The organism is Vibrio scophthalmi (genome assembly GCF_040869025.1).
GTDB classification, from domain to species: Bacteria; Pseudomonadota; Gammaproteobacteria; order Enterobacterales; family Vibrionaceae; genus Vibrio; species Vibrio scophthalmi.
The window spans coordinates 807,401-1,730,146 of sequence record NZ_CP134271.1 but is presented as its reverse complement, the minus strand read 5'-3'; the positions used below and the strand labels follow the sequence as shown (position 1 = coordinate 1,730,146).

Sequence of the window (922,746 nt, the reverse complement as noted above, 5' to 3'; positions counted from 1 at the left end):
TTTCCGCTGTTGAAGCATCGATTAGCTTGTAATCGAACGCTTTAAGGCGGATACGGATACGTTGGTTCTGCATGAGACAGAGCTCCAATTAGTAAATATTACACAAACAATATCGCCACTCAAACTCGCATAAGGCGAGAGAATGCCGATTGATTTATGTGAAACCGTAGCATCCAAGATTAGGACGCATTGTCAGTTAATTTTCGATTAACCACCCCCGCTTAAAGAGTCACCTCTAAAAGCAGTTATTCCGAAGAATAGATACCTAATTGTATTAACCGCGAACATAAGCTGAGTCTACATTACCTAATAAATCGAAGATTTATCAGCTCCTCACTGCTCATTGGTTCACAACTGGCTTAACCAGTGCGAGGCATTATACAGATCACAGTTTTAACTTCAAGAGGCGAGTGAAAAATAATCTTGGGTGATTTGAGAGGCGAGAAAAGAATTGAAAAGGGAGAAACGAGATGTGAGTAAACAACAACAGATTGAGAATGGCGAGATGAGCGCGCGACCTTCATTTCTCGTCCTACTACATAAAGCAGAGTTAATAAAAAGGGATGCGCGCTTAAATTGCTACACATCCCTTCTATTTTGCTCAAACTCATGATGAGTTTACGCGGCTTAATGTTGTCTTTCGAAGTGAAACACTTGTGCAATCACTCCGACAGCTTTGTTTTATAAGCTACGCTGACGAACCGCTTCAAACAAGCAGATACCCGATGCCACTGAAACGTTAAGGCTCGATACCGTTCCCGCCATTGGGATCTTAATCAGGTCATCACACGTTTCGCGAGTTAAGCGACGCATACCATCGCCTTCTGCACCCATCACAATCGCCAGTGGACCAGTCAGTTTCGCTTGGTAGATATCATGCGTTGCTTCCCCAGCGGTACCAACAAACCACACGCCCTTCTCTTGCAGCGCACGCATGGTGCGAGCAAGGTTAGTCACGCGGATCAGCGGCACAATTTCCGCAGCGCCGCAAGCCACTTTGCTTACTGTCGCGGTCATTGGTGCTGAACGGTCTTTAGGTACAATGATCGCAGCGACACCAGCAGCATCAGCATTACGTAGACACGCGCCCAAATTGTGCGGATCCGTCACGCCATCAAGTACCAACAGAAGTGGCGCTTCATGCTGATCGATGATGTCATCAAGATCATTTTCATTCAGCTGTTTAGCTGGTTTAACACGGGCAATAACACCTTGGTGATTCGCACCTTGTGCTTTGTCATCCAGTGTTTTACGTCCCATCTGTTGAATTGAAACGCCACAGCGTTGCAGTTCATTCAAAATTGGCATTAGGCGGTCATCTTGACGCCCTTTCAGCACGTACGCTTCAATAAAACGCTCCGGCTCACGTTCCAATACTGCTTTCACAGCATGGATGCCATAAAGAAATTCGTTACTCATTTTCTAAACCTGTTGTTGAAACGACTATTCGCTCTTGGTACTGCTACTGCGCTTTCCCTTTTTGGAATTGCTGTGCGGTTTTTTCTTACGCGCTTTTTTCACCTTAGGCTTTTTCGCTTCACCTTTGGCTTCAGCTTTCACTGGTGCCTTGGTTGGCTCAATCGCAGGTTTTGCTTTGCGATCCTCTCGGCCACCGGTGGCTGCGCGTTTTTTCGCTTTGGCTTTAAGCTGAGCTTCGACCGCACGCTTTTTAGCCGTCTTACCTTCGCCGCGTAGCTTACGACTTGTTTCAACTAATGCAAAGTCAATTTGACGGTCATCAAGGTTGACTGCTTGTACTTTTACTTTAACCGCATCACCGAGACGGTAAATCGCGCCAAAGCTTTCACCGATAAGTCTTTGCCCTACTGGGTCAAAGTGGTAGTAATCATTCGCCAGAGACGAAATATGCACTAAACCATCGATATGCAATTCTGTTAGACGGACAAAGAAACCAAAACTGGTCACATTGGCAATCACACCTTCAAGCTCATCGCCGACGTGATCTTGCATGTATTCACATTTCAGCCAATCCGATACTTCACGTGTCGCATCATCCGCGCGACGCTCGGTCATCGAACATTGCTCACCGTAGAAATCCATATCATCAAATGAATAGTGGTAACCACCGGTTGGTGTCCAGCGATCTTGGTTACGCCCTTCTTCTTTGGCAATCAGGTATTTGATTGCACGGTGCAGTAGCAAGTCTGGGTAACGACGGATCGGTGAAGTAAAGTGCGCGTAGCGTTTGAGTGCTAAGCCAAAGTGACCACAGTTATCCGCACTATAGACCGCTTGCTTCATTGAGCGTAGCAGCATAGTTTGGATCAGCTCTTTATCTTGACGCTCAGCAATCTGTTTTACCAATTCCGCGTAATCGGTTGGTGATGGCTCTAAGCCGCCGCCAAGATTCAAACCAAGCTCGCCCAGGAAGTCACGGAAACCTTGCAGGCGCAGTTCACCCGGAGTTTCGTGAATACGGTACAACGCGGCTTCTTTAGCCTTCTCAACCAATGATGCTGAAGCGATGTTAGCCAGAATCATACATTCTTCGATGAGCTTATGCGCATCGTTACGAATCACCGGCTCAATACGATCGATCTTACGCTCTGCGTTGAAGATGAACTTAGTTTCAACCGTTTCAAATTCAATCGCACCACGATTATCACGAGCACTTTTCAGCACTTTGTACATCTTATGTAGCTCTTCAAGATGCGGTACTAAAGGTGCGTAACGTTGACGCAACTCCTCATCGCCATCTAATACTGCGCCCACTTTGTTGTAGGTCAGGCGAGCATGCGAGTTCATCACACCTTCATAGTGCTTATAGCTCGATAGCTTACCCGTCGCAGAAATCGTCATCTCACACACCATACACAAGCGATCAACTTGCGGGTTGAGAGAACACAGACCATTTGAAAGCACTTCTGGCAGCATAGGAACAACTTGTGAAGGGAAGTAAACCGAGTTACCACGGTTTATCGCTTCTTTATCTAATGCGGTTTCCGGACGAACGTAGTAGCTCACATCAGCAATCGCGACCCATAAGCGCCAGCCGCCGCCTTTTTTCGCTTCACAGAATACGGCGTCATCGAAGTCTCGTGCGTCTTCACCATCAATAGTCATCAATGGCAATTGGCGCAAATCAACACGGCCAGCTTTCGCCTCTTCTGGTACTTCTTCGCCCAGATGTTCAATTTGTTTATCGACCGCTTCTGGCCACTCGTGTGGGATCTGGTGGGTGCGAATCGCAATTTGCGTTTCCATGCCCGGCGCCATTTTCTCACCTAACACTTCGACCACTTGACCCATCATACCGCGTGAACGTGTACCACGATCGGTAATCTCAATCACAACCACATTCCCCATGCGCGCCGTAGACTTGTGCTCGTTAGGGATCAAGATATCTTGGCAAATACGAGAATCATCTGGCACTACGTATGAGTAGCCATACTCTAAGAAGAAGCGACCGACGATTTGCGTTTTACGTTCTTCAAGTACGCGAACCAAACGGCCTTCCTTGCGGCCACGTTTTGAGTTGTCCGTCGGTTGCACCAAAACAAAATCACCGTGAATGATGTTTTTCATTTGGTGGTGCGGCAGCACGATGTCGTTATCCTTGCCGGTACTGCCTTCTGGTCGAACCCAGCCATGACCATCTTTATGACCAATCACATAGCCTTTTACCATCTCTAGTTTTTCAGGCAATGCGTAACACTGACGGCGAGTAAAGACCAATTGACCATCACGCTCCATCGCTCGTAAGCGACGACGTAAGCCTTCATATTGCTCTTCACCTTGAAGTTTAAGTGCTTCAAACAGGTCATTGCGGTTCATCGGAACGCCGGCCTGTTTCAAGAACTCGAGAATGAACTCACGGCTTGGAATAGGATTGTCGTAATTTTGTGATTCACGATCAGCAAAGGGATCGTTTTGGATTTGGTCTGACATAAGCAAGCCCAACTTAGCAAGGAAGGTATACGGCTAGTATATCCGAGTCATGGCATAAGCTACAGCGAAGTGGTTACAAAAAGACTAAATAGATTCGAAGTTTTCATAACTTACCAGCGGCCAGAGAGCTCGCACATGGTAAATAACTCGCGACTCGGCAGCCCTTTACAGACCAATAATCACCCAGATAAAAGAGGTGCATATTTATAAAAATTCACTCCATATACAAATAATGATCTAGATCACACTTGAATGTAAACAACAAAGCAAACGATTGCAATACGCATGACTTGTTGCGATATTCTGCGCCAACTTCCTATTCCCCCTTTTTAGGTTTGATTATCTCTATGAAACGCACTCTATTAGCTACTGCGATTGCAAGCTTAGGTCTATTCTCTGCTTTTTCTCAAGCAGCAGAACAAGCCGATCTGATCATCACTGATGCCATGGTTCTGACCATGAACCAAGACAAAACCGTTTACGAAAACGGTACAGTGGTTATTAAAGACAACAAAATCATCGCAGTCGGCGATGAGTCGTTAGAGAAAAAATACCAAGCGGATAACGTGTTGGATGTGGATGGCGATATCGTTATGCCAGGCCTTATCAATACACACACCCACGTGTCAATGACCGTCTTCCGTTCACTTGCGGATGACGTGCCAGATCGCCTACATCGCTACATCTTCCCACTAGAAGCGAAACTGGTTTCTCGTGACATGGTGCGTATTGGTGCCAACCTTGGTAACGTTGAAATGCTAAAAGGTGGCGTAACCACTTACGCTGACATGTACTACTTTGAAGATGAAGTAGCAAAAACCGTTGATAAAATTGGTATGCGAGCGATCTTAGGTGAAACCATCATCAAGTTCCCTGTTGCTTCTGCGAAGAACGCCGATGCAGGTATCGATTACACGCTGAACTTCATTGAACAGTACAAAGATCACCCTCGCATTACACCCGCTTTTGCCCCACACGGCCCATACACCAACACCACTGAAACACTGCAGAAGGTAGCAAAGCTTTCTCTAGAGAAAGATGTCCCTGTGATGATGCACTTGGCAGAATCAGACCGTGAACAACAGGTGATTGCAGAGCGTTCAAACGGTCTGTCACCAGTGGCTTACATGGATAGCATTGGTGCCCTAAACAAAAACTTAGTCGGCGCACACATGATTCTGGTTGATGAGCATGACATCGAGTTGGTGAAAAAATCAGATATGGGTGTTGCACACAATATGAGTGCGAACATCAAATCAGCTAAAGGTGTTTCTCCTGCGCTGAAAATGTATGACGAAGATGTGCGTATCGGCCTAGGTACTGATGGCCCAATGTCTGGTAACACGCTAAGCACCATCGACGAATTCAACCAAGTCGCCAAAGTTCATAAGCTAGTGAACAAAGACCGTGCTGCTATGCCACCACTAAAAGTCATTGATATGGCAACCATGGGCGCAGCAAAAGCACTGCACATGGAAGACAAAATTGGTTCTCTCGAAGTTGGCAAGCTGGCGGATATCATCGTTATCGATACCAAAGCACCTAACATGGTTCCAGTTTACAACCCATACTCAGCGCTGGTTTACTCTGCAAACTCAGCCAACGTGCGCCACTCAATTGTGGATGGCAAACTGCTGATGAAAGACCGTCAAATCCTAACGGTAGACGAAGACCAAATCCGTAAAGAAGCACTTGAGTTTACCGATGTGGTGCGTAAAACGGTTATCGAATCAGGTGAAGTCGTTCAATAATCCCCTGCTTTCAGATAACAAAATGCCCAGCAATCGCTGGGCATTTTTGTAAATGCAGGTTTAACGTCTATGTGGTGTTCGATTTTGCGCTACGTTACCAGAAAGTCTCACGGCGCTTAGCGCGGGCAATGATGTTCTCAGGCATGCGCTGCTCTAAGCCGGTACGTAAACGGGAAATACGTTTGTATTGACGCTGATCGGCGGTCACTGAGTTATACAACCAACGATAAGCATCTTCATAATCTAACGGGCTGCCATAATCACGCAGTAGTAATTCAGCCAAATGGATACGCGCATTTAGGTTACCCATTGCCGCTGCTTCACGTAGGTATGGGATCGCTCGCTCTTTATCTTGCTGTACTAGTGTACCGCGTGAGTAGTAACGACCAAGCTGCTCCAATGCGGTTGGTAAGCCCTGATGGGCCGCATTTTCCATATAGTAAAGACCGAGCTCGACATCTTGATCGACACACACACCCCACGCCAACATATCTCCGTAAAGAAATTCATACGAAGGTAAGCTAATACGGGTTGCACGCGCGACAATATCTTCCACCAATTGGCAGTTGTCTGCTTTCACTCGTTCTAAATGTTTATTCTGTTCGATCAGTTTAATAAGTTCAGCTTCGGAGTAGATTGGCACTGGCTCACCAATGTCAGTTGCGTTTGCAAAACTGAATGATGAACTCAATACCAGCATCAACGAAGCTGCTACTGTTCGTAGCTTCATACCTGCACTCTTTGTTGAATCCGACACCCTACCTTCGCCAATCATAGACGTAATTAGCATTATAGGCAGGTTCGATATTTGTATCGGCAAAAACAAAAAACTCTTTAGACAAAAATTGCCGTAAGTTGGCAATAGTTTGCCATAGGGTGATGAAAAATCCATCACAACGGCAAGCGTCATGGAAAGAAAGGAATCAAGTTCACGTTGTTATTTCCACCATTAACTCGTGAAGATAAGAGCAAGTGATGTGGCAGGATAGAGAAAGCAGAAAATAGCAGATATAAAAAAAGCCGACACTGAGTGTCGACTTCTTTTCAATCAATAACGCTTATCGATTAAGCTTCAAATGGGTGAAGCTTGATGATGGTTTCGTTACGATCTGGGCCAGTAGAGATGATGTCTACTGGAACGCCAGTTAGCTCTTCAATACGCTTGATGTAATCTAGAGCCGCTTTTGGAAGCGCATCGATAGATTTAGCACCGAAAGTATTTTCAGACCAACCAGGCATTGTTTCGTAAATTGGCGTCGCTTTTTCGAATGATTCAGCAGCCATTGGCGAAACTTCTAGTACAGAGCCATCGTCCATCTTGTAACCAGTACAGATTTTTAGCTCTTCTAGGCCATCTAGCACGTCTAGTTTAGTTAGACAGAAACCAGAGATAGAGTTGATTTGGATTGCACGACGCATAGCAACAGCATCGAACCAACCAGTACGACGTAGACGACCAGTCGTTGCACCAAACTCATGACCAACAGTACCCAAGTGTTTACCCACTGGATCTTGCTTGTCTAGACCATCGTAAAGTTCAGTCGGGAATGGACCTGAACCAACACGAGTACAGTATGCTTTCGCGATACCTAGGATGTAACCTAGGTGACGAGGACCAAAACCAGAACCTGCAGCAACACCACCAGCAGTCGTGTTAGAAGAAGTTACGTATGGGTAAGTACCGTGGTCGATATCAAGTAGCGTACCTTGTGCACCTTCGAACATGATCTTGTCGCCGCGCTTGCGTGCTGCATCTAGTTCGTCAGTTACGTCAATAACCATTGAAGTCAGTAGTTCAGCGTAGCCTTTCGCTTGCTCAAGTACTTCTTCGTAGCTTACTGCGTCAGCTTTGTAGTAGTTCACTAGTGCGAAGTTATGGTATTCCATTACTTCTTTTAGTTTTTCTGCAAAAGCTTCCATATCGAATAGGTCGCCAACGCGTAGACCGCGACGAGCAACTTTATCTTCGTAAGCAGGACCGATACCACGACCAGTCGTACCGATTGCTTTTTTACCGCGTGCGATTTCGCGCGCTTGGTCTAAAGCAACATGGTAAGGAAGAATTAGAGGACATGCTTCAGAAATGAAAAGACTGTCACGTACTGCAATGCCGCGCTCTTCAAGAGGCTTCATTTCTTTAATTAATGCGTCAGGTGATAGAACTACACCGTTGCCGATAATGCATTTAACATTATCGCGAAGGATACCTGATGGAATTAAGTGAAGTACGGTTTTTTCACCGTCGATTACAAGTGTGTGACCTGCATTGTGACCGCCTTGATAGCGAACCACGTATTTTGCATCTTCAGTTAAAAGGTCTACGATTTTACCTTTACCTTCGTCACCCCATTGGGTGCCTAGAACGACTACGTTATTTCCCATCTTTCCAAGTCTGATTGCTAGTTAAAAAAGGATTCTAGCACTGAATCCGCTCTCTTGCAGTCATTTTTTGGTCATACCGGTGTCACACAGAATTAAACGATTGAGCAGCCAACGAATCCGGTGACATAACAACTCTATCACTCGTTGGCAAAGATTTTAATACTAAGCTTGCCTTCAATATCGATACTTGCGCGATACATACCAGCGCAATTGAGCGCAAAGTGTATCTCTCCTTGCTTATCGATCGCGATCACTCCGCCTTCACCACCAAGCGTTTTTAACTCACCATGAATGACTGTTTCACTGGCGGTTTTGACATCTTCCCCTAGGTAGCGCATGCGTGCGGCAATATCACTGGCGACCATTTTACGGATAAACAGCTCACCAACACCGGTGGAAGAGATCGCCACATTGCCATTTTCAGCTAAGGTTCCCGCACCAATTATTGCGGAGTCCCCCACTCGTCCAAAACGCTTGTTGGCGATGCCTCCGGTACTTGTCGCCGCCGCTAAGTTGCCTTGTTGATCAAGCGCGACCGCCCCAACCGTGCCATGTTTATTGTCATCAGGATAACTTGCTTCCGATAAGGCACTGTCACCTGACTCTTTAAGCGCCATCAGTTGGTCGTAACGGCGATCGGTAAAGAAATAATCTTGTTCCGTAAAAAGATGGCCTTGCTTGAAAGCAAACTCTTCTGCCCCCTCACTAATCAAGAATGCGTGGGCGGAGTGATGCATCACATCGCGCGCCAACTCCACCGGATTCTTAATATGACGAACCCCCGCGATCGCTCCGACCTGCATTTGTAAACCATGCATAACCGAGGCGTCCATTTCAACCATCTCTTTGGCGGTGAGCACCGAACCTTTACCCGCATTGAAATGCTCTGAATCTTCCAACACCTTAACCGCAGCCACAGCGGCATCAAGCGCATCACCGCCCTCGGCTAACATTTTATGGCCCGCATTCACAGCTTGCGCTAACGCGGCGCGGATATCCGCTTCCAGTTGTGCACTCATCTGCTCGGGTAAAATGGTGCCCGCTCCACCATGTACGGCAAGGGCAAATGGAAAACTCATTTCACTATCCTTCTCAGTAACTTAACCAAGTTGTTTGACTGAATAACTGACTTAATCCGATAAAAAAGGCGTCGCTTGTTTCCAAGCAACGCCTCTTCGTCGATTTATGATGATCTATAAAGATCTCATCACGCGATTAGTGTGAACCACAACCGCCGCCACCGCAGCATTCGTGATCATCACCTTTATCTTCGCCGCCACAACAGCCACCTTCATGGTCGTGATCGTGGTCGTGACCACCACAACAACCGCCACCTTGGTGGATATGGCCGTGAGCAATCTCTTCTTCAGTTGCTTCACGAACTGCGACAACTTCAACAACGAAAGTTAGTGTTTGGCCAGCAAGCATGTGGTTACCATCAACCACAACTTCGTCGCCATCTACTTCAGTAATTTCTACTGGGATTGGACCTTGGTCAGTATCCGCTAGGAAGCGCATGCCAACTTCGATTTCATCCACACCTTGGAATACGTCTGCAGGAACACGCTGAACAAGCTCATCGTTGTGCTCGCCGTATGCATCTTCAGGGGCAATAGTTACTTCGAATTTGTCGCCAGCAACTTTACCTTCTAGCTCATTCTCAAGGCCAGTGATTAGGTTGTTGTTACCGTGTAGGTAATCTAGTGGCGCATCAACAGTTGATTGATCAACGACTGCATCTTCTACTTTCAGTTGGTACGCTAGGCTTACGACTACGTTCTTTTCAATTTTCATAATTGCTCCAAGGCGATTAGCTCCCCATATCAAAGGGAGAATAAAACAATAACCCTGCTATTATGGGGATGAATTCGAGAAACTCAATCAGTCCGGTTTAAAAATGCCGATCATTTGTTCACTCTGGTGTTCACTTTTGTCTACAGACTCTGGCTTGCGTTGATCTTGATGACCGCAGTCGACGCACTCTACCAGCTCAATATTATTCTCTATCCACCAACGTAACGTGTCTTGTTGCTGACACTTAGGGCAATTAGCGCCTGCGATAAATCGTTTCTTCATGTCACTCTCATCAAATCATTAATACATCGAGATTCATGGCTTAAAGGCGAACGGCACTTTAATCCCAGAAATGCTTACCTTGCTTATCGTTTTCCATCTCACGGCCAAAGATCTCTTCCAGCTCTTTACGTGCTTCTTTGGCTCTCAGTGCGAGTTGCTTATCTTCATGGTGCTGCGGAAGGAGTTCCTTCAACATCGCGTTATCAAGTTTACGAAAGTGCGCTTCAGAGCGTTGCGCTTGGTATGGGTGCATGCCTAGCTCAATCAAGGTGAGTTTGCCAAGATCGAGCGCACCAAGAAACGTTTCACGCGAGTACTTATCAATGCCATGGCTGAGCAGTTGGTACGCCTCAACGCGACTGCGAGCACGAGCTAATATTTTCAAATGAGGGAAATGCTGCTCGCACAACTCGACGGTTTTCATAATGTCGTCAGGCGAATCAGTACAAAGGACAATTGCCTTCGCTTTATCTGCTCCTGCGGCACGCAATAAATCAAGCTGCGTCGCATCACCATAAAACACCTTGTAGCCATATTTACGTAACAGTCGAATTTGGCTGGCATCACTTTCTAAAATGGTTAGCTTGATCTTGTTGGCATACAACAAGCGCCCGACGATCTGACCAAAGCGGCCAAAACCCGCAATAATAACGCGCGACTGCTTATCAACCACATCGCTATCAATGCGTTCCTCATCATCAAAATTGAGCCTTTTTGCGTACCATTTTTTCTGCCCCATCAGCAGCAGTGGTGTCGTCACCATCGATAAACTCACGACCACCAGCAAAAAGGCGGTTTGTTCTGTGGTTAAGATGCCTTGCGATAGTGCGGCGGTAAAAATAACAAAAGCAAATTCACCACCTTGACTGAGAATCGCCGCAATACGACTACGCGACTTGGCACGACTGCCGTAGAGTCGTGCAAGAAAATAAAGGGTATAGGCTTTCAGCATCACCAACGCGATCACACAAGCCAAGATTTTGAAAGGGTGCAACGCTAGCAAACCAAGGTTGACCGCCATACCGACAGCGATAAAAAACAACCCGAGTAATAGGCCTTTAAACGGCTCAATGGCAATTTCAAGCTCATGGCGATATTCACTCTCCGCCAACAGCACGCCCGCTAAAAATGCGCCCAGCGCCATCGATAGCCCCAGCTGTTTCATTACCAATGCAATACCGATCACCAGCAGCAAGGCCGCGACAGTAAATAACTCTCGCACCCCACTCATCACCACATAACGAAAAAGTGGTCTCAGCAAAAAGTGACCACCAATCAAGAGCGCTGTGACACCGACCAACATCCATAAGCCATCTAACCAGTTGCCACTGGTGTTACCAGCCAATACGGGCAATAACGCTAACATTGGAATTACAGCAATATCTTGAAAGAGCAAAACGGCAAAACCAGACTGTCCGGTTTCCGTCCCAGCTAATCCCTGCTCATCAATCACTCTTAATGCAATCGCGGTCGAAGAGAGCGCCAGCCCCATGCCGATAACGAGACTCATCTGCCAAGTAAAACCAAATAGATACACAAGGCCGGCAATTAAGGCCGTAGTAATCAGTACTTGCGCACCACCGAGGCCAAGGATAGGCCCTCGCATTTGCCACAGTTTTTTCGGGTTCAGCTCAAGGCCAATTAGAAACAGCAATAACACTACGCCAAATTCAGCAAAATGAAGGATGGCATCGACATCGCGAATTAAACCCAACCCCCACGGTCCAATGGCGACACCCGCCAGTAGATAGCCGAGTACAGACCCTAACCCTAATCGTTGCGCGAGAGGCACCGCAATAACTGCAGCGGTTAAGAAGATTGCACTGCTTTGTAGAAAATCACTTTCCAGAGCCATGGTCACCTCCCTGCGATAAGGATGAATCATGCAGCAATGGATCATTCAACCACTGGCGATAGTGCTCCGCATGCTGATAGCGTTCCATGTCGGAGACATTGCGGGCCCAATAGAGCACCAAGGGTTCAATCCAATGCATGCGACACAATGCCGCGGTTAATTCAAAAGGTTGCAGGATTTGTTCAAGCGGGTATTTGTTGTAGCCGTGCTCACCAAAAGCATCTTCTTTACCGCCAGTAGTAATGACACTGCGCCAATACTTACCTTGCAAGGCACTTTCATTGCCGTAGGCAAAACCTTTGCCCAATACTCTATCGAGCCACTCTTTCATCAGTGCCGGACAAGAATAAAGATACATAGGGTGATGGAAGACAATGACATCGTGTGCCAAGAGCAATTCGTGCTCGGCATTCACATCAATAAAAAAGTCTGGGTAGCGAGCATAAAGATCGTGCACGGTAACGTGCTCAAGTGAGGCAATTTTTTTTAGCATCACATGATTAGCGATAGAAGTGGAGGACTCCGGATGAGCGTAAACGACTAATACTTTTGCTTTCGCTGCTTGTGGCTTCGGAGTGGCTGATCGATTCATTCCGTGAACAACTGCCTTTATCATTTTCGTTATCAATTTGTTATACGCGGTTGACGCTGAAAACGCAACGATCGACTTTTCCGGTTAATCCTCCTACTATGCGTGGCGAAACGATTAAAGATAAAGCAAAGTACTATGATCACCTTTTCTGACATTCAACTCTTACGTGGTGGCAAGCCATTACTTGAGAACGCTTCGGCTACCATTCACCCCGGCGATAAGATCGGTTTGGTGGGTAAAAACGGTTGTGGTAAATCAACCTTATTCGCTCTGATCAAAGATGAGCTATCCACTGATGCGGGTAACTTTAGCAAACCGGCGCATTGGGAATTGGCATGGGTGGCGCAAGAAACCCCTGCACTTGACCGAACCGCGCTAGAATACGTCATTGATGGCGATCGCGAGTACCGCTCTCTAGAGCAACAATTGGTGGACGCCGATCTCGCTGATAACGGCACTTTGGTGGCGGAACTGCACGGTAAAATTGAAACCATTGGTGGTTACAGCATTCGCGCTCGTGCCTCGGAACTGCTCGATGGTCTAGGCTTCCGTCAAGAGCAAATGAGCTGGAACTTAACCCAGTTCTCCGGTGGTTGGCGTATGCGCTTGAACCTCGCTCAAGCCCTACTTTGCCGTTCAGACCTATTACTGCTCGATGAACCAACCAACCACTTGGATCTTGATGCGGTAATGTGGTTAGAACGCTGGTTGCAAAACTACCCGGGTACTCTCGCGTTGATCTCGCATGACCGTGATTTCCTTGATCCGATTGTTAACCGCATCATTCACGTTGAAAACCAACAATTGAATGAGTACACCGGTAACTACTCTTCATTTGAGTCACAACGTGCGCAGAAATTAATCTTGCAGCAAGCAATGTTCCAGAAGCAGCAAAAGCAGATGGCGCATATGCAAAGCTATATCGATCGCTTCCGCTACAAAGCATCAAAAGCGCGCCAAGCGCAAAGCCGTATTAAAGCTTTAGAAAAAATGGAACAAGTGCTGCCAGCACAATTTGATAACCCATTTAGTTTTGAGTTCCGTGAACCTGATGCACTACCAAACCCAATTATGATGATGGATGAAGTTTCTGCAGGTTATGGTGATAATCTGATCTTAGAAAAAATTCGTCTTAACCTCGTGCCGGGGAGTCGCATTGGTTTGCTTGGTCGAAACGGCGCCGGTAAATCAACCTTAATCAAATTGCTCTCAGGTGAATTGAATCCACAAGGTGGCGAGCTAACCTACTCACAAGGCGTGAAAATGGGTTACTTCGCACAGCATCAATTGGAAACATTGCATCCAGAGGAAACACCTCTGCAGCACATGATGCAAATTGCACCTAAGCACACTGAGCAGCAGCTGCGTGATTACTTAGGTAGCTTCGGCTTTCAAGGCGATAAAGCGCTAGAAAAAGTCGCCCCATTCTCCGGTGGTGAAAAAGCGCGTCTGGTTCTGGCCCTGCTGGTATGGCAAAAACCTAACCTATTGTTACTCGATGAACCAACCAACCACTTGGATCTCGATATGCGCCAAGCTCTGACCTTTGCCCTGCAAACATTTGAAGGCGCCATGGTGATAGTTTCGCACGACCGTTACCTGCTGCGCGCCACGACTGACGATCTTTACTTAGTGCATGATCGCCAAGTCGCTCCGTTTGATGGTGACCTAAGCGACTATTACAAGTGGCTGACTGAGCAGCAAAAAGTCGAGCGCCGCGAAGCACAAGCAGAGCAACCGGTAAAAGATAACCAAAACAGCGCAGCGGCGAAGAAAGAACAAAAACGCCGTGAAGCAGAGTTTCGTACTCTCACCGCGCCACTGCGTAAAAAGCTCACCAAGTTAGAAGAAACAATGGATAGACTTGGCCAAGTGATTGCACAGGCGGAAGAGCAATTGAGTGATAACTCTCTGTATGATGCCGAAAATAAAGCTAAACTTACTCAAGTACTCGCCCAGCAAGCCAGTGGGAAGTCAGAGCTAGAAGAGACAGAAATGGATTGGATGGCTCTACAAGAGGAGCTTGAAGTGATGGAACAGGAGTTCAATAGCTGATGAATAGAGAGCACGTACCCGTTTCGCTAACACTAGAACGTTTATGGCAATTCAGTTTGCAGTACTACAGTGTCCGTGAAGTGAAGCAGGCGTGCTTAAATTTACAGAATCAGTTCAAAGGCAACGTGAACCTGCTATTGTTACTCAAGTGGCTTGATGAACAACAAGTCACGATTGCAGAGCAGGACTGGCACAAGGTCGAAGAATGCCTTGGTCGTTCAGAAGCATTACTCAATAGCTTTCGGGAGCTAAGACGCAAACTCAAGCAGCCACTGGCCGATACACTCTATCGCGAAGCACTGCAATTTGAGCTGCAGTTGGAAAAACAGCAACAGGCCGACTTGGTCGATTGCGTAAACCAACTCTCATTGCACAATGCGGATGAACAATCGCTTACGCTACGTTACTGTCGTCAGTTGGGTGGAGAACATTTGTACTCCACCTTTGCACACCCTTTTGAACCTGATTTGGATGCAAGAGAAAGCGACTGACGCCTATGACTCATTTTACTGCTGCCAGCGGGATTTCAAACCCGCACCTTCAAACTCTCGCACCACGCTTCATTCGTAAAAAAGCGTTGTTTGAGCCGATTTGGCAAACCCTTGATACCCAAGATGGTGACTTCCTCGATCTAGCATGGAGTGAAGATAGCCAAACAACAGCCGCGCAAGAGAAACCCCTGTTTGTGTTGTTTCATGGACTTGAAGGCTGCTTCTATAGCCCTTATGCCAATGGTCTGATGCATGCCTTTGCCAAAGAAGGCTGGCTATCGGTGATGATGCATTTTCGCGGTTGCAGCGGTAAGCCCAATCGTCTACCACGCGCCTACCATTCAGGTGAAATCGAAGACGCGCGTTTTTTCTTAGAGTACCTCAATCAGCAATACCCTAATCGAGTCAAAGTCGCGGTTGGTATTTCTCTTGGCGGTAATATGCTGGCCAACTATTTAGCCCAGTACGCCGATAATCCGCTCTTGGATGCCGCTTCCATTGTGTCTGCCCCGCTCGATCTATCCGCCTGTTCTGAGCGCATCGAACAAGGCTTTTCTAAGATCTATAAAACCTACCTACTGCGTTCTCTCAAACGTAATGCACTGCGTAAACACCACCTGTTAAAAGGTGAGTTAGGGCTGACTTATCAATCAATCAAACGAGTCACCAAATTGTATGATTTTGATGATTTGATCACCGCACCGCTGCACGGATTTCAAGATGCCGATGATTATTATCAGCGTTGCTCTGGGATTCATCGCCTACAGCAAATCAAATTGCCAACCCAAATCATTCATGCCAAAGATGATCCGTTTATGACCGATGCGGTCATTCCGCATTTTGTCCTACCGGAGAATATTCACTACCGCCTATTTGAAAAAGGCGGACACGTGGGTTTTGTCACTGGCAGTGTCATGAACCCCCGCTTTTGGCTGGAAGAGATGCTCCCCGCTTACTATCAAGCACTAAAAACGGCATAATCGAGCCTCACCGATACAAGGTCATAGAATAAAGAGGTATTTATGATTGTTCCTTGGCAGCAGATCGCACCAGAAACACTGGAGAGCTTGCTTAGAGAGTTTGTTTTACGAGAAGGAACAGACTACGGCGAAATTGAAATCTCAGTACAAGATAAAATTGATCAAGTTAAGCAGCAACTTGAGACAGGAGAAGCGGTCATCGTTTTCTCTGAATTGCATGAAACTGTCGATGTGCAATTACGCCACAAGTTCTAATGGTTCGCTAATAACGAAACCGAACTGAGTCCGCAGTTCTAACCGAGTCTTTCCCACGAAGAAGATGCGAAAAGGTTAAATTATGTTATATTGATGCGTCCAAACTGTAATGCTTTTCGAACTTAACATGCTTGTCATCGACAAAGGTTAAGTTCGAGTAATCACAGGAACGTTATCACTAGACAAGGTTTGTCATGTCAGCAAAGCATCCGATCATTGCCGTCACCGGTTCCTCTGGCGCCGGAACGACCACCACTTCTGAAGCCTTTCGTAAAATGTTCAATATGATGGACATCAAGCCTGCATGGGTGGAAGGCGATAGCTTCCATCGATTTACTCGCCCAGAAATGGATGTAGAAATTCGTAAAGCACGCGAACAAGGTCGTCATATTAGTTACTTCGGCCCGCAAGCTAATGACTTCCCCGGCTTAGCCGACTTCTTCCACCAATATGGCCAAGATGGCAGCGGTAAGATCCGTCGCTATCTACACACCTTCGACGAAGCGGTTCCCTACAATCAAATGCCAGGCACATTTACGCCTTGGCAAGACCTGCCAGAAAACAGTGATGTGCTGTTCTACGAAGGACTGCATGGTGGCGTGGTGAATGGGGATATTAATGTCGCCCAGCATGTCGACTTTTTGATTGGTATGGTACCTATCGTTAACCTTGAGTGGATTCAAAAATTTGTTCGCGATACTCGTGATAGAGGTCACTCCAAAGAAGCGGTGATGGATTCAATCGTGCGTTCGATGGACGATTACCTCAATTACATCACCCCACAGTTTTCACGTACCCATATCAACTTCCAACGTGTGCCAACCGTTGATACTTCAAACCCGCTAGATGCGAAGGGGATTCCAAGCTTAGATGAAAGCTTTGTTGTAATCCGCCTACGTGGTTTTAAAAACGTTGACTATCCCTACCTATTAGCAATGATAGATGGCTCGTTTATGTCGCGTCATAACACCTTAGTTGTGCCTGGCGGTAAAATGAGTTTTGCAATGGAGTTAATCGTCAGACCGATTCTTCAGCAATTAATCGAAACTGGAAAAATTGGCTAAAAATCAGCATTAGAACACGATTACTTTTCATACCGTGATCATGTGCACGTTTTTGCTTAGGAAATAGTCTCTCGGACCCGATTAAAATCAAGAAATCGTTCCGGAAAAAGGATACTATTTGAAACCGAAACACAAGATAGCTTGCAGCACTCATTTAAGTGCTCCTAGCCTAGTTATCCCGATTTCGGGCCCAGCTAAATTATGGAAAGCAGCAAGCGTACCCTGCAGAGGAAGTGAGATATTATGGTTCTAGGTAAACCTCAAACCGATCCAACATTAGAGTGGTTCCTTTCACACTGTCATATTCATAAGTACCCATCAAAAAGCACGCTAATCCACGCGGGCGAAAAAGCAGAAACTTTGTACTACATTGTTAAAGGTTCTGTTGCCGTACTTATTAAAGATGAAGAAGGTAAGGAGATGATCCTTTCTTACCTAAACCAAGGTGATTTCATCGGTGAGCTTGGTCTATTTGAAGAAGATCAAGAGCGTACCGCTTGGGTTCGTGCTAAATCTCCTTGTGAAGTAGCGGAAATCTCGTTCAAAAAATTTCGTCAGTTGATTCAGGTAAACCCTGATATCCTAATGCGTCTGTCTTCACAGATGGCTCGTCGTCTACAAGTGACTAGCCAAAAAGTAGGCGACCTAGCCTTCCTAGACGTAACTGGCCGTATTGCACAAACGCTACTAAACCTAGCGAAACAACCAGATGCAATGACTCACCCAGACGGCATGCAAATCAAGATCACTCGTCAAGAGATCGGTCAGATTGTTGGCTGTTCTCGTGAAACCGTTGGTCGTATCTTGAAGATGCTGGAAGAGCAGAACCTAATCTCTGCTCACGGTAAGACTATCGTTGTTTACGGTACGCGTTAATTCACATTGAATTAAGCAAGATTTATAAAGCCACCTTCGGGTGGCTTTTTCTTTTCGGGAACTTGTCATCCTCAAGAGTGAGGAACGAGCGAGTTGGGGATCTCTCTTTCCACAACGAAAAACAAGATTCCCTACTCGCGCTAACACGCTCTATGGAATGACAAATGTAAGGCTAGTGCTTACAAAGCCTGTTTTAACATCCATCGCAATAACATACTGTTACCCGTTAGTACTCTCAAAGATCTTATCTGCAGAGGCGGCGACGAATCCACGGTATAACTCACCATTGGGCATCGGATAACGCTTGGCAAACTCATAAAAACCACCAGGCAGCAACACCACGCCATCATCAAATTCGACCTGTACTTTATCGGCCATGGTTGATGATTGCTCTAGCAGTACTTCAGGTGAACCTTTGACTTCCCCACCCGCTTGGTTAATGACAAACCCCACTGACGACAGATGATCATTCACCTGTTGAACCTCATCAAACTGCTCAAGTTGATTGACACTGACTGTGAAATGATTCGCGCCATAACCATGAGCCGCCAACCAAGCCGCATATTCACTCTCTTCGGCCAACAATAAATAATCGTTATGGCTCAGTTGCCAAGGTCGACCTGCATATAGAAAGGCTTCACCTTGCATCTCAGTTGGATTCACCTGTTCAACTAGCTTTTGCACAATCTGTTGCAACTGCTCTGAACATTCCTCCACTTTAAGTTGGCTAATGAATACCTTGGGTTGCGTGGTATCAGGGTGCTCATAATGCTTTGCCAGCAATTTTTTACTTTCAAACTGGTAATCCCCCGCCTCTTGATAACCCAGTTCAATAAAAGGTTTCGCCAATACTTCTAACGCGACAGGGGAAAGGTTAAAGGTACGTAGAGCAATATGGTCGTTGATCAATGGCTCGTTGCGTTGCAATAATTTGTGGACGTTTCCAGCTGACGGGCATAAGCGTGCAATATAATCATTCCATAATGATTCAAACAGTCGTTCTGGCGTCATAACGCCTCCTTGGAATTATTTTTGTCTCGATATTCTTGGTAAGGATTATTAGTGTAGTAAAAGAAAAGGCCAGTGGAGCATTTTCTCTGGCCTTTTCGATGGTCGGTTAATTACAGTGATAAGCCCGGGCTCAATGTCTCGGGAAGTTCGGTTTGTTCCCCTTCCACCGAGGCCATCGGATAAGCACAATAATCAGCTGCGTAGTAAGCGCTTGGCCGTAAATTTCCCGACGCTCCTGGCCCGCCAAATGGTGCATCACCGCTCGCGCCGGTTAGCGGTCGATTGCGATTAACGATGCCAGCGCGAATATGTTCCACAAAATAGGCCCACTCACTCTCTTGGGTTGTCACCAATCCTGCTGATAGACCAAAGCGGCTATCATTTGCAAGCTCCACCGCTTGCTCTAAGGTTTGATAACGGATCACTTGCAGGAGTGGTCCAAAGTATTCTTCATCAGGTAGCGATGTAATCTCGCTGACATCAATAATACCCGGTGAGACGAACGCAGCATCACCTGCGGTGGCTTCGACTAAACTCACCCCACCCAATGACTGCAAGTTAGCTTGAGCCGCCAAAATAGCCTGCGCGGCGGCTAAAGATATCTGTGAGCCCATAAAAGGGGCGGGGTCGGCAAATGGCTCATCCATGACGATCTTTTTCGTCGCGCTGAGTAACTTATTCAGCAACACATCACCATTTTCACCACTAGGAAGGTAAAGTCGACGCGCACAAGTACAGCGCTGACCAGCACTAATAAAGGCCGATTGAATAATGGTATACACGGCCGCATCCACATCACCATAGTGAGGTGAGATGACCATCGGGTTATTACCGCCCATTTCCAATGCCAACATCTTGTCCGGTTGTCCGGCAAATTGACGATGGAGCAGATGACCCGTATTCGCACTCCCGGTAAACAACAAGCCATCAATACCTTTAGATTGGGCTAACGCCACTCCGGTCTCTTTCGCGCCTTGAATAAGATTAATCACTCCATCTGGCAGTCCTGCTTTTTGCCATAGTTTGATCATAAACTCCCCCGTCGCCGGAGTTTGCTCAGAAGGCTTAAACACCACCGTATTACCAGCGAGTAACGCTGGGACGATATGACCATTTGGTAAGTGGGCCGGAAAGTTATATGGGCCAAAAACGGCCATCACGCCAAGTGGTTGGTGGCGCAGTACGATTTGATTCCCTGCGGCTTCACGTTTCTTCTCGCCAGTTCGCTCATGGTAAGCACGAATCGAAATAGCGATTTTGCCCGCAACGGCCGCCGCTTCTGTTCGGGTTTCCCATAATGGCTTACCAGTTTCCAGCGAAATCATTTCTGCAATCGACTCGGAATGATGTTTCACTAACTCGGCAAAGCGTAATACCAGCCTCTCGCGCTCACTAAAAGGCGTCTTCCTCCATGATAAAAACGCCTCTCTTGCGGCGCTTACCGCCGCATCAACCTGAGCGACAGTGGCGCTATCACTTTGCCAAATCAGCTCGCCGTTATAAGGGCTAATTGAACTCATCGGTTCACCCTGTCCGGCGATCCATTGTCCTGCAATCCAATGTGACATAACCAATTCCTTAGAGTCTGTAGCTTTATAGGGGAAGCAAACGCACGTTATCGCCCTGCTGTACTTGCAAGGCATTGGCGACATCACTGGAGATAATCACCGTATCTGTTGCTTGATCAAACGCGGCTTTCACTGCGACCGCGCGAAATTGTTCAAATGAGGTATTACTGATCAAAAAATCTTGTGCACTGGCGTGCTGATCAATATGCACTTTGCCGCGAAATGAGTGACGTACCGATTCAATATTTTCACGATCACATTCCACGCTAGGGCCACCATCAAAGATGTCGACATAGTTACGGCAGGTAAACCCTTCCTTTTCTAGTAAGCGTAAAGCGGGCTTGGTGTTGTCATGCACTTGGCCGATCACCGCTTGCGCTTCTTTACTCAATAAGTTGACGTAGATGGGGAGTTTTGGCATTAGGTCGGCAATAAAGCCTTTCTTACCAATACCTGTTAAGTAATCGGCTAAGGTAAAATCAATCGAAAAGAAGTGTTCTTGCAGCCATTGCCAAAAAGGGGAATTGCCCTCTTCATCGGAAACACCACGCATTTCGGCAAAGACTGTTTTAGAGAAGCGATGGGGATGTTCAGCCATCATCAGAAAACGGCATTTCGACATCAATCGACCATTATTGCCACCGCGAAATTTAGGTCGCAAAAATAAGGTGCAGATTTCACTACAGCCAGTGTAGTTATTACCAAAGGTCAGCAACTTCACCACATTGTTGACCCCGAGCTTCGGCGAGGAGTGAACGATGGTGCTGATGTGGTAAGAATAGAATGGCACATCCCAACCGATCGCCGCTTCAATCCCTGTACAACCAGCAACTTCACCGCTAGCACTATCAAAGCCAACCATCAGGTAGCCTTCATCGCCCGGTTCACTCACATTCGGTTTAGCAAAGCTGTATTCAGAGTGGGTAATTCGGTTGGTCAACAATTCTTCATTGACCGGAAGTGATGTAAAACCGTGACCGGATTCCACTGCACAGGTATGCAGCGCATCATAATCTGACATAGCGATAGGACGAACAACCAGCATCGATACTCCCTCCTGATGCTTGGGAGGTTAACCTGATGGCTAACCTCACCTCTTGCGATATTATTGAACTAGTGAAGCGATCGCTTTCTCCAGTTTTTCTAATCCTTGAGCAATATCTTGGTGGCTAATCACCAATGATGGGGTAAAACGCACCACATTTGGCCCTGCAACCAACACCATCAAACCTTGTTCTCCCGCAGCCACGAGCACATCACGCGCACGCCCTTGCCACTGTTCATTGAGCGCAGCACCGAGTAGTAACCCTTTTCCACGGATTTCGCTAAATATTGGATACTTATCATTAATCTTAGCCAATCCTTGACGAAATAGCGCTTCACGGTCCGCCACGCCCGCTAGGGTTTCCGGCTGGCTAACCACATCCACAACCGCTTCTGCTACTGCACAAGCAAGAGGGTTCCCCCCATAAGTTGAGCCATGGGTGCCCACTTTTAGGTGCTCAGCCAGTTTAGTAGTGGTCAACATCGCACCGATAGGAAAACCACCGCCAAGTGATTTAGCGGTACTTAAAATATCTGGCGTAATGCCTAAGCCTTGATATGCATAAAAGTGGCCGGTACGTCCGTTGCCCGTTTGTACTTCATCGAAAATCAATAGTGCGTTGTGCTGCTGACAGACCTCACGAACCGCTTGAACAAACTCCTCACTCGGTTCAATGATGCCGCCCTCACCTTGCAAAGGTTCCATCATAATCGCACAGGTACGCGACGAAACATGCTGACGTAGCGCTTCAACATCATTGTATGGAAGGTGAGTAATGTCGCCAGGTTTTGGGCCAAAGCCATCGGAATAAGCTTCCTGCCCACCGACAGTTACGGTAAAGAAGGTGCGGCCATGAAAACCCTGTTTAAAGGCAATGATCTCTGATTTTTCGGCACCATACACATCAGCAGAATAACGGCGAGCCAATTTTAAAGCCGCTTCATTCGCTTCCGCGCCCGAGTTGGCAAAAAAGACTTTATCGGCGAAGCACAGATCGGTCAGTTTTTTTGCTAAGCGCAAAGCAGGCTCATTGGTCATCACATTGCTAAGGTGCCATATTTTCTGCCCTTGCTCGGTTAATGCTTTCACCATTGCCGGATGGCAGTGCCCCAAACAACTCACCGCGATCCCGCCAGCAAAGTCGATATACTCATTACCTTGCTGATCCCAAACGCGCGCGCCCTCGCCTTTTACTGGAACCATCTCCATCGGGCTATAACAAGGCACCATCACCTCATCAAATAAATCGCGTTGTACTTGCATTTCTTCCGTCATCGCACATTCCCTCTTAATACCGCAGCCAATGTCAGTTAGGCATATCACATCTACTAATAAGTATAGAAACCAGAATTTATATTGCACATTGACCAATACGGCATTGTATTTACATTTAATTAACCTTTTCAATAGTGGTTTATGCTTTTTAAATTCAATACAGATCAAGTCGCATCACTATAGATGACTATTTATGCACCACAACGGCGAAAGAGAGAAGCGATTTATTATTATGCTTGCTATAAGCAGAAGTTTAATCGCAGTTGATAGGATTAGTAGAATAGAAGTGATGCAAGGTGGAACCGCTTCACGAGGCGACTAAGTGATGGCGCAAAATACCGCAACACAGTGGCGAAATAACCGCGACATAACGAATAGTTTTGCAGATTAATTAGATAACGGCGATGACGGCAACAATGTTAAGAAAGGTGATCCACCTCTGCCTTTAACCGCATCTCGGACAGCAACAAAGTAGCCATAATTTACTGAGTGATTAGCGAGCGAGGAAGTTTGCCAACAACTGGTGGCCTTGCTCCGTTTTGATGGATTCTGGGTGAAATTGCACCGCATCAATCGGCAAGGTTTTATGTTGATAGCCCATGATTTCATCCATGCTGCCATCTTCATTCTCAGTCCAAGCCGTCAATTCAAAGCAATCCGCTAGTGAGTCAGCTTTGACGACTAATGAATGGTATCGTGTGACCGTTAGCGGATTATTCAGTCCTTGAAAGACACTACGGCCAGTATGGCGAATCGGTGAGGTTTTACCGTGCATCACTTGTCGTGCTCGAACTACTTCAGCACCAAATACCTGAGCAATCGCTTGATGTCCAAGGCAAACCCCTAAAATCGGCAGCTTACCGGCAAAGTGTTCTATCGCAGCTAATGAGATGCCCGCTTCATTGGGTGTACATGGGCCAGGAGATATCACCAGATGGGTGGGTTGCAAAGCTTCAATGCCAGCCAAATCAATTTTATCGTTTCGCACTACCTGCACTTCTGCGCCAAGTTCGCAAAAATATTGGTATAGGTTGTAGGTAAACGAATCGTAATTATCGATGATCAGCAACATGACAGAAATACAGCTCTCCACTTATTGGAGGCGTATTGTGCAATAGTGCGCCACAAAGGCAAAGTAAAACTTATCGTCTGCCGATAGACGACTGATGTGGATCATATAAAAAGGCCAGCATTGCGCTGGCCTTAAATATTCATGAATAGACTGACTTAATTGACCCGCTTATGGGCGAGTAACAAAACCTACCGCTTCATAAACTTTCTTCAATGTCACGGCTGCGCGAGCTGAGGCTTTTTCCGCACCTTGCTTCATCACTTGATCCATATAAGCACGGTCAGCACGAATACGGTGGTATTCTGCTTGAATAGGCTCAAGCATTGTCACCAAAGCTTCACCTACATCTTTCTTAAATGGGCCGTACATTTCTACGCCTTGGTACTTCGCTTCAATCTCAGCAAAGCTCATACCCGTTGCTGCCGAGTACAGACTCATTAGATTTGAGATACCCGCTTTGTTTTCCCAATCGCTGGCAATACGCGGTGGCGTTTCAGCATCCGTTTGCGCTTTGTTGATCTTCTTAATGATCGACTTAGGCTCTTCAAGCAAAGTAATAACGTTTTTACGGTTATCATCTGATTTAGACATCTTCTTCGTCGCATCTTGCAAGCTCATTACACGCGCATTCACTTGTGGAATGTACGGTTCTGGCACTTGGAAGATTGGCGCTTCTGGGCTGTAGATATTGTTGAAACGCGTCGCGATATCGCGAGCCAATTCTAAGTGCTGCTTCTGGTCATTGCCCACAGGGACTTGATGCGCGCCGTACAACAAAATATCGGCAGCCATTAGCACTGGGTAACCAAATAGGCCCGCATTCACATCGTTCGCGTAACGCGCTGACTTATCTTTAAACTGAGTCATACGGCTCAGTTCACCCATTTGGGTGTAGCAGTTAAGAAGCCAACCAAGTTGAGCATGCTCTGGTACATGTGACTGAACAAATAGCGTGCTCTTCTGTGGATCAACACCAACGGCAAGACAGATTGCTAATGCGTCTAGGGTTGCTTCGTGCAGTGCTTTCGGGTCTTGACGAACCGTAATCGCATGCAGGTCAACCACGCAGTATTGGCAATCGTAATCATCTTGCATCTGTTGCCATTGACGTAGAGCACCCAAGTAATTACCGATACTTAGTTCACCTGATGGTTGAACGCCACTCAATACGATGGGCTTGCTCATGGATGGATTCCTTTGAATTCTTAATTTAATAAAATAGAAAAAACCGTCCAGCCTTTAGCTGGACGGTTTTCTCAGTGTACTCATTGATAAGTATTTTGAAAGATCTTTTGTTGCGCTTAGGCAGAAACAGCGATCACTTCGAGTAATTCTGCGATGTTATCCGCGACAAAATCTGGCTCTGAGACTGAAATAGCTTCACCGTGATTGTAGCCATAAGTTAGACCGAACGAATGACAACCGGCGTTTTTCGCAGCTAAGATGTCATTTTTCGAATCGCCAACCATCAACATCTCACTTGGTGTACAGCCATGCTTCTCTAGCAACCAGTTTAATGCGACTGGATTTGGCTTACGCTCAGGAAATGCATCACCACCTAATACATCCGTGAAGTATTTGGCGATGTCGTGCTTAGCCAACACATCAGGGACAAACTTCGATGGCTTATTGGTGACTAGCGCCAAAATAAAGCCCGCTTGTTGTAACGCGGCTAAAGTCTCTTTTACTGCTGGGTAAAGGTGACTGAGCTTATGACCACTCTTATCATAGAAGTCATCAAATAACACACGCCCTTGTGCTAAGAGTTCAGGACTCAGCTCAGGGTTAATCGTCAAACTTTGGCTTAATGCACGACCAATTAAGATGTCTGCGCCATTGCCAACGTAGTCACGAACTTGCTCTTCGCTCACAGTAGAAAAACCCAGTGCTTGTACCGCTTGATCAGCAGCAACGGCAAGATCTGGTACGCTGTCTAACAAGGTGCCATCAAGATCAAAGGCAATCAGTTTTAACTCTTTCAATGCTCTATCCTACTACTCAGCTTACTTATTTCGCTTTAGCGAGTTCTGCGCGCATTTCATCGATCACTTGCTTGTAGTCTGGCTGGCTGAAAATAGCCGAACCTGCCACAAACATATCTGCACCGGCTTCTGCGATTTCGCGGATATTATCCACCTTCACGCCACCGTCGATTTCTAGACGAATATCGCGACCTGATTCATCAATCATTTTGCGCACAGCGCGTAATTTATCCAAGGTATTTGGAATGAATGATTGACCACCGAAGCCCGGATTTACTGACATCAATAAGATCATATCCACCTTATCCATGATGTATTCGAGGTGTACCAGTGGCGTTGCTGGATTGAGAACCACGCCTGCTTTACAGCCGTGTTCTTTGATCAGTTGTAGGGTGCGATCAACGTGATCTGAAGCTTCAATATGAAAGGTGATCATGCTCGCGCCGGCTTTAGCAAAGTCAGGTACGATGCTATCAACCGGTTTCACCATCAGGTGTACATCGATTGGGGCTGTAATACCGTAGTCACGCAGGGCTTTACACACAGGCGCGCCAAAAGTCAGGTTTGGCACATAGTGGTTGTCCATAACATCGAAGTGCACAACATCAGCACCGGCGGCGAGAACTTTCTCTACGTCTTCACCAAGACGAGCAAAATCTGCAGACAGAATCGACGGAGCGATAAGGAAATCTTTCATACCTGACCTCTATAATAATTAGCATCATTGCGTAAATTTGGCGCAATTCTACCGAAGCGATCAGGCAGATGATAGAGGTATTAACAGAAATGTGTGCTTGGGCTTATTCGCCGTTGTGACCGGTTTCGGTTTCACACGGGTTCTCAGCACGGAATAAAGCGAGCAGCTCATCGACTTTATTGCGACCGGCACCATTGCGGCTGATGGTGCGTTTAACCTTCACCACATTCAATTCAGCGCCATGATAGAGACGACGAGTTAAGGTCGTATCATGGTTAGAAATGAGAACCGGAATACCGCGTTGTTTTGCCGCCGTTTCAGCAACATTGGCCAGCGCAGCTTGATCGTCTAACGAAAAACCATTGCCTGCATACGAGGTAAAGTTTGCCGTGGTTGAAAGTGGCGCATAAGGAGGATCACAATAAACCACGCTGCCTTTACGCGCGCGTTTAAAAGTCTCTTGGTAGCCTTCACAAACAAAAGTCGCTTTTTTCGCTTTCTCTGCGAAAAATTCCAACTCTTTTTCTGGGAAGTACGGTTTTTTGTACGAACCAAATGGCACGTTGAAGCCGCCTTTTTTGTTGTAACGGCATAAGCCATTAAAACCAAAACGGTTCATATAGAGAAAAGCGAGTGAGCGATACATCACGTCATCAGTTTGGTTAAACTGTGCGCGTACATCTAAGTAAAATTCTTTGCGGTTGTTTTCGGCAATAAACCAACGTTTCGCTTCGCTGATATAATCTTCTGGGCTTTCTTTGAGAAGATTGTAGAGATTGATCAAATCAGGATTGATGTCCGCGAGCAGATATTGATCATAGTCGGTATTGAGAAAAACCGAACCTGCACCAACAAACGGTTCTACCAACTTGCGTGCTTCAGGCAGATGACGCTGAATGTCTTCAACTAATCCGTATTTTCCACCAGCCCATTTAAGGAAGGCACGCTGCTTTTTCATTGACTGCTCTATTTATCAACCACAAATTAAGGGTGCGGAATGTAACATATTTCACGCCATACCCAAAGCGATTGGCGTACTCAATTCGGCTGAGTGAGCAGAAAGCGACTCAGCCTATCTCGAACTAGTTAGTACGAGCGATTTCACGCTGAACTTGATTGAGCGATTTCGCCCAAGGACTCAGTTTTTGTAGTGCCTCAGGCAATTGTACTACCGCATCACGCGCTAGTTGGATGGTTGGGAAATTATCATAAGTAATGATATACCACTCAACGCCGCTGCGTAGTGCTGGGTAAACATACACCTTGTCATCCAGATCGTAACGATTCAGAAAATTTTGCGCTTCCGCTAAGTTATTCACCGCGGCCAATTGCAAAGTATAGCTACGCGGAGAAAAGCTGTTTAATTCATCTTTAGCGAAAGAGAAACTGATCTGTGCAGGTGCTTCGCTCACCACGGGCACTTCCGCACGCGAGTCATCAACCACTTGTTCAATATTGCTGGTGTCCACTTGCTCAGATTCACTCTCTATCAGCGCATCGACGACTTCAGAGGTGATCACAACACGCTGAGAGTTATCTTCAATCACACCAACGCTTTCTGGCATGTCGACCACTTCCGGAGGTAAAGCCGCTGAGTCATCTTCGGCGCCAGAAAAGGCAGGATCAACGCTCAGCTCAGACTCCGTTTCATCGCGGTTATCCGCGGCGACACTTTCGTCGGCATCACTCACTGTTGCATCCGGTTGATTAATGGTTGGAATCACCGTTTGTTCAAGTTGGCTGGTGATTTTCTCTGCTGTCTCACCCGGGGTTGGCTGACTCATCATCCACCAATAGCCGCCAGAAATCAGCGCTAATAACACCAACACCACTAAAGCGATATTAAATGGAGAGCCCACAATTGAGCGAACTATAATCCGTTTTTCCACTTTCTGTTCCCCTAATGCCATAATCACGCCCGGACGACGAGCAGCAGTGCGATATGCATTACGCACGCGTCTTTCCATGTCATCTTCGACAAATCGAACCACCAACTGTTCAAAAAACCGCCCCGCTTCTTGTGAAATGAGCGGCTCGATGTCTAAATCAACCGGCTGAAATTCTTGGCCACGACTCAGACGAGTTAACACGCTATCTAATCGCTTTGGCTCTGCAAAGAGGATGATATTAAGAGTCCAACGACTCTGGTGCTGGGCTTGCAATGCCAGTAGCCATAACTCCGAGACCAATGTCTCACTGAGTAGATGGGCGTTATCAACCACAATCACGACATCACACGGCTCGTGCGCCATGCAACGACTAAAACTTTCCGCTAAGTTATCAGCGGGATTAAATAACGGTTCAGACAAAACCTGCGTCAGTATCGTCGTTCGATGCTGTTCATCATTTTGATTGGGGTGACACATCAATAACGCTTGGTTTTTATCATCAGCCCACGCTTCGAGATAGCGCTGAGCTAACCATGTTTTACCAGCGCCACTTACGCCAGAAACACAGACAAAATTAGAGTTAAAATGCGTCAGCAATTGCAAACGCTCCAATAACTCAATTTGGCTATCGAGTTCCAGAACTCTGGATTGATGTGTAAAACTCATACCCTACCTAAACCGTTAGATCGATATTACTCAGTCACACGAGAGGCGATCTAACTCGTTCGTCATTTCGCCTATCGCCTCACTTTATATCGTCATTAAATACCACGACCAAAATCGATGGCTTGCTCAATGATGGTTTCCGGAACGCCTTTGACGACCTCGGCACTGCCAACACTGGTTGGCAATACCAGACGAAGCTCACCAGCGAGCACTTTTTTATCGCGCATCATATGCTTAATAAAATCGTCAAACGACATACTTTCTGGAGTGTGCACGGGTAATTTGGCTTGTTGCAATAGAGCGACAATGCGCTCTAACTGCTCTTGGCTGATCAGCCCTTGCAATTGCGCCGTTTTCGCCGCCATCACAGTGCCAGACGATACCGCTTCACCATGTAACCAATTACCATACCCCAGTTCAGCTTCAATCGCATGACCAAAAGTATGACCTAGGTTCAGCAACGCACGAATTCCAGATTCTTTCTCATCTTGCGCGACAACTTCGGCTTTAATTTGGCAACAACGAGCGATCGCATAGCTTAAAGCTTGCTCATCTAAGGCGTACAATTTGTCGAGGTTGCTCTCTAGCCAAGCAAAAAATTCGCCATCATAAATGATGCCGTACTTGATGACTTCTGCCATACCGGCGGCAAATTCACGTTCTGGTAATGTGCGTAAACAATCAGTATCAATCACCACCGCTTTTGGTTGGTAAAAGGCACCAATCATGTTCTTACCCAACGGGTGATTTACTGCTGTTTTGCCACCGACTGACGAATCAACCTGAGAAAGTAAGGTGGTTGGAATTTGAATAAAATCCACGCCTCGTTGGTAGCATGAAGCCGCAAAGCCGACTAAGTCACCAATCACACCACCACCTAAAGCAACGATAACCACATCTCGGCTGTAATTCCCTTCCAGCAGATAGCTCATTACGGTGTTGAATGTATCGAGAGTTTTGTATTGCTCACCGTCAGGCAGTTCAAGTAGAGACACTTGGCAACCTTGCAGTTCAAGCAAAGAGAGGATTTTATTGGCGTATAGAGGGGCTACCGTGACATTACTGATCACCACGACTTTTTGTTTTGCCGAACTATTTACGCAAGAAAGAAAAGAAAGGTGGGCCGGATCATTGAATAATCCGGCACCAATTGAGATTGGATAGCTACGTTCATCTAAGCTGACCGTAATCCGTTCCATGGGTATGCTCCAATTTGAGTTAAGTGGTTCTTAACTCTCTTCTAGCATTTTTACGATCTGATTGGCTACCACTTTTGCACTTTGATCATCCGTACGTACAGTGTAATCCGCAATTTCATCGTATAGTGGGTTACGTTCACCGGCTAATGCTTCTAGCACCTCACGAGGGCTGTCAGTCTGTAGCAGAGGACGTTTCTTGTCACGGTTTGTACGTGCAAGTTGTTTTTCAATAGTTGTTTCTAGGTAAACAACGATACCGCGAGCAGAAAGACGGTTACGGTTTTCTTTACTCATGATCGAACCACCACCTGTTGCAAGTACGATGCCTTGCTCTTCGGTTAGGTCGTTAATCACTTTCTCTTCACGATCGCGGAAGCCAGCTTCGCCTTCTACGTCGAATACCCATGCGATATCGGCACCAGTGCGTTCTTCAATAACAGTATCTGAATCAACAAACTCCATATGAAGTTGTTGAGCAAGGTGTCTACCAATTGTACTTTTGCCGGCGCCCATCGGGCCAACAAGGAAAATATTGCGTTTCTCAGCCATGTTTAGCAGTAATTTACAACGTTAATTCAATGACATCGCCACAAGAAGGGCCAGGAAGTTCCTGACATTGAAGATGCTTGTGGCACCGATTCCTCACCGATAATTCGTGATAAGACCCGAAATTATCAGGGTAAGGAGGATCTAATGCAAATTTATTTTTCCAATTACTGCATAACAACTTTGGGAGTGACGAAAATCAGCAGCTCACTTTTGCCCATTCGTTGGTAGCTACGACGAAACAGCGCGCCTAAATATGGGATGTCACCAAGCAGAGGAACTTTATCGACAGTATCGGTCACACTGTGTTGATATATCCCGCCCAGCACGATGGTCTCCCCGTTATCAACTAATACTTGTGTACCAATACGTTGAGTATTAATCGACACCGCCTCTCCCGTACCTACTTTGACCACTTCGCCCGGTCGATCTTGGGTCACACTCAAATCGAGAATCAAGCGGTTATCTGGCGTAATTTGTGGTGTGACTTTTAAACTCAACACCGCTTTTTTAAATGAAACACTGCTGGCACCACTTGAGGTGGATTCAAGGAAAGGAATATCCGTGCCCTGCTCAATATAGGCTGGTTTTTTATTGGTGGTGATCAAGCGTGGGCTCGAAATGACCTCTGCTTTCGATTCACTTTGCAGTGCCGACAGTTCTAAATCCAACAAGGTTGAGGAGCCTAACTTAGCCACTTGGAACGCAAGACTGGATGAATGACCCGCGGTGGCGGCTAAATTAACATTGAGAAAGTCATCAATGTTATCCCCTGGCGATAACAGACCATCCGAGTCTCGCTGATTGAGATTGCCCTCTAGCGTAGCGCCAAGGTTGCCGGTGGTTGAATTTAAGCTCCAACGCACCCCAAGCTCATCCAAACTGCCTTGGTTTACCGTGACAATGCGCGCTTCTATCTGTACTTGCTTAACTGGGACATCAAGCGAACTCACCACGCTGCGAACCATCTCAATATGGCTTGGCAAATCGCGAATGAGTAACGCATTGGTGCGCTCATCAACGGTAATCGAACCGCGATCAGACAGCATACTGATGGCGCCACCGCCGCCAATCATCTCTGCAATGTCACTGGCATTAGCAAAATTGACGGCAATGATGTCAGAATGCAACTCGCTTAATTGCTCTGCTATACGGGCATTCTCTAATCGTTGCTGCTCGCGCAGATCGAATTCTGCTTTTGGTGCCACCAGAACGACATTACCTTCGATTCGTTTATCTAACCCTTTAACTTGCAAGATAATGTCTAGCACTTGTGGCCACGGCACATCATCCAGTCGCAAGGTGAGATTGCCAGTCACCGCATCTGATACGACTAAATTAAAATCATTATATTCAGCAATCAACTGCAAGACATTGCGCACCGAAATGTCTTGAAAATTAATCGCGATCTTATTGGCAGAGGCTTTGCTCAACATACTCACATCGTGTTTTTCCTCGCTTTCAGCCTCGGTGAACACTAACTCTAACAAACCTCCATCAAGAGTATGCTGATAAGCAAAGCGGCCCTCAATTTGAATGTGCACCCGCACGCGGTCGTCCAAGCGAAACACCTCCATGGTTTGAACATTGTTGCCGAAGTCAGCCACATCAAAGCGTGATAAAAGCGCATCATCAACCGAGGTATCAAACAGCTCTATCACCAAACCTTGTGACTCCTCCTGAATATCCAACGCGAGTTGATCGCTGCTAAGCTGCAACATCACTTTGCCGCGGTTCGTGTCATCCAAACGAAAATCAACCGAAAGCAGTTGATTGCTCATCGACCAAGCTTGGGGCTGCGCCGTGAGCAGGGCAACGATAACAACGCAGATAACCTGTAAGCATCTCATCATCTTTTGATTAGTCACCTTCCATCCTTGAATCATTTATTCTTCTCAATATCTAAGCTGGGTTGCTGTAACACCAGTTTGACCTCACGCCGCTTCCAGCAGCCCAATCCATCAGGCAAGCTTTCGTTGATTTCAATCTGTGTGGCGGAGACTCTCATCACGCGACCATAGTTGACGCCCACAGGCTGCCCTTCGGCGACGGCGATAACCTTACCATTCGGGGTTTGCAGCAGAGCGGTGTATTGAGCATCACGACTGATCATGCCTTTGAGATGCAATTGTTCCAGAGGATAACGCTGCAACTCATGCTGAATCGTTATTGCTTTCGGCTGCCAACACGCTTTTAACGACAAGGGTGATTCGGCCAACAAAGCGATGGGAGGCAAACTAAAGGGATCGCGTGAGGAATAGGCGTGATAGACGACAAACGACTCTTCAATATGGCTCTTTGGCAGATTGAGTGGTTTCACTTTCCAAGCTTCGCCATCAACATCAGGTGGTGGTGATTGAATCGGCTCGCGTAAATGTTCTAAAGAGGCTTGATGCGCTCGGCAACCCACTAATAACAGAGTGCTGATCACCGCTATTCGCCAGAGGTTAGTTTTCATCATTCACCGGCAACGTTAATTGGTAGCTAAAAGCACGCGCTCGCAAATGCAACTTTTGGCTAGTCGGACTGACCCGCTGCCAACTCACATCGACGACATTGATCATCGGAGATAACGCCGCAATTGCCTGTGAAAAACGGCCGATATCGTGATAGCCCCCGGTAAGTTCAAACTCAAGAGGCAGGCGAACATAGAAGGCCTGAGACTCTTGTTTGCCCCAATCAATGCGACTGAATGTGAGATTGTTTTGCAAACCTTGCTCATTGACTGCCGCCAACATCGTGGCTAATTCGTTCTCTTGCACAAACTGGTGAGTCAGATCGGCATAGCGCTGTGACACCTCATCGTACTGAGACAATAAATGAGGCTTGCTCGCTAATTGGCTCACTTTGCTCTGGATACTTTTCAATCCGCTCTGCTCTTGCTGTTTAAGCTGTGTCAGTTGCAACATCTCGCCTTTAATAGACCACCAATAACCGCCTACTTGAAGTACGGCGATCAGCGTCAGCAGCAATAACAGTTGCACCGAGAGCGGCCATTGAAGCAACTCTTCAATGTCCAATTCGCGATAATCAATCATACTTGCCCCCGTTAAGCATATGGCTGCTGCGTTGCGATGGCGTATCAAGTTGCGGAGTAAAAGAAAAAGAGACATGAAAGGTCTGAAATTTTTGGCCGAAACGTCGCTTGTCATGCACGATCGAATGCATTTCCACCTCACTCAGTTCAATGGCCTGCTCTAAGCGGTTAAGCATGGTGGCCAAATGCGAGGTGGTTTCACTGATGCCACTCATCACCACTTTTTGCCCAGAAATAGAAACGTGATCAGCATAGACCCCTTCGGGAATCAACGGCGGTAACACATTCATCAACCGAGTCATTTTACTGCGCTGCATTTGCAGTGATTCAATAACGCTCAACCGGCCAAGAATCATTTCATGTCGCTGCTCAAGCGTCTGCCATTGGCTTAAGCGGGCATCCAATTGCTGGCTGTAGCGCTGTAATAAATCCAAACGCCGTTGCTGCTCGGTTTGTTGTTCGGTGAGAGACCAACTCAACGAATATTGAATTAAGCCACTGACCAGCACACTCAGCCCCAACAGAATGAGAAAGCGTTGAGCGTGATCGCGGCGGCGCTGCTCTCGCCACGGCAACAAATTAATACTAGCAAGCATGGTTTTTCTCCTGCCAATCTCGGCCAAGGAGTGCTAAACCAACCGCAGCAGCAAAACAGTAGCCTGGCGCGGTTAGCGTCGATGACATTGGTAGCGTTTTTACTGGTTCGTGGTCTGCTGAAAATAAGGCCAAAGGGTCGAGCAATTCACACGCTAGATTCAATCGATGTGACAACGATTCTGCTAGCCCTTGTTTGTTTGCGCCCCCACCCGTGAGCCAAATCCCTGCCAAATTGGCGGCGCTCATCGCGCCAATCAAGGGGAAATGACGCTCAATACGCTCGATAAATTGCTCAAAAAATTCAGCGCCCGTTGCAGTACCGATCGGCAATATTTTGGTCAATGGTAATGGCGCGACAAGATCCATCACCATAATGCAATGAGTGTGGCCGACATCGATCATCAACCAATGATCTCGTTGAGTTCGTTGTGATGCAGCTTGCCATAACCTTACTAAGCTGTGCGCATGTACCTCAAATAACACTGGCCGTAAGCCCGCCTTACTGCAGATACGCTGACGGTTCTCAACCAGTTCTTTTTTTGTCGCATACACTTGTATCAAGTGCGAAGGATGGGATTCTTTTTCAGCGTTTAATTGGCAATAGTCGAGAGAGAGCTCATCGAGCTCCAAAGGTGACTGGTGAGAAAAAGCCTCGATGATGGCATAATCCCTTTCTTGAGGAGATAAGCCTTTATCGATATGCACCTGTTTGGCAATGACCGCATTGTCAGGTAGCGACAATGCAACTTTATGACTAAAAAGCGGTAAAGACTTCCTTAGTTCTTTTAGTTTATTTACAATTTCCTGATAACTTAATAGGTGGTTATCGGAGAAAATACTCTGCTCCACTGTCAACTCTCGATAAGCCGAGAGCGTGAGAGTACCTTTTACTGGCTTGAGAACGACGGCTTTAATGCTGTAGTGACCGATATCAATGCCAGTGATAAATGAAAAACTCATTTCGCTGTGCTCCAAGTGTCGGTTCAATGTGCGTAAACAGCATATGCACCGACACTTGGAGCACAAAATAAACGCAGGCTAAATTGTTAGCTAAGGTTACTAGGCAAGGGTCTAGTTAGCCCAATCAATCAGGGAATATCCGGTGAAGTTCATAAAGCGATTGCTCATTTTCACATTGGTTTGCATGATTCTTGGAGTGGGAACAATTTTCGGTTTCTACCTTTACGTGAAGCCAGAGCTACCAGATGTAGCGACTTTACGAGACGTGAAACTGCAAACGCCAATGCAAGTGTACAGTCAAGACGGCAAACTGATTTCTCAGTTTGGTGAAAAGCGTCGTATCCCAGTCAAATATGATGAGATCCCACCTCACTTGGTGGAAGCTCTTATCGCGACCGAAGATAGCCGTTTCTACGACCATCCTGGTATTGACCCAATTGGTATCACGCGTGCCGCTATCGTGGTTATGATGTCAGGCTCTGCCAAGCAAGGTGCGAGCACCATTACTCAGCAGCTCGCACGTAACTTCTTCTTGTCTAACGAGAAGAAAATCATGCGTAAGATTAAAGAGATCTTTATTGCGATTCACATTGAGCAATTGCTGACTAAGCAAGAGATCATGGAGCTGTATGTCAATAAGATCTTCTTAGGTCACCGTTCATACGGCTTTGGCGCTGCTGCTCGTGTCTATTTCGGTAAAGATCTTAAAGATCTGACTCTAAGTGAGATTGCGACATTAGCGGGCATGCCAAAAGCACCATCAACCATGAACCCTATTTATTCCGTTGAGCGTGCAACCAACCGTCGTAACGTGGTTCTGATGCGCATGTTGGAAGAGAAATACATCACTCAAGAAGAGTATGACCAGGCACGCTCAGAAACGATTCTATCGCGCTACCATGGTGCAGAAATTGAGTTAAGCGCGCCATATGTGGCCGAGCTTGCACGTGCATGGATGGTTGAACGCTACGGTGAAGAGGCTTACACCTCGGGTATGAACGTTTATACCACCGTCAATTCAAAGCTACAAAATGCCGCTAATACCGCTGCAATCAACAACCTGTTCTCCTACGATGAGCGTCATGGCTATCGCGGTGCAGAAAAAGTGTTGTGGAAACCAGATGCAACGCCAATGTCACTGGCAGAGATCGAGAAAACGCTGAAAAACGTCCCTACCTACGGTGAACTGATCCCGGCAGTTGTCACTAAGGTGGAAGGCAAAACAGCGACTGTCGTGATCAAACGTGAAAGCGAAACCACTCTAGCTTGGGATGGTTTAAAGTGGGCGCGTCAATTCCGAACTGACGAACGCCAAGGTGCTGCGCCAAATAAAGCCAGCGATATTCTGGCCGCAGGCGAGCAAATCTGGGTACGTGAAATCGAAACTCAGCAAGAAAAAGGCGATGTGGTTTACCATTGGCAACTAAGCCAAGTGCCAAATGCAAACACCGCGTTTATTGCCATGAACCCTGAAGATGGTGCGGTACTTTCGTTAGTAGGTGGCTTTAACTTCGTCCACAACAAATTTAACCGTGCGACCATGTCTGTCCGTCAGGTTGGTTCAAGTATCAAACCATTCATCTACTCTGCAGCAATTGATAAGGGTCTAACTCTAGCAACCCTGATCAACGACGCACCGATCAACCAGTGGGATAAGAGCCAAGGCACCGCGTGGCGTCCAAAGAACTCACCACCAACTTACGTGGGCCCTACTCGTTTACGTGTTGGTCTCGCACAGTCGAAAAACGTTATGGCCGTTCGTGTCTTACGTGAAGTGGGCTTAGACGAAACGCGCCAATACCTCACTCGTTTTGGTTTTGATATTAATGAAGTTCCGCGTTCTGAAACGATTGCATTGGGTGCGGGTAGCTTAACACCAATGAAGATGGCACAAGGCTACTCGGTATTTGCCAATGGTGGTTACTACGTAGAACCTTTCTACATTGATCATATTGCTGGCCCATACGGTGATATCGAATACCAAGCAACACCAAAACAGATTTGTCAGCAAGATTGTCCTGAAATCAACCCAACGGCGAATGATTTCAATGAGCAAGATATTGCGCTGGAAACTGAGCTAGATGCTAACGGTGAGGCGGTGGCGCAAGAGCCACAATATGCACCACAAGTGATCTCTGAACAGTCGGCATTCTTAGTACGTGAAATGATGTACAGCAATATTTGGGGTGGCGGCAACTGGCGCGAAGGCACTGGCTGGAACGGGACTGGTTGGCGCGGTCAAAAATTGGAACGTCGCGATATTGGTGGTAAAACCGGTACCACAAACGATTCCAAAGATGCATGGTACAACGGTTATGGCCCTGGTGTGGTTGCTGTCGCTTGGGTTGGTTTTGATGATCATAGCCGCAAGCTAGGCCGCACCACTCGCAACGCGAATCTAGGCAAAGACCAGATCACCGGTGCTGAAGCGGGTGCGAAAACGGCACAACCTGCGTGGATTGATTTTATGCGCACAGCGCTCTCTCTCTCTCCTGAGAAAGAAAAAGCCATTCCAGAAGGGATTGTACGTATTCGTATCGACCGCGACTCAGGCCTACTCACCAACAAATTTGATGGCAGTTCAATGTTTGAATACTTCCGCGAAGGCCACCAGCCTACGGAGTATGTCTCTGAAGAACTCACCGACACCATCTACACCAGTGATGAAAGTGAAGGGTTATTCTAAGCTGCACTTCACTGGCTAAGTAGCGATAAACAAAAAGGCTGACGATATTTCGTCAGCCTTTTTTTATCTACTCATAAGGTGCTATAGGCACAGTTTTTCTTTAATTGTCGCCGCCAATTGCTCAAAGCGCGCTTTAAATGGCGAACCTGCACGGTAAGCCACTACAATGCTGCGCGTCGGCTCGGGATTGACTGCACGCACGTAGCAGACGCCATCTTTCTGTTTTTCTTTCGGTGTCGCTAATTGTGGCAGCAACGTAATACCGCCACCTGCGGCCACCATATTACGCAGGGTTTCTAGACTGGTCGCTTTGAAGCGTTCGTCATCTTTCGCCCCTGCGGCAAAGCAAAAACCCAATGCTTGATCGCGTAAGCAGTGGCCATCACCCAAAGCCAAAACCGTGCGACCATTGAGCTCTAGCATATCGATTTCATCAAGTTGTGCCCATTCGTGATCACAAGGCACCGCCACACTCAGTGGTTCACTGTACACTTCAATCTCTTTGAATTGCGCCGTCTCTGCAACCGAAGCCAAGACCAAACAATCCAACTTACCTTCTTCTAACTGACGCACCAATTGCTGTGTTTGCGCTTCATGCAGGTAAAGTTCCAGTTCTGGAAACTGCTCTTTTAAGGTTGGCACGATACGCGGCAGAATATACGGCCCAACGGTAGGAATAAAACCAATGTGCATTGGGCCAGTCATTGCACCACTTTGATCGCTGGCCATATCTCGAAATAATTTTATCTCGCTGAGAATTTTTTTGGCTTGCTCGACCAATTGCAATCCGGCATCGGTGAACAATACTCTACGACTGCTACGCTCTAGTAGGGTCGTACCTAACTCGTCTTCTAGCTTACGAATTTGCCCGCTCAAGGTAGGCTGGCTCACATAGCAAGCCTCGGCGGCTTTGCGGAAATGCTTATGTTGAGCCAATGCAACAAGGTACTCAAAATCACGAATATTCATTATCTAAATCCCGTACAAATAGATTTAATAGGAATTAACTATCAAAACCATAGCATTAAACGATTAGATCTATCAAAAGTTTTTTATAATAATGGGCTCAACAAAACGAAACAGAGCGGCAAAAAAGATTAAGCTCTGAACCGAATTATCCAATTATTAAGGAAACAATTATGTTTGCATCTAAAGAAGGTCAAGCGGTACCACAAGTTACTTTCCCAACTCGCCAAGGTGATGCATGGGTTAACGTAACCACTGACGAACTATTCAAAAACAAAACGGTAATCGTATTTAGCTTACCAGGTGCATTTACACCAACGTGTTCTTCAAGCCACTTACCTCGTTACAACGAGCTTTACTCTGTATTCAAAGAGAACGGCGTAGATGACATTCTATGTGTATCAGTAAACGACACGTTTGTAATGAACGCATGGAAAGCTGACCAAGAAGCGGAAAACATCACTTTCATCCCAGATGGTAATGGCGATTTCACAGACGGCATGGGTATGCTAGTTGATAAAAACGACCTAGGTTTTGGTAAACGTTCATGGCGCTACAGCATGCTGGTTAAAAACGGCGTGGTAGAAAAAATGTTTATCGAAGAAGACGTACCAGGCGACCCGTTCAAAGTTTCTGATGCTGACACAATGTTGAACTACATTGCACCTGAGCACAAAGAGCAAGAGTCAATCACGGTATTTACTAAACCTGGCTGTCCTTTCTGTATGAAAGCGAAACAGAACCTGATTGATAAAGGTCTGAACTATGAAGAAGTGGTACTAGGTAAAGACGCTACAACAGTAAGTCTACGTGCTATCTCTGGTCGCACGACGGTTCCTCAAGTCTTCATCGGTGGTAAACACATCGGTGGTAGCGAAGAGCTAGAAACATACCTAGGCTAATCTCTTAGTCTGATAGGCAAGTCATCACCAACGATGATTGGCCTATCATTATCCCAGACCTCAATGGTCTGGGATTTACTCCCAACAAACCTGAATTCCAATCTAGATAAGTAGCAATCCTTATCGAAGGGTCTCTATTTATCTAGATTTAATGAAATAGATTAACGAAATAAATTTCTCTCTAATCGGTTCAACTATCGGTAGAGAACTAAATGCGAGAATCCATTATGAAACAATTAACTGTTGATGTTGCCGTTATCGGCGGTGGTACGGCCGGTCTTGGTGCTTATCGTGCAGCGAAAGCACATACTGATAGCGTAGTCATGATTGAAGGTGGCCCTTACGGCACAACTTGCGCACGTGTGGGTTGCATGCCATCAAAGCTGCTGATTGCGGCTGCTGAAAGTGTTCACCAGATCGAAAAAGCGCCGGGCTTTGGTATTCATCCTCAAGGCGAAATCATCATCAATGGTCGTGAAGTAATGGACCGAGTTAAACGCGAACGTGACCGCTTTGTTGGTTTTGTGCTTGAAGGGGTGGATGAGATCCCAGCACAAGATAAAGTGGCAGGCTTTGCTAAATTTATCGACAACAACACGCTCATGGTTGATGACCACACCATCATTAAAGCAGACCGCATTGTGATTGCGACAGGCTCTCGCCCTGCTTACCCTGCGGTTTGGAATGAGCTTGGTGATCGCCTTGTGATTAACGATGACGTATTTGATTGGGATGATCTGCCAGAATCAGTGGCGGTATTTGGCCCTGGCGTGATCGGTCTTGAACTAGGCCAAGCGCTGCACCGCTTAGGCGTAAAAGTGAAAGTCTTTGGCCTTGGTGGTCAAGTCGGTCCGCTGACGGATCCAGAAGTGATGGCTTACGCAACCAAAGCGTTCCAAGAAGAATTCTATCTTGATCCAAACGTGCAAGTAGAAAGCATGAAACGCATTGCGGCAACCAATGAAAGCGAAGCAGACAAGGTTGAAATTCAATTTATCAATCATGCTGGAGAGCTCGAAACCTTCGTGGTTGATTATGTGTTGGCGGCAACGGGTCGTCGTCCAAATGTCGATAAGCTGGATATTGAAAAGACCTCGCTTGAGTTAGATGAGCGTGGCGTGCCAACGGCGGATTACTACACACTGCAAACATCAGTGAAGAGCATCTTTATTGCGGGTGACGCGAGCAACCAGATTCCACTATTGCATGAAGCGGCTGACCAAGCGCGAATTGCTGGTGACAATGCTGGTCGCTTCCCTGATATGCGAGCAGGTCTGCGCCGCTCAGTGATTTCAGCGGTTTTCTCTGACCCGCAAATTGCGATGGTCGGTGAAACGCGTAAGCAAATCGAAGCTCGCCTAGGCACTTGTGGTTGTTTCGCTATTGGTGAAGTCTCATTTGAGAACCAAGGTCGTTCACGCGTTATGCTACGTAACAAAGGCTTACTGCATGTTTATGGTGAGCAAGGTACAGGTCGCTTCCTTGGTGCCGAGATGATGGGACCAAATGCTGAGCACTTAGCGCACCTATTAGCATGGGCGCACCAGAACAAAATGACGGTATCAGAAATGCTCGATATGCCTTTCTACCATCCAGTGATTGAAGAAGGGGTTCGTACTGCACTACGTGACCTAAACGCAAAACTAAATCTAGGTCCAGAGATGATCAAGCACTGCCTAGATTGTGGCCCTGGCTGTTAATCATAACGCCTTCTCGCTACAAAACATCGGGAATAAAACATCGAGAATAAAAAAAGCCTCGTAATTGCGAGGCTTTGTTTTATCTAGTATCAATGCGTGAGCATTAATGCATGGCATGCAAGCTAACAGTCACGATGGCCGTTGCACCAATCACAAACCAGATTGACCCCATCACTAAGGCGGCTTTTAATTCTGTCGTCACTTTACTTCTCCTCACCTTGTCTCGCTAATTTGCGAGCAAAGCTTGTTTTGATTATTTTTACAGCAGTAAAGGTACACCAATGACGTGCTACGAATTTATCACCAAGATTACTTTTCATTTTTGATCATCACTGCATTGCATAAGCTGTGATTAGTCAAAAATGACCAGTTAGGACTACAATAGCGCCCTCCCCTTTTGATTTCGTAGGCGCTCAACCTCTATGGCTTGCTCATACTGCCAACAAAACTGGTTTTGGAAAAAAATTGGCCGCTGCATGCGCTGTGTTTACCAATTAACAGAGCTGTCGATCATCGCTAGCGCAATCTGGTGGCTAGCATTTAGAGATACGCCGAAAAGCATCGAATCTATCGCCTTGCTAGCCGCGATTGCGAGCTTTAGTGGCTTACTGATACTGCATTTTTGGATGCGCTGGGTGGTGATTCCTTTGCGATCGAACAAAAGAAAATAGTCTGTGATGACAAGGCATTAAATTATCAATTGAGCTAAGGGTTAGCAGGTTAACGACGCTGTGGCTTCAATTAGGCAGCAGCTTCTATTTAATACTCAAAAATTCCCCCCAAACTAATTGGAATCACAGCTAGGCAATCAAGTGAGAAAAGCCTCTGAGCATAGATCTACTATGTGATGAGGTTTTCGAATGCAGGTTAACGACGTTGTGGCTTCAATTAGGCAGGGGGGGAAAGAAAAAAGCCCCGAAATCAATACTAGACTTCGGGGCTCTCTTAGATTCATCTAAGAAAAAGCAGTGGTATTCATATAGACCGGGCTTTTTCCTGATGGTTCAATTTTTTCTCGATCTTTTTTGATCTTTCTTTCAATCGAAATAAAATCATAAGCTTACGCAAGCCATTAGTACCTTGTCAGTAGCCATTCAGGCGAATGGTATTACTTTAAACGCGCCTGCGCTTGCTCTACGGCAAAAGCGACCTGCTCAGGAGCGACGCCGCCGAGCGCATTACGCTTCGCTAAACAAGACTCAATGGTCAGAATGGCATAGACATCTTCTTCGATCACTGGAGAGAATGCTTTTAGCTCAGCCAAAGATAACTCCTCCAATGCACTGCCTTTTTCAATCGCCCCTACCACTGCAACGCCAACAATATGGTGCGCTTCACGGAATGGAATGCCTTTGGCAACCAGGTAATCGGCCAGTTCTGTCGCGTTAGCATAGCCTTGTTGCGCCGCTTCCAATGTACGCTCTGCGTTGACTTTAATACCGTCAAAACACAGTGCCGCCATCACGGTACAATCAAACCAAGTATCAAGCGCATCAAATAGCCCTTCCTTGTCTTCTTGCATGTCTTTGTTATAGGCCAATGGCAAGGCTTTAACTGTCATCATCATGCCTGCCAGCGAACCATACACACGACCCGTTTTACCGCGAATCAACTCCAGCGCGTCTGGGTTTTTCTTTTGCGGCATCAACGATGAACCCGATGTCACCGTGTCAGCTAATTCAATGAAATTCGCTTCACCTGAGTTATAGAAGATCATGTCTTCAGCCAGACGAGAGAGGTGCAGCATTGAAATCGACGCCACCGACATCAGTTCTAATACATGGTCACGATCAGAAACGGAATCTAACGAGTTACGTGTCGCGCGACTAAAACCAAGGTTGTGTGCAATCTGCTCACGATCCATTGGGTAAGCCGTACCGGCAAGTGCGCCTGAACCCAGTGGGCAAGTATTTAAACGTTCAGCGGCATCTTTAAGGCGCGAATGATCTCGCTCAAACATCTCTACATACGCTAAACACCAATGCGCAAACGTCACTGGCTGGGCGCGTTGTAGATGGGTATAGCCCGGTAATACGGTGCTTTGGTGTGCCTGCGCAACCTTAACCATTTGCTGTTGCAGCTGCTCTAGTGCACTGAGCAGTACTTCTGCTTGTTCACGACACCACAATTTCAAATCGGTCGCGACTTGATCGTTACGTGAACGGCCGGTATGCAGTTTTTTACCCAAATCACCCACTTTGGCAATCAGTTGCTGCTCAACCCATGAGTGAATATCTTCTGCATCCGAGGCTAAAATTTGTTTTGGATTCTCTTCAACACTGGCTTTTAGTTCGGTAAGAGCAAGCTCTAGCTGCTGTTGCTCTTGTTGGGAAAGGACATTAACCGTCACCAATGCTTTTGACCATGCAATAGAGCCTACAATATCTTGCACCGCTAAGCGGTAATCGAAACGAAGGGAATCATTGAAATCTTTAAAACGGGTATCTGCTGCTTGGGTAAATCTACCGCCCCATAGTGCCATTGCATCTCTCCTGAATAATCAAAGGATCTAACCAAAAAGATGGCTAGATCCAAATTTGGCTGCTCGGACTCCGCCGAGCTTATGACAATCTGACGGATAACCAATTTACTCGTCAGATTGGTAACCTCTCACTATTTTTTCGCGGCGTTTAGCGCTCTGATTCTGCTTGATAGTGAGTACAGACGGATAAAGCCGCCAGCATGGCTTTGGTCGTAAACCTCATCAGCACCAAAGGTTGCAAACTCTTCGTTGTACAGACTGTTGTCTGAACGTTTTTGCGTAACAACTGCTTGGCCTTTATAAAGTTTCACCACAACTTCACCGTTAACATCCTGCGCTAGCTCTTCTGCTGCGACAAGAATCGACTTACAAAGTGGCGTGAACCAACGACCATCGTATACAAGATGTGATGCTTTTACACCCAATTCTTCACGGAACTCAAACGAGGTTTTATCCAGTACGAGCTGCTCAACCGCGCGCAGAGCTTCCATGATGATAGTGCCACCCGGAGTTTCATAACAGCCACGAGACTTCATGCCCACTAGACGGTTTTCAACGATATCAATACGACCAACACCGTGTTTTGCACCTTTGTCGTTTAGGTACACTAGCGCGTTGTATGGCGTCATCGCTTCACCATCAACCGCAACCACTTCACCTTTTTCAATCTTCAGTGACACATATTCCGCTTCGTTTGGCGCTTGCTCAGGATCAGTTGTCCAAGCCCAACAATCAGCATTGGTTGCATTCCATGTATCTTCTAGTACGCCACCTTCCGTTGAAAGGTGCCATGCGTTCGCATCACGTGAATAAATTTTAGTGATTGAAGCAGAACAAGGGATGTTACGCGCTTCAAGGTAATCAAGACACTCTTCACGGCTCACCAGATCCCACTCACGCCAAGGAGCAATGACCGCGAGATCCGGAGCAAGAGCGGCAAAGGCGCCTTCAAAACGGATTTGGTCGTTACCTTTACCGGTACAACCGTGACACAAAGCGTCTGCGCCAACTTTACGTGCAATTTCAACCTGTGCTTTAGCAATGATTGGACGCGCCATTGACGTACCCAATAGGTATTTACCTTCATAGCAAGCACCAGTTTTCAGGGTTGGGAAGATGTAGTCAGCAACCATCTCTTCTTTTAGGTCAACCACGTAACATTCTGAAGCACCTGACGCGATCGCCTTCTCTTCAATCCCTTCAAGCTCATAGAAACCTTGACCGACATCGGCCACAAAAGCGACTACTTCACAGTCATAGTTCTCTTTTAGCCATGGGATGATCACTGAGGTATCCAGACCACCAGAATAGGCAACCACTACTTTATTTACGTTTACTTTACTCATGTTAACTCTCCAAGCCTAAGCAGCATCCTGTGCTTAAGCATTAATCCTTGTTATTTATGACTGCGGCAAAAATTGTGTGCCGATACTTTTGCCAGCAAAAAGCTCGGCTAATTTTTCTGGGTAACGCCAAGTGGCGACTTCGATAGGTCGTCCAAGATCATTAGCCGCTTCAAGCGCCGCTTTCACTTTGACGATCATGCCATCGGTAATCACTTGGCCTTCAATCAGTTTGTTGGCCGTTTGCTCATCCAAACTTGATAGCAAATGCCCTTTTCCATCTAACACGCCACTCACATCGGAGAGCAACACCAACTCAGCATCTAATGCCCCCGCGACGGCCACTGCCGCTTGGTCTGCATTGACATTCATCAGCTGGCCACCTTGGGTTAAACCAATAGAGCTAATAATCGGCAATGCGCCAGCAGCAAGAATCGCTTGCAGTACCGCAGAGTCACCCGGTGAAGCTTTACCCACCGCACCCAACTCAGGGTCGAGTTCAACGACTTGGCACAAACCGCCATCCGCCAAACACAGACCGACGGCTTGCAAACCATCTTTGATCGCTTGCCCTTGTAGCTGTTTATTCGCCGTGCCTGCCAATGCTCCCGCAATCAGTGGGATTTGATCGTAAGGCGTGACGCGTAAACCCTGCTTCTTGACTGTTTTCAGTTGCAGCTTCGCCATCAACTCATCAACTAAGTAACCACCACCGTGAACAATCACGATTGGGCGCTGAGCTTGAGCTTGATAGTGAGCAATTGCACCAAACAGTTGGCTAAGCGTTTTGCTGCACGACAAGGCTGCGCCGCCGAGTTTAATCACTAATGGAGTTTGCTTGTTATCTGTCATAACCATTCCTTGCACTGATTAAATCAGCGCGGTTAACTCAGGGTATCCGTAATGGATGTTCAAACACTGCATCGCTTGACTCGATGCACCTTTGAGTAAGTTATCAATCGCTGCGCAAGTGATAATGTGTTCACCTTGCACTTTCCAGCCGATATCACAAAAAGGAGTAAACTGAACGTTTTGCAACTTAGGCACGCCCTCAACCAAACGAACGGCTAACTTGTCTTGATAAGCCGCTTGGTAAACTTGTGCCACTTGTTCATCACTGACACCCGCTTTTAGCTTCATGGTAATGGTGGCAAAAATACCACGCTTGAAATTGCCCAGATGCGGCGTGAAAATCACATCACAACCAAGGTGTGATGAAATTTCCGGTTGATGACGGTGAGAGAATACGCCGTAAGCTTGCAAGCTCACTTCGCAAAAACTGTTGTTAAGCGTCGCTTTACGACCAGCACCCGTTGCACCACTGGTGGCATTAATTACTGGCCATTGATTGGTATCGATAAGACCGGCATCGACAAGTGGCTTGATCGCCAATTGTGAAGCCGTTGGGTAACAACCCGGAACCGCAATTAGTTGGCTTTGTTTGATCTCATCGACTGCCCATTCTGCAAGGCCATACGCTGCACCATCGAGCAAGGATTCATGTTGATGTTCAAAGCCGTAGAATTGTGGGTAAAAGCCTTGTTTCTTAACACGAAATGCACCGGATAAATCAAATACCTGACAACCATGCTTAAGCAATTCAGGGGCAAGATCATGGCTCACTTCATGTGCGGTGGCCAAAAAAATCACATCCGCGTTTTTAGCCACTTCAGCAACATCGGTTAATGGCTGAACTTTATCGTCAACCAAACCCGCCAGTTTGCCATGGAGTGATGAGATAGGTTTTCCTGCATCGGCACTATTGGCGGAGACATATAAACCTGCTAGCGTAAGCTCTGGGTGTTTATACACCATCAGTGCCAGTTCAGCTCCGGTATAACCTGTTGCACCTATGATGGTCGTTTTCAGCATTTCAAGACATCCATTTCTTTAATATTGGCCACCCACAAGGTGACTAAAAAACTATTTCAAACGTTCATTAATGATTTTTTATTCATTAAAAATGATTTAATATGTTTTTACCTTCTTAGTGTGATTCTGTCAACAGGGAAACGAAGATAAAATGCAATTACCGAGTTTTAAAGAGGTCTACAGCGGCCTAATTTCGACCTCCTCTATCAGTTCTTCAGATCCGAGTTGGGATGAAGGCAACCAGCTCGTTATCGAAAAATTGGCGACATGGCTTAAAGATGTTGGCTTTGAGGTTGAAATGGTCGAAGCGGCAGCAGGGAAATTCAACCTAATCGCTAAGAAAGGTCAAGGCGAAGGCGGTCTACTGCTGGCAGGCCATAGCGATACCGTACCTTTTGATGAGGGCCGCTGGAATTTTGAACCTCATGCGCTGACCGAAGCTAATAATCGTTTTTATGGTCTAGGCACCGCGGATATGAAAGGGTTCTTCGCCTTTATTATCGAAGCGGTCAAGAAAATCGATTGGAGCAAGCAAACCAAGCCCGTCTATATCTTGGCAACTTGCGATGAAGAAACCTCCATGCTCGGCGCGAAGCACTTTACCGATAACGCCCCTTTCAAACCGGATTACTGCATTATTGGCGAGCCGACCAGCTTAGTGCCGATTCGCGGCCACAAAGGGCATGTTGCCAATGCGGTGCGCGTGACAGGTAAATCAGGCCACTCGTCTGATCCTGCGCTGGGGGTCAACGCGATTGAAATTATGCATGAAGTGCTATTTGCCCTAATGCAACTGCGCGACAGGCTCATCAAGGAATATCACCACCCAGGCTTTGCTATCCCAAGCCCAACGCTCAACCTTGGTCATATCCATGGTGGCGACAGTGCCAACCGTATTTGTGGCTGCTGTGAGCTGCATTATGATGTGCGCCCACTACCGGGGATCAGTTTAGATGGCCTCGACAACATGTTGCGCGGCGCGCTAAAAGAAGTACAAGCCAAATGGCCAAATCGGATTGAGGTGACACCTTTGCATGATGCTGTACCGGGATTTGAATGCGAGCACAGCCATCCTTTCGTTGCCGGTATGGAACAGCTATGCCAAACCCCATCGCAAACTGTTAACTACTGCACCGAAGCCCCATTTTTAAGCCAACTTTGCCCAACACTGGTGCTCGGGCCTGGCTCAATCGAACAGGCGCACCAGCCGGATGAGTTTCTTGCTTTCGAGTTTATTGACCCGACCATCAATATTTTGAGTAAGGCGATCCATCAATATTGCTTTGACTAAAATAACCTAACTCAATATCAAAGGCGGGGATCTCCCCGCTTTTCTCGAGCGACGAAAGAGGTATATTGCCACTGGTTAATAATTCGTAAACTGGTGTAGTCAGCCAATTAGCACTCGTACAAATAGTTGTCGGATAATGACTATTTGTAATAAATTTTCAGTAATTTAGACCAAATTGTGTTCAATCCTTTCTTCTCATTCTATTGCACAATTTTCGCAAACTTATGCTGTGGCAATTGACTCGACACGATATTTTTAGCTAGATTGTCTATCTAACAGGGAACAATGGATGTAATTTTTTTACAAGGCAGGACGATAATGAACGAGAAATACTCTGCACTTCGAAGCAATGTGAGCATGTTAGGCCACTTGCTCGGCAATACGATCAAGGACGCTCATGGAGAGGCAATTCTTGAGAAAGTAGAGACGATTCGTAAACTTTCCAAATCCGCTCGTGCAGGCAACCAAGCAGACCGTGATGGCTTGATTGAAGAAATTAAAAGCCTGCCTAATGAGCAGCTAACACCTGTTGCTCGCGCATTTAACCAGTTCTTAAATCTAACCAACATGGCGGAACAGTACCATACGATTTCACGCCATTGTGATGAACACGTTTGTGAGCCGGATGCACTCAATACTCTGTTCTCAAAACTCAGCCAAAATGACATCAGCAAATTAGATACGGCCCAAGCGGTACGCGATCTCAATATCGAACTCGTGCTGACTGCGCACCCAACTGAAATTACCCGCCGCACCATGATCAACAAGTTGGTCAAGATCAACGAATGTCTGTCTAAACTCGAATTGAGTGATCTGTCGGCTAAAGAGCGCCATAAAACAGAGCGTCGCCTTGAGCAGTTGATCGCACAAAGCTGGCATTCAGATGTGATTCGCCAACAACGCCCAACCCCACTTGATGAAGCGAAATGGGGTTATGCGGTAGTAGAAAATTCACTGTGGGAAGCGGTACCTGATTTCCTACGTGAAATGGACGAACGCCTAAAATCACATCTTGGTGAAGGCTTACCGATTGATGCGCGTCCTGTGCACTTCTCATCTTGGATGGGCGGTGACCGCGACGGCAACCCATTTGTGACGCACACCATCACCCGTGAAGTAATGCTGCTGTCACGCTGGAAAGCGGCTGATCTTTATCTTAACGATATTAATGAGTTAGTTAGCGAACTATCCATGACTCGCTGCAACGACGATGTACGTGAGTTAGCGGGTGATGACGAGCACGAACCATACCGCGCGGTACTAAAAGATTTACGTCAGTTGCTCAACGATACCAAAGATATCTTAGATGCAAAAATTAACGGCCAAAAGCTTGCCGTTAAAGCGCCACTGCAAAGTGCTGAACAACTCTGGCAGCCACTGCTGGCTTGTTATAAATCACTACACGAATGTGGCATGGGCGTGATTGCTGATGGTTCACTACTTGATACCCTACGCCGTGTTAAAGCGTTTGGTGTTCATTTAGTTCGCCTCGATATTCGCCAAGAAAGTACGCGCCATTCCGATGTGTTATCTGAACTGACCCGCTACCTTGGCATTGGTGATTACGACCATTGGAGTGAGCAAGATAAAGTTGCTTTCTTAACCCAAGAATTGAGCTCAAAACGCCCATTGCTACCACGTGATTGGCAGCCATCTGAAGCGGTGAAAGAAGTCCTCGATACTTGTAAAATCATCGCCGCTCAACCGCGCGATGCCTTTGGCGCTTATGTCATCTCAATGGCACGCACAGCGTCAGATGTACTGGCAGTGCACTTATTGCTACAAGAATCTGGTTGTCCTTATCGCATGGACGTCTGTCCTTTGTTTGAAACTCTTGAAGATTTGAACAACGCAGAAGCGGTGATTAAGCAACTAATGGGTATCGACCTTTACCGTGGCTTTATCCAGAATCATCAAATGGTGATGATCGGTTACTCTGACTCAGCCAAAGATGCTGGCGTTATGGCCGCAGGTTGGGCGCAATACCATGCGATGGAGTCTTTAGTTAAAGTCACCGAAGAAGAAGGCGTTGAACTGACCTTGTTCCATGGCCGTGGCGGTACAATTGGCCGTGGCGGTGCGCCAGCACATGCAGCGCTACTGTCTCAGCCACCAAAAAGCTTGAAAGGTGGCCTACGCGTAACAGAGCAAGGTGAAATGATCCGCTTTAAGCTTGGCCTTCCTGAAGTCGCAGTCAACAGCTTCAACATGTACGCGAGTGCTATTTTGGAAGCGAATCTTCTGCCACCACCAGAGCCAAAACAAGAGTGGCGCGATCTGATGAACGTACTATCTGAAGTAAGCTGTGAAGCTTACCGTAACGTCGTTCGTGGTGAAGCAGACTTCGTTCCTTACTTCCGTCAAGCAACGCCTGAATTGGAACTGGGTAAATTGCCATTGGGTTCGCGCCCTGCGAAACGTAATCCGAATGGCGGAGTTGAGAGTTTACGTGCCATTCCATGGATCTTCTCATGGAGCCAAAACCGCCTGGTATTGCCTGCATGGTTAGGCGCAGGTGAAGCGATTCAATACTCAATTGATAAAGGCCACCAAGCGCTATTAGAAGAGATGTGTCGCGAATGGCCATTCTTCTCTACCCGCTTAGGTATGCTAGAGATGGTTTACTCGAAATGTAATATTGGCATTTCACGTTACTACGATGAACGCTTGGCTGACGAGGCATTACTGCCACTTGGTGATCGTCTGCGCTCTCAATTACAGCAAGACATCAAAACGGTGCTGAATGTAGAGAACAACGAAAACTTGATGCAGAGTGATCCATGGGGTCAAGAATCGATCCGCTTACGTAATATCTATGTTGAGCCACTCAATATGCTGCAAGCCGAGTTACTGTACCGAACTCGTCAGAGCGATCAGCCATCACCAGAGCTTGAAGAAGCCTTGATGGTGACCATTGCCGGCATTGCCGCGGGTATGCGTAATACTGGTTAAAACGACCAAACCAATAGAGCCACCAAATAGGTGGCTCTATTTCATTCAATAAGCCAATCAAACAACCACTCGACACACATCACACTCAAACCAAAGTCAGTGAAACAAAATATCAAAATAGAGACAAAAGAAACCACAACCTCAGAACAATGCTCTAATTCGGTATTTTATTGAGCGTTTTGTCAGTTTTTTAGATGTTCCCACTCATCTATTCCACTTTATGCTTATTATTTAGATATAATATCGCTCCTCTGCGATGCACAAAAAAATTACATATCGCAGTCTCGATAAGCAATTATCGAACTAGGTGAAAAACGGCTTTTAAGGTGACATGGCCAACGAAATGTTGGCGCTGCTCTCATCAACATAATACACGTGCCTCAAGAAGCACACCAAGATGTTGGCAGTTGATTTAAAGTTTATTGACCATTTGGATTAAAGACATGTCATTACCACACGTAATCCTCACCGTTCTTAGCACTCGCGATGCTACTGGATACGACATCACTAAAGAATTTTCTGCGACGATCGGCTACTTCTGGAAAGCAAGCCACCAGCAGGTTTACCGCGAACTGAACAAAATGGCCCAACACCAGCTTGTGACGTGCGTATTGGAACCACAAGAGGGAAAACCAGACCGTAAGGTTTATTCGATTACCGACGCTGGCCGTGTTGCGCTAGGCGAATGGTTTGACCAACCAACCGCACACCCAACCGTGCGTGATGAGTTCTCAGCAAAATTAATGGCTTGTTCAGTGCAACCTTCTGCGCCGTTCAAAGCACAGTTAGCTGAGTTAGTTGATGAATCTCGTAAGCTGGTCACGCACTATCAAGAAATTGAAAACGCGTACTACTCAAACATTGCTGCACTGGATAAATCACAACGTCTTGAACGATTAACCTTGCGTCGCAACCTATTGCTCCGCCAAGCATGGATCGTTTGGGCCGATGAAGTACTCGCTGAATTAGAGACTATCGCGTAATTTGCTTACCAATTAATGGTATTCAATAAAAAAGGGTTGGCATTGGCCAACCCTTTTTCGTTTAGAGGTTTGTCTGAATGAAAACAGATATTAGATACCGTCTCCATCGACAAAATTTTGCGACTTACCGTTAAACTGCTGATCCATATCCAAAGATGGCATATCTGACTTTGGTCGACCAACAATCTTAGCCGGAACACCTGCTGCCGTGGTATGAGGTGGCACGGGCTGCAATACCACCGAACAAGAAGCGATCTTCGCCCCTACGCCCACTTCGATATTACCCAATACTTTCGCACCTGCGCCAATCATCACGCCTTGACGGATCTTAGGATGACGATCGCCACACTCTTTACCAGTACCACCAAGAGTCACATCTTGAAGAATGGAAACATCATTCTCAACCACCGCCGTTTCACCAATCACAATCCCTGTCGCGTGATCGAGCATGATGCCACGACCAATCGTGGCTGCTGGGTGGATATCCACTTGGCAAGCGACTGAGATTTGGTTTTGTAGGTACGTCGCTAAAGCTATGCGCCCTTGTTTCCACAACCAGTTTGCCACTCGGTAGCCTTGTAGCGCATGGTAGCCTTTAAGGTAGAGTAATGGGATGGAATACATTGCGACTGCCGGGTCACGGTTCACCGTGGCGCAAATATCACACGCGGCGGCTTCAATAATACTCGGATCAGAAGCAAACGCCTCTTCCACCACTTCACGCACTGCCATTGCTGGCATCGACGCGGTATTGAGCTTATTAGCTAAAATATAGCTCAGTGCGGCGCACAGGCTATCATGCTTAATAATCGTAGCATGATAGAAACTGGCCAGCATTGGCTCTTGTTCAGATTGCTGCCTTGCTTCTTGAACAATGGTTTGCCATACCTGTTTTTTTTCGCAATGCTTCATGTTGTAACCTTCTGGGCAGCATCTCGCTGCCGCTGAATTATGCTTCTGCTTTTTTGTCACGCGCTAACAAATCCTTTGCTGCTTCTCGTGCATCTTTATCTTGATACAATACTTGATAGATTTGGTCAACGATTGGCATTTCTACGCCCATACGTTGCGCCAACATCCATACTTCTTTGGTATTGCGATAACCTTCCACCACTTGGCCAATTTCAGCCTGAGCAGTATCGACATCTTTACCTTCACCAAGCGCAAGGCCAAAGCGACGGTTACGTGATTGGTTATCAGTACAAGTTAAGACAAGATCGCCCAAACCTGCCATACCCATAAAGGTTTCTTTTTGCGCGCCTAGCGCTGCGCCAAGACGGCACATTTCCGCTAGACCACGAGTGATCAATGCGGTACGAGCATTAGCACCAAAACCGATACCATCCGACATGCCCGCGCCAATCGCAATCACGTTTTTCACCGCACCGCCTAATTGCATGCCGGTAAAGTCACTATTGGCATAAACACGGAATGTCTTGCTGCAGTGGATCTTCTCTTGCAAATCGGCAACAAATTGCGCGTCAGGAGACGCCACTGAAATTGCCGTCGGTAGACCCATTGCTAGTTCTTTAGCAAACGTAGGCCCTGATAGTACCGCCAGAGAGTATCCCTCACCCAACGCATCATGAGCGACATCTTTCAGCAGACGACCGGTTTCAGGCTCAAGCCCTTTGGTTGCCCAGCAAATACGTGAATCACTGCGTAAGAAAGGTTTCACACTATTAAGTACGATACCAAATACATGGCTTGGTACTACCACCAGCAAATCACGCGTGGCAGAAACTGCTTTCTCTAAATCTGACTCAACGATCAGTGACTCAGGGAAATCAACCCCTGGTAAAAATTCATGGTTTGCACGCTCAGCTTGCAACTTAGCCATATGCTCAGGCTCATGCCCCCAAATCACCACGTTGGCACCATTACGAGCCAGAGAAATCGCCAGAGAAGTGCCGTAAGAGCCTGCGCCCAAAACGGTCATTGCGATCTCTTTGCCATAGGCATTGTTGATGTTTGAATTTGTCATTGTTCCGCCTGTTGACTGATAAACAAGTTGCTATACCCAAATAGTTTAACGCGTGTTAAACCACTTTGGTATCAACCACTCGGCTATAAACGAAAAATGCACAACGCATATACGATGCCTTGTGCATTTTAGATAATCTTAACGCGATAGAAGGCGCTAATTAAGCATCAGCTTGAGCTTCGCCTTGCTGCGCTTGCTGCTGTAGGTAATTCATAAACAATGCATCAAAGTTCACTGGTGCAAGGTTTAGTTGAGGGAATGTACCTTTAACTACTAGGCTTGAAATCGTTTCACGTGCGTATGGGAAAAGCACGTTTGGACAGAATGCGCCTAGGCAGTGTGCCAATTGACCTGCTTCCATGTTTTCAGCCGAGAAAATACCGCCTTGCTGAACTTCACATAGGAACGCTGTCTCTTCTGCGTTTTTCACCGTTACGGTAAGACGTAGAATCACTTCGTAAACACCAGCACCTAGCTCACGGCTTTGCGTGTCTAGATCTAACTTCACTTCTGGGTTCCATTCTTTTTGGAACATATCTGGTGAGTTAGGCGCTTCAAAAGAAACGTCTTTTAGGAAAATACGTTGAATTGCGAAGTTCTGTGCTTCTTGTGTTGGTGCTGCTTCAGCCATTATTGAATCCTTTATGCCTTAAATATCAAAGTTTGCTTGAGACTAACCGAGAGATGCGACTAACACTAACCTTGCCATCAAATTCGTGGCAATCTTCACATCTCTCTTCGCCAAACGCTGATTAATTCACCAGCGCCGCTCGCCGTGATTACTTCTTGCCGCGTACTAGCGGTAGGTTAGCTTCACTCCAAGCAATCAAACCACTCTTCAGCACGTATACTTTTTCAAAGCCCGCTTTTGCTAGAAGATTTGCACTCTCTTGTGCAGTTTGACCGGTTTTACATACCACGATAATTGGGTCTGATTTGCTGTTTTCAAGGCTACCGAAGTTACCTGCTTTGATATCCGAAGGTAAAATGTGAAGTGCTTCGGTAATATGACCTTTTTTGAATTCGTCTTTCGCGCGAATATCAATCACCACACCATTCTCACGGTTGATCAGCTGAGTGGTCTCAGCAACGCTGATCTCTTTGTAAGCTGCCGTTGAGGTTTTAACGATATTCATGATTAGGGCAACAAGTAGGCCAACCCAAACCACAGACATGATCATATTTTCTTGGAAAAACGCGATGTACTCTTGCATATCCTGTGCTCTTGTATAGATAGTAGGGCCGACTATCAGCCCTAGTTTTAAATCAGATTGGGAGTATAACGGGCTTGGTTGTTCTAGGCGAGTCCAGAACAGAAAGAATCAGCGATCGTGACCACGCTTTGCGGGATTACTTGTAACGTCCTTGAACACAGACAGACTTAAACTCGCGCTGAAACGCATTTCTCAATTCAATTGGATGTTATCACGGCGCCCTTTCTTTATTCTCACACCTAAAGTCAAAGACACAATACGTTAATCATTCTTTGATGTAAGACGAGAAAAAAACACAACCTTGAACTATATAAACTGGCTTGTTTTTTGCTTAAAATTTAACAACTCGGATTATTACGGAATCAACTCACATGCAATCAGTAAAATTAGCAACATTACTTGCCGTCCCGGCAATTTTAGTCGGCTGTGGCGGTAGCGAATCTTCGCCATATGTAGCCCCTAAATACACAATCGATTTTGTCGCATTAGCGATCAAGAATGCTAACCAAATTGGTAATTGTGAGATTTATGGACAAGATTCCGATCAATCTCCGTCTAAATATATCGTAGCCTCTAGAGCTATCGGTCAAAATATAACTCTTTATATTCACAGTAAAACCGGTGAAAACATAGCCTCATACAGCGGCACAGATTGGACAAATGGCTCATTCACATTTGAGCAGAGCGAAGTGCCTACTGATGGATATATCAGTTTAGTCGCAACAAACACTGCAGGCGTACACACTGGTTATGATGTTCTAACAATTGAAAAGTCGTTAATCCCAAACAGATTTACAATAAATGCTAAAGGCGAAACCTCAAGCGGAGCATGCATAACTAAAAGCTCAAGAGCTCTTCCTACTACATATACTGGATTCATTAATGACGATGGAGATCCAGATAACGGTCTATTTGCTTTCAACACCACAGTTGAAAATATCACTTCGAACTCTCAAAACAATATTGATTATCGTAGTTATACAGGCCAAGAAGTCCTCGCTGCTCGCTTCTGCCGAACAGGAAGTTCAGCTTGCGAAGTTGGGCAATTACTAAAATATAGTTTCGTTCAAGCAGGAAGCGGTAGTCACATCGACAACGCAATAGAACTAACAGATGTGCAAGATAAAGATACGACATGGCAGCCAAATAATGATGCCGTACTAACGAGTGCAGAACTAAACGTTTATCGTTCAGGGACAGGGGCTCTTAAATGGCAAGCACTATCAACTAACACTCAAGGGACCTATAGTTATTCAAGTACTATCGGTAATAATTACTATTTAGCCATCGAAGGAACGCATAAGCAATGGGACTTCAGTTATAGCACTAACGTTTCAGATGCAGCATCTGGAATTAATGAGAGCAATGTATTAACGGATCTAGCAATGCCCAATCCTAACTTGACTGCAAAAACTCTTAGTTCATGCAGTACATCTGATCACGGCTCGTGCGTAAATGGTTATACAGGCTCAGTTGCTGATTCCATGAACTTCCAACGTACGCTTATTTCTGCAGCAAATTTAACACACTCCGTTTCACAAGCTATCTACGCACCATCAAAAGAGCTTCAGCCTTTGATGACGTTCAATAATGGCATAGATTCTATTTGGGGAAATACCCTTAATAAAGTTGAGATTTCACTATTCACAAATGGCAGCAATTCATCATTAGATAGTGCTTTCCTATCTGGTTTCTTTAATGCGTATAAAGTTGTCGATAACGACTACAGTAATGAGTCTTACACGGACACCATAAGTGTTATAGAAACACAAAATGTACGACAAGATAACGAAAACGCATTGGCTTACAACGAATATAAAATTTTTAATCACAATCAGTAATATTTACGCGCCTCTTCTCTTCAAGAAGAGGCGTTTTTTAAGCTATCGGAAATGGAAACGCAGTGACTTGATCGATATGATCTTGGCCGAGCGCTAACATAATCAAACGATCAATGCCCAGCGCTACGCCAGCGCACTCTGGTAAGCCGGCTTTTAGCGCCTCAATCAAATGATAATCAATCGGTTGTGCGGTTAATCCCATCTCCAGACGCTTAGCATTGTCTTGCTCAAAGCGAGCTAACTGCTCAGCAGGATTATCAAGTTCATGGAAGCCATTCGCCAACTCAATCCCTTTGAAATAGACCTCAAAACGATCGGCAACACGCTCATCGTTTTGGTTGATCTTAGCAAGGGCCGCTTGGGAGGCTGGAAAATCATAGACAAAGGCAGGCACGTCTTGGCCAATCTTCGCCTCCACACCGATACTGAACAGCAACTGCAACAGCGTGTCGCGATCTTGTTCTGGCTCGGCAATATCACTCAGACCTAGCTTATCAGCAGCGACTTTCAGCTCGGTCATCGAACCTTCCAAAGGACACACACCCAATACGTTAATGAAGGCTTGTTGATAAGTCATACGTTGTGCGGCGCCGCATCGAATAACTAACTGCAGCAAGTCATCCATCTCATCCATCAATTGGTGGTGATCAAACCCAACGCGATACCATTCCAACATGGTGAACTCGGGATTGTGATAACGACCATTCTCTTCGTTACGAAACGCTTTATTAATTTGATAAATGCAACCACTGCCCGCCGCTAAAAGGCGCTTCATGTGAAATTCAGGACTGGTCATCAAATAAAGCTTGCTGCCATCGGCATAGCCCGGACCAACAAATTGGGTTTGAAAGGTTTGTAGATGTACGTCGGTCACCGTGGCGTGACTCATTGCCGGAGTATCTACTTCCAGTACATTACGCTTAGCAAAAAAATGACGGATCTGGCTGAGTAACTCAGCGCGCTGTTTGAGTAACTCGATGGATGCGGTTGGTTGCCAATTCATTTTTCTGCCTTCTCTTTTCTGCTCATCTCGCGAAGAGGCGAACATAGCACTTTTCATCACGGGTGCAAGCCTTCTTGCGCCTTGCCGCACGATTCATTCGGCCACTCTATACCTTGGCAATAAAAACACCCCTAATCAATTGGTGTAGATTTGGCCGTTAAATAACACCTCAACTAACGTGCCACAAATAAATTTCAACACCGCTGTAACACCATTTACATCAAGGCTTGTCGGTAAAAATGCCATGTCGTGACTACTCTCACATATCCGGCATTTTCTATGCTCTCTTTTGCATTACCGGAACAAAATCCGGAATACATCAATTTTTACAACTATGCCCTCTCTTACACTGGCAATAACACTTTTGAGTTATGTGTAGCACGTCCATTTCGGTATGGATAACACTATCTGAAACAAGCATCTGCACACACTCTCTTACTATAACAAGCGGGATTGACCGCACTTACACACTGGAGGATAACTGTGCAAACTATCATCACAGATATCGCAGTCATCGGCGCTGGCGGCGCTGGTCTTCGTACTGCTATTGCAGCGGCTGAAGCTAACCCTGACTTAGAAGTTGCTCTAATTTCTAAAGTTTACCCAATGCGCTCCCACACGGTTGCCGCTGAAGGTGGCTCAGCAGCAGTTATCAAGGAAGAAGATAGCCTAGATAATCACTTCAACGATACCGTTGGTGGTGGTGACTGGCTATGTGAACAGGATGTCGTTGAATACTTCGTGGCGAATTCAACTCGCGAAATGATTCAAATGGAACAGTGGGGCTGCCCATGGAGCCGTAAAGAAAATGGCGAAGTAAACGTTCGTCGTTTCGGTGGTATGAAGGTTGAGCGTACTTGGTTCGCTGCCGACAAAACTGGCTTCCACATGCTTCACACCCTTTTCCAGACTTCAATGAAGTACCAAAACATCAAACGTTTTGATGAGTACTTTGTGGTTGACCTATTGGTTGACGAAGGTGAAGTGCAAGGTCTGATCGCTATCCACATGGCGGAAGGCGAGCTTGTTACGATTAAAGCGAAATCGGTGGTACTTGCTACCGGTGGTGCGGGTCGTGTTTACCACTGTAACACCAACGGCGGTATCGTAACTGGCGACGGCATGGCAATGGCTTACCGTCACGGCGTGCCTCTACGTGATATGGAATTCGTTCAATACCACCCAACTGGTCTGCCTGGTACAGGTATCCTGATGACCGAAGGTTGTCGTGGTGAAGGCGGTATCATCGTCAATAAAAACGGCTACCGTTACCTACAAGATTACGGCATGGGCCCAGAAACTCCGGTTGGCCAGCCAAAAAATAAATACATGGAACTGGGTCCACGTGACAAAGTTTCTCAAGCCTTCTGGCACGAGCATCAAAAAGGCAACACCATCAAACACCCACTGGGTGATGTGGTACACCTTGATCTTCGTCACCTAGGTGAAGAATACCTACAAGAGCGTCTACCGTTTATCTGTGAGCTAGCAAAAGCTTACGTTAACGTTGATCCAGCCAAAGAGCCAATCCCAATTCGTCCTACCGTGCACTACACCATGGGTGGTATTGAGACTAACGGTCAATGTGAAACGCGCATCAAAGGTCTGTTCGCTGTGGGCGAATGTGCTTCTGTTGGCCTACACGGTGCAAACCGCCTAGGTTCTAACTCATTGGCTGAGTTTGTGGTCTTTGGCCGCGTAGCGGGTGAACAAGCGGTTGCTCGCGCGGCAGAATTTAAAGGCTGGAATGACGAGTCTATTGCCGAGCAAGTAAAAGCGGTTGAAGCGCGTATTGCAGCACTGCTTGAGCAAGACGGCGACGAAAACTGGGCCGATATCCGCACTGAAATGGGTCACTCCATGGAAGCGGGTTGTGGTATCTACCGCCAAGAAGATTTGATGCAAGCGACGATTGAGAAGATCACTGAGCTTAAAGCACGCTACAAAAACATCAGTATCAAAGACAAAGGCAAGGTATTCAACACTGACCTGCTATACGCCATCGAGATCGGTTACGGCCTTGAAGTGGCAGAAGCGATGGTTCACTCAGCGATCCTACGTAAAGAGTCTCGCGGTGCGCACCAACGTCTTGATGACAACTGCACAGAGCGTGACGATGTTAACTTCCTTAAGCATACCTTAGCTTTCTACCAACCAGACGCAGCGCCGAGCATTGAGTACAGCAATGTAACCATTACTAAGTCTCAGCCAAAAGCACGTCTATACGGTGAAGCAGCAGAAAAAGCGGCAGCGGAAGAAGCAGCCCAAGCTGAAGAGAAGAAAGCAGAGGAGCAAGCATAATGTCAGCACATCGTATTCAAAAAGTAGACGTTCTACGTTATGACCCAGCGCATGATGAAGAGCCTCGCTTACAAACGTTTGAAGTACCCTTTGATGACACCATGTCTGTGCTTGATGCACTAGGCTACATCAAAGACCACCTAGACAAAGACCTCTCTTACCGCTGGTCTTGTCGTATGGCGATCTGTGGCTCTTGCGGCATCATGGTTAATGGCGTACCAAAACTGGCGTGTAAATGCTTCCTACGTGATTACCCAGATGGCGTGAAGATCGAACCACTAGCGAACTTCCCTATCGAAAAAGATTTGATTGTTGATATGACGCCGTTCATCGAGCGCCTTGAAGCCATCAAACCTTACATTATCGGTAACGACCGTAAACCTGAAGACGGCACTAACCTGCAAACTCCAGAGCAAATGGCAAAATACAAGCAATTTGCTGGCTGTATCAACTGTGGTTTGTGTTACGCAGCGTGTCCTCAGTTTGGTCTAAACCCTGAGTTTATTGGTCCTGCAGCACTGACTATGGCACACCGTTACAACTTGGATAGCCGTGATAACGGTAAATCTGAGCGTATGGCGCTGATCAATGGTAAGAATGGCGCTTGGGGTTGTACTTTTGTCGGTTACTGCTCTGAAGTATGTCCGAAGAACGTGGATCCAGCAGCAGCAGTAAACCAAGGTAAAATTGAATCATCAATGGACTTTGTGATTGCGATGCTAAAGCCTGATGGTAAACCAGTGAAAGAGGAGGCTTAGGATGAGTAATCGTAAACCTTACGTTCGTGAAATGAAACGTACGTGGTGGCAAAGCAGTCCGTTCTACCGCTTCTACATGATGCGTGAAGCAACGGTACTACCTTTGATTCTATTTACTGTGTTCCTAACCATTGGTTTAGGCTCACTAGTAAAAGGGCCAGAAGCTTGGCAAACTTGGTTAGACTTCATGGCGAACCCATTGGTAGTGGCAATCAATATCGTGGCACTAGCGGGTAGCCTATTGCACGCGCAAACCTTCTTCAGCATGATGCCGCAAGTGATGCCAATTCGCATCAAAGGCAAACCAGTCGACAAGAAATTGATCGTCCTTGCTCAATGGGCAGCGGTTGCGTTTATTTCTCTTGTTGTTCTGATCGTTGTTTAAGGAGCGATGTTATGACCCCAAATTTCAAAGTTGATCATTCACCACGCCGCTCTGATGAGCCTATCTGGTGGAGCCTATTTGGCGCTGGCGGTACATGGTTTGCCATGATTACGCCTATCACTGTGTTAGTACTCGGTATTCTTGCACCGCTTGGTATTATTGATGCGGAAGCGTTGAGCTACGAGCGTGTCTCTGAGTTCGCAACTAGCATCATCGGCGCGCTATTTATTATCGGCAGCCTTGCACTACCAATGTGGCATGCAATGCACCGTGTACACCACGGTATGCACGATCTTAAATTCCACACCGGTGTAGCAGGTAAGATCGCCTGTTACGCATTCGCAGCTTTAATCTCTGCGTTGGCAGTAATTTTTGTATTTATGATCTAATCTCTTCTCCATAACACTGTCATGCGACAGTGCCGATTAGAAACATAAGCCAAGAGGTAGATGCCGAGCATCTGCCTCTTTTTTTATCCGTTGAAAATCCCCCACCTCAAACGACAGACAATAAAAAAGCCGACCGAAGCCGACTTTTTCTAATACGCAATTTTCGATTAAAGAATAAAACGGCTTAGATCTTCATCTTCGACAAATTCACCAAGACGTTTTTGCACGTACTCGGCATCAATCGTCATGCTGCTGCCTGGTTTCTCTGTCGCTTCAAATGAAATCTCATCCATTAGGCGCTCCATCACCGTATGCAGGCGACGCGCACCAATGTTCTCGGTGGTTTCATTCACCGTCCACGCCGCTTCTGCGATTTGCGTGATGCCATCTTCAGTGAAGTTAATATTCACATCTTCGGTTTTAAGCAAAGCGATGTATTGCTCTGTCAGCGACGCTTTTGGCTCAGTCAGAATGCGTTTGAAGTCATTGCTTGAAAGCGCTTCAAGCTCAACACGGATTGGTAGACGACCTTGCAATTCAGGGATCAAATCCGATGGTTTCGCCACTTGGAATGCGCCCGATGCAATAAATAGGATATGATCGGTTTTGACCATGCCGTGCTTAGTAGAAACTGTGCTGCCTTCAATCAATGGCAATAGATCACGCTGAACACCTTCACGAGACACATCAGGGCCTGAGCTTTCACCACGCTTACAGATTTTGTCGATCTCATCAATGAAGACGATACCGTTGTTTTCAACGTTGAAGATCGCCTGCTCTTTCAGATCTTCTGCGTTAACCAGTTTCGCCGCTTCTTCTTCAACCAAAGCTTTCATTGCTTCTTTGATTTTCATCTTGCGCTTTTTCTTGGTGTCGCCAGCAAGATTCGAGAACATGCTTTGCAGCTGATTGGTCATCTCTTCCATGCCCGGAGGCGCCATGATCTCAACGCCCATTTGCGGCGCAGCAACATCAATCTCAATCTCTTTATCGTCTAATTGACCTTCACGTAGTTTCTTGCGGAAGATTTGACGAGTATTCGACTGACGCTCTTCATCTTGTTGTGGCTGCTCGTTTTGACCCCAAGCGTCACGCGCTGGCGGTAATAGAGCATCAAGAATGCGTTCTTCCGCTTGCTCTTCAGCACGGAATTTTACTTTTTCCATCTCTTGCTGATGCGTCATTTTGATCGCCGCATCGGTCAGATCACGAATAATGGTTTCGACTTCTTTACCGACATAACCCACTTCGGTGAATTTCGTCGCTTCCACTTTGATAAAGGGTGCATTGGCGAGCTTTGCCAAACGACGGGCAATTTCGGTTTTACCAACACCAGTTGGGCCAATCATCAAAATATTCTTTGGTGATACTTCTACGCGCAAGCTCTCTTCAAGCTGCATACGACGCCAGCGGTTACGCAGTGCAATCGCCACTGAGCGTTTAGCGTTATCTTGGCCAATGATATGGCGGTTCAGTTCATGAACAATCTCACGAGGGGTCATCTCAGACATAATCAGATTCCTTAAATTCTTTATTCACTATCTTTTTATTATTCAGCGCTTGGGGCTGGGATTTCTAGTTCGTCAATAGTGTGATGATGGTTAGTGAAGACACAGATGTCGCCCGCAATCGTTAATGCTTTTTCAGCGATTTCACGCGCACTTAAATCGGTGTTTTCTAATAAAGCAATCGCCGCCGCTTGTGCGTAGTTACCGCCAGAGCCAATCGCAATCAAATCGTGCTCAGGCTGAACCACATCACCATTACCGGTGATGATCAAGGATGCGGTTTCATCGGCAACCACCAGCAGCGCTTCAAGCTTACGTAGCGCGCGATCGCTGCGCCAATCTTTCGCCAGCTCTACCGCCGCTTTGGTTAGGTGGCCTTGGTGCATTTGCAGCTTGCTTTCAAAGCGCTCAAACAGCGTAAACGCATCTGCCGTGCCGCCAGCAAAACCCGCCAATACTTTACCATTATATAAGCGGCGCACTTTGCGCGCGTTGCCTTTCATTACGGTATTGCCTAGCGATACTTGTCCGTCACCCGCGATGACAACTTTGTTATTTCGACGTACTGAAACGATGGTAGTCACGTGTAGGGCCTCTTGTATTTAAAATTGGTTATTTTCAATATATGCGGACAAAAACATGGGAATTCAAGAGTGCTTTAAACCTGATAGTCAGCATTCACGATGCTTTCAAGCTAAAATATTACCATTACTGATACGGTTGTAATTAAAAAGTAATAACGAATATAAATAGTTTAATATTCAAATATTCTATAGTTTTAATCAAAACAGGATGTTAACTATTTTACACTTAACAGAATGTCTTTTAGAATAAGCAACGGAGAGCTTAATATCTCCAACATCGATGTTTAATTTGTAAATTTACAAGGATATATAAAATGAAAAATATTGCTCTAGCAATGTTAGTGGCTCTAGGTGCTTCAACAAGCGCTTTCGCTGCGACTGAAGCAGCAGCTGGCGGTAGCGCAGCTGGTGGCACAACAGCAACAGCAGCAGCAGCTGGTACAGCAACAGCAACAGCAGTCGCTGTAGGTGCAGTAGCAGTAGTTGCAGTAGCAGTAGTTGCATCTGATGACAACGACGGTTCTGACGGTTCTGACGGTTCTGACGGTTCTAACTAATCGTTAAAACGAGTAACCAACACCCTTAGCTTGCTAAGGGTGTTTTTTGATCCTTCTAGTTACCCTTCTTTTACTTCATTGTCAGGATGAATTAATGGCTCACCTTCGCAGCGCTCTACTTATCATTTTTATAAGCTTACTGGCCGGATGCTCTCAACGAACCCAAGATCTCAATGCCACTATTCATGAAGCATTATTTGGTTTTAATGATGTAGACATGACCGCAGAGCAAGTCGCAGAACTTCCTTATGCTAGCATTTATGCTCGGATCAACAACGGACATCAAATTTTTATGGTGTTGGCCTTTGCCGACACCAACCCGCTGACTGGTAACACCCAATTAAAATGGGTGTCCGCCGATAGTGCCATGATCACTACTGAAAATGGACGCATTGTTAAAACGGCGATGTTTCCAAAAGCGAATTTAGTCAACATGTCTTCCAACAACCGACTTGCCGCGCCAAATCAATACGCAAATTCATGGAGCAGTCGTGAATACGATTGGCAACCCGGTTATCTGTATAGCAACAAGGCGAGAATAGAAAGCACGCCCAAAGGCACTGAAAAAATCACCTCCCTGTTGTGGCAGAAACAAACCACTCAAGTTCATGAAGTGATCACGTTCGACCAAATCGGCCAGCAAATGCAAAATGACTACTGGGTAGACACTCAAGGTAACGTCGTAAAAAGTGCACAATGGTTAATACCCGATGAACTCTTTATTGAAATCGAAGTTCTCAAGCCATATGCGGAGTAGATGAATATGACTTTTAATAGCATAAGTAAAACAAAGGTGATTCCTATCGCACTCTGGCTTACGGGGATCGCATCAATATCCCCTTCTTTTGCCAACGCATTAACCATCAATATTCCACAAGAAGAGATTAAGCTCGAATATTCTCAGCCCGTTCGCCTAGAACAGGTATTTGCTGACGTAATAAGCCAAAGTAATCGTAATACAACGGCTCTCACGCAATACGCGGTGGGCAACAAACTGTTTAATATTGATAAGCAACCACAAAGCTACCAACTAAGACAGCAAGTCATCAATGAACTGCAAGCTTTAGCTGCAAAAAATAGTGTCAATCAAGCGTCCGTTGATATTCTGGTTGAGCAAATTAAATCGTGGAATGTGGGTTATAGAGAAGAGTTAACACTCGATTTTGATCATATTCGCATTCAACCTCAAGCGAATCCTATGCTCAATGGCCATTTTGAACTGGTAACGACAACAAGGACACCGCAGATCAGCATTGAAGGGTTGTTAACCGTCCCTCAATCTATCGATCTCGGAGCAAACAAAACTCTCAGTCATTACATTGAGCCACTTGCACAGCTCTCAAGTGCTCACCCTAGCTACGCTTGGGTGGTTTATCCGGATGGACACTACAAAAGGGTTGGCTATGCCTATTGGAACAATGAAAACACAGCATTAATTCCAGGCACGGTGGTCTTTTTAGGTTACAACTCCGATTCAGCCAGCACTCTAGAACTGGAAGAGCGCATCGTTAAACTAATTAGCATGAGAACAAGCACAAAATGAAGATCCGTAAACTGCCATTGCTCTTATCATCATTTGGCCTGCTCTCGGTACCCAGCTTTGCTAGCAACGCAACCTGGCAAGTATCACAAACCGATTTTGGTGGCACCGGTTTAATTCAAACACCATCAGGGCGAATGGCACAAGAAGGCGAATTTAATGTCGGAGTCAGTGTTAATGATGACTATCATCAATATTCGACCTCGTTGCAGTTAATGAGCTGGCTAGAAACCACCATTCGCTACACTCGCGTACCAGACACCTATTACAGCGATGATCCTGCATACAGCGGTGATAATATATATACCGACAAAGGTATCGATTTCAAAATTCGCTTATTAGAAGAAAGCTACTGGCTACCTGAAACCTCCGTTGGTGTGAGAGATTTTGGTGGTACTGGTCTATTTGATGCTGAATATCTCGCGGCGACAAAGCGCTTTGGCAACCTTGATTTTACTCTCGGTCTAGGCTGGGGCTACTTAGGCCAAAGCGGTACGGTAACAAACCCATTCTGTAAAGCGAGTGATAAATATTGCACGCGCCCAAGTGACTTTAAAGGCACTGGCGGTAGTGTAGATTTTGAACGTTGGTTTAAAGGCCCAGCAGCTCTATTTGGTGGTATTGAATACCAAACGCCTTATGACCCACTACGAATAAAAATAGAATACGAAGGTAATGACTATAGTGAAGACTTTCCTGTCGGTCGTGGCAAACCGATGCCGCAACATACGCCAATCAATGTGGGAGTTAACTATCGCCTAGGTGATTGGGGAGATGCAAAATTAAGCTATCAACGTGGTGATACGCTCACGTTAGGTTTTAATCTCTACACTAACTTCAATGACATGAAAGCGATCTGGCGTGATGAACCAAAACAAACGGTTCAATTAAGTACCGCTCAACAAAAGTCAGATACCGATTGGCAAGATGTCGCTAATCAACTTGAGACGAACGCGGGGTATAAACAAAGCACACTGTCAAAACAAGGGACAACGCTTGTTTTAACCGGGGAGCAAAGAAAATATCGCGATCGCAATGAAGCCCTCGACCGAGCGGCAGCCATTTTAACCAATCACAGTGATGAGAGCGTTGAGCAATTTATCGTGGTCGAAAATCAAGATGGCCTACCTCTAACAGAAACCATCATTGATCGTAGCGAATATGTCGCCGCCTCACACCATATGGCAATCAATGCTAACGTCGCAGAGAGTATGACTCAGGGAGAACCAACCGAGCACTCATCAACAATGCTTGCTTCCACAAAAGAGCGTTGGGGCTATGGCATTGATCCTGTTCTGAAGCAGAGCTTTGGCGCGCCAGAAGCGTTCTATTTATACAGCGTTGGGTTGAATGCAAAATCCAACTACTGGTTAACAGATAACGTTGAATTGGCAGGCTCTGTTTATTTCAATCTGTTTGATAACTACGACAAATTTAACTACGTTGAAAACTCACCGCATGTTCGCAACTACGCCACTCCACGAGTTCGTACGATGTTCCGAGCTTACGTAGAACAACCTGTTCGCTTAAACAGGCTACAGTTAACGTGGTTTGAACAACCAGCAGAGTCTATTTACACGCAAGTCTATGCAGGCTATTTAGAATCGATGTTCGCAGGTGTAGGTAGTGAAGTTCTTTACCGCCCATACGGTAAAAACTGGGCTGTCGGCTTAGATGCTAACCTGATTAGCCAGCGCGATCCTAACTCTTGGTTTGGTGTTTATAGTGAGGATTACTTCTTCTACAATGAATCGACATGTAACACCCCAACCCCGAAATGCCAAGCTTATGTATTAAGCAAGGGCAGCACCGGTCACTTAACCGGTTATTACATGCCGCAATGGCAATTTTTAGATAGTACGCTGTTTAAAGTCAGTGCCGGTAAATTCCTTGGTGGTGATGTGGGTGCTCGTGTCGACTTCTCAAAGCAATTTAAATCCGGCGTGATTGTGGGTGCTTATGCGACCCTGACGGATTTGACTGCAGAAGAATACGGTGAAGGTAGCTACAACAAAGGCTTCTATGTTTCTGTACCATTGGATCTCATGACGGTGAAACCAAGTACGAGCCGAGCAAGAATATCTTGGCAGCCTATCACTCGTGATGGCGGCCAAATGTTGAATAAACAACATTACTTATTTTATACAACTGATGCTCGCTCCCAATGGAGCCAGAGACCCAGCAGCGTGAGTAAGTAGTCACAATTTAAATTACAGGCTCAAAAAGGGGCGCCCCTTTGAGCTTACATTGTGTCTGTCATTATAAATGGCGACTTAACAATAAAACCATTGATTGCATTCGGTTAGATAACTTCAGAATGAGAATAAAAAAAGCGCCATAACACGAAGTGTAAACTTCATGCTATGGCGCTTTTTATGTGTATATAACTAAGGAATTCGCTCTTAAACACCCACCAATAGTGGTTTTCAAGGCCATCGAATTAACTCAATTCCTTAATCGGCATTACTTATTCTAAATATTGATTGCTCTAAATAAGCACAGTCTAAATAAGTATGATCTAATACTTAACAGTTCTCATCTGAGCTTTCTAGCTCTTCTTTTCTAAACGCGAATCGAACCAAAACGATCGCTACACCCAGCATGCCGCCCAGTAGCGTACCTAACACACAAATCAGTGCACGTTTAGGTCCACTTTTAATCTCAGGCACTACCGCAGGATCCACAGTTTTAAACACAAACTCTTCTTGTACTTCTGCCAACATCAGGCTTTTGGTCTGCTCTTCGATAAGCTTATAAAAAGTGCTTTGCATATCGGCAACGGCAGTTTTTTGCAATTGAGTATTCAAATAAGAGAGATTCTGTGATGTCTCAGCAATCGTGCGCTCACGCATGACTTTGTTGATGTCTTCAACTAACCAGTTAACCCATTGCTGCGCAATATATGGCGAATAATGTTGAACAGAAATGGTGTATAAGCCACTTTCTTTGCTCTGATTAACACTTAGCGTTTCTTTAGTAAAAACCTCAAAAGCCTCTTGAGCGCTAGGAGTGGCGCCACGCAGCCCTTGCGGCTCACGCAGCCATTGCGTTGAGCTTTGATCATACAATTCATCATCAAAAACTAGCTTATTACTCGCAAGATCCCACTCTTTGGCCGCCATTAACGGCACCAACAGGTTGTGCTTATTAATAAAAGCATCGATAAATTGGCGAGATTTCATCACTTGCACCGCTAAATCTGTTTGTGATGACTCTCCACCACCAAGATTAACACCAGCCAGCGCCGCTAAACCGCCAAGTTGCCCCGCCATTTGCGACAAACCACCACCGCCAGAACTTTCGGCTGGAGCGAGCAATGCATCCGCTTTATAGACATTGGGTAGACTAAGGGCGTATAAAACCGAACCTAATGCAAAGACAAAAGTAATAGCGATAATGATCCACTTGCCTTTCCAAAGCGCAAAAAAAAGCTCGCGCAAGTCGATTTCATCATCGGCAACCGTCTGACTCTGTGGCGGATAAGGTAACGGATTTAAATGTGTTTCGTTTTGAGATTTCATGTTATTCATCAAGATCCTAACATCCTCATCCACAACGCTGAGCAAAGAGCTAACAATACGCGAAAGAGGATCAGGTTAATGTGGTCGTAATTTAGGTGCTAGTCACTTTAATGGCTAGCACCCAATCAGTCTTATTTAAGCGCGTTCACCGCAACACCCGTTTGATATAGGATCTGAGTGGCTGCCGTCCAAGTGCTAAGTGCATCACGGTAATCGGTATCAATCGGCACCACGATGGTGTCGCCCGCTTTTAGGTTCTCACTGTTATTACCAAACCAATAACCTGAATTGGGTTTATAAACAGAACCATCGGCACGAACAACAAAGATACGGCCTTCGTCCGCTTGTTTCTTCACCCCACCCGCTTTATTAAGGTAATCATCCACATCAAGCTTATTATCGAGCAAGTAAGTAATTGCAACTTGGACTTCACCCATAATCGAGACGGTATTGCGGAAGGTTGGGACAAATAAGAAGTCGCCATCTTCTAGCATAAAGTCGGCAGATTTATCGTCTTGCAAAATTCGATCGAGCTGCACCACCATTCGACCCAGCGCTTTACTCTTACTGGCTTCTTCAACAAAAGCCAGTGTTTTAGCCGGATCTGAAATTACCGAGCTCATATTGCTATCGGCACGGAAGGTCTTCTTCGCCGTTTCTGCTCGCATATCTGCTGCGTATTGGTTAAGTAATTTCTGCTCTTGTAGGCGCAGTGCTTCACGCGTAAAAATTGCCCCTTGAGGATGAGCAAACTCCGTTAACCCACCCGCACGTTCAAGTAAATCGATGAGCGTTTCACCTTGGCGTACCGTATAGGTACCCGGGAAACGAACCTCACCTTGAAGAACTACTGTGCTTTGCAGTTTTACATTGGGCTTTTCAAGCACATTCAAACGATCGCGACCCACAATAACTACATCACTTACTGCATTGCCTTGAATGGCTTGACGCAAGTCAATGCGCTCAACTTCTATCGAGCCGCGCTCATTAAGCGCATCGACAACACTATGGGCCAATTCAGCATTGATGGTATAGGCGTTATACGTTAAACCACCAGCAGCTTCGATCAAAGTGGACACGGTCATTTGATTTGTGATCGGGTAGCGACCAGGGTGTTTCACTTCACCAAACACATCTGCAATTTGAGGAGCCAGTCCTAGACGAGACTGCTGCTGTAACTGCAGTAACACAGGAGCCAGCAACGTTTGACGTGTATTATTTTTTAATGAAATTAGGTCCTTGCTAGTAATTTCTTGGCCTTGGAAAATCAGTTTTGCCTTTGGTGTTAGTGATTGATTCGCTGCGCTACCAGCAACAGCACCTTGTTGTTGTGCTTGCTCAATAAATGCTTGTTGCTGCGCTTGCTCTAATGATTTGACTTTATTTGTCATCTCATCGTTTGTCAGTGAATCTAAATCACTATTACTAAAACGGTTAAACACCAACACGCGATCTCGTGAATGCAGTTGAAGGTTATCTTCACTACTCGGCGACAAGATAGCATTTGCAAGGTTGACTTGTAGAACTTCAACCTCTCGCTGAGCATTGATCTCGCGGACAACAATGGCGTAGCTCACATCGGCAGTTGCGTTAAACGCCGTATCAACCGATTTAAACAAATCAGCGATGCGCAGGCCGGCCTTCCATTCAACATAACCAGGATGACGAACATCACCATCAATGTCTACATAACGTGTTAGCTGTTCGCTTTTCGCCGTCACGTTAACCACATCGCCATTTTTCACACGACTCTGCTGATCACTCGATTGAGAAAAATTCAGTGTCAGTGCATCACGATTGTTGCTGGTCGCGTAGCGCTTAACTTCCACTTGGTCACTGTATGCATTCGCGGTAAAACCGCCCGCCATGTTAATCGCTTGCTTATACGTTTCATTCGATTTGATTTCATAAATCGCAGGTCGATTCACTTCGCCATCAATTGAGATGGTATTGCCTACCGCACCAATGAAAACAACATCGCCAGGTAGTAAGCGAACGTCATTACGCGCATCGCCTTTGAGCAATAAGTCATACATATCAAGCTTGCGGATCACCTGACCATTGCGCTTTAACTGGATATCACGCAATGCACCACTCTCAGAAAAACCACCGCTGTAGTATATCGCTTGAGAAATGGTGGTGAGTGCACTCACAGTGTACGAGCCAGGCTTATAAGCGCCGCCCATCACAAAGACTTGCATGGTGCGCATTTCACCCAGTGAAATATCACTGCGCACACCAATCATCTGCTCTTTAACACGTTGGTTCAGCGAATCACGCACATCAGAGAAGGTCATTCCTGCGACTTGAACCGGCCCCAGAGAAGGAAAATTAATCAGCCCTGCTCGGTTCACGCGCAAGCGGTGCGTGATGTTCTCTTTACCAAAAAGCTGGATCACAATTTCATCACCGGCGCCCACGGTGTAATCGGCCGGAACCGGTACATCGCTGATCGGCGCAAAGGTGGTTGGCGATCCGGCAAACAACTCTAAACCAAAACGCTTTAACTCACCCTCTGTTAGAGAAGCTTGGTGATCACCCTGCTGAGCATTGCCGATTTTATTCGTTTCAGGTCGAGGCTCGATGACATCCGGTGTTTGATAAGCCACTGATTGAGAAGATGCCGAAGGCAAAGAAATGCCATACTTACTCGCCAATGCTTGTTGTTGAGCGGGAGGTAAACTCTGAAACATTTGAATCTGTTCTGGAGTAGGGTTTTGCGCCAACGCAGCCGGCACAAACAAGCTTGCCACCACATAGGCAGCAATGGAGAAATATCCTTTAAGCATGGTCATTCACTATAAAATAAAGGTGACATTTAAAAGCAATTATCTTTTAAATTAAAAACGATGTTGGAATCCGATCGTCATCGTGTTGAGGCGGATGTTATCTTCCGAACCACTATCCACAAACTCAAACACCACGGCGTTTTTGGTATCAAGGGCATAATGCATACCAAGACCAAAACTAAAACCTTGCTCCTTTTCAGACGCAAAGTTGGTTTGATTCATTTCCACCGAGGTATACCCCGCCAAACCATAGATCGCAACGCGAGAGCTGACTGGCATGTTGACTTTCACATACGCACTCGCCAGGCTATCGACCGCAAGGCCGCTATCACGCTGCACTGATGTGCCGTAACGCGCCTCAAGACCTAGGTAATCATTAAAAAAATACCCGGCTTGTGCTTGCAATAGAATCGGAGAGCCTTCGGATACATTAGCATTCGCAACCGAGGAGGACTTAAATTCGGCATTAGAATAGCTTGCCAAGGCCCCCGCGTAGAAGTTAGCGGATGCTGGAAGCGCACATAAGCCTATACTTAATACGCCAAGTACGCTTAAGCAGTGTTGTTTATTTTTCACGTAAAGATTCCCGCAATATAAACTCGCCATGGTAAGGGCATGGTTACGTGCACCAAATACATCGCCAGTTTATGTTTAATATATTTATTTTCCACACGATTGCTGCGCGGCATTGTGCGTGAAACCGCCTTCGCAAATTGTTCAAGTGAGACCGATATCACAATAATCATTATCCATCGTTCACACATCGTCTAAACAATCATAAAACTTGACAAATTATGCATGGATTAGCGTAAGACAGCAAGGCGAGGTGTGTTACAAAGTAAGCAGAAGTCTCAATTATATATGACCGCTTTATTATTCGTTCACTTTGAACACTTGAGTAGGCAGTGGAATAATTGTTTGGACGATTATTGCGAATGAAAATAATCGGCGCGGAGCGACCAATATATAATGCCGTAGCGCCGTAGCGCCTTAGGGCCATTTTCACTCAGCCCGAAAACCCAATTAAAATCAAAATTTTGCAGAGATGAACGTTTCACCCTGAGACACAATCGTGGCGATTGAGGACCCTTTGAGACAGTGTGCATCGCAGTGACCATGGCAACCGACTTGTACCGACGCCATGAAAAAGGGGCTCAATGAGAGCGCCAAGTACACCCCTTGCATCGTTCCTTTTTCGTTTGATATTCGATATGAAGTGACACCCAATATGGGCTAAAACAGGGGCTATTTTGATATCTCGCCCAGTACGATGCACGTGCGCATACTGCCAAAGCGTCGAATACCTCACCAGCGCTCTTAATCGTGACAAGATGATGGGGAGATCACTATCATAAAGTGAACTGATCACCGTTTTTCTGCTGGCTCTGTACCAGACAGAGGGAGATGTTATAGGTGTTAAGGGTAATAGCGATGATCACAAGATTATGGCTTGTACTCGCTTGACACGGGTAGCATGTTCAGTTTAGAAGACGTTTTGTTGACAGCGCAGTCATAGCGTTGCCTCGCCACCTCACACGACGTTATGTTTTTTGGGTGGGTTAATAGTATAATAGATTTTAAATGGTTATTTTAGAGGTGAAGGTCGATGAATAAGAAAATGGAATCTTATGGTGTGGGCGCGGTTGAAAGGCCCAGGATTAAAGCCACAAAAAAACTCGATTTATCAGGAATTTACGGACAACAAATTGTTAAATCCGAGTCCAAATTAGCATTGAGAACCCACCGGAAAACGTTTGAAAAACTGGCTCATATGTAATGGACATTATTTGTTTTCCATTCGAGCGAGTCATAGAAATCAATACATTCATACTCGATACTGAGCCTGGTATGAATGGGGCCGTCGATATTCCTAAATTGCAAGGCGCTTTAGGTAGGATTGATAATGCTATTGTCTATGATGGTTTAGACGATATTTTTGAGATTGCTGCAAAATATACGGCTAGTATTGCGGTAGCCCATGCGCTTCCGGATGCAAATAAACGAACTGGATTAATGGTGGCTCTTGAGTACTTATCTCTAAACGACTATGAGTTGACCAGCGATAACGAGTTGTTGGCTGATGCCGTTCGAGACCTAGTGCTCGCAGGTATCTCGGAAACCGATTTTGCAGATATTTTGTATGCTCAATATGCGCAAGAAAACAACCTCGTTGATTGAACAGAATTAAGGTGTTGCGCAACCTGATCTGCATCATCAAGACTGAATGACAAGTAAAGTAATTTTCTGTACTTGGATAGTTATCAGAATCGGTTAGCAGTCAACAATATAATAAGAACCATCTACAACGATGATTAAAACTTGGAATCAGCATGGTTTGTTGAAGCTCGGTTGATGACCACTGGTACAATACCCAAACAAGTATATCCCCTTTAATGACCTAGCACTCACCGCTCTGACATCGCTACAAAACCAGGAGTGAAAATCAAAATGCTTTTTCCGCCCGCAATGAGTCATGACCAACACAGCAATCCCTACTGTTGACTGCTTAAACCTTCCACTTTTTCAATGGTCGTATTCATGTTTTTTCCTCCTCTGTAAACCAAAACTTAAGCTCGTTGATGTCTCTTTACCCCATCAACAGGTGCATTTAAGAATACTCTCAGCAATATCGATAGCTTACGCACTACAAGCTTCATGAATCATTTAGCCATAAATGGATAAATTGGTATCGACATGAAAGAAGCTCACTTTCAGTAAGTGCATCAATTCAGATCTTATGCTTAAAAACTCGAATATTTAATGACCTACTCACTCTTGAAACTCACCCAAAGTATTCTCATCAAGTTCTGTTAATGCTTGAGCATTCAGGTGAGCAATGACTGCTAAGCGAGCACTCATTGGTCTAAACAATGAAGCAGAGTCAACATTCTTGCCTTCTAAAGCTTTCATAAGTCCTTCAAAAAAAGTTGCGCTCATCATATAACCAGCAGGCTCATTGTTCGATAAAACGACGACAGGCTCCCCTGATAAGCAATCTTTAAAGTGCTTTCTAGCTTCGCTTGATGACACTGCTTTTTCTGCATAAATGGTACTTGTTTTCATAGCACCCTCGCGTACTTAATATTGTTTATTTGTACATGATTGAGTTGCTTTGAACATCGAGTGTTTACAACGAAACACATGGCTCTTGTAGTATAGCCGTGATAAATCTTAAATAAAGCTTCGCTTAAACTTCTCATGGTTTTCGACATTCGACCTCAAATCTTCTTTATCCCAAATTTGAAGTTCCCACGGAAAGTAAAAGTTACTTCTATTTTTAAAATAGATGTGAAGTCCTTTATAGCCTTCCTTATCGCGCAAATACCAGTTTTTCAAACCAAGTTCATCTTGCCAGTTATCCAGCTCTTCCATCACTTCTGCGATCTCGGACTTGGTTAATATAATCCTTGCCCCAAAAATATCATTGAGCCAATTGTTCACCGGATACTGATTGTCGCGCTCACTATAACGCGCAATTTTATCGTCGATACTTTCTCTTGTTTTTACTCGATAAAAGTATTTCAACTCAATATGGGAGGTCATGAGATAGTCATTGATGCTTTCATGAAGCACTAAGCGGTATTTATAGATATGAGAGGCAGGAACGTTCGAGATTGTCCTAGATAGCTTCACTTGCTCAAACACCCCCTGATCAAAGCAAGACTCTGAAAACTCTTTGTGAATTCTATTGATCTCTTCAATGAGTTTTTTAACTTGCTCTTTCATCCCACCTCCACGACTTTAACTGACTGATGAATAATCTGACATGATTAAATATAGATGGAAATATAGCAAGTGTGGTAATGGAAGCAAAAGCCACAAAAGAAGCTAGATAACGCCCCCACTCTCTCTGTATTGGATATAGTTATCTTCGATATATACTTTAGCCAAGTCACGGTGCTGGTTTGAGACGCTTCACCTTAGTTCAGGCGTGTCTTTGACTGATTATGCCATATTGTCAGTGTCATTCAGCAGGCCGATGCTACGCGATTCACTTTTTCTGGATGTCAGTTCACATTTACCGCACAAACAATGGCGACCGCCTTTCTTTCTCTTGACCTCACAAATCACTCTTGATTTTATTATAAATATCAGTTCATTAATTAAACAACACTTCACTCTAAGATCAATCTGAGGGGACGCTTTGGGTTATATTGCGAACGAAAAAAGAAAAAATCGAAACAAACAAAGTGGCGCCCCTTACCCTGATGCCAAGCTCTCAGTCACTTCCCTTGCCCGAATTTTCAAAAATTTAAATCGCAGCCGACTCCCGATCCGAAAACGAGAAAAATTCTTTTTTGTGTTCATTTATCTATGGCTCACGGGCGAATTGGCCTCGTTAAGAAAACAAGACAATAGTGCTAAAATTTCAGACTACACACTGCCCGATCTTTTCCGCCAACAGGCTTACAAAACGTGTCAAAAAAATGCGTTTCGAACCGTCATGTACGAATCCACTTCTTGGGTTGAATACGCTGTCGCTTACCCAGTCAAAAACCGCATCGTCTATTTATGGCAACCTATCCCCTCTCGTCTCAATCCCTTTTTTCAGCGGTTTATTTCCTTACGCGGCTACGAACGTCCTTTTTTAAGCTCAAACGAAAAAGGCGAACTCAAAACGATGATTGAGAAACGTTGGAAACAACATGGATTGGATGAGTTAGAGCAGTCCGTGGGCCGAAAAGATAACCTCATTAACTATTTCAATATCTGTATTCAAAATGACAATCGCCTCTCCGCACTGTCTCGATATGTGCTGACTCATCAGCATCATCGAGTTCATCACGACCATGCTCGGTCTTACCAACAAGAATCCAGTGACCGAATACGAGCAAAAATATTTCGAGCGCATGAACGCTATCTAGAACGCTTAATTTTTGAGATCCGAGCATTAAATCTTAAAGAGAAATTCACCGTAGAGAGGCGCACAAAAAATCGCTCTGAGATAGAAAGCGTCTACTTGGTGGATACCACCTTAATACAAAAAATCCCTACGGTATTTAAAGCTCATAGCATTGAACAACTTCACTATCACGACGGCGAATCCAAGCCAAGTTCGGCGCAAACACCCCTATTGATCGGCAGCCGGCGTAACGTAGATGTGGTGACTTTAGCGAGCTTTTTTCGCCAACTGGAGAGTGATATCCATTCACACGCCATACTGATTGAGGAAGACAACTCTCTCGAGGCGCTCATCTCCTATTACAACTTATGCACCTATCACCTCACATTATGCTTTTTGATCTGTACTGGCGTACGCCCCACCCACCATATCAGTATTGAGCCTCGGCGTTACTTTCCCGGGAAAAAAGCGAGTGTGTACGATAAGGGGCATTATCGTGAAATCTTCATCAATGAGTACCTTTCTGAGCAAATTCATCAATATCAGCGATTACAACAGAGGGTCATATCGCGTTTACCCGCGCAGGCTTTCCAGTTAGAGAAAGACGTATTGTGGTACCTGATCGATGACAATCAAAAGGCGCAAACGGTCTCTGCCAGTCTCTTACGCCAGTTTTTAAAACAACGAGAGGCGACCTTTGTGGCCTACTCGATACGACATACTTTTGCTCAATTTGCACTCGAACATGTTACCCCCTCTTCTTTGAGTAACGCTCAAATCGATAGACTGATGGGGCACGCGAATATTGGTGAAAATATCGGCAATGACCATATCTTCCCCCTGCATCGTCAACAGCTCGTTCAACACGTCAATCGCATTGCCTCGAACTTTAACTTACAAAAGGTGAGCTATGTCAGATAACTCAGCGAGCAGCGCGCCTTCAACCAGCCATAAAGACGATAAAGCCGACATCCAAGCTTCTGCTTCGTTCTTGCATGCGCTCTCTATCCAGCACATTGTGCATTACACGCAGCAAAACTATGCACTAACGCCATCAGAAGACGCCATAGAGTGGGTGTTACACCGTTGGCCAAACACTCAAGAAGCTCGCCGTCAAGTCACGGAAACCACGTTAAGTGACATCAGACAACAATGGACACACCAACCGGCAAGACTCAAATCGAATTACCAAAACGCATTGACCGCCATCTTACTGTACCTGCACCATGCGCTTGGGTGGGAAATACCGAAAACAGAAGAAAAAAGACTAGTCGACTACGACGCCAAACTCTTTGAAAACATCACGTCTCATGCGCATGCGGCCTATCGCCTTCTTCAAGGGTACAACACGTTTTTAGAGACCTTTTATCAAAAGAGAACTCCGCTTAGCCAAGAACAGGTCGCGTTAATCGTCGCGCTAGAAGTGGCCCCTTTGCCCATCGACTATCTCCATCACATACTTACGTCGCCAGAATGTATTGAAATCGTCGATAACCGTCTTTATCTGCGCCTAATACACATCCAAGGCCGCCAAAGTAAAGGCCGGCCAGATAAAGAAGCCGATGACGCGTCGTTTACTCGCTACCACTTACCGCTCTCAGTTTATCGCGCCTTAACTACCTTTTATGAACAAAAGGCGGTCACGCTTTCTCATGCCTCAATGGGGCTTAATCCGTTCAGAGACCGGCTTCATGCCTTCACTGTGCAACTGATCATATTTGCTGAGACATCTTCTATAATGGGATCATCCCCCCATCTTTGTTCCAAGAGACAATTGCACTTTCTCTTTCAAGCCGTCTGGTATTACCGCGATGACGTGGTACCAACGCTCTTAAAAGACATCGCTTACCCGACCAGACATGTGGCCTATGAGCTACAAAGCCCTTACATTCCCAATCAAAAAAAACAGATCGATGATATTTATACACAAAATTGGGATGACAAGTGGTATGAAAAAATCGAGACAGGCAAAAAAGAACCGTGGCCTCACCAGACGCTGTTCAATGACTTTAAGAGAAACGGAACGAAGCCAACAAACTACGAAGTGACGAAATGGCAAGTACACAATGTCTTGCCTCAACTTGCTGCCCTTTTTGTGAAAAATCTTATTTTGTTCGGAGGTAAGCGGGTTAAAAATCTCGGCGACAGTACGCTGGGTCAATATTCAGGATTAAAGAAGATACTCGAGCCGTTCCCATTAAGCTTTGAGTCCAGTCAAAACTATGATGAACTCATGGCTTGGGCACACTGCACGTATGCCAAGCTCACCACGCCCAGTTCACAACAAAAACTCCGTCGTTTTTTTGAATTTTTAACGACGCAAGATTTAACTGACCACATCAATTTAAACGAACTGCACAACCCCACAGTACCCATCAATGTGGACGCCAATTTCATCTCTATTGACGCGTTACACCAGATTGTTCATGCCTTAGTCAGCAATACAAAAGGGCATTTCTTGCAACGCTTATTCAGCGCATCGGCGGTCATTCTTGCGTATTTTGGCAAACTCAGACGCGGTGAGATAATACGACTGAGAATTAAAGATATTTGGCTCGACAGAAAAGCCTTCACGAATAATGATCAAGATAAAAATCAATACTTTAAGCTGCATATAACCCAGACAAAGGAAGGCAAAACGAAAAGCAGACAATCACGATGGGTGCACGTATACCTTCCCCCTGAGTTTGCCACGCTCATTCGTATGTGCATCAAGCTCAAACCAAAATTGCCCGCTCGCGCGCGCATTACCAGCCGTTCCCCACAGATGCCACTCATTGGTTTTGAAAATGAAAGCACGACATCCAGACAGCTGCATTACTTATTACCCGCCACCAAAGCGATTAAAGCAGTTTGTGGTGAAGATGCCCGCTTTCATCATTTAAGGCATTCAGGCGCCTTTGTTTCTCTTCTACAAAGCCTGCATTTCATCAGCTATGTCGTTGATGTCGATATGGGATTACCGCCCAAACTGCATGCTTTGATGACCCAAGAGGTATTGAAAGCACAATTTCAACATTGGTTAGAACAGCAAGACACGCTTAGTCTTAATGATAATGTGTTGTTTGAAGAGCTCATTCGAGAAATCGGGCACAAACACTACGCCACAACACGTAAGTACTATGTCCACGGCATGGATTGGCTCTACCCGTTTTATCGCAAAGCCGGCAATCAAAAAGAAGACAGACACTACACTCGAGCACAGCTCTGCTGGCTCTTGGGATTGAAGAAAGGATCGAACGATCTCTCTCGACGCATCGCAAAGTTAGACGCGCAATACGCGCAGCTTTCAACAGAAGAAAAGAAGCATTACCCACTGTTATTCTCCGAAGAGGCGCTTCGCAACCACTTGTTCCCTCCAAAGCCCAAGGGCCAACCTAACACCGTAACAACATCGCACTTAACGACGCTGCTTACGGAGCTATCCGATAAGGCGTTACGTGCAAATCAACCGGATTGTCGCCCTTTTCCGAGTATTCAACACAGTTTACTTAAGACGCTTTTTTGCCAGCAGTTCAATCACAATAAAGACCGCTTCCTCATTTCAGACATCAGCACCATTTGGGCTTACTCCAACAAGCATAAGCCTGAGGTTTCGCGCAAAAAATGGGAGAAAGCCATAGGTAAAGTGAAAAATATGGAGCTGATTGACGCTGATGGAGAGCCGCATATTTTAATCAAAATGTCGACAAACCAAAAGGATGGCACCCTTTTTCGAGAGGCCTTTAAAGTATCCGAGCTTCAGTTTTTTCACTCGACCTTTAACCTTATGGTGAATGAAAAGACAGACCCGACGCGACAAAAGAAAAACATCCATGAACGCTTTGCCGATGAAAAAGACACGATCCTTATCACGAAGAAAGACCAAGGAAGTACAGAGCTTCATATCACACTCTCCCCTCGAGAGAGCATCACACTGGCACCGCAAACGGTGCATTATATCTATGAGTATCTGGCCTATTTTCAGACTCACACACAGCAAGAGTCATGAATGACATAGAGAAACCAAACGCCGTTCAGTGTCAATGACGACACCCTCTGTTAATAAAGGAAATTGAATGAAAAAAAAGACCGTCCCACTTCATATTAACGCGAAAGTCGCCCAAAAAAGCTTACAGCGCATGCAATGTCAACTCATCAAAAATAGCGACGACTTTTGTGTCAGCTTCTGTTTTGACTTTGAGAAAAACCAATGCAACATCGTTGGTGGGCATACGCCTGAATATTCACTCATTGCCTTAGATCTCAATGACGGCATCAAAGCGAACAAGGCGCTACGCTCATTTTCATTGTCGGGTGATATCTTTCAAAACTGGCTTGAATCTGCCATCGAGCTTAAAAACCTAATGAAAGAGGACTTCGTTACTCTCCACATTGACGGTCATTTAAAAGACACCACTCCTTCTATCATTATCTACGACACCAAAGCGGTCTCTCTTCTTAACAAAAAAAATGACGTCGATGCCATCCTAGCTCGTGCTTGTCGTCGCCAAATTAAGACGCGAGATCCGCTTGATCTGCACCTTCAGTTTATTAATTCAGATGTTCAACGTGACTATCAAACGATCAGCAAATCCACCTGTCAAAGTCTTCTCCATGAGATAAAGCCGCATTCCCCTTTCCAAATGATTGAATTTGAGCCGGAGACGAAAAAACTCAAAATCATGCGCCAAGGTAAGATTGCAACGAGCAAAACCAACCTTAGCATCGATCTCGGTCATTCGTTTATTTCCTCTGAACAGGGTGTTGAAATGCTTGGGCACATGATCGAAAACACCGCAGATAAGGACATCCTGATCCGCCAAGAAAACGATCGACTGATCATCAAAACATCCGAACAATGCTCGGCACTGTCGCTTGAAGGGCTTGATGAATTTAAGCAAAAAATGGCCGATACACTTGACGTATTGTCCACCTTTACCGTTGACATCTCTCCGTTCAAGGCTGAAGTTAGAGCTTTGCGCAGCTACCTTGATGTTCGCTCTCAAGACGTTGCGTATTTTGTGATTCAAAAAGAGGACTCGTTCTTAGTCGCGCAAGTTGAAAAAGAAACGCACACCAAACCCATTTTGGTGTCCAACTTATCCATGTCAGGCTACGATCAAATCATTGTACAGATTCATTTAAAACCGTTTCTCGACCTGAAAATTTCGAACTTCACCGAAATGAAAGAGATGAAAGTCACCCTCTATAAAAACGACCGTCTCGAAACGTATATGGGTTTCTTTGACGAGGCCAGAAAAGATCTCCCGACACAATCCCTTGCTGTCGAACTCATTAACAATGCGCAGAAAATTCGAGAGATCAATATCGCGCTGGAAGATTATAAAAAAGACAAAGGCTTGGTTAAGCGGGAAAAAGCAGGAGAAAACCACACCTTAGATTTAGAGTCGATGTTTTAAAAAGCGAAGCGGTGCAGAGATAACCGCACAGAAAATTCGCACAAAAACTGGACATTAAAACAGTATGAGTCTAAGTTAAGTGGTGGAACTTTATACAAGCAGGGTGAAAGGTTCATTGGGCAATAAAGCCGTGATACACACCCAAGTTTGAAAAGAGTAAATATGCAGTTGGGATAGGAAGGCGGCAACCTCCCTACCCCGTACCGGCTGCGCGACGTTTAAACCACCCCAGCCGATGGCTCGATTCTAGCGAATTCCATTGGTGAGGAACAGATCTATTTAAGATCTGAGATCCATGGAGGCCACGATGGCACATATTCGCGTACGTCCTAATGGGCGCATTCAGTTCGATCTTCATTTATATGGCCAACGCTTTCGCGAAGGCAGTAAACAAATGGCCACCCCGAAAAATTTAAAGCAGGCTCAAGCCACGCTCAAACAAATGAACGCCGAGATTGATCTTGGCACTTTTCAATACCGAGACTACTTCCCACACAGTAAAAAAGTCGACCTGTTTGAGTCCTTGCAGCGAGATAAATGCCCCGACCGTCTTTATCCTTTTTTCAACGACTTTGCGAGCCAGTGGTATGAGCGCCAAAAAGGCAATTGGAAAAGGAGCTACCAAAGCGTGGTCCGAAACACGCTCGATCACTACCTCACTCCCCACTTTGGCAATACCTTAGTCTCTGAAGTGTCCCTATCCCAAGTGGAGTTTTTTCGTCAAATGCTGCAAGAAACTCGTAAGGCCAATGGTGAGCGCAAACTCACCAACAAACGTATCAATAATATTTTATGGCCACTGATCGCCATTATCAGTCTTGCCGCCGAAGAGCATGACTTTAAGTATCCCTTTCGACGTTACAAATCCCTTAAAGAAGAAAAGGCAGACTCTAATCCTCTGACCAAGGAAGAGGTAATGCAATTTTTGGCGCATGTCGATGAGAAATGGCGCGATTATTTTTTGATCCGCTTTTGGACGGGGATGCGCAGCTGTGAAGTACACGGACTTCACTGGAAACATATCGACTTCAAGCATCGCCTGATCCGTATTCGCCAAAACTTTGTCAATGGAGAGATCTGCGATGTGAAAACACCGAAATCACGACGTAATCTAAAAATGACCGACAATTTATTTGATACTTTTATACGAATAAAAGCATCGGCAACAACAAATTCAGAGTTTGTTTTCCCATCACCCACCGGCATTGGCTTATCTACTCAATGGATCAGTCGACATGTCTGGTATCCCACACTCAAAAAAGCGAATTTAACATTAAGACGCCCTTATGAAACTCGCCATACGGCAGCAGTACTACACATCGCAGCGCATGAAAACCCACTGTATATCTCACACATGCTCGGTCACAGTGACACTCGACTGCTCTTTGATACTTATGCTCCTTATGTTGCGAATGCTTCTAGAACCGATGGTTCAAACTTTGATGAACTGATGTCGGGAGTATGGTCATGACTCTCTTTACCTTTGCAAAACCCGAACATTTTTATCAATGCCTCAATGATACGCGGCAACTCGCCGCTTTTGCGTTAGGCGCTCAAAATCCTCGCGTTTATCAGCTACTCAAAAATGAGTCTGCAGAGATTCCTACTTCACTTGAAGTGCAGCAAGCAATAGAGAAAGTCGCAAAAGGATTCTATGAGTCCTATATTTTAGATGATGAGCTTCGGCATTCTCTTGAAAATTATGCAAACACCTTGATCGAGGATGCTTCGACAAGCTTGGAGGATATCTATCTTCATGACCGTTTCCCTGAAATGCCTTTGATCAAATATTACGCCGTCAAGGTGAGATTAAAAGGTAGCATAAGCTGGATTGAAATATGGGAGAGACATATCGCCATGTGTCGGAAAATCTGCTTTTCGCTTTATGAATATCGTAAATACCAAGCCGTAAAAGTCAGTTACAGCAATACTATGATCGTTGTTTATAAACCAGCATTAAAACAGTGTGACTGTTATGTAGAAGCAAATCAGCCTCGCTGCTTTCATATCGAAAAGGAACGATACTTTCAATTACCTTTACCTTGGTTCAAGCAACCAACAAAGCACAATGCGAACTGAGAAAACCTGATTGCACGACTCGCTAAGTCAATAGAATTGACATGATGACAAACAAAAATACCGTGAAAAATTTACGGTATTTTTGAGTGTCATATTTGTTTGATAGTACTAACCCTAATGCGTCTAACCCAAACTCACGCAGATCTCGTTAATTAATACCCTTGCGGATTATTCGATTGCCAACGCCATGAGTCTTCTGTCATATCATCAAGTGATAACTTTGCTTCCCATTTCAACTCGTCACGTGCCTTTTGAGGATCAGCCCAACACTCGGCAATATCTCCAGGGCGACGCGGCACAATTTGGTATGGCACAGAAACACCAGATGCCTTCTCAAATGCTGACACCATTTGAAGCACGCTATTACCATTACCTGTTCCCAAGTTATAAATGTGCAAACCCGCTTGTTGGCCTTTGTATTTTAGTGCAGCTAAGTGCCCATCAGCCAAATCGACGACGTGAATATAGTCACGAACACCCGTACCATCAACAGTTGGATAATCATCACCAAAAACCGATAAGAACTCACGACGCCCCACCGCCACTTGAGAAATAAACGGCATCAAATTATTAGGAATGCCTTGTGGGTCCTCGCCCATCGTACCGGATTTATGAGCGCCAACCGGATTAAAATAGCGCAATAACGTTACGCTCATATCGGGATGTGCTTTTTGAATATCTGTGAGGCATTCTTCTACCATCAACTTACTACGCCCATAAGGATTGGTTGCGGATGTAGGGAAATCTTCACGGATGGGTGTCGATGCTGGATCACCATACACCGTGGCTGACGAGCTAAACACAATGCTGCTCACACCCGCTTTACACATCGCTTCAACTAAAACCAAGGTACCCGACACATTATTGTCATAATACATGATTGGTTTTTCAACTGACTCTCCCACCGCTTTTAAACCCGCGAAGTGGATCACACTGTCAATTTTTTGATCTGTAAAAATGGTGTGTAATATTTCCGGATCACGAATATCACCATGGTAAAACTTCGGTTTTACCCCAACCAAAGCTTCAATGCGATCCAGTACCACGTCTTTACTATTGTACAAATTATCTAAAATGATTGGGGTTAAGCCCGCTTCAATCATTTGTATACAGGTATGGCTACCGATATAGCCCATCCCGCCCGTCACCAATATATTCATTGTGTTAGTCTTTTTCCGAAATAAGAAGAAGTGCGTGAAGCTTGAGAACGCACAAAGTTAAATAGTGAACTTACTGCAAGCCATTGTTTAACTCTATTTTTCAACCAATGTGATTTCCGCTGATTTCGCCACATTCCACACCAAGTCTCCGATCCCATCGGTGGGTTGGAATCCCGTTGGCGCTTCTAATAAAAGTTGGCGAATATTCTCATGATCAAGGTTATGACACGCAAAATCTAAGGTTTCGAGTAATGTGTTGTATTCCTCAAGAGATAAGAACACTTCCTGAGCTGTCATGATCCGCTCGTGGGCCGTTTGGCCGACGTTATCGCCAATCAATAACTCTTCATACAACTTCTCTCCGGGACGAAGCCCCGAGAATTGAATTTCGATTTCGCCATGAGGGTTTTCTTCATTTTTAACTGACAAACCAGATAACCGAATGAGGTTTTCAGCCAGATCGGTAATTTTCACTGACTCACCCATATCAAGAACAAAGACATCCCCTCCTTTCCCCATGGCGCCAGCTTGGATAACAAGTTGCGCCGCTTCAGGGATTGTCATGAAAAAGCGGGTAATATCTGGATGGGTAACGGTTAATGGCCCACCGGCTTTAATTTGCTTTTTGAATAGAGGGATCACAGAGCCAGATGAACCAAGCACGTTACCAAAGCGAACCATACAAAAACGAGTTCCATTTTCTTTTTGATTCTCTTGCTCAGCGAGCGCTTGCAAACCGAGTTCAGCCATACGCTTCGTTGTTCCCATAACATTGGTTGGGCGCACTGCTTTATCGGTAGAAATTAATACAAACGACTCAACGCCCGCTTCGACAGCCGCTTTCGCCGTGTAGTAAGTGCCATAAATATTGTTACGCACACCTTCAACTACGTTGTATTCGACTAACGGGACATGTTTGTATGCTGCAGCGTGATATACTGTTTGAACTTGAAATGACTGCATCGCCGTTAACAAACGATGTGAGCGCTGAACAGAACCCAAAAGTGGGATGATCTCAACCTCGGCGCCTTCCGCCTCCTTTAGTAAAGAGAGCTCACGTTCAATGCTGTACAAACCAAATTCAGACAACTCAAATAAAACGAGCGTTTTAGGTTTCTGCTTTAAGATCTGACGACAAAGTTCTGAACCAATTGATCCCCCGGCGCCTGTCACCATTACCACTTTGTCTTTAATGTTGGCTTCCATCAAGGCTTGCTGAGGTGCAACTGCATCGCGCCCCAATAGATCTTCAATAGGCACATCGGTCAGCTCATCGATTTTAGCCTTGCCAGACACAATATCGGCCATATCGGGGACCGTCTGAATTTCAACCGGGAGCGGCGCCAATAAATCCAAAATTTGCTTACGGCGAGCACGCGATGCACTTGGGATCGCGAGCAAGATTTTAACGATCTCGTATTTGGCAATTAGCGCTTGGGTCTTATTTAAATCAACGACAGGTAGGCCAAGAATCATCGTGTTGGTGAGCGTGTTATCTTCATCAATAAAGGCGCGAACGCGGTAATTTTCAGAGGCGCGTAGTGCAACCGCTAATTGACGACCACCTGAACCCGCACCGTAAATCAACACTTCTTGGCGTGAGTCTTTTGATGGCGACATCGTGGCCACGAGGTTACGAACCACAAGCCGAGCGCCACCACACAATAGCGCTAAATACGCACCATAGATAATAGGAACTGTACGAGGAATTGATTCTTGTAGATAATAAGAAAAAACCGACAAAGAGACAGCCGATAATATCGCGCCCGCCATCACAACAAACAATGCTTGAAATGTAAGATAGCGGAGAATAGCGCGATACAGGCCAACTTTGGTAAAAATAAGGATCGTGGATATTACCGTTAAGGCAATTAATAGTAAGTTATCGCCATCACTCAAAAACTTCACATCACCCAACCGTGTCCACAGCGCAATATGCAAAGCAAATAAAATGAGAAAAGTATCAATAATGACACTTACCACTCGCTTATGTAAGCGAGACAGTTGCCAAATAAAATTAAGACGTTGCATAAAAAGATTCCTATTGAGTGGAATTTATAGGGGTAGAAAAATAATTAAGAGAGCGCTGCAGTAACACTCACAGACAAAGCCAGCCCATGTTTAAAGTATCATACAACGCTCACATTTGACTTATAATAAAAATGCCCCAATAGTCTTAAGTTTAGACCTATTGGGACATTTCGGTGACACTCCCAAAAAGGATTTTAGGCGATCACTTGTCTCTAGAGTGAGACGGTAAGAGCAACAAGGCAATTATTACCTAAATAAAATAACGCTAGAAAAAGATCAGCCCCAATAGTTAGCACTATTCTACTGAACTCAGCAAATGCCGCCATTTCCCTTTACATTTAAGGGGTTTCTGCGCCGAGCCCTTCCCGCGTGAGACTGAAAACAGTCAATATCATTGTATTTGAGACAGTGTTGACTGAGATGAAAAAGCGATAACACTCACGCTAACTGCCGCTTGTAGGGCTGACAATGTCCGTGAACAACAGCAGAACAGCACTATTTAGGCAGGGATGGCTCATCGAGTTAGGTTTTAATTTTGATGCGCCTTTTTAGTCGTCAGCATGGCTATTGTTTGCGAACGCATGCTTAGCCATTATTGCCGACCCGTCCCCTCCCGGCGGTGTCAACATCATGACCGAATGTCGAGCAGACTTCCTGAAGTTACAGCAGTGTCTTTGCCATACTAAAAATTATCTGAACTCCGATCCCGACCATTTTACGAGTCTCAGTATCAAATCGAAATCATTACCTTTTAAGTCCATAACCTTTCCGTACAAGTTGAATGTAATCATTATTTGAATGATAGTTTCTGATGTTACGAAATACGTCCGTACATAGGAGGAATGATGGCAACAGCACGTTTAGATCTCCGTCTTGATGAAGAAATAAAAGCAAAAGCTGAAAACGCATCTGCATTGCTTGGTATGAAATGTTTAACTGAATATATCGTTAGGCTTATGAACGAGGATGCAACACGCGTAATTGAAGAGCACGAAAGTATCGTTCCTAAACAAACCTAATAATAAACCTACAATGTCGAATGTAATAAACTGCTGGGTTCGCTTTGTCCAAAAAGCAATGACACGCTATAATGACCGAATAAACAACCTAATTAGAGACCGCTATGACGACAAGAATTTTAGCTGATGTTGCAGCAAGTATTACCGAGTTTAAAGCTAATCCAATGAAAGTTGCCTCAAGTGCATATGGCGAAGCAGTTGCTATTCTGAACAGAAATGAGCCCGCATTTTATTGTGTACCAGCAGAAGCTTATGAGTTACTTATGGATCGTCTTGAAGATTTAGAATTGTTATCTCTTGCTGCGGAGCGAGAAAATGAAGAAACGATTTCGGTAAATATCCATGACTTATAAGCTAGATTTCAAAAAGAGTGCATATAAAGAGTGGAGTAAGCTAGGTGCAACGCTTCGTGAACAATTTAAGAAAAAATTAATTGAATGCTTAGAAAACCCTCACATTCCCGCATCTAAACTATCAGGAGCTGATAATTTATACAAAATCAAACTAAGACAGTCAGGCTACCGCTTAGTATACAAAGTCGAAGATAATGTAATCACAGTCACCGTCTTAGCTGTTGGTAAAAGAGAGCGCAGTGACGTTTACAAGAAAGCGATGCACAGGAATTGACTATAGCTTGTTAACGCCCCAATCTGCGTAATAGAAACCCACATCAAAATCATCAAGTACAATATCGTAGGCTTCAGCCTTTAGGTCTCTGTCGTGATAAACGACCTGAAAAGAAGTCACGGGGAATTCGGCCCGGCTTGAAATTTGTCCCAGCGCCTCTCGTTGCTTGCTCTCTAGATAGTTATCTACACACTCAAAACGGTAGGATTGATATTCGCTCATGCTAACCTGCTAGTGCTATGTATTAAATTGAAAGGTCTGAGCTACTGCACGCTTTACCTTCTTAGTCTTTTCTGTCAGTGCGGCGTTCCGTAAGCCATAGGCCGTTCCGCTTTTCCGTCTTCGCTTGCTCGGCTTTAACTTCTTAGCTTCAACCCACTGTGATACACTTAATTGAGCAAAACCATAAAGTCACATGGGCAATTTTTATAATTATGTTTAATTTAAATAAAACATTTTTGATTAATTCTATTATCACTAAAGTCCCAGATGTAAAACTTATCTATTTATTTGGTTCCTTCGCTAGTGGTGAACAACATTCTGAAAGTGATTTAGATATTGCTATATTGCCAGCTAAGGCACTAGATAACCTTGACCGTTGGCAAATTGCGCAAACATTAGCATGTGAACTCAATATCGATGTCGATTTAATTGATTTAAATACCGCATCAACCGTATTGTGCCAACAGGTTATTACTCAGGGAAAATTGCTATGGGGAAGCCAGAATGATGATAATTATTTTACGGTTAAAACCATGTCCATGTACCAACACCTGCAAGCGGAAAGAAGTATGATATTAGCCGATTTCACTTCTAATAAAGTGGCGCATAGCAGTAAGGGAACAACTAATGAATGATATTCTCATCAATAAAATAGCCACGATCAAACGCTGTCTAAAACGTATAAATGATGTGTATGGTGATGGAACGTTATTTAAGCAAGATTTTACACTACAAGACAGTGTGATACTCAACCTACAACGTAGTTGTGAAGCTTGCATTGATATAGCCAATCATTTAAACCGCCAACATCAATACGGTATCCCGCAAAGCAGCCGAGATAGCTTAACCTTGTTAGCACAAAACAATGTACTGAACGAAGAGTTAGCTAATAACCTAAAAAAAATGGTGGGTCTAAGAAATATAGCGGTACACGACTATCAAGAGCTTAACCTTGACATTGTGATTCATGTTATCAAGCATCATTTAAGTGACTTCGAAGACTTTATTGAAGCAATTAAAAGAAGGTCTTAGATTCTAGGAGGAGTAGATCTAGCCACTGCGCAGCGGTTCTGTAAGTTTTCATCACCTGCTCCAATTTTATCATTGAGCAGGTATTTTCAGATAGTCAGATTAACGATGCGAGGTCTGGTTCGCTAGACGGTTACGCTCTTAGCAAAGTGAAGTAGCATAGTTAATTTGCCTGATACTCCTCAATAACCTCAATCAGATTATCCAGAGAAAACCCTCTATACTCAACGCTATAATTTTTAAGTTTAACTTTTGCAATAGGTTTACAGATTTCTCGATAAGCTTGGCTTCACTATATCGCTTCTGTTTACGCTTAACTTCAGCGATCAGGATCTTTTTATCTAGATCATTGATAGCAACAATATCGATTTCGTTATGCCCTTTAGCATCCCTGTAGCCACCGATACGACCGTACTGTTTTGATTCAACTAAAATAGCGGTGAAGTAGCATAGTTATTTTGGCCATCTATTATGAAACAAATATTATGCTTAGGGCACATTTTGGTTATAACATCATAAACTTCATCCATTTTGCCGGTTTTATTTAGAATCTACCAAGTACTTCATGCCATCCGATCCAGCTGCGTGCACAAATGTCAGACTCGATATTGGCGGTGAGACCTGAACCCTTACCCAGTGAACATGTGCACAAATGTCAGACTCGATGTTGGCGGTGAGACCTGAACCCTTACCCTGTGCACATGTGCACAAGTGTCAGTATCGATATTAGCTGTGAGACCTGAACCCTTACCCTGTGCACATGTGCACAAATGTCAGTATCAATATTAGCGGTGAGACCTGAACCCTTACCCTGTGCACATGTGCACAAATGTCAGACTCGATGCTGGCGGTGAGACCGGCCCCTTATCCTGTGCACATGTGCACAAATGTCAGACTCGATGTTGGCGGTGAGACTTGAATCCTAATTCTGCACACGCGTGCACATTCAGGCACAGCATCAAAAAAGAAAGGCCTAGTTTCCTTTTTAGGGAAAACGCTAGCGCTAAATCTAGGGGACAGTTGTTAAGCAATTAATAACAATAAACAAACCAATATTTAAATTCAGCAATTTATATATCATTAAAATACTTCGCATTAACGCTATTTTTTGATTCTAGGTTGAAAATATTAGTTATTGGATCTGTTTGAAAAATAATAACTTTGACTTCTCACGCAACATATGCTCATGTATATATATACAGTAATACAAAAGGACGAGTCGATCCTCAGAACTAAATTGTTCTCAAGTGTGCAAACAGAACAGTAACACGGATTGTTAAGGAGGGCAGGATGCCTAAATCAAAAAAAGTCATACTCAATAGTGTGCAATTGCAGCACCATCCGAAACTGATCACATTACTCTCCGGTGATGTTATAAGCCTTTCGGCACTTCCAGCTATCAATATACTCACTATTGAACAAATTCAGAGTCTATTAGATAACACACCAATCCCTGTCGTACACAACTCTAGTTCCGATACCTATGAGCAACTAGTTGATATGCCATTGCTGGATTTACTACTCGTTCATAGTGACTCCCACAAATTAACCGCGACCTTGCTCATATACAAGAATGCAGAGCCGACTTTAACCACATTAGCCCTAATTAAACCAGCGTTAATGTACCAAGAGCAAAAGCGACTGCCTCAAATGCTACATCATCGATTGCTTACAGCTAAGGCACACGGTGTGGCAGTACTAACAAAAAAGCAATTTAGTGAATTAGCTCAGATCTCTCCCTCTGCAATCAGAGCAAAAAAGTGAGGAGAAATTAGTCATGAGTAAACAACATACGATCGCCAAGCAGAATCGGCAACGTAATGCAGGAGGGGTTAAACCTGATGCATTCAAAATCACTGTAACGTTGGTGAAATTATTCAATCAATTTAGACGTTCAGCATTTAAAGATCTTGACCAACCGAAATTTCTGGTGGTGATTTTATATCTTTGGCTGACCAACCAGCTAGATAAAAAACGGGATACTAGAAACAATCTCCAATATAAGATCCCCGATTGTTGTAGAGTCAGCGCCAGTGATGATTGCCAAGCGCACAGCTTTAGAACAGTAAAATACGGCAGTATAACCTATGCAGAATATGCGCTCCCTTACTGTTGCAATGGTGAGATTATCTTTCTGTGGCAACCGTTACCTGAGAATTTGAATCATCTATTCCAGCCTTTTATCGCCGCGCAGCCATACAAAACACCTTGGTTAACCCAAATTGAAAAACAGCGACTCATTGAGCTATTAAGTCAAAAATGGCTAATTTCAAGTGAGCTAAAGGGCAGAGCTAGTGCGAGAAAAGATATATTTTTTCGCTACTTTGCAAATTGTACTCGTGTGGATAATAAATTATCCAGTGTTGCAAAATCTGTATTGCTGCCTGAACATCGACGCCATCATAAAAGTGCGATCGCCTACCAACAAGAAGACAGCGACAGATTAAGGTATAAAATCCTAATCGCCCAGGGTGAATATCTCGAAAGACTTTTAAGTCAGGCACGGCTTTTTAATTGGGGGCATTTGCTTTCGATTAATACCCCAAACTCAAATAGCAAAGTGGCAGCTGACAAACAAGCCAGCCCTCACCTCATCAGCAAACGGTCCGCCAGAAGTATGCCTAAAGAGTGGAAAGCACAAGGACGCATAAGCCAATTACGCCGAAAACGTAATCAACGTAATTGGACAACACAAGCAGATCAGAAGGTTTACATCGGCAGTGAACGTGGTATTGCCGAACATGAGGTAAGTCATTTTTTTAAAATACTGCATGAAGAAATATTGAGCTCAAAACCCACAGGCCATGTAAAGCTAGGTGTTTACATTGATTACTACAACCTGTGTACCTATCACCTCGCATTGTTATTCATTTTACTCACTGGCACACGTCCAACTCATGCCATATCAATAGAACGAAAACGCTGTTTTAGTCACTCCCACACCTGTGTTAGTGATAAAGGTCGATTACGCCCTATCATACTATCCGGTTACATGAGCCAACAGCTCAGCCAGTACCTAGAACTGCAAAAATCACTCATCACACACCTCCCCACATCAATCCAAAGCAACTCACTTTGGTTTCTTTATGATCACAGTGGGCAACCTAAATTACTCAATGCAAAATTATTAAGAGAGTTTATGCATGTTAGATTTCCGGGGAAAGTCCCCTACATGCTACGCCATGTCTTTGCTCAATGTGCCCTCACGAGTATTGAGCCAGTTAAACTCTCAGTCAGTCAGATTGATCGTTTAATGGGTCACTCGGAGTATGGTGAACACTTCGGTAGTGATCACCAACTCCCGGCAGGTTTAGCCCCATTAATACTCCACCTAAACAGTTTACCCACCCGCTTTAAATTAATGGAGGTTTGTTATGTCTAATAAACTACAGAATTTAAAGGCTGCAGATATCATAGAGTTTTATCTACGAAGAGGAGAATCATGCTCAGAAAAATCTGCATTACAATGGATTATTGAACATTGGACTGAACAACCTGCCGTTCAAAAGACGGTCTATGCTACAGACGCTCAGCGTCAAATCACCGAGTTTGATCTCCGTAAAATCAATAAAGAAATTGGGATTGTTCCAACAGGTAAACAAAAACTCTATCGATGTGCTCTATCCGAATTACTGTGCTATCTACACGATGAGTGTCAGTGGACTATTCCCAATAAAAAAAAATCCGTATTAGTCGACAAAGATCTACAATGGTTTGATCGCTTAAATGGGTTCGCCAGTGAAGCCTCGGCGCTCAAGCATGCCTACGAGGCGTATAAAAGTTATTTTTTAAAACATCGGCCGTTCATATCCGCTGAATTCGTTGCACTGGTTATCGCAATGGAAGTTGCACCGTTTTCTATGCAATACCTGAGCAGTATCATCAATGATCTGGATGGCATAAAAAGAATAGGAACTAACATTCATCTCGACGTGATACACCTTGGTCGTCTAAGTCGTCGACACGAAGAAACACTATTTACCCGCTATCATTTACCGCTCTTTGTCTACCATGTTCTAAAAGAGTATCAACAGCAACAATTCAAACCGACTACAGCCTACAAACTATCGCGGCAAATCAACCGATTTACCGCTGAACCGCCATTTTCACTTCCAGCACTATCATCAAGAGAGTGGTTTCGATGTTTTCAAAGCCTCTGGTATTATCGAGATAACGTAGTCCCGCAGTTTTTGAAAGACATCAGTGATCCTGAAAGGCATGTAGCGTTTAATAAACAATTGATTGACGCTAAGCAAAAACACAAAGCCCTGGCCAGCATTTATCAACGCGATTGGGATGACAAGTGGTTTGAGTCATTAAATCAACAATCAAAAAAGACGCACTGGCCAAATCGCGAATTACTGATGAACAAAATGCGTAATCGCCTTGCAGATCCCACTCCACCCGCTTGGAAGTCGCATAACATCCTGCCAACAATGCTGTATTTCTATACGTTAGAACGGATCCGTTTTGGCGGCGTCAAAAAGTCAAAATTAAGTGACGCGACACTCACAAAATATACTCGGATAGAAATATTGTTGGAATCTTACCCACTGCCTTATGATCATGCAATTGATAGTGTATTGCTGCAGCAGTGGGCTCACAGACTTTATAACTCGCTCGAAAGTGATACTCATCGACAAGTCATTCATTATTTTTATCGCTACATGTGCCAACACTCATTAACAGATCATTTTGATATATCTGAATTTGACGCACCAACAACTCGTCCGAGTGTTGACCCCTACCAAATTTCATTAACAGATTTGACAGAGATCGTTGAGTCATTACTAGCGCAACCTAAAGGCCATCTTCTACAACGTCTATTTTGTGCGGTTAGCTGCATACTCAGTTACTTTGCCATGCTACGGCGTGGAGAGATTTTACGTTTACGGATGAGTGATATTCACTTTCACCCAGAGCACAAAGAACTTTTTTATCTAACAATCACCAAAACCCAAGATGGGCAGACAAAAAATAGAAAATCAAGGACGATACATACCGTTATACCTGAAAAATTTGCAAAACTGGTACGGATCCTTATCAAGATTAAACAATCATCGGCACATAATGTGCCATTGATCAGCTTTAACAATGAAAATATCAATTCGAGGCAATTACATTATCTCCTCCCAATCACTAAAGCCCTTAAAGCTGTAGCTGGAAAAAAAGCCCGATTTCATCACCTTAGGCACGGTGGTATTCATTTGTTTCTGCTGCAAGGGCTTCACTTAGCCTATGGACTATCTGGTAATGAAACGACTCAAGAGCACACACTACAAATCCTATTAGCCCCAGAAACGATTCAATTGCGATTTAGCTACTGGTTAGAAGGTAATTCTTTTGAACAATGCAATGACAATCTTTTACTTGATGAGATAGGGCGGCAAATTGGTCATGAATATTTCGCCACAACCCGTTGGTCATACCTTCATGGTATGGACTGGTTCTACCCTTTCTATCGCCTAGGCCATGGTGAACATCAGCAACGAGACTTTTGCCACTCAGAGTTACGCTATCTATTACAGCTCTCAGCAACCTCCAATGATCTATCGCGTCAATTAGCCTCACTCAATAAGCTCTATCGAGATAGAACTGCAAGTCAGCGCCAAAAAATGCCAATTAGTCTCAGTGAGTCGATGATAAAGTCTTGGTTATTTAATCGCAAACGAGCTGATAGCAATAACCAACAAGCGTGCCCCCCTCAATTGAGCAACAATGTGAACCCATCATACGTTCAACTTTGGTTGGGCAACCTACAAGGGGTTCAATCCCCTGACTTCATCCGCTATCTATTCCTACAAATGCAAAAAGCAAGTGCTACAGACTGGGCAGCCCTAAGTCATGTTTGGCAGCATTCGGGTAAACATGCTCATCAAAAGTTTGCGAAACAACAGATCACTGCGCTCCGCAACCTGCCACTCATTGAAATCAGTACCAGTAAGCAAAGGGCAGATTATCTTCGAGTGAAGCTAGCGTGCAATGTCAAAAATGCAAAACTGATAAAAGCCACTTTTCGACAACCTCAGTGGCAGTGGCTATCACTGTCATTTGAATTGACTATCAATCGAAAAACCAACAAAGCGCGTCAATTAACTCTCCTACATCAACATTATGCCAAGCCAGGAGAGACTGTTAAATCTTCAAAACAATCAGATGGCAACAGTTTCCTTAGCATCATATTGACTGCGACATCAAACGCGAACCAGAAACTCCTGCAGCATTTCCCCACATTTTTAAATCACCTTCAAAATAGCAGAGGTACTTATGAGTAATCTTATTATCCCAACCGAAAAACTTGATTCATTTGCTGCTATGACAAAGCAATTGAATAGTACAAAATCCGACTATTGCGTTAGTGTGATCATATCGCCAAAAGACAAGGCGATAACCTGGATAGGTGGCTCATCACCGGACTATACCCTGATTACTCAGCCATTAACCACAGGGCATCGATTCAAACAGGCCGAATTCGCTTTACCAGGTGACTTTTTTAGTCAATCAATTAAATCAGTCATAGCTACGAATCAAGCACTTTCAAAACACAACAGTCACGCATTGCAATTTAAGCTAAGGTCCTCAAAAGGGTGCTACATTCAAGCTACACACATCGAAAGTCCCTTAAGCCAACGTGACCCCATGCAACCTTTATACCGGGCGCTGCGCCAGTTTGACACTCTTCCCATACACAAAAATCACATCGAATATATGGAAGCGGTGAAGCAACGTGCCTTACACCAGGTATTGACAACCGATTTAAAACAATTGAGCAAGGAGGCAGAGGAATCAACACCGTTTGAATACATACAGTTCGACGATAATGAGCAAGAGATCAGAATTCAACGTGCCGGTAAAATAACAACCAAACCTATGCCAGAAAATACTTCGTTCCCCCTTCCGATGGCATTAAATCTACCTGTGTTAACTCAACTACAACGGCTGATTAAACAGACTGATTCACCAACAATCTCTATTGCTCAAGAAGGGGAAATAGTGACCATCAGTACACCAGAAGAAACGGTCACATCTTCTATTGCAGGGCTGATTGACTTTTACAAGCGCGTGCCGGAGAAGCCAATGGTTGAAGTCGCTTTAGTAATTGATTACCTATCTCTTATCGCCGAGGTTAGATCTCATCAAAAATACAGAGAAATAAAGAAAAACCCAGAAGCTTTCATGTTGGTCCACAACAGTGAACTATTTGTCACTGCTGGATTATCCGGCAATAATCTTTGTCGACAAATATTCGGTCAGGCAGTAAAAAATAATGAAGACCACTTATATCGTTTTGATACGAAAGATCTCATTGATACTGAAAAACGTCGCAAAACTAACGGATCCCAAGTGAAATTGGTGATAACTCAGAATAAGAAAGGAGAACGATTTTTTGAATTTTACATCAATTCCAAAGAAGACCTTCCCTTTGCAAAAATCTCAATCGAAGCAGAAAGCAATAACATAGAAACTGCTATACAACTAAAACGGGACTATCTAACAGAAACACAAGCAGAAAATACTGACATACCCCAAACAGAAAAGCAGCTTGACTTGTATGGTTTTGAGGGCATGTAGCATAACTACTCTGCTGAAGAGCCCATTGCCATCAAAAGTAATGAATAGATATGTGATAACTGGACAAATATACAGTTACAGCTATAGTAATAGATGTGTTTTTAACCAATAGTCCGATTTTAACCAATATTGGTCATTAGCAATGAAGAAAATGAAAGTAACGAAATCAGTAAGCTAGGTTAGCTTTTGCTTTGAGAAAGCGTGTTTAACAAGCAAGACAGGCAGGCAAACGCGACTAACAAGCGAGAAGTAGAAACTAAGTTAACCTATAAAAAGCAGTTGGGGCAGAGTGGCGGCAACCACCCTACCCCGTACCGGCTGCGTTGACTATTAACCCACCCCAGCCGATGGGTAAATTCTAACGAATTCCATTGGTAAGGGACAGATCTATTTAACGATCTGTAATCAATGGAGGCCACTATGGCTCATATTCGCATCCGCCCCAATGGGCGTATTCAGTTCGACTTACACCTCTATGGCTGCCGTTTTCGTGAAGGCACTAAACTCATGGCCACACCTAAAAAACTCGCGACTGCCAAAGCCACCCTCAAACAAATGAATGCTGAAATTGATTTAGGCAGTTTTCAGTACCGCGATTATTTTCCAAAAAGTAAAAAAGTCGCCAAGTTTGAAAAGCTACAACGAGACAAATATCCGGACCGCCAATATCCATTTTTTGATACGTTTGCTAATCAGTGGTTCGAACGACAAAAAGCTAAATGGAAAAACAGTTACCGCGATACCGTGCGCAATACACTGGATAAATATCTTATCCCACAGTTTGGCAATACTTTGCTTAACGAAGTGACTCTATCGCAGGTTGATTATTTCCGTCAGGAATTAATGGAAGGCGAGAAAAAGGATGGTTCTCGGCTGTTATCCAATCGACGCATTAACAATATTCTGTGGCCGCTAGTGGCGATAGTGAGTCTTGCAGCAGAAGAATATAAGTTTGATTATTCATTGAGACGTTATCGCTCTCTCAAAGAAGAAAAAGCTGAATCACACCCGATGACAATTGATGAGGTACGTCAATTTTTAGCTAACGTGCCGAAACAGTGGAAGGATTACTTTATCGTTCGCTTTTGGACGGGTATGAGAAGCTGTGAAGTGCATGGATTAGAGTGGCAGCATATAGATTTTGATCACCGCTTAATCCGGATTCGACAAAACTGGGTCAATGGTGAAACATGTGATGTTAAAACGCCTAAATCGCGTAGAGAATTGAAGATGTGTGAGTCGGTGTATGAAGCATTTAAGCGGGTAAAAGATGCAAGCCAATCGGATTCAAACTTTGTGTTTATCGGACCGTCTGGCACACCATTAGAAACCCACTATGTGAGTAGAAAGCTCTGGTATCCAACGCTTAAAAAGGCAGGGTTGAAACTACGACGACCGTACGAAACACGCCATACGGCAGCCGTTTTGCATATAGCTGCACATGAGAACCCACTATATGTATCGCAAATGCTAGGACACAGTGATACAAGGCTTCTATTTGATGTGTATGCGCCTTATGTAGCTAATGCTTCAAGAACAGATGGAAAGGCTTTTGATATGTTGATGAGAGATGAAGGGCTATCTTAGGTGGAAGCGGTAGGTTATCGAGCGGATTAATCCGACACATTTTAGAATATTGAAACAAAAAAGATGCTACTCAATTAAGCTGGTAAGTAACATCTTTTCTTAAGCTATTTATATCTGGGTTGCAAGTATATGACAATCAACAAAAATACTACTTATTTTACTGCATCACCAGAACCGCTGCCTGTAACTGTCATCATAATGTACTTGAAGTAATCTTTAACAGTTAGACTATCAATCATCTGCTTGTCAGTTTCAGCTAATAAAGCTGGTGTAGACATATCAATGTTTTGAACTTGAGCTAAACCAGTAACACCTGGTAAAACATCATAAACGCCTAATGCATCACGCTCTTTAATCAATTCTTCTTGGTTAAATAAATTTGGACGTGGACCAACCAAGCTCATCTCACCTTTAACCACATTAATTAGTTGTGGTAATTCATCAATCTTAGTTTTGCGTAGAAAGTTACCTAATTTAGTAATTGAAGCATTACTCGCTAAGTGACTAGCAACTGACTTAGTTTCCACAGTCATAGTGCGAAACTTAATCAATTTAAATGGCTTTTTATTTCGGCCTACACGAGTCTGTACAAAAATCGGTGAACCAGTATCAAACATGCCGATAATAGTAACAATAAGTAAAACAGGCCAAAGCAATAACAGCCCAAAGAAGGAAGCTAAAAAATCGATAAGACGGATCATTTATATACTCTATTTATTTTTATTGAGAAGAAAATACTCTGCGGTTTCTTTAAAACCTTGCTCAAGCGTCTGTGGAGGAACCCAACCTAGCGTATCTTTAGTATGTGATATATCGACCTGTAAAGACCCTATAAGCCTATCAACGACGTCTGTCTTACCAGCCAACTTACCAACAACGCGATAGCACCATAAAGGTACAGGTAATAATCTGCTAGATTTTCCAAGTGCATGTGACATATGCTTTACCATCGAGGCTGTAGATACATCATGATCATCAGAAACTAAGAATACTTGATTTACAGCCTTTGGATGATCAACGCAGGTCATTATCAGATCAACGAGATTCCTCACTGAAACTAGACTACGCTTATTATGGTTTATGCTGCCGAATGGCAACGGTAAACCTTTCGAAACTAATTTCATTAGTGAAGCAAAATTAGCCTTAACTCCAGGCCCGTAAACTAATGTTGGTCGTATAATAACGACCTCCAACCCCGTTTCTTTAGCAAGTTGCAACAACAGTTCTTCAGCTTCCGATTTAGACTTTCCGTAAAAGTCTTCAGGCATTCTTGCATCAGCTGCAGTAAAAGGCATATTACTTAGGGTCGACTCGCCATTAACTTTGATGCTACTAACGAATATGAAGCGCTTGACACCAGCATCTATAGCTTGTTTTGCGAGGTTTAACGTAGCAAATGAATTTACTTCTCTAAATTCCGCTAGAGGATCAATTGAGGAGTCATTCATCACATGGACACGTGCAGCACAATGAATAATAACATCTACTCCATCGAGCGCATCTTTATATTCAGATGACGGACTTAACTCACCTTGGTAGAAAGTTCCAAATAGAGGTTTCCTTCTACCCAAGCATTTTATTGAGCCTGGTTGGTCCTTAAATAAGTCTAAAACATTTGAGCCCACGAACCCCGTGTAACCTGTAAGTAGAATTTTATTCATGCTTTTTACCTACAGATATTATAGATTTGGCCATTTCAGACATAATATTCGAACGCTGATATTTATTAATAAATTCACTTCTATCATGACTTTTCATATCAAGTCGATTTAACGCCTCAACTGCAGCAATAGCATTGTTTGGGTAAAACACTTCAGCATTAGGAACTTCATCACGAATAAATGACGCTGAATAACCACTAACACCAGCTAAAATCGGTTTCTCTATCGCTGCATATTCGAATATCTTCGAAGGTAGCACTTTTTCAAACGCAGGATAGTCATTAAGGTGTAAAAATAAAATATCTGCTGCTAAATACTTTTCAACCAATTCATGACGCTTAACAGGAGGAAGCAATATCACATTAGACATTCCTGCAACACTATCTCTTAGCTGTGAGTGTCTGCCCCCATCACCTATTATGGTTATTTGGTATTTCGAAGAAAGACTCTCAGCAAATGCAGGAATAATATGGTGTAGCCCTTGGCCCTCACCGCAATTTCCAGCATAAAGAATATTGACCTTGTCAGTTATTACTTTTACGCTCGATTTATCAAGCTCTAAAAACTCTTTATCGATACCATTAGTGAACCATGAATAACTAGGCTTACAAAATCTAGACCTAAAGTACTCTTCAAAGCCTTTAGACACTAAGTTAATATGCGATGCATTTTTAAAGGCGTAATCTTCAACAAGTGTTAAAAAAGGTTTAGCTACTTTTGCCAGTCTTGAAGGTAACACATCTTTAATTGTATCAACGAAGATATCTCTAATATCTAAATATAAAGGTATTTTTTTAGATTTAGCGATTCTTGCACCTAAAAAAGCGGTAAATAAACGAGAACTAGTTGCAAAAACCATATCATAATTTTCGTTGCTAACTAGCTTTTTAACTGCCTTATAATAGGCGTAGAATGATTGGATTTGATCAAGCATTCCACTTTTATGATGTGGCAGCTGAATACGCCGAATATTCACTTGCCCATCGAATTCTTTAGCTAGAGCACCTGCTTCAAATGAAGCATAACGATTAGGCATTGTAGTTATAACATCCAACTCCACACCTTTTATCTCTTTAAGCTGATTTACCAATGATGTAGTGCGAAATGATCCAGCACATAAATCTGGAGAGAAGTAGAATGAAAGTACCAGTATTTTCAAGTATTTACCTTTAAAATTCTTATCTTAGTTAGGAGCTTTTCAGAATTAAAATCTATGACAATTTTTAACGAGTTAAGACTAACACCAAAGTAAGGGTGCCAGCTACACTGTTGAGTAGTAAGGGGAGCACTACTGTTAAATTCGACAACATCACCAGAAGGTAATTTTAAACCCAATGTATAAACATCTATTTTAGTCAACTGAATATCTGGGTGTAAATGAAGGTGATACTTCCCTTTGCTGTTACCAAATAACTCATCATAAATTATTATTAAATCTTGATTCGCGGTAATTGAACGTTGGTGGAGCGTTGAAGTATTAAGCCTTTTATAACCGTCATGCTTCGCTATAATTTTTACTATATCAGGTGTTGAGCTCGCACTAACTAACGTTGCGTATGCTCTTCGTGCAACTCGAAACCCGGACCAAACTTCAGAAGAGTCGTGATCGTTAACAGTAACAGTGTTATGCGCTGCAGTTTTACGCTGTCTTAATCGCTCTTCACTTACTCCATAAAGAGATGTTCCGGAGTTAACAAACACTCGCTGCTCCCCAACAGATAGCTCAAAACTTAGAGTGTCAGCATGAGCATGCCCTGGCAAATAATCTGGCCCGACATTCGCATGGTCAAAAAACAGCCTGTACAATGGGTAATCAATACGACTATAGCCGCTAACAATGTTTGTAATTAAGTTCTTTCTCGGTAAATCCCAAGTTAACTCTAGCTTTTTTGCATAATCAAAAATTTGTAGGGGTTTAGGAGCTATACCTATAGCTGCATCATTAAAGAAACTAATTTCACCGTCATTATGCAACATTGACTCTAACCACAGCAAAGCCCGTTTAGCGTAAGCCTCCCATAATTTTTTTCTTGACAAAACGGCTTGGTTTTTACTAATACCAGCTAGTTCTATTAACTCCAATAAATCCCACAATAAAATTCCATGATACATTGGGGATAATTCGAAGTGAGAACCATCAGATAAAAACTGCTCTGGTATTTCAGCATCTAATATCTTAAGTCCTATATTTAAGTACTTATTCCCTACATCTCCCTTCAAATAACATCCAACAAATGTTAATGCTTTCGCATTAGCAAAAAGGTGGTTGCCCAAGATATGGTACTCAAGTTGTTGGGTTAGTGCCTGAGATTGTTCAACAATACTTCGTAAATATTTGCTCTCAACAGAATCAAACCTGCTAAACCATTTTACCCAATTAACTAACCTTAATGACAAAGGGTATGGCTCCCAACCATTACCACTGCATGGAGGATTTTCTTCAATCCAACGTTTTATTAAGCTCAGGTGTAAATTCTGCCTTTCTTCGAAATCAATGGCATTTAAATCATCAAAATAATGTAAGTTATACAACCATAATTTATCTTGTTGAGTATCATTCCAACAATTGGGTTCTTCAATATTAACTGTTTTATTTAAGAGTGAAACGTTACACTCATCGATTATCGACTTCGGTAATATATTTTCCCCGTTCCAGTTCCAGTCTAAACAATTAGGCGTGCTAAAAAGCTTTATTCTCGGCTTAAATAACTTATAGTAAAGACGATAATAAAACTGTTTAAATTTAAGGTGTTTAATAGTATTAAACACCTTAATTAATCTAGTTATCTGTCGCATATCATCTAGAACGTAGCGTTTCAGCTACTTTTATTGAAACTTCTGCAACTTCAACAATTTCAGAAAATTCAATAGGTGACGAAGTGCCATTTTTTATGCTTGCAATAAATTCTGCAGCACACTTGTCTTGACCTTTATCTTGTGAGCGCGATTTTAATTTCGAAAACCCCTTCCAATCAAAGCCTATTAGCTCCCTAAAATTATCAAGATGAAGCACTGCATCATTTGCAAAGACCTCAATACGTTCTTTAGGGAATGCCTTACCGCCATTAGCAAAATAATGAATAGTGCCAATAGAACCATCTTCAAACGACAGTGTAATAGACGCTTTATCCTCTTTGACAGCAACACCAGGAGCATCCCCCATGCTCATCGCGCTAAATCCAGTAATTTTGCAACCTGCTAAGTGTCGCATCAGGTCTATATAATGACATGCCTCTCCAATAATGCGTCCACCTCCGACTTCAGGATCCTGTGTCCAATGATCCGAAGGAATGTCACCGGCATTCATCGTCATGATAAACGTTTTTGGTACTTTAACTGAATCAAGTAAAGACTTCATTTTAATAATATGAGGAGAAAAACGACGATTGTAACCAACCATAATATTAGGTTTTAAAGCCGCGCTATTATATGCTTCAACTATGTCGTCTAACTCAAGTTGATTTAACGCTAACGGTTTTTCAACAAAAACGTGTTTGCCTGACTTAATAGAATCAATGGTTTGTTCAGCATGAAGATTATGCTGAGTAACTATAACCACAGTGTTAACTGTTTCGTCTTTTAGAACTTCATTAAAATCCGTTGATGCCTTTATAAACCCCTGTTTATTACCATGATGTACAGCACTAACCCCTGAACTTGTCACTACTGTGTCTAATCTCGCTCCCGCTGATTTAAAAGCAGGCATCAAAATTCGGGAAGCATAGTTGCCCGCACCTAAAAATGCACATATAGCATCACCTGGCTTGTGACCTTCTTTAGATGAAAGTGAAACACTTCTGTTTACTAATTTTTCAGAACCACCATTAGGATAATCTAACACAATACCTAATGATGTCTTATCGTCTAAAGCTTTGTAAGCCTCAATAGCATCCTCAATAGAGAATCTATGAGTTATTAGCGATTTACAATCTAATGCTCCACTAGACATCATATCCAATACAGCTTCGAAGTTACGTTGCTCCGTCCAGCGGACAAAGCCTACAGGATAATCATTCCCTTTATCTTCATAATCAGAATCATATCGTCCCGGTCCATAAGAGCAAGACACTTGGAAAGTCAATTCCTTTGCAAAAAAGTCTGCTCTTGAAATCTCCTGCCCGATAACTCCGACTAATACAATACGGCCACGTTGACGACACATTGCTGCAGCCTGACTCAATGGCTCACTACTTTTTGTAGACGCAGTAATAATTACGCCATCAACTCCACGCCCTCTAGAGAAAGCTTCGGCAGCTTTAACTGGATCTTGTCCTTTAGACAAATCAACGGTATCTGCCCCAAACTTTTCCGCCAGCTCACATTTAGCGGAATCGAAATCGATACCTAATACACGGCAACCGTTTGCTCGTAATAGCTGCACGGTAATTAAACCGATTAAACCTAACCCCGTTACAACAATACATTCACCAAGGGTTGGTTGGATGAGACGAACCCCCTGTAAGCCAATTGAACCTAGAACCGTAAACGACGCTGATTCATCATCAACATTATCAGGTATTTTGGCGCAAAGATTTTTAGGAACTCGAACCACTTCAGCATGGTTACCGTTAGAAATAACACGAGTACCGATTTCAAATGAAGTGCTACCGGAGTCTATTACCTTACCAACATTACAATAGCCAAGGGGTAAAGGTTGGTCTAACTTAGACTTAACTGCATCAATTGTTGTCATTAAACCATCGGTTCTGACCTTATTGAGTACCATTTTCACTTTATCTGGCTGCTGGCGAGCCTTGTCAATAAAGTTGGCTTTACCAAAGTCAATCAACATCCGCTCAGTACCTGCTGAGACTAAAGTTTTAGAAGTGGATATTAACAAATTATTCTTTTTTACTTGAGGACATGGAACATCTACAACCGAAGTCTCGCCGTTCGCCATATTTTGCAATATTTGTTTCATAAATATTTAACTTATAAGTAAAGGGACTTTCCCAGATGGTGTTTTGAATGGGGAATCAGTAATTTCAATATCGAAAATTATGTCAACATTAGATGTATCGAACATATCTATACTTACTTTAGATTTCGAAGATACATAAAGCGTTGCAACCCCCCTACTTGATTGTTTAACTTGCAGGAAATCAATCTGATCAAATGCTTCATGATGCCGACCAAAAATAAGAGCTGTTAGACTTATTGGATTCCCTTGTTTATCTAAAATAATATCTCCAACGCGACCCGATGCTATTTTAAAGGACTCTAGAATTCCAGACTGATGCTTCAAATCATTAATTCTGTCACCAGTATCATATCTTATAAAAGGGGAGTTAAAATTATAATAACTCGTACCAACAAGTCTCGATTCTCCGCCTCTGCAATCAACGGCTTCAGTAAAACCGTATGTTTGGAATGGATAATATCTAAAAGCCTCGTTATTTTCAAAAGCCAGTATAGCCATCTCACTATGACCATACCAAGACAAAGTCGGTACTTTGAGAACTCGCTCAATTAAATTTCTATATTTTGTAGCTGGGTATTCTGAACCAAAGAAGACACCTTGCAATTTGTTATTAAATAACTCTCCCGAATCTATTGAATGCTCGTCTAAAAATTTACAAAAAGCATAAATTGAGCTAGGGTATCCATGCAGATATTTTATATCCTTTTTAGCTGTTAACAACTCAATAGAATCAACTAACAAATCAATACTTACATAAGCGTCAACTACATACTCGTTATGAATAACATTATACTGTAACGGAGTACCATTGTTATTTTTCCCTCTAAAAGTTAACTTTGCATCTAAATAAGAGTACCCGAGCTTAGACCATATTTTATGCATATAGGCCCATTCACGCGAGAATGAATTCTTATCCAAAAAGAAAGCTAGCGGTTCACCTGACGTACCTCCAGTATTTACCTTAAATGGTGAGCCGGAAGAACTACTTCTAGCATCTAAGTCAAACGCCTTTAAATCAGCTTTGGTTACAATAGGAACATCATAAAAATCCGACAACCTTGTGAAACTTGCAGGGTTATAACCTTTAGAGTCGTAAAACTGTTTATAAAATGTATTATTTGAATAGGCAAAGTTTAGAATAGTTTTAAGCCTTTCGAAATGAAAAGTTTCCTTTTCTTTGTCAGAAAAAAATTCATACTTGGAGGCTAGTTCAGCGTGTTCTTGATAGGTTTTCCCCAACCTTAACCTATACGGGATGAACCTTAAGAACGTGAAAAGCCAAGAGTGTTTTTGGATGAAGCTTTTGAAAGAACTTATCATTTTCTATGTTTTTTTAAATTTGAACGAACTAAAAAATCAATCATCACCTGCCTAAACTGTACAAACTTATCATTTATATAACTTTGCATCCCCCAACTTTTATAAATTGGTAAAAGTTTACGCTTCAAACGATTCTCTTTGAAAAAAGACAAATATTCAGCATCATTAAGACCTGAAAAACCACTAACTTTCTTTACATCCTCATTTTCAAATAGGGGAATTGGTCCTTTGACCACCAACTCGTTATTATGAGAAAATACCGAATACGAATCTAAATTAGTTATATCTATAGCTAACCCAGTATAAGCAACCTCTGGAAAATCCAAGTAATATCCAGAATAATTAAACTTTGGTAGATAAAAATTCCCTAGACCATAAATAATTGCTTTTCCTTTGTATAACTCAGCGCCTTGAATAATATGAGAATGATGACCTATTATCGATTCTACGCCCATATCTATCAATTCTTTAGCTAACATTCTATGGGCTGGCTGTGGATACCCTTCAAACTCATAATTCCAATGAAAAATAACGACAATTTTTAGCGTTGGGTTATCATGCAAGGCTTCTAAAACAACTGATTTAACATGCGTATATTCCAAAGGGTTACAACCGAGAGTATCTCGCCGTGCAGGCTTACAACCAATTGTCTCCCAACCAAAGTTTAGGATTAGATATTCACCAAATAGAATTGGAGTTTTCGCTTCACCTATATCAGCGCCCAAACCAGTATACTTTAAGTTTCTATCATCAAACTTTGAAAACAACTCAGATGGTTTATAAGAAAAATCAAGAATATGATTATTAGAAAGAGTAAGCCCAACTACATTTAAACTTGATAAAACATCAAAACACTTATCACTAGATGATACTGCTATGCCACTAGCAACTTTAGCACTATTAATGCTTGAAAGAGTACTTTCAAAATTAACAATTTTAGCCTTAGCAATAAAGTCTGCAGATATATTATCTAACTGTAAAACATCCGATTCATTAAATGGATACGCAAAATCACCACAAATAATCATTCGTAACTCTCCTAACTTAAATTCAATATTTCCATATACTTTTCAGCTCTATCTTTCGATGATGGCAAATTAGAAACAATTAGCTTTGCTAATGCCGTATCTACATCAACCTTTGTTCCAGAGGTAGTAATATTAAAAATAGCTTCAGCAATTGAATCGGGGCTTAATTCATCAAAGTAGACTAAAGTATCACCAAAAATATCTCTTACAAAATCCTTGTCTGAACAAATAACTGGAGTATCCATATAAATAGATTCTATTGGTGTTGCAGAAAAACATTCCAATCTACTGGGGAAAATTGTCGCATCAATTTGCGCATAAAAACTAGGGCATTGTTCAACTTTAATTTTACCGACAGTATAAAAATTAGAGATCGAATTAAAACCTAAAGAATCCATTTCCCCATCTGTTAATGTAAATATAAAATTAATCCCTAGGGAGTACTTTGACAAAAGAACATCATTAACAGATTTAAGAATAGCTAAATTTTTATGTGTATAATTCCTACCTAAATAGCCAACGGTAATACTATTTACCATGTCAGGAAATACGCATACCTTCCATTCTTCTCTTTTTAAATACAATGAGGAAATAGCATTGCTTACAACATGAATTGGCTTATCTCTTAAACGCTTTAAGCATAACAACTTATCCCTTACACTATTCTGCTCTACTATTAACACATCAGCTAGTGAAAAATAATACCACTGTAAAAGAAGCTTAAAATATAGTTTAATCCAACTTATAGTTGTTCTTTCAAAAATAATTGAGTTTTTATAATCTGCTAACCAAGGGTTAGCAAAGCCTGTGATGTGTTTTTTAATCTTAACATGAGAGTAAAATGGGCCAAAAATAGTAAAACATACCTCACAGTCTTCAAATATTTCTTTTATCCTGTTATCTAGACTTCTAAATCCAATGAAATCATAAATTAAAATTTCAAGTAAAGACTTAGTTCGCTCCGTAAGGTTATCAAACACCTCTGTTGAACATAAAAAAATGTATTTATGATTTTCAATATATGAAAGAGAGGCGAACTCATTTATAAAAGAGGCAGCTACTTGAACCCCGCCACCAGAATGAAGGTTGCTAGCATTAACTAGGTACATATACATCTCTATTTTACGTTAAAATAATGGGATATTAGGCATTAAACTGCCTTGTTAAGACGCCAAAGGCACTACCTAAGATTGAATGTGTTTATTAAAAACTAGCTTTTAGCCGGCGACTTCAAATTTCTTAACCCTGACATCAACAGGAATAAATATGGAAGAGTAATAACATCTGGCCGTTGATAAATAGAAGCACAAAAAGCCATAAAAAATGCAAATGTATTTCTATTTACTTTAAATTTCGTAACATAAATAAAAGTTGAAAAAATAAAAATAAAAAACAAGACACCACCGAAAACACCAAGGTTATATATAATGACCTTCCAAGAAGAAACATCAACCCCTAAATTTGAATGCGCCTGAAAACCATTACCGAGCCAAAAATCGTTACTTTTAAGCGTTTGGATGTAATGCTCCTCAAAACCCGAAGAAGATCTATTATCTCCAGATATAGTTCCATCGGTAAAACTCAACCGAGAAAAAACAAACTTATCAACAAATTCATTTTGGCTAAAAGACGATAAAACTATTAAACTAAAAATTATAGCTGACAAAGCAACTTTAAATCTTGCAATCAGCAAATAAATAAAGGAGATAGCAAAGAATGCTAAGGAGAACGTTAACACTCCAGAAGCTAGAATAACTTTGTAATACCACTTGTCTAACTTAAAATTATTTGCACTAAGAATAATTGCAGCTAACGTACCATACAAACCGGGTTCATTAAATGGTCCTGATATACGATTAATACAGTTATCACCTAAGCATATCGTTAGCGTATCGATCCAGACAACAAAAAAAGAAACAATATACTCAATTCCTGCATCGACTTTTATCTGTTCAATTGGTTGTATAGTTGGGTAAACTTGATAATTAACTACCCCAGACAAAGCTAGCAACCAGACGATTAGTGCAGTCATACCGAAACATGCGAAAACGATAGAGAAATACCTAAACGCTTTTTTAATATCTATACGTTCGAGCACTAATATCCAGACAAGTATTAAACATCCACTATAAAAAAACCTTGCCAGCCCCGTGATAGTATCGTCACTAAGAATGTATCGATACAAAATATAAGGCAGACATAAAAAGATTAAAAAAAACTCAGGTTTTTTGAATTCAATAAAAAGAATAGAACGAGCAAGACCAACAAATGCAACAAAAAACAAAACTGACTTTATAATTATTGCAAAAGGAAATGTACTCCATATAAAATATGGTTTTAACATTAACAAACAAAGTAGCATTACACTAAAAGAATTAAATGATGAGTTTAAGCTTAAGCGTGTTAACTTTTTCGTAAGCTGCATAGTAACTTCTTCACGCTAAATTTAGTAAATGCAACCATCACATCAATAATATCAATATTTTTAAATTCAGAAAATACAAACAACCAAGCTTTCAATATTTCCCCACCTTTAAGGAAATTGATAAATTTAATTTTATTTTTTGCATAAAGATAAAGCTCATGGTCTGCATAGCTATGAACTAAGCGCTCCCTTTCACAGCTTATTAAAGCTATATTCTTGCTGGTATTAGAATCATGTAAGCGATACTTACCAAGAACTTCGTTAAAAGTAACAATCTGATACCCCAAACTCGTCACATTTAAAAAAGAATAGTAATCTTCAAGTTTAGTATTCGAATCAAAACCACCCGAAACCTTTAAAATATCAGTTTTCCACATAACATTAAGAGCTGGGATGTAATAGCTGTTTAGTAGTATTTTTTTGAAATCAAAAGTTTTCTTCTTCCTAAAAAGGTTACGTTGTCGTTTATTTAAAATATGACTTTCACCATCTAAAGTCATATACCCAGCGGAAATAGCTGCTACAGATTTTTTAAGTAATGGAAAATTGTAAACTTGACTATCCAACTTATTAGCTAACCACACATCATCAGAGCCGAGAGCACAGAAATACTCACCATTTGCCATTGAAAGGCCTAAATTAAGTGTTTTAACCACCCCTTCATTAGGTTTCCTAATAAATTTAAAATCGAATAACCGCGCCAATTTACTAATGACTTTATAACCCTCATCAGGAGAACCATCATCAATAACTATCAATTCAAAATTCTTATAACTTTGATTAATTACAGACATGATACATTCTTCAATGTACTTTTCATGCCCATAGTAAGGTATCACAATAGTAACAAGTTTAGATTGCAAAATACCACCTAATATAAACTATGAATTCATACTATTACAGTGTCGTTACAATAACAACGACACTACAATAAAACCGATTTATAAATATATGACTTGTAAAAATTAAGATAATGAAAAGTGATTCAACTTATTAATTATATATCGAACATCCGAATTAGTTAAGGTTGGACTTATTGGGATACTTAATACTTGATCATGAAGTTTCTCAGAGATTGGAAATGAACTACTTTCCCACTCGCAATAGGCATTTTGCTTATGTGGTGGTATTGGATAGTGAATCAATGACGAAATATTATTCTTGTCCAAGTATGCTTTAAGCTTTTCTCTATAATCAGTTTTTATAACAAATAGGTGCCATACATGGCATTCCTCACTATAAACACTTGGCAGTTCGATAAAAGTATTGCAAATTCCATTCAAATAATCAGAAGCAATATCTTGACGAACTTTGGTTTCTCTATCTAAATGGTTTAACTTAACGCGTAACATTGCTGCTTGAATTTCATCTAAGCGACTGTTCACACCTTTATATTTATTTTTATATTTTTCGTGTGAACCATAATTACGTAGAGCACTTAGAACCTCTAACAATTCTTCATCATCAGTCGTAACAGCTCCAGCATCACCTAATGCACCTAGATTTTTCCCTGGATAAAAACTAAAAGCTCCAGCATCACCCCAAGTTCCAGCTTTTTTTCCATCAATCATTGCGCCATGTGATTGAGCACAATCTTCTAATACCAATAAATTATACTTCTGGGCTAATTGCGTAATTTCTTTCATTGGTGATATTTGACCATACAAATGCACAGGTAAAATCACTTTTGTTTTTTCTGTTATAGCAGATTCAATTCCGTCAGCCGTTAAGTTAAAGGTATTTATATCTGGCTCAACAAGCACAGGCGTTAAGTTATTTTCTGAAATAGCTAAAATCGAGGCTATGTAAGTATTTGAAGGGACGATAACTTCATCACCATCGTTAAGCTTCCCTAACTCTTTCCATGCTCTTAGCGTTAATATTAGCGCATCTAATCCATTAGCAACGCCAACACAATATTTACTACCGCAATAATCAGCAAACTCTTGCTCAAATGCGTTCAGTTCATTACCCATAATGTACCAACCGGAATCAATAACTCGTGAACAAGCCTCTTTTAATTCTTGGTTATATTGGTGGTTTATTTCTTTTAAATCTAAAAATGGGATCATTTCATTTACTCTATATATCGAATAACTTTAGCAGGATTACCAACGACAACAGCATTATTAGGTACATCTTTTGTAACCACAGCGCCTGCTCCTACAATTGCATTTTCACCTATCACAACTGAAGGTAAAATAGTCGCATTAGCACCGATTGAAGCGCCTTTTTTTATAATTGTCTTTGGAAACACGTCAGGATACTGTTTGGAGCGAGGATATTTATCGTTTGCAAAAGTAACACATGGCCCTACGAATACATTATCTTCGATGGAAATCCCATCCCAAAGATAAACTCCAGATTTTATAGTTACATTATTGCCAAGAAAAACGTCATTCTCAATTAAAGTATGCGCACAAATATTGCAGTTAGTTCCTATAACGGCACCTTCCAAAATTACTGAAAATTGCCATACCTTAGTCTCTATACCTATATTATTGCTTTGTACATCAGCAAGTTTATGAATCATTGTGTAGCCTTTTTGAACTTCTCATACTCGCGAATATAATCCGCTTCGTCATAGTAATCACTAGCTAAAACAACCAAAACACAATCTTCAGAAAAATCATGCATTTCGCGCCATTTGTTATTATCAATGTACAAACCAACACTTGGTGAATCTAACACAACTGACTCTCTGCACTTTCCATTATCTAAAATAAAACGACAACTTCCCTTTACACAAATAGCAACTTGTTGAAGATTTTTATGTGAATGAAACCCACGAGCCACTCCTTGCTCTGTACCAAAAATATAATAAACGCGTTTTATATCAAAAGGAATATTTTTATTTTCTTCAAGTGAGATCAAACCACCACGATTATCACCTAATAAATCAAACTCAATTGTCTTTATTAAACTCATTACTCACCTTCACATAAGTCAATTAAATATTGACCATAACTATTCTTCTTGAGTGACTGAGCTAAAATCATCACTTCCTTTTTGGTTAACCAACCATTATTCAATGCAATTTCTTCTAAACATGCAATCTTGTAGCCCTGTCGGTGTTCAACCGTAGCAACAAATTGACCAGCTTCTAATAGACTTTCGTAGGTACCGGTATCTAACCACGCAAAACCTCGACCTAACAACTCAACATTTAATTGATTTCTTTCAAGGTACGCCTGATTAATGCTGGTTATTTCTAACTCACCACGCTCTGACGGAACAATCGATTTTGCGATATCTACTACTTCGTTATCATAAAAATATAAACCAGTAACTGCATAATTTGATTTTGGTTTTAATGGTTTCTCTTCTATTGATATTGCTTTCATTTCTTCATCAAAATCAACTACCCCAAAACGCTCTGGGTCCTTAACTTTATAACCAAATACTGTAGCACCAGCTTCTCTTTTAGATGCATCAATCAACATAGGAGAGAACCCTTGGCCATAAAAAATATTATCACCAAGCACCAAACAAACAGAGTCACCACCAATAAACTCTTCACCGATAATAAAAGCTTGTGCTAATCCATCAGGCGTAGGCCTGAGGAATCCCCTAATGATTTTGATAAAAATCATAAATTTAAGGTAGATGCACATCTTGTCATGTGATCAAATGGTTCTGAGAAAAATCAATAACCAGACAACAAGATGTGCGAACTCGATATTTTACACGACTCTCTTTACCAATTCTGCCCTGAATTGCACTTAAAACGACTCAACAGTTTAACGCTGGCTTGCCACGCATTACTTGAATGTAAAACGCTCACTCTTACCGAACTTGGTCGTAACCTGCCAACGAAAGCCAGAACAAAACATAACATCAAACGAATCGACAGATTGTTAGGTAATCGTCACTTGCACAAAGAGCGACTCGCTGTATACCGTTGGCATGCCAGCTTTATCTGTTCAGGTAATTCGATGCCCATTGTTCTTGTTGACTGGTCTGATATTCGTGAGCAAAAACGGCTTATGGTATTGCGGGCTTCGGTGGCACTACATGGTCGTTCTATTACTCTTTATGAGAAAGCCTTTCCGCTTTCAGAGCAATGTTCAAAGAAGGCTCATGACCAATTTCTAGCCGACCTTGCAAGCATTCTACCGAGTAACACTACACCGCTCATTGTCAGTGATGCTGGCTTTAAAGTGCCATGGTATAAATCCGTTGAAAAGCTAGGTTGGTACTGGTTAAGTCGAGTCAGAGGGAAAGTGCAATATGCAGATTTAGGTGCGGAAAACTGGCAACCTATCAGCAACTTACATAGCATATCCTCAAGTCGCTCAAAGACTTTAGGCTATAAGAGGTTGACTAAGAGCAACCCAATTTCATGTCAAATTGCACTGTATAAATCACGTCCTAAAGGCCGAAAAAATCAGCGTTCGACACGGACTAATTGTCATCATCCGTCACCTAAAATCTACTCCGCTTCGACAAAAGAACCATGGGTTTTAGCGACTAACTTGCCCGTTGAAATCCGAACACCAAAGCAACTTGTTAGGCTCTACTCGAAGCGTATGCAAATTGAAGAAACCTTCCGAGACTTGAAAAGCCCAGCCTACGGTTTAGGCCTCCGTCATAGCCGAACTAGCAGCTCAGAGCGCTTTGATATCATGCTGCTAATCGCCCTAATGCTTCAACTGACATTTTGGCTTGCTGGAGTTCATGGTCAGAAACAAGGTTGGGATAAGCACTTCCAAGCTAACACTGTCAAAAATCGAAATGTACTCTCAACAGTGCGCTTAGGGATGGAAGTTTTGCGGCATTCTGGCTACACAATAACGAGGGAAGACTTGCTCGCGGCTGCAACCCTGCTTGCTCAAAATCTATTCAAACATGGTTGTGCTTTGGGGAAATTATGAGGGGATCCCTCAGGGCGTAGGCTGAATAGCGTAGTCAATTTCTATACCAAATTGACTTCCATCACCTAATAAACGTTTAAAACTCTCACAATCCTCAGGGCTTGTAATAATTAATATTTCACGAATACCCGATAGCATTAAAACAGACAGTGGATAATAAATCATTGGCTTATCATAGACTGGTAATAGTTGCTTAGATACACCCATGGTTATAGGGTAAAGGCGAGTACCCGACCCACCAGCAAGAATAATCCCTTTCATTATTTTTCTTCCTTGTTAACTACAGATTGACTTGATACGCCTAAACGCTCACCTGCATAAGAACCATCAAGTACGCGTGACCACCACGTCTTATTATCTAAATACCATTGAACGGTTTTACGGATCCCTGACTCAAAACTCTCTGTTGGTTTCCAACCCAATTCACGTTCAATTTTTGATGCATCAATGGCATACCGAACATCGTGACCTGGACGGTCGGTTACGTAAGTAATTAAATCTTCGTACTGAGCAACGCCTGCTGGTTTGGCTGGAACTAGTTCCTCAAGCAGTGAGCAAATAGTCATTACCACGTCAATATTAGCTTTTTCATTATGACCACCAATGTTGTAGGTTTCTCCAACTTTTCCTTCAGTAACCACTTTATATAAAGCACAAGCATGGTCTTCAACAAACAACCAATCACGAATTTGCATACCATTGCCATACACAGGTAAAGGCTTTCCCTCCAAAGCATTTAGGATCATTAATGGGATCAACTTTTCAGGAAAATGATAAGGGCCGTAATTATTTGAACAGTTCGTTACAACGGTTGGCAGCCCATAGGTACGTAACCAAGCACGAACTAAGTGATCTGAAGATGCTTTTGACGCCGAATATGGGCTCGATGGCTCGTACGATGTCGTCTCAGTAAACAAATCATCCGTTCCTTCCAAATCCCCATAAACTTCATCGGTTGAAATGTGGTGAAAACGAAACGCTTGCTTTTTACTGTCCGATAATATATCCCAATAAGCACGAGTCGCTTCAAGTAAAGTATATGTACCTACAATGTTGGTTTCAATAAACGCCGCGGGGCCATCAATAGAACGGTCAACATGCGATTCAGCAGCTAAATGCATCACTGCATCAGGTTTATGTTTAGCAAAAACTCGATCAAGTTCAGCGCGGTGACAGATATCAACTTGCTCAAATAGGTAACGTTTTGATGCTTGAATGCTAAATAATGACTCCAAATTACCTGCGTAAGTAAGAGAATCAACATTAATGACAGAGTTTGATGTATTGTTGATAATGTGACGGATGACAGCTGAACCAATGAAACCTGCACCGCCAGTTATTAAAATTTTCATAAAACCCTTATTCAATCAAAAATATGTTTTTTCATTAAAATTATCATCGCAATCAAATACAACAAATAATTAAACGCATAAACGTAAGTAATACCAATAAGACCTAATTTATCTATAGCAAATAAAGATAAAAAGACGAAACTTGATGAAAATAAAACCTCAGTAATTATAAACATCTTTGTCATGGCTTTTGCCAACATCAAATATGCAATCAACCATGCTGTAATTTTGAATAAATCACCAATTAATTGCCATTTGAATAATTCTTTCATTGCCTGAAAATCTTCAGTAAACAAAGACCATATAATAAAATCTTTTAACAGATACATGATCAAAGCTAATACAACGACTATTGGAACAAGTATCATATACCCTTGTTTTAATTCTCTTCTAAGTTCACACTTCTCTTTGATTTCAGATAAACGAGGTAAATAATAGGTTGATAGCGCAGTTGTCACGACCATTAAGTACATAGATGATATATAGGTCATAGCTTGCCAATAACCAGCGGCATCCCATGATAATGTTTCACCAATATGGTTACGAACAATCATTAAAGAAACGGGAACGGTAAACGCAGAGACCAAAGCCATGAGCGAATAATTTAATAATTTTCTTGATTCATTTGTATCAAATTTCCCCCTGAAATTTTCAACAATGATTATTTGATGCTTTCTCAATTTCCACAATACGATTAAAAAAATGACTGACTGATTTGTAACCATCGCAATCAAAGCGCCATCTAGTTGAAAAAATAAAATCAAGATTGTGGTAAAGACTAAACTATAAACACTTTGAATTATATTAATCGAAATGAACGTTCTTATTTCTTTTAAACCATTTAGGATTGAAAGAAGTAACTGATTTAGTGAAAATAATATTAATGTAAAGCCAAAAACAACAAAAACATAATTATACTCACTTGTTTTGAATACAAAATCAGAAAAATAGGATGCGCCAAAAACAAGAATACAACTTAAAGGCATCGTGCACATGAATGTTAACTTTAATGATGTACTCCACAATGAGCTCCGAACATTATGATCATCATGATATTCTGCCGTGTATTTAGTTACGCCTGTATTAATTCCTCCCTTTGCTACGGTTTGTATAATTCCTAAAGCATTTTGAAACTGAGCTATCGCGGCTAAACCTGATGGCCCAATAAATATCGATACGGCTTTATTTATAACTAAACCGGATAAAATTTTAATCGCTGTCGATATGAATGTAAGGATTGAGGTTTTAGCTAGATTCACCTACCAGATACCTTTTGTATCAACAATTAATCCATTACTAATAGGGGCTAATTTAAACTCTTTATGATCTACCAATAATACATGTATTTCTGATTTTTTACTTGCTTGTTCAAAATCACAAAACTCAGCATTAATTGTAGATGAAGGCAGTCTAGACACGTTTGGTTCTACAACAATAACTTTACCAGCATGCATTTCAACAATTTGTTGAGCAATCAACATTGCAGGACTCTCTCGTAAATCATCGATATCAGGTTTAAATGCTAAGCCATAACAAGCAATAGTTAACTCTTTTGCTGTTTTATCTGGATTAGATTGTAAAAATTCGGCAATAGCTAATTTAACTTTATTAATAACCCATTCAGGCTTAGCATCATTCACTAATCTAGCAGTGTGGATTAACTTTGCTTCTTCAGGGGTCTTAGAAACAATAAACCAAGGATCTACAGCAATACAATGACCACCAACTCCTGGGCCTGGTTGCAAAATATTAATTCGAGGGTGGCGGTTAGCTAACGATATCAGCTCCCAGACATTAATATCGAGTTTGTCACAAATAACTGAAAGTTCATTTGCAAATGCGATTTGAACATCCCTACAACTATTTTCTGTCAGCTTAGCCATTTCAGCCGTACGCGCATTAGTAATAACACAATCACCTTGCACAAACGTTTTATACAGCTCAACAGAACGCTCAGAACAACGTGAAGACATTCCACCAATAACGCGGTCATTTTCTACTAACTCACGAACAACATGTCCTGGTAGAACTCGTTCTGGACAATGCGCAACGTTTACGTCTGCATTTTCACCAGCAAGTTGAGGGAAGCTTAGATCAGTTCTTGCTTCAGCTAACCAAGCAGCAACCTGCTCTGTCGCGCCTACTGGTGAAGTTGACTCTAAAATTACCAAATCGCCTTTTTTCAATACAGGAGCAATACCTTCACAAGCCGATTTAATATAGCTTAAGTCTGGCTCAGGCACGTCGCCTTCATTACAAGGTAAAAATGGTGTTGGTACTGCTATCAAAAATGCATCGGCTGGTTCAGGCTTTAAAACCGCTTTTAAATATCCCTCACTAACAGCTGCATGCACAATCATATCTAAATCAGGTTCTACAATATGAATCTTGCCCTGATTGATCGTATCTACTGCATGTTGATTCACATCAACACCAATAACCTTCTTCTTACGTGATGCAAACATCGCTGCGGTAGGCAAACCGATATAACCTAAGCCAATAACTGAAATAGTTTCGAAAGACATTTAATTACTACCTTTAAATTGTTTCTAATACATTAAGAATTTTTTGGCACGCGAAGCCGTCACCATAAGGGTTATGAGCAAAGCTCATCTTTTTATATGCTTCGTCGCTTGTTAATAAAAGATTCAAATTCTCCACGATGGCATCGATATCTGTACCAACCAACTTTACCGTCTCAGCTTCAACAGCCTCTGGTCGCTCAGTGGTGTCGCGCATAACTAAAACAGGCTTCCCTAAAGATGGGGCTTCTTCTTGAATACCACCGGAATCTGTTAGAATGATGTTAGAACGCATCATTAAATAGATAAATGGCAGGTACTGTTGAGGCTCTATGAGATAAATATTCTCGATGTCCGCCAAGATGCGATTTACCGGTTCACGAACATTTGGGTTTAAGTGCATTGGGTATAAAATCTGCGAATCTGGATGCGCTTTTGCTGTAATAGCTAAAGCTTCGCAAATACGCTCGAACCCGCCGCCAAAGCTCTCACGTCGGTGACCGGTAACTAAAATCAACTTTTTATCTTCATCTAAGAATGGAAACTGAGATGCAAGCGTTCGCTTTAAGTCTTCATCACTTTCAATTTTATCTTTAACCATTAAAAGTGCATCGATGACGGTATTACCTGTAACAGTGATATCGTCAGGGTTAAAGTTTTCTTTTAACAAATTATGCTTAGATGTTTCAGTAGGAGCAAAGTGGAACTTTGTTAAGGCACCAGTTAAGCGGCGATTGCCTTCTTCAGGCCAAGGCGAATAAATATTACCAGTACGCAAACCTGCTTCTACATGCCCAACTGGGATCTGCTCGTAATAAGCAGCAAGACTCGCAGCAAATGTGGTAGCTGTATCACCGTGCACAAGTACAACATCTGGTCTAAAATCTTCCAGTACAGGTTTCAGTTCCTGAATGATTTTAGCCGTTACGTCATTTAATGTCTGACCCGCTTTCATCAAGTTCAGATCATAATCAGGCGTGATCTCAAACAGTTCAAGGACTTGATCAAGCATTTCACGGTGCTGAGCAGTGACACAGCATCTTGCTTCAAAGCGATCATCCGATGCCAAAGCGTGAACTAAAGGAGCCATTTTGATAGCTTCCGGTCTGGTACCAAATACCGTAAGTACTTTCTTTTTTGTCATTAGATCCGACCTGATTTGAGTATTCCCTCTGACTGAGGAATTGAATAATCACACTTTCTAATCTCAGCCTGTAGAACCAAGCTGAGACACTTTTAATCCATTTTGAGACAGTCGCTCTTGTTTATAAGTAAGCGCTATCCCTTATAAGCCTTGGGTTTCGTTGTTTTTCTGCTCTTTCTCTTAAAACAGTCCCAATAGGCTCATTTTTCCTTCCAACCGAATGCGCACTGAAACCTCTTTTTAGTGGTCAATTGCATCTTTATTTACGGCTAATCAGGCACGCTACCGCCCTTAGGTTGCAACCCCTAAAAGCTGATGGTTTTACCGTATTGTTTTTGTTGACCGAATCTCGCTTTAGTTTGCAACCAGTTCAATCGAACGATTGTCTATGCTCAGTCTCACTTGCTTGTTTAGTAACTCGATCAGCAATATGCTGCGTTGTTCGCTTTCCGCTTCTAAAAAAATAGCGGCGACATTTTCATAGCTGCCATCGTTTATAGTGACTTGGTCACCACTTTTTAACGTTAAATCGATGGCGTTATCTTTTAGTGCTTTTAGGTCTTCGATTAAGCGATCTGGCACCATCTGCGGCTTACCTGCAAAATTAACAAAGCCGTATACACCAAAGGTATTGTTTACTTTTGATGCGTAACTTGACGAAATGTCTAAATGAATAAAGAGGTAACCAGGAAACAATGCTTCTTGCTTAAGGATTGTTTTACCGCGAATCGTTTTTAAAACGTCGATGGTAGGGAAATAAGAGGTGATCGTTTGATTGCTAAAGTTCAAACCTGCACGTTGTTCCTGCTTCGATTTGCAACGAACAAGAAACCAACGCTTGTTATTAGTGGGGATATCTAAATCGTCTTTCATCACTTTAGCTACTTTGAACATCCATTATTGTTCGCATTCCCTTGGTCTTTTGGTCGAGTCTATAAATTGAAATCATGACCGAAACCAAAAACTAGCGCCTTCCTCGACTTATTCTGAGTCACTCTTTTGAATCACAAAATCGCTGCACTCGCTTAGCGTTGCCAACGGTTTGCAACCCCGCTGCATTTCTATTCAACAAATTGTACATATTCTACTAGAAAGGGCTCAAATATAAAGAGTAACCATCAGTTAAAACCAATTATATTTTTGTAATTACACGCACTATTCCGATTGCTTCGCATCTAGCATCTAGCATCTAGGAAAATTTAACCCTCTAAGCGCTCGGGTTATAAACTGCCGTTATGAAAAAGTCCGCCACATTACGTGACGGACTCTATATTCCATTCAGGTTTAAAATGACACAACGTCAAAATTCTGCACTGCGTTATATTGCCTTACTGCGTCTCTTTCCAAATTGCGCATGGTTCAATTTTGGCGCGTTGCAATTTGTGCTTATCTCGCTCGGCATCACGCTTAAGCTTGTATGGACCTAGTACTACACGGTACCAAGAGCTGCCTTCTTTCTTGCGAATCTTACTTTTAATGCCTTGGAAAGCGATATCCAATTTACGAGCATCCGCTTGCGCTGCGGTTTTGTACGCCCCACACTGCATGATGTAAGGGATATCAGAAATCACCTGCTCTTTGGCTTTAACTTCCACTTCACGGCTTGGCAAGCTATCAACGTAATCCCACTGCTCTTCAGGTGGTGGCGGCAAGGCTTTTTCTGGCTTAGGTTTCGGTTTCACCGGCGCTTGTACTACCGGTGCTGGCGGCTCTGGATCTTGGCTTAAAGAATACAAACCAAAGCCAAAAATACCTACAACGAGCAATGCCAAAAGCCCACTGCGCCATGGTTTGCGCTTGGGTGCTGCTTTCTTTTTCGCAGGCTTTTTACTCGCCCCGCGCTTCACATAATCTCTATTTGCCACAGTAGTACATCAAATCAATTATCTCTGTTGATATGTTATCTAGATTGCTATGGGATAACAATGTATTGCCTTGGTTAGTGTGGAGTAAACAATAAAATTCTGACACAAGATAACATTGGCCTGACTCAAGCCCGAAAGAAGCAACATAAGCAACAAAAAAACGACGCTCACATTGGCGTCGTTTCTAGCTCAAGCAAATAATGAATCAAGCAAGTGCTTATCAGTATTAGAGAGCTCTTGGTGGCGCAGCACTCTTACGTACCACTAATTGCGTTTCTAATAGACGCGACCCCGCACGGACATCATGACCACGCAGCAACTCTAGCATCATCAGCATGGCTTGACGGCCAATCTCATAACGAGGCTGTGAGATGGTGGTCAGCGGTGGATCGCAATATTGAGCGAACTGAATGTCATCAAAACCCACTACCGATAAATCTTGTGGTACCCGTAAACCAAGACGTTTTGCTTCTTGAATAGCACCAATCGCCATCGCATCGTTATGACAGAAAATCGCCGTCGGTGGCTCAGGCAGTGCTAGTAATTGTCTGACCGCTTTGGCACCCGCCTCAAAAGTGAACTCACCAAATGTGCTGTAAGTCGGGTTCATGGTAATGCCCGCGCGGCGCAATGCTTGTTGATAGCCTTGCTGACGGAATTGACACAGAGTCGCCGTTTCTGGCCCGGAAATTTGTGCGATGCGCTTATGACCAAGCTGAGTAAGATAGTTGACCACTTCAAACGCAGAGGTCAGGTTATCAATGTGAACCGTTGGCAGTTCAAGCTCAGGGGCAAACTCACACGCCATAACCATTGGCGGTAGGTTTTTCTGCTCAGGTTTGCTGACATCAAACGGCAGATCAGTACCAAGCAGCAACATGCCGTCAGCTTGCTTAGTAAAGACCAAATTCACAAAGGAATTTTCACGTCTTTTCTGCTGACCGCTATCGCCTAACAGAACAATATAACCATGCTCCATGGCTGCATCTTCAATACCACGAATGATCTCCGTGTAATAAGGATCGCAGATATCAGGAATGATCGCGATGATCGTTTTCGATTCGTTGCGGCGTAAATTACGCGCTAAAGAATTTGGGGAATAGCCAGCTTCTAACACAGCGTCTTCAACGCGCTTACGCGTGGCAGAAGAGACTTTTTCAGGATTCATCAGCGCCCTCGATACCGTCGCTGTTGAAACTCCCGCGAGCTGGGCAACATCCTTCATTGTCGCCATAAATGTAACCCTCTTAGTTAGTTCCTTTGGCGGTAGCGCCTTGGCCACCTAAACCGTATGAAAATCTCGATGAGTTTAAACTCATTCTTTGACTTATTTATCATTTCTCACTGACGATGCGCAATCGATTACCTTGTTATTCACTAAGGTGCGTAAAGCGTCAGCTACTAGTTTATTTATTTCACGCTATAAAGTTACGGGAGATTTAACAAAACCCAACCCGAGATAGAGATTTACGTCACAAAATTACGTTCTCATTCAACGTACGTGACATTGTAAACTGAACGCTAGCTTAAATCTTGCGGTTCTATATCTAGCGACCAACGTACTTTTTTGCTATCAGGTAACAACTCAATAGCCGGTTTGGCACTCATCAATAGTCGCTGCATTAATGGCCGCGTTTGTGTCTGCAATAACAGCTGCCAACGATATTTACCCGCTTTCTTGGCCAAAGGCGCAGGGGTTGGGCCAAGCACTTGGCAAGTGTCATCGAATAATGGATGCGCTTCCAAGGTATAGCGGACCTGGCGTAAAAATGACTCCACCACCTGACTATTATTGGCCTCAGCACGCAGCAAGGTTAAATAGGTATAAGGCGGTAACATTGCCATCTTTCGCTCTTGCAATGCAGTTTGAGCAAAATGCCCATAGCTTTGATTCAACAGCGCTTGGAGCAAAGTATGCTCAGGATGATGGGTTTGTAAAATCACCTCACCGGGCTTGCTGGCTCGCCCAGCTCGACCCGCCACCTGAATAAACAATTGTGCCAAACGCTCTGATGCACGAAAGTCACTACTGTACAGTGAACCATCCACATCAAGCAATGCGACCAAAGTGACATCAGGAAAATGGTGACCTTTGGCAAGCATCTGCGTACCAATCAAAATTTGATATTCACCTTTACGAATCGCGCTCAAGGCACTTTCTAAGCTGCCTTTTCGCCGAGTGCTATCGCGATCAATACGAATCGCTTTGTATTCTGGAAACAGTTGACTGAGCTGCCCTTCCAGCTGCTCAGTCCCTACCCCAACCGTCACCAAATTGGTCGAGCCACAACCCTGACACTGATGAATAATCGGTTGTTGCGAGCCACAGTGATGGCAGCGAATTTCGTTGCTGTATTGGTGATAGGTATAGTAGGCATCACAACGTTTACACTCTGCAATCCAGCCACATTCATGACACATCAAGGCAGGAGAAAAACCACGACGGTTAAGAAACAACATCACCTGATTACCAGCTGAAAGGTGCTTACGCATCTCTGCAATCAACGGGGCCGATAAGCCACTTTCCAAATAAAGTCCTTTCACATCCAGCACTTTATTGGTGGTCGGTTTCGCACTGCCAGCACGTTGGGTTAATTGCAAATAGTGGTACTTACCCGTCAAGGCATTATGTAAGGTCTCTAATGCCGGCGTTGCTGAACCCAATACAATCGGAATCTGCGCTTTGTTGGCACGCATTACCGCCACATCGCGCGCATGGTAGCGCAAGCTGTCTTGCTGTTTATAAGAAGAGTCATGCTCTTCATCGACAATAATAATGCCGAGATCAGCAAACGGTGTTAGCAGCGCCGAGCGCGTACCAATCACAATCCCCGCCGCTTTATCACGTGCCGACAACCACGCATTCAGGCGCTCAGTTTCATTCAAGCCAGAATGGATAACTTCAACAGGCACATTAAAACGCTTACGAAAACGGTTGATGGTTTGTGGTGTTAAGCCTATTTCAGGCACTAAAACCAAGGCTTGTTTACCCGCTTCGAGTACTGGCTTGATCAGGTTGAGATAAACCTCGGTTTTCCCCGATCCCGTCACCCCTTCCAATAGGTAACAAGCAAAACCATCCGAGCTATTTACGGTGGCGATCGCGACCGCCTGCTCTTGGTTTAATTTTGGTTTATCAACTTGTGCTTCAATCTCGCGCGGCCAAGCGTGAATGGTCGGTTTTTTCTCAATCGACTCAACCCAACCTTTTTCCAGCAAGTTTTTCAGTACCGTACTGTTGATGTCTTGATCAAGCAGTTGCTGATGAGAGACCGCGCCATATTGTAAAGCGCGCATGGCTTGCTCTTGCTTTACCGCTCGGCCAAGACCTTGCATCAACTGATTCTTGCCCTGCTCCGTTAACTGCCACTCCACCAGCGTCGAGAAATCTGCCGCTTTGCCTTTGCGCAGTGCAGACGGCATCGCATTAGCCAAGGTTTCACCCAGTGGATGCTGATAAAACTGACTGCACCATTTAAGTAGCTGATAAAGCGATTCAGGCCAAACGGGCTGCTGATCAAGCACTTGTTTAATTGGTTTAAGTTGGCTTTGAGTAAACTGAGATTGATTGGTTAACTCAGTGACAATACCAATTAAGGATTGGCGGCCAAATGGCACAGCAACACGCCCACCAATAATCGGAAATAGGTGGCTAGGGATTAGGTAATCGAATTGCTTATCCAGTGGAACGGGCAAGGCCACTCGAGCAATAGTTGGGCGCATATAGATTTAGCAGCATGAGTTAGAAGTACACGCTCAACAGTCTAAAGCAAAACCCGCAGCGATTCTATTTTAAGCCCAAGGCACACCCGTTCAGGACAAATAAGAGTATGGATGTTAAACTGCTCGTCATTGGTGAAAAAAGTAGCGTTTATTTGGGTAAATCAGTTGATCCTCAATCGAGGATTCATTACTATACTGCGCCTTAGCACTATGGCTCGGTGATTTATTCATTAAGCGGTAGAGCGAAATTTTTTTATTAACCACGTGTGGTGTCCGGCTTAGATTCGGATAGCGACACGGCCTATTTGAGGTTCTCCCATGAAAGCTGGTATCCACCCAGAATACAAAGCAGTAAGCGCTACTTGTTCTTGCGGTAACTCTTTTGAGTTCAACTCAACTCTAGCTAAAGAGTCTATCCACCTAGACGTATGTGACAAATGTCACCCATTCTACACTGGTAAGCAACGTATCGTAGATACAGGCGGCCGTGTTGATCGCTTCAACAAGCGCTTCGGTGCACTATCAAGCAAGAAGTAATTTCTGCTTTGATACTAAATTGAAAAAAGGACGCTTAGGCGTCCTTTTTTATTGCCTCTCATTTGCCTCTTTTCACACCCTCTCTTTAGCATTTTGTGATCGATCTGGTCTTATCAGCTAACAATCGGCCTACAATAGCAATATCAATCGCAATCCTCGCTATGCAGCTTGACTTGCTTCCTCTAGAATAACTTTTGCTTAACAATTGCCACAAAAGAATCAATACAAAATAGAGAGCCTAGCCTTATGTCAGATGACCATTCCCAAGAGTTAACCGCTGAAGAACAGTTCCGCCAACAAGCTTTGGATTATCACGCCCTACCAACGGCGGGTAAAATTGCGGTTGAGCTAACCAAACCGGCGGAAACGGCTTTAGATCTTGCCCTAGCCTATAGCCCTGGTGTGGCTGAACCTGTGCGTGAAATCGCGCAAAATCCAGATAACGTTTATAAGTACACCGCAAAAGGCAACATGGTCGCGGTGATCTCAAACGGCACGGCAATTCTTGGTTTAGGTAATCTTGGTCCTTTGGCATCAAAGCCTGTTATGGAAGGTAAAGCGCTGCTCTTCAAACGCTTTGCTGGCTTAGATTCGATTGATATTGAAGTCAAACACCGCACGATTGAGGAGTTTGTTGATACGGTGGCAAACATCGCTGATACCTTTGGTGGCATCAACTTAGAAGACATTAAAGCGCCAGACTGTTTTGAAATTGAAAAGCAGTTGATTGAACGTTGTGATGTACCCGTCTTCCATGATGACCAACACGGTACGGCAATTGTTACCGCGGCGGGCATGTTGAACGCCGTTGAACTGCAGGGCAAAAAACTCGAAGATGCGACCATCGTTTGTTTGGGCGCTGGCGCGGCTGCGGTTGCGTGTATGGAGCTACTGATCAAATGTGGCGCCATGCGCGAAAAAATCTACATGTTAGATCGTAAAGGCGTGATCCACACTCGTCGTGATGATTTGAACGAATATAAAAAGCTGTTTGCCAATAACACTGATAAACGCACGTTAGAAGATGTGATTGAAGGTGCTGATCTGTTCCTTGGCGTATCAGGCCCTAATCTACTCCCGCCTGAAGCGCTAAAACTGATGGCGGATAAGCCAATCGTCTTTGCCTGCTCTAACCCTGACCCGGAAATCAAACCGGAACTGGCTCATCAAGTGCGTGATGATTTAATCATGGGTACGGGCCGTAGTGACTACCCGAACCAAGTAAACAACGTACTGTGTTTCCCGTTTATTTTCCGCGGCGCATTAGATGTCCGTGCCAGTGAAATCAACGACGAGATGAAATTGGCCGCAGTCGATGCAATTCGTCAACTCGCGAAAGAACCTGTACCAGTTGAAGTACTTAAAGCGGCGGGTGTCGAATCTTTGGAATTTAGTTCAAGCTACATCATTCCAAAACCAATGGATCCTCGCCTGCTGCCTCACGTGGCTAAAGCGGTTGCTCAAGCGGCGGTTGATTCGGGTGTCGCGCGTATTGAAATGCCTGAAGGGTATATGGGTTAGAGAAGCGAGAAGCGAGAAGCGAGAAGCGAGAAGCGAGAAAGGCTAAAGGTGATGCTCTCGATTCTCAAATCTTTTTCACTAAAAACAAAAAACCGCAGTTAAACTGCGGTTTTTTTATTTCTGGTTGGAATGGTGCTCGCTCCAACAAGAACAAGATTAGTCATCAAAAGCTTCAAATTCGATGCCCATCGCGGTCATCAATTGCTTGGCTTCCGTTGGAATATCATCTGGACGATCTTTTCTTAAATCTTCATCCGTTGGTAGCGGCTGACCTGTGTAAGCATGCAAAAATGCCTCGCAAAGTAGCTCACTGTTTGTAGCATGGCGTAGGTTATTGATCTGACGGCGAGTACGCTCATCAGTTAAGACCTTCAATACTTTTAATGGAATTGAAACGGTAATTTTTTTTACTTGTTCGCTTTTCTTTCCATGTTCAGCGTATGGACTTATGTATTCGCCATTCCAGTCTGCCATTGCGCACCTTCACATTGTAGTTAGATTTAAATTTTGCTATCCGTAATTTTAGCGGCTTTTAAGGCTACAAGCAAAGACATATAGACGTCTAGATGTATTGACGGCTCAAAAAATGAGAAGTAAAGTAGAGTAAATGGATTGTGAATGCGTTGTATCAAGCAATAACTCGAGGAAAAAGAGCATTGCTAACTGATCAACCTATTCGTACTGACAAGTTAATATTGTTCGGAAGGAAACACATATGAGCACCCGCAAACCAGCCACTATCGCCGTTCGCACTGGCATTGAGTCCGACACCCAACACCACGCGGTAGTTCCACCGATCTACCTGTCGACCAATTATGGTTTCCCAGCTTTTGGTGATGTCCCTAAGTACGATTATACCCGTTCTGGTAATCCAAATCGCGGTTTATTAGAACAAACTTTGTTCGAGCTGGAATCCGGCAAAGGCGCGGTAGTGACCAACTGTGGTACATCCGCTTTGAATTTGTGGGTGACAACCTTTCTTGGCCCGGATGATCTGATTGTTGCCCCGCACGATTGTTATGGCGGCACCTACCGACTGTTTAATACTCGTGCGCAAAAGGGCGACTTTAAAGTCCTGTTTGTCGACCAGTCCGATCCGCAAGCACTCGCAGAAGCTTTAGCTCATAAGCCAAAATTATTGCTGATTGAAACACCATCGAACCCATTGGTGCGCGTGGTCGATATTGCTCAAGTGTGCCAGCAAGCTCATCAAGTAGATACCTTGGTTGCCGTCGACAATACCTTTTTGACACCAGTGTACCAAAAGCCTCTCGAACTGGGCGCAGACTTTGTTATCCACTCCACTACCAAATTTATTAATGGCCACTCCGATGTGATCGGCGGCGTGGTGATCACCAAAACTGAGCAACATGCAGAAGATCTTGCATGGTGGGGGAACTGTATTGGCGCAACCGGCACACCTTTTGATAGCTACATGACTCTACGTGGCATACGTACACTCGGTGCACGTATGCGCAGCCATGAAGAAGGCGCAACACAGATTCTCGACTATCTGAAAAAGCACTCGCTGATTGAGCGTATTTATCACCCTAGCTTGCCGGAACATCCTGGTCACGAAATTGCTCTCAAGCAACAATCAGGCTTTGGTTCGATGCTGAGTTTTGAATTTGCAGGCAATTTTGAGCAGCTCAAAACCTTCGTTGGCGCTTTACAACTCTTCTCACTCGCCGAATCTCTTGGCGGTGTAGAGAGTTTGATTTGTCACCCAGCCTCAATGACTCACCGCGCGATGGGTGAAGCCGCGCTGGCTGAAGCAGGCGTATCACAACAATTATTGCGTTTATCGGTAGGCTTAGAAGACCCACAAGATCTGATTGACGATTTAGAGCAAGCCTTTAACGTGATTCTGGAGGATCATTAAATGAGCGTAGAGCGCCAACTGCATAAATTTGGTGGCAGTAGCTTAGCGGATCCAGAATGCTATCGACGTGTGGTCGATATTCTAAAAGAGTACTCGTCCACAGAAGACTTGGTGGTAGTGTCTGCGGCGGGCAAAACCACCAACCGTCTAATTGAGTTTTTAGAAGGGCTCAATAAAGATGGTCGTTTAGCTCATGAAGCACTGCAAAACCTCAAACAGTTTCAAACCAATCTCATCGATGAGCTGATCACTGATGAAGTAAAAGAGACATTATTAGCTGAGCTTAATGATGAGATCCGCACGTTAGGCGAGTTAACCGCGCCACTAAGTGATGCAGCGCAAGCGGCAGTATTAGGCCATGGTGAAGTGTGGTCATCTCGCCTGCTAGCCGCGCTACTTAACCAACAAAAACTGCCAGCACGCGCCCAAGATGCACGCGCTTTTTTACGCGCGGAAGCGGGCACACAACCGGAAGTGGACCGCGGTGCGTCTTACCCTTTACTTAAAGCAGTATTAGCACAACACGCCCATCATCGTATCGTGATCACTGGCTTTATGGCGCAAGATCATCACGGTGATACCGTATTGCTTGGTCGTAATGGTTCAGACTATTCCGCCACCGTGATTGGGGCATTGGCGCAAGTTTCACGCGTCACCATCTGGAGTGATGTGGCGGGCGTTTATAGCGCTGACCCGCGTCTTATCTCCGATGCTTGTTTATTACCATTGCTGCGCCTTGATGAAGCTAGTGAATTAGCTCGCTTAGCGGCGCCAGTTTTGCATAGCCGTACCCTACAACCTGTCGCACAAAGTGCGATGGATTGTCATCTGCGTTGCAGCTATCAGCCAGAATCAGGTTCAACCCGTATTGAGCGTGTGCTCGCATCAGGTCGCGGAGCAAAGATTGTCTCTTCCCTTGATGATGTGATGCTGATTCAGCTCAATTTTGCTTCCGGTCATGATTTTAGTCGCCTGCATAAAGAAACCTTAGCCAGTTTAAAGCGTGCTCAGCTCGAACCACTGGCGTTTGAGGCACAAGACGATCAACACAGCCTGTTTTTAGCTTATACCGCTGAAATTGCTGGCGGCGCATTGCGTCATCTGCAAGATGTGGCGACGGAAGCGGAAATCAAACTCAAAGAAGGCTTTTCGATGGTTGCCGCCGTCGGTGCGGGCGTCACCAAAAATGCCAATCACTGCTACGGCTTTTATCAACAACTTAAAAATGCACCGGTTGAATTTATTTGCGAATCCGCTTCAGGGCTTAGCTTGGTAGCGATACTGCGTAAAACCTCTACCGAAGATTTAGTTCAGGGTATCCATAAACAACTGTTCCAAGCACAAAAACGGGTTGCGATAGCCCTATGTGGTAAAGGCAATATTGGCAGCCGTTGGCTGGATCTGTTTGCTGAACAAAAAACCGAATTAGAAAAACGCCGTGGAATGAGCTTTGAGCTGGTCGCAGTCATTGATAGCCAAACCTACTGGTTCAATCCACAAGGTATCGACGCGGCAAGCGCGAACCAACGCTTTGATGACGAGTCTATCCCTTATCAAGGTGGTGAGTGGATAGCTCAACTTGGTGCGATTCAAGGTTATGATGACGCGGTAGTACTGGATGTCACTGCAAGCCAAGAACTGGCCGAGCGCTATGTTGAGATTGCCGAGCAAGGAATGCACCTGATCTCTGCTAACAAGGTAGCGGGATCGGCTTCTAGCGAGTACTACCATCAAGTGCAAGATGCCTTTGCTAAGATCAATCGCCACTGGCTCTACAATGCAACGGTTGGTGCTGGCTTACCAATCAACCACACTGTGCGTGATTTACGTGAAAGTGGCGATGAAATTGTCGCGCTGTCTGGGATTTTCTCCGGCACTCTCTCTTGGCTATTCCAACAATACGATGGCCAAGTGCCATTTGCTGAATTGGTTGACCTCGCGTGGCAACAAGGCCTGACTGAGCCTGACCCGCGCCATGATCTCGATGGTTCGGATGTGATGCGTAAATTGGTGATTCTCGCGCGTGAGTCTGGTCTGTCTCTAGAGCCTGAAGCGGTCAAAGTGGAAAGCCTAGTGCCAGAAGAGCTCGCCGAACTGCCACTGGATGACTTTCTCGATAAAGGCCAATTACTTAGCGAGCGCTTAGCCGAAAGGTTAGAGAAGGCGCAACGTGAAGATAAGGTATTACGCTACGTCGCGCGTTTGGAAAAAAATGGCAAAGCCACCGTTGGCGTTGAAGCGCTAGCCAAAGAGCATGCTTTAGCTAACTTGCTGCCGTGTGACAACATCTTTGCCATAGAGAGTAAATGGTACAAAGACAATCCGTTGGTGATTCGAGGCCCTGGTGCTGGGCGAGAAGTAACGGCTGGTGCCATTCAATCGGATTTGAATTTATTGTCTAGCCAACTGTAATCAATATGGCGTCGTAGGCTCTCTCCGGCGCCATTATTTTCTATTCTCGGCCTACACCTCTCTTAACCTTCTGCTTTTACTGCTTCTTTTTGTCGTCAGCTTTTTATTTCTTAGCGCTCGTCAATTTACGTTATCTTTGTTAAGTTGAAGATGTCTAATTGTGAAGTTGAAAAAAATTCATACTCAGTTTGTTGACATTAACTTACATTCAATTCATTCTGTGGACATATAGACGTCTAAACGTTAAAAATGGATTTTATTTAGAGGGTGGCAATGGTAGCCACAGGGAGAGCAAGATGGGATACACGCACGCCAGTCATATCGACGCTTTGAATCAGAATGTCGCTGAACTATCTGACAACATCAATGTGTCCTTTGAGTTTTTTCCACCAAGCAGTGAAAAGATGGAAGAAACCTTGTGGAACTCTGTACACCGTCTTAAAAATCTCAAGCCTAAATTTGTCTCGGTAACCTATGGTGCTAACTCAGGTGAGCGCGACCGTACTCACTCAATCATCAAAGAGATCAAAGCAGAAACAGGCTTAGTCGCAGCCCCTCACCTCACTTGTATTGATGCTTCACGCCAAGAGCTTGTCCAAATCGCGGATGATTACTGGGCAAATGGCATTGAAAGTATCGTCGCGCTACGTGGTGATATTCCCCCTGGCGGCGGCGCTCCTGATATGTATGCCTCAGACTTGGTCGAACTGCTGAAATCTCGTCACGACTTTGATATTTCCGTAGCTGCGTTTCCAGAAGTTCACCCAGAAGCCAAAAGTGCCCAAGCTGATCTACTTAACCTCAAGCGTAAAGTCGATGCGGGCGCTAGCCGTGCTATTACTCAGTTCTTCTTCGATGTAGAGAGCTACCTGCGTTTCCGTGATCGCTGTGTTGCGGCGGGAATTGATGTAGAGATTGTACCGGGCATCTTACCTGTTTCTAACTTCAATCAAGCATCGCGCTTTGCGGCGCAAAACCATGTCAAAGTGCCGGGGTGGATGGCAAAGCAATTTGAAGGTTTGGATGATGACCCTACCACGCGCCAACTGGTTGGTGCCAGCCAAGCGCTTGATATGGTGCGCATCCTAAGCCGTGAAGGCGTAAAAGATTTCCACTTCTACACCTTAAACCGCGCTGAAATGACTTACGCGTTATGCCATACGCTGGGTGTGCGTCCACAAGCTTAATTTGCCTAAGTGAATAAATCGGCCAGATGTAAAAAAGGCAGCCTAGTTAGGCTGCCTTTTTCATTTAAATTCGCTTTGTAACCATTCACGCAGAATGATTTACACAGTCAGTAATCGCGAAATTACTCTACGTCGTCCATTTTACCTAGTAGGTTACGGATACGATCTTGCCATGCTGAATGCTCTTGTTGCATTGCGGCTGCTTTTTGCTCTAGCTCTTCACGGTTAGCGCGTAGTTCACTTGCTTCTGAAGCCAATTGCTCTTTTTCTTCTTTAAGCTCTTCTACTTCCATTTGAAGAAGTGAAATTGTATCTACTGCAGTTTGAATTTTTGCTTCTAGTTGTTCTAGTACTTCAAAAGACATCTTAGCCTACCTTTGTTTGTTCGATTGAGGTGAAGCTCGCTTCACGTATTGCCTTCATTCTACTCAGCACTGGATGGATAAACACGCGCTATATTTGATATTTTGCGTCATTCGCTCAAAGTTTCACCACATATTGACATTTACCTAACGTTAACCGCTCGGCAACGCAATTTCTCCAGCTCTGATACCACTTTACTGTGCTTTATTGATCGAGTTCAATCCCGACACGGCAAAAAAGCAAACGTTTACTATTGGTTGTGATAAAATCGCGCCGAAATTGAATCATCCTTCCTTCTTACTAATTGGAGTCATCATGAAACGCGATTTAGCAATGGCATTTTCTCGAGTCACTGAAGGGGCAGCTTTAGCTGGCTACAAATGGCTAGGCCGTGGCGATAAAAACGCAGCCGACGGCGCAGCTGTTGAGGTAATGCGTACCCTACTCAATAAAACTGAGATCAGCGGTGAAATTGTGATTGGTGAAGGCGAAATTGATGATGCACCAATGCTGTACATTGGTGAGCAAGTTGGCGTGGGCGGCGATGCGGTTGATATCGCGGTTGACCCAATTGAAGGCACTCGCATGACGGCAATGGGCCAGTCAAATGCACTGGCGGTACTGGCTGCAGGCGAAAAAGGCAGCTTCCTGAAAGCGCCTGACATGTACATGGAAAAATTGGTGGTTGGCCCTGGTGCGAAAGGTTGTATTGACCTAAACAAACCACTTAAAGAAAACCTTGAGAACATTGCCAAAGCACTGAATAAACCACTTGATACCCTTGTGGTGACAACACTAGCAAAACCTCGCCACGACGCTGTTATTGCTGAGATGCAAGCGATGGGTGTACGCGTATTCGCGGTGCCAGATGGCGATGTAGCGGCATCAATCCTCACCTGTATGCCAGATAGCGAAGTGGATGCGATGTACTGTATTGGTGGCGCACCAGAGGGTGTAGTTTCTGCGGCGGTTATTCGCGCGCTTGATGGTGATATGAACGGTCGCTTACTGGCTCGTCATGATGTAAAAGGTGATAGCGAAGAAAACCGTATCTACGGTGCCGCCGAGCTTGCTCGCTGTAAAGAGATGGGCGTTGAAGCAGGCATCGTGCTGAAGATGGAAGATATGGCCCGTAGCGACAATGTTATTTTCTCGGCAACCGGCATCACCAAAGGCGATTTGCTTGAAGGCATCTCACGCCAAGGCAACATCGCAACCACGGAAACACTGCTGATTCGTGGCCGTTGCCGTACCATTCGCCGAATTAAATCAACGCACTATCTAGAGCGTAAAGATCCTGAAGTACGCGATATTATTCTGTAATCGCTACGCGGATTAGAAACTAAAAAGGATGGCTTTTGCCATCCTTTTCTATTTGTAACGGCAGTAAGCGTGTTAACAGCCTACGCCCACTAGCACTCGGTTTTTCCCCGCGACTTTCGCTTGGTATAAGAGCGCATCCGCTTGGCGAATCCCTTTCTCTTGCCACAACCACTCAAGGCTTTCGATACTGTCACGAGCATAAATCACAGCCCCACCTGTCGCCGTGACGGAAACATATTTGCTATCAGACAAACAAATTGCCGTACTGATTTCACGCTGGACCCGCTCAACCACCGATTGTATCTGCTCGTGGGATTCACCCGTAATCGCAATCACGAACTCTTCACCACCAAAGCGCGCAATAAGATCGGACTGCCTTAAACTAGTACTGAGCAAGGCAGCAATAGCACAGATGACTTCATCCCCAGCATCGTGTCCTAAGCTGTCATTGATTGCTTTGAAATCATCAATATCAAATACCGCGAGTGCGATAAAGTCTTGTAGCTCGACATCTTTCAGGTAGAACTCAAAACCACGGCGATTGAGCATGTTGGTCATCGGATCGCACATTGCTAGCGATCGTAAACGTGTTTGCGTTGAGCGAGTATCACGGAACCAAATTAAGCAAAGACACAGCATATATCCCCAAAATAGGCCGACAAACTGTTTTTGCTCCGCTTGGAAGAGCAACTTCAAGTGTGTTCGCTTCGATTCTTTGACGGTGAGATAAAGACCCGTTTCTTGATTATTCACCATGACGGGATTGGAACAAGTAAAATCGAACGCTTTGGGATTATTTTCCATTTGCTTGGGCGTTAGCCGATAGCTGGAATATCGGTCTGCGACTAAATCATCTAGATAGCTATCGATGGCTAATACCCCTCTAAATTCGCCATCAACATATATCGCGCGTGTAAGCGTGATCACTCGTCGTCCGGTCATATAATCTTGATAATCACCGGTATACACCACTTTATCATCCTGCAAGCGCTGCATAGTGTTAACCCAATACGGACGCGTGCTAATAACAGCATCAAAGGCATCCCCTTCGATTGATTCAGCAAATGCTTTCGGGGTCGAGATGATAAATTTATCTTTTGATATGAAGTAGATGGCGGAAATATGGCTGATCGTTTTGGTAAAATAAGCCATTGAGGGAGCAACAAACATGCGCTTATAAGCCAACGCATACAGCTCTGAGTTGGTATCGCACATTTCCGCAGGGCCAGAAAACATAAAGTCATAATCTTGCCCTTGGTGAGATTGACCACCAAAGTTGCAAGTTATGCCATTTAACTGAATGGTGTGCGGTAGAACATATCGTTCGTTCTGCAACGGATATAACGCCGTAATACTGTACTCTAATGCGTTGATTACTTGGGTTGTATCTTCCAATAATCGCTCAACGCGTTGTTGTTCATTACCATATCTTTCTCTGACTTCATCTTCTGAATCTAATACCAGAAACATAAATATCAGCAAAAATAGTGTTGTGATCCCTACAAGCTGTCGTTTAATCCCTAATTCACCGGACGCATTCACTTATTTATCACTCAGTATCACTGAACTGGAATATCACTTTATAACTCGTTGTTTAAATTGAGTTACTGCTATTTAAGGCCAAATACAGCCTCAATTACGTGCTACAAGCACTAAAAAAAGCCGAAGCAATTGCTTCGGCTTTTTTATCAATCTGCACTGAAATAGTCACTTTCAGTTGAAGGCGTGGAGTGTATGCGTATCTCCGACCACCTTCAACCGTTTTATCAAAGTCACTATCAAGTAGTGAGAAGCGATGATTACATCATGCCGCCCATACCACCCATGCCGCCCATACCACCCATATCAGGCATACCAGCGCTTTCTTTTTGTGGTAGGTCAGTCACCATTGCTTCAGTCGTGATCATTAGACCCGCAACCGATGCTGCGAACTGAAGCGCAGAACGAGTTACTTTAGTTGGATCTAGGATACCCATTTCGATCATGTCGCCGTACTCACCCGTTGCTGCGTTGTAACCGTAGTTACCTTCTCCAGCACGAACGTTGTTAGCAACCACTGACTCTTCATCACCAGCGTTCTTAGTGATTTGACGAATTGGCGCTTCCATTGCACGTAGAGCAACACGAATACCGACATTTTGCTCTTCGTTGTCACCTTCAAGGCCAGCTACTTTTGATGCTGCGCGGATAAGAGCCACACCACCACCAGCAACCACACCTTCTTCAACCGCTGCGCGAGTTGCGTGTAGTGCATCTTCTACGCGGTCTTTCTTCTCTTTCATTTCAACTTCAGTTGCTGCGCCAACTTTGATTACCGCAACACCACCAGCCAATTTTGCTACGCGCTCTTGCAGTTTTTCTTTGTCGTAGTCTGAAGTTGCATCTTCAATCTGTTGACGAATTTGCGTCACGCGACCTTGGATCATCGCTTCTTCACCTGCACCATCGATGATGGTAGTGTTTTCTTTAGTGATCGCAATGCGCTTCGCTTGACCTAGGTCTTCTAGCGTTACTTTCTCAAGATCTAGACCGATCTCTTCTGAAATCACCGTACCACCAGTTAGGATAGCGATATCTTGTAGCATAGCTTTACGACGGTCACCAAAACCAGGCGCTTTAACAGCCGCAACTTTCACGATGCCACGCATGTTGTTCACAACTAGCGTCGCTAGTGCTTCGCCTTCTACGTCTTCTGCAATGATAAGCAGTGGACGAGAAGCTTTAGCTACTGCTTCTAGTGTTGGTAGCAGTTCGCGAATGTTTGAAATTTTCTTATCAACCAATAGGATGAATGGACTTTCTAGATCCACTGAACCCGCTTCTTGGTTGTTGATGAAGTAAGGTGACAGGTAACCGCGGTCAAACTGCATACCTTCTACTACATCAAGCTCATCTTGCAGTGCTTGGCCTTCTTCAACCGTGATAACGCCATCACGACCTACTTTTTCCATTGCTTCTGCAATGATGTTGCCGACGGTTGAGTCTGAGTTTGCTGAGATTGTACCCACTTGAGCAATCGCTTTAGTGTCGTTACATTCAACAGAAAGCTCTTTAAGCTGCTCGACTGCTGCGACAACCGCTTTATCGATACCGCGCTTAAGATCCATTGGGTTCATGCCCGCAGCAACGGCTTTTAGGCCTTCAGCGATGATTGCTTGTGCAAGTACGGTTGCGGTAGTCGTACCGTCGCCCGCCGCGTCATTCGCTTTAGAAGCCACTTCTTTCACCATTTGTGCGCCCATGTTTTGGAATTTGTCTTCCAATTCAATTTCACGCGCTACAGATACACCATCTTTAGTGATTACTGGTGAGCCAAATGATTTGTCTAGTACTACGTTACGGCCTTTAGGGCCCAATGTTACTTTTACCGCGTCAGCTAGAATGTTGACACCTTCTAGCATTTTAATACGTGCGTCATTACCAAATTTAACGTCTTTAGCAGCCATCTTTAGTTTCCTTTTCTAAATTCTTTCCCCGTCCTATTTGAACTTTCAGCGGTGTTGACTGGTATTCGACAATTTCATCACATAGCTATTTATGTATAGTTACCTATGCTCAGAAACTTGTCGCTCTGGTCGCCTACCTGAAACTCCAAATCGTTTGGGGTAACTCTCTATTATTTTCAAATCTGAGCAAAAAATTACTCAATGATTGCTATTATTCAACAATTGCCATGATGTCGTTTTCAGACATGATCAACACTTCTTTACCGTCGATCTTTTCAGTTTTAGTGCCGTAGCCTTCAGCGAAGATAACCGTATCACCCACTTTTACGTCCAACGGTAACACTGTGCCGTTTTCTAGGATGCGGCCTTTGCCAACAGCTAGAATAACGCCGCGAGTTGATTTTTCCGCAGCAGAACCCGTTAATACAATGCCACCAGCAGATTTTGATTCAACTTCTTGGCGTTCTACGATAACTCGGTCATGTAATGGACGAATGTTCATCGGTCGTCTCTCCTGAAATTTTCATGTTATTTGATAATTACTTTGAAGAGGATTCAAAGCCTTGTGATAACGATATGTGGGCAAGTGCAGCAATACCAAGGGCAGAGATGGGATTTTTTTGTGAGACAGACAACAAAAAGGGCTCGAAGGAGCCCTTAGAACAAATTGCTAACGATTATCGCCAATCAGGAAAGCGTTCAGCGATAGAAACCACGTTCATTTTATCACTGCTCACCTTATCACCGTTTATTTTGTCGCCATTCGCCGCTTCGCCGCCTTGCAAAGAATGTTGAAACTTTTGCACTTGCTTCATTAATTCTTGCATCAATACCACATTGACATGATTAGGGTTTTTACAATGACCAACCACACGATCAATATGGCTTTGCTGAGCCCAAAGCCTTGGCTGCATATCCTGTGAGGCTGACTGGATCATCTCTTCGCATTTGTCTCGCTTGAGTTGTTCAAAAGCGGCTTCATCTTCTTGAGCCAATTTAACCAATTCATCAAACGACGGTAGTTTCTGCGCTGGTAGATTCATTGCAACCTCACCTATCTCAATCACTCCATGTAATATTGAGCCTAGTTCATATGTGAAGTTGATGCGTAATGCTGAGGAATCCCCTAATGATTTTGATAAAAATCATAAATTTAAGGTAGATGCACATCTTGTCATGTGATCAAATGGTTCTGAGAAAAATCAATAACCAGACAACAAGATGTGCGAACTCGATATTTTACACGACTCTCTTTACCAATTCTGCCCTGAATTGCACTTAAAACGACTCAACAGTTTAACGCTGGCTTGCCACGCATTACTTGAATGTAAAACGCTCACTCTTACCGAACTTGGTCGTAACCTGCCAACGAAAGCCAGAACAAAACATAACATCAAACGAATCGACAGATTGTTAGGTAATCGTCACTTGCACAAAGAGCGACTCGCTGTATACCGTTGGCATGCCAGCTTTATCTGTTCAGGTAATTCGATGCCCATTGTTCTTGTTGACTGGTCTGATATTCGTGAGCAAAAACGGCTTATGGTATTGCGGGCTTCGGTGGCACTACATGGTCGTTCTATTACTCTTTATGAGAAAGCCTTTCCGCTTTCAGAGCAATGTTCAAAGAAGGCTCATGACCAATTTCTAGCCGACCTTGCAAGCATTCTACCGAGTAACACTACACCGCTCATTGTCAGTGATGCTGGCTTTAAAGTGCCATGGTATAAATCCGTTGAAAAGCTAGGTTGGTACTGGTTAAGTCGAGTCAGAGGGAAAGTGCAATATGCAGATTTAGGTGCGGAAAACTGGCAACCTATCAGCAACTTACATAGCATATCCTCAAGTCGCTCAAAGACTTTAGGCTATAAGAGGTTGACTAAGAGCAACCCAATTTCATGTCAAATTGCACTGTATAAATCACGTCCTAAAGGCCGAAAAAATCAGCGTTCGACACGGACTAATTGTCATCATCCGTCACCTAAAATCTACTCCGCTTCGACAAAAGAACCATGGGTTTTAGCGACTAACTTGCCCGTTGAAATCCGAACACCAAAGCAACTTGTTAGGCTCTACTCGAAGCGTATGCAAATTGAAGAAACCTTCCGAGACTTGAAAAGCCCAGCCTACGGTTTAGGCCTCCGTCATAGCCGAACTAGCAGCTCAGAGCGCTTTGATATCATGCTGCTAATCGCCCTAATGCTTCAACTGACATTTTGGCTTGCTGGAGTTCATGGTCAGAAACAAGGTTGGGATAAGCACTTCCAAGCTAACACTGTCAAAAATCGAAATGTACTCTCAACAGTGCGCTTAGGGATGGAAGTTTTGCGGCATTCTGGCTACACAATAACGAGGGAAGACTTGCTCGCGGCTGCAACCCTGCTTGCTCAAAATCTATTCAAACATGGTTGTGCTTTGGGGAAATTATGAGGGGATCCCTCAGTGCGTAATGTAGCTGTCTTATTTTTAAGACAGCACTCTAAAGGTAATAAAGCAGCTTAACTCGCTAAGATAAGCCTCGCAGTGAAATTTCACCGCCGATATAGGTTTCTAATCCTTGTGCAGTCTCAATTAACACCGCGCCCTGCTCATTGATCCCACGAGAGAGTCCGGTCACTTCTCTATTACCCATGATAAGCTTGATTTCACGATCTAAGAAGTTATCAAGTCTATTCCAACGCTCAACAAAGCCATGCATGCCGGTAATTTCGTATTCATTTAATGCGTTTTGCAACGTATTGATTAAGGTCGCCGCCAATTGGTTTCGGTCGATTGCGCTTTGCGTGACATCAGAGAGGGATGTCCACGGTTGGCTAATATTTTGCGTGACGCTTTGTTCGTGATTAGCCATCATCAGATTCATGCCCATACCAATCACAAGATGTGCAGCTGCGCCGGCTTGACCTGACATTTCGACCAAAATACCGGCCAATTTTTTATCTTGGTAATAGAGGTCATTCGGCCATTTGAGCTTGATGCCTTCGATACCTAGCTTCTCTAAAGCCTCAACAATCGCCACACCAACGACTAAACTGAGCCCCATAGCACCGGCCATGCCGGCTTCTAAACGCCAATACATGGAAAGGTAAAGGTTGCTACCAAATGGTGAGATCCACTCACGGCCACGACGCCCGCGTCCCTTGGCTTGGTATTCTGCAAGACACACCGCACCTGATTCCAGGTTATTAATACGCTCTAACAGATACTGATTGGTTGAATCAATCACCGGTATTAATTCGACTGGCGATTCAACCTGCGATTGAAGCCATGCTTGATCAAGCAATTGCATTGGCTCAGAAAGTTTGTAGCCCTTACCTTGCACACTAAAAATATCCACGCCCCATGCTTGGATACCTTTGACATGCTTGCTTACCGCCGCTCGTGAGATCCCCAGCATTTCACCCAGAGCTTCGCCTGAGTGAAAACTGCCGTCAGCCAGTTGATTTAAAATGGTCAGCTTGATTGCATGCTCTTTCATGACGCAGCACCTTGTACAAGTGAGCCTCTTAGCTCAACCAAATTAGTTTCATGCTGCGCGCCCATAAAACGCACTTCATGTTCCAGCTCAACGGCATATTTTCGCCAAACGGTTTGACGAATATGGTCAGCTAATAAGATCACATCTTGCGCCGTTGCTTGATGCTTATTCACTAGTACTAGCGCTTGATTTGGATGTACTTGGGCGCCGCCTTGCTCAAAGCCTTTTAAACCGCACTGATCAATAAGCCAGCCTGCCGCCAATTTAACCCCTTCATCAACCTGAAAAGCGACGACATCAGGGAAAGCGGCCAATAACGCTTGGTATTGCTCTTGATTAATCACTGGATTTTTAAAAAAGCTACCGGCATTCCCCGTCACAGCTGGGTTTGGCAATTTTTCATTACGCACCGCGCAGACTTGGTCAAAAATTTGTTGTGCCGTGACGGTTTCAGCGGAAAAAGCTCTTAATGGTCCATATTCAATCTGTGCTTGCCATGCTTTATCAAGCTTGATGCCAACCGCAATGATGATCACTTTTTCAAACAACTGACGCTTGAAGATGGAATCTCGGTAACCAAATTCACACTCATTCGCAGCGATACGACGAACCGAAAAACCATCAAGATCCAGCACATCTACATATTCACAGACATCTTTCAGCTCTTTGCCATAAGCGCCGATATTTTGAATCGGGGCAGAACCGACACAGCCGGGAATTAATGCCAGATTTTCTAATCCTGCATAACCTTGCTCAACCGACCATTTTACAAAGTTTGGCCAATCCTCACCGCCAGCAACATGCAAATGCCAAGCAGAATCAGACTCCACCACTTCAATACCTTGTAAGCGATTGATCATTACCACGCCAGAAAAATGCTCCGTAAAAAGCATATTACTGCCCTTACCCAACATCAATTTTGGCAATGTCGACCATGATGGATTTTGGTATATCTGCTGAACATCTTCCACTGAAGAAACTTCAACAAGTACCTCACACGATTGCTCAATGGCAAAAGTATGATGTGGACGTAGACTGGCATTCATTTGTATTTGCATGGGATTCGTTTGCATCAGGCAAGTTAAGTCATTTACACTGCCGCCATTCTACATAGATATCGGTGGATAGAGAATGAATGAGCTAAGAATAGAAACGCTTGACCCCATAAAACTGCCGCTGGTGTCGCGTTTATACAAAGCCTACTACCCTTCTGGTAAAGCAAAAAAAAACGAACAGACCATCGTCGCTTACCATGAACAACAATTAATTGGTGTGGTGCGTTTTAGACCGATTGAACAATATCAACTACTCACTGGTATGTTGGTCATTCCCGAACAGCGTGGTAAAAACATTGGCCATGCGTTATTACTGCACTGCCAACAATCAATTTGTAATGACAACACCTATTGCTTTGCCTATCCGCATCTTGAAGATTTCTATCAACAGCACGGCTTTGCCACTGTAGAAAAATCTATCCTTCCTGCATGTTTAAAGCAGCTATTTGAACGTTACACTGGCAGTGGCAAAGCACTCATTCCGATGCATTATCAAACGGTTTTGTTATGAAGTCTGCGTCATGACTAGTACTTGTTTGGTGAGATTTGCTAATATTCACCATCAGCTTGTTTGGCCGACGCTTTTGTCGCCACTTTTGAGGTTACTCGTTCACTATGATTGCTAATAGGTATTCTTTGCAGCATCTCCCAACTATCGCCCTAGATCCTGCTCAGTTTGAGGTTCTCTACGCGGCGCAGGATTTTCGTACCCGCTTAATTCAAGCGATTCGTGAAGCCAGTAAGCGTATTTACTTGGTGGCACTGTATTTAGAAGATGATGAGGCAGGACGAGAGATCTTAAGTGAGCTCTATCAAGCGAAGCAAAGAAATCCAGGTTTAGACATTAACGTCTGTGTGGATTGGCATCGCGCTCAGCGCGGCTTGATTGGCGCAGAGGCGAGCAAAACCAACGCCTGTATGTATAAAGCGTTCTCTGAGCAATATGAACATAAAGTTCCAGTTTACGGCGTGCCTGTTCGAGGCCGTGAAGTGTTTGGCGTACTGCACCTAAAAGGCTTTATCATCGATGATACGGTGATCTACAGCGGCGCTAGCTTAAACAATATTTATCTCAATTATAACGATAAGTATCGTTTCGACCGCTACCACATGCTGACCAACCCAACCTTAGCGGATACCATGGTCTCTTTTGTACAGAGCGAAATAATTGCTCACCCAGCAGTCAATGTTCTTTCTTGCCCTAAAAAGCCAGACACCAAAGAGATTAAAACCAGTATTCGTCAACTTCGCGCATCGCTAGCTAAAGCGGCTTATCAATTCGACAGTCAAGAAGTCTCGACAGAACAGGTCGCCGTTACGCCATTAGTTGGGGTGGGTAAAAAGCGTAATCGCCTCAATCAAAGCATCAATCAATTGGTAGCTTTAGCGAAAGATGAGATTTTCATCTGTACCCCTTACTTCAATTTCCCACGCAGCGTGGCGAAAGAGATCAAACGCGCAATTAAACGCGGCGTGAAAGTAACGATTGTGGTAGGCGATAAAACCGCCAATGACTTTTACATCGCGCCCGAGCAAGAATTCAAAACCATTGGTGGCTTGCCGTATCTTTACGAGCGCAACCTGCGCCAGTTTGCTAAAGCCAACGAAGCACATATTGCCAGCCGACAGTTATCAATCCACTTGTGGAAACACGATGCCAACAGCTTCCATCTAAAAGGCATCTGGGTCGATAAGCGTTATATGCTACTAACCGGCAATAACCTCAACCCACGCGCTTGGAAGCTCGATTTAGAAAATGCCTTATTAGTGCAAGATCACTACGATCATTTGACCGCAAAATTTGAGCGTGAAGTCGAGAACATTCTGCAAAACACCCAGCTGATTTGTACCTACAAACAGCTAGAGAAACTCGAAGACTACCCTGAGGTCGTGCAGAAATTAATGCGCAAGGTCACGCGAGTCAAAGCGGACCGAGTGTTGAAGCAAATATTGTAATCCGCTCCCACTTAAATACTCTCAAGGTTCACAAAGAAAGCGCTAAAGCGCTTTCTTTGCTTATACCAACCACTCTAACAGCGTCGCAAACCTCTTCCATATCAATCTAAAATAGACGTTAAAAAAACATCTTACCCACCAATTTGATAAAGCACTCACGCACTCCACATATACGACTTACCTTTATTGCGTGGTATACTTTAAGCAATTTCATTATTTACTGGATTTATCTATGATTATCGTAACTGGCGGCGCTGGCATGATTGGCAGCAATATCATTAAAGCACTAAACGAGAAAGGAATTAACGATATCCTCGTCGTAGATAACCTTAAAAATGGCAAGAAATTCCAAAACTTAGTCGATTTAGATATCGCTGACTACATGGATAGAGACGACTTCCTTGTGCAAATTATGTCGGGTGAGAACTTCGGCCCAATTGAAGCTATTTTCCATGAAGGCGCATGCTCAGCGACAACTGAGTGGGATGGAAAGTACATGATGCTCAATAACTATGAGTATTCAAAAGAACTACTTCATTACTGCCTTGAGCGCGAAATTCCATTCCTTTATGCATCGTCCGCTGCAACATACGGGGATACCGACACCTTCATTGAAGAAAAACAGTATGAAGGTGCGCTGAATGTCTATGGTTACTCTAAGCAGCAATTCGACAATTATGTCCGCCGTATCTGGCAAGATGCCGAAGAACACGGTGAGCAACTTTCTCAAATTACCGGCTTCCGTTATTTTAACGTTTATGGTCCAAGAGAACAGCACAAGGGATCTATGGCCTCTGTCGCTTTCCACTTAAATAATCAAATGATTGCTGGTGAAAACCCTAAACTCTTTGCAGGTAGTGGCCACTTCAAACGCGATTTCGTTTATGTTGGTGATGTCTCTGCTGTTAATCTATGGTTTTTAGAAAATGGTGTTTCTGGCATCTTTAACCTCGGAACAGGCCAAGCTGAGTCTTTTGAAGAAGTCGCGAAAGCAGTAATTCAATTCCATGGCAAAGGTGTAATTGAAGAAATCCCGTTCCCAGAGCATCTAAAAGGCGCTTATCAAGAATACACTCAAGCGGATTTAAGCAAACTTCGTGCTGCTGGTTGCGATCATCAGTTCAAGAGCGTATCAGAAGGTGTTTCTGAATATATGTCAATTCAGAACAAGTAATTCCCCTCTGAGGCTACAATGACTAAAAAACGTAACGACTTTGATATAAACGCCTACAACCCTTGTTTTGAATGGTCTTTTTTAGCACCTAAACACTGGGGTACATGGCTAACTGTCATCTTGAGTATTCCACTCAGTTTTATCCCTCATAAAGCCAAGTTATGGCTCAGTAAAAAACTAATAGCACTGGCTTTGAAAAAGCCAAGTCGAACTATTAATAATATCTGGGTAAACCTCGGCTTATGTTTTCCAGATAAAACAGACCAAGAAAGACAAGCGCTACTTGAAGAAACATTGTTAACTGCCGCAATGTTTATCTTTAATTTCGCCTCACTGTCTTTACGTAATAAGAAGTGGCTAACCAAGCACGTGCAAATTAACGGGCTCGAGCATATCAAGGAAACACAAAAGAGTGGTGACAACATCATTCTTCTTGTACCCCATTCTTGGGGAATAGATATACCTGCTATATTTCTTGCCTCTCAAGGGTTACCAGTCTCTGCCATGGCAAAAAGGCAAAAGAACCCTATCTTAGACTGGCTAATGCATCGACAACGAGTGCAATACGGCGGCCGAGTATACGAACGCTCTGGCGGAATTAAACCGTTTATTAAATCAGTCAAAGATAACTATCTGGGTTATTACCTTCCTGACCAAGATCATGGCCGAGAGCATAGTATTTTTGTTGATTTTTTTAATCGAGAAAAAGCTACGTTACCAGGGTTAGGTAAGCTTGCTAAAGTAAGCAAAGCGAAGATAATTCCTATTTTCTCAATTTACGATGCGGTAAAAAATAGGTACATCATTGATATCTATCCTGCTTGGGAGGATTACCCTTCAAAAGATGATGTAATGGATACACTCAAAATGAATACTTTCATCGAACAGGCATTGGTTAAAACACCTGAGCAATATATGTGGATATTGCAGTTTTTCAACACACAAAAAAACGAAGGCGATTCTAAACCATACTATAATAAAGAACTCTGGCATAAGAACTATAAAAGATGAAAAAAATTCTAATTATAGGGCCATCTTGGGTTGGCGATATGGTGATGTCACAAGCATTATATACCACGCTCAAGAATCAAGAACCGGATTGTCAGATTGATGTAGTGGCGCCAGCTTGGTGTAAACCGATACTTGAGAGAATGCCAGAAGTCTGTGACGCACTGACTATGCCATTTTCTCATGGTGAATTTAATTTCTCGGGTCGTAGAGCTTTAGGTAACACATTGCGAACTAAGCAATATGATCACGCTTATGTTCTGCCGAACTCTGCAAAATCTGCATTAATACCTTGGTTTGCCAACATACCAAAACGTACTGGCTGGAAAGGCGAAATGCGTTATGGTCTACTCAACGACTTGCGTACCAATAAAAAATCATTTCAATACATGGTAGAGCGCTATGTCGCTTTAGCACATCCCAAAGAAAAGATGATTAACTCCAGTTCTTTGGGTGGCCTCGAGACGTTACCAAAACCAAGTTTGATGATTGATAAGTCAGCTCAAAAATTAGCGATTGAGAAGTATCACCTCAACACCCAATCAAAAGTAATTGGCTTATGCCCCGGAGCGGAATTTGGCCCTGCAAAAAAATGGCCTGAAGCTCACTATGCCGAAGTGGCTCACGCGATATGTCAGCAAGGACATCATGTGTGGTTATTTGGCTCAGCCAAAGATCTCGACACTTGTAATCATATCAAAGAGCAAGTCCCTAGCGAATTTAGTAATCAAATCCACGTTCTGGCAGGGCTAACAAGTCTGATTGAAGCGGTTGATCTGCTTGGTGCTTGTGAAACAGTCGTCAGCAACGATTCCGGTTTAATGCACGTGGCCGCAGCCGTTGGCTGTAATGTTGTTGCAATCTATGGTTCAACCTCTCCAAAATATACGCCTCCCTTAGCGGAAAATGTCGAGATTGTACATACCAACATTGAATGCCGCCCATGCTTTAAGCGTGAATGCCAGTTTAAGCATTTAAAATGCCTATCAGAGCTTTCTCCACTGCAAGTTCTGAATAGTATTAAGAAGCTAGAAGCAATTCAGGTTAGCTCATGCTAGTTCGTACGCTTTATACGTTAGTACTCGCCCTTGCTGCACCATTACTATTATTTGGGTTATATCGAAGTAAGCCGAATAAGCCTAAATTTGGTCAGCGCTGGAAAGAGCATTTTGGTATCACGCCCCCCCTAACAAAGACTGCAGGAAAAGCTATAACTGCCGGGAAACCAATTTGGATCCATGCGGTTTCTGTTGGTGAATGCATCGCTGCTACTCCTCTAATTAAAGCAATAAAAGCAGAATGCCCTGAACAGACGATCGTTGTCACCACGACCACAAGCACTGGCGCGGAACAAATAGAGAAGCTAGGTGATTTAGTTGAACACCGTTACATGCCGATTGATTTCTCATTTGCCGTTCGTGGTTTTCTACGCACCATTCAGCCTGAAAAAATGTTAATCATTGAAACGGAGTTGTGGCCAAACACCCTACATACAGTTCATTCCTCAGGTATTCCTATAATTGTCGTGAATGCTCGATTATCTGAAAAGTCTTGCCTGAACTACGCAAGGCTTCAACCACTATTTAATCTTATCCAACCGTGTTTAAGCAAAGTATTGTGCCAATCTCAAGCAGATGCAGAGCGATTTGCTCGCTTAGGCATCCAACAAGAAAAACTTGAAATTACGGGTTCCATTAAGTTTGATATTCAAATATCCGATACTATCAAACAAAAAGGCAAAGAGCTCCGAGGGAAGCTAGGCAATAACCGCCCGATATGGATTGCTGCCAGCACTCATAAAGGTGAAGATGAACTACTCCTTGCTGCACATCAAGAGGTGTTAAAACAACACCCTAACGCATTGATGATCCTTGTTCCTCGCCACCCGGAACGTTTTAATGCAGTTTTTGAGCTTAGTAAAAAAGCTCTATTTAAGACTGTAAGGCGCACCTCTAATGAAACCGTCACAGAAGATACACAAGTCTATCTAGGTGATACTATGGGTGAAATGCTTGTGCTGATGGGAGCTGCAGATGTCTGCTTTATGGGCGGTAGCTTACTCGGAGATAAAGTTGGAGGCCATAATATGTTAGAACCAGCAGCTCTAGGTGTTCCTGTTATTACTGGGCCGAGTTATTTTAACTTTAAAGAAATTACTGATGAGTTACTATCTGAGAACGGTATCACTATTAGCCAGTCAGCGAAGCTAAACACCATATTATCGCAAATTTTAAGCGATGCTATACAGCAAAAAAACGCATCTACCGCTGCACTTAATGTTGTTTATCGTAATCAAGGCTCATTACAACGCACGATTGAACTTTCCTCGTTGAGCTAACTATTCACAAGGTTTTATTTTATGAACGTCTTTCTTGTCACATCCCCTTTTCAGTATATTTGTGCAAATGAAGCTAGATGTTATTATGCAACTGATGACAATATACTTCTGCTTGTGAAACAAGATATGGAGCCCGCTATTAGCCAAATGGCAAAAATTGTTAATGAAAATGATTGGACGCGCGTGATCCATATTGAGCGAAGCCAACGAACATTCTCAATGCCGAAAGCTATCAAAGCGGTTAAGAAGATAAAGAAAAATGACTCTATTAAGCACTTTTTTCATGGCGAATATAACGGATGGCGAACCAAATTTCTGTTACGTAACTTGAAGCCTGATACTGAAGTTTATTTCGATGATGGTTCGTTGACTTTAGGGGAGTATGAACGGTTTATCAAAACAAAGCATACTTTCTATCGCCCACGATTTGTAAGTGACCTGATAATAAAAATGCAGGGTCTAGAGCCTATTGGTCGACTTCCCATATCTAAAAAATTAGAGATTTTCACAATTTTTGATATAAAGAACCCCACAGTTCCAGTTATAAAAAACGATTTTTCTAACATGAGAGAAACATATAATTTGAATTATGATAGTCAACGAGATCATTCAAATGAGTACGCCCTCTTCTTAGGTCAAGGTAGTATTGATTGTCATGGGACAATTAAGTCTTTCTACTTAGATGCAATTAAGCGTTTTGCTAAAACCACAGGAAAGAAAATCTTATATGCTCCTCATCGCACAGAAACTTCAAATATCCGCGAAGAAGTTTCGAAGATTGAAAACTTAACGTATTACGATTCAACATTACCTATTGAATTAGAAATTTCAGAAAAACAACTCAATATCACCGATATCGGTGGAATTGCTTCTACAGCACTGTACACGTTAAAAATAATTTACCCTCACATAAAAATATACTCCGCAAAGCAGTCTGAAGAAGAATATCATACGCAGGTAACTTATACTGACAATGAATTGATGCTTGAACTCTTAAAGCCAATTGGCATTGAATTATTCTAAATAAAAAGGGAGGCTCATATAGGCCTCCCTTTTTATACTGCGGTAAACAACTACTTCTCTAATTGGTATTTAAGCTTCCACTCCCCACCCACTTTTTCCCAAAGATCATGGTTGCGAAACTTCTCTACAGTTTCCCAGAATTGCTCTTCTGTTATATCGTGAAAGCGTAGGAAATGATTTAGATCGTTACCAGGGAACTCACCCTGTAAACGATTGACGATATCAACAGCTTCATCTCTTGTCATTCTATCGTTCCAGATATCATAACAAGTTTGGTCTGTCGCACGCCAAAAACCAAACTTTAGGTACTTGAACCAAATATTAATTTCACACAACTTTTCATCAATATTATCGTAATCGAGGAAGTTACCTGGGAGTGGGCCTGCCCTACGCCCAACAAAACCACGCTTTTTTACAAACTCATAGTTTTGTCTACCGTACCAACGTAAGAAATGGCCAAGGTAAATACTCTTCACGCCAGCATCTTGTAACTTCTGGTAATCAGGATATTTGTAGAAGAAGATATCTCTTTCAGAAATGTCATCATCAAGCCAATCATGGATAGTCTTCTCTTTGATGAGGTCACTTTTGTTGATCGCTATAGCTGAAGGCTTACTCTCTGCACGCTGCAAACCACCAAACTCAAAGGCTATATCTTCACCCCAAACCACCAAAGGTACGTCATAAATTAGAGCGGTATTCACAACACTTGAAAACATAGCACAGTGCTCAGCCCAGTTAGGCTCACCTTGACGAAGGAAACATTTCTGTCTGATCTTACGAAAAACACTTGGCTTAATGGTAATTTTCATATGATCGACATTCAAGTCTTTAATCATTTCGTTAAGGTTATCAATACCTTCTGTAGTTGGCACGTGAGCCGCTAATGTCACACAAAGCACTTTCAAGCCATACTCTTCAGCCAATACCGCTGCTTGATACCAACTATCTTTCCCTCCACTCACTGCAACAATACAGTCATAAAATGGATTGTTTTGAGCCTTGATATCATCCACGATGGCATCAAGCTCTTTTCGACGCGCAGTCCAATCGATAGTTTCTTTGATCTCTTTCGTACGACAAGCATTACAAAAACCACGATCATCGAGAACAATACCAGGCTTCGTATCAGGCATTACACAATTTGAACAAAATTTCATAATTTACCCTTCTTTCGCCTTAAAGTTTTCTTCATCAATGTAAGTACGCCCTAGTAAAATATACTCATCATCGAAAAATTGAGATTCCAGTAGATCTGTCTGCTTGTACTCGCGAGGGTCTTCAACGGCAAGCTCTTGCTCGTTTTCTGAAAGTTGAAGATCTAAGACAGACTCTTTTAATACCCATTCACCTGCGTCGTCTTTCTCCCACGCTTTAGAATCGCGGAATTTGTCAACGTACTGATAAAATTCATCTTCTGTTAGCTCCGCCCACTCTAAGAATCGGCCCAGTGCTTTTGGTTTTATTGGTAAGTATTGGCGAATTAATGCTAGACCTTGTTCAAGAGAAATACGCTTCAAGCGAATATCTCTAGCTACATGGTCGTTCACTTTGGCATAACCAAATTTCAAATATTTAATGTAGTCATGAACACTGGCATTATTAGCACAAGCGATAGATTCATAACGGTTGTACGTACGTTCTTGTTCATGCGTTTCATAACCATAACGCTCGATCATATTTTCAATTTGTTGCTGCGAATCCCATTGAACATAGTTACCTACATATAATCCACGCACTCTCGATTTTTCTAACTGCTCATCCGAAGGGTATGTAAATGCTTGTAGATCTTTTACCGAAACCTTTTTACTGCCGCCAATAAGGTGCTCGGCATCCACGCCACGTAAAGCATGTTCTTTACGAACTTTTTTGGTCATTTCCACTCTGTCGTGATGGCTGAACATGCCCACTTGATCTAGCCAACCATTAACCCCCCAAATAATCAGTGGGATATCCAGTTTTGTAGCTACTTGAACTGGAAATGTCTGACTGCCTGCCAGTACATGCCAATACATGTCACCCATCTTTTCTAACGTTAAGCGGGTAATCTCTTTAACTGTATCCGGGCCCACTGTTGATGTCATATGGTCACAATCAAGTTCAGTAATAAGACGAGCGAGATTTCTAATACCGACTTTGGTTGAGAAGTGAGTGTTGTAGGTAACAAGCAACGGGTTTAGGCCGTATTTATTCTTAATCAAATCGACAATGAAGAAATCATCTCCCACTCCAGTCACAGGGATCACACAATCGTAGTGAGAACCAGTTCTGATCTTATAGTGAGCCAACAATTGTTTTAGCTCTTGCTCTTTCTTCTGCCAATCAATTTGATATTTTTCTTCGTGCACACGGCAACCACTACATACTCCATCATTATCGAGTATTAAATTAAGCGCGTGGTTTTCTGGATACAAACAACGTTTACAACATTTCATAATTTATACACTTAGTAGGGGCGACCAAGGAAATCCAACTCAAAGTTTTCGTATTTCACTTCAGAGCTTAATCTCACGTTCAAATTTGCACTTCTCATCTGGGCTTTAGCCGCAATAGTACTGTGTTCCATATGTTGGAAGATGTTTGCTGCAGCCAACGCTTGACATCCACCTTCAATAGCACCGTCGGCAAGCTGATCAAAGCGACCAATACCACCAAGAGCTATCACCGGAATAGAAACATTATCGCTAACACTGCGAAGTAACTGGATGTCATATCCTTCTCGGCTACCATCTCTGTCGACAGAGTTCAGTAGAATTTCACCTGCGCCAAGAGATTCCACTTTTTTAGCCCACTCAACAACATCTAAATCTAATGCCATACCTTGTTGATAATCATAAACTTTATAACCATCACCTTGTTCAATTGCATCAATCGATACAGTAATGCACTGGCTACCAAAAAGAGACGATGATTCAGTAATAAAGCTCGGCGTTTCAATCGCTAATGAGTTGATAGCAATTTTGTCCGCACCGGCTTTTAAAAGCTGACGGATATGATCGATGCTCTTAATACCACCACCGACAGTTAAGGGAACAAAACACTCTCTTGCCGCCCAACTCACCATATCTAGGTTTGGCTCTCGTCCATCTTTTGTTGCATCAATATCATTAACGACAATTTCATCAACATCCCAGTTTACAAAAAAATCAATTGCCGTTTTTATATTACCAATCGGCAAGTATTTTTTAAAACCGAAGCTCTGAACAACAAGCTCGCCTTTTGTAATTATGCATGGAATTAATCGAGTTTTAAGCATCACTGCCACCTGTTGATTGAATTTGAGCCCAATCTAAAAAGCTCTTAATTGCTGCCAAGCCATTCTTCTGACTTTTCTCTGGATGGAACTGCATCCCAACCACATTGTCTTTCTGCACTGACGCTGTCATTTCGATACCATAGTCAAAAGTCGCTAGCTTATATTCTGCCGAGCAATTAACCCACAGACTATGTACAAAATAAAAGTCTTTATCATCATGAAGGTAGTCAAATACACTCTTATCTTTTTGTAAAATCAAAGAGTTCCAACCCACATGAGGTACACGCAGCCCTTGGCCCGGTTTCATATATTCCACTTTACCAGGGATCCAACCAAGCCCTGTTGTTAATGCCATCTCTTCCGATGATTCAAATAACAACTGCATACCAAGACATATACCGAGAACTGGTTTTTTCTTAGTCATCACTTCATGGGTTAGTACATCCACCAATTTTTTTTCATGCAGCTTTTTCATAGCATCAGGAAAAGCGCCAACACCGGGTAAGATAATACAATTTGACGCTTCAATGATAGTGGGATCATTGGTGACTTGAATCTCGTAGTTTCCGACATGGTTGATCGCATTTTCAATAGAACGAACATTGCCCATATCATAGTCAATTATTGATATTTTCATTTTATTCACTTTGAATGTTTTCGTTATAGACTAAAGTCATCAAACACCTAATGATATCTTTACTTCCGCATAATTCCATTTAGTCATGAGAAGCTATAAATTATGGTGTTAATATTTACAACAACTCGTAATGTAGTACCATATAGGGATGTAATAAAGAAGATTAATGGTAGCGACTGATTAACTCTCTCCACCTAGCCCAAATATACTTACAATGGTAACTAGATATTGAAATATAAGCTTTTTTTCCTAATTCACACCTGTACTTTTCATCTTCCATCAAGGATGATAATAACTGCGTAAACTCAGTATCATTGTTGGCAAGCAAACCGTTATTTTTATGTGATAATACTTCATTAACTCCACTGCAAGCCGAGAATCCCATACACGCTAACCCAGAGCTCATAGCTTCCGACAAAGCTAGTGGAAAGCCTTCAAAAGCAGATGGAAAAGCACAAATACTCGATTGTTTAAGTTTCAGCTCTACTTGATCTGTTACGCCATGAAAAAAAACGTGCCCCGATAGCCCACGATTTTCAATCAAGCTATCAAGATGCTTTCTATATTCAGGATCAGCATTACTTCCGTAGAGTTCAATTCTCCACTCGCTCCTAACTGATATATCTATGTCAGCAAAACAGCTAATCAATTTATGCTGCTGCTTATTTTTCTCAATCCTGGCCATGTAAATGATGCTTTTTCTACTGCTATCGCAATCTCCATGAAAGTCTGGTATTGCATTTCCCAAAGCAACAACATCTAATTTAGTTGAAACATGTTTTTTCACTGCGTCAATATAACTAGGTAACAGAACTTGGCACAACGCTGCTTTTTCCATTGCCTTAACTTCTCTAGAGGACATGAAAGGAGCCTCTCTACTGGTATCTGTATGACTCATTGATATTATGGGAACTTCATCTCTGTAATAATCAGTGATTGAAACTAAATCCCAATGACCATATGAAACAATGATATCTGGTTGAAATGATTTTAAATAAGGAAGTAAACGCTCTCCTATGACCGATTGCTGACGGGATGTAATCGGATTGTAATGCCATTTTTTCAGAGGAAGCTTATTCCACCCTCTAACAAGCTCACGTATAAGTTTCAAGCTAGTAGAATTTATCTTTCTTTTATCTACCTTGAGATTTACTAATTTTACGCCCTCGTTGACCGTATATAATGGCGAACCTTCACTGTCATCACTATAGATCGACATGATTGTATTATCAGTTGACAGTTCATTTGACATATCAAAAAAAACTTTCGGAGCTCCGCCTACATGTTCATGGACTCGCCCGTGAGCCATCACTAAAGCAATTTTCATGGCTTTTCCTTACAGACTAAAACCATCATCGACAATGATATTTTGCCCAGTAACAAATCGAGACTCCTCTGAAAGTAAAAATAAAATTGAACCTATCACCTCTTCCACATCTAGCATGCCCGCACCATGAGTATTACCCTTGTATGCGTCTAAAAATGCGTCTGGTTGGTGATCAAAAATCCCCCCAGGACTTACACTGTTGATTCTAAATCGGCTGTCATTCACATAGGTTGCTGCATATTTATTTAGATGTAAAATCGCAGACTTAATCGCTGCGTATTCCACCGGCATTGTCATTGGTGTATTGTCATAAATATCAAATTTAGGCGCTACCACACCATAAATTGAAGAAATATTAACCAATGAGAATGGCATTTTACTGCTCTTAAAGTAAGCCGCACACTGCTGAGTAAATAAAAACGCACTACCTAAATGCAGAGATAAATTTTCATTAAAACTGTCTAATGACACATCAAAAAAATGTGCCCCATAAGTATTATTACGTGGATAAGTACTATTAACCGCCCCCGTAATATCATTCTGACCAGCAAAAAACGCTTTTACATCAGATTCGCTAGTCACATCCAACTTAACAAGTTCTAATTTAGAGCTGTCAACATTCACGCTTTGAGCAATAAATTTTTCGTACATCACTTCAAGATTAATATCTGTTGCAATGACTTTTGCGCCCTGATCTAAAGCGCACTTAACTATTTTTGCTCCAAGTAAACCGCCAGCACCAGCAATCAGTATTTTGTGATTATTCAATAAATCTCTCATTCTTGGCATTCCTGTACAATCGCTTCAGCGAGCTTAAAATCATAAATATCATCAATATCAACCGCACGCTCTTTCGGCACTTCAATACTGGTAACCTTGCCGGAAAACAGTCCGTAATTATTTAATACAAACGCTGGGGTCGTCGCATAAACGACGGTTGTAATATCAAATATTTCAGGCGCATCTTGACGTCGAGTAACATCTGAGTCTAGTTCATTCACTAACTCCACAAAGCCATCTTGCGTCTCTTTTACCATATTAAAGAAAGGACTACGGCTTGCTGGCGTGACGGAAATGCAGATATCAGCGTTCGTCTCAATGCGCTTTTTCATTGCCGCTTCAACATCGTCAATGCTGCGTAGTGGACTGGTGGCAGGCAAGCTAACAAAACAATCAAACGCTCCATAATGCTCTTTAGCCCATTCAATCGCATGACGCCATGATAACCACTCAGGGCTTCTGTCTGTTGCAAGGTCAGTTGGTCTTTCGATCACGATTGCTCCAGACTCAATCGCAACTTGTGCTATGTCCAAGTCATCAGTCGAAACAAACACTTGCTGGATAGAGGGCGATGCGAGAGCAGTGTCAATGGAATATTGAAGTAATGGCTTTCCAGCTAAAGGCTTTATATTTTTTCCTGGAAGCCCTTTAGAGCCTCCACGAGCAAAAATAAACGCAAAATTTTTCATTCTGATTCTCTATATTTTACTACTGACAAGTTAAGTAAGGTATTCTTGCAGGTTCTCATCTAGTACCGATAACTTTATTGACCCCAACGGCTAAGCTGTTAGCTTGCAAATTTTTTGTTATTACTGCATTAGCACCAACTCGGCAATTTGAACCAATTTCAATACCACCGATAATCTTAGCTCCTGTACCGAGATGAGTATCCTTCTTCACATGAGCCATTGAATTATCACTTTCAAAGTTACCACCAATAGTCACTTGCTGATAGATAAAACAACCTTCCTCAACAACGGCATTTGACCCAATAACCACACCCGTCGGGTGCGGAAAAATAACAGATGGATGAATATCGGCACTATGACTAATATCACAATTGTATTTATAGAATATTCGTCTCTGGAAATATTTACGTATAGGGCGAGAGTTAACTTTTCCCCATCTCATTAATTGAATTTCTAATGAGAATTTTTTAATTGGGTTGCTTGTTGCCATCCATTTAATCAGTAATATAAATAACCTTTTTAGCTCCATTATAAAACCTCAGTTGATTTGATTTGATTAATTAAATCAACTGTTGACGCAGCAGCATTCATTTCGATACAACTATGAGGAGCCTGATTAATCATTTGAATAAAATCAGTAATCATTGCGAGGTACATCAGATTTTTATCCCACTCAGGCTCATTATAGATCACTCTAGATTCTGCTGCCGTTATTAGAGTAAGTTGATTTTGAATCAAGTCCCAATCAATTCGCCCTTTACTGCCAATAAAACTGCATTTCCTATGCGCTTTACGCTGTAAAAAGTCCAAATGGATGGTTGTGACAGCACCGGTATCGGTTAGTGTGATGATATCCGCCATGTCCTCCACCTCTAAATTAAGCTCTTTAGAGGAGCGTAATAATGCATACTGTAAATGAAGAGGTCCAAGCAACCATTGAGCGTAATCTAACTCATGACTTAGCTCAAAGAGAACCCCACCTCCTAAATTTTTATTGGCTGATACACAATCGCGATAATCTTTACTTGGGCGCCAGTCTGGGAGGTATTGACCAATTTCGATATGAGCATTGTATAAAGTGCCTATCTCATTTCCTACCAATAGTGCTTTCAGTTTCAGAGCGGATGGTAAGTAACGAAGACAATAGCCTACCGCAACGGGTGTTTTATGCTGAGAAATTGCCTGCTGTATCGCTTGAGCATCATCAATCGTTGTCGTTACTGGTTTTTCAATTAAGGTCGGAATGCCAGCTTCAATCAACGGGATAGCATGCTGTGCATGAAAAGGGGCTGGAGACGCAACAATAACTAGCTCAACCTTAGCTTCAATTAAGGCATCAACACTAGTGACGATGCCATCACTATCACTAATGGTCTCTGTCGGTACTCTTCCGCTTGCAGACATCACAAGCAATTCTGTCTCTGGAAATAAAATCTTCAAATTACGACGATGACGCGTAGCTATATTTCCCAACCCAATTACAGCAACTTTACTCATGATGCTATTCATAATCATTAGTCCAACCCTAGTGTATGAATATCCGCTTGTGCACGATTAAAATCATCCATTCGACCGATATCTAACCAATATTCATGAATAGGGAACATGAGAATATTATCACGCTCAACCATATGCTCTTCAAGTAACGTTGGCATATCGATATGGTGATTCTCGGGAACGGATTGGATCACTCTCGGTGACACCACATAAATACCAGCATTAACAAAGAATCGTTGGATTGGTTTTTCAACCATACCGGTAATTTTATTGCCTTCACCATTGATGACACCATAAGGAATTTGATAATCGTACTCACGAACACACATGGTCGCGTCTGCTTGATTTTCTAAGTGAAAATCTAACAACCGCTGAAAGTCAACCTTAGTTAGCACATCACCATTCATCATGATAAGCGGAAGATCTTGCGGTAAATTTTTTGGTAAAAGGCCTAGAGCACCGCCTGTACCTAATGGCGACTCTTCATAAACATAAGTAATATTAACGCCTAGTTCAGAACCATCACCAAAATGTTGCTCGATCTGCTCTGGCATATAATGAGTCGAGATATAAAAATTAACGAAACCAGCCTTGATGAAGCTGCGGATCACGGTTTCTAAAATCGGTTTGTTACCGATTTTAAGCATCGGCTTAGGGCAGCTGTCAGTTAATGGTCGTAAGCGGGTACCAAACCCACCTGCCATTAAAAATACAGGATTTTGGTATACAGGCTTACTTAACATTCCATGCAAAGTTTCAAGCCCGACGACTTTACCACTTTCAAGCAATGGAATTGAAAGAATGTCATTACTTTCCATTACGGCAATTAAATCATCACGCGATGTGCTAGCATCTGCCGTTAATGGGCTGGTATTCATGACTTGGGTAATTTCAGATGCTAGTGATAGGTTATTTAATAAACCTCGACGAATATCTCCATCAGTAACGACACCTTGCAACTGCACATTCTCATCAATAACTAACGCAACTCGTAGTGCTTCATTGTTAATAATTTCTAATGCATCACGCAGTGTGCTGGTTGGTTTTATTAATACATTCTTCCAACTATGACTCATGACTTACCTTCATTTCTTAAAACATTGAACTTCTGAATGACAAATTTATTGGTTGCAGAACATTCACGATGACATTTTCATGGTTGAACGACTTGGATAGCAAATATTCTGAGAAGATATATTTTCTGTCACTATCGCACCAGCACCAATAATAGAACCTTGTTCTAGCTTAAGGTTCTGAATAACCGTGGAACCGGCTCCTACATAGACTTCATCTTGGGTTGTAACTTGCCCACACAGCGTAGCCCTTGGTGCAATATGATTATAACAACCGATTTGGCAATCGTGCTCAATAATCGCGCCACTATTAATCACACTGTGAGTACCGACAGATGCTCCAGCTTGAACAATGGCACCAGCAAAAATTTGTACACCGGACTCAATAACCGCATATAACGACACTTGTGCACTCTTTGCAATCACCGTCTCGAACTGGTATCCATGGGAGAGGTAATACTCATTAAGTTTACGCTTTAAGTGTGACTTTGGCATCATACCAATGCCATTCACCAACACGACGTCATCAGACGGAAAACGCAATACATCATCATCTTGTTTTAAGTGCTGAATACCATTAAATGCACTGCGTTGACTGATATCATCGGGGCAGACAATTGCTAATATTTTCCGATTTTGGGTTCGTAAAATATCTACCAGAACGCTAGCATGACCGCCACCGCCAATCAAAACAATCGGTCTATCGAATTTATTCAAGGATCAGATCTCCCGCTTGGTAGTCTTGCCCCGCACAACGCTTTAGTAAATCCCAGTAATGGTAGGGTGACTGACCTGATCCAGGACGTTTGATGGTGACATTATCGGCATTAAACGCGTCGCCCGCTTTGATCGCACGCGCCGCCACCAAACTTTTGCGTGCCACCGCTTTATTTTTCACTTCCGAGACAGTTGGCGATTTCACGCCACTGCCTAGCGCGACTTCCACTTGACGGATCGCGGTGACCATGGCGGTCAATTCCTGCGGTTCAAGTGACGCTTTATGGTCTGGCCCTTCCATGTTTTTATCGAGGGTGAAATGTTTTTCAATCAACACCGCGCCACGCGCTACCGCAGCGATGGGAATCGTGATCCCTTCGCTGTGATCAGAATACCCCGCAGGCAATTCAAACGCTCGACCTAAGGTGTCCATGGCGCGCAAGTTGATTTCCGCCATCGGTGCTGGGTATTCGGTCGTGCAGTGCAAGATAGTCACTTTTTCTTTCAGTGCCCTCAGGCCTGCCTCAGAGGCGTAAGCCTCTTGAAACGCTTGCTGAGATGGCTCGGTACCAAGATCTGCGGTGTAACCAAAGGCAATCACGCCCAGTGCGGTTTCAATTTCCGCCATGGTCGCCATGCCGGTAGACACAATCAGATCGCATCCCGTGCGGGCATGCTCAAGCACCAAAGGCGCATTGGTCAATTCACCCGAAGGGAGTTTCAAACGCGTTAAGCCTAGATCGTTCACCAAAAACGTCAGACTCTCAGAATCAAATGCCGTCGATAAAAACTCAATTCCGAGTGAGGCACAATGCGCCAACAACTGGTGATGAACGTCGTAGGAGAGCTCTAAACGACTTAACATGGCCAATTGTGATTCTTCTTTTTGCGTGTTGGTAACCTGATAATCCGCCTGTTTTGCCTGCTCAGTGACCAGGTTTTTGGCTTTAAAAGTTTGGAATTTTACGATGTCAGCCCCCGCACGGTGAGCGGCATCAACGAGTTGGAAGGCTAGGGCTTCGTCACCATTATGGTTCACACCTGCTTCGGCAATGATCAAGGTCATCAAGATTACTCCACGCGCTCAAAAGCGACATCAAAAAAGGTTTTACATGGGTCAAACTGCAGCGATTTGATCATTTCAATCACTTGCCCGCTGCTGTCACCTTGCCCATAAGGGTTATGAATGACGTCCTCTGGCGCAGCATACTGACGGCTGAGCCCTTGCTCAATCGCGTGCTCAATTGCAGCTTGATCCGCGGCGCAATGCAGAACACTCTTAGCGGCCAAACGCCCCTTTTGTCTTGCGCCAATATTCACCGTTGGGACATCAAATGACGGCACTTCAATAATGCCACTCGATGAATTACCAATAACCGCCGCGGCATGCTTCACGGCGCTTAAATAACGTACCTGCCCCAATGATGGAATGGCAAGTACGCGCTCGGGTTGCGCTTTGGCATACGCTTCTAGCATTGGGATGATGCGGCGACCGCCATCATCGGCGTTCGGATAAGTCAAAATCACTTGATGATCGGGGTAGCTATCAAGAGCATCTAACATGGCTTGAAATGACGCTTCTGGCGCTTCGTTACCCAATGTCACGGGATGATATGTGACTAAGAAAAAAGGCTTGTTCAGTGAGAAACCCAGCGATGTACTCAATTCATCCAGCGACATAAACGAAGCGCGTTTTAAGTGATCAAGCCCAATGGCACCAATGTTGTGCACACGCTCAGGTGCTTCACCTAATTGGATCACGCGTTGACGATACTCTTCGGTTGAGGTGCCGTGCAGATAACTCAGTTTACTGATCGCATGACGAATAGCGTCATCATAGGCGCCTTCGGTGATCTCGCCACCATGCAGGTGAATGATCGGAATGCGCAAGATCATCGCCGTTTGCGCCGCAGCCAAAGCTTCAAACCGGTCCCCTAAAATAACGAGGACGTCTGGCGCTAACCTTGCGAAAGCATCAGCAAAGCCCAGCACGCCCAATCCCATGCTTTTTGCCGTGCCGACCGCAGAATCGGAAGAAAGCAGGATCTCAATCTTTTCATCAATGGTGAAACCATCGCGCTCAATTTGTTGGTACGTTTGACCGAACTCCGGTGACAAATGCATGCCTGATACCAGCAACTGTAATTGCAATTCCGGATCATTTTGGATGTCTTTTAAAAGCCAAAAGAGCAGACCGTATTCTGCTCTTGTGCCAGTAAAGACCGCGACTTTTTTATTTTGCGCTGACGTCATGTCATTCGCTCCTTAGGTCTGTCTAACGGCGATGCTCAATGGATTATGATGGCGTTACCGGTGTGCTCGGCAAGTTAATCAAATGCGCTTCAATATGCTCAGATTGACTCAAATCCCCACGCAGTGCATCTGAAAACATCGGTAGACGATGCATCAATTTCCAAATCGGACGCGTCATCACACCGGCATCATTAGTCCCCGCTAATAAAGCATCGCGGCTTTCGTTATCAGGGCAAATCACCGCATTAAGCCAGTAGTTTGACTGCGCGTAACTTGGCTCAACCACAAATTGAAATTCACTACTGGCAAAGAATTGCTCGTAATGTGCGGCGAGCTGCCGCTTTTGAACAAGGTAAGCATCAAGCACTTCCATCTGTGCGCAGCCTAATGCGGCATTTAAGTTTGGCATGCGGTAGTTAAAGCCCGCTTCGTCATGATAAAACTCAAACGGATGTGGCACTTTGGCGGTCGTCGTCACGTGCTTGGTGCGCATGCCCTCTTCTAGATCACGACACAGAACCATACCGCCACCACCCGTGGTGATGATTTTGTTGCCGTTAAAACTAACCGCACCAAACTCACCTAATGTACCGGTATGCTTGCCTTTGTAGAATGAACCAAGGCTTTCTGCTGCGTCTTCCACCAGCATCAATTGCCATTTGTGGCAGACGGCGATCAGCTCATCCAATTCCACCGGATGGCCAAAGGTGTGCATGGGTACGACGGCTTTAATTCGTTGTTTGCGCCCTTTATGGAAGCAACCTCGCTCGGTAAGCTCAGCGTGCTCTTCAAGGTAACGCTCTAGCGCTTTCGGGCACAAGCCAAGGCTCACTGGCGACACATCGACAAAAATCGGCTCAGCGCCCATGTGGTAAAGCGCATTACAAGTGGCGACGAACGTCAGCGCCTGTGTCACGACAAGATCGCCACGCTCAACGCCTGCCATATAAAGCGCCGCATGCAATGCTGCGGTGCCATTAACAGTCGCGACCGCTTTGGCTGTACCAGTGAAGGCTTCAATCTTGTGTTCAAACTGATCGACAAATTTACCAACACTGGAGACGAAGGTGCTGTCGATGGTTTCCATCACGTACGCTTTTTCGTTGCCATCAAACGTGGGCGCATGCAGTGGAATGAAGTCGTTGGTTTGATAGGTGTCGCGGACAAATTCGACGATCGTGTTCGGTTTCATGCGCTTTCCTTACATTTTGCTGTCGAGATATTTGCCAGTTTCTCTATGACCAAAATCTGGGATCATGGCAAAAAACAACTCAACAATTTGCTCTTTCGTCCACTCTCGTCCATCTTTCATCTGCGCGATAGTCGACTCAAATAACACCAGTTTTTCTGGCTCGTAGAGCGGCTCATTTTTGATCACACCTAAATTGTCGAAACGCGCCATATCCAATGTTTCATTGTCGGTGAAGAACTCTTCAAAGTCTTTCTCACCCGTGGTGTCACTTTCTGTGAATAGACATGGCCATTGACCTTGTGCTGGCAGCGTTTTAGCTAATTCACGCGCTTCATCTTCACTTGTACACAAATACGGTGTCAAATCACGTTGCTCGAGGTATTTCACGGCAATGTCCGCGAACGTGATCAAGTGCAGTGCTTCACTGAGTTTCGGGAAGAAAATGTCACGATTCTCACCAAAGATACACGACATTAGACACAACTCACCGGATTCTTGGGGAGTCACAAAGTAACGTTTAATGTCATTTGGCGCCACAATCGGCTGGTTTTTTTGAATGCGCTGGTTAAAACCGTGCAGCAGTGAGCCATCGGAAAAGGCCACATTAGCAAAACGCGCGGTTGAAATCGCAATTTGCTCACTCTTGCGCATTAAGAACATTTCCATAATGCGCTTTGAGGCACCCATCATATTGACGGGGTTTGCAGCTTTATCCGTTGAAACACAAAAATATTTTTTAACCCCAGCATCAATCGATTGTTGAATGGTTTTATCGGTATTAAAGACGTTTACGTCGATCATGCGCATTAAAGTAAACGGGTCTTTTTCACTGCGCACGTGCTTGAGTGCCGACAGGTTTAAGACGTAGTCATATTGACCATCGGCCTTAATGAACGCGTCGTATTCGATTGAACCGATGTCGAGAGCGAAAGTCTGGAAATCACCGTCGATATAGCCAAATGAGCTGCGAACATCGCGCACCAATTCCACCATGTTGTTTTCACTGATATCAACAACATGCAACTTTTTGGGATGACGTTTGAAGATCTCTTTGGTAACCGCTTGGCCGATCGAGCCGGCACCACCAAGCACCAAAAAGCGCGATTGTGAAACGATACGAGAAAGCTCAGCTCCGTGCTGGGCGATATCTTGAGTAAAAAGAGCATCGGTGCGACCGATGAGAGGTAGAATTGGGTTCATGATACAGAGTGCTTTGTTTGAACTAGTGCATGGATTTTAAACGAAGTGGAGAAAGGGGGAAAGTCATCCAGGACATTGTTTTGGCAAAAATCAAGCTTACAGACCCTGTAAATAATTCTGTGTAACTGCTCTTAGTTACAAGTATTCAGTTAATCGTTCTTCGAACATAATCATAAAACGGTTTAGAGCTTGCTTCCAGTGATGGATTGGCATTGCCCACCTATTGGAAGCATCCATTATCACTAGGTACACCACCTTTTTAGCCGATTCATCTATCGGGAACAGTTTACGTTTCTTGGTCGCTTTTCTGATCACGCTGTTCAGGGATTCAATCGCATTCATTTATAGATAGCTCTACGGATATCTTGAGGGTAGCTGAACAGAGTATTGAGATTATCCCAATGAGCCGTCCATGAACGACTGATTTGAGGGTACTTTTCATCCCATCTATCACCAAAGCGCTCTAACGCCAACAGAGCTTCATCTTCAGTCGTAGCTTGATAGATTTCCTTTAAGTCTGCGGTAATGGTCTTGTAGTCTTTCCACGGAACGTATTTCATTGAGTTTCGTACCATGTGTACGATACAGAGCTGGATTTGAGTTTTTGGATAAACGGCATTAATGGCATTGATGGCATCAACACAAGCGATAAGGATATCATCCACACCACGATTTTGAAGCTCTGTAAGTACACTGAGCCAGAGCTTCGCGCCTTCAGTTTCGGACATCCACATCCCAAGAAGTTCTTTCTGACCTTCCATACTGACGCCGAGAGCAAGGTAAATGGCTTTGTTGATGACTTGCTTATTTTGGCGCACCTTCACAACAATGCAGTCTAGGTAAACGATGGGATAAACCGAATCAAGAGGGCGAGCTTGCCACTCAACAACCTGTTCTAAAACAGCATCCGTGACTTTAGATATCAGACTGGCGGAGATATCAGCATCGTACATTTCTTTGAAGGTTGCGACGATTTCTCGGGTAGTCAGTCCTTTGGCATACAAGCTTAAGATCTTGTCGTCCATCGATTGGAATCGAGTTTGATGCTTACGAACGAGCTTGGGTTCAAAGGACGCGTCACGGTCACGAGGGATTTCTAGCTGGATCTCACCATCGTCAGTAATTAGGCGTTTAGAATAATAGCCATTTCGACTGTTACTATCGTTGGTTGGTGAGTATTTTTCATAGCCAAGATGCTCATCAAGTTCAACATTTAAAGCTGTCTCAACCGTCACCTTGGTTAACATTTTCCTGAAATCATCAAGATCAGAAGGAGTCTTAATCGACTTAGCGGCTTCGCGAGCGAAGGCTTCTAAAGCTTTCTTATCCATATTGCTTATCCTTAGCCATCACTGGCTTAATTATAAGCAGATACACAATTTAAATTACAGGCTCAGCTTACAGTACACTACGTCTGTGAATATTTAAGCTCATTCAGTTGATATCGATAGACTGATGAACGAGCCTTTTTCTTCAATACAATCCAAATATCAGATTAATTTTTCTCTCAGTCTCGCAATTTTTTTTTGACGCCTCAACAATGCAGGAAGATATTTACTATGCACAGATAAAATTACCGACCATAAGAAAACCCACTTACTGCTCCAGGATTGATCAAACACATATTTTAGAACAACTTGAATGTAACACTTCCTTTTTTCAAGCAACGAAATCACCCTGTTGTTCTTGATATATCTTGCATCAATTAAGTTTTGTTCAAGATCACGAAGCTCTTTAATCAGGCCGTCCCTTTCACTTTCGAAAATTTCTTGCTCATTATTTCTAGAAACATATGATATTCCAACATTAACTCTATAGTGCAATAAAGGTTCATCTTCCACTAATAATTTTCCAAGTAAAAAACCTCTCAAAATAAATACACGATCTTCAGCAAAGACATGCTTGCTTATCTCTGGGAAACAGTTCAAGACACTACTAGAAATCACTTGTGTACAACCTCCCAGCTCAATTTTTCTATCGACGATGTTTTCGATAGTTCGAGGCTTTGAGCATCCCACACTATGTAAACCTAATAATTCTCCCCCATCAATCATATCAATATAGCTAGAATTAATAACATGTGGCCGACCGTCTTCAATCCATCGCTTATAAAGCTTTTCCGTCCTAGTTTGTAAGGCAACATCATCACCAGCTAAAAAAACAAGTAGTGTATTTTCTTCAAACTCGCCTTTCAATGAATTAAGTTGTCCGATCAGACCAACATTCTTCGGTGCAAACCTCAACTCAACGTTAAGGTCTTTTGGCTTATCCACAAGCACTTTGCAAATAACTCGCTGAGTTTCATCAGAAGAACAATCATCGATGATAATCAGTTTGCGAGGAAAAACAGATTGTTCAAACATCGACCGGACTGAATCTTCGATATAATTTTGCTGGTTGTAAGTAAAAATAACCGCAACTGCATCATTGATAATTGTTATGCTCACTCTACACTCCACTGATTGCAAAGCTCGCAGATTAAGATGACATCTTCCATCGAAAGGTTTGGCCCCATAGGAAGACTCAACACTGTTTCATGAACTTTCTCTGTTACAGGTAAAGATAGATCTGCCAACTCAAGATAGGCCTGCTGTTTGTATATTGGAATGGGATAATGGATCAAAGTTTGAACACCGTTTTTCATGAGATATTCTTGGAGATTTTCACGATAATTTGTTCTTATCACAAAAAGGTGATAAACGTGTTCTTCCAATTCAGCTTCTTTCGGCAAAATAATCAACGGATTCTTAATCAACGCATAGTACTGCTGTGCAAGGACTCGTCGTGCACTCGTTTCTTGGTCAAGGTATTTCAATTTAACACTGAGCATCGCTGCTTGCATTTCATCAAGGCGACTATTCATCCCCTTAAATTCATTCGCATATTTGACATGGGAACCATAATTACCTAAAACTCTGACTGTTTTTGCAAGATTTTCGTCATTTGTAGTAATCGCTCCCGCATCCCCCAACGCTCCGAGGTTTTTTCCAGGGTAGAAGCTAAACGCTCCTGCATGCCCCCATGACCCAACTTTTTTTCCATTGATTGCTGCGCCATGTGCTTGAGCACAATCTTCTAGAACCAACAAGTTATACGTTCCAGCTAAATCCATAATTTCATCCATTGGTGAAACACGACCATAAAGATGGACTGGCAAAATGACTTTAGTTTTTTCGGTGATTGCACGTTCAATATTAGCAACTGTTAGATTAAAAGTTTCAGCGCATGGTTCGACCAAAACTGGGACTAAGTTATTCTCTGTGATCGCTAGAATGGAGGCAATATAAGTGTTTGCTTGCACTATAATCTCATCACCATCTTGTAGTTGGCCAAGCTCTTTCCAAGCTCTTAGAGTTAAGCTAAGCGCATCAAGTCCATTCGCAACACCGATACAATGCGTCACAGCACAGTACTGGGCGAATCGGCTCTCAAATTCTTCTACTTCTGTGCCTAAAATATACCACCCAGAATCTATGACTTTAGCACAGGCTTCTTTCAACTCTCGTTCATAGCTCGCATTAATGGCCTTCAAATCTAAAAACTTGATCACGCTTTATCACCCACCTTTGCAACTATAGATAGAACCGAAGTGAGTTTTTCAAACTCATCTTGGTTAATTTTTAAATCAAATTCCGACTTTAATTCAATCATAATCATTACATGATTAAATGAATCCCATGTTTCTACATTTTCCATTGATGAGCTCGCATCCACAGGCGTACCTAACACTTGAGAAATAATTTCGATCACTTTATTCATACTGTACCCTGAGGAATCCCCTAATGATTTTGATAAAAATCATAAATTTAAGGTAGATGCACATCTTGTCATGTGATCAAATGGTTCTGAGAAAAATCAATAACCAGACAACAAGATGTGCGAACTCGATATTTTACACGACTCTCTTTACCAATTCTGCCCTGAATTGCACTTAAAACGACTCAACAGTTTAACGCTGGCTTGCCACGCATTACTTGAATGTAAAACGCTCACTCTTACCGAACTTGGTCGTAACCTGCCAACGAAAGCCAGAACAAAACATAACATCAAACGAATCGACAGATTGTTAGGTAATCGTCACTTGCACAAAGAGCGACTCGCTGTATACCGTTGGCATGCCAGCTTTATCTGTTCAGGTAATTCGATGCCCATTGTTCTTGTTGACTGGTCTGATATTCGTGAGCAAAAACGGCTTATGGTATTGCGGGCTTCGGTGGCACTACATGGTCGTTCTATTACTCTTTATGAGAAAGCCTTTCCGCTTTCAGAGCAATGTTCAAAGAAGGCTCATGACCAATTTCTAGCCGACCTTGCAAGCATTCTACCGAGTAACACTACACCGCTCATTGTCAGTGATGCTGGCTTTAAAGTGCCATGGTATAAATCCGTTGAAAAGCTAGGTTGGTACTGGTTAAGTCGAGTCAGAGGGAAAGTGCAATATGCAGATTTAGGTGCGGAAAACTGGCAACCTATCAGCAACTTACATAGCATATCCTCAAGTCGCTCAAAGACTTTAGGCTATAAGAGGTTGACTAAGAGCAACCCAATTTCATGTCAAATTGCACTGTATAAATCACGTCCTAAAGGCCGAAAAAATCAGCGTTCGACACGGACTAATTGTCATCATCCGTCACCTAAAATCTACTCCGCTTCGACAAAAGAACCATGGGTTTTAGCGACTAACTTGCCCGTTGAAATCCGAACACCAAAGCAACTTGTTAGGCTCTACTCGAAGCGTATGCAAATTGAAGAAACCTTCCGAGACTTGAAAAGCCCAGCCTACGGTTTAGGCCTCCGTCATAGCCGAACTAGCAGCTCAGAGCGCTTTGATATCATGCTGCTAATCGCCCTAATGCTTCAACTGACATTTTGGCTTGCTGGAGTTCATGGTCAGAAACAAGGTTGGGATAAGCACTTCCAAGCTAACACTGTCAAAAATCGAAATGTACTCTCAACAGTGCGCTTAGGGATGGAAGTTTTGCGGCATTCTGGCTACACAATAACGAGGGAAGACTTGCTCGCGGCTGCAACCCTGCTTGCTCAAAATCTATTCAAACATGGTTGTGCTTTGGGGAAATTATGAGGGGATCCCTCAGTACTGTACCTCAATAGATAATGCATGCTGCGCAATTGCAGACAATTGGTAGTAGCTTCCATCACTTGTTTGCTCAACAAGCGAAAATCCCAATTCGGGATACTTATGTTCAAGTTGTTTATTTTTTGCAGTAGGCTGATAATAGGCAGAGCAAGTCGTACCTCGATATTTGTGAGTCAGATACCAGTGCATTAGCACATTTTCTATTTTTTTACCCAGTACGCGACAACTCATAATAAAGTTATCAATACTATATCGTTCGTTATCTTTGCAAACAATCAATAGCGCTGTTACGCCGTAATCACCGAAACGATCTTCAATCCGGCAAGTCAGCACATCGACATTGTCGTCTTGAAACAAATCAGTAAGTTCATTTCGGCTGTATCGCTTATTAGTAAAATTAAACTGATTAGTTTTTTGCACAAGCTGATAAGCACGATCTAAATCATCAAAGTGGTTAAATTTAACATTCAGCTTCACATTTAAACTATTAATAAATGAATCAATATTGGTAAATTTCTGACTGAGCTCTCTGCGTTGAATGTTTTGAATGTATTGCTGATGCTTACAGGTGTCTTCATCGGTAATTCGATGGGTCGAGAAATAAGCGCGATCAATAGCTGAAATAAATTTCAAAAGATCCAAGTCTTTTGGATATTCAGGTACCACAGCATGGGTTCCTTCGGCCACCAACAAACGTTCAGAGTCTGAGTCATCAATAAAAACTAAACTATCATCACTAATATTCAATTCATTGGCAATTTCTAAAATATTGACATCTTTTCTCTGCCAGTTAACTTTATGAATAATAAAATCATCCCAAGATAAAACCATATTGGGATGACGGTCGAAAATCAGCTTAGCATCATCAAGGTTGTTTTTTGAGCAAGAGGCTAAGAGCACCCCCTTATCTTTTAGTTGTTTAATCTGCTGCTGGAATTCACGATACACTTCACCTTGACGATCATCGCCAACTTTAACGTTTAAACCATCTTCACCAGCGATACCTGCCCATAACGTATTATCAAAATCCAGCACTAAACACTTTTTCCTTGGCGAAAAAAGTCCATGAAGATAGTCAGATAACTCATTGGCAATCACATTTAAGCCCAATTTAGAAAATAGATTATCACTCAATAAGTAAATTTGGTGATCGGTTAAATTGAAATAACCATAATCTTGATAAATGGCTAACAAATCAAAAATGCAAACACAACTGTGTGATTCAGCCAATTGTTGCAAGTGTGCATTTATAGCAATTTGCTCCTGTAGATGCCGATCACAAATTCCACTGGAACCCACAGTGGTTACACCGCGTTTCATATATGCATTGGCGATTAATAAAATTCCTCCTTGGCTGTATTGTGCATAACTTTCAGCAAGATCAGAAAGCAACTGTAAAGCTTCTTCGAGTGGTATGCCTTGTAGTAATTTTTGATAATCAAGAAATAACAAAGCTACATCATGCGATTGCTGATACAGCTGGCTGTCTGGTAAACAAATCTCTTGTAAGTATTGGTTATACTCACTATCGATAACTACAGCTTGTGTATTTTTAGCAATAAATCGACTTAAAAACTCAATCGAAAAATTACTTAGGGTAATGACTTTCATATAACTCAACCATTCCAGAAAACTTCGAATACAAGAATGCAACGTTTTTATTATTCAATGCTACTGCTGACTGAGGCGGCGCAATTAAAATAAATCCTTTCTCAGTTAATTCCAAAATTTTCAGATCAATATTATCAGTGTAGTAACAGATGTGATAAATGTTATTTTTACTTTTGTTAATTAATCCTTTTACCACCGATTGCTCACCAGCGGATTCAATTAATTCAATTAATTCACCTGATAAAGATCGAATAAACTGGATGTTAATCTGGCGATTCTTGTCATGAAATAATGCTCCATCACAACAATAACCGAGAACTGAAAAATCTTTAATGGACTTCTCAATTGATTCTGTTAAATATCCAAAATGATGAATATTCATAGCAAAGCTCCAATCATCTTTTGGCAACGTTCAGAAATTTTGTTGAACATTTTGTCAGTCACCAACCCTGAATAAATTTTCTTTCCATATTCTGAATCAAATACTGGTTCCTGGGCTAAAATAGCACCGAAATGACGATGAAAGTTAACCACTTTTTTATTTTCAGCGAGTGTTCTTGTATAAACTTCTATCAGTTTTAACTCCTCAAAAGCATAGTGATGAATCAATAAGGCAGATTCTAAACTTTGCAATACATTACCACTACAGATCCAGCGACCAAACTCACCACGCGAACCATCAACATTATAGATTGATATGGTACCAATGGGTTGAGATTTACTATCTTCAATTATAAAATAATGGCTTGTCAAATTCTCAGCATCTCGCATCATCCATTCAACTTGTGCTTGAATCTCATTTGATGTTTCATTAATATATTTTGAATTTTTCTCTGTATTTCTTAATTTAACAATAAATTCTGCATCAGAAAATTTAACCAATCTTAAAGATACACATTTACCAACAATTTCACTTTTCATTATTTTTCTTCGCTAAAACATATATATCTCCGCAAAAATCCGGAAGATCGTCACCAAGAGCAATAAATCCATTAATAATATCTAAGCTCCAATCATTTACAATTTGGCTATTAGTTAAAGGTTTAATCATCACCCCTCCAAAATGGTATATTTTCAATCCAGATTTCTCTACAGTTGCTTTGAAACTTTGAGGCGAAAACACTATCTTATGACCAAGGTCAAGATCTCTCTGATTTAGCGAATCAGTTCTTTTTAGAAGCCCCATTTTTACAGCAACCAACCGATGAAGAGAGTTTGCATTTGGAACTGATATATATATAATTGTTTCCTCATGCATTAAATGACTAACTTTTTCGAGTGCTAATATAGGGTCAGTTAAATGCTCTAAAATATGACTCATAACTATGACATCGTATTTAATTTCTGAACAATAATCCTCAATATAACTTTGTTCAAACGTGATATTGTCAAATTTAAGTTCTTTACTCAATATATCAATTGTCGTTTGAGCAGCATCAACAGCTGTAACACTGTCAAACTTCTCACATAACATACTAGTGAAAACACCATCACCCAAGCCAAACTCTATCACGCGCTGATGAGATTCAGAGCAAAATTCAATTAGATTATTAAATTCCTTTCGGCGTACAATTTTTTCAAGATCCTTCCAATCATCATGCATCGCCTCATAATTTTCAGCAATAACTTCTAAGTTATTCATAATTAACTATTTCCTTTTTAAATTCATTATAGTCACGAATATAATCGCTTTCATCATATAACTCACTTGCCACAACCATTAATAAGCAATCATTTGAAAAATCGTACATTTCACGCCACTTAAGACCTTGAATATACAAACCAATATTTGGTCGATCGAGAGTAACGGACTCTCGATAAAATCCATCATCAATAACAAAGCGGACACTTCCTTTTAAACAAATTGCGACTTGTTCCAAATTATAGTGAGCATGAAACCCTCTAGGAAAATCAGTATCATTACCATAAATATAATAAATTCTTTTAATATTAAATGGGATATTCTTCTGTTCTTCAAGAGAAATAAGCTGCCCACGCTCATCCCCGATTTCCATGAAATGAATAATACTCACGTTCTCCATTTATTCACTTCCTAATTCTAATAAATAACGACCATAATCATTTTTTGCCAATACTAAACCAGCCATTATCAACTGTTCATTTGTTAACCATCCATTACGCCATGCTATTTCTTCTAAACATGCAACTTTAAGCCCCTGGACATTTTCTATTGTTTGAACAAACGAAGAAGCTTCATGCAAGCTTTCATGTGTCCCTGTATCCAACCAAGCAAAACCACGCCCCAAAAGTTGAACATTCAGATTACCTTCCTCAAGGTACATCTGGTTGATGCTTGTAATTTCCAGCTCACCACGCTCAGAAGGTTGTACCCGCTTAGCAAATTCTACCACTTGATGATCGTAAAAATAGAGCCCAGTCACAGCATAATCCGACTTGGGCTGTAGTGGTTTCTCTTCAATCGAAATTGCTCGCATACTCGCATCAAATTCTATAACCCCAAACCGCTCTGGATCTTTTACTTGATAGCCAAATACCGTAGCCCCAAAATTTATCATTGCAGCTTGCTGTAGGATTGGCGAAAAACCCTGCCCGTAGAATATATTGTCACCTAATACCAGACAGACTGAGTCATCACCTATAAACTCTTCACCAATAATGAATGCTTGGGCTAGACCATCTGGCGTGGGTTGGATTGCGTATTGCAGTTCAATACCAAAGTCAGAACCATCACCAAGCAAGCGATGAAAGCCCTCTTGATCTTCAGGAGTGGTAATCACCAAAACCTCACGAATACCAGCAAGCATAAGTACTGAAAGTGGGTAGTAGATCATTGGCTTATCGTATACAGGCAGTAACTGTTTAGAAACGCCTCGCGTGATTGGGTATAAACGCGTACCAGAACCACCCGCGAGAATAATCCCTTTCATTATTGATTCACTCCTAAGCGCTCTAAACTATAAGAACCATCCAACACACGCTGCCACCAAATAGGATTATCTAAGTACCATTGTACGGTTTTGCGAATACCGCTTTCAAAAGTTTCTTGCGGTTTCCAGCCTAGTTCTTGGGCGATTTTGCTTGCATCAATGGCATAGCGTATATCATGTCCTGGTCGATCTTTCACATATGTGATCAACGATTCATAAGATTCGACACCTGCAGGTTTGTTTGGTCGAAGCTCTTCAAGTAACGAGCAAATGGTTTTCACAACTTCAATATTCGCTTTTTCGTTATGGCCACCAATATTGTAAGTTTCCCCCACAACACCTTGACTAACAACGGTGTATAGCGCACGCGCATGATCTTCAACGAACAACCAATCACGGATTTGCAAACCATCGCCGTAAACTGGTAGCGGCTTTCCATCTAGAGCATTCAAAATCATCAGTGGAATCAACTTCTCAGGGAAGTGATACGGACCGTAGTTGTTCGAACAATTTGTCACCAAGGTAGGTAAACCATAAGTACGCTGCCAAGCTCGTACAAGGTGATCACTCGAAGCTTTTGAAGCTGAGTAAGGGCTGCTTGGTGCGTAAGCGGTGGTTTCAGTGAATAAGTCCTCTGTACCTTCCAAATCGCCATACACTTCATCCGTTGAAATATGATGGAAACGAAACGCAGTTTTACGCTCCGCATCCAACTGATTCCAATAAGCACGTGCAGCTTCCAGTAATTGGTAAGTTCCGATAACATTGGTTTCAATAAACGCCGCAGGGCCATCAATTGAACGATCAACATGCGACTCAGCCGCCAAGTGCATCACACAGTCAGGTTGATGAGTGGCAAATACGCGATCAAGTTCAGCTAGGTCACAAATATCAACTTGCTCAAAGTGGTAACGAGGATGGCTCGATTCATTTGCCAATGACTCCAAATTACCAGCATAGGTCAGCTTATCAAGGTTGATAACCTCATCTTTGGTTTCATTGATAATATGCCGAACCACCGCAGAACCAATAAATCCCGCACCACCTGTAACTAAAATTTTCATATTCGACCTATTTATTGAATCGGCTTATCTGCTCAAGAGCTTGCTGTAAATAATTAAAGTTAGGCTGCTGATCTTTAAGATCTCGGTTAGTTTTATCCATTAACTGATATTGGCCACCCGTTCCCACTTCCAAAATACTATCTTTAGTAATGATCGCATACCCGCTGTAATTGGAGGAAATAATCCAATCTCGTGCCACAGGTGTCCCGAGTAAGTCTTCACCCACCGAGTAATCTTTAATATCATTTTCTACTCCAAGATAATGCTTCATTAAACTCGGCACGACATCTTGGTGACTGGTAAAGGCATTGGAGTCCCACTGCATAGTTTCTGGTGTGATACCTGGACCAAAGATGGCGAACGGTACGTTGATTTGCGCATCCGTGAAGTTACTGTTATGCCCCCAGAAATTCAAACGATTGTCATTCATTTCTTGGCCATGATCTCCGGTTATCACTACCACTGTATTGTCTAGATCACCTGTTTCTTTCAACTCCTCTAGCACCTTATTGACCATGCTATCCACGTAATGCACGCTTGTTTTATAACGGTTGAAAAATGGCGTCGGGTCAGTGTCGTTGTTTAACTTCAGGTAATTAACTTCCGACAACAAAGGCTCATAACGATGCGGGTAATCTTTCGGAAAGTCATAACCATGCGGCGCATCATAGAATAAGAAAGAAAATACTGGCTTGTTGCGATCACGCTGCTGATACCAATTGAGCCAATCTTTGGTCAAGTTGGCATCCAACTCCGATGGCGTTTTTCCTTCTGATTTAATTCGCAAGTTGTCGACGCCAACAAACACAGTTTGGTTAAACTCCGGCTTACGCAATTGCGCGGCGGTAAAAATGCCCAATTGGTAGTCCATTGCTTGGAGGCGATCAATGAATACTGGACTTTGCTGGTTGGCTAAGAATCCATGCCAATAAGTCCCCGGAATGCCGTAAAACAATCCAAAGATACCCGTACGCGTTGCGTTACCTGTAGCCATATGATTATTGAACACTTTACCTGCTTGTGCGTATTGCCACATGTGCGGGGTATTATCAGCATTAAATGTATCTCCTCGCCATGAGTCGACAACAATAAACATCACATTGACCGGTTTCTCAACAGGCACAGTTTGCAGCGGAGATAAAGGGTAATTAAGATCGTTCTTACGCGATAAGGTCAGAGCTTTTTGTCGCTCAATCGCTTCTTCATTAATCCAGCCTTGCTTACGCATCATGCTGTTTGAGGTCGCAGGGTAAAATAGTGGCAGGTATCGTTTTACTGCGGTCACAGGCTGATACGCGTGTGCCGCAGCCCAAATGTGAATGCCGTGTGTTGCCAACAACGCTAAGAAGGTCAAAAGAGCAAATTTGCGTCCCAATTTGCGCTGGCAGAAAACTGGATTACCATCCAAAATGCGAATCAACCACCATTCTGCTGCAACCAAGGTTGAAATACCGCCAATCACCATCACCCAAGTCACGAGAGGAAAGCTGACCACCTGTCCAGATAAAATAAGATCAAGTACTACTGCGTTAATATGGAAGCGATATTGCGCAAACACGATAGTATCAATGAATAAGGTCGCAACCCCAAGTGCCGCAATCAACGCTTGCAAGCCTTGGCGTGAACGTGTAGGCAACCATAAGACAGGAATAGAAACTAAACCAATTAATCCCGCCAACAACACCATTTGGCCAAATGTGCCCACAAGAATAAAAGTGATGCCTAACGGATCGCTGGGGAATTCAGGTAAAAACGCAAAATAACGGCTGGCGATCACCATCAACACTAAAGCGTTGATCAGAATAAACCAGCCGTGAGCATGAAGCTTTTGCTTAAAGGTCATGACGACTTCCTAAAACAAATTATTGTGTATTTTGATAATAGCCTTGCAATAAGGCTGAAAAATCGTGTTCTTGCCAATCTATCTGGCGTTTTTTTTGCTCTTTGTAAAAAGAGCGCTTTAACCGTGCAAGGTTGTTCTTTTGCCACCCTTGCCCTGCTTGATATCTACATTTGTCAAAGTCGATAATCCACACTCGCTCATCAACATCGATCATAATATTATGAATATTCAGGTCTGTATGGTCGACCCCTGCACGATGCATTTTGGCAATTTCCTCTCCAATTTTTACATACACCGCAGATGAGAGTGGTTGCTTAGTTAATATTGCGACTAAATCCTGAGCATCTGTAATTTTTTCACTAATCAGATCGGCGCGATAAAAGCAGCCAATTTTGATCGCTTGCGCCGCTATCGGCCGAGGAACATTGACATTCTCTGCGATCAAATGATTCAGTAATCTAAACTCTTGATAGCTACGTGTTTTTTTCCAGCCAGAAAACAAATAACAATCATTAACCAACTTGCCAAACAAGCCTCCTCGACGATAATGTCGTAAAGCGCCGGGTAATATATCCGTTTGAATAAACCAAGTCGTTCCTCGTCCGGTGGCGGAGCCTAAAACCTTACCTTGCCCCTGCCAAAACTCAATCTCAAAGATGCCTTTATCGGGGGATTGAATAAGGTTTTCGTCAAACCAAATCTGATGATTACTTGTTATTTCTATTTTCTGCATATACTCACTATCAACGTCAAGAAACTAGAATATAAAACCAGGTAAAAGCAGCAAAGACTAAGGCAACAAAAACAGCCGCAGAACCAATATCTTTTGCTCTTCCACTAAGCTCATGATGCTCAGAGCCAATTCTGTCTACAATAGCCTCAATCGCGGAGTTTAACAGCTCTACGATCACAACTAAAACAACGACACCAATTAGAGCAATATGCTCCAACGTAGAGACATTGATCAAACAAGAAACAACCGTGGCAATCAATAGTAAGACGATTTCTTGTCGAAATGCCGCTTCATGCTGGAAAGCCGCTTTCAGGCCCTGAAAAGAATACCTCGTCGCTTTCACGACGCGTTTTATTCCAGTATATCCGGGTTTGCCATGACTATGATTTGTCAAAATAGTGAGACCTTAAATATCATGATAGAAAACAGGCCATTTTACATTCAACTCTTCTATCTGCATAATCTTAGGCAATTAAATTTTGGATAATTGATATGCCTCTCTTCAAGCATGCTCCTGACTCACTCTGTTTTTTGCGTTTATCTGCAATTGGCGATGTTTGCCATGCAGTTGCAGCCATTCAAGCACTGCAAAAACAGTGGCCATCAACCAAGATTACTTGGGTCATAGGTAAAGTAGAAGCGCAATTGCTCGATGGCCTAGACGGTGTTGAGTTGATTATTTTCGATAAGAAAGCAGGACTTTTAGGAATGAAGGCGGTTTGGGAACAGCTAAAAGGTCGTCAGTTTGATGCTTTGGTGCACATGCAGTTAGCACTCAGAGCCAGTGTTCTCACTCTCGGAATTAGAGCAACATATAAGGTCGGGTTTAATTTTCGGCGCGCTAAAGAAGGCCAATGGCTATTCACTAATCGTAAGATCAGTGATACTCAATCCCAGCATGTATTAGATAGCTTTTTCTCTTTTATTAATTACCTTGGTGTTTCCACGCAAAAACCAACGTGGAATCTCCCCATATCCGCTGAAGATAAACAGTTTGCATCCCAATACATAAATAATCGACCAACGGTAGTGATCAGTCCGGCTGCAAGTAAAGATGAGCGTAATTGGCTTGTCGAGCGCTATGCTCAATTTGCTGACTATGTGATAGAGCAAGGCTATCAAGTGATTATCTGTGGTTCTCCTGCACAAAGAGAAGTCTCATTAGCCCTTTCAATCCAAGACTCAATGCAACATCAAGCGATTAATTTAGTCGCTAAAACAACGTTAAAACAACTTACTGCGATTATTCAACAAGCACAGCTTGTACTAGCGCCAGACTCAGGTCCTGCTCACATTGCAACAACACAATCAACACCCGTGATCGGCTTGTATGGCCATAGCAATCCAAGCCGGACAGGCCCCTACAACGATCTAAACCATGTGGTCAGCGTTTATGAAACACATGCAAAACAACAACATGGGAAAAACGTAGAAAAACTCTCATGGGGAACAAGAGTAAAAGGTTGCAACATTATGGCGGATATCAGCCTCGAGTCCGTGATCAAACAATTTAATTCAATTACTCAGGGTAAACATATCCATGCAAAATAGTAATAGACCGACTCTTGCCGTAGCATTGATTGTCAAAAATGAATCTCAGCACCTTGATGCTTGTTTAAAAACAGTAAAAGACTGGGTGGATGAAATTGTTATTCTAGACTCAGGAAGCACTGACAATACGGAAGAAATCGCACGTAAATACACAAAAAAATTCTATGTAAACACACAGTGGCCTGGGTTTGGCCCTCAACGCCAAATAGCTCAATCCTATGTAGAATCTGATTATGTGCTTTGGCTAGATGCTGATGAGCGTGTTACTCCAGAATTACAATCTAGTCTCTTAGCCGTCGTAAATAATATGCCCTCCAATACCGTCTATCAAACCACTCGATTAAGTTGGGTTTTCGGACGCTATATAAAGCATTGTGGCTGGTATCCTGATCGTGTACTGCGTTTGTACCCTACCAAGCTAACTCAATACAATGACGCATTAGTACATGAAAAGGTCGAAGTCACAAAAGAAATGAAAATTGCCAATTTACACGGTGACCTAATTCATTTTACCTATAGTGATATGAACCACTACTTAGTTAAGTCTGCCGGTTATGCCAAGGCATGGGCCGAACAACGGGAGAAAAAAGGTAAAAAGAGTAGTCTTACGCAAGGTATTTTACATGCTCTAAGTTGCTTTATTAAAATGTATATCGTTAAAGCTGGTTTTTTAGATGGCAAACAAGGGCTTTTACTCTCTATTCTTTCCGCTCACTCCACTTTTGTTAAATATGCCGATCTATGGATTCGTACCGAAACAACAAAAATGCCAGAAAAGTTCTAATAAAAGGCAGCCGAATGTCGGCTGCTTTTTCATCATTTAGAGCTAACATTACAGATACTGCGCTATCCAAGGCTTAAGTATCTCTAGTACTTTAGCTATTTCGATTCTCGTCATATCCTCTTGTCTTGTCTTATCGTCTGATGACGGAGGACAAAACGCAATATGCTTACCTTCTGAATTAATGGGGAGCCAACGCAATGGGGTTGATGATCGTTTACTTGGAAAAAAACCAATCGTAGGGACATCTATCGTGGCGGCAATATGCAAGGGCCCCGTAGAACCGGCAACAAAACAACTAGCACAAGCGATTGAACGAGAAAAATCAACTAATCCATCATTCTTATCATATAACACCGCCGTTATACCTTTCTCTGCAAGCATTTCTTGTAGCTCTGCGGCTTTTTTTTCTTCACCAGGCCCTGCAGTTAGGATAACGGCAAAATTTCCTTCAATCCCCTCAACTAAGTCGGAATATTGAACAAGAGATAGATTATTGGCAGAACCACCACTACCAGCATGCACAAATAACCAAGGTAGTGAACAATCAATCTCTAGCGATTTAGCCAATTTAGCTTTTTGTTGAATAAGATCTTCATCACTAAATGTTAAATAAGGAGCGTTCGGTTCAATAATTCTGATATTGAGATCAGTTAAAAATACTCGAATTAAATCTAAATTATATTGATATTCAGGTTTAGCTGATTGAGAACGCTTTTGTTTAATTCGCTTATTATAAAAAATTTGCGCAAATTTAGTCGCAGGAGCAAGGCGGTAAGGAATTTTTGCCTGCCAGACTAATTTGCCGTTGTAACTAGTCGAAAAAAGATTGATCGATGCATCGAACTTATGCTGTTTTAACGTAGCAATCAAATCACGCTGTGCCTTTTTATCACCATTTTTGGTCGGGTCTAATATGACCTCATCAATCCAAGGGCACAACTCCGCCAAAGCTAACGTATAACTAGGCACTAATGCTGTAACATGGCTATCTGGTAATGACTGCTTCAACATAGCAAAGCTTGGCCAAGCAAGCATGAAGTCACCAATTTTATCGTTGCGAACTACCAGTATTTTTTTCATTACCTTTCCTAAATGTTCTTTAGCTGAGGTTAAATAACAACTCTTTTTCATGATAACGGGTTAATTGGGTATACGTCAGCCTTTTTGTTATCATACAAAACATTAAAATTTAGAGGATAGAACCGTGAGCCAAAAAAAGTTATCCCGTGTCGTATACCCTGGCACTTTTGATCCCATTACTAACGGGCATTTAGATTTAATCGAACGTACTGCAGATATGTTTGATGAAGTCATCGTTGCTATTGCGGCAAGTCCTAGTAAAAACACCATGTTCACCTTAGAAGAGCGAGTTCAGTTCGCCCAGCAAGTGACTAGCCACCTCGATAATGTTAGCTCAAAAGGTTTTACCGGTTTAATGGTCGATTTTGCCAAACAAGAACAAGCCAATATACTAATTCGTGGCCTACGAACAACGGTGGATTTTGAATATGAGTTTGGTTTAACTAATATGTACCGCAGGCTAATGCCAGGACTTGAAAGTGTATTTCTAACTCCAGCGGAAGAGCATGCTTTTATCTCATCAACCATCGTTCGTGAAGTCGCTATTCACGGTGGCGATGTCACGAATTTCGTGCCTAAACTGGTTGCTGATGCGCTACATAAAAAGTTCCAGAATTAGCACCATTGTTAATGCATCAATTGAGACCGAAAATAGTAATTCTGTAGTTTTCGGTATTCATTTGCCCATCTCGCATCAGGGTTTACGTCTATCTCTGGTGAAGTAAAAAGTAAATCTACCCAAGGAAAAATATCCTCTGGCCGACTGGTATCAAATGCACCATGCTGTGTGATTATTCGACTTAGATTAACACCTATATTATCTGGTTCAGATCCAGACAATAAATTGTCTCCGCCCAAACTAATATAATTTTGATTTGATAAACTATAGTGATACAGGGTTGGAAAAATATCTCGGTGGGATCCAATTCGGGATGAGTCGTAATGATTTTGAGTGTTAGCCAAAATCATACCCGGAACATATAAGTAAAATGGCACTCCATGTGTTAAAGCAAACTCTTCTTTACTGTCTACCGCTAAGTAGCGAACTCGGTGATCTCCCGTCGCTGCGATGACGGTCTTTTCTGCCAACAATGAATTTTTTATTCCACTAACAAATTGGCCAAATTCATCATTAGCATACTGATACGTTTCCAATAATGCTTGAGCTTGATCAGCCATTGGACCCAATAAATGAGTCATCCGCTCTGAAACTACAACGGGTTTTGGCTGATAGTTATCAGGCACGCGAAAAGGAGAATGATTGGTCACCGACATTATAAATACCATCGTCGGCTGCCGTGCATCATTCAACAGTTGACGCACAAATTGATACGTATAGTGATCCGGCACTCCCCATGTATCAGCATACTTTTTCGCATCAGGGAAAGCCTCTATGATACTATTTTCATCATAAACTTGATCAAACCCCTGATAAGGCAAGTAGTTACTCAAATTTCGCCACATACCATTTCCCCCATAAACAAACACCACTCGGTAACCCGCACGCTTATATGGCAGAACAGCCGAGCCTGATATCGGAATATTCTGCGCAGTAGAATGGCTGATCGTTGGTACATCACTATGGACTAGCATCGCAACAATACTATCAATTGTTGCTGAACTTGCAGCCAGAAAACGGGTAAAAAGATAGTCTTGATCGAAGTGAGGGCGTAATTCACCTAATAAATCATTACTTGTAGCGTCATCCTCAATCAGAACATTAAGACCAAAACCTTCCATCATAGCCATGACAACATGAGGGGAGTTATTCGCTAAATATGAGTTATACGGCGTACTATATTCAGGAGTTGGCTGGCCGAGTACCTTTTCCATTTGGGCAGTCACTAATACACGATCTATTGGCTCAACTCTAGCTTGTTTTTTATAGTCGCTTCTCGCCCAATCCAAAGCCATGTATGCATTCGGGACGATTTTATTGATAGTGATAACCTCTGACACGTTCACGTGATATCGTTTTAGTGGTAAAGACCCTAACGTTCCTCGAGCAAAAATGAAAAAGATAATGATATTAACCAACACTAAGCTGAACGATAAACCTGGGCGAATTTTCTTCAACTCTCCACTTTGTTGTTGAAAGCTCGTGTGAGCGAGTTTACTCATTAGCCATCCACATACAGTAGCAAAAATAACGCTACGAATGATCGGGTAGTCACTCCAAGTACTCGCTAAAACAGCTGAAGTATCGTCATCAAGCAAACCGAAGATAAACACATCAAAATGGTTACCAAAGGTCATGAAATAGTAATAGTTACCTATTGCTCCACCAACCAATAAAAAGGTCACAAGAGCTGTATACCCAGACAAGATATAACGCCACACCACTTCCTGACGTAGCAAAGTACAAAATATTATTATAAATAGTAATAACGGTGCATAGGCAATAACGATAATTTTTAGATCAAAGCGCCCCCCCATCCAAAAAGCACGTAGCACATCTTGCCATTGAGAAGTCAATAACGACGCATCAACAGCTTGCAGCAAAAAGAGGCTCCGCCCTAATGCCAGCATTAACACGGATATGAAGATCACTACCCATAGACAAGCGACTAGGTTACGAAAAGATGAAAAATACGACATAGAGAATAGAAATCACCTAAAAGATAAGCATCGATTCTAACACCTGCAGCCAAGTATCACCGCTTAAGAACATAGAAAGACTGTGAATTACAGCACGATCACTGAATTATCTCCAGGATCACTCACAACTGACAGTACGAACAAAAAAACGTATTTCTTTGCCCGATCTTGAGCGCTTCAATCTCTTCACCGCAATTTGGACAAGGCTCGCCAGCTTTGCCATAAACTTGCAGCTCTTGTGCAAAGTATCCCGGTTTACCATCAGCTTGAGCAAAGTCTTTTAAGGTTGTACCGCCTTGTTTGATTGAAGTGGTCAAAACCTGTTTGATCTCAGCAACTAAACTATCCCATTCAGCGAGTGTTAAGCTGCCAGCCGTGCGAGTGGGATGTACTTTCGCGCTAAACAAAGATTCACTGGCGTAAATGTTGCCAACACCAACAACAACTTTGTTATCCATAATAAATTGCTTTACTGCAACACGTTTATTCAATGCTTTTTGCAGCATATATTCCGCATTAAACTCATCCGTCAGAGGCTCTGGCCCCATATGGCCAAGCATGACATGTTCGCCATCTTGGCTAAATAACCAAGCACCAAAACGACGTGGATCGTTGTAGCGCAGTAACTTACCATTGGTCAGCAGTAAATCCACATGATCATGTTTGCTCGGCGGGAACTCTGCATCTAGTACCCGTAGCGAGCCAGACATCCCTAAATGCACAATCGCACAACCTGCATCAGTTTCAATGATTAAGTATTTTGCCCGACGGCGAATATCACGAATCACCTGACCTTCCAGTTGTTTCAGTTCAACAGGAATATCCCAACGCAGCTTAGGCGTACGAAAAGTCAGACTTCGAATCGTTTCTCCGACCAAATGAGGCGAAATGCCCATCCGACTCACTTCAACTTCTGGTAATTCAGGCACAATAATCTCCGCTATTTCTCTGATGATGGACTATAGATCGGCAATAGGTAGCTTGATTCAACCGTCACAGCAATCCATTTGTCTTGCCAGTTCTTTAATAACCAAAACTGAGGTAACTGGTAATAAGTGATCCTTTGCGGCTCTTCTTGATCAACGTACCACGCTTCTATTGATTGGGGTGAGGTTAAGCTCGCTTGGAGAGATTGATAATTTTCCTCACTAATCTCTGTGCCAACTAACGTTTTCCAGCGTTGTGCGAGATCTTGAGGGGAAATGGACGCTGGAAGATTCAATTGCCAACCATCCTGATCGTTAGTTAACGACCATTGCATAGCATAGAGAGCTTGCAGATCTTGGTTGGGGTTGAGCAGATAAGGATGATCACTTTCAGCAGAGTCATCTAATAGGTAGGTTTTGATCAATGTCGGTAGGTTAAGCACCAACATAAAAATCAGCACACCTAAAATCAAGCGGTTATTCCAACGACGTCGATTCCGAATAGTCGAACGCATACTTCTCTTCCTAGATTAAGTATCTAACGAGAGTATATGGGGTTTTTAGATAATAAAAAACCCAGCTCGAGAGCTGGGTTTTATCGTTCAAACTTCTAGTAGAAGCTTCAAAGAAGAATCAATTACTTGATTTTGCCTTCTTTGTACATAACGTGTTGGCGAACTACTGGATCAAATTTCTTGATCTCAAATTTGCCAGGCATGTTACGTTTGTTCTTGTCAGTTGTGTAGAAGTGACCAGTACCAGCAGATGATACTAGACGAATTTTCTCACGAACGCCTTTCTTTGCCATTGCCTATTTTCCTCTTAAACGTTTTCGCCACGTGCACGAATGTCAACAAGAACAGCATCGATGCCTTTCTTATCAATAATGCGCATACCTTTTGCAGTAAGGCGTAGTTTAACAAAACGTTTTTCGCTCTCTACCCAGAAACGATGAGTTTGTAGGTTCGGCAGAAAACGACGCTTAGTAGCATTTCGTGCGTGTGAACGGTTGTTACCCGTTACTGGACGCTTACCAGTTACTTGGCATACTCGTGACATATAATGTCTTCTCCAAAATCGTTTCAGCTCGATATCAACCTTGGTGGCCGAACCTCTTCTATTTCTTAAACAGAAGGATAGAGGTTTAGATCCGCTATAGAAAGTCTATACAAGGCTATCAAAGGTCGCGCATTATACTAACTTGGTTAGCATTGCTCAATACCCGAACAGATCCTTTTTGTAGATTTCTGTGATCTTTTTTTAAGCAGAGCTGAATTTAGTCTAAAAAATGTCGATGGATTGTACTTAGATTTAGCCAAACTCACAACTAAAATTGTGATTCATATCCACCCGCGCTCCGCAAAAGAAACCACTTCACCGTCCCCCACCACAAAATGGTCCAACACTCGCACCTCGACTAAGGCCAATGCATCGCTTAATCGGCGGGTAATGCGACGATCCGATTGGCTGGGCTCAGCCACGCCTGAGGGATGGTTGTGCGCCAGAATCAATGCCGCTGCATTATGCTCTAAGGTGCGCTTAACCACCTCTCTGGGGTAAACCGAGGCGGAATCTATCGTGCCTTCAAACATCAATTCACCGCGAATCACTCTATTCTGACTATCGAGAAACAAGATATAGAAGCCTTCACGCTGGCGATCGCGCAATAAACTCGACAAAAATAACTTAGTTTGTTGCGGGCTGGTCAGGGCATCGCCTCGCTTGAGCGTCTCATTAAGATAGCGCTGACTCATCTCCAAGCTGGCTTGCAGTTGTACATACTTTGCTTTACCCAACCCTTTCTGAGTACAAAACTGCTCTTCTGAGGCGGCAAACAAGCTTCTCAACGAACCAAACTCACGTAGTAGCCGATCCGCCAACTCCAGCACATTAATCCCTTGGGTGCCGGTACGAAGAAAAATCGCCAGCAACTCAGTATCCGTTAAAGAAGCAGGGCCATGCGAAAGCAGTTTTTCACGCGGCATTACGTTATTGGGTAAACATTTTGTCGGCATGATGCTCAGCCACTCTCGATTGTGCGTCAGAGTGGTCATTGAACAAAATAAAAAGCGAAAGCGGTAATTGGCTTTCGCTTTTCCTATCAGAGATAACGAAACAATGTAATTGCGTGCGTCATCAAAGTTTGAAGTGCCCAACCAAGCGATGCATCTCATCGCCCGAACGGGTCAATTGAGAACTGATCGACTCCGACTGCTGTAGAGTTTGATTAATTTCATTGACGATGTGCTGAATCTCAACCAAGTTGCGATTAATCTCTTCCGCCACTGCGCTTTGCTCTTCCGCCGCAGAAGCCGTTTGTAGCCCCATATCACGAATAGTGGATACCGAAAATTGCACCGCTGCCAACGTATCTTGGATCTGATTAGACTCCTGCGCCGTCTGTTCTCCACGTTGTTGACTGGTTGCCATAGTCGTCACCGCACGCGAAACGCCACTTTGTAGCAGTTTCAACATATCACCAATCTCATGAGTGCTGTTTTGTGTGCGACTCGCCAGCGAACGCACCTCATCGGCCACGACGGCAAACCCACGGCCTTGCTCGCCAGCTCGCGCCGCTTCAATCGCCGCATTCAGTGCCAACAAGTTCGTTTGCTCTGCAATTTCACCAATCACTTGTAACACCTTGGTGATCTGCTCTGTTTGCGCGCTTAAATCCGATACAGCTTCGGAAGTCAGGTTAACGTCATTAACCAATTGATTAATGCCTTCAATCGCATGGTTCACTTCTTGTTGGGCATCTGATATCTGATCATTGGCATCATCAATAGCTTGTGCAGTGGCATTGGTATTACTGGCCACTTCTTTGGCCGTCATGCTCATCTCGGTTACCGCAGTGACGACCTTATCGGTTTCTAGGCAGTGGCGCTGCATTTGTCCACTTGCTTGGCTCGTTTGCCCATCCAATTGCCCTGCAGCCGCTTTTACCGAACCGGCACTACCACGAATATCAGAAATAAGCGGGTGGAGCTTATCCATGAAGTCATTAAAGGCCTGCGCCACTTCTCCCACCTCATCCTGACTTTCAACTTTTAAACGCGCCGCTAAGTTACCTTCACCCGCTGCAACATCTTTCAGTGATTCCGCTATGTGTTGTAGCGGTCTCACACCACGAGAAATGACCACGCTTATCACGGCGCAAGTAATCAACAAACTAATAAAGGATAATACGATGGCAGAAAAAGTCTGCGTGTTGAGTGCTTGCATGCGTGATTCACGATACGCGGCGACTTGAAGATCGATATCATCAATATAGATACCGGTTCCCAACACCCAATCCCATTTTTTGAGATATTCGGCATAACCGAGCTTCGGTGCTTGAGCGTCAATCGTTGGTTTATGCCATGAGAAATAGAGGAAACCATCGCCATTTTTAGACGCATCAATCAAACCTGAAATCACGCCGACGCCGTTTTCATCTTTCATCCCCATAAGGTTCTTGCCTTCAAGCTCTGGCTTAATGGCATGTAAGGTATTAACCCCTTGTGAATCATAAGCAAAAAAGTAACCATCACTTTCAAAGCGCATCGCTTTGAGAATCTCTTTGGCTTGCTGCTTATTTTGGCCATCAACATCGGTGTCATAGAGCGGTTTAATTGCCGTCACACCCATCATCAGAAACGCTTTCAGTTCACTTTTCTTTACTTCGATAAGCTCTTGGCGATAAGTGGTCAGCTGACTATCGAGGCTTTTTAAACCGTTGAAGTAATAAACCATCGTAATCAAGGTGGTGATCAATACCAATGGAATGATGGTAACCAGTGTCAACTTACTGCGGCTCTTAAGCGAAAATCCCATATTCTTTACCTGTCTTTTGTGTGCCCCCGCCCCAATCATGAAAGTTATCTGATTGGTTCACATACTTTTTATATTGCGTTAACTCTATTTTTTATCTGTGAAGTAAGTAACGAATTAGTACTAGTTAGGTGAACTATTGTTCACTAGTTTGACTTAGGTTTGTTTCGGCGGAGGTCATCACACTTAATCCCATCGGCGGTTGTGATATTATCGGCAGCAGAAATTTGGAGATTCAAACATGCAAACACTCGCAGGAAAAAAAATCCTACTTGGTATTAGTGGCGGTATTGCGGCTTATAAATGTGCCGAGTTAACCCGTCGCCTGATTGAGCGTGGCGCTCAAGTGCAAGTCGTGATGACGCACGCAGCCAAAGAGTTCATTACCCCGCTCACCATGCAAGCCGTTTCGGGCAGACCGGTCTCTGATAGCTTATTAGATCCCGCCGCAGAAGCGTCAATGGGCCATATCGAGCTGGCTAAATGGGCGGATTTGGTGCTACTTGCTCCTGCAACGGCAGATTTAATTGCCCGTATGGCCGCTGGCATGGGTAATGACCTGCTAACAACGTTAGTACTTGCTAGCGATGCACCGACTGCTGTCTCTCCTGCGATGAATCAGCAGATGTATCTGAATTTAGCCACTCAAGAGAACATTGCGACGCTTGCGCGTCGTGGCATGCACATCTGGGGACCCGCTGCTGGCGAGCAAGCCTGTGGCGATGTCGGCCCAGGCCGCATGTTAGAGCCAATGCAATTAGTCGGTTTGTGTGAGCAATTTTTTGCCGATAAGCCACTCAAAGGCAAATCGATTCTGATCACCGCAGGCCCTACTCGTGAAGCGATCGATCCTGTGCGCTATATCAGTAACCACAGCTCAGGCAAGATGGGGTTCGCTTTGGCAGACATGGCGCAAAAACTGGGTGCGGAAGTAACGCTTGTCAGCGGCCCGGTGGCATTAGCTACCCCACAAGGCTGCCAACGCGTGAACGTTGAAAGCGCTTTGGATATGCACCAAGCGGTGATGAATCACGCCCAGCAAAGTGATGTCTTCATTAGCTGTGCAGCAGTCGCCGATTATCGCCCAGAAACCGTAGCCGACAACAAGTTGAAGAAAACGGCAGATAACGATGCGATGACGGTGAAGATGATCAAGAACCCTGACATCGTGGCTAGCGTCGCCGCCATGACAGAAAATCGCCCATTTACCGTCGGCTTTGCTGCGGAAACGCAAAACGTAAAACAGTACGCACTAAGCAAACTTGAGCGTAAGAATCTCGATATGATCTGTGCGAATGATGTCTCGCTTGCTGGGCAAGGGTTCAATAGTAACGATAATGCCATTACCGTATACTGGAAAGAGGGTGAGCAATCACTTACTCTTGCATCAAAACAACAGATTGCGCAGCAAATTTTGCAGATGATTGCCGATAAACTGTAATCTGAAATTCTTAATTTTTTTGAGCTAATCACCCTGCTTTGATCCTGCTTTGCTTAAGTAGGAAGTAGGGTGAACATTTCTTTGCTAAATAAGTGGTAATAAAAGGAAGCGTTGATGGCTGTAACAAGAAAAACCAATCGCCGAGAAGAGATCTTACAAGCGTTGGCACAAATGTTGGAATCTAACGAGGGTGCCTCTCGTATTACAACTGCAAAACTGGCGAAACAAGTTGGCGTTTCTGAAGCAGCGCTTTACCGACACTTCCCAAGTAAAGCACGCATGTTTGAAGGCTTGATCGAATTTATCGAAGAGTCTTTAATGTCGCGCATCAACCGCATTTTAGATGAAGAAAAAGACACCCTTACACGCATTCGCTTGGTGCTACAATTAATACTCGCCTTTGCTGAGCGCAACCCGGGCCTTACCCGTATTCTCTCTGGTCACGCGCTAATGTTTGAAAATGAGCGTCTACGTGAGCGTATTAACCAGTTATTCGAGCGAATTGAAACCTCTTTGCGTCAGATTCTGCGTGAGCGTAAACTACGTGAAGGCAAATCGTTCCCGGTGGATGAAAGCATCCTCGCTGCGCAATTGCTTGGTCAGGTAGAAGGCAGCCTAAATCGCTTCGTGCGTTCTGACTTTAAATATCAACCGACCGCTAACTTTGACGAATACTGGGCCCTGCTAAAAAATCAAATTGAGTAACGGGTAGCCATCAATTATTCAAATCTAAACATGCAACTCTGTTTGGGATAGTGACTTATGAGTAACGATAAATACGCCAAGCCAACCTTTTCTTTATCACTATTACACCCGCGCAATTGGGGTGTTTGGTTGGGGTTTGGATGTTTAGCCATCATCGTCAATATACTTCCTTACTCACTGCTCTATCGCTTTGGTCGATTTATCGGCCACATCGGTATGAAATATGGCAAAAGCAGAGTTCATATCACGCAACGCAATCTTGAGCTCGCTTTTCCACAAAAGAGCGAGCAAGAGCGCCAAGCCATCGTCGAAGATAACTTCAAAAATACCGGCCTCGCCTTAATTGAAACCGGCATTACTTGGTTTTGGCCAACATGGCGATTCAAGCGCATCATTGTCGATAAAGACACTCAACTGCTACGCCAATACACCGCTGAAAAACAAGGCGTTCTGCTGTGCTGCGTACACGCGCTCAACTTAGAGATCACGGCTCGCGCATTAGGCGTAATGGGCTTAGGTGGCTACGGCGTTTTTCGCCCACACAACAACCCAGCCTATAATTTTATTCAGTATTGGGGCCGCACCCACAACGGCAACAAACTGATTGATCGCAAAGACATCAAACAGATGATCAGAGTATTACGCGACGGTGAGCACCTCTTCTATTTGCCCGATCATGACTATGGCCGTAACAAATCGGTATTCGTGCCATTTTTTGCCGTCGAAGATGCCTGCACTACCACCGGCACTAGCATTCTTGCCTACACCAGCAAATGCAAAATCATCCCGGGTTCTGGGTTTAGAAACGAGCAAGGTAAATATGAAATCATTGCCGATATCTCTATCGAGCAAGATTACCCACAAAAAGACGAAACAGCCGCGGCGGCATACATGAATAAATACGTCGAGATGATTATCCTACGCGCACCATCGCAATGGATGTGGCTGCACAAGCGTTTTAAAACCATGGCTGACCAAAGCAAGAAAAAAGCCTGTCGCTATCAGTAAGCACTATCAAAACAGTAAGCAGCATCGAAACAATATACGACAGCAAAAAAAACAAAAAGGGGCTGATGGATATCCATCAACCCCTTTTCTTTTTAATCAAACCAGATCCCCGACTCGTCGTTCCTGCTCTCTAGGATGACCAATGGACAATGAGCCATGAACAATGCTCTCATTGGCCGTCACTTGCGACAGTGAGCAACGAACGTGATAGCAAATCTCGCTTAAAAAATTTGCTATTAGATTCCGTATTGCGCGCGGTACGCTTTGACAGCTTCTAGATGCTCTGCACTGGTGCCTTTTTCTTCAAGGTAAGTGATCAGATCGGTCAAGCTCACAATTGAGATGATTTCACAGTTAAAATCACGCTCCACTTCTTGAATCGCAGACAACTCACCTTTGCCTTTCTCTTGACGGTCAATCGCAACCAATACGCCCGCAAGGTCTGCACCGTTCGCTTGAATGATTTCCATAGATTCACGAATCGCCGTACCTGCTGTAATCACATCGTCCACCAGCATAATGCGGCCTTCAAGTGCGCTACCGACTAAGTTGCCACCTTCACCGTGATCTTTGGCTTCTTTACGGTTAAAGCAGTAAGGCTTATCCATATCATGGTGATCAGCCAGTGCAACCGCTGTCGTCGTCGCAATTGGAATGCCTTTGTAAGCAGGGCCAAACAACACATCAAACTCGATACCAGAGTCTGCTAGCGCCGCCGCATAAAAACGACCTAAACGCGCCAAATCACGGCCAGTATTAAACAGGCCAGCGTTAAAGAAATACGGGCTCTTACGGCCTGATTTCAAAGTAAACTCACCAAACTTTAAAACTTCCTTCTCTAATGCAAATTCAATAAATTCACGCTGGTATGCTTTCATCTCTTACTCTCTAAATAAAGGTCTAGTGCTCTAAACTATTCATAAACAATAACGAAACATTTTCTAAATAGATGGTTTCAAGGCTAGGCAGCAAGATTCCTCATCCCTATGAGCATACTCCAGTATGTGATTAGGGTGAGGAAGCGACGCTAACAACGCATTGATGCCATCTATGACGAAAATAAAAAAATAGCCTCCGAAAGGAAGCTATAAAATGATTATTCTGCCAACGCCGCCTTCTGCGCCGCGACAATATCTGCCACACCTTTGGTTGCCGATTCTAATAGCGCCAGCAATTGTAGATGAGTGAACGGTTCGCCTTCTGCTGTGCCTTGCACTTCGATCATGCGACCATCTTCGGTCATCACTACGTTCATATCAGTGTCTGCCGCTGAATCTTCAACGTACTCAAGATCACACAACACGTCATCACCCAGCAGACCCACTGAAACTGCCGCAACATGGCCTTTCATTGGGTTTTTCTTCAACTTGCCTTTTTCAATCAGGTGTTGGAATGCATCTGCTAGCGCAACACTTGCACCAGAGATAGACGCAGTACGCGTACCGCCATCTGCTTGGATAACATCACAGTCAACTGTGATCATAAACTCGCCCATCGCTTTTAGGTCAACCACAGCACGTAAGCTGCGTGCGATCAGGCGTTGAATTTCCATGGTACGGCCGCCCTGCTTACCGCTTGCCGCTTCACGACGGTTACGCGTATGCGTTGCACGTGGCAGCATGCCGTATTCAGCCGTTACCCAGCCTTTACCCTTGCCTTTCATCCAATGCGGTACGTTTTCTTCAATAGAAGCGTTACAAAGAACCTTGGTGTTACCGAACTCTACGAGTACAGAGCCTTCTGCATACGCAGTATAGTTACGAGTAATTTTGATTGGGCGAATTTGATCCGCCTTGCGGTCATTTGGACGCATGGGCATGTACCTTAATAAGCAGGGGAAACGTTTGGTTGGGGCAAGATTATAGCGGAAAAGAGTGGGACTGGCGAGTAAAGCTACATGCTCAAATCCATCTCATCCTCATAAAGCAATAATAGACCGCAAGATTGCTACGCCAACTGTGCTACTATCTCAGGGTTAATTTTCAGCATATATAAGACAGGAAAATTCGATGATCTACAGCATGACAGCTTATGCCCGTAAAGAAGTGAAAGGCGACTGGGGCACAGCAGTATGGGAAATTCGCAGCGTAAACCAACGCTACCTTGAAACCTACTTCCGCCTACCAGAACAGTTCCGTGGCCTAGAGCCAATTCTACGCGACCGTTTCCGCAAACGTCTAGCGCGCGGTAAAGTAGAGTGTCACCTACGTTTTGAAGCAAACCCTGCAGCGCAAGGCGATCTGACCATCAACGAAACGCTAGCCAAACAAGTAATCAATGCAGCAAAGCAAGTGATGGCACTAACCGGTGATGACAGCCGTATTAACCCATTCCAAGTCATGCAGTGGTCTGGTGTGATGGAAACCCCTGAGCAAGACATGGACAGCGTAAACAAAGACCTTCTTGCTGGCTTTGATGACGCCATCAACGAGTTTATCGAAGCGCGTGGCCGTGAAGGCGACAACATGAAAGCGCTGATCGAGCAGCGTTTAACCGCCATCACTGATGAAGTGGTGAAAGTACGTGCGCGTATGCCTGAAATTCTTGTGTGGCAACGTGAGCGCCTACTGGGTAAATTTGAAGATGCGAAAGTTGATCTTGATGGCTCACGCGTTGAACAAGAGCTAATCTTACTGGCGCAAAAATCAGATGTAGCGGAAGAGTTGGATCGCCTAGATTCTCACGTAAAAGAGACTTTGGCTGTTATGAAGAAAGGCGGCGCTTGTGGTCGTAAACTGGACTTCATGATGCAAGAGTTCAACCGTGAATCAAACACGCTAGCGTCAAAATCAATCAGCACCGACATCACCGCATCCGGTGTTGAACTAAAAGTTCTAATCGAACAGATGCGCGAGCAGATCCAGAATATCGAGTAATCGTATTACGATATTCCAGAGAACAAAAAAGGCCCTGAACTGTTTTAAGCAACGGTGCAGGGCTTTTTAATTTTAAGCACGCTAGAATCTAACGCTCAATCTTTTGTGCTTTAAACGCTGGCTCATCAGTGCTGGCAACCGCGTCTTGCACCGGAACAATTTGCAGTTCCCACTCATTACGTTCAGCGGTCTCTTTTAGCACGCTATACACAGCTGTATTGCACAACTCAAACGACAAGACTGGATCATTGTTGTTCAGGTAGTGACCGGTAAAGATAGAAGTAATCAAATCACCCACGCCCACAGGCTGGCGCACAAAATCCAATAGTGGACGTGTAATCAAGAATAGTCCTTCATCACACGCCATCAGCATGGTGAAATCTTGCTTAGAAGCACAGTGTAGGTGCTTAACCAAGACAATCTTTGGCCCCATGGTTAACGCAAGCTGACACGCTTCAATCGCACTGTCCAAATCATGAATTTCAATGCCGGTAAAACGCGCTAATTCAAATTGGTTTGGCACAATGATGTCAGCTTTTTTCATGACACGCTCACACAAAGCTTCGGTCACTTCAGGGCTGACGATACATCCTTTTTCCGGATCGCCCATCACAGGATCGCACACGTAGAGCGCTTGCGGGTTGTGTTGCTTAACGCGCTCAACGGTTGCCAAAATTTCATCGGCTTGCACACCGCTGCCCATGTAACCAGAGATCACTGCTTTTACTTTACGCGCGGCATCGATATTGATTAAACCATCGGCCAATGCCGTGATATCACCTTGCTGCATCACCTTACCCGTCCAACCTTGGGTGTATTGGGTATGGTTAGAGAATTGCACGGTGTGAATCGGCCACACGATATGCCCCAAACGTTGCAGTGGAAATACCGCTGAACTGTTGCCGGCACAGCCATAAACAACGTGAGACTGGATGGAAAGAATACCTTGCATAACTACCTCAAAAGCGAGCTTTAACGCTCCTAACACTGACTATCTAGAGTACAGACGACTCACGTTGTGTTTCAAATACGTATCAACGATATACCCGTCTTATCTGCAAATGCGTGCGGGTAACGAAATTAACTGTGAGTGATTAGTTTGAACCAAAAATCCGATGACGTCATTGCTTAGTGTCTGCGTTACCGCAACTATTCTGATTAATTCATCAATAACTCTAACTCACTCACTAAAAAGCCCCGCAATTGCGAGGCTCTGAGCGACCATATTCGACTATTCGTCTTTTTCGGTGGTACGTCCGTCGATGTATGGCCAATAGTGGTGACCAACACGGATCAATAAGGTCGCGGCGGCAAGAATAAAGGCAGCCAATGATAGCCATACAATCAAGGTGGCATCGAGCTCTTTCATTCCCAGAGTGATATAACGAGCAATCGCCATCATGGCGATATAGATCGGGTAGCGCACCGGGATCTTACCGTTCATCACAAACTGCTGCACCATCGCCAAGACTTCAAGATAGATAAACATCAGCAAGATATCGGTTAACTGCACGCGCCTTTCGACAAAAACATGCACAAACTCTTCCACCATCGCGAATAAGGTGGCTAGCGTAATCGCGACCAAGAGTATCGCTTCCAAAATATGGAATACTTTTAAAAACGGTCGACTAAACGACTTGGGAAGATTAGAAGGCATGGTTCAAGCTCATCAATAATTAACATCTAATGGTTAATTTTATCACGGCTTTATGAAAGAGGGATGGCCTTGCAAAGCGCAAGGCCATTTATTTTGCAGTTTTAATACCAATAGCGGCTGTTCGGGTTACAACAACACTAAGTACGCAAGGAACACCAATGACAACACATAAATCGCTGGGTGCACTTCTTTCGCTCGGCCAGCCACAACCATGGCGAAACAGTAGCTAATAAAGCCCATCGCCATGCCGTTCGCTGGCGAGAAGCTCAACACGGTAAACATGATGGTAAAGAAAGCTGAAATGCGTGACTCTTTCTGATCCCAGTTGATTTGGCCTAAACGACCAATCATGTAGATCCCAACCACGACCATCGCAGGAGCCACCATCGCTGCGGAGAAGATAGAGAACAGCGGGTAAAGGAACAACGACAGCAAGAACATGCCCGCCACCAATACTGCAGCTAAACCGGTCTTCGCACCTTGCGAAGAAGCAATACCCGACTCAGAGAATGCGGTAATCGACGTGGTACCCAAAATAGAACCAATTACGGTACCGCCCGCATCGGCAACCAGCGCAGAACGTGCATTGGGCACTTTGCCATCTTCATCAATAATACCGGCATCACGGCCTACGCCAATGATGGTGCTAAGGCCATCAAAGAAATCGACAATTAGGAAGATCACCACGATAAACAGTAAATCAAACCACTTATCCATGGTAATGCCCGATAAATCGAAAATCGCACCGAAAGTGCTGTCCATGCTCGGCGGCATTGACACGATTTGATCCGGAATTGGCGCGTAGTTGGTTCCCAGCATGACATCCGCGATGACCGTTAATACGATGGCTGATACAAAAGAGATAAAGGTCGCTAATTTAATATCACGCACCATACAACCGAGGGCGATAAAGATACTGATGTAAGCAATCAATACCTGCGGATTAGCGATATCACCCATGCTGACCAGAATGATTGGGTTAGAAACGATGATGCCTGCATTTTTCAAACCCAAAAAAGCAATAAACAGCCCCAAGGATACCGTGATCGACAGTTTCAAATCCTCTGGCAGTGATTCAATCATCGCCTTACGAATATTGGTCATCGATAGAATCAGGTACAGCACACCAGAGAGGAAAATACCGAAAAGTGCTTCGTGCCATACCACAGCCACTGAACCGCTGAGCAACATGCCTTTGAAAAAGCCATTCATACTCATGCCCGGTGCCAGCATCACTGGGTAGTTACCCCAAATACCCATAATCAAGGTCGCAATCGCCGCTGAGATTGCTGTCGCCGTAAACACCGCGCCTTTATCCATCCCCGGAATACCACCCAAAATCGCTGGGTTGACCGCGAGAATGTAGCTCATCGCCAAGAAGGTAATAAAGCCAGCGTACAGCTCGGTGCTAACCGTGGTTTTTCGTTCTGAGATCTTAAAGATCGACTCTAGAATGCCAGAAGATTTCTGGGCTTTGAGGGTAGATTCGACACTCACAATGTAACCTTACAACTTAATAAAATAGAAGATGGGTACACATGCTGATATAGAGAAAGTTCGCCTAAAATAAGCCAACTTACTGTAGTCATCGAGATAGGCTCGATGGTAGAGACGTCCAGTCCAATTCACTAGACATATACAGCACGTAATCGTTTGCGCGGATTGTAAGGGTTTAGAGTAAAAGTTCAACGCTTTTTAACTTGTGATTGCGAAATAATGCAAACGATTGCTTTGATTGTTTCATTACATACACTATTTTTAATCAACCACACACATATCAATTAGCCACGCACTCCCTTTACCTAGCCGCCAATGATGGCCATCAAGCGAAGATCCTTCTTCTGGCCGTTTTTGCATGGCTTTAACCGGTGAAGCCATTTCTTTTCCTTGTTATGATCCTTGTGATCGTGCTACTCTTCGCCTCCATTTTTCTGACCTCATTTTCACTATTTACGTGATTCTTCTTGGTCAGTGCTATCTTTAAACAGTCGACTCTTCTTTCGGCACCATCCAACCAAATGTGGAACGTTACATATGGGCAAAGGTACTCTATATATCGTCTCGGCACCGAGCGGCGCTGGTAAATCTAGCTTGATCTCAGCGATGCTGGAAACCAATCCAACATACGCGATGAAAGTATCTGTATCTCACACGACGCGCGGTATGCGCCCTGGTGAGCAAGATGGCGTGCACTATCACTTTGTGCAAAAAGAACATTTTGAAGAGTTGATTGAAAAATCAGAATTTCTTGAGTATGCCGAAGTATTCGGTAACTACTACGGCACTTCTCGTGTATGGATCGAAGAAAACCTTGAAAAAGGCATCGACGTATTCCTTGATATTGACTGGCAAGGCGCTCGTCAAATCCGTGAGCAAATGCCACTAGCGCAAAGCATCTTCATTCTACCGCCATCAAATGGTGAGTTAGAGCGCCGCCTAAACGCACGCGGCCAAGATAGCGAAGCCGTGATTGCAAAACGCATGGCAGAAGCAAAAGCAGAAATTTCTCACTATAACGAGTACGACTACGTTATCGTGAATGATGACTTTGATACTGCATTGATGGACTTTAAAGCTATCATCCGTGCAGAAAGATTGAAGCAAGATAAGCAAGCTGCTAAATATAAAGGCATGCTTGACGCTTTACTGGCTGAGTAAGGGTCTCCCAAAAGCCATTCACAGATGAGACAGCGCTGTGGCTAGAATATAGTCGCGTAAGCCTGTATAATTTCTCGTCATTCAAAATTTTAGTTAACTATTTGGAGTCCTCATGGCACGCGTAACTGTTCAAGACGCTGTTGAAAAAGTTGGCAACCGTTTCGACCTAGTACTGATTGCGGCTCGCCGCGCTCGTCAAATGCAAACTGGCATGAAAGATTCACTAGTGCCAGAAGAGAACGATAAACCGACGGTTATCGCTCTACGCGAAATCGAAGAAGGTCTTATCACTAAAGACATCCTTGATGCACGCGAGCGTCAAGAGCAACAAGAGCAAGAAGCAGCAGAACTAGCAGCAGTAAGCAGCATCGCTCACACTCGCTAATCTGACTTTCTCTACAACTCTTTCCTAGGCCTAAAGTTTGTATCTATTCGATAGCCTCAAAGACGTTGCCCAAGAATATCTAACAGAGCCTCAAATTGAGGCTCTGCGTCAATCTTATGTGGTAGCGAAAGATGCCCATGAAGGGCAAACTCGCTCTAGCGGCGAGCCTTATATCATCCACCCTGTTGCGGTTTCTCGCATCTTGGCCGAAATGCGCCTTGATATTGAAACGCTCCAAGCGGCTCTACTTCACGATGTCATCGAAGATTGTGATGTCACCAAAGAAGATCTAGAAGAAAAATTTGGCACGACCGTTGCCGAACTTGTGGATGGTGTTTCTAAGCTGGATAAGCTTAAATTTCGTGATCGCAAAGAAGCGCAAGCAGAAAACTTTCGCAAAATGGTCCTTGCCATGGTGCAAGACATTCGCGTTATTCTGATCAAACTCGCTGACCGAACCCACAACATGCGTACGCTCGGCGCTCTCCGCCCGGATAAAAAACGTCGCATCGCTCGTGAAACCCTTGAGATCTACTCTCCTCTCGCCCACCGCCTTGGTATCCACAACATTAAAACCGAATTGGAAGAGCTTGGCTTTGAAGCACTCTACCCAAATCGTTATCGTGTTTTAAAAGAAGTGGTCAAATCGGCGCGCGGTAATCGTAAAGAGATGATCCAACGTATTCACAGTGAGATTGAAGGCCGCCTTGAAGAAGTAGGCCTGACTGCACGTGTTGTTGGCCGCGAAAAAAACTTGTTTTCCATCTACAACAAGATGAAAACCAAGGACCAGCGATTCCATACCATCATGGATATCTACGCTTTCCGTGTGATTGTTGATGCTGCCGATACTTGTTATCGCGTACTTGGCCAAGTCCATAGCCTCTACAAGCCACGTCCGGGGCGTGTTAAAGATTACATCGCGGTACCAAAAGCCAACGGCTACCAATCTATTCATACTTCAATGGTCGGCCCTCACGGCGTACCGGTTGAAGTGCAGATCCGTACTGAAGATATGGATCAAATGGCGGATAAAGGTGTTGCGGCGCACTGGTCTTATAAAGGCAATGGCGATCGCACGGGCACCACAGCGCAAGTCAAAGCTCAGCGCTGGATGCAAAGCCTACTTGAGCTGCAGCAAAGTGCTGGCAACTCATTTGAATTTATTGAAAACGTAAAATCCGATCTGTTCCCAGATGAGATTTACGTCTTCACACCAAAAGGTCGTATTGTTGAATTGCCTGTCGGCGCAACGGCGGTCGATTTTGCTTATGCGGTGCATACCGATGTCGGTAATACCTGTGTGGGTGCGCGTGTTGATCGCAATCCATACCCACTAAGCAAATCGCTGAAAAACGGCCAAACGATTGAGATTATTTCCGCACCTGGCGCACGCCCGAATGCCGCTTGGTTGAACTATGTCGTCACCTCACGTGCACGTACTAAGATCCGTCAAGTGCTGAAAACCATGCGTCGTGAAGAGTCGATCACTCTCGGTCGTCGCTTGCTCAATCATGCTTTGGGTGAACTATCGCTCTCAGACATCAGCGATGAAAATATCAACCATGTACTGAAAGAGCTGAAGATCAATACGGTGCAAGATCTGCTGGCCGATATTGGTTTGGGTGAATTGATGAGTATCGTCGTTGCTCGCCGCCTATTGGGCGATGCAGACGAACTGACTGAAGTCGAATCCACCAGCGATACACCGAAGAAGAAAATGCCAATTCGTGGTTCAGAAGGCATTTTGCTCACCTTCGCTAACTGTTGTCACCCAATTCCAGATGACCACATCATCGCTCACGTATCGCCAGGCCGTGGCCTAGTGGTGCACCGCGAGACTTGTCCAAATGTACGTGGTTACCAACGTGAACCAGATAAGTACATGGCGGTTGAATGGTCTGACGATTATGATCAAGAGTTCAGCACCGAACTTCGTGTTGACGTACAAAACCGTCAAGGCGCTTTGGCTGAGCTAACCAACGTGATCTCAAAAACCGGTTCTAATATTCACGGCCTTTCTACAGAAGAGCGTGATGGGCGTTTGTATACCGTTACGGTACTACTCACCACCAAAGACCGTGTTCATTTGGCTGGCATTATGCGCCGGATTAAATCGATGCCGTACACTCTCAAAGTTCGCCGTCGTAAGAACTGATTTAATATCTTTACTGGCCCTTGAAATTACCCCATTTCAAGGGCTTTTATTTTTAGTGCGTAGATTATGAATTTAGAACGATATAACCGTATCCAACAAGTGCTCAAAGCACGCCAAACCGACCTAACTTTCTGCTTAGAAGAAGTGCATAAGCCAAATAACGTTTCTGCGGTAATTCGTACCGCCGACGCAACAGGCATCCATAAAATCCATGCGGTATGGCCAGCTAAAATGCGCACCCTCACGCACACCTCCGCTGGCGCGCGCAATTGGGTCGAAGTGGATACGCACAGCTCCATCGATGATGCTATTGGCGAGCTAAAAGCCCAAGGCATGCAGATTTTGGTGACCAACTTATCGGACACGGCTGTCGATTTTCGCCAGATTGATTACACCAAGCCAACCGCCATTATTCTTGGTAGCGAGAAAGTCGGCGCATCTGCTCGTGCGAAAGCGTTGGCAGATCAAGACATCATCATCCCGATGATGGGCATGGTGCAATCGCTCAACGTTTCCGTTGCCAGTGCAGTGATCATGTACGAAGCGCAGCGCCAACGTGAAGCGGCCGGTATGTACGATCGCGAAACCAGCCCGCTGTCTGAAGAAGTGATCAATCGCATTCTGTTTGAACGCGGCCACCCCGTTCTGGCCAAAGTCGCTAAGCGCAAAAAGATGCCTTACCCACCATTAGATGACGAAGGCCAAATCGTCGCCGATGACGATTGGTGGGCAGAGATGCAGAAGAAATAGAAGCTAGAATCGAGAGGCGAGAAAAAGCCTGAATCGAGAAAGATCGAGAATTGAGAGCGCTTCGCTTCGAGAAATAGATTTAGAAGCGATAGCATTCCGTTACGAGAATTGGGAACTTCTAACCCCTTCTCGACTCTCGATTCTTTACTTTTCTCCCGCTTCTCAATTCTTAGCCCTTCTCTCGCATCTCAGCTCTTGCTTTTGCGCACTCACTTTCCCCTGTACAAAAACACAGCCAAATGGTTAACTAGCTTTATCTTCGTTAACGAGCCTGTGTTATGTCGCAACTTCTTTCTGCTGTTCCTCTTACTTCCCTGACGGGTGTTGGCGTCAAGGTGGCCGAGAAGCTCGAAAAAGTTGGCCTCAACAGCGTGCAAGATCTGCTGTTTCACCTACCACTGCGTTACGAAGATCGCACTCGCGTTTACCCAATGATCAAACTGCATGCCGGCCTATGGGCAGCGGTGCAAGGTAAAGTGATGAGCGCTGATACCCTGTTTGGTAAACGCAAAATGCTGACGGTGAAAATCAGTGATGGCAATGGCACGGTTGCACTGAAGTTTTTTAACTTTACCGCCGGCATGAAAAACAATTTTACGGAAGGCAAAATCGTCCACGCCTATGGCGAAATCAAACGCGGTAACTACGGTTTGGAAATTATCCATCCCGATTACAAGTTCTACGCGCCCAACCAGCCAGCAGAAACCGAACAAAGCTTAACGCCCGTCTATCCAACCACTGATGGTCTACGCCAACTGACCTTGCGGAACTTAACCGATCAAGCGCTCGCTTTATTAGACAAAGCTGCGGTGCAAGAACTGCTGCCCAATGGGCTCTACCCACAGCAAATCACTCTTGCTCACGCATTGCATACCATTCATCGTCCAACACCAGATATCGATTTGGTGCAGTTTGATGAAGGCAAACATCCCGCGCAGATTCGCTTGATCATGGAAGAATTGCTGGCTCAAAATCTCTCGATGCTCGCCGTGCGTAGCAAAGGCCAACAAGATGTGGCGCTCGCGCTGCCTGCGGTCAATCAACTTAAACAGCAATTGTTAGCGCAACTGCCCTTCTCGCCCACCAATGCGCAAGCGCGAGTGGTGGGTGAAATTGAACAAGATCTGGCAAAGCCACATCCTATGATGCGCTTAGTGCAAGGCGATGTTGGTTCAGGTAAAACCTTAGTCGCGGCATTAGCGGCGGTACGTGCGATAGAACACGGATACCAAGTGGCGTTGATGGCACCAACTGAACTACTGGCCGAACAACACGCGATCAACTTTGCTCAATGGTTCGACTCAATGGGCATCAAGGTGGGTTGGCTAGCCGGTAAACTCAAAGGTAAAGCCAAAGAGACGCAACTGGCTACGATTGCCAGTGGAGAGGCGCAAATGGTGGTCGGTACTCATGCTCTGTTCCAAGAACATGTCGCTTTCCACAATCTGGCTTTAGTTATTATTGATGAACAGCACCGTTTTGGTGTCCACCAGCGTTTAGAACTGCGCGCCAAAGGCGAAAAGCAAGGCAGTTTCCCGCATCAGTTGATCATGACCGCGACACCAATTCCGCGTACTTTAGCGATGACTGCCTATGCCGATCTAGAAACCTCGGTGATTGATGAACTACCACCGGGCAGAACCCCAATTCAAACTGTCGCGATCCCTGATACCAAACGTGATGACATCATCGAACGCGTACGTAATGCCTGCTTAAACGAAGGTAAACAAGCTTATTGGGTATGTACCTTGATTGATGAATCAGAAGTACTCGAAGCACAAGCGGCAGCGGATACCGCCGAAGAACTGCAACGTATCCTACCTGATGTCAAAATTGGTTTGGTGCATGGCCGCATGAAGCCAGCTGAGAAACAGGCTGTGATGAAGGCGTTCAAAGATAACGAGTTGCACCTTCTGGTTGCCACCACCGTGATTGAAGTCGGTGTGGACGTGCCAAACGCCAGTTTAATGATCATTGAAAACCCAGAGCGCTTAGGTCTGGCACAATTACACCAATTACGCGGCCGTGTAGGCCGAGGAACCGTCGCAAGCCATTGTGTATTGCTGTATCACTCCCCACTATCAAAAACCGCTCAGAAGCGCTTAGGCGTGCTGCGAGAAAGTAACGATGGCTTTGTGATTGCACAGCGCGATTTGGAAATTCGTGGCCCGGGCGAGCTGCTTGGCACCAAACAGACTGGTATGGCCGACTTTAAGATCGCTGATTTAGTGCGTGATCAACGCTTAATCCCCGAAGTTCAGCGCATTGCACGTCATATTCACGACCAATACCCACACAATGCCAGCGCGATCATCGAACGTTGGCTAGGTGAGCGCGACATTTACGCCAAAGCTTAGAGTATAGCTAAAACGCTAAAGCAAACATTTTGTCATTCCCTGCCGCGTGATAGGGAATCTCAGGCTTAATTCAGCCCCCGATACAGCTAAACAGATTCCCTATCACGTTCGTTCCTCACTGTAGGGAATGACATTGATAACCAAGATACGCCTACGTGTATGCAAGATGCAGAGAGTAGAGGCACTTTTTAATTTCCAATCGCCATTTAGCCGAACTTGACCACCTGTACAGCCTAAACAGATTCCCTATCACATTCGTTCCTCACTGTAGGGAATGACATTAATGGAACCTCAAACCGAACCGTGCACCATCATTCTGCACAACTGGCTCAGTCCGCATTGTTTCACACATAAAAAAAGGCCCTGCATTAAGCAGGGCCTTGGCTTACCAACAACATAAATTTGCTTGTTCAGTGATTACTTCACTGATGTCACGCGGCTTGCTTTCTCACCGGTGGCTGAAACAGAACGAATGAAGACTTCACCTGTTACTGCAGGACGTTGACTGTCTGCGTAAGTTAGCCAGTTGTCACCATCGATTGAGTATTGCAGCTCAATACCAGGGAACGCACTGTTCATCGCCAACTTGCCGTTTTCAATTTTCGCACCCGGTACTGGTAGACGGTAATCAATGCCCGCTTTTTCCAGTTTCGCCAGTTCACGTTGGCCTAATACGTTCGCAAAGCGGTTGTAATCTTGATTACGAGCTTCTTTGTCGACTAGGTTGGTGTTTTGCGAGTATTCAACGCCCACTTGGTAGTCGTTTTCCCACTCAGCTTCATGCCAAGCACGCTCAGCGGCTGCAAGTACGCGAGGGAAGACCATGTATTCGTATTGCTCATCAGTACGCACAGTTTCAGACCAAAGTTGCGCTGATAGACCGTAGAACGGTTTCGCTTCAATGGTGCCTTTACCAGTGAAACCATTGCCATCACGGTCTAAAGAGGTTTCCGCGTTTTGTGGCATGTTTTCCGGTGCAAAGCCAAACATCTTACGAGTATCGGTTGCACGTGTGGCCCAGTAGTAACCGCGCTCTTGAGGATCCGCTTCGTATGGCATATCCATGTAAACGTAGTCTGGGTTAGAAACAATTACGTCGTAGCCTTTTTCAGACCATTCATACACTGAAGACGTACCGCCCCAGTAAAGAACATCCCAGAAGTTTACACGGGTATTTTCGGTTGCGAAGGCTTTCTCGCCACCTTCACTGTATTTCAAACCATCTTGCCAAGCTTGGAAGTTCGGAATGCCTTTCTCGGCAACAATCTTCGACACTTCTTCCGCAAAGTAACTTGGTAGATGGCCGTAATCGCTCACTGTACCGTTTTCAATTAGGGTCTTACATTGTGGCGATTTGGCGAATGGCTTGTCTTGTTGAGACAGGTCAATCGTGCCTTTCCAGTTTACTTTATCTTGTGCATTTACATCTTGGAAGCCTGCGCCTAACTTGATGTTCTTCGCTTCATCACCACCAAAGTGCCATGTGGTTAGAGGCGCACCAGCTTCGGTGTGCATCGCCGCAACTTCAGAGATCACTTTGTCGACAAAACGCGTTGAAGAATCAAGACACGGGTTGATAAAGCTGTGCTTATCGTAGAACTGAACCGTGGTGACGTTCGAGCTATCTTGCGGGTCCATCAGACGGTATTCGTTCGCTTGTTCTGTTTGGCCAGCAGCCATCAGGCGATCGTAACGCGCTTCCATTGATACAACCGCAGAACGCGCGTGCGCTGGCATATCAATTTCAGGAATCACTTCAATATTACGAGCTTTCGCGTACTTCAGGATTTCAACGTAATCGGCTTTGCTAAAGTAGCCTGAGCCAAAGTTATCCGAAGTAGGACCAGAGCCTAACTGTGGTAACAGACATTGTTGCTCATCAAGGTCAAAGCAACGCTGGCCGCCGATATCAGTTAACTCAGGAAGGCCTGGAATTTCTAAACGCCAACCTTCATCATCCGTTAAGTGAAGGTGCAGCTTGTTCATCTTGTAAGCCGCCATTTGGTCTAGCGTGGCTAGAATGGCATCTTTACTGTGGAAGTTACGCGCCACATCCACCATCACACCACGGTAATCAAAGCGTGGCGCATCAATGATGCGGATTTCTGGTAGTGTCGCCTCTTCGCCAACAAGGCCAAAGATTGATTGTACGCCGTAGAACAGACCTGCTTGGTCAAAAGCAACGATCTTAATGCCCTGCTCGCCAATCACTAACTCGTAAGCACCCGCTTTCGCTAGGTTCTCTGGGAATTCACTCGGAACAATCTGGGTCTCAACCGCAAGCTCACCTGCAAGGTTGATATCTAATAGGGCACCGCGTGCTTGTAATGCTTTAAATTGCTCAGCGCTGAACAACGCACTTGGTAGTGCAATGCCTTTCGCAACACTGACTGAACCTGTGCCCGCTTCAACATGTAGCGGCGTTGGCAGCAATGTGGTTGATACGTCTTGCTGAGCAAGATCAGCGTTCTTCTCAAAGCGCGTCACAGCATTAGCAAAAACGTTGTTGTCATCTGGTGTACGTTTTAGGTTGTCACCTTCAAGGCCAGAAACAAAGCTAGAGACATCTTCTGTATTCAGCGATGCAATCATCTTAGGCTCAGCATCAGGTGCGGTGACAAACGCGCCCGGCATAAAGTCGGTCGCAAATAATTGCCAGTACTCACCAATCAAACCCAATTCAACTTTTTCACCAGCGGCGAAACCGTCGAACTTATCGGTTGGCTCAAGCTTGTGCAGATCACCCGTAACTCGAGTAACTTTGAACTGATCGCTATCCACGTCCAAAATCAAACGAATACTGTGGAAATAAATCGTCCAATCTTTTGCGTTAACCGCTTCACCTTGGTTTTCTAAGGTCATCATCACTTTATTACATGATGCCCATTCTGCGCCAAGAGCATCACAAGCTAAACCATCGTTAGCACCGTGATTGGTCAACACTTGATAATTGATATCTAAGTTATCTGCTAGTGAATCTACCACTTGTTGTGGGTTTTGCAGTGAAGAACAACCGGCCAAAGTTGCTAACACTGAAACTGCGATCAAAGTTGGTTTCAACATCTTACTCACCCTGTAAACACTTACCTAAACAAACAGCTAAAACAGCTGCACTTACCAAAAAAAGTAAATCCAATGACGTCAAAATATAGGGAGTTATTTTTCGCCGTAAAATTAATCGACGAAATTTGGTGATCCAGTTCAAATTGGCCAGTTAGACAAAAATATAAAAACTTTATTTTCAATAACTTAAAAGCAACGTCAAAATCATTAAAAATCTTTTGACGATATTTCTGCGATCCATATCACTCAAACTGATACATCAATCAATAACTTAACGCGTGAATTACGCCATTTTTACTTAATCAAAACGGCTTCTCGTTAAATTCTCTCAACAAAAACGTGAATAAGATCGCCATTTTGGCGTCGTCAACGCTCGTCAATATTATGATTTTGACGGTTTTTCTGGCTAAAAATATCAAGTTAAGCATGGTGAGATAGGACTTTTGTAGCAGTGTTGATGGGGAGATTCGTGCATAAAAAAGCTCGCCGCAGCGAGCTAGTGAACAGAGTTATTGAATGAAAGCATTCGACGACGACTCAGTCTTTGACCAATAAAATATCGTGCCATGGCAGCTGTTCATCGCCCAGTACAATAAAGTTGGGGTTTTCTAATGTATCGCGCTCGTTGTAAGAGAGCGGTTCAAGCAAGGTACTTAAAATACGACCGCCCGCTTCTTCAACGATACATTGCGTCGCAGCAGTATCCCACTCACCGGTAGGACCTAGACGTAAGTAACAATCAACCGCGCCTTCAGCAACCAAGCAGGCTTTCAATGCGGCCGAGCCTAACGGCACCAAATCGTAGTTCCATGCGCTACTCATGCGATCGGTAATACGATTGATGTCTTGGCGGCGACTGATCGCTATCGCGATAGGTTGCTGTGGCCCTTGATGTTTATGAGTGGTAATGCGGACGCTCTCACTCATATCAGGAATTTTCCACGCACCTTTGCCTTGGTAAGCATAGTAAGTCACGCCCGAAACTGGCCCATACACCACGCCCATGATTGGTTTATTATTTTCAATCAACGCAATGATGGTGGCGAAATCGCCACTACGCGCAATAAACTCTTGTGTACCATCGAGCGGATCCACCAGCCAGTAACGATTCCATTGCGAGCGTTGTTCTAAGCTAATATCCGCCGCCTCTTCCGACAGCACGGGAATGTCTGGTGTCAACTCAGACAACTTCTCAACAATAAACTTGTGCGCGGCAAGATCAGCACTGGTAACAGGTGTCGAGTCACTCTTGGTGTACGCTTCATACTGCTTAGTCTGATAGATATCTAAGATCAACTGACCTGCAGTACGCGCAATATCAATGACGGCAGGGAGGTGATGAGAAAGATCTGGGCTTATCGGCATAATAGTTCCTTGGGCTATGCACGTATTATGATTTTAAATATCGTAGAGCGAGCATCAATGCAGTAATACTGCGCGCTTCGCTAAAGTCGAGATGTGTTAGCAACTCTTCAGCTTGAGCCAATGGCCAGCGTACAACTTCAAGTGGCTCTGGCTCATCACCCACCAATTGTTCGGCGTAGAGATTTTGGCCAATAAATAGCGTCATCTTGCTCGAAAAATACGATGGCGCAAGCACCACTTCTTTTAATGGCACCAGTTGCTCAGCACCAAAGCCAATCTCTTCTTTTAATTCGCGATTCGCCGCTTCAATGGCGCTTTCGCCCGGATCGATCAATCCTTTCGGAAAACCTAATTCATAGCGCTCAGTGCCGGCAGCGTATTCGCGCACCAACAAGAGATCACCCTGCTCTGTCACAGGCACAATCATCACCGCATGGCGGCCACTTGGGCGCATGCGCTCATAAGTGCGCTCTTCACCGTTACTAAAACGTAGCTCAAGCGCTTCAATCGAAAACAGTCGTGATTGTGCGACGGTCTGCTTAGCCAGAATTTCTGGTGGTGTCCGTTTGGCCACAATGTTTCTCCTTCTCTAAGCAATAGATTCTTAATATATGAGAAGACAATACGTTAGACCAGTTTCTCGGCCATCTAATTTGTATAAATCCGTACCAGTCGCCACATATCTCCCCCAGCCATGGTGATATTCCATCACTTGGAGAGCCAAAACACGCAACAAATACTAGATACAAAAATGGAGCCCTAAGAGCTCCATTTGCACATTCATTCATCCTCGTTTAACGAGGATTGGTAGTGACTCATTAGTAATATGAGTGCTCACCACGGTCATGCTCAGTCGCATCGCGTACTGCAGTCAGTTCACCTTCGAACTGTTGTAGTAGCTCTTTTTCAATGCCATCTTTTAAGGTTACATCAACCATTGAACAACCGTTACAACCACCACCGAAAGCAACAATCGCAATGCCTTCTTCTGTGATTTCAACTAAGTTTACGTGACCACCGTGACCCGCTAGTTGAGGGTTCACTTGGGTTTGAATCGCGTATTCAACACGCTCAACCAGTGGTGCATCGTCAGCCACTTTACGCATTTTCGCGTTCGGTGCTTTTAGAGTTAGCTGTGAACCCATCTTGTCAGTGACATAATCAATTTCTGCATCGTCTAAGAATGGCAGGCTTAGCTCATCTACATAAGCAGATAGCATTGGGAATGTCAGTTCAGTATCAGTAGCTTCTACGGCTTCTGGCGGACAGTAAGAGACACCACACTCAGCATTTTGAGTTCCTGGATTTACCACGAACACACGAATGTTAGTGCCTTCAGGCTGCTGTGCAAGCAACTTGGCAAAGTGTTCTTGAGCGCTTTCAGTAATAGTAATTGTATTTGACACGACGAATACCTGAGTAATTTTGTAGGCTATTTGTTCACCATTCTACTCCTGAAAATTCTGAGATCTAGCCTTTTACGCATAATTGATCGTGCTGAGCTATAACCGAATCATTCAGGAGTACGGCAGATACAGTAAATATCAACACTTTTAACTCCAGCATCAAGTAGTAATTTGCATAATTGCTGCACAGTACTCCCTGTCGTCACTACATCATCAACAATCGCGACGGATTGAAGTTCAGTAACACTTTTCGTCAGCGTAAATGCGCCACGTAAATTACGTTGTCGTTGCAGGCGATCCATACCCCGTTGCGAACGAGTAGCACGAGTACGCTTAAACAATGCTCGGCAAGGAAGACCGAGTCGCTGCGCCAACGCTCGCGCTAGAAATTCACTTTGATTAAATCCACGCCACAATTGCCGATGCCAGTGTAAGGGTACATAAGTGATCATCTGAATATTTGGTTGGATTTTTAGAGCAAGCAGATCGGCCAATACCTCAACATAATGCAGCTGACGAGCAAACTTTAATTGCTGAACATAATCGGACAATGGCGGCGTGTAGTCACCAACACAATAGAGTTGCCGCCAAGCTGGCGGTTGCGACAAACAATGACCACATTGAGCAACCGGATGAAGCGTTGTCATACCACAACACTGGCAACGAGACGGTATGCTTAGTCCTTCCAAGCACGCTTGGCACAATAACCATGACCCAGGGCCTGGCTGGTCACGCCCCTCTATCGGCAGCAAACAGTGTTGGCAATAATGAGCCAGCACATGCTGTCTGTTTTTCTGCCACCATTGGATTAACATGGACAGGGAGTTAACATAAGCAGGCTCCACTAATAAGTTACGTACGTCGATGAATCACGTGGAATCACTTAGATAGAAACTTGATAGTGCCGCTTACTGCGCAGTCAAAAGGATGAATAAAGTGCGAGATACCGAGACAACCACACCAGCATTGCATTGGCAAACTCACGGCTCAGGGCCGGATCTGGTTTTGCTGCATGGCTGGGGAATGAATGGTGCCGTTTGGCAGCAAACCGTCGCGACACTAAGCCAACACTACTGTGTTCATGTGGTCGACTTGCCCGGGTTTGGCCTGAGTCATCAAAGCCACTTTTCCACCATGGCAGATTTAACGGCACAAGTGCTACGTGATGCGCCGAAACAAGCGATATGGCTCGGTTGGTCTTTAGGCGGCTTGGTGGCCTCTCACATTGCTTTGCACCATCCAGAACGCGCCTTAGGTTTAATCAGTGTTGCCAGCTCCCCCTGTTTCTCAGCCAAGCAAGCTAGTCGCGTTAATGAACAGGGCGATAACTCTGAACCGTGGCGAGGCATTCAAGCGAAAGTGCTCAGCGCTTTTACCGCGCAACTGATGGATGATTTTCAACTGACGATCGAGCGCTTTATGGCACTACAAGCCATGGGAAGTCCTTCAGCAAGACAAGATGTCAAAGCGCTGAAAAAAGCGGTGCTGTCGCGCCCATCTCCAAACCAACAATCGTTACTGTCCGGCTTAAATTTATTGGCTGAAATCGACTATCGTAGTCAACTCGCCAGCATTCGCGTTCCGACACTGCGCTTGTATGGTCGCTTAGATGGTTTGGTGCCTATCAAGGTGGCGGAAGACGTGACAAAATTGATGCCCAATAGCCAAAGCTTTGTCTTTAATCAGTCATCTCACGCGCCTTTCATGACTGAGCCTGAGGCCTTTTGCGCTCAAGTAATCGCCTTCCAAACGAACAAATTATTTGCATAAAACGCTAAATTTTTGACTCTCTCAGCCGATAGCTTATTCAACTGACAGAACGATAGCCATGTCAGTGGGCGAAGCTGAGGAGGTCTCGGTTATGATCGTGTCACCCACCAACGTGAGTGTGCCACTTATCGCCCCATCGGTTAACGTGCAAACAGAGCAAGCGGCGCGTGATAATAAAATTCGCGAGCCGATTATAGCCACGGTTGCACCAGCCAGAACTAATGCTGAACGCAAAATCAATTCAGATGATAAACGACGTCGCAATGCGGCTTGGGACCCATCTGAACATCCGAACTATGGCGCCGATGATGAGCACGCGATACTCGCCCCTCAACATGACCCGCCAGACAGTCCGTTAGATCGGTTGTTTGAACTGCTGTCTTTGGCCAGCTATAGCGAACAGCAAGGAAAAGGCTACGCAATGCGGTTTCGCTTACCAAAGCGCGTAATCGATGCAGCGATAACCGAAGGAAGAATGGCTAAACGGCGCGTAGTGATTAAGTTTCACTATGGACATGCTGTGGCACCAAACACACCTTCAGAGGTCATTGCGGTGTTGTAGTCGCTATATGTATCGGCCTAAATCCAAGAGATTGAATCCATACTCAGTGAATACCAAAAGACAAAAGCCCCACTCATTTGAGCGGGGCTTTTTTTTATTTTTAACCTGAACGAAAGCGAGAGCTAAGCCAATTAGCGTTTCGCTTTGGCAAAGGCAGCAGCAAACGCGCCACCCATAGCATTGTTGCCTGCCGGTTCTTCACGACGACGCTGTTGACCACCTTGTGAACGCATTTGGTTTTGATTGTTACGCGGCTCAGAACTACGCTGAGTGCGATTGTCTTGTCCCGGCTCATCGTTCAGGCGCATGGAAAGGGCGATACGCTTACGCTGCACATCCACTTCCATCACTTTCACTTTCACAATGTCACCCGCTTTAACCACTTCACGCGGATCGGCAACATAACGATCGGTCAATGCAGAAATATGCACGAGACCATCTTGGTGAACACCGATATCGACGAAGGCACCAAAGTTGGCTACGTTAGAAACCACACCTTCCAACACCATGCCGACTTCAAGATCTGATACCTTTTCAACGCCTTCGGCAAAGGTTGCTGTTTTAAACTCAGGACGCGGATCGCGACCCGGCTTATCCAACTCTTTGATGATGTCGGTCACCGTTGGCAAACCAAAGCTGTCATTGGTGTAATCAACCGCATGCAGACCACGTAAGAATTCTGTATCACCAATCAAGCTTTTAACCGCTTTACTGTTCTTTTCAGCAATCGCTTTAACCACTGGGTAGGCTTCCGGGTGTACTGAAGACGCATCGAGTGGGTTTTTACCATCCATAATACGTAGGAAACCAGCACACTGTTCAAATGCTTTTGGCCCCAAACGTGCCACTTTTTTCAGCGTAGTGCGCGCTTCAAAGCGACCATTCTCGTCACGGTAATCAACAATGTTTTGCGCCATGGTGGTAGACAGACCTGCCACGCGTGTCAACAAAGCGGCCGACGCAGTATTCACATCCACACCCACGGCGTTTACACAGTCTTCAACCACAGCATCAAGACGTTTTGCCAACATTGACTGGCTGACATCATGTTGGTACTGGCCCACACCGATCGATTTAGGATCTATTTTCACCAGTTCCGCCAATGGGTCTTGCAAGCGACGAGCGATCGATACTGCACCACGCAGCGACACGTCCATATTCGGGAACTCTTTCGCTGCCAATTCAGACGCCGAATACACCGATGCACCCGCTTCACTGACCATGATTTTTTGCACTTTCAGATTGCCACGTGCAATCAGATCGCCAACAAAGCTATCGGTTTCACGTGAAGCAGTCCCGTTACCAATCGCAATCAAGTCAACGTTGAACTTACGCACCAACTTATCGACGACTGCCATCGCTTGGTCGTACTGTTTTTGTGGTGGATGTGGGTAAATGGTTTCCGTCGTCAGCACTTTACCAGTCGCATCAACCACGGCAATTTTAGAACCAGTACGTAAACCCGGATCTAAGCCTAGTGTGGCGCGAGGACCAGCAGGCGCCGCCATCAATAAATCTTTTAGGTTGGTGGCGAATACTTCAATTGCTTCGATTTCAGAACGCTCTTTTAGCGCACCCATCAGCTCAGTTTCCATGTGCATCGAAACTTTGATGCGCCATGCCCAACTGATCACCTGCTTACGCCATACATCAGCCGGCGCTTGGCTCAATGAAATGCCGTAGTGATCTGCAATTAACGTTTCGCAGTAAGATTGGCGTGCGCCTTCTTCTTGCGCCGGATCAGCATTCATTGCCAGAGTCAGAAAGCCTTCATTACGACCACGTAGCATTGCTAATGCACGGTGTGATGGCACCTTGTTCAACGCTTCATTGTGCGCAAAGTAATCTTTGAACTTCTCACCCGCTTGCTCTTGGCCTGTCACCACGCGCGAGACCAATTCCGCATGGCGCGTTAAGTAACTGCGTACTTTTTCCAGTAAGTTGGCGTCTTCCGCAATGCGCTCCATGATGATCGCACGAGCGCCGTCGAGTGCCGCTTTATTATCCGCGATACCTTTATCGGCAGAGACGTATTTTGCCGCTTCGATCTCAGGTTCAGTTTGTGGGTGATTCCAAAGCGCATCCGCTAATGGCTCAAGACCCGCTTCAATTGCAATTTGACCTTTAGTACGGCGCTTAGGCTTGTATGGCAGGTATAAATCTTCCAAACGGGTTTTGCTGTCCGCTTGTTGAATCTCTTGCTCTAACGCGGCCGTTAGTTTGCCTTGATCTTGAATCGATTTCAGAATCGTCTGGCGACGATCGTCCAACTCACGCAGATAGGACAAGCGGCTATCTAAATTACGTAATTGGGTATCATCCAATCCACCCGTTACTTCTTTGCGGTAACGAGCAATAAAGGGAACCGTATTGCCGTCGTCAATTAAGTTAACCGCGGCAGTCACTTGCTCAGGGCGAACATTCAGTTCTTGAGCAATCAATTTACAGATAGCTTGGCTCATCCGTTGAATCTCTATTTTAAAAGGTGTTTGAGTATATATTAGGGCGAATCGTAAAAAATCCACCGCTTTGATTACCGAGTAATAACGCAATCGTAATCTATGTGACACCTGACGGGTCACGACAAAGTAAAATTATCGCTTTATTACCGGGTAAAATGGTTATTCCTGAACCCGTGTATCGTATTCAATCAAATTGATAAACCACTCTTTTTCACCTTCTGGTGTGCGCACGACAAATTCATCATCGATTTCTTTTTTCAATAACGCCCGCGCCATCGGTGAATCAATCGAGATATAACCTTTCGCATCGCCATAGATTTCATCTGGCCCAACGATGCGGAATTTTTTACAGTCTCCCGCTTCGTTCTCAATCTCCACCCAAGCGCCGAAGAACACTTTACCTTCCTGTTGAGGAGAGTAGTCGACCACCGTGACCTGCTCTAAACGCTTACGTAAAAATCGCACCCGACGGTCTATCTCACGCAAACGCTTTTTGTTGTACTGATAGTCTGCGTTTTCGCTGCGATCGCCTAAGCTCGCCGCCCAAGTCACTTTTTTAGTCACTTCAGGACGATCTTCACGCCAGAGGTAGTCGAGCTCTTTTTTAAGGCGATTGTAGCCTTCACGGGTGATCAGGTTAGTTCTCACGATTGTTATCCATCACGATTAGTATCTGTTGATTGTCGCTTTTTTTTTACCACAGGCAATAGCTAGCATGTTGTTGAGCTTCAAATTCAGCGATAAATCGCGGTGAACAATGCAACCAAGCGAAGTAAAACCGCCATTATTTCACTACGTTAACGAGAAAATATGAACAATAAACCAACAAAAACTCGCCGCTGACTTTTCGGCACCGTGAGCTGACTCAGTAAAACGTAAGCCGACGCTAAAATTGTAACAATTTGGGCAAGCACGCTTGGCCAAACAGTGATACATTTTTGTTTATATGCTTTGCTTTTGATTAAGGTGTTTCAATGCAAGAAATTCATAAAATTCTGGTCGTAGATGACGATGCCCGTTTACGTGCGCTATTGGAGCGATACCTATCTGAGCAAGGTTTTCAGGTACGTAGCGTTGCCAACGGCGAACAGATGGATCGCCTGCTAACACGTGAAAACTTCCACCTTATGGTGCTGGATTTGATGCTGCCGGGTGAAGATGGCCTATCGATTTGTCGTCGCCTACGCAATGCCAATAATGAACTTCCTATTCTTATGCTAACGGCAAAAGGCGATGAAATTGATCGCATCGTCGGCTTAGAAGTGGGCGCAGATGATTACCTGCCAAAACCATTTAACCCACGCGAACTGCTCGCACGCATCAAAGCGGTATTGCGTCGCCAAACCATTGAACTGCCTGGCGCACCAAGCTCTGAAGAGTCGATTGTTGAGTTTGGTGAGTTCCGCCTAAACTTAGGTACGCGTGAAATGTATCGTGGTGATGAAGCGATGCCACTGACGTCTGGTGAGTTTGCGGTATTAAAAGCCCTCGTCACTAACGCTCGCGAACCGCTTTCTCGCGATAAGTTAATGAACATGGCTCGTGGTCGTGAATACTCGGCGATGGAACGTTCTATCGATGTTCAGATCTCGCGTCTACGTCGCATGCTGGAAGTTGACCCAAGCAAACCACGCTATATTCAAACCGTGTGGGGCTTAGGTTATGTGTTTGTCCCTGATGGCAAAGAAGCATAAACCACATTGATTCAATCTAGTGCGAGCTTTAGGCTCGCACTTTTTATCTTGCTGGACGAAAACCCAATAATAACTCCTATCACCAATAGGCGACGACTATGCGCATTCGCAGCTCCTTTACTCAATCCATTGTCCTGTTCATCACATTACTGATTGCTAGCCAAGTCTATTCTTACTACGCGGTCTTCAACTATGCATTACTGCCTAGTTTGCAGCAGTTTAATAAAATCCTCAGCTATGAAATCAACTTGATGTTGGATAACTCTGACGATCTTGAAAATGGCTTGGTGATGGATGCGCCGCTGCGCCGACAAATTCTCGAACAGCTCGGGGTGACCATTCACGCCAAAGACAGCGATCTGGCCGATGAGTTTCGTCATGCGATCAGTATTGATTTGATGAGTGAAGAGATGACGCAAACACTCGGCACGCAAGCTGATGTGCGCATGGTCTTGGGTGAAGAAAGCTATGTGTTATGGATGAGCCTTGAGTCACTGCCTGATTCTCTGATCCGCATTCCACTCTCCGAGCTACAAGAAGAAGATTTTGCGCCACTGTTTCGTAATAGTTTAGTGATGGCGCTGCTGATCATCGCCGGTGGTTGGTTATTTATTCGCTTACAAAACCGGCCTCTGCTCGCACTTGAGCGCGCGGCAAAAGGGGTTGGCCGTGGCGAAATCCCACCGCCGTTGGCAGAAAAAGGCACCTCAGAGATCCGCTCCGTGACGCGTGCTTTCAATCAAATGTCGAAAGGCATTCAAGCGTTAGAAGAAGATCGCGCCTTATTAATGGCCGGTATCAGCCACGACTTACGCACGCCGTTGACTCGTATTCGCTTAGCGACGGAAATGATGTCACCACAAGATAGCTACCTTGCAGAAGGGATTATTAGCGATACCGAAGAGTGTAATGAAATCATTAGCCAATTTATGGATTACCTCAAACCGGTTAATCGTGAATCTTTTGGCGAAGTAGACCTCAACGATATCTCTCAAGACTTAGCGAACTCGGAAGGCAACCGCCATCATATTGAGATTGAAACGCTGTTAAGCAACTTAAAACCGGCTTTTGGTAGCCCAATCGCAATCAAGCGCGCAGTGAGTAACTTAGTGGTCAACGCCGTACGCTACGGCAATGGTTGGGTGAAAATCTCGACCGGAATGACCGCAGACAACAAACTGTGCTGGGTGTGTATTGAAGATAATGGCCCGGGGATTGCCAAAGACCAAGTGGCGAAACTATTTGAACCCTTTACTCGTGGTGACACTGCGCGTGGCAGCGAAGGTACAGGGCTTGGCCTCGCCATCGTCAAACGCATTGTTAGCCAACACAATGGTTCCGTGGTGGTTAACAATCGCAGCGAAGGCGGCTTAAAAGTACAAGTGAGCTTCCCTACCCGCTAGTTTGATTCATTACCTGAAGCGCATAAAACAAACCCCAGTCTCACTGGGGTTTGCTGTTTTTAGTACTCAGATAGCCGCTATAAGCGACCTTGCTGATTAAACTGGTAACGCCCTTGCGCATCCGGCTTCGGCAACCATTGCAACTGTTCTGACAGCGCCGTTGGCATCGCGGCTTGCGGGATAAACCACGCCTTGGCACTAAAACGTTGATCCGGCATTAACTCAGCGGAAAATTCGCTACGCACTTGTGCGCTTTGCTGAGTGCCTTTCACGCTGATTTGGCTATCTTGGCAGTCTAGATCCGCAATCACCGGCCCTAGTTGCAGATCCGCTAATGGCGTGCCGACCACATCAGTGTTCCACACCAAACTACCCGTACCTTGCGCACAATATGGCGCAGCATAGCTCAGTTGCTTCACATTCAGCTCTAATTGGCCCTCTAACGTCAAGGGGATCGGTAATGCAGGGGCCAACTTTAACGCTTCGGTGATAGGCATCGAGGCAAGTAAATTCTCAGCATAAGCGCCTTTTAAACCGTAGCCGACAGTACCGCGACCTTGCAGTTGCCATTGGCTGCCACGGCCAAAGCGAACCTTGGCTTCGGCATTGCCACTCAATAGCGCACTTGGCGCAAACTGCCAAGAGACCTGCCCAAGTTGGTAGCGCTGCCATCGAACTTGCTGCGCTTGGCCTTGCCATAACGTTCCGCTGGCTTGGCTAATTTTCAGTTGTGTCGGCAGTGGTGCGTATGCCAGCACCACTTGAATCGGAAGATGGACGATGGCACTGACGATAAACGTCAGCAGTAACACCACCATCAAGGTTATCTTTTTTTTCACTGGCGACTATCCTTTGCTCAGTTGCAGGCGCTTAACATCAACCACACCAATGCGCTCGTTCTTATCAATATCAAGAAATTGTGCTTCGACACCATGATTCTGTTGTAAGTACTCCAACCAACTAACCAATTGATTAAATGGCAATGGCTGCACCCAAACTTGCATCTCTTCACCACGTGGTTGCACACGCACAAGTTCGATATTAAAACGACGCGCTGACGAAGAAACCGCTTGGTTAAACGGCAGTGGTGATAGCGCTCTAGCACCATTACCACGCAAGGCGACAATATCATCCGCTTTATTCTGTACCCAGCTCAATAACTGCTTTTCGGTGCGCAGTTGATTTTGCGCCAATTCGGCACGCTGCACCATCGGTTGGTAAATCCCCCAAAATAGGATACCGATGATCAATGCCACACCACCCACCGTCACTAAACGCTGTTCACGCGGTGTAATACGCAGCCACCAAACTTGCAACGAGGCTAATAATTTATTCATGCTTGCTTCCTCATCGCGGCTTTAAAATCAGGTCGCCAACTACAAGTTGACCGGATTTACTCAACTGACCTTGCTGCACGGAAAATTGTTCTTCTAGCTTCGCACGTGCTTGTTCAAAGGCTTGAAAATCTTGACTGCTGGCTTGCAGTTGAATTTCACCACGTTGGCGATCAAACTTAATCCCAGTCAGAGTAAAATCAGGCACTGATTTAATTGCCGATGGCAGTTTTGCCATCCACACTAATAACGACTCATCGCTATTACCACCCGATAGACGCTTGGCTTCATTATCCAATTCACGCTTTAAATAGCTGACGGTCGGGATCTTCGTTTTTCCGACCAGAACGGAGCGGAAAATACGCTCACTTTCAGCACGATACTTAGCGGCTTGTTGTTCTGCTTGATAGGTTTGAATTAGGTTTTGCGCCACCAATACCACCGCGACAACGCCAGCGGCAATGGCCGCCTTTCGCCATACTTTGAGGTAACGACCGACACCCGACTTCGGTTTAAAGCAGCCCGTCAACAAGTTCACTGGCGTAAACATCGCTTGGCGCCCCAGCAATTGCATCACCAATTGTGGCTCCGCTTGTTGCCAATCTTGCTCAGGTGCTAAATTCAGCTCTGGCAGTGGTGAATAGGCATGCAGCGCTAGCCAATCATCACCTTGCTTGACCCATTCAGATTGAGCCACTATCGCCAACCAATCGGATTCAATAGTCAGCGCTTGGTATGCTTGTTTCTTCAATAACCATTGGCCCGCCAATTCAACCGCTGCAATGCCGTCAACATCTGGCAATGCCAGCGCATCTGGCAGAACTTTAGTCACGTTAAAGCCTGCTTGTTTGAGTGTCTCTAATTCACGCGCTAACCATTCACGGTCGACACCAGCAACATGGGCAATCTGACCTTGCTTAGCCAGCACCGTAAAGTGCATGCCATCGACATCTTGTGCGACATCATCTTCGACCAAGTACGGTAGCATCGCATCAAATTGACGCGCGCCACCGGCGGGAATGTTGACCTCTTTCAACAGCACATCAGCACTGTTTAATAACACGATGGTGTGACGTGCTTGCGCGTAGCTCGCGATCTCATCAAGCGCTTGCTCAGCGCTTAATTCACCACTGGCGATCACTTCTTGCTGGCTTTCAGACCAAACCAACCACGGCTTTTTTGCCTGGCGATTATTGCTCAGTCGAACGATTAAGTACTCGCTCACCGATTCCTCCAAAGCGACGGCTTATCACCGTTGCGGTTTCTCTATTTGCACTGAACAGTAGGCTGCGAATACGCACTTGCGATTCCCCCACCACGATTCGTGCATCCAATTCAAAATAAGCACTGTCTACCGTGAGATAGGCTTTAACTCGTTTTTTAACTTCATCGCTTAATGAGGCGAGTTGTGACTCGGCCAAAAACTGATCAACATCGCCCCAGCCATCAAAAGGACGATTTTCTAGTAAACTTTGTGCATCGCTGTCGCTTAACTGATCACCAAACATCGCCACTAACAGGCGAGATTGTTCCGCAGGCAAAGTGTTCACATTAAGACGGAACTCCGCGGTAGGCAGCGCACAGATATAAGGTTCTAACTTCGTCATCACCTCACCTGACACCAGGTTGACCGCGCGTAATTCACTCGCCTCAGCCAATACGCCATCCGCCGTCATATAAGCGGGAGCCATCGATTCATAATGGCTATCTTCCACGCCCGTTACTGAGTTGATGTGATTATTGGTATCAATAAACTCCCAACTTGAATGCGCAACCACTTCAGCGACATGGCTATCGATATCCAATTCAGACATGAGCTGTTGCAAGACGGTCACTAAATAAGGCGCACTGTCCGAGCCCGCTTCCGCCTCAAGATCCACCAACGCATTGATATTGAAACAAGCTTGGCGATCACGCAGCTGCCCAGTAAGGCTGCCGTAATCCAGCGGAAAGTTTTGCTCTTCCAACGCCCAAGGCTGCGACATATTGATGGTGTCGCTGTCTTGGTAACTCTGCTCGATGCCTTCCACTGCCAAGGCTTCCGCACCAATGCTATACCAGTAAGCTTGTTGATAATTTAACTGATTGGATGAGCGCTTAAACTGCCCAAACAAACGTTCCGACATGGTCGCTGCCACTGCCGTCATCAAGGCTAAAATCAGCAGGACTACTAGTAAAGCCACGCCACGCTGACTACTCTTCATCGCGACTCTCCACTGCAATCGATCCACCACCCGTCAGATAAATGCGTTCAATTTCGCCATAATCACTAAAGGTCAGTGAGACTTGCACCGCCTTGGGCAGTGTCATGGTTTTGTCCCACTGCTTGAGCCATTGTTTGCCATCAAAAAAACGCATATCAAAACTGTCAACTTGATCAATCAACGGCATGATCATGCCTTCTTGACCTGCTGGCGTATCTACGTAGCGCCACCACACTCGCTGCAATTGATTATCCTTGATGCGATAACCTACTTTGGTGACTTCACCACGCGGGAATTGCTGTTGGGGGTTATGCCAACCGGCACGCGCAAACATCACGCCTTTACTATCCGAATCGAGTAAGTAGTCTTTCCATTCAACTAACTTAGTGCTTGGCTCTTCCCCATTGGTGCGCATTTGACGCAAAGCCATTTGGCGAAAGTCGTTATCCATAAAGACCAGCGTACGCTGCAAGGTTTTGAGGCGCTCGCTACGCTCTTGCGAAATCGCATTGCTGCGATACATCTGATTCAATACCTGCTGAGCCCCTGCGGCAAGGAAAGCAAAAATCGACATCGCCACCAGCACTTCAATCAAGGTAAAGCCCGCACGTTTGCCGCCACGCGATCTAAATAAGCGTTTATTTAGCGACATAGCTTCTCACCGTTAAAATCGGCGTCCCTTGTCGCGAACTCGCCACTGAAACATCAAAAGCACGAATCAAGCCGCCAGAAGTCGATACCGGATCAACCGTCCAGTACCAAGTGCGTTCTGCCAATTGGTCTTTACCACTCTGTTTTTTCAATGCTTGCGGGTTGAGCATCACTTTGGCCATTTGGTTATCCACCACCATGGCCGCAAAGGCTTTTTCTTCCATCAACGTAAGAGTATTTATGTGCTGGCTCACCGAGCGCACCAAGGCCATCGCTGACATGGCGAAAATCGCTAACGCAACGAGCACCTCAAGTAAGGTAAAGCCACGTCGCTGGCGTTTGCTTGAGCCAGGTTTGCTTAAGCAAGGTTGGCTTGAGTTATCTCTCATCGGCTAATTCCTCTTGCTCTCCCGGTTGCAACAAGACAATTTGGCCATTTTCTTTTGCCACTACCTGCCATGCACTCTGCTCTAAATCAGCGTCGCTTGGATAAATAGCAATAGAGAATGGGGTGACTTCACCACTCGACATCACGAATACCTGCGGGGCGGGTAACTTTTTATCTTCTTCTAGATCGGCAAACATCTCCTCATCAAACAGTGAGGTAGGATTAAACAAGCGTTCTTGATCCTGCCATGCCGAACCACCCAGATTAAATTCCATCTTCAATGAGTCGACCAACTGTGTTTCGTAAGGTAAGCGATCTAACTTAAGTGGTTGCCAGCCCTCATTTTCGAGCTGCTGCAAGAAGTAACGCCCTTTGGCTTGCTCAATGCGCAGCCCAAAATCACGGCCACTGAGCATCGCTTCCTCATTGAGTAGCTGTAAGCGTAACCAAAGCGATTTAGCTTGGTGCTCCGCTTCATCACGGCTGTTATCAGGTAAAGAAAACACCACTGTTGAAGCCATGATGGCAATCAACGCCACCACCAATAACACTTCGATTAGGGTAAAGCCTTTACTTTTCGACATGCCGCGCACTATTTAAATTCAACCAACATCAGAGTGAAAAACTCATCCAGTGAAGAGATAAATGGCGGCCTATGCCGCCAAACTCATCAATAAGAAGATTATTGGAAATCTTGTAGATTCCAGTTGCCGACATCGGCATTAACACCATCACCACCTTCTTGGCCATCAGCGCCTAGCGTGAAGACATCAATGTTGCCGTTATCGCCTGGGCTTAGGTATTGGTAATCGTTGCCCCATGGGTCTTGCGGTAGACGCTTGATGTAACCATCTTGTGGGTAGTTGCGTGGCGTTGGGTTGCTTGGCTCAGTCACCAAAGCTTCCAAACCTTGATCGGTGGTTGGATAAACGTTGTGGTTAAGCTTGTACGTATCAAGAGCCGTTTCCAGCGCTTTAATATCAACCGTGGCTTTCTTCTGTGCCGCGGTGTCTTTACTGCCGAGCAAGTTTGGCGCAACCACACTGGCTAAGATACTTAAAATAACCACCACCACCATCAACTCTAACAAGGTGAAGCCAGACTGTTTTTTATTATGTTGTTTTTTCATTATTGTCTCCAAGAAGTCTCTTTCTGGTCAGCGTTATTTGCCGCTCATTAAGTTATTCATTTCTAAAATAGGCATCATAGTGGCCATTACAATAAACAGCACCAATCCCGCCAATACAGCAATCATTAATGGGGTAAAGATCCCCAACGAAATATTCACCATCGACTCAAAGTTGGCATCTTGGTTATCTGCCGCGCGAGTCAACATACTCTCTAATTCACCACTTTGCTCACCCGAGGCAATCATATGCAGCATCATCGGAGGAAACAGTTTGGTTTGATCCAACGATTTTCGCAGGCTAGCGCCTTCACGTACCCGATCCGATGCAAGCAACACTTGTTGTTTGACGTATTGATTCGACATCACGTCAACCGCGACTTTCATGCCATCCAGAATAGGAATGGCACTCGAGGTACAGATCGACAACGTACGCGCGAAACGGGCGGTATTGAGGCCGCGAGCAATCTTACCGATCACTGGCATCGCGATCACTTTGCGATCCCAACTCAAACGAATGGAAGGCTTCGATAAGGCGTAACGCACCAAATAAGCCAACGCAATAAGGGCTATCGCAATGGTGATCCACCAATGCTGCACAAACTCACTGGCGCTAATCAAAATGCGGGTAGAAAGAGGCAGTTCTTGGCCCATCTGGACAAATTGGCCAACAATTTTAGGCACCACCGAAGCCAACAAGAACGCGACAATCGCAATCGCAAACACCACCAGCACAACTGGATAGATCAACGCTTGTTGTAGTTTGCTGCGCATCTTCTGGCGATTCTCTGCGTAGTCGGCAAGGCGCTCAAGCACACCATCAAGGTGGCCCGATTTTTCACCCGCGGCGACCATCGAACGAAACAGTTCATCAAAGACATGAGGGTAATCCCCCAAGCCGTCTGCCAAGGTGTGTCCTTCAACCACTTTAGCTCGTACCGCCATTAACATGGTACGAATACGCGGTTTTTCCGCTTGCTCAGACACCGCACGCAAACACTCTTCGAGCGGCATACCCGATTGCACTAACGTAGACAGCTGACGAGTAATCAACGCCAAATCTGGCGTGCTGATCCCGCGCTTAAAGGTGAGAGCTTCGGTTTCTGGCGTGTTGGCTTGCTGCGTCGCGCGCGTCGCCACCACATCAATCGGCACTAAGCCTTGCTCTTTAAGGCGTGAACGGACTTGGCGGGCATTGTCGCCTTCCATCACCCCTTTTTGTGATTTGCCTTTCGCATTGAGTGCTTTGTATTCGAACGCCGCCATTAGCCTTCCTTGGTTACTCGCATCACTTCTTCAAGTGATGTTACGCCTTGGCGAACTCTTGCTAGGCCGTCACTACGAATCGAAGGCGTGTGCTGACGAACCACTTTTTCCATCGCCTGCTCACCCGCTTCGTTATGGATCAGCTCTTGAACTTGTTCGTTAACCATCAATAACTCATAAATACCGGTTCGGCCGCGGTAACCCTTGTGGTTACACTTTTCACAACCGGCTGGTTTGTACAGCGTTAAAGAGGCATCTTCATTCAGATCGAACAGCGCTTTTTGCGCGGTATCCGCTTGGTAGCTTTGTTTGCAACTTGGGCACAATGTGCGTACCAAACGTTGCGCGAGGACGCCCAATAGTGAAGAGGAAATCAAAAACGGTTCGATGCCCATATCACGCAGGCGCGTAATCGCACCTACCGCGGTATTGGTGTGCAGCGTCGACATCACTAAGTGGCCAGTCAACGAGGCTTGCACGGCAATTTGCGCTGTTTCTAAGTCACGAATTTCACCCACCATCACCACATCTGGGTCTTGACGCAAAATCGCACGTAGGCCACGGGCAAACGTCATGTCCACCTTAGGGTTCACTTGCGTTTGGCCAATGCCATCGATATCAAATTCAATCGGGTCTTCAACGGTAAGAATGTTACGCTCGTTACTATTGATCTCTTGCAAGCCTGCGTACAAGGTGGTCGACTTACCCGAACCGGTTGGGCCCGTCACCAAAATAATGCCGTGTGGTCGAGCAATCATCGCTTGGAACTGTTGATGCGTTTTCGCTTCCATCCCAAGGCTGTGCAAATCAAGACGTGTGGCATTTTTATCCAGCAAACGCATTACCACACGCTCACCATGTGAAGACGGCATCGTCGAAACACGCACATCAACCGCTCGGCCACCAATACGCAGTGAAATACGGCCATCTTGCGGGACACGTTTCTCTGCAATATCGAGCTTCGCCATAACCTTCACGCGAGACACCAATAACGGTGCCAACTTGCGGCTTGGTGACAACACATCACGTAACACGCCATCAACGCGGAAACGAATCGATAAGCTCTTCTCGAACGTTTCGATATGGATATCCGAGGCGCCTTCTTTGATCGCTTCACCCAACATGGCATTGATCAGTTTGATGATCGGCGCATCGTCTTCTGACTCTAACAAATCTTCATCGTGCGGCAGATCTTCTGCCAACGAGAAAAAGTCATCGCTATCGGCGCCAATATCTTCCATCAACTGACGCGCTTCCGAAGAATCGCGTTGATAGGCCGTGGTTAGCTTTTTCTCAAAAATTTCTTTGCTCACCGCCTGCAAAATAAAGTTCACCGAGGTGGTGCGCTTTACTTCTAACAGCGCTTCAATCGACAACGGCTCAACGTAAAATAACGTCAAACCCGCTGGCTCTTGTTCTAGCACCAAGTTAAAACGTTTGGCAAAACCAAACGGTAAGCGGCGATGCAGATGCACCGCATCTAACTCCATCATTGCACGCTTTCCATTTGATCAATAAAGGCTTGAATCTCAGCCGGGTGCTGACGTTCGTGACCAAATTCAGGCAATACCGGAATGTGGCTGTCATCCATCAACTTCAAACCCTGTTCTGATTTGAACAACTGCTCAGCACGAATGAAATTGTACTTACGTTGAGTAATACCATCGGCGGTCACACCATCACGAATGATGGTTGGTTTGATAAATACCATTAGGTTCTTTTTCTCAACCTGAGTGCTGGTTGATTTGAACAAGTGGCCAAGCACAGGGATATCACCCAATAGCGGCACTTTCGATTCGCTTTCCATCGCACGCTCATCAATCAAACCGCCTAAGACAATCATCTGACCATCTTCAACAATCACTGAGGTGTTTAACTGACGCTTAGCAAAACGCACGTCCACCGCGCCATTAGCACCAAGTACGTTGGAGACTTCTTGCTCAATATTCAGTTGCACTGAATTACCTTCGTTGATTTGTGGCACCACTTTCAGTTTGATGCCGACTTCTTTACGATCAACGGTTTGGAAAGGGTTATCGTTATTAGAACCTGCGGTAGAGCCGGTTAATACCGGTACTTCTTCACCAACGATGAATGAGGCTTCGCCATTATCCATCACAGTAATACTTGGCGATGAAAGAATATTAGAGTTCGAGTCAGTCGATACTGCGGTTAGTAGCGCAGTCCAGTCACCCATCATGATGCTCACCGCCGCGCCGTTTACGCCCGCAAGAGCGGAAGCTAAGGTGCTGTAGTCGCCAGATTCAGTCACACTGTACGGAACTCGATCGCCGTTTTTATCGGTGTAGTATTCCGTGCTAGTCTGATCTTTGGCTTCTTCAACACCAACCATCACTTGGCCAAGTTGCGCACCCGTATTGCCGTATTGGATCACTGCACCACTTTCTAACGAGCCCCACTGCACGCCAAGATTGATGCCGTCACCTTCGGCCATCTCGACAATCAAGGCTTCAATCAATACTTGCGCACGACGAATATCAAGCTGAGCAATCACGTTTTGCAGCGCGGTCATGATGGATGGTGGCGCAGTGATCACCAATGCGTTGGTGGATACGTGCGCGGCGATCATCACTTGGTCAGAATTGGATTTCGCCCCTTTACCGCCAGACGACTGTTCCGCTTGCAGATTGTCCGAGACGCCTTTCAGCACATCGACCAAGTCTTCCGCTTTGGCGTATTTAAGGTAAACCACTTGGTTGTTGCCACGGCTGGCCATTTCAACATCAAGTTGTTGGATCAATTTACGCAGACGCTTACGCACCTGTGGGTCACCAGAAATCAGTACTGAGTTAGTGCGGTCATCGGCCACCAGCTTAGGTTGTAAAAATCCTGGGGTGTTTTTACTGTCACTGCTCTTATTCAATGCATCAACAATGCGCACCATTTCAGCGGCAGAAGCATTTTTCAGATCCACCACTTCAATTTCTTTGTCACCCGCTTGGTCAACGCGCTTGATGATATCGGCTAAACGGTTCACTACCGCGGCACGGCCAGTGATCAAGATAATATTGGCCGGATCATAGTGAACAACGTTACCCGCACCGGCATTATCATTCAGTTGGCGTAGCAGCGGAGAAAGCTCACGCACCGAAACGTTACGCACCGTGACCACGCGAGTGACCACTTCATCGCCTTTCACGTCGCCATCACCCACCACTGGGATCGCCGATGTTTTAGCATCTTTCGACTTAATCACTTTAAGGATGCCGTTATCCATCTCGATCACAGCGTAGCCATACACTTCTAATACATTGAGGAAGAAGCTGTAGTACTGCTCTTCGCTCAAGGTGTCATAGCTACGGACATCAATTTTTCCACGCACAGACGGATCAACAATGATGGTTTTTTCTAAGTTTCGACCAACAATATTAATAAACTCTTGAATGTCGGTGCCCTTAAAGCTGGCGCTGTATTCGCTGGCCATCGCTACTGGAGAAACCACTAAGGTTGCGGCTAATAGCCATGCGCTTTTCTTAAGCCAATGCTTCACTTGATACTCCTCAAAGGATAATTTTTTCTGCGCGTTTTATAATTCAATGTAGATATCGTATGGCTGACCATTACGCTCTACCGTTAAATTCAATTCGGTTAACTCCGACAGACGGCTGAATATTTCACCCATCGCTGCGGCATTACGTAAATCTTGTCCATTTAAGTGGGTGGCAACATCGCCATTTTTTAATCCCACCGAGTCAAACAACTCGCGGCTTTTACCGGCACTTAAACGATAGCCCACAACCTCGCCATCCTGCTTCATTTGCGACATGCGAACGTACTGGAAAATTTGTTTTGGATCTTTGGTGATTTCGGCGCGAATTTGTTCCAGCTTATCTTTGGTATTGGCGCTTAAGGCAGGGGATGATTGCGCCGCGCGTTGCACCGGCTTGGAGTACTTAATTCCTTCGAGCATCACGGTTTCATTACGGCCAGAGTTATCAACAATAATGCGATCGGCTTGTACTTGCACAACCTTCGCTTGTGTCCCCACAATCACTTCGTTAATACCATAAGTGGCTTGCTTGCCACCCTTGGCGACGACCGCCAAGCTTTTTCCCGCATCACTACTGGTCACGACACCCACCAAGACCACATTCAAACGGCTCTTCGGCGCATCTTCTAGTTTAGGCTTGGCAACAGGAGCGACGACATCGGCTTGATAGCGACCAAACAAATGGCTGTTTTGTAATGTTGATAAATCAAGGCGAGCTTGCTGACTACCAGCAGGCATATTGCGACTGGATGGCTGCCACGTGACGACATCCACTTGTTGATACGGAAACCAGATCAATTTCCCGGCAACCCAAGCCGCCGAGAGCAAAAGAATGACGGTAACCCAAGCGCTAATCACCGCTTGATTGGCTACGAGCTTTTGCAAAGAGGGAGAACGAAAGCTGAACGGCTTCACTGAATTTCCTTGATGATGATTGATCCATATCGACACTCTGTAGCGATATAAACATGAATAAAAAGATGTATATAACCCACGACTGTTAATTCTAACAAACTATATTATGGCTCTATATAAAAATGTTCCGTCGCCACCCCTTTAAAGTCTATTTTCTAACCTTACCTTGAAAAGTGCGCACAACATCACCATTGTTAGGGCGATAGTTAACCTAGTTAGAGGGTAAAGAGTGCAATGGGTTCCCCAATAGACACGGTAAGATTGGATAAATGGCTTTGGGCTGCGCGCTTTTACAAAACGCGTTCCATCGCACGAGATATGGTCGATGGTGGCAAAGTTCACTATAATGGACAACGCAGCAAACCAAGTAAGAATGTAGAACTTGGTGCGGTGCTCACTTTACGTCAAGCCAACGAAGAAAAAACGATCATTATCGAAAAGATCTCTGGCCAACGTCGTGGTGCGCCAGAAGCTCAAACTCTTTACTCTGAGACGACGGAAAGCATAGCAAAACGTGAAGAATATGCACGCCAGCGTAAACTGAACGCTCATAATCCTAGCCCTGAACGCCGCCCTGATAAAAAGCAGCGCCGCGATATCATTAAGTTTAAACATCAATAAGCCGGACTGTCCTAATGACTGATACTGTAATCACAAACAACGTTTTAAATCGCTACCTATTTGAAGATCTATCAGTACGTGGCGAAATGGTGCAACTGGATGAAGCATACCAACAAATTATCGCAAGCAAGGAATACCCGGTTGCACTGCAAAAACTGCTGGGTGAGCTACTGGTATCAACCACACTTTTAACCGCAACGTTGAAATTTGAAGGTTCGATTACCATTCAACTACAAGGTGACGGCCCGGTATCTCTTGCGGTTATCAACGGCGATCACGATCAAAAGATCCGTGGTGTTGCGCGCTGGGAAGGTGACATTGCTGATAATGCCACACTGCATGAGATGATGGGTAAAGGTTACCTAGTGATCACCATTGAGCCGAGAAAAGGCGAACGCTACCAAGGCGTGGTTGGTCTAGAAGGTGAAAACCTAACGCAAGTGATTGAAAACTACTTTGCGAACTCAGAACAACTTAAAACTCGCTTGTGGATTCGTACTGGCGAATTAAACGGTAAAGCACATGCTGCTGGTATGTTGATTCAAATCATGCCAGATGGCACCGGTTCAGCAGAAGACTTTGAACACCTAGAGCAGCTAACCAACACAGTAAAAGATGAAGAGCTATTTGGCCTAGAAGCGCAAGAGCTACTTTACCGCCTTTACAACCAAGATAAAGTTCGCCTATTTGAACCTCAACCAGTGGTATTCCACTGTGGCTGTTCACGTGAGCGTAGTGGTGCGGCGATTATTACCGTCAATCGTACTGAAATTAATGACATTTTGGCAGAGGAAGGATCGGTTTCTTTACATTGTGATTACTGCGGTACAACATATTCATTTAATGAATCTGAAGTAGAAGAACTGTTTATCAACGCACAGAGCGGTGATAAAACTGTGCATTAATTTGCACAACTTAACAAGCACGTAAAATCCCGCACAAGCCAGCATCTCGCTGGCTTTTTTTGTGACCTAAACCCAATAATAACGGGTGGTTATACAACAGTACGCTGTACTTAATTTCTGTATATTATTAATCCATTTGATCTAGCGCAAACCTTTGCCTCCGCGATAAAATATCACTAGCAATATGTGACGGGTTACCTAAAACCACGTAAAAATCATGGTTAATATTTGAGCTACATCCCTGTTTTATCCCAGCCTCGTTGCTAGCATGGTTAACAGACAAAAATAAAACATTATTACAAAATCCCTACAAAAAACTTCCCACAAGGAGCACCTATGACCGTTATGGAACATACAAAGGCTGCAACAATTGATCTAACCAAGCATGGGCTTCATGACGTAAAAGAGGTTGTACGCAACCCAAGTTACGAAATGTTGTTCGAAGAAGAAACGCGTGCTGATCTAGAAGGCTACGAACGTGGAGTAGTCACTGAACTTGGCGCCGTCGCTGTCGACACTGGTATTTTCACCGGTCGCTCCCCAAAAGATAAATATATCGTTAAAGATGCCACTACAGAGGAACATATGTGGTGGACGTCAGACGCGGTTAAAAACGATAACAAACCAATCAACCAAGCGGTTTGGAATGACCTGAAGCAATTGGTAACTAACCAGCTGTCAGGTAAGCGTTTATTTGTGATTGATGGCTACTGTGGTGCGAACCCAGATACCCGTCTGAGCATTCGTGTTATCACTGAAGTAGCGTGGCAAGCGCACTTTGTGAAAAACATGTTCTTGCGCCCAACAGAAGAAGAGTTGGCATCATTTGAACCGGATTTTGTGGTAATGAACGGCGCGAAGTGCACCAACCAGAAATGGGAAGAGCACGGTCTTAACTCTGAAAACTTCACCGTATTTAACCTAACTGAGCGCACTCAGTTGATTGGTGGTACTTGGTACGGCGGCGAAATGAAGAAAGGCATGTTCGCCATGATGAACTACTTCCTGCCATTGAAAGATATCGCTTCAATGCACTGTAGTGCCAACATGGGTGAAGACGGTGATGTTGCAGTATTCTTTGGTCTATCAGGTACTGGTAAAACGACTCTATCAACAGATCCTAAGCGTGCACTGATTGGTGATGATGAGCATGGTTGGGATGATGACGGCGTGTTCAACTTTGAAGGCGGCTGTTACGCGAAAACCATCAAACTATCGAAAGAAGCAGAGCCTGATATCTACAATGCAATTCGTCGCGATGCGCTACTGGAAAACGTTACAGTACGTGGCGATGGCTCAATCAATTTTGATGATGGTTCAAAAACCGAAAACACGCGTGTTTCTTACCCGATTCATCATATCGACAACATCGTTAAACCAGTATCAAAAGGTGGCCATGCCAATAAGGTGATCTTCCTATCTGCTGATGCATTTGGGGTGCTACCGCCAGTGTCTAAATTGACACCAGAGCAAACTAAGTACCACTTCCTATCTGGCTTTACTGCCAAGCTAGCAGGTACTGAGCGTGGCATTACAGAGCCAACACCAACGTTCTCAGCTTGTTTTGGCGCTGCGTTCCTTACGCTTCACCCAACCAAGTATGCAGAAGTGCTAGTAAAACGTATGGAAGCGGCGGGCGCAGAAGCCTACCTAGTGAACACCGGTTGGAATGGTTCTGGTAAACGTATTTCTATTCAAGATACGCGTGGCATCATTGATGCGATTTTGGATGGTTCGATTGAAAATGCGAAAACCACTCATATTCCAATCTTCAACCTTGAAGTTCCGACATCTCTGCCAGGTGTTGATCCAGCGATCCTTGATCCGCGTGATACCTATGTTGACCCGCTACAATGGGAAAGCAAAGCACACGATCTTGCCCAGCGCTTTATCAACAACTTTGATAAATACACCGATAATGCAGAAGGTAAAGCACTCGTCGCCGCTGGCCCACAGCTAGATTAGTGACGTTTGCTTAAATATCCGCTATTAGCCCCTCAATGAGGGGCTTTTTTGTTGCAGAGCGCCTAGTTTGCCGACAGAATCATAACTCACCCTCATTATGGATTGGGCCTTGTGAAAAAACGACTTAGCTACCTATTGCTTGCTGTGCTGCTGCTTATTTCTCTTTCCATCGCCATTTTCTATGCCGTGATGCGCAGCCACTATGCAACGCAGGTCGTCAATCAAGCCTTAGCGCAGTTTTCAACCCAACCCATGCAGGTTGAACAAGCCGAATTTACCCCACCATTGCAGCTCACTTTACACGGTCTTACCATTGGGGAAGAAGCACCGCTCTATTTACCTAAAGTGGCATTGTGGTTGCACCCGTCGTTACCAACCGAGCAAACATGGCGCTTTGATGCGATCGTGATTGAGCAGGCCAACCTCAACCTCTCTCAACCCGCTTGGGCGACGCTACGCCAATTTGAAATCGCTCAGCTCGCCTTTAAACAGAGTGAGTTAGTCGCGGAAGATTGGTCAGCACGCGGTGTCAATCTGCAGATCGATCAGCCAACTTGGCAAGATGAGCAGCAAGTGCTGCCTTATGGTGATATGCAGTTTTCTGCCGATCAGCTTTATGTCGCAGGTCATGCTCTCGATAATCTCCTGATCGATGCCCGTTACCAAGCCGAAAATAGCACGGTGTATGGCGCTTCCTTCAACTGGAATGGTGCGCAGATTTCCGGCCAAGCAGAACAATACCCGCAAGGCTGGTCGCTGATCAATGTCACTATCGACAAGCTTAATCTTGATGATAAGCAGCCCATTGATAGCTGGTTACAGCAATTGGATAAAACCGGTTGGATACGCGATATCAATAGCCTTGATGTCTTGAAGAGCAACCTCACCTATCAAGGCGTGCGCGTAGTAAACCTCGATCTGTCGGCCGAAAACATCACGCCAAATCAGTCGCTTTGGCAACAAGACAACGGCTATCTTTCTTTTGATGCTGACTCGGTTAACTATCAGAATCAGCAATGGGTCGAGCCAAGTGCAACGTTCTATTTCACCCCAAACCAAATCAAAGTGGCGGAATTAGATAGTGACTGGCACCAAGGCCGCTTGCAGTTACAGGGCGTGTTTACTCCTGAGTCAGTGCACCTTAAGCAACTGTCGTTATCTGGGGTTAAATGGTTAGAAGAGGCCCAGTACGATCTCGCTAACGCATGGCATTGGAGCCAATCAGTGCAAAACCTGGCGATTGATAAGCTCGATATCAATAACCTCCAAATTATCCAGCTCAATCAAAAACCATTTTGGCAGATTTCAGGTCTCAACATCGATGGTAGCGATTTAGTGGTTAAGCAGCATGGGGAACTGGGCTTATGGCAAGGTGAGCTTAGTGCCAGCGCCAACAGTGCCAGTATCGACAAGCACCTCACTACCCAAGCAACGATTGAAATGAATGCTGAGCAGAACAAATGGCATCTAACGCGTCTATTTGTGCCTCTGGACCAAGGCTATATTGAAGCGGAAGGGGTATGGAATAGAGCCGAACTCAGTGCACCATGGCAGCTTAATGCCACCATGGATGGCTTACCGTTAGATAGCCAAATAGAAACCCATCAATTACCGATTAACATCCGCGCGCTTGCCGAGGTGCACATGGAACTTTCGGGCCTTGCGGGCGATTATTCGATGCTAGCACACTCGTTGAGCGGCACGGTATCGGCGGCATTACGCCAAGGCTATCTCAATGTTGGTGAACATGGTGAGCAAAGCTTACTAGAACAGAACTTTGAGCTAGATAACCTCTCAATCGATGCTGATCGCGGCAGAATCACCCTACAATCGCCACCACTAATGCAAGGAATACAAGTGGCTGGCAATATCGACCTCACTCAACCGTCGCTGGCAACACTGCTATTACACAGTCAAAGCCAGTGTCAAACATTGCAATGGGATATCGCCGCAAAGGTTTATCAGTTACGAGAGACTTGCCAGGCAGAGCCAACTCAAACATCTAATCTTGAATCGAGCACCGACTTGTAATTCGGCAATAACATGTACGTACCGATAAACTCGACGGCGGCCGTTTTTCCGCTGTAAATCGTCACATGAATGACAATGCGCGCTTTGCGGCCACTGGCTAAACGGTCTAAATCGCCACTGATGCCATCTAATGAAGTTTGTGCAACCGGATTTTGCTCGACTGGGTGACGATAGCGAATTCGACTGTCTGCCAGAACAATATCACCATGCAGACTGCGCTCTTTGAGGAGTAACCATGCCATACCCCAACCCGTTAAGGTTGCGAGCGTAAAAGCCGAACCAGCAAAGAGAGTGTTGTGAGGATTAAGGTTGGGATTGAGTTGCGCGCTACATTCAAACTGATAACCCGTGTACTGGTTTATCTTAATGCCCATTTTGTCACTGATCGGGATATGGTGTGCCCAGCGTTCTTGCAGATCAGTGCACCACTCTGGCTTGCGCAGTACATTAGCCATCGGATCAAGTGGCTTTACCATTTGTAAATGGCGTGTCGGCCCGCGTTCATCAGAGAGATCGCCGCGACGTTCAAAGCCATTGCGCTCATAAAAATCGATCGCCTCTTCCCGAGCATTACACACCAAGCGCTTCACGCCATCTTGGCGAGCAAGAGATTCAAGCGCCACCAGCAATAGTGAGCCCATGCCTTTGCTACGGCGATTACTTTTCACCGCCATGTAGCGGATCTGCCCTTCGTGGTCGGGCGTCACATACAAGCGACCAATCGCCATTGGGCGGCCTCGCCCATCAACGATCATGCGATGATGACTCATCGCATCAAACTCATCGCGCTCTGAGCCTGCCGGCATACGCCAAGGCTCACGCAGCATTTGCCAGCGAAAGTGGTAATACTTTTTAAGTTGATTGTCGGTATTTGGCGTAATCAGCTTAAACATAAAATTCCTTTTTCATTGCCGCTCACTCTCCGGTGAGCCTGCCAATTAAGTGCTTATGTCGCGCTTATGGCGGTAAATTAATACGGTGTGTACCGCAGCAGCAAACGTGCTAGACCTGCAGCCAAAACGTCACTGGACCATCATTGACCAAAGAGACTTTCATATCCGCAGCGAAGCGGCCACGCTCCGTTGGCAGAACCGTTGCACACTGATCGGCGAAGTAATCATATAAGCGTTCAGCATCAACCGGATGGGCACCACGAGAGAAACCCGCACGTGTCCCTTTGTTGGTGTCAGCTGGCAGAGTAAACTGAGAAACCACCAACACTTTACCTTCCACTTGTTTAACGTTGAGGTTCATCTTGCCTTCTTCATCGCCAAATACGCGGTAAGTGGTGACACGCTCCATCAAACGCTTTGCTTTGGCTTCATCATCGTCTTTCTCGACGCCAAGCAAGACTAATAACCCATGTTCAATTTCACCCACAACGTCGCCATCAACACGCACCGTTGCTTCACTCACTCGTTGAATTAGAGCTATCACTCTGACTTCCTTCTGGTTTACTACTTAGGTATTTTCCGCTTGAGTGTACCACGCTTGTCTCGTCACTCCACTGTTCCTGCTCGCCTAATGCGGCAGTCACTTCCGCCCCCACTAATACAATCAACCAACACAAATAGACCCAGATAAACAGGATCGGAATCGCTGCCAATGCGCCATAAATCACTTGATAGGATGGAAACTGAGTGATGTAGGCAGCAAAGCCTTTTTTACTCAGTTCAAACAACAGTGCCGCAACAAGTGCCCCTATCATGGCATGGGAAAGTTTCACTTTTTTGTTCGGCACCACCATGTAGAGACTGACAAACGCAAGGAAGGACAAAATTAGTGGTAGCCAGCGTAAAAACTCATCATACGCGCTGGATAAAACATGACTTTCCAAGACACGTAATGAGGTGACATACGAGCTCACCGCAATGCTCGCACCAACGAGAATCGGCCCCAAGGTAAGGAACATCCAGTACATTGAAAAAGAGAACACCACGCGGCGCTTTTTGGTCACTCGCCAAATGTAGTTGAGGTTATTATCGATATTCGAAATCAGCATCACAGCGGCAACAAACAAGAAAGCACCACCGACCGCGGTCATCTTGCCGGTATTGCTAATGAATTCCAGTAACGCGTTTTTCACCACATCGCCCGCCGTTGGAACGAAATGGGTAATAACAAAATCCTGAATGGTGTTGCCAACATCGGCGAAAATTGAGAAAGAAGACAATACAGAAAGTAATACTGTCAGCATTGGCACAATGGAAAGCAAGGTAATGTAGGCCAAATAGCCCGCATTGACATTAATTCGATCGTGCAACATACGCGCTAGGAGGTAACGCGCAAATTGAATACACTGTTGAATGAAGGGGGTCATTTTCAACTTGTATCTCCCTATCATCTGATTCATCCTAATTCTGTTATTGCTCAATTTTATTATTAATCGCTTAAAGGGACGCTACGATGCCTTATCTGATTGCTTTGCTGGTTGCACTGACGACCTTGACTGGATGCCAATCCACCTATTATGCGGCGATGGAACAAGTCGGCGTACATAAACGCGATATCATGGTCGATCGCGTCGAAGACGCTAAGCTCTCACAACAAGAAGCACAACAAGAGTTTACCAGCGCACTGGATGCACTGTCAGCCCTAACCCAGTTTGATGGTGGTGAGCTAGAGGCCGTTTACAATCAAATCAATGATAAATATGAAGCCAGTGAAGACGCCGCGCAAGAAGTAAGTGATCGAATTGCGGCGATTGAAGATGTCTCATCTGCACTCTTTAGCGAGTGGGAACAAGAACTCGATCTCTACACCAATGCTTCTCTACGTCGCTCTAGTGAACAAAAGCTACGTGAGACACGTACATCTTACAATACTATGATTAAGGCGATGCAGCGTGCTGAGCAGCGTATGACACCGGTTCTCAATGCCCTACGCGACAATACCTTATTCTTAAAACATAACCTTAATGCCAGCGCGATTGGTTCCTTGCAAGGTGAGTTTGTCAGTCTCGAAAAAGAAATTGAACAAGCGATTAAACAAATGAACCAAGCGATCACCGAATCCGATAAATTCCTCAATAAGCTACAAGCGAAATAAGCGCTATTCAGTGACAATCGAGAGTGCCAGTGCGCTCTCGATGAACCTCACTCGCTCATCCAACGTCCCCCAAGGCACTTCCACTACCTGATAACCTAGTTGCTGATATATCGCCACTAGTGAGTCATGAATCGCTAATGCCCCATCAAATGGATACGGGCGTACCTCATCTTGCACATAGATCGCTTGGTGTGGACGACAGAAAAATACCTGCGCATGATAGCCTGCACTCGCCTGACGATAACGCGCATCAATCTCTAACTCTGCTTGCGCTAAATAACCACAAATATCGGGAATAGCTCGATCCAAAAACGCCACTTCCTGCAAACTTGCTTGTTGCTTTTGCTCGCCCATGCTGTCTAAACACAACGCGGCAAAACCGGGCAAGTCATGCCAAGGTAAGATGCCATTCTCTAATTGCGCTTGCTGCTCGATTAACGTGCGAGAAACTTCTGCAAAAGTCGCATAGCCTTTACTTGCCAAGGCATTAATTAAGCTGGTTTTCCCTGCACCCGGGCCACCGGTAATAATGATCGGTAACATCTCAATTCCTGAATTTTAAGACCAAACTAATCTGGCTGCTGTCGCGAGCCAAAGCGTGCTTTCACTTGCGATATGACAGCTATAAAAAAGGCCCTGATATTATCAGAGCCTTTGATTTAATCGACTAGCGACTAATTATTTTGGTGCACGACCTGCGCGTTTACGATCGTTTTCAGTCAGGTGACGTTTACGAATACGAATGCTTTCAGGTGTTACTTCTACTAGTTCATCTTCATCGATAAACTCAAGAGCTTGCTCTAGCGTGTATTTGATTGCTGGAGAAAGAACTTGCGCTTCATCTGTACCAGATGCACGAACGTTGGTTAGCTGCTTACCTTTTAGACAGTTTACAGTCAGGTCGTTTGAGCGGTTGTGGATACCGATAACTTGACCTTCGTATACTTCGTCAGCGTGCTCTGTAAATAGACGACCACGATCTTGTAGGTTGAACAGTGCGTAAGTCAGTGCTTTACCTGTTGCGTTTGAAATTAGTACGCCGTTGTTACGCATACCGATTACGCCACCTTTGTGTGGACCGTAGTGATCAAACGTATGGTAAAGAAGACCAGAACCTGAAGTTAGCGTCATGAATTCAGTTTGGAAACCGATTAGACCACGTGAAGGCATCATAAAGTCCATGCGAACACGGCCTTTACCATCTGGAGCCATATCTGTTAGCTCACCTTTACGTAGACCGATTTTCTCCATGATGCCGCCTTGATGCTCTTCCATAACATCAATCGTTACCACTTCAAATGGTTCAGACAGATCGCCGTTCTCATCTTTCTTGATGATTACTTCTGGACGAGATACTGCTAGCTCGAAACCTTCACGACGCATGTTTTCGATCAGGATAGATAGGTGAAGCTCACCACGGCCTGATACGCGGAAACGGTCTGGGTTGTCAGTTTCTTCAACACGTAGTGCAACGTTGTGTACTAGTTCTTTTTGCAGACGCTCAAGAATGTTACGTGACGTTACGAACTTACCTTCTTTACCCGCGAACGGAGAAGTGTTTACTTGGAATGTCATCGTTACTGTTGGTTCATCAACAGATAGCGGAGTCATTGCTTCAACTGCGTTTTGGTCACAGATAGTGTCTGAAATTTTCAGCTCACCAAGGCCTGTGATTGCGATGATGTCGCCCGCGTTCGCTTGCTCGATCTCGTGACGGTTAAGACCTAGGTAGCCCATTACTGTGCCAACTTTGCCGTTACGTTTGCTGCCATCAGCACCAACGATAGTGACTTGTTGGTTTGCACGAACGCTACCACGAGTAACACGAGCAACACCGATAACACCTACGTATGAGCTGTAATCTAGCTGAGAGATTTGCATCTGTAGTGGACCATCAAGGTCAACGTTTGGCGCGTCAACAGTATCAACTACTGCTTGGAACAATGGTTCCATGTTCTCGCCAGTTTCGCCTTCTTCAAGCGTTGCCCAGCCGTTTAGTGCTGATGCGTAAACGACTTGGAAGTCTAGCTGTTCGTCAGTTGCGCCTAGGTTGTCGAATAGGTCGAACACTTGGTCCATAACCCACTCAGGACGTGCGCCTGGACGGTCAATCTTGTTGATTACAACGATTGGCTTAAGACCGTGAGCAAATGCTTTTTGCGTTACGAAACGAGTTTGAGGCATTGGGCCATCAACTGCGTCTACGATAAGCAATACAGAGTCAACCATTGACATGATACGCTCAACTTCACCACCGAAGTCCGCGTGTCCCGGAGTATCTACGATGTTGATGCGGTAGTCGTTCCAGTTAATTGCTGTGTTCTTAGCAAGAATGGTAATACCACGTTCTTTTTCGATGTCGTTCGAGTCCATGACACGCTCTTCAGCTTCGCCACGAGACTCCAAGGTACCTGATTGCTGTAGCAGTTTATCAACCAGTGTTGTTTTACCGTGGTCAACGTGCGCGATGATCGCGATATTTCTCAATTTATCAATCTGTGTAGTAGCCATGGATTATGATTCACTTATAAAAGAAATGACCCTCAGCGGATATAATTCAGCCAAGCATCACTTATTTGATTAAAAAAACGTCCGTAATGTACCAGATTTTAGCGAAAAACCTAGAAATATGTGATCCATCCCCGAGGTTTTCGACAATATTAGGCGTTTTAAGCAGCTAACTTTTTACTCAACTCGCCGCAACACCCTAAGCATAGTCAACAATCTCGGCGTCTTGGGCGAAATTATTGACGAAATAATGGAAATCGCTCTCCAGTTTAATCGTAAAATCGTTGACATCTTGTGCAAACGGCGGCTGAATGGAATCGCCTTTTTTGCTGCATTATTGTGCACCATACTTTTATTGCACCAATACTGTGCAACCGCAAACCAAAGTGGTGCAACAAAATAGCGCAAACACAAGGTGAATCACATAATACATTGAAATTAATGGATTAATTTTTTTGGCACGAATTTGGCTTAGTATAAATCAGCATCGATTAATTAACTCTATTCAAGATTAATCAATGCTAGATTACCCAAATCGAGCTAATACCGCTTTAATAACACTGGAGGTTATCCAAGATGTCAGTTGAAAACGTTCTATCGCTGATCCAAGAAAACGAAGTTAAGTTTGTTGACCTACGCTTTACTGATACAAAAGGTAAAGAGCAACACATCTCTATCCCTTCTCACCAAGTCGATGCAGACTTCTTTGAAGACGGTAAGATGTTTGATGGTTCTTCAGTTGCTGGCTGGAAAGGCATTAACGAATCAGACATGGTGATGATGCCTGACGCAACATCAGCTGTTCTTGACCCGTTCACAGAAGATGCAACGCTAAACATCCGTTGTGACATCCTTGAACCTGCAACAATGCAAGGTTACGACCGTGACCCTCGCTCTATCGCAAAACGCGCTGAAGATTACATGCGTGCAACGGGTCTAGCTGACACAGTTCTTGTTGGTCCAGAGCCAGAATTCTTCCTATTTGACGATGTTAAATACTCAAATGACATGTCTGGTTCTTTCTTTAAGATCGATGACGTGGAAGCAGCATGGAACACGGGTTCAGATTTCGAAGGCGGTAACAAAGGTCACCGTCCAGGCGTTAAAGGCGGTTACTTCCCAGTAGCACCAGTTGACTCTTCACAAGACATCCGTTCTGCAATGTGTCTAATCATGGAAGAGATGGGCCTTGTTGTTGAAGCTCACCACCACGAAGTAGCGACTGCGGGTCAAAACGAAATCGCAACTCGCTTCAACACGCTAACAACTAAAGCCGATGAGATCCAAATCTACAAGTACGTGGTACACAACGTAGCACACGCATTTGGCAAGACAGCGACATTCATGCCTAAGCCACTGGTTGGTGACAACGGTAGCGGCATGCACGTTCACATGTCTCTAAACAAAGATGGTCAAAACCTGTTTGCTGGTGACAAGTACGGCGGCCTATCTGAGATGGCTCTGAACTTCATCGGTGGTATCATCAAACACGCTCGTGCAATCAACGCATTTGCTAACCCATCAACGAACTCATACAAGCGTCTAGTCCCAGGCTATGAAGCACCAGTTATGCTTGCATACTCTGCACGTAACCGTTCTGCTTCTATCCGTATCCCAGTGGTACCAAGCCCGAAAGCGCGTCGTATCGAAGCTCGCTTCCCAGATCCAGCAGCAAACCCATACCTAGCGTTTGCTTGTCTACTAATGGCTGGTCTTGACGGTATCAAGAACAAGATCCACCCAGGCGAAGCGATGGATAAAGACTTGTACGACCTACCAGCAGAAGAAGCAGCTGAGATTCCAAAAGTAGCAGAATCACTAGAAGTGGCTCTAAAAGCACTAGACGAAGATCGTGAATTCCTGACTTCTGGCGGCGTATTCTCTGATGACTTCATCGATTCTTACATCAAGCTAAAAATGCAAGATGTTGAGAAAGTGAACATGGCAACACACCCACTTGAGTTTGAACTTTACTACTCAGTGTAATTTGTTTGCATCAATACCAAGGCTCGCCTAATGGCGGGCCTTTGTTTTTTCCCGCTTAATGTAAACTCATCCTCCATCGCAGCAATCCACTAACTTCAAGTCACTGTACTGCATTTCCATCACAGCTCGAGATACGCCAAAGCGGCAAGCAAATTGCATTATCTCTTACTATTACAGTGCCCCTTTAACGCGCGAAACTTCAACAGCAAAAAGCGTGATTTAAAGCGCTCTAAACGGCACTTTCGCTTTCTCTTCAATAGGGAATACGCCATACTTGATTTACCATGCACCACATTGGTGCATTGATGGACCAGTATGATGTGAATGGAGAATATAGGTGAGTCACGATCTCGATACGGTAATACTTAATCATCAAGTCACTGCGATTTTGATCATGGATGAGTCACTGTGTATTCAGTATGCCAATCCGGCTGCCGAACAACTGTTCTCACAAAGTGCCAAACGTCTGATCAATACCGAACTTCAGCAACACATCCAACACGCATCGCTCGAATTGAGCTTGCTCTCTCAACCGCTGCAAAGTGGCCAAAGTATTACCGACAGCGATGTAACGTTTATTGTCGATGGCAAACCTTTAATGCTCGAAGTCACGGTGAGTCCGGTGAGCTGGCAAAAACAGTTATTACTCTTGGTCGAAATGCGCAAAATCGATCAGCAACGCCGTTTATCCCAAGAGATCAACCAACATGCCCAGCAACAAGCGGCAAAATTATTGGTGCGCGGATTGGCCCATGAAATAAAAAACCCGCTCGGCGGACTTCGCGGTGCGGCGCAATTACTCGAAAGGTGCTTACCCGAGCAAAGTTTAAAAGAGTACACCCAGATCATCATCGAGCAAGCCGATCGCCTACGTTCTCTGGTTGATCGCCTGCTTGGCCCACAGCGGCCTGGGGTTAAAAAAGCCGAAAACCTGCATCTGATTTTAGAAAAGGTACGTCAATTGGTGGCATTGGATGTCGGCAGCCAAATTGTGATTGAGCGCGACTACGATCCCAGCCTGCCTGACATTATGATGGATGTGGAACAAATCGAGCAGGCATTACTCAACATTGTCAGCAATGCCGGACAGATCCTCAGTAAACAAGAGCTCGGCCAGATCACCATTCGCACCAGAACAGTGCATCAAGCCAATATCCATGGTCAACGCTACAAATTAGCCGCCAGTATTGAGGTGATTGATAACGGTCCCGGCATTCCTGCCGATCTACAAGACACCCTATTTTATCCAATGGTTAGTGGCCGAGAAGGGGGGACAGGTTTAGGCCTCTCGATTTCACAAAATTTGATCGACCAACATAAAGGCAAAATTGACGTGGAAAGCTGGCCAGGTCGTACATGCTTTACCATTTATCTGCCAATTACATAATACATAACGTGACACGCACTGCCGTGAGGAACAAAAAATATGAGCAAAGGATACGTTTGGGTTGTAGATGACGATAGTTCCATTCGCTGGGTGATGGAAAAAACGCTCTCATCGGCCAATATAAAATGTGAAACCTTCGCCGATGCGGAAAGCGTGTTGCTAGCACTGGAGCGGGAAACCCCTGATGTGCTCATTTCCGATATTCGTATGCCCGGAATCAGTGGCATTGAACTGTTGAATCAAGTCAATGAACGTTCACCGGATTTACCTGTGATCATCATGACGGCGCACTCCGATCTCGATGCTGCGGTCAATGCTTACCAACAAGGTGCGTTTGAATACCTACCAAAACCGTTCGATGTGGATGAAACTCTCACCTTGGTTGAGCGTGCTATTGCCCATAATCAAGAACAACGCCAACAACAAGCGAAAGCGGATAATCAGCTTCAACCTACTCCAGAAATTATTGGTGAAGCACCCGCAATGCAAGAGGTGTTTCGCGCGATTGGTCGTCTCTCTCGCTCTTCTATTTCGGTGTTAATTAATGGCGAATCTGGCACTGGTAAAGAGTTGGTTGCCCACGCTCTGCATCGCCATAGTCCACGTGCTAAAAGCCCGTTCATTGCCCTTAACATGGCGGCAATTCCCAAGGACTTGATTGAATCGGAACTGTTTGGCCATGAAAAAGGCGCGTTTACCGGCGCAAATAGCGTGCGCCAAGGACGCTTTGAACAAGCCAATGGTGGCACACTGTTCTTAGATGAAATTGGTGATATGCCTCTGGATATCCAAACCCGTTTGTTACGCGTATTAGCCGATGGTCAGTTCTACCGTGTTGGTGGAATTTCGCCAATCAAGGTCGATGTTCGTATCGTCGCTGCAACTCACCAAAACCTCGAAAAATTGGTGCAACAAGGCGATTTTCGTGAAGATCTTTTTCACCGCCTCAATGTTATTCGCATTCAAATCCCATCGCTAAGAGAGCGACGCCAAGACATCGAAAAACTCACCCTACACTTTCTGCAACTAGCGTCAGAAGAGCTCAGTGTCGACGTTAAAACCTTACACCCAACGACCGTTGAAACGTTATCCAAACTCGATTGGCCGGGTAACGTGCGTCAACTGGAGAATATCTGTCGTTGGCTTACGGTGATGGCCAGTGGCAGTGAAGTTCTGCCCAACGATCTACCGGCCGAATTAATGGAAGTGAAACCAGCCTTAGCCAACAGCGCGAGTGATAACTGGCAGCAGCAGTTGTCTGATTGGGCGAAAGAAGCACTGGCGAACGGCGATTCAGAATTGCTCAGTTACGCCCTGCCAGAATTTGAACGTATTCTGCTAGAAGCGGCATTGGACCATACCAATGGCCACAAACAAGATGCCGCAAAGGTGTTAGGTTGGGGCCGAAATACTCTGACCCGAAAACTCAAAGAGCTGTATTAGCCATGCTTTGAGCCATCAACAAGCAAAAACAATAACTCTCTAACTGAAAAAGATGTTTTTGTTTTTGCTTGTACCGCCATACATCACTGTTCTCAATTAAACACCTCGCTCATATACAGTAAAGAATATATCATTACAGAATGGTATACCTGAATATTTAATCCCATGCCGGCGACCACCCAAATCTCACTTAAAACCGCTGTTATACTGCCTTTTGTATTGATATTTCTCTTTACTATTGGCGTCATCACTGCAGTACAAAATAACAGCTATGAAGAGATGGTGTCTGATATCAGCCGCTCACAGCTCAATACACTCAGCGATAACGTAAGACTAGAGCTAGATTCATTCTTAAACCGCCCATTCCAAGCCAGTGTTGCGTTACGCCACACCATTGAATCGAATCAACTTTACAGCAGTGATGATCTGTCAGCGATGCAAAACGTCATGTTTGCAAACTTCCAAGCACTCTACTCTGATATTCCGCAACTGGATAATATTGGCTTTGGCGGCGAAGGGGGTGAGTATGTCGGCCTGCGCAAAGAAGATGCCGAGCACTATTCATTGATGCTGCAAGATCACCGTACCGACAACACACTGATCATTTTTAAAGACCATCAACCAAGCAACAACATTCGCTCAGTGATCGCCGATTATGATCCACGAGAGCGCCCTTGGTACACTGCGGTTGCTAACAACCGTCGTACGCACTGGTCATCCATCTATACAAATGCCGATGAACGCCAAGAGATCACCCTCTCCGCGATCAGTCCTGTGTGGTATCAGCAAGCCTTTCAAGGTGTGGTCGTTAGTGACATCAAACTAGAAACGTTTAATGTCTTTCTGCGCAACCAACAACAAAAAACCGCGGCGATCATCTACCTCTTTGATGAACAGCAGCGCCTTGTGGCGCATTCTGAAGAAGGTAGTATTGTCTCTTGGGGAACCGAACTGAGCCAGCAAGGCCAACGTCTTTTGGCACAAGAAAGTAATAACCCGGTTATCAAAGCCACCGCGCATTATGTAAGTCACCGCACTTTACCTACTGAGGCCAACTACCTGACCAACAATGTATTAGGTGAACGCTACTTTAAATACATTACCCCTTACCATGACCAATATGGCTTGAAGTGGTACATCGGCGTCGCGATCTCAGAACATGCCTTGCTCGGAACAATGCCTGAAGCACAACAACATAGCTGGATCATCGCCCTTATCATTAGCACATTAGGGATTATTCTGGGTCTTATCACCTTTAACCGTGTCGTGACCCCGATTACTTCTACCGCCACAGCAGCCAAACAGCTTTCCACTGGCGATTGGGATAGCGAATTGCCTAAGGCTGGTCATGTGTATGAAACCACGATGCTGGTGCAAGCCTTTAATGAAATGACAGATAACCTCAAAATTTCGTTTCATAAAATCCAATCACAACTGCTGTATGACTCACTGACCAAACTCTACAGCCGCGAAGGCTTAGTCGACACTTGCGATAAGATTGGCCCAATGAATGGCTGTTTGTTGCTTATTGGCATTAATAAATTCCGCGAAATTAATGACAGCATGGGGCATATTCGCGGAGATCAGTTGCTGGTGATTATTGCCGAACGCCTAAAATCGGCTTTTGATGACCATGTACTGATTGCTCGCATTGGCGGTGATGAATTTGCTCTTTATCTTACTGAGCCCCAATCACAAGAAGCGATCTCTCAGGCAATCAGTCGTATTCAACAAATTTTTTCAGCGCCCTATACCATCGAAAAAGAGAGTGTCTTAATTCAAGTTTCACTTGGCATCGTAACGGCGGTTAAATCCGATAATATGACACTCTGGTTGCGTAATGGCAGTATCGCTCTGAGTAATGCTAAACAAGACCAAACCATGTTCAGCCACTACAAGCCTGAAATGGCAGATATTTCACGCAAGCGAACGCAGATGCACGCAAAAATGAAAGAGGCTTTGGAACAAGATGAATTTGTTCCTTTCTACCAACCGATTGTTGACCTGAATACTGGAAAAATAATTGGTGCAGAAGCACTTGCTCGTTGGATATCGCCTACTGAAGGGCTCATTTCACCACTCGACTTTATTCCCATAGCAGAAGAAAGCGGCTTTATTAGTGCGATTGGTAAACAGATTTTAACTCAAGCATGTAACGACACCGTAAGAGGCATTAAGGAGAGTAAATGGGATGAGAACTTCCATCTACATGTAAACCTTTCGGTAAATCAACTCTCTCAACATGATTTGATCGCGATGCTCAAACAGATTCTCACTTCATCTGGTCTTGCGGCGAATAACTTAACGCTGGAAATCACCGAGTCGCGCTTGGTCGATAATGATCCCATGACCATTGAAAATATGCAGGCGATTCGCGATCTCGGCATCCATATTGCCATTGATGATTTTGGCACTGGCTATAGCTCTTTAGCTTACTTACACAAACTGCCTTTTGACTGTCTGAAAATCGATAGAGTCTTCGTCAACAAACTGAATCAAGAGCAGTTAGACAACTCGATTGTTGCCGCCATCATCAACATGATGCGTGGCATGAAAGTGGAATTAGTTGCCGAAGGCATAGAAACCATCGAACAAGCGGAGCTACTTAAACAACTGCACTGCCCTCAAGGACAAGGATTCCTCTACAGCAGACCCCTTCCGTATGATGAGTGGCCAACAGATTTAGTTAACATGAAGTAAAACTCATCAAAATCAGATGAGTTTTAGCGCTTTCTGGGCTGACACTGATCAATTTGATTCTTATACTTAGCTCAATTTACACCATTGAGATAAGTATAATGATAACTAAGAATTTGCCGCTCACTGATTTGCATCGCCACTTAGATGGCAACATCCGCACTCAAACCATTCTCGAACTGGGTCAGAAGTTTGGTGTAGCGTTGCCTGCGTATGATATTGCAGGCTTAACACCCCATGTACAAATCGTTGAGGCGGAACCTTCGCTTGTCGCTTTCTTATCTAAATTGGATTGGGGCGTAGCGGTTCTCGGTGATCTAGAAGCCTGTCGACGTGTCGCCTACGAAAACGTAGAAGATGCTCTCAATGCACAAATCGATTATGCCGAGCTACGCTTTTCTCCTTACTACATGGCAATGAAACATAACTTGCCAGTGGCTGGCGTTGTTGAAGCGGTTGTCGATGGCGTACAAGCGGGTGTGCGTGATTTTGGTGTTAAGGCTAACCTGATTGGCATCATGAGCCGTACGTTCGGTACAGACGCTTGCCAACAAGAGCTTGATGCCATTCTTTCGCAGAAAGATCATATCGTTGCTGTCGATCTTGCCGGTGATGAACTTGGCCAACCTGGCGATCGTTTTATTAGCCACTTTACTCAAGTTAAAAATGCCGGTCTTAATGTCACCGTTCATGCTGGTGAAGCCGCTGGCGCAGAAAGTATGTGGCAAGCCATTCGTGAGCTTGGCGCAACGCGTATTGGTCATGGCGTAAAAGCGATTCACGATCCAAAATTAATGGATTACCTAGCGGCTAACCGCATTGGTATTGAATCTTGCTTAACTTCGAACTTCCAAACCAGCACGGTTGAATCACTGGCTCATCACCCAATCAAACAGTTCCTTGAACATGGCGTTTTAGCGTGTCTAAACACCGACGACCCAGCTGTAGAAGGCATCGAGCTGCCGTACGAATATGAAGTGGCTGCACCGCAAGCAGGCCTATCTCAAGCGCAAATTCGTCAAGCACAGATCAACGGTTTAGAGTTGGCATTCTTGTCTGATGCAGAGAAACAAGCACTGCGCGATATGGCAGCCAAACGCGTTTAAGCGATGACATAAATTGAACTTCAAAGCCGGCCTTAGGGTCGGTTTTTTTATATCTGCACAAATTGAGAATTGAGAATTGGGAATTGGGAATTGGGAATTGGGAATTGGGAATTGGGAATTGGGAATTGGGAATTGGGAATTGGGAATTGGGAATTGGGAAATTGTATCTCTTTAGGATATAAAGCGGTCAAGCTATCGCATCGAATCTATCGATGACGATGACGATGGAGGCTCTACATTTGTAGACGTTATAAACGAAAAAACCCCAGTCTTTCGACTGGGGTTATTCGAATGTGGCGGAGAGATAGGGATTTGAACCCTAGGTGGGCTATAAACCCACGCCGGTTTTCAAGACCGGTGCTTTAAACCACTCAGCCATCTCTCCACGTTCTTTCATCATCAGATTAGTACACTGACGATGTTGTTATTTGCGTGCAAATAACGGTATCTCTTGTCTTCACTTGGTTAAAGATGAAAACGAAATTAAAGCCTGGCGATGTCCTACTCTCACATGGGGAGACCCCACACTACCATCGGCGCTATTGCGTTTCACTTCTGAGTTCGGCATGGAATCAGGTGGGTCCGCAACGCTATGGTCGCCAAGCAAATTCTTTCTCTCTATTTCTAGAGAATAATCTGGAAAGCTGTCTTTGAAGTTCTATTACACATTCAATCGTTCTTGCATTGAGTCCTACAAAACCCCTTGGGTGTTGTATGGTTAAGCCTCACGGGCAATTAGTACAGGTTAGCTCAACGCCTCACAGCGCTTACACACCCTGCCTATCAACGTTCTAGTCTCGAACAACCCTTTAGGGCACTTAAAGTGCCAGGGAAAACTCATCTCAAGGCTCGCTTCCCGCTTAGATGCTTTCAGCGGTTATCGATTCCGAACTTAGCTACCGGGCAATGCCATTGGCATGACAACCCGAACACCAGAGGTTCGTCCACTCCGGTCCTCTCGTACTAGGAGCAGCCCCTTTCAATTTTCCAACGCCCACGGCAGATAGGGACCGAACTGTCTCACGACGTTCTAAACCCAGCTCGCGTACCACTTTAAATGGCGAACAGCCATACCCTTGGGACCGACTTCAGCCCCAGGATGTGATGAGCCGACATCGAGGTGCCAAACACCGCCGTCGATATGAACTCTTGGGCGGTATCAGCCTGTTATCCCCGGAGTACCTTTTATCCGTTGAGCGATGGCCCTTCCATACAGAACCACCGGATCACTATGACCTACTTTCGTACCTGCTCGAACCGTCATTCTCGCAGTTAAGCGGGCTTATGCCATTGCACTAACCACACGATGTCCAACCGTGTTTAGCCCACCTTCGTGCTCCTCCGTTACTCTTTGGGAGGAGACCGCCCCAGTCAAACTACCCACCAGGCACTGTCCGTAATCCCGATAAGGGACCAACGTTAGAACATCAAGCATACAAGGGTGGTATTTCAAGATTGCCTCCACACATACTGGCGTACGTGCTTCAAAGGCTCCCACCTATCCTACACATGTAGGGTCAATGTTCAGTGCCAAGCTGTAGTAAAGGTTCACGGGGTCTTTCCGTCTAGCCGCGGGTACACTGCATCTTCACAGCGATTTCAATTTCACTGAGTCTCGGGTGGAGACAGCGTGGCCATCATTACGCCATTCGTGCAGGTCGGAACTTACCCGACAAGGAATTTCGCTACCTTAGGACCGTTATAGTTACGGCCGCCGTTTACCGGGGCTTCGATCAAGAGCTTCGACCGAAGTCTAACCCCATCAATTAACCTTCCGGCACCGGGCAGGCGTCACACCGTATACGTCATCTTACGATTTTGCACAGTGCTGTGTTTTTAATAAACAGTTGCAGCCACCTGGTATCTGCGACTCCCAATAGCTCCATCCGCAAGGGACTTCACCGTCGAGAGCGTACCTTCTCCCGAAGTTACGGTACCATTTTGCCTAGTTCCTTCACCCGAGTTCTCTCAAGCGCCTTGGTATTCTCTACCCGACCACCTGTGTCGGTTTGGGGTACGATTTCTTATAATCTGAAGCTTAGAGGCTTTTCCTGGAAGCATGGCATCAATGACTTCACTACCGTAGTAGCTCGACATCGTATCTCAGCGTTAATAGCGGTCCGGATTTACCTAAACCACCCGCCTACGTACTTGAACCTGGACAACCGTCGCCAGGCCCACCTAGCCTTCTCCGTCCCCCCATCGCAATTATAAGAAGTACGGGAATATTAACCCGTTTCCCATCGACTACGCCTTTCGGCCTCGCCTTAGGGGTCGACTTACCCTGCCCCGATTAACGTTGGACAGGAACCCTTGGTCTTCCGGCGAGGAGGTTTTTCACCCCCTTTATCGTTACTCATGTCAGCATTCGCACTTCTGATACGTCCAGCATGCCTTACAGCACACCTTCAACCGCTTACAGAACGCTCCCCTACCCAATGAAGTAAACTTCATTGCCGCAGCTTCGGTTTATTACTTAGCCCCGTTACATCTTCCGCGCAGGCCGACTCGACTAGTGAGCTATTACGCTTTCTTTAAATGATGGCTGCTTCTAAGCCAACATCCTAGCTGTCTAAGCCTTCCCACATCGTTTCCCACTTAGTAATAATTTGGGACCTTAGCTGGCGGTCTGGGTTGTTTCCCTCTCCACGACGGACGTTAGCACCCGCCGTGTGTCTCCCGGATAGTACTTACTGGTATTCGGAGTTTGCAAAGGGTTGGTAAGTCGGGATGACCCCCTAGCCTTAACAGTGCTCTACCCCCAGTAGTATTCGTCCGAGGCGCTACCTAAATAGCTTTCGGGGAGAACCAGCTATCTCCAGGTTTGATTGGCCTTTCACCCCTAGCCACAAGTCATCCGCTAATTTTTCAACATTAGTCGGTTCGGTCCTCCAATTGATGTTACTCAATCTTCAACCTGCCCATGGCTAGATCACCTGGTTTCGGGTCTAATTCTAGCAACTATACGCCCAGTTAAGACTCGGTTTCCCTACGGCTCCCCTAGATGGTTAACCTTGCTACTAAAATTAAGTCGCTGACCCATTATACAAAAGGTACGCAGTCACGGGACGCAATGCCCGCTCCTACTGCTTGTACGTACACGGTTTCAGGTTCTATTTCACTCCCCTCACAGGGGTTCTTTTCGCCTTTCCCTCACGGTACTGGTTCACTATCGGTCAGTCAGTAGTATTTAGCCTTGGAGGATGGTCCCCCCATATTCAGACAGGATAACACGTGTCCCGCCCTACTCGTTTTCACCTAATATGCGTTGCCGGTTACGGGGCTATCACCCTGTATCGCACAACTTTCCAGAAGTTTCACCTGACGCATAAAACGCTTAAGGGCTAATCCAATTTCGCTCGCCGCTACTTTCGGAATCTCGGTTGATTTCTTTTCCTCGGGGTACTTAGATGTTTCAGTTCCCCCGGTTCGCCTCATTAACCTATGTATTCAGTTAATGATACGTGCTTATGCACGTGGGTTTCCCCATTCAGAAATCCCAGACTCAAATGGTTGTTACTACCTAATCTGGGCTTATCGCAAGTTACTACGTCTTTCATCGCCTCTGACTGCCAAGGCATCCACCGTGTACGCTTAGTCACTTAACCATACAACCCGAAGGAGTTTCGTTAAACAACCAAGTTGTCTCTCTATTTTATGAGTGAGAGACGTTCGATTTTGCCGGACTCAATTTCGAATAATCATCATTAAATGATGATATTGCCAAGAACACTTGAATGTGTTTTTTGGTGTTTATCTTAAAGATAAACATTGAGAACTTTTTTTGATAACAACAATGTTGTTATCAGTCAGCTTTCCAAATTGTTAAAGAGCATATAAATCTGAAGCAAAGCTTCAAAATACATTTTCTAAAGACTTTCGGCGTCGAAAATTCCAACCACATACATTACTGAGTGGTTTGGATATCCTATTCCAAAAATTCTTAGAGAATGGTGGGCGATACCGGGCTCGAACCAGTGACCCCCTGCTTGTAAGGCAGGTGCTCTCCCAACTGAGCTAATCGCCCACTAAAAGTTTTAATTCCTTCGTGGAGAAAGAATGGTGGGTCGTGCAGGATTCGAACCTGCGACCAATTGATTAAAAGTCAACTGCTCTACCAACTGAGCTAACGACCCTTAGTGGTATCCCGTAGGGGAGTCGAACCCCTGTTACCGCCGTGAAAGGGCGGTGTCCTAGGCCTCTAGACGAACGGGACACTAAGTGTTGAAACACCTTGGGGGGTGTCTCTATCTCTTAAACTTTATAAACTTATCAATCTGTGTGGACACTCATCGTGAGTAATCATCGTATAAGGAGGTGATCCAGCGCCAGGTTCCCCTAGCGCTACCTTGTTACGACTTCACCCCAGTCATGAACCACAAAGTGGTGAGCGTCCTCCTCGAAAGGTTAAACTACCCACTTCTTTTGCAGCCCACTCCCATGGTGTGACGGGCGGTGTGTACAAGGCCCGGGAACGTATTCACCGTGGCATTCTGATCCACGATTACTAGCGATTCCGACTTCATGGAGTCGAGTTGCAGACTCCAATCCGGACTACGACGCACTTTTTGGGATTCGCTCACCATCGCTGGTTGGCAGCCCTCTGTATGCGCCATTGTAGCACGTGTGTAGCCCTACTCGTAAGGGCCATGATGACTTGACGTCGTCCCCACCTTCCTCCGGTTTATCACCGGCAGTCTCCCTGGAGTTCCCGACATTACTCGCTGGCAAACAAGGATAAGGGTTGCGCTCGTTGCGGGACTTAACCCAACATTTCACAACACGAGCTGACGACAGCCATGCAGCACCTGTCTCAGAGTTCCCGAAGGCACACCTGCGTCTCCGCTGGCTTCTCTGGATGTCAAGAGTAGGTAAGGTTCTTCGCGTTGCATCGAATTAAACCACATGCTCCACCGCTTGTGCGGGCCCCCGTCAATTCATTTGAGTTTTAATCTTGCGACCGTACTCCCCAGGCGGTCTACTTAACGCGTTAGCTCCGAAAGCCACGGCTCAAGGCCACAACCTCCAAGTAGACATCGTTTACGGCGTGGACTACCAGGGTATCTAATCCTGTTTGCTCCCCACGCTTTCGCATCTGAGTGTCAGTATCTGTCCAGGGGGCCGCCTTCGCCACCGGTATTCCTTCAGATCTCTACGCATTTCACCGCTACACCTGAAATTCTACCCCCCTCTACAGTACTCTAGTCTGCCAGTTTCAAATGCAATTCCGAGGTTGAGCCCCGGGCTTTCACATCTGACTTAACAAACCACCTGCATGCGCTTTACGCCCAGTAATTCCGATTAACGCTCGCACCCTCCGTATTACCGCGGCTGCTGGCACGGAGTTAGCCGGTGCTTCTTCTGTCGCTAACGTCAAATCCATACGCTATTAACGTATGAACCTTCCTCACGACTGAAAGTGCTTTACAACCCGAAGGCCTTCTTCACACACGCGGCATGGCTGCATCAGGCTTGCGCCCATTGTGCAATATTCCCCACTGCTGCCTCCCGTAGGAGTCTGGACCGTGTCTCAGTTCCAGTGTGGCTGATCATCCTCTCAGACCAGCTAGGGATCGTCGCCTTGGTGAGCCATTACCTCACCAACTAGCTAATCCCACCTGGGCTAATCTTGACGCGAGAGGTCCGAAGATCCCCCTCTTTGGCCCGTAGGCATTATGCGGTATTAGCCATCGTTTCCAATGGTTATCCCCCACATCAAGGCATATTCCCAGGCATTACTCACCCGTCCGCCGCTCGTCAGCAAAGAAAGCAAGCTTTCTTTCTGTTACCGCTCGACTTGCATGTGTTAGGCCTGCCGCCAGCGTTCAATCTGAGCCATGATCAAACTCTTCAATTTAAGATTTTGTCGGCTCAATGAATACTGACTTCAAAACTGCTCTTACTCGAAAGTAAGAAGTAATTTTAAAGCTATTATCGTTCCAACAGAACGATAATGAATTGACTGTGCCAAATAACCGAAGTTATTTGTATTGGTCACTCAGTTCATTGAACCCAATTTGTTTCCGAAGAAACAGTCATTGCCTAAGCAATAACTTATTGGATTATCATCAACGAGTGCCCACACAGATTGATAGGTTTATATTGTTAAAGAGCGTTCTTCTTTGTGACTCACATCACTTCGGAAGAGGCGGTCATTTTAGCGAGTTAAAGTTTAGTGTCAACCACTTTTTTCAAACTTTTTTTCAAGCAATCTGCTTGGCTAAGTAACCGTACCGACTCGACTCTCGTTTCTTTCGAACCGTCGCCGTGTCAGTGAGGTCGCATTATAGAGATCGGCGTCACGTTGGCAAGTCCTTTTTAGTGTTTTTTTTGATTTTTTTGTTGTTTGGGTGTTTTCTAATCAAAGATGGCTATTTCTTCAACTCTTCTATGGCTAAAAGTGCCATATTTCTCTTTTAAGGAGTAACAATGACAGCATTACGTAGCTATAAAGGTATTGCTCCGGCTATCGGTGAGCGTGTTTATATAGATAGTAGCTCCGTTTTAGTCGGGGATATCTCGATTGGTGATGATTCCAGTATCTGGCCACTCGTGGCTGCCCGCGGCGATGTGAACCATATTTATATCGGTCAACGTACCAATGTACAAGATGGCAGCGTATTGCATGTTACCCATAAAAATAGTGAGAACCCGAATGGCTACCCTCTTATTATTGGTAACGATGTGACAATTGGTCATAAAGTAATGCTACATGGTTGTACGATTGAAGATCGCGTTCTCGTTGGGATGGGCGCAATTGTTCTTGATGGCGCAGTGATTCAAAAAGAAGTGATGATTGGTGCAGGAAGTTTGGTCCCTCCCGGCAAGATACTCGAGAGTGGTTACTTGTATGTTGGCAGCCCAGTAAAACAAGCGCGCCTTTTGCATGAGAAAGAACGCGCCTTTTTACAGAAGTCAGCGGACAACTATGTACAGAATAAAGAGGACTACCTTCATAACGTGGTAGAAATCAGTTAACCACTTCAATTTTCCCTTGAGGGTTAAATTCTTCCTCTTCTATTAATGCTTCAGCCAGCTCTTCAAGATCAAAACGGTATTGAGCAAAAACCTCTAATGCTTGCTGGCTGTTAGCAATACTCTGACCTGATAGTCGCTCTAACTCAACTTGGCTAATCAGACACTCAATCAATGCACCGGATTGCTGAGCAGGAAATACGATCGCTTGCTGCTCATCATCCCAAGCTTGCGTATCAGGGAAGAGAATGGATTGATTCATTATATACCTTCTAGGTTTTTTCTCAGTTCACGTAGGATTTGCTTTGTACCGGGTCTTAGCCCGCGCCACAACATAAAGCTTTCTGCCGCTTGGCCGACCAACATACCCAAACCATCATAGACACAAGTCGCACCTTGCTCGAGCGCCCACTGATTGAACGTCGTTTTGCCTTGGCCGTACATCATGTCATAGACACTGCTATGAGAAGCAAAGATTTGTGATGATATTTCTGGTAGCTCACCACTCAAGCTGGCTGATGTTGAATTGATGATCACATCAAAGGCTTGATCAATCTCTTCCATTGCGGTTGCGACTACATTGCCATAAGGCTGGAACATTTGCGCTAATTGCTCTGCTTTACTAAAAGTACGATTACTAATAACCAGCTGGCTTGGTTGTTGATCAAGTAATGGCTTAATCACACCGCGCGCCGCACCACCAGCACCAATAATAAGGATACGAGCGTCTTTTAGTGGCACTTGATATTGCAATAAGTCTTGGACTAGCCCTTCACCATCAGTATTGTCACCTAGGATAATGCCGTCATCTAACTTCTTAAGTGTATTAACCGCACCAGCTAGTTGAGCACGTTCCGTCAACCGGTCAGCAAACAAATAAGCCGCTTCCTTAAAAGGTACCGTCACGTTACAACCTCGCCCTCTGTCGGCAAAGAAGGCTTGTGCGCTCTCATTGAATCCATCGACGGGGGCAAGCTCGGCGGTATAGGTTAACGGTTGATTGGTTTGGCGAGCAAACAAGGTATGAATAAACGGTGATTTACTGTGGCCGATTGGGTTGCCGAAAACGGCATAGCGATCAATTTGCTGAGTCATGTCCTTACTACCAGAAATTAAAAAGGGTCTATCAAGACCCTATCACTATCTATATATAGAGGGAAGAACTACCACTGTCGTGGTTTGAGGTAGTGATCGTAGAGTTGTGCTTCTGGCGATCCCGCTTCCGGTTGGTAGCCATATTCCCAACGCGCCAGTGGCGGCATCGACATTAATATCGATTCAGTTCTTCCACCACTTTGTAAACCAAACAAAGTGCCACGATCGCACACTAGATTAAACTCCACATAACGGCCACGACGATAAAGTTGGAACTGACGCTCACGCTCGCCATACCCGGTAGCCTTCCTACGTTCAACAATCGGCAGATAAGCTTGCGTATATCCCGCCCCAATGGTTTTCATGTAGTTAAAGCTGCGCTCGAACCCCCACTGATTCAAATCATCAAAAAACAGTCCGCCCACGCCACGTGTTTCATCGCGGTGCGGGAGATAGAAATATTTATCGCACCATTCCTTATGCTCAGCATAAACACCATCGCCAAATGGGGTGCAAAGATTTTTGGCACAAGCATGCCAATCAACGCAATCTTGCTCAAAAGGATAAAACGGCGTTAAGTCAAAGCCACCACCAAACCACCAAATCGGCTCTTCGCCCTCTTTTTCAGCAATAAAGAAACGGACATTAGCATGCGATGTCGGCACATAAGGGTTATGCGGATGCATCACCAAAGAAACCCCCATCGCTTCAAAGCGACGACCAGCCAACTCCGGACGATGAGCCGTGGCGGACGCTGGCATCTGTTTTCCCATCACATGTGAGAAGTTAACCCCACCTTGTTCAAACACATTTCCGCTTGTCATGACTCGAGTTCGACCACCGCCACTAAGATGTTCACCCGGTTCGCGCTGCCAAGCATCTTCTTTAAAAATACCGGCACCATCCGCTCGTTCGAGCTGAAGGCAAATACTGTCTTGCAACGCCATTAGAAATTGTTTTACGGCTTGCTTATCAATTGAGCTTGGCATGTGACTTCCTTGATTCATTTTGAGCTTATTATTATGGCGCTTAGAGCATGACAGTTGCTATTTAGCCCTGTCGCAACACTTGTAGGGTTTTGGCGTCACGAATTTCACTTGGTTTATCACGACCACCCGTTGTACCACGTAAAATGGCCACCAGCTGATCGCCAAGTTGTTGTTCTACTTCTTCTGTGGTCATGCACGGTGCCAAACCCGATAAATTAGCACTGGTTGACGTGATTGGTTTGCCAAAGGCTAAACACATTTGCTGTACCAATGGGTGATCAGTAACGCGTACGGCGATCGAATCAAATTGTCCCGAAACCCAATCTGACACTTTATCGCTGGTTGGCATAATCCAAGTATATGGCCCAGGCCAAGTGGCTTGAACAGTCTGCAGCTGCTGTTCCGTTAACTGTGACTCATCAATATACGGTACAAGCTGCTGATAATTAGCAGCAATCAGAATCAACCCTTTCTCTACTGGTCTTTGCTTTAGCGTGAGCAGTTTCTGAATAGCTTGCGGATTATCTGGATCACAACCGACGCCAAATACACCTTCTGTTGGGTAGGCAATCACTTCGCCCTGTTGCAAGGCGGTCAATGCCTGCTCAAAGTTGTCCACTTCGCGTTCCTTTCATATTTCTATTAACATTTTTGCTCAGTGTACTAACAATCCATCTTGGTGACTAAAGCAATTTATTTATAAATTGTGTCTATTGTATTTCAACCCTGACGCAAACGTTTGCTTGAGAGGAAAATACTCGTATAATGCGCACAAAACACGTATTCACCTAATGGCAGCTTGAAGGAGTTTGAGATGAAAGTCGGTATTATCATGGGTTCAAAATCGGATTGGCCAACCATGAAGCTCGCAGCAGAAATGCTCGACACATTTGGTGTCAGTTATGAAACCAAAGTCGTTTCAGCGCACCGCACTCCTCAACTGCTTGCGGATTACGCTTCTAGCGCGAAAGAACGCGGTATTAAAGTTATTATTGCCGGCGCTGGCGGCGCTGCTCATCTTCCAGGTATGGCAGCGGCGTTTACCTCTGTCCCTGTCCTTGGTGTGCCAGTGCAATCACGCGCTTTAAAAGGAATGGATTCACTGCTCTCAATTGTACAGATGCCAAAAGGCATTGCCGTTGGCACGCTTGCCATTGGCGAAGCAGGCGCTGCCAACGCCGGTATTCTTGCAGCGCAAATTCTTGGTACGCATGATGAATCCATTATGGCCAAGGTTGAAGCCTTCCGCGCCGAGCAAACGGAAACTGTATTAGCCAATCCAAACCCAGCTGAGGACTAAGTGATGCGCGTATTGGTGTTAGGTGCCGGTCAATTGGCACGAATGATGTCTCTGGCGGGAGCACCATTAAATATTGAGCTCACCGCTTATGATGTTAGCCAAAGCAAAGTGGTTCACCCACTCACTCAAGTAGAGATTAAACAAGATCTGGCCAGTGCGATCGCGCAAGCGGATGTCATTACCGCCGAATTTGAACATATCCCTCACGATATTCTCGACCTATGCCAACGCAGTGGTAAATTCCTTCCGTCCAGCCAAGCGATCAAAGCTGGGGGGGATCGTCGCATTGAGAAGGCGCTGCTCGACAGTGCGGGTGTACGCAATGCCAACTATGCCGTGATCAACACATACGAAGATTTCCTTGCCGCCATTGAGCATGTCGGTTTGCCGATGGTACTGAAAAGCGCCCTCGGGGGTTACGATGGCAAGGGTCAATGGCGCTTAAAAGACGCCAACAACATCGATGCTGTTTGGCAAGAGATGGCACAGTGCATCGCGAGCAGTGATAACCAAGCCATCGTCGCGGAAGAATTTGTGCCTTTTAGCCGTGAAGTATCTTTGGTTGGTGCTCGTGGTAAAGACGGATCTATCGCCGTTTATCCATTGGCGGAAAACGTCCATACCGATGGTGTACTGAGCCTTTCAACGGCAATCGCCGATCCCGCACTACAAGAACAAGCACAGCAGATGTTCACCGCCGTGGCGCAAAGCTTAGATTATGTTGGGGTGTTAGCCTTGGAGTTCTTTGACGTGGATGGCAACTTGCTGGTCAATGAAATTGCACCTCGAGTGCATAACTCAGGTCACTGGACTCAACAAGGCGCTGAAACCTGTCAGTTTGAAAACCACCTACGGGCAGTGTGTGGCTTACCACTTGGCAGCACTAAACTGGTGCGTGAAACCACTATGATCAACATATTGGGCGAAGACACTCTACCGCCAACCCTACTGGCAATGGATGGCTGCCATATTCATTGGTATGGCAAAGAGAAACGAGCGGGTCGTAAAATGGGCCACATCAATGTATGTGGTGATTATAGCGGTGAACTGCAACGTCGTTTATGCGCCTTAGCCGAACAGCTCGATCAACAAGCCTTCCCAGCAATTCATAACTTTGCCGCTGGCTTTAATAAGTTCTCACTTTGAGTTCGGATTAGAAAATAAAGTCATAAAAAAACGGCGCCTTAATCAGCGCCGTTTTTATTGTGACTGCGTATGCTGACATTTTCGTTCCGCACACTGATATTTGATGCCACTCGCCAACTTCTTTTCGATCAGCAATGGAAAACCACACAACTCACAGCGCCCTTTTATTGGTGGCTGATTAACGGCAAACTTACACTTAGGATAGTTATCACACGCGTAAAAGAGTTTACCGAAACGGGTTTTGCGTTCAACCAAGTGACCTTTGCTGCATTCCGGACAGGCAATCATGTCAGTAGAGGCTTGCTCTTCCTGTTCTAAAGATTCGATGTGGTGACATTGCGGGTAAGCGCTGCAACCAATAAACATCCCATAACGACCTTGGCGTAACACCAACTCATTACCGCACTGCGGACATGGGACGCCCAACTCTTTGATGATATGACCATCGTTTTGGTGCAGAGACTTGATAAAATCGCATTCTGGGTAGAGATTACATCCCAAGAATGGGCCATGTTTACCATGGCGAAGTTGTAACACGCCCTCACGTTGCTCATCTTGACACTTAGGACAAGCTTGATGCTCAAGAGCGTGTTCATGGGCAGAAAATAATTGCTGATCTATTTTACTACTCATAATTCCACTTACTGCCTTTCACTGACTGTGAAAACCAACTCAAACGCCATTAGGCTTCTTTTATGACAAGATAGATGAGTAAATCAATCTCGATCAAGCCGACTAATGGATTGGGTTGGGATTAATGAAGGATGCCTTGCTCTTTACTGTACAAAAGCTCTTCCATTAGCGTGTAGGCATTTTCGTTGCCTGGTACATTAAACAACACCATGAGTACGATCCATTTTAGATCGTCGAGCTCAAAATCATCGGTTTCCAAACCCATGATACGGTCAATGACCATCTCTCGTGTTTCCGTGGTCAACACGTTAACTTGCTCAAGAAACATCAGAAAACCACGACACTCGACATCTAGGCGATCCATTTCTTGCGCAGTGTAAATGCGCGTCGACACCGCACCGCTCACCGAAATCGCTGCATGCTCTTCGCTTTGCTGTAGTGCTGCCAAATCTTCTAGCCAGATAAGGGCTTTATAAATGTCACTTTGTTCAAAACCAGCGCGAAGCAATTCATCTTCGAGCTCATCTTGATTAACTTGTAACTCAGCATCACTATGGATATAAGTTTCAAATAGATACATCAAGATATCCATCATCATAGCTTGCCCCTCCCCTTACGAATATAGCCACCGGAAACCGCAACAACATGCCCTGAAAGCTCAAGCTCTAAGAGCTGCATCATGACCTCTTGCACAGGGATATTGGTCCTTTGTGCCAGAATATCAACAGGTGTTACTTCGGCTCCTACGTTAGCTAACAGCTTGGCAAATGGCAATTGTTCTTTCTGCTCTTTTTCCAAGCTATGCTCAATTTGCATTAAAGGCTTATTAATATTAGACCAGCGCAACAGTGTATCTATTTCATTTAACACATCTTGTTCACTTTGTACTAAGCACGCCCCTTGCTGGATCAGGCTGTTACAACCTCTCGCTTGTGGCACTTGAATAGAGCCAGGAATAGCAAAAACTTCTCGACCTTGCTCTGCAGCATAGCGCGCGGTGATCAGAGAACCGCTTTTTTCCGCCGCTTCCACAACCAAGACACCCAGCGACAAGCCACTAATAATGCGATTACGGCGCGGAAAGTTGCTCGCTTTCGGCAACGTTCGAGGGTGAAACTCCGATACCAAAGCGCCATTTTGCACCACTCGTGCTGCGAGTTTTCGATGGCGAGCGGGATAAACATGCTCAAGACCACAACCCAGTACTGCGATGGTTTTGCCTTTCGCCGTTAGAGCCCCATCATGTGCATAACCATCAATACCTAGCGCCAAGCCACTGGTGACCACCAAACCATGCTGAACCAATGCGGCAGCGAAGTGTTTGGCGTTGTTTAAACCATCAATCGAGGCATGACGACTGCCGACCAAGGCAATTTGTGGCTGATGTAATGCTTTCAAATCACCTTTAACAAACAATACTGCCGGCGGTGCAGAAATCTGTTTCAATAGCGGCGGATAAGACTCCGACTGCAACGTGATAATATGGTGCTCTGTCGATGCATGCAGCCACTCTAAACATTGCATTAAATAAAGCTGATTCGGCTGTTGAATTGACCTCACTTGCGCTTCAGTTAAGCCGAGCGCCAAAAGTTGCGGCGGATCATAAGTGACTAACTGCGTTGCAGATGCCTTGCTAAGTAGCTTACTCATCCCTTTGGGCCCAAGCCTTGGGGTGAAGTAAAGCGTCAGCCACGCGATAAGGTCGAGATCAGACTCATTACTCTCTACAATCATGATTTATCGCATCTCTCCGCCGCTGGCGATCGCTATTGGCGCGGTTAAAGAGTGAGTCGAATCGGCGGAGGATGACGATTGCACTACCGTATCAAACCCGATCGGTTGGCGGCTTTCTGTAACCAGCGCCAAACTAAAATACTGCTCCGCATCAATGACCCTTAGACGACCAATGGACAAACTTGGCAGTTTTTCTATCACACGCTTTTCGTCAGTCGCGAGGTGATCACTCAATACTGGTGCTTGGTACAAATCAAACCAACTCCCTTGTACAACCCCTTCTTGCTGACCACGATTGAGCACCACTATTTGGTTTTTAACGACGTAATCACGACCATCAATCGCACCTAATATCGTGGTGAGCCGGTTCTCCATTATGGGTGAGGGTGAATAAGCAAAAGAATGAGCGTCACGGGTTTGGCTATCGAGCGGTAGCACCACATCATCTCGTAATATCTCTTGCTGTTGCTGGCGTACTTGCAAGGTTGATAAATGTTTCTCACGGAATTGTAATTCAGCAATCGCCACGTGCTTTAAAACCACCACGGTTTGCTCATCGCGAACATAAGTATCAAGCGGGCGGTAAATCCCCCATAACCTTTGTGAATATGAGCCTTGGATAATGAGCGCTTCGTTATCTGATAATAAGCGCCGCCCACTGCGTGCGCCGAGTACACGACTAGCACGATCCAACTCTAGCTTGGTCAATAACAGAGCTGGGAGAAAGGAAAAATCATGCCGATACGACGATGTAATTGAATGAGACTGATCTTGTGGTTGAGCTTGAGAAATTCGAATCTTTGGACTCAGTTTAACCAACGGCTTCGCCTGTATTCCGGTTTCCGTCTGATCGGCACTCGATGTCAAATTCGCACTGGCTTGGGTAAGGGTAAGCAGAGACAAAATCAGCAAAACAATCGCAGGTAGTATTCGATACATACCTCAATCCTTGTGTTTTTGGTGCCAAACCACACAACAAAAATGGTTACTTTATCGGCACATTTGAAATTCAAAAAGCGTAATGATGCTGTCATTTGCCCTATAAAATGTCTAGAATTGAGCCAACGAGGTTTATCTCGATTCGGCACAAATCAATCTATCGAGTGTATATGTCTGTATTACAAGTATTAACATTCCCGGATGATCGCCTTCGCACAGTGGCAAAACCTGTCGAAGCCGTCACCCCTGAAATCCAAAAAATCGTCGATGACATGATCGAAACCATGTACGACGAAGAAGGCATTGGCCTAGCAGCAACACAAGTTGATATCCACCAACGTATCGTCGTGATCGACATTTCTGAAACCCGTGATGAACCAATGGTTCTGATCAACCCAGAAATCATCGAAAAACGTGGGGAGGATGGTATTGAAGAAGGCTGTCTATCTGTCCCTGGTGCTCGCGCCCTTGTGCCACGCGCGGCAGAAGTGACGGTTAAAGCACTGAATCGTGACGGTGAAGCGTTTTCGTTTGAAGCAGATGACCTATTAGCGATCTGCGTACAACACGAACTTGATCACTTACAAGGCAAACTGTTTGTTGACTACTTATCGCCGCTAAAGCGTAAGCGCATTCAAGACAAACTGGCTAAGATCAAACGTTTTAACGAAAAACAATAAATTCAAAAGGAAGGTACCTTGAGCAAACCTTTACGTATTGTATTTGCTGGTACTCCGGATTTCGCCGCCCTTCATTTGGCGGCGTTGTTGTCTTCGGAGCACGAAGTTATTGCAGCATACACCAACCCTGACCGCCCAGCGGGTCGTGGTAAAAAACTGACCGCCAGCGCGGTGAAGAATGTTGCACTTGAACACAACATTCCTGTTTATCAGCCAGAAAACTTCAAATCAGATGAAGCAAAGCAACAGCTAGCCGATCTGAATGCAGACATCATGGTTGTGGTCGCTTACGGCTTATTGCTGCCGCAAGTGGTACTTGATACACCAAAACTCGGTTGTATTAACGTGCACGGTTCAATCTTGCCACGTTGGCGTGGTGCCGCGCCGATTCAACGTTCAATTTGGGCAGGCGATGCCGAAACTGGCGTAACGATCATGCAGATGGATATCGGTCTTGATACCGGTGACATGCTAAAAGTGGCAACACTACCGATTGAAGCAAGTGACACCAGCTCTTCGATGTACGCGAAGCTAGCAGAACTTGGCCCTGTTGCTCTGGTTGAATGCTTGAATGATATCGCGGCTGGAACGGCCGTTGCCGTTAAGCAAGACGATGAATTGGCGAATTACGCCAAAAAACTCAGCAAAGAAGAAGCGCGCATTGATTGGAATGACGATGCTGCGCACATCGAACGTTGTGTGCGAGCTTTCAATCCATGGCCAATGAGCCACTTTGAAGTGGCTGAAAACAGCATCAAAGTATGGCAAAGCCGTGTTGCAGATCAAAGTTGTGATCAGCCTGCTGGGACTATTATCCAAGCAGATAAAACGGGCATCTATGTTGCCACTGGCAACGGCGTGCTGGTATTGGAGCAGCTGCAAGTTCCAGGCAAGAAAGCCATGTCAGTTCAAGATATCTTGAACTCACGTGCCGCTTGGTTTGAAGTGGGTAGCCAACTGAATTAATCAGTGGCGCACGAATAACATTGTGCACTAATAATATCGTGCACTCGCTTCACCATGACAAACACGTAACCACAGTCGTATGACTGTCAGTACATTTTAGGGGACAGAGATGTCCCCATCTAATTTAAGGTATTCACCATGAATGTTCGCGCTGCTGCTGCCAACGTCCTATTTCAAGTGGTAGACAAAGGTCACTCACTATCACACGCACTTCCTGCGGCTCAAAAAACCATTCGCCCACGCGACCACGCACTGCTTCAAGAGATCTGTTACGGCGCATTACGCTACCTACCGCGTCTTGAATCCATTGCCAACGAGCTAATGGAGAACCCATTAAAAGGTAAAAAGCGTGTATTCCACCACTTGATCTTGGTGGGCATTTATCAGCTGAGCTTCATGCGCATTCCTTCACACGCAGCCGTTGCTGAAACGGTAGAAGGTACAGAGACACTCCGTGGCCCAAGCCTACGCGGTCTAATTAACGCGGTATTACGTAACTACCTACGTAATCAAGAAGAGCTTGATGCGATTGCCGTTAGCCACAATGCGGGTAAATACGGTCACCCAAGCTGGTTACTAAAACTGCTGCAAGAGCACTACCCACAACAGTGGGAAAATATCGTTGAAGCAAACAACAGCAAAGCGCCGATGTGGCTGCGCGTTAACCGCCAACACCACACGCGTGATGAATACTTAGCTCTGATGCAAGAAGCTGAGATCGGTTGTAGCGTACACGCTTATGCGGCAGACGCGATCAAACTAGATTCCCCTTGCGATGTCACTCTGCTTCCGGGCTTTGACAAAGGCTGGGTATCGGTACAAGACGCGGCAGCGCAGCTTTCCGTTGATTACCTAACACCAAAAGATGGCGAGCTGATCCTAGATTGTTGTGCCGCGCCTGGTGGTAAAACTGCACATATTCTTGAGCACACTGTTGATACGGAAGTGGTAGCAATTGATAGCGATGCGACTCGTCTAAACCGCGTCTATGACAACCTTGAGCGTCTACAGCTGCGTGCCGATGTTATTTGTGGTGATGCACGCTACCCTCAAGAGTGGTGGCAAGGTGAGCAATTCGATCGCATCCTACTGGATGCGCCATGTTCAGCAACTGGCGTAATTCGTCGTCACCCTGACATCAAGTGGCTACGTCGCGCCAACGATATTGAAGCGCTGGCAGCACTACAAAGTGAAATCTTAGACGCAATGTGGCAACAGCTTAAAGTTGGCGGCACACTGGTCTACGCAACCTGTTCTATCACACCGCAAGAGAACAAAGATCAGGTTAAAGCCTTCCTTGCTCGTACTGCCAATGCAGAGCTGCAAGGTTCTGATATCGAGAACCCTGGCCGTCAAATTCTGCCAGGTGAAGAAGATATGGATGGCTTCTACTACGCGGTGATGACTAAGCGCGCATAACGCAACATCACGCAGAGTAATCAAAGTGAAGCTTGCGCTTTGCCGGCTTCACTATTATTTTCAATGCATTGAAAAAAGCTCTATACCGAATATGCTCGGCAAATAACGTTTGAAAGCCACATATTATGACGGTATATCAGCAGTTAAATGAGATAAGAATATGAAAATCATCATTCTTGGTGCAGGTCAGGTTGGCGGCACACTAGCTGAAAACCTTGTTGGCGAAAACAACGACATCACCATTGTCGATAAAGACAGCGATCGCCTGCGCGAGCTACAAGATAAATATGATTTACGGGTAATCAATGGCCATGCAAGCCATCCGGATGTACTCAGAGAAGCAGGGGCACAAGATGCCGACATGCTGGTCGCGGTAACCAATACCGACGAAACCAACATGGCTGCCTGCCAAGTCGCATTCTCTTTGTTTAATACTCCTAACCGCATCGCCCGCATACGCTCCCCTCAATACCTCGCTGAAAAAGAAGCTTTATTCCAATCAGGTGCCGTTCCGGTCGATCACCTTATCGCCCCTGAAGAATTGGTTACCAGCTACATCGAACGCTTAATTCAATATCCTGGCGCACTGCAAGTGGTGAGTTTTGCCGAGCAGAAAGTCAGCCTAGTTGCGGTCAAAGCCTATTACGGTGGCCCACTGGTGGGTAATGCCCTATCTGCTTTGCGTGAACACATGCCGCACATTGATACTCGTGTGGCGGCGATTTTCCGCCAAGGCCGTCCAATTCGCCCACAAGGCACCACCATAATTGAAGCTGATGACGAAGTGTTTTTCGTTGCCGCCAGTAACCATATTCGCTCGGTGATGAGTGAACTACAACGCCTAGAAAAACCTTACCGCCGCATCATGATTGTGGGTGGGGGTAACATTGGTGCTAGCCTTGCAAGACGTTTAGAACAAAACTACAGCGTGAAGTTGATTGAACGTAGCTATCAACGTGCTGAGCGCCTATCTGAAGAGTTAGAAAATACCATCGTCTTCTGTGGCGATGCCGCTGACCAAGAATTGCTAGCGGAAGAAAACATCGACCAAGTTGATGTGTTCATCGCTCTCACTAACGAAGACGAAACCAATATCATGTCAGCCATGCTAGCCAAACGCATGGGCGCGAAGAAAGTCATGGTACTGATCCAACGTGGTGCTTACGTAGATTTGGTCCAAGGCGGCGCGATTGATGTTGCTATTTCACCGCAACAAGCGACGATTTCTGCTTTGCTAACTCACGTACGTCGTGCCGATATTGTTAACGTATCCTCACTACGTCGCGGCGCAGCAGAAGCGATTGAAGCCATTGCCCACGGCGATGAAACCACCTCAAAAGTGGTTGGCCGCGCGATCGGAGAAATTCGCTTACCATCAGGCACCACCATTGGCGCAATTGTACGTGGCGATGAAGTGTTAATTGCCCATGACCGCACCGTGATTGAACAGGATGACCACGTGGTGATGTTCTTAGTAGATAAGAAGTATGTTCCGGATGTAGAAGCACTCTTCCAGCCGAGCCCGTTCTTCCTCTAAGGCATGATATACCATGGTTAACTTTCGTCCCGTACTATTCGTGATAGGGTTAGTGCTGTCTAAGCTCGCCCTATTCATGTACGTCCCCACTCTTGTGGCATTCTTTTCTGGCACCTCTGGTTTCATCGAGTTTGGCCAGTCACTAATCATCACCCATGTGGCCGCGTTCTTATGCCTATCGATTGGTCGAACGGCCAATTTTAAACTCAGCGTGCGCGACATGTTCCTCATCACCAGTTTGGTGTGGACCATTGCCAGCGCCTTTGCAGCACTGCCATTTGTCTTTATCAACCACATCAGCTTTACCGATGCTTACTTTGAGACCATGTCTGGTATCACCACAACTGGCTCAACCGTACTGAGTGGACTCGACAACATGGCGCCAAGTATCTTGCTGTGGCGCTCGATATTGCAATGGCTCGGCGGGATTGGCTTTATCGTAATGGCGGTAGCGGTACTACCAATGCTTAACGTTGGTGGTATGAAGCTGTTCCAAACTGAATCATCCGATTGGTCAGACAAAAGTAGCCCACGGGCGAAAACCGTCGCGAAGAACATCGTACTGGTGTATCTGATCCTCACCGGTCTATGCATGATTGGTTTCTTACTCTCTGGCATGACGGTATTTGAAGCCATCAACCACTCTTTTACCACGCTATCAACCGGCGGTTACTCCACCTCTGATGGCTCAATGAACCACTTCTCACATAGCGCTCATTGGAATGCGACGCTGTTTATGTTCTTGGGTGGACTACCCTTCTTGCTCTTTGTTTCCGCTCTCACCAAGCGTCATCCGAGCATTTTACTTAAAGATGCCCAGGTGCGTGGCTTTACCTATCTGTTCTTAGGCAGTAGCTTGATCGTTAGTGCATGGTTGGTGATTCATAACGACTATGCGGTACTCGATGCATTGCGCGTTTCGATGTTCAATATCGTTTCTGTTGTGACGACGACGGGTTTTGGTTTGGAAGATTTCACCGCTTGGGGCGCATTGCCAACCACGGTATTTGCTTTTCTACTGATGGTTGGGGCTTGTTCTGGCTCGACATCTGGCGGGATTAAAATATTCCGTATCCAAATCGCCATGACCTTGTTGCACAAGCAGATGATGAAACTAGTCCATCCATCGGGCGTGTTTGTTCAACGCTATAATCAGCGCCCAGTGAACGACGACATCGTACGTTCGGTGGTGGCCTTCTGTCTGGTTTATTTTCTCACTATCATCTTTGTTGCGGGTTGCTTAAGCTCACTTGGCCTTGACCCAACCACCAGTATTTCAGGTGCGGTAACGGCCGTCGCCAACGTCGGCCCTGGCATGGGGGCACATATCGGTCCAACAGGGAACTTTGCTTCACTGCCTGATACAGCGAAATGGATATTGAGTTTCGGTATGTTGATGGGAAGGCTAGAAATCTTAACCATCTTGGTGCTGTTCTTCCCAGCCTTCTGGCGTCGTTAAACCGGCGTCACATAGTAATAAATCGCACAAAAGTGACAAGCGCATCCTGCTAACACAAAACCATGCCATATAGCATGATTGTAGGGGATGCGCTTCGCGACATAAAAAATCACCCCGAGCGAATAAATCACCCCACCCAAGCCAAGCAGAATCAAGCCACCCAATTGAACATGCAGCGCTAATTGATAAATCACCACCAGTGATAACCAGCCCATCAACAGATAAGTCACCAAAGATAAGCGCTTAAAGCGATAGACAAAAGCGACCTTCATAATGATGCCGACAAGCGCAATGCTCCAAATAACCACCATCAAGCCAATCGCCAAAGGGGTGCGTAAGCTCACCAGTAAAAATGGGGTATAGCTGCCAGCAATCAGCAAATAAATCGCGCAATGGTCAAAGGTTTTGAGTGCGCGTTTGGCTCGTGGTGAGGGGATAGCATGATAGAGCGTTGAGGCGAGAAACAGCACAATAATACTGGCGCCGTAAATGGTGTAGCTAGCAATAGTCAACGCATCGGCATGGTAAGCATGTGCTTTAAGCAACAGCATTACCAAACCGATAATACCCAGCACCATACCGATCGCATGAGTAATCGTATTCGCGAGCTCTTCTTTAGCGCTGTACGCTGCGTTGCTGGTTTCAGACATAACGTTTACTCAGGTGTTTGAACATTTCCACCTGAGTATGCCACATCTAGCTTACACGTGTAAGCTCAAGTTATTGCAAATACCGTTAACAGGTCGATTCGAGGTACTCGAGCACCTGTTGGCCGGCTTCAGTCGGCGTTGCATTCAATGGAATGGTGAGCTCACGCTTTAATTGCCCCACGCCCAACAAACTGGCCAGCATACCTTTGGCCCCTTCACGATGGCGATCAACTTCAAACCACAACGTCAATTGTTCAGTATCACGATGAGCGACGAGTTCTAACTCGCGCCAGCGACCATGATAGGGTCCGGTAGTCGGCACAAATTCAAACTCTTGTACAAACGGCAATTCAAAGCCATCCACCGCTTCGCATTCCACTTGGCGAATCCGCATACCTTGCGCTTCTAGCGCAGACAACACCCCATCCAACAAGGGATCAGGACGCACTGTGACAATATCAGTATCACTTGGATCTTTGGCCATTGAGATATCAAGCCCCGTTTCGAGCCACACTTTGGCATCGCCAATGGTCACCGGAGTATTCCACGGCACATCCAACTCCACTTCGAATTCACGGGACTCTCCCGGATGAATCGTGAAGGCATAAGGCAGACTCCACGTCGCGAGTGGGTAGTTTTGTGGCATGCGGCGCATGCGGTTTGTGTTTTGCTGGTTCTTATTGTGATCAGCCGGCACTTCTTTGATGTAGCGGCAGTAAAGTTTGAGATCGATATTATCAATCTCCTGCTCTGTCGCACCACCATAAACATGAATGGTAATATTGACCTTCTGTCCGGGATAGAGCACTTCTTGCTGAAGTACCGAATCCACCTGCGCTGAGCCAATACCAAAACTGGCTAGGGTCTTCTTAAAAAATGACATATTAATCCTCCATGAAACGCTCCCGACAGACATACAATCGTACGCTGATGGTGCGAAAAGAGTTCTCTCTTTTTTATCTCTATAGACGATCGCACAGAAATTGCCTGATAACCAGTCACGCTTTGTCATAGCAAGATCTCGCTTACATCACACATTGTTTAATTTAGCACTTTAAATCATGTATTAAGCGCAAAAATTAGGTGACAGCGCTATCTTTTAAAGTGATTAGATATCGACCAATATATCGCTTGGTGCTAACCTATCTTTGATATGTTTTGCATATCATTAACCCTACTCGGGCATTTGGATTGGCGAGAGCCAGAAAGAGCCAAACTTCAGTAATGAAGCTCAACTCATGCCCCCGTAGGCCATTACATCGGCAATGGATATGCCTGACAGTTCGGTAAATAGATGCGCCCAACTACCGTCAGGTTTTCGCACACTAACCGTAGTGCAATGCGTCGTCGTAGTGGTTTTGCCGCTGCGCCTGTCGCGAAAAAACTTTCGCCTAGCATGACTCTTGTGGAGAAGAACACCATTTTGGCTCCGACTCCTGCAGAGCATATCAAGGCGGCATAATAAAAAAGCGCAGATCTCTGCGCTTTTTTCTTTGTCGATCCAACACCATCACTCATCCTGCTTTTACTGACCTTTTTAGCGACAAAATCTTCGCGACAATGTGTTAATCAGATTGCTATTTCCCTCGAGCATTTGTTACCTTTATCGACAAATCATTATAATTATTGTGGAGAAAGTTGATGAATTGCCATCGAATTGAAGAGCTGCTCGAGCTTCTAGGCCCTGAGTGGCAAAAAGACCAAGAAATGAACATGCTGCAGTTCTTGGTTAAGCTAGCCAAAGAGGCCGGTTACCAAGGCCCGCTAGAGGAGCTCACTGATGATGTGCTTATCTACCATCTTAAAATGCGCAACAGCAGCAAAGATGAGATGATACCGGGCCTGAAAAAAGACCAAGAAGATGACTTTAAAACCGCCATTCTTCGCGCTCGTGGCATCATTAAGTAATCGAAACAAATTGTTCAAGGCAGCTTAGGCTGCCTTTTTTAATGCCTAGAGATCGACTTACGCCCTATTCCTGAAAAATAACCCAAGGATTATTGTTAATAGTTAATGATGTCAAAGAAATAGAATTGTTATTAATTGTATACTTTGCCACCTAAACTAAAAGCAGCAATACCAGAAGTCATCAGAGCTTAATCCACCATCTTAACTGCCTTTTATTAAGCCTGACTTCACCAAGAACCAGAGTGTGATCAAAAGAAATCGCACCGACACCGTCCAAAAGGAAGCACAATGAGTCAGGACAAAATTGATATTAAAGATGTAACGCCCAAAACGTTTAATCCCAAAACACATAAAACCCAAGGCGATCGCTTTAATCCCAGCAATCGAATCTACGTCCGTGAAAGCAAAGGCACTTATCAACTGCTGCGTCGTTATGGCGGGTGGTTTTTACTGCTGCTATTTGCGCTAATCCCATGGATTCCTTTTGGTGAACGCCAAGCAATTTTGCTTGATATCGGTAATCAACAATTCAACTTCTTTGGCACCACTCTGTACCCTCAGGACTTAACTCTACTGGCAACCTTGCTGGTGATCGCCGCCTTTGGCCTGTTTTTTATTACCACCTTCTTGGGCCGTGTCTGGTGTGGCTACTTATGTCCGCAAACGGTGTGGACTTTCATCTATATCTGGTTTGAAGAGAAGCTGGAAGGCAACGCCAATAAGCGTCGTAAACAAGATTCAGGCAAGCTGACTCGTTCACTGGTATTGCGTAAAAGCCTCAAGCATCTTGCGTGGTTTGCTATCGCCCTCGCGACCGGTTTCACCTTTACCGGTTACTTCGTACCGATCCGTGAATTAGTGGTGGAGTTCTTTACCTTTGAGTCCAGCTTTTGGCCGGTATTCTGGGTGATGTTTTTTGCCATTTGTACTTACGGTAATGCTGGGTGGATGCGCTCCATTATGTGTATTCACATGTGTCCGTATGCGCGTTTCCAATCAGCCATGTTTGATAAAGATACCTTTATTGTCGGCTACGACAGCAAGCGTGGGGAAGCGCGTGGCCCTCGCTCACGCAAAGCCGATCACAAAGCGCTGGGATTAGGCGATTGCATCGACTGTAACTTGTGTGTGCAAGTTTGCCCGACCGGTATCGATATTCGTGACGGCTTGCAATATGAATGCATTAACTGCGGCGCCTGTATTGATGCTTGTGACCAAACCATGGATAAAATGGGCTATGAGAAAGGACTGATCAGCTATACCACCGAGCACCGCCTATCAGGCAAGTCCACCAAGGTGATGCGGCCAAAACTGCTCGGTTACGGCGCGGTATTGCTGTTGATTACCGGATTGTTTTTCATCCAGATAGCCAGCGTCGACCCTGCTGGGATGAATGTGCTGCGAGATCGCAGCCAGCTTTATCGTGAAAACAGCTCAGGTGAGATTGAAAATACCTATACACTAAAAATCATCAATAAAACCCAACAGACTCAACAGTATCAACTGAGTGTCACAGGGCTAGAAGATGTCTCTTGGTACGGAAAAAATACCGTTACTGTAGCACCTGGTGAAGTGTTAACGCTGCCAATGAGTTTGGGCATGCAAGCCGATAATCTCAGCTCTCCTGTTTCAACAATACAGTTTATACTGTCTGACAGTGAACAATTTACCCTCTCGGTAGAAAGCAGATTTATCAAAAAGTTATAAGCCTGCCCTCGCCCCCAATTACGGTAAGGGCTCAGTAATGAGCCCTTTATTTTATGTCAGAAACAGCATTTAACTTTGATGCGCTCACCCCAGATTTTATGTGGTACGCACTCGAAAGCATCGGCATTCGTGCTGAATCCGGTTTTTTACCGCTCAATAGCTATGAGAATCGCGTTTATCAGTTTACCGATGAAGAGCGCCAACGTTATGTAGTTAAGTTCTACCGCCCTGAACGTTGGAGCAGTGAGCAAATTCAAGAAGAGCACGACTTTACCCTAGAACTGATTGAAGCCGACATCCCAGTCGCGCCGCCGTGCCGCATCGAAGGTAAAACCCTGCATTTCTATCAAGGCTACCTTTTTGCTCTGTTTGCCAGTGTTGGCGGACGCCAGTTTGAAGTCGACAATTTAGAGCAGTTAGAAGGTGTGGGCCGCTTTCTTGGTCGTATCCACAAGGTTGGATCACGCACGCCATTCGTGCACCGGCCAACGCTGAGCTTAGAGGAATACCTCTACCAACCTCGCCAGTTGCTCCAGCAGTCAACCTTTATCCCTATGCATCTTGAAAATGCTTTCTTTAGTGATCTTGATTTGCTGATCAAACGCTTGGAAGAGCATTGGCAAACCCCTTCGCAAATCATTCGTCTCCACGGTGACTGTCATCCGGGCAATATCTTGTGGCGTGACGGCCCGATGTTTGTCGATTTGGATGATTCTCGCAATGGCCCAGCCGTCCAAGACTTGTGGATGTTGCTTAACGGTGATCGCGCCGACAAAACCATGCAACTCGATATTTTGCTAGAGGCTTACCAAGAATTTAGTGATTTCAATATGAATGAGTTGAAACTAATTGAGCCATTGCGCGGTCTACGTATGGTGCATTATATGGCATGGCTGGCAAAAAGATGGCAGGATCCCGCCTTCCCAATTGCTTTCCCTTGGTTTGATGATCCAAAATATTGGGAAAGTCAGGTATTGGCATTTAAAGAACAAATTGTGGCGTTAAACGAAGCACCTTTGACCCTAATGCCGCAATGGTAACGTCTAAAAAAACAATAAAATGGAGATAATAATGAAAAAGCTGTTTGCACTTGTGACCACCCTTCTGCTGAGCCTATCTGCTCACGCAGCGCAATTTTCTGAAGGGGAGCACTACAAGGTTCTTGATCTTGAAGCATCAAAAAAACCAACGGTCACTGAGTTTTTCTCATTTTACTGCCCACACTGTAAAACTTTCGACCCAATCATTCGCCAACTAAAAGCGCAACTACCAGAAGGCGTGAAGCTAAACAAAGCACACGTATCCCTAATGGGTGGCGCAATGGGCAAAGAGTTAAATAAAGCTTTCGCTACCATGGTGGTACTGAAAGTAGAAGACAAGATGGCTCCAGTGATGTTTAACCGCATCCAGACAATGCGTAAAGCACCAAACAGCGCAGAAGAAGTGCGTCAAATCTTCCTTGATGAAGGTATTGATGCGAAGAAATTTGATGCGGCTTACAACGGCTTTACGGTTGACTCAATGGCACGTCGTTACGACAAGCAATTCCAAGATGCCGGTTTAACCGGTGTTCCTGCTGTTGTGGTAAATAACAAATACCTTGTTCAAGCACAATCAATTGAAAGCCTTGACCAATACTTTGCACTGGTGAATTACCTAACCACGTTGAAATAGTGGCCTTGAAGTAATCACATTTTTCGCCATTCATTTGGCCACATTCAATAAGGGAGCTTCGGCTCCCTTTTTACTTTCCCACCTATTCGACTCGACATTATTGCCTGCCCATTCCCCCATGAATACTCGACAATAAAAACATTGCAGCAATCAATAAGCTCCCTTAACGAAAGCACACCGAGGTAGCTTCTATTCGGCTACGATTACGACAACCACCTATGCTTTTGTTGCACTTCCGTGCAAAAAGACAACAAAAACGGTCGACAGAATAAACAATGTTAAAAAACAGAGTCATACAGGTGATCAATCAATAGCCGGCGAAATAAATAGCTACTCATAATACATTTTTAGAAAATAATAGATTCGCCCTGCGAATAAAAAAGAGTAAAATCCGCGCCGAATAAAATAATCATATGCAATTGTACAAACCCACTCGCAGTTTGGAATATCGAGCAGATTGATCAGATTTGTTGCACTACACTCTTTTTTTGATCACTTTTTTATCCAAGCGAAGCCATGCTGGTTAGGTAAGTTGCGCGGAGATATAGATAAATGAAATTACAATACAGCTTACTAGCACTTGCCATCGTAAGTGGCTCAAGCTTTGCTCAACTGTCTGATACAGCAGGTTTTAGTGGTGAAGTGTCAATCAGCACTGGTTTCTACTCAACTGAGTCAAACCTGAACACTCATGACGACAACAAAAATATCGACGACCTAGGCGCGCCAAATGATGCGGTTTCTGGTGCGCTAATTCTGCCACTAGGTAACGTTGCTTACACATTTGGTAACGGCTTAAATCAACAGTTCTACGCGGGTACGTCTCGTGAAGATATCGCCACTGGTACACTGGCGTTTGAACTGGGCTACAAATACCAACTAGCGTCAGGCATGATCATTAATGCGTCTATGCTACCAACCATCATGTCTGGCGAAGTTTGGGCAAACCCATACCAAACAACAGATCGTCAAACCACCGATGAAGATGGTAATGCCTACCGCCTAAAAGTGGAAAATATTGCAGGCTCTAAATTCTCAGTTGATATGGCGTACGCGACCAAAGACATCGAAAATGATGTAGCGGGTGAACTAGATCCTAGCCTTCGTCGTGATTCAAAAGGCTTTATCTTTAAAACTGATTACAAATTGGCATTGGATCAACACACCATCCTAACGCCACGCCTGTCTTACACCAATATCGATGCTGACGGCGATGCAAACTCATTCACGGGTTACGGTGTTGAGCTAAGCTACTTCAAATTGATGGAGCGTCACCAACTAGCCCTAACAGGTGGTTTTAAAACGCGCGATTACGATGCGGTTCACCCAGGTCCAGCTGGAGTTGGCTTCAATAAAACTCGTCAAGATGATGAATTTAGCCTATTCGCTGCTTATGAATACGCAAACATCATGGATTGGCAAGATTGGTCTCTGATTTCACTTGTTGGTTTCACTAACAGCGATTCAAACATCAACTTCTACGACCGCACCGATTACATCATGTCAGTGGGTATGAACTACCACTTCTAATCTGACTGATTATCAATTTAAGCCCACCGAACTTGGTGGGCTTTTTTATATCGTTATTTCCCCCTCAGATGCCAGCTATACCGCTTGCGCGTGTAAATGGCGCATTAATCGATCCATTGCGCGATAACCTAACGCTTCGGATAAGTGCGCTCGTGAAATCTGCGCTTCACCAGCCAAGTCAGCAATGGTGCGCGCCACTTTAATGATGCGATGATAGGCGCGAACCGATAAGCCTAAACGATGCAACGCTTGCTCTAAAAATTGCGCGTCACTTCGATCAAGGTGGCAGTATTGCTCGATCTCTCGACTACCCAACAGAGCATTGGCTTTACCACTCCGAGCAAGCATCTCCCCGCGAGCTTTTTCCACGCGGGCTTTCACCACCTCAGTCGCTTCTCCTCGCTCACCACCTTCGGCCAATGTCCCTTGTGGCAAGGCTGGGATTTCTAACGACATATCAAAACGATCCAACAACGGCCCTGACAAACGACTCAAATAACGCAGTGCCGCCTGAGAATTACCATGACTTTGCTTGGCATCATAATGACCACTCGGGCTTGGATTAAGCGCTCCGACTAACTGAAAGCGCGCAGGAAAACGAGTTTTGCCTTGCGCACGGGAAATAATAATCTCACCAGATTCCAGCGGCTCACGTAATGCATCTAAAACTTTACGTTCAAACTCAGGCATCTCATCAAGAAATAACAGCCCATTATGCGCCAAAGAAATCTCCCCCGGCCTAGGAACCGAGCCACCACCGACCAGTGCAGCCATCGAACTGGAGTGGTGCGGCGAGCGAAATGGCCGACATTTCCAGTTAAATTGATTGATTTCTTGCTGGGTCAGCGAAGCCACCGAGGCTGACTCTAACGCTTCATCATCCGACATTTCTGGCAGCAAATCGCGCAGGCGTGAAGCGAGCATGGTTTTACCAGTGCCCGGAGGGCCAAGAAACAACAAGTTATGATGACCCGCGGCAGCGATTTCCAGCGCACGCTTACCCTGCTGCTGACCAATGATGTCACGCAGATCTCGCGCATGAGTGGCGATATGTGGCTGCATATCGGTTTGATGCAAAGCCAATGCTTGTTGACCGCACAGGTCGGCGCACACCTCAAGCAAGCTTTGTGCAGATTTATGTTTTTCTTTACCCACCAATGCGGCTTGGTCACCATTGCAATGCGGCACCACCAAACGGCGTCCTTGTTGCTGCGCGATCAGTGCCGCGGGCAACACGCCTTTCACCGCTCGCAATTCCCCAGATAATGCCAGTTCACCAATAAACTCACTTTGAGTGAGTGGATTGAGTGGAATTTGCTGTGAAGCCGCTAAGATGCCTAACGCAATTGGCAAATCAAAACGGCCACCTTCTTTAGGTAAATCAGCGGGCGCTAAATTGACCGTAATCCGCTTGGCCGGAAACTCAAAACGCGAGTTAATGATCGCGCTGCGCACGCGATCACGAGACTCCTTCACCGTTGTCTCTGGCAAACCCACCAGCGCAAAACCCGGCATGCCATTACTAATGTGCACCTCAACCGTCACCAACGGTGCCTCCACGCCTACCGATGCGCGGCTGTATACCACAGCTAAACCCATACATTCCCTTATTATGTTCACTTTTAAGGCGGCTATTTCTATAGCACCTTTGTTATATAGCGTGGCGACTTGCTGAGATAATGTGAAAAAAGAATGAGTTTTTGCTTGTCATTTAACGGATATGTGTGATACCACTAGAGACGCAAACAATTACGTACCATATTACGCACACGCAACCATTAGATATTAATAATGACATTAAACGCCCGCTTACATGCACTGATTGCCCTGATTATCGTGGTCATTATTAGATTGCGCGGGGTCTAGTGGGCTAAAGAAAGCCAAGAATTAGATAAACCCCCGCACTGAAAAGTTCGGGGGTTTTTTTCAATCAATTAAGATAGAAATCAGGCAGGCAAGACCAGCAAATTATAATCAACTCTCCGCACATCGCTCATGAACGAGCAGGATTACTTGGCGAGAGAGTACAGGAAGAATGGGAGCGCACATGAAGTGCAAACAACACAAGGACAGCTACCAAGGTAGCGCAGGAGGTGGTCAATGACCGGTGCAGAATTAGTTGTAGCCGCACTGGCACAACAAGGAATTAAAACCGTATTTGGTTACCCTGGCGGTGCCATCATGCCAATCTACGATGCGCTCTATGATGGTGGCGTGGAGCACATCCTCTGCCGCCATGAACAAGGCGCGGCTATGGCAGCAATTGGTATGGCGCGTGCAACACAAGATGTCGCCGTGTGCATGGCAACCTCAGGCCCTGGCGCGACCAATCTGGTCACTGGCCTTGCTGATGCTTTCATGGACTCCATTCCTCTGGTTGCAATCACTGGTCAGGTCGCTAGCTCCCATATCGGTACCGATGCCTTCCAAGAAATGGATGTGATCGGCATGTCGCTTTCTTGTACCAAACACAGCTACCTCGTCACCGACATCCAAGAGTTAGCGCCAACGTTAGCCGAAGCATTTGAAGTGGCGAAAACCGGTCGACCTGGCCCGGTGATTGTGGATATCGCCAAAGATGTTCAGCTAGCCCAAGCTCCTACATCAATCTTACCCCCTTGCACGCCGCCGGATCACCCCGTGGTCAGCAGTGAAGCGCTAAGTCATGCTCAACAACTGCTAAGTAGCAGTTCTCGCCCTGTTTTATACGTGGGTGGTGGGGTACAACTGAGTAATGCCACCGACACTGTTCGCGAGTTTTTGCGCCTCAACCCTATGCCATCAGTAAGTACCCTCAAAGGCTTGGGCACCATCGAGCGCCATGATTCACATTACCTTGGCATGCTCGGTATGCACGGCACCAAAGCCGCTAACCTTATCGTCCAAGAATGCGATCTCTTATTAGCGGTTGGAGCGCGTTTTGATGACCGTGTGACAGGCAAGCTCGATACCTTTGCTCCTAATGCCAAAGTGATTCATATCGATGTGGATGCCGCTGAAATCAATAAACTCAGAACCGCCAACGCACCTCTGCGTGGGGATGTAAAAGCAGTATTGCCTCTACTGGAACTGACCCACGACATTACGCCATGGCTAAGCCACAGCGAGAGCCTACGTACAGGCTTTACTTGGCGCTATGATCACCCAGGTGAACTTATTTTTGCTCCGGGCTTATTAAAACAACTCTCCGACATGATGCCAGATAGTTCGATTGTCTCGACCGATGTCGGCCAACATCAGATGTGGGCAGCACAACACATTCAGCCACGTGAACCGCAAAACTTCATCACCTCAGCTGGGCTTGGCACCATGGGTTTTGGCCTACCTGCCGCAATGGGCGCTTCGGTTGGTCGCCCTGACGATCAATCCATCCTTATCACTGGTGATGGCTCATTCATGATGAATGTCCAGGAACTTGGCACGCTGAAACGTCGCCAGATTCCAGTCAAGATAGTACTGCTCAACAACCAACGTTTAGGCATGGTGCGCCAATGGCAATCGCTGTTCTTTGATGGTCGCCATAGTGAAACCATTTTGGATGACAACCCTGACTTTGTGATGCTAGCAAAAGCGTTTGATATTCCGGGTAAGACCATCACTAAAAAAGAAGAAGTTGAACCGGCTCTAAAAGAGATGCTTGCAAGTAAAACTGCCTACTTACTTCATGTATTAATTGATGAGGAAGAAAACGTATGGCCACTCGTTCCACCGGGTGCGTCAAACAGTGAAATGCTGGAGAACACTTAACATGGAAAGATACTTACTTGATATCAAAGCGGACGATAAACCGGTTCTTCTTGAGCGTGTTCTTCGCGTGATTCGCCATCGTGGTTTCATCATCAAACAAGTGGCGGCAACACAAAACCATGAAAGCCATGTCGCCAGTGTTGAAATCATTGTCGACAGCGATCGTCCGATCACCTTTATTACCAATCAAATTGAAAAACTGTGGGATGTTCGCACTGTCGATGTAACCAAAATCGCTCGTGACCAACTACCAAATAACAACTTACAACAAAAAGTTTGTGCATAAGGAAGGCAATACAATGGCGACAAATACAGCAGATTATATTTGGTTTAACGGCGAAATGGTGCCTTGGGCTGAAGCGAACGTTCACGTACTCACGCATGCAATGCATTACGGCACATCCGTATTTGAAGGGGTACGTTGTTACAACACGCCTAAAGGCCCGATTGTTTTCCGTCACCGCGAGCACGCACAACGCCTGAAAGATTCAGCAAAAATCTACCGCTTCCCAATCCCTTATACGGTCGATGAAATCATGGAAGCAACTCGTGAAACCTTGCGTCAAAACAAACTCGAAAGCGCCTACATTCGCCCACTCGGCTTTGTTGGCAACGTCGGTTTAGGTGTTTGCCCACCGGCAGACACCGCAATGGAGTTAATCATCGCCGCCTTCCCATGGGGTTCATACCTTGGTGAGGAAGCGTTGGAAAAAGGGGTCGATGCGATGATTTCCAGTTGGAACCGCGCCGCACCCAATACCATCCCAACCGCCGCAAAAGCGGGTGGTAACTATCTTTCATCACTGCTAGTTGGCGGTGAAGCGCGTCGTCATGGCTATGACGAAGGGATTGCACTGAGCGTTGATGGCTACCTGTCAGAAGGTGCCGGTGAGAACATCTTTGTCATTAAAGATGGCATCATTTTGACCCCACCAACCACCAGCGCGATCCTACCGGGTATCACCCGTGATTCGATCATGACACTGGCGCGCGATATGGGTTACGAAGTTCGCGAAGCCAATATTGCTCGTGAAGCACTGTACCTTGCTGATGAAGTATTCATGACCGGAACCGCTGCAGAAGTGGTTCCCGTTAGCACTGTCGATAAAATTGAAGTTGGCTGTGGTAAACGAGGCCCAATAACCAAAGCGCTGCAAGCGGCGTATTTTGGTCTATTCAATGGCACCACTGAAGATAAGTGGGGTTGGTTAGATTACGTTTACTCACAAGAAGCCGCAAAGTAGTAGAGGAATAAGGATATGCCTAAATATAGATCTGCCACCACCACCCACGGTCGTAACATGGCAGGCGCACGCGCATTATGGCGTGCCACCGGTGTCAAAGAAGAAGATTTTGGTAAGCCGATTATCGCGGTAGTGAACTCTTTCACCCAGTTTGTTCCAGGCCACGTCCATCTTAAAGATATGGGCCAACTGGTTGCGGGCGAAATTGAAAAAGCTGGCGGCATCGCTAAAGAGTTCAATACCATCGCCGTTGATGATGGAATCGCGATGGGTCATGGCGGCATGCTGTACTCGCTGCCTTCACGTGAGCTGATCGCTGATTCGGTTGAATACATGGTCAATGCCCACTGCGCCGATGCGATGGTGTGTATCTCTAACTGTGACAAAATCACTCCGGGGATGATGATGGCCGCGATGCGCCTAAATATCCCCGTAATCTTTGTATCTGGTGGCCCAATGGAAGCGGGCAAAACCAAACTGTCCGATCAAATCATCAAGCTAGATCTGGTTGATGCGATGATCCAAGGTGCCGATCCAACCATTTCCGATGAACAAAGTGAGCAAGTGGAACGCTCTGCCTGCCCAACTTGTGGTTCATGTTCAGGCATGTTTACCGCCAACTCGATGAACTGTTTGACCGAAGCGCTGGGTTTATCTCAGCCAGGCAACGGCTCAATGCTGGCAACGCACGCCGATCGTGAGCAACTGTTTATCAATGCCGGTAAACGTATTGTCGAATTGACTCGTCGTTACTACGAGCAAGATGACGCCTCTGCACTGCCACGCAATATCGCTGATCGCGCTGCATTTGAGAATGCGATGGCGCTGGATATCGCGATGGGCGGCTCAAGCAACACCGTTCTGCACCTGCTCGCCTCAGCGCAAGAAGGTGAGATCGACTTTGATATGAATGACATAGACCAGATGTCTCGCCGCGTGCCGCATCTATGTAAAGTGGCACCTTCGACACCAAAATACCATATGGAAGATGTTCACCGCGCAGGTGGCGTGATGGCCATTCTCGGCGAACTTGATCGTGCTGGATTACTCAATAACCAAACTCGCACAGTGCTTGGTCTCACCATGCAAGAGCAGCTCGCTCAATACGACATCATGCAAACCGAAGATGAAGCGGTGTTGAAGTTCTTCCGCGCAGGCCCTGCAGGTATTCGTACCACCAAGGCGTTCTCGCAAGATTGTCGTTGGGATCGTCTTGATGATGACCGCGTAGAGGGTTGTATTCGCACCAAAGAAAACGCTTTTAGCCAAGAAGGCGGCCTAGCGGTGCTTTCGGGCAATATCGCGTTAGACGGTTGTATCGTTAAAACCGCTGGGGTTGATGAAGGCAGCCTTGTATTCCAAGGCCCTGCGGTGGTATTTGAAAGCCAAGATACCGCGGTTGACGGCATTTTAGGTGGCAAAGTCAAAGCAGGCGATGTGGTCGTGATCCGCTATGAAGGCCCGAAAGGTGGCCCGGGTATGCAAGAAATGCTTTACCCAACCACCTACCTAAAATCAATGGGGCTAGGTAAGTCTTGTGCCCTACTGACCGATGGCCGCTTCTCTGGCGGTACTTCAGGTTTATCGATCGGTCACGTTTCACCAGAAGCGGCGAGTGGCGGCACCATTGGTTTGGTGAACGATGGCGATATTATTGCCATTGATATCCCGAGCCGTTCAATCTCACTGCAAGTGAGCGAGTCAGAATTGGCAGAGCGCCGTGCTAAGCAAGATACTTTCGGTTGGAAACCAGTCGATCGCCAACGTACCGTGTCATTAGCGCTAAAAGCTTATGCCAGCTTAGCCACCAGTGCCGACAAAGGTGCGGTACGCGATAAAAGCAAATTAGAGGGCTAGTCAATGGTCAATCATGGATTGGTAGAAGATCTATCGCCCGACCAAGCCTTGCCATCTGGCGCAGATTATCTGCGTCAGGTGCTGCGCGCGCCGGTATATGAAGTCGCAACAGTGACACCTCTGCAAGCGATGCCTCGCTTATCTGCCCGGCTCAACAATCAGGTACAGCTTAAACGCGAAGATCGCCAACCGGTACACTCGTTTAAACTGCGCGGCGCCTACAACATGGTCGCGAGCTTAACTGAAGAACAAAAAATCGCGGGTGTCATAGCCGCATCAGCTGGCAACCACGCTCAAGGAATGGCGTTATCTGGTACGAAACTTGGCATTAAAACCACCATCGTTATGCCAAAAACCACGCCAGATATCAAAGTAGACGCCGTACGCAGTTTTGGCGGCAAAGTGGTTCTACACGGCAACAACTTCGATGAAGCCAAAGCCGAAGCGGAGCGCTTATCAGCCAAGCATGGCTACACCTTCGTGCCCCCATTTGATCACCCACTGGTGATTGCAGGCCAAGGCACAATTGGTATGGAGATGCTACAGCAAAATGGGCACTTGGATTACATCTTCGTACCGGTCGGTGGTGGCGGTTTAGCCGCAGGCGTTGCCGTATTAGTCAAACAACTGATGCCTGAAATTAAAGTCATCGCCGTTGAACCGGAAGATTCAGCCTGCTTAAAAGCCGCACTGGATGCCGGTGAGCCAGTGGTTCTTGATCAAGTCAGCATGTTTGCCGATGGCGTAGCGGTAAAACGCATTGGTGACGAAACTTTCCGTTTATGCCAAAAATACATCGATGGTCACGTTACGGTATCAAGCGACGAAATTTGCTCGGCAGTGAAAGATATCTTTGAAGATACTCGCGCCATTGCGGAGCCCTCTGGTGCTCTAGCACTCGCTGGCTTGAAGAAATATGTCGATAAACAGCAACTGACGGGGAAGCGTTTAGGCACGATTTTGTCGGGCGCCAACACTAACTTCCACGGTTTACGCTACGTATCAGAACGTTGTGAGTTGGGTGAGAAGCGTGAAGGTTTATTAGCCGTCACGATTCCTGAACGCCAAGGCGCTTTCTTTGAATTTTGTAATTTGATTGGTGGCCGTGCCGTGACGGAATTTAACTACCGTTATAACGACGATTCCTTAGCCAACATTTTTGTTGGTGTTCGCCTCAATGACGGTCAAAGTGAGTTAGACAATATCATCCAAGATCTGCGTGCGGGTGGCTATCCGGTTGTCGATCTCTCCGATGATGAAATGGCCAAACTGCACGTACGTTACATGATTGGTGGCAAACCATCGAAACAACTGAAAGAGCGGTTATACAGCTTTGAGTTTCCGGAATATCCTGGCGCACTGCTAAAATTTCTTAGCACTCTGGGTACCCACTGGAATATCAGTCTGTTCAACTACCGCAACCACGGCGCGGATTATGGTCGAGTATTGTGTGGTTTTGAATTAGATGAGCAAGATTTAGCACGCTTCTCACTGCATTTAAGGGAATTAGGCTATCAATGCAAAGATGAGACTAACAACCCGTCTTATCAATTCTTCTTGTCGTAATATGTCAATCGTCAGTCGCTTTCTGCGGTCTGATAGAAACCACTCAACAAAGTCAGCCCTCTCGGCTGACTTTGTTCTATTCTAATGGAGTAAACGCACCCTATTTATGCGCAAAGCGCATAGACTCAATGCTAAAGTTTCATTTTCGTCATACCACATTCCAGACTACACTATCGTTAGTTAATTTATTGCTGTCCCTAAGTGGAGAAACCTATGTTTAACGCTCTGATTTTAAACCAAGAAGAAAAACGTACCATTGCTTCTATCGAGCAGATCGATGAATCACAACTGCCTGAAGGCGATGTATTGATCGAGGTGGATTACTCCTCTTTAAACTTTAAAGACGGCCTAGCAATCACCGGTAAAGGTAAGATCATTCGTAACTTCCCAATGGTACCGGGTATTGACCTCGCGGGCACGGTGATTAGCTCAGAAGACAACCGTTACCAAGCGGGTGACCATGTTGTACTGACCGGTTGGGGCGTAGGTGAAAATCATTGGGGCGGAATGGCGCAACGTGCTCGCCTAAAAGCAGATTGGTTAGTACCACTACCACAAGGCTTAGACAGCAAAAAAGCGATGATGGTGGGTACAGCTGGCTTTACCGCAATGCTTTGTGTACAAGCACTGCTGGATGCCGGTGTAAAACCTGAAGCGGGTGAAGTTCTCGTTACAGGCGCAAGTGGTGGCGTGGGCTCTGTCGCAGTAACACTTCTTGCTCAGCTAGGCTATAAAGTGGCAGCCGTGACGGGTCGTGTTGAACAAAATGGTCCACTACTAGAAAAACTAGGTGCTAGCCGTATTATCGATCGCAGCGAATTTGCTGAGCCAGCTCGCCCACTAGAAAAACAAATCTGGGCTGGTGCGGTAGACACCGTTGGTAGCAGCGTACTGGCAAAAGTACTGGCACAAATGGATTACAACAGCGCAGTAGCCGCTTGTGGCCTTGCGGGCGGCTTTGACCTTCCGACTACGGTTATGCCGTTTATCTTACGTAACGTACGTCTACAAGGGGTAGATTCAGTTTCATGCCCATTTGAAAAACGTATCGCAGCATGGGAAAAACTGGTTGAGCTACTACCAGACAGCTACTTTGAACAAGCATGTACTGAAGTAGAATTGGCTGAAGCGCCAAAATACGCTGAAGACATCACCAATGGTCAAGTGACTGGTCGTGTTGTGATTAAACTATAAGCACTTCTGAGTCATCCCTTAGAGTGAGGAACGAGCGAGTAAGGAGTCTCTATACGCTAGAGATTCCGGACATGTCGTTCCTCTATGCCGGAATGACATGTCTCATTCTTTTCGGTCAATCTAAACCCATATCTTCAATACGTTTGGCAATCAAACGACTGCACTCTTCTTTAACAATCGCTCGTAACCACTCTTGGGCTGGTGAATGCTCACAGCGCGGATGCCAAATCAATGAATAGTCAAATGGCGTGAAGTGAAACGGCAACGGTTTCACCACCAAGTCATAACGCTCAGCAACCAAATAAGCCAAATCAGCGGGAACCGTAATGATCAACGGCATGGTATCCACAATCGCCAATGCTGCTTCCAAATGATAAGCCCGCAACACCATACGACGCTGTGGGTGACCAACCAAGGCTTGTTCTATTAGTGCTTTCACCCCATCACTCACTGCAATCATCGCGTGAGGATAGCTAAGATAATCGTCTAGACTCATCTCTTGCTCCGCCAGCGGATGCTGTTTAGAGAGCAAGCAAAATACGCCAACGCGGCCAATGACTTCACTACATAACGGGTCAACGGTCCCAATCGGACGACAAATCGCTAAATCTGCCCCTTCGTAGGTCAACTGATCGGCCAATCGGTCATGCTGTAATGGCAAGAAATTAAGCGACACCAGCGGCGCTTCTTGATAGATGCGGGGGAGCGCAAACGGCAAAATCGTTTGTAATGCATAATCGGTCGTCGCGATGGTAAAGGTTTGCTCGCAACGCTGTGGATCAAACTCACGAGGTGACAGCAGTTGACGTAACGACTCCAGCGGGTCCCCTAAACGCGCATTAATCTCTAACGCTTTTTCGGTTGGGATCAGTTGCTGTCCTTGACGAGTAAACAGTGGATCATTGAGTAAGGTGCGTAAGCGACCTAGCACCCGGCTCATCGCCGACTGACTGAGGTTGAGTCGCGTCGCCGCTTTGCTGACACTGCTTTCTTCAATTAACACTCGCAGTGCGACCAATAAATTCAAATCACGACGATAGATATCTTCTAGTTCCACTTCACTCATCCAAGCTCGATTGATGCTCTAAGTGTACTATTAACAAGTGGAATTTATCGAGTCATCATCGCGATAACTGTCGGTCGCTCTCGATAAATGACTGGCAAAAAAATCCCGCCTTTCGGCGGGGAAGCCCAAGAAAACTGGGGATAGTGTCGGAATGTAGTCGTGTGGAAACAATACCGTGTGCTGATATACGATGTGATAAAGCAACGCTTGCCTCTGGACTCTTTAAGCCAAATCCCTACAATTATGACTTAAATGGCAAGCTACATCAGACGTCGCCTTATACAGATAGAACCTTAAAGCGATGGGTTTATCGCGGCAGACGACAACTCAAACACGTTTAAAACTCCTTGGTCACAATTAATTGTTACCAACTTGTTAATTAAATTAAAACAAAATGATCACTTTGCCAAGTGATTATTGAATATTTTTTCTCCACGCGTATTATCTGCGCCTCGTAAAGCAAACAAGTGACGACCATGACATTCAATCCAGAACAGGCTACGCATACTCTAGAAGCAGAAGGACTACGCTGCCCAGAGCCAGTGATGATGGTCAGGAAGACAATCCGTAACATGCAAGAAGGGGATGTACTGCTCGTCAAAGCAGATGACCCATCAACCACTCGTGACATTCCGAGTTTTTGCCGCTTTATGGATCATCAATTAGTTGCTGCGCAAACCGAACAACTGCCTTACCTGTATCTCATTAAGAAGGGGTTGAGCTAAACTTCGCTCAGTTCAGTAGAGAGATAAAATGAAAAACGGCTGCCTAGGCAGCCGTTTGATTATTCGTCGTATTCTATGGTTCGAATTTCCGCTTGCAGCTTGTGAATCTGCTTTTGCATCGCTCGCATCTCTTCATGCATCGGAATTATATGGGCGACACGAATCCATGATTCAACCGTTAATCCCGCCAAAATGATCGCACCTGCAACCATCGGCAACCACATGTCGGTCAGCATCATGCCAAGCAATGTCAGCACCAAACCAAAAGTAAATAGATAGCTTTGACTCTTTGGGGACATCCCCATATAACGTGTCAGCATACTGTCGCCCTCCACCACTATTGTTATGGTTAAAGTAGCATGACAATGATGACACTTATATGTCATCGGTCACGCATTTCACCGATTTTACCTTCAAACGAACACCGATCTCTAACAACATATTGAACGTACAGCTCAATGTAACAAGATAAAAAAAGGCCCTAACCAAAGGTTAGAGCCTGAATCGTGTGAGGTCACTTTAATCCGCAGATTATTAGCTACGTGGTTTTAGATCCAACACGTGCAATAGACGCTCTGGTGTTCCTTCCCAAATCATAGGACGACCTTTCGGGTTGTCTTTTGTCCACCAGCCAGTAAAGCGCTTAGTGTTGTATTGGTAGAAGTTAGGACCAGACAATACCGGAACCGTCACTTGATTTTCTGCAATCAACGCTTGGATATTATTCGCAATTTGGCGCTGCTCTTGGCTATCCGCTGTTTTGTAGAAGCTGTCTAGCAACTTATCCAAATCAGCGTTTTTCCAGTGGTGCATCGCAAAGCGCGGCATACCTTCAGAGCCTTGTAGGCGAGAGTGGTAACCACTATCCCAGTAAGTATGCGGCGTTGGACCATGGAAATAGTTGGTGTAAGCGATATCGTAATCCGCATTAATCATCGCATTGTTGTAGATAGAGAAGTCAGGAGTACGCGCTTTCACCTTAATACCCACTTCTGCCAACTGCTCCGTCGCCAACATAACGGTGTTGTTAAAGTCCGTCCAACCTTGCGGTGACTGAATGTTTAACTCAAACGTCTCACCTGATGGCGACTCAACAAAGCCATCGCCATTGATGTCTTTATAGCCTGCTTTCGCAAGAGCCGCTTTGGCTTTTTCGGTTGAGTAGGTCATAAACGGCTTGTACTTATTATGCGTTTTTTCATCTGACCACGTTTCAAACGCGTAGCCTAGACCCGATGCAAAGTCATTCAATACTGCGTTGCCATAGTTGGCAATATCAATCAGTGTTTGACGATCCAGAGCCATTGAGAAAGCACGGCGGAACTCAACATCGCTCAACACTTCATGCTTCACTTTGTCTTTTGACTCATAGTTAAACACAAAGGCTTGTGTCCCTGCTGGTGGATACCAGTAACCATGATCCGAGGATGCCGCTAAATACGTTTGATCAATGTCTGGAACGAACGAGCCCGCCCAGTCAATGTTGGAGTTCATTAACTCACCCAACACTTGGTCATTGTGGTTCATTTGCGGTACACGCAGACAGTCGACATCTAAGCTCGCGTTATCCCAGTAATTAGGGTTACGACACTGCAGGAACAAGGTTGAAGTAAATTGAGGCAGTTCAGTAAACGGACCAGTACCAATTGGGTTCGGGTTCATAAACGCAGCTGGATCTTCAACACTCTTCCACTGATGCTCAGGCACAACGGGTACTAAAGCAATCTCGTAGCTGATGTTGGTGTTCACTTCATTAAGGTGGAAACGCACTTGGTAAGGGCCTAGTTTTTCCACTGACTTAATTTTAGTGTTGATACCGCGATCATCGATATTTGGGTTCGCTTGAACCAAGTTGAAGGTAAACACCACGTCATCGGCGTTGAATGTTTCACCATCAGACCATTTTACCCCTTCACGCAAATCAAAAGTGATGCTGAGAAGATCGTCACTCATTTGATAACCCGTCGCAAGACGGAACTCAGGGATATTACCCTTCAATTCATTGAAAACCACTAACGGTTCAAAAATGAAGTCACGCGCTGTATGCAAACGAGAAACAGCGTAAGGGTTAAAGTTACGAATCAATGACGCATTATGGTTTGGGATAATCGTCACTTTGGACAGACTATCTAGATCAGCAGCAACCACAGATTGCGCAGATAAAGTCAATGCAGAAGCAATCACTGCAGAGAGTAAAGTGGTTTTCATAGCAATACCTTATGAATGGATACGACCACAAAATAACCACTTTCCTCACTTGCAGCAATCCAACCAAAATCACTAAATAAAACATAAGGTTGCACACATGTTACATCCAGCCTTCCATTTGACCGATGAGCGACGTCTTTTTTTCTTACTTTGCGATATATTAGCGATTCAATTCAAATTTTATGTTTCAAAATGGTAGAAAATTACAACACTTCGAAGTAAAAAAGAGGGCCTTAATCATCGGTAATAAATGCGAGCCGATTAAAATTTCAACGCTAACTCACTGCCATCAATGCTCACTATTTAAGACGTTTTAATCATAAAATCCTGCGTCAATCGACCCTGCGAGCACCAACAAACACCAATATGGCGGAGCACCCGCCCATACGATAGCAACCCTAGCGTCGTAACGAAAAATGCCCCTTTAAATTCGATTTAAGCCGTTTAAAGATAAATATGCGGAGAAATAGGCAAACTTAACCTTTCTGGCTATGAAATAAGCAACATTGCCTCTACTCCCATCTACAATATCTGGGTATACTTGATTGTTATTTTTTTTAAATCATTCAGAAGAATCGCGCGAACCTGACTATGCAAAAATACGATATCAAAACCTTCCAGGGAATGATCCTCGCGCTGCAGGATTATTGGGCTCAAAATGGTTGTACGATTGTTCAACCGCTAGATATGGAAGTAGGTGCTGGCACCTCTCACCCAATGACATGTCTACGTGCACTTGGCCCAGAGCCAATGGCAACAGCGTATGTTCAACCTTCACGTCGTCCGACCGATGGTCGCTACGGTGAAAACCCGAACCGTCTGCAGCACTACTATCAATTCCAAGTAGCACTAAAACCATCTCCAGATAACATTCAGGAGTTGTACCTAGGCTCACTTGAAGTTCTTGGTGTCGATCCGCTTGTTCACGATATTCGCTTTGTTGAAGACAACTGGGAAAACCCAACATTGGGTGCTTGGGGTCTTGGCTGGGAAGTTTGGCTAAACGGTATGGAAGTAACGCAGTTTACTTACTTCCAACAAGTTGGCGGCCTTGAGTGTAAACCTGTGACTGGCGAGATCACTTACGGTATTGAACGTCTAGCAATGTACATCCAAGAAGTTGACTCAGTGTACGACTTGGTATGGAACGTCGCACCAGACGGTTCAAACGTCACTTACGGTGATATCTTCCACCAAAATGAAGTTGAGCAATCAACTTACAACTTTGAACACGCAGACGTTGAATTCCTATTCGGCTTCTTCGAGCAGTGTGAGAAAGAGTGTAAAAAGCTACTTGAACTTGAGAAGCCATTACCTCTGCCAGCTTACGAGCGCATCCTAAAAGCAGGCCATGCTTTTAACTTGTTAGACGCCCGTAAAGCTATCTCAGTTACTGAGCGTCAACGTTACATCCTTCGTATCCGCGATCTGACTAAGTCTGTCGCAGAAGCGTACTACGCATCGCGTGAAGCACTGGGTTTCCCAATGTGCCGCTCTGCAGAACAAAAAGCGAATAACGAGGAGAAGTAACCCATGGCGCACAATTTTCTAATTGAACTAGGTACCGAAGAGCTGCCACCGAAAGCACTTCGCTCACTAGCAGAAGCGTTTGCCGCAAACTTTGCTGCAGAACTAAACAACGCTGAAATCGCATTTGACGATCTTAAGTGGTACGCGACCCCTCGTCGCCTTGCGCTTAAAGTGGCAAACCTAGCAGCAAGCCAAGCAGACAAAGTCGTTGAAAAACGTGGTCCTGCCGTTGCTGCTGCGTTTGATGCAGAAGGCAACGCAACCAAAGCAGCTCAAGGTTGGGCGCGTGGTTGTGGCATCACTGTTGACCAAGCAGAGCGCATGGTGACAGACAAAGGTGAATGGCTACTGTTCAAACAAGAAGTGAAAGGTCAGCCAGTTAAAGAGCTTGTGGTCGATTTTGCTGCGAAAGCACTCGCAAACCTACCAATCCCTAAAGCAATGCGTTGGGGTAACTCTGACATTCAATTTATTCGCCCAGTAAAAACACTAACGATTCTACTTGGTGATGAGCTAATCGAAGGTGAAATCCTTGGCGTGGCTTCTGCACGTACTCTACGTGGTCACCGCTTCATGGGTGAGCGCGAGTTCACGATTGATTCTGCCGATCAATACCCTGCGATTCTTGAAGAGCGCGGCAAGGTAATGGCCGATTATGATGCGCGTAAAGCCATCATCCTGGCTGATGCTCAAAAAGCAGCAGCAGCGGTAGGTGGTGTTGCGGATCTAGAAGATGACTTGGTTGAAGAAGTGACTTCATTGGTTGAATGGCCAGTTGTGCTAACCGCCAAATTTGAAGAAGAGTTCCTAAAAGTCCCTTCTGAAGCCTTGGTTTACACCATGAAAGGTGACCAAAAGTACTTCCCTGTCTACGATGACAACAAGAAGCTACTACCAAACTTCATCTTTGTATCAAACATTGAGTCGAAAGAACCTCGCTACGTTATCGAAGGTAACGAGAAAGTGGTTCGTCCACGTCTAGCGGACGCGGAATTCTTCTTCAATACTGACCGCAAGAGCCCGCTGATTGATCGCCTGCCGCAACTTGAAACGGCTATCTTCCAGAAGCAACTTGGTACGATCAAAGACAAGACAGACCGCATCACTGAACTTGCTGGCTACATTGCTGAGCAAATCGGTGCTGACGTCGAAAAATCTCAGCGTGCTGGCCTGCTAGCGAAATGTGACCTAATGACCTCGATGGTATTCGAATTTACCGATACCCAAGGCGTTATGGGCATGCACTACGCCACGCATGATGGCGAAGATGAGCAAGTTGCACTGGCACTTTACGAGCAATACATGCCTCGTTTCGCTGGTGATGACCTACCAAGCACGGGGATCTCTTCAGCCGTTGCGATGGCTGATAAGCTAGATACGATTGTGGGTATCTTCGGCATTGGCCAAGCACCAAAAGGTTCAGATCCATTCGCACTACGTCGTGCATCTCTTGGTGTACTACGTATCATCGTTGAAAACGGCTACAACCTAGATCTGGTTGATTTGATCGCGAAAGCGAAATCGCTACTTGGCGACAAGCTAACTAACGCGAACGTTGAAGCTGACGTACTTGAATTCATGCTAGGTCGTTTCCGCGCATGGTACCAAGACGCAGGCTTTAGCATCGATATCATTCAAGCGGTATTGGCACGTCGTCCAACGAAACCAGCTGATTTCGACCAACGTGTTAAAGCGGTATCTCACTTCCGTGAGCTAGACGCAGCAGAAGCACTGGCAGCCGCGAACAAGCGTGTGGGTAACATCCTAGCGAAATTCGATGGCGAACTTGCCTCTGAAATCAATCTAGCACTTCTGCAAGAAGATGCAGAGAAAGCGCTAGCTGAAAGCGTTGAAGTGATGACAGAAGCGCTAGAGCCTGCGTTCGCAACGGGTAACTACCAAGAAGCACTAAGCAAACTGGCAGACCTACGTGAGCCAGTAGATGCATTCTTCGACAACGTAATGGTTATGGCTGATGATGAAGCACTGAAGACGAACCGTCTGACGCTACTGAACAACCTACGTAACCTATTCCTACAGATTGCCGATATTTCTCTACTGCAAAAGTAGTCGGCTAGATAAAACATTCAATCTGTGCGGATAAACGCTAGTGTAAAAAAGCCCAGCTCATCGAGTTGGGCTTTTTTTATTGAATTGCGATTTTGTGCTTTGCGTCTCTTATCCATTACGGTATGTTCAAGGATTACTCGATTCGTCAGCAATGTACTGGCGCCACGCACATGAAAGCAAACACAATGTATTAGGTTTAACAGCACATGCAGTTCTCTAAATTTGGTGAAAAATTCAATCAGTACTCTGGGATAACCCAGTTAATGGACGATTTAAATGATGGCCTACGCACGCCAGGTGCCATCATGCTTGGAGGAGGCAATCCTGCCGCCATTCCTACCATGCTCGATTACTTTCACCAAGCCAGTGACGAGATGCTCGCCAATGGAGAGCTCATAGCTGCGCTTGCCAACTATGATGGACCACAAGGTAAAGATGCTTTTGTAAAAGCATTGGCACGACTGTTCCGCGAAACCTACGGTTGGGATATCAGTGAGAAGAACATCAGCCTAACCAATGGCAGCCAAAGTGGCTTCTTCTACTTATTTAACTTATTGGCAGGTAAACAAGCTGATGGGTCACATAAGAAAGTCTTACTACCACTGGCACCTGAATACATCGGCTATGGTGATGCTGGCATCGATGAAGATATCTTTATCTCCTACCAACCGGAAATTGAGCTACTGGATAACGGTTTATTCAAATACCACGTCGATTTTGAACAACTGACGGTGGATGATTCCATTGCTGCGATCTGCGCATCACGTCCAACCAATCCGACTGGTAATGTGCTGACTGACGAAGAAATCCATAAACTGGATAAACTGGCTCGCCAACACAACATCCCACTGATCATTGATAATGCTTACGGCTTGCCGTTCCCAAATATCATCTTTGCTGACGTTCAGCCTTTTTGGAATGACAACACCATCTTGTGTATGAGCCTATCGAAACTCGGCTTACCTGGTGTGCGTTGTGGCATTGTGATTGCCAATGAAGCAATCACTACGGCGATGACGAATATGAATGGCATCATTAGTTTAGCGCCAAGCAGTGTCGGCCCAGCCTATGCTAACCATATGATCGAAAAAGGCGATTTGCTCAAACTCAGCACCGAAGTGATCAAGCCTTTTTATCAACAGAAAGCCCTGCGCGCAGTCGAGTTATTACAACAAGCGATCACCGATGAGCGCTTCCGTATTCACAAACCTGAAGGGGCGATTTTTCTTTGGTTGTGGTTTGATGAGCTGCCTATCACCACTATGGAATTATATGCGCGCTTGAAAGCACGTGGTGTTTTGATTGTACCGGGTGAATACTTCTTTATTGGTCAGGAAGAAGGTTGGGATCATGCCCATCAATGCTTACGTATGAACTATGTTCAAGATGATGAGATGATGCAAAAAGGCATTACTATTATTGCAGAGGAAGTGGCAAAAGCTTACGCCGGTTAAGCAAGTCTATCCAACTCTGGCTAAAAATAAAAAGAGCGCCCTTTCCTTGATGGAACGGCGCTCTTTCTCATTCTATAACGTTCGCGGTGAGTTGCGATCGATAGTCACAATAATTAGTTGTTATCAATCAACTGGCTGCCACCAATGGCAATCTTACGTGGTTTCATTGCTTCTGGAATTTCACGAACCAAATCAATATGCAATAAACCATTTTCCATTGAAGCGCCGGCCACCTTAACATAATCCGCTAATTGGAATTTACGTTCAAAATCACGCTCTGCGATACCTTGATAAACGTAGTTTTTGCCTTCTTCAGCTTTACGTTCACCCTTCACGATCAGCATATTTTCATTCTGAGTCAGATCAAGCTGCTCTTCAGCAAAACCAGCAACCGCCATAGTGATACGGAAGTTATGCTCATCTTTTTGCTCAATGTTATACGGAGGGTAACCGCCAGATGTGTTTTTCGCTGTTTGGTTTTCCATCAAGTTGAACAGACGGTCAAAACCAATCGCATTACGGTATAGTGGTGAGAAATCTACATTACGCATAATCCTATCCTCTTTTTAAGCAATAGTCTCAGCCCGGATGAGGGTCATCCATATGGCGCATTTATGCAAGACAGCGCCGAGCTAAGGGATTCAATCATTCATTCCTCTGACCTACTCTTTAGGTGTGTGGACATGATGTCGAATCGAGAGTTAAGTTGTGGGCTAATACTGAGTATCCTCTCCTGAGCGATCTCGTTTAGCGATTTCAGAGGTGCCAATCTTCTCTTGTAGAGCAAGCTAGCTTTCCCTCTTCATTAATAGATATATGACCCAAACCAGCCACTTTCAAGCGATCTGCTGCAAATTTTTTATTTCTATTCCAAGATCCCCGACTCACTCGTTCCTCGCTCTCGAGGATGACGTACTAATATACGGAGAATGAAAAACGCCACTCAGCCACTTTTTGCGTAAACGTCGTACTCTCAAAACCAAACGTTACAGCAGCCATATCTCGACTCTCGGCTCGTTTATTTCACGCAATAAAAAATGCAGACATTACTGTCTGCGTTTTTAAATTTAGACGACAAATCAGCGTCTACACATCCAAGTTAGCAACCTTCAACGCGTTCTCTTCGATGAAGTTACGACGCGGCTCTACTTGGTCACCCATCAGAGTCGTAAACAATTGGTCTGCGCCTACCGCATCTTCAATCGTTACTTGCATCATGCGACGCGTTTCTGGGTCCATGGTGGTTTCCCAAAGTTGATCTGGGTTCATCTCACCTAGACCTTTATAGCGCTGTAGGCTTAGACCACGACGCGACTCTTTGATTAGCCACTCAAGTGCTGCAGCAAAGCTTGCCACTGGCTGAGTACGTTCACCACGTTTAATGTACGCGCCATCTTCAATTAAGCCATCTAACGCTTCAGAAAGAGAGGCTAGTTTGCCGTATTCTTTTGAATTCAGTAGATCTGCGCTCAACGGATAGTAATGCGTCACACCGTGAGTACGAACAACGATCTTAGGTAAGAAGATACCCAGTTCTTCGTTTGCTTCCACTTCAAAGCTGTATTGGCTTGCGCCCACTTCTTTGGCATTTAGCTGATCAACAAGGTTTTGAGTCCACGCTTGAACTGCCGCAGTCTCTTTACATTGTTCAACCGTAATACGCGGGATGTAAAGCAGCTCATGAATCATTGCACGAGGGTAACGACGGCTCATACGATCAACTAATTTAATCGTTGCGTTGTACTGTTGTACTAGTTTCTCTAACGCTTCACCACCTAATGCTGGCGCTTCTGCGTTAACGTGTAGAGAAGCATTATCCAATGCCAAAGCAACTTGGTATTGGTTCATTGCATCTTCATCTTTGATGTACTGCTCTTGCTTACCCTTCTTCACTTTGTAAAGTGGTGGCTGAGCGATGTAGATGTAACCACGCTCAATCAGCTCTGGCATTTGACGGTAGAAGAAGGTCAACAATAGCGTACGGATGTGCGAACCATCGACGTCAGCATCCGTCATGATGATGATGTTGTGGTAACGCAGTTTATCTGGGTTGTACTCGTCACGACCGATACCACAGCCTAGTGCTGTGATAAGCGTTGCCACTTCTTGAGAAGAGAGCATTTTATCGAAACGTGCTTTCTCTACATTTAGGATTTTACCTTTTAGTGGCAGAATCGCTTGGTTCTTACGGTTACGCCCCTGCTTGGCTGAGCCGCCAGCAGAGTCCCCTTCCACAATGTAGAGTTCAGAAAGCGCAGGGTCTTTCTCTTGGCAGTCTGCCAGTTTACCTGGGAGACCGGCTAAATCTAATGCGCCTTTACGACGAGTCATTTCACGCGCACGACGCGCAGCTTCACGAGCACGCGCTGCATCGATGATTTTTGAACAAACCATCTTCGCTTCGGTTGGGTTCTCAATTAGGAACTCAGCTAATTTCTCACCCATTGCCGATTCAACGGCTGATTTCACTTCAGATGAAACCAGTTTGTCTTTAGTTTGGCTTGAGAATTTTGGATCAGGCACTTTCACCGAAACAACAGCCGTTAGACCTTCACGTGCATCATCACCTGAAGTGGCCGTTTTCGCTTTCTTAGAGAAGCCTTCTTTATCCATGAATGAGTTTAACGTACGTGTTAGTGCCGCACGGAAACCAGCAAGGTGAGTACCACCATCGCGTTGAGGGATGTTGTTAGTGAAACAGTAGATGTTCTCTTGGAAACCATCGTTCCACTGCATCGCCACTTCAACTGTGATGCCATCTTCACGTTCGAAATCGAAATGGAAAATTTTCTCAATGATAGGCGTTTTGTTGGTGTTTAAATGCTCAACGAAAGCTTGGATACCACCTTCAAACTCAAAGTGGTCGCTCTTATCTTCTTCACGCTCATCGATCAATTTAATTGATACGCCAGAGTTCAAGAAAGAGAGTTCGCGTAGACGCTTGGCAAGAATATCGTAATGGAATTCAAGAACGTTCGTAAACGTTTGATCACTTGGCCAAAAACGAATTTTTGTACCCGTCTTTTCAGTATCGGCAATCACCGCAAGAGGCGCTTGAGGCTCACCGTGGCAGTAAGTCTGTGTATGTACATGACCACCACGCCAGATCGTTAGCTCTACTTTTTCTGATAGTGCGTTTACTACTGAAACACCTACGCCGTGTAGACCACCCGATACTTTGTACGAGTTATCATCAAACTTACCACCAGCATGAAGAACCGTCATGATAACTTCAGCTGCTGAAACGTTCTCTTCTGGGTGTAATTCGGTTGGAATGCCACGACCATCATCACTGACTGAAACTGAGTTGTCCTCATGGATTGTCACAACGATGTCTTTACAGTGACCAGCCAACGCTTCATCAATTGAGTTATCTACCACCTCAAAAACCATGTGGTGAAGACCGGTGCCATCATCCGTGTCGCCGATGTACATACCTGGACGCTTACGTACCGCATCCAGACCCTTCAGTACTTTAATACTCGATGAATCGTAATTTTCAGACATGAATTATCTTCCGCTATTTATCGTTGCTCTATTGTGCCATGTTCCACATGGAACATCTTGCCATTCTCACCGCGCATGTCGGCAATATGGCTTTCGGTTATAGAACTTACAAAAACTTGAGCCCCCGTCTCTTTTAAGCAGTCTGCGAGACGCTTACGACGTTGACTATCTAATTCCGATGCAAAGTCATCAATAAGGTAAATGCATTGCTTTCCGGTCATTTCCGTTAAGTGTTGTCCTTGCGCGACGCGCAATGCACACACCATCAACTTAAGTTGACCACGTGATAGCACATCTTCAACTGGTGTTGCGTTTACCTTGATGCGTAAATCCGCTTTGTTTGGCCCACTAAAGGTGTAGCCTAACGATTGGTCACGCTCGAAGTTTTTCTCGAGGATTTCCTGATAAGGAGTGTCCTTATCCCAGCCTCTATAATACTTCAATTGAATATCAAATTCTGGCAAAAATAGCTTACATAGTTGCTCAGCTTTGGCGCTCATCTGCTCGATATACAGAGCGCGCCATTGGCTTATATTCTCAGCCAAACGCGCCATTTCTTGATCCCAATAACTGAGCTCTCGATAACTGCGCGCCGTTTTCAATAACGCATTACGTTGCTTGTTTAATCGCTTAAAGCGACCCCAAGCATCAAAAAATGCATTTTCGGTGTGAAACACACCCCAATCAATAAATGCACGACGATGTTTTGGCCCATCCGTCAACAAATCAAACCCTTCAGGGTGAATAAGTTGCAGTGGTAACACCTGCGCCAATTGAGCCAATTTTTGCCCAGATTGACCGCCTATTTTAACCTCTGTCGTGCCATCACGCTGCTTATTAATGCCAATTGGTAGCTCAAATTGATCCGAGTTCAAAAAACGGCCATGTACAAACAGCTCGTCACACTCATTTTGGATCACGCGTCCAGTTAGCGAACTCTTAAAAGAGCGACCATGTCCGAGCAAATAGATCGCTTCTAAGACACTGGTTTTGCCGCTGCCGTTTGGGCCAATAAGAAAGTTAAAGCCTGCTGATAGGTCAATATCACAGGCTTTAATGTTTCGAAATTGCTGAATAATTAGACGAGAAAGCGGCATGCTAGAGTCGAATTGGCATCACCACGTAGAGTGCGCTGTCATCATCAGCGTTTTCAATCAACGCACTGGCGTTGGCATCTGACATTGATAAGCGTACTTTTTCGCAACGAAGCGTATTGAGCACATCCAGAACATAACTCACGTTAAAACCGATTTCGATCGCGTCACCTTCAAAGGTCACGTCTAACATTTCCTCGGCTTCTTCTTGCTCTGGGTTATTAGCGGTAATGCGCATTTCGTTATCAGCAAGATTAACGCGCACACCACGGAATTTTTCATTCGATAGAATCGCTGCACGTGAAAAGGCTTGGCGCAACTCATCACAACCCGCTTCTAGGGTTTTGGTCGTAGTTTGCGGCATTACGCGGCGATAATCAGGGAAACGCCCATCCACCAGCTTAGAAGTGAAGACAAAGTTGTTCACTTCAGCACGAACGTTTGAACTACCAATTTGTAAAACAACCGGCTGCTCAGGTGCATCCAGTAGTTTCACCAATTCTTGTACACCTTTACGCGGAACGATGATCTGCTTAGTTGCAAAATCAGCGCCTAGAGAAACTAAAGAAACCGCCATACGGTGGCCATCGGTCGCCACGCTACGCAGTGTGGTGCCGTCGATTTCAAATAGCATACCGTTAAGGTAGTAACGCACATCTTGGTTCGCCATAGAGAATTGTGTTTTCTCAATCAAACCGCGCAGTTCTGCTTGGGTCAGTGACACTTCAACTTCACTTTGCCAATCTTCAATATTAGGGAAATCATTAGCTGGCAATGTCGCCAATGAGAAACGGCTACGGCCAGAACGCACTTGAACGCGATCGCCTTCGAGAATAAAGGTGATCACAGAGTCATCAGGCAGGCCACGACAAATATCGAGGAACTTACGTGATGGCACCGTAATGCTACCAGCTTCAAAATCCCCTTCGAGCGTGACACGGCTGATCAACTCTACTTCTAAATCGGTGGCCGTCATGGATAAGGTATTTTCTTCAACCTTAAGCAAGAGGTTACCTAAGATAGGCAGTGTTGGACGCCCACCTAAAGCACCCGACACTTGTTGCAGGGGTTTAAGTAGATGACTACGTTCGATGGAAAATTTCATAATGCGCTCTTGTTTGAATTCGTTATGGCTTTACGTTTGGCTACGATTCTTTAGCCAATATTAGCAACTGTCTAGAATACCGCGAATTACGATGAAAGGGTACGAATCAAGTTAGAGTAATCTTCTTTGATATCGTGGCTTTCTTCACGCAGTTGAGCAATCTTACGACAGGCATGCAATACCGTCGTATGGTCACGACCACCAAATGCATCACCGATTTCCGGCAAGCTGTGGTTGGTCAATTCTTTCGATAGTGCCATCGCTAACTGGCGAGGACGCGCAACGGAACGAGAGCGGCGTTTTGACAGTAAGTCAGCCACTTTAATCTTGTAGTATTCCGCCACGGTTTTTTGAATATTGTCGATGGTCACCAGCTTCTCTTGTAGAGCCAGCAAGTCACGCAATGCTTCACGCACAAAATCAATCGTAATTGGACGACCGGTAAAGTTGGCATTGGCAATCACGCGGTTCAATGCGCCTTCCAGCTCACGAACGTTCGAACGTAGACGCTTCGCAATAAAGAACGCCACTTCATCCGCAAGATGAATTTGGTGATCTTCCGCTTTCTTCATCAAGATCGCCACGCGCGTTTCAAGCTCAGGTGGCTCGATCGCAACGGTCAGACCCCAACCAAAGCGAGATTTTAAACGATCTTCTACGCCGTTGATCTCTTTTGGATAACGGTCAGAAGTAAGAATGATCTGTTGATTGCCTTCCAATAACGCATTGAAGGTATGGAAGAATTCTTCTTGAGAACGCTCTTTATTAGCAAAGAATTGAATATCATCGATAAGTAACGCGTCAACACTGCGGTAGTAACGTTTGAATTCTTCAATCGCGTTATTTTGCAGTGCTTTCACCATATCTTGCACGAAGCGCTCTGAGTGCATGTAGATAACTTTCGCGTTCGGCTTGTTATCAATAATGGCATTACCAACCGCATGCAATAGGTGGGTTTTACCCAAACCCGTACCACCGTACAAAAACAGTGGGTTATACGCTGTGCCCGGGTTATCAGAAACCTGGCGAGCCGCAGCTAAACCAAGCTGGTTAGATTTACCTTCAACAAAGTTATTAAACTTATGCTTTGGATTAACGTTTGAACGGTGGTTAATATCCGCCAACGCTTTATCGTCATCCCAGGTTTTATGTACTGGCTTGCGTGCTTGCAACTGGGCTGGCGCTGATGATTCAGCGGCCACATCTGCTGGTGTGCGTTTAGTCGGCGCCGGTTTTGGCGCAGCAACTGGGCGACTACCTACTTCAAAACGTAAGTTCGGGATATCGTTACCGCAGTACTCTTGCAGTAGACGATTAATACTATTGAGATACTTATCGCGTACCCAATCCAACACAAAACGGTTAGGTGCAAATAAGGTAAGTGTATTATCACTGAGCTCCGCTTGTAGCGGACGTACCCACATACTGAATTCTGTAGCTGGTAGCTCTTCTTGAAGCTGTTGCAAACATTGCAACCAAAGCGAAGATGACACAGTGCCCCCACTCGAAGTAAATAGATCGGAAAAGATTAGCGATTTTACCTGTTGATAACCAAGATCACCAGCGATTGATCGGTGATCCAGTGAATAAGATCCAAGTTATTCACAATTATTTTGTGATTATTCGCTGGATCATCACACCTCACCCCAGCCTTACCCACAATTTGATCCACATTTGCCTACTTTTACTCAGATCATCACTTTGGTGATAACTCTGTGAATGAATGTTTTTTTGATCACGTTATCCACAACGTCATCTTTCGTTATTGGGCAACGTATTACCCGTCATCAACGCGATGTGAATAAACTACTATCAACAAACTTATTACTAACCTGTCTAGGTTATCGCTCTTGGTTATTTATCGAATCAAGTCACCAGACAGTAGTATTTACTCCCATAATTAGATGGAGTCTCAATATGAAAAACTGGATTAAAGCAGCCGTTGCTGCAATCGCACTATCCGCTGCCACCGTACAAGCCGCAGATGCCGCTATCACTGAGGTAAAAGTGGGGATGTCAGGTCGCTACTTCCCATTTACTTTTGTGGAAAAAGATAAATTACAGGGGTTTGAAGTCGATTTATGGGATGAGATAGGTCAACGTAACGGCTACAAAGTGGAATACGTGACCGCGAGCTTTTCTGGTTTATTCGGCTTACTGGAAACAGGTCGTATCGACACCATCTCCAATCAAATCACCATCACCGAAGCGCGCCAAGCCAAATTCCTGTTTGCGGATCCTTATGTGGTTGATGGCGCACAAATTACCGTTCGTAAGGGGAATGACAGCATCCAATCCGTGACCGATCTGGCCGGAAAAACCGTGGCGGTCAATTTAGGATCGAACTTTGAGCAACTATTGCGCAGCTACGATAAAGACAACCAAGTTACGATCAAAACTTACGATACCGGTATTGAGCATGATGTCGCGTTAGGTCGCGCCGATGCATTTGTGATGGATCGCCTTTCTGCACTAGAGTTAATTAAAAAGACTGGGCTTCCGTTACAGCTGGCGGGTGAACCGTTTGAAACCATCGAAAACGCCTGGCCATTTTTAAACAACGCTCGTGGCCAGCAACTGCAAAGCGAAGTCAACCAAGCACTCGCCGCTATGCGCGCCGATGGCACATTAGCCACGATTTCTGAGAAATGGTTTGGAGCGGACATTACGCACTAAAGCGTTGTATTACTCGCCACACCAATGGCTCGTCAAACAAAGGTGGATTTATTCCACCTTTTCTTTCTCTTTTAGGTAAACATTTATGGGATTCGATTTTCACTACATGCTGGAACTGATGCCGATCTTGCTTAAATATCTCGGCACCACAATGGAAATGGCCACGTTAGGGTTGGTTTTCGCGCTCACTTTAGCGGTCATTTTGGCCAATATTCGCGTGTTTCGCATCCCGGTGCTTGATCAACTCAGCCAGCTCTACATTAGCTTTTTCCGCGGTACACCGCTGTTAGTACAACTATTTTTACTCTATTACGGTTTACCACAAATCTTTCCGATCATGGTCGGTGTCGATGCGTTTAGTGCTGCCGTAATCGGCCTTACTTTGCATTTCGCCGCCTACATGGCTGAAACGATTCGCGCCGCCATTATCGGAATCGATCGCAGCCAAATGGAAGCCAGTTTGTCTGTGGGAATGACCACTACTCAAGCGATGCGCCGCATTATTTTGCCGCAAGCAACCAGAGTCGCTCTCCCTTCATTGATGAACTATTTCATCGATATGATCAAATCAACTTCGTTAGCTTTTACCTTAGGCGTAGCCGAAATTATGGCGAAAGCGCAGATGGAAGCCTCTTCGAGTTTCCGCTTTTTTGAAGCATTTTTAGCCGTTGCATTAATTTATTGGGGCGTTGTACTGATTTTGACCCGAGTGCAAACATGGGCAGAAGTAAAATTAAATAGGGCCTATTTACGATGATCCGACTAAATAACATTCACAAACACTTTGGCGATACCGAGATATTAAAAGGTATTGACCTTGAAATTAATCAGGGAGAGATCATCGTTATTATCGGTTCAAGTGGCACCGGTAAATCGACACTATTACGCTGCGTAAACTTTTTAGAGCAAGCCGATCAAGGCTCGATTCAAATTGATGATGTCGTCGTCGATACCGCGAAACACAGCAAGGCAGAAGTGCTCGCGCTACGAAGGAAAACCGCTTTTGTGTTTCAAAATTACGCTCTGTTTGCTCATATGACAGCACGACAAAACATTGCTGAAGGCCTGATTACTGTGCGCGGTTGGACAAAAAAGGCTGCATTAGAAAAAGCACAGCAAATACTTGATAATATTGGACTTAGTGACAAAGGTAACAGCTATCCCGCCGCCCTTTCTGGTGGTCAACAGCAACGTGTAGGCATTGGCCGAGCGATGGCTCTTCAGCCCGAACTGCTGTTATTTGATGAACCGACTTCGGCACTCGATCCAGAATGGGTAGGTGAAGTATTACAGTTGATGAAACAGCTCGCGACCCAGCATCAAACCATGCTGGTGGTCACTCATGAAATGCAATTTGCCAAAGAAGTTGCCGATCGTGTGATCTTCATGGCGGATGGGCATATTGTTGAACAAGGATCGCCACAAGAGTTGTTCGATAATCCCCAAGATCCAAGATTGCAAAAATTTCTCAATCAGGTGTCGGCAAAATAAAGATCAAGATAAGGATCGTTTGATCCTTGAGATTTTGCTCACACTACGTATAATCGCCCGACGCGGAATTTCACACACATGAGTCGTTGACACAATTTGTGAGTGTGATTACAATTCCGCCTCTTTGTTGAGAGGCGTCGGTTGTCCTCTATATATATAAAGAAGACTACATGCCCACGCCGGGTTAACTAAAGAACCTAAAACTACTGATCAGTAAGGTAATTATCATGAAACGCACTTTTCAACCTACAGTTCTAAAGCGCAAGCGTACTCACGGCTTCCGTGCACGCATGGCTACTAAGAACGGCCGTAAGGTTATCAATGCACGTCGTGCAAAAGGCCGTGCGCGCCTGTCAAAATAATAATTAATTTATTTTGAATACGTACGCGTTCAATCGGGAGTTACGCTTGTTAACTCCCGAGCATTATCAAAACGTCTTCCAGCAAGCTCATCGAGCAGGCTCACCTCATTTCACCATCATTGCACGCAATAATAACCTATCTCATCCTCGACTAGGTTTGGCTGTTCCTAAGAAGCAAATCAAAACTGCTGTTGGTCGCAACCGCTTTAAACGTCTATCTCGTGAAAGTTTCCGTAATCATCAACATCAACTTCCAAACAAAGATTTTGTTGTAATTGCCAAGAAATCTGCGCAAGATTTAAGCAATGACGAAATGTTTAACCTATTTGAAAAGCTATGGCAGCGTCTGTCTCGCCCATCACGTGGCTAGCCATCGGCGTCGTCCGACTCTATCAAGGCCTCATTAGTCCTCTAATCGGACCACGCTGTCGTTTCCATCCAACTTGTTCAAGTTACGCTGTAGAAGCGCTGAAAGCTCACGGTTTTGTAAAAGGATGTTGGTTATCCAGCAAACGTCTATTAAAATGCCACCCTCTAAGTGAAGGGGGCTTTGACCCCGTTCCACCAATTCAAAAACAAGACAGAGATAAATAACGATGGATTCTCAACGTAATATCCTGTTAATCGCTCTAGCTTTGGTGTCCTTTCTACTTTACCAGCAATGGAATGTAGCTAAGAATCCAGCGCCGCAAGCGATTGAACAGGCTCAATCAAGCAGCTCCCTACCTGCACCATCTTTTGCCGATGAGCTTGACCCAGCGCCATCTCAACAGGCAGCTGCAAAAATCATTACTGTAACAACGGATGTATTAACTCTGTCTATTGATGCGGTTGGTGGTGATGTTGTTCAAGCTGATTTAAACCAATACTCAGCAGAATTGGATTCTCCAGAACGTTTTGAACTACTGAAAAACGAACCTGGCCATCAATTTATTGCTCAAAGTGGTCTTGTTGGCCCACAAGGCATCGATTTAAGCAGCACTAACCGTCCTGCTTACACAGTCAGCGCAGATAGCTTTAAGCTAACTGATGGTGTTGATGAACTTCGCATCCCTATGACTTTCTCTGCTAATGGCCTTGATTACGTCAAAACCTATGTATTAGAACGTGGCAGCTATGCGGTTAACGTTGAGTACGATGTGGTCAACAACTCAGGCAACAATGCGACTTTCGGTATGTACGCCCACCTACGTCAAAACGTAATGGATGACGGCGGCAGCATCACTATGCCAACTTACCGTGGCGGTGCTTACTCGACTCAAGACGTTAACTACAAGAAATACAGCTTCGATGATATGCAAGATCGCAACCTGTCTCTTAACCTGACTGACGGTCAAGGTTGGGCAGCAATGATCCAGCACTACTTCGCAACAGCATGGATTCCTCGTGACGAACCAGGCACAAACTTGTACACCCGTGTAATTGGCAACCTTGCTGATATCGGTGTACGCATGCCAAACAAAACCATCGCAACGGGTGATACTGCAAACTTCACCGCAACGCTATGGGTAGGTCCTAAACTGCAAAATCAAATGGCAGAAGTCGCACCGCACCTAGACCTAGTAGTCGATTACGGTTGGTTATGGTTCATCGCGAAGCCACTACACTCACTATTGTCGTTTATTCACGGTTTCGTGGGTAACTGGGGTGTGGCAATCATCTGTTTGACCTTTATCGTTCGTGGTGCCATGTACCCACTAACGAAAGCACAATACACTTCTATGGCGAAAATGCGCATGCTACAACCTAAGTTGGCAGCAATGCGTGAGCGTATCGGCGATGACCGTCAACGCATGAGCCAAGAAATGATGGAATTGTATAAGAAAGAGAAAGTGAACCCGTTAGGCGGCTGTTTACCTCTAATTCTACAAATGCCTATCTTCATTGCGCTTTACTGGGCACTAATGGAATCGGTTGAGCTTCGTCACTCACCATTCTTCGGTTGGATTCACGATCTATCAGCGCAAGACCCATACTACATCTTGCCATTATTGATGGGTGCGTCGATGTTCATGATTCAAAAAATGAGCCCAACAACCGTTACCGATCCAATGCAGCAGAAGATCATGACCTTTATGCCGGTTATGTTTACCTTCTTCTTCCTGTTCTTCCCATCAGGCCTAGTACTGTACTGGTTGGTATCGAACATCGTAACGCTTATCCAGCAATCGCTAATCTACAAAGCGCTGGAAAAGAAAGGCTTACATACTAAGTAAGCAATAAATCAAAGACAAAGGCGGCCAAAAGGTCGCCTTTTTTATTTGAGCTGATTACAATTCAGCTAATTATGTTTTTATCGCGCCGATACGGCACATTCAATCACAGGCACTCTTTATGACTACAGATACCATTGTCGCTCAAGCTACCGCACCGGGTCGTGGCGGTGTCGGTATTATTCGCGTCTCAGGCCCTTTAGCTGAGAAAGTGGCACTTGAAGTGGCAGGCAAGGCGCTACGCCCTCGTTACGCGGAATACCTGCCATTTTGCGACGAAGCGGGCAAACAACTCGATCAAGGCATCGCACTCTTCTTCCCTAACCCTCACTCCTTTACTGGTGAAGATGTTTTAGAGCTGCAAGGCCATGGTGGTCCCGTAGTCATGGATATGCTGATTAAACGCATTCTTAAAATTGACGGCATCCGTACCGCACGTCCTGGCGAATTCTCAGAGCGCGCTTTCCTGAACGATAAGTTGGATTTGGCGCAAGCAGAAGCGATTGCAGACCTGATTGATGCCAGCTCAGAAGAAGCGGCGAAATCCGCGCTGCAATCACTGCAAGGCGCTTTCTCACAACGTATTAATACCTTGGTCGATTCTCTTATCTATCTACGTATCTATGTTGAAGCGGCGATTGATTTTCCAGAAGAAGAAATTGATTTCTTGGCCGATGGAAAAGTCTCTGCGGATTTACAAGCCATCATTGATAATCTGGCTGCGGTGCGCAAAGAAGCCAACCAAGGTTCGATTATGCGCGAAGGGATGAAAGTGGTGATCGCTGGACGCCCGAATGCGGGTAAATCCAGTCTATTGAATGCATTGTCAGGTAAAGAGTCAGCCATTGTGACCGATATTGCCGGCACAACACGTGATGTTTTACGTGAACATATCCATATTGATGGCATGCCACTGCACATTATTGATACCGCTGGCCTTCGTGAAGCATCCGACGAAGTTGAAAAAATTGGTATCGAACGCGCTTGGGATGAAATAAAACAAGCCGATCGCGTATTATTTATGGTTGATGGCACCACCACTGATGCCACCGATCCAAAAGAAATTTGGCCTGATTTTGTTGATCGTTTACCAGATAACATCGGTATGACGGTTATTCGCAACAAAGCGGATCAAACAGGTGAAGATCTTGGTATTTGCCATGTTAATTCTCCAACATTAATCCGTTTATCGGCTAAGACTGGCCAAGGGGTCGATGCACTGCGTAATCACCTAAAAGAGTGTATGGGCTTTGCTGGCGGCCACGAAGGCGGCTTTATGGCACGTCGTCGCCATTTAGAGGCACTAGAGAAAGCAGCAGATCATCTCGACATTGGTCAACAGCAGCTTGAAGGCTATATGGCTGGAGAGATTTTGGCTGAGGAGCTACGTATTGCTCAGCAACACCTAAATGAAATCACCGGTGAGTTTAGCTCAGACGACTTACTTGGACGCATCTTCTCTTCATTCTGTATCGGTAAATAATGCAAAAACGCGCCCTTGAGGCGCGTTTTTTAATTCAATCTCGCTAACGTTTTTCCTAACGAAGCATTGGTAATAAGGAAATCAAATGATTCATATCATTACTGGCAGCACCTTAGGGGGTGCAGAGTATGTCGGTGATCATCTTAGTGATCTGCTGATAGAAAAGGGCTTTGAAACAACGATCCATAATCAACCTAATTTGGATGAGATCAAGAACGATGGCGCTTGGTTGATCATCACTTCAACCCATGGTGCTGGGGATTACCCAGACAACATTCGCCCTTTTATTCAAGCGCTACAGACAACACCACCTAAAATGTCAGAGGTGAAATTTGCAGTATTAGCGATTGGAGATTCAAGCTATGACACCTTCTGTGCGGCAGGTAAACACGCTCATGATTTGCTGCTAGATATCGGCGCAAATGCCATTTCTGATTGTTTTACCATCGATATATTGGCTCATTCTGTCCCAGAAGACGCCGCTGAAGCTTGGTTAAGTGACAATATTAACCAGTTATAGGCCCAATTTTGCTTAACAAGGTCAGCTCTCGCTGGCCTTTTTTTACGTCTGTGGATAGAAACAGACAGCTTGGTTCGATTCAAGCGAACAAAAAACAACCGAACGGACTGTGTATAACTAGTACGTTATCCGGTGATTAACCTATAGTTATCCCAATAACAACTTTGATCATCACGCCCCCCTGTGTATAACTACCCTTTTTGATCCCAGCTAATCCTCATCATGATCAAAGTAAGATCACATGATATGATCCATAAAAGATCCATGATCTTGTTGATCATTTTTCACTTATCCACAGAGATCGTCGATCCTAATAATAGATCTAATAAAAGATCATATATATAGATCTTATATATATTAACTTCGCCCACTAAACTTAAAAAACACAAAAGCCTTTTTCTCTCTACACGAAAGCAGGTAGAATATCGCTCTTTTATCTGTCCGAATTATCTGAATACCAGAGGTCAGTTCATGCTTTATCACGAAAACTTTGACGTCATTGTTGTTGGTGGCGGTCACGCAGGAACGGAAGCCGCACTCGCATCAGCGCGTACAGGGCAAAAAACCCTCTTACTCACCCATAACATTGACACTTTAGGGCAAATGTCTTGTAACCCTGCCATTGGTGGTATTGGTAAAGGTCATCTTGTCAAAGAAGTCGATGCTATGGGCGGATTAATGGCACAAGCCATTGATCATGCTGGTATTCAATTTCGCACTCTCAATGCATCAAAAGGTCCTGCGGTACGTGCTACTCGCGCTCAAGCGGATCGAGCGTTGTACAAAGCGTACGTTCGCGATGCTTTAGAAAATGCGCCAAACCTCACCTTGTTCCAACAATCAGTCGATGATCTTATTGTTGAAAACGATCAAGTGATGGGTGTTGTCACCCAAATGGGCCTTAAATTCCGCGCTAAAGCCGTTGTATTGACCGTTGGTACCTTCCTTGGAGGTAAGATCCATATCGGTATGGAAAACAGCGCAGGTGGCCGCGCAGGCGATCCTCCTTCGATCGCTCTTGCCGATCGTCTACGTGAAATGCCATTCCGTGTTGATCGTCTAAAAACCGGTACTCCACCACGTATTGACGCTCGTAGCGTCGATTTCTCAGTGTTGGAAGCGCAGCACGGTGATAACCCAACGCCTGTATTCTCGTTTATGGGTTCACGTACTCATCATCCACGACAGATTCCATGTTTTATCACTCATACCAATGAGCGTACGCATGATGTGATTCGTAACAACCTTGACCGCAGCCCAATGTATGCCGGTGTGATTGAGGGGATTGGTCCACGTTACTGTCCGTCGATTGAAGATAAAGTGATGCGTTTTGCGGATAAGAACAGTCACCAAATTTTCATTGAACCTGAAGGTTTAACCACACACGAACTCTATCCAAATGGTATTTCCACCAGCTTACCGTTTGATGTTCAAGTACAAATTGTTCGTTCGATGAAAGGCTTTGAAAACGCCCATATCGTGCGTCCAGGTTACGCAATTGAGTATGATTTCTTTGATCCTCGCGATCTGAAACATACCTACGAAACCAAATTTATTAGTGGTTTATTCTTTGCTGGTCAAATCAACGGTACCACCGGCTACGAAGAAGCGGCGGCACAAGGTTTGATGGCCGGTTTGAATGCGAGTCTCTTCAGTCAAGACAAAGAAGGTTGGAGTCCACGCCGTGATGAAGCTTACGTTGGCGTATTGATTGACGATTTGTCGACCATGGGTACCAAAGAACCATACCGCATGTTTACCTCACGTGCTGAATACCGTTTGTTGCTGCGTGAAGATAATGCCGACCTACGTTTGACGGAAAAAGCCCGTGAACTTGGCTTGATTGATGATGCTCGTTGGGCACGCTTCAACGAGAAAGTGGAGAACATGACGACAGAGCGCCAACGTTTGAAAGAAACGTGGATGAATCCAAATTCTGTCGGTATTGATGCGCTAAACAGTGTGCTGAAAACGCCAATGGCTCGTGAAGCCAGCGGTGAAGATCTTTTGCGTCGTCCTGAAATGACCTATGCACAATTGACTCAGCTTGATGCATTTTCTCCAGCACTGGAAGATCAGCAAGCGGCTGAGCAAGTTGAAATTCAAGTCAAATACGACGGTTACATTAAGCGTCAACAAGAAGAAGTGGAGAAATCACTTCGTCATGAGAACACGAAACTGCCCGTTGATCTTGAATACAGCGATGTGAAAGGTTTATCGAATGAAGTGGTGCTTAAGCTAAACGACGCCAAACCAGAAAGTATTGGTATTGCATCGCGTATCTCCGGTATCACGCCAGCTGCGATCTCTATTTTGCTCGTGCATCTTAAAAAACACGGCTTATTGAAAAAAGGCGAGGAAGCTTAATGTCGCTATTACGCCAAAAGCTTGATCAATTAATTGATCAAACAGATTTATCCGTGACGGATCATCAACGTGACCAGTTAATTGGTTACGTTGAAATGCTCAATAAGTGGAATAAAGCCTACAACCTGACTTCAGTACGCAATCCAGAAGAAATGTTGGTGAAACATATTCTAGATAGCATCATTGTTAGCACTCATTTAGAAGGTGATCGCTTTATCGATGTCGGTACCGGCCCTGGTTTACCTGGTATTCCATTGTCGATCATGTGCCCAGAGAAAGAGTTCCATTTATTGGATAGCTTGGGTAAGCGTATTCGCTTTATCAAGCAGGTTGTGCATGAGTTAAAAATCGAAAACGTGACGCCGATTCAAAGTCGAGTGGAAGAGTATCTACCTGAAGAGAAGTTTGATGGTGTACTAAGCCGAGCCTTTGCTTCAATGTTAGATATGGTTGAGTGGTGTCATCATTTACCGAAAGAAAACACCGGTCGCTTTTTAGCATTGAAAGGCCAATTATCACAGGATGAGATTTCAGAGCTCCCAGAGTGGTGTTATGTGACCGATGTCAAAGCTTTGCAAGTTCCTCAATTGGAAGGTGAGCGTCATCTAGTAATCTTATCGCGCAAGGAATAATAGCGAGGTAGATCGTGGGAAAAATTGTAGCCATTGCCAACCAAAAAGGCGGTGTTGGAAAAACAACGACTTGTATAAACTTAGCCGCATCTATGGCCGCGACTAAGCGCAAGGTATTGGTTATCGATCTTGACCCTCAAGGCAACGCGACTATGGCCAGTGGTGTCGATAAGTATCAAGTTGACGCCACTGCTTATGAGTTGCTTGTTGAAGATGTGCCGTTTGAAGAAGTCGTGGTGACGAAAACGTCTGGCCACTACGATCTTATCGCTGCAAATGGCGATGTGACGGCCGCTGAAATTCGATTGATGGAAGTGTTTGCACGCGAAGTTCGCCTAAAGCAAGCGCTTGCGTCGGTTCGCGATAACTATGATTTCATCTTTATCGATTGTCCTCCTTCTCTAAACCTTCTTACAATCAATGCGATGGCGGCTGCAGATTCTGTGCTAGTGCCAATGCAGTGTGAGTACTTCGCACTAGAGGGTTTAACCGCGTTAATGGATACCATTAGTAAACTCGCAGCTGTTGTAAATGAGAATCTCAAAATCGAAGGGCTACTACGAACGATGTATGACCCTCGTAACAGACTGTCTAATGAAGTATCTGATCAATTGAAAAAACACTTTGGTGACAAAGTGTACCGCACCGTTATTCCTCGCAATGTTCGTCTCGCAGAAGCGCCAAGCCATGGTAAGCCTGCGATGTATTACGACAAATATTCTGCTGGAGCCAAAGCCTATTTAGCGCTGGCTGGCGAAATGTTACGTCGCGAAGAAGTACCTGCATAAATCATCATAATTTAAGGAACGTAAACTCATGTCTAAACGTGGTTTAGGTAAAGGGCTTGATGCTCTTCTTTCGACCAGTTCATTGGCGCGCGAAAGACAGCAAACAGCCATCAATAGCCAAGCTTTGTCTAGCAATGGTGAGTTAACGGAACTTAGCGTAACCAGCTTACGCCCAGGCGTATATCAGCCACGCAAAGATATACAGCCAGAAGCGTTAGAAGAGTTGGCTGCCTCTATTGAGTCACAAGGCATTATCCAGCCAATAGTGGTTCGTATGGTGGAAGGTGGCCGTTATGAGATCATTGCCGGTGAAAGACGTTGGCGTGCGGCGAAAAAAGCCGGCCTTAGCCAAGTACCGTGTTTGATCAAACGCGTCGAGGATCGTGCTGCGATCGCGATGGCATTGATCGAAAATATTCAGCGTGAAGATCTGAATGTCATCGAAGAAGCGCAAGCATTAGAGCGCTTACAAAATGAATTTTCACTGACACATCAACAAGTCGCTGATGTGATTGGTAAATCTCGAGCTGCTGTGAGTAACATATTACGTCTAAATCAGCTCGAAAATGATGTAAAGAGTTTAGTCTCTGGTAATCAGCTTGATATGGGGCATGCTAGAGCTCTATTGGCCTTAGAAGGTGCTCAGCAGATTGAAATTGCTCAGCATGTCGCGCACAAAAATCTGACCGTTCGCCAGACCGAGCAGTTAGTGAAAAAGTGTCTACAGCCTCAGGTTGAAGTAAAAAGCGTGTCACACGACGAAGAAACCCAACATATGTCACAAAAATTGAGTGAAATGCTGGGTGCAAAAGTGTCGATTGTCCGTTCTAATAACGGCAAAGCAAAAGTCACCATTAGTGTGGAAGAGCCCGAAAAGCTGGCACAATTGATTGCCAAGTTAGAGAGCTAGATGAGATAATTGATCTCAATCAATTTATGCAAAAAACGAATTTTTGTGTAAAAGTTGTCGGTTTGTAAACAAAATTGTAACTTTTTGCTGTGTTTTCATTGCATTCAGTTCGACTCACCGTATAATTTTTGCAAATTTCCTCAGCGTCTAAGGATGTCTCGCTGTGGATTTTACTAGAGGTACGAATACATGGTAGCTGCGTTGGCTAGACCAGGACGAGAGCTTGCTAAGCAATTGTTAATGATCCAGCTTGGCGCGGTTACATTAGTGGCGGCGGGAATGGCTGCGACTGTGAATGTTGAATGGGGTCTTTCTGCACTTATTGGCGGCGGCATTTTTGTCATTGCTAATGCGGTGTTTGCTTTATGTGCTTTTGCATTTAGCGGCGCGCGGGCAGCAAAGAAAGTTGCGGCATCTTTTTTTACAGGTGAAGCGCTAAAAATCCTTATCACAGTAGCTCTCTTCTCTCTTGTCTACATGTATATACAGGTGGAACTTGTTCCCCTAAAACTAACCTATTTACTGGCACTAGGTATTAATATCTGTGCGCCAGTGCTATTCATTAACAACAATAAATAGGATGAGTTATGGCTGCGCCAGGTGAAGCGCTAACACAATCCGGATATATTGCCCATCACCTCTCTAACCTCTCTTTAGCTAAGTTAGGTTTAGTAGCGGAAGAAGCAAGCTTCTGGAATGTACATATCGATAGCCTGTTATTTTCTTGGTTTACTGGTTTAATTTTCTTAGGAATTTTTTACAAGGTCGCGAAGAAAGCAACAGTCGGTGTACCAGGTAAGCTTCAGTGTGCTGTAGAAATGATCGTTGAATTTGTCGCGGAAAACGTCAAAGACACGTTCCATGGACGCAACCCTCTGATAGCGCCTTTAGCACTAACTATCTTTTGTTGGGTATTTTTAATGAACGTGATGGACTTAGTTCCTATCGATTTCTTACCTTACCCAGCAGAGCATTGGCTCGGAATCCCTTACTTGAAAGTGGTACCGTCAGCTGATGTGAACATCACCATGGCTATGGCACTAGGCGTATTCGCTCTGATGATTTACTACAGCATCAAAGTGAAAGGTCTGGGCGGCTTTGCAAAGGAATTGGCTTTACATCCATTCAATCACCCAATCATGATCCCGTTTAACCTGCTGATTGAAGTGGTATCGCTACTGGCGAAACCTCTATCACTTGGTATGCGTCTATTCGGTAACATGTTTGCTGGTGAGGTTGTATTCATCCTTTGTGCGGCAATGCTACCATGGTACTTACAATGGATGGGCTCACTACCATGGGCAATTTTCCATATTTTGGTAATTACGATTCAAGCATTCGTGTTCATGATGTTAACTATTGTTTATCTATCAATGGCACACGAAGATAGTGATCATTAATTTTTTTAAGCTTTTTATTTGGGCACATAAGCCAACAACTATAAATTGGAGATAGTAATGGAAACTTTACTGAGCTTTTCTGCAATCGCCGTAGGTATTATCGTCGGTCTTGCTTCTCTTGGTACAGCGATTGGTTTCGCACTTCTTGGTGGTAAATTCCTTGAAGGTGCAGCACGTCAACCAGAAATGGCTCCTATGCTACAAGTTAAGATGTTCATCATCGCTGGTCTACTTGATGCGGTTCCAATGATCGGTATCGTAATCGCGCTACTGTTCACTTTCGCAAACCCATTTGTGGGTCAACTAGCAGGCTAATTAACAACTCTGTTAATTGTATTTTTGTAGTTGATTCTTAAAAGGGAGTAGCTGTTGTGAATATAAACGCAACTCTGCTAGGTCAAGCAATCTCGTTCGCACTGTTTGTGTGGTTCTGCATGAAATATGTATGGCCGCCACTAATGAGTGCGATTGAAGAACGTCAGAAAAAAATCGCTGACGGTCTACAAGCGGCAGAACGAGCTTCTAAAGACTTGGACCTAGCACAAGCCAACGCTTCTGATCAATTGAAAGAAGCGAAGCGCACAGCAACTGAGATCATTGAGCAAGCGAACAAGCGTAAAGCTCAAATTCTAGATGAAGCTCGTGAAGAAGCTCAGGCAGAACGCCAGAACATTCTTAATCAAGCTGAAGCGGAACTTGAAGCTGAACGCAACCGTGCGCGCGATGACCTGCGTAAACAAGTTGCGACTCTGGCTGTCGCTGGTGCTGAGAAAATCCTTGAGCGTTCTATCGATATCGATGCGCAAAAAGATATTCTCGACAACATTACTGCAAAACTTTAAGTCTGGGGGCGCATATGTCTGATTTGACTACTATCGCACGCCCCTATGCTAAAGCAGCTTTCGACTTTGCAGTGGAAAAAGATCAACTAGACCAATGGGGTCAAATGTTGTCTTTTGCTGCTGAAGTTGCCAAGAACCAACAAGTAAAAGAGCTGTTAACCAGCTCTATGTCTGCCGATAAATTGGCAGAAATATTTGTTGCTGTTTGCGGTGAACAAGTTGATGCACACGGTCAAAACCTATTGCAGGTAATGGCTGAGAATGGTCGTCTAACGGCCCTTCCTGATGTAAGTGAGCAATTCTTCGCATTGAAGAAAGAACATGAGAAAGAAATCGATGTTGATGTTATTTCAGCATTTGAACTTTCAAGTGAACAGCTAGCAAACATCAGCAGCAAACTTGAAGTGCGTTTAGCACGCAAAGTGAAGCTGACTTGCAGTGTAGATCAGGCCCTACTTGGTGGGGTAATAATTCGAGCCGGAGACCTAGTCATCGATGACTCAGCGCGTGGTCGTTTGAACCGCCTGAGCGATGCATTGCAGTCTTAATGGGGATTGGAGCATGCAACTTAATTCCACTGAAATTAGCGATCTAATCAAACAACGCATCGAATCTTTCGAAGTTGTTAGTGAAGCTCGCAACGAAGGTACTATCGTATCGGTAAGCGATGGTATCATCCGCATTCACGGCCTAGCGGACGTGATGCAAGGTGAAATGATTGAATTACCGGGTGGCCGTTATGCACTAGCACTTAACCTTGAGCGTGACTCGGTTGGTGCGGTTGTAATGGGCCCATTTGCTGACCTTAAGGAAGGCATGAAAGTTACAGGTACTGGCCGCATTCTTGAAGTGCCAGTTGGTCCAGAATTGCTAGGTCGCGTAGTGAACACACTAGGTGAACCTATCGATGGTAAAGGTCCAATCGAAGCGAAACTAACTTCACCTGTAGAAGTGATTGCACCAGGCGTAATCGACCGTAAATCGGTAGATCAACCTGTGCAAACTGGTTACAAGTCAGTTGACTCAATGATCCCAATCGGTCGTGGTCAGCGTGAACTTGTTATCGGTGACCGTCAAACTGGTAAAACAGCGATGGCGATCGATGCAATCATCAACCAGAAAAACTCTGGTATTTTCTCAATCTACGTAGCTATCGGTCAAAAAGCATCGACTATCGCTAACGTGGTTCGCAAACTAGAAGAGCACGGCGCACTAGCAAACACTATCGTGGTTGTGGCATCGGCTTCTGAATCTGCTGCGCTACAATATCTAGCGCCATACGCAGGTTGTGCGATGGGTGAATACTTCCGTGATCGCGGCGAAGACGCACTGATTGTTTACGATGATCTATCTAAACAGGCTGTTGCTTACCGTCAGATCTCTCTACTACTAAAACGACCACCTGGCCGTGAGGCATTCCCTGGTGACGTTTTCTACCTTCACTCGCGTCTACTAGAGCGTGCAGCTCGTGTAAACGAAGAGTATGTAGAGCGTTTCACTAATGGTGAAGTGAAAGGTAAGACCGGTTCTTTGACTGCGCTTCCTATCATCGAAACTCAAGCTGGTGATGTTTCAGCATTCGTACCGACTAACGTAATCTCGATTACCGATGGTCAGATCTTCCTACAAACTGAGCTATTCAACGCGGGCGTACGTCCAGCAGTTGACCCAGGTATCTCAGTATCTCGTGTAGGTGGTTCAGCGCAAACGAAAATCATCAAGAAGCTATCTGGCGGTATCCGTACAGCACTAGCTCAGTACCGTGAACTAGCGGCATTCGCACAGTTCTCGTCTGATCTTGATGACGCAACGAAGAAGCAGCTAGACCATGGTCAAAAAGTTACAGAGCTAATGAAGCAGAAACAATATGCTCCTATGTCTGTATTTGACCAAGCGCTAGTTATCTTTGCGGCAGAGCGTGGCTACTTGGCAGATGTTGAAATCAACAAACTGCTCGATTTTGAAGCTGCTCTACTATCGTATGCTCGCAGTCAATACGCTGAATTTGCAGCTGAGATCGACAAGACGGGTGCTTACAACGATGAAGTTGAAGCTCAGTTGAAAACACTGACTGACGACTTCAAAGCAACCCAAACTTGGTAATAGGTCGGTGGCAGTAATGCCACCAACTAATGGAGAGTAACGATGGCCGGCGCAAAAGAGATACGTAATAAAATCGGTAGTGTTAAAAGCACGCAGAAAATTACGAAAGCTATGGAAATGGTAGCCGCTTCAAAAATGCGTCGTTCTCAAGACGCAATGGAAGCATCTCGTCCATATGCTGAAACAATGCGTAAAGTGATCGGTCATGTGGCTAATGCAAATCTAGAGTACCGTCATCCGTACCTAGAAGAGCGTGAAGCCAAGCGTGTTGGTTACATCATCGTTTCGACAGACCGTGGTCTGTGTGGTGGTTTGAACATTAACGTGTTCAAAAAAGCCCTAACAGACATGCAAACTTGGAAAGAGCAAGGTGCTGAAGTAGAACTGGCTGTTGTCGGTTCGAAAGCAACGGCTTTCTTCAAGAGTAGCGGCGCGAAAGTGGCTGCTCAGGTTTCTGGTTTGGGCGATAGCCCAAGTCTTGAAGACCTTATCGGTTCTGTTAGCGTTATGCTTAAGAAATACGATGAAGGTGAACTGGATCGCCTGTATGTGGTTTACAACAAGTTTGTGAACACCATGATTCAGCAACCAACGATCGATCAATTGCTACCTTTGCCTAAATCGGACAGCGAAGAGATGCAGCGTGAGCACTCATGGGACTACATCTATGAGCCTGAACCAAAGCCTCTATTAGACACACTTCTAGTGCGTTACGTAGAGTCTCAGGTTTATCAGGGTGTCGTCGAGAACCTTGCTTGTGAGCAAGCGGCTCGAATGATTGCGATGAAAGCTGCAACGGATAACGCGAGTGACCTGATTGAAGATTTAGAACTTGTGTACAACAAAGCCCGTCAGGCTGCGATTACACAAGAACTGTCTGAAATCGTATCAGGCGCAGCAGCGGTTTAAGCTTAGGTTAAACGAAATAGTTTAGAGGATTAACGATGGCTACAGGTAAGATCGTACAGATCATCGGTGCGGTAGTCGACGTAGAGTTCCCACAGAGCGATGTACCTAGTGTATATGACGCTCTAAACGTTACGGACTCAAAAGAGCGTTTAGTTCTTGAAGTTCAGCAACAGCTAGGCGGTGGCATAGTTCGTTGTATCGTTATGGGTAGCTCAGATGGTTTACGTCGCGGAGTTGAAGTTGTAAACACTGGCGCTCCAATTTCAGTACCAGTAGGTACTAAAACCCTAGGTCGTATCATGAACGTTCTAGGTGACGCGATTGATGAGCGTGGTGAGATCGGTGCGGAAGAGCTTTACTCTATCCACCGTGAAGCACCAAGCTACGAAGAGCAATCAAACGAAACAGCACTTCTAGAAACCGGTGTTAAAGTAATCGACTTGATTTGTCCATTCGCTAAGGGTGGTAAAATCGGTCTATTCGGTGGTGCAGGTGTAGGTAAGACCGTTAACATGATGGAACTTATCAACAACATCGCATTACAACACTCAGGTCTATCTGTGTTTGCGGGTGTTGGTGAACGTACTCGTGAAGGTAACGATTTCTACTACGAGATGCAGGAAGCAGGTGTTGTAAACATCGAAAAACCTGAAGAATCAAAAGTAGCGATGGTTTACGGTCAGATGAACGAGCCACCAGGCAACCGTCTACGTGTTGCACTGACGGGTCTAACGATGGCAGAACGTTTCCGTGACGAAGGTCGTGACGTACTACTGTTTATCGATAACATCTACCGTTACACACTTGCAGGTACAGAAGTATCAGCACTGCTAGGTCGTATGCCATCAGCAGTAGGTTACCAGCCTACACTTGCTGAAGAAATGGGTGTACTACAGGAGCGTATCACGTCAACTCGTCAAGGTTCTATCACGTCTGTACAGGCGGTATACGTACCTGCGGATGACTTGACTGACCCGTCTCCAGCAACAACGTTCGCGCACTTGGATGCAACGGTTGTACTTAACCGTAACATCGCAGCGATGGGTCTATACCCTGCGATCGACCCACTAGATTCTACATCTCGTATGCTAGATCCATTGGTTGTTGGTCAAGATCACTACGACACTGCTCGTGGCGTTCAGCAGACACTTCAGCGCTATAAAGAGCTGAAAGACATCATTGCTATCCTAGGTATGGACGAGCTATCTGAAGCAGATAAGCAAGTTGTATCTCGTGCACGTAAGATTGAGCGTTTCCTAACTCAGCCTTACCACGTAGCAGAAGTATTTACAGGTGACCCAGGCGTATACGTATCTCTTAAAGAGACTCTACGTGGCTTTAAAGGTCTACTAGCTGGTGAATACGATGACATTCCAGAGCAAGCGTTCATGTACTGCGGTACGATTGACGATGCAATTGAGAATGCTAAGAAGCTATAAGGCTAACTAGGAGGCGATATGGCAGCAATCCCTTTTCATCTAGACGTTGTTAGTGCAGAGAAAAAACTTTTCTCTGGCCTAATTGAAACGTTTCAGGTGACCGGTAGCGAAGGTGAACTTGGTATTTTCCATGGTCACACTCCGCTGTTGACCGCTATCAAGCCTGGTATGGTGCGTATAGTTTTACAAAACGGCCATGAAGAAATTATTTATGTTTCTGGTGGTATGATAGAAGTACAACCAAGTACAGCGACTGTACTGGCTGATACGGCTATCCGTGGTGAAGAGCTAGACGCAGCGAAGGCAGAAGAAGCCAAACGTCGCGCTGAAGAGAATATTCAGAATCAGCATGGCGATATGGACTTCGCACAAGCGGCCAGTGAACTGGCTAAAGCCATTGCTCAGCTACGAGTTATCGAGTTGACGAAAAAACGCCGTTAATTTGCATTAAAGGTGTTTTATAAATGATAAAGGCGGTCATTAGACCGCCTTTTTGTTTATCTGTTGGCAAATTTTTAAATGTGGCATTAACTATTACCAGTGACATGTTTACAATAAGCCCCTAATTATAAATCGACGTCTACGGGTTAAATAATGAAATTCAGTGCTGTAATTCTTGCCGCGGGTAAAGGTACCCGTATGTACTCCAATATGCCAAAGGTTCTGCATACATTGGCAGGCAAACCGATGGCAAAGCATGTGATTGATACCTGTTTAGGACTGGGTGCGCAAAACATTCATCTAGTTTATGGTCACGGCGGCGATCAAATGCAAGCGACCTTGACGGATGAGTCGGTTAATTGGGTATTGCAAGCTGAGCAACTGGGTACTGGCCATGCTGTGGATCAGGCCTCTTCTGAATTTGCCGACGACGAAAAAATTCTGGTGCTTTACGGTGATGTACCACTGATCTCTTCAGAAACGGTTGAGAACTTATTGGATGCGCAACCAACGGGCGGTATTGCACTGCTTACGGTGGTATTAGACAACCCAATGGGCTATGGCCGTATTGTGCGTAAAAATGGCCCTGTAGTGGCGATCGTGGAGCAAAAAGATGCGACCGATGAGCAGAAATTAATTAAAGAGATTAACACGGGTGTGATGGTTGCAACCGGTGGTGATCTAAAACGTTGGTTGGCGGGCTTAAACAACAATAACGCTCAAGGCGAATACTACCTAACCGACGTGATTGCGGCAGCGCATGATGAAGGTCGTGCAGTTGAAGCGGTTCATCCGGTCAACCCGATTGAAGTAGAAGGTGTTAACGATCGTGCTCAGCTTGCTCGTTTAGAGCGTGCCTTCCAATCGATGCAGGCGCAGAAACTACTTGAGCAAGGTGTGATGTTACGTGACCCAGCTCGCTTTGATTTACGTGGCCAACTGCAATGCGGTATGGACGTTGAAATTGATGTTAACGTGATCATTGAAGGTTCCGTCTCCATTGGTGATAACGTGGTGATTGGTGCCGGTTGTGTACTGAAAGATTGTGAAATCGATGACAATACTATTATTCGCCCATACAGCGTGATTGAAGGTGCGACGATTGGTGAAGAGTGTACCGTCGGTCCATTTACTCGTCTTCGCCCTGGTGCCGAGCTGCGTAAAGATGCGCATGTGGGTAACTTTGTTGAAGTTAAGAATACTCGCTTAGGTGAAGGTTCAAAAGCTAACCATCTTACTTACCTTGGTGATGCTGAAATCGGTCAACGAGTGAATGTTGGTGCCGGTGTGATTACCTGTAATTATGATGGTGTGAACAAATTTAAAACCATTATTGGCGACGATGTATTCGTTGGTTCTGATAGTCAGCTTATTGCTCCTGTGACGGTTGCAAATGGCGCAACTATTGGTGCTGGTACCACATTAAGCAAAGATGTCGCTGACGGTGAGTTAGTGATCACTCGCGCGAAAGAGCGTAAGATCACTGGCTGGCAACGTCCGGTAAAGAAAAAGTAATCGTGCTGGCTGCGCCACTCATTTACTAGATACGAAAAAGCCGCTCACTGAGCGGCTTTTTTATTTGTATGGATTATACCGTGCAGATTATTTTTCGTCACTGACAACACGAGAGTTGTCTGGTGCGGTGAAATGGTTGGCAAGTTCACGGTTAGAAACGACATATCCAATCCACATGCCACCCATACAAATCACGATTGCAATACCCGTCACCACGAGCGCTTGGCTTGCCATTGATGCAACAAGCGCACTCGCTAGACTGCTTACACAGATCTGTAAGCTATTCTGCAAACCCGCTGCGGTTGCTGGGCTCTGTTTTGCACTGCCTAGAGCGCGGCTTACTACGATTGGGTACATAGCACCGTTTGCCACCGCGATTAAACAGAACGGCGCTAGGATTGGCCAGATAGAGCTTAGCTGCCACTGTGAAGCAACAAAAATCATAATGGCTGAAGCACTGAACAGCGCAATCAATTGACGAAGAATCTTTTCATCACCGTATTTCGCAACGGCACGCTTACCGAAGTAACCACCGACCATAAACGCGATGGTTTGTGGAATGAAGCTAAGACCAATATCTTTTGCTTCGTAGCCCAGCTTTGCCATGATTTCTGGCATACCGGTTAGGTAAGCAAAGAAAGCAGCAGAAGCAGTAGCAAACATCATTACGTTACCAAGATAGGTCTTTGAGCTCAGTAGCGCTTTAATGTCACCTTTAATCGAGGTTTGTTTCACTTCAACGTGTTCTTTTGGCTGCATCAGTGTTGCCGCTGCCAGTAATACACCGATCAAGGTTAGGCAGACAAAAATCGAGTGCCAACCAAAGTTGTCAGCCAGCAGTACCCCTAGCTGAGGTGCTAAAGCTGGCGAAAGTGCGACCAAAGGCATAATGGTGGCAAAGACTTGTTGGCTAGTACTCGCTTCATAGCGTTTGATGACCATTGCTTGCCAAATAACCGCAGGGGCACACACACCAATCGCTTGAACAAAGCGCAGGCTCAGTAACTGCCATACTTGCTCACTAAACGCTAAACCGAGTGATGCGAGAGTAAAGACAATCATACCGGCGAATAGTGTATTACGGTGGCCATATTTATCGGACGCTAAGCCCCACAGTAACTGACCACTTGCCATGCCAACCAAGAAAATGGTTAACGATAGTGCAATTTGCTCTGGACCGGTCGCAAAGTCGACTTCCATCGCTTTGAATGCTGGAAGATACATATCGGTCGCAACAAAGCCCAACATGGATAGTGCAGCAAGGTAAAAAAGTTGTAGTTTGGATACTGTCATAATTATATTCAAAAAAATTGATTGATTAACGACCTTGCTAGTGTCGTTTTAATAAGGGTTATTATTCTATTTTTGATTCTATTGAATTAGAAACGTTAAAAATTGCGGTTATCAATCAAAAAATTTGAAAGCTAACTAGGCTCGGGCTAGGCTAGGTGATGGATTATTTCGGTTTGTTGGTATAGAAGTATGTTTTCAAAGTCGTCATTAGAAATGCTCGACACCGTCGCGCGTTTAGGCAGTTTTACCGCCGCAGCTGAAGCGCTTCATAAAGTGCCTTCGGCGATCAGCTATGGTGTGCGTCAGATTGAGCGAGATCTCGGTGTAGTGCTGTTTCGCCGCTTACCACGTAAAGTGGAATTAACCACTGCTGGGGAATTGTTTATTGTCGAAGCACGCAGCATGTTGAGACAGATGGAGGAACTGACAGCGCAAACTCGTCGCGCAGCTCATGGCTGGCAAAAAACACTGCGTCTTACACTCGATAATGTCGTTAAGCTGGATAAGATGAAGCCTTTGATTGAAGACTTTTATCAGACCTTTCAACATGCAGAACTGCAGATCAATATGGAAGTGTATAACGGCTCTTGGGAAGCAATCTCCCAAGGTCGTGCCGATATTGTCATTGGTGCTACTTCAGCCGTCCCTGTTGGTGGTGATTTTGAAGTTCGAGATATGGGCCGACTTGAGTGGGCCTTTGTGATGTCGCCTTTGCATCCTTGTGCTACCGCAGAGAATTTAGAGGAAAGCTTCGTCAGTCAATTTCCCTCAATTTGTTTAGATGATACGTCTAATGTTTTACCGAAACGGCACAATGTCCATTACGCTCAGCAACGTCGCTTACTATTACCGAATTGGCATAGTGCAATAGAGTGTTTAAGAAATGGGGTCGGTGTTGGCTTTATGCCACGCCATATCGCTCAGGCTTTGATTAAAGAAGGGATGCTGGTGGAACGAGAATTGGCTGAACAGAACCCATTGAGCCAATGTTGTATGGTGTGGCGCAAGGATGATAATCACCGCATGATTGCGTGGATGGTGGATTATTTAGGTTCAAGTGAGCAACTTTATCGTGATTGGTTGCAGTCAACATAGAACAATAGCCGAGTGAGCTATTGTTCTATTGCTGGTGTTGTTGCTGTTACGGGCGCTCAAAAATAGTAGCAATACCTTGGCCTAAGCCAATGCACATAGTAGCAAGCCCATATTTCGCTTCCTTCGCTTCCATCAAATTGATCAAAGTGGTTGAGATCCTTGTGCCGGAACAGCCAAGTGGGTGACCCAATGCGATCGCGCCGCCATTCAAGTTGATCTTCTGATCCATGACATCGAGCAAACCAAGATCTTTGGCAACAGGTAGTGCTTGTGCAGCAAAGGCTTCGTTAAGTTCAACCACATCGATATCTGCAATGGTTAACCCCGCTCGCTTAAGGGCTTTTTGGGTTGCGGGTACTGGCCCATAGCCCATGATGGAAGGATCACAGCCAGCGATAGCCATCGATTTCACTCGAGCGCGAATGGGTAAATCGAGCTCTTTGGCTTTTTCTTCACTCATGATCAGCATAGCCGAAGCTCCATCTGATAGTGCTGAGGAGGTGCCAGCGGTGACGGTACCATTGACAGGATCAAACACCGGGCGAAGCTTTGCTAATCCTTCTACTGAGGTTTCTGGCCGGATCACTTCATCAAATTCTAAGCTAAACAAGCTACCATCTTCAGCATGACCTTCAGTGGCTAGAATTTCATTATTAAAACGGCCTTCAATCGTTGCTGCATAAGCTCGAGCGTGTGAGCGGGCGGCAAATTCATCTTGCTGATCGCGGCTTATACCATGCAGCTTGCCCAGCATCTCTGCTGTTAAGCCCATCATTCCTGCCGCTTTTGCCACGGTTTTTGACATGCCAGGATGAAAATCGACCCCATGATTCATTGGGACATGGCCCATGTGTTCAACACCTCCGACTAAACATATGTCGGCATCACCTGTCATAATGGCGCGGCTAGCGTCGTGTAATGCTTGCATCGATGAACCACATAAACGATTGACGGTGACCGCGCCAATTTCTATCGGTAAACCGGCCAATAGAGCGGCGTTACGTGCAATATTGAAACCTTGCTCTAGTGTTTGCTGTACACACCCCCAGTAAATATCTTCGATTTGATGTGGATTTACGGTCGGATTACGTTTCAGCAATCCTTTCATTAAGTGCGCGGACAGATCTTCTGCACGAACATGGCGATAAGCGCCGCCTTTTGAACGACCCATTGGTGTGCGTAAGCAGTCAACAACGACGACGTTTCTTGTCTGTATAGTCATTTCGAATCCTCCCTAAATCGAACCTTGTTGTTGGCTGTCATAAAAACGCTCACCTTTAGCTGCCATGTTGACTAGCAGCTGTGGCACCTGATACATAGCACCAAGGTGTTGATGTTGTTTCGCTTGCTCTATGAACGTGTCGATACCCAGTGTGTCTAAGTAACGGAATACACCGCCCCTAAATGGTGGGAAACCTAAGCCATACACTAATGCCATATCGGCTTCTTGAGGTGAGGCGATGATGCCTTGTTCAAGGCACAACACGACCTCGTTGATCATCGGAATCATCATGCGTTGAATAATGATGTCTTGTTCAAAATTTTGTTGGCTTGCACACATGTCGGCCAATATTGGAATAATCTCCTCAGAGAAGGCTTTGTTAGGTCTTCCTCTTCTATCAACACTGTATTGATAGAATCCATGGCCATTTTTTTGCCCGTAACGATTGGCTGAAAATAATGCATCAATCGCGTCATTATCTTGTTTCGCCATACGTTCAGGGAAACCCTGCGCCATTACCGCTTGGGCATGGTGGGCGGTATCGATCCCAACGACATCCAGTAGATAAGCAGGGCCCATCGGCCAACCGAATTGACGCTCCATGATTTTATCAATGTGGGTAAAGTCCGCTCCGTCACGTAGCAATAAGCTAAAGCCAGCGAAGTAAGGGAAGAGGACTCGATTGACGAAGAAGCCTGGGCAATCATTAACGACAATCGGAGATTTACCCATTTTTGCCGCGTAAGCTACGACACGGTTGATGGTTTCTTCTGAGGTGTGTTCACCGCGGATGATTTCCACCAAAGGCATTCGATGAACAGGGTTGAAAAAGTGCATGCCACAGAATTTATCTGGGCGTTGTAGTGATTTTGCTAATAGATTGATGGGAATGGTCGACGTATTTGAGGTGATGACACTATCGTCACTGACATACTGTTCAACTTCACTCAATACCGCGGCTTTGATTTTAGGGTTCTCGACTACCGCCTCCACAACGATATCTGCGTCATCAATACTTGCGTAATGGAGAGAGGGAGTAATTGACGCAAGAATACCTGCCATCTTGAAACCATCAATACGACCGCGGGATAATCGTTTATTCAGCAGCTTAGAAGCTTCGCTCATGCCGAGATCAAGTGAAGATTGGGCGATGTCTTTCATTAAGACGGGAACCCCTTTTAAGGCAGATTGATAAGCAATACCTCCACCCATAATACCAGCACCCAGCACGGCAGCGCGTTGTGTTTCTTTGTTAGCAACTTTGGCAGACTGTTTTGCCAAGCTCTTAATATATTGATCATTGAGAAATAGGCCAACTAGGGCTTTGGCTTCTTCTGACTTTGCGAGTTTAACGAAGTGCTTACGCTCTATATCGAGCGCGTCATTGCGTTCCGCGCGAGCTCCTCCTTCTATCGCGGTCACGGCAGTCATGGGAGCGGGGTAGTGAGGCCCCGCTTTTTGTGCGACAAGACCTTTTGCAGTGGTAAAGCTCATCATGGCTTCTAGCTTACTCAACGTCAGCGCAGATGTTTTTTGTCGACGTCGTGCTTGCCAATCAATTTTTTCATTGATCGCTTGTTTGAGCGTAGTGAGTGCTGACTCGTGCAGTTGTTCGCTATCAACAATCGCATCCAAAAGGCCTACTTTAAGAGCTTCATCAGCGCGGCAAGCTTTACCTTGGGTGATTATTTCCATAGCGCTATCAGCACCGATTACTCTAGGTAAGCGAACACAACCGCCAAATCCCGGCATGATGCCTAGCTTTGTTTCAGGCAACCCAATGCTGGTGGTGTTGTCTCCAATGCGGATATCGGTAGCGAGTACGCACTCACATCCCCCACCAAGCACATGACCTTTCAAAGCCGCCAGTGTGGGAAAAGGGAGATCTTCTAACTTGCTGAATATTTGATTTGCAAATTGTAACCACTGATCGAGTTCATCTTCTGGTTTCGCGAACAAACTTAAAAATTCAGTGATATCGGCACCGACGATAAAGGATGCTTTGTTAGACGTGAGCAGCAGTCCATCGATTCCCGCGGTTTGTTTGATGACATCCAGTGCGGCATCGAGTGATTCTAAAGTGGCAAGATCGAGTTTGTTCACCGAGTTGCTTGAGTTGAAGCAGATCTCGACGATACCAGATTGCACTTCCTTTACATGTAGAGTATTGGCTTGGTAAATCATGTCTATCTCCGTGACATACAATCTACGATTGGATTTATAGTTATTCTGGTAAGACCAGTGGTTTTAGTGTGGACTGGAGGCAACGTTAATTCAACACAAAGATTAAACAAAATATTAACATTGTGATTTGTGTATTCCTTCTCTTCTATTGTTAAAGGCACGTGATAGACTTGCCGCTATTGATTTACACTCCGGCAAATTATGAACACTCAGCCTTACTTAATACCAGCGCAGGCCGTTGTCTTTGAAGAAGAGATCAAAAAGAGCCATTTCATTACCTATTTAGCCCACACTCCAAGTATAGAAACAGCCAAAGCCTTCGTTGAACAAATCAAAACGAAACATGCGGATGCACGTCATAATTGCTGGGGGTTTGTCGCTGGTCGTCCTGACGATTCGATGAGGTGGGGATTTAGTGATGATGGCGAACCTTCTGGGACAGCGGGTAAACCTATTTTGGCGCAATTATCAGGATCGGGCGTAGGAGAAATCTCTGCGGTAGTGACTCGATATTATGGTGGGATTCGCCTTGGTACTGGTGGGCTTGTTAAGGCATATGGTGGTGGCGTTCAACAAGCATTAAAGCTGCTTCAAACTATCGAGAAAAAAATCACCACATTAATCACGCTCCAGTTAGACTATGGTTTTATGCCTGTCGCACAATCATTGTTTAGTCAGTTCGGTGTGCAAGAAGTTGAGGCACAATATAGTGATGAAGTTACGCTTACCCTTGAAGTTGAAGTGCGCCAGTTAGAGGCGTTTAGCCAGGCGATAATCAATAAAAGTGGCGCTAAAGCCGTAATAACCCCAATTAACGGGAAATAACAGGAACTCAGAAGCCTAGCTTCACACGTCAATAATCAATGCAATTTCGATCTATTATCCGAATCGTAGGGCTATTGCTTGCCCTTTTTAGTGTCTCAATGTTGGCTCCCGCCTTGGTTGCTCTTATTTACCGAGATGGCGCAGGGGTTCCCTTTGTCACTACTTTCTTTGTGCTGCTATTTTTTGGCTTTGTTTCTTGGTTTCCTAACCGAAGGCATAAGCATGAATTAAAGGCGCGAGATGGCTTTTTGATCGTGGTGCTATTTTGGACCGTAATCGGCAGTGCCGGCTCATTACCTTTTTTATTATCCGATAACCCTAACGTATCAGTGACAGACGCCTTTTTTGAATCATTTTCGGCACTGACAACAACTGGGGCGACCGTTATCGTCGGTCTTGACCATTTACCTAAAGCGATTTTGTTCTACCGCCAGTTCTTACAGTGGTTTGGTGGTATGGGGATCATCGTACTCGCTGTGGCTATTCTGCCTGTGCTGGGCATTGGGGGAATGCAGCTTTATCGCGCTGAAATTCCAGGCCCAGTTAAAGACAGTAAAATGACGCCACGCATTGCCGAAACAGCAAAAGCATTGTGGTACATCTATTTAAGCCTGACTATCGCCTGTGCTTTGGCGTTTTGGCTTGCCGGGATGACGCCATTCGATGCGATTGGGCATAGTTTCTCAACCATTGCGATTGGTGGTTTCTCTACCCACGATGCAAGCATGGGCTATTTCGATAGTTACGCCATTAATATGATTACCGTCGTGTTCTTATTAATATCGGCTTGTAACTACTCTCTACACTTTGCTGCGTTTGCTTCTGGTGGTGTGCACCCTAAATACTATTGGAAAGACCCTGAATTTCGCGCTTTTGTCTTTATTCAGATACTACTGTTCTTAGTTTGTTTTCTGATGTTGCTTAATCATTTGGCGGCAGATTCAATTTACGAAGTGTTTGACCAAGCGTTATTCCAGACGGTTTCTATTTCGACAACTGCAGGTTTTACCACGACCGGATTTGCTGACTGGCCATTGTTTTTGCCAGTACTACTGCTTTTTTCCTCCTTTATAGGGGGTTGTGCGGGGTCGACGGGCGGCGGCATGAAAGTGATCCGCATTCTATTGCTGACCTTACAAGGTGCGCGTGAACTAAAACGTTTGGTTCACCCTAGAGCGGTTTACACCATTAAAGTGGGCGGTAGTGCATTGCCACAACGTGTCGTTGATGCGGTATGGGGATTTTTCTCGGCTTATGCACTCGTATTTGTCGTTTGTATGCTGGCGTTGATCGCTACCGGTATGGATGAGCTTAGCGCTTTTTCTGCTGTTGCAGCGACGCTGAATAACCTCGGCCCAGGTTTAGGAGAAGTCTCCCTACACTTTGGTGATGTAAATGATAAGGCGAAATGGGTTTTAGTGGTGTCTATGTTGTTTGGTCGACTAGAGATCTTTACTCTATTAATACTACTAACACCGACATTTTGGCGTAGTTAAGGATATCTCTTGAAAAAAGCACTCTTTCTTTATTCTTCCCGTGAAGGACAGACGATTAAAATTCTCCACTATATAGAGGAGCAATTGGCGGGGTATCAGTGTGAACTCGTCGATCTACATCAAGTTGATACCGTGGACTTATCGCTTTATGACCGAGTGTTGATTGGTGCCTCGATTCGCTATGGACACCTCAATAAAAAGCTCTATCAATTTATCGAGCGTCATCAGAAACAACTGGATAGTCATAAGGTCGCCTTTTTTTGTGTCAACTTGACTGCGCGTAAAGAAGACCAAGGTAAAGATACGCCAGAAGGTAGTGTCTATATTAAGAAGTTCCTGCGACTCTCTGTTTGGCAACCGAGCCTTATTGGTGTGTTTGCTGGCGCCCTCTATTATCCTCGTTACAATCTGTTTGACCGCACAATGATTAAATTGATCATGAAAATGACCGGTGGAGAGACGGATACCAGTAAGGAAGTTGAATACACCAACTGGAATAAAGTGGCCGTTTTTGCCGAAAAATTTAAAAATATCTAAAGAAACTCTCTATTTTAGCCTTTTTAGTTCGATTTTTAGTCGAACAGTTTAAAAAGGCTAAAAAACTTAACTTTGGGGGTTGCCAAGCTGATCACAATCCCTATAATGCGCACTCACTGACACGGCAAGGCTTCGAAAGAAACGAAAGCCGAGTTAGCAAGGTTATTTAGCCAAGCAAGTTGCTTGAAAGAAGTTTGAAAAAAGTGGTTGACACTAAACTTCAAATCGCTAAAATGGCCGTCCGCTTGAGAGAACACATTCAAGCGATGCTCTTTAAAAATATAAACCTATCAATCTGTGTGGGCACTCGTTGATGATAATCCAATAAGTTATTGCTTAGGCAATGACTGTTTCTTCGGAAACAAATTGGGTTCAATGAACTGAGTGACCAATACAAATAACTTCGGTTATTTGGCACAGTCAATTCATTATCGTTCTGTTGGAACGATAATAGCTTTAAAATTACTTTTAGTAGTTTTGAAGTCAGTATTCATTGAGCCGACAAAATCTTAAATTGAAGAGTTTGATCATGGCTCAGATTGAACGCTGGCGGCAGGCCTAACACATGCAAGTCGAGCGGTAACAGAAAGAAAGCTTGCTTTCTTTGCTGACGAGCGGCGGACGGGTGAGTAATGCCTGGGAATATGCCTTGATGTGGGGGATAACCATTGGAAACGATGGCTAATACCGCATAATGCCTACGGGCCAAAGAGGGGGATCTTCGGACCTCTCGCGTCAAGATTAGCCCAGGTGGGATTAGCTAGTTGGTGAGGTAATGGCTCACCAAGGCGACGATCCCTAGCTGGTCTGAGAGGATGATCAGCCACACTGGAACTGAGACACGGTCCAGACTCCTACGGGAGGCAGCAGTGGGGAATATTGCACAATGGGCGCAAGCCTGATGCAGCCATGCCGCGTGTGTGAAGAAGGCCTTCGGGTTGTAAAGCACTTTCAGTCGTGAGGAAGGTTCATACGTTAATAGCGTATGGATTTGACGTTAGCGACAGAAGAAGCACCGGCTAACTCCGTGCCAGCAGCCGCGGTAATACGGAGGGTGCGAGCGTTAATCGGAATTACTGGGCGTAAAGCGCATGCAGGTGGTTTGTTAAGTCAGATGTGAAAGCCCGGGGCTCAACCTCGGAATTGCATTTGAAACTGGCAGACTAGAGTACTGTAGAGGGGGGTAGAATTTCAGGTGTAGCGGTGAAATGCGTAGAGATCTGAAGGAATACCGGTGGCGAAGGCGGCCCCCTGGACAGATACTGACACTCAGATGCGAAAGCGTGGGGAGCAAACAGGATTAGATACCCTGGTAGTCCACGCCGTAAACGATGTCTACTTGGAGGTTGTGGCCTTGAGCCGTGGCTTTCGGAGCTAACGCGTTAAGTAGACCGCCTGGGGAGTACGGTCGCAAGATTAAAACTCAAATGAATTGACGGGGGCCCGCACAAGCGGTGGAGCATGTGGTTTAATTCGATGCAACGCGAAGAACCTTACCTACTCTTGACATCCAGAGAAGCCAGCGGAGACGCAGGTGTGCCTTCGGGAACTCTGAGACAGGTGCTGCATGGCTGTCGTCAGCTCGTGTTGTGAAATGTTGGGTTAAGTCCCGCAACGAGCGCAACCCTTATCCTTGTTTGCCAGCGAGTAATGTCGGGAACTCCAGGGAGACTGCCGGTGATAAACCGGAGGAAGGTGGGGACGACGTCAAGTCATCATGGCCCTTACGAGTAGGGCTACACACGTGCTACAATGGCGCATACAGAGGGCTGCCAACCAGCGATGGTGAGCGAATCCCAAAAAGTGCGTCGTAGTCCGGATTGGAGTCTGCAACTCGACTCCATGAAGTCGGAATCGCTAGTAATCGTGGATCAGAATGCCACGGTGAATACGTTCCCGGGCCTTGTACACACCGCCCGTCACACCATGGGAGTGGGCTGCAAAAGAAGTGGGTAGTTTAACCTTTCGAGGAGGACGCTCACCACTTTGTGGTTCATGACTGGGGTGAAGTCGTAACAAGGTAGCGCTAGGGGAACCTGGCGCTGGATCACCTCCTTATACGATGATTACTCACGATGAGTGTCCACACAGATTGATGGTTTTGAGGTTTTTAACCTCGAGCTATTATTGCTCTTTAACAATTTGGAAAGCTGACTGATAACAACATTGTTGTTATCAAAAAAAGTTCTCAATGTTTACCTTTAAGGTAAACACCAAAAAACACATTCAAGTGTTCTTGGCAATATCATCATTTATGATGATTATTCGAAATTGAGTCCGGCAAAATCGAACGTCTCTCACTCATAAAATAGAGAGACAACTTGGTTGTTTAACGAAACTCCTTCGGGTTGTATGGTTAAGTGACTAAGCGTACACGGTGGATGCCTTGGCAGTCAGAGGCGATGAAAGACGTAGTAACTTGCGATAAGCCCAGATTAGGTAGTAACAACCATTTGAGTCTGGGATTTCTGAATGGGGAAACCCACGTGCATAAGCACGTATCATTAACTGAATACATAGGTTAATGAGGCGAACCGGGGGAACTGAAACATCTAAGTACCCCGAGGAAAAGAAATCAACCGAGATTCCGAAAGTAGCGGCGAGCGAAATTGGATTAGCCCTTAAGCGTTTTATGCGTCAGGTGAAACTTCTGGAAAGTTGTGCGATACAGGGTGATAGCCCCGTAACCGGCAACGCATATTAGGTGAAAACGAGTAGGGCGGGACACGTGTTATCCTGTCTGAATATGGGGGGACCATCCTCCAAGGCTAAATACTACTGACTGACCGATAGTGAACCAGTACCGTGAGGGAAAGGCGAAAAGAACCCCTGTGAGGGGAGTGAAATAGAACCTGAAACCGTGTACGTACAAGCAGTAGGAGCGGGCATTGCGTCCCGTGACTGCGTACCTTTTGTATAATGGGTCAGCGACTTAATTTTAGTAGCAAGGTTAACCATCTAGGGGAGCCGTAGGGAAACCGAGTCTTAACTGGGCGTATAGTTGCTAGAATTAGACCCGAAACCAGGTGATCTAGCCATGGGCAGGTTGAAGATTGAGTAACATCAATTGGAGGACCGAACCGACTAATGTTGAAAAATTAGCGGATGACTTGTGGCTAGGGGTGAAAGGCCAATCAAACCTGGAGATAGCTGGTTCTCCCCGAAAGCTATTTAGGTAGCGCCTCGGACGAATACTACTGGGGGTAGAGCACTGTTAAGGCTAGGGGGTCATCCCGACTTACCAACCCTTTGCAAACTCCGAATACCAGTAAGTACTATCCGGGAGACACACGGCGGGTGCTAACGTCCGTCGTGGAGAGGGAAACAACCCAGACCGCCAGCTAAGGTCCCAAATTATTACTAAGTGGGAAACGATGTGGGAAGGCTTAGACAGCTAGGATGTTGGCTTAGAAGCAGCCATCATTTAAAGAAAGCGTAATAGCTCACTAGTCGAGTCGGCCTGCGCGGAAGATGTAACGGGGCTAAGTAATAAACCGAAGCTGCGGCAATGAAGTTTACTTCATTGGGTAGGGGAGCGTTCTGTAAGCGGTTGAAGGTGTGCTGTAAGGCATGCTGGACGTATCAGAAGTGCGAATGCTGACATGAGTAACGATAAAGGGGGTGAAAAACCTCCTCGCCGGAAGACCAAGGGTTCCTGTCCAACGTTAATCGGGGCAGGGTAAGTCGACCCCTAAGGCGAGGCCGAAAGGCGTAGTCGATGGGAAACGGGTTAATATTCCCGTACTTCTTATAATTGCGATGGGGGGACGGAGAAGGCTAGGTGGGCCTGGCGACGGTTGTCCAGGTTCAAGTACGTAGGCGGGTGGTTTAGGTAAATCCGGACCGCTATTAACGCTGAGATACGATGTCGAGCTACTACGGTAGTGAAGTCATTGATGCCATGCTTCCAGGAAAAGCCTCTAAGCTTCAGATTATAAGAAATCGTACCCCAAACCGACACAGGTGGTCGGGTAGAGAATACCAAGGCGCTTGAGAGAACTCGGGTGAAGGAACTAGGCAAAATGGTACCGTAACTTCGGGAGAAGGTACGCTCTCGACGGTGAAGTCCCTTGCGGATGGAGCTATTGGGAGTCGCAGATACCAGGTGGCTGCAACTGTTTATTAAAAACACAGCACTGTGCAAAATCGTAAGATGACGTATACGGTGTGACGCCTGCCCGGTGCCGGAAGGTTAATTGATGGGGTTAGACTTCGGTCGAAGCTCTTGATCGAAGCCCCGGTAAACGGCGGCCGTAACTATAACGGTCCTAAGGTAGCGAAATTCCTTGTCGGGTAAGTTCCGACCTGCACGAATGGCGTAATGATGGCCACGCTGTCTCCACCCGAGACTCAGTGAAATTGAAATCGCTGTGAAGATGCAGTGTACCCGCGGCTAGACGGAAAGACCCCGTGAACCTTTACTACAGCTTGGCACTGAACATTGACCCTACATGTGTAGGATAGGTGGGAGCCTTTGAAGCACGTACGCCAGTATGTGTGGAGGCAATCTTGAAATACCACCCTTGTATGCTTGATGTTCTAACGTTGGTCCCTTATCGGGATTACGGACAGTGCCTGGTGGGTAGTTTGACTGGGGCGGTCTCCTCCCAAAGAGTAACGGAGGAGCACGAAGGTGGGCTAAACACGGTTGGACATCGTGTGGTTAGTGCAATGGCATAAGCCCGCTTAACTGCGAGAATGACGGTTCGAGCAGGTACGAAAGTAGGTCATAGTGATCCGGTGGTTCTGTATGGAAGGGCCATCGCTCAACGGATAAAAGGTACTCCGGGGATAACAGGCTGATACCGCCCAAGAGTTCATATCGACGGCGGTGTTTGGCACCTCGATGTCGGCTCATCACATCCTGGGGCTGAAGTCGGTCCCAAGGGTATGGCTGTTCGCCATTTAAAGTGGTACGCGAGCTGGGTTTAGAACGTCGTGAGACAGTTCGGTCCCTATCTGCCGTGGGCGTTGGAAAATTGAAAGGGGCTGCTCCTAGTACGAGAGGACCGGAGTGGACGAACCTCTGGTGTTCGGGTTGTCATGCCAATGGCATTGCCCGGTAGCTAAGTTCGGAATCGATAACCGCTGAAAGCATCTAAGCGGGAAGCGAGCCTTGAGATGAGTTTTCCCTGGCACTTTAAGTGCCCTAAAGGGTTGTTCGAGACTAGAACGTTGATAGGCAGGGTGTGTAAGCGCTGTGAGGCGTTGAGCTAACCTGTACTAATTGCCCGTGAGGCTTAACCATACAACACCCAAGGGGTTTTGTAGGACTCAATGCAAGAACGATTGAATGTGTAATAGAACTTCAAAGACAGCTTTCCAGATTATTCTCTAGAAATAGAGAGAAAGAATTTGCTTGGCGACCATAGCGTTGCGGACCCACCTGATTCCATGCCGAACTCAGAAGTGAAACGCAATAGCGCCGATGGTAGTGTGGGGTCTCCCCATGTGAGAGTAGGACATCGCCAGGCTTTATTTCGCACTTGCTTGAAATTCAAGCAAGTCACCATAAAATTTTAAGAAAACTTAGAGTTTTATGTTGACTTTCAAAGTGGGAAGCGTATTATACGCACCTCGCTGACGTGCTAAGGCACTGAAAGCAAAGCTCTTTAACAATATAAACCTATCAATCTGTGTGGGCACTCGTTGATGATAATCCAATAAGTTGTTACTTAGGTAACGACTGTTTCTTCGGAAACAAATTGGGTTCAATGAACTGAGTGACCAATCGAGATTAAGTTTTACTTAGTCTTGGCACAGTCAATTCATTATCGTTCTGTTGGAACGATAATAGCTTTAAGATTACTTTTAGTAGTTTTGAAGTCAGTATTCATTGAGCCGACAAAATCTTAAATTGAAGAGTTTGATCATGGCTCAGATTGAACGCTGGCGGCAGGCCTAACACATGCAAGTCGAGCGGTAACAGAAAGAAAGCTTGCTTTCTTTGCTGACGAGCGGCGGACGGGTGAGTAATGCCTGGGAATATGCCTTGATGTGGGGGATAACCATTGGAAACGATGGCTAATACCGCATAATGCCTACGGGCCAAAGAGGGGGATCTTCGGACCTCTCGCGTCAAGATTAGCCCAGGTGGGATTAGCTAGTTGGTGAGGTAATGGCTCACCAAGGCGACGATCCCTAGCTGGTCTGAGAGGATGATCAGCCACACTGGAACTGAGACACGGTCCAGACTCCTACGGGAGGCAGCAGTGGGGAATATTGCACAATGGGCGCAAGCCTGATGCAGCCATGCCGCGTGTGTGAAGAAGGCCTTCGGGTTGTAAAGCACTTTCAGTCGTGAGGAAGGTTCATACGTTAATAGCGTATGGATTTGACGTTAGCGACAGAAGAAGCACCGGCTAACTCCGTGCCAGCAGCCGCGGTAATACGGAGGGTGCGAGCGTTAATCGGAATTACTGGGCGTAAAGCGCATGCAGGTGGTTTGTTAAGTCAGATGTGAAAGCCCGGGGCTCAACCTCGGAATTGCATTTGAAACTGGCAGACTAGAGTACTGTAGAGGGGGGTAGAATTTCAGGTGTAGCGGTGAAATGCGTAGAGATCTGAAGGAATACCGGTGGCGAAGGCGGCCCCCTGGACAGATACTGACACTCAGATGCGAAAGCGTGGGGAGCAAACAGGATTAGATACCCTGGTAGTCCACGCCGTAAACGATGTCTACTTGGAGGTTGTGGCCTTGAGCCGTGGCTTTCGGAGCTAACGCGTTAAGTAGACCGCCTGGGGAGTACGGTCGCAAGATTAAAACTCAAATGAATTGACGGGGGCCCGCACAAGCGGTGGAGCATGTGGTTTAATTCGATGCAACGCGAAGAACCTTACCTACTCTTGACATCCAGAGAAGCCAGCGGAGACGCAGGTGTGCCTTCGGGAACTCTGAGACAGGTGCTGCATGGCTGTCGTCAGCTCGTGTTGTGAAATGTTGGGTTAAGTCCCGCAACGAGCGCAACCCTTATCCTTGTTTGCCAGCGAGTAATGTCGGGAACTCCAGGGAGACTGCCGGTGATAAACCGGAGGAAGGTGGGGACGACGTCAAGTCATCATGGCCCTTACGAGTAGGGCTACACACGTGCTACAATGGCGCATACAGAGGGCTGCCAACCAGCGATGGTGAGCGAATCCCAAAAAGTGCGTCGTAGTCCGGATTGGAGTCTGCAACTCGACTCCATGAAGTCGGAATCGCTAGTAATCGTGGATCAGAATGCCACGGTGAATACGTTCCCGGGCCTTGTACACACCGCCCGTCACACCATGGGAGTGGGCTGCAAAAGAAGTGGGTAGTTTAACCTTTCGGGGAGGACGCTCACCACTTTGTGGTTCATGACTGGGGTGAAGTCGTAACAAGGTAGCGCTAGGGGAACCTGGCGCTGGATCACCTCCTTATACGATGATTACTCACGATGAGTGTCCACACAGATTGATAAGTTTATAAAGTTTAAGAGATAGAGACACCCCCCAAGGTGTTTCAACACTTAGTGTCCCGTTCGTCTAGAGGCCTAGGACACCGCCCTTTCACGGCGGTAACAGGGGTTCGACTCCCCTACGGGATACCACTAAGGGTCGTTAGCTCAGTTGGTAGAGCAGTTGACTTTTAATCAATTGGTCGCAGGTTCGAATCCTGCACGACCCACCATTTTCTCGATGGGGCTATAGCTCAGCTGGGAGAGCGCCTGCCTTGCACGCAGGAGGTCTGCGGTTCGATCCCGCATAGCTCCACCATTGAGAAACTTCTTCCTATAAGAAGTAAAACTAATATGGGCGATTAGCTCAGTTGGGAGAGCACCTGCCTTACAAGCAGGGGGTCACTGGTTCGAGCCCGGTATCGCCCACCATCTTTAAGCGCATTCGCAAGAGTGTTTTTAGAAATGGTTTCATTAGAAATCTAGCTCTTTAACAATTTGGAAAGCTGACTGATAACAATGTTGTTGTTATCAAAAAAAGTTCTCAATGTTTATCTTTAAGATAAACACCAAAAAACACATTCAAGTGTTCTTGGCAATATCATCATTTATGATGATTATTCGAAATTGAGTCCGGCAAAATCGAACGTCTCTCACTCATAAAATAGAGAGACAACTTGGTTGTTTAACGAAACTCCTTCGGGTTGTATGGTTAAGTGACTAAGCGTACACGGTGGATGCCTTGGCAGTCAGAGGCGATGAAAGACGTAGTAACTTGCGATAAGCCCAGATTAGGTAGTAACAACCATTTGAGTCTGGGATTTCTGAATGGGGAAACCCACGTGCATAAGCACGTATCATTAACTGAATACATAGGTTAATGAGGCGAACCGGGGGAACTGAAACATCTAAGTACCCCGAGGAAAAGAAATCAACCGAGATTCCGAAAGTAGCGGCGAGCGAAATTGGATTAGCCCTTAAGCGTTTTATGCGTCAGGTGAAACTTCTGGAAAGTTGTGCGATACAGGGTGATAGCCCCGTAACCGGCAACGCATATTAGGTGAAAACGAGTAGGGCGGGACACGTGTTATCCTGTCTGAATATGGGGGGACCATCCTCCAAGGCTAAATACTACTGACTGACCGATAGTGAACCAGTACCGTGAGGGAAAGGCGAAAAGAACCCCTGTGAGGGGAGTGAAATAGAACCTGAAACCGTGTACGTACAAGCAGTAGGAGCGGGCATTGCGTCCCGTGACTGCGTACCTTTTGTATAATGGGTCAGCGACTTAATTTTAGTAGCAAGGTTAACCATCTAGGGGAGCCGTAGGGAAACCGAGTCTTAACTGGGCGTATAGTTGCTAGAATTAGACCCGAAACCAGGTGATCTAGCCATGGGCAGGTTGAAGATTGAGTAACATCAATTGGAGGACCGAACCGACTAATGTTGAAAAATTAGCGGATGACTTGTGGCTAGGGGTGAAAGGCCAATCAAACCTGGAGATAGCTGGTTCTCCCCGAAAGCTATTTAGGTAGCGCCTCGGACGAATACTACTGGGGGTAGAGCACTGTTAAGGCTAGGGGGTCATCCCGACTTACCAACCCTTTGCAAACTCCGAATACCAGTAAGTACTATCCGGGAGACACACGGCGGGTGCTAACGTCCGTCGTGGAGAGGGAAACAACCCAGACCGCCAGCTAAGGTCCCAAATTATTACTAAGTGGGAAACGATGTGGGAAGGCTTAGACAGCTAGGATGTTGGCTTAGAAGCAGCCATCATTTAAAGAAAGCGTAATAGCTCACTAGTCGAGTCGGCCTGCGCGGAAGATGTAACGGGGCTAAGTAATAAACCGAAGCTGCGGCAATGAAGTTTACTTCATTGGGTAGGGGAGCGTTCTGTAAGCGGTTGAAGGTGTGCTGTAAGGCATGCTGGACGTATCAGAAGTGCGAATGCTGACATGAGTAACGATAAAGGGGGTGAAAAACCTCCTCGCCGGAAGACCAAGGGTTCCTGTCCAACGTTAATCGGGGCAGGGTAAGTCGACCCCTAAGGCGAGGCCGAAAGGCGTAGTCGATGGGAAACGGGTTAATATTCCCGTACTTCTTATAATTGCGATGGGGGGACGGAGAAGGCTAGGTGGGCCTGGCGACGGTTGTCCAGGTTCAAGTACGTAGGCGGAGAGTTTAGGTAAATCCGGACTCTTGTTAACGCTGAGATACGATGTCGAGCTACTACGGTAGTGAAGTCATTGATGCCATGCTTCCAGGAAAAGCCTCTAAGCTTCAGATTATAAGAAATCGTACCCCAAACCGACACAGGTGGTCGGGTAGAGAATACCAAGGCGCTTGAGAGAACTCGGGTGAAGGAACTAGGCAAAATGGTACCGTAACTTCGGGAGAAGGTACGCTCTCGACGGTGAAGTCCCTTGCGGATGGAGCTATTGGGAGTCGCAGATACCAGGTGGCTGCAACTGTTTATTAAAAACACAGCACTGTGCAAAATCGTAAGATGACGTATACGGTGTGACGCCTGCCCGGTGCCGGAAGGTTAATTGATGGGGTTAGACTTCGGTCGAAGCTCTTGATCGAAGCCCCGGTAAACGGCGGCCGTAACTATAACGGTCCTAAGGTAGCGAAATTCCTTGTCGGGTAAGTTCCGACCTGCACGAATGGCGTAATGATGGCCACGCTGTCTCCACCCGAGACTCAGTGAAATTGAAATCGCTGTGAAGATGCAGTGTACCCGCGGCTAGACGGAAAGACCCCGTGAACCTTTACTACAGCTTGGCACTGAACATTGACCCTACATGTGTAGGATAGGTGGGAGCCTTTGAAGCACGTACGCCAGTATGTGTGGAGGCAATCTTGAAATACCACCCTTGTATGCTTGATGTTCTAACGTTGGTCCCTTATCGGGATTACGGACAGTGCCTGGTGGGTAGTTTGACTGGGGCGGTCTCCTCCCAAAGAGTAACGGAGGAGCACGAAGGTGGGCTAAACACGGTTGGACATCGTGTGGTTAGTGCAATGGCATAAGCCCGCTTAACTGCGAGAATGACGGTTCGAGCAGGTACGAAAGTAGGTCATAGTGATCCGGTGGTTCTGTATGGAAGGGCCATCGCTCAACGGATAAAAGGTACTCCGGGGATAACAGGCTGATACCGCCCAAGAGTTCATATCGACGGCGGTGTTTGGCACCTCGATGTCGGCTCATCACATCCTGGGGCTGAAGTCGGTCCCAAGGGTATGGCTGTTCGCCATTTAAAGTGGTACGCGAGCTGGGTTTAGAACGTCGTGAGACAGTTCGGTCCCTATCTGCCGTGGGCGTTGGAAAATTGAAAGGGGCTGCTCCTAGTACGAGAGGACCGGAGTGGACGAACCTCTGGTGTTCGGGTTGTCATGCCAATGGCATTGCCCGGTAGCTAAGTTCGGAATCGATAACCGCTGAAAGCATCTAAGCGGGAAGCGAGCCTTGAGATGAGTTTTCCCTGGCACTTTAAGTGCCCTAAAGGGTTGTTCGAGACTAGAACGTTGATAGGCAGGGTGTGTAAGCGCTGTGAGGCGTTGAGCTAACCTGTACTAATTGCCCGTGAGGCTTAACCATACAACACCCAAGGGGTTTTGTAGGACTCAATGCAAGAACGATTGAATGTGTAAATAGAACTTCAAACAGCTTTCCGAATTAAAGAATTTGCTTGGCGACCATAGCGTTGCGGACCCACCTGACTCCATGCCGAACTCAGAAGTGAAACGCAATAGCGCCGATGGTAGTGTGGGGTCTCCCCATGTGAGAGTAGGACATCGCCAGGCTTTAATTTCGTTTTTAGATAGACCATCTAGAAACAAAATGGACGCTTACTACGGTAAGTTTGCCACTGCGGAGTGGTAGTTCAGTTGGTTAGAATACCGGCCTGTCACGCCGGGGGTCGCGGGTTCGAGTCCCGTCCACTCCGCCACTTATTCGAGAACCTCGCTACATGCGAGGTTTTTTTGAATCTAGCATTTGCTGGAATCAAAACTTAGGGGTGTAGCTCCAATTGGCAGAGCAGCGGATTCCAAATCCGCGTGTTGGGAGTTCGAATCTCTCCACCCCTGCCATATACTAAGCCTCAGCAGAAATGCTGGGGCTTTTTTACATCTGGATTTTGGAGTTTGTCGCTACTTGGCTGAGCCGCGGATCCCGCTAATTACAAAACTGCGCGTGTTGAGGGTTCGAATCTCTCCACCCCTACCATATATTAAGCCTCAGAAGAAATGCAGAGGCTTTTTTACATCTGTACTTTGTTAATTATTGTCAATTGGCAGAGCAGCGGATTCCCCTAATACTAAATAGCGCGTGTTGGGAGTTCGAATCTCTCCACCCCAGCCATATACTAAGCCTCAGCAGAAATGCTGGGGCTTTTTACGTCTGCATTTATGGTTGTTCGCCACGAGCTCTTGTTATTGTTCTATTTTAGCCTGTATCACGGTTGCTGGGATTTATTGCTAGCGAATACATAGAGCTTACCTTAGCGTTGCTATCACTACAGAGGAGCCTATAACCCCTTTTTCGCTAAATCTAATATAGCTATACTGATGTTGATAGCTTCTATAGTTTTTGCGCTGATATTGACACTAAAGTGACTCCTGTAACGTTTGAAATTAAACCTCATTAGCAACATCAATTTATTGGAATTTATTATTGTCTTGGTGTCTATATCGCGTGGAAGTGGCTAGAATATAGCCATTGAATATATTGGGGGATTTATGGGCCAACTTTCCATACTCGGCTTTATTGCACTCGGTGGGGCATTTGGTGCTTGTTCCCGCTATTTAGTCTCGGAGCTTTGCGTCGCACTGCTAGGACGTGGCTTTCCTTACGGTACGTTAACGGTCAACGTGGTCGGGTCTTTTATTATGGGTCTGCTGATCGCAGCATTTGAAAGTGAAGTTCTTGCTATTGAGCCATGGCGCCAAATTATTGGTTTAGGTTTCCTTGGTGCATTGACGACCTTCTCAACCTTTTCTATGGATAACGTTTTACTGATGCAGCAAGGTGCTTTTCTCAAGATGGGCCTAAACGTTCTACTTAATGTGGTATTAAGTATTTCAGCCGCTTGGGTTGGCTTCCAACTTCTAATGAAAGTTAACATTTAGTTAAATTACAGCGTGTTCGGCTTGGTTTCGAATCACTAATTGCTTATAATTGCTTCACTTGTCGGAGAGCCATTTGGCTGAGACCGTTTATTCGGGATCCGTAGAACCTGATCAGGCTAAGACCTGCGTAGGGAACAAGAGAAGATCATTGCACCTAAATGTCCCGCTATATCTAGGTTAAATCATCTCATTATCAGTGCACACTTTTTGTCAGTGACACTCGATCCTCTTGTCATATCGTTCCGCCAAGCATTTTTATCCCATACGTTTTATAAAAAATGAGCAAGGAAAAATGCTATGTCGAGTCGCAAGCAAGCAAGACTGGAAGCTAAACAGTTTATAGATACTCTTTCGGTGCAACCGTACCCAAACTCTCGAAAAACTTATGTTGAGGGCTCTCGGCCTGATATCCGTGTTCCTATGCGAGAAATCACCTTGGCAGATAGTTTGATTGGCGGCACAAAAGAAGCGCCGATTTTCGAGCCGAATGAACCAATGCGCGTTTATGATACCTCTGGTGTTTATACCGATCCTGATCATGACATTGACCTATATAAAGGTCTTCCTAAACTGAGGGAATTATGGATTGAGGAACGTGCTGATACGCAGCTTTTGGATGATGTTAGCTCGGTATATGCGAAAGAGCGCTTGGACGATGAAACCCTAGACGATCTGCGCTATGGCAATCTACCTAATATACGTCGTGCGAAAGCAGGACAATGCGTAACACAATTGCATTATGCACGCCAAGGCATCATTACCCCGGAGATGGAATATATCGCATTGCGCGAAAATATGGGGCGCGCTCGATATAGTGATGAAATGCTTAACCAGCAGCATCCAGGGCAGAATTTTGGGGCTAACTTACCCAAAGATATTACCGCTGAGTTTGTACGTAAGGAAGTCGCTGAAGGGCGTGCAATTATCCCGTCGAATATTAACCATCCAGAATCTGAACCGATGATTATTGGCCGCAACTTCTTAGTTAAGGTCAATGCTAATATTGGTAATTCATCGGTGAGTTCTTCAATCGAAGAAGAAGTTGAAAAGCTAGTTTGGTCCACTCGTTGGGGTGGCGATACCGTGATGGACTTGTCTACAGGACGAAATATTCATGAAACTCGAGAGTGGATATTGCGTAACAGCCCGGTACCGATCGGCACTGTGCCTATGTATCAAGCTCTAGAAAAAGTTAACGGTGTCGCTGAAGATCTTAATTGGGAAGTGATGCGCGATACGCTTATCGAACAAGCGGAGCAGGGAGTTGATTACTTTACTATTCACGCCGGTTTGCTATTGCGTTATGTGCCAATGACGGCCAAACGTGTCACTGGTATTGTCTCCCGTGGTGGTTCCATCATTGCGAAATGGTGCCTTGCTCACCATCAAGAAAGTTTCCTCTATACCCACTTCCGCGAAATTTGCGAAATCTGTGCTCAGTATGACGTGGCGCTTTCTTTAGGTGATGGTCTACGACCAGGTTCGATTGCTGACGCCAACGATGAAGCTCAATTTGCTGAGCTGCGCACATTGGGGGAGTTAACTAAGGTTGCATGGGAGTACGATGTGCAGGTGATCATCGAAGGCCCTGGTCATGTACCAATGCATATGATTAAGGAAAACATGGATGAACAGCTCAAGCATTGCCATGAAGCACCTTTTTACACCTTAGGCCCATTAACGACAGATATCGCTCCTGGTTATGACCATATTACTTCCGGCATTGGTGCGGCGATGATCGGCTGGTATGGCTGCGCGATGTTGTGCTATGTAACGCCAAAGGAGCACTTGGGATTACCAAATAAAGAAGATGTGAAAACAGGGTTGATCACATACAAGTTAGCGGCTCATGCGGCTGACTTAGCCAAAGGTCATCCAGGCGCGCAAATTCGTGATAATGCTTTATCGAAAGCGCGCTTTGAATTCCGTTGGGAAGACCAATTTAATCTCTCTCTCGATCCTGAAACTGCTCGTGCTTACCATGACGAAACGTTACCGCAAGAGTCCGGTAAAGTAGCCCATTTCTGCTCTATGTGTGGCCCTAAATTCTGCTCCATGAAGATTTCTCAAGAAGTTCGAGAGTATGCCAAAGATACCAAACAAGTCGCAGCTGATCAGGCTATCTCAATCAAAATGCTGGATGATCCACTTGAGGGGATGAAACAGAAATCTGCAGAGTTTAGAGCGACGGGCTCTGAGTTGTATCACCCAGCGGTTGCATCTGAGGCAGAGTAATCATGGTCGAAATATTGGTTCCATCATCTTCGATAGAGCTAACGGCTGAGATTCAGCAGGCATTGTTGGTCGCAGAGCAAAATGGCTTTGCGATTGGCCAAGTGATGTTGGGCGTAAGCTCTACATCGCTTTTTGCGATAAACCTTGCTGATAAACAGCTCGTCATTGGTGCTGATTTTATCGGGAGCGATGATAGCGTAAGTGACTACCATCTTTGTTATAGCAATCAGAAGAGTGTGGTGACTGCTCCTAGTCAGCGTAATACCATTTCTCTCGGATTAGCAGATAGCGGTCATGCTTTGGATATATGGCATCATCCCTTGGGTGATGAGGTTAGGGCGCTTTCTTATCCGCTTCAGACGCTTGATGATAAACAGCAGCCGCGACATCTATCTTGGGTGTTAGTGTTATTGAGTTTAGAGTTTCCGATTGAAGATTGTCTTACGCTTGCACGAGCGATGATAAATGTTTCACGTGAAACATGGGCGGCTGATTTCACCCAGTTTCCCCGGCCGGTACTTGAAGACAAACGACTAGGTATTCAAGTTGGTTGGTCAACTCAACATTGCGCAGCTTCTTTTGCTCGATTAGACAAGCAAAAAATCGGCCTCTATCCAGTAGTTGATAGTGTTGAGTGGGTTGAACGGCTATTGAAGTTGGGTGTTAACACCGTGCAATTGCGGATAAAAGATGCCAATCAAAGTGACTTGGAAGCGCAAGTAAAGCACGCAATTGCGCTTGGTAAACAGTATAACAGCCAAGTGTTTATCAATGATTATTGGCAGCTCGCTCTCAAGTATGGTGCTTTCGGTGTTCATCTTGGCCAGGAAGATATCGAACATGCTGACCTTGGCTCAATCAATCAAGCGGGAGTTTGCCTTGGCTTATCAACGCATGGTTATTTTGAATTACTGCGAATCAGTCAACTCAAACCAAGCTATATAGCGCTTGGTCATATATTCCCAACGACAACCAAGGAAATGCCTTCCAAACCTCAAGGTTTGGTTCGTTTGGCCTTATACCAACGACTTATCGATACGATTCCCTATCACGATGAGCTTGGTTGTCCTACGGTGGCGATTGGTGGGATTGACCTTGCGACAGCCCCCCAGGTTTGGTGTTGTGGTGTTTCAAGCTTAGCCGTTGTGCGAGCGATTACTTTGGCACCCGATCCGCAGAAAGTCTTGTCTGAGTTCGGACGAGTCATGCAGCCAAAAACACGAATGTACCTTAGTGAGCGAGGTGCAGAACATGTTATCTGATCGATTATTTTTGCGTTACCAAAGGCAAGTCTGTTTATCCGATGTTTCAGAACAAGGGCAGGTATCGCTAGTTAACTCGCATGTATTGGTCATCGGTTGCGGCGGTTTAGGTTGTGCTGCCACGCTCTATTTAGCAGCCGCAGGTGTAGGCCACTTAGTTGTTGTTGATGATGATTTGGTTGAAGAGAGCAATTTACAAAGGCAAGTAGCCTATCGCCAAACAGATCTTCAGCACAATAAAGCTAAGGCGCTGATGCAGCAACTAAAGCAACTCAACGACAGTATCAATGTTAGAGCTGTCGAACGACGCTTAGCTGATGAACAGCTTGGTCTTGAGATCATGCTGGCAGATGTTGTACTCGATTGCAGTGATAATTTGCTCACACGTCAGCAAGTGAATCGAATCTGTTCACAACAAAAAACGCCGCTTATTTCTGCAGCTGCGATAGGTTGGCAAGGCCAGTTTACGGTCTTCGATTATTTACCAGAGTCACCTTGTTATCGTTGTCTTATTCCATTTGATGAAATAACTCAAGAAGGTAAGTGCAGCGACATGGGCATTATTGGTCCAGTTGTTGGGGTTCTAGGAAATTATCAGGCATTGGCTGCAATCCAAAAATTAGCAACGGGTAAATTTTTTGTTGAGCCTAATCAGTTGCATCTGTTCAATGGCCAAACGATGCAATGGCAAGCCATCAAAATAATGCGTGACCCTGAGTGTAAGCTCTGCAACGTATCCCAAGCGACTACGGAGGTCGCATCATGAGTGTTATTACGATTTACATTAATCAAACGCCGCATCAGATCGCACGTGGTGGAGATTTAGAACAGCTGATTAGCCAATGCAAACTTCCTCATCAAGGATGTGTATTTGCGATTAATAATCAGGTAGTGCCCCGCAGTGTTTGGGCGAGCACCTTGCTTTGTGACGGCGATGAAATATCACTATTTCAAGCGATTGCAGGAGGTTAATGATGTTAAAAATTGCTGATAAAGCCTTTCATTCACGGTTGTTCACTGGAACAGGTAAATTTGCCAATTCGAGTTTAATGGCCCGTGCGATCATTGCTTCAGAATCTCAGTTGGCGACGATGGCCCTCAAGCGAGTTGATATTAACGATAAGCATGATGATATCTTGTCTCCTTTGATTGAATCGGGCGTCAACCTGTTACCAAATACCTCTGGGGCAAAGAATGCCAAAGATGCCGTCTTTGCGGCTCATCTTGCGCGAGAAGCACTAGGAACCAATTGGTTAAAACTGGAAATTCATCCTGATCCTAAATATTTGATGCCAGACCCAATTGAAACCTTAGCAGCGGCAGAGCAACTGGTTAAAGATGGCTTTGTCGTCTTGCCTTATTGTCATGCTGATCCTGTTCTGTGTAAGCGGTTAGAAGAGGTAGGTTGCGCTGCAGTCATGCCTCTAGGTGCGCCAATTGGTTCAAACAAGGGGCTTGTTTCACAAGATTTCCTGGAGATTATTATCGATCAGGCATCTGTACCGGTTGTGGTTGATGCCGGTATTGGTGCGCCATCTCATGCCGCACGAGCGATGGAGCTTGGCGCAGATGCGGTATTAGTCAATACCGCCATTGCCGCAGCGAGTGATCCGGTTGCGATGGCTATCGCCTTCAAGCTCGCCGTCGAGTCTGGCCGTATGGCTTATGAGTCAGGTCTTGCTGGGCAAGTATCGCATGCTGTTGCTTCGAGTCCTTTGACTTCATTTCTGGATAACTAGGTTGATGCTATGAGCTTTGTTAACCGATTCAATCAACTCAATTGGGATGACATTTCGTTATCTATTTACGCTAAAACGGCAAAGGATGTTGAGCGCGCCTTAGCCAAGCCTAGGCGTGATTTGGAAGACTTTAAAGCGCTGATTTCACCTGCGGCTGAACCTTACTTAGAGCAGATGGCACAACAATCCTTTGCGCTTACCCGTAAGCGGTTTGGGCATACAATGTCGCTCTATATTCCGCTCTACCTTTCTAATTTATGTGCCAATGCTTGTAGCTATTGTGGTTTTTCGATGGAGAACCGGATTAAGCGCCGTACCTTGACTGAAGATGAAATAGAAGCGGAAGTTGCAGCGATCAAAGCAATGAAATTTGACAGCGTTTTACTGGTAACCGGTGAACACGAAACGAAAGTGGGTATGAACTACTTTCGGAAAATGTTGCCACTGATCAAGCCAAGCTTTAACTATTTGGCCATGGAAGTTCAGCCACTTGCCGAGCAAGACTATGCAGAATTGAAAACGCTTGGGCTTGATGCTGTGATGGTCTATCAGGAAACCTATCATCCGAGTACGTATGCTCAGCATCATCTACGTGGCAATAAAACCAAATTTGAGTATCGCTTAGAAACACCCGATCGACTGGCGAAAGCGGGGATTGATAAGATTGGTATCGGTGCTTTGATTGGACTGGAAGAGTGGCGTACCGATTGCTTCTTCGTTGCTGCGCACCTTGACTACTTAGAACGTCGCTATTGGAAAACGCGCTATTCAATTTCTTTCCCGCGCCTACGACCATGTGAAGGTGGCTTACAACCAAAATCGGTGATGACAGATAAGCAATTGGTGCAATTGATCTGCGCATATCGCTTGTTAAACTCCGAAGTTGAATTATCACTTTCTACACGCGAAAGCGAAGTATTTCGTGATAACGTGTTGCCGTTGGGTATTACCGCAATGTCTGCGGCATCTAAGACTCAACCGGGAGGGTACGCGTTAGAGGATAGCGAGCTAGAGCAGTTTGAGATCAGTGATGAACGTAGTGCGAGTCGTGTTGAAGCGATGATTCGGAGTAAGGGATTTGATCCCATCTGGCGTGACTGGCATTCAGCCTATTCGGGGTAGATTCCATTGAATGACGAATGAGTGTTTCACGTGAAACAAAAAAGGCTTCCGTAGGAAGCCTTTTCATTAGGTCATACACGAAACATTATTGCTAATGAGTAGTGATATTTGGCCTGCTCTGAAATATTAGTGACTGAGCGGAAGCGTTGCTTGGCGCAGCCAGGTTTGTACATCGCCGGTTACCAATGCACTTAAATCATTCCATACCTTATCATGGTATTCATTTAGCCACGCCAGTTCAGGTCGAGTGAGTAGGTTGACGTCGATATTGCGTACATCAATCGGACAACGTGTCAGCGACTCAAAAGTCAGAACTGAGAAGTCACCTTGCGTTGGCAGTTCAACCACAAGCTCTAAGTTTTCAATACGGATACCAAACTCTTCAGCACGGTAATAACCAGGTTCGTTCGATAGCACCATACCTTCAACTAGTGGGACATCAATTAAACGTTTTGAGATGCTGGCAGGACCTTCATGTACACTCAAGAAGTGGCCGACACCATGGCCTGTGCCGTGGTCATAGTCGTAGCCTTCAGCCCACAAATGCTGGCGTGCAAGAGTATCGAGTTGGAAGCCTCGAGTCCCTTGCGGGAAACGAGCTCGAGCAATACCAATATGGCCTTTTAGGGCCAAGGTAAATTGCTTAATCATATCGTCACTTGGCTGGCCAATCGCAATCGTACGCGTAATGTCGGTAGTGCCATCTAAATACTGACCACCTGAATCGACCAAGTACAGTGTGTTGAGGCTTAGTTGACCTGGTGTTGGTTGATTTTCATGATTGTAGTGACACATAGCAGCATTGCCGCCAGCTGCAGAAATAGTATCAAAGCTTAGATCCATTAGGCTTGGATCCATGCGGCGAATTGCTTCCAGCTTATCAGCAAGTTGTGCCTCGTTATGCAGTTTGCCTTGAGCGACTTCATTATCAAGCCACGATAAGAACGTCACCATCGCAACACCATCACGAATATGGCAAGCTTTCATGCCTGCAATCTCAGTGGCGTTTTTAGCCGCTTTTGGCATTAGACAGGGATCGGCGGCTGAGATAACGGTTGCACCACTATTTTGTAGCACTAACTTAAACCAAGCGTTGCTGGTATTGGCGTCAAGTAGGACCTTAGAGTCGCCTAATGCTTCCAAGCGATCTTGTAACTGCTCTGGATGATAAACGCTGACACCTTGGCCAACATGTTGGGCAAACTCACTCGGTAGACGTGCAGGATCGAGGAAGAACTCAACGTTGCCATTGCTGTGTAAGATGACATGAGAAAGCAGCACTGGCAGGCGTGATACATCCAGCCCGCGTACATTCAGCAGCCAACAGATAGAATCTAGTGCGGTGATTACGGCACTATCGCCACTTTGCTTAGCAACAATGGCGCCAATTTGTTCGCGTTTATTGGCACTGGATTGGCCAACTGAGTCCGTAGCCATTAAGCGTACTTCAGAGACAACGGCAGCAGGGCGGTCGAGCCAAAGCTCATCAATTGGATTGGTTTCCAATATGGTTAGTTGATGTTGCTTCGTTAGCTTCGCCTGCGCTACTTCTAACCACGCGCCAGAATGCATGCGTGGGTCGATAGCCACTTTTTTACCCGCAGTAACATGGTCAATAATCCAATCTAATGCTGGCTCATTGATGAGATGACGGTACTCAAATAGCTCACTAGGTACTTGTTTAGTCACTTGAACGGTATAACGGCCATCGACAAATATCGCCGCTTTATCTTGAGTGATGACAGCGGCACCAGCCGAACCAGTAAAACCGGTTAGCCAGTGTAAGCGTTCGTTATGTGCTGGGATGTATTCACCCAAGTATTCATCTTCGTGAGGCACAATAAGTGCATCAATATCGTGCTGAACAAGCCATTGCCTAATGGCGCTCAAACGCTGTTCAGTGTTTGTAAGCATGATCGTTAATCCTTCAAATAGAGTGGCCGCGCAAGCGTAGCGATAATCGAGAATAAGCTACTCTTTTTGCCGCATGGCTGCAATTGTTAGCGCAAGAGTTTGTTTTGTTTCCTTTGTGGCAACGTATTTCAATCTAGAGTGAAAATTGCTTTGTTAACGTAATGAGTTGGTTTTTTCGGTGATCAGAGAGCGAAGCCATGAGAGGGCCGGATCACTCTCGCGATCGCGATGCCAAAACAATGTATAAGCCATTGGCGGGAACTCTAGAGGCAATGGCAAAACAGTGAGATTGTTTTGACTGGCTGCAAGGTGCACAAAGTGGCTCGGTGCAGTAAAGACGAAATCGGTATAGCAGCATAGGCTCGCCGCACTGTTGAAATCGGGTACGGTTACCGCGATATCGCGCTCAGCTCCGATATCGGCCAAGCGGTAGTCGAGTAACCAGCGATCATTGCCGTCACAACGAACTTGTACATGACGCTGCTTGAGATAGTTGGCTAAGTTCCATGGCTGTGTCAGCGCAGGGTGATCTTTACGAAGCAGGCACATCTGATTGTCGCGATAGATCTCTTGTTCACAAATATCAGTGGGTGGCAGCATGGTGAGTTTGGCATCGTTGATATCGATATCTTTCCCTGTAATGCCTAAGTCCAATTCCCCTCGTTGCAGCAGAGCAAAAGTTTGGTCATTCCAAGGGTGCGTACTGATGGTTACATTTGGTGCTTGCTTAAAAATCTGCGGTAAGAAGTGCGGCAAAATCAGTGGGTAGACACTTTCCACTGCTGCAATTTGAAAGCGGTAGTCACTTGAATGAGGGGAAAATTGTTCAGGCTGAGTTAACTGTTCCAGTTGATGGATTAGGTTATCCAGTTTGGGTTTCAGAAATAGCGTTTTAGGTGTGGCGGTTAAACCATGCGCATTGCGAATGAACAATGGGTCGTCGAACTGCTGACGAAGTTTGGCTAAGTTCTTACTGACAGCGGATTGAGACAAACAGAGTCGGTTAGCGCTGCGAGTGACGTTTAGCTCCTCGGTGAGTACTTTTAAACAGACCAGTAAATTGAGATCAATACGGGCAAGTTTTTCAATGTTCATAGCTATTCCTAATTAGAATATCTCGAATGACTTAATGTCATTGGATGTCATATCTAGCCTAACTTACACTTAGGCAAATTTCATCCACTAATGGTTTTGTTGTGCCGCATTCTCTTTCTGTTTCACCCGCTAAATCGCAAATGATTCTGCTTACTTTACTGGTTCTATTCAGTCCTTTGGCGATTGATATTTACTTACCAGCATTCCCTTTGATGCAAGAGTCGTTTCACGTGGAACATGCTCAGGTACAAGACACGATTAGTTGGTTCTTGTTCGCGATGGGTATTGGTCAGCTATTTGCTGGTCCACTCGCAGACAAGTTAGGACGTCGAACGGTTGCACTTGGCGGTATCAGTATCTATGGCGTGAGTGCTTTATTGGCGTGGAGCGCTCAAAGCATTGAATGGATGCTGATGGCTCGATTACTACAAGGGTTGGGCGCATGCGCAACTTCTGTAGCCGCCTTTGCAACCGTTCGCGATCTCTTTGGACCACAAAAAAGTGGCAAGATGATCAGTTACCTTAATGGGGCGATATGTTTTATTCCCGCCTTGGCGCCTATTTTGGGTAGTTGGCTGACTCAGCAGTTTGGTTGGCGGAGTAACTTTAGTTTTATGGCTGGCTTTGCCATCACGGTATTAGTGATGATGATTGTGGGTATGAAAGAGACCAACCTAACACCAAGTAAGGAACCGGTGTTTAAGCTCAATCGTTATATTAGTATCTTACAAACGCCAACATTCCTGTTCCATGCTAGCCTTTGTATGTTAGCGATGGCGGTGATTCTTGCTTATGTTACATCGGCGCCAGTAGTACTAATGGCGAAGCTGGGTTTGAGTATGAACGACTTCACCTTTTGGTTTGGTTTGAATGCCGCAATTAATATCATCGCTTGTATGACTGCGCCGAAATGTATGGACAAACTCGGCACGCGCGCGACATTAATGATTGGCCTGACGATCCTAATGCTTGCTGGCGTGTTGATGTTGCTATTGGCGTCTATCGAAACGGCACTCGCTTTTATGCTACCTATCTTTCTTTCTTCAGTTGGTTTTGCATGGATCCTAGGGGCAGCAGCAGGTAAGGCCCTAGCGCCGTTTGGCGACAAAGCGGGCACTGCGGCGGCACTATTGGGCCTATTCCAAATGAGTGGGTCAGGGTTGGTGATTGCGTTAGTACAACGTTTAGGTTTAGAACCACAAACATTGATCGCGATTCAGATGCTAATTGTACTGCCATGGCTAATGGTCCTATTCACCAAATCTGGCCGAGCGTGGCATCAAGTGGCAGCTTAACTGTCCCACATTATTTGTGTGCCTTAATTTGTGAGCCTCTCAACTATGATATTGGCGTTGATTATTGAGTCAACGCCAGTAAATAAGGGGATTTAACGCTCCCTACTTGGCTTATAACTAGGCGAAATCATCAAAACGTTGTATATTTAACGTTCTGTTTTAGCTAGTGGATTTTTTTATAACATGTCTCTGACGACTTACGAGATGGCTCGCTTATTGGAGCAACTAGATACCGCTCCAGAGAAAGTTATGTTTGGTAAATTACTTGGTGAACTAGGTAATCAAAGTGGCGAACGCATTCAGAGTGCAGCCAAGCAAGTACCGGTGCCAGTCTTACGCGATATTATTTATCATTTTCAGCAAGTGATCGCTGCTCGTAAAGATGAGCAAGTTGATATCCTCGCAAAACAAATTGCCGATCAAGGTATCTCTGTTGAAGAGTTACAGCATTACTTAGCATCGCGCTAGATCATTTTTGAAGAGCCCGCCTTAGCGGGTTTTTTTATATCTAAATCGTGGTTATTTTTATCGTGACAACGCTATGGGTTAACATTGCGATTGATTGGATTTTGCAATGAAATCAGTGTTTCGGTTGATTGCACTTCATCAATCGCTTGTAGCTTATCAATCAACACATACTGCAGTTCTTCGATTGAACGGCACATTAACTTAACGAAGATGTTATACGCACCAGTGGTGTAGTACGCCTCAACTACCTCTTCGAGCGCATTGAGTTTAGCCAGCGCCGAATGGTAGTCACGTGCTGCATTGAGGTTTATGCCGATAAAGCAACAGACATCGTAGCCGAGTTTTTTGGTATCAACGATAACCTCTGTCCCTTGAATTACATTGGCCGCTTTCATTTTTTCAATGCGAACGTGGATAGTGGCCGGACTGACATCAAATTGCTTGGCCATTTCTGCATAGGGTTTACGCGCGTCAGCCATCAGCGTTTTTAGAATCGCCTTATCAAGATCGTCGAGTTTGTTGGCATGTACTTGCATAAAAAATCCTATCTGCTTTAAAGCACTTAAGTAGAGATGAGTACAATTTATCATCAATGATGATACCATTGTTGCACTCATTTCTTTTACTAAAGAGTTTAACTTGTGCGTTTTTGTCTGATACTCGTTTCCTTTTTGTTCAGTACTTTTTTTAGCACCTTAGTCAGTGCGAAAGACAAAGACGTCTTGATTATTCACTCTTATCATCAGGGCTTTTTCTGGACGGATGCGTTTCAACAAGGTTTAGAGGAAGTCTTCAAGCACAGTCAAATCTCTACTCGTGTGATGTATTTAGATACTAAGCGCTTGCAGAGTGCCTCCTATCTTGATCAGCTTTACCGCCTATACAAAACCAAATTTAGTGAAGAAAAGTTCAAAGCCATCGTGGTGAGTGACAATACCGCCTTACAACTGATGCAACGCTTAGCGCCTGAGTTGGGTGATACGCCGGTCATTTTTGGTGGTATCAATAACTATGATCCAAGTATGCATCAAGGGTTGAAAGCGACCGGGATAACCGAAGATATCGATCTACTGAGTAATATCAGTCTGATTGAACGTTTACAGCCTGAGGTTAAGAAAATCTATGTGGTAACTGACTACTCGATTACCGGTGATGCAGTGCGTCAGCAGTTAGATAAATTTATGGCGATGTATCCGGATTATTCAGCGGTTATTGAACCGCTCGCGCCGAAAACATACGGCGATTTGCTGGCGTTCGTTCAAACGCTCGACCGTCAGTCGAGTGTGTTGTTTTGGGTCTACTATCGTGACAACAATGGCTGGATTACAGGTAAGAAAGATTGGCAGCAACTCAATCAAGTTACCGGAGCGCCAATCTATATGGTGCATGATTTAGATATGGGGTTTGGCGCGGTCGGTGGCGTGATTCAAAGTGGTCATATTCAAGGCCAACAAACGGCGGGACAGTTGATGAAGGTACTCGCTGAGCCCAATGCTAGTCTGCCTGTCGTACAAATTGGCTCTCCAGAAATAAAATTAGATTACCAAGCGGTGATCAAATGGCAACTTGGTGTTGATACAGAATCACCGTCGGTCTTTTTCAATAAGCCCCTAAGCTTTGTCGAGCGCTATGAGGAACAGTTGCGCTTTGTGGTGAGCTTATTTATCACGCTGGCGGTGGTCATAGCGGTGCTGCTCTATTACCTCAGTCGTTTAAAGCGCAGTGAGCAAATGGCGTTAGACAATCAAACCTTGATTGAAATGGTGTTTGACCAAAGCTATCACTACATTGGTATTCTCGATCAAAACGGTTGTATCGTTTCAAGTAACAGCAAATTACAAGATTTACTCTATCAGCAGAATTCAGTTTCAGAGAAGCCAATTTGGTTCCATCATCATTGGGAGCAGAACGCGGCCGATAGAATTGAGCGTTATTTTCTTACCTCGGATGAGAGCAGTAATTGTCAGTTTGAAGCTGAGATTTGGCATCCAGAGCAAGGTTCTATGGTACTCGAACTTTCGTTAAAACCGCTTCCTCTGCATGAACATCGTGAGGCGCAAATCTTGTTGGAAGCGCGTGACATTACCTCTAGGAAACTGACGGAAGAGCGCTTATTTGAGCGTGAAGCCAGTTTAAGTCATTACTATGATCAGCAACCGGTCATGATGATTACACTCGATGAGCAAAATCGCATTCAGCAAGTTAACCGTTTTGCTGAGCAGTTATTGGGTTACAAAGAGAATCAGATTTTAGGTCATCGTCTAAAGTCTTTTTATGTCGATGATGATGCAAGCATCCCTCGGCAAGTATTGCTGCAACCTAAGCAAGTGATGAAAGGGGTTTGGCGCCGTGAGGTGGAATACCGTCACCAAAATGGTCACTCATTGTGGATTCGTGAAAATATCCGCCCGCTGGTGGAGAGTGGCCACTTACTGATTGTTGGGGAGGATGTGACTACTTTGCGCCAAATGGCCGATCAACTCGCCTATCAAGCACAGCATGACTTGCTAACCGATACTTACAACCGAAACCACTTTGAAATTGAACTGGAAAAAGCACTCAAAGAGGTAGAGAGCTATACCCGAACTCACGCCATGCTCTATCTCGATATGGATCAGCTTAAAGTACTTAATGATACCGCAGGCCACGAAGCGGGCGATGCCGCGATTCAATTTTGCGCCAGCTTATTGGAAGAGGTACTGCCGTATAAAGCCATCTTGGCTCGTATGGGGGGGGATGAGTTTGCGGTATTACTAAAAGATTGCACTGAACGTGATGCCAAGAATGTGGCAAGTTCGATCATTGCTATGTTGGCAGAGCAAGCCTTTATCTGGGATGACATCAAACTCAACTTGGCGTGCTCGATAGGCATTCGTCTTATCGATCATACCGCCACGTCGCCACAAATGGTGCACGCGCAAGCCGATACAGCCTGTCATGCCGCCAAGGAAGAGGGGCGTAATCGCTTTAGTCTGTACTGCCAAGATGACCAAGACTTGCGTCGGCGTGAAATGGAAATGGCTTGTGTCAATATGGTGCACAATGCGCTTAATAACGATCGGCTTGAATTGTTTGCTCAGCGAATTTTGGGTTTAGAACAAGACGACCATCGCATGCACTTTGAAATTTTGGTGCGCATTCGCAATGCGGATGGTGAATACATCTCTCCGGGTATTTTTATGCCGGCTTCAGAGCGCTATAACATTGCCCATTTGATTGATAAGCAAGTCGTCCGCCAAACTCTGCAATGGCTAGCACAACATCCAAATGCGATGGATAACCTCGCGGTATGTGCGATTAACTTATCTGGCCACTCGATGGGTAATCAAGAGTTCATTGATTTTCTGCTCAATGAACTGCAAGAGAGTGCGGTGCCGTGTAATAAAATCTGTTTAGAGATCACCGAAACCGCAGCCATGAGCAATATGAATCAGGCGATAGAGTTTTTTGCACAGCTCAAACAGCTTGGTTGCCTGATCGCATTGGATGACTTTGGCTCGGGCTTATCCTCATTTGGCTATCTAAAGAAGCTGCCGGTTGATATCGTCAAGATAGATGGCCTGTTTGTTCGCGACATTGACAATAATGAAATGGACCATTTGATGGTTCGCTCAATCAATGATTTAGCCAAGCAAATGGGCAAACGCACCGTGGCTGAATTTGTTGAAAACAATCAAATTATCGATCTGCTGATCGAACTGGGTGTTGATTATGCTCAGGGGTATGCGATTGGAAAACCGAAGCCTTTGGCTGAGTTGGTTGAAGAGTTGAGTGAAGAGCTCGACAATGAGAGTGAAACGTTCACCACGCAAGCGTAGTAGCCAAGAATAAAATTCGCTAAACTGCGCCTCCTTTTTGCGCTTTACTGGAGCCACCTGTGCAATTACAAATTGTTTGTGAAGACCTTAACCAAGCGGATCGTTTAGCTGAACTGGCGATGCGTTGGGGGCTTGAACATGATGAGCAAAGCCAATTTGCATTAGTGCTGACAGAGCAGCGTTTAGAGCTGCGTAAACTTGATGAGCCAAAGCTGGGCGCTATCTTTGTCGATTTAGTGTCTGGTGCGGTGGCACACCGCCGTAAATTTGGTGGTGGTAAAGGGCAAGCAATTGCAAAAGCGGCGGGCCTCAATAAAGGCGCGACGCCAACGGTATTGGATGGTACGGCCGGTCTTGGGCGCGATGCGTTTGTTTTGGCTTCATTGGGTTGTAAAGTCCAAATGGTTGAACGTCACCCAGTAGTCGCTGCACTGCTCGATGATGGCTTGACTCGAGCTAAGCAAGATAACGAAATTGGTGCGTGGGTTACGGAGCGAATGTCTCTATTGCATGCCTCAAGCCACAATGCGTTGGATATGCTGGCCAATGATCCTGACTTTGTTGCTCCTGATGTGGTTTATCTTGACCCTATGTACCCACATCCTGAAAACAAAAAGAAAAGTGCTTTAGTCAAAAAAGAGATGCGCGTGTTCCAATCTTTAGTTGGTGCGGATAATGATGCGGATGCGTTGTTAGAACCGGCTTTAGCCTTGGCGACCAAACGAGTCGTGGTGAAGCGCCCTGATTATGCTGAATGGCTTAACCAAATAAAACCGAGCATGGCGATTGAAACCAAAAAGAATCGATTTGATGTTTATGTGAAAGCATCGATGAGCTAATCATCGCTCTAAATACGAAAAAGCCCGCTCAACTGAGCGGGCTTTTTGTTATTGGCTTAATGACGTTATTTGGCAGTGGTTGCGTAACTGTGTTCGACTTTGCGCTTCACCCAAGTTTCATTAACCCATAATGAGAGCAGGATAATGGCACCACCAATCATCAGGCGGGGTAAGTCGACGTCGCGATTCCAAATCACGATGTTGACGATAAGACCGGCTGGCACTAAGGCATTATTCATCACGGCTAAGGCGCCCGCATTAACCATGGTCGCACCTTTGTTCCATGCAAAGTATCCTAAGCCGGAAGCGATCAGACCAAGATAAATCAGAATACCCCATTGAGTGCTGGTGGTAGGCAGTTTATCTAGGTTACCCATTAAGCTAAAGGCGATGGTTGCTATGAAGAGCGCACCTAAATAGAAATAGCCAAACACCGCATGCTGTGGCAGCTCAACCTGTTCGGTCTCCATGATGTATTTGTAGCCGACTTGGCCAATCGCGAAGCAGAGGTTTGCGCCTTGCACGACAAGGAAACCAAGTAAGAAGTTTTCATTGATTCCGGCAAATTTAATAAATGCCGCACCGACTACGGCAATTCCCGCTGTGACAAGATACCAAGGCGAGAAGCGGCCTTTAAGTAGGTCGTAAATTAGGGTGACGTAGATAGGGGTGAAAACGGTAAACAGCAGCACTTCTGGCACGGAAAGAAGCAAAAATGATTGGTAGTAGAAGCAATACATCAATCCGAGCTGGAAGCCGCCGACCACCATTAATTTAGCGATCAGGGATTTGCTGACCCCTTTGAATTTTATAAACGGCAGGAAGACCACGCTCGCCAGCGCCACCCGCATAAATACCGAAAACCAAGAGTCCACTTGGCCTGCCAAATAGACGCCAATCAGGCTAAATGAAAACGCCCAAAGTAACGTGACGGCTGATAGATAACCCATAACCAATACTCATTATCAATAACAGCCGCCAGTCTAAACCAGATTATTCAGTGAAGCGATTAATCCTTGAGTGGTACAACCAACAAGTCGACCGGTGTGCAATTGATCAACTGACGAGTGGAAGAGAGCAGTTTGCTCCAAAAATCTTGGTGGTGGCCACAAATCACTAAATCAATGTGATATTCGCTGATGTTTTCACACAGCTCATTACTTAAATCACCACTGCCTACCAAGGTATGTTTGATAGGGTAACCTGCGTGATCAGCTAACTCTTGTAGCTGCTTTTGTGAGGCTTCAATGGCTTGGTGCTGGGTTTCCGCCATGTTGATATCAATCAAGCCGGTATACAGCTCGGCGTAGTTAACATCAATATGAATAAACGACACATCTGCATTTAGTGGTTTGGCTAATGACACCGCTTTCTCTACTAAATGTTTACTGTCTTCAGAAAGGTCTATTGCGACTAAGATATGTTGATAACTCATGCTGCCATCTCCTGTAGGTCTTTGATTTAAGGTTAGCACTGGTCGAGTGATAATTATGCTGTCGTGATCCCAGAACCATATTGAGTATACAAAGTGTTCTGCTTTTGTTCGTGTTATAGTCAGTTGCGATAACCGAATGATTAGGAGTGGAAAATGCTGTCTCAAGCGATGATTGATGAATTGAATGAACAAATTAACCTCGAATTCTTTTCATCCAATCTATACTTACAAATGAGTGCTTGGTGTGAAGACAAAGGATTTGAAGGCGCAGCTGAGTTTTTACGTGCACATGCCGTAGAAGAGATGGAGCACATGCAACGTCTTTTCACTTATGTGAGTGAAACTGGCGGTATGCCGATTCTTGGCTCAATTGAAGCACCAAAGCATATGTTTGAAAGTCTAGGTGAAGTATTTCGTGAAACCTACGAGCACGAGCAAATGATTACACAACAAATCAATAAGCTCGCGCACTTAGCGTTTACTTCTCAAGATTACTCAACATTCAACTTCTTACAGTGGTACGTAGCGGAACAGCACGAGGAAGAGAAGTTATTTAAAGGGATATTAGATAAGTTAGAACTGGTTGGTGAAGACGGAAAAGCGCTGTTCTTTATCGATAAGGATCTAGCCGCTTTAGCTAAAGAAGGTTCATCTTCCATTATGGACGGCCCGGCTGCTTAACCGTTAGCCAAAGACATTCACACTGATTGTCTTTTTCTCTTGGGTCTTATTGGAAGATGTAGGGAGGAGAAGATGATCAGTGGAGACACTATTCTATTTGCGCTTATGCTTGTCACATTAGTCAACATGGCAAGGTATCTTACGGCGTTGCGTTCGTTAATCTACATTATGCGTGAAGCGCATCCTTTACTGTATCAGCAGGTCGACGGAGGTGGTTTCTTTACCACGCATGGCAACATGACCAAACAAGTGAAATTGTTTAGTTATTTGAAAACTAAAGAGTATCACCATCATCACGATACGGTATTTACCTCGAAATGTGACCGAGTTAGACAGCTGTTTATCTTATGCTCAGCACTGCTATTGGTGACTCTGTTTGCTTCGTTTATTCTTTAATCGCTAAGCACAGAGATCTCAATGTCGGGTTGAATTGGCAAGTAGTCAAAGAATCGCTAGAATAGCGCCTCGATTTGCAAGGATGTGCACTCAGCACATCCTTTTTTTATTGCCTAAGTAAGCTGTTTGAGTGAGCCATCATGAGTGAAAAATTTGACGTCGTCATTATCGGTGCCGGTGCTGCGGGATTAATCTGTGCGGCGGAAGCGGGTAAGCGAGGTCGTAAAGTATTGGTACTAGACCATGCAAAAAAACCAGGACGTAAGATCCTTATCTCTGGTGGTGGCCGCTGTAACTTCACTAACTATGATGTCAGCGCAAATAACTACTTATGTCGTAACCCTCACTTTGTGAAATCGGCGCTGTCTCAGTACACCAACTGGGATTTTATTGCGATGGTGAGTAAGTACGGCATTGAGTTTGAAGAGCGCGATCATGGCCAGCTATTCTGTGTTGATTCAGCCAAGCAGATTGTCAACATGCTGCTTGAAGAGTGTCAGCAAGCCAAAGTCCAATTGCGTTATCAGCAAGATGTACAGCAGATTGAGCAAAGTGAGCAAGGCTTCACTCTCATGGCTAACGCCAATGCAATCGAATGTCAGTCATTGGTGATTGCGACAGGTGGCTTATCAATGCCAAAACTGGGTGCGACGCCATTTGGCTACAAAGTGGCTGAGCAATTTGGTTTGCCGATTATCCCAACCTCTGCGGGCTTAGTGCCGTTCACTTTGCACAAGCAAGAGAAGGAAGATTTCGAAGCTTTGTCTGGCATCGCCATTCCAGCTGAAATTACGGCTCAAGATGGTACGGTGTTTAAAGAAGCGCTGCTGTTTACTCACCGAGGACTCTCTGGTCCTGCTGTGTTACAGATTTCGTCATTCTGGAAAGCGGGTCAGAAAGTAACAATCAACCTTATTCCAGAAGCGGATGTTGATGAGTTGTTGACGATCGCTCGCGAACAGCATCCGAATCAAAGTTTGAAGAACACGCTGGCGCGAGTACTACCAAAGCGCTTGGTGGAAGTGATGGTTGAGCGTAAAGAGCTGGTGGACAAACCTCTCAAGCAGTTCAATGATAAACAACTTAAGCAGATCACTGAATATCTTGAGAACTGGACGATTGCGCCAAACGGCACAGAAGGTTATCGCACCGCAGAAGTTACGTTAGGTGGGGTTGATACTGATCACCTCTCATCAAAAACCATGCAGTGTAAAAACATCAATGGTTTATTCTTTATTGGTGAGGTGATGGATGTGACCGGCTGGCTAGGGGGTTATAACTTCCAATGGTGTTGGAGCTCTGGCTTTGTTGCTGGCCAACACGCGTAAATAGAAACATCAAACTGAGCTCTCCCATTTGGGGGAGCTTTTTTTTGCACTGTATTGGCATTTTGGCTTCTTCCACTTGTTGTATATCACTCGTGTAGGCATAATGTTACTAGTAACATCAATTTATAATAATTCCCTATGAATCAAAATAATAAGAAAAATCGAGCGACATTACAGGACGTTGCAGACAAAGTTGGCGTTACCAAAATGACGGTGTCGCGCTACATGCGTAACCCGGAATCAGTCGCAGAAAAAACGCGCGTTAAGATCGCTGAAGCGATTGAAAAAACGGGTTATATCGAAAACCGCGCGCCAGCGATGCTGTCAAAATCATCCAGTAAAGCGATTGGTATTTTATTGCCATCACTCTCTAACCAAATATTTGCTTCTTTTGTTCAAGGCATTGAAACGGTGACTAAAGCCAATGGTTATGAAACCTTATTAGCGCACTTTAGTTACGATGAAATGGAAGAGGAGCATAAGATTGCCTCATTGCTTTCGTACCAAGTCGATGGTTTGATCTTAACCGAAAGCCATCACACACCACGCACACTACAAATGATCAAAAATTCCGGAGTTCCCGTGGTGGAAACCATGGAGTTGCCGAGCAATCCGATTGATATGGCGGTCGGGCTTGATCATGAAGATGCTTCGTATCATGTGGTTAAGCGCATGCTGGATTCAGGCAAAACCACCATTGCTTATTTTGGCGCCCGTTTGGATACTCGGACTAAATTGCGTATGCAAGGTTATGACCGAGCGATGCAAGAAGCGGGGCTTGAGCCGAAACATATTTTAACCGGTGAGCACTCAAGTTTCTCTTTGGCGGATGGCTTGTTGGAGCGAGCGTTAGAGGCATACCCTAATTTAGACGGTGTCTTCTGTACTAACGATGATATTGCCATTGGTACTTTGCTCAGTGCACAGCGTCGCCAAATTCCAGTACCACAACAGCTGGCCGTAGTGGGTTACAACGCATTGGATATTGGTCAAACAATCAGCCCAACGTTAACCAGCGTGGATACTCCGCGTTTTGAAATTGGCGAAAAGAGTGCACAATTATTGCTCGCACGTTTGAAAGGTGAAGTGGTAGAAGAAACCATCGTGGATATGGGTTACAAAATTACTCAAGGTGAAAGCGTTTAACGGGCGCCATTGGCATCATATTAAAATGAATTAAAAAGGGCGAAGTGAGTAAACACTTCGCCCTTTATCTTTTTGTTACGCGATGACATTGGGATTAAACGATGAAGCTTGCGCCTTCTTCTGCGCTACTCACACTTTGACGCATGACGCTAAACAGATTACGACCCCAAGTTTGCTGTGCCGCTTCGGTATCCACTTGTAACTGCTCACGGCCCGTCATATCGGTCAGGTTATTTAGTTCACCGGTTTGACAGTTAAGGCTAATGATATCGCCATCGCGAACCAAACCAATCGCACCGCCACGCAAAGCTTCTGGTGATAGGTGAATAGCTGATGGAATTTTACCTGATGCGCCCGATAAGCGACCGTCAGTCACCAGCGCCACTTTAAAGCCAGCTTTTTGGATGTTACCCAAGATAGGCATTAGCTTGTGCAGCTCAGGCATGCCGTTTGCCGCAGGACCATTGTGAGTGACCACAACGATACAATCTTTGTTCAATTCGCCACGCTTGTACGCCGCTTCTACTTCATGTTGACACTGGAATACGATCGCTGGAGCTTCGACAATGCGTTGATCTTCTTTTACTGCCGATACCTTCACCACTGAGTTGCCTAGGTTGCCTTTCAGTACACGAGTACCGCCGGTTTTTTGGAATGCTTCGCCAGACGCCGCAATCACTTCTGCGTCAGAGCTGGCTGCGCATGGTGTCCACTCAAGCTTGCCATCTTTTAGGCTTGGTAGGCTCATTTGGCCTTCAAAATCACCAAACACAGGGGTGACATCACGGTGTAATAGACCGGATTCATCCAAACGACGCATTAGCGCTGGTACGCCGCCTGCTTGTTGGAAGGCATTCATATCAGCAGGACCGTTCGGGTAAACACGCGCCAATAGTGGCACGACTTCCGAGAGGTCGCTAAGGTCTTGCCAAGTCAGTAGAATACCCGCCGCGCGAGCAAGCGCTAACATATGAATAGTGTGGTTGGTACTGCCGCCAGAAGCCAATAGGGCAATAATGCCATTGACTAAGCTCTTCTCAGTCATTACTTCAGACAGTGGGCGGAAGTTAACAGAACCCGCGGTCATCGAAGCAATCTTGATTGCTGCGTGGTCTGTCAGTGCGTGGCGTAATTCTGAATGTGGGTGGATAAATGCAGAACCTGGCAGCATTAGACCCATTGCTTCAAATACCAACTGGTTGGTGTTAGCTGTGCCATAGAAGGTACAAGTACCTGGTGAGTGGTAAGCGCGGCATTCCATATCCAATAGAGCATCTTTACCGACTTCACCCGCTGCGTATTTCTGGCGAACGTCGACTTTTTCTTCGTTGCTAATACCGGTTGCCATTAGGCCTGCTGGTACAAATGCCGTTGGCAGATGTGCGTAAGCCAATGCCCCCATTAACTGTCCAGGGGCGATTTTGTCACAGATACCCAATAGTAAAGTGGCATCAAACACGTTATGACTCAGTGATAGCGCGGTTGATTGGGCGATTAGGTCGCGAGAGAACAGTGACATATCCATGCCAGCTTGTCCTTGTGTCACACCATCGCACATAGCGGGTACGCAACCAGCAACTTGAGATGTATGACCGTACTCCGCCAACACTTTCTTAATTTGGTCTGGGTAGTATTGGTAAGGCTGGTGTGCGCTCAACATGTCGTTATAGGCGCTGATCATCGCGACGTTTGAATGCGTAAAGTCGAGGATGTTCTTTTTCTCAGCTGAGCAAGACGCGGCAACGGCATGGGCAAGGTTGCCGCACGTTAGACCCACACGGCCTTTACCTGCATCAGCTTGCTCTTTAGTACGAGCAAGGAAAGCCGCACGAGTTTGACGACTGCGTTCAACTAAGCGCGCGGTAACCTCTAGAATTACTGAATGAGTCATAGTGCTACCTCTTGTTGAGCGATAAGTTGTTGCGCTGCGTTATCAACGATTTCTTCAATGGAGCAGTCAATGCCAACCACGATCGTTTGTGGTTCTGCATCTGGGCGTTCTAGAGTTTCAAACTGGCTGTTGACCATGTTTTCCTTCATGAAGTGGCCTTGACGCTGGCGCATACGATCCATGATCAGCTCTTTGTTGCCATCGAGGAATAAAAAGGTCACGTTCTCGTTACCTTCGCGGATCTGGTCGCGGTATTTCTTTTTCAGTGCTGAACAGACGATAATGCCGTGCTCATTTTTGCTTTCGAGGCTATAAGAAGCATCACGGATACGTTCTAGCCATGGCTTACGGTCATCATCATTCAGCGGTTGGCCTGACGCCATTTTCTGAATGTTTGCTCGCGGGTGAAGATCATCACCATCAATGAATTTACGTCCTAGCTTCTGCGCTAGTTGCTCACCAATTGTGCTCTTACCACAAGCACAAACGCCCATCACGATGACACTGCTGCCAGCCATAACCTATCCTCATAACAAATTTTGCGCGTGATCCCAATTTTGGCATTCACTTTTAAATATGGGTTTATCTTATTCGTGTTATCGGTAACATGTTACCGGTAACGTAAATAAATGTGAACCACAACACAAACTATAATTCTTAAAGGTGAACCTATGGAGCTGCTAACCCAAGCCTCTGACCCAACCTACTTGTTAACGATCGCAGTCCTTGCAATTGCGGCGTTACTGGTACTGATTATTAAATTTAAAGTACATGCATTTGCTTCTCTTACTATCGTGAGCTTGCTAACGGCACTAGCAACAGGTGTTGCATCTGAGCAAGTTGTTCCAACCATGATGAGCGGCTTTGGCGGCACACTAGCATCAGTTGCACTGCTGGTTGGTCTTGGTGCAATGATCGGTAAAATTCTTGAAGTGACTGGCGGTGCTAAAGTACTGGCTGATACATTGATTGGCCGCTTTGGTAAAGAGCGTGCACCATTTGCATTGGGTGTGGCATCACTTCTATTTGGTTTCCCTATTTTCTTTGATGCTGGCCTAGTGGTTATGATGCCAATTATCCTGAGCGTGGCAGCACGTTTTGGTGGCTCACCAATCAAATACGCACTGCCTTCAGCAGGTGCATTTGCAGTAATGCATGGCTTTGTTCCTCCACACCCAGGTCCTGTCGCGGCAGCTGAATTCCTTGGTGCGAACATTGGTCTACTGCTATTTGTTGGTATCCTAGTTGCTATTCCAACTTGGTACTTCGGTGCATACTTGTTTGGTCTGTACGCAGGCAAGAAATTCGACATCCCACTGTCTAAAGCATTCTTTAATAGCGACACTGTTATTGATGAAGCAAAACTGCCAAAATTCGCAACAGTAATGACCATTCTGGTTCTGCCAGTACTGCTTATCTGTCTTGATACTGTGTTAAACACACTCGCGGTTGCAGGCCTAATTGACGGCAAAACAGCCTTGGTTGAGTTCCTACGCATGCTAGGTAAAACACCAGTGGCATTGCTAATTACTCTGATTGCGTGTTTAGCGATTTTTGCTAAAGACTACGGCATGGCAAAACTTGAGAAGCTATGTGGCGACTCTCTAGCGCCAATCTGTGGTGTGATTCTTGTGACGGGTGCGGGCGGCATGTTCGGCGGCGTACTACGTGCAAGCGGTATTGGTGATGCTCTAGCGGGTGTGTTAACAGATACAGGTATGCCAGTGATCGTAGCGGCATTCGTTATTTCTACTTGTTTACGTGTTGCTCAAGGCTCAGCAACCGTAGCTCTAACAACCACAGCAGCTCTTATTGCGCCAGTAGTGGCAGCAACAACGGGTCTGAGTGAACTGGATCTATGTTTCATCGTGATCGCTATCGCGGGTGGTGCAACAGTACTGTCTCACTTCAATGACTCTGGTTTCTGGTTAGTTTCTCGTCTACTAGACATGGATGAGAAAACAACGCTGAAGACTTGGACTGTTATGGAAACTTTACTTGGTGGTATCGCGTTTATTATCGTGGCAACACTAAGCTTTATTCTTTAGAGGTTATTCATGAAAACTCTTGAACAACGATTAAGCGAAATCAAAATCGTCCCTGTTATTGCCATCAATGATGTTGCACACGCGCTACCATTAGCAAAAGTGTTGGTAGAAAACGGCCTACCATGTGCGGAAGTGACTTTCCGTACAGAAGCGGCTGCAGAATCTATCCGCATTATGCGTGATGCATACCCTGAGCTATTGATCGGTGCAGGTACTGTTCTTACTACAGAACAAGTTGATATCGCGATTGATGCGGGTGTGGACTTTATTGTGAGCCCAGGTTTCAACCCGACGACAGTGAAATACTGTCAGCAACGCAACATTCAAATCGTACCGGGAGTGAATAACCCTAGTTTGGTTGAGCAAGCAATGGAAATGGGTCTACGCACTCTGAAATTCTTCCCAGCTGAGCCGTCAGGCGGTGTTGGTATGCTTAAAGCTCTAACTGCGGTTTACCCAGTTAGCTTTATGCCTACAGGCGGCGTGAGCCCATCAAACGTTGAAGAGTACCTAGCTATTAAAGCCGTTGTTGCTTGTGGCGGTACTTGGATGGTACCAACTGACATGATGGATAAAGGGGATTGGGAAGGCATTGCGGCATTGGTGCGCGCGCTTAACTAATTAATTGCAAGCTGTTCCGAATTTTGCAATTTCCTGAAAGAAAAAGGGCGCTTAGGCGCCCTTTTTTATGCAATAAAATCAATCGAAGTGATCTATTCGCTCAATCTGTATCTGCTGAAATCGGTTTTGGTTTGAATTTGAGTTGCTGAATGACTAAGCCCGCAATGATTAACACTAAACCCATCAAGGTGGTTGGATGGATGCTTTCACCAATGATAGTGGCGAGCAAGATCAGCGAAATAAAGGGAGAGGCAAAAATTAGATTACTGATGCGAGCAGTATTTTGCGTGAGCTTTAAAGCACTAAGCCATAAAACAAAGGTGACGCCCATTTCGAATAAGCCAACATAAGTGACGGCTAACCAGCCTGATGGCGTTATTTGGCTCCAAGTCGCCCCTTCCCAAATACTCAAACCAATCGCAAATGGAATCGCAACTAAGAATCCAAGTAATACTCCCACCACAGGATCGGCTTTGTTTTTGGTATTGAGAATCCAATAACCTGCCCATAGTAAAGTCGAAACCAAGGCCAGAGCCACGCCAAGAGGGCTTTCAAAGTTTAACCCTAAAATATCCCCTTTAGTGGCAATCACGACCACACCAAAATAACTTAATACACACGCGACCCAGTCTTGTTTGCGGATCTTCTGGCCAAGGAAAAACGCCGCCATTAAGGTCAGAGTGATGGCCCAACTGTAGTTGATCGCTTGCGCTTGAGAGGCGGGAAGTAAGTCGTAGGCTTTAAACAGAATCACGTAGTAAGCCAGTGGGTTGATTAAGCCAAGTAAGAAGTAGTAGCCGGGGTTAGAGAGAAAAGTGGTCGATAGCGATGAAAGCTTGCCTTGTACGCCACAAATGACCAACAAAACCAGTGCGGAAACAATGCTGGCAATGGTTAGCATTTGTATTGGTGAAAATTCTGCAAGCGTGAGTTTGAAGGCCGTTGCCACCGTTGACCACAGTAAAACCGCAGATAAGCCAAATCCTAAAGCGCGGCGTTCGTTCATAATATTCCTTTTATTCTAGTCGCCGAATCGGCAAAACAGTCAGCAAAAACGTACCGCGAAAATGCAGTGAACGCTGTACGGGTCGCTCAGTGTATCTGCTGATTATCTAGTCGACAAACTGGACATTTATCCAGTGGTGAAATACCATTATTTTTAAGTAATAGAGAAGAGTTAACGCCTTATTATGCAATGGATTATCGAGAACCAAAGCGTGTTATTGAGTGCCTTAGGCAGTGCCGCGATCAGTGGAGCGGTAGTGGGTTGGTGGGTAAAACAAAAACTGAGTATTGAAAGTCAGTTACTCGAGCAACAATTGCACTCCAATCAACAATTGGCGAACTCACAGATCGACCAGTTAAAACAATCGCTTGTCGAAGCGCAGCAAGAGTTAGATGAACTCGATCAAGATCGAGATAAAGCCGCTTATGAGCTAAAGCAATCGCATGGCAAGTTGATGGCGGTGATGGAAAAATTGCGTTATTTCGATGCGGTCAAACAAGAGCGCCAGCAATACGCCGAGGATCTTAATCAAGTCCGTGAGCACAAATCACAATTGGAAGCGCAATTGCGTGAGCAAGAAGCGCGTCATCAACAAGCTCAACTGGCCAGCCAAGAGAAACTGCAGTTACTCGAAAAAGCCGAAGAGCGCTTGAAGCAACAATTTGAACATCTTGCCAATCAGTTGTTTGAAGAAAAAACCGCCAAGGTTGACCAGCAAAATAAGCAGAGTTTAGAGGGGCTATTGAGTCCGCTCAAAGAGCAGTTAGAAGGCTTTAAACGCCAAGTGAACGATAGCTTTAATCTTGAAGCCAAAGAGCGCCATACCCTAGTACATGAGCTAAAAAACTTGCAGCGTTTGAATGAAGATATGACTCGTGAAGCGGTGAACCTAACTCAGGCTTTAAAAGGTGACAATAAGCAGCAAGGCAACTGGGGGGAAGTGGTTTTGGCGCGCGTATTGGCTGAATCGGGTTTGCGAGAAGGACATGAGTACCAAACCCAAGTCAGTTTGCAAAATGAAGCGGGCAAGCGTTATCAGCCAGATGTGATTGTTCACTTACCACAAGAGAAACAAGTGGTGATTGATTCGAAAATGGCGCTGGTGGCCTACGAGCGTTACTTCAATGCTGAAACCGATCGAGATAGAGCTCAAGCGCTAAGTGATCACTTACTTGCTCTACGTAGCCACATTAAAGGATTAAGCCATAAGGATTATCATCAGCTTAAAGGCATTCGTAGCCTTGATTACGTGCTGATGTTTATTCCGGTTGAGCCTGCTTTCCAGGTGGCGATTCAAGCGGATCCGAGCTTGGTTAAAGATGCGATGGAGCAAAATATTATTTTGGCCAGCCCAACCACATTACTGGTGGCACTGCGCACGATTGATAACTTATGGCGTAATGACCGCCAAAACCAAAATGCGCAAATTATCGCGGAACGAGCCAGTAAGCTTTACGACAAACTGCGTCTGTTTGTTGAAGATATGGAAGGTTTGGGTGGTGCACTCGACAAAGCCAATCAAAGCTATCAAGGGGCAATGAACAAGCTCGCGACAGGGCGCGGTAACGTGATTCGCCAAGCAGAAAGCTTTAAACAGCTAGGGGTGGAAGTAAAACGTCCAATATCGAGTGATATTGTCCAGTTAGCACAAACTGAGGATGTGACAGAAAATGAATATTTGGCTGAAAATGCACCGCAGTTAGAAAGACATCCGGCTGAGGATAAAGTAAACTAATCGGCCGCAGCTCCGGTCTGTGTCGCATCGATGTAAAACCCAACCCAAAGATGCAAGTTTTCGTTGGGTCATGATGCCGCACAATACGTATCAATTATGTGTATAAACCCTGCGTATAGACCGTAATTCCGAGTTGCTCGAAGAGGATTAATCATGACGGATACCAACGTGCAGTCAAATACAGCGTTAGAAACACAAGAAACCACCCATTTTGGTTTTACTACTGTAGCCAAAGAAGAAAAAGTGGCCAAAGTTGCTCAAGTATTTCACTCAGTAGCGGCGAAATACGACATCATGAACGACTTAATGTCGGGTGGTGTGCACCGTTTGTGGAAGCGCTTTACCATTGATTGCAGTGGTGCTCGCCCGGGTCAACGCGTGCTTGACCTTGGTGGTGGTACTGGCGATTTGACCGCAAAATTTTCTCGCATTGTTGGTGAGAAAGGTCATGTGGTTTTAGCTGACATCAACAACTCAATGCTGAATGTTGGTCGCGACAAACTACGCGACAGTGGCATTGTTGGTAATGTGCACTATGTACAAGCCAATGCGGAAGAATTGCCGTTCCCTGATGACTACTTTGATGTCATCACGATTAGCTTTTGTCTGCGTAACGTAACAGATAAAGACAAAGCACTGCGTTCTATGTTCCGCGTGTTGAAGCCGGGTGGTCGCTTATTGGTGTTGGAGTTCTCGAAGCCAATTCTTGAGCCACTTTCAAAAATTTATGATGCTTACTCGTTCCACCTATTACCAAAAATTGGCGAAGTGGTGGCAAACGATGCAGATAGCTACCGTTACCTAGCAGAATCAATCCGTATGCACCCAGATCAAGACACCTTGCAGGGCATGATGGATGAAGCGGGCTTTGAGCAAACCAATTACTACAACCTCACTGGTGGTATTGTTGCGTTGCACCGTGGTTATAAGTTCTAGAGGTCGCTATGCCATTTGAACCCTTGGTTACCGCTGTTATCGAAACCACCCTTAATACCCTGATTAAAGACGATCCTGAATTGGGTCGCCGTTTGTCGCGTCTAAAAGGGCAAGTGATCCAAGTTCATCTCAAAGAAGTGAACAAAACCATCACCTTCATTTTCAGTCAGCAGATTGATGTGCTGGCAAACTATGAAGGTGAACCAGACTGTTATTTGTCGCTTAACCTATCGGTATTACCAGAGTTGCGTGAACAGGCCAATATTACCAAGCTGATCAAACAAGATAAGTTAGTACTAGAAGGTGATATTCAGTTAGCGCAAAAGTTCTCGCAATTAATGACCGATTGTAAGCCTGATGTCGCTGAATGGCTCTCGCGTATTGTGGGTGACGTTGCTGCTCATTCCTTAGTGAAAGGCGTGAGTCACTTTGGCTCGTTGCTGAAGTCACAAGTGAGTAAGCAGCAAGATTATCTTGGGCAAGTGATCACCGAAGAGTGGCGCTTAGCGCCAGCGCCGCTAGAAGTAGCGCACTTCTGTGATCAAGTGGACGATGTGAAAAGCCAAGCGGCACGTATAGAAGCAAAGTTAAACCAGTTACTGGAGCGTGTATGACACCTTCGGAAATTCGTCGCCTCTACCGCATCATCAAAGTCCAACTTGAGTATGGTTTGGATGAGTTACTGCCCAATCATCAGCTAACCAAAGCGCCGTTACTGGCTCGAAAATCGCTGTTTTGGATAAAAAACCAGCACCCAGAAAAACCGTTGGGTGAGCGTTTACGCTTAGCACTGCAAGAGCTTGGGCCTGTTTGGATCAAGTTTGGTCAGATGATGTCGACCCGCCGTGATTTGTTCCCGCCGCACATTGCCGATCCACTGGCCTTATTGCAAGACCAAGTGGCCCCCTTTGATGGCGAATTGGCCAAAGAACAAATGGAAAAAGCGCTGGGTGGACCGATTGAAAATTGGTTTAGTGAGTTTGATATCAAGCCACTCGCGTCAGCCTCTATCGCGCAGGTGCATACTGCACGCTTGAAAGAGACGGGCCAAGAGATTGTTTTGAAGGTCATTCGACCTGATATTCGCCCGGTGATTGATGCAGATCTAAAACTGATGTATCGCATGGCGCGTATAGTCGCTAAAGCTCAGCCTGAAGCACGTCGTTTAAAACCAGTTGAAGTCGTGCGAGAGTATGAAAAGACTCTGCTTGATGAACTAGACTTAAGAAGAGAAGCGGCGAATGCAATTCAATTGCGTCGTAACTTCGAAGGCAGTGAAGAGCTTTACGTACCGGAAGTTTTACCTGATTTTAGCAGTGAATCACTGATGGTATCTGAGCGAATCTACGGCATTCAAGTGTCAGATATCGAGGGTTTAAAAGCCAACGGTACCGATATGAAGTTGCTGGCTGAGCGAGGGGTGAGCGTTTTCTTTACCCAAGTATTTCGCGACAGCTTCTTTCATGCTGATATGCACCCGGGGAATGTATTCGTTGAACCAGAACATCCGGAAAACCCGCGTTGGATAGGTTTGGATTGTGGCATTGTCGGCACATTAAATAGCGACGATAAACGCTACTTAGCGGAAAACTTTTTAGCTTTTTTCAATCGAGATTATCGCCGCGTTGCGGAATTGCATGTTGAGTCGGGTTGGGTTCCACGTGAAACCAATATTGATGAATTTGAGTTTGCGATTCGTATTGTGTGTGAACCGATTTTTGCCAAACCACTGTGTGAAATTTCCTTTGGCCACGTACTGTTGAATCTGTTCAATACTGCGCGTCGCTTTGAAATGGAAGTACAGCCGCAATTAGTTTTGCTGCAAAAAACATTACTCTATGTTGAAGGGTTAGGGCGTCAGTTATATCCACAGTTGGATCTGTGGGCAACGGCGAAGCCATTCCTTGAAACGTGGATGATGAATCAAGTCGGTCCGCAAGCGCTGATCAATGCGGTTAAAGATCGCGCACCGTTTTGGGCTGAGAAATTACCCGAATTGCCTGAGTTGTTATACGATAGCTTGCGTCAAGGTAAAGCCTTGAATCAACGCATGGATCAGCTTTACCAAGGTTACCGTGCATCTAAGCGTCAGCAGGCGACGGGTAAATTTTTATTTGGTGTTGGTGCCACATTAGTCGTATGCTCGGCAATTATGGTCAACAGCACTTATGAGCAATTGTCACCAATCTGCGTCGCAGCAGGGGTCACATTTTGGTTGCTCAGTTGGCGAGCTTATCGCCAATAGGCGTTAGACTCACAGAATAATTTTGTTTAATAGAACCCGAGGTAAATGAAATGGGTGGTATTAGTATTTGGCAACTTCTGATTGTTGCTGTAATCGTTGTATTGCTGTTTGGTACTAAGAAGTTACGTAATATTGGTGGCGACTTAGGTAGTGCTGTGAAAGGCTTCAAGAAAGCAATGAGCGACGAGGATGCATCTCAAGATAAAAAAGATGCTGATTTTGAACCTAAAAATCTAGAACAGCAGAAGACTGAAGCGACTGCTGAGACTAAAAAAGACAAAGAGCAGGCATAATACGTGTTTGATATCGGTTTTTGGGAACTGGTATTAATATCTGTTGTAGCTCTTGTTGTCTTGGGCCCTGAGCGTTTGCCACATGCGATTCGCAGCGTTTCTCGTTTTGTTTCACAAGCGAAAACGATGGCAAACAACGTGAAAGATGAAATCTCTCACGAACTGAAGGTGCAAGAACTGCAAGAGAACTTGCGTAAAGCTGAACAAATGGGGATGGAAGATCTATCGCCTGAGTTGAAATCATCGGTTGAAGAACTGAAGAAAGCTGCGCAAGAGGTGCAACGTCCCTATGCTCAAAAGGCTACGGAGACCGAGGCTGTTGTCAGTGATGAAAAACCACAGACCAGCCAAGCTATTGCACCGGCAGATAAGAAAGCCGAGTAGCCTTTAAGTGAGGAGCTGCACGTGACGTGTGGCTCCTTTTTGATCTTCTAGAATGAGGTTTGATATGCCTTCTGTTGAGCAGACACAACCTTTAATCAGCCATTTACTGGAGCTGCGTAATCGCTTATTGCGTGCGTTGCTTGCAGTGTTGGTGGTATTTCTTGGTTTAATCTACTTTTCTGGTGATATCTACGAGTTTGTTTCAAAACCACTTGTCGACAAATTACCGGAAGGGGCAACGATGATCGCGACTGATGTCGCATCCCCTTTCTTTACTCCATTAAAACTGACCTTGATTGCATCGGTATTTATCGCGGTACCTTTGATTTTGTATCAGGTCTGGGCTTTTGTAGCGCCGGGATTGTATAAGCATGAACGTCGTTTGATCATGCCGTTGATGTTTTCCAGTTCACTGCTATTTTACGCAGGCGTTTCGTTTGCCTATTTCGTGGTTTTTCCGCTGGTATTTGGCTTCTTTACGGCGATATCGCTGGGCGGAGTTGAGTTTGCTACCGACATTTCCAGTTACCTGGATTTCGTTCTCGCGCTGTTTATGGCGTTCGGTATTGCCTTTGAAATTCCTGTCGCAATTATCTTATTGTGCTGGACGGGAGCGACTTCACCTGATGAACTGCGCGCTAAGCGTCCATACATCATTGTGATTGCTTTCGTTGTCGGTATGTTGCTGACGCCACCAGACATTATTTCGCAGACGTTATTGGCCATCCCAATGTGTTTGCTGTTTGAGGTGGGATTGTTCTTTGCTCGTTTCTATGTCCGTAAGGATGATGACGAAGAAGAGCAAGTCGAAGAGTAATGATAGCGAGATGAAAAAAGGTTGGCGATGCCAACCTTTTTTATGCCTGTAATTTGCAAATCACATCTTGCTCGCAGCTAACACGCTATAGATTAAACAGTGTTTTTGCGTTGTGAGTCGTGAGTTCATCCACCTGCTGTAAGCTCATTTCGCGCAGATCTGCGACTCGTTGAGCGACCAATTGAGTGTAGGCTGGCTCGTTGCGTTTGCCACGATGTGGTACGGGTGCTAGGTAAGGGCAGTCAGTTTCAAGAATGACATAGTTCAGATCTAAAGCAGGGATCACCAAATCCATTCCACCATTTTTAAATGTCGACACACCCCCTAAGCCCAAATGAAAACCCAGATCATTAATTGCCTGCGCTTCTTCAATACTGCCCCCGAAACAGTGGAAGACTCCACTTAAAGAGCCGTCTTGTTCTTGGCTGAGCAGCTTGAGGGTTTCTTCAATAGAATCTCGCGTGTGAATGACCACAGGTAGGCTCATCTCTTTGGCCCAATTAAGCTGAGTGATAAAGGCTTTCTCTTGTTCAGCACGGAAGGTTTTATCCCAATAGAGATCGATACCGATTTCACCGACGGCAATAAATGAATGCTTGCTAAACCAGCTATAAATCGTTGCCAGTGATTGCTCAACGTTACCATCAACATAACAAGGGTGTAGCCCCATCATTGAACGACAAACATCAGGGTAAGCGGCTTCGGTTTTGAGCATGGGTTCGATGGAGTCTAGATCGATATTAGGCAGTAAAATTTTATCAATGCCTTGTGCCAATGCTCGTTGGACGACTTCGTCGCGATCATTATCAAACTCGCTGGCGTAGATGTGTGCATGGCTATCAATCATGGTGATTCTCTTGATTTCGTTGTTGGACTTATGTGTGTAGCAAAGTATACGGCAGTGTGAAGCGCAGGTCATTTTTTGCATTTTTCATGCTTGGCTCTAGCGTGCGCTGGCGAGAGTGATATGATTCTCAGCAAGCACTTTCACCAGATGAAGGAGAATAGAGTGTCAATTTCCATTCAAGGTCAATTTCCAGGTCGTCGCATGCGTCGTATGCGTAAACACGACTTCAGCCGCCGTTTAATGGCAGAAAATCAGTTAACGGTGAGCGATCTGATTTATCCGATGTTTGTTCTTATGGGTAAGGACCGTCGTGAATCAATCGAGTCAATGCCGGGTATCGAACGCCTATCGATTGATTTGTTGTTGGAAGAAGCTCAATACCTAGCGCGACTAGGTGTGCCAGCCATTGCTCTATTCCCAGTGGTAAACCAAGATGCGAAAAGCTTGTGCGCCGCAGAAGCATACAATCCTGAAGGTTTAGTTCAGCGTGCTGTTCGTGCTTTGAAAGAGCACGTACCTGAAATGGGTGTGATCACCGATATCGCATTGGATCCATTCACGACTCATGGTCAAGACGGCATCATTGATGACGAAGGCTATGTACTGAATGATGAGACAACAGCGGTATTGATCAAGCAAGCGCTATCTCACGCAGAAGCGGGTGCTGATGTTGTGGCGCCATCAGATATGATGGATGGCCGTATCGGTGCGATTCGTGAAGCGCTCGAAGAAGCCGGTTACATCAATACCCAAATAATGGCTTACTCGGCAAAATATGCGTCATGTTATTACGGACCATTCCGTGATGCCGTCGGTTCAGCGTCGAACTTGAAAGGTGGCAATAAGAAAAACTATCAAATGGATCCAGCCAACAGTGATGAAGCCTTGCATGAAGTGGCAATGGACATCAACGAAGGTGCTGATATGGTGATGGTGAAACCGGGTATGCCATATCTAGATATCGTCCGTCGTGTGAAATCAGAACTGCAAGTACCGACTTTTGCTTATCAAGTATCGGGCGAGTATGCGATGCACAAAGCGGCGATTCTTAATGGTTGGCTGAGCGAGCGCGATACCGTAATGGAATCACTGCTGTGCTTCAAGCGTGCCGGTGCAGATGGTATTTTGACTTATTTTGCAAAAGATGTGGCGCAGTGGTTAGCTGAAGATAATGCTCAAGCAGCGCAGCATTTACGCGGTGAATAATCTCAACCAATCGTGAACTGAAATAGGTCGGCAATTGCCGACCTATTTTTTTATCGACTCTCTACTGAGGTTTGAGCTATCGCTTGGATGAAGCGAAGAGAGTGAGGGTTGCAACACAGACGTGATCTGAATAGTTAAAATAAATGAGACTTTTTCTCATTTACATGTTGACTATGTAAATGAGAATCATTATTATCAATCTCGTCTTAGGGAATGAGGTTGTTCACAAGGATGTTGAGTCACTAACTTCAAGCAATTGAACTTAGTGGTGACACAGAATTTAATGAACTTGCACAAGTTCTTTATGACACGACATTGCTCACATTGCTTCCAGTGTAATTTATAGCTATATGGCAGAGCCGCATGTTCCACATGAAACGCTTTGACACTTTTTTGCTAGGCGACATCGAAAGATGTCGCTTTTTTTATCGCTGCGATTTGTCCTTGCACAAAAGGGCATCAACACTCTTTTCCACAATTGAAGATCGTTTTTAGATCTCGTTGCAAACGATCGATCCTTTCATATTTTCTTTTAAAACAAAATCTTATTGTTGATCGAGCTAATAAAATGGCAAAAGGAAAAGGCAGTGGATAATTATTATAAACAGAGTTATCCACAGGTGGTTGTTTGGGTTGTTGAGATTCTAAACAAATGTCGTAAGAGACATCACAGAGTTTGCATAGCATCGCTGCCATAGTCGTGGCATTCTAAGCAGATCTTATTTTGCATTTTCTTTGGAAACTAAAAGACTATGGCTCGTATCCCAGATAACCCGTTAATTCTGATCGACGGTTCTTCCTATCTATACCGTGCATTCCATGCTTACCCAGGCACCATGAGTAATGGTGATATTCCAACCAATGCGGTTTATGGCGTGGTAAACATGCTGCGTAGCATGATGCGTCAATTTGCATCGGATCGTATCGCGGTGATCTTTGATGCGAAAGGAAAAACCTTCCGTGATGATATGTATCCGGAATACAAGGCAAATCGACCTCCGATGCCTGATGATCTTCGCTGTCAGATCGAGCCTCTGCACAATGTTATTCGCGCTATGGGCCTGCCATTGATCTCGATCTCGGGCGTCGAAGCAGATGACGTAATCGGCACACTTGCACACCAAGCATCGCAGCAGGGGATCCCTGTTTTGATCAGCACTGGCGATAAAGATATGGCGCAGCTGGTGGATGAAAATGTCACCTTGATCAATACCATGACCAATGTGGTGCTGGATCGTGAAGGCGTGATTGAAAAATTTGGTATTCCACCTGAACTGATCATCGATTACCTCGCACTGATGGGTGATAAAGTGGATAACATTCCTGGTGTTCCTGGGGTGGGTGACAAAACGGCCACGGCTTTGTTGCAAGGCATTGGTAGCATGGAGAAGCTATATCAGAATCTTGATGATATTGCGCCACTTGGCTTCCGTGGTTCGAAAACCATGGCCAAAAAACTGGAAGACAACAAAGAAAATGCATTGCTCTCTTACCAGCTCGCGACCATCAAGCTTGATGTGGAAATGGAGTTCAAGCCTGAGCAGTTAGTAAAAGAACAACCGAACACTGATGAGTTGATCAAACTGTATGGCCAATTGGTTTTCAAATCATGGCTAAACGAGCTACTTGAAGGTGGCACAGGTGTGGTCGAAGCGATAGAGAAGAGTGGTGCAGCGGTCCCATCAGCACCTTCGGCAAGCGAAAACCAAGTGGAAATTGACCGTTCAGCGATCAGCATTGACCGTAGCCAATATGAGACCATTCTTGATCAAGAGCGCTTTAACCATTGGCTTGAAAAGCTTAAAGCGAGCGACGTGTTTGCTTTTGACACCGAAACTGACAGCTTAGATTACATGGTCGCGAATCTGATAGGCGTCTCTTTTGCTACCGAAGAAGGCGTAGCCGCTTATGTACCAGTGGCGCATGACTATTTAGATGCTCCACAACAGCTTGATCGTGATTGGGTATTGGAGCAATTAAAGCCTCTGCTAGAAGATGACAATCAAGCTAAAGTAGGTCAAAACCTCAAGTACGATGCAAGCATCGTTGCTCGTTATGGCATTGAGATGCGTGGCATTAAATTCGATACCATGTTGGCTTCCTACGTATATAACAGCGTAGGTGGTAAGCATGATATGGATAGCTTGGCACTGCGTTTCTTGCAGCATAGCTGCATCTCATTTGAACAAGTGGCAGGTAAGGGCAAGAAACAACTGACCTTTAACCAAATCGACCTTGAGCAAGCGTCACCTTATGCCGCAGAAGATGCTGATGTGACATTGCGTTTGCACCACCGTTTAAATGAAAGCCTAGCAAAGGATGACAAACTCAACGCGATTTATCATGAAATTGAAATGCCTTTGGTGCCGGTTTTATCCCGCATTGAACGTACTGGCGTTTTGATTGATGACATGAAGTTGTCTGCACAGTCGCAAGAAATTGCTGTGCGCTTGGATGAGTTAGAGCAAAAAGCGTATGAACTGGCTGAGCAAGAATTCAATATGAATTCACCAAAGCAGTTGCAAGCTTTGTTGTTTGAAAAAATGGGCCTACCTGTTATTAAGAAAACGCCATCAGGCACACCTTCAACCAATGAAGAAGTGTTGCAGGAATTGGCATTAGACTATCCACTACCAAAATTGATTTTGGAATATCGTGGTTTGGCTAAGCTTAAATCGACCTATACCGATAAGCTGCCAAAAATGATCAACCCAGAGACGGGTCGTGTGCATACTTCTTACCACCAAGCGGTAACCGCGACGGGCCGTCTTTCTTCGACCGATCCAAACCTGCAGAATATACCAATCCGTAATGAAGAAGGACGTCGTATTCGTCAGGCCTTTATTGCTCCGCATGGTTATAAGATTCTCGCGGTCGACTATTCCCAAATTGAATTGCGTATTATGGCGCACCTTTCAGGTGACAAAGCGTTGCTTGAGGCATTCCGTGAAGGCAAGGATATCCACGCGGCAACTGCGGCAGAGATTATGGGAACCACGATTGATCTTGTTTCATCAGAGCAACGTCGCCGCGCGAAAGCAGTGAACTTTGGATTGATTTACGGCATGAGTGCGTTTGGTCTGGCTAAGCAACTTGGTATTCCACGCGGCGAAGCGCAAGACTACATGAACAAATATTTCGAGCGTTACCCTGGTGTGATGCAATATATGGAAGACACACGTAGTGCGGCTTCAGAGCAAGGCTATGTGGAAACCATCTTTGGCCGTCGTCTACACCTACCTGAAATTCAGTCACGTAATGGTATGCGTCGTAAAGCAGCCGAACGTGCGGCAATCAACGCACCAATGCAGGGAACTGCAGCGGATATTATTAAAAAAGCAATGTTGCTGGTTGATGAGTGGATTGAAAAAGAAGGCGATGGTCGTGTGAAATTGCTTATGCAAGTGCACGATGAACTCGTATTTGAAGTTCAAGAGACGGCACTGGCCGAAATTGAAACAAAAGTACAAGAATTGATGGAATCGGCGGCCACACTTGCGGTGCCGCTAATTGCTGAAGCGGGTCACGGTGATAACTGGGATCAGGCACACTAGACAAAAATTAGACAAATTGCCTTAAATAGCATGAGCCAGCGCACAAACGCTGGCTTTTTTTTGATGTTAAAAAAGCCTAGTAGAACAATGCTATTCTGTTGCTGAATTAAATCAAAATGAAAAAAACTTACAAAAATAGTTTTCATCACTGACCAATTGTTGTACATTAATCGACGTAGGGTACAGAGGTAAGATGTTCTATCTTTCAGACCTTTTGTTTCACGTTATTGGATTAGGCTGATTCAGCCGCCCCAGCCAGTTTTTGGCTGGGGCGTTTTTTATTGTGCCAAGCAAAAATATCCTAATAAAGAATAACTTACCTACAGAGCTGCGCAATTCCTCTTATTTCCCCTGAAATTCGTGACCAACTTACGATAATTAGACCGTCCTGAAACAAAATATGTCACTTAGAAGCATTTTGTAATATTTTTCCAGCTTCTTATTGTTATTTCTGTTAGAAAATAAAGCGGTGTATTTAACCGATTTAACGCTTTGGGTACTTTTCTCTTTTCACTCACTAATCAGTCGATATTAAGCGTTATTGTGGTAAATGTGGGCAGTATGACCTTCGGCTAGAGCGGAAAATTGGCATAAAAAAACCTCGCACAGGCGAGGCTTTTAGCAACAGAAAATGGCTTATTCGCCGTCGAAATCTGCGTGATCGTCTTGGTCGATATCTTGCTCAACCAAATGAGCAAATGCAGGTGCAAACCACTCATCCAATTTGTTGCGTAATACATCAACACCGATCCCTTTTAGTGACGAGAAAGCATCTACTTTCACTGTGCCACCAAATCCAATTGCTTCTTCTTGGATTTTCAAAAGCTGTGCTTTACGTGCGCCGCTCTTTAGCTTGTCTGCTTTAGTCAGAAGAACCTGAACTGGAATACCGCTGTCAACCGCCCAGAAAATCAGTTGTTGGTCCAAATCTTTCATTGGGTGACGAATATCCATTAACACCACCAAGCCTTTTAAGCATTGACGTTGTTGTAGGTATTCACCCAAAGATTTTTGCCATTTTTTCTTCAACTCAAGTGGAACTTGCGCGAAACCGTAGCCCGGTAGATCGACAATGTGGCAACCTTCGGTCACCTTAAAAAGGTTGATCAATTGGGTACGACCAGGTGTTTTACTGGTTTTCGCCAAGCTCTTTTGGTTGGTTAGGCGGTTCAAAGAGCTTGATTTACCCGCGTTGGAGCGTCCGGCGAACGCAATTTCGATTCCCTCATCCTCTGGCAAATGACGAATATCAGGTGCACTTGTGATGAAATGGGTGTTTTGGTAATTAATTTTTACGCTCACTGTTAACTCCATCTCGACTTTGTGTAGTCAATTGATTACTTTTTTGTGAAATTGTGTAAAATAACCGCACTCGGCATAAGATCGCCTATTGTAGCATGAGTGGTTGTGCAGAGTGGTACTGGAAGCTTGATAATTATAATGGAATGTCATGAAGAAATTAGCGCTAATTGTGAGCCTATTAGCCAGCTGCTCCGTGTGGGCCCAAGGCAGCATTGAAGCTGGTAAAGAAAAATCTCAAACTTGTGTTGCCTGCCATGGGGCTGATGGTAACAGTTTACTCGGCATGTATCCGTCATTGGCGGGTCAGCATGAAAAGTATTTAGAGAAGCAGCTGAAAGACCTCAAACTCGGGATGACAAGCGGTGGTAAGCAAGGCCGTTTTGATCCAGTGATGAGTGGTATGGCTCTTCCTTTAAATGAACAAGATATGGCTGATCTTGCTGCTTATTATGCCTCTCTACCTTTGGCACACAGCACCACTCCAGAAAATGTTGTCGCGCAAGGTAAAATTCTTTACACCGCAGGTGATGCCGAGCGTGGATTGACCGCTTGTATTGCTTGTCATGGCCCTCGTGGTAATGGCACTGAGTTGTCAGGTTTCCCGAAAATTTCGGGTCAGCAACCTGATTATATTAAAGCACAATTGGTCAAATTCCGCGATGGAACTCGTGAAAACGATATGAACGCCATGATGCGTGATATCGCGCAGAAATTAACCGATGAAGATATCGATACACTTTCGAACTACATGGGTGGCTTACATTAAACCGATGTAGTTCCTTATCTGTTGTATTCAACAGTTCGACATCAAAAAGCTGCGACTCGGTTGCGGCTTTTTTTGTCCCTCTCTTTTACTACTCGTCTTCATTTTCAATAATCGTGCTTATTGGTCATACACTTTAGTCATGGATGAATTGCACTTAAAGTGTGATTCGAGTCACTAAGCCAGACAACGAGCCAACGGCCATCTTGCTCATTGCGGTGTAAGAGATTCGCTATAGTGTGGCAAGTCAAAATGGCATCGAAAAAGTAAATTAAAATAAAATCATTAACTTATCGCGCTGGTGAATAAGTGAGCATAATTTTTTTGTTTGATGGGTTGTGCTGAGAGAGAGCTGAAGTAAAGTAATCATATTCACAGGGAGTGAGTTAGGAACAAAAGACTAGGATGGTCTCCACGGATGCAAGCAATGAATGCTTGGTAGTGAATAAGGATATTGGGTAGGTAGGATACCTGCTCAAATAAGGATGGTTGACTCGTCTAACGGTTTAGACAGGGAAACGGATCAGGCTGAGGATTAGCCCAGTAACAGGATGTTGAAAAGGAAAGCCAAAACTCATCAGGATGATGGCAAACAACACCTTTTGGCATGGAAAGCATTAAGAACAAATGGAATTTTGGAGTACAACTTTTTGTACGACTCAGTTTTGCCCTTGTGGCATTTAGAAAGCGATAGGCCATCTATCGCTTTTTTTATCTCTATTTTTTACCAATTTGACGATAAATTGCACAATAGTACTCCACTCTAAGCCGAGTTTCTGGTATGTTTCGCATCCCCGTTGGAGGATGTAAAGATGCACCATTGTCCGCTTTGTCAAAGCAATCACACTCATCACTACTTTGAAGACAAACACCGCCAGTACCTCGAATGCTCGAACTGTGCACTGGTCTTTGTTAACCCAGAGCAGCGATTGGATGCTAAAGCTGAAAAAGCGCATTATGATCTGCACGAAAATAACCCCAATGATTTGGGTTATCGCCGCTTTTTATCGCGTATGGCTGACCCTATTTGTCAACGCGTGGCACCTCAATCTCACGGGTTAGATTTTGGTTGTGGGCCAGGACCAACACTTTCGATAATGTTGGAAGAGCTGGGCCATACAATGAAGTTATACGATATTTACTATCACCCACAACGTTCGGTGTTAGAGCAACAGTATGACTTCGTGACTGCTACCGAAGTGATTGAGCACTTATATGAGCCGGCTCAAGTGTGGCAGCAATGGTTGAATTTAGTTAAGCCCGGTGGCTGGCTTGGTGTTATGACCAAGATGGTTATCGATGTAGAAGCGTTTGCCCATTGGCACTATAAAAACGATCTCACCCATGTGATCTTTTTTAGCCAAGCAACGTTTGAATACTTGGCAGAGCGGGATAAGCTCGAACTTGAATTTGTAGGAAATGATGTAATTTTACTGAGGAAAGCCCAGTAATGAGTCGTAGTAAAAAATCTAGATCAGGCGGCGCAGCTGCTGATGTTATCGTTGTTCGTAACCGCACCCAATCGGATGTTGAAGGTCGCGAGCGCAAAAGAGATAAAAAGCGTAAAGGCCTAAAAACCGGTACGCGTAACTCTGAAGCAAAACAGAATAAAGATCAGAAAGCAGCACAGCAACGTGATCCTCGCTTAGGCAGCAAGAAGAAAATTCCTCTTATCGTTGCAGAAGTGAAAAAACCAACCAAAGCAGAGCGTCGCGTTAGCGCAGCGCAAGAGCTGGAAATGTTGGAAAATGATGCTCAGTTACTGGTATTGCTTGATCGTATCGAAGATGGTGAAAATCTAGGTTCAGGTCTGCAGAAATACGTAGATGAGAAGCTAAACCGTATCGAAGTACTGATGAAGCAATTGGGTCTTTACGAAGAAGACATCGCTGACGATGTTGAAGAAGAGACGCCTGCGCCAGCAACGAAGAAAACAGCGAAAAAATCAAACTCAGATGACGATCTTCTGTCTGAATTTGAATCGTTCGATTTCGACCAATTTAAAGGATAACAGTCAGTATGAACGTAACCTTATTAGCCTTAGCTGGTGGAATTATCATTCTTGGCTTAGCGTCTTACGCAGGTTACCTTCTGCTCCAACTGAAGAAGCAAAAGGAATTGCAGCTTAAGCATCAAAAGCTAGCGATTGAAAAACGTAACGCGAATATCTTTGAGAACGTCACCACACTTTGTATGGCAGGCATCCAAGGACAATGTGATTTATCAGAAGTCAGCATTCGCGTTTACTGCATTATGGATTATGTTCAAGGCGATGACCGTATTGACTTCGATACGAAGTTTCCGGCTACCGCTGAGCTTTACCATATCGTGAAGGACATGGCGCGCGGTGAAGACCGTCAAGCGCTGCCAAAACAACAGCGTATGCAACAGAATTTGGCCCGTCAAAAAGCAGAATCACGCCTGCAAGATGCGATTGTTGATGAATTTAAACAGCTGCAACAAACCGTACAGCCGCTCAACAATCAAATCAATATTCAAGTGCTTTAAGCCTCATCGGTAGTTTGACTGAACGATCTAGCCTCGATCGCTTACACTTAATAGTGAGTGATCGAGCTAGCAGTTCTGAGTTTTGCTACTCAAAAAACGGTTTGTCTTAGTTTTTCCTTTTTAGGGCTATGGCAAAATAGACCGTTCACATAACCATGACCTTTCAGTCACAAAGTGGAAATATCACCATGTCGCAGCAAGTAGTCGCAAGCCAACAAATTGTGTGGGATCAAACCGTTCTAGATAAGTACAACTACTCTGGGCCGCGTTACACATCCTACCCAACCGCATTAGAGTTTCACGAAGCTTTTACGGTGGCTGATTACGATATGGCCTGTGCGGCATACCCCGATAGACCACTCTCGCTTTATATCCATATCCCGTTTTGTCATAAACTTTGTTACTACTGTGGTTGTAACAAGGTTATTACGCGTCACGCCCATAAAGCGGATGAATACTTGGATGTACTTGAGGCTGAAATTCGCACGCGCGCGAGCTTGCTACAAGGTCGTCGAGTAACACAACTGCACTTCGGTGGCGGAACGCCAACCTTCTTATCAAAAGCGCAAATCAGCCGTGTGATGGCGATTTTACGTGGTGAGTTTGATTTTGAGCCTACCTCAGAAATCAGCATCGAAGTTGATCCGCGCGAAATTGAGCTTGATGTGCTAGACCACTTACGTGGTGAAGGCTTTAACCGCCTCAGTATTGGCGTGCAAGATTTCAATAAAGAAGTACAGAAGTTGGTTAACCGTGAGCAAGATGAAGACTTTATTATTGCCATGGTTCAGCGCGCCAAAGAGCTCGGCTTCCGTTCGACCAACCTTGATTTGATCTACGGCTTACCAAAGCAGACCAAAGATTCTTTTGCTGAAACCTTAAAGCAAGTGTTGGAAATGCAACCGGGTCGTCTATCGGTGTTTAACTACGCGCACATGCCGCAATTGTTCGCAGCGCAGCGTAAGATTAAAGATGAAGATCTGCCACAAGCATCTGAAAAGATGAATATCTTGCAAGACACCATTGCGACGCTGACTGGTGCTGGCTACCAATTTATTGGTATGGATCACTTTGCTTTACCAGAGGATGAACTGGCTGTAGCTCAGCGTGAAGGCATTTTGCATCGTAACTTCCAAGGCTACACTACCCAAGGTGAGTGTGACTTAGTTGGTTTTGGTGTTTCGGCTATTTCAATGATTGGTGATGCATACGCACAAAACCAGAAAGAGCTGAAAAAGTACTATCAACAAGTGAATGAGCAGCGCCACGCATTGTGGAAAGGCGTATCACTGGATAATGACGATTTGATTCGTCGTGAAGTGATTAAGCAGCTGATTTGTAACTTTAAGCTCGATAAAGACTTCATCGAAAAAGAATTTAAACTCGATTTTAACCGCTACTTTGCTCAAGACTTGGGGCTGCTGCAAACCTTCATCAATGATGAACTGGTGGAAGTGGATGAGAGTGAAATTCGCGTCACATTACGTGGTCGTTTGTTGATTCGTAACATCTGTATGTGTTTCGATAAATACTTACGTGACCGTGCTCGCCAGCAGCAATTTTCTCGTGTGATTTAAGCGAAGAGTTAAGCCAATTTTTAAAGCCACGCTATTGCGTGGCTTTGTTGTTTTAAGGGGTAATGAATTTCTCTTGCGCGACTTTCCATAACGCTTTGATGAGCGGATTGTCTAGTTGCGAACGTTTGCAGCACACACCCAGCTCAAAAGGGGCAATCGAAGCCACTTTTAAGCGTTCGATCTTATCTCTTACTGGACTGTTATTGATCACCACATCTGGTGCAATACCCACACCACACCCTAATGCCACCATACTGACAATCGCTTCATGACCGGACACCTGAGCGTAGATGTTGGGTTTAATCTTCATTGCTTTGAACCATGTATTGGCGCGCTCACGAGCGGTACCCGCCTCAGGAACAATAAAGGGGATCTCACTCCAGTTGGGTTTTTCTTGCTGCAGTTCTTGGGCAAAGTGACTTACCCCAGATGGTGCAATCACGGACAATGGAATTTCACTGATGATTTCAAATTCTACTCGGGAAGGTAGCTGGCTCGGCATCGCAGAAATTGCAATGTCTGCGTCATCATTGAGCACCTTGTCGATCGCTTGCGCAGGGTCACCGGTCGAGAGTTTAAATTCAATAAAAGGGTGTTGGAGACGAAATTCTGAGAGTAATTCAGGTAGATGACTGTAGCTGGCGGTGACCGAGCAAAACAGACGGATTTCGCCTTTCAGCTCTTGGTTTTGCTCAACAAATTGCACCTGATAGTTCTGCCATTCTGCGAGAATATTGAGCGCTACAGGTAATAATTTTTTGCCGGAAGGGGTTAATTCCACGCTGCGATTATCGCGTAAAAACAGCGCTTGGCCAGATTCTGCTTCCAGCTTTTGAATTTGGCGACTGAGCGCAGAAGGGCTAATGTGCATCGCTGAAGCCGTCTTGGCAAAGTTTTTACTTTCACATAAGTGAATGAAAAGCTGCAGACTCTTAATGTTCATTTTAGTTACGTCCATGTTGCATAAATTGCAATTACTAATTGTGAATATATCACTTTAAGCAATTTAATGTCTGCTTTAGTATCAGGTTATTCGGTAAGAAAAATTGCCGACCAAACGGACATTATTATTAAAGGAGAGCCCTACAATGGCTAACTATTTCAATACCCTAAACTTGCGTGAGCAACTAGACCAACTAGGTCGTTGTCGTTTTATGGACCGTTCAGAGTTTGCAACAGAAGCAGATTTTCTGAAGGGTAAAAAAGTAGTCATTGTTGGTTGTGGCGCACAAGGTCTTAACCAAGGTCTTAACATGCGTGACTCAGGCCTAGATGTGGCATATGCACTTCGCCAAGCCGCGATTGATGAGCAGCGTCAGTCATACAAAAATGCCAAAGAGAACGGCTTTGAAGTGGCAAGCTACGAAACGCTAATCCCTCAAGCAGACCTAGTGGTGAACCTGACCCCAGATAAGCAACACACCAATGTTGTTGAAACCGTAATGCCATTGATGAAACAAGGTGCTGCACTGGGTTACTCACACGGCTTCAACATCGTTGAAGAAGGTATGCAAATCCGTGACGATCTAACAGTTGTGATGGTTGCGCCTAAGTGTCCAGGTACGGAAGTTCGTGAAGAATACAAACGCGGTTTTGGTGTACCAACGCTTATCGCTGTTCACCCTGAGAACGATCCAAAAGGTGAAGGTTGGGATATCGCTAAAGCATGGGCTGCGGCAACTGGTGGCCATCGTGCAGGTTGTCTAGAGTCTTCATTCGTTGCAGAAGTGAAGTCAGACCTTATGGGTGAGCAAACGATCCTTTGTGGCATGCTACAAGCGGGTTCAATCGTTTGTTACGAGAAGATGGTTGCGGAAGGTATCGATCCAGCATACGCCGGTAAACTGCTGCAATTTGGTTGGGAAACGGTAACTGAAGCACTGAAATTCGGTGGCATCACACACATGATGGACCGTCTATCAAACCCTGCAAAAATCAAAGCGTTTGAGCTTTCAGAAGAGCTGAAAGATCTGATGCGTCCGCTATACAACAAGCACATGGATGACATCATTGAAGGTGAGTTCTCTCGCACCATGATGGCTGACTGGGCAAACGATGATGTGAACCTACTAGGTTGGCGTGCAGAGACCGGTGAAACGGCGTTTGAAAACTACCCAGAATCAAACATCCAAATCTCAGAGCAAGAGTACTTCGATAACGGCATCCTAATGGTAGCGATGGTACGTGCTGGGGTTGAGCTAGCATTTGAAGCGATGACAGCATCAGGCATCATCGATGAGTCAGCGTACTACGAATCACTACACGAACTGCCGTTAATCGCCAACACTGTTGCGCGTAAGCGTCTATACGAAATGAACGTGGTTATCTCCGACACAGCAGAATATGGTAACTACCTGTTTGCTAACGTTGCAACGCCGTTACTGCGCGAGAAATTCATGCCATCAGTGGGTATTGATGTCATCGGTAAAGGCCTAGGTGAAGAATCAAACCAAGTTGATAACCAGCAACTGATTGAAGTGAATGATGCGATTCGCAACCACCCAGTAGAATACATTGGTGAAGAGCTTCGTGGTTACATGACGGATATGAAGCACATCGCGGTAGGCGGCTAATTTATTGTGCTAGGGGATAACTCTGATGCGCTGATTTAGTTTCGTAAACGGCGCGTCTTCTCTTTAGGAACTGGAGCCTTATCCCTGCGTTCTTGATTTGAATCGAAGGCGCAAAAATAAAGATAAAAACAGCATCAACAAAAAAGGCTTGTTCCGTATGGACCAAGCCTTTTTAATTTCTCGCTTCTCGCTTCTCGCTTCTCGCTTCTCGCTTCTCGCTTCTCGCTTCTCGCTATTTATCCGCTAGCTTTGCTTCTAGATCAGACAGTTTCTTTTCCATTTCAGTTAGCTTTTGGCGAGTACGTAGTAGCACTTGAGTTTGCACGTCGAACTCTTCGCGGCTAACGACGTCGAGTTTGTTAAGTTGGCCTTGGATTACTTGACGTACTTTTTGGTCAACATCTGAGCCAAGGTCTTTTACTGGCTGAGGCATTGAATCATGAATTTGTTTCGCGATTTGCTCTAATTTCTTTGGGTCAAACATGGTGTGAACACTCCTGTATCTTTGGATTCATTCTATGTAATTGATACGCGAAAGTCGCCATTTTGATGCTAAAAAATCGACTCTTTACTCATTGGTAGCCTGGTTTCTTTTTGTACTAATGAAAAAAAGGCCACCGAGGTGGCCTTTATAGAGAGGTATAAATCTTAACTTGGTTTATTTGCTCGTTCACGGTGAACAGCTTTCGCTTCATCCACTCGTGCCAGTTTTTCTAAGTCTTTATCTTCAACAAACACAGGTAGTGGTTTGTGTTGCTCTGCTAAGTAACTATAAATCACTGGCAGTACAAACAGCGTGAATAGTGTACCAATCGCCAGACCAGATACGATAACAATACCAATACTAAAGCGCTGTGCAGCACCGGCACCCGATGCATAGAGCAGTGGTATCAGGCCGGCGATCATCGCTGCGGTGGTCATCAGAATTGGGCGAAGACGTACTTTCGCCGCTTCTTTCACCGCGTCAATGCGTGAAAGCTTGTTATGTAACTGCTCTTCTTTGGCCACTTCACAAATCAAGATACCGTGTTTGGTGATCAGGCCCACCAAGGTAATCAAACCAACTTGCGAGTAGATGTTCATCGTCGCCGTCCCCCAAGCCAAGGCTATCAGGGCGCCACAAATGGCCAGTGGTACGGATACCATGATGACCAGTGGGTCACGAATCGATTCGAACTGAATAGCCAAAACAAGGAAGATGATTGCCAATGCCAAGCCAAAGGTGGCGTATAGAGCGCTCCCTTCGGTGACGAACTGGCGTGATTCACCCATATAGTCGTGGTTATAGCCGGTAGGCAAGCTGCTTTGCGCGACATCTTCAAACCACTTCACCGCATCACCCATTGCCACACCCGGCGCAGGGACCGCGCCGACAGTTGCTGAGTTGAGCTGGTTAAAGTGAGGTAGGGCACGAGGTGCGGCTACTACATCAATGTTGATTAAGCTGCCAAGTGGAATCGATTCACCACTGGCTGTTCTGACGTAGTAGTTATCCATTGATTCAGGGTTTAAGCGCCATTTACGCTCTACCTGAGGGATTACTTCGTATGAACGGCCGTTGAGGTCGATACGGTTTACATAACCATCGGCCATCATGGTACTTAAGGTGATACCGATATCTTGCATCGTTACGCCATACGCACCTGCTTTATCTTTATCGATGCTGATTTTCATTGTGGCAGAACCATAGTTCAAATCGAGATCAGAATAGACAAACATTGGGCTCTTCATCACTTGTGTCAGGATATCGCTGGCGATAGTGAACAAGCTCTCAAAGCTATTTGGTGTCGTAATAACGAACTGCAACGGTAGACCTGAACCCGCCCCTGGTAGTTCTGGCATCTGGAATGCCGTTACTGCCATGCCTGGTACATTAGCGACCAAATCGCCGACGCGCTTAGTGATTTCAGCTTGGCTGGCATCACGTTGGCTCCACGGTTTTAGTGTCGCAAGACCAAAGGCTTGGTTGGAGTTTGGTACACCAGTGAAGACCTGAGCGTATTCCACTTCAGGTTGGTCTGACAGAATCTTATTCACGTCATTCATGGTGTTTTGCAAATAGTCTAAGTTGGCATTCGCTGGGCCAGTACCCAGTAACACCACCACGCCTTTATCTTCTGATGGTGCCAGTTCACTTGGGATGAACTTAAACAGGATCGGAAGAGTGGCAAAGACGATTATCGCAAAGGCAATCACAACTGGGCGATGTTTCATTACCGCGTCAATCATGCTTTCGTAGCGATTGGTCATCTTATCGAGGAAGTGATGCACGGTTTGTTCAAACTTGCTTGGCTTGTCGGTGGCTTTCAGCATCTTCGAACACATCATTGGTGATAGTGTTAATGCGATGATACCTGAAACAAAAACCGCACCCGCCAAGGTCAGCGCAAACTCTTTAAATAGCGCACCGGTAATACCACCCATCAAAGCGATTGGCGCATATACCGCACCTAATGTCAGTGTCATTGCGATAACCGGAACGGCGATTTCACGCGTACCAATAATCGCAGCACGGAATGGGGATTCGCCTTCTTTGATATGACGGTCAACGTTTTCCAATACCACGATGGCGTCATCCACCACCAGACCGATAGCCAAAACCATCGCCAACAGTGTCATCAAGTTCCACGAGAAGCCCATGCCTTGCATTACCATCGCCACACCAATCAGTGAGAGTGGAATGGTGACGATAGGGATCACAACCGCTCGGAACGAACCGAGGAAAATGGTGATCACCACCAATACAATCAAAGCGGCTTCCAAAATGGTTTTGATAACTTCATGAATCGACTCGTTGATGGCAATCGTGGAGTCATACATGATGTTCATTTTGATGTTGCTAGGTAAGTTACGCTCTAGTTGAGGCAGTAACGCCATTACATCTGCAGCAATGTTGATTGGGTTCGCGCTTGGCGCGGCATTGATTGCTGCGACCACAGCTTCTTTGCCATTAGCACTGGCGCGGTAAACGTCGTGACTCTTGTCTAAAGTGACCTTAGCAATATCACCTAAGCGAATAACGTTACCTTTACCGGTTTTCACCACGAGTGCTTTGAGCTCTTCAACATTAGAAACCTGAGTGTCAGCACTGCCGTTATACAACACAAACTCACCAGTGGCTTGGCCTGTGGCGGATTGATAGTTGTTGGCACTAAGAACGCCCATAACATCGGTTGCAGTGAGATCAAGCGCGCCCATTTTGTATGGGTCAAGCCAAACACGTAGGGCGTATTTCATACCACCATACATGTCGACTTTGGATACACCATTGACCGTGAACAGCTGTGGGTTAATCACACGCTCAAGGTAATCGGTGATCTGGCTTGAAGAGAGATCATCACTGGTAAAACCGATGTAGAGAACCGCCGTTGTTGAACCGGTCGACATACTTACTGTCGGATCTTCCGCTTCTTTCGGTAGTTGTGACCGCACCGAGTTGGTTTTTGCCAGTATGTCTGCCAATGCCGCGTTGGGATCGGTATTGAGCTTCATTGTCACAGTAATCGTTGATTGACCGAGTACCGATTGTGACGTCATGAAATCAATATTGTCGGCCTGTGCAACGGCTTGCTCCAATGGCTGAGTAATAAAGCCTTGGATTAAGTCTGCACTGGCACCGTAGTAACCGGTGGTCACCGTGACCACGGTATTTGTCATTTCAGGGTATTCTCGAACCTGCATCTTGAAGATTGCTTGAAGACCAAGCAAAGCAATCAAGAAACTGATCGATACCGCTAAAACTGGACGTTTAATAAAAACATCAGTAAAGCGCATGAAGCCTCCGGTTACAGCATTGGTGTTTCTTTTGGTGGAGTAAGGGCCGTGTCTTCAACCACACGCACTTTGGCATGGTTACTCAGACGAACCTGACCAGAGGTGACAACGACATCACCGGGTTTTACGCCTTCAAGAATATGAGCGATATCTGTTGCACGTTCGCCCACTTTCACCACTTGCTGTGTTACGCGTTTCTCTCCGTCTTTTTCAGTAATAATGTAAACATTATCGCCGTATAAGGTGTAGGTAATCGCGGTTTGCGGCAAGGTCACTTGATCAGCAACGAGTGGTAAAATGATATTGGCACGCGCGAACATGCCGCTACGTAATTTACCATCGCTGTTTGGAATGCTTGCTTGCACTTGAATCAAGCCACTTTGTACTGCAACGGCTGGTTCTATGGCCGTAATTGCGCCTTTGAATGGACGTTCAGGGTAAGCATCAACGAAAATGTCGACTTCTTGGCCTAGATTGATACGAGAGATATCGGTTTGCGGAACGGTGAAACGTAAACGCATCACACTGGTGTCTTCTAAACGGACAATGTCAGTACCGGTTTGCAGATATTGACCAAGATAAACGTTACGGATACCCACTTCACCGGCGAAAGGTGCACGGATTTCACGACGATCGATAGAGGCTTTTAAACTTTCGACATCAGCAACAAGAGAGAAGTAATTTGCACCAGCTTCATCGAGTGCTTCTTTAGAGATGGAGCCTTTCTTGAAGAGGCCCTGGTAACGCTTGTATTTGGCTTTTGCCGCAGGAACTTTGGCTTGAGCACTTTTGAGATTGGCTTGCTCGACTGCAGAATCTAGCTCAACCAGAAGTTGGTCTTGCTCGACTTGGGTTCCTGAATCAAAGCTAATGTTATCAATAATACCGCTGGTTTCATTGGCGAGGGTAACGCCCTGATTGGGTTCGATGAAGCCGATCGCCTCGATCACTGGTACCCAATCTACCGATTTAACCGTAATGGCGGTGACGGGGAATTCCGCCTCGGGTCGGTTCGCCATGTATTCGGCAATTTTATGCTGCTTGAACAGATTGAAACCTATCACACTACCGAACAGTAGTATCGCAATAAGTAACATGAAGAAAGTCCACTTTTTCATTCTAATTGGAACTCCAAGTTAATGAGTAATTATTGCATCCCAACTGGCTTCGATGACGGCGTCTAATTCGTCATCTTTCAGTTTATAGAATCCCAGCGCGTGTTTTCTCGCAAGGGTGACACTTGATTCAAAGCTCAAAACAAATAGCACTTGATTATCCAATTGCTTAAATATCTTTTGTTTCTTGCCTTCAATAAACAAACGCTCTACTTGGTCAAACATTTTGCGCTCAAGTTCCCTAACCTGTTGATCGTCGGTCGCGGGAAGAGATTCATATTGGACTCGGCTACTTAGTGCATCCATCTCACAGGATGCCAGGTTCCAAATGTTTAGCCACATAGTATGGAAGGCCGTTTTTAAGGGCATATCGTCCGTTACGCCGCTTTGAACGGCTGTGGCTATACGTTTGGCTACATGAAGTCGAACTTCATTGAGTAATTGTTCTTTGTCAGAAAAATATCGATAAATGGTACCCGCGGCGACTCCTGCTGCCGTGGCGACTTTTTGCATCGACAGGCCATGAAAGCCTGAGTCTGCAATTAGCTTTTCCGCTGCAGCTAAAATTTGTGCGTGTTTATCTAAAGAGATCTTTCTTGACATTTTTCCTATCACTAATGAATGAACGTTCATTCATTATTAGGCCAAAATCGGCCAGTGTTTGCAATATAGTATGGCCCTAAATCTGTAAAAATCTTGTCAATCCAATGATTTTTCTTCGTTTTGAGTGAAATTATTTGGCCTACCATTAATCATGGTAATAACAAGGTTGCACTATTATTATAAGCGGCAATATTTTTTCGAGATGAGACCCTCATGAAGCTGAACCCCGGACAAGATCAAGCGGTAAAGTATGTGTCAGGCCCATGTCTTGTGTTGGCAGGCGCAGGCTCAGGCAAAACTCGTGTTATCACGAACAAAATCGCTTATTTGGTTCAGCAGTGTGGTTACAAGGCGCGTAACATTGCTGCGGTAACCTTTACCAATAAAGCCGCGCGTGAAATGAAAGAGCGCGTTGGGCAAACATTAGGTAAGCAAGAAGCAAAAGGCTTGATGGTTTCCACCTTCCATACCTTAGGTCTTAACATCATCAAGCGTGAACACAAGCACCTGGGCTTAAAAGCGGGCTTTTCGCTGTTTGATGATCAAGACCAGTTGGCACTACTCAAAGAGCTGACCGAAACCCAATTGGATGGCGATAAAGATCTGCTGCGCCAATTGCTCAGCGCGATATCCAACTGGAAGAACGACATGCTCACGCCAGAGCAAGCTAAAGCCTACGCTCAAGGCGAGCAACAGCAGTTGTTTGCTTTTTGTTTTGAGATGTACCAGAAACAGATGCGAGCCTACAACGCGCTCGATTTTGATGATTTGATCGCATTGCCGGTATTGTTACTGCGGACCAACGAAGAAGCTCGAACGCGTTGGCAGAATCGCATTCGTTACCTGCTGGTGGATGAATATCAAGATACCAACACCAGCCAGTATGAATTAGTACGTTTGTTAGTCGGCCAGCGCGAGCGTTTGACGGTGGTGGGCGATGATGACCAATCAATTTACTCATGGCGTGGGGCAAAACCGCAAAACTTAGTGTTGTTGGGGCAAGATTACCCGAACTTAAAACTGATCAAGTTGGAGCAAAACTATCGTTCGACCAACCGAATTCTGCGTTGTGCCAACATTTTGATCGCCAATAACCCGCACGTATACGAGAAATCGTTGTTCTCTGAGCTGCCTGATGGCGAAAAACTCAAAGTGCTACTGGCGAAAAATGAAGATCATGAAGCGGAACGTGTGACCGGTGAGATCATTGCGCATAAGTTTCTTAATCGTACCAACTACCGCGACTATGCGATTTTGTACCGTGGCAATCACCAATCTCGTCTGATTGAAAAGTCACTGATGCAAAACCGGGTGCCATACAAATTGTCTGGCGGCACGTCGTTTTTTGCACGCGCAGAAATCAAGGACATCATGGCTTACCTAAAAGTATTGGTAAACCCAGATGATGACAATGCATTCCTACGTATTGTCAACACGCCTAAGCGTGAGATTGGCCCGGTCACTCTAGAGAAGCTTGGCAGTTACGCTAACATGCGTGGTAAAAGCCTATTTGAGGCCAGCTTTGAAATGGGCCTCGAGCAGCATCTTACTGGACGAGGTTTAGAGAATTTACAGCGCTTTACGACCTGGCTGGTGAAGATCGCCGATCAAGCTGAGCGTGGCGATACAGTTGAAGCGGTACGATCATTGGTGCGTGATATCCATTATGAAGATTGGTTGTATGAGACATCTTCAAGCCCGAAAGCGGCAGAAATGCGGATGAAAAACGTCTCGGATCTCTACTCGTGGATTGTGGCTGATTTAGAAGGTGATAATTACGACCAAGAAGCGAAATCCTTAAAAGAGGTGGTTCAACGTCTAACGCTGCGCGATATGATGGAGCGTAATGAAGAAGATGAAGACAGTGATGCAGTGCAATTGATGACGCTACACGCTTCGAAAGGTTTGGAGTTCCCTTACGTCTATCTGCTCGGTTCGGAAGAGGGCATCTTGCCACACCAAACCAGTATTGATGAAGATAACGTCGAAGAAGAGCGTCGCTTGATGTACGTGGGGATCACTCGTGCACAGAAAGAGCTGACCTTTACCATGTGCCGTGAACGTCGCCAATATGGTGAGTTACTGAAACCAACGCAAAGCCGCTTCTTAGATGAATTGCCATTTGATGATGTGGAGTGGGAACAGACGAAGAAGCCGGTCACCCAAGAAGAGCGTATGGCGAAAGGGCAGGCGCACATTGCCAATTTAAGATCGATGTTTAATAAAAAGTAACGAAGTTAAATTGATTCGCCTAAACCTGGGTTAAAGGTAGCGACTGCAAATCAGTACGATTAAAAACACAAAAGGCTTGGTTTCGACCAAGCCTTTTTCACGTGCATCATTTAATCCAGTAGCCGTTTTTATAGGCCATCAGTCATGTGTTTGATGGCTGCGATGATTTCTTCATCAGAACAATCCATACATGCCCCTTTGGCTGGCATCGCATTGAAGCCATTAATAGCGTGGTCATTTAGCACCGCTTCGCCTTGAGCAATGCGAGGAGCCCAATCTGCAGCATCACCAATCTTAGGTGCGCCACTGACGCCTGTGGCATGACAAGCAATACAGAAGGTGCCATAAACACTCGCGCCATCACGAGGACCGGTTGGTTCCGCGACCACAGGTTCACTGCCCGCTAAATAAACATTACCAACAGGTTTGATCCTTTCTGCTATCGCATCGTATTCTTCTTGGTTCACACTTGCTGCAAAGGCGGCGCCAGAAAAGGCGACGGCAGCGATTAAGGTGGTTAAGATTTTTCGAGACATATCCATTAAACTCACTGTACATTCCTGAGGGTAAGTTCAAGCTTACCTTTTATTAGTGTGTAAATTGACGAACAGCAAGCAAGGCTGTTAAATCAATGTAAACATTAGGTGATTATATCCCGATAAGTTGTTGCAATAAACAATAACTTCCCAGCGACAGGGGGTACATCACACGCAGGATTGGTTTTTAATTAGTCTATGTTGCTGAAAAAGGCGTCAAACGGTAAAAAAAGTTGAAAAAGTACTAGACGCAATAGTGTGATATCCGTATTATTCCTCTCCGCCGATAGGGCATGCGCCCGTAGCTCAGCTGGATAGAGCGTTGGCCTCCGGAGCCAAAGGTCGAAGGTTCGAATCCTTTCGGGCGCACCATGTGCCTCGGAAGTATTATCGGTAAAAAACAGTGGTGGCTATAGCTCAGTTGGTAGAGTCCCGGATTGTGATTCCGGTTGTCGCGAGTTCAAGCCTCGTTAGCCACCCCATTATTCAGGTAGCATTTGCTCCCTTTCTTGATGAAAATCGAGAAGAAACTTAAGTCGGTGAATAGCGCAGCTTGGTAGCGCATCTGGTTTGGGACCAGAGGGTCGGGGGTTCGAATCCCTCTTCACCGACCACTATTTAGTTTATTGCTTAGATGGCATTAAACACACAAATTGTGGTGGCTATAGCTCAGTTGGTAGAGTCCCGGATTGTGATTCCGGTTGTCGCGAGTTCAAGCCTCGTTAGCCACCCCATTATATAGGTAGCTTTGCTTCCTTTCTTGATGAAAGTTAAGATAAAACCTTGTCGGTGAATAGCGCAGCTTGGTAGCGCATCTGGTTTGGGACCAGAGGGTCGGGGGTTCGAATCCCTCTTCACCGACCACTATACGAAGCCCTAGTCGAAAGACTAGGGCTTTTTTGCATCTGTGCTTTAGCTAATTCTTTCTTCATATTGTTTACGTAGCCGCTAGTTATACAAATCGTCATGGTCAGTAATGACTAATCGCTTACCCTTTTCTTTATTCTCCTCATCGATGCCTTTATCTGCTCTTTACTGGGTTTTTATAACATTACTGTCTCAGCTGATCCGCTCTTAGCTTTATTTCACTCGTCATATTACTCACCTTCATGCTTTAAGCCATGCGGCAAAATAGATGGTTTTCATCTGATTCTTTTTGGGTGGTAAAAATAGAATTAAAGCTTGAGTCGTGCTTGTTGTGTGAAGTTAATCACTGGTTGTGTGGTTTCTGGTTGGTTCTAAATATTACTCATTCATCTTAATGGCAGTGTTATGTGTTTTTTTTGTTAATGACGCTTAATTCACTAAATTGATTGATTATGCGCAGAGATTTAACAGTAATTTAGATAATAATCACTAGGTAGCCAGTAATAGCAGTAAATGTTGGCGCTTGCTTATCAGTTTTTCTTATCAATAATTGTATTTTTATGCATTGTTGTGTTTATTAGTTGCTTAAAATATGCGCAAAACTAAATTTTTCCACTGTAAATGTTGCTTTTGTGTGAATTATTTGCCAAATTGAACAGCTAATATTGGACAGAACGATATTCTGGTAAATGAATGGATTCAGTTTTTCAGACAGGGCAGAAAGCTGTCAAAGCAGTAGAGGTCTGGTAATGTCACTTTTAGAAGTAAGAAACCTGCGTATCGAATACCCATCGCGTCATGGTGTTCATGCAGCGGTTAAATCACTGTCGTTTAATATCGAACGTGGTGAGATCGTTGGCGTAGTCGGTGAGTCGGGGGCCGGTAAATCAACCGTAGGCAATGCAGTTATCGATCTACTTAGCCCTCCGGGCACGATCGCAGACGGTGAAGTGTTCTTAGAAGGCGAAAAAATATCGGGATTAACTCCGCAGCAAATGCGTCGAGTTCGTGGTTCAAAAATCGGTTTCATCTTCCAAGATCCGATGACATCACTTAACCCGTTATTTACCGTTGAACAGCAAATCAAAGAAACGATTCATGCCAACATGAAGGTTTCGGATGAGGAAGCGTATCAGCGCGCACTTAATTTAATGAACCAAGTGGGTATTCCACAACCAGAAAACCGTCTTAAACAGTATCCACACCAATTTTCTGGTGGCATGCGTCAGCGTGTTGTCATTGCGATCGCCCTTGCTGGCGAACCTGACCTTATCATTGCTGATGAGCCAACCACCGCATTGGATGTTTCTATCCAAGATCAAATTCTGACGCTTATTCGTGATTTATGCATCAAGAACAATGTCGGTTGTATGTTGGTTACTCACGACATGGGCGTGGTCTCTAATGTGACCGATCGTGTCGCGGTCATGTATCGAGGCGATCTAGTTGAATTTGGTCCAACCGCGAAAGTCTTAGGCGATCCCGATCACTCCTATACTCGCAGTTTGATTTCTGCCGTACCACGTTCAGACATGAAACTAGAGCGTTTTCCTCTGGTGAGCTATATCGAACAAGCTTCCGAGCTAAAGCCACTGGATATTAAAAATCACTGGTTAGGTCAAAGCCAAGATCAGCGTGACTATAGCGGTGCTCTGCTGGAAGTGGAAAACGTCAATCTTCGCTTTATTACTAAAGACTCTCTATTTGAAAGTCGTCGTGAATATGTACAAGCTTCGAATAACGTCAGCTTCGAAGTAAAAGAGGGTGAGACGTTCGGTTTGGTTGGGGAATCTGGTTCTGGTAAGTCGACCATTGCTCGTGTGATCGCCGGTCTTTATGCACCTAATTCAGGACGCGTTACGTTTGAAGGTATTGACCTGACTTCACTGCGTTCAGAGAAAGAACGTCGTCCGATCCGTCGTCAAATGCAGATGGTTTTCCAAAATCCATATACTTCGATGAATCCGCGCATGAAAGTGTTCGATATTATCGCTGAGCCAATCCGTTTTCATAAACTCACGCGCAATGAAACAGAAACGCGACAGATCGTTAACGATCTTTTGGATCACGTTGGTTTGGGCGTTATGGCTGGGGTGAAGTACCCACATGAGTTTTCTGGTGGTCAGCGCCAGCGTATTTCTATTGCTCGTGCATTGGCAACACGTCCACGCTTGCTGATTTGTGATGAGCCGACCTCAGCATTGGATGTATCAGTACAGGCGCAAATTCTTAACCTGCTGAAAGATTTACAAAGTGAGCTCAACCTCACCATGCTGTTTATCAGTCACGACTTGCCCGTCATTCGTCAAATGTGCGATCGAGTGGGTGTAATGCAAATGGGGACGCTATTGGAGGTGGCTCCAACTGAGCAATTGTTCACTCAGCCTCAGCATGCTTACAGCAAACAATTGATTTCATTAATGCCGGAATTTACTGGCTTAAGAGAAGAAGTAGAAGCGGCACAAGCCGTGGATAGCAAAGTCACCGCTTAGCTATCAAATCAAATAGATGCAAACACAACAACTAGGGATTGGATCCCGCATAAGGAGTTATGCAATGAAAACCATGAAAAGCAAATTAGCAGTGGCGCTAATGGCTGCTGGTCTAAGCTTTAATGCAATGGCGGCAGATATCAAAGTTGGCTACGCAGCTGACCCTGTTTCGTTAGACCCGCATGAGCAGTTATCTGGCGGTACGCTGCAAATGTCACACATGGTATTTGATCCACTTGTTCGCTTTACTCAAGAGATGGATTTTGAACCGCGCCTTGCGCAAAGCTGGGAGCGTATTGATGATAAAACCATGCGCTTCAAACTGCGTGAAGGGGTGAAGTTCCACTCAGGCAATGCTTTGACCGCTGATGATGTGGTTTGGACGTTTGACCGTCTACAAAGCTCGCCAGATTTTAAAGCTATCTTCGACCCATATGAAAAGATTGTGAAAGTGGATGATTACACTTTTGACCTTGTCACCAAAGGTCCATACCCACTGGTTCTACAAACCGCGACTTACATCTTCCCAATGGACAGTAAGTTTTACTCAGGTAACACCGCCGATGGCAAAGATAAATCTGAGGTAGTGAAGCACGGTAACTCATTTGCCTCAACCAATGTTTCAGGTACTGGTCCGTTCATCGTGACTGAACGTGAACAAGGCGTAAAAGTAGAATTTGAACGCTTTAATGATTACTGGGATACCGCTTCTAAAGGTAACGTTGATAAGCTGACCTTGGTGCCAATTAAAGAAGATGCAACGCGTGTCGCAGCACTACTGTCTGGTGGTGTGGATATGATTCACCCAGTAGCGCCAAATGATCACAAACGCGTTAAATCAGCGGAAGGCATCGATCTGGTCACACTACCAGGTACTCGTATCATCACTTTCCAAATGAACCAAAACAGCAATGAAGCGTTGAAAGACGTTCGCGTACGTCAAGCAATCGTGCATGCGATCAACAATGAAGGCATCGTGAAGAAAATCATGAAAGGCTTCGCGACTGCTGCAGGTCAACAAAGTCCGGCAGGTTACGTAGGCCATGATGAAGCACTAGTGCCACGTTACGATCTGAAAAAAGCGAAGCAGTTGATGAAAGAAGCGGGTTATGAGGATGGTTTTGCGCTGAGCATGATCGCGCCAAATAACCGTTATGTGAACGATGCGAAAGTTGCACAAGCGGCGGCTGCGATGCTATCGAAGATTGGCATCAAGGTGGATCTGAAAACCATGCCTAAAGCGCAGTACTGGCCTGAGTTTGATCTCTGTGCAGCCGATATGCTGATGATTGGCTGGCACTCAGATACCGAAGATTCGGCTAACTTGAGTGAATTCCTAACCATGACGCGCAATGCGGAAACAGGTAAAGGCCAATACAACTGTGGTTACTACTCAAACCCAGAAATGGATGCGGTCGTAGAAGCGGCTAACGTAGAAACCGATCCGGCTAAGCGTGCAGCGATGCTGAAAGGCGTAGAAGCGACGCTATACAACGATGCAGCGTTTGTTCCACTGCATTGGCAAAGTGAAGCGTGGGGCGCGAAATCTAACGTGAAAGCGGCAGACATCGTCAACCCAATGGTTATGCCTTACTTTGGCGACTTAGTGGTTGAATAATCACATCCTGTAGTCATAAGGAGGGTGCAATGCCCTCCTTAATAAGCCCAATCTAGATAAGCGTTACTGACGCAGATTAGGTAGACACACGCTCAATTTTGTTTCAGTCGGGTTGAGTGGTTTTTAAGGCTGAATATCTACTTTGGTTGTCAGGTAGAAAGACACCTCAATCAGAGCACTATGGATAGTTAAGGGGCAAGGAATGTTTTCGTTTCTGGTCAAGCGCCTGTATCAGGCACTGATAGTGATGTTTGTGATCAGTTTAGTGGCGTTTGCCATTCAGGATAATCTGGGTGACCCGCTGCGTGAGCTTGTAGGTCAGTCGGTTTCGGAAGCGGAGCGCCAAGCGCTGCGTGATGAATTAGGCTTAAACGATCCCTTTATCACAAAATATACTCGCTTTGTCAGCAACGCGCTGCAAGGTGACTTAGGTACATCTTACTTCTTCAAGCGACCAGCAGTGGATGTGATTTTAGATAAGCTGGTGGCGACGTTAGAATTGGTGTTTGGGGCTACGCTGATCATCGTTTTGTTATCAATACCGCTTGGCGTCTATTCGGCGATTCATCCTAAGAGTATGTTCACCAAATTTATCATGGCAATGAGTAGCGTCGGCATCTCGATTCCAGTGTTCTTAACCGCAATTATGCTGATGTATGTCTTCTCAATTGAGCTTGGGTGGTTGCCATCGTATGGGCGAGGGGAAACCGCGAATGTCTTGGGCTGGGAGTCGGGCTTTTTCACTATAGATGGTCTTAAACACCTGATCTTACCGTGTATCGCGTTAGCTTCAATTATGTTGCCACTGTTTATTCGTTTAGTTCGTTCTGAAATGTTGGAAGTGCTTAGCTCTGAATACATTAAATTTGCCAAAGCTAAAGGGCTGAACCTCAATAAAATCTATTACCAACATGCACTGAAAAATACCATGCTACCGGTTCTTACCGTCGGTGGTGTACAAATTGGTACCATGGTGGCTTATACCATTTTGACGGAAACCGTTTTCCAATGGCCGGGTACGGGCTTTTTGTTCCTAGAGGCAATTAACCGTGTTGATACGCCGTTAATTACCGCCTATGTCATCTTTGTTGGTTTGATTTTCGTGGTTACGAATACCATTGTTGACTTGCTCTACGGCATCATCAACCCAACGGTTAACTTAACCGGAAAAGGAGCTTAGTCATGAGTCATAGTAGTATTTCAACGGCTCCTTCATCTGCACCGTCGGCGTGGCAACGTTTTAAACAGTCGGATTTCTTGTATTACTTCAAGCGCGATAAAGTCGCGATGGCGAGTTTTACCGTCTTTATGATGTTCTTGGTACTGGCACTGGCAGCGCCTGTCTTGGCGCCAACTGACCCTTATGATCTTACCTCGATTGATATCATGGATTCGGAGCTACCACCATCCTGGATGGAAGGTGGTGAAGAGCACTTTGTTTTGGGTACTGATGAGCAAGGTCGTGATATTTTATCAACCATTTTGTACGGTTCTCGTTTATCCCTGACTATCGGCTTTCTCGCTGTCGGCTTACAGCTCTTCCTCGGTATCATTATTGGTCTATCGGCGGGCTACTTTGGTGGCCGTGTCGATAGCTTCTTGATGCGTTTTGCTGATGTGCAGCTATCATTCTCGACCATGATGGTGGCTATTATCGTCTCGGCGATTTTCAAAGCCAGCTTCGGCAGTGATTTTTACAATCAATATGCTGTGATCATGCTAGTGGTGATTATTGGTGTGGCAGAGTGGCCGCAGTATGCGCGTACCATTCGAGCGTCGGTATTAGCAGAGAAGAAAAAAGAGTATGTGGAAGCGGCGCGTGTGATGGGCTTTAAAGCGCCTCGCATCATGTTCCGTCATATTCTGCCTAACTGTTTGTCTCCGATTTTGGTGATTTCGACGGTACAGGTAGCAAACGCTATCATGTCGGAAGCGGCGCTTTCCTTCCTAGGATTAGGCTTACCGGTAGACCAACCATCATTGGGTGCATTGATCAGTATTGGCTTTAACTACATCTTCTCAGGTGCTTGGTGGATTACCGCCTTCCCGGGCATTGTGTTAGTGACCTTAGTGTTAGTGATTAATTTGCTGGGTGACTGGTTACGAGATGTGTTTAATCCCAAAATCTATAAAGGCTAATGCCCTTTAAATTAGTTTGTTGATACTAAGCCGCGCTCTGTCGCGGCTTTTTTTCGCCTATGCTTATTTCTGAAAACTTTGTTTGTGTTAACTAACTTCGAACTTTAGTTGAAATTAGTGTCTGATATGTCACTTAGTAAAGGTATATCGCTGCCTTTGTATTTGTTATCAAAGAATAAACACAATAATAAGGAATGAGAGTGAAGCCAGGTAAAACAGGGTTTAGTCGTATTGTGCATGCCACTGGGTATTCGATTCAGGGGTTAAAAGCCGCTTGGCGCAATGAAGCTGCATTTCGCCAAGAGTGTGCTCTATTAGCTATTGCTATCTTTATTACTGTTTTTTTGCCAGTCGGAACAGTTGAAAAGGTATTGTTGGTGGGCAGTGTCGCCATCGTAGTGATTGTTGAGTTACTTAATTCTGCTATTGAAGCGGTGGTGGATAGAGTGGGGGCTGAATGGCATGAGTTGAGCGGTCGAGCAAAAGATATTGGTTCGGCAGCGGTATTTATTGCGCTGATATTAGCCGCGTTTACTTGGCTATCGATTGTGGGGGATTTACTGTGAAAAAAATACCATTTCACTTTATCGATCTGTTTCGTACCAAGATGAGCTATGCGAGCTTAACCGTCGTGCTAGCACTGTATTTTGCAGTGGTACTCAACTTACCCATCTATAAGGAACTGCATCATATTTTTGCTCAGATGGAGAGTGTAAAGCTGGGCTTTATATGTACTATCCCTCTGTTTTTCTGGGCGGCATTGACGCTGATCTTTAGTCTGTTTAGCTGGCCTTATATAAGCAAACCTTTCTTTATCATTTTGTTGATTTGTTCAGCCTTAGTGAGCTATGCCGGTTTTAACTACGGGACGATTTTCGATGCGGATATGATCACCAATATCATGCAAACCGATAGCAGCGAAGCAAGCTCTTATCTGAGCTTATATTCGCTAGCATGGTTCGTGCTGTTAGGTATTGTTCCGGCGTTTTTTGTCGCTATGGTTTCTTTTCAACCAGAGTCATTACTAAAGCTGTTTGCTAAAAAGCTGCTTTCAATGGTAGCGACTGTGGTGGTCATCGTGGCCATTGCCAGCGTCTATTATCAAGATTACGCCTCGGTTGGTCGCAACAACAGTTATCTGAAGAAAGAGATTGTTCCGACGCAATTTGTTTATAGTACTTTTAAATATTTTAAACATACTTACTTCACTACGCCTATCGCGTATAAAGAGTTGGGGTTGGATGCGCGTCAATCAGAGCAAGCTCTAAAAATGACTCAAGCTAAGCCGACGTTGGTCGTATTAGTTGTCGGAGAAACAGCGCGTTCGCAAAACTATCAACTTAACGGTTATCCACGAAAAACCAATCCATTTACTTCTAAGCTAGATGTTGTTTCGTTCCAAGACGTACGCTCGTGTGGTACCGCAACCGCTGTCTCGCTGCCGTGTATGTTCTCTAATTTGACTCATGACAATTACGATCATGACATTGCTAACAATCAAGATAATGTGATTGATATTCTTAGTCGAGCCGGCATTGCAATGATGTGGGAAGACGATGATGGTGGTGATAAAAGTGTCGCCAAACACATTAAGAAAGAGATGATGAATCATGATCGTAAAGATGCCCTTTGTGATGGCAATACATGCTACGACATGGTGCTGTTAGAGGATTTTGACAAAAACATTCGCCAGCTTTCTGGCAATCGTATGATTGCATTACATCTTATTGGTAGCCATGGACCTACTTATTACAAGCGTTACCCAAAAGAGATGGCGATCTTCCAACCGGATTGCCCTAGAGCCGACATTGAAAATTGCACCAATGAGCAGATCGTTAACAGCTATGACAACAGTATTCGATACACCGATTATGTTCTCAGCCAAATCATCGAACGTTTAAAGGGTTTGGAATCTCAGTATAACACTGCGCTTATTTACCTATCGGATCATGGCGAGTCTCTAGGGGAGGATGGGCTTTATTTGCATGGCGCACCTTACGCGCTAGCACCTGATTACCAAACAACGGTACCGCTGATTGTATGGATGTCTCCGGGCTTTAAGCAATTAAAAACCGTTAACTACGATTGTTTGAAACAGGAAGCGAAACAAACCGAACATTATTCTCACGATAATTTGTTCCATTCACTGCTCGGTATTATGGATGTTGAAACGCAGGTTTATCAGCCTGAATTGGACTTATTTGCCCAATGTCGCCAGCCTCATCAGCAGTGAAAGCCTGAAAGGTGATCTAAGCCTAAGATTTATCTATTACAAACTCTCTACACTAAGGGCCGTATTAAATTACGGCTCTTTTTTTGCATTCACATTTTCTCAACAGTGAATCGTCAATAATGACAATATTTATTAGTTTGGGGAGATGCCATCGAATTAAAGCCACTGTGTCATTGTTAGGCTTTCTCAATCTCGATGTTGTGCATCACGTGTCGCCCGCCGTTAAATCAATAACAACTAAGGTCTGTTTACTATATGGATATTAAATTGCTGCCAGCATCAGCCAAGCCACTTTCAACACTCCTTTGTTCAGTCGCATTAGGTTTTATATTTTTTAGTCCAACCAGTTATGGCGAGCAATTTTTATGCGATGCCACTCAAAGCTCTGCGCAAGAGCTGCCATTGCTTGATAAATCTTGCCCAATTGGTAATGGTTTATGGGGTAAACAGCAACCTAAAGGCAGTGAATCGACCTTTTGGATCCAGTGTGGCGTGTTGTCTAAACCGCTGAGTGTCGATGAAGCCAAGGTGATCTATCAAAAGATCAGTACCGATGTGTGGGGCAAAATTGAAGGTCGTAATGCGCGTTGTTTGATTGGCCCATACAACGATTTTGCTCAAGCCACTAAAGAGCTCAAAGCGGTCAAAACGCTCAAACCGTATCAACAGGCTTTTATTCGTGAAGTGGTAAAGGGGGCTGCCGCGACGCCGAAAGCAGCAAAACCTATCGTTACTCAACCTACGGTCATTAAGGCCAATACAGATAAGAAAGTCGCAGAGAAAAAGCAATCGACGACGGTTATTCCTGCACCTAAACCGATCGCGAAGCCAAAACCGGCTGTTGCCGCGATTGTGCCAAAGCCCGCTGATACGCAAGTCACCATACGCCGCGAAGCGGTGATCAACGGCACGCAATATAAAGTGCCTTACATGATTTTTAGTGAGGAACAGTTTTACATGGAGTATGAAATGCCATGGAACCGTTTGAACTTTGAAGGTGCGGCAAAATTGTGCCAGCAGATCGGAATGCAATTACCCAATGCAGAGCAGTGGCAAACCTTGTTAGAGGCGAAATTGATGGTAGGCGAGCAATGGCCAATCCACTTGCCTTACTGGGGCGCTGAGCGTACCGGCTTATTTACCAACGGTAAAACCAACCATATAAAAGGCTCATCACTACTGAATGTGATGTGTGTGAATTGATGGTTTAAATATAGAAAATTAGACAAAAGCTAGCCCCGCGATAGCGGGGATAGCTTTACGATTTAACGATTAATCGTTATCAGATTCACCTGTCCATTTGATATTCAGTTTTACTGATTCTGCATATTCACGGTCACTTTCCTGTGCTGTACTGATAAAGCTGTAAACCTTACCAACTTCAACATTCGCTTGGGATAAGTCGAAATAAACACTAGCGTAATGATAAAGAGTTTCACCTGGATTATTCTCTTCATCATCAATTAGAGTGGTACAGCCACCAACGTAGCTGTTGTCTCCATCCGTCAACTGTCTAAATGCGTACCATTCGTTGTATGTTTCACATGTAAAGTCTTTGCCATCGGCATCAAAGTTTACATATGCACGATTTTGGTCAAGCGCTACGCTAACAGTAACTGGTTCCCAAGTATTGTCAGTGTCGGCAGGCATGTATATTTTTGTAAAACGTTTATCCCATGAGTCATTCGACAAAATGTTAATACTAGCTTCTGCTTCTGCGGCTTGACTGAAGTAGGTGTAGCGTTCTGCTTCATTATCACCGCGGAAAATGACCGTTTTAGCACTAGGAGCAATATCTATACTGGCTTTATCCGCAACAACTTCCAGAGTAAATTTTTCGATTTCTGAAGGCTTATCTTCTGATGGGAATGATGCGATTAATTTTTCATTTTCAATTACATAGCTGGCTCCTAAAACTTCTTCAGTCGGAGCGCTACAAGTTGTAAGGTTTGTCAATGTACGAGTATTGCTAAATACCTTGCCATCTTTATATAGTGTTGAATCACACCATACACGGGTATGATCGTAGCCACCATTTTCGTAATCATTGCCCCACTCAAGAAAATATAAAGGTTGCCCTTCAAGTGGATGGCCTTCTGATGGTGGTGTTACGTCCTCACCCGGCTGAACGTTTGGCAATGGGATCGCGACCATTTCTGATTCAATATCGTTATCATTGCCACCAAAAATGTTGAAGCCTTTTGCGACGTATAGCTTAACGCTATCAGTTGTTCTGGTTGGTGTTCCGTATAACGTTACTAGGCCGTTAGCATCCACCTCTACTTTTACACCATTGATTGGGTTTTCGGCATCACTATGGTCATGTTCAGCATAATTCGCGTAGTATTCAGCTGTACCGTCAAAGTCACCGAGGAATAGGCCGCTAATATCCAGTGTTTGATCGAATAGTTTGCCTACCTGCAGCTCATGAGCCCAGCTAGCAGCTTTATCATTCAGTTTTTTACGAGCGTCATGGTTAATCTCGATAGAACCTAATTCTGCTGATTGAACATCTGGCAGTTTGATTTGAATCATCTCTGATTCGATATCATTTTCGTCGCCACCAGAGAAATTAACACCTTTCGCTATGTATAAGATTACACCTGTTGCTTCTTTGGTCGGTTTACCTTTAAGAGTCACTAGACCTGTTGTTTGGTCGACAGAAACTTGTACGCCGTGGATCGGGTTTTCTGCAGGCTGATTATCATGAGCGGCATAGTGAGCGTAGTACTCAGTATCTCCACTAATATCGCTAGTGAATAATTCACTAACGTCTAATGTTTGATCAAATTCTTTAGCAACTTGCAACTCCCATGAGTTTACAACTTCCTGCATTTTTTCTTGCATACCAGGAACGGCAGTAATTGTACCTTCGGCAATCACAGGCAAAGTAAAGCCTGCTGGTTGTGATGTGATACGTGTTTTAACGTGTCCATCATTTGCAATGATAGTGAATTTTTTTCCAGCAATATGATCCGCTAAAGGACGTCCAGAGATAGTGATCTTGCCTGTTTGTTGGTCGTGCTTAGCGGTTAGGCCTGGGATTACAGCATTGATGTCGGTTGTGTAGATTAGGTTATCACCTTCACGGTCATCAAATAGCCCCATTAGATCTAATTGTTGTGAAAATTGCACACCTTGTTTTAGTTCCCAATTGCTGATCTGGGTTTGTAGTGAGGTTTGGTACTCATTACTTACAGTCGGTGCTGTATTGCTCAGCTCAATATCAATGACAAAGGCAACGCTCAGTTCGTTTAACGATGAGCCATTTGCTTCGTTACGATCTGAAGCCGTGAGAGTTACGATAAATTGCTCTTGAGAGAGTTGTAGACCAGCGGTGTCGATCGTTAACAGATTATTTTCTAATTTTACAGTTACGCCAGAACCGTTAATTGCGGCTTTTTCGACTGGTACGCTGATTGCTCCATCGCCAAAATTATCAACAAAAAGGTTTTCTGGCAGGAGAATGTCATGAGTAGCAGCGGTATTTTCTTGTAGGTTCAGTTCGGCAAATTGTTTAGCAACTTCGGCTTTGGCTGCATTATTAATTAGCAATTTAATGTTGGTAATAACGATAGAGGGTGCTGATGGGTCAATGACAGGTTTAGTATTAAGTAACTCATCAGATCCCATGTTCTTTTCGGTTACCAGTGCTTCTGAGGTATCTGCTGCTTTTTCCGTAATTGTAGCGGCATTTGTTGCGTAATCTGCAGGGTTTTTCGCTTTAGATTCTGTCAAAATTTGTGCTGTTTTATGCAGCTTAGCGCTTGCCAAATTAGTAGCAGAGTCTTTTACAAAGTCGGAGAATAGGTCAACTGGCTGTTCATCAGTCACGCCTAGGTTCGCACTTACTGCTGCTGTCGCAGCCTCAATATCTACACCAGATTTCTGCATTTCAATAGCAACAAGATCGGTTAGAGGTGAAATAACTGCGTTATCAATTGAACCATTAGTTGGCGCTCGGAATACTACCGAGTTCGCCATTGGTTGACCTTCATGATCCATATCAGTGGTATAGACATCCATGAAGTCAGAATATGTATCAATAGTAGAGCTAGCAGTAGCAAGCTTGATTGCAAGCTCCTTGCTCATCTCACCTGGAATAAGCGTTTTAAGTGCTAAATGGTGCGTGATTTTCACATCTTTTGATAGTGTAATTTGACCTTTGTTATTTGTTAGGCCAAATACAGTATCAACTTTCGGATCTAGTTTTCCGTTATCGTTAATATCTTCAAACACGACTGCATTTTTAAAGTAGCCATCAAAACCGGTGATCACAATGCCATCAGCTGCAGGTTGAGCGCTGAGGAATCCCCTAATGATTTTGATAAAAATCATAAATTTAAGGTAGATGCACATCTTGTCATGTGATCAAATGGTTCTGAGAAAAATCAATAACCAGACAACAAGATGTGCGAACTCGATATTTTACACGACTCTCTTTACCAATTCTGCCCTGAATTGCACTTAAAACGACTCAACAGTTTAACGCTGGCTTGCCACGCATTACTTGAATGTAAAACGCTCACTCTTACCGAACTTGGTCGTAACCTGCCAACGAAAGCCAGAACAAAACATAACATCAAACGAATCGACAGATTGTTAGGTAATCGTCACTTGCACAAAGAGCGACTCGCTGTATACCGTTGGCATGCCAGCTTTATCTGTTCAGGTAATTCGATGCCCATTGTTCTTGTTGACTGGTCTGATATTCGTGAGCAAAAACGGCTTATGGTATTGCGGGCTTCGGTGGCACTACATGGTCGTTCTATTACTCTTTATGAGAAAGCCTTTCCGCTTTCAGAGCAATGTTCAAAGAAGGCTCATGACCAATTTCTAGCCGACCTTGCAAGCATTCTACCGAGTAACACTACACCGCTCATTGTCAGTGATGCTGGCTTTAAAGTGCCATGGTATAAATCCGTTGAAAAGCTAGGTTGGTACTGGTTAAGTCGAGTCAGAGGGAAAGTGCAATATGCAGATTTAGGTGCGGAAAACTGGCAACCTATCAGCAACTTACATAGCATATCCTCAAGTCGCTCAAAGACTTTAGGCTATAAGAGGTTGACTAAGAGCAACCCAATTTCATGTCAAATTGCACTGTATAAATCACGTCCTAAAGGCCGAAAAAATCAGCGTTCGACACGGACTAATTGTCATCATCCGTCACCTAAAATCTACTCCGCTTCGACAAAAGAACCATGGGTTTTAGCGACTAACTTGCCCGTTGAAATCCGAACACCAAAGCAACTTGTTAGGCTCTACTCGAAGCGTATGCAAATTGAAGAAACCTTCCGAGACTTGAAAAGCCCAGCCTACGGTTTAGGCCTCCGTCATAGCCGAACTAGCAGCTCAGAGCGCTTTGATATCATGCTGCTAATCGCCCTAATGCTTCAACTGACATTTTGGCTTGCTGGAGTTCATGGTCAGAAACAAGGTTGGGATAAGCACTTCCAAGCTAACACTGTCAAAAATCGAAATGTACTCTCAACAGTGCGCTTAGGGATGGAAGTTTTGCGGCATTCTGGCTACACAATAACGAGGGAAGACTTGCTCGCGGCTGCAACCCTGCTTGCTCAAAATCTATTCAAACATGGTTGTGCTTTGGGGAAATTATGAGGGGATCCCTCAGGGTTGAGCGTCCGAACTATCTGAGCCGCCACAGCCTACAAGAGCAAGCGCTACTGACGTCGCTAAAAGTGACAATTTCACATTCATTATAAATTCTCTAAAATGTTGTTAAATAATTGTTTTTATTAAGAAATATTAAAGATCGGTATTATCCTTTAAAGATGAAAATACTGTACATCAAGAGCTGCTTTCAGTGTGACTCTCATCACAAAATGAGTAGGAGTTTTCTGACAGTAGGCCGGTGGTAGTATTGTTTTTGTCTTTTTTTTGGAACGCACATAACAAAATAAGACCAAGCAGTGAAGAATATTTCTTGTAAAACGGTTCAGGAAAGTGTGGTTTGCACAGTCCTTGTGACTTGTTAAGCCTGGACTACTGACGTTGTAGACCGATTAAATGTTCTTGCTGATTTAGTTGTTAATTGCTCAGCAATGGCCAGCATTTTTAATGATTTAGAGAGGATGATTCAAGGAACGGGATATGAAAAAAAAACCACAAAATAAATTTCATTTTTGTGGTTTTTGTAAGTTCAAGACTGGGGGGAGGTGTATATGAGATTTAATTTTATTTCTTCAATTTTATCTGCATATTGAGGTTTGGGCTTGAGGATATAACTGTAAATTTCACCATGAATGAACTCTTCGTAAGGTGTGTAAACCAGGTCAAAGGCGAGCGCGATTTGTTTAGTTTGATCATTGTTCACAAACTCAAAGCAATCCAAGGTGAATTGTGGATTGGTAGGGTTTGTAGTCGAAATAATATCAATATCATATTTTCCAGGGCCTGCGAGAACGCCATTTTCAAACCACGGTGCGACGCTGGCGCAACTTAGGCTGGTATTCAGGCCAACTAAGTTAAGGTCAGAATCGGTTGTCTCGCCATTTTCACCGGCAACTTGGTCTTTGTAGTCGTAGATGTAGTTGCCTATTTTCGTGATCATGAATTCTTCATCATCAATGGGCAGTAGGAAATCAAACCAGGCCATTTGAAATACGTATTGACCAGTGATGTTGTTAATGCGCTTTTCCATCATCACTTTGTTTTTCAGCATGGTGTAACTCTCAATATGTTTGCCTGAATCGACGCTCACAAAGTAATTGACGCTGTCCGGTTGCTGCACCGAGTCATATTGTTTCCGCAGCGTCCAGGTTTGTTGTGCATCAAAATGAGATAGGTTACTGGCCAAAATAATTTGATTACCCGAGATTTCATATTGTCCGATTGGTTTGAGTTTATCCTCTTCAGGACAATCGATTTTATTCGTTGATGCAGCAAAATAGACTTCTTGATTGGTGAATTTGAATGCTTCGCAGTAAACCACTTCGTACGTGGTTTGTTTTCCTGCCAGTGAATAAGTTGTCTCTAGCCGATAGAAAGTATCCCCTTCCAATGGATGTGAGTTATTGGTTGGTAGTGTCGATATAGGCAGATGAAAATGAGCAGAAACCCAACCGCTATCCTTTTCACTATCATGGGCATTATCTCGTGCTAGGATGGTTAGCGAACCTGATTGTGTTTGCGTTGTCGGCGTTCCAGATAAAAGCAGCACAGGATAGCCAGATAAGCGAATGCCTTGTGCTTGCAGTTCTATGCGGATAGAGAGCAAATCATTTTCTGGGTCTTCAAATAAACCGGCAATATTGAGAGATTCACGTACTGGTGCACCAATCGCCCAGCTCCACTGGTTAATTGTTGCCTGAATTTGTTGGTGAATATCATGATTAATGGTCGGTTTAGCGTTGCTTTCACTGGCGAGTTTGGGGTTATTGCTATTTGTTTCTTCTTGGTCTTTGTCGGAGTTTGCCAACCAGTATTCTGGTTGTATTTGGTTCGCCGTAAGATCGTCATTTGAGGATAAGTGTTGCTCCCAAACAGAATCATCATATTCCTCAGGGCCTGTCCCTTTTTCCGAATGGTTCTGCAATGACTTTTTATCGACGATTTCTTTGAGCTCTAACGAGTTGTTGAGATTGGATTTGTTTGTGTGGGTAGGAGATTCATTCGTTTTCCCATCATTAGATTGAGCGTTGAAGCCGCTGACTGGAAAAAAAGCGAATCCGCCAGTAATTAAAGCAATAGAGATTGCCACGACGATGATTTTTTTCTTCATTGGTTTTTATATCATCCGGGCTTGAAGCCAACTTTTAGAAAATTTGAGATCTTTCTCAATAAGGCTGCTGCTGCATTCTAATAGCTCACTGATTTCGTCATTTTTTAATCCCATCAAATACTTCAATTTTATCGCGTTTGATTGGCGTGGATAACGGAGGCTGAAACTATCCAAAGCTTGGTCAACCACTAAAATGTCTTCGAAGTTTTGCGACGGTGGTTGCTCCTTATCCACACAGTCTAAGTTTTGGCGCTTTTGAGCCAGTTGTGAGCGTGCGTTATCGATGAGCAGTTGGCGCATTACTTTTGCGGCCATTAAGTAAAACTCTCGCTGATTCGCAATGTCATCAAGACCACTTTTTGCTAGCTTTAAATAGGCATCGTGAATCAAAGCTGTGGTGCTGTTGACGCTATCGAGGAGTACCTTGTTTTCTTGCCCATATTTTCGAGCGCAGCGTTCACGTTCTTGCTGGGCAATTTTTCTTAATTGTAAATATGCAAATTGATAAAGCGTATTTTCCGCTTGTTTGTTGCCGCTTTGCCATTGGTGAATGATGGTTGTAATGGATGAGGACATTATTGAGTAACTCCAGTTACTTTGAAATATTCTGAAATTGCGTGCGTATTTAACTGATCTGAACCATCAGTCTGTTTGGTCACCGTTTGTTGATAGCGATAAAGAATGCCTGCATCCCAGTTTTTTCCAGCGGGTAGGTATTCCCATGTCGTAAAATTAGCTGGAGTGCCACTTTTTTGATTCCAGCGAACCGCGATATTTAATTGACCTATATTGGCCTTAGTTGCCGTGGGTGACACCCACCACATGTCAGCATATTGCTGGGTTTTATCGTTTTGATAAGCGTTTACATTCTCCGGGCAATGACTTGCTGACAGGGGCGTTGTTTTGACCGTGCCGTTTTTAATTAGCAGGCACATCTCGCTGATTTGGTCATCTTTATAAGTTGTTTCTTGCCAAATACCCTCATAAGGGATGCCAGAATGAGGTTTTTCTGGGTAGGTAAACCAAATTTCCTCGGTAAGATTGCGATGATGAATATTAACCGTTTGGCCTAATCCTTGAGTTTTTTCCATTAGTAGTAAAGTTGTGGGATCGAAATTTATCGCGAGAGAGCGATATTTCCAATCGCCATCATCATTGTAATCATCGATTGCAAAGCCATTTAAATCATTGCGAGTGCAACCTTTTTTTGCACAACCAGACACACCATAATCGTCGATCATCTCATGTGCAGGTGTGCGAACCACTTTTGCGTTAGGGTTTGGCTTGAGGTTACAACCATTGAACATATCACCGACATCCGGGTATTCAATGAGTTCATGGTTGGTGACTTTGTAGGTTATTTCACCAATTGGAGAGCGGTATTTAGGGTGATTTCTAAACCTCAAGTCATAAGCACATACGCGACCATAGTAATCTCGTTTTTTGATAATAATGTTCTTGAGTCGTTGGTTTAGCGGTGAATAGATAATTTTATCGGAGGCAAAGTGCTGCTCAATGTATTTCTGACTTTGGTTTAAATGTTCAACGGCCTCTTTGGTAGAAACCAGTTCAATATTGAGCGGTTTAACCATTTCACTGTTAAGTATGTTGAGATCTAATTGATTGAGGTTTTTTTGAAATTCAGGGTTAGCTAACAATTCACTGAGAAGCAGGATTTCTTGTCTATCCTCTGGGGTACTATCTAGTGATAGTAATAGGCGAGTCATATTGATGCTACGTGACGGTTTGGTTGAGGCGAGTGTTGGAGTGATCACTTCTTGGCTTGATAAGCGGCTAAGAAGGTAGCTATCTTCATCTTTTCCTAAGTAAAAACTGACGATATCGCCATCGGAAAATTGATAGGCGCCTTTATTGGTAATACCAGAAAGGTTTGAGCTTGTTTTATAAAATAATCCAGTGACAGGCGCATCAATAAAGTAGCCTGTACGAATGGTATTGTTTGCGGCAAATGCGCTGCTGCTTAATGAGCAAAGTGTTAATGCCGCTAAAGGGATGAGACTATGAGTATTGAGCATTATTTTTATGATTATTATCGTTATTTATCGGTCGTACGCTCTGATGGTGTCATCATTGCAAGTAACATTTTTTGTTTGATATGTTTTGGTATTTCAGGGTTGGACAATATTCGCCGTCTGGTTAAATCAAGCACCACACTTACCGGTAGGCTCTGCGCTTCCTGACTTTTGGCATCAAACATCATACTAGTCACTTCATAAATCAGGTTTTCTGCAACACGTTTTTCATGTACTAATTGTTGGTTTTTGCCAATAAGTACTGAGCTAAAAATGCTGGCAGAAAGCATCAATATCATCGCAAGTGAACTTGAAATAGGGTGGCGTTTAAATAGACGCTTGGCTGCGTAAGTCAGTTCTTTTTTACGTAATGAAATCGGAAGATTGAGCCGCATACACTCTATATCGAGTCGCAGTTGTGCGGCTGTTGAGTAGCGCTTATTTGAATCGTGTTGCGTTGCTTTTTTACAAATATAGTGAATGTCAGAGTTAGAGCTAACATCGGGAAACAGCCAGCGTAATAATTTTCCCAGAGAGTAAATGTCACTGGATGGTGAGAGAGAAAGCCCTGCTTTTTGCTCTGGGCTGGCATAGATATGACTAAACGCAAGAATTGGGTTCTTTGTATAGTCGAAGCTCTGCGTTAGGTTAAAGTCGATTAGCTTAGCGTGACCATTGTCATCAACAAGAATGTTTTCTGGTTTTAGGTCGCCGTGAATAATGGAGTGTGAGTGCGTATGCTCGATTCCACTGCATATTTGAATGAAGAGTTGCAGTTTTTCTTCAAAAGATAATATTTTCTGAGAATACAGTTCCGCTAAGCTGATCCCTTCTACTTGCTCCATTACAATATAGACTTGCTGATCATGCACGCCACCATCAAAAACTTTGGCTATATTGGGATGGCTGAGACGAGCGAGCAATTGAGCTTCGGCAAATAAAGCGCCTTCGTCAAAGATATAGGCTAGATTGCGATGAAGGAACTTAATCGCGAGTTTTTGTTCAAAACGTTTATCTGCACGACAGGCTGAATAGACTACACCCATACCACCGCGGCCAAGTTCATGTGTAATTAAATATTTATCAATTTGCTGAGATAAGAAACTTTGCTCTATCAAGCTCGTGTTACAAATGTTGAAGTTGAGCAGTTCGGTTAGGTGTGGTGAGTTTTCAGCTTCAACGAGTGGTAATACTTCAGCATAGAGAGAAGGATTCTTGAGTTGAAGGTCATCTAAATAGGCTTTTTTTTCATCAGCTTCAAGATCGAGAAGTTGATAGTAAACCTGCGTTTGGCTGAGGTCTGAATTCACTTTGCGCTATGTATTATATTTTTTTCGCTAGTGTATATAAAAATTGAGATTTTAGAACGATTTATATCTCAAATAGGCTGCCGTTTAGCACAAAAGGATGGTTTTTATTGGCGTCGATTTTCGCTATAAAAGTGACTTACTGAAAATCGACGCTATGCTTTTTCGCTTTCTGGTTATGCCAATCGTTTGTTCTGACACATCTTGGCAGAGAAATTAACTTATGCCCTTAAACCTCTCTACATCGGTGGTTAAGCCCTGCATTGAGTCAACAATCATTGTACTGGCTTGGCGGCTTTCATTGAGTAAGGTTTCACGCTGGTGGCCTTGCGCGACAATGTTTTCAATGTTGCTGCTAATATCATTCAGGCTATTGCTACTCTCTCGTGTTTCTTGAGCAATCTTGGCATTCATATCAAATAACTTACTCAGATCAGAGCGAAGATCCGTTAGAGATTCAGCGGCTTGTTGCTGCTCCGTCAGACTACTTTCACTGCTTTGTTGAATCGCTTCCATTTGCTGGGTTACATTGGCGGCGGCTGACATCAAGCTATTGATGATGTCTTGAATCTCGTTGGTTGAGTCATGGGTACGTTGAGACAAGCTACGCACCTCATCGGCGACGACGGCAAATCCTCGACCATGTTCACCGGCACGAGCGGCTTCAATTGCGGCATTTAACGCAAGTAAATTGGTCTGTTCTGAAATACCACTGATCACTTCAAGTACTTTGAGAATACGGTCAGTATGGGTATTAAGGTCGTTGAGATCCTGCTGACTTTTTTCCATGTCAGTTTGCAGCTGCAACGTGCTATTAACGCTGCTGTTCATGGTGTCTTCAGTGCGGCTTAGTGAGGTTTGGCCATTTTGTGAGACGGTTTTTATCTCATCGCAGAATTGGGCAAGGCCATCGAGCGCAACATTAATCTGTTGGGTTGTTGCGGCGATATTATCGAGAGATCCTTGTTGTTCTTCTGAAGCAAGGTTGACTTGATCAGAATTGGATTTCAGAATTTGAGCCGCATCAACGGAGCTTTTCGTCGTGTGTTTTACCTGCTGCATTGCACCTTTTAGACTATCGAGGAACTGGTTAAAGCGTTGAGCAACTTCGCCAATTTCTGCGTTGTCATTGACTTTGATATGTTGAGCTAAGTCGAGTTTTGAGGCGGTGTTCTCTATGCCTTCGGTTAATTGGCGTAGTGGTTGAATCAATGCACGAACTAACCAGAACATCACCACCAGTGCGATAGCCGCAACACTGAGTGAGATCGCCAGCGTTTTCCAAGCCATGGCGATCATGGGGGCCATTAGCTCAGAAGTTGGCAGTTCGAGAACCACAAAGCGCTGAATAGTAGGCACCCATTTTGAGGCGATAAAATACTCTTTGCCATTAAGGTGACGAGTATCCAATTGGTATTGTTGGCTCTTGTCGAGTAAGCCTGCTAATGCTGTTTGGCTATTATCGTTAGTGATAATGCTGTTAGGTGATGCCACATTTAAGTTACCAAGCTCATCAACCAGCAATGCATGGCCATGTTGCCCTACCGATTGGCTTTCAACAATTTCCACCATGCTGCTTACGTTAACCCCCAATCCCGCCACGACTAGTGGCTCATTAGAGTTGGGTTTATTTTGCTGGCTGCGGTAGTTAATAAAGAGGAATTTATTTCCATTAACCTCATCAAGATTAAGGTCGTACTCTTTATTGGTCGCCACAAACGCATCATAGAAATTACCGTTGGCATAATCTTGCAGTAATTGGCGTTTGAATTGGCCACCCGCTTCACTGAAGTATTCTTGACCGTAATCACTTTGTGCACTTAAAAATAGAATATCAGCATCAGAAACCGCTTTGATGTGACTAAAACTGTTGGTAATGACCGATGTATCTTCGACAAGATAAGGAGAATAAAGCCACTGTGCTACGGAGAGAGATTCTGTCAGTACGCGAGCATAGTTAATCGATGGGAGAAAAGAGTTGGTAATCTTGTCTCCTAAGCTATCCAGTTGCTGCGGAATGACCTGTTCTAACAAAGTTTGCTTTTGTTGATTGTAGTCATGATTCGCTAGATAAGAGGCAACACTTGAAACGCTTAACAGGGTTAAGAGTGAAAAACTGACGAAGATACGGGTTCGTATCGATAGATGGCTCCAATTGCGCATAAATTTGTCCTTAAAATCCATTACGTCGTTGCCGAATAAGGCATATGTAAGTAGGTGCACTTGGTAGTTTAAGAATGAAATGGCAATGGGAATATGACAAGTGAGAACTTTCGTAGCGATAATTGAATTGTCTCGCACTAAAGTGCTAGTTGTTGGCTTGTTTCATATACAGAATGTCGATTTGGCAAGTGTTTGTTCTGTTTGAATAAAATACTCTTTGATAGCGCAAGAACAAAAAAAAGCCACTAGGGGGTAGTGGCTTTAGGTAAATTCAGAAACTTACTAATAATAATTACAGTTCAGCAATCAGTTCGATTTCTACTAGAGCATCTAATGGTAGACGAGCGACTTCTACACATGAACGTGCAGGTTTGTGCTCACCAAAAAACTCAGCATAAGCAGTATTGAACTCAGCAAAATTGTTCATATCAGATAGAAATACCGTCGTTTTTACAACGCGATTTTTTTCACTACCCGCTTCTGCTAGCACAGCACTAATGTTGCGGAAGATCTGTTGTGCTTGGCCTGTTACGTCATCTGCAGCGAACTTCATTGTGGCAGGATCAAGAGGTAGTTGACCTGAAAGGTAAAGCATACCGTTTGATTTGATCGCTTGAGAGAATGGGCCAACAGCCGCTGGGGCTTGGTCTGAAAATACTACTTGCATGGAAACTCCGAAAAAGCACCATCGTGAGATGGTGCCAAAGTGATAATTAGTAAACGCGTTTGAAGCCGTTTTCTAGGTCTTCGATTAGGTCTGATACGTTTTCTAGACCAATGTGAATACGAACTAGCGTGCCTTCAAAATCAACAGGGTTCGCAGGGCGAATCGCGTTGAGCTCTTCAGGTTGGTTAGCCAAAATCAAAGATTCGTAACCACCCCATGAGTACGCCATTGAGAAGTGTTCAAAGTTGTCTAAGTACGCTTCTAGTTCTTCTTGAGTTAGCTTTTTATTCAGAACGAAGCTGAACAGACCGTTACAACCTTTGAAATCACGAACATAGAATTCGTGGCCTTTACAGCTTGGCAGTGCTGGGTGGTTAACCACGGCGACTTCAGGTCGCTCAGATAGCCATTGCGCGACTTCGATACTGGCTTTCTCATGTTGAGCTAAGCGAATGCCCATAGTACGTAAACCACGCATTGCCACGTATGCCGTGTCTGCGTCGACCATTTGACCCATTAGGTATGAACGCTCACGTAGGCGATCCCAGCAACGCTCGTTACTTACTGCGGTGCCTAGCATCGCATCAGAGTGACCAACGATGTATTTCGTCCCCGCTTGAATCGAGATATCAATGCCGTACTCAAGTGCAGGGAAAAGGATGCCAGCAGCCCAAGTATTGTCGATCATGATGATGATATCTTCTGAAACCGCACGAACGGCTTTCACAATACCCGGGATATCTTGTACTTCCATAGTTACCGAGCTTGGTGACTCTAGGAACAATACTTTAGTGTTTGGTTTTACTAGCTCAGCGATTTCAGCACCGATGGTTGGATCGTAGTAAGTGGTTTCGATGCCCATACCTTTCAGTACAATGTTGCAGAAATCTTGAGTTGGCTCGTAAGCCGCGCCTGTCATGATAACGTGGTCACCAGACTCAACGAATGCCAAGATAGCGTTTGAAACGGCAGCAGCGCCACATGGGTATAGGTAACAACCCGCGCCACCTTCTAGCTCACACATTGCATCTTGTAGAGCGAAGTGAGTCAAAGTACCGCGACGACCATAGAACAATTCACCTTTTGCACGGTTAGCCGTTGCGTGTTTCTTCTGTTGTACGCTGTCAAATACAAGTGAAGATGCGCGTTGGATCACTGGGTTAACAGAGCCTTGTAGGTAACGAGATTTACGGCCTGCGTTCACTAATTGTGTTTCAATATTTTTGCTTGTCATTGTTCTGTGTCCTATGCCAGTTGTTCAACAGGTTGAGATTGTTCTTGTTGTTGTGTTTCTTTACCCATAAAGCGTTCAACGATTTGTGTTGCGTTTAAGTCGTGTACTACGTTGAGAACCGTTGCTGGAGCATCACATACCGTACCGATTACAACCAGTACAGGGATCGCTTCAAGCGGTAGACCTAGCGTGGTTACGATGAAGATTTCACCTAGGAAAGCACCACCAGGAACACCACCGATGATGATTGCAGATAGCACCGCGATAACCATGGTCATTGCAAACACATCAAAAGTGAACGGTAGACCTAGTACTGCGTAGATGAAGACCACTTTGATTGCCGCAGTGATTGCTACGCCAGATTTGTTTAGGTTCACGAACAGTGGAATACAGATGTCGTAGATATCTTTACGGATACCCATGTTGTCTGCTGTTTTAATCGTTACAGGTAGTGTACCTAGAGATGAACACGTACCTAGTGCTGTAATAGAAGGTGCCGCCGCGTATTTCCAGAATTGTTTCACGCCATTTACGCCACCACCAATGTACGAGTAAACGCACGCACCAACGATGTAGTAAACCACCATGTAGCCACACAATAGGCCAATAACGGTTGCTAGAGGTGCAAGGATTGAGCTGTCTTGTGATGCCATAGTTGCCGCGAAGAATGCGCCTAGACCCACAGGAGCAAGTTTCATGATTAGGCCAACGATGTTCATTACGATTGCGTTTGCAGCATCGATAAGTTCAGCAATTTTTTTACCTTTCTCACCCGCTTGGCTGGTTGCGATACCGGCTAGAACCGACATGATGATCAGAGCAAGGATGTTTGATTTAGATAGCAGGCCAACAAAGTCATTGGTCGTGAACATGCTAACGAAATCCATGCCGCCATTGCCGCCAGTAAACTCTTGGCTAAGGTCGATCGTTACACCTTGAGAGATATCGAACATCTGAGCGATGCCCACGATACCCAGTGCAGGGAAGAAGGCCATTGCAATTGAGATGACCAATACAAGACCAAGAATTTTGCCTAGTTTTTTCAGGTCAGTCATGCTCGCAATTGAAGACATAACGCTGAGTGAAACCAGAGGAACGATCACCATGAAAAGAAGGTTTAGAAAGATTTGACCGATTGGTTTTACTTTGAGTGCCAGTTCTGGTGCCGCGATACCAAAGATCGCGCCAATGATGAGTGCCAATAGTAAGACTATTGATGAGCGGTACGGCTCTAGCTTTTTCCACATAATGTTTCACTCTTATTAGTTGTTAAATTTTGATAAAAAATTATCTTCACACTTATTATGGGGCGGATTATGGCGAATAATTTATACAAAAAACGTGATAATTATCGCTAAAATGAATGAATGATAGAAATTATTATAATTTATATCTTTATTTCACTGGTGTGTGATAAATTATTATAAGGAAAAATACTAAGGAGATGGGGCATGAATTATTTGTCATTGTATGAACCAATCGTTGATATGTTGGCGGATTTTTTAGGGCACGACGTTGAGGTGGTTTTGCATGATTTGCGCGACTTAGAGGCCTCGATTTATAAGATCCGCAATGGTCATATCAGCGGTAGAGTCGTTGGCGATCCGATTACCAACTTGGTGGCAAAGTCGATAGCAACGGATAAGTCAGTAGACTATGAGTGCAACTATGTTGGTCTATCGAAAGACAACAAAAAGCTAAAGTGTGCGACTTTTTATATTCGAAATGCGGAGAAAAAAATTGTTGGAGCGCTGTGCATTAACATGATGGTTGAGCAATTTGTTAATGCGAAGCGTTTTATAGATTCACTGCTTTCTGGTTTTCCAGAGATGACGGAAGAAAACCATGTTGATGAACATCTAGGTGTAAGCATTCCTGAGATGGTCGATATTCGTATCGAAAAAGTACTGGAAGCTTATCCGGTTGCGCTGGCAGATTTGTCGAAAGAAGACAAAATCACTATCGTGACCGATTTGAATAATGAAGGTATTTTCTTGCTTAAAGGCACCGTGGGTAAGGTGGCGCATAGCTTGAATATTTCAGAGCCGACGGTTTATAAGTACTTACAGCAGTTGAAGTGATTTTTTAGATAAACAAACCCTGCAATTTGCAGGGCTTGTTTTAGCAACAAAATATAGGAGTAAAAATTACTCGTATGAGCTATCACCATCAAATGTGATGTTCATATTGAATGTTGGATCTGCATCTGTTAATCCAATCATATAAACTCTATGAGTGCTTGGGTTGGCAAAATGTTCATTGAAGTCAAAGTCATAAGTTGCGTATTTGCGAGTTACACCATTAAGGGTGTCTTCTTTGTCATAACATTCATAACTTGATACGTCGCCGAATGAAAACCCGTCAAATGACGCTTGCAAATCATCACATGTGATATCGCCGTTCATATTTTCGAAGTACAAGTCAGCATCCGCAATACCAGTACCTGTATCATCTTCGTTTTTCATTTGAGCAGTAATGTGTAGCTCAACAAAATCATCGTAAATCTTTAATGTTGTGACTTGAGATAGATCATCCCAGTCGTCTATTGAACTTTGATTGATACGGTTTTCAGTTTCTTGTCGGTCATTAATCGCCTCAAACATCGAGATATAATTATCGCTATTAGTTCTTTGCTCAATACTTTGAACCATAAAGCGTGTCGACTCACCTTGTTCAGATGTGTGTTTGATTTCCAGCGTCATTGGGTCTTCACCATTTTCAAGAATGGTGATTATGTCCCCATCAATAGTGTATGTACCGCTTGATGCAGAAGACACGGGAGCACAACTAGAGGTTAGGCTTGCTGAATAATTTTCATCACCAAGGTAGAAGTTGCCATCTTCTAAGCGGAAGGAGACACAATGGCTAAGTGTTTCTGAACTGTCCCAATCTGGTGTTTCAATGAAGAAGAGATCTTTTTCTTCCAATGGGTTTAATTGTTTTTCCTTAATTTCTGGCACATCTAATGTGATTTTTTTTGATAGTCCATTTATCGTATCTGTTGCTGTTATCCAGATTTTAAAATCGATGCCAAAGTCTGCACTCGATTTTTGCGGTGTTCCAGTCAGTAGGAATTCCTGATTATTTTCATCTTTCGTAAGGCTTAGTCCATTAGATTCAAGACTTGAGCTGCCGATGATTTCCAAGTTATTTCCGTCAAATAAGTCAGAATAGGAAATAGTGAAAGCATCTTGAGCCGTTATTTCTGTGCCTGCAGTAAGGGACCAGCTAGCTATCTTGGATTGTAATAATTCAAGGTCACCTTTAACTTCGGGTTCAATGGCTTCACCTTTATCCACGTTAAGAGTGAAAATAGCTCGAGTACTATTGGTATGTGTTGAATTACCGACGAATACATTGATTTTGAATTCGCCCGCTTTGGCGATGGATTTTGTTGGGCTTACGCCGATGTTTAATTCAAACGTTTCGTTGTAATGATAAACCGCTTCAATATTACTACCGACTAGGCTTGATGAATCGATCTTAATTAGACCTGATTCTATGTTGGTATCTTTGTCATTAAATAGTTTGCTGAGGTCGATCTTTAGGAAATAGTCTGGCGAACCAAGAGTACCAAGCTCTAATTCAAGATTATCTAACGACTCTTGAATTTGTTCGTAAACTTCAGCATTAACGGTAGTTTTATATGTTGGTACTTCAATGACACTCGTATCACCATCAACTGGTGTAACAAAACTCGGGTCTTTAAGTTGGTCTTCGGTTAGTGTATCGACAACCTGCTTTGCTTCGTCAGCAATTTCTTTCGCTTTGGTTCCAGTGTTGTAAGCACTTTCATTTTGGGCTTTTGATGCAGTTAGAATTTGTGCTTTTTTATGTAGTGAGGAATCTGCATCATTACCACTAACAAAGTCGGTATAAGGGTTAAAGTTATCATCCTCAACACCACCATTGAGTGCTTTGCTGACTTCTGTGATTGCTTCATCTTCCGATAAAGCACCGTTATTTGCCATTTCAATAGCAACGAGATCGGTAATAGGAGAAATGACGTCTGAAGAGTTTGGTGATCGGAATACGAGATTATGTTCGACTGGCTGGCCAGGAAAGTCTGAGTCGACAGTAAATAGGTTGGTAGTTAACTCATTGGCTGCTAAATGTGAGTTAAATGTGCCATCACCATTTAATACTTGTAGCGCGAGAATACCATCGGGTTTTGTTGTGCCTACATTGAGTTGACCTTTTTTATCTGTTAGGCCAAGAGCTTTCTCTGAAATGTCCCAGGCGCCATTGTTGTTATCATCGATAAATACCACTGCATTTTCGAAGTAGCCGTCAAAGCCGGTAATAGTAACGCCACTATTTGATGATGAGCTATCATCATCTGATCCGCCACATCCCGCTAAAGCTAATGTTATTGACGCTGTAAGTAAGCTAACTTTATTCACGATTTTATCCTTAAATAATCGATTTTTAAGCAGCTGCATTTTTTATGACAGATTAGGATTGTTAATCCTGTAGATGTTTTTCCAGTTCCGTAGGTTAAAATGCAACAAGTTCGAAGTAAAAAACTAACACGACAATTGATGGAATATTATCTTAACGATTAATTTTTGTGATTTTTATTAAACTTTATGCTTATTTACAGCGGGGAACTTGGCTGAATTGATTTGTTGGTTGAATGCCTTGATAGAAAAAAGCCTCTTAATGCAAAAGTACTAAGAGGCTAAATGTGTTTTTATGACTTATCTAATACATAGCAATCTAAAGAGTCGCACTTCAGCCTTAGCGCATCGTTACAAATTCTTCGCTGCCTGTCGGGTGGATAGCAACCACAGAGTCGAAATCAGCTTTGGTTGCGCCCATTTTCATTGCTACACCAAAACCTTGGATCATTTCATCCACGGCAAAACCGATGCCGTGTAGACCGACGACTTTCTCATCATCGCCTGCGCAAACTAGCTTCATTTTGCATGGTTGACGGTGCTGCGTCACCGCAGTGTACATTGCAGTAAAGCCAGAGGTGTAAACCTTTACATTCTCTTTGCCGTAAAGCTCTTCCGCTTCTTGGGTGGTAAGACCGATAGTGCCGATTGGTGGGTGGCTAAACACAACCGTTGGAACCAGTTTGTAGTCCATCTTCGCGTCAGTTTTACCATTAAATAGGCGCTCAGAAAGCTGGCGACCTGCCTTAACGGCGACCGGTGTCAGCTCAATACCACCTTCCATGATATCGCCAACACAGTAGATGCCTTCAACATTGGTCTGCTGGTATTCATCCACTTTGATGTAGCCACGATCGTTGGTTTCAACACCCGTTGATGCAAGGTTGATTGCGTCAGTCGCAGGGTGGCGACCAATCGCCCAAATTAGGCTATCAACGTTTTGGCTTTCACCGTTTTCTAGATGCAGTGTTAGGCTGCCATCGGCTTCTTTAACCACTTCTTTTGGAACTGAGTGAGTATGTAGCGTTGGGCCTTCAGCGTTCATCACTTCAACCAGAGTATCAATGATCATCGGATCAAAGCTGCGCAGTGGTGATTCTTTACGGCAGAATAGATGCGTTTCGGTGCCAAGTGCGCTTAGAACACCTGCGATCTCAACGGCAATGTAACCTGCGCCGACAACGGCAACACGTTTTGGTTGCTCGGTCAGTTCAAAGAAACCATTCGAGTCGATGCCGAATTCAGCGCCAGGAATATTAGGAATGCTTGGACGACCACCTACGGCAATTAGGATGTGATCAGCGGTGTAAAGCTCACCATTTACTTCAACGGTTTTAGCGTCAACAAATCGTGCAAAGCCTTTAATGACATTCACTTTGTTGTTGCCCAAAACGCGATCGTAAGATTCATGAATACGACCAATATAAGCTTGGCGGCTTTCAATCAGCTTGCCCCAGTTAAGGCCTTTGTATTCAACGTCAAAGCCGTAATCTGGTGCGTATAGCTTCATTGCTTCAGCAATTTGCGCTCCATGCCACATCACTTTCTTTGGTACACAGCCAACGTTGACACAAGTACCACCAAGGTCTTGAGCTTCAATCAGTGCTACTTTAGCGCCGTACATAGAAGCACGGTTTGCTGATGCAATACCGCCGCTGCCGCCGCCAATACAAATATAGTCAAAATGAGTCGCCATTACTTTCTCCAATCATTGTTAGGGTGAGGCGAAATTGCATTGCTGTGTTGTGGATGCTGACTTATCCCAAGCAAGCTAACCCCGTATCCCTATTTAAATTTGTTTCCTATAAATTCTATATTGAGGGCGGATTGGTTGAACTCAATCCACCCTCACAGATTTTGTTGTGAGCTGCTTAGCTTTTATTAAACAATGACGTGATTGTTTCGTTTTTGATGAGCGTGCCAGCAGGCTCTAACTTTGTGAGGTGTGCTTATTCCGGCACAACCCAATCAACTTTCCAATGGCCTGTTGCTGGTGCAATCGCCTCTTGTAGGAAAGGTAGAATTTGTTTCATCTGGTTTTCTAGCATCCATGGCGGATTGATAACAATCATGCCCGATGCCGTCATACCACGTTCATTGGTGTCTGGAGAGACACCAAGTTCTATATTTAGAATCTTGCGAATGCCAAGACCTTCTAAACCTTCTAGCATATCTTCAATATCGCAACGATTAACCACTGGGTACCAGATTGCGTAGATACCGGTCGCCCAACGTTTGTGACTTTGGGCAATAGCCTGTACTACATCGCGGTATTCTTTGGCTAGCTCGTAAGGTGGATCAATCAACACTAAACCGCGACGCTCTCTTGGCGGTAAGCTTGCGATGAGTCGTTTGAATCCATCTTCTTTGTAGATGCTCACTTGGCGATCACGATGGAATTCCTGTTCTAGTAATGGGTAATCGCTAGGGTGTAACTCAGTGAGTACCATGCGGTCTTGTGAGCGGATCTGTGCACGAGCGACACGAGGTGAGCCCGGGTAATAACGCAGCATTTCACCGTTATTGAGTACGCGAATTGATTCAATGTAACTGCTGATCTCTTCTGGTAGATTCGCCTGGTCCCAAATACGTGCGATCCCTTGCTTGTATTCGCCGGTTTTCTCAGACCATTCATGGGTTAAGTCGTAACGACCCACACCTGAGTGTGTATCGTGGTACACAAACGGTTTGTCCTTTTGCTTCAGTGCATCAAGGATAAGGCTTTGAACGATATGTTTGACAACATCAGCGTGGTTGCCAGCGTGGAAACTGTGGCGGTAACTCAGCAAGGGATACTCTCGAAATGGTCATGTAGACCATGGTCATTGCAATTAAGATTATGGCTTATTATATACCCAAAACCGGTCGAGATGCTTGTATCAAGCAGTAAGAAAGCAACAAGCGATCTGCGGCACGTTTGCATCAAGTTGTTAGCATAATCATCAAGGTGACTATTGAAAATCGCTTAATCTACCTATATTTAGTTAAGACGTAACTATTACATAAAAGACGAGCTCGTCAGTTCGCTTTGCGCAACAAAAGGAATGCTTTATGTCCAATCCGCTGCTAACTTTTACCGATTTACCGCCGTTCTCGCAAATTAAGCCTGAACATATTAAGCCAGCTGTCGAACAAGCCATTAGCGATTGCCGTGACAAAATTGAACAAGTGTTGGCGGGCAATACAGAGCCAACATGGGATAACCTCGTTGCACCAATCGAAGAAGTTGACGATCGTCTTAGCCGTATTTGGTCTCCTGTGAGCCATATGAATTCGGTGATGAATAGCGAAGCTCTGCGCGAAGCGTATGAAAGTTGTTTGCCATTGCTGTCGGAGTACGGCACTTGGGTCGGACAACACAAAGGCTTGTTTGAGGCTTACAAAGCGATCAAAGCTAGCCAAGCGTTTGCCGATTTGAATCAAGCAGAGCAAAAAACCATTACTGACGCATTGCGTGACTTTGAATTGTCAGGCATTGGCTTACCCGTTGAAGAGCAGCGCCGCTACGGTGAAATCAGTAAGCGTATGTCGGAGCTAGGTTCGCAGTTCTCAAATAATGTGTTGGATGCCACCATGGGTTGGACCAAGCATGTTACTGACGAAAAAGAATTGGCAGGCATGCCTGAGTCGGCATTAGCAGCTGCACAAGCCGCGGCCCAAGCTAAAGAGCTTGATGGTTATCTGCTGACACTCGACATTCCGTCATACCTACCGGTAATGACTTACTGTGATAACCAAGCCCTGCGCCAAGAGTTATATGAAGCTTACGTTACCCGTGCATCGGATCGCGGCCCGAATGCAGGCAAGTGGGATAACAGCGAAATCATCGCAGAGAAACTGAAACTGCGTCATGAAATAGCCCGTATGCTTGGCTTTGCGACTTACAGTGAAAAATCGCTAGCGACGAAAATGGCAGAGAACCCAGAGCAAGTCCTTGGCTTCTTAAACGATCTGGCGACTAAAGCGAAACCACAAGGTGAGCGTGAAGTCGAAGAGCTACGTCAATTTGCTAAAAGCGAGTGCGGTGTAGAAGAACTCAATCTTTGGGACATCGCCTACTACAGTGAGAAACAAAAACAGAACCTATTCCAAATCTCAGACGAAGAATTGCGTCCTTACTTCCCTGAGCAAAAAGCAGTAAGCGGCTTATTTGAAGTATTAAATCGCGTCTTTGGAATGACAGTCACTGAGCGTCAAGGTATCGATACCTGGCATGAGTCAGTACGTTTCTTTGATATCTTTGATAGCGAAGGCACGCTACGCGGTAGCTTCTATCTTGATTTGTACGCTCGTGAACACAAACGTGGCGGCGCGTGGATGGATGATTGTCGTGGTCGCCGCATGACCTTATCTGGCGAACTACAAACGCCAGTGGCCTACCTAACGTGTAACTTCAACCGTCCAGTGGGCGATAAGCCTGCGCTGTTTACTCACGATGAAGTCGTCACCTTGTTCCATGAGTTTGGTCACGGTATTCACCATATGCTGACTCAAGTTGCGACGGGTGCAGTATCGGGTATTAATGGTGTTCCTTGGGATGCAGTTGAGCTGCCAAGTCAATTCTTAGAGAACTGGTGCTGGGAAGAAGAGGCGCTTGCATTCATCTCTGGCCACTATCTAACCGGTGAACCATTGCCAAAAGAGATGTTGGATAAAATGCTGGCGGCGAAAAACTTCCAGTCAGCGATGTTTATTCTTCGTCAACTCGAATTCGGCTTGTTTGATTTCACTCTACACACTGAATACGAACCAGAAGTGGGCCCTCGCGTTTTAGAAACGTTAGCTGAAGTGAAAAGCAAAGTGGCCGTGCTGCCGAGCTTAGAGTGGAACCGTTTCTCACACAGCTTTAGCCATATTTTTGCTGGTGGTTACAGCGCGGGTTACTACAGCTATCTATGGGCAGAAGTGTTGTCTTCGGATGCATTCTCTCGTTTTGAAGAGGAAGGTATCTTTAACCAAGAAACCGGTAAGAGCTTCTTGAACAATATCCTTGAGATGGGTGGCAGTGAAGAGCCTATGGAGTTATTCAAACGCTTCCGTGGTCGTGAGCCGGAAATTGATGCTTTGCTACGCCATGCCGGTATCATCGCCTAATCCTGTTTACTCTTCGTATTTGAGTTTTTGTAGGATTTACAATTAAACAAAGCCTTCCATTTGGAAGGCTTTTTGCTATTTACTGCTATTTAGCCTCGGAAAAATGTGAAAATTAGCTTTGTAGCTTGTATTTGAGTAGTTTGTCGAGAGAGAGAGGGCCAGCACCCCATACCACAACAACCATGATCATTAAGCCCCACAACTGATGGTCATAAAAGCCTTTCTCCCACAACAATGGGTAAGAAACCACGGCGATAATATTAAAAACGAATAAGATTGCCGCCATTGGGCGAGTCAGTAATCCTAAGGCTAAAAATACGGGTAAGATTAACTCTGCTGCTGTGCCCATGTACGCGGCCATTTGCCATGGAATTAACGGGACTTGGTACTCATATTCAAATAGATAGAGCGTACTGTCCCATGATGAGATTTTGATCAGCCCTGAGTTGAAAAATACCCAAGCCACCCATAAGCGGCAGAATAACAATAGCAGTGGTACAAAAACGCATTGGAGTTTAGCAATCATCGCGTCGTAATGGTTGAGCCAATTCTTTACAGTGGTTGTCATTATGCTCTCCTAGTGATTCTGTTCAGTCGAGTTGTCGATGGGGGACGTTAGGGAAAAACCGGCGATGACACCCAGTTCAATAATCGTGTTTAATGAGCTCAGTAATGACGGCTCAATATCAGCCAGCGGTATGCTTTTGTATAGTTGCTGAATGAGCAGAAATTCGGGATTGGTTAGAGCGAGCCCTTTGGCTAGCCCCGTGTTTGTTGTGACGATAACACCTTGCTCGGCTAGGTTGATGTCTAGCCCTTCTATCTCATTTTTCTGCACTGCGTGATGCAGAGAAAAAAGCGCATACTGACTTGAGAAAGGGAGTGCCGCTGGAGATAAATGAAAACAGATGTGTGCATGTTGCTCAGGAGAAAGGGCGCTCAGTTGTGCAAGTGGCCTCAATGAGAGCGATTCTACGTTAGCATGACGTTGTTGACTGATATCGAGCGTCCATTCAAAACGAGCAACCTCGGCACAATAAGGCGCAGCTTGCATCACGGCATCAAAGTGCAACAGCGTTTGATCGAAATGCTCACCATATTCACTGACATCCCCTTGGTTCAATGGGTTGTCCAGCACATGTTGGCGAGCAAGCTGTAAAAAGCACTCTTCTCCCAGCAATGCTTGCACGGTCGGATAGGTGATTTGCAAGATTTCGCTTAAACCGACAATAAAATTATTGCGGTAAATCTGCATTCGTTCATCGGCGGTGAATGCATCACTGCTAATGTTGCAAGCTTCTCCGCTCGATTGATAGTGCAGAGCTTTGGCAAATTCATTTTGTAGCGCGGCTAAATTCATGATGCTTTCCTTGACTGAGTCGTGCTTTGTGTTGTCGCCAAGGTATTGAGTATCATGCTGGCTTTACTCGCCTCATGAATTAAAACGTCGGGCGTTGGAATGTCGAGATCCCATTCAATTAAGGAATGACGAGCGCCATGCTCGGCTGACCATTGACTAAACAGTTGCCATACCTCATCGCTCACTGGACGGCTGTGGGTATCAATCCAGATTTCACCTTTATCCAATTGTTTGATGGTAAAACCGGCCAAATGAATTTCATCGACGGCGTCGGCGGGGATGCCCGCTAAGTATGTTTCACTGCCAAAACCATGGTTGAAGGCAGAAACATGAATATTGTTGAAATCGAGCAGCAAGCGACAACCCGTGCGGCGATGCACTTCGGCCAGAAAATCCCATTCGGCAATTGTTGAATGAGCAAATTTGACATAGCTAGAAGGGTTTTCAATCAGTAACGGCCTTTGCAGTGCATCCTGCACTTCAAGAACATTGCGACAAAAGACTTGCAACGCTTCTTCGGTATAAGGGAGAGGTAATAAGTCATTGAAATGATGACCACCATGTTCACTCCAGCTTAAATGATCGGACACAAGGAGTGGCTCGACTTGTTTCACCAGTGCTTTTAACTTGGTCAAATGCTGCGCACTAATGCGCCCGACACTACCAAGTGATAAGCCGATGCCGTGACAGCTTATTTGGTAGCGCTCACGCAAAGTGAGAAGCTGTTGTCTCGCGAGAGAATGAGGTTGGAAATAGTTTTCGCTGTGGATTTCTAACCAAGAGAAGTGCGCAGGCTCGGAGAGAAAAAAATCCATGTGAGGTGTGCGTAAACCTACCCCAACCAATGAATGTTGAGCGGATAGTGTCACAAGGCTTTCCCTAAATAGTGTGATGTTCGACGGTGTTCGGTCTATCACTAGGTGTGCTGGTTGAGCGTCAGTACACCTAGTGATAGGCGTTTCGTTTAAGCTGACTCGGTGCTACCACCTGCAAGCTTGCCGCATAGTCCGGTTGGAACGACTACAAAAGCATCTTTTTGGTTATCTTCCTTGGCCGTTCCTGCGCATGAGCTGGTTTTGGTTGCGCAGTCATTTTTACCTGCTTTAGCCACGCCGTAGCACTTTTCTTTTTCCGCTGCGACAGCTGGTGCGGCGGTTAACATGGTGCCACCTAACGCAATAAGACCAGTGATTGCAGCTGTAACGGCTAGATTAGACTTTTTCATAGTAATTTCCTCTGACTGAATTCCTTTGTTTAAATCCACAAGTTAATCATCAACTTGCTTACATAAAAGGATAGAAAAGCCGCGGAAAAACTTTCATTAAAAATAAAGAATGTACAAAAATGTTTCGCTATTGTTGCTTAATTGATTGATGCGTAAGCAATAAAAAAGTGGAAAAAATTTCTCCTTTTTGTGCTCATATCGCATAGCTGTTTAGGTTATAATCAACTTTTATGTATAAATAACCAGTAGCTTAGCCATGATGGATCCTTCTTTACTTCTCGACGGTCTGAACGATAAACAGCGTGAGGCTGTAGCCGCTCCAATCGAAAATCTACTTGTTCTGGCCGGCGCAGGCAGTGGTAAAACACGTGTGCTCGTGCACCGCATTGCTTGGTTGATGTCGGTTGAACAGGCATCACCGTTTTCGATCATGTCAGTGACCTTTACCAATAAGGCGGCAGCAGAAATGCGTGGTCGTATTGAAGAGTTGATGATGGGCAGTTCATCTGGGATGTGGAATGGTACCTTCCATGGTATTTGTCATCGTATTCTGCGCGCGCATTATCTAGACGCTAAGTTACCGGAAGATTTTCAGATCATTGATTCTGATGATCAGCAGCGCTTACTCAAACGTTTGATTAAAGCGCAAAATTTAGATGAAAAGCAGTGGCCTCCACGTCAGGTTTGCTGGTGGATTAATGGTAAAAAAGATGAAGGCTTACGTCCTAATCACATCGATGCCTACCATGATCCAATTACGAAAACTTACCTGCAATTGTACAGTGCCTATCAAGAAGCGTGTGATCGCGCTGGCTTAGTTGATTTTGCTGAAATCTTGCTAAGAGCACATGAGTTGCTGCGTGACAAAACCGCGATTCGTGAACATTATCAAGCGCGCTTTAAGCATATCTTGGTCGACGAATTTCAAGATACCAACAACATTCAATACGCTTGGCTGCGCATGATGGCTGGTCGAGATACTCACGTGATGATCGTTGGTGATGATGATCAGTCAATCTATGGTTGGCGTGGTGCTCAAATCGAGAATATTGAAAAATTCACCCTTGAATTTCCGAGCGTGAATACCATTCGTCTTGAACAAAACTATCGCTCAACCAAGACCATTCTTGAAGCCTCGAATACTCTAATCGCCAATAATACCGAGCGAATGGGTAAAGAGCTGTGGACCGATGGCAAAGTAGGTGAGCCTATTTCGGTTTATTCGGCGTACAACGAGTTGGATGAAGCGCGTTTTGCGGTGAGTAAAATTAAAGAGTGGCAAGAGAAAGGTGGCGTGTTGAACGACACTGCGATGCTTTATCGTAACAATGCCCAGTCTCGTGTATTGGAAGAAGCCTTGCTGCAAGCGGGTTTACCTTATCGTATCTATGGCGGTATGCGATTCTTCGAACGTCAGGAAATTCGTGACGCATTAGGTTATCTACGTCTTATCAATAATCGTGATAACGACGCCGCTTTTGAACGTATTGTAAATACACCAACGCGCGGTCTTGGCGATAAAACCCTAGAGACGGTGCGCTTTGCTGCGCGCGATCGTGGTTGCACCCTGTGGGAATCATGTGTCGCGTTGATTGATGAGCAAGTGCTGACTGGCCGAGCCGCTGGCGCATTGAGTCGCTTTATCGAATTGATTAATGCGATGGAAGATGACACCCGAGAAATGTCATTGCATGAGCAAACTGACCATGTGGTGAAATACTCAGGCTTGTTCGCCATGTATGAGCAAGAAAAGGGTGAGAAGTCTAAAGCTCGTATCGAAAACTTGGAAGAATTGGTCACGGCAACCCGCCAGTTCGAAAAGCCAGAAGAAGCGGATGAAATGAGTGAGCTGACCGCTTTCTTAACGCATGCCGCATTGGAAGCGGGCGAAGGCCAAGCGGATGAGTTTGAAGATGCTGTACAGCTAATGACATTGCACAGTGCGAAAGGTTTGGAATTCCCGATGGTGTTTATGGTTGGGGTAGAGGAAGGGATGTTCCCAAGTCAAATGTCTGCAGAAGAAGCAGGGCGTTTGGAGGAAGAACGCCGTCTTTGTTATGTTGGCATGACGCGTGCGATGGAAAAGCTCTACATTACCTACGCGGAAATGCGTCGCTTGTATGGCCAAGATAAATACCACAAGCCGTCACGCTTTATTCGTGAGCTACCAGAATCTTGCCTAGATGAAGTGCGCATGAAAGCGCAAGTGAGTCGTCCTTCAAGTAGCGGTCGTTTCAGCCAAACAGTGGTAAAAGAGAGCTTTAATGAAACTGGTTTTACGCTTGGCTCTCGTGTTCTTCATCCTAAATTTGGTGAAGGTACCATCATTAACTTTGAAGGCAGTGGCCCACAGAGCCGCGTGCAAGTCGCTTTTAATGGTGAAGGCATCAAGTGGTTAGTGACCGCTTATGCTCGATTAGAAAAACTCTAATCAGCAAGTTTTATTGAATTCAAAGGCGCACTTAGGTGCGCCTTTTTAGTATTTGGCCTATGGGTGTCCAAAAGCTCTCTAAGCAGTACAAACTTAATTGGTTTTCAAATTTACTTTGTATTATGGACTCTGTATTTGGTAGCAAGACGGAAAAATGAGAAGAGCTTTTGCACATAGCGAATAAAAAATGGCACTTTAAATAATGAGATGGTTTACCAAACTATTTGCAGTTGATGCTAGGCGGCAATTAAACGAAAGCCCTGAGCATAGTGAGCTATGTGATGGGATGAGTGAAAATTGGCAACAACGCAGCAGCAATAAATAGGCAGGTAAAAAAGAAAAACCCCGAGGGGCTAGGCCCTTCGGGGTTATGGTCTTACTCGCAGCAATCCGGCTACTAAAAGTGCTCCATGCATCAAATCCATGATAGTGTGCTGTAGTCCTTCAGCGTATTCCTTTCGTCGCCATCCTAGCGGTGTCCTTGACCTTATCCTGGTCTACTAATCATCCTGATTAGCTCTCATCACTTGATCCCTGAGCGGTGTCCATGACATCTTCCTGATGTTCAGTCCTTGCCTCGTCCAGAGGTGTCCATTTCCCATCCTTAGTAGCAACCATCCTAGTTACTATTGCGTCCGTTCAATGTCCAATTTGCTATCCGTGCCGATTATTCATCCTAAATAACCGAATCTTCTTCCTGAAGATGACCTAATCCGTGGCCTTTTCCTGTTCCGTGTCAGAATCCTTCCGACAGGGTTTATATTACGTCTTTCTCGATTTAGAACAATTGATGTAATCGATTTCTTTCTATGTGCAAATGGATTAAAAATAGAACAAGTTATTTATTATCAGTAGCTTAATGTTTGTTTTTGGCTTTTTTTCTCTAAAGGTATATGCAATCTCCCAAGCTTGTTGTGAGAGATCTCTTACAAGGCTAGGGGGCGATCGATGATCTGGCAGTAACGTCACATAATCAACAGTGATGAAATGGTGTTCCATAATATCGTTACACCAATCAAACTGAACATCATGCCGCAGATACCATCAATGTATTTGCTCAACTGATGAAGCTTTTTCTGTAAACGCTGACTGGTCAATAGCCACGCCAATAAAGAGAACCACAATAAAGATAAACTCCAAAGGATTAACAGTGCCGCTCCTTTTCCACCAAGCGACATGGTGGTGGGAACAAGGCTCGACATTAAACTGACAAAAAACACTAATGCTTTGGGGTTGAGGATGTTCGTCATGAAGCCACGTGAAAAGGCCTGACGTTTATTACTGAGTAAATATTGCGATTTATTTTTTACCCCTGATGCGTCACTTGATTGAAAAGCACCGCGTAAAGCGCCTACGCCTAAATAAAGTAAGTAACTGCCACCCAATAATTGTAATGCGGCAAATAGTGCGGGATGTTGCTGTACTAAATAACTTACGCCAGTCAGGCTGAAAATCGAATGCAGTAAAATACCGCAAGATAAGCCTAAGGCAATGAATAACCCAGTTTGGCGTCCGTAACGCGAAGCGTTTTGTACCACTAAAGCGAAATCAGGGCCGGGGCTCATAAGGGCAACCCAGTGCACGGCTGCAAGGGTGGCAAGAATAGTCAGTTCATTCATAACAAGATTCTAGATAACGATAATGACCCTGATTATCCTTATTTGATGAGATGTCGGCTTGTAAATTTTGATCACTCACTGATTTGTGTTGGTGGAACACCGAAGTTGCTTTTGAAGGCTTTGCTGAAATGGGCTTGATCATAGAAGCCGACATGGTGGGCAACATAGGTGGCATTGTGCCCTTGTTGCAGTAATTTCATTGCTTGCTCTAAGCGCAGTCGACTGAGCCAAGCATAAGGTGTGATGCCCATTTTTTGTTTGAAATGACGTTGAAACTGGGTCGGAGTGAGATGGCACATATTGGCCAACTGCTCTAAACGGATAGGTTCATCGAGGTGGGCCAGAATAAATTCCTTGAGGGTGACGATAGATTGGCGACCTAACGGCGAGGCTTTTTCGGGTTGTCCATAGCCAAACTGAGTGAACAGTTGCTCTAGCCCCTCTAGTGGTAAGCAATCTTTCGCCAGTTGGCATTGGTCACTATCGCCGAGCAGTAAATGCAATTGATAGAGTTGCTGAAAGATGTCTGGATTGGCAATGATGCTCTGACGAAAACTTAATATCTGCTCTGGCTGGGTATATTCAGCAAGCTGAGTTAGCCAGTTTGGATCAATCGCAAAGACTTTGGTTTGATAGCCACGCTCTAGCACCGAATTACCATCATGCAGTTCGTCAGGTGCCATAATCACCACATGCCCTTGTCCAACATGGTGATTTTGTCCTTGATGATGGAAACGTTGTTCACCTTGGGTTATCAGGCCAATGTGAAAATCGAGATGATAATGACGTTGGAAAACAAACTGCCGATAACGCGCATCAATCAAATTGATCGATTCACTCACGGTGTTGCTGTATTTGACGCGATCCATAGAAAAAAAGCTTGGTGAAAGTTTCACCAAGCTTATCGAGCTTATTTTGGATTGTCTTGTATAAAATTAACGTTGCAGCGCTTTTTTATTTCGGCGGTTATTACGTAAACCATCAAAACTAAACACCAACAAGGCGCCCCAAATAAAGACAAAAGTGAGCGCTTTGTCGACGCTAAAGGCTTCACCGTAGACTAATACCGCAAGCAAAAACATTAAGCTTGGGCCGATATATTGGAAAAAGCCGAGGGTGGATAGTTTTAAGCGTGTCGCCGCACCAGTAAAGCACAGTAGTGGTAGTGTCGTTATTATGCCTGCAGAAACCAATAATAGATTCAGAGTCATTGGATTAAGGCTAAAGTCTGAGGTGGCAGAGTCCGCAATCCACAATAGATAAATGGCTGCTGCAGGCAATAACACTAAGGTCTCAACAAACAACCCAGTTTGCGCACTAACACTGACTTTTTTACGCAGTAAGCCATAGAAGCCGAAGGAGCATGCCAGTCCAATTGCGACGATAGGCAGAGAGCCAAAAGCCATGAGTTGCACCAAAACGCCACCAGTGGCGAGTGCCACCGCGAGCCATTGCAACTTCCTTAAACGTTCGCCCAAAAATAGCATGCCGAGTAAGACATTCACTAATGGGTTAATGAAGTAACCTAAACTGGCATCCAGCATATGATTACTGTTGACCGCCCAGATGAAAATCAGCCAATTCGACCCAATTAAGATTGAAGAAGTTAGTAGATAGGCCATCTTACGTTTATCGACCATTACATCACGGACGCTGTGCCAGTGACGGCCAAAATGGAGCAGGGCAGCAAGTAAGAAAAAAGACCACACCACACGGTGGCTTAAGATTTCTAGCGGGGCAACAGCGCTGAGTGATTTAAAGTAAATCGGTGCGATACCCCACATGGTGTAAGCGCCGAGAGCAAGCAGCACACCTTGGCGCGACCGTTGTTGCAGTTCTTCTTCAGTCATACAAGATCACTAACTGTTTTAAAAAGGAGGGGAATTGGTCAGTATAAAAGCGGCCTGATAAAACGCCTAACAATTTGCAGTTTTATTCACCAGCGTTCCCCACTACAATGTGCCACTTACCTCACACTGAGTAACTGAGATACTAGATGACCTCGACACTTTTAGCCCAACCTGACGATGAGATAACTGTCACCGCACAAAGCGTGCTGGAACAGGTGTTTGGTTATCAACAATTCCGTTCAGGACAAGAGCAAGTGATTGAGGCGGCAATTCAAGGTAAAGATAGCCTTGTGATCATGCCGACAGGCGGTGGTAAGTCACTGTGTTATCAAGTGCCAGCCTTGGTGCGAGAGGGCTTAACCTTGGTGATATCACCATTGATCTCTTTGATGAAAGACCAGGTTGATCAGTTAAAAGCGGATGGGGTTGCGGCAGAATGTATTAACTCGAGCATGCCGCGCGAAGAGCTGATTTCAGTCTACAACCGCATGAACTCTGGTGCTCTCAAGTTAGTCTATGTGTCACCAGAACGTGTACTGATGCGTGATTTCATTGAACGTTTACAAGGCGTGTTGCTGAGCATGATTGCGGTCGATGAAGCGCATTGTATTTCGCAGTGGGGCCATGATTTTCGCCCGGAATACGCTTCATTAGGTCAACTCAAACACTATTTTCCACATGTACCGTTTATGGCTTTGACGGCCACGGCCGATGATGCCACACGTAACGATATTGTGACTCGCTTACAGTTGGTTGAACCGCTGAATTACCTCGGCAGTTTTGACCGGCCAAATATCCGCTACACCTTGTTGGAAAAACATAAGCCGGTTTCACAAATCATCCGTTATCTTGAAACCCAGAAAGGGCATTGCGGCATTATCTATTGCGGTAGCCGTAAAAAAGTCGAAATGGTGACGGAGAAACTGTGTAACAACCATATTCGTGCCGCCAGTTATCATGCAGGTATGGATGCCGATGAGCGCGCTTATGTGCAAGAAGCTTTTCAGCGTGATGATATTCAAATCGTGGTTGCCACTGTGGCTTTTGGTATGGGTATTAATAAGCCCAACGTACGCTTTGTCGCGCATTTTGATATTCCACGTAATATAGAATCGTACTACCAAGAAACAGGCCGAGCAGGGCGCGATGGTCTACCTGCCGAAGCGGTGATGCTTTACGACCCGGCTGATATCAGTTGGCTACGCCGCATGTTGGATGAAAAAGATGAAGGGCCACAAAAGCAGGTTGAAGCGCATAAGCTCAATGCCATGAGCGCCTTTGCGGAAGCGCAAACCTGCCGTCGGCAAGTGCTGCTCAACTATTTTGGCGAATATCGTGATAAGCCATGTGGCAACTGCGATATTTGTTTAGACCCACCAAAACATTTCGATGCCACTCAGGAAGCGCAAAAAGCATTGTCGTGCGTGTATCGCGTGAACCAAAGTTTCGGCATTGGCTATGTGGTTGAAGTGCTGCGTGGGATGCAAAATATCCGTATTCGCGAACAAGGGCACGATAAACTCTCGACCTATGGTCTTGGCCGCGATCATAGCCACGATTATTGGGTAAGTGTTTTTCGTCAGCTAATTCATAAAGGCTTGTTATTCCAAAATATCACCCGTAACTCAACCTTGCAGCTGACCGAAGAAGCACGGCCGTTGTTGCGTGGTGAGATGACGCTCGAGTTGGCGGTACCGCGTTTAGATACCGCAGCTCGCGCAGCGAAGTCAGACAAATTGACCAGCAAGAATTACGATAAGAAGCTGTTCGCTAAATTACGCAAACTACGTAAATCGATTGCTGATGAAGATGGTTTACCTCCTTATGTTGTTTTCAGCGATGCCACCTTAATTGATATGGCGGAGATCTTGCCAACTTCTTATGGAGAGATGTTGGCGGTAAATGGCGTGGGGCAGCGTAAGTTAGAGAAGTACGCAGATCCATTCCTCGATTTAATACAGGAACACATTACTCAGCATGGTTAATAAAATGGAATTTGGTTTGATCGAGTATCAAGCGGAGCAGGGAAGAATCGTACTGAATGCACCGGGGTTTGATTTTGACTCCTTCCCACACCTAGGCGAAAGGCTGCTCGCCGCGTTGCCTGCCCGCGTGATTGAAAAGCAGTGTGATGCGGATATTCATTCTTGGTTGATTGATTTTGAAGATTGCCAAATGTTTCTTAAAGCGGAGCACTACAGTGAAAGTGTTTGGTTTGAAAGTCTCTCGGGAAGCAACAGCCAAGCAGAATTGGCTTACCTAGCAAGCTTATTCCAACAAGGTTTCAGTTTGCCTGACTCATCGCCATTTTAGCGATAGAAAATCCATCTTGCAGACAAAAATGGTTAATGTATAATCGCCCGCCTCTTGTTGTTTGGTGTTATAGCTCTAAACAATAAGAACGAATAACCATTTATTTTTTAAACATTGTTGGTAAGTATTCGCTTGGTTACTCACGTTGAGATAACTCGGTGGATTCGATTTGGGTTCCCTCACCCCCAAACCAAACTAAAAAGGTATCGCATGAGTAACTTTACGTCTGCGCAACAGCGCAACGCCCTTCTATATTTAGCTTTATTCCACCTGATTATTATTGCCTCAAGCAATTACTTGGTTCAGTTGCCGTTTACCATTTTGGGTTTCCACACCACGTGGGGCGCTTTCACTTTTCCTTTTATTTTCTTAGCAACTGATTTAACCGTTCGTATTTTTGGTGCACAAATGGCACGTAAGATCATCTTCTTGGTGATGTTACCGGCGCTCGTTGTCTCGTATTTACTGTCGGTGGTTTTCTTTGAAGGCCAGTATCAAGGCTTTAGTCATCTAGGTGAGTTCAATGTGTTTGTTGCCCGTATTGCGGCAGCAAGTTTTATGGCTTACTTACTTGGCCAAGTTTTGGATGTACAAGTCTTTAATCGTTTACGCCAAATGAAACAGTGGTGGATTGCTCCAACCTGTTCTACCTTGTTTGGTAATGCGATCGATACTTTGGCTTTCTTCTCAGTTGCATTCTATCAAAGCCCTGATCCTTTTATGGCTGAGCATTGGATGGAAATTGCCTTAGTCGATTACAGCTTTAAGCTAGTGATAAGTCTTGGTCTGTTTGTGCCAATGTATGGTGTGCTGCTTAATTATCTAGTGAAAAAACTTACCTCCGTTAATCCCGAATTTCGATTGATGGGGTCGGCAGAAAAAGTTTCTTAGGTAATGCGATACCAATGAAAATAAAAAAGCCCGCATTGATTTGCGGGCTTTTTGCATCTGTGGATTTTATTGGCTATAGCTTTTAGTGGTTATGGTGGTTCGTGATGAACCTAACGACTGATAATGCTAAGTGGCCAGCCAATATCACTTTGACGGTTTGCTTCAATCTCTAACTCGCTCGCGGTGAGCGGATTGTTAGCTAGCCATTGTGCATCGACAAATAGAGAGAGCTTATCGCCTTCCGATTGCAACGTGACTTGCGGCTCTAGCTCTTGTTGGCGACGGTGGGTTAGCAGAACCGATAAACGTAATAGTCGTAAAATACGTTTAGCACTGGCGCTTGAGATTGCGTGCTGCTCAGGCAAGGAATTTAATTGTTCGCGGTAACGGCGAACCAATTCTGCGAGCAGATGTTTTTGCGCACGAGTGTAGCCTGGCAAATCTAAATTTTTCAGTAAATACGCGGCGTGTTCGCCACCTTTCTTAAAATCGATCGCTAAACCGATTTCATGCAGTTTTGCTGCCGTATCGAGCATGGCATTGGCTTGCGGTTCGACCAACCACTGCGTTTCGCACTGATTAAGTAAACGTTCGGCAAGACAGGCAACTTGTTGACCGTATTGTTGATCAATTTGGTAACGACTTTGCACGCTGGCAATAGTGCGCACACGAATGTCATTTTGTTTTAACTCATCGACCATTTCATAGACCAAGCCTTCGCGCAGTGCGCCGCCAGCCAAAGTCATCGATTCGATGTCGAGTAGTTCAAAAATCGCAATCAAAATAGAAAGGCCGCTTGGAAAGACCAAAGCGCGTTCGAGGGTCAGTCCCTCGATATCGAGCTCTTCTAAATGATCGGCAAGCATGGCTTGTTTTTGCAGGCGCTTTAGTTTGGCGTGAGTGATTACCTCATCCATTCCTTGCGCCAGCATGATCTCTTGTAACGCTTGCACAGTGCCAGAAGCACCCACACAAACGTCCCAACCAAGTTCAGTGTATTGCTGTAAAATAGGGTCTAAGGTTGCTTTTGCTGCATCAATTGCTTGATCGAAGTTACGGGTAGTGAGTTGACGATCTTTAAAGTGACGCTCTAGCCAAGTCACACAACCCATTTTTAGGCTGGTTAATGCTTTGGCTTCAAACCCCTCACCAATGATCAGTTCAGTACTCGCACCGCCGATATCCACCACTAAACGGCGGCCACTGCCACCGGATGTATGGGCGACACCTTTATAAATGGTAGCTGCTTCTTCTTCGCCACAAATGACGTCTATTTTATAGCCAAGAATCTGGTTGGCTTTCGCTAAGAAAACATCCACATTGGTTGCGGTGCGCAGTGTTGCGGTACCAACAATACGAATGTTTTCTTGTGGGATGTCTTGCAGTCGCTCTGCAAATAAACTCAAGCAGTCCCAACCTCTTTGCATGGCTTCTTGGCTTAACGTATTACTGTCGTTTAACCCTGCAGCAAGGCGAACCTTGCGCTTAATCTTAGCCATGGTCTGAACGCTGCCATCAATATGACGCACAACGAGCATATGAAAACTGTTCGACCCGAGGTCGATAGCGGCGTAAAGCGGCGATGGAACAACTTGGCTCATAGCGACTTAAGAATCCTTTTGTTGACGCGGTGGGCGTGAGCGATTTGGTTTGCGATTACCAGAACGAGAACCACCAGTGTTGGTGCGACGTTGTTGCTGGTTACGCGTGCGCAGACGGATCGGCGCTGGGAGATCTTGGATCAAAGCAGACGAATCGTATTCCGATACAGGAATCGTGTGCTCGATGTACTCTTCGATCGCTGGAAGATTGATTGCGTATTGTTCACAAGCAAATGTGATTGAGTGGCCACTTGCGCCAGCACGACCAGTACGACCGATGCGGTGTACGTAATCTTCACAATCGTCAGGTAGATCGTAGTTAAACACGTGTGTTACTTGTGGGATGTGTAGACCACGAGCAGCAACGTCGGTTGCGACTAGAATGTCAACTTCACCACGAGTAAATTGCTCAAGGATACGCTCACGTTTTTTCTGTGGAACATCGCCTGTTAATAGACCAACACGGTGCTTATCTGCCGCTAGATGACCCCAAATTGAGTCACACATATGCTTGGTATTAGCAAACACGATCGCGCGATCTGGCCATTCTTCTTCAATAATCGTTTGAAGTAGCGCCATTTTATCTTCGTTAGAAGGATAGAACAGTTCTTCTTGGATACGGTGACCTGTTTTTTGCTCTGGTTCTACAACCACTGGCACAGGTTCATTCATGTGTTCGAAGGCTAATTCTTGCACGCGGTACGATAGCGTTGCAGAGAACATCATGTTCAAACGTTCTTTTGGCTCAGGCATACGACGGAACAAGAAACGAATGTCCTTGATAAAGCCAAGGTCAAACATGCGATCCGCTTCATCTAATACGACAACTTGAATGTGGTTTAGATTAAACACGCGTTGCTTGTAGAAATCGATGATACGACCCGTCGTACCAATTAAGATATCTACGCCTTGCTCTAGTTTGGTCACCTGCTTTTCGTAGCTTTCGCCACCGTAAGCTAATGCCGCTTTGATGCCTGTGCTGGCAATCAGCGGTTCAGCATCATTAAAGATCTGAATCGCCAACTCGCGAGTTGGAGCCATGATGATGGCACGTGGCTGATTAGGTTTGCGGCCTTCATGCTCAGGTGTCGTCAGTAGGTGGTTAAAAGTAGCAGTAAGGAACGCTAACGTCTTACCAGTACCCGTTTGGGCCTGGCCTGCAATATCACGGCCGGAGAGCAGGACCGGCAACGCCTGTGCTTGGATAGGGGTACAAAACTCGAACCCTTTTTGCTCCAAACCCTTTGTAACTTGGGGGTTAAGCCCCAAATCGGCGAACTTTTGCTCTGTGATGTGCGTCTTTTTCATCGCTATAGAATATCAGCTTAAGCTTGCAATACGAAAGTAAATACATTCCAATAGGGCATCTCAATACTGGTTATCATCCAACCAGTTCCGAAAAATACAGTGGAGTGGACGATGAGTGATAATATTTTGCAGCTAACTGATGAAGGTTTTGAAAACGACGTAATCAATGCTGCAGGCCCAGTTCTTGTTGATTTTTGGGCAGAATGGTGTGGTCCTTGTAAGATGATTGCCCCAATTCTTGACGAAATCTCAGAAGAGTACGCAGGCAAGCTCACTATCGGTAAACTAAATATCGATCAAAATGCTGGCACGCCACCAAAATTTGGTATTCGCGGTATTCCAACGTTACTACTCTTCAAAGACGGTAGCGTAGCAGCAACGAAAGTTGGCGCTCTGTCTAAAACTCAGTTGAAAGAGTTTTTGGACGCTAATCTGTAATACTCGCTGTTAAATAGAACCGTACATTTTTATCAATGTGCGGTTTTGTTTTTGAACGGCAACAAAAGATAGACTAGGCTATTATTTAGTGCTAATTTATCGCACGTAAATTAAACAAGTATTCTCTTCTTGGTCGATCCAGAGACCGAATCCATCTTAACTACAAAACAGATCCTATTTTGACTAAACAAGCATCTACCACCATGAATCTAACAGAACTGAAGAACAGACCTGTTTCTGATCTTGTCAAACTTGGCGAAAGCTTGGGCCTTGAAAACCTTGCTCGTCTAAGAAAACAAGACATCATCTTTGCCATCCTAAAAGCGCATGCAAAAAGCGGTGAAGATATTTTTGGCGATGGGGTTCTGGAAATTCTACAAGACGGTTTTGGTTTCCTTCGTAGCGCGGACAGCTCTTACCTTGCTGGTCCTGACGATATCTACGTATCACCAAGTCAAATTCGTCGTTTCAACCTACGTACAGGTGATTCGATTGCCGGAAAAATTCGTCCACCAAAAGATGGCGAACGTTACTTTGCTCTACTGAAAGTAAATACGGTAAACCACGACAAGCCAGATAACGCACGTAACAAAATCCTGTTCGAAAACCTTACTCCTCTGCATGCCAATGAGCGCATGGTTATGGAACGTGGTAACGGCGCAACAGAAGATATTACGGCTCGTATCCTCGATTTGGCTTCACCAATTGGTAAAGGTCAACGTGGTTTGATTGTTGCTCCGCCAAAAGCGGGTAAAACAATGTTGCTGCAAAATATTGCACAAAGCATTGCTTACAATCACCCAGAATGTGAATTAATGGTACTTCTTATCGACGAACGTCCAGAAGAAGTAACTGAGATGCAACGTCTTGTAAAAGGCGAAGTGATTGCATCAACCTTCGATGAACCAGCATCTCGTCACGTACAAGTGGCAGAAATGGTTATCGAAAAAGCAAAACGTCTTGTTGAACACAAGAAAGACGTGGTTATCCTGCTTGACTCGATTACTCGTCTAGCACGTGCTTACAACACCGTCGTTCCTTCATCAGGTAAAGTTCTAACGGGTGGTGTGGATGCAAACGCACTGCATCGTCCAAAGCGTTTCTTCGGTGCGGCACGTAACGTAGAAGAAGGCGGTAGCTTAACCATCATCGCAACGGCACTAGTTGATACTGGTTCTAAGATGGATGAAGTAATCTACGAAGAGTTTAAAGGTACAGGTAACATGGAACTGCACCTAAACCGTAAGATTGCTGAAAAGCGTGTATTCCCAGCGATTGATTTCAACCGCTCAGGTACTCGTCGTGAAGAGCTATTGACTAAGACTGACGAACTACAAAAAATGTGGATTCTGCGTAAGATTGTTCACCCAATGGGCGAAACAGATGCAATGGAATTCCTCATTGATAAACTTGCGATGACGAAGACCAACGATGAGTTCTTCGATGCGATGCGTCGCCAGTAATTTGGTTATTTAAAAAACGCCACCGTCATTACGGTGGCGTTTTTGTTTGCATTCTATTTAGGCAAAGAGCACAATGAATGCAAATGTTACAAGGAGGTTAACATGCAACAAGGAATGTTGTCGTCGCTTCTCCTATCCATATTATTGGCATTGGGTATGACCAATGCTGTTGCGACGGAAATGCCACCTGAAAAGGTAGAGCTCTGGCAGCAGAGTAATCATATGCATGACAAAGTCGCTGAATTACTCTTGCATGTTGTTGAGGATGATCTCGACAGTCTTAATTTTTCCCTACAAAGATTAGCGTTTCCTCAACAAGAGGTAGCACGTTACCTATTGCTACAAAAACTCGAACAGCAAGAGTTTATCCTCACCCCTAAAATGGCTATTTTTGTTGAACAACAAAAAGTAATGGTGCCGACTTACCAAGTTCTCGAGCGGGGCGATGGTTACGAATTTAGTATCCCTGCATTTAACTTCCCAGCAATCGCGAGTCGATTACTTAAGCGTTGGAAGCAAGATCAATCCACCCTTGATTTTGTTATGCAAGCTGAACGAAAAGAGCTTGAACTGCGCCATTGGTTAACGGAAGGGTCGGATTACCAGCGTCAAACGCGAGAAAAACTTTTTGTTCGCGAGCTTGATAGCCTCTCTTTAGAAGCGGTGGATTCTTTGGTGCAGCAATTAACTCAAGAAGTTGTCGTGAGTTGGTTGCCTTCATCGGAAGTTATGGTTCGCCTAGCTCAAGTGAGCGAAGATCCGCAGGTCTATAAATTGGTGTGGTTAATGAAAGTTGATCATCACAGCCAGAATGAATTAAGTCGGTTGGCTAAAGTAGGGGATACCTTTGCTCAGCAGCAGATCATGCAAGCGGCCAATAACCCCAATTTACGCCAGCAAGCGCTGACTGAACTGACACGTATCAAGCCGATGAGCCAAGAAGTTAAAGCGTTTTTAGTTACCAGAATGAGCAATAGTGATGAGGTTTCATTTGTTGCTGGCCAACTGGCCCAACAAGGTTATTCAACATGGTTATCTGAGCTGGTATCTAACGATAAAAAAGTGAAGCGTGGTGCGATTTTGAAGGTTCTTAGTCAATAGAGAGTTGTAATACCCATATATAAAACAGGGATCGGAGATCTCTGTTTGTTTGATATACTGCATGCAGTTTAACCAGCCATTAGAAGAACTATGAGTTTTAAGGACTTGCGCGAATTTGTTGACCAGCTTGAGAAGCTTGGAAAATTAAAACGCATTACTCACCCGATTGATCCCCGTTATGAAATGACAGAAATCAGTGACCGCGTACTACGTGCCGGCGGGCCTGCTTTGTTGTTTGAAAATCCGATTGGTTACGATTATCCGGTACTCACCAACTTATTTGGCACACCAGAACGCGTTGCGATTGGGATGGGACGGTCTGAGGTGAAAGAGCTACGTGAAGTTGGCAAATTACTGGCGTACTTGAAAGAGCCAGAGCCACCGCGTGGTTTTAAAGATGCGCTTGATAAGCTGCCGATCTTTAAACAAGTCCTTAATATGCCGGCTAAACGCTTACGTAAAGCACCTTGTCAGGAGATTGTTTGGCAAGGTGAAGATATTGATCTTGATAAAATTCCGGTGATGAGTTGCTGGCAAGACGATGTTGCTCCTTTGCTTACGTGGGGTTTAACGATCACCAAAGGGCCGAATAAAAAGCGTCAGAATCTCGGTATTTATCGCCAGCAAAAAATTGGTAAAAACAAGATCATCATGCGTTGGCTTGCTCATCGTGGTGGTGCGTTAGATCTGCGTGATTGGATGGAAACAAATCCCGGAGAGCGATTCCCTGTCTCGGTGGCATTTGGTGCCGATCCAGCAACTATTCTTGGCGCGGTGACGCCTGTTCCAGATAGTTTATCGGAATACGCATTTGCGGGGCTGTTGCGTGGCAGCCGTACTGAAGTTGTAAAATCACTGAGTAACGACCTTGATGTACCAGCCAGTGCTGAAATGGTGTTTGAAGGTTATATCGATCCACAAGAGTTTGCTGATGAAGGTCCGTATGGCGATCACACTGGCTACTACAACGAAAAAGAAAAACATCACGTCTTTACAATTACGCACATCACTATGCGTCAGCAGCCTATTTACCACAGTACTTACACTGGTCGCCCGCCGGATGAGCCAGCGGTATTGGGGGTAGCATTAAATGAAGTCTTTGTTCCGATTTTGCAAAAGCAATTTCCCGAGATAGAAGATTTCTATTTACCCCCAGAGGGCTGCTCATATCGCATGGCGATTGTGGCGCTAAAGAAACAATACCCTGGACATGCTAAGCGTGTGATGATGGGAGTGTGGTCTTTCTTGCGTCAATTCATGTATACCAAATTTGTCATTGTGTGTGATGAGTCAGTTAATGCGCGCAATTGGGATGAAGTCGTGCAAGCGATGACTAGCAACATGGATCCTGTGCGTGACACGTTGTTGATTGAGCATACGCCGATTGACTCGTTGGACTTTGCTTCACCAGTTGTTGGGCTTGGGTCAAAAATTGGTTGGGATGCGACGATAAAGTGGCAAGCCGAACTTGCCTCAAGTGTTGCTGAGTCAAAAGGTGAGTTATTCGATCCAGATGTGATTCTTGAACAGATAAAATTGGCGAACCCAATCATTCGTGACATCTATCTGCCTCAAGGCGCACGATGTGGGCAAATGGTATTGGTTTCGATTGATAAGCAAAATCCGGGTGAAGGACAACAGGTGATAGCTGCGATATGGTCGCATTTATCTTCGCTGGTCGATCCTAAGTTTATCGTAGTATGCGATGATGATGTGAACATTCGCGATTGGAATGATGTCATATGGGCTGTGACCACTCGGATGGATCCTGCGCGTGATAGTAGGCTTGATCGTGATGCTGATGTTGGGCGCATTGCTTTGGATGCAACCAATAAACTCGGTGATGAAGCTTCTCGTGAGTGGGGGATACCCATTAAGAAAGATCCACTGTTGGTCGAAAAAATCGATGCAATATGGCATCAATTAGGACTGTAATGGGAAACACAGTTACATTATTACCTAGCCAAGTGACGTTTAAAGTCCCGGTCGGGCAAACGATATTGGAAGCAGCGCTCAACAATAATATTAGCTTTCCTCATCGTTGCCAGATTGGTGCATGCGCGATGTGCATGTGTAAAAAAGTATCGGGAGAGGTGCACTATGAACTGGAACCGATGCTCACAGAACAAGAACAACAGCAAGGGTGGATATTCTCATGCCTTGCGTATACAAAAAGTAATTTAGTCCTTACTTTTGAAGAGTAAGTAAGAGGAAGACCATGAGTATTCAATGCAAAGTAAAGTCGATAGAGTCACTCGCCGCTAATACCTATCGCATCCTGCTTCACCCTGAACAGCCAGTTGCTTTTAAAGCGGGCCAATATCTAATGGTCGTGATGGGCGAGAAAGATAAGCGTCCATTCTCAATTGCGAGTAGCCCTTGTCGCAATGAAGGGGAACTTGAACTGCATATTGGTGCGGCGGAGCAAAATGCTTACGCGCATGAAGTGGTTGAAGCTATGAAAACCGCGTTGGCTGATGGTTCATCGATTACTGTAGATGCGCCTCATGGCGATGCATGGGTAAAAGAAGAGAGCGAACGTCCTTTATTATTGATTGCAGGTGGTACTGGCTTTAGTTACGTACGTTCGATTTTGGATCATTGCGTCGCGCAAAAGAAAGCTAATCCAATCTATCTATACTGGGGAGCGCGCGATAACAGCCAACTTTACGCTAAAGATGAACTGATCACCTTATCTGAGCAATACGCGAATGTGCACTTTATTCCGGTTGTTGAACAAGCGCCGGGTGAGTGGGACGGAAAAGTGGGCAATGTACTAGAGGCGGTAAGTGAAGATTTTGATGTATTAGAAGATTTCGATATCTATATTGCAGGTCGCTTTGAAATGGCTGGTGCTGCACGTGAGCAATTTACGCAAAACAAGCAAGCGAGAAGCGACAGAATGTTTGCAGATGCTTACGCTTTTATCTAATAGCGCATCATGTCTCTGATGAAAAAGAGGGCTTTTAGCCCTCTTTTTTGCCTTATTGCTGCTAATTTCATCGGATAGTCACTTTTTCTGAATTAATTTGCAAAAAGGCTTGCCAATCAAATCCAGTTACCTATAATGCGCATCCACTGACAGAGCAGACGCCGCAAGGCTTCAGCGTTAGTCAGAGAGGTAAAAGCTTCTGAGAAAAGAAATTGAAAAAGTGTTTGACTCTTTCAGTTATCTCGTTAGAATTCACCTCCGCTTCGAGAGAAACTCTCGCAGCAAGCTCTTTAACAATATAAACCTATCAATCTGTGTGGGCACTCGTTGATGATAATCCAATAAGTTGTTACTTAGGTAACGACTGTTTCTTCGGAAACAAATTGGGTTCAATGAACTGAGTGACCAATACAAATAACTTCGGTTATTTGGCACAGTCAATTCATTATCGTTCTGTTGGAACGATAATAGCTTTAAAATTACTTTTAGTAGTTTTGAAGTCAGTATTCATTGAGCCGACAAAATCTTAAATTGAAGAGTTTGATCATGGCTCAGATTGAACGCTGGCGGCAGGCCTAACACATGCAAGTCGAGCGGTAACATTTCAAAAGCTTGCTTTTGAAGATGACGAGCGGCGGACGGGTGAGTAATGCCTGGGAATATGCCTTGATGTGGGGGATAACCATTGGAAACGATGGCTAATACCGCATAATGCCTACGGGCCAAAGAGGGGGATCTTCGGACCTCTCGCGTCAAGATTAGCCCAGGTGGGATTAGCTAGTTGGTGAGGTAATGGCTCACCAAGGCGACGATCCCTAGCTGGTCTGAGAGGATGATCAGCCACACTGGAACTGAGACACGGTCCAGACTCCTACGGGAGGCAGCAGTGGGGAATATTGCACAATGGGCGCAAGCCTGATGCAGCCATGCCGCGTGTGTGAAGAAGGCCTTCGGGTTGTAAAGCACTTTCAGTCGTGAGGAAGGTTCATACGTTAATAGCGTATGGATTTGACGTTAGCGACAGAAGAAGCACCGGCTAACTCCGTGCCAGCAGCCGCGGTAATACGGAGGGTGCGAGCGTTAATCGGAATTACTGGGCGTAAAGCGCATGCAGGTGGTTTGTTAAGTCAGATGTGAAAGCCCGGGGCTCAACCTCGGAATTGCATTTGAAACTGGCAGACTAGAGTACTGTAGAGGGGGGTAGAATTTCAGGTGTAGCGGTGAAATGCGTAGAGATCTGAAGGAATACCGGTGGCGAAGGCGGCCCCCTGGACAGATACTGACACTCAGATGCGAAAGCGTGGGGAGCAAACAGGATTAGATACCCTGGTAGTCCACGCCGTAAACGATGTCTACTTGGAGGTTGTGGCCTTGAGCCGTGGCTTTCGGAGCTAACGCGTTAAGTAGACCGCCTGGGGAGTACGGTCGCAAGATTAAAACTCAAATGAATTGACGGGGGCCCGCACAAGCGGTGGAGCATGTGGTTTAATTCGATGCAACGCGAAGAACCTTACCTACTCTTGACATCCAGAGAAGCCAGCGGAGACGCAGGTGTGCCTTCGGGAACTCTGAGACAGGTGCTGCATGGCTGTCGTCAGCTCGTGTTGTGAAATGTTGGGTTAAGTCCCGCAACGAGCGCAACCCTTATCCTTGTTTGCCAGCGAGTAATGTCGGGAACTCCAGGGAGACTGCCGGTGATAAACCGGAGGAAGGTGGGGACGACGTCAAGTCATCATGGCCCTTACGAGTAGGGCTACACACGTGCTACAATGGCGCATACAGAGGGCTGCCAACCAGCGATGGTGAGCGAATCCCAAAAAGTGCGTCGTAGTCCGGATTGGAGTCTGCAACTCGACTCCATGAAGTCGGAATCGCTAGTAATCGTGGATCAGAATGCCACGGTGAATACGTTCCCGGGCCTTGTACACACCGCCCGTCACACCATGGGAGTGGGCTGCAAAAGAAGTGGGTAGTTTAACCTTTCGGGGAGGACGCTCACCACTTTGTGGTTCATGACTGGGGTGAAGTCGTAACAAGGTAGCGCTAGGGGAACCTGGCGCTGGATCACCTCCTTATACGATGATTACTCACGATGAGTGTCCACACAGATTGATGGTTTATAAAGTTTAAGAGACGATACTGGGTCTGTAGCTCAGGTGGTTAGAGCGTTCGCCTGATAAGCGAGAGGTCGGTGGTTCGAGTCCACTCAGACCCACCAATTCCCTTCCCAAGGGATTGGCACACAGTATCGACACCTGATGGGGCTATAGCTCAGCTGGGAGAGCGCCTGCCTTGCACGCAGGAGGTCTGCGGTTCGATCCCGCATAGCTCCACCATCTTTAAGCGCATTTACTTTTGAATAGAAAGTTGAGTGTTTTTAAAAATGGTTTTCATCAGAAAATCTAGCTCTTTAACAATTTGGAAAGCTGACTGATAACAACATTGTTGTTATCAAAAAAAGTTCTCAATGTTTATCTTTAAGATAAACACCAAAAAACACATTCAAGTGTTCTTGGCAATATCATCATTTAATGATGATTATTCGAAATTGAGTCCGGCAAAATCGAACGTCTCTCACTCATAAAATAGAGAGACAACTTGGTTGTTTAACGAAACTCCTTCGGGTTGTATGGTTAAGTGACTAAGCGTACACGGTGGATGCCTTGGCAGTCAGAGGCGATGAAAGACGTAGTAACTTGCGATAAGCCCAGATTAGGTAGTAACAACCATTTGAGTCTGGGATTTCTGAATGGGGAAACCCACGTGCATAAGCACGTATCATTAACTGAATACATAGGTTAATGAGGCGAACCGGGGGAACTGAAACATCTAAGTACCCCGAGGAAAAGAAATCAACCGAGATTCCGAAAGTAGCGGCGAGCGAAATTGGATTAGCCCTTAAGCGTTTTATGCGTCAGGTGAAACTTCTGGAAAGTTGTGCGATACAGGGTGATAGCCCCGTAACCGGCAACGCATATTAGGTGAAAACGAGTAGGGCGGGACACGTGTTATCCTGTCTGAATATGGGGGGACCATCCTCCAAGGCTAAATACTACTGACTGACCGATAGTGAACCAGTACCGTGAGGGAAAGGCGAAAAGAACCCCTGTGAGGGGAGTGAAATAGAACCTGAAACCGTGTACGTACAAGCAGTAGGAGCGGGCATTGCGTCCCGTGACTGCGTACCTTTTGTATAATGGGTCAGCGACTTAATTTTAGTAGCAAGGTTAACCATCTAGGGGAGCCGTAGGGAAACCGAGTCTTAACTGGGCGTATAGTTGCTAGAATTAGACCCGAAACCAGGTGATCTAGCCATGGGCAGGTTGAAGATTGAGTAACATCAATTGGAGGACCGAACCGACTAATGTTGAAAAATTAGCGGATGACTTGTGGCTAGGGGTGAAAGGCCAATCAAACCTGGAGATAGCTGGTTCTCCCCGAAAGCTATTTAGGTAGCGCCTCGGACGAATACTACTGGGGGTAGAGCACTGTTAAGGCTAGGGGGTCATCCCGACTTACCAACCCTTTGCAAACTCCGAATACCAGTAAGTACTATCCGGGAGACACACGGCGGGTGCTAACGTCCGTCGTGGAGAGGGAAACAACCCAGACCGCCAGCTAAGGTCCCAAATTATTACTAAGTGGGAAACGATGTGGGAAGGCTTAGACAGCTAGGATGTTGGCTTAGAAGCAGCCATCATTTAAAGAAAGCGTAATAGCTCACTAGTCGAGTCGGCCTGCGCGGAAGATGTAACGGGGCTAAGTAATAAACCGAAGCTGCGGCAATGAAGTTTACTTCATTGGGTAGGGGAGCGTTCTGTAAGCGGTTGAAGGTGTGCTGTAAGGCATGCTGGACGTATCAGAAGTGCGAATGCTGACATGAGTAACGATAAAGGGGGTGAAAAACCTCCTCGCCGGAAGACCAAGGGTTCCTGTCCAACGTTAATCGGGGCAGGGTAAGTCGACCCCTAAGGCGAGGCCGAAAGGCGTAGTCGATGGGAAACGGGTTAATATTCCCGTACTTCTTATAATTGCGATGGGGGGACGGAGAAGGCTAGGTGGGCCTGGCGACGGTTGTCCAGGTTCAAGTACGTAGGCGGGTGGTTTAGGTAAATCCGGACCGCTATTAACGCTGAGATACGATGTCGAGCTACTACGGTAGTGAAGTCATTGATGCCATGCTTCCAGGAAAAGCCTCTAAGCTTCAGATTATAAGAAATCGTACCCCAAACCGACACAGGTGGTCGGGTAGAGAATACCAAGGCGCTTGAGAGAACTCGGGTGAAGGAACTAGGCAAAATGGTACCGTAACTTCGGGAGAAGGTACGCTCTCGACGGTGAAGTCCCTTGCGGATGGAGCTATTGGGAGTCGCAGATACCAGGTGGCTGCAACTGTTTATTAAAAACACAGCACTGTGCAAAATCGTAAGATGACGTATACGGTGTGACGCCTGCCCGGTGCCGGAAGGTTAATTGATGGGGTTAGACTTCGGTCGAAGCTCTTGATCGAAGCCCCGGTAAACGGCGGCCGTAACTATAACGGTCCTAAGGTAGCGAAATTCCTTGTCGGGTAAGTTCCGACCTGCACGAATGGCGTAATGATGGCCACGCTGTCTCCACCCGAGACTCAGTGAAATTGAAATCGCTGTGAAGATGCAGTGTACCCGCGGCTAGACGGAAAGACCCCGTGAACCTTTACTACAGCTTGGCACTGAACATTGACCCTACATGTGTAGGATAGGTGGGAGCCTTTGAAGCACGTACGCCAGTATGTGTGGAGGCAATCTTGAAATACCACCCTTGTATGCTTGATGTTCTAACGTTGGTCCCTTATCGGGATTACGGACAGTGCCTGGTGGGTAGTTTGACTGGGGCGGTCTCCTCCCAAAGAGTAACGGAGGAGCACGAAGGTGGGCTAAACACGGTTGGACATCGTGTGGTTAGTGCAATGGCATAAGCCCGCTTAACTGCGAGAATGACGGTTCGAGCAGGTACGAAAGTAGGTCATAGTGATCCGGTGGTTCTGTATGGAAGGGCCATCGCTCAACGGATAAAAGGTACTCCGGGGATAACAGGCTGATACCGCCCAAGAGTTCATATCGACGGCGGTGTTTGGCACCTCGATGTCGGCTCATCACATCCTGGGGCTGAAGTCGGTCCCAAGGGTATGGCTGTTCGCCATTTAAAGTGGTACGCGAGCTGGGTTTAGAACGTCGTGAGACAGTTCGGTCCCTATCTGCCGTGGGCGTTGGAAAATTGAAAGGGGCTGCTCCTAGTACGAGAGGACCGGAGTGGACGAACCTCTGGTGTTCGGGTTGTCATGCCAATGGCATTGCCCGGTAGCTAAGTTCGGAATCGATAACCGCTGAAAGCATCTAAGCGGGAAGCGAGCCTTGAGATGAGTTTTCCCTGGCACTTTAAGTGCCCTAAAGGGTTGTTCGAGACTAGAACGTTGATAGGCAGGGTGTGTAAGCGCTGTGAGGCGTTGAGCTAACCTGTACTAATTGCCCGTGAGGCTTAACCATACAACACCCAAGGGGTTTTGTAGGACTCAATGCAAGAACGATTGAATGTGTAAATAGAACTTCAAACAGCTTTCCGAATTAAAGAATTTGCTTGGCGACCATAGCGTTGCGGACCCACCTGATTCCATGCCGAACTCAGAAGTGAAACGCAATAGCGCCGATGGTAGTGTGGGGTCTCCCCATGTGAGAGTAGGACATCGCCAGGCTTTATTTCGCACTTGCTTGAATTTCAAGCAAGTCACCATAAAATTTTAAGAAAACTTAGAGTTTTATGTTGACTTTCAAAGTGGGAAGCGTATTATACGCACCTCGCTGACGTGCTAAGGCACTGAAAGCAAAGCTCTTTAACAATATAAACCTATCAATCTGTGTGGGCACTCGTTGATGATAATCCAATAAGTTGTTACTTAGGTAACGACTGTTTCTTCGGAAACAAATTGGGTTCAATGAACTGAGTGACCAATACAAATAACTTCGGTTATTTGGCACAGTCAATTCATTATCGTTCTGTTGGAACGATAATAGCTTTAAAATTACTTTTAGTAGTTTTGAAGTCAGTATTCATTGAGCCGACAAAATCTTAAATTGAAGAGTTTGATCATGGCTCAGATTGAACGCTGGCGGCAGGCCTAACACATGCAAGTCGAGCGGTAACAGAAAGAAAGCTTGCTTTCTTTGCTGACGAGCGGCGGACGGGTGAGTAATGCCTGGGAATATGCCTTGATGTGGGGGATAACCATTGGAAACGATGGCTAATACCGCATAATGCCTACGGGCCAAAGAGGGGGATCTTCGGACCTCTCGCGTCAAGATTAGCCCAGGTGGGATTAGCTAGTTGGTGAGGTAATGGCTCACCAAGGCGACGATCCCTAGCTGGTCTGAGAGGATGATCAGCCACACTGGAACTGAGACACGGTCCAGACTCCTACGGGAGGCAGCAGTGGGGAATATTGCACAATGGGCGCAAGCCTGATGCAGCCATGCCGCGTGTGTGAAGAAGGCCTTCGGGTTGTAAAGCACTTTCAGTCGTGAGGAAGGTTCATACGTTAATAGCGTATGGATTTGACGTTAGCGACAGAAGAAGCACCGGCTAACTCCGTGCCAGCAGCCGCGGTAATACGGAGGGTGCGAGCGTTAATCGGAATTACTGGGCGTAAAGCGCATGCAGGTGGTTTGTTAAGTCAGATGTGAAAGCCCGGGGCTCAACCTCGGAATTGCATTTGAAACTGGCAGACTAGAGTACTGTAGAGGGGGGTAGAATTTCAGGTGTAGCGGTGAAATGCGTAGAGATCTGAAGGAATACCGGTGGCGAAGGCGGCCCCCTGGACAGATACTGACACTCAGATGCGAAAGCGTGGGGAGCAAACAGGATTAGATACCCTGGTAGTCCACGCCGTAAACGATGTCTACTTGGAGGTTGTGGCCTTGAGCCGTGGCTTTCGGAGCTAACGCGTTAAGTAGACCGCCTGGGGAGTACGGTCGCAAGATTAAAACTCAAATGAATTGACGGGGGCCCGCACAAGCGGTGGAGCATGTGGTTTAATTCGATGCAACGCGAAGAACCTTACCTACTCTTGACATCCAGAGAAGCCAGCGGAGACGCAGGTGTGCCTTCGGGAACTCTGAGACAGGTGCTGCATGGCTGTCGTCAGCTCGTGTTGTGAAATGTTGGGTTAAGTCCCGCAACGAGCGCAACCCTTATCCTTGTTTGCCAGCGAGTAATGTCGGGAACTCCAGGGAGACTGCCGGTGATAAACCGGAGGAAGGTGGGGACGACGTCAAGTCATCATGGCCCTTACGAGTAGGGCTACACACGTGCTACAATGGCGCATACAGAGGGCTGCCAACCAGCGATGGTGAGCGAATCCCAAAAAGTGCGTCGTAGTCCGGATTGGAGTCTGCAACTCGACTCCATGAAGTCGGAATCGCTAGTAATCGTGGATCAGAATGCCACGGTGAATACGTTCCCGGGCCTTGTACACACCGCCCGTCACACCATGGGAGTGGGCTGCAAAAGAAGTGGGTAGTTTAACCTTTCGGGGAGGACGCTCACCACTTTGTGGTTCATGACTGGGGTGAAGTCGTAACAAGGTAGCGCTAGGGGAACCTGGCGCTGGATCACCTCCTTATACGATGATTACTCACGATGAGTGTCCACACAGATTGATGGTTTATAAAGTTTAAGAGACGATACTGGGTCTGTAGCTCAGGTGGTTAGAGCGTTCGCCTGATAAGCGAGAGGTCGGTGGTTCGAGTCCACTCAGACCCACCAATTCCCTTCCCAAGGAATTGGCACACAGTATCGACACCTGATGGGGCTATAGCTCAGCTGGGAGAGCGCCTGCCTTGCACGCAGGAGGTCTGCGGTTCGATCCCGCATAGCTCCACCATCTTTAAGCGCATTTACTTTTGAATAGAAAGTTGAGTGTTTTTAAAAATGGTTTTCATCAGAAAATCTAGCTCTTTAACAATTTGGAAAGCTGACTGATAACAACATTGTTGTTATCAAAAAAAGTTCTCAATGTTTACCTTTAAGGTAAACACCAAAAAACACATTCAAGTGTTCTTGGCAATATCATCATTTATGATGATTATTCGAAATTGAGTCCGGCAAAATCGAACGTCTCTCACTCATAAAATAGAGAGACAACTTGGTTGTTTAACGAAACTCCTTCGGGTTGTATGGTTAAGTGACTAAGCGTACACGGTGGATGCCTTGGCAGTCAGAGGCGATGAAAGACGTAGTAACTTGCGATAAGCCCAGATTAGGTAGTAACAACCATTTGAGTCTGGGATTTCTGAATGGGGAAACCCACGTGCATAAGCACGTATCATTAACTGAATACATAGGTTAATGAGGCGAACCGGGGGAACTGAAACATCTAAGTACCCCGAGGAAAAGAAATCAACCGAGATTCCGAAAGTAGCGGCGAGCGAAATTGGATTAGCCCTTAAGCGTTTTATGCGTCAGGTGAAACTTCTGGAAAGTTGTGCGATACAGGGTGATAGCCCCGTAACCGGCAACGCATATTAGGTGAAAACGAGTAGGGCGGGACACGTGTTATCCTGTCTGAATATGGGGGGACCATCCTCCAAGGCTAAATACTACTGACTGACCGATAGTGAACCAGTACCGTGAGGGAAAGGCGAAAAGAACCCCTGTGAGGGGAGTGAAATAGAACCTGAAACCGTGTACGTACAAGCAGTAGGAGCGGGCATTGCGTCCCGTGACTGCGTACCTTTTGTATAATGGGTCAGCGACTTAATTTTAGTAGCAAGGTTAACCATCTAGGGGAGCCGTAGGGAAACCGAGTCTTAACTGGGCGTATAGTTGCTAGAATTAGACCCGAAACCAGGTGATCTAGCCATGGGCAGGTTGAAGATTGAGTAACATCAATTGGAGGACCGAACCGACTAATGTTGAAAAATTAGCGGATGACTTGTGGCTAGGGGTGAAAGGCCAATCAAACCTGGAGATAGCTGGTTCTCCCCGAAAGCTATTTAGGTAGCGCCTCGGACGAATACTACTGGGGGTAGAGCACTGTTAAGGCTAGGGGGTCATCCCGACTTACCAACCCTTTGCAAACTCCGAATACCAGTAAGTACTATCCGGGAGACACACGGCGGGTGCTAACGTCCGTCGTGGAGAGGGAAACAACCCAGACCGCCAGCTAAGGTCCCAAATTATTACTAAGTGGGAAACGATGTGGGAAGGCTTAGACAGCTAGGATGTTGGCTTAGAAGCAGCCATCATTTAAAGAAAGCGTAATAGCTCACTAGTCGAGTCGGCCTGCGCGGAAGATGTAACGGGGCTAAGTAATAAACCGAAGCTGCGGCAATGAAGTTTACTTCATTGGGTAGGGGAGCGTTCTGTAAGCGGTTGAAGGTGTGCTGTAAGGCATGCTGGACGTATCAGAAGTGCGAATGCTGACATGAGTAACGATAAAGGGGGTGAAAAACCTCCTCGCCGGAAGACCAAGGGTTCCTGTCCAACGTTAATCGGGGCAGGGTAAGTCGACCCCTAAGGCGAGGCCGAAAGGCGTAGTCGATGGGAAACGGGTTAATATTCCCGTACTTCTTATAATTGCGATGGGGGGACGGAGAAGGCTAGGTGGGCCTGGCGACGGTTGTCCAGGTTCAAGTACGTAGGCGGGTGGTTTAGGTAAATCCGGACCGCTATTAACGCTGAGATACGATGTCGAGCTACTACGGTAGTGAAGTCATTGATGCCATGCTTCCAGGAAAAGCCTCTAAGCTTCAGATTATAAGAAATCGTACCCCAAACCGACACAGGTGGTCGGGTAGAGAATACCAAGGCGCTTGAGAGAACTCGGGTGAAGGAACTAGGCAAAATGGTACCGTAACTTCGGGAGAAGGTACGCTCTCGACGGTGAAGTCCCTTGCGGATGGAGCTATTGGGAGTCGCAGATACCAGGTGGCTGCAACTGTTTATTAAAAACACAGCACTGTGCAAAATCGTAAGATGACGTATACGGTGTGACGCCTGCCCGGTGCCGGAAGGTTAATTGATGGGGTTAGACTTCGGTCGAAGCTCTTGATCGAAGCCCCGGTAAACGGCGGCCGTAACTATAACGGTCCTAAGGTAGCGAAATTCCTTGTCGGGTAAGTTCCGACCTGCACGAATGGCGTAATGATGGCCACGCTGTCTCCACCCGAGACTCAGTGAAATTGAAATCGCTGTGAAGATGCAGTGTACCCGCGGCTAGACGGAAAGACCCCGTGAACCTTTACTACAGCTTGGCACTGAACATTGACCCTACATGTGTAGGATAGGTGGGAGCCTTTGAAGCACGTACGCCAGTATGTGTGGAGGCAATCTTGAAATACCACCCTTGTATGCTTGATGTTCTAACGTTGGTCCCTTATCGGGATTACGGACAGTGCCTGGTGGGTAGTTTGACTGGGGCGGTCTCCTCCCAAAGAGTAACGGAGGAGCACGAAGGTGGGCTAAACACGGTTGGACATCGTGTGGTTAGTGCAATGGCATAAGCCCGCTTAACTGCGAGAATGACGGTTCGAGCAGGTACGAAAGTAGGTCATAGTGATCCGGTGGTTCTGTATGGAAGGGCCATCGCTCAACGGATAAAAGGTACTCCGGGGATAACAGGCTGATACCGCCCAAGAGTTCATATCGACGGCGGTGTTTGGCACCTCGATGTCGGCTCATCACATCCTGGGGCTGAAGTCGGTCCCAAGGGTATGGCTGTTCGCCATTTAAAGTGGTACGCGAGCTGGGTTTAGAACGTCGTGAGACAGTTCGGTCCCTATCTGCCGTGGGCGTTGGAAAATTGAAAGGGGCTGCTCCTAGTACGAGAGGACCGGAGTGGACGAACCTCTGGTGTTCGGGTTGTCATGCCAATGGCATTGCCCGGTAGCTAAGTTCGGAATCGATAACCGCTGAAAGCATCTAAGCGGGAAGCGAGCCTTGAGATGAGTTTTCCCTGGCACTTTAAGTGCCCTAAAGGGTTGTTCGAGACTAGAACGTTGATAGGCAGGGTGTGTAAGCGCTGTGAGGCGTTGAGCTAACCTGTACTAATTGCCCGTGAGGCTTAACCATACAACACCCAAGGGGTTTTGTAGGACTCAATGCAAGAACGATTGAATGTGTAATAGAACTTCAAAGACAGCTTTCCAGATTATTCTCTAGAAATAGAGAGAAAGAATTTGCTTGGCGACCATAGCGTTGCGGACCCACCTGATTCCATGCCGAACTCAGAAGTGAAACGCAATAGCGCCGATGGTAGTGTGGGGTCTCCCCATGTGAGAGTAGGACATCGCCAGGCTTTAAATTTCGTTTTTAGATAGACCATCTAGAAACAAAATGGACGCTTACTACGGTAAGTTTGCCACTGCGGAGTGGTAGTTCAGTTGGTTAGAATACCGGCCTGTCACGCCGGGGGTCGCGGGTTCGAGTCCCGTCCACTCCGCCACTTATTTGAAGAAGCCCTGCTAGTAATAGCAGGGCTTTTTTACGTCTGTAGGAAATGAACATAGTGGTAGTTCAGTTGGTTAGGCTTTTTATTGGAGAGCTTAGCGGCCTGTCACGCCGGGGGGGCGTATTGCTTTCAAGGTTTATAGACACCCCCGCCCACTCCGCCACTATTTTGAGAAAGCCCTGCTAGCAATAGCAGGGCTTTTTTACGTCTTTAGGAAATGAAGATAGTGGTTGTTCAGTTGGTTAGGCTTTTTATTAGAGAGCTTAGCGGCCCGTCACGCTGGGGCGTGTTGTTTTCAAGGTCGCTAGACAGTCCCGTCCACTCCGCCACTTATTTGAAGAAGCCCTGCTAGCAATAGCAGGGCTTTTTTACGTCTGTAGCAAACAAAAATAACGTTCATTCAGCGAGTTATCCCTTTTATTGGAGAGCTTGGCGGCTACAATATTCTCGCTTCTCGCTTCTCGCTTCTCGCTTCTCGCTTCTCGCTTCTCGCTTCTCGCTTCTCGCTTCTCGCTTCTCGCTTCTCGCTTCTCGCTTCTCGCTTCTCGTAATGCTACTCATTGACTTGCTCAATATAGGTGAAGATCAATTTTACCTCTTGCTCTGAAAGTACACTTCCCCATGCCGGCATTCCTTCATTGCCATTTAAAACGGTATCTATTAGTTCTGCTTCACTTTCCAACCAAGAGTTTAAACCCTGATATATATTACCGGGCTGCTCGGGTAATGCTTTACCGACGATGCCGTCTCCGTGTCCTTTAGGGCCATGGCACGAAGTGCAAAGTGATTGATATAACTGTTGGCCTCGAAGCTGCTCTGCTTTTACAGAGTGAGATAGGCAAATAGAGAGGGCGGTTAAAGAGAGAACTAACAACGGCTTCATTCGATATCCTGTTAACTAGTTTTAAGTAAGTAGGATAGCGGTGTGGTAATGAAATATTTGTCGATTGAAGGTGTAAAAAAACCGGCCCAAAGGCCGGTCTTTGTTCATATTTTGAACGATTTAGTGGCTTGCGAGAGTGAGTGCTTTTTTAGATACCTCATGTGCCGCTTTATTAAAGTTTTGCTTTTCCAGCGTATCGGCTAAATAGGCGTAGTCAGAGACACTTGAACGCAGCGCAAGCGCTTTCTCAAAGTGCTGCTGGGCATCAGCCCAATGCTGATTACGTAATAGGAACTGTGCTAGAGCGCTGTGAGCTTCAGCGTTGTTACCATCTTTACGCAATACGTCTTCAAGGAAGACAATAGCAGGGTGGTTATCAGCAAGATTCATTTGTGGCAGCAACTTATAAAGGTCACTGCTTGGATGCTTTTTAAGGGCCTCTTTTACGACAGTAAAGGCATGAGCATCCGCTTTGCGCAAAATGAGTTGCTTCGCGAAGCACTCAACAAGGTGTAAGTCACTCTTTAACTTACGTGACAAGCCATTCCAGTGTTGGATTAGACCTTCACTGCCTTTTTGTCCTGCTATTTCAGCCAATAAGCCACACTCTGCTCGTAGAGTGAACTGCTGTTGGTCATCTTTGGTAATAAGCTTAGCTTTAAGTAGTTTTGGCTGTAGCTCCAGCAATGGTTCCCATAGCTTGAGTTCAAGATAAACCGTTTTGAGCAAACTAAGCAAGATAGCATTGTTAGGGTAATCCCCTTTAAGATCTGACAGAGTTGCAAAAGCCTGTTCAAATAAACCTTCACGTATTTGTTGTTTTGCACGTGTGAGTTCTACGGCTAAGCGCGAGTCTTTTTGCTCTAATGCTAGCTGCAAATAGTGGTCGCGTTTTTCATTATCGGCCATCCCCTGAGCTGCTTCAGAAGCAACTAAGTAACACAGTAAAGGCATATCATGGTGATTTGCCCAACGGGTGACTTTTTTCTCCGCTGTTTTGAAGTCACCTTCAAGTAAGCTGATGATACCTTCGTTTGTTAGGCGGCGAGACCGGCGCATTTTACGCACGCTGAAATAGTTCCAAGTGGCAGAACTGGCGTAAAACATTTTCTTTAGTAGGTACTCTAAGCCAAATAGTGCGGCTAGAGTTGCAATGACGAAAATGACTAACGTTGTTACGCTCATTTCCAGCGTTTTGTTCGCTACTGAGATAAGTACGTAACCCTGCTGACCAGAATACTGGCTGCCAACAAAGAGACCTGCACCAAGAACGATAAAGAGAAATATGAGTCGAAACATTATTTATCCTCCGTTCCTAATGTGGTGACCTCGCGACGCAATCTATCACGAATTACGTCAGATAAAGTTTGTTGGGTTTCCAGTTTGACTGGATAGTCGACTTGGACATTTTGTTCACTTAACAGAGTTAATGCCTTATCAAACTCTTTGACGGCATTGCTGTCCGGGTCGAAGAAGGAGTGCGACCATTGCTCTGCCGTATCTAGCGCTGCAATGTAGATGTCTTGTTGTTCGATATAGACAGCTTTGATTGCGGTCTCTAGCTTCGCTTTCATATTTTCTTTTAAATAGAAATGTTGTTGTGGAGAAAGCAAAGGGATGATGTTGCCATCGCGAGAGCGGAACGTAATAAAATTCTCGGAAAAATCTTTGAGTGAAGTTTTTAGATTCTCCTGCCAATCGGTAATATCCTGTGAAACTTCTTGGGGCTGCTCAGGCTGCGCATCCGGCAAGATAGCATTGGCCAGTGGTAAGTCATCAACTTGTTGCTGAAGTGCCGTTAACCGTAACACCAGACCATCACGGTCGATAATCGGAATCGATTTTAAAGTCGTTATATCTTTCGCCATCAATTTACGCAGTGGTACTAGGCTTGGATCGTTTAATGCGGCAATACGCTGATCCGCGCTTTCCATTAATTGAGTGGCGCTTTCAGCATCATGTTCGAGAAATAGTTTTCGTCCGGCCAGTTTGACTAGGTAATCGGCTTCGGCAAGCAACCAATCATTCGGCCTACGGCCTTTTACGTCCGCAATTGCCAGTTGTAGGCTTTCAATACTTTTTTGTTGCTGAGCTAGAATGGTTTCAGCATGATGAGTGACTTCTGTCGCTTTGGCTAATGTTGCTTTTTCTGTGGCGGCAAGCTCACTTTGTATTGATGATTGGGTTTGCTCTAATTGGCTACGCAGTGCGTTGATTTGAGCTTGGTATTGGGCATCTTTTTGTTGCAAGTGATAGGTTAATCCACCGCCAAACAAGATTGAGAGTACGATGGCAACTACACCCAACTTTACGCCTCGTTTGCCTTGTTTCTCTTCAAACGTGACGGCTTTTTCACTGGTTTGAGTATCGGAAGGTGTGGTGGTAGTCTTATTTGTGGAGTGATTAGCTGCCTCGCCCTTATCGGCTGAACCTTTCACTTCACTCTTCTTTGATGACGCGAGTTGGTCTGTTGACTGGGTATCGGTCGTTACCGCACTTTCTTTCTCTGATTTAACTTGATCGTTATTGTTCTTTTTACTTGTCATGATACTCGTCCTATCTGTTTGGCCAGAGAGTTGCCAATAAATCTTGGTTTGAAGCACTTCCTGTATTGACGACGGAATGGAAGCCAAAGCGTCGCGCTTCATTTGCGATCCGTTCACTAGGAACGAAAAGCGTTAATTGTTGTAACCAGCTTTGGAACTGAGGTGCGATCTGCTGGATAAAAAAGTTAAGTTGCCCAGAGCTGGTGATCACTACTTGATCGACATGGCTATCTTGCCAGAGTGGTACCGTTAATTCTGAGCGGAAAGCGAGATTTTCTCGTTTATATACTTCGCAATATTCTACGTGAGCTTGGCGTTGTATTAGTGTGTCAAATATGAGTTCACGGCCACCATTGCCACGTAATATCAAAATACGTTGCCCTGCAATACAGCCAAGTTGCGGCATGCTAAGTAAATGCTCGCTATCACTTACTAATGGATAGTTTACGTTTTGTTGCGTGGCTTTGCCTAAATAGTGTGCGGTTTTTTGACCAACGGCAAGGTAAGTGATGGATTGAGGCCAATGATGCTGATATTTATCTAGCGCTTTGTTCGCGTATTGCACCGCATGTTGACTGACAGCGATAACAATGTCTGCATGCTTAAGTTGCAGAGGTAAGCTGGAGAGTTGCTCTCCAGCTTGGATGGTAATCAGTGGGTGATGAAGCGCTTTCAATCCACGCAGCTTAAGCTGATGGCAAAGCGCTTTCCCTTGTTCACCAGGTCGAGTGACCAACACTGTCATGGTGATTACTCGTGTTCAGCGTAAAGCCTAGTTAAAATGTCGCGGGCACCTTGATCTAACAATTGGTTTGCTAGCGTAATACCTAACTCTTCAGCTTGTTCACGTGGGCCTTGAATTTCGCCACGAATGATTTGAGAACCATCAGGTTCTCCCACCAATGCACGTAGCCAAATTTGGTCACCGTCGAGTAATGAATAACTGCCGATAGGCACTTGGCAACCACCTTCAAGAGTGAGGTTCATTGCGCGTTCACAAAGGACGCGGTCTGCGGTGTCTTTGTGATTGAGTGGTTCTAGTAGCTTGATAAGGCGTTCATCGTCTAAGCGACATTCAATGCCGACAGCGCCTTGTCCTACTGCAGGCAGAGACTCTTCTGCTTCCATAAAGCTACGGATACGCTCTTCCAGTTTCAAGCGTTTAAGGCCAGCGGCTGCGAGAACAATCGCGTCATATTCACCCGCATCAAGTTTGCCTAAACGCGTGCCAACGTTACCACGCAGATCTTTGATAATAATATCCGGGCGGCGTTCTTTGATTTGGCACTGGCGACGTAGACTGCATGTGCCAACAACAGAGCCTTGTGGCAGCTCATCAATATTATTGTAGGTATTCGATACGAAGGCATCACGTGGGTCTTCACGTTCACAAATGGTCACAAGACCAAGGCCGTCAGGAAAATCAACCGGCACATCTTTCATTGAGTGAACGGCGAGATCGGCACGACCTTCTAACATCGCCACTTCCAGCTCTTTTACAAATAGGCCTTTACCGCCCACTTTGGCCAGCGGTGTATCAAGGATAATGTCGCCTTTGGTTACCATGGTCACCAGTTCTACTTCCAGGCCTGGGTGAGCAGCTTGTAGAGCGTCTCTAACAAAATAAGCTTGCCACAAAGCGAGTGGGCTTTTGCGTGTTGCAATTCGGATTGGAGATGAATGTGTCATAATCGCCTACGATAATTAAAAGCTTGAATACGCTTATCCTACCATTGTGCGGGTGAAAAATTTACTGGCGATTGCAGGGGGAGTGCAATTCCCGATCAAGTAGCACATTATTGCCAAAATAGTGTGATAGCTATCCCGTTTATCGACTAGGCTGTTATAAGAAAATAGAGTTACACACCACACTATGGGGTGAGTGAACGACGGAAGTTGAGCAGCAAAACAATGTAGAATCGATCGTACAATTCTTTACCAATTCAAATAAAAATGATAGATTGATCACGTTTTGTTGGTGCTTTAGACGAATTATTAACCGAAGCATCGAATAGGAAATCATTCAAGGAATAACCCTTGCAGGCTTACACTGAGAAGTTGATCCAAAGATTAGATAACTTAAACCAGCAGCGAATCGATCGCGCGCTGGCGCTTATGGATTTGCAAGCTCAGCGAGTCTTCCATCTGATTCCTGTCCTCCTACACTACAACCATCCTGTTTTCCCTGGCTTTTATGACGCTCAAGTTCCTTATGGGATTCATCATCTCGATCTGAATTCAATTCAACGTCAATTTGTTGAAGATACTGAGCTAACCATTGGCCAATCACTGGTCTCTCGAGAGACTCCCTCTATCCTTGCGCTTTATACCATGGGCAGTACCTCATCAATCGGGCAAAGTACCTCGAGTGATTTGGATATTTGGGTCTGTGTATCACCATCAATGAGTCATGATGAGCGCGAAAGCCTCAACAATAAATGCTTGTTGATTACTGATTGGGCACAAAGCCAAGGGGTGGAAGCGAACTTTTTCATCATGGATGAAGATCGCTTTAAGTCGAATCGTTCTGAAGAAATGACCGGTGATAACTGTGGTTCATCACAACACATGCTGTTGTTGGATGAATTTTATCGCAGTGCAGTCCGTTTGGCTGGACAACGATTGTTATGGCAGATAGTGCCGCCAGAAATGGAAGAGTGCTACGACGAATACGTAGAGCGTTTGTGTCATGCCGGCACGATAGATTGTTCTACTTGGATTGATTTTGGTCAGTTGAACCGAATTCCAGCGGAAGAATATTTCGGCTCGAATTTGTGGCAGTTGTACAAAAGTATCGACTCACCTTATAAGTCGGTACTGAAAGCCATCCTGTTAGAAGCGTATTCGTGGGAGTACCCAAATACTCAGCTTTTAAGTTTAGATACCAAGCGTCGCTTCTTTGCTGATGAACCCGATCTTTATGGCATGGATACGTATTATCTGATGCTCGAGAAGGTTACTCGTTATTTAGAGCGTATTGGCGATACCACGCGTCTTGATCTTGTCCGCCGTTGTTTCTATCTCAAAACGCATGAAAAACTGTCGCGTGAACCGGGTGTCGGTTCTGTCGCATGGCGTCGTGAAGCAATGAACGAAATGGTGAAGCAATGGCATTGGTCACAGGCAACCATCGTTGAGCTTGATGACCGACGACATTGGAAAGTTGAGCAAGTGAAAGTGGTGCACCATGCATTGCTTGATGCTTTGATGCTGAGCTACCGCAACCTGATCCAATTTGCGCGCCGCAATGATATTACTTCGGCTATTAGCCCGCAGGACATCAGTATTTTGGCGCGTAAGCTTTATGCGGCCTTTGAAGTCTTGCCAGGTAAGGTAACCTTACTTAACCCACAAATTTCACCGGATCTACACGAGCCGGATCTGACCTTTATTGAAGTGCCGCAAGGGCGTACTAATCAGTCAGGTTGGTATCTCTACAAGCAACCACTGCAACCGATGCGTATTCTTGGTCAGCCTCATCTTGAGCACAACGAATACTTAAGTAAGTTAGTGGCGTGGGCATTTTTTAATGGTTTGATCACCGAATCGACACGCTTAAATTCGGTGATTCGCGATGCGTATCTGGATATTGATAAGTTTTATCAAATGGTCAGCGATTTGCGTAATACCTTCTCGCTGCGTAAACGTCGCCCAACAATGCAGGCGCTTGCGAGCCCATGTGAAATCAGCCAATTGGCCATGTTCATCAACTTCGAAGATGATCCAACTGCAGAGTTGAGCGGCAAGTCGCTTAAAGTCGATTTGAAAAATATCGATGTGTTTAGTTATGGCCCTGAGCAGAAGTGCTTGGTCGGCAGTGTCGATTTGGTCTACCGTAACTCTTGGCATGAAGTGAGAACGCTACATTTCCAAGGTGAAACGGCAATGCTCGATGCGTTGAAAACCGTATTGGGCAAAATGCATCAAGACGCGTTGCCACCAGAATCTGTGGACGTGTTCTGTTACAGCAAAAATCTACGCGGCGTAATGCGTAATATGGTCTATCAGTTGTTGGCTGAATGTATCGACTTGCGTTTAAAACCGGTTGAGCAAGAAAAGCGTCGCCGCTTTAAAGCTCTACGCATTGCTCAGCAGATGTATGGTTTGTTCTTTGAGCGTCGTGGTGTTTCAGTGCAGATGCTGGAAAACTCGGTTGATTTTTATCGCAGTATTTCTTCCAATAAGCTCAAAGGCTCACCGCTGTTGATGTTGGATAAAGATCAAGATTACCAGTTGCCAGAAATTGTAGATAACTATGCCAGCGAAGGTTTGGTGCAGTTCTTCTTTGAAGATAATGAGCAAGGCTTCAATATTTATGTGTTGGATGAATCCAACCGAGTGGAAGTTTATCACCAGTTTAATGGCGAGAAAGATGAGATGATCGCTAGCGTGAATAGTTTCTATACTTCCGCGCGTGATGATAGCCAAGTGGCATCGAAGCTGATTAACTTTAACTTACCGCAGTATTATCAGATTGTGCATAACGTCGATGAAGAGCCCTACATTGTGCCTTATCGAAATGATGGCGCGACCTACACCAAGCCGAATCGAGCGATTAATGCCTAATCGCACAGAGTATTGAGATCGAATAAGAGCACCATAAAGGTGCTCTTATTGTTTGTATGGTCTTTATCGCACTTGGCGGAGGAGAAAGCCAGTTCGGTTACACCCATTCAATTTCTTCGTCGGCGTGTTTTTCACACTCTTGCTTAACCATGGCAATCAGTTCAACGCCCGTCTTAGAGCAAATCCATTGTTGATCAATATAAGCAAAATGGAAGCCGCCAGAGCGCGAAGCTAACCAAATTTCTTTCATTGGTTCTTGGCGGTTGATGATGATTTGACTGCGATTTTCAAATTCTAGCGTCATCACATTGCCTGAAGTTTCAAAATCGATATCCGCGCCAGAATCATCAATCATTTCTTCGATGATTTGCATTTGTTTGTCCGCAAGTTGATGAAATTCTGTCTCGTTCATCTTGTCTATCCTATTGCTTTTCTTGAGTGTGGTGCGATTATAGGGGGCATTGGAATAATAATCACGATTAGCCCCATGAAAAAATCAATCTTAGCTCTGTTTTTACTATCAATGTTGGGTTTGGCAGGTTGCGGTCAAACAGGTCCGCTCTACATGCCTGACGATGCTCCGCAGAATGAGCAGTCTCAAGAAAATTAATATCGGCAAGTGATGTCGGTCAGTCGACAAAGAAAATCTTAAAAGGGAAAGCAATTTTGGATTACTTCAATTATCAGGATGATGGCCAACTTTGGGCCGAAGAGGTTCCTTTATCTGATTTAGCAGAGCAATTTGGAACACCACTTTATGTCTATTCACGTGCAACGCTGGAACGTCATTGGCATGCGTTTGATAAAGCCGTTGGTGAACACCCGCATTTAGTTTGTTTCGCAGTGAAAGCCAACTCAAACATTGGCGTATTGAATACGCTGGCTCGTTTAGGTTCTGGCTTTGATATTGTCTCAGGCGGTGAGCTTGAGCGTGTTATCGCGGCAGGTGGTGAGCCAAGTAAAGTTGTGTTTTCTGGCTTAGGTAAAACAGAAGCGGAAATGAAACGTGCGTTAGAACTTGGCATTAAATGTTTTAATGTTGAATCTGAACCTGAACTGGAGCGCTTAAATAAAGTCGCGGCAGAATTAGGGGTGAAAGCGCCGGTCTCATTACGCATCAATCCAGATGTCGATGCTCAGACCCATCCATACATTTCTACTGGTTTACGTGAAAACAAATTTGGTATCGCTTTTGATCGTGCTCCAGTGGTGTATGAACTTGCCGTTCAATTACCTCACCTTGATGTCAAAGGCATAGATTGCCATATCGGTTCACAGTTGACGGATCTTGAACCTTTCATTGATGCTACCGATCGTCTATTGGCTCTGATTGATGAGTTGAAGTCGAAAGGCATCAATATTCGCCATCTGGATGTGGGTGGTGGTCTTGGTGTTGTTTATCGTGATGAGTTGCCTCCTCAGCCATCTGACTATGCCAAAGCCTTACTTGGTCGCCTAGATAATCATCAAGATCTTGAATTGATCTTCGAACCGGGTCGTGCCATCTGCGCCAACGCCGGTGTCTTACTGACTAAGGTTGAATTCCTAAAGCACACTGAACACAAAAACTTTGCCATTATTGACGCGGCGATGAACGACTTGATGCGCCCTGCGCTATACCAAGCGTGGCAAGATATCGTGCCAGTGACACCGCGAGATGGTGCCGCAAAAGATTACGATGTGGTCGGGGCTATTTGTGAAACCAGTGATTTCTTGGGCAAAGACCGTTCATTGGCGTTAGAGCCAAATGATTTACTGGCGGTACGTTCTGCTGGTGCTTATGGCTTTGTGATGTCGTCTAACTACAATACGCGTACTCGTGCGGCAGAGGTGATGGTTGATGGCAATCGAGCCCACCTAGTCCGTCAACGCGAAGAACTCACTAGCCTATGGGCGCTAGAGAGCGTTTTACCGGAGTAATAGAGACTGTATGCATTTCCATTTTTCTAAAATGCATGGTTTGGGTAATGATTTCATGGTTGTGGATTGCATTACTCAAAACATCTTTTTCTCACCTGATTTGATCCGCCGCTTGGCGGATCGTCATACTGGTGTCGGTTTCGACCAGCTACTGGTGGTTGAAGCGCCATATGATCCAGAAACCGATTTTCATTACCGCATTTTCAATGCGGATGGCAGCGAAGTTGAGCAATGTGGTAATGGTGCACGCTGCTTTGCTCGTTTTGTGCGTATGAAAGGCCTGACCAATAAATACAGCATCAGCGTGAGCACTAAAAAAGGCAAAATGGTTCTCTATTGTGAAGAGGACGATCAGATCACCGTGAATATGGGTGAGCCTGAATTTGAGCCAAGTAAAATTCCATTTAAAGCCAAACAAATGGAAAAAACCTATATTCTGCGCACTGAAGAAAAAACCCTTTTCTGTGGTGCGGTCAGCATGGGTAACCCACACGTAGTGACAGTGGTCGATGATGTCGATACCGCGGATGTAGAAACGTTAGGGCCATTACTCGAATCGCACGAACGTTTCCCTGAGCGCGTCAATGCTGGCTTTATGCAAGTGGTGAATCGCAACGAAGTGAGACTACGTGTTTACGAACGCGGTGCAGGTGAAACACAAGCCTGTGGTAGTGGTGCCTGTGGTGCGGTTGCTGTGGGTATTTTGCAGGGTTTATTGGATGAAACCGTTAGGGTTTCCCTACCTGGTGGATCTTTGAGTATTCGCTGGAAAGGAGTCGGCAGTCCGCTGTATATGACAGGGCCTGCGAGCCATGTTTATGATGGTCAGATTAACTGTTAATTAAGGATCGTTTTGTGTCTCAAATAAAAGCGGATGCATTGACTGCAGAAGTGGTTGCAGAGTATCTGCGTGACAATCCAGATTTTTTTGTCGACCGTCGTGAATTGGTGGATCGTTTAGCTCTGGCTAATCAAGAGCAAGGTGCGGTTTCATTGGTGCATATTCAAATGAATCGTCAGCGCCAGCGAATTGAAGAGTTAGAAGAAGAGATTACCGGTTTAATGTCGTTGGCGGCTAACAATGACAAGACCTTTCACGAATTTATGGATCTGCAAGAGCAGGTTTTGAAAAGTGATGCATTATTGGATGCGATTGAGGCGATTGAAAATAAAGCCAAGTCACTTGGTTTAGTCGCTTATGTGCGTTTATTCGATTCTCAATCGGCACGCAATCGACTCGCACCAGAGCATTACCAGCGTTTCGCTACCAATCACCTAAATGGTAAGTCTGCGTACTTAGGCCGAATGCGTAAAGCCGACCGAGAGCTGTTGTTCGGGGAACACAATCGTTCGCCAGAGCTTGGTTCTTACGTTGTGCTACCTTTAAGTAAAGGAAAAACTCAAGGATTGATAGCGTTTTCCAGTGAAGATGGCGGCCACTTCCAACCACATATGGATACCTTGTTTTTACGCCATTTAGCGTCGGTACTTTCTCATGTTATCGCCACGCTACCTTGGCAAGTGGACAGCAATGAGCGAATCAGTACAACCTCTGCCTAATAGTCTTCAACAGCCCTTGGATCGCTTCTATGAATACCTGCGAAGTGAAAAAGGGCTGAGTCTTCATACCCAACGTAATTACAAACAGCAGCTGGAAACCATGGCGCAGCACCTGCGCAGCATGGGCTTAAATGACTGGACACAAGTCGATGCTGCTTGGGTACGTCAACTCGCGAGTAAAGGCATGCGTGAAGGGATGAAAGCCAGTAGCTTGGCGACTCGTCTTTCTTGCCTTCGCAGTTTCTTTGACTTTCTTTTGTTGCGTGGCGAGTTAACCGCGAACCCGGCGAAAGGGGTTTCGGCACCAAGAAAAAAACGCCCACTACCGAAAAATCTCGATGTGGATGAAGTCGGTCAACTGCTCGAAGTCACCGATGATGATCCTCTTTCGATTCGCGATCGTGCCATGATGGAACTGATGTATGGCGCAGGCTTACGTTTAGCTGAGATGGTGAGTGTGAATCTGAGAGATGTTAGCTTGTTTAGTGGCGAGCTACGCGTGGTCGGTAAAGGCGATAAAGAACGTAAAGTGCCGTTTTCAGGCATGGCCAAAGAGTGGGTCGGCAAATGGTTAAAAGTCCGTTCTGGTTTAGCCAATAGTGATGAAAAAGCGCTATTTGTTTCTAAGCTGGGTGTTCGGATCTCGCATCGCAACGTACAAAAGCGCATGGCGGAGTGGGGACAAAAACAATCGGTCGCGAGCCATATTAGTCCACACAAACTGCGTCATTCGTTTGCTACTCATATGCTGGAGTCGAGTAATAATCTACGTGCGGTACAAGAATTGCTCGGGCATGAGAATATCTCGACCACGCAAATTTATACCCACCTTGATTTCCAGCACTTGGCACAAGTGTATGATCAGGCCCATCCTCGAGCGAAAAAGAAATAATCCAATAATGACTCTGTGTGCAACTGGCGAATGAACAGCAAAAGGTGACATGATGAAATTTTACCGTTCACGGCAACCAATCGAAGCGATGAGCTTTGATCTCGATGACACCTTATATGATAACCGCCCAGTGATCCGTAAGATGACTCAGCAAGTGAATCAGTGGTTTCATCATCATCACCCGATCTCTGCTACCCATTCAGAACAGTGGTGGTTAGAGTTAAAAATGGCTTTGGCGGAACAAGACCACTGGCTTTATAGCGATCTGACGCAGTGGCGTCACCGCACGACTGCGCAAGGCTTGATGCTCTTGGGTTATTCGTCATCTCAAGCACACCAAGCTGCTGACGATTTGCTGCAAGTCACACTCGAACACCGTAGTGATTTTATTGTTCCCCAAGAGACGCATCGCGTGATGGCTCAGTTAGCAGAGAAAAGATCATTGGTCGCAATCACCAATGGTAATGTCGATTTAGAGCGTATTGGCTTGAGTGATTATTTTAGCTTAGTGCTAAAAGGTGGACGTGATGGTTATGCTAAGCCACATGCGGATATGTTTGTTAAAGCGCAGCAGTATTTAGCAATAGAAGCGAAACGCATCTTGCATGTTGGCGACCACCTCAACACGGATGTCGCAGGCGCGAAACGAAATGGTTTCCAAGCCTGTTGGTATAACGACCAAGGCGTGTCGTTAACTAAAGCACGCCATGCTCGTTTACTGCCAGACATCGAGATTCATCAATTAGATGCCTTGCTAACGCTATAACATCCGCCCATCACAGACGCGTCTTAGCTTTTAAGGCGTGGCCACTTTTATCAGCTTGGAAGGCGCGCATATAGTGCTGGAAAAAGTCATTCAGTTGCTGCGCTTGTACTGCAAAACCTAACTCTTCGACAATACAACTTCCTACCTCAATCGTGCATAAATGTCCCTGCTGTTGATTGCGACGCAACTGATAGCTAGATTGCTGTTGTGGCAGTAAATGCACGCTCGGTAATACTTGGAGCCATGGGCTCTTTTGCCACATTTTTTTTGCTTCTTGCCAGGTGCCATCTAACACAATGAATAAGGGAGTTTTCGAGCTAGAGGTCTGTTCGGCATGATGATAGGCATCACTTAGCGCAATGCTCTCGTCATTGGGAAACAGTAAATATGCACAGTAAGCGGGATCGTTGATCATTGCCAGTAGTTTGGGGCAAGGCTGCTTACGTTGCCAAATATGCAGGCTGGTGGAAGAGATGGCTTTCAAAAGCCATTGGCCGGTATTGGTTTCTCGGGTTAACTCATTTTCATGCATTAGTAGCGCAATATGCGCGGGTAATTCAAACTTAGGCAGGTGCGAGCAGACACATTGATGGTGCAGGCCGCAATCGGCACATGCACCATTTTGATGTGTGTTTGTTGATGACAATGGCATCACATCTGTACCCCTTGCTGGTGTGGAGTGAGGCCATCACTGAATAATTGTACTTGGCTAATATCATTGAGCCCGGCGACAGGCGCAACACTTGGATTGAGTGGGTAATGTGAGCCGCTATAGCGTAATAAGTGTTGGTTAGGTTGCGCGCCACCACCACTGACAAATAGTACTAAATCACGCCAACCGTGCTGCGCGTTTTTACCGAGATTGAGTGGCGTATTGACTAGCGTAATACGGCTATTGAAGTGCCATTGTTGGTCATTATTGGCAAAAATCAACAGAGTACAGCCACCTGAACCACACCAATCGAGTTGTACCAGTAATTCAGGTTGGTTATCACCATTTAAATCATAAGTGAGCCAGCGATAGCGGGTGTTTTCTGGGTCAATGTTTTCTGCCTTGAAATAGTCACGCAGAGCGCGGTCGACTTTAGGATTAAATTCTGCCGATGAAGGAATGGCTTGGCTGATTAAGTTGCTACCTTGTTGAGCCGATGAGATCTCAGGTGATTCCGCCTTAAACAAGACTAAACCACCATCGGCAATCGGATAAATAATCTCGCCGACTTTCTCTTTATTCGCGCTTAGCTTATCACCATCACGAGTAAATAGACGTTCAGAGAGTAAAGGTTGCTGCTGGTGGTGGGTCATTACCACTTGGACTTGGTTGGCATTGAGTTGTTGCCAATAACCGCGCTCAACAGAGTCATTGCTGCCATCCGCATATTGATATGTCGTTGTGGCGGTATGATCAGCTTTTACATCTAATTTTATGCTAAAGGTGCTGTTTTGGGTTGATGCTGCTTGGTAGCTTCCAACCCAGCTTTGGGTTGCATCAGCGTTAGACAGGGTCGCACAGCCATTATAGTTTTTCCCATCAATGACTAAGTTCGCGCTCCAGCCATACAAGCTATCGCTCATGCCATCAGAACAGCTGCGCAAATTGAGCTCTAGCTGACCTTGGTCAAAATCGTAGCGACGACGGTTGGGCTCAATGCGTGAGGTGGTGATTGGAAAATCTAGCTTTGCGCCTCCCATAGGCTGAAAGTTTAAATGAGTCGGAGTGAAATCTAATGACCAAAAAGGTTCATTGCCAAAGGCACGGGTATTTTGCGTTTTGCGTTCACATCGATGAGGGTTTTCAGCGGTAAGCATATTGACCTTATCAACCACAAAGCGGGCGGTGTAGTCGGCGTCAAAGCCTTCGTTCCCCGAGGTTTCTAAGTGGCCAATCATCTCGCCATACATAGGCTGGTAAGGTGTATTGGTGAGTTTAATACCCTGTTGGAATTTATCATTATCCAGCGATAGCCAGTATTGTTGTTCACTGCCACAGGGCTGAATGGAACTGACTTCATGGCCAAGGATCACTTCGCCATGCATAATGAACGTTTGCGGTTTGATGGAGTTCGGTTGGTCTAAACTGGCATTTGCTTGTTGTGTTTTTGCCGATGCAAGCTCAGAGCTTGTGTCGAACATTGAGCAAGCTTGTAGTGCCAGTAGGCTGGCGATTGCGACTGGGGTTCTCAGCGCCTTCATGTTTATCTTCCTTATACGAACTGTCATCAAGAGCTATTATGGCTGGTTATTGAAAACTGAACCAGATCTCTTGTTTATAGACAGCGAACGATAGGGAAAAGTTGCCGATAACGGAAAGGAAATGGACGGTTAGAGAAAATGGTTGCGATAAAAACAAAAAAGGCAGCCAGAGCTGCCTTTTGATCACTAATGAGCAATTTAGAACAAATGTTCACGCAAGTAATGGGCAACCGCATCATCGGCGTTGCTACCAATCACTTCATTATTTGGTAGTGTTTGTTTAACGCGTGGGTGTGAGGTTTCCATAACTAAGCCTTTACCGGCCATTTGTAGCATTTCGACATCGTTCATTCCATCACCAAAGGCAATGCAGTTTTCTAGTTTGAAGCCCATCGATTCTGCGACAGCTTGAAGAGCATCTCCCTTTGATACGTCTGCAGCCATCACTTCTAAACACCAAGGTGTTGAGAACGCGATATTCAGTTTATCGCCAAACTTTTCATTCAACTTTTCTTCAAACGAGACGAGATACTCATGATCTTGCGCTGGATGCGTGAAGAACAATTTTGCCACACCTTCAGTCGGTGGGTTGTTGATATCAAAGAGTGTGTAAGTAAAGCCAGAGTCTTTGTGGTATTCACGCAGCGTTTCATCGTCACGATCTAACATCCAATCATCATTGCGGTAAAGATGAATAAAAATCTCTGGATCCTCCTTGATCGTTTCGATCACCGATGGAATCAATTCTGCTGGAACGTTGTTGCTGTACATCAACTGATTTTGTTGATCATGTACGCGAGCACCGTTGGCCGTAATCATGTACGCCGGAATCCCCACTTGTTCACGGATACTGGCAACGTCGACATGGTGGCGACCCGTCGCAAAGATAAAGGTGTAGCCTTTGTCGTGCAGATCTTTCAATGTCTGTTTAGAAAAATCACTAAGCTGGTGGTTTGGCGCGAGAAGTGTGCCATCAAGATCTGAAGCGACTAATTGAAAAGGAGTGTCTTTGCGTGTGGTGGTCATATTGCCCTCATTTGAACATACAGCGGCAACACGAGAAATCGTATTGCAGAATGCTCAGTTTACTTGAATTTAGTGACAAAAAAGAGGGTAAAAAAATAACACGCCTTTTCCTTATTTAGTCGAGCTTAGATCAATGTTGGGCAAAGAAATCCAAAGTGGTTTGTAACGTTTGGTTTCGGTACTCGTCACGCTCAAACAACAACTCATGGCGAGCATGATGAACAATCTTCATTGCACAGTGAGAATTGGTTTTGGCCAGCTTCTTAATAAAGCGGATCTGAGCCGGGTTGGAGACGACGCGATCATCACCAGCTTGCAGCAATAAAAACGGTAACTTTATTTGCCTTGTGAGCAGCAGGCATTGTTTGCATGCCATTATACTTTGCCACACCCAACGTGTACTCGCGCCGCCAACTTGCAATTGTGGTTGCGTGTCATATAGCTGACGAAACCATTGGTAGCGAATAGGGCTTTGGCTGAGTAAGTTACCATCAAAAGGTTTTGCGTAGTAAGGTACTTGGCCTGGAGCATAGTTAGGTTGGCTGTGCAATGCGGTGAGTAATTGGCTGAGAATCATCGCGATCGGTTTTAAATACCATTTTAGATTCATACCAAACATCGGCGCCGTTGCGGCCATGGCATCAAACGGTTGTTCATGATGGGTTTGCACGTAACGAGTGATGATGTTACCCCCCATTGAGTGCCCCAATAGATAACGTTTTTTATAGTGGTCTAGATCGAAGTGTTTGACCATTAAAGCCAAATCATCGACATAGTCATCAAACTCGTCGACGTAACCGATGTCATGGTTGGCAACTAAACGGTCTGATAGTCCCTGGCCACGATGATCATAGGCATAGATGTTGTAACCTTGCTGAAATAGGTCAAAGAACAATTCTTGATATTTATAGGTACATTCAATACGGCCATTTACAACTACAATCGCTTTAGAGTGCTTTTTTGAAGTGAGCGAAACCCAGAAAAGCTGGCGCTTATCAGAGGTCTTAATGAAGCCTTCATCACGAGTGTGCCATAAGGCGGCAACTTCGTTATTGATTGCTTGCTCAAAATGGGACTCTTGAGTATAACGAGGCTGAATGATTGCGCTCTCTGTAGTCATGTTTGGTTGGCCCTAACGTCTTTTGGGTAGTACAACGAGTTTAAATTATGTGTGGCTAACGCTGTTTAGTCGAGAGGAAATACCATGGATCTGCATGTTTGGTTCGCTTATATCGTGACCGCGATTGTTTTTAGTCTTGCGCCCGGCTCAGGTACCGTGAATTCCATCAGTAATGGTTTAAGTTATGGAACGCGTAAATCATTAGGTGCAATTGTTGGTCTGCAAATTGGCTTGGCTTTTCATATTGTACTGGTGGGAGCGGGTATTGGTGCTCTGGTGGCTCAGTCTGCGATGGCATTTACGGTAATAAAGTGGGTAGGGGCCGCTTACCTAGTTTGGCTTGGTGTTCAGAAATGGCGTGATCAAGCCAGTTTGTCGACCAACAATACCGATCTACAACTCAGTGGCTGGCATTTAATGCGTAATGCGGTATTGATTAACTTAACCAACCCGAAATCAATTGTCTTTTTGGTGGCTCTTTTTCCGCAATTTATTGATCCAACCAAGCCGCAAGTGGTGCAATTTGCGATACTAGGCGCAACAACTGTGGTGATCGACGCAATTGTGATGCTGGGTTACACCACTTTGGCATCACAAATGGGACGCTTCATTCGTTCTGAAAATGTAATGGGTAAGATCAATAAGGTATTCGGTTCCATGTTTGTTGGATGTGGGGCATTATTGGCGACAGCCAAAGGTTAAATAGCTGATAATAATGACAATATAGTGGGTTAATGAAGCATACTTATGTGGCAAGGCAACCAATACTGAACGCACGGCGGCAAACCCTAGGGTATGAGCTGCTGTTTCGTGATGGTGAAAAAAATGCCTACCCTGCTCATGTGGAATCAAACCGTGCGACTTATCGTCTAATTGCTGAAAATTTTATGAGCATTGGCACTAACCCTGTCATTGCTCACTCTCGCTGTTTTGTGAACTTCCCTTATCAAAGTCTTATTCGTCGCCTGCCGCTCTCGTTACCGAAAGATAAAATTGTCATTGAAGTACTCGAAACTTGCCAGCCTACCGATGAGTTGTATGCTGCCGTTCGCGAGTTGCGGCAGCAAGGCTATCTGCTTGCATTGGACGATTTCGTTTATAGTCGTGAGTGGGAGCGTTTTCTTCCCTTAGTCCATATTGTCAAAATAGACATTTCTGCCATGGGATTAGACAACGCCTGCCAATTTGCTCGTCAACGACTTGCCCAAGGTAGCAAGCGTAAATACTTAGCGGAGCGTGTCGAAACCGAGCAAGAATTTACCGCTGTGCGTGAAGCGGGTTTTCACTTCTTTCAAGGGTACTTCTTTAGCAAGCCAGAAATGGTACGACAACGCTATGTGAGTCCAGAGCAATTGATAGCGATGGAGTTGTTTCGCGAGGTGTGCCAGACCGAGGTGAATTTTGACCGTGTCGAACGTATCGTAGCGAAAGATGTCACGCTGTCTTACAAGCTGCTGCACTTTGTAAACTCGCTATCGGAAAGACTAGAGGTTTCGATTTCCTCATTTCGTCAGGCTTTAATTTATTTGGGCCAAGACCGATTGAAAATGTTTGTCTCGCTGGCGGTGGCTTCTTTTGTTTCTACCAAAAAGCCCCGAGAGTTGTTTAACCTTTCTCTGCAGCGGGCGCAGTTCTGCTCTTTGATGTCGAACACTAACCCTTTTCAACAACAGCAAGACCAAGCGTTTCTCATTGGCTTGTTTTCCATCTTAGACGCGATGTTTGATCTTTCTATTGAGCATTTAGTCGATCAACTTCCTTTGAACCAAGCGATTAGGCTTGCTTTACTTGAGCGTAAAGGCCCTTACGGCATTTTGTTAACTATCGAAGAGTGTTATGAAAAAGCCGATTGGCAAGGGATGCAAGAAGCGTGTGAGCTGCTCAATTTATCCATGGATGATGTGATGATAAAAATCGCAGAGGCTCAAAAGTGGAGCCAAACCATTCAACAACTTAGTTAAGTCCTCCTCCCTCTGAGAAAATGAATTATTTATGACAAGACGTTTCTCGCGCTTGATCAAAGTAAAAAAATAAAACAATATATACGCATATCCATATATGAGTATATTTATGCTACCTCACCAGTTTTTCAAATTACTTTCCGACGAGACTCGAGTGCGTTGCTTGATGCTTATCATACGAGAGGAATGTCTTTCTGTAGGTGAACTTACGCAAGCGCTGCAAGAGAGCCAACCGAAAATATCACGTCACCTTGCTCAATTACGTTCTAGCGGCATCTTGATTGATGTGCGCCAAGGGCAATGGGTGTTCTATCGTCGTGCGGCTGACCTTCCGGGATGGATGAACAAATTGATTGATGACTTGGTGGCCTCAAACTGTTTAAAAACTGAGTACCAACAAGACATCGATAGACTTAACGCGATTCAGGCTCGTCCTGTTTGCTGCCAATAAACATAGAAAGAGACTCGATTATGACTATTAAAGTAGGGATTAACGGATTCGGCCGTATTGGTCGTCTTGCACTTCGCGCCGCTTTCGACTGGCCAGAGCTAGAATTTGTTGCCATCAATGATGTCGCAGGTGACTGTGCAACATTAGCACATCTGCTGGAATTTGATTCCATACAGGGCCGTTGGAACCACTCTGTGCAAGTAGAAGGTGATGAGATGATCATTGCCGATCAGCGCATTAAAACGACCCAACAAAAAGCTATTGATGCGGTGGATTGGTCAGGCTGTGACGTGCTGAGGGATCCCCTCATAATTTCCCCAAAGCACAACCATGTTTGAATAGATTTTGAGCAAGCAGGGTTGCAGCCGCGAGCAAGTCTTCCCTCGTTATTGTGTAGCCAGAATGCCGCAAAACTTCCATCCCTAAGCGCACTGTTGAGAGTACATTTCGATTTTTGACAGTGTTAGCTTGGAAGTGCTTATCCCAACCTTGTTTCTGACCATGAACTCCAGCAAGCCAAAATGTCAGTTGAAGCATTAGGGCGATTAGCAGCATGATATCAAAGCGCTCTGAGCTGCTAGTTCGGCTATGACGGAGGCCTAAACCGTAGGCTGGGCTTTTCAAGTCTCGGAAGGTTTCTTCAATTTGCATACGCTTCGAGTAGAGCCTAACAAGTTGCTTTGGTGTTCGGATTTCAACGGGCAAGTTAGTCGCTAAAACCCATGGTTCTTTTGTCGAAGCGGAGTAGATTTTAGGTGACGGATGATGACAATTAGTCCGTGTCGAACGCTGATTTTTTCGGCCTTTAGGACGTGATTTATACAGTGCAATTTGACATGAAATTGGGTTGCTCTTAGTCAACCTCTTATAGCCTAAAGTCTTTGAGCGACTTGAGGATATGCTATGTAAGTTGCTGATAGGTTGCCAGTTTTCCGCACCTAAATCTGCATATTGCACTTTCCCTCTGACTCGACTTAACCAGTACCAACCTAGCTTTTCAACGGATTTATACCATGGCACTTTAAAGCCAGCATCACTGACAATGAGCGGTGTAGTGTTACTCGGTAGAATGCTTGCAAGGTCGGCTAGAAATTGGTCATGAGCCTTCTTTGAACATTGCTCTGAAAGCGGAAAGGCTTTCTCATAAAGAGTAATAGAACGACCATGTAGTGCCACCGAAGCCCGCAATACCATAAGCCGTTTTTGCTCACGAATATCAGACCAGTCAACAAGAACAATGGGCATCGAATTACCTGAACAGATAAAGCTGGCATGCCAACGGTATACAGCGAGTCGCTCTTTGTGCAAGTGACGATTACCTAACAATCTGTCGATTCGTTTGATGTTATGTTTTGTTCTGGCTTTCGTTGGCAGGTTACGACCAAGTTCGGTAAGAGTGAGCGTTTTACATTCAAGTAATGCGTGGCAAGCCAGCGTTAAACTGTTGAGTCGTTTTAAGTGCAATTCAGGGCAGAATTGGTAAAGAGAGTCGTGTAAAATATCGAGTTCGCACATCTTGTTGTCTGGTTATTGATTTTTCTCAGAACCATTTGATCACATGACAAGATGTGCATCTACCTTAAATTTATGATTTTTATCAAAATCATTAGGGGATTCCTCAGTGTGACGTGGTGATTGAAGCGACCGGAGTGCACCGTAAAACGGCATTTCTAAATCAATATCTTGCACAGGGCGTGAAGCGCGTTGTGGTTTCTGCGCCAGTGAAAGAAGAGGGGGTCGCGAATATTGTTGTGGGTGTGAATGATGAGATTTTTAATCCTGATCTACACCGCATTGTGACCGCTGCGTCATGCACAACCAACTGTATTGCACCGATCGTTAAAGTGATCCATGAAAAATTAGGTATTGAGCAATCGGCTTTTACCACTATCCATGACTTAACCAATACGCAAACCATTTTAGATGCGCCGCATAAAGATCTTCGTCGTGCACGTGCTTGTGGCATGAGTCTTATCCCCACGACAACTGGTTCTGCGACGGCGATTGTGGAAATATTCCCTGAATTAGCAGGCAAGATTAATGGTCATGCAGTCCGTGTTCCGCTGGCGAATGCCTCACTAACCGATATCATTTTCGATGTGAAAAGCGATACGACAGCGGAAGAAGTGAATGCTTTACTGAAAGAAGCTTCGCAAGGTGAACTGCAAGGTATTCTAGGTTTTGAAGAACGCCCATTAGTTTCGATTGATTATAAAGGCGATCAACGTTCAACCATCGTGGATGCGCTCTCGACCATGGTTGTTGGTAAGCGCATGGTGAAGATTTACGCTTGGTATGACAATGAAATGGGTTACGCAACTCGTACGGCGGAGCTCGTTCGTACGGTCGGTTTAGCATAAGGAAACAATCATGACACATTCAGATTTAGCTCACCCAACATGGCAACTTGACGTAGCAGAAGGCGCACTGATCTTAACCCCTTGCCCAGGTACTAAAGATGCTTCTTTATATGAAAGCTTAGAACAGCTGAAAGCGCAGGGCGTCGAAGCAATTGTGACGGCGTTGGATTATAAAGAACTAGCAGAGAAAAACGTTTCCCAGCTTGGGTCGTTAACTCAAGAGCTTGGTATGCAGTGGTTTCAAATTGAAATCGAAGATGATTGCGCGCCAGACGGTAACTTTATGAGCAAATGGCAAGCCGCTTCTCCAGCATTGCAAGCGATTGTGGATAAAGGTGGCAAAGTGGCGATGCACTGTATGGGCGGTTCTGGCCGTACCGGTTTGCTTGCCGCGCATCTATTGCTTGAGCGTGATTGGGCATTGGATGAGGTCGTTTCACAGGTTCAAGCCTTACGTCCTGGCGCATTTACTAAGCCAGTGCAAATAGCGTATATCGAGCAGGTTGCTCAAGGCGAATAACAGTTTGTAGAGCTTTTGGAACATGGGTGTCCCAAAGCTCTTTTTACTGAACAAACAAGGTGGGTTATGTTTGCCAATCTAAGTAAAAGTGTTCGCCAATATATGTTGGTGACATTTAATTACTGGAACTTCACCGTCACGGACGGCGCCCTGCGAATGCTGGTGGTGCTCTATTTCCATGATTTAGGTTACAGCACGTTAGAGATCGCTTCGTTATTCCTTTTTTATGAATTTTTCGGCGTAGTGACCAACCTTATTGGTGGCTGGTTAGGTGCAAGATTGGGTTTGAATAAAACCATGAACCTTGGCCTAGGGATGCAGATTGTAGCGTTAGTGATGCTTGCAGTACCTAATGTATGGTTAACCATCCCTTGGGTAATGCTGGCTCAAGCAATGTCCGGTATTGCCAAGGATCTTAATAAAATGAGCGCCAAAAGCTCAATTAAGAGTTTAGTCCCCGATGATCAGCAAGGCGCACTGTATAAGTGGATCGCCATTTTGACAGGTTCAAAGAATGCACTGAAAGGGGTGGGCTTCTTTGTCGGTGGTTTACTGCTTTCGCTGGTGGGGTTCCAAGTCGCGGTCTTACTAATGGCAGGGTTACTTGGCTTGGTGTTGATTGGCAGCCTGTTTGGTTTAGAGCGCGATATGGGCAAAGCGAAAACTAAGCCGAAGTTTAGCCAGATTTTTTCTAAATCTGAACCGATCAATATTCTGTCTGCCGCACGTATGTTCTTGTTTGGTGCCCGTGATGTGTGGTTTGTGATTGCGTTGCCAATCTATTTAGGTAGCGTGTTTGGTTGGTCACATCTGTGGGTTGGTGGCTTCCTCGCATTGTGGGTGATTGCTTATGGCTTTGTTCAAGGCCTCGCGCCTAAGATTACCGGAAAAGCGCAAGGGCGAGTTCCTGATGGTAGTGCGGCTTTTGCTTGGGCTGCATTGCTGGCGGTGATCACTGCTGGTATTGCTTATGCAGTACAAATTGGTTGGCAGCCACAATTCGTGATTGTGGTGGGCTTGATGATTTTTGGTGCGGTTTTTGCCGTCAATTCATCACTGCATTCTTACCTGATAGTGAGCTATGCAAAAGGCGATGGCGTGTCATTGGACGTTGGCTTCTATTATATGGCTAATGCGATGGGACGTTTAATTGGTACCGTTCTTTCTGGGTGGGTATTCCAAATGGCAGGCTTGTCAGCGTGTCTTTGGGTCTCTTTTGCTTTCTTAGCCATCACTACGGTGATTTCAATAAAGCTACCGAAGCTGAACCCAGCTTCTGCCTAATCTGCTCGATTCGAGCATGCTTAGCATGGCTCCCTTACTAAAAGCTGACTAAACCGTAACGTATCTTTGGTTTAGTCAGCTTTTTTATTGCTATATTCAATAGCATAACCTTCCTGTTTGATGATTTTATGAGAGAACGCGTTCGCTTTTTTGACCTTTTGCGCTGTGTTGCTGCGATTGCGGTTATTGCTATTCATGTTTTGGCACCATATCGCAACGAGTTAGGAGTGATCCCTTTTGACCAATGGGCAAGCGCGGTTTCGATAAACAGTATCAGTCGTTGGGCGGTGCCCGTCTTTATTTTGATCACTGGAGCGTTAATGCTCAGTGATAAGCGTGATTTTGAATTGGGTTACTACGTGAAAAGACGCTTGGGTAAGGTGTTAGTGCCTTTTCTCGTTTGGTCGCTGTTTTATGCCTATTTGTCGGGATGGTCATTGGCTGGCTTTGATGGTCAAGAGGCACTTAACGTTCTTGAACAAAGTCCATCACACGCGACTTACTACCACTTGGGCTTTTTCTACTATTTTATTCCACTCTATTTTGTTATCCCCTTCTTTCAGTGGGCAGTAAAACGAGGTCACGACGAAGCAATTTTTGCTTTTGTGGGTATATGGTTGCTCACCACTATATTGTACCTATTTAAGATTGATGGCCCATGGAGTGCTCAAATGTGGCTATACAGCGGTTACTTACCGTTGGGATATTTGCTGTATAAGAAATTACCGCTCAATCCGCTGAGCGTGATGATTGCCACTTGGCTTGGGATCTTTGCCTTAATGCTCACGGTGTGGATGGTGATCGCAAATAGCGTTGAAGCGGGGCAGTACACGGTTGGTCGTTGGCTATCGTACAAAACGCTTAATGTTGTTTTAGCCGCGAGTATGGTCTTTGTTATCTGTCGATATTTGAGTGATAAGCTGCCTCAGCGCATTTATGACGTGGTTGCGTTTATCAGCCAATATAGCTTGGGGATCTATCTGCTTCATCCGATTTTTTTATGGCCGATGAAAACATTGGGTTGGCATCAAGGTAATCCGTTATGGGTAATCCCACTGTGGGTTCTGATCAGTGGCATTGGCGCGCTAGGATTAAGTTGGTTGTTAGCGCGCTCGAAAAAGACAGCGTGGTTATTGCCGTAGCATTAGTGCAGCAGGCTTAACGTTTCATGGCAAAGTGTAGAAACTTATCACCCTGATAGGTCAAAGTGCCTTTATCTCCAGGATTAAGCGCTTGAAAGTAGTGAATACCCACTTGAAACTCACGCTTAGGGCCGATTTTGCCTTTCTGCACGTAGATCCAATACTCTTGATCGTCTTGGCCGGGCTGTGCTTCGTCATTTGAAATGGCCTGTTTATCGAGTATCGTGACATTCACGGTTTGTTCTGGCGCATCTTCACCTTGCATGTGACGACGATAGAAATTAGTGAAGACCCAACCGGCAAGTAAGCCCAGTAGTGCAATAGCGAAATAAAGTGAAATTGGCATTAGTTCCTCCCCGTGAACTCAGTATGCATTCTAGCTACTTTTTCACAGGGATGTTGGCTATGCTCTGAGATATAAACCACATATTGTGGATGTGACAAATAGAACTTCGATCCACATCACAAGCTATTGATGATTTGCTCGTTAATCTAGCTAGGGATTAACCGATCGTTTGGTATTATTTTTATTGCAACTTGTTCATTTTGAACATAAATAGGAATTGGAGAGTGAAGTTAATTAACAGGGAGAGAATGGATGTCTGATATTGATAGTGTCGTAACTCGCACGCGAAAAATCGAGCATCTCCTGAGATCACAGTACCATGCCGAAGGGAAGGGTCTTCATCAGTTAATCACCAGCTGTGAAGAGCGCTTGCCTCACAATGTGGTTGGCAAGCTTCGCTACATTGCGACGATCCGTAATAAAGTCGTGCATGAGTATGATTACAAGCTCGACAGTCGCCGTAAATTTCTGACGGTGTGTGATGAGTGTGAAAAAGAGCTGACGCCTAGAAGTAGCCGCTTTATTTGGCGGGTCGCTATCTCACTCATGACCTTAATCACGCTTGCTGCGATGCTGTTCTACTATGCGCATTGGGATGTATTATCTAACCATTTCTAGTAATCACGGGCGAAGTGGTTAAATTGGTAAGTCATGAACGATGACTGACTTTTCGGCATAAGTAGAAAAGTTAGCCGATTAACGCCTGTTTTCGCAGCTAAAATCAAAAAGGGACGCCATTGGCGTCCCTTTCTTTTTTTGTATTTGACTTAGTACATCATTGGCAGAGTCATTAGGCCAACGACAACGGCGATCATTACAAGTCCTTGTTTTTGTGAAGAAGTAATCATAACTCTGCTCCTTTGCTGTGATGTTAGTTACTATGCTTTACAGAATAGCAGGTTTTTGGTGGGTTGATCAAGTTAGATCTTGAAAATGCCCATAAAAAACAAATTTATGGTGTCGATTTTAGCGGTTTATGGGCGTTATAAGCTTGTTGAGCTGGTCGTTTTTTGAGTGTTTTTTTTATACCGCATAAGGATTACTTGGTGTTAAGTTGTTGTTTTTTATTGATTTAAAAATTGAACATAAAACACTCAATAAGATATTGTCTATTTTTGATGTATTGGTGGCAATTACTGGTCGTAGTTTTCATTTGTTTCTATTTCTCATTGGGTGAGAGTTGTTTTTGAGATTAATTCTCACTAGTTGAAGGTGGTTTTAGCATTCTGAAAGGTGGAATTTATTTTATTGGTTCATCTTCGCTGTGGTTCTGAGGCTGATTTAAAGTTATCTCAATATAAGGTGCTGTTATTTAATGGTTTTTATATTAGTTCTTTAGTTTATCTTATTTTTGTGATGTTAAACTTTATGGTTTTTGTGCGTTGGGCTGTCTTTGATGGAGCAAGTAGCCTAATCAAGGCTGTTTTTTGTCATGGCGGTGACAGATAAATAGCAAATGAACACTAAGTGGATGAATCGTAATCAAGATCCAACTTTTGTTCTTGGTTGGTAGACAATTTAAGCGTCGCGCCTAAACTGAGCCTTCGAATTAGATAGAGGTGTTGTTATGTGGAGCTGGCTTGCTGTCGCGTTATCTGGATTCATCACGAGTTCTGCCTGTGAAAGTCATCAACGCAAAACCGCAGTATTTTTTTCGGCTTTTTCACTGTTGCTGTTATTGGTCATGCTTTGGAGTCAAGATGGCTTGGTTGGGCAACTTGAGTGGTGGATATCACTCGGGCTAGTGATTTCTATGTTAGCGGATGGGCTGTACATTTCTAAGCGCAGTCAACGCATCTGTTTTGCTAGCTTTATTGCCGCTCAGCTTTGTTATAGCACCGCTTTTTGGTTACAGCTTTCTGGCCAAGTTGTGTGGTGGTTGGCGGCGATGTTGCTTGCAATGGGTATTGTGGCCTTTTTCTTACTATTACCAAAAATCGACCGACTTATTTTCCCTGTCGTGATCATGGGGATGGTCTTACTGCAATTGAATTGGGTCACTGGTGAGTTGTGGTTGTTGCAACACACTCATCAAGCCTTATTGGCCTTCTTAGGTAGCCTGTCATTAACAATTTCAGCCACGCTATTGGCGATTCATGATTATCGGCAGCCGCTTGTTGCGGGGCGCTATCTGATTTCGGCCAGCTATTTGCTTGCTCACAGCTTGATTGTGGCCTCATTCATTATCTAATGGGTTGATCGCAACGCTGTGCAACATTGAAGTCTCTGGCTTGATTGTTGAACACGGATTGTTGCCCTCATCCTTTTCCCTTATGCTTGGCGCCGATTTATAAAGACTAACTTCAATATAAAGGTGCTAAGCATGAGTAACGAAATCCACGCTCACAAAGTGTTAAATCTATTACGCGAACAACCAATGACTAAGCAAGAGCTGAGTGATGCAGTGAGTGAGCAATTTGGCAAGCAGGCTCAGTTTCGTACCTGTAAGCAGGAAGGTTTTCAGTTTGATAGCTTGTTCGACTTTTTCCTTCAGCGTGAAAAAATCATCGAAGTAGAGGGTAAATGGACAATTAATGTTGAGCGTGTTTGTGGACACTAATTCGTTTTTAATTAGATAAAAACACGACGAACAAAGCTTAAATAGAGCGAATCGTTAGGGAAGTCGCTATACTTCGCCGACTAAATTTTGGAGGGGAAGGAATGGAAATTTTGTCTGCAGCGACCATGCTGTTTTTAATTATGGATCCGCTGGGAAATTTGCCCATTGTTCTGTCGATTCTTAAGCATTTGGATCCAAAACGTCGCCGTAAGGTGCTGATGCGTGAGCTTTGTTTTGCGCTAATGATTCTAATGCTGTTCTTGTTTGCCGGTAAGAGCATCATGAGCTTCTTACATGTACAGCCGGAAACGTTGAGCATCTCAGGCGGCATTATCCTGTTCATCATTGCGATTAAGATGATTTTTCCGAGTGGTGGCAGCATTACAGGGTTGGCGGCAGGTGAAGAGCCATTCATTGTGCCTATGGCGATCCCAATGCTCGCTGGCCCGTCAGTGATTGCAGCAATTTTGCTGTTATCTAGCCAGTATCCAGATCAGTTGCTTGAGTTGTCGGCAGCCGTTTTACTGGCGTGGGGTGCGACGTTCTTTATCCTGATGTTTTATGGTTTCTTCCATCGCATTCTGGGTGAGCGCGGCTTAAAAGCCGTTGAGCGTTTGATGGGGTTACTGTTGGTGATGCTATCGACTCAAATGTTCCTTGATGGTGTAAAAAACTATCTGGCTTAGGCAAGTCAGTAGCGTCATACCGTGCTGTTATAAAAAACGCCGCTCTTTTGAGCGGCATTTTGCTATCGATAGTTTAGAGATCTTGTTGCGATAATGACCGTAAGGAAATGCTTACATCATGTGTTTGCGACGAATGTCGAGCAAAGCAAAAATGCCAAAAATAAGAATCGACCATCTTTCCCAACGACTCATTTTTACTTTGTCGCCAAAAGCACCAATGAAGATCAGCATTTGTAGACCGTGCATCATGAACAAAAATGCCGCCATAATATAAAGGGCAATCGCCGCTTTACCCGGGAAGGGCATGAATATATTCAGCAGCAAAATAAACCACACAAAACCAATAGCGGCTTTGGCTAATAAAATTAATACCTTCATATCATGTCCTTATTCTGATTGGCGGTGGTAAAGGCGGAAGCTGACTTGTCCGGCTGTTTTCTCTCGGTGTAATTGCCAGCTCTCAGGTAAGCCTTCAATGGCTAATTCTTTTTCCGTTTCAATATAAATCATCGCGTCATCGGCTAACCAGCCATTTTGCTCTAACAGAACTACGGCTTCACTTAACAGACCCTTACGGAAAGGCGGATCGATGAATACGACGTGATGCGGATTTCCCGGTTGCTGTAAAAAGCTCAGCGCATCGGTATTTTTTGCTGAGATGTTAGTGGCTTTTAGTGCGGTTATATTTTGCTGTAACTGCTTAAAGGCGGCTGGATTTAATTCAATTAAGGTCACCATTTCTGCTTGGCGTGATGCTGCTTCAAAGCCAAGGCCACCTGAGCCGGCAAAAAGATCCAAACATTTAGCTTGTGGAACATCTTGTGCTAACCAGTTAAAGACAGTTTCTTTTACGCGGTCAGTGGTTGGTCGAAGCCCTTCAGCATCGTGTACAGGCAACTTTCGTCCACGCCATAAGCCGCTAATAATGCGAATAAAGCCGGTGGAAGGTTTTTTTTGTGATGTGTTTTGCTGGCGACGTCTTTGCATAGATTTTTTGACCGCGAATAAAGTGATACTATACCCAGTCGCTCAGCGATTACGCCTGAGTACAGCCAAATTTCATAGATGACAAAGTGTAACCTTAAATCACGCTTGGCGTAGAGACTTTTCACACTGTTGTCATGTTTCTTTTCCATCTTGCCAGAGGGTGGTGGAGAAGTTTGAGAGTTAATTAAGACAATCTAGGATAGCCCCAGATGACGGAAAAAAAGAAGCGTGGATTGCTCTCTTGGCTTGGTTTCGGTGACGAAGAGCAAGTTAAGCAACCCGCAGAAGAACAGCAGGTAGAACAACCACAGCCAGAAGTGGTTGAAGAACAACAAAACGATGTAGAGCAAGACATTGTTGCTCAACAAGTGGTCGAGGTTGAAACTCGCCCAGAAGCAGAAGCAGAAGCAGAAGCAGAAGCAGAAGCAGAAGCAGAAGCAGAAGCAGAAGCAGAAGCAGAAGCAGAAGCAGAACAGCCTGTGACGCCACGAGTGGTTGAACAGGAAAAACCAACGGAAAGTTTCTTTGCTCGCTTGAAGCGCAGCCTTGCGCGAACTAAAGCGAATATTGGCGCGGGTTTCTTTGGTTTGTTCAAAGGTAAGCAGATCGATGACGATTTGTTTGAAGAGTTGGAAGAGCAGTTATTGATCGCAGATGTCGGCATGGAAACCACCATGAAGATCATCAATAACCTAACAGAGAAAGCCAGTCGCCAAGATTTGAAAGATGGCGAAGCTTTATATGGTCTTCTTAAAGATGAAATGGCGGAGATCCTTTCACACGTTGAGAAGCCACTTGATGTTAATAATGGCAATACGCCATTTGTCATTCTAATGGTTGGTGTGAATGGTGTGGGTAAAACCACCACCATTGGTAAATTGGCTAAGCAGTTCCAAGCGGAAGGCAAAAAAGTGATGCTAGCTGCAGGGGATACGTTCCGTGCAGCGGCAGTTGAACAATTGCAAGTTTGGGGCGAGCGCAATGACGTTCCTGTGATTGCTCAGCATACTGGTGCTGACAGTGCATCAGTGATTTATGATGCGATTGAAGCGGCGAAAGCGCGTGGCTACGATGTGGTAATCGCTGATACGGCGGGTCGTTTACAAAACAAAGCCAACCTGATGGAAGAGTTGCGTAAGATTGTTCGAGTGATGAAGAAAATTGATGACTCTGCACCACATGAAGTGATGTTAACGCTTGATGCAGCGACGGGCCAAAACGCAATTAGCCAAGCCAAACTGTTTAGTGACGTCGCACCGTTAACCGGTATTACATTGACGAAACTTGATGGCACGGCAAAAGGTGGTGTGATCTTTGCGCTTGCCGATCAATTCCAAATTCCAATTCGCTATATTGGTGTTGGCGAAGGCATTGATGACTTGCGTCCGTTTGAGACACAAGAATTTATCGACGCATTATTTAGCCGAGAAGATTAACGAGCTGTTAGCGAGAGGAATGACGGGTGATTAAGTTTCAGCAAGTGAGTAAGGCTTATCGTGGTGGTCGACAAGCTCTGCAAAAAGTCGACTTCCATTTGCGTCGTGGCGAAATGGCGTTTTTAGGTGGGCACTCAGGTGCCGGTAAAAGTACCTTGCTTAAGTTGATTTGTGCGATTGAGCGACCAACGGATGGCAAGATCAGCTTTAACGGCCATGACATCACCCGAATTCCTGGTAAGGATATTCCTCTATTGCGTCGTAATATCGGCATTGTTTTCCAAGACCACCGTTTACTGATGGATCGTACCGTGTTTGATAACGTGGCACTGCCAATGCGAATAGAATCGATCTCGGAAAATGAAATTAAACGCCGTGTATCAGCGGCATTAGATAAAACCGGTTTGCTCGACAAGGCACGCTGCTTGCCAAGTCAATTGTCGGGCGGCGAACAACAACGTGTCGGTATTGCCCGTGCCGTTGTTAATCGTCCTACTCTGTTACTGGCTGATGAGCCGACCGGTAACTTAGATTCGGAACTTTCTAATCGCGTGTTGCGCTTATTGGAAGAGTTTAACCGTGCTGGGGTGACGATCTTACTCGCGACGCACGATGTCAATTTAGTCAATTCAAGACCGCAATATCGCCACATGGAGTTAAACCAAGGTTTCATGAGTGAGGTGGAAGATTATGGCCGCTAATACTCGTAATAAAAAAGCCACTCAAAAACATCAAGGTGTGGCACGCGATGGTTATTTTGCCATTCATTTTAAGCAGGCCAAATCGTCACTTGCGGCACTGTGGTCACGACCGCTCGGTAATATTCTCACCTTGGCGGTGATCTCGATGGCATTGACCTTGCCTGCCTCATTATATCTACTAGGTAAAAATATTGCGGTGGCGACAACCAATGTTGCTGGCCCATCTCATGTGAGTGGCTATATTAAAGAGCAAACGCCTGAGCCACGCATCATGGTGCTGAAAGATGAGTTAGAAAGCCTGCCGGAAGTCGCCGCGGTTGACTATATTTCTCCGCAGCAAGGGCTGGATGATCTCAGCCAATACTCTGGTTTTGACCAAGCGATCTCACTGTTGGATGATTATGCTTTGCCTGGCGTATTAGTGATCACGCCTACCAGCGACGACAAACAAGCGGTGCAAGCGTTGGCGCAACGCGTGCGAGCAGAAGACGAAATCAGCGATGTACGTTTAGATGAAGATTGGTTTGCTCGCCTCGATGCGATCAAGAATCTGGTTGGCGGTATTGTAATGACATTGTCGGTATTGATGCTCGGTTCTGTGTTTTTGATTGTCGGAAATACGTTACGTTTCAATGTGCAAGCCAACAAAGATGAAATCCAAACCATGAAGCTGATTGGTGCAACAGATAGCTTTATTCTGCGCCCTTACCTCTATTCCGGTATGTGGTTTGGCCTACTGGGGGCGATAAGCGCTTGGATTCTTACCGCATTAATCACAATTCTGCTCAATAGCAGTGTTGAACAATTGGCGCTTCTGTATGATAGCCGCTTCCGATTAATCGGGTTGAGTTGGGATGAGTCCTTGCTGCTACTGATGTTAGGCACCTTCTTAGGTTGCTTAGCGGCGAAAGTATCAGCACAGCGTCATCTTAATGAAATTGAACCAGTCTAACCATTGGTTGTCCTATTTTTGCGTAAACTGAAACGAGAAAGTATACGCTACCGTGTACTTTTTTGCTTGTATCGCCGTTTCGTTTATGCATAATAACTTCCCCCTGCTTGAAACCTGAGCATTTTAGGTCCAAGATTGACGGCGGAAAAAACACCTAATTCAGATCATAGATTGATGAGGAATTGAATGACTAACCAAGTGTATGCAATGGCTACAGTTTCCCAAGATAGCTTAGATAGCTACATTCGCTCAGTGAACAGCTATCCAATGCTGACACCTGACGAAGAGCGTGGACTGGCTGAGCGTTTGCATTACAACAGCGAAATTGAAGCGGCGAAAGGGTTGATCCTTTCACATCTGCGCTTCGTTGTTCACGTCGCTCGCGGCTACTCAGGTTATGGTTTGCCGATGGCAGATCTAATTCAAGAAGGCAACATCGGTCTGATGAAGGCGGTTAAGCGTTTTAACCCGGAAGTTGGGGTGCGACTTGTCTCTTTCGCTGTGCACTGGATCAAAGCTGAAATACATGAGTATGTATTACGCAACTGGCGTATCGTGAAAGTGGCGACGACGAAGGCGCAACGTAAACTGTTCTTTAATCTACGTAAGTCGAAAAAACGTTTAGGTTGGTTCAATAACGGTGAAGTTGAAACGGTAGCACGTGAGCTTGGTGTTGAGCCCTCTGAAGTGCGCGAAATGGAATCTCGTCTCGCGGCGCAGGATCCTACGTTTGAATTCAGTGCTGATGATGATGACACCGGTACTTCAATTACCGCTCCGATGCTTTATCTTGAAGATAAAGCTTCCGATGTGGCGGAGAATGTTGAAGCGGCGAACTGGGAAGCACACACCAATAATCGTCTGAGCCTTGCCTTAGCTAGCTTGGATGAGCGCAGTCAAAATATCGTTCGCTCACGTTGGTTGGTAGACAATAAAGCGACGCTACAAGAACTTGCAGAAAACTACGGCGTATCAGCAGAGCGCATTCGCCAACTAGAAAAGAATGCGATGAAAAAACTGAAGTTAGCTGTCGGCGAAATGTAGTTTTTCCGTAATCGAATCCCGAAAACCGAGATCCCTTGATCTCGGTTTTTTTATATCTTGATCGCTTTGAGCGATCATTTTTTTATCATTTGCCTGTGGGTAACTCTGTGATGAAATTCTTGGTTAGGTGTCAGAAAGCAGGGTGAATAAAGGCTTGAAGGGGGAATTGTCATTGGGGATATTATTTGTTTTACACACAAAAAGATAAGGATCATCACTACATATTGTGGATCGAATTTAACTAAAGCACTTTATCAACGTAATCCACAAACTTATCCACAAATGGTGAAGAAGTGATCGCAAGTGGATAACCTTATTCCCATCGTGTACTTGTTGAGCACTGGATAGGTTACAATGGCAGCAGATAACAATGAGAGAAGATAGAGAAAGTAAATGGACCAGTTTCAACATATTGATGTAACCGCTGCGCAAGAATTACTGCTACAGGGTGAGGCGCGTTTGGTGGATATTCGCGATCCGCAATCTTTTGCGTTAGCGCATGCAAGTCAAGCTTTTCATCTGACTAATGACAGCATGCTGGGGTTTATGGATGAGGTTGAGTTTGAGCAACCTATCTTAGTGATGTGCTATCACGGCATCAGTAGCCAAGGTGCTGCGCAGTATTTAGTTAACCAAGGATTTGAGCAGGTGTATAGTGTTGATGGTGGCTTTGACGCTTGGCAACGAGCAAGCCTTCCGGTCGCAACCAACTAGGATAGATTATGATCAGACTGATTTCTTTAAACCAGCCGCGCATGGCACAGGCATTTATCGACTATATGGCTTCACGCCAGATAGATATTAAGTTAATGCCAGAAGGTGAGGGTCAGTTTGCTTTATGGCTGGTGGATGATCAGCATCAAGTCGAAGCCGAAGCGGAATTGAAGATGTTTCTGAGCGAGCCGAACGATACTAAGTATCAGGCGGCTTCATGGGATATGGCTGAAAGCCGAACTAACCATTTCCGCTATCACTCGCCAAGTATGATGAGCATGATAAAAGCCAAAGCAGGCCCACTTACACTGGCGATTATGGCAGCCTGTATCGGTATCTTTATTCTGCAACAATTTGGCGCAGGTCAGCCGGTTTTCGACGCTCTGCACTTTCCTGCTTTTGCTGGTCAAGAGTGGCAGGTATGGCGTTGGGTCAGCCACGCCTTATTGCATTTCTCAATCATGCACATCGCATTTAACTTATTGTGGTGGTGGCAGCTAGGTGGTGATATTGAGCAGCGATTAGGTAGCGGCAAGCTACTACAGTTATTTGTCTTTTCTGCAGCACTCTCCGGAATCGGTCAGTTTTGGGTTGAAGGAGCCAATTTCGGTGGCTTATCTGGCGTAGTATATGCGTTAGTTGGTTACATTTGGCTGCTGGGATACCGTGCCCCTGAGAAAGGTCTATTGATGCCCAAGCCATTGATTGGCTTTATGTTAGTGTGGTTAGTTTTAGGTTTTGTTCAGCCATTTATGGCGATTGCCAATACCGCCCATCTAGTAGGCTTGCTGGCTGGTGTAATGCTTGGCTGGTTTGACAGCCGGAAGGTATAAGAGTTTATCTCTGTATTGGAGAATAAAAAAAAGCGGCGATGGCCGCTTTTTTATTGCTACTACTTTTTGTCGCTTACTGATAAAGGTATTTGGTAAATAACAAATCAGCAATCACCGTTTTACCCGTTTCAGGTAACAAAATAGAGTTGAGTTCTTCGACTAAACTTTTGCGTAAGTCTTCTCGTCCTGCCAATGATTTAATCGTCTCTTCCGTTTGCTTACCCAATAACTCGATAACGGCATCGCGTATGAGTGGTTGGTGTTTCTCAATCAAAGGAAGATCGGCCTGATTGGCGACCATGATATCGATGCGAACCTGGATATAACCAAGGTCGTTTCCTTTGGTATAGAAGTTAGTGGTTAAGTCGGGCTCTAAAGTAAAGTACGCCAAACTCGGAGTGCCGGCTTGTTCTTCTGCGATTGCTGGTAGAGCAAAAACGAGGCAAAGCAGGGCAAATATTTGGGCTACGTAACGTTTAAACATATTTCTAACTTTTCTTTCTTCTGATCACGATACTCGAATCGTCTGAGTCTTGTTACAATAGAGCATCTATTTGTAGTGAATTTGAGTTAACCGCAATATAGTGTTAGTTAACGCACCAGATTGAAGCTTTATTGTACGCCGATAAAGCAACTTATTGAATACTAGTATGAATCAAATGATTGCGCTTTATCTGTCCGCACTGCGCCAAGTGGAATGGCAACAGCCTGAAAATTTTAACTTTCCTTCGCAGATTGCGAGAGAATGGCTTTTAGAACAGGGCTCATTGTCACGTTTGTTAAAAACTTATTGTCAACAATTGAACGTAGATCTACTTCATAACGATGTTGTGCTTGCGAATAAATTGGATGAGCAAGAAATAGCGCTGTTATCTCAAGAACAATGTTTGCTGCGTAAAGTGGTACTGAAAGGCGATGGTGAGCCGTGGATTTTAGGTCGAACCTTGATCCCGCAATCGTCATTAACGGATCAACCCCATGATCTTACCCAGCAAGGTGAAATACCATTGGGTTTGACCGTGTTCAGTGCTGAAAATGTAGAACGCGACGCCTTACAAGTTGGCTGGGCGAAGACGCCAAATGGGCTCTGTCTAGCTCGCCGTTCTCGCTTATGGATGAACCACAAACCGATGCTGGTTGCCGAACTTTTTTTACTTAATGCCCCTATTTACGCCAAGGAGAGTGTGTAGATGACAACCGCGAAAGTGCGCGCCTATTGGCACTTGATGCGCATGAACAAACCGATTGGTACCTTGTTGTTGCTATGGCCGACCTTGTGGGCACTGATCATTGCTGCGGAAGGCATCCCTCACCTTAACGTGTTGTTGGTGTTTATTCTTGGCGTGGTTTTGATGCGCGCTGCTGGTTGTGTGATCAATGATTTTGCTGATCGTAAAGTGGATGGTCATGTGGAACGCACGCAGCACCGCCCGTTGCCATCTGGAATGATCAGTGCGAAAGAGGCGGTCAGCTTATTTATTGCTTTGGCAGTGTTATCTTTCGTATTGGTCTTGACCATGAATCCGTTGACGATTCAGCTGTCATTTGTCGGAATTGGGTTGGCTTTTATCTACCCGTTTATGAAGCGTTATACTCATTTACCCCAACTGTTTCTTGGTCTTGCATTTAGTTGGGCGATTCCGATGGCGTGGGCTGCGCAAACCAATGAGCTTCCACCGATCGTGTGGTTTGTATTTGTGATGAATGCATTGTGGACCATTGCTTACGACACGCAATATGCCATGGTTGATCGCAATGATGATTTAAAAATTGGTATTAAATCAACCGCCATTTTGTTTGGCCGCTTTGATAAAATGATCATTGGTGTCCTGCAGCTTGCCACCGTATTGATGCTGATAGCCTTAGGGATGTGGTATTCGTTAGGCGCGAGCTTTTATTGGGCAGTGTTGGCGGTAGGTGCATTGTTTGTATTCCAGCAGCACTTGATACGTCATCGAGATAGAGCGCAGTGTTTCCAAGCCTTTTTAAACAATAACTATGTTGGAATGGCCATTACGATTGGTTTGTTAGTGGCATTTTGGTAATGCGGATTGACGCTATCTAGCGATGATTTGAAGTGGTAGATATAGAAAAGGGCATCTTGGTAGATGCCCTTTTTTGTGCCTCATTCTGAGTGTGAAATAGGCTTAACTTATGACTTGAACTGCTATTTTGTTACTCTGCGCAATCACACACTTCTTCGCACATTTCCGTTGCCTGACACACGCTCTCTTTAATCGTCAGTCGAACTTCAGGGTAGAGTAATGAGTACAACAACTCAGCCAGGGTGGTGGCTTTTTCAATATCACAATCCCCTTCACTATCAAGATACTCTTGCTGTTTTAGCGTGCTGAACATGGCTGAGAAAACACCTTTATCAAAGAACTCGGGTGCATTGATACCGTGTAAACGTCCTAAGCGCTGTGCAATATCTTGGCTCTTTATTTCAAGGTCTGTTTTACCCAGTTCAGGGATAGCGACCAGTAAATTAAGAGTAATTGAGTAACGCTGTAGAGTTTCAGAGATCGTGCGACCCAGTAGTACTAATACTTGAGAGTTACTTTGAATAAACTTCACTTGTTGATCTTCGATCGTGATTAACCCTTGGCGTGCAAGTTCATGCACGTAAGCTTCGACAGTTTGATCAAGCTTGTCATCAGCAATACTTAAGAACAGCTCTTGCTTTAGGAAAGGGTAGATCAAAGCCACATTAGCTTGGATTTGCGCTAAGCTCAGTTGCTGGCGACGTACCAACATCTGTGCAATGAGTGCTGGAATCGCAAACAAGTGAATGATGTTGTTGCGATAGTAAGTCATTAGGATTGATTGGTTACGATCGAGCGAGACGATCTCACCCATACTGTCCGCTTCAATAACAAACTTATCTAAAGATTCAGCATGCTTAACTAATACTTCCGCTTCTTCATTTGGCATGGTGAAGCTTGAAGAATAAGGCACTTGTTTAAGTAGAGATAGATAGCAGTCAACTTGCTTAACAAGGCTATCACGAGACAATGCGCGTTGACGTGAAGCAAGCAATGCAGTCGCACATAAGGTGAGTGCATTCGCAGCAGCAGCATCGTTGATGTGTGACATCATCTTCGTCGCAAGATCGTTAACCACAGGCGTCAGCCATTGTGGTTTGGTCGCACCCATCGGATCGATATCTTTAGTCCACTCTGGCGCATGTTCATTTAAGTATTGATTGAGCGGGATTGGCTCACCAAAATTGACATAGCCTTGGCCAAAGTTACGCAGTTTACGAATCGTACGAAGTACCAAGCTGGCATTTTCTTTCTCTTTGCGACTGCCGCGTAGTTCTTTGGCGTAAGTGCCTACTTCCATTACGTGTTCATAGCCGATATATACCGGTACTAAGGTGACTGGGCGGTTTAGGCCGCGTAGCATGGCTTGAATGGTCATTGCGAGCATGCCGGTCTTTGCTTGTAGCAAACGCCCTGTTCTCGAACGACCACCCTCACTGAAATACTCCACAGAATAACCTTTAGTAAACAGCTCTGCTAAATACTCACGGAAGATGGTTGAGTACAGTCGGTTGCCCTTAAAGCTACGACGGATGAAGAATGCACCACCGCGACGGAAAATAGGGCCTGCAGGGAAGAAGTTCAGGTTGATACCCGCAGCGATATGCGGTGGAACCATACCCTCTTGATATAGCACGTAAGACAATAGTAAATAGTCCATGTGGCTACGATGGCAAGGTAGGTAAACAATTTCATGGCCATCTTGTGCCAGACGACGAACGGTCGCGGCATTGTTAATGTTTAAACCTTGATAGATTCGATTCCATAGCCAACCAAGAACTCGGCTACCATTTTTGATGAGCGAGTATGAGAAGTCAGCGGCAATCTCATCCATGATATCTTGTGCTTCTTTGCGCACTTTTTCGATCGGAATATCTTTGGCTAGCGCTTCATCGGCAATCGCTTTTTCAATCGCTTTTGATTTCATTAAGCGCTTAAATAACGCTTGGCGGTTTGGCAGGCTTGGGCCTGATGCTGCGAGTTTTTGGCGCGAGAAGTGAATACGTGCAACACGGGCGAGTTTATGAGCGATCGATGCATCAGTGCCGTGCGAGTCGGCCATATAACGCAGTGAAACCACCGGGCTAAAACGGATTAAACAGTCACGACCAGCCAACAGTACCGCTTTGGCTTTTTGTGGGCCATTAAGGGATTGGAGATAGTTGGTCTGCTTGCCTTCTTTCTCTGGCTTGCGTCCCCACAGAACTGTGATTGGCAGGATCTGGATATCCAATTCGCTGTCTTCTTTATGCAGAGCCAGTAACTCTGAAAACAGCGCTATAGATTCACTTGGAACATCATTGTCATTGCCAAGCACGGTTTCACGTGAAGAGATAAATACAAAACGGCTAAAGCTTTTACCATTGATGATTAATGGTTCAAGAGGATCAGGCAAACCGAGCGCGATGACCTGTTTTTGTAGGCTGACAAGATCAACACTAGAGCGGTATGGCAATGCGTAAACAATAGGCTTGTTGACATCAATGCTATGGTCTTCAATTGGGTTTGAAGGGATAGCCGTTCCTTTTACCAGTACCGACAGTGGTAGCTTTAATAGAGAACGTGATAGAGAGCGTCCAGAAGACATAAAAGTTCGTTGCCTCAAATGAATTAATGAGCATAAGCACATTTCCAATTCTTTAAGTGTAGAAGTGGAGATATGCCCAAGCAGATTTTTAGCTGGCAAGGATACCAGAAACTGGTCGAACCTTTTAATTATTATTGGGTGCAAAAGCAGCAACATTCTGCTGATGTGGCCAATCCAACTGAACGATGCGAGAGAATAAGGTGTCACAGAAAACCAAACACGGATTTAAACGTCTATTTAATGCAACGCGCTTCTCTTATCAGGGTTTGCAAGCGGCATTTAAAACAGAAGCGGCCTTTCGAGAAGAGCTGATTTTAGCCTGCATTATGATCCCCTTGGCTTTTTGGCTTGATGTCAGTCAAATCGAGCGCATCTTGATGATAGCTTGTGTGGTGTTAGTGATGGTGATGGAATTGATCAACAGTGCAATCGAGGCGGTAGTGGATCGTATTGGTACAGAGCATCATGAATTATCAGGAAAGGCGAAAGATATTGGTTCAGCGACAGTGATGTTAACTATGCTATTAACCGTTTACGTTTGGGCTGAGATCCTCTTCTTGTAAGTTATTAAAAAATCATCAATTCGCTTTTCATTTGTCCACTTACTGGATATACTCACAGTGAACTGTATAAAAAGACAGGTGACTTATGAAGCCGTTAACGCCCCGCCAACAACAAGTTTTTGATTTAATTAAAAACAAAATTGAAGAGAGCGGCATGCCGCCAACCCGTGCGGAGATTGCAAGAGAACTAGGTTTTCGCTCAGCAAATGCTGCAGAAGAACACCTTAAAGCTTTAGCAAGAAAACAAGCAATTGAGATTATTCCGGGCGCTTCCCGAGGTATTCGAATTTTGCTAGAAGATGCGGCAAATGATGACCAAGGATTGCCTTTGATTGGTCAAGTCGCCGCTGGTGAGCCTATTCTGGCTCAAGAGCATGTGGAAGCACATTATCAAGTGGATCCAAGTATGTTCAAACCGCAGGCGGACTTTTTATTGCGTGTTAATGGCGAATCGATGAAAGATATCGGCATCATGGATGGTGATTTATTGGCTGTGCATAAAACACAAGATGTAAGAGATGGCCAAGTGGTGGTTGCTCGTGTCGATGATGACGTCACGGTTAAACGCCTGGAGCGTAAAGGCTCTACGGTTTTACTGCATGCTGAAAACCAAGAGTTTGCACCAATTAAAGTTGATTTAACCAGCCAGCACCTTGCAATTGAAGGTATTGCTGTTGGGATTATTCGCAACACTGATTGGATGTAATGCTATAGCTTAGCAAGTTGAGATTCATTCTCATTAATCTTGCTATTGTAATTGATATTTATTATCATCTACTTTCTTGTTAAGGAAGGTAGATGATAATGTCCCCGCCCAGACACTTACCCAAAACACGCTATCAGATCCCTGCCAACCTAGTGCAGCCGCTTTGGCTACGAAGTCGAGAAAGCTTGGTTGATGATGGTCTCGTGTACGATCCTATTGCCGCTACCGCTTGTCAGCGTTGTCAGTTAGCACCGGAATGTTTCTCTGGTGATATCGATCAAAAACAATTACTTCATGCCACATTAACTCAGCTCTGTGATGAACAAGTCACCGCTTTTATTAAACAGAATCCAGATGGCTGGATCATCAACGTTGGCGCAGGACTAGATACCCGTTTTTATCGTGTTGATAACGGGCGCTGCCATTGGTTAGAGTTGGATGTGACGGAAAATTTACTGTGGCGACAGAAGCTCTTTCATGCCAGTGAGCGTTATCACCATCAGTGCGGTAGTGTTGATGATCTGTCGTGGTTAGACGATCTCAATATCCCTGAGAAAGCGCCAGTGATGATCGTTTGTGAGCATGCGCTACTGGATTGCAATTCAGCACAAGTTGCTAAGTTTATTCAGGCATTAGGCCGCCATTTTGATAGCGCAAGAGCGAGCTTAGTATTGGCTGGGGATCGCTGTATGAATGTCTTGGGGCAAAAGATGGGTTCGGGGCAATATGCCCATGGCTATGATGCGCCGGGCGAGGCAGTTTTGCGTTATTTACCCTGGGCGAGATGGGTGCGAACCTCATCACCACTCGACAAACATTGTGTGCGCTGGAAATTATGGCAGCGTTGGCTGACAAAGTTTGTTAGTTCAAAACACAGATTCACGCCGGTAGTAGTTCAGCTTCGTTGGTGATCCAGTTACACTTTGCGCATAAATTCCGCAAAGAAGTCACAACGTGCACATTTTCCAAAACCTTTCCAATCGAGCAATGCACAAGAAGGTGCTATTGCTCGCGATCCCAATGGTACTTTCCAATATTACCGTTCCTTTACTGGGGCTGGTGGATGCTGCCGTTATTGGCCACTTAGAACATGCGTGGTATTTAGGTGGTGTGGCACTCGGCAGCATGATGATCAGTGTCAGTTTTTGGTTGTTGGGCTTTTTGCGTATGTCGACCACAGGGCTAGCCGCACAATCTTTTGGTGCCAAGCATGCGCATCAACTTGGGTTGGTGTTTACCCAAGGGATGGTGATGGCATTGGGTTTCGCTGGTGTGTTTTTACTGTTGCATAGCTGGATAGGTGACTGGGTGTTTGCCTTTAGTGACGCCAGTACGGAAGTAAAACACTACGGCCTACAATACTTTTCAATTCGAGCTTGGAGTGCGCCCGCCGCGTTAGCGAATTTTGTGTTGCTGGGTTGGTTATTGGGTACGCAAAACGCGAAAGCGCCAATGTGGATGGTGATCATTACCAACCTCACTAATATTTTGCTCGATGTTTTGTTTGTACTGGGTTTCGGCTGGCAGGTTGAAGGCGCAGCATTAGCTTCTGTTATTGCTGATTATACTGGCATGGCCTTTGGGTTAATCTGTGTGCGCTATACATGGCGAGCGCAACACTTACCATCAATTCTATTGTTGCTTAAAGATACCACTAATGGCTTAGTTCGATTTGTGAAACTCAATCGAGATATTTTTCTGCGTTCATTGTGCTTGCAAGCCACTTTTACTTTTATGACTTTTCAAGGTGCCAGTTTTGGCGATGAGATTGTTGCAGCGAATGCGGTATTGATGAGTTTTCTGATGATGATTTCGTATGGTATGGATGGATTTGCCTACGCGATGGAAGCAATGGTAGGTAAAGCGATTGGCGCTAAAGATCGTGATGAGCTAAATCAATCGTTAATCGGTACTTTCTTTTGGAGTTTAGTGATTTGCTGTGCGCTGACCTTGGTTTTTTACGCTTTCGGATCCTCCATGATCAGTTTGATCACCAATATTCCCGCCGTGCATGATAAAGCGCTGGAATTTATGCCATGGCTGGTGGCAATGCCGTTAGTGTCAATGTGGTGTTTTTTGTTGGATGGTATTTTTGTCGGCGCAACAAAAGGACGTGAAATGCGCAATGGTATGTTTGTTGCGACGTGCAGTTATTTTGTTATTTTCTACCTCTGCGCTAGTTGGCAGAACCATGCTTTGTGGCTGGCGATGTTGAGTTTTATGGCGATGCGCGGTATCACATTAGCATTGGTGCTACGTCATCAATGGCGAAAAGGTGCGTTTTTGGCTTAATGCGATTGCGAAGAATACGATAGAGAAAAGCCGCTACTAAGCGGCTTTTTTATTGAGATAAAGAGTGGATTAAAACAGGCGGTTTAAACCATTGAGCGCAGCTACTCGATAAGCTTCAGCCATTGTTGGGTAGTTGAAGGTAGTATTGACGAAATACTCGATGGTATTGGCTTCGCCTTTTTGTTCCATGATCGCTTGGCCGATATGAATGATTTCTGCTGCGCGCTCACCAAAGCAATGGATGCCAAGGATCTCTTTGGTTTCACGATGAAAGAGTATTTTTAAACTGCCAATATCTTTACCGGCAATCTGCGCTCGTGCCAAATGTTTAAAGGATGAACGTCCTACTTCATACGGCACTTTAGCCGCAGTGAGTTCTTGCTCTGTTTTGCCTACGGAACTGATCTCTGGGATGGTGTAGATACCGGTTGGGATATCTTCAATAAGATAGTTATCCGCTTTGCCTTTCGTGATCGCTTGTGCAACAAAGCGGCCTTGATCGTAAGCGGCGCTAGCAAGGCTTGGATAGCCAATCACATCTCCTACCGCATAAACATGTTCAGCATCGGTTTGATAATTACGGTTTACGGCAATTTGACCGCGTGAATCGGCGGCAAGGCCTACGGCAGTCAAATTGAGTTTATCGGTGTTACCTGTTCGGCCATTGGCATAGAGTAGGCAATCGGCTTTCATTTTTTTGCCGGATTGTAGATGAACAATCACACCGTCTTCAGTACCTTCAATTTTTTCAAAGGTTTCATCGTTACGAATCACCACGCCACTATTCCAAAAGTGGTACGACAGTGCATCGGATACTTCATTATCAAGGAAAGAGAGTAGGCGATCGCGAGTATTCACCAGATCAGTCTTAACCCCTAAGCCACGAAAGATCGAAGCGTACTCACAGCCAATGACGCCAGCACCATAAATAATGATGTGGCGAGGATCGTGTTTCAGGCTAAGGATAGAGTCACTGTCGTAAACTCGTTGATGATCAAAATCGACGTTATCAGGGCGGTAAGGGCGAGAGCCGGTTGCAATCACAAACTTATCGGCACTGTAAAACTCTTCACTGCCATCACTTTGCATCACCGCAACGGTGTTGCTATCGGTAAAGCGTGCGGCGCCAAATAACAAGGTGCATTCATTGCGGTCGTAAAAGCCCTGACGCAAGCGAGTCTGCTTATCAATTACAGACTTGGCATGATTAAGAATGTTAGAGAAGGTGGAGTGCAGGCTCATATTGTTTTTACAAAATAGCGGATTGCTATTGAATTCAATAATACGACTCACTGCATGACGCAACGCTTTCGAAGGGATCGTTCCCCAGTGGGTGCACCCGCCACCGACACTACTTTCTTTTTCGATAATGGCGACATTAAGACCAGCCTTGGTCAAGCCCATAGCCGCACCTTCGCCGCCTGGGCCACTGCCTATCACGATAACATCAAAATGATTGCTTACGGCCATGACTCTATCCTTGTTATATTGTTGTAACATTGCTTTAGCGAGATATTAACGCATTATTTGATTGCGTAAATAACCGTCATACTAGAGAGTCGATGGGATCACGCGTAAAGCGTGAAATGTGCATTGTTGCCATGGTGGATGTCGCTAATTTGCAGTGAAATGATTGCAATCAGTATCTAACTACGGTTTATTTTTACCTGCTGAGTAAAGGCACTTAAGTCGTTGCGGGAATCCATGTATATTAGAGGTTCCCTAGTCAGAAAAGTAGAAATCAGAATATGAAAACCATGGGAATTCGCGCACAGCAAAAAGAGAAAACGCGTCGTTCACTGATTGATGCGGCATTCAGCCAGTTGAGTGCGGACAGAAGTTTCTCGAATTTGAGTCTTCGAGAGGTCGCACGTGAAGCGGGAATTGCACCAACCTCATTCTATCGCCACTTTAAAGATATGGATGAGCTAGGATTAACCATGGTGGATGAAGGAGGCTTGTTACTGCGTCAGCTGATGCGTCAAGCTCGTCAACGGATTGTCAAAGAGGGCAGCGTGATACGCACCTCAGTGGAAACCTTCATGGAGTTCATTGAAAGTAGCCCAAACGTCTTTCGCTTATTATTAAGGGAGCGTTCAGGAACTTCTTTTGCTTTTCGTACCGCTGTTGCGCGTGAAATTCAACATTTTGCCGCAGAGTTGACCGAGTTCTTGATTAGCAGCGGCATGAGCCGTGATGAGGCCTTTACTCAAGCTGAAGCCTCTGTCACCTTAGTTTTTAGCTCAGGAGCAGAGGTATTAGATCTCGATCGACGTGAGCGAGAAATTCTCGCGGAACGTTTGATCATGCAATTGCGAATGATAGCCAAAGGGGCTTATTGGTATCGCAAAGAACGTGAACGTAACCGACTAAAAGGCGGGATAGATTAATGTCTAATGAAAACAATCCAATTAATCGTGGTTCGGAAAAAAAGACCCTAGTACTTGCTCTAGTTGCAGGTATGTGTAGTGACTCGTTACTCTCATGGCTCACCATGAGCGAAGTGGGCTTCTCTATTTTCCCTATCATTGCGCTAGTGCTAGCTGTTCAGGCGCTGTATCAAGAGTACTTGAATAACCCCGTATCAGAGGATATTCCACTGATTGGGCTGGCATGTTTCTTCGTGGGGGCCTTTGGTCATTCAGCCTTCTTAAAGGCGCAGTACCCTGATGCTGGCTCAAACTTCTTTGCCATCATCGTATCCATGCTACTGATGCTTTGGATTGGTAAGAAGCTTGGCTACATGTCGAAGTCCAAAGAAGAAGCCGCTGAATAAGTGAAAGCAAAAAAAAACGAGCCAATGGCTCGTTTTTTTATATCAATTAGAATGGATGGCGACTACGCCTTACGCTCTAACATTACGCCTGCTTCCATGTGATGGGTATATGGGAACTGATCGAATAGAGCAAAACGAGTGACATTGTGTGTCTCACTCAATATATCTAGGTTTTCTTGCAGTGTTTCTGGATTACAAGAGATGTAAATGATGCGCTCGTAGCCCTGCACCATTTTACAAGTGTCGATATCCATACCAGAACGAGGTGGATCAACGAAGATGGTATTACAGTTGTAGCTCGCCAGATCAACGCCGGCATCTTTTAGACGACGGAACTCACGCTGTCCTTCGATCGCTTGAGTGAACTCTTCTGCTGATAAACGTAGAATTTGTACGTTTTCAATCTTGTTTGCAGCAATGTTGTATTGCGCTGATTCTACCGATGGTTTAGCCAGTTCAGTCGCCAATACACGATTGAAGTTTTGCGCCAGCGCTAAAGAGAAGTTACCGTTACCACAGTAAAGCTCAAGTAAATCGCCACTGCTATCTTGCGTGCAGTCTACCGCCCATGCCAGCATCTTTTCAGAAACCGCCGCATTTGGTTGCGTAAAACTGTTTTCGACTTGTTGGTAGATGTATGGTTGGCCATTAACATCGAGTTTCTCGATAACAAAGTCACGATCCAGCACCACTTTCATTTTACGTGCACGGCCGATAAGGTTGAGGTTAAAGCCCTCATCATTAAGACGCTGTTTTAGTGCCTTTGCGTTTTCAATCCATGCCTCGTCAAGTTGACGATGGTAAAGCAGCGACACCAAAATCTCTCCGCTCTTGGTCGACAGAAAATCGACTTGGAACAGTTTACGACGCAGTGATTCATTGTCCTTCATCGCATCAATCAATAACGGCATCAGATCGTTGATCAAACGGCTCGCGGCAGGGAACTGGTCAACACGGTACTTTTCACGAGTTTGTTGGTCAAACATGATGTAGTACATGTCTTCGCCTTCGTGCCATACACGAAACTCGGCACGCATACGGTAGTGCTGCTCTGGAGATTCAAACACTTCTAGCTCTGGCACGTTGTAGTTAGCAAACATCCCTGTGAGACGTTCAACTTTTTCGGCCAACTGCTGTTGGTAGTGTTGAGGGTTTACATCAAGAGTCGCCATAGTATTACCTTTGTATGGTGCATTTTATTTAAGAGCGCAGATTTTATTCGATATCTACCGTATGTCCAGTTTTGCGTCGCCAAGAGCTTGAGGCATCAGGAGGGCAAGGTGATAAGTAATCTAATGAAACAATTGAATTATATAACAATTATCAATAACCGCTGGACAATTAACCGATTGCTTAATACCATCTGCGCCTAGCTGGTGCTATCTAGCAGTATAGATGGCTGAAGAGGGAATCTGGTGTAACTCCAGAACTGACGCGCAGCGGTAATAGAGAACGAACACTCTTAAGACACTGCCTCTAGTATGGGGGTGGGAAGTCGAGTAAGTAGGAAAGTATAGAGCTCTAGAGTCCGAATACCTGCCAGCAACTGAGCAAACACTGGAAGCATGTGCTCCGCGCTCGGTAGGATTTACGCGACTTAGGATTACAAAAATGAACCGTTCTATTTTAGCCGTGGCCGTAGCGTCATTGCTTCCTTATGCCTCTTACACTCAAGCACAAGAAGTCTCAGCAGACGAAACGATGGTTGTAACAGCGAATCGATTTGAGCAACCACTGAATGACGTAGTTGCCTCGACTACAATTGTCTCAAAACAAGAAATTGATCAGATACAAGCAAAATCACTCGTGGATATTCTTAAGCGTGTTCCTGGCATTGAGGTTTCTCAAAGTGGTGGCAGAGGGCATAGTGCTTCTGTTTTTATGCGCGGCTACAACAGTGACCAAATTCTATTTTTAGTTGATGGTGTTCGTATTGACTCAGCTGCTGGTGGCATTAAGTTTAACCACATTCCGGTAGGGATCATTGAACGAGTTGAAGTGATTCGTGGGCCTGGCGGTGCTCTTTATGGTTCTGATGCAGTTGCAGGTGTAATCAATGTGATCACTGAATCTGGTAATGATTCGGATGCGACTTATTTATCTCTTGGAGCTGGCAGTGATGCGCAAAAAGAAGCAAGTTTTTCGATAACCTCAGAACTAGAAAATACTGGTGTATTGAAGTTGGCTGGTGGCTTTGAAGAGACGGATGGTTTTGACATTAAAGACCCTGCAACAGGTCTGGATTATGGCTATGAAAGTCAAAACTTATTTGCTTCTTATGGTCAGTCAATTACAGATGCTTTAACGGGAAGCATTTCTCTACGTTGGTTTGATAGCCTTACAGAATATGACAAGGGTTCTAAATATTTTGGTTACTCTGAAAATTTAAGTTTAACTGGTGCATTAGAGTATCAACGTGAACGCTTCAATTCAGTTTTGCGAGTAAATCAGCAGTCCATTGAGAATTTGGATTATTCAAAATCTGAGGGCAAAGACAATGCTGGAACGAAAAAAGAGATTGAGTTAACGAGTGTACAGTTTCTAAACCTATATCAGTTTAATGATGATTTTTCTATTGGGGCAGGCGCTGATTGGCGCAGGGAAGAACTGAAAGATGGATCTATGTCCTATGGGTCTCTAGATCCTTTAGCTGGCGATGCAAGAGATACAACGGGTATTTATACTTCGGTTGATGCACAATTTGGTGATCTAAGCGTATTGGGTAGTGTCCGTTATGATAAGCATGACTCATATGATAATTACACTACGTGGTCGTTGGGTTCTCTTTACCATATTTCAGATAACCACGCAGTCCGCTTTGCAGTAGGAACGGCTTTTAAAGCTCCCAGTTATTCTGACTTAAAAGATAATGCGGATTTGCAGCCTGAAGAGGCTATGAATCGAGAAATTGGTTATATAGGCAATTTCAATCTATTCGATCTTGAAATTACGGCTTATGATAACAAAGTTGATAATTTGATTATTTGGTATCAAGCTTCGCCATGGTATCCGTTGAATGTTGACGCTAAATTGAAAGGTATTGAGATTACTGGTCAGTTCGATACTTCTTTTATTCACCATACCGTTATTGCAGAGTTTAAAGATCATAAAGACTCGCAGGGTAATAAATTGGCTAAGCGTGCTGATGAAAACTATAAATGGTTAATGGATGCGGCTTATGAAGATTTTGATTTCAATCTAACATATACATTCACTGGCGAACGCTTAGGGAATCCCAATGAGACTTATACCGAGGAAAACATGTTACCTTCGGTTGGTTTATGGGATATATCAGTTGGCTATTGGATTTCGCCTAAACTAGTTGTTAGAGGTAAGGTTGATAACCTTACAGACAAAGAATATCAAACCACCATTGGCTATGCGGCACCAGAACGTAGATTCTTTGCAAATATGACGTATCAATTTTAATTTTATCAAACCGCCTTCGGGCGGTTTTTTGATTGTGTGAGTAAATAATGAAAAACATCATCGTGAGTTGGTCTTCAGGTAAAGACTCGACTCTGACCTTAGAGCGCTTAATGGACAGTGACCAATACAATGTCGTTGGCCTGTTCACTACTTACCTTGAAGATGAGGTTCCTTTCCAAGCGACGCCAATCGAAGTGGTCGAGATGCAAGCGGACTTACTTGGTTTACCGTTAGTTAAAATTGCACTGCCAGAGGTCTTCCCAAGCAATGAACAATACAAGTCGTTAGTTGTTGAAGGGTTGAAAGCGTCTGATTTAATCTTTGAGGCAGTCGCTTTTGGCGATATGTTCTGTAATGGGATAGCCGAGTATCGCCGTAGCTACATTGAACCTGCCGGATGGCAATGCGTTTTCCCGCTAATGGGAGAGGCGAGTGAGCAACTAGCGCAAGAGATAATAGAGCGTGGTATTAAAACTATGTTGGTCACAGCAGATGGTGATCGTATCGCACGTGAGCTTTGTGGCCGTTGGTATGATGAAGCCTTATTGGCCGAGCTATCGTCTGATGTCGATCCATGTGGCGAAAATGGTGAATTCCATACACTGGTTACACAAACACGCAGCTTTGATGGCGCGTTAGAACTGCAACTTTCGCATATTGAACATGGCGAACGATTCTCCCACCAAAGATACAGCGCGAAAGCATTGCGAAAAGCAAATCGCAGGGTATGATCGCCAGCATATAAATAAGTGGAATAGTGTCGTGTCTCAGCAACCTAAAATTTTAATCTTTGATTCAGGTGTCGGTGGTCTTTCGGTTTATCAAGAGATCGAAGCACGTTTACCTCAGCTCGATTACTATTACCTATTTGATAATGCAGCTTACCCTTATGGTGAGCTTGAGCATCACACCTTGATTGAGCGAGTAGACCAATTGGTTACGCGCTTTGTCAGCGCGCATCAGATTGACTTAGTCGTGATTGCTTGTAACACCGCAAGCACCATCGTTCTTCCTTCTTTACGTGCAAAGTTATCTATTCCAGTTGTTGGCGTAGTGCCAGCCATTAAGCCGGCTTCTAATCTTGCCAATAAAGCGATTGGGCTAATCGCAACGCCGGCGACAGTAAAGCGTGAATATACTCATGATCTCATCCGAGACTTTTCGCAAAGCAAGCCAGTCGAAATGCTTGGTTTGACCCGTCTGGTTGATATAGCGGAAGAAAAACTCAGAGGGAAGAGTGTTGATATAGATGAAATGGCACAACTACTGGCACCATTGAAGAACAAGATTGATGTAGCGGTATTAGGTTGTACGCATTTCCCTCTTATTAAACAAGAGATACAAACTGTACTGGGTGAGCAAGTTCTGCTGGTGGATTCCGGAGTCGCGATTGCCCGCCGTGTACAAGAGTTGCTTAATATAGAAGAGCAAGAAGAGCGTATCGGAGCAAGAGAAATCTATTGCAGCGCTCCACCTTGGGAAGAAGAAGCGCTGAATAGAGCGTTAGCCAGAATAGGATTTACCTTAGTTCGTCCTCTTCTTCTTGAGTTTTAGGCTCGTTGGCAATGCGGACTTTCAAAGTACGCTGCATATAATCCTTTTCATTTAATGCTGCAATGGCCGTTTCTGCGTCTGAGGCTGCCATTACGACAAATCCAAACCCACGTCGTTTACCTGTGCGTTTATCTTTCATAAGACGCACAGCAAATACTTCACCATGTTTAGAAAAAACTTCCTTCACGTGAGACTCATTTGCTTTATAAGGTAGATTACCGACATACAACGTTTTCGTTGCTGGATCACTCAGCGGTACAGCTTCTGTTGTAGTGTTGGAAAATTTAAGAACAAAAGCAGAAGCCAAAACACCAACAACAAAACTAATTGCAGGAGAGATATCTACCTGCGAGAAGATGATTCCACCCAGTACCGCAAGAGCGATCATCATTACTATTGATTTACTTGAACTCATAATCAGAATACTACTTCTAGGTCAGAGGAAATTAACTATCTACTATTAACAATATAGACACATGAATCTTACGTATATGGTTGGCCTTTTTCCAATTCATTGATGTGACATGACTCAAATGTTGAAATTTTATTCTATTTTATGCGTTTTGCTGGCTTTTTAGGCAAACAAATTCTTTTTTCCAAATAATACTTGTCATGTGTCTCAACCTCCCTATAATGCCGCTCCATCGACAGGGAATGAGACGGAAGTCACAAACTCAGTTGGTAAAGAGAGAAAAGAAAGTTTGAATAAAACGCTTGACTCTCAAATCGGGAAGCGTAAGATACGCACCCCTAGCGACACGGTATTGAAATGCTGGTTACGCTAGAAAAGCTCTTTAAAAATATAAACCTATCAATCTGTGTGGGCACTCGTTGATGATAATCCAATAAGTTGTTACTTAGGTAACGACTGTTTCTTCGGAAACAAATTGGGTTCAATGAACTGAGTGACCAATACAAATAACTTCGGTTATTTGGCACAGTCAATTCATTATCGTTCTGTTGGAACGATAATAGCTTTAAGATTACTTTTAGTAGTTTTGAAGTCAGTATTCATTGAGCCGACAAAATCTTAAATTGAAGAGTTTGATCATGGCTCAGATTGAACGCTGGCGGCAGGCCTAACACATGCAAGTCGAGCGGTAACATTTCAAAAGCTTGCTTTTGAAGATGACGAGCGGCGGACGGGTGAGTAATGCCTGGGAATATGCCTTGATGTGGGGGATAACCATTGGAAACGATGGCTAATACCGCATAATGCCTACGGGCCAAAGAGGGGGATCTTCGGACCTCTCGCGTCAAGATTAGCCCAGGTGGGATTAGCTAGTTGGTGAGGTAATGGCTCACCAAGGCGACGATCCCTAGCTGGTCTGAGAGGATGATCAGCCACACTGGAACTGAGACACGGTCCAGACTCCTACGGGAGGCAGCAGTGGGGAATATTGCACAATGGGCGCAAGCCTGATGCAGCCATGCCGCGTGTGTGAAGAAGGCCTTCGGGTTGTAAAGCACTTTCAGTCGTGAGGAAGGTTCATACGTTAATAGCGTATGGATTTGACGTTAGCGACAGAAGAAGCACCGGCTAACTCCGTGCCAGCAGCCGCGGTAATACGGAGGGTGCGAGCGTTAATCGGAATTACTGGGCGTAAAGCGCATGCAGGTGGTTTGTTAAGTCAGATGTGAAAGCCCGGGGCTCAACCTCGGAATTGCATTTGAAACTGGCAGACTAGAGTACTGTAGAGGGGGGTAGAATTTCAGGTGTAGCGGTGAAATGCGTAGAGATCTGAAGGAATACCGGTGGCGAAGGCGGCCCCCTGGACAGATACTGACACTCAGATGCGAAAGCGTGGGGAGCAAACAGGATTAGATACCCTGGTAGTCCACGCCGTAAACGATGTCTACTTGGAGGTTGTGGCCTTGAGCCGTGGCTTTCGGAGCTAACGCGTTAAGTAGACCGCCTGGGGAGTACGGTCGCAAGATTAAAACTCAAATGAATTGACGGGGGCCCGCACAAGCGGTGGAGCATGTGGTTTAATTCGATGCAACGCGAAGAACCTTACCTACTCTTGACATCCAGAGAAGCCAGCGGAGACGCAGGTGTGCCTTCGGGAACTCTGAGACAGGTGCTGCATGGCTGTCGTCAGCTCGTGTTGTGAAATGTTGGGTTAAGTCCCGCAACGAGCGCAACCCTTATCCTTGTTTGCCAGCGAGTAATGTCGGGAACTCCAGGGAGACTGCCGGTGATAAACCGGAGGAAGGTGGGGACGACGTCAAGTCATCATGGCCCTTACGAGTAGGGCTACACACGTGCTACAATGGCGCATACAGAGGGCTGCCAACCAGCGATGGTGAGCGAATCCCAAAAAGTGCGTCGTAGTCCGGATTGGAGTCTGCAACTCGACTCCATGAAGTCGGAATCGCTAGTAATCGTGGATCAGAATGCCACGGTGAATACGTTCCCGGGCCTTGTACACACCGCCCGTCACACCATGGGAGTGGGCTGCAAAAGAAGTGGGTAGTTTAACCTTTCGGGGAGGACGCTCACCACTTTGTGGTTCATGACTGGGGTGAAGTCGTAACAAGGTAGCGCTAGGGGAACCTGGCGCTGGATCACCTCCTTATACGATGATTACTCACGATGAGTGTCCACACAGATTGATGGTTTTGAGGTTTTTAACCTCGAGCTATTATTGCTCTTTAACAATTTGGAAAGCTGACTGATAACAACATTGTTGTTATCAAAAAAAGTTCTCAATGTTTATCTTTAAGATAAACACCAAAAAACACATTCAAGTGTTCTTGGCAATATCATCATTTATGATGATTATTCGAAATTGAGTCCGGCAAAATCGAACGTCTCTCACTCATAAAATAGAGAGACAACTTGGTTGTTTAACGAAACTCCTTCGGGTTGTATGGTTAAGTGACTAAGCGTACACGGTGGATGCCTTGGCAGTCAGAGGCGATGAAAGACGTAGTAACTTGCGATAAGCCCAGATTAGGTAGTAACAACCATTTGAGTCTGGGATTTCTGAATGGGGAAACCCACGTGCATAAGCACGTATCATTAACTGAATACATAGGTTAATGAGGCGAACCGGGGGAACTGAAACATCTAAGTACCCCGAGGAAAAGAAATCAACCGAGATTCCGAAAGTAGCGGCGAGCGAAATTGGATTAGCCCTTAAGCGTTTTATGCGTCAGGTGAAACTTCTGGAAAGTTGTGCGATACAGGGTGATAGCCCCGTAACCGGCAACGCATATTAGGTGAAAACGAGTAGGGCGGGACACGTGTTATCCTGTCTGAATATGGGGGGACCATCCTCCAAGGCTAAATACTACTGACTGACCGATAGTGAACCAGTACCGTGAGGGAAAGGCGAAAAGAACCCCTGTGAGGGGAGTGAAATAGAACCTGAAACCGTGTACGTACAAGCAGTAGGAGCGGGCATTGCGTCCCGTGACTGCGTACCTTTTGTATAATGGGTCAGCGACTTAATTTTAGTAGCAAGGTTAACCATCTAGGGGAGCCGTAGGGAAACCGAGTCTTAACTGGGCGTATAGTTGCTAGAATTAGACCCGAAACCAGGTGATCTAGCCATGGGCAGGTTGAAGATTGAGTAACATCAATTGGAGGACCGAACCGACTAATGTTGAAAAATTAGCGGATGACTTGTGGCTAGGGGTGAAAGGCCAATCAAACCTGGAGATAGCTGGTTCTCCCCGAAAGCTATTTAGGTAGCGCCTCGGACGAATACTACTGGGGGTAGAGCACTGTTAAGGCTAGGGGGTCATCCCGACTTACCAACCCTTTGCAAACTCCGAATACCAGTAAGTACTATCCGGGAGACACACGGCGGGTGCTAACGTCCGTCGTGGAGAGGGAAACAACCCAGACCGCCAGCTAAGGTCCCAAATTATTACTAAGTGGGAAACGATGTGGGAAGGCTTAGACAGCTAGGATGTTGGCTTAGAAGCAGCCATCATTTAAAGAAAGCGTAATAGCTCACTAGTCGAGTCGGCCTGCGCGGAAGATGTAACGGGGCTAAGTAATAAACCGAAGCTGCGGCAATGAAGTTTACTTCATTGGGTAGGGGAGCGTTCTGTAAGCGGTTGAAGGTGTGCTGTAAGGCATGCTGGACGTATCAGAAGTGCGAATGCTGACATGAGTAACGATAAAGGGGGTGAAAAACCTCCTCGCCGGAAGACCAAGGGTTCCTGTCCAACGTTAATCGGGGCAGGGTAAGTCGACCCCTAAGGCGAGGCCGAAAGGCGTAGTCGATGGGAAACGGGTTAATATTCCCGTACTTCTTATAATTGCGATGGGGGGACGGAGAAGGCTAGGTGGGCCTGGCGACGGTTGTCCAGGTTCAAGTACGTAGGCGGGTGGTTTAGGTAAATCCGGACCGCTATTAACGCTGAGATACGATGTCGAGCTACTACGGTAGTGAAGTCATTGATGCCATGCTTCCAGGAAAAGCCTCTAAGCTTCAGATTATAAGAAATCGTACCCCAAACCGACACAGGTGGTCGGGTAGAGAATACCAAGGCGCTTGAGAGAACTCGGGTGAAGGAACTAGGCAAAATGGTACCGTAACTTCGGGAGAAGGTACGCTCTCGACGGTGAAGTCCCTTGCGGATGGAGCTATTGGGAGTCGCAGATACCAGGTGGCTGCAACTGTTTATTAAAAACACAGCACTGTGCAAAATCGTAAGATGACGTATACGGTGTGACGCCTGCCCGGTGCCGGAAGGTTAATTGATGGGGTTAGACTTCGGTCGAAGCTCTTGATCGAAGCCCCGGTAAACGGCGGCCGTAACTATAACGGTCCTAAGGTAGCGAAATTCCTTGTCGGGTAAGTTCCGACCTGCACGAATGGCGTAATGATGGCCACGCTGTCTCCACCCGAGACTCAGTGAAATTGAAATCGCTGTGAAGATGCAGTGTACCCGCGGCTAGACGGAAAGACCCCGTGAACCTTTACTACAGCTTGGCACTGAACATTGACCCTACATGTGTAGGATAGGTGGGAGCCTTTGAAGCACGTACGCCAGTATGTGTGGAGGCAATCTTGAAATACCACCCTTGTATGCTTGATGTTCTAACGTTGGTCCCTTATCGGGATTACGGACAGTGCCTGGTGGGTAGTTTGACTGGGGCGGTCTCCTCCCAAAGAGTAACGGAGGAGCACGAAGGTGGGCTAAACACGGTTGGACATCGTGTGGTTAGTGCAATGGCATAAGCCCGCTTAACTGCGAGAATGACGGTTCGAGCAGGTACGAAAGTAGGTCATAGTGATCCGGTGGTTCTGTATGGAAGGGCCATCGCTCAACGGATAAAAGGTACTCCGGGGATAACAGGCTGATACCGCCCAAGAGTTCATATCGACGGCGGTGTTTGGCACCTCGATGTCGGCTCATCACATCCTGGGGCTGAAGTCGGTCCCAAGGGTATGGCTGTTCGCCATTTAAAGTGGTACGCGAGCTGGGTTTAGAACGTCGTGAGACAGTTCGGTCCCTATCTGCCGTGGGCGTTGGAAAATTGAAAGGGGCTGCTCCTAGTACGAGAGGACCGGAGTGGACGAACCTCTGGTGTTCGGGTTGTCATGCCAATGGCATTGCCCGGTAGCTAAGTTCGGAATCGATAACCGCTGAAAGCATCTAAGCGGGAAGCGAGCCTTGAGATGAGTTTTCCCTGGCACTTTAAGTGCCCTAAAGGGTTGTTCGAGACTAGAACGTTGATAGGCAGGGTGTGTAAGCGCTGTGAGGCGTTGAGCTAACCTGTACTAATTGCCCGTGAGGCTTAACCATACAACACCCAAGGGGTTTTGTAGGACTCAATGCAAGAACGATTGAATGTGTAAATAGAACTTCAAACAGCTTTCCGAATTAAAGAATTTGCTTGGCGACCATAGCGTTGCGGACCCACCTGATTCCATGCCGAACTCAGAAGTGAAACGCAATAGCGCCGATGGTAGTGTGGGGTCTCCCCATGTGAGAGTAGGACATCGCCAGGCTTTATTTCGCACTTGCTTGAATTTCAAGCAAGTCACCATAAAATTTTAAGAAAACTTAGAGTTTTATGTTGACTTTCAAAGTGGGAAGCGTATTATACGCACCTCGCTGACGTGCTAAGGCACTGAAAGCAAAGCTCTTTAACAATATAAACCTATCAATCTGTGTGGGCACTCGTTGATGATAATCCAATAAGTTGTTACTTAGGTAACGACTGTTTCTTCGGAAACAAATTGGGTTCAATGAACTGAGTGACCAATACAAATAACTTCGGTTATTTGGCACAGTCAATTCATTATCGTTCTGTTGGAACGATAATAGCTTTAAAATTACTTTTAGTAGTTTTGAAGTCAGTATTCATTGAGCCGACAAAATCTTAAATTGAAGAGTTTGATCATGGCTCAGATTGAACGCTGGCGGCAGGCCTAACACATGCAAGTCGAGCGGTAACAGAAAGAAAGCTTGCTTTCTTTGCTGACGAGCGGCGGACGGGTGAGTAATGCCTGGGAATATGCCTTGATGTGGGGGATAACCATTGGAAACGATGGCTAATACCGCATAATGCCTACGGGCCAAAGAGGGGGATCTTCGGACCTCTCGCGTCAAGATTAGCCCAGGTGGGATTAGCTAGTTGGTGAGGTAATGGCTCACCAAGGCGACGATCCCTAGCTGGTCTGAGAGGATGATCAGCCACACTGGAACTGAGACACGGTCCAGACTCCTACGGGAGGCAGCAGTGGGGAATATTGCACAATGGGCGCAAGCCTGATGCAGCCATGCCGCGTGTGTGAAGAAGGCCTTCGGGTTGTAAAGCACTTTCAGTCGTGAGGAAGGTTCATACGTTAATAGCGTATGGATTTGACGTTAGCGACAGAAGAAGCACCGGCTAACTCCGTGCCAGCAGCCGCGGTAATACGGAGGGTGCGAGCGTTAATCGGAATTACTGGGCGTAAAGCGCATGCAGGTGGTTTGTTAAGTCAGATGTGAAAGCCCGGGGCTCAACCTCGGAATTGCATTTGAAACTGGCAGACTAGAGTACTGTAGAGGGGGGTAGAATTTCAGGTGTAGCGGTGAAATGCGTAGAGATCTGAAGGAATACCGGTGGCGAAGGCGGCCCCCTGGACAGATACTGACACTCAGATGCGAAAGCGTGGGGAGCAAACAGGATTAGATACCCTGGTAGTCCACGCCGTAAACGATGTCTACTTGGAGGTTGTGGCCTTGAGCCGTGGCTTTCGGAGCTAACGCGTTAAGTAGACCGCCTGGGGAGTACGGTCGCAAGATTAAAACTCAAATGAATTGACGGGGGCCCGCACAAGCGGTGGAGCATGTGGTTTAATTCGATGCAACGCGAAGAACCTTACCTACTCTTGACATCCAGAGAAGCCAGCGGAGACGCAGGTGTGCCTTCGGGAACTCTGAGACAGGTGCTGCATGGCTGTCGTCAGCTCGTGTTGTGAAATGTTGGGTTAAGTCCCGCAACGAGCGCAACCCTTATCCTTGTTTGCCAGCGAGTAATGTCGGGAACTCCAGGGAGACTGCCGGTGATAAACCGGAGGAAGGTGGGGACGACGTCAAGTCATCATGGCCCTTACGAGTAGGGCTACACACGTGCTACAATGGCGCATACAGAGGGCTGCCAACCAGCGATGGTGAGCGAATCCCAAAAAGTGCGTCGTAGTCCGGATTGGAGTCTGCAACTCGACTCCATGAAGTCGGAATCGCTAGTAATCGTGGATCAGAATGCCACGGTGAATACGTTCCCGGGCCTTGTACACACCGCCCGTCACACCATGGGAGTGGGCTGCAAAAGAAGTGGGTAGTTTAACCTTTCGGGGAGGACGCTCACCACTTTGTGGTTCATGACTGGGGTGAAGTCGTAACAAGGTAGCGCTAGGGGAACCTGGCGCTGGATCACCTCCTTATACGATGATTACTCACGATGAGTGTCCACACAGATTGATAAGTTTATAAAGTTTAAGAGATAGAGACACCCCCCAAGGTGTTTCAACACTTAGTGTCCCGTTCGTCTAGAGGCCTAGGACACCGCCCTTTCACGGCGGTAACAGGGGTTCGACTCCCCTACGGGATACCACTAAGGGTCGTTAGCTCAGTTGGTAGAGCAGTTGACTTTTAATCAATTGGTCGCAGGTTCGAATCCTGCACGACCCACCATTCTTTCTCCACGAAGGAATTAAAACTTTTAGTGGGCGATTAGCTCAGTTGGGAGAGCACCTGCCTTACAAGCAGGGGGTCACTGGTTCGAGCCCGGTATCGCCCACCATTCTCTAAGAATTTTTGGAATAGGATATCCAAACCACTCAGTAATGTATGTGGTTGGAATTTTCGACGCCGAAAGTCTTTAGAAAATGTATTTTGAAGCTTTGCTTCAGATTTATATGCTCTTTAACAATTTGGAAAGCTGACTGATAACAACATTGTTGTTATCAAAAAAAGTTCTCAATGTTTATCTTTAAGATAAACACCAAAAAACACATTCAAGTGTTCTTGGCAATATCATCATTTAATGATGATTATTCGAAATTGAGTCCGGCAAAATCGAACGTCTCTCACTCATAAAATAGAGAGACAACTTGGTTGTTTAACGAAACTCCTTCGGGTTGTATGGTTAAGTGACTAAGCGTACACGGTGGATGCCTTGGCAGTCAGAGGCGATGAAAGACGTAGTAACTTGCGATAAGCCCAGATTAGGTAGTAACAACCATTTGAGTCTGGGATTTCTGAATGGGGAAACCCACGTGCATAAGCACGTATCATTAACTGAATACATAGGTTAATGAGGCGAACCGGGGGAACTGAAACATCTAAGTACCCCGAGGAAAAGAAATCAACCGAGATTCCGAAAGTAGCGGCGAGCGAAATTGGATTAGCCCTTAAGCGTTTTATGCGTCAGGTGAAACTTCTGGAAAGTTGTGCGATACAGGGTGATAGCCCCGTAACCGGCAACGCATATTAGGTGAAAACGAGTAGGGCGGGACACGTGTTATCCTGTCTGAATATGGGGGGACCATCCTCCAAGGCTAAATACTACTGACTGACCGATAGTGAACCAGTACCGTGAGGGAAAGGCGAAAAGAACCCCTGTGAGGGGAGTGAAATAGAACCTGAAACCGTGTACGTACAAGCAGTAGGAGCGGGCATTGCGTCCCGTGACTGCGTACCTTTTGTATAATGGGTCAGCGACTTAATTTTAGTAGCAAGGTTAACCATCTAGGGGAGCCGTAGGGAAACCGAGTCTTAACTGGGCGTATAGTTGCTAGAATTAGACCCGAAACCAGGTGATCTAGCCATGGGCAGGTTGAAGATTGAGTAACATCAATTGGAGGACCGAACCGACTAATGTTGAAAAATTAGCGGATGACTTGTGGCTAGGGGTGAAAGGCCAATCAAACCTGGAGATAGCTGGTTCTCCCCGAAAGCTATTTAGGTAGCGCCTCGGACGAATACTACTGGGGGTAGAGCACTGTTAAGGCTAGGGGGTCATCCCGACTTACCAACCCTTTGCAAACTCCGAATACCAGTAAGTACTATCCGGGAGACACACGGCGGGTGCTAACGTCCGTCGTGGAGAGGGAAACAACCCAGACCGCCAGCTAAGGTCCCAAATTATTACTAAGTGGGAAACGATGTGGGAAGGCTTAGACAGCTAGGATGTTGGCTTAGAAGCAGCCATCATTTAAAGAAAGCGTAATAGCTCACTAGTCGAGTCGGCCTGCGCGGAAGATGTAACGGGGCTAAGTAATAAACCGAAGCTGCGGCAATGAAGTTTACTTCATTGGGTAGGGGAGCGTTCTGTAAGCGGTTGAAGGTGTGCTGTAAGGCATGCTGGACGTATCAGAAGTGCGAATGCTGACATGAGTAACGATAAAGGGGGTGAAAAACCTCCTCGCCGGAAGACCAAGGGTTCCTGTCCAACGTTAATCGGGGCAGGGTAAGTCGACCCCTAAGGCGAGGCCGAAAGGCGTAGTCGATGGGAAACGGGTTAATATTCCCGTACTTCTTATAATTGCGATGGGGGGACGGAGAAGGCTAGGTGGGCCTGGCGACGGTTGTCCAGGTTCAAGTACGTAGGCGGAGAGTTTAGGTAAATCCGGACTCTTGTTAACGCTGAGATACGATGTCGAGCTACTACGGTAGTGAAGTCATTGATGCCATGCTTCCAGGAAAAGCCTCTAAGCTTCAGATTATAAGAAATCGTACCCCAAACCGACACAGGTGGTCGGGTAGAGAATACCAAGGCGCTTGAGAGAACTCGGGTGAAGGAACTAGGCAAAATGGTACCGTAACTTCGGGAGAAGGTACGCTCTCGACGGTGAAGTCCCTTGCGGATGGAGCTATTGGGAGTCGCAGATACCAGGTGGCTGCAACTGTTTATTAAAAACACAGCACTGTGCAAAATCGTAAGATGACGTATACGGTGTGACGCCTGCCCGGTGCCGGAAGGTTAATTGATGGGGTTAGACTTCGGTCGAAGCTCTTGATCGAAGCCCCGGTAAACGGCGGCCGTAACTATAACGGTCCTAAGGTAGCGAAATTCCTTGTCGGGTAAGTTCCGACCTGCACGAATGGCGTAATGATGGCCACGCTGTCTCCACCCGAGACTCAGTGAAATTGAAATCGCTGTGAAGATGCAGTGTACCCGCGGCTAGACGGAAAGACCCCGTGAACCTTTACTACAGCTTGGCACTGAACATTGACCCTACATGTGTAGGATAGGTGGGAGCCTTTGAAGCACGTACGCCAGTATGTGTGGAGGCAATCTTGAAATACCACCCTTGTATGCTTGATGTTCTAACGTTGGTCCCTTATCGGGATTACGGACAGTGCCTGGTGGGTAGTTTGACTGGGGCGGTCTCCTCCCAAAGAGTAACGGAGGAGCACGAAGGTGGGCTAAACACGGTTGGACATCGTGTGGTTAGTGCAATGGCATAAGCCCGCTTAACTGCGAGAATGACGGTTCGAGCAGGTACGAAAGTAGGTCATAGTGATCCGGTGGTTCTGTATGGAAGGGCCATCGCTCAACGGATAAAAGGTACTCCGGGGATAACAGGCTGATACCGCCCAAGAGTTCATATCGACGGCGGTGTTTGGCACCTCGATGTCGGCTCATCACATCCTGGGGCTGAAGTCGGTCCCAAGGGTATGGCTGTTCGCCATTTAAAGTGGTACGCGAGCTGGGTTTAGAACGTCGTGAGACAGTTCGGTCCCTATCTGCCGTGGGCGTTGGAAAATTGAAAGGGGCTGCTCCTAGTACGAGAGGACCGGAGTGGACGAACCTCTGGTGTTCGGGTTGTCATGCCAATGGCATTGCCCGGTAGCTAAGTTCGGAATCGATAACCGCTGAAAGCATCTAAGCGGGAAGCGAGCCTTGAGATGAGTTTTCCCTGGCACTTTAAGTGCCCTAAAGGGTTGTTCGAGACTAGAACGTTGATAGGCAGGGTGTGTAAGCGCTGTGAGGCGTTGAGCTAACCTGTACTAATTGCCCGTGAGGCTTAACCATACAACACCCAAGGGGTTTTGTAGGACTCAATGCAAGAACGATTGAATGTGTAAATAGAACTTCAAACAGCTTTCCGAATTAAAGAATTTGCTTGGCGACCATAGCGTTGCGGACCCACCTGATTCCATGCCGAACTCAGAAGTGAAACGCAATAGCGCCGATGGTAGTGTGGGGTCTCCCCATGTGAGAGTAGGACATCGCCAGGCTTTATTTCGCACTTGCTTGAATTTCAAGCAAGTCACCATAAAATTTTAAGAAAACTTAGAGTTTTATGTTGACTTTCAAAGTGGGAAGCGTATTATACGCACCTCGCTGACGTGCTAAGGCACTGAAAGCAAAGCTCTTTAACAATATAAACCTATCAATCTGTGTGGGCACTCGTTGATGATAATCCAATAAGTTGTTACTTAGGTAACGACTGTTTCTTCGGAAACAAATTGGGTTCAATGAACTGAGTGACCAATACAAATAACTTCGGTTATTTGGCACAGTCAATTCATTATCGTTCTGTTGGAACGATAATAGCTTTAAAATTACTTTTAGTAGTTTTGAAGTCAGTATTCATTGAGCCGACAAAATCTTAAATTGAAGAGTTTGATCATGGCTCAGATTGAACGCTGGCGGCAGGCCTAACACATGCAAGTCGAGCGGTAACAGAGAGAAAGCTTGCTTTCTTTGCTGACGAGCGGCGGACGGGTGAGTAATGCCTGGGAATATGCCTTGATGTGGGGGATAACCATTGGAAACGATGGCTAATACCGCATAATGCCTACGGGCCAAAGAGGGGGATCTTCGGACCTCTCGCGTCAAGATTAGCCCAGGTGGGATTAGCTAGTTGGTGAGGTAATGGCTCACCAAGGCGACGATCCCTAGCTGGTCTGAGAGGATGATCAGCCACACTGGAACTGAGACACGGTCCAGACTCCTACGGGAGGCAGCAGTGGGGAATATTGCACAATGGGCGCAAGCCTGATGCAGCCATGCCGCGTGTGTGAAGAAGGCCTTCGGGTTGTAAAGCACTTTCAGTCGTGAGGAAGGTTCATACGTTAATAGCGTATGGATTTGACGTTAGCGACAGAAGAAGCACCGGCTAACTCCGTGCCAGCAGCCGCGGTAATACGGAGGGTGCGAGCGTTAATCGGAATTACTGGGCGTAAAGCGCATGCAGGTGGTTTGTTAAGTCAGATGTGAAAGCCCGGGGCTCAACCTCGGAATTGCATTTGAAACTGGCAGACTAGAGTACTGTAGAGGGGGGTAGAATTTCAGGTGTAGCGGTGAAATGCGTAGAGATCTGAAGGAATACCGGTGGCGAAGGCGGCCCCCTGGACAGATACTGACACTCAGATGCGAAAGCGTGGGGAGCAAACAGGATTAGATACCCTGGTAGTCCACGCCGTAAACGATGTCTACTTGGAGGTTGTGGCCTTGAGCCGTGGCTTTCGGAGCTAACGCGTTAAGTAGACCGCCTGGGGAGTACGGTCGCAAGATTAAAACTCAAATGAATTGACGGGGGCCCGCACAAGCGGTGGAGCATGTGGTTTAATTCGATGCAACGCGAAGAACCTTACCTACTCTTGACATCCAGAGAAGCCAGCGGAGACGCAGGTGTGCCTTCGGGAACTCTGAGACAGGTGCTGCATGGCTGTCGTCAGCTCGTGTTGTGAAATGTTGGGTTAAGTCCCGCAACGAGCGCAACCCTTATCCTTGTTTGCCAGCGAGTAATGTCGGGAACTCCAGGGAGACTGCCGGTGATAAACCGGAGGAAGGTGGGGACGACGTCAAGTCATCATGGCCCTTACGAGTAGGGCTACACACGTGCTACAATGGCGCATACAGAGGGCTGCCAACCAGCGATGGTGAGCGAATCCCAAAAAGTGCGTCGTAGTCCGGATTGGAGTCTGCAACTCGACTCCATGAAGTCGGAATCGCTAGTAATCGTGGATCAGAATGCCACGGTGAATACGTTCCCGGGCCTTGTACACACCGCCCGTCACACCATGGGAGTGGGCTGCAAAAGAAGTGGGTAGTTTAACCTTTCGGGGAGGACGCTCACCACTTTGTGGTTCATGACTGGGGTGAAGTCGTAACAAGGTAGCGCTAGGGGAACCTGGCGCTGGATCACCTCCTTATACGATGATTACTCACGATGAGTGTCCACACAGATTGATGGTTTATAAAGTTTAAGAGACGATACTGGGTCTGTAGCTCAGGTGGTTAGAGCGTTCGCCTGATAAGCGAGAGGTCGGTGGTTCGAGTCCACTCAGACCCACCAATTCCCTTCCCAAGGAATTGGCACACAGTATCGACACCTGATGGGGCTATAGCTCAGCTGGGAGAGCGCCTGCCTTGCACGCAGGAGGTCTGCGGTTCGATCCCGCATAGCTCCACCATCTTTAAGCGCATTTACTTTTGAATAGAAAGTTGAGTGTTTTTAAAAATGGTTTTCATCAGAAAATCTAGCTCTTTAACAATTTGGAAAGCTGACTGATAACAACATTGTTGTTATCAAAAAAAGTTCTCAATGTTTACCTTTAAGGTAAACACCAAAAAACACATTCAAGTGTTCTTGGCAATATCATCATTTATGATGATTATTCGAAATTGAGTCCGGCAAAATCGAACGTCTCTCACTCATAAAATAGAGAGACAACTTGGTTGTTTAACGAAACTCCTTCGGGTTGTATGGTTAAGTGACTAAGCGTACACGGTGGATGCCTTGGCAGTCAGAGGCGATGAAAGACGTAGTAACTTGCGATAAGCCCAGATTAGGTAGTAACAACCATTTGAGTCTGGGATTTCTGAATGGGGAAACCCACGTGCATAAGCACGTATCATTAACTGAATACATAGGTTAATGAGGCGAACCGGGGGAACTGAAACATCTAAGTACCCCGAGGAAAAGAAATCAACCGAGATTCCGAAAGTAGCGGCGAGCGAAATTGGATTAGCCCTTAAGCGTTTTATGCGTCAGGTGAAACTTCTGGAAAGTTGTGCGATACAGGGTGATAGCCCCGTAACCGGCAACGCATATTAGGTGAAAACGAGTAGGGCGGGACACGTGTTATCCTGTCTGAATATGGGGGGACCATCCTCCAAGGCTAAATACTACTGACTGACCGATAGTGAACCAGTACCGTGAGGGAAAGGCGAAAAGAACCCCTGTGAGGGGAGTGAAATAGAACCTGAAACCGTGTACGTACAAGCAGTAGGAGCGGGCATTGCGTCCCGTGACTGCGTACCTTTTGTATAATGGGTCAGCGACTTAATTTTAGTAGCAAGGTTAACCATCTAGGGGAGCCGTAGGGAAACCGAGTCTTAACTGGGCGTATAGTTGCTAGAATTAGACCCGAAACCAGGTGATCTAGCCATGGGCAGGTTGAAGATTGAGTAACATCAATTGGAGGACCGAACCGACTAATGTTGAAAAATTAGCGGATGACTTGTGGCTAGGGGTGAAAGGCCAATCAAACCTGGAGATAGCTGGTTCTCCCCGAAAGCTATTTAGGTAGCGCCTCGGACGAATACTACTGGGGGTAGAGCACTGTTAAGGCTAGGGGGTCATCCCGACTTACCAACCCTTTGCAAACTCCGAATACCAGTAAGTACTATCCGGGAGACACACGGCGGGTGCTAACGTCCGTCGTGGAGAGGGAAACAACCCAGACCGCCAGCTAAGGTCCCAAATTATTACTAAGTGGGAAACGATGTGGGAAGGCTTAGACAGCTAGGATGTTGGCTTAGAAGCAGCCATCATTTAAAGAAAGCGTAATAGCTCACTAGTCGAGTCGGCCTGCGCGGAAGATGTAACGGGGCTAAGTAATAAACCGAAGCTGCGGCAATGAAGTTTACTTCATTGGGTAGGGGAGCGTTCTGTAAGCGGTTGAAGGTGTGCTGTAAGGCATGCTGGACGTATCAGAAGTGCGAATGCTGACATGAGTAACGATAAAGGGGGTGAAAAACCTCCTCGCCGGAAGACCAAGGGTTCCTGTCCAACGTTAATCGGGGCAGGGTAAGTCGACCCCTAAGGCGAGGCCGAAAGGCGTAGTCGATGGGAAACGGGTTAATATTCCCGTACTTCTTATAATTGCGATGGGGGGACGGAGAAGGCTAGGTGGGCCTGGCGACGGTTGTCCAGGTTCAAGTACGTAGGCGGAGAGTTTAGGTAAATCCGGACTCTTGTTAACGCTGAGATACGATGTCGAGCTACTACGGTAGTGAAGTCATTGATGCCATGCTTCCAGGAAAAGCCTCTAAGCTTCAGATTATAAGAAATCGTACCCCAAACCGACACAGGTGGTCGGGTAGAGAATACCAAGGCGCTTGAGAGAACTCGGGTGAAGGAACTAGGCAAAATGGTACCGTAACTTCGGGAGAAGGTACGCTCTCGACGGTGAAGTCCCTTGCGGATGGAGCTATTGGGAGTCGCAGATACCAGGTGGCTGCAACTGTTTATTAAAAACACAGCACTGTGCAAAATCGTAAGATGACGTATACGGTGTGACGCCTGCCCGGTGCCGGAAGGTTAATTGATGGGGTTAGACTTCGGTCGAAGCTCTTGATCGAAGCCCCGGTAAACGGCGGCCGTAACTATAACGGTCCTAAGGTAGCGAAATTCCTTGTCGGGTAAGTTCCGACCTGCACGAATGGCGTAATGATGGCCACGCTGTCTCCACCCGAGACTCAGTGAAATTGAAATCGCTGTGAAGATGCAGTGTACCCGCGGCTAGACGGAAAGACCCCGTGAACCTTTACTACAGCTTGGCACTGAACATTGACCCTACATGTGTAGGATAGGTGGGAGCCTTTGAAGCACGTACGCCAGTATGTGTGGAGGCAATCTTGAAATACCACCCTTGTATGCTTGATGTTCTAACGTTGGTCCCTTATCGGGATTACGGACAGTGCCTGGTGGGTAGTTTGACTGGGGCGGTCTCCTCCCAAAGAGTAACGGAGGAGCACGAAGGTGGGCTAAACACGGTTGGACATCGTGTGGTTAGTGCAATGGCATAAGCCCGCTTAACTGCGAGAATGACGGTTCGAGCAGGTACGAAAGTAGGTCATAGTGATCCGGTGGTTCTGTATGGAAGGGCCATCGCTCAACGGATAAAAGGTACTCCGGGGATAACAGGCTGATACCGCCCAAGAGTTCATATCGACGGCGGTGTTTGGCACCTCGATGTCGGCTCATCACATCCTGGGGCTGAAGTCGGTCCCAAGGGTATGGCTGTTCGCCATTTAAAGTGGTACGCGAGCTGGGTTTAGAACGTCGTGAGACAGTTCGGTCCCTATCTGCCGTGGGCGTTGGAAAATTGAAAGGGGCTGCTCCTAGTACGAGAGGACCGGAGTGGACGAACCTCTGGTGTTCGGGTTGTCATGCCAATGGCATTGCCCGGTAGCTAAGTTCGGAATCGATAACCGCTGAAAGCATCTAAGCGGGAAGCGAGCCTTGAGATGAGTTTTCCCTGGCACTTTAAGTGCCCTAAAGGGTTGTTCGAGACTAGAACGTTGATAGGCAGGGTGTGTAAGCGCTGTGAGGCGTTGAGCTAACCTGTACTAATTGCCCGTGAGGCTTAACCATACAACACCCAAGGGGTTTTGTAGGACTCAATGCAAGAACGATTGAATGTGTAAATAGAACTTCGAAGACAGCTTTCCAGATTATTCTCTAGAAATAGAGAGAAAGAATTTGCTTGGCGACCATAGCGTTGCGGACCCACCTGATTCCATGCCGAACTCAGAAGTGAAACGCAATAGCGCCGATGGTAGTGTGGGGTCTCCCCATGTGAGAGTAGGACATCGCCAGGCTTTAATTTCGTTTTTAGATAGACCATCTAGAAACAAAATGGACGCTTACTACGGTAAGTTTGCCACTGCGGAGTGGTAGTTCAGTTGGTTAGAATACCGGCCTGTCACGCCGGGGGTCGCGGGTTCGAGTCCCGTCCACTCCGCCACTATTTTGAAAAAGCCCTGCTAGCAATAGCAGGGCTTTTTTACGTATGTAGGAAATGAACTTAGTAGTAGTTCAGTTGGTTAGGCTTTTTATTGGAGCGCTTAGCGGCCTGTCACGCCGGGGGCGTGTTGCTTTCAAGGTCGATAGACAGTCCCGTCCACTCCGCCACTATTTTGAAAAAGCCCTGCTAGCAGTAGGAGGGCTTTTTCACGTCTGTAGCAAACAAAAATAACGATAATTCAGCGAGTTATCCCTTTTGTTAGAGGGCTTGTCGGCTACCATATTCTCGCTTCTCAAATCTGCTGCTGCACACATTGCCTAATGAATGGAACAACATCAGCTTCAAACCACGGATTTCGTTTTAGCCATAAGGAGTTTCGTGGTGAAGGATGCGGTAAAGGAATATATTGAGGTGCCCAACTTCTCCATGCCTTGACTGTGTCAGTTAAGGTTTTTGGTTTTTGAGCTAGATAATAATTTTGTGCGTACTGACCGATCAGTAGGGTCATCTTTATATTGGGCAGTAACTCTAATACTGATTGGTGCCACAAAGGAGCGCATTCTTTTCTTGGTGGTAAATCACCACTGGAACCTTTTCCTGGATAACAGAGTCCCATTGGCATTATGGCAACCTTACGTGCATCGTAAAATGTCTCTTTATCGATTGCTAGCCATGTGCGAAGTCGGTCTCCACTCGGATCATTCCAAGGTATCGAACAATGATGCACTCGCGTACCAGGAGCTTGGCCAATGATCAGAATTTGCGCATCTTGATGTGCTTGAATGATCGGGTTCGCTCCAAGTGCTAATTCCGGCTCGCACTGTCGACATTGACGGATTTTTGTTAGTAGATCTTCTAGCATCAATAACCTTTACTAAAATCAATGCAGTCGTGCAACGTATAGCCTTGTTCCCAGTTGATATAGTGTTGAGTGAAAATGTCGACGACTTGTTCTGGGAAGCTTAGGGCGGCGATATGAGGGGTTATCGTTATCTTCGGATGACTCCAATAAGGATGTTCCGCACTGAGTGGTTCTTGCTCAAATACATCGAGAAAGGCATGTTCAATTTTGTCATGGTTGAGTGCGTCGAGCAGCGCAGTTTGATCGATGCTGCTACCGCGTCCAACATTAAAGAGTAAGATATTTTTAGCCGTCGCAAAGGCTGCTTGGTTGAATAGTCCCCGTGTTCTTGCTGTATCAGGTAGGGTATTCACGACGATATCGGATTGAGCGATCGCAGAAGCGAGTTCATCAACATGATATGTTTCATCAAATGGCGCCCCGGCCTTTGGGATGCCGCTGGTATTGATGCCTATAGTACGCATAGCAAAGGCTTTAGCAACTTGGGCTAAATGCGTACCTATTTGACCCGTACCGACAATGGCTAACGTTTTACTATTAAGGCACTGATATTGAGCGGGTTGCCACTGCTTGTCTGTCTGTTGTTGCTGGTATTGCTTAAAGTGACGGTAGTGCTCAATGGTGAAGCCTAAGACGTACTCTGCAATCTGTTGACCGAAGATCCCTTTCACATTAGTCAGCAAGTAGTCTTGGCGTAGCCTATGGTTGATAAGAGCATCGACACCCGCATAGGTGGATTGTACCCATGTCATATTTGTAAAATCATCAAGCTGGGTTGCTAGTCTCGGAGGAGCGGCAAGTAAGATATCCGCTTCATTGCGCTGGTTAGTTATAATGAGGTTAGGGAGTGCTAACTTCTCAATTAACTCTTGGTAGATTTGGTCAGCATCAGTGAGGATGTAGAGCTTTTTTGTTAAATTGTCCATAGGCTTTGCTTTTTTCCCTGCTGGTTATCAAGTAAACTGCCGCTGTCTTTTTCTTCAATCAATGAGCCATTATGCTACAGAACCCGCTTCAGCTTCGTCTTGAGAAGCTAGAACCTTGGAAACAGATTACCTTCATGGCGTGCTTATGTGAACGCATGTATCCGAATTATGCCATGTTCTGCGAAAGCACTCAGTTTGCTCCTGCACGTACTTATCGCGATATTCTCGATAGCATTTGGGAACAGCTTACGGTTAAGACAGCAAAAGTTAACTTTGAACGTCAGCTTGAGAAATTAGAAGAGATCATCCCTAGTTCTGAAGATTTTGACTTTTACGGTGTTTACCCAGCGATTGATGCCTGTGTTGCCCTTTCAACATTGCTACACGGATTGTTGGATCGTGACGATCTTTTTGAAAGCATGCAGAAAGTGAGTCAACAATCAGTAATGACTGTCGCTCAACTTGAAGAGGCGCAGTTAGAGATTGAGATCAGCAATGAAAACCAGAAAGAGAACGAAGCGGTTTGTGCTGAATGGGATGTGCAGTGGGCGATCTTCCGACCACTAAAAGAGGCCGAAGAACGCGATATTGATTTGATTAAAGATCTTCGCGCGGAATTGAAAGAAGAAGGCGAGAGCAATATTGGCGTCACTCTATAAGCCATACTTCATCACGTCATACTGAAATTAAAAAAGGGAGCCTCAGCTCCCTTTTGTCTTATTTATCTTTATCTGCAGACTCTGAGTCAACTCTCGTGTCTTCATCGTCGTCATCACGGCTTTCGATTACACCATGTTGTTTTTTCCACTTTTCCCAGCGCTCAAATGCCAGTTCTTGCATGTCTGTTGTGCTGTCTGCTTCATCAACAATCTCTTCACCAATAAGGTGTTCAAAGATATCTTCTAGTGTTAATAGACCTTGAACTGTGCCGTATTCATCGACCACAAGCGCAAGCTGTAGTCGCTTGGATAGCATCTGGTCAAAAGCTTTTGGTAGCGACATGTTATTAAGGATCACGTGAACAGGACGCATAACCGCACCAAGTTGTTTGTCACCAGAGCCCGCTAATTTCAGCTTGTATAGCTCTAGGCGGTGTACAAAGCCAACAATATTGTCGTTTGCTTGGCTATAAACTAACGGACGTGAAAATGGTGTGTCACGGTGTTCTGTAAGGAACTCTTTAACTGTTAGCTCGGCATCCACACGGAAAACGACAGGTCGAGGCGTCATAACTTGAGTTACCGGCACATCTTGGATACCTAATAAATTGCTTAGGATCTTTGATTCACCCTCGGCGAACTCACCACTTTCACGCGCCAATAGTGCCATCGCAGAAAGTTCATCGCGCATTTTTGGCGCAACATGACCACGAGCAAGGCGTTTGGTGATTTGCTCAGAGAACCAAACAAATGGCGTTAAACTCCAAACCATCCAGCGTAGAACATTTGCCGCGTAAGGTGCGAGTTGGCGCCAGTATGTCGCACCAATAGTTTTAGGTACAATTTCAGACAGAACCAAGATACCGAGCGTTAGCACTGCAGAGAAAACGCCGAGCCATTCACTACCAAATACTACAGCAGCTTGCGCACCAGCTGTTGCCGCACCAATGGTGTGAGCGATGGTATTTAACGTCAAGATTGAGGCTAAAGGACGGTCAATGTCCTTTTTTAACGCTGACAGTCTTTCTTCTGCCGGATGGCCCTGTTGACGCATCTGAGCTAAATAGCTCGGAGTAATACTAAGTAGGACCGCTTCAAGAACCGAACAGACAAAAGATACGCCAATGGCAACAGAGACGTATATAGTTAGCAGCAACATATTGTTCCTATGTAAGTTTTTACCACAACCTAACTTTGCTGAAAAAATCATCACTGGGTTCTATTAGTGCGATTTTCTCTATGCCTGGGCATTATTGGTGTGTGTATTTTATATTCGCTCTAAGCCCCGCAATATCAGGCTTTACGTCGCTTGAGCGTTTTATAAATAAGGTTAAATTGGTTGAAAAACAAGTCTTCATTATGACTCAGGTAGCAACAAATTGTGAGTTATTACTCATATTATGGTTAAAAGTACGTCATAGAAGCCAAAGAATGCTTACAAACCTTTGCCAGATGGGGCATTTATGTTTTAGAGTGAGTCGAATTCGATAACACATGAGAAGGGAAACCTAATGAACAAGACCCAATTAATCGACTTTATCGCAGAGAAAGCAGACTTATCTAAAGCTCAAGCTAAAGCTGCTCTTGAAGCTACTCTTGAAGGTGTGACTGGTGCACTTAAAGAGGGTGACCAAGTTCAACTAATTGGTTTTGGTACGTTCAAAGTGAACCACCGCGCAGCGCGCACTGGCCGCAACCCTAAAACGGGTGCTGAGATCCAAATCTCTGCTGCAAATGTTCCTGCTTTCGTTGCTGGTAAAGCACTGAAAGACGCAGTGAAATAATATAATTTACGCCAAGGTAACTAACCTTATCTTGGCGTATACTCTCCTTATGAAAAAAATCCTTTTATCTTCACTAATCACCTCTTTCCTCTTTGGCTGCTCTTCAGCCGTTACCAACACAAGTTTAGAAACCACGCTTCAGCATTCTGGTGGACAAAACATGGGTGATGCAACCAGCTTATATTGGTTCACCGAACGTCTTGCTATGCCTATCAGTGCTGCGGACTATGTTGTTGCTGGTGACTATGGCTGGTATCAAAGTAATTACCGCTGGGAAGACGGCAATGTTCGAGAGTTGATTCGTGAAGGTGAACAATTAAAAAATAACGCTGGTTTGGTTAAATACAGTATTCATGTGCGCTTTAACCGGGAAGGGGATGCGGTTTATCAGCAGTATCGACTCGGTGGCAAAGTACTCCCTATGAATAGCGAGATGCTTGAACAGGTGAAAGCAGAAGCCATTAATGTTGCTGAGCAGACCAAACGACAAAATAAAGCCGGTACACGATTGTTCCAGGGGTACTGGGATGGCAGTGAATTTGAAACCTGCGCTGGACAGAGTTTTGCTTCACTTGAATTTAATCAAACCTTGCCAAATTTTGTTGTTAGTCGATTAGCGGATATTGACAGTTATGTCGCGTTTGTCGGTGAACGAAAAGGTGACACCTTATTGGTTGAGCAGTTATTGATGCTCACCAATGATAACCAGTCGTGTGTTGAAAGGCCGCAGCTGTTACAAAATTAAAAAAGGCGCTGAGTTCAGCGCCTTTTTGTTTTTTTCGGTATTCTCTGGTCAAAATCGAGTCTATTTAGCTTTGTTTTCGCGCTCAATCGCTCTATAACCGATATCACTACGGAAGAATACACCATTCCAACTTACTTGCTTTGCCAGCTCATAGGCGCGTTGCTGCGCTTCTGAGACGCTATTACCAAGTGCTGTCGCACAAAGCACACGGCCGCCATTGGTGACGATCTCTCCATCACGATTGGCAGTGCCAGCATGGAAGACTTTTTCGCCTTCTACTTCGAGTTGTGGAAGCCCCGAAATGACATCACCTTTGCCATAAGCTGCTGGATAACCACCGGCCGCTAAAACAATACCGATAGATGCGCGCGGATCCCATTTTGATTCTACTTGATCGAGTTTTTTATCGATGGCAGCAAGACATAGCTCCACCATGTCGGATTGCATACGCATCATGATCGGTTGTGTCTCTGGATCACCGAAACGGCAGTTGTATTCGATCACTTTTGGTGTACCAGTGCTATCGATCATCAAGCCTGCATATAGGAAGCCAGTGTATGGGTTACCTTCAGCTGCCATGCCACGTACCGTAGGGTAGATGACTTCCTGCATAATGCGATCGTGAATTTCTTGTGTGACGACCGGAGCTGGAGAATAGGCACCCATACCACCCGTGTTAGGACCTGTATCTTTATCACCGACACGTTTGTGATCTTGGCTGGTTGCCATTGGTAGAACGTTTTCACCATCCACCATGACGATAAAGCTGGCTTCTTCACCCTCTAAAAACTCTTCGATAACCACACGGCTACCTGCCTCACCAAAAGCATTGCCAGCGAGCATATCTTTAATCGCCTCTTCTGCTTCAGTGAGTGTCATTGCCACAATGACGCCTTTACCTGCGGCTAAGCCATCGGCTTTAACAACGATCGGTGCACCTTGTTGACGAACGTAAGCGAGTGCGGGCTCAATTTCAGTGAAGTTTGCATATGAACCGGTTGGAATGTCATGACGAGCTAAGAAGTCTTTGGTAAATGCTTTAGAGCCTTCAAGCTGCGCTGCGGCTTGAGATGGCCCAAAGATTGGCAGACCCACTGCCTGGAACGCATCTACTACGCCAATAACCAGCGGAGCTTCTGGGCCAACAATCGTAAGTTCAATCGACTTTTCTTGCGCGAATGCGACAAGTCCGGCGATGTCTTCCACATCAATGTTGACGTTTTCCAACTTAGGCTCAAGAGCTGTGCCCGCATTACCGGGTGCGATGAATATGGTGTCTACATTTGGGTTTTGTGCCACTTTCCAACCCAGCGCATGTTCACGACCGCCGGCACCAATAATCAATACATTCATGTTTTAAAATCCTTATAGCTGCTTCAGAGCCTTTATTTCTGTGTCAAACATGCTCACTTATAGCCATAAGCTCCGCGTGTTTTCCTTGAACTAAAGTCAATGACTTGCTCTACGTATTTCAAATATCGAAATATTTAAAAAAACAAAATTATAAATTTTGCTCAAAGTAGTTGGTGATGTGGCTAGGCAGCAATTGAGCCCATCCCCGGGAGCATAGCCTGCTATGTGACCGGGGTGGGCGAAAGCAGCTAACGACGCCACAGTGCCAAATACGAAGAGGAAATTAGTGGCGGAAGTGACGCATGCCCGTAAAGATCATCGCCATGCCATGCTCATCCGCAGCCGCGATCACTTCATCATCACGCATTGAACCACCCGGTTGGATAACACACTTAATACCGGCTTCTGCTGCTGCGTCGATGCCATCACGGAATGGGAAGAAGGCATCAGATGCCATTACGCAACCCTCAACCTGTAGACCTTCGTCTGCTGCTTTGATACCGGCAATTTTCGCCGAGTAAACGCGGCTCATTTGGCCTGCACCAACACCGATGGTCATATCGCCTTTTGAGTAAACAATCGCGTTTGATTTAACGTATTTGGCTACTTTCCAGCAGAACAGTGCGTCATTGAGCTCTTCTGCTGTTGGTTGACGCTTAGAAACCACTTTCAGGTCATCTTCAGTCACCATGCCTTGGTCGCGGTCTTGAACGAGTAAGCCACCGTTAACGCGTTTCACGTCAAAGCCTGTGGTCTTCGCTGTCCATTCGCCACACTCAAGTAGACGTAGGTTTTTCTTCGCAGCAACGATTTCGACCGCTTCGGCAGAAACAGAAGGAGCGATGATGACTTCAACAAATTGACGCTCAGTGATCGCCGTTGCGGTTGCTGCGTCTAATTCGCGGTTGAATGCGATGATGCCGCCAAATGCCGAGGTCGGGTCGGTTTTGAATGCGCGGTCATAAGCTTCTAGGATGTCCTTGCCTAGGGCAACACCACATGGGTTAGCATGCTTAACGATCACACAAGCGGGTTGGTCGAACTCTTTAACACATTCCAGTGCCGCATCTGTATCGGCGATGTTGTTGTAAGAAAGGGCTTTACCTTGAATTTGGCGAGCAGTCGAAACGGAGGCTTCTTGAGGGTTCGCTTCAACATAAAAAGCAGCGGCTTGGTGGCTATTTTCACCGTAGCGCATGTCTTGTTTCTTTTCGAACTGCTGATTGAAAGTGCGAGGGAACTTAGATTCGCTATCGCCTTCTTTGTTCTCTCCATAGGATGGCACCATGGTGCCGAAGTAGTTGGCAATCATGCCATCATAAGCGGCCGTGTGTTCAAAGGCGGCAATGGCAAGATCAAAGCGAGTCTCTAGCGTAAGTGATGCTTCGTTGCTGTCCATTTCAGCGATAACGCGTGAGTAATCTTTCGCGTTAACCACAATCGTGACATCTTTGTGGTTTTTGGCTGCCGAGCGAACCATTGTTGGGCCGCCGATATCGATGTTCTCAACGGCGTCAGCTAGCGTACAGCCTTCCTTTGCTACGGTTTCAGCAAATGGGTAAAGGTTAACCACAACCATATCGATTGGGTTGATGCCATGTTGTGCCATGATGTCATCATCTTGACCACGACGACCAAGTACACCACCGTGAACTTTTGGATGTAAAGTCTTAACACGACCATCCATCATTTCTGGGAATCCAGTGTAATCAGAAACTTCAGTTACTGAAATGCCTTGCTCAGCCAATAGGCGAGCAGTACCACCAGTTGAGAGAATATCGACACCACGCTCAGCAAGAGCTTGTGCAAACTCAACAATACCTGTTTTGTCTGATACGCTGATCAGCGCGCGGCGAATAGGACGGTTAGTCATACTTCCATTTTCCTCAAATTCACGAATTAAAAGATGTTTGCCAAAGATGAACTTGTTTTTACCTTTGAGTAAAATATTGGCCAGCTTTGGTAAAGACCTTTTCCATATCGAGAGCGAATGTAGACTCCGAATTTGATGGCGCACATTCTAACTAATTTATTACAAAAAAGCTTGCGCAATCGTTTGGCATCTCAAAAATAATTGTAAAATCCAGCATCTTTAGCCATAAAAGTAATTAGAACGTTAATAAGGGAAGTTATGTTTCAGATCGGTGAATTAGCAAAACGTTGTGGTGTTAGTGCAGATACGCTGCGTTTTTATGAGAAAAATAGTTTGATTAAACCAGCCGGCCGCAGTGATTCTGGTTACCGCTTGTATAACGAAGAAAACCAAAAACAAGTGACCTTTATTCTGAAAGCCAAAGAGCTGGGTTTGAGCCTAGATGAAATTAAAGAGCTGTTGGAAATCAAACTTGAAGCAACAGAACATAGTTGTGCAGAAGTTAAAGCGATCACGACCGCTAAATTAGACGTGATTGATCAAAAGATTGCGGAGTTAAAGCGTATCCGCAGTGCATTGAAAAAGATCAACGATGCCTGCTGTGGCCATATTGATGATAACGCCAGTCACTGCTCTATTTTAGGTGCTCTCGCGAGCGAAGAGTCACATTGCTGCCAAAAGGAGCATAAAGAGGCCTAAGACGCTTTTAAGATGCGAGCTTTGGACGTGGAGTTCGTTTTTAGATCCGGCAGGTTAGGGTGGTAGATGGTGACCTGATCGCGACCAGTACGCTTGGAGTAGTACATTGCTTTGTCTGCTTCAACGAGCAGTGCTTTGACGGATTGGCTGTCACTATTAAGTTCGGCAATACCAATGCTGACCGTCGGATAGATCTCATGGCCATCGACATGGCATGGCGTGCTATTGATCGATAGACGGATACGTTCTGCAATGTCGAATGCTTGAATCGCGTTGGTATGAGACAAAATGATACCAAACTCTTCCCCGCCTAAACGGCCAATATAATCACTACCACGAATGACGTTTTTGCAAATCGTCGCAACCTGAGTGATGACAAGATCCCCAGAAAGGTGGCCTACCATATCATTGATATCTTTAAAGTGATCAATGTCGACCATCAGACAGGTTAGATGAGCATTGTTCGCGCTTTGCTGCTGGAAGTCTTGCTCTAGCTCTAGCATGAATGCGCGGCGGTTGAGTACGCCAGTTAACTCATCAGTTTCTGATAGCTTTTTAAGCTCTTTCTCTAGTTGATGTGCCTTCGTGATATTGCGTACCGACCACATCACTTGCGCAGTGTGGTTACGAGCGCTTGGCTGGACGTAATTGATAATCGCTTCAAACCAACTCTCTTCAGGTAACTCAAAATCTTGAATGTCATCAATAGAGAGTAAGAGATGGTCTTGCAGTTGTACGCTATAGCGCACCACTAGCGTTTTTTGCTGGTGGATGACTTGATCAATATAACCTTGCATTTCCGCCGCTTTGGCTGCGGAAAAAATCTGGTCGAGGCAGAGATCGATATAGCGTTTGGCATCGAACCTTGGAGCATAATGGCTACCGCCATAACTATCGATATAGCGTCCGTTTGGGTCAAGAATAAAGACGTGATCAGGCAATGAATTTAGTAAAAAATCCAACCATTCCTCGCGATGTGAAACCATTATCGGCCTTTATTCAATTCAATAAGCAATTGCGTATTGTAACCAAAAACAGTGATAAGGCAATTTGATGATATTGAATGTAAATCTTTATTTTTAAAGAAATAGTTCAAGTTGCGATCGGAGTATCTTTTGCAGAAGAGAATGACGAACCGGTGTTTGAGGTTCTCTGAAATCCAGAAGAGTAGATAAAGAAAAGGCCACGCTAACAAGTAGCATGGCCTCTTAATCGCTAAACTAATCGAAGATTAGTTCATGCCGTATTTTTTCAGTTTCTTACGAAGAGTACCGCGGTTGATGCCCATCATAGTTGCTGCGCGAGTTTGGTTACCGCGAGTGTACTGCATGATGGTGTCTAGTAGTGGCTGTTCTACTTCAGCTAGAACTAATTCGTATAGTTCTGTAACTTCTTGGCCGTTTAATTGAGCAAGATAGTTTTTAAGAGACGCTTTAACAGAATCACGTAGTGGCTTTTGCGTGATTTGATCTTGTGAAGTTACTGTAGTTACTGTTAATGCTTCTGAAGTTAGATTTTGTTCGAACATATTCGGTCTAGCTCTTCTCGTAATTATGGTGCAACGTTATCAAAATAACCTTCTAATGCATCGATTTGCGCTTGCGCAAGATCAATGGCATTGAAGGTACGGCGAAACTCGACGGCTTGCTCATGCTCTTTCAGGTACCAACCCACATGCTTACGAGCGATGCGAGGGCCTAAATACTCTCCATAAAACTCATGTAGAGCATTCACATGACCAAGCAAAATACCTTTCACTTCCAAAATTGGTAGCTCAGGCATCTCGGTGCCGTTTTCCAAATAGTGTTGGATTTCCTGAAAAATCCACGGACGACCCTGGGCAGGGCGTCCAATCATCAAAGCGTCTGCACCGGTATAATCCAGTACAAATTTAGCTTTCTCTGGGCTATCGATGTCACCGTTAGCGATAACCGGGATAGAGATTGCTTGTTTTACCGCTTTGATGCTGTCGTATTCGGCCTCACCTTTGTACATACACGCTTTTGTTCTGCCATGCAGCGCAAGAGCTTGAATGCCGCAGTCTTCGGCTAATTTAGCGATGTAGACACAGTTTTTATTCTCTGTGTCCCAGCCAGTACGGGTTTTCAACGTCACAGGAACGTCGACCGCACTCACAACGGCATTCAGAATATCTTTAATGATCTCTGGATGTTGAAGCAGTGCAGAGCCGGCTAGCTTCTTATTCACTTTTTTTGCTGGGCAACCCATATTGATATCGATGATTTGCGCACCGTTCTCAACACTGAATTGAGCTGCTTCAGCCATTAACTGGGGATCAGAGCCTGCGATTTGTACCGATCGAATGCCCGATTCGCCTTCGTGTACCATTCGCTGTTTTGATTTGGCCGTATTCCATAGCTTTGGATTAGAGGACATCATTTCACTGACAGCCATTCCCGCACCATAGCGGAGACACAACTCACGAAACGGTCTATCCGTAACACCCGCCATTGGAGCGACGATTAGTTTGTTCTTGAGTTGATAATTACCTATTTTCAAAACGTCTTCACAGTTCTGTACCAGCAAGGGCGCGCATTTTACGCATTTTTTCACTGCGTGAAAAGACTATTATTTGAGCATTACCAAATTGTTTTGTTAATTCGTATAAAATTCAAACAATTAAGGTTAAAAACCTTGTCTAGCCTTGCTTGCGACCAGAGATGCGACACCACTCTGTTTGGGCTTTTATTGGATCGATGTGAAGCTCGTCACGGTAATAGTTCGCGACATCTTCTGCTTGAGTGTCTAAAACACCCGACATTGCCAACAAGCCGTTTGGCTTAACCAGACCTTTAATGATTGGTGAAAGTTCACGTAGTGGCGCTGCCAGAATATTAGCCACAACGACGTCAGCAATCATGTTCTCAGGTTGATCTTGAGGAAGGTATACATGCAGCTGTTCAGCCACACCATTGCGCTCTGCGTTGTCTTTAGACGCCACAAGAGCTTGAGGATCAATGTCGATCCCGATAACTTTTTCTGCGCCCAGTTTGATCGCTGCGATCGCTAGGATGCCAGAGCCACAACCGAAATCGATTACGGTTTTACCTGCAAGATCGATACTTTCAAGCCACTCTAAGCAAAGCGCTGTGGTTGGGTGGGTGCCAGTACCAAATGCTAGGCCTGGATCAAGTAGAACGTTCACCGCTTCTGGATCCGGAACATCACGCCAGCTTGGGCAGATCCACAGGCGCTCACCAAACTGCATTGGATGGAAGTTATCCATCCATTCACGTTCCCAGTCTTTATCTTCAAGTTGCTCCACTTTGTGCGCAAAACCTTCAGCAAGCATGCCACTTGCTTTAATTTGGCTGAGGATAAACTGGGTATCCGCTTCGGCGTCGTACAGTGCGAGGATATCGATATCACCCCATAAGCGAGTTTCGCCAGGAAGAGGTTCAAAGATAGGCGTATCTTTTGCATCTAAGAAGGTAACAGATAGTGCGCCAGTCTCTTCCATAAGCATGTCGCTGACCATTTCGGCGTTTTCTTTGGTCGCATTGAGTTTGATTTGAATCCAAGGCATGAGTCGGTACTCTTAACGTGGGTGATCGAATATTGGCGCAGAGTGTAGCAGCCAGAAATAGAAATGCCCACGTAATGTGGGCATTTTACTCAATTCTGCGAACGAATTATTGCAAGCCGAGCTTCTTCTCTAAGTAGTGAATGTTAGCACCACCGTGTTGGAAGTTTTCGTCGTTCATGATTGAGATCTGTAGCGGCACGTTAGTTTTGATGCCTTCAACGATCATCTCGCTCAGAGCATTTTTCATTCGTGCAATTGCTACATCACGGTTCTCACCATACGTGATCAGTTTACCAATCATTGAATCGTAGTGAGGTGGTACTGTGTAACCACTGTAAATGTGAGATTCCCAACGCACGCCCATGCCGCCAGGTGCATGGAAACGTTCAATCTTACCTGGAGAAGGTAGGAAACGAACCGGATCTTCCGCATTGATACGACACTCGATTGCATGGCCACGGATCTTAATATCATCTTGAGTAAATGATAGTGGTTGGCCAGCGGCAACACGAAGCTGCTCTTTGATCAAATCAACACCAGTCACCATTTCAGTTACTGGGTGTTCTACTTGGATACGGGTGTTCATCTCGATGAAGTAGAATTCGCCATTCTCATATAAGAATTCGAAAGTACCTGCACCGCGGTAACCGATCTCAATACAGGCACGAGTACAGCGTTCACCGATGTACTTACGCATTTCTTCAGTGATGCCTGGTGCTGGAGCTTCTTCAACCACTTTCTGGTGACGACGCTGCATGGAACAGTCACGTTCACCTAGGTGGATTGCGCCGCCTTGGCCATCAGCAATCACTTGAACTTCTACGTGACGAGGGTTTTCTAGGAATTTCTCCATGTAAACCACATCGTTGTTGAATGCTGCTTTTGCTTCTGCGCGCGTCATAGCGATAGATTGTGTTAGTTCCGCTTCGCTGCGAACCACACGCATACCACGACCGCCGCCGCCGCCAGACGCTTTGATGATAACTGGGTAACCAATGCGCTTGGCATGCGCTTTGTTCTTCACTTCATCGTTGTCTAGAGGTCCGTCAGAACCTGGTACACAAGGTACGCCCGCTTTTTTCATCGCATTGATCGCTGACACTTTGTCACCCATCATGCGAATGGTATCAGCTTTAGGGCCAACAAAGATAAAGCCGCTGCGCTCTACTTGTTCTGCGAAGTCAGCATTCTCTGAAAGGAAACCGTAACCAGGGTGGATGGCTACCGCGCCCGTCACTTCAGCTGCTGAAATGATACGAGGAATGTTCAGGTAGCTATCAATACCGCGTGCAGGGCCAATACAGATAGATTCATCTGCTAGCAAGACATGCTTAAGATCGCGGTCAGCAGTAGAGTGTACTGCGACCGTTTTGATGCCGAGCTCTTTACATGCGCGAAGGATGCGAAGTGCGATCTCGCCTCGGTTCGCGATGACTAATTTATCTAGCATAGCTTCAGCCTCGATTATTCGATTACAACTAGTGGCTGGTCAAATTCAACCGTTTGGCCGTCTTCAACTAGGATTGCCGTAACAACGCCAGACTTGTCTGCTTCGATTTGGTTCATCATTTTCATCGCTTCAACGATACAGATCGTGTCGCCAGCGTTAACGCTTTGGCCGACTTCGATGAATGATTTAGATTCAGGGCTTGGTGAACGGTAGAATGTACCCACCATTGGAGAAAGAACTTGGTGACCCGCTGGAGTTGCAGGTGCTGCAACTTCTGCCGCTGCAACTGGTGCTGCAGGCGCTACCGCAGGAGCGGCAACAGGTGCAGGTGCTGCTGCGTATTGAATTGGAGCATGAACAGGTGCTGCGCCGTGGCGACTGATGCGTACCGATTCTTCACCTTCAGAGATCTCTAGTTCAGCAATGCCAGATTCTTCAACTAGTTCAATCAGTTTCTTAATTTTACGGATATCCATCTTTATCTTTCTCTTTATCTTGTGAGTAAGACAACCCAGTAGGGTCGCAGAGTGTTAGGTTACTTTGCCTGCAGGTGTTTGATTGCTGCCGACAGAGCGAATTCATAGCCTTGTGCGCCTAAACCGCAAATGACCCCTTGTGCTTTATCAGACAAGTAGGAGTGATGGCGGAATGGTTCTCGTGCGTGCACATTGGACAAATGTATTTCTATAAATGGGATCGCGACACCTAATAGTGCGTCGCGCAACGCAACGCTGGTGTGCGTGAATGCCGCAGGGTTAATCAAAATAAAATCCACGTTATTATAAGCGGCGTGGATAGCTTCGATTAACTCATACTCACGATTGCTTTGGAGATGTTCAAATTCAACATCGGCTTGCTTGGCCTGCTCAGCCAAGGTCGTAACGATCTGTTCAAGTGTCTGTGAGCCATAGTGTCCGGGCTCGCGCAAACCCAAAAGATTAAGGTTTGGGCCATTCAGAAGTAGAATTCGTGACTTTGCTGACATTGTGCTGACATCTTCCTTTATCGTGAGTGGAACTTACATATTCCCAAATATACGATAAATCATCACGATTTTTCAGTAGCAATCGCGAGATTTTTAAAAAATCGTCAAAGATTATAGCTAATTCACAGCAATTAGCAGCAATTTACTGGTCTAATCACTGATGTTGCTCTTTTGAAAGTGCTACAGAGGTAACATAAACGCGTTGTTGCTCGACAAGGTTTAGTGCCATTGATGGGATGAATGCAAAAAAAAAGAACCGCCAAATGAGGCGGCTCTGGTATTGAGAGGGTGAATTACGCTATGGGTTTAAGCTAATTCCGCTTTTTCCGCAATCAGCTTATCAACCACACCCGGATCGGCGAGTGTTGATGTATCGCCTAAGTTACTGGTATCGCCAGCGGCAATTTTACGCAGAATACGTCGCATGATTTTGCCTGAACGTGTTTTTGGCAGTGAATCAGTCCAATGCAGTACATCTGGTGTCGCAATCGGCCCAATCTCTTTACGTACCCAATCCTTCACTTCTTTGTGCAATTCTGCTGATGGGTATTCACCATCATTCAGTGTGATGTAAGCGTAAATGGCTTGGCCTTTGATATCGTGTGGAATCCCGACGATCGCGGCTTCAGCTATCTTATGGTGCGCAACGAGTGCGGATTCCACTTCTGCTGTCCCCATACGGTGACCGGAGACGTTAAGAACGTCATCAACACGGCCAGTGATCCAGTAATAACCATCTTCGTCACGACGCGCACCATCACTGGTGAAGTACATACCTTTAAAGGTTGAGAAGTAGGTTTGCTCAAAGCGCTCATGGTCGCCATAAACGGTGCGCATTTGGCCCGGCCATGAATCGAGAATGACAAGGTTACCTTCTGCAGCGGTCTCTTCGATGATGTTGCCCATGTTATCGACTAGGGCCGGTTGTACACCAAAGAACGGCAGCGTAGCAGAACCTGGCTTAAGATCGGTTGCCCCTGGTAGTGGTGCGATCAGAATGCCGCCCGTTTCGGTTTGCCACCATGTATCGACGATCGGTGAATTCTCGTTACCAATCGTTTTGTAGTACCACTCCCATGCTTCTGGGTTGATCGGCTCGCCAACAGAACCCATGATACGAAGGCTTGAACGTGATGTACCATCAACTGCTTCAGTGCCTTTTGCCATCAGCGCACGAATCGCGGTTGGGGCGGTGTAAAGAATGTTGACCTGATGCTTATCAACCACTTCGCTCATGCGATTGGTTTTTGGATAGTTGGGCACACCTTCAAAGAGAATGGTTTTAGCACCGTTAGCCAGCGGGCCATAAATAAGGTAAGTGTGGCCAGTAATCCAGCCGACATCCGCCGTACACCAGAAGGTTTCACCTTCTTGGTAGTCAAACACATACTTAAACGTCATTGTGGCGTAAACAAGGTAGCCACCGGTGGTGTGTAGTACACCTTTAGGCTTGCCGGTTGAACCAGATGTGTAAAGAATAAACAGTGGGTCTTCCGCTTTCATTTCTTCTGGTGGACATTGTTCTGAAACGTTCGCTGTGGCTTCGTGCCACCAAACATCACGATGTTCATGCCAATCAATATCACCGCCAGTACGCTGGAAGACGATCACTTTAGAAATGGTTTTTACTTCTGGGTTAGTCAGTGCTTCATCGACATTTTTCTTCAATGGGACAGCACGGCCACCACGGACGCCTTCATCGGCAGTCACGACCACTTTCGCATCTGAATCGATAATACGGCCAGAGAGTGCTTCTGGTGAGAAACCACCGAAGACGACGGTATGAACAGCACCAATACGGGTACAGGCGAGCATGGCAACGGCTGCTTCCGGCACCATTGGCATGTAGAGACAAACGACATCGCCTTTACGCACACCTTGCTCTTTCAGCGCATTAGAAAATTGGCACACTTCTTTGTGGAGCTGATTAAAAGTCAGTGTTTTGTCATCTGCAGGGTCATCGCCTTCCCAGATAATCGCGACCTCATCACCGCGCTCGGCAAGGTGACGGTCAATACAGTTGGCAGAAACGTTGAGTGTGCCATCTTCGAACCAACGAATATCGACGTGGCCAGTATCGAAAGAGGTACTTTTCACTTGGGTGAATGGTTTAATCCAATCCACTATTTTGCCGTGTTCACCCCAAAAGCCTTCTGGATCAGAAACAGACTGTTGGTACATGGCAAGGTAGGTCTCATTATCCGCATGTGTGGTTGCTTTGATATTCTCTTTTACCGGATAAATGTGGGCTTCACTCATTGCTTCTCTCCTTGTGAATTTTTGTGCTTCCTTTGGTGTTAGTAGGGTAGATGCCAAAGGTTACATCTCTATTTCGTCAGGCTTGCGGCAGCGAACCCAAAAATACCTGACAAACAGCAATGCTATAACTTTCAATCACTGCGGCTATTTCTACAATTAGACTTTAGGATGAGGAAGCCGCTTGGGTGGTAAGATTTAAGGGATGAGATGCGGCATTGGCCGCATTCTGTGGATTATTGCTGATAAGGAAAGCTTAGACTTGGCAGATCTCCTTTGGTTAAACGCACAAACACTAATGCCGCAGATATCGCGTCTTGTAAGGCGTCATGCTTGTTTTGCTGCGGAAGATCGAGATGCTTGCAGATCGCATCTAAACTTAAGTCGAAGTAGGCATTAGGTAAATGCTGCTCCAATTTGTCGTGATAGATCTGGCTCACTTCAATTAATGGGTTCGGCAATGGAAAACCAAGCTGTTTACGACAAGCAATATCAAGAATCTTTTTGTCGTAGCGAATGTGATAGCCCACCACTGGCCGGTTGCCAATAAATTCAAGTAACTTGAGTAGCGCTTGTTTTTCATCAAGGCCATCTTCGAGATCTTTATGCCGCATACGGTGAATGCGTACTGAACCAGAATCGAGTGACTGGGGCGCGCGCAGACGGACTTCAAACGGCTGGCTGGTGATGATGCGATTATCGATGATCTTCGTCGCCGCGATGGTGACCAGTTCTGCCCGTTTAGGGTCGAGGCTGGTGGTTTCACAATCCAGCGAGATAAACTCACCTTTTACCACGGGGCCAAAGTAAGACTGGAAAGGCGATCCTTTTAACTTGTAGTGCCAATAGCGGCGTTGTAACCAATTCATCGCACTCTCCTTAATCTCTTATTTGATAATGATAGCCAAGAAATTGTTTAAATTTCTTCACCACGTGAAAGCTATGCCGTAGCAAATCTCGTTCACTTCTTTCCAACTGTTTGAGGTCAATGCGGTTATGGCTATGTTGATTATCTAACTGTTGGTTAAGGCGCAGCTTAAAAAACAGCCTGAGTGCTTCGGTGAGGTTATCAGCAGTATCGGGTTCCAGAATATTTTTCTTTGCCAGAGCGTCAATGCGGGCAAAAGTGTTGCTAGCGGTGATGTGATATTCAAGCGCTAGAGTGCGAATACCATGCACGATTGGGAAGATACCGCCACTTTTTACATCCAGCCCTTGCTTGTCACTTTTTACGTTACCAAACAAGGTCAATGGCAATGAAAATTGTAAGGCTGGACGAGTAAATTCTTGTAAGGTCAGCATGTTATTAAACATGATTTGATGTAAGTGTTCACTTATCGGTACCAGCAGTTCACGGTTGCCGGCTACAGCGTGTGCATCGGCCATGATCGCCAGTTTCATTACCTGTTCTGGACTGGAGGCTTTTGACCAGCAGGAGATCGTTTTCTGCCATTCGGCTTGGCTTTTTACCCATGCAGGGTTATTGACCATCACATTGCCGGGGCAGAGAGGGTAACCTAGTTGCTGAAGGGTATGAGTGAGCTTGTTCATGATGGCACTGCACTGTTGCCACTCAAGGCCATCTTTAAGAATCAAGGCGTTGTCTTGGTCGGTTTTGAGAATCTGTTCACCTCGGCCTTCTGAGCCCAATACGATCAAGCAGCAGTGATCATGCAAGGCGGGAGGGACAATCAGTTCAAAGGCTTTCTCTATGATTTGTTCATTGACTGCCGAGATCAGTTCCATAATGAAACGTGTGCGAATGCCATTGCTGAGTAAGCTATCCACTAATTGACGTTGACGATTAGAGGCGATCGCTAATTCTTCAACACTGCTCGCTCGCGCAATACTGAGAGTTAAGACATGAGAATGGGTTGAAAAAGCACTGAGTATTTGCGTCATGTCGAGCATGCCAACGGGGTTCTTGCCATCCCATACCATTAAGCGTTTCATACGGTTACGCGTCATGCTCATCATGGCATTGAAGAGAAAGTCATCTTCATCAATGTGCATGACAGGAAAGGTAGCCACTTCGCCCACTGGTGTATCGAGAGGCTGACGATCCAGCATCACGGCGTGCAGCATGTTGGTGCGCGTAATGATGCCGTAAGGCATTTTATTTGTGCTATTTGTCAGGCGAGGATCATCGACTGCTAAGGTGATCAGTGCGGCATCAAGCGCATTGTCTTTGAGAATTTTAGTTACGTCATCCAGAGGAAGGTCGTGCGCTAAGATCAATGGAGGATGATAGATGTCATTGTCGACCTTAGTGAGAATGAATTCGGCTAAATTTTGCTGTTGTTGTGCCGCATCAAGTAAGGCTTGTCGCTTGGCGAGATTATTATCGAAATAAGCCGCAAATTGACCATTTTGATTATAGAGATCTAAAAACACCTGCTTGGGTAGCAGATAAGAGAGGGTATCTTCGAGAGCGATGTAGTTGTGACGACTCTGTCCTTCAAATAGTGAACGTACGTCAAACAAATCGTCGTTGGTATAGTGAGCGTAGATTTCGTTATTGTGTGGTGATTGCTCCTCAACTGCGCCCTTGATCAAAATATGCAGATGAGCACTCGCATTACCGTGGTGCAAAATAGTATCACGCGCACGGAAATAGGCGACATCCAAAGAGCTGCGCAATATTTGCTGTTGAGCGGGCGTGAGCCGATTAAACGGGGCTGATTGCATGTTGAGTTTTTCGGGCATATGAGACCTTGCAAGCACACTAGACTGTACTCTCAGTGTGACAAATTTCGCTATTTTCACCAGACGACTTTGGTCGAAGCGCTTGCATGCTGCCCTATTCGGAATGCCATCAATGCGGAAAAGAGTGCGCAAATAATATTCCCTTTTTATTCCTCTACGCTCATTAGATAATAGTGTCAGATCATATTGTTATTTTTGAGGTTTTCATGTTTACCCCCACTCCTTATGGCTGGATATCCCAGTATTTCATTGGTTTCTTTTTTGCTTATGGTGTCTATTTGCCATTTTGGGCGTTGTGGTTTGAAGAGCAAGGCGTATCACCTACGGATATTGGCCTGCTCGTCGGGATCGGTTTTGCCACTCGTTGCGTGGCGAATATGGTGATCACGCCGCGTTTGCATAAAGTTGAGCACTTAATGCCAGCATTACGTTGGTTGACTTTCGCCGCTCTATTATTTGTTGGTTTTCACTTTTTCACTGGCGGAAATTTCTGGTTAATGGCGTTAGCCACAGTGGCATTCAATTCATGCCTTGGACCGATTATTCCGTTGTCTGATGCGATGGCCAACTACTATTCGCGTTTGAAAATGCTCGATTATGGTCGTACTCGTCTTTGGGGTTCATTGGCGTTTATCGCCGGCTCTACCGTTGTGGGTATGCTGGTGGCTCGTTATGGCACCGATATGATCTTATATACCGCGCTGGCAGGCATCTTTGTCGCCTTGGTACTTGGAATGCGCAAGACCAACCCAATGCCAGTCACCATGTCAGAGTCACAAGCAGAACGACCAAAATTGACTGAACTGCTGCGTGATAGCGCAGTGGTGAAATTTTTAGTTTTAGTGGCTTTGATCCAAGGCAGCCATGCGGCCTATTACAGTTTTAGTACCATTTATTGGAAAGGGGCTGGCTACTCAGAGGAGATCATTGGTTATCTATGGAGCTTAGGGGTTGCGTCTGAAGTTGCCGTGTTTGCGTTGAGTAAGCGTATGTTTGCCGGTTGGTCACTACGTATGTTGTTTGTGGTCGCGGCGCTTGGTGTGACGGTACGTTGGGGCTTAACGGCTTCAACAACGGTATTGCTCGCTTTGGTTGCGATTCAGGTGTTACATGGGGTGACATTTGCCATGGCGCACATTGCAGCGATTCAATACATACAAGGTCAAGAAGAACGTAAAATGGTGGCGTTACAGGCACTTTACAATGCAATTCCTCTTGGGGCATTTATCGCGCTGATGACCGCATTAAGTGGTTGGGGATATGAAAACTGGGGGGCGAATGTCTTCTGGGCAATGGCTGCCATGGGCGTAGTGGCGCTGTTCGTCAAACTTGAGCCAACCAAGTTGAATAGCCAGGACGGTCAGGCATTGAAAGCGGAGTCTGAAGCACAGAATTAGCCTCAACTGATTGATATTTAATCATACAGTTTGTTTAATGAACCTCTCCTCGGAGAGGTTTTTTTATAAGCTTTTTATAAATAAAGGATATCGCATGCAAGGATGGCTAGTGATTCCCGTATCACTGATGTATCTCGGGTTACTGTTTTTAATTGCTTGGTATGGCGATAAGCAAAATAAGTGGTTAGCCAAATGGCGACCATGGATTTATAGCTTATCGATTGCCGTCTACTGCACCTCTTGGACTTTTTACGGCACGGTGGGCCAAGCGAGTAATAACCCATGGTCTTTCCTGCCAATCTATCTTGCGCCTATTCTGGTGTTTACCTTTGGCTGGCGCGTTCTCGCTCGGCTGATTTTGGTCGCCAAACGTGAGCATATTACCTCGATTGCTGATTTTATTGCGGCGCGCTATGGCAAGTCGCAAGGCTTAGCTGTCGTGATAACCTTAATTGCGGTGGTGGGTATTTTACCTTATATCGCTTTGCAGCTACGTGGTATCACCATGGGGTTGGAAGTTATTGCGCCTGAATTGCAATCGCAAGGTCAGTGGGGCATTTTTGATGTGTCATGGTTTGTGGTGATCGCTTTAGCTGTCTTTACCATGCTGTTTGGTACTCGCCATATCGATAACACCGAACACCATCGCGGTATGATGATGGCGATTGCGTTTGAATCAGTGATTAAGCTGGTGGCCTTTTTGGTGGTTGGCTGCTTCATTTTATTTCTTGCCCTCAATCGTGACGATATTGTTTTAATGGATGTCGCAGCACAAACTTATCAATCACCGAATATCGCCACGTTAGTCATTCATACCTTTTTGACCATGATGGCGATTTTGTGTCTACCGCGTCAGTTTCATACCATGGTGGTGGAAAATGAACGCGCGCAAGATCTGCATACCGCGCGGTGGCTATTCCCCCTCTATCTTGTCTTGATGGGACTATTTGTACTCCCTGTCGCTTGGGTTGGTCAGGCGTTGTTAGGCGGTGTAAGCCCAGATACTTATGTGATTAGCTTGCCGATGTCGGTTGGCGCAACGGATATGGCTTTATTGGCCTTTTTAGGTGGGACCTCAGCGGCCAGCGGCATGGTGATTGTTTCGACTATCGCTTTGGCTATCATGGTGTCAAATGATCTAGTGATGCCATTGTTACTGCGTCGGATGAAACTGACTCAACGTGATCACCGTCAGTTCTCGGGATTACTGCTGGTGATTCGTCGTGGCTTAATTCTATTGTTACTTCTAGGCGCATGGGGCTTCTACCAAGTGCTCGGTAACATTCATTCACTCTCGGCAATAGGTTTTCTTTCTTTTGCCGCTATCAGTCAATTTGCTCCAGCATTATTAGGCGGTATGTATTGGCGACAAGGCAATCGCAAAGGGGTGTATGTTGGCTTGTTGTTTGGTTTTACCTTGTGGTTAATCACCTTGATGAGCGCAACCGATATGTTGGCAGGCGACAGTCATACCAACTTACTGCTGTGGATTATTGAGCCGCCACAATACTTAGCCAATATGGGTATTCAAAGCTCTGATTGGGGCATTGTGCTCAGCTTGGTTTTGAACACCTTATGCTATGTGTTTGTTTCGTCTATCACCCGCGCAAGTTTAAGTGAGCGCCTGCAGTCGGCGTCCTTTATTGGTTCGCCATTACCAGAAAGTGAAAATATCAGCCTCTATCAAAGCCGTGTTACGGTGGCAGAATTAGAGATGTTGGCGTCACGTTTTGTTGGCCGCGCACGGGTTCGCTCTGCTTTTCAGCAGTTTTGGGGGCAACAGCGCGAAACCTTGATGCCTAATCAGCAAGCGCCATCGAGTTTGATTCGCCATACAGAGCGCGTGTTGGCTGGGGTATTTGGCGCATCATCAGCTAAGTTAGTACTTACTTCTGCCTTGCAAGGTCGCAACATGCAACTTGAAGAAGTGGCCACTATCGTCGATGAAGCATCAGAGCTGTATGATTTTAGTCGGGGATTACTGCAAGGAGCGATTGAACATATTGGCCAAGGCATTGCCGTCGTCGATAAACAGTTGCGGCTGGTGGCATGGAATCAACGCTATTTAGAGCAATTTGAATTCCCTGTCGGTTTGATCCAAGTGGGCAGGCCGATTGCCGATGTGATCCGTCACAATGCACAGCAAGGGTTATGTGGCCCTGGAGATCCGGAAGATCATGTTCGCCGACGTATTTACCATTTGGAACAAGGTTCGCGGCATACCTCTTCACGAGTTCGTGCAGACGGGCGTGTGATTGAAGTACAAGGCAACCCTATGCCCGGTGGCGGCTTTGTGATGAGTTTCACCGATATCACGGTCTTCCGAGATGCCGAGCGAGCACTAAAAGAAGCCAACGAAACCTTAGAAGAACGCGTGTTGGTACGGACGCAAGAATTGGAACGCTTGAATAAGCAGTTGGTCACGGCGACGCAGCGTTCAGAGCATGAGTCACAGTCCAAATCTCGTTTTCTCGCGGCAGTGAGTCATGACTTGATGCAGCCATTAAACGCGGCACGTTTATTTGCTTCTTCGCTATCGGAAGTGGCTAAAGAGAGTGAAAGCAAGCAGTTAGCCACGCATATTGAAAGTGCGCTAGAAGCGGCAGAAGATTTGATTGGTGATTTACTCGATATATCGCGTTTGGAGTCAGGCAAGTTGGACGTCAATGTTCACGGATTTGCGATTAATGATGTGTTGTCTAATCTCAATGCGGAATTTAGTGCGCTAGCAAAACAACAAAAAATCGATTTTAGCCTCTTTCCGAGTCAGCAGTTGGTGCAATCCGATCCTAAGTTGCTGCGCCGAGTGATACAGAACTTTTTAACCAATGCGTTTCGTTACAGTCCACAAGGCAAAGTCTTGCTAGGTGTGCGCCGTGCTGGCGAGCACGTACGAATTGAAGTTTGGGACAACGGTATGGGCATTGATGAAGATAAGCAGCAAGAAATCTTCGAAGAGTTTAACCGTGGCAGCCAAGTGCGCTCAGATCAAGGCTTAGGCTTAGGGCTAGCAATCTCCAAAGGCATCGCTAATGTGCTAGGTCATCAAATCGCGATGCGTTCGTGGCCGGGTAAAGGCAGCGTCTTTTCGATCACGCTTAAACGCGCAAAGTCAGTGGCTCCACAATTAACAGTTGTTTCGCCGCAAGCTGTATCGGATCTCAGTCATCTCAATGTTCTGTGCGTCGATAATGAGCCGGAGATCTTGATCGGAATGGATCAACTGTTAGCACGTTGGGGATGCAATGTGCGCACCGCGACGGATATTGTCGGCAGTTTGCAAGCCATTGACGAAAGCTGGATCCCTGACGTGATCTTGTCGGACTATCGACTTGATCATGGCCGGACGGGATTGGAAGTGCTGCAGCAATGTCGCTTGCGGCTCGGTGATAGCTTTGTTGGCGTGATCATCAGTGCCGATCGTACTGCAGATATGTTGGATGGTATTAAATCGAATGGCTTTAGTTTTATCCCTAAACCGGTTAAGCCATTGAAGCTGCGGGCGATATTAAATCGCTCCGCATAAGCTGATTGGTGGGAAAGATGGCGGGGTTAGTTTGATTCGCTTAGCAGCGTTTCATACTTGATGAAAGCCATTTGTGTATCACCGTAATAGAGCACGCCATCGGATTGAATCGCTACCCGTAACCAACTCTCAGCTGAGGCCGGGGCGGGGAGCGTAATTGACCATAGCTTACCGTTGCTGTCTGCCATTTTCATATCGGTTGGTGTGCCCATTTGATCTTGATTATCAACCACAGACAGTTTGACGCCTTCGAGAGGAAAACTGGCTGTCAGCGACAACTCAAGTTGATTGTTCGTCAGACTTTCTGAACGAAATTTCACTTTAAACTCACCATTGGCCATGTCACATAAGCCACTGGTATAGCGACAGTTGGATTTGCTAACCAGTTTGTAATCTGTACCTTCTTTGGCTGCGTGTGGTTTTTCGCTCAGGGCGAGATCGGTCCCCACGTAAGCAAGAATAGATAGAATTGGGGCGACTAACAGCGCAATGATAATGTGCTTATTTTTGAACATAGAGGCTTCCTTGCAGCTACGATATAAGGCGAAATAGATACCAATTTGGTTAAGTAATGCAATCCATTAACTTATTCAGATTGATACAAGATAAACAGAGTGAGTTGAATAAAAAAGCCCCCGTAGGGGCTTTTGTGGTTTGGGTTAGATTTTAGTGGTCAACCGCATCGCCAGCACCTGCCGGTACACGTACGTGCTCAACCAAATCTTTCACTTCTTGCGGAGTTTCTGCTGTTACACGTGATACAGCGAATGCCACGACGAAGTTGAAGAGTGCGCCGATAGCACCAAATGCATTAGGTTCGATACCGAAGAACCAGTTGCTACCCCAGCTTTGTAGGTATGTCCAATCAGCAACAAATAGGATGCCTTTGTGTTGGAATACATAGAATAGCGTGATGGTAATACCTGCAATCATACCGGCAATAGCGCCTTCTTTGTTGATGCTCTTACTAAAGATACCCATCATCAAGGCAGGGAATATCGAAGACCCTGCGAGGCCAAATGCCAGAGCCACCGTACCAGCAGCAAAGCCTGGTGGATTAAGGCCGAGATAACCCGCGACCCCTATCGCGACCGCCATCGCGATACGACTTGCCAGCAGTTCTTTCTTCTCAGAGATATTTGGATTAATAACGCCTTTAATCAAGTCGTGAGATATCGCAGACGATATCGCCAGTAGCAGACCAGCAGCGGTTGAGAGTGCAGCAGCAAGACCACCTGCGGCTACCAGTGCGATCACCCAGTTTGGTAGTTTCGCAATCTCAGGGTTAGCCAGTACCATGATGTCACGGTCAACTTTCAGCTCGTTCGTTTCCGGGCTTGAAGTGTATTCAATAAGGCCGTCGCCGTTCTTATCATCAAAACCAAGCAGGCCGGTTTTTTCCCAGTTTTTAAACCAATCAGGACGCTCATCGTAGGCAAGGTGTTTACCCGGTGCCGGGTTAACCGTATCCATGAGGTTTAGACGCGCCATGGCAGATACTGCCGGAGCGGTGGTGTAAAGAATCGCAATGAATAGAAGTGCGTAGCCTGCTGAGGTACGTGCATCACGTACTTTCGGTACTGTGAAGAAACGAATGATAACGTGTGGCAGACCTGCAGTACCGATCATCAGTGACATGGTGTAAACGAACATGTTGAGTGTGTCACCGCGAACGTGGGTGGTGTATTCGCTAAAGCCGAGCTCTGTCACCACTTGATCGAGCCGATCGAGTAGATAGACATTGGTGCCGGAAATAGTGCTGCCTAAGCCAATTTGTGGCAGTGGGTGACCGGTCAATTGCAGAGAGATAAAGATTGCTGGAATAGTGTAAGCAAGAATGAGTACGCAATATTGTGCAATCTGCGTGTATGTGATGCCTTTCATGCCGCCCATTACCGCGTACATAAATACGATACACATACCGATCAGTAGACCTGTTGAGTAATCCACTTCAAGGAAGCGACCAAATGCCACGCCAACGCCTTTCATTTGACCGATAACGTAGGTGGTGGATGCGATGATCAAACAAACAACCGCAACGATACGTGCTGTTTTTGAATAGAAGCGCTCACCAATAAACTCAGGTACGGTAAATTTACCGAACTTACGTAGGTAAGGAGCAAGAAGCAGAGCAAGTAGTACGTAGCCGCCAGTCCAACCCATTAAGAATACCGAACCGCCGTAACCCATAAAGGCAATAAGGCCTGCCATTGAGATAAATGACGCTGCCGACATCCAGTCAGCGGCTGTAGCCATACCGTTGGCAATTGGGTTTACGCCGCCGCCAGCAACATAAAACTCTTTGGTTGAGCCCGCTCGTGCCCAAATTGCGATACCTATGTAGAGGAGGAATGTTGATCCTACTACTAGGTAAGTAATTGTTTTCAAATCCATCTGAGTTGCTCCTTACTCGTCCACACCAAATTCGCGGTCAATACGTCTCATCTTCCACGCGTAGTAGAAAATGATTGCTAGGAAGGTGTAAATAGACCCTTGTTGAGCAAACCAGAAACCCAGCTTGTAACCTCCGAGTTGAAATTGGTTGAGTTGATCAACAAATAAAATTCCACAGCCGAAAGATACGACAAACCAAATGACCATTAACCCAATCATTAGTCTTACGTTCTTTTGCCAGTAAGCTTTGGCGCGTTCCTGACTTTCAAATGCCATTGCCGTCTCCTTACGCATGTTTGTTGTTAATAAAATGTTTCAGAAAATACAATAGCAGTGAGCGAAAGAGAGTGCTCTTCAACTTTAGTCGGCAGGGGTTTTAGCTAAAAGCTTATAGAATCAGTTGTTTGAGGTTTTTTGCGGGAGTGATGGGTTGTTAAAATTGTGTTAACTTAGCCGAAGGTCTAATGTTATCGGCTAAGTCTTGATAACTGGATCACACAATATAGAAGTCGCGAATGCCCATTAACAAATTATTCAGTGCCACGGCAGCCAGAATAAGGCCCATAACACGACTAATGATGGCAGCACCAACATTACCAATCACTCTGTGGATATGACTCGCGGCGAGTAAAAATAGCAAGGTGATGAGTAACACGCTGGTCATGACACCGGCGGTGATTGCTTGATCAATCAGTGAATAGCGGTGATTGTCGGTCAACATCACTATCGCCATCATTGCGCCCGGGGAGGCAATGGAAGGCATTGCTAGCGGGTATACAGCCAGATCGGCCAGATCGGAATGGCTGACATCTTGCGTCAGCTTTTGTTCTTGTTCCGGTTTGCTTTCACCAAAAATCATGGTGAGTGCGAATAGCAGCAGTACTAATCCGCCAGCCGCTTGAAAGGCAGGCAGCGGAATTTGCATCGCTTCCAATAATAATTGCCCAACTAGCAGAAAAAACAGCAAGATGCCGGTGGCTATCGCGACGGCTTTCAATGCAACGATACGGCGTTGTTTGACGGTGAGATGTTGAGTTTGAGATAGATAGACAGGAACGGAACCGACGGGATCGATTACCGCCCAGAGTACGACGAATTGAGTAATGATAATGCTAAGCAACGAAATGCCTCCCAGAGTTGACTGCTTCCCATCAAAACCCGCATGGTTGAGATGGCGTTAACAGAGGGATGGTCAAAGTAGAAGTTAATGACCAAGCTAAGTTTAGCAAACTCGATAAGGTAACAAGTTAACGCAGAGTTAATTACGCCGAATAATTACGATTCAGATTCGAGCTGTTGCAACAGAATCACGGCTTGTGTGCGGTTTTTAACCCCTAACTTGCGGAAGATGGCGGTCATATGCGCTTTGATCGTTGCTTCAGAGACGTTGAGTTCGTAGGCGATTTGCTTATTGAGCAAGCCGTCTGACAGCATGCCTAGCACCTTATACTGCTGCGGAGTCAGGGTCGCGATTTTTTCCGCCAGATCGTTACAAGCTGCGTTATTGGTAATTAAACCTTCTGGGAAAAAAGGTTCACCACCTAATACTTGGTTGAGAGCGCTGATCAGCTCGCGCATATCGCTCGATTTTGGAATGAAACCAAAGGCACCATGGCTTTTCACTTGCGTGACGACACTTGGCTCTTCACTGGCAGACACTACGACAATCGGCAGGTCTGGGTATTCAGCTCGCAGCTGCATCAAGCCTGACATGCCATTAGCCCCCGGCATTTTTAGATCGAGCAGTAACAAATCTGGTTCAGGTTCTTTGGCCAATAAGTGGAGTAACGCATCTAAAGAATCGGCTTCGAGTAGATTTGCGCCACTGATGGCCATATGGATCGACTGAAACAGAGCGTTGCGAAATAGCGGATGGTCGTCGGCGATAAGGATGGTGTAAGTCGAGTCCATGACGTTAATCACTTATTGTAATTTGGTTAATAGAATTATTGTTCTGATTGGCTTAGTGAACAATGTTTATCCATTAAAAGTCTGAACTAAATCGAGTTTTACTGCTGATTTGAAATAATCACACCGGTGCATACACACCGATGTGAAGTCGTGTCGCTTTAGAGCTGATGATTGTCTAAATGGGCAATAAAGGGTTCTGCGGCCATAAATCCGGTAATGCGTGCATGGTTGATATGCTCACCATTAGCATCCCAAAACTCAATTGTCGGTAAGCCAAGTACCTGCATTTTTTTCAGCAGTTCAATATCTTGCATTTGGTTGTTGGTCACATCCGCTTGCAGTAAGACAAAGTTTTGTAGCTTGTCGGCCACTTGCGCATCGTGGAAGGTATATTTTTCAAACTCTTTACAGGCGACGCACCAGTCGGCATAGAAATCGAGCATCACTGGTTTACCTGCCTGTTTGGCTGCGGCCAATTGCTGCTCTAATTCGCTGGTGTTGCTGATGCGAATAAACTCAACGTTTTGGCTCTGCGTTTGATGTTGAGGGTTAAACCAATAGTTCAACAATGGTTGAGCGGAAGCGAACAATCCTAGCACGGCAATAATACCTATGGTGCTTTGCTTCCAACCGCCAAATGGCAGTTTGTTTTTGATGTGATATAGCCAGCCAAATGCCACTATCCCCAACAGTGACCAAAGACCAGTAGCCCACAATTCAGGCAAGATACGCTCGAGTAAAAACAGTGGAGCCGCAAGCAGAATAAAGCCGAACAAGATCTTCACCGTATCCATCCAACCGCCGGCTTTCGGTAGCAGTTTATTACCAAATACCGCTGCCAACATAAGTGGAATACCCATCCCCATCGCGAGTGCGTAGAGAGCCACTGCACCAGTCAGTAAGTCTCCGCTTTGCGCGACATACAACAACGCACCAGAGAGTGGGGCAGTGGTGCATGGTGAGCAAACTAAACCTGAAATGGCACCCATGGCAAAAACGCCCAGAGAGTTGCCACCTTGCTGCTTATTACTCAGACCATTGAGCCAAGTTTGTACGCTGGATGGTAATTGCAACGTATAAGCGCCAAACATTGATAGCGCTAAAGCGACGAAGAGAATACTCAAGCCAATTAAGACGTAAGGGTGTTGCATCGCCGCTTGGAATTGCATCCCCGCAGAGGCGACCACTAAGCCAAGTAGTGTGTAGGTCAGCGCCATACCTTGTACGTAAATGAAGGAGAGCCCCAGCGCACGACGGTGACTAAGCTTGCCGCTACCTAGTACGATACTGGTTAAGATTGGGTACATAGGTAGCACACACGGAGTAAAGGCAAGGCCAACCCCTAGAGCAAGAAAGAGCACAGGCGTCCACCAGTTATCGGCTAGTTTATCAGCTAAGCTGCTCTCTTTTGATTGTGGGGCAACGTTATCGCCCTGAGCAAAAGCGTTGTTTTTATCATTGCCAGTAATGTCTGTTGTTGCTGGTGTTACCGTTGATGTGTTAGTGGCTGAATTGGTAAAGGCTTCCAATTCGATGACGCGTGTTTCTGGTGGGTAGCAAAATCCCGCTTTGGCACAACCTTGATATTGAACGATTAAGCGTGCGCCGACCTGATAATCGCGTAGTGGTACTTCAATGAATAGCGGTTCGGTATAGATGTGCACATCGCCAAAAAATTCATCTTGGTGTGGCTGGCCTTGGCGCATCGCGAAATCGCCAAGGGTGACTTTTTCACCGCTGAGTGAAATGCGTTCTTGGTAGAGGTAGTAATCTGGTTTGACTTGCCAATCGATAAAGACGCGATCGCCTTGCTGGTAAGCATTGAACTGAAATGCTTGATCGACAGGGACAAATTGGTTGCTATCGTCACCGAAGCTAAGGGCGTTACCCGAGTTAAACAGGGCCATTGCTGGCATCGAAACGACGGAAGCACACAGCAGTAAAAGCGATAAAAGAAAACGCATACAAAAGTCACTTTATTAGAATTTAGGGTATTTTATACTCAATTGACGCCAGTTTTCTCTAGATAGTGAGAAATTTGTTCGTAATGAGGCTTGAACGTAATAGGACAGGGAAAAGCGCCAATTAGTTTCATCATTGATGAAATTGGCTTTGAAGATCGGAAATTAGCGTTTTAGTGAAATAAAAAAAGGAGCCGAAGCTCCTTTAGTATCTCTAATGCAGCGCTGAATGATGGTGTATTAGATAAATAGACCGCCAAAAGCAAAGCCTAGCGCAACGGCAGAAGTAATGGTGGTGACACCCGGAATAAAGAATGGGTGGTTAAACACATATTTGCCAATACGAGTTGAGCCAGTGTCATCCATTTCTACTGCGGCCAGTAGCGTTGGGTAAGTCGGCAAAACAAACAATGCGCTGACGGCGGCAAATGAAGCAACGGCGGTGAGTGGCGCAACACCAATCGCCAGAGCTGCAGGCATAAGTGCCACCGTGGTCGCCCCTTGTGAGTAGAGCAGCATTGAGGCCAAAAATAGCACCAGCGCTAACATCCAAGGGTAATCAGCGAGTAGTTCACCCGCCAGCTCTTTAATGCCATCCACGTGAGCGTTAACGAATGTTGCGCCTAACCAAGCAACACCTAATACACAAACACAAGCGGTCATGCCTGAGCGGAATGTTGCGGCTGCGGCAATTTGGTTCGCGTCGATCTTGGTGAACATCACGATTGCGGCAGCAGCGGCGAGCATGACGGCCATAATCGCTTCATTACGACCTAACGCAGGATTCTCAATGAGACCAATTGAGTCTGAAATGGCCGCGGCATAACACACCACTAACGCAATTGCGATTAGGAAAATATAGGTTGCGGTTTTGGCCGTCGGCAGAATTTCACGTCGTTGCGTATCTGGAAGCTTAATTAACCCTTGCTCTAAACGCTGTTGGTAAACGGGATCGTCTTTTAACTCACAACCCATGAAGTTGGCCACGAATGCGCCAATCATACAAGCAAGGAAAGACGTCGGAATGCACACGGCAAGCAGCGTTAGGTAATCGACCCCGACCGGTGCCAACATCGCTGCGAAGGCAACCACAGCGGCTGAAATCGGTGAGGCGGTGATGGCGATTTGTGAGGCAACCACCGCAATAGAGAGTGGTCGGGAAGGACGTACGCCTTGGCCTTTTGCTACTTCTGCGATCACAGGTAATGTTGAGAATGCCGTGTGGCCAGTCCCCGCCATCAGCGTCATAAAGAACGTCACGATCGGTGCGTAGAAGGTGATTCGTTTAGGATTTTTACGTAAAAAATCTTCGGCAATTTGCACCAGCCAATCCATGCCGCCAGCCACTTGCATTGCGGCAATAGCAGTAATAACTGACATAATAATTAAAATAACATCGACCGGAATAAATGCTTGGCTGGTGGGTACGCCAAGACCCACAGATAAAGCGATTACGCCCGCGCCACCGGCAAACCCGATGCCGATCCCCCCGATTCTTGCTCCTATAAAGATAAAGAGCAGAACGACTAACAGTTCGACTGCTACCATATAAAGACCCTCAAAATTGTTATGGTTTTATTTGGTGGTGGTTTCCCATCGCTTCTTGGAGCGTGTAGGTATAAGTGTAGTTATAACCATCACTCTAGTGATTAATACCAACCAACATCAGTCGTCGATTATTTTTACAAATGTTGACCATGAACTGGTCTTGATCGGTATAAAGCGCCAAAAACAGCGCCAAAAAAAGGGTCCCATCTGGGACCCCTCTTGTCGTTATTACTCGTAACGTTTGGCTTTATACGTTGGATGCATGAAGTTTTCAACGCAAAGAATCTCGTCAAGCTCTTCTGCCGTTAATAAACCGCGGTCTAGCACAACTTCACGTACGCTCTTACCTGTTTCGGCACAGATTTTGCCCACGATGTCGCCTTCATGGTGACCAATGTATGGGTTTAGGTAAGTTACGATACCGATTGAGTTGTATACGTAGTTTTCACACGTTTCTTTGTTAACGGTGATGCCGTCGATACATTTGTCGCGTAGGTTAACACACGCGTTGTGTAGCAGAGAAATTGACTCAAATACGCTTTGTGCAATCACAGGTTCCATTACGTTCAACTGTAGTTGACCGCCTTCTGCTGCGAAAGAAACCGTATTGTCGTTACCTAGTACTTTAAAGCAAACTTGGTTTACCACTTCAGGGATCACTGGGTTTACTTTTGCTGGCATGATTGAAGAACCAGCTTGCAGTTCAGGTAGGTTTAGTTCGTTAAAACCAGTACGTGGGCCTGAAGAAAGTAGGCGCAAGTCGTTACAGATTTTTGATAGCTTAACAGCAAGGCGTTTTAGTGCGCCGTGCGTCATGACGTAAGCACCACAGTCAGAGGTTGCTTCGATCAAATCTTCTGCTGCAACCACATCTAGGCCAGTTACGGTCGCTAGGTGTTTAACGGCGAGATCTTGGTAACCTTGTGGTGCGTTTAGACCAGTACCGATTGCTGTTGCGCCTAGGTTGATTTCAAGCAGTAGTTTTGATGTGTACTCAAGAGCACGAATTTCTTCGTTCAGTGTAACAGCCCAAGCATGGAATTCTTGACCAACTGTCATTGGTACCGCGTCTTGTAGCTGAGTACGACCCATTTTCAAGATGCCGCTGAACTCTTGTGCTTTAAGCTCGAAGGCGCCTTTTAGGTACTCAATCGCTTCAATTAGTTTGTGTACGCTGTTGAAAACGGCGATACGGAAACCCGTTGGGTAAGCACAGTTGGTTGATTGGCTCTTGTTAACGTGATCGTTCGGGTTGATGAACTGGTATTGGCCTTTTTCTTTGCCCATCAGTTCCAGTGCTACGTTCGCAATCACTTCGTTGGTGTTCATGTTAACTGAAGTGCCCGCGCCGCCTTGGAATACGTCTGAAGGGAACTGATCCATGCACTTGCCTGTTTCAAGGATCAAATCACACGCTTGCAGAATGTAATCTGCAACATCTTTTGGAATAGCGCCCAGTTCTTTGTTTGCTAGCGTCGCCGCTTTTTTGGTCATTACCATGCCGCGTACGAATTCAGGTACGTCAGAGATAGTAACGTTTGAGATATTGAAGTTTTCAATAGCGCGTAAAGTGTGGATGCCGTAGTAAGCATCTGCAGGAACGTGACGTTGACCTAATAGATCTTCTTCAATACGAGTGGCTGAGTTAGCTGCTGTAGCTTCAGATAGAGTAGCCATAGGTGGATCCTTAGAGAATTATTGTGATATTAAATTTTTTTGTAATCGCCAATTCTGCTGTTTAAGAATCCATTCGTCAGAGTGTTTGGCTGGAAATCCGTCCTGACATATGTGGCACATGATACTGGACTAAATTCATAAAAATATTAAGTGGATCACTATTTGAACCAAAGGTATGAAAAATTTGCGTTGCTATGCGCTACGTCATTTATCTCGCTCACAGTTGTTGCGTTTCGTGAGTTTTGATAGGGGCAGATTGTTAACGTCATGAACGCAGGTGTCACTTGATTGATTCATGCTTTGCTAATATGTAAGTAATCGGTATGAACACTTTGTTTGGTCACGATTTCTAACATTTCAACGAGCGAATATATTGTGACTCGTAGCGGTTAGCGCTAATGTGTCGCTAACAAAGGAGGGCATGTGTTTCCTATCTTATTATTACTGTTTATTTTAGTTCCGATTATTGAAATTGGCCTGTTTATCCAAGTGGGCGGGTTTCTGGGTTTGTGGCCAACGATTGCATTGGTATTGATCACCGCATTTGTTGGGGCTTCACTAGTGCGCAGTCAAGGATTACAAACCTTAATGAATGTGCAAAATCGTCTGCAACAGGGTGAATTGCCAGCGCAACAGATTTTTGAAGGCGTGATGCTTGCTGTTGCGGGCGTCTTATTGCTGACGCCGGGCTTTATGACGGATGCATTGGGGATGCTAATACTGCTGCCGGCACCGCGTGCGGCGATCGCCAAATACTTGATGAGTAAGATGGTGGTGAAATCGGTCGGTGGTGGTTTTCACGGTGGCTTTAACAACCAAGGTGGCTTTGGTTCACAAGACGGATTTGGTCAAGATCCATTTCAACGCAACCCGTTCGAACAATCGAAAGATGGCAACACCTTTGAAGGTGAGTTTGAGCGCAAAGACGATGATGACCGCAATAAGTTGAACTAAATAGAATGACTGAATAGATGAAAAGGCGCCTCGGCGCCTTTTTCTTTATCTATCTGTTTTGCGAAATAGTGCTGTGATTGCACTATTTACTGTGCGCCTTTGAAACCCATTTGGCGCCATGCTTCATAAGCGATAATCGCGACGGCATTGGATAGGTTCAAGCTACGAGCATCAGGCATCATAGGAATACGAATGCGTTGCTCCATCGGTAAGCTTTCGATTAACTCTGCCGGCAGGCCGCGTGTTTCTGGGCCAAACAACAGCACATCGCCTTCGGTAAATTGCGCATCGACATGATGGCCCGTCGTTTTGGTGGTGCAGGCAAAAATACGGAACTGGCCACTGCGTTCTTGCTCTAAATAATCGAGAAAGGCTTGCAAGTCTTTGTGGCGTTTTACTCGCGCTAAATCGTGATAATCTAAGCCAGCACGACGCACCTTCTTCTCTTCTAAATCAAAACCCAAAGGCTCGATGAGGTGCAAGTTGGCACCACAGTTGGCGCATAGACGGATTATATTGCCAGTATTTGGCGCAATTTCCGGTTCATAAAGGGCAATATCAAACATGGCATAATCTGTGTCAGTAAAAACTGCGCCGATTATAACAGGATGACCTGCTAAGCGAGAGTTTAATGGCGGTTAGTGGGAGCTAACCGCGCATGGTTTGCTATTTCATCGGTTTAATCAATGCTAAGCGGGAGACAAATGGTGACCCTTAAACCACCTAATGGACTGCGTGATGCCTCGATACTCCCACTATGTTGACGCACCGCACTTTCGGTAATCGCAAGGCCCAGTCCTGTGCCTCCGCTGACGCGATCGCGGGCGGTTGAAACGCGATAGAAAGGTCTGAAGATCGCTTGTAATTCTTCATTAGGGACACCTTCACCATTGTCATCGACCATCACGGTAACGTGATCTGCCGTTGTAGTAATGGTCACCTCAATAGCATCATGGCCATAACGAATGGCATTACGCACAATATTATCGAGTGCACTCATTAGCAGTTTTGGTTTGCCTGAAATAGCTTGTTCTGGAATGGCTGAATAGTTGAGCGTCTTGCCCATCTGTTCGGCTTCAAATTGTGCGTCGCTTAAGATCGCTTCCCAAAGGCTAGATAGTGGTTGTTTTTCGCGATCGGTGTGACTATCAAGTTGCATGCGAGAAAGTTCGAGCAACTCAGAAATCATTTGCTCTAATCGCTGCGCTTCGGTATCAATTCGCGTCAGTTCAGCGCTTTCACCTTGCTTACGAGTGGCGAGCGCTGTGGCCATTCTTAGCCGGGTAAGAGGCGAGCGCAGCTCATGGGATATGTCAGAGAGCAAGCGTTGCTGACCTGAGATCATTTGATTGACGTCTTGCACCATTTGGTTAAATGCCGTGCCAGCTTGGCGGAACTCACTGGTGCCTTTTTCTAAGCTTGGATCCACCACGAATTCGCCTTTAGCAACGCGTTTGGCTGCGCGCTCCAACTTACGCGCTGGTTGGCTGAGTGCCCAGGCTAACCATAGTAGTAGCGGTGTGCTGGCAACCATGACGGCCAATAACAGCTGAAATGGTTTGTCGAACATGCGCAGTAAAAAGGGCGGTGGCTGATCCCACTTAAAGGCTAAGAACATGTGCAGTGGTTGGCCCGCCAGTGTAATTGGTACAGGGCCTGCCACCATGTAATGGCCATACAGGCGCTGCTTAGGATCGCTTGGCGATTCGATGGTCGAGATCAGGTTCTGCAATGCACGAGCTTTAAAATCGCGCTGCTTTTTCGGCGTAAGAATATCGCCCTCAAGATCGGTGATGAAGTAGCGTGGGCGAGGATCTCGTTTGCTCGGTCGATCTTTGTCGATCTCTCGTAATACTTGATTGAGGTTATTACTGCCTTGGTATTGGGTTTCAACTCGCTCAGCAAACAGTTTCATCTTGGCTAAGCTCTCTTGAGGGATCGAATGAGGCTTACGTGGATCAAGGTGTGGCAAAGCCAATACCGCAATCACGACCAAAAACATCGTCAGCCAAAAAATGGCAAAGATACGGCCATAAAGGCTCGTGATTCTTGGCAAGCGCATTAGCCTTCCTCGACCAATAGATAGCCACGACCGCGCAAGGTTTTTATGCGCGGTTTGCCATCGGCGCGCTCAGGGAGTTTTTTACGTAAGTTAGATACGTGCATATCAATAGCGCGATCAAAGGCGGCGAGGCGTTTACCGAGTACATCTAAACTGAGCACTTCTTTGGTAATGGTTTCGCCAGGATGGATGACAAAGTGGCTCAATAAAGCAAACTCGGTGGTGGTAAGATCGAGTTGTTGACCTTGGCAGTAAGCTTCCTGTTTACCTGGAAACACTTCAATATCTTGATATTGCAAGCTATCGCTTGGTTTGCTACTTGTGGCCGTTTGGGTGCGACGTAAAATCGCGCGAATACGAGCCAGTAGTTCGCGGTCACTAAAAGGCTTTGGCAAGTAATCGTCCGCGCCCAACTCCAAACCGATGACACGGTCAATCTCTTCCCCTTTGGCGGTGAGCATTAACACTGGTGTTTCCCAGTTTTCGCGGATGCGTTTAAGAGTTTCCGTGCCATTAAGTTTTGGCATCATCACATCGAGTAAGATCAAATCGATCTCTTTATTGAGCGCGGCAAGACCCGCTTCACCATCATTAGCTTCAGATACAGTGAAGCCTTCAAAGCTGAGTACTTCTTTGAGTAAGCCGGTGAGTTCGGTGTCGTCATCGATTAATAAAATGTGTGCCATGTGGCTGCCTTAATAGTGACTGGTATGGGATCAGTTTACTGATTATTTTATCTAAGCATTAGCGTAAATTTTGCTCTTTACGAATCTTTACGCTCTCTAGACGTCGCTTTACTTCTGACAGACTAATCTATTATCAAGCGCTGCACAGGCAGCCCGACTAACAAAAGAAAGGTAGTGATTATGAAGACAGTTAAAAAATTCGTATTAGCAGCAGCGGTTATTCCTTTAGCATTTGCATCGGCCAGTGCGATGGCCTTTGGTGGTAAAGGTGACCATAAAGGCGGCCACTGCCAAGGTGGTATGGATCGCGGCATTATGAAAAAGCTCGATTTGACCGATGCACAAAAAACACAGCTTAAAGAGATGCGTGAAGCAAACAAGGCAGAAATGAAGGCTAAATTTGCTGATAACGCTGATACGCGTAAAGTAGAGCGCCAAGCTCACCACGATAAAGTCCAGCAATTGGTGTTAGCCGATAACTTTGATCAAGCGGCGGCGAATGAACTGGCGAAAAGCATGGTAGAGAAGCAAACGGAACGTAAAGTGAAGATGCTTGAGAAGCAACACCAAATGCTAAGCGTGTTAACGCCAGAGCAAAAAACAAAGTTTGTTGAGCTGAGCAAAGAGCGTATGGAAAATTGCGGTGAGAAGCGCAAAAATCACCACTAATCATCAGCCTATTTGCGTACAGATTGATAGAGACCGAAGCAGCCAATAGGCTGCTTTGTTGCGTTTATAGGTTTTGATGTAGTGGGATGTGTCGATAATTCGTTAATGACAATCGGACATCAGAGCTGCATCTTAGGGTCAGTTGAGTATAATTAGCGCATCATTGAAGATGAATACAAAGTGATGAAACAAGATTACGGAAAATTAGTTACGCTTGCGGCATGGACCGCAACAGTGGTCGCAACATTATTACTGCTGGTTAAATTGGTGGTTTGGTGGGTGACCGGCTCGGTAAGTTTACTCGCCTCGTTAATTGACTCGATGCTCGATATCGCAGCCTCGGTGGTGAACCTTGTCGTGATTCGCTATTCACTGCAGCCTGCTGACAAAGAGCATCGCTTCGGTCATGGTAAAGCTGAATCGCTCGCGGCATTAGCCCAAGCGATGTTTATCTCCGGTTCTGCGGTATTTTTGATTTTAAATGGTATCGAACGCTTCTTCCGCCCACACGAATTGAACTCTCCTGAGCTCGGTGTCTATGTGAGCATGTTTGCTATTGTTGTTACGTTTGGTCTAGTACTGTTCCAAAAACACGTGGTGCGTAAAACCGGTAGCCAAGCGATCGCGGCAGATTCGCTGCACTATCAAACTGACCTGTATATGAATGCGGCAATCATGGTGGCATTAGGTTTGAGTTGGGCGGGCATTGGCCAAGCGGATGCAGTGTTTGCCGTCGGTATTGGGTTCTTTATTTTATACAGCGCTTTCAAAATGGTGACTGAAGCGACGCAAACATTACTTGATCGTCAGTTACCAGAAGAAGAGCTACAACAGATCAAACAAGAATGTTTGCAAGTCACTGGCGTATTAGGTGTGCATCAATTACGCACTCGTATGGCAGGGCCGGTTCGTTTTATTCAATTGCACTTAGAGTTGGAAGATCATATTCAGTTAATCGAGGCACATCGTATTTCTGACAACGTGGAACGAAGTTTATTGGCGGCGTTTCCGCAAGCCGATATCCTCATTCACCAAGATCCATACTCGGTGGTTTATACCTCTGAGCGGGCGCAAAAATCGGTTGATTGGTAGTGAGATTGGTTTGGAATGAAAGCCGTTTATTGTCTATCTTTTCAACGAAAACAGAAATAAACGTGATCCTGATATGTATCAACAAAGTTAATGAGCAAACCTGTAATACTCTTACATAAGTAGAAAACTTACATAATTTCGTGCAAATAAATGTAGTATTCCTATCAAGGAACGGTAACATATTGCACAGCTGAAAGAATCTGGATAGTGGCTTGATTTGTAAGCCTCTAACATAAAAATTGAAACAAGATTCCCAAAAATCGAGGGTGAGCATGATTAAGAAGATCGGTGTTTTGACGAGTGGCGGTGACGCACCTGGTATGAACGCAGCCGTTCGCGGCGTAGTGCGTACAGCGCTGTCTGAAGGTTTGGAAGTGTATGGCGTACAAGATGGCTACTTGGGTCTATATGAAGACCGTATTGTACAATTAGATCGTTCAAGCGTATCTGATGTGATCAATAAAGGCGGTACGTTCCTTGGCTCTGCACGTTTCCCTGAGTTCAAAGAAGTTGAAGTTCGTGAGCAAGCGATCGAGAACCTGAAAAAACACGGTATTGATGCATTGGTTGTGATCGGTGGTGATGGTTCGTACATGGGTGCGAAGAAATTGACTGAAATGGGTTACCCATGTATCGGTCTACCAGGCACAATCGATAACGATATCGCGGGCACTGACTACACGATCGGCTACCTAACAGCACTAAATACGGTTATCGATGCGATTGACCGTCTACGTGACACTTCTTCTTCTCACCAACGTATTTCTATCGTTGAGATCATGGGCCGTCACTGTGGTGATCTTACCCTTATGTCAGCGATCGCTGGTGGTTGTGAATACATCATCACGCCAGAAACAGGTCTTGATAAAGAGAAGCTAATCAGCAACATCCAAGATGGTATCGACAAAGGCAAAAAGCACGCGATCATCGCGCTGACTGAGCTAATGATGGATGCTAACGAGCTGGCTAAAGAAATTGAAGCAGCAACGGGTCGTGAAACTCGTGCAACGGTTCTTGGTCACATCCAACGTGGTGGTCGTCCAACGGCATTTGACCGTGTATTGGCTTCTCGTATGGGTAACTACGCGGTTCACCTATTGCTAGAAGGCGAAGGTGGTCGTTGTGTGGGCATTCAAAAAGAACAGCTTGTTCACCACGATATCATCGATGCAATCGAGAACATGAAACGTCCAGTACGTAATGATCTATACAAGGTTGCTGAAGAGCTTTTCTAAGCGATTTTGTCCAGAGCCAGATCAAGCGAATACTAAAAACCACCTCATGAGGTGGTTTTTTTGTATTTGTTATTTAATGTCATTTAGCCACTAGGCTTTATCAATCGATTTAGCGCGGCTTGGTTCTTTTTTGCCATGGAATTTTTGGTGTACGCCGCGTCGTAATGCTTTGATGCGGTTTTCGGCTTTGTCGACGCCAAGCAGTACACTCAGTGCCAAAACAGTAATCAACACCGATTGCTGTAAGTAACCTAAACCAATCATCATGCCAAGTGCGGCTAATAACCAAATAATTGCAGCGGAAGTGACGCCATGGATTTTGCCATCCAATGTCATCATTACGCCAGCGCCAAGAAATCCGACACCCGTAATAATTTGGCCAAGCACTCGGGCTTGATCAAGCGTATTGGGTGACAGCGATACCGCCATCGACATAAAGAAGTAAGTGCCAGAGATAATTAGTATCGAAGTGCGAATACCGACAGGTTTTCCGCGAGTTTGACGCTCGACACCAATTAAGATGCCATTGAGGGCACAGCATAGTAGTGCTGACCAAGTGAATGGCCCAAGATCGAGCAGTTGGTGTAGATTGATTTGCATATGGACCTCCAAAATGGCGGAGTATCCATACAATAGACCGAGCGATCGAACAAAAAATTTTCGTGGTAACGATAGTGGTTCGTTATTTCGTTAACAGCCGTCGGTGACTAATTCAAAGCGAGGAGCGTTGGTTTCAGTGGCTTCATAATATCGCAAGAAGCACTGCAAACTTGGGTCTATACGTGACTTGGTCATAAAACGAATCCAGTTTTGGCTGGGATTATTATGGAAGTACCAATCAGCGGGGTCATCTGCGTTGTATACGCCATCAGCGAAAGTGGCTTCAATGAGTTTGCTCCAAGTTTGGCGCGAAAATGCCGCTGGATAACCATAAGCAAGTTGAATGTCGTCACCTTCAATGGTGATAGCATCGCTCACATTGGTTAACCCTTGTCTAATTGCGAGTGGATAGATCATGTCGCTCGCACTTTGCATACCGGCTTTTAGGCCATTGAGTGTCGCGATGCGTGAGTCACTTTGCAAATTCACCAGCCTTGGCATGGCGGTCACCGCAAGAATGCCTAATACAACAATGACAACCACCAATTCAATTAGGGTAAAACCAAGGCGAGCACGTTTCATAGCGAGATAACTTAGATAAACAAGACGTCAATATAGTACCAAAGTTTACTCGGCAGTTTTAATGCTATGTGATTAAATTTACTCCAAATGTAAATCTAATGGCGTTTTACTCGATCGACCGCCAATTTCGCGGGTTAACTTTGGCACTAGATAACCAGAAACATTTGCAATCAGGCCATGCATCAATGTTCTCGCTTGCTGATCATCAACATAAAAGTGCGCCGCACCCTGCACTTTATCCAGCACGTGTAGGTAATAAGGCAAAATATGCGCATCAAACAAAGCTTCACTAAGTTTGATTTGGGCTTCGAGCGTGTCATTAACCCCTTTGAGCAGCACACCTTGGTTGAGTAGCGTCACCCCAACGGCTTTTAGTTTTGCCATTTGCTCGCTGAGCTCGGTATTGATCTCGTTAGCATGGTTAATGTGGGTCACGAGGATCACTTGCAAACGCGTTTGACGAAACAGGGCGAGCAGGCCATCGGTCACACGGTTTGGGATCACCACCGGTAAGCGGCTGTGAATACGTAATCGTTTAATATGCGAAATATTGGCAATACCATCGATCAACCATGCCAGTTCGTCATCTTTCGCCATTAGGGGATCGCCACCCGATAGGATCACTTCATTCAACTCGGGGTGAGCGGCGATATAATCCAAACTGGTTTGCCATGCACTTTTACTGCCTTTGTTGTCTTGGTAAGGAAAATGACGGCGGAAGCAGTAACGGCAGTTAATAGCGCAGCCTCCTTTGACTATCATCAGGGCACGGTTGCGATATTTATGTAAAAGTCCTGGGATCGCATTGTTTTGTTCTTCCAGTGGATCGCTGCTATAGCCCTCCTGTACCGCAAATTCGTCTGATAACGGTAAAACTTGGCGTAAAAGCGGATCAAAGGGATTGCCTTTTTCCATTCTATCGACAAAACTTTGCGGCACACGCTGCGCAAAAAGCGTTCTTGCTTCAAATCCGTGTTGCCAAGGTGAAGGATCGATCTCTAACTGTTTCAGCAGTTTAGTAGGATCAGAGATCCCATTCGCCAGCTGTTTGAGCCAGTTTTGCTCAACAGATTCGGCATTTCGGGTTATGATGTGCGGCATTAAATTTAACTCGAAGAATGGTAAGAGGAAAAAATGGCTACTGTTAGCACGAATGAATTCAAAGGCGGTCTTAAAATTATGCTTGATAACGAGCCTTGTGTCATTCTCGAAAACGAGTTTGTCAAACCAGGCAAAGGTCAGGCATTTAGCCGCGTAAGAATCCGTAAGCTACTTTCCGGTAAAGTTCTAGAGAAAACATTTAAGTCTGGCGACACGGTTGAAGTAGCTGACGTAATGGATATCGATCTAGATTACCTATACAACGACGGTGAATTCTACCACTTCATGAACAACGAAACGTTCGATCAAATTGCAGCAGATAAAAAAGCTGTGGGTGAGAGCGCGAAGTGGTTGGTAGAAAACAACACTTGTATGCTAACACTTTGGAACGGTAACCCAATCGTTGTAACGCCACCAAACTTCGTTGAACTGGAAGTGGTTGAAACAGATCCAGGTCTGAAAGGCGATACACAAGGTACTGGTGGTAAACCAGCAACGCTGTCTACTGGTGCAGTTGTACGTGTACCACTATTCATCGCGATCGGCGAAGTGATCAAAGTTGACACTCGTTCTGCAGAATACGTAGGTCGCGTAAAGTAATCTTCGTTCAGAAATAAAAAAGGTCACTTCGGTGGCCTTTTTTGTTTTTCTGCTAACGTTGATATGACACAATTTCATTTATCCGATATTGATGATACTGATGAGCATGAAACAAACGCTGCAAATTTGGCTTGATGCCGCTCGCCCTAAAACCTTGCCTTTGGCTCTGGTCTCGATTTTGACCGGGAGTGTTTTAGCCTACTCTAACCATCACTTTTCATTTTCTGTCGCGGTGCTCGCGTTTATTACCGCCACTTTGCTACAGATCTTGTCTAACCTTGCCAATGATTATGGTGATGCAGTGAAAGGCACTGATAATGAAGCGCGATTGGGACCAACGAGAGCCATTCAATCTGGGGCGATAACGCCTAAAACTATGCGCCAAGCGATCATCATTAATATCATTTTTACGGTTATCGCTGGGCTTATTCTCGTTCTGCATGCCCTGACTAACTGGGAAAGCATTGTCGCTTTCTTAGGTTTGGGTTTATTGGCGATCATGGCGGCGATAGCCTATACCGTCGGCAACAAGCCATATGGTTATGTGGGATTGGGTGATATCTCGGTCTTTATCTTTTTTGGCTTACTTGGTGTGGCAGGCACGTTCTTCTTACACACTGGTATTGTCGATGTATCGTTGGCATTGCCTGCTATCGGTTGTGGCTTATTGGCGGTTGCAGTGCTGAACATTAACAACATGCGTGACATCGAGAATGATGAGCAATGTGGCAAGCGTACCGTCGCTGTTCGCCTTGGCCAGCGCAAAGCTAAGCAATACCACTTCCTTTTACTTGGCGGTGCGATGGTGGCGTTTATCGCTTACTTGTTACTGCAACCAGCGCCGATTTGGTTGATGTTGCCATTCCTACTGAGTGCTTTGGTGATCTACAAACATGGCCGTGCTGTGTGGTTGGCACAACGACCTGCCGATATCGCCCCGATGATGCCAATTGTGGTCAAATGCTCGCTGCTAACAAACCTTCTTTTTACTGGGGTTGTTATAGCTCAAACTCTCGTGAGTTGATTGATGTTTGTCATTGCAATGGCTCAGTGAGGGGATATACTCGATGAATAACCCAATGCTATGAGACGAATTGCGATGGAATACAATACTTCAGCTCTATGTGATATTTATTTAGAACAAGTCGATGTGGTTGAACCAATGTTCAGTAACTTCGGTGGTAGTGCTTCGTTCGCGGGGCAAATTACGACCGTTAAGTGTTTCGAAGACAATGGCATCATTCGTGAAATCTTAGAGCAAGATGGCGTTGGGCGAGTTTTATTAGTCGATGGTGGTGGTTCACTTCGCCGTGCTTTGGTCGATGCAGAAATTGCGGCATTGGCAGAAGAGAACGAGTGGGAAGGCATCGTCGTCTATGGCTGCGTACGCGAAGTGGATGAGCTAGAAGACATGAGCATCGGCATCCAAGCATTGGCCTCTATTCCTGTTGGTGCAACAGGCAAAGGTGAAGGTGAGACAGACGTAGCGGTTAACTTTGGTGGTGTCACTTTCCTACCAGAAGATTATTTGTATGCCGATAATACCGGCGTTATTTTGTCGCAAGAGCCACTCAATATCGATCTGGAACTTGAAGAAGATTCCGAGTTGTAATCGGCACATCTGCCACGTTAAATTGTCTATAAGAAAGCCAGCATTATGCTGGCTTTTTGCTTTCTAGCATGGGCGATTTATCCTGATGAGGACAAGCCTTGCTGCGGTTATTGCTTATCGAGGTGCTTATCGACGTGCTTATCTGGGTTCAGGGGCTGTTGACTGGCTTTAAGCGTGACGCGCTTGATGTGCAGTGCATAGCAATAACCTAAACTCCCACCGAGAATATTGCCCAGAGCGATACCTATAAAGACCCCTTCAATGCCATAGAATTTGCCCCCTAGCCACGCCAATGGCAGGGTAAATATAAACAGGCGCATCGCACTCCACTGAAAGGCTTTCAGTGGTTGGTGGAGAGAGTTGAGTCCTGAGACCAACATCATCATGATGCCTTGGAAACCATAGCTAAATGGCACCACCAGTAAGTAATGCCAAAGTAGGTTGCGTACACTCTCTTCTTGAGAGAATAAGGCCGCTAATGGCACACTCAATGGCACCATCGAGATGAACAAAATGAACTGAAAGCCAATCGCAAAACGCATACTGAGAAACTGGCCATCGAAGCTGCGCCGTGGATTGCCTGCGCCAAAATTTTGCGCCATAAAGGGGGTTAGGGCAGAAGTTAAAGACATCAGTACCAAGATTAAGATCGATTCAATGCGCTGAGCCGCCCCATAAGCGGCAACAGCAGCTGTGCCGTGGCTGGAAAGAATCATCATTAGAAGTGCACCTGAAAGGGGGGTCATCGCGTTTGATAACGCAGCAGGTGTCCCAATTTTAAGGATTGTTTTCCAATCCTCAATCAGAGAGCCTAGTTGAGGCCAACTGAGTAACTTCTCACGCTTGATCAAAACAAACAGTGAACCAAACAATGCGCCAAGCCAACTAAAAGCACTCGCAATAGCGGCGCCTTGAATACCTAACTCAGGAAAAGGCCCGTAACCAAAAATCAATAAAGGATCGAGTACGCCATTGATCACCCCTGCCGCAATCATGATTTTAGCGGGCGTGGTGGTGTCACCGGTGGCGCGAATCGAACTGTTACCAGCCATTGGGATCACCAGCAGCGGAATCGCGAAATACCACACACTCATGTATTCGCTGATCAGTGGGATCAGTTTGGCCTCAGCCCCCAAAGCAAGAAATAGTGGTTCAATGGTAAGTAAGCCGAGGGTTGAGGCAATGGCAACCAAAATGACCGCCAGCAATAGACCATGAGTAGAGACGCGGGCGGCACTTTGCGAGTGGCCTTGGCCAAGCAGTCGACCAATATTAGTGGATAGACCAATACCGATGCCCATAGTGATGCAGTTGACCCCAAAGGTGACAGGGAAGGTGTAACTGACGGCAGCGAGTGCGTCTGTGCCCAGCAATGAAATGAAAAACGTGTCTACCAAGTTAAACATCAAGATCGCAATCAAACCCATGGTCATTGGGATGGTCATTTGTCGCAGCACTTGAGGGATCGGGTCGCTTAGCAGGCCGTGTTTATCTTGCATAAGAGCGTCGCACTTGAGGAAAAGAGTAGAATACTTGATTCAAAGTCAGTGCGACAGGTTTTCATGGGTGATTAGTATGGTTCCCAAATAAAAAAGGCCAACCGAAGTTGACCTTTTCTTTCATTTAAACCGAGAGGTTTAAATTAAGCTTTTGCTGCCGCTGCTGCGCGAGCGATTGCTGCGAAGCCTTTTGCGTCAAGAGCTGCACCACCAACTAGAGCACCGTCGATGTCTGGTTGTGAGAAGTAAGCTTCTGCGTTTTCTGGTTTAACAGAACCGCCGTACTGGATGATTACTTGCTCAGCCACTGCTGCGTCTTTTTCAGCGATCATTGCACGGATAGATGCGTGGATGCGTTGTGCATCTTCAGCTGTTGCTGCTTTACCAGTACCGATTGCCCAGATTGGTTCGTAAGCGATGATTGCATCGTTTAGCGCTTCAACACCGTATGCATCGATAACTGCATTGATTTGACGTGCACATACTGCTTCAGTTTCGCCAGCTTCGTTTTGCGCTTCTGACTCACCGATACAGAAAACAGGTTTTAGACCGTTTTCTTTTAGGAATGCGAATTTCTTAGCAACGAATTCGTCTGACTCTGCGTGGTATTCACGACGCTCAGAGTGACCGATGATGATGTGAGTTGCACCAAAATCTTTTAGCATTGCTGGAGACATATCGCCAGTGAATGCACCGCTGTTGTTTAGGTCAGTGTTTTGTGCACCTAGAATGATCTTGTTACCGCCTTCAGCGATTAGACGCTCAGCTAGGTCGATGTATAGCGCAGGTGGCGCTACTGCTACGTCAACACCTTCAACACCTTCAAGCTCAGCGTTAAGACCAGTTAGCAGCTCAGTTACCATTGCTTTGCTACCGTTAAGTTTCCAGTTACCCATCACTACAGGACGACGCATAGGAATATCTCCGTATTAATTAATTAAAAGTGTTAATGTAAATAATCTACGTAGGAATATAACAGAATAAATTCGCTAGATCATGACCCGAATCATTTCTTGATCGAATCTCATTGGCGACTTGGAGAGATTGACTGCTGTAAAACATGCGCTCAAAGCTATCAGTGATCTGTTAGACAGATTACTAGTAATGGGCTCGGTTTTTCGCCGATAAATTGGTATTAGTGCTTAATCAGCACCATAAACCAACGAGCAGAATCAAGGAGCGATATGCCACATTTAGTTATGGAATACTCAAATTCGGTCGATGAACGCGTTAATGTGCAAGGGTTGTTAGAAGACTTACATCATGCTGCGATACAATCGGGGCTGTTCGACGTGCCGTCGTTGAAATCAAGAGCCTTGCGCTACCATCATTGGATGATTGGTGAGCAAGGTGACAGTAGCGACTTTATTCATATTACGTTTGAATTGTTAGATGGGCGAACCCCAGAGCAAAAGCGCGAGTTATCAAGGTTACTGATGGCGGTGTTGCAGCAGCAAGCCAGTCATATTACGAGTTTGACGATTAACGTCAGAGATATGGATAAAGCCTGTTTTCAGAAAGTGGTCAATTGAATCACCACGGAAGCTGATTTGTTATTAGATAGCGGTTACAAGTTTCTCACTTGGAAGCTGTTATTGTATAAACATCAGCGTTATAGATTTTATTTTTAAGTTTGTAGTTAGGTAAAAAAGATGTCGATTAAAGAGTTGTTGTTTTCCTTCCAAGGTCGTATTGGACGCAAAGTCTACTGGATCTGGAATCTCACCTATTACGTGTTGATCATGGGGTTTGGTTTGGGTATCAATCAATTATTCCCGGCCTATGCACATTTGATTTTGCCCGTCTTTTTAGTGTTCGTGTTGATCCCAGATCTAGCGATCACGGCCAAACGATGGCATGACAGAGGTAAATCAAACTGGTGGTTATTGATGAATGTGCCTTTGGTGATTGGTCGCATGACGATTCCAGCAAATGATCCGAGCCAAATGGCGCACAGTACGACGTTGCAAATGTTGAGCTCGCTTGCGGCATTGGTCTGTGGTGTGTGGATTTTGGTGGAGTGTGGTTTCTTTAAAGGACAAGAGGGCGATAACCAATACGGGCCAGAGCCAAAATAAGCGTAACCGCCAACTCATCGTTTAATGGACAAGCAGAACAACAAAAGGGTTGACCTTCCAGTCAACCCTTTGTTTTTTCGTCGATGCTCAATTAAGCACGGGCTCTTTGAAGTACCGGTCGTTTGAATTACGGCACTATTTTCTTAGCCACACCTCTTCAACCAGATGATTTGCGCCCTTCTTTAACACCAACTGAGCACGACCCTTAGTAGGTAATATGTTCTCTTGTAAGTTGACGCCATTAATAGTGCGCCAAATATCTTTGGCTTTATCAATCGCTTGCTGTTCGCTCAATTGGGTGTAGTGGCTAAAGTAAGATCCCGGCTGAGTAAACGCACCTTGACGGAATTTTAAAAAGCGCTCGATATACCACTGTTCAATCACCTCGGTTTCGGCATCAACATACAATGTGAAATCGAGAAAATCAGAGACAAACACGCGATGTGGATCTTGTGGATAGTCCATGCCACTTTGCAGTACGTTCAATCCTTCAATGATTAATACATCGGGACGGTCGATGGTTTTGACTTCATCGGTAATATCGTAAGTCAGATGCGAATAGAGCGGTACCTGCAGATTCGGCTTACCCGATTTGATGTCAGAGACAAACTCCACCAAACGCTTAATGTCGTAAGACTCAGGGAAGCCTTTACGGTGCAAAATACCGCGCTCTTCCAATACTTTCTTCGGATACAGAAATCCATCGGTCGTGACAAGCTCCACTTTAGCGTGGTTATCCCAACGGGAGAGTAGGGCTTTGAGCAAGCGCGCCGTGGTACTTTTGCCTACCGCCACACTGCCGGCAATACCGATGATGAAAGGGGGAGCGTTATCCTTGGCTTTTTCGCCAAGAAATTTTTGTAGCACTGAGTTTCGACTTTGGCGCGCCGCGATATAGAGATTGAGTAAACGGGCCAGAGGAAGGTAAATCTCAACAGACTCTTCCATGGTTAGACTTTCGTTCACACCTTGCAGCTCTTTTAGGTCTTCTTCAGACAAAGTCATTGGTACTGAATTACGTAGTTCAGCCCATTGCTGCCTATTAAAAGAGAGGTATGGGGTCATGGTTTCCCTAATCGATTCATCGCACAGAAGTTGGAAAATACATCAAGCTTACAAGAAAGAAAATGACAGACACACCAGATTTGTTTTTTCCGACAAAAATTGCACGAAAATTCGGCAAATAGGTAGAAACTTAGTAAAAAAAATACTTTTTTCCATTTTGCTATTGCAAGGTAGAAAATCATTCAATAGAATGCGCACCACTTATGCCGACTTAGCTCAGTAGGTAGAGCAACTGACTTGTAATCAGTAGGTCACCAGTTCGATTCCGGTAGTCGGCACCATTCTCTCCTGTTTCTTTTAGAAACGTTGTAGTGAGAATGGAATGTAAAAATTTGGAGGGGTTCCCGAGTGGCCAAAGGGAGCAGACTGTAAATCTGCCGGCACTGCCTTCGATGGTTCGAATCCGTCCCCCTCCACCATATTCTTTAGGAAATAGCTCGAAGAGTTACGTGTGCGGGCATCGTATAATGGCTATTACCTCAGCCTTCCAAGCTGATGATGCGGGTTCGATTCCCGCTGCCCGCTCCAATCACTAGTGTTGCTGATATAGCTCAGGCGGTAGAGCGCATCCTTGGTAAGGATGAGGTCCCCAGTTCGATTCTGGGTATCAGCACCAGCTCCCAAAGCAAAATTTTCCTTTTGATATATACTTTATCACCAATAAGTTTGGTTACGTGGTCATTTGCGCCACTTAAATCCGTACCTAGAGGGACAACTCATGTCTAAAGAAAAATTTGAACGTGTAAAACCGCACGTAAACGTTGGTACTATCGGCCACGTTGACCACGGTAAAACTACTCTTACTGCAGCTATCTGTACTACTTTGTCAAAAGTATACGGCGGTTCAGCTCGTGACTTCGCATCAATCGATAACGCTCCAGAAGAGCGTGAGCGCGGTATCACAATCTCTACTTCACACGTAGAATACGATACTCCAACTCGTCACTACGCACACGTAGACTGTCCAGGACACGCGGATTATGTTAAAAACATGATCACTGGTGCTGCACAGATGGACGGTGGTATCCTAGTTGTTGCTGCAACAGATGGTCCAATGCCACAAACTCGTGAGCACATCCTACTAGGCCGTCAGGTTGGTATCCCTTACATCATCGTATTCATGAACAAATGTGACATGGTAGATGACGAAGAGCTACTAGAACTAGTAGAAATGGAAGTTCGTGAACTTCTTTCTGAGTACGATTTCCCAGGTGATGACCTACCAGTTATCCAAGGTTCTGCACTAGGCGCACTAAACGGCGAAGAGCAGTGGGAAGCTAAGATCATTGAACTTGCAGAAGCTCTAGATTCTTACATTCCAGAACCTGAGCGTGCAATCGATATGCCATTCCTAATGCCAATCGAAGACGTATTCTCAATCCAAGGTCGTGGTACAGTAGTAACTGGCCGTATCGAGCGCGGTATCCTAAACGTAGGTGACGAAGTAGCAATCGTAGGTATCAAAGATACTACAACTACTACTTGTACTGGTGTTGAAATGTTCCGTAAACTGCTTGACGAAGGTCGTGCAGGTGAGAACGTTGGTGCACTTCTACGTGGTACTAAGCGTGATGACGTTGAACGTGGTCAAGTACTAGCTAAGCCTGGTTCAATCACTCCACACACTAAGTTCGAGTCAGAAGTATACGTACTTTCTAAAGACGAAGGCGGCCGTCATACTCCGTTCTTCAAAGGCTACCGTCCACAGTTCTACTTCCGTACAACTGACGTAACTGGTGATATCTCTCTACCAGAAGGCGTAGAAATGGTAATGCCAGGCGACAACATCCAAATGATCGTTGAGCTAATCGCTCCAATCGCAATGGATGAAGGCCTACGTTTCGCTATCCGTGAAGGTGGCCGTACTGTAGGTGCTGGTGTTGTTGCTAAGATCTTCGCTTAATTCTTAAGAATTAGCTGAAGACTTCAGAAAATCTTGAATAAGATTTGACGAACCAGTAGCAAAAAGGGCATCATTTGATGCCCTTTTTCTGCACAAAAAATAATGTTTGCTGAATTATTGTTCATGTAGACGTTAGCAGGAATTTTTTGGCGAAAAGCAATTTTGGTCAATAAAAGAGGACGTCAATTTTTTATAAAATTGGTCGTTTCATGGATTTGCCCTGCAGCAGCGGGGTTGTTGTCGTCTATATTAAGACTTGTGACAGGTTGGTTTTATGAAAGCAAATAATGCTGAAACTCCTGAGAGCTCAAATGGCGCAGATATCTTTAAGTGGGTAATCACTTTTGTTCTGCTAACTGCCGCTGTTGTGGGTAATTACCTGTATGGTGATATGTCTGTAGTGGTTCGCGCTGCAGGCGTTGTTGTACTAATTGCAGCAGCACTTGGTGTTGCGGCTACAACAACTAAAGGTAAAGCTTCGATCGTGTTTGCGAAAGAATCTCGTATGGAAGTTCGTAAAGTGGTTTGGCCAACGCGTCAAGAAACTCTGCAAACGACACTGATCGTTTTAGCTGTAAGTATTGTAATGGCTCTAGCGCTATGGGGCATTGACGGCATTATGGTTCGTCTTGTTGCATTTGTGACTGGGGTATAGAGGGTTTTTATTCATGAGTGAAGCTCCAAAAAAACGCTGGTATGTAGTTCAAGCCTTCTCTGGTTTTGAAGGTCGTGTAGCTCAATCTCTTCGCGAGCATATCAAAATGCATGGCATGGAAGAGCTATTCGGTGAAGTACTTGTCCCTACTGAAGAAGTAGTGGAAATCCGCGCTGGACAACGTCGTAAGTCAGAACGTAAGTTCTTTCCAGGTTACGTCCTAGTTCAGATGATCATGAACGATGAATCATGGCACTTAGTGCGTAGTGTTCCGCGTGTCATGGGCTTCATTGGTGGTACCTCTGATCGTCCAGCTCCTATCACTGATAAGGAAGCTGATGCGATTCTTAACCGTCTTGAAAAAGCGAGTGAAGCACCACGTCCTCGTACTATGTACGAAGCGGGTGAAGTTGTTCGCGTGACCGATGGCCCGTTTGCTGACTTCAACGGTACTGTTGAAGAAGTGGATTACGTTAAGAGCCGCGTGAAAGTGTCTGTATCGATCTTTGGTCGTGCTACACCAGTTGAGCTTGAATTCGGTCAAGTGGAAAAACTTGATTAAAAAAACACCTTGCAAAGGGTTGTTTAGGGCGTGAATTATGACTATAATTTCGCGCCTTTTTGCTTCTGTTGAAGTAAAAAGATTTTTACATAACCGGGGAGCTGATCAGTCGATTAGCGTTTGAACCCAAACTTAGGAAATATCATGGCTAAGAAAGTTGAAGCTTATATCAAGCTACAAGTTGCTGCTGGCGCTGCGAACCCAAGTCCACCAGTTGGTCCTGCTCTAGGTCAACACGGTGTTAACATCATGGAATTCTGTAAAGCGTTCAACGCAAAAACAGAATCTCTTGAGAAAGGCATGCCGACTCCAGTAGTAATCACTGTTTACTCTGACCGTTCTTTCACGTTCATCACTAAGACTCCTCCTGCTGCAACTCTTCTTCTGAAGGCAGCTGGTCTTAAGTCTGGTTCTGGTCGTCCTAACACTGAAAAAGTGGGCACGATTACTGAAGCTCAAATCCAAGAAATCGCAGAAACTAAAGCTGCTGACATGACTGGTTCTGATATTGAAGCGATGAAACGTTCTATTGCGGGTACTGCTCGTTCAATGGGCCTAGTGGTAGAGGGTTAAGATCATGGCAAAACTAACTAAGCGCATGCGCGTAATCCGCGACAAAGTTGACGTAACTAAAGAATACGAAATCAATGAAGCTGTAGCTCTTCTTAAAGAACTTGCAACTGCTAAATTCGTAGAATCTGTTGACGTAGCTGTTAACCTAGGTATCGACGCTCGTAAATCTGACCAAAACGTTCGTGGCGCAACTGTGCTACCACACGGTACTGGTCGTGATATCCGCGTTGCTGTATTCGCTCAAGGTGCAAACGCTGAAGCTGCTAAAGAAGCTGGCGCTGACCTAGTGGGTATGGAAGATCTAGCTGAGCTAGTTAAAAAGGGCGAAATGAACTTCGACGTAGTTGTTGCTTCTCCAGATGCAATGCGCGTTGTTGGTCAACTAGGTACTATCCTAGGTCCACGTGGTCTGATGCCAAACCCGAAAGTTGGTACTGTAACTCCTAACGTTGCTGAAGCGGTTAAGAACGCTAAAGCTGGTCAGGTTCGTTACCGTAACGACAAGAACGGTATCATCCACACTACAATCGGCAAAGTTTCTTTCGACGCGAACCAACTACAAGAGAACCTAGAAGCTCTACTAGTTGCGCTTAAGAAAGCTAAGCCGTCTTCAGCGAAAGGCGCTTTCCTGAAGAAAGTTAGCATCTCTACTACAATGGGTGCTGGCGTTGCAGTTGATCAGGCTAGCCTGAACACTCAAGCTTAATTTATTTGATTAGGTGTGAAATTAGTGTATAATTTCGCGCCTAATATTTGTGGTTGGGGCTGAACTTTGGTTCGTTAAATTCCTCGTGAATTTAGTTAGAATTATGACCCAGTCTCCGTCCAAGACCGTAGGTGTCTGACTTTATATTTATATAGAGAAAGACTTAATCATCCTACGTAGATGGTGCCCGAACTGACAGAAAGCTCTATGCAAATAGTAAACTTTCTTCTGGGAAGCACCTAAATAGCTCTCACTGTTGTGATAATAGTGAGTGGTGTAATAACAACCAGGAGTAAATCCAAGATGGCTTTAAACCTTCTAGACAAAAAAGCAATTGTTGCTGAAGTCAACGAAGCTGCCAGTGGTGCACTTTCTGCAGTTGTAGCTGATTCTCGCGGTGTAGCTGTGGGTGCAATGACTTCTCTACGTAAACAGGCTCGTGAAGCTGGTGTTTATGTACGAGTTGTTCGTAACACTCTAGCACGTCGTGCGGTTGAAGGTACTCAGTACGAGTGTCTAACTGACACTTTCACTGGTCCTACTCTAATCGCGTTCTCTAACGAGCACCCAGGTGCTGCAGCGCGTCTTTTCAAAGACTTCGCTAAAGAGAACAAAGATTTCGAGATCAAAGCTGCTGCATTTGAAGGCGCTCTAACTGACGCTGAAGTACTAGCGACACTACCAACTTACGACGAAGCGATTGCACGCCTAATGATGTGCATGAAAGAAGCTTCAGCTGGCAAGCTGGTACGTACTATCGCTGCTATCCGCGATCAAAAAGAAGAAGCTGCGGCGTAAGCCTTGCTTTTTTTACTGGTTGCAAAATAAACTTATTGTTGACTTAAAAGAGAATTGTTATGTCTATTACTAACGAGCAAATCCTAGACGCAGTTGCAGAAATGTCTGTAATGCAAGTTGTTGAACTAATTGAAGCAATGGAAGAAAAATTCGGTGTTACTGCAGCTGCTGCTGTAGTTGCTGGTGGTGCTGCTACTGAAGCTGCTGCTGAGCAAACTGAATTCGACGTAATCCTAACTGCTGCTGGCGCTAACAAAGTACAAGTTATCAAAGCTGTACGTGGCGCAACTGGTCTAGGCCTTAAAGAAGCTAAAGCTCTTGTAGACGGCGCACCTGCTGCTCTTAAAGAAGGCGTAGAAAAAGCTGAAGCTGAAGCTCTTAAAGCACAGCTAGAAGAAGCTGGCGCTTCTGTTGAAATCAAGTAATTATTACTTAATTTCATAGCCGTAAGGCTAATGGCTGGTGGTTTATTAACCACCGGCCTTTTTGCGCTGTAGGGTCTAGGTGAATTTTCCCGCTGTTTAAGCACCTTTATCCGAGCAAAACTCATGATGTTCATCGAATCACATGAGACTACAGTAAACAGTTGTTAGTCACTGTCCCACCCGTCAGGCGGACAGTTTGGGTCACTTATCAGCGAGCTGAGGAACCCCATGGTTTACTCTTATACCGAGAAAAAGCGCATCCGTAAGGACTTTGGTACTCGTCCACAAGTTTTGGACATTCCATACCTGCTATCGATCCAGCTCGATTCGTTCGAAAAATTTATCGAACAGGATCCTGAGGGGCAATACGGTCTTGAGGCTGCTTTCCGTTCTGTTTTTCCAATTCAGAGCTACAACGGCAATTCCGAGCTGCAATACGTTAGCTACCGTCTTGGTGAGCCAGTTTTTGATGTTAAAGAATGTCAAATCCGCGGTGTTACTTACTCAAAGCCACTACGCGTAAAACTACGCCTTGTGATCTTTGATCGAGACGCGCCAGCAGGTACTGTAAAAGACATTAAAGAACAAGAAGTCTACATGGGCGAAATTCCGCTTATGACAGACAACGGTACCTTCGTAATTAACGGTACCGAGAGGGTTATCGTATCCCAGCTGCACAGAAGCCCAGGCGTTTTCTTCGACAGCGATAAGGGTAAGACCCACTCATCAGGCAAAGTTCTATACAACGCACGTATCATTCCTTACCGTGGCTCATGGTTAGACTTTGAGTTCGATCCTAAGGACAACCTGTACGTACGTATCGACCGTCGTCGTAAGCTACCTGCATCAATTATTTTGCGTGCACTTGGTAAGACTACCGAAGAGATCCTAGATCTATTCTTCGAGAAAGTTAACTTCCAAGTGAAAGATCAAACTCTACTAATGGAGTTGATCCCAGAGCGTCTACGTGGTGAGACTGCTTCGTTTGATATTGAAGCAAACGGCAAAGTATATATTGAGCAAGGTCGTCGTGTAACTGCGCGTCATATCCGTCAACTTGAAAAAGAAGGCGTTGACCACATCGAAGTACCAGTTGAGTACATCGTTGGTAAAGTTGCATCGAAAGATTACGTTAATGAAGCGACTGGCGAAGTTATCGTTTCTGCTAACCAAGAGATCAGTCTTGAAGCATTAGCGAACCTTTCTCAAGCTGGCCACAAAGCGCTAGAAGTTCTATTTACGAACGATCTAGACCACGGTGCCTTCATGTCAGAAACTGTACGCGTCGACAGCACTGTTGATCGTATTTCTGCACTGGTAGAAATCTACCGCATGATGCGCCCTGGCGAGCCGCCAACGAAAGAAGCTGCTGAATCATTGTTCGAAAGCCTGTTCTTCTCTGAAGAGCGTTACGACCTATCAACTGTTGGCCGCATGAAGTTCAACAGCTCAATTGGTCGTGCAGATGCAGACGAGCAAGGTACGCTAGATGAGCTAGATATCATCGAAGTGATGAAGAAGCTGATCTCGATCCGTAACGGTAAAGGCGAAGTGGACGATATCGACCACCTTGGCAACCGTCGTATCCGTTCAGTTGGCGAAATGGCTGAGAACCAATTCCGCGTTGGTCTTGTACGTGTTGAACGTGCAGTGAAAGAGCGCCTAAGCCTTGGTGACCTTGATGCAATCATGCCTCAAGATCTAATCAACGCTAAGCCTATTTCAGCAGCGGTTAAAGAATTCTTTGGCTCTTCACAGCTTTCACAGTTTATGGACCAAAACAACCCGTTGTCAGAAGTTACGCACAAACGTCGTATCTCTGCATTGGGTCCTGGCGGTCTAACGCGTGAACGCGCTGGCTTTGAAGTACGTGACGTTCACGTAACTCACTACGGTCGTCTATGTCCGATCGAAACGCCAGAAGGTCCAAACATCGGTTTGATCAACTCACTATCTGCGTTTGCACGTTGTAACGAGTACGGTTTCCTAGAGACTCCATACCGTCGTGTAGTAGATGGTGTTGTAACTGACGAAGTTGATTACCTATCTGCAATCGAAGAAGGTCAATACGTTATCGCTCAGGCGAACACGAAGTTGACTGAAGAAGGTACATTTGATGATGAGCTAATCACTGCTCGTCAGAAAGGTGAATCTGGTCTTCACCCTCGTGAACACGCTCAGTACATGGACGTTGCAACGAACCAGGTAGTATCAATCGCTGCATCGCTTATCCCGTTCCTAGAACACGATGATGCGAACCGTGCCTTGATGGGCGCGAACATGCAACGTCAGGCAGTTCCAACTCTACGTGCTGATAAGCCGCTAGTTGGTACTGGTATTGAACGTAACATCGCAGTTGACTCAGGTGTAACTGTTGTTGCGAAACGTGGTGGTTCTGTTCAGTCTGTAGATGCTTCTCGTATCGTTGTTAAAGTGAACGAAGAAGAATTGATTCCTGGCGAAGCTGGTATCGATATCTACAACCTAACTAAATACACTCGTTCTAACCAAAACACGTGTATCAACCAACGTCCATGTGTAATGCCTGGCGAACCGGTTGCTCGTGGCGACGTTCTTGCTGATGGTCCTTCAACAGACCTTGGTGAACTAGCGCTTGGTCAGAACATGCGTATCGCGTTCATGCCTTGGAACGGTTACAACTTCGAAGACTCGATCTTAGTATCTGAGCGCGTAGTTCAAGAAGACCGCTTCACGACAATCCACATCCAAGAACTATCTTGTGTGGCGCGTGACACGAAACTGGGTTCTGAAGAGATCACAGCGGATATTCCAAACGTAGGTGAATCTGCTCTGTCTAAACTAGACGAGTCAGGTATCGTTTACATTGGTGCTGAAGTTAAGGGTGGCGACATCCTAGTTGGTAAAGTAACGCCTAAAGGCGAAACTCAGCTAACGCCAGAAGAAAAGCTACTACGTGCTATCTTCGGTGAAAAAGCATCAGATGTTAAAGATACATCACTGCGTGTACCAAACTCAGTTTCAGGTACTATCATCGATGTTCAAGTTTTCACTCGCGATGGCGTAGAGAAAGACAAGCGTGCGCTTGAAATTGAACAGATGCAGTTGAAAGAAGCGAAGAAAGACCTTACTGAAGAGTTCCAAATTCTTGAAGGCGGTCTACTAGCGCGTGTTCGTTCTGTATTGATCGAAGGTGGCTACTCTGAAGCGAAACTAGACACAACTGATCGTAAGAAGTGGCTAGAGCTAACGCTTGAAGATGATGCTCTACAGACTCAGCTTGAGCAACTAGCAGAGCAGTATGACGAGCTACGTGCAGACTTCGATAAGAAGTTTGAAACTAAGCGTCGTAAGATCACACAAGGTGATGATCTAGCTCCTGGCGTACTGAAGATCGTTAAGGTTTACCTTGCGGTTAAACGTCGCATTCAGCCTGGTGATAAGATGGCAGGCCGTCACGGTAACAAGGGTGTAATCTCCAAGATCAACCCTGTTGAAGACATGCCATACGATGAAAACGGTCAACCGGTAGACATCGTACTTAACCCGCTGGGTGTACCTTCGCGTATGAACATCGGTCAGATCCTAGAAGTTCACTTAGGTCTGGCAGCGAAAGGTATCGGTGAGAAAATCAACAAGATGGTGAAAGAGCAGCAAGAGCTAGCGAAATTCCGCGAATTCCTGCAAAAAGTTTACGACCTAGGCGACACTCGTCAGACTGTAGACATTGCTTCTCTATCTGATGCTGAAGTGCGTACATTGATCGGCAACCTACGTGGTGGTCTACCAATCGCAACGCCAGTATTTGATGGTGCACCTGAATCATCAATCAAAGCTCTTCTAGAGCTAGCAGACCTACCAACATCTGGTCAGCTTAAATTGTTTGATGGTCGTACTGGTGATTCGTTTGAGCGTCCTGTAACTGTTGGTTACATGTACATGCTGAAACTAAACCACCTTGTTGACGACAAGATGCACGCTCGTTCAACTGGTTCGTACAGCCTAGTAACTCAGCAACCACTTGGTGGTAAAGCTCAGTTCGGTGGTCAGCGTTTCGGTGAGATGGAAGTATGGGCACTAGAAGCATACGGTGCTGCTTACACGCTTCAAGAAATGCTAACCGTTAAGTCAGATGACGTTAACGGCCGTACTAAGATGTACAAAAACATCGTAGACGGTAACCACAGCATGGAACCTGGCATGCCAGAATCGTTCAACGTATTGTTGAAAGAGATTCGCTCGCTAGGTATCAACATCGAGCTAGAAGACGAAGAGTAATCACTTATTCCCCTGAGCGTAAGTTCAGGGAAATTAAGCGATTATCGGTAAAAAGGTGCTCACTTTTGCAGGTGGGCTCCTTTTAACTCCTTACAGGAGCTGATTGTGAAAGACTTATTAAACTTTCTAAAAGCGCAGCATAAGACCGAAGAATTTGATGCAATCAAAATCGGTCTATCTTCACCAGACATGATCCGTTCATGGTCTTTTGGTGAAGTTAAAAAACCTGAAACGATTAACTACCGTACGTTCAAACCTGAACGTGATGGTTTGTTCTGTGCGCGTATTTTTGGCCCAGTAAAAGACTACGAATGTCTTTGTGGCAAATACAAGCGCCTGAAGCACCGTGGTGTAATCTGTGAGAAGTGTGGCGTTGAAGTTACACAAACTAAAGTTCGTCGTGACCGTATGGGCCACATCGAGCTAGCTTCACCAGTTGCTCACATCTGGTTCCTAAAATCACTGCCGTCTCGCATCGGTCTACTAATGGATATCCCGCTACGTGATATCGAACGTGTTCTTTACTTCGAAATGTACGTTGTAACTGAGCCGGGTATGACTGATCTAGAAAAATCTCAGATGCTTACTGAAGAAGAGTATCTGGATCGTCTAGAAGAGTGGGGCGATGAGTTCACGGCTAAAATGGGTGCAGAGGCTATCAAGGACCTTCTAGGTTCTATGGACATGCACGCAGAAGTTGAACAAATGCGCGAAGAGTTAGAAACCACTAACTCAGAAACTAAGCGTAAGAAGCTGACTAAGCGTCTGAAACTGGTTGAAGCGTTCATCACTTCGGGTAACAACCCTGAGTGGATGATCCTAACTGTACTTCCAGTTCTTCCGCCAGATCTACGTCCTCTAGTACCACTAGATGGCGGTCGTTTTGCGACTTCAGATCTGAACGACCTTTACCGTCGTGTGATCAACCGTAACAACCGTTTGAAGCGTCTTCTAGAGCTAGCGGCTCCAGACATCATCGTACGTAACGAAAAACGTATGCTGCAAGAGTCTGTTGATGCCCTTCTAGATAACGGTCGTCGCGGTCGTGCGATCACAGGTTCTAACAAGCGTCCTCTGAAATCTCTTGCTGATATGATCAAGGGTAAACAAGGTCGTTTCCGTCAGAACCTTCTAGGTAAACGTGTAGACTACTCTGGCCGTTCTGTAATCACAGTAGGTCCATACCTTCGTCTACACCAGTGTGGTCTTCCTAAGAAGATGGCACTTGAGCTATTTAAGCCGTTTATCTACAGCAAGCTAGAGACTCGTGGTCTTGCGACTACAATCAAAGCTGCTAAGAAAATGGTAGAGCGCGAAGAAGCAGTAGTTTGGGATATCCTAGACGAAGTGATCCGTGAACACCCAGTACTATTGAACCGTGCACCAACACTTCACCGTCTTGGTATCCAGGCGTTCGAACCAGTACTAATCGAAGGTAAAGCGATTCAGCTACACCCACTAGTGTGTGCGGCATACAACGCGGACTTCGATGGTGACCAAATGGCGGTTCACGTGCCTCTAACTCTAGAAGCACAGCTTGAAGCTCGTACTCTGATGATGTCGACGAACAACATTCTGTCGCCAGCGTCAGGTGATCCGATCATCGTACCTTCTCAGGACGTTGTATTGGGTCTGTACTACATGACACGTGACAAGATCAACGTGAAAGGTGAAGGCATGTACCTTGCTGGCCCTGAAGAGGCTGAGAAGGCATACCGCACTAAGAACGCTGAACTACACGCACGCGTTAAAGTACGTATTACTGAAACTGTTGTTGATGAAGACGGTAACAGCACAACTGAAACGAAGATGGTTGATACAACTGTCGGTCGTGCAATGTTGTGGCAAATCGTTCCAGCAGGTCTACCGTACAGCATCGTTAACCAAAAGCTAGGTAAGAAGCAAATCTCTAACCTACTTAACGAGTGTTACCGTAAGCTTGGTCTAAAAGACACAGTAGTATTTGCTGACCAAATCATGTACACCGGTTTTGCTTATGCAGCACTATCTGGCGTATCTGTTGGTATCAACGACATGGTTGTGCCAGATGCGAAGTACACTGAAATTTCAGCAGCAGAAGAAGAAGTTCGCGAAATTCAAGAACAGTACCAATCTGGTCTTGTAACTGCGGGCGAACGATACAACAAAGTTATCGATATCTGGGCATCAACGAACGACCGCGTAGCGAAAGCTATGATGGAAAACTTGTCTTACGAAACTGTGACTAACCGTGACGGTGAAGAAGAGCAACAAGAATCGTTCAACAGCATCTACATGATGGCCGACTCGGGCGCACGTGGTTCTGCAGCTCAGATTCGTCAGCTTGCTGGTATGCGTGGTCTGATGGCTCGTCCAGATGGTTCGATCATCGAAACGCCGATCACTGCAAACTTTAAAGAAGGTCTAAACGTCCTTCAGTACTTTATCTCAACGCACGGTGCTCGTAAGGGTCTTGCGGATACAGCACTGAAAACAGCAAACTCGGGTTACCTAACTCGTCGTCTAGTAGACGTTGCTCAAGACGTTGTAGTTACTGAACATGACTGTGGCACTGTTGAAGGTGTTGACATGATGCCTCATATCGAAGGTGGTGACGTTAAAGTTCCACTGGCTGAGCTGGCTCTAGGTCGTGTTGTAGCGGAGGATGTTCTTAAACCGGGTTCTGAAGATGTTCTAATTCCACGTAACACTCTAATCGATGAGAAGTGGTGTCAGATCATGGAAGAGAACTCTGTAGACAGCATGAAAGTACGCTCTGTCGTTACTTGTGATGCTGACTTCGGTTGTTGTGCACAGTGTTACGGTCGTGACCTAGCACGTGGTCACCTAGTAAACCAAGGTGAAGCAGTTGGTGTTATCGCTGCTCAGTCTATCGGTGAACCAGGTACACAGCTAACGATGCGTACGTTCCACATCGGTGGTGCGGCATCTACTGCAGCAGCAGAGAACAGCATCCAAGCGAAGAATACAGGTTCGGTTAAGCTTCATAACGCTAAGTTTGTAATCAACAAAGCTGGCAAGCTTGTAATCACTTCTCGTGCATCTGAAATGACCATCATTGATGAGTTCGGTCGTACGAAAGAGAAACACAAACTGCCATACGGTTCGATTCTAAGCAAAGCGGACAACGATGCGGTAACAGCTGGCGACGTAGTTGCTAACTGGGAAGCGCACACCATGCCAATCATCACTGAAGTGGCAGGTCGCATCCAATTCGTTGACATGATCGACGGTGTAACAGTTTCTCGCCAAACAGATGACCTAACAGGTCTATCTTCAAGCGAAGTGACTGATCCGGCTGCTCGCCCAGCTGCAGGTAAAGATATGCGTCCAGCTATCAAACTTGTAGATGAGCAAGGTAACGATGTAATGATCCCTGGTACTGATATGCCAGCTCACTACTTCCTACCTGGTAAAGCGATCGTTAACATCGAAGATGGCGCAGAAGTTGGCATTGGTGACACACTATCTCGTATCCCTCAAAAATCGAGCGGAAACAAAGATATCACCGGTGGTCTACCACGCGTAGCAGACCTATTCGAAGCTCGTAAGCCTAAAGAGCCTGCGATCCTAGCTGAGCACACTGGTGCAGTAAGCTTTGGTAAAGAAACGAAAGGTAAGCGTCGTCTAGTGATCACTCGCGACAGCGGTGAAGTTTACGAAGAGATGATTCCTAAGCATCGCCAATTGAACGTGTTCGAAGGCGAGAAAGTGGAACGTGGTGATGTTATTGCAGATGGTCCAGAGACCCCGCATGACATTCTACGTCTACGTGGTATCCACGCAGTAACTCAGTACATCGCTAACGAAGTACAAGAAGTTTACCGTCTACAAGGCGTTAAGATTAACGATAAGCACATTGAGACTATCGTTCGTCAAATGCTACGTAAGTGTACTATTACACACGCGGGTGACTCTGAGTTCCTACCTGGCGAGCAAGTTGAATATCACAATGTTAAGATTGCTAACCGTAATCTAGAAGCTGAAGGCAAAGAGCCTGCACGTTTTGAACGTGACCTTCTAGGTATCACTAAAGCATCTCTAGCAACTGAGTCGTTCATCTCTGCGGCATCGTTCCAGGAGACAACTCGCGTACTAACAGAAGCTGCGGTTTCTGGTAAGCGTGATGAGCTACGTGGTCTGAAAGAAAACGTAATCGTGGGTCGTCTGATCCCAGCGGGTACTGGTTTCGCATACCACCAAGAGCGTCAAGCTAAGCGCGCTGAAGAGCAAGAAGGTCCATCTGCTGAACAAGCAACAGATAACCTAGCAGCACTTCTAAACGCTGGCTTCTCTTCTGAAGATTAATCTTCGAGACGAGCAATAGCTTAAGAAAAAAGGCACCTTCGGGTGCCTTTTTTGTTTTTGAAGCATTGAGAGATAGAATTGAGAAGCGAGAAGCGAGATCGGTGGGGAGGATATTTAATTAAGCGGTGAGTCACCACCAAGACGAAAGGAAATCAGATCCCCAACTCGCTCTTGAGGATGACAATCTGCTTTGCTACCAGTTAAGTGGAAATAGAGCTCACAGGATTATCAGTGAACACTTGGTCACTCCCTAGAGTGACAGCTTATTTCTTTCGATGAACAATAAAAAAGGCTGACACTCTCATGTCAACCCTCTCTCTTTCTCATCTCATGCGAAGCATTCTAACTTCTCGAATCTCGAATCTCGAATCTCGAATCTCGAATCTCGAATCTCGAATCTCCTAGAGCTCTAGCTTATGCCCCCGGTGGCACGGCTAAACTGTCAGAGATAAGCTGAATCAAATTATCTTCAACTTCAAATCGTACTTCGAGAATTTCTCCCACACTGGAGAGATCAACATCAAAATCATCCAAAGTATCATCTTGATCAACGTCGGCGTATTTATCGGTAAAGTTCAGCAAAGGATCAGTGGTTAACACGATCTTCGCGTAGGCTTTATTAATATCGTCGGTAATTTCAAACCCAGTAGAACGCCATTGATCCATCACCGTATCGTAGATCTTAAAGTGACCTTCGGAGATATAGTCGACCAAATGCTGGCAAAAATCTTGCAGTTCTAGAGGCGTGGGGAGTGAAGATAGAGCGGTTTTCTGACTAGCGGGTTGTAGTGCGGCAAGCTTACAATATTCGACAATTAGGGATTGTCGGGTCTCTAACCAATGGTCGATGACGTCACTTGAGCCACCCCATTGTTCTTGTGTTTTTTTCAGTTTTTTTAGCATGACCATGCCCTCATGATCTAATCACAACTCCGGTGATCATTTTACTTTGCTGAGCAAAGCGATGATAGATATACAACCTATTGTCCTGACTAGAAATTATAGTGAATGAATTGCTTTTCTACTAACTCTAGTATGAAATTAGATTGCCAGTAAAATGGTTGAACTGCAAGCAATGAGGGACGGTAATGTTAGAGAACGGTGATATGGCCCACGAGAGTGCGGCATATTGGTGTGTTGTATCAGGGAGCGATATTTGGCTAGAAGATGGCAAGCTCCCTTACGGTTTTGCTAGTGAATTCGGGTTTTCTGACCGTGATGTCGTCTGTATTGGTGACTATCAGGGCGCGCCGGTCATGTGGCTAAATGACATGGAGATCGAAGCTCGTTTACCAATGAGCTCATTACGTGAGTGCTTAGCTTACCCGCAAGATCTTTTTCTACTGGCGAGCAAAGCGGTTCAATATGGGCACATGACGCAAACGATGCGTTTTTGTCCGCAGTGTGGTGGTCGAAACCATCTAAACCACAATCAGCTTGCTATGCAATGCACAGAGTGCCGTACATTGCATTATCCACGGATCTTCCCCTGCATCATTGTTGCGGTGCGTAAAGAACAGCAGATTTTACTCGCACAGCATCCTCGTCATCGTAACGGTATGTACACGGTCATCGCCGGATTTTTGGAAGTGGGAGAAACGCTCGAGCAGTGCGTGGCACGTGAAGTGAAAGAAGAGACAGGGATTGAGGTCAGCAATATTCGTTATTTTGGCAGTCAACCTTGGGCATTTCCTTCCAGTATGATGATGGCGTTTCTCGCGGATTATCAATCTGGTAACATTAAGCCGGATTATAGTGAGTTAAGTGATGCGCAGTGGTTCTCACCTGATGAGATGCCCCCCGTAGCACCTATTGGTACGATTGCTCGACAATTGATCGATCAGACGCTTGCCGACATTAACGAGCATCTTACTGAAAAGTAGATAAAAAAAACCCTCCGAGAGGGAGGGGGTAAGTAAGATGTCGTTATGAGATACTGAGTATTAGATACACAGTTAATTATTGTAGTTTTCGCTAGCGATGAAATTTTTATCACTGTTAGAGGTTGGGTGCAAATTAAGCACTTATTTAAAAGTTAATAACTTGATCTAGGTTGCAAAGCACACGGCTTTTGCGAGCTAAACAGTGTTAGAATATCAGCGAAAAATAACGCCTAAGATTGGAAAAGCACAATGACTGAATTAAAAAATGATCGTTATCTGCGTGCGCTTTTGAAAGAGCCTGTAGATTACACCCCAGTATGGATGATGCGCCAAGCAGGCCGTTACCTACCTGAATATAAAGCAACTCGTGCTCAAGCGGGTGATTTTATGTCACTGTGTCGCAATGCTGAGCTTGCTTCAGAGGTAACCCTTCAGCCATTACGCCGTTTTCCACTTGATGCCGCGATTCTATTTTCTGACATCTTGACTATTCCTGATGCAATGGGTTTAGGGCTACGCTTTACACAAGGTGAAGGCCCTGTGTTTGATAAGCCAATCACTTGCAAAGCTGACGTAGACAAGATCGGTTTGCCAGATCCTGAAGGTGAGCTGCAGTACGTGATGAATGCGGTTCGCCAGATCCGTAAAGATCTACAAGGTGAAGTGCCGTTGATTGGTTTCTCTGGCAGCCCGTGGACACTAGCGACCTACATGGTTGAAGGTGGTAGCTCGAAAGCATTCACCAAGATCAAGAAGATGATGTATGCAGAGCCGCAAACGCTGCACCTGTTGCTTGATAAACTGGCGGACAGCGTAATTGAATACCTGAACGCGCAAATTAAAGCGGGTGCACAATCAGTGATGGTGTTTGATACATGGGGCGGTGTATTAACCCCTCGTGATTACAACCTATTCTCACTGCAATACATGCACAAGATCGTTGATGGCCTGATTCGTGAAAACGACGGTCGTCGTGTTCCTGTAACTCTGTTCACCAAGAATGGCGGCATGTGGCTTGAGCAGATTGCAGCAACGGGTTGTGATGCGGTTGGTCTAGACTGGACGATCAACATTGCCGATGCGAAAGCACGAATTGGCGATAAAGTAGCGTTGCAAGGCAACATGGATCCTTCAATGTTGTACGCGTCACCTGAGCGTATTCGTGAAGAAGTGGGCTCAATCCTAGAAGGGTTTGGTGATGCAGGTACAGGGCACGTATTTAACCTTGGCCATGGTATTCACCTTGATGTGCCACCAGAAAATGCCGGTGTATTTGTTGAGGCTGTGCACGAACTGTCTAAGCCTTACCACAAGTAATTGTAAATGCTTAAACGCCTGATTTATTCAGGCGTTTTTGTTATAGCAAGCATGTGTTGGTATACTAAACGCAACGGAGAAAGGGATACCACAGCAATGAAGACGCGCGATAAAATTGTATTAGCAGCATTAGAGCTCTTTAATGAGCATGGTGAAAGGAATATCACCACCAACCACATTGCCGCGCACATCGATATCAGCCCAGGTAATCTCTACTACCATTTCCGCAATAAGCAGGAAATAGTACGAGAGATCTTTGCTCTCTATTCAAACGAATTGTTGGAGCGCTTTACGCCAGTTCAGGGGCAGCAAGAGAGCTTGGTGTTGTTGAAGCTCTACCCTGAGGGATCCCCTCATAATTTCCCCAAAGCACAACCATGTTTGAATAGATTTTGAGCAAGCAGGGTTGCAGCCGCGAGCAAGTCTTCCCTCGTTATTGTGTAGCCAGAATGCCGCAAAACTTCCATCCCTAAGCGCACTGTTGAGAGTACATTTCGATTTTTGACAGTGTTAGCTTGGAAGTGCTTATCCCAACCTTGTTTCTGACCATGAACTCCAGCAAGCCAAAATGTCAGTTGAAGCATTAGGGCGATTAGCAGCATGATATCAAAGCGCTCTGAGCTGCTAGTTCGGCTATGACGGAGGCCTAAACCGTAGGCTGGGCTTTTCAAGTCTCGGAAGGTTTCTTCAATTTGCATACGCTTCGAGTAGAGCCTAACAAGTTGCTTTGGTGTTCGGATTTCAACGGGCAAGTTAGTCGCTAAAACCCATGGTTCTTTTGTCGAAGCGGAGTAGATTTTAGGTGACGGATGATGACAATTAGTCCGTGTCGAACGCTGATTTTTTCGGCCTTTAGGACGTGATTTATACAGTGCAATTTGACATGAAATTGGGTTGCTCTTAGTCAACCTCTTATAGCCTAAAGTCTTTGAGCGACTTGAGGATATGCTATGTAAGTTGCTGATAGGTTGCCAGTTTTCCGCACCTAAATCTGCATATTGCACTTTCCCTCTGACTCGACTTAACCAGTACCAACCTAGCTTTTCAACGGATTTATACCATGGCACTTTAAAGCCAGCATCACTGACAATGAGCGGTGTAGTGTTACTCGGTAGAATGCTTGCAAGGTCGGCTAGAAATTGGTCATGAGCCTTCTTTGAACATTGCTCTGAAAGCGGAAAGGCTTTCTCATAAAGAGTAATAGAACGACCATGTAGTGCCACCGAAGCCCGCAATACCATAAGCCGTTTTTGCTCACGAATATCAGACCAGTCAACAAGAACAATGGGCATCGAATTACCTGAACAGATAAAGCTGGCATGCCAACGGTATACAGCGAGTCGCTCTTTGTGCAAGTGACGATTACCTAACAATCTGTCGATTCGTTTGATGTTATGTTTTGTTCTGGCTTTCGTTGGCAGGTTACGACCAAGTTCGGTAAGAGTGAGCGTTTTACATTCAAGTAATGCGTGGCAAGCCAGCGTTAAACTGTTGAGTCGTTTTAAGTGCAATTCAGGGCAGAATTGGTAAAGAGAGTCGTGTAAAATATCGAGTTCGCACATCTTGTTGTCTGGTTATTGATTTTTCTCAGAACCATTTGATCACATGACAAGATGTGCATCTACCTTAAATTTATGATTTTTATCAAAATCATTAGGGGATTCCTCAGAGCTCTACCTCAACTCAATCTTTACCTTGATGTGGAAATACCGTTTCTTCTACGCCAACTTACCGGAAATACTTCAGCGTGATGAAGTTCTGCATGAAGAATATATTCAGGTACAAGATAAGCTGCAATCAAACTTGGTCAATATCATGGCCGCCTTTATTCAGTTAGGTTTGCTCGATGTGGCGGAAAGTGAAATGAAGCCGTTGGTCACAACACTGCATTTAATAGCTTCCAGCTGGTTAGGTTATCAGTCGGCCATGTCACCGAAAACGCAAATCACCGAACAGATCATTCACCAAGGCATGTTGCAGATGATCTCGGTCGTGAAACCGAAGGCAACCGAATCTGGACTTGAGCAGCTTCAGCTCTTGGAAGAGGGTGTTAAAGCGATGCACGCCGCTTAACGCTTCATAGCCACGATGAATATAATCGAAGGCGAGGGTTTATAACCTTTCGCTCTTTGTTCTGTTTGCTCTAAGCCGTTACATTACTGATAACCTTCTGATTCGAGTAATGTTATGCACTACGATGTTTTTAACGGTGATGCAGATGGCATCATCGCTCTACTTCAACTACGTCTCGCGAACCCTAAGAACGCCCAATTAGTGACTGGGGTAAAGCGTGATATTCAATTGCTCGATTCAATTGAGATTCAACGTGGTGACTCTCTAACGGTTTTGGATATTTCACTCACACAAAACCTCAGTGGATTGCAACGCGCGCTTGATGCTGGCGCGGATGTCTTTTATGCCGATCACCATAAAGCCGATGGCATTCCTAGCCATGCCCAATTGACCGCTCATATCAATCTCGATGCCAATATCTGTACTGCACTGATTATTGATGCCTTACTTGATGGGCGTTATCACTATTGGGCGATAGCAGGGGCCTATGGTGACAATCTGATCGCCAAAGCCGATCAATTAGCCGCGCAAGCCGGCTTGAGCCCACAACAAGCTGAACAGTTGCGTGATCTAGGTACGCTCCTTAATTACAACGGGTATGGCGCCACGGTTGACGATCTGCATTTCCATCCCGCCACTCTGTTCACGACCCTTTTGGCCTACGATGATCCTTTTGCTGTTATTGCTGCACAAGACTCACCATATCAGCAACTCAAAATGGCTTATCAGCAAGATATGGCGTCAGCACAATCTCTAAAAGCGCATTATCAAGATGAGCAACTGGCAGTGTTTATCTTACCGAATACCGCGGCGTCTCGACGCATCAGTGGTGTTTACGGCAACTGGTTAGCGAACCAAGCACCAGAGAAAGCCCATCTTGTGCTCAGCGAGAATCGTCAGCAGGGCTATACCGTGTCGTTGCGCGCTCCGTTAGCGAATAAGCAAGGGGCAGGAGAGTTGTGTAGCCAATTTGCGACAGGGGGAGGACGAGAAGCCGCGGGTGGCATTAATCATCTAGAACCACAGCAATTAGAATTGTTGATAGGGCAAGTCAGCGAATACTACCGACGTTGATAAGTAAACAATTAAGCGTAGGCTGAAAGTTTTTCATACCAAACCATACCAAACAATAAGGGCGCTGAGAGGCGCCCTTATTGTTGCGATTATTTACGCTGTAACCACGAAATAGGATCTTGGGTTTTGCTGTTGCGGCGGATCTCAAAGTAGAGTGATGCTTGGGTTTGTCCACCGGTATCTCCCGCGAGTGCGATTGATTCGCCGGCCACCACTTTATCACCTTCTTTTTTCAGTAAGCTTTGGTTAAAGCCGTACAGTGTCATATCGCCTTTACCATGATCCAATAATACCACGAGACCATAGCCACGTAGGTAATCAGCAAACACCACCGTGCCAGAGTACACCGCTTTGACGGATTGCCCGTAGTTGGCGGCAACCACGATGCCTTTCCAATCAATTTGCCCTGTCTGTTTTGAGCCGTAGCTGTGCATCACGCGACCTTTGATTGGCCATGGCAGCTTGCGTTTTTGTTTCGCAAGGCCATCCATTGGTACCGCATTACGTTTGGCCGCTTTGGCGATTTCGGCTTTTAGGCGCGCTTCGTTGCGCTGTAATTCAGACAGGTAGACTTTATCGCTGGAAATGCTTTTACGGATTTTGCTGACCGTGCCTTTTCGCTGTGATTGAGTCTTAGCGAGTTGATTGCGCTTTGAGGTCTGTTGATCGAGTAACTTAGTTATTTGTTGTTTTTCGAGCGCCAACTGCTCTTCACTTTGCTCAAGTTCAGCGACGATTTTTTCTAACTCAGTGATGGTTTGTGCGCGTTGCTTGGCAAGGTATTGAAAGTACTGGCTGATACGATCTTCTTCCACACCTTGGGTCATTATATTGGCGGAAGATTTCGCACGCTGAGTCACGTAATAGGTGCGCAATAACTGCTTAAGCTTTTCACTTTGTTGCGCTTTGTCTTTTTCAAGCGTAACAATTTTACCGTCCAACGCGTTGATATTGGCATTGGTTTTAGTCAGAGATGCTTTGGTTGCCTTGATTTCTCGCTCTAACTGATGGATGCCAAGTTCTTGGCTTTTTAGCGATTTTTGTAATTTATCGAGCTCTTTCTGCTGTGAGCTCAAGGCGTTCTTTTGTCGAGAAATTTCACTTTTGACGCCGGTTAACTGACTGGGTGAGGATGCCTGCGTGGATAAAGGGGCAATCGAAGCAAAACCAACCGTCAGCAGCATGAGTGTGCGCAGTGTGCGATGCGTTTTTGTGATGGCGTTAAGCGACATTAGCTCGAATTATCCTAACCAATTGATTAGTGGCCAGTATACATAATTCGATTCTTGGGAAGAAAGGATTAAGTAAAAACTTGTACGCAGTGTCATAGGCTGCCTAGCAAGAGGCCAAAAAAAACGCCCAAGCATGGCTCGGGCGTTTATTATGCGAGGCGATTATTTAACGATAACCTGACCAGACATTTCTGCAGGGATTTCGATACCCGCTAGAGAAAGCATGGTTGGTGCAAGATCAGACAGTTTACCGCCTTCTTTGAACTCAACCGCTTTGCTACCAACATAAATCAGTGGAACTGGTAGGTTAGTGTGTGCAGTGTGGATGCCGCCTGTTTCAGGATCGATCATCATTTCTGCATTACCGTGGTCTGCGGTGATAAGCAGTTGGCCATCAACTTCATTGATCGCTTCTACTACGCGGCCCATACATGCATCGATCGCTTCGATAGCTTGTTTAGCTGCTTCGTAAACACCCGTGTGACCAACCATATCTGGGTTAGGGTAGTTACAGATAATCGTATCAAACTTACCTGATTTGATCGCAGCAACCAGTTTGTCAGTTAGCTCAGTTGAGCTCATCTCTGGTTGTAGGTCGTAAGTCGCAACTTTTGGAGAAGCAACCAGTTGACGCTCTTCGCCAGCAAACTCGTTTTCAACACCACCGTTGAAGAAGAAAGTGACGTGCGCGTATTTTTCTGTTTCAGAAATACGTAGCTGAGTTTTCTCTTGTTTAGAAAGCCACTCACCGTAAGTGTTTTCTAGTGTTGCTGGTGGGAATGCCGCCGCTAGAGGGATGTCTGCTGCGTATTGCGTTAGCATCACAAAGTTCAGAGCAGGGAATACTGCGCGCTCAAAACCGTCGAAATCCGCAACGAAAGTACGCGTGATTTGACGTGCACGGTCAGCACGGTAGTTCATGAAGATCACCGCATCACCGTCTTGCATGATGGCATCTTCTTGATCTGCAGTTTTGATTGCCGTTGCTTTAACGAACTCGTCATTTTCGTCACGAGCGTAAGCAGCTTCAAGGCCTTCTACCGCGGTGTCAAAAGTGAATTCAGCTTTCGCTTGAGTCAATAGGTCGTAAGCAACTTGAACGCGATCCCAGTTGTTGTCACGGTCCATTGCATAGTAACGACCTACTAGAGAAGCCACACGGCCTTTACCTAGTTTAGCGAATAGGTCTTGGAAGCGTTGTAGAGAACCTTCTGCGCTACGTGGTGGCGTATCACGGCCATCAAGGAAGCAGTGTAGGTAAATCTTCTCAGCGCCACGCGCCGCTGCCATTTCAACCGCTGCGTAGATGTGATCTTCGTGAGAGTGAACGCCACCTGGCGACATAAGACCCATGATGTGAACGGCTTTACCTGCGTTGATCGCGCTATCCATTGCTTCAACCAGTGCTGCAGTTTCAGCGAACTCACCATCAGCGATAGATTTAGTAATACGAGTAAGATCTTGGTAGACAATACGGCCCGCACCGATATTGGTGTGACCTACTTCTGAGTTACCCATTTGACCATCTGGTAGACCTACATCCATGCCAGATGCAGAAATAAGCGTATTCGGGTGGTTAGCAAATAGGTTGTCCAAGTTAGGCGTATTTGCGTTTGCAACGGCATTATTTGCAGTGTCTTCACGGTGTCCGTAACCGTCAAGAATAACTAGAGCCAATGGCTTCTTAGCAGACATAGAGTAAACCTCGTCAAATTTAAGTAACTGTCGGTTTTGGGTCATAAAACCCAAGTACCTTGAAACAAAACTAGCGTAATTTTACTACACTTTTTAAGCAAAACTGTAGGCCAAGATCAAATATTGTTGGTGATGTCGTGTAGCTATCTTTCAGCGAATTATCTATTTGGCCATAAGCTTACATTGATAATAACTCTTATTCTTAACATTTCTCGACCAATGTAAAGGAGGAATTACCAATCAATTCGATAGTTGAATCGGCAGATTTTGTTGCTTACTGCACCAGTATAGCGGTGCCACAGACCGCGAGGAACGCGCCGCACCATGCATAGCGATTTGGTCGTCGTTTGGTATAAAACCACAGCAAAGGCAATAACATGATCGGCGTGGTGGACGAAAGTAGTGCCACCATACCCACATTGCCTTTTTGCAATGCATATAAGATCAGCGTCATGCCAACGGCCATGGCGAGAAAGCCGTTAAGAGCGGTGAGCAAGAAAATCTTGAGGTTGATAGTGTGTGTCGCCCTCGCGATCTTAGCACCACTCAACCACAGTAGGCTGTGTGCTGCGAAAGCGGTCATCATCCGCAGAGCTGACGCTGCCACAGGATCGACAGCGGTTTGCATGATCGGCTTGGCGATAATACCGCCTAGGGCTTGGCAAATCGCGGCAAGAACGCCTAGGGTAATTCCAACGCCAATACGGCCTTTGATCGCTTCTAGTTGATTATTATCTTGGCCCCTACGACCAAAAAAGATCGCCAACACCACTCCTGAAAAAACCAAACTGGCGCCAAGTAATTCCCAACCATTCATACGTTCGCTAAAGAGAAAGTAGCCAAGTAGCGCAGAAAAAACGGCGTGACAAGAGAAGAGTAAACCTGCTTGGCGAGGGCCCATGCGGTTAAGGCAAGCAAACAGTGCGGTATCACCAATGAAGATGCCGACTAAGCCAGAGAACATCATCGCTGTCAGCGATGGCACAGTGATGGTTTCCCAGCCACCGGTATACAGCGCCATAGCGGCGAGAATGACGCTGGTACAAGCGACTATAAGCAAAGGTGCCTAAGTGATGAGCAGGCTTAACGGAGAGTAGGCTGGCGATGGCCCACAGTAGAGCAGCGGCTAAGGCTAGCCATTCATATCCCATCTATTTCGCATCCTTGTCGCGACAGGTGTATGTGTGCGAAGGCACAACATAAGATGGTCAATATGCCTTAAAAGAGGATTAAAGCAAAGCGTGATATGTGATCACGCTTTGCTGCTTAAATGGCAGTGATTAAGAGAGGATCCAGTTAGCCATGTAGACCATGGATAGACCAAGCACACCGAGAATCAAACCGGTTTTGGCCATGTCTTTGCTTTCAATCAACCCCGTCGAGTATGCCAACGAGTTTGGTGGGGTTGATACCGGTAAAATCATGCCTAACGAAGCGGAGAAAGCGACCACCACCAAGAGGTTTTGCATATCCAAACTTTGCATCGAAGCACCAATCGCGGCCGCAATTGGCATTAGTAAGTTCGCGGTGGCGGTATTGGACATAAAGTTGGCCATTACCCAGCATACCAATGACATGGTGATGATTACTGCAGTAGGGGATAGGGCATCGTAATCGATCGCGTGTGCCAGCGCAGAAGCCAGCCCGGTTTTATCTAATGCAATCCCAATTGCAATACCACCGGCGACGAGCCACAACACATCCCAGTTGATCAGCTTCAGTTCGGCTTTACCCATGATGCCTGTTAATGTAAATACGGCCAGTGGAATGATCGATACCACATAGGTATTCATGCCATGCAGCTTGGTGGTCATCCACAACAAAATGGTCGTGGCAAAAGTGGCGTAAACCACGATGGCGCGCCAGTTTTTCTGGAAGGAACCACCGAGTTTGAGCACCATTTTATCTTCAGATGAGGGAAACAGTTTTTGCAGTAAGAACCAAGCGATGGTGAGTTGCACAATCACAAACGGTAAGCCCATCATCATCCATGATAAGAAGTCGATGCTGTTTTCACCAACCAAATATTGCAATGCGATTGCGTTGGGTGGAGTACCAATTGGTGTAGCGATACCGCCAGTATTGGCTGCGATTGGAATACACAGCACTAAGGCTTTAATTCCTAAATCCCCTTTTGGCGCAGAAGCGACGATAGGGCCAAGTAGTGCCAGCATCATGACCGTAGTGGCGGTATTGGACATAAACATTGAGAATACCGCGGTGATCAACATTAATCCCAACATGATAAATCGTGGTTGGGTGCCGAATGGCTTGAGTAACACGCGTGCAAGGTTGTTATCCAGTTCGTATTTTGACGCCGAGATCGCCAGTGCGAAACCGCCCATGAACAGAATAATGATCGGCGAGGAAAAAGCGCTGAAGATGTCGGTATAGGCGACTAGCTCACCAAAGTCATGTCCTGCGGGTGGGTTGCGGAATAGGTGTAGCCCTTTGTCAGAGATCATGATCAATTCAAGAGCAATGATCAAAATCGAGGTGGCAAACACGGGAACAGGTTCCAACACCCACAAAAGGGCGGCAAGGAGAAAGATAGCAAGGAGTCGATGTTGGATTAGGGTTAAGTCTGCGATTGGTATTGAGTCAATCGGCATCAGTAGCACTGCCAGTGGCAACCCAAAACAGATCAGTAGTTTGATTATCGTGCCAGAATGAATCCTTGTCATACGCGGCAAACCTTCTCATGTCAGTGGAGAAGGATAGAGTAAAAGATAACCAAATTAACGTCTTAGACTAAGGTAATAGTTTTACAATTAGGTAAAAAATGTTGCGTAAATCTTGTCGTTGGTCAAAAAAATCCCTGAACAAGTCAGGGATTTATAATTCAGTTGTCGAACCGTTATTCTGCGTCTTGGCGCTGTGCGTAAGGGGTGCCCATTACGGTTGCTTGGCCAAGTTGCATTGAGTCATCGAAGCGGATGCTGTTTTTAGCAAACAGGTTAATCACCGTCGAGCCCAGTTTGAAGCGGCCCATTTCTTGGCCTTTTTTCAGAATTACCGCCTTGTCGCCTTCAGCAGGGTATTCCCAACGATGAACGGTATTACCACGTGGCGGTGTTACTGTACCCGCCCAAACTTGTTCGATACTACCAACGATGGTGGCACCAACCAGCACTTGTGCCATTGGACCGAAAGCCGTATCAAAGATACAGACAACACGTTCGTTACGAGCGAATAGATTCGGCACGTTTTCAGCAGTCAGTGGGTTTACAGAGAAGAGATCGCCCGGAACGTAGATCATCTGACGTAGCGTGCCATCACATGGCATATGAACACGATGGTAATCACTTGGCGATAAATACAAGGTAGCAAATTCACCGTCATTAAACGCTTCCGCTAGCTTCTCGTCACCACCTAATAGCTCAAGGGCGGTATAGTCGTGGCCTTTTGCTTGGATAAGTTTACCGTCTTGGATTGGACCAAATTGGCTAACACGCGCATCTGCAGGGTGAGTGATGAGATCATCCCCTTCAGAGATAGGACGAGCCCCTTCTTTTAGTTCACGCACAAAAAACTCGTTAAATGTGGCGAAGTGCTGAGGATCTGGGTGCAGAGCTTCATCCATATTGACGTTGTATTGCTTGATAAACCAGCGAATGATTGCAGTGGTTAGGCTGCCTGCTTTGGCCGAAGCAATCTTACCGACGAGGCGAGTAAGCGCGTGCTGAGGGATCCAGTATTGCAGTCTAACTTTAATCTTGTCCATTGTGTTCAATTCCAATGTTAATTGTCTGTTTCAAACTTTTGGGCGCGAGATGGTACTTAAAAAATCAGCAAATGTCAGTAGTTGCTGATTTTTCCTCGTAGTCATTGCGTTACAGATCGGCTTTCTTGTTACGTGAATATTGGCGGTTGGCCTTATTCTCAGACATGCTTTCTAGAATGCGATGATAGTTATTAAAGCGGCTCTCGCTGACGTTGCCTTGTTCCACGGCTTCACGCAGTACACAACCTGGATCATCAAGGTGCTTACAATCGCGGAACTTACAGCTACCCAAGTAAGGTTTGAATTCAACAAACGCTTTGGTAACTTCTTCTGCTTCTAAGTGCCAGAGACCGAATTCACGAACTCCTGGTGAGTCAATCAGATCACCACCGGAAGGGATATGATACAAGCGAGCGGCGGTGGTGGTGTGTTGACCAAGGCCTGAGTTTTCAGACACTAGGCCTTCTTCAATTTCAAGTCCAGGCATCAGAGCATTCACCAGGCTAGATTTACCAACACCAGATTGACCCACAAAAATGTTGATGCAATTACCAAGTGCCGCTTCCAGTTCTGGAATGCCTTCACCCGACTCTTTACTGACTAACAGAACTTTATAACCGATATTCTCGTAGTCACGCAGAGATTGCTGATATTGCTCGCGTTGCGCTTGATTGAGCAGGTCAATTTTGTTGAGTACCAGTAAAGGTGGAATCTGCAGTGTTTCAGCAGCCACTAGATAACGGTCAATAATATTTAATGACAGTTCAGGCAACACAGAAGAAACGATCACCATCTGACCGATGTTAGCAGCGACTGGCTTTAGACCGTCATAGTAATCGGGGCGGGTTAACACTGAGCTGCGTGGCTCTACGGCCTCAACCACGCCGGAAATACCGTACATGGACTCAAGACCTGCCCGCCAGATAACTTGGTCACCCGAGACTAAAGATTCGATACCGCGACGTAAGTTACAGCGGTGAATTTCTTTTGTTTCAGAATCTTCAATATCCGCGTGTTGGCCGAAACGGGTAATCACTAACCCTGTTTTTGTGCCGCCCAGCATGGACTCATCCCACTGAATGCTTTCCGCTTTAGTGAGTTTGCGTTTTTGATTGCTACGAACGCGTCGTACTTGACCTTTGGTTAACTTTTTCTGTTTTGCCACGGTGATCTACTTAATCTGCTTCTCTTAGGGTCGACACCTGAGATTGCTATCTTGGGTATCTGAATTTGGGTATAGTACCTTTTTTAGCGAAAAACCAATAGGCAACGATTTATGTCCTTTAGCGATCAAAATTTAATCTGGGTCGATCTCGAGATGACTGGGCTTGATCCAGAAACACACAAAATTATCGAAATCGCCACTATCGTCACCGATAGTGAGCTTAATATTTTGGCAGAAGGTCCAGTACTGGCCATCCATCAGCCTGAGTCCGAGTTGGATAAAATGGACGATTGGTGCACCAATACCCATACCAATAGTGGCTTAGTTGAACGCATTCGCAATAGCTCGGTGACCGAACAAGAAGCGATTCGTCAGACGATAGAGTTTCTTGAACAGTGGGTGCCTAAAGGTAAATCACCGATTTGTGGTAACAGTATCGGCCAAGATCGCCGTTTCTTATACAAACATATGCCTGAATTGGAGCAATACTTCCATTATCGCTATGTGGATGTCAGTACGCTTAAAGAGCTGACTCGTCGCTGGAAGCCAGAAGTATTGGACGGCTTCTCAAAATCAGGTAGCCACTTAGCGCTTGATGATATTCGTGAGTCGATTGCAGAGTTGCAGTATTACCGTAAAACGATTTTTAGCATTTAACGACGTAAGTCGATGATGTGATATAAAACCGCAGCTTGCTGCGGTTTTTGTCGTTTTGGAAAGGAGTCCTGATGGGCTGTCTTACGGGATCGGCAGGAAGACAAACTGCGCCACACCCTGTGCCACTTTCGTTATGCTGCGATTGGTCTTGTCGGCGACGATCAGCGCCATCATATCTTGAATCAATGCCATCTTGGCAAAGATACGGTCGAAGCTGGTATCAAACTCCCCCTCAGTCACATGATTGGTCAGCAAGAAGAGTTCACCTTGACTGTCTTTACGTTGATAGAGGCGCCAGACAAAAATTTCGATATTACGAGCACTGTTGTAAAGTGCCTGTTCATCGAGTGAATCGAGAATAAAGAATTCTTGCTGGTGGTTATAAGAACGGCGCAACATCTCTGTTAAGCCTACTATCGCAGCGAATACGCGGTCGCCTTGGAATGATTCATCAAACGCCAGTAATATTGCTTCAATGCCCGTTTTTCCTCCGAGCTCATCAAAGACCAACGACGGGAGATCAATCTCGTCATGACGACCAAAGATCTGTAGCATCCGATCTTCAAGTGTAGTGTCGGCAACTTTCTTGAGTTGGTTTGGATTGCGCACGTACATTTTGCGCGTTAATTCCATCAGCAGTTCTTTTTGTTCTTTAACATGCACATCCATAACAAAATCCACATCGGTTTTACCCAGGTTACGGACCGGCTTGGGCATGGATTCACAGCCATTGAGAAATAGGGCGCTAGAGAGCAGAACAAACAGGGCTAAAAACGAGCGTTGGAAAACGGGTAATGCCATTGCGATCTCCATGATTTGCAATTGCCATTAACAAAATATTATTGGGCGAAGCGATAACATCAGTATTTGGTTATATACAAAAGGATACTTTTAGACCAGCTTAGCTAGATTTTAAGAATCTATTTACTGGGTTATATCGCATTTGCTGGCTAATTTTATCTATTCACTACGTCAAATCAGTGCTTTAATCGTAGTGACAGTTATGTAGCAGCGTTTTAAATTTAAACAATTCGCTCATTGTTTATTCTCTTTTGTGTGCTTTTTCATCAAACGATAAAAAAAAACTGTTTTTTTGCAGGAAGGACTTGCATCACAAAAAAATGCTCTTATAATTCGCAGCCCTGAACGACGGAAACGTTGTTGAGATGCGACACTAGCTCAGTTGGTAGAGCGCAACCTTGCCAAGGTTGAGGTCATCGGTTCGAACCCGATGTGTCGCTCCAAATTTTCTGATTAGACAATTAGTCTGATTAGAGTAAAGTTTTCATTGTACTTAACAATGACATCCGGACGCGGGATGGAGCAGCATGGTAGCTCGTCGGGCTCATAACCCGAAGGTCGTAGGTTCAAATCCTGCTCCCGCAACCACATTACAGGCGTTGTGATTTGCTAGCTCTCGGGCTCAGCCATTCATAAAACCTAGCGAAGGTCGTTGATTTTAATCCGGCTTACGCAACTTGTTAAGAGTAATTGCAACAGCGATTATTCATGCGACACTAGCTCAGTTGGTAGAGCGCAACCTTGCCAAGGTTGAGGTCATCGGTTCGAACCCGATGTGTCGCTCCACTTTTTTTTAAGTGGATATAAGTTCTCATTGTGCTTAACAATGACATTCGGACGCGGGATGGAGCAGCATGGTAGCTCGTCGGGCTCATAACCCGAAGGTCGTAGGTTCAAATCCTGCTCCCGCAACCACATTAAGATAAATTGCTCAGGCGATTAATCATTGCGACACTAGCTCAGTTGGTAGAGCGCAACCTTGCCAAGGTTGAGGTCATCGGTTCGAACCCGATGTGTCGCTCCACTTTCTTTTAAGTGGATATAAGTTCTCATTGTGCTTAACAATGACATCCGGACGCGGGATGGAGCAGCATGGTAGCTCGTCGGGCTCATAACCCGAAGGTCGTAGGTTCAAATCCTGCTCCCGCAACCACATTAAGAGTAATTGCAACAGCGATTATTCATGCGACACTAGCTCAGTTGGTAGAGCGCAACCTTGCCAAGGTTGAGGTCATCGGTTCGAACCCGATGTGTCGCTCCATTTTCTTCATGAAGAAGATATAAAGTATAAGACGTCAGTCGTACTACTTTAGAGTCCCCTCAAATGAACACTTCATTTGATCTGGCCATGTAAGGCCAATCGCTCTTTCTAATGCTGTGAAGCATAAAACCCAAAATAATTAAAATACGCTGCCATACGGCTGGCGCTTTTGTCTTTGTTATTATCTCATTGAACTATCGATAATAATTAGGCAAACAGTGCATGCTGCGTGACTTCTATTGATTAATTAACAGACTTATCCACAAAAAAGCCAATGTGGATAACTTGGTGGGTAACCTGAAACTTTGCTCTGAATAAAACAGTTCTACAAAGATCATTTGCTAATATTTTCAATCGAAGAAATTAATATTTTTAGATAAGACATTGATTAGTAAGGGTTTTGTGGTGTTTTACGATCTGAACAACGCTATAATTTGGATCATTAAGTGCTTTTTATTTGATCCTAATCATTTCTTGCGCTTGTGATTAACTTTTATCTCTACATCAAAACTGGCATGAGACTGGGTGTTTTTCCACATTTCCAATTTTAGAGCCAAGTCAAATAACCACACTAGTCAGATGGCAAATATTATGCATCTCTCGGTATGCCTTTATTGATAACTCGAATCAGTCGTTGATGGGTAATATCGATACCGCTTTTTTCTTTTATTTGCTGTCGTTGTTGTGCGAGCGCCCACTCGATATGTTCATCCAATACCGGCGAAATGCCGATGCGCATTTGTAGCGCCTCAACAATATCTTGTGAGTAGGGGGCATTGCCCATCGCAATCGACAAATTGCGCAGCCATTGAACATGACCAATACGGCGGATGGCAGAACCTTCCATATTTTTTAGGAAGCTCGCTTCGTCCCATGCAAACAGTGCGATTAAATCAGGATTTTGCAGTGACTGTCGACGATGAAAATCATCTTGATCAGTGAGCGAAGAGAAACGGTTCCACGGGCAGACGAGCTGGCAATCATCGCAGCCATAGATGCGATTCCCCATTGGTTTGCGAAACTCTTCTGGAATGACGCCATCATACTCTATGGTGAGATAGGAGATGCAGCGGCGAGCATCAACGATACCCTCTTCAATAATCGCATTGGTTGGGCATGACGTCATGCAGGCTTTGCATTTACCACATTGATCTTCACTCGGTGTATCCACAGGGAGTGGCAAGTCGATCAGCAGTTCCCCAAGAAAAAACCATGAACCACATTCTTTGTCTAAGATAAGAGAATGTTTGCCCGTCCAACCTAAACCCGCTTTTTGGGCTAATGGACGCTCTAAGATTGGGGCAGAGTCAACAAAAGGTCGGTAACCAAAGCTACCCACTTCCTGTTCGATTCTTTGACCCAGTTTTTTGAGCTGATTGCGGATCAGTTTATGGTAGTCACGGCCTAAAGCGTAGCGGCTAATATAAGCTTGGGTTGGATCCACAAGATTAGTCGCAAACTGGGCTTTTGGCGGTAGGTAATCCATACGAACGCTGATCACACGCACGGTTCCCGGCAATAACTCATCGGGTCTTGCGCGCATCATGCCATGGCGTGCCATCCAGTCCATGCTGCCGTGATAGCCAGCATCGAGCCACTTTTGTAGCGCCGCTTCATGCTCTTGCAAATTGACATCGCAGATGCCTACTTTTTGGAAACCAAGATCGTTGGCCCAAATTTTGATGTTATCTGCGAGTTCTTGATAGTTCATGCTAGCGTCGCTCATACAAAGGGGGCGGGATCTTACAAGATCTTCTGCGCGGGATCTAGCCAACAAATCGAGTTTAATTGACGATTATTTTCCGTTAACTTACATAAGAGAGCTTGTCTCTCAATTCCAACCCAGTTTACTATTCCAGTTCTTTTGATTTTTATATAGTCATTTACGAGAAAACAGTCATGAGCTCAAAACAATTCGCCCTAGCCGATGAAAATGCGACGATTCAACTAGGAACGGCGTTGGCCAATCTATGCTCGCAGCAAACCACCATTTATCTGCATGGTGATTTGGGTGCGGGAAAGACGACATTTAGCCGTGGTTTTGTGCGCGCATTAGGCCATCAAGGTAACGTGAAAAGTCCAACTTATACCTTGGTTGAACCGTATCAACTGGATCAATGGCAAGTTTACCATTTTGATCTATATCGCTTGGCTGACCCTGAAGAACTCGAATTTATGGGGATTCGTGACTATTTTACCCCTGATGCGATTTGTTTAGTTGAATGGCCAGAAAAAGGGGTTGGCATGTTACCTGACGCCGATCTCGATATTGATATTCGCTATAACGGTGAAGCGCGCGTCGTCGAGCTTGTGGCTAATAATGATTATGGACGTCGCCTTTTAGACCAGTTGGAGTTATGTTGATCAGTCAATCCTTGCGTGCTGTCTCTCTTTCTTGTGTATTGGCATTGTCTCTGTTTTCGAGTGCCTTGTTCGCTAATACATTAGAAAGCCTTCGAGTATGGCCATCACCTGATGAAACTCGTGTCGTTATCGATCTCAAGTCGGAAGCGGAGTTTAGCTATTTTTCTTTGTCGAGCCCTAACCGTTTGGTGGTGGATCTTAAAGACACTCAGCTTAAAACCAAATTGCCTTTGAACGTAAAAGGCAGTCCGGTGTTGAAGAAGATTCGTAAGAGTTCGCCTCCTCAGTCGGGCACCTATCGTTTAGTCTTTGAACTGTCTAAGAATGCTCCAGCACAGTTATTTAAACTCGCGCCAACACCGGGTGGTCAATATGGCCATCGTTTGGTGGTTGATTTTGATCATGGCGGAAGCAAGCCTGCGGCAGTGACAACTTCACCAAGTAAAACGCAAGTCAGTCGTGATGCGTCACAACTGCTCGGTACCGCCGATATCGTCGTCGCGATTGATGCTGGACACGGTGGTGAAGATCCGGGGTCAATTGGTCCAACGCGCAAGTACGAAAAGCATGCAACGCTTGCGATCTCAAAGAAAATTGCTGACCAAATCAATGCGGTTCCGGGGATGAAAGCGGTGCTCACTCGTCGTGGTGATTACTATGTGAACCTGAATAAGCGTTCTGGTATTGCGCGTAAAAACAAAGCCCACTTGTTGGTTTCTGTCCACGCTGATGCTTTCCATTCTCCTCAGCCCCGTGGTGGGTCGGTGTTCGTGCTTAATACTCGCCGCGCCAATACTGAAATCGCCCGCTGGGTCGAGAACCATGAAGAACAGTCACAATTACTTGGTGGTGCCGGTGAAGTACTGGCGAAAAACAATAACGACAAGAATGTCAGCCAAACGCTGTTAGATCTGCAATTTAGTCATTCACAAAAAGAAGGCTACAAAGTTGCGAAGAAGATCTTGAGTGAAATGAGCCGTGTTGGTGTGCGTCTACATAAGAAAGAGCCGGTCAATGCGAGCCTTGCGGTGTTGAAGTCACCTGATATTCCATCGGTATTGGTTGAGACTGGCTTTATCTCTAACCCAACCGAAGAGAAATTGCTCTTCCAACGTAGTCACCAAGATAAGTTAGCGCGTGCGTTAGCAAAATCGATAGTGCAGTACTTTGAAGAGAATCCACCAGAAGGCACTTTGTTTGCTAATCGCGGTAAGAGCATTAAGCATAAAGTGAGTCGTGGTGAGTCATTGTCGGTGATTGCCAAGAAATACGGCAGTTCAACCAAAGCCATTATGCAGGCGAATAACTTAAAAAGCAGTAGCCTTGCGATTGGTCAAACCCTAACGATTCCTGGTGCATCGAGCGGTGTTCCTGTCCCTCAAGTGCGTAACCCTGTGGAAACCAAAACGGTGACCCACGTGGTGGCAAAAGGGGATTATCTGGGCAAGATCGCCAGCCGTTATAAAGTGTCGGTCTCAGCCATCAAGCGTGAAAACAACTTACGTTCAGATACGCTCAAGCTGGGGCAAAAACTCAAAGTGACAGTCAGCCTCAAGGATCAGCCACTGCGTAAGCATAAAGTACAGCGTGGCGATTTCTTAGGCAAAATAGCCAAAAAATATGGTGTGAGTCTTGATAGTTTACGCCGAGCTAATAACTTGAAGTCTGATCAGCTTGCGGTTGGTCAGATGTTGATTATTCCTCACAACTAATTGCGAATTGATATGACGATCAAAATTCTGCCCGCTCGACTGGCGAACCAAATTGCGGCTGGTGAAGTGGTTGAGCGTCCAGCTTCGGTCGTTAAAGAGCTGGTTGAAAACAGCATCGATTCAGGCGCCACGCGTATCGATATTGATATTGAAAAAGGTGGCGCCAAGCTGATCCGTGTGCGTGACAACGGTAAAGGGATTGCGAAAGACGAATTAGGCTTGGCGCTCAGCCGCCACGCCACGTCGAAAATCCATTCGTTAGATGATCTCGAAGCGATCATGAGTTTGGGTTTCCGTGGTGAAGCATTGGCGAGTATCAGTTCGGTATCACGTTTAACATTAACCTCTCGCCCTGCAACTCAAGAGCAGGCGTGGGCAGCGCATAGTGAAGGACGTGATATGGCGGTGAGTTTGCTACCCGCAGCGCATCCTTTAGGCACCTCTGTCGAAGTCTTGGATCTGTTTTTTAATACGCCAGCTCGACGCAAATTTCTTCGAACCGAAAAAACCGAATTTGCTCATATCGACGAGTTAATCAAACGCATCGCCTTAAGCTGTTTTGATGTGACGATTAATTTGCGTCACAACGGCAAAATGATCAAACAGTACCGCGCAGCGAAAACAGAAGTACAAGCCGAAAAGCGTATCGCGGCAGTGTGTGGCAATAACTTTGTTCGCCATATGCTCAAAATTGAATTGGAGCACCAAGGATTAAAGCTACACGGTTGGATCACCAGCCCTGAAGGTGCTCGCCAACAAAGCGATCTGCAATACTGCTACGTCAATGGTCGCATGATGCGTGATAAGTTGATCAATCATGCCATTCGCCAAAGCTATGAAACGAGCTTACGCCCAGAGCAATTTGCCACTTACGTGCTTTATATTGAAATTGATCCTCACCAAGTGGATGTTAATGTCCATCCTGCTAAGCACGAAGTGCGTTTCCATCAAGCAAGATTAGTCCATGACTTTATTTATCAAGCTTTAGCGGATGCCTTAGCGCAGAGTCTGCATATTGATAAACCGGAAGTGAAGTCTTCCGCCTTTCATGAGCCGAGCAGTGACTCAAGTCGTGCGATAGCACAGGACAATGGCTCTGAAACGGATATTAATCACTCTGGCGTGAGTCAGGATACAGATCAGCCTCAACAGACAGAGTCAATCGTCCCGCCGCGCGTTTATCATGCGGTCGACAATACGCCGAGTTATCCAGGTCGCACTGGTTATCACGAAGAACGAGCCAGCCAAGCAGCAGTGCGTGAAAGTGCGCCGCGTAGTGAATGGCAAGAGAGCGGAAAAAGTTCACGCTCTCAAGCGGTAAGTGGCGGACGAGAGTCGCAACATTACGGCACGCCAGCGCCATCAAAACAAGAGGTGATTGCTTACCAGCAGTTACTACAAACCTCGACGAGTAAGCGTGATGTAACAACGAATGCGACCGAGAGTAAAGACGCGAATAAGGCGAGTGAACAGTCAGTGGAGGCCTCACCGCCAATCCAAGCTTTAGGCAAAGCGATTTGCATGGCCTCTGGTCGTTTTGTCATGATGGCAGATAAGCAGGGAGCACATGCCGTGTCGCTTGCTTATGCTGAATGGCTGCGAGTTTGTGGGCAACTACAAGTGACCGAACACGCGTTAAAAAGTCAGCCGCTGCTAGTGCCATTATCATTAAAACTGGAACCTGAATTGATCGCAGCTTATCACCAACATCAGGCATTATTTGCTCGTTTTGGTTTAGAGCTAAAATGCCGTACGGCACAAGCGGTGATGGTGATGGGGGTTCCTGCGCCTTTGAGACAACAAAACCTGCAACAGTTGATTCCAGATCTGTTATCTTACGCCGTATCTTCATCGCCACAGATAAATTCGCAACAGGAAAAGGATCTCAGTCCGGCAAATCTTGACGCTAAATTGCTCTCCAATTGGTTAGCGGATCAAGTCACGCGCGTAAAAAGCGACTACACTTTGTCCGAAGCCATTCAAATCATTGCTGAGGTTGAACAACTTTGGCAAGGAAGGCTACCGTTACAAGATTCAGCATTTGTTAGACCGATAGATTTTTCTGCCACGATCGCAGCTTTTAACCTATGAATAAACAATTACCACTCGCTCTATTTTTAATGGGGCCAACCGCATCAGGAAAAACGGACTTAGCGATTCGTTTACGCCAGAAATACCCGATTGAGATCATCTCTGTGGATTCTGCGTTGATCTACAAAGGAATGGATATTGGCACCGCGAAGCCAAATGCCGAGGAGCTTGCGTTAGCCCCACATCGTTTAATTGATATTTTAGATCCGGCATTATCGTATTCCGCGGCGGACTTTCGTCGTGATGCGCTGCGTGAAATGAATGACATCGTCGCTCAAGGCAAAATTCCGTTACTGGTTGGCGGTACAATGCTGTATTACAAGGCATTATTGGAAGGTCTATCACCACTTCCGGCTGCAAACCCTGCAATTCGTAAACAAATTGAGCAAGAAGCATTGACTCATGGTTGGGAGGTACTGCACGATCAGTTGCGTGAAGTCGATCCCGTTTCCGCTGAACGTATACATCGTAATGATCCGCAAAGGTTGTCACGAGCGTTGGAAGTTTATCGAATTTCAGGTAAAACTCTTACAGAGCTTACGCAAACGAAAGGCGAAAGCTTGCCGTTTAACGTTAAGCAGTTTGCTATAGCACCCAAGGAAAGGGCTGAACTCCATCGTCGTATAGAACTGCGCTACGAAAAGATGATCGAAGCAGGATTTGAACAAGAGATGAAGGCGCTGTATGCGCGTGATGATCTTCATCCTGATCTACCGTCAATTCGTTGTGTCGGTTACCGACAGATGTGGGACTATTTGGATGGGAATTGCACGTTAGATGATGCGGTTTTCCGCGGTATCTGTGCGACCCGCCAATTGGCCAAGCGACAAATTACCTGGTTACGCAGCTGGGATAATTTAACTTGGTTAGATAGTGAAAACATTGAACAAGCACTCGAAACCGTCTCAAATGCCGTGGCATCGGACGATCGAAGCTGTGTATAATGTGATCGCTTTTGCGTGAATGTGCCCTTTAAAGGATCTGTTACTTGAATTTTGAGGTATTTACCTTCATAACAGTAACTCAGGGTGTTTTTTATTCGTTTAGCTCTGATGCAGCAGTTTGGCTGCTTGCAACTAACCACTAGCTAAATAACTAAAACAAAATTACAAAATAAGGAAAATAAAATGGCTAAGGGGCAATCTCTACAAGACCCGTTCTTAAACGCTTTACGTCGTGAACGTATTCCAGTGTCTATCTATCTCGTGAACGGTATTAAACTTCAAGGTCAGATCGAATCATTCGATCAATTCGTGATCTTATTGAAGAACACTGTTAACCAAATGGTTTACAAGCACGCAATTTCAACAGTTGTTCCGGCTCGTCCAGTGAGCCACCACAGCGGTGATCGTCCACAAGGTGATCGCCCAGAGAAATCGGATGATTAATCTCTGAGTACAAATCGTTTTACTTTGAGGAGTTGATTGCTTGTTTGACCGTTATGAAGCCGGTGAGCGAGCCGTACTTGTTCATATCAACTTCACGCAAGAAGGGGAGTGGGAAGATCTCAGCGAGTTTGAGATGTTGGTGTCTTCCGCTGGCGTATCCTCGTTACAAGTCGTAACGGGTAGTCGTCAGTCACCACTCCCGAAATACTATGTCGGTGAGGGTAAAGCCCAGGAAATCGCACAAATTGTGCAATCGACTGACGCTGATATTGTGATTTTCAATCACGCCCTCTCTCCTGCCCAAGAACGTAACCTCGAAGCACTTTGTCAGTGTCGAGTGGTAGACCGTACCGGTTTGATTCTCGATATCTTTGCACAACGCGCTCGAACCCACGAAGGTAAATTGCAAGTTGAGCTTGCTCAGCTTAGACATATCTCTACGCGATTGATTCGTGGTTGGACGCACCTTGAAAGACAAAAAGGTGGTATCGGTTTACGTGGGCCAGGTGAAACACAGTTAGAAACTGACCGTCGTTTGTTGCGTGAGCGTATTAAAGCAATCCTGCGTCGTTTGGACAAAGTGGCCAAGCAGCGTGAACAAGGACGCCGTGCGCGAAATAGAGCAGAAATACCAACCATCTCATTAGTCGGTTATACCAACGCAGGGAAATCTACGCTGTTTAACCGTATTACTGCAGCTGGCGTTTATGCTGCTGATCAATTGTTTGCAACGTTGGATCCAACGCTGCGAAAAATCGAACTTGCTGATGTTGGCCCAGCAATACTGGCTGATACGGTAGGGTTTATTCGACACTTACCTCACGATCTTGTTGCAGCCTTTAAGGCAACGTTACAAGAGACGCAAGAAGCTGACATTTTGTTACATGTTGTTGATGCCAGTGATGAACGTTTTCGTGAGAACATGCAAGCTGTTCAGATCGTCTTAGAAGAGATTGATGCCCACGAGGTGCCTTCTTTGGTTGTGATGAACAAAATTGATAATCTAGAAAACCAAAAACCACGTATTGAACGTGATGAAGAAGGCATGCCATGCACAGTGTGGGTGTCGGCAATGGAAGGCATCGGTATTGATCTGTTGTTTGAGGCGCTGACAGAACGTCTAGCAAGTCAAATGGTTCAATATCAACTGTGTGTTCCGCCGCAACATCAAGGGCGATTACGCAGTACATTCTTCCAAATGAAGAGTATTCAGCAAGAAGAATATGATCAAGATGGTAACTTGTTGATAAATATCCGCATGCAACAAGTAGATTGGTCTAGACTTGAAAAAAGAGAAGGGGCAGTTTTACGTGACTTTATAGTTACTTAAATGACTGCTACAGTATAACGTCATATCAAATGATGGAGCTTTCTAATGGCGTGGAATGAGCCTGGTAATAATAACGGCGACAAAGGCCGCGATAATGACCCATGGGGTAATAATAATCGCGGTAACAAAGGTGGCCGTGAACAAGGACCGCCAGACTTAGACGAAGTCTTCAACAAACTGAGTCAGAAGCTGGGTGGCAAATTTGGTGGTGGAAAAGGCGGTAAAGGCCCTTCTATCGGCGGTGGCGGTGCACTAGGTGTTGGTGTTATTGCAGCTATCGCGGTAGCAATTTGGTTCTTTTCTGGATTTTACACCATTGGTGAAGCTGAACGTGGTGTCGTACTTCGTTTAGGTAAATATGACAACCGCATCGTCGATCCTGGTCTTAACTGGCGCCCTCGCTTTATTGATGAAGTGACTGCGGTTAACGTTCAGGCGATCCGCTCGCTACGTGCCTCTGGCACAATGCTGACCAAAGACGAAAACGTTGTGACCGTCGGTATGGATATTCAGTACCGTGTTTCGGATCCATACAAATACCTATACCAAGTGACTAACGCGGATGACAGCTTACGCCAAGCAACAGATTCTGCGCTACGTGCGGTTATTGGTGACTCACTGATGGATAGCATTCTAACCAGCGGTCGTCAGCAAATTCGTCAAAATACACAAGAAACGTTGAACAACATTATCGCGAATTACGATATGGGTTTGACGATTGTTGATGTGAACTTCCAGTCAGCACGTCCACCTGAGCAAGTAAAAGATGCATTTGATGATGCTATCGCAGCTCGTGAGGATGCTGAGCGTTTTGAGCGTGAAGCAGAAGCTTACCGTAACGACATTTTGCCAAAAGCAACAGGTCGTGCAGAGCGTTTGAAGAAAGAAGCATTGGGTTATTCTGAGCGTGTAACTAACGAAGCGTTAGGTCAAGTTGCTCAGTTTGAAAAACTGCTTCCAGAATATCAAGCTGCGCCAGACGTGACTCGTGACCGTCTGTACCTAGATACGATGGAAGAAGTGTACTCGAATACTTCTAAGGTTCTTATCGATTCTGAATCGAGCGGCAACTTACTTTACCTACCAATCGATAAGCTGGCAGGTCAAGAAGGTCAAACTCAAACTAAACGTAGTTCGAAGTCATCTTCAACGTACGATCAAATTGAGCTTGAGTCGAAAACTACGGAGTCAACATCAGACACTTCATCTCGTTCATCTGATTCGCGCCAAGGGAGATACTAATAATGCGTAAGTTAATGATCCCTGTATTGGTTGTTGCTTTATCGATCATGCTGATGTCACTGTTTGTGATCCCAGAAGGCGAGCGCGGTATCGTGATTCGTTTTGGTCGAGTACTGAAAGATAACAATGAAATCGCTCGTATCTACGAACCAGGCCTACATTTCAAAATGCCTATGTTTGACAGTGTGAAAACACTGGATGCTCGTATTCAAACAATGGACGGTCGTTCGGATCGTTTTGTAACGTCTGAGAAAAAAGACGTGATCATCGATACCTACGTGAAATGGCGTATTAAAGATTTCGGCCAATACTATCTAGCAACAGGTGGTGGTAACACATTGACCGCTGAAACGTTGCTAGAGCGTAAAGTGACCGATCTACTACGTTCTGAAATCGGTTCGCGTGAAATCAAGCAAATTGTATCGGGTCCGCGTAATAAAGATGTACTGCCTCCAGCAGATAACATCGATAGCGTGGCGACGACAGAAGCTGCGAAAGAAGCGTTAGAGATTGATGGCGAACGTGATGTCATCATGGCGAACGTTTTGAATGGTTCTCGTCAGAGTGCAATGGATGACTTGGGTGTTGAGATTGTTGATTTCCGTATGAAGAAAATCAACCTTCCAGATAACATCAGTGATTCAATCTACAAGCGTATGCGTGCTGAGCGTGAATCAGTGGCGCGTAAGTTCCGTTCACAAGGTCGTGAGAAAGCAGAAGTTATCCGCGCTCAAGCTGAGCTAGAAGTGGCGACAACGTTGGCAGAAGCAGACAGAACCGCACGAGTAACACGTGGTGAAGCAGATGCACAATCAGCGAAGATCTACTCTGATGCATACAGCAAAGATCCTGAATTCTTCAGCTTCTTACGTTCATTGAAAGCGTATGAGAAATCATTCAGCAACAAGAACGACATTCTAGTGTTGGATCCGAACAGCGAGTTCTTCCAATACATGAACAATGCGAAAGGTGCGCCAGCGAAATAAGCGGCCTGATAAGCACACAGTAAAGGCTCCTTTTTAGGGGCCTTTCTTTTTGCCGGTATAGAATACAAATCAAGATAAGTCTCTGTTCAATGCTGCTGATTTTCTCCCGCACATTGCTGACTATTTATCTCGATGATTAATGATGAATTAAGAGGTTGTGATGTCAAATTCAATCTGGGTAGCGATCGGGCTGGTATTGATTGTTGAAGGGCTTGGTCCATTGATCGCCCCAAATGGTTGGCGAAATATGGTTGCTGAGTTGAGTCGTCAGCCGGATGATCACTTGCGACGTATTGGCGGTTGCTTAGTGGTGGCTGGTGCGGTGATCGCGTACTGTTTTAGTTAACGCCGCGTCACCGCTAAGCTACAAAGCGAGATAATTTGCCGCTTTGACTTTGCTTTGATTAATAGTGCGGTGGTGGCGTTTCTTCTGATGGATCGGCGAGATTCGACGAGTCCAAATTCTTTACTTTACCCGCTACGTATTTCATTTGATCCTGCATCTTGCTAATCAACAGCTGTTGTTGACTCAATGCATCATTCAATGAATCAATTGTCTGCTCTTGGAAAGCAAGTTGACATTCAAGGTCGTTAATACGGTTTTCAAGTTCAGTGATGTGCTTTTCTGTCATGGTATTAATCTAATGTCCAAGCCTGGGCGATGCCGGCAGAGGTGCCAGAGACAACGCGGTGTTGATTATCGAAGGCCGCATCATACACTACTGCCCGAGGAGGACGAGCATCTTTTAAAGGCTCGGCTTCAAAACCTTCCAAGCGCTTACCTGTCAGTGAATCCCATACCATCACTCGACTCGACGGTGTGCCGGTAATTAACTGCAGACCATCATCGGAAAAACGCGCACTGGAAAAAATCAGTTGGCGTGAAAAACTGCTTAACTGGCTGACTTCTTTCCCGCTGACTAAGTCCCACACGACCGCATGATTACCCCCATCGGAGGAAAATGCGTATTTCCCGTCACGATGAAGAGCGACGCGATTGACGCGTTGGTCATGGTTAAAAGTATGTTGAATTTGTCCGCTGGTGGTATCCCAGAGATAGGCGGTGTAATCGTTCCCGCCGGTTAACGCAAAGCGCCCGTTGGGCGAAAGGGCAACAGAATTAACTTTTTCGTTGTGAGCGAGGAACTCTATGCGTCGTCCGGTGACTAAATTGACATGGATGGCTTTGCCATTGGAGAGCCCCAGCAAGACTTGTTCACCGTTACTGGAAATATCAACGTCACGGATAGTTCCATCGGAGATTGACCACAACCCTTGTGATTGGCTCCAAGCTAAGTCCCAAACGGCAAAGTTAAACTGTGTGGCGGTAATGGCATAACGGCCATTATCGGAAATGCGGATACGAGAAACGGTATTGGCTTGTTGATCTTGCGCGCCTAACGAAGCCAATTGTTGCGATTGATAAAGATCCCAAAGCACCAGTTGATGCTCTTTGGAGTAGGCAAGCGCAAAGCGAGCGTCGCGACTGAGTGCGAAACTGGTTGTGCCTTGAGGCTCAAGTTCCCAACGTTGATCGTCAGAGGCCCAAAAAAAGCAGCCATTTAACGCTGTGATGACAAAGCCAATGAGTAGAGAGTTAAAAATTATCCGCATCAAGTTCAATTATCCACTTGGTTTACGTTTCATTCAGACGCATATTGGCTATATTGGTATAACATGCGAGTGCGTACCAGTTTTTATTAAAGATTTGTGCACAAAGACAAAATGCCTTAATTGGAGAATTAAATGAAATCGATTTTTAAAGTGTCATTGCTTGCTGCTACTGTTGCGCTAGCGGTTGGCTGTCAGAAAGAAGAAGAGCCAAAAAAAGAAGTTGCACCGGCTGTTGAACAAGTTCAAGCGGAAACAGGCAAAGCGGTTCACTTTAAAACGGAAGATGACAAAGCGGCATACGCGATTGGTGTCTCATTTGCTGGTTACCTATCTCAAAGCCTAGATAAGCCAAGTGAAATCGGCATTACTTTGAATAAAGATTTGGTACTAAAAGGTATCTCTGATCAATTTGCTGGCGACGTTGCTCTAGACCAAGCGCAAACTCGCGCAGCGCTAGAAGCGTTAGATAAGCGTGTTGCTGAAATTATGCAAGTGAAAGCGGAAGAGCAGCAAAAAGCAGCACAAGAAGCGGCGAAAGTGGCACTTAAAGCCGGTGCTGATTTCCGTGCTGAGTTCGCTAAACAAGAAGGCGTTAAGACCACCGATTCTGGCCTAATGTACCAAGTGATCACACAAGGTGACGGTGCGAAGCCGAAAGACACTGATACGGTTGAAGTACATTACAAAGGCACGCTGATCGATGGCACTCAATTCGATAGCTCATACGATCGCAATGAAACGGCAACGTTCCCGCTGAACCGCGTGATCAGTGGTTGGACTGAAGGCTTACAGCTAATGCCTGTGGGTTCTAAATTTAAGTTTGTTTTGCCACCAGAACTTGCATACGGTAGCCAAGACACACCGACTATCCCAGCGAACTCTACGTTGGTGTTTGAAGTGGAACTGGTTAATATCGACAAGCCTGCTCAGTAAGCGATTCGCTATTATTACGTAGCATCAGCGATAAAATATCCATAAAAAGACTCGGCATCGCCGAGTCTTTTTTTGTCTGTTGCTCGTCAATTCAAGGTGAGTAGGGGCGGTCAAACAATCGAGTCGCCGCGCAAATTGCACAGCAGTGCGAATGATTTATTTGTTCTAAATCACTAGTTGACGGTATAGCTAGGTGTTCTATTCAAAATTTCTGATAAACTTACATCAATTTGTTGATTTATCGCTCGAAGGCTAAAGAAAGTGACCACGACTGAAACCTTAAATACGGATATGTTGCTCGAGATGGAATCCGTTCATGTGATGCCATTCAGTGAGCACGATAAAATCATTCTAAGATCTTATGAGGCTGTTGTAGATGGCATTGCGAGCCTGATTGGCCCGTTTTGTGAAATCGTACTGCACTCGTTAGAAGATCTGAATACTTCGGCAATCAAGATTGCCAATGGTGAAAATACCGGGCGCCAAGTGGGCTCTCCTATCACCGATCTTGCATTGAAAATGCTGAAAGATATCGAAGGTTCTGAGCGTAACTTCTCTCGTTCTTACTTCACTCGCGCTAAAGGTGGCGTGCTGATGAAGTCAATTACGGTCGCGATCCGCAATGGCGACAACCGCGTGATTGGTTTGTTGTGTGTCAACGTCAACTTGGATGCGCCATTCTCACAAGTTCTGCAATCATTCATGCCAACACAAGAAGCCAAAGATGCCGCATCATCGGTTAACTTTGCTAGTGATGTTGAAGAGCTGGTGGACCAAACCGTTGAACGCACAATCGAAGAGATCAACGCTGATAAATCGGTATCAAACAACACCAAGAACCGTCAAATCGTGATGGAGTTGTACGACAAAGGTATTTTCGACATCAAAGATGCGATTAACCGTGTCGCTGACCGACTCAATATCTCGAAACATACGGTTTATCTGTATATTCGTCAGCGAAAAATTGAGGATGAAGAGAAGTGTCTCTAACCTATACCTTGGTAGTGAATGGTTCCGTGTATGGCAGTCAAGCTGCACGGAATGCCTACCAGTTTGCGAGCGCATTAGTTACCCAAGGACACACTCTCGTGAGTGTGTTTTTTTATCAAGATGGTGTGACCAATGGTTCGGCACTCAGTGTGCCGGCCAATGATGAATTTGATTTGACCAAAGCGTGGCAAACCTTAGCTCTGCAGCACAATGTACGCTTGGAGACCTGTGTGGCGGCCGCATTGCGTCGTGGTATCGTCAGTCAGGGGGAAGCAACCCAACATGGTCTCGTGCAGCACAACCTCGCTGATGGCTTTTCTCAGGCCGGATTAGGCAGCCTAGCCGAAGCTATGCTAACCCAAGATAGAGTGGTGCAGTTTTGAGTCAATTAACCTACGTATTTAGAAGCTCGCCACATAAAACCAGTGCTGGGCGTGAAGGCATTGATGCGCTACTTGCCGCGTCGGCGTATTGTGAAGATATCTGCGTATTGTTCATTGGTGATGGTGTTTATCAATTATTGCAAGGTCAGCAACCGCAGGGAATTCTTAGCAAAGATTATGCGCCAATGCTGAAGTTGTTTGATTTGTATGACATTGAACAAGTGTTTGTTTGCGCCGATTCACTCGCGCAGCGCGGATTGGGACAAGCTGACTTGGTGATTGCGGCAGAGCGATTGGAGCCTGCTGAAATCAAACTCAAATTACATCAAGCCAGCAAGCTGCTGTCATTCTGAGAACTCACTATGTTACATATCGTTCAAACTGCTCAAGCGCTTTCTGAAGTGAGTGATGCCTACCAAGAGGGCGACCAAGTTCTCTTGGTTGAGGATTCCGTTTACGTCAGCCATGCGCAACACCCGATGTTTACTATACTCAAGCCGATGGATGTTTCCGTGCTTAAAGAAGATGCTTTAGCGCGTGGGATTTTTAACCGAGTGAGCCCATCGCTATGCGTGGTGGACTTTGCTGGCTTTGTTGAGTTAACCGCCACACACCCAACATCGTTGACTTGGAATTAACAGATTGTCTTTATTTTCCTTCGAGGAAGTGCCATGGCCGTCTCGAAGGTTAAAAAAGATCTGTATATTTCTTGACACACCTCTCACTGCTGCATAGAATTTTGCGTCCCTATTTGTGCGAAGTGAATTTTCACTCGGCGATAGGGATAGATTTTTCACAAAGCTTACTTTCAAGTAATTCAGGAGCTAGTTAATGGCAACTATTAACCAGTTGGTTCGCAAGCCTCGTGCAAAGCAAGTTGTTAAAAGCAACGTGCCAGCACTAGAAGCGTGCCCACAAAAACGTGGTGTATGTACTCGTGTTTACACTACTACACCTAAAAAACCTAACTCAGCACTTCGTAAAGTTTGTCGTGTACGTCTGACAAATGGCTTCGAAGTTACATCGTACATCGGCGGTGAAGGTCACAACCTTCAAGAGCACAGTGTTGTACTAATCCGTGGCGGTCGTGTAAAAGACCTTCCGGGTGTTCGTTACCACACAGTTCGCGGCGCACTTGACTGTGCTGGCGTAAACGACCGTAAACAAGCTCGTTCTAAGTACGGTGTGAAACGTCCTAAGTCTTAATGGATTCCGTTAAGTAAGGCCAAACACTAAAATATTTAATTTTTGAAGAAACTGAAAAGTTTTGGATAACCTGAAAAAGACAACGGAGAATATCCATGCCACGTCGTCGCGTTATTGGTCAGCGTAAGATCCTTCCAGATCCAAAATTCAAATCTGAATTGCTGGCAAAATTCGTTAACATTCTTATGGTTGACGGTAAAAAATCTACTGCAGAGAAAATTGTTTACACTGCACTAGACACTATGGCTGAGAAATCTGGTAAAGATCACTTAGCTGTATTTGAAGAAGCTCTTGAAAACATTCGCCCAGCGGTAGAAGTTAAATCTCGCCGTGTAGGTGGTTCAACTTACCAAGTACCTGTAGAAGTACGTCCGGTTCGCCGTAACGCACTTGCTATGCGTTGGGTAGTTGAAGCTGCGCGTAAGCGTGGTGAAAAATCTATGGCTGCTCGCCTAGCTGCTGAAATGCTAGACGCGTCAGAAAACAAAGGTACTGCTGTTAAGAAACGTGAAGACGTTCACCGTATGGCAGAAGCGAACAAAGCATTCGCTCATTACCGCTGGTAATACCTTTTCAGTGCTGCGGGGATCCTCGCAGCACTTCTTTAGTTCCTATGCATATGCTAGGAACTATTGCTATATCTAGGGGTAGCGTTTTTACCACCCTTGAAGATAGCAATAGTCCCTAAGTTAAGAGGATTCACCGTGGCTCGTAAAACCCCTATTGAGCGCTACCGTAATATCGGTATCTGTGCGCACGTAGACGCAGGTAAAACTACCACAACTGAACGTATTCTGTTCTACACAGGCCTTTCTCACAAAATCGGTGAAGTTCACGATGGTGCTGCTACCATGGACTGGATGGAGCAAGAGCAAGAGCGTGGCATTACGATTACGTCTGCAGCGACAACCACCTTCTGGCGTGGTATGGACGCACAGTTCCAAGATCACCGTGTAAACATCATTGATACTCCTGGACACGTTGACTTCACGATTGAAGTTGAACGTTCTCTGCGTGTGCTTGATGGTGCTGTGGTTGTGTTCTGTGGTTCATCAGGTGTAGAACCTCAGTCTGAAACCGTTTGGCGTCAAGCAGACAAATACCAAGTTCCGCGCTTAGTATTCGTCAACAAGATGGACCGTACTGGTGCAGACTTCTTACGTGTTGTTGACCAAATTAAAAACCGTCTTGGTGCAAACCCTGTTCCTATCCAACTTAACGTTGGTGCAGAAGAGGATTTCAAAGGTGTTATCGACCTTATCAAGATGAAAATGATCAACTGGAATGAAGCCGATCAAGGCATGTCTTTCTCTTACGAAGACATTCCAGCTGACATGCAAGAACTTGCTGAAGAATGGCGCAACAACCTAGTTGAAGCGGCAGCAGAAGCCAGCGAAGAGTTGATGGATAAATATCTTGAAGACGGTGAGCTGACTGAAGTTGAGATCAAAGAAGCACTACGTACTCGTACACTAAACAATGAAATCGTGCTGGCCACTTGTGGTAGTGCGTTCAAAAATAAAGGTGTGCAAGCGGTACTTGATGCTGTGGTTGAATACTTACCATCGCCTGTTGATGTTCCTGCAATTCAAGGTGTCGACGACAATGGTAACGACGTTGAGCGTCATGCTGACGACAACGAACCGTTCTCTGCGCTAGCATTTAAAATTGCAACGGACCCATTTGTGGGTACGTTAACCTTCATGCGCGTTTATTCTGGTGTGGTAAACACTGGTGATACTGTTTACAACTCAGTAAAAGAAAAGCGTGAGCGCTTTGGTCGCATCGTACAGATGCATGCCAATAAACGTGAAGAAGTAAAAGAAATTCGTGCGGGCGATATTGCCGCTGCAATCGGTCTAAAAGACGTAACGACAGGTGAAACCCTGTGTGATCAGAGCCACAAAGTGATTCTAGAGCGCATGGAATTCCCTGAACCTGTTATTCAGATTGTCGTTGAGCCTCGTTCGCAAGCAGATCAAGATAAGATGGCTATTGCACTAGGTAAACTAGCAGCAGAAGATCCATCTTTCCGCGTGGAAACGGATAACGAAACAGGTCAGACTCTGATCTCTGGTATGGGTGAGCTTCACCTTGATATCATCGTTGACCGTATGAAGCGTGAATTCAGCGTTGATTGCAACGTTGGTAAACCTCAGGTTGCTTACCGTGAAACCATTCGTGGTTCAGCGGAAGTGGAAGGCAAGTTCGTTCGTCAATCTGGCGGTCGCGGTCAATACGGTCACGTATGGATCAAACTTGAGCCTTCAGAACTGGGTGAAGGTTTCGTCTTTGTTGATGAGATCGTTGGCGGTACTGTACCAAAAGAGTTTATTAGCTCGGTAGGTAAAGGTATCGAAGAGCAAATGAATAGCGGTGTATTAGCTGGCTATCCTGTACTGGATATTAAAGCGACGCTATTTGATGGTTCTTACCACGATGTCGATTCAAGCGAAATGGCGTTTAAAATCGCAGGTTCAATGGCATTCAGAAAGGGCGCGCTTGAAGCGAACCCTGTTATTCTGGAGCCGATGATGAAAGTTGAAGTAACCACTCCTGAAGATTGGATGGGTGATGTTGTAGGTGACTTAAACCGTCGCCGCGGCATGATCGAAGGTATGGATGAAGGCCACGCAGGTCTGAAGATCATCCGTGCTCAAGTACCACTATCTCAAATGTTTGGTTATGCAACCGATCTACGTTCTGCAACTCAAGGTCGCGCCTCATACTCTATGGAGTTTCATGAGTACGCAGAAGTACCGAAGAACTTTGCAGATGCCATTATGGCAGAGCGTGGTTACTAATCGGGCTCGTTGCCTGTAAAAAAGTCAGCGACTTTTTTGCAGATCAATACGTCCAAATATTGCGCTGACGGACGTTGGCGCATAAAATAGCAAATTCTGGCGCGTCGATGATCAATTCTGGTCACGACGAATCATAACTAGGAAGGAACACGAACGTGTCTAAAGAAAAATTTGAACGTGTAAAACCGCACGTAAACGTTGGTACTATCGGCCACGTTGACCACGGTAAAACAACTCTAACTGCAGCTATCTGTACTACTCTATCAAAAGTATACGGCGGTTCAGCTCGTGACTTCGCATCAATCGATAACGCTCCAGAAGAGCGTGAGCGCGGTATCACAATCTCTACTTCACACGTAGAATACGATACTCCAACTCGTCACTACGCACACGTAGACTGTCCAGGACACGCGGATTATGTTAAAAACATGATCACTGGTGCTGCACAGATGGACGGTGGTATCCTAGTTGTTGCTGCAACAGATGGTCCAATGCCACAAACTCGTGAGCACATCCTACTAGGCCGTCAGGTTGGTATCCCTTACATCATCGTATTCATGAACAAATGTGACATGGTAGATGACGAAGAGCTACTAGAACTAGTAGAAATGGAAGTTCGTGAACTTCTTTCTGAGTACGATTTCCCAGGTGATGACCTACCAGTTATCCAAGGTTCTGCACTAGGCGCACTAAACGGCGAAGAGCAGTGGGAAGCTAAGATCATTGAACTTGCAGAAGCTCTAGATTCTTACATTCCAGAACCTGAGCGTGCAATCGATATGCCATTCCTAATGCCAATCGAAGACGTATTCTCAATCCAAGGTCGTGGTACAGTAGTAACTGGCCGTATCGAGCGCGGTATCCTAAACGTAGGTGACGAAGTAGCAATCGTAGGTATCAAAGATACTACAACTACTACTTGTACTGGTGTTGAAATGTTCCGTAAACTGCTTGACGAAGGTCGTGCAGGTGAGAACGTTGGTGCACTTCTACGTGGTACTAAGCGTGATGACGTTGAACGTGGTCAAGTACTAGCTAAGCCTGGTTCAATCACTCCACACACTAAGTTCGAGTCAGAAGTATACGTACTTTCTAAAGACGAAGGCGGCCGTCATACTCCGTTCTTCAAAGGCTACCGTCCACAGTTCTACTTCCGTACAACTGACGTAACTGGTGATATCTCTCTACCAGAAGGCGTAGAAATGGTAATGCCAGGCGACAACATCCAAATGATCGTTGAGCTAATCGCTCCAATCGCAATGGATGAAGGCCTACGTTTCGCTATCCGTGAAGGTGGCCGTACTGTAGGTGCTGGTGTTGTTGCTAAGATCTTCGCTTAATTCTTAGGAATTAAATGAAGGCATAGTAATTGCCGCATTTGAAAAGGGAAGCTTCGGCTTCCCTTTTTATTTTTGGTTATAAGAGAAATTACTCTCACACTTCACTCTAGCTTCGTTTCACTCCACAAAAACAATCCCTTATCTTTCCATGTATTGAGCTTTTTTATCTGCTCGTTTTTCCACACTGAAAATCGCCGAAATCCTGATTTATATATAGCGAATCGATCTTAAATTATGACTAGATCTAAGTGGTAATAAGAACGGTTCTTGTTTATATTTCTAGGCGAAATTTACGCTTTAGGAATTAAGATGTACGTTTGTCTCTGTCATGGTGTTTCCGATAAAAAGATCAAACAGTTAGTGTTGGAAGAAGGCATAGCGGATATGCGTAGCATCAGAAAATGCACCGCCCTAGGATCGCAATGTGGTAAATGCGTTAAGCAAGCCAAGCAAATCCTAAACGAAACCGCGGCACAATTGTACAAACAAGCCTGCTAAATCGGTCGTTCGTTTTTGACTCTTTGTTGATTGGTTCTACAGTTAAATGAACCAACAAGGAGGGTTATTTCATGAAAGGCGATCCGATTATTATTCAACATCTCAATAAAGTCCTCGGAAACGAGCTTGTTGCGATAAACCAATATTTCCTCCACGCACGCATGTACAAAGATTGGGGACTCAAGCACCTTGCGGATAAGGAGTATCACGAGTCAATCGATGAAATGAAGCATGCTGATCACCTGATTGAACGCATTTTGTTTCTCGAAGGTTTGCCCAATTTACAAGATTTGGGCAAGTTGATGATTGGTGAAGATGCAGAAGAGATGCTGACCAGTGATTTGCAGCTAGAGATGATGGCGATACCCGATTTGAAATCAGCCATCGCTTACGCCGAAGATGTACGTGATTATGTCTCTCGAGATCTGTTCCAAGATATTCTCGAAGATGAAGAAGAGCATGTCGATTGGTTGGAAACTCAGTTGGGTTTGATCAAGATGACCGGTATTGAAAACTATTTACAAGCTCAATTCGTCGACGATGATAGCGATAGCTAACTCTCTGTTTCAATTCTTAAATTTCGCGCTTGCATCGCGAGCGCCCCTTCACAGTTTTTCCTTTGCACTGTTGCATTTCTGTCCGCGACATTTTGCTTGCTAAATTTGCTTCCTTTCTGTACTATTCGTGCTCCTTAAAACTCGGTCATTTATCTTTAGTTCCTTGCTTCCTCTGGACGACCGGGCCACTCGTGGAAGCTAATAATCCGTAAGGAGCAACACATGCGTCATTACGAAATCGTATTCATGGTTCACCCTGATCAAAGCGAACAGGTTGCGGGCATGATCGAACGTTACACTGGTTCTATCACTGAAGCTGGCGGTACTGTACACCGTCTAGAAGATTGGGGTCGTCGTCAACTGGCTTACCCAATCAACAAGCTTCACAAAGCTCACTACGTTCTTATGAACGTTGAAGCTGACCAAGCTGTAATCGATGAGCTAGAAACTGCTTTCCGTTTTAACGATGCAGTTCTACGTAACATGATCATGCGTACTAAAGCAGCGATCACTGAGCAATCTATCATGCTTAAGCAGAAAGAAGAGCGTGCTCCTCGTCGCGAAGAGCGTGCAGAGTCTCGTCCAGAAGCTGCTGCTGAGTAATTGATTGTATGACCAATCGAATGGAGCTGAGTGGCACCGTCGCTAAGCCTCCGATTCGTAGTAAAAGCCCTAGTGGAATAGAGCACTGCCGTTTTTGGTTAGAGCACCGTTCTACTGTTATTGAAGCCGATTTAGCTCGCCAAGTTTATTGTCGTATGCCAGTCGTCATCAGTGGGCCAAGGTCACAAGCATTAACTCAAAATTTAGTACTAGGCAGTAACATTGTGGTAGGAGGCTTTGTCGCTTACCAAACCGGCCGAAATGGCATCGGTAAAATAGTGTTGCATGCTGACCACATCACTTATATTTAAGATCAGGAGATAGCCCATGGCTCGTTTCTTCCGTCGTCGTAAATTCTGCCGTTTTACTGCAGAAGGCGTACAAGAGATTGATTACAAAGACGTAGCAACTCTTAAAAACTACATCACTGAAGCTGGTAAAATCGTACCTAGCCGTATCACTGGTACAAGCGCTAAATACCAACGTCAACTAGCTCGTGCTATCAAGCGTTCACGCTACCTAGCTCTACTACCGTACACTGACAAACATCAGTAATCGGTTCGTTTTATTAAGACAGAGGATTAAATAATGCAAGTTATTCTACTTGATAAAATCGGTAACCTAGGTGCACTTGGTGACGCTGTAAACGTTAAATCTGGCTACGCTCGTAACTTCCTTATCCCACAAGGTAAAGCAGTTATGGCTACTAAAGCTAACGTTGAAATGTTCGAAACTCGCCGTGCTGAACTAGAAGCTAAAGTTGCTGAGCAACTAGCTGCTGCTGAAGCTCGTGCTGAGCAAGTTAACGCACTAGAAGCAGTTGTACTTGCTTCTAAAGCTGGTGACGAAGGTAAACTATTCGGTTCTATCGGTACTCGCGACATCGCTGAAGCAATCACTGCTGCTGGCGTTAAAGTTGTGAAAAGCGAAGTTCGTCTTCCTGAAGGCGCACTACGTAACACTGGTGAGTTCGCGATCAGCGTTCAACTTCACTCTGAAGTTTTCGCTACTGTAAACCTACAAGTTGTTGCTGAGAAGTAATTTCAGTTTCAAGACGTATTAGTAAAAAGCACCTCTAAGAGGTGCTTTTTTTTTGCCTGACATTTGTTTGAGAGAAGAGCTTTGCTCTCAACGCGTCATTGAGCGTTAAAAGATAAACAGCAGATTGACCGAAAAAATACTATCGGCTTTTTCCAAGCCTTCAGGCACGCGGTCATGATATTGACGAGAGTGAGCCAGCTTTAAGGCAATATCTTCGGTGATGTTGTTGGTGACGCTCAAGTCGGTATCAATACGGGTGTTACTATGGCCGGAGACTAAAGTCATATCCGCTGCGAAGGCGAGGTTGTCCAAGGCTTGCCAGCGGGTGTTCACATTGCCACGGAAGATCGCTTCTTCAACGATATCGGGGAAGATGATGTCATCATCATCAATCTCATCTTGGTTGGGTTCTTGATAACGAAAACCCGGGCCTAGCTCCAACTCCAGCATAAATAACTCGGTATTGGAGAACTGATAACCTAAGCCGGCTGAAAGCGTATAGTCTTTAAAGTAGGCGCTGTAGCGGGAATCAATTCCTTTAAAGCTGCCATAGGCATAGGTTTTTGCCCCCAGCTTATAGTCACTCTGTGCGCTGTAGGTGGATTGGCGTTTATCCTCTTCACCATCTTTGTACAATAGATAGTACTTCCATTCTCCGTTGGTACGATAACGACCTTTGGTGTATTCGGCACTCAGACGTGAGTTTAAAGATTGTGAATCTGAATTTCCCGAGTGAGATTGATAGCCAAACTCGACTTCGGTGTTCCATGGCGACGCGATCTCAATATCGTTTGGAATATCCACTTCTTCCGCCTGGACGAGCATACTGCTCATTAAACCTAAACTGGCTAGCCAAACTCTCGACACAAAGACCCTCAAATCACAAAAATAAACGATGAATAGTACAGGAGCGGAATGATAGTGTGAATACAAGGATGCACCGTCAGCAATAAGTTAATTCTATATGAGATGCACAAACTTTGGTTTGGCTAAAGACAACTGATGTATTCTCATTATAATGAACCTCCACGATAAGTAGTTGAGCAGAACCATGGCAGATACCCGTTCGGATAATCGCAAACGTAAACATCCTGATGCACAAGTGGATGCAATAAAAGTCCCACCCCATTCTCTAGAAGCAGAGCAATCCGTTATCGGTGGCTTGTTGCTCGATAATGAGCGTTGGGATACGGTTGCAGAACGAGTCATGGCGAGCGACTTTTATAGCCGCCCGCATCGCTTGGTTTTTGAAGCGGTTAAACGCATTCTTGAAGACAGCAAACCCCTCGATCTGATCACCTTATCGGAGCATCTTGAACAGCATGAACAGCTGGAAGATGTCGGTGGCTTTGCCTACTTGGCCGATTTGGTTAAGAACACGCCAAGTGCCGCCAACATCAACGCCTACGCGGATATCGTGGCTGAGCGCGCGATGGTGCGTAACTTGATCAGTGTGGCGAATGAGATTGCGGATTCCGGTTACGATCCGCAAGGTCGTTCGTCTGATGACTTGCTGGATCTTGCCGAGAGCAAGGTATTTGCCATTGCTGAATCCCGCACGACGGAAAGTGAAGGCCCACAGAACGTCGACAATATTCTTGAGAAAACGCTGGAGCGTATCGAGCTATTGTACAAATCGCCACAAGATGGCGTGACGGGGGTCAGTACGGGTTTCCACGATCTGAATAAGAAAACGGCGGGCCTGCAAGGCTCTGATTTAATCATCGTCGCCGCGCGTCCATCGATGGGTAAAACCACCTTTGCGATGAACCTGTGTGAAAACGCCGCGATGGATCAAGACAAACCAGTCTTGATTTTCTCTCTAGAGATGCCAGCCGAACAGTTGATGATGCGTATGCTTGCATCGCTTTCTCGTGTGGACCAAACCAAAATTCGTACCGGCCAGTTGGATGATGAAGACTGGGCGCGTATCTCTTCGACCATGGGTATTCTCATGCAGAAGAAAAATATGTACATCGATGACAGTTCTGGCTTAACACCAACGGAACTGCGTTCGCGCGCGCGCCGTATCGCTCGTGACTCAGGTGGCTTGAGCATGATCATGGTCGACTACCTGCAGTTGATGCGTGTTCCAGGGATGCAAGATAACCGTACCCTCGAGATCTCAGAGATTTCGCGCTCACTGAAAGCGTTAGCAAAAGAGCTAAACGTGCCAGTGGTGGCGCTATCGCAGCTAAACCGTTCCCTAGAGCAACGTGCCGATAAACGACCGATTAACTCAGACTTGCGTGAATCGGGAGCGATCGAGCAGGATGCTGACTTGATCATGTTTATCTACCGCGACGAAGTGTACAACCCAGATAGCTCAATGAAGGGCACCGCAGAAATCATCCTTGGTAAACAGCGTAACGGCCCGATTGGTTCGGTACGTTTGACTTTCCAAGGGCAATACTCTCGCTTTGATAATTACGCGGGTCCTGCGTTTGATATGGATGACGAGTAACACTATGAGTTATATGAAGGCAGCAACGGCGCACGTCGATCTTGCTGCACTGAAGCACAATTTGCAGCAAGTGAAGCGACAAGCGCCAAACAGTAAAATTATGGCGGTGGTTAAAGCCAATGGTTATGGCCATGGTTTACGCCACATCGCCAAACATGCGCAAGATGCTGATGCTTTTGGCGTAGCGCGCATTGAAGAAGCTTTGCAATTGCGTGCAGCTGGCATTGTGACCCCTATTTTATTATTAGAGGGTTTTTACTCGCCGGGTGATTTACCTGTTTTGGTGACCAATAATATCCAAGCGGGTTTGCACTGCGTTGAGCAGCTAGAAGCATTAGAAAATGCTCAGCTGGAAGCGCCGGTTCAAGTGTGGTTAAAGATTGATAGTGGCATGCATCGTTTGGGGGTGCGCCCAGAACAACTAGAGTCGTTTATTGCTCGCCTTAACGCGTGTGATAATGTCGCCAAGCCGCTGCGCTTTATGAGCCACTTTGCCAGTGCGGATGAACTTGAAAAATCGACCACGCTTGAGCAGACAGAGCAGTTCTTAGCGTTAACCCAAGGCTGCCAAGGCGAGCGTTCATTGGCGGCGTCAGCCGGCATTTTAGCTTGGCCTGAGAGCCAACTGGAATGGGTTCGTCCTGGTATCATCATGTATGGTGTCTCGCCCTTTAGTGACAAGTCGGCGGCGGAACTCGGTTATCGCCCAGTTATGACTTTAAAATCACACTTGATCGCGGTGCGTGAAGTGAAAAAGGGTGAAAGCATTGGTTACGGTGGTATCTGGACCAGCGAGCGAGACACGAAAGTCGGCGTGATTGCGATCGGCTATGGTGATGGTTATCCAAGAACGGCGCCGAATGGCACGCCAGTGTGGGTAAACGGTCGTCGTGTGCCTATTGCTGGCCGTGTATCAATGGATATGCTCACGGTCGATCTTGGCCCAGATGCGTGCGATAAAGTGGGAGATGAGGCGATTATGTGGGGTAATGAGCTTCCTTCCGAAGAAGTCGCTGCACATATTGGTACGATTGCTTACGAGTTGGTGACCAAATTGACGCCACGCGTCGATATGGTTTACTCAGACTAACAATGAAGGGAACGCAAATAGCGTTCCCTTTGTCGTTTTAGCGCGACGGATACTAGATTAAATAACGGTGTTTGATTTACTCACCTTGAATGGTTGCGATAAGACGACGAGATCCACCGTAATCGCGGTGCTCGCCTAAGTAGATGCCCTGCCATGTACCTAAGGCTAAGCGGCCATCAGTGATTGGAATTGTAATGCTCGAACCCAGTGTTGAAGCCTTGATATGCGCTGGCATGTCATCATCCCCTTCATAGGTGTGTTGGTAGTACGCTGCGCGTTCGGGAACCGAGTGATTGAAGTGCTTTTCCATATCACTGCGCACGGTAGGATCGGCATTTTCGTTAAGGGTTAAGCTAGCGGAGGTGTGTTGCACAAACAGGTGTAATAATCCTACTGAAAGTGATTGGATTTGCGGTAACTGTTGTTCAATTTCATCAGTAATCAGATGAAAACCTCGGGATTTAGCTGGTAAGCTGATCGTTTTTTGAGACCACATAATCTTTCCTTAACGAATTGTTTGGCAAATCTTATGAAGCTGGCTAGGCTAGTTGCACAGCTTTATATAAGCTAAGCTTTTGAACGTGATATACCTCAATGTGATTGAGTTTTCACTGAGTCATAATTAGCCATTGAAAAAAAATTACATAACCTTGTGTTTGCAGCATAGTGCCCAAACATCAGGAATAGCTTCTTTTTTGCTTAAAATCGGGGATTCCTAGCGAGTGATTAACTGGCGGGAATAGAGCCTACTGTAACATCGGAATAGAGACCATGTTGAAAAATATTAACCCAACGCAAACTCAAGCGTGGAAAGCGCTAACTGCTCATTTTGAATCTGCTCAAGATATGGATCTGGCAGAGCTTTTTGCTCAAGATGCGGCTCGCTTTGACAAGTTTTCTACACGTTTTGGTGACGATCTCCTGATCGATTACTCTAAAAACCTCATCAACCAAGAAACGTTACAACATCTTTTCGCGTTAGCAAAAGAGACGGATCTTCAATCAGCAATTGAAGCGATGTTCAGTGGTGAGGCGATCAACAAAACAGAAGATCGCGCCGTGTTACATACTGCGCTACGTAACCGTAGTGACAAACCAGTGATGGTTGATGGTCAAGATGTGATGCCAGCGATCAACGCTGTTCTAGCAAAAATGGAACTGTTTACGCACCGTATCGTTTCGGGTGACTGGAAAGGTTACACCGGTAAAGAGATCACTGATGTCGTGAACATCGGTATCGGCGGTTCTGACCTAGGCCCTTACATGGTGGCTGAAGCATTAGCACCGTACAAAACGCGTCTAAACATGCATTTTGTTTCTAACGTTGATGGTACTCACATCGTTGAAACGTTGAAAAAAGTAAATCCAGAAACGACATTGTTCCTGATTGCATCGAAAACATTTACCACTCAAGAAACCATGACCAATGCACACACTGCGCGTGATTGGTTCCTAGCGGAAGCGGGTGATGAAGCGCACGTTGCTAAGCACTTTGCGGCACTATCAACCAACGCAACCTCAGTGGCTGAGTTTGGTATCGATACCGACAACATGTTCGAATTCTGGGATTGGGTTGGCGGTCGTTACTCGCTATGGTCAGCAATCGGTCTGTCTATCTCTCTAGCGGTAGGTTACGACAACTTTGTTGAGTTGCTAGAAGGCGCTCACGAGATGGATAACCACTTTGCTGAGACTGAGCTAGAAAACAACATTCCAGTGATCTTGGCGTTGATTGGCCTATGGTACAACAACTTCCATGGTGCAGAATCTGAAGCAATCTTGCCTTACGATCAGTACATGCACCGTTTTGCTGCGTACTTCCAGCAAGGTAACATGGAGTCGAACGGTAAATACGTCGACCGTAACGGCGAAGCTGTCACTTACCAAACTGGCCCAATCATTTGGGGTGAGCCAGGTACTAACGGTCAACACGCGTTCTACCAGTTGATCCACCAAGGCACTAAGATCATTCCTTGTGACTTTATCGCACCAGCACTGAGCCATAACCCAGCAGGCGATCACCACCAAAAACTGATGTCGAACTTCTTTGCTCAAACAGAAGCATTGGCATTTGGTAAGAGTGCAGAGACGGTTAAAGCGGAATTTGCTCAAGCAGGTAAGAGCGACGCAGAAATGGCTGAGCTAGTCCCATTCAAAGTGTTTGAAGGTAACCGTCCAACTAACTCAATCCTAGTGAAACAAATCACGCCACGTACTTTGGGTAACTTGATTGCAATGTACGAACACAAAATCTTCACTCAAGGCGTTATCTGGAACATCTTCAGCTTCGACCAATGGGGTGTGGAACTTGGTAAGCAACTCGCAAACCAAATTCTACCTGAGCTTGCTGATGCAACAGAAATTAGCTCGCATGATAGCTCGACTAATGGTTTGATCAATGCGTTCAAAGCTTTTAAAGCTTAGTCGTTAGTATACTTGCAGCCATGATATTGAGTATTTTGGCGAGTAAAAGTTGAAAGGTAAAACGCCAGCAATGCTGGCGTTTTTTATTGATGCGTTTTAATCGCTTCTCGCTTCTCGCTTTAGACCGCGTGATGAATGGTGCTTTTCGTTTCCGTTTGCACTGAGAATTTTTGTCCAAGCATCGCAATTAACTGATCGTAATATTGGCTATTTTGCTTATTACCGAGCAGTTTACATAGCTCGTTTCCGGTAGGGGTAAAACGGTAGTAAAGTAAACGTACCCCTTTGCTATGCACTTGCAGTGCAAGATTCTTACCTTGGTAAATTAATGGCAATGGGGACTCTAAATCAATCTCACCAGACTCTAGTTCGGTGCCATGCATTAAGCCAAGTTCAAACAGTACCAATAAGCTGGAATAGGGCAGCTGGTAATTGCCAACATTAATATTGCTGGTAAGCGTACGTTTACCCAAACTGAAGATACCTGCTTGGGCGCGAAAACCAATTAACAACTTGCGACTGTTATCATTCCCAAAACTGCAGGCAAGCGAAGCGGCCCGTTGCAGGATCTGCGCTTCTTTGGGGGTCATATCGTGCAACACTTTGAGGGCTTTCATTGAGGTAGAGCCTGGGTTAGTCACTTCGCGTTTAAACACTTGTGCCCACAGGCGCTGCATTGCAGGGTTATGGACTTCTTGGGCCATATCAAAAAAGCGATATAACCAATCTTGATCCGGCTCTCCAGCGGTTTCATCACTACAGGCGGAGTGCGCCAGTTTTAAGATCTGCTCTAAGTTTTTTTGCCGCTGTTCACGGCGACGACGTTCGCGTACTAAAGCACGTTCTAAGGCAGGTTTTTGTGGGGACTCTTTTTGTAACAGAGCATCTAAACCATGATCTTGAGCAATATGCATTACGCGACTTGAGCTGTCTTTTACGTAGTTAGATTTTTTCTCGTGACGGCTTTCGTTGCTAGGCGGATGCTCGATAGTGATTGGCTTGCGACTCTCAGACATGGTTTTTCCTTCACCCACATGGACTTACTGATAACTGTACCTTTTTATATTCGCGCTCGCCAGAGAAACTAATGTGAGTCATGTCGGTGTTATTTGATGTTGCGATGTTCGGAGGTGACGGATATTGGCAAGGTTTGAGGCACTCGTTTATGAACCTATCTTTGCTTGCATTATTGTTGCCGTCAGCTGCTTAAGACCAATTCACACGATAACGGCAAATTTCGCTGTCACCAGTGATAACAATTTGTTAAAATTGTTACCAGTTAGCGAGGGTTCTTATGAAATATTCCAAAGAGAATAAATTTAGAAAGCACCTATCCATTGCCTTATTACTCTTTGTTTACCTAGCGGTACTAGTTTATCTGTCTAGATTCTTAATCTAGTCAGCCAGATGTTTAGGGCAATGAATAGGTTGCTTGTTTGTTAAACTTTATGTGCTTTGAACCATTGGGTCTAAGCTAGATTACAGCGCGAGTTTGATTCACCGCGCGTACTCAGTAATCATCGTATTCTGCTATGGCAGTCCCTTCGATGATGTAACCCGTTTCCGCCAGTTCATGATTAAAGGTTTCGGTTTTGAGTGTGCCGATAACGTAGATCACATCCCATAGCTGCTGAATCGGTGCGCCTTGAGGAAACTTCACATAAATGATTTGATTTGGTGGCGGTGGCGGAACATGGATGCAGGCACCAAAGTATGGCACCAATAAGAATTCCGTGATCTTCTCTTCATCCCCTTCTAATGGCACCACAAACCCCGGAATTTTCACCTGACTACCATTAAGTTCTTGTCTGACAGAGCCTACCGTTGATTGCTGCATTGCCGCTCCACTATGGTCGGTAATCAGTGGCATACCTACCGCATCAAACTGATTACGTTCGCTTTCTGGGATCAAGTCGACCCAATCTAGACTTAGGATCTCCTCATTGGCAACACTATAAGTAGGCAAAGCGAAGCTCAATGCCCAGCACACGAATACTAAGATTTTTTTCATGGTTACACCCGTATTGTCATCCCATCGCTTAGAGACTGACGGTATGCTCGTAGCGCAGGGAAAATACCTATCACAGTTCCAGCAAACTGGACGGCAGCGATAAGACCTAATTCATAAGAAGAGAGCATGACTAACGGTAGCTGAATACCGTAATTTTGCGTCACAAAGGGGCCGGCTAATGCTAACAAGCCATAGAGCAAGCCAATACCTACCGCAATACCGATAGCCGTGAGCACACTGGCTTCGAGGATCAGTAGAGTGAAAATATGCCGAGGCCTTGCCCCCATCGCTCTCAAGATAGCCATTTCTCGGCGTCGTTCTTGTAAGCTGGTGAGTAAGCTGGAAAGCATACCGAGTAAACCGGCGACAACGACAAAACCAGAGACCACCATTAAAGCTTGTTCCGCAACGGACATCATGCCCCATAATTCATGCAACGCGACACCGGGTAAAATAGCGCTTAGCGGTTCTTGCGGGTAAGTGTTGATCTGACGCTGTAAGGCAAAGGTTTGAATTTTTGACTTCAGACCGACCATCATCGCGGTAATTTGGCCCGGCTGAAAATCAGCCTTGGCTAGGCTTTCAGCGCTCGGTGTGGCACCAAGTCGTGCACCAGATTCCCAACCAACATGAATGGCCTCAATTGCTTCTAAGGAAACATGCACGGTTTTGTCCACGGGCGTGCCGGTTGGTGCAAAAATGCCAACCACTTTAAACGGTAAGTTATCGTGGCGACTAAAGCCCACATCGCTAATTCCGTGCGCAATAATGATTTCACTACCAATATGGTAGCCAAGCTTCTTCGCCACATCCGCGCCAATGACCGTTTCAAATAAGCCTTCAAATGGCTTGCCTTGGCTGAGTGCTAGCGCCTGCTTATTACCATAACGATAGTGCTCAAAATAGCTTTGATTGGTGCCTAATACACGAAAACCTTTGTGTGAATCCCCAAGTGACAAGGGGATGGTCCAATCAACAGCGCGGTGTTGGCTAAATTCTTGATAGCTCTTCCAGTCGATATTATTGGTCGCGTTACCAATGCGAAATACGGAGTAGAGTAATAAGTTAACTTGCCCTGATCTACCGCCAACAATCAGGTCGGTACCTGAAATCGTATTGGCAAAACTCGCTTTCGCTTGAGTACGAATACGCTCAACGCCAAGCAGTAGAACCAATGAAACTGCAACGGTAAGAATGGTGAGGAAGGCCGTTAAGCGGCGGTTGTTGACACTCTTCCACGCTAACATCAAGGTTGGGCTCATGCTGGCTCTCCTGCTTGATTGATTAGACGCAGATCTAAGCTGCGGTCAAATAGTGCTTCAAGTGTGGGATCGTGGCTGACAAATACCAGTGTGGCATTGACCTGATTAACTTGCTCTAGCAGCAGTTCTATAAACGCCGTGCGATTGTCATGATCGAGTGAAGAGGTTGGTTCATCAGCAATGATCAATGGTGGGCTGCCAATCAGCGCCCGTGCAGCGGCAACGCGCTGTTGCTGACCGATACTGAGTTCTACGACCGGTTTATGCAGTAGCGCTGGGCTTAAATGTAATTTTTCGAGCAGATCTTGAGCGCGCAAAGCAAGATCAACCTCGACACGTTGCTTACGTTGAGCTGAAAACTGACAAGGGAGAATGACGTTTTCAATCACGCTTAAATAAGGCAGTAGATTAAATTGCTGAAAAATATAACCAATATTGTCTGCACGAAATCTATCACGTTGACGGCTACTAAGTTGCCCCTGATCCTCGCCAAGAATCGTCACGGAACCTTGTTGGGCTTGATTAATGCCCGTAAGAAGACCTAATAGTGTCGATTTACCACAGCCACTTGGGCCTTTAATAAATAAATGCTCACCACGGTGAACATCTAATTTCTCTATTGCGAGAGTCGGTTTATCGCCACCTGGCCATGTGAACTCTACTTGCTGTAGAGCAATCACCTTCGATTGTGAGGTGTTATTCATTGAGTATTCCAATCAATATCGATAACAACGAGAGCTTGATATGAGTACCAAGCTCTCTTTTTTGTTACAGCTTAATCGTGCTGTTTTTCGCGTTAAGGTCAACGGCTTTTTGTTCTGTGTCGGTTAAGACATTAGCACGAACTTTCTCTGTGCTTGGAAACAAGCTAAACCATTGTGTATCGATCTGTTTAAGCTGACTAATTTCACCACATTGGTAATGGTATTCAACGGTGAATTCACCATGTCCAGTATGATCGTTATGTTCATCATGGTCATGATGTTTTTCTTGATCTTGATGATGGGCTTTTTCATCATGCTGGTCGTGGTCGTGGTGCTCATCTTCACCTAACGTGTGACGCACTGAGACATGCTCGATTTCACATTGAGCAGACGAAGAAAGCGCAAGTACTTCTATTGGCTTTTCCAGTTGAGCAATCGCCTTAGCAAGCGCCTGTTTTTGAGCCTCGTTTTCTGCAGCATGCTCAAAACCGACGACGTCTGCACCGGGTGAGGTTATTTCAAACAGCAATTCGTCACCATCTTGGGCGATATTGAATTCGACTTCACCATGGACGTGAGCGTCATGCTGGCGAAATCCCTCTTCTGCCATAGCGGTGTGTGTAAAGAGTAAACCTAGAGCGAGTGCAATCGGAGAAAACTTGTTCATTTTACTTTCCTAGAGCTGATATAAATATGGCGTACTACCCACAAAGTTTGTTTTGTGCGCAGAGTTCATTCCTGTGCGTCGCGGGATTAGAAATGCGAGGTCAGAAATTAAATTTGTCGTATTTAGATAAGCTTAGGTGGTGCGCGAGCAATTTGCGCGATCACCGGAACCTCTAAGTAGTGATATACAGCAAGCGAAGGTGGAGGTTCTGATGAATTGGAGAGTAGTAGAGCCAGTGAGCTCGATTTGGCGCCATGCACTACGCTAGCAAAAAGTTGGCAGTGATGGTGCTCGTGGTGTTGAAGATTAAGGTCTAATTGGTGATGGATGACGGCAAAGTTCGTCCACAGCAGTAGCATGACGGTACAGAGTACAATCATCAATTTGCGCGGAGACAACAAACCAAAGCGAGGCGTCATAATCATCAATTAATAAAAACGGAATTGTTATACTATAACAACTCCGTCAGAAACTTTAAGTGCTAAATGGGGTGATTATAAGTTTTGTGCGATCAGTTTTAATACCTGCTGGATTTCTTCAGCTGTTAATACACCTTCCTTAACGAACAAGATCTTACCTTGCTTATCTTGCACGATGATCGCCGATGATTCTGATTTTAAATCCCAGCTATTGGCAACCACACCATTCTCATCTAACACCATCGAAGACCAAGGGAAGTCCGTTTTGCTGTCTTGTGCTGAGGACTTTACAAATGATCCTGTGCCCCAAATCGCATCATCTTGGTTGATGATGGTGGTGGTTTGATAGTCGTCAGCGGGAAATTGTGCTGCGGTAATGGCTGCCATCAAAGGCGCATTCATCTCTTTTGAATTACTGCGCCCAGCGATCGCTTGAATAACACGAACTTTGCCTAACATCGCATTGCTATTCCATGCCTGATAAATCGTGTCGTTGTTCTGTACTAAAATCTCACCATGACTGGCGATCTCAACGTTAGGCACGCTGTCACCCACAGTTAAATTGTGGGCGTTAGCAAACATGGGTGCCGTAGCAATAGCGAGAGCGATAAGGGTGTTATTTTTCATTATTTTCTTCCTGTTAGGTCATGCTTGGCAGACGAAGCTAAAGTATATACTCAAATTTCAGACTAAGAAGCCAGACCATTGCCAATCGGGACCATTACGCGCTAGTTTGTGGCGGGAAGCAGACTCCAGTTCCACCAAGACCACAATAGCCATTTGGATTCTTCGCTAAGTATTGTTGATGGTAGCTTTCGGCGAAGTAATAGGTTTTGCCGAGATCAATTTCAGTGGTGACGGCTTGTTGGCCAAGCAAGGTTTGATAACGCTGTTTGGAATCGAGAGCGTGTTCAAGTTGTTGCTGGTCATAAACATAGATCGCTGAGCGGTATTGCGTTCCTAAATCATTGCCTTGTCGCATGCCTTGGGTGGGATTATGTTGCTCCCAAAAGTGATGCAGCAGTTGTTCAAAACTGATGAGGTTGGGATCAAAAACCACTCGTACCACTTCGGTATGTCCGGTGAGGCCAGTGCAAACTTCTTCATAACTAGGGTTTGGCGTGTAACCTCCAGCATAACCGACCGAAGTACTGATTACGCCGTCAAGCTGCCAAAAAAGGCGCTCTGCGCCCCAGAAACAGCCCATTCCGAATAAAACTTGTTGCTGATCGTCATGTGGCTGCGCCGATAAGCTTGACTGATTAACGAAGTGTTTATCTTCCACTGATAATGGTGTCTCTCGGCCGGGTAAGGCGAGTTCGGCCGAGATAAGCGTTTGTTTATCTAGCATATTGCGTCTCCTTGAGTGTTTGTCCTATGAAGAAGACCGTGAATTTGACGTTTTTCATACAGACTAAATCAACAACTAACGTTATCATTTAATATAAACAATACGAATTAATAACGTTAATACTGCATGTTTAAAAAGCCTCTCGTCATTCTTGTAGCTGTCTTGTGTCTGCCTAGCTTTAGTGTTGTGGCGGATGTGGACTTGTCGATCCGAGGCTTAAAGGGCAAAGTCAAAGATAATGTTGATGCCTATTTAACCTCAATTCCTGAAAAAGAATATGACACCTCACTGCGTTTTCAAGCTCGTTTAGAGCGTAATATCACTGAAGCGCTTAACGCTTTGGGTTATTACCATCCGCAATTTTCTTTTAGTGTTGAAGACGATGGGAAAGATCTCATCGTTGAGGTGAAGAAAGGGAAACCCGTTCTTATTAGCCAGTTGGATATTCAATTTGAAGGTGAGGCCAAGCAAGATAAGGATTTTGCCACTTTAGTTAAACGCAGTGGTTTGAAAGTCGGAAAGCGCCTTAATCAAGGTGACTACGATGCTCTAAAGTCCGGCATTCGTAATCTAGCGTTGCAAAAAGGCTACTTTGAGGGAGACTTTGATCTGAGCCGCTTAGAGGTCTCTCCGGCGCTTAATCAGGCTTATATTCGTTTGCATTATAATAGTGGTATCCGCTACCACTTTGGTGAAACCATCATTACGGGTAGCCAAATTGAAGAAGATCGCGTTCATTCTCTTGAACCTTATAAAATCGGTGATCCTTACTTGGTGACGGACATCGGTATCTACAACCAAAACCTTTCCAATACCGATTGGTTTTCTTCTGTGTTCGTTGAGCCAGATTTAAGCCATCTTGGTCAAGGACGTGACCTTCCAGTCAAAGTTTCATTAGCCCCTCAAGCGAAAAACCAGTTAGAAACCGGTATTGGTTATTCGACCGATGTGGGGGTGCGTGGTTCATTAAAATGGAAAAAGCCTTGGGTAAACTCACGCGGCCATAGTTTTGATAGCAGTTTTTCATTGTCAAAGCCTGAGCAGACCATTACGGCAGGCTATCGTATTCCACTGGAAGATGTGCTGAATGAGTACTATCGCATTCAATATGGGATGAAAAACGTCGATAACCGCGATACCAAAAGCTTAGAATCCAATATCGCTTTAGAGCGTCACTGGACGCTGGATAATGGCTGGCATCGTACGCTGTTCATTCGTTATTTGTTAGAGAACTACGAGCAGGGTATTCAAGACGATAACGCACAATTCTTGTTGCCGGGCATTTCCTTCTCACGTACTCGTTCTCGTGGCGGCTCAATGCCAATGTGGGGCGATAGACAAACTGCCACGATGGAATATGGTGATCCCAAAGCACTTTCGGAGGCGCGCGTGTTTCGGATTCAAGCGGGAACAACATGGATACGCAGCATTGGCAATAACCATCGTGGCTTGTTCCGTATTGATGGCGGTGCCAACGTGACTGATGAATTTGATAAGTTGTCACCGTCACTACGTTTCTTTGCTGGTGGTGACAATAATCTGCGTGGTTATGGCTATGAGTCTATTTCTCCGCGAGATTCGAGTGGTGCGCTAACCGGTGCTAAATATATCGCGACGACCTCTTTAGAATATCAATATCGAGTAGTGGGAAATTGGTGGGGTGCCTTGTTTTACGACTATGGTGATGCATTCAATAAAACCCCTGATTTTAAACGAGGTGTTGGTGCTGGTATTCGCTGGGAGTCACCGGTTGGCCCTGTACGACTTGATTTTGCTTGGGGTTTAGATGCCCGACCAGGGGATGAATTCCAAGTGCACTTTACTTTAGGGCCTGAGTTATGACCAAAGTGGTATTAAAGTGGTCAAAATGGCTTTCTTTGATTGTGTTGGGACTAGTGCTAGCCTTGCTGCTAGCACTGGTAGTGGTATTGTTTTCTAAACCAGGTTTAAGCTTGGTGGTGTGGGGGGCTGATCGTTTCGTTCCGCAGCTCACCATCGGCTCTCATCAGGGAGCGATATTTCCACGTTTCACGCTCAATGACGTCGCATTTAAAGATGATCAATTGCATGTTGATGCTCAGATAAAATCATTAACTTTAGCGATAAAACCCGCTTGTTTTACCGAACCGAGCGTCTGTATTGATGAGCTAAGTGCGCAAGGTGTGCAATTTAGCATGCCACAACTGCCTGAATCTGAGCCAAGTGCTGAGCCTGACTCAGCAGCCAGCTCAACAATTACCTCGCCTTTACCGATTCGTGTTGGTCGTATTCTCTTACAAGATGTCGCGCTTGATGTACTGGGCAATCAGGTTCATTGGGATACATTTGCCACAGGGCTGATCTTCCAAGGTAATCGTCTCAGTATTAACAAAACTCGTTTTGATGGTGGCGTGGTCAAATTAGCCCCTGCGACGCCAGATCAGAGCTCTACTAACCAATCAGATAACGCGACGGCAAAAAACAGTGATTCTCAGCCGATTGAATTACCTGATGTGGTGCTGCCATTATCGGTTGATGTGACACAACTTGATATTAGTAACTTTAAACTTGATCAAGCGGAGCCGGTGGTTATCCATCAGCTTGCTTTAAAAGCCTTAGCAAGCCAATCCAGCGTCAAAGTGAGCCAGTTTGATGTCGATATGCCGCAACTTAAAGCGGGCTTAACGGGTGAAGTTACTCTAAACCATGGTTATCCGCTTGATCTTAGCCTCGATGCCTTAGTGAAAATGGCACCCGTCAATGGGCAAAAACTCACCTTAAAAGCCACGGGCAGTGTTGAAAAGCTCAAGTTGGAGGCAAAGTTACGTCAGTTGATTCAAGCGGATCTGAGCGCAGAACTGGAACCACTTGATCCAAATTTGCCATTCCAGATTGCGCTTAAAAAGGGCAAGGCACAGTGGCCACTAACGGGAAAAGCTGACTACCAAGCACTAATCAATCAATTTAACGCTCAAGGATCCTTAGCGGGTTATCAATTGGATCTTGATGGTAATGCCAAAGGTCAGACAATTCCGGAGGTGGATTTAACGCTTACTGGGAAAGGGGATTTGTCTGAAATTCATTTGTCGGCCCTTGATATAAAAACCCTCGGTGGTGAGATCAAAGGCTCGGCGATGGCTAACTGGCAAGCCCCAATCAATTGGGCGGCGGATCTGACTTTGGCTAATATTCAGCCCGGCCTGCAATGGTCAGAGGCGGAAGGCAATCTTAGCGGGGCATTGAAAACCGATGGCTTATTAACCCAACAGGGTGGTTGGCAAGTGAATCTGCCAATGCTCGACATTGATGGAGTATTACGTCAATACCCGCTTAATGTGGTCGGCTCGCTCAAGGCATCAGACAAAAAAGGGCTGGGTGATATTCATCTTGAAACACCTAAGTTGGTGCTGTCTCATGGGCCAAACCAAATTGAAGCAAAAGGTAAGCTTGAACAGCAATGGAATATGGATGTTCGGCTTAATCTACCTGAGCTGGCGAAGTCAATTCCGGAACTGCAAGGCAGCGCTTTGGGTGACTTGAGTTTGCGGGGCAAGCTGAGTGAACCTGAAGTTGGCGTTAACCTTGCTGTGAATAACATCGACTGGCGCGGTGAAGCACAAGTGAAAAGCGTGCGTCTACAAGGTGATGTTGTGCCATTACCGTTACCGCATGGCAAAGTGAACCTCAAAGTGGCGCAAATCAATTATCAAGGCAATCTGATTGATGATGTTGAGCTCAATATTGGCGGTAATCAAGATGCCCATGAATTGAGTCTTGAGGTGAATTCAGCGTTGCTTTCAACCCGTTTGGCGATCAGTGGCAATCTGACCGATAAACCTAATCTTGTCTGGCAAGGTCAACTTGGTCGGATGATGATTCGTACCCAGCAAGGTGATTGGAACCTCAATCAAGCCACGGCGGTTACCTTTGATTTTGCCAGTCAAATGGCGGCGGTTGGTGCACACTGTTGGCAACAAAATGACAGCTCGGTTTGTCTGGATAAAGATATTCAAGTGGGCGAAAGTGGTGAAGCGCAATTTTCCGTTAAGCAGTTCGATTTCAAACAACTGTCGATGTTTATGCCCGAGAAAACCGAGCTTAGCGGTTCGGTGGAAGGTCAAGTTTGGGCTAAATGGGCTCCGCAACAAGCGCCACAGTTAAAGGCTTCGATCACGATGCCAACAGGGCAAGTGAAGCAAATGCTTGATAAGCCGTTGGTGTTTGGTTGGGACAGTGTAAAAATCAATGCTGACGTTGCCAATAATCAATTGAAAGCGGATTGGTTATTTGATGTTACCGACAATGGCGATGTGAGCGGCCAAGTGACGATTCCAGATGTGACGGCACAAGATAAACAGATGGATGGTCAATTGGCGTTGAGCACGTTTAATTTGGACTTCCTCAATGTCTTGGTCGGTGAATACAGCCAACTAAAATCAAACATTCAAACGGATTTACGTTTTTCAGGCCCATTGCTTCATCCACAAGTGAACGGACAATTTGTCGTGGATGACATGTTGTTGCATGGTGATATTTCTCCGATTGATATTGATTCTGGTCGATTAGCGATTGAGTTTAACGGCTACAACGCCAAGTTAAACGCGGCGATTCAAACTCCCGATGGCAAGTTGAATGTTACCGGTGATGGTGACTGGCAAGATCTCCAAGATTGGCGCTCGCACGTGCGGGTTTTTGCTGATGAACTGCAAGTGAATCTGCCACCAATGGTGCGTATTAAGGTGATTCCCGATATGACCATCTCTGCGCAACCTAATTTGGCGCGGATTGATGGCAATATTGCACTGCCTTGGGGCCGTATTGTGATCGATGAACTGCCGCCAAGTGCGGTCGGCATATCAAAAGACTTGGTGCTGGTGGATAGTAAAGGAAAACCACTGAAGAGTGATTCAGCGGTGCCATTTGAAGTGGAAACCAATATTAAGATTAAGATCGGCGATGACTTTAAATTGTCCGCCTTTGGCTTAGAAGGCGGCTTGGTTGGCAATCTTAAAGTGGTGCAGAAAAATAAAGGGCCATTCGTGACGGGCGAAGTCAATATCGTTGAGGGTTCTTATCAATCCTTTGGTCAAGACTTGTTGATCAAAGAAGGCAAGATCTTGATGAACGGACCGGTGGATCAACCGTACGTGCAAATTACTGCAATACGTAATCCGGACAACACTCAAGATGATGTCACCGCAGGGGTAAAAGTGACGGGGCCTGCTGATGAACCGCAGTTAACGATTTTTTCTGATCCCGCCATGCCACAGGCAAATGCGCTATCTTATCTATTAAGAGGTCAAGATATTGATGGTGAATCGGGCGGCAACGCGATGACCACCACCTTGATCGGACTTAGCTTAGCCAAAAGCGGTAAAGTGGTCGGTGAGCTTGGCCAAGCGTTTGGTGTGCAAGACCTGCAATTGGATACCGCTGGCTCCGGTGATGATTCGCAAGTGACGGTGAGTGGCTATGTATTACCAGGCTTACAAGTGAAATATGGCGTCGGTATTTTTGATTCTGTCGGTGAGTTTACAGTGCGCTATCGTTTAATGAAGGATCTCTACTTAGAAGTGGTTTCCGGCTTAGACAGTGCGGTGGATCTGCTCTACCAGTTTGAATTCAATTAATCATTGATATTCTGAAATGATCGCATGCAATAGAAGGGAGGTTGCCAGTGCAACATTTGGTTTTTGTTTACGGCACATTGCGTGAGAACGAGAGTAACCACCATTTTGTTGGTCAAGGTCAGTTTTTAGGCCATCACGAAACATTGCCCGAATACACGTTATATGATCTTGGCGCTTATCCAGCCGTAGTAGAAGGACATCAAGTGATTTTTGGTGAAGTCTATTTGGTTAATGACGCGATGCTAGCCGAACTGGATAAGCTAGAAGATGTACCGGTTGAATATCGTCGTGAGTTAATTCCAACCCCCTTTGGTGAGGCTTGGATTTATCTTTATCAAGATGCATCACAATTGGATGTCATGATTGCATCGGGTGATTGGTGTCAGCGGGTATAATGACCAAATCATGATAATGACCGCGCATCTAGTGCCGTCAAATCAGTGTGAGGGGACAGTATGAAGTGGAAAGTAATGTTGATGCCTAGCATCTTAATATCGAGTGTATTGATGGGGTGCGCAGCGCAGCCTATTACCATTCCAAATACGACTGAAGCGTGGCAAGATTATGGCCGTCAACAAGCAATCAAAGGCCATCTTTCTCAAAGTGAACAAAAGCTGGCAGAACTGGATCAGTCAGGGGTCTTTACCGATGAGTTGTATAATGCCTATCAAGCGGGATACGCAGCAGGTAAAGAGAAGTACTGCTCACAAAGCGCCTACATGTTAGGCCGTATTGGCCAACCATACTTGGGCATCTGCGATGACGTTGACCCATTTTTCCGTGATGATTATCGAAATGGCCGCCATGAATCTTGGTAGTCATGGTGAGATGACACATGAGATAAAGCCAAAAAAGCCAGCATATGCTGGCTTTTTTATTTAATCATGCACTACTTTTGAGCGCGCTGATAAGATTCTAGAATCTCTTGTCGTGCTGCCGCGACATCGGCCCAGCCATCGACTTTCACCCACTTTCCTGCTTCCAGTTCTTTATAGCGTTCAAAGAACTGGGTGATCTGCGCTTTGAGCAGTTCTGGTATATCACCAACATCTTGGATATGGTCATATTCTTTAGACAGCTTGCTGTGTGGCACGGCAAACACCTTCGCATCTTCGCCAGACTCATCAGTCATCTTTAACACCCCAACTGGTCGACAACGAATCACCGATCCCGGCATTAGTGGGTAAGGGGTTGGAACCAGTACATCAACCGGGTCACCATCAAGTGATAAAGTGTCATTTACGTAACCGTAATTGCATGGGTAGAACATCGGCGCTGACATAAAGCGGTCAACGAAAACCGCACCAGAATCTTTATCGACTTCATATTTGATTGGGTCTGCATTGGCAGGGATTTCGATGACGACATACAGGTCATCGGGTAGAGACTTACCAGCAGGTACATCATTCAAGCTCATGAGAGATATCCTTATTTCTAATTCAAATGAAGAGTGATTGGGTAAAAATACAGCCACTACAATAAAGGCAAAGCGAGTTTAATGTAAACAAACTGTTATTGTTTTTAGGCTAAAAAAGCGCCTCGCGGCGCTTTATCTTTAGTCGGGATGAAATTCCAGCAGTAACTCAACTTGTTTAACCATGTTGGTTGAACCAACGAAAAAGGGCACGCGTTGGTGTAGCTCAGTGGGTTTGAGATCCATAATGCGCTGTGCGCCATCCGAGGCTAAGCCTCCCGCTTGCTCAATGATGAAGGCCATTGGATTGCATTCATACAGTAGGCGTAATTTACCTTGCGGATGACTTTGTGTGCTTGGGTAAAGATAGATCCCGCCTTTAAGTAGGTTACGGTGAAAATCAGCCACCAGTGAACCAATGTAGCGCGAAGTGTATGGGCGATGGGTTTGTGGATCGTTTTCTTGGCAATATTTGATGTATTTTTTAACGCCTTGTGGGAAGCGGAAATAATTGCCTTCGTTGATCGAGTAGATCTGACCATCCTCTGGGATCATCATGTTTTCATGTGAAAGACAGAAGGTGCCAAGTGATGGGTCGTAGGTGAAGCCATTGACGCCATTGCCTGTGGTGTACACCAACATGGTAGAGGAACCGTAGATCACATAACCTGCCGCGACTTGCTTGTTGCCCGGTTGGAGGAAATCTTCTTCAGTCGGTGGCGTGCCAATCGGCGACACTCGACGATAGATGGAGAAAATGGTACCGACTGATACGTTAACATCAATATTTGACGATCCATCAAGAGGGTCCATTAACACCACATATTTGGCATTTTTGTTGAGCTCTTTACTGAAGGCGACCGCTTGATCTTCCTCTTCACTGGCCACTCCACACACCTGATCGCGTGCTTCTAGGGCGGCTTTAAATTTATCGTTAGCGTAAACATCCAGTTTTTGCTGGGCCTCGCCTTGCACGTTTTCAGTGCCGACCGCGCCAGTGATATCCACCAGACCCGCTTTATTGATTTCACGGTTAACGATTTTGGCTGCCAATCGAATCGAAGAGAGCAGCGATGAAAGATCGCCACCAGCGTGAGGGAAGTCTGCTTGTTTCTCAACGATGAACTCGCCAAGCGTGCGCATTCCAGACATGTTATTTCCTTTTAGTCAGCTAAAGATATTGGGCTTGAGTGATGGATTTCTAATGATCCAGTGCAATAGGAGGATTTGCTCAGTGATTAAAAACTCCCTAGATAAGTGTAAGACGTAGATCTTTTTATGGGTAATAAACTAACTGCTTGAGATCCCAATTTATTTACATTGTGTTTTGGACTGATAGAGAGCGTAGAAAAGCGCGCGAATAGGGCGAAATAGGTCGGTTCAATTGGCAATAGAGTGATCAAAACGGTTCGCTTTTAGTGGCTTTATCGCCATAATGAAGCGGTATTTTTAGCGTAGGACAAGGTTTCGTTTATGCACATTCATATCTTGGGGATCTGTGGCACCTTTATGGGTGGCGCGGCAACATTAGCGCGCCAGTTAGGCCATAAAGTGACGGGCAGTGATGCCAATGTTTATCCACCAATGAGTACCATGCTTGAATCTCAAGGTATTGAAATAATAGAGGGTTTCGATCCTGCTCAATTGAATCCTGCCCCAGATCTTGTGGTGATTGGTAATGCGATGAGTCGCGGCAATCCTTGTGTTGAGTATGTACTTAATAACAACCTACGCTACACCTCTGGACCACAGTGGTTACAAGAGTTTTTATTGCATGATCGCTGGGTATTAGCTGTCTCGGGCACGCATGGTAAAACCACCACCTCAAGTATGTTGTCTTGGATCCTCGAAGATTGCGGTTACCAACCGGGCTTTTTAGTCGGTGGCGTGTTAGGAAATTTCGGCATCTCGGCTCGTTTGGGCGAAAGCATGTTCTTTGTTGTCGAAGCGGACGAATATGACAGCGCTTTTTTCGATAAGCGTTCAAAGTTTGTTCACTACCATCCACGAACATTAGTGATGAACAACCTCGAGTTTGATCATGCCGACATCTTTGATGATCTTGAGGCGATTAAGCGTCAATTCCATCATCTTGTTCGTACCGTGCCGAGCAACGGGCGTATTTTAGCGCCGAAAGCTGATCAAGCGCTGACCGATGTGCTAGACCGCGGGTGTTGGAGTGAAACTGAATACACCGGCGAACAAGGAGATTGGCGTGCTGAAAAGATTGTTAAAGATGGTTCACAATTCCATGTGCTGCTTGATGGTGAAATCAAAGGCACAGTGAAATGGGATTTGGTTGGTGATCATAACGTCGATAATGCCTTAATGGCGATCGCTGCTGCTCGCCATGTTGGTGTGACTGCCGATCTTGCGTGTGAATCGCTAGCGAAATTTATCAATACAAAGCGTCGCCTTGAACTGAAAGGGCAAGTGAATGGCGTGACGGTTTATGATGACTTTGCTCATCACCCAACGGCGATTGAACTGACGATGGGTGGTCTGCGTAACAAGGTGGGCAGCGACAAGATCATTGCGGTACTAGAACCTCGTTCTGCGACGATGAAACGTGGCGTACATAAAGATACTCTCGCAGCATCATTACATCATGCCGATGAGGTTTTCCTTTATCAGCCAGAGAGCATTGAATGGTCGGTGGAAGAGGTTGCTCAACAATGTTCTCAACCGGCTTATACCAGTGCTGATATTGATCAATTGGTCGATGCGATCGTGGCAAAAGCCGTACCTGGCGACCATATTCTAGTGATGAGTAACGGCGGCTTTGAAGGTATTCATGGCAAGCTGCTAGAGAAACTGGCAGGTTAAACAGCATGACAAACAAGAGTAGTAAAGCGATTACTTTAGCCTTTACTGGCGCATCGGGCGCACCTTATGGGTTGCGCCTACTCGAGTGTTTATTGGCGGCAGATTATCAGGTCTATCTATTGATATCTTCTGCCGCGCGAGTGGTGTTGGCAACTGAACATGGTTTGAAATTGCCAAGTGGCCCAGAGGCCGCGCAGCAAGCATTAGTTGCGCATCTCAATTGTGATGCAGATAAATTGGTGGTGTGTGGCAAAGACGATTGGTTCTCGCCAGTGGCGTCAGGATCTGCTGCGCCAAAACAGATGGTGGTGTGCCCATGTTCTGCAGGCAGTGTGGCGGCAATCGCTCACGGCATGTCGGATAATTTGATTGAGCGTGCGGCTGATGTAGTGATGAAAGAGCGTGGCCAGCTAGTGCTGGTGGTACGTGAAACGCCTTTTTCTACCTTGCATTTAGAGAATATGCATAAGCTATCGACAATGGGGGTTACCATTATGCCTGCTGCGCCCGGGTTTTATCACCAACCACAAACCATTGAAGATTTGATTGATTTCATGGTGGCGAGAATTCTGGATCATCTCGGTGTTGAGCAGGGGTTAGTTCCGCGCTGGGGTTATGATCACAGAGGATAATATCTCGCTAGCCATACATTGGCAGAATGATTACAATCCCATCAATACTCAACGGGGAGCCATGCTGTGATGCGCTGGCTGAGATCGGTCAATGACTGGGACCCGTGTACCTGAACCAGATAATGCTGGCGTAGGAATTGAGTCTGGTCATTTAGTTACTGCGCTAATTAAACGCCGACCTCAAACCTGTGCCGCTCAACTCGGAGAGAGCGAACAGTGAAAACCACCACGTTAACCACCACCTTTAGTACGCTAGCGATTGCTTGCGCGTCTTTTTCTGCTTTCGCGGCGGACAATACCCTAACCGTTTATACCTACGATTCATTTGCCGCAGATTGGGGCCCAGGCCCAACAGTGGAAAAAGCCTTTGAAGCCCAGTGCGGTGGTTGTGATGTTAATTTTGTCGCGCTGGATGATGGTGTGTCGATTTTGAACCGCTTACGTTTAGAAAACGGCAATAGCAAAGCGGATATTGTCTTAGGGTTGGACAACAATCTAATGGCAGAAGCGAAGAAGACCGGTTTACTGAGTGAGCATCAGGTTGATACCAGCAGCGTAACAATTCCCGGCGGTTGGCAAGACACCACCTTTGTCCCTTATGACTATGGCTACTTTGCCTTTGTTTACAACAAAGAAAAGCTCGCTAACCCACCGACAAGCTTGAAAGAATTGGTTGAGCAGCGTGACGATCTAAAAATCATCTATCAAGATCCACGAACCTCGACTCCGGGGCAAGGTTTGATGCTTTGGATGAAATCAGTTTACGGTGATGATGTCGCGGCCGCATGGCAAAAACTGGCAGGCAAAACCGTGACCGTGACGAAAGGTTGGTCTGAAGCTTATTCGATGTTCCTAGAAGGCGAAGCGGATATGGTGCTTTCGTACACCACATCACCGGCTTACCACATTATTGCCGAAAACGATCTTAAATACGCAGCAGCGGATTTTAGTGAGGGTCACTACACGCAAGTTGAAGTTGCCGCAAAAGTGAAGGGCAGTAAGAACCCTGCGTTAGCGGATCAGTTCATGCAGTTTATTTTGAGTGATCAATTCCAATCAGCTATGCCGACGGGGAACTGGATGTATCCTGTCACAGATGTAGCTCAGCCAGAAGGTTTCTCTACCCTGACAGTGCCGAGCAAAGCGCTAAGTTTTAGTGCTGATGAAGTTGCGACGCAACGTAAGACATGGATTCGTGAATGGCAAAGCGCTTTAACGCGTTAAGGTTTTTACTTGAATCGTCTTCCTAAATTAGGACTGTGGGTCGCGATGTTTATCGCGGCCTTTGTCTTTTCAGCTTTGGCGGCGCTCTTTTATGCCGCACCGTCGCTCAATCTATTGCAGGTTTGGCAAGATCCTTATTATCGCCACGTTACGCAATTTAGTTTCTATCAATCGTTTCTTTCCACTTTGCTCAGTGTTGGTCTTGCGCTTCCGGTCGCCCATGCACTGTCAAAGCGTGATTTTAAAGGTAAGGGCTTGTTGCTCAAGCTATTTAGCTCCACCTTAGTCTTACCTGTGCTGGTGGGGGTATTTGGCTTATTGGCGATTTACGGAAATTCAGGGCTCATAGCCGATGTTTTAGCGCAGTTTGAGCACACATTACCGTTTTCCATTTATGGTTTGAACGGTATTTTACTTGCGCATGTGTTTTTCAATCTCCCTTACGCTGCCCGCTTGTTGCTGCAAGCATTAGATACCATTCCTCAAGAGCAACATAAACTGTGTGCCCACTTGGGAATGAGCCAGTGGCAGAAATTTAAGTGGGTTGAGTGGCCGCGTTTAAGACAGCAATTACCCCACGTATCGGGCTTGGTCTTTATGCTTTGCTTTACCAGTTTTGCTACGGTGATGGCGTTAGGGGGCGGGCCAAAATCGACCACGATTGAGCTGGCGATCTATCAAGCGATTAAGTTTGATTTTGATCTGCAAGCTGGCGCTTTACTGGCGATTTGGCAAATGGTGTTGTGTGGCTTACTGGCGCTTTCTATTCAGCGCCTCGCTAAGCCTCTCGCGGTCTCTAACGGTTCAACGACACAGCTGCGTTACTTGGTTAATGATGGCCGTTTGGCGCGCGTGTGGGATGCTGGCTGGATTACGTTTGCTTCTCTATTGGTCGTCCCACCACTATTGATGGTGGTGCTGAGCGGGCTAAATACACAGATTATCGATGTGTTGCGTGATACGCGTTTTTGGCAAGCACTGCTTTCCTCTTTGCAAGTCGCTATCGTCGCCAGTGTGTTTGCTTTAGCGGCGGGCATCGCGATTTTAACCACCAGTCGACGTTGGCGTTTAATGTCGAAAAATCGTCGAGCGGATCAGATTGAGCTGGTGGGAACGATTATTTTGGTGACGCCGGGATTGGTGATCTCCACCGGATTGTTCTTATTACTGCGTAATGTGACGGATGTTTTCAGTCTAGCGTATTTTATTGTTGTGGCGGTCAATGCCTTGATGGGGTTGCCATATGTGATCAAAACCTTGTCGCAACCGATGTTACAAATCGAACAGCATTATCAATACTTAGCGGCGAGTTTAGGTTTACGCGGTTGGCAGAGATTTAAAGTGGTTGAATGGCGAGGCTTGAAAAAACCAATGGCGCACGCGTTTGCCTTGAGTTTTATGCTGGCGATGGGCGATTTAAGTGCGGTGGCATTATTTGGCGGAAGTGAGTTCCGTACTTTGCCTCTCTATCTGTTCCAATTGCTTGGAAGCTATCAAATGGAAGCTGCCGCAGTGGTCTCTTTGACCTTATTGCTGCTCAGTGTCGGTTGCTTTAGCGTGATCGAAAAGCTCTTTAAAGCGAATCAGACGATGCATCATTCCATTCGCCACGCCGCTAAGCATGTTACGAAGTCATAAGGGGATTTATGTTAAGTATTAAACACGCCCACTATACCTATCACCACGCGCCATTTGATTTTTCTCTTGAGGTGGCCGAAGGTGAGATTTTGGCTCTGATGGGGCCGAGTGGCGCTGGAAAATCAACCTTATTAGCTCTGTTAGCGGGGTTTATTGAGCCAGAGTCTGGCGATATTCTAGCCGCAGGACAATCGTTATTGGGTCAAGCGCCGCATCAACGTCCAGTGGCGATGTTGTTTCAAGAGCATAATCTCTTTGCCCATTTGACGGTTGAGGAGAATATTGGTTTAGGACTTCATCCAGGATTAAAGCTCACGGCAGAGCAAAAAAAACAAGTGGTGGAAGCCGCGCAACAAGTGGGAATTGCGGAGTATTTTGGCCGTCTTCCTGAGCAGTTATCGGGTGGCCAGCGTCAGCGTGTGGCTTTAGCGCGTTGTTTTGTTCAGCCACACCAAATTTGGCTGCTCGATGAGCCATTTTCTGCATTAGATCCGCTCTTAAGAGAAGAGATGCTGATGTTGGTGAAACGCTTAGCTCAAGAGCGCAATTTGACGGTGGTGATGGTAACGCACCATATCAACGATGCACGCACGATCGCCAGTCAGTTTGCTTTTGTCGCTGATGGACGAGTGGCGGAATCTGGTGCGATTGAGCGGTTGTCTGCGCAACATAGTAATAGTGAGTTGGCGGCGTTTGTTAAAGCCAGTCACTGAGCATGGAAATAAAAAAGGTTGCCGATCAAGGCAACCTTTTTTGTTGAGCGAATCTCAATTACTCTTGAGCTTCTTGTAGCGCTCTTAGCACTTGGAAAATTTCGCGGTAAGCCCTTGGTGGCTTGTTCGCTTGTTTTTCTTTAGCCGCTTGACGAGCAAGTTGACGTAAGCGCTGACGATCTGCCTCAGGGTACATTGTCATAACCGCTTCAATCGCGCTATCACCTTCCGCTGCGATACGATCACGTAGCAACTCAAGCTTTTGCAGCATCATGGTGTTTTGTGCGTGCTTGTTACGGATTTTATCCAGTGCAGCCTGAATTTGATCCGCATCTTCATATTGCATCAGTTTACCGATGCGTTGCAGCTGGCGACGACGCGCTTCGTTTTTGAAGCGTTGTGCATCTTTCACTGCATCTAAAAGATCTTCACTTAGCGGCATTTTCTTTAGAGTAGACGAACTCAGTTCGACCAGCTCTACGCCAAGTTTTTGTAAAATCTCCATATCGCGTTTCATCTCGGATTTACTAACCCAGATGATCTCTTCTTCCGGTTCCCATGGCGCTTTTTGATTCTTACGAGCCATCTCTTTTGCCTTTAATTGACTATCTCTTCTTCTATTTTAACAAGAATCTTGGGGAGAAAGCGAAATTCTTGTTATCCTAGAAGCAATACTCATGAAAATGTAGAAAAAATATGGACGTAAGAGAGCAAGTCGCTCAGCAGCGTGTTGAGCTTGAAGCCGCCGTCGCTAAAGCGTTAGAGATGGCTGCCGTTAAGGCTGATGCCGCAGAAGTCGCAATTTCTAAATCGACTGGATTAAGTGTATCGACTCGCATGTGTGAGGTCGAAAACGTCGAATTTAACAGTGATGGTGCTTTAGGTATTACGGTTTACCGTGGTCAACGCAAAGGTAGCGCCTCTACGTCAGATTTGAGTGAGAAGGCGATTCAGCAGACCGTCATGGCGGCGTTGGACATTGCCCAATACACCTCGGAAGACCCATTTGCAGGCCCTGCACCCCAAGAATTTATGGTGCAAGAGATCCCTGATTTGGATCTGTTCCACCCAGATACGCCGGATCCTGATTACGCCGCGCAAGTCGCCATTGCCGCAGAAAAGCGTGCGTTGGAATACAGCAGCAAGATCAAACAAAGTGACGGTGCTAGCTACGACAGCCACTATGGTGTGAAAGTCTATGGTAACAGCCATGGTCTGCTTGCTAGCTATGCCAGCAGCCGTCACAGCACCAGTTGTTGTGTGATTGGTCAAGGTGCCAACGGCGAAATGGAGCGCGATTACAGCTACACCATGGCGCGTCACAAAGATGAGCTGTGGACACCGGAACAAGTCGGCCAATTGGCGGCAGAAAAAACCGTGAGCCGTTTGGATGCTAAGCGTCTAGCTACGGGTAAATACCCAGTGATGTTTGCTGCGGATGTGGCGACAGGCCTACTTGGTCATCTGGTGATGGCGATCAGTGGTGGCAACCTCTACCGTAAATCGTCGTTCTTACTCGATCATTTAGGTAAGCAGATCCTACCGAGCTGGTTTAACGTTTCTGAGCGTCCGCATATTCTGCGTGGTTTGGCTTCAAGCCCATTTGATAGTGAAGGCGTCTTTACTAAAGATTGCGAGATCATTACTGATGGCGTGTTGGCAACCTACTTATTGACCAGCTACGCGGCACGTAAAATGAAGATGGATCCAACCGGTCATGCGGGCGGCATCCATAACTGGTTCGTGCAATCAACAGGGCAAGATTACCAGCAGATGCTTAAAGAGCTCGGTACTGGCTTCTTGGTGACGGAAGTGATGGGGCAAGGGGTGAATACCGTTACTGGCGATTACTCGCGCGGTGCGGCTGGCTTCTGGGTGGAAAATGGTGAAATCCAATACCCTGTATCGGAAGTGACCATTGCGGGTAACCTGAAAGACATGTTCCAACAGATCGTAGCCGTTGGCAGCGATGTTGAAACACGCTCGCAAATTCAAACTGGTTCGATTCTACTTGAGTCGATGAAAGTCGCTGGTGAATAACGACTGCAGTTTATAACGCTAGAAGCATAAAAAATCCCGAGCATTGGCTCGGGATTTGTGTTTTTAGCGCAGAATAGTTTTTAACACAGAGTCGCTTTTAATGAATAGGAGACTATTCGCCCCACTGGGCTTCAAACCAACTCTCTAAGATCACCACCGCTGATTGGCAGTCGACATTGCCTTTTGATAGCGCTTTATAGCCGCCCATCGCAAACAGATCGGCGCGGGCTTCGCGGGTAGAAAGACGCTCATCATGCATCTCTACCGCTACCCCAAATCGACCTTGTAGTCGCTGGCCGAATTTTTTCGCACGTGGTGTGATGGTTTCAAGATCCTTGCCGTGCAAGTCAGTCGGTAGGCCTACCACGATTAAGTTTGGTTGCCACTCTTTGATCTGCTTTTCAATATCATCCCAGTTAGGAATACCATCGTTGGCTTTAAATGCTTTGAGTGGTGAAGCGGTTCCGGTAATTTCCTGACCAATGGCGCTACCAATACTTTTGGTGCCATAGTCAAAGGCCATAATAGTTCTATTTGACATAGTTTTTGATTCTTTGGTTGTGGGGCTTATGTGGTTGAATCGACACGTAAGCTATGCGTGACCAACATCGCTAGAGAGTTGCGCGACATCAATACCCAACATTTGTACTGCGGTCTGCCAGCGTTCTGTCAGTGGGGTTTCAAAGATCACTGATGGATCGGCTTCAATGGTGAGCCATGAATTTTCGGCTAACTCAACTTCGAGTTGCCCCGCTTCCCAGCCGGAATAGCCTAATGCCACTAAGTAGTGGTTTGGTTCCGCTTCGGTGCCGAGTACGCTGAGGATATCTTTTGAGGTAGTGACGGAAATTTTGTCGGTCATTTGAATGCTTGATTCATAATGATCTTTAGGTTGATGCAAGATAAAACCGCGATCTTCAGAAACTGGACCACCGTTAAGTACTGGCATTTCAAGCTTATCGCTTTTTAGCGGTGGATGAACCGATTCAACCTTAACCTGTTCCAGCATTTTCCCAACCGTGACTTCAATTGGTGCATTGATCATTAGGCCCATTGCGCCATCTTGATTGTGCTCACACACATAGATCACACTGCGCTTGAAGTAGGGATCTTTCATGCCCGGCATGGCAACTAAAAAGTGGTTAGTTAAATTCATCAGTATCCAGCCTTATGGTTACCCAAACCTCTGCTTAGGCGATACTCTAAGCAGTCAGAGGGCGCGAGCGCCCTCTATTCGGGATTATTTTTTTAGACGGCGCTCAATCGCATCCATCAGCTTGCCTGTGATAGAGATATCGAAGGCTGCTTCAATTTCACGAATACAAGTTGGGCTTGTTACGTTGATTTCCGTTAGCTTGTCGCCAATCACATCGAGGCCAACAAAGATCAGGCCTTTTTCTTTAAGTGTAGGCGCAACTGCCAGTGCGATCTGCATATCTGTTTCGCTCAGTGGTTGAGCCACGCCAGTCCCACCTGCGGCAAGATTACCACGTGTCTCCCCCTTAGCTGGAATACGAGCTAGGCAGTAAGGCATTGGCTCGCCATCAACCACAAGGATTCGTTTGTCGCCATTGCTGATATCAGGCACAAAAGTTTGCGCCATGGCGTAGTTTTGGCCGTGATTGGTCAATGTTTCAATAATCACTGAAACGTTTGGATCGTTTTCTTTTACGCGGAAAATGGATGCGCCGCCCATACCATCAAGTGGTTTTAGGATCACATCACCATGCTCTGCACGGAAAGCTTTAATTTTTTCCGCTTTACGCGTCACGATAGTGGTTGGAGTCAGCTCTGGGAACCAAGCGGTAAACAGTTTTTCGTTACAGTCACGCAGGCTCTGTGGCTTGTTGACGATCAGTGCGCCTTCCACTTCAGCGCGCTCTAGAATATAGGTCGCGTAGATGTATTCGGTATCAAAAGGGGGATCTTTACGCATCAGTACCGCATCAAGATCTGCCAGCTTAATGCTTTGCTCAGATTTGAACTCGTACCAACCGTTTGGATCTTCTTTTAGCTCAACGATCTTCGTGTCGGCAATGGCCACGCCTTGATCCAAATGCAGATCTTGCATTTCCATGTAATGGATTTCGTAGCCGCGACGTTGTGCTTCTAGCATCATGGCAAAGCTAGAGTCTTTTTTGATATTGATGGACGAAATTGGGTCCATCACGATGCCAAGTTTAATCATGCTTTTCTCCGGTTAGCCAAGATCGCCAAAACGAACTTGTAGGGCTGTAATTGCTGTTAACGCCGCGGTTTCGGTACGTAATACACGTGGGCCGAGAAGCGTCTCTTCAAATTGGTATTGCTCGGTCATATCGATTTCATCGCTCGACAAACCGCCTTCTGGGCCAATCAATAATCGCACTTTTTCTACAGGCGTCGGCAGGGTATTGATTGAGTATTTCGCGCGAGGATGCAGATTCAGTTTTAAACCGTCGTACTCTTCGGCACACCAATCTTCCAATTTCATGATTGGGCGAATTTCTGGTACGGTGTTACGGCCACATTGCTCGCAGGCACTAATCGCAATTTTTTGCCATTGTTCCATTTTCTTTTCAAAACGCTTTTGGTCAAGTTTGACACCACAACGTTCAGAAATGAGTGGTGTAATAGTATTTACGCCCAGCTCAACCGATTTTTGGATGGTAAATTCCATTTTGTCACCACGTGACATAACTTGGCCAAGATGCAAATCCAGTGGTGATTCACTGCTGCGTTCGATACGCTCAGTCACGTCAACGTGCACGGTTTTCTTGGTCACTTCACTGATGGTGGCCGGAAATTCTGCGCCGCTGCCATCAAACAATAGCACTTGTTGGCCTTCTTTCATGCGTAGAGCACGGCCGATATGGCCTGCGGCATCTTCACTAAGTTCAACGACGCCAAGCTGCTGAATGATTTCTGGGTGATAAATTCGTGGGATTCGCATGGTGTATTAAGTTCCAGCCAAAAGAGATTTATAAAGAGTAACATGGATGCGTTAAGCGAAAAAAACAAGGGTATTTTCCGCTTAACTTATTGCCTAGAGCTTACGGCAAGCTTCAACAACAAATGGGTTGTGGTTACCCTGAACCTTAGCGATATGCTTATCGCGTTCACATTCCCATTTTTCGGCCGGATATTGTTTATTCCAAGCTTGCATTAAATTGCGTTGCTGTTTGGAAAGATCAAAACTGTACTCTTGGCTCATATAGAGATAGGTTCGCGCAATTGAACCACGTGCACGAGCGGGTGGCATGACTTTGCGTTGTTTGAAATTCACCTGCATTTCGCAGCTGCCATAGGTGACCCCATTGACACCATTCCATTGGCTAAAGTTAAAGTTGGAGCGGTCGCCATTGACCTCGCCAATTGCAGGCGTGAGGTTATGTAGATCCGCTTCCATTTGACGAAATTGAGGGTATTTTTTCTTTGAACACTCTTTGCGGCCGCCTTTTTGCCAACATTGCATTTGATGGCCGAACTGCCACGCAGGCACGACGTGTTCCCACTCAATACGCGTTGCGCGTACTTTTTGTGTTTGCTTACGGATTTGGTAGCCACAGCCTTCTAAATCGGGAACGCCTTTTCTTCCTTGCCATTTGATATCACAGCCACAGTAAAAGCTGGTGGCGTAATCAAGGTCGCGCTCGAGATCTTTATAGATACTAACCGCTTCGCGTTTGGCGGCCGAAAAGGAACTAGGGGGAGCTGCTACAACATTGCTCGCGGCAAGCGCCAGCAATAAACAGGAGAGTGTACGCATGAAAAAGTCTTATAAAGGAATGTCTTTTTGCATGATATCACTCAACTTACTGCTATATAGGTGGTAATTTTGTAAATTGAAGTTTGTCGGTGGTCTTTAGCTGAGTTGTTTGCCTGTAAAGCTGAGCAGCTGTTTGCATTGCTGGCAGCGGTAACTCATTTGCCCGCGCAGAACCTTGTTATGACGGCGAATGGTTAGCGGGTAATCGCGGCACCCACAACGATATTGAAAGGTTTTCCCTTCTACTGACTGAGTAGCAAAGCGATGGGTTGTATGAGCGGGAACGCCAAATACGGCCTCCATAACCCCTTTCCATTGCGCGCCATGGGGGCGCACTCGGCCATAGACTTGATAAGTGATCAAGTGTGCGACTTCATGAGGAATGACTTCATCCAAAAAGGCTTTTTGGTTTTCGATGAATAGGACTGGATTGAGGCGGATTTGGTTGAGTTGTAAGTAGGCTTTTCCTGCCGCTTTGCCACGCAGTTGATAGTTGAGTGCAGGCTGAGCAAAAGGGCGCTTAAAGGCCTGTTCGGCAAGTGTTATGCAATCGGCTACTTTGCGTATAGCTTGATAGTTGAGTTCTTTATCCACGCTCTCTCCATAAAAAAGCAGCTCAGCGCAAAGGCCGAGCTGACTGCATCATATAGTGAAGCGCTCAATCTGTTAAGGGTGATGTTTCTTCTTAATCACCTCATGATAAGCGTGCCAAGTTCCGTACCCCAATATTGGCATAGTAAACAGCATGCCGATGCCATAGGTGGCAAAGCCAATTAAGATCCCACCACAAATGATGGCTGCCCACACAATCATCGCGGGGATGTTGCTTTTCACGGCATTAAAGCTGGTAAATACCGCTGTCATCATGTCGACTCGGCGTTCCATCATTAGTGGGATGGAAAATGCAGAAAGACAAAATACGGCACAGGCGAGCACAAACCCGACGATGGAACCGATGACTAAAAATGGTAAAAAATCGGTTAGCGGTGCACCCTGCACAGAAGGGTAAAGCGCATGCAGCAAGGCGGCGATACGCATCCAAAAGATCATGCACACAGCAAGCAATACGGCAAATGCCCATTGAGAGCTAGAGTTGCGGCTGATGGCTTTGATCGAATGAAATAGGCTGGCATTGCGGCCACGTTCTCTCGCCCAACTGGCATCATATAATCCCAGCGCTAGAAATGGCCCGATGAGCATGTAGACCACTAAACTCGGCATCACGACTAAATGGGTGCCTTGCCATTGCACCAGTAACACAATACCGATGGCGGCAGCCATAAAGCACAAGCCATAGAAGGCACTAATGAGTGGCATTTTTACTAAGTCATGCAGTCCTAGCGCGAGCCAATGAAAAGGCGCGCTGATGCTGACTTGATTGCAAGGTATGGTTCGAGCGTATTCATGGTTGGGGACTTCCTTTTGTTCACGCTTAAAGTCCGATGGATTCACGGTATGAGGCATAACTCCTCCTTGATGGTATCCCACAGTAACCACTGTTTCAGTGGTGATGTAATGGCAGACTGACTGGCGGGACATCAAACTCGCTCTAGCTGACATCATTGTCTGAGCATCAATGTTCTTCCTCATAAAGGTCTGAAGATTAATCTCAGCGTTATATGCGCACAATGCACATTTAACATTATTTTAACTATTGGCAACAATGAGCGAATTTACAAATTATTTGCTCATTGGTTGGTCTATTTCACTTTTAGATAGTTGGAGAATGGAGAATGGAGAATGGAGAATGGAGAAGAGGGCGGGGGAGCAGACTAAAACAAAAAGCCCCCGCAAAGGCGAGGGCTTAGAGCGTGGTAGCACTAAGCGATTACTTAATGCCAGCGAAATCGCGTAGGATTGCCGCTTTATCAGTCGCTTCCCATGGGAACTCTTCACGACCGAAGTGGCCGTAAGCCGCGGTTTGTTTGTAGATAGGTTGAAGCAGGTTCAACATTTCTTGCAAGCCGTATGGGCGTAGGTCGAAGTGTTGGCGAACGGCTTCGATGATGATGTCGTGTGATACTTTTTCTGTACCGAACGTTTCCACCATGATTGATGTTGGATCCGCAACACCGATAGCGTAAGACAATTGAATTTCACAACGGTCAGCCATGCCAGCAGCGACAATGTTTTTCGCAACGTAACGAGCTGCGTAAGCTGCTGAACGGTCAACTTTTGATGGATCTTTACCTGAGAATGCACCGCCACCGTGACGAGCTGCACCGCCGTAGGTATCAACGATGATCTTACGACCCGTTAGACCACAGTCACCCATTGGGCCACCGATAACAAAACGACCGGTTGGGTTAATAAAGAATTTGGTTTCTTTATTTAGCCATTCTGCTGGCAATACTGGCTTGATGATCTCTTCCATTACTGCTTCACGTAGATCGGGTGTCGTTACAGAATCACAGTGTTGGGTTGAAAGTACTACAGCATCAATACCAACAATTTTGCCTTGATCGTATTGGAAAGTAACTTGAGATTTCGCGTCAGGGCGAAGGAAATCTAGCTTGCCGCTCTTACGCACTTCTGCTTGTTTTTTCACAAGTAGGTGAGAGTAAGTGATTGGCGCTGGCATTAGAATATCAGTTTCGTTGGTTGCATAACCAAACATGATACCTTGGTCACCCGCACCTTGCTCTTTCGGATCAGCTTTATCAACACCTTGGTTGATGTCTGGCGATTGCTTACCGATGGTGTTGAGAACAGCACAAGAGTTCGCATCAAAGCCCATATCTGAGTGTACGTAGCCAATTTCACGGACAGTTTCACGAGTGATCTCTTCGATATCAACCCATGCTGAAGTTGTCACTTCGCCGCCTACCATCACCATGCCGGTTTTTACGTAGGTTTCACACGCAACACGTGCTTTCGGATCTTGTTCTAAGATCGCGTCAAGAACTGCATCAGAAATTTGGTCTGCAATTTTATCTGGATGGCCTTCTGAAACTGACTCAGAGGTAAATAGGTGCTTAGCCATGTGAACTCCATGTTTGTTCGTCGATACAGACAATCGATATCTGTATCAAAAATAGTCTTCAGCTATGTAGGTGTTTCTACATCTAGACGTCTATTTTAAATTTGAATGTTCGAATTACAAGCTCTTTTTTCAACTATCTAAAAACCAAACGTTTGCTTTTTAAATCGACGAATGAAAGAACTTTAGTAAAAGCGCGGTGAAAATCCGAATATTTGTGGCTTTTTTGTCGGGAAAACGTTTGCAGTGCTATAGGTGCTTTGAGAGAATACCGCCCACAATATATCCCTATATCAACTCGCTTACTTGCACTTAGGAGCAGACATGTCTTCTCGTAAACACCTAGCAAATGCAATCCGCGCACTTAGCATGGATGGCGTTCAACAAGCTAACTCGGGCCACCCTGGCGCACCAATGGGTATGGCAGATATCGCTGAAGTACTTTGGCGCTCTCACCTAAACCACAACCCAGCGAACCCTGAGTGGGCAGATCGCGACCGTTTTATTCTATCGAACGGCCACGGTTCTATGCTGATTTACTCTTTGCTACACCTAAGTGGTTACGAGTTATCAATTGACGATCTGAAGAACTTCCGTCAATTGCATTCAAAAACACCTGGTCACCCAGAATATGGTTACGCGCCGGGCATCGAAACAACAACCGGTCCTCTAGGTCAAGGCATTACTAACGCGGTTGGTATGGCGATGGCTGAAAAGTCATTGGCAGCACAGTTCAATAAAGAAGGCCACGACATCGTTGACCACCACACTTATGTTTTCATGGGTGATGGTTGTTTGATGGAAGGTATCTCGCATGAAGCTTGTTCTCTTGCGGGCACATTAGGTCTTGGTAAGCTAATCGCGTTTTGGGATGATAACGGCATCTCTATCGATGGCCACGTAGAAGGTTGGTTCTCTGACGATACGCCTAAACGTTTTGAAGCATACGGCTGGCATGTTATCCCTGCGGTTGACGGTCACGATGCTGACGCCATCAATGCAGCGATTGAAGCGGCAAAAGCAGATCCACGCCCTACTCTTATTTGTACTAAAACCATCATCGGTTTTGGTTCGCCAAATAAATCAGGCTCTCATGACTGCCACGGTGCACCACTAGGCGCGGAAGAAATTGCAGCAGCGCGTGAATTCCTTGGTTGGGAACACCCAGCATTTGAAATTCCAGCAGATGTCTACTCTGAGTGGGATGCAAAAGCGGCTGGCGCAGACAAAGAAGCGGCATGGGATAATAAATTCGCAGCTTACGCAGCGGCTTACCCAGCAGAAGCGGCTGAATTTAAGCGTCGTGTAAACGGTGACTTGCCAGCAGAATGGGAAGCGAAAGCCAACCAAATCATCGCTGATCTACAAGCAAACCCTGCTAACATCGCATCACGTAAAGCATCGCAAAACGCGCTAGAAGCGTTTGGCGCAATGCTACCTGAGTTCATGGGCGGCTCTGCTGACCTAGCGCCTTCAAACCTGACTATGTGGTCGGGTTCTAAATCGCTAACGGCAGATGACTTCTCTGGTAACTACATTCACTACGGTGTACGTGAATTTGGTATGACTGCGATCATGAACGGTATCGCACTGCACGGTGGTTTTGTTCCTTACGGTGCAACATTCCTAATGTTCATGGAATACGCACGTAACGCAATGCGTATGGCTGCTCTGATGAAAGTGCAGAACATCCAAGTTTACACCCACGACTCTATCGGTCTGGGCGAAGATGGCCCAACTCACCAACCGGTTGAGCAAATCGCGTCACTACGCCTAACACCAAACATGAGCACATGGCGTCCATGTGACCAAGTTGAATCTGCGGTAGCATGGAAACTGGCGATTGAACGTAAAGATGGCCCATCAGCGCTTATCTTCTCGCGTCAAAACCTAGCACAACAACCTCGTGATGCAGAGCAAGTGGCGAACATCGCTCGCGGCGGCTACATCCTAAAAGATTGCGCAGGTAAGCCTGAGCTAATCCTTATCGCAACTGGCTCTGAAGTTGAGCTAGCAGTGAAAGCGGCAGAAGAGCTAACGGCGCAAGGTAAAGCGGTACGCATCGTATCAATGCCAGCGACAGACGCTTTTGATAAGCAAGATGCGGCTTACCGTGAGTCAGTATTGCCTTCAGATGTGACAGCGCGTATCGCGATTGAAGCTGGTATTGCTGACTTCTGGTACAAGTACGTTGGTTTTGATGGTCGTATTATCGGTATGACGACGTTCGGTGAGTCAGCACCCGCTGAACAACTGTTTGAAATGTTTGGTTTCACCGTTGAGAACGTAGTGAATACTGCGCAAGAGTTACTGGCTTAATTGCCGCTTGCTAGCTAAATAAAAATAGCTTCTTAAACAGAAAAACCGAGCGATTGAGCTCGGTTTTTTTATATTGGTATTTTTTATCAGTAGCAGAATGATGAGCTATTCGTGCTCGTGGCCTTTATTGTCTAGCTCTTTTAAGCCACAAACTTTGCAGGTAACGTAGCGATCCATGTCGTGATAGTTGCCGCCATTGATAAAGGTGTGGGCAAATAATTTGATTCGTCCTAAAAGGCTAGGGTCTGAATCGTATTTGCTTGGCTTACGTACTAATACTTCGCTGTATGGCGTTTCATTATTGCATGCTTTACAAAAGTGAGTATCGCTTGATGATGGCATATCCAGCTCCTTTGGCTCCAATATGATGACGATGGATTGGTCAATAAACGCACAAACAAGCAGTTGATTCAATGGTTATAAAATGGGTAGCAGAATCATTACATTGTTGTTTAGGCTCGGGTCACTCTTTTACTGCGCTTTACTGGTAGATCGGTTAGTATCTGTGGCACGAAATAGGATGCTGCATTAAAAAACGATAGGCGATGGAATTATGCTGAAAGTTGCGATCAATGGATTTGGACGGATCGGTCGTAATGTGTTGCGAGCTGTATATGAAAGCGGCAAGCACCAACAGATCAAAGTTGTCGCGGTGAATGAGTTAGCCCAGCCTGAAGCGATGGCGCATTTGCTGCAATACGATACCAGCCATGGTCGATTTGCCAAAAAGATCAGCCATGATCAAGAACACCTCTACATACACCACGAAGCGGGTGAGCACGACACGATTCGAATTTTGCATCTTGGTGAAATTGATCTGCTGCCATGGCGCGATCTGGATGTTGATATTGTGCTCGATTGTACGGGGGTTTATGGTTGCCGAGCGGATGGCCTTGCGCATATCGAAGCGGGGGCGAAGAAAGTGCTTTTCTCTCATCCGGGCGCGAATGACCTTGATAACACCATTATCTATGGTGTTAACCATCATACTCTGACCTCTCAGCACACCATTGTCTCTAATGGTTCTTGTACCACCAATTGTATTGTACCAATTATTCAGGTTCTCGATGACGCATTTGGCATTGATTCTGGCACTATTACCACCATTCACTCTTCGATGAACGACCAACAAGTGATCGATGCTTATCATCCCGATTTACGCCGAACACGCGCAGCAAGCCAGTCGATCATTCCGGTTGATACCAAGCTTCACAAAGGAATAGAAAGAATATTCCCGAAATTTTCTAACAAGTTTGAAGCGATTTCCGTGCGCGTGCCGACGGTTAACGTCACAGCAATGGATTTAAGTGTCACAATTAGTACAAATGTGAAAGTTAATGACGTAAATCAAACCATTGTTAATGCATCTCAGTGTACATTACGTCATATTGTTGACTATACTGAAGCGCCGCTCGTATCGGTGGACTTCAATCACGATCCACACAGTGCCATTGTTGATGGCAGCCAGACGCGAGTAAGCGATGGTCATTTAGTCAAAATGCTGGTGTGGTGTGATAATGAATGGGGCTTTGCAAACCGTATGCTAGATACCGCATTAGCGATGCAAGCTGCGCATGAAGCCCAATGATTGCGGATAAATAATTTATTTCTTCCCTTGAAATAAATCGGAGCGAGCTCCATATCCATAATCAGTTAAAGAATTCACAGGCTTGGCAAGGCTGCCGAGTAGTTAAAACTTTATTAATTTAATATTTGAGAGGACAAATCATGTCTGTAATCAAGATGACTGACCTGGATCTTGCAGGTAAACGCGTATTCATCCGTGCTGACCTAAACGTACCAGTAAAAGACGGTAAAGTAACTTCAGATGCACGTATTCTTGCATCGCTACCAACTATCAAACTTTGCCTAGAAGCTGGCGCAAAAGTTATGGTTACTTCTCACCTAGGTCGTCCTACTGAAGGCGAATACGCAGAAGAGTTCTCTCTAGCTCCTGTAGTTAACTACCTAAACGACGCACTAGATTGTGAAGTTAAACTAGCGAAAGACTACCTAAACGGTTTAGAACTAAACGCTGGTGAGCTTGTTGTTCTAGAAAACGTTCGCTTTAACAAAGGCGAGAAGAAAAACGAAGAAGAACTGTCTAAAGCATACGCAGCGCTATGTGATGTATTCGTAATGGATGCATTCGGTACTGCTCACCGTGCACAAGCATCAACTCACGGTGTTGGCATGCACGCAGACATCGCTTGTGCTGGTCCTCTACTTGCCGCTGAACTAGAAGCACTTGGTAAAGCGATGAGCAACCCAGAGCGTCCACTAGTGGCTATCGTTGGTGGTTCTAAAGTATCGACTAAGCTGACTGTTCTTGAGTCTCTATCTAAAATCGCTGACCAACTTGTTGTTGGCGGTGGTATCGCGAACACTTTCATCGCAGCTGAAGGCCACAACGTAGGTAAGTCACTATACGAAGCAGACCTAGTTGAAACCGCTAAAAAGCTAATGAAAGAGTGTGCGATTCCAGTAGCAACTGACGTTGCTTGTGCAAAAGCATTTGATGAAAACGCAGAAGCTGAAATTAAGAACGTTGCTGACGTTCAAGATGACGACATGATCTTCGACCTAGGTCCAGATTCAACTGCAGTTCTAGCTGACATCATTGCGAACGCAAAAACTATCCTTTGGAATGGCCCAGTAGGTGTATTCGAATTCAAGAACTTCGAAGCAGGTACTAAAGGTATTTCTGAAGCAATCGCTAAGTCTGCAGGTTTCTCTGTAGCGGGCGGTGGTGACACGCTAGCAGCAATCGACAAGTTCGGTATCAAAGCAGATGTTTCTTACATCTCTACTGGCGGTGGTGCATTCCTTGAGTTTGTTGAAGGTAAAGTACTTCCAGCAGTTGAAATGCTAGAGTCACGCGCTAAATAATTCAAAGAAAGCGGGAGAGAAATCTTCCGCTTTCTTGTTTGCTGCAAGTCACATTATTCTCTGATAGAATAGCGCGCGTTGTGAGCAAACGATTGCAAAATTTAAATTAATAATTAGTTTTAGTTTTTAAAACGACAGATAAATAGGACTACAACCCATGTCTAAGATCTTCGATTTCGTAAAACCAGGCGTTATTTCTGGCGACGACGTACAAAAAGTATTTGAAGTAGCAAAAGAAAACAAATTTGCTCTTCCAGCAGTTAACGTAGTTAACACTGACTCAATCAACGGTGTTCTAGAAGCTGCAGCGAAAGTTAAAGCTCCTGTTGTTGTTCAGTTCTCTAACGGCGGTGCTGGTTTCTTCGCTGGTAAAGGCGTGAAACTTGAAGGTCAAGGTGCACAAATCCTTGGCGCTGTAGCGGGTGCAAAATACGTACACGCAGTTGCTGAATCTTACGGCGTTCCAGTAATCCTTCACACTGACCATGCTGCTAAGAAATTGCTTCCATGGATCGACGGCCTACTAGACGCAGGTGAAGAGTTCTTCGCTCAAACTGGTAAACCACTATTCTCTTCTCACATGATCGACCTTTCTGAAGAGTCTCTAGAAGAGAACATCGAAATCTCTAGTCAATACCTAGCTCGCATGGCGAAAATGGGCATGACTCTAGAGATCGAACTAGGTTGTACTGGTGGTGAAGAAGACGGCGTTGATAACTCTCACATGGACGCATCAGAGCTTTACACTTCTCCAGAAGACGTTGCTTACGCATACGAGAAACTAAACGCTATCAGCCCACGTTTCACTATCGCAGCATCTTTCGGTAACGTACACGGTGTTTACCAAGCGGGTAACGTTGTACTGACTCCAACTATCCTACGTGACTCTCAAGCATACTGTGCAGAGAAGTTCGGTATCGCACCTAACGCTCTAAACTTCGTATTCCACGGTGGTTCAGGTTCTTCTGAAGCTGAAATCCAAGAGTCTATCGGTTACGGTGTTATCAAAATGAACATCGATACTGATACACAGTGGGCAACTTGGGATGGTATCCGTACTTACTCTGCTGAAAACTTTGATTACCTTCAAGGTCAAATCGGCAACCCAACTGGCGAATCTGCGCCAAACAAGAAGTACTACGATCCACGCGTATGGCTACGTGCAGGTCAAGCGTCAATGGTTACTCGTCTAGAGAAAGCATTCTCTGACCTAAACGCAATCGACGTACTATAATTCTGATTCAGAATTAATGTTTTGAAAAACCCGCTCATTGAGCGGGTTTTTTTATGTCATCAAACTAAGACAGGTTCTATTTTTGATAAAAAAATGTGGCGAAATGTAAAGCTAATGCGTAGGCTTTAACGGGTCTCACTGATGAGTCTTGATAACCCTTTGTTTTGATTATCTTTGCACAATCTTTACTTTGCTAAACTCATAAACTGGGCTATCTTGCCGATAAACTGGCGTTCGTTCAGTAAATGGATAGGGACATTGTCGTTATTTTTATAAGTAGCATGACTAATTAGTCACATATATTTGAGAGGAAATTAATATGGCAGGTGAGTCTATGGATGTTCAAACTCCATTGGTTGACAGTCTGGCGAAAGCTGAAACTTGGCTAAACAGCAATTCGGATCTTTTGATTCAGTACGGTGTAAACATCATTTCAGCGGTACTGATTCTATTTATTGGTAACATCGTAGCGAAAATGGTCGCGAACAGTGTTGCTAAGATGCTTGATAAGAAAAAAATGGATAAGGCGGTTGTTGAATTTATCCATGGCATCGTGCGTTACACATTGTTTGTGATTGTTCTGATTGCTGCACTAAGCCGTATTGGCGTGCAAACTGCTTCAGTGGTTGCTGTCATCGGTGCGGCCGGCTTAGCGATTGGTCTTGCTCTGCAAGGGTCACTTTCTAACTTTGCAGCTGGCGTATTGATTGTTGGTTTCCGTCCATTCAAATCAGGCGATTATGTTGAAGTTGGTGGTGTTGCAGGTAGTGTTGAAGCCATTCAAATTTTCCAAACTGTACTAAAAACACCAGACAACAAAATGGTTGTTGTACCAAACTCAGGTGTGATTGGTTCGCCAATTACCAACTACTCTCGTCATGATACACGCCGTGTTGATTTAACGATTGGTGTTTCTTACAGCTCAGATCTTAAACTGACTAAGAAAGTGATCCAAGAAGCGCTAGAAAAAGACGAGCGTATTCTGAAAGATCACGACATCACCATTGGTGTTGTGGCGCTGGCAGATTCTTCAGTAAACTTTGTTGTCCGCCCTTGGTGTAAGACTGCGGATTACTGGGATGTTTACTTTGATTCAAACCAAGCAATCAAAGAGGCGTTAGATGCGAACGGCATCGAGATTCCATTTCCGCAAATGGATGTACACCTCAACAAAGTGGAAGCGTAATTACTCTTTGTAATGCGAATTTCAAAAAAAGCGAAGCCTTGGCTTCGCTTTTTTTTCATCTATGTTTAATTACTAAACATAAGCTAATTACCAGTATTGAATGATCAGTTGCTTGGCCAGAAGTGAGGCGATAAAGAACATCATGGCGGCAACCATTATATCGATGCCTTTTTTCACTTTCGGTTTTGATAACGTAGGACCTAACTTGGCCGCACCGAGTGATAGTGAATAGAACCACACAAAAGAAGCCATGATGGTACCAATCGCGAATGAAATGCGATCTTGCCCTTCAAATTGCCCGCCGATAGAGCCCAAAATGACAACCGTATCTAAATAGAGGTGTGGGTTTAATACCGTGACAGCTAACGCACCCAGAATCACGGTACGGCGACCGCGCGCTAAGACGTGGCCTGCGTGCTCTTGCTTTGCCGGATCTCGGAAAGCACTTTTTAATGATAAACAGCCATAAACAGTCAGAAAGGCAATACCACCAAGTGTTACTGAAGTGAGTAACCACTCACTTTTGGAAATGAGCGCGCCACCACCAAAGATACCGAGGGAGATAAATAACGCATCAAGCAGGCTACAAGTAATCGCCGTGGTTAGGTGATGTTGGCGCTTGATACCCTGATTGAGAACATAAGCATTCTGCGCACCGATCGGAATGATCATCGTTGCTCCTAGTCCAAATCCTTGCAGTAATACCCATAAATTCACAATCTTCTCTCCGGTTATTTGTCATTAATGCGAGCAAGATAAGCGGTGTACAGAAATAAGTATATTTAATGATTTTAATTCAACATAAGTAATGCTTATGATGCGTCTAAAGTAGAATTTGAGATGGAATCAGGAGGCAGGAACATGCGCGGATTGGACTATAAATGGGTCGAAGCACTTGAGGCAATTGTGCAGCTAGGCAGTTTTGAACGAGCGGCTGAATCGCTTTATGTTTCACAATCGGCCATCTCCCAACGTATTAAGCAGTTAGAAAAGTTCCTTGCCCAACCCGCTTTGATCCGTGAATTGCCGCCGCGCCCGACACCGATCGGTAAAAAGCTGCTTGGGCTCTATGGCCGAGTGCGCTTGCTGGAAAGTGAGTTTATCCCCGAGCTAATGAATGAGGCGACGAGCAAGCCTCTGGAGGTCTCACTTGCTACTAACGCTGATAGCCTTGCAACTTGGTTGCTACCGAGTCTCACCAGCATTCTCAAGCAAAAGCGGATTGCGTTGAATTTAATTGTCGACGATGAAGGCCGAACCCTAGACAAATTGCGCAGTGGAGAAGTGGCGGGGGCGATTAGCTTAGAGTCACAATCAATTGCTGGTTGTGATGCCGATTACCTTGGTCGGGTGGATTATTTGTGTGTGGCTAGTCCTGAGTTTTATCAGCAATATTTTGCTCAAGGGGTGAATCGAGAGTCATTGCAAAATGCGCCAACCGTTGCCTTTGACCATCACGATGATATGAATGATCGTTTTATCCACCAGCACTTTAACTTACCTAAGGGCAGTGTGCTTAAACATACCGTGCGCAGCTCTGAAGCCTTCGTGAAGCTAGCGTTAAGTGGTGTTGCCTACTGTTTGATTCCCAAGCTGCAGATCGAGGATGAACTAGCCTGCGGGAGTCTGATTAACATTACCCCTGATTTTATTCTTTCCCACCGAATTTACTGGCACCACTGGCAGCTAGAAACGGGGGTTCTAAAACTATTGTCACAGGCGATTATTGAACATGCTCATGAAATATTACCAAGCTAAATCAGTACAATCGTAGGTTAAATTATTGTCAGTTTGTCCTTTCATGACTGGCGAACAGACAGATTTAACTTATGATGTATTGATCAACGATATTCATAAGGTGATAGGCATGAAAAAGGTAGCGTTAGTAATGGCGGCCTTAGCGGCTAGCGTAAGTTTTGCTGTGTCGGCAAACGGATTGGATTTTCCTCATCTTTCAACCACAGGTTATGGCGAAGTCGTCGCTAAGCCGGATATGGCTGAGTTTTCGGTAAAAGTGGTGGAAACCACTATGACGGCAGAACAGGCTAAGCAGAGTGTTGATAAAGCGGTCGCCACATTTTTAACCGCACTAAAAGCAAAAGGTGTTGCGGCAGATAGCATCACCAGCACCAATCTATACCTGGCCCCTCAATATACTTACCCTAAAAATGGTCAACCAGAGTTAGTAGGTTATCGCGCGAGCCGAACGATTACGGTCACGGTTGATCAACTTGAGAACCTCAATAGCTATTTAGATATTGCGTTGAGCTCAGGTATCAACCAAGTAAACAACATCAGTCTTAAAGTAAAAGATGAAGCGAAATATCTACAACAAGCTCGTTTAGCGGCAATTAAAGATGCGCAAAGTAAAGCCGGTTCTTTAGCGGCAGGCTTTGATCGCGAACTCGGTTCGGTGTGGCAAATTAATTACAACGCGCGTAATCCTCAGCCAGTGCTGATGCGAGCAATGAGCATGGATATGAAAGCCGAATCAAATGGTTACCAAGATTCCACCTTGGTTATTCGCGACCAAGTGGATGTGGTTTATCGTTTAGAGAAGTGATATTTGATCATATTCAAATGAAGAGAGTTGGCGTGATGCCAGCTCTTTTTTTTTGCTCGAAGGAGTCATGAAGCATTTCAAACGACAAAAAATGAGCGAAAAAAAAGAGGGCCGGAGCCCTCTTTCGAATCTTGTTACTGTCAGCGTCTAATTATAGAACGTGTACAGAAGCCGTGTTAGTTGTGCCTGAAGCGACTAGTGCGCCAGAAACCATTACTACGATGTCGCCTTTCTTACCTAGGCCAGATTGTAGAGCGATTTCTTTACCGTTTACGTAGAACTCATCAGTGCTGCTGATTGAATCAACAACAACAGGGCGAACACCTTTAGTAAGAACTAGCTGAGCAGCAGTCTTAGTGTTAGTTGTAAGCGCAAGGATGTTTGCAGTTGGGAAGTATTTACGTACTGAACGAGCAGATTTACCGCCTTCAGTCGCAACAACGATTAGAGGAGCTGCTAGTTTCTCAGCTGTGTCTACTGCGCCTTTACATACTGCTTCAGTGATACGTAGACGTGGGCTGTCTAGACGAGAACCTAGTTCTGCTTTAAGAGCACCATCAGTACGGTTCGCGATTTGAGCCATGATAGTTACTGCTTCAACAGGGTACTTACCTTTAGCCGTTTCGCCTGAAAGCATTACTGCGTCAGTACCGTCCATGATTGCGTTCGCAACGTCACCCGCTTCTGCACGAGTTGGACGTGGGTTGTTGATCATAGAATCAAGCATTTGAGTTGCAGTGATAACAACTTTACGTGCACGGTTACATTTCTCGATCATCATCTTCTGAGCGAAGATTACTTCTTCAGCTGGGATTTCAACACCTAGGTCGCCACGAGCAACCATGATGCCGTCAGAAAGCTCAAGAATTTCGTCGAAGTTATCAACGCCTTCTTGGTTTTCGATTTTAGAGATGATGTGGATGTTCTCGCCGCCGTTAGCGGTTAGAACTTCACGGATTTCTTGAACGTCAGATGCTTTACGGATGAAAGAAGCTGCAACGAAATCAACGCCTTGCTCACAACCAAATTTAAGGTCGTTCTTATCTTTTTCAGATAGAGCTGGAAGTTGAACTGAAACGCCAGGAAGGTTAACACCTTTGTTTTCGCCTAGTGCGCCGTTGTTAAGAACTTTACACTTAACTTCAGTTTCAGTAGTAGAGATAACTTCCATTTCGATTAGACCGTCGTCTACTAGGATTGTGTTACCAGCAGATAGGTCAGTTGCGAAACCAAGGTAAGTTACCGCTACGATATCTTTGTTACCAACAACAGTTGCGTCAGTAGTGAAAGTGAATTCTTGACCCGCTACTAGATCAACGTCGTTGCCGCCTTCTAGTTTGATAGTGCGGATTTCTGGACCTTTAGTGTCTAGAAGGATAGATAGTTGCTTGCCAGTTACTTCCATTACTTTACGGAAGTTCACGATACGAGCTTCATGCTCCGCGAAGTTACCGTGAGAGAAGTTAAGACGCATTACATTCATGCCTGCGTTTACAAGTTCAGTTAGCTTCTCTACAGATTCAGTTTTAGGGCCAATCGTACATACGATTTTGGTCTTTTTCATGGAAGATACTCTCCGGTAAATAAGATAGTTACAATTTAATTTCGGTTATTGCATGAATGTTGATGGTTACAATCGAACATTCGGCTTGTCTGAAGTAGTCGCTGATTTAGATGCATTTTGTGCCTGCAAGCTATCAGTGTAGTACGCTTTGTGTCCACTTCAGTTCTGAAAGTCTTTCGTTACTTTTAGTCATTTTATGACCGTTTTTTCGCCGTTTTTTGGCTATTTTTTGTGACTAAGGCCACTTTAGCTGCTTAACATTGCAAAAAAATAACGTTCTTTTCTGTAATTTATTTTCTTTTCGGGTGCGAATTCTACCACCGAATGACTTCAATATCACTGCTTAAGAGTTGTCTTAGGACAAGGTTTTATCGCTAAATAATAATTTTTTGGATCGAAATAAATGGACGAATAAGTTTCGACTTGACTATAATAACTTTCAAATCGAAACTTAATCATGAAAATAAAATGTCGAAACGAAACACACAACTCAGAAGACATGCCATTTCTAACCTGGTAAATGAAAAAGGCGAAGTGAGTGTTGAAGAACTATCGCAAAAGTTTGAAACCTCAGAAGTCACCATTAGAAAGGACTTAGCCTCGTTAGAAAAAAATGGTCAATTATTGCGCCGTTATGGTGGGGCGATAGCGCTGCCATCGGAAGTGATGAGTGATGAAATTGGCGAAAAAGTTTCGATTCGTAAGATGGAGTTGGCGATCTCAGCGGCAAAACTCATTCGCGACCATAATCGCATTGTGATCGACAGCGGCAGCACAACCACCGCGTTGATCCAGCAGTTGAATGATAAACGTGGATTAGTGGTAATGACCAATTCACTCAACGTTGCTAATGCTCTGAATGAGTTGGAAAGTGAGCCGCATTTATTGATGACTGGTGGAACATGGGATGCTCATTCAGAATCATTTCAAGGTCAAGTCGCTGAAACGGTATTGCGATCGTACGATTTTGATCAGTTATTCATTGGTGCGGATGGCGTTGATCTTGAGCGTGGCACAACCACCTTTAATGAATTGGTTGGCTTAAGCAAGGTGATGGCAGAAGTCTCGCGAGAAGTGATTGTGATGGTTGAATCGGAAAAGATCGGCCGCAAGATCCCCAATTTAGAACTGAGCTGGGATGTGATAGACATCTTGGTAACTAATAAAGATCTGTCCTCAGACGACAAACAGCTAATTGAATCACGCGGTATAAAAGTGATTTTAGCGTAACACCCTTCAGGGCCTTTGCTTGCTGCCCTCTGGAATTAATTGGAGTTAATTATGTGTGGAATCGTAGGTGCAGTGGCACAGCGCGATGTGGCTGAAATTCTTGTCGAAGGACTTCGACGTTTGGAATATCGTGGCTATGACTCAGCGGGAATTGCTGTCGTCGATGCTGATGCACATCTCACTCGTATTCGTCGTTTAGGTAAAGTGCAAGAGTTGGCTGATGCAGTGGATGCCGCTCAAGTGATTGGTGGTACTGGGATTGCGCATACGCGTTGGGCGACGCATGGTGAACCATCAGAAGTGAATGCGCACCCACATCAGTCGGGTGATATAACCGTGGTACACAATGGCATCATCGAAAACCACGAAGAATTGCGCAGTTTGTTACGCGAGCGTGGTTATGTGTTTGAGTCGCAGACCGATACTGAAGTGATTGCCCACTTGGTTGAATGGGAACGTCGCAGCACCCCATCACTGATTGAAGCGCTGCAAAATACCGCCAAGCAACTACAAGGTGCTTACGGTACTGTGGTGATGGATCGTAAAGATCCGAGCCGTGTTGTGGTCGCCCGTTCCGGTAGTCCAATTGTGATTGGCTTCGGGGTAGGAGAGAACTTCTTAGCGTCTGATCAGTTGGCTTTACTCAACGTGACGCGTCGCTTTATGTACTTAGAAGAGGGCGATGTCGCAGAGATTACTCGCCGCGAAGTGACGGTGTTTGATAGCTCTGGTGAGCGTGTTGAACGCGAAATTGCTGAATCAAAAGCAGAGCACGATGCTGGTGACAAAGGTCAGTATCGCCACTTCATGCAAAAAGAAGTCTATGAGCAGCCAACCGCGTTAATTAATACCATGGAAGGGCGCGTGACTGCGGATTCAGTCGTAACCGATGCGATTGGTGTGAATGCCAAAGAGATTCTTAGCAAAGTAGAGCACGTCCAAATTGTCGCTTGTGGTACGTCTTACAATGCTGGCATGGTAGCACGTTATTGGTTTGAAGATATTGCCGGTGTCAGCTGTGATGTCGAGATCGCCTCGGAATTTCGTTACCGCAAGTTCGTTACCCGTCCTAATAGTTTGTTGATCACCTTGTCTCAATCTGGTGAAACGGCTGATACGCTAGCGGCGCTGCGCTTGGCTAAAGAAAAAGGCTACATGGCGGCAATGACGATTTGTAATGTGGCGGGTTCATCGTTAGTGCGTGAATCGGATTTTGCTTTTATGACTCGCGCAGGCGTTGAGATTGGCGTTGCATCAACCAAAGCATTTACCACTCAACTTGCCGCATTACTGATGTTGGTAACGGCATTGGCCAAACAACAAGGTCGTATTGATAAAGCGCGCGAGAAAGAGATTGTAGAAGCGTTGCACGCGCTACCAAATCAGATCAACCAAGCTTTGTCTTTTGAAAAAGAGATTGAAGCATTAGCCGAAGATTTTGCTGACAAACACCATACGCTGTTTTTAGGCCGTGGTGAGTTCTACCCAATTGCGGTGGAAGCGTCACTGAAATTAAAAGAGATCTCCTATATTCATGCGGAAGCTTACGCTGCCGGTGAGCTTAAACATGGCCCACTGGCGCTGATTGATGCTGATATGCCGGTTGTTGTGGTCGCGCCAAGTAATGAGCTGCTTGAAAAGCTGAAATCGAATATCGAAGAAGTGCGTGCGCGTGGTGGCTTGCTGTACGTATTTGCAGATCAAGAGGCGGGCTTTGAAGCGGATGATACGATGAAGATCATCACCATGCCGCATGTTAGCGAGATTACGGCGCCAATTTATTACACCATTCCGATGCAGTTGCTTTCTTACTATGTCGCTTTGATCAAAGGCACTGATGTTGATCAACCGCGTAACCTGGCTAAAGCGGTGACCGTAGAGTAAGTCTATTCTACAAAAAGGCAGTATCGAGCATGAGCGTGCGCGGTATTGCCTTTTATTTTATGGCTCGTTAATCAAAGTTAATCTCAATTATTAACCCGCCTTTATTCGTTTGCTTTTAGGCGTATATATCCTGTCGTTGTTTCTTTCACCTCTGCCATTCTACGGGTGATTTGATGCCCCAAATTATCGGCTTCACATTCCAGCCATAAGTCGCAATATTAAATCAGTCCGTATAATACCGCCTTCACGACGGTGGCGGTTTTATTGGACGTATTGAGCTTTTTGGTCGCGTTATTAATGTGAAAGGTCACGGTACTTTCGGCAAGGCCAAGAATAATACCAATTTCCTGGACGGTTTTACCGTCGGCACTCCATTTCAATATTTCCGTTTCTCTTGGTGTTAATTCGCTCACTTGAGTGAGCAGTTTTGGCACCGTCATAAATTTTTGGAATCCCTGATCGGCCACACTAGTCAGCCATAGCAAATAAGGTGTTTTGCTCATCATTTCAGCATGGCTAATCACTTCCATTCCCCGCGAAAACGAGAGCAGAGACGCACTGCCTTCCGGTAAATGTGTTGGTTTTGACCAACCGCGATAGACACCATGAGCGCGAGCTTGCTGCCAAAATTCGAGTTTATCATCGGTGAGACTTTGCCAATTGATATAGTGTGAACTCCGTAGCCCCATACGGACAATAGGATCTTGCAGCGCCAATCCTTGCTCTTGATAAATACTGTTCCACTGTTTGGAGTAAGAGCTAACCATCTCAATTTTTGGGGAGGTAATAGGGTGCTTGACCCTAATGCCATAGGCAAAGTTATCGAAGCCAAGTGCTTGGGCTGATTTGCTAAGAGTAACGGTGAGATCTTCTTGTGACTGGCAGGAAGTCAGTTGCTGAATATAGTCTTCAATCAATGCGATATTGTAATTTATGACCATTTTTCGATTTACTATCCTTATAAATAGCTTCATTTTTGAGCTGTTGATTAAGAATGGTGCTGATGAAGATCAAAGATAACCTATGGGTTTATTTTTATTCAGTAGTAAAGTGGCTCCATGTTTTATCGAATTCTAAACGCTATCCTGCACTAATTGTGGTTGAATATTAAGAGGAACTTTCATCTTGATTCTAAAAGTTTTGGATAACTCACTCTCTCGAGTGGAGGGCAATATATTTCGCCTTGAATGCTCAGCTTTTGAGCGTTCAAGTTTAACGTTACTCGATGCTGGGCTCTATGATGATCCGACCAGTTTGCAAAGTGGCAGTGTCGCGCCATTAAATGGTTATGCTGAGTGGGTGAGTGACACAAAACCGGCCATTTCTGTTGGCTTTGATTGGTCTTTTCGTGGTGGCCAATTGAGCTTTGAGGGCGAACCTTTTGCTAACTTCATTCTGCAAACGTCGTATGGCGATGATCTATCGAATGAGGCGAACTTTGCTCAGATTAAAGCATCACTAGAGAGTTTGAATTGGCAAAAGACGGTGTTGGGTTATTTGGCTCAAGCCTATCAATAGTCGTCAAGCTAGTACTTTTGAGAGCTAGTTTTTATTGTATATCCCACTACCTTATCCCTATAGGAAATTAGACTCTGAGGTAGTATGCATTACATTACTGGCACGGCTCTTGAACTCAATGAGGCGACTAAGCTAGCTCTCTATAACTATCGATATGAGGTCTTCATAGACAACCTTAAATGGGATGTTATTGAGGGTTATGGCTCTGATATCGAACGGCTGGAAAAAGATCAATTTGATACTGATGAAACACTTTATGTGATCGCACGAGAACAAGAATCAGTGGTTGGTTGTGCGCGGCTATTACCGACTTCGCAACCCTACCTTTTGAAAGATGTTTTCCCTGAGTTATTGAATGGTATGCAAGCACCTGAGTGTGATGATGTTTGGGAGCTGTCACGCTTTACCAGTTTTGACTGTGAGAACAAATGGCAGCAAACCAGCACTCAGTTCTCGGCTGAATCTACGGTTATTCTGCTGCGCAAAACCTTAGAAGTGGCGAAATCGCATGGTGCCAGAGCGTTAGTGAGTGTTTCACCGATCGCGGTGGAAAGATTGTTGCGCCGCGAAAATTTCTCCTCACGCCGACTTGGTCCACCGATTCGTGTCGGTGGCCAGTTGTTGATCGCCTGCTGGATTGATGTTTGATCTCTTAGTCAGCGACTCGTTTGCTTGTGCTGAGAATGATGCAGATAAAGGGGAAACTTTTTGAGTGCGATAAAAGAGATAACCACACTCACCAGTGAACATAATACTAACACTGTTGACTTGGCTAGGTTGATAGAGGGTGAGTGGTATTACGTTATCGACAATTGTGGATGCTCGTCGGTTGGTCAATGGCAATCATCACATGATCGTTTATCTTCAACGCAAGGTGATGGTATTAATGTCGCTAGCGCGAAAGAGATCATTAAAGTGGCTGAGTTGCGATTTAAGAACAGTCGAGAGTTTCCCCTCCTTAATCACCCTTTTGTTCAGCGCCGTTATGGCTTCAAAATATTAATGGAAGTCCCGCAGCTGGGTTTTACGTTAATCAACGTAGAGCAAGCGATGGATGTCCATGAGTCCTTTCCCTTCAATTATACCGTCATGCCTTAACGTCAAAAGCATTTGAGAACCCGCATGATGCTGATTTCTTTTCGTTTATCGAGAGCTAAGACTTTGAGAAGCTAATAGAAGATCTATTCATACAGATCTTTAGGTATCGCCATTAAACGCTATAGTCGCTGTGATTACCGTTAATTATTACGTATTAGTAATAATGATTTGCACTTTACATGGATTATCATAAATACGTAAACATCTATACTGACCTCAACAACGAAGCGGCGAGATAAACAACTCTCAACTAAGCTTACTTCGAATTGATTCAAATCTTATGACGGCCTTACTTATTGTTGGCCTAACCAAGGAAAATCTAATGACGCTTGAAATCAAACCGGGTCAAACTCACATCAAATCAAAAGCTATGGTTGCATGGGCTGCAGGCGAACCACTTAAAATGGAAGAGGTTGATGTACAGCTTCCTAAAGCAGGTGAAGTACTAGTGCGCATCGTTGCAACGGGTGTTTGTCACACTGACGCGTTCACGCTATCAGGCGATGATCCAGAAGGTATCTTCCCATCTATTTTAGGCCACGAAGGTGGTGGTATTGTTGAAATGATCGGCGAAGGCGTGACGAGCGTTGAAGTGGGCGATCATGTGATTCCGCTGTACACCGCCGAGTGTGGTGAATGTAAATACTGTAAGTCAGGTAAAACCAACCTTTGCCAAGCGGTTCGCGAGACTCAAGGTAAAGGCCTAATGCCTGATGGAACAAGCCGTTTTTCAGTGAATGGTGAAACCATCTTCCACTACATGGGTTGTTCTACTTTCTCTGAGTACACAGTGTTACCAGAAATTTCACTCGCTAAAGTTGCGAAAGATGCACCATTAGAAGAAGTTTGTTTACTTGGCTGTGGTGTGACTACCGGTATGGGTGCTGTGCTTAACACGGCGAAAGTACAACAAGGTGACACCGTTGCGGTATTTGGTTTGGGTGGTATCGGTCTTTCTGCAATCATTGGTGCGCGTATGTCTGGTGCGAAAACCATCATTGGTGTTGATATCAACGAAAGCAAATTCGAGCTAGCAAAACAGCTTGGCGCGACTGACTGCATCAACCCAATGAAGTTCGACAAACCAATTCAAGATGTGATTGTTGAAATGACTGATGGTGGTGTGGATTACTCATTTGAGTGTATAGGTAACGTCAACGTGATGCGTCAAGCACTTGAGTGCTGCCACAAAGGTTGGGGCGAATCTGTCATCATCGGTGTTGCTGGTGCAGGTCAAGAGATCTCAACTCGTCCATTTCAATTAGTGACGGGTCGTGTATGGCGTGGTTCTGCGTTTGGTGGTGTAAAAGGCCGCTCTGAGCTTCCAGAAATCGTAAACCGTTACATGGCTGGTGAATTTGGTCTACAAGAATTCATTACGCACACCATGGGTCTACAAGACGTCAACGAAGCTTTTGAATTGATGCACAAAGGCGAGTCGATCCGTACTGTCCTACATATGGATAAGTAATTTATATCAAATAGTAATAGCGGTTGAGTCTTAATAAAACGTTCACTGCTGCTATGACAAAGGCCGAGATTTTACTGTTTCTCTCGGCCTTTTTCTTTCTGTTCGCATTTCCATTTTATTTTCATAGGTGAGTAGAATGTTCTTACGTGAGTGAGTCAGTTCTCTCTGCCATCCCCAATTTAGAACCATAGGAATTTCTTGATGAGCTGGCTGTTTATTGTTTTTGCCGTACTGTCTGAAGCACTGTCGCACGTTGCACTTAAAGCGACGGATGGTTTTAGTTTATCGAAACCACTTCCAGCAGCCGTTGTGATAGTGGGGCATTTGACGGCATTTCTATTTTTAAGCCAAGCGATGAAAGGCATGCCTGTTGGGGTAGTGCATTCGTTATGGGCGGGTTTGGCAATCGTGGCTGTCAGTCTGATTTCCACTTTTGTCTACCGTCAGCATCTTGATCCTATGGTGTGGGGTGGTATCGCTTTGGTTGTGGTTGGTGTGATGATGATTAACTTCTCACAAGGTCATGTGCATTAAATGCAATGTTTATTGCTGGTTTGCGATAAGGGAAGCCCTAAATGGGAAATGATGAAAGCGCCACATTCAAACAATGTGGCGCTTTCTTTTATTGCTTGCTATTGAGGTAAGCTTTGGTCGAAATATCGGTCCATGAACGTACTTTGCTTAAGTATTGTCGTTGTGATTCGATAATACGTTTTGCGAGTGGATCTTTGGCTGCTAACTCCTCGAGTAGCGTCTGCTTTTCTTGATTTAGGCGGCCTAATACTTCTGGCGGGAACTCGAGCACTTGGATCTCTGGATACTCTTCGCTCATCGAGGCCCAACTATTCGCGTTGGCATCGATGGCTTGGGTGTACATGTCAAAAGCTGCGACGCGAAACGCGGTTTCAAGGATTACTTGCAGATCTTTAGGTAGCTTGTCCCAAGCGCGTTTATTGACGAGAAATTGTGTTTCTGAGCCCGGTTCTTGCCATGCGGTGTAGTAGTAAGGCGCGATTTTATGAAAGCCCATACGTAAATCAAATGCTGGCCCCGCCCACTCTAGGGCATCGATCGTTCCACGTTCAAGTGACGTATAAAGTTCTCCCGGCGCAATATTGGTTGGTTTCGCGCCCACTCGAGCCATTACTTCACCTGCGAAACCCGGAATGCGCATCTTAAGACCTTTTAGATCATCGATGGTCTTAATCTCTTTTTGAAACCAGCCGCCCATTTGAATATCAGAGTTGCCTCCAGGGAAAGACAAGAGGTTGTGCGGAGCGTACACCTCTTGCATTAATTCCATCCCACCACCGTGATAGAACCAAGCGTATTGCTCAGTAGACATCATGCCAAACGGCATCGCCGAAAAATACAAGGTATTTGGTACTTTGCCTTTCCAGTAGTAGGAGGCGGAATGTCCCATATCGTATTGGCCTGATTTGACCATATCAAATACACCGAGTGGTGCTTTATGTTTGTTGGCAGAATCAATGCGAATTTGTAGGCGGCCGTTAGACATCTCTTCGGCGAGCTTAGCCATGTTTTTTGATGCGTCACCGAGAATTGGGGTATTCGGTCCCCATGTTTCGGCGAGCTTGAGTCGGTAAACTTTCTCTTGAGCAAGAGCACTATTCGAGACTAAGCCGACCGAGAGAGCGGTGAGCAGTGTCAGTGCGGGTGTGAACCATTTTTTCATTGTTATAACTTCCTGTCATGACGGGTTGAGCATCGAATAGGGTTCTTGTTCTGTCTTTACACGTCAAGGTTGGGGAGGAAGGAAGAGAAACAAGTAATGAGTCGATAGTGCTGCTCATTGATTCATCTATGGTTGGGATAGCCAGTGTTCACTGACGTGATCTTTTGCTCGTAATGCGATGTTTTAATAATTTGGTGAATAGTAGTGTTATTAAAAATCTCGGCCATCTCACAGCAAGGCGCAAACGCCTTGCCAAGTTACAGCCTTATTTTTGTCGATGATACGCGATGTATTGCTCAGCGAGAGGCAAGCCCATATAGCGGCCTAATGTTCTAATTGGCACTTGGCGTAGATCGACCACAATCAGCCCATCGAGCGCATGATTAAATTCGGGGTCGACGTTAAAACTGACCAGTTTGCCGTTTAAAGCCAGATACTGACGTAACAAAACCGGCATGCTTTTTCCTTCATCCATACGAGCAATCACTTTTGATAGCAGCTGTAAATCACCTAAGGCACTGAGCATGCTAGTATTCCAATAAGTTTTACTGTGACTTAATGGATGCGAGGCGGTGACTAACTCTGCGCTGTGATTGTCGAAATGATGCATCTCCATCGATTCAGCGAGCAATTGACGAGCGCTTTGACTGTAATGATTGCTAATGCTAACGGGGCCAAATAGATGAGTGTAATCGGGGTTACGTTGAATGAATGTTGCAATGCCTTTCCATAACAGTAGTAGCGCACTCATGCTACGTTGATATTCGGCAGCAATGACCGAGCGCCCCAGTTCGATGGATTTCCCCATTCGGTCGATAAATCGCTGATCATAATCAAATAGGGTTCTTGAGTAGAGCGCATTGATGCCGGAATGCTCCATCAGTCGGTCGACTAGGCCTAATCGATAAGCGCCAACCAAACGACGTTGTTGTCGATCCCAAATAAAGAGATGGCGATAGTGAGGATCAAAACGGTCAATATCGAGCGCTTTACCGGTGCCTTCTCCCACATCTCGGAAATTTTGTTCACGGAGTCGACCAATCTCATACAGCAGATTTGGTATATATTTCGCTCGGGTGCAGTAGACATCAAATTCCCCACTGCTGAGCAAGTGATCGTGTTTTGGTATGGCGTTTAAGTCTTCTTCGTAGCGAACTAAATCTAATGCGGGTGAAACAGGCGTTTGTGGCTGAGCGTCACAAAATAGATCTCTATGTTCAGACTGTGGTTTTAACAGATAAGTATTGAGTCGCAGGTAATTGACTAAGCTTTCGTCATCGAGAGCGCGGATTTCTTTGTAGTTAATGGCACTGCCAATCGCAATTTCGATGGGCTGGTGGGATTTGTTTAGCAACTCTCGCCCCAGCATGAGTGTGCGTAGCAACGAATGCACTTTACCGGCAAGATAAAAGCGTTTTGAATTCTGACCGTTAATGAAAATAGGTAGGGTGGTCGCGGCACTTTTTTTGATTAATGAGCTGACCGATCGGCTCCAAGCTTTATCTTCTATTTGATTGGTTTTGCCATCGACTAACTGGGACACTTCACCGGCAGGAAAGAGCAATAGTAATCCGCTTTGTTCTAGATGACGATGCGCCTCACGTAGCGCTTTTAAATTGGCTTTATGGCGCTCTTTCCCCTCAAATACATCGACACCGATAAATAATGAATCGAGTTCGGGAACGGTTTTTAGATAGTGATTAGCGAGTATTTTTACATCAGGGCGGATCATTAACAGTAGCTCCGCCAGAATTACCCCTTCCACACAACCTAACGGATGATTGGCAACAATGACCGTTGCTCCTTGCTCAGGCACCTGGTTAAGCGATCCCTTAATGATCTGATAGTCGATACCAAGGACTTGCAGGGTGAAGCGCAAGAAGGTTTCTGTATTACATTGCGCCGGACGTTGAGCATAAAATTTATCTAATTTGCTTAGGCCGGTCGCCCATTCAGTAACCTGTTCAGCCAATCCAAATGGTGTTTTACGTGGCAAGCGAAAAGGGCTAGTAACTTCCATATTTTCCTCGAACTCTCATTAACTCATAACGAGTGTATGGCGCTTATATGTCAGTGATGCTGCAATTTAGTGAGAGTATGATGAATGGAAGAATAAAAAGAACCCGCCTGATTTGGCGGGTAGCTTAAACGTTTTGTTATGAAGGCTTGTTACTGCGCAATCTTGGCGTATTGACGCAATAAATCCGTTAAGGTTGTCACCCATTCTAAGGTGTTTTCTGGGCTTTGTTTTAGGATTACTTCCACGTGGTTGCAATGCACCTCTAAAGGAATTGCACGCTCAAGATGAAATGAGATCGCGTAAAAGTGCCACAATAGCAGGCGTTGCATGCGCAGCGTATTTTGCTGGGCATTTTCTGATTCTTGAAATAGAGCGGGTAATTGGCTCAGAGCGATGGCATTAAGACGTAACATCGCATCGAGCTGAGCTTCATGCAGTTTATCTTCTGATTCGGTTTCTTCACCATCAAAAGTAAAAATTTCGCTAAGGTAATCTTCAGGTACTAAGCGGTGAACCATTCGTAGGCTAAGTTGTTCTAGCTCTTCACGAGGCATATTCGCTAAGCATTGGTAAGTATAATCAAGCTGCATGGTCATCTATTTCTATATGGTTAATCTGTGCTGTATTGTAGCGCGTAAAAGCGAATTTGGAATGACCCCAATAAAGTAGACACTCAATATTGGAATTAGAGTGCTATGAAAGTAAAAACAGTCCGAAAACATTCAGACGATTTCAAGAAACAGGCCGTACAGCAATCTTTAGATTCTCCAGATACCGTAATATCAGTGGCGAAATCATTAGGTATTTCCCCAGGTTTACTGTCCAAATGGAGGACCGAAATGACCTCTCAAAAAAACACCTCACCCCCTCTTCCTAACATAGGGCCGGAAAAATCCGTTGTTCAATTAGAAAAAGAAATTCGAAGACTGAAAAAACGTCTTGAAATGGCGGAGATGGAGAACGAATTCTTAAAGGAAGCGAAAGTCTACTTCGACAGCCTAAAAGAATAAGATTTGAATACATTCTAAAATATACGAGCATTCAGCGACCTGTGATAAGGCTGTGCCAATGGCTAGGCGTATCGTCTGCTGGTTACTATAAATGGCTTCATCGAAAACCAAGCGTGCGAGAGCAAGGCAATGACAGTTTGCTCGACTTCCTGAAAGAGGAAAGTGATAGGCAACATTGTATCCCCGGCTACCGGAAGCTATGGGAAGCCGCGGTGGCTTATGGTTTTATTTGCAATAAGAAGCGAGTTCAAAGGTTATTGCAGTCATTAGGTTATCGTTCCAAGGCCAGTAAAAAGCGTCATGGTCGAGCACCTAGACAGAAAGGGCTTATGCCTGCGTACAATCTTCTCAACCGCCAATTTGACGTAAGTAAGCCAAATCAAGTTTGGGCTTCGGATATAACTCAAGTTCGATGTAAAGAAGGCTGGAATTACCTTTGTGTCATATTAGATTTGTATTCGCGAAAGGTGGTCGGGTGGTCAACAAGTCGTATAAACAGCGCTTGTTTAGTGCTAAAAACGCTGAATAAGGCATGGAAAAGCCGCCGACCAGATGGCCGGAAGTTAATGTTTCATTCGGACCAAGGTGTTCAATATCGAGCGATAGAAACTTTACGATGGCATCGGAAAAAGGCAATTACCGTGAGTATGTCGCGTAAAGGAAATTGCTGGGATAATGCCTGTTCAGAAAGCTTCTTTGCTCAGTATAAAAAAGAGTGGATTAGCAATCTAGGTGGGATGTCTCGTCAGGAAATGACAATGCAAAGTCGACTTTATATCGATACGTATTACAATCCAGTAAGAAGGCATGGGACTCTAGGTGGAGTGAGTCCCATAGATTTTGAACTAATGAATTAACCCTCAGTGTCTACTTTTAAGGGGTCATTCCAATTTGCACTCTCTTCATCTCGTACTCATCGCGCCCTTCGGTATTTAGAGGGCGGAGAGATATGGGCAGAAGATAGGAGCAGATTAAGCGCTGTAAACCTCACCCAACACCGCGTATTGTTTTTCTTTACGGAAACGTTTGCCGCAAAGGTTTAAATTACTTGTCATCTGCAAAATAACCCTGTAATTTCTCCGCCTTTAAACGATAGCGCAACCCTTAGGGTGCGGTGTTTAAGCCTAGTTATTGCTTTGTAAAACTCCATCAATGATCTATTCCAACCAGGCATGAGTAGGCCGTGAATCCATCACGCTACAATGCTTCTTATGGTATTAAGTCATAAAATTGAATAGGAAAACTCATGTCTAATAAGACTCCCACTCAAAATACGCAAAATAGCTCATCCGCTTCGTCGCCAATGGCGAGCAAACTGGATAGCTACTTCTCGATCTCGCAACGCGGTAGTAACGTGCGCCAAGAAATGCTGGCAGGTTTAACGACATTTCTTGCTATGGTTTACTCAGTCATTGTGGTGCCAAGTATGTTGGGTGCAGCTGGATTTGATCAAGGTGCGGTGTTTGTTGCGACCTGTTTAGTGGCGGCATTTGGTTCATTATTGATGGGGTTGTGGGCGAACCTGCCGATGGCGATTGGTTGTGCGATCTCATTAACCGCATTCATGGCCTTTAGCTTGGTATTGGGACAAGGTGTCTCTATTCCGGTTGCGCTGGGTGCTGTCTTCCTAATGGGGGTGGTGTTTACCGCGATTACCGTAACAGGTTTACGCCAGTGGATTTTGACACACTTACCTGTTGGTATCGCACACGGTACCGGGATTGGTATTGGTCTGTTCTTATTGCTTATCGCCGCCAATGGTGTGGGGCTAGTAGAGAAGAATCTTGCAGAAGGTCTACCGGTTAAATTTGGTGATTTTACCTCTCTACCTGTAATGATGTCGGTACTCGGCCTTGCCGCTATCTTTGGTTTGGAGAAGCGCCGTGTCCCAGGTGGTATCTTACTGGTTATCGTAGTGATTTCGATCTTTGGTCTTATTTTCGATCCAAATGTGACCTACCATGGTTTGTTTGCTATGCCATCATTTGGCGGCGAAGGCTCTCTATTTGGTTCGATGGATGTTATGGGTGCATTTAGCCCATTAGTACTACCAAGCGTATTGGCTTTGGTGATGACCGCGATCTTTGATGCGACTGGTACGATTCGCGCAGTGGCAGGTCAGGCGAATTTGCTGGATAAAGATGGCAACATCATCGATGGCGGTAAAGCGCTGACCTCTGATTCTGTGAGTAGCATTGTCTCTGGTGCTGTTGGTGGCGCTCCGGCGGCAGTGTACATTGAATCTGCAGCAGGTACGGCGGCTGGTGGTAAAACCGGTTTGACAGCTGTGGTTGTTGGTACCTTGTTCCTAGCTCTATTGTTCATCTCGCCAATCAGTTACCTAGTGCCAAGCTACGCAACGGCGCCTGCGCTAATGTATGTTGGCCTATTGATGCTGAGTAATGTTAGTAAGCTTGATTTTGGCGACTCAATTGATGCTTTGTCAGGATTAGTATGTGCCGTGTTTATCGTGCTTACTGCCAATATCGTCACCGGTATCATGCTTGGCTTCCTATGTTTGGTGGTTGGTCGCGTTATCTCTGGCGAGTGGAAGAAGCTTAGCTTTGGTATTGTGGCCTTAACCGCGGTGCTAGTGGCGTTTTACGCGGGTGGTTGGGCTATATAGGCTGGGCTATCTAGTTAGCGACCCAATGATACATTAAAAATGGCTGCCTAGAGGCAGCCATTTTTATATTCAGAGCTTAGGCAATCAAGCACAACAAGGCGTACTGTTATTGGCTGAAATAACATTATTACGTCCGGTGGATTTAGCTTGATATAGCGCTTCATCCACCTTATTTAAGAAAAACAAGAAGTCTTCATCACCTTGTGGGGTATGACAAAACACGCCAATCGAACAAGTGAGCTGATGGGAGCGTTTTTTCTCTTCGTTTGATAGTGTCACGTTCGCGATGCTTTGACGGATTGTTTCAGCAAGAGCTGTGCTATGTTGGTAGTGGGTATTGGTGACAACCACCAAAAACTCTTCCCCGCCCATGCGAAAAGCATGGCCGCCATATTGCTTGTTTAGCTGAGATAAAATATTACCAACAGATTGAATCGCTTCGTCGCCTTTGAGGTGGCCAAGTGAATCATTAAGAGATTTAAATAAGTCTAAATCGAGAGAAATAAAACTAAGCGCGTGTTGTTCAAGTTTGGCCCGTTGAATTTCAGGCTGAATCACATTCATAAAATGACGTCGGTTAAATAGACCTGAAAGTTCATCTATGATCGCGAGTTGCTGTAGTTTCTGATTAAGAGCGGTAAGCTCTTTTTCAGCAATAATGCGGCGATGTTTTTCACGGATCAATTCAATTGCATGGGATGACAGTTCGTCGTACATGGTTAATACGGTATCAATCAGCACACCAACGGAACCTCGCATTTGCTTTCGCGCCTGCTTCTTCGCTTCATCTAACGCCATGCCGTTTTTCAGTCCATGCACGACTAAACTCATCTTTTTATCGTTATCAAGAATATGCAGAGCGAGCCAACGAATAAGAAACTGCAGTACATTTTCAATCGTATCTTGCCAACAGCTTGTAACGGCAGCATGTTTGATTTTTTCAACGTCAGGTAGGAAGGACTCATGCGTATCGGTATGAGATAACATCCAGTTATCTTGCTGGAAGTATTCAGACCATACTTGTTCTTCCTCGGTAAAATGGTACGTCGCATAGTTGGCGAGTTCATCAAACACTTCAGCAACTTCAATCCGATTTTCATGCACTAAAGAATTGGCGAGTTTATTGACGAGTTGAAACAACGTCTTATGCTGGGCATCAATGTGATCTATTCCAGTTTCAAAATTAGGGTTCCAAGGAAAAACCACGATCTCGCTATTTGGCATAATAACTACAGCTTATATTTTTCTAACCAGTATGAATTTTACTAGTCAGCGTTCTAAATAAACAGAGTCTTAAAGGGTTAATTTGAGGTTGAGCCCATGGCTTGAATGAGAAGGGTATATTGAGATGCTAGAAAAGCAAAAGGCTCGTAGATTTCTCTACGAGCCTTTCTAAATTTGGTGGCCCCTCCCAGACTTGAACTGGGGACCAATCGATTATGAGTCGACTGCTCTAACCACTGAGCTAAGGGGCCTTTAAGGTGACTGATTATAGGGGAAGCGCCTTGGAGTGTCTAGCCGAGTAGGGGGGTAATTCCGTTTAGTTTTTATTCAGTTAAACGCGCTAGATACAAAAAAGGTGAGCCAGAGCTCACCTTTTTCTTTAATTGCTTACGAATTACTCGTCTAGGAAGCTGCGCAAGGTTTCTGAGCGGCTTGGATGACGAAGTTTACGTAGTGCTTTTGCTTCGATCTGACGGATACGTTCACGCGTCACGTCGAACTGCTTACCCACTTCTTCTAGAGTGTGGTCAGTGTTCATATCGATACCAAAACGCATGCGTAGTACTTTTGCTTCACGAGGTGTTAGACCCGCAAGAACATCTTTGGTTGCAGCGCGCAGGCTAGTTGCCGTCGCTGAATCAAGAGGAAGTTCTAGCGTAGTATCCTCGATGAAGTCACCTAGGTGCGAATCTTCGTCATCACCGATAGGTGTTTCCATTGAGATTGGCTCTTTAGCGATCTTCAGTACTTTACGGATCTTGTCTTCTGGCATTTGCATGCGTTCAGCAAGTTCTTCCGGTAGCGGCTCACGACCCATCTCTTGTAGCATTTGACGAGAGATGCGGTTCAGTTTGTTGATCGTTTCGATCATGTGAACCGGAATACGGATCGTACGGGCTTGGTCTGCAATCGAACGAGTGATTGCCTGACGAATCCACCAAGTCGCGTAAGTCGAGAATTTGTAACCACGACGGTATTCAAATTTATCAACCGCTTTCATCAAACCAATGTTACCTTCTTGGATCAGATCCAAGAACTGTAGACCACGGTTGGTGTATTTCTTAGCAATCGAGATAACTAGACGTAAGTTCGCCTCAACCATCTCTTTCTTCGCACGACGAGCTTTCGCTTCACCGATAGACATACGACGGCTGATATCTTTGATGCTTTGAACCGTTAAAGAAGTCTCTTCTTCAATGATTTTAAGCTTCAGGATAGAACGACGGATGTCATCTTCGCTTTGGCGAATTTTATCTGCGTATGGCTTATCTGATGCCAAAACTTCATCTAGCCAAGCATCGCTTGACTCATTGCCAGTAAATAGCGTGATGAATGATTTCTTCGGCATTTTGCCGTATTCAACCGTTGCCTTCATGATCAAACGTTCTTGAGTACGAACGCGTTCCATTGAAGTACGTAGCTCTTCAACTAGGTAGTCGAATTGCTTCGGTGTTAGACGGAATTCTTTAAACACATCAATCACTAGTGCATGAGCATCTTGTGCTTGTGCGCTGTCATGACCGTGTTCATTAACCGCTAGCTGATGGTTTTGGAAGGTATTGCGTAGAGCGGTAAATTTCTCAAGCGCAAGCTCAGGATCAATACCAGTATCTTCTTCAGCTTCTTCTTCATCGCTGTCGTCACTGTCGTCGTCAGAATCATCATCTTCGTCTTTAAGATCTGTTTCTGTGAGTTCAGAACCGATGTGTGTCGCGGTTGGCGCTGCAGTTTCATCTGCATCAGGATCAACAAAGCCCGTGATCAGGTCAGTCAGACGTAGCTCTTCAGCTTGAATACGGTCGAACTGTTCAAGAATGTAAGGAATTGTACCTGGGTATTCTGCAACGGCGTTTTGAACTTGGTTGATACCATCTTCGATACGCTTCGCGATATCGATTTCACCTTCGCGCGTTAGCAGCTCAACAGTACCCATTTCGCGCATGTACATGCGTACTGGGTCGGTTGTGCGGCCAATTTCACTTTCAACGCTTGAAAGTGCCGCTGCTGCAGCTTCTGCTGCATCTTCATCGGTGATGGCGTCATCATCGTTCAGCGCAAGATCATCAGCATCCGGAGCAGTTTCTACTACTCGAATACCCATGTCATTAATCATCTGAATGATGTCTTCAACCTGCTCAGAATCCACGATTTCTGCAGGCAGGTGGTCGTTAACTTCTGCGTAGGTCAGATAGCCTTGTTCCTTGCCTTTAATGACAAGTTGTTTTAGCTGTGACTGCGGATTTTGATCCATAGACGGTATCCAACTTAGTATCTGGTGAAGGAATTAGTATGCGATATGCAAACCATACATGTTAACAAATTAATTGTTTGCTGCCTAATTAAACAGGGTTACGCTTTTAAATCTAGCATTAACGCTAGTAGCTCCCTTTTCTCTTCGGCTGATAAACCGATGCTTCTTTCTTTGGCTTGCAGATTTTCAATTTGCTTTTCGACGCACTGGGAAAGGATCTTATCCAATGAATCTAAAAATATATCTTTTTCATTGTCGTCTACGAGGGGGATTAGCCATCCCGCGAGACGTGACAATAGGGCCTCATGGCGACTATTTCGCCAATGCTCAAGCAATTGGCCTGTGTTGATATGGGGGTGCGATTGACAATATTCAAGCACCTCAATGAATAAACTTAATCCTGGAACCGTCAAGTGCTTCACGCTACTTAGATCCGGTACCATTTCAGCATAGCTCGGATTTTGAATTAGCAAAGCGATCACTTCACGCATTGGTGTGCGCTTGATCTCTTTGTGAGGCTGAGGTCGCTCCTCTTTTTGCCCTTCTTTACTGATCAATTGCTGAAGTTGTCGTTCATCCATTAAGCCAAGGCGTTTACCGAGTAAATCTCTTAGGTAAAGTCGCAGTGTGCCACCGGGTACTTTGTCAATCAGTGGAATGGCGAGACTGGTGAGTTTTGCCATGCCTTCTCGTGTGGATGTATCCACTTGCTGCATCAATGAACTGAACATAAATTCAGACAATGATGTGGCAGAATCGAGTTGTTGCTCAAACGCTTGTTTACCGTGTTGACGGATATAAGAATCTGGATCTTCACCATCTGGGAGAAACATAAACTTCAACTGTCGACCATCGGTCAAATAAGGCAATGCATTTTCCATTGCGCGCCATGCCGCTTCACGTCCAGCTCTGTCACCATCGTAACAGCAGACCACCAAGCTTGTTTGTCGAAATAAGACTTGCAGGTGATCGCCTGTGGTTGAGGTGCCAAGCGAGGCGACCGAATAGTCGACGCCATATTGCGCTAAAGCCACCACATCCATATAGCCTTCTACGACAAGGATACGAGGTGGTTCACGATACGCCTGTAAAACTTCATAAAGACCATACAGTTCTTTGCCTTTATGGAACACTGGCGTCTCAGGAGAGTTGAGGTATTTTGGTGTCCCTTCGCCAATCACGCGGCCACCAAAACCAATCACACGACCACGACGATCACGGATCGGGAACATCACACGACCGCGGAAACGGTCATAACGATTGCCTTTATCGTTTTCGATTAGCATGCCACCAGAAACCAGCATATCTTGGCTGTTTTTCTGTTGACCAAAGTTCTTTCTGACGAGATCCCATTCATCGGGAATATAGCCGATGCCAAATTTCTGTACGATCTCGCCAGAGAGGCCACGATCTTTCAGATAATCAATGGCGATCTTACTCTTCGGTTGCTTGAGTTGATCACGATAAAACTGGCCAATGCTGCCCAAAAGATCGTAAAGCGATCGTTTTTGATCGCTACTTGCCTGAGGTTGATCGTTGCGGAATCCACCGCCTTGGCGCTGCTCGCGTGGCACATCTAGGCCCATAAAAGAGGCGAGCTCTTCTATCGCTTCAACGAATTCTAAACGCTCATACTCCATCATGAAGTCGATGGCATTACCATGCGCACCACAGCCAAAACAGTGGTAAAACTGCTTCTCTTGGCTGACGCTAAATGAGGGGGTTTTTTCGTTATGGAAAGGGCAGCAAGCACCGTAGTTCTTGCCTTTTTTCTTAAGTTTCACGCGTGCGTCAATGATATCGACGATATCAAGTCGAGCTAGGAGGTCATCAATAAAACTACGAGGGATGTGTCCAGCCATAAAACCTAACAAAAAAGAAAAGAGAACAGAATGGATGAGTTATGCAATCTAGTATCGCAGAAGCGGTTGATTATTTCATGCATTCAGATACAAACAAGCCGCGCTATCCAATGGAATGCACGGCTTGTTGCAATAGGGTTGGGTAATTAAGCCAGCTTAGCGCGAACTAAACCACTTACTTTACCCATATCTGCACGCCCTTGAATCTGTGGTTTAAGAACGCCCATTACATTACCCATATCTTGCATGCCCGCAGCACCAGATTCAGCAATTGCCGCTTCAATAAGCTGCGCAACTTCTTCATCGGTGAGCGGTTGAGGCATGAAATCCTCAAGCACTGTAATTTCGGCGCTTTCCACGTCTGCTAAGTCTTGACGACCCGCTGATTCGTATTGAGCGACAGAGTCGCGACGTTGTTTAACCATTTTAGTCAGCACAGCAAGAATGTCGTCATCGTTCAGAGTGATCTGTTCGTCAACTTCACGTTGCTTAACGGCTGCTAAGGCTAAACGAATAGTGCCAAGGCGTAATTTATCCTTGGCTTTCATCGCTAATTTTTGCTCGTCTTTGAGAGTATCAATGAGAGCCATAACTATTTCCTAATGGACTTAGTTATTAGTACAGGCGAACGCGACGAGCGTTTTCGCGAGCTAGCTTCTTAGCGTGACGCTTTTGAGCTGCTGCTTTAGCGCGTTTGCGAACTGTAGTTGGTTTTTCGTAGTGCTCACGACGACGCACTTCAGAAAGGATACCTGCTTTTTCGCAAGAGCGCTTGAAACGACGTAGTGCAACGTCGAACGGTTCGTTTTCACGTACTTTAACTACTGGCATATGCCTTTCACCTCAGGGGTTATTCGTTAACGCTGGCATCGGTAGTCCAAACAATGCTGTTCGGTCTATAACCAGCTTGATCAAAAATGGTGCGGAATTTTAATCCGATCACAATAGCTTTGTAAAGCATTTTGTCGAGTATATATCCATGCAGCGCCAAGGTATAGTTTGATTGGTCGCCCCATGGATTAAGCTCAGGGCTCTAATTTAGTTGCTTAACATCTCGAAATCAAAAAATTAACCTAAATCAAATTTTAATGGCTTCGCGATAGAGTGGTCTAATCTATTGTCATTATTGATAAAAATGAACTTACTTGTTGGATGTTGTAATCGTTTAACACCATTATTCATGGCTGATATGGCCATTTATAGCGAGTGTGGTTAGTGCTATCTGCAGGGACAAAATTTGTTTGCAACGTCAAGGCGAGGTAAGATTGCCGCCAATTTGAAACAGTCGACAGAAGCCTTCTGAGTTAACCATGCGTATTATCGGTATCGAAACCTCTTGTGATGAGACGGGAATTGCCATTTATGATGATGAGAAAGGCCTGCTTTCTCACCAGCTTTACAGTCAGGTAAAATTGCATGCCGATTACGGCGGTGTAGTCCCTGAATTGGCCTCTCGCGATCACGTTAAAAAAACCATTCCGCTTATCAAAGCTGCGATGGCTGAAGTGAACCTTACTCCAAAAGATATCGATGGCATCGCGTATACCGCAGGCCCTGGTCTTGCCGGTGCACTTTTAGTTGGCGCGACGATTGGCCGCAGCCTTGCTTATGCATGGAACATCCCTGCCGTTGCGGTTCACCACATGGAAGGCCACTTGCTGGCGCCAATGTTGGAAGATAACCCACCACCGTTCCCATTTGTTGCTGTGCTGGTTTCAGGCGGTCACTCAATGATGGTAGAAGTGAAAGGGATCGGTGAGTATAAGATCCTTGGCGAGTCGGTGGATGATGCGGCAGGTGAAGCATTCGATAAAACGGCAAAATTGATGGGGCTGGATTACCCAGGTGGCCCACTGCTGTCTAAACTGGCAGAGCAAGGCACTCCGGGTCGTTTTAAGTTTCCACGCCCGATGACCAACGTACCGGGACTCGATATGAGCTTCTCTGGTCTGAAAACCTTTACAGCCAATACCATTGCCGCTAATGGCGATGACGATCAAACTCGTGCGGATATCGCGTTAGCGTTTGAAGAAGCGGTGTGTGCAACCTTGGTGATCAAATGCAAACGCGCATTGGATCAAACTGGGTTTAAACGCATTGTGATTGCTGGTGGTGTGAGTGCCAACAAGCGTTTACGAGCTGAACTTGGCAAGTTAGCACAAAAGATCGGTGGTGAAGTTTATTACCCTCGTACTGAGTTTTGTACCGATAACGGCGCAATGATCGCGTATGCCGGTATGCAGCGTTTGAAAAACAGCGAAGCAACGGATCTGGCGGTAGAAGCGAAGCCGCGTTGGCCGATCGATCAACTTGAACCGATCGCTTAATTGATCAATTCAAATCAAGGCCGCTGTTATAGCGGCCTTTTTTTTGCCTTCAGCAGAACAATTGCTTATTGCCATCGCTTTGAAACAATGGATAAATGTAGAGCAGCAATAGCAAGCAGTGATAGGAAAGCGACACAATGGATAGAAGCATGAAAAAATTTGCAATCGATGGCTGTGAAATGGCCTATCAGGATGTAGGACAAGGCCCTGTGGTGCTATTTGGTCATAGCTACTTGTGGGATAGTGAGATGTGGGCGCCACAAATAACGCAGTTAAGTCAGTCATTTCGTTGTATTGTGCCAGATCTGTGGGCTCATGGAGAGTCTGACAGCGCACCGCTTTCAACCCGATCATTGCAAGATTACGCCCAGCAAATCCTCGCATTGATGGATCACTTAGAGATTGATCAATTTGCGATCGTTGGCCTATCTGTTGGTGGCATGTGGGGGGCAGAAGTGGTGGCGATGGCGCCACGACGAGTGAATGCCATTGCGTTGATGGATACTTTTGTCGGTTTAGAGCCTGAAGTGGCACACAAAAAGTACTTTGCCATGTTAGAGACGATCAACACAGTTAAACATGTTCCTGAAGCGATCATTGCTGCGGTAACACCGCTGTTTTTTGCCCGTAATGCTGAGCGAGATAACCCTGAATTGGTGGCGAAATTTCAGCAGCACCTCGCTCAAATAAAAGGTGAACAAGCTGAGGCGATTGCAAAGGTTGGTCGGATGGTTTTTGGTCGTCGCGATCTGATTGACGCTTTAGAGCATTTTACACTACCGACCCTGATTGCCGTAGGCGCAGAAGATATTCCTCGCCCTTACTTGGAGTCGTACTTAATGCAAGATTGTATTGATGGCGCGGAGTTGGTGCAAATTCCCAATGCCGGTCATATCTCTAATTTAGAGCAGCCGCAATTTGTCACATCGTTGCTCAACGATTTTCTAACCAAAGCGCTGCGTTAGTGCTAACGCTAAATCTTTTAAATAAAAAGGCCTCGAATGAGGCCTTTTTTGATTTGCTTGATATTCACGACAGCGATGCAAGTTTACGCTTATTTAAATTTCTTGCTGCCTAATTTTGGCTCAGTGCCATCAAACAGTCGGCGAATGTTTTGATGGTGACGGAAGACGATCAAACAACAGAGCATGGCCACAGGCAGAGTATATTGTGGCTTGATCATCCAAGTGTACATGGGGGCCAGTAACACCGTCACCAGCGCAGCCAGTGATGAAATACGGAAGATAAAAGCAGTAATGATCCAGGTAGCGATCACCATTCCAGTAAGATCCAAGCCGATCGGTGCAATGGCGCCTAATGCTGTCGCGACTCCTTTTCCGCCAGAGAAATGGAAAAACAGTGGGTACATGTGACCAAGACAGGCTGCAATGGCGACAATACCGAGCATGATGGGATCAATTTCTAGTAAATAGCCGCCCCAGACCGGAATGGTGCCTTTGAGCATGTCACACAGCAAGACTGACAGCGCTGCTTTACGGCCACCAATGCGCAGAACATTGGTCGCTCCAGGATTGTTGGATCCGACTTTGCGAGGATCAGGCAGGCGCAAGATCCGGCAGATCAAAACGGCACTAGAGATCGAACCTAGTAAATAGGCAAAAATGATCATGGCTAGTGCTAATGGCGTCATAAAGAGTCAACTCGATGAAAAAAGTGTCTATGGTGCAAGTAATTGATATCATATCGCGCTCTCACTACTTACTGTAAGTAGTTGAGAGTTAAATAGTACGATTTTTTCTCTTTATTGGGTATCCGACCTGTATAGGAAGTGACGAAGAATGGACAAAGTATTTATCGAACAACTTGAAGTGATCACTACTATTGGTGCTTACGATTGGGAACAAGAGATTAAGCAAAAGCTTGTGCTAGATATTGAAATGGCGCATGACAATCGTGTTGCTGGTAAGAGTGATGATGTTGCCGATGCTTTGGACTATGCCCAAGTGAGCGCTGCTGTACTGAACCATATCGGCAATGGTCGCTTTTTATTGGTTGAACGTGTAGCGGAAGAAGTTGCGCAGTTGATCATGTCGCAATTTAGCGTGCCTTGGATCAAGATCCGTTTGACCAAGCCTGGCGCGGTACCTCAAGCCAAAGGCGTCGGTGTAGTGATCGAACGCGGACAGCTATGATTACCACTTATATTGGGATTGGCTCCAATATTGATCGACAAAAGCACGTTGAGATCGCCCTTGTCGAATTGTCTCGAATTGGAGATGATTTACAAATCTCTACAATTTATGAGTGTGAAGCGGTTGGTTTCAAAAGTGAGCCTTTTTACAATCTCGTAGTGGAAATGAAAACCGTTATGGGATTAACGGAGTTGTCACATGCCCTTCGTAAGATAGAGCTTAAATGGGGACGCAGGGAAGACGCCGCTAAGCTTGAGCCTCGCACTTTAGATTTGGATATTATTTTGTTTGGTGAGTTGGTGAATGAACACCAGCCGAAAATACCGCGTGATGATATCTACAAATTTGCATTTGTGATTCAGCCGCTTAATGAATTATGCCCGCAATTAGTTGTACCTGGGGATGGTAGAACCATTCAGCAAATTTATACTGCTACCAAATACCCAGAAGTGTTAACTGTGGTTAAGCCATGGTTTTTTTGATTGGTCGTTAATGAGATTACAATGAGTACTTTTGAAGCGTTTATCTTGGCATTGATCCAAGGCTTAACTGAATTTTTACCTATTTCGAGCTCTGCTCACCTGATTCTACCCTCGGCTGTGTTCGGCTGGGCCGATCAAGGTTTGGCGTTCGATGTCGCGGTACATGTTGGCACTCTAGCAGCGGTGATGATCTATTTCCGCAGTGAAGTCGTAAGTTTGCTATCGGCATTTTTCGGTTCGATCTTTAAAGGCGAACGCAGTAAAGAATCGAAATTGGCGTGGATGATCGTACTCGCAACGATTCCAGCGTGTATCTTCGGTTTATTGATGAAAGACATCATCGAAATTTATCTGCGCAGCGCATGGATTATTGCCATCACAACCATCGTGTTTGGTTTACTGCTTTGGTACGTCGATAAGAATGCCAGTTTGGTCAAAGATGAATACCAAACCACGTGGAAGAAAGCCCTATTTATTGGTGTTGCTCAAGCACTGGCGATGATTCCCGGCACCTCGCGTTCTGGCGCAACGATTACCGCGGCACTCTATTTGGGTTTTACCCGTGAAGCGGCAGCACGTTTTTCATTCTTAATGTCGATTCCTATCATTCTTTTAGCGGGTGGTTATTTAAGCCTCAAGCTTGTGGAAAGTGGTGCGCCGATTGATTTTGCAGTATTGGCAACGGGGATCGTGACTTCATTTATTAGTGCCTACATTTGTATCCACTTCTTCCTGAAATTGATCTCTCGAATGGGCATGATGCCTTTCGTTATCTACCGTCTTATTTTAGGTTTCGGCTTGTTGGCCTTTTTAGCGCTTAACTAATCCAGCCTACTTTTACCTCGAAGACCACATAACCCAATCTCGCGCCATCCGCGACATTGTGGTATATATGTGGTCTTTCTATTTCTCTTCTTTAACAAAAATTTATGCGCGCTTTTGCTCTGATCTTAATATTACTATTTGGCTGGCTTCAGTACACCTTGTGGCTGGGCAAAAATGGTATCACTGACTTTCAAGCCGTCAGTGCGGATATTGAGGTGCAAAATCAGGTAAATACCAATCTAGCGGTGCGCAACAATGAAATGTTTGCTGAGATTGACGATCTGCGCCAAGGCCTTGATGCTATTGAAGAGCGTGCTCGTCATGAGCTTGGCATGGTTAAAGAAGGTGAAACCTTCTACCGCATTATTGGAGATGATCACAAATAATGGTGACTCAATCCTCTCATTCTACGTTGTTGCGATCTATTGTTGCGATTGTGCCAGCTGCTGGTGTTGGCAGCCGCATGAAAGCGGGCAAACCTAAGCAATACCTCACTATTGGCCAACAAACGGTCCTTGAGCATACGGTTGAAAAACTGTTAGCGCATCCTGCGGTCGGGATTGTGGTGGTCGCGATTACCGATGGCGACCCTTATTTTCCAGAATTAAGCATCGCTACGCATCCACGCGTTATGCGGGTTTCGGGCGGTAAAGAGCGAGCCGATTCGGTTTTGTCTGCCTTACAATATGTGCAAGCTCACCAGCTTGGCGAATGGGCGATGGTGCATGATGCTGCGCGTCCGTGCGTGCGAGTAGAAGATTTAAATACACTGATTTCGGTATCACAATCACATAATGTGGGAGCCATTTTAGCTTCTCCAGTGCGTGATACGATGAAGCGGTCTAATCAGAATGGCGATATAGACCATACGGTAGATCGCGAAGCGTTGTGGCATGCATTAACCCCACAAATGTTTAAAACAGAACCGCTAACGCGCATTTTGAGCGACGCTCTGGCTGCGGGTGCTATGATTACCGATGAGGCCTCTGCCTTTGAATGGGCCGGCTTACAACCTGCGTTAGTGCAAGGTTATGCGGACAACATCAAAATCACTCAGCCTGAAGATTTAGCGTTAGCCGAGTTCTATCTTGAGCGAGAAAAAGGATAAAACATGATGCGAATTGGTCACGGCTTCGATGTACATAAATTTGGTGGCGAAGGCCCAGTTATTATTGGCGGTGTTGCCGTTCCTTATGAGCAAGGATTGATTGCCCACTCTGATGGTGATGTTGCGCTGCATGCATTGTGCGATGCACTGCTTGGTGCGATTGCTGCCGGTGATATTGGTCGCCATTTCCCTGATACGGATGATGAGTGGAAAGGGGCTGATAGCCGTATGTTATTGCGTGATGTCTACCGCCGCGTTAAAGAGCAAGGTTATACCTTGGGTAATGCCGACGTTACGATTATGGCGCAAGCCCCTAAAATGGCCCCGCATATTGAAGCCATGTGTGCGGCGATTGCCCAAGATTTAGAAACGGATCTTGGCAACGTCAATGTAAAAGCGACAACAACAGAGCGCTTAGGTTTTACAGGCCGTAAAGAAGGCATCGCTTGTGAAGCGGTGGTGTTACTGGTTAAACAAAATTAATTTTAATCGTTGGTTTTCGCTGTTGGCGCCATTGTTGTTGCCAGCGACGAAGAGCTGCGATGGAACTCATCATGTCAGATATTCTATCTCCATTGGCTTACCTAACGGGTAAACCAACCGCTCAAGGCAAGCTAAAAGCACAACCTGAGCACTTCCAAGTTTTCGAAAACCTCGGTTTTGAGTTTGCCGGTCAAGGCGAACACCTGATGGTACGTATTCGTAAAACGGGTGAAAACACTGCATTTGTGGCCAATGAACTTGCCAAAGCATGCGGCGTGAAGTCAAAAGATGTCAGCTGGTCTGGCTTGAAAGATCGCCACGCGGTGACGGAGCAATGGTTGAGTGTACATCTGCCAAAAGGTGAAACTCCGGATTTTTCTGCTTTCTTAGCGCAGTACCCACAGATCGAAATTATTAAGACCGATCGTCATAATAAAAAGCTACGTCCTGGTGATCATATCAGCAACAGCTTTGTTGTGACGATGTCTGAAGTGACGGATGTTGCTGATGTCGTACGCCGCTTGGAAACGATTATGGAAACGGGCGTGCCGAACTACTTTGGCAGTCAGCGCTTTGGTCACAAAGGTAATAACCTCAGTGAAGCTCGTCGTTGGGGGCGTAATAACGTTCGTACCAAAGACCAAAACAAGCGCAGCCTGTTTCTTTCCAGTGCTCGTTCATGGATTTTTAATAAAATCGTGTCTGCGCGTATTGAGCAAAACATCTTTACACAAGTTATCTTGGGCGATATCGCGCTGAGTGACGTGAAGATGAGTGATGAAGAGACGGGCGTAACTAATGCTAAGCCGATCCTTGTCACGGCTGATAATTTTGCCAGCATCGGTGAAGCCGTTGCCAATAACGATATGCAGATCAGTGCGGCGATGGCTGGTGACAATGCATTGCCAACCCATGACGATGCATTGCTATTAGAGCAACCTTGCCTAGATTCAGAGCCTGATTTGATGGCATTGATTCGTGGTAACCGTATGCGCCATGATCGCCGTAGTATTGCACTTAAAGCGCAAGATCTGACATGGTCGGTGGAAGGTGACAATATTACCTTAAGCTTTAGTCTTGATTGTGGCTGTTTTGCTACATCTATTGTGCGTGAACTGATTGAAGAGATTGAAGTGGAGCGTGTTTATTCATGAGTTCTGCTTGCAACACTGAACCTCGATTGAAGATTCTGTTGAGCAATGATGATGGTGTGCATGCTGAAGGTATTCACGCCATGGCTGACGCGTTAAAACCTTTTGCCGATATCGTTATTGTCGCCCCTGACCGCAATCGGTCGGGGGCTTCAAACTCACTGACGTTAGAGCAACCACTGCGCGTTAATAAAATTGCGGATAACACCTATTCAGTGCAAGGTACGCCAACCGATTGTGTCCATTTTGCTTTGAACGAGTTGATGAAAGACAATCTGCCTGATCTGGTGCTATCTGGTATTAACCATGGTGCGAACCTTGGTGACGATGTGCTTTATTCAGGTACCGTGGCTGCGGCGATGGAAGGACATTTTCTTGGTGTTCAGTCGATTGCGTTGTCGCTGGTGGGTAAGCAACATTTTGCAACCGCCGCGCACATTGCCATCGAACTGGTTCAGCAGCACTTAGAGCGTCCAATTCCGACCAATCGTCTGCTTAACGTCAATATTCCCGATCGTTCGCTAGAGCAGTTATCGGGCACATTAGTGACTCGATTAGGTGCGCGTCATCACGCCGAGGATATGATCAAGCAGAAAGATCCGCGTGGTCATGATATTTATTGGCTCGGTCCTCCCGGTAAAGAGCAAGATGCAGGAGAAGGTACGGATTTCTATGCCGTGGAACACGGCTATGTGTCGATCACACCGTTACAGGTGGATTTAACGGCGCATGAATCTATCTCCGCGATGAATCATTGGTTAAAAGGTAATTAGGCTATGGCAAACCCACATGCCGACAGATTAAAGCAGTTTCTTGTCGCTAGTGGCATTCACGATCAAGCTGTATTGGATGCGATCTATCATCTGCCACGTGAGAGCTTTGTCTCTCAGGCTATGATCCATCAGGCTTATGATAATAATGCTTTACCAATCGGTCATGGACAGACCATTTCTCAGCCATACATCGTGGCTAAGATGACAGAGACCATTGAACTGAAAAGAGACAGCAAGGTCTTAGAGGTAGGCACCGGCTCTGGTTATCAAACCGCCGTATTGGCTCAACTGGTCGATCACGTTTACTCTATTGAGCGCATTAAGGCACTACAATGGGATGCGAAACGACGTTTAAAGCAACTTGATATTTACAATGTCTCAACCAAGCATGGTGACGGTTGGCAAGGATGGGCAGCGAAAGCGCCTTTTGACGCCATTATTGTTACCGCTGCGGCTGACTCGATTCCATCGGTATTACTTGAGCAGCTTAATGAGGGAGGCATTATGGTGATTCCGGTTGGTGTTGATGAACAGCAACTATTAAAAATTACTCGTCGCGATGGCGAGTTCCAGTCTGAAGTAATTGAAATGGTACGCTTTGTTCCATTAATTGCAGGTGATCTCGCTTAATCATGTTTGTTAAGTCTAATTCATTATTGATGTTTGCATTAGGTAGCGCACTAGTTGGGTGTGCTGCTCATTCCCCTGCGCCAGTATCAAGCTTGAATAAAGATTATGATGCAATTTCGCGTGGAAGTTACCGTGGTAGCTACTATGAAGTGGAGCGTGGAGATACACTCTATTTTATCGCCTACGTCACTAATAAAGATGTAAATGAGATTGTACGTTTCAATAACTTGCAAGCGCCGTACACAATTTACCCCGGACAAAAACTCAAGTTGTGGCAGCCAGCTTACAATCCCCCTTCTTATGGTAAAAGCAGTGCTGTTGTCGCTACCAGCTCAGTCGCTGTGGGCGCTGCCGCAGTAACGGCGGCCAAGCCATCAGTGGCGAGTAAAAACTCTAATCAACAAGTTGCGTCAACTAAGCCTCCCGCTAAGAAACCGGTAGCACAAAAAACGGCCTCTAAAGGGGTTGAACAATCTAAACCAAAGGAGTATGTTGGCTCTAAAGGTAAACAAAGTGTTAACAAAAATGTCAATTCAACGACATCAGCTAACGTTAAAGTTACCAAATGGTTATGGCCAACCAAGGGGAGGGTAATTAAGAATTTTTCAGCTGGTGACCAAGGAAATAAAGGTATTGATATCGCAGGACAGCGAGGCCAAGCCATCACATCAACCGCCGCGGGATCAGTTGTCTATTCAGGTAATGCTCTACGAGGTTATGGCAATCTCGTAATAATAAAACATAACGATAAATATTTAAGCGCATATGCGCACAACGATAAGTTGCTAGTACACGAAGGACAAAGTGTAAAAGCAGGACAAAAAATCGCAACAATGGGTAGTTCGGGTACCAATAGTGTTCGCTTGCACTTTGAAATACGCTACCAAGGTAAGTCGGTGAATCCAAAACGCTACTTACCATAAACTTGACTTGCAAATAGTAAAAAATTAGCGGCATAGGATGTTTAAAATGTCTTGCTAACTCGCCATGGGGAGGCGCTATGAGTATGAGCAATACAGCAACAAAAGTTGAAGAATTTGATCTCAATAACATGGAAACGTTAGAGGTTGAAGCACAAACCGCAAAAAAATCCGCATCAGCTAATGCAGCTGCGAAAGAAGAGTATGAGGTCTCGAATAAGAGCCTTGATGCGACGCAGCTTTACCTTGGCGAAATCGGCTTTTCACCACTACTTACCGCAGAAGAAGAAGTGCTTTATGCTCGCCGTACCTTGCGTGGTGATGAAGCAGCGCGTAAACGTATGATCGAAAGTAACCTGCGTTTGGTGGTGAAGATTTCTCGTCGTTACAGCAATCGTGGTCTTGCACTGCTTGATTTGATTGAAGAAGGTAACTTAGGTCTGATCCGAGCGGTTGAAAAATTTGATCCAGAGCGTGGCTTCCGTTTTTCAACGTATGCTACTTGGTGGATTCGTCAAACCATTGAACGTGCGTTGATGAACCAAACCCGCACAATTCGTCTACCGATTCACGTCGTTAAAGAGCTGAATATTTATCTGCGTACCGCTCGCGAGCTTTCACAAAAGCTTGACCATGAGCCAACGGCAGAAGAGATTGCAATTCAATTAGATAAGCCAGTTGATGATGTGAGTAAAATGCTACGCCTGAATGAGCGTATTAGTTCGGTTGATACCCCAATTGGTGGTGATGGTGAAAAAGCACTGTTGGACATTATTCCTGATGTGAAGCATTCAGATCCTGAAGTATCAACACAAGATGATGATATTAAGGATTCATTGATTAATTGGCTTGATGAGTTAAACCCTAAGCAAAAAGAAGTTTTAGCGCGCCGTTTTGGTCTGCTTGGGTATGAACCATCAACACTTGAAGAAGTGGGACGCGAGATTAATCTAACACGTGAGCGTGTGCGTCAGATTCAAGTAGAAGGTCTACGTCGTTTACGTGAAATCTTGATTAAACAAGGTTTGAGCATGGAAAACCTGTTCAGCGTCGAAGACGACTAACGTTCATTTTAACTGCTTCATTTTTACTGCGTAGTGGCAGTAGCCGTTGCAGCCATGATAGTTGAAAAATAGATAATAAAAACGCCTTGGCTAGCCAAGGCGTTTTTTTATATTCGTCTATTTAGTGGCAGAAAACTCAGTGGCAGAAAATGCGCTTGTTTCAAAAAATTACTTACGATGCCTTTGATAGTGCGGGGGAGACTTTCACCAGCTTAATGCGGTTCTCTTCAATTTTGATGATTTCCATTGGATGCCCAGCGACTTGCACACTTAAATGGCTTTCAGGAATATCTTCTAAATGTTCCAGAATTAATCCATTCAATGTCCGCGGGCCATTGGTCGGCAGTTTCCATTTTAGTCCTTTGTTGATATCGCGAATGTTGGCACTGCCATTAATTAAAAAGCTGCCATCTTCTTGTGGGGCGATCTCTTCCGATAAACTTGGTGTCATTGAGGTAGTAAACTCACCGACGATCTCTTCCAAGATATCTTCTAAGGTAACCAAGCCAATGATGTCACCATATTCGTCAACGATAAGCCCAATGCGCTGCTTATTACGTTGAAACTTGAGTAGTTGAACGTTGAGTGGTGTGCTTTCTGGGATGTAGTAGACCTCATCAGCCGCACGCAATAGCGTCTCTTTATCAAACACATTCTTCTCTAACATGATGCGCGAAGCTTCACGTAGGCGCAGCATCCCAACCACTTCATCAATTTGGTCTCGGTATAACACAATGCGACCGTGTGGAGAGTGGGTCAATTGGCGCACGATGGATTTCCAATCATCATTGACATCGATACCGGTGATTTCGTTGCGTGGCACCATGATGTCATTCACGGTAACGTGCTCTAGGTCGAGAATTGAAACCAGCATGTCTTGGTGACGACGAGGAATAAGACTACCTGCTTCATTAACCACCGTGCGCAGTTCTTCAGAACTTAAGTGGTCATCGCCGTCGTGACTAACCTTAATCCCCATCAAACGAATAAAGCCATTGGTAATGAAATTGACAAAAATCACCACTGGTGAGAGTAGCTTCATCAGAATTGTCAGGACAATACTGCTGGCATACGAGACGCGCTCAGGATACAGCGCCGCCAAGGTTTTAGGGGTGACTTCGGCAAAGACTAGAATGGTCAACGTTAGTGCGCCAGTCGCGATCGCAACGCCCAAATTGCCGTAGAGGCGCATGCCTAAAATGGTGGCAATCGCGGAAGCAAGAATATTAACGAGGTTGTTACCAATAAGGATAAGACCGATTAAGCGATCAGGGCGATCAAGCAGCTTCTCGACACGGCGGGCGCCTTTATGACCACTGTTGGATAGATGCTTGAGGCGGTATCGGTTCAGGGACATCATGCCCGTTTCTGAACCTGAAAAATAACCTGATATAACAATAAGACACGCGAGTAGCGCAAATAAGATACCCGTTGATATGTCGTTCAAAACGCTTTGTTTCCTTGTGAAGTCTTGGCTAATTTATGACCTAACTGAAGCGTGAAGTCAATTTCAAATACAGTATGCCGTACCTGATGGTGGTAATAAAAAAGCACACTGAGTGTGCTTGATTAGATTTAGTTGAGAATAATCTCGCGGACAAAACGGCTGCCAAAATAGGCTAACGTTAAGATTGTCGCGCCAGCAACTGCAAACCAAGTGACTTTTTTTCCTCGCCAACCTCTTTGGTAATGTCCCCAAAGCAGTACCGAGTAAATCACCCAAGCGATAAAAGAGAGCACGCCTTTGTGCGCTTTGCCTTGTGCAATCATATCGTGCACAAAGCTGAAACCAGTCACCAAAGTGGCTGTGAGCAGCAAGTTACCAATCAAAATGATTTTGAATAACTGACGTTCTATCAGCAGCAGCGGTGGAACGTTGGGGTTGATGGCGAAGGCTTTCTTCGCTTTCAGCTTGTTATCCAACCAAGCTAATTGGAGTGCGTAGAGCGCAGCAATGGTTAACGTGGAGTATGAGAACAGCGCGAGCGAAATGTGGATCAATAATTTCGGGTCGTTCTCAAAATGCGTCATGTATGAGCTTGGCAAGAAAGTTGCCGCACATAAATTAATGGCAGAGAAACTATAAACAACCGGCAATAGGAACCAGATGCGAGTTTTCAGCATTGCCACACTCATGACGAGCGAAACAATAAAGCTAATTAATGAGGCCACATTGAGAATGCTGAGGTTTTGACCATAACTGGAGAAAATAAGGTCGCTGAGAGACCAGGCATGAAAAAACAGCGCTAGCAAAGCACTGATTAAAACAGTTTTGGCGCGTATCCCCGTTTGTTGAACAAGGCCGGGAATGATAGTCGCGATGGCTAATACATAGAGTATTGCTGCGCTTACAGCGATTAAGTTATCCATTACTCTCAATTAAGCTGGTCGATTTTTAACAAATTATACCTTGCATCTATCGCTTGAGCCATGGCTTATATCAGGTCAATTGTGAGAGATGAGATATCAATTTCTAATCGGCTAGTGCCAAGCTAGGGTTGGCTAAGGTATACTCACAGTAATATGTCGCCGAAATTAGCGAAGAGTAAAGGATGTTTGAGAATTTAACGGATCGCCTATCCAAAACCCTGAAGAACATCAGTGGTAAAGGTCGTCTGACTGAAGACAATATAAAAGATACCTTACGTGAAGTCCGCATGGCATTGCTGGAAGCAGACGTTGCATTGCCAGTGGTACGTGATTTCATTCAACGTATTAAAGAAAGCGCTGTTGGTGTTGAGGTGTCTAAATCTCTTACGCCAGGCCAAGAATTTATCAAAATCGTTCAAGCTGAGCTTGAAGCGGTTATGGGTGAGTCGAACGAGGCGCTAAACCTTGCTGCTCAACCGCCAGCAGTCATCTTGATGGCCGGCCTACAAGGTGCGGGTAAAACCACCTCTGTTGGTAAACTATCAAAACTGCTTAAAGAGCGTGAGAAGAAGAAAGTACTGGTTGTTTCTGCCGACGTTTATCGCCCAGCGGCGATTAAACAGCTAGAAACACTCGCGACCGATATCGGTGTTGATTTCTTCCCGTCTTCACCAGATCAGAAGCCACTTGATATTGCCAATGCTGCCATCGATCATGCGAAGAAGAAATTCTACGATGTATTGATTGTCGATACGGCAGGTCGTTTGGCGGTTGATGAAGTGATGATGGCGGAAATCCAAGATCTTCACGCGGCAATTACGCCTGTTGAAACCCTATTCGTTGTTGATGCAATGACCGGTCAAGATGCGGCGAATACAGCGAAAGCGTTTGGTGATGCTATTCCACTAACCGGTGTTATCTTGACGAAAGTTGATGGTGATGCTCGTGGCGGTGCGGCATTATCGGTTCGTCATATCACAGGTAAACCAATCAAGTTCTTGGGTGTGGGTGAGAAGACCGACGCACTAGAACCATTCCATCCTGATCGCGTGGCATCACGTATCTTGGGCATGGGTGACGTACTGTCACTGATTGAAGATCTGCAACGCAATGTCGACACTGAGAAAGCCGAAAAGCTAGCGAAAAAATTCAAAGAGAAGAAAGGCTTCGATTTGGAGGATTTCCGTGAGCAGCTTGGTCAGATGCAAAACATGGGCGGCATGATGGGCATGATGGATAAGCTGCCAGGTATGAGCAACTTACCCGCCAACGTCAAAGATAAAGTTGATGACAAAATGTTCCACCAGATGGAAGCGATCATTAACTCGATGACGATGAAAGAGCGTCAACGTCCTGAACTGATCAAAGGTTCACGTAAAAAACGTATCGCAGCCGGTTCGGGTACACAAGTACAAGATGTAAACCGTCTGCTGAAACAGTTCACTCAGATGCAGAAGATGATGAAAAAAATGCAGAAGGGTGGCATGAAAGGCATGATGCGTAACATGCAAGGTATGATGGGCGGCGGCATGGGTGGTGGTTTTAACCCGTTTGGTCGTTAATCATACAAACACAAATGAAGTTTCAAGGTGTTAGCTGAATCACATACTTATTTCCCAATTTGTGGTGGTGAAAAAATAGCTAAACACCTTGCATTGCTCCTGAATAAGAGTAAAATTCCGGAGCTTTATTTTGGCACGAGACCCCAAACTGTTTAATAAATTAGACGGTTATTGGGGTTAATTTTATTTTTGAGAAAGCAAAGAGGACGACATGGTTACCATTCGTTTGGCACGTCACGGCGCTAAAAAGCGTCCATTTTACCAAATCGTAGTTGCGGATAGCCGTAACGCTTCAACTGGCCGTTTCATCGAGAAAGTAGGTTTCTTTAACCCTACTGCTCAAGGTCAAGAAGAAGGTCTACGTCTAGACCTAGATCGCGTTAACCACTGGGTTGGTCAAGGCGCATCTCTATCTGACCGCGTAGCTAAGCTAGTTAAAGACGCTCAAAAAGCGGCTTAATTCTTTTTTATAGAGAAATAGCTTATGTCGATGAAGGGTGAAGAAACTATGAGTGAGCAAGATAACAGAATCATTGTGGGTAAACTTGGGTCTACCTATGGTATTCGTGGCTGGCTTAAAGTTTTCTCCTACACAGACAATGCTGAAAGTATTTTCGATTATAGCCCTTGGTTTTTAAACCAAAAAGGCGAATGGGTTGAGTACAAAGTAGAAAGCTGGAAACGTCATGGCCAAGGCTATGTATGTAAACTAGAAGGGTTGGATGTTCGTGAAAACGCGCAACTGCTAACCAACTTTGAAATTGCTATTGACCCAGCGGTACTTCCTGAACTGTCAGAAGAAGAATTCTACTGGCGCGAATTGTTTGGTATGCAAGTAGTAACCACTAAAGGTTACGATCTAGGTGTTGTTACCGACATGCTAGAAACTGGCTCAAACGATGTTCTGGTTGTTAAAGCTAATCTAAAAGATGCTTTCGGACAAAAGGAACGATTAATCCCGTTTCTTGAAGAGCAAGTGATCATCAAAGTTGATCGCGAAGCTCAACGGATCGAAGTTGACTGGGATCCTGGATTCTAATTCCAAAACTACAGAGCGAGAGAACACATGTGGGTTGGCATAATTAGCCTTTTTCCTGAAATGTTCCGTTCTGTTACTGATTTTGGAGTAACAGGTCAAGCGGTTAAAAAAGGTCTTTTATCGATTGAGACATGGAATCCTCGTGATTTCACTCAAGATAAACATCGCACTGTTGATGATAGACCTTACGGTGGTGGTCCAGGGATGTTGATGATGGTTCAGCCTTTGCGCGATGCCATTCAATCAGCAAAACAGGCATCACCGGGAAAGACGAAAGTGATTTACCTATCACCTCAAGGTCGCAAGCTCGACCAAACTGGGGTTGAAGAGTTGGCAACGAACGAGAACTTGCTTCTTATTTGTGGCCGCTATGAAGGGGTAGATGAGCGCATCATTCAATCTGAAGTCGACGAAGAATGGTCGATTGGTGATTTTGTGATGACGGGTGGTGAGATACCAGCCATGACGTTAATTGACTCAGTATCAAGGTTCATCCCTGGTGTACTTGGAGACTTTGCGTCAGCAGAAGAAGATTCTTTTGCAAATGGCCTGTTAGATTGCCCTCACTATACGCGCCCTGAAGTATTGGATGGCAAAGAAGTACCTGCGGTACTGATGTCAGGCAATCATAAGGACATTCGTCGCTGGCGATTAATGCAATCGCTAGGCCGTACTTGGCTAAGAAGACCAGAGCTCCTGGAAAACCTAGCTCTGACTGACGAACAGGAACAATTACTGGCTGAATTCATCAAAGCGCATCGCGCCGGTGAAAAGTAAGCAGTAACCTATTTTATTAAGTATCAGTTTATTCTAGGAATTTATTAAAATGAGTAACATCATCAAGGCTCTTGAAGAAGAGCAACTAAAAACAGGCCTACCTAAATTCGCACCAGGTGACACTGTTGTTGTACAAGTTAAGGTAAAAGAAGGTGATCGTGAGCGTCTACAGGCTTTTGAAGGCGTTGTAATCGCAATCCGTAACCGTGGTCTACACTCTGCTTTCACTGTTCGTAAGATCTCTAACGGTGAAGGTGTTGAGCGTGCGTTCCAAACTCACTCTCCAGTTGTTGATAGCATTGAAGTTAAACGCCGTGGTGCAGTACGTCGTGCCAAGTTGTACTACCTACGTGAACGTTCTGGTAAGTCTGCTCGTATTAAAGAGAAACTTACTAAGAAGTAATGCTATAACTAGCGTTCTCATAGTATTAGCGGAGACCATTTGGTCTCCGCTTTTTTTTACAATAATGAACGCCTTGCTACGAGAGTCTAGAACGCTGCGCTATAGAACTCGAGATGCGAAAATAAAAAAGGTTGACGCAGAACGCCAACCCTTAAAAATACTTCTCGCTTCTCGCTTCTCGCTTCTCGCTTCTCGCTTCTCGCTCTAGTACTGATCCTCAGACCAACCGTCGCTGTCAGACATATCTGGTGCGCCAGCAATGCTGTTTTCTTCATCTGCCCATTCACCAAAATCAATCATCTGGCATTGCTTGCTGCAAAATGGACGGTGCGGGCTTTGCTCACCCCAAACGACTTCAGTGCCACATTGTGGGCATGGAACTTTAGTAATTTTAGTCATAAATAGTATTCGTACAGTAAAGATTATCGCCAGTATAGCAACTAACGTTGTAGAGGTAAGCTGGGGATGTGTTGCTTAGCAGCAAACTGCCAGCTCAAATGCCACATCACCGGCAAAAGCTTGGCCTGATTTAAACTCGATGAATTTGATCGCGAAACGGTTTTTATGCCCAGAGATCATTGGGTAAACACCATATTGCATTGGGATATTTAAGCGTAAGATATTCGCTTCTTCCGCATCGCTTTGATAAAAGCCGTTGTGTGCTTGCTGAGTAATAAAGCGGCCTGTTTCACGTGTAAGTTTAAGCCACAGCTGCAACGCATTAGATAACGCACCGAGAGACTCCATCCAGTTACTGGCATCGGCTTGTTTCTCTTGATTAGAAAGATGCAGCCAATGGTGCAGCGCTGGCAAGTCAAAACAGCATGCGCCACCGGGCAAATTAAAACGTTGGCGAATGGCACTGAGAAAACGGTCTTCTTTCAAGCGTTGACCAAAACGCTCTGCCGCCATTAATTGGCTATGTACTTGATCGACTTCTTGCAGGATCTCTTGCAAGGTGTTTTGGTCAACACCATCGAAATTGAGCCAGTTACGGTAAGTCTGTCGCTGCTTCTCAATATCTTTAGCTAATTCACTTTTCAGCTGAATTTGTTCGAAGATTTCCAACAGGTCAAATAAGGCGCGGAAGAAATTAAGGTGCTGCAAATCGTCACTGAATTTTGCGGACACATCGAGCTGATGTAACAGCGCCTCTACACGAAGGTAGATGCGAGTTTTCTCGTTCAGCGGGTGTTCAAAGTAGTGAGTGGTCATTTACATGCAGCCCTGAAATTTTGTCGCTTTATTCTCACCGATTTTCCCTACACATTTCTAGGTACTTTTTATGTAATTCTGTGATTTGGTACAAAAGTTGTTGGTTTTTTGAGTGGTTTTTAATCACGTCATCGGCAATCGCTAAGCGTTGCGCTCTTGTTGCTTGAGAATTAACAATCGATTGAGCTTGTTGCTGTGATATGCCATCACGCAACATGGTGCGTTCAATTTGGCTACTTTCATCGACATCGACCACCAAAACCCGGTTGGCGAGTGTTTGCAGATTATTCTCCGCCATCAAAGGGATCACCAGCAAAGCATAAGGAGTGGTGGTGTTATCAAGCTGCTCGATCATTCTTTGGCGGATCATCGGATGCAATAGCGCATCTAGCCACTGTTTTTCGTTCGGATCAGCAAAAATGATGTCGCGCAGCTGCGCGCGATTGAGAGTGCCATCATCCAATAAAATTGCAGCACCATAACGTTGGACGATTTGTTTGAGACCAGCACTTTCTGGCTCAACCACCTCACGGGCGACGATGTCAGCATCGACAATATCAATACCGAATTGTTGCTGGAAAAGGTTGGCAACAGTGGTTTTTCCGCTCGCAATGCCGCCGGTCAGGCCAATCACAAAAGGCATCGAATTACGCTCCTAGTAGAAAACGGTAGTAGCCATGGAGGATCTGCTCCCCCCATAACATTGCGATCCAACCAGCGATGGCTAAGTAAGGACCAAATGGAAACGCTTTATCAATGCCTTTGCTCTGTAGACGTAATTGAATAAGCCCAAACACCAATCCCACCAAAGATGAGACTAAGATGATCATCGGCAGGTACTGCCAGCCAAGCCAGGCGCCTAGCGCGGCAAGCAATTTAAAATCACCGTAACCCATACCTTCTTTTTTGGTGATGAGTTTGAAAGCCCAGTAGACACTCCATAGGCACAAATAGCCGGCCATGGCGCCAATGACCGAATTTTGCAAGCTCACTGGACTGATGCCAAACAGGGCTAAGGCAATGCCGCTCCACATTAGTGGTAGAGTCAGGCTATCAGGCAGCAACATGGTATCAAGATCGATAAACGTCGCTGCGACTAAAACGAAGGTAAAAAACAGCAGCGCGATAGTGAAGTAACTGGCGGGTAAGGTGGTGGCAACCAGCAAGCACAAGCCCCCCGTGAGCAACTCGATCAGAGGGTAGCGAGCACTGATTTTGCTTTGGCAGTTGTGGCATTTGCCTTTTAGCAGTAGCCAGCTGATAACAGGAATGTTATCGATGGCGCGAATCTGGGTATGGCAACTCGGGCAAGCTGATCGTGGGACGCTGAGGTTAAATGTCTCTTGTGGAACTTCAATTTTGTATTCGGGAAAACTTTCTGCACAATCGTGACGCCACTCGCGCTCCATCATAATCGGTAAGCGGTAGATGACCACATTGAGAAAGCTGCCAACGATAAGACCAAACACCGTCGCAAGAAGTGGGAAGAGCCAAGGGTAATAAACGAACAGTTCCATAGATAACTCATTAAGTGCTTTAAGGCGATGGCTGATACGCAAGTTGCATCGAGATCTGTCGTGTAGAGATCTATAGTGACTTGAGTAATTTTATAAGCTGCTATCTTAGCCTATAACGTTCATTAAATTAAATATTGGTAAGTAGATAGCGATAACGAGGCTACCTACCACGATACTGAGAAAAATGATAATGGCCGGTTCAATTATTTTGCCAAGGTTATCAACGGTGTCATCGATTTCTTTTTCATAGATGGTCGCGATCTTAATCAGCATCTCATCAAGCTTACCTGCCTCTTCGCCAATCATCAGCATTTGCAATGGCATTTCAGGAAAAGTATCGCTGTCGCGCATGGCGAGATAAAACGGCATGCCTGCTGCGGTATCTTTTAGCACTCGTTCAAGAGCCGCTTGGTAATAGAGCTGATTGGTGGTTTTCGCGGCTGATTTCAAACAAGACAATATTGGAATGCCAGCCGAAAAGCTGGTGGCCATGGTGCGACTGAACTTAGCGATTGCCGCCTTACTGATGATTGGGCCGATGAGAGGGAGGCGCAAACTGGTTCGGCTCAAGTAGATCCGGCAGCGAGACGAACGTGCTTGAGCCCATTTGCAGAGCAGTAGAGAACTGACCATGCTTATGGCGATCGTTCCGCCCTGTTCACGAGCAAAGTAGGACAGCGATAATACTTGTTGAGTAAACCAAGGCAGTTCAGCGCCAAAGCTTTGGAACATACTATCAAATTCAGGAATGACGATGGTTAACATCACCCAACTGACGGCCAAAGCGGTGAGTAAAACGATAGAAGGGTAGATCATTGCTTTGATTACTTTGGCTTTGAGGTGCTCAGATTTTTCACGGTGTTCGGCGATACGGGAAAACACTTGGTTGAGCTGTCCTGTCGCTTCCCCCGTCGCGACAAGATCGATATAAAGAGAATCAAACTGATGCGTTGCTTTTAAGGCCTGGCTGAGAGGAAGGCCTGCTTCAACTTGGCTGGTTATCGTTAGGAGTAGGGCGAGCATTCCGGATTTTTTGCTGTTGTCGTTGACCAGTTTGAGCGCTTGAACGAGCGGAATTCCAGTATCGAGAATGGTGGCTAATTGGCGGGTAAGTAAGGTGATCTCTTTGGGCTTAACCGTTTCGAGTTGGCGCTGAAGCCAAGAAAGTTTGTGTGAGGTTAACTGATTGATGCGGATCTTTTGTTGCTTTAATCGCTGACGAACATCGCTCTCACGGAATGCCAAGTATTTACCCGTGACACGCCGACCCACAGAGTTGGTTCCCTTCCAGCGATAGATTTTCAACCGCTGCTGTGATTTTTTATTCATAGTGTTAGAGGTGATTTATTTCAGTTAAGAGGGCCACAGCTTGTCAGAGTCCGCTAGCCAAATAGCAACACGCGTTGTAATTCTTGGCGACTGGTTTTGCCAGCGTTGAGTGCGGCAATACCGGATTGTTGTAAGCTCATCATGCCTTCATTTTTGGCGAGCGTTTCAATCTCAATGGCAGTCGCGCATTGCAATATCGCTTGTTGCAGTTTGGCGTTTATTGGCAGTACTTCAAACAAGCCTATTCGGCCTTGATAACCCTGATTACATTGAGTACAACCGTGCTGATTGGCTTGATACTGCTGATCAGTGACGGGTCCGAGTAAATCGTCCTTAGCATCGATGTTTCGTTTTGCTGGCTCTTTGCAATGCGCGCAGAGTTTTCTGACTAAGCGCTGGGCCATCACCAGCGTCAGTGAGGCGGCAAGATCATAAGTTTTAATCCCCATACTCGCTAAACGAACGATGGTGTCAGCTGCGGAGTTGGTGTGCAAAGTGGAAAGAACCAAGTGGCCCGTTTGTGACGCTTTGATCGCAATGTCAGCGGTTTCAACATCACGAATTTCGCCGACCATAACAATATCTGGATCTTGACGAAGAAAAGATCGCAGTGCGCAAGCGAAGTCGAAGCCGATTTGCGGTTGAATTTGGACTTGATTGATACCGCTGAGATTGATCTCTACTGGATCTTCTGCGGTGGCAATATTGACTTGCGTCGTGTTAAGAAGATTTAGCCCACTATAGAGTGAGATGGTTTTACCGCTGCCTGTTGGGCCAGTAAACAATATCAGCCCTTGTGGTTGTTTGAGTGCTTTTAAGTAGTGCTGTTTTTGCTGGTGGCTATAGCCGAGTCGGTCAATATCAAGCAGGTTGATACCGCTTTCCAATAATCGCAGCACCACCTTTTCACCCCATAAAGTGGGTAGCGTCGAGATTCGCATATCCACGGCGCTATCAGCATTTAGCTTCACCTTGCTTCTGCCATCTTGCGGTCGTCGACGTTCAGCGATATCTAAGTTGGCTAATATTTTCAACCGTGTGGAGAGGCGGCGGCCAAGTTGAGAAGCTGGCTGGTGGCTTTCTACGAGTAGTCCGTCGCAGCGTAGGCGAATCCGGTAATGCTTTTCATACGGTTCAAAATGAATATCAGAAGCCCCTTTGCGTATCGCCTCGAGTAATATCTGATGAATGTAGCGACTGACGGGGGCGTCATCTAGGCTCAAATCTTCTTCTCGACCAAACTCCTCTTCGCTGACATTCACTAGCTGTGCCAGTTCGAGGGCATTGATCTCTTTCTTCGCGGTTGTGGTGGATTGAAGGCTTCGGCCATAGAGGGCATAAATGGCCTTCTTGATAGCATTGTAGTCAGTCACCACTAATTCAATCTGCAATCCAGTCGCAAAACGAAACTCGTCTTCAATCACATCCAGTGTCGGATCGACCACTGCCAGCGTGAGCGTGCCATTGGTTTTGGCAAGTGGTAATGAAAGGTGTTTTTGGATCAGTGTACTCAACCCCAGTTCTTCACAAACCGTACGATACTCATAGTGAGCAATATTAACCTGTGGCAGTTTGAATAATTGGCTTACCACAGCGGCTAATTTATCTGCGCTAATGAATTCTAGTATCGACGGATCAAAGCCAGAAGGATGGTTTGAGGTAAAAGGTGGCTGGCCTACTTGCGTGTGAGCAAGTAGGCCTTGTTGAGAAAGCAGCGTCGCTAAATGATGACTCATTAATCTGGACAGTAGGCGCTTTGTGCATTGCCACCGGCGTCTGTACAACTGGCCGCCCAAGTAATGCCCTGATCGCTGTACGTCGCGCTGAGAATGAACTCTTCCCCAGATTTCACCGGGCCTTTATCGCTTGTTGCTTGAGCGATCACTTGTATTGCGCCAGAGACATTCGTCGCGGTAACACTGATGTTGTTGATTGCCGCGCTTGGTACATGTCCTGCACTAGTGCTGCAGTTAGTGGCAAACGTGCTGGTACTTGAGGCTTTTTCCAGTGCGCACATTTCAACGGCTAGCTTTACTGGGGCGGCGATGGTAGGAAACTCCGCCATGGTCGCTTTCTTGGTGTAGTCTTGATAGGCAGGAACCGCGAACACCGCCAATATAGCGACAATCGCCATGACGACCATTAATTCAATAAGAGTGAAACCGCGTTGAGAGCGAGTTAACGTATTGTTCATGTGAAGCTCCATTTTGATTGTGAGGCAGGCGCTAGATTGGCCGAGGAAATGAACAAAGAGAAATGCAGTGACGGGAATTCCGAGCAACGAAGGCGAGTGTAGACTGGTTGTTACAAGGTGTTTTCGTTCTGTTTTGAAACCCATCGCTATCACTAATGACTTTGCCAAGGTTACAAATGGGGTAGGAATAAATAAAAATGCCGCGATGTTACTCGCGGCATTGTGGTTATTGATTACTTAGCACTGAATCATGAAAACGATGCTATAGCATTTTCTTTAAACGATAGAGTGCCTCTAACGCTTGGCGTGGTGTTAGATCATCAGGATCGATATTGGCCAGCGCCTCTTCTACTTCGCTCGGTTCAGGAATTAGGCTGAGTTGATTAGCAATATCAACCGCACTACTAACAGGCATTGAAGTGTTACTTGCTACACTCAATTGTTCCAATTGGGTCAATTTGGTGCGTGCTTGTTTGATCACCGCTTTCGGTACACCGGCAAGCCCTGCAACGGCGAGGCCATACGATTTACTCGCCGCACCTTCTTGAACTGCGTGCATGAAGGCAATACTGTCGCCATGCTCAACCGCATCCAAATGGACATTGGCAAGATGAGGGATCTGGTTCGGCAACTCAGTGAGCTCAAAGTAGTGCGTGGCAAATAAGGTTAACGCGCCAATTTGCTTGGCAAGAAATTCTGCACTCGCCCACGCAAGTGATAGACCATCGTAGGTACTGGTACCGCGGCCAATTTCATCCATCAATACTAAACTGCGTTCAGTCGCATTGTGTAGGATGTTAGCGGTTTCAGTCATCTCCACCATAAAGGTTGAACGGCCGGAAGCAAGATCATCTGATGCGCCAATACGAGTGAAAATACGATCAATCAAACCAATCTGAGCACTTTCGGCCGGTACGTAAGAGCCAATGTGTGCCATCAATGCAATCAAAGCGGTTTGGCGCATGTAAGTTGATTTACCCCCCATGTTCGGGCCGGTGACGATCAGCATTTTTCGCGAAGCATTTAGCGCAACAGGGTTAGCGATAAACGGCTCGTCCATCACTTGCTCAACCACAGGATGGCGACCGCCGAGAATATTGATCCCCGGTTGTGTGGTCAACGTTGGTCGACAGTAATCTAAGCTATCAGCACGCTCGGCTAAGTTTTGCAGTACATCAAGTTGAGAGACTGCAGAGGCCAAGTTTTGAAGCGGCTCTAAATGCGGCATTAAGAGATCAAACAGCTCTTCCCAAAGTTTTTTCTCAATCGATAGGGCTTTTGATTTTGAACTCAGTACCTTGTCTTCATGCTCTTTTAATTCGGGAATGATATAGCGCTCGGCATTTTTCAGCGTTTGGCGACGCACATAGTGTGCTGGTACAAGGTGGCTTTGTCCTCGGCTGACTTGAATAAAGAAGCCGTGTACCGCGTTGTAGCCAACTTTGAGTGTCTCAATGCCATGTCGCTCACGCTCTTCACGCTCGAGTTTATCGAGGTACTCGGTCGCGCCATCAGCTAAATCACGCCACTCATCAAGCTCAGCGCTATAACCGGAGGCAATCACGCCACCTTCTCGAATCACGACGGGTGGATTTTCTTTAACCGCACGCTCTAGTAAATCACAAACGTCATCAATCGGTGCTGCGTATTGTGCCAGTTTGGCAAGGTAAGGGTGGTTAAGGTCGTTAATGACGGTAGCCAATTCTGGAAGTTGCTGCATTGCGTGACGCAGACGGGCAAGGTCGCGTGGGCGAGCTGAGCGTAGAGCGAGTCGCGCGAGAATACGTTCAATATCGCCAATCTGTTTAAGCACCGGCAGTAGATCGCCAAACAGGCTCAAATCTTTAATTTCACTGATCGCATCAAGGCGTTGATTGAGCGTATCGGCGCAGCGCATTGGCTGGTGTAACCAACGTTTGAGCATTCGGCTACCCATAGGCGTCGCCGTTTTATCCAGCACTTCTGCGAGAGTGTTAGTTAAGCCGCCAGCAAGGTTATGAGTGATCTCTAGGTTGCGGCGAGTCGCGGCATCCAGAATCACGGAGTGATCTTGTCGGTCGAAAGTCAGTGAACGAATATGTGGCAGCGCCGTACGTTGGGTATCTTTAACGTATTGAATCAAACAGCCTGCGGCACATAAGCCTAAAGTGGCATTCTCCACACCAAAGCCAACCAAATCGCGCGTGCCAAACTGTTGGTTTAACTGCTGCTTCGCTGTATCAATCTCAAACTCCCATACAGGACGACGTCGATTACCCGTGCGCGAAGCCATCAAGTACACCGCGTCAAAATCTTCCGGGAACAGCAGTTCGCGAGGGGAGGTGCGCTGAAGTTCGGCTGCCATTGCTTCTTCAGTTTCTGGCTCGGTTAGCTGGAAACGACCAGACGTAATATCGAGTGTCGCATAGCCAAACTTATCATTGTGTTGATAGATAGCGGCAATCAAGTTGTCGACGCGCTCAGACAATAGTGCTTCATCAGTCACGGTGCCTGGTGTAACGATACGTACCACTTTGCGTTCAACAGGCCCTTTGCTGGTGGCTGGATCGCCAATTTGCTCACAGATAGCAACGGATTCGCCCAGTTGAACCAGCTTAGCAAGGTAGCCTTCTACGGCATGGTAAGGCACGCCAGCCATTGGAATGGGTTCACCTGCAGAAGCGCCGCGTTTAGTCAGCGAGATATCCAGTAATTGCGAAGCGCGCTTGGCGTCATCATAAAAAAGCTCATAAAAGTCACCCATACGATAGAACAACATGATCTCAGGATTTTCGGCTTTCAACTTAAGATATTGCTGCATCATTGGGGTGTGTTTTTGTTCGGCTTTCACGGCTAACTTCTTTCGTTTATGACAATTGCGGCTTAGGATACGTCAATCGATCTCAAGCGAAAAGTCACAATCAGGATTTTGAATATGGAATCACATCAAATATTGAGTACCGAGCTGAGTAGATTACTGGCGAAACATCACCAAGTGCTTGCTACTGCAGAATCGTGTACAGGCGGTGGTGTTGCCACTGCAGTAACCGACATTGCGGGTAGCTCAGCATGGTTTGATCGCGCATTTATCACTTATAGCAATGAAGCTAAGATGGAAATGTTGGCAGTGCACGCCGAAACGTTGCAACAATACGGCGCGGTTAGCGAATCGGTAGTGTTAGAAATGGTGGCTGGCGCACTTAAGTATTCAAATGCCACCATCGCGGTATCGATCAGCGGAATTGCAGGGCCTGGTGGTGGCAGTGAAGAGAAGCCTGTGGGGACGGTCTGTTTTGCTTGGGCTGATACCAAGGGTTGGCAAGTGGTCGAAACGGTGTGTTTTGGTGGGGATCGCCATACCGTGCGCTCACAAGCAGTTGAATACGCGTTAAAAACACTGTGTGACTATTTGGCAGAACATTGATAAAAGTTGAGTCGAAGATCATGATTTCGCGACTACGAGTTTAAAATTGTTGTTAGATCAGTACTCTATCGAGCGAAATCAAAAAAAAGTCACACAGCTATAGACACTGTATGAATCAACAGTATAATGACACTCATTGACTGTTCAGTGTCACTGGACAGGACTCAACAAAAATTTTTATTCATCGGTGATGATGGGTAGTTTGGAGAAAGTGATGGACGAGAACAAACAGAAGGCGCTCGCCGCTGCGCTAGGTCAGATTGAAAAGCAATTTGGTAAAGGCTCAATCATGCGCCTTGGTGATAACCGTACAATGGATGTTGAAACTATCTCTACTGGTTCACTTTCTCTAGATATCGCATTGGGTGCTGGTGGCTTACCAATGGGTCGTATCGTTGAAGTTTACGGTCCAGAATCTTCAGGTAAGACGACGTTAACACTAGAACTGATTGCGGCTGCGCAACGTGTAGGTAAAACCTGTGCGTTTATTGATGCTGAGCACGCACTTGATCCTATCTATGCGAAGAAGCTAGGTGTTGATATCGATGCTCTGTTAGTTTCTCAGCCTGATACGGGTGAGCAAGCGCTAGAAATCTGTGATGCACTTGCACGTTCAGGTGCGATTGATGTGTTGGTTGTCGATTCAGTAGCAGCTCTAACACCAAAAGCAGAAATCGAAGGTGAGATGGGCGACAGCCACATGGGTCTGCAAGCTCGTATGCTTTCCCAAGCGATGCGCAAGCTAACCGGTAACCTTAAGCAGTCAAACTGTATGTGTATCTTCATCAACCAAATCCGTATGAAGATTGGTGTGATGTTTGGTAACCCAGAAACCACAACCGGTGGTAACGCGCTGAAATTCTACGCTTCTGTTCGTCTTGATATCCGTCGTACGGGTTCGATCAAAGATGGTGACGAAGTGGTGGGTAACGAAACACGCATTAAAGTGGTTAAGAACAAGATCGCAGCACCATTTAAACAAGCTGAAACACAGATTCTTTATGGCCAAGGCTTTAACCGTGAAGGTGAGTTGGTTGACCTAGGTGTAAAACACAAGCTGATTGAAAAAGCGGGTGCATGGTACAGCTACAATGGTGACAAAATCGGCCAAGGTAAAGCGAACGCGTGTAAGTACCTAAAAGAGAATACTGAAGCGGCGCAAACCATCGATAGCAAACTACGTGAAATGCTATTGACCCCAGCTCAACCAGAAGAGCCAGAAGTTGGCGAAATGCCACAAGAAGAAGAGTTCTAAACCCTTAACAATAATCGTTGAGAAAACACAGTTTAGACACTCACTTTAGAGTCATCAAAGCCCTGCTCATTGAGTGGGGCTTTTTGTTACTGGTAGACAAATCATATTCTCGGCTTACACCGAAAAATCGGTGTGCGTTTTATGACAATCTTTTTAAGATGAAATCCGCATTGAGATCAGTAAGTGAGAGTATTGAACCTAATAGATTGTTTTAGTAGCAATTGACGCACTTTTCCCCATCAGGTCAGAAAAACGCCACAAAAACCCCACAAATAGAGCAATGGCGAAACTAGCATCTAGTGCTTGCTTATGTGTACAATACAGCAAAATTCTATCTCGACTATTTTCAGGAAGAGCTGCATGTACATGAGCACAGATGAGGTTCGTAACGCGTTCCTTAAGTTCTTTGAGAGCAAAGGACACCAAATCGTAGAAAGTTCATCGTTAGTACCGCATAACGACCCAACCCTGCTTTTCACTAACGCAGGTATGAACCAATTTAAAGATTGTTTCTTAGGTTTAGAAAAACGCGCCTACACTCGAGCGACTACGGCTCAACGCTGTGTACGTGCTGGTGGTAAACACAACGATCTAGAAAACGTTGGTTTTACCGCTCGCCACCACACTTTCTTTGAAATGCTAGGTAACTTTAGTTTTGGTGATTACTTCAAAGAAGACGCGATTGCGTTTGCTTGGGAATTCCTGACTGAAACCCTTCAGCTACCAAAAGATCGTCTATTGGTGACTATTTACGAAACCGATGATGAAGCCTTTGACATCTGGAACCAGAAAGTTGGTATTCCTGCCGATCGTATTATTCGTATCGGCGATAAGAAAGGTGGTAAGCCATTTGAGTCAGATAACTTCTGGCAAATGGGTGATACTGGTCCTTGTGGCCCATGTACTGAAATCTTCTACGATCACGGTGATCACATTTGGGGTGGCCGTCCAGGTACGCCTGAAGAAGATGGCGACCGCTTCATCGAGATCTGGAATAACGTATTTATGCAGTTCAACCGTCAAGCTGACGGCACAATGGAACCGCTACCAAAACCATCGGTTGATACCGGTATGGGTATTGAGCGTATTTCTGCAATCATGCAGGGCGTTCATTCAAACTACGAAATCGACGTATTCCAAGCATTGATTAAAGCAACGGCTGAACTGATTGGTTGTGAAGACCTTTCTAACCAATCGCTACGTGTTATTGCTGACCACATCCGTTCATGTTCATTCCTGATCGTTGATGGCGTAATGCCTTCAAATGAAGGTCGTGGCTACGTACTGCGTCGTATTATTCGTCGTGCCGTTCGTCACGGTAACAAGATTGGCGCACAAGGTGTGTTCTTCCACAAACTGGTTGGTGTACTTGCTGAGATTATGGGTACGGCTGGTGAAGAACTGAAACGTCAACAAGCGTTGGTTGAGAAAGTACTACGTATCGAAGAAGAGAACTTCGGACGCACTCTTGAACGTGGCATGGCAATTCTAAACGAAGCGTTAGATAACCTTGACGGTAGCGTACTAGACGGTGAAACCGTATTTAAACTTTACGATACTTATGGCTTCCCAGCTGACCTGACTAACGACGTTGCACGTGAACGTGAATTCGCGATTGACGAAGAAGGTTTTGAAAAAGCGATGGAAGAGCAGCGTCAACGTGCTCGTGAAGCAGGCCAATTCGGTACTGACTACAACGCGGCAATTAAGACTGACGTTGAAACAGAATTCTCTGGTTACACTGGCACTGAAGGTGAAAGTGTTATCGCGGCATTGTTTGTTGAAGGCAATGAAGTGGATTCACTGTCGGCAGGTGACAAAGCGATCATCATTCTTGAAGAGACGCCATTCTACGCAGAATCAGGCGGTCAATCAGGTGATGCAGGCGTACTGAAAACTGAATCAGGTTTGTTCACTGTTGAAGATACGCAAAAGCTAGGCAATGCGATCGCTCACCACGGTGTATTGGCAGAAGGCGTGTTCGCTAAAGGCGATAAAGCGCATGCGATGGTTGATGCGGTTCGTCGTACAGCGATTACATTAAACCACTCTGCTACGCACCTATTACACGCAGCGCTACGCAAAGTGTTGGGTGAGCACGTAACGCAGAAAGGCTCACTAGTAAAAGCAGACAACCTACGTTTTGACTTTTCACACCTTGAAGGCGTAACCGCGGCAGAGCTTAAAGAAGTTGAGCGTATCGTGAATGCGCAAGTACGTCGCAACCACGACATTGAAACCAACGTAATGGATATTGAGTCTGCGAAACAAAAAGGCGCAATGGCATTGTTTGGTGAGAAGTACGATGACGAAGTTCGTGTACTTTCAATGGGTGAGTTTTCAACTGAGCTTTGTGGTGGTATCCACGCGGCTAACACAGGTGACATCGGCCTATTCAAGATCACTTCTGAAGGTGGTATTGCAGCAGGTATCCGCCGTATTGAAGCGGTCACTGGTGAAGCGGCTCTGGATGTGATCGAAGCGCAAACTGCTAAATACGAAGAAAAATTGGCAGAAGCAGCAAACAAAGCGAAATCGCTAGAGAAAGAAATTCAACAGTTGAAAGACAAGTTGGCTTCTCAAGCAAGCGCAAGCTTAACTGACCAAGTGAAAGACATCGCTGGTGTGAAAGTATTGATTGCTCAGCTAGATGGTGCTGACAACAAAGCACTGCGTGGCATGGTCGATGAACTGAAAAACCAAATGGGCAGTGGCATCATTATGTTGGGTAACGTTGCTGATGATAAAGTTGGCTTGATTGCCGGTGTAACCAAAGATTTAGTCGGTAAAGTAAAAGCGGGCGAATTGGTTAACATGGTGGCGCAGCAAGTTGGCGGTAAAGGCGGCGGTCGTCCTGATATGGCGCAAGCGGGTGGTACTGATGCTGCGGCTCTACCAGCGGCACTAGCGACAGTCGATGCTTGGATTGCAGAGCGACTATAAACCATAAAATTGAAATCAACGCTCAACCAATTGGTTGAGCGTTTTTTTTGTGGTGAGTAGAGATTAGAATTTAATTCTCACCGATTGAATCGCCGTTTGTTATCTCGGACAAATGGCACAGTGAACTCGGTTCTTAGGAAGGTGAAGGCTGGTGAAAAAGCCCCTGATTGTGCAAAAGTTTGGTGGAACCTCTGTCGGTTCAATCGAAAGAATTCACGCGGTTGCAGAACACATAATCAATAGTAAAAAACAAGGCTATCAGGTCGTTGTGGTTGTCTCGGCGATGTCTGGCGAAACCAACCGACTAATGAGCTTAGCTAAGCAGGTGGATGTTGTGCCTGCGGCGAGAGAGTTAGACGTTCTATTGGCTGCTGGTGAGCAGATGTCGATGGCACTGTTAGCTATGACGCTTAATAAACTTGGGCATGCTGCTGCTTCGTTGACGGGCGTACAAGCCAAGATCACGACGGATAATCGCCATAATGATGCCACGATTAGCCATATTGATGCTGGGCCGATTTTGGAACTGTTAGCACAAGAGCAAATTGTAATTGTCGCAGGGTTTCAAGGTGTCACAAAGCAGGGCGATATTACCACGTTGGGCCGTGGCGGCTCAGATACCACCGCTGTCACGCTCGCGGGGGCGCTTAATGCACAAGAGTGCCAGATTTTTACCGACGTGGATGGTGTCTATAGTTGCGACCCAAGAGTAGTCCCACAAGCGCAGCGATTGCCGATAATTGATTTTCCTTCAATGGAGTGCATGGCACGTCATGGGGCGAAGGTGCTACACCTACCTTCCGTACAATATGCATGGCAACATCAAGTGCCTTTACGAGTGCTATCGAGCTTTGATCTCAATAGTGGCACGCTGGTGAAAGGTGAGAATTGTCATCGCCCGATGAGTGGCTTAGCTATTTTACGTGATATGTGTCTGATTCACATAGAGAGTGAACGTATTTTAAATGTGCAAAAACAGTGTCAATTGTTAGGGATTACGATCGGTAATGTGATCGAACATCCAGAATGGTCAGCCATAGTGATAAAACAGGATGATTACACTAAGCTTGAGCTAGCGTTCCAGCAAAAAATTAGTAATAGTGAACCTATCGGTTTGTTAACTATGGTTGGATTGCAAGCTGAACGATCAGCCGAGCGTTCTTGCCAGTTGCTCGCTGCACAAAGTATCAAAACGATCCATGTTGCATCAGATGGGCTGTCGATTACTTTGGCTATATCGCCTGAGAGTATCGACAAAGCAGCCAACATATTGCACCATGCTCATATTGCTTCCAGTGAAGCACTCGTTTGCCTACAAAAACATGCCTCGTTAAACGAATAAAGTTTACGAAAATATAACTTTTGTTGGATAATAGCTTCGTAGCAAGATTTTTAAGAGATTACTCAAGGAGCACAGAATGCTAATTTTAACTCGCCGTGTTGGTGAAACTCTAATGATTGGTGATGAAGTCACCGTAACTGTACTAGGTGTTAAAGGTAACCAAGTACGTATCGGTGTTAATGCTCCGAAAGAAGTGTCTGTTCACCGTGAAGAGATCTACATGCGTATTCAGGCAGAAAAAGGTAATAGTGCCCCAACTTCAGGCAACTTCTAATTACTTTAAAAAAGCTGGCATTGCGTCAGCTTTTTTTGTGAATAAAAGCAGTTATTTGTTCGTGCAAGCTCGAATAAACACCGCTTTGATTAAATAGCCAACGGTTGAATGACTTTTTGCTATTTTTACCAAGAAAATGTTTGACATATTTTTGGTAAATCGTAATATGTGCCTCCGCAAGACGGTGAGGTGGCCGAGAGGCTGAAGGCGCTCCCCTGCTAAGGGAGTATACGGCTTAATACCGTATCGAGGGTTCGAATCCCTCCTTCACCGCCATTCTTGCACGGTTCTTCGGAACCAAATTAGCGTTGAAATTTTTCCATTGGAAAAAGAGTAAAAAAATGTGCGCTCTTAGCTCAGCTGGATAGAGTACCTGGCTACGAACCAGGCGGTCGGAGGTTCGAATCCTCCAGGGCGCACCACCTTCTAAAGCCTCGCAGAAATGCGAGGCTTTTTTATTAACAAAATTTTATCATTTTGTTCACTCTTCCTATACAACTTATTGTTTTGAAAGTATTTATTTCAGAATTTTTAAGCCTATCGCAGCAAGTATTCGCTAATTGGAATAACGTTAGATAATAAGTAGTTATTTATTCTTTTTGACGGATATATTTCAGCTTTATGTGACTTGTGTGACGAATATTTCCCTAGAAATGTGCTTTATCGTTAAGACTGCTTTAAACAAAATTGACAAACTTTAACCAATCGAGATAATCCTAGACCTCTTGTCGGGATCAATGAATGTATCTTTCGACAATTGATAGCACGCAGTAAGTGCTTAATTGCATAAGCAGTAAGGTTCGATACCGCCCAAGAAATTACACTGTTTAGGCTATTGTCAGGATGACAAAGAAAGGACGCTAAATGGACACTATTGGAAGCCAACTATTAGATGCTGCCACTCTCATGCTAACGGGAATGTCGGTGGTATTTATTTTCCTCACAATTCTCGTATATCTCGTTCGGTTAATGTCTAGATTAGTACCGGAAGAGGTGCCAGAGCCGATCTCTACCCCCAAACAAAATAAAAAAGTTCAATCATCTTCAGCTGTAAGCCCACAGGTTGTAGCGGCAATTTCCGCTGCGGTACACCAGTACCGTACCTCGACCGCGAAATAGCATAAAAAGGATTTAAAAGGAGTTAATGAGCATGTCTAAACCACTAGCTTTAACCGATGTGGTACTTCGTGACGCCCATCAATCGTTATTTGCAACGCGTATGCGCATTGAAGATATGTTACCGATTGCCGCTGAGCTGGATAAAATTGGTTACTGGTCTTTGGAAACTTGGGGTGGAGCTACGTTTGATGCGTGTATCCGTTTCTTGGGTGAAGATCCATGGGAGCGTTTGCGCGAACTGAAAAAAGCGATGCCAAACACCCCGATGCAAATGTTACTGCGTGGCCAAAACCTTTTAGGTTATCGCCACTATGCTGATGACGTGGTTGAAAAGTTTGTTGAACGCGCACATGCCAACGGCATGGATGTCTTCCGTATCTTTGATGCGATGAATGATGTACGTAACTTCCAGAAAGCAGTCAAAGCGACGGTAGACGTTGGTGCGCATGCTCAAGGCACGCTCTCTTACACGACGAGCCCTGTTCACACGATTGAAACTTGGGTTGACCTTGCTAAGCGCTTGGAAGATCTTGGTTGTCACTCACTATGCATTAAAGATATGTCTGGTCTACTGCGTCCTTATGAAGCGGAAGAGTTGATTACACGTATTAAAGCTTCTTGTGATGTGCCATTAGCACTCCACTGTCATGCTACCACGGGTCTTTCTACTGCAACTGCTGTTAAAGCTGTGGAAGCGGGCATTGATATTCTCGATACCGCGATCTCTTCAATGAGCTGTACTTATGGACATACTCCAACAGAAACCGTGGTTGCAATGCTGCAAGGCACAGAGCGCGACACGAACTTAGATTTAGAGCAGCTTGAGCCTATCGCCGCTTATTTCCGTGAAGTACGTAAAAAATACGCGAAATTTGAAGGCAAAATGAAGGGTGTTGATTCGCGTATTCTGATTGCTCAAGTACCTGGCGGTATGTTGACCAATATGGAAGCTCAGCTAAAAGAGCAGGGCGCAGCCGATCGTATGGATGAGGTACTCGAAGAGATCCCTCGCGTCCGTCAAGATCTTGGTTATATCCCATTGGTAACGCCAACATCGCAAATTGTTGGTACTCAAGCAGTGATCAACGTATTAACCGGCGAGCGCTATAAGAGCATCACCAAAGAAACGGCGGGCGTCTTAAAAGGTGAATACGGCGCAGCGCCAGCGGAAGTGAACGCTGAACTACAAGCGAAAGTTTTGGATGGTGCAGAGCCTGTTACTTGTCGCCCTGCTGATTTGCTAAAAGCGGAATTACATACGCTGACGGATGATTTATTAGTTAAAGCGAAGGAAGAGGGTATTTCTCTAGCAGAAGATACCGTCGACGATGTACTGACTTACGCTTTGTTCCCACAAGTGGGCCTCAAATTCCTTAAAAATCGCCATAACCCTGAAGCTTTCGAGCCTGCACCAGGTAATGAGCCAGCTCCTGTCGCTCCTGTTGCAGCACCCGTTCAAGGTGGAATTGAAACTTACAGCGTTAAAGTTGATGGCCAAGTGTACGATGTTGAAGTTGGCCCGCAAGGTCAGTTGCAGTCGGTCGCGCCAAGTGCAGCATCAGCGAAAGCAGCGCCTGCAGCTGCACCCGCTGGGGATGCAGAAGCGGTACCAGCACCATTAGCCGGTAACATCTTTAAAGTGAATGTACAAAGTGGTTCAGAAGTTGCTGAAGGCGATGTATTACTGATTCTTGAAGCAATGAAGATGGAAACGGAAGTCCGCGCAGCACGTGGCGGCATCGTACAAGATCTTCATGTTAAAGAAGGTGATTCAGTTGTTGTCGGCTCGCCGCTACTAAGCTTAGCGTAAGGGAGTACCATGGAAGGATTATTGACTCTCTGGGCAGAAACCGGCATTGCTAACTTTGAGTTTGGCCAACTGTGCATGATCGCAGTTGGTTGTACTCTGCTGTATTTAGCCATTCGTAAGGGGTTTGAACCCTTACTCTTGTTGCCGATTGGTTTCGGTGCCATTTTGGCAAATATCCCTAATGCTGGCTTTACTGAGCCAGGCGGCATGCTCTACTACATCTACTATTTGGGTATCGATACGGGCATATTCCCGCTGCTGATCTTTATGGGTGTAGGGGCAATGACGGACTTTGGTGCGCTGATTGCTAACCCCAAAACCTTATGGCTAGGGGCTGCTGCTCAGTTTGGTATTTTTGCTACCTTATTCGGTGCGATTCTACTTAACTATATTCCTGGGATGGAATTCACCATGCCAGATGCAGCATCGATTGCCATTATTGGTGGTGCAGATGGCCCAACGGCAATCTTCCTCGCCAGTAAGTTATCGCCGGATCTGCTTGGTGCAATTGCTGTAGCAGCCTATAGCTATATGGCTCTAGTGCCGATCATTCAACCGCCGATCATGAAGGCATTGACGACTCCTGAAGAGCGCAAAATCAAAATGGCTCAACTGCGTCACGTAGGGAAAACAGAAAAGATCCTGTTTCCTCTTGCCGTGTTGATGATGACGATTTTGTTCCTACCGTCAGCGACACCACTTGTAGGTATGTTCTGTCTTGGTAACTTGATGCGTGAAGCTGGCGTGGTCGATCGTTTGTCTAAGACTGCACAAAACGAGTTAATCAATATTGTGACCATTTTCCTTGGTCTCGGTGTTGGCTCAAAGCTGCAAGCGGAAGAGTTTTTGAACTTAGAAACGCTGGGTATCTTAGGCTTAGGTGCAGTGGCATTTAGTATCGGTACGGCCGGTGGTGTCTTAATGGCGAAACTATTGAATAAGTTCTCCAAAGAAGACATCAACCCATTGATTGGTGCTGCGGGGGTTTCTGCGGTACCAATGGCGGCGCGTGTGGTCAATAAAGTTGGCCTAGAAGCAAACCCACAAAACTTCCTGCTGATGCACGCGATGGGACCAAACGTTGCTGGCGTACTTGGCTCGGCGGTAGCGGCGGGTATTTTGTTGGCGCTAGTTGGTTAACTTACTCGCTAAGTTGCTGATCATTTAGGTAATAACTTGGTTAAATTGCGATCAAGTGGTTAACTAAAGCAAAGCAAATGTTATATATTCAAGGGATGCTTCGGCATCCCTTTTTACATCAATAAGGACTGGTTGATATGGAAAACAAACAGGTTGTCATCCCACAGTTTGGCGAGCCAGAAGTGCTCAGTATCCGACAAGCTGCAATACCGAGTGCAAAAGCAGGCGAAGTGGTGGTTAAAGTCGCCTTTGCAGCGGTTAATCCGATTGATGTAAAAACGCGTGCGGGCCTAGGATGGGCTGCTGCACAGAATAAAGATAATCTACCTTGGGTGCTCGGTTACGATATTTCTGGTGAAGTGTATCAATGTGGTTCGGATGTACAGCAGTTAGAAGTGGGGGATAAAGTGGCGGGCTTTATTGGTTTTCCACTGCAAGGTGGTGGCTACAGCCAATATGTTACCGTAGCGGAAAGTGCTCTAAGTGCAGTACCAGAATCAGTAACGCTTGAAGCGGCGGCAGCACTACCTCTGGCAGGGCAAACCGCGGTACAGGCTCTGGACAAAGCCTCTGTACAAGAAGGACAGCGAGTATTGATCCTTGCTGGTGCAGGCGGCGTAGGGCATATTGCCGTGCAGTTAGCGGTCGCAGCCAAAGCGGAAGTGTTTACCACTTGCAGTGAAGCCAATTTAGACTATTTAGCCACATTAGGGGCTCATGCAGTTAATTATCGTTTTTCGCCGGCCTCTGAACGCGTTGAAGAAGCCGATGTGTTGATTGATCTTGTCGGTGGGGAGGCGGCGTTAGATGCATTGAAGTGCCTTAAAGATGGGGCAAAAGTGGTAACACTACCCACTTTAAGTGCAGAATTGATCTGTGAAAAAGCGCACTTGCTCGGCTTCGATGCGACGGGAATGTTAGTCGATCCCAACCCTCAGCAATTAGATACCATGCTTTATATGGTGAGTATCGGTTTGTTGAAAACAGAAATTTATCATATCTACCCAATGGATCAGGTAGTGGAGGCCCATAAACAAATGGAAACTGGGCACACACGAGGAAAAATTTTGTTGGATATGCAATGCTAGAAACGTTCAATACCGCGTTTCAATCTTTCGCTTTATGGTTTTCAGATTCAGCCCTATGGGTACTCTTTTTTAGTGGTTTTCTTAGTGCAACCTTATTACCCGGTGGATCTGAGGCTGGGTTGATTGCGACGCTAAGCCTCAACCAATATTCTGCCGTTATGATTATTGCTGTTGCGACTATCGGCAACACTTTAGGTGGTTTAACCAATTATTGGTTAGGGCTGTGGCTGCCTAATAGAACTCAGAATGAAAAGCATGGTCATAAAGCCATGCATTGGCTGCAGAAATACGGCTACTGGTCATTGCTGTTTAGTTGGTTACCGATCATTGGTGATCCTTTATGTTTAGCGGCAGGGTGGTTACGGATGCGATTTTGGCCATCGTTTTGGCTTATATTGATTGGCAAAGCATTCCGTTACACACTTCTTACCGCGCTTTATTACGGTTTTTTCTAAGGAAATACGATGAAGAAATTTTTACTTGGTGCATTTTCTCTGGCCACTCTCGCTGGCTGCACCAGCAATATCGATTATTCCGTACCGTTTTTTTCCTCGCTGCCACAAGGTGTCACCTTAATCGAAGAGGTTGATGCGGTTGCTGGTAAAGCAACCATCCCATACAGCAAATACCAACTGGATAACGGACTGACGGTGATCTTAACCCCTGATCATTCCGATCCGCTGGTTCATGTTGATGTGACTTACCATGTTGGTTCAGCACGTGAAGAGATTGGTAAATCCGGCTTTGCACACTTTTTCGAACATATGATGTTCCAAGGTAGCGAGCACGTTGGTGATCAAGAACATTTTCGTCTGATCACCGAAGCCGGTGGCAGCTTAAATGGCACCACCAACCGCGATAGAACCAACTATTTTGAAACCGTTCCAGCCAATCAACTGGAAAAAATGTTGTGGCTTGAATCTGATCGCATGGGCTTTTTGCTTGATGCCGTTTCACAACGAAAATTTGAAATTCAGCGTGATACGGTTAAAAACGAACGTGCACAAAACTTTGATAACCGCCCTTATGGTTTGATGTGGGAAAAAATGGGTGAGGCGATGTACGCGGAAGGCCACCCTTATTCATGGCAAACTATTGGTTATGTAGAGGATCTTGACCGTGTGGACGTTAACGATCTCAAAGCATTCTTCCTACGTTGGTATGGGCCTAATAATGCCGTTTTGACCATCGGTGGTGATATTGATGTCGATCAGACACTCGAGTGGGTAAACAAGTATTTTGGTTCTATTCCAGAAGGCCCTGCGGTTGAAAATGCGCCGAAGCAACCTGCGCAGCTAAACCAAGATAAATACATCACCTTAGAGGACAAAATTCAGCAACCAATGGTGGTGATTGGCTGGCCAACGCAATATCGCGGTCATCAAGATGAAATGGCCCTGAGCGCATTAGCTTCAGCGTTGGGTGAGGGCGCGAACTCACTGCTCTATCAGAAATTAGTTAAAACGCAAAAAGCGGTCGATGCAGGTGCATTCCAAGATTGTGCTGAATTGTCATGTAACTTTTATGTCTATGCGATGGCGCCATCAGGTAAAAAAGGCCAGTTGCAACCGCTATATAATGAAGTGATGCAGGTACTGGCACAGTTTGAGGCACAAGGCATTAGCCAAGAGCGCTTGGAACAAATTAGAGGCATGGCTGAAGCGGATGCTGTCTTTGCGCTGCAAAGCGTAAAAGGCAAAGTCAGCCAGCTCGCGTCCAATGAGACCTTCTATGGTGAACCGGACCGTTTGCAGTCTCAACTGGCTAATATTCGCCTGGTGACCTCTGACTCGGTGATGGCGGCTTACAAGCAATACGTCAATGGTCATCACAAAGTGACCTTGAGTGTCGTACCGCAAGGTAAACTTGATTTTGCTGTTGCGCCGGCAAGCTTTGTCACTCCAGAGCGTCAGCTACCCGAGTATCAAAAAATTACCGAAGGTGATCTCAATTATCGCCATGCAGTCGATGATTTTGATCGCGCAATCATGCCAACGGTGGCTGAGCCGGTGAAAGCGCAAATGCCAACCTTGTATCGAGTCTACTTCGATAATGGTGTTGAACTGCTAGGTACGGTTAGTGATGAAACGCCAACGGTGCAGATGGATATTCGTTTCCCGGCGGGTGAACGCTACGTACCACGAGGTAAAGAAGGCCTTGCGAACCTGACGGCGGCAATGTTGCAAGAAGGAACGATAGATTCCAGTCTGGAAGAGCTACAAGCACGCTTGGATAAAATTGGTAGTCATGTGTCGATTAATGCGGGCAATTACACCAGTACAATTTCCATTTCGAGCTTAGAGAAATACCTGCCACAAACGTTGGCGGTTGTTGAAGAGGTTCTGTCAAAACCAGCGTTTAATGAACAAGATTTCGCGCGAGTTAAAAAACAGATGCTTGAAGGTGTGGTCTATCAACATCAAAAGCCAAGTTGGTTAGCGTCGCAAGCAACACGTCAAGTGTTGTTTGATGGTTCGATCTATCAACGTGCTAGCGATGGCACCGCTTCATCAATTCAAGGGCTGAGCTTGGATGATGTGAAGCAGTTTTATCGCAAACAGTACACGCCACAAGGTACACAGATTGTCGTGGTTGGTGATATGAAGCAAAAGGCCATCACCGAACAATTGCGTTTTATTGATGGTTGGCATGGTGATCCTGCGCCATTGCTGAGACCACAATTGGTGAAGCCACTCAAAGGGCAATCAATCTACCTAGTGGATAAGCCGGGAGCACCGCAAAGTATCGTACGCATGGTGCGTCAGGGCCTACCTTTTGATGCCACGGGCGAAGTTTTTCTCACCCAACTCGCTAATTTTAATCTAGCGGGTAACTTTAATAGCCGCTTGAACCAAAACTTACGTGAAGACAAGGGCTACACTTATGGTGCAAGTGGCTATCTGGCTTCAAACCGTGAGGTTGGGGCTGTGGTATTTTCGGCTCAAGTGCGTGCCGACGCGACGGTTGCATCGATTAAAGAGATGCAGAGTGAGTTAACGCGTTTTAGTCAATCAGGCCTGACAGAGCAAGAAATGAAATTTTTACGCTTGGCCGTCGGTCAACAAGATGCACTAAAATATGAAACACCCTCACAGAAGACCAACTTGTTGGGAAGTATTCTCTCATATAGCTTAGATGAGGATTATTTACAGCAACGTAATGAGATTGTTGAGCGAGTCGATAAAACCACCCTCGATGCTTTGGCGAAGAAATGGTTTGACCCAAGTGACTACCAAATTATCGTGGTCGGTGATGCAACACGCTTGAAACCGCAACTGGAATCATTACAGATTCCAGTCCAAGAGCTTGAAATTGTCCATTAAAGGACACATTAAGAGTGGATACGTAGAGCGGCAGACCCTGCCGCTCTTCAAAGTTAACTAGCCAGTTCTGGTTTTTTACGCAGAACAATCAACATAGGCGATCCCATTTTGACAGATTTTGCTACGCGATTAGAGCGAGTGTCCCGTAATCCCGAAGTGTTTAAGACTTTCGGTCGTGGCGTGGAAAGAGAAACCTTGCGTTACAAGCAAGATGGCAAACTTTCTACAACTCAGCACCCAGATGGATTGGGTTCAGCTTACGCAAACAAATGGATTACGACGGACTTTTCAGAGTCGCTACTTGAGTTTATCACCCCAGTTTCACGTGACATTGATACTCTAGTAGCACAACTTGAAGACATTCATCACTTTACTCAAACCAAATTGGGTGAAGAAAAGATGTGGCCACTTTCAATGCCTTGTTATGTTGGAGACGAGCAAGATATCAATCTCGCCCAATACGGTGATTCGAATTCCGGTAAAATGAAAACGTTATACCGCGAAGGCCTTAAACGTCGCTATGGTAGCTTAATGCAGATCATCTCAGGTGTGCATTTTAACTTCTCTTTTCCAGAAACGTTCTGGGATCAGTTGTATGGCGAGCAAGATGAAGCGGCGCGTCAAGCGACCAAGTCAGATGGCTATTTTGCTTTGATTCGTAATTACTACCGCTTTGGTTGGTTAATTCCGTTCTTCTTTGGTGCGTCACCGGCATTGTGCCCATCGTTTATTAAAGGACGTGACACCAAACTACCGTTTGAAAATATCGGCCAAACGCTGTTTTTGCCGCAAGCAACGTCTCTGCGTTTAAGCGACTTGGGTTATACCAACAGTGCGCAAAGCGTATTGAAAATCGGCTTTAATAGCATCGAGCAATATCTAGAAGGATTGAACAGTGCTATTCGCACACCTTCACAAGAGTTTGCTGAAATTGGCGTAAAAGTCGATGGTGAATACCGTCAGCTAAATAGCAATGTATTGCAAATCGAAAATGAGCTTTATGCACCAATTCGACCAAAGCGCGTAGCCCAAGATGGCGAGAAGCCGTCAGAAGCACTTACTCGTGCCGGTGTGGAATACATTGAAGTACGTTCATTAGACGTTAACCCATACAGTTCTATTGGCCTAGACAAAGACCAAATCCGCTTCCTTGATTTGTTCCTCGCTTGGGCAGCACTGACCGATTCCGACCCAATGGATTTCTGCGAGCAAGCATGCTGGCGTGAGAACTGGAATAAGGTCATCGTTGAAGGTCGTAAAGTTGGCCTTGAACTGCAAATCGGCTGTAAAGGTGAAACTCTGACCCTACAAGAGTGGGCGAAACGCGTATTTGCCGAGCTAACACAAGTGGCTGTGCAGATGGATAAAGCACTCGGTGGCAATGAATATCAAGCAGTATGCGACAAGCTGATGGCTTGGATTGATAATCCAGAGCTAACGATTTCTGGTCAATTGCTAGAAGACACCAAACGTTTAGGTGGCCTTGGTGGACTCGGTTGTACTTTTGGTAAGCAATACCGCGAGAAGCATCTTGCTCATCAATACGGCTATTACAATCAAGAGAAAATGGAACAAGAGGTCGCTCGCTCTCGTGAAGCGCAAGCTGCATTAGAAGCGTCAGACACTCAAGACTTTGAACAATTCCTAGAAGACTACTTCGCCTATCTAAAGTAGAAATAAAGCTGTCATTATGCACAAAGAAAGGATTCTCAAACTGGCGCTATTGATTGGCGTAACCAGCCTTGCTGGTTGCGCCACCCCGCCGCCAGCGAATCAAAGTAATATCTGTTCTATCTTCCGTGAAAACCCTAGTTGGTACGATGATGCGGTGGACATGCAAGAAGAATGGGGCACTCCAATTAACATTGCGATGGCATTTGTTAAGCAAGAAAGCAGTTTCCGCCATGATGCTCGACCCCCTAAAGATTACCTGTTAGGGTTTATCCCATGGGGGCGAGTGAGCAGTGCCTACGGCTATGCACAGGCACAAGATCCTGCATGGGAAGATTTTCAAAAAGCGACTGGTCATGGCGGTTCACGCACCAGTTTCGATGATGCATTGATGTTTATTGGTTGGTATACCAGTGAAACCCAAAAGCAATTGGGGATTTCAAAATGGGATCCTTACAATCAATATCTGGCTTATCACGAAGGTCGTGGTGGTTATAAGCGTAAAACCTATCAAGCTAAGCCCTCATTGATAAAAGTCGCTCGTCGAGTAGAGCAACAAGCAAAGGATTACGGTTGGCAACTTAAACAGTGCCGCCAAGAGTTGGAAAACAATAGAAGCTGGTTTTTCTAGCCAGCAGGAGAAGGACAATGCCACTACTAGATAGCTTTACTGTCGATCATACCCGCATGCATGCACCGGCTGTGCGTGTTGCGAAAACCATGACAACGCCAAAAGGCGACACCATTACTGTGTTTGATTTGCGTTTTACTGCGCCAAACAAAGACATCTTGTCAGAGAAGGGTATTCACACCTTAGAGCACCTATACGCCGGCTTTATGCGTAATCACCTTAATGGTGATGCGGTAGAAATTATTGATATTTCGCCAATGGGGTGTCGTACGGGTTTTTACATGAGCTTGATTGGTACGCCGAGTGAACAACAAGTTGCGACGGCATGGCTTGCTGCAATGGCTGACGTGTTGACGGTTGAAAGTCAGAACAAAATCCCTGAGCTGAATGAATACCAGTGCGGTACTGCAGCGATGCACTCACTAGAAGAAGCGAAACAGATTGCGCAAGCAATTATCGCCGCGGGCATTTCAGTGAATAAGAATGACGATCTTGCTCTACCGGCTGAAATGCTCAATGAGCTTCGCGTCGATTAATCGATAGCGTTTATTCGCCAAGTTTTGATTTAAAATAAAAAGGAAGGCCGAGGCCTTCCTTTTTTATATTGGTGTTTCGCACCAGAGATCGACTATTGTGCCTTTGGCAGCACGACCACTTGGGTCTTGGCCCAAATATCATGAAAGCCCCGCTTTTGTGGATCGAGTGGTACGGCAAGGTTAGCTAAACCAAATCCAGACGTCGCTAGGCGGATTAATGCTTGAGTGACCGTAATGCGACCACCATCCAAGTTGCGCACTTGCAGTTTCCAAGCGCGCATACCCAGTGTTTGTCCTGCACGAGTCCAGAAGAAAACAAAGAAGTACACCCAAACTGCCGCAAGGTAGAAAGTAAAGATAGGACTCCAGATCGGGTTATTCGACAAGAAGTCGCCAATATCAGCATACGGGGCGATATTGACCAGATTAAGCGCCATTAAGGCTTGCAACACGGCAACGACAACGCCAGCGGCCAACATCTCAATGGCGATAATAATCAAGCTATCGTAAAACAGCGCGCCTAGGCGTCGCATTAAGCCTGCAGATGGAAGTGGCTGGTGGTTGCTCATAATGGGTTCTCAAACGGTAAATAAGGCGTCAGGATAATGTTTCAAAACGCTTGTGAAAAGAGAGCTTGCGCACAGCTTGGTGCTTTATGGCGAAATTATCATCAAACGGTTGGTAATTCAGTTTTTTACACTTGCACGACGCGCGTTGTTACGTATAATGCCAATCATCGAAAGGGCAATGCCCCAAGATAATGCCGGTATGGTGAAATTGGTATACACGACGGATTCAAAATCCGTTGCCTTCGGGCGTGGCGGTTCAAGTCCGCCTACCGGTACCATATTTAAACGATAAAGCCTCGACTCACGTCGGGGCTTTGTTGTATCTGATATAATATAAAAAGTCTCTCGTTATTTTTCCTTATCAGTCATTTTAATGATATCGATAACCAATAAAACGTTACCTTTAGTTGAGCGCAAAATGACAAGTAACAGAACATTACCTATTAAATTTATTATATTTATTGGACTTCTCAGCTTTGTGGGCGTGGTTGGATATAAATTTATCACAGAAGGCATACAGGATGCGGTGATTTTCACTCCTGTCGTCGATGATTTTATGTGGGGAACTCTATGCTCGCTTATTGGCGCTCTTTTTTGTGCTGGAGCGCTGTATAACAAATCAGTACCTAAAAGACTTTGGAATGCAGTGAAAGGTATTTTCTTTTTGGTTGGTGGGCTAAGTATGCTATTTGATGGTGTACAGGCTGTGTTCTGAATAAAAGGTTATGCGATATTTTTTCATGACATAATTTGTCCAGCTCCATAGTATTAAGTCAATGCTAAGCGGTTGCTGTTAGTTTTTAGAGCATTGGAATTGATTCGTTTGTAAGCCTAATGCCAGCGTTATATTTTTTGCAGCAAAGCCTCGATGACAGTCGGGGCTTTGTTGTATCTGTCTTTTGTACAGTCAACGCAACAAGGTCGTAGAATTACGGAGAGTCGATGAAGCCTCTGCGTGCAGCCCCTAAATACCAGTTTAATTCAGATTTGCGATCGGCTGGTTTTATTTTAAATACAAAGAATTATGATTATCGGGATGTTTTTTTTGTGAAAACTGTTGGATAACGTAATTGGCGGTTTTTGTTATCCAGTAATGGAGTCAATATCACAAATTCGTGATCTGACGCAAAATTGTCAAAAATACAACGTTGTCCTGACATTTAACCTCATAACAAATGTTGTGTTGATCGTTTTTTTTACGATAATCCTCTGTTGATTGTATGATGGTCGCAGATTATTTTCCTAAATAACAGTCTGTTAAGTTTTTACTCTTCCTGAATCTTATAGCGGATTGTTATGAAAACCAAAATATCGTTGTTTCTTTTTGCGTTAGCAATTTCTGGCTGTCAATCCACATCAGTTCCCGATTGGTACTTAGGGGAGATGAAACATGATCCTCAATATATTTATGCTGTCGGTGAAGGGTTTGGCTTAAGTTCGGCCAAAAATTCTGCGCTTACTCAAGTCAATGAGCAGCTTTGGACACAAGTAAATTCAAGCTTTATGCAAAGTGTCGAGCACCGTACTCATAATGACACAGAGTTCAATCGTGAAACGATTAAAAATCGAATGATCGTTGAATCTGCACGCTTAGTTCTCTCGGGAGCCGAATTCTTAAATACGGATAAAAACGAACGCACTTACTATGCGCAAGTTCGAGTTAAGCGCGATGCCATCAAGCAACAACTCAATAATGAATTAGATCAAATAGAACAAAATGCCATTCGCTTAATCAATGAATACCAGTATCAAGATAAGCTCACTTGGTGGTTAGCCAATCAAGATTACTCAGTGACGCTCGCTGAGTATTACCTTCGTCTCGCTATTCTCGACTCTATGGGGCAAAAACGCTCATTTTCTTCGTCTGTAAACAAGGTAACTCGCACCGTTTCTCAAGTGAAATCTAGCCTACTTATTTATATCAAAGCAGATGCTAAAGATGTGAAAAGCGCAGACCTAGTAGTGCAAAGCTTTAACCCGGAAGAGATCAAAACGACCCAGCGCTGGTCAAATGCGGTTACTCATCAACTCGTGATGGATTCTGATTATCGCCGCAATCGCGTTGGTGACGCGTATATCACCACTAAATTGACCCAGATAACCTTGAAAAATCGCACAGGTAAGACGCTAGCAAGCAATGAAATAATTTCGACCGCCAATTCTATGTCTAATTTCAAGTTGTCTCATGAAGGGGCTGAACGCCACTTTGGACAGCAGGTCGAAGATATGGGTATCTGGTCCTCATTAGGCTTTAAATAACTATAAATAATAAACGTTACGGAGTGATGTAGTGTTAAAGAAAACGTTAGTGGCAGCGGCATTAGTGTCTGTATTGTCTGGGTGCGTGACAAGTTCAGTGGTGTGCAATCCAAATTCTCGAGTTGACCTTGATGCCGCTGAAGTGCAATCGAAGAACTCTGAAGATATTAAAGTAATTGTATTACCAGTGGATATGGCTTTTAGCGATTCAGCGAAACAGCGTCTTCAAGCTGTGATTTTGAACGATCTGGAGGCGACAGTCACTCAATCGGGCAGTGATCTTATTGATCGTAAGCTGGCGAGCAAATTAAAAAATGAAATCAAACTTGCTGAGCAGAGTGGACGCTACAATACCAATGGCGTTCCAATCGCGGATATCGCCATTATTTCAGAAGTTACTGCAAGTAATCTTTTTTATAGCTTCACCGAACGAGATACTTACAAGAATAAAAAAGGTGAGACTAAAGTAACACCTGCACATTGTGATTTCAGAACAGAAGTGAAGACAACGTTGAAAGTTGTATCTCTTCCTGAAATGCGTTTAATTCAACGCATTGAGCTTGAGGGCAGTGATACCTCAAAAACAGAAACAAATGATTCTGATTGTCCAATTACCCACGGTAAGTACATCGGTATGGCGATAGATTCAGCACAAAGCTCTATCGAACAAAGCCTTGCCTTGCAGAAGGTACTTGCGCCTTCGGCAACGGTTATGGAGATGCGTCAATGTGGTGAGGGCATGCAGCTAAAAATCTCGATGGGTAAGAACAAAAATATCCAGCCTAATTCTCCAATTATTTTCTCACAGATCTATAAGTCAGATGATGGCGAGCTAGAAATGTATCCACTGGGTGAAGGTTATGTGATTGACAATGAAATTAATGCCGTTGGTGCCAAGCACTCTTGGGTTGATGTTGCAGATGAAATTGGCGAGCAAGTGAGAAAAGGCGACCACGCCCGTTTTGTACCTAAATGTAATTGGTACGACGTTTCTTGTACGTTAAATAACTAAAATATTGAGGATTAGTTGTGATTAATAAAACTCTTGTAGCCGCAAGCCTAACGCTTCTTTTGTCCGCTTGTTCAAATATTCAAACGGTTGAGCAAAGCCAAGATTTTGCTGCATGTACTTTCCCTGACTCACCATCTGAGAACGCACCTGGTTGGGTTTGTGATATTACCCCGACCGATCTCGCTATTTCAGCAACTGGCTATGCGAAGAAAAGTGCAGCTGGTATGGGGATAATGAAGAAGGTTGCGCTAGCAAACGCTCAAGTCATTTTGGCTGCTCAGTTAAAAGCTCAAGTGAGTAATAAATTTAGCCAATTGATGGACTCCTCGGTAACAAGTGGTGTTGAGGATGCGGCACTAGAGTCAGTGCATGAAAAAATTGAAGATATTACAGAAAACGTCGTTTCTCAGTCTTTAAGCGGTGCGCGAATTCAAATGAGTATGGTAAGTCCGAAAGGAGGGCTTTACCTATTGATCGGCATGGATCAGGCGACCTATAACGCCAATATCTCTAAGGCAGTTGATGAGTTAAATAATGACTCTAAGCTTTGGGATACGTTCAATAGCGAACAAGCAGCCAAAGAACTCCAGCAAGCTTTAGAGAGTATGAAGCAGCAATAGACACGTTAACTCCTATATTTTTAGGTTAATTATTACGAGGTTGTCATTAGATAACCTCGTTTTTTATCGGGTTAGAGGTTAGTCATGGTCAGAAAAAATATTTCATTAATGGCTGCTGCGGTAGCGCTAGTATTTTCGCCTTTATCGAATGCTGAAGAGCCCTTTGATGATTTGAGAAACGCAATCAACAAAATGAATACACCGCAAAAACAGAAAATCGCCGAATTTCATCAATGGCTAGATCAATACTTTTCGCAATATGAAGCATGGCGAGATGACTATACGGCAAACCAAGATAAGCAACGTGCTGTCCTCATTGATAAGTGGGGCAGCGGTGAAGTGTCTAGTGCCACCAAAACGGTGGAGTACAATGGTGATGTTAAAAAGATCATCGATTATCAAAGTAATACGGCGATTGTCTCAGTGCTTGTCGATGTAGATCAAAAAGATAGCGGACTAAAATCAGCTCAGCAATTTGAAATTGATGGGCAGACTATTTCGCTCAAGCATGCGATAAAGCAGGAAGCGTTAGTTGATTATTCGTTAAAGCAAGAGCAAAAAGAAAAACAGTTTGTATTTGATCAAGTGCAAACACAGATGCGTCAGTTGGATGTTCAAGCCGATCGCTTGATTGCCGCGAATACAGGCGCACCAGCGGATTATATTTATCAACGTACTCAAGATAAAAAATTAGCATTGATCCAGTCCGCCACTCAGCGTGTTGTGGCTATTAGTGCTCAGTTTACTGCAAAGCGTGAACAACTTGGGATTAATGTTGAAACTGTAGCTCAAGCCCAAAGCGTTAAGCCAGAGTCTGCCGTTGAGTCGGTGAAATCAGACGTTAATGTGAAGCCTATCTCTGAACCGGTCGTGGAAAAAGTTTTACCAACAAAGGCTGAAAAAAAGGTCGTAACTTATACCGTCAAACTCCCTAATGATAGTCTAAGTGAGGCGGCGGCTAAGTACCGTCCTTTAGCAGTCAAAGAAGGCAAAAAGTGGGGCGTTGAAACCGCTTTAATTATGGCAATTATGCATAATGAGTCTTCATTTCGTCCAAGGGTTGTGTCTGGTGCTCCTGCTTACGGGTTGATGCAAATTGTCCCTACAAGTGCTGGTCATGATGTTAATCGTAAGTTTAGAAAAATCGATGCACCTATGACTGAGGATGAACTATTTATTCCGGAAATTAATGTCGAGACCGGAGCCGCTTACTTACGTATTTTACAAGAGAATTATCTCAGTAAGATTAAGGATAAACAGAGTAGAACCTATTGCATGATTGCCGCTTACAACACGGGAGCTGGCAATGTTGGTCGAGCGTTTAACCCTGATGGAGCTATCAATCTCAATAATGCAATGGACATCATCAATACGATGACGCCTGAAGAAGTCTATCATCAGCTTTTGGAGCGTTTACCATACGTTGAAACTAGAACCTACTTATCTAGAGTGACGGCAAGTTTGGCATCATATTGATGCATTTTGGAGTGCTAATAACCCAATAAGTGGATTTGTTTTTTGCAGATAGTCAGCCAAAGAAGCTAGGTTTGTTTTTGGACCGTTACTGACTATTTTGCGATGCTATAAACGTTTACAGCATATAGAAAATTCAAATGGTATGGGACGTAAAAGATTTAAAGGTAGTAACCAGATGGCTAACACTGAAGTTCCTCAAAATATCTCTAACTCACAACATAATATTAGAGAGAAAGTTCGCGAGAAATGGGCGAAAACGATTACTTTTGTTTCAATTGTTGTTATCGCATTAGGTGGTATCAATGACTCATGGGATGCTGTGGAGAAGATGTCCAACTTTACCCTGTCACAATTTACTGATATCCCGTCTCACAATAAGTTAGATCATATCTATATTCGTGCATCTAAAGCGGTATTAGATGAGCACTTTGGCGCTCCGGTTTATATTAAAGAGGACGTCAATGGTCGCTCGATTGAATACTACGATGATAAACGTTTTATTTTATCTGCGGTAACGCAAGATCACGCTATAGTGGCGTTTCTAGTCTTTCCTAAACCAGGTTTTAAGCCAAATACCAGCGAGCACCCTGGTGGTAACGCTTTGCTTGAAGTGTCATTTAACCAATTAGGAACTAACGATGTCCTAGCAAACTATTCGCCGTCAGTCTCTTATTACATAGAGTCAAACACTGGCGGGGAGTTTAGTCGCTTGTATCAGTCGGTTTCTGGCTTCAGTGAAACCCTAGATCCGCTTGATCGCGAAACTCGCAATATGCTGAAAAATATATCGGATCGACTAGTAATGGGTAAGGCTCCGATTACAGAGATTGAAGAGTTTCGTGAATCAATCGTACCGAACTTTTATGGATACAGTATTTTAGGTTTAGGTGTTCTGGAGAACGCAATCTTAACCTTAACTGAGTTTCGTTTGATCAATAATTGATTTTTGAGAGTTAGATAAACAGCGCTTAACTCATAATGACCTTTGCTTTAAAGAGATTTATTAACAAGCTTTCATTTGAGTTAGGTTATTGCGCACTCTCTCGAGAACGCATCGATTTGAGCCTCCGCACAAGTTAATCAAATTCTAGTGAAGTGACACTGACTAAAGCACTTAAAAAATAAAAGCTCACCAGTTATGGTGAGCTTTTGACGTCAATACGACTAAGAGCTACGACAAAGAACTATGGCTTATAGTGACTAATGGCCTGATTAAGTACTTTAGTTGCCTCTTTACTCGACATGATTCCTTGCACTTCTATTTCGCCATCTGGGCCTTTGTAGTTATCAAACCATATCTTGACGATATCTACGACGCCGGGATATTGCTCTTGCAGTGCTTCGATCGTTTCAACATCTTTAAAAGGTGATTGCTCAACTACTGGAACCGCAATCAGTTTGTCATCCTGCTCGCCCCCATCTAGCATTTTTAGGCCACCAATCACACGAACAGGTGCAACACTGCCCCTCTCCATTGCAGAACCGAGCACTAAGATATCCAATGGGTCACCATCCCCTCCGAGCGATTTAGGTAGGGCAGTGCTTGGAATCGTGCCGTAGTTCCCAGGATAGCCTAGGTAGTGAACAACACGCGGCTGACCGTTTTTAAATTCCCAGTTAATGATAGAGCCGTCGCGCTTGCTAACTTCCCACTTTTCATTGTCACCAGTTGGAATTTCAATGATGGCATTCACGGTGCCATTACTGTTGGTGCTCGGGATCCCCGATAGATAGTCATGATTGGCTTTAATGGTGTAAGTATCAATCTGGGCAAAATCGGTCGTTGCCATCGCCGATGCAGAGCTCATGAGCATCGCGGCAAGTAAAAGGTGTTTTTTCATAGCCATTTCCATTTGAAAAGATGAATGAATAGTCGACTGATTTGATGAAGCTAACATGACAGAATTATTGTGTTTTGAAGAAAATCGCATTCTAAATAGCTTTAATATCAATCAGTAAAGCCATTAAATGATGAATTCATAATATTGGTCAATACCAGTGAATAGTAATATTTAAGCTTGCGATGCACTGTTAGTCATTGCTTATGTTTAATTACAAATTAGTTGTTAATTCGATAATGCTACGGCCTATTTTGATAAAAATAGAGCGATTGTTGTTGGTGTTCTGCAATGTGAATATTTGCTGACTGGGAGAATGTTTTAAATTTAATCTATGCGAAATAAATTAATGAAGGTCTAAATTTAAATTAATCTTTCATTTGATATTTATTCTCATTTGAGTCGGTTTTAAATTAATGTCAACGATAAAAAGTAAGCCTAACTTCATAAAATGGGATTTTGTTCACGCTTAATGCAACCGGTTGCGCTTTTTTGATCTGTTCATTTTTGCTACAGTTTTTGTGGGTTGATTCTAAATCAAATAAAGGAGCTGGATGATGAAGAAGATTTTACTTTGTTGTAGCGCTGGTATGTCGACCAGCATGCTAGTAAAGAAAATGGAACAAGCGGCGCAAGCTCGTGGTATCGAGTGCCAAATCGAAGCGCTCGCCGTCAATGCGTTCTCTGAAGCGATTAAAGAATACGATGTTTGCTTACTTGGTCCTCAAGTGCGTTTTCAACTTGAAGACTTGAAGAAAACCGCTGATGAGCACGGTAAAAATATCGCCGCTATCTCAATGCAAGATTATGGAATGATGAAAGGCGATGAGGTGCTCACACAAGCACTGAGCTTAATTAACTAATTCTCAATATAAGTTAAAAACAAATATAAATAAAAAGTGATTACACCTTATTGAAATATAGGGTGTGGGACTTTTTACGCCAAAAATAAGGATGGACACTATGAATCTTTATGATTCGATACTTGGTTTTGTCGAAAAATATATCGCACCACTCGCGGTTAAAGTGGGCAATCAACCACATGTAAGAGCAATGAGAGACGGCTTTATCGTCTCAATACCGTTTATTATTGTCGGTAGTTTTATTTTAATTTTTGCCTTCCCTCCATTTGACCCTGATACCAAAAATGCATTTGGTCGCGCATGGTTGGATTTTGCTACGACACACTTTGATACCATTATGATGCCATTCAATATGTCGATGGGGATTATGACGATCTTCATTACATTGGGTGTAGCGCATAGTCTGGCGAAAGCCCACAAAATGGATGGCATTACCAGTGCCGCGCTTGCGTTGATGTCTTATCTCTTGGTGGCTTCACCATTATCAAATGGAGGTCTACCCACTCAACATATGGGAGGGACGGGTGTATTTACGGGCGTTCTATCGGCATTTTTCGCCGTAGAGCTGTACCGTTTTTTGAAAAAACACAACGTTACGATTCGTATGCCAGAACAAGTACCACCGGCAATTGCTCGTTCATTTGAAGTGATGATCCCAGTATTAGCGGTATTTTTGACCCTTTATCCATTAAGTATCTTCGTTCAAGCCCAGTTTGATATGTTAATTCCGGATCTGATTCTTGAAGCGTTTAAACCACTAGTGAGCGCATCAAACTCATTGCCTGCCATCATCGGTGCATTGCTGTTATGCCAATTATTATGGTTTGCCGGTATTCACGGCGCGGCGATTGTTGTTGGCCTACTGTCTCCTATTTTTCTTACCAACATTGGCGCGAACACCGAAGCCTTTATTGCTGGTGAGCCAATTCCAAATATCTTTACTCAACCGTTTTGGGACTTCTATATCTTCCTTGGCGGCTCAGGTGCAACGTTTGCACTGGTACTGCTGATGGCCTTTAGCCGTTCAGCGCACCTCAAGAGTATTGGCCGTATGAGTGTGGTACCTGGTTTCTTCCAAATTAATGAGCCGGTGATCTTCGGTACACCGCTTGTGTTGAACCCTACTTTGTTCCTGCCCTTTTTACTGGTTCCAGTGGTTAACGCGACGATCGCTTATTTTGCAGTTCACTCCGGATTTGTCGGAATGGGGGTGGCGACAACACCGTGGACAACACCTGCCATCATTGGTGCTTCTTGGGGTAGTGGTTGGACATTTACACCAGTACTGCTGGTCATTGGCTTGATGATTCTTGATCTCTTCTTATACCTACCATTCTTCAAAATGTTTGAGAAGCAGGTGTTGGCAGAAGAACTGCCTGTCGCGGAAAAGAAAGCAGAGGAACAAGGTAACGGTCAAGGTGTGACCGCTTAATTTAAATTTTTGTAAGTATCAAATACGTTTTATCGGGAGGATTTATGGACCAGGAAATGGTTGTGATGGAAATCATTTGTAATGCAGGTGAAGCGCGCAGTCTATGTTACGAAGCGTTGAGGTTAGCCCGTAATAATGATTTTGACCAAGCACAAGAGAAGTTGGCACAAGGCAAAGAGTGCCTAAATAAGGCGCACCTCACTCAGACTCAGCTTATCGAAGCGGATCAGGGAGAAGGCAAAGTGCCAATGACGTTGGTTATGGTGCATGCCCAAGATCACCTCATGACAACCATTCTTGCTCATGAAATGGCGACAGAAATGGTCGCTTTACATCAGCAGTTAGTCGCTTAATGGAGAATAAATATGCCTAGAGGTGCTTTGAAGCTTGCCATCATTGGTGGTGGCAGTAGCTACACGCCTGAGCTTATTGAAGGTGTGTTAAAACGCCGAGAATTTTTACCGGTGAGTGAAATTCACTTAGTGGATATTGATCAAGGTAGAGAAAAACTCGACATCATCCATGCGTTAGCCACAAGAATGGTGGCTAAAGTGGGGGCTGATATCAAGATTAGCGCAAGTACCGATCGTCGTGAGGCGATCAAAGGTGCTGATTTTGTCATGACGCAATTTCGTGTGGGTGGCTTAAAGGCTCGTGCAAGTGATGAGCGCATCCCACTCAAGTATGATGTGATTGGTCAAGAAACGACGGGGCCAGGTGGTTTTGCTAAGGCTTTACGTACCATCCCCGTAATCCTTGATATCTGTCGTGATATTGAAGAACTTGCGCCCCAAGCGTGGATGCTGAATTTTACCAACCCAGCAGGTCTCGTTTCTGAAGCTGTCAATAAACACACCAAGGTCAAGAGCATTGGTCTGTGTAACGTTCCCGTTTCGATGCGCATGATGGTGGCAGAGATGATGGGTTGTCAGCCAGAAGAGCTGCAATTGGAATTTGCTGGCTTAAACCACTTAGTGTGGGTGCTCAAGGCATGGCTGAATGGTGAAGACATTACTGAAACCGTGATTGAAAAAGTCGGTGATGGCGCAAACTTCAGCATGAAGAATATTTTTGAAGAACCATGGGATCCTGACTTTCTTAGAGCGTTGGGGGCGATCCCATGTCCATATCATCGTTATTTCTATCAAACGGATGCGATGCTGCAGGAAGAGAAAGAAAGTGCTGGCGAGCAAGGAACACGAGCTGAGCAGGTGATGAAAACCGAAGCATCACTATTCAAACTCTATCAAGACGTCAATTTGGATGTAAAACCGAAGGAGTTAGAAGAAAGGGGCGGTGCCTATTATTCAGATGCTTCACTTAACTTGGTTGATGGTATTTACAATAACCGCAATGGCATTCATGTGGTGAACGTACCAAATAATGGAGCCATCAATACGCTTCCTGACGATGCTGTGATTGAATGCAGTGCTGTTATCGGTAATTGGGGTGCCAAACCTATTGCTGTCGGCGAGCTACCAGCGAACATCAAAGGTCTTTTGCATCAAGTAAAAGCCTACGAGCAGTTGGCGATTGAAGCGGCTGTGTTTGGTGACTATGACAAAGCATTGATGGCACTGGCGAATAATCCTCTTGTGCCTGACATCAAGCGAGCCAAAGCGATCCTCAATGATATTCTTCGTGAGAATGCGGAGTATTTACCACAATTTAAACTAACCACACTCTAGCGAGTGTGCTTGCTGCAAAGCAATAAGCTGAGGAAAAGATGAAAGTCATTTTTAATGCCGACGATTTTGGTCTTACTGCCGGTGTCAATAACGGTATTGTACAAGCCTTCCGTCATGGTGTTGTTCGTTCGACGACATTGATGGTCGATATGCCCGGCGAATCCCATGCTGTCGCGCTTGCTGCGCAAGTGCCGGAATTGAAAGTTGGGCTTCATCTGCGCTTTACAGCTGGTAAGCCACTGACAGGTCATCAATCGCTTGTGGGTGAACACGGTCTTTTTCCGGCTATTCCTGGCTTTTGGAGCAAGCAGGATTTTGACCCGGTTGAGGTGTATGAAGAAGTGGTGGCCCAAGTGGAGCATTTTTTAAGCTTAGGCTTAACATTGAGCCATATTGATGGCCATCATCATGCCCATACACATCCTCAGATCGCCCCAGCGGTGTACGAAGTGGCAAAAAAATACCGAGTCCCACTGCGTGGAGTGGGTCTTGCTGGGCAAGAGGAGTTTGGTTGTCGTTATCATTTTACTGAGCAGTTCTACGATCAACACACCTCAGTTGCGAGTGCTAAGCAATTGATGTTAGAGCATGAGAATAACTGTGATGTGTTGGAAGTAATGTGTCATCCCGCAATCGTTGATACGCAGCTGCGCTCGATGAGCAGCTATCTTGCCCAGCGTGAGCACGAGCTAGCGACACTTTCCTCACCAGAATTCATCGCTTTCTTACAAGAGCGTGATATCCAAGTCACGGATTATTCCGTACTGACTTAGCCGCTACTGCATCTCTGTGTATCATAACTGCTGTCAGTTTCAGTTCCCCCCTTAATTTTCGTTACTGACAGCTTTTTTCTTTCTAATCGTATTAACTATTGAAGGTCATATGGCACGAATTAAAGATGTTGCTGCCTTAGCAGGAGTAAACCGTTCGACGGTTTCTAGGATCATTAACGGTGAAGGTAAATTCAGAGAGGAAACCAGACAGAAAGTAGAGCAAGCGATGGCGGAATTGAACTATCGCCCGAGTGCTATTGCTCGTTCGCTCGCGACTTCGTCAAGTAACATGATGGGTCTATTGGTGACCTACTATACCGGGGGATTTTTTGGCGCCATGATGGAACAAGTTCAAAATGAACTTGATACACATGCTAAATTTTTAATTACCGCTCAAGGGCACCACTCTAAAGAGGGGGAAAGAGACGCGGTTGAGCGTTTTCATGCGTTACGTTGCGATGGTTATATATTGCACAGTCGTCATTTGACTGATGAAGATATCTGCCAACTTGCACAACAGCACCCACCTTTTGTCTTGCTAGACCGCGTTATTCCATCATTAGAAGAGCGTTGTATTCGTTTCAATCACCATAAAGCAAGTTCAATGGCGGTACAGCACTTGTTACAGCAAAATCACCGCTTAATTGGTTGTATCACCGGCCCTACTTGGCGTGAAAACAGCTTGCAGCGTAAGCAAGGTTACCTTGATACCATGGCTGCGGCACAAGTGAGTGTCCCTCAATCATGGTGTGAGGAAGGGAACTACGGTTCGCAAAGTGGATATGATGCGACTAAAGCGCTATTAACCCGTCATCCAGAATTGACGGCAATTTTCTCTTGTAGTGAAGAGATGACGGTTGGTGCGATGCAATACTTGCACGAGCATGGACTTAAAGTGCCGGAGGATATCTCGATTGTTAGCTTTGATAGCGTAGAGCGATGCAATGAATTATACCCTGCGGTTACCTCGGTCTGCTTTCCTATCAATGATATGGCTCAGTCGGCGGTGCAAGTGCTAATGGATCTGATCGCGGGTAAAGAGGTCGGTCAACTGCATGAATTTACGCCTAAGCTAGTGATTCGCAAGGCCGATCGCGCCTTAATATAGGACTAAAGTACTAATTACATCTGTTGATTCTTCGCTATTCTTTAATGAAAACAGTCAGTTTGGAGAATAGCTATGTATCAACTTACCCCTTACCTGTGTTTTTCAGGCCAATGTGAAGAGGCGCTCGAGTTTTATCAACGCTGCTTTCGTGGTGTGGTACTAACCAAACAATATTTCCGTGATGCCCCTCAATCGGTTGAAGGGGCGAATCCGGATTGGATTATGCATGCTGAATTTGAGGCTTTTGGTATGAAGCTGATGTTATCTGATGGCATGGTAGTCAGTGACGTTTCTGGTAACAATATTGCGTTATCACTGGTATTGGATGACCTCGACTTACAAGAACCGTTGTTCGATAAACTTGCTTGTGACGGTGCGGTGATGATGCCGCTAGCGGATACCTTTTGGGGAGCGCGATTTGGTAAGGTGCAAGATAAGTTCGGTATTCGCTGGATGCTGCATTGTGAGTTGGTGAAATAAACGACGGAAATCCTGTTAACTTCTCACAAATGACGTTTTTATCTAGAAAATTAGAGTATAAGCACTAAACTAGCCGCGTTTTATTGGGTTTCATAGTTGTATCTAGAACGTGGCAAATATCAAAATTACGGTAGACCGAATTCAACCCGGGCTGCACATTCGTTTACCGGTAAAGTGGAACGAACATCCCTTCCTGCTGAATAGCTTTAAGCTTAAAAGCCAAGACCAAATTCGAGTTATTCGTCATTTGGGCATTAAATATGTCTACGTTAATGTCGACCAAAGTGACGTCCCCCCATTACCTGTACAGCAAATTGACAACGCTCCTACAGAGTCAGTTAATGAGGCGATGGATAGACGCGCCCAGCAACTATGGCAAGAAAAGCAGCAGCGTATTGAAACCATGAGTGCTTATCGTCGTCGTGTCGCTAATTGTGAAAAAGAGTTTGAACGCTCTCTTGCTCGTATGCGTGCAGTGATGACGAAAATTCGTAACCGTCCTGAATTAGCCGTCGATGAAGCGATGGTCTTAGTTGACGATATTGTCGTTCGCTTGATGAGTGATGGCGATGTTACGCTACATTTGATGAATGGTAAGAGTGAATTTGAAGACATCTATTTTCACTCACTGAATGTTGCTGTGTTATCGATGTTGATCGGTAAAGCGAAGAAGCTTGAGACCGCAACCATAAAAGAATTGGCTTTCGCGGCGCTATTTCATGACATTGGTAAAATTAAAATTCCGACAGCGATTCTGAGAAAAACCGTACCTTTAACCGAGCCGGAGCAAAACTACCTTAAGTTGCACACCAAATATGGAGTGGAATTGGCCGATAATATAGAGGGCTTTCCAGACTCTGCGAAACGAGTGATTGAGAACCATCATGAGACGAATGATGGCAAAGGTTTCCCGTTAGGGCTTAAAGCAGATCAAATAGACACATTAACGCAGATTGTTGCGGTGGCGAATGCTTATGATGTTCTTTGTCATAACCCAGTCGCTGCTCAGCAAAAAATCCCCTATGTCGCATTGGCACATCTTTATAAGAACTGTAAATCTCGTTACAACAACGAGAACCTCAGTATCTTAATTAAATTTATGGGCGTGTATCCTCCAGGAACTGTGGTGCAATTGTCGAATGAGATGGTGGGATTAGTGATCTCAGTGAATTCTGCTCATATCCTTTATCCGAATGTTCTCATTTATGATCCGGCGGTGCCAAGAAGCCAAGCGCCGATCATTGATCTCGCAGAGAAGGATATAAAGATAGTTAATGCTATCTTGCCAAATAAGCTTCCTGAGAAAATTAAAGAGTACTTAAATCCCCGTGCGCGAATCTCTTACTTTATAGAAGGGGATAACTAGGTTATCAACAGGATTTTGTGGGTAACTGGTGGGTAATCTGAGGGTATCTTGAAGTTAAATATGGAGCTGTTTAATGATTGCGCAGTTAAGCACTTTTTATAAGAAAAAATGCATTTTGTGCTTGCCAATAAAATTCAGCTGCCTATAATGCGCATCCACTGACAGGGCAGACGCCGCAAGGCTTCAGCGTTAGTCAGAGAGGTGAAAGGTTCCACGAAAATTAAATTGAAAAAGTGTTTGACTCTTTCAGTTATCTCGTTAGAATTCACCTCCGCTTCGAGAGAAACTCTCGTAGCAAAGCTCTTTAACAATATAAACCTATCAATCTGTGTGGGCACTCGTTGATGATAATCCAATAAGTTTTCGCTTCGGTGAAAACAGTTTCTTCGGAAACAAATTGGGTTCAATGAACTGAGTGACCAATACAAATAACTTCGGTTATTTGGCACAGTCAATTCATTATCGTTCTGTTGGAACGATAATAGCTTTAAAATTACTTTTAGTAGTTTTGAAGTCAGTATTCATTGAGCCGACAAAATCTTAAATTGAAGAGTTTGATCATGGCTCAGATTGAACGCTGGCGGCAGGCCTAACACATGCAAGTCGAGCGGTAACAGAAAGAAAGCTTGCTTTCTTTGCTGACGAGCGGCGGACGGGTGAGTAATGCCTGGGAATATGCCTTGATGTGGGGGATAACCATTGGAAACGATGGCTAATACCGCATAATGCCTACGGGCCAAAGAGGGGGATCTTCGGACCTCTCGCGTCAAGATTAGCCCAGGTGGGATTAGCTAGTTGGTGAGGTAATGGCTCACCAAGGCGACGATCCCTAGCTGGTCTGAGAGGATGATCAGCCACACTGGAACTGAGACACGGTCCAGACTCCTACGGGAGGCAGCAGTGGGGAATATTGCACAATGGGCGCAAGCCTGATGCAGCCATGCCGCGTGTGTGAAGAAGGCCTTCGGGTTGTAAAGCACTTTCAGTCGTGAGGAAGGTTCATACGTTAATAGCGTATGGATTTGACGTTAGCGACAGAAGAAGCACCGGCTAACTCCGTGCCAGCAGCCGCGGTAATACGGAGGGTGCGAGCGTTAATCGGAATTACTGGGCGTAAAGCGCATGCAGGTGGTTTGTTAAGTCAGATGTGAAAGCCCGGGGCTCAACCTCGGAATTGCATTTGAAACTGGCAGACTAGAGTACTGTAGAGGGGGGTAGAATTTCAGGTGTAGCGGTGAAATGCGTAGAGATCTGAAGGAATACCGGTGGCGAAGGCGGCCCCCTGGACAGATACTGACACTCAGATGCGAAAGCGTGGGGAGCAAACAGGATTAGATACCCTGGTAGTCCACGCCGTAAACGATGTCTACTTGGAGGTTGTGGCCTTGAGCCGTGGCTTTCGGAGCTAACGCGTTAAGTAGACCGCCTGGGGAGTACGGTCGCAAGATTAAAACTCAAATGAATTGACGGGGGCCCGCACAAGCGGTGGAGCATGTGGTTTAATTCGATGCAACGCGAAGAACCTTACCTACTCTTGACATCCAGAGAAGCCAGCGGAGACGCAGGTGTGCCTTCGGGAACTCTGAGACAGGTGCTGCATGGCTGTCGTCAGCTCGTGTTGTGAAATGTTGGGTTAAGTCCCGCAACGAGCGCAACCCTTATCCTTGTTTGCCAGCGAGTAATGTCGGGAACTCCAGGGAGACTGCCGGTGATAAACCGGAGGAAGGTGGGGACGACGTCAAGTCATCATGGCCCTTACGAGTAGGGCTACACACGTGCTACAATGGCGCATACAGAGGGCTGCCAACCAGCGATGGTGAGCGAATCCCAAAAAGTGCGTCGTAGTCCGGATTGGAGTCTGCAACTCGACTCCATGAAGTCGGAATCGCTAGTAATCGTGGATCAGAATGCCACGGTGAATACGTTCCCGGGCCTTGTACACACCGCCCGTCACACCATGGGAGTGGGCTGCAAAAGAAGTGGGTAGTTTAACCTTTCGGGGAGGACGCTCACCACTTTGTGGTTCATGACTGGGGTGAAGTCGTAACAAGGTAGCGCTAGGGGAACCTGGCGCTGGATCACCTCCTTATACGATGATTACTCACGATGAGTGTCCACACAGATTGATGGTTTATAAAGTTTAAGAGACGATACTGGGTCTGTAGCTCAGGTGGTTAGAGCGTTCGCCTGATAAGCGAGAGGTCGGTGGTTCGAGTCCACTCAGACCCACCAATTCCCTTCCCAAGGAATTGGCACACAGTATCGACACCTGATGGGGCTATAGCTCAGCTGGGAGAGCGCCTGCCTTGCACGCAGGAGGTCTGCGGTTCGATCCCGCATAGCTCCACCATCTTTAAGCGCATTTACTTTTGAATAGAAAGTTGAGTGTTTTTAAAAATGGTTTTCATCAGAAAATCTAGCTCTTTAACAATTTGGAAAGCTGACTGATAACAACATTGTTGTTATCAAAAAAAGTTCTCAATGTTTACCTTTAAGGTAAACACCAAAAAACACATTCAAGTGTTCTTGGCAATATCATCATTTATGATGATTATTCGAAATTGAGTCCGGCAAAATCGAACGTCTCTCACTCATAAAATAGAGAGACAACTTGGTTGTTTAACGAAACTCCTTCGGGTTGTATGGTTAAGTGACTAAGCGTACACGGTGGATGCCTTGGCAGTCAGAGGCGATGAAAGACGTAGTAACTTGCGATAAGCCCAGATTAGGTAGTAACAACCATTTGAGTCTGGGATTTCTGAATGGGGAAACCCACGTGCATAAGCACGTATCATTAACTGAATACATAGGTTAATGAGGCGAACCGGGGGAACTGAAACATCTAAGTACCCCGAGGAAAAGAAATCAACCGAGATTCCGAAAGTAGCGGCGAGCGAAATTGGATTAGCCCTTAAGCGTTTTATGCGTCAGGTGAAACTTCTGGAAAGTTGTGCGATACAGGGTGATAGCCCCGTAACCGGCAACGCATATTAGGTGAAAACGAGTAGGGCGGGACACGTGTTATCCTGTCTGAATATGGGGGGACCATCCTCCAAGGCTAAATACTACTGACTGACCGATAGTGAACCAGTACCGTGAGGGAAAGGCGAAAAGAACCCCTGTGAGGGGAGTGAAATAGAACCTGAAACCGTGTACGTACAAGCAGTAGGAGCGGGCATTGCGTCCCGTGACTGCGTACCTTTTGTATAATGGGTCAGCGACTTAATTTTAGTAGCAAGGTTAACCATCTAGGGGAGCCGTAGGGAAACCGAGTCTTAACTGGGCGTATAGTTGCTAGAATTAGACCCGAAACCAGGTGATCTAGCCATGGGCAGGTTGAAGATTGAGTAACATCAATTGGAGGACCGAACCGACTAATGTTGAAAAATTAGCGGATGACTTGTGGCTAGGGGTGAAAGGCCAATCAAACCTGGAGATAGCTGGTTCTCCCCGAAAGCTATTTAGGTAGCGCCTCGGACGAATACTACTGGGGGTAGAGCACTGTTAAGGCTAGGGGGTCATCCCGACTTACCAACCCTTTGCAAACTCCGAATACCAGTAAGTACTATCCGGGAGACACACGGCGGGTGCTAACGTCCGTCGTGGAGAGGGAAACAACCCAGACCGCCAGCTAAGGTCCCAAATTATTACTAAGTGGGAAACGATGTGGGAAGGCTTAGACAGCTAGGATGTTGGCTTAGAAGCAGCCATCATTTAAAGAAAGCGTAATAGCTCACTAGTCGAGTCGGCCTGCGCGGAAGATGTAACGGGGCTAAGTAATAAACCGAAGCTGCGGCAATGTAGTTTACTGCATTGGGTAGGGGAGCGTTCTGTAAGCGGTTGAAGGTGTGCTGTAAGGCATGCTGGACGTATCAGAAGTGCGAATGCTGACATGAGTAACGATAAAGGGGGTGAAAAACCTCCTCGCCGGAAGACCAAGGGTTCCTGTCCAACGTTAATCGGGGCAGGGTAAGTCGACCCCTAAGGCGAGGCCGAAAGGCGTAGTCGATGGGAAACGGGTTAATATTCCCGTACTTCTTATAATTGCGATGGGGGGACGGAGAAGGCTAGGTGGGCCTGGCGACGGTTGTCCAGGTTCAAGTACGTAGGCGGGTGGTTTAGGTAAATCCGGACCGCTGTTAACGCTGAGATACGATGTCGAGCTACTACGGTAGTGAAGTCATTGATGCCATGCTTCCAGGAAAAGCCTCTAAGCTTCAGATTATAAGAAATCGTACCCCAAACCGACACAGGTGGTCGGGTAGAGAATACCAAGGCGCTTGAGAGAACTCGGGTGAAGGAACTAGGCAAAATGGTACCGTAACTTCGGGAGAAGGTACGCTCTCGACGGTGAAGTCCCTTGCGGATGGAGCTATTGGGAGTCGCAGATACCAGGTGGCTGCAACTGTTTATTAAAAACACAGCACTGTGCAAAATCGTAAGATGACGTATACGGTGTGACGCCTGCCCGGTGCCGGAAGGTTAATTGATGGGGTTAGACTTCGGTCGAAGCTCTTGATCGAAGCCCCGGTAAACGGCGGCCGTAACTATAACGGTCCTAAGGTAGCGAAATTCCTTGTCGGGTAAGTTCCGACCTGCACGAATGGCGTAATGATGGCCACGCTGTCTCCACCCGAGACTCAGTGAAATTGAAATCGCTGTGAAGATGCAGTGTACCCGCGGCTAGACGGAAAGACCCCGTGAACCTTTACTACAGCTTGGCACTGAACATTGACCCTACATGTGTAGGATAGGTGGGAGCCTTTGAAGCACGTACGCCAGTATGTGTGGAGGCAATCTTGAAATACCACCCTTGTATGCTTGATGTTCTAACGTTGGTCCCTTATCGGGATTACGGACAGTGCCTGGTGGGTAGTTTGACTGGGGCGGTCTCCTCCCAAAGAGTAACGGAGGAGCACGAAGGTGGGCTAAACACGGTTGGACATCGTGTGGTTAGTGCAATGGCATAAGCCCGCTTAACTGCGAGAATGACGGTTCGAGCAGGTACGAAAGTAGGTCATAGTGATCCGGTGGTTCTGTATGGAAGGGCCATCGCTCAACGGATAAAAGGTACTCCGGGGATAACAGGCTGATACCGCCCAAGAGTTCATATCGACGGCGGTGTTTGGCACCTCGATGTCGGCTCATCACATCCTGGGGCTGAAGTCGGTCCCAAGGGTATGGCTGTTCGCCATTTAAAGTGGTACGCGAGCTGGGTTTAGAACGTCGTGAGACAGTTCGGTCCCTATCTGCCGTGGGCGTTGGAAAATTGAAAGGGGCTGCTCCTAGTACGAGAGGACCGGAGTGGACGAACCTCTGGTGTTCGGGTTGTCATGCCAATGGCATTGCCCGGTAGCTAAGTTCGGAATCGATAACCGCTGAAAGCATCTAAGCGGGAAGCGAGCCTTGAGATGAGTTTTCCCTGGCACTTTAAGTGCCCTAAAGGGTTGTTCGAGACTAGAACGTTGATAGGCAGGGTGTGTAAGCGCTGTGAGGCGTTGAGCTAACCTGTACTAATTGCCCGTGAGGCTTAACCATACAACACCCAAGGGGTTTTGTAGGACTCAATACAAGAACGATTGAATGTGTAAATAGAACTTCAAACAGCTTTCCAGATTAAAGAATTTGCTTGGCGACCATAGCGTTGCGGACCCACCTGATTCCATGCCGAACTCAGAAGTGAAACGCAATAGCGCCGATGGTAGTGTGGGGTCTCCCCATGTGAGAGTAGGACATCGCCAGGCTTTAAATTTCGTTTTTACCTTTTTAAAGGTGAAGGCAACTGTAAAAGAGCCCGTTTAAGAGCGGGCTTTTTTAGTCCTGAAGGACAAAAAAGATTTTGTGTGCTGATATGGCTCAGTCGGTAGAGCGCATCCTTGGTAAGGATGAGGTCCCCAGTTCGATTCTGGGTATCAGCACCATTTATTAAAGAATTTGCTTGGCGACCATAGCGTTGCGGACCCACCTGATTCCATGCCGAACTCAGAAGTGAAACGCAATAGCGCCGATGGTAGTGTGGGGTCTCCCCATGTGAGAGTAGGACATCGCCAGGTTTTATTTCCGAAAGCCCTGACCATTTGGTCGGGGCTTTTTCGTATCAGCAAAAAAACAATCGCCCTGAGCAGACTATCTGCTCGGGGCGTTTTATTATCTATGTTCGGTAAGCCAACAGTGTTTACTGTTGGTTCAGCGTCCAATCATAATCATACTGGACGTTATCTAAAGTAGCGCTCAGGTTTGGGCGATAGCGCTTAATATGGTTTATTACGCCGCCATCAACGGCAAAATCACTGGCAAACCAATCATAAATGGAAGAGAGCTTTAAGCCTTTCTCGTTGAGTTCTACGCCTTTAGGGCTGTTAATAAAAGCTTTTGCTGCCTGCTCTAATAATTGGTCTGTGTTTTGCGCGGTGAAGGCTTGAGTTTGTAAATTGGGACAGCCAAGGCTGGCACAGTTAACCGCGTAATGAGTTCGAGGATCATTCCAAATTGGGCGCAGTATCCTATGTTCAATATCATTCAGCGTTAGGGCTTTGCCCTCGATCGTCACAACCTCTTCATCCCAAGGGCCGAAGCTGAAAAATCCGCCCAATTTGGTAATTGATTTAACCGGATAAGCATCGAGAATAAGATCAACGGTGACGGCGTTGTAAAGGTTAACCCAATAAGCGTATTGGACCGCTTGTGAATACTCTTTTGGATCAAGTTGGCTCAACTGTTCGATGTAGCTATCCAGTCTCTGCTTATCGATAGGCGTCACAGCTTGATAGGCGAATAGATGATTCTGCCCAGAAACCACGACATATTGTTCGAGTATATCTTGCCAAGTTTGATGATTAATTGTGGCTTGATTGGTTTCATTGCTTTGCTGCCAATAGGCCCAAAGATCAGATTTTGGTGCTGCTACCGTAGAAAAAGTGGCAAAAGGTAGACTCGCTAAGGTGGCGTATAAAACAAATTTTGTTTTCATGTTTAGACTCAAGCGGATAGAACTTAATGATAAGACCGTGTCAGCTAAATAAAACTTTCCCAATCCACGAATGAAGTCCTCATTCAACGGGAATAAAAAAGGTTGGCGATTAAGCCAACCTTTGTATTATCTGTTAAGCGAGAAAGCGAGGTATTTTACTTTCGTATTCGGTGATTTTCGCTTCATGTTGCAAGGTTAGACCAATATTGTCTAAGCCGTTGAGCAAGCAATGGCGACGGAATGAGTCGATCTCAAAAGCGTACTCTTTGCCGTTAGCTCGAACACGCATTGCTTCTAGGTCGACCTCTATCTGTGCTCCCTCATTAGCTTCAACGAATTGGAAAATCTCATCCACTTCCTGCTCTGTTAAGCGCACTGGAACCATTTGGTTGTTGATGGAGTTGCCATAAAAAATATCAGCAAAACTCGGTGCGATCATCGCTTTAATGCCGTAATCAGCTAATGCCCAAGGGGCGTGCTCGCGGGATGAACCACAACCAAAATTTTCTCGTGCAAGTAGGATTGAAGCACCTTGATAGCGAGGAGCGTTCATCACAAACTCAGGATTCGTTTGTTGACCGGCATCATCAAGAAAACGCCAGTCATGGAATAGGTGTTTACCAAAACCTAAACGAGAGACTTTTTGTAGAAACTGTTTTGGGATAATCGCATCTGTATCGACATTGGCGGCATCAAGAGGAACAACCAAGCCTGTATGTTGTTTAAAACCCGACATCTTGTTACTCCTTAATCCAATTCACGAATATCAACAAAGCGGCCCGCTATCGCAGCAGCTGCAGCCATCGCAGGGCTGACTAGATGGGTTCGACCATCACGACCTTGGCGACCTTCAAAGTTACGGTTTGAGGTTGATGCACAGCGCTCATGTGGCCCTAAACGGTCATTGTTCATCGCTAGGCACATTGAGCAACCGGGTAAGCGCCATTCGAAACCGGCATTTTTGAAAATCGTATCTAATCCTTCAGCTTCTGCTTGCGCTTTCACTTGCTCAGAACCTGGAACGATCAGTGCTTGCACGTGGGAAGCGACTTTACGGCCTTTGGCTATTTCAGCTGCAGCGCGCATGTCTTCAATGCGAGAGTTAGTACAAGAGCCGACAAATACTTTGTCCACGGTGTAATCTGATAGCGTTTTACCTGCTTCTAGTCCCATGTATGCCAGTGCTTTTTCTGCTGAAGCCTTTTCGACGGGATCGGCAAAGCTGGCTGGTGATGGGATTGGAGCGTCAACCGCTATCACTTGGCCTGGGTTAGTCCCCCAAGTCACTTGTGGTTTGATGTCTGCAGCATTAAGCGTCACAACCGCATCAAATTGCGCGTTGTCATCAGATTTTAGCGTCGACCAATATTCAACAGCGGCGTTGAAGTCGTCACCTTTTGGTGAAAACTTACGATCCTTAATGTAATCGAACGTTGTTGCATCAGGCGCGATAAGGCCTGCTTTAGCACCCAGTTCAATCGCCATATTACATACCGTCATGCGGCCTTCCATTGAAAGATCGGTAATCGCCTCTCCACAGAATTCAACCACATAGCCAGTACCGCCAGCGGCAGTCGTTTTACCAATGATTGCCAGTACAATATCTTTGGCGGTAATGCCCTCAGCAACCTTGCCTTTCACTTCGATCTTCATCGTTTTGGCACGGGCTTGCTTTAGCGTTTGTGTGGCTAAAACGTGCTCGACTTCCGAAGTGCCTATACCAAAGGCCAGGGAACCAAAAGCGCCATGAGTTGCGGTGTGTGAATCACCACAAACAATGGTCATGCCCGGTAAGGTAATTCCTAGTTCAGGGCCCATAACGTGTACGATACCCTGATATTTATGGTTGATGTCATATAAGGTAACGCCAAACTCTTCACAGTTTTTTGATAACGTTTCCATTTGGATACGAGCCATTTCACCCGAAGCATTGATGTCTTTCGTCGTGGTGGAAACGTTATGATCCATTGTGGCGAAGGTTTTATTCACTTGGCGAACTTTGCGACCTTTTTCTCGTAAGCCATCAAAAGCTTGTGGAGAGGTCACTTCATGCACTAAATGGCGATCGATATACAAAATCGGTGTTTCACCTTCAGCGGCGACGGCTACGTGTGCGTCGTAGACCTTTTCATACAGTGTTTTGCCCATTGCTTCCTTTCCTCGTCGTCTTTCGCTATTTCAACAGTGATGACATAGGCGTTACTCGCCTGTTGCGTCGCACCAAGGTTTCAGAAATCACTCCGACTCTTTGGCGCAACGGCGACTGTTGTGAGACGACTGTCTCTAATTGTTATAAATTCAATATTGTTAAGAGTTCAAAATGTACTCAGCGATCTTATCGCCCATCTCAGATGTTGAGAGTGCTGGTTTGTCACCGGCAAGATCGCCAGTCAGTTCACCAGCAGAAAGCGCTTTAGAAACGGCATTTTCAATATCTAACGCGGCTTCTTCTTCGCCCAGGCTATAGCGCAACATTAATGCCGCTGATAGGATTTGAGCGACTGGGTTGGCGATATTTTTTCCTGCAATATCTGGAGCGCTGCCGCCAGCGGGTTCATACAGACCAAACTTACTCTCGTTAAGGCTGGCAGAAGGTAGCATGCCCATTGAACCGGTGATCATGGCACACTCATCAGAAATAATGTCGCCAAAAATATTGGAGCACAACATGACATCAAACTGAGACGGATCTTTGATTAGCTGCATGGTTGCGTTGTCGATGTAGATGTGTGAAAGCTCAACATCAGGGTAATCTTTAGCAATCTCTTCAACGACTTCACGCCATAGAATTGAACTTTGCAGTACATTTGCTTTATCGACCGAGCATACTTTTTTATCGCGCAGACGAGCGGATTCAAAGGCAATCTTTGCAATGCGCTCGATCTCAAAACGGTGGTAAATCTCAGTATCGAAGGCTTTCTCATTTGGACCTTCACCTTCACGACCTTTTGGTTGGCCGAAGTAGATGCCACCAGTAAGTTCACGCACAACGACAATATCAAAACCACGTTCAGAGATATCCGCGCGTAGCGGTGAGAACGCTTCTAAGCCGGCATGAATCTGTGCTGGTCGAAGATTACAAAATAGCTGGAAGTGTTTACGCAACGGCAGTAGAGCGCCACGCTCTGGCTGGTCATTCGGTGGCAGATGTTCCCATTTTGGCCCACCAACCGAGCCAAATAGAACCGCGTCGGATTGTTCACAAGCTGTGATGGTTGATTGAGGCAGCGGAGTACCGTGGTTATCGATCGCGATACCACCGACATCGTGCGCTTCACGGTGGAAAGTAATACCACGTTTGGTTTCTATGGCGTCCAATACTTTGTTCGCTTGAGCCATTACTTCTGGGCCAATGCCATCACCGGCTAAAACTGCGATCTTGTAGGTTTTGTCTGTCATGTTAGTCCTTTAATTTTTGTGCCCATCGAGAACGCACGACTGCATTGATGGGCTTAGCGTTGTTTTGCTGTATTCATTTATCAAACGCGAAGATCGCGTTTGATGGTTATCTTATACGGTGGCGATTTTCTTCTGCTTAATCTCAGCAATTTTATCGGCGCGATGAATGCTATTGATTACGTGCAGTAGTGCTTGTCCTGACGCTTCGACAATATCAGTGGAAATTCCCGTTCCGTGATATTTACGCCCTTTATAGTTGGCAATGATATCGGCCTGACCTAATCCATCTTCACCTTCGCCTTTGGCGGTAAGATCGAATTTATCCAATACAATATCGTACCCGGTTACACGATAAATACACTGATAAAGTGCATCTACCGGCCCATTGCCGACAGCCGCTTCACACTTTTCTTCATCGCCACACTGTAATTGAATACTGGTCGTCGCCATTACGCTGCCTGATTGCACACTAAGGTAATTCAATTTGTAGAAGTCATCTTCATCACGCAAGTTAGAGAAGTGCATCAACGCTTCTAGGTCGTAATCGAACACTTGGCCTTTGCGGTCAGCAAGTTTCAAGAAGGCGTCATACAAGGCGTTCAAGTTGTACTCTTCTTCTTTATAACCCATTGAGTCCATATGGCTCTTAACCGCGGCACGACCGCTACGACTGGTTAGATTGAGCGATTGATTTTTCAAACCAATCGATTCAGGAGTCATGATTTCGTAGGTGTTTTTATTCTTTAGCATGCCATCTTGGTGGATACCGGAAGAATGGCTAAAGGCATTCGCTCCGACAATTGCTTTGTTGCTTTGGATTGGCATGTTACACAACTGGCTAACAAGCTTACTGGTGCGATGAATTTCTTCATGCTTTAGACCGGTATGAACGCCAAGCAGCTCTTGGCGAGTCTTGATTATCATCGCGATCTCTTCTAGCGCACAGTTCCCCGCACGTTCGCCGATGCCGTTGATGGTTCCTTCAATCTGGCGTGCTCCCGCTTGGACGGCGGCAATTGAGTTCGCCACAGACATGCCCAAATCATCGTGGCAGTGAACGGAAATGATCGCTTTATCGATGTTAGGAACACGGTTAAACAGCGTTTCGATAATGCCACCAAATTCATTTGGTACCGTGTAGCCAACGGTATCGGGAATATTTACTGTCGTCGCGCCAGCGTTAATCGCGGCTTCGACCATGCGGCAAAGATTATCAATCGGCGTTCGGCCTGCATCTTCACAAGAAAACTCAACATCATCGGTATATTGGCGTGCGTGTTTTACCGCTCTTACGCCCATTTCGACGACATCGTCATAGCTACGACGCAACTTATCTTGCACGTGCACCGTTGAGGTTGAAATGAAGGTATGGATACGAAATGCTTCTGCTACTTTTAGCGCTTCGGCTGCGGCATCGATATCTTGTGGTACTGCGCGAGAAAGAGCGCAGATGCGACTGTTTTTAATGTGACGAGCAATGGTTTGCACCGATTCAAAATCGCCTGGAGAAGAAACCGGGAAACCCGCTTCAATCACATCCACTCCGAGACGTTCAAGTGCATACGCAATTTGCAGTTTTTCTTTTACTGTCAAACTGGCTGACAACGCTTGTTCGCCATCACGCAAGGTGGTGTCGAAAATAATGACTTGATCGTTCATAAGTGCTTCCTTTTTGATCCGTTTATCCGCTTAGAGAGGGGATTTAAACGATTACTTCCAGTATTTGATCATAAAAAAACCCGCATCTCGGTGCGGGTTTGTTGTAAATCTGTGTGGTTATTTCTCTTCCACAGCCTACCCGCGCGATTGATTCACGATCAGGAGGAGGTTCAGTTGGCGAGAAAATGTTCTTGTCATTGTTAACTACTTCCTAAGAGAGTTAATGAAACCACATAAATAAGTTAATAGATTAGTACCGTACTCAGCTCTGAACGTCAACCATAAAGTTGTTTTTTTATTCAATTGGAAGAAATTTTAGCCATAAGAAACGATTTTCACTCGATAAGTTTTTTTGCAAGTTTGAAAACGTATCACTCTATTTGAACCATGGAAGATCGTTTATTGCACCTAAAAGTCACACGATCATGCTGTCACTAACTCAACAAAAAAACGTCAACTCACTGTCATATCGGCCCTCTAATTTGAATATAAGCACACTACCACACTGTGCGAATTACTGGAGAGTGCCATGCGTACTATTGCCCCAATTGCTAAGTTTGACCTCGCGTTTTCGTTATTTTGCTTACAACATAGATTCTGCTTACCGTTATCTAAAATCAGCCGAGTTGTTTCTCATTCGGGGGATGGCCATTTGTATGTGCTGCTTGGTTGCCTAGCTTGGCATTTAGATGGTGAAAATGGAAAACAGTTTCTAGCCGCTGGTTTGCTGGCATTTGTTGTGGAGTTACCGATTTACTGGATGGCTAAAAACCTCTTTAAGCGGCGTCGCCCTGCGGAGTTTAGCCCGCTCATTCCCTCCTTTATTACTCCATCTGACCGCTACAGTCTGCCTTCAGGGCATACTGCGGCCGCCTTTCTGCTTGCCACTGTGCTAGCGCATTACTATTTGGATTATGCCTTGTTTGCTCTTATATGGGCGGCTGCTATTGCATTGTCGCGCATACTGCTTGGTGTGCATTTTCTTACTGATGTGTTGTTGGGTGCTTGTCTTGGTATTGCCTGCGCTACCTTTGCCTTGCAGTGGTTTGGAGGATAAGGCGATGAAAATTCTTTATGGGGTACAAGGTACCGGTAATGGCCATATCGCACGTTCGAGAGCGATGTGTCATGCCTTAAAGGCGCATCAGGTTGAGGTTGATTTTTTGTTTTCGGGTCGAGAGGTCAATAAGTACTTTTCGATGGAGTGTTTTGGTGATTATCAAACTCGTCGCGGCCTTACTTTTGTTTGTGAGAAAGGGCAGGTTAATTATCGTAAAACCTTGTTTAAGAATAGCCTTACTGAGTTTGCGCGTGACGTCGCGGAGTTAGATCTGTCGGGCTATGATTTGGTGCTAAACGACTTTGAACCGGTCACTGCATGGGCGGCGAAAAAGCAGAATGTCCCGTTGATCAGTATTAGTCATCAAAATGCTTTTCGTTACTCAGTGCCGCTCAAAGGTGCGGATTGGTTAGATAAACAAGTGATTCGCTATTTTGCACCCAGTTCGCACTACCTTGGTTTGCATTGGCATCATTTTAATCAACCAATTTTGCCGCCAATTGTCCATATGACAAAAGAGAAGGTGGACAATCAAGACTATGTTTTGGTTTATCTTCCTTTCGAGAGTTTGGACGATATCACCGACTTATTATTGCGTTTTACCAGCCAAACTTTCGTCTGCTTCCATCCGCAGATCATCAGCGTAAGCCAGATCGACAATATTCAATTCTTCCCGTTGAGTTTGTCTGAGTTTCATTATTATTTGCAACGCTGCGCGGGCATTATCGCTAACGGTGGTTTTGAACTGCCCTCCGAGGCCCTTGCTCTTGGCAAAAAGTTATTGTTGAAACCACTTGCTGGGCAGTTTGAGCAACTCTCCAATGTCGCCACGCTGGAGAGCTTAGGTTTGGCGAGTAGCATGGAAATGTTGGATGCCGCGATTGTGCGCAATTGGCTCGATGAGGAAGCGGGTGAGAGGGTAGTCTATCCGGATGTAGCCAGCGCGATCGTGAAGTGGCTTCTACAAGGTAATTGGGATGATACCGAGCAGCTTACCAGTCAGCTATGGAGCCAAGTTGATTTCCCTAATTATGCTTTTAATGAGTAGTGTAATTGAAAGTATGCGTGGTTGTTTGTTGCTCAGTGTATGAAGTGATTGTTTTTATTCACAGATAACAAAACATCTTCTGCTGCTTATTTATCCGGTCAATTAATGATGTTAATGATTCATAGCTAGAGTGAATTGTTTATCAATCAGCTAAAAAAAACCAATTTAGCTTTTTTTATGATGTCGTTATCCGCCTGTTTTTTAATGACTTTAATTGTTAATGGCTAAAAAATACTGATTAATTATCAATCCAGTTGCGCTCGATTGATTGATTAGTCGATAGTCTCTTTTCGTTACTACTCATCTAAATCGCAAATAAATAAGCAGCCTATAAAAAGCCGCGATTAAATCGGTATAGCACAGCGAGATTGTGTTTTGCCCCATGATTCCATTTTTAGAGAAGAGACCGATGACTGAAGCTAAAGAACCAATGAGCGCAATTGCCAGCTACCGAATGGAAAGCACACTACGTGGTGTTGACCTGAACTTACTCACGGTGTTCGATGCCGTGATGCAAGAGCAAAATATTACACGTGCCGCACACAATTTAAGTATGTCTCAACCTGCAGTGAGTAATGCGGTTGCGCGTTTAAAAGTGATGTTTAATGATGAGCTGTTCATGCGTCAAGGGCGGGGCATTCAACCAACTCAGCGTGCTCGCCAGCTGTTTGGTCCGGTTCGTCAGGCACTACAATTAATCCGTAATGAGCTGCCAAGCTCAGTATTTTCTCCAGAGAGCTCAACTCGCCTGTTTAAGTTGGCGATGTGTAGTCCGTGTGATATGCGTTTTGCACCCAAAGTGATGGATACGATTCATCAGCGTGCGCCATACGTACAATTGCATCTTGATGCTGAGTTTGATCGTCAACTGGCTGAGCGTATGCGCTACCAAGAAATTGATTTTGTCATCGACTATGCTCGCTTTGACGAGCAGGGCTTCTCGAGTACTGAAATTTTCCAAGATGAGTTAGTGATCGTTGCATCGAAAGCGCATCCACGCATTCAAGGTTCAATCAGTGTGGATGGATTGCGTTCAGAGCGCCATGCGAAATTGTCTCGTGTACATGGTCAGCGCAGTTTTTCTGAGCAGGCGTATAGAGAGTTGGATGTTTGCGCTTACTACGAAGGTACCAGTTTGAGCAATGTGCTCTATGTTGTTGGTCAGTCAGAGCTTGTGACGATAGCACCACGCTGGATGGTTGAAAACGCGGCCAATCAACAACAGTTACAAATTATTGTCTCACCCTTTGAGAATACAGTGATTAATGGCTATCTCAGCTGGCATGAATCGAGTGAAAAAGATAAAGGACATATTTGGTTACGAGATCAGCTTATGCAAGTGTGCGGAGAAGTTGTTGCAACTGAAAATAATTCATAAGTTGATGATAAATATCATTTAAATATAACTATTATGATATTTGTATAAATATAATTGGTTGAAATAGTTCTATTTAAAGCCTCGGATGGCGAAAGTCTCCGAGGCTTTTTCTTATAAGTTTGATGCGTGTCAGTTGCCTTTTTTAGCTTGAAATGTACACTGTGCGCGCAAAAGGCTTACAGGTGTAAGCCTAAAGGTAGAAAAGATGGCCAATTTAGATTTTCATATCGTTAAAAGAATTCGTGAACAAATTGCACAAGGCGGCGAACGCACTGCGCTTAAGCACAAAGTAGATGGCTTATGGCAAGGTATTAGCTGGCAGCAATTTGGTCAGCAAGTGGATGCAATTTCACTGGCGTTATTGGCTCAAGGATTACGAGTACAAGATAAGATAGGGATCTTCTCAAACAACATGCCGCAATGGACCGTTGCGGATATCGCTACGCTACAAACGCGTGGTGTGATTGTGCCTATTTACCCAACAAGCACCGCTGCACAATCAGCGTATATTCTGCAAAATGCAGACGTAAAAGTGTTGTTTGTTGGTGAGCAGCCTCAATTTGATATGGCTGTCTCTATCTTTGAACAGTGTGAGCAACTTGAATTGATCGTAGCGATGTCGGACGACATTGATCTACAAGGTCATGCGTTTGCAATCAGCTGGCAAGATTTTATCGCTCGTGGCGATGAAGCACATCAAGCAGAGCTACAGCAACGCCTTGATGATGCAAACCTCGACGATCTATTAACACTAATCTACACCTCTGGCACGACGGGTCAGCCAAAAGGCGTAATGCTTGATTACGCCAACATTGGTGCGCAGTTGCAAGGTCACGATCAGCGTTTAAGTTTGACTGATCAAGATGTGTCACTGTGCTTCTTGCCGCTGTCTCACGTGTTTGAACGTGCGTGGACTTTCTATGTCTTGTACCGTGGAGCAACTAACTGCTACCTGCAAGATACGATGCAAGTACGTGATGCCCTAAGCGAAATTCGTCCAACTGTGATGAGTGCTGTGCCGCGCTTCTACGAAAAGATCTTCTCTGCGATTCATGAGAAGGTCGCTAAGGCGCCATTTATCCGCAAAGTGTTGTTCACTTGGGCGGTTAATATGGGCGCGAAAATGGCGGTATGCCATCAAGATGGTCGTAAGCCATCGTTGATGCTGAAAAAATCGTACAAGCTTGCTGACAAGTTAGTGTTGTCGAAATTACGTGCTCTGCTGGGTGGTCGAATCAACTTTATGCCATGTGGCGGCGCGAAATTGGATGAGACCATTGGTCGCTTCTTCCATGCCATTGGCATCAACGTTAAGTTGGGTTACGGCATGACCGAAACCACGGCGACCGTTTCTTGTTGGGATGATAAGTGTTTTGATCCTGCTTCGATCGGCATGTCGATGCCGGGCGCGCAAGTGAAGATCGGTGAAAACAACGAGATCTTAGTACGTGGTCCTATGGTGATGCGTGGCTACTACAAAATGCCAGAAGAGACCGCTCAAACGTTTGATGAACATGGCTTTCTAAAAACCGGTGATGCAGGTCATATTGATGAGAACGGTAACTTATTTATTACCGATCGTATCAAAGAGCTGATGAAAACATCGAATGGTAAGTACATCGCACCACAAGTGGTTGAAGGTGCAATCGGTAAAGATCATTTCATTGAACAAATTGCGGTGATTGCGGATACGCGTAAATTCGTTTCTGCGTTGATCGTACCGTGTTTTGATAGCTTGGAAGAGTATGCTAAAGAGCTCAATATTAAATACCACGATCGCGTAGAGCTGATTAAGCATCACCAAATTGTTGAGATGCTTGAATCACGTGTGAACGACTTGCAAAAAGAGCTGGCTAAGTTCGAGCAGGTGAAGAAATTCAAATTACTGCCTAAAGCATTCTCGATGGATGATGGTGAGTTAACACCAACGCAGAAACTGCGTCGTAAAGTGATTAACGATAAATACCAAGACGAAATCGAAGAAATGTACGACGATAAACCGTCTAAAAAGTAGTTTTTCTCAATCTAAATATTTAGGTTGATTAAAAATCCCCCATAGTCATCACTTGGCTATGGGGGATTTTTTTTATTTTTACACTAGCTAGCAGGGCACTCTCAGAAAGTTTGCACAAAAAATATTCAGCTTTATTTATCGCGGTTTCGTGGAAAGATGCTGATTTTTAGACGGTATTTATCCACTTTTTATCGTCATTCTCGGAATTCATAGAATTGTGTGAGGAATGAGAGAAAAGTCGCAATAGATTCTTTGAAAAGAAAACGTTACATTTGTTGCTATTGCTTGCGTGTTGTTATGACATGCGCAAGACATAGAGAAAGAGTGGAAGTATTTCAATTAGGCTAAAAATAAGCCCTAACTATGTGCAACCGGCCAAGCAATGAACCCTATTGATTGGTGCAGGTAAGGAGAAAGATATGACAGCAATGTTGTCCGGTGCAGAGATGGTTGTTCAATCTCTCATCGAAGAAGGAGTTGAACAGATTTTCGGTTATCCAGGCGGTTCTGTATTGGATATCTATGATGCGCTGCATGCGAAAACCGAACAAATCAAACACGTTCTGGTTCGCCATGAACAAGCGGCAACGCATATGGCTGATGGCTACGCACGTGCAACGGGAAACCCTGGCGTAGTGTTGGTTTGTTCAGGCCCTGGCGCAACGAATACCATTACGGGGATTGCAACCGCCTATATGGATTCGATTCCCATGATCGTCATTTCCGGTAATGTGCCGAATAACCTGATTGGTAATGATGCGTTCCAAGAGTGCGATATTGTCGGTGTGTCACGTCCAGTGGTAAAACACAGCTTCTTGGTAAAGAAAGCCGAAGATATCCCTGAAACCGTTAAAAAAGCCTTCTACATTGCGACGACAGGCCGTCCTGGTCCTGTGGTTATCGACTTACCTAAAGATATTCTTAATCCACAAATCAAATTGCCATACGAGTATCCTGCAACGATCTCGATGCGCTCGTATAAACCAACCACTACAGGCCATAAAGGTCAGATAAAAAAAGCACTTAAAGCCTTATTAGAGGCGAAAAAGCCCGTACTGTACGTCGGTGGTGGTGCTGTGATTTCCGAAGCGGATGAGCCACTATTGAAGCTGGCTGAAGCACTGAACTTGCCAGTCGTAAGCACCTTAATGGGGCTGGGGGCATTCCCTGGTACTCATAAAAACTCGCTCGGTATGCTTGGTATGCACGGTACCTATGAGGCCAATATGGCGATGCATGGCGCGGATCTGATCTTTGGTGTTGGCGTGCGCTTTGATGATCGCACTACCAATAACCTAGAAAAGTACTGTCCAGATGCCAAAATTATGCACATTGATATCGATCCTTCGTCGATCTCAAAGAACGTCAAAGCGGATCTGCCTATCGTAGGCTCTGCCGATAAAGTCCTTGCTTCAATGATGAGCCTGCTGGTGGAGCAAGGTGGTAGTAACGATGAACAAGCATTGAACCTATGGTGGGATGAAATTCAAACATGGCGTAATAAAGAGTGTTTGAAGTATGACAAATCACCTGAGCGTATTAAGCCACAACAAGTGATTGAGACATTGCATAAACTGACTAATGGTGATGCTTATGTCGCATCAGATGTTGGCCAGCACCAAATGTTTGCCGCCTTGTATTACCCATTCAATAAGCCACGCCGTTGGATTAACTCTGGCGGTTTAGGCACGATGGGCTTTGGACTCCCGGCGGGGATGGGCGTTAAATTTGCCAAACCGGATGAAGAAGTTGTTGTGGTGACGGGTGACGGCAGTATTCAGATGAATATCCAAGAGCTGTCGACGGCAATGCAATATGACATCCCAGTGAAGATTATTAACTTGAACAACCGTTTCTTAGGCATGGTGAAACAGTGGCAAGATATTATTTATCAAGGCCGTCACTCTAACTCTTACATGAGCTCGGTGCCTGATTTTGCCGCGATCGCAGAAGCTTATGGCCATGTTGGTATTCGCATTGAAACCCCAGATGAACTCGAAGCGGGTTTACAGCGGGCACTTGAACTGAAAGATCGTTTGGTGTTTGTTGATATCAATGTTGACGAAACAGAGCACGTGTACCCAATGCAGATTAAAGGCGAGGGTATGGATAAGATGTGGTTAAGCAAGACGGAGCGTACCTAAGATGAGACATATCATTTCACTATTGATGGAAAACCAACCGGGTGCGCTATCACGAGTTGTCGGCCTGTTTTCACAGCGTGGCTACAACATTGAATCATTGACCGTTTCACCAACTGACGATGAAACCTTGTCACGTTTGAATATCACCACAATCTCAGACGATTTGGTGCTAGAGCAAATTCAAAAACAGCTGCACAAACTGATTGATGTATTGAAAGTTCAGGAAGTCTCTGAGCTTGAGCATATTGAGCGTGAGTTGATGTTGGTTAAGGTTAAAGCCAGTGGCTTTGCTCGTGCTGAAGTCAAACGTACTGCGGATATTTTCCGTGGGCAGATCGTGGATGTCACGGCATCGCAATATACAGTGCAATTGACAGGTGATAGCGAAAAACTTGATGCCTTTATCCAAGCGTTATCAGAGGTGACAGAAGTGATTGAAGTGGCGCGAAGTGGTGTGGTTGGCATTGCGCGTGGTGAGCGAGCACTCAAAGCCTAATCATGCGTACCTAAACAATATAGATAACAAAAAACCACCGACAATTCGGTGGTTTTTTTATGTTACGCGTTTCGTTTACGAACTCATGCTAACAATTAGTGCAGAATACGTGCGCGAATTGTCCCTTCGATGGTTTTCAGTTTAGCCAGTGCTTCTTCTGAACGTTCAGTTTCGACATCGATAACCACATAGCCGATCTCAGCAGCCGTTTGCAGATACTGACCAGCAATGTTGATCCCTTCTTCAGCGAAGATGGTGTTAATTTGCGTCAAAATGCCTGGACGGTTTTTATGGATATGCAGTAGACGTGAGCAATCACGGTGCTCTGGTAGCGATACTTCAGGGAAGTTAACACTTGAAAGCGTTGAACCGTTGTCTGAATATTTTGCCAATTTACCTGCAACTTCAACACCAATGTTCTCTTGCGCTTCTTGCGTTGAGCCACCAACGTGTGGGGTCAAGATAACGTTGTCGTATTTTTGCAGCGGTGATTCGAATGCTTCCGCATTGGTGGCAGGTTCCGTTGGGAATACATCCACAGCTGCACCTGAGATGTGGCCAGCTTCGAGCGAGTGGCAAAGTGCCTCGATATCCACCACAGTACCGCGAGCGGCATTAATGAAGATTGCGCCCGGTTTCATGCGAGCAAATTCATCAGCACCCATCATGTTTTTGGTTTCTGGTGTTTCTGGTACGTGCAGAGAGATAACATCACATTTATTCAGTAGCTCACTCATGGTGAACACTTGTGTGGCATTACCCAGTGACAGTTTGTTTTCAATATCGTAGTAGTAAACACGCATCCCTAAGTTTTCAGCAATAATACCCAACTGAGTACCAATATGGCCGTAACCAATAATACCTAGGCGTTTACCACGTGCTTCGTAAGAGTTATCGGCACTTTTCTTCCAAATACCACGATGCGCAAGTGCATTCTTTTCTGGGATACCGCGCAATAATAGTAGGATCTGACCAAGTACCAGCTCGGCAACACTACGCGTGTTAGAGAATGGGGCATTGAACACCGGAATCCCGCGTACTGCAGTGGCGTGAAGATCAACTTGGTTAGTACCAATACAAAAACAGCCAACCGCAACTAATTTTTCAGCAGCATCAATGACTTGTTTGGTCAGGTTGGTTCGAGAACGAATACCAATAAAGTGGGCATCTTTTACCGCTTCCATCAACTCAGCTTCTGACAAAGAGCCTTTGTGATATTCGATATTGGTGTAACCCGCTGCTTGTAAAACTTCTACTGATGATGGGTGTAAGCCTTCTAAAAGAAGTATCTTAATTTTTTCTTTATCCAGTGAAACTTTGGCCATTGTCTTCATCCTTAAAGTGGGGAAAGGGGGCAAAACTGGCGCACATTGCATTAAAGCGGGCTAAAAAAGAAGCTTTCTAACCTCTTTATTGGAGCGCAAACGTTTTCCTTGTGCGTCTTCTGCTCACTAACTTAACAAAAAAAATAAAGTTTGGGTAAGAAAATTACGGAATAAAGAATAATTTTTAAGCGATAAAAAACAAAAAGCGGCCCAAAAGAGAGCCGCTTGTAATGAAATAACAGAATCGCGCCGTTGTGACTGAGGCTGTGCGTAATACGGAGTCCGCTCGCAGCTTGTTCAATTCAGTGGGCGTTTCTATTAGTTTTTATTCTTCGATTTTTGCGCCGTTTGGCGTACCCGTGATCACTACATCAGCACCACGAGCAGCAAATAGACCGACAGTCACAACACCTGCGATGGCATTGATTGAACGTTCCATCTCTTTAGGATTGCTGATTTGCATGTTGTGCACATCAAGGATCACATTACCGTTATCAGTCACGACACCTTCACGATAAGCCGGATCGCCACCCAGCTTCACCAGTTCGCGGGCTACGTATGAGCGTGCCATAGGAATCACTTCAACAGGCAATGGGAATTGGCCGAGAATGTCGACTGCTTTGGTATCGTCAACAATACAGATGAACTTGTCTGAGATCGCCGCAACGATTTTCTCACGAGTTAGCGCTGCGCCACCGCCTTTAATCATGTCGCGGTATGAGTTGATTTCATCCGCGCCATCAACGTAAACATCAAGACGAGCAACTTCATTACAATCAAATACTTCAATACCCAACTCTTTAAGTTTCGCTGTTGAGGCTTCAGAGCTTGATACAGCGCCCTTGATATCATCTTTGATAGTCGCCAGAGCATCGATGAAGTGATTCACAGTAGAGCCAGTACCGACGCCAACAATACTGTCTTTCTCAACATACTTAAGCGCAGCCCAACCGGCTTCTTTTTTCATCTCATCTTGAGTCATGCTCATCTCCTAGGTGGAAGTTCGTTATCGTTTGCGCGGCGGATTATATAACGTCAGCCGTGACATTCCCATTGCCATATTTTGCTCGGGGTCACTATTTTAGGTAGTGGCACATCCCAAGCTTCGATTGGCAGTTTCTCAACATGCTGACAATCATGGGCAAGGCCAATCGGTTTTGGCCCACGATGATCTTTAAACCAAGGTGCAAGAGTTCGGTCATAGTAACCCCCTCCCATTCCAAGGCGATGACCGGTTGAGTCAAATCCCACCAAAGGTGTACAGATAATGTCGAGTTGATCAACTGGGCGGATTAACAACTGGTTGAGTTTGGGTTCGGCAATCCGATATTGATTGAGCACCATTGGTGTATTGCTTTGATAGTGTAGAAAAAGCAGATGACCTTTGGAAAAAGGATGAATAACGGGCAGGTAGACGTGTTTGCCTTGTTGCCACAGCCAATCAATCAGTGGCTTAGTATCAACTTCACCATCGGCGGTAAGGTATAAGGCGATATGGCGTGCTGAAGCGATTTCAGGCAGACGGGAAAATTGCTCGATCAGTTTTAAACTGGCCTGTTGTTGGAATGAGGCACTAAGCTGCTGTCTGGTTTGACGGATTTGTTGCCGAAACTGCTGTCGTGAAAGCATGATGATTTACCCGAATAATGGGGAATCAAGGAGATACCCCAGAGTGCCGTTGGAGATTTGGACCCTTGAACCAGCTGGTTCAAGGCGGATCAGCAATGATGACCGTAGGCTTCTCGGTACGAGCCGAGCTTGCTCAATAGCCCTCAAATACTAACCCTTTGGGATTGCTTATCGGCTCAGGGACTTAATCCCACTAACGCACACTCCAGGGTAAACTGGTTTCCACACTCGTTAGATAACCTAGTCTTTACTAGTCTATCAACAAGCACAGAGAATTTTTTAAGTTAAGATGACTGCTTTCCCTGCTGTACTTTACTTAGTGCATCATCAAGTGATGCTGTGAGCTTTTCCATACGCTCAGCAAATTGAATTTGCTGCTGCTCTTGCGCTTGTGAAGAGGAATCACGAGTCTCTAATTCGTAGCAGAAGTTGAGTGCCGCAATCGTCAATAAATGCACTTCATTGGTCACTTTAGTTTTATCGGTCATGTCTTTCAAACGATCACTAAGTCGTTTGGCAGCTTGAAGCAAAGCTTCTTCCTGACCGGGTGGGCAGTTTACTCGCGTTAACTTCCCTAAAATTTCAACGTCTACCGCTTGGTTACTCATATCCACTCTACACTTAGTATTAAGGTGATAATGCAGACCATCACCGAGGTGGAAACTATAGAAAAAGCCCAGTTAAGATTCAAGTCTTTCCCGTGCAACATGGGCAAAACAAAGGGAAATAACACAGTAATTGGGCAAATTGTGTAAATCCCGCTCATTATTGCTGCCTTGTTCATTTTCGCAAAACCAGCAAAGTGGTACGATTAAGTATTATTTTTGTAAAATTAGGTCTATCCATGAGTGACATCACCCTTCCAGATTACTTAACCTTCGCCACTGAGCTGCAATCTTCAGGTCTCGCGGTTAATCCTGCTGAAATACACGGTTTGCTAACCGGTATGCTAAGCGGCGGTTTAAGCTTAACGGATAAAAGTTGGCAGCCGCTAATTTTTGATTATACCAACGAAGGGATGGGGTGGCCTGACAGAACATTGAAATTGGCACAGCAAACCCTCGATGTGACCACTCAAGAGTTAACAGGCAGCGATATGGAGTTATCTATGTTGATGCCAGATGAAGAAGCGAGCGCGAGCTTGTTTGATATCGCCGATGGTCTTGCTGAGTGGGTAAACCATTTTATATCTGGCTTAGGTCTTGTTGCGGTGGATTTGAAAAAAGCCTCAAGCAATGTCAAAGAAGCCTTGGCAGATTTGGAAGAAATTTCCAAACTGGGTATCGATGAAGATGAAGATCAACAAGAGCAAGCAATGCTGCTTGAGGAAGTATTAGAGCACGTCAAAGTCTGTGTGTTGACTATTCATGCTGAGTTTGGCCAAAAACCTGCTGAGCCAGCTGCAGCGCCAACCATTCATTAATTAGGTTAGTTTGATGAAGCAGTTTGATGTGGTGATTGCCGGTGGAGCAATGGCAGGTATGACGCTTGCCTTAGCGTTAGATACTCTCTCGCGAAGCCAACTTCGCATTGCGGTGGTTGAGCCTTTTACGGTCGATCATCAAGCGCATCCCGGATTTGACTCGCGCTCGATCGCCCTCTCTTTTGGTACGGTAGAAATTCTAAAAAGTTTGGGTTTATGGGAGCAGATCGCCCCTGTAGCGACAGCAATAAAACACATTCACGTTTCAGATCGCAGCCATGCCGGCATGACCAATATTGATCATAGCGATATTTCCGTGGCAGCCCTTGGCTATGTGGTAGAACTGGCAGACGTTGGACGTATCTATCAAACACAACTGGAACAGCGTCCCTCTATCTCGCTGCTTTGCCCTGACTCTGTGCATGAAATCGAACGTACCGCTAGCCACAATGTGGTGACGTTACAAAGCGGTGATCAGCTAGAGTGCCGATTGCTGGTGGCGGCGGATGGCGCGATTTCGTCTTGCTGCCAAGCGCTTGGTTTTGAGCTTAAACAGCATGATTTTGACCAAGTCGCTCTGATTGCCAATATTCGCTGTCAGCAAGCGCATCAAGGGCGCGCTTTTGAACGTTTTACCGAGCAAGGCCCCGTCGCATTATTGCCGATGAGCGATGATCGCATGTCGTTGGTATGGTGTCTGCGTCCTGAGGTTGCCGAGCGTGTATTGCAATTGGATGATGCGGCGTTTCTTGCTGAATTACAGCAAGCTTTTGGCTGGCGTTTAGGCCAAATGACGCAAGTCGGCCAGCGTGCTAGTTACCCGTTGTTATTGCGCTATCGTGCACAAAACATCTCGCATCGTTTTGCCATCGTGGGTAATGCTGCACAGACGCTTCATCCGATTGCGGGGCAAGGGTTTAATCTGGGTATTCGTGATGTGGCGAGTTTAGCTGAAGAGGTAGTGCAATCATTAGCCGATGTTGGTCGTTATCAGGTATTGAATGCCTTTAGTCGTCGTCGCCAAGCGGATCGCGATACGACTATTGCGATGACGAGCGCATTAGTCCATATTTTTTCTAATGATTACCTATCATTGCGTATTGGTCGTAATCTCGGTTTAGCCATGATGGATAACGTTCCGTCACTCAAAACCCCTCTGTTACAAAGAACATTAGGTTTGGTGGCACGATAGTGCCAAGAAGGATGCAAATAGATGATGCAAAGCGTTGATATTGCGATTGTTGGTGGAGGCATGGTCGGCCTCGCTTTCGCCGCGGCAATGAAAGACAGTGATTTGAGAATTGCACTGATTGAGAGTCATATTCCGGATAGCGAACTGCAAGAACTTTCTGATGTTCGCGTATCGGCATTGAGCCGCTCTAGTGAAAGTATCCTGCGTAACCTTGGCGCATGGCAAGGCATTATTGATCGTCGAGCAGCGGCATACAGTGCGATGGAAGTTTGGGAGCAAGATAGTTTTGCGCGCATAGAATTTGATGCGAAGAAAATTGCCCAGCCCGATCTCGGTCATATTGTTGAAAACCGCGTGATTCAACTTGCTTTGTTAGAGCAAGTGAAGAAGCAGGCCAACGTGACGCTATTTATGCCTGCGCAATGTCAGTCGATGGCGATGGGGGAAAGCGAAGCCTGGCTAACGCTTGCGAATGGTCAATCTCTCACGGCGAAGCTTGTCGTCGGTGCTGATGGTGCTAATTCTTGGGTTCGTCGCCAGCAAGATATCCCGCTGACGCATTGGGATTACGGCCATAGTGCGATTGTGGCAAATGTGTGGACACAAGAGCCGCATGATAAAGTCGCTCGTCAGATTTTTACTCCGCAAGGGCCGTTGGCATTTTTGCCGATGGGCGGTAGCCAGATGAGCTCGATTGTATGGTCAACTGATCCTAGTCGCGCAGAGCAATTGGTCGCGATGGATAAAGAAGCGTTTAATAAAGCACTAACGGCAGAGTTTGATGCTCGTCTTGGCATGTGTGAAGTGATTGGTGAGCGTTTCTCTTTTCCATTGAAAATGCGTTATGCGCGAGATTTTGTGTGTGAACGAGTCGCCTTGATTGGTGATGCGGCGCATACCATTCATCCTTTGGCTGGTCAGGGGGTGAATTTAGGCCTGCTGGATGCGGCTTGTTTGGCGCAAGAAGTCTTGCAGCTTTGGCAGCAAGGGCAAGACATCGGCAGTAAGCGTAATTTGCGTAGTTATGAGCGCTGGCGTAAAGCGGAAGCGGCGAAAATGATCGCTGCGATGCAAGGCTTCCGAGACCTATTTGCAGGTGATAATCCGGCGAAAAAATTAGTTCGTGGTATCGGCATGCAATTAGTTGGTCAACTGCCGGGTGCAAAAGATGAGATCCTAAAGCGCGCTTTGGGGCTCAAGGGGGATTTACCTAATTTGGCGAAATACCCACAATCATCGCCGCAATAAATATGGCGTTAAGTCATAAAGCAAAAGGGTTGGCTCTAGGCCAACCCTTTTTATATTCATCGCTATTCACGGCAACAGATTACGCGTAGGCACAGCGTAAACGCATGATCTCTTTGTTGACTTCTTTTACTGCTTGAAAATGCTTCTGTTCTGCTCTATCTGGCAAGATCAATTTGCCGTTGTCGAATTCAAACTTTCCGACACCATAGATGTAGATTCTTCCTTTAAACAGCCGACTAACGTGTTTAGCAATCATACCGGGTGTATAGCGCTTAAACAGTCTCATAGCATTATCCTTATGTTTATCAAGCACTGGCAATTATAGAGATTCCCCACTTTAAAATGTGTGACTTTGTTGGGGGAATAATCAGTTGTTGTAGTTCGATTTGGATAATTGTGCTGTTGTGAGCAAAACTGCCAGCCAAAATCCAAATTCGTGTGACGATAACCTCACTAATCTTCTGTTGTTGGAACTGAGACATCCTGTCCAACGGGTGACTATTTGACCATTGGTGTATGACAGAATTAAGAATAGCTGAAAAAATGTTGGCTTTGCTAAGGGAATGTAAATTTTAAGGTAAAAAAAAGCCCGCTTGGGGCGGGCAAATAGTCACAGATGCATTACACAAAAAGTGGGTATCCAAAATAGCTATGGATTCACTTTTTACTGGCAGAGAAGGCTGAGTGAATCGTATTAGGGAATACCTAGCGCGATTGTGTACAACTTCGATCTACCAGTGTTTTCAGAATAGAGAAAAAAACGCCACTCGACTAGATATGCTTGTTATGTGCATAATAATTAACATCTGCAACATAAATGTTTGCGATCAGTGTCGAATTTAAATGTTAGAAAACCAGTCGTTACATGACGGTTGTATGGCGATCATCGGCAGATGGAGGCGAGTTGAGGCTGGCAAAGCTTAATAAGATCGTGCAATTGTAATGCGATTCCTGCCATATTCGATCCACTGCTAATAGTGACTTCTTGTTCTTCAGTGAGTAATGGATCAAAGATGATCGGCATGGCCGTTTTGAGCAGTAGTGGTGTTACCGTGCCAATCTGATAGCCGGTAATGTCATAAACCCGCCCTAAATCCACGCAAGTCATTCGGCAACATTGCAATAGTGCGCGGACTTTCTTTGGATCAACAGATTGATCACCTGGCACACAAGCCAGAGCGTAATGATCGGCCATATCACGTAGCAAGATGGCTTTAACCATCTGTGAGGGACGTATACCGCGTTGCTGGGCCGCATCTTCAATACTTACCGAGGGGGTTTTATGCATCAGCAGGCGGTAGGCCACCTGCTGTTGATCCAAATAGCGCGTTAGCGGAGTTGGTTGGAAATTATTCGTCATCGAGTGAATAAGGCAGTGGTTGTAGGCTCCACTGAGCTTGAGGCTGTGCGCTAAGACGCAGTTGAGTGTCTGCTTCAAGAGTATTAGGTAATACAACTAATCCAATGGTTTCACCGTCATTAAAGCGGTAGTGTGCCATCAGGTGCCCCGCACCACGCCAGTTATCACCCACCGCACGCTCTAGGGCTGTTTCTGTACCGATCTCAGCCTCGCTATAACCTTTAACGATATACATAGCACGCTTGTTGATACCGCGGTATTTTGCTCGAGCCACCGTTTCTTGGCCGGTATAACAGCCCTTTTTGAAGCTAATGCCATTGAGCGCTTGTAGGTTAATTGCTTGTGGGATGTGCTCGTTTTGTTCCGCTTGTCCGACGATCGGTAAGGCTGCTTCAATATCAAAACGTCGCCATAGGCTTTCTTCCACCTTGAGAGCATCGATGTGATTAATCAACGTTTCTGCTCCTTGTGGTTCAAGCACTAATAGCCAGCGTTGTTGATCTACTTTAACGGCACTGCCGTTGATGCCCGCTAGCGTATTGAGTTGGCGAACATCGCCACGATCAGTGGTTAGGCTATCAATGGTGGTTTGCGCTTGCTCACCAAATAGGCCAAATAAAACCTCTTCACTTGCGCTGATCTCAACTTTAGAAAAAATGGCGTATTTTTTTAATTCAGCCAACTGCTTTTCTACCGCTGATTTTGGCTCAAACAAAGCGTAGCCTTCATTATGGTGAAACAGGCGAAATGCAGCCCAGACCTTACCTTTCGCATCGCAATGCGCACCAAAGGTTGATTGGTCGGTAGGAAGCTGTACCACATCACAAGTCACTTGTCCTTGCAGGTAAGATTTAGCATCGTTACCAATCAGAGAAATGATGCCCCAAGATTTAAGATGGGTCAGCATCAAAGCCGGTAAGTCGTCGCTTGCTGAGACAGAATGTGGGGGGAAGTCGTTAAGCCAATCCATGATGAGTACCTTGAAGATGCGCTGCAAAATTTGATATCACTAATGTTAAGTCTTGTTGTTGCCTTTGCGCAACTGTTGAAATCAGTACTCGTCCGATCGAGGAATTGCACATTAGAGAGGTTTTGCAATTTTGCGACAATGCTCCAGACAAGCAAAAGTGTGACGGTTGTGTGACTGAGATAGTAGTTGTTGCAGGTCTAGCTTGCTACACTCGGGGCAAATAACCGATTTAGGTGAGGAAGTAGAATGTACACCACGGAAGAAAAAGCGCGTATTAAATGGGCATGTCGTCGTGGCATGCTAGAACTTGATGTTGTTGTGATGCCGTTTTTTGAAGAGTGTTTTGACGCATTAACAGAAACTGAGCAACGTGATTTTGTCTCTCTACTTGAGTGTGATGATCCAGATTTGTTTACTTGGATTATGGGCCATGCACGTAGTGAAAACTTAAGCCATGCCTCGATGGTTGATAAAATTGTTGCCCACAACCTCAGCAAAGTACGTTAACTCGACAACGAACGTTAATTTCAACGTTCAGTTCAGTCATTATTACTTACAGGCCAATACCATCTTAATGGTATTGGCCTGTTGTTTTATTAGCGTTAGCGCCATTCCTTTAGTGCCAAGTCTGTCTCTGCTCGTGCTGTTGATTGAAGCGAATAGGCAATATGGCTTGCTGCGTAAGCCGCTGTATGGTTCGGTGACGGTTTATGCTGACGGGCGTATCCAATGGGCGGGTTCGCAAGCGAAGATTGGGGTCGTGGTGTTTGCATTGCTCGAATGGGCACTATTGCTGCGCATTGATAAACATTGGCATGTGTTATGGCGTGATAGTGTCGATCCGCAGGCGTATCGCCAATTGATCTTACAATTAAAAAGGGAGCACTAGGCTCCCTTAGACAATCTCACAGCATGAGCGATGCGATTACTCGCTCAGCTTGTTTGGCACCAAAATCGTTGGGCCACTCTCTTCCGCTGGTTCTGGGTAGTCGAGGGTGTAATGCAAACCACGACTCTCTTTACGTTCCATCGCACAACGCACCATTAACTCGGCAACTTGCAGTAAGTTACGCAGCTCAAGTAGGTTGTTTGATACACGGAACGTGCTGTAATACTCGTGGGTTTCTTGCTGCAATAATTGGATGCGGCGTAGTGCTCGTTCAAGACGTTTGTCAGTGCGTACGATACCCATGTAGTCCCACATAAACAGACGTAGTTCATGCCAGTTGTGTTGGATGATCACTTCTTCATCACTGTTAGTGACTTGGCTTTCATCCCAGCAAGGTAAGCTTGAGGGTAGCTCGACGTTATTAATATTGTCGATGATGTTCTGTGCTGCTGACCAAGCGTACACCACACATTCTAATAGCGAGTTTGATGCCATACGGTTAGCACCATGCAGGCCGGTATAGCTCACTTCACCAATCGCATACAGGTGTGATAAATCGGTTTGACCACGTTGGTCGACCATCACGCCGCCACAGGTATAGTGGGCCGCAGGCACAATCGGAATGGGCTCTTTGGTCATATCAATCCCGAGTTCCATTAATTTTGCGTGAATGGTTGGGAAGTGTTTTTCAATGAAATCTGCGGGCTTATGGCTGATATCCACATACATGCAGTCTGCGCCAAGGCGCTTCATTTCAAAGTCGATAGCGCGAGCAACCACATCACGAGGCGCAAGCTCGGCGCGCTCATCGAAATCAGGCATAAAGCGAGTGCCGTCTGGACGGCGTAGGAATGCGCCTTCACCACGTAAGGCTTCCGTCAGTAGGAAGTTACGTGATTCAGGGTGGTACAAGCAGGTCGGGTGGAACTGGTTGAACTCAAGGTTTGCTACGCGACAACCCGCACGCCATGCCATCGCGATGCCATCGCCAGATGACACATCTGGATTCGAGGTGTATTGATACACTTTCGAAGCTCCGCCGGTTGCCAGCACGACAAATTTTGCACGCACGGTTTCCACGTGTTCATCGTTACGGTTCCAAATGTAAGCGCCAACGACGGTATCGCTGTCACCGCCGATTTTATCTGCGGTGATCAGGTCAAGGGCGTTGTGGCGTTCGAGAACCGTAATGTTTGGGTGATTATGAACGTTATCTTGCAGTGATGTTTGCATCGCCATCCCGGTCGCGTCTGCGGCATGCAGAATGCGGCGATGGCTGTGGCCACCTTCACGGGTTAGGTGATAACGAGGCGCTTCATCGCTGTCATTTTCAACACGGTCAAAGGGAACGCCACCATCAATTAACCACTGTACGCACTCTTTGGCGTTTTCAGCGATAAATTTAACGGTTTCTTTCTCACAGATGCCTCCGCCTGCGATCAGCGTATCTTCAACGTGTGAATCTATGCTGTCAGACTCATCAAACACCGCGGCGATACCGCCTTGGGCGTAAAATGTTGCACCTTCACTGCGTGGTCCTTTACTTAACACAATGACTTTGCCATGTTCGGCAACACGCAACGCTAACGATAGACCGGCAGCACCACTACCTATCACTAACACATCACACTGATGTTCACGGTTTGCGTTCATAAAAGTTTTAAAATCCTGAGTTATCGTAGAGTGGAAGCACTCTACCCAAAACGATTAATGCCAATAATAACACTCTGTACATCGGAATAGTGTTTTATTGTCATTGCTTTTCATGCCTGTCGTCCTCACAATCTAGCAAAAGACGAAGTAGCCCATTACTTAATCACCAAAAAAATGAAATTTGTTTGAACTTTCTTTTTTTTGCTTGGTCACAATAGTGCTCAAGTAAGCAGTGGTGTCAATACTACATTATGCATAATAAATACTCATATCTGCTTGGATAGGGGTGTAAAACGATAGGAGTACCCGCTCGAATGAACGAGCAGCTGACCGATCAAGTATTAATTGAGCGAGTTCAGAGTGGCGATAAGCAAGCATTCAATTTATTAGTTTTGAGATATCAAAACAAAGTCTGCAATCTTATTTCCCGTTACGTTAATAATCCTGGCGATGTGCCTGACGTAGCGCAAGAAGCATTTATTAAAGCTTATCGAGCAATACCTAGTTTCCGTGGCGAAAGCGCATTTTATACTTGGTTATATCGTATCGCTGTTAATACTGCGAAAAACCACATAGTAGCCCAAAGCCGTAGGCCACCTGCGCAAGATGTGGACACTGAAGACGCCGAATATTACGAAACAGGCAGTGCATTAAAAGAAATATCGAACCCTGAGAACTTAACGTTGTCCAATGAATTGAAACGTGTGGTTTTCAGTGCGATAGAAGCACTACCTGACGATTTAAAAACTGCGATGACTCTGCGAGAGCTGGATGGCTTAAGCTATGAAGAGATTGCCGTAGTGATGGATTGCCCTGTTGGAACGGTACGCTCGCGTATCTTCCGTGCACGCGAAGCGGTTGAGAAAAAAATCCAACCTCTTTTGCAACGCTAGTCGCAACTTAATGGTGAAAATAATGGCTGACAAAGAAAAACTTTCAGCACTCATGGATGGAGAATTGGTTGATAAGGCTCTGATTGCAGAGTTGGAAAATGACCAAGCAGGCTTAGACGCGTGGAAAAATTACCATTTAATTGGTGATGTACTACGTGGAGATGCACCGCACAAGCCAGAGTGGAACATTGCTGAAAGCGTTGCTTTAGCGCTAGAAAATGAACCGGCTCACCGTCAGCTTGACGCACATAATGTGACAAGCATTGACGAGGCGCGTATTGAATCTCAACCAGCACCGCATCAGGCGAAACGCAACCTACCAGCGTGGATCACGCAATTTGGCCAGGTAGGTATTGCTGCGTGCGTTTCCCTTGCGGTGATTCTGGGGGTTCAACAAACGGGTGGAGACGTAGAAACTGGTACAGATCCACTTCCCGTGCTGCAAACGATTCCATTTAGTGGCAGTGTTGAGCCAGTAAGCTTGACCCGTGATTCGGTTGAGCAAGCGCCAAAAAATGGCGTCAACGTACAAGAGCAACGTCGCCGCATTAATGCGATGCTGCAAGATTACGAACTACAGCTTAGACTTAATAGTGAAAGCTCAATGGATCGTAACGATCATCCAGATACGGTAGTTGAATGAAAAAAATTCTGATCAGTGCGCTGGCGCTGTTCAGTTTGAATACTCCATTAGCCTTTGCAGATGAAAAACCTGCAGAGGCTTTGTTGCTTCAAATGAACCAAGCCAGTCAGCAACTCAATTATGAAATCTCTTATATCCTGATTAAGAAAAACAGTATTGAACCTTTGTTGTATCGTCATGCGATTGATGAGCAACAACAACTCGCACACCTGGTCTATTTAAGTGGTCCGGTGCGAGAAGTGATTCGTCGTGGTGACGAAATCAGCTATATCGAGCCGGGTACAGATCCTTTTACGATTGAATCAAGCAATATGGTCGCGCCGACTATCCCACTGCTTAATTCGGATGTAGAACAGCTCAGCGAATTGTACGACTTTATTAAAGTGGGTCGTGCGCGTGAAGCAGGCGTTGCTTGCCAAGTGCTGCGTGTAGTGCCAAAAGATGGCTTACGCTACAGCTACATCCTATGGATCGATGAGAAGAGCAAATTGCCACTGCGCGCCGATCTGGTTGATCGCGATGGCGAAGTGCTCGAGCAGTACCGAACTATTTCATATAGCGTCAATGATAAAATTGCTCAGATCCTCGCGGGTTTGAACGACGTCAAGCTACCGCAAGTGTTGTCGTTGCCAAAAGGTGAAGTCAAACAATCTTACTGGACGGTCGGTTGGATCCCGAAAGGCTTTGAAGCTAAAGAGCTGAATCGCTACCGTATGGCGAACACTGAACGCATGGTTGAAAGCCAAATGTACACTGATGGTTTGTTTAACTTTTCGATTTACGTTTCGCCGCGAGACGATCATTCACTGAAAGGTCAGATAGTTCGTCAAGGGCGTCGTACGCTACATACCTTTGTGCGTGATAACGCGGAAATATCAGTGGTGGGGGATATCCCTCCAGCAACGGCGAAGCGCATCGCTCAATCGGTAAGTTTCACTAAGCCATCGGCTGAATCGCAAGAGAAAGTTAAGCCATGATGACGGCATTGGCGACGGTGTCGGCCGTCACGCCTTGTGCATCAGGCTATGACGTTGAACTCAGCTGTGAACAAAAAACCAGTTGCTCAAGCTGCGCTTCGCAGAAGAATTGTGGCACCGGTATTGTCTCCAAAGCCATTGGCAGCAAAGTGCTGCATTGGCATTTGGCCACGCAGCAATTGCTGAAAGTCGGCCAAGTCGTCGAGATCGGTATGGCTGAAAAAAGCTTGCTGCAATCGGCGGCAATTGTCTACTTAGTGCCGCTGTTTTCTCTCATCATTGGCGCGCTTGTTGCGCATTGGTGGATTGCCCCAGCCTTCGGCTTGGGTGAGGGCGCTGTTATACTATGTTCTATGCTTGCAACCGCACTTGGCATCATACTTGCCAAGCGTTTGGCTTTGCGCATCGAGCGACAATCCTCGCAACAAGTCATATTATTAAGAGTATTGGGCGAGCCTATCCAGTGAAATACTCAAGTGACTTGGGTAACAAAATTGGATAGAATCCTCCAACTTGATTGAAATGCCGTCAAACGACGGCTTTCTTATGTCCTATTTAAAAGAGCTTAGTCATACCAAACCATGAAGCACATTCGTAACTTTTCGATTATCGCCCACATCGACCACGGTAAGTCGACCCTATCTGACCGTCTGATCCAAGTTTGTGGCGGTTTATCCGATCGCGAAATGGCAGCCCAAGTTCTTGATTCTATGGACCTTGAACGTGAGCGCGGTATTACCATTAAAGCGCAAAGTGTAACGCTTGATTACACGGCAAAAGATGGTGAAACATACCAACTAAACTTCATCGACACTCCTGGGCACGTAGACTTTTCTTACGAAGTATCTCGTTCGCTTGCAGCGTGTGAAGGTGCTCTATTGGTAGTGGATGCAGGTCAAGGCGTAGAAGCGCAAACATTGGCAAACTGTTACACCGCTATCGAGATGGATCTAGAAGTCGTTCCAATCCTAAACAAGATTGACTTACCAGCTGCAGAGCCAGAGCGCGTAGCGGAAGAGATTGAAGAGATCGTAGGCATCGACGCGATGGAAGCAACGCGTTGTAGTGCAAAAACGGGCTTGGGTGTGGAAGATGTACTAGAAAACATCGTTGCTGCAATCCCTGCACCTGAAGGTGATCCTGATGCACCGCTACAAGCGCTGATCATCGACTCATGGTTTGATAACTACCTTGGCGTTGTTTCATTGGTTCGTATTAAAAACGGCTCAATTAAGAAAAACGACAAGATCAAAGTGATGAGCACTGGCCAAGTTTGGGGTGTTGATCGCTTAGGTATCTTCACACCAAAACAAATCGATACCACAGAGCTAAATACTGGCGAAGTAGGTTGGGTGGTTTGTGGTATTAAAGACATCTTGGGCGCGCCTGTTGGTGATACGCTAACACTGGCAAAAAATGGTTGTGAAAGCGCACTTCCAGGCTTTAAAAAAGTGAAGCCTCAGGTATACGCTGGCCTATTCCCAGTATCGTCTGATGATTACGAAAACTTCCGTGATGCACTAGGCAAATTAAGCCTAAATGATGCGTCACTATTTTATGAGCCAGAGAGCTCAGCAGCACTAGGCTTTGGTTTCCGTTGTGGTTTCCTTGGTATGCTGCACATGGAAATCATTCAAGAGCGTTTAGAGCGTGAATACGATCTAGATCTTATCACTACCGCACCAACGGTAGTGTACGAAGTGATTCAAACTGACGGTACAACCTTGTATGTTGATAGCCCAGCTAAACTGCCAGCAATCAACGACATTGAAGAGATGCGCGAGCCGATTGCTCGTTGTAACATCTTAGTACCTGCCGACTACCTAGGTAACGTCATTACCTTGTGTGTTGAAAAACGCGGCATGCAAGTCGACATGGTTTACCATGGTAACCAAGTGGCCGTGACTTACGACATTCCAATGGCAGAAGTGGTTCTCGACTTCTTCGACCGTTTGAAGTCAACATCACGTGGTTACGCATCATTGGATTACAACTTCCAACGCTTTGAAGCATCAAATATGGTACGTGTGGACGTACTATTGAACGGCGACAAAGTGGATGCATTGGCTATCATCACTCACAAAGATCAATCACAAAGCCGTGGTCGTCTATTGGTTGAGAAGATGAAAGAGTTCATCCCTCGTCAAATGTTTGATATCGCAATTCAAGCGGCAATTGGTAACCACATTATCGCTCGTTCTACCGTTAAGCAGTTGCGTAAAAACGTAATCGCTAAATGTTACGGTGGCGATATCAGCCGTAAGAAAAAACTGTTGAAGAAACAGAAAGAAGGTAAGAAACGTATGAAGCAGATCGGTAACGTTGAACTGCCTCAAGAAGCGTTCCTAGCGATTCTTCATGTTGGTAAAGATTAAAAAATTGGGCAACCGCTCAGTATCATGATCAAAATAAGTGAAAGGGTTTCGGCTCTTTCACTTTCGTGTTTTTGAAAGTAAGGGAAGTCAATGGCGAATACGTTTTCACTGATCCTCGTTCTAGTAACCTTAGTTACTGGTATTGTATGGGTGCTAGAGAAGTTGGTCTTTGCAAAAAAACGTCAGCAGAAATTGGCTGAAGTTGAAGCGCAAACTAACGGCTTGGATGCGGCGGCGAGAGAAAAAGTCTCCGCGCAGCCATGGTGGATTGAAAATAGTGTGTCGATTTTCCCTGTAATTGCTTTTGTTCTGATACTGCGTTCGTTTGTTTATGAACCATTTCAAATCCCTTCAGGCTCCATGATGCCAACATTGCTTGTTGGGGATTTTATCTTGGTTGAAAAATACGCTTACGGTCTAAAAGATCCTGTATGGCGTACTCAATTAGTTGAAACAGGTAAACCTGAGCGTGGCGATTCAATCGTCTTTAAATATCCACCTCAGCCAAGTGTTGATTACATTAAGCGTGTGGTCGGTTTACCGGGTGATATCGTGCGTTACAGCACCGATAAACAGATTTGTATTCAAAAGCCAGGTGAAGGCGAGTGTAAGCCAGTAAAACTGTTCAATGTTGAAAAGAGCAAGCTAATGCAAAGCGGCGTGCACATGATTCAAATGAACGAGCAACTGGGTGAGCATGATCATCAAATTCTTATCAATCCACTTCGTGAAGATCGCATTGAGGCGTATGAGCCTCGTAGCGGTGTTGCCGAGTGGGTGGTACCAGAAGGTCAATACTTTGTGATGGGTGATAACCGTGACAACAGTGCTGACAGTCGCTACTGGGGCTTTGTTCCAGAAGCCAACTTAGTCGGTAAAGCCGTCGCTATTTGGATCAGCTTTGAATTTGAGCGTGATCAGGATAGTGTTTTGCCTACTTGGATCCCAACTGGTGTGCGCTTCAACCGCATCGGTGGAATTAACTAACCAAATCGAGAGAGTATGAATTCTCCAATCGCAATTTTAGAGAAAAAACTCGGCTACACATTTAATGATGCCGAGTTTATCAATTTAGCGCTGACACACCGCAGCGCTAATGGGAAACACAATGAACGTCTTGAGTTTCTGGGCGATTCAATTTTAAGTTTTGTCATTGCTGATGAACTGTATCACCGCTTTCCGAAAGTAAACGAAGGTGATATGAGCCGTATGCGTGCAACGCTGGTACGCGGAAATACATTGGCGGAACTAGGACGCGAATTTGTTCTAGGAGATTACTTAAAATTAGGTCCAGGTGAATTGAAAAGTGGCGGTTTCCGTCGTGATTCTATTCTGGCCGATGCTGTCGAAGCTATCATTGGCGCTATCTATCTAGATAGTGACATCGAAGTGGTTCGCGGTATTGTGCTGAGCTGGTACCAAACTCGTCTTGATGAGATTAAGCCTGGTGCGTCACAGAAAGATCCAAAAACTCGCCTACAAGAGTTTTTGCAAGGTCGCAGAAAACCGCTGCCTGTCTACACAGTGACTAATATTAAAGGTGAGGCACACAACCAAGAGTTTACTGTGTCGTGTGAGGTTGCAGGTACTGGATCACCTGTAATTGGTAAAGGTACCAGTCGTCGCAAGGCAGAACAGGCGGCTGCGGAAACGGCATTAGAGCAATTGACCAATGGCTGATTCAACAGACAACAACGAATTTGATATCGATGCGTACTTCGCATCAGGCGGCGAGAAAAAAACAAGCTCGCCAACCAACCAACACTGTGGCTTTATCGCCATTGTTGGCCGTCCTAACGTAGGTAAATCGACGCTACTGAACAATATTCTTGGTCAGAAGATTTCGATCACTTCACGTAAGCCACAAACCACCCGTCACCGCATTATGGGTGTTGACACCGAAGGCGATTACCAAGCGATTTTCGTTGATACACCGGGGTTACACATTGAAGAAAAGCGCGCCATCAACCGTTTGATGAACCGTGCGGCTAACTCATCGCTAAGCGATGTGAACTTGGTGTTCTTCCTTGTCGATGGTACTCATTGGACTGCCGACGATGAGATGGTGCTTAACAAGCTACGCAACGCGAATTTCCCAGTGGTGTTGTGTGTCAACAAAGTTGATGTAGTAAACGATCGTAACGACGTTATGCTGCACATGGCTGATTTGTCGAAGTTGATGGACTTTGTCGATATCGTGCCTATTTCAGCGAAACATGGTAAGAACGTTGATGTACTGCGTAAGCACGTACGTGCGCACTTGCCAAAAGCGACGCACCACTTCCCTGAAGAGTATGTGACAGACCGTTCACAGCGCTTTATGGCGTCTGAAATCGTTCGTGAAAAATTGATGCGCTTTACTGGTGAGGAACTACCTTACTCAGTGACGGTTGAGATTGAACGTTTCGATTACAACCCAGACACCGATGGCTTCCACATCAATGCATTGATTCTTGTTGAACGCAGCGGTCAGAAGAAAATGGTGATTGGTAAAGGTGGCGAGAAAATCAAAACCATCGGTCGCGAAGCACGTCTTGATATGGAAGAGTTGTTCGGCCGTAAAGTTTACCTAGAAACATGGGTAAAAGTGAAATCGGGTTGGGCAGATGATGAACGTGCTCTGCGTTCACTTGGTTATATCGACGATTTATAACGAGCTTAGGCGATAGTGTGTCGCTCCGAGTTCGTATTTAAAGGGAGCCTTAATGGCTCCTTTTTTATTATGGAATACGTATAGAAAACTATGTCTTCAGAAGGCTTACAGCGCTGCTTTGTATTGCACCGCCGCCCTTACAGTGAATCGAGTTTGATCCTTGATGTATTTAGTGAGGAGTATGGTCGTGTCACATTGATGTCTAAAGGGGCACGCAGTAAGCGTTCGAACCTGAAAGGCGCATTACAGCCGTTTACCCCTTTGTTACTCAAGTGGTCAGGCAATAGCTCAATGAAAACTTTACGCCAAGCCGAACCGATCAGCTTGGGGTTGCCACTTTCGGGCATCTTTCTCTATTCAGCGATGTATGTAAACGAGTTGATTGGGCGAGTGTTGATGGCAGAAGTGCCAATGCCAGGGTTGTTTCATGATTACTTGCATGCGTTGACGGAATTAGCCCAAGCGGATAACCCTGAGCCAGCACTGCGACGTTTTGAGTTAGCGATGCTCTCTGCATTGGGTTACGGTGTTGATTTTCTCCATTGCGCCGGTACCGGTGAGCCGATTGATCCTAACATGACCTATCGCTACCGCGAGCAGAAGGGGTTTATTGCCTCGGTACGCTTTGATAATCTCACCTTCAAAGGCGATGAACTGATTGCGATCAGTGAGCGCCGATTTGTTACCAAACAACAATTACACGCCGCAAAGCGCTTTACACGTATAGCGTTAAAGCCTTATCTTGGCGGTAAACCACTAAAAAGTAGGGAACTCTTTATCTCAAGAGTACCCCGAGCACGGAGTATTGAAAAATGAGCTCAATCTACCTAGGTGTTAACATCGACCATATTGCAACGCTACGTAATGCCCGTGGTACCAAGTACCCAGATCCTGTTCATGCTGCTGAGATTGCAGAGCGTGCCGGTGCGGATGGCATTACTATTCACCTACGTGAAGATCGCCGTCATATTAATGACCGTGATGTGCGCATTCTGCGTGAGACGCTGCAAACTCGAATGAACCTAGAAATGGCTGTCACGGATGAGATGATTGAGATTGCACTGCAAACTCAACCTGAATACGTTTGTTTGGTTCCAGAAAAGCGTGAAGAGTTAACCACTGAAGGTGGGCTTAACGTTGCGGGTCAGCTAGAAAAAGTCAAAGCGGCGACGCAAAAGCTCTCTGCTGCAGGGATCAAAGTCTCTTTGTTTATTGATGCCGATCGCGAGCAAATTGATGCGGCGAAAGAGTGTGGCGCACCATTTATTGAGTTGCACACCGGTCATTATGCGGATGCACAAAGTGAAACCGATCAAGCGGATGAGCTGAAGAAAATTGCCGCAGGTGCAAGCTATGCTGACAATCTGGGCATCACAGTGAATGCTGGACACGGTTTGACTTACCATAATGTGGCTGCGATTGCGGCAATTCCAGAAATTTATGAGTTGAATATTGGTCACTCAATTATTGGTCGTGCTGCTTTTGACGGTTTGAATAAAGCGGTGGCGGATATGAAAGCCTTGATGGTTGAAGCGCGTAAATAAGCAATGGCGATTATTGGTCTAGGCACAGACATCGCTGAAATTGAGCGGGTAGAAAAAGCATTGGCTCGTAGCGGTATGGCATTTGCGGAGCGAATCTTAACTGCGCAAGAACTTGCAGTGTTTGATTCACTGAAACAGCAAGGGCGCTATTTGGCCAAGCGTTTTGCTGCCAAAGAAGCGGCATCAAAAGCGCTAGGTACCGGTATTGCGATGGGCGTGAGTTTTCAAGACTTCACCATCACGAATGATGAACTGGGCAAGCCACTATTAACATTGAGCGGTAAAGCGCTTGAGATTGCGACCACCAAAGGGGTTGCTCATATCCACCTTTCTATCTCGGATGAACGCCATTACGCAATGGCGACAGTGATTTACGAAACGATGTAGAGATGGTGGTTAAAGAAAAAGAGCGCTTCTGCGCTCTTTTTTGTTTTGGTTCGCTTGGGGTTAGCGGTCTGCGTCTAGCACTCGCTTTCCACCAGATAGGGCTGGGCGCTAGCCGTGACTTTTTCCATTTCATCTTGCAGCTCGAATAACTCCGGCTCAATATCTTCGATTGTGTTGCCAGAGCGCAGAGCTTTCTCGATCGTGGCGCAGACGTTCTTCAAGCGCGGCACACCACAATAAGAACAGCTGCCATGCAGCTTGTGCACGTGGTGAATCAACTGTTCAACCTCAAAGTTTTCATTTTCCAATGCTTGTTCGACGATGCTGCTGACTTCTGGCATATAGTCGAGCAACATTTGCAGCATCTCTTTCGCGAGATCCTCTTTGTTGGCTGACTGCTTTAATGCTGCTTGCCAATCAATGATCATATTGCTGTGCTCACTGATCAGATGCTGCTGAATCACTTCTGTCTGGGCGGGAATTGTCAGCTTTTGCAGTTCGTCTTCTTTAGTGTGCGGACTCCAATGCATCAATACCTGCTGCAACACATGCTCTTCAATTGGTTTAGTCAGATAGTCATCCATACCCGCTTTCAACAGGCGATCGCGCTCGCCACTCATCGCATGAGCGGTCACCGCAATCACGGGAGTATTGCCATTGAGAGTGGTTTTCTTGATGGCATTACAAGCGGTGACACCATCCATATGCGGCATCTGAATATCCATCAAAATGATATCAAAATGGCGTTGTTCGGCTTGTTTGACCGCATCTTTACCATTGGTACAAGTGATGACATGTTCAACACGTTCGTTAAGTAGCGCGCTGATCAGTTTCAAGTTGGCTGGATTGTCATCCACCGCCATCACGGTTAACGGCAAGGTTTCTGTGTTGATCGGTATTTCAATTTCAATCTCAGGTAGGCTTTCTTGGTTAGCGGCCAAGGTTTGCAATAGCTTCTTACGGGATAACGGCTTGGTAACACAGTGGATCTGATATTTCTGAATCAAATGATCAGAGAGCGCCAATGCGGTACTTGGTGTACCGACCACAACGTGTGGCGCACAGAGTAGCGCTTGCTCAACTTGCTTCTCGACTTTGCCTACCTCGTTAGAACGGTTTGGTGCAAGGTTAAGCAGTACATAGTCAAACGTCTCGACTTCATCAGGCATGGAAGAGCGGTAGGTAACAACCAGCCCTTGCTGTGCCAGAGTTTGGCGTGTAATTGAAGCGGCCTGCATGTTTGGCTCCACCAAGAGCAGTGAGCGCTGATTGAGCACTTGTGATTCAATCAGCTCACTCATCGGCATGTCGGTAGCATGCAAGCGTAAGGTGAACCAGAAGGTTGAACCTTGGTGGAGGCGGCTAGTGAGACTAATTTCACCGCCCATCTGACTAACCAGCTTCTGGGTGATAACCAAGCCCAAGCCTGTACCACCATAACGACGCGAAATACTCGCATCCGCTTGGCTAAAGGCTTGGAATAGCTGTGCTTGTTGGCGCTCTGAAATGCCGATGCCCGTGTCTCGAACCATAAATTGCAGTTCGACCACATCTTCTTTTTGCGAACGTAGTTCAACACTGATGTCGATGTTGCCGCGCTCGGTAAATTTGATCGAGTTGCCAACGAGGTTAGTGAGCACTTGCTGAATACGCAGTGGATCGCCCACCAGGCCAATCGGCACTTTAGGATCAATCTTCAAGGTGATTTCCAAGCCTTTTTCATGTGCGCTGGTGGCTTGCAAGCTCACCACCTCTTCTAAGGTCTCTTGGAATTCAAATGGAATATTTTCTAGCGCCAGTTTGCCCGCTTCCAGTTTGGAGAAGTCGAGAATGTCATTAATAATGGTTAACAAGTTGTTGGCCGACTTTTCGATGGTTTGCAAATAATCGGTTTGGCTATTGGAAAGCTTGGTTTTGAGCATTTGACGAGTAAAGCCAATAACACCGTTAAGTGGGGTGCGTAGCTCGTGCGACATGTTGGCTAAGAATTCGGATTTTACTCGCGCGGCTTCTTGAGCACGTTTTTTAGCAATGTCTAACTCGACGTTTTGGATTTCGAGCTGCTCTAGCGTTTCACGTAAATCGGAGGTGGCCTGATCAATGCTGTGTTGCATTTCAACATGGTATTCAGACAGTGATACCGCCATCGCATTGATACCGTTTTTTAACTGATCCAATTCACCATGCATCTTTCCTTCAATTCGCACATCAAGATGGCCGCGACGAATCCGGTCGACCATGTTTTTCATGTGTGAGATTGGGCGCGTGACATCGTGCATTAAGCGCATCGCGAAAAAGCCGGATAGGCCTAAGCCGGTAAGCAGCACTAAAAACGCGGAGAAAATTTCTTGGTACTGCTGCAAACGCAGCGAAGATAGGTCGAGTTCAATCGCGATATAGCCCATTGCTGGGTTGTTTTGTTGACCTCGTGGACTAGAAATGATGCCGGACTCACTGATGATAGGCGCCCTTAAAACCAACGTATTCTCATTTAAGTTAGAAGTGACTAACAAAGGGATTGGTTCATTACGCGGAAATGTCAGTGATTCAAAATTCGGATGGAAGTTTGAGGTAACAAATAAGTCGTGGTTGTAATCAAACACCGCAATACTGCGGACAAATTTGGAATTTTTTCGGTGCGCATAGCCAATAATGCGTCGCACTGATTCACGGCTATTGTTTTTTAGCCCATCTTCACTGGCGATAGCCAGTGGTTCGATAATACTTAGACCAGAATTGATCACTTGTCTTTCTAAGTCGTGATAGCGGTTGAAAGAGAAAATCGCGCTCAGAAGCAAACCAATTATTAGGGTTGGCGCTAGAGTGAGAGTAATAACGCGGGCGCGTAAGCCATATCTGGTCATTATTGTCTAAACATCGTGGTGTGGATATGGGAAAATAGCCATCATAAAATGAGCCGTCGAAGAGTTAAGCATAATCAACTCACTCGGCTCACACAATGATCCAGGCTCTAAAAGGTGACGCCTGGACTATTTGCAGCAATAGAGAGCAGGCACAAAGCATGGCGCGTTTTTTCCAACCGAAAAAGAAAACACAACTCAACACCAAGCATCAATCCATGACCGTGGATAAATTGGATCACCAAGGTGCTGGCATTTGCTACCAAAACGGTAAGCCTGTGTTTATCGATGGTGCACTCGCGGGTGAGCAGGTTTTGGTGCAACTAACAGAAGACAAAAGTAAGTTTTCTCGCGCGAACTTAATCAAAGTGCAAAAGGCCAGCGAGTTGCGAGTTAAGCCATTTTGCCCGGTTTATGAGCAGTGTGGCGGCTGTAATATGCAGCATCTTGGTTTGGAGTCTCAGCTGGAATATAAGCAACAAACTTTGTCAGAATTGATGAGTAAGTTCTCTGGCCAAACCTTAGCTCTAGAATCGCCAATCTCGGGGGATGGTCTAGGCTATCGTCGTCGAGCGCGTATTAGCGTGATGGTGGATAAAAAAACACGTCAGTTGCAGTTTGGTTTCCGCCGCAAGCAGAGTAAGCAAATTGTTGATGTGACGAACTGTCCTGTTTTAGCGCCTGAATTGAATGTGATGTTGCCAGAGCTTTATCAATTATTGCAAGGGTTTACACGCCAAGAGTCCATTGGCCATATTGAATTGGTGAAAGGGGATAACACCAACGTGATGGTTTTGCGTCATCTAAAACCGCTGACCAACAAAGAACAGCAGCAACTTGAAGCGTTTGCCGCTGCGCACAACACCAGTTTGTATTTGATGCCGCAGGCTGAACAACTTGACCTAGTGTTAGGTGATGAAGCGCATTATTTAGAAGCGGGCGTAACCATTCCTTTTGCACCCAACAACTTCATTCAAGTGAACCAGAAAGTAAACCAGCAGATGGTTGAACAGGCGCTTAACTGGCTTGAATTGAGTGAAAATGACCGCGTATTGGATCTGTTCTGTGGTTTGGGTAATTTCAGCTTACCACTGGCAAAACAAGTGAAAACTGTTGTCGGTGTTGAAGGTGTTGAGGCTATGGTCGAAAAGGCGCAAAGCAATGCAGCGCTAAACCACCTAGACAATGCTCTGTTCTACCAAGCAAATTTAGAACAAGATTTGTCATCTCAGCCGTGGGCTAGAGAAAAGTTTGATAAGATACTGCTCGATCCAGCTAGAGCGGGAGCAAGTGGTATAGTAGACCAGTTATCGCGACTGGGTGCACAACGCGTGGTTTACGTTTCATGTAATCCTGCTACGCTTGCCAGAGATAGCCAAAGCTTGCTGAAACAAGGCTACCAGCTGGAAAAGTTGGGTATGTTGGATATGTTCCCACATACAGCTCATCTAGAGTCGATGGCTCTATTTGTTATGCAAAAGCATAAATAAAGGAACTAACACTAGGTAAAATAGCCTATTAGACAGGGTTAGTCGGTATAAAAATAAGAACTAGGACGAAAAAAGATGGTTGCGGTAAGAAGCGCGCATTTAAATCAAGATGAACAGTTTGAGCTAGAGAAGTGGATCGCTAGCTTAAAGCAAGACGCCAAAACTGCTCAGCGCTTAACTGAAGTGTATCGTCAGTGCGAAACGTATTTGCAAGGCAACGATGACGCACAACTGTTGTTGTGGCGTGGTCGTGAGATGATTGAAATTCTCATCACCTTATCAATGGATAAGCCAACGCTGGTGGCAGCGCAGCTGTTTCCATTGGTCTCTAGTGGAGCGTTGCAGCGTGAGAAACTTGAAGAAGAATACAATAAAGAAATTATCAAGCTGATTGATGGCGTTGAAGAGATGGCCGCTCTTGGCCAACTGAACGTCACCCTTGAAGGCAGCGCGGCATCATCGCAAGTCGATAACGTGCGCCGTATGCTATTGGCTATGGTGGATGATTTTCGCTGCGTGGTCATTAAGTTGGCCGAGCGTATTTGTAATCTAATTGAAGTTAAAAAAGCACCGGATGAAGTCCGTCGAGCCGCCGCGCAAGAATGTACCAACATCTATGCACCACTGGCGAACCGTCTTGGGATTGGTCAGTTAAAGTGGGAAATCGAAGATTACGCTTTTCGTTACCAGCAACCAGAAACCTACAAACAGATCGCCAAGCAGCTTTCTGAACGACGTATTGTTCGTGAACAATACATCAAAGATTTTGTCGATGACTTAACCGAAGAAATGCAAGCCACTGGCATTAATGCTGAGGTGAGTGGTCGTCCTAAGCACATCTACAGCATCTGGCGCAAAATGCAGAAAAAGAGCTTGGAGTTTGACGAGCTGTTTGATGTGCGCGCAGTGCGTATCATCGCCGACAAACTGCAAGACTGCTATGCAGCATTAGGTATCGTTCATACGAAATACAAACACTTACCAAGTGAGTTTGACGATTACGTTGCCAACCCAAAACCGAACGGTTATCAATCGATTCATACTGTTGTTTTAGGGCCTGAAGGCAAAACTATCGAGATTCAGATCCGTACTAAAGACATGCACGAAGATTCTGAATTGGGCGTGGCTGCGCACTGGAAATATAAAGAAGGTGCTAGCTCTGGTCGTAGCGGCTACGACGAGAAGATCACTTGGCTGCGTAAGCTGATTGATTGGCAAGAAGAGATGTCAGATTCTGGTGAAATGCTCGATGAGTTGCGTAGCCAAGTGTTTGATGATCGCGTCTATGCTTTTACTCCGCGTGGTGATGTGGTCGATTTGCCGATGGGGGCCACACCGCTCGATTTTGCTTATCACATTCACTCTATGGTCGGTCACCGCTGTATCGGTGCCAAAGTGGGCGGACGTATCGTCCCGTTCACCCATAAGCTATCGATGGGCGACCAAGTTGAAATCATCACCCAGAAAGAGCCAAATCCCTCTCGCGACTGGTTAAATCCATCGCTAGGGTTTGTTACATCCGGTCGCGCCCGCGCGAAAATCAATGCCTGGTTCCGCAAACAAAGCCGTGAGAAGAACCTCGAAGCGGGGCGTGAAATCCTTGAGCATGAACTGGGTAAAATTGGCGCAACGTTAAAACACGCTGAGCAATACGCGTTGAAACGTTTTAACGTTAATTCTGCTGATGAATTGTATGTCGGTGTTGGTAGTGGTGATTTACGTATTAATCAAATCATTAATCACATCAACGCCTTGGTGAACAAACCAACCGCGGAAGAAGAAGACAAGCAGGCGCTTGAAAAACTCCTCGAAGCGGAAAATAAACCGTCCACCCCAACACGTCCGAATAAAGATGCCGTGGTGGTCGAAGGGGTCGATAACCTGATGAATCATTTGGCACGTTGTTGTCAACCGATCCCAGGCGATCAAATCTGTGGCTACATTACTCAAGGTCGTGGAATTTCAGTGCACCGTGCTGATTGTGAACAGCTTGAAGAGCTACGTCACCACGCACCAGAGCGTATTATCGATACTGTGTGGGGCAGTGGTTTTGCCGGCTCTTACTTATTGACTTTGCGTGTTGAAGCGATGGAACGTGGTGGCTTGCTTAAAGAAATTACCACCTTGTTTGCCAACGAAAAAGTCAAAGTAAACAGCATGAAGAGCCGTGTTGATTACCGCACGCAATTATCGATATTAGACTTTGATTTAGAAGTGAATAATGTCGAAGTGTTAGCGCGAGTATCGAAGCGAGTTGAGCAAATTAAAGATGTAATGTCAGTCAAGAGATTGGGATAGCGTCGACAATATTTAAAATAAATAATGAAAGGTGAGTGGTTATGCTGCTCACCTTTTTGTTTAAGGAAAAATGAAAATGAGTCACCCAATTGAACAGTTAGAACAGATTATGGCCACATTGCGCGATCCAAAGAAGGGCTGTCCCTGGGATCGTAAGCAAACATTTGAAACAATTGTTCCGCATACGATTGAAGAAACCTATGAAGTGGTGGATGCAATCCATAATCAAGACTGGCCAAATCTCAAGGAAGAATTGGGGGATTTATTGTTCCAAGTGATCTTTTATAGCCAGATTGCCAAAGAGCAAGGTTTGTTCGATTTTTCTGAGGTGGTGGAAACGGTCAATGAAAAATTGACCCGTCGTCATCCGCATGTTTTTTCAGCGGTTGAGTTTGATTCTGATGAAGCAATTAATGCCAATTGGGAAGCCGAAAAAGCCAAAGAAAAAGCAAGAGTGGGCAAATCTGAGCAAAGTATTCTAGACTCAATACCAAATTCTCTACCTGCTCTTTCGCGTGCTACAAAGATCCAAAAAAAGTGCGCCAGCGTTGGATTTGACTGGGATTCGCTTGGTCCGGTGGTCGACAAAGTTCGTGAAGAAATTGATGAAGTAATGGAAGAAGCGCTGCAAGTTAATGTTGCGCAAGACAAAGTGGAATTAGAGCTGGGCGATTTGCTGTTTGCGACGGTTAATTTTGCCCGCCATCTGCAGGTCAACCCTGAGGTCGCACTTGCAAAAGCAAACTTGAAGTTTGTTAAACGCTTTCAATTGGTTGAACAAAAAGTCGCACAAAATGGCTTGCAAATTGAGCAGTGTGATTTAGCACAATTGGATGGCTGGTGGGATGAAGTGAAGCAAGACGAGCGTAGGTGAACTCTCGCTCAGTGATAAATTGGGGCAAGATTGACCCATCTAATAAGTGGTTGGGGCAGTCGTATTCACCCAGTTTGATTTGAAGCAAAAAATAAAAAATAGTGGTGTGATAGATTTCACGTTGTGGCGGTTAGGTGCTTCTGGTATATTTTTATCCCGTCCAGAAGAAATCTATTTCCCTCATTCAACCAATTTCAGGTTAAACATGACGACAAATTACATTTTTGTTACTGGCGGGGTTGTATCCTCTCTAGGTAAAGGTATTGCAGCTGCATCACTTGCGGCTATTCTAGAAGCTCGTGGTCTTAAAGTGACCATGATGAAGCTTGACCCTTACATCAACGTTGACCCAGGCACAATGAGCCCAACTCAACACGGTGAAGTGTTCGTCACGGAAGATGGCGCAGAAACAGACCTTGATCTTGGTCACTACGAACGTTTCATTCGTACCAAGATGACTAAACGCAATAACTTTACGGCAGGTCGTGTTTACTCAGACGTTCTAGCAAAAGAGCGTCGCGGTGACTACCTAGGCGCCACCATTCAGGTTATCCCTCACATCACTAACGCGATCAAAGACCGTGTAATCGCTGGCTCTCAAGGCCACGACGTTGCGATCGTTGAAGTTGGTGGTACTGTTGGTGATATCGAATCTCTACCGTTCATGGAAGCGATTCGTCAGTTAGCGGTTGAGCTAGGTCGTGAACGCGCAATGTTCATGCACCTAACATTGGTTCCTTACCTTGCTGCGGCAGGTGAAGTGAAAACAAAACCGACTCAACACTCTGTTAAAGAACTTCTTTCAATCGGTATCCAGCCTGACATTCTAGTTTGTCGTAGTGATCGTGCGATCCCAGCGAACGAGCGTAAGAAGATTGCTCTATTCTGTAACGTACAAGAAAAAGCAGTAATCTCAATGAAGGACGTAGATTCTATCTACAAAATCCCTCAACTTATTCATGCTCAAGGCCTTGATGATCTTGTATGTACTCGTTTTGGTATCACTGCACCAGCAGCAAACCTTTCTGAGTGGGAACAAGTAATCTACGAAGAAGCGAACCCAACGGGTGAAGTGACGATTGGTATGGTTGGTAAGTACATTGAACTACCAGATGCATACAAATCAGTTAACGAAGCGCTAAAACACGCTGGTCTTAAGAACCGTCTAAGCGTTAAGATTCAATACGTTGATTCTCAAGATGTTGAGAGCAAAGGTGTTGAAATCCTAGAAGGTCTTGATGCAATCCTAGTACCTGGTGGCTTTGGCGACCGTGGTGTAGAAGGTAAGATTCTTGCGGCGCAATACGCTCGTGAGAACAAAGTACCTTACTTAGGCATCTGTCTAGGTATGCAAGTGGCACTGATTGAATACGCGCGCAATGTTGCGGGTATGGAAGGTGCACACTCAACAGAATTTAATAAAGAGACGAAGTACCCAGTGGTTGGCTTGATCACTGAATGGGTTGATGGTGAAGGTAAAGTTGAAGAACGTACTGAAACTTCAGATCTAGGTGGTACTATGCGTCTTGGTTCACAGCTATGTCACCTTGAAAAAGGCACTAAAGCTCACGAACTGTACGGCAGCGCAACCATTCATGAGCGTCACCGTCACCGTTACGAAGTGAACAACAATCTTCGTCCACAAATTGAAAAAGCAGGCCTAAAAGTGTCTGGTCTTTCAGCGGACAAGAAACTGGTAGAAGTGATTGAGAACCCGAACCACCCATGGTTTGTTGCGGCTCAATTCCACCCAGAGTTCACATCGACACCGCGTGATGGTCACCCACTGTTTGCCGGTTTCGTAAAAGCAGCTGGTCAGTTCCAGCGCGGCGAATTAGAGAAGTAAGGAATACAGGCAGTAGCAGTTATATGTTGCTGCCGTTAATTTTGACATTATATATTCAACGAGAAGGAAACATTCAATGTCTAAGATCGTTAAAGTTCTAGGTCGTGAAATCATCGATTCACGTGGTAACCCAACTGTAGAAGCTGAAGTACACCTAGAAGGCGGTTTCGTAGGTATGGCTGCTGCTCCATCTGGCGCATCAACTGGTTCACGCGAAGCTCTTGAGCTACGTGACGGTGACAAATCACGTTTCCTAGGTAAAGGCGTTCTTAAAGCTCTTGAAGCTGTTAACGGCGCAATCGCTGACGCACTAGTTGGTAAAGATGCTAAAGATCAAGCTGCAATCGACGCAGTAATGATCGAGCTTGACGGCACTGAAAACAAATCTAAATTCGGCGCGAACGCTATCCTAGCGGTTTCTCTAGCAAACGCTAAAGCAGCTGCAGCTGCTAAAGGCATGCCTCTATACGAGCACATTGCTGAGCTAAACGGTACTGCTGGTCAGTTCTCTATGCCTCTACCAATGATGAACATCATCAACGGTGGTGAGCACGCTGATAACAACGTTGACATCCAAGAGTTCATGATCCAACCAGTTGGCGCTAAAACTCTTAAAGAAGCAGTTCGCATGGGTGCTGAAGTATTCCACAACCTAGCTAAAGTATTGAAGTCTAAAGGCTACAACACTGCAGTTGGTGACGAAGGCGGTTTCGCTCCTAACCTAAAATCTAACGCTGAAGCGCTAGAAGTTATCGCAGAAGCTGTTGCAGCTGCTGGCTACGAGCTAGGCAAAGACATCACTCTTGCTATGGACTGTGCTGCATCTGAGTTCTTCGACAAAGAAGCGGGTATCTACAACCTGAAAGGCGAAGGCAAAACGTTCACTGCTGAAGAGTTCAACCACTACCTAGCTGGTCTAGTTGAGCAATTCCCAATCGTTTCTATCGAAGATGGTCTTGACGAGTCTGATTGGACTGGTTTCAAACACCAAACTGAACTTCTAGGCGGCAAAATCCAACTAGTTGGTGACGATCTATTCGTTACTAACACTAAGATTCTTGCTCGTGGTATTGAAGAAGGCATCACTAACTCAATCCTTATCAAGTTCAACCAAATCGGTTCACTAACAGAGACTCTAGCTGCAATCAAGATGGCTAAAGATGCTGGTTTCACAGCAGTTATCTCTCACCGTTCAGGCGAAACTGAAGATGCAACTATCGCTGACCTAGCGGTAGGTACAGCTGCAGGTCAAATCAAAACTGGTTCTATGAGCCGTTCTGACCGTGTTGCTAAGTACAACCAACTTATCCGTATCGAGGAAGCTCTAGGTGAGCGCGCTCCTTTCAACGGTCTTAAAGAAGTTAAAGGTCAAGCTTAATTCTTAATTGAGTTAACTTAGCTAGATAGCTTTTTAAAACGCTCCACTTCGGTGGGGCGTTTTTTTTGGGCTGAAGAAATGGAATCGAGGGTTGAGAGTCGAGAACGCTTCGCTCCGAGAAGCGAGATCCCCAACTCGTTCGTTCCTCACTCTTGAGGATGACGGCACTCGTCTTGTCTGTGTTAGTTTCGTCATTCCCTATAGGCTGACGAAGGAAGGAGTAGGGAATCTTTCTTTGATTTCGAACTGCTTGACTCGATCCCCAACGTGTTCTATTTTCGCTTCTCGCTTCTCGCTTCTCGCTTCTCGCTTCTCGCTTCTCGCTTCTCGCTTCTCGCTTCTCGCTTCTCGCTTCTCTATGCCTCTGCGATCGCGGCCACTCTGCGTTTTTCCATCTCTTCGCGAATCGCGGCACCTTTGAAGCCATCGGCAATGATGGCTTGGACATCGACCGATAAAGCGGCTTGAAACGCTTGCTCAAAAATCCCTTTTTGTGGGTAATCGATAGTTTCAAATCCCGTTCGGCCACGGCTATCGGCCATGCAGCAGAGCAAGATATCGTCGAGGCGTTCTGCTTTGCGCCAAACATCAAATTGGTTGAGTATCTTGAGTTTGGTGGCCGGTTTTAGTTCCGCAGCCCGATGTATGTTGGAGTGCTGCTCGCAGACTAACAGCGCTAAATCACGGTATTCATTTGGAATTCGGATCCGTTCCGCCAGCTGTTTGATCAGCTTGATGCCTGTGTGGCAATGCATTTTGTGGCTTGGCCACTCTTTCTCTGGCGTCACGCCTTTGCCTAAGTCGTGAACTTGGGCGGCAAAGCGTACCGTGGTTGCGTGGCTTAATAGCGCGGCTTGTTTTGCCACCATTAAGGTATGAATACCGGTGTCGATTTCAGGGTGCCACTGCTCGGGTTGTGGAACGCCGAACAACCGATCGATTTCGGGTAACACCACCGCTAGAGCGCCGCAATCTCGCAATACTTGTAAAAACACTTGTGGATCTTGGCAGCTCAGTGATTTTTGCCATTCTTGCCAAACACGTTCTGCAGTTAAATGCCCCAGTTCGCCATCGTTAACAATTTGCGCCATTAAGATCATGGTTTCTTCGGCAACGGTAAAACCTAAATGAGCGAGCTTGGCAGCAAAGCGAGCCACGCGCAGCACCCGCAATGGGTCTTCGATAAATGCATCTGATACATGGCGCAACTTACGGTTGAGCAGATCTTGCTGGCCACCGTAAGGATCAATAATGTTGCCGAGTTCATCTTGCGCCATCGCATTGATGGTCAGATCGCGACGCAGTAGATCTTCTTCTAATGTGACATCAGGGGCAAAGTAACAATCAAAGCCGGTATAGCCAGCGCCTATTTTACGCTCAGTGCGCGCGAGTGCATGCTCTTGTTTGGTCTTTGGATGGAGAAATACGGGGAAATCTTTACCCACAGCAGTATAGCCGAGTTGCAGCATCTGCTCAGGGGTTGCACCGATGACCACCCAGTCTTGGTCGTATACATCCAGATTGAGTAACTGATCGCGAACCGCGCCGCCAACTAAGAATCTTCGCACTGTGGCCTCTCTATCTATTTGAATTGTCTTTGGCTATTCTTGCCAGCAATGTTACTTTCGTTCTCAATAAATTCCCAGCGACCATTATCATGTATAACACTCATTTTGGATTTGTCGAGTTACCGTTTTCCATTGTACCGAACTCACGGTTTCTCTATTTAAGTCAACGTCATAAAGAAGCAATGCATCACCTTCAAGCTGGGTTGGGAGATGGTGGTGGTTTTGCGATGCTGACAGGGGAAGTGGGTACCGGAAAAACCACTGTTTCAAAAGCGATGCTCAAGGCGCTCGATGCCACGACTCAAACTGGCTGTATACTCAACCCGACGTTTAGCAATAGTGAACTGTTGGAAGCGATCTGTGATGAATTTAGTTTAGCCTATCCCGATCAGGCAAGCCTCAAGCAACTGACTCAGCTAATTAAGCAGTTCTTACTCGATAGCTATTCTCAGGGCAAGCAGACCTTACTTTTGATTGATGAAGCTCAGCACTTGTCGGCAGAAGTGTTAGAGCAACTAAGGTTACTGACCAATCTAGAGACGGAGCAGCGCAAATTGCTCAAGGTACTATTGATTGGTCAGCCTGAATTGCAGCAAAAATTACAAATGCCGCAGTTGCGTCAACTCGCGCAACGGATCACTGGTCGCTATCATTTGTTGCCACTCGATGGGGATGAAACGGCGAAATACATTCAATTTCGCCTGCAGCTTGCCGGTGGTAACCGCGATCTCTTCTCTACTAAATCACTTAAACATATCGCGCAAGCCACGCTGGGCATTCCGCGCTTGGTGAATTTGGTGTGCGATGCCGCGCTCAAGCGCGCTTATCACCTCGGTGAAGCGCAGCCATCTCAGCAAACCGTTCTTGCGGCGTGTGAAGAGGTGATGAGCTTTCAAACCAGTTATGCTTCACCAGTAGTAAGTCAGAGTCAACCCGCACTGCGTTACGGCCTATCGACGTTACTGTATGCTTCCTTGGGTGGAGCTTTGGCATTGTGTGCTTGGTTTTACGCTCCACAGTATCTGCAACAGCCTTTTCAGCAGCAAGCTCAAATCTATATTGAACAACACTACCCAGCTAAACCAAATCGTGTGGAGCAACAAGAGGTGTTCCCTAGCGAGCTGACAGCGCTGCTAAGTCACAGTAAGCCGTTAGCGAGCCAAATAGATGAGTTGTATAAGGTGTGGGGATATCGCGCCTCTGTGGTCGATACAATGTGCCTAGATAACGCACAGTCCCAGTTTCATTGTCAGAGCTTTCAGGGTTCGTTTGAGCAACTGTTAGCGACTAATTTACCTGCGGTGTTAACCTTAACCGTCGACCAAGCGACCCATTATGCGTTGTTGTATAAAGCCAGTAATGAACAGGTAGAATTATTGATTGATGGTCAGAGAGTGGCATTTGAGCGCCAATGGCTAGATCAAATCTGGTCAGGTGAATATTATTTGATTTGGCAAAAATTGTGGCATCAAGCACTTAAACCAGGCATGAGCGGTCATCCCGTGGCGAGTTTAGATTATCAACTGTCTGAAGTGCTTGGTTTGCCAATGGGCGAGACGGAGCGCTACGGCGAAATATTGAAACAAAAAGTCACTATGTTTCAGCAATGGCAGGGGTTGAGTGTTGATGGTATTGCTGGGCAGCGTACATTGCAGCGCCTAGAACTTTTATCGCAAGATCAAGCGCCGTCTTTGATGTTAAGTGAGGCATTATAATGGCAAACCTAATTGAGCAACTTAGCGTGTCGCAGCAAGGCTATCAGAGTCATCATTCTGCGCCATTGCAATACCATTTAAAGTCAGCGCCAATTCGTCATCGTCGCTGGCCAATGATGCTGAGCTTGCTATTAATGCCTCCGGTTGTGGTGCTGGGCTGGCAAGCTTATAGCGACTATCAAGCTCAGCGAGAGACTTGGTTGGCTAACAATCAGGGTAAGGTTGAGATTGTGGATCGCTCTGCCTCCTTGGCTATTTTGCCGTATCCGCAGTTTTTAGAATTGGCGGAGACGACTCATCATCAGTTCGATGTGAACGATAACATGCTGGTTGATGACACGTTCTCATCGACGGAGTCCGTTGAGAGTAAAGTGGCGAATCAAGTCAGTAGCCCATCGAATATGGAACCGAGCAAGCAAGCACTTGATGAGCAAGAGGTGAGTGAAGATGACTTACTGAGTGGACTCGATTTAAGCGGCTTATCTCCTGATATCGCTCAGCGCCTACAAGCGGCGATGGAGTCTCCAGAGGCGGAGGTTGACGTAGAGCAAGGTATCGCGGCACAGGCATTAGCAAAAAATAGCCGCCAGTGGGTGGGTAAATTACCGCCGTTGAATTTCCAAACCCATGTTTACTCAAGTAATGAAGCGAAACGTTGGGTGAAAATTAATGGTGTCGAGTACAAACAAGGTGATCCAATTGGCCATGATGTTGCTTTGATCGCGATTGAGCCACAAGCATGTGTGATTGACTTCCAAGGCGAGATGATACGAGTACCGGCGTTATACGATTGGCAAGGCTAATCGTTATCATCCATTGATCAAGAAAGCTTGCCGATCATCAGATAATAAAAAAGGTCACGCCAGCGTGACCTTTTTTAATGAATGCTTATGCCCAACCGTTTGGCGAGCGACGCTTGCGCGGTACAAGGTGAGGTAACACCAAGCCGAATAGCAAGCCGATACCAGCCACACCACCGCCATACATAAAGTACTTAAGCAGTAGGTCATCTTTTTGTGTATCAAGCTTCGCACGTAGGTTACGAACTTCTGTTTGAGAAGCGGTTAACTGCTGGCTCATGTCGCCGTAATTTTTTTCCAGCTCAGAAATCTGGCTGTTACGGGTATTGAGAGAATCGACCAGACCTTCTTTTTCGCGGTTAGCGATATCGTTAGCGTTAGCCAGTTTCTCTTTCACTACCGAGAGCTCTTTTTCCAGTTTAGGTAGGCGAGTCGACATGCCTTCTTGAGTGGTGATAAAGCTGGTGGATACCCAACCTTTACGACCACGGCTGTCTACAACTTGGCTATAGCCCGACTTTTTGTCCACACTGACAAGATTCACTTTCTCGCCAGCATTGACACTACCAATGATTCGGAACTGGTTGCTTGGACCAGCATGCATATAGGTGAAGAGATTATCAGAGATAAAGCGATCTTTAGCCATTGCAGCAGGTACGGCAATTACACATGCTAAGATCAAAAAAACCAATTTTTTCACGGTAAATCCTTTAACAGTCATCAAGCTTTCAGCGAGGGAGATACTCCCGAACTGCAAATAGTATGAAGTTTTTTTTCTGGTGCAACAAAGAAGGGAGGCTAAGCCTCCCTTTCTGCGGTCTTGAGTCAATAATGACAGTGCATTTACACAGTCCTGACCTATTGACTAGCCAAATGACGCTTGAATAGCGTAGAAGAATACTACCGCTAATAGTGCGCCCGCTGGCAATGTTACGATCCAAGATGCCACTATGTTACGAATAACACCTAGGTTTAGCGCCGCGATACCACGAGCAAAACCAACACCTAAAATCGCACCAACCAGTGTTTGTGTGGTTGAGATTGGTAGACCAGTACCAGAAGCAAGTACCACAGTACAAGCTGTTGCTAGCTGAGCGGCAAAGCCACGGCTAGGCGTTAGTTCGGTAATACCGGTACCCACAGTTGCCATTACTTTGTGACCTAGCGTTGCTAGACCAACCACGATACCAAAACCACCTAGTGGAAGAATCCACCATACGATTTCGCTCTTACCAGTAATTGAACCCATGTGCTGTACTGTAGATACAACAGCCGCTAGAGGACCGATTGCGTTTGCAACATCGTTTGAACCATGAGCAAATGCCATTGCACAAGCGGTGATTACCATTAATACGCTGAAGATACCTTCTACGCCTGCAAAGCCGTGGTCATCTTCACGGTTAGCAAATTTCTTCTGGATGTAGAAGTAACCGCCAACCATTACCAATGCTGATACCGCAGCAGCCCAAACCCACGCTTCACCATTTGATAGGTGTAGACCAACGTGTTTAAGACCTTTCTTAATCGTTACTAGCGCAATCACCATAGTGGTAATGAACATGTAGACAGGTACAAAGCGCTTCGCATTTAAAAGAGGTTTCTCAGTATCGAAGATCAGTCGTTGTGCGCTGACAAAAATCACATAAGCGAAGAAGCCAGAAATAACAGGGGTAACAATCCAGCTACCAACGATGCCTTGAACACTGCTCCAGTCAACCGCTTCAGTACCAACTGATACACAAGCAAAACCGATGATTGCACCGATAATTGAGTGTGTAGTTGATACCGGCCAACCCATGTAAGAGGCGAGTAATAGCCATGTACCAGCAGCTAATAGCGCTGACATCATGCCGTACACAAGCACGTCAGGTTGAGAAGCGAAAAGAGACGTTTCGATCACGCCTTTACGGATTGTATCGGTTACTTCACCACCGGCAAGGTAAGCACCTGCAAATTCAAAGATCATCGCAATGATGATCGCTTGTTTTACCGTCAGTGCTTTCGAGCCTACTGATGTACCCATCGCATTGGCAACGTCATTCGCACCAATACCAATTGCCATCATGAAACCGAATAAAGCTGCAACAATAATCAGGACAGTGCCGTAGTTCGCAAGGATATCCATCGTAATACCTAGTTGTTTGATAACAAGCGGAGCAAATTTTTGACACGAGAAAGCCCCATCGGCGCCGATATATTCATTGCCTAACTGGGGTGTGCTAAAAAATACTCTTCGTTATTGAGTTTAACTTAACGTTATGAGCGTGACAGCATTACTTCTAATCGAGCACCAACACGTTGTGCTTGATCGGCAATACCACCTACCCATTCTAAAATTTTGTAAAGGAACATCACATCGATTGGATTCAAATCTTGTTCGATCAACATTAGCTGTTGGCGAAGTTGGATTTGCATCGCATCAGTGTCATCTTCAATCATGTCCAACTGATTAATCATCTCTGCAACCAGAGTGACTTCACGGCCTTTGAATCCTGTCTCCAACAATTCATCCAGCTCATTGATCACTTTCTGCGCTTGTTGTGCCGCGTCTAAACAACGTTTCACGTAAGCGATAAAGTTCTCTTGAAGAGGAGCAGGGATAGACAGTTGGCGGCCATAAACACGACCTGCGATGTCTTTTGCAAGGTTTGCAAGTTTGTCTTGCTGCGTTAGTAGCTCCAACATGTCGCTACGATCCACAGGCATAAACAAACCACGAGGAAGTTTCAGACGAATTTCGCGCTTTAGCACATCCGCTTCTTTCTCAAGGTGAGAAATTTGAGCACGAATTTCAGATGCTTTTTCCCAGTCTCCTTGCGCACAAACTTCGAAGAAGTTTACAAGGTGAGAGCAGCATTCATTTACGCACACTACGTGGCGCTGCAAAGGCTTAATAGGGGACTTTGCAAATAACCCCATAATTGTATTTACTGGCATGGTCATTCAACCTAATTAATATAACCTATAAATAACATACACCCTTTTGAAGATGAAATGTTGAACGATGGCTATAAAGGCGCGCATGGTAACGCATTAAATCTGTCATTAAAACTGTTTTAGATCATCATTCGAGCGATATTTCGCTCTTGCCGAGTGAGAAATTAGGCAATATCCTGTCTCTATCTGCTTTGAAAGGTATAACTATGGAAACCGAGATAGAACTGAAGTTTTTTGTTTCTCCAGAATTTTCAGAAACTTTACGTAATAAGATTTCCGAAACAAAGGTTCTTCAGCACAGCTGTCGAGAGCTAGGTAACACCTACTTTGACACACCTGATAACTGGCTGAGACAGCATGATATTGGTCTACGCATTCGTCGCTTCGATGAAGTTTATGTTCAAACAGTCAAGACGGCAGGACGCGTCGTCGCTGGCTTGCATCAACGACCTGAATATAATGCCGAACATAACAGCAACGATCCAGTGCTTGCTTTGCATCCGAGCGATATTTGGCCAAGCGGTAAAAGTATCGACACACTGCAAAGTGAATTATCTCCGTTATTTTCGACCAACTTCACGCGTGAACAGTGGTTGGTTTGTATGGCGGATGGCAGCCAAGTTGAAGTCGCTTTTGACCAAGGTGTGGTTATCTCTGGTGATCTAACCGATACCATTTGTGAAGTGGAGTTGGAGCTTAAATCAGGCCAGACTGACGCTTTATTTACGCTGGCTCGCACTTTCAGTGATGCAGGCGGGATGCGCTTAGGTAACTTAAGCAAAGCCGCACGCGGTTATCGCTTAGCGTTGGGCTATCAAGGTGACCAAGTCAAGCCGATGGCGCTAGTGGATACCGACAAAAATGATTCATTGGAATCGTGTCTGATTAATTCTCTTGAGCACGCATTATCTCATTGGCATTACCACGAACAGATCTACTCTGAGCGTGAGTCAATTGATGCGCTGCATGAGATCAAAAATGCCATCAGTTTTATCCGCCAAACCTTTACCATTTTCGGTGATGTGGTACCGCGTAAAGCGAGCGCTTTGATTCGCCAAGAGCTGAAGTGGCTTGAACAGGATCTGGCATGGATAAAGCAGTTCGACTATTTAGATGATCTGTTAGAAGACAAAGGTCATGCGTTACGTAAACTTGATGCTCGCAAGTTCTTGATTAAAGAGCTGTCTGACTTGCAACAAGATCTTCCTTCTCGTGAAGAGATGCTTGAGCAATTTAATTCGGCGCGTTACACCGCTTTGTTGCTTGATCTTAGTCGTTGGATTTTAACCCGTGGCTGGCAGCCATTCTTGGATGACAAGTCACGCAGTGCGATTTCGCAAAACATCTTACCTTTCTCGGTCGTACAGTTAGAACGTACTTGGCATGAGCTAATGGCCGCATTCCCGCCAGAAAAAGAGTTGGTGTCACAAGATTACATCGATCAGCAGTATCATTTGATGCGTAACTTATATACCGGTGTTGGTTTTGCCAGTTTATATGATGCCGAAGAACGAAACCGCTTCCGTCTACCTTGGGCTGATCTGCTTCAAGGTATTGATGACTTACTAACCTTAAAACCATTAAAGCAGTTGGTGGATAAGTTAGAAGGTGATGAGCGTGAGCAGCTTGAGCGTTGGTTACTCCGTCAAGAAAGCTCAATCTTACATGCGATGGAGCAAACTCGTGCCATCAGCATTGAAGCTGAGCCTTACTGGCAAGAATAATTTTTGCTGACTTACTGAAATGAAAAGGAGAGCTATTGCTCTCCTTTTTTGTGGTCGTTATCTTGATGCAGCTTATCGATATCGTGGGTCATTCTGCGTTCGAGTTTTTCTAATCGAGTCAAAATCGTTTGTTGCTGCTCTAATAGTGCGATCATTTGTTGTTCTTTTTGCTCCGCTTTTAGCGCTTGCATTCGTGTCGGCGAGGTGATCATCGAAGTGATCAAGCCGGAAATCATACCAAACAACCCCACACCACAAAGGATCACACCGGAGGCGAGGATTTTACCTGCGTCAGTGACTGGGTAGTGATCACCGTAGCCGACAGTAGAAATCGTCACTAGAGCCCACCACAGTGCATCGCCGCCCGTTTTGATATTGGCATCCGGCGAATGGCCTTCAAGAAACAGCATCATGCTAGAACCTAACGTTAATAAGATCACCAGCAATAGCAATATTGATGCAATGGTGGTTTCTTTGCGATTGCTTAAAAGTTGCTTAACCACGCTACGACTGGAGCGGATAACCAACACCACACGCAAAATATGAAAGAGGCGAGCAAAGCGTAATGGTTCGATCATAGGCAGGCTCGCAAGGAAATCGATCCAATGGCGTTTCAAAAATTGCACCCGATCTGTGGCGCGGATCAAATCAATCGATAGTTGTAGTATAAAAATACTGCAGATGATGAAATCCAGGCCGATAAGAACTTGACGTGTTTCATTACTGATCGGCATAAACAATAAGCCTGAGATCACAAATAACGCCATAAAAGAAAGAATTAGTGATAACAAGCTCATCGGCTTCGTGTCGTCTTTGGTATCATTTCTATTCATACGAGGCTCAAAATAAATTGTTGGTACTAGTAAAAAAGTACCAAAAAGGTGGGCGGCAGTAATTTTATTCTATTTAGAATATATGACTTAGCGGAGAACTAATATGACGACAATGGCATTTAAGCCGTGGGAACGAGTGATTACGGATATTCGACTGGTTCCTAAAATGGCGTTGCTGATGGTGTTCAGTACCTTACTGATCGTCGGCAAACAGCTATGGGACGCTAATACGTTCTACGACTCACTTTTGATGGTCACTGACAGCGCTGAAGTTGCTCGTGAACATTATGAAGCCTACCTAGTACAAGTAGTATGGCAAACCATGCTGTTAATTGGAGTCTTTGTCGTTATTTTGTTGTTTGCCGCACGAGTGATGCTGCGTCAAACTCACTATCTTAATGAAGCGATTAAAAAGATGGCCAGTGGCGATCTCTCATCTCCAATCTTACTGCAATGCAAAGATGAATATGGCGATGTGGCGCGTGAGTTGGAAAAGACCCGCTCTCAGTTGCAAGAGTTAATCAAGGTGCAGCTAAGTTCTTCACAAGAGCTAGCGGGGCTAACGGAAGTGATGACTTTGAGCATGTCGGAAACCAAAGAATCAGCTCAAGAAGAGTTTGAAGAAATTGACCAATTGGCAACCGCAATGAGCGAAATGACCTCAACGGTACAAACTGTTGCAGATCATGCGCAAAATGCTTCTTCATTAACGGAAAGTGCGTCTACTCAAGCGGCGACAGGTCAACGTTTTGTGCAAGATACGGTGAGTAAAATCAGTGAGCTGTCACAAGATATCTCAGCGTCGGCTCAAGCGGTAAATGAAGTGGAAGAGAGCGTTGATGCAATTGGTAGTGTTGTGGGTACCATCCAGGGTATTTCGGAGCAAACTAACTTGCTAGCATTGAACGCGGCAATTGAAGCGGCACGTGCCGGTGAGGCGGGGCGTGGCTTTGCTGTCGTCGCTGATGAAGTGCGTAATCTTGCTCAACGCACCCAACAAGCGACCATCGAAATCCAAGAAATGATCTCGCAACTGCAATCAAGCGCAAGTTCAGCAGTGGGTTTGATGGAAAAAAGCGTTGTGGAAGCAGCGGAAGGCGTTGAACTGGTCACTAATGCTGGTACTGAGCTGGATGGCATCGTTCTGCAAGTGAATCAAATCAATGATATGAACTTCCAAATTGCTACCGCCGCTGGCCAGCAAAGCAGCGTGGCGGAAGAGATGAACCAAAACCTGACCAATGTTCGAGAACTCGTTGAAGCCTCGGTGACGGTGGTGGGCGAGTTGCTCGAAACCTCAGAAATCATGCAGCAAAATGCCGAAGAGTTAGATAAGAAGATCAGCGCATTTAGAGTGTAATCTCACAGACTGAGTGAATAGACGCCTGCTAACAATTAGCAGGCGTTTTTTATTGCGTAAAGTTTGCTATAACTAGCGTTTTAAAGCCGCAATCAAGCTCAGATAAGATATCTCAGCCAGCAAATTACAAGGAAGCCCCATGCCATTGCCTGAAACCCTCTTGGCCACCTCTCAATCAGCACTCGCTCAATTGGAAGAGTATCAACTGGAACAGCATTGGCCTGCTGACATATATCAGCAATTGGAATACGTCGCAGGGCTAAGTCCATTTGTGATTGAAGCGCTAGCTAGGGATGAAACTTTGCGTCAAATCCTGCCAAGTATGCTGAGCGATCCACAACGCTGTGAAGATTATCGTCAACATCTGGCATCCTTGCTAGAGGATTGTCACGATGAAGTGGCAGGGCTACGCATACTACGCCAGTTCCGTAATCGTGAGATGAGCTACATCGCTTGGCGCGACTTTAATGCCACTTGGCCGTTAGAACAAAGCTTAAAGCATCTCTCTTATTTGGCTGAAGCGATGATATTTGAGACTTATCAGTGGCAATACAAAGCGTGTTGCGAGCAATGGGGCACGCCATGTAATGAGCAAGGTGAAGCGCAACCGATGCTGATCATTGGTATGGGCAAACTGGGTGGCGGTGAACTGAATTTCTCATCTGATATCGACTTGATTTTTACCTACCCTGAAAACGGTGAGACACAAGGCACTCGCCGAAGTATTTCTAACGCTCAGTTCTTTACCCGTTTAGGTCAACGGATCATTAAAGCACTCGATCAACAAACCTTTGATGGCTTCTGTTATCGCGTTGACATGCGCCTGCGTCCATTTGGTGACAGCGGGCCCTTAGTGATGAGCTATGCTGCACTGGAAGATTATTACCAAGAGCAAGGACGAGATTGGGAGCGTTACGCGATGATTAAAGCGCGCGTAATGGGCAGCGAAATGTATCCGCAATATCAAGAACTGCGGAAAATGCTACGTCCTTTTGTCTTCCGTCGCTATATCGATTTTAGTGCGATTCAATCGCTGCGCCGCATGAAATCAATGATTAGCAGTGAAGTACGCCGTCGAGGGCTGACTAACAACATCAAGCTCGGTGCAGGGGGGATACGTGAGATTGAGTTTATTGCTCAAGTGTTCCAATTGATCCGCGGTGGGCGTGAGCCAAGTTTACGTCAACGAGGTTTATTGGTGACGTTAGAGGCGATTGATGAGTTAGAACTGCTCAATAAGCAAGAGATTACCCATCTCACTGAGGCATATAAGTTCTTACGTCGTTTAGAAAACCTGCTGCAAGCGATGGCCGATAAGCAAACGCAAACACTGCCAGAGAATGAGCCGGAACAATTGCAGTTGGCGACGGCAATGGGCTATCTAAGTTGGTCGGCATTATTGGATGATACTCGTCTACACATGACCAATGTCCATCAAGTGTTTACTCATCTGATTGGCGATGATGATGAAGAACAAACGGAAGTGGCGAAACACTTTCAAGAGTTGTGGGATATGGCGCATAAAGCCGATGTACTTGAGCAGATCCTTAGCCATGACTTGCAACTAGAAGAAAGCGCAGAATTAACTCAAACCATTATTCAGTTTAAGAGTGACTTAGCGAAGAAAACCTTGGGGCCGCGTGGGCGTGAAGTACTAAACCGCTTAATGCCGAAAATATTCCAAGCCATCTTTGCCCATCAAGATGCCAAATTTGGTTTATCGCGAGTGCTGCATTTGCTGCATAAAATCGTCACGCGTACGACTTACTTAGAACTGCTCGATGAGCATGAAGCGGCGTTAACGCAACTCGTACGTTTATGCACCGCCAGTCCGATGATTTCGGAGCAATTAGGCCGTTATCCTATTTTGTTGGATGAGCTGATTGATCCTCAGCAGTTGTATAACCCAGTGCCGCTCGACTCATACCGTACCGAGCTACGAGACTACTTGGCGCGCATCCCGGAAGATGACATGGAGCAGCAGATTGAAGCGCTGCGCCAGTTTAAGCAAATTTGTATTTTACGTATTGCGGCGGCGGATATTGCCGGTGTATTGCCGGTGATGAAAGTGAGTGATCACTTAACCTACCTGTCAGAAGCGATTGTGGAGTCGGTGGTTAATCAAGCTTGGCTGCAAATGTGTGAGAAGTATGGCCAGCCGAATCATTTAAAAGACCGTGAAGGCAAAGGTTTTGCGGTGGTCGGTTATGGCAAGGTCGGTGGCTGGGAGCTTGGTTATAATTCCGATCTCGATATCGTCTTTATGCACGATTGTCCGGTCAGTGCTTACACTGATGGTAAAAAAGAGATAGATGGTCGCCAATTCTATCTGCGCCTTGCTCAACGTATTATCCATATTTTTTCGATCCGCACCGCTTCAGGCATTCTCTACGAAGTGGACACGCGCTTACGCCCTTCTGGAGTATCAGGCCTATTGGTGAGTCCAACGGATGCGTTTGAAGAGTATCAACGGAATGAAGCGTGGACTTGGGAGCACCAAGCCTTGGTACGTGCGCGTATGATTTATGGTGATGAGCCGTTGCAACAGGCATTTGGTCAAATCCGTCATGCGATTTTGACCCTGCCACGTGATAGTGATGATTTGAAGAAGCAAGTGGTCGATATGCGGATCAAAATGCGTGATCATTTAGGCGGTAAAAAAGCTGGCCGCTTTATGCTCAAGCAAGATCCAGGCGGCATCACCGATATTGAGTTTCTCGCTCAATACTTAGTTCTCAACTACAGTCATCAAAAGCCTAAGCTGACACGTTGGTCTGATAATGTGCGTATTTTCGAGTCTTTGATCGCACAAGGTATTATGGATGAATCACAAGCGCTTGCAGTGACCAATGCTTACACCATGATGCGCGATCAGATCCATCACCGCAATCTACTCAACCTTGATACGGACTTGGCAGAGGATAAGTTTGTCCAAGAACGCGCTTTAGTAGTAGAGGTATGGCAGCAGTGGTTAGAATAGCAATAGCGAGCTAAGTGGCCTCGAGATGCTTGCTGGAGAGAGCCGGCGCAGACTTTAAAGACAACTTCTTGCCATCACTTGGCTATACAAAGGTTTAGGCGGTCAAAAGCCTATGATAAACTTTGGCCAGATATACATATTGGAGATTCACAATGAAACCAATCCTACCTGACTACAGTCAAGCAGGCGTTCTTATTGTTGGTGACGTAATGTTAGACCGCTACTGGCATGGCCCGACAGGCCGCATTTCGCCAGAAGCGCCTGTACCTGTAGTGAAAGTAGAAAACAACGAAGAGCGACCAGGTGGTGCAGCTAACGTTGCTATGAACATCGCGTCACTGGGTGGGCATGCTCATATCGTTGGGTTAACAGGGATTGATGAACCAGCGAATGTACTCAGTGAGACACTCTCTGCACTGAAAGTTAAATGTGACTTTGTTTCACTACCAGATTTTCCGACCATTACTAAGCTTCGTGTGCTGAGTCGAGGTCAACAACTGATTCGTTTAGACTTTGAAGAGAAGTTTGAGAATGTTGATGCTGCGCTGATTCTTGAGCGTATGGAACAAGCATTGCCTAACGTAAAATCAGTGGTGTTATCGGATTACGATAAAGGCGCGTTAGAGCATGTGCAGCAGTTTATTCAAAAAGCGCGCGCTGCAGGTGTACCGGTATTTATCGACCCGAAAGGTGCCGATTTTGAACGCTACCGTGGTGCGACACTATTGACGCCAAACATGGCGGAGTTTGAACTGGTTGTCGGCAAAGTAAAATCAGACCAAGAATTGGTTGAGAAAGGCCTCGCGCTGATCGAGCAGTTTGATTTTGAAGCACTGTTGGTGACACGTAGCGAACATGGCATGACATTACTACGTCGTGGCGAAGAGCCGTTCCATCTGCCGACACAAGCAAAAGAAGTATTTGATGTCACTGGTGCGGGCGATACAGTTATTTCTGTTTTGGCTGCTTCTGTGGCTGCGGGTAAACCACTTGATCAATCTTGTGCGCTAGCGAATGCAGCCGCAGGTGTCGTGGTTGGCAAATTGGGTACATCAACCCTATCTACGATTGAACTAGCGGAAGCGATTCATGGTAGCCATGATACCGATTTCGGCGTTATTTCTGAGCAAGGCTTGATTGAAGCTGTGAAGAAGGCGCAATCTCGTGGTGAGAAAGTGGTGATGACCAATGGTTGTTTCGATATTTTGCATGCAGGTCATGTTTCTTACCTAAATCACGCAGCCAAATTAGGCCAACGTCTGATCGTTGCGGTAAATACCGATGAGTCAGTGAAACGCTTAAAAGGACCGGGTCGTCCAGTGAATCCAACCGATCGCCGTATGGCGGTGCTAGCAGGCCTAGGCGCTGTTGATTGGGTCGTTCCTTTTTCAGAAGATACCCCACAGCGCTTAATTGCGGCAGTGTTACCGGATCTTTTGGTTAAAGGTGGCGATTACAAACCGGAAGAGATTGCAGGTGGTGCTGAAGTGATCGCTAATGGCGGTGCAGTGAAAGTTCTCAACTTTGAAGATGGCTGTTCAACCAGCGAAATCATTAATGCGATTAAGGGTGGTAAAGGCTAAGCGGCCTGAATCATACTGTCGACCAAGACGCTCATCATTGATGGGCGTTTTTTTATTCTCTCTTCTCTCGATTCTCCTTTTTCTTTCTGGAATATAAAAGCCAAAAAAAAGGAGCCATAGGCTCCTTTTTCGCATCTTGAGAAGAGTGATTAGTCTTCTAGTTCGCCACAAAAACGGTAACCTTCACCGTGGATTGTTGCGATGATTTCTGGCGTACCAGATACTGATTCGAAGTGTTTACGGATACGACGGATTGTTACGTCAACCGTACGATCGTGTGGCTTAAGCTCACGACCAGTCATCTTTTTCAGTAGATCTGCACGAGTTTGGATCTTGCCTGGGTTCTCACAGAAGTGTAGAAGTGCACGGAACTCTGAACGAGGTAGCTTGTAGCTTTCTGCACTTGGGCTAACCAGTGAGCGACTGTTGATGTCTAGTACCCAACCGTTGAATTGGTATTTCTCTACGCTACGTTTCTCTTCTTGAACAGCACTAGAGTTCATAGAACGGTTTAGTAGGTTACGAGCACGGATAGTCAGTTCACGTGGGTTGAAAGGCTTAGTGATGTAGTCATCAGCGCCGATTTCAAGGCCCAAGATCTTATCTACTTCGTTGTCACGACCAGTTAGGAACATTAGAGCTACATTTGCTTGCTCACGCAGTTCACGTGCAAGCAATAGACCATTCTTACCTGGCAGGTTGATGTCCATGATCACCAAGTTGATCTGACTTTCTGTCAGAACGTGGTGCATCTCTTCACCGTCACTGGCCTCAAAAACAGCGTATCCCTCTGCTTCAAAAATACTCTTTAGAGTGTTACGAGTTACTTGCTCATCTTCTACAATCAGAATCTGCGGGGTTTGCATTGGCGGTACCTAAACTTGTGAAAAAAATGGTTTAATAGAATAAATTCTAGGCAAAAACATTACGTACAGGTAATTTGATTTTGAGATAAAACAAAGATTGTTCTCAAACTCATGTCTGAATGCCTGCCATCCTTGGTGTTACTTTCTTTCAAAAGAGGTTCCTTGCCCTGATTTATTGCTATTAGGCGTTGAAACGGATTTTATATAGTTAACAGCATGCTAACAACGTCCAAATGTTAATTCCATTCACTTTGTTGATTTATATCAATAGATCGAATGTAACAAATATTAATAGTATCCGGCAAATGTAAAAATAATGATTGGTGCAATAATGGATGCTCACTTGTGGAAAATTTACTGTGATCCTTACTTCAAATTTGACAAAATAATTGAGCTTAATGACTTTGTTGTCATTACTGCGAGTAACCCAAAAAGTGTTAAGCTTTCTGATGGTGAAAACAGCATAAGAAATAAGCACTTGAGTGATGATTTGCAACAATTTCACCCGGTGAGATTATTGGTCGGCAATCACGATTTTTCATGGTTTGAAGAGAGTTTTGCTGCGCAAATTTCGCTTTCAATCGCCGTTGAGTTAGCGCATAAATATCAGCAGAACGCGATTTATTTTGTGCAAGATGGCCAGTTGTTTTTGTTGTCTTGCCGATCAGATAAGACCCAGATCGATCTAGGAGAGTGGTGCCATCGACTGAGATAAGGATTTCAAATTAGCTTCATGGAGGAAAGCATGAGAGACATAACCCCTGACATTTGTGACAAGTTTGAAAGTCACGTAACTTACGTAAATTTACCACTAAGTCACTTTGGACGCCGTACTGCCTTTTGGGGTGAAATAGTCACGGTTCGCTGTTATCACGACAATTCAAAAGTACGTGAAGTGTTAAGCCAGAACGGTCGAGGAAAAGTGTTAGTTGTCGACGGTAATGGTTCATGTCAAAAAGCTTTACTCGGTGATCAATTGGCCATTCTCGCGATTGAAAACGATTGGGAAGGGATCATTGTTTATGGCGCGGTACGTGATGTCGCAATGATGGCGGAAATGGAGCTGGGCATTATGGCGTTAGGGACGTGCCCATTTAAAACTGAAAAACGAAATGTTGGTGAAATTGGTGTCACCTTATCATTGCAAAAGCAAATGATTCAGCCCGGTGATTATGTGTACGCCGATTGGAACGGTATTTTGACATCTGAGCAACTGCTAAACTGGAATTGATGTGACGTTCTATTAAGTTAGAAACGGAAGCCAATACCCACTTCAACCCCTTTTTGCCACTCTTGGTAGTCGAGAGTGGCATGAAAATCTAAATGCTCACTCAATTGCACTCGGCTTGACACCTCGGCGCCGATACCACTTTCTAGGCCTTTAGGCGCATCATTATCGGTGTAAGAGTGCAGAGTACTCTTTACTGACAAGCGTGGTGATACTTGATAACTCAGGCCGCTTAAAAAGCCCCCTTCGTTTTGCTTGGTCAAGCGAGTTCCGACATACAGATCGACTTTGTCGAATAAACTATAGGCGTAGCCGCTATCTATCGTCCATGAATCAAAGTTGTGTTGACTGCTTTCACTGGAAAGGAACATTCGGTGCGGTGAGTTATTCGCTTGAAAAGGGGCAGTAAACAGATCTGAGGCGCTCGCCGTGCCAGTGAGCAAGGCAAGAGTAAGACTGATTATTTTAATCATTCATCACCCCAATCCATTTGGTTAAATTGATAAATATTCCACTGCAAGATCAATTAAAGCATAAAACTTATGGACTAGCGGTAAAATTTAACCGTTAGCTAGCAATTTTGATACGTGCGTACGGTTTTTAGTCAGCTTTGGCTCGATAAAATGACTTAGGTGAGCGAAACATAAGCAAAAAATCGAAAGTTTTCGTTGACTCTCTGTTAGAAAACAAGGTAAATGTAAGGTAAGTAAATACAAGAATCCAACAAGACGATATGTTTGATAACAGCCTAACAGTAATGACCACAACCATTATTATGACCAGCACAATACGCGTTGGGGCAGGCTGCTGAGCGAAAAATTTTCAAAAAAAGGCCTGTATCCCACAAGATACAGGCCTTTTTTTATACCAATTTAAAGGATATTTGGAGGAAGGGATGCGAGTTTTAAAGTTTGGAGGATCGTCACTAGCTGACGCGGACCGTTTTTTAAGAGCGGCAGACATTGTTGCCAACAATGCGCAACAAGAAGAAGTCGCCGTTGTGCTCTCAGCACCAGGGAAAACAACCAATAAATTGGTCGCAGTGATTGAAGCGGCATTAAAAAGTGGTGACGCTGAAAGTCAGATTGCTGAATTGGAAGATGCTTTCCGCGGCTTATTTGAAGACATTAAACAAGTACTGCCAAACATTGATGGCAGTGGTTACAACCAGCAGGTGAAGTCATCACTCAGCCAATTACGCCAGTTTGTAAACGGTATCGACCTACTGGGCATGTGCCCAGATAACGTCAATGCCCGTATTATCAGCAAAGGTGAGCGTGTCTCTATTCAACTGATGAAAGCAGTACTGGAAGCGAAAGGCCAACCTGCTCATCTGATTGACCCCGTTGAATACTTATTTGCACGCGGTGAACACCTAGAAGCGATGGTTGATGTTGATATTTCAACGCAAAACTTCCGTCAAAAACCGCTACCGCAAGGTCATGTGAATATCATGCCTGGCTTTACTGCGGGAAATGAAAAAGGTGAGTTGGTGACTTTGGGCCGTAATGGTTCAGATTATTCCGCGGCCGTATTGGCGGCCTGTCTACGTGCTGACTGTTGTGAAATTTGGACTGACGTTGACGGGGTATATAACTGCGACCCACGCCTTGTTGCTGATGCACGTTTACTAAAATCACTGAGTTACCAAGAGGCAATGGAGCTTTCTTACTTTGGTGCTTCGGTTCTACATCCTAAAACTATTGCACCGATTGCCCAGTTCCATATCCCGTGCTTAATTAAAAACAGTTTCAACCCACAAGGTGCTGGCACCTTGATTGGTCAAGATACTGGTGAAGATAAATTAGCCATTAAAGGCATCACGACGTTAAGTGACCTGACCATGGTTAACGTTTCAGGCCCTGGTATGAAAGGCATGGTCGGGATGGCCAGTCGCGTGTTTGGCGCTATGTCATCATCGGGTGTGTCGATTGTATTGATTACGCAATCTTCATCAGAGTACAGCATCAGTTTTTGTATCGAAGCTCAAGATAAAGCCATTGCCCAGCAAGCGCTTTGCGATGCCTTTGAGTTAGAACTTAAAGACGGTTTACTTGAACCGGTGGAATACATCGATAATGTTGCGATCGTAACATTAGTCGGCGATGGCATGCGCACATCTCGTGGCGTCGCCTCTCAGTTCTTCTCATCATTAGCGGAAGTGAACGTTAACATTGTCGCGATTGCTCAAGGTTCATCTGAGCGTGCAATCTCTGCGGTGATCCCTGAAGATAAAATCTCTGAAGCGATCAAAGCGTGTCATGAGAATCTATTTAATTCTAAACACTTCCTTGATGTGTTTGTTGTCGGTGTTGGCGGTGTCGGTGGTGAGCTGGTGGATCAGATCCAACGCCAACAAGCTAAACTGGCAGAGAAAGGCATTGTGCTGCGAGTATGTGGCCTAGCTAATAGTAAAGGCGTGTTACTCGATGGCGAAGGTTTACCGCTCGATCATTGGCGCGACCGCATGAATGGGGTAAGTGAACCATTGAGTTTGGCAAGCCTAAGTTCATTAGTTCAGCGTAATCACATCATTAACCCAGTATTGGTGGATTGTACTTCAAGCGAAGTGATTGCTAATCAATACGCAGACTTTCTTGCGGCTGGCTTCCACGTGGTAACACCAAACAAGAAAGCCAATACAGCCAGCATGTCTTACTACCATCAGTTACGCGATGTCGCGCGCAGCTCTCGTCGTAAATTGATGTATGAAACCACGGTAGGCGCAGGCTTGCCAGTGATTGAAAACTTGCAGAACCTTATCTCTGCTGGTGATGAGTTAGAGCGCTTTACCGGCATCTTGTCTGGCTCACTTTCTTATATCTTTGGCAAACTAGATGAAGGTATGACGTTGAGTCAAGCGACCAATATCGCTAAAGACAATGGTTTTACTGAACCGGATCCGCGTGATGACTTATCGGGTATGGATGTCGCACGTAAGCTACTGATCCTCGCTCGTGAAGCAGGAATGGCGCTTGAATTAGAAGATGTGATTGTTGACCAAGCGTTACCACCAGGTTTTGATGACTCGGGTAGCGTGGATGAATTTATGGCGCGTCTTCCTGAAGCCGATGCCTATTTCCAACAACAAGTTGCGCAAGCTGCAGCGGAAGGCAAAGTGCTACGTTATGTCGGTGAGATTGCCAATGGTCAATGCCGTGTGAGCATTGCCGCTGTTGATGAAAATGATCCAATGTTTAAGATCAAAGACGGTGAAAATGCACTGGCATTCTTTAGCCGCTACTACAACCCAATCCCATTAGTGCTACGTGGCTACGGCGCTGGTACAGAAGTTACTGCTGCTGGTGTATTTGCCGATGTGATGCGTACATTAGGCTGGAAATTAGGGGTATAACAATGAGTAGTGGTATGGATGTAGTTGTTTACGCCCCAGCGTCAATCGGTAACGTGAGCGTTGGTTTTGATGTACTTGGGGCGGCCGTGTCACCGATCAGTGGCGAGCTACTGGGTGATCGAGTCTTGGTACAAAAAGGCAGTGAGATGTTTAGTCTTGCGACCGCGGGTAATTTTGTCTCTAAGTTGCCCACTGATCCTAAGGAAAATATTGTCTATGACTGCTGGCGTGTCTTTGCTCGAGAGCTAGACAAGAAAGCGGTTGAATTGCTGCCAGTCGCGATGACGCTGGAAAAAAATATGCCTATCGGTTCAGGGCTTGGTTCTAGTGCTTGTTCGATTGTCGCCGCACTCGATGCCCTTAATCGCTACCATGGTCAACCATTAGACGAAACTGAATTATTGGCTTTAATGGGTGAAATGGAAGGGCAGATCTCTGGTGGTATCCATTACGATAACGTCGCTCCTTGTTATTTAGGCGGCTTGCAGTTGATGCTGGAAGAGTTGGGTATTATCAGCCAAGAGGTGCCGTGCTTTGATGAGTGGTATTGGGTGATGGCGTATCCTGGCATCAAGGTGTCTACCGCCGAAGCGCGCTCTATTCTGCCGTCACAATATCGCCGCCAAGATGTGATTGCCCATGGTCGTCACTTGGCTGGATTTATCCATGCGTGTCATTCCAATCAGCCTGAACTTGCTGCAAAAATGATCAAAGACGTGATCGCAGAACCATATCGTGAGAAACTATTGCCCGGTTTTGCTGATGCCCGCAAGTACGCAGCGTCAGCTGGAGCGTTGGCGACAGGTATCTCTGGCAGTGGACCAACGTTATTTAGTATCTGCAAAGAGAAAGATACCGCAGAACGTGTAGCTCGATGGCTCGAACAAAACTACGTACAAAATGAAGAAGGATTCGTTCATGTTTGTCGTTTGGACAAGCAAGGTTCGATCGTTACAGGAAGTAAGCTATGAAGCTGTACAATATAAAAGAAAATGACGAACAAGTTTCCTTTGGCCAAGCCGTGCGCCAAGGGTTAGGTCGTAATCAAGGCCTATTTTTTCCATCTCAACTGCCTCAGTTTGATGATGTTGATGCTCTGCTTGATGAAGACTTCATTACGCGCAGCAGTAAAATTCTCTCAGCGCTTATTGGTGATGAATTACCAAAAGAGCAAGTCAATGCGATGGTTGATGCCGCATTCCAATTCCCAGCACCGATTAAGCAAGTTAAAGATGGCGTGTACGCTTTGGAGCTATTCCACGGCCCAACGTTAGCATTTAAAGACTTTGGCGGTCGCTTTATGGCGCAGTCACTTGCAGCGGTCTCTAATGGCGGTAAGATCACCATTCTCACCGCAACTTCTGGTGACACTGGTGCCGCGGTCGCGCATGCTTTCTATGGTATGCAAGACATTAATGTCGTGATCCTTTATCCAAAAGGTAAGATCAGCCCACTGCAAGAAAAGCTGTTCTGTACTCTAGGTAATAACATCCATACCGTCGCGATTGATGGTGATTTCGATGCTTGCCAAGCGTTGGTAAAACACGCTTTTGATGATGCAGAATTGCGTGAAGAGATCGGTCTAAACTCTGCTAACTCAATTAATATCGCTCGTTTGATGGCGCAGATCTGCTACTACTTTGAAGCGGCTTCTCAGCTCACCAAAGCACAACGTGAAAATTTAGTTATTTCAGTGCCAAGCGGTAACTTTGGTAACTTAACTGCAGGTCTATTGGCAAAAGCGCTTGGTTTACCGATCAAACGCTTTATTGCCGCAACCAATGCTAACGATACGGTGCCGCGTTACTTAGAGACTGGTAAGTGGGAGCCAAAACCGACGGTTGCAACCACCTCGAATGCGATGGATGTCAGCCAGCCAAATAACTGGCCCCGTATTGAGGAGTTGTGTGGTATTAAGCAATGGGGACTTGATACGCTAGGTAAAGGCGTGGTGTCTGATGAACAAAGCGCAGCTTCAGTTCGTGAACTGAATGAGTTGGGTTACTTGTGTGAACCTCATGGTGCGATTGCTTACCGAGTATTAGACGAGCAACTGGCTGAAGGCGAAACGGGACTGTTCTTGTGTACCGCACATCCAGCGAAGTTTAAAGAAGTGGTCGATGACATCTTAGCGACGGATATTGATCTACCAGCACCACTGGCTAAGCATGCTGCCATGGAGTTGTTATCAGAAGATTTACCTAACGACTTTGAGGCGTTGAAAGTGGTGTTGCGTAAAGCAAACCAATAACACCCCACTACATCACTACAATAGTGCTAGATGATTGGTTTTATAACCGAATTAAAAAGGTCGCCTTGGCGACCTTTTCTGTTTTTGCTCTTGCCCAACTGAGTACTATTTATTTAAGGCAAAGATAGGCAGTGATAAATGCCAACGAATTGCGCCTAAGCGGATCACCAACGTTGTCACGACACCCGCTAAGAAGGCGGCATCGTTGCTAAAATTCATCGCTAAGGTTGCAGTATGGATGACACCGCCGGCAATACAAGCCGTTGCGTAGACTTCGCTTCTTAACACCATCGGCACCTCACGCGCCAATACATCGCGAATAATGCCACCACCACAGCCGGTAATCACACCCATAATAATCGCAATGACAGCCGATTCTTGATACATCATTGCTTTTTCTACGCCAATGCCAACAAATACGGCCAAACCTACTGCATCACAAACGGGCAAAATCCACCAAGCGACACGTTTTGGGCGACGAACCACTAACATGGTGAGCAAGCAGGTGAGTAGAATCACCCAGATATAGTTCGTATCGGTAATCCAAAATACGGGGGTTGCGCCGAGCGCCATATCGCGAATCGTACCGCCGCCAATTGCGGTTACACTGCCAAGCACCGCGACACCAAAAGGGTCCATTTTTAAACGACCTGCCAGTAAAACGCCAGAAACAGCAAAAATAGCGGTGCCGAAAAGGTCGATGATATAGATCAGCATGGAATCCATGAAAAGAAGATCTCTCTGATAATAAGTAGTAATAGAGGAAAACCAAGCGAACAACCGCGAGGTTTTTATTCGCTTAGGCTGATAATTCGGCGCGCATAGTACGAGATATTCGTGCTATGCGTTACTGCTTTTGTCTGACTGTTTCGAAGAGCTCACAAACTTGGTTAATAGCGTCGAGCGTTCGCGGGGTTGGGCGGTTGATCCAACTGGCATTGAGCGTCCATATTTGCTGCTGTTTAATTGCTTGCAGCTGCTCTTGCCAGGCTTGCCACATATTGCCATTTTCCATTGCATGTCGTGAGGTGAAGATCACTTGTGGGTTTGCGACAATTACTTGCTCTAGCCCTACTTGTGGGTAAGGCGCAGCACTATCTTCAAATACATTTATGCCACCACAGAAACGAAAAACTTCACTTGGCCAGCGATCTTGAGCCACGGTTATGATCGGCTTTTCACTCAGCTGATAGAAGTAACTGACTGTTTGCTCGGTGTTGTATTGCGCTTTAAATTGTTCAAGTTGAGCACGAAATTGCGCTGCGGCTTTTTGGCCAATGGTTGGATCATCAGCGTAGTGACTCAGTTGTTCGATATTGACGGCAATATCGTTGAGTGAACCGGTTTGTGCGTTATAGATCGTGAAGCCAAATTGCGCCAATTTAGCGAGTTCTTTTGCCGGATTGCCTCCTGGCCAAGCAATGATCAGATCTGGCTGTAGAGCAATAATTCGTTCGACGTTAATGCTTTGATAGTTTGCTATTTTTTCTAGTTTTTGTGCTTGTTCAGGGTAGTCGCTGTGTTCACTTACCGCGACCAACTTATCACCCAAACCCGCCGCATAGGCCAGTTCAGTGGTGGACGGTGCGAGGCTAATAACGCGGTCAATCGTTTGCGCAGAAAGGGAAAAACTCACCAAAGAGAGAAGAAGAGTCAGCTTAAGCATTATAATCCTTGATAAATAGCGCCCATAATCAGGCTTTGAAGCATCAGCCAAATCCACAACCGACCAACTAAAAGCTTACGAACTTGGTCAACGTGAATTGCGGCAGGGGCGATACGACCACCCAATTTAGCCCGTAGCGCTTTGTGGTGGTTATAGATAGCAGGGCCTGCAAGAGAGAGCTGCAGTTTGGCTCCAACAGAGACCAATAGCCAGGCAGGGCCGGGCAATGGCCAAGACGCCGATTGTTGACTGATTAAGCTCAAGCAAGCTTTTGCTCTTTCACCGCAAGCAATCAATAAGGCTAATAGTCGTAAAGGGATAAAGTCGAGCACCGCTAGAATTCGAATCGCAGGGAGACCAAATGGGATAAACTGTTGGCGTGAGGGTGACCATGCGCGAGCTAATTCCATCGCCATGCGATACATAAAGGCACCAATTCCCCCAGTAACGGCATACCAAAAGAGCACGGCTGCGACGCTACGGCCATAACTCATGATCAGTGTTTCACTGCCTGCTTTACCTAAACCTAGCAGCGATAAACTCTCGGTTGAACGGTTGAGCCATGGTGCGAGCAGCTGTTTCGCGGCACTTTTGTCTTCATTGGCCAGTTGAGGGATGAGTTGATTCGCCAATTGATTGGTATTACGCCAGTCTAAGGCGAGCAGTAAAAAGGCCAAATCAAACAGCAGTGGCTGCCAGACCAAATTTTGTAATGCTAATAGAACCATCAACATCGGAGTAAGCATCATTAGCCAAGCAAGGCTGCCGGAAAGCAAGCTTTGTGAGTAGTGGCTTTGAGTGTTTACTTTATTGGCGAGCTGTTCGGCAAATTTGTGCCAAAGGATGGCAGGATGTGCTTCGCGGGGGAAAGGAAGAATCCAGTGGCAAAGCAGTGCGCCCCACATAACCAGGAGCGCACCATTAGCAAATAGCTGATTAAAAAGATCATCCATGATTGTTTAATACTAAGCCTTTAGCAGTTCAACCATTTTAATCACCATCTCAGAAGAGCTTTGAGCGGCAAGCGGTAGGAACTCGTCAAAACTCATCGTTGCTTCTTTATCTGCGACGTCAGAGATAGCACGTACGACAACGAATGGTACTTTGAATTGGTGACAAGTCTGTGCAATGGCAGACGCTTCCATTTCTACTGCGATAACAGAAGGGAAGTACTGACGGATAAATGCTTGGCGCTCAGCAGTGCATACGAAAGCATCACCAGTACAGATTAGGCCACGTACCGCGTGTTTGTCTTCCATTTGCGCTAGCGCTTGCTCAGCCACATCCATCAGTTTTTCATCAGCAATAAACGCCGCAGGTTGTTGCGCCATTTGGCCCATTTCGTAACCAAATGCAGTAACGTCAGCATCGTGGTGGCGAACTTCAGTTGAGATCACAACATCACCCAGGTTTAGGCTTGAGTCAAAACCGCCAGCAGAACCGGTATTGATCACCACATCTGGTTGATATTCATCAAGCAAAATGGTGGTACCGATTGCCGCAGCCACTTTACCAATGCCAGATTGAAGCAGTACTACGTCAACGCCGTTGATTTGGCCAGAAAAGAAGGTACAACCTGCTTTTTTCACTTCTTGGCAGTTGTTGATAGAGTCTTTAAGGATGGCAACTTCTTGTTCCATCGCACCGATAATGCCGATTTTCATAATGGGCTAAACCTAGGTAGTAAATTAAAGTGGCCAAAGTTTACCATGAAGCTTTGCTGGCCTGAACTCATTATCGAGCTTCGATTGAGTGACATTGCGGTCAAAATAGACAATTGGCGGAATAAAATTGCTATTGCGGTGCGTTATGGATTCACCTATAATCCGCGCTTCGCGTAGCGGCTGAATCAGAGATTGGCTGCTACAAAATATAAACCTACTCTTATTAGGAGAGCATTATGTCTCTGAATGCAGAAACTAAAGCAGCAATCGTTGCAGAATACGCACAATCTGAAGGCGACACTGGTTCACCAGAAGTTCAAGTAGCACTACTTACTGCTTCTATCAACCACCTACAAGGTCACTTCAAAGCTCACAAAGGCGATCACCACAGCCGTCGTGGTCTTCTACGTATGGTTTCTAGCCGTCGTAAGCTTCTTGATTACTTGAAAGGCAAAAACCTTGCTCGTTACCAAGATCTAATCAAACGTCTAGGCCTACGTCGCTAATTAGCGGCTGCATAGAACAGTTTGTAAAAAAGGGGCTTATGCCCCTTTTTTTATTGTCTAAAATCCCCCAATTCCCTTCAAGTAGTTTATACTACTGTCCGGCTGAAACAGTTGTTACTGTTGATGCCAGCAAAAATCATAATGACTCATCGCATTACAGTCACCGATGTCGGCCAACAGGTCGCGACTATTCAAAAGCCATTGAGCGTCATACACAGTGTCTTTTCACTAGTCGCGATTCGTAATGTTTTGGGTTTTTTCTTAACTTAGTCTGGGTATTTATACTCAGTACAAGGAATAACAATGTTCGAAAAACCAGTTGTTAAAACGTTCCAGTACGGTAACCACACGGTTACTCTAGAAACTGGCGTAATCGCTCGTCAAGCTACTGCTGCTGTTATGGTTACTATGGACGATACCGCGGTATTCGTATCTGTAGTAGGTAAAAAAGAAGCAGTTGAAGGTCAAGACTTCTTCCCGCTAACGGTAAACTACCAAGAGCGTACTTACGCTGCAGGTAAAATCCCTGGTGGTTTCTTCAAGCGTGAAGGTCGTCCTTCTGAAGGTGAAACTCTGACTGCTCGTCTAATCGACCGTCCGATTCGCCCACTATTCCCATCTGCATTCAAAAACGAAGTGCAAATCATCGCAACTGTTATGTCTGTGAACCCTAACGTTCAACCAGACATGGTAACAATGATCGGTACTTCTGCTGCACTTGCTATCTCTGGTCTACCATTCAATGGTCCTATCGGTGCAGCGCGCGTTGGTCACATCGATGGTCAACTAGTGCTTAACCCAAGCATGACTGAACTTGCTACATCTAAACTAGATCTAGTGGTTTCTGGTACTGAAAACGCAGTACTAATGGTTGAATCAGAAGCTGACAACCTAACTGAAGAAGAAATGCTTTCTGCAGTAGTATTTGGTCACGAACAACAACAAGTTGTTATCAATGCAATCAACGAGTTCGCAGCTGAAGTTGCAACTCCAGCATGGAACTGGGAAGCGCCTGCAGTAAACACTGAGCTTAAAGCTCTTGTTGCTGATCTAGCTGAAACCCGTCTTGCTGATGCATACCAAATCACTGAGAAAATGGCTCGTTACGAGCAAGTTGGCGCAATCAAGAACGACGTTGTTGCAGCCCTTCTAGCACAAGACGAAAACCTAGCTGAGCGCGAAATCCGCGGTATGCTTGGTTCTCTAGAGAAGAAAGTAGTACGTAGCCGCATCATCGCTGGCCACCCACGTATCGATGGCCGTGAAAAAGACATGGTTCGTGCGCTAGACGTACGTACTGGTGTTCTTCCACGTACTCACGGTTCTTCACTGTTTACTCGTGGCGAAACGCAAGCGATCGTTACTGCGACTCTAGGTACGCAACGTGACGCGCAAATCATCGACGAACTAACGGGTGAGCGTAAAGATCACTTCCTACTACACTACAACTTCCCTCCATACTGTGTTGGCGAAACGGGTTTTGTAGGTTCTCCTAAGCGTCGTGAAATCGGCCACGGTAAACTGGCTAAACGTGGTATTGCTGCAGTAATGCCTTCTGTTGAAGAATTCCCATACACCATCCGTGTTGTATCGGAAATCACTGAATCTAACGGTTCATCTTCAATGGCTTCTGTATGTGGTACTTCTCTAGCTCTTATGGATGCTGGTGTGCCAATCAAAGCTTCTGTTGCGGGTATCGCAATGGGTCTTGTTAAAGAAGGCGACGATTTCGTTGTTCTTTCTGACATCCTTGGCGACGAAGATCACCTAGGTGATATGGACTTTAAAGTAGCAGGTACTAATGCTGGTATTACTGCACTTCAAATGGACATCAAGATCGAAGGTATCACTAAAGAGATCATGCAAATTGCTCTTAACCAAGCGCAAGGTGCACGTAAGCACATCCTTTCTGTAATGGATGAAGCTATCTCTGGTGCTCGCGAAGAGATCTCTGAATTTGCTCCACGTATTTACATGATGAAGATCAGCTCTGAGAAGATCAAAGATGTTATCGGTAAAGGCGGCGCAGTTATCCGTGCTCTAACTGAAGAGACAGGTACTACGATCGAAATCGAAGACGACGGTACAATCAAGATTGCAGCAACTGAAGGCGCTGCAGCGAAAGAAGCAATTCGTCGTATCGAAGAGATCACTGCTGAAGTTGAAGTAGGTCGTATCTACACTGGTAAAGTTGCACGTCTAGCGGACTTCGGTGCGTTCGTAACAATTCTTCCAGGTAAAGATGGCCTAGTACACATCTCTCAAATCGCTGACAAGCGTGTTGAGAAAGTATCTGACTACCTAGCTGAAGGCCAAGAAGTTCAAGTTAAAGTACTTGAAATCGACCGCCAAGGCCGTGTACGTCTAAGCATGAAAGAAGCAGTAGAACAGCCTGCAGAAGCTGCAGCTGAAGCGAAACCAGCGGCTGACGCTGAGTAATCGCATCTATTAGCTTATTGAGCTAAAAGCATGTTATAAAGGGGGCGTTTCGCCCCCTTTTTTTATGTGCAGTAAAACCAATTTATATAAAGATTCGTTAGCGAAAGTGATGCGCTAATCTGATTTGTCTGGGTTTGCATATCGCCAATGCTGGATGCAAATGAAAGCATCATGGCGGTTTAGGTATACACTATAGGTTGGTAACAGGAGTATATATTCGTGAAATGGTTTCAAACCCTAACGCTTGGATTAAGCATTTTGGTTGCCACAGGTTGTACCTCAACCTCTAACCAGCAATGGGTTTATCCACCCATGGCCGTTCCTCTACAGGCAAGCATGCAACAAGAAGTGCAGATTGCCCGCCTGTCTCAGTTGCTTAAGCGTCCGGATTTGTCTGAAGAACTGCGTGCTAAAATGCTGTTTGAACGTGGTAACTATTACGACAGCGTAGGTTTACGAGATCTTGCCCGTTTGGACTACAGTCAATCTCTACAACTCAATCCGTCGCAACCCGATTTATTCAACTTACTGGGTGTCTACTACACTCAAGTCGGAGAGTTCGACGCGGCATACGAAGCTTTTGACTCTACGTTAGATCTCGATCCTGAAAACTCTTATGCAGTACGAAACCGAGCGATAGCCCTTTATTATGGCGATCGAATTGAGCTCGCAATCGAAGATATTGACGCGCACTTTGCCGAAGAACCGAGCGACCCGTTCCGCGCCCTATGGGTGTATCTAATTAAATTAGAACAAACGCCAGAAGCCGCACGTCAAACATTACTAGAGCAATACCAACAGCGCGATTCACAATGGGGCTGGGTGCTGGTGGCGATCACTCTCGGTGAGGTAAGTGAAGAGCAAGCGTTTAAAGCGATTATTGCGGGTACACGTGACAATACGTTACTCGCGCAACGATTAACGGAAGCCTATTTCTATTTAGGTAAGCGTTACCAGCATCAAGGTGACTTTGCAGGTGCGATATCGATGTATAAATTAGCGATTTCATTTAACGTCTATGAGTACGTTGAACATCGATACTCTTTCCTTGAGTTGACGCGTATCTTCACTCAAGTGAAAGCAGAACAGCTAGCCAAAGCGAAGCTTGAAGAAGCTGCGCAACCTTAATCACTGATTACGATAAGCTTAGATAAACCGCCTTTTTAGGCGGTTTTTTATTGCCCAAAATTTAAAAATAGCTAAAATGGTTAGCTTGGCTAACTAAAAGGATTAACCATGGTTTTAGAACAGAGTTTGATTGAACTAGAACGTTTTTGCTCTAAGGCGTGGCGCGTCTATGCCAAGGAAGATCCAATGTGTCATTTAAGTTTCAATGAATTTGATTACTTGAAGGTGATACAGCAATACCCTCAAGGCGTGCGTATTACCGATCTTGCCGATGAGTTACGTATTACCAAACCATCTGCTTCGAACATGGTGGCTCGTCTTGAGAAGAAAGGCTTAGTACGTGGTGTGGCTTGTCAGGAAGATGCTCGAGCAAAACGAGTTATGTTAACTGAGAAAGTCGTTAAGGATATGTCTTTAGAGAAGGTGGTGTACCAGCAAATTGCGAGTGACCTTAACCAGTCTCTTTCACAGCAGGAAGCTGAGCAATTAGTGCAACTGTTAAATAAAGCACTTCAAAAATAAAAATTTTAACCGATTAGTTAGCTTTGCTAACTAATCAGATTCAGCAGTATTTTGCTTGGTGAAAAAATGCAAGATTCAATCTATAAACAGTTTTGGCGTTACGCGATCCCAACCATTGCGGCGATGCTCGTTAACGGCTTATATCAAGTGGTTGATGGAATATTCATTGGCCGTTATGTCGGTGCTGAAGGTCTGGCAGGGATTAATGTCTCTTGGCCAGTGATTGGCTCGATCCTAGGGATTGGTATGTTGGTCGGCGTCGGCACAGGTGCATTGGCGTCAATTAAACAAGGTGAAGGTGATGCGGAGGGCGCGAAAGGTACGTTGGCGACGGGGCTACTGTTGTTGGCTTTGGTTGCGCCGATAGTCTCTGTTGTGCTCTATTTCTTTGCTGATACCTTCTTGTTATGGCAGGGCGCCCAAGGGCGAATTTTAGAGCTCGGTAGTCAATACCTGCATATCTTGATTTTCGCTTGTGTATTCTCGCTTGGCTCGATTGCGACACCGTTTTTACTGCGTAATGATGGTAGTCCAAATTTAGCGACAATCTTGATGGTGATTGGCGCGATTGCTAATATCATTTTGGATTACCTATTTATTGCTTGGTTAGGTTGGGAGTTGCAAGGCGCCGCGTTGGCTACCGCAATGTCGCAAATGATAGTGACTCTGTTAGGTATCGGTTATTTCTTCTCGAGCAAAGCGAATATGCGCTTACGTTTGAGTGATTTACGCATGCAGTTTGCAGAGGTTCCGCGTATCGCTGCGATCGGTGTGTCGAGCTTCTTTATGTACGCTTATGGTTCGATGATGGTGGCACTGCATAACAGCCTATTTGCTGATTATGGTAGTGGTATTCTGATTGGTGCATACGCGATTTTGGGCTATATCGTTACCGTTTACTACCTGATTGTAGAAGGCGTAGCGAATGGTATGCAGCCGCTAGTGAGCTACAACCATGGTGCACGTAATCAAGACAATATTCGTAAACTGTTGCAGATCGCTATGGGAACGGCGGTGCTGGGTGGTATCGCTTTTGTGGTAGTACTAAACATCTTCCCACGTGAATTTGTATCGGTCTTCAACTCAAGCGATGCTGAGTTGATGGAAAATGCCGTGATTGGTATTCGTCTACATATGTTTGCGATGTTCTTGGATGGTTTCTTAGTGGTGGCTGGTGCTTATTACCAATCAATCAACAAGAGCAGCAAAGCGATGTTCGTGACCATCGGCAACATGGTGATTCAACTGCCGTTCTTGTTCATCATGCCGAAATTGATGGGCGTACCGGGTATTTGGATTGCTTATCCATTGTCGAATATCGCATTGAGTCTGGTGGTGATGTGGATGCTGTGGCGTGACGTGAAGCGAATGATTCTCCCGCCGAGTCAGCCGATGACCTTGGCCAGTTAATTGATACATAAAGAGGATGAGCTTGTTTATCCTCTTTTGTTTTGCACGAGATCTTGCTGATTCAAGCACCGAACCATGGTTGCGATCGAGTCGATGGCATGATGTGCAGGGACGGCGATTCGCGGTTTCTTAGTCGATAAATAATTGTGTATATATCGATAGATCGTTTGCCATTGTTCAACGCGTGGTTGACTCAGTTTCTGTGCGTAGACGCAAGGTAGCCAGCGTTCAAAGGTCTGCCATAATTGCTTGTCCCAGTTAATTGTCGTGGGCAGCAATGCTTGTAAATCTATCATGCTTAGTTCAGATACAGGTGTGAGAACGCCTAGTCCTATCTGGTGTTGCTCATTTTTGTCCGTTACCGAAAGTCTGTGCCACTTTTCGTTCCACCAACTGAGAGTGCGATGTTGTACGCTGTGCTCAGTATGAGGATGGTTAAGTGAGTAGTGATAGTAATACAGAGATACTGTGCCTTGTCGTATGGGATCGCTATAAGCGGTGATCGCCGCGCCGCGGAGAAAACTTTCGTGTTCCAACAGCCAGTTGGTTTTGGCTGGAAACGAAAGGTGCTGTTTGAGGTTTTGCATATGCGCATGAGCGGCATAAACCGGGCGCATCAATGCATTGTGTGGATCTTTGCCCTGTTTGAGCATCGCATGTTTTTTATCACAATAAGCCAGTTGATCAAATTGGCTACGAGCGAGAATCTTTTGATAGGTCTTTTCGGCTCGAATCAGCACATCTGTTTCTCCTTCCATCGAGCTTTCTTTTGCTTTTAGCGCATATTGGCTGCTATTGCGCCAAGAGAGGGAGTCATCATTCAAATTGGCTATCGTCTCCGCCCGTGCGTTGTCAGAAAGCAGGTAAACGTAGCCACTGTTAATATCGAGCGTACAAAGCGTCCACAACTGGGCAAATTCTTGCTTGGTGGTATTGGCCTTCATACCACTCCGGCAGGGCTGGATATGGCTAAAGGTATATAGAGTATGCTCGGTTGCCTGCGCCAATGCGTACTGTTCAATATAATAGGAATAATGATTCAGTAGTTCGCATAGCTGAGTGAGATGCTGAGCAAACATTTTATTGCTTAACCCAAGATGGCTTTGTAATGAGCTGGGTTTAATGCCTTGTGCCAGTGCATCGAGCCAAGGTTGGAGCCTTTTGGCGATAAGATCAGGGTTTGGCTGTGAAACAACAGTTTGGCAGGTTGTGCATTGGAGACGCTGACTCCCAATGTGGGTGCGGCCATAGCGTTGCCATGTATTGTTCTCGTGGTGCGTGCAGTGGAAGTGGCGCGGAAAGTCGGCTGGGTATCTGCGTTGCTCGATTTCTCGTGCTAGAGCAATAATGGGTGGATTGAGCAACACAGGAGGATAGGCACCGCATAAATCGCAGTGCCAAGCCGGGTAGCCAAGTCTATCGGAATAACGATAAAGAGTTTCATCGGGGTTACCGCAATTAGCGCAACCGAAGGTCTTACAGCCGTTATAATTTTGTCGAAAAGCCAAGGCCATTTTCTCATATTAGATGGTCGTTAGCGGCTTACATCCACTTGACGACCAAGTGCGGGTACGGTGATGTTTTTACGCAATTTGAATTGCTCAATCAATACCTGCATAACAGGCTCGCCTTGGGAAAGGGGCTTACCCTCGGCAAACACATGATAACCATCACCACCACTGGCTGCGTATGAATAAGTTGCAACGCTGTATTGGCGGGTCTCTTCGACGGGCTTACCATTAATTTTCAGGCTGATTAGGCGTTGATTTTCCGCTTTGGTGCTATCGTAGGTCGCTTCAATACCGGAGAACTGCGCTAAGCCGTAAGGCAGGGTATAGCTGTATTCAAGCAATTGTTTTACTTGCTGACCGCTAATTGAAACCATCGCGAGTTTATCGGTAAATGGGAATACGTTCATCACATTTTCCAATGTTACATCGCCTTGGTTTAAGTCAACCCGGATACTGCCAGAGCTCATCATAGCAATATCGGCTTGAGCTGCGTCGCGCATCATATCCGCGACCAAGTTACCAATGTTCGATTCACGGTAATAACGACGGAAAGCGGTGTCATCAATGGTTGCAATGGTCTGGTTGAGCTCAGGAAATTGCTTACGAGCATTATCGATAAGATTGCCCGTTTTCTGATCTCGTTTCAGTTTGTCTGCTTCAACGGGAATTAGTTTACCATTGAGGAACGTGACTTGGTTGCTTTCAGTATCGACCTCAAACTTGGTGTAACCAAGGTATTTGCCTTGGCCAAATGTAAGGCCAACTACCGTGCCTGTCTCAGGATGTATCACCGGTTTCCAAAGACCGTGATCAGAGTGGCCACCAAAAATAACGTCCACATTTTTTAGTTGGCCGGCCATGGCATAATCTTCATCGAAGCCGCGTTGTACTTCGGGATCTGCTTCTTTGTCGGTTTGCATCGGTGCGGTTTTGTTTTGGTGTGTGAGCACCACGACCATATCGACGTCATCGTGAATTTTATCAACCCAGAATTGCGCAACAGCAATTGGATCATCGATGGTCAAACCCTTACGATTGCCTTTCCACATCGTGTTGTAGAAAGCATCAATGCCCATAACTCCAACCACGCCAATACGCACGCCATCACGCTCGACGATAGTATAAGGCTGTGCAAAAGGTGCCTCATTTTGTTCAAACTTAATATTGGCATTTAGCACCGGATAAGCGGCGCGAGGCATGGTTTCTTTAAGGGCTTTCCAGCCGTATTCAAATTCATGGTTACCGAGAGTGATCGCGTCGTAATCCATTGCGCTGTACAAGTCGAATGCGAGCTTACCTTGTGTTTTTTTCGATAGTGAACCAGTAAAAATATCTCCCGCATCAAACAGGAAGCTGGTTTGTTCTTGCGCGCGAGTCTCTTTGATTAGTGTGGCAAGATAAGGAATGCCACCGATACGTGTAATATCAGGATTCCAAAAAGCATCCACAGGTTCATAGACGCTTTCGATATCGTTAGTGTGCAGTAAGGTGATTTCTTTTACTTCAGCCAGAGCAGAGAAAGAGCTCGTCGTTAGTAGTGCACCGAGTGACAGGGCAAGGCGCGTTTTTGTTAGCATTTTCATTATAGGAACTAAAGGCAGCAAATTGATGTCGCAGAATATAGATAAGCCAAACTGATAAATTAGTGAGTAATCTCACAATAAGAAGCAAACGTTTGCATTGGTTTTTGTAAAGTTCCCAAATCTGTTGGTAATGAGCGATATTGGTTATAGCGCGAAGGGAAATGCACAAAAAAAGCCAACCTGTTTGAGGTTGGCTTAATGTTTGTTGCGAAATGGATTAAGACTTAACTTCTAGGCCCGCTAAGCGATGCCAGTAACCATTACATTGGCGATCTTCAATCTTAACTGGATTCTCGCCGTGTAAGTTGGCACGGAAGCGGTCAATTTCGCCTAACGTATTCAACCCCAGTGGGCTCAAACGCACGACATCGACCAAGCCTTGCATGCTCGATTGATCGTTGATCAAGTTGTAGCAATAACCAGACTGAGTTTGAATACCGTTGAGGTTAAAGACTTCTTGGCCTTCTTGGCTACGTACTTGAATACCCGTTGGGTATTTGATGCAGCAAGTTTCGCAATCGTCTTTGGCTTTGTTTTCCGCACGAGCGGTGAAACAGCGAGCTGAATAGGCCAATGGTAAGTAACCGTGGCTAAATACTTCAACTTCAAATTGGTTACGAATACCCAATTGCTCACATTGAACGAGAACCTTGTCTAACCAATCGCGTGACAGCTCCACAGGCATACACCAGCGCGTCATACCCTGTTTTAAAAACAGGTTTAGCGTATGTGCATTGTAGGTGTTAACCGCAGGGCCAACCACGAACGGCACCTTGCTTTCGTAAGCCAGTTGAATCCCCGACACGTCATTCGCTTCAATTGCAAAATCACCATTGTCGATGTATTTCTTCATGATGCTGACTTCACTTGGCGCTTCGAGTAGTGCCATGGTCGATAGCACTACTTGCTTGCCTGAGCCTGCGATCTCTTTAGCAATATCAAACCAGTGTGCTGGTTTCATTTCGCGGCGTTTAGAGCAAACACTTTCGCCAAGATAAATAATATCGGCAGAGCTTTGTTTTGCTTGCTGATAGAAATCTTCAACGTCTTGCTTTGGCCAAAAATAGAGAAGTGGACCGAGTGCGTATTTCATTATTCTATTCCTATGCCGTTATTGCCATTTACGGTGGTAAGCACCAAGCGTGGTTTGCGTACCTTCAGAGACGTTCGCCAGTGCCGCATCCCAAGCTGCTTCAACACGGTAAGCTTCTGGGTTGGCAAGGTAGCGATCAATCGCCGCGCGCCATGTACGGGTGACTTGCTCTACGTAAGCAGGGCTACGTTGGCGACCTTCAATTTTCACCGAAGCAACATTGGCAGCAAATAGCTCAGGCAGCATAGAAAGGGTATTCAAGCTGGTTGGCTCTTCGAGTGCATGGTAAACCTTGGCTTCACCTTCGATATCAGCGCTAAAGCGGCCTTTACATAAGGTTGGGTAACCGGCGTTCTCGCCCGTGCTATAACGGTCAATCAAAATGTTGTTAAGGCGAGACTCAAGGCCCTGTTCAGTTTCTTGCCAGCGTACATATTTGGCTGGAGAGCAGGCGCCAACGGTATTTGGCGATTCGCCTGTCATGTAAGACGATAGGTAACAACGACCTTCCGACATAATGCACAAGCTACCAAAAGCAAACACTTCTAGCTCTACATCGCTGGTGATGTTACGTGACAACTGTTTCACCTGATGGATCGACAATACGCGTGGCAGTACGACACGTTTCACGTTGAAGTTGTTCTTATAGAAATCGATCGCGGCAATGTTGGTGGCCGATGCTTGCACTGAAAGATGCAATTCTAAATCTGGGTATTTACGTGCAGCGTATTCCAGTACAGCAATATCCGCCACGATTAGGGCATCGACACCTACATCCGCGGCGCGATCAACCGCACTCGTCCAGCGCTCAAAGCCATCTGGGTGAGCGAAGGTATTCAGCGCGACGTGAATTTTTTTGTTGTGGTCGTGCACATACTGCACGGCTTTATCGAGTTTTTTACCGTTAAAGTTTAGCCCTGCGAAATGGCGGGCATTGGTGTCATCTTTAAAGCCGATGTAAACCGCGTCGGCACCACAGTCGATGGCGGTTTTTAGGGCAGGTAGATTACCTGCGGGGCATAGGAGTTCCATTGCTCAGCTAAACCTATTATTTTCAATATTGCCAGCATTTTATGAAGAATTATGAACGGCAATTTTGATGTAAGGCAGGTTTGAGTGAGTTAGCTGACAATTACCTCTTCCGGATAATGGATTTCGCTGACTTTTACGGAAGATTTAATTTTTATGGCGACGGTTCTGCATGAACAATTCTTCGACGTCTTGCTTTGGTTGCGGACGATAGAAATGGAAGCCTTGAATCGAGTTACAGTTGAGGTTTGACAGGAGTGTTGCTTGTTGTTGGGTTTCAACCCCCTCTGCAACCACGGTTAAATTGAGTGATTTGCCCAAATTGATGATATTTTCAATCACCGTTACCTGTTTAGGTAAGGTGTCGATCTCGGTGATAAAGGCGCGATCGATCTTAAGCTCATCGAGAGGGAAGCGAGCTAAGTAGGCAAGGGATGAATAGCCGGTACCAAAGTCATCAATGGATAGGGCAAAACCAAGTTTTTTGATGGCATTGAGCATTTGAAGAGTGTGCTCACTGTCACTCATCACTGCACTTTCGGTCAATTCAAATGTGATGCAGCTAGGATCCAGCTCGGTGGAGCGCAATAACTTTTCCATGTAATCGATCAGTTTCGGGTTACCAAACTGCTCTGGCGAGAGGTTAATAGCGACACGTCCAGGTAAGATGCCTTGCATCTTCCAGCGTTTCACCGTGGCAAAAACTTCACGCATGACAACGCGACCTAAGTGCTCAATTAATCCAGCTCGTTCAGCCACCGGAATAAAGGCGCCTGGGCTAATATAGCCTTCAACGGGGTGCTTCCAACGTACTAGCGCTTCTGCGCCGTTGATACTGAAATCACGCGCGTTGACTTTCGGTTGGTACCACACTTCAAGGCCATTTTGTTGCAGTGCCTTTTGTAGCTCGATTTCCAGCCATAAACGCATGCGCGCTTCTTTGTTCATCTGATCGTTAAACTTAATCAGACGGTTGCGGCCGCGCTCTTTGGCTTCATACATGGCAGTGTCAGCATTTTGCAGCAATATGCGTGCATCGTTGCCATCACCAGGGTAGACAACGCTACCAATTGAACAAGCAAGGCGTTTGCTAAAGTGTTGCAAATCAAACGGCTGGTTGATGAGTGATATAATTCGATCTGAAAGTGATTCAACCATGCGGTTGTTTTCTGGATTGGGTAAGATCAAACCAAACTCATCGCCACCTAAATGGCCAAGTACAGCTTGTTGAGGTAATAAGCGCTTGAGTCGACAGGAAACTTCTTTGATGACCTTGTCACCGATATGGTGACCTAAAGAGTCATTGATGTTTTTAAAGTTATCGATATCAAGGTAGAGCATGATTAACGGTGTTTCATTTTTGATCAGCTGATCAAGGCGCTTGGTGAATCCAAAGCGGTTATATAGCCCGGTTAAAGAATCAATATGAGCATCACTATTTATGGTGGAGTCACTGATTTTCTTCGGTGCTTGTTCAGCATCTTGGATCAGAACCAGTTGTGATTCTTCGCCCATGATCATCGCATGTGCGGCCTGTAGCTGAACTTTTCGCTCCAATCCACAGCGTGGTCCTGTCAGGCACAAAATCGGTGCATCATGCAGTAGCATGCCAAGTTTGTTATTGAAGGACTTTTTGCTGTTTTCATCAATAAACAGGCGCGACAGCTCTTCACCTAATAAATCACTGCTTGATTCAAATCCAAGTAAGCGAACGGCGGCGGGATTGGCTGACAAAATACAGTCATGTTCAACTAGCAATAACCCTTCGGGCAACAGTTGAGTCAGCGCGGAAAACTTGTTTTCTGCTTCTTCGAGCGAGTGGATTAAAATGCTTTTTTCAGAGGTATCAATCGCATGAAGAACGACGTATTGCACTTTGTTATTGAAGCTAATCGGAGAGATGGAGCAGAGCAGACTGGTTTCGAGATCGACATCGTTAAGCGTAATTTCAGTTTCACTTGATTCGCCAAGTAGAGCGCGTTGGTAGTAGGGTTTGAGCTGGTAATAAAATTGCTCACCAAGAATTTCACGATCGCTCCGCCCGACAAGCTCTTTTTGTGATAGTCCCGATATTTCGCAATAGCGTTCGTTAACCATCACATAGTTATGTTGATCGTCTAAGATGGCCGAGAAAAAAGGACTCTTAGCCGTAATTTGTGTAAACCAATCCTGAAACTGTTGCGATGGCATTCGGGGGGTACCAAGTCTCCAAAGAGAGTGAATAAGCGCTTATTACAAGCTGAATGCGTTACTATAACCACCTTATCTAAGAGATTAAAGAGTTGTAACCATTCCGTCATTTTTTGATACACAACAGGTAACGAAAGCAATCTATCCATTATCATCCATGCATCTATCTACAAAGTAACGGATAACCCGCGTGATTAACAAGATTCGCACTCAATTAGTTCAAAATGCAGCATCAATTTTGCGATCTCCAGTCCACTTATTACCACAATCTGTTCAAAAAAAAGCCTTGTTAGATGGCTTGAAAATGGTATTCAAAGAAGCATTGGAAGATGGTGATTTTGAATTCCTTGAAGGCAAGTGGTTGAAAGTAGAAGTTAAAGATATGCGCCTACATTGGTATATCAGCTACGAAGACGACAAGTTAATTGTTGCTGAAACTCCGCAGCAAGAAGACGTATCTTTCTCTGGTAATCTGAATGACTTGATTTTGATCGCTGGCCGCAAAGAAGATCCTGATACATTATTCTTCCAGCGTCGTTTGTCGATTGAAGGCGATACGGAATTAGGTTTGGAAGTGAAAAACCTGATGGATAGTGTCGATCTTGAGCTTTTGCCAAAACCGTTACAGATTTTACTTAATCAGTTAGCTGATTTTGTGCATAAAGGCGTACAATCGCCAGCAGTACAAAATGAGGTAGCGAATGCTTATACGAACTGAAGCGCCAGCGGATATTCTGGCCATTGACCGCCTGCTTAAAACCACCTTTGAGACAGAAGCGGAAGCAAACTTAGTGATGGCACTGAGAGAAAACAGCAAGCTGACGCTTTCACTTGTTGCGTGTAATGATGAAGGAGAAGTCGTCGGACACGCGATGTTTACTCCGGTAACGTTGCAAGGTGAAGATTTAAACTGGCAAGGTCTAGCGCCGGTATCTGTGCGTGAAGACTATCGTAAGCAAGGCATTGCTGCGACGATGATTCGCGAAGGTATTGAATCGCTATACGAATTTGGTTACCCGGCTTGTGTCGTGCTTGGCGATCCTGACTACTACCAACGTTTTGGTTTTGAAGCGGCAGAAAAACACCACATGCAATGCCAGTGGGATGTCCCTGAAGGGGTATTTCAAGTCCTAGCGATCGCTGATGGCGAGCTCGCAGAACGTAGTGGTTTGATTGAATATAGTGAAGAGTTTAGCCAGCTTTAACGGGTAAACTTACGCAGAAAAAAGGGGCGATAGCCCCTTTTTTGTTGCCCGTCGATCTGTGCTAATATGACGCTACGAAATTTAGAGAACTCTATTCATGCAAACTGACCATGTTGCTTACCTAACACAGATGGGGATTGATTGTTATCAACTCAGCCATCCTGAACGTTTGACCGGTTACCAAGCGCCAGCGCTGGAATTACCCGCCGAGTGCAAACTCTTGTTAGTTTCGCCCGTGAGTCCAAACGGTGAGTTAGCACTGCTGTTTGAGCGGGTATTAAAAAGCATCAATATTTCTTTAGACCAAGCACGCCATATCTACCCTGAACAGGCGACTCAGTTAGCTGGACAATCCATGGAATGGGTGTGGTTTGCAGGCTGCGAACGTACAGAACAATTGGCTGAAAAAGCACTCACGACCCCACTTCTTAGTGAGATCGATGGGAATAATCAGCAGCGTAAAGCGCTGTGGCAACAGATCTGTTCATACTAACGAGCCTTATGACACTACAATTTTATCCTCTTGCCTTAGAACACCTTGACCAAGTGTGGGCCATTGAGCAAACGGCGCATAGCCACCCTTGGGCTGAATCGATGATTCGTGATCTTAATAGCCGTGGTGCCTGCCATCATGCTTTGGTCGTGAATCAAAAAGTCGTTGGTTACTTTTACGCACAAAACATCGTCGGTGAAGTCACCTTACTTAACATTGCTGTTGATCCTGCCGAACAAGGCAAAGGTTATGGTAAGGCGTTAACCGAGCACTTTTTAGATGTTTGCGAACAAGCTAAAGCCGAAAGCGCTTGGTTAGAAGTACGAGAAAGCAATCAGCGTGCGTTTGCTCTTTATGAAGCGGTTGGTTTTAACGAGCTTGATCGCCGTCGTAATTACTACCCAACCGACAAAGGTAAAGAAGACGCGATTATTATGAGTTACCTATTTCTCTTTTAATCAGCGTGCTGAATTAAGCATTAACGCTAGGTGATGACTTAGCGTACGACTATCGCGCCGCTTGTGGTTGCTTGAGTATAAAAGCAATATAAGCGAGAATAGCGCGCAAAATAGAATCGAATCGGTTTGTTTAACGTTTAAACAAGCATCCAGACAGAAAAGAAGACCAGTTTCATGTCAAATACACCATTTATTGGCGAAGTTTCTAAACGTAGAACGTTCGCTATTATCTCGCACCCGGATGCGGGTAAAACCACCATTACAGAAAAAGTTCTGTTATTCGGAAACGCGATCCAAAAAGCGGGTACAGTGAAAGGTCGTGGCTCTAACCAGCATGCGAAATCTGACTGGATGGAGATGGAAAAAGAACGTGGTATCTCGGTAACAACGTCTGTGATGCAGTTCCCATACAACGACTGTCTAGTTAACCTACTGGATACTCCGGGACACGAAGACTTCTCGGAAGATACTTACCGTACGCTAACGGCGGTGGACTCGTGCTTGATGGTTATTGATGCGGCGAAAGGTGTCGAAGACCGTACACGTAAATTGATGGAAGTTACTCGCCTGCGTGATACGCCAATCGTGACTTTCATGAACAAACTTGACCGTGACGTTCGTGATCCAATGGAAGTCTTAGACGAAGTTGAAAACGAACTAGGCATGATGTGTGCGCCTATTACTTGGCCAATTGGCTGTGGTAAAGAGTTTAAAGGTGTTTACCACATCCACCGTGATGAAACGATTCTGTACGAATCAGGTCATGGTCATGAAATCCAAGAAGTGCGCATCATTAAAGGTCTAGATAACCCAGAGCTTGATGAGCAAGTTGGTGCTGATCTGGCTGAGAGCGTGCGTGAAGAGCTTGAACTAGTGATGGGCGCATGCCCTGAGTTTGATCTTGAGTCTTTCCTTGTCGGTGAGTTAACGCCAGTCTACTTTGGTACCGCACTGGGTAACTTTGGTGTTGACCATATGCTAGATGGTTTGACTGAGTGGGCTCCAATGCCGAAAACTCGTCAAGCGGTTGAGCGTGATGTTGAAGCGACAGAAGAGAAATTCTCTGGTTTCGTATTCAAAATCCAAGCGAACATGGATCCTAAACACCGCGACCGTATTGCTTTCATGCGTATCGTATCGGGTACTTACACCCAAGGCATGAAAATGAACCACGTACGTCTAGGTAAACAAATCAGTATTTCTGATGCAGTTACCTTTATGGCGGGTGACCGTTCACGTGCAGAAAATGCGTTTGCTGGTGATATCATTGGTCTACACAACCACGGTACGATCCAAATCGGTGATACCTTTACTCAAGGTGAATCGTTGAAGTTCTCGGGTATCCCTAACTTCGCACCAGAATTGTTCCGCCGTATTCGCCTACGCGATCCACTGAAGCAAAAGCAGCTACTGAAAGGTCTTGTTCAGCTTTCGGAAGAGGGTGCTGTGCAGGTATTCCGTCCAGTACAAAACAACGATCTTATCGTTGGTGCGGTGGGTGTGCTGCAGTTTGATGTGGTTGTGGCGCGTCTGAAGTCAGAATACAACGTAGAAGCGATTTACGAAGGCGTAAACGTGGCAACTGCTCGTTGGGTTGATTGTACTGATGGTAAGAAGATGGACGACTTCCAACGCAAGAACCAAGCTAACCTAGCGCTCGATGGTGGTGATAACCTAACCTACATCGCGCCAACCATGGTGAACTTGAATCTAGCGCAAGAGCGTTTCCCTGATGTGGTGTTCCGCGCAACTCGCGAGCACTAATATTCTGCGTATTCGCTAATGATATTTGCATAAATACCGCCATTAAGGCGGTATTTTTTTGTAAAGGCAAAAGGTCTTCATTCCTTACTTATCTTAAGATGATCCGATATTTTGTGAGATCCCCAACTCGTTCGTTCCTCACTCTTGAGGATGACGTTGTTTTGGTGGTTGCTATGTGCCTGTTACTCCTTAGAACGAACAAGTTTAGTAAGTAATCTTTTAAAGCGAATCGTTATATTGTTAGATGGCCAACTTGTTCGTTGAGTGATGACACTGTTTTGGTGGTTGCTATGTGCCTGTTATTCCTTAGAACGAACAAGTTTAGTAAGTAATCTTTTAAAGCGAATCGTTATATTGTTAGATGGCCAACTTGTTCGTTGAGTGATGACACTGTTTTGGTGGTTGCTATGTGTTCTGTCATTCCTTAGAACGACGAAGGAGAGAGTAAGGAATCTTTTAACGCGAACGGTTAATTTGGTGAGCTTTCTCGCTTGTTCTGCGCAGAAACAAAAAAGGCCGATGTTTTCACATCAGCCTCTTTATCATCTCAAAGCGAAGCGCGCTCAATTCTTAAAGCGCAGCGTTCTTAATTACTTCTTTTTCTTGCCTGTTTTCTTTTTGCTTTTGGCTTTTACAGACGTTTTGTTTTTGTCTTCTTTTTTCTTTTTCTTGAAGACAGGTTTTTTGTGCGTAGGACGCATCTCTTTAATGAAGCGCTCTTTGATGTCTTCTTTCACGTAACGAGCAACGCGATCCAGCATTTGTTGGTCGTGTGCTTCTACGATAGAAACTGCGTTGCCTTTCTTACCTGCACGTGCAGTACGGCCGATACGGTGTAGGTAAACGTCAGCGCTGCGCGGCATGTCGTAGTTGATTACATGACTTACGTCAGGTAGGTCGATACCACGGGAAGCAACGTCAGTTGCGAGTAGAACATTCACTTCGCCATCACGGAAACGAGCAATCGCATTGTTACGACGATCTTGAGGCATTTCACCTTGGATCCAAGAACAAGGGATTTGTGCGCGTTCAAGTTCAGTACGTAGTTCAGCAAGGCGTTCACGGGTTTTTAGGAATACGATTGAACGTTCAGCTTGCTCAGTGATGATTTTTTTCAGCAGCGCCAGTTTGTGCTCTGCGTTATCAGCACGGTGGTACCACTGGGTGATTTTTTTACGTTCACGACGTGAAGGATCAGCTTCGATTTCCGTTGGGTTTTTCAATAGATCGGCAGTAAAGCCTTCCACACCGCGGCCTTCTAATGTTGCAGAGAACAGCAGTGTTTGTTTACGCCAGCGACATTCAGTCGAAAGCTTATCAACGGTTGGACCAAAGCCCATGTCTAGCATGCGGTCGGCTTCATCTAGGATCAGCCACTCAATCGCACGACAGTCAAAGCGTTCTGCTTTGATGTATTCCATCAAGCGGCCAGGCGTTGCTACAACGATATCTTGTGTTGTCGCTAGAATATCAGCGTGTTCTTGGTATTGAACACCACCAGTAATGGTGAAGATATTTAGCTTGGTATTTTTTGCCAATGCACGCGCTTGATCAGCAATTTGCATTGCCAATTCACGAGTTGGCGTCAAAATCAGCATACGAGCTGGCCCCGGCTTACGGCGAGGGAAGTCGAGTAAGAACTGTAGTGCAGGGATAACAAATGCGGCTGTTTTACCAGTACCAGTTGGCGCTGATGCTAGAATATCTCGCCCTTCTAAAGCTTGAGGAATTGCTTGAGCCTGCACTTGAGTCGGACGTTCAAAGCCCATTTCTTCAATAGCGGTAAGCAGGTTCGGATCTAAATCAAGATCTGCAAAATTTTTGATCACAGTTGTTTCTCCACAAGCCCTTCGGCGAGATTACAAAAATTAGAAGCGGATAGTTCACGCTACCCAACATGGCTAAGTTAACAAGTTAAGCCAAAAAATAGCCGAGTAGTATAGTTGGATTGGTGATTAGGATCACACCTTATTTCTACATCTTTAAATAAAAATCTTTGGTTAGCGCGATAAAAGCCTCTGTATAGCCTAGCTTATCACGAATTATTAGTTGCTGATCTTCGCATTCCCCTGATATTAAGCTTAATTCAATCAATAACCTATTGTCTGGTTTGGTCTCGGTTGGCTGTACGCGACATAGGCGTGTCAGCGAGAACCCCAAGCGCTTCGCCAGTTGAATAAAATGTTCACCTTCTACGACGGGTAAAACAAAACTGGCTTTACCGTGATGATCTAACAGTGAGTAACAGCGCTCGAGTAAATCTTGATGGCTTAAGCTGTCAGTATGACGAGCGGTGGCGCGGGGCTGTAGCTTTGCTTGTTCGCCGTTATTAAAGTAGGGCGGGTTGCAGATAATCGCATCAAACTTTTCTGGAAAACTCACTGCGGTAATATCGGCTTGTTCTACCATAATTCGCTCTGCCCAGTCAGAGTTCGCCACATTTAGCTGTGCGGTGATCGCGGCAGATTGCTCAATGTCGACGGCGTAAATCTCGGCGTCAAGATTACGCTGTGCGCACATTAACGCCAGCAATCCAGTGCCCGTGCCAATATCGAGGATGCGTTGGCTAGAGGTGATTTTAGCCCAAGCGCCCAATAGCACGCCATCAGTGCTGACGGGCATACCACATTCCCCCCCTTCGATAGCAAATTGCTTAAATTGAAATCCCTTGGTTTGTTTGTTTTTTCTGTTCATTAAATGTTCGGCCTAGAGTGTTTAAATAAGTTGATATCACCATTGTGGATCGTATGTATGGTTAATTTATCTTTATTTGGTTAGTTTTGTTAATGAAATTATTGGTTATTAATTCTGGTTGTAATTTAAAAACTAGTGTTATGAACTGCTTTTTTGGTTGCGAGTTGAATTTATATGGTGTTTTTAGCTTTTGGGTTGCGAATAGTTGAGTATTTGGTCATTATTCTGTTCTAAATTATATAGCCGAGAGAGCATTTTTGCTCATCGAAGCAGACACAACATCAATCAAATAAAAGTAAAGGTTCTACTGTGAAGCAGACGTTAAAACTAACAGATATCATTGCGTTAGGCTTTATGCTTTTCGCCTTCTTTTTGGGTGCTGGTAACATCATCTTTCCACCGCTTGCTGGTCAGTTAGCGGGTGATAATGTTATCCCAGCAATGGGCGGTTTCTTATTAACAGCAGTGGGCCTTCCTCTTCTCACTATCGTTGCTATTGCTGTTGCTGGTGGCTCATGGGCTAAACTGACTCAAGATCTACCGGTTAAAGCGGCGACCGTAATGGCAGTGCTGATTTTTATCATCATCGGCCCTGCGTTTGCTGCGCCTCGTACTGGTCTTGTGGCATACGAGATGGCAGTAAAACCATTTTTTGCTCATGCTGAGCAAATTCATCTAACCGTATTCTCGATTCTGTTCTTTGTGATTGCGATGTCGTTCTCATGGTCACAAGGCAAATTGATTGACGTGATTGGTAAGATACTCACACCGGTATTGTTTATTGGTCTGATTGTGCTTGCTGGCGCAGTATTCCTTGATCCACAAGGTGAGATCATTGCTGCACAAGGTGAATACCTAACGCACCCACTGCAAAAAGGCTTCCTTGAAGGCTACAACACCATGGATACCTTTGGTTCATTGATGTTTGGTGTACTGATTGTTGATGCGATCCGTAGTAAAGGTATTACTGAGCAAAAGCCAACCACACATTACCTTATCTTAGCGGGTTTGATTGCCGCGGTAGGTTTAACGTTTGTGTACGTATCATTGTTCTATCTAGGTGCGACCAGTTCTGTTGTTGCGACAGGCGCTGACAACGGTGGTTTGGTTCTGAGCTTATACGTTCAAGCACTATTTGGTTCATACGGTCAAATCGTTCTGTCTGTGATTGTATTGCTAGCGTGTTTGACTACGGCAATTGGTCTAATCTCAGCATGTTCTGATTACTTTAGCTCTCTAACGTCAATCTCGTACAAGAAGTGGGTTGTGATCAATGGTGCTGCATGTGCATTGGTAGCAAACGTCGGTCTAGCGCAGCTTATTTCACTGTCTGTTCCAGTATTGTTTGCGTTATACCCTGTTGCGATTGCGTTGGTGGTTCTGACGTTTATGCGTAAAAAACTACCAAATTCTCGTTTGGCTTACCGCGTAGTTCTGCTGGTATCACTGCTATTTGCTTTGGTTGATGCAGCGAAAATTGTTGGACTAGATGTTTCAGCATTCAATGTTTTACCACTGTTTGATGTGGGTATGGGTTGGGTATTACCAACACTGGCAGCGATGATTTGTGTTTGCTTTGTTGGCAAAGTAGAGCAACCAGTATTGGTTGAAGAAAACGCCTAATCCTCTGAAATAGAATAAGACTGATCCCTCGTGATGCTTAGCGTTGCGGGGGATTTTTTTGTTTAAGCTTCTAGACGAGGCAAATAAAATTTTCCTGTATCTTCGTCACACTTTTCAGTACAATTCCTCGGTTAAATTCTACTCATAAATATTGAGCAAGTATGTTTGAAATCAATCCTATTAAAAACCGTCTCCAGGACGTGTCTCAGCGCACGACAGTCCTGAGGGGGTATCTTTGACTACGATGCTAAACAAGAGCGTCTAGAAGAAGTAAATGCAGAATTAGAGCAGCCAGATGTATGGAACGAACCTGAACGCGCACAAGCGTTGGGTAAAGAACGTGCATCATTAGAAGCGGTTGTGGAAACTATTGATCAACTTGAGCAAGGTGTCGAAGACGTTGAAGGCCTTCTAGAGCTTGCTGTTGAAGAAGAAGATCAAGAAACATTCGATGAAATTGAACCGGAATTAGCTGAGCTTGAAGATAAGCTGGCTAAGCTTGAGTTCCGTCGTATGTTCTCTGGTGACCATGATGCTTCTGATTGCTACATTGATCTACAGTCGGGTTCTGGTGGTACAGAAGCGCAAGACTGGACGTCAATGATGCTACGCATGTACTTGCGTTGGGCTGAAGCAAAAGGCTTTAAAACAGAAGTAATCGAAGTCTCAGATGGCGACGTTGCTGGCCTTAAAGGCGCAACCGTTAAAATCTCAGGTGAGTATGCTTACGGTTGGTTACGCACGGAAACGGGTGTTCACCGCCTAGTTCGTAAGTCACCATTCGATTCAAGTGGCCGTCGTCATACTTCTTTTGCCTCTGCGTTTATCTACCCAGAGATTGATGACAACATCACCATCGATATTAATCCATCGGATCTTCGTATCGACGTATACCGTGCCTCTGGTGCGGGTGGTCAGCACGTTAACACCACTGAATCGGCAGTACGTATTACACACGTACCAACCAATACCGTGGTGCAATGTCAGAACGACCGTTCTCAGCATAAGAACAAAGATCAAGCAATGAAGCAGCTACGTGCAAAATTGTTTGAACTTGAGATTCAAAAGCAAAATGCAGAGAAACAAGCCAACGAAGACACCAAATCTGATATCGGTTGGGGCAGCCAGATCCGTTCTTACGTTCTGGATGACTCTCGTATTAAAGATTTACGTACAGGCGTTGAAAACCGCAATACTCAAGCGGTTCTTGACGGCGACCTAGACAAATTTATTGAAGCTAGCCTTAAATCAGGCTTGTAAGCTTTTCACCGACTAAGACAGGATACATCGAAAATGACTGATGTTGTTCAAAACGAATCTGTACAAGAAGCTTCTGCACAAGAAGAGAATAAGCTAATTGCTGAACGCCGCGCGAAACTGGATGCTATCCGTAAGAGCTGCAAAGCAAACGGCCACCCAAATGACTTTCGTCGTGATGCTCTAGCGGGCGACCTACAAGCTGAATTCGGTGAAAAGACTAAGGAAGAGCTAGAAGAGCTTAACCACGTAGTCGCAATCGCGGGTCGTGTTATGGCGAAACGTGGTCCATTCCTACTTCTTCAAGAAACATCGGGCAACATTCAAGCTTACGCAGACAAAGCAGTACAAAAAGTACTGAAAGAGCAATACCACGGTCTTGATATCGGTGACATCATCGGTGTGAAAGGTGCTCTACATAAGTCTGGTAAAGGCGACCTTTACGTAAATATGGAAGAGTTCGAATTGCTGACTAAAGCACTTCGTCCACTGCCAGAGAAATTCCACGGTCTAACAGACCAAGAGATGCGTTACCGTCAACGTTACGTAGACCTAATCGTGAATGAAGATTCACGTAATGCATTTAAAATTCGTTCTAAACTGGTTTCTGCAATTCGTCGCTTCATGGAATCAAAACGCTTCATGGAAGTTGAAACTCCAATGATGCAAGTGATTCCTGGCGGTGCGTCTGCGCGTCCATTTATCACTCACCACAACGCACTGGATCAACAAATGTTCCTACGTATCGCTCCTGAGCTATACCTGAAGCGTCTAGTGGTTGGTGGTTTTGAGCGTGTATTCGAAATCAACCGTAACTTCCGTAACGAAGGCCTATCTCCACGTCATAACCCAGAATTCACCATGATCGAATTCTACATGGCGTACGCAGATTACAAAGATCTTATGGATCTAACTGAAGAGATGCTAAGTACAGTTGCGCTTGAAATTCTAGGTGCAACAGCAATGCCTTACGGTGACCAAATGGTTGAGTTCGGTGGTCAATACGCACGTATGACTATGCTAGATGCGATCAAGCACTACAACCCAGAACACGAGGCAATCCAAGCGCTAACAGAAGAAGGCGTTCAGGATCGTGATTTGATGGTTTCAATCGCGAAGTCACTAGATATCTACGTAGAGAAGTTCTGGACTTGTGGTCAGCTACTAGAAGAAATCTTCGGTGAGACAGCGGAACCGCAACTTATCCAACCGACGTTCATCACTGGCTACCCAGCGGATATTTCTCCACTGGCTCGTCGTAGCGATGATAACGCATTCTTTACTGACCGCTTTGAGTTCTTCATTGGCGGCCGTGAAGTGGCAAACGGCTTCTCTGAGCTAAACGATGCAGAAGACCAAGATGCGCGCTTTAAGTCTCAAGTTGATGCAAAAGATGCGGGTGATGATGAAGCAATGTTCTACGATGCTGACTACATTACAGCACTAGAGCACGGCCTACCGCCAACAGCGGGTCAAGGTATCGGTATCGACCGTCTTGCGATGTTATTCACTAACACGCATACCATTCGCGATGTGATCCTATTCCCAGCGATGCGCCCACAAGCGCAGTAAGCTTTGAAATGACTAGCAAAACCACCTTCGGGTGGTTTTTTTTTGCCCACATTTTGACATAACTAGTTACAGTTCAGTATGCATACGTTACGTAAGCTAAGTCAGCTGCTGTCCTATATTGCTGAAAAAGAGCGTCAAATGAATCAACAGTGCAGTATGTGAATTTTGAATGTGAATCGCACATCTATTTATTCAAAGCATGATTTATGTCCTAGTCTTATAAATGAGACAGATTATTAACTCAAGCTCTTATAGTGTACGCACTTGTTGATGTGTTTTTTTTGGCACAAATAATTATAAAATCGAATTAATAAGGAAGAAGCTTAATGGGTAGTCAATTCCGAATGGATTCTGTCCCTGGTTCAATGATTGTAGTTGGTGGTAGCTACGAACCTTGGCTTTCTGTTTTAGAGCAAGTTGGATGGCGTTGTACTCAGTGTGCTGATTTGCGTAAAGCCAATACGCTGTTTTCAGAAACGGGTCCTTGTATTGGCATCGTCGATCTGAGTCACGATGAGTTTAGTCTTAATGGCATTGCCAACTTAGTCAGCAATCATAAGCAGGTTCGATGGATCGCTTTTATCCGTGAATCTCAGCTCAGTTCCGATACGATTTGTCAGTTTATCGTGAACTTTTGTATCGACTTTTTTACTGCGCCAATTCCTGATGCTCAATTGCTTAGCACGATTGGACACCAACTGGGCATGCTTAAGTTGGAGAAAAAAGTATGGCCTCATTATGGTAATAACAATGACATGGGATTGATTGGCGAATCGATTCCAATGAAGCGTCTACGTGACCAAATTAAACGAATTGGTCCAACAGATGTGAGTATTTTGATTTATGGTGAAAGTGGCACAGGCAAAGAAACCGTTGCTCGTGCAGTCCACCAAACCTCATCACGAGCGCAGAAGGAGTTTTTATCGGTCAACTGCCGTGCCATGTCAGAACATCGCATCGAGAGTGATTTGTTTGGTATTCATCGTGATGACATTAACGAGCAGTCTCTGCTTGAGAAAGCTGATGGCGGCACGATCCTGCTCAATGATATTTTGACCTTACCTAAGTCTCAGCAGCTTAATTTACTGCGCTTCTTACAAGAAGGGACAGTGGAAACCATCAATGGTCGTAAAGAAGTGGATGTGCGTATCCTGGCCGCAAATTCGGCGGATATCGAGAAAGCCCTAATTGATGGTGACTTCAACGAAGAGCTTTATCACTACATCAATGTTCTGCGTATTAATGTGCCAAGCATTAAAGAGCGAGCAGGTGATATTGCGATTTTGGCACGTCACTTTCTCATGGAGTATTCACGAGAATATAACGCGCAAGCACGCAGTTTTACTGAAGAAGCGACACGCTCTCTGACTCGCTATCATTGGCCGGGCAACGTTCGTGAACTGATGAATCAGATCAAGCGCGTGGTCTTAATGTCGGATACGGTGATGCTTGATGAGCAGCACCTTGATTTGCCGAAACGCAGTGATGGCAAACGCAGCTTGAAAAACATTCGCGAGCGCAGCGAAAGAGATGCATTGTTGCTTGTGCTTGAGTCGCACTCAGGCCAAGTGTCGATGGCGGCAAAAGAGCTGGGCGTGTCACGCGCGACCATGTATCGACTGCTGAACAAGCACAATCTGATTTCAGAAAGTACGGTTTAACGCAACGCGTTGTATCGTATCGCGTAGTGCACATAAAAAAGCCTGCTCACTGAGCAGGCTTTTTTGATCTAGAGTTTTTAGTAGAGCGAAAGATTCTTAGTGTGGCTTATTTAGCCGGTTTAAGACCTGCATTCACATCTAGGATATCTTGCTCACTCAGTGTTCCCACCGCTTGACGTAGTTGAAGTACGCTTAGGATGTAGTCGTAACGAGCGTTTGATAGGCTCTTATTCGCGTCATATAGACGGCGAGTTGAATCCAATACGTCAACGATAGTACGAGTACCCACATCGAAACCCGCTTCGGTTGCTTCTAGTGCAGATTCCGCTGAAATTACGGTTTGTTCGTAAGCACGCAATGCACCAATTGAAGCGCTGATATTGTTGTTGAAAGCGCGAACATCTTTAACGACTGTACGATATGTCGCTTCAAGATCTTGGCTAGCCGCAACATAAGCAAATTCTGCTTGTTTGGTTTGCGAAGTGATGTTGCCACCAGTGTATAGAGGAACAACTAGGTTCAAACCAACATTGAAATTACCTTCGTCACCGTCAGAATTACGTTGTGTGATAGGGTTTACATCGGTATTGCTGATATCACGATAGTTGTAGCCGCCATCAAGAGTCAGTGACGGTAGGTGACCAGAGCTTGCTAATGAAATGTTCTCTTTAGCGATATCTTGGGTAATACGCGCCGCCAATAGGCTTAAGTTTTTCTGACCAGCTTCTTCAACAAGCGTATTGATTGCTGTTGATGTTTTGCTTGCTGAGAAGCGTTTAGTATCTAGCACTTCAAGGTTTGCATGCTCTTGGCCAGTGATTTCACGTAGACCTTCGTAGCTGTTGACGAGGCTATTTTGTGCTAGCACCTCATCCGCTAATACTGAGTCGTATTGCGCTTGTGCATCGTGCACGTCAGTAATTGCTGATAGACCCACTTCAAAACGTTGTTTAGTTTGCTCTAGTTGGCGTGCAACTGCCGCTTTCTCTGCTTGAACGAACACGAGGTTATCTTGTGCGCGTAATACATCAAAGTAAGCTTGAGAAACACGTAGAATCAAAGCTTGTTGACTCGCTGCGTATGCCGCGTCTGCTTGGCGTGCTGACATTTCAGAAGTATCTAAGCTAATCCAGCTTGAACGTTTGAAAAGCTCTTGTGAGAAGTTTACGCCAGCCGTTAATGCGTCACTATCACTATCACCACGAGTTAGGTCATAACCTGCAGTTAAGTTAATTTGTGGTAGCAAAGTACTGCGGTTTTCTTCAATCGCTTCGAAAGCAGCATCACGTTTTGCTGCAGAGCTTAGTAGCGTAGGATCGTTTTCCTTCGCTTGATTGTAGATGTCTGTCAGCGTATCTGCCCAAGCAGAAGTGCTAAGACTACCGAGTGCTGCACTGATAATAAGTGGAAGCAATTTTTTCATGGGTTCGATCCCTGCCAAATAAAAAGAGGTCAATTGTTCAAGAGTTTAACTCAAATTGACGCTAATTCACTCTAAACTTTGCAATCTTTTACAAATAGTTGTCCATCTGTGCAATAAAAACAGTCTCAACTTAAAAAAATATAGAAGAATTATACAAAAAGTTGAAGTGCGTCGATGGAACAAGCGCTGTTCTCTGAGTAAACTATTAGATTCACTGACAGAGGTGCAAAATGCAACAGGCTGATAACCAATCACCACAGTTTACAAGCGAAGATGTCGAAATAATCTCAAAAGAGACCCTTTATCAAGGCTTTTTCAAAATGGTTAAATACCGATTCAAACATAAATTGTTTGAAGGCGGTTGGAGCCAAGAGATTGTTCGTGAGATGTTTGAGCGTGGTCATGCTGCTGCATTGTTACCTTACGACGCGAAAACCGATCAAGTTGTCTTGGTTGAGCAAATTCGTGTTGGTGCGCTTGAGCATGCTCAGCCGTGGCAGTTAGAAATTGTTGCTGGGATCATTGATCCAAACGAAACCGCCCAAGATGTCGTGCGCCGAGAAGCGCAAGAGGAGGCCGGTATCGAGGTGGCAAAAATCGTTAAAGTAACCTCTTATTACCCTTCATCTGGTGGCTGTTCTGAAAAGCTGGATGTGTTTGTCGGTGAAGTGGATGCAAGCACCGCGTATGGCGTTCATGGTTTAGACTATGAAGGTGAAGATATTCGTGTGCATGTGGTAAGTCGTGAGCAAGCTTACCGTTGGGTCGAAGATGGTCGTTTTGAAAATGGCGCATCAATTATTGCCCTGCAATGGTTACAGCTTAATTATCAGCGTTTGAAGAGCGAATGGGACAAGTAGCAAATAAAAGACCGTATCATGTTGATTTAGCAGAGTTGATGCGCGTCTATGAAACCAACTATGCAAAATTGAATGCGCTGTTGCCAACGCAACCGAGCGTCGGTGATGTACGTTGCTACCAAGCGGCGAGTATGTCTTACCAAATACTCGTGGGAGAAGTCACAAAGTACACAACTTTGGTCGATATTTGTCAAAGTGATGACGTTCCAGTGTTTCCATTGCCGAAAATGTCTGTCAGGCTCTACCACGATGCCCGTGTGGCAGAAGTATGTAGTAGTGATTATTTAAATCGAGTCAAAGCTCGATACGATTACCCGAACGATAAAATGGTTCAAAAAGATGAAAAAGCGCAATTGAATCGTTTTTTAGGGGATTGGTTATCGTTTTGTTTAAAGCATGGCATAAGCCGTTCGCCACTGAATATCTAGGTTTTAGTTTTGAAAGTAACGTCAAGCTCATCAACTAAAGACACGATTAAGCTAGTGCAGATTACCGATACCCATCTGTTTGCCGCAGAGGACGGGAGTTTGCTTAGCGTAAATACGAATGACAGCTTTTCAGCCGTAGTCGAAGCCGTAACTCAACAGGACTTCGACTTTGACGCAATTCTTGCGACTGGTGATATTTCTCAAGATCATTCTGATGTCTCTTATCAGCGCTTTGCTCAAGGCATTGAGCCATTAAAGCAACCGTGCTTTTGGTTACCGGGCAATCATGATTACAAACCAAGTATGGGCTCGGTATTACCATCAACACAGATTGTACAAGCAGAGCACGCATTGCTGGGTGAACATTGGCAGATGATATTGCTCGACTCACAAGTTGAAGGTGTACCGCATGGCCGCTTGAGTCAGCAGCAACTGGACTTACTGGACGAGCAACTTCGCTTGCATCCTGAACGTCATAGTTTGGTGTTACTGCATCATCATCCAATATTGGTGGGAAGTGCTTGGCTTGACCAGCACACCTTGAAAGACGCTGAGCAATTTTGGCAGGTAGTGGAGAAGCACGATAACGTGCGTGCGATTTTGTGTGGTCATGTTCATCAAGATATGCAAAAAGTTCGCAGTGGTGCAACCGTCATCTCAACACCATCCACTTGTGTGCAATTCAAACCTAATAGCGATGACTTTGCGCTAGATACTTGTTCTCCGGGCTGGCGAGAGCTAACCTTGTGCGCCGATGGCCAGTTTGAGACACATGTACAACGTCTTGCTGGTGGTTTGTTCTTACCTAATTTTGATTCAAGCGGTTACTAATTTATCCGCTTGAGCTCATCTTATTTGCGAGTTCTGCGATGAAACCTTCTCTACTGCTTTATATTCACGGCTTTAACAGCTCTCCTTTGTCACATAAGGCCAATGTGATGAAGCAATATTGCATGCAGTACAGACCGGATATCAAAGTAGTTATCCCTCAATTGCCTTGTTTTCCACAACAAGCAGCAGAGCATCTAACCGACCTGATTGAGCGCTATCAGCATGACTATCACATTGGCTTAGTGGGTAGTTCACTCGGTGGTTATATGTCAACTTGGTTGAACGCCAAATTTGGTTTTAAAGCAGTGCTTGTGAACCCTGCGGTAAAGCCTTATGAGTTATTGATGGATTATCTGGGTGAGCAAGAAAATCCATACACACATGAACATTATGTCTTGCAAGAGCATCACATTGACGAGTTGAAAGCTCTCGATGTGGCTCAAATAAGTAACCCAAATGACTTTTGGTTATTACAGCAAACAGAAGATGAAGTTTTAGATTATCGCCAAGCGGTGGCGAAGTATGCTTTGGCAAAACAGAGCGTCGAGCAGGGTGGTGATCACAGCTTTGTGGATTTCGAACGTTACCCACAACAAATTCTCGAATTCTTAAACTTGTAGCCCGAAGTTGATGGTTTTCTTCTAAGATTGAATTGCTGATTTTTTTGCCGTTCATTGAGGGAAGAGTCATAAATTTGCTTGTTACTTACGTATCTCACTTGACATAAACTGGTCTCTTCCAGACTATGTTCCCCTTGTACTATTGCAGTTGAAAAACGCTGAGAGATTCAGCGTTTGTGACGTTTTTTGACCAATGTCACCTAGCTGACTAAGCGCTCTGCATGGTAACCATTAAATCTCTATAACGATATTCCGTATTATGACTGAACAATATAATGCTGGAGCCATTGAGGTTCTTAATGGCTTGGAGCCAGTACGTCGCCGACCAGGGATGTATACGGATACAGCGCGTCCAAACCATTTAGGCCAAGAAGTTATCGACAACAGTGTCGATGAAGCGCTCGCCGGACATGCCTCTAAGGTACAAGTTATTCTTCATGCCGATCAATCATTAGAAGTTATTGATGACGGTCGCGGCATGCCTGTAGATATACACCCAGAAGAAAAGATTTCTGGCGTGGAGCTGATTTTCTGTAAGCTGCATGCGGGTGGTAAATTCTCTAATAAAAACTATCAATTCTCCGGTGGTCTACACGGGGTTGGTATCTCGGTTGTTAACGCGTTATCTAAACGTGTTGAAGTGGCGGTGAAACGCGACGGCCAGATTTATGAAATGGCGTTTGAACACGGCAATAAAGTAGAAGAACTGACCGTCACTGGTACATGTGGTCGCCGCAATAAAGGCACCAGTGTTCACTTCTGGCCAGATACGAGCTACTTCGACTCGCCAAATTTCTCTGTGACGCGTTTGGTCAATAACCTGCGTGCTAAAGCGGTATTGTGTCCAGGTTTAGAAATTACTTTCTCTGATAAAGTAAACAATCAAGAGCATCGTTGGTACTACGAAGATGGTCTGACCGATTACTTAGCAGAAGGCGTTAAAGGCTACACTGTACTGCCTGAAGTCCCATTTACTGGCGAGTTCTCTGCAGAAACAGAAGCGGCGCACTGGGCGGTAATTTGGCAACCAGAAGGCGGTGAGATGATCACCGAAAGCTACGTTAACCTGATCCCTACCGCTCAAGGTGGTACGCACGTTAATGGTCTGCGCCAAGGTTTGCTGGATGCTATGCGTGAGTTCTGTGAATTCCGCAATCTACTCCCTCGTGGCGTGAAGCTAACCGGTGATGATGTTTTTGACCGTTGTTCATACGTGCTATCGGTCAAAATGCAAGATCCACAATTCGCGGGTCAAACCAAAGAGCGTCTCTCTTCTCGTCAAACCGCCGCGTTTGTGGCTGGTGTGGTGAAAGATGTCTTTAGCCTATGGTTAAATGAAAAACCACAATTAGCAGAACAGCTAGCCGAAGTGTGTATTGCCAATGCACACCGTCGCATGCGTGCCAGCAAGAAAGTGGTGCGTAAGAAAATCGCATCAGGCCCTGCATTGCCGGGTAAGTTGACTGACTGTTCAGTACAAGATCTTAACCGCACGGAAATTTTCTTTGTGGAAGGGGACTCGGCTGGCGGCTCAGCCAAACAGGCGCGCGATCGTGAATTCCAAGCGGTAATGCCACTGCGCGGTAAAATTCTCAATACATGGGAAGTCGCTGCTGATCAGGTGCTTGCATCACAAGAAGTTCATGACATTTCCGTCGCTCTGGGTATCGACCCTGATAGCGATGATTTGAGCGGGTTACGTTACGGTAAAATCTGTATCCTTGCCGATGCGGACTCGGATGGTCTTCACATTGCAACGCTACTGTGTGCCTTGTTTACGCGCCATTTCCGTACCTTGGTAGAAGCTGGTCATATTTATGTGGCAATGCCGCCTCTATATCGAATCGACTGTGGTAAAGAAGTGTTCTATGCCCTTGATGATGATGAAAAAGAAGGCGTGCTTGAGCGTTTATCGAAGAAAAAAGCCAAAATCAACGTGCAGCGATTTAAAGGTCTGGGTGAGATGAACCCACTTCAGCTGCGTGAAACCACCATGGATCCTAATACCCGTCGTCTGGTGCAGTTAACCATTGACGATTCGGAAGCGACCATGGAAATGATGGATATGTTGCTGGGTAAAAAGCGTGCCGATGATCGTCGTGCATGGTTACAAAGCAATGGCGATTTGGCAGAGGTTTAACGGATGTCTACAGAAATTACCTATGATGGCGTTGAACAATTGCCAATGCGCAAGTTCACTGAAGACGCTTATCTAAACTATTCGATGTACGTCATTATGGACCGTGCGTTGCCATACATTGGTGACGGTTTAAAACCGGTTCAAAGACGTATCATCTATGCGATGTCAGAGCTTGGTCTGTCGGCATCAGCAAAATATAAAAAATCGGCACGTACCGTTGGTGACGTGTTGGGTAAATACCATCCACACGGCGATTTGGCGTGTTATGAAGCGATGGTATTGATGGCTCAGCCATTCTCTTACCGTTACCCATTGGTTGATGGTCAAGGTAACTGGGGTGCGCCGGATGACCCGAAATCATTTGCTGCGATGCGTTATACCGAAGCAAAACTGTCTAAATTTGCCGAAGTACTGCTGGGCGAACTAGGCCAAGGTACTGTCGAATGGCAACCTAACTTTGACGGCACGATGAAAGAGCCGCAAATGTTGCCAGCTCGCCTGCCACATATATTGCTTAATGGTGTCACGGGTATCGCGGTTGGTATGGCGACAGATATCCCACCACATAACGTGCGTGAAGTGGTCGATGCAACAATTCATATGATTGATAATCCAAAAGCGGAATTATCAGATGTGATGCAATTTGTTAAAGGCCCTGACTATCCAACTGAAGCAGAAATTACTTCGCCAAAAGCGGAAATTGAAAAAATTTACCGCACCGGCCGTGGCAGCATTAAAATGCGCGCGGTTTGGCACAAAGAAGGCTCTGATATCGTCATCACCGCACTGCCGCATCAAACGTCAGGTGCGAAATTGTTGGAGCAAATCGCCAACCAAATGCGTGCTAAGAAGCTGCCAATGGTGGATGATTTACGTGACGAATCGGATCATGAAAATCCGACACGTATCGTGATTGTGCCACGTTCAAACCGTATTGATTGCGACCAGTTGATGAACCACCTGTTCGCTTCGACGGATCTTGAGAAGAGCTTCCGCGTTAACTTGAACATGATTGGTCTTGATAATCGTCCTCAAGTTAAAGGTTTAGTACAGATTCTTGCTGAGTGGATTGAGTTCCGCCGTGATACTGTGACTCGTCGTCTACAATATCGTCTCGATAAAGTGATGGCTCGTCTGCATATCTTAGAAGGTTTGTTAGTTGCGTATCTCAACCTTGATGAAGTGATTGAGATTATCCGTACTGAAGACGATCCTAAAGCCGTGCTGATGGCACGTTTTGGCGTATCGGATATTCAAGCGGATGCGATTCTTGATATTAAACTTCGAAACTTAGCGAAGTTAGAAGAGATGAAGATTCGTGGTGAGCAAGACGAGCTAGAAAAAGAACGCGAAAAGTTAGAGCAACTATTAGGTTCAGAGCGTCGCTTAAACACCCTGCTTAAGAAAGAAATTAAAGCTGACGCAGAGAAATATGGCGATGATCGTCGCTCACCATTGGTTGAGCGTGCTGAAGCGAAAGCGATGACTGAGCGTGATCTTGTTCCGAGTGAACCGATTACTGTTGTGTTGTCAGAAAAAGGCTGGATTCGTCATGCGAAAGGGCATGACGTGGATGGTGAAGGATTAAGCTACAAATCGGGCGACCAATACCTTGCTCATGCTCGTGGTAAGAGTAATCAGCAAGCGGTGTTCTTAGGCAGTGATGGCCGTAGCTACTCGTTAGAGTCGCACTCATTACCGTCCGCTCGTAGCCAAGGTGAGCCGATTACGGGACGCTTAAACGTTGCGCCAGGTACTTCTATTCGCCAGGTGGTGATGGGTGAGGATGATCAGCTATGGCTGATTGGTTCTGATGCTGGTTATGGTTTTGTGTGTAAAGGTGCGGACCTCTTATCGAAAAACCGCAGTGGTAAAGCGCTAGTGAGCTTACCGCAGAACTCACAAGTGATTGTTCCGCAAACCATCAGTGATCTAGAAAATGATGAGATCTTAGCGATTACCAACCAAGGCCGCATGTTGTTGTTCCCGATTAAGGAACTGCCGCAACTTGGTAAGGGTAAGGGTAACAAGATCATCAACATTCCGGCGGCGAAAGCGAAAGAGCGTGAGGAAGTGGTTTCTCATTTGATTTCAATTCCGCAAAACAGCACCGTGACACTGTATGCCGGCAAGCGTAAGTTGGGCTTGAAGCCATCGGATTTGGAAAACTTCCGTGGTGAAAGAGGCCGTCGTGGTGCGTTATTGCCTCGTGGTTTGCAGCGTGTGACCAGTATTGAAGTCGACGTGGCGAATGATTCGGTGAATGAGACGCTAAGCGATAGCGAATAATCGACAGAAATAAAAAAACCAGCCATTGGCTGGTTTTTTTTTGATTCGTATTTATTGCCGCTTATTTGGACGGGCGACACTAATCTATTCGCGCGTGTCTTCCATGATGGTGACAGGAATAGTGAGCTCTTCACCTTTACGCAATACCAACAGATCGACAGTGGTGCCAGGTCTTAGGTCAGTGACCATTTCCATTACGCTTTGGCGGCCATTGATTTTCTGACCATCTATTTTGAGGATGATATCTTGCGCTTGGAATCCTGAATCCGCCGCAGGGCCATTCGGATCAACGCCCAAAACGACGATGCCTCCAAGATGTTCATTACCAAGCAGTCGCGCGGTAACGGAAGTAATATCTTGGCCATCAATACCGATATAGCCACGAATCACACGGCCATCCGCGATGATTTTATTCATGATCACATTGGCCAGTGAATAAGGTATCGCAAAGGAGATGCCATAAGTTTCCAACTCAGTCGCTTGTTGGAAAGAGGCGGTATTGATGCCGACTAACTCACCACGAGTATTGACCAAAGCGCCACCAGAGTTACCCTCATTGATTGCAGCATCGGTTTGAATAAAGGCTTGGCGGCCATCCGCACTGATTGAAGAGCGCCCTGTCGCTGAGATAATGCCGAAGGTGGTGGTTTGGCCGAGGTTATAGGGGTTGCCGATCGCTAACACCACATCGCCGACTTTTGCTTTGTAATCAGGGTTGAGTGGGATCACTGGCAGATTGGCGCCTTCCACTCGCAAAATCGCGATGTCAGTACGGCGATCCTTACCGACCAACTGCGCCGCTGCTGCGCGACCATCTTGCAAAGCGACGATGATTTGATCGGCTTGAGCAACCACATGATAGTTGGTGATGATGTAGCCTTTGTCACTGACGATAACGCCGGAGCCTAGCCCTTGCGTTGATAGCTTAGAGCGATCATCTTCAGTGTATTTACGGCTATAGATGTTAACTACGGCGGGAGCTGCTTTATGCACTGCATCGTTGAACGACAGTTGAACAGACGAAATATTGCTGACTGGGTTGGTTATGTTCTCAGGCAGTATGTTGCTACGAAGAGAAGGCACCGCTATTAATAGCAACGCCGCGGTGGCTAAACCTAATCCTACTGAACGTAAAAGAAAACCGAGCATACTATCCTTAAAATCAATGTCATACAGGCAACAAACAATCAAGAATAGCATTATATAAAAAAGACAGCGAATTTCTCCGCTGTCCTTTTAAATCAATATCGCGTTTTATCGCGAATACGTATGCTATTTGAGGCTGTGACAGCCGAGGTTCTAGCGCCTTTGATTAGCGAACCACGAGGTAAATAGTCCGATTATCACGTTGAATATTCAGTGCTAATACACCTGATTGCTTCTCTACTACCTTACGTAGTTCGGCTAAGTTCTTTACGCGGACTCGGTTGACGCCCAGGATAATATCGCCAGCTTGCAGTTGATACGCTTCCGCTGGAGAGCCGGTTTCAACCGAGGAGACTTTCACCCCTTGTACGCTATCGCTGGCATTGGTGTTGGTGAGTGCTGCCCCCGTTAAACCTTGATGTAACTTGTCTGCACTGGCTTTGACATTTTCTTGCTCGCCTAACGTCACTTTGACCGATTTCTCTTTGCCATCGCGAATGATGCCGAGAGTGACTTTCTTACCCGCGCCCAGCGTGCCGATTTTTGCTCTTAACTCATGGAAGGAACTGATGGTTTTGCCATTGATTGAGACAATGATGTCACCCGCTTGAATGCCCGCTTTGTCTGCTGCGCTGTCGACTACGACTTGGCTAACAAATGCCCCTTTGCTTGATTCGTAACCTAGTGCCTCGGCCAGTTCTGATGTTACTTCGCCGCCTTGTACACCCAGCATGCCGCGTTTTACTTCACCAAACTCTAAGATCTGTTCGGTTAAGTTTTTCATCATGTTTGCCGGGATCGCAAAACCAATACCAACGTTCCCGCCATTAGGGCCAAAAATAGCGGTGTTAATACCAATTAACTCGCCATTGAGGTTGATCAGAGCGCCACCCGAATTACCACTGTTAATGGCCGCATCGGTTTGAATGAAGTTTTCAAAGTTTTCGAGGTTTAAGCCACTACGACCTAACGCGGAAACGATGCCCGATGTGACAGTTTGGCCGAGACCAAATGGATTACCAATCGCCACGGTGAAATCGCCAACACGCAGTTGATCCGAATCGGCCAGTTCAATTTGTGTGAGGTTTTTGGCTTGTTCTAGTTTGAGTAAAGCGACATCAGACATTTCATCACCACCGACCAATTCTGCATCGTATTCACGACCATCATGCAGCTTGACGCGAATTTTCTCTGCGCCTTTAATGACGTGATAGTTGGTGACGATATGACCTTGTTTGGCATCAATAATGACGCCAGAACCTAGCCCACGAAAAGGTTGTTCTTGCTGCTGTTCTGCTGGAAAGTCAGGACCAAAGAAAAAGCGGAATTGATCCGGAATGCGCTGTTTGGCGACATGAGTGCCTTCGACGTCAATACTGACCACCGCAGGGGTGACTCGTTCGAGCATCGGAGCCAAACTAGGCAACTGTTCACCATTGACGGCCAAAGGCAGTGCAGCAGAAGCCGGTAATGGCAAGATGATTGAACTGATGCTTAAAGAGAGAACCGTTAAGGCAAGCAAAGGCTTTTTCATCAAATAACTCCTATACAGTGAAGGCCGATTCAGTGGCAACTGCTCGGTTTAGTCTTGATTTATGGATACAAATCGGTGCTACGTATGGAGGTATGACTAAGAAACCCCAACAAAGTTCACTGGGAACCTTGTTGGAGTGAAAGATTATTATGAAGCTTTAGCGGTCGCTTCTTGTGGAGAGTGAAGAATGTCTTTTTTCTGCTCACGCAGTAGGCCTGTAGCACCTGAGGCATAATCTTTTGGTGCTTCATCGCTTGAGTCTGCGGTTTTTGTTTCGCTGTGGTTATTGCTGTTTTGCGATGCAACCTTTTGCGCGAAAGGATTGTCTTGCTCCGGCATATTTGGCAAGAGTTCAGAGGACGTTTTTGCCATGTGCTGATAGAGACGAGTGTACTCTTTACCCAATGAGTCGAGCATTTCTGCGCTCTGCGCAAAGTGATCAGACAATTCTTGTTTTTGTTGTTCTAACTGAAATTTTGCTGTTTCTAGATCTTTGTGGAGATTTTTTTGTTTTTTGTATCCCGGGGTAGTGAAGCGCGAGATGATAAATCCAAGAGCTGTTCCTGCAAGCAGGCCAACAAGGGCATAAATCCAAGGCATAATTACTCCTTATTATTTTTAGTTTAACATGCTGTTTACTAGTTAATTACAGATGCTCGTTGACCATGTTACTATGAGACCTTAAACCAATAAAGAAAAATGCGTGTGACCCTATCCCATGAATCTGTAGAAAATATTACCAGTCGATTTCAGGATAGCTCAGTGCAGTAGTCATAGAAGGTCTAGCAATGACACCATTACAACGCTACCAACAAGACGTTGAGAACCATGGCTTTCAAGTCGATGATGCGCAACGCCAAGCCGTTCAGGCACTTGATTCTCTTTATCATCAAATGATTGCTTATATTGAGGCTCCGGTAGTCGTTGTGCCGAAATGGAAATCATGGCTAGGTAAAACCCCTGCGCCACCGGATGCACCCAATGGGCTCTATTTTTGGGGTGGAGTCGGACGTGGAAAAACATATTTAATGGACACCTTCTTTGATAGTTTGCCCATTGAGAAGAAGATGCGCGTTCACTTTCACCGCTTTATGCTGCGAGTGCATGATGAATTGCGTGAGCTGCATGATGTGAGCGATCCACTGGAAGCGGTTGCCAATATCTTGAAGCAAGAGACGGAGATCATCTGTTTTGATGAATTCTTTGTTTCTGATATTACCGACGCGATGATCCTCGGCACCTTGTTCCAAGCTCTATTTCAACGCGGCGTCGTTTTGGTGGCCACATCAAATATCCCTCCTCATGATCTCTATCGTAATGGTTTGCAGCGCGCGCGCTTCATGCCAGCCATTCAACTGATTCAAACCCATTGTGATGTGCTTAATGTCGATAGCGGGATTGATTATCGTCTGCGTACGCTAGAACAAGCGGAGATCTATCACTTCCCTTTGGATGTATCAGCGCATGAAAACCTTAGTCGCTATTACGAGCAATTGGTGGGAGAGGGGAAAGCCTCTGCGGCCGCAATTGAGATTAATCATCGCCAAGTGGATGTACTCAAAGCAGCCGATGGGGTATTGCACGCGACGTTTGCTCAGTTGTGCCAAACCGCTCGTAGTCAGAATGACTACATCGAAATCTCGAAGGTTTACCACAGTGTGTTGTTAGCAGAGGTAATACAGATGCATCAGTTAGTCGATGATGCGGCGAGGCGCTTCATTGCGTTAGTTGATGAATTTTATGAGCGAAACGTAAAACTGATTATTTCGTCAGAAGTCGCATTAGAGCAACTTTATACTGCTGGGACGCTGGAATTTGAGTTTAAACGTTGTATATCACGCCTAACAGAAATGCAAAGCCATGAGTATCTGGCTAGAGAGCACTTGGCATAAAGGCTGGATGATATTTACGGTAAAGAAAAAGTCATATTTTTATTTAAAAAAGAGGTGATTTTTTCAACTCACTTCTCTATAATCTTGCGACCCACCGTTACTGCAGGTCATTTTTGGATGAATTTCCAAAGTTTTTGACCAAGAGTGCCACCCACTCGAAGGGGTGATGACTGGGCTCTTAGACAGTGGGAGCATTCCTGCTCCTTTAAGTTTAAATTTAAATTAACGGGTTATTATTAGCATGAAAACTTTCGTTGCTAAACCAGAAACTGTAAAACGCGACTGGTATGTTGTAGACGCTGAAGGTAAAACTCTTGGCCGTCTAGCAAGTGAAATTGCATCTCGCCTACGTGGCAAACACAAAGCTGAATACACTCCTCACGTTGACACTGGTGATTACATCATCGTTATCAACGCTGAGAAAGTTACTGTAACTGGTAACAAAGCTAAAGGTAAAGTGTATTACCGTCACACTGAGTTCCCTGGTGGTCTTAAATCAATCACTTTTGAAAAGCTGATTGTTAAGAAACCAGAGATGGTTCTTGAACTTGCTGTTAAAGGTATGTTGCCACGTGGTCCTCTAGGCCGTGCTATGTACCGTAAGCTTAAAGTTTACGCTGGTGCTGAGCACAACCATGTTGCTCAACAACCACAAGTACTAGACATCTAATCGGGGATTTCGAAATGGCAGAGAATCAATACTACGGCACTGGCCGTCGCAAAAGCTCAGCTGCACGTGTTTTTATCAAACCGGGTACTGGCAACATCGTAATCAACAAGCGTAGCCTTGATGAATACTTCGGTCGTCCAACTTCTCGCATGGTTGTTAAACAACCTCTTGAGCTAGTTGAACTAACTGAGAAACTAGACCTATACGTTACTGTTAAAGGTGGCGGTATTTCTGGTCAAGCTGGTGCGATCCGTCACGGTATCACACGCGCTCTAATGGAATACGATGAGTCTTTCCGTCCTGCTCTACGTGCAGCTGGTTACGTTACTCGTGACGCTCGTTGCGTTGAACGTAAGAAAGTTGGTCTACGTAAAGCACGTCGTAAACCACAGTTCTCTAAGCGTTAATCTTTTTCAAAGATTTCGCTTCCAGTTTTTACTGGGACGTGGTTTCAAAGCCTGGCTTATGCCAGGCTTTTTGTTTTTCTGCGCTCTAAAATCTCTTTCCCTCATACCCTCTCCAACACCCTCCCCAAAAATAGTTGTTTTCTGTGTTCTTCTTTTGTGACGACATTGGCGTTTGTATCCTTAATTGTTACAAATAAGTAGCTTTACCTTGTCAGAAAGTGGGGTTTTATTTATCATTTGCAATCAAATAAATACAACAAACTTAATTTGTTAGCCATGCTCTTTGGTAAGGAATAACAAGAATCCAAAAGGAGCAAATGGGAGAATGTTTGGATGAGCAATGCGCCTTTAAATAACGGTCGTAGACGTTTTCTAACTGCCACAACAGCTGTTGTGGGTGGGTTAGGGGCTGCTGCGGTTGCCGTTCCTTTTATTAAATCTTGGAACCCAAGTGAAAAAGCAAAAGCAGCAGGAGCCCCAGTTTCCGTTGATGTCGGTAAGCTAGAAGAAGGGCAAATGGTGCGTGTCGAGTGGCGAGGTAAGCCTGTATGGGTGGTTCGTCGTGCTCAAACTGTAGTTGATACTCTACAAGAACTTGATGGGCAATTACGTGATCCTTCCTCTGGGGAAGAGCAGCAACCGCTGTATGCACAGAATGCTTACCGTTCCATCAAACCAGAATATTTTGTCGCTGTTGGCATTTGTACCCACCTTGGTTGTTCTCCTACCTATTTGCCAGACAGTTTTAGCGAACAAGTTCAAGGTGTTAAGTCAGGTTTCTTCTGCCCGTGTCATGGCTCTAAATTTGATATGGCTGGACGTGTATTCCAAGGAGTACCCGCACCACTTAACCTCGTAGTACCAAAGCACATGTATCTAAGCGATACCAAGATCATGATCGGTGTTGACGAAGAAGGGGAGGCATAATGCAAGCTCTACTTGATTGGGTAGAAAAACGCTTACCCGCAATGAATGCGTATAAAAAGCACCTCTCTGAATATCCGATGCCGAAGAACTTTAACTTTTGGTATCTATTCGGCTCATTAGCGATGCTTGTATTGGTTAACCAGATCCTGACAGGTATTTGGCTGACGATGAACTATGTACCATCTGGTGATGGTGCGTTTGCCTCTATCGAATACATCATGCGTGATGTTGAGTATGGTTGGCTACTGCGCTATATGCACTCAACAGGTGCGTCGGCGTTCTTTGTTGTGGTTTATCTGCATATGTTCCGCGGCCTAATTTATGGTTCGTACCAAAAGCCACGTGAGCTACTGTGGATCTTCGGCATGTTGATCTTCCTCGTGTTGATGGCTGAAGCGTTCATGGGCTACCTATTGCCATGGGGACAAATGTCTTACTGGGGCGCGCAGGTAATCATCTCGCTATTTGGTGCTATTCCGGTGATTGGCGATGATCTGACGCTTTGGATTCGTGGTGACTACGTTATCTCTGGCGCGACACTGAACCGTTTCTTCGCTCTGCACGTTATTGCTCTACCCATTGTGCTTCTGTTGCTTATCGTACTTCACGTACTAGCACTTCACGAAGTCGGTTCGAATAACCCAGACGGTATCGAAACCAAACTGCCGAAAGGCACCATGGGCGATGACTATAAAACGCAGTTCAAATTCCATGATTACTACACTAAGAAATACGACATTATCGACTCGGTACCTTTCCACCCTTATGGGACAGTGAAAGATCTAGTTGGTGTGGCTGGTTTCTTATTCTTGTTCTGTTACGTATTGTTCTTCAATCCAGAGATGGGCGGCTACTTCCTTGAGCCACCAAACTTTGAAGCAGCAAACCCACTGAAAACACCGGAACACATTGCACCAGTTTGGTACTTCACGCCATTCTATGCCATCTTGCGTGCGGTTCCAGATAAGCTGTTGGGTGTTATTGCGATGGGCGCTTCTATTGCGGTGTTGTTCGTACTACCTTGGCTGGATCGCTGTAAAGTACGTTCGTACCGTTACCGCAGTAAGTTCCACTTGTTCAATATTATTCAGTTCACCATCTGTTTTGTTGCCTTGGGTGTGTTGGGTGCGTTGCCTGCAACAGCGCTATACACATTACTCGCACAAATCTTTAGCTTAGGTTACTTCATGTTCTTCGTGTTGCTGTATTTCTACAGTAAGAACGAAGCCACGAAACCATTACCAGAGAGGGTGACATTCAAATGAAAAAGTGGATTTTAGTTTTATTTGCAATGTTGCCGTCCTTGGCGATGGCTGCGGGTGCAAATGTACCATTAGACAAAGCAAACAATGATTTAAGTGATCAGGCGTCACTGCAAAACGGTGCCAAACTGTTTATGAACTACTGTTTTGCTTGTCACTCGGCTCAATACCAACGTTATGAGCGTGTCGCGACCGACATTGGTATTCCGCTTGAGTTGATGAAAGAAAACTTGGTGTTTGATCCAAATGCTAAAATTGGTGACTTGATGGAAAATGCCATTCCTGATGAGTCAGCAGCCAAATGGTTTGGCGCGCCGCCACCGGATCTCACCTTGGTAGCACGAGTTCGAGGTACTGACTGGCTATATACCTATTTGCGCTCTTTCTATGCAGATCCTGCACGTCCGTTTGGCGTGAACAACATTGTTTTCCCAAGTGTTGGTATGCCGCATGTACTTGAAGAGCTGCAAGGCATTCCGGTGCCGATCATCGAAACCAAGGTCGTTGATGGCGAAACCATTGAAACAGTGGTTGGTATCGAGTCTGACGGTACGGGTGAGCTTAACCAAGAAGAGTATGATCAAGCGGTTCGTGATCTCGTTAACTTCTTGGAGTACTCAGGCGACCCAGTCAAACTTGAGCGTCATGCTTTAGGTTGGTGGGTGATGGCATTCTTGGTGATCTTCACTATAGTCGTGGTACTGCTTAAGAAAGAGTATTGGCGTGATGTGCATTAAATATGCTATCATACAGCGCTAAATACCAAATTTGATAATTTACAATGGAGGCTTAGCCTCCATTGTTGTTTTTATTCCTGTAATTGTGCTGGAGGGCTCCATGGCTGTAGCTGCCAATAAACGTTCCGTGATGACTCTATTTTCAAGTGCATCTGATATGTATAGCCATCAGGTACGCATTGTTCTCGCTGAAAAAGGCGTAAGCGTTGAGGTTGAATTAGTTGATGAAGCTAACCTACCTGCGGAATTGATCGAGCTGAACCCATACAAAACGGTTCCTACTTTGGTTGATCGTGAGCTTGCACTTTACGATTCAAAAATCATTATGGAATACCTAGATGAGCGTTTCCCTCATCCACCACTAATGCCTGTTTACCCGGTTGCTCGTGGTAACAGCCGTCTAATGATCTACCGTATCGAAAAGAACTGGTACTCACTAGCAGAGAAAGTGGTTAACGGTACTGCTGAAGAATCTGAAGCGGCTCGTAACAAGTTACGTAACGATCTTCTGACTCTAGGCCCAGTATTTGCAGAATATGAATACTTTATGAGCGAAGAATTCAGCCTAATCGATTGTTACCTAGCTCCGCTACTATGGCGTTTGCCTCAGTTAGGTATCGAGCTTGTAGGCCCTGGCTCTAAAGAACTGAAAATTTACATGAACCGCGTATTTGAACGTGATTCATTCTTAGCTTCATTGACTGAAGCTGAGCGCGAAATGCGTCTACTGCGCTAATCGTCGTTTGATGGATATTTCGAACATGACACCACGCCGCCCATACATGCTTCGTGCATTTTATGAGTGGCTAGTGGACAACGACTTGACACCGCATCTAGTGGTTGCAGCTACACTGCCAGGTGTTCGTGTGCCGCAAGAGTTTGTCCAAGACGGTCAGATCATTCTGAACGTCGCACCACGTGCGGTGGGTAACTTGCAGTTGGGTGATGATGAAGTCACCTTTAACGCGCGCTTCAGTGGCCGACCTCATGTGGTTGTTGTCCCTCTTTACGCAGTACAAGCGATTTACGCTCGTGAAAATGGTGCAGGCACTATGTTTGAACCAGAAGATGCGTACATGGATACCTTTGACGAGATTGAAGATGAGTTCATCGAAGAGATGGGTGAAATCAGTAGTCTGTCATTGGCGACGGAAAGTGTTGAAACTGATGGTGATGATGGTTCAGATGATGAGCCACCAAGACCAAAAGGCCGTCCGAGTCTTCGCGTGGTTAAGTAATACCAATCAGTCGATGGGTGTTAATAGCCAACAGCAGAATCAAAAAAAGCAGCTTACGCTGCTTTTTTTATGCCTATCAATCATGACTCTCCGGTATTAATCACCGTATTGAAAAGCTTTGATCACTTGTTTGACACCAGATACGTTACGCGTAATCTCTGCAGCTAAATCTGCATGTGCGCGAGACACATAGCCAAGCAAAAATACTTCACCACCTTCGGTAATGACCTTAATTTTTACTGTGCTCAGCTCTTCATTGGTGAGCAGTGCTGACTTCACTTTAGTGGTAATCCAACTATCGTGGCTAATTTCACCGATCGAGAGTGGCTGCTGCACTCTGATTTGGTTGTGAATTTGTGTTACCCCTGGGGTTTTACGTGCTTGGGCTTCAAATTCATTCAGTATCTGTTGGGTATTGGCTTGCCCCATTAGCACCACAATACCATTATAAGAACTCGCGGTCGCGCGTACATTGCCACGATAAGGGGCTTTGTTGGTCATGCCTGCGATTTCAAATTCGATATTATTGTCGTTCCAAATCTCTTTGGTGGTACGGTTGTCAGTGACAACGCTGACGGTTGTTGCTGCACCAGCAACAAATAAGCCGACACATCCGCTGGTCGACATTACCAGGGTGGCAATCAATAAGGCTTTGATTAAGTTCATCTCTTTACTCTTCGTGAGTGGGGAATAAAACTTGATCTATCAAATCACATAAACAGTGTAACGTCACCATATGAACCTCATGAATTCGAGCCGTTCTGTGAGATGGGATACGAATTTCAACATCATTTTCACCCAGCAAGCCAGCCATTTCACCACCGTCCTTACCGGTTAGTGCAATGATAGTCATATCGCGAGTTACCGCCGCTTCCATCGCTTTGATGATATTTTTGCTGTTACCACTGGTTGAGATCGCTAATAAAATATCACCTGGCTGACCAAAAGCGCGCACTTGTTTAGAAAAGATATGCTCATAGTGGTAGTCATTTGCGACGGCCGTCAGTGTGGTATTGTCCGCGGTTAATGCCATTGCAGGTAGGCTAGGGCGCTCCGTCTCAAACCGGTTGAGCAAACACGAGACAAATTGCTGAGCATTGGATAAAGAGCCACCATTACCGCAGCAAAGCACCTTATTGCCGTTGAGTAGGCTATAGACCAAGGCTTGCGCCGCGTGGGTGATGGCATCTGGCAGGGCTTCTGCCGCAGCGATTTGAATTTGAATACTTTCGGTAAAGCTTTCTTTAATGCTCTCTAGCATTGGTTACCCTTGAGTTATGGCGTTTTTGATCCAATCAATCTGCTTACCATCATGATGAATAGCGACTAAATCGAAACGAAAATTGGTCGAATGAACGGACAATCCTTGTTTAATTAACCAAACATTGGCCGTTTTAATTAAACGCTGTTGTTTGCTGTAGGTGACAGTCTCTGCAGCATGTCCATAATTTTGGTTTTGGCGGTAGCGTACTTCAACAAAGACAATTGTGTCTTGGTCGCGCATGATCAAATCGATCTCACCACCTTTGATGCGAAAGTTTCTCGCAATTTTGCTGAGTCCGCAACTCACAAGATGTTGTTCAGCGGCGGACTCGAAAAAAAGCCCTTTAGTTAGCTTGTTCAGCACTGGCTTCTGCTGTGTTGTCGATGAGCTCAGCTTCTTGCGCGTCTGCACTATCAATGTTGCCATGCTCAGCCCAGCTAATTTCACGCTGAACGACACAATTGTTGTCGATGCTTAGTACACCGGTATTACCATCGATACGGTAGCCATTAACCACCTTCATTTGTGGTAGCTGTTCCATTAATAAGTAAGCATCCATTCCCAACGCTTGCAGACGTTTTTCAGCGTTTGAACCTTTAGGCCACATCTGATTCATTTGCGCTTCAATCGCGCTGTTTGGTTGGATCAGTAATGGAATGTCACTGTACATTACGCCGGTTAAATCTTCGTACTGTTGACGGCCGCTGTTGCTGCTAGAGTTCGAAAATAGTTTCGGCGGGTTAGTGTCTGGGTTGATTGCTACTTCAATAAATGGCTTGATCAGCGTTAGCTCGGCACTGCCAGCAACGATGTAAACCGCATCGATATCACGACGGCTACGTGGTTGGCTTTCCAGTGACAGACCAAGTAATGATTCCATCTGCGCGATATGCTGTTGGCTCTCTTGTAGCCCAAAAGCGGTGTTGATATTGCGTTGTAGCTGACGTTTTTCCGTGAAGAGGTTTACGGCAACTTTATCGTTGCTGTATTTTTTCCATTCCGCTTCAAAGGCCTCAACCACACGTTGTCCTAGTCGACCTTGCGGCGCTAACACTAATGGGTAGCGATAACCTTGAGCAAATAGATGTTTCGCGGCTTGCGCTACTTCTTGTTCTGGCGATAGTGCTAAGTAACAAATATTGCTACCTGGCATTACTTCGTCAGGAATATTCAATGCCAGCATTGGCAATGGATGGCCTGTCGTCGTTTGTGCTTGTTGTAGTTTAGCGATGTTGCCTTTCACCAAAGGACCAACTACAAAGTCGATATTCTTTTCGATGAACTGCTGTTGTAGCGAGTTGATATCGGTAGCATTGGTATCGATTACGGTTAAGGTTGCGTTAGGATCACGCTGCTCGTCGTTCATCATTTGCAAGATGAAACCATCACGGATCAACTGAGCTTGTTTGGCAAACTTACCTGATAGTGGTAGCAGTAGGGCGGTATTAACCGGTTTCGTCACATCCAAAGCGAGAATGTCTTCAATGGCTTGTGGCGTATAAAGAGCAGCAGGGTGCGATGGGTTTTCTGCCAACCACTGTTCGAGCGTATTTTTCAATTGAGCAATGTTACTGGCCAAACTTGCATTGTAAATCGCCAATTGCACCCAGCCATCGAAGTCAGCACTGCTCGCCGCGGTATTAAATTGGGTGATCTGGGCTTCTGGGTATTGGGTCAAGTTTTGCCAAATGCTTTCTGCTAGGTAGCCTTGCTGCGATTTGTCTTCAAATTCTGCCAGTTGAGTAAGTTCTTGAGCAGCTTCGAAGTAGTTGTGTTGCTTAGCAAAAATATCCGCGCGTAGCTGGTGGTAATCTTTCCACTGTTCATTGGCAAGACGCCAAGATGGACGGAAGTTAAGCTGTTCAGCCGCCTGGTTTATTTGCTCATTGTTGTACAACAGTGTTGCGCGAGACAGCTGCCATTCAGCTTGCTGCATATCCGTTAGCGGTTGACGAGCAAGGCGCTTGATCAATAAATCAGCCTGATTGATGTCATTGGCTTCGACTGCGGCTTTCAGCGCCATAATCAACCAGTCGCTCTGTAAGCTTCCTTCACTGCTGTCAGCACGCATAAGGTAGTTGGTCACCGACTGAGTCGGGTCGAGCGTAATATCGACATAATTGGGTGTTGATGAAGTAGACGAACACGCTGCTAATACCACCGCAAGGGCTACAGGAGTCAGTAAGCGTGTTACACTTAGTCGCTTTTGGTTATTTATGGCCATGAGTTATTCGTTAATTCCGTATAAAATTGTGTCTATATTAATCGTTGAAGTGATGCTAAACAAATGACAGATAATAAAACCTTACCAGCACAGATCCCAACTCTCTTTATTGTACCCACTCCAATTGGCAATTTGGGCGATATTACGCAACGTGCCATTGAAGTACTTTCTAGCGTCGATCTGATTGCGGCAGAAGATACTCGTCATACTGGTAAGCTTTTAGCGCACTTTAATATCCCGACAAAAACCTTTCCTCTGCATGATCATAACGAACAACAAAAAGCGCAAGTTTTAGTCGAAAAATTATTGTCAGGTCAGTCAATCGCTTTGGTTTCCGATGCGGGTACACCACTTATTAGTGATCCAGGATACCATCTCGTCAATCAATGTCGTCAAGCCGGGGTTAAAGTTGTCCCGCTACCAGGTGCTTGTGCTGTCATTACCGCATTGAGCGCGTCTGGTTTACCTTCGGATCGATTTAGCTTTGAAGGCTTTTTACCACCAAAGAGCAAAGCAAGAAAAGATAAGTTATTGGAAATCGCTAAAGTTGAGCGTACTTGTATCTTTTATGAGTCACCTCATCGCATTTTAGACTCTTTAGAAGATATGTTGGACATTCTTGGCTCACAACGTGAAGTGGTATTGGCTCGTGAGTTAACGAAAACCTTCGAAACTTTCCAAGGTATGCCGCTGGGTGAATTGATCGAATGGGTTAAAGCGGACAGTAACCAACAACGTGGTGAAATGGTCTTGCTAGTTCATGGTCACCGTGAAGTGGCAGAAGAGACTCTGCCAGACGAAGTGACTCGCACCCTCGCTATTTTGACGAAAGAGCTGCCTCTGAAAAAAGCTGCAGCCTTAGCTGCTGAGATCTATAACCTAAAGAAAAACGCCCTCTACAAATGGGGTTTAGAGAATTTAGGTTAAGCGGATTTTAGAGTCGAGAGTTTAGAGGCGAGAAGTTAGAAGCGAGATTATAGAGGCGAGATTATAGAAGCGAGAGGCGGGGTTACCTGGCTGCGCTTTTCTCGTTTCTCGAAGCGCAGCATTCTCGGCTCTTTGTCCTCTCGCTCTTCGCTCCCGCTTCTCGAAGCGCAGCGTACTCGGCTCTTTGTCTTCTCGCTCTTCGCTCTTGCCTCTCGAAGCGAAGCGTTCTCAGCTCTTTGTCTTTTCACTCTTCTCGCTGCGAAATGTTCGCTTTTTAGCCGTTTAACATCCATATCTCATCATATTTGTGATCTCGCTAGACACTGTACCTTGAACTCTATACAATCCGCCTCGGAGTTGACTGGATAGTCGCTGCTTTGTTGATGTCCTTCGGGAGACTGACGCTGAAGTCCCTTCGGGAGACTGGCGTTGACGTCCTTCGGGAGACTGACAAAGGGGAGGAAAGTCCGGGCTCCATAGAGCAGGGTGCCAGGTAACGCCTGGGAGGCGCAAGCCTACGACAAGTGCAACAGAAAGAAGACCGCCGATGGCTCGCAAGAGCACAGGTAAGGGCGAAAGGGTGCGGTAAGAGCGCACCGTGCGACTGGCAACAGTTCGTAGCAAGGTAAACTCCACCCGGAGCAAGACCAAATAGGCCTCCACATTGCGTTGCTCGCGTAAGGAGGCGGGTAGGTTGCTTGAGCCAGTGAGCGATTGCTGGCCTAGACGAATGGCTATCACCGCGCAAGCGGATACAGAACCCGGCTTATACGTCGACTCCACCTATTCGAGACCCATCGTAACGCTTGCGTTATGATGGGTTTTTTGCATTTTACTGACGAAAATATTCTCCTAAGCAATATACTCAGGCTCTTTTCAGCTAACTTTCTAGTGGGACTGAAAGTTCTTTGCCTGACAATGCTGGGGTTTTATGATCCGATGGGCTTGAAAAAACGTTCATAATTGACGTTATTTTTCTTCAACTGAAAGCCGCGTCTAGGCTCTCAAAGTCGATATTGAAGGCGCTTGAGTATTAAACTTAGCGCAATGTCACGTGATACAAGCGACCAAGGGTGGCACTGCGTGATGAAATCAGTACACTGAAGAGTTAGAGCGCATCAACACGCTAGCCGATGAGATAACTATGACAGAAGCATTTAAACACATATCTGTATTACTGAATGAATCGATCGATGGATTGGCAATCAAACCCGATGGCACATACATAGACGGTACATTTGGTCGTGGTGGCCACAGCCGCACAATCTTGTCGAAACTGGGTGAGAATGGTCGTCTGTTCAGTATCGACCGTGACCCGCAAGCGATTGAAGAAGCAAACAAGATCGATGATCCTCGCTTTACTATCGTTCATGGCCCATTTTCCGGTATTGCCGAATACGCTGAGCGCTACAATTTGGTTGGTCAAGTTGACGGTGTACTGTTTGATCTTGGTGTTTCATCACCACAGCTAGATGATGCAGAGCGTGGCTTTAGCTTTATGAAAGATGGCCCGTTAGATATGCGTATGGATCCAACGTCGGGCATTTCTGTTTCTCAGTGGTTATTGGAAGCGGATTTGGACGACATCACTTGGGTTATTCGTGAGTTTGGTGAAGACAAACACGCTCGCCGCATCGCTAAAGCGATCGTTGCTTATCGTGAAAACGAAGAGAACGAACCGCTGACTCGTACTGGCCAGTTAGCAAAACTCATCTCTGATGCTGCGCCAAAAAGCTTCAAAGAGAAAAAACACCCGGCAACTCGCTCATTCCAAGCGTTCCGCATCTACATCAACAGTGAGCTAGAAGAGATCGATACAGCGCTAAAAGGCGCGGCGAGCATTCTTGCACCGGAAGGACGCTTGTCAGTGATCAGCTTCCACTCATTGGAAGATCGCATGGTGAAACGTTTTATCCGTAAAGAGAGCCAGGGCCCACAAGTGCCACATGGACTGCCTTTAACGGAAGCGCAAATCCGTGAGCTTGGTAGTGCTAACTTAAAAGCAATCGGCAAAGCGATTAAACCAACGACGCAAGAAGTGGAAGTAAACACTCGCTCGCGTAGCTCAGTATTACGTATCGCAGAGAAACTGTAATTTCATCATGAGTAAAACCACGCCTAATCTTGCCAAGCTCATCGGTCGAGACTTAATTACCACCGGGCGTTTTCCCCTTGGTATGTTGTTATTGATTTTTGCTAGTGCGATGGGGGTGGTTTTTATGACTCACCATACTCGTGAAGCGGTAACCGAAAAAGACCAAGCTTTGGTTGAACGCGAACGACTGGACAATGAGTGGCGTAACTTACTGTTAGAAGAAACGGCACTGGCGGAACATAGCCGTGTACAAGCCGTTGCAAAGCAAGAGTTAGAGATGAAACGCCCCGACTCTGATAAAGAAGTGGTGATTGACTTACCATGAGTTCTCCGAAAATCAAACCAACGCCGAAGAAACCTGATGTTGAGCCTCCTCAACTGATTCGTTGGCGTTTCTACTTAGTCCTTTTCTTTGTTTTTGCCATTTTTACGGCGCTCGTCGCACGTATTGGTTACATCCAAATTATTGAACCAGACAACCTAATCAAACAAGGTGACTTGCGTTCTATTCGCGCCAAAACCTTACATTCCGCACGTGGCATTATCTCCGATCGCAATGGTGAACCTTTGGCGGTCAGTGTGCCCGTTGAAGCGGTTTGGGCCGATCCGGCAACCATTTTCAAAGAAGGTGGCTTAGTTGATGTTGACCGCTGGCATGCCCTCGCGGATGTCTTAGGTCTTGATCGCCAAGGCTTGCTCGACAAAATTAATAGCAACAAAACTCGTCGCTTTATTTACTTACAGCGCCAAGTCAGTCCTGCGATGTCGAATTACATTCGTCAGTTGAAGTTGGCCGGCATTGGCCTTAAACCGGAGTCACGTCGTTATTACCCTGCCGGTGAGGTTAGCGCTCACTTAGTGGGTGTGACAGGGATTGATGGCCACGGTTTAGAAGGGGTTGAACGTAGCTACGATAAATGGCTTACCGGTGAAGCGGGTAAACGAATTATTCGTAAAGACCGTTATGGCCGAGTGGTAGAAAACATTTCGCTTGAAGAGCGAGAAGAAGGTAAACCACTGACGCTGACTATTGATCAGCGCCTACAGGCAATTGCCTATCGCGCGATCAAACAAGCAGTGGCAGATTTCCGCGCCACATCGGGTTCTGCGGTACTACTTGATGTTAAAACGGGCGCAGTATTGGCGATGGTCAATGCTCCTTCATACAACCCGAATAACCGCGCAGATTTGCAATCAGCGAAAATGCGTAACCGCGTGATCACCGATGCCTTTGAGCCAGGCTCTACGATTAAACCGTTCGTGGTGTTAGCGGCATTAGAAAATGGTGTGGCTGATGAAAACACCGTGATTGATACCGGTAACGGCATCATGCAGGTTGGCGGCAGTCGTGTTCGGGATACCTCGAAAGTGGGCAAGGCCGATCTGACCACCATTTTGAAAAAGTCGAGTAACATCGGTGTGGCGAAACTGGCGTTAGAAATGCCATTGGAAGCATTATTGGGTATGTACAGCTCGGTCGGTTTTGGCGAATCTTCAGGCTTGAATCTGGTCGGTGAATCGACCGGTATTTTCCCTAATCGCCGTCGTTGGTCGAAATTTGAAATCGCCACGCTTTCTTTTGGTTATGGTTTGACCATTACACCTCTGCAACTTGCGCACGCTTATGCCACGTTGGGTAACTATGGTAAATACCAGCCAGTGCACATCTTAGAAAACAACCAGCAAGACTTTTCTCGTCAGGTGATTAGCGAGAAATACGCTCGTATGGTGCTGGGCATGCTGGAAACCGTAACCCAACCAGGAGGCACGGCTACCAAAGCGGCGGTTCCGGGCTATCGTGTTGCGGCGAAAACCGGTACTTCGCGTAAGGCGATTGCCGGTGGTTATGGTGATGAATATTTTGCGTATACCGCGGGGGTGGCACCAGCCAGTGATCCACGCGTGGCCTTGGTGGTGATTGTGAATGAGCCGCAAGGTGATAATTATTATGGTGGTTCTGTAGCCGGTCCTGTTTTCGCTGAAATAATGAAAGGCAGCCTACAGATCTTGAACGTCGCACCAGACGAAAATAAATCAATTCAGGAATAAAGAGAGACCTTTGTATGTCGTTAAGTCTCACATTACAACAGTTGGTTGCTCCTTGGCTGCCACTGAGCGGTTTTGCCGCTGATATCGCTGTCGCACAGCTTGAATTAGATAGCCGTAAAGTCACCTCTGGAACGACGTTTGTGGCGATTAAAGGTCATGCCACTGATGGCCGTCAGTTCATTGATGCCGCACTTAATAACGGTGCAAATGCTGTGATTGCTCAAGCGTGCAGTGAAAAGCAGCACGGCTTAGTCGAACTGCGCGATGGTGTTGCTATCGTCTATGTTGCGGATTTAAGTCTACACCTTTCCGCCCTGGCTGGTCGTCTCTACGCTCACCACAATAATCAATTGATTGCGGTGACGGGAACCAATGGTAAAACCACGATTACTCAATTGATGGCTCAATGGCTTGAGCTAGTTGGGCAGCGCGCAGCAGTGATGGGCACCACAGGTAATGGTTTCTTAGAGACATTGCGACCTGCAGCGAACACCACGGGTAATGCGGTTGAAGTACAGCGCACTATCGCTGAACTTGCTCAGCTTGGCGCAAACTACACCGCACTTGAAGTCTCTTCACATGGCCTTGTTCAAGGGCGCGTTCAAGCACTCGCTTTTGCTGCAGGTGTATTCACCAATTTAAGCCGTGATCACCTTGATTACCATGGCACGATGGAAGAGTACGCAGAGGCGAAATTTACCCTATTCAGCCAACATCAATGCCAGCATGCGATTGTCAACGTTGATGATGTGGTTGGTCAGCAGTGGGTGAAGCGACTCGACAACGCGATTGCGGTATCTCTATTACCACCAAACGAAACCATTAAAGCGGACGTGCCAGCGGTGTGGGCGACTGAGGTAGCCTATTCAGAGCAAGGTATTGATATTGCTTTTGATGGTCATTTTGGTGCGGGACAAATCTGCGCGCCACTGATTGGTGAATTTAATGCATCAAACGTGATGTTAGCGATGACGACATTGCTGGCATTGGGTATTGATAAGCAAAGTTTGATTGATACCGCATCACAACTTGAACCTGTGCTTGGTCGCATGGAGCTTTTTACCACCGAAGGTAAAGCCAAAGTGGTCGTTGATTATGCTCATACACCTGACGCGCTGGAAAAAGCACTACTAGCACTGCGTGTCCATTGCCAAGGTCAGCTTTGGGCTATCTTTGGCTGTGGCGGTGAGCGCGACAAAGGTAAGCGTCCGATGATGGCGAAAATTGGTGAACGTTTGGCCGATAGCGTGATTTTGTCTGATGATAACCCGCGCAGTGAAGATCCAGCGGAAATCGTACAAGATATGTTGGCGGGGATGAGTCATCCTCAACAAGCGATTGTGGAGCATCAACGTTTTACCGCTTTGCAATACGCGCTAGAGCATGCCGGCGAGCAAGATATTATTTTATTGGCGGGTAAAGGCCATGAAGATTATCAAGTCCTAGCGGATAAAACGGTGCACTACTCTGATCGTGAGTCAGCCCAGCAGCTACTAGGATTATCATTATGATAAATATGACTCTTAGCCACATTGCCCAAGTACTTGGCGGTGAAATGGTCGGTGATGATTGTGAGATTACACTTGTCTCTACCGATACTCGCAACCTACAAGCAGGCGCATTGTTTGTCGCCTTAATTGGCGAGCGTTTTGACGCTCATGATTTTGCTCAGCAAGCGCTAGAGTCTGGCGCGACAGCACTGTTGGTTTCTCGCCCTCTTGAAATCGCAATTCCGCAGCTGGTGGTCAGTGATACTAAGCAAGCCTTGGGGCTGTTGGGAGCCTACGTGCATCAACAATGTGCGACGCCAACGGTAGCGATTACCGGCAGTTGTGGCAAAACCACTGTGAAAGAGATGGTTGCAAGCATCATGGCGCAACAGGGCCAAGTGTTGTTCACCGCGGGTAACTTCAATAATGATATCGGTGTGCCGCTGACGTTGCTGCGTTCTACGCCGCAAGATGATTTTGCCGTGATCGAACTCGGTGCTAATCATATCGGTGAGATTGCTTACACCTCTGCATTGGTTACCCCGGATGTGGCGCTGGTCAATAATGTCGCTGCAGCGCACTTAGAAGGTTTTGGTTCGATTGATGGCGTCAAACAAGCGAAAGGTGAAATCTACCAAGGCTTGAAAGCGGGTGGTGTTGCGATTGTGAACCTAGAAAGTCATGGTGGGCAATTTTGGCAACCAGCGTTAGCCGATAAACAGGTCAAAACCTTTTCAGTGAGCGATCCGAGTGCCGACTATTACGCTGATTATATCGCGATAAATGCCAATGGTGAAGCGAGCTTTACCCTGCATTCGCCGCTCGGTAGTGCCGCGATACAGCTGGGTATTATTGGTCAACATAATGTTTCAAATGCATTGGCTGCAGCGTCACTAGCGGTGGAGCTTGGTGCTGATCTTGCAACGATTACTGCTGGTCTAGCGTTACTGTCTAAAGTGAAAGGTCGCGTAGAGTTGGTGGCGTTGAGCAATGAAATCCGCTTGATTGATGATAGCTATAACGCCAGCGTTCCGGCGATGAAAGCGGCGGCCGATCTTTTAGCTGGATTTAGCGGCACTCGCTGGCTTATTTTGGGCAATATGGCAGAGTTAGGCGATGAAAGCCTTGCACTTCACCGACAAGTCGGGGAACATGCAGCCCCATTTAATTTTGAACATGTACTGACTTTTGGTGCTGATGCGAAAGCCATCAGTGACGTTTGCCAAGGTCAACATTTTGAATCACACGACAGCATGATTGAGTTTATAAAACAGCAGTTGCCGCATCATACTGGTCCCCACACATTACTTGTTAAAGGCGCAAACAGCGCTGGTATGAGTAAGGTTGCAACTGCGTTGAAGGAGATTTATTCATGATTATTTGGCTTGCAGAGCTGCTACAGCCATATTTCTCATTCTTCCGTCTATTTGAATACCTGTCATTTCGCGCCATTTTAAGCGTATTAACAGCATTAGGTATTTCATTGTGGATGGGACCACGTTTGATCAGTCGCTTGCAAATGTTGCAGATTGGCCAAGTGGTGCGTAATGAAGGTCCTGAATCTCACTTCAGTAAACGTGGCACGCCAACCATGGGCGGTATCATGATCCTCGCGGCAATCATTATTACCGTATTGTTATGGTCCGATCTCAGTAACCCTTATGTTTGGGCTGTGATCTTTGTGCTATTTGGCTACGGAGCTGTCGGTTTTGTTGATGACTACCGTAAAGTGGTACGCAAAAATACCGATGGCTTAATTGCGCGTTGGAAATATTTTTGGCAATCAGCCATTGCGTTAGTGGTGGCTTTTGCTCTGTACGCACATGGCAAAGATACCTCTGCGACTCAGCTGGTGGTGCCGTTCTTTAAAGACATCATGCCGCAACTAGGCTTGATGTACATTGTCTTGACCTATTTTGTTATTGTCGGTACCAGTAATGCGGTTAACTTAACCGATGGTCTCGATGGCTTAGCCATCATGCCAACCGTACTGGTTGCGGCAGGCTTTGCAGCGATTGCATGGGCTACGGGTAATGTGCAGTTCTCAGAATATTTACACATTCCGCATGTTCCTTATGCCTCAGAACTGGTGGTGGTGTGTACTGCAATTGTCGGCGCGGGTTTAGGTTTCCTTTGGTTTAACACCTACCCAGCACAAGTGTTTATGGGTGATGTGGGTTCATTGGCACTAGGTGGCGCATTAGGGACGATCGCGGTGTTGGTTCGTCAAGAATTTGTGTTGGTGATCATGGGTGGTGTTTTCGTTATGGAAACGCTGTCAGTGATCCTACAAGTGGGTTCTTACAAGCTGCGCGGCCAACGTATTTTCCGCATGGCGCCAATCCACCATCATTACGAATTAAAAGGCTGGCCAGAACCACGCGTTATTGTACGCTTCTGGATTATCTCTATTGTTTTGGTTCTTATCGGTCTAGCGACTCTGAAAGTACGTTAAGGAAAACACAGCATGACCATGCAACATTGGCAAGGTATCGAACAAGTTGTGGTTGTGGGGCTCGGTATTACCGGGCTCTCTGTCGTTAAGCATCTCAAGCGTTTACCGCTAGATTTGCAGGTGAAAGTGATTGATACGCGTGCGACGCCGCCCGGTCAAGAGTCACTGCCTGAAGATGTTGAGTTGCATACCGGTAGTTGGCGCACCGATTGGCTATTAGAGGCTGATTTAGTGGTGACTAACCCGGGGATTGCGTTAGCGACGCCTGAGATCCAACAAGTGATCGCCGCAGGAATTCCTGTTGTGGGTGATATCGAGCTGTTTGCATGGCACGTCGATAAGCCTGTGATTGCCATTACCGGTTCTAACGGTAAGAGTACGGTAACCGATATGACCGGCGTGGTGGCGAAAGCGGCAGGCTGGAATGTAGGTGTTGGCGGCAATATTGGTGTACCAGCGCTTGATCTGTTTGAACAACCGGCCGATCTCTATGTGCTTGAGTTATCAAGTTTCCAACTCGAAACAACCTCAAGCTTACCTCTGGTGGCCGCTGCCTTTTTGAATCTTTCTGAAGATCATATGGATCGCTACCAAGGTATGGCAGATTACCGTCTTGCGAAACTGCGTATTTTTGATCATGCCCAAGTGTGCGTGGTTAATGCTGACGACAAAGCGACTTATCCTGATGATGAAAAATCGCTGCTTGAGTTTTCACTAGAGCAGTCAAGTGATGCTTGCGTCATCGAGCACGATGGCGTTGAGTTTTTAGCTTATAAGGGTGAAACCATTCTCGCGGTAAATGAGTTGAGTTTGGTTGGTCGTCACAATGTGGCGAATAGCTTAGTCGTGATTGCGCTGCTCAGTGCGGCCGGTGTTGATGTGAAAGCTGGCCTTGCTGCAATGAAGTCTTACAACGGTCTGACACATCGATGTCAGGTTGTTGCCGATAATCGTGGTATCAAGTGGGTCAATGATTCCAAGGCGACCAATGTGGCGAGTACCCTCGCGGCGCTGTCTGGCCTAAATTTGGCCGGTAAATTGTACTTATTGGTTGGTGGTAACGGCAAAGGTGCGGATTTTAGTGATTTGGCACCCGTACTGGCGCAACTCAATGTGCAACTGTGCTGCTTTGGCGCAGATGGCGATCAATTTGTGCCTTTGCATGCATCTGCTCTGCGTTTTGCTACCATGCAAGAGATCGTTGAGTGGGCAACCCCACAACTGCAAGCGGGCGATATGGTGATGTTATCACCTGCGTGTGCAAGCTTTGATCAGTTCAGTAACTTTATGGCGCGTGGCGATGCTTTTGCCGAGCTTGCCGAGCAGTTTGCTTAACCGATCCTTAAACCTGATTCTTTCAACATAAATGAGATAAACGAGAAGATGCCGTTGCGAAATGCGTTCGCCAATCTAAAACAGTGGTTTACTCACTCTGCACCCGAGGCGCTTTTTGATCGCCAGTTGGTGTGGATTTCGCTTGGCCTGATGTTGACGGGTCTCGTGATGGTAACTTCGGCTTCTTTTCCGATCAGTACCCGTTTAACCGGGCAACCGTTTCACTTTATGTTCCGCCACGCGATCTTCTTGTTCTTGGCATTTTCAACCGCAGCGGTGATCGTACAAATCCCGATGAAGCGCTGGCTGCAATACAGTTATCCGCTGCTGGGATTATCCATTTTCCTTTTGGTCGTGGTGTTAGTTGGCGGTAAATCGGTTAACGGTGCATCACGTTGGATCCCTCTCGGTCTGTTTAACTTACAACCTGCTGAAGTGGCGAAGTTATCGCTGTTTATCTTTATGTCGGGCTATTTGGTCCGAAAACAAGATGAAGTCCGGGAAACCTTTGTTGGTGGCTTTATCAAACCGATCGCCGTATTTGGCACTTTGGCGGTGCTGTTATTGTTTCAGCCAGACTTAGGTACCGTGATCGTTATGCTGGTGACGCTGTTCGGCATGCTGTTCATTGCCGGGGCAAAGTTGACACAGTTCCTTGCTCTGGTGGTGGTGGGCATTGCCGCCGTTATTGGTTTGATTCTCGCAGAACCTTACCGTATGAAGCGTGTCACCTCGTTTCTTGACCCATGGGAAAACCCGTTCGGTAGTGGTTATCAGTTAACCCAATCTTTGATGGCGTTTGGTCGCGGGGAGTGGTTTGGTCAAGGTTTGGGTAATTCGGTCCAAAAGCTGGCGTATTTACCAGAAGCGCATACCGACTTTGTTTTTGCGGTACTGGCGGAAGAGTTAGGTTTTGTTGGCGTTGTTTTAGTTTTAATGCTGATCTTTAGCTTGGTATTGAAAGCGATTTTTATCGGTCGTCGCGCCTTTGAAAGTGACGATTTTTTTGGCGGCTATCTCGCTTTTGGCATTGGTATTTGGTTTGCCTTTCAAACCTTGGTAAATGTGGGGGCTGCGGCGGGGATTGTTCCGACCAAGGGCTTAACATTACCGCTGATCAGTTACGGTGGTTCGAGTTTGATTGTGATGGCGGTTGCCGTCTCAATTTTGCTGCGTATCGACCACGAATGCCGCCTTCATGCGCAGCAACAATCTACACAGAATGCAGAAGATGAATAAAAATAAACGTTTAATGGTGATGGCTGGTGGTACCGGCGGTCACGTTTTTCCAGGCTTGGCGGTTGCCAAAAAGTTGCAGCAGCAAGGCTGGGAGATTCGCTGGCTTGGCACAGCGGATCGAATGGAAGCGGATTTGGTGCCAAAACACGGCATCGAAATCGACTTTATCAAAGTAAAAGGCCTACGTGGTCAAGGCATTGCTCGCCTTATTAAAGCACCATTCCAAATAATCAATGCCATCCTGCAAGCCAGAGCGCATATGAAAGCATGGCAGCCAGATGCGGTTTTAGGTATGGGTGGTTATGTGAGTGGCCCTGGCGGTATCGCTGCATGGCTATTGGGTATTCCCGTGGTGCTGCATGAACAAAATGCGGTGGCAGGTTTAACCAATCAGTGGCTATCCAAGATCGCTAAAAAAGTATTCCAAGCTTTTCCTGGTGCTTTTCCTAACGCGCAAGTAGTAGGTAATCCGGTACGTGAAGATGTGGTGGCTTTGGCTGAACCACAAACACGCTTTGCTGAACGCAGTGGCCCTATTCGTATTTTAGTTATGGGTGGCAGTCAAGGCGCTCGTATTCTCAACCAAACCATGCCGCTGGTGATGGCTGCGTTGGGCGAGGGGTATCAAGTGGTGCATCAAGCGGGCAAGAATAGCCAGCAAGAAGTCAGCGCCGCTTATCAAGCTGAGCAAGTGACACAGGCCGAAACGGTCGAGTTTATCGATGATGTTGCTGCCGCCTACGCCCAAGCTGATTTACTGGTTTGTCGCTCTGGCGCCTTAACGGTATCAGAAGTATCGGCAGCCGGTGTGGGGGCAATCTTTATTCCTTTCATGCACAAGGATCGTCAGCAAGCGTTGAATGCCGATCATCTAGTGGCATGTGGCGCAGCTAAAATGATAGAACAGCCTGATCTGACAGTAGAAAAGTTAGTCGATGAAATCCGCATGCTGGATCGCAGCCAACTGCAAGCGATGGCCATTAAGGCAAGAAGCGCAGCTCAACTAGAAGCAGATAACGTCGTCGCGCAAGCGATCATCGACCTGACCAAATAACGAGAAAGACAATGACGATTAAACATACCCAAGATTTGGCTCAGATTAGAGCAATGGTGCCAGAGATGCGCCGAGTAAAGTCGATTCACTTTATTGGTATTGGTGGCGCAGGCATGAGTGGTATCGCAGAAGTGCTGCTTAACGAAGGCTATCAAATTACCGGTTCTGATATCGCTGAAAACCCAGTGACAGAGCGATTAACGCAAAAAGGAGCGACCGTTTATATCGGCCATCAGGCAGAAAACGTCGCTCACGCGAGTGTGGTTGTTGTCTCTACTGCCATTAATGAAGAGAACCCAGAAATTAAAGCGGCGCGTGAAGCGCGCATTCCAGTGGTTCGTCGTGCTGAGATGTTAGCGGAACTGATGCGTTTTCGTCACGGAATTGCGGTGGCAGGGACACATGGTAAAACCACCACGACAGCATTAGTGACACAAATCTATTCTGAAGCGGGTCTCGATCCAACGTTTGTTAATGGCGGCCTAGTGAAAAGTGCCGGGACTAATGCTCGCCTTGGTTCAAGCCGCATCTTAATTGCAGAAGCGGACGAGAGTGATGCGTCATTCTTGCACCTACAACCGATGGTAAGCATTGTGACTAACATCGAAGCGGATCACATGGATACATACGGTGGTGACTTCGAAACGCTTAAGCAGACCTTTATCGATTTCTTGCATAATCTTCCGTTCTACGGCCAAGCGATCGTTTGTATCGATGATCCAGTGGTTCGTGAGTTGATTCCACGTATTAGCCGCCAAGTGATCACCTACGGTTTCTCTGAAGATGCCGATGTGCGTATTGAAAATTACCGTCAAAATGGCCAGCAAGGTCAATTTACCGTGGTACGCCAAGGTCGTGCGAATCTTGATATTACCTTGAACATCCCTGGTCGTCACAACGCCCTTAATGCGTCGGCAGCCATTGCTGTTGCAACGGAAGATGATATTGGTGATGAAGCGATCCTCAATGCGATGTTGGGTACGCAAGGAACGGGCCGACGTTTTGATCACCTTGGTGAATTTGAAACCGGTAATGGCAGCGCAATGCTGGTGGATGATTATGGTCATCACCCAACCGAAGTGGACGTGACGATTCAAGCTGCGCGTAGTGGTTGGGAAGAGAAACGTTTGGTGATGATCTTCCAACCGCACCGATACAGTCGTACTCGTGATTTGTATGATGACTTTGCCAATGTACTTGAGCAAGTCGATGTATTGATCATGCTGGATGTCTATGCAGCAGGTGAGAAGGCTATTGCGGGTGCTGATGGACGTTCATTGTGCCGTACCATTCGTAGCCGCGGTAAGATTGATCCTATCTTTGTTCCAGAAACGGAAGCTCTGCCTGCAATTTTGGCAAATGTTTTACAAGACGGTGACTTAGTACTAACCCAAGGCGCAGGTGATGTGGGCAAAGTAGCGAAACAGCTCGCTGCGTTAGAGCTGAATATTGATCAAATGCTGACAATCTAGGCCGTTTTTTGAATATTTAGCGCATTTCTAGCGTTAAAGCTATGATTTCTTACTTTCAAGGTTTGATACTTTTAGTGACCCCAGTATAATCCGAGGGTTAAAGCAAGTGCTTTGGCCTATACGAAGAGATAGGAATAACAATTGCGAGCATTAGCGAAGGACAACGGACTTTGATTAGAACTGTTTTTAACCAAGGACGTCGTTTAATCGATTTTCCACTAGTAAAAAAACACGCCGTTGGCGCCAGTTTTTTACTGGTGGTAGTGGTATTGATTGGCTCTCTGCTTTATTCCACCGTCTCGTGGATGTGGGATGATCAACGCTTACCGTTATCGAAGCTGGTTCTGCAAGGTGATTTAGAATACGTCACAGCATTGGATGTGCAGCGCGCATTTTCCAAGTTGGATCATGTCGGTACTTTTATGTCGCAAGATGTAGACGTATTGCAAGATAGCATCGAATCATTGCCTTGGGTTGCCAATGCCTCAATTCGTAAACAGTGGCCAGACACGGTAAAAGTTTTTCTTACCGAGCATCACGCAGAAGCTATTTGGAATGGCAATGCACTATTAAATGATGCTGGTAAAGTGTTTGACGGTGATATTGGTAAGCTCCACGGAGAACGCGTTAAGCTTTATGGCCCTGAAGGGACAAGTGCAGACGTGTTGGCGACTTGGCATAAATTGAGTCAGCAATTTGCGCCGTTGGATCTCACCATTACCTCGTTGGTTCTTAATGATCGCCGAGCATGGCAGATCATTCTCGATAACGGCATTCGTTTGGAGCTAGGTAAAGAATCACTGGATGAACGCATAGACCGTTTTATTTCGCTATACCAAAATCTAGGTAGTGACGCGTTAAGAGTCAGCTATATCGATCTTAGGTATGATACGGGGGCCGCGGTTGGCTGGTTCCCTGAACAAGAGTTAGAACAAGAGAGTACAGATGACTAAGACCGCTGATGACAACATTATTGTTGGTCTTGATATAGGCACTGCGACCGTATCGGCTCTAGTTGGCGAGATTTTACCGGATGGTCAAATCAATATCATTGGCGCAGGTACCAGCCCTTCACGTGGCATGGATAAAGGCGGCGTCAACGATCTTGAATCAGTGGTGAAGTCCGTTCAACGTGCAGTTGATCAAGCGGAGCTGATGGCTGAATGCCAAATCCGTAATGTATTCATTTCTATATCAGGTCGCCATATTGCGAGCCGTATAGAAAAAGGGATGGGAACTATTTCAGATGAAGAGGTCTCACAAGAAGATATGGATCGTGCGATTCATACCGCTAAATCAATAAAAATTGGTGATGAACAGCGCATTCTTCATGTTATCCCGCAGGAATTTACCATTGATTACCAAGAAGGGATTAAAAACCCGCTAGGTTTATCAGGTGTACGCATGGAAGTGAGTGTGCACTTAATCTCTTGTCACAATGATATGGCAAGAAATATTATTAAGGCTGTTGAACGTTGTGGTTTGACGGTTGAGCATCTGGTTTATTCCGGTCTGGCAGCAAGTAATGCTGTTATTACTGAAGATGAACGTGAGCTGGGTGTGTGTGTCGTTGATATCGGCGCGGGTACCATGGATGTTTCCATTTGGACCGGCGGCGCACTGCGTCACACTGAAGTTTTTTCATACGCAGGCAATGCGGTGACCAGTGATATCGCTTTTGCGTTTGGCACTCCTGTGAGTGATGCAGAAGAGATAAAAGTAAAATACGGCTGTGCTCTTAGTGAGCTGGTTAGTAAAGACGACACGGTTAACGTCCCAAGTGTCGGTGGGCGACCATCACGCAGTTTACAACGACAAACTTTGTCGGAAGTGATTGAGCCGAGATATACTGAACTTATGGGATTGGTTAATCAAACTATCGATACCGTTCAAGATAAGTTGCGCGAAGAAGGCATTAAACATCATTTAGCAGCCGGTGTGGTGCTAACGGGTGGTGCCGCGCAAATTGAAGGTTTGGTAGAATGTGCGGAGCGCGTGTTCCGCAACCAAGTTCGAGTTGGCAAACCTCTAGAGGTGAGCGGCTTAACAGATTACGTAAAAGAGCCGTATCATTCTACGGCAGTTGGTTTACTTCATTACGCAAGAGACAGTCAGATTAATGATGACACTGAATACAGCGAACCTAAACGCCAACCAGTGACCTCAATGTTCGATCGCTTACGTAACTGGATACAAAAAGAGTTTTAACCTGAGCAGCAGGAAAAACGGAGATAACACATGTTTGAACCGATGATGGAAATGTCTGACGATGCGGTAATCAAAGTCGTTGGGGTTGGTGGCGGTGGCGGTAACGCCGTTGAGCACATGGTACGTGAGTCCATTGAAGGTGTGGAATTCATCAGTATTAATACTGATGCGCAAGCACTGCGTAAAACTAGCGTGAACAGCGTCATTCAGATTGGCGGTGACATGACAAAAGGTCTTGGCGCTGGAGCGAACCCTCAAGTAGGACGTGACGCTGCTCTCGAAGATCGAGATAGAATTAAAGAAGAGCTAACCGGTGCCGATATGGTATTTATCGCAGCGGGAATGGGCGGTGGTACCGGTACTGGTGCTGCACCTGTTATTGCTGAAGTTGCCAAAGAGTTAGGTATCCTAACGGTTGCGGTAGTAACAAAGCCTTTTAGCTTTGAAGGTAAGAAGCGTTTGGCATTTGCTGAGCAAGGTATCGAAGAGCTGTCTAAGCACGTCGATTCTTTGATCACTATCCCGAACGAGAAACTACTGAAAGTACTAGGTCGCGGAATCACTCTACTTGAAGCTTTTGCTAGTGCGAACGACGTACTTAAAAATGCAGTTCAAGGTATTGCTGAGCTGATTACTCGCCCAGGTATGATCAACGTCGACTTTGCGGACGTTCGTACCGTGATGTCGGAAATGGGTCATGCCATGATGGGTAGCGGCGTAGCAAAAGGCGAAGATCGTGCAGAAGAAGCGGCAGAGATGGCTATCTCAAGCCCACTTCTAGAAGACATCGATCTTGCTGGTGCTCGTGGTGTTCTTGTGAACATTACGGCTGGCCTAGATATGCGTCTAGACGAGTTTGAAACTGTGGGTAACACAGTGAAAGCGTTTGCATCAGACAACGCAACGGTTGTTATTGGTACTTCACTTGATCCTGATATGGCGGATGAGATTCGCGTAACAGTAGTTGCAACAGGTATTGGTAACGAGAAAAAGCCTGACATCACATTAGTGGCGGGCGGCAAAGCGAAAGTGGCACCGGTAGCACAACCTCAGTCACAAGTCGCAACTCAGCAACCAGCAGCGGTAAAAGTAGAAGAGAAACCGGCACAGACATTGCAGGAAAAACCGCAAGTCACTTCACAGCCGGCAAGCTCTGCGTCAGCAAGCAATGGCTCAGGCCAAAGCACGGCGCCGAAAGTAGAAAAAGATGGTTATTTAGATATTCCAGCGTTTCTACGTCGTCAAGCTGACTAATCGCGTCAATTTTTGACATGGTTCTAAAATGTGGTATGATTCGCGGCCGATGATTTCATCGTCCGTGATTTGTAGCACTAAACCCTGAGGCAAGCAGATGATCAGACAACGTACTCTGAAAGAAATAGTGAAAACGATCGGTGTTGGTTTACACTCCGGCCGTAAAGTCGCTTTAACTCTTCGCCCAGCTGCTGCAAACACAGGTGTTATTTACCGTCGTACCGATGTAAATCCACCTGTTGATTTTCCAGCGGACCCAGAATCAGTTCGTGACACCATGCTGTGTACTGCACTTGTGAACGACCAAGGTATTCGTATCTCAACGGTTGAACACTTGAATGCGGCATTAGCAGGCATGGGTATCGATAACGTCATTATTGAAGTGGATGCACCTGAAATTCCAATTATGGATGGCAGTGCGAGCCCATTCGTATTCTTGCTTCAACAAGCAGGTATCGAAGAGCAAAACGCAGCAAAACGCTTCATCCGTATTAAGAAACCTGTTCGCTTTGAAGATGGCGACAAATGGGCTGAATTTAAGCCTTATAACGGTTTCCGTATGGACTTTGAGATTGAATTCAATCACCCAGCCATCGACGCTGACGAGCAACACCTAGTGTTTGATTTCTCATCACAAGATTTTGTGAAGCAGATTTCACGAGCTCGTACCTTTGGTTTTATGCGTGATATTGAATACCTTCAATCACAAAACCTTGTTTTAGGCGGCAGCTTTGATAACGCTATCGTACTGGACGAATACCGCATTCTGAATGAAGAAGGTCTGCGCTTTGAGAACGAATTCGTGACTCATAAAGTGTTAGACGCGATTGGTGACCTTTACATGTGTGGCCACCCAATCATCGGTGAATTCCGTGCATTCAAATCAGGCCATGGTTTAAATAACCAACTTCTACGTTCAGTACTTGCTGATCAAGAAGCTTGGGAATGGGTTACTTTTGAAGAAGAGCAAACCTCACCGGTTGCCTTCGCTGACCCAAGCATGGTTCTAGCGTAAGCGCGAAAGAATAAAAAAAACCAGTCAATCGACTGGTTTTTTTACGTCTAAATTTAGTTAACGGTATGCAAACGGCGATTATTGCTCTTGCTTACGTTGAGCTAATTTGGCCAAGCTTTCTAAGCGAGCCTTAATTTTTGGTGGTGCATTTTCAGCGATACCTTGCAAATACTCTGCGGCGATATCTGAAATCGGCTCACGTGGCTTTATATCCTGTGGTTTATATTCGTTGCGGCTACGATATAGATCAGGATTAATCTGCACATCAATTGCAATTAAACGAGCGAAACCTTGGCTGCGCAATTGGCTCAGAATGTGTAAGCGATCATAGCTTAGCTTCATTTTCATTGCGGCACTGGCGACCTCAATCACCAACTGACCATCGCGCACATTTGCCGCGCGGCAATGATCCACCGTTTGTTTAGGTAAAATTTCTTTCAGCAGCTCATTAATCGCCATGATCTCTTTGGCATGCTTTTGCAAATCCGCAAAGCGAGAATCGGAGATAATATCGTTACTGAGCGTGGGACGATGGTCGCGCATGAGAGGCTCTTATCAAAGGTGATAGTGTTAGTTTAACCAACCCAGCACCAAGCGAATAGCCCAATAACGGATAAAGTTACGCCATTCAAGGGCAAAAAATCACAAGTGCTTCAAACAAATCACTAACAGATTGGTTGTTCGTGATAAAATTCCTTAAACTACTCCCCACTTAAAAATCAGTTAAGCCTTGAAAATTTGAGTTCTCACCACAATATTTGGGATTAATGATTTAACTCAGTATTCTTAGTTTAAAACTGGTAGAGACTGAAGGCATTAAGATACGATCGTGCCCGATCGAATGATAGAGAGATTCATACAAGATGATTACTAAGCTACTGACAAAGGTAATTGGCAGTCGCAATGACCGTACCTTGCGTCGCCTTAAGAAAATTGTAAAAGAGATCAATAATTACGAGCCAACGTTTGAAGCTCTCTCTGATGAAGAACTAAAGGCTAAAACGGTAGAGTTCCGCCTGCGCTTAGAGCAAGGTGAAGACCTTGATAAATTGTTACCTGAAGCATTTGCTACGGTACGTGAAGCGTCTAAACGTGTTTACGGTATGCGTCACTTCGACATGCAGTTGGTTGGCGGCATGGTGCTTAACGCAGGCCAAATTGCAGAGATGCGTACTGGTGAAGGTAAAACGCTAACGGCGACCTTACCAGCTTACCTTAACGCGCTTCCTGGTCATGGTGTTCACATTGTAACGGTGAATGACTACCTTGCTTCTCGTGATGCGGAAACGAACCGCCCATTATTCGAATTCTTAGGTATGACGGTTGGCGTTAACGTGCCAAACATGCCTCCTCAAGCGAAAAAAGAAGCTTACCTAGCCGATATTCTATACGGCACAAATAACGAATTTGGTTTTGACTACCTACGTGACAACATGGCTTTCCGTGCGGAAGACCGCGTTCAACGTTCTCGTTTCTTCGCTGTTGTCGATGAAGTGGACTCGATCTTAATCGATGAAGCGCGTACCCCTTTGATTATCTCCGGCCCTGCAGAAGACAGCTCAGATCTTTACACACGTATCAATACGTTGATCCCTGAGCTGCAAAAACAAGACCAAGAAGATTCAGAAGAGTACCGTGGTGATGGTCACTACACCGTTGATGAGAAAACTAAGCAAGTTTACTTAACGGAAACTGGCCAAGAGTTTGTTGAAGAACTGATGGTGAAAAATGGCCTAATGGAAGAGGGTGATACGCTTTACTCACCGACCAATATTAGCCTATTGCATCATGTAAACGCGGCACTGCGTGCCCACGTTCTGTTCGAGAAAAACGTCGACTACATCGTCAATGAAGAAGGCGAAGTGGTTATCGTTGATGAACACACCGGCCGTACAATGCCGGGTCGTCGTTGGTCAGAGGGTCTGCATCAAGCAGTGGAAGCAAAAGAAGGCGTTAAGATCCAAAACGAGAACCAAACACTCGCATCGATCACCTTCCAGAACTTCTTCCGCCTTTACGACAAACTGTCAGGCATGACAGGTACAGCAGACACTGAAGCATTTGAATTTCAATCAATCTACGGTTTGGAAACGGTGGTAATCCCAACCAACAAACCAATGATTCGTAACGATATGCCAGATATGGTCTACCGCACTGAAGTTGATAAGTTCAATGCGATCATTGAAGACATTAAAGAGCGCGTTGCGAAAGGTCAGCCATCATTGGTGGGTACCGTCTCGATTGAAAAATCTGAGCTACTTTCTAATGCACTGCAAAAAGCCAAGATTAAGCACAATGTTTTGAACGCTAAGTTCCACGAACGTGAAGCGGAAATTGTTGCCGAAGCGGGTACTCCGGGTGCGGTTACGATTGCAACCAACATGGCAGGTCGTGGTACCGATATCGTGTTAGGTGGCAGCTGGCAGTCTAAAGTTGAACAACTTGATAACCCAACGAAAGAACAAATCGACGCGATTAAAGCGGAATGGAAAGTCATCCATGATCAAGTTCTTGCTGCGGGTGGTCTACACATCATTGGTACTGAGCGTCACGAATCTCGCCGTATCGATAACCAGCTACGTGGTCGTTCTGGCCGCCAAGGCGATGCAGGCTCTTCACGCTTCTACCTATCAATGGAAGACTCTCTTCTGCGTATCTTTACTTCAGACCGCATGGCGAGCTTAATCCAAAGTGGTATGGAAGAAGGTGAAGCGATTGAATCGAAGATGTTGTCTCGTTCAATTGAAAAAGCGCAACGTAAAGTAGAAGGTCGCAACTTCGACATTCGTAAGCAGCTACTTGAATACGATGATGTAGCGAACGATCAACGTAAAGTCGTCTACGAGCTACGTGATGAGCTAATGGTTGCTGAAGATATCAGTGAGATGATCGAGCAAAACCGTGCTGACGTATTGACGGCAATGATCGACGAATACATTCCACCTCAATCTCTTGAAGAGATGTGGGATGTTGAAGGTTTGCAACACCGCTTGAAGAACGACTTTGATATTGAAGCGCCAATTCAACAGTGGCTAGAAGCCGATGACAAACTTTACGAAGAAGCACTACGTGAAAAAATCATCGAACTTGCCGTTGAAGTGTATCGTAAGAAAGAAGAAGTCGTTGGCGAGCAAGTGCTACGCAACTTCGAAAAATCAGTGATGCTACAAACACTCGATACACTGTGGAAAGAGCACCTAGCAGCGATGGATCACCTACGCCAAGGTATCCACCTACGTGGCTATGCACAGAAAAACCCGAAACAAGAGTACAAACGTGAATCGTTTGAACTGTTTGAAGGTTTGCTAGATTCACTGAAAACCGACGTTATCATGGTGTTGTCACGTGTACGTGTTCAACAACAAGAAGAAGTTGAGCGTATGGAAGAGCAACGTCGTGCACAAGCAGAAGCGGCGGCACGTCTTGCACATGCTCAACATGCGAGCGCAGAAAACCCTCTTGCTGATGGCGAAGAAGCGGCAGAAGCACAGCCACAAACCGTGGTTCGTGATGAGCGCAAAGTCGGTCGTAATGAGCCTTGCCCATGTGGTAGCGGCAAAAAGTACAAGCAGTGTCACGGTCAAATTGGCTAACTTCGTTTGGGTCGTCGCTGTAACTGATGATTGCAGTGTCGGTGGTACTCACTTACTAACGTAAGTTCCGTGCCACCTCCTCGCACTCACCGAGTTACAACTTAGATCCATAATGCTTACTAAATAAATAGAGAGTCGCTTAGGCGGCTCTTTTTGTATGTGAACTTTGAGATTTTCTCCTACGTCATCCTCGAGAGTGAGGAACGAACGAGTCGGGGATCTTTGATACGAATAAAACAGCAGATTCCCAATCTAATTCGTTCCTCATTGTAGGGAATGACGAGCGGGAAGTTATAGGAACACCATTATATGAAAAGAATCCATATCGTTGCGGCGGTGATTTTCAATCAAGATAAATCGCAGATTTTTATTACTAAGCGTCCCGATGATAAACATAAAGGCGGATTTTGGGAGTTTCCCGGAGGCAAAGTTGAGTTAGGGGAAACGACAGAGCAAGCGATGATCCGTGAGCTCGATGAGGAGATCGGCATTCAAGTCACTGAGCAGAGTCTATTTGAACACCTTGAATATGATTATCCGGATAAATCGCTTAAATTTGATTTTATCTTAGTCACCAATTTTGCTGGTGATCCTTATGGGCGCGAAGGCCAGCAAGGTGAGTGGGTAAAGATCAAACAGTTAGAAAATTACGCATTTCCAGAGGCAAACGTGCCGATTTTACAGCGTGTGATCAAAGAGTTTTCTTGATCTATGTCTCAAAAAGCTAGCCAGCACAGCCATTTATTGGTAGTTTAGTGCACAAGATCGTTTTCTCGAGGTGAGGATCTTTTCATCTCGATACACCAAAATGGAGAATGAGTGCAATGGTCAGAATTGCAATCGCAGGAGCGGCAGGCCGTATGGGCCGAAACTTAGTTAAAGCAACGCATCTTAATCCTGAGTCTCAAGTTGGAGCTGCATCAGAGCGCCCTGAGTCTTCGTTGGTTGGGGTAGATGTTGGTGAACTATGTGGTGAAGGAAAATTTGAAGTTGTCCTAACCAATGATCTTGCCTCTCAAATTGACAGCTTTGATGTCATCATCGATTTTACTGCACCAAGCAGCACATTAACCAACTTAGAACTTTGCCGTACCCACGGTAAGAGCATCGTGATTGGCACAACGGGTTTTAGCGATCAAGAGCGCGAACACATTGATGCAGTCGCGACGGAAATTCCTGTCGTCATGGCTCCGAACTACTCGGTCGGTGTTAACTTAGTGTTTAAACTGCTGGAAAAAGCCGCCAAAGTCATGGGTGACTACTGCGATATTGAAATTGTCGAAGCACACCACCGTCACAAAGTCGATGCGCCATCAGGCACTGCGATTGGTATGGGTGAAGCGATTGCCGGTGCGATGGGTAATAAGCTCAACGATGTGGCCGTATATGCTCGAGAGGGCATCACTGGTGAACGAACCAAAGACGAAATTGGCTTTGCTACCATTCGCGCAGGCGACATTGTTGGTGAGCATACGGCAATGTTTGCCGATATTGGTGAACGTGTTGAGATCACTCATAAAGCGACGGATCGTATGACCTTTGCTAATGGCGCAGTAAAGGCAGCTGTTTGGCTGAATGGTAAGCCAGCAGGCTTCTATACTATGACCGATGTACTGGGTTTAAATGATCTTTGATCTCTTCGTTAGCAAAAATCTATAAAGACCATTAAACATATTTATGCGTCAGCCTCGGCTGGCGCTTTTTGTATCTGCTCGATATGGCAAAAAAAATTAACTAGACAAAATATGCGCGCATTAGCCTTTTATTGTGTTACTTATGGTGCTTTGAGTTAATAAGTGGTGCTAGTGTTTGTATTTTGCGTGTTTAGTTGGTGTGAGTAACGTTTGCTTTATGGTTTTTTCTGGTCGCCTGTCTTTTTGCTTTCTAATTTGAGGCGATAACCAAGAGTTACTGCTGTTGGTTAAGTAAAAAGTAAGTAAACTTGGTTTTTTGACTGCTTTGGTAAGGTTTTCTCATAAAGCGTCGTAAATATGCATTTTATTTTACTATGAATGTTGACACTGGTCACAACCGTTATTAGAATAACGCCAATTTGTCTGTCAGACCTAAAAATGCTTTTTTATGGCGAAATGGAAGGCAATGTTGCAAAGTTATTTATTTTTTATGCATTTTTATTCTGGAGGTTGCCTTGAGTAAATTAGCACTGTTAGTCCTGGAAGATGGGACAGTGTTCAGCGGAGTGTCCATCGGCGCAGATGGTATTTCCGTTGGGGAAGTCGTTTTTAATACCTCGATGACGGGGTACCAAGAAATTCTCACTGATCCTTCCTATTCACAACAAATCGTCACTCTTACTTATCCTCACATTGGCAATACCGGAACCAATTCCGAAGACGAAGAATCCTCTTCCATTCATGCTCAAGGCCTTGTGATTCGCGATCTCCCTCTTATCGCTTCTAATTTCCGTAACGAACAATCCCTTTCTGATTATCTCAAGTCGCAAAACATTGTCGGCATCGCAGATATTGATACTCGCAAACTTACTCGTATTCTTCGTGAAAAAGGCGCCCAAAACGGCTGTATCGTCGCTGGCAATAACCTTGACGAAGCATTAGCGCTTGCGAAAGCAAAAGAATTCCCTGGCTTGAAAGGTATGGATCTTGCGAAAGAAGTTACAACAAAAGAAGCGTATCAATGGAAACAAGGTTCGTGGACGCTTACGGGTGGCCTTCCAGAAGCAAAAGATGACAGTGAGTTGCCATACCACGTTGTCGCTTATGACTTCGGTGCCAAGCGAAACATCTTGCGCATGTTGGTTGACCGCGGCTGCCGCTTAACGGTGGTACCGGCTGAAACCTCAGCGGAAGAAGTTCTAGCTCTTAATCCAGATGGTGTTTTCTTATCGAATGGTCCTGGAGACCCTGCGCCATGTACTTATGCGATTGAAGCAACCAAAGTCTTCCTAGAAAAAAACATCCCGTTATTTGGTATCTGTCTGGGTCACCAAATTCTTGCGCTCGCCTCTGGTGCGCAAACGGTGAAAATGAAGTTTGGTCACCACGGTGCGAACCACCCAGTAAAAGATTTGGATCGCGGCGTTGTGATGATTACTTCACAAAACCACGGTTTTGCTGCGGATGAAAAAACGCTACCGGAAACGTTACGTGCGACACACGTATCTCTGTTTGATGGTTCTTTGCAAGGTATCCACCGCACTGACAAACCAGCATTCAGCTTCCAAGGTCACCCAGAAGCGAGCCCAGGTCCTGAAGACGCGGCTCCACTATTTGACCATTTCATCGAACTCATTAAAAAACACAGCGCTTAATTCGGAGTAGTAGATAATGCCAAAACGTACTGACATTCAAAGTATTCTAATTCTTGGTGCTGGTCCGATTGTAATCGGTCAGGCATGTGAGTTTGACTACTCTGGCGCACAAGCGTGTAAAGCACTGCGTGAAGAGGGTTACCGAGTTATTCTTGTGAACTCAAACCCTGCCACCATTATGACAGACCCAGAGATGGCCGATGCAACCTATATCGAGCCTATCCAGTGGGAAGTCGTGCGTAAGATCATTGAGAAAGAGCGCCCTGATGCTGTATTGCCTACCATGGGTGGTCAAACAGCGCTTAACTGTGCACTAGACTTAGAGAAACACGGTGTTCTTGCTGAGTTTGGCGTAGAGATGATCGGTGCAACCGCTGATGCGATTGATAAAGCAGAAGACCGTTCTCGCTTCGATAAAGCAATGAAGTCGATTGGCCTTGAGTGTCCAACGGCAGATACAGCCAAAACAATGGAAGAAGCTTACAAAGTTCTCGATATGGTTGGCTTCCCTTGTATCATTCGTCCTTCGTTCACCATGGGTGGTACGGGTGGCGGTATTGCATACAACAAAGAAGAATTTGAAGAAATCTGTCGTCGTGGCTTGGATTTATCGCCAACTAACGAGCTGCTAATCGATGAGTCATTGATCGGTTGGAAAGAGTACGAGATGGAAGTGGTTCGTGACAAAAACGACAACTGCATCATCGTCTGTGCGATTGAAAACTTCGACCCAATGGGTATCCACACCGGTGACTCAATCACGGTGGCACCAGCACAAACGCTAACCGATAAAGAATATCAGTTGATGCGTAATGCATCGCTAGCGGTTCTACGTGAAATCGGTGTTGAAACTGGTGGTTCAAACGTTCAGTTTGGTATCAACCCAAAAGATGGCCGTATGGTTATCATCGAGATGAACCCACGTGTATCTCGCTCTTCCGCGCTTGCTTCAAAAGCAACGGGTTTCCCGATTGCTAAAGTAGCAGCGAAACTGGCGGTTGGCTTTACGCTTGACGAGTTGATGAACGACATCACTGGTGGCGCAACACCAGCATCATTTGAA

At 45.4% G+C, this 922,746-nt stretch carries 782 protein-coding genes, 44 tRNA genes, 28 rRNA genes, 2 other RNA genes, 10 pseudogenes, 4 riboswitches and 1 other annotated feature (2 of these 871 only partly in view); of the genes and pseudogenes, 503 read left to right on the top strand and 363 right to left on the bottom strand.

The genetic code is table 11. The features are described 5' to 3' along the window. The 3 genes from rpsJ to rnr form a co-directional block, all read right to left on the bottom strand. Positions 1-73 carry the beginning of a 30S ribosomal protein S10 gene (gene rpsJ, locus RJD38_RS07880; RefSeq protein ID WP_001181007.1) on the bottom strand. It extends 239 nt beyond the left edge of the window, so 73 of the gene's 312 nt are visible here — the first part of the coding sequence; the start codon lies at positions 71-73; the stop codon falls past the left edge of the window. Positions 74-681: 608 nt separating this feature from the next. Further along, on the bottom strand, positions 682-1,419 hold the full coding sequence (gene rlmB / locus RJD38_RS07875; RefSeq protein ID WP_005597135.1) for a 23S rRNA (guanosine(2251)-2'-O)-methyltransferase RlmB: 738 nt from the start codon (positions 1,417-1,419) through the stop codon (positions 682-684). 24 nt (positions 1,420-1,443) lie between these two features. Next, a complete protein-coding gene (gene rnr, locus RJD38_RS07870) occupies positions 1,444-3,909 on the bottom strand; it encodes a ribonuclease R (protein WP_367971182.1) in 2,466 nt (821 codons plus the stop codon). Positions 3,910-4,250: 341 nt separating this feature from the next. On the opposite strand from rnr, the gene RJD38_RS07865 reads away from it, so the two are divergent. Next, positions 4,251-5,660 carry an amidohydrolase gene (locus RJD38_RS07865; RefSeq protein WP_367971447.1) on the top strand — a complete coding sequence of 470 codons (1,410 nt, stop codon included), beginning with the start codon at positions 4,251-4,253 and terminating at the stop codon, positions 5,658-5,660. A 94-nt stretch (positions 5,661-5,754) separates the two neighbouring features. Here the strand turns inward: RJD38_RS07865 and motX are convergent, their stop codons facing one another. From motX to kefG, 7 genes are all read right to left on the bottom strand, one after another. Then, positions 5,755-6,390, bottom strand: a complete 636-nt coding sequence (motX, locus tag RJD38_RS07860) for a flagellar protein MotX (protein ID WP_005597141.1) — start codon at positions 6,388-6,390, stop codon at positions 5,755-5,757. A gap of 335 nt (positions 6,391-6,725) precedes the next feature. Then, a complete protein-coding gene (locus RJD38_RS07855) occupies positions 6,726-8,042 on the bottom strand; it encodes an adenylosuccinate synthase (protein WP_367971180.1) in 1,317 nt (438 codons plus the stop codon). 137 nt (positions 8,043-8,179) lie between these two features. Continuing rightward, positions 8,180-9,121, bottom strand: a complete 942-nt coding sequence (locus RJD38_RS07850; protein WP_367971179.1) for an isoaspartyl peptidase/L-asparaginase family protein — start codon at positions 9,119-9,121, stop codon at positions 8,180-8,182. A 136-nt stretch (positions 9,122-9,257) separates the two neighbouring features. After that, entirely contained in the window at positions 9,258-9,836 is a 579-nt protein-coding gene (gene slyD / locus RJD38_RS07845) for a peptidylprolyl isomerase (protein ID WP_367971178.1), read from the bottom strand. An 87-nt stretch (positions 9,837-9,923) separates the two neighbouring features. Next, the gene (locus RJD38_RS07840) at positions 9,924-10,118 is read right to left on the bottom strand and encodes a YheV family putative zinc ribbon protein (RefSeq protein WP_009386384.1); all 195 of its coding nucleotides are present in this window, start codon (positions 10,116-10,118) and stop codon (positions 9,924-9,926) included. Between the two features lie 58 nt (positions 10,119-10,176). After that, positions 10,177-11,973: a glutathione-regulated potassium-efflux system protein KefB gene (gene kefB, locus RJD38_RS07835; protein ID WP_367971177.1), complete on the bottom strand. Its 1,797-nt coding sequence runs from the start codon at positions 11,971-11,973 to the stop codon at positions 10,177-10,179. Beyond that, positions 11,957-12,565, bottom strand: a complete 609-nt coding sequence (gene kefG, locus RJD38_RS07830; protein WP_367971176.1) for a glutathione-regulated potassium-efflux system ancillary protein KefG — start codon at positions 12,563-12,565, stop codon at positions 11,957-11,959. Before kefG ends, kefB begins: the two co-directional genes overlap by 17 nt. Before the next feature lie 135 nt (positions 12,566-12,700). Here kefG and RJD38_RS07825 point away from each other — a divergent pair, with 135 nt between their 5' ends. The 6 genes from RJD38_RS07825 (at position 12,701) to crp (ending at position 18,286) form a co-directional block, all read left to right on the top strand. Then, on the top strand, positions 12,701-14,620 hold the full coding sequence (locus RJD38_RS07825; RefSeq protein ID WP_367971175.1) for an ABC transporter ATP-binding protein: 1,920 nt from the start codon (positions 12,701-12,703) through the stop codon (positions 14,618-14,620). Then, the gene (locus RJD38_RS07820; RefSeq protein ID WP_005597155.1) at positions 14,620-15,111 is read left to right on the top strand and encodes a TIGR02444 family protein; all 492 of its coding nucleotides are present in this window, start codon (positions 14,620-14,622) and stop codon (positions 15,109-15,111) included. Before RJD38_RS07825 ends, RJD38_RS07820 begins: the two co-directional genes overlap by 1 nt. Positions 15,112-15,116: 5 nt before the next feature. Then, positions 15,117-16,091, top strand: a complete 975-nt coding sequence (locus RJD38_RS07815) for a hydrolase (protein WP_367971174.1) — start codon at positions 15,117-15,119, stop codon at positions 16,089-16,091. A 42-nt stretch (positions 16,092-16,133) separates the two neighbouring features. Then, complete coding sequence (locus RJD38_RS07810) at positions 16,134-16,346, top strand: YheU family protein (RefSeq protein WP_005597157.1); 213 nt, start codon at positions 16,134-16,136, stop codon at positions 16,344-16,346. A gap of 194 nt (positions 16,347-16,540) precedes the next feature. After that, positions 16,541-17,410 carry a phosphoribulokinase gene (locus RJD38_RS07805; protein ID WP_367971173.1) on the top strand — a complete coding sequence of 290 codons (870 nt, stop codon included), beginning with the start codon at positions 16,541-16,543 and terminating at the stop codon, positions 17,408-17,410. 243 nt (positions 17,411-17,653) lie between these two features. Then, positions 17,654-18,286 (top strand): cAMP-activated global transcriptional regulator CRP, encoded by a 633-nt coding sequence (crp, locus tag RJD38_RS07800; RefSeq protein WP_005597159.1) that lies wholly within the window; start codon positions 17,654-17,656, stop codon positions 18,284-18,286. A 219-nt stretch (positions 18,287-18,505) separates the two neighbouring features. Here crp and RJD38_RS07795 read toward each other — a convergent pair whose 3' ends face one another. From RJD38_RS07795 to pilM, 17 genes are all read right to left on the bottom strand, one after another. Continuing rightward, positions 18,506-19,297, bottom strand: coding sequence for a DUF1338 domain-containing protein (locus RJD38_RS07795; protein ID WP_367971172.1), 792 nt, complete (start codon positions 19,295-19,297; stop codon positions 18,506-18,508). Between the two features lie 110 nt (positions 19,298-19,407). Further along, the gene (gene astD, locus RJD38_RS07790; RefSeq protein WP_367971171.1) at positions 19,408-20,865 is read right to left on the bottom strand and encodes a succinylglutamate-semialdehyde dehydrogenase; all 1,458 of its coding nucleotides are present in this window, start codon (positions 20,863-20,865) and stop codon (positions 19,408-19,410) included. 25 nt (positions 20,866-20,890) lie between these two features. Next, the gene (gene astA, locus RJD38_RS07785; protein WP_005597162.1) at positions 20,891-21,910 is read right to left on the bottom strand and encodes an arginine N-succinyltransferase; all 1,020 of its coding nucleotides are present in this window, start codon (positions 21,908-21,910) and stop codon (positions 20,891-20,893) included. 60 nt (positions 21,911-21,970) lie between these two features. Continuing rightward, positions 21,971-23,185 (bottom strand): aspartate aminotransferase family protein, encoded by a 1,215-nt coding sequence (locus RJD38_RS07780; RefSeq protein ID WP_367971170.1) that lies wholly within the window; start codon positions 23,183-23,185, stop codon positions 21,971-21,973. A gap of 493 nt (positions 23,186-23,678) precedes the next feature. Then, entirely contained in the window at positions 23,679-24,257 is a 579-nt protein-coding gene (locus tag RJD38_RS07775) for an aminodeoxychorismate/anthranilate synthase component II (RefSeq protein ID WP_009386395.1), read from the bottom strand. Positions 24,258-24,425: 168 nt separating this feature from the next. Then, positions 24,426-25,442: a tryptophan--tRNA ligase gene (gene trpS / locus RJD38_RS07770; protein ID WP_005597165.1), complete on the bottom strand. Its 1,017-nt coding sequence runs from the start codon at positions 25,440-25,442 to the stop codon at positions 24,426-24,428. A gap of 116 nt (positions 25,443-25,558) precedes the next feature. Next, positions 25,559-26,239, bottom strand: a complete 681-nt coding sequence (locus RJD38_RS07765; protein WP_065429739.1) for a phosphoglycolate phosphatase — start codon at positions 26,237-26,239, stop codon at positions 25,559-25,561. 25 nt (positions 26,240-26,264) lie between these two features. After that, positions 26,265-26,936, bottom strand: coding sequence for a ribulose-phosphate 3-epimerase (gene rpe, locus RJD38_RS07760; protein WP_367971169.1), 672 nt, complete (start codon positions 26,934-26,936; stop codon positions 26,265-26,267). A gap of 103 nt (positions 26,937-27,039) precedes the next feature. Beyond that, positions 27,040-27,894, bottom strand: coding sequence for a Dam family site-specific DNA-(adenine-N6)-methyltransferase (locus tag RJD38_RS07755; protein ID WP_005597170.1), 855 nt, complete (start codon positions 27,892-27,894; stop codon positions 27,040-27,042). Between the two features lie 124 nt (positions 27,895-28,018). After that, a complete protein-coding gene (locus tag RJD38_RS07750; protein ID WP_367971168.1) occupies positions 28,019-29,491 on the bottom strand; it encodes an SPOR domain-containing protein in 1,473 nt (490 codons plus the stop codon). Between the two features lie 95 nt (positions 29,492-29,586). After that, a complete protein-coding gene (gene aroB, locus RJD38_RS07745; RefSeq protein ID WP_367971167.1) occupies positions 29,587-30,690 on the bottom strand; it encodes a 3-dehydroquinate synthase in 1,104 nt (367 codons plus the stop codon). Positions 30,691-30,720: 30 nt separating this feature from the next. Further along, positions 30,721-31,239 carry a shikimate kinase AroK gene (aroK, locus tag RJD38_RS07740; protein ID WP_005597180.1) on the bottom strand — a complete coding sequence of 173 codons (519 nt, stop codon included), beginning with the start codon at positions 31,237-31,239 and terminating at the stop codon, positions 30,721-30,723. Positions 31,240-31,403: 164 nt separating this feature from the next. Next, positions 31,404-33,089 carry a type IV pilus secretin PilQ gene (locus RJD38_RS07735; protein ID WP_367971446.1) on the bottom strand — a complete coding sequence of 562 codons (1,686 nt, stop codon included), beginning with the start codon at positions 33,087-33,089 and terminating at the stop codon, positions 31,404-31,406. A 29-nt stretch (positions 33,090-33,118) separates the two neighbouring features. Beyond that, the gene (locus RJD38_RS07730; protein ID WP_367971166.1) at positions 33,119-33,694 is read right to left on the bottom strand and encodes a pilus assembly protein PilP; all 576 of its coding nucleotides are present in this window, start codon (positions 33,692-33,694) and stop codon (positions 33,119-33,121) included. After that, a complete protein-coding gene (locus RJD38_RS07725; RefSeq protein WP_367971165.1) occupies positions 33,684-34,274 on the bottom strand; it encodes a type 4a pilus biogenesis protein PilO in 591 nt (196 codons plus the stop codon). Before RJD38_RS07725 ends, RJD38_RS07730 begins: the two co-directional genes overlap by 11 nt. Continuing rightward, the gene (locus tag RJD38_RS07720) at positions 34,267-34,869 is read right to left on the bottom strand and encodes a PilN domain-containing protein (protein ID WP_367971164.1); all 603 of its coding nucleotides are present in this window, start codon (positions 34,867-34,869) and stop codon (positions 34,267-34,269) included. Before RJD38_RS07720 ends, RJD38_RS07725 begins: the two co-directional genes overlap by 8 nt. Beyond that, a complete protein-coding gene (gene pilM / locus RJD38_RS07715) occupies positions 34,859-35,830 on the bottom strand; it encodes a type IV pilus biogenesis protein PilM (protein ID WP_367971163.1) in 972 nt (323 codons plus the stop codon). Before pilM ends, RJD38_RS07720 begins: the two co-directional genes overlap by 11 nt. A 142-nt stretch (positions 35,831-35,972) precedes the next feature. Here pilM and RJD38_RS07710 point away from each other — a divergent pair, with 142 nt between their 5' ends. Further along, positions 35,973-38,516, top strand: coding sequence for a penicillin-binding protein 1A (locus tag RJD38_RS07710; RefSeq protein ID WP_367971162.1), 2,544 nt, complete (start codon positions 35,973-35,975; stop codon positions 38,514-38,516). 81 nt (positions 38,517-38,597) lie between these two features. Here the strand turns inward: RJD38_RS07710 and oxyR are convergent, their stop codons facing one another. Beyond that, positions 38,598-39,485, bottom strand: a complete 888-nt coding sequence (oxyR, locus tag RJD38_RS07705; RefSeq protein ID WP_005595730.1) for a DNA-binding transcriptional regulator OxyR — start codon at positions 39,483-39,485, stop codon at positions 38,598-38,600. Between the two features lie 170 nt (positions 39,486-39,655). On the opposite strand from oxyR, the gene RJD38_RS07700 reads away from it, so the two are divergent. From RJD38_RS07700 to RJD38_RS07690, 3 genes are all read left to right on the top strand, one after another. Next, positions 39,656-40,384: a redoxin family protein gene (locus RJD38_RS07700; RefSeq protein ID WP_005595733.1), complete on the top strand. Its 729-nt coding sequence runs from the start codon at positions 39,656-39,658 to the stop codon at positions 40,382-40,384. A 227-nt stretch (positions 40,385-40,611) separates the two neighbouring features. Continuing rightward, positions 40,612-42,084, top strand: coding sequence for a dihydrolipoyl dehydrogenase (locus RJD38_RS07695; RefSeq protein WP_009386407.1), 1,473 nt, complete (start codon positions 40,612-40,614; stop codon positions 42,082-42,084). A gap of 422 nt (positions 42,085-42,506) precedes the next feature. Then, positions 42,507-42,755, top strand: coding sequence for a DUF3624 domain-containing protein (locus RJD38_RS07690; protein WP_367971161.1), 249 nt, complete (start codon positions 42,507-42,509; stop codon positions 42,753-42,755). Between the two features lie 443 nt (positions 42,756-43,198). On the opposite strand, the pseudogene argH reads toward RJD38_RS07690, so the two are convergent. The 4 genes and pseudogenes from argH to argC form a co-directional block, all read right to left on the bottom strand. Continuing rightward, positions 43,199-44,566 (bottom strand): annotated as a pseudogene (gene argH / locus RJD38_RS07685) (argininosuccinate lyase); the annotation flags it as partial. Positions 44,567-44,697: 131 nt separating this feature from the next. After that, on the bottom strand, positions 44,698-45,912 hold the full coding sequence (locus tag RJD38_RS07680) for an argininosuccinate synthase (RefSeq protein ID WP_005593676.1): 1,215 nt from the start codon (positions 45,910-45,912) through the stop codon (positions 44,698-44,700). 54 nt (positions 45,913-45,966) lie between these two features. Further along, entirely contained in the window at positions 45,967-46,761 is a 795-nt protein-coding gene (gene argB / locus RJD38_RS07675; protein ID WP_367971160.1) for an acetylglutamate kinase, read from the bottom strand. A gap of 18 nt (positions 46,762-46,779) precedes the next feature. Continuing rightward, complete coding sequence (argC, locus tag RJD38_RS07670; protein WP_367971159.1) at positions 46,780-47,781, bottom strand: N-acetyl-gamma-glutamyl-phosphate reductase; 1,002 nt, start codon at positions 47,779-47,781, stop codon at positions 46,780-46,782. A gap of 151 nt (positions 47,782-47,932) precedes the next feature. Between argC and argE the strand changes: the two genes are divergently transcribed. From argE to RJD38_RS07655, 3 genes are all read left to right on the top strand, one after another. Next, positions 47,933-49,072 carry an acetylornithine deacetylase gene (gene argE, locus RJD38_RS07665; protein WP_005593673.1) on the top strand — a complete coding sequence of 380 codons (1,140 nt, stop codon included), beginning with the start codon at positions 47,933-47,935 and terminating at the stop codon, positions 49,070-49,072. A gap of 318 nt (positions 49,073-49,390) precedes the next feature. Then, complete coding sequence (gene ppc / locus RJD38_RS07660; RefSeq protein WP_005593672.1) at positions 49,391-52,024, top strand: phosphoenolpyruvate carboxylase; 2,634 nt, start codon at positions 49,391-49,393, stop codon at positions 52,022-52,024. A 443-nt stretch (positions 52,025-52,467) separates the two neighbouring features. Further along, on the top strand, positions 52,468-53,007 hold the full coding sequence (locus RJD38_RS07655; RefSeq protein ID WP_009386414.1) for a PadR family transcriptional regulator: 540 nt from the start codon (positions 52,468-52,470) through the stop codon (positions 53,005-53,007). Positions 53,008-53,097: 90 nt separating this feature from the next. Here the strand turns inward: RJD38_RS07655 and cysE are convergent, their stop codons facing one another. From cysE to RJD38_RS07635, 4 genes are all read right to left on the bottom strand, one after another. Next, the gene (cysE, locus tag RJD38_RS07650; RefSeq protein WP_005593669.1) at positions 53,098-53,919 is read right to left on the bottom strand and encodes a serine O-acetyltransferase; all 822 of its coding nucleotides are present in this window, start codon (positions 53,917-53,919) and stop codon (positions 53,098-53,100) included. 37 nt (positions 53,920-53,956) lie between these two features. Beyond that, a complete protein-coding gene (gpsA, locus tag RJD38_RS07645; protein WP_009386415.1) occupies positions 53,957-54,991 on the bottom strand; it encodes an NAD(P)H-dependent glycerol-3-phosphate dehydrogenase in 1,035 nt (344 codons plus the stop codon). 160 nt (positions 54,992-55,151) lie between these two features. Next, the gene (gene secB / locus RJD38_RS07640) at positions 55,152-55,622 is read right to left on the bottom strand and encodes a protein-export chaperone SecB (RefSeq protein ID WP_005593665.1); all 471 of its coding nucleotides are present in this window, start codon (positions 55,620-55,622) and stop codon (positions 55,152-55,154) included. A gap of 148 nt (positions 55,623-55,770) precedes the next feature. Next, entirely contained in the window at positions 55,771-56,205 is a 435-nt protein-coding gene (locus RJD38_RS07635) for a rhodanese-like domain-containing protein (RefSeq protein ID WP_005593663.1), read from the bottom strand. A gap of 371 nt (positions 56,206-56,576) precedes the next feature. On the opposite strand from RJD38_RS07635, the gene RJD38_RS07630 reads away from it, so the two are divergent. Further along, entirely contained in the window at positions 56,577-58,046 is a 1,470-nt protein-coding gene (locus RJD38_RS07630; RefSeq protein WP_367971158.1) for a hypothetical protein, read from the top strand. Between the two features lie 37 nt (positions 58,047-58,083). On the opposite strand, the gene epmA is transcribed toward RJD38_RS07630, so the two are convergent. Continuing rightward, a complete protein-coding gene (epmA, locus tag RJD38_RS07625; protein ID WP_065545784.1) occupies positions 58,084-59,049 on the bottom strand; it encodes an elongation factor P--(R)-beta-lysine ligase in 966 nt (321 codons plus the stop codon). 483 nt (positions 59,050-59,532) lie between these two features. Between epmA and frdA the strand changes: the two genes are divergently transcribed. The 4 genes from frdA to frdD are packed head-to-tail and all read left to right on the top strand — an operon-like array spanning position 59,533 to position 62,882. Continuing rightward, positions 59,533-61,350, top strand: a complete 1,818-nt coding sequence (gene frdA / locus RJD38_RS07620) for a fumarate reductase (quinol) flavoprotein subunit (protein WP_005593657.1) — start codon at positions 59,533-59,535, stop codon at positions 61,348-61,350. Next, the gene (locus RJD38_RS07615) at positions 61,350-62,108 is read left to right on the top strand and encodes a succinate dehydrogenase/fumarate reductase iron-sulfur subunit (RefSeq protein ID WP_005593656.1); all 759 of its coding nucleotides are present in this window, start codon (positions 61,350-61,352) and stop codon (positions 62,106-62,108) included. Before frdA ends, RJD38_RS07615 begins: the two co-directional genes overlap by 1 nt. Before the next feature lies 1 nt (position 62,109). After that, positions 62,110-62,493 (top strand): fumarate reductase subunit FrdC, encoded by a 384-nt coding sequence (gene frdC, locus RJD38_RS07610; RefSeq protein ID WP_005593655.1) that lies wholly within the window; start codon positions 62,110-62,112, stop codon positions 62,491-62,493. Between the two features lie 11 nt (positions 62,494-62,504). Continuing rightward, the gene (frdD, locus tag RJD38_RS07605) at positions 62,505-62,882 is read left to right on the top strand and encodes a fumarate reductase subunit FrdD (RefSeq protein WP_367971157.1); all 378 of its coding nucleotides are present in this window, start codon (positions 62,505-62,507) and stop codon (positions 62,880-62,882) included. Between the two features lie 167 nt (positions 62,883-63,049). On the opposite strand, the gene hslU is transcribed toward frdD, so the two are convergent. Beyond that, positions 63,050-64,393, bottom strand: a complete 1,344-nt coding sequence (gene hslU / locus RJD38_RS07600; RefSeq protein WP_005593653.1) for an HslU--HslV peptidase ATPase subunit — start codon at positions 64,391-64,393, stop codon at positions 63,050-63,052. A 38-nt stretch (positions 64,394-64,431) separates the two neighbouring features. Then, positions 64,432-64,974, bottom strand: a complete 543-nt coding sequence (gene hslV / locus RJD38_RS07595) for an ATP-dependent protease subunit HslV (protein WP_065429720.1) — start codon at positions 64,972-64,974, stop codon at positions 64,432-64,434. A gap of 314 nt (positions 64,975-65,288) precedes the next feature. Between hslV and RJD38_RS07590 the strand changes: the two genes are divergently transcribed. From RJD38_RS07590 to RJD38_RS07575, 4 genes are all read left to right on the top strand, one after another. After that, on the top strand, positions 65,289-65,531 hold the full coding sequence (locus RJD38_RS07590; protein WP_065429719.1) for a hypothetical protein: 243 nt from the start codon (positions 65,289-65,291) through the stop codon (positions 65,529-65,531). 94 nt (positions 65,532-65,625) lie between these two features. Then, positions 65,626-66,288 (top strand): YjbF family lipoprotein, encoded by a 663-nt coding sequence (locus tag RJD38_RS07585; RefSeq protein WP_367971156.1) that lies wholly within the window; start codon positions 65,626-65,628, stop codon positions 66,286-66,288. Continuing rightward, positions 66,289-67,074: a capsule biosynthesis GfcC family protein gene (locus tag RJD38_RS07580; protein ID WP_367971155.1), complete on the top strand. Its 786-nt coding sequence runs from the start codon at positions 66,289-66,291 to the stop codon at positions 67,072-67,074. Beyond that, the gene (locus RJD38_RS07575) at positions 67,071-69,269 is read left to right on the top strand and encodes a YjbH domain-containing protein (protein ID WP_367971154.1); all 2,199 of its coding nucleotides are present in this window, start codon (positions 67,071-67,073) and stop codon (positions 69,267-69,269) included. Before RJD38_RS07580 ends, RJD38_RS07575 begins: the two co-directional genes overlap by 4 nt. Positions 69,270-69,596: 327 nt before the next feature. On the opposite strand, the gene RJD38_RS07570 is transcribed toward RJD38_RS07575, so the two are convergent. The 3 genes from RJD38_RS07570 to RJD38_RS07560 all read right to left on the bottom strand — a co-directional run bounded on the left by RJD38_RS07570 (position 69,597) and on the right by RJD38_RS07560 (position 73,987). Further along, positions 69,597-70,592, bottom strand: a complete 996-nt coding sequence (locus tag RJD38_RS07570; protein WP_367971445.1) for a Wzz/FepE/Etk N-terminal domain-containing protein — start codon at positions 70,590-70,592, stop codon at positions 69,597-69,599. 131 nt (positions 70,593-70,723) lie between these two features. Then, positions 70,724-73,381, bottom strand: coding sequence for an SLBB domain-containing protein (locus RJD38_RS07565; RefSeq protein WP_367971153.1), 2,658 nt, complete (start codon positions 73,379-73,381; stop codon positions 70,724-70,726). 51 nt (positions 73,382-73,432) lie between these two features. Next, on the bottom strand, positions 73,433-73,987 hold the full coding sequence (locus RJD38_RS07560; RefSeq protein WP_406852283.1) for a porin family protein: 555 nt from the start codon (positions 73,985-73,987) through the stop codon (positions 73,433-73,435). A 1,000-nt stretch (positions 73,988-74,987) separates the two neighbouring features. Here RJD38_RS07560 and RJD38_RS07555 point away from each other — a divergent pair. Both RJD38_RS07555 and RJD38_RS07550 read left to right on the top strand, forming a co-directional pair. After that, positions 74,988-75,158 carry an acetyltransferase gene (locus RJD38_RS07555; RefSeq protein ID WP_367971151.1) on the top strand — a complete coding sequence of 57 codons (171 nt, stop codon included), beginning with the start codon at positions 74,988-74,990 and terminating at the stop codon, positions 75,156-75,158. Continuing rightward, positions 75,158-75,559, top strand: a complete 402-nt coding sequence (locus RJD38_RS07550; RefSeq protein WP_367971150.1) for a type II toxin-antitoxin system death-on-curing family toxin — start codon at positions 75,158-75,160, stop codon at positions 75,557-75,559. The genes RJD38_RS07555 and RJD38_RS07550 overlap by 1 nt, the downstream gene beginning before the upstream one ends. 591 nt (positions 75,560-76,150) lie before the next feature. Here the strand turns inward: RJD38_RS07550 and RJD38_RS07545 are convergent. Both RJD38_RS07545 and RJD38_RS07540 read right to left on the bottom strand, forming a co-directional pair. Then, the gene (locus tag RJD38_RS07545; RefSeq protein WP_367971149.1) at positions 76,151-76,444 is read right to left on the bottom strand and encodes a hypothetical protein; all 294 of its coding nucleotides are present in this window, start codon (positions 76,442-76,444) and stop codon (positions 76,151-76,153) included. 108 nt (positions 76,445-76,552) lie between these two features. Beyond that, entirely contained in the window at positions 76,553-77,107 is a 555-nt protein-coding gene (locus tag RJD38_RS07540) for a GTP pyrophosphokinase (RefSeq protein ID WP_065429714.1), read from the bottom strand. Between the two features lie 574 nt (positions 77,108-77,681). Between RJD38_RS07540 and RJD38_RS07535 the strand changes: the two genes are divergently transcribed. The 5 genes from RJD38_RS07535 to RJD38_RS07515 all read left to right on the top strand — a co-directional run bounded on the left by RJD38_RS07535 (position 77,682) and on the right by RJD38_RS07515 (position 85,705). Beyond that, the gene (locus RJD38_RS07535; RefSeq protein ID WP_156773131.1) at positions 77,682-79,145 is read left to right on the top strand and encodes a hypothetical protein; all 1,464 of its coding nucleotides are present in this window, start codon (positions 77,682-77,684) and stop codon (positions 79,143-79,145) included. Then, positions 79,135-82,215 (top strand): hypothetical protein, encoded by a 3,081-nt coding sequence (locus tag RJD38_RS07530; protein ID WP_367971148.1) that lies wholly within the window; start codon positions 79,135-79,137, stop codon positions 82,213-82,215. Before RJD38_RS07535 ends, RJD38_RS07530 begins: the two co-directional genes overlap by 11 nt. A 67-nt stretch (positions 82,216-82,282) precedes the next feature. Beyond that, positions 82,283-83,626 (top strand): hypothetical protein, encoded by a 1,344-nt coding sequence (locus RJD38_RS07525; protein ID WP_367971147.1) that lies wholly within the window; start codon positions 82,283-82,285, stop codon positions 83,624-83,626. Between the two features lie 307 nt (positions 83,627-83,933). Beyond that, positions 83,934-85,097, top strand: coding sequence for an Arm DNA-binding domain-containing protein (locus tag RJD38_RS07520; protein ID WP_367971146.1), 1,164 nt, complete (start codon positions 83,934-83,936; stop codon positions 85,095-85,097). Beyond that, complete coding sequence (locus RJD38_RS07515; RefSeq protein ID WP_367971145.1) at positions 85,094-85,705, top strand: hypothetical protein; 612 nt, start codon at positions 85,094-85,096, stop codon at positions 85,703-85,705. Before RJD38_RS07520 ends, RJD38_RS07515 begins: the two co-directional genes overlap by 4 nt. A gap of 152 nt (positions 85,706-85,857) precedes the next feature. Here the strand turns inward: RJD38_RS07515 and galE are convergent, their stop codons facing one another. After that, positions 85,858-86,865: a UDP-glucose 4-epimerase GalE gene (gene galE, locus RJD38_RS07510; RefSeq protein WP_367971144.1), complete on the bottom strand. Its 1,008-nt coding sequence runs from the start codon at positions 86,863-86,865 to the stop codon at positions 85,858-85,860. Between the two features lie 93 nt (positions 86,866-86,958). Continuing rightward, on the bottom strand, positions 86,959-88,896 hold the full coding sequence (locus RJD38_RS07505; RefSeq protein WP_367971441.1) for a polysaccharide biosynthesis protein: 1,938 nt from the start codon (positions 88,894-88,896) through the stop codon (positions 86,959-86,961). 845 nt (positions 88,897-89,741) lie between these two features. Here RJD38_RS07505 and RJD38_RS07500 point away from each other — a divergent pair. The 3 genes and pseudogenes from RJD38_RS07500 to RJD38_RS07490 all read left to right on the top strand — a co-directional run. Continuing rightward, positions 89,742-89,909, top strand: a pseudogene (locus tag RJD38_RS07500) (DUF1778 domain-containing protein); the annotation flags it as partial. Positions 89,910-90,019: 110 nt separating this feature from the next. After that, positions 90,020-90,268, top strand: a complete 249-nt coding sequence (locus RJD38_RS07495) for a type II toxin-antitoxin system Phd/YefM family antitoxin (protein ID WP_367971440.1) — start codon at positions 90,020-90,022, stop codon at positions 90,266-90,268. Next, positions 90,258-90,542 (top strand): type II toxin-antitoxin system RelE family toxin, encoded by a 285-nt coding sequence (locus RJD38_RS07490; protein WP_367971439.1) that lies wholly within the window; start codon positions 90,258-90,260, stop codon positions 90,540-90,542. Before RJD38_RS07495 ends, RJD38_RS07490 begins: the two co-directional genes overlap by 11 nt. On the opposite strand, the gene RJD38_RS07485 is transcribed toward RJD38_RS07490, so the two are convergent. Continuing rightward, on the bottom strand, positions 90,543-90,764 hold the full coding sequence (locus RJD38_RS07485) for a hypothetical protein (protein ID WP_367971438.1): 222 nt from the start codon (positions 90,762-90,764) through the stop codon (positions 90,543-90,545). Positions 90,765-90,976: 212 nt separating this feature from the next. Here RJD38_RS07485 and mntA point away from each other — a divergent pair, with 212 nt between their 5' ends. Together mntA and hepT are read left to right on the top strand one after the other, a co-directional pair. Next, positions 90,977-91,399 (top strand): type VII toxin-antitoxin system MntA family adenylyltransferase antitoxin, encoded by a 423-nt coding sequence (gene mntA, locus RJD38_RS07480; protein WP_367971437.1) that lies wholly within the window; start codon positions 90,977-90,979, stop codon positions 91,397-91,399. Next, positions 91,392-91,796, top strand: coding sequence for a type VII toxin-antitoxin system HepT family RNase toxin (gene hepT, locus RJD38_RS07475; RefSeq protein WP_367971436.1), 405 nt, complete (start codon positions 91,392-91,394; stop codon positions 91,794-91,796). Before mntA ends, hepT begins: the two co-directional genes overlap by 8 nt. 192 nt (positions 91,797-91,988) lie before the next feature. On the opposite strand, the gene RJD38_RS07470 is transcribed toward hepT, so the two are convergent. Further along, on the bottom strand, positions 91,989-92,156 hold the full coding sequence (locus RJD38_RS07470; protein WP_367971444.1) for a hypothetical protein: 168 nt from the start codon (positions 92,154-92,156) through the stop codon (positions 91,989-91,991). A 927-nt stretch (positions 92,157-93,083) separates the two neighbouring features. Here RJD38_RS07470 and RJD38_RS07465 point away from each other — a divergent pair. From RJD38_RS07465 to RJD38_RS07445, 5 genes are all read left to right on the top strand, one after another. After that, complete coding sequence (locus RJD38_RS07465; RefSeq protein WP_367971435.1) at positions 93,084-93,557, top strand: hypothetical protein; 474 nt, start codon at positions 93,084-93,086, stop codon at positions 93,555-93,557. 13 nt (positions 93,558-93,570) lie between these two features. Next, positions 93,571-95,175: a hypothetical protein gene (locus tag RJD38_RS07460; protein ID WP_367971434.1), complete on the top strand. Its 1,605-nt coding sequence runs from the start codon at positions 93,571-93,573 to the stop codon at positions 95,173-95,175. Continuing rightward, on the top strand, positions 95,168-98,068 hold the full coding sequence (locus tag RJD38_RS07455; RefSeq protein ID WP_367971433.1) for a tyrosine-type recombinase/integrase: 2,901 nt from the start codon (positions 95,168-95,170) through the stop codon (positions 98,066-98,068). Before RJD38_RS07460 ends, RJD38_RS07455 begins: the two co-directional genes overlap by 8 nt. Next, on the top strand, positions 98,061-99,365 hold the full coding sequence (locus RJD38_RS07450; protein ID WP_367971432.1) for a hypothetical protein: 1,305 nt from the start codon (positions 98,061-98,063) through the stop codon (positions 99,363-99,365). The genes RJD38_RS07455 and RJD38_RS07450 overlap by 8 nt, the downstream gene beginning before the upstream one ends. A 420-nt stretch (positions 99,366-99,785) precedes the next feature. Then, complete coding sequence (locus tag RJD38_RS07445) at positions 99,786-100,952, top strand: Arm DNA-binding domain-containing protein (protein WP_367971431.1); 1,167 nt, start codon at positions 99,786-99,788, stop codon at positions 100,950-100,952. A gap of 152 nt (positions 100,953-101,104) precedes the next feature. Here the strand turns inward: RJD38_RS07445 and RJD38_RS07440 are convergent, their stop codons facing one another. From RJD38_RS07440 to RJD38_RS07375, 14 genes are all read right to left on the bottom strand, one after another. Beyond that, complete coding sequence (locus RJD38_RS07440; protein ID WP_367971430.1) at positions 101,105-101,653, bottom strand: sugar transferase; 549 nt, start codon at positions 101,651-101,653, stop codon at positions 101,105-101,107. A 9-nt stretch (positions 101,654-101,662) separates the two neighbouring features. Then, complete coding sequence (locus RJD38_RS07435; RefSeq protein ID WP_065429705.1) at positions 101,663-102,613, bottom strand: UDP-glucose 4-epimerase family protein; 951 nt, start codon at positions 102,611-102,613, stop codon at positions 101,663-101,665. Then, a complete protein-coding gene (locus tag RJD38_RS07430; RefSeq protein ID WP_367971429.1) occupies positions 102,606-103,772 on the bottom strand; it encodes a glycosyltransferase family 4 protein in 1,167 nt (388 codons plus the stop codon). The genes RJD38_RS07435 and RJD38_RS07430 overlap by 8 nt, the downstream gene beginning before the upstream one ends. Next, positions 103,769-105,382 (bottom strand): heparinase II/III family protein, encoded by a 1,614-nt coding sequence (locus RJD38_RS07425; RefSeq protein WP_367971428.1) that lies wholly within the window; start codon positions 105,380-105,382, stop codon positions 103,769-103,771. The genes RJD38_RS07430 and RJD38_RS07425 overlap by 4 nt, the downstream gene beginning before the upstream one ends. Positions 105,383-105,410: 28 nt before the next feature. Beyond that, entirely contained in the window at positions 105,411-107,534 is a 2,124-nt protein-coding gene (locus RJD38_RS07420) for a bi-domain-containing oxidoreductase (protein WP_367971427.1), read from the bottom strand. A 6-nt stretch (positions 107,535-107,540) separates the two neighbouring features. Further along, positions 107,541-108,773 (bottom strand): hypothetical protein, encoded by a 1,233-nt coding sequence (locus RJD38_RS07415; protein WP_367971426.1) that lies wholly within the window; start codon positions 108,771-108,773, stop codon positions 107,541-107,543. 77 nt (positions 108,774-108,850) lie between these two features. Further along, positions 108,851-109,882, bottom strand: a complete 1,032-nt coding sequence (locus RJD38_RS07410) for a CapA family protein (RefSeq protein WP_367971425.1) — start codon at positions 109,880-109,882, stop codon at positions 108,851-108,853. Between the two features lie 11 nt (positions 109,883-109,893). Beyond that, positions 109,894-110,991 (bottom strand): glycosyltransferase, encoded by a 1,098-nt coding sequence (locus RJD38_RS07405; protein ID WP_367971424.1) that lies wholly within the window; start codon positions 110,989-110,991, stop codon positions 109,894-109,896. 101 nt (positions 110,992-111,092) lie between these two features. Then, positions 111,093-112,307: a hypothetical protein gene (locus tag RJD38_RS07400; protein WP_367971423.1), complete on the bottom strand. Its 1,215-nt coding sequence runs from the start codon at positions 112,305-112,307 to the stop codon at positions 111,093-111,095. Continuing rightward, the gene (locus RJD38_RS07395; RefSeq protein ID WP_367971443.1) at positions 112,286-113,146 is read right to left on the bottom strand and encodes a glycosyltransferase family 2 protein; all 861 of its coding nucleotides are present in this window, start codon (positions 113,144-113,146) and stop codon (positions 112,286-112,288) included. The genes RJD38_RS07400 and RJD38_RS07395 overlap by 22 nt, the downstream gene beginning before the upstream one ends. A gap of 126 nt (positions 113,147-113,272) precedes the next feature. Then, positions 113,273-114,379, bottom strand: a complete 1,107-nt coding sequence (locus tag RJD38_RS07390) for a DegT/DnrJ/EryC1/StrS family aminotransferase (protein ID WP_367971422.1) — start codon at positions 114,377-114,379, stop codon at positions 113,273-113,275. Between the two features lie 5 nt (positions 114,380-114,384). After that, positions 114,385-114,840 (bottom strand): acyltransferase, encoded by a 456-nt coding sequence (locus RJD38_RS07385; RefSeq protein WP_367971421.1) that lies wholly within the window; start codon positions 114,838-114,840, stop codon positions 114,385-114,387. Next, on the bottom strand, positions 114,837-115,235 hold the full coding sequence (locus RJD38_RS07380) for a sugar 3,4-ketoisomerase (RefSeq protein ID WP_367971420.1): 399 nt from the start codon (positions 115,233-115,235) through the stop codon (positions 114,837-114,839). The genes RJD38_RS07385 and RJD38_RS07380 overlap by 4 nt, the downstream gene beginning before the upstream one ends. Beyond that, positions 115,235-115,921, bottom strand: a complete 687-nt coding sequence (locus tag RJD38_RS07375) for a sugar nucleotidyltransferase (RefSeq protein ID WP_367971419.1) — start codon at positions 115,919-115,921, stop codon at positions 115,235-115,237. The genes RJD38_RS07380 and RJD38_RS07375 overlap by 1 nt, the downstream gene beginning before the upstream one ends. A gap of 51 nt (positions 115,922-115,972) precedes the next feature. On the opposite strand from RJD38_RS07375, the gene RJD38_RS07370 reads away from it, so the two are divergent. Then, positions 115,973-117,181 (top strand): IS4 family transposase, encoded by a 1,209-nt coding sequence (locus RJD38_RS07370; RefSeq protein ID WP_032073033.1) that lies wholly within the window; start codon positions 115,973-115,975, stop codon positions 117,179-117,181. 12 nt (positions 117,182-117,193) lie between these two features. Here RJD38_RS07370 and RJD38_RS07365 read toward each other — a convergent pair. The 9 genes and pseudogenes from RJD38_RS07365 to priA form a co-directional block, all read right to left on the bottom strand. Then, positions 117,194-117,442, bottom strand: a pseudogene (locus RJD38_RS07365) (sugar phosphate nucleotidyltransferase); the annotation flags it as partial. Next, on the bottom strand, positions 117,442-118,533 hold the full coding sequence (gene rfbB / locus RJD38_RS07360) for a dTDP-glucose 4,6-dehydratase (RefSeq protein WP_367971418.1): 1,092 nt from the start codon (positions 118,531-118,533) through the stop codon (positions 117,442-117,444). The pseudogene RJD38_RS07365 and the gene rfbB (RJD38_RS07360), both read right to left, overlap by 1 nt. Before the next feature lie 11 nt (positions 118,534-118,544). Then, positions 118,545-119,792 carry an O-antigen translocase gene (locus RJD38_RS07355; RefSeq protein WP_367971417.1) on the bottom strand — a complete coding sequence of 416 codons (1,248 nt, stop codon included), beginning with the start codon at positions 119,790-119,792 and terminating at the stop codon, positions 118,545-118,547. Further along, entirely contained in the window at positions 119,793-121,058 is a 1,266-nt protein-coding gene (gene wecC / locus RJD38_RS07350; protein ID WP_367971416.1) for a UDP-N-acetyl-D-mannosamine dehydrogenase, read from the bottom strand. 13 nt (positions 121,059-121,071) lie between these two features. Next, positions 121,072-122,199: a non-hydrolyzing UDP-N-acetylglucosamine 2-epimerase gene (gene wecB / locus RJD38_RS07345; protein ID WP_367971415.1), complete on the bottom strand. Its 1,128-nt coding sequence runs from the start codon at positions 122,197-122,199 to the stop codon at positions 121,072-121,074. A gap of 354 nt (positions 122,200-122,553) precedes the next feature. Beyond that, positions 122,554-123,093 (bottom strand): transcription/translation regulatory transformer protein RfaH, encoded by a 540-nt coding sequence (rfaH, locus tag RJD38_RS07340; protein ID WP_065545809.1) that lies wholly within the window; start codon positions 123,091-123,093, stop codon positions 122,554-122,556. A 434-nt stretch (positions 123,094-123,527) separates the two neighbouring features. Beyond that, entirely contained in the window at positions 123,528-124,064 is a 537-nt protein-coding gene (locus RJD38_RS07335) for an SPOR domain-containing protein (RefSeq protein WP_065545810.1), read from the bottom strand. 226 nt (positions 124,065-124,290) lie between these two features. Then, positions 124,291-125,346 carry a DNA-binding transcriptional regulator CytR gene (cytR, locus tag RJD38_RS07330; RefSeq protein WP_257784174.1) on the bottom strand — a complete coding sequence of 352 codons (1,056 nt, stop codon included), beginning with the start codon at positions 125,344-125,346 and terminating at the stop codon, positions 124,291-124,293. A 239-nt stretch (positions 125,347-125,585) separates the two neighbouring features. Further along, positions 125,586-127,787, bottom strand: coding sequence for a primosomal protein N' (gene priA, locus RJD38_RS07325; RefSeq protein WP_065545811.1), 2,202 nt, complete (start codon positions 127,785-127,787; stop codon positions 125,586-125,588). Positions 127,788-128,105: 318 nt separating this feature from the next. On the opposite strand from priA, the gene rpmE reads away from it, so the two are divergent. Beyond that, entirely contained in the window at positions 128,106-128,324 is a 219-nt protein-coding gene (gene rpmE / locus RJD38_RS07320; protein WP_005593644.1) for a 50S ribosomal protein L31, read from the top strand. 246 nt (positions 128,325-128,570) lie between these two features. Then, a complete protein-coding gene (locus tag RJD38_RS07315) occupies positions 128,571-129,845 on the top strand; it encodes a malic enzyme-like NAD(P)-binding protein (protein WP_065545812.1) in 1,275 nt (424 codons plus the stop codon). A 156-nt stretch (positions 129,846-130,001) separates the two neighbouring features. Here the strand turns inward: RJD38_RS07315 and metJ are convergent, their stop codons facing one another. Then, the gene (gene metJ, locus RJD38_RS07310) at positions 130,002-130,319 is read right to left on the bottom strand and encodes a met regulon transcriptional regulator MetJ (protein ID WP_005593642.1); all 318 of its coding nucleotides are present in this window, start codon (positions 130,317-130,319) and stop codon (positions 130,002-130,004) included. Between the two features lie 241 nt (positions 130,320-130,560). Here metJ and RJD38_RS07305 point away from each other — a divergent pair, with 241 nt between their 5' ends. From RJD38_RS07305 to metF, 3 genes are all read left to right on the top strand, one after another. Continuing rightward, the gene (locus RJD38_RS07305) at positions 130,561-131,727 is read left to right on the top strand and encodes an O-succinylhomoserine (thiol)-lyase (RefSeq protein ID WP_065545813.1); all 1,167 of its coding nucleotides are present in this window, start codon (positions 130,561-130,563) and stop codon (positions 131,725-131,727) included. Further along, positions 131,728-134,139 carry a bifunctional aspartate kinase/homoserine dehydrogenase II gene (locus RJD38_RS07300; RefSeq protein ID WP_065545814.1) on the top strand — a complete coding sequence of 804 codons (2,412 nt, stop codon included), beginning with the start codon at positions 131,728-131,730 and terminating at the stop codon, positions 134,137-134,139. It abuts the gene before it with no gap. Positions 134,140-134,435: 296 nt separating this feature from the next. Beyond that, on the top strand, positions 134,436-135,326 hold the full coding sequence (gene metF / locus RJD38_RS07295; RefSeq protein WP_065429681.1) for a methylenetetrahydrofolate reductase: 891 nt from the start codon (positions 134,436-134,438) through the stop codon (positions 135,324-135,326). Between the two features lie 122 nt (positions 135,327-135,448). Here the strand turns inward: metF and zapB are convergent, their stop codons facing one another. Further along, positions 135,449-135,691, bottom strand: coding sequence for a cell division protein ZapB (zapB, locus tag RJD38_RS07290; protein WP_005593637.1), 243 nt, complete (start codon positions 135,689-135,691; stop codon positions 135,449-135,451). A 313-nt stretch (positions 135,692-136,004) separates the two neighbouring features. Here zapB and glpX point away from each other — a divergent pair, with 313 nt between their 5' ends. Next, on the top strand, positions 136,005-137,012 hold the full coding sequence (gene glpX / locus RJD38_RS07285) for a class II fructose-bisphosphatase (RefSeq protein WP_065545815.1): 1,008 nt from the start codon (positions 136,005-136,007) through the stop codon (positions 137,010-137,012). A gap of 72 nt (positions 137,013-137,084) precedes the next feature. Here glpX and RJD38_RS07280 read toward each other — a convergent pair whose 3' ends face one another. From RJD38_RS07280 to RJD38_RS07265, 4 genes are all read right to left on the bottom strand, one after another. Further along, positions 137,085-138,482, bottom strand: a complete 1,398-nt coding sequence (locus RJD38_RS07280) for a sensor domain-containing diguanylate cyclase (RefSeq protein ID WP_231893137.1) — start codon at positions 138,480-138,482, stop codon at positions 137,085-137,087. Between the two features lie 329 nt (positions 138,483-138,811). Next, a complete protein-coding gene (gene groL, locus RJD38_RS07275) occupies positions 138,812-140,458 on the bottom strand; it encodes a chaperonin GroEL (protein ID WP_065429679.1) in 1,647 nt (548 codons plus the stop codon). 211 nt (positions 140,459-140,669) lie between these two features. Further along, positions 140,670-140,960 (bottom strand): co-chaperone GroES, encoded by a 291-nt coding sequence (locus RJD38_RS07270; RefSeq protein WP_006713483.1) that lies wholly within the window; start codon positions 140,958-140,960, stop codon positions 140,670-140,672. A gap of 175 nt (positions 140,961-141,135) precedes the next feature. Further along, positions 141,136-141,501: a DUF3135 domain-containing protein gene (locus RJD38_RS07265; RefSeq protein ID WP_065429678.1), complete on the bottom strand. Its 366-nt coding sequence runs from the start codon at positions 141,499-141,501 to the stop codon at positions 141,136-141,138. A 178-nt stretch (positions 141,502-141,679) separates the two neighbouring features. Here RJD38_RS07265 and RJD38_RS07260 point away from each other — a divergent pair, with 178 nt between their 5' ends. Next, entirely contained in the window at positions 141,680-142,888 is a 1,209-nt protein-coding gene (locus tag RJD38_RS07260; protein ID WP_032073033.1) for an IS4 family transposase, read from the top strand. A 76-nt stretch (positions 142,889-142,964) separates the two neighbouring features. Here the strand turns inward: RJD38_RS07260 and birA are convergent, their stop codons facing one another. Both birA and murB read right to left on the bottom strand, forming a co-directional pair. After that, a complete protein-coding gene (gene birA, locus RJD38_RS07255) occupies positions 142,965-143,936 on the bottom strand; it encodes a bifunctional biotin--[acetyl-CoA-carboxylase] ligase/biotin operon repressor BirA (protein ID WP_065545817.1) in 972 nt (323 codons plus the stop codon). Then, entirely contained in the window at positions 143,933-144,994 is a 1,062-nt protein-coding gene (murB, locus tag RJD38_RS07250) for a UDP-N-acetylmuramate dehydrogenase (RefSeq protein WP_065545818.1), read from the bottom strand. The genes birA and murB overlap by 4 nt, the downstream gene beginning before the upstream one ends. Before the next feature lie 73 nt (positions 144,995-145,067). Here murB and RJD38_RS07245 point away from each other — a divergent pair, with 73 nt between their 5' ends. The 7 genes from RJD38_RS07245 (at position 145,068) to RJD38_RS07215 (ending at position 152,490) form a co-directional block, all read left to right on the top strand. Then, positions 145,068-145,502: a GNAT family N-acetyltransferase gene (locus RJD38_RS07245; RefSeq protein WP_367971414.1), complete on the top strand. Its 435-nt coding sequence runs from the start codon at positions 145,068-145,070 to the stop codon at positions 145,500-145,502. 104 nt (positions 145,503-145,606) lie between these two features. Next, entirely contained in the window at positions 145,607-146,947 is a 1,341-nt protein-coding gene (gene pssA, locus RJD38_RS07240; protein ID WP_065545820.1) for a CDP-diacylglycerol--serine O-phosphatidyltransferase, read from the top strand. A gap of 232 nt (positions 146,948-147,179) precedes the next feature. After that, positions 147,180-148,121: an ADP-glyceromanno-heptose 6-epimerase gene (gene rfaD, locus RJD38_RS07235; protein ID WP_065545821.1), complete on the top strand. Its 942-nt coding sequence runs from the start codon at positions 147,180-147,182 to the stop codon at positions 148,119-148,121. A gap of 18 nt (positions 148,122-148,139) precedes the next feature. Then, positions 148,140-149,132 (top strand): lauroyl-Kdo(2)-lipid IV(A) myristoyltransferase, encoded by a 993-nt coding sequence (gene lpxM / locus RJD38_RS07230; RefSeq protein ID WP_065545822.1) that lies wholly within the window; start codon positions 148,140-148,142, stop codon positions 149,130-149,132. Beyond that, positions 149,129-150,187: a lipopolysaccharide heptosyltransferase II gene (gene waaF / locus RJD38_RS07225; RefSeq protein WP_065545823.1), complete on the top strand. Its 1,059-nt coding sequence runs from the start codon at positions 149,129-149,131 to the stop codon at positions 150,185-150,187. Before lpxM ends, waaF begins: the two co-directional genes overlap by 4 nt. Further along, complete coding sequence (waaA, locus tag RJD38_RS07220; protein WP_065545824.1) at positions 150,181-151,467, top strand: lipid IV(A) 3-deoxy-D-manno-octulosonic acid transferase; 1,287 nt, start codon at positions 150,181-150,183, stop codon at positions 151,465-151,467. The genes waaF and waaA overlap by 7 nt, the downstream gene beginning before the upstream one ends. Before the next feature lie 21 nt (positions 151,468-151,488). Beyond that, the gene (locus tag RJD38_RS07215; RefSeq protein ID WP_065545825.1) at positions 151,489-152,490 is read left to right on the top strand and encodes a polysialyltransferase family glycosyltransferase; all 1,002 of its coding nucleotides are present in this window, start codon (positions 151,489-151,491) and stop codon (positions 152,488-152,490) included. 50 nt (positions 152,491-152,540) lie between these two features. On the opposite strand, the gene RJD38_RS07210 is transcribed toward RJD38_RS07215, so the two are convergent. The 19 genes and pseudogenes from RJD38_RS07210 to RJD38_RS07120 all read right to left on the bottom strand — a co-directional run bounded on the left by RJD38_RS07210 (position 152,541) and on the right by RJD38_RS07120 (position 170,870). Continuing rightward, positions 152,541-153,650, bottom strand: a complete 1,110-nt coding sequence (locus RJD38_RS07210) for an N-acetyl sugar amidotransferase (RefSeq protein ID WP_065545826.1) — start codon at positions 153,648-153,650, stop codon at positions 152,541-152,543. A gap of 3 nt (positions 153,651-153,653) precedes the next feature. Beyond that, complete coding sequence (locus RJD38_RS07205) at positions 153,654-154,925, bottom strand: N-acetyl sugar amidotransferase (RefSeq protein WP_065545827.1); 1,272 nt, start codon at positions 154,923-154,925, stop codon at positions 153,654-153,656. 11 nt (positions 154,926-154,936) lie between these two features. Next, positions 154,937-155,746 carry a HisA/HisF-related TIM barrel protein gene (locus RJD38_RS07200; protein WP_065545828.1) on the bottom strand — a complete coding sequence of 270 codons (810 nt, stop codon included), beginning with the start codon at positions 155,744-155,746 and terminating at the stop codon, positions 154,937-154,939. After that, the gene (gene hisH, locus RJD38_RS07195) at positions 155,739-156,383 is read right to left on the bottom strand and encodes an imidazole glycerol phosphate synthase subunit HisH (RefSeq protein ID WP_065545829.1); all 645 of its coding nucleotides are present in this window, start codon (positions 156,381-156,383) and stop codon (positions 155,739-155,741) included. Before hisH ends, RJD38_RS07200 begins: the two co-directional genes overlap by 8 nt. Positions 156,384-156,546: 163 nt before the next feature. After that, entirely contained in the window at positions 156,547-157,710 is a 1,164-nt protein-coding gene (locus RJD38_RS07190; RefSeq protein WP_065545830.1) for a glycosyltransferase, read from the bottom strand. Between the two features lie 9 nt (positions 157,711-157,719). Next, complete coding sequence (locus tag RJD38_RS07185; protein ID WP_065545831.1) at positions 157,720-158,490, bottom strand: oxidoreductase; 771 nt, start codon at positions 158,488-158,490, stop codon at positions 157,720-157,722. Next, positions 158,487-159,179 carry a cytidylyltransferase domain-containing protein gene (locus tag RJD38_RS07180; protein WP_065545832.1) on the bottom strand — a complete coding sequence of 231 codons (693 nt, stop codon included), beginning with the start codon at positions 159,177-159,179 and terminating at the stop codon, positions 158,487-158,489. Before RJD38_RS07180 ends, RJD38_RS07185 begins: the two co-directional genes overlap by 4 nt. A gap of 55 nt (positions 159,180-159,234) precedes the next feature. Continuing rightward, the gene (locus RJD38_RS07175; RefSeq protein WP_065545833.1) at positions 159,235-159,708 is read right to left on the bottom strand and encodes a serine acetyltransferase; all 474 of its coding nucleotides are present in this window, start codon (positions 159,706-159,708) and stop codon (positions 159,235-159,237) included. After that, on the bottom strand, positions 159,708-160,676 hold the full coding sequence (locus RJD38_RS07170; protein WP_065546003.1) for a Gfo/Idh/MocA family protein: 969 nt from the start codon (positions 160,674-160,676) through the stop codon (positions 159,708-159,710). Before RJD38_RS07170 ends, RJD38_RS07175 begins: the two co-directional genes overlap by 1 nt. A gap of 17 nt (positions 160,677-160,693) precedes the next feature. Beyond that, complete coding sequence (locus RJD38_RS07165; protein ID WP_065545834.1) at positions 160,694-161,752, bottom strand: nucleotidyltransferase family protein; 1,059 nt, start codon at positions 161,750-161,752, stop codon at positions 160,694-160,696. Between the two features lie 63 nt (positions 161,753-161,815). Beyond that, positions 161,816-162,466, bottom strand: coding sequence for an acetyltransferase (locus tag RJD38_RS07160; protein WP_065545835.1), 651 nt, complete (start codon positions 162,464-162,466; stop codon positions 161,816-161,818). Next, the gene (neuB, locus tag RJD38_RS07155) at positions 162,459-163,532 is read right to left on the bottom strand and encodes an N-acetylneuraminate synthase (protein ID WP_065545836.1); all 1,074 of its coding nucleotides are present in this window, start codon (positions 163,530-163,532) and stop codon (positions 162,459-162,461) included. The genes RJD38_RS07160 and neuB overlap by 8 nt, the downstream gene beginning before the upstream one ends. A 5-nt stretch (positions 163,533-163,537) precedes the next feature. Then, positions 163,538-164,719 (bottom strand): UDP-N-acetylglucosamine 2-epimerase, encoded by a 1,182-nt coding sequence (neuC, locus tag RJD38_RS07150; protein WP_065545837.1) that lies wholly within the window; start codon positions 164,717-164,719, stop codon positions 163,538-163,540. 43 nt (positions 164,720-164,762) lie between these two features. Further along, on the bottom strand, positions 164,763-165,911 hold the full coding sequence (locus tag RJD38_RS07145; RefSeq protein ID WP_065545838.1) for a LegC family aminotransferase: 1,149 nt from the start codon (positions 165,909-165,911) through the stop codon (positions 164,763-164,765). Positions 165,912-165,920: 9 nt separating this feature from the next. Further along, positions 165,921-167,111, bottom strand: a complete 1,191-nt coding sequence (locus RJD38_RS07140; RefSeq protein ID WP_065545839.1) for a UDP-N-acetylglucosamine 4,6-dehydratase — start codon at positions 167,109-167,111, stop codon at positions 165,921-165,923. A gap of 135 nt (positions 167,112-167,246) precedes the next feature. After that, a pseudogene (locus RJD38_RS07135) lies at positions 167,247-168,442 on the bottom strand (IS256 family transposase). Between the two features lie 159 nt (positions 168,443-168,601). After that, positions 168,602-169,558: a glycosyltransferase gene (locus RJD38_RS07130; protein WP_065545840.1), complete on the bottom strand. Its 957-nt coding sequence runs from the start codon at positions 169,556-169,558 to the stop codon at positions 168,602-168,604. Beyond that, positions 169,555-170,661, bottom strand: coding sequence for a DegT/DnrJ/EryC1/StrS family aminotransferase (locus RJD38_RS07125; RefSeq protein ID WP_065545841.1), 1,107 nt, complete (start codon positions 170,659-170,661; stop codon positions 169,555-169,557). Before RJD38_RS07125 ends, RJD38_RS07130 begins: the two co-directional genes overlap by 4 nt. Then, positions 170,658-170,870: an acyl carrier protein gene (locus RJD38_RS07120; protein ID WP_065545842.1), complete on the bottom strand. Its 213-nt coding sequence runs from the start codon at positions 170,868-170,870 to the stop codon at positions 170,658-170,660. Before RJD38_RS07120 ends, RJD38_RS07125 begins: the two co-directional genes overlap by 4 nt. Before the next feature lie 115 nt (positions 170,871-170,985). On the opposite strand from RJD38_RS07120, the gene RJD38_RS07115 reads away from it, so the two are divergent. Further along, positions 170,986-172,194, top strand: coding sequence for an IS4 family transposase (locus RJD38_RS07115; protein ID WP_032073033.1), 1,209 nt, complete (start codon positions 170,986-170,988; stop codon positions 172,192-172,194). Between the two features lie 9 nt (positions 172,195-172,203). On the opposite strand, the gene RJD38_RS07110 is transcribed toward RJD38_RS07115, so the two are convergent. From RJD38_RS07110 to RJD38_RS07065, 10 genes are read right to left on the bottom strand one after another with little or no spacing between them, the layout of a single operon-like run. Next, on the bottom strand, positions 172,204-173,820 hold the full coding sequence (locus RJD38_RS07110) for an HAD-IIIC family phosphatase (RefSeq protein WP_065545843.1): 1,617 nt from the start codon (positions 173,818-173,820) through the stop codon (positions 172,204-172,206). Then, entirely contained in the window at positions 173,798-174,202 is a 405-nt protein-coding gene (locus tag RJD38_RS07105; RefSeq protein ID WP_065545844.1) for a VOC family protein, read from the bottom strand. Before RJD38_RS07105 ends, RJD38_RS07110 begins: the two co-directional genes overlap by 23 nt. Further along, the gene (locus RJD38_RS07100) at positions 174,199-174,741 is read right to left on the bottom strand and encodes a GNAT family N-acetyltransferase (protein WP_065545845.1); all 543 of its coding nucleotides are present in this window, start codon (positions 174,739-174,741) and stop codon (positions 174,199-174,201) included. Before RJD38_RS07100 ends, RJD38_RS07105 begins: the two co-directional genes overlap by 4 nt. Beyond that, positions 174,731-175,462, bottom strand: a complete 732-nt coding sequence (locus tag RJD38_RS07095) for a class I SAM-dependent methyltransferase (protein WP_065545846.1) — start codon at positions 175,460-175,462, stop codon at positions 174,731-174,733. Before RJD38_RS07095 ends, RJD38_RS07100 begins: the two co-directional genes overlap by 11 nt. Beyond that, on the bottom strand, positions 175,455-175,862 hold the full coding sequence (locus tag RJD38_RS07090) for a sugar 3,4-ketoisomerase (protein ID WP_367971413.1): 408 nt from the start codon (positions 175,860-175,862) through the stop codon (positions 175,455-175,457). Before RJD38_RS07090 ends, RJD38_RS07095 begins: the two co-directional genes overlap by 8 nt. After that, positions 175,863-176,729, bottom strand: a complete 867-nt coding sequence (rfbA, locus tag RJD38_RS07085; protein WP_065545848.1) for a glucose-1-phosphate thymidylyltransferase RfbA — start codon at positions 176,727-176,729, stop codon at positions 175,863-175,865. Then, a complete protein-coding gene (rfbB, locus tag RJD38_RS07080) occupies positions 176,729-177,793 on the bottom strand; it encodes a dTDP-glucose 4,6-dehydratase (RefSeq protein WP_065545849.1) in 1,065 nt (354 codons plus the stop codon). Before rfbB (RJD38_RS07080) ends, rfbA begins: the two co-directional genes overlap by 1 nt. Positions 177,794-177,800: 7 nt before the next feature. Next, positions 177,801-179,636 (bottom strand): DUF3413 domain-containing protein, encoded by a 1,836-nt coding sequence (locus RJD38_RS07075; protein WP_065545850.1) that lies wholly within the window; start codon positions 179,634-179,636, stop codon positions 177,801-177,803. Positions 179,637-179,655: 19 nt separating this feature from the next. Beyond that, positions 179,656-180,369: a 3-deoxy-D-manno-octulosonic acid kinase gene (locus RJD38_RS07070; RefSeq protein WP_367971412.1), complete on the bottom strand. Its 714-nt coding sequence runs from the start codon at positions 180,367-180,369 to the stop codon at positions 179,656-179,658. Between the two features lie 16 nt (positions 180,370-180,385). Then, positions 180,386-180,763: a diacylglycerol kinase gene (locus RJD38_RS07065; protein WP_065545851.1), complete on the bottom strand. Its 378-nt coding sequence runs from the start codon at positions 180,761-180,763 to the stop codon at positions 180,386-180,388. Positions 180,764-180,861: 98 nt separating this feature from the next. On the opposite strand from RJD38_RS07065, the gene RJD38_RS07060 reads away from it, so the two are divergent. Together RJD38_RS07060 and RJD38_RS07055 are read left to right on the top strand one after the other, a co-directional pair. Continuing rightward, on the top strand, positions 180,862-181,920 hold the full coding sequence (locus tag RJD38_RS07060; RefSeq protein ID WP_065545852.1) for a glycosyltransferase family 9 protein: 1,059 nt from the start codon (positions 180,862-180,864) through the stop codon (positions 181,918-181,920). Beyond that, on the top strand, positions 181,910-182,704 hold the full coding sequence (locus tag RJD38_RS07055) for a glycosyltransferase family 2 protein (protein ID WP_065545853.1): 795 nt from the start codon (positions 181,910-181,912) through the stop codon (positions 182,702-182,704). Before RJD38_RS07060 ends, RJD38_RS07055 begins: the two co-directional genes overlap by 11 nt. Positions 182,705-182,752: 48 nt before the next feature. On the opposite strand, the gene RJD38_RS07050 is transcribed toward RJD38_RS07055, so the two are convergent. Next, a complete protein-coding gene (locus RJD38_RS07050) occupies positions 182,753-183,784 on the bottom strand; it encodes a glycosyltransferase family 9 protein (RefSeq protein WP_065545854.1) in 1,032 nt (343 codons plus the stop codon). 124 nt (positions 183,785-183,908) lie between these two features. Here RJD38_RS07050 and coaD point away from each other — a divergent pair, with 124 nt between their 5' ends. Beyond that, positions 183,909-184,403 carry a pantetheine-phosphate adenylyltransferase gene (gene coaD, locus RJD38_RS07045; protein WP_065545855.1) on the top strand — a complete coding sequence of 165 codons (495 nt, stop codon included), beginning with the start codon at positions 183,909-183,911 and terminating at the stop codon, positions 184,401-184,403. Between the two features lie 8 nt (positions 184,404-184,411). Here coaD and RJD38_RS07040 read toward each other — a convergent pair whose 3' ends face one another. From RJD38_RS07040 to RJD38_RS07010, 7 genes are all read right to left on the bottom strand, one after another. Beyond that, a complete protein-coding gene (locus RJD38_RS07040; protein WP_065545856.1) occupies positions 184,412-186,382 on the bottom strand; it encodes an LTA synthase family protein in 1,971 nt (656 codons plus the stop codon). A gap of 122 nt (positions 186,383-186,504) precedes the next feature. Beyond that, positions 186,505-187,311 carry a bifunctional DNA-formamidopyrimidine glycosylase/DNA-(apurinic or apyrimidinic site) lyase gene (gene mutM, locus RJD38_RS07035; protein ID WP_065545857.1) on the bottom strand — a complete coding sequence of 269 codons (807 nt, stop codon included), beginning with the start codon at positions 187,309-187,311 and terminating at the stop codon, positions 186,505-186,507. Between the two features lie 11 nt (positions 187,312-187,322). Beyond that, positions 187,323-187,823, bottom strand: a complete 501-nt coding sequence (locus RJD38_RS07030; protein WP_065545858.1) for a hypothetical protein — start codon at positions 187,821-187,823, stop codon at positions 187,323-187,325. Between the two features lie 122 nt (positions 187,824-187,945). Continuing rightward, positions 187,946-188,116, bottom strand: a complete 171-nt coding sequence (gene rpmG, locus RJD38_RS07025; protein ID WP_005596979.1) for a 50S ribosomal protein L33 — start codon at positions 188,114-188,116, stop codon at positions 187,946-187,948. A gap of 14 nt (positions 188,117-188,130) precedes the next feature. Continuing rightward, the gene (rpmB, locus tag RJD38_RS07020; RefSeq protein WP_004728407.1) at positions 188,131-188,367 is read right to left on the bottom strand and encodes a 50S ribosomal protein L28; all 237 of its coding nucleotides are present in this window, start codon (positions 188,365-188,367) and stop codon (positions 188,131-188,133) included. 281 nt (positions 188,368-188,648) lie between these two features. After that, a complete protein-coding gene (gene radC / locus RJD38_RS07015) occupies positions 188,649-189,323 on the bottom strand; it encodes a RadC family protein (RefSeq protein ID WP_009386212.1) in 675 nt (224 codons plus the stop codon). 121 nt (positions 189,324-189,444) lie between these two features. After that, positions 189,445-191,124, bottom strand: coding sequence for a methyl-accepting chemotaxis protein (locus RJD38_RS07010; protein ID WP_065429651.1), 1,680 nt, complete (start codon positions 191,122-191,124; stop codon positions 189,445-189,447). 238 nt (positions 191,125-191,362) lie between these two features. Here RJD38_RS07010 and coaBC point away from each other — a divergent pair, with 238 nt between their 5' ends. The 3 genes from coaBC (at position 191,363) to RJD38_RS06995 (ending at position 194,275) form a co-directional block, all read left to right on the top strand. Beyond that, positions 191,363-192,562: a bifunctional phosphopantothenoylcysteine decarboxylase/phosphopantothenate--cysteine ligase CoaBC gene (coaBC, locus tag RJD38_RS07005; protein WP_065545859.1), complete on the top strand. Its 1,200-nt coding sequence runs from the start codon at positions 191,363-191,365 to the stop codon at positions 192,560-192,562. 114 nt (positions 192,563-192,676) lie between these two features. Beyond that, complete coding sequence (gene slmA / locus RJD38_RS07000; RefSeq protein ID WP_005596971.1) at positions 192,677-193,267, top strand: nucleoid occlusion factor SlmA; 591 nt, start codon at positions 192,677-192,679, stop codon at positions 193,265-193,267. A 57-nt stretch (positions 193,268-193,324) separates the two neighbouring features. Continuing rightward, complete coding sequence (locus RJD38_RS06995; protein WP_065545860.1) at positions 193,325-194,275, top strand: Kdo(2)-lipid IV(A) acyltransferase; 951 nt, start codon at positions 193,325-193,327, stop codon at positions 194,273-194,275. 236 nt (positions 194,276-194,511) lie between these two features. On the opposite strand, the gene pyrE is transcribed toward RJD38_RS06995, so the two are convergent. Together pyrE and rph are read right to left on the bottom strand one after the other, a co-directional pair. Then, positions 194,512-195,153, bottom strand: coding sequence for an orotate phosphoribosyltransferase (gene pyrE, locus RJD38_RS06990; RefSeq protein ID WP_009386216.1), 642 nt, complete (start codon positions 195,151-195,153; stop codon positions 194,512-194,514). Between the two features lie 218 nt (positions 195,154-195,371). Further along, positions 195,372-196,088: a ribonuclease PH gene (rph, locus tag RJD38_RS06985; RefSeq protein WP_005596964.1), complete on the bottom strand. Its 717-nt coding sequence runs from the start codon at positions 196,086-196,088 to the stop codon at positions 195,372-195,374. Between the two features lie 196 nt (positions 196,089-196,284). Here rph and RJD38_RS06980 point away from each other — a divergent pair, with 196 nt between their 5' ends. Further along, complete coding sequence (locus RJD38_RS06980; protein ID WP_005596962.1) at positions 196,285-197,151, top strand: YicC/YloC family endoribonuclease; 867 nt, start codon at positions 196,285-196,287, stop codon at positions 197,149-197,151. Positions 197,152-197,239: 88 nt separating this feature from the next. Here RJD38_RS06980 and pdxY read toward each other — a convergent pair whose 3' ends face one another. The 3 genes from pdxY to RJD38_RS06965 form a co-directional block, all read right to left on the bottom strand. Further along, entirely contained in the window at positions 197,240-198,103 is an 864-nt protein-coding gene (gene pdxY / locus RJD38_RS06975; protein WP_065545861.1) for a pyridoxal kinase PdxY, read from the bottom strand. A gap of 279 nt (positions 198,104-198,382) precedes the next feature. Further along, entirely contained in the window at positions 198,383-198,808 is a 426-nt protein-coding gene (locus RJD38_RS06970; RefSeq protein ID WP_005596958.1) for a phosphate-starvation-inducible protein PsiE, read from the bottom strand. Between the two features lie 126 nt (positions 198,809-198,934). Further along, positions 198,935-200,305, bottom strand: a complete 1,371-nt coding sequence (locus RJD38_RS06965) for an NCS2 family permease (protein WP_065545862.1) — start codon at positions 200,303-200,305, stop codon at positions 198,935-198,937. A 65-nt stretch (positions 200,306-200,370) separates the two neighbouring features. Next, positions 200,371-200,470: riboswitch (purine riboswitch) on the bottom strand. Positions 200,471-200,842: 372 nt separating this feature from the next. Between RJD38_RS06965 and gmk the strand changes: the two genes are divergently transcribed. The 5 genes from gmk (at position 200,843) to recG (ending at position 207,116) form a co-directional block, all read left to right on the top strand. After that, entirely contained in the window at positions 200,843-201,466 is a 624-nt protein-coding gene (gene gmk / locus RJD38_RS06960; protein ID WP_005596953.1) for a guanylate kinase, read from the top strand. 112 nt (positions 201,467-201,578) lie between these two features. Beyond that, on the top strand, positions 201,579-201,851 hold the full coding sequence (gene rpoZ / locus RJD38_RS06955) for a DNA-directed RNA polymerase subunit omega (RefSeq protein WP_005596951.1): 273 nt from the start codon (positions 201,579-201,581) through the stop codon (positions 201,849-201,851). Between the two features lie 37 nt (positions 201,852-201,888). Further along, a complete protein-coding gene (gene spoT / locus RJD38_RS06950; protein ID WP_005596949.1) occupies positions 201,889-204,009 on the top strand; it encodes a bifunctional GTP diphosphokinase/guanosine-3',5'-bis pyrophosphate 3'-pyrophosphohydrolase in 2,121 nt (706 codons plus the stop codon). A 66-nt stretch (positions 204,010-204,075) separates the two neighbouring features. Then, positions 204,076-204,759 carry a tRNA (guanosine(18)-2'-O)-methyltransferase TrmH gene (trmH, locus tag RJD38_RS06945; RefSeq protein WP_005596947.1) on the top strand — a complete coding sequence of 228 codons (684 nt, stop codon included), beginning with the start codon at positions 204,076-204,078 and terminating at the stop codon, positions 204,757-204,759. A 278-nt stretch (positions 204,760-205,037) separates the two neighbouring features. Beyond that, on the top strand, positions 205,038-207,116 hold the full coding sequence (gene recG / locus RJD38_RS06940) for an ATP-dependent DNA helicase RecG (protein ID WP_065545863.1): 2,079 nt from the start codon (positions 205,038-205,040) through the stop codon (positions 207,114-207,116). 417 nt (positions 207,117-207,533) lie between these two features. Here the strand turns inward: recG and RJD38_RS06935 are convergent, their stop codons facing one another. From RJD38_RS06935 to RJD38_RS06915, 5 genes are all read right to left on the bottom strand, one after another. Next, a complete protein-coding gene (locus tag RJD38_RS06935; RefSeq protein ID WP_065545864.1) occupies positions 207,534-210,179 on the bottom strand; it encodes a beta-N-acetylhexosaminidase in 2,646 nt (881 codons plus the stop codon). A 537-nt stretch (positions 210,180-210,716) separates the two neighbouring features. Continuing rightward, positions 210,717-211,544, bottom strand: coding sequence for a 3'(2'),5'-bisphosphate nucleotidase CysQ (gene cysQ / locus RJD38_RS06930; RefSeq protein WP_005596941.1), 828 nt, complete (start codon positions 211,542-211,544; stop codon positions 210,717-210,719). 25 nt (positions 211,545-211,569) lie between these two features. Beyond that, the gene (gene nudE, locus RJD38_RS06925) at positions 211,570-212,118 is read right to left on the bottom strand and encodes an ADP compounds hydrolase NudE (RefSeq protein WP_005596939.1); all 549 of its coding nucleotides are present in this window, start codon (positions 212,116-212,118) and stop codon (positions 211,570-211,572) included. Between the two features lie 244 nt (positions 212,119-212,362). Continuing rightward, positions 212,363-212,950: a Fe-S biogenesis protein NfuA gene (nfuA, locus tag RJD38_RS06920; protein ID WP_005596938.1), complete on the bottom strand. Its 588-nt coding sequence runs from the start codon at positions 212,948-212,950 to the stop codon at positions 212,363-212,365. Between the two features lie 107 nt (positions 212,951-213,057). Beyond that, positions 213,058-213,765: a ComF family protein gene (locus tag RJD38_RS06915; RefSeq protein WP_406853071.1), complete on the bottom strand. Its 708-nt coding sequence runs from the start codon at positions 213,763-213,765 to the stop codon at positions 213,058-213,060. A gap of 112 nt (positions 213,766-213,877) precedes the next feature. Here RJD38_RS06915 and bioH point away from each other — a divergent pair, with 112 nt between their 5' ends. Together bioH and RJD38_RS06905 are read left to right on the top strand one after the other, a co-directional pair. Beyond that, the gene (gene bioH, locus RJD38_RS06910) at positions 213,878-214,720 is read left to right on the top strand and encodes a pimeloyl-ACP methyl ester esterase BioH (protein ID WP_065545866.1); all 843 of its coding nucleotides are present in this window, start codon (positions 213,878-213,880) and stop codon (positions 214,718-214,720) included. 91 nt (positions 214,721-214,811) lie between these two features. Then, a complete protein-coding gene (locus tag RJD38_RS06905) occupies positions 214,812-215,282 on the top strand; it encodes a hypothetical protein (protein WP_005596930.1) in 471 nt (156 codons plus the stop codon). 131 nt (positions 215,283-215,413) lie between these two features. Here RJD38_RS06905 and RJD38_RS06900 read toward each other — a convergent pair whose 3' ends face one another. Then, entirely contained in the window at positions 215,414-217,744 is a 2,331-nt protein-coding gene (locus RJD38_RS06900) for a Tex family protein (RefSeq protein WP_065545867.1), read from the bottom strand. 159 nt (positions 217,745-217,903) lie between these two features. Next, positions 217,904-218,392: a transcription elongation factor GreB gene (greB, locus tag RJD38_RS06895; RefSeq protein ID WP_005596926.1), complete on the bottom strand. Its 489-nt coding sequence runs from the start codon at positions 218,390-218,392 to the stop codon at positions 217,904-217,906. Between the two features lie 326 nt (positions 218,393-218,718). On the opposite strand from greB, the gene ompR reads away from it, so the two are divergent. Together ompR and envZ are read left to right on the top strand one after the other, a co-directional pair. After that, on the top strand, positions 218,719-219,438 hold the full coding sequence (gene ompR / locus RJD38_RS06890) for a two-component system response regulator OmpR (protein ID WP_005596925.1): 720 nt from the start codon (positions 218,719-218,721) through the stop codon (positions 219,436-219,438). Between the two features lie 98 nt (positions 219,439-219,536). Further along, complete coding sequence (envZ, locus tag RJD38_RS06885; protein ID WP_005596923.1) at positions 219,537-220,841, top strand: two-component system sensor histidine kinase EnvZ; 1,305 nt, start codon at positions 219,537-219,539, stop codon at positions 220,839-220,841. Positions 220,842-220,918: 77 nt separating this feature from the next. Here envZ and RJD38_RS06880 read toward each other — a convergent pair whose 3' ends face one another. The 12 genes from RJD38_RS06880 to gspC all read right to left on the bottom strand — a co-directional run bounded on the left by RJD38_RS06880 (position 220,919) and on the right by gspC (position 232,236). Next, entirely contained in the window at positions 220,919-221,680 is a 762-nt protein-coding gene (locus RJD38_RS06880) for a type II secretion system protein N (RefSeq protein ID WP_065545868.1), read from the bottom strand. 6 nt (positions 221,681-221,686) lie between these two features. Further along, the gene (locus tag RJD38_RS06875; RefSeq protein ID WP_065545869.1) at positions 221,687-222,178 is read right to left on the bottom strand and encodes a type II secretion system protein M; all 492 of its coding nucleotides are present in this window, start codon (positions 222,176-222,178) and stop codon (positions 221,687-221,689) included. Between the two features lie 10 nt (positions 222,179-222,188). Then, on the bottom strand, positions 222,189-223,400 hold the full coding sequence (gspL, locus tag RJD38_RS06870; protein ID WP_065545870.1) for a type II secretion system protein GspL: 1,212 nt from the start codon (positions 223,398-223,400) through the stop codon (positions 222,189-222,191). After that, complete coding sequence (gene gspK / locus RJD38_RS06865; protein ID WP_065545871.1) at positions 223,366-224,379, bottom strand: type II secretion system minor pseudopilin GspK; 1,014 nt, start codon at positions 224,377-224,379, stop codon at positions 223,366-223,368. Before gspK ends, gspL begins: the two co-directional genes overlap by 35 nt. Beyond that, positions 224,369-225,031 carry a type II secretion system minor pseudopilin GspJ gene (gspJ, locus tag RJD38_RS06860; protein ID WP_065545872.1) on the bottom strand — a complete coding sequence of 221 codons (663 nt, stop codon included), beginning with the start codon at positions 225,029-225,031 and terminating at the stop codon, positions 224,369-224,371. The genes gspK and gspJ overlap by 11 nt, the downstream gene beginning before the upstream one ends. Next, on the bottom strand, positions 225,018-225,419 hold the full coding sequence (gspI, locus tag RJD38_RS06855) for a type II secretion system minor pseudopilin GspI (protein WP_005596911.1): 402 nt from the start codon (positions 225,417-225,419) through the stop codon (positions 225,018-225,020). The genes gspJ and gspI overlap by 14 nt, the downstream gene beginning before the upstream one ends. Next, complete coding sequence (gene gspH, locus RJD38_RS06850) at positions 225,409-226,002, bottom strand: type II secretion system minor pseudopilin GspH (protein WP_367971411.1); 594 nt, start codon at positions 226,000-226,002, stop codon at positions 225,409-225,411. The genes gspI and gspH overlap by 11 nt, the downstream gene beginning before the upstream one ends. 98 nt (positions 226,003-226,100) lie before the next feature. Beyond that, positions 226,101-226,547, bottom strand: a complete 447-nt coding sequence (gene gspG, locus RJD38_RS06845) for a type II secretion system major pseudopilin GspG (RefSeq protein ID WP_005596907.1) — start codon at positions 226,545-226,547, stop codon at positions 226,101-226,103. A 33-nt stretch (positions 226,548-226,580) separates the two neighbouring features. Further along, positions 226,581-227,810, bottom strand: a complete 1,230-nt coding sequence (gspF, locus tag RJD38_RS06840) for a type II secretion system inner membrane protein GspF (RefSeq protein WP_367971410.1) — start codon at positions 227,808-227,810, stop codon at positions 226,581-226,583. Beyond that, positions 227,810-229,303 carry a type II secretion system ATPase GspE gene (gene gspE / locus RJD38_RS06835; protein WP_005596903.1) on the bottom strand — a complete coding sequence of 498 codons (1,494 nt, stop codon included), beginning with the start codon at positions 229,301-229,303 and terminating at the stop codon, positions 227,810-227,812. Before gspE ends, gspF begins: the two co-directional genes overlap by 1 nt. Continuing rightward, positions 229,300-231,321, bottom strand: coding sequence for a type II secretion system secretin GspD (gene gspD / locus RJD38_RS06830; protein WP_065545874.1), 2,022 nt, complete (start codon positions 231,319-231,321; stop codon positions 229,300-229,302). Before gspD ends, gspE begins: the two co-directional genes overlap by 4 nt. A gap of 36 nt (positions 231,322-231,357) precedes the next feature. Then, positions 231,358-232,236, bottom strand: a complete 879-nt coding sequence (gene gspC, locus RJD38_RS06825; RefSeq protein ID WP_005596900.1) for a type II secretion system protein GspC — start codon at positions 232,234-232,236, stop codon at positions 231,358-231,360. A 234-nt stretch (positions 232,237-232,470) separates the two neighbouring features. Here gspC and hslR point away from each other — a divergent pair, with 234 nt between their 5' ends. The 4 genes from hslR (at position 232,471) to RJD38_RS06805 (ending at position 237,758) form a co-directional block, all read left to right on the top strand. Beyond that, positions 232,471-232,857: a ribosome-associated heat shock protein Hsp15 gene (gene hslR / locus RJD38_RS06820; protein ID WP_005596898.1), complete on the top strand. Its 387-nt coding sequence runs from the start codon at positions 232,471-232,473 to the stop codon at positions 232,855-232,857. A 29-nt stretch (positions 232,858-232,886) separates the two neighbouring features. Continuing rightward, positions 232,887-233,762: an Hsp33 family molecular chaperone HslO gene (hslO, locus tag RJD38_RS06815; protein WP_156785352.1), complete on the top strand. Its 876-nt coding sequence runs from the start codon at positions 232,887-232,889 to the stop codon at positions 233,760-233,762. Positions 233,763-234,098: 336 nt separating this feature from the next. After that, positions 234,099-235,727, top strand: a complete 1,629-nt coding sequence (pckA, locus tag RJD38_RS06810) for a phosphoenolpyruvate carboxykinase (ATP) (RefSeq protein ID WP_065429631.1) — start codon at positions 234,099-234,101, stop codon at positions 235,725-235,727. A gap of 111 nt (positions 235,728-235,838) precedes the next feature. Next, a complete protein-coding gene (locus RJD38_RS06805; protein WP_065545876.1) occupies positions 235,839-237,758 on the top strand; it encodes an AsmA family protein in 1,920 nt (639 codons plus the stop codon). Here RJD38_RS06805 and RJD38_RS06800 read toward each other — a convergent pair. The 3 genes from RJD38_RS06800 to RJD38_RS06790 all read right to left on the bottom strand — a co-directional run bounded on the left by RJD38_RS06800 (position 237,722) and on the right by RJD38_RS06790 (position 240,078). Beyond that, positions 237,722-238,651, bottom strand: coding sequence for a bifunctional GNAT family N-acetyltransferase/hotdog fold thioesterase (locus tag RJD38_RS06800; protein ID WP_005596890.1), 930 nt, complete (start codon positions 238,649-238,651; stop codon positions 237,722-237,724). The two genes, RJD38_RS06805 and RJD38_RS06800, sit on opposite strands and share 37 nt — an antisense overlap. A 109-nt stretch (positions 238,652-238,760) precedes the next feature. Next, positions 238,761-239,195: a D-aminoacyl-tRNA deacylase gene (gene dtd / locus RJD38_RS06795; protein WP_065545877.1), complete on the bottom strand. Its 435-nt coding sequence runs from the start codon at positions 239,193-239,195 to the stop codon at positions 238,761-238,763. After that, complete coding sequence (locus RJD38_RS06790; RefSeq protein WP_005596887.1) at positions 239,167-240,078, bottom strand: virulence factor BrkB family protein; 912 nt, start codon at positions 240,076-240,078, stop codon at positions 239,167-239,169. The genes dtd and RJD38_RS06790 overlap by 29 nt, the downstream gene beginning before the upstream one ends. A gap of 86 nt (positions 240,079-240,164) precedes the next feature. On the opposite strand from RJD38_RS06790, the gene RJD38_RS06785 reads away from it, so the two are divergent. Next, positions 240,165-240,806 (top strand): DUF2959 domain-containing protein, encoded by a 642-nt coding sequence (locus RJD38_RS06785; protein ID WP_065429628.1) that lies wholly within the window; start codon positions 240,165-240,167, stop codon positions 240,804-240,806. Between the two features lie 3 nt (positions 240,807-240,809). Here the strand turns inward: RJD38_RS06785 and RJD38_RS06780 are convergent, their stop codons facing one another. Together RJD38_RS06780 and typA are read right to left on the bottom strand one after the other, a co-directional pair. Beyond that, positions 240,810-241,349, bottom strand: coding sequence for an AAA family ATPase (locus tag RJD38_RS06780; protein WP_065545878.1), 540 nt, complete (start codon positions 241,347-241,349; stop codon positions 240,810-240,812). A gap of 135 nt (positions 241,350-241,484) precedes the next feature. Beyond that, complete coding sequence (gene typA, locus RJD38_RS06775) at positions 241,485-243,317, bottom strand: translational GTPase TypA (protein ID WP_005596882.1); 1,833 nt, start codon at positions 243,315-243,317, stop codon at positions 241,485-241,487. Positions 243,318-243,890: 573 nt separating this feature from the next. Here typA and glnA point away from each other — a divergent pair. From glnA to add, 5 genes are all read left to right on the top strand, one after another. Further along, positions 243,891-245,300 carry a glutamate--ammonia ligase gene (gene glnA / locus RJD38_RS06770; protein WP_005596880.1) on the top strand — a complete coding sequence of 470 codons (1,410 nt, stop codon included), beginning with the start codon at positions 243,891-243,893 and terminating at the stop codon, positions 245,298-245,300. 337 nt (positions 245,301-245,637) lie between these two features. After that, on the top strand, positions 245,638-246,687 hold the full coding sequence (gene glnL / locus RJD38_RS06765) for a nitrogen regulation protein NR(II) (protein WP_005596878.1): 1,050 nt from the start codon (positions 245,638-245,640) through the stop codon (positions 246,685-246,687). 39 nt (positions 246,688-246,726) lie between these two features. After that, entirely contained in the window at positions 246,727-248,130 is a 1,404-nt protein-coding gene (glnG, locus tag RJD38_RS06760) for a nitrogen regulation protein NR(I) (protein ID WP_005596877.1), read from the top strand. 165 nt (positions 248,131-248,295) lie between these two features. Beyond that, positions 248,296-250,830, top strand: coding sequence for an EAL domain-containing protein (locus RJD38_RS06755; RefSeq protein ID WP_065545879.1), 2,535 nt, complete (start codon positions 248,296-248,298; stop codon positions 250,828-250,830). Between the two features lie 98 nt (positions 250,831-250,928). Continuing rightward, positions 250,929-251,933 (top strand): adenosine deaminase, encoded by a 1,005-nt coding sequence (gene add, locus RJD38_RS06750; protein WP_065545880.1) that lies wholly within the window; start codon positions 250,929-250,931, stop codon positions 251,931-251,933. Positions 251,934-252,227: 294 nt separating this feature from the next. Here add and RJD38_RS06745 read toward each other — a convergent pair. The 7 genes from RJD38_RS06745 to RJD38_RS06715 form a co-directional block, all read right to left on the bottom strand. After that, a tRNA-Ser gene (locus RJD38_RS06745) sits at positions 252,228-252,318 on the bottom strand. Positions 252,319-252,421: 103 nt separating this feature from the next. After that, a 5S ribosomal RNA gene (gene rrf, locus RJD38_RS06740) occupies positions 252,422-252,537 on the bottom strand. Between the two features lie 110 nt (positions 252,538-252,647). Continuing rightward, positions 252,648-255,541 (bottom strand): 23S ribosomal RNA (locus tag RJD38_RS06735). Between the two features lie 343 nt (positions 255,542-255,884). Next, positions 255,885-255,960 (bottom strand) — tRNA-Val (locus RJD38_RS06730). Between the two features lie 33 nt (positions 255,961-255,993). Then, positions 255,994-256,069, bottom strand: a tRNA-Lys gene (locus RJD38_RS06725). Between the two features lie 4 nt (positions 256,070-256,073). Beyond that, positions 256,074-256,149, bottom strand: a tRNA-Glu gene (locus RJD38_RS06720). Between the two features lie 94 nt (positions 256,150-256,243). Next, a 16S ribosomal RNA gene (locus tag RJD38_RS06715) occupies positions 256,244-257,790 on the bottom strand. 572 nt (positions 257,791-258,362) lie between these two features. Here RJD38_RS06715 and RJD38_RS06710 point away from each other — a divergent pair. Beyond that, positions 258,363-258,911: a gamma carbonic anhydrase family protein gene (locus RJD38_RS06710; protein ID WP_065545881.1), complete on the top strand. Its 549-nt coding sequence runs from the start codon at positions 258,363-258,365 to the stop codon at positions 258,909-258,911. Here the strand turns inward: RJD38_RS06710 and RJD38_RS06705 are convergent. From RJD38_RS06705 to RJD38_RS06690, 4 genes are all read right to left on the bottom strand, one after another. Beyond that, a complete protein-coding gene (locus tag RJD38_RS06705; RefSeq protein WP_005597384.1) occupies positions 258,904-259,170 on the bottom strand; it encodes a DUF1488 domain-containing protein in 267 nt (88 codons plus the stop codon). The genes RJD38_RS06710 and RJD38_RS06705 overlap by 8 nt on opposite strands. Next, entirely contained in the window at positions 259,170-260,003 is an 834-nt protein-coding gene (aroE, locus tag RJD38_RS06700; RefSeq protein ID WP_065429623.1) for a shikimate dehydrogenase, read from the bottom strand. The genes RJD38_RS06705 and aroE overlap by 1 nt, the downstream gene beginning before the upstream one ends. Before the next feature lie 68 nt (positions 260,004-260,071). After that, positions 260,072-260,992: an oxygen-dependent coproporphyrinogen oxidase gene (gene hemF, locus RJD38_RS06695; protein WP_065545882.1), complete on the bottom strand. Its 921-nt coding sequence runs from the start codon at positions 260,990-260,992 to the stop codon at positions 260,072-260,074. Positions 260,993-261,053: 61 nt separating this feature from the next. Continuing rightward, positions 261,054-261,611: an L-threonylcarbamoyladenylate synthase gene (locus RJD38_RS06690; protein WP_009386325.1), complete on the bottom strand. Its 558-nt coding sequence runs from the start codon at positions 261,609-261,611 to the stop codon at positions 261,054-261,056. Between the two features lie 195 nt (positions 261,612-261,806). Here RJD38_RS06690 and purE point away from each other — a divergent pair, with 195 nt between their 5' ends. Further along, complete coding sequence (purE, locus tag RJD38_RS06685) at positions 261,807-262,292, top strand: 5-(carboxyamino)imidazole ribonucleotide mutase (protein ID WP_005597378.1); 486 nt, start codon at positions 261,807-261,809, stop codon at positions 262,290-262,292. Between the two features lie 3 nt (positions 262,293-262,295). Further along, the gene (locus RJD38_RS06680) at positions 262,296-263,438 is read left to right on the top strand and encodes a 5-(carboxyamino)imidazole ribonucleotide synthase (protein ID WP_065545883.1); all 1,143 of its coding nucleotides are present in this window, start codon (positions 262,296-262,298) and stop codon (positions 263,436-263,438) included. Positions 263,439-263,492: 54 nt separating this feature from the next. Here RJD38_RS06680 and RJD38_RS06675 read toward each other — a convergent pair whose 3' ends face one another. From RJD38_RS06675 to RJD38_RS06660, 4 genes are all read right to left on the bottom strand, one after another. Next, positions 263,493-264,071 (bottom strand): type I DNA topoisomerase, encoded by a 579-nt coding sequence (locus tag RJD38_RS06675; RefSeq protein WP_065545884.1) that lies wholly within the window; start codon positions 264,069-264,071, stop codon positions 263,493-263,495. A gap of 121 nt (positions 264,072-264,192) precedes the next feature. Further along, on the bottom strand, positions 264,193-264,669 hold the full coding sequence (locus RJD38_RS06670; RefSeq protein WP_005597359.1) for a DUF494 family protein: 477 nt from the start codon (positions 264,667-264,669) through the stop codon (positions 264,193-264,195). Continuing rightward, complete coding sequence (gene dprA / locus RJD38_RS06665) at positions 264,666-265,805, bottom strand: DNA-processing protein DprA (RefSeq protein ID WP_065545885.1); 1,140 nt, start codon at positions 265,803-265,805, stop codon at positions 264,666-264,668. The genes RJD38_RS06670 and dprA overlap by 4 nt, the downstream gene beginning before the upstream one ends. Positions 265,806-265,808: 3 nt before the next feature. Next, entirely contained in the window at positions 265,809-266,744 is a 936-nt protein-coding gene (locus tag RJD38_RS06660) for a peptidoglycan-binding protein LysM (protein ID WP_065545886.1), read from the bottom strand. A gap of 170 nt (positions 266,745-266,914) precedes the next feature. Between RJD38_RS06660 and def the strand changes: the two genes are divergently transcribed. The 5 genes from def (at position 266,915) to RJD38_RS06635 (ending at position 272,805) form a co-directional block, all read left to right on the top strand. Continuing rightward, positions 266,915-267,424: a peptide deformylase gene (gene def, locus RJD38_RS06655; RefSeq protein WP_005597353.1), complete on the top strand. Its 510-nt coding sequence runs from the start codon at positions 266,915-266,917 to the stop codon at positions 267,422-267,424. 18 nt (positions 267,425-267,442) lie between these two features. Next, the gene (gene fmt / locus RJD38_RS06650) at positions 267,443-268,390 is read left to right on the top strand and encodes a methionyl-tRNA formyltransferase (protein ID WP_005597351.1); all 948 of its coding nucleotides are present in this window, start codon (positions 267,443-267,445) and stop codon (positions 268,388-268,390) included. Positions 268,391-268,528: 138 nt separating this feature from the next. Further along, positions 268,529-269,809 (top strand): 16S rRNA (cytosine(967)-C(5))-methyltransferase RsmB, encoded by a 1,281-nt coding sequence (rsmB, locus tag RJD38_RS06645; RefSeq protein WP_009386321.1) that lies wholly within the window; start codon positions 268,529-268,531, stop codon positions 269,807-269,809. Between the two features lie 160 nt (positions 269,810-269,969). After that, positions 269,970-271,346, top strand: a complete 1,377-nt coding sequence (gene trkA, locus RJD38_RS06640) for a Trk system potassium transporter TrkA (RefSeq protein ID WP_005597349.1) — start codon at positions 269,970-269,972, stop codon at positions 271,344-271,346. Positions 271,347-271,359: 13 nt separating this feature from the next. Further along, the gene (locus tag RJD38_RS06635) at positions 271,360-272,805 is read left to right on the top strand and encodes a TrkH family potassium uptake protein (RefSeq protein WP_005597348.1); all 1,446 of its coding nucleotides are present in this window, start codon (positions 271,360-271,362) and stop codon (positions 272,803-272,805) included. Here RJD38_RS06635 and RJD38_RS06630 read toward each other — a convergent pair. Both RJD38_RS06630 and RJD38_RS06625 read right to left on the bottom strand, forming a co-directional pair. After that, complete coding sequence (locus RJD38_RS06630) at positions 272,802-273,455, bottom strand: PAQR family membrane homeostasis protein TrhA (RefSeq protein WP_005597346.1); 654 nt, start codon at positions 273,453-273,455, stop codon at positions 272,802-272,804. The two genes, RJD38_RS06635 and RJD38_RS06630, sit on opposite strands and share 4 nt — an antisense overlap. An 85-nt stretch (positions 273,456-273,540) precedes the next feature. After that, positions 273,541-274,338, bottom strand: coding sequence for a sporulation protein (locus RJD38_RS06625; RefSeq protein WP_065429618.1), 798 nt, complete (start codon positions 274,336-274,338; stop codon positions 273,541-273,543). 411 nt (positions 274,339-274,749) lie between these two features. Between RJD38_RS06625 and RJD38_RS06620 the strand changes: the two genes are divergently transcribed. From RJD38_RS06620 to RJD38_RS06595, 6 genes are all read left to right on the top strand, one after another. Continuing rightward, entirely contained in the window at positions 274,750-274,917 is a 168-nt protein-coding gene (locus tag RJD38_RS06620) for a hypothetical protein (protein WP_086027409.1), read from the top strand. A gap of 179 nt (positions 274,918-275,096) precedes the next feature. Further along, positions 275,097-275,363: a YihD family protein gene (locus RJD38_RS06615; protein ID WP_005597343.1), complete on the top strand. Its 267-nt coding sequence runs from the start codon at positions 275,097-275,099 to the stop codon at positions 275,361-275,363. A 288-nt stretch (positions 275,364-275,651) separates the two neighbouring features. Next, positions 275,652-277,070 carry a cytochrome c oxidase accessory protein CcoG gene (gene ccoG, locus RJD38_RS06610; RefSeq protein WP_065545887.1) on the top strand — a complete coding sequence of 473 codons (1,419 nt, stop codon included), beginning with the start codon at positions 275,652-275,654 and terminating at the stop codon, positions 277,068-277,070. Between the two features lie 53 nt (positions 277,071-277,123). Next, the gene (locus RJD38_RS06605) at positions 277,124-278,110 is read left to right on the top strand and encodes a serine/threonine protein kinase (protein ID WP_065545888.1); all 987 of its coding nucleotides are present in this window, start codon (positions 277,124-277,126) and stop codon (positions 278,108-278,110) included. 31 nt (positions 278,111-278,141) lie between these two features. Continuing rightward, positions 278,142-278,744 carry a thiol:disulfide interchange protein DsbA/DsbL gene (locus tag RJD38_RS06600; protein ID WP_005597338.1) on the top strand — a complete coding sequence of 201 codons (603 nt, stop codon included), beginning with the start codon at positions 278,142-278,144 and terminating at the stop codon, positions 278,742-278,744. Between the two features lie 552 nt (positions 278,745-279,296). Then, positions 279,297-280,274 carry a DUF2860 domain-containing protein gene (locus RJD38_RS06595; protein WP_065545889.1) on the top strand — a complete coding sequence of 326 codons (978 nt, stop codon included), beginning with the start codon at positions 279,297-279,299 and terminating at the stop codon, positions 280,272-280,274. Positions 280,275-280,349: 75 nt separating this feature from the next. Here the strand turns inward: RJD38_RS06595 and RJD38_RS06590 are convergent, their stop codons facing one another. After that, positions 280,350-281,873 (bottom strand): YifB family Mg chelatase-like AAA ATPase, encoded by a 1,524-nt coding sequence (locus RJD38_RS06590; protein WP_065545890.1) that lies wholly within the window; start codon positions 281,871-281,873, stop codon positions 280,350-280,352. Positions 281,874-282,374: 501 nt separating this feature from the next. Between RJD38_RS06590 and ilvG the strand changes: the two genes are divergently transcribed. The 6 genes from ilvG to RJD38_RS06560 all read left to right on the top strand — a co-directional run bounded on the left by ilvG (position 282,375) and on the right by RJD38_RS06560 (position 289,882). Beyond that, entirely contained in the window at positions 282,375-284,021 is a 1,647-nt protein-coding gene (ilvG, locus tag RJD38_RS06585; protein WP_065545891.1) for an acetolactate synthase 2 catalytic subunit, read from the top strand. Between the two features lies 1 nt (position 284,022). Continuing rightward, the gene (gene ilvM, locus RJD38_RS06580; protein WP_005597332.1) at positions 284,023-284,307 is read left to right on the top strand and encodes an acetolactate synthase 2 small subunit; all 285 of its coding nucleotides are present in this window, start codon (positions 284,023-284,025) and stop codon (positions 284,305-284,307) included. Positions 284,308-284,320: 13 nt separating this feature from the next. After that, entirely contained in the window at positions 284,321-285,265 is a 945-nt protein-coding gene (locus RJD38_RS06575) for a branched-chain amino acid transaminase (RefSeq protein ID WP_065429601.1), read from the top strand. A gap of 15 nt (positions 285,266-285,280) precedes the next feature. After that, positions 285,281-287,122 carry a dihydroxy-acid dehydratase gene (gene ilvD, locus RJD38_RS06570; protein ID WP_005597330.1) on the top strand — a complete coding sequence of 614 codons (1,842 nt, stop codon included), beginning with the start codon at positions 285,281-285,283 and terminating at the stop codon, positions 287,120-287,122. Between the two features lie 3 nt (positions 287,123-287,125). Beyond that, a complete protein-coding gene (ilvA, locus tag RJD38_RS06565) occupies positions 287,126-288,688 on the top strand; it encodes a threonine ammonia-lyase, biosynthetic (protein WP_065545892.1) in 1,563 nt (520 codons plus the stop codon). A gap of 213 nt (positions 288,689-288,901) precedes the next feature. Next, a complete protein-coding gene (locus RJD38_RS06560; protein ID WP_065545893.1) occupies positions 288,902-289,882 on the top strand; it encodes an MDR family oxidoreductase in 981 nt (326 codons plus the stop codon). 115 nt (positions 289,883-289,997) lie between these two features. Here the strand turns inward: RJD38_RS06560 and RJD38_RS06555 are convergent, their stop codons facing one another. Next, positions 289,998-290,939 (bottom strand): LysR family transcriptional regulator, encoded by a 942-nt coding sequence (locus tag RJD38_RS06555; RefSeq protein WP_005597327.1) that lies wholly within the window; start codon positions 290,937-290,939, stop codon positions 289,998-290,000. Positions 290,940-291,424: 485 nt separating this feature from the next. Between RJD38_RS06555 and tusA the strand changes: the two genes are divergently transcribed. Next, positions 291,425-291,673: a sulfurtransferase TusA gene (gene tusA / locus RJD38_RS06550; RefSeq protein WP_005597326.1), complete on the top strand. Its 249-nt coding sequence runs from the start codon at positions 291,425-291,427 to the stop codon at positions 291,671-291,673. Between the two features lie 59 nt (positions 291,674-291,732). On the opposite strand, the gene RJD38_RS06545 is transcribed toward tusA, so the two are convergent. Both RJD38_RS06545 and RJD38_RS06540 read right to left on the bottom strand, forming a co-directional pair. After that, positions 291,733-291,993, bottom strand: coding sequence for a hypothetical protein (locus tag RJD38_RS06545; protein ID WP_009386309.1), 261 nt, complete (start codon positions 291,991-291,993; stop codon positions 291,733-291,735). 214 nt (positions 291,994-292,207) lie between these two features. Then, complete coding sequence (locus tag RJD38_RS06540) at positions 292,208-293,881, bottom strand: ABC transporter substrate-binding protein (protein ID WP_065545894.1); 1,674 nt, start codon at positions 293,879-293,881, stop codon at positions 292,208-292,210. Positions 293,882-294,472: 591 nt separating this feature from the next. Here RJD38_RS06540 and glyQ point away from each other — a divergent pair. The 3 genes from glyQ (at position 294,473) to RJD38_RS06525 (ending at position 298,935) form a co-directional block, all read left to right on the top strand. Next, positions 294,473-295,411 carry a glycine--tRNA ligase subunit alpha gene (gene glyQ, locus RJD38_RS06535; RefSeq protein WP_005597320.1) on the top strand — a complete coding sequence of 313 codons (939 nt, stop codon included), beginning with the start codon at positions 294,473-294,475 and terminating at the stop codon, positions 295,409-295,411. A 3-nt stretch (positions 295,412-295,414) separates the two neighbouring features. After that, positions 295,415-297,481 (top strand): glycine--tRNA ligase subunit beta, encoded by a 2,067-nt coding sequence (glyS, locus tag RJD38_RS06530; RefSeq protein ID WP_065429599.1) that lies wholly within the window; start codon positions 295,415-295,417, stop codon positions 297,479-297,481. A gap of 206 nt (positions 297,482-297,687) precedes the next feature. Then, entirely contained in the window at positions 297,688-298,935 is a 1,248-nt protein-coding gene (locus tag RJD38_RS06525) for a valine--pyruvate transaminase (protein ID WP_065429598.1), read from the top strand. Positions 298,936-299,048: 113 nt separating this feature from the next. On the opposite strand, the gene RJD38_RS06520 is transcribed toward RJD38_RS06525, so the two are convergent. From RJD38_RS06520 to dnaA, 5 genes are all read right to left on the bottom strand, one after another. Next, the gene (locus RJD38_RS06520; RefSeq protein WP_005597308.1) at positions 299,049-299,486 is read right to left on the bottom strand and encodes an Hsp20 family protein; all 438 of its coding nucleotides are present in this window, start codon (positions 299,484-299,486) and stop codon (positions 299,049-299,051) included. A 535-nt stretch (positions 299,487-300,021) separates the two neighbouring features. Beyond that, positions 300,022-302,442, bottom strand: coding sequence for a DNA topoisomerase (ATP-hydrolyzing) subunit B (gene gyrB / locus RJD38_RS06515; RefSeq protein ID WP_005597306.1), 2,421 nt, complete (start codon positions 302,440-302,442; stop codon positions 300,022-300,024). A gap of 17 nt (positions 302,443-302,459) precedes the next feature. Continuing rightward, positions 302,460-303,539, bottom strand: coding sequence for a DNA replication/repair protein RecF (recF, locus tag RJD38_RS06510; RefSeq protein WP_005597303.1), 1,080 nt, complete (start codon positions 303,537-303,539; stop codon positions 302,460-302,462). 1 nt (position 303,540) lies between these two features. Continuing rightward, positions 303,541-304,641, bottom strand: a complete 1,101-nt coding sequence (dnaN, locus tag RJD38_RS06505) for a DNA polymerase III subunit beta (protein ID WP_005597301.1) — start codon at positions 304,639-304,641, stop codon at positions 303,541-303,543. An 86-nt stretch (positions 304,642-304,727) separates the two neighbouring features. After that, positions 304,728-306,134 carry a chromosomal replication initiator protein DnaA gene (dnaA, locus tag RJD38_RS06500; RefSeq protein WP_005597299.1) on the bottom strand — a complete coding sequence of 469 codons (1,407 nt, stop codon included), beginning with the start codon at positions 306,132-306,134 and terminating at the stop codon, positions 304,728-304,730. Between the two features lie 424 nt (positions 306,135-306,558). On the opposite strand from dnaA, the gene RJD38_RS06495 reads away from it, so the two are divergent. The 23 genes from RJD38_RS06495 (at position 306,559) to glmU (ending at position 326,732) form a co-directional block, all read left to right on the top strand. Beyond that, positions 306,559-307,317, top strand: coding sequence for an amino acid ABC transporter substrate-binding protein (locus tag RJD38_RS06495; protein WP_065545895.1), 759 nt, complete (start codon positions 306,559-306,561; stop codon positions 307,315-307,317). A gap of 85 nt (positions 307,318-307,402) precedes the next feature. After that, complete coding sequence (locus RJD38_RS06490) at positions 307,403-308,074, top strand: amino acid ABC transporter permease (RefSeq protein ID WP_065429596.1); 672 nt, start codon at positions 307,403-307,405, stop codon at positions 308,072-308,074. Beyond that, positions 308,071-308,808, top strand: a complete 738-nt coding sequence (locus RJD38_RS06485) for an amino acid ABC transporter ATP-binding protein (RefSeq protein WP_065545896.1) — start codon at positions 308,071-308,073, stop codon at positions 308,806-308,808. Before RJD38_RS06490 ends, RJD38_RS06485 begins: the two co-directional genes overlap by 4 nt. A gap of 227 nt (positions 308,809-309,035) precedes the next feature. Beyond that, entirely contained in the window at positions 309,036-309,170 is a 135-nt protein-coding gene (rpmH, locus tag RJD38_RS06480; protein WP_005378825.1) for a 50S ribosomal protein L34, read from the top strand. A gap of 46 nt (positions 309,171-309,216) precedes the next feature. Then, entirely contained in the window at positions 309,217-309,540 is a 324-nt protein-coding gene (gene rnpA, locus RJD38_RS06475) for a ribonuclease P protein component (protein ID WP_231893138.1), read from the top strand. Then, positions 309,507-309,764 carry a membrane protein insertion efficiency factor YidD gene (gene yidD / locus RJD38_RS06470; RefSeq protein WP_005597289.1) on the top strand — a complete coding sequence of 86 codons (258 nt, stop codon included), beginning with the start codon at positions 309,507-309,509 and terminating at the stop codon, positions 309,762-309,764. Before rnpA ends, yidD begins: the two co-directional genes overlap by 34 nt. A 2-nt stretch (positions 309,765-309,766) precedes the next feature. Next, complete coding sequence (gene yidC, locus RJD38_RS06465; RefSeq protein WP_005597288.1) at positions 309,767-311,386, top strand: membrane protein insertase YidC; 1,620 nt, start codon at positions 309,767-309,769, stop codon at positions 311,384-311,386. A gap of 118 nt (positions 311,387-311,504) precedes the next feature. Further along, positions 311,505-312,866, top strand: coding sequence for a tRNA uridine-5-carboxymethylaminomethyl(34) synthesis GTPase MnmE (mnmE, locus tag RJD38_RS06460; protein WP_005597286.1), 1,362 nt, complete (start codon positions 311,505-311,507; stop codon positions 312,864-312,866). Between the two features lie 85 nt (positions 312,867-312,951). Further along, the gene (gene mioC, locus RJD38_RS06455) at positions 312,952-313,386 is read left to right on the top strand and encodes an FMN-binding protein MioC (RefSeq protein ID WP_005597284.1); all 435 of its coding nucleotides are present in this window, start codon (positions 312,952-312,954) and stop codon (positions 313,384-313,386) included. Positions 313,387-313,857: 471 nt separating this feature from the next. Continuing rightward, positions 313,858-315,753: a tRNA uridine-5-carboxymethylaminomethyl(34) synthesis enzyme MnmG gene (gene mnmG / locus RJD38_RS06450; protein WP_005597282.1), complete on the top strand. Its 1,896-nt coding sequence runs from the start codon at positions 313,858-313,860 to the stop codon at positions 315,751-315,753. Next, on the top strand, positions 315,753-316,385 hold the full coding sequence (gene rsmG, locus RJD38_RS06445; RefSeq protein ID WP_083163466.1) for a 16S rRNA (guanine(527)-N(7))-methyltransferase RsmG: 633 nt from the start codon (positions 315,753-315,755) through the stop codon (positions 316,383-316,385). The genes mnmG and rsmG overlap by 1 nt, the downstream gene beginning before the upstream one ends. Before the next feature lie 14 nt (positions 316,386-316,399). Then, on the top strand, positions 316,400-317,173 hold the full coding sequence (locus RJD38_RS06440; RefSeq protein WP_005597269.1) for a ParA family protein: 774 nt from the start codon (positions 316,400-316,402) through the stop codon (positions 317,171-317,173). A gap of 28 nt (positions 317,174-317,201) precedes the next feature. Then, on the top strand, positions 317,202-318,083 hold the full coding sequence (locus RJD38_RS06435) for a ParB/RepB/Spo0J family partition protein (RefSeq protein ID WP_005597267.1): 882 nt from the start codon (positions 317,202-317,204) through the stop codon (positions 318,081-318,083). Positions 318,084-318,272: 189 nt separating this feature from the next. Then, the gene (locus RJD38_RS06430) at positions 318,273-318,662 is read left to right on the top strand and encodes a F0F1 ATP synthase subunit I (protein WP_005597265.1); all 390 of its coding nucleotides are present in this window, start codon (positions 318,273-318,275) and stop codon (positions 318,660-318,662) included. 8 nt (positions 318,663-318,670) lie between these two features. Further along, complete coding sequence (gene atpB / locus RJD38_RS06425) at positions 318,671-319,483, top strand: F0F1 ATP synthase subunit A (protein ID WP_005597252.1); 813 nt, start codon at positions 318,671-318,673, stop codon at positions 319,481-319,483. 57 nt (positions 319,484-319,540) lie between these two features. Further along, a complete protein-coding gene (atpE, locus tag RJD38_RS06420; protein ID WP_005372317.1) occupies positions 319,541-319,798 on the top strand; it encodes a F0F1 ATP synthase subunit C in 258 nt (85 codons plus the stop codon). A 56-nt stretch (positions 319,799-319,854) separates the two neighbouring features. Continuing rightward, the gene (gene atpF / locus RJD38_RS06415) at positions 319,855-320,325 is read left to right on the top strand and encodes a F0F1 ATP synthase subunit B (protein WP_005597251.1); all 471 of its coding nucleotides are present in this window, start codon (positions 319,855-319,857) and stop codon (positions 320,323-320,325) included. Positions 320,326-320,339: 14 nt separating this feature from the next. Then, positions 320,340-320,873, top strand: a complete 534-nt coding sequence (gene atpH, locus RJD38_RS06410; protein ID WP_005597250.1) for a F0F1 ATP synthase subunit delta — start codon at positions 320,340-320,342, stop codon at positions 320,871-320,873. 13 nt (positions 320,874-320,886) lie between these two features. After that, the gene (gene atpA / locus RJD38_RS06405; RefSeq protein WP_005597249.1) at positions 320,887-322,428 is read left to right on the top strand and encodes a F0F1 ATP synthase subunit alpha; all 1,542 of its coding nucleotides are present in this window, start codon (positions 320,887-320,889) and stop codon (positions 322,426-322,428) included. Positions 322,429-322,470: 42 nt separating this feature from the next. Next, positions 322,471-323,337 carry a F0F1 ATP synthase subunit gamma gene (gene atpG, locus RJD38_RS06400; RefSeq protein WP_005597248.1) on the top strand — a complete coding sequence of 289 codons (867 nt, stop codon included), beginning with the start codon at positions 322,471-322,473 and terminating at the stop codon, positions 323,335-323,337. Between the two features lie 35 nt (positions 323,338-323,372). Beyond that, a complete protein-coding gene (gene atpD, locus RJD38_RS06395; RefSeq protein WP_005597247.1) occupies positions 323,373-324,776 on the top strand; it encodes a F0F1 ATP synthase subunit beta in 1,404 nt (467 codons plus the stop codon). Positions 324,777-324,794: 18 nt separating this feature from the next. Then, the gene (locus RJD38_RS06390; RefSeq protein WP_005597246.1) at positions 324,795-325,217 is read left to right on the top strand and encodes a F0F1 ATP synthase subunit epsilon; all 423 of its coding nucleotides are present in this window, start codon (positions 324,795-324,797) and stop codon (positions 325,215-325,217) included. Positions 325,218-325,370: 153 nt separating this feature from the next. Beyond that, complete coding sequence (gene glmU, locus RJD38_RS06385; protein ID WP_065545897.1) at positions 325,371-326,732, top strand: bifunctional UDP-N-acetylglucosamine diphosphorylase/glucosamine-1-phosphate N-acetyltransferase GlmU; 1,362 nt, start codon at positions 325,371-325,373, stop codon at positions 326,730-326,732. 87 nt (positions 326,733-326,819) lie between these two features. On the opposite strand, the gene punC is transcribed toward glmU, so the two are convergent. Next, complete coding sequence (gene punC, locus RJD38_RS06380; protein WP_065429593.1) at positions 326,820-328,025, bottom strand: purine nucleoside transporter PunC; 1,206 nt, start codon at positions 328,023-328,025, stop codon at positions 326,820-326,822. Positions 328,026-328,214: 189 nt separating this feature from the next. On the opposite strand from punC, the gene punR reads away from it, so the two are divergent. After that, positions 328,215-329,120: a DNA-binding transcriptional activator PunR gene (punR, locus tag RJD38_RS06375; protein ID WP_065545898.1), complete on the top strand. Its 906-nt coding sequence runs from the start codon at positions 328,215-328,217 to the stop codon at positions 329,118-329,120. A gap of 46 nt (positions 329,121-329,166) precedes the next feature. On the opposite strand, the gene fadA is transcribed toward punR, so the two are convergent. Next, positions 329,167-330,342 carry an acetyl-CoA C-acyltransferase FadA gene (gene fadA / locus RJD38_RS06370; protein WP_005597239.1) on the bottom strand — a complete coding sequence of 392 codons (1,176 nt, stop codon included), beginning with the start codon at positions 330,340-330,342 and terminating at the stop codon, positions 329,167-329,169. Between the two features lie 12 nt (positions 330,343-330,354). Beyond that, positions 330,355-332,526: a fatty acid oxidation complex subunit alpha FadB gene (fadB, locus tag RJD38_RS06365; RefSeq protein ID WP_065545899.1), complete on the bottom strand. Its 2,172-nt coding sequence runs from the start codon at positions 332,524-332,526 to the stop codon at positions 330,355-330,357. Between the two features lie 201 nt (positions 332,527-332,727). Here fadB and RJD38_RS06360 point away from each other — a divergent pair, with 201 nt between their 5' ends. The 22 genes from RJD38_RS06360 to thiH all read left to right on the top strand — a co-directional run bounded on the left by RJD38_RS06360 (position 332,728) and on the right by thiH (position 354,296). Beyond that, on the top strand, positions 332,728-333,351 hold the full coding sequence (locus RJD38_RS06360; RefSeq protein WP_005597237.1) for a YigZ family protein: 624 nt from the start codon (positions 332,728-332,730) through the stop codon (positions 333,349-333,351). Between the two features lie 38 nt (positions 333,352-333,389). Next, positions 333,390-334,847 (top strand): TrkH family potassium uptake protein, encoded by a 1,458-nt coding sequence (locus tag RJD38_RS06355; RefSeq protein WP_005597235.1) that lies wholly within the window; start codon positions 333,390-333,392, stop codon positions 334,845-334,847. 9 nt (positions 334,848-334,856) lie between these two features. After that, on the top strand, positions 334,857-335,384 hold the full coding sequence (gene hemG, locus RJD38_RS06350; protein WP_065429588.1) for a menaquinone-dependent protoporphyrinogen IX dehydrogenase: 528 nt from the start codon (positions 334,857-334,859) through the stop codon (positions 335,382-335,384). Between the two features lie 511 nt (positions 335,385-335,895). Continuing rightward, a 16S ribosomal RNA gene (locus tag RJD38_RS06345) occupies positions 335,896-337,442 on the top strand. A gap of 296 nt (positions 337,443-337,738) precedes the next feature. Continuing rightward, positions 337,739-340,632, top strand: a 23S ribosomal RNA gene (locus RJD38_RS06340). A gap of 110 nt (positions 340,633-340,742) precedes the next feature. Next, positions 340,743-340,858, top strand: a 5S ribosomal RNA gene (rrf, locus tag RJD38_RS06335). A gap of 380 nt (positions 340,859-341,238) precedes the next feature. Then, a 16S ribosomal RNA gene (locus tag RJD38_RS06330) occupies positions 341,239-342,785 on the top strand. Positions 342,786-342,879: 94 nt separating this feature from the next. Beyond that, a tRNA-Glu gene (locus RJD38_RS06325) sits at positions 342,880-342,955 on the top strand. 4 nt (positions 342,956-342,959) lie between these two features. Further along, a tRNA-Lys gene (locus RJD38_RS06320) sits at positions 342,960-343,035 on the top strand. 10 nt (positions 343,036-343,045) lie between these two features. After that, positions 343,046-343,121, top strand: a tRNA-Ala gene (locus tag RJD38_RS06315). Between the two features lie 37 nt (positions 343,122-343,158). Then, positions 343,159-343,234: transfer RNA gene (locus tag RJD38_RS06310), tRNA-Val, on the top strand. Between the two features lie 278 nt (positions 343,235-343,512). Further along, a 23S ribosomal RNA gene (locus RJD38_RS06305) occupies positions 343,513-346,406 on the top strand. A 90-nt stretch (positions 346,407-346,496) separates the two neighbouring features. Continuing rightward, positions 346,497-346,612, top strand: a 5S ribosomal RNA gene (rrf, locus tag RJD38_RS06300). A gap of 69 nt (positions 346,613-346,681) precedes the next feature. After that, positions 346,682-346,758: transfer RNA gene (locus tag RJD38_RS06295), tRNA-Asp, on the top strand. A gap of 65 nt (positions 346,759-346,823) precedes the next feature. Then, positions 346,824-346,900: transfer RNA gene (locus tag RJD38_RS06290), tRNA-Trp, on the top strand. Between the two features lie 648 nt (positions 346,901-347,548). Beyond that, on the top strand, positions 347,549-347,938 hold the full coding sequence (gene crcB, locus RJD38_RS06285) for a fluoride efflux transporter CrcB (RefSeq protein ID WP_005599956.1): 390 nt from the start codon (positions 347,549-347,551) through the stop codon (positions 347,936-347,938). Positions 347,939-347,990: 52 nt separating this feature from the next. Then, positions 347,991-348,089: riboswitch (TPP riboswitch) on the top strand. Positions 348,090-348,235: 146 nt separating this feature from the next. After that, positions 348,236-350,173: a phosphomethylpyrimidine synthase ThiC gene (thiC, locus tag RJD38_RS06280; protein WP_065545900.1), complete on the top strand. Its 1,938-nt coding sequence runs from the start codon at positions 348,236-348,238 to the stop codon at positions 350,171-350,173. A 2-nt stretch (positions 350,174-350,175) separates the two neighbouring features. Then, the gene (locus RJD38_RS06275; protein ID WP_065545901.1) at positions 350,176-351,435 is read left to right on the top strand and encodes a thiamine phosphate synthase; all 1,260 of its coding nucleotides are present in this window, start codon (positions 350,176-350,178) and stop codon (positions 351,433-351,435) included. Next, entirely contained in the window at positions 351,425-352,201 is a 777-nt protein-coding gene (locus RJD38_RS06270) for a HesA/MoeB/ThiF family protein (protein WP_065545902.1), read from the top strand. The genes RJD38_RS06275 and RJD38_RS06270 overlap by 11 nt, the downstream gene beginning before the upstream one ends. Next, positions 352,198-352,407: a sulfur carrier protein ThiS gene (gene thiS / locus RJD38_RS06265; RefSeq protein ID WP_009386795.1), complete on the top strand. Its 210-nt coding sequence runs from the start codon at positions 352,198-352,200 to the stop codon at positions 352,405-352,407. Before RJD38_RS06270 ends, thiS begins: the two co-directional genes overlap by 4 nt. A 2-nt stretch (positions 352,408-352,409) precedes the next feature. After that, a complete protein-coding gene (locus RJD38_RS06260; protein ID WP_005599962.1) occupies positions 352,410-353,174 on the top strand; it encodes a thiazole synthase in 765 nt (254 codons plus the stop codon). Positions 353,175-353,183: 9 nt separating this feature from the next. Further along, entirely contained in the window at positions 353,184-354,296 is a 1,113-nt protein-coding gene (gene thiH / locus RJD38_RS06255) for a 2-iminoacetate synthase ThiH (RefSeq protein ID WP_065429583.1), read from the top strand. 126 nt (positions 354,297-354,422) lie between these two features. Here the strand turns inward: thiH and RJD38_RS06250 are convergent, their stop codons facing one another. Together RJD38_RS06250 and RJD38_RS06245 are read right to left on the bottom strand one after the other, a co-directional pair. Then, positions 354,423-356,210 (bottom strand): aminopeptidase P family protein, encoded by a 1,788-nt coding sequence (locus RJD38_RS06250; protein ID WP_065545903.1) that lies wholly within the window; start codon positions 356,208-356,210, stop codon positions 354,423-354,425. Positions 356,211-356,363: 153 nt separating this feature from the next. Beyond that, a complete protein-coding gene (locus RJD38_RS06245) occupies positions 356,364-357,305 on the bottom strand; it encodes a LysR family transcriptional regulator (protein WP_005599965.1) in 942 nt (313 codons plus the stop codon). A 140-nt stretch (positions 357,306-357,445) separates the two neighbouring features. Between RJD38_RS06245 and RJD38_RS06240 the strand changes: the two genes are divergently transcribed. Together RJD38_RS06240 and RJD38_RS06235 are read left to right on the top strand one after the other, a co-directional pair. Further along, positions 357,446-358,600 carry a multidrug effflux MFS transporter gene (locus tag RJD38_RS06240; RefSeq protein WP_009386790.1) on the top strand — a complete coding sequence of 385 codons (1,155 nt, stop codon included), beginning with the start codon at positions 357,446-357,448 and terminating at the stop codon, positions 358,598-358,600. Between the two features lie 183 nt (positions 358,601-358,783). Then, entirely contained in the window at positions 358,784-359,068 is a 285-nt protein-coding gene (locus tag RJD38_RS06235; protein ID WP_005599967.1) for a hypothetical protein, read from the top strand. A 71-nt stretch (positions 359,069-359,139) separates the two neighbouring features. On the opposite strand, the gene asnC is transcribed toward RJD38_RS06235, so the two are convergent. Next, positions 359,140-359,604 carry a transcriptional regulator AsnC gene (asnC, locus tag RJD38_RS06230; RefSeq protein WP_005599969.1) on the bottom strand — a complete coding sequence of 155 codons (465 nt, stop codon included), beginning with the start codon at positions 359,602-359,604 and terminating at the stop codon, positions 359,140-359,142. Between the two features lie 105 nt (positions 359,605-359,709). Between asnC and RJD38_RS06225 the strand changes: the two genes are divergently transcribed. After that, a complete protein-coding gene (locus RJD38_RS06225) occupies positions 359,710-362,886 on the top strand; it encodes an EAL domain-containing protein (protein ID WP_065545904.1) in 3,177 nt (1,058 codons plus the stop codon). Positions 362,887-362,945: 59 nt separating this feature from the next. Beyond that, positions 362,946-363,725 carry a class I SAM-dependent methyltransferase gene (locus tag RJD38_RS06220; protein WP_065545905.1) on the top strand — a complete coding sequence of 260 codons (780 nt, stop codon included), beginning with the start codon at positions 362,946-362,948 and terminating at the stop codon, positions 363,723-363,725. Positions 363,726-363,790: 65 nt separating this feature from the next. Here the strand turns inward: RJD38_RS06220 and RJD38_RS06215 are convergent, their stop codons facing one another. Together RJD38_RS06215 and uspA are read right to left on the bottom strand one after the other, a co-directional pair. Then, the gene (locus RJD38_RS06215) at positions 363,791-364,675 is read right to left on the bottom strand and encodes a carboxylate/amino acid/amine transporter (RefSeq protein ID WP_367971409.1); all 885 of its coding nucleotides are present in this window, start codon (positions 364,673-364,675) and stop codon (positions 363,791-363,793) included. Positions 364,676-364,734: 59 nt separating this feature from the next. Continuing rightward, positions 364,735-365,160 (bottom strand): universal stress protein UspA, encoded by a 426-nt coding sequence (gene uspA, locus RJD38_RS06210; RefSeq protein WP_005599973.1) that lies wholly within the window; start codon positions 365,158-365,160, stop codon positions 364,735-364,737. A 153-nt stretch (positions 365,161-365,313) separates the two neighbouring features. Between uspA and ftnA the strand changes: the two genes are divergently transcribed. The 4 genes from ftnA to RJD38_RS06190 all read left to right on the top strand — a co-directional run bounded on the left by ftnA (position 365,314) and on the right by RJD38_RS06190 (position 368,711). After that, a complete protein-coding gene (ftnA, locus tag RJD38_RS06205) occupies positions 365,314-365,841 on the top strand; it encodes a non-heme ferritin (protein WP_005599974.1) in 528 nt (175 codons plus the stop codon). A 72-nt stretch (positions 365,842-365,913) separates the two neighbouring features. Beyond that, positions 365,914-366,237, top strand: a complete 324-nt coding sequence (gene uspB, locus RJD38_RS06200; RefSeq protein ID WP_005599976.1) for a universal stress protein UspB — start codon at positions 365,914-365,916, stop codon at positions 366,235-366,237. 140 nt (positions 366,238-366,377) lie between these two features. After that, positions 366,378-367,565, top strand: coding sequence for an NAD(P)/FAD-dependent oxidoreductase (locus RJD38_RS06195; protein WP_065545907.1), 1,188 nt, complete (start codon positions 366,378-366,380; stop codon positions 367,563-367,565). 138 nt (positions 367,566-367,703) lie between these two features. Further along, complete coding sequence (locus tag RJD38_RS06190) at positions 367,704-368,711, top strand: LacI family DNA-binding transcriptional regulator (protein ID WP_005599979.1); 1,008 nt, start codon at positions 367,704-367,706, stop codon at positions 368,709-368,711. Between the two features lie 94 nt (positions 368,712-368,805). Here the strand turns inward: RJD38_RS06190 and edd are convergent, their stop codons facing one another. Further along, complete coding sequence (gene edd, locus RJD38_RS06185) at positions 368,806-370,602, bottom strand: phosphogluconate dehydratase (protein WP_065545908.1); 1,797 nt, start codon at positions 370,600-370,602, stop codon at positions 368,806-368,808. Beyond that, positions 370,599-371,120, bottom strand: a complete 522-nt coding sequence (locus RJD38_RS06180; RefSeq protein WP_005599982.1) for a gluconokinase — start codon at positions 371,118-371,120, stop codon at positions 370,599-370,601. The genes edd and RJD38_RS06180 overlap by 4 nt, the downstream gene beginning before the upstream one ends. A 153-nt stretch (positions 371,121-371,273) precedes the next feature. On the opposite strand from RJD38_RS06180, the gene RJD38_RS06175 reads away from it, so the two are divergent. Continuing rightward, entirely contained in the window at positions 371,274-372,650 is a 1,377-nt protein-coding gene (locus tag RJD38_RS06175) for a GntP family permease (protein WP_005599984.1), read from the top strand. A 9-nt stretch (positions 372,651-372,659) separates the two neighbouring features. Beyond that, positions 372,660-373,271 carry a bifunctional 4-hydroxy-2-oxoglutarate aldolase/2-dehydro-3-deoxy-phosphogluconate aldolase gene (locus RJD38_RS06170; RefSeq protein WP_005599986.1) on the top strand — a complete coding sequence of 204 codons (612 nt, stop codon included), beginning with the start codon at positions 372,660-372,662 and terminating at the stop codon, positions 373,269-373,271. A 100-nt stretch (positions 373,272-373,371) separates the two neighbouring features. Here the strand turns inward: RJD38_RS06170 and RJD38_RS06165 are convergent, their stop codons facing one another. Continuing rightward, positions 373,372-374,277 (bottom strand): DMT family transporter, encoded by a 906-nt coding sequence (locus RJD38_RS06165; RefSeq protein ID WP_065545909.1) that lies wholly within the window; start codon positions 374,275-374,277, stop codon positions 373,372-373,374. 184 nt (positions 374,278-374,461) lie between these two features. On the opposite strand from RJD38_RS06165, the gene rmuC reads away from it, so the two are divergent. From rmuC to tatC, 7 genes and pseudogenes are all read left to right on the top strand, one after another. Further along, a complete protein-coding gene (gene rmuC / locus RJD38_RS06160) occupies positions 374,462-376,012 on the top strand; it encodes a DNA recombination protein RmuC (RefSeq protein WP_065545910.1) in 1,551 nt (516 codons plus the stop codon). Between the two features lie 153 nt (positions 376,013-376,165). Beyond that, the gene (gene ubiE / locus RJD38_RS06155; RefSeq protein ID WP_005599991.1) at positions 376,166-376,948 is read left to right on the top strand and encodes a bifunctional demethylmenaquinone methyltransferase/2-methoxy-6-polyprenyl-1,4-benzoquinol methylase UbiE; all 783 of its coding nucleotides are present in this window, start codon (positions 376,166-376,168) and stop codon (positions 376,946-376,948) included. Between the two features lie 8 nt (positions 376,949-376,956). Beyond that, on the top strand, positions 376,957-377,562 hold the full coding sequence (locus tag RJD38_RS06150) for a ubiquinone biosynthesis accessory factor UbiJ (protein ID WP_005599993.1): 606 nt from the start codon (positions 376,957-376,959) through the stop codon (positions 377,560-377,562). Further along, positions 377,559-379,193 carry a ubiquinone biosynthesis regulatory protein kinase UbiB gene (ubiB, locus tag RJD38_RS06145; RefSeq protein ID WP_005599995.1) on the top strand — a complete coding sequence of 545 codons (1,635 nt, stop codon included), beginning with the start codon at positions 377,559-377,561 and terminating at the stop codon, positions 379,191-379,193. The genes RJD38_RS06150 and ubiB overlap by 4 nt, the downstream gene beginning before the upstream one ends. 50 nt (positions 379,194-379,243) lie before the next feature. Continuing rightward, the gene (gene tatA / locus RJD38_RS06140; RefSeq protein ID WP_005599997.1) at positions 379,244-379,486 is read left to right on the top strand and encodes a Sec-independent protein translocase subunit TatA; all 243 of its coding nucleotides are present in this window, start codon (positions 379,244-379,246) and stop codon (positions 379,484-379,486) included. Positions 379,487-379,489: 3 nt separating this feature from the next. Then, positions 379,490-379,780: pseudogene (tatB, locus tag RJD38_RS06135) on the top strand (Sec-independent protein translocase protein TatB); the annotation flags it as partial. 154 nt (positions 379,781-379,934) lie between these two features. Further along, on the top strand, positions 379,935-380,687 hold the full coding sequence (gene tatC / locus RJD38_RS06130; RefSeq protein ID WP_005600001.1) for a twin-arginine translocase subunit TatC: 753 nt from the start codon (positions 379,935-379,937) through the stop codon (positions 380,685-380,687). Positions 380,688-380,772: 85 nt separating this feature from the next. On the opposite strand, the gene RJD38_RS06125 is transcribed toward tatC, so the two are convergent. Next, on the bottom strand, positions 380,773-381,534 hold the full coding sequence (locus RJD38_RS06125) for a TatD family hydrolase (protein ID WP_065429565.1): 762 nt from the start codon (positions 381,532-381,534) through the stop codon (positions 380,773-380,775). Between the two features lie 162 nt (positions 381,535-381,696). Between RJD38_RS06125 and hemB the strand changes: the two genes are divergently transcribed. Together hemB and polA are read left to right on the top strand one after the other, a co-directional pair. Beyond that, a complete protein-coding gene (gene hemB, locus RJD38_RS06120; protein WP_005600004.1) occupies positions 381,697-382,740 on the top strand; it encodes a porphobilinogen synthase in 1,044 nt (347 codons plus the stop codon). 752 nt (positions 382,741-383,492) lie between these two features. Next, a complete protein-coding gene (gene polA / locus RJD38_RS06115; RefSeq protein ID WP_005595557.1) occupies positions 383,493-386,294 on the top strand; it encodes a DNA polymerase I in 2,802 nt (933 codons plus the stop codon). Positions 386,295-386,930: 636 nt separating this feature from the next. Here the strand turns inward: polA and yihA are convergent. Then, a complete protein-coding gene (yihA, locus tag RJD38_RS06110; RefSeq protein ID WP_005595553.1) occupies positions 386,931-387,596 on the bottom strand; it encodes a ribosome biogenesis GTP-binding protein YihA/YsxC in 666 nt (221 codons plus the stop codon). Positions 387,597-387,744: 148 nt separating this feature from the next. Here yihA and RJD38_RS06105 point away from each other — a divergent pair, with 148 nt between their 5' ends. The 5 genes from RJD38_RS06105 (at position 387,745) to hemN (ending at position 392,444) form a co-directional block, all read left to right on the top strand. Beyond that, positions 387,745-388,362: a c-type cytochrome gene (locus RJD38_RS06105; protein ID WP_065545911.1), complete on the top strand. Its 618-nt coding sequence runs from the start codon at positions 387,745-387,747 to the stop codon at positions 388,360-388,362. A gap of 809 nt (positions 388,363-389,171) precedes the next feature. After that, positions 389,172-389,810, top strand: a complete 639-nt coding sequence (locus RJD38_RS06100; RefSeq protein ID WP_005595547.1) for a class I SAM-dependent methyltransferase — start codon at positions 389,172-389,174, stop codon at positions 389,808-389,810. Further along, positions 389,810-390,370, top strand: coding sequence for a Der GTPase-activating protein YihI (yihI, locus tag RJD38_RS06095; protein WP_005595546.1), 561 nt, complete (start codon positions 389,810-389,812; stop codon positions 390,368-390,370). The genes RJD38_RS06100 and yihI overlap by 1 nt, the downstream gene beginning before the upstream one ends. A gap of 8 nt (positions 390,371-390,378) precedes the next feature. Next, a complete protein-coding gene (locus RJD38_RS06090) occupies positions 390,379-390,867 on the top strand; it encodes a DUF2489 domain-containing protein (RefSeq protein ID WP_065545912.1) in 489 nt (162 codons plus the stop codon). Between the two features lie 188 nt (positions 390,868-391,055). Continuing rightward, complete coding sequence (gene hemN / locus RJD38_RS06085) at positions 391,056-392,444, top strand: oxygen-independent coproporphyrinogen III oxidase (protein WP_065545913.1); 1,389 nt, start codon at positions 391,056-391,058, stop codon at positions 392,442-392,444. A gap of 52 nt (positions 392,445-392,496) precedes the next feature. Here hemN and ilvY read toward each other — a convergent pair whose 3' ends face one another. Next, positions 392,497-393,387: an HTH-type transcriptional activator IlvY gene (gene ilvY / locus RJD38_RS06080; protein ID WP_005595541.1), complete on the bottom strand. Its 891-nt coding sequence runs from the start codon at positions 393,385-393,387 to the stop codon at positions 392,497-392,499. Between the two features lie 145 nt (positions 393,388-393,532). Between ilvY and ilvC the strand changes: the two genes are divergently transcribed. Continuing rightward, on the top strand, positions 393,533-395,017 hold the full coding sequence (gene ilvC, locus RJD38_RS06075) for a ketol-acid reductoisomerase (protein ID WP_005595540.1): 1,485 nt from the start codon (positions 393,533-393,535) through the stop codon (positions 395,015-395,017). A gap of 232 nt (positions 395,018-395,249) precedes the next feature. On the opposite strand, the gene RJD38_RS06070 is transcribed toward ilvC, so the two are convergent. The 4 genes from RJD38_RS06070 to RJD38_RS06055 form a co-directional block, all read right to left on the bottom strand. Then, entirely contained in the window at positions 395,250-395,501 is a 252-nt protein-coding gene (locus tag RJD38_RS06070; RefSeq protein WP_005595538.1) for a ubiquinone biosynthesis accessory factor UbiK, read from the bottom strand. 164 nt (positions 395,502-395,665) lie between these two features. Then, the gene (locus RJD38_RS06065; protein ID WP_005595537.1) at positions 395,666-398,791 is read right to left on the bottom strand and encodes a multidrug efflux RND transporter permease subunit; all 3,126 of its coding nucleotides are present in this window, start codon (positions 398,789-398,791) and stop codon (positions 395,666-395,668) included. An 11-nt stretch (positions 398,792-398,802) separates the two neighbouring features. Next, positions 398,803-399,909 (bottom strand): efflux RND transporter periplasmic adaptor subunit, encoded by a 1,107-nt coding sequence (locus RJD38_RS06060; RefSeq protein ID WP_065545914.1) that lies wholly within the window; start codon positions 399,907-399,909, stop codon positions 398,803-398,805. 18 nt (positions 399,910-399,927) lie between these two features. Beyond that, on the bottom strand, positions 399,928-400,509 hold the full coding sequence (locus RJD38_RS06055) for a TetR/AcrR family transcriptional regulator (RefSeq protein ID WP_005595535.1): 582 nt from the start codon (positions 400,507-400,509) through the stop codon (positions 399,928-399,930). A gap of 213 nt (positions 400,510-400,722) precedes the next feature. Here RJD38_RS06055 and rep point away from each other — a divergent pair, with 213 nt between their 5' ends. Further along, the gene (gene rep, locus RJD38_RS06050) at positions 400,723-402,741 is read left to right on the top strand and encodes a DNA helicase Rep (protein WP_065545915.1); all 2,019 of its coding nucleotides are present in this window, start codon (positions 400,723-400,725) and stop codon (positions 402,739-402,741) included. 128 nt (positions 402,742-402,869) lie between these two features. Here rep and RJD38_RS06045 read toward each other — a convergent pair whose 3' ends face one another. Next, the gene (locus RJD38_RS06045; RefSeq protein ID WP_005595533.1) at positions 402,870-403,283 is read right to left on the bottom strand and encodes a c-type cytochrome; all 414 of its coding nucleotides are present in this window, start codon (positions 403,281-403,283) and stop codon (positions 402,870-402,872) included. Between the two features lie 289 nt (positions 403,284-403,572). Here RJD38_RS06045 and RJD38_RS06040 point away from each other — a divergent pair. The 12 genes from RJD38_RS06040 to RJD38_RS05985 all read left to right on the top strand — a co-directional run bounded on the left by RJD38_RS06040 (position 403,573) and on the right by RJD38_RS05985 (position 413,829). After that, positions 403,573-403,649: transfer RNA gene (locus RJD38_RS06040), tRNA-Arg, on the top strand. Between the two features lie 34 nt (positions 403,650-403,683). Continuing rightward, positions 403,684-403,759, top strand: a tRNA-His gene (locus RJD38_RS06035). Positions 403,760-403,814: 55 nt separating this feature from the next. Further along, a tRNA-Pro gene (locus RJD38_RS06030) sits at positions 403,815-403,891 on the top strand. A 44-nt stretch (positions 403,892-403,935) separates the two neighbouring features. Further along, positions 403,936-404,011: transfer RNA gene (locus tag RJD38_RS06025), tRNA-His, on the top strand. A gap of 53 nt (positions 404,012-404,064) precedes the next feature. Continuing rightward, a tRNA-Pro gene (locus RJD38_RS06020) sits at positions 404,065-404,141 on the top strand. Between the two features lie 752 nt (positions 404,142-404,893). Further along, positions 404,894-406,636, top strand: a complete 1,743-nt coding sequence (locus RJD38_RS06015; RefSeq protein WP_005594520.1) for a dipeptide ABC transporter ATP-binding protein — start codon at positions 404,894-404,896, stop codon at positions 406,634-406,636. A 64-nt stretch (positions 406,637-406,700) separates the two neighbouring features. After that, positions 406,701-408,254: an ABC transporter substrate-binding protein gene (locus RJD38_RS06010; protein ID WP_005594522.1), complete on the top strand. Its 1,554-nt coding sequence runs from the start codon at positions 406,701-406,703 to the stop codon at positions 408,252-408,254. A gap of 202 nt (positions 408,255-408,456) precedes the next feature. Further along, a complete protein-coding gene (locus tag RJD38_RS06005; protein WP_005594523.1) occupies positions 408,457-409,434 on the top strand; it encodes an ABC transporter permease in 978 nt (325 codons plus the stop codon). 2 nt (positions 409,435-409,436) lie between these two features. Continuing rightward, positions 409,437-410,393, top strand: coding sequence for an ABC transporter permease (locus RJD38_RS06000; RefSeq protein ID WP_065545916.1), 957 nt, complete (start codon positions 409,437-409,439; stop codon positions 410,391-410,393). 200 nt (positions 410,394-410,593) lie between these two features. Further along, positions 410,594-410,959 (top strand): diacylglycerol kinase, encoded by a 366-nt coding sequence (locus tag RJD38_RS05995; RefSeq protein ID WP_065545917.1) that lies wholly within the window; start codon positions 410,594-410,596, stop codon positions 410,957-410,959. A gap of 41 nt (positions 410,960-411,000) precedes the next feature. Beyond that, positions 411,001-412,626, top strand: a complete 1,626-nt coding sequence (locus RJD38_RS05990; RefSeq protein WP_065546004.1) for a phosphoethanolamine transferase — start codon at positions 411,001-411,003, stop codon at positions 412,624-412,626. Positions 412,627-412,881: 255 nt separating this feature from the next. After that, on the top strand, positions 412,882-413,829 hold the full coding sequence (locus tag RJD38_RS05985; RefSeq protein WP_065545918.1) for an SPOR domain-containing protein: 948 nt from the start codon (positions 412,882-412,884) through the stop codon (positions 413,827-413,829). A 69-nt stretch (positions 413,830-413,898) separates the two neighbouring features. Here the strand turns inward: RJD38_RS05985 and RJD38_RS05980 are convergent, their stop codons facing one another. Further along, positions 413,899-416,904, bottom strand: a complete 3,006-nt coding sequence (locus RJD38_RS05980) for a hypothetical protein (RefSeq protein WP_367971408.1) — start codon at positions 416,902-416,904, stop codon at positions 413,899-413,901. A gap of 132 nt (positions 416,905-417,036) precedes the next feature. Between RJD38_RS05980 and RJD38_RS05975 the strand changes: the two genes are divergently transcribed. Then, a complete protein-coding gene (locus RJD38_RS05975) occupies positions 417,037-418,245 on the top strand; it encodes an IS4 family transposase (protein WP_032073033.1) in 1,209 nt (402 codons plus the stop codon). A gap of 541 nt (positions 418,246-418,786) precedes the next feature. Here RJD38_RS05975 and RJD38_RS05970 read toward each other — a convergent pair. The 8 genes from RJD38_RS05970 to RJD38_RS05935 form a co-directional block, all read right to left on the bottom strand. Beyond that, on the bottom strand, positions 418,787-420,367 hold the full coding sequence (locus RJD38_RS05970; protein ID WP_065545919.1) for a hypothetical protein: 1,581 nt from the start codon (positions 420,365-420,367) through the stop codon (positions 418,787-418,789). Between the two features lie 6 nt (positions 420,368-420,373). Continuing rightward, positions 420,374-420,943 carry an ECF-type sigma factor gene (locus tag RJD38_RS05965; protein WP_065429557.1) on the bottom strand — a complete coding sequence of 190 codons (570 nt, stop codon included), beginning with the start codon at positions 420,941-420,943 and terminating at the stop codon, positions 420,374-420,376. Next, positions 420,943-422,403: a chromosome partitioning protein ParA gene (locus RJD38_RS05960; protein WP_065545920.1), complete on the bottom strand. Its 1,461-nt coding sequence runs from the start codon at positions 422,401-422,403 to the stop codon at positions 420,943-420,945. Before RJD38_RS05960 ends, RJD38_RS05965 begins: the two co-directional genes overlap by 1 nt. A gap of 20 nt (positions 422,404-422,423) precedes the next feature. Beyond that, positions 422,424-423,710 carry a serine/threonine protein kinase gene (locus RJD38_RS05955; RefSeq protein ID WP_065429554.1) on the bottom strand — a complete coding sequence of 429 codons (1,287 nt, stop codon included), beginning with the start codon at positions 423,708-423,710 and terminating at the stop codon, positions 422,424-422,426. A gap of 213 nt (positions 423,711-423,923) precedes the next feature. Continuing rightward, entirely contained in the window at positions 423,924-425,870 is a 1,947-nt protein-coding gene (locus tag RJD38_RS05950; protein WP_065429553.1) for a methyl-accepting chemotaxis protein, read from the bottom strand. Between the two features lie 292 nt (positions 425,871-426,162). Continuing rightward, a complete protein-coding gene (locus RJD38_RS05945; protein WP_005594532.1) occupies positions 426,163-426,537 on the bottom strand; it encodes a RidA family protein in 375 nt (124 codons plus the stop codon). Positions 426,538-426,583: 46 nt separating this feature from the next. Continuing rightward, on the bottom strand, positions 426,584-427,771 hold the full coding sequence (metC, locus tag RJD38_RS05940) for a cystathionine beta-lyase (RefSeq protein ID WP_005594534.1): 1,188 nt from the start codon (positions 427,769-427,771) through the stop codon (positions 426,584-426,586). An 11-nt stretch (positions 427,772-427,782) separates the two neighbouring features. Then, positions 427,783-429,018 carry a dicarboxylate/amino acid:cation symporter gene (locus tag RJD38_RS05935; RefSeq protein ID WP_005594535.1) on the bottom strand — a complete coding sequence of 412 codons (1,236 nt, stop codon included), beginning with the start codon at positions 429,016-429,018 and terminating at the stop codon, positions 427,783-427,785. Between the two features lie 204 nt (positions 429,019-429,222). On the opposite strand from RJD38_RS05935, the gene RJD38_RS05930 reads away from it, so the two are divergent. Continuing rightward, positions 429,223-429,852, top strand: coding sequence for a helix-turn-helix transcriptional regulator (locus RJD38_RS05930; protein WP_065429550.1), 630 nt, complete (start codon positions 429,223-429,225; stop codon positions 429,850-429,852). Positions 429,853-429,918: 66 nt separating this feature from the next. Here the strand turns inward: RJD38_RS05930 and RJD38_RS05925 are convergent, their stop codons facing one another. From RJD38_RS05925 to RJD38_RS05915, 3 genes are all read right to left on the bottom strand, one after another. Further along, positions 429,919-432,174, bottom strand: coding sequence for a hypothetical protein (locus tag RJD38_RS05925; RefSeq protein WP_065431049.1), 2,256 nt, complete (start codon positions 432,172-432,174; stop codon positions 429,919-429,921). Between the two features lie 337 nt (positions 432,175-432,511). Continuing rightward, positions 432,512-433,867 (bottom strand): glutathione-disulfide reductase, encoded by a 1,356-nt coding sequence (gorA, locus tag RJD38_RS05920; RefSeq protein ID WP_005594539.1) that lies wholly within the window; start codon positions 433,865-433,867, stop codon positions 432,512-432,514. Positions 433,868-434,120: 253 nt separating this feature from the next. Beyond that, entirely contained in the window at positions 434,121-434,960 is an 840-nt protein-coding gene (locus RJD38_RS05915) for a 23S rRNA (adenine(2030)-N(6))-methyltransferase RlmJ (protein ID WP_065545921.1), read from the bottom strand. Between the two features lie 262 nt (positions 434,961-435,222). On the opposite strand from RJD38_RS05915, the gene prlC reads away from it, so the two are divergent. Further along, entirely contained in the window at positions 435,223-437,265 is a 2,043-nt protein-coding gene (gene prlC, locus RJD38_RS05910) for an oligopeptidase A (protein WP_009386758.1), read from the top strand. 112 nt (positions 437,266-437,377) lie between these two features. Here prlC and RJD38_RS05905 read toward each other — a convergent pair whose 3' ends face one another. From RJD38_RS05905 to RJD38_RS05890, 4 genes are all read right to left on the bottom strand, one after another. Beyond that, positions 437,378-437,833: a DoxX family protein gene (locus RJD38_RS05905; RefSeq protein WP_065429547.1), complete on the bottom strand. Its 456-nt coding sequence runs from the start codon at positions 437,831-437,833 to the stop codon at positions 437,378-437,380. Positions 437,834-437,842: 9 nt separating this feature from the next. After that, the gene (locus tag RJD38_RS05900; protein ID WP_065545922.1) at positions 437,843-438,625 is read right to left on the bottom strand and encodes a DNA-binding domain-containing protein; all 783 of its coding nucleotides are present in this window, start codon (positions 438,623-438,625) and stop codon (positions 437,843-437,845) included. Further along, positions 438,622-439,440 carry a DUF692 domain-containing protein gene (locus RJD38_RS05895; protein WP_231893169.1) on the bottom strand — a complete coding sequence of 273 codons (819 nt, stop codon included), beginning with the start codon at positions 439,438-439,440 and terminating at the stop codon, positions 438,622-438,624. The genes RJD38_RS05900 and RJD38_RS05895 overlap by 4 nt, the downstream gene beginning before the upstream one ends. A 149-nt stretch (positions 439,441-439,589) precedes the next feature. Continuing rightward, entirely contained in the window at positions 439,590-439,850 is a 261-nt protein-coding gene (locus RJD38_RS05890) for a DUF2282 domain-containing protein (RefSeq protein ID WP_005594549.1), read from the bottom strand. 256 nt (positions 439,851-440,106) lie between these two features. Between RJD38_RS05890 and uvrD the strand changes: the two genes are divergently transcribed. After that, the gene (gene uvrD, locus RJD38_RS05885; RefSeq protein WP_005594551.1) at positions 440,107-442,281 is read left to right on the top strand and encodes a DNA helicase II; all 2,175 of its coding nucleotides are present in this window, start codon (positions 440,107-440,109) and stop codon (positions 442,279-442,281) included. A 965-nt stretch (positions 442,282-443,246) separates the two neighbouring features. Here uvrD and RJD38_RS05880 read toward each other — a convergent pair. The 3 genes from RJD38_RS05880 to rarD all read right to left on the bottom strand — a co-directional run bounded on the left by RJD38_RS05880 (position 443,247) and on the right by rarD (position 445,750). Beyond that, on the bottom strand, positions 443,247-443,900 hold the full coding sequence (locus tag RJD38_RS05880) for a LysE family translocator (RefSeq protein ID WP_065545924.1): 654 nt from the start codon (positions 443,898-443,900) through the stop codon (positions 443,247-443,249). A 71-nt stretch (positions 443,901-443,971) separates the two neighbouring features. Further along, positions 443,972-444,769 carry an AraC family transcriptional regulator gene (locus tag RJD38_RS05875; protein ID WP_005594553.1) on the bottom strand — a complete coding sequence of 266 codons (798 nt, stop codon included), beginning with the start codon at positions 444,767-444,769 and terminating at the stop codon, positions 443,972-443,974. Positions 444,770-444,835: 66 nt separating this feature from the next. Next, a complete protein-coding gene (gene rarD, locus RJD38_RS05870) occupies positions 444,836-445,750 on the bottom strand; it encodes an EamA family transporter RarD (protein WP_005594554.1) in 915 nt (304 codons plus the stop codon). Positions 445,751-445,896: 146 nt separating this feature from the next. Between rarD and recQ the strand changes: the two genes are divergently transcribed. From recQ to RJD38_RS05855, 3 genes are all read left to right on the top strand, one after another. Next, positions 445,897-447,735 carry an ATP-dependent DNA helicase RecQ gene (recQ, locus tag RJD38_RS05865; RefSeq protein WP_065429543.1) on the top strand — a complete coding sequence of 613 codons (1,839 nt, stop codon included), beginning with the start codon at positions 445,897-445,899 and terminating at the stop codon, positions 447,733-447,735. Beyond that, a complete protein-coding gene (locus tag RJD38_RS05860; RefSeq protein ID WP_005594557.1) occupies positions 447,728-448,063 on the top strand; it encodes a DUF3630 family protein in 336 nt (111 codons plus the stop codon). The genes recQ and RJD38_RS05860 overlap by 8 nt, the downstream gene beginning before the upstream one ends. Positions 448,064-448,273: 210 nt before the next feature. Continuing rightward, positions 448,274-448,954 carry a 7-cyano-7-deazaguanine/7-aminomethyl-7-deazaguanine transporter gene (locus tag RJD38_RS05855; RefSeq protein WP_005594559.1) on the top strand — a complete coding sequence of 227 codons (681 nt, stop codon included), beginning with the start codon at positions 448,274-448,276 and terminating at the stop codon, positions 448,952-448,954. A gap of 110 nt (positions 448,955-449,064) precedes the next feature. Here RJD38_RS05855 and gppA read toward each other — a convergent pair whose 3' ends face one another. After that, entirely contained in the window at positions 449,065-450,555 is a 1,491-nt protein-coding gene (gene gppA, locus RJD38_RS05850) for a guanosine-5'-triphosphate,3'-diphosphate diphosphatase (RefSeq protein WP_005594561.1), read from the bottom strand. Positions 450,556-450,561: 6 nt separating this feature from the next. Further along, complete coding sequence (rhlB, locus tag RJD38_RS05845; protein ID WP_005594562.1) at positions 450,562-451,863, bottom strand: ATP-dependent RNA helicase RhlB; 1,302 nt, start codon at positions 451,861-451,863, stop codon at positions 450,562-450,564. 111 nt (positions 451,864-451,974) lie between these two features. On the opposite strand from rhlB, the gene trxA reads away from it, so the two are divergent. The 17 genes from trxA (at position 451,975) to RJD38_RS05760 (ending at position 469,273) form a co-directional block, all read left to right on the top strand. Next, positions 451,975-452,301, top strand: a complete 327-nt coding sequence (gene trxA, locus RJD38_RS05840) for a thioredoxin TrxA (RefSeq protein WP_005594565.1) — start codon at positions 451,975-451,977, stop codon at positions 452,299-452,301. Positions 452,302-452,504: 203 nt separating this feature from the next. Further along, a complete protein-coding gene (gene rho, locus RJD38_RS05835; RefSeq protein ID WP_005594566.1) occupies positions 452,505-453,764 on the top strand; it encodes a transcription termination factor Rho in 1,260 nt (419 codons plus the stop codon). Between the two features lie 102 nt (positions 453,765-453,866). Then, positions 453,867-454,865: a hypothetical protein gene (locus RJD38_RS05830; protein WP_065545925.1), complete on the top strand. Its 999-nt coding sequence runs from the start codon at positions 453,867-453,869 to the stop codon at positions 454,863-454,865. Between the two features lie 90 nt (positions 454,866-454,955). After that, positions 454,956-456,800: a 4-hydroxy-3-polyprenylbenzoate decarboxylase gene (gene ubiD, locus RJD38_RS05825; protein WP_065545926.1), complete on the top strand. Its 1,845-nt coding sequence runs from the start codon at positions 454,956-454,958 to the stop codon at positions 456,798-456,800. Beyond that, positions 456,800-457,069, top strand: coding sequence for a 2Fe-2S iron-sulfur cluster-binding protein (locus tag RJD38_RS05820; RefSeq protein ID WP_005594571.1), 270 nt, complete (start codon positions 456,800-456,802; stop codon positions 457,067-457,069). The genes ubiD and RJD38_RS05820 overlap by 1 nt, the downstream gene beginning before the upstream one ends. 14 nt (positions 457,070-457,083) lie before the next feature. Next, positions 457,084-457,797 (top strand): NAD(P)H-flavin reductase, encoded by a 714-nt coding sequence (fre, locus tag RJD38_RS05815; RefSeq protein WP_065545927.1) that lies wholly within the window; start codon positions 457,084-457,086, stop codon positions 457,795-457,797. Positions 457,798-458,325: 528 nt separating this feature from the next. Continuing rightward, positions 458,326-459,872 (top strand): 16S ribosomal RNA (locus RJD38_RS05810). Positions 459,873-459,938: 66 nt separating this feature from the next. Continuing rightward, positions 459,939-460,015, top strand: a tRNA-Ile gene (locus RJD38_RS05805). Between the two features lie 42 nt (positions 460,016-460,057). Further along, positions 460,058-460,133 (top strand) — tRNA-Ala (locus RJD38_RS05800). A 295-nt stretch (positions 460,134-460,428) separates the two neighbouring features. Further along, a 23S ribosomal RNA gene (locus RJD38_RS05795) occupies positions 460,429-463,322 on the top strand. A 90-nt stretch (positions 463,323-463,412) separates the two neighbouring features. After that, positions 463,413-463,528 (top strand): 5S ribosomal RNA (gene rrf / locus RJD38_RS05790). A 376-nt stretch (positions 463,529-463,904) separates the two neighbouring features. Next, positions 463,905-465,451 (top strand): 16S ribosomal RNA (locus tag RJD38_RS05785). A 66-nt stretch (positions 465,452-465,517) separates the two neighbouring features. Continuing rightward, positions 465,518-465,594, top strand: a tRNA-Ile gene (locus tag RJD38_RS05780). Between the two features lie 42 nt (positions 465,595-465,636). Further along, a tRNA-Ala gene (locus RJD38_RS05775) sits at positions 465,637-465,712 on the top strand. Positions 465,713-466,006: 294 nt separating this feature from the next. Continuing rightward, a 23S ribosomal RNA gene (locus RJD38_RS05770) occupies positions 466,007-468,900 on the top strand. Between the two features lie 110 nt (positions 468,901-469,010). Then, positions 469,011-469,126: ribosomal RNA gene (gene rrf, locus RJD38_RS05765) — 5S ribosomal RNA — on the top strand. Between the two features lie 70 nt (positions 469,127-469,196). Beyond that, positions 469,197-469,273, top strand: a tRNA-Asp gene (locus RJD38_RS05760). Between the two features lie 559 nt (positions 469,274-469,832). Here RJD38_RS05760 and RJD38_RS05755 read toward each other — a convergent pair. The 5 genes from RJD38_RS05755 to hemC all read right to left on the bottom strand — a co-directional run bounded on the left by RJD38_RS05755 (position 469,833) and on the right by hemC (position 474,397). After that, the gene (locus RJD38_RS05755) at positions 469,833-470,162 is read right to left on the bottom strand and encodes a c-type cytochrome (protein ID WP_065545928.1); all 330 of its coding nucleotides are present in this window, start codon (positions 470,160-470,162) and stop codon (positions 469,833-469,835) included. A gap of 120 nt (positions 470,163-470,282) precedes the next feature. After that, positions 470,283-471,461, bottom strand: a complete 1,179-nt coding sequence (locus tag RJD38_RS05750; RefSeq protein WP_065545929.1) for a heme biosynthesis protein HemY — start codon at positions 471,459-471,461, stop codon at positions 470,283-470,285. Next, positions 471,461-472,708, bottom strand: a complete 1,248-nt coding sequence (locus RJD38_RS05745) for a uroporphyrinogen-III C-methyltransferase (protein WP_065545930.1) — start codon at positions 472,706-472,708, stop codon at positions 471,461-471,463. The genes RJD38_RS05750 and RJD38_RS05745 overlap by 1 nt, the downstream gene beginning before the upstream one ends. 10 nt (positions 472,709-472,718) lie before the next feature. Further along, the gene (locus RJD38_RS05740; RefSeq protein WP_065545931.1) at positions 472,719-473,453 is read right to left on the bottom strand and encodes a uroporphyrinogen-III synthase; all 735 of its coding nucleotides are present in this window, start codon (positions 473,451-473,453) and stop codon (positions 472,719-472,721) included. A gap of 5 nt (positions 473,454-473,458) precedes the next feature. Beyond that, a complete protein-coding gene (gene hemC, locus RJD38_RS05735; RefSeq protein ID WP_009384183.1) occupies positions 473,459-474,397 on the bottom strand; it encodes a hydroxymethylbilane synthase in 939 nt (312 codons plus the stop codon). A gap of 348 nt (positions 474,398-474,745) precedes the next feature. Here hemC and RJD38_RS05730 point away from each other — a divergent pair, with 348 nt between their 5' ends. After that, positions 474,746-477,274 carry a class I adenylate cyclase gene (locus RJD38_RS05730; RefSeq protein ID WP_005600021.1) on the top strand — a complete coding sequence of 843 codons (2,529 nt, stop codon included), beginning with the start codon at positions 474,746-474,748 and terminating at the stop codon, positions 477,272-477,274. Positions 477,275-477,371: 97 nt separating this feature from the next. Here RJD38_RS05730 and cyaY read toward each other — a convergent pair whose 3' ends face one another. Then, the gene (gene cyaY / locus RJD38_RS05725) at positions 477,372-477,686 is read right to left on the bottom strand and encodes an iron donor protein CyaY (RefSeq protein ID WP_005600023.1); all 315 of its coding nucleotides are present in this window, start codon (positions 477,684-477,686) and stop codon (positions 477,372-477,374) included. Here cyaY and RJD38_RS05720 point away from each other — a divergent pair. Genes RJD38_RS05720 through yigB form a run of 6 tightly spaced genes read left to right on the top strand, consistent with a single transcriptional unit; the run spans position 477,666 to position 482,412 of the window. Then, complete coding sequence (locus RJD38_RS05720; RefSeq protein ID WP_081467402.1) at positions 477,666-477,884, top strand: LPS translocon maturation chaperone LptM; 219 nt, start codon at positions 477,666-477,668, stop codon at positions 477,882-477,884. The two genes, cyaY and RJD38_RS05720, sit on opposite strands and share 21 nt — an antisense overlap. 56 nt (positions 477,885-477,940) lie before the next feature. Further along, positions 477,941-479,194 (top strand): diaminopimelate decarboxylase, encoded by a 1,254-nt coding sequence (gene lysA, locus RJD38_RS05715; RefSeq protein WP_005600025.1) that lies wholly within the window; start codon positions 477,941-477,943, stop codon positions 479,192-479,194. Positions 479,195-479,204: 10 nt separating this feature from the next. Further along, positions 479,205-480,035 carry a diaminopimelate epimerase gene (gene dapF, locus RJD38_RS05710; protein WP_009384179.1) on the top strand — a complete coding sequence of 277 codons (831 nt, stop codon included), beginning with the start codon at positions 479,205-479,207 and terminating at the stop codon, positions 480,033-480,035. 14 nt (positions 480,036-480,049) lie between these two features. Next, positions 480,050-480,754, top strand: coding sequence for a DUF484 family protein (locus tag RJD38_RS05705; protein ID WP_005600026.1), 705 nt, complete (start codon positions 480,050-480,052; stop codon positions 480,752-480,754). After that, complete coding sequence (gene xerC, locus RJD38_RS05700; RefSeq protein WP_065545932.1) at positions 480,726-481,646, top strand: tyrosine recombinase XerC; 921 nt, start codon at positions 480,726-480,728, stop codon at positions 481,644-481,646. Before RJD38_RS05705 ends, xerC begins: the two co-directional genes overlap by 29 nt. 52 nt (positions 481,647-481,698) lie before the next feature. After that, complete coding sequence (gene yigB, locus RJD38_RS05695; RefSeq protein ID WP_065545933.1) at positions 481,699-482,412, top strand: 5-amino-6-(5-phospho-D-ribitylamino)uracil phosphatase YigB; 714 nt, start codon at positions 481,699-481,701, stop codon at positions 482,410-482,412. A 10-nt stretch (positions 482,413-482,422) separates the two neighbouring features. Here yigB and RJD38_RS05690 read toward each other — a convergent pair whose 3' ends face one another. From RJD38_RS05690 to RJD38_RS05675, 4 genes are all read right to left on the bottom strand, one after another. Next, a complete protein-coding gene (locus RJD38_RS05690; RefSeq protein WP_065545934.1) occupies positions 482,423-483,064 on the bottom strand; it encodes a tRNA-uridine aminocarboxypropyltransferase in 642 nt (213 codons plus the stop codon). Beyond that, the gene (locus tag RJD38_RS05685) at positions 483,064-484,605 is read right to left on the bottom strand and encodes a COG3650 family protein (protein WP_065545935.1); all 1,542 of its coding nucleotides are present in this window, start codon (positions 484,603-484,605) and stop codon (positions 483,064-483,066) included. Before RJD38_RS05685 ends, RJD38_RS05690 begins: the two co-directional genes overlap by 1 nt. A 198-nt stretch (positions 484,606-484,803) precedes the next feature. Further along, positions 484,804-485,631, bottom strand: coding sequence for a Cof-type HAD-IIB family hydrolase (locus RJD38_RS05680; RefSeq protein WP_065545936.1), 828 nt, complete (start codon positions 485,629-485,631; stop codon positions 484,804-484,806). Between the two features lie 130 nt (positions 485,632-485,761). Next, positions 485,762-486,751 (bottom strand): alpha/beta fold hydrolase, encoded by a 990-nt coding sequence (locus RJD38_RS05675; protein WP_065545937.1) that lies wholly within the window; start codon positions 486,749-486,751, stop codon positions 485,762-485,764. An 84-nt stretch (positions 486,752-486,835) separates the two neighbouring features. Here RJD38_RS05675 and rhtB point away from each other — a divergent pair, with 84 nt between their 5' ends. The 4 genes and pseudogenes from rhtB to RJD38_RS05655 all read left to right on the top strand — a co-directional run. Then, complete coding sequence (gene rhtB / locus RJD38_RS05670) at positions 486,836-487,453, top strand: homoserine/homoserine lactone efflux protein (RefSeq protein ID WP_005600041.1); 618 nt, start codon at positions 486,836-486,838, stop codon at positions 487,451-487,453. Positions 487,454-487,485: 32 nt separating this feature from the next. Then, positions 487,486-488,712: an EAL and HDOD domain-containing protein gene (locus tag RJD38_RS05665; protein WP_367971407.1), complete on the top strand. Its 1,227-nt coding sequence runs from the start codon at positions 487,486-487,488 to the stop codon at positions 488,710-488,712. A gap of 109 nt (positions 488,713-488,821) precedes the next feature. Then, complete coding sequence (locus RJD38_RS05660) at positions 488,822-489,163, top strand: metalloregulator ArsR/SmtB family transcription factor (protein ID WP_009384171.1); 342 nt, start codon at positions 488,822-488,824, stop codon at positions 489,161-489,163. A gap of 20 nt (positions 489,164-489,183) precedes the next feature. After that, positions 489,184-489,459: pseudogene (locus RJD38_RS05655) on the top strand (glyceraldehyde 3-phosphate dehydrogenase NAD-binding domain-containing protein); the annotation flags it as partial. 10 nt (positions 489,460-489,469) lie between these two features. Here the strand turns inward: RJD38_RS05655 and RJD38_RS05650 are convergent. Then, a complete protein-coding gene (locus RJD38_RS05650) occupies positions 489,470-490,678 on the bottom strand; it encodes an IS4 family transposase (protein WP_032073033.1) in 1,209 nt (402 codons plus the stop codon). Between the two features lie 107 nt (positions 490,679-490,785). Between RJD38_RS05650 and RJD38_RS05645 the strand changes: the two are divergent. From RJD38_RS05645 to RJD38_RS05630, 4 genes and pseudogenes are all read left to right on the top strand, one after another. Next, a pseudogene (locus RJD38_RS05645) lies at positions 490,786-491,523 on the top strand (glyceraldehyde-3-phosphate dehydrogenase); the annotation flags it as partial. Between the two features lie 10 nt (positions 491,524-491,533). Beyond that, positions 491,534-492,043: a cyclin-dependent kinase inhibitor 3 family protein gene (locus tag RJD38_RS05640; RefSeq protein WP_065545938.1), complete on the top strand. Its 510-nt coding sequence runs from the start codon at positions 491,534-491,536 to the stop codon at positions 492,041-492,043. Between the two features lie 66 nt (positions 492,044-492,109). After that, a complete protein-coding gene (gene arsJ / locus RJD38_RS05635; protein WP_065545939.1) occupies positions 492,110-493,327 on the top strand; it encodes an organoarsenical effux MFS transporter ArsJ in 1,218 nt (405 codons plus the stop codon). Between the two features lie 128 nt (positions 493,328-493,455). Further along, on the top strand, positions 493,456-494,469 hold the full coding sequence (locus RJD38_RS05630; RefSeq protein WP_065545940.1) for an acyltransferase: 1,014 nt from the start codon (positions 493,456-493,458) through the stop codon (positions 494,467-494,469). A gap of 16 nt (positions 494,470-494,485) precedes the next feature. On the opposite strand, the gene RJD38_RS05625 is transcribed toward RJD38_RS05630, so the two are convergent. Then, complete coding sequence (locus RJD38_RS05625) at positions 494,486-494,815, bottom strand: DUF2500 domain-containing protein (RefSeq protein ID WP_005600051.1); 330 nt, start codon at positions 494,813-494,815, stop codon at positions 494,486-494,488. Between the two features lie 252 nt (positions 494,816-495,067). On the opposite strand from RJD38_RS05625, the gene RJD38_RS05620 reads away from it, so the two are divergent. The 5 genes from RJD38_RS05620 (at position 495,068) to RJD38_RS05600 (ending at position 498,061) form a co-directional block, all read left to right on the top strand. Further along, positions 495,068-495,433: a hypothetical protein gene (locus tag RJD38_RS05620; RefSeq protein ID WP_005600052.1), complete on the top strand. Its 366-nt coding sequence runs from the start codon at positions 495,068-495,070 to the stop codon at positions 495,431-495,433. A gap of 615 nt (positions 495,434-496,048) precedes the next feature. Next, positions 496,049-496,264 carry a hypothetical protein gene (locus tag RJD38_RS05615; protein ID WP_065545941.1) on the top strand — a complete coding sequence of 72 codons (216 nt, stop codon included), beginning with the start codon at positions 496,049-496,051 and terminating at the stop codon, positions 496,262-496,264. A 118-nt stretch (positions 496,265-496,382) separates the two neighbouring features. Then, positions 496,383-497,006 carry a lysoplasmalogenase gene (locus RJD38_RS05610; protein WP_005600056.1) on the top strand — a complete coding sequence of 208 codons (624 nt, stop codon included), beginning with the start codon at positions 496,383-496,385 and terminating at the stop codon, positions 497,004-497,006. Between the two features lie 132 nt (positions 497,007-497,138). Then, the gene (locus tag RJD38_RS05605; RefSeq protein ID WP_065545942.1) at positions 497,139-497,375 is read left to right on the top strand and encodes a YecH family metal-binding protein; all 237 of its coding nucleotides are present in this window, start codon (positions 497,139-497,141) and stop codon (positions 497,373-497,375) included. Between the two features lie 101 nt (positions 497,376-497,476). After that, positions 497,477-498,061, top strand: coding sequence for a YhgN family NAAT transporter (locus tag RJD38_RS05600; protein ID WP_005600059.1), 585 nt, complete (start codon positions 497,477-497,479; stop codon positions 498,059-498,061). A gap of 111 nt (positions 498,062-498,172) precedes the next feature. Here RJD38_RS05600 and RJD38_RS05595 read toward each other — a convergent pair whose 3' ends face one another. Together RJD38_RS05595 and rsmD are read right to left on the bottom strand one after the other, a co-directional pair. Beyond that, a complete protein-coding gene (locus RJD38_RS05595) occupies positions 498,173-498,439 on the bottom strand; it encodes a DUF1145 domain-containing protein (protein WP_005600061.1) in 267 nt (88 codons plus the stop codon). A gap of 9 nt (positions 498,440-498,448) precedes the next feature. Further along, positions 498,449-499,048 (bottom strand): 16S rRNA (guanine(966)-N(2))-methyltransferase RsmD, encoded by a 600-nt coding sequence (gene rsmD, locus RJD38_RS05590; RefSeq protein WP_009384153.1) that lies wholly within the window; start codon positions 499,046-499,048, stop codon positions 498,449-498,451. A 209-nt stretch (positions 499,049-499,257) separates the two neighbouring features. Here rsmD and ftsY point away from each other — a divergent pair, with 209 nt between their 5' ends. From ftsY to glpG, 6 genes are all read left to right on the top strand, one after another. Continuing rightward, a complete protein-coding gene (ftsY, locus tag RJD38_RS05585; RefSeq protein WP_367971406.1) occupies positions 499,258-500,484 on the top strand; it encodes a signal recognition particle-docking protein FtsY in 1,227 nt (408 codons plus the stop codon). Positions 500,485-500,510: 26 nt separating this feature from the next. Next, on the top strand, positions 500,511-501,185 hold the full coding sequence (gene ftsE, locus RJD38_RS05580) for a cell division ATP-binding protein FtsE (RefSeq protein WP_005599718.1): 675 nt from the start codon (positions 500,511-500,513) through the stop codon (positions 501,183-501,185). Beyond that, on the top strand, positions 501,175-502,137 hold the full coding sequence (ftsX, locus tag RJD38_RS05575; protein ID WP_005599717.1) for a permease-like cell division protein FtsX: 963 nt from the start codon (positions 501,175-501,177) through the stop codon (positions 502,135-502,137). Before ftsE ends, ftsX begins: the two co-directional genes overlap by 11 nt. A gap of 186 nt (positions 502,138-502,323) precedes the next feature. Next, a complete protein-coding gene (gene rpoH, locus RJD38_RS05570) occupies positions 502,324-503,181 on the top strand; it encodes an RNA polymerase sigma factor RpoH (protein ID WP_005599715.1) in 858 nt (285 codons plus the stop codon). 393 nt (positions 503,182-503,574) lie between these two features. Beyond that, on the top strand, positions 503,575-503,895 hold the full coding sequence (glpE, locus tag RJD38_RS05565; protein ID WP_005599713.1) for a thiosulfate sulfurtransferase GlpE: 321 nt from the start codon (positions 503,575-503,577) through the stop codon (positions 503,893-503,895). An 8-nt stretch (positions 503,896-503,903) separates the two neighbouring features. After that, entirely contained in the window at positions 503,904-504,728 is an 825-nt protein-coding gene (glpG, locus tag RJD38_RS05560; RefSeq protein WP_009384144.1) for a rhomboid family intramembrane serine protease GlpG, read from the top strand. A 73-nt stretch (positions 504,729-504,801) separates the two neighbouring features. On the opposite strand, the gene RJD38_RS05555 is transcribed toward glpG, so the two are convergent. Then, complete coding sequence (locus RJD38_RS05555; RefSeq protein ID WP_005599709.1) at positions 504,802-505,212, bottom strand: flagellar basal body-associated protein FliL; 411 nt, start codon at positions 505,210-505,212, stop codon at positions 504,802-504,804. Positions 505,213-505,378: 166 nt separating this feature from the next. On the opposite strand from RJD38_RS05555, the gene RJD38_RS05550 reads away from it, so the two are divergent. Both RJD38_RS05550 and ubiA read left to right on the top strand, forming a co-directional pair. Then, positions 505,379-505,918, top strand: a complete 540-nt coding sequence (locus RJD38_RS05550; protein WP_005599707.1) for a chorismate lyase — start codon at positions 505,379-505,381, stop codon at positions 505,916-505,918. Further along, complete coding sequence (gene ubiA, locus RJD38_RS05545; protein WP_005599705.1) at positions 505,919-506,773, top strand: 4-hydroxybenzoate octaprenyltransferase; 855 nt, start codon at positions 505,919-505,921, stop codon at positions 506,771-506,773. A gap of 130 nt (positions 506,774-506,903) precedes the next feature. Here the strand turns inward: ubiA and plsB are convergent, their stop codons facing one another. Next, a complete protein-coding gene (gene plsB / locus RJD38_RS05540; RefSeq protein WP_065545944.1) occupies positions 506,904-509,360 on the bottom strand; it encodes a glycerol-3-phosphate 1-O-acyltransferase PlsB in 2,457 nt (818 codons plus the stop codon). Positions 509,361-509,560: 200 nt separating this feature from the next. On the opposite strand from plsB, the gene RJD38_RS05535 reads away from it, so the two are divergent. The 4 genes from RJD38_RS05535 (at position 509,561) to dinF (ending at position 512,921) form a co-directional block, all read left to right on the top strand. Then, positions 509,561-509,923, top strand: a complete 363-nt coding sequence (locus RJD38_RS05535) for a diacylglycerol kinase (protein ID WP_065429520.1) — start codon at positions 509,561-509,563, stop codon at positions 509,921-509,923. A gap of 85 nt (positions 509,924-510,008) precedes the next feature. After that, on the top strand, positions 510,009-510,629 hold the full coding sequence (gene lexA / locus RJD38_RS05530; protein ID WP_005599698.1) for a transcriptional repressor LexA: 621 nt from the start codon (positions 510,009-510,011) through the stop codon (positions 510,627-510,629). 98 nt (positions 510,630-510,727) lie between these two features. Beyond that, positions 510,728-511,540: a class I SAM-dependent methyltransferase gene (locus RJD38_RS05525; RefSeq protein WP_065545945.1), complete on the top strand. Its 813-nt coding sequence runs from the start codon at positions 510,728-510,730 to the stop codon at positions 511,538-511,540. Positions 511,541-511,616: 76 nt separating this feature from the next. Continuing rightward, entirely contained in the window at positions 511,617-512,921 is a 1,305-nt protein-coding gene (gene dinF / locus RJD38_RS05520; RefSeq protein WP_175422493.1) for an MATE family efflux transporter DinF, read from the top strand. A 69-nt stretch (positions 512,922-512,990) separates the two neighbouring features. On the opposite strand, the gene sthA is transcribed toward dinF, so the two are convergent. Then, positions 512,991-514,421 (bottom strand): Si-specific NAD(P)(+) transhydrogenase, encoded by a 1,431-nt coding sequence (gene sthA, locus RJD38_RS05515; RefSeq protein WP_081467398.1) that lies wholly within the window; start codon positions 514,419-514,421, stop codon positions 512,991-512,993. Between the two features lie 248 nt (positions 514,422-514,669). On the opposite strand from sthA, the gene fabR reads away from it, so the two are divergent. Next, positions 514,670-515,311, top strand: a complete 642-nt coding sequence (fabR, locus tag RJD38_RS05510) for an HTH-type transcriptional repressor FabR (RefSeq protein WP_005599692.1) — start codon at positions 514,670-514,672, stop codon at positions 515,309-515,311. Beyond that, positions 515,311-515,697 (top strand): YijD family membrane protein, encoded by a 387-nt coding sequence (locus RJD38_RS05505; RefSeq protein WP_005599690.1) that lies wholly within the window; start codon positions 515,311-515,313, stop codon positions 515,695-515,697. Before fabR ends, RJD38_RS05505 begins: the two co-directional genes overlap by 1 nt. Before the next feature lie 62 nt (positions 515,698-515,759). Here RJD38_RS05505 and trmA read toward each other — a convergent pair whose 3' ends face one another. Further along, positions 515,760-516,869 (bottom strand): tRNA (uridine(54)-C5)-methyltransferase TrmA, encoded by a 1,110-nt coding sequence (trmA, locus tag RJD38_RS05500; RefSeq protein ID WP_005599689.1) that lies wholly within the window; start codon positions 516,867-516,869, stop codon positions 515,760-515,762. Between the two features lie 185 nt (positions 516,870-517,054). Further along, a riboswitch (cobalamin riboswitch) is annotated at positions 517,055-517,256 on the top strand. 52 nt (positions 517,257-517,308) lie between these two features. On the opposite strand from trmA, the gene RJD38_RS05495 reads away from it, so the two are divergent. From RJD38_RS05495 to murI, 3 genes are read left to right on the top strand one after another with little or no spacing between them, the layout of a single operon-like run. Further along, positions 517,309-519,126, top strand: a complete 1,818-nt coding sequence (locus RJD38_RS05495) for a TonB-dependent receptor domain-containing protein (protein WP_065545946.1) — start codon at positions 517,309-517,311, stop codon at positions 519,124-519,126. Positions 519,127-519,173: 47 nt separating this feature from the next. Next, entirely contained in the window at positions 519,174-519,857 is a 684-nt protein-coding gene (locus tag RJD38_RS05490; protein WP_065545947.1) for an ATPase, read from the top strand. A 31-nt stretch (positions 519,858-519,888) separates the two neighbouring features. Next, entirely contained in the window at positions 519,889-520,680 is a 792-nt protein-coding gene (gene murI, locus RJD38_RS05485) for a glutamate racemase (RefSeq protein WP_065545948.1), read from the top strand. On the opposite strand, the gene RJD38_RS05480 is transcribed toward murI, so the two are convergent. Continuing rightward, a complete protein-coding gene (locus RJD38_RS05480) occupies positions 520,646-521,095 on the bottom strand; it encodes an RNA recognition motif domain-containing protein (RefSeq protein ID WP_174269676.1) in 450 nt (149 codons plus the stop codon). The genes murI and RJD38_RS05480 overlap by 35 nt on opposite strands. A 617-nt stretch (positions 521,096-521,712) precedes the next feature. Between RJD38_RS05480 and RJD38_RS05475 the strand changes: the two genes are divergently transcribed. From RJD38_RS05475 to RJD38_RS05405, 15 genes are all read left to right on the top strand, one after another. Next, a 16S ribosomal RNA gene (locus RJD38_RS05475) occupies positions 521,713-523,259 on the top strand. Between the two features lie 296 nt (positions 523,260-523,555). Continuing rightward, positions 523,556-526,449 (top strand): 23S ribosomal RNA (locus RJD38_RS05470). A 90-nt stretch (positions 526,450-526,539) separates the two neighbouring features. Next, a 5S ribosomal RNA gene (gene rrf, locus RJD38_RS05465) occupies positions 526,540-526,655 on the top strand. A 376-nt stretch (positions 526,656-527,031) separates the two neighbouring features. Beyond that, positions 527,032-528,578: ribosomal RNA gene (locus RJD38_RS05460) — 16S ribosomal RNA — on the top strand. A gap of 94 nt (positions 528,579-528,672) precedes the next feature. Beyond that, positions 528,673-528,748, top strand: a tRNA-Glu gene (locus RJD38_RS05455). Between the two features lie 4 nt (positions 528,749-528,752). Continuing rightward, positions 528,753-528,828, top strand: a tRNA-Lys gene (locus tag RJD38_RS05450). A gap of 33 nt (positions 528,829-528,861) precedes the next feature. After that, positions 528,862-528,937: transfer RNA gene (locus tag RJD38_RS05445), tRNA-Val, on the top strand. Between the two features lie 343 nt (positions 528,938-529,280). Further along, a 23S ribosomal RNA gene (locus RJD38_RS05440) occupies positions 529,281-532,174 on the top strand. Between the two features lie 90 nt (positions 532,175-532,264). Continuing rightward, a 5S ribosomal RNA gene (gene rrf, locus RJD38_RS05435) occupies positions 532,265-532,380 on the top strand. A gap of 376 nt (positions 532,381-532,756) precedes the next feature. Next, a 16S ribosomal RNA gene (locus tag RJD38_RS05430) occupies positions 532,757-534,303 on the top strand. Positions 534,304-534,369: 66 nt separating this feature from the next. Continuing rightward, positions 534,370-534,446, top strand: a tRNA-Ile gene (locus RJD38_RS05425). A 42-nt stretch (positions 534,447-534,488) separates the two neighbouring features. Further along, a tRNA-Ala gene (locus RJD38_RS05420) sits at positions 534,489-534,564 on the top strand. Positions 534,565-534,858: 294 nt separating this feature from the next. Beyond that, positions 534,859-537,752: ribosomal RNA gene (locus tag RJD38_RS05415) — 23S ribosomal RNA — on the top strand. A 111-nt stretch (positions 537,753-537,863) separates the two neighbouring features. Continuing rightward, a 5S ribosomal RNA gene (rrf, locus tag RJD38_RS05410) occupies positions 537,864-537,979 on the top strand. Between the two features lie 69 nt (positions 537,980-538,048). Then, a tRNA-Asp gene (locus RJD38_RS05405) sits at positions 538,049-538,125 on the top strand. A 292-nt stretch (positions 538,126-538,417) separates the two neighbouring features. Here the strand turns inward: RJD38_RS05405 and RJD38_RS05400 are convergent. Together RJD38_RS05400 and RJD38_RS05395 are read right to left on the bottom strand one after the other, a co-directional pair. Continuing rightward, positions 538,418-538,987 carry a uracil-DNA glycosylase family protein gene (locus tag RJD38_RS05400; protein WP_065544951.1) on the bottom strand — a complete coding sequence of 190 codons (570 nt, stop codon included), beginning with the start codon at positions 538,985-538,987 and terminating at the stop codon, positions 538,418-538,420. After that, positions 538,987-539,913 (bottom strand): D-2-hydroxyacid dehydrogenase, encoded by a 927-nt coding sequence (locus RJD38_RS05395; RefSeq protein ID WP_065544952.1) that lies wholly within the window; start codon positions 539,911-539,913, stop codon positions 538,987-538,989. Before RJD38_RS05395 ends, RJD38_RS05400 begins: the two co-directional genes overlap by 1 nt. Positions 539,914-539,984: 71 nt before the next feature. Between RJD38_RS05395 and RJD38_RS05390 the strand changes: the two genes are divergently transcribed. Beyond that, entirely contained in the window at positions 539,985-540,572 is a 588-nt protein-coding gene (locus tag RJD38_RS05390) for a YjaG family protein (protein ID WP_005594825.1), read from the top strand. 58 nt (positions 540,573-540,630) lie between these two features. Here the strand turns inward: RJD38_RS05390 and RJD38_RS05385 are convergent, their stop codons facing one another. Then, the gene (locus RJD38_RS05385) at positions 540,631-541,731 is read right to left on the bottom strand and encodes a CNNM domain-containing protein (RefSeq protein WP_005594826.1); all 1,101 of its coding nucleotides are present in this window, start codon (positions 541,729-541,731) and stop codon (positions 540,631-540,633) included. A 352-nt stretch (positions 541,732-542,083) separates the two neighbouring features. Between RJD38_RS05385 and hupA the strand changes: the two genes are divergently transcribed. Together hupA and RJD38_RS05375 are read left to right on the top strand one after the other, a co-directional pair. Further along, positions 542,084-542,356, top strand: a complete 273-nt coding sequence (gene hupA, locus RJD38_RS05380) for a nucleoid-associated protein HU-alpha (RefSeq protein WP_005594827.1) — start codon at positions 542,084-542,086, stop codon at positions 542,354-542,356. 49 nt (positions 542,357-542,405) lie between these two features. Next, positions 542,406-543,101, top strand: a complete 696-nt coding sequence (locus tag RJD38_RS05375; protein ID WP_009386830.1) for a DUF1481 domain-containing protein — start codon at positions 542,406-542,408, stop codon at positions 543,099-543,101. A gap of 60 nt (positions 543,102-543,161) precedes the next feature. Here RJD38_RS05375 and purD read toward each other — a convergent pair whose 3' ends face one another. Continuing rightward, positions 543,162-544,454: a phosphoribosylamine--glycine ligase gene (gene purD, locus RJD38_RS05370; protein WP_065544953.1), complete on the bottom strand. Its 1,293-nt coding sequence runs from the start codon at positions 544,452-544,454 to the stop codon at positions 543,162-543,164. A gap of 283 nt (positions 544,455-544,737) precedes the next feature. Beyond that, positions 544,738-546,327 (bottom strand): bifunctional phosphoribosylaminoimidazolecarboxamide formyltransferase/IMP cyclohydrolase, encoded by a 1,590-nt coding sequence (gene purH / locus RJD38_RS05365; RefSeq protein WP_065544954.1) that lies wholly within the window; start codon positions 546,325-546,327, stop codon positions 544,738-544,740. A 258-nt stretch (positions 546,328-546,585) separates the two neighbouring features. Here purH and zntR point away from each other — a divergent pair, with 258 nt between their 5' ends. Further along, entirely contained in the window at positions 546,586-547,026 is a 441-nt protein-coding gene (zntR, locus tag RJD38_RS05360) for a Zn(2+)-responsive transcriptional regulator (RefSeq protein ID WP_005594832.1), read from the top strand. Here the strand turns inward: zntR and RJD38_RS05355 are convergent. The 10 genes from RJD38_RS05355 to RJD38_RS05310 all read right to left on the bottom strand — a co-directional run bounded on the left by RJD38_RS05355 (position 547,023) and on the right by RJD38_RS05310 (position 557,970). Continuing rightward, positions 547,023-548,012 carry a sensor domain-containing diguanylate cyclase gene (locus RJD38_RS05355; protein WP_065544955.1) on the bottom strand — a complete coding sequence of 330 codons (990 nt, stop codon included), beginning with the start codon at positions 548,010-548,012 and terminating at the stop codon, positions 547,023-547,025. The genes zntR and RJD38_RS05355 overlap by 4 nt on opposite strands. Before the next feature lie 245 nt (positions 548,013-548,257). Next, on the bottom strand, positions 548,258-548,554 hold the full coding sequence (gene fis / locus RJD38_RS05350) for a DNA-binding transcriptional regulator Fis (protein WP_000462885.1): 297 nt from the start codon (positions 548,552-548,554) through the stop codon (positions 548,258-548,260). A gap of 23 nt (positions 548,555-548,577) precedes the next feature. Next, positions 548,578-549,546 carry a tRNA dihydrouridine synthase DusB gene (gene dusB / locus RJD38_RS05345; protein ID WP_005594836.1) on the bottom strand — a complete coding sequence of 323 codons (969 nt, stop codon included), beginning with the start codon at positions 549,544-549,546 and terminating at the stop codon, positions 548,578-548,580. A 139-nt stretch (positions 549,547-549,685) separates the two neighbouring features. After that, positions 549,686-550,573 (bottom strand): 50S ribosomal protein L11 methyltransferase, encoded by an 888-nt coding sequence (prmA, locus tag RJD38_RS05340; protein WP_005594837.1) that lies wholly within the window; start codon positions 550,571-550,573, stop codon positions 549,686-549,688. A gap of 106 nt (positions 550,574-550,679) precedes the next feature. Next, positions 550,680-552,023 (bottom strand): acetyl-CoA carboxylase biotin carboxylase subunit, encoded by a 1,344-nt coding sequence (gene accC / locus RJD38_RS05335; protein ID WP_065431038.1) that lies wholly within the window; start codon positions 552,021-552,023, stop codon positions 550,680-550,682. A 14-nt stretch (positions 552,024-552,037) separates the two neighbouring features. Next, positions 552,038-552,499, bottom strand: a complete 462-nt coding sequence (gene accB / locus RJD38_RS05330; RefSeq protein WP_005594840.1) for an acetyl-CoA carboxylase biotin carboxyl carrier protein — start codon at positions 552,497-552,499, stop codon at positions 552,038-552,040. Between the two features lie 59 nt (positions 552,500-552,558). Beyond that, positions 552,559-553,008, bottom strand: coding sequence for a type II 3-dehydroquinate dehydratase (gene aroQ / locus RJD38_RS05325; protein WP_005594842.1), 450 nt, complete (start codon positions 553,006-553,008; stop codon positions 552,559-552,561). Positions 553,009-553,314: 306 nt separating this feature from the next. Further along, complete coding sequence (gene acs / locus RJD38_RS05320; RefSeq protein ID WP_005594843.1) at positions 553,315-555,267, bottom strand: acetate--CoA ligase; 1,953 nt, start codon at positions 555,265-555,267, stop codon at positions 553,315-553,317. Positions 555,268-555,500: 233 nt separating this feature from the next. Beyond that, complete coding sequence (locus RJD38_RS05315; protein ID WP_005594845.1) at positions 555,501-556,133, bottom strand: 3'-5' exonuclease; 633 nt, start codon at positions 556,131-556,133, stop codon at positions 555,501-555,503. Positions 556,134-556,143: 10 nt separating this feature from the next. Beyond that, on the bottom strand, positions 556,144-557,970 hold the full coding sequence (locus RJD38_RS05310; protein ID WP_065544956.1) for a DUF294 nucleotidyltransferase-like domain-containing protein: 1,827 nt from the start codon (positions 557,968-557,970) through the stop codon (positions 556,144-556,146). A gap of 206 nt (positions 557,971-558,176) precedes the next feature. Between RJD38_RS05310 and RJD38_RS05305 the strand changes: the two genes are divergently transcribed. Beyond that, on the top strand, positions 558,177-559,367 hold the full coding sequence (locus tag RJD38_RS05305) for a 3-phenylpropionate MFS transporter (RefSeq protein WP_065544957.1): 1,191 nt from the start codon (positions 558,177-558,179) through the stop codon (positions 559,365-559,367). 94 nt (positions 559,368-559,461) lie between these two features. Continuing rightward, the gene (locus RJD38_RS05300) at positions 559,462-562,893 is read left to right on the top strand and encodes a NahK/ErcS family hybrid sensor histidine kinase/response regulator (protein ID WP_065544958.1); all 3,432 of its coding nucleotides are present in this window, start codon (positions 559,462-559,464) and stop codon (positions 562,891-562,893) included. 26 nt (positions 562,894-562,919) lie between these two features. Here RJD38_RS05300 and RJD38_RS05295 read toward each other — a convergent pair whose 3' ends face one another. The 8 genes from RJD38_RS05295 to aspA form a co-directional block, all read right to left on the bottom strand. Further along, positions 562,920-563,408, bottom strand: coding sequence for a hypothetical protein (locus RJD38_RS05295; protein WP_005599266.1), 489 nt, complete (start codon positions 563,406-563,408; stop codon positions 562,920-562,922). A gap of 151 nt (positions 563,409-563,559) precedes the next feature. Beyond that, positions 563,560-565,287: a sodium:solute symporter family protein gene (locus RJD38_RS05290; protein WP_005599268.1), complete on the bottom strand. Its 1,728-nt coding sequence runs from the start codon at positions 565,285-565,287 to the stop codon at positions 563,560-563,562. A gap of 12 nt (positions 565,288-565,299) precedes the next feature. Next, positions 565,300-565,563 (bottom strand): DUF4212 domain-containing protein, encoded by a 264-nt coding sequence (locus RJD38_RS05285; protein WP_005599270.1) that lies wholly within the window; start codon positions 565,561-565,563, stop codon positions 565,300-565,302. 217 nt (positions 565,564-565,780) lie between these two features. Then, on the bottom strand, positions 565,781-566,407 hold the full coding sequence (locus tag RJD38_RS05280) for a MarC family protein (RefSeq protein ID WP_005599272.1): 627 nt from the start codon (positions 566,405-566,407) through the stop codon (positions 565,781-565,783). A gap of 155 nt (positions 566,408-566,562) precedes the next feature. Next, positions 566,563-567,198, bottom strand: a complete 636-nt coding sequence (locus RJD38_RS05275; RefSeq protein WP_005599274.1) for a response regulator — start codon at positions 567,196-567,198, stop codon at positions 566,563-566,565. A gap of 158 nt (positions 567,199-567,356) precedes the next feature. Next, on the bottom strand, positions 567,357-569,162 hold the full coding sequence (locus RJD38_RS05270) for a protein-disulfide reductase DsbD (RefSeq protein WP_367971405.1): 1,806 nt from the start codon (positions 569,160-569,162) through the stop codon (positions 567,357-567,359). A 237-nt stretch (positions 569,163-569,399) separates the two neighbouring features. Then, on the bottom strand, positions 569,400-570,707 hold the full coding sequence (locus RJD38_RS05265) for an anaerobic C4-dicarboxylate transporter (RefSeq protein WP_005599277.1): 1,308 nt from the start codon (positions 570,705-570,707) through the stop codon (positions 569,400-569,402). Between the two features lie 228 nt (positions 570,708-570,935). Continuing rightward, a complete protein-coding gene (aspA, locus tag RJD38_RS05260; RefSeq protein WP_005599278.1) occupies positions 570,936-572,384 on the bottom strand; it encodes an aspartate ammonia-lyase in 1,449 nt (482 codons plus the stop codon). A gap of 423 nt (positions 572,385-572,807) precedes the next feature. Between aspA and RJD38_RS05255 the strand changes: the two genes are divergently transcribed. After that, positions 572,808-573,338, top strand: coding sequence for an FxsA family protein (locus RJD38_RS05255; RefSeq protein ID WP_005599279.1), 531 nt, complete (start codon positions 572,808-572,810; stop codon positions 573,336-573,338). Positions 573,339-573,424: 86 nt separating this feature from the next. Here RJD38_RS05255 and trmL read toward each other — a convergent pair whose 3' ends face one another. The 3 genes from trmL to RJD38_RS05240 all read right to left on the bottom strand — a co-directional run bounded on the left by trmL (position 573,425) and on the right by RJD38_RS05240 (position 576,086). Beyond that, a complete protein-coding gene (gene trmL, locus RJD38_RS05250; protein WP_005599281.1) occupies positions 573,425-573,904 on the bottom strand; it encodes a tRNA (uridine(34)/cytosine(34)/5-carboxymethylaminomethyluridine(34)-2'-O)-methyltransferase TrmL in 480 nt (159 codons plus the stop codon). Between the two features lie 113 nt (positions 573,905-574,017). Further along, complete coding sequence (gene cpxA, locus RJD38_RS05245; protein ID WP_065544959.1) at positions 574,018-575,400, bottom strand: envelope stress sensor histidine kinase CpxA; 1,383 nt, start codon at positions 575,398-575,400, stop codon at positions 574,018-574,020. Beyond that, entirely contained in the window at positions 575,400-576,086 is a 687-nt protein-coding gene (locus RJD38_RS05240; protein WP_065544960.1) for a response regulator, read from the bottom strand. Before RJD38_RS05240 ends, cpxA begins: the two co-directional genes overlap by 1 nt. A gap of 180 nt (positions 576,087-576,266) precedes the next feature. Between RJD38_RS05240 and RJD38_RS05235 the strand changes: the two genes are divergently transcribed. The 3 genes from RJD38_RS05235 to pfkA all read left to right on the top strand — a co-directional run bounded on the left by RJD38_RS05235 (position 576,267) and on the right by pfkA (position 579,082). After that, positions 576,267-576,755, top strand: a complete 489-nt coding sequence (locus tag RJD38_RS05235) for a CpxP family protein (protein ID WP_065544961.1) — start codon at positions 576,267-576,269, stop codon at positions 576,753-576,755. A 183-nt stretch (positions 576,756-576,938) separates the two neighbouring features. Next, positions 576,939-577,847, top strand: a complete 909-nt coding sequence (fieF, locus tag RJD38_RS05230) for a CDF family cation-efflux transporter FieF (RefSeq protein WP_005599286.1) — start codon at positions 576,939-576,941, stop codon at positions 577,845-577,847. A gap of 272 nt (positions 577,848-578,119) precedes the next feature. Next, positions 578,120-579,082, top strand: coding sequence for a 6-phosphofructokinase (gene pfkA, locus RJD38_RS05225; RefSeq protein ID WP_005599287.1), 963 nt, complete (start codon positions 578,120-578,122; stop codon positions 579,080-579,082). Between the two features lie 90 nt (positions 579,083-579,172). On the opposite strand, the gene RJD38_RS05220 is transcribed toward pfkA, so the two are convergent. From RJD38_RS05220 to epmB, 3 genes are all read right to left on the bottom strand, one after another. After that, positions 579,173-579,682 (bottom strand): MgtC/SapB family protein, encoded by a 510-nt coding sequence (locus RJD38_RS05220; RefSeq protein WP_005599288.1) that lies wholly within the window; start codon positions 579,680-579,682, stop codon positions 579,173-579,175. Positions 579,683-579,772: 90 nt separating this feature from the next. Continuing rightward, positions 579,773-580,264 (bottom strand): prepilin-type N-terminal cleavage/methylation domain-containing protein, encoded by a 492-nt coding sequence (locus RJD38_RS05215; RefSeq protein WP_065544962.1) that lies wholly within the window; start codon positions 580,262-580,264, stop codon positions 579,773-579,775. Positions 580,265-580,342: 78 nt separating this feature from the next. Next, the gene (gene epmB / locus RJD38_RS05210) at positions 580,343-581,365 is read right to left on the bottom strand and encodes an EF-P beta-lysylation protein EpmB (RefSeq protein ID WP_065544963.1); all 1,023 of its coding nucleotides are present in this window, start codon (positions 581,363-581,365) and stop codon (positions 580,343-580,345) included. A 33-nt stretch (positions 581,366-581,398) separates the two neighbouring features. Here epmB and efp point away from each other — a divergent pair, with 33 nt between their 5' ends. From efp to rraA, 3 genes are all read left to right on the top strand, one after another. Then, complete coding sequence (efp, locus tag RJD38_RS05205) at positions 581,399-581,965, top strand: elongation factor P (RefSeq protein ID WP_005599299.1); 567 nt, start codon at positions 581,399-581,401, stop codon at positions 581,963-581,965. Between the two features lie 106 nt (positions 581,966-582,071). Then, positions 582,072-582,989: a 1,4-dihydroxy-2-naphthoate polyprenyltransferase gene (locus RJD38_RS05200; protein ID WP_065545949.1), complete on the top strand. Its 918-nt coding sequence runs from the start codon at positions 582,072-582,074 to the stop codon at positions 582,987-582,989. Positions 582,990-583,064: 75 nt separating this feature from the next. Beyond that, complete coding sequence (gene rraA / locus RJD38_RS05195) at positions 583,065-583,577, top strand: ribonuclease E activity regulator RraA (RefSeq protein ID WP_065431029.1); 513 nt, start codon at positions 583,065-583,067, stop codon at positions 583,575-583,577. 107 nt (positions 583,578-583,684) lie between these two features. Here the strand turns inward: rraA and RJD38_RS05190 are convergent, their stop codons facing one another. Both RJD38_RS05190 and tpiA read right to left on the bottom strand, forming a co-directional pair. Continuing rightward, entirely contained in the window at positions 583,685-585,076 is a 1,392-nt protein-coding gene (locus RJD38_RS05190; protein WP_005599305.1) for an MATE family efflux transporter, read from the bottom strand. A 143-nt stretch (positions 585,077-585,219) separates the two neighbouring features. Then, positions 585,220-585,990 (bottom strand): triose-phosphate isomerase, encoded by a 771-nt coding sequence (gene tpiA / locus RJD38_RS05185; protein ID WP_005599307.1) that lies wholly within the window; start codon positions 585,988-585,990, stop codon positions 585,220-585,222. Positions 585,991-586,260: 270 nt separating this feature from the next. Here tpiA and RJD38_RS05180 point away from each other — a divergent pair, with 270 nt between their 5' ends. Further along, a complete protein-coding gene (locus RJD38_RS05180; RefSeq protein WP_005599309.1) occupies positions 586,261-586,608 on the top strand; it encodes a 5-carboxymethyl-2-hydroxymuconate Delta-isomerase in 348 nt (115 codons plus the stop codon). A gap of 120 nt (positions 586,609-586,728) precedes the next feature. Then, complete coding sequence (locus RJD38_RS05175; RefSeq protein ID WP_005599311.1) at positions 586,729-587,154, top strand: DUF805 domain-containing protein; 426 nt, start codon at positions 586,729-586,731, stop codon at positions 587,152-587,154. A 135-nt stretch (positions 587,155-587,289) separates the two neighbouring features. On the opposite strand, the gene coaA is transcribed toward RJD38_RS05175, so the two are convergent. Next, entirely contained in the window at positions 587,290-588,219 is a 930-nt protein-coding gene (coaA, locus tag RJD38_RS05170) for a type I pantothenate kinase (protein WP_005599312.1), read from the bottom strand. Between the two features lie 205 nt (positions 588,220-588,424). Here coaA and RJD38_RS05165 point away from each other — a divergent pair. From RJD38_RS05165 to rpoC, 13 genes are all read left to right on the top strand, one after another. Beyond that, positions 588,425-588,500, top strand: a tRNA-Thr gene (locus RJD38_RS05165). Between the two features lie 53 nt (positions 588,501-588,553). Then, a tRNA-Tyr gene (locus RJD38_RS05160) sits at positions 588,554-588,638 on the top strand. Positions 588,639-588,672: 34 nt separating this feature from the next. Continuing rightward, positions 588,673-588,747: transfer RNA gene (locus RJD38_RS05155), tRNA-Gly, on the top strand. A 12-nt stretch (positions 588,748-588,759) separates the two neighbouring features. After that, positions 588,760-588,835 (top strand) — tRNA-Thr (locus tag RJD38_RS05150). Between the two features lie 102 nt (positions 588,836-588,937). Continuing rightward, complete coding sequence (gene tuf / locus RJD38_RS05145; RefSeq protein WP_065431012.1) at positions 588,938-590,122, top strand: elongation factor Tu; 1,185 nt, start codon at positions 588,938-588,940, stop codon at positions 590,120-590,122. A gap of 274 nt (positions 590,123-590,396) precedes the next feature. Next, positions 590,397-590,777 (top strand): preprotein translocase subunit SecE, encoded by a 381-nt coding sequence (secE, locus tag RJD38_RS05140; RefSeq protein WP_005596684.1) that lies wholly within the window; start codon positions 590,397-590,399, stop codon positions 590,775-590,777. Positions 590,778-590,790: 13 nt separating this feature from the next. Next, positions 590,791-591,339, top strand: coding sequence for a transcription termination/antitermination protein NusG (gene nusG, locus RJD38_RS05135; protein WP_005596686.1), 549 nt, complete (start codon positions 590,791-590,793; stop codon positions 591,337-591,339). A 144-nt stretch (positions 591,340-591,483) separates the two neighbouring features. Beyond that, a complete protein-coding gene (gene rplK / locus RJD38_RS05130; RefSeq protein WP_005596690.1) occupies positions 591,484-591,912 on the top strand; it encodes a 50S ribosomal protein L11 in 429 nt (142 codons plus the stop codon). Positions 591,913-591,916: 4 nt separating this feature from the next. Then, complete coding sequence (rplA, locus tag RJD38_RS05125) at positions 591,917-592,618, top strand: 50S ribosomal protein L1 (RefSeq protein ID WP_005596691.1); 702 nt, start codon at positions 591,917-591,919, stop codon at positions 592,616-592,618. A 303-nt stretch (positions 592,619-592,921) separates the two neighbouring features. Then, on the top strand, positions 592,922-593,416 hold the full coding sequence (rplJ, locus tag RJD38_RS05120) for a 50S ribosomal protein L10 (protein WP_005596693.1): 495 nt from the start codon (positions 592,922-592,924) through the stop codon (positions 593,414-593,416). 59 nt (positions 593,417-593,475) lie between these two features. Further along, the gene (rplL, locus tag RJD38_RS05115) at positions 593,476-593,841 is read left to right on the top strand and encodes a 50S ribosomal protein L7/L12 (RefSeq protein WP_005596695.1); all 366 of its coding nucleotides are present in this window, start codon (positions 593,476-593,478) and stop codon (positions 593,839-593,841) included. A gap of 228 nt (positions 593,842-594,069) precedes the next feature. Then, on the top strand, positions 594,070-598,098 hold the full coding sequence (rpoB, locus tag RJD38_RS05110) for a DNA-directed RNA polymerase subunit beta (protein WP_005596698.1): 4,029 nt from the start codon (positions 594,070-594,072) through the stop codon (positions 598,096-598,098). A gap of 105 nt (positions 598,099-598,203) precedes the next feature. Beyond that, a complete protein-coding gene (rpoC, locus tag RJD38_RS05105; RefSeq protein ID WP_005596700.1) occupies positions 598,204-602,406 on the top strand; it encodes a DNA-directed RNA polymerase subunit beta' in 4,203 nt (1,400 codons plus the stop codon). A gap of 414 nt (positions 602,407-602,820) precedes the next feature. Here rpoC and RJD38_RS05100 read toward each other — a convergent pair whose 3' ends face one another. Then, entirely contained in the window at positions 602,821-603,315 is a 495-nt protein-coding gene (locus RJD38_RS05100) for an Rsd/AlgQ family anti-sigma factor (RefSeq protein ID WP_065431027.1), read from the bottom strand. Positions 603,316-603,494: 179 nt separating this feature from the next. Here RJD38_RS05100 and nudC point away from each other — a divergent pair, with 179 nt between their 5' ends. The 3 genes and pseudogenes from nudC to RJD38_RS05085 form a co-directional block, all read left to right on the top strand. Beyond that, positions 603,495-604,289: an NAD(+) diphosphatase gene (nudC, locus tag RJD38_RS05095; protein ID WP_005596704.1), complete on the top strand. Its 795-nt coding sequence runs from the start codon at positions 603,495-603,497 to the stop codon at positions 604,287-604,289. Positions 604,290-604,538: 249 nt separating this feature from the next. After that, a complete protein-coding gene (gene hemE / locus RJD38_RS05090) occupies positions 604,539-605,606 on the top strand; it encodes a uroporphyrinogen decarboxylase (protein ID WP_005596706.1) in 1,068 nt (355 codons plus the stop codon). A gap of 96 nt (positions 605,607-605,702) precedes the next feature. Then, positions 605,703-605,945: pseudogene (locus tag RJD38_RS05085) on the top strand (TetR/AcrR family transcriptional regulator); the annotation flags it as partial. 14 nt (positions 605,946-605,959) lie between these two features. Here RJD38_RS05085 and RJD38_RS05080 read toward each other — a convergent pair. Further along, positions 605,960-607,168 (bottom strand): IS4 family transposase, encoded by a 1,209-nt coding sequence (locus tag RJD38_RS05080; RefSeq protein WP_032073033.1) that lies wholly within the window; start codon positions 607,166-607,168, stop codon positions 605,960-605,962. Positions 607,169-607,280: 112 nt separating this feature from the next. Between RJD38_RS05080 and RJD38_RS05075 the strand changes: the two are divergent. Together RJD38_RS05075 and RJD38_RS05070 are read left to right on the top strand one after the other, a co-directional pair. Then, positions 607,281-607,679: pseudogene (locus RJD38_RS05075) on the top strand (TetR/AcrR family transcriptional regulator); the annotation flags it as partial. A gap of 114 nt (positions 607,680-607,793) precedes the next feature. Next, a complete protein-coding gene (locus RJD38_RS05070; RefSeq protein WP_009384927.1) occupies positions 607,794-608,753 on the top strand; it encodes a hypothetical protein in 960 nt (319 codons plus the stop codon). A gap of 89 nt (positions 608,754-608,842) precedes the next feature. Here the strand turns inward: RJD38_RS05070 and RJD38_RS05065 are convergent, their stop codons facing one another. The 6 genes and pseudogenes from RJD38_RS05065 to rsgA all read right to left on the bottom strand — a co-directional run bounded on the left by RJD38_RS05065 (position 608,843) and on the right by rsgA (position 616,569). Further along, entirely contained in the window at positions 608,843-609,985 is a 1,143-nt protein-coding gene (locus tag RJD38_RS05065) for a murein hydrolase activator EnvC family protein (protein ID WP_065544964.1), read from the bottom strand. 162 nt (positions 609,986-610,147) lie between these two features. Further along, the gene (gene gpmM, locus RJD38_RS05060; protein ID WP_009384931.1) at positions 610,148-611,680 is read right to left on the bottom strand and encodes a 2,3-bisphosphoglycerate-independent phosphoglycerate mutase; all 1,533 of its coding nucleotides are present in this window, start codon (positions 611,678-611,680) and stop codon (positions 610,148-610,150) included. A 274-nt stretch (positions 611,681-611,954) separates the two neighbouring features. Next, positions 611,955-612,831, bottom strand: a pseudogene (locus RJD38_RS05055) (DMT family transporter). A gap of 129 nt (positions 612,832-612,960) precedes the next feature. Next, a complete protein-coding gene (locus RJD38_RS05050; protein WP_005596717.1) occupies positions 612,961-614,364 on the bottom strand; it encodes an SLC13 family permease in 1,404 nt (467 codons plus the stop codon). 173 nt (positions 614,365-614,537) lie between these two features. Then, the gene (asd, locus tag RJD38_RS05045; RefSeq protein ID WP_065544965.1) at positions 614,538-615,404 is read right to left on the bottom strand and encodes an archaetidylserine decarboxylase; all 867 of its coding nucleotides are present in this window, start codon (positions 615,402-615,404) and stop codon (positions 614,538-614,540) included. 109 nt (positions 615,405-615,513) lie between these two features. Next, entirely contained in the window at positions 615,514-616,569 is a 1,056-nt protein-coding gene (gene rsgA, locus RJD38_RS05040; RefSeq protein ID WP_065431020.1) for a small ribosomal subunit biogenesis GTPase RsgA, read from the bottom strand. Between the two features lie 111 nt (positions 616,570-616,680). Here rsgA and orn point away from each other — a divergent pair, with 111 nt between their 5' ends. Continuing rightward, a complete protein-coding gene (orn, locus tag RJD38_RS05035) occupies positions 616,681-617,226 on the top strand; it encodes an oligoribonuclease (protein ID WP_005596722.1) in 546 nt (181 codons plus the stop codon). Positions 617,227-617,307: 81 nt separating this feature from the next. Here the strand turns inward: orn and RJD38_RS05030 are convergent, their stop codons facing one another. Further along, positions 617,308-618,027: a hypothetical protein gene (locus RJD38_RS05030; RefSeq protein ID WP_005596724.1), complete on the bottom strand. Its 720-nt coding sequence runs from the start codon at positions 618,025-618,027 to the stop codon at positions 617,308-617,310. Positions 618,028-618,394: 367 nt separating this feature from the next. Here RJD38_RS05030 and RJD38_RS05025 point away from each other — a divergent pair. The 7 genes from RJD38_RS05025 to RJD38_RS04995 all read left to right on the top strand — a co-directional run bounded on the left by RJD38_RS05025 (position 618,395) and on the right by RJD38_RS04995 (position 619,288). Then, a tRNA-Gly gene (locus RJD38_RS05025) sits at positions 618,395-618,470 on the top strand. A 68-nt stretch (positions 618,471-618,538) separates the two neighbouring features. Next, positions 618,539-618,615: transfer RNA gene (locus tag RJD38_RS05020), tRNA-Met, on the top strand. A gap of 122 nt (positions 618,616-618,737) precedes the next feature. Then, positions 618,738-618,813, top strand: a tRNA-Gly gene (locus RJD38_RS05015). Positions 618,814-618,865: 52 nt separating this feature from the next. Further along, a tRNA-Met gene (locus RJD38_RS05010) sits at positions 618,866-618,942 on the top strand. A gap of 33 nt (positions 618,943-618,975) precedes the next feature. Continuing rightward, positions 618,976-619,051, top strand: a tRNA-Gly gene (locus tag RJD38_RS05005). 52 nt (positions 619,052-619,103) lie between these two features. Beyond that, a tRNA-Met gene (locus tag RJD38_RS05000) sits at positions 619,104-619,180 on the top strand. A 32-nt stretch (positions 619,181-619,212) separates the two neighbouring features. Continuing rightward, positions 619,213-619,288 (top strand) — tRNA-Gly (locus RJD38_RS04995). A gap of 589 nt (positions 619,289-619,877) precedes the next feature. Here RJD38_RS04995 and queG read toward each other — a convergent pair. Then, positions 619,878-620,999: a tRNA epoxyqueuosine(34) reductase QueG gene (queG, locus tag RJD38_RS04990; RefSeq protein ID WP_065544966.1), complete on the bottom strand. Its 1,122-nt coding sequence runs from the start codon at positions 620,997-620,999 to the stop codon at positions 619,878-619,880. 188 nt (positions 621,000-621,187) lie between these two features. Between queG and tsaE the strand changes: the two genes are divergently transcribed. From tsaE to RJD38_RS04945, 9 genes are all read left to right on the top strand, one after another. Then, complete coding sequence (tsaE, locus tag RJD38_RS04985) at positions 621,188-621,652, top strand: tRNA (adenosine(37)-N6)-threonylcarbamoyltransferase complex ATPase subunit type 1 TsaE (protein ID WP_005595159.1); 465 nt, start codon at positions 621,188-621,190, stop codon at positions 621,650-621,652. Next, complete coding sequence (locus RJD38_RS04980; RefSeq protein WP_005595158.1) at positions 621,646-623,364, top strand: LysM peptidoglycan-binding domain-containing protein; 1,719 nt, start codon at positions 621,646-621,648, stop codon at positions 623,362-623,364. The genes tsaE and RJD38_RS04980 overlap by 7 nt, the downstream gene beginning before the upstream one ends. Before the next feature lie 12 nt (positions 623,365-623,376). Beyond that, positions 623,377-625,455, top strand: coding sequence for a DNA mismatch repair endonuclease MutL (gene mutL, locus RJD38_RS04975; protein ID WP_065544967.1), 2,079 nt, complete (start codon positions 623,377-623,379; stop codon positions 625,453-625,455). After that, on the top strand, positions 625,452-626,399 hold the full coding sequence (gene miaA, locus RJD38_RS04970) for a tRNA (adenosine(37)-N6)-dimethylallyltransferase MiaA (RefSeq protein WP_005595156.1): 948 nt from the start codon (positions 625,452-625,454) through the stop codon (positions 626,397-626,399). The genes mutL and miaA overlap by 4 nt, the downstream gene beginning before the upstream one ends. 183 nt (positions 626,400-626,582) lie before the next feature. Further along, positions 626,583-626,843 (top strand): RNA chaperone Hfq, encoded by a 261-nt coding sequence (gene hfq, locus RJD38_RS04965; protein ID WP_065544968.1) that lies wholly within the window; start codon positions 626,583-626,585, stop codon positions 626,841-626,843. Between the two features lie 40 nt (positions 626,844-626,883). Then, positions 626,884-628,173 carry a ribosome rescue GTPase HflX gene (gene hflX / locus RJD38_RS04960; RefSeq protein WP_065544969.1) on the top strand — a complete coding sequence of 430 codons (1,290 nt, stop codon included), beginning with the start codon at positions 626,884-626,886 and terminating at the stop codon, positions 628,171-628,173. A 45-nt stretch (positions 628,174-628,218) separates the two neighbouring features. Further along, on the top strand, positions 628,219-629,415 hold the full coding sequence (gene hflK / locus RJD38_RS04955; RefSeq protein ID WP_009386861.1) for an FtsH protease activity modulator HflK: 1,197 nt from the start codon (positions 628,219-628,221) through the stop codon (positions 629,413-629,415). 2 nt (positions 629,416-629,417) lie between these two features. Then, positions 629,418-630,401, top strand: coding sequence for a protease modulator HflC (hflC, locus tag RJD38_RS04950; RefSeq protein WP_005595153.1), 984 nt, complete (start codon positions 629,418-629,420; stop codon positions 630,399-630,401). A gap of 160 nt (positions 630,402-630,561) precedes the next feature. Continuing rightward, a complete protein-coding gene (locus RJD38_RS04945; RefSeq protein WP_065431015.1) occupies positions 630,562-630,747 on the top strand; it encodes a DUF2065 domain-containing protein in 186 nt (61 codons plus the stop codon). Between the two features lie 58 nt (positions 630,748-630,805). Here RJD38_RS04945 and RJD38_RS04940 read toward each other — a convergent pair whose 3' ends face one another. Together RJD38_RS04940 and RJD38_RS04935 are read right to left on the bottom strand one after the other, a co-directional pair. Next, complete coding sequence (locus RJD38_RS04940) at positions 630,806-631,033, bottom strand: SlyX family protein (protein WP_005595151.1); 228 nt, start codon at positions 631,031-631,033, stop codon at positions 630,806-630,808. A gap of 4 nt (positions 631,034-631,037) precedes the next feature. Beyond that, on the bottom strand, positions 631,038-632,015 hold the full coding sequence (locus RJD38_RS04935) for a WD40 repeat domain-containing protein (protein WP_065431014.1): 978 nt from the start codon (positions 632,013-632,015) through the stop codon (positions 631,038-631,040). A 132-nt stretch (positions 632,016-632,147) separates the two neighbouring features. On the opposite strand from RJD38_RS04935, the gene fkpA reads away from it, so the two are divergent. The 15 genes from fkpA (at position 632,148) to rplI (ending at position 642,370) form a co-directional block, all read left to right on the top strand. Then, positions 632,148-632,948 (top strand): FKBP-type peptidyl-prolyl cis-trans isomerase, encoded by an 801-nt coding sequence (gene fkpA / locus RJD38_RS04930; RefSeq protein ID WP_065431013.1) that lies wholly within the window; start codon positions 632,148-632,150, stop codon positions 632,946-632,948. Between the two features lie 261 nt (positions 632,949-633,209). Further along, entirely contained in the window at positions 633,210-633,938 is a 729-nt protein-coding gene (locus RJD38_RS04925; protein ID WP_005595147.1) for a helix-turn-helix transcriptional regulator, read from the top strand. After that, positions 633,929-634,321, top strand: coding sequence for a sulfurtransferase complex subunit TusD (tusD, locus tag RJD38_RS04920; protein ID WP_005595145.1), 393 nt, complete (start codon positions 633,929-633,931; stop codon positions 634,319-634,321). Before RJD38_RS04925 ends, tusD begins: the two co-directional genes overlap by 10 nt. Then, positions 634,318-634,674, top strand: coding sequence for a sulfurtransferase complex subunit TusC (tusC, locus tag RJD38_RS04915; RefSeq protein WP_005595142.1), 357 nt, complete (start codon positions 634,318-634,320; stop codon positions 634,672-634,674). The genes tusD and tusC overlap by 4 nt, the downstream gene beginning before the upstream one ends. 9 nt (positions 634,675-634,683) lie before the next feature. Further along, positions 634,684-634,959 carry a sulfurtransferase complex subunit TusB gene (gene tusB, locus RJD38_RS04910; protein ID WP_005595141.1) on the top strand — a complete coding sequence of 92 codons (276 nt, stop codon included), beginning with the start codon at positions 634,684-634,686 and terminating at the stop codon, positions 634,957-634,959. 193 nt (positions 634,960-635,152) lie between these two features. After that, positions 635,153-635,527, top strand: coding sequence for a 30S ribosomal protein S12 (gene rpsL / locus RJD38_RS04905; protein WP_005595139.1), 375 nt, complete (start codon positions 635,153-635,155; stop codon positions 635,525-635,527). 95 nt (positions 635,528-635,622) lie between these two features. Beyond that, positions 635,623-636,093 (top strand): 30S ribosomal protein S7, encoded by a 471-nt coding sequence (gene rpsG, locus RJD38_RS04900; protein WP_005595138.1) that lies wholly within the window; start codon positions 635,623-635,625, stop codon positions 636,091-636,093. A gap of 138 nt (positions 636,094-636,231) precedes the next feature. Next, the gene (fusA, locus tag RJD38_RS04895) at positions 636,232-638,331 is read left to right on the top strand and encodes an elongation factor G (RefSeq protein ID WP_005595136.1); all 2,100 of its coding nucleotides are present in this window, start codon (positions 636,232-636,234) and stop codon (positions 638,329-638,331) included. 155 nt (positions 638,332-638,486) lie between these two features. Further along, positions 638,487-639,671, top strand: coding sequence for an elongation factor Tu (gene tuf, locus RJD38_RS04890; RefSeq protein WP_065431012.1), 1,185 nt, complete (start codon positions 638,487-638,489; stop codon positions 639,669-639,671). Between the two features lie 309 nt (positions 639,672-639,980). Further along, the gene (locus RJD38_RS04885; protein ID WP_005596625.1) at positions 639,981-640,169 is read left to right on the top strand and encodes a (2Fe-2S)-binding protein; all 189 of its coding nucleotides are present in this window, start codon (positions 639,981-639,983) and stop codon (positions 640,167-640,169) included. A gap of 71 nt (positions 640,170-640,240) precedes the next feature. Next, complete coding sequence (bfr, locus tag RJD38_RS04880) at positions 640,241-640,726, top strand: bacterioferritin (protein WP_065431011.1); 486 nt, start codon at positions 640,241-640,243, stop codon at positions 640,724-640,726. 222 nt (positions 640,727-640,948) lie between these two features. Next, positions 640,949-641,329 carry a 30S ribosomal protein S6 gene (gene rpsF / locus RJD38_RS04875; RefSeq protein WP_005596629.1) on the top strand — a complete coding sequence of 127 codons (381 nt, stop codon included), beginning with the start codon at positions 640,949-640,951 and terminating at the stop codon, positions 641,327-641,329. An 8-nt stretch (positions 641,330-641,337) separates the two neighbouring features. After that, positions 641,338-641,640, top strand: coding sequence for a primosomal replication protein N (priB, locus tag RJD38_RS04870; protein WP_005596632.1), 303 nt, complete (start codon positions 641,338-641,340; stop codon positions 641,638-641,640). A gap of 16 nt (positions 641,641-641,656) precedes the next feature. Beyond that, on the top strand, positions 641,657-641,884 hold the full coding sequence (gene rpsR / locus RJD38_RS04865; protein WP_000090472.1) for a 30S ribosomal protein S18: 228 nt from the start codon (positions 641,657-641,659) through the stop codon (positions 641,882-641,884). A gap of 33 nt (positions 641,885-641,917) precedes the next feature. Beyond that, positions 641,918-642,370 carry a 50S ribosomal protein L9 gene (rplI, locus tag RJD38_RS04860; RefSeq protein ID WP_005596634.1) on the top strand — a complete coding sequence of 151 codons (453 nt, stop codon included), beginning with the start codon at positions 641,918-641,920 and terminating at the stop codon, positions 642,368-642,370. Between the two features lie 105 nt (positions 642,371-642,475). Here rplI and RJD38_RS04855 read toward each other — a convergent pair whose 3' ends face one another. After that, positions 642,476-643,195, bottom strand: coding sequence for a DUF481 domain-containing protein (locus tag RJD38_RS04855; RefSeq protein ID WP_065544970.1), 720 nt, complete (start codon positions 643,193-643,195; stop codon positions 642,476-642,478). 226 nt (positions 643,196-643,421) lie between these two features. On the opposite strand from RJD38_RS04855, the gene RJD38_RS04850 reads away from it, so the two are divergent. Together RJD38_RS04850 and alr are read left to right on the top strand one after the other, a co-directional pair. Beyond that, a complete protein-coding gene (locus tag RJD38_RS04850) occupies positions 643,422-644,834 on the top strand; it encodes a replicative DNA helicase (RefSeq protein WP_005592521.1) in 1,413 nt (470 codons plus the stop codon). Between the two features lie 13 nt (positions 644,835-644,847). Next, positions 644,848-645,924, top strand: coding sequence for an alanine racemase (gene alr / locus RJD38_RS04845; protein WP_005592523.1), 1,077 nt, complete (start codon positions 644,848-644,850; stop codon positions 645,922-645,924). Positions 645,925-646,000: 76 nt separating this feature from the next. Here alr and RJD38_RS04840 read toward each other — a convergent pair whose 3' ends face one another. Continuing rightward, positions 646,001-646,420 carry a secondary thiamine-phosphate synthase enzyme YjbQ gene (locus RJD38_RS04840; RefSeq protein WP_005592755.1) on the bottom strand — a complete coding sequence of 140 codons (420 nt, stop codon included), beginning with the start codon at positions 646,418-646,420 and terminating at the stop codon, positions 646,001-646,003. 275 nt (positions 646,421-646,695) lie between these two features. Here RJD38_RS04840 and pgi point away from each other — a divergent pair, with 275 nt between their 5' ends. Beyond that, positions 646,696-648,348 (top strand): glucose-6-phosphate isomerase, encoded by a 1,653-nt coding sequence (gene pgi / locus RJD38_RS04835; RefSeq protein ID WP_005592756.1) that lies wholly within the window; start codon positions 646,696-646,698, stop codon positions 648,346-648,348. 119 nt (positions 648,349-648,467) lie between these two features. Here the strand turns inward: pgi and RJD38_RS04830 are convergent, their stop codons facing one another. The 8 genes from RJD38_RS04830 to msrA form a co-directional block, all read right to left on the bottom strand. Then, complete coding sequence (locus tag RJD38_RS04830; protein ID WP_065544971.1) at positions 648,468-649,364, bottom strand: TIGR03899 family protein; 897 nt, start codon at positions 649,362-649,364, stop codon at positions 648,468-648,470. A 494-nt stretch (positions 649,365-649,858) separates the two neighbouring features. Next, the gene (locus RJD38_RS04825; RefSeq protein WP_005593522.1) at positions 649,859-650,359 is read right to left on the bottom strand and encodes a DUF3299 domain-containing protein; all 501 of its coding nucleotides are present in this window, start codon (positions 650,357-650,359) and stop codon (positions 649,859-649,861) included. Positions 650,360-650,361: 2 nt separating this feature from the next. After that, positions 650,362-651,621, bottom strand: a complete 1,260-nt coding sequence (locus RJD38_RS04820; RefSeq protein WP_005593520.1) for an ABC transporter permease — start codon at positions 651,619-651,621, stop codon at positions 650,362-650,364. Next, on the bottom strand, positions 651,618-652,325 hold the full coding sequence (locus RJD38_RS04815; protein WP_005593519.1) for an ABC transporter ATP-binding protein: 708 nt from the start codon (positions 652,323-652,325) through the stop codon (positions 651,618-651,620). Before RJD38_RS04815 ends, RJD38_RS04820 begins: the two co-directional genes overlap by 4 nt. A 64-nt stretch (positions 652,326-652,389) precedes the next feature. Then, the gene (locus RJD38_RS04810; protein WP_367971404.1) at positions 652,390-652,992 is read right to left on the bottom strand and encodes a zinc uptake protein ZrgA; all 603 of its coding nucleotides are present in this window, start codon (positions 652,990-652,992) and stop codon (positions 652,390-652,392) included. 122 nt (positions 652,993-653,114) lie between these two features. Then, the gene (locus RJD38_RS04805; RefSeq protein ID WP_065544973.1) at positions 653,115-653,411 is read right to left on the bottom strand and encodes a DUF2607 family protein; all 297 of its coding nucleotides are present in this window, start codon (positions 653,409-653,411) and stop codon (positions 653,115-653,117) included. 75 nt (positions 653,412-653,486) lie between these two features. Further along, positions 653,487-654,038, bottom strand: coding sequence for a YtfJ family protein (locus tag RJD38_RS04800; protein ID WP_065544974.1), 552 nt, complete (start codon positions 654,036-654,038; stop codon positions 653,487-653,489). Between the two features lie 94 nt (positions 654,039-654,132). Continuing rightward, positions 654,133-654,762 carry a peptide-methionine (S)-S-oxide reductase MsrA gene (msrA, locus tag RJD38_RS04795; RefSeq protein WP_005593515.1) on the bottom strand — a complete coding sequence of 210 codons (630 nt, stop codon included), beginning with the start codon at positions 654,760-654,762 and terminating at the stop codon, positions 654,133-654,135. A gap of 126 nt (positions 654,763-654,888) precedes the next feature. Here msrA and RJD38_RS04790 point away from each other — a divergent pair, with 126 nt between their 5' ends. From RJD38_RS04790 to RJD38_RS04775, 4 genes are read left to right on the top strand one after another with little or no spacing between them, the layout of a single operon-like run. Further along, positions 654,889-656,604, top strand: a complete 1,716-nt coding sequence (locus RJD38_RS04790) for an autotransporter assembly complex protein TamA (RefSeq protein WP_065431006.1) — start codon at positions 654,889-654,891, stop codon at positions 656,602-656,604. Then, entirely contained in the window at positions 656,601-660,371 is a 3,771-nt protein-coding gene (locus RJD38_RS04785) for a translocation/assembly module TamB domain-containing protein (protein ID WP_065544975.1), read from the top strand. Before RJD38_RS04790 ends, RJD38_RS04785 begins: the two co-directional genes overlap by 4 nt. A gap of 47 nt (positions 660,372-660,418) precedes the next feature. Beyond that, entirely contained in the window at positions 660,419-660,766 is a 348-nt protein-coding gene (locus RJD38_RS04780; protein ID WP_065544976.1) for a gamma-glutamylcyclotransferase family protein, read from the top strand. Positions 660,767-660,826: 60 nt separating this feature from the next. Next, the gene (locus RJD38_RS04775) at positions 660,827-661,189 is read left to right on the top strand and encodes a DUF2799 domain-containing protein (RefSeq protein WP_083163304.1); all 363 of its coding nucleotides are present in this window, start codon (positions 660,827-660,829) and stop codon (positions 661,187-661,189) included. Positions 661,190-661,260: 71 nt separating this feature from the next. Here RJD38_RS04775 and ppa read toward each other — a convergent pair whose 3' ends face one another. Together ppa and fbp are read right to left on the bottom strand one after the other, a co-directional pair. Continuing rightward, entirely contained in the window at positions 661,261-661,788 is a 528-nt protein-coding gene (gene ppa / locus RJD38_RS04770) for an inorganic diphosphatase (protein WP_009387878.1), read from the bottom strand. Positions 661,789-661,926: 138 nt separating this feature from the next. Next, positions 661,927-662,937, bottom strand: a complete 1,011-nt coding sequence (gene fbp / locus RJD38_RS04765) for a class 1 fructose-bisphosphatase (protein ID WP_065544977.1) — start codon at positions 662,935-662,937, stop codon at positions 661,927-661,929. A 321-nt stretch (positions 662,938-663,258) separates the two neighbouring features. Between fbp and mpl the strand changes: the two genes are divergently transcribed. The 5 genes from mpl (at position 663,259) to thiQ (ending at position 668,818) form a co-directional block, all read left to right on the top strand. After that, on the top strand, positions 663,259-664,611 hold the full coding sequence (gene mpl / locus RJD38_RS04760; protein ID WP_065544978.1) for a UDP-N-acetylmuramate:L-alanyl-gamma-D-glutamyl-meso-diaminopimelate ligase: 1,353 nt from the start codon (positions 663,259-663,261) through the stop codon (positions 664,609-664,611). A 5-nt stretch (positions 664,612-664,616) separates the two neighbouring features. Continuing rightward, the gene (locus RJD38_RS04755; RefSeq protein ID WP_065544979.1) at positions 664,617-665,243 is read left to right on the top strand and encodes a flavin prenyltransferase UbiX; all 627 of its coding nucleotides are present in this window, start codon (positions 664,617-664,619) and stop codon (positions 665,241-665,243) included. A 42-nt stretch (positions 665,244-665,285) separates the two neighbouring features. Continuing rightward, a riboswitch (TPP riboswitch) is annotated at positions 665,286-665,397 on the top strand. Between the two features lie 62 nt (positions 665,398-665,459). Beyond that, positions 665,460-666,467 carry a thiamine ABC transporter substrate binding subunit gene (gene thiB / locus RJD38_RS04750; protein WP_065544980.1) on the top strand — a complete coding sequence of 336 codons (1,008 nt, stop codon included), beginning with the start codon at positions 665,460-665,462 and terminating at the stop codon, positions 666,465-666,467. A 9-nt stretch (positions 666,468-666,476) separates the two neighbouring features. Beyond that, positions 666,477-668,105: a thiamine/thiamine pyrophosphate ABC transporter permease ThiP gene (gene thiP, locus RJD38_RS04745; RefSeq protein WP_083163307.1), complete on the top strand. Its 1,629-nt coding sequence runs from the start codon at positions 666,477-666,479 to the stop codon at positions 668,103-668,105. An 8-nt stretch (positions 668,106-668,113) separates the two neighbouring features. Next, positions 668,114-668,818, top strand: a complete 705-nt coding sequence (thiQ, locus tag RJD38_RS04740) for a thiamine ABC transporter ATP-binding protein (RefSeq protein WP_005593502.1) — start codon at positions 668,114-668,116, stop codon at positions 668,816-668,818. Positions 668,819-668,876: 58 nt separating this feature from the next. On the opposite strand, the gene yjgA is transcribed toward thiQ, so the two are convergent. After that, positions 668,877-669,404 carry a ribosome biogenesis factor YjgA gene (yjgA, locus tag RJD38_RS04735; RefSeq protein ID WP_005593501.1) on the bottom strand — a complete coding sequence of 176 codons (528 nt, stop codon included), beginning with the start codon at positions 669,402-669,404 and terminating at the stop codon, positions 668,877-668,879. A gap of 110 nt (positions 669,405-669,514) precedes the next feature. Between yjgA and pmbA the strand changes: the two genes are divergently transcribed. Continuing rightward, on the top strand, positions 669,515-670,858 hold the full coding sequence (gene pmbA / locus RJD38_RS04730) for a metalloprotease PmbA (protein WP_065544982.1): 1,344 nt from the start codon (positions 669,515-669,517) through the stop codon (positions 670,856-670,858). Between the two features lie 112 nt (positions 670,859-670,970). Here pmbA and ruvX read toward each other — a convergent pair whose 3' ends face one another. From ruvX to metK, 8 genes are all read right to left on the bottom strand, one after another. Further along, a complete protein-coding gene (ruvX, locus tag RJD38_RS04725) occupies positions 670,971-671,399 on the bottom strand; it encodes a Holliday junction resolvase RuvX (protein ID WP_005593499.1) in 429 nt (142 codons plus the stop codon). A gap of 51 nt (positions 671,400-671,450) precedes the next feature. Further along, positions 671,451-672,014: a YqgE/AlgH family protein gene (locus RJD38_RS04720; protein ID WP_005593498.1), complete on the bottom strand. Its 564-nt coding sequence runs from the start codon at positions 672,012-672,014 to the stop codon at positions 671,451-671,453. A gap of 84 nt (positions 672,015-672,098) precedes the next feature. Further along, complete coding sequence (gene gshB / locus RJD38_RS04715) at positions 672,099-673,046, bottom strand: glutathione synthase (protein WP_009387885.1); 948 nt, start codon at positions 673,044-673,046, stop codon at positions 672,099-672,101. Positions 673,047-673,058: 12 nt separating this feature from the next. Next, entirely contained in the window at positions 673,059-673,790 is a 732-nt protein-coding gene (gene rsmE / locus RJD38_RS04710) for a 16S rRNA (uracil(1498)-N(3))-methyltransferase (protein WP_005593496.1), read from the bottom strand. Positions 673,791-673,883: 93 nt separating this feature from the next. Continuing rightward, complete coding sequence (locus RJD38_RS04705; protein WP_065544983.1) at positions 673,884-674,606, bottom strand: endonuclease; 723 nt, start codon at positions 674,604-674,606, stop codon at positions 673,884-673,886. A 96-nt stretch (positions 674,607-674,702) separates the two neighbouring features. Beyond that, entirely contained in the window at positions 674,703-675,200 is a 498-nt protein-coding gene (locus RJD38_RS04700) for a SprT family zinc-dependent metalloprotease (protein ID WP_065544984.1), read from the bottom strand. A 72-nt stretch (positions 675,201-675,272) separates the two neighbouring features. Continuing rightward, on the bottom strand, positions 675,273-676,070 hold the full coding sequence (locus RJD38_RS04695) for a DUF2189 domain-containing protein (RefSeq protein WP_065544985.1): 798 nt from the start codon (positions 676,068-676,070) through the stop codon (positions 675,273-675,275). Between the two features lie 364 nt (positions 676,071-676,434). Beyond that, entirely contained in the window at positions 676,435-677,589 is a 1,155-nt protein-coding gene (metK, locus tag RJD38_RS04690) for a methionine adenosyltransferase (protein WP_005593492.1), read from the bottom strand. A gap of 321 nt (positions 677,590-677,910) precedes the next feature. Between metK and tkt the strand changes: the two genes are divergently transcribed. After that, positions 677,911-679,905 (top strand): transketolase, encoded by a 1,995-nt coding sequence (gene tkt, locus RJD38_RS04685; RefSeq protein WP_065430993.1) that lies wholly within the window; start codon positions 677,911-677,913, stop codon positions 679,903-679,905. Positions 679,906-680,010: 105 nt separating this feature from the next. Here tkt and RJD38_RS04680 read toward each other — a convergent pair whose 3' ends face one another. Then, entirely contained in the window at positions 680,011-680,247 is a 237-nt protein-coding gene (locus tag RJD38_RS04680; RefSeq protein WP_005593327.1) for a hypothetical protein, read from the bottom strand. A gap of 211 nt (positions 680,248-680,458) precedes the next feature. Between RJD38_RS04680 and epd the strand changes: the two genes are divergently transcribed. The 4 genes from epd to mscS all read left to right on the top strand — a co-directional run bounded on the left by epd (position 680,459) and on the right by mscS (position 685,214). Further along, a complete protein-coding gene (gene epd / locus RJD38_RS04675; protein ID WP_005593326.1) occupies positions 680,459-681,493 on the top strand; it encodes an erythrose-4-phosphate dehydrogenase in 1,035 nt (344 codons plus the stop codon). A gap of 140 nt (positions 681,494-681,633) precedes the next feature. After that, entirely contained in the window at positions 681,634-682,794 is a 1,161-nt protein-coding gene (locus RJD38_RS04670; RefSeq protein WP_005593325.1) for a phosphoglycerate kinase, read from the top strand. A 157-nt stretch (positions 682,795-682,951) separates the two neighbouring features. Next, the gene (fbaA, locus tag RJD38_RS04665; RefSeq protein WP_065544986.1) at positions 682,952-684,028 is read left to right on the top strand and encodes a class II fructose-bisphosphate aldolase; all 1,077 of its coding nucleotides are present in this window, start codon (positions 682,952-682,954) and stop codon (positions 684,026-684,028) included. 319 nt (positions 684,029-684,347) lie between these two features. Beyond that, a complete protein-coding gene (gene mscS, locus RJD38_RS04660) occupies positions 684,348-685,214 on the top strand; it encodes a small-conductance mechanosensitive channel MscS (RefSeq protein ID WP_005597206.1) in 867 nt (288 codons plus the stop codon). Positions 685,215-685,301: 87 nt separating this feature from the next. On the opposite strand, the gene RJD38_RS04655 is transcribed toward mscS, so the two are convergent. Further along, positions 685,302-685,931 (bottom strand): LysE/ArgO family amino acid transporter, encoded by a 630-nt coding sequence (locus tag RJD38_RS04655; RefSeq protein ID WP_005596857.1) that lies wholly within the window; start codon positions 685,929-685,931, stop codon positions 685,302-685,304. Positions 685,932-686,075: 144 nt separating this feature from the next. Between RJD38_RS04655 and RJD38_RS04650 the strand changes: the two genes are divergently transcribed. Together RJD38_RS04650 and RJD38_RS04645 are read left to right on the top strand one after the other, a co-directional pair. Next, positions 686,076-686,972, top strand: a complete 897-nt coding sequence (locus RJD38_RS04650; protein WP_005596855.1) for a LysR family transcriptional regulator ArgP — start codon at positions 686,076-686,078, stop codon at positions 686,970-686,972. A gap of 109 nt (positions 686,973-687,081) precedes the next feature. Beyond that, positions 687,082-687,777 carry an oxidative stress defense protein gene (locus tag RJD38_RS04645; protein ID WP_005596853.1) on the top strand — a complete coding sequence of 232 codons (696 nt, stop codon included), beginning with the start codon at positions 687,082-687,084 and terminating at the stop codon, positions 687,775-687,777. 151 nt (positions 687,778-687,928) lie between these two features. On the opposite strand, the gene pykF is transcribed toward RJD38_RS04645, so the two are convergent. Continuing rightward, positions 687,929-689,341 carry a pyruvate kinase PykF gene (pykF, locus tag RJD38_RS04640; RefSeq protein WP_005596851.1) on the bottom strand — a complete coding sequence of 471 codons (1,413 nt, stop codon included), beginning with the start codon at positions 689,339-689,341 and terminating at the stop codon, positions 687,929-687,931. A gap of 468 nt (positions 689,342-689,809) precedes the next feature. Between pykF and RJD38_RS04635 the strand changes: the two genes are divergently transcribed. Beyond that, entirely contained in the window at positions 689,810-690,571 is a 762-nt protein-coding gene (locus RJD38_RS04635) for a DeoR/GlpR family DNA-binding transcription regulator (protein ID WP_009386054.1), read from the top strand. Between the two features lie 51 nt (positions 690,572-690,622). After that, a complete protein-coding gene (gene glmS / locus RJD38_RS04630; RefSeq protein ID WP_065544987.1) occupies positions 690,623-692,455 on the top strand; it encodes a glutamine--fructose-6-phosphate transaminase (isomerizing) in 1,833 nt (610 codons plus the stop codon). 218 nt (positions 692,456-692,673) lie between these two features. Here the strand turns inward: glmS and RJD38_RS04625 are convergent, their stop codons facing one another. Next, positions 692,674-693,396, bottom strand: a complete 723-nt coding sequence (locus tag RJD38_RS04625; RefSeq protein ID WP_065430988.1) for an autoinducer binding domain-containing protein — start codon at positions 693,394-693,396, stop codon at positions 692,674-692,676. Positions 693,397-693,580: 184 nt separating this feature from the next. On the opposite strand from RJD38_RS04625, the gene RJD38_RS04620 reads away from it, so the two are divergent. The 5 genes from RJD38_RS04620 to RJD38_RS04600 all read left to right on the top strand — a co-directional run bounded on the left by RJD38_RS04620 (position 693,581) and on the right by RJD38_RS04600 (position 697,076). Beyond that, the gene (locus tag RJD38_RS04620) at positions 693,581-693,973 is read left to right on the top strand and encodes a DUF4902 domain-containing protein (RefSeq protein ID WP_065544988.1); all 393 of its coding nucleotides are present in this window, start codon (positions 693,581-693,583) and stop codon (positions 693,971-693,973) included. 84 nt (positions 693,974-694,057) lie between these two features. Next, on the top strand, positions 694,058-694,621 hold the full coding sequence (locus RJD38_RS04615) for an acyl-homoserine-lactone synthase (protein WP_005598054.1): 564 nt from the start codon (positions 694,058-694,060) through the stop codon (positions 694,619-694,621). Between the two features lie 60 nt (positions 694,622-694,681). After that, entirely contained in the window at positions 694,682-695,071 is a 390-nt protein-coding gene (locus RJD38_RS04610; protein WP_065544989.1) for a hypothetical protein, read from the top strand. 322 nt (positions 695,072-695,393) lie between these two features. Next, the gene (locus tag RJD38_RS04605; protein WP_005598059.1) at positions 695,394-696,542 is read left to right on the top strand and encodes an S-(hydroxymethyl)glutathione dehydrogenase/class III alcohol dehydrogenase; all 1,149 of its coding nucleotides are present in this window, start codon (positions 695,394-695,396) and stop codon (positions 696,540-696,542) included. 201 nt (positions 696,543-696,743) lie between these two features. After that, complete coding sequence (locus tag RJD38_RS04600) at positions 696,744-697,076, top strand: DMT family transporter (protein ID WP_005598061.1); 333 nt, start codon at positions 696,744-696,746, stop codon at positions 697,074-697,076. Between the two features lie 88 nt (positions 697,077-697,164). Here RJD38_RS04600 and RJD38_RS04595 read toward each other — a convergent pair whose 3' ends face one another. From RJD38_RS04595 to RJD38_RS04585, 3 genes are all read right to left on the bottom strand, one after another. Continuing rightward, complete coding sequence (locus tag RJD38_RS04595; RefSeq protein WP_005598063.1) at positions 697,165-698,238, bottom strand: TRAP transporter substrate-binding protein; 1,074 nt, start codon at positions 698,236-698,238, stop codon at positions 697,165-697,167. A gap of 265 nt (positions 698,239-698,503) precedes the next feature. After that, complete coding sequence (locus RJD38_RS04590; protein WP_065544990.1) at positions 698,504-700,258, bottom strand: lysophospholipid acyltransferase family protein; 1,755 nt, start codon at positions 700,256-700,258, stop codon at positions 698,504-698,506. Positions 700,259-700,407: 149 nt separating this feature from the next. Further along, the gene (locus tag RJD38_RS04585) at positions 700,408-700,848 is read right to left on the bottom strand and encodes a hypothetical protein (RefSeq protein WP_005598078.1); all 441 of its coding nucleotides are present in this window, start codon (positions 700,846-700,848) and stop codon (positions 700,408-700,410) included. A gap of 105 nt (positions 700,849-700,953) precedes the next feature. On the opposite strand from RJD38_RS04585, the gene RJD38_RS04580 reads away from it, so the two are divergent. Both RJD38_RS04580 and RJD38_RS04575 read left to right on the top strand, forming a co-directional pair. After that, positions 700,954-702,125 (top strand): IS3 family transposase gene (locus RJD38_RS04580; protein WP_156785325.1). Its coding sequence is split into 2 segments (ribosomal slippage): positions 700,954-701,236 and positions 701,236-702,125, totalling 1,173 coding nucleotides; the frame shifts between segments, so codons are not numbered across the junction. Positions 702,126-702,514: 389 nt separating this feature from the next. Continuing rightward, on the top strand, positions 702,515-703,894 hold the full coding sequence (locus tag RJD38_RS04575; RefSeq protein WP_005598080.1) for an NCS2 family permease: 1,380 nt from the start codon (positions 702,515-702,517) through the stop codon (positions 703,892-703,894). An 84-nt stretch (positions 703,895-703,978) separates the two neighbouring features. Here RJD38_RS04575 and RJD38_RS04570 read toward each other — a convergent pair whose 3' ends face one another. The 6 genes from RJD38_RS04570 to rpsU all read right to left on the bottom strand — a co-directional run bounded on the left by RJD38_RS04570 (position 703,979) and on the right by rpsU (position 710,062). Further along, positions 703,979-705,118, bottom strand: coding sequence for a GGDEF domain-containing protein (locus RJD38_RS04570; RefSeq protein WP_065544992.1), 1,140 nt, complete (start codon positions 705,116-705,118; stop codon positions 703,979-703,981). Positions 705,119-705,293: 175 nt separating this feature from the next. Further along, positions 705,294-705,369, bottom strand: a tRNA-Ile gene (locus tag RJD38_RS04565). A gap of 143 nt (positions 705,370-705,512) precedes the next feature. Beyond that, on the bottom strand, positions 705,513-707,369 hold the full coding sequence (rpoD, locus tag RJD38_RS04560; RefSeq protein ID WP_005598084.1) for an RNA polymerase sigma factor RpoD: 1,857 nt from the start codon (positions 707,367-707,369) through the stop codon (positions 705,513-705,515). Between the two features lie 98 nt (positions 707,370-707,467). Continuing rightward, a complete protein-coding gene (gene dnaG, locus RJD38_RS04555) occupies positions 707,468-709,231 on the bottom strand; it encodes a DNA primase (protein ID WP_005598086.1) in 1,764 nt (587 codons plus the stop codon). 146 nt (positions 709,232-709,377) lie between these two features. Beyond that, positions 709,378-709,821, bottom strand: a complete 444-nt coding sequence (locus tag RJD38_RS04550) for a GatB/YqeY domain-containing protein (protein ID WP_005598088.1) — start codon at positions 709,819-709,821, stop codon at positions 709,378-709,380. A gap of 25 nt (positions 709,822-709,846) precedes the next feature. Beyond that, positions 709,847-710,062: a 30S ribosomal protein S21 gene (gene rpsU / locus RJD38_RS04545; protein WP_001145625.1), complete on the bottom strand. Its 216-nt coding sequence runs from the start codon at positions 710,060-710,062 to the stop codon at positions 709,847-709,849. 479 nt (positions 710,063-710,541) lie between these two features. On the opposite strand from rpsU, the gene tsaD reads away from it, so the two are divergent. Further along, positions 710,542-711,558, top strand: coding sequence for a tRNA (adenosine(37)-N6)-threonylcarbamoyltransferase complex transferase subunit TsaD (tsaD, locus tag RJD38_RS04540; protein ID WP_065544993.1), 1,017 nt, complete (start codon positions 710,542-710,544; stop codon positions 711,556-711,558). A 149-nt stretch (positions 711,559-711,707) separates the two neighbouring features. Next, complete coding sequence (locus RJD38_RS04535; protein ID WP_065544994.1) at positions 711,708-712,523, top strand: alpha/beta fold hydrolase; 816 nt, start codon at positions 711,708-711,710, stop codon at positions 712,521-712,523. 89 nt (positions 712,524-712,612) lie between these two features. Here RJD38_RS04535 and plsY read toward each other — a convergent pair whose 3' ends face one another. Beyond that, the gene (gene plsY, locus RJD38_RS04530; RefSeq protein ID WP_005598093.1) at positions 712,613-713,209 is read right to left on the bottom strand and encodes a glycerol-3-phosphate 1-O-acyltransferase PlsY; all 597 of its coding nucleotides are present in this window, start codon (positions 713,207-713,209) and stop codon (positions 712,613-712,615) included. Positions 713,210-713,357: 148 nt separating this feature from the next. On the opposite strand from plsY, the gene folB reads away from it, so the two are divergent. The 11 genes from folB to rpoS all read left to right on the top strand — a co-directional run bounded on the left by folB (position 713,358) and on the right by rpoS (position 721,147). Next, entirely contained in the window at positions 713,358-713,711 is a 354-nt protein-coding gene (folB, locus tag RJD38_RS04525; RefSeq protein ID WP_005598094.1) for a dihydroneopterin aldolase, read from the top strand. Further along, positions 713,708-714,193 (top strand): 2-amino-4-hydroxy-6-hydroxymethyldihydropteridine diphosphokinase, encoded by a 486-nt coding sequence (gene folK / locus RJD38_RS04520; RefSeq protein ID WP_065544995.1) that lies wholly within the window; start codon positions 713,708-713,710, stop codon positions 714,191-714,193. The genes folB and folK overlap by 4 nt, the downstream gene beginning before the upstream one ends. 21 nt (positions 714,194-714,214) lie before the next feature. Continuing rightward, positions 714,215-715,018, top strand: coding sequence for an undecaprenyl-diphosphate phosphatase (locus RJD38_RS04515; protein ID WP_065544996.1), 804 nt, complete (start codon positions 714,215-714,217; stop codon positions 715,016-715,018). Between the two features lie 104 nt (positions 715,019-715,122). After that, complete coding sequence (gene ftsB / locus RJD38_RS04510) at positions 715,123-715,404, top strand: cell division protein FtsB (protein WP_005598097.1); 282 nt, start codon at positions 715,123-715,125, stop codon at positions 715,402-715,404. Further along, on the top strand, positions 715,404-716,126 hold the full coding sequence (ispD, locus tag RJD38_RS04505) for a 2-C-methyl-D-erythritol 4-phosphate cytidylyltransferase (RefSeq protein ID WP_065430962.1): 723 nt from the start codon (positions 715,404-715,406) through the stop codon (positions 716,124-716,126). Before ftsB ends, ispD begins: the two co-directional genes overlap by 1 nt. Positions 716,127-716,129: 3 nt before the next feature. Next, positions 716,130-716,609, top strand: coding sequence for a 2-C-methyl-D-erythritol 2,4-cyclodiphosphate synthase (gene ispF / locus RJD38_RS04500; RefSeq protein WP_040758003.1), 480 nt, complete (start codon positions 716,130-716,132; stop codon positions 716,607-716,609). Positions 716,610-716,680: 71 nt separating this feature from the next. After that, positions 716,681-717,763, top strand: coding sequence for a tRNA pseudouridine(13) synthase TruD (truD, locus tag RJD38_RS04495; RefSeq protein ID WP_065544997.1), 1,083 nt, complete (start codon positions 716,681-716,683; stop codon positions 717,761-717,763). A gap of 26 nt (positions 717,764-717,789) precedes the next feature. After that, a complete protein-coding gene (gene surE / locus RJD38_RS04490) occupies positions 717,790-718,533 on the top strand; it encodes a 5'/3'-nucleotidase SurE (protein ID WP_005598101.1) in 744 nt (247 codons plus the stop codon). Positions 718,534-718,536: 3 nt separating this feature from the next. Further along, positions 718,537-719,163, top strand: coding sequence for a protein-L-isoaspartate(D-aspartate) O-methyltransferase (locus RJD38_RS04485; protein ID WP_009387609.1), 627 nt, complete (start codon positions 718,537-718,539; stop codon positions 719,161-719,163). A gap of 2 nt (positions 719,164-719,165) precedes the next feature. Further along, a complete protein-coding gene (gene nlpD / locus RJD38_RS04480; protein ID WP_005598103.1) occupies positions 719,166-720,086 on the top strand; it encodes a murein hydrolase activator NlpD in 921 nt (306 codons plus the stop codon). 77 nt (positions 720,087-720,163) lie between these two features. Then, positions 720,164-721,147 (top strand): RNA polymerase sigma factor RpoS, encoded by a 984-nt coding sequence (gene rpoS / locus RJD38_RS04475; RefSeq protein ID WP_065544998.1) that lies wholly within the window; start codon positions 720,164-720,166, stop codon positions 721,145-721,147. A gap of 172 nt (positions 721,148-721,319) precedes the next feature. On the opposite strand, the gene RJD38_RS04470 is transcribed toward rpoS, so the two are convergent. Beyond that, positions 721,320-722,594 (bottom strand): HlyC/CorC family transporter, encoded by a 1,275-nt coding sequence (locus tag RJD38_RS04470; protein ID WP_065544999.1) that lies wholly within the window; start codon positions 722,592-722,594, stop codon positions 721,320-721,322. 128 nt (positions 722,595-722,722) lie between these two features. Further along, positions 722,723-723,517, bottom strand: a complete 795-nt coding sequence (locus RJD38_RS04465; RefSeq protein ID WP_005593965.1) for a cytochrome C assembly family protein — start codon at positions 723,515-723,517, stop codon at positions 722,723-722,725. Positions 723,518-723,699: 182 nt separating this feature from the next. Here RJD38_RS04465 and ffh point away from each other — a divergent pair, with 182 nt between their 5' ends. From ffh to rplS, 5 genes are all read left to right on the top strand, one after another. After that, the gene (gene ffh / locus RJD38_RS04460; RefSeq protein WP_005593966.1) at positions 723,700-725,079 is read left to right on the top strand and encodes a signal recognition particle protein; all 1,380 of its coding nucleotides are present in this window, start codon (positions 723,700-723,702) and stop codon (positions 725,077-725,079) included. A gap of 211 nt (positions 725,080-725,290) precedes the next feature. Then, on the top strand, positions 725,291-725,539 hold the full coding sequence (gene rpsP / locus RJD38_RS04455; protein ID WP_005593968.1) for a 30S ribosomal protein S16: 249 nt from the start codon (positions 725,291-725,293) through the stop codon (positions 725,537-725,539). Positions 725,540-725,563: 24 nt separating this feature from the next. Then, entirely contained in the window at positions 725,564-726,118 is a 555-nt protein-coding gene (gene rimM / locus RJD38_RS04450) for a ribosome maturation factor RimM (protein ID WP_005593970.1), read from the top strand. A 27-nt stretch (positions 726,119-726,145) separates the two neighbouring features. Beyond that, positions 726,146-726,895 carry a tRNA (guanosine(37)-N1)-methyltransferase TrmD gene (gene trmD / locus RJD38_RS04445; RefSeq protein ID WP_005593971.1) on the top strand — a complete coding sequence of 250 codons (750 nt, stop codon included), beginning with the start codon at positions 726,146-726,148 and terminating at the stop codon, positions 726,893-726,895. Positions 726,896-726,944: 49 nt separating this feature from the next. Further along, on the top strand, positions 726,945-727,298 hold the full coding sequence (gene rplS / locus RJD38_RS04440; protein WP_005593972.1) for a 50S ribosomal protein L19: 354 nt from the start codon (positions 726,945-726,947) through the stop codon (positions 727,296-727,298). 204 nt (positions 727,299-727,502) lie between these two features. On the opposite strand, the gene yacG is transcribed toward rplS, so the two are convergent. From yacG to mutS, 8 genes are all read right to left on the bottom strand, one after another. Then, positions 727,503-727,697, bottom strand: coding sequence for a DNA gyrase inhibitor YacG (gene yacG / locus RJD38_RS04435; RefSeq protein WP_005593974.1), 195 nt, complete (start codon positions 727,695-727,697; stop codon positions 727,503-727,505). Between the two features lie 75 nt (positions 727,698-727,772). After that, positions 727,773-728,513 (bottom strand): cell division protein ZapD, encoded by a 741-nt coding sequence (gene zapD, locus RJD38_RS04430; RefSeq protein ID WP_005593976.1) that lies wholly within the window; start codon positions 728,511-728,513, stop codon positions 727,773-727,775. 34 nt (positions 728,514-728,547) lie between these two features. Then, positions 728,548-729,156, bottom strand: coding sequence for a dephospho-CoA kinase (gene coaE / locus RJD38_RS04425; protein ID WP_065430956.1), 609 nt, complete (start codon positions 729,154-729,156; stop codon positions 728,548-728,550). A 4-nt stretch (positions 729,157-729,160) separates the two neighbouring features. Next, positions 729,161-730,030, bottom strand: coding sequence for a prepilin peptidase (locus RJD38_RS04420; RefSeq protein WP_065545000.1), 870 nt, complete (start codon positions 730,028-730,030; stop codon positions 729,161-729,163). A 105-nt stretch (positions 730,031-730,135) separates the two neighbouring features. Next, positions 730,136-731,359 (bottom strand): type II secretion system F family protein, encoded by a 1,224-nt coding sequence (locus tag RJD38_RS04415; protein ID WP_065545001.1) that lies wholly within the window; start codon positions 731,357-731,359, stop codon positions 730,136-730,138. 53 nt (positions 731,360-731,412) lie between these two features. After that, positions 731,413-733,095: a type IV-A pilus assembly ATPase PilB gene (gene pilB / locus RJD38_RS04410; RefSeq protein WP_065545002.1), complete on the bottom strand. Its 1,683-nt coding sequence runs from the start codon at positions 733,093-733,095 to the stop codon at positions 731,413-731,415. Beyond that, positions 733,095-733,553, bottom strand: coding sequence for a pilin (locus tag RJD38_RS04405; protein WP_065430953.1), 459 nt, complete (start codon positions 733,551-733,553; stop codon positions 733,095-733,097). Before RJD38_RS04405 ends, pilB begins: the two co-directional genes overlap by 1 nt. Before the next feature lie 262 nt (positions 733,554-733,815). Continuing rightward, the gene (mutS, locus tag RJD38_RS04400) at positions 733,816-736,383 is read right to left on the bottom strand and encodes a DNA mismatch repair protein MutS (protein WP_065545003.1); all 2,568 of its coding nucleotides are present in this window, start codon (positions 736,381-736,383) and stop codon (positions 733,816-733,818) included. Positions 736,384-736,467: 84 nt separating this feature from the next. Here mutS and pncC point away from each other — a divergent pair, with 84 nt between their 5' ends. The 16 genes from pncC to luxS all read left to right on the top strand — a co-directional run bounded on the left by pncC (position 736,468) and on the right by luxS (position 754,088). Beyond that, positions 736,468-736,956, top strand: a complete 489-nt coding sequence (gene pncC, locus RJD38_RS04395) for a nicotinamide-nucleotide amidase (RefSeq protein ID WP_367971403.1) — start codon at positions 736,468-736,470, stop codon at positions 736,954-736,956. A gap of 214 nt (positions 736,957-737,170) precedes the next feature. Beyond that, positions 737,171-738,211, top strand: coding sequence for a recombinase RecA (recA, locus tag RJD38_RS04390; RefSeq protein ID WP_005593985.1), 1,041 nt, complete (start codon positions 737,171-737,173; stop codon positions 738,209-738,211). A 360-nt stretch (positions 738,212-738,571) separates the two neighbouring features. Then, positions 738,572-741,154, top strand: a complete 2,583-nt coding sequence (gene alaS / locus RJD38_RS04385; RefSeq protein ID WP_005593987.1) for an alanine--tRNA ligase — start codon at positions 738,572-738,574, stop codon at positions 741,152-741,154. A gap of 151 nt (positions 741,155-741,305) precedes the next feature. Continuing rightward, positions 741,306-742,496 (top strand): aspartate kinase, encoded by a 1,191-nt coding sequence (locus RJD38_RS04380; protein ID WP_065545004.1) that lies wholly within the window; start codon positions 741,306-741,308, stop codon positions 742,494-742,496. Between the two features lie 76 nt (positions 742,497-742,572). Then, a complete protein-coding gene (gene csrA, locus RJD38_RS04375; protein WP_005593989.1) occupies positions 742,573-742,770 on the top strand; it encodes a carbon storage regulator CsrA in 198 nt (65 codons plus the stop codon). A gap of 183 nt (positions 742,771-742,953) precedes the next feature. Continuing rightward, positions 742,954-743,046: transfer RNA gene (locus tag RJD38_RS04370), tRNA-Ser, on the top strand. A gap of 69 nt (positions 743,047-743,115) precedes the next feature. Beyond that, a tRNA-Arg gene (locus tag RJD38_RS04365) sits at positions 743,116-743,192 on the top strand. A 442-nt stretch (positions 743,193-743,634) separates the two neighbouring features. Further along, positions 743,635-743,889 carry an oxaloacetate decarboxylase subunit gamma gene (locus RJD38_RS04360; protein ID WP_005593990.1) on the top strand — a complete coding sequence of 85 codons (255 nt, stop codon included), beginning with the start codon at positions 743,635-743,637 and terminating at the stop codon, positions 743,887-743,889. A gap of 31 nt (positions 743,890-743,920) precedes the next feature. After that, the gene (gene oadA / locus RJD38_RS04355) at positions 743,921-745,699 is read left to right on the top strand and encodes a sodium-extruding oxaloacetate decarboxylase subunit alpha (protein ID WP_009388235.1); all 1,779 of its coding nucleotides are present in this window, start codon (positions 743,921-743,923) and stop codon (positions 745,697-745,699) included. Positions 745,700-745,708: 9 nt separating this feature from the next. Beyond that, positions 745,709-746,839, top strand: coding sequence for a sodium ion-translocating decarboxylase subunit beta (locus RJD38_RS04350; RefSeq protein ID WP_005593992.1), 1,131 nt, complete (start codon positions 745,709-745,711; stop codon positions 746,837-746,839). Positions 746,840-746,976: 137 nt separating this feature from the next. After that, positions 746,977-747,927 carry an NADP-dependent oxidoreductase gene (locus RJD38_RS04345; protein ID WP_065545005.1) on the top strand — a complete coding sequence of 317 codons (951 nt, stop codon included), beginning with the start codon at positions 746,977-746,979 and terminating at the stop codon, positions 747,925-747,927. Next, positions 747,921-748,382 carry a YqaA family protein gene (locus tag RJD38_RS04340; protein ID WP_005593995.1) on the top strand — a complete coding sequence of 154 codons (462 nt, stop codon included), beginning with the start codon at positions 747,921-747,923 and terminating at the stop codon, positions 748,380-748,382. Before RJD38_RS04345 ends, RJD38_RS04340 begins: the two co-directional genes overlap by 7 nt. A gap of 9 nt (positions 748,383-748,391) precedes the next feature. Continuing rightward, complete coding sequence (locus RJD38_RS04335; protein WP_065545006.1) at positions 748,392-751,250, top strand: M16 family metallopeptidase; 2,859 nt, start codon at positions 748,392-748,394, stop codon at positions 751,248-751,250. Positions 751,251-751,358: 108 nt separating this feature from the next. Continuing rightward, entirely contained in the window at positions 751,359-752,924 is a 1,566-nt protein-coding gene (gene gshA, locus RJD38_RS04330; protein WP_005593996.1) for a glutamate--cysteine ligase, read from the top strand. Positions 752,925-752,940: 16 nt separating this feature from the next. Then, positions 752,941-753,552, top strand: a complete 612-nt coding sequence (locus tag RJD38_RS04325) for a hypothetical protein (RefSeq protein ID WP_005593997.1) — start codon at positions 752,941-752,943, stop codon at positions 753,550-753,552. 17 nt (positions 753,553-753,569) lie between these two features. Then, positions 753,570-754,088, top strand: a complete 519-nt coding sequence (luxS, locus tag RJD38_RS04320) for an S-ribosylhomocysteine lyase (protein ID WP_005593998.1) — start codon at positions 753,570-753,572, stop codon at positions 754,086-754,088. A gap of 92 nt (positions 754,089-754,180) precedes the next feature. Here luxS and RJD38_RS04315 read toward each other — a convergent pair whose 3' ends face one another. After that, a complete protein-coding gene (locus RJD38_RS04315) occupies positions 754,181-754,657 on the bottom strand; it encodes an RDD family protein (protein WP_005593999.1) in 477 nt (158 codons plus the stop codon). A gap of 193 nt (positions 754,658-754,850) precedes the next feature. Here RJD38_RS04315 and RJD38_RS04310 point away from each other — a divergent pair. The 7 genes from RJD38_RS04310 to RJD38_RS04280 all read left to right on the top strand — a co-directional run bounded on the left by RJD38_RS04310 (position 754,851) and on the right by RJD38_RS04280 (position 760,967). Beyond that, positions 754,851-754,935 (top strand) — tRNA-Leu (locus RJD38_RS04310). A gap of 95 nt (positions 754,936-755,030) precedes the next feature. Continuing rightward, positions 755,031-755,372 (top strand): hypothetical protein, encoded by a 342-nt coding sequence (locus RJD38_RS04305; RefSeq protein ID WP_367971402.1) that lies wholly within the window; start codon positions 755,031-755,033, stop codon positions 755,370-755,372. Between the two features lie 581 nt (positions 755,373-755,953). Next, the gene (locus RJD38_RS04300; RefSeq protein WP_038219990.1) at positions 755,954-756,916 is read left to right on the top strand and encodes an LPP20 family lipoprotein; all 963 of its coding nucleotides are present in this window, start codon (positions 755,954-755,956) and stop codon (positions 756,914-756,916) included. A 31-nt stretch (positions 756,917-756,947) separates the two neighbouring features. After that, on the top strand, positions 756,948-757,928 hold the full coding sequence (locus RJD38_RS04295) for a hypothetical protein (protein WP_065545008.1): 981 nt from the start codon (positions 756,948-756,950) through the stop codon (positions 757,926-757,928). A 20-nt stretch (positions 757,929-757,948) separates the two neighbouring features. Beyond that, on the top strand, positions 757,949-758,548 hold the full coding sequence (locus tag RJD38_RS04290; RefSeq protein ID WP_065545950.1) for an LPP20 family lipoprotein: 600 nt from the start codon (positions 757,949-757,951) through the stop codon (positions 758,546-758,548). Positions 758,549-758,632: 84 nt separating this feature from the next. Then, a complete protein-coding gene (locus RJD38_RS04285) occupies positions 758,633-760,024 on the top strand; it encodes a transglycosylase SLT domain-containing protein (RefSeq protein ID WP_009388254.1) in 1,392 nt (463 codons plus the stop codon). A 175-nt stretch (positions 760,025-760,199) separates the two neighbouring features. Continuing rightward, a complete protein-coding gene (locus RJD38_RS04280) occupies positions 760,200-760,967 on the top strand; it encodes an ETEC_3214 domain-containing protein (protein WP_009388255.1) in 768 nt (255 codons plus the stop codon). A gap of 241 nt (positions 760,968-761,208) precedes the next feature. Here the strand turns inward: RJD38_RS04280 and RJD38_RS04275 are convergent, their stop codons facing one another. Next, positions 761,209-761,865 (bottom strand): inorganic diphosphatase, encoded by a 657-nt coding sequence (locus tag RJD38_RS04275; protein ID WP_065545009.1) that lies wholly within the window; start codon positions 761,863-761,865, stop codon positions 761,209-761,211. Positions 761,866-762,419: 554 nt separating this feature from the next. Between RJD38_RS04275 and RJD38_RS04270 the strand changes: the two genes are divergently transcribed. The 15 genes from RJD38_RS04270 (at position 762,420) to rrf (RJD38_RS04200) (ending at position 775,625) form a co-directional block, all read left to right on the top strand. Further along, positions 762,420-762,725, top strand: a complete 306-nt coding sequence (locus RJD38_RS04270) for a PTS sugar transporter subunit IIB (RefSeq protein ID WP_005594004.1) — start codon at positions 762,420-762,422, stop codon at positions 762,723-762,725. A gap of 100 nt (positions 762,726-762,825) precedes the next feature. After that, the gene (locus RJD38_RS04265; RefSeq protein ID WP_065545010.1) at positions 762,826-764,157 is read left to right on the top strand and encodes a PTS sugar transporter subunit IIC; all 1,332 of its coding nucleotides are present in this window, start codon (positions 762,826-762,828) and stop codon (positions 764,155-764,157) included. A gap of 44 nt (positions 764,158-764,201) precedes the next feature. After that, on the top strand, positions 764,202-764,510 hold the full coding sequence (locus tag RJD38_RS04260; protein ID WP_005594006.1) for a PTS lactose/cellobiose transporter subunit IIA: 309 nt from the start codon (positions 764,202-764,204) through the stop codon (positions 764,508-764,510). A 12-nt stretch (positions 764,511-764,522) separates the two neighbouring features. Then, positions 764,523-765,845, top strand: a complete 1,323-nt coding sequence (locus tag RJD38_RS04255; protein ID WP_065545011.1) for a 6-phospho-beta-glucosidase — start codon at positions 764,523-764,525, stop codon at positions 765,843-765,845. Between the two features lie 38 nt (positions 765,846-765,883). After that, entirely contained in the window at positions 765,884-766,618 is a 735-nt protein-coding gene (gene chbG, locus RJD38_RS04250; protein WP_065545012.1) for a chitin disaccharide deacetylase, read from the top strand. Positions 766,619-766,727: 109 nt separating this feature from the next. After that, positions 766,728-767,726, top strand: a complete 999-nt coding sequence (locus RJD38_RS04245) for a LacI family DNA-binding transcriptional regulator (protein ID WP_005594010.1) — start codon at positions 766,728-766,730, stop codon at positions 767,724-767,726. A gap of 72 nt (positions 767,727-767,798) precedes the next feature. Continuing rightward, positions 767,799-768,206: a VOC family protein gene (locus RJD38_RS04240; RefSeq protein ID WP_367971401.1), complete on the top strand. Its 408-nt coding sequence runs from the start codon at positions 767,799-767,801 to the stop codon at positions 768,204-768,206. Between the two features lie 109 nt (positions 768,207-768,315). Next, positions 768,316-769,572 carry an HD-GYP domain-containing protein gene (locus tag RJD38_RS04235; RefSeq protein ID WP_065545013.1) on the top strand — a complete coding sequence of 419 codons (1,257 nt, stop codon included), beginning with the start codon at positions 768,316-768,318 and terminating at the stop codon, positions 769,570-769,572. A 542-nt stretch (positions 769,573-770,114) separates the two neighbouring features. Beyond that, a 16S ribosomal RNA gene (locus tag RJD38_RS04230) occupies positions 770,115-771,661 on the top strand. Between the two features lie 66 nt (positions 771,662-771,727). Further along, positions 771,728-771,804, top strand: a tRNA-Ile gene (locus tag RJD38_RS04225). A 42-nt stretch (positions 771,805-771,846) separates the two neighbouring features. Beyond that, positions 771,847-771,922: transfer RNA gene (locus RJD38_RS04220), tRNA-Ala, on the top strand. 294 nt (positions 771,923-772,216) lie between these two features. Next, positions 772,217-775,110: ribosomal RNA gene (locus RJD38_RS04215) — 23S ribosomal RNA — on the top strand. Positions 775,111-775,200: 90 nt separating this feature from the next. Then, positions 775,201-775,316, top strand: a 5S ribosomal RNA gene (gene rrf / locus RJD38_RS04210). 101 nt (positions 775,317-775,417) lie between these two features. Then, positions 775,418-775,493, top strand: a tRNA-Thr gene (locus RJD38_RS04205). 16 nt (positions 775,494-775,509) lie between these two features. Continuing rightward, a 5S ribosomal RNA gene (gene rrf, locus RJD38_RS04200) occupies positions 775,510-775,625 on the top strand. A gap of 122 nt (positions 775,626-775,747) precedes the next feature. On the opposite strand, the gene RJD38_RS04195 is transcribed toward rrf (RJD38_RS04200), so the two are convergent. The 5 genes from RJD38_RS04195 to leuA all read right to left on the bottom strand — a co-directional run bounded on the left by RJD38_RS04195 (position 775,748) and on the right by leuA (position 781,600). Further along, a complete protein-coding gene (locus RJD38_RS04195; protein ID WP_065545014.1) occupies positions 775,748-776,542 on the bottom strand; it encodes a DUF547 domain-containing protein in 795 nt (264 codons plus the stop codon). A 133-nt stretch (positions 776,543-776,675) separates the two neighbouring features. Beyond that, a complete protein-coding gene (gene leuD / locus RJD38_RS04190; protein WP_009385732.1) occupies positions 776,676-777,278 on the bottom strand; it encodes a 3-isopropylmalate dehydratase small subunit in 603 nt (200 codons plus the stop codon). Positions 777,279-777,289: 11 nt separating this feature from the next. Continuing rightward, positions 777,290-778,690 carry a 3-isopropylmalate dehydratase large subunit gene (gene leuC, locus RJD38_RS04185; RefSeq protein WP_065545015.1) on the bottom strand — a complete coding sequence of 467 codons (1,401 nt, stop codon included), beginning with the start codon at positions 778,688-778,690 and terminating at the stop codon, positions 777,290-777,292. 159 nt (positions 778,691-778,849) lie between these two features. Next, positions 778,850-779,941: a 3-isopropylmalate dehydrogenase gene (gene leuB / locus RJD38_RS04180; RefSeq protein ID WP_065545016.1), complete on the bottom strand. Its 1,092-nt coding sequence runs from the start codon at positions 779,939-779,941 to the stop codon at positions 778,850-778,852. Positions 779,942-780,052: 111 nt separating this feature from the next. Next, complete coding sequence (leuA, locus tag RJD38_RS04175) at positions 780,053-781,600, bottom strand: 2-isopropylmalate synthase (RefSeq protein ID WP_065545017.1); 1,548 nt, start codon at positions 781,598-781,600, stop codon at positions 780,053-780,055. Positions 781,601-782,129: 529 nt separating this feature from the next. Between leuA and RJD38_RS04170 the strand changes: the two genes are divergently transcribed. The 6 genes from RJD38_RS04170 to ilvN all read left to right on the top strand — a co-directional run bounded on the left by RJD38_RS04170 (position 782,130) and on the right by ilvN (position 789,740). Further along, entirely contained in the window at positions 782,130-782,657 is a 528-nt protein-coding gene (locus RJD38_RS04170) for a phosphatase PAP2 family protein (RefSeq protein ID WP_009385736.1), read from the top strand. Positions 782,658-782,661: 4 nt separating this feature from the next. Beyond that, positions 782,662-783,708, top strand: a complete 1,047-nt coding sequence (locus RJD38_RS04165; RefSeq protein WP_065545018.1) for an MJ1255/VC2487 family glycosyltransferase — start codon at positions 782,662-782,664, stop codon at positions 783,706-783,708. A gap of 409 nt (positions 783,709-784,117) precedes the next feature. Further along, a complete protein-coding gene (leuO, locus tag RJD38_RS04160) occupies positions 784,118-785,086 on the top strand; it encodes a transcriptional regulator LeuO (protein WP_005593027.1) in 969 nt (322 codons plus the stop codon). 205 nt (positions 785,087-785,291) lie between these two features. Beyond that, positions 785,292-787,100 (top strand): AMP-dependent synthetase/ligase, encoded by a 1,809-nt coding sequence (locus tag RJD38_RS04155; RefSeq protein ID WP_065545019.1) that lies wholly within the window; start codon positions 785,292-785,294, stop codon positions 787,098-787,100. Positions 787,101-787,519: 419 nt separating this feature from the next. Further along, positions 787,520-789,244 (top strand): acetolactate synthase 3 large subunit, encoded by a 1,725-nt coding sequence (locus RJD38_RS04150; RefSeq protein ID WP_009385739.1) that lies wholly within the window; start codon positions 787,520-787,522, stop codon positions 789,242-789,244. Between the two features lies 1 nt (position 789,245). After that, the gene (gene ilvN / locus RJD38_RS04145) at positions 789,246-789,740 is read left to right on the top strand and encodes an acetolactate synthase small subunit (protein WP_005593030.1); all 495 of its coding nucleotides are present in this window, start codon (positions 789,246-789,248) and stop codon (positions 789,738-789,740) included. A 95-nt stretch (positions 789,741-789,835) separates the two neighbouring features. Here the strand turns inward: ilvN and serA are convergent, their stop codons facing one another. The 5 genes from serA to zapA all read right to left on the bottom strand — a co-directional run bounded on the left by serA (position 789,836) and on the right by zapA (position 793,302). Next, positions 789,836-791,065, bottom strand: coding sequence for a phosphoglycerate dehydrogenase (gene serA / locus RJD38_RS04140; protein ID WP_005593031.1), 1,230 nt, complete (start codon positions 791,063-791,065; stop codon positions 789,836-789,838). Positions 791,066-791,390: 325 nt separating this feature from the next. Continuing rightward, on the bottom strand, positions 791,391-792,047 hold the full coding sequence (gene rpiA / locus RJD38_RS04135; protein WP_005593032.1) for a ribose-5-phosphate isomerase RpiA: 657 nt from the start codon (positions 792,045-792,047) through the stop codon (positions 791,391-791,393). Positions 792,048-792,100: 53 nt separating this feature from the next. Continuing rightward, a complete protein-coding gene (locus tag RJD38_RS04130) occupies positions 792,101-792,694 on the bottom strand; it encodes a 5-formyltetrahydrofolate cyclo-ligase (protein ID WP_065545020.1) in 594 nt (197 codons plus the stop codon). A gap of 31 nt (positions 792,695-792,725) precedes the next feature. Next, positions 792,726-792,909: non-coding RNA, 6S RNA (gene ssrS / locus RJD38_RS04125), on the bottom strand. Between the two features lie 69 nt (positions 792,910-792,978). After that, the gene (gene zapA, locus RJD38_RS04120; protein ID WP_005593035.1) at positions 792,979-793,302 is read right to left on the bottom strand and encodes a cell division protein ZapA; all 324 of its coding nucleotides are present in this window, start codon (positions 793,300-793,302) and stop codon (positions 792,979-792,981) included. A 236-nt stretch (positions 793,303-793,538) separates the two neighbouring features. Between zapA and RJD38_RS04115 the strand changes: the two genes are divergently transcribed. From RJD38_RS04115 to RJD38_RS04105, 3 genes are read left to right on the top strand one after another with little or no spacing between them, the layout of a single operon-like run. Next, the gene (locus RJD38_RS04115) at positions 793,539-794,117 is read left to right on the top strand and encodes a YecA family protein (protein WP_065545021.1); all 579 of its coding nucleotides are present in this window, start codon (positions 793,539-793,541) and stop codon (positions 794,115-794,117) included. A 13-nt stretch (positions 794,118-794,130) separates the two neighbouring features. Next, positions 794,131-795,309: a 2-octaprenyl-6-methoxyphenyl hydroxylase gene (gene ubiH, locus RJD38_RS04110; protein ID WP_065545022.1), complete on the top strand. Its 1,179-nt coding sequence runs from the start codon at positions 794,131-794,133 to the stop codon at positions 795,307-795,309. Positions 795,310-795,330: 21 nt separating this feature from the next. Beyond that, positions 795,331-796,557 carry an FAD-dependent 2-octaprenylphenol hydroxylase gene (locus tag RJD38_RS04105; protein WP_065545023.1) on the top strand — a complete coding sequence of 409 codons (1,227 nt, stop codon included), beginning with the start codon at positions 795,331-795,333 and terminating at the stop codon, positions 796,555-796,557. Positions 796,558-796,636: 79 nt separating this feature from the next. On the opposite strand, the gene RJD38_RS04100 is transcribed toward RJD38_RS04105, so the two are convergent. From RJD38_RS04100 to ygfZ, 3 genes are all read right to left on the bottom strand, one after another. Further along, positions 796,637-796,843 carry a DUF1107 domain-containing protein gene (locus RJD38_RS04100; RefSeq protein ID WP_005593042.1) on the bottom strand — a complete coding sequence of 69 codons (207 nt, stop codon included), beginning with the start codon at positions 796,841-796,843 and terminating at the stop codon, positions 796,637-796,639. Between the two features lie 597 nt (positions 796,844-797,440). Continuing rightward, positions 797,441-797,917 carry an aminoacyl-tRNA deacylase gene (locus RJD38_RS04095; protein WP_065545024.1) on the bottom strand — a complete coding sequence of 159 codons (477 nt, stop codon included), beginning with the start codon at positions 797,915-797,917 and terminating at the stop codon, positions 797,441-797,443. Continuing rightward, a complete protein-coding gene (ygfZ, locus tag RJD38_RS04090) occupies positions 797,907-798,887 on the bottom strand; it encodes a tRNA-modifying protein YgfZ (protein WP_065545025.1) in 981 nt (326 codons plus the stop codon). The genes RJD38_RS04095 and ygfZ overlap by 11 nt, the downstream gene beginning before the upstream one ends. Before the next feature lie 246 nt (positions 798,888-799,133). Here ygfZ and RJD38_RS04085 point away from each other — a divergent pair, with 246 nt between their 5' ends. Beyond that, positions 799,134-799,394 (top strand): succinate dehydrogenase assembly factor 2, encoded by a 261-nt coding sequence (locus RJD38_RS04085; RefSeq protein ID WP_005593045.1) that lies wholly within the window; start codon positions 799,134-799,136, stop codon positions 799,392-799,394. Further along, entirely contained in the window at positions 799,363-799,776 is a 414-nt protein-coding gene (locus RJD38_RS04080; protein WP_231893139.1) for a protein YgfX, read from the top strand. Before RJD38_RS04085 ends, RJD38_RS04080 begins: the two co-directional genes overlap by 32 nt. 36 nt (positions 799,777-799,812) lie before the next feature. Here the strand turns inward: RJD38_RS04080 and nadB are convergent, their stop codons facing one another. Continuing rightward, on the bottom strand, positions 799,813-801,429 hold the full coding sequence (nadB, locus tag RJD38_RS04075; RefSeq protein ID WP_065430893.1) for an L-aspartate oxidase: 1,617 nt from the start codon (positions 801,427-801,429) through the stop codon (positions 799,813-799,815). Positions 801,430-801,743: 314 nt separating this feature from the next. Here nadB and rpoE point away from each other — a divergent pair, with 314 nt between their 5' ends. The 11 genes from rpoE to acpS all read left to right on the top strand — a co-directional run bounded on the left by rpoE (position 801,744) and on the right by acpS (position 810,901). Then, entirely contained in the window at positions 801,744-802,322 is a 579-nt protein-coding gene (gene rpoE, locus RJD38_RS04070) for an RNA polymerase sigma factor RpoE (RefSeq protein WP_005593048.1), read from the top strand. A 10-nt stretch (positions 802,323-802,332) separates the two neighbouring features. Next, positions 802,333-802,965, top strand: coding sequence for a sigma-E factor negative regulatory protein (locus RJD38_RS04065; RefSeq protein WP_241270820.1), 633 nt, complete (start codon positions 802,333-802,335; stop codon positions 802,963-802,965). Continuing rightward, the gene (rseB, locus tag RJD38_RS04060; protein ID WP_005593053.1) at positions 802,962-803,942 is read left to right on the top strand and encodes a sigma-E factor regulatory protein RseB; all 981 of its coding nucleotides are present in this window, start codon (positions 802,962-802,964) and stop codon (positions 803,940-803,942) included. The genes RJD38_RS04065 and rseB overlap by 4 nt, the downstream gene beginning before the upstream one ends. Next, positions 803,939-804,409, top strand: a complete 471-nt coding sequence (locus tag RJD38_RS04055; protein ID WP_005593054.1) for a SoxR reducing system RseC family protein — start codon at positions 803,939-803,941, stop codon at positions 804,407-804,409. Before rseB ends, RJD38_RS04055 begins: the two co-directional genes overlap by 4 nt. Positions 804,410-804,523: 114 nt before the next feature. Then, a complete protein-coding gene (lepA, locus tag RJD38_RS04050) occupies positions 804,524-806,317 on the top strand; it encodes a translation elongation factor 4 (RefSeq protein WP_005593055.1) in 1,794 nt (597 codons plus the stop codon). Between the two features lie 90 nt (positions 806,318-806,407). Next, positions 806,408-807,304, top strand: a complete 897-nt coding sequence (gene lepB, locus RJD38_RS04045; protein ID WP_065545027.1) for a signal peptidase I — start codon at positions 806,408-806,410, stop codon at positions 807,302-807,304. Positions 807,305-807,319: 15 nt separating this feature from the next. After that, positions 807,320-807,997 (top strand): ribonuclease III, encoded by a 678-nt coding sequence (gene rnc / locus RJD38_RS04040; RefSeq protein WP_006710221.1) that lies wholly within the window; start codon positions 807,320-807,322, stop codon positions 807,995-807,997. Continuing rightward, positions 807,990-808,970 carry a GTPase Era gene (era, locus tag RJD38_RS04035; protein ID WP_009385754.1) on the top strand — a complete coding sequence of 327 codons (981 nt, stop codon included), beginning with the start codon at positions 807,990-807,992 and terminating at the stop codon, positions 808,968-808,970. Before rnc ends, era begins: the two co-directional genes overlap by 8 nt. A 90-nt stretch (positions 808,971-809,060) precedes the next feature. Beyond that, the gene (gene recO, locus RJD38_RS04030) at positions 809,061-809,786 is read left to right on the top strand and encodes a DNA repair protein RecO (protein ID WP_005593059.1); all 726 of its coding nucleotides are present in this window, start codon (positions 809,061-809,063) and stop codon (positions 809,784-809,786) included. Beyond that, positions 809,783-810,514: a pyridoxine 5'-phosphate synthase gene (gene pdxJ, locus RJD38_RS04025; RefSeq protein WP_005593061.1), complete on the top strand. Its 732-nt coding sequence runs from the start codon at positions 809,783-809,785 to the stop codon at positions 810,512-810,514. The genes recO and pdxJ overlap by 4 nt, the downstream gene beginning before the upstream one ends. A gap of 3 nt (positions 810,515-810,517) precedes the next feature. After that, positions 810,518-810,901 carry a holo-ACP synthase gene (gene acpS, locus RJD38_RS04020; protein ID WP_065545028.1) on the top strand — a complete coding sequence of 128 codons (384 nt, stop codon included), beginning with the start codon at positions 810,518-810,520 and terminating at the stop codon, positions 810,899-810,901. Positions 810,902-810,975: 74 nt separating this feature from the next. Here the strand turns inward: acpS and barA are convergent, their stop codons facing one another. Further along, complete coding sequence (barA, locus tag RJD38_RS04015) at positions 810,976-813,765, bottom strand: two-component sensor histidine kinase BarA (RefSeq protein ID WP_065545029.1); 2,790 nt, start codon at positions 813,763-813,765, stop codon at positions 810,976-810,978. 158 nt (positions 813,766-813,923) lie between these two features. Here barA and rlmD point away from each other — a divergent pair, with 158 nt between their 5' ends. The 5 genes from rlmD (at position 813,924) to eno (ending at position 821,648) form a co-directional block, all read left to right on the top strand. Beyond that, the gene (rlmD, locus tag RJD38_RS04010) at positions 813,924-815,252 is read left to right on the top strand and encodes a 23S rRNA (uracil(1939)-C(5))-methyltransferase RlmD (protein WP_005593064.1); all 1,329 of its coding nucleotides are present in this window, start codon (positions 813,924-813,926) and stop codon (positions 815,250-815,252) included. 75 nt (positions 815,253-815,327) lie between these two features. Continuing rightward, positions 815,328-817,550 (top strand): GTP diphosphokinase, encoded by a 2,223-nt coding sequence (gene relA / locus RJD38_RS04005; protein ID WP_005593065.1) that lies wholly within the window; start codon positions 815,328-815,330, stop codon positions 817,548-817,550. Between the two features lie 76 nt (positions 817,551-817,626). Then, positions 817,627-818,424, top strand: a complete 798-nt coding sequence (gene mazG / locus RJD38_RS04000) for a nucleoside triphosphate pyrophosphohydrolase (protein WP_005593067.1) — start codon at positions 817,627-817,629, stop codon at positions 818,422-818,424. Positions 818,425-818,629: 205 nt separating this feature from the next. Continuing rightward, a complete protein-coding gene (locus RJD38_RS03995; protein WP_005593068.1) occupies positions 818,630-820,270 on the top strand; it encodes a CTP synthase in 1,641 nt (546 codons plus the stop codon). A 76-nt stretch (positions 820,271-820,346) separates the two neighbouring features. Then, positions 820,347-821,648: a phosphopyruvate hydratase gene (gene eno / locus RJD38_RS03990; RefSeq protein ID WP_005593069.1), complete on the top strand. Its 1,302-nt coding sequence runs from the start codon at positions 820,347-820,349 to the stop codon at positions 821,646-821,648. Between the two features lie 356 nt (positions 821,649-822,004). On the opposite strand, the gene RJD38_RS03985 is transcribed toward eno, so the two are convergent. Beyond that, positions 822,005-823,216 (bottom strand): multifunctional CCA addition/repair protein, encoded by a 1,212-nt coding sequence (locus RJD38_RS03985; RefSeq protein ID WP_005599216.1) that lies wholly within the window; start codon positions 823,214-823,216, stop codon positions 822,005-822,007. An 89-nt stretch (positions 823,217-823,305) separates the two neighbouring features. On the opposite strand from RJD38_RS03985, the gene RJD38_RS03980 reads away from it, so the two are divergent. Both RJD38_RS03980 and RJD38_RS03975 read left to right on the top strand, forming a co-directional pair. Next, the gene (locus RJD38_RS03980; protein WP_065545951.1) at positions 823,306-824,931 is read left to right on the top strand and encodes an ExeA family protein; all 1,626 of its coding nucleotides are present in this window, start codon (positions 823,306-823,308) and stop codon (positions 824,929-824,931) included. Continuing rightward, positions 824,931-825,734, top strand: a complete 804-nt coding sequence (locus RJD38_RS03975; RefSeq protein WP_065545030.1) for a general secretion pathway protein GspB — start codon at positions 824,931-824,933, stop codon at positions 825,732-825,734. The genes RJD38_RS03980 and RJD38_RS03975 overlap by 1 nt, the downstream gene beginning before the upstream one ends. Positions 825,735-825,819: 85 nt before the next feature. On the opposite strand, the gene RJD38_RS03970 is transcribed toward RJD38_RS03975, so the two are convergent. From RJD38_RS03970 to RJD38_RS03960, 3 genes are all read right to left on the bottom strand, one after another. Further along, on the bottom strand, positions 825,820-826,431 hold the full coding sequence (locus RJD38_RS03970; RefSeq protein WP_005599222.1) for a TIGR04211 family SH3 domain-containing protein: 612 nt from the start codon (positions 826,429-826,431) through the stop codon (positions 825,820-825,822). Between the two features lie 165 nt (positions 826,432-826,596). Then, the gene (locus tag RJD38_RS03965; RefSeq protein WP_005599224.1) at positions 826,597-827,856 is read right to left on the bottom strand and encodes an inorganic phosphate transporter; all 1,260 of its coding nucleotides are present in this window, start codon (positions 827,854-827,856) and stop codon (positions 826,597-826,599) included. Between the two features lie 131 nt (positions 827,857-827,987). Continuing rightward, positions 827,988-828,668: a TIGR00153 family protein gene (locus tag RJD38_RS03960; protein WP_005599225.1), complete on the bottom strand. Its 681-nt coding sequence runs from the start codon at positions 828,666-828,668 to the stop codon at positions 827,988-827,990. Positions 828,669-828,874: 206 nt separating this feature from the next. On the opposite strand from RJD38_RS03960, the gene RJD38_RS03955 reads away from it, so the two are divergent. Beyond that, a complete protein-coding gene (locus tag RJD38_RS03955; protein ID WP_065430882.1) occupies positions 828,875-830,392 on the top strand; it encodes an inorganic triphosphatase in 1,518 nt (505 codons plus the stop codon). A 32-nt stretch (positions 830,393-830,424) separates the two neighbouring features. Here the strand turns inward: RJD38_RS03955 and RJD38_RS03950 are convergent, their stop codons facing one another. Next, the gene (locus RJD38_RS03950) at positions 830,425-831,225 is read right to left on the bottom strand and encodes a potassium channel family protein (RefSeq protein ID WP_065545031.1); all 801 of its coding nucleotides are present in this window, start codon (positions 831,223-831,225) and stop codon (positions 830,425-830,427) included. A 103-nt stretch (positions 831,226-831,328) separates the two neighbouring features. On the opposite strand from RJD38_RS03950, the gene RJD38_RS03945 reads away from it, so the two are divergent. The 3 genes from RJD38_RS03945 to hldE all read left to right on the top strand — a co-directional run bounded on the left by RJD38_RS03945 (position 831,329) and on the right by hldE (position 837,148). Next, the gene (locus tag RJD38_RS03945; protein WP_005599229.1) at positions 831,329-832,585 is read left to right on the top strand and encodes a methyl-accepting chemotaxis protein; all 1,257 of its coding nucleotides are present in this window, start codon (positions 831,329-831,331) and stop codon (positions 832,583-832,585) included. Positions 832,586-832,724: 139 nt separating this feature from the next. Further along, positions 832,725-835,565 (top strand): bifunctional [glutamate--ammonia ligase]-adenylyl-L-tyrosine phosphorylase/[glutamate--ammonia-ligase] adenylyltransferase, encoded by a 2,841-nt coding sequence (glnE, locus tag RJD38_RS03940; protein WP_065545032.1) that lies wholly within the window; start codon positions 832,725-832,727, stop codon positions 835,563-835,565. Positions 835,566-835,717: 152 nt separating this feature from the next. Further along, the gene (gene hldE, locus RJD38_RS03935; RefSeq protein ID WP_005599231.1) at positions 835,718-837,148 is read left to right on the top strand and encodes a bifunctional D-glycero-beta-D-manno-heptose-7-phosphate kinase/D-glycero-beta-D-manno-heptose 1-phosphate adenylyltransferase HldE; all 1,431 of its coding nucleotides are present in this window, start codon (positions 835,718-835,720) and stop codon (positions 837,146-837,148) included. Between the two features lie 149 nt (positions 837,149-837,297). Here the strand turns inward: hldE and arcA are convergent, their stop codons facing one another. Then, a complete protein-coding gene (arcA, locus tag RJD38_RS03930; RefSeq protein WP_005599232.1) occupies positions 837,298-838,014 on the bottom strand; it encodes a two-component system response regulator ArcA in 717 nt (238 codons plus the stop codon). 343 nt (positions 838,015-838,357) lie between these two features. Here arcA and RJD38_RS03925 point away from each other — a divergent pair, with 343 nt between their 5' ends. Further along, on the top strand, positions 838,358-838,729 hold the full coding sequence (locus RJD38_RS03925) for a DUF3293 domain-containing protein (RefSeq protein WP_367971400.1): 372 nt from the start codon (positions 838,358-838,360) through the stop codon (positions 838,727-838,729). Between the two features lie 30 nt (positions 838,730-838,759). Next, the gene (locus RJD38_RS03920) at positions 838,760-839,245 is read left to right on the top strand and encodes a putative 4-hydroxy-4-methyl-2-oxoglutarate aldolase (RefSeq protein ID WP_005599234.1); all 486 of its coding nucleotides are present in this window, start codon (positions 838,760-838,762) and stop codon (positions 839,243-839,245) included. Positions 839,246-839,262: 17 nt separating this feature from the next. Here RJD38_RS03920 and RJD38_RS03915 read toward each other — a convergent pair whose 3' ends face one another. Beyond that, positions 839,263-839,715, bottom strand: a complete 453-nt coding sequence (locus RJD38_RS03915) for a hypothetical protein (RefSeq protein ID WP_005599235.1) — start codon at positions 839,713-839,715, stop codon at positions 839,263-839,265. Positions 839,716-839,987: 272 nt separating this feature from the next. Continuing rightward, positions 839,988-840,107, top strand: a sequence feature (Thr leader region). Between the two features lie 30 nt (positions 840,108-840,137). On the opposite strand from RJD38_RS03915, the gene thrA reads away from it, so the two are divergent. Genes thrA through thrC form a run of 3 tightly spaced genes read left to right on the top strand, consistent with a single transcriptional unit; the run spans position 840,138 to position 844,848 of the window. Further along, positions 840,138-842,597 carry a bifunctional aspartate kinase/homoserine dehydrogenase I gene (gene thrA, locus RJD38_RS03910; RefSeq protein WP_005598008.1) on the top strand — a complete coding sequence of 820 codons (2,460 nt, stop codon included), beginning with the start codon at positions 840,138-840,140 and terminating at the stop codon, positions 842,595-842,597. 14 nt (positions 842,598-842,611) lie between these two features. Further along, the gene (gene thrB, locus RJD38_RS03905; protein ID WP_009385775.1) at positions 842,612-843,568 is read left to right on the top strand and encodes a homoserine kinase; all 957 of its coding nucleotides are present in this window, start codon (positions 842,612-842,614) and stop codon (positions 843,566-843,568) included. After that, positions 843,565-844,848 carry a threonine synthase gene (gene thrC, locus RJD38_RS03900; protein ID WP_005598012.1) on the top strand — a complete coding sequence of 428 codons (1,284 nt, stop codon included), beginning with the start codon at positions 843,565-843,567 and terminating at the stop codon, positions 844,846-844,848. The genes thrB and thrC overlap by 4 nt, the downstream gene beginning before the upstream one ends. 105 nt (positions 844,849-844,953) lie before the next feature. On the opposite strand, the gene RJD38_RS03895 is transcribed toward thrC, so the two are convergent. The 4 genes from RJD38_RS03895 to mtnN all read right to left on the bottom strand — a co-directional run bounded on the left by RJD38_RS03895 (position 844,954) and on the right by mtnN (position 848,178). Continuing rightward, positions 844,954-845,574: a TRIC cation channel family protein gene (locus tag RJD38_RS03895; RefSeq protein ID WP_038219416.1), complete on the bottom strand. Its 621-nt coding sequence runs from the start codon at positions 845,572-845,574 to the stop codon at positions 844,954-844,956. Between the two features lie 121 nt (positions 845,575-845,695). Beyond that, a complete protein-coding gene (gene btuF / locus RJD38_RS03890; protein WP_005598016.1) occupies positions 845,696-846,514 on the bottom strand; it encodes a vitamin B12 ABC transporter substrate-binding protein BtuF in 819 nt (272 codons plus the stop codon). Beyond that, a complete protein-coding gene (locus tag RJD38_RS03885; protein WP_005598018.1) occupies positions 846,514-847,467 on the bottom strand; it encodes a cobalamin biosynthesis family protein in 954 nt (317 codons plus the stop codon). Before RJD38_RS03885 ends, btuF begins: the two co-directional genes overlap by 1 nt. 12 nt (positions 847,468-847,479) lie before the next feature. Continuing rightward, positions 847,480-848,178: a 5'-methylthioadenosine/S-adenosylhomocysteine nucleosidase gene (mtnN, locus tag RJD38_RS03880; protein WP_065545034.1), complete on the bottom strand. Its 699-nt coding sequence runs from the start codon at positions 848,176-848,178 to the stop codon at positions 847,480-847,482. Positions 848,179-848,414: 236 nt separating this feature from the next. Here mtnN and rpsO point away from each other — a divergent pair, with 236 nt between their 5' ends. The 5 genes from rpsO (at position 848,415) to RJD38_RS03855 (ending at position 854,183) form a co-directional block, all read left to right on the top strand. After that, complete coding sequence (rpsO, locus tag RJD38_RS03875) at positions 848,415-848,684, top strand: 30S ribosomal protein S15 (protein WP_005598021.1); 270 nt, start codon at positions 848,415-848,417, stop codon at positions 848,682-848,684. Positions 848,685-848,987: 303 nt separating this feature from the next. Beyond that, the gene (pnp, locus tag RJD38_RS03870) at positions 848,988-851,123 is read left to right on the top strand and encodes a polyribonucleotide nucleotidyltransferase (RefSeq protein ID WP_005598023.1); all 2,136 of its coding nucleotides are present in this window, start codon (positions 848,988-848,990) and stop codon (positions 851,121-851,123) included. A gap of 219 nt (positions 851,124-851,342) precedes the next feature. Then, a complete protein-coding gene (gene nlpI / locus RJD38_RS03865) occupies positions 851,343-852,251 on the top strand; it encodes a lipoprotein NlpI (protein ID WP_005598025.1) in 909 nt (302 codons plus the stop codon). A 108-nt stretch (positions 852,252-852,359) separates the two neighbouring features. Next, complete coding sequence (locus RJD38_RS03860; protein ID WP_065545035.1) at positions 852,360-852,773, top strand: MarR family winged helix-turn-helix transcriptional regulator; 414 nt, start codon at positions 852,360-852,362, stop codon at positions 852,771-852,773. Positions 852,774-852,839: 66 nt separating this feature from the next. Further along, complete coding sequence (locus RJD38_RS03855; protein ID WP_065545036.1) at positions 852,840-854,183, top strand: MATE family efflux transporter; 1,344 nt, start codon at positions 852,840-852,842, stop codon at positions 854,181-854,183. A gap of 26 nt (positions 854,184-854,209) precedes the next feature. Here the strand turns inward: RJD38_RS03855 and RJD38_RS03850 are convergent, their stop codons facing one another. The 5 genes from RJD38_RS03850 to RJD38_RS03830 form a co-directional block, all read right to left on the bottom strand. Then, a complete protein-coding gene (locus RJD38_RS03850) occupies positions 854,210-855,691 on the bottom strand; it encodes a hypothetical protein (protein ID WP_065545952.1) in 1,482 nt (493 codons plus the stop codon). Between the two features lie 26 nt (positions 855,692-855,717). Beyond that, the gene (locus tag RJD38_RS03845) at positions 855,718-857,277 is read right to left on the bottom strand and encodes a bifunctional metallophosphatase/5'-nucleotidase (protein ID WP_065545037.1); all 1,560 of its coding nucleotides are present in this window, start codon (positions 857,275-857,277) and stop codon (positions 855,718-855,720) included. A gap of 217 nt (positions 857,278-857,494) precedes the next feature. Beyond that, the gene (locus tag RJD38_RS03840) at positions 857,495-858,370 is read right to left on the bottom strand and encodes a U32 family peptidase (RefSeq protein ID WP_005598031.1); all 876 of its coding nucleotides are present in this window, start codon (positions 858,368-858,370) and stop codon (positions 857,495-857,497) included. Positions 858,371-858,388: 18 nt separating this feature from the next. Then, a complete protein-coding gene (locus RJD38_RS03835) occupies positions 858,389-859,402 on the bottom strand; it encodes a ubiquinone anaerobic biosynthesis protein UbiU (protein WP_005598033.1) in 1,014 nt (337 codons plus the stop codon). 144 nt (positions 859,403-859,546) lie between these two features. Continuing rightward, entirely contained in the window at positions 859,547-861,589 is a 2,043-nt protein-coding gene (locus RJD38_RS03830; protein ID WP_005598035.1) for an EAL domain-containing protein, read from the bottom strand. Between the two features lie 190 nt (positions 861,590-861,779). Between RJD38_RS03830 and RJD38_RS03825 the strand changes: the two genes are divergently transcribed. The 5 genes from RJD38_RS03825 (at position 861,780) to prfC (ending at position 865,509) form a co-directional block, all read left to right on the top strand. Further along, positions 861,780-862,307: a ubiquinone anaerobic biosynthesis accessory factor UbiT gene (locus RJD38_RS03825; protein ID WP_005598037.1), complete on the top strand. Its 528-nt coding sequence runs from the start codon at positions 861,780-861,782 to the stop codon at positions 862,305-862,307. After that, positions 862,291-862,794, top strand: coding sequence for a GNAT family N-acetyltransferase (locus tag RJD38_RS03820; protein ID WP_065545038.1), 504 nt, complete (start codon positions 862,291-862,293; stop codon positions 862,792-862,794). The genes RJD38_RS03825 and RJD38_RS03820 overlap by 17 nt, the downstream gene beginning before the upstream one ends. A gap of 97 nt (positions 862,795-862,891) precedes the next feature. Next, a complete protein-coding gene (locus RJD38_RS03815; RefSeq protein WP_065430865.1) occupies positions 862,892-863,287 on the top strand; it encodes a DNA polymerase III subunit psi in 396 nt (131 codons plus the stop codon). A gap of 8 nt (positions 863,288-863,295) precedes the next feature. Next, positions 863,296-863,745, top strand: a complete 450-nt coding sequence (rimI, locus tag RJD38_RS03810; RefSeq protein WP_009385782.1) for a ribosomal protein S18-alanine N-acetyltransferase — start codon at positions 863,296-863,298, stop codon at positions 863,743-863,745. Between the two features lie 174 nt (positions 863,746-863,919). Beyond that, the gene (gene prfC / locus RJD38_RS03805; RefSeq protein ID WP_005598046.1) at positions 863,920-865,509 is read left to right on the top strand and encodes a peptide chain release factor 3; all 1,590 of its coding nucleotides are present in this window, start codon (positions 863,920-863,922) and stop codon (positions 865,507-865,509) included. 590 nt (positions 865,510-866,099) lie between these two features. Here prfC and srmB read toward each other — a convergent pair. Both srmB and RJD38_RS03795 read right to left on the bottom strand, forming a co-directional pair. Next, positions 866,100-867,338, bottom strand: coding sequence for an ATP-dependent RNA helicase SrmB (srmB, locus tag RJD38_RS03800; protein WP_005594019.1), 1,239 nt, complete (start codon positions 867,336-867,338; stop codon positions 866,100-866,102). A gap of 145 nt (positions 867,339-867,483) precedes the next feature. Then, positions 867,484-868,203, bottom strand: a complete 720-nt coding sequence (locus RJD38_RS03795) for a tRNA1(Val) (adenine(37)-N6)-methyltransferase (RefSeq protein WP_065545039.1) — start codon at positions 868,201-868,203, stop codon at positions 867,484-867,486. Positions 868,204-868,512: 309 nt separating this feature from the next. Here RJD38_RS03795 and brnQ point away from each other — a divergent pair, with 309 nt between their 5' ends. From brnQ to vpsR, 4 genes are all read left to right on the top strand, one after another. After that, positions 868,513-869,826, top strand: a complete 1,314-nt coding sequence (gene brnQ / locus RJD38_RS03790; protein ID WP_065545040.1) for a branched-chain amino acid transport system II carrier protein — start codon at positions 868,513-868,515, stop codon at positions 869,824-869,826. A 161-nt stretch (positions 869,827-869,987) separates the two neighbouring features. Continuing rightward, positions 869,988-871,086 (top strand): peptide chain release factor 2 gene (gene prfB / locus RJD38_RS03785; RefSeq protein WP_138944252.1). Its coding sequence is split into 2 segments (ribosomal slippage): positions 869,988-870,062 and positions 870,064-871,086, totalling 1,098 coding nucleotides; the frame shifts between segments, so codons are not numbered across the junction. A 33-nt stretch (positions 871,087-871,119) separates the two neighbouring features. Further along, positions 871,120-872,655 (top strand): lysine--tRNA ligase, encoded by a 1,536-nt coding sequence (lysS, locus tag RJD38_RS03780; RefSeq protein ID WP_005594026.1) that lies wholly within the window; start codon positions 871,120-871,122, stop codon positions 872,653-872,655. Positions 872,656-872,981: 326 nt separating this feature from the next. Continuing rightward, entirely contained in the window at positions 872,982-874,316 is a 1,335-nt protein-coding gene (gene vpsR / locus RJD38_RS03775) for a cyclic-di-GMP-binding transcriptional regulator VpsR (protein WP_005594027.1), read from the top strand. A gap of 106 nt (positions 874,317-874,422) precedes the next feature. Here the strand turns inward: vpsR and tolC are convergent, their stop codons facing one another. Beyond that, complete coding sequence (gene tolC, locus RJD38_RS03770; protein WP_065430860.1) at positions 874,423-875,739, bottom strand: outer membrane channel protein TolC; 1,317 nt, start codon at positions 875,737-875,739, stop codon at positions 874,423-874,425. Between the two features lie 230 nt (positions 875,740-875,969). On the opposite strand from tolC, the gene nudF reads away from it, so the two are divergent. The 6 genes from nudF (at position 875,970) to parC (ending at position 882,907) form a co-directional block, all read left to right on the top strand. Then, positions 875,970-876,599: an ADP-ribose diphosphatase gene (gene nudF, locus RJD38_RS03765; RefSeq protein WP_065545041.1), complete on the top strand. Its 630-nt coding sequence runs from the start codon at positions 875,970-875,972 to the stop codon at positions 876,597-876,599. Then, complete coding sequence (locus RJD38_RS03760) at positions 876,587-877,027, top strand: DUF1249 family protein (RefSeq protein WP_005594031.1); 441 nt, start codon at positions 876,587-876,589, stop codon at positions 877,025-877,027. The genes nudF and RJD38_RS03760 overlap by 13 nt, the downstream gene beginning before the upstream one ends. A 9-nt stretch (positions 877,028-877,036) precedes the next feature. Then, positions 877,037-877,858, top strand: coding sequence for a 3',5'-cyclic-AMP phosphodiesterase (gene cpdA, locus RJD38_RS03755; protein ID WP_065545042.1), 822 nt, complete (start codon positions 877,037-877,039; stop codon positions 877,856-877,858). 38 nt (positions 877,859-877,896) lie between these two features. After that, a complete protein-coding gene (yqiA, locus tag RJD38_RS03750) occupies positions 877,897-878,478 on the top strand; it encodes an esterase YqiA (RefSeq protein ID WP_065545043.1) in 582 nt (193 codons plus the stop codon). Positions 878,479-878,737: 259 nt separating this feature from the next. Beyond that, positions 878,738-880,618 (top strand): DNA topoisomerase IV subunit B, encoded by a 1,881-nt coding sequence (gene parE / locus RJD38_RS03745; protein WP_005594037.1) that lies wholly within the window; start codon positions 878,738-878,740, stop codon positions 880,616-880,618. 3 nt (positions 880,619-880,621) lie between these two features. Further along, on the top strand, positions 880,622-882,907 hold the full coding sequence (gene parC, locus RJD38_RS03740; protein ID WP_065545044.1) for a DNA topoisomerase IV subunit A: 2,286 nt from the start codon (positions 880,622-880,624) through the stop codon (positions 882,905-882,907). An 84-nt stretch (positions 882,908-882,991) separates the two neighbouring features. Here the strand turns inward: parC and degS are convergent, their stop codons facing one another. From degS to zapG, 3 genes are all read right to left on the bottom strand, one after another. Then, complete coding sequence (gene degS / locus RJD38_RS03735) at positions 882,992-884,056, bottom strand: outer membrane-stress sensor serine endopeptidase DegS (protein ID WP_005594040.1); 1,065 nt, start codon at positions 884,054-884,056, stop codon at positions 882,992-882,994. A gap of 163 nt (positions 884,057-884,219) precedes the next feature. Then, complete coding sequence (locus tag RJD38_RS03730) at positions 884,220-885,587, bottom strand: DegQ family serine endoprotease (RefSeq protein ID WP_005594042.1); 1,368 nt, start codon at positions 885,585-885,587, stop codon at positions 884,220-884,222. A gap of 147 nt (positions 885,588-885,734) precedes the next feature. Next, a complete protein-coding gene (zapG, locus tag RJD38_RS03725) occupies positions 885,735-886,187 on the bottom strand; it encodes a Z-ring associated protein ZapG (RefSeq protein WP_065430851.1) in 453 nt (150 codons plus the stop codon). 188 nt (positions 886,188-886,375) lie between these two features. Between zapG and zapE the strand changes: the two genes are divergently transcribed. From zapE to sspB, 8 genes are all read left to right on the top strand, one after another. Next, complete coding sequence (zapE, locus tag RJD38_RS03720; protein ID WP_065545045.1) at positions 886,376-887,479, top strand: cell division protein ZapE; 1,104 nt, start codon at positions 886,376-886,378, stop codon at positions 887,477-887,479. Between the two features lie 241 nt (positions 887,480-887,720). After that, positions 887,721-888,149, top strand: coding sequence for a 50S ribosomal protein L13 (rplM, locus tag RJD38_RS03715; RefSeq protein WP_005594047.1), 429 nt, complete (start codon positions 887,721-887,723; stop codon positions 888,147-888,149). Between the two features lie 14 nt (positions 888,150-888,163). After that, the gene (gene rpsI, locus RJD38_RS03710) at positions 888,164-888,556 is read left to right on the top strand and encodes a 30S ribosomal protein S9 (protein WP_005594049.1); all 393 of its coding nucleotides are present in this window, start codon (positions 888,164-888,166) and stop codon (positions 888,554-888,556) included. 333 nt (positions 888,557-888,889) lie between these two features. Continuing rightward, entirely contained in the window at positions 888,890-889,483 is a 594-nt protein-coding gene (petA, locus tag RJD38_RS03705) for a ubiquinol-cytochrome c reductase iron-sulfur subunit (protein WP_005594050.1), read from the top strand. Beyond that, a complete protein-coding gene (locus RJD38_RS03700) occupies positions 889,483-890,748 on the top strand; it encodes a cytochrome b (RefSeq protein ID WP_005594051.1) in 1,266 nt (421 codons plus the stop codon). Before petA ends, RJD38_RS03700 begins: the two co-directional genes overlap by 1 nt. Beyond that, on the top strand, positions 890,745-891,482 hold the full coding sequence (locus tag RJD38_RS03695; protein ID WP_005594052.1) for a cytochrome c1: 738 nt from the start codon (positions 890,745-890,747) through the stop codon (positions 891,480-891,482). Before RJD38_RS03700 ends, RJD38_RS03695 begins: the two co-directional genes overlap by 4 nt. A 100-nt stretch (positions 891,483-891,582) precedes the next feature. Next, positions 891,583-892,218 (top strand): stringent starvation protein SspA, encoded by a 636-nt coding sequence (gene sspA, locus RJD38_RS03690; protein ID WP_005594053.1) that lies wholly within the window; start codon positions 891,583-891,585, stop codon positions 892,216-892,218. Between the two features lie 10 nt (positions 892,219-892,228). Continuing rightward, positions 892,229-892,720 (top strand): ClpXP protease specificity-enhancing factor, encoded by a 492-nt coding sequence (gene sspB, locus RJD38_RS03685; protein WP_005594054.1) that lies wholly within the window; start codon positions 892,229-892,231, stop codon positions 892,718-892,720. A gap of 96 nt (positions 892,721-892,816) precedes the next feature. Here the strand turns inward: sspB and RJD38_RS03680 are convergent, their stop codons facing one another. Genes RJD38_RS03680 through RJD38_RS03665 form a run of 4 tightly spaced genes read right to left on the bottom strand, consistent with a single transcriptional unit; the run spans position 892,817 to position 896,208 of the window. Further along, a complete protein-coding gene (locus RJD38_RS03680) occupies positions 892,817-893,386 on the bottom strand; it encodes a BON domain-containing protein (RefSeq protein ID WP_005594055.1) in 570 nt (189 codons plus the stop codon). 4 nt (positions 893,387-893,390) lie between these two features. Then, positions 893,391-893,981, bottom strand: coding sequence for a phosphoheptose isomerase (locus tag RJD38_RS03675; protein WP_005594056.1), 591 nt, complete (start codon positions 893,979-893,981; stop codon positions 893,391-893,393). Between the two features lie 3 nt (positions 893,982-893,984). Then, the gene (locus tag RJD38_RS03670; protein ID WP_005594057.1) at positions 893,985-894,347 is read right to left on the bottom strand and encodes a YraN family protein; all 363 of its coding nucleotides are present in this window, start codon (positions 894,345-894,347) and stop codon (positions 893,985-893,987) included. Then, positions 894,328-896,208: a penicillin-binding protein activator gene (locus RJD38_RS03665; protein WP_065545046.1), complete on the bottom strand. Its 1,881-nt coding sequence runs from the start codon at positions 896,206-896,208 to the stop codon at positions 894,328-894,330. Before RJD38_RS03665 ends, RJD38_RS03670 begins: the two co-directional genes overlap by 20 nt. Positions 896,209-896,271: 63 nt before the next feature. Between RJD38_RS03665 and rsmI the strand changes: the two genes are divergently transcribed. From rsmI to lpxC, 16 genes are all read left to right on the top strand, one after another. Next, entirely contained in the window at positions 896,272-897,135 is an 864-nt protein-coding gene (rsmI, locus tag RJD38_RS03660; protein WP_005594060.1) for a 16S rRNA (cytidine(1402)-2'-O)-methyltransferase, read from the top strand. Between the two features lie 353 nt (positions 897,136-897,488). Beyond that, an RNA gene (rnpB, locus tag RJD38_RS03655) (RNase P RNA component class A) lies at positions 897,489-897,920 on the top strand. Positions 897,921-898,279: 359 nt separating this feature from the next. Next, positions 898,280-899,230, top strand: a complete 951-nt coding sequence (gene rsmH, locus RJD38_RS03650; protein WP_005594062.1) for a 16S rRNA (cytosine(1402)-N(4))-methyltransferase RsmH — start codon at positions 898,280-898,282, stop codon at positions 899,228-899,230. A gap of 7 nt (positions 899,231-899,237) precedes the next feature. Next, the gene (gene ftsL / locus RJD38_RS03645) at positions 899,238-899,555 is read left to right on the top strand and encodes a cell division protein FtsL (RefSeq protein WP_005594063.1); all 318 of its coding nucleotides are present in this window, start codon (positions 899,238-899,240) and stop codon (positions 899,553-899,555) included. Beyond that, complete coding sequence (locus RJD38_RS03640) at positions 899,552-901,279, top strand: peptidoglycan glycosyltransferase FtsI (protein WP_005594064.1); 1,728 nt, start codon at positions 899,552-899,554, stop codon at positions 901,277-901,279. The genes ftsL and RJD38_RS03640 overlap by 4 nt, the downstream gene beginning before the upstream one ends. Positions 901,280-901,293: 14 nt before the next feature. After that, positions 901,294-902,790, top strand: a complete 1,497-nt coding sequence (murE, locus tag RJD38_RS03635; protein ID WP_065545048.1) for a UDP-N-acetylmuramoyl-L-alanyl-D-glutamate--2,6-diaminopimelate ligase — start codon at positions 901,294-901,296, stop codon at positions 902,788-902,790. Next, on the top strand, positions 902,787-904,145 hold the full coding sequence (gene murF / locus RJD38_RS03630) for a UDP-N-acetylmuramoyl-tripeptide--D-alanyl-D-alanine ligase (RefSeq protein ID WP_065545049.1): 1,359 nt from the start codon (positions 902,787-902,789) through the stop codon (positions 904,143-904,145). Before murE ends, murF begins: the two co-directional genes overlap by 4 nt. Beyond that, positions 904,142-905,224, top strand: coding sequence for a phospho-N-acetylmuramoyl-pentapeptide-transferase (gene mraY / locus RJD38_RS03625; RefSeq protein ID WP_065545050.1), 1,083 nt, complete (start codon positions 904,142-904,144; stop codon positions 905,222-905,224). The genes murF and mraY overlap by 4 nt, the downstream gene beginning before the upstream one ends. 18 nt (positions 905,225-905,242) lie before the next feature. Then, positions 905,243-906,559, top strand: coding sequence for a UDP-N-acetylmuramoyl-L-alanine--D-glutamate ligase (gene murD / locus RJD38_RS03620; RefSeq protein ID WP_065545953.1), 1,317 nt, complete (start codon positions 905,243-905,245; stop codon positions 906,557-906,559). A 48-nt stretch (positions 906,560-906,607) separates the two neighbouring features. Beyond that, positions 906,608-907,798: a cell division protein FtsW gene (gene ftsW, locus RJD38_RS03615; RefSeq protein ID WP_005594071.1), complete on the top strand. Its 1,191-nt coding sequence runs from the start codon at positions 906,608-906,610 to the stop codon at positions 907,796-907,798. After that, the gene (gene murG / locus RJD38_RS03610; protein ID WP_005594072.1) at positions 907,791-908,852 is read left to right on the top strand and encodes an undecaprenyldiphospho-muramoylpentapeptide beta-N-acetylglucosaminyltransferase; all 1,062 of its coding nucleotides are present in this window, start codon (positions 907,791-907,793) and stop codon (positions 908,850-908,852) included. Before ftsW ends, murG begins: the two co-directional genes overlap by 8 nt. Before the next feature lie 11 nt (positions 908,853-908,863). Continuing rightward, complete coding sequence (gene murC, locus RJD38_RS03605; protein ID WP_065545051.1) at positions 908,864-910,324, top strand: UDP-N-acetylmuramate--L-alanine ligase; 1,461 nt, start codon at positions 908,864-908,866, stop codon at positions 910,322-910,324. Between the two features lie 170 nt (positions 910,325-910,494). After that, positions 910,495-911,277, top strand: coding sequence for a cell division protein FtsQ/DivIB (locus tag RJD38_RS03600; RefSeq protein WP_005594074.1), 783 nt, complete (start codon positions 910,495-910,497; stop codon positions 911,275-911,277). After that, positions 911,270-912,532 carry a cell division protein FtsA gene (ftsA, locus tag RJD38_RS03595; RefSeq protein WP_005594075.1) on the top strand — a complete coding sequence of 421 codons (1,263 nt, stop codon included), beginning with the start codon at positions 911,270-911,272 and terminating at the stop codon, positions 912,530-912,532. The genes RJD38_RS03600 and ftsA overlap by 8 nt, the downstream gene beginning before the upstream one ends. A gap of 30 nt (positions 912,533-912,562) precedes the next feature. Beyond that, positions 912,563-913,786 (top strand): cell division protein FtsZ, encoded by a 1,224-nt coding sequence (ftsZ, locus tag RJD38_RS03590; protein WP_005594076.1) that lies wholly within the window; start codon positions 912,563-912,565, stop codon positions 913,784-913,786. A 97-nt stretch (positions 913,787-913,883) separates the two neighbouring features. Next, positions 913,884-914,801, top strand: coding sequence for a UDP-3-O-acyl-N-acetylglucosamine deacetylase (gene lpxC / locus RJD38_RS03585; RefSeq protein ID WP_005594078.1), 918 nt, complete (start codon positions 913,884-913,886; stop codon positions 914,799-914,801). 78 nt (positions 914,802-914,879) lie between these two features. Here the strand turns inward: lpxC and RJD38_RS03580 are convergent, their stop codons facing one another. Further along, the gene (locus RJD38_RS03580; RefSeq protein WP_065545052.1) at positions 914,880-915,344 is read right to left on the bottom strand and encodes a DUF721 domain-containing protein; all 465 of its coding nucleotides are present in this window, start codon (positions 915,342-915,344) and stop codon (positions 914,880-914,882) included. A gap of 320 nt (positions 915,345-915,664) precedes the next feature. Between RJD38_RS03580 and secA the strand changes: the two genes are divergently transcribed. From secA to carB, 5 genes are all read left to right on the top strand, one after another. Beyond that, complete coding sequence (gene secA / locus RJD38_RS03575; protein WP_005594083.1) at positions 915,665-918,394, top strand: preprotein translocase subunit SecA; 2,730 nt, start codon at positions 915,665-915,667, stop codon at positions 918,392-918,394. A gap of 309 nt (positions 918,395-918,703) precedes the next feature. Then, positions 918,704-919,102: an 8-oxo-dGTP diphosphatase MutT gene (gene mutT / locus RJD38_RS03570; RefSeq protein WP_005594084.1), complete on the top strand. Its 399-nt coding sequence runs from the start codon at positions 918,704-918,706 to the stop codon at positions 919,100-919,102. A gap of 116 nt (positions 919,103-919,218) precedes the next feature. Continuing rightward, positions 919,219-920,028 carry a 4-hydroxy-tetrahydrodipicolinate reductase gene (gene dapB / locus RJD38_RS03565; RefSeq protein ID WP_065545954.1) on the top strand — a complete coding sequence of 270 codons (810 nt, stop codon included), beginning with the start codon at positions 919,219-919,221 and terminating at the stop codon, positions 920,026-920,028. Between the two features lie 515 nt (positions 920,029-920,543). Continuing rightward, positions 920,544-921,683, top strand: coding sequence for a glutamine-hydrolyzing carbamoyl-phosphate synthase small subunit (gene carA, locus RJD38_RS03560; protein ID WP_009387954.1), 1,140 nt, complete (start codon positions 920,544-920,546; stop codon positions 921,681-921,683). A 16-nt stretch (positions 921,684-921,699) separates the two neighbouring features. After that, on the top strand, positions 921,700-922,746 hold the start of the coding sequence (gene carB / locus RJD38_RS03555) for a carbamoyl-phosphate synthase large subunit (protein WP_005594087.1). The gene runs 2,184 nt beyond the window's last position; the window shows 1,047 of its 3,231 coding nt (coding positions 1-1,047); the start codon lies at positions 921,700-921,702; the stop codon falls past the right edge of the window.

What these genes read in the sequence shown, in the direction of transcription:
- RJD38_RS07555 (WP_367971151.1), top strand. Translation starts at nt 74,988, where the DNA reads ATGAATAAGAAAATGGAATCTTATGGTGTGGGCGCGGTTGAAAGGCCC.
- dnaG (WP_005598086.1), bottom strand. Translation starts at nt 709,231, where the DNA reads ATGGCTGGACACATCCCTCGTAGTTTTATTGATGACCTCCTAGCTCGA.
- recG (WP_065545863.1), top strand. Translation starts at nt 205,038, where the DNA reads ATGTCGCAACTTCTTTCTGCTGTTCCTCTTACTTCCCTGACGGGTGTT.
- rimM (WP_005593970.1), top strand. Translation starts at nt 725,564, where the DNA reads ATGTCGATGAAGGGTGAAGAAACTATGAGTGAGCAAGATAACAGAATC.
- rnc (WP_006710221.1), top strand. Translation starts at nt 807,320, where the DNA reads ATGAATTCTCCAATCGCAATTTTAGAGAAAAAACTCGGCTACACATTT.
- ubiB (WP_005599995.1), top strand. Translation starts at nt 377,559, where the DNA reads ATGACACCTTCGGAAATTCGTCGCCTCTACCGCATCATCAAAGTCCAA.
- RJD38_RS03730 (WP_005594042.1), bottom strand. Translation starts at nt 885,587, where the DNA reads ATGAAAAAGCCTTTGCTTGCCTTAACGGTTCTCTCTTTAAGCATCAGT.
- pgi (WP_005592756.1), top strand. Translation starts at nt 646,696, where the DNA reads ATGTTGAAAAATATTAACCCAACGCAAACTCAAGCGTGGAAAGCGCTA.
- sthA (WP_081467398.1), bottom strand. Translation starts at nt 514,421, where the DNA reads ATGTTACAACAATATAACAAGGATAGAGTCATGGCCGTAAGCAATCAT.
- RJD38_RS05315 (WP_005594845.1), bottom strand. Translation starts at nt 556,133, where the DNA reads ATGAATTGGTTACAACGCCGCTATTGGCACTACAAGTTAAAAGGATCG.
- RJD38_RS06275 (WP_065545901.1), top strand. Translation starts at nt 350,176, where the DNA reads ATGGTCGAAATATTGGTTCCATCATCTTCGATAGAGCTAACGGCTGAG.
- RJD38_RS07270 (WP_006713483.1), bottom strand. Translation starts at nt 140,960, where the DNA reads ATGAACATTCGTCCATTACATGACCGAGTTATCGTAGAACGCCAAGAA.
- RJD38_RS06875 (WP_065545869.1), bottom strand. Translation starts at nt 222,178, where the DNA reads ATGAATAAATTATTAGCCTCGTTGCAAGTTTGGTGGCTGCGTATTACA.
- RJD38_RS05505 (WP_005599690.1), top strand. Translation starts at nt 515,311, where the DNA reads ATGTCTAATGAAAACAATCCAATTAATCGTGGTTCGGAAAAAAAGACC.
- yacG (WP_005593974.1), bottom strand. Translation starts at nt 727,697, where the DNA reads ATGACTAAAATTACTAAAGTTCCATGCCCACAATGTGGCACTGAAGTC.
- RJD38_RS05400 (WP_065544951.1), bottom strand. Translation starts at nt 538,987, where the DNA reads ATGCTAGAAGATCTACTAACAAAAATCCGTCAATGTCGACAGTGCGAG.
- RJD38_RS04115 (WP_065545021.1), top strand. Translation starts at nt 793,539, where the DNA reads ATGAGTGACATCACCCTTCCAGATTACTTAACCTTCGCCACTGAGCTG.
- purD (WP_065544953.1), bottom strand. Translation starts at nt 544,454, where the DNA reads ATGAATGTATTGATTATTGGTGCCGGCGGTCGTGAACATGCGCTGGGT.
- rlmB (WP_005597135.1), bottom strand. Translation starts at nt 1,419, where the DNA reads ATGAGTAACGAATTTCTTTATGGCATCCATGCTGTGAAAGCAGTATTG.
- RJD38_RS06270 (WP_065545902.1), top strand. Translation starts at nt 351,425, where the DNA reads ATGTTATCTGATCGATTATTTTTGCGTTACCAAAGGCAAGTCTGTTTA.
- thiC (WP_065545900.1), top strand. Translation starts at nt 348,236, where the DNA reads ATGTCGAGTCGCAAGCAAGCAAGACTGGAAGCTAAACAGTTTATAGAT.
- RJD38_RS06680 (WP_065545883.1), top strand. Translation starts at nt 262,296, where the DNA reads ATGCGCGTATTGGTGTTAGGTGCCGGTCAATTGGCACGAATGATGTCT.
- RJD38_RS04785 (WP_065544975.1), top strand. Translation starts at nt 656,601, where the DNA reads ATGACCAAAGTGGTATTAAAGTGGTCAAAATGGCTTTCTTTGATTGTG.
- RJD38_RS06055 (WP_005595535.1), bottom strand. Translation starts at nt 400,509, where the DNA reads ATGTCAAGAAAGATCTCTTTAGATAAACACGCACAAATTTTAGCTGCA.
- yihI (WP_005595546.1), top strand. Translation starts at nt 389,810, where the DNA reads ATGAGTCGTAGTAAAAAATCTAGATCAGGCGGCGCAGCTGCTGATGTT.
- rpmE (WP_005593644.1), top strand. Translation starts at nt 128,106, where the DNA reads ATGAAAGCTGGTATCCACCCAGAATACAAAGCAGTAAGCGCTACTTGT.
- RJD38_RS04810 (WP_367971404.1), bottom strand. Translation starts at nt 652,992, where the DNA reads ATGAACAAGTTTTCTCCGATTGCACTCGCTCTAGGTTTACTCTTTACA.
- RJD38_RS03640 (WP_005594064.1), top strand. Translation starts at nt 899,552, where the DNA reads ATGAGTTCTCCGAAAATCAAACCAACGCCGAAGAAACCTGATGTTGAG.
- rlmD (WP_005593064.1), top strand. Translation starts at nt 813,924, where the DNA reads ATGGCGCGTTTTTTCCAACCGAAAAAGAAAACACAACTCAACACCAAG.
- RJD38_RS06710 (WP_065545881.1), top strand. Translation starts at nt 258,363, where the DNA reads ATGACAGCATTACGTAGCTATAAAGGTATTGCTCCGGCTATCGGTGAG.
- RJD38_RS07755 (WP_005597170.1), bottom strand. Translation starts at nt 27,894, where the DNA reads ATGAAAAAGCAGCGTGCCTTCCTTAAATGGGCTGGTGGAAAATACGGA.
- rarD (WP_005594554.1), bottom strand. Translation starts at nt 445,750, where the DNA reads ATGACTGAAGAAGAACTGCAACAACGGTCGCGCCAAGGTGTGCTGCTT.
- rpsF (WP_005596629.1), top strand. Translation starts at nt 640,949, where the DNA reads ATGCGTCATTACGAAATCGTATTCATGGTTCACCCTGATCAAAGCGAA.
- coaBC (WP_065545859.1), top strand. Translation starts at nt 191,363, where the DNA reads ATGCAAACACTCGCAGGAAAAAAAATCCTACTTGGTATTAGTGGCGGT.
- add (WP_065545880.1), top strand. Translation starts at nt 250,929, where the DNA reads ATGATAACTAAGAATTTGCCGCTCACTGATTTGCATCGCCACTTAGAT.
- RJD38_RS07010 (WP_065429651.1), bottom strand. Translation starts at nt 191,124, where the DNA reads ATGGGATTTTCGCTTAAGAGCCGCAGTAAGTTGACACTGGTTACCATC.
- fadA (WP_005597239.1), bottom strand. Translation starts at nt 330,342, where the DNA reads ATGACTATACAGACAAGAAACGTCGTCGTTGTTGACTGCTTACGCACA.
- RJD38_RS06490 (WP_065429596.1), top strand. Translation starts at nt 307,403, where the DNA reads ATGGGATTCGATTTTCACTACATGCTGGAACTGATGCCGATCTTGCTT.
- ftsW (WP_005594071.1), top strand. Translation starts at nt 906,608, where the DNA reads ATGCCGTTGCGAAATGCGTTCGCCAATCTAAAACAGTGGTTTACTCAC.
- RJD38_RS06605 (WP_065545888.1), top strand. Translation starts at nt 277,124, where the DNA reads ATGTCAGAAACAGCATTTAACTTTGATGCGCTCACCCCAGATTTTATG.
- ftsZ (WP_005594076.1), top strand. Translation starts at nt 912,563, where the DNA reads ATGTTTGAACCGATGATGGAAATGTCTGACGATGCGGTAATCAAAGTC.
- murG (WP_005594072.1), top strand. Translation starts at nt 907,791, where the DNA reads ATGAATAAAAATAAACGTTTAATGGTGATGGCTGGTGGTACCGGCGGT.
- lexA (WP_005599698.1), top strand. Translation starts at nt 510,009, where the DNA reads ATGAAGCCGTTAACGCCCCGCCAACAACAAGTTTTTGATTTAATTAAA.
- tusB (WP_005595141.1), top strand. Translation starts at nt 634,684, where the DNA reads ATGTTACATATCGTTCAAACTGCTCAAGCGCTTTCTGAAGTGAGTGAT.
- RJD38_RS04695 (WP_065544985.1), bottom strand. Translation starts at nt 676,070, where the DNA reads ATGCCTCATACCGTGAATCCATCGGACTTTAAGCGTGAACAAAAGGAA.
- RJD38_RS03895 (WP_038219416.1), bottom strand. Translation starts at nt 845,574, where the DNA reads ATGGATTCCATGCTGATCTATATCATCGACCTTTTCGGCACCGCTATT.
- RJD38_RS05220 (WP_005599288.1), bottom strand. Translation starts at nt 579,682, where the DNA reads ATGCAAATCAATCTACACCAACTGCTCGATCTTGGGCCATTCACTTGG.
- RJD38_RS03820 (WP_065545038.1), top strand. Translation starts at nt 862,291, where the DNA reads ATGCTTATACGAACTGAAGCGCCAGCGGATATTCTGGCCATTGACCGC.
- rplL (WP_005596695.1), top strand. Translation starts at nt 593,476, where the DNA reads ATGTCTATTACTAACGAGCAAATCCTAGACGCAGTTGCAGAAATGTCT.
- RJD38_RS05625 (WP_005600051.1), bottom strand. Translation starts at nt 494,815, where the DNA reads ATGCCAATTTCACTTTATTTCGCTATTGCACTACTGGGCTTACTTGCC.
- RJD38_RS05265 (WP_005599277.1), bottom strand. Translation starts at nt 570,707, where the DNA reads ATGGTAGCAGTCGAACTGTTAGTCGTTCTGCTCTTTATCTTTATAGGA.
- RJD38_RS07040 (WP_065545856.1), bottom strand. Translation starts at nt 186,382, where the DNA reads ATGTCGTATTTTTCATCTTTTCGTAACCTAGTCGCTTGTCTATGGGTA.
- mutT (WP_005594084.1), top strand. Translation starts at nt 918,704, where the DNA reads ATGAAAAGAATCCATATCGTTGCGGCGGTGATTTTCAATCAAGATAAA.
- atpD (WP_005597247.1), top strand. Translation starts at nt 323,373, where the DNA reads ATGGCTACAGGTAAGATCGTACAGATCATCGGTGCGGTAGTCGACGTA.
- RJD38_RS06785 (WP_065429628.1), top strand. Translation starts at nt 240,165, where the DNA reads ATGCCTTATCTGATTGCTTTGCTGGTTGCACTGACGACCTTGACTGGA.
- RJD38_RS05720 (WP_081467402.1), top strand. Translation starts at nt 477,666, where the DNA reads ATGAAATTCTGTCTCGTTCATCTTGTCTATCCTATTGCTTTTCTTGAG.
- RJD38_RS04575 (WP_005598080.1), top strand. Translation starts at nt 702,515, where the DNA reads ATGTCTAATAAGACTCCCACTCAAAATACGCAAAATAGCTCATCCGCT.
- RJD38_RS05965 (WP_065429557.1), bottom strand. Translation starts at nt 420,943, where the DNA reads ATGTCCTCATCCATTACAACCATCATTCACCAATGGCAAAGCGGCAAC.
- mutL (WP_065544967.1), top strand. Translation starts at nt 623,377, where the DNA reads ATGACGATCAAAATTCTGCCCGCTCGACTGGCGAACCAAATTGCGGCT.
- RJD38_RS07820 (WP_005597155.1), top strand. Translation starts at nt 14,620, where the DNA reads ATGAATAGAGAGCACGTACCCGTTTCGCTAACACTAGAACGTTTATGG.
- metC (WP_005594534.1), bottom strand. Translation starts at nt 427,771, where the DNA reads ATGACAAGCAAAAATATTGAAACACAATTAGTGAACGCAGGCCGTAAA.
- RJD38_RS07655 (WP_009386414.1), top strand. Translation starts at nt 52,468, where the DNA reads ATGTCATTACCACACGTAATCCTCACCGTTCTTAGCACTCGCGATGCT.
- rfaD (WP_065545821.1), top strand. Translation starts at nt 147,180, where the DNA reads ATGATTATCGTAACTGGCGGCGCTGGCATGATTGGCAGCAATATCATT.
- RJD38_RS05275 (WP_005599274.1), bottom strand. Translation starts at nt 567,198, where the DNA reads ATGGACTCGACTTACACCATCCTTATCGCCGACGACCATCCGCTATTT.
- rpmH (WP_005378825.1), top strand. Translation starts at nt 309,036, where the DNA reads ATGAAACGCACTTTTCAACCTACAGTTCTAAAGCGCAAGCGTACTCAC.
- glpG (WP_009384144.1), top strand. Translation starts at nt 503,904, where the DNA reads ATGATCAGACTGATTTCTTTAAACCAGCCGCGCATGGCACAGGCATTT.
- fieF (WP_005599286.1), top strand. Translation starts at nt 576,939, where the DNA reads ATGAAACAAGATTACGGAAAATTAGTTACGCTTGCGGCATGGACCGCA.
- neuC (WP_065545837.1), bottom strand. Translation starts at nt 164,719, where the DNA reads ATGACGTCAGCGCAAAATAAAAAAGTCGCGGTCTTTACTGGCACAAGA.
- RJD38_RS05640 (WP_065545938.1), top strand. Translation starts at nt 491,534, where the DNA reads ATGACACATTCAGATTTAGCTCACCCAACATGGCAACTTGACGTAGCA.
- prlC (WP_009386758.1), top strand. Translation starts at nt 435,223, where the DNA reads ATGTCCAATCCGCTGCTAACTTTTACCGATTTACCGCCGTTCTCGCAA.
- RJD38_RS07840 (WP_009386384.1), bottom strand. Translation starts at nt 10,118, where the DNA reads ATGAAGAAACGATTTATCGCAGGCGCTAATTGCCCTAAGTGTCAGCAA.
- RJD38_RS03845 (WP_065545037.1), bottom strand. Translation starts at nt 857,277, where the DNA reads ATGAAAATGCTAACAAAAACGCGCCTTGCCCTGTCACTCGGTGCACTA.
- metK (WP_005593492.1), bottom strand. Translation starts at nt 677,589, where the DNA reads ATGGCTAAGCACCTATTTACCTCTGAGTCAGTTTCAGAAGGCCATCCA.
- yidD (WP_005597289.1), top strand. Translation starts at nt 309,507, where the DNA reads ATGGCAGCGTCTGTCTCGCCCATCACGTGGCTAGCCATCGGCGTCGTC.
- RJD38_RS06790 (WP_005596887.1), bottom strand. Translation starts at nt 240,078, where the DNA reads ATGACCCCCTTCATTCAACAGTGTATTCAATTTGCGCGTTACCTCCTA.
- RJD38_RS04980 (WP_005595158.1), top strand. Translation starts at nt 621,646, where the DNA reads ATGTTGATCAGTCAATCCTTGCGTGCTGTCTCTCTTTCTTGTGTATTG.
- uspB (WP_005599976.1), top strand. Translation starts at nt 365,914, where the DNA reads ATGATCAGTGGAGACACTATTCTATTTGCGCTTATGCTTGTCACATTA.
- RJD38_RS03950 (WP_065545031.1), bottom strand. Translation starts at nt 831,225, where the DNA reads ATGAATAGAAATGATACCAAAGACGACACGAAGCCGATGAGCTTGTTA.
- hfq (WP_065544968.1), top strand. Translation starts at nt 626,583, where the DNA reads ATGGCTAAGGGGCAATCTCTACAAGACCCGTTCTTAAACGCTTTACGT.
- cysQ (WP_005596941.1), bottom strand. Translation starts at nt 211,544, where the DNA reads ATGCCGATAAGCCCAGATCTTTCTCATCACCTCCCTGCCGTCATTGAT.
- RJD38_RS05175 (WP_005599311.1), top strand. Translation starts at nt 586,729, where the DNA reads ATGTCGATTAAAGAGTTGTTGTTTTCCTTCCAAGGTCGTATTGGACGC.
- rph (WP_005596964.1), bottom strand. Translation starts at nt 196,088, where the DNA reads ATGCGTCCAAATGACCGCAAGGCGGATCAAATTCGCCCAATCAAAATT.
- tpiA (WP_005599307.1), bottom strand. Translation starts at nt 585,990, where the DNA reads ATGCGTCGTCCTGTAGTGATGGGTAACTGGAAACTTAACGGTAGCAAA.
- RJD38_RS04360 (WP_005593990.1), top strand. Translation starts at nt 743,635, where the DNA reads ATGGACACTATTGGAAGCCAACTATTAGATGCTGCCACTCTCATGCTA.
- RJD38_RS07210 (WP_065545826.1), bottom strand. Translation starts at nt 153,650, where the DNA reads ATGAAATTTTGTTCAAATTGTGTAATGCCTGATACGAAGCCTGGTATT.
- astD (WP_367971171.1), bottom strand. Translation starts at nt 20,865, where the DNA reads ATGTCACATTGGATTGCAGGACAATGGATCGCCGGACAGGGTGAACCG.
- RJD38_RS05900 (WP_065545922.1), bottom strand. Translation starts at nt 438,625, where the DNA reads ATGAATTTAGCCGCGCTACAAAATGAATTTGCCAAAGCTCTGCACTAT.
- RJD38_RS05685 (WP_065545935.1), bottom strand. Translation starts at nt 484,605, where the DNA reads ATGAAGGCGCTGAGAACCCCAGTCGCAATCGCCAGCCTACTGGCACTA.
- ompR (WP_005596925.1), top strand. Translation starts at nt 218,719, where the DNA reads ATGCAAGAAATTCATAAAATTCTGGTCGTAGATGACGATGCCCGTTTA.
- RJD38_RS04255 (WP_065545011.1), top strand. Translation starts at nt 764,523, where the DNA reads ATGCCTAGAGGTGCTTTGAAGCTTGCCATCATTGGTGGTGGCAGTAGC.
- oxyR (WP_005595730.1), bottom strand. Translation starts at nt 39,485, where the DNA reads ATGAATATTCGTGATTTTGAGTACCTTGTTGCATTGGCTCAACATAAG.
- RJD38_RS06675 (WP_065545884.1), bottom strand. Translation starts at nt 264,071, where the DNA reads ATGAGTAGTAAAATAGATCAGCAATTATTTTCTGCCCATGAACACGCT.
- RJD38_RS06980 (WP_005596962.1), top strand. Translation starts at nt 196,285, where the DNA reads ATGATCTACAGCATGACAGCTTATGCCCGTAAAGAAGTGAAAGGCGAC.
- pdxY (WP_065545861.1), bottom strand. Translation starts at nt 198,103, where the DNA reads ATGCAAGGTATTCTTTCCATCCAGTCTCACGTTGTTTATGGCTGTGCC.
- leuB (WP_065545016.1), bottom strand. Translation starts at nt 779,941, where the DNA reads ATGACAGACAAAACCTACAAGATCGCAGTTTTAGCCGGTGATGGCATT.
- glnG (WP_005596877.1), top strand. Translation starts at nt 246,727, where the DNA reads ATGAGCAAAGGATACGTTTGGGTTGTAGATGACGATAGTTCCATTCGC.
- RJD38_RS05395 (WP_065544952.1), bottom strand. Translation starts at nt 539,913, where the DNA reads ATGGACAATTTAACAAAAAAGCTCTACATCCTCACTGATGCTGACCAA.
- RJD38_RS07280 (WP_231893137.1), bottom strand. Translation starts at nt 138,482, where the DNA reads ATGTTTCTGGTATTAGATTCAGAAGATGAAGTCAGAGAAAGATATGGT.
- RJD38_RS05080 (WP_032073033.1), bottom strand. Translation starts at nt 607,168, where the DNA reads ATGTGCGAACTCGATATTTTACACGACTCTCTTTACCAATTCTGCCCT.
- hepT (WP_367971436.1), top strand. Translation starts at nt 91,392, where the DNA reads ATGAATGATATTCTCATCAATAAAATAGCCACGATCAAACGCTGTCTA.
- trxA (WP_005594565.1), top strand. Translation starts at nt 451,975, where the DNA reads ATGAGTGATAATATTTTGCAGCTAACTGATGAAGGTTTTGAAAACGAC.
- RJD38_RS06520 (WP_005597308.1), bottom strand. Translation starts at nt 299,486, where the DNA reads ATGCGTAATGTAGATTTCTCACCACTATACCGTAATGCGATTGGTTTT.
- murB (WP_065545818.1), bottom strand. Translation starts at nt 144,994, where the DNA reads ATGCAAATACAAATGAATGCCAGTCTACGTCCACATCATACTTTTGCC.
- RJD38_RS06070 (WP_005595538.1), bottom strand. Translation starts at nt 395,501, where the DNA reads ATGTTTGACCCAAAGAAATTAGAGCAAATCGCGAAACAAATTCATGAT.
- RJD38_RS03700 (WP_005594051.1), top strand. Translation starts at nt 889,483, where the DNA reads ATGCAAGCTCTACTTGATTGGGTAGAAAAACGCTTACCCGCAATGAAT.
- msrA (WP_005593515.1), bottom strand. Translation starts at nt 654,762, where the DNA reads ATGCTAGATAAACAAACGCTTATCTCGGCCGAACTCGCCTTACCCGGC.
- metJ (WP_005593642.1), bottom strand. Translation starts at nt 130,319, where the DNA reads ATGGCAGACTGGAATGGCGAATACATAAGTCCATACGCTGAACATGGA.
- rplS (WP_005593972.1), top strand. Translation starts at nt 726,945, where the DNA reads ATGAGTAACATCATCAAGGCTCTTGAAGAAGAGCAACTAAAAACAGGC.
- era (WP_009385754.1), top strand. Translation starts at nt 807,990, where the DNA reads ATGGCTGATTCAACAGACAACAACGAATTTGATATCGATGCGTACTTC.
- punC (WP_065429593.1), bottom strand. Translation starts at nt 328,025, where the DNA reads ATGACAGTATCCAAACTACAACTTTTTTACCTTGCTGCACTATCCATG.
- RJD38_RS05905 (WP_065429547.1), bottom strand. Translation starts at nt 437,833, where the DNA reads ATGACAACCACTGTAAAGAATTGGCTCAACCATTACGACGCGATGATT.
- murC (WP_065545051.1), top strand. Translation starts at nt 908,864, where the DNA reads ATGACGATTAAACATACCCAAGATTTGGCTCAGATTAGAGCAATGGTG.
- RJD38_RS06175 (WP_005599984.1), top strand. Translation starts at nt 371,274, where the DNA reads ATGGAGCTGCTAACCCAAGCCTCTGACCCAACCTACTTGTTAACGATC.
- RJD38_RS04885 (WP_005596625.1), top strand. Translation starts at nt 639,981, where the DNA reads ATGTACGTTTGTCTCTGTCATGGTGTTTCCGATAAAAAGATCAAACAG.
- RJD38_RS05860 (WP_005594557.1), top strand. Translation starts at nt 447,728, where the DNA reads ATGGTTAATAAAATGGAATTTGGTTTGATCGAGTATCAAGCGGAGCAG.
- RJD38_RS06170 (WP_005599986.1), top strand. Translation starts at nt 372,660, where the DNA reads ATGAAAACTCTTGAACAACGATTAAGCGAAATCAAAATCGTCCCTGTT.
- gshB (WP_009387885.1), bottom strand. Translation starts at nt 673,046, where the DNA reads ATGATTAAACTTGGCATCGTGATGGACCCAATTTCGTCCATCAATATC.
- aroE (WP_065429623.1), bottom strand. Translation starts at nt 260,003, where the DNA reads ATGACTCAGCAAATTGATCGCTATGCCGTTTTCGGCAACCCAATCGGC.
- RJD38_RS03840 (WP_005598031.1), bottom strand. Translation starts at nt 858,370, where the DNA reads ATGAAATACGCACTCGGTCCACTTCTCTATTTTTGGCCAAAGCAAGAC.
- zapE (WP_065545045.1), top strand. Translation starts at nt 886,376, where the DNA reads ATGACACCATTACAACGCTACCAACAAGACGTTGAGAACCATGGCTTT.
- rpoD (WP_005598084.1), bottom strand. Translation starts at nt 707,369, where the DNA reads ATGGATCAAAATCCGCAGTCACAGCTAAAACAACTTGTCATTAAAGGC.
- ilvG (WP_065545891.1), top strand. Translation starts at nt 282,375, where the DNA reads ATGACCGGTGCAGAATTAGTTGTAGCCGCACTGGCACAACAAGGAATT.
- RJD38_RS05295 (WP_005599266.1), bottom strand. Translation starts at nt 563,408, where the DNA reads ATGTTCAAAAATAAGCACATTATCATTGCGCTGTTAGTCGCCCCAATT.
- dprA (WP_065545885.1), bottom strand. Translation starts at nt 265,805, where the DNA reads ATGATTGTAGAGAGTAATGAGTCTGATCTCGACCTTATCGCGTGGCTG.
- RJD38_RS07440 (WP_367971430.1), bottom strand. Translation starts at nt 101,653, where the DNA reads ATGATCCGTCTTATCGATTTTTTAGCTTCCTTCTTTGGGCTGTTATTG.
- trmD (WP_005593971.1), top strand. Translation starts at nt 726,146, where the DNA reads ATGTGGGTTGGCATAATTAGCCTTTTTCCTGAAATGTTCCGTTCTGTT.
- glpX (WP_065545815.1), top strand. Translation starts at nt 136,005, where the DNA reads ATGAAACGCGATTTAGCAATGGCATTTTCTCGAGTCACTGAAGGGGCA.
- RJD38_RS06525 (WP_065429598.1), top strand. Translation starts at nt 297,688, where the DNA reads ATGCAGTTCTCTAAATTTGGTGAAAAATTCAATCAGTACTCTGGGATA.
- rpsU (WP_001145625.1), bottom strand. Translation starts at nt 710,062, where the DNA reads ATGCCAGTAGTTAAAGTACGTGAAAACGAACCGTTCGACGTTGCACTA.
- rplJ (WP_005596693.1), top strand. Translation starts at nt 592,922, where the DNA reads ATGGCTTTAAACCTTCTAGACAAAAAAGCAATTGTTGCTGAAGTCAAC.
- wecC (WP_367971416.1), bottom strand. Translation starts at nt 121,058, where the DNA reads ATGTCTTTCGAAACTATTTCAGTTATTGGCTTAGGTTATATCGGTTTG.
- ubiD (WP_065545926.1), top strand. Translation starts at nt 454,956, where the DNA reads ATGAGTTTTAAGGACTTGCGCGAATTTGTTGACCAGCTTGAGAAGCTT.
- RJD38_RS07545 (WP_367971149.1), bottom strand. Translation starts at nt 76,444, where the DNA reads ATGAAAACAAGTACCATTTATGCAGAAAAAGCAGTGTCATCAAGCGAA.
- sspA (WP_005594053.1), top strand. Translation starts at nt 891,583, where the DNA reads ATGGCTGTAGCTGCCAATAAACGTTCCGTGATGACTCTATTTTCAAGT.
- RJD38_RS04550 (WP_005598088.1), bottom strand. Translation starts at nt 709,821, where the DNA reads ATGGCTCTCATTGATACTCTCAAAGACGAGCAAAAATTAGCGATGAAA.
- RJD38_RS05960 (WP_065545920.1), bottom strand. Translation starts at nt 422,403, where the DNA reads ATGCTCAATACTCATAGTCTCATCCCTTTAGCGGCATTAACACTTTGC.
- rseB (WP_005593053.1), top strand. Translation starts at nt 802,962, where the DNA reads ATGAAAAAAATTCTGATCAGTGCGCTGGCGCTGTTCAGTTTGAATACT.
- RJD38_RS05605 (WP_065545942.1), top strand. Translation starts at nt 497,139, where the DNA reads ATGAGTAACGAAATCCACGCTCACAAAGTGTTAAATCTATTACGCGAA.
- punR (WP_065545898.1), top strand. Translation starts at nt 328,215, where the DNA reads ATGTTTTCAAAGTCGTCATTAGAAATGCTCGACACCGTCGCGCGTTTA.
- RJD38_RS06150 (WP_005599993.1), top strand. Translation starts at nt 376,957, where the DNA reads ATGCCATTTGAACCCTTGGTTACCGCTGTTATCGAAACCACCCTTAAT.
- mscS (WP_005597206.1), top strand. Translation starts at nt 684,348, where the DNA reads ATGGCAGGTGAGTCTATGGATGTTCAAACTCCATTGGTTGACAGTCTG.
- barA (WP_065545029.1), bottom strand. Translation starts at nt 813,765, where the DNA reads ATGACCAGATATGGCTTACGCGCCCGCGTTATTACTCTCACTCTAGCG.
- RJD38_RS03885 (WP_005598018.1), bottom strand. Translation starts at nt 847,467, where the DNA reads ATGGATGATCTTTTTAATCAGCTATTTGCTAATGGTGCGCTCCTGGTT.
- RJD38_RS07850 (WP_367971179.1), bottom strand. Translation starts at nt 9,121, where the DNA reads ATGAGTTTTCCATTTGCCCTTGCCGTACATGGTGGAGCGGGCACCATT.
- RJD38_RS06190 (WP_005599979.1), top strand. Translation starts at nt 367,704, where the DNA reads ATGAATCAAAATAATAAGAAAAATCGAGCGACATTACAGGACGTTGCA.
- ubiH (WP_065545022.1), top strand. Translation starts at nt 794,131, where the DNA reads ATGAAGCAGTTTGATGTGGTGATTGCCGGTGGAGCAATGGCAGGTATG.
- RJD38_RS04705 (WP_065544983.1), bottom strand. Translation starts at nt 674,606, where the DNA reads ATGCGTACACTCTCCTGTTTATTGCTGGCGCTTGCCGCGAGCAATGTT.
- RJD38_RS04515 (WP_065544996.1), top strand. Translation starts at nt 714,215, where the DNA reads ATGAGTACTTTTGAAGCGTTTATCTTGGCATTGATCCAAGGCTTAACT.
- ftsB (WP_005598097.1), top strand. Translation starts at nt 715,123, where the DNA reads ATGCGCGCTTTTGCTCTGATCTTAATATTACTATTTGGCTGGCTTCAG.
- rsmG (WP_083163466.1), top strand. Translation starts at nt 315,753, where the DNA reads ATGTCGCTATTACGCCAAAAGCTTGATCAATTAATTGATCAAACAGAT.
- RJD38_RS07495 (WP_367971440.1), top strand. Translation starts at nt 90,020, where the DNA reads ATGACGACAAGAATTTTAGCTGATGTTGCAGCAAGTATTACCGAGTTT.
- alr (WP_005592523.1), top strand. Translation starts at nt 644,848, where the DNA reads ATGAAGGCAGCAACGGCGCACGTCGATCTTGCTGCACTGAAGCACAAT.
- RJD38_RS04065 (WP_241270820.1), top strand. Translation starts at nt 802,333, where the DNA reads ATGGTGAAAATAATGGCTGACAAAGAAAAACTTTCAGCACTCATGGAT.
- lpxM (WP_065545822.1), top strand. Translation starts at nt 148,140, where the DNA reads ATGACTAAAAAACGTAACGACTTTGATATAAACGCCTACAACCCTTGT.
- argE (WP_005593673.1), top strand. Translation starts at nt 47,933, where the DNA reads ATGCAATTACCGAGTTTTAAAGAGGTCTACAGCGGCCTAATTTCGACC.
- relA (WP_005593065.1), top strand. Translation starts at nt 815,328, where the DNA reads ATGGTTGCGGTAAGAAGCGCGCATTTAAATCAAGATGAACAGTTTGAG.
- RJD38_RS07095 (WP_065545846.1), bottom strand. Translation starts at nt 175,462, where the DNA reads ATGAATAACTTAGAAGTTATTGCTGAAAATTATGAGGCGATGCATGAT.
- def (WP_005597353.1), top strand. Translation starts at nt 266,915, where the DNA reads ATGTCTGTATTACAAGTATTAACATTCCCGGATGATCGCCTTCGCACA.
- mnmE (WP_005597286.1), top strand. Translation starts at nt 311,505, where the DNA reads ATGACTACAGATACCATTGTCGCTCAAGCTACCGCACCGGGTCGTGGC.
- RJD38_RS07855 (WP_367971180.1), bottom strand. Translation starts at nt 8,042, where the DNA reads ATGGGAAATAACGTAGTCGTTCTAGGCACCCAATGGGGTGACGAAGGT.
- RJD38_RS07540 (WP_065429714.1), bottom strand. Translation starts at nt 77,107, where the DNA reads ATGAAAGAGCAAGTTAAAAAACTCATTGAAGAGATCAATAGAATTCAC.
- tkt (WP_065430993.1), top strand. Translation starts at nt 677,911, where the DNA reads ATGTCTTCTCGTAAACACCTAGCAAATGCAATCCGCGCACTTAGCATG.
- parC (WP_065545044.1), top strand. Translation starts at nt 880,622, where the DNA reads ATGTCTACAGAAATTACCTATGATGGCGTTGAACAATTGCCAATGCGC.
- crcB (WP_005599956.1), top strand. Translation starts at nt 347,549, where the DNA reads ATGGGCCAACTTTCCATACTCGGCTTTATTGCACTCGGTGGGGCATTT.
- rsmD (WP_009384153.1), bottom strand. Translation starts at nt 499,048, where the DNA reads ATGCAAAGACGTCGCCAGCAAAACACATCACAAAAAAAACCTTCCACC.
- RJD38_RS07315 (WP_065545812.1), top strand. Translation starts at nt 128,571, where the DNA reads ATGTCAGATGACCATTCCCAAGAGTTAACCGCTGAAGAACAGTTCCGC.
- RJD38_RS07050 (WP_065545854.1), bottom strand. Translation starts at nt 183,784, where the DNA reads ATGAAAAAAATACTGGTAGTTCGCAACGATAAAATTGGTGACTTCATG.
- RJD38_RS05310 (WP_065544956.1), bottom strand. Translation starts at nt 557,970, where the DNA reads ATGCCCGAAAAACTCAACATGCAATCAGCCCCGTTTAATCGGCTCACG.
- coaA (WP_005599312.1), bottom strand. Translation starts at nt 588,219, where the DNA reads ATGACCCCATACCTCTCTTTTAATAGGCAGCAATGGGCTGAACTACGT.
- RJD38_RS06660 (WP_065545886.1), bottom strand. Translation starts at nt 266,744, where the DNA reads ATGTATCGAATACTACCTGCGATTGTTTTGCTGATTTTGTCTCTGCTT.
- RJD38_RS04590 (WP_065544990.1), bottom strand. Translation starts at nt 700,258, where the DNA reads ATGGAAGTTACTAGCCCTTTTCGCTTGCCACGTAAAACACCATTTGGA.
- murF (WP_065545049.1), top strand. Translation starts at nt 902,787, where the DNA reads ATGATAAATATGACTCTTAGCCACATTGCCCAAGTACTTGGCGGTGAA.
- RJD38_RS05745 (WP_065545930.1), bottom strand. Translation starts at nt 472,708, where the DNA reads ATGACAAGTAAAAAGAACAATAACGATCAAGTTAAATCAGAGAAAGAA.
- RJD38_RS04625 (WP_065430988.1), bottom strand. Translation starts at nt 693,396, where the DNA reads ATGGTCATAAATTACAATATCGCATTGATTGAAGACTATATTCAGCAA.
- rpmG (WP_005596979.1), bottom strand. Translation starts at nt 188,116, where the DNA reads ATGGCAAAGAAAGGCGTTCGTGAGAAAATTCGTCTAGTATCATCTGCT.
- RJD38_RS03760 (WP_005594031.1), top strand. Translation starts at nt 876,587, where the DNA reads ATGGGACAAGTAGCAAATAAAAGACCGTATCATGTTGATTTAGCAGAG.
- tuf (WP_065431012.1), top strand. Translation starts at nt 588,938, where the DNA reads ATGTCTAAAGAAAAATTTGAACGTGTAAAACCGCACGTAAACGTTGGT.
- RJD38_RS04800 (WP_065544974.1), bottom strand. Translation starts at nt 654,038, where the DNA reads ATGAAAAATAACACCCTTATCGCTCTCGCTATTGCTACGGCACCCATG.
- RJD38_RS06900 (WP_065545867.1), bottom strand. Translation starts at nt 217,744, where the DNA reads ATGAGCCAAGCTATCTGTAAATTGATTGCTCAAGAACTGAATGTTCGC.
- RJD38_RS07100 (WP_065545845.1), bottom strand. Translation starts at nt 174,741, where the DNA reads ATGAAAAGTGAAATTGTTGGTAAATGTGTATCTTTAAGATTGGTTAAA.
- RJD38_RS06780 (WP_065545878.1), bottom strand. Translation starts at nt 241,349, where the DNA reads ATGTTACCGATCATTATTACCGGTGGCCCGGGTGCAGGGAAAACCAGC.
- RJD38_RS05235 (WP_065544961.1), top strand. Translation starts at nt 576,267, where the DNA reads ATGAAGACAGTTAAAAAATTCGTATTAGCAGCAGCGGTTATTCCTTTA.
- vpsR (WP_005594027.1), top strand. Translation starts at nt 872,982, where the DNA reads ATGGGTAGTCAATTCCGAATGGATTCTGTCCCTGGTTCAATGATTGTA.
- RJD38_RS04300 (WP_038219990.1), top strand. Translation starts at nt 755,954, where the DNA reads ATGAAAACCAAAATATCGTTGTTTCTTTTTGCGTTAGCAATTTCTGGC.
- RJD38_RS05600 (WP_005600059.1), top strand. Translation starts at nt 497,477, where the DNA reads ATGGAAATTTTGTCTGCAGCGACCATGCTGTTTTTAATTATGGATCCG.
- RJD38_RS04720 (WP_005593498.1), bottom strand. Translation starts at nt 672,014, where the DNA reads ATGAATTTAACTAACCACTTTTTAGTTGCCATGCCGGGCATGAAAGAT.
- rhlB (WP_005594562.1), bottom strand. Translation starts at nt 451,863, where the DNA reads ATGAAAAAGACGCACATCACAGAGCAAAAGTTCGCCGATTTGGGGCTT.
- RJD38_RS07115 (WP_032073033.1), top strand. Translation starts at nt 170,986, where the DNA reads ATGTGCGAACTCGATATTTTACACGACTCTCTTTACCAATTCTGCCCT.
- RJD38_RS07590 (WP_065429719.1), top strand. Translation starts at nt 65,289, where the DNA reads ATGAAAAATATTGCTCTAGCAATGTTAGTGGCTCTAGGTGCTTCAACA.
- RJD38_RS07435 (WP_065429705.1), bottom strand. Translation starts at nt 102,613, where the DNA reads ATGAATAAAATTCTACTTACAGGTTACACGGGGTTCGTGGGCTCAAAT.
- sspB (WP_005594054.1), top strand. Translation starts at nt 892,229, where the DNA reads ATGGATATTTCGAACATGACACCACGCCGCCCATACATGCTTCGTGCA.
- RJD38_RS04335 (WP_065545006.1), top strand. Translation starts at nt 748,392, where the DNA reads ATGAAGAAATTTTTACTTGGTGCATTTTCTCTGGCCACTCTCGCTGGC.
- RJD38_RS06390 (WP_005597246.1), top strand. Translation starts at nt 324,795, where the DNA reads ATGGCAGCAATCCCTTTTCATCTAGACGTTGTTAGTGCAGAGAAAAAA.
- mraY (WP_065545050.1), top strand. Translation starts at nt 904,142, where the DNA reads ATGATTATTTGGCTTGCAGAGCTGCTACAGCCATATTTCTCATTCTTC.
- RJD38_RS05650 (WP_032073033.1), bottom strand. Translation starts at nt 490,678, where the DNA reads ATGTGCGAACTCGATATTTTACACGACTCTCTTTACCAATTCTGCCCT.
- mnmG (WP_005597282.1), top strand. Translation starts at nt 313,858, where the DNA reads ATGCTTTATCACGAAAACTTTGACGTCATTGTTGTTGGTGGCGGTCAC.
- prmA (WP_005594837.1), bottom strand. Translation starts at nt 550,573, where the DNA reads ATGCCTTGGATTCAAATCAAACTCAATGCGACCAAAGAAAACGCCGAA.
- RJD38_RS07380 (WP_367971420.1), bottom strand. Translation starts at nt 115,235, where the DNA reads ATGAGTTTAATAAAGACAATTGAGTTTGATTTATTAGGTGATAATCGT.
- tusA (WP_005597326.1), top strand. Translation starts at nt 291,425, where the DNA reads ATGACATTCAATCCAGAACAGGCTACGCATACTCTAGAAGCAGAAGGA.
- tatA (WP_005599997.1), top strand. Translation starts at nt 379,244, where the DNA reads ATGGGTGGTATTAGTATTTGGCAACTTCTGATTGTTGCTGTAATCGTT.
- slyD (WP_367971178.1), bottom strand. Translation starts at nt 9,836, where the DNA reads ATGAAAATTGAAAAGAACGTAGTCGTAAGCCTAGCGTACCAACTGAAA.
- RJD38_RS07520 (WP_367971146.1), top strand. Translation starts at nt 83,934, where the DNA reads ATGGCACATATTCGCGTACGTCCTAATGGGCGCATTCAGTTCGATCTT.
- RJD38_RS07305 (WP_065545813.1), top strand. Translation starts at nt 130,561, where the DNA reads ATGAGCACCCGCAAACCAGCCACTATCGCCGTTCGCACTGGCATTGAG.
- RJD38_RS07205 (WP_065545827.1), bottom strand. Translation starts at nt 154,925, where the DNA reads ATGAAATGTTGTAAACGTTGTTTGTATCCAGAAAACCACGCGCTTAAT.
- RJD38_RS05065 (WP_065544964.1), bottom strand. Translation starts at nt 609,985, where the DNA reads ATGTCGCTTAACGCCATCACAAAAACGCATCGCACACTGCGCACACTC.
- RJD38_RS07700 (WP_005595733.1), top strand. Translation starts at nt 39,656, where the DNA reads ATGTTTGCATCTAAAGAAGGTCAAGCGGTACCACAAGTTACTTTCCCA.
- RJD38_RS05610 (WP_005600056.1), top strand. Translation starts at nt 496,383, where the DNA reads ATGTGGAGCTGGCTTGCTGTCGCGTTATCTGGATTCATCACGAGTTCT.
- accB (WP_005594840.1), bottom strand. Translation starts at nt 552,499, where the DNA reads ATGGATATCCGTAAAATTAAGAAACTGATTGAACTAGTTGAAGAATCT.
- pykF (WP_005596851.1), bottom strand. Translation starts at nt 689,341, where the DNA reads ATGAAAAAGACCAAAATCGTATGTACGATTGGCCCTAAAACTGAATCT.
- RJD38_RS06235 (WP_005599967.1), top strand. Translation starts at nt 358,784, where the DNA reads ATGTCTCTGACGACTTACGAGATGGCTCGCTTATTGGAGCAACTAGAT.
- RJD38_RS05680 (WP_065545936.1), bottom strand. Translation starts at nt 485,631, where the DNA reads ATGACCACCACACGCAAAGACACTCCTTTTCAATTAGTCGCTTCAGAT.
- RJD38_RS05675 (WP_065545937.1), bottom strand. Translation starts at nt 486,751, where the DNA reads ATGACTACAGAGAGCGCAATCATTCAGCCTCGTTATACTCAAGAGTCC.
- RJD38_RS07120 (WP_065545842.1), bottom strand. Translation starts at nt 170,870, where the DNA reads ATGAATAAAGTGATCGAAATTATTTCTCAAGTGTTAGGTACGCCTGTG.
- RJD38_RS06495 (WP_065545895.1), top strand. Translation starts at nt 306,559, where the DNA reads ATGAAAAACTGGATTAAAGCAGCCGTTGCTGCAATCGCACTATCCGCT.
- thiQ (WP_005593502.1), top strand. Translation starts at nt 668,114, where the DNA reads ATGTTAAGTATTAAACACGCCCACTATACCTATCACCACGCGCCATTT.
- RJD38_RS07460 (WP_367971434.1), top strand. Translation starts at nt 93,571, where the DNA reads ATGAGTAAACAACATACGATCGCCAAGCAGAATCGGCAACGTAATGCA.
- RJD38_RS05855 (WP_005594559.1), top strand. Translation starts at nt 448,274, where the DNA reads ATGAGTAACTTTACGTCTGCGCAACAGCGCAACGCCCTTCTATATTTA.
- RJD38_RS04270 (WP_005594004.1), top strand. Translation starts at nt 762,420, where the DNA reads ATGAAGAAGATTTTACTTTGTTGTAGCGCTGGTATGTCGACCAGCATG.
- rplK (WP_005596690.1), top strand. Translation starts at nt 591,484, where the DNA reads ATGGCTAAGAAAGTTGAAGCTTATATCAAGCTACAAGTTGCTGCTGGC.
- RJD38_RS07390 (WP_367971422.1), bottom strand. Translation starts at nt 114,379, where the DNA reads ATGATCCCATTTTTAGATTTAAAAGAAATAAACCACCAATATAACCAA.
- ppc (WP_005593672.1), top strand. Translation starts at nt 49,391, where the DNA reads ATGAACGAGAAATACTCTGCACTTCGAAGCAATGTGAGCATGTTAGGC.
- RJD38_RS07825 (WP_367971175.1), top strand. Translation starts at nt 12,701, where the DNA reads ATGATCACCTTTTCTGACATTCAACTCTTACGTGGTGGCAAGCCATTA.
- RJD38_RS06015 (WP_005594520.1), top strand. Translation starts at nt 404,894, where the DNA reads ATGTCACTTTTAGAAGTAAGAAACCTGCGTATCGAATACCCATCGCGT.
- mntA (WP_367971437.1), top strand. Translation starts at nt 90,977, where the DNA reads ATGTTTAATTTAAATAAAACATTTTTGATTAATTCTATTATCACTAAA.
- rsmI (WP_005594060.1), top strand. Translation starts at nt 896,272, where the DNA reads ATGACAGATAATAAAACCTTACCAGCACAGATCCCAACTCTCTTTATT.
- fkpA (WP_065431013.1), top strand. Translation starts at nt 632,148, where the DNA reads ATGAAATCGATTTTTAAAGTGTCATTGCTTGCTGCTACTGTTGCGCTA.
- RJD38_RS04280 (WP_009388255.1), top strand. Translation starts at nt 760,200, where the DNA reads ATGGCTAACACTGAAGTTCCTCAAAATATCTCTAACTCACAACATAAT.
- RJD38_RS06575 (WP_065429601.1), top strand. Translation starts at nt 284,321, where the DNA reads ATGGCGACAAATACAGCAGATTATATTTGGTTTAACGGCGAAATGGTG.
- ilvC (WP_005595540.1), top strand. Translation starts at nt 393,533, where the DNA reads ATGGCTAACTATTTCAATACCCTAAACTTGCGTGAGCAACTAGACCAA.
- recF (WP_005597303.1), bottom strand. Translation starts at nt 303,539, where the DNA reads ATGCCGCTTTCTCGTCTAATTATTCAGCAATTTCGAAACATTAAAGCC.
- RJD38_RS03680 (WP_005594055.1), bottom strand. Translation starts at nt 893,386, where the DNA reads ATGAACTTAATCAAAGCCTTATTGATTGCCACCCTGGTAATGTCGACC.
- RJD38_RS05270 (WP_367971405.1), bottom strand. Translation starts at nt 569,162, where the DNA reads ATGCGTTTTCTTTTATCGCTTTTACTGCTGTGTGCTTCCGTCGTTTCG.
- glyS (WP_065429599.1), top strand. Translation starts at nt 295,415, where the DNA reads ATGGCGCACAATTTTCTAATTGAACTAGGTACCGAAGAGCTGCCACCG.
- RJD38_RS07300 (WP_065545814.1), top strand. Translation starts at nt 131,728, where the DNA reads ATGAGCGTAGAGCGCCAACTGCATAAATTTGGTGGCAGTAGCTTAGCG.
- RJD38_RS03855 (WP_065545036.1), top strand. Translation starts at nt 852,840, where the DNA reads ATGCAAGATTCAATCTATAAACAGTTTTGGCGTTACGCGATCCCAACC.
- queG (WP_065544966.1), bottom strand. Translation starts at nt 620,999, where the DNA reads ATGAACTATCAAGAACTCGCAGATAACATCAAAATTTGGGCCAACGAT.
- RJD38_RS07075 (WP_065545850.1), bottom strand. Translation starts at nt 179,636, where the DNA reads ATGACCTTTAAGCAAAAGCTTCATGCTCACGGCTGGTTTATTCTGATC.
- RJD38_RS05385 (WP_005594826.1), bottom strand. Translation starts at nt 541,731, where the DNA reads ATGTTGCTGCTAACTATATACGTCTCTGTTGCCATTGGCGTATCTTTT.
- dnaN (WP_005597301.1), bottom strand. Translation starts at nt 304,641, where the DNA reads ATGAAATTTTCCATCGAACGTAGTCATCTACTTAAACCCCTGCAACAA.
- RJD38_RS04245 (WP_005594010.1), top strand. Translation starts at nt 766,728, where the DNA reads ATGGCACGAATTAAAGATGTTGCTGCCTTAGCAGGAGTAAACCGTTCG.
- RJD38_RS05180 (WP_005599309.1), top strand. Translation starts at nt 586,261, where the DNA reads ATGCCACATTTAGTTATGGAATACTCAAATTCGGTCGATGAACGCGTT.
- kefG (WP_367971176.1), bottom strand. Translation starts at nt 12,565, where the DNA reads ATGAATCGATCAGCCACTCCGAAGCCACAAGCAGCGAAAGCAAAAGTA.
- ilvM (WP_005597332.1), top strand. Translation starts at nt 284,023, where the DNA reads ATGGAAAGATACTTACTTGATATCAAAGCGGACGATAAACCGGTTCTT.
- RJD38_RS06540 (WP_065545894.1), bottom strand. Translation starts at nt 293,881, where the DNA reads ATGAAAACCACTTTACTCTCTGCAGTGATTGCTTCTGCATTGACTTTA.
- argB (WP_367971160.1), bottom strand. Translation starts at nt 46,761, where the DNA reads ATGACAGATAACAAGCAAACTCCATTAGTGATTAAACTCGGCGGCGCA.
- pilM (WP_367971163.1), bottom strand. Translation starts at nt 35,830, where the DNA reads ATGAGTTTTTCATTTATCACTGGCATTGATATCGGTCACTACAGCATT.
- RJD38_RS05975 (WP_032073033.1), top strand. Translation starts at nt 417,037, where the DNA reads ATGTGCGAACTCGATATTTTACACGACTCTCTTTACCAATTCTGCCCT.
- RJD38_RS06125 (WP_065429565.1), bottom strand. Translation starts at nt 381,534, where the DNA reads ATGATTGATAGCCATGCACACATCTACGCCAGCGAGTTTGATAATGAT.
- yqiA (WP_065545043.1), top strand. Translation starts at nt 877,897, where the DNA reads ATGAAACCTTCTCTACTGCTTTATATTCACGGCTTTAACAGCTCTCCT.
- rsmE (WP_005593496.1), bottom strand. Translation starts at nt 673,790, where the DNA reads ATGCGAATCCCACGAATTTATCACCCAGAAATCATTCAGCAGCTTGGC.
- pssA (WP_065545820.1), top strand. Translation starts at nt 145,607, where the DNA reads ATGATTGCTAATAGGTATTCTTTGCAGCATCTCCCAACTATCGCCCTA.
- asnC (WP_005599969.1), bottom strand. Translation starts at nt 359,604, where the DNA reads ATGCAAGTACATGCCAACAAACTCGACGATCTTGATAAGGCGATTCTA.
- RJD38_RS04275 (WP_065545009.1), bottom strand. Translation starts at nt 761,865, where the DNA reads ATGAAAAAACACCTTTTACTTGCCGCGATGCTCATGAGCTCTGCATCG.
- recA (WP_005593985.1), top strand. Translation starts at nt 737,171, where the DNA reads ATGGACGAGAACAAACAGAAGGCGCTCGCCGCTGCGCTAGGTCAGATT.
- leuD (WP_009385732.1), bottom strand. Translation starts at nt 777,278, where the DNA reads ATGTCGGGTTTTAAACAACATACAGGCTTGGTTGTTCCTCTTGATGCC.
- xerC (WP_065545932.1), top strand. Translation starts at nt 480,726, where the DNA reads ATGAGCGAATCAGTACAACCTCTGCCTAATAGTCTTCAACAGCCCTTG.
- fadB (WP_065545899.1), bottom strand. Translation starts at nt 332,526, where the DNA reads ATGATTTACCAAGCCAATACTCTACATGTAAAGGAAGTGCAATCTGGT.
- murE (WP_065545048.1), top strand. Translation starts at nt 901,294, where the DNA reads ATGTCGTTAAGTCTCACATTACAACAGTTGGTTGCTCCTTGGCTGCCA.
- RJD38_RS04615 (WP_005598054.1), top strand. Translation starts at nt 694,058, where the DNA reads ATGCATTACATTACTGGCACGGCTCTTGAACTCAATGAGGCGACTAAG.
- epmB (WP_065544963.1), bottom strand. Translation starts at nt 581,365, where the DNA reads ATGCCGCACATCATAACCCGAAATGCCGAATCTGTTGAGCAAAACTGG.
- RJD38_RS06215 (WP_367971409.1), bottom strand. Translation starts at nt 364,675, where the DNA reads ATGGGTTATCTATCAGCCGTCACGTTACTTTGGGCGTTTTCATTTAGC.
- ispD (WP_065430962.1), top strand. Translation starts at nt 715,404, where the DNA reads ATGGTGACTCAATCCTCTCATTCTACGTTGTTGCGATCTATTGTTGCG.
- nusG (WP_005596686.1), top strand. Translation starts at nt 590,791, where the DNA reads ATGAGTGAAGCTCCAAAAAAACGCTGGTATGTAGTTCAAGCCTTCTCT.
- hemC (WP_009384183.1), bottom strand. Translation starts at nt 474,397, where the DNA reads ATGACACATTCATCTCCAATCCGAATTGCAACACGCAAAAGCCCACTC.
- RJD38_RS06435 (WP_005597267.1), top strand. Translation starts at nt 317,202, where the DNA reads ATGTCTAAACGTGGTTTAGGTAAAGGGCTTGATGCTCTTCTTTCGACC.
- rpsI (WP_005594049.1), top strand. Translation starts at nt 888,164, where the DNA reads ATGGCAGAGAATCAATACTACGGCACTGGCCGTCGCAAAAGCTCAGCT.
- degS (WP_005594040.1), bottom strand. Translation starts at nt 884,056, where the DNA reads ATGCTCGGTTTTCTTTTACGTTCAGTAGGATTAGGTTTAGCCACCGCG.
- RJD38_RS06065 (WP_005595537.1), bottom strand. Translation starts at nt 398,791, where the DNA reads ATGCGCTTTACTGATGTTTTTATTAAACGTCCAGTTTTAGCGGTATCG.
- RJD38_RS05660 (WP_009384171.1), top strand. Translation starts at nt 488,822, where the DNA reads ATGCTACCTCACCAGTTTTTCAAATTACTTTCCGACGAGACTCGAGTG.
- lysS (WP_005594026.1), top strand. Translation starts at nt 871,120, where the DNA reads ATGACTGATGTTGTTCAAAACGAATCTGTACAAGAAGCTTCTGCACAA.
- atpB (WP_005597252.1), top strand. Translation starts at nt 318,671, where the DNA reads ATGGCTGCGCCAGGTGAAGCGCTAACACAATCCGGATATATTGCCCAT.
- lpxC (WP_005594078.1), top strand. Translation starts at nt 913,884, where the DNA reads ATGATCAGACAACGTACTCTGAAAGAAATAGTGAAAACGATCGGTGTT.
- ppa (WP_009387878.1), bottom strand. Translation starts at nt 661,788, where the DNA reads ATGAGCTTGAATGATGTACCTGCTGGTAAGTCTCTACCCGATGACCTG.
- RJD38_RS04240 (WP_367971401.1), top strand. Translation starts at nt 767,799, where the DNA reads ATGTATCAACTTACCCCTTACCTGTGTTTTTCAGGCCAATGTGAAGAG.
- coaE (WP_065430956.1), bottom strand. Translation starts at nt 729,156, where the DNA reads ATGCCTTTTGTGATTGGCCTGACCGGCGGCATTGCGAGCGGAAAAACC.
- RJD38_RS07780 (WP_367971170.1), bottom strand. Translation starts at nt 23,185, where the DNA reads ATGACGGAAGAAATGCAAGTACAACGCGATTTATTTGATGAGGTGATG.
- RJD38_RS04405 (WP_065430953.1), bottom strand. Translation starts at nt 733,553, where the DNA reads ATGAACAATACGTTAACTCGCTCTCAACGCGGTTTCACTCTTATTGAA.
- gyrB (WP_005597306.1), bottom strand. Translation starts at nt 302,442, where the DNA reads ATGTCTGAAAATTACGATTCATCGAGTATTAAAGTACTGAAGGGTCTG.
- RJD38_RS07175 (WP_065545833.1), bottom strand. Translation starts at nt 159,708, where the DNA reads ATGGAGCTAAAAAGGTTATTTATATTACTGATTAAATGGATGGCAACA.
- RJD38_RS07370 (WP_032073033.1), top strand. Translation starts at nt 115,973, where the DNA reads ATGTGCGAACTCGATATTTTACACGACTCTCTTTACCAATTCTGCCCT.
- RJD38_RS05030 (WP_005596724.1), bottom strand. Translation starts at nt 618,027, where the DNA reads ATGGCATTACCCGTTTTCCAACGCTCGTTTTTAGCCCTGTTTGTTCTG.
- RJD38_RS06630 (WP_005597346.1), bottom strand. Translation starts at nt 273,455, where the DNA reads ATGTCTGAAACCAGCAACGCAGCGTACAGCGCTAAAGAAGAGCTCGCG.
- RJD38_RS03665 (WP_065545046.1), bottom strand. Translation starts at nt 896,208, where the DNA reads ATGGCCATAAATAACCAAAAGCGACTAAGTGTAACACGCTTACTGACT.
- RJD38_RS04570 (WP_065544992.1), bottom strand. Translation starts at nt 705,118, where the DNA reads ATGCCAAATAGCGAGATCGTGGTTTTTCCTTGGAACCCTAATTTTGAA.
- RJD38_RS06615 (WP_005597343.1), top strand. Translation starts at nt 275,097, where the DNA reads ATGAATTGCCATCGAATTGAAGAGCTGCTCGAGCTTCTAGGCCCTGAG.
- RJD38_RS07070 (WP_367971412.1), bottom strand. Translation starts at nt 180,369, where the DNA reads ATGCAGAAAATAGAAATAACAAGTAATCATCAGATTTGGTTTGACGAA.
- oadA (WP_009388235.1), top strand. Translation starts at nt 743,921, where the DNA reads ATGTCTAAACCACTAGCTTTAACCGATGTGGTACTTCGTGACGCCCAT.
- truD (WP_065544997.1), top strand. Translation starts at nt 716,681, where the DNA reads ATGTCAGATATTCTATCTCCATTGGCTTACCTAACGGGTAAACCAACC.
- fre (WP_065545927.1), top strand. Translation starts at nt 457,084, where the DNA reads ATGAGTATTCAATGCAAAGTAAAGTCGATAGAGTCACTCGCCGCTAAT.
- RJD38_RS05290 (WP_005599268.1), bottom strand. Translation starts at nt 565,287, where the DNA reads ATGGATTTGAAAACAATTACTTACCTAGTAGTAGGATCAACATTCCTC.
- btuF (WP_005598016.1), bottom strand. Translation starts at nt 846,514, where the DNA reads ATGCTTAAGCTGACTCTTCTTCTCTCTTTGGTGAGTTTTTCCCTTTCT.
- gspE (WP_005596903.1), bottom strand. Translation starts at nt 229,303, where the DNA reads ATGATGGAGTTAGATGCGGTGCATCTGCATCGCCGCTTACCGTTTGGT.
- RJD38_RS04755 (WP_065544979.1), top strand. Translation starts at nt 664,617, where the DNA reads ATGACAAACAAGAGTAGTAAAGCGATTACTTTAGCCTTTACTGGCGCA.
- typA (WP_005596882.1), bottom strand. Translation starts at nt 243,317, where the DNA reads ATGGCTACTACACAGATTGATAAATTGAGAAATATCGCGATCATCGCG.
- zapG (WP_065430851.1), bottom strand. Translation starts at nt 886,187, where the DNA reads ATGCCTTGGATTTATGCCCTTGTTGGCCTGCTTGCAGGAACAGCTCTT.
- mioC (WP_005597284.1), top strand. Translation starts at nt 312,952, where the DNA reads ATGATTCATATCATTACTGGCAGCACCTTAGGGGGTGCAGAGTATGTC.
- rpoH (WP_005599715.1), top strand. Translation starts at nt 502,324, where the DNA reads ATGACTAACCAAGTGTATGCAATGGCTACAGTTTCCCAAGATAGCTTA.
- RJD38_RS03915 (WP_005599235.1), bottom strand. Translation starts at nt 839,715, where the DNA reads ATGATTAAAATAATCAGTCTTACTCTTGCCTTGCTCACTGGCACGGCG.
- RJD38_RS07815 (WP_367971174.1), top strand. Translation starts at nt 15,117, where the DNA reads ATGACTCATTTTACTGCTGCCAGCGGGATTTCAAACCCGCACCTTCAA.
- RJD38_RS04680 (WP_005593327.1), bottom strand. Translation starts at nt 680,247, where the DNA reads ATGCCATCATCAAGCGATACTCACTTTTGTAAAGCATGCAATAATGAA.
- RJD38_RS06355 (WP_005597235.1), top strand. Translation starts at nt 333,390, where the DNA reads ATGCAATTTCGATCTATTATCCGAATCGTAGGGCTATTGCTTGCCCTT.
- nudF (WP_065545041.1), top strand. Translation starts at nt 875,970, where the DNA reads ATGCAACAGGCTGATAACCAATCACCACAGTTTACAAGCGAAGATGTC.
- pyrE (WP_009386216.1), bottom strand. Translation starts at nt 195,153, where the DNA reads ATGAAAGCATACCAGCGTGAATTTATTGAATTTGCATTAGAGAAGGAA.
- lepB (WP_065545027.1), top strand. Translation starts at nt 806,408, where the DNA reads ATGGCGAATACGTTTTCACTGATCCTCGTTCTAGTAACCTTAGTTACT.
- RJD38_RS07445 (WP_367971431.1), top strand. Translation starts at nt 99,786, where the DNA reads ATGGCTCATATTCGCATCCGCCCCAATGGGCGTATTCAGTTCGACTTA.
- uvrD (WP_005594551.1), top strand. Translation starts at nt 440,107, where the DNA reads ATGATGGATCCTTCTTTACTTCTCGACGGTCTGAACGATAAACAGCGT.
- RJD38_RS05300 (WP_065544958.1), top strand. Translation starts at nt 559,462, where the DNA reads ATGCAAGGATGGCTAGTGATTCCCGTATCACTGATGTATCTCGGGTTA.
- ubiA (WP_005599705.1), top strand. Translation starts at nt 505,919, where the DNA reads ATGACAACCGCGAAAGTGCGCGCCTATTGGCACTTGATGCGCATGAAC.
- acs (WP_005594843.1), bottom strand. Translation starts at nt 555,267, where the DNA reads ATGAGTGAAGCCCACATTTATCCGGTAAAAGAGAATATCAAAGCAACC.
- RJD38_RS07450 (WP_367971432.1), top strand. Translation starts at nt 98,061, where the DNA reads ATGAGTAATCTTATTATCCCAACCGAAAAACTTGATTCATTTGCTGCT.
- petA (WP_005594050.1), top strand. Translation starts at nt 888,890, where the DNA reads ATGAGCAATGCGCCTTTAAATAACGGTCGTAGACGTTTTCTAACTGCC.
- gpmM (WP_009384931.1), bottom strand. Translation starts at nt 611,680, where the DNA reads ATGTCTGCTAAGAAGCCATTGGCTCTAGTTATTCTTGACGGTTACGGA.
- arcA (WP_005599232.1), bottom strand. Translation starts at nt 838,014, where the DNA reads ATGCAAACCCCGCAGATTCTGATTGTAGAAGATGAGCAAGTAACTCGT.
- rpoS (WP_065544998.1), top strand. Translation starts at nt 720,164, where the DNA reads ATGAGTATGAGCAATACAGCAACAAAAGTTGAAGAATTTGATCTCAAT.
- RJD38_RS05100 (WP_065431027.1), bottom strand. Translation starts at nt 603,315, where the DNA reads ATGGTCATGCTAAAAAAACTGAAAAAAACACAAGAACAATGGGGTGGC.
- frdC (WP_005593655.1), top strand. Translation starts at nt 62,110, where the DNA reads ATGAGTAATCGTAAACCTTACGTTCGTGAAATGAAACGTACGTGGTGG.
- RJD38_RS06430 (WP_005597265.1), top strand. Translation starts at nt 318,273, where the DNA reads ATGGTAGCTGCGTTGGCTAGACCAGGACGAGAGCTTGCTAAGCAATTG.
- RJD38_RS05690 (WP_065545934.1), bottom strand. Translation starts at nt 483,064, where the DNA reads ATGCCATTGTCATCAACAAACACACATCAAAATGGTGCATGTGCCGAT.
- waaF (WP_065545823.1), top strand. Translation starts at nt 149,129, where the DNA reads ATGAAAAAAATTCTAATTATAGGGCCATCTTGGGTTGGCGATATGGTG.
- RJD38_RS05895 (WP_231893169.1), bottom strand. Translation starts at nt 439,440, where the DNA reads ATGGATTTTTTTCTCTCCGAGCCTGCGCACTTCTCTTGGTTAGAAATC.
- mazG (WP_005593067.1), top strand. Translation starts at nt 817,627, where the DNA reads ATGAGTCACCCAATTGAACAGTTAGAACAGATTATGGCCACATTGCGC.
- dapB (WP_065545954.1), top strand. Translation starts at nt 919,219, where the DNA reads ATGGTCAGAATTGCAATCGCAGGAGCGGCAGGCCGTATGGGCCGAAAC.
- RJD38_RS03695 (WP_005594052.1), top strand. Translation starts at nt 890,745, where the DNA reads ATGAAAAAGTGGATTTTAGTTTTATTTGCAATGTTGCCGTCCTTGGCG.
- RJD38_RS05050 (WP_005596717.1), bottom strand. Translation starts at nt 614,364, where the DNA reads ATGACAAGGATTCATTCTGGCACGATAATCAAACTACTGATCTGTTTT.
- RJD38_RS04315 (WP_005593999.1), bottom strand. Translation starts at nt 754,657, where the DNA reads ATGAGCAACCACCAGCCACTTCCATCTGCAGGCTTAATGCGACGCCTA.
- RJD38_RS03960 (WP_005599225.1), bottom strand. Translation starts at nt 828,668, where the DNA reads ATGCCAGTAAATACAATTATGGGGTTATTTGCAAAGTCCCCTATTAAG.
- RJD38_RS06165 (WP_065545909.1), bottom strand. Translation starts at nt 374,277, where the DNA reads ATGAACGAACGCCGCGCTTTAGGATTTGGCTTATCTGCGGTTTTACTG.
- rpmB (WP_004728407.1), bottom strand. Translation starts at nt 188,367, where the DNA reads ATGTCACGAGTATGCCAAGTAACTGGTAAGCGTCCAGTAACGGGTAAC.
- RJD38_RS07580 (WP_367971155.1), top strand. Translation starts at nt 66,289, where the DNA reads ATGAATATGACTTTTAATAGCATAAGTAAAACAAAGGTGATTCCTATC.
- RJD38_RS04420 (WP_065545000.1), bottom strand. Translation starts at nt 730,030, where the DNA reads ATGGAACTGTTCGTTTATTACCCTTGGCTCTTCCCACTTCTTGCGACG.
- thrB (WP_009385775.1), top strand. Translation starts at nt 842,612, where the DNA reads ATGGATGTAGTTGTTTACGCCCCAGCGTCAATCGGTAACGTGAGCGTT.
- nlpD (WP_005598103.1), top strand. Translation starts at nt 719,166, where the DNA reads ATGTTTGTTAAGTCTAATTCATTATTGATGTTTGCATTAGGTAGCGCA.
- fbaA (WP_065544986.1), top strand. Translation starts at nt 682,952, where the DNA reads ATGTCTAAGATCTTCGATTTCGTAAAACCAGGCGTTATTTCTGGCGAC.
- RJD38_RS04485 (WP_009387609.1), top strand. Translation starts at nt 718,537, where the DNA reads ATGGCAAACCCACATGCCGACAGATTAAAGCAGTTTCTTGTCGCTAGT.
- slmA (WP_005596971.1), top strand. Translation starts at nt 192,677, where the DNA reads ATGGCTGTAACAAGAAAAACCAATCGCCGAGAAGAGATCTTACAAGCG.
- ilvY (WP_005595541.1), bottom strand. Translation starts at nt 393,387, where the DNA reads ATGAACATTAAGAGTCTGCAGCTTTTCATTCACTTATGTGAAAGTAAA.
- alaS (WP_005593987.1), top strand. Translation starts at nt 738,572, where the DNA reads ATGTACATGAGCACAGATGAGGTTCGTAACGCGTTCCTTAAGTTCTTT.
- RJD38_RS05945 (WP_005594532.1), bottom strand. Translation starts at nt 426,537, where the DNA reads ATGCAAGTAGTATTTTCAGACCAAGCCCCAGCGGCTGTTGGCCCATTC.
- birA (WP_065545817.1), bottom strand. Translation starts at nt 143,936, where the DNA reads ATGAAAGAGCATGCAATCAAGCTGACCATTTTAAATCAACTGGCTGAC.
- uspA (WP_005599973.1), bottom strand. Translation starts at nt 365,160, where the DNA reads ATGAGTTATCAACATATCTTAGTCGCAATAGACCTTTCTGAAGACAGT.
- RJD38_RS04940 (WP_005595151.1), bottom strand. Translation starts at nt 631,033, where the DNA reads ATGACAGAAAAGCACATCACTGAACTTGAAAACCGTATTAACGACCTT.
- gspF (WP_367971410.1), bottom strand. Translation starts at nt 227,810, where the DNA reads ATGGCGGCGTTCGAATACAAAGCACTCAATGCGAAAGGCAAATCACAA.
- RJD38_RS03835 (WP_005598033.1), bottom strand. Translation starts at nt 859,402, where the DNA reads ATGGAACTCCTATGCCCCGCAGGTAATCTACCTGCCCTAAAAACCGCC.
- leuC (WP_065545015.1), bottom strand. Translation starts at nt 778,690, where the DNA reads ATGGGCAAAACACTGTATGAAAAGGTCTACGACGCACACGTAGCCGTC.
- purE (WP_005597378.1), top strand. Translation starts at nt 261,807, where the DNA reads ATGAAAGTCGGTATTATCATGGGTTCAAAATCGGATTGGCCAACCATG.
- RJD38_RS03945 (WP_005599229.1), top strand. Translation starts at nt 831,329, where the DNA reads ATGACGACAATGGCATTTAAGCCGTGGGAACGAGTGATTACGGATATT.
- RJD38_RS05550 (WP_005599707.1), top strand. Translation starts at nt 505,379, where the DNA reads ATGAATCAAATGATTGCGCTTTATCTGTCCGCACTGCGCCAAGTGGAA.
- RJD38_RS05595 (WP_005600061.1), bottom strand. Translation starts at nt 498,439, where the DNA reads ATGAAGGTATTAATTTTATTAGCCAAAGCCGCTATTGGTTTTGTGTGG.
- atpE (WP_005372317.1), top strand. Translation starts at nt 319,541, where the DNA reads ATGGAAACTTTACTGAGCTTTTCTGCAATCGCCGTAGGTATTATCGTC.
- gpsA (WP_009386415.1), bottom strand. Translation starts at nt 54,991, where the DNA reads ATGACAAATTCAAACATCAACAATGCCTATGGCAAAGAGATCGCAATG.
- RJD38_RS06625 (WP_065429618.1), bottom strand. Translation starts at nt 274,338, where the DNA reads ATGTCATTTTTTAAGAAGACCCTAGCCAGTTTTGGTATTGGCTCAGCG.
- RJD38_RS05285 (WP_005599270.1), bottom strand. Translation starts at nt 565,563, where the DNA reads ATGGCATTTGAAAGTCAGGAACGCGCCAAAGCTTACTGGCAAAAGAAC.
- rhtB (WP_005600041.1), top strand. Translation starts at nt 486,836, where the DNA reads ATGGATCTGCATGTTTGGTTCGCTTATATCGTGACCGCGATTGTTTTT.
- RJD38_RS07585 (WP_367971156.1), top strand. Translation starts at nt 65,626, where the DNA reads ATGGCTCACCTTCGCAGCGCTCTACTTATCATTTTTATAAGCTTACTG.
- RJD38_RS05950 (WP_065429553.1), bottom strand. Translation starts at nt 425,870, where the DNA reads ATGCGCAATTGGAGCCATCTATCGATACGAACCCGTATCTTCGTCAGT.
- rfbB (WP_367971418.1), bottom strand. Translation starts at nt 118,533, where the DNA reads ATGAAAATTTTAATAACTGGCGGTGCAGGTTTCATTGGTTCAGCTGTC.
- RJD38_RS04165 (WP_065545018.1), top strand. Translation starts at nt 782,662, where the DNA reads ATGAAAATTCTTTATGGGGTACAAGGTACCGGTAATGGCCATATCGCA.
- RJD38_RS03965 (WP_005599224.1), bottom strand. Translation starts at nt 827,856, where the DNA reads ATGGATATCCTTGCGAACTACGGCACTGTCCTGATTATTGTTGCAGCT.
- rpoZ (WP_005596951.1), top strand. Translation starts at nt 201,579, where the DNA reads ATGGCACGCGTAACTGTTCAAGACGCTGTTGAAAAAGTTGGCAACCGT.
- ilvN (WP_005593030.1), top strand. Translation starts at nt 789,246, where the DNA reads ATGAGACATATCATTTCACTATTGATGGAAAACCAACCGGGTGCGCTA.
- tsaE (WP_005595159.1), top strand. Translation starts at nt 621,188, where the DNA reads ATGAGCTCAAAACAATTCGCCCTAGCCGATGAAAATGCGACGATTCAA.
- RJD38_RS06260 (WP_005599962.1), top strand. Translation starts at nt 352,410, where the DNA reads ATGTTAAAAATTGCTGATAAAGCCTTTCATTCACGGTTGTTCACTGGA.
- purH (WP_065544954.1), bottom strand. Translation starts at nt 546,327, where the DNA reads ATGACTAACCGTCCTATTCGCCGCGCGCTGATCAGCGTATCAGACAAA.
- pncC (WP_367971403.1), top strand. Translation starts at nt 736,468, where the DNA reads ATGGAATCACATCAAATATTGAGTACCGAGCTGAGTAGATTACTGGCG.
- RJD38_RS07630 (WP_367971158.1), top strand. Translation starts at nt 56,577, where the DNA reads ATGCAATCAGTAAAATTAGCAACATTACTTGCCGTCCCGGCAATTTTA.
- rho (WP_005594566.1), top strand. Translation starts at nt 452,505, where the DNA reads ATGAATCTAACAGAACTGAAGAACAGACCTGTTTCTGATCTTGTCAAA.
- RJD38_RS05875 (WP_005594553.1), bottom strand. Translation starts at nt 444,769, where the DNA reads ATGGATCGCGTCAAATACAGCAACACCGTGAGTGAATCGATCAATTTG.
- RJD38_RS06755 (WP_065545879.1), top strand. Translation starts at nt 248,296, where the DNA reads ATGCCGGCGACCACCCAAATCTCACTTAAAACCGCTGTTATACTGCCT.
- RJD38_RS04805 (WP_065544973.1), bottom strand. Translation starts at nt 653,411, where the DNA reads ATGACGCCTCGCTTTGGTTTGTTGTCTCCGCGCAAATTGATGATTGTA.
- priA (WP_065545811.1), bottom strand. Translation starts at nt 127,787, where the DNA reads ATGCGCCCAACTATTGCTCGAGTGGCCTTGCCCGTTCCACTGGATAAG.
- RJD38_RS06250 (WP_065545903.1), bottom strand. Translation starts at nt 356,210, where the DNA reads ATGCTTACAAACACTGAACAGCGTTTGAGCGCCATTAGGCAATGGCTT.
- RJD38_RS07695 (WP_009386407.1), top strand. Translation starts at nt 40,612, where the DNA reads ATGAAACAATTAACTGTTGATGTTGCCGTTATCGGCGGTGGTACGGCC.
- ccoG (WP_065545887.1), top strand. Translation starts at nt 275,652, where the DNA reads ATGAGTCAGGACAAAATTGATATTAAAGATGTAACGCCCAAAACGTTT.
- RJD38_RS04535 (WP_065544994.1), top strand. Translation starts at nt 711,708, where the DNA reads ATGAAAAAATTTGCAATCGATGGCTGTGAAATGGCCTATCAGGATGTA.
- RJD38_RS05555 (WP_005599709.1), bottom strand. Translation starts at nt 505,212, where the DNA reads ATGTTTAAACGTTACGTAGCCCAAATATTTGCCCTGCTTTGCCTCGTT.
- RJD38_RS06045 (WP_005595533.1), bottom strand. Translation starts at nt 403,283, where the DNA reads ATGGATATGTCTCGAAAAATCTTAACCACCTTAATCGCTGCCGTCGCC.
- glnE (WP_065545032.1), top strand. Translation starts at nt 832,725, where the DNA reads ATGCCATTGCCTGAAACCCTCTTGGCCACCTCTCAATCAGCACTCGCT.
- RJD38_RS07385 (WP_367971421.1), bottom strand. Translation starts at nt 114,840, where the DNA reads ATGATTCATAAACTTGCTGATGTACAAAGCAATAATATAGGTATAGAG.
- RJD38_RS03980 (WP_065545951.1), top strand. Translation starts at nt 823,306, where the DNA reads ATGTATAACACTCATTTTGGATTTGTCGAGTTACCGTTTTCCATTGTA.
- lepA (WP_005593055.1), top strand. Translation starts at nt 804,524, where the DNA reads ATGAAGCACATTCGTAACTTTTCGATTATCGCCCACATCGACCACGGT.
- aspA (WP_005599278.1), bottom strand. Translation starts at nt 572,384, where the DNA reads ATGGCTACTCTATCTGAAGCTACAGCAGCTAACTCAGCCACTCGTATT.
- crp (WP_005597159.1), top strand. Translation starts at nt 17,654, where the DNA reads ATGGTTCTAGGTAAACCTCAAACCGATCCAACATTAGAGTGGTTCCTT.
- glpE (WP_005599713.1), top strand. Translation starts at nt 503,575, where the DNA reads ATGGACCAGTTTCAACATATTGATGTAACCGCTGCGCAAGAATTACTG.
- RJD38_RS06595 (WP_065545889.1), top strand. Translation starts at nt 279,297, where the DNA reads ATGAAATTACAATACAGCTTACTAGCACTTGCCATCGTAAGTGGCTCA.
- RJD38_RS06995 (WP_065545860.1), top strand. Translation starts at nt 193,325, where the DNA reads ATGAGTAACGATAAATACGCCAAGCCAACCTTTTCTTTATCACTATTA.
- rpoE (WP_005593048.1), top strand. Translation starts at nt 801,744, where the DNA reads ATGAACGAGCAGCTGACCGATCAAGTATTAATTGAGCGAGTTCAGAGT.
- RJD38_RS04155 (WP_065545019.1), top strand. Translation starts at nt 785,292, where the DNA reads ATGGCCAATTTAGATTTTCATATCGTTAAAAGAATTCGTGAACAAATT.
- RJD38_RS03995 (WP_005593068.1), top strand. Translation starts at nt 818,630, where the DNA reads ATGACGACAAATTACATTTTTGTTACTGGCGGGGTTGTATCCTCTCTA.
- RJD38_RS05525 (WP_065545945.1), top strand. Translation starts at nt 510,728, where the DNA reads ATGTCCCCGCCCAGACACTTACCCAAAACACGCTATCAGATCCCTGCC.
- secB (WP_005593665.1), bottom strand. Translation starts at nt 55,622, where the DNA reads ATGGCTGAAGCAGCACCAACACAAGAAGCACAGAACTTCGCAATTCAA.
- hemE (WP_005596706.1), top strand. Translation starts at nt 604,539, where the DNA reads ATGACTGAATTAAAAAATGATCGTTATCTGCGTGCGCTTTTGAAAGAG.
- RJD38_RS03830 (WP_005598035.1), bottom strand. Translation starts at nt 861,589, where the DNA reads ATGCCATCGCAACAGTTTCAGGATTGGTTTACACAAATTACGGCTAAG.
- RJD38_RS07485 (WP_367971438.1), bottom strand. Translation starts at nt 90,764, where the DNA reads ATGAGCGAATATCAATCCTACCGTTTTGAGTGTGTAGATAACTATCTA.
- prfC (WP_005598046.1), top strand. Translation starts at nt 863,920, where the DNA reads ATGTCAAATACACCATTTATTGGCGAAGTTTCTAAACGTAGAACGTTC.
- hemN (WP_065545913.1), top strand. Translation starts at nt 391,056, where the DNA reads ATGTCGCAGCAAGTAGTCGCAAGCCAACAAATTGTGTGGGATCAAACC.
- kefB (WP_367971177.1), bottom strand. Translation starts at nt 11,973, where the DNA reads ATGGCTCTGGAAAGTGATTTTCTACAAAGCAGTGCAATCTTCTTAACC.
- RJD38_RS07615 (WP_005593656.1), top strand. Translation starts at nt 61,350, where the DNA reads ATGTCAGCACATCGTATTCAAAAAGTAGACGTTCTACGTTATGACCCA.
- RJD38_RS04820 (WP_005593520.1), bottom strand. Translation starts at nt 651,621, where the DNA reads ATGAGCCCAACCTTGATGTTAGCGTGGAAGAGTGTCAACAACCGCCGC.
- RJD38_RS07725 (WP_367971165.1), bottom strand. Translation starts at nt 34,274, where the DNA reads ATGATTGATTATCGCGAATTGGACATTGAAGAGTTGCTTCAATGGCCG.
- RJD38_RS07465 (WP_367971435.1), top strand. Translation starts at nt 93,084, where the DNA reads ATGCCTAAATCAAAAAAAGTCATACTCAATAGTGTGCAATTGCAGCAC.
- RJD38_RS06600 (WP_005597338.1), top strand. Translation starts at nt 278,142, where the DNA reads ATGAAAAAGCTGTTTGCACTTGTGACCACCCTTCTGCTGAGCCTATCT.
- RJD38_RS07215 (WP_065545825.1), top strand. Translation starts at nt 151,489, where the DNA reads ATGAACGTCTTTCTTGTCACATCCCCTTTTCAGTATATTTGTGCAAAT.
- RJD38_RS06905 (WP_005596930.1), top strand. Translation starts at nt 214,812, where the DNA reads ATGATCGTGTCACCCACCAACGTGAGTGTGCCACTTATCGCCCCATCG.
- RJD38_RS07570 (WP_367971445.1), bottom strand. Translation starts at nt 70,592, where the DNA reads ATGAAATCTCAAAACGAAACACATTTAAATCCGTTACCTTATCCGCCA.
- rpsG (WP_005595138.1), top strand. Translation starts at nt 635,623, where the DNA reads ATGCCACGTCGTCGCGTTATTGGTCAGCGTAAGATCCTTCCAGATCCA.
- rpe (WP_367971169.1), bottom strand. Translation starts at nt 26,936, where the DNA reads ATGAAAGATTTCCTTATCGCTCCGTCGATTCTGTCTGCAGATTTTGCT.
- astA (WP_005597162.1), bottom strand. Translation starts at nt 21,910, where the DNA reads ATGCTGGTTGTTCGTCCTATCGCTATGTCAGATTATGATGCGCTGCAT.
- pnp (WP_005598023.1), top strand. Translation starts at nt 848,988, where the DNA reads ATGTTCGAAAAACCAGTTGTTAAAACGTTCCAGTACGGTAACCACACG.
- RJD38_RS04095 (WP_065545024.1), bottom strand. Translation starts at nt 797,917, where the DNA reads ATGACGAATAATTTCCAACCAACTCCGCTAACGCGCTATTTGGATCAA.
- nadB (WP_065430893.1), bottom strand. Translation starts at nt 801,429, where the DNA reads ATGAACGCAAACCGTGAACATCAGTGTGATGTGTTAGTGATAGGTAGT.
- RJD38_RS05495 (WP_065545946.1), top strand. Translation starts at nt 517,309, where the DNA reads ATGAACCGTTCTATTTTAGCCGTGGCCGTAGCGTCATTGCTTCCTTAT.
- RJD38_RS04830 (WP_065544971.1), bottom strand. Translation starts at nt 649,364, where the DNA reads ATGTCTGAGAGTCGCAAGCCAATCACTATCGAGCATCCGCCTAGCAAC.
- luxS (WP_005593998.1), top strand. Translation starts at nt 753,570, where the DNA reads ATGCCACTACTAGATAGCTTTACTGTCGATCATACCCGCATGCATGCA.
- wecB (WP_367971415.1), bottom strand. Translation starts at nt 122,199, where the DNA reads ATGACAAAAAAGAAAGTACTTACGGTATTTGGTACCAGACCGGAAGCT.
- edd (WP_065545908.1), bottom strand. Translation starts at nt 370,602, where the DNA reads ATGACTCATTCAGTAATTCTAGAGGTTACCGCGCGCTTAGTTGAACGC.
- RJD38_RS05890 (WP_005594549.1), bottom strand. Translation starts at nt 439,850, where the DNA reads ATGAAAAAGTCTAATCTAGCCGTTACAGCTGCAATCACTGGTCTTATT.
- tolC (WP_065430860.1), bottom strand. Translation starts at nt 875,739, where the DNA reads ATGAAAAAATTGCTTCCACTTATTATCAGTGCAGCACTCGGTAGTCTT.
- RJD38_RS03920 (WP_005599234.1), top strand. Translation starts at nt 838,760, where the DNA reads ATGAGAGACATAACCCCTGACATTTGTGACAAGTTTGAAAGTCACGTA.
- asd (WP_065544965.1), bottom strand. Translation starts at nt 615,404, where the DNA reads ATGGACAAGATTAAAGTTAGACTGCAATACTGGATCCCTCAGCACGCG.
- gspI (WP_005596911.1), bottom strand. Translation starts at nt 225,419, where the DNA reads ATGAGAGATAACTCAAGCCAACCTTGCTTAAGCAAACCTGGCTCAAGC.
- ispF (WP_040758003.1), top strand. Translation starts at nt 716,130, where the DNA reads ATGATGCGAATTGGTCACGGCTTCGATGTACATAAATTTGGTGGCGAA.
- ilvA (WP_065545892.1), top strand. Translation starts at nt 287,126, where the DNA reads ATGGTCAATCATGGATTGGTAGAAGATCTATCGCCCGACCAAGCCTTG.
- RJD38_RS04325 (WP_005593997.1), top strand. Translation starts at nt 752,941, where the DNA reads ATGCACAAAGAAAGGATTCTCAAACTGGCGCTATTGATTGGCGTAACC.
- RJD38_RS07145 (WP_065545838.1), bottom strand. Translation starts at nt 165,911, where the DNA reads ATGAAACCGAACACGATCGTCGAATTTGTCCGCGACACCTATCAAACC.
- rfbA (WP_065545848.1), bottom strand. Translation starts at nt 176,729, where the DNA reads ATGAAAGGGATTATTCTCGCGGGTGGTTCTGGTACGCGTTTATACCCA.
- RJD38_RS07420 (WP_367971427.1), bottom strand. Translation starts at nt 107,534, where the DNA reads ATGAAACAAATATTGCAAAATATGGCGAACGGCGAGACTTCGGTTGTA.
- aroQ (WP_005594842.1), bottom strand. Translation starts at nt 553,008, where the DNA reads ATGTCAGCAAAGTCACGAATTCTACTTCTGAATGGCCCAAACCTTAAT.
- RJD38_RS07455 (WP_367971433.1), top strand. Translation starts at nt 95,168, where the DNA reads ATGTCTAATAAACTACAGAATTTAAAGGCTGCAGATATCATAGAGTTT.
- RJD38_RS05820 (WP_005594571.1), top strand. Translation starts at nt 456,800, where the DNA reads ATGGGAAACACAGTTACATTATTACCTAGCCAAGTGACGTTTAAAGTC.
- RJD38_RS04340 (WP_005593995.1), top strand. Translation starts at nt 747,921, where the DNA reads ATGCTAGAAACGTTCAATACCGCGTTTCAATCTTTCGCTTTATGGTTT.
- hslU (WP_005593653.1), bottom strand. Translation starts at nt 64,393, where the DNA reads ATGTCTGAGATGACCCCTCGTGAGATTGTTCATGAACTGAACCGCCAT.
- RJD38_RS06090 (WP_065545912.1), top strand. Translation starts at nt 390,379, where the DNA reads ATGAACGTAACCTTATTAGCCTTAGCTGGTGGAATTATCATTCTTGGC.
- RJD38_RS05880 (WP_065545924.1), bottom strand. Translation starts at nt 443,900, where the DNA reads ATGAATGAACTGACTATTCTTGCCACCCTTGCAGCCGTGCACTGGGTT.
- RJD38_RS04085 (WP_005593045.1), top strand. Translation starts at nt 799,134, where the DNA reads ATGTACACCACGGAAGAAAAAGCGCGTATTAAATGGGCATGTCGTCGT.
- RJD38_RS06100 (WP_005595547.1), top strand. Translation starts at nt 389,172, where the DNA reads ATGCACCATTGTCCGCTTTGTCAAAGCAATCACACTCATCACTACTTT.
- RJD38_RS07690 (WP_367971161.1), top strand. Translation starts at nt 42,507, where the DNA reads ATGGCTTGCTCATACTGCCAACAAAACTGGTTTTGGAAAAAAATTGGC.
- pdxJ (WP_005593061.1), top strand. Translation starts at nt 809,783, where the DNA reads ATGAGCTCAATCTACCTAGGTGTTAACATCGACCATATTGCAACGCTA.
- RJD38_RS07060 (WP_065545852.1), top strand. Translation starts at nt 180,862, where the DNA reads ATGCCTCTCTTCAAGCATGCTCCTGACTCACTCTGTTTTTTGCGTTTA.
- yigB (WP_065545933.1), top strand. Translation starts at nt 481,699, where the DNA reads ATGAAATTTTACCGTTCACGGCAACCAATCGAAGCGATGAGCTTTGAT.
- plsY (WP_005598093.1), bottom strand. Translation starts at nt 713,209, where the DNA reads ATGACGCCATTAGCACTAGCCATGATCATTTTTGCCTATTTACTAGGT.
- RJD38_RS05355 (WP_065544955.1), bottom strand. Translation starts at nt 548,012, where the DNA reads ATGGTTTCACATCGCGAGGAATGGTTGGATTTTTTACTAAATTCATTG.
- RJD38_RS07490 (WP_367971439.1), top strand. Translation starts at nt 90,258, where the DNA reads ATGACTTATAAGCTAGATTTCAAAAAGAGTGCATATAAAGAGTGGAGT.
- RJD38_RS04645 (WP_005596853.1), top strand. Translation starts at nt 687,082, where the DNA reads ATGAAAAAGGTAGCGTTAGTAATGGCGGCCTTAGCGGCTAGCGTAAGT.
- aroK (WP_005597180.1), bottom strand. Translation starts at nt 31,239, where the DNA reads ATGGCTGAGAAACGCAATATTTTCCTTGTTGGCCCGATGGGCGCCGGC.
- RJD38_RS05375 (WP_009386830.1), top strand. Translation starts at nt 542,406, where the DNA reads ATGAAAAAAATCCTTTTATCTTCACTAATCACCTCTTTCCTCTTTGGC.
- hflK (WP_009386861.1), top strand. Translation starts at nt 628,219, where the DNA reads ATGGCGTGGAATGAGCCTGGTAATAATAACGGCGACAAAGGCCGCGAT.
- RJD38_RS03675 (WP_005594056.1), bottom strand. Translation starts at nt 893,981, where the DNA reads ATGCTAGAGAGCATTAAAGAAAGCTTTACCGAAAGTATTCAAATTCAA.
- RJD38_RS06180 (WP_005599982.1), bottom strand. Translation starts at nt 371,120, where the DNA reads ATGGCTGGCAGCAGTGTCATCGTGATGGGCGTTTGTGCTTGTGGTAAG.
- thiH (WP_065429583.1), top strand. Translation starts at nt 353,184, where the DNA reads ATGAGCTTTGTTAACCGATTCAATCAACTCAATTGGGATGACATTTCG.
- pmbA (WP_065544982.1), top strand. Translation starts at nt 669,515, where the DNA reads ATGGACGTAAGAGAGCAAGTCGCTCAGCAGCGTGTTGAGCTTGAAGCC.
- RJD38_RS04105 (WP_065545023.1), top strand. Translation starts at nt 795,331, where the DNA reads ATGATGCAAAGCGTTGATATTGCGATTGTTGGTGGAGGCATGGTCGGC.
- RJD38_RS04600 (WP_005598061.1), top strand. Translation starts at nt 696,744, where the DNA reads ATGAGCTGGCTGTTTATTGTTTTTGCCGTACTGTCTGAAGCACTGTCG.
- RJD38_RS07775 (WP_009386395.1), bottom strand. Translation starts at nt 24,257, where the DNA reads ATGTTGCTGATCATCGATAATTACGATTCGTTTACCTACAACCTATAC.
- RJD38_RS04605 (WP_005598059.1), top strand. Translation starts at nt 695,394, where the DNA reads ATGACGCTTGAAATCAAACCGGGTCAAACTCACATCAAATCAAAAGCT.
- RJD38_RS07405 (WP_367971424.1), bottom strand. Translation starts at nt 110,991, where the DNA reads ATGTACCTAGTTAATGCTAGCAACCTTCATTCTGGTGGCGGGGTTCAA.
- RJD38_RS07515 (WP_367971145.1), top strand. Translation starts at nt 85,094, where the DNA reads ATGACTCTCTTTACCTTTGCAAAACCCGAACATTTTTATCAATGCCTC.
- mtnN (WP_065545034.1), bottom strand. Translation starts at nt 848,178, where the DNA reads ATGAAAATCGGCATTATCGGTGCGATGGAACAAGAAGTTGCCATCCTT.
- yidC (WP_005597288.1), top strand. Translation starts at nt 309,767, where the DNA reads ATGGATTCTCAACGTAATATCCTGTTAATCGCTCTAGCTTTGGTGTCC.
- secA (WP_005594083.1), top strand. Translation starts at nt 915,665, where the DNA reads ATGATTACTAAGCTACTGACAAAGGTAATTGGCAGTCGCAATGACCGT.
- RJD38_RS04790 (WP_065431006.1), top strand. Translation starts at nt 654,889, where the DNA reads ATGTTTAAAAAGCCTCTCGTCATTCTTGTAGCTGTCTTGTGTCTGCCT.
- rpsP (WP_005593968.1), top strand. Translation starts at nt 725,291, where the DNA reads ATGGTTACCATTCGTTTGGCACGTCACGGCGCTAAAAAGCGTCCATTT.
- rep (WP_065545915.1), top strand. Translation starts at nt 400,723, where the DNA reads ATGAAGCTGAACCCCGGACAAGATCAAGCGGTAAAGTATGTGTCAGGC.
- RJD38_RS04170 (WP_009385736.1), top strand. Translation starts at nt 782,130, where the DNA reads ATGCGTACTATTGCCCCAATTGCTAAGTTTGACCTCGCGTTTTCGTTA.
- orn (WP_005596722.1), top strand. Translation starts at nt 616,681, where the DNA reads ATGTCCTTTAGCGATCAAAATTTAATCTGGGTCGATCTCGAGATGACT.
- aroB (WP_367971167.1), bottom strand. Translation starts at nt 30,690, where the DNA reads ATGGAACGGATTACGGTCAGCTTAGATGAACGTAGCTATCCAATCTCA.
- rplM (WP_005594047.1), top strand. Translation starts at nt 887,721, where the DNA reads ATGAAAACTTTCGTTGCTAAACCAGAAACTGTAAAACGCGACTGGTAT.
- RJD38_RS04935 (WP_065431014.1), bottom strand. Translation starts at nt 632,015, where the DNA reads ATGCGGATAATTTTTAACTCTCTACTCATTGGCTTTGTCATCACAGCG.
- RJD38_RS05630 (WP_065545940.1), top strand. Translation starts at nt 493,456, where the DNA reads ATGAGAGAACGCGTTCGCTTTTTTGACCTTTTGCGCTGTGTTGCTGCG.
- RJD38_RS07525 (WP_367971147.1), top strand. Translation starts at nt 82,283, where the DNA reads ATGAAAAAAAAGACCGTCCCACTTCATATTAACGCGAAAGTCGCCCAA.
- RJD38_RS04825 (WP_005593522.1), bottom strand. Translation starts at nt 650,359, where the DNA reads ATGAAAAAAATCTTAGTATTCGTGTGCTGGGCATTGAGCTTCGCTTTG.
- RJD38_RS07805 (WP_367971173.1), top strand. Translation starts at nt 16,541, where the DNA reads ATGTCAGCAAAGCATCCGATCATTGCCGTCACCGGTTCCTCTGGCGCC.
- RJD38_RS04150 (WP_009385739.1), top strand. Translation starts at nt 787,520, where the DNA reads ATGACAGCAATGTTGTCCGGTGCAGAGATGGTTGTTCAATCTCTCATC.
- RJD38_RS06010 (WP_005594522.1), top strand. Translation starts at nt 406,701, where the DNA reads ATGAAAACCATGAAAAGCAAATTAGCAGTGGCGCTAATGGCTGCTGGT.
- RJD38_RS07110 (WP_065545843.1), bottom strand. Translation starts at nt 173,820, where the DNA reads ATGAAAGTCATTACCCTAAGTAATTTTTCGATTGAGTTTTTAAGTCGA.
- radC (WP_009386212.1), bottom strand. Translation starts at nt 189,323, where the DNA reads ATGCCGACAAAATGTTTACCCAATAACGTAATGCCGCGTGAAAAACTG.
- leuA (WP_065545017.1), bottom strand. Translation starts at nt 781,600, where the DNA reads ATGAACGATCAAGTCATTATTTTCGACACCACCTTGCGTGATGGCGAA.
- RJD38_RS07245 (WP_367971414.1), top strand. Translation starts at nt 145,068, where the DNA reads ATGAATGAGCTAAGAATAGAAACGCTTGACCCCATAAAACTGCCGCTG.
- RJD38_RS07200 (WP_065545828.1), bottom strand. Translation starts at nt 155,746, where the DNA reads ATGCTTAAAACTCGATTAATTCCATGCATAATTACAAAAGGCGAGCTT.
- RJD38_RS07730 (WP_367971166.1), bottom strand. Translation starts at nt 33,694, where the DNA reads ATGAAAACTAACCTCTGGCGAATAGCGGTGATCAGCACTCTGTTATTA.
- RJD38_RS05665 (WP_367971407.1), top strand. Translation starts at nt 487,486, where the DNA reads ATGAAGCATACTTATGTGGCAAGGCAACCAATACTGAACGCACGGCGG.
- RJD38_RS06915 (WP_406853071.1), bottom strand. Translation starts at nt 213,765, where the DNA reads ATGTTAATCCAATGGTGGCAGAAAAACAGACAGCATGTGCTGGCTCAT.
- RJD38_RS07530 (WP_367971148.1), top strand. Translation starts at nt 79,135, where the DNA reads ATGTCAGATAACTCAGCGAGCAGCGCGCCTTCAACCAGCCATAAAGAC.
- gppA (WP_005594561.1), bottom strand. Translation starts at nt 450,555, where the DNA reads ATGAGCCAAGTTGTTCCATCGCCGCTTTACGCCGCTATCGACCTCGGG.
- hupA (WP_005594827.1), top strand. Translation starts at nt 542,084, where the DNA reads ATGAACAAGACCCAATTAATCGACTTTATCGCAGAGAAAGCAGACTTA.
- RJD38_RS05070 (WP_009384927.1), top strand. Translation starts at nt 607,794, where the DNA reads ATGCACTACGATGTTTTTAACGGTGATGCAGATGGCATCATCGCTCTA.
- hldE (WP_005599231.1), top strand. Translation starts at nt 835,718, where the DNA reads ATGAAACCAATCCTACCTGACTACAGTCAAGCAGGCGTTCTTATTGTT.
- ffh (WP_005593966.1), top strand. Translation starts at nt 723,700, where the DNA reads ATGTTTGAGAATTTAACGGATCGCCTATCCAAAACCCTGAAGAACATC.
- RJD38_RS04465 (WP_005593965.1), bottom strand. Translation starts at nt 723,517, where the DNA reads ATGGATAACTTAATCGCTGTAAGCGCAGCAATACTCTATGTATTAGCC.
- RJD38_RS07565 (WP_367971153.1), bottom strand. Translation starts at nt 73,381, where the DNA reads ATGCTTAAAGGATATTTCTCCATTGCTGCCTATGTGGTGGCAAGCTTG.
- RJD38_RS06970 (WP_005596958.1), bottom strand. Translation starts at nt 198,808, where the DNA reads ATGCCTTCTAATCTTCCCAAGTCGTTTAGTCGACCGTTTTTAAAAGTA.
- RJD38_RS04305 (WP_367971402.1), top strand. Translation starts at nt 755,031, where the DNA reads ATGATATCGATAACCAATAAAACGTTACCTTTAGTTGAGCGCAAAATG.
- trpS (WP_005597165.1), bottom strand. Translation starts at nt 25,442, where the DNA reads ATGAGCAAGCCCATCGTATTGAGTGGCGTTCAACCATCAGGTGAACTA.
- trkA (WP_005597349.1), top strand. Translation starts at nt 269,970, where the DNA reads ATGAAAATCATCATTCTTGGTGCAGGTCAGGTTGGCGGCACACTAGCT.
- glmU (WP_065545897.1), top strand. Translation starts at nt 325,371, where the DNA reads ATGAAATTCAGTGCTGTAATTCTTGCCGCGGGTAAAGGTACCCGTATG.
- RJD38_RS05215 (WP_065544962.1), bottom strand. Translation starts at nt 580,264, where the DNA reads ATGAAACGTGCTCGCCTTGGTTTTACCCTAATTGAATTGGTGGTTGTC.
- RJD38_RS04635 (WP_009386054.1), top strand. Translation starts at nt 689,810, where the DNA reads ATGTCGAAACGAAACACACAACTCAGAAGACATGCCATTTCTAACCTG.
- RJD38_RS07720 (WP_367971164.1), bottom strand. Translation starts at nt 34,869, where the DNA reads ATGCTTGCTAGTATTAATTTGTTGCCGTGGCGAGAGCAGCGCCGCCGC.
- atpG (WP_005597248.1), top strand. Translation starts at nt 322,471, where the DNA reads ATGGCCGGCGCAAAAGAGATACGTAATAAAATCGGTAGTGTTAAAAGC.
- RJD38_RS04855 (WP_065544970.1), bottom strand. Translation starts at nt 643,195, where the DNA reads ATGCTCGTCCAGGCGGAAGAAGTGGATATTCCAAACGATATTGAGATC.
- RJD38_RS05935 (WP_005594535.1), bottom strand. Translation starts at nt 429,018, where the DNA reads ATGTGGAAAAAGCTAGAGCCGTACCGCTCATCAATAGTCTTACTATTG.
- epd (WP_005593326.1), top strand. Translation starts at nt 680,459, where the DNA reads ATGCTGAAAGTTGCGATCAATGGATTTGGACGGATCGGTCGTAATGTG.
- RJD38_RS03975 (WP_065545030.1), top strand. Translation starts at nt 824,931, where the DNA reads ATGGCAAACCTAATTGAGCAACTTAGCGTGTCGCAGCAAGGCTATCAG.
- RJD38_RS07030 (WP_065545858.1), bottom strand. Translation starts at nt 187,823, where the DNA reads ATGCGTTCGACTATTCGGAATCGACGTCGTTGGAATAACCGCTTGATT.
- rpiA (WP_005593032.1), bottom strand. Translation starts at nt 792,047, where the DNA reads ATGACTCAAGATGAGATGAAAAAAGAAGCCGGTTGGGCTGCGCTTAAG.
- RJD38_RS04350 (WP_005593992.1), top strand. Translation starts at nt 745,709, where the DNA reads ATGGAAGGATTATTGACTCTCTGGGCAGAAACCGGCATTGCTAACTTT.
- RJD38_RS04840 (WP_005592755.1), bottom strand. Translation starts at nt 646,420, where the DNA reads ATGTGGTCTCAAAAAACGATCAGCTTACCAGCTAAATCCCGAGGTTTT.
- RJD38_RS07190 (WP_065545830.1), bottom strand. Translation starts at nt 157,710, where the DNA reads ATGAAAATTGCTTTAGTGATGGCTCACGGGCGAGTCCATGAACATGTA.
- priB (WP_005596632.1), top strand. Translation starts at nt 641,338, where the DNA reads ATGACCAATCGAATGGAGCTGAGTGGCACCGTCGCTAAGCCTCCGATT.
- glyQ (WP_005597320.1), top strand. Translation starts at nt 294,473, where the DNA reads ATGCAAAAATACGATATCAAAACCTTCCAGGGAATGATCCTCGCGCTG.
- polA (WP_005595557.1), top strand. Translation starts at nt 383,493, where the DNA reads ATGGCTCGTATCCCAGATAACCCGTTAATTCTGATCGACGGTTCTTCC.
- pilB (WP_065545002.1), bottom strand. Translation starts at nt 733,095, where the DNA reads ATGAGTCATCATTTAGCGACGCTGCTTTCTCAACAAGGCCTACTTGCT.
- pfkA (WP_005599287.1), top strand. Translation starts at nt 578,120, where the DNA reads ATGATTAAGAAGATCGGTGTTTTGACGAGTGGCGGTGACGCACCTGGT.
- RJD38_RS06485 (WP_065545896.1), top strand. Translation starts at nt 308,071, where the DNA reads ATGATCCGACTAAATAACATTCACAAACACTTTGGCGATACCGAGATA.
- miaA (WP_005595156.1), top strand. Translation starts at nt 625,452, where the DNA reads ATGAATAAACAATTACCACTCGCTCTATTTTTAATGGGGCCAACCGCA.
- motX (WP_005597141.1), bottom strand. Translation starts at nt 6,390, where the DNA reads ATGAAGCTACGAACAGTAGCAGCTTCGTTGATGCTGGTATTGAGTTCA.
- RJD38_RS07375 (WP_367971419.1), bottom strand. Translation starts at nt 115,921, where the DNA reads ATGTGCATCTACCTTAAATTTATGATTTTTATCAAAATCATTAGGGGA.
- RJD38_RS07400 (WP_367971423.1), bottom strand. Translation starts at nt 112,307, where the DNA reads ATGCAGCTTACGAAAAAGTTAACACGCTTAAGCTTAAACTCATCATTT.
- fbp (WP_065544977.1), bottom strand. Translation starts at nt 662,937, where the DNA reads ATGTCTGGAATGCGCACGCTTGGCGAGTTCATCGTTGAGAAACAAGCA.
- bfr (WP_065431011.1), top strand. Translation starts at nt 640,241, where the DNA reads ATGAAAGGCGATCCGATTATTATTCAACATCTCAATAAAGTCCTCGGA.
- efp (WP_005599299.1), top strand. Translation starts at nt 581,399, where the DNA reads ATGGCTACTGTTAGCACGAATGAATTCAAAGGCGGTCTTAAAATTATG.
- glmS (WP_065544987.1), top strand. Translation starts at nt 690,623, where the DNA reads ATGTGTGGAATCGTAGGTGCAGTGGCACAGCGCGATGTGGCTGAAATT.
- RJD38_RS07575 (WP_367971154.1), top strand. Translation starts at nt 67,071, where the DNA reads ATGAAGATCCGTAAACTGCCATTGCTCTTATCATCATTTGGCCTGCTC.
- RJD38_RS05755 (WP_065545928.1), bottom strand. Translation starts at nt 470,162, where the DNA reads ATGAAGCCGTTGTTAGTTCTCTCTTTAACCGCCCTCTCTATTTGCCTA.
- epmA (WP_065545784.1), bottom strand. Translation starts at nt 59,049, where the DNA reads ATGAATTGGCAACCAACCGCATCCATCGAGTTACTCAAACAGCGCGCT.
- RJD38_RS06670 (WP_005597359.1), bottom strand. Translation starts at nt 264,669, where the DNA reads ATGATGATGGATATCTTGATGTATCTATTTGAAACTTATATCCATAGT.
- RJD38_RS04945 (WP_065431015.1), top strand. Translation starts at nt 630,562, where the DNA reads ATGTCAAATTCAATCTGGGTAGCGATCGGGCTGGTATTGATTGTTGAA.
- RJD38_RS07260 (WP_032073033.1), top strand. Translation starts at nt 141,680, where the DNA reads ATGTGCGAACTCGATATTTTACACGACTCTCTTTACCAATTCTGCCCT.
- RJD38_RS07635 (WP_005593663.1), bottom strand. Translation starts at nt 56,205, where the DNA reads ATGCAAGAGTACATCGCGTTTTTCCAAGAAAATATGATCATGTCTGTG.
- RJD38_RS06635 (WP_005597348.1), top strand. Translation starts at nt 271,360, where the DNA reads ATGGTTAACTTTCGTCCCGTACTATTCGTGATAGGGTTAGTGCTGTCT.
- atpA (WP_005597249.1), top strand. Translation starts at nt 320,887, where the DNA reads ATGCAACTTAATTCCACTGAAATTAGCGATCTAATCAAACAACGCATC.
- RJD38_RS04285 (WP_009388254.1), top strand. Translation starts at nt 758,633, where the DNA reads ATGGTCAGAAAAAATATTTCATTAATGGCTGCTGCGGTAGCGCTAGTA.
- rsmB (WP_009386321.1), top strand. Translation starts at nt 268,529, where the DNA reads ATGAATGTTCGCGCTGCTGCTGCCAACGTCCTATTTCAAGTGGTAGAC.
- argC (WP_367971159.1), bottom strand. Translation starts at nt 47,781, where the DNA reads ATGCTGAAAACGACCATCATAGGTGCAACAGGTTATACCGGAGCTGAA.
- recQ (WP_065429543.1), top strand. Translation starts at nt 445,897, where the DNA reads ATGACCTCGACACTTTTAGCCCAACCTGACGATGAGATAACTGTCACC.
- rpsL (WP_005595139.1), top strand. Translation starts at nt 635,153, where the DNA reads ATGGCAACTATTAACCAGTTGGTTCGCAAGCCTCGTGCAAAGCAAGTT.
- yjgA (WP_005593501.1), bottom strand. Translation starts at nt 669,404, where the DNA reads ATGGCTCGTAAGAATCAAAAAGCGCCATGGGAACCGGAAGAAGAGATC.
- folB (WP_005598094.1), top strand. Translation starts at nt 713,358, where the DNA reads ATGGACAAAGTATTTATCGAACAACTTGAAGTGATCACTACTATTGGT.
- tsaD (WP_065544993.1), top strand. Translation starts at nt 710,542, where the DNA reads ATGCGTATTATCGGTATCGAAACCTCTTGTGATGAGACGGGAATTGCC.
- RJD38_RS03580 (WP_065545052.1), bottom strand. Translation starts at nt 915,344, where the DNA reads ATGCGCGACCATCGTCCCACGCTCAGTAACGATATTATCTCCGATTCT.
- RJD38_RS06195 (WP_065545907.1), top strand. Translation starts at nt 366,378, where the DNA reads ATGAGTGAAAAATTTGACGTCGTCATTATCGGTGCCGGTGCTGCGGGA.
- gspG (WP_005596907.1), bottom strand. Translation starts at nt 226,547, where the DNA reads ATGAAAAAACAACATAATAAAAAACAGTCTGGCTTCACCTTGTTAGAG.
- RJD38_RS07090 (WP_367971413.1), bottom strand. Translation starts at nt 175,862, where the DNA reads ATGGAGAACGTGAGTATTATTCATTTCATGGAAATCGGGGATGAGCGT.
- RJD38_RS06060 (WP_065545914.1), bottom strand. Translation starts at nt 399,909, where the DNA reads ATGAAAAAGTGGACTTTCTTCATGTTACTTATTGCGATACTACTGTTC.
- ruvX (WP_005593499.1), bottom strand. Translation starts at nt 671,399, where the DNA reads ATGTCAAATAGAACTATTATGGCCTTTGACTATGGCACCAAAAGTATT.
- rmuC (WP_065545910.1), top strand. Translation starts at nt 374,462, where the DNA reads ATGCAATGGATTATCGAGAACCAAAGCGTGTTATTGAGTGCCTTAGGC.
- groL (WP_065429679.1), bottom strand. Translation starts at nt 140,458, where the DNA reads ATGGCTGCTAAAGACGTTAAATTTGGTAATGACGCACGTATTAAAATG.
- RJD38_RS06360 (WP_005597237.1), top strand. Translation starts at nt 332,728, where the DNA reads ATGAACACTCAGCCTTACTTAATACCAGCGCAGGCCGTTGTCTTTGAA.
- RJD38_RS05985 (WP_065545918.1), top strand. Translation starts at nt 412,882, where the DNA reads ATGGATATTAAATTGCTGCCAGCATCAGCCAAGCCACTTTCAACACTC.
- RJD38_RS06560 (WP_065545893.1), top strand. Translation starts at nt 288,902, where the DNA reads ATGTTTAACGCTCTGATTTTAAACCAAGAAGAAAAACGTACCATTGCT.
- RJD38_RS04260 (WP_005594006.1), top strand. Translation starts at nt 764,202, where the DNA reads ATGGACCAGGAAATGGTTGTGATGGAAATCATTTGTAATGCAGGTGAA.
- RJD38_RS06000 (WP_065545916.1), top strand. Translation starts at nt 409,437, where the DNA reads ATGAGTCATAGTAGTATTTCAACGGCTCCTTCATCTGCACCGTCGGCG.
- rplI (WP_005596634.1), top strand. Translation starts at nt 641,918, where the DNA reads ATGCAAGTTATTCTACTTGATAAAATCGGTAACCTAGGTGCACTTGGT.
- dapF (WP_009384179.1), top strand. Translation starts at nt 479,205, where the DNA reads ATGCATTTCCATTTTTCTAAAATGCATGGTTTGGGTAATGATTTCATG.
- RJD38_RS07750 (WP_367971168.1), bottom strand. Translation starts at nt 29,491, where the DNA reads ATGAGTTTTACACATCAATCCAGAGTTCTGGAACTCGATAGCCAAATT.
- mpl (WP_065544978.1), top strand. Translation starts at nt 663,259, where the DNA reads ATGCACATTCATATCTTGGGGATCTGTGGCACCTTTATGGGTGGCGCG.
- RJD38_RS03860 (WP_065545035.1), top strand. Translation starts at nt 852,360, where the DNA reads ATGGTTTTAGAACAGAGTTTGATTGAACTAGAACGTTTTTGCTCTAAG.
- RJD38_RS06245 (WP_005599965.1), bottom strand. Translation starts at nt 357,305, where the DNA reads ATGAACATTGAAAAACTTGCCCGTATTGATCTCAATTTACTGGTCTGT.
- RJD38_RS06935 (WP_065545864.1), bottom strand. Translation starts at nt 210,179, where the DNA reads ATGTTGAAACCAACTTTGATCGCAGTTTCAGTGTTAGCAACTTTGGCC.
- RJD38_RS07140 (WP_065545839.1), bottom strand. Translation starts at nt 167,111, where the DNA reads ATGAACCCAATTCTACCTCTCATCGGTCGCACCGATGCTCTTTTTACT.
- RJD38_RS07165 (WP_065545834.1), bottom strand. Translation starts at nt 161,752, where the DNA reads ATGAGTCATAGTTGGAAGAATGTATTAATAAAACCAACCAGCACACTG.
- ftsA (WP_005594075.1), top strand. Translation starts at nt 911,270, where the DNA reads ATGACTAAGACCGCTGATGACAACATTATTGTTGGTCTTGATATAGGC.
- RJD38_RS03955 (WP_065430882.1), top strand. Translation starts at nt 828,875, where the DNA reads ATGGAAACCGAGATAGAACTGAAGTTTTTTGTTTCTCCAGAATTTTCA.
- RJD38_RS06240 (WP_009386790.1), top strand. Translation starts at nt 357,446, where the DNA reads ATGATTCTGCTTACTTTACTGGTTCTATTCAGTCCTTTGGCGATTGAT.
- RJD38_RS06005 (WP_005594523.1), top strand. Translation starts at nt 408,457, where the DNA reads ATGTTTTCGTTTCTGGTCAAGCGCCTGTATCAGGCACTGATAGTGATG.
- RJD38_RS07560 (WP_406852283.1), bottom strand. Translation starts at nt 73,987, where the DNA reads ATGGCGAGTTTATATTGCGGGAATCTTTACGTGAAAAATAAACAACAC.
- RJD38_RS06800 (WP_005596890.1), bottom strand. Translation starts at nt 238,651, where the DNA reads ATGTTTAAGCTGATTACGCCAAATACCGACAATCAACTTAAAAAGTAT.
- RJD38_RS07180 (WP_065545832.1), bottom strand. Translation starts at nt 159,179, where the DNA reads ATGAAAAATTTTGCGTTTATTTTTGCTCGTGGAGGCTCTAAAGGGCTT.
- RJD38_RS06105 (WP_065545911.1), top strand. Translation starts at nt 387,745, where the DNA reads ATGAAGAAATTAGCGCTAATTGTGAGCCTATTAGCCAGCTGCTCCGTG.
- rsmH (WP_005594062.1), top strand. Translation starts at nt 898,280, where the DNA reads ATGACAGAAGCATTTAAACACATATCTGTATTACTGAATGAATCGATC.
- ftnA (WP_005599974.1), top strand. Translation starts at nt 365,314, where the DNA reads ATGCTGTCTCAAGCGATGATTGATGAATTGAATGAACAAATTAACCTC.
- RJD38_RS07105 (WP_065545844.1), bottom strand. Translation starts at nt 174,202, where the DNA reads ATGAATATTCATCATTTTGGATATTTAACAGAATCAATTGAGAAGTCC.
- RJD38_RS07170 (WP_065546003.1), bottom strand. Translation starts at nt 160,676, where the DNA reads ATGAGTAAAGTTGCTGTAATTGGGTTGGGAAATATAGCTACGCGTCAT.
- gspH (WP_367971411.1), bottom strand. Translation starts at nt 226,002, where the DNA reads ATGTCGAAAAGTAAAGGCTTTACCCTAATCGAAGTGTTATTGGTGGTG.
- eno (WP_005593069.1), top strand. Translation starts at nt 820,347, where the DNA reads ATGTCTAAGATCGTTAAAGTTCTAGGTCGTGAAATCATCGATTCACGT.
- RJD38_RS06705 (WP_005597384.1), bottom strand. Translation starts at nt 259,170, where the DNA reads ATGAATCAATCCATTCTCTTCCCTGATACGCAAGCTTGGGATGATGAG.
- fabR (WP_005599692.1), top strand. Translation starts at nt 514,670, where the DNA reads ATGAAAACCATGGGAATTCGCGCACAGCAAAAAGAGAAAACGCGTCGT.
- gspJ (WP_065545872.1), bottom strand. Translation starts at nt 225,031, where the DNA reads ATGTCGCTAAATAAACGCTTATTTAGATCGCGTGGCGGCAAACGTGCG.
- hemF (WP_065545882.1), bottom strand. Translation starts at nt 260,992, where the DNA reads ATGCCAAGCTCAATTGATAAGCAAGCCGTAAAACAATTTCTAATGGCG.
- RJD38_RS04265 (WP_065545010.1), top strand. Translation starts at nt 762,826, where the DNA reads ATGAATCTTTATGATTCGATACTTGGTTTTGTCGAAAAATATATCGCA.
- arsJ (WP_065545939.1), top strand. Translation starts at nt 492,110, where the DNA reads ATGTTTGCCAATCTAAGTAAAAGTGTTCGCCAATATATGTTGGTGACA.
- metF (WP_065429681.1), top strand. Translation starts at nt 134,436, where the DNA reads ATGGGATACACGCACGCCAGTCATATCGACGCTTTGAATCAGAATGTC.
- rfaH (WP_065545809.1), bottom strand. Translation starts at nt 123,093, where the DNA reads ATGTTCAAAGTAGCTAAAGTGATGAAAGACGATTTAGATATCCCCACT.
- RJD38_RS04585 (WP_005598078.1), bottom strand. Translation starts at nt 700,848, where the DNA reads ATGCAGCTTGATTATACTTACCAATGCTTAGCGAATATGCCTCGTGAA.
- atpH (WP_005597250.1), top strand. Translation starts at nt 320,340, where the DNA reads ATGTCTGATTTGACTACTATCGCACGCCCCTATGCTAAAGCAGCTTTC.
- parE (WP_005594037.1), top strand. Translation starts at nt 878,738, where the DNA reads ATGACTGAACAATATAATGCTGGAGCCATTGAGGTTCTTAATGGCTTG.
- cpxA (WP_065544959.1), bottom strand. Translation starts at nt 575,400, where the DNA reads ATGCGCTTGCCAAGAATCACGAGCCTTTATGGCCGTATCTTTGCCATT.
- RJD38_RS07410 (WP_367971425.1), bottom strand. Translation starts at nt 109,882, where the DNA reads ATGATTATTTGTGGTGATTTTGCGTATCCATTTAATGAATCGGATGTT.
- RJD38_RS07680 (WP_005593676.1), bottom strand. Translation starts at nt 45,912, where the DNA reads ATGAGTAAAGTAAACGTAAATAAAGTAGTGGTTGCCTATTCTGGTGGT.
- zapD (WP_005593976.1), bottom strand. Translation starts at nt 728,513, where the DNA reads ATGACCACTCACTACTTTGAACACCCGCTGAACGAGAAAACTCGCATC.
- RJD38_RS05740 (WP_065545931.1), bottom strand. Translation starts at nt 473,453, where the DNA reads ATGACAGTGTTGGTCACTCGACCTGGTGAACAAGGGAAAGCGCTTTGC.
- ftsL (WP_005594063.1), top strand. Translation starts at nt 899,238, where the DNA reads ATGAGTAAAACCACGCCTAATCTTGCCAAGCTCATCGGTCGAGACTTA.
- RJD38_RS06545 (WP_009386309.1), bottom strand. Translation starts at nt 291,993, where the DNA reads ATGCTGACACGTTATATGGGGATGTCCCCAAAGAGTCAAAGCTATCTA.
- RJD38_RS04130 (WP_065545020.1), bottom strand. Translation starts at nt 792,694, where the DNA reads ATGCTTTCACGACAGCAGTTTCGGCAACAAATCCGTCAAACCAGACAG.
- RJD38_RS05750 (WP_065545929.1), bottom strand. Translation starts at nt 471,461, where the DNA reads ATGTTTCGACTCATATTTCTCTTTATCGTTCTTGGTGCAGGTCTCTTT.
- RJD38_RS07810 (WP_005597157.1), top strand. Translation starts at nt 16,134, where the DNA reads ATGATTGTTCCTTGGCAGCAGATCGCACCAGAAACACTGGAGAGCTTG.
- RJD38_RS06620 (WP_086027409.1), top strand. Translation starts at nt 274,750, where the DNA reads ATGCGCCCAACTACCGTCAGGTTTTCGCACACTAACCGTAGTGCAATG.
- neuB (WP_065545836.1), bottom strand. Translation starts at nt 163,532, where the DNA reads ATGACCTTGATCATTGCCGAAGCAGGTGTGAACCATAATGGTGACGAA.
- rnr (WP_367971182.1), bottom strand. Translation starts at nt 3,909, where the DNA reads ATGTCAGACCAAATCCAAAACGATCCCTTTGCTGATCGTGAATCACAA.
- trmH (WP_005596947.1), top strand. Translation starts at nt 204,076, where the DNA reads ATGAATTTAGAACGATATAACCGTATCCAACAAGTGCTCAAAGCACGC.
- RJD38_RS05830 (WP_065545925.1), top strand. Translation starts at nt 453,867, where the DNA reads ATGCAACAAGGAATGTTGTCGTCGCTTCTCCTATCCATATTATTGGCA.
- serA (WP_005593031.1), bottom strand. Translation starts at nt 791,065, where the DNA reads ATGGCCAAAGTTTCACTGGATAAAGAAAAAATTAAGATACTTCTTTTA.
- ftsX (WP_005599717.1), top strand. Translation starts at nt 501,175, where the DNA reads ATGGCCGCTAATACTCGTAATAAAAAAGCCACTCAAAAACATCAAGGT.
- fis (WP_000462885.1), bottom strand. Translation starts at nt 548,554, where the DNA reads ATGTTCGAACAAAATCTAACTTCAGAAGCATTAACAGTAACTACAGTA.
- accC (WP_065431038.1), bottom strand. Translation starts at nt 552,023, where the DNA reads ATGCTAGATAAATTAGTCATCGCGAACCGAGGCGAGATCGCACTTCGC.
- tatC (WP_005600001.1), top strand. Translation starts at nt 379,935, where the DNA reads ATGCCTTCTGTTGAGCAGACACAACCTTTAATCAGCCATTTACTGGAG.
- rplA (WP_005596691.1), top strand. Translation starts at nt 591,917, where the DNA reads ATGGCAAAACTAACTAAGCGCATGCGCGTAATCCGCGACAAAGTTGAC.
- RJD38_RS05390 (WP_005594825.1), top strand. Translation starts at nt 539,985, where the DNA reads ATGCTACAGAACCCGCTTCAGCTTCGTCTTGAGAAGCTAGAACCTTGG.
- gspK (WP_065545871.1), bottom strand. Translation starts at nt 224,379, where the DNA reads ATGAAGAGTAGTCAGCGTGGCGTGGCTTTACTAGTAGTCCTGCTGATT.
- frdD (WP_367971157.1), top strand. Translation starts at nt 62,505, where the DNA reads ATGACCCCAAATTTCAAAGTTGATCATTCACCACGCCGCTCTGATGAG.
- envZ (WP_005596923.1), top strand. Translation starts at nt 219,537, where the DNA reads ATGCGCATTCGCAGCTCCTTTACTCAATCCATTGTCCTGTTCATCACA.
- glnA (WP_005596880.1), top strand. Translation starts at nt 243,891, where the DNA reads ATGTCAGTTGAAAACGTTCTATCGCTGATCCAAGAAAACGAAGTTAAG.
- rfbB (WP_065545849.1), bottom strand. Translation starts at nt 177,793, where the DNA reads ATGAAAATTTTAGTTACAGGTGGTGCGGGATTTATTGGTTCTGCGGTG.
- RJD38_RS07795 (WP_367971172.1), bottom strand. Translation starts at nt 19,297, where the DNA reads ATGACGCCAGAACGACTGTTTGAATCATTATGGAATGATTATATTGCA.
- dinF (WP_175422493.1), top strand. Translation starts at nt 511,617, where the DNA reads ATGCACAAGAAGGTGCTATTGCTCGCGATCCCAATGGTACTTTCCAAT.
- RJD38_RS05930 (WP_065429550.1), top strand. Translation starts at nt 429,223, where the DNA reads ATGAATTATTTGTCATTGTATGAACCAATCGTTGATATGTTGGCGGAT.
- RJD38_RS04595 (WP_005598063.1), bottom strand. Translation starts at nt 698,238, where the DNA reads ATGAAAAAATGGTTCACACCCGCACTGACACTGCTCACCGCTCTCTCG.
- RJD38_RS04650 (WP_005596855.1), top strand. Translation starts at nt 686,076, where the DNA reads ATGCGCGGATTGGACTATAAATGGGTCGAAGCACTTGAGGCAATTGTG.
- trmA (WP_005599689.1), bottom strand. Translation starts at nt 516,869, where the DNA reads ATGGCGACTCTTGATGTAAACCCTCAACACTACCAACAGCAGTTGGCC.
- RJD38_RS04100 (WP_005593042.1), bottom strand. Translation starts at nt 796,843, where the DNA reads ATGAGACTGTTTAAGCGCTATACACCCGGTATGATTGCTAAACACGTT.
- RJD38_RS07550 (WP_367971150.1), top strand. Translation starts at nt 75,158, where the DNA reads ATGGACATTATTTGTTTTCCATTCGAGCGAGTCATAGAAATCAATACA.
- RJD38_RS07265 (WP_065429678.1), bottom strand. Translation starts at nt 141,501, where the DNA reads ATGAATCTACCAGCGCAGAAACTACCGTCGTTTGATGAATTGGTTAAA.
- zapA (WP_005593035.1), bottom strand. Translation starts at nt 793,302, where the DNA reads ATGAGTAACCAAGCGGTAGACGTTGAAATTTTAGGGAAGTTAACGCGA.
- RJD38_RS05240 (WP_065544960.1), bottom strand. Translation starts at nt 576,086, where the DNA reads ATGGCACACATTTTATTAATCGATGACGACACCGAACTCACCGGCTTA.
- RJD38_RS04415 (WP_065545001.1), bottom strand. Translation starts at nt 731,359, where the DNA reads ATGAATAAAAAATCACAGCAGCGGTTGAAAATCTATCGCTGGAAGGGA.
- RJD38_RS07055 (WP_065545853.1), top strand. Translation starts at nt 181,910, where the DNA reads ATGCAAAATAGTAATAGACCGACTCTTGCCGTAGCATTGATTGTCAAA.
- RJD38_RS05305 (WP_065544957.1), top strand. Translation starts at nt 558,177, where the DNA reads ATGTTTACCCCCACTCCTTATGGCTGGATATCCCAGTATTTCATTGGT.
- RJD38_RS04055 (WP_005593054.1), top strand. Translation starts at nt 803,939, where the DNA reads ATGATGACGGCATTGGCGACGGTGTCGGCCGTCACGCCTTGTGCATCA.
- RJD38_RS07185 (WP_065545831.1), bottom strand. Translation starts at nt 158,490, where the DNA reads ATGAGAGATTTATTGAATAATCACAAAATACTGATTGCTGGTGCTGGC.
- rraA (WP_065431029.1), top strand. Translation starts at nt 583,065, where the DNA reads ATGGAATACAATACTTCAGCTCTATGTGATATTTATTTAGAACAAGTC.
- nudC (WP_005596704.1), top strand. Translation starts at nt 603,495, where the DNA reads ATGTTAGAGAACGGTGATATGGCCCACGAGAGTGCGGCATATTGGTGT.
- gmk (WP_005596953.1), top strand. Translation starts at nt 200,843, where the DNA reads ATGGGCAAAGGTACTCTATATATCGTCTCGGCACCGAGCGGCGCTGGT.
- RJD38_RS05970 (WP_065545919.1), bottom strand. Translation starts at nt 420,367, where the DNA reads ATGAAGAAAAAAATCATCGTCGTGGCAATCTCTATTGCTTTAATTACT.
- pckA (WP_065429631.1), top strand. Translation starts at nt 234,099, where the DNA reads ATGACCGTTATGGAACATACAAAGGCTGCAACAATTGATCTAACCAAG.
- RJD38_RS04850 (WP_005592521.1), top strand. Translation starts at nt 643,422, where the DNA reads ATGGCAGATACCCGTTCGGATAATCGCAAACGTAAACATCCTGATGCA.
- zapB (WP_005593637.1), bottom strand. Translation starts at nt 135,691, where the DNA reads ATGTCTTTTGAAGTACTAGAACAACTAGAAGCAAAAATTCAAACTGCA.
- ubiE (WP_005599991.1), top strand. Translation starts at nt 376,166, where the DNA reads ATGACGGATACCAACGTGCAGTCAAATACAGCGTTAGAAACACAAGAA.
- ilvD (WP_005597330.1), top strand. Translation starts at nt 285,281, where the DNA reads ATGCCTAAATATAGATCTGCCACCACCACCCACGGTCGTAACATGGCA.
- leuO (WP_005593027.1), top strand. Translation starts at nt 784,118, where the DNA reads ATGACTGAAGCTAAAGAACCAATGAGCGCAATTGCCAGCTACCGAATG.
- RJD38_RS04815 (WP_005593519.1), bottom strand. Translation starts at nt 652,325, where the DNA reads ATGAATAACACCTCACAATCGAAGGTGATTGCTCTACAGCAAGTAGAG.
- plsB (WP_065545944.1), bottom strand. Translation starts at nt 509,360, where the DNA reads ATGTCTTCTGGACGCTCTCTATCACGTTCTCTATTAAAGCTACCACTG.
- thrC (WP_005598012.1), top strand. Translation starts at nt 843,565, where the DNA reads ATGAAGCTGTACAATATAAAAGAAAATGACGAACAAGTTTCCTTTGGC.
- RJD38_RS04345 (WP_065545005.1), top strand. Translation starts at nt 746,977, where the DNA reads ATGGAAAACAAACAGGTTGTCATCCCACAGTTTGGCGAGCCAGAAGTG.
- hisH (WP_065545829.1), bottom strand. Translation starts at nt 156,383, where the DNA reads ATGAAAATATCAATAATTGACTATGATATGGGCAATGTTCGTTCTATT.
- RJD38_RS04195 (WP_065545014.1), bottom strand. Translation starts at nt 776,542, where the DNA reads ATGAAAACAAAATTTGTTTTATACGCCACCTTAGCGAGTCTACCTTTT.
- RJD38_RS05200 (WP_065545949.1), top strand. Translation starts at nt 582,072, where the DNA reads ATGAAACAAACGCTGCAAATTTGGCTTGATGCCGCTCGCCCTAAAACC.
- gorA (WP_005594539.1), bottom strand. Translation starts at nt 433,867, where the DNA reads ATGGCGACTCATTTTGACTATATTTGTATTGGCGGCGGCAGCGGCGGT.
- hflC (WP_005595153.1), top strand. Translation starts at nt 629,418, where the DNA reads ATGCGTAAGTTAATGATCCCTGTATTGGTTGTTGCTTTATCGATCATG.
- cysE (WP_005593669.1), bottom strand. Translation starts at nt 53,919, where the DNA reads ATGAAGCATTGCGAAAAAAAACAGGTATGGCAAACCATTGTTCAAGAA.
- chbG (WP_065545012.1), top strand. Translation starts at nt 765,884, where the DNA reads ATGAAAGTCATTTTTAATGCCGACGATTTTGGTCTTACTGCCGGTGTC.
- hslR (WP_005596898.1), top strand. Translation starts at nt 232,471, where the DNA reads ATGGGTTCCCCAATAGACACGGTAAGATTGGATAAATGGCTTTGGGCT.
- waaA (WP_065545824.1), top strand. Translation starts at nt 150,181, where the DNA reads ATGCTAGTTCGTACGCTTTATACGTTAGTACTCGCCCTTGCTGCACCA.
- RJD38_RS05190 (WP_005599305.1), bottom strand. Translation starts at nt 585,076, where the DNA reads ATGCAAGATAAACACGGCCTGCTAAGCGACCCGATCCCTCAAGTGCTG.
- recO (WP_005593059.1), top strand. Translation starts at nt 809,061, where the DNA reads ATGTCTTCAGAAGGCTTACAGCGCTGCTTTGTATTGCACCGCCGCCCT.
- RJD38_RS03795 (WP_065545039.1), bottom strand. Translation starts at nt 868,203, where the DNA reads ATGAACAGAAAAAACAAACAAACCAAGGGATTTCAATTTAAGCAATTT.
- zntR (WP_005594832.1), top strand. Translation starts at nt 546,586, where the DNA reads ATGTTTCAGATCGGTGAATTAGCAAAACGTTGTGGTGTTAGTGCAGAT.
- trmL (WP_005599281.1), bottom strand. Translation starts at nt 573,904, where the DNA reads ATGTTTGATATTGCCCTTTATGAACCGGAAATTGCGCCAAATACTGGC.
- galE (WP_367971144.1), bottom strand. Translation starts at nt 86,865, where the DNA reads ATGAATATATTGGTGACGGGCGGGATGGGCTATATCGGTAGCCATACC.
- RJD38_RS05480 (WP_174269676.1), bottom strand. Translation starts at nt 521,095, where the DNA reads ATGAGTTCAAGTAAATCAATAGTAATGATGATCGCTCTTGCGGTACTG.
- rpsO (WP_005598021.1), top strand. Translation starts at nt 848,415, where the DNA reads ATGTCTCTGAATGCAGAAACTAAAGCAGCAATCGTTGCAGAATACGCA.
- cyaY (WP_005600023.1), bottom strand. Translation starts at nt 477,686, where the DNA reads ATGAACGAGACAGAATTTCATCAACTTGCGGACAAACAAATGCAAATC.
- ygfZ (WP_065545025.1), bottom strand. Translation starts at nt 798,887, where the DNA reads ATGGATTGGCTTAACGACTTCCCCCCACATTCTGTCTCAGCAAGCGAC.
- RJD38_RS07505 (WP_367971441.1), bottom strand. Translation starts at nt 88,896, where the DNA reads ATGCAACGTCTTAATTTTATTTGGCAACTGTCTCGCTTACATAAGCGA.
- rimI (WP_009385782.1), top strand. Translation starts at nt 863,296, where the DNA reads ATGACACTACAATTTTATCCTCTTGCCTTAGAACACCTTGACCAAGTG.
- secE (WP_005596684.1), top strand. Translation starts at nt 590,397, where the DNA reads ATGAAAGCAAATAATGCTGAAACTCCTGAGAGCTCAAATGGCGCAGAT.
- RJD38_RS05490 (WP_065545947.1), top strand. Translation starts at nt 519,174, where the DNA reads ATGAAAAACATCATCGTGAGTTGGTCTTCAGGTAAAGACTCGACTCTG.
- RJD38_RS04775 (WP_083163304.1), top strand. Translation starts at nt 660,827, where the DNA reads ATGAAGTGGAAAGTAATGTTGATGCCTAGCATCTTAATATCGAGTGTA.
- RJD38_RS05620 (WP_005600052.1), top strand. Translation starts at nt 495,068, where the DNA reads ATGTCTGATATTGATAGTGTCGTAACTCGCACGCGAAAAATCGAGCAT.
- murD (WP_065545953.1), top strand. Translation starts at nt 905,243, where the DNA reads ATGCAACATTGGCAAGGTATCGAACAAGTTGTGGTTGTGGGGCTCGGT.
- RJD38_RS07735 (WP_367971446.1), bottom strand. Translation starts at nt 33,089, where the DNA reads ATGATGAGATGCTTACAGGTTATCTGCGTTGTTATCGTTGCCCTGCTC.
- RJD38_RS06590 (WP_065545890.1), bottom strand. Translation starts at nt 281,873, where the DNA reads ATGGGTTTAGCTGTGGTATACAGCCGCGCATCGGTAGGCGTGGAGGCA.
- rpsR (WP_000090472.1), top strand. Translation starts at nt 641,657, where the DNA reads ATGGCTCGTTTCTTCCGTCGTCGTAAATTCTGCCGTTTTACTGCAGAA.
- RJD38_RS05990 (WP_065546004.1), top strand. Translation starts at nt 411,001, where the DNA reads ATGAGCTATGCGAGCTTAACCGTCGTGCTAGCACTGTATTTTGCAGTG.
- ftsY (WP_367971406.1), top strand. Translation starts at nt 499,258, where the DNA reads ATGACGGAAAAAAAGAAGCGTGGATTGCTCTCTTGGCTTGGTTTCGGT.
- csrA (WP_005593989.1), top strand. Translation starts at nt 742,573, where the DNA reads ATGCTAATTTTAACTCGCCGTGTTGGTGAAACTCTAATGATTGGTGAT.
- thiS (WP_009386795.1), top strand. Translation starts at nt 352,198, where the DNA reads ATGAGTGTTATTACGATTTACATTAATCAAACGCCGCATCAGATCGCA.
- folK (WP_065544995.1), top strand. Translation starts at nt 713,708, where the DNA reads ATGATTACCACTTATATTGGGATTGGCTCCAATATTGATCGACAAAAG.
- thrA (WP_005598008.1), top strand. Translation starts at nt 840,138, where the DNA reads ATGCGAGTTTTAAAGTTTGGAGGATCGTCACTAGCTGACGCGGACCGT.
- acpS (WP_065545028.1), top strand. Translation starts at nt 810,518, where the DNA reads ATGGCGATTATTGGTCTAGGCACAGACATCGCTGAAATTGAGCGGGTA.
- RJD38_RS03815 (WP_065430865.1), top strand. Translation starts at nt 862,892, where the DNA reads ATGCAAACTGACCATGTTGCTTACCTAACACAGATGGGGATTGATTGT.
- bioH (WP_065545866.1), top strand. Translation starts at nt 213,878, where the DNA reads ATGAATAAAGTGCGAGATACCGAGACAACCACACCAGCATTGCATTGG.
- RJD38_RS04670 (WP_005593325.1), top strand. Translation starts at nt 681,634, where the DNA reads ATGTCTGTAATCAAGATGACTGACCTGGATCTTGCAGGTAAACGCGTA.
- rpoB (WP_005596698.1), top strand. Translation starts at nt 594,070, where the DNA reads ATGGTTTACTCTTATACCGAGAAAAAGCGCATCCGTAAGGACTTTGGT.